The organism is Bacteroidota bacterium, assembly GCA_005882315.1.
Classification (GTDB): Bacteria; Bacteroidota; Bacteroidia; order Chitinophagales; family Chitinophagaceae; genus VBAR01.
The window spans coordinates 461,371-1,384,116 of record VBAR01000001.1 but is presented as its reverse complement, the minus strand read 5'-3'; the positions used below and the strand labels follow the sequence as shown (position 1 = coordinate 1,384,116).

The window sequence follows — 922,746 nt, the reverse complement described above, 5'->3', positions numbered from 1 at the left end:
ATTTTTTAAGCAGCGTTTCATTCACTACATATTCACGACAGGTATCACTCTGTCCATAAAATCGTCCTGCGATCAACTGCAAGCCATATGTGTTTATATAATTATAGTCAGCCAGCTTTAGTTGCACATTAAAATCACGGTCTTCCATTTTATCAAAAGCAAAGTTGCCATCCCATGTATTTTGTGTAGAAGGTGCATCAAACGCAAAACTTACATTTTTTATATCACTCCTGGCCATTAGTGCATCGCGGAAAGCATCATGTCTTGAGCGGCTTAAGCTGTCAAAATTCATATTTACAATAAGCAGCGCATCTTTATTAAAACCTAAATCAGACTTTCTGATAAAGCTCATCTGGCTGATAGCAATAATCGTAGCGATGATAAAAATCTGCGAGAAAGCAAACTGTAAAACCACCAGTACACGACGTAAAGAAACACTTCCTACTTTGGATGTATTGATCTTATTTTTAATAGCTTCCACTGGTTTAAAACGCCCCATGATAAATGCAGGATACAAGGCGGAAAGAATGATAGTGACAAGTGTAATACCGAGGATAAATAAAAAACTCCCCGTATTAAAAATGCTGAGCTTGTCCTGTACCACCATAATATTTTTAATAAATGGCAATGCGAAGTAAGCAAGCAAAACTGCCAGTGCTGTTGCTGAAATTACAACGGCTGATGTTTCCATAAATACCTGCATACGCAGTTGCGCCCTGCTGCTACCCATTACTTTTCGTATGCCCACTTCCCTGCTTCGTGTCACAGCCAGTGCTGTTGACAGGTTTACAAAATTGATACAGGCCATCAGTATGATGAGGAGCCCAATAAAAGCAAGCGTGTATAAAGATATCTTACTGGTGACATGAGAACCGTTGGTTTCAAAGCGATCATCGAAATGAGTCTTTTCTATCGGGTTCAGGAAATGAGTTCTTGTAGTTTGCGGATTTTCTTTGTGATATTTTTTATTGAACAAGGCAAGCTGCTGATCAATTGCTGCAGTATTAATGCCTTTCGGCAAATAAACATACACCTGGTGATTACTGGTGTTGGAGCCCCAGTCATCGAAGGGCCATGTCTTGTCGTTGGATTTAAACCCTTCATAAGAGGCCACTAACTTAAAAGGAAAATCACTATTTGCCGGTACATCTTCGAAGATTGCTGCTATTTGAAAACCATGTTCAGAGTTATCAATATTGATTGTTTTGCCAACTGCCTCATTCCAGTTACCAAAATATTTTTCCGCCTGCGATTTGCTGATAGTAGCGCTGTTTACATCTTTCAGTGCATCAGCGTTGCCCAACAAAAATTTTAATTCAAAAATATTGAGTAGTTCAGGGTCACCATAAAACACACCGCTTTCTTCGAGAAACTTATTATTGGTCGTGTTTACTTTATTATTATTTACAGTTACCTGTACACCTGATTCCTGCATAAGTTCCGCAAATTTGTATTGCGGAAAATCCTGTCGTAAAAACTTAATGGCTGGAAAAGGCACGCCCCCGGAAAAATGTTCTCCATCCCCGTCCACATCTTTGGTTACAACCTGGTAAATACTTTTGTACCCGGCAAGATGTTTATCGTAACTGGTTTCGTATTGTATAACAAGGAATACAATGATACATGCAGCTAATGCTACACCTAAACCTAAAATATTCAGCATTGCATATTTGCGATTTCGCAACAGGTTTCGGAATGCCGTTTTAAAATAGTTTTTTATCATAATAACTATTATTCTGTTCTTAAAGATTTAATCGGGTTTGCAATGGCAGCTTTAATTGCCTGGAAGCTTACGGTGATCAAAGTGATCAGCAATGCCGATGCTGCAGCCCATACAAAAACCTGCCAGCCTATCGTTATTCTGTAATCATAGTTTTCAAGCCAGCTGCTGGAAAAATAATATGCAAGCGGAGCGGCAAAAACACAGGAGAGGATCACTAACAAGACAAACTCTTTTGAAAGTAATCTCCATAAATTAACCACACTTGCACCTAATACTTTTCGTATGCCGATTTCTTTAGTTCTTTGTTCAGCTACAAAACTTGCCATCCCAAATAATCCAAGGCAAGAAATAAATATGGCAAGCACGGCAAAATAGAAGGCAAGTTTTCCAACTCTTTCTTCTGCCCTGAACTTGTTTCCAAATTCTTCATCAATAAACTTGTAGTCGAAGGGCACAGCGGGTACATATTTTTTCCAGAGCTTTTCAATAGTGGCTAATGACTGACTGGTACTTTGTTTTGGATTAAGCCTTAATATGAGATTATACATATTCTCATACTTATCGATATGGTATAATGAAGGACGAACAGGATAGAAGGGTGATTCCTGCATGATATCATTAACAACACCGATAATTGTGAATGGTTTGCCTTCCCATTTCAAGATTTTTCCAACCGGCTCTTTAAATCCGAGAAAACTGGCTGCTGATTCATTAATGATAAATGCCAGGGAGTCTGTTGCATAATCTCTTGAGAAATCTCTTCCTTCCTTGATCTTCCAATTCACTGTTTTTCCAAATTCATATGACACCCTGCTATTAGGAAAATCTACTGCAAGGTTAGGGTCCTTACCTTCCCAATCAAATCCTCCATTAGAATTCCATACCTGTGTCATTGGGCTATTGGAAGCAGTCATTTCTTCAATAGCACCAGAGCTCTTTAATTCATTTCGCACCGTTTCATAATGATCTTTGATTTCTTTTTCCATCCCTAAATTGATCAAACCATTGCGTGTATAACCAATCGGCCTGTTTTTAGCATGGTTGATTTGCTGATAAATGATAATAGTACCGATTATTAGTGCTACCGAAACAGTAAACTGTATAACAACTAAAACTTTACGGGGTACTGATGCAAGCTTACCGACACGGAAAGTTCCTTTCAACACTTTTAAAGGTTGGAATGAAGAAAGAAAAAGAGCTGGATAACTACCTGCAAGCAAACCTGTAATTATTATAAATACAAGACTGAAAGTCCAGAACAATGGATTTGTCCAACCAATTTCAATTTTTTTGCCCGCTACATCATTAAATAAAGGCAATAATAATTTTACAAGGATCAACGATAATGCGAAAGCGAGAAGTACTACCAGGTAAGATTCAGCAAAAAATTGCTTTATTAATTGCCAACGTAATGAGCCAACTGTTTTGCGGATGCCAACTTCTTTTGCTCTTTTTTCACTTCTCGCCGTAGAAAGGTTCATAAAGTTGATACAGGCCAGGATCAAAACAAAAACACCAATGACGCCAAAAATTCTGACATAACGAATATTTCCTCCTGTATTCTTTCCATTTTTGAATTCGTTATATAAATTCCATTTACTCATAGGTTGAAGAAAAATTATCCATTGGTATTTTTTTTCTTCATCGGTTACGTTGTCCAGTTTTATATTTTTGATCTTTGCCGATGCTTTTTCCATTTCAACATTGTCAGCTATTTGTACAAATGTTTGCGAGAAATTACTACCCCATGGTTCATTCATTTTATCTACCCAGGGATTTTGAATTAACCACAATTTCCATGGCATCATAATTTTTATATCCCGGAAGGAGGTGTTGTCAGGCAGATCTTCATACACACCTGTAACTTTTACATCGAACTGCCTGTCGAGTTTTAATGTCTTATTTATTGGATCTTCTTTTCCAAAAACAGCTTCGGCAGAAGATGCTGAAAGCATGATAGAATATGGATCTTTTAATCCTGCTCTTGTTCCTTTTAGCATTTTTAATGTCAGCATTTCAGGCGCATCGGGTTCGAAAAAAATACCTACTTTACTGATATGCTTATCACCTATTGAAAGCAAATGACCTCCAGCCCATGATGCCTGTACTACATATTTGAAATCGCTTCCATGTTTTGCACGTATCTCCGGGCCCATCAAAGCAGGATTAGCAACGCCTGTTTCCCATTTGCCGTTAAAGTTTACATGCCCCATTACCTGTGCAATGCGATCAATATTCTTATGGTATTTATCGTATGAGAATTCATCATATACCCATAAGCCAATCAATGTAGCTACAGCCATACCAACAGCAAGGCCACCAATATTAATAGCGCTGTATCCCTTACTCTTGATTATGTTGCGCCAGGCGATCTTAAAATAATTTTTTATCATGGCTATACTTTTTATTCTGTTCGTAATGATTTTACAGGATTTGCCAGTGCAGCTTTGATGGCCTGTAACCCGATTGCAAGCAGTGCTATTACCAATGCAGCAATGCCGGCTATTAAAAACACAACCCAGCTTATTAAGATCCGGTAAGGAAAATCATGCAGCCAGCTGTTCATCACCCACCAGGCAACAGGAACAGCAATAACAAAAGCGATAGCTATCAACAGCAAAAAATCTTTTGAAAGCAAATACAGAATATTTGGAACAGAGGCACCTAAAACTTTCCTTATTCCTATTTCCTTCGTACGCTGCAATACATTGTAAGCTGATAATCCCAGCAATCCAAAACAAGCAATGAGGATAGCTAAAAATGAAAACAAGCCGAACACCTTTCCAAACATTTCATCAGACTTGTATTGTTCATTAAATAATTCATCAAGAAAAAAATAACTGAATGGGCTTGCAGGAAAATACTTGGCCCATACTTTTTCAAGCGAACCAATTGACTGGTGTATCCCGGCAGTTTGAAATTTGACTGAATAAAAATTGTTGATCTCGGGTTTTGGAACAAAGACGACCGGCATCATTTCCCGGCTCAATCCCATTTGGTGGTAATTACTCACTACACCAATCACTTTTAACGAATCACGAAAATTATAAACCAATTCATCGATCGCTTTTGCGGGATCATTAATACCTAGAAGTTTTGCAGCTTCTTCGCTTAATACAATTGATTTCTTATCAGTAACATTATCCGAGGAGAAATTTCGCCCTGCTTTAAACTCCATATCATATGCTGAAAGAAAATCATTGTCAACATAAAGTGTGTAAACAGTAAAAGCATTCTTTTCTTTCGAATTCACCAGGTAAGCACCATTGGTCAGGTAAATCTCTTTACCCATTACTCCTGAAGATGCTGTTATACTTTTTATACCTCCAATCCGTAACACTTCGTTTTTAAAAGATTGAAATGAACTTTGATAAGCAGCGTCCTGGTTTGCGTTGGGCCCATCGAGTACCAATGTTTGATTTATATTGGCACCAAGTTTTTGATTTCTCATAAAATTTACCTGTTGGTAAATAATAATGGTACCTGCAATTAAAATGATAGAGGTAGCAAACTGACCTACGATCAACCCTTTTCTAACAATTGTGCCCCTTGTTGAATTTTTAAACATTCCTTTTAAAACAGCAATGGGATGATAGCCTGATAAAACGAATGCTGGATATATTCCTGATAAAAATGTTCCTCCAAAGAACAGGCATAAAAATCCAATCCAATAAAGTGCCGGCAAATGAAACCCGTGAGGTGAAGTACTTCCAATTAGCCTGTTGAATGAGCTTGTTAACCAAATCGCCAAACCTGCAGAAATTACAACTGCAATAATATTTAGCATGAAACTCTCTGTTAAGAATTGCCCGACAAGGTCACGGCGCAATGCTCCCAACACTTTTCTTACACCTACTTCCTTAGCTCTTTCTAATGAACGTGCCGTTGCCAGGTTTGCATAATTTATCCATGCGATCCCGATAATTAAAAAACCAACAAGAAAAAGAAATGAGACAGCTTTATCATCACCATTGACACCTGGTTCCTGGTTAAGATGAGACTGCAGATGAATATCTTTCAACGGCAGGATATATAGATCCTGCCTGTTGTTGCGGGCTATTCCTTGTGGACTATTTATGTACCGGTCGGAAAAAGCAGGTAGCTTGGATCCGAAATTTTTAGGATTTGTACCGGGACTTAATTGCAGGTACACATAATAATCATACCAGCTCAAACTTGTTTCAGGATCCAACCATTTCGGTGCTCCTAAGCTCCGGACCTTATCAACAAAAGTTGGGTAGGATATCAGATAATTAAATGACAAATGAGAATTAACCGGAAAATCTTTAAATATTCCTGTTATTTCATAATAGTAAACGTTTCCACCTTCTCTTACTGACATCTTTTTACCAACTGGATTATCAGTGCCAAAATATTTTTTTGCCATGCTTTCACTCAGCATCATTTTATTCGGACCGCTTAACGTCGATGCTGAGTTTCCATTGATAACAGGAATAGAAAACATACCGAGGAATGATGAGTCAGCATAGAATCCTTTGTTTTCAGAAGCTTTGATATTCTTTTCGTCGTTTGCAAGCACCACATTGCTTTGTACCATTTCGTTTTTTGCCCATGAAATACGGGTACTTACTAAGCGGCAGTAACTCTCTACTTCAGGAAAATCTTTTTTTAATAATGTGCCGAGTCCCGGGTAAACAGCAGCCGATTGCATTGTTAATTTTCCCTGGTCAGTTAAGTCAAGCCTCAGTCGTACAATTTGATCAGCTTTCTGAGGGAATGCATCATAGCTTTTTTCGTAAGCGACATATTGGAATATGAGAAGACAGCATGTGATACCAGCAACAAGACCAAGCACATTGAATAAACTCATTCCCTTTTTTTTGAGCAGGCTTCTTAATGCAATCTTCAAATGATTTTTAAACATATCTTTTATTTTTTATCGTAGCAGTAAACCAAATTGTTCTGTTTTATTCCGTTCTTAATGATTTTACAGGGTTAGCTAATGCCGCTTTTATTGCCTGGAAACTCACGGTCAGCAATGCAATTGCCAACGCCGCAATAATTGCAATACCAAATACCCACCAACTGATGCTAACCCTGTATGGAAAATCTTTTAACCAACTTTTCATTGCCCACCATGCGATGGGAAAAGCAATCAGAGAAGCGATCATAACTAACACAAGGAAATTTTTAGATAGCAACCCAACAATATCAAAAGCATTTGCTCCTAATACTTTTCTTATACCTAATTCCTTCGTTCTTTGTTCAGCACTGAATGCTGCCAATCCAAACAGACCCATACAACCTACCACGATAGCCATAACCGTGAATATCCAAAGCAGCTCACTTAATTTTCCTTCTGCTTTATACATAGTTGCATACGTTTCATCCATGAATTTGTAATCAAAAGGATAGCCAGGAGCAAACTTGTTCCATACTTTATTAATATGATCAATTGCGCTTTTTGTATCAGCAGTTCTCAATTTAACAGCTACTGTAGCTACATACTGCGGATATACGTGGATAACAGAAGGGGTAATTTTTTCATGAAGACTTTTATAGTGAAAATCTTCCACGACTCCGATCACTCTTCCTGTTTTTACGGGGTTTAATGTATCCAAGGGTAACCATTCATTCCAGCTCAATTTTTGGCCTACTGCTTTTTCAGGCGTACCAAATCCCCATTCTTTCACAGCAGCCTCATTAATGATGAATCCTTCTTTTACATCAGTAGCCATCTCGTTTGAAAAATCCCGTCCAGCAATAATTCTTAACCCCAATGTTTTGACATAATCATGATCACCAATAAAAACATTAGCAGCCCGATCCTTCTCTCCGTCATTTCCAAATGTCTTTACTCCGTCTCCTGCATACCGGTCTCCGGGTAACCCGTAACCTGCCGTAAGTGAAATAATATTTGAAGAACGTTTTAACTCATCTTTGAATGCATCTAACTTGTTTGTTATATCCTCTCTCACCTGGAAATAAACAACCTGCTCTTTATTAAAACCAAGGTCTTTATCGTTCAAATACTTTGTTTGTCTGTAAACAATTGTTGTGGAAACAATCAGTAAGACGGATAATGCAAATTGAATAACCACCAAAGCTTGTCTCAACCATGCGCCGCCGCCACTGCCAATAAGCTTTATATTCTTTAAAATTTTTATCGGTTGAAACCCTGATAGCACTAATGCGGGATAAATGCCAGCGATCATACCTATAACTACTCCCGCAGCTAATATTATTAAACCAAGAATTGGATTGGCAATAGGATTAAACTCTATTGATTTACCTGTAAATTGATTTAGCAATGGAACGATAAGGAACGTAGCAACAATTGCGAGCAGCATTGACAAAACAGAAAGCAAGATCGTTTCTCCAATAAATTGTATGATAAGTTGTTTCCTTTCTGCACCGATCACTTTTCTTACACCAATTTCTTTTGCTCTTCTGAATGACCGTGCAGTGGCAAGGTTTACAAAATTAAAACCGGCGATCACTAAAACAAATAATGCAATAATAGTTAATGCTTTTACATAAGTTTGATTACCCCGAACAGCATTATCGTAAATAAAATCTGCTGATCGAAGATGAATATCTTTTAATGGTTGAAAAAAAGGAAGAAATGTAGAACCGGCCTGTGTCAGTGTTGGAAATATCTCTCTTCTCACATGTGCCTGGAATTTATCCTGCAACTGTTTTACATCAGTTCCCTGTTTCAGCTTTGCATAAGTATAGAACTGGTGCCATGTCCATTTTTCCATTCGCTCTTTTGGTAAACCTGCAGATGACAATGACATGAGGTAATGAAAATCAAAATGAAAATGATCCGGCAGCTTTGCAAGCACTCCTTTTACAGTAAAGGTGTCCTTATTAATATAAATAGTTTTACCAATAGGATCTTCATTCTTAAAATATCTTTTTGCAAGATCTTCAGAAAGGACAACTGTTCCCGGATCTGACAATGCTGTCGCAGGATTGCCACGTTTGAAGTTCAAAGGAAAAATTTCAAAAAAAGAAGATTCAACAAACCAACCTTTGTCCTCATAATTCCTGTTCTCACCAACTTCCATCAGAAATTTATTAGTAGACATCAATATGCGGACTGTTGTATCTACTTCAGGGTAAGTTCTTTTAAGAAAACTTGCATAAGCCGGGGGCACAGGTGCACCATAAGTTATTGCATCATTATTCTTATGCTGCTCATATAAACGATAAACATTTTCTCCGCCGGGAATTTTTTTATCGTATTGCCATTCATCCCATACAAACAATCCAATTACAATACAGCCGATGATCCCGATAGTAAGACTTGAAATATTAATGATAGCAAACCCTTTATAACGAAGCAAATTCCTGACAGCTGTTTTTAAATAGTTTTTAAACATAGCTATGTTTTTATTCTGTTCGCAATGATTTTACAGGATTTGCAATAGCTGCTTTGATAGCCTGGAAACTTATAGTTACAAAAGAAATAATAACAGCTATCAATGTTGTCATTGCAAAAACCTGCCATGTAATGGAAGTTTTATAAGCGAAATTTTGTAGCCATTTATTCATAGCATACAAAGCAAGAGGCGAAGCGATAATAACTGCTATCACAACCAGTTTCAGAAAATCTTTTGATAGCAGGGCAACCACTCCATATATACTGGCACCCAAAACTTTTCGGATACCTATTTCTTTTGTCCGTTGTTCTGCAGTGAATGTGGCTAAACCAAAAAGCCCCAGGCAGGAGATAATAATAGCAACGATGGTAAAATAATTGATCAGGTTTGCTTGCCTGTCATCCTTTTCATAATTTTTTTGAAAATCCTGGTCAAGGAACCCATATTCAAAAGGTTCGTTCGGGTTCAATTTTTTCCATGAAGATTCTAAAACAGATAAAGATTGCTTTATGTTACCTCCATTAGAATGCGCAATCATATAATTGAATCCTGCATCTGCATCGCTATAAAAACGAAATGCAAATGGTTCGATAGCTTCATGCAGATCTTTAAAATGAAAATCCTTTACAACTCCAATAATAGTAAATCGGTTTTGCTCGCCGTCCCAATCAGCAGCAAGCCATTTACCAATTGCATCCTGGGCAGAAGCAAAGCCGTATTCTTTAACAGCCCTCTCATTAATTACAAAACTTGTAAGCGTATCTGCTGCAAACTCTGAAGAAAACAATCTACCTGCTACCAGTTTAACTCCTAAGGTTTGTAAAAAACTATTATCAACAAGATTGATATGAACCTGTTTTGAATTATTCATTGTTTGCCCCTGTCGATACATTAACCAATCCTGCGGATTAAAAATTCCGGGATAAGACATTGATGTACCTATTGAGCTTATACTTGTATTATTAACAATGCTTCCTTTAAATGCCTGTACACTGCTTTTAGCAGTTGATGTTCTTAACGGAATAATAATTTGCTGATCTTTTTGGAAACCCAGGTCTTTTTTCTGCAAGTAAGTCATCTGTTTAGCGATCACTACAGATGCAATAATTAATACAATGGAAATGATAAATTGAAAAACAACCAGGCCTTTACGCAATGAAATAGCCGCAAGTGAATTGCTAAACTTTCCTTTTAATACTTTAATTGGTCTGAAAGAAGAAAGATAAAATGCAGGATAACTTCCTGCAAGCAGGCCGGTTATTATTGCAAGAAAAATAAATACAACTCCTAAGATTATTTTTTGTTCAACTGAAATGTTCAACGTTTTTCCGGAAACCTGTTCAAAAACTGGCAGTAAAAGAATAGTAAAGATCATTGCAAAGACCAATGCTATTCCGGCCATAATTAAAGATTCACCCAAGAATTGCCGGAGTAAAGAATTTTTCTGTGCCCCTAATACTTTTCTCACGCCAACTTCCGCAGCCCGTTTCGCCGAATTAGCTGTAGAAAGATTCATAAAATTGATACAAGCAATTAATAAGGTAAGTATAGCAATAGAACCAAGAATGAATAGAGTTGTTTTGCTACCGCTTTCTGTCGTGCTATTTTTTGATATGCCGGATAAATAAATATCCGGAACCGCTATAGTAAAATATTTTCTTTGTTTGCCGGTTTGCTGCAAATGGTCGCTAAGATGTCTTTGAATAAAATCAGGAAATTTTTGTTCCAGTTTTTTTGCATCATCTCCATTTTTTAATAACAGGTATGTATAGAACATATTGTTATTAGCTAGACTTGGGTTGTCATTTGCAAACCGATCCATTTGCCCACCCCTGAAAGACATAAAAAATCTCGCATCAAGATGCGATGGACCCTGGGGGTTTTTAAAAACTCCTGTTATTCTAAAACTTGTATCGCCATTGGTACTGCTGCTAATACGGATGATCTTATTAATAGCAGATTCACTTCCAAAAAGTCTATTGGCTATTTCTTCATTTATTACAACTGAGTTTGGTTCTATCAGTGCGGTTCTGGAATCTCCTTCTCTAAATTGATAACTCAGGATCTGAAAAAAATTGGAATCAGCTAAAAATCCTTTTGTTTCATATAATGATATTAATTTATCATCACCCGTTTTTACCTGAAGCAATGTTTTATCGTCTCTGAAAAGATTCAGTATTCTTGCAGAAGATTCTACTTCCGGGTATTCCTGTTGAAGCATTCTGCCCAATGGCCCGGAACTATTGCTTCCAGCCTCCTCAATTCCCTGGTCAATAAAAACAGTTCCTAAGCGGAAAATGCGATCGCCATTTTTGTGATACTTATCATAACTTATTTCATGATAGATATAGAGGGTTATAAGAATACAACAGGTAAGACCAATAGAAAGCCCGAAAACATTAATGAAAGAAAATACCTTGTTCTTCGCCAGGTTTCTCCATGCTATTTTCAAATAATTCTTTATCATGGCTAATTATTTATTCTGTTCTTAATGATTTCACCGGGTTTGCCAGCGCAGCTTTTATTGCCTGGAAACTGACTGTAATCAATGCAATCAATAAGGCGATTACACCTGCGACTATAAAAACCCACCATCCAATATTTATTCTAAACGCAAAATCCTGCAGCCATTTATCCATAGCCCACCAGGCCAATGGAAAAGCAAAGACTGCTGAAATGATAACAAGTTTTAGAAAATCTTTTGATAACATCGAAACCACATTTGTTATGGTAGCTCCCAGAACTTTTCTTACTCCAATTTCTTTTGTACGCTGCTCAGCCATATAAGTAGCCAACCCAAACAATCCAAGGCAAGCAATAAGAATTGCAATGATGGCAAGGCTTAATCCTAGTTTTCCGGTTCTTTGTTCCACTTTATACATATTATCAAATCCTTCATCCATAAACTGGTAACTGAACGGCATGCCTGGGGCCATTGCTTTCCATTTGCTTTCAACATTTCTAATTAAATCTTTAATGTTGGTTGTACTTATTTTAAATGCAGTTGCCCATCGGCTGTCTTCAAGCCTGAAAGACAACGGGCCAATTGTTTGTTTCATTGATTCAAAATGAAAATCTTTAACTACACCAATGATCTCCCGGTAGATCAGCTTTTGTGTCCCTGCGTTTTGGAAAAAAGTATACAGTTTTTTACCTATTGGATTATCAAAGCCCAACAACTTTGCAGCAGTCTCGTTTATAATAGTAGCATTAGAATCTGTTCCGAATTCTTTGGAAAAATTTCTACCGGTCTTTATTTCCATTCCCATCGTTGACAGGTAATCGTAATCTATCGCCCAAACCTGCATATTTAAACTGTTCTTCGAATCCATTACCGCTTCTTTGGAAAAACTGTTATCATTTCTTGCATAGCCGGATATAGGAATAAAGCCGGCAAATGTGCCGCTTTTAACTCCGGCCATTTTTTTTATTTCCTCTTTAAATGGAATAGCATTATTTCCAAGAGCATTTGTACCATTGATAATTAAAACCTGGTCTTTATTAAATCCCAGTCTTTTTGATTGTATATAATTCAACTGCCTGTAAACAACGATTGTTCCTATAATAAGAACAATGGATATAGTGAACTGACAAACAACCAGCACATTTCTGAGTGTACTTTTCCGAAAGCCTGCATTTACTTTTCCTTTTAAAACTGTGATCGGGTTAAACGATGAAAGGAAGAAGGCCGGATAGATGCCTGCTAGTAAACCAACAATTACAGGTAATAAAATAAGGAATGGGAGATACTTTAATTGCAGCAATGAAACCATGCTGAGCTCTTTTCCTGATACTTGATTGAACCATGAAATGCAAAGTGCAACCAGACCAAAAGCGATAAGTGTAGAGATAATTGTTGTTAAGATCGATTCACTTAAAAATTGTCTGACCAAAGCATTTTTCTCAGAGCCCATTACTTTTCTTATACCGATTTCCTTTGCCCTGCCGGATGAACGGGCTGTAGAGAGGTTCATGAAATTGACACAAGCAAGCAATAAAACAAACAAAGCGATCACCGAAAAAATATATACATTCTGGATGTTTCCGTTAACTCCCAGTTCGGGATAGCGATCGGATTTCAGATGAATATCCGTTAGCGGCATCAGGCTATAGTCCAGTTTATTGCCGGCTTTCCTAAAATCATCCATGGAATTGATCTGCATGAACTGCTTTGCTTCTGCCAGAATGTATTTGTTGATTATCTGATCAAAGTTTTTTTCAAACTCTTTGTAGTTAGTCCCGGGCTTTAAAACAATATAGGTTTGAAAATTATTGCTTAAATAGGTACCCCATTGATAGTCTACATTATCCATCGAGAAAATAAAATCAAAATTGAAATGAGAAGCTTTGGGAATATCTTTAATAACTGCTGTTATTTTATAAAGGGTTTTTGTGTGATCGTTTGTTTCAATATTTTTTCCAATTACATCTGTTGTTCCAAAATATTTTTTTGCCGTTGACTCAGTAACAACAACCGTGTTCGGTTCATTCAATGCCGTTTTTGTATCTCCTGCAACTGCCGGAAGTGTAAATACATTAAATAAAGTAGAATCGGCATGAGCTACATTAGTCTCTGTGATATATTCATTGCCTTTCTTTATGAGCTTATTGCCACTGGATGCATAAAAGCGGACATACTCTTCTACCTGCGGGTAATCTTTTTTCAGCATTGCCCCCATTGGGTCAGGTGATACAGCAAGGTGTAAATTATTTCCTCCAAAGACAATGTCAGCATCGATCCGGTAAATGCGGTTTGCTTTTTCATTGTACTTGTCATAACTCAGTTCATCTGCAACATACAGTGCAATTAAAATAAAACAGGCAAGACCCGATGCAAGCCCCATAATATTAATAGCCGAAAAACCTTTGTGTTTCCAAAGGTTTCTAAATGCGATCTTGAAATAATTTTTAAGCATGGCTATACTTTTAGACTATACTAATATATTCTCGGTCACAGTCTGACCGTCCAGCATCCGAACTATACGGTGACTGTATTTTGCATCATGTTCACTGTGTGTAACCATGATGATCGTTGTTCCTTGTTCATTCAGATCAGTAAGTAATTGCATCACATCATTACCATTTGATGAATCAAGATTTCCTGTAGGTTCATCTGCCAAAATGAGTTTGGGATTATTTACCACAGCTCTTGCTACAGCTACACGCTGTTGCTGACCACCACTTAGCTGCTGAGGATAGTGATTACGACGATGCATGATCTGCATCTTATCCAATACTTCTTCAACTCTTTTTTTACGTTCAGGTGCTTTGATGCCCGTATAAATTAAAGGCAGCTCTACATTTTCAAATACAGTCAACTCATCAATCAGGTTGAAGCTTTGGAAGACAAAACCGATATTTCTTTTACGCAGGTCGGCCCTTTTTCTTTCATTATACTTTGCCACTTCAGTGCCGTTGAAAACATAACTTCCGCCATCGGGATCATCTAACAGGCCCAATATGTTCAGCAAGGTGGATTTGCCACAACCCGAAGGACCCATGATGGCTAGAAACTCTCCTTCTTTAACATTCAATGAAAGTTTATTCAGTGCAACGGTTTCAACTTCTTCTGTTCTGTAATACTTTTCGAGGCTGGTGATATTAATCATACTTTATTTTTTAAAATGAATAACTGTTTTTAAATATTAAATAATTGTAACGGGAATATCTCTTCCGTTTTATTTTCAATGCATTTCTTTTTACTACAACATGTCGGAATTGTTTCTTTTTTAAAAGACTTGTTTGCTGTCCGGGAAGATGATGATGCTAGCAGTGTAATAACGGCCACAGCAAACACGAGAAATATTTTCATGGTTTATGGTTTTATTTTTTTAAAATGAGTTCCTGTATTGCGCCATAGTTTTCATAGCTGCTTGTTATTACTTTATCCCCCACCTGCAAGCCATTCAATACCTGGTAATAGTCGGGGCTTTGCATTCCTAATTGTATATCTACTTTATAAGCCCCTTTCCCATTTTCATTTACTTTAAAAATCCAGTTGCCGCCTGTCTGTTGGAAAAAACCACCTTTGGGTAATAGTATTGCTTCTACTTCATCACTCAACGCAAGACGTATCTGCAAGGTTTGACCACGACGCATTCCATCCGGAACAATGCCTTCAAATTCCATATCCACCTGGAAACGACCACTGATTACTTGTGTATAAACTTTTTTAATTTTCAGTTTATAATCTTTACCCGCTATTGTTACTTGTCCCATCAACCCGATAAAAATGCGGCTGATATAATGTTCATCTATATCGGCCCGTACTTTAAAGCCGCCGATAACATCCAATTGTCCCAGTCTTTCTCCTTTACTTTTTGATTGGCCTCTTTCCGCATCCAATGAGGTCAGCTGCCCATCAACAGGTGCTCTTACAATCAAGTCACCTACTTTTTTACGCATTACCTCCAATGCGTTTTGTGAACCTAAATAAGATTGTTTCGCCTGGTTAAGCTGCTGCACATTTGATGTTGAATCCTGGTGAAGTAATTGCTCAGACAATTTTTTCTTTTCAAGCAGGTAGTAATAATTGTTTTCTGATTGTTTGAATTCCTGCCCACCAATCACTTTTTGCTCATATAATTTTTTGTTGAGGATATAAATTCTTTCCGCCTCTTTCAGCTGGCTATTGGCATCAGTTAAACTATTCAAGCGGTTCACTGTATTTTGCTGTGCTGCATTTTGTGATATCTGCATTTGAGTTAAAAGATTATAAACAGCAGTTTGCTGGTTCACAAGACTCAACTCCAGGTCAGTATTTGATAACCGAAGAATTGGTTGATCCTTTTTCATTATTGCGCCATCTTCTACAAATTTTTCTTCTACTCTTCCTCCTTCCAACGCATCAAGATAAATTGTTGTAAGCGGCAGAACCGTTCCGTTTACGGGTATAAACTCCTGGAATGGACCTTTTTTAATCTCATTGATGGTGATCCGCTCGGTGTCCACATTCAACCGGCTCTTGCCTGACGTAAAGTAAATAGCCGCCGCTATCAATAACACAAGTGCAGTAATACCGCCGATAGTTAGAAGGCGTTTGGTACTCCAGGTCTTTTTTTCAATTACTCTATCCATAAATTTTTTTCTGAAAATTATTTATCGCTAATCTGGTGTAACGAAAAAATCATCCTGTTTGTAACAACAGGATGAAAATTTCATGGCTACACTTACATGAGAAAATCAAATTTGCTTCTCTTAGCTTTCAAAGCTGTGCCAGTCTCTGAAGCCTATGGGTATCAATGAATTAATCAACGGAAAGTTTCGTAGTTGTACGGAATCGATACACACAGTGTTCGATTATGATACACCAGGCATAAGCCAATGAAAATAAAATTTTTATTACCATGCAATTGTATTTTTGGCATGAAGATGTGATGGTATAAAAAAATATTGATGATTCTTAAAAACGCTTCCATATTAGTAATAGATGATGACACGGATGTGCTTACTGCCGTGCGACTTTTATTAAAAACAGAAGTAAGGGAAGTGCTGATTGAAAAAAACCCCGAAACTATCCGTTCAACCCTGCCCAAAAAAGAATTTGATCTCGTATTGCTGGACATGAACTTCAACAGCACCATCAACACAGGTAATGAAGGTATTTTTTGGCTGAAAAAAATAAAAGAGCTAGCCCCGCAAACGGCAGTGATCATGATCACTGCATATGGAGATATTGATCTGGCCGTTCGTTCATTGAAAGAAGGTGCATCCGATTTTGTAATTAAACCCTGGCATAATGAACGATTGCTGGAAACAATACGTGAAGCCTTGAAACGAAAATCAGGAACTTCACAAACCAATATTTCATCTTCTGATTCTATTATCGGTACTGAACTGCTTGGTGAATCGGAGCCTATGCAGGATATTTTTAAGAAAATAGAAAAGGTAGCGCCTACAGATGCAAATATTTTAATACTCGGTGAAAACGGAACAGGTAAAGACCTTGTAGCACAGGCTATTCATCAAAGGTCATTGCGGGCAAAAGGCCCGTTTGTAAAAACAGATGTAGGTTCATTGACAGAAACATTGTTTGAGAGTGAACTCTTCGGTTACCGCAAAGGAGCTTTCACCGATGCAAAAGAAGACAGAACAGGAAGAATTGAATCAGCAAACGGCGGCACTTTGTTTTTAGATGAAATCGGAAATATCTCCCTGCACCAGCAGGCAAAGTTGCTGACTGTTTTACAAAACAGGCAGGTCACAAGACTAGGAACAAATCAGCCTGTTCCAGTTGATATCCGTTTGGTTTGTGCCACCAATGTTCCGTTTGCAGAACTGGCAAATGAAAACCGTTTCCGGAAAGATCTGATCTATCGCATCAACACGGTTGAAATAACAATTCCACCATTAAGAAAAAGGACCTCAGACATTCCGCTGCTGGCAAAATATTTCATGAAACAATATGCAGCCAAGTATTTTAAGCCTGAACTCCAGTTGGATAGTAGCGCATTAAATAAACTCAGTCAATACCATTTTCCTGGTAATGTAAGGGAGCTGCAGTATACGATTGAACGAGCTGTTATCATGTGTGAAGACGAAGTTATTAGCGATGTAGACCTGATCTTTTCACCACTGGAAACTTTGCCGGATACCAGAAATGAAAATGCTGATATGCGATTGAGTACGGTTGAAAGAAATGCAATCATGAGAGTAATAGAAAAACATAATGGTAATATAACAAGGGCAGCTAAAGAATTGGGATTAACAAGAACTGCTTTATACAGAAGACTAAGTAAGTATGACATATAAAAAGTATGAAATACGATTATTGATAAAAGTGATATTGCTTTTTGCAGTGTTAACGGGTGCCGCATGGCTGATGGTAAGTAATTATTACCTGTACATGGGTTTGCTGGCCCCGGTAATTATTATACAGATGTACGATATCTACCGCATGCTGAAAAAAGCACAGGATGAAGTAAGAGAATTTGTGGAGTCTGTTCATTACCGTGATTTTTCCAGGTATTTTAATGTAAAACAGGCGCCATCGGAACTACAACCACTACGAGCTGGGTTTAATGAGATCAATAGTACTTTCAAAGTGATCAGCCGGGAAAAGGAAATGCAATATGTATACCTGCAAAAAATTCTTGAACTGGTAGATACTGGAATTATCTCTTACGAAACAGAAAGCGGTGAATTGAACTGGATGAATGATACATTCAAAAGAATGATGGATATCCCTTACCTGAAAACAATTCATTCGCTGGAAAAAAGAGATGCATCTCTTTACGAATCTATAATTGCAATTCGTCCTGGTGAAACTAGAGTGGTTACTATTTCAAAAGAAAACAGGCAGGTAAAAATATTGCTGGCGGCTACCATGTTTCAAACAGAAGGGAAAATAAATAAAGTAATTGCTTGCCAGAATATTAATGAAGCCCTTGACGAAACAGAAGCAAAGGCCTGGCAAAAACTGCTGAGTGTAATGACACATGAGATCATGAATTCAGTCGCCCCCATTTCATCATTGGCCGGTACTTTAAAAAACAGGTTACTCCAAACAGCAGTAGTTGAAAGTGGCACTGAACGGGATGATCTTGAACTCGGTCTGGAAACCATTAAGCGGCGTAGTGAAGGTCTTTTAAAATTTGCAGAGACTTATCGCAACCTGAATAAGATCACAACACCCAATCTAAAGAAAGTACTTGTTCGGGATCTATTTGAAAATCTGCATACACTGATGCAGCCAACACTGACTCAAAAAAATATTGAACTTGAAGTAATACTTAAAGATCCGGGGCTAATGATCGAGGTTGATATAAATTTGATCGAACAGGTGCTGATAAATTTATTGATCAATGCGCTGGAGGCTGTCAAAGAAAAAACTAATCCGCGGATTGTGTTATCAGCTGTGCAGGAAAATACCAAAGTATTAATTAAGGTGGCTGATAATGGCGTTGGAATACCCGATGAATTACTGGATAGGATTTTTATCCCTTTCTTCAGTACTAAAAAAAGCGGCAGCGGGATCGGCCTTAGCCTTTGCAAACAAATAATGCTGCTACATAAAGGAAATATTCAGGTACACAGTAAGGAAAATGAAGGCAGCGCTTTTGTACTGAAATTTTAAAATAAAAAAGTCCCGCCATAGCAGGACTTACTAACCCAGTAATTTTTTTCTTAGTAAAAGAATTGTTCACTTACAATTTTTCCATCCTTTACTCCATACACTGCAATCTCATCCATTTTTACTCTACCGGCACCCTTCATAGTCACATCCATTCCCATTCCTACACTGAAGAAATTTCCGCCCACTACCGGAGGGGTAGAATAACCACCATGCATTTCTTCCACCATCTTGTTAAAAGCTTCGCCTTTAGCTTTAACAGCAGTTAACCCTGCTGCATTACTCATTCCCATTGCAACACCGTGTGGGGGTTCAATGCTAACCGAATCATCACTGAACAATTCCGCCTGAATTTCGGCCCACTGGCCTGATTGCGCCAGTTCGTTAAAACGGTTGGCTACTTCCTGGGTTGTCATTACCGCAGATTCTGTTGTTGGCATAGTTATAAAATTTAAAAGTTTAAAAAATGGACAGAGAAACTACGAAAGTTTTACCGCTGAAAAAATTAAATAATTATGAACACAAAAATTTACCGGATGAGTGTAGTTTTATCGTTATTACTAAAAGTTAGCTATTGAGATCCCTTGTACTCTTTTTTTGTTGCTGGCTTGCCGGATGTGCGGTGAGTAAAAATCCACTGCGTAAAGAAATAAAGCAATTACAAAAAGGTATTATTAAAGATGATACCAGTTATGTATATGCCTTGCCGTTTGAAAAAAATAAAGCTAAATTTCTTGTACAAGGTTATTTCGGTAAATACACACATAAAGAAAGAGCGGCGCTGGATTTTAAAATGAAAAAAGGAACAAAGATCCTCGCAGCAAGAGATGGTATTGTTACAAGGGTAAAAGAAGATGGTGATAAAGGCGGATGGAACAGTAAATACCGGCAGTATGGGAATAATATTATCATTCAACATGCCGATAATTCAAGAAGTGGTTATTGGCATATACAAAAAGATGGTGCATTCGTAAATGTAGGGGATACCGTAAAAAAAGGACAGCTCATCGCATTAAGCGGAAATACCGGCTATACGGCATTTCCTCATTTGCACTTTATCGTATGGCGATCAGATAGCAGAGGTCAATGGCAAATGATACCAACAAGATTTGAAACTTCAAAAGGAATAAAATACCTGCGTGCCTGGAAATGGTACCGGAATAAAAAATGACCTCTCATACAATACTATGCTGCCTTCCCATCCATTTGTTTCAAATATTTCTTCCTGTTGCCTAAAATTTCATTCCCTAATCTCAGTGTCTCTTTTACCAAAACATCAAAATCGCTTTTTACTGAGCGATGATTAACATTGGCTACTCGTAGACAAAAAGCTCCATTGATCTTTGTATAAGATGGCGCAGCAATACCCTGTTCCTGTAATTGAATCAATATTTCTTTATTGATATCATTCAGTTGTTCTGCATCATACAATCCGGGATTAAAACGAAAACAAACAATATTCATATTTGCCGGCGCCATTAATTGAAGTAGTAGATCATTTGAAACCAGGTCTTTTAAATATTGTGCTTGCTGTATATTTTGCCTGATCAGTCTTTCAAATTTTTCAATTCCGTGTTCTTTCAGGCTCATCCATATTTTTAATGCTTTAAATCCTCTTGATAAATCAATTCCAAAATTAGATGTCAATTCAGGTCCTGCTGCGATGCCTCGTTCATAGTTATGTATATAATCGGGTTGTAAAGCAAAAGCACTTCGGTGAGCTTTAGCATCCTTTACCAGTACAACTCCTGCTTCATAAGGAACCGACATCCATTTATGTAAATCAAAAGCAATACTGTCAGCAAACTCAAGACAATCCAGCCGATCTTTATACTCAGGTAATAACTTTAATAATGCACCAAATGCCCCATCAACATGCATCCATAAATTTTGTTTACAGCATACCCAGAAAATTTTATCCAACGGATCAATTGCGCCTGTATTAACGGTACCGACATTAGCCACTACACAAAAAGGAATGATTCCTTCTTCTTTATCTTTTTTGATCAGTTTTTCAAGATGAACAACATCCATCTCAAATTTTTCATTCACGTTTACTTTTCTTACACCATCAGCTCCTATACCGATTACTTCCGCTGCTTTCTGAATACAACTATGTGTTTCAGTTGATGCATAAATAACCATCTTTTTTTGCCCCGTAATACCTCGTTTTCTTATTTTATCATTTACCGCATTTCTTGCAACAATGAGAGCTGTAAGATTTGCAACTGATGCACCGCTTACGAGCATGCCGCTGCTATCTGCTGGAAAATTCATCATTTGTTTACACCAATCTATTACCTGCTGATCAACATACATAGGCGCCTGATCACCGATACCAACATTGCAATTCATTCCTGCCGCCAGCATTTCAGCAAGCATAGCTTGTGCACTGCCGGTACCCATCACCCAACTCCAGTACCGCGGATGAATATTTCCGAGGTAATGAGGAAGTATGTTCTGCTTGAAGTCATCATATACTTTATTCAGCCTCATTGGTGATTGAGGTATTTCCTTTTTAAAATTGTTTTTTACAGTTTCTGTTGGTTGTGTCCATACCGGTTTTTCCCTGATCGTTTGTAAAAAGCCGATCATATCATTTACCATTTGTACACCCAACAATTTTAGTTCATCCCAATTAACAGGATCAAGTGTCTCTTCGGGTTGGGGCAAAATTTCATGCTTTTGAGTTTGCATATCAATTTGAATTTGCAGTTAAGAAATTATTTTGGATTTTCTCATCATCTTCCTTATTCAGCCATTTTAATAGCGTTACCCACAAAGTTGATTTCATTGTAACATAAAAAAAATCAATATGCCCGACTTTTTTTACACCTATGTCTTTTGGATTCATATGTCGCCAGGTAATGAATGCGTTTGCAAAATGGTTCAATAACTCTTTTACAGCTCTCGGCGGGCAATGCCAGTCATCCGTAAATGTGTAAACAAGTATTGGCACATTAAGCTTCCTGTAATTATTATCAGGGAATGCATCAAATAGTCCGTTCGGATTATCACACCAGTTAGCCATCTCACTGTATACTCCTCTCGGTAACCTTTCCCGCTTTCTTGAACGGTCTCGTGGTACATATCCCAACAGCCAGCTTAATGTCCTGTTTTTTATTTTAGAGAACTTAAGCAAGACCCGGTGGTGCCAGGGCCACAACTTCTCACATGAGAGTGCACTGCTTACCAGAACTATTCGGTTTACATATTGACTCGCGGGAGCCAACCCAATAATCTCTCCACCCATACAATGTCCTGCATAAATAATCTCGCAGTTCGGATACTGTTGTTTTACATGCAGTAACACAGCATTGATATCCTGTACTGCCCATTGATGCATACTCGCTACATACCCATTCAATTTTTGTGGCGCAGATTTTCCAACGCCTCGATAATCAAATGAAATAACGGTGTAGCCATGTTGCCGGAAAAAGCAAGCAAATAAATGATAGTATTCGTGTGTTAATCCTACTCCCGATCCAATAACAAGAACTTTTGAATTGCTTTTTTCAGGTGTATAAGAACTGATCCAGATCCTTGTTCCATCATTGGTACGTATCGTAATATTTGAGGGCATATTCTATTCATCTTTTGTATTACTAATCATCAGCATACAAATTTTAGATGAATAAAGTTGTGCTAAAACACTGTTTTATTGAACACCCGTTATTACTTGAGTGAATGAACTGTATTATGAGTGCCGGCTGGGATTATGCTAGCATATTCATCAGCTCTTCTTTCCGGTTTTTTGAAACTGGTATCCGCATTTTATTTTCCATAACTAGATAACCGCCATCGCCGCGAATAAATTCTTTTACAAAATTAAGATTGATAAGATGCGAGTTGTGTGGGCGGAAAAAATTAAAAGGTATAAGCATATCTTCAAACTCTTTCAGTGTTTTTGATATTACTCTTTTTCTCCCTTCAGAAAGATATACATTGGTGTAATTACTGTTGGCTTCACAAACAATGATCTCCTGCGGGTCAACAAACTCAATACTTTCTTTTGAAGCCAATGCAATTTTTCCCCGCTTACCTTTTCTTTCTGCCTGTACATTATTCAGTAACGCTTCAATTTGTATTGGCGGGATCCTTTGATTTGCTTTTTTTAAATGTTTATCAATCGCCTCTTTTAATTCTTTGTTCTGAACAGGTTTCAATAGATAATCGAGTGCACTAAACTTTACGGCCTGTATTCCAAAATTGTCATAGGCTGTTGTAAAAATTACATCGAAAGAAATATCATGACCCAATTCCTCCAGCACATCAAAACCCGTTAACATCGGCATTTCAATATCAAGAAATAAAAGATTGGGCGGGTTTTGCTTTAAATAACTTACCCCTTCGGCCGGGCTATCGAAAGAAGCCAATACTGTTACATCGGGACAATAATTTTCAAGCTTCCACTTCAGTGTGACGATGCTGTCTTTTTCGTCATCTATAATTACTGCTTTTATCATAAAAAAGATTTCTGTGTTTATACCGGTATTACCAATTCTACTTTTGTTCCTTTTGATTCACCTTGCTCATTTTCTACATCCTCTATACGAACAGAAGCATTTATGTTATACAATTTATTAATGATCTCTATACGATCCTGTGTTATCTGCATTCCCATCGATCGTTTGTGATTAGTATGTTTCTGTGCTTTCAGTTCTGCCGCTTTTTTTCTGCCAATACCATTATCATTCACAACACATAAAAGGTTATCGTCTCTTTTTGTCAGCTGAATTTCCACTTTACCTTCCTCGCCATTTGATTTATGCATCAACCCATGCCAGATCGCATTCTCCACATAGGGCTGTATCAGCATAGGTGGTATTACTGTTGCGGCCGAATCTATGTTCTCATCTACATTTATCGAATAGCTGAATTTATTTTTGAATCGCAGGCTTTCCATTTGCAGGTAAAGATCCAAGGCTTCCAGTTCATCTTTCAGGCTGATATAGTTCGATCTGGAGTTTTGTAATATCAGCCGCATCAGCCGTGCAAAATTGTTTAAATATTCTGATGCTTTTTTTGATTCGTTGCGAATAATATAACTATCAATTGAATTTAAACTATTAAATAAAAAATGCGGATTCATTTGCGCCAGCAATGCACTCATCTCCACATTCGCCAATTTCTTTTCATACTCCGATTTTAATCTTTGTTTTTTCCTGATCTGCCCGATCCTGTAGCGATAAAACGAATACACCGCCAATACAATAAGCAATATTGCTCCTATACGAAACCACCACGTTTGCCAAAAGGGGGTACTAATATGTATCGGTAGTTCGAGTATTTTCTCATTCCATATACCCTCATTATTGGCTGCCTGCAACTGGAAAACATAATCTCCTCCCGGTACGTTGGTATAATTTGCAAATCGTCTTGTGGTAGGTTCAGACCAGTTATCAAATCTGCTGAGACGGAACCTGAATTTCACATCAGCGGGCATGGTATAGGCAATAGACGAAAACCCGATAGAGAAAAAGTTCTTCTTATATTTTAACTGAAGTGGTTTGCCTCTCTCTAAATCAGGATAGGGTTGATTCAGTACATCTATTTCTGAAATATAAGGCAACGGTATTTCAGTATTTCTTTTGAGCTCTGCCGGATCAGCAATAGTTATTTCATTCCGGCCGCCAAAAATCATTTCCCCTGAGGGGAGAAATGAAAAATGAAAAAATTCAGCATCCCTGGCTCCGTATTTAAAATCATATGTTATAAATGAAAGATTATCTGCTCTTATTTTTACCAGCTCTCTTAATGTATGGCCCCACACATCTCCGTTTTTATCTCTTGCCAGACGCTGTATATCTCCTTCTATTCCTTTATCCCTGATATTAATTTTATACACTATCCCTTTTTCAGGATCGGCTGCGTTTGCATATCCAATCCATCCGTCGGCACTGCTTACCCATACTTTTCCATTCCTGTCTTCTGCAAATGAATTGGCAATTGGAAGACTCTTTACTTCGTTTCCAGTATAAAAAAAACTTACAATTTTATCTTTCGCTGCATAATAGACACCGAAACCGCCCTGTCGCTGAAACCAGATATTACCCCTGCTATCTTCATAAAGATTCAATAACCTGTTAAGCGGCCCTATTGTATCACCAGATAGTGTTTCATTTTTATAATTGACATACTTGTTTGTTTGCGGATTCCATTTTGTAAGGCCACATGTATTATCACTCATCCATACTATACCGTTACGGGCAGCCAGTATATCACCTCTTCGGGTTGGCGAAAAAGGTTCCCCGATATCAACCTTTTTGATTGTATTTCTATTTGCTGAATACCGGAAAATGCCCTTATCCGATGAAATAACATACTCTCCCGGTGAAAACTGGACAAATCCTTTTACTGCATTTCTTTCCCGTAAAAAATTTTCCTTATTTGGAAATTCTGTCTTAGCCCATGTCTTTTTTGTTTTATCAAAAACATACAGCCCATCTGTGACACGGGGGCAAACTGTTATTTTATCCCCTGTATTATCCGGAATAATATAAAATGCAAATGCCCAGTCGGGTTTACTAAGTGGCTTGAATGAATAAGAAGAAAACTGCTGCAACACAGGATCTAAATAGCTTAGCCCGTTTACATCTGAATACCATACCCTGTCTGCCTCATCTATAAACACGATTGAATACAATTGTAAATTATCGGGGTCATTGAATTTATACCAGGTGATATCTTTCAGCCGCGTATCATAAACAGCTAACCCAATAAGAGTGGAAATCCATATCTCATGGTCACTTTTTCTTATCAGGGTACCAATTACAGATTTCATAAACAGTTTTCCTGTTTTACTCTTTACTTCTATAGGTGTAAAGGTTTTAGTAACCGGATCAAACACATTTACACCTGCTGCCCAACTACCAACATACAACTTGCCATCATCATGGTGGTATAAACGACGGAATGCATTTAATGCGACCTGGTAATCTTTACTGGGATGCTGAAAAGTGAATAACTCAACATTACCCGTATACTTATTGATCTGCTGGAGCCCCGCTGCAGTACCAGCCCAGATTATTGAATCATTTGTATTTGATTCAATAATATTCAGGATGGCATTGGACGTACCTAATGCCGGTATTAATGGTGGATACTTGCCGGGGGGAATAGAAAAAAAATGAAAATTATCTTTTGCCTCGTCATAAAACGCAACACCCCTATATGATGTACCAATCCAGATCTTTCCTGATTTATCACGATACAAGGCACTGACATTCTGATCAAATCTTTTTTTAATTGAATCCGTTTTCCCTTTGGTAGTAAGTTGGTAATGACGGAAGGTATAGTTAGTAGTATTGAGTATAGAAATGCCTTGCCTGGTACCTATCCATATTCTGTCTTTTAAAGGAAGAACGACAGTACTAAAATTATCCATCAATGAGTGTACTAAATCCTTGCCCTCTTTGAAAACTCTTACCTGTAGCCCATCAAACCGGCACAGGCCTTCTTCTGTGGCAATCCAGATAAAGCCATCTTCGCCTTTAGCCATGTCACGGTTTTCATTTACCGGCAGGCCATTTTCTCTTGTTATCTGAACAGCCTTTTCAAATTTATACTGAGCTTCAGCTACAAAAGCCATAAATAAATTTATAGCAGTCAGAAAAAATATAAACTTCCTGATTATCATTTAAGGGGTTTACTTGCCAGAAATAAATTACAACTTTTATTACAAATCGATTTTCTCAACTGTAACTAACTTCTTTTTTTCCTGGTTTACAAGAGCAAATGATTAAAATAGTCTTTGTCTTGAGCCGCCGACGGCTTATCCTGAGTAACGATTTTATACACGGTTATCCGGTAAGTCTCCCGTTTTAAAAACGGCCTTCTCAAAATACGATTATATCCATGCAAGTAAAAACCTATTGTACTCATCTGCTGTTTTAATAGGTCGGGCACGGATGTAATCTTGTGGGAACAAAAAGATAGCTGTGAAAACAAATATTAAGTCTGCAGGAAACAGAGCGGTGATAGCATTTCTGCTGGTAATGATATCGTTTGTATACGGATACACATATCAGAAGTTGGAGGAAAAGCCGGGAACTAATATTAATAAAGAGGAAGAAAAAAAAGAACATATTCCTGACACTATCGATGCTATACGACTAAACAGATTTTAAATTTTTAATTATAGAACCTTAACCATTAAACTTTATTGTATGAAAAGATCTCTTGTTCTCATGTATGGATTGATCTCTTATCTCTTATTCTTCGGCACTTTTCTTTATGCTTTTGGATTTGTGGGCAACTTGTTTGTTCCAAAATCTATTGATGGAGCACCGCAGGTTCCTTTATTAACTGCAATAGTTGTCAATGCTGCTTTACTACTGGTATTTGCACTGCAGCATAGTATTATGGCAAGACCTGCCTTTAAAAAATGGTGGACAAAGATTATTCCTGAACCTGCTGAACGGAGCACCTATGTCTTGCTTTCAAGCCTTTGCCTGCTTTTATTAGTATGGCAATGGCAACCGATGGGTGGTTTTGTGTGGGTTATCGAAAGCCCGGTTATCAAAACGATTTTAACTGTATTATTCATTACCGGCTGGTTGATTGTATTGCTCAGCACTTTTATGATCAACCATTTTGACCTGTTTGGTTTGCGCCAGGTTTGGTTTTATTTCACTGGTAAAAAATATGAACCACTTCGTTTTCGTATCCCGTTTTTTTATAAGTATGTTCGTCATCCGCTTTACCTGGGTTGGTTGATCGCTTTTTGGGCAACACCTGTAATGTCTGCAGCACATTTGTTGTTTGCGATACTTACCACAGGTTATATTTTCACTGCTATCTGGTTTGAAGAAAGAGACCTGGTTACACATTTTGGCAGTAAATACAGTGAGTATAAAAAGAAAGTACCGATGATATTTCCAACCGGTGATAAGAATGCTGCCTAAATTTTAGTTTATGAAAAAAATACTCTCTAAGCCTTTTTTTCAGAAATACGGAAGGAAAGCATTGGTAATTTATTTGTGCTGGTGTGTAGTGAAAGGACTCGTTTTATTAATTCTCGGATTTAAGCTGTTTGGCTAATGATAGAATACCACAAAAGAAAAGCTACGCAATATGCGTGGCTTTTTTATTTATGTTTACAAAAAATAAGAATTGAGTTTACTGGAAATCTGGAAAGAGCTTATTAATAATATACAGCATACAAAGCCCTTGGAGTGGATAAGTACTGTTACGCAAATTGCAAGTGTGTGGTATGCCCGGAAAAATAATGTGCTGGTTTATCCAACAGGGATCATTGGGGTTTTGCTGGCTGCATATCTATATTATTTTGACTCCAACCCTCCTTTATATGCAGACGGATCATTAAATATTTATTATTTCCTGATGAGTGTTTATGGCTGGTATAATTGGGTAAAGAAAAAAGATGCCGAACATTATACCTACCCCATCAGTTGGTGTACAAAATCGCAATTAGCTTTCGGCATTGGCTTCTTTCTTTTCTTCTGGGGAGTAATTTATTTTGTACTTACAAAATTTACAGATAGCAATACTCCCTTTCTCGATTCGTTAGTTTCATCATCAGCAATAACGGCTATGTGGTGGATGGCTAAAAGAAAAGTGGAAAACTGGCTGGCATGGATCTTTAGTAATATCGTTGCTATCCCATTAAATTTTTACAAGCATTACTACCTGTTTACCTTAATGTATATTCTTTTCCTTGCTATGGCCTGGTGGGGTTATGTCGAATGGAAGAAACAGGTTGAAAAAAAATAATATATGTCTTACTGCAAATATATCAGCACCCTTAAAGCCGGCGAACAAGCTGCACATAAGGAATATCATGATAAACAATATGGCTTTCCTATTCATGATGATAATGAATTATTCTGTCGTTTGATCTTAGAGCTCAACCAGGCAGGATTAAGTTGGACAACTATTCTTAACAAACAAGCAGGTTTCAGGAAAGCTTATCACAATTTTGAACTTAAAAAAGTTGCAGCTTATAAAGAAAAAGATTTTAACCGGCTGATGAATGATGCGGGCATCATCCGCAACCGTTTAAAGATTAATGCAGCTATTGAAAATGCAAAAACAATCTTGCAATTGCAGAAAGAGTTCAAGTCATTTAAAAACTGGCTTGATCATCATCATCCGAAGACAAAAGATGAATGGACAAAGCTTTTTAAACAAACCTTTCGTTTTACGGGTGGTGAAATCGTAAATGAATTTCTGATGAGTACAGGTTATCTGCCCAATGCACATGAAGAAACCTGCCCGGTTTATAAAAAAGTCTTAAAAGCAAAACCTTCGTGGAATAAAAAGTAAATGGGCGGGCTGTGTTTCGGTAATATTTATATACATTTAGTAAATCTTCCCACAAAACCAACTTAAACAGCCCCATTATGAGCAACCAATCTGCCGGTACAGGCAATTCAATTGCTGTTCCTGTAAGTCTTAACGAAAATGAATCACGGATCTTCTCAGTGGATGTTTTAAGAGGTATTGCCATCCTTGGCATCCTGCTTATCAGTATCTGGGAATTGGGTGGTTTTAGCGTCAATGAACAAACAAGACTGCGCCTGCTACACAAAGGTCTTGACTATAACCTGTTTGCCAATGTCCTTATTTTCTTCGAAGGAAAAATGCGGGGATTGTTTGCATTGATATTTGGTACAGGCATGATGCTCTACCTCACAAGGCCCAACCAGTTTACCATGCCGCAGACACATGAATATTATATAAGACGCCAGTGGTGGTTGATAGCTTTTGGTGTAATAGCAGCATTTGTTATTCTGTGGCCAAGTGATTTATTGTTTCATTTTGGTGTATTAGGCATCCTGTTGTTTCCCTTTATGCGGATGTCTCGCAAAGCATTATTGATAGCAGCTATTATATGTACAGCTATTTACTGCGGTAAAATGTACTGGAACTATGCGGATGATAAAAAAATGTTGAGAAAGTATAAAGCTGCGACGTTGGTGGAGGATAAATTTAAAAAAGATAGTACAGAACGTCATCGTAAAGATAGTATTGCAAACATGCCGGTTGATTCTATAAAAGTCAGGGATTCTATCGAAAAGAAAAACGACACATTAGTTCGCCAGCAAAAGATGGATAAAGAATCATGGGAACGAATGGCCAAGAATATTAAGTATGATTCAACAAAGGCTAATGAAAAATCAGAAAATGAGGCAATGCGTTCAGGTTATGGAAAAATATGGAATTACCTGCTTCAACGATCACAACAAAAAGAATCAGTCTGGTTATACCGGGTTGGGTTCTGGGAATTCGGTTCGCTTATATTCCTTGGTATGGCGCTGTATGGTTTTGGATTTTTCAGTAGCAGTTTTTCAAAAAACAAATATCTCTTATTTGGCGTGATCGGTATTGCGGTCGGTTTTCTGCTCGCCTGGTGGCGGCTTGAATTGACATATGCTAAAATACCAGATTATGAAAAATACATTAATGGACATGCCATTCCGCCTAACCAGTTTTTCCCTATTGAAAATATTGTAATGACCTTCGGCTATGCAAGTCTTGCTTTGTGGTTTATCAGGCTCAATATTCTTCAGTGGTTATGGCGTGGTTTAGGTGCAGTCGGTCGCATGGCATTTACCAATTATTTTATACAAATTGTTTTCTGCACCTGTTTCTTCTATGGTCATGGTTTTGGTTATTTCGGAAGGTTATCACAGAAAGAACTTTACTTTTTAGTATTAGAAATATGGCTGGTGCAAACTGTGTTCTCTGTACTCTGGCTCCGTTTTTATCATTATGGGCCGGTAGAGTGGGTATGGCGATGGTTGATTTATGGTAAACGTTTTCCCAACAAAAAGGAAACTGCTTAAAACTTCAACCAAAATTTTATAACACTCAATAAAATAATTTATGGAAACGATAGCAATACATAATCCTGCACCGGTAGCACAAGCAGACCGTATCAAGACGATTGATATGATACGCGGATTTGCTTTATTAGGAATTCTGCTCATGAATATTCCCGGGTTTGGGATCAATTGGGATTCCTGGTATAATATTATGCATGGTCCTCATAATACGAAAGACTATTATACACTTACTGTCATCAGTAGTTTTTTTGAAGGTACAATGCGTGGCTTATTCTCTATGTTGTTTGGGGCTGGTATGGTCTTGTTTACACAAAACAAACATGAGCTACCCGACGGGCCATCCGTTGCAGAATATTATTATCGTCGCCTCTTATGGTTGGTTGTATTTGGTATGTTCAATGCATTTATTCTTTTGTGGTTTGGCGACATCTTATATTTCTATGGCATGTGCGGAATGATCTTATTTGTATTCCGCAAAACAAGTCCGAAATGGTTAATTGCACTGGCAATTGTTTGCATGTGTATTACCATGTTTAAAAGTCAGCAAGGCTGGAATGAATCCCGTGAACAGAGAAAAGATTACCTGGAAGCAGTACAAGCAAAAAAGGACAGTGTTAAACTTAAACCCGAACAACAAGGAGCAATAACTGCATGGGAAAATATTGAAAGCTGGAGATCCCGGGGTCCCGATACATTCTGGGTCAACCGCAACCTGAGAAATATGCGCTCAGATTATGCAACCGTTTTTACATACTGGGTTCCGATGAATGTGGATGGTGAAACAAACGGATTGTATCAATCGTGGTTCTGGGATGGACTTACAATGATGTTTGTTGGTATGGCATTACTGGGGCTTGGATTTTTAAGTAATAAACTTTCTACCCCGACTTATGTTATGTGGTTACTGATCGGTTATGGTATAGGTATTCCTATAGGATATCTTGCTTATAAACAGGGCCAGTTGTTATCTGTAGAAAATTTTACTTACTATGTCGATCGATATCGGATGACGCCTGACTTGCTTTATGATATCCGACGGGGATTTATTTCCGTTGGTCATGCCAGCTTACTCATATTAATTTACCGGAGTAAAATTGTTCCATGGTTAATGAGGGCTTTGGCCAATGTGGGACAAATGGCGTTTACTAATTACCTTATGCAATCCATCATCTGCAGCTGGTTTTTCTACGGCTATGGTTTTGGATTTTATAATAAACTGAAATTTCACGAACTCTATTATTTTGTATTTGCCGTTTGGGTATTTCAGTTAATTGTTTCGTCTATCTGGTTAAAATACTTCCGCTTCGGACCTTTTGAATGGGTATGGCGATCGCTTACATACTGGAAAAAGCAACCAATGAAACGATAATTTCTTTTACCTTTCGCAAATGGTGAAAAAGAAATTACGGATCATATTGGTATGTTGCTTTCTTTCCTGTTTACAAATTGGTTTAGCGCAGGATAGTATCCCATCTTATATCCGCACAAGTGGTAAGCTGCCGCAGCTTGCATACAGCAGTGGTGAAGACAGGTTGGGCGGCGCCAAAATGGGATACATTGATACAAACATTGTATTAAAAGTTTTGGATACGCTGAAAAATTTATACAAGGTCCAGCTATCAGCCAATCATTATGCATTCATAGAGAAAAATTATGCGCAACCCGTCCCTGATACAATATTAAAAACAGCAGTATCAGAAAGCTGGCGGGTAAAGGGTGATGACCAGTTTGATTCTGTTAGCATTTCTCTCAATGGTAAGGTGGCTTATAAAAGCTGGATGGAAATAGATCCTTCGAGAATAAAAGTTGAGCTCTACAATGTTCAATCAAACACCAATTGGATCACACAACTAAAGTCTGCCAAAGCAGTAAAAAATGTTTGGTATGAACAAACAGAGAGTGATGTGTTGCAAATCACCATTGAATTAGTAAAGCAACAACATTACGGTTACAGCATTGGATATAACGGAAGATCATTACTCCTGAAAATAAGAAGAGTTCCTGCCATTCCTGATATCCGCAAAATGACAATTACTATTGACGCAGGACATGGCGGAACAAACACCGGTGCTTCAGGTACAAACAGCGGTATTCTTGAAAAAAACTATACCCTCTTGTTTGCAAAAGAGCTGCAGAAGATTTTAAAAGCTCAGAAGGTAAAAGTGTTGATGGTGAGAGAAACAGATACCACTATTGATAATAAAGACCGTGTACTCTGGGCTCAGCAAAACAATCCCGATCTTTTTATTTCATTTCACTTAAACTCATCCGGACGAAACACAGCAAGAGGAGTTTCCACTTATTATAAACATGTAGCCTACCGTTCATTTACAGTGAGCTTGCTTAACCGTTTACTACAAATAAAAAACCTGGAAGAGTTTGGTAATGTAGGCAGCTTTAATTTCACTCCTATTCAACCAACAGATTTTCCAAGTTGTCTTGTAGAGATCGCTTTTCTCAGTAATGCAGCAGATGAAAAAATGATCCTTGATCCAAAGTTCCGTTATAAAGTTGCTTACCAGGTTTACCTGGGTATAAAGGACTGGATTAAACAGTGGAAATAATTTCCCTCACTATATTTGATAATGCAACCGCATACTGAACAAAATAATACGGGTGATAAATGGCTTTATTTTTTAATTGGCCTTGCTGTTCTTACTAATTTCAGCGGTTTGTTCATCCCATTAATGGATCCGGATGCTTCAATCTATGCCACCATCAGTCGTCATATGGCAGAAAGCGGCAATTACACGAATTTAATTCACGAAGGAAAAGATTGGTTGGATAAACCGCATTTTCAATTCTGGATCACAGCTTTTTCATTCAAAATTTTTGGCGTGCATGGTTGGAGTTATAAGTTACCCGGGATTCTTTTTGTACTGATGGGTGCCTACTATACTTATTTATTTGCAAAAAAATATTATTCAAAACAGGTTGGCTTATGGGCGGCATTCTTTCTGCTCAGTGCACAGCATATACTTTTATCAGATAATGATATCAGGGCAGAGGCTTATCTCACAGGTTTATTGATCGCTGCTATCTATCATTTTGCTGTTTGTCTTGATGATAGAAAAAATATACATCTTGTTATAGCTGTTTTCTTTTCTGCCTGTGCGGTAATGACCAAAGGTGTTTTTACATTGATCCCTGTTGCAGGTGCTGTTGCAGGAAATTTGATCCTCAAAAAAAGGTGGAAAGATCTTTTTCATATCCGTTGGGTGTTTGCAATCATTCTGCTTATTATTTTCATCAGTCCCGAGATCTATAGTCTCTGGCAGCAATTCGATCGTCATCCCGAAAAAACAGTATTTGGAGAAACCGGTGTGTCGGGTATTCGTTTTTTTCTTTGGGATAGCCAGTTTGGTCGTTTCTTTAACACCGGGCCCATCAAAGGAAAAGGAGATCCGTCTTTCTTTTTACATACGTTACTTTGGGCTTTTCTTCCATGGTCAATAGTTATGTACATGTCTTTAGTTCATCGGTTCAAAAACATAAAACAGCAAATCGCTGTTGAAGCAAATGAATGGTATAGTTTATTGGGTAGCTTATCAGCTCTTCTTATTTTTTCATTATCAAAATTCCAACTACCGTATTATACTAATATTATATTCCCGCTGTTGGCAATATTAACAGCTCGGTATATTTGGATCAAATCACCACATCCGCAAACTCGGCTGATAAAAATTATTTTGTACAGTATCATAACAATACTATTAGTTGCTCCGATAGTACTGCACATACTATACAAACCGGGGGCAAACATTTTTCTAATTATATTGCTTTTTGCATTAGCCGCTTTTCTTTTAATTGTGCTGCCGGCAATTGCAAAAACGGAAGGTTTAAAAAAAGTACTATTTCAAACCGGCTCAGCTATTCTTGTTGTTAATCTCTATATCAATCTTATTTTTTATCCTGATCTTTTAAAATACCAGGGAAGCAGCGAAGCGGCATTTTATATGAACAAAAATTATCCGGGTGAAAAGGTTGTGTGCCGAACTACTTATGACGCTGCATTTGAGTTTTATCTTAAGTCTGACATTTTGCACATTGGTAAAAACTCCAATGATTTGAATTACCCGGGTACCTGGTATGTGTCAGTCGCAGAACTGGACGAGTTGAAAAACAAATCGCTTTCATTTCGGGTTTTAAAAGAAGTTCCCATCTTTCGTATTACTTTGCTATCATTAAAGTTTATCAATAAAAAAACACGGGACATCCAGCTAAGTAAACTATATCTTATCCGGGTTGAGCCAAATAATATTACTCAATGATCCAGCCACGATGGAAAAAAATATTTGCGAGCTTTTCCATTTATCATATAATGGTTATTGGTTTTTTATTGCGTTTACTAGCCGCCATTTTTTCCAAAGGTTATGCTTTTCATGATGATCACTTTGATGTAGTAGAACTTGCACAGAAGTGGCGGGATGGTGTGAATTTCTATTGGATGGAAGGCCCCATATATAATGTAAGCCTTATTTACCCCGGCCTTCATTATCTTCTTTTTGAAGCCTGTGAAAAATTGGGAATAACAAACCCGCAGGATATCATGTTTATTACAAGATTGTTGCATGCACTGTTATCTGTTCTATCCATTTATTATGCATACCTGCTTTCACTTCGCTTGTCACCAAATAAAAACAGTGCTTTACTTATTGCATGGTTGATGGCGGTTTTATGGTTATTCCCTTTTATGTCTGTGCATAGTCTTCGTGAGTTTATCTGTATTCCTTTTTTACTGGCAGGAAGTTATCATATTGCTAATCCGCAACCGACTAACCGTTCTTTGTTTCTTGCTGCTTTGTTTTTTGCAATTGCTTATTGCTTCAGGCTGCAAACAATTTTTATTTCAGGTGGCATAGGTTTGTTCCTGTTATTTCAAAAGGGTCAATTACCCAATGCCATTAAATTCGGTGTCGCATTTATTCTTTCTTATTTTCTTACCCAAGGGCTTTTTGATTATCTGCATTATGGAAATCCTTTTGCATCTACTCTTGCTTATATTCAATTCAATGCAAACTCAACCAATATTGGTGTACAGCCGCAGGGTCCGTGGTATCAGTACATCGGAACCGTTGCTGGTGTTCTTTTTATTTTTCCTTTTGTGTTGCTGACATGGGGCTATTTTGTAAGTGTGAGACTATCAAAAACACTGGCGATGTTTTTTGTTGCATCATTATTCTTCTTTGTCTTTCATTCTTACTACAGCAATAAACAGGAACGTTTTATTCTTCCCTTTGTTCCCTACTTTTTAATACTCGGCGTTATCGGGTTTCAGTATTATTATGAAAAAAATATTTCTAAAGTATGGTTGCAGAAAGCAACAAAGTTTGTGTTGGTTTGGTTTATTATTTTAAATACTGCCGGGTTGCTGGTAGTTACGTTTACTTATTCCAAACGATCAAGAGTGGAAGCCATGAGTTACCTGAAAAAAAAGAATGATGTAGAGAATCTTATTCTTGAATATGACCGTAGTTCATCGATGCTGCCCTTATATTATCTTGGCAAACACCTGGATCATTTTGTGTTGTCGCCGGAAAAATCAATTGCAACTTTAAAAAATGAAATTGATACTTCTTCAAATGCAAAACCAAACTATGTGATCATGGTTGATGATTCAAACCTGGAACAACGTTTACAGCGGTTACGTGAAATTTATCCGGATATAAAACCTGAAGCCGTTATCGAACCCGGGCGGGTCGATAAAATCGTTTATCGCCTTAACCCCAAACATAATCCTAACGAGACCTTATACATTTACAAACTTTACTAAAATCAGTTTTGCAAAAACCGTTCAACTCTTTCTGTAACAACTGCGGCTTCAATACCTGTGATGCAGGGCCGTGTAACACAACTTGTCTTCCTGTGATTGGATGCACTTACGCAAGGAGAACATGGCAATCCTAAATAAAATGGTTCAGCATTACCACCAATTGGCAAATACAGGTTCGGAGTTTCAGGACCAAACAAAACAAAAACTTTCAGTGGGGTAACAGATGCAAAATGTGCCGGGCCTGAGTCGTTTGTAAGCATCATCTTACTAACAGAATACAACGGCACCAGTTCATCAAACGAAAAAAACCCGGATGAATTAACGCATTTTTTATGGCCGATCATATCTGTTACTTTCTGCACATATTCTTTTTCTGCAGGGGCGCCGGTCATAACGATAATAATATTTTGAAACCGGTTTAATAAATTTTTTCCAACTACTGCAAAATTCTCCTGCGGCCAGCGACGCTGTGGCAACAGATCAGATGCATTTACATTTAATAATATAACTGCTTCGTTATTCCAATCGGGGTAAAGTTGTTGAATCTTGTTTTTTACAGTATTGATCGATGATTGTGTAACATCCGCTTTTGCAAGTTGTAATTCCTCCGGACGAACAGGAACTGTAGCATACGCATTATCAAAAAGGCCGAGTGCTTTATTTACCAATGAAACAAAATTAACAGCGATATGTACATGCGGATTATAACGAACAGTTTTGTTAACCAGGTTGCCCCTATATAGGCCTTCATCATGCAAGTTGGTATATCCAATTCTTGATTTAGCGCCGCTGAATAAACTTATTAAAGCTGAGAATCTTGAGAATAATTCAAGATCGATCGTCGTCGTTATTTTTTTCTTTCTGCACCATGCCATGAAACGGAAAATATCCTTCGTCAATGCGAAGAGGTTGTCAGCATCCATTTTAAAAACATTTTCTTCTGGTATCGTTTTCAGTATCTCAAGGCTTTTATAGTTCTTCTTAAAAATGACAAAGAAGAGTTCCGCATTTCCCTGCTGTTTTAGTTTACGCATAGCGGGGTCGGCAATAATGGCGCTGCCCATCTCTGATAATTCAATGAATAAAGTACGGCTGATATCGGGTTTTGTATTTCTTGCGGAACGGAAAAGGTCGATCAACCAACTAAAGGGTGACAAAATAAAACAAATGGGCACTCCCACCCATTGGTCAATTTTCCGCATTGTATCTACTGTCATGCTGAAGGTGTTTGAATGTAAATTGCGGGCAAAAATAAACTAATTCAATTTTGCCTGAGTTATTAATTCCATTTACCAAATGTTCATTTTATTTTTGAATAACTGACACCAGCGTGAAATCAACTGATTTAAAAAAGATAGTGATAATTGGACCGGAAAGCACCGGCAAAAGCACTCTGTGTGAGTTGCTTGCACAGCATTATAACGCTTCGTGGTGCCCGGAGTTTGCAAGAGAATACCTGCTAACAAATGGAATGAATTATTCGTATAGTGATTTGCTGACCATTGCGAAAGGGCAGATTGCCATGGAAGAAGAGTATACTCAGTCAGCAGTTCACAATCAGCAATCACTTCTTTTCATAGACACAGATATGTATGTGATGAAAGTATGGTGTGAGTTTGTTTTTGGTAAATGTCATAAATGGATCACCGATCGGGTAGCTGAAAGAAAATATGATCTCTACCTGCTTTGCAATATTGATCTTCCATGGGTAAAAGATGAATTGCGTGAATACCCCGACCTGGAAACAAGGGCAAAACTCTATACTATCTATAAAAATATAATGGTTAAGCAGCCTGTACCGTGGGTTGACATCAATGGGAATTATGAAGAACGTTTGCAAAAAGCAATAACAGCAGTAGATACACTGCTGAAGAAATAAATTGTTGGTATTTTCGATTCATCAATGAAATTATTTTTCCGCCAACATCAACGGCTTCTTTTTTATGCTGCATGGATTGTGTTAGGCCTGCTCCAATCGGGCCTTACGGAGTTGCAGGATGACGAAGCATATTATTGGGTGTATTCAAAATACCTTGATACCGGCTACTTCGATCATCCGCCCATGATCGCTGTGCTGGTGAAAATGGGATATGCAATCTTTCCAAATGAACTTGGGGTTCGATTATTTCCGCTGTTGCTGAATGTGCTGTCGTTAGTGATCATTGAAAAATTGCTGAATTACAAAAATGATCTGCTGTTTTATGCTATTACACTTTCAATTGCAGCATTACAACTTGCAGGTTTTATTGCTGTGCCGGATATCCCGCTGATATTTTTTACTGCTTTATTTTTCTTCTGTTATAAAAAATTTGCAGTGAAACAGTCTTTGAGCAATAGCTTGCTGCTGGCTGTTTCTATAGCATTGCTTTTTTATACAAAATATCATGCTGTTCTCATTGTGTTGTTTACTTTACTTTCCAACATAAAGTTGTTTGCGAAACCACAACTTTATCTTTCTGGCTTTATTGCATTGGTATTATTTGCACCCCATTTGTTCTGGCAATGGGAGCATAACTGGATCAGTTTCCGTTATCATTTATTTGAAAGTAATGTTAACACCTATAAATTTTCATTCACCACAGATTACCTGGCCGGACAAATTTTAATTGCGGGCCCTATTGCTGGTTTCATTTTATTACCTGCTGCTTTTTTATATAAAACAAGATCAGCAACAGAAAAAGCAATGAAGTGGACAATAACAGGGATCTATATTTTCTTCTTTTTGAGTTCTTTTCGTGGAAAAGTGGAAGCTAACTGGACAAGCCCTGCATTAGTCCTGTTGATCGTTTTAAGCCATCAATACTTAAACGAAAAGCTAAACTGGCAGAAATGGTTATTGCGCTTATTACCCGTCACACTTTTATTGGTGATGTGTATGCGGGTTTTTATGATTGTGGATATTTTGCCGGTAAAAGCTATTCAAAAAAGATATCATGCCTGGAAAGAATGGCCCCAGCAGATGAAGCAATTGACGAAAGGTTTACCCATTGTATTCAGTAATTCCTATCAACGGGCATCGAAATATTGGTTTTATAGCGGGCAAATGACCTATTCTCAAAATGATGTAGCAGAACACCGTAACAATTATAATTTCTGGCCGATAGAAGGTGAAATGATAGGGAAGCCTGTTTATTTTCTGGATATTTATCGTTTGAACCGCTTTACAGATTCATTGAAAACACCGATCGGTTATGTAGGATACCGATACGACTCTTCGTTTATCTCATTTGCATCTTATAATATAAGTACTGGTAACAGGTATAAAGCAATAAACCAAAATGATAGTCTTGTTCTTTATTGCAGCAATTATATGAACCGTTATCACAATTTATACATTAAGAAAAATCCAGGTACCCTGTATTCTTCAACTCTTATTTTTTTCGAGCAGGGAAAAATAATTAAGACAATTCCTTTCTCTTTACAACTTGAAAAAATGGGAACAAAAAACCCTGAGCCTTTTTCGGTTTACCCGGATTTGCCAAAGGGCAAATATCATTTCATTATTTCTATCAAAGTTCCTGGCTATAACGCTACCCATAACAGCGAAAATATTGAATTGATAGTTGAATAACTGCGATAGAGGGTGCCATCTGAACACGTTTAATTTTTAATTATATCCTGTATATCCTCATCTTCTTCTACATTATTCATCTGGTTTAGTATCCAGCGGGATTTATAAGATACAAACCCGGAAACAGGTTTTACTGTATAAATTTTTGGATTGGGAAAACAGGCAGCAATCATTGCTGCTTCTTGCCTTGATAGTTCGCTTGCGGGTTTATTAAAATAAGCATGTGCTGCTGCTTCAATGCCAAAAATCCCTTTTCCCATTTCAATACAGTTCAGGTATACATCGAGTACTCTTTTCTTACCCCACATATTTTCGATCATAAATGTCAGGTACGCCTCAAGTCCTTTGCGGAAATAAGATTTTCCTTGCCATAGAAAAACATTTTTTGCTACCTGCTGGCTGATGGTACTGGCACCTGCTCCCGGCGGAATTTTTTTCTTTTTACTTTTCTTTCTTTTCGGCGGTGTAATACTCTTCTTAATTGCATTCCAGTCAAACCCGTTATGGTCAGGAAATAGTTGGTCTTCACTTGCAATAACAGCGAGCTTCGCATTGTAAGAAATGCTATTGAAATTAACATAATCCCTCTTCAATCCATTTCCATTAAAGAGATTACTAAGCTGTGTGATAGTAACCGGCGGATTGATCCATTTAAGCACAAGGAGATAGACCAGCAGGGCCGCATGCAAATACACTAGAATGCGGAAACTGGTATTTACAATTTTATGAATAAATGGTTTTTTCCGTAACCATTTAAAATAAATAATGATGAATGCTGTGAGTATACACAAAATGACTATCAGTTTCAGTCGTTGCATATTACCATCTGGCATATGCGTTGTTACTTTAAAAAAGAAATAAATAACAAAAACAACCTGGATGAGGAGACTGACAGTAACAGCTGTTTTTACAGTTTTGCGAAGCGAAAATTTTTTTCCGGATTTTTTTTTTGTCGCCATGAAGGGCACAAGATAAGGATTGCTGAAAAATTACCGGATATCCCAGATACGCAGAGTATATTTTTTGCCAATCTTAAACTTGTGCTTTTTGAGTGAAATAGATTTTAGTAACTGAAAAACATAAGGTGAGTAGCCAATAATAGCCGCAATACCCAATGCTGAAGGAAATTCCTTCCAGTCTGCTAATACCAACCCGGCTGTAACAAGACCGACGCCCAATGTTACCCAGGCAAATTGTTCTGCATTAATCTTCATTTTTTCTTTTTCCCTTGGAAATTTTATGGTCGCAATATCATTTATTGCTATTGTGACATAACTGAAATAGATACTGTCCTTTTCCATATCCTGTAATGCTCCTTTATAGATATGGTTATCTTTTGCTGTTATCACGAAAATGGTTCCTGGTTCAATTCTTTTTTTAATTTTTCCATTTTTCTTCAGGTGCAGTTGCACGGGTGGTTGCGAAAAGCCATTAATAAAAATTAATAGAAAGAAAAGCAGTAGAAGTTGCTTCATACCTGAAAGTACTAACAGAATAGGTGTAATAAGAAAATAGATTGTTAAATGAGCAGGATTAAATTTTCCCTGTTTGCAGAAACCGGTTCCATTCTTCCAGCATTTTACCCTTCATTACCCGAGGAAATTTGTGCTGGCTGCCGAGCTTGCCCTTCTGTTCCATGAACTTTAAAAACTTTTCTTCCGGCAGTTTTTCGAGAAAAACGTCTTTTAATGCGCTGTCACGTTCAGTAGCATAGTCATCATTCAATGCCCGTAGGTTTTCATCAATACGTTTGCGAATACCTTCCGTATCACTCACATCATTGCAGGCGATATACCATTTGTGAGCAAAAAAACTTTCATGCGGAAAGCCGACAACGGTGTATTCTGGAATTGAAATATTAAACTCTTCACTCACCAATTCGATTGCCTTATTCATGTTCTCTACACTCAGGTGCTCGCCAACAAGACTTAAAAAATGTTTGGTACGACCAGTGATCAGTACTTCGGCTTTTTCTTTATCAACAAATCGTACCGTATCGCCGATCATGTAGCGCCAGGCGCCGGCATTGGTACTCATCAGTATCGCATAATCTTTTCCTTCTTCAACCTCATGAATCATTTTTGCTTCTGCATTTTCCTGGATCTTTCCTTCACTGTCAAAGTTTTTATCATCAAATGGAACAAATTCAAAGAAGATATTATTATCAAGTACCAGCTGCATGCCTTTGGCGTTCTCCCGATGTTTGTAACCAAGAAATCCTTCGCTGGCTAAATAGTTCTCAATATAAATGATCGGCTTACCTAATAATTTTTCAAACCCTTTTTTATAAGGTTCAAACGCCACACCTCCATGAACAAAAAATGAAAAATTGGGCCATATCTCATGAATGTTTTGAACCTTGTAATGTTCGATCACCATCTCCATACACATTTGGCACCATGCGGGTACACCCACGATATAACCAATATCCCATTCTTTTGCATGCTCCACAATTTCAGTCAGCTTCTGGTTCCAATCTTTGATGGCAGCAATGCGACCGCCGGGTTTATAAAATGTTTGAAACCAGAATGGACGTTTCTTTGCAAGAATGCCACTTAAATCTCCGGCATACCATCCCGCATTTCCTTTTTGCAGATCTGTTGCACCACCCAGCATCAAAAACCCTTTTGTCATTGCATTGCGTGGCAGGTTTTCATAACTGAATAAACTAATGAACTGTTTGATGTAGTTGATCGTATTGCTGCGTAGCAATTCTTTTGTAATAGGAATATATTTACTAGCTGCTTCCGAAGTTCCGCTGCTGAGTGCATAATATTTTATTTTGCCTGGCCATGCAACATCAGGCACTCCATCCAATGTCTTCTTCCACCAATCGTCGTAAATTTTATTATAGTCATGAATAGGTACCAGCTCCTGGAATCTTTTTCCGGCATGACGGCTCAACAGGATATCATCAAAATGATACTGCTGGCCCAATTCTGTAAACCTCGCTTTCTTTAGTAATTTCTTCAGCACTCGCAGTTGCTGGCGTCTTGCATCATTTTGCGGAATGCGCAGTGCGGCAGCTATTGCCCTGGGAAGTTTAAGATCAATGATTGATGCCATTTGGTCGGGTGAAACTTATTTTAAAGTTACGTACTTATTGCACTGCGAAAGTTGCGAATATAAGGGAGGATTTCTTATTCGAAGCCTCTAAAAGCAGCTTATGAAACACCGTTTATATAAATGAATTCATCTTTCACTTAAATTGCCGGGTATGGTAGCTTATTTAAATGACCAGTTTGTGGAAAATAGTGAAGCAGTTCTGCATGTTTCCGACTTATCCATGCAGCGGGGTTATGGCATTTTTGATTTTTTAAGAACTATAAATGGAACGCCACTGTTTATAGAAGATCATTTTAACCGGTTTTATACTTCAGCAGAAGCAATGCATTTGCCGGTTAGTAAAAACAGGAAAGAACTGGCTGCTATTATTGATGAGCTGATAAAAAAATCAGGGTTGGCAGAAGCTGGTATACGTATCATGCTTACAGGTGGATATTCTGAAGACAGTTATCATCCTTCAACACCTAACCTACTTATTACCTGCAATACGGTGAAGACTGCAACATCTGATGATTTTGAAAAAGGAATTTCAATCATTACACATGAATACCAGCGGGAGCTCCCTCATATAAAAAGCATTAATTATCTGATGGCCGTTTGGTTGCAGCCATTGCTCAAAGAAAAACAAGCTGATGATGTTTTGTATTACAATAAGGAAAGTATCACTGAGTTTCCACGTTCTAATATATTTGTTGTAACAGCAGATAATAAACTGGTGACACCTGTTCATAATATTTTAAAAGGCATTACACGTAAACATATCTTATTAATAGCCGGAGAAGTATTACCTGTTGAAGAAAGAAATATTACAGTTGATGAGTTGATGCAAGCAAAAGAAATTTTTTCAACAGCCACTTCACGAAAAATATTACCAGTGCTGAAAGTAAATGATAAAATTATCGGTAATGGTAAACCTGGAGTAACGACAATAAGTCTTTATGAAAAATTTCTTGAAATGGAAAAATCAACCCATCACCTGGTAAGTCGGTAAATCAATAATGTTGCCCGTTTGATGAGTTTAGGATATTCGTTCAGATTGATTATTTCCCCCGGTGCATGTGCACCTCGACCTGATGCGCCAAGTCCATCTATACAATCAAGATATTTTGCTATATAAGAAATATCACCGGCTCCTCTTAAGCCCGGATCTCCGGCTTTTACAACACCATAACCTAAGGCAAGACTGATACTGTTCAAAGTTTTTACCAAAGCTTCGTTCCCCGGTGTTGGGGGCATTGATGGAATTCCATCTTTAAACCGGATCGTTGCTTTTGTCCCTGGAAGATTTTTTGAAACGATCTGCCGCATAGCGGCTCTTGCATTTTCTTTTTGTTTTTCGGAAAGAAAACGCAGATCGCCAATTACAACTGCCTTTGGTGAAATAATATTTGTTTTGCCAAGTACATCTCCTTTTTGCGCGGCGGTATCATAATTCACTTCCGATCCACCAACAAATAACCCTGGATTAAATGTGAGATATTTTTCTTTACTAAGTTTTTCTCTGAATTCGTTGATAATACGTGAAGCTTCATAGATAGCACCATAACCTGCTGTACCAAACACACCGGATGAATGAGCTTGTTTCGCTTCTACTTCCAGTCTCCATTCACTTGCTCCACGACGTGCTGTTGCAACGGTATTCAAATTGCTTGCTCCTTCAAATGCCAAAGCAATATCATGTTGTTTAGCCCTTTCAATAAAATCACCACGACTTATACTTCTTGGATGTCCTGCATTCTCTTCATCACCGGTAAAGTAAATTGTGATGCTAACATCATCAAGCAGGTTTAGTTTATGCATTGCTTTTAATGCAGCGATCACCATTACATCACCGCCCTTCATGTCATTTATTCCCTGTCCGGTAGCGTTGCTATCATTAAGCATTGCGAAAGGATTCTTCGGCATATCCGGTTCGAATACCGTATCAAGATGACCGATCAGGAAAAGTTTTTTCCCTTTCTTTCCTTTTCGGTAAGCAACCAGGTGTCCCGCCCTTTTTAGCGAATCGGGTAATGTGATCCATTCAATAGTAAAACCTAAAGCTTCCAGTTCTTTCGCATACAATTGGCCTACTTTTTTTACCCCTTCGATATTAAATGTGCCGCTATTAATATTTACTGATTGCTTCAATGATTCCAATGTAGCTGTATAATCGGTTTCAATATTTTTCAGCAATTGTTGTTCTGTTTTAGAAAGCGGCTGTGCATAGCCTGTAAAAAAGATTGAACAAAGAATTAATGTGTTTATCAATTTTTTCATCATCGGGATTTTTGATACCGGCAAGATAATGATTTCAAAAATCAATGTCCGGCTTTGTTAACTTTACAGTATGGCAAGAGTAAATTCAACGATGGTATCGTTGGGCACAAAAGCCCCCGATTTTAATCTTCCTGATACAGTATCAGGAAAAAAAATTTCAGTAAATGAAGTAAAAGGAGCTACCGCAACTGTGGTAATGTTTATTTGTAATCATTGTCCTTTTGTTATGCATGTAAATGACGAGCTGGTAAGATTGGGCAATGATTATAAAAATAAAGGGATTGGATTTGTGGCGATCAGTGCTAATGATATTGTAATGCATCCTCATGATGCGCCGGATAAAATGAAAGAAACTGCCCTGCGTTTACAATACCCTTTTCCATATTGTTATGATGAAACACAGGAAACAGCGAAAGCTTATGATGCAGCCTGCACACCTGATTTTTTTATTTATGATAAAAATTTGCAGCTTGTTTACCGCGGACAACTCGATGACTCAAGACCCGGCAATGAAATACCTGTAACCGGAAGAGATATCCGTCATGCTTTGGATTGTTTGATCAACGACCAGCCTGTTCCGGAATTTCAACGGCCGAGTATCGGCTGTAATGTGAAATGGAAGTAAAAATTGTTTAAGAAATAAATTCTCGTAAACATTATCACAAAAACTGTTTATTGATTCTTATAACAGGATTCTTCCACAAAATCATTCGTATCTTTGAAGCAATGAGCAGGAATGTTGTTACAAAAATTTTATCCCTTGTTTTTATTGTCGCTTTTGCCTGCCTGGGCATAAGATCAACTTTGCTTTCACCTGCGCATGCAATTGAAAATAAAAAACCGGCTTCCCTTACACAAAAGCCGTGGCATTCACCTAATTCCGAACTCGAGAGGCTGTATTTCCCTGCTGTAACAAGCGGATATATTAGTTTTCAAAAATCGTTCATTCCTTTATTGCAGCTTTTCACTGCTATTGATTTTTATAACCGCCCCGTTTCAATAGAAAATAATCAGATCAGGGAATCCTCTCTCCTGATCAAAGATTATCTTTTCTATATCTACCCTACTCATAATTTCTGGTGATCCGTTATTATTTTTTGATAACGTGGTATATGCCTGTCATATACTTATTTCTTTATTTATAAAAAATACTTATGAATTCAGCTTTAATACCTGCATTAATAGTTGTAGGCTTTCTTTTACTGATCATTTACGGGTTGGTATTTATTAATAACCGCGACAGGAAAAAAGAATCGGGAACAAACTCCCCGAATTAATCAGAGAGGGTGGGTACCAACTTTAAAAAATGTTTCAATGAACATGTCGCCGGAAAATATATTATTGATTGGCTCATTACTTTTACTGGTCAGTATTGTGGCAGGTAAAACATCGAGCCGTTTCGGCGTGCCCACCCTCATTTTGTTTTTGATCGTTGGTGTTCTTGCTGGTTCTGAGGGTATTGGTGGGATTTATTTTGATAATCCCCGTATCGCCCAGTTTATCGGGATCGTAGCCTTGAACTTTATTTTATTTTCCGGCGGACTCGATACCAATTGGCAAGTCATCAAGCCTGTTGTATGGCGTGGAATTTCACTTTCAACGATTGGTGTTTTTATTACTGCACTAACCGTTGGCATATTCGCTTATTATATTCTCAATTTTAGCTTGCTGGAAGGATTGCTATTAGGTTCTATCGTTTCTGCTACTGACGCTGCAGCTGTATTTTCTATTTTACGTACACGTGGAGTAAAATTAAAAGGAAAGGTTGGCGCTGTACTTGAATTTGAAAGCGGCAGTAACGATCCGATGGCTTATTTTCTTACGATCACATTAACAGGTATTATTGCAAGCGGCGAATTTGATGGCTGGCGTTTTCTTTTGCTTTTTGTACAAGGCTTCCTGATTGGCGGAGTAGTGGGTTATATTATGGGCCGGTTCAGTCATTGGCTTATTAATAATATAAAACTGGATAGCGACGGACTTTATCCAGTGCTTGTTCTTGGATTGGCAATGTTTACTTATTCCGCTACACATGTTATCGGAGGTAATGGGTTTTTAGCGATCTATCTTTCTGCACTGGTATTGGGCAACCGTGATTTTATTCATAAAAGAAGTCTTGTAAGGTTTTATGATGGCCAGGCATGGCTGATGCAAATCGTTTTATTTCTTACACTCGGTATGTTGGTTTTTCCTTCAAGAGTTATTCCTATTATCGGAACGGGTTTATTGATCGCCGGCTTCTTAGTTTTTATAGCAAGGCCAATCGGTGTCTTTATAAGCTTGGCTTTTGCCAAAACAAGTATCCGCAGTAAACTATTTATTTCATGGGTGGGCTTGCGGGGTGGCGTACCAATTGTGTTTGCAACTTATCCAATGATTGCTGGGTTGGACAAAGCAGGTATGATCTTTAACCTTGTCTTTTTCATTTCTATTACTTCAGTTTTATTACAGGGCACCACATTACCGTTGGTAGCAAAATGGCTGCGTGTTACAGAGCCACCTGAAGAGCCTAAAAAAGTTCCGGCTATACCCGTTAACAGCGAAATAAAAGTGATAACACTTAACAACGAATCCGCTGTTATTGGTAAAAAAATTGTCGATCTGCACTTTCCTCTTTCTGTAAATATTATATCCATTAAAAGAAACGGCAAGTATATGCTGCCGACCGGGGCCGATAATCTTCAATCGGGTGACAGGCTTCTCCTTTTATCCGACAATGAACAGGAGCTTCTGTCTGTACTGGAGTTGCTTAACTCAAAATTACAGCCACACTAAAAAATTCATAACCCAGTTTCATAACTCACGTAAATCTGATTTATCTCTTTTGTATCTTGTAGTGATGGAAGAAGCTACTCTGAAAAAGTCAAGCCGTATTGCAAGGGTGAGAAAAAACCTGAAGCATGCTATGTCACTTGCATGGGCCGCATCACCTAAATTACTTATTCGGTTTTCATTACTTGGAATGTTCAATGCCATCATGCCTCCTGTATCTGTGTATTTAGGAGCTGTACTTGTCAATAAAATTGCTGAAGCAAAAATACATCCACTGACATTTAATGATGTGCTTCCAATCGTCATTGGTTTATGGATCACATTTATTGTTCAACGGGCAGTAGGCTCTTATATGGGTTATGGCAGAAATTTATATGTACGCCGTGTTGAATTAGAAGCAGAACGTCGTTTACTTACAAAAGCATCAAAGGTTGATCTTGGGCACTTCGATAATTCTGACTGGCATGATCGCCTGGCCCGTGCCAAACGTGATGTAAACTGGAGACCCGGCGATCTTACATGGTCAATACTGGGTCTCTCGGGAAATATTGTGACTATAATATTAATGTCTGGCCTGCTGGCAAGCTTGCATTATTTATTAGTAGTGCTTGCATTGGGAGCATCAATTCTTACGTTGGTATTGGAAAGCCGTGTGACCACAAGGCTTTATAAATATTATTATAAAGAAACGCCGGAAGAAAGAGAACGTCAGTATCTCGGCGATTTGTTGGTACAACCACGCAATACAAAAGAAGTAAGAGCTTATGTATTGTCAGATTATTTACTCGGAAGACATAAAAAATTATCCGATGATCTTTTTAAACAGCGACAACTCATGAACCGGCTTGGAAGCCGAATGTCTTTGGTAAGCGGTCTTATTACAGGAACTATCCTTGCGCTGGCATATGTATTTGTTGCCAGCAGGGGAATAAAAGGAACCATGAATCCCGGTGATGTTGTTTTAGTTATCGGCGCTTTTACATCTGTATCTGGAACACTGGGACAAATATCCAGCACATTTGTGGCGGTTGATCAGCACACTACTTTTCTCGAAGATTATTTTTCATTTCTCAAGATTGACCATCTTGTGCCGGTACCGGAAAACCCTGTTTCTATTCCAGATGCACCTATTGAAGGAATTGAATTTGATAATATCACGTTTACTTATCCGGGGGGAACAGAACCTTCGGTGCATGAATTGAGTTTACGTATACGTAAAGGAGAACTGATAGCATTAGTGGGTGAGAATGGTGCCGGCAAATCAACACTCATCAAATTATTACTTCGCTTTTATGATACACAACAGGGATCAGTAAGAGTAAGCGGCATTGATGTAAAAGACATGAATCCTGAAAGTTTGCGAAACAGGATCGGTGTATTGTTCCAGGATTATGCAACTTATGAATTGTCTGTTCGTGAAAATGTATTGATGGGAAGACCCAATGGTGTAAGTAATGATGGACAGGTGATCAAAGCCTTACAGGATTCTCGCAGCGAATGGTTGGTAAATAAAATGCCGAAAGGACTGGATTCAAAAGTAGGACGCCTCTTTGAAGGCGGTCATGATCTGTCTGGCGGTGAATGGCAACGATTAGCATTGGCAAGGATCATGTATCGCAATGCTGATATCTGGATATTAGACGAGCCAACTTCATCGCTTGATCCCGAAGCTGAAGCCGCCATCTTTGCTGAGCTAAAAGAAAATCTCAAAGGAAGAATTGGAATAGTTATCTCACATCGTTTCTCTACTGTTCGTATTGCCGACCGCATTGCAGTAATTGATGATGGAAAAGTAACTGAACTCGGTACACATGATGAATTACTCGCAGCAGGTAATCGTTATGCTCAACTATTCGAGTTACAGGCAAGTGGTTACAGATAAAAATGTATCCCTTCAAATAAAAAAACCCCGCAATACGGGGTTTTATAAATCTGGTTTTTCAATCTATTTTAATAACGACGGTTTGAACGATCATTGTTGTCATTACGATCATAACGGTCATTGTTACGGCTTCTGTTTGAGCTGTAATTGATCCTTCTTATTTCCTGCTGGCGTTGCTCTTCAAGAAAACGGATCTGTCTTTTCTTTTCACTGCGGCTCATAAAACGACTGCTCCTGACCTTTTGAATTTTATATTCATACTCCCGGTTGATCTGCGCTATTCGTTGGCCTTTATTTCCTTCAAAATTGGAATTATTATCATAGCGATCATCATTATCATATGGATGATTCTTTATGTCGTTATCATTTCCATACCCGTTTTGTTTATCCCGCTGACCATTTTGATTATTCCCTTGCTGATCGTTTTGTCTTTTACCAGAATTATTTCCCTGACCATTTTGTGCCTGTGCCGCTGCTACAATAGTAACTGCTGCAAGTAGTGTAAAGATCTTTTTCATAATTGAATTTTTATTTTATTGAATAATATATAAGAGCGGCAAATAGGCTGCCGGGTCTACCAACGAAACGTTAATTGATTTGAATAAAAGCAATCCGAATGATTTTTTCAGAAAGAAAAAATTGAAAATGAAACCCAAGTACAACAGCTATTAGTCTTAACAGTTCATAACTTTATAAGATGAATCGTATTGACCGTCTAGCAGCAATTCTTATACAAATGCAATCCCGTCGTTTGGTAAAGGCGCAGGATATTGCTGATAAGTTTTCTATTAGTCTTCGTACTGTTTATCGTGATGTAAAAGCATTAGAAGAAGCCGGCGTGCCAGTAATTGGTGAAGCTGGTAGCGGTTACAAACTGATGGATGGATATAAATTACCGCCGGTAATGTTTAACCAGGAAGAAGCGACTGCATTACTTACTGCATCAAAGCTTGTGCAATCAAAAACAGATGCAGGCATGATAAAGCATTTTGAAGCAGCGCTTGATAAAATACGTGCCATACTCCGTCATTCAGAAAAAGATCATATAGAAGGTATAGATGAGCATATCGCTGTAATGAACCATCCGGCTATTGCTTACTCGCCGCAATCAGAATTATATCTTCAGCCGATATTAAATGCTATTTCATCTACTGATGTTATTGAGATCAATTATACAACGCTGGAAAAAAATGAAACCACCCGTCGAGAGGTTGAGCCGGTTGGTATATATTATCTCGGCAGTCACTGGTATTTGATTGCCTGGTGCAGGCTGCGAAATGATTACCGGAATTTCCGCACCGATAAGATCGGGCAATTGAAAACAACCGGTGAGAAGGTATTAAAAACACATCCGCCGCTACAAAGTTTTATCGATAAAATGTCGGATGATAGGGAAGTGATAAAAGTGGTGATAGATGTGGAGGCAGATATTGTAAAATACCTCGGAGAACAGAAATATTATAACGGCTATATAAAAGAAGAAAGGAACGGCGATTATGTCCGCATGACCTTCCTGACAGGTTCACTCATGGGTTTTTCCCGCTGGTTTATGTTGTTTGGTGATCATGCTAAGATCGTGGAGCCTAAGAATTTAAATGTGATGGTTGCTGAAATCGCTGAAAATATTTTAAAAAAATTGGAACAATCTCAAAGGCTGCTGACATAGGGTTGTCACTAGTGGGTTGTTGCTTTGTACTAACAAAAACAAAACACTATGACATTTATTGAATTCTTTAAACAGCAATTTATCGAAGAAGCCGCCACAACACGCAAAATGTTAAGTCGTGTGCCTGACGACAAACTGGATTACAAACCCCACGAAAAGTCGATGGTGATGAAAAGCCTGGTAACACATCTCGCCGATCTTCCCGGTTGGGTTCATTTCACATTGACAACCGATGAGCTGGATTTTCAAGCAGGTTATGAGCAACCTGATATCAACAATAACAAGCAGCTGTTGGAGTATTTTGAAAAACGATATAATGATGGTCTATCAGCGTTGATAGAAGAAAATGAAAAGGAAATGGATAAACCATGGACACTCAGAAATGGTGAAACTGTTTATGCAACCAATCCGAAGATCGATGTGTTGCGGATGTCACTCAGCCAGCAGATACATCACCGTGCACAGTTAGGTGTCTATTTAAGATTACTGAACATCCCTATCCCGGGTAGCTATGGGCCAAGTGCAGATGAAAACAGTTTTGAGTAAAATCGTAATCATGTGCATGAAGAGTTTTATCAAATGGGCTTGCTTTATAATTTCATTTGTTGTACGCAGTTTGCATTTTAGTTGAAGGTAAGATTTAACCACAGAGGACACGGAGTAGTACAGAGCTTTAGATGTATTTAAACCTCTCTGTGTGACTCTGTGAAAAAAACTTTGTGTTCCCTGCCTGCCGGCAGGCAGGTCTGTGGTAAAAACTAAGGCAGTTCAATCTCCATTCCTTCTACTGCCAGTTCATATTTAAATGAATAGTTATTTCCCGCCCCGGCGGACAGGCTTTTTTGCAGATCAGCAAACAGTTCATTCAGTTGTATATCCGTATGACCCGGATCATGATGAGCAAGCAACAAATGTTTAACTCCTGCCATCGAAGCAAACTTTACTGCATCATCCATATTGCTATGGCCCCAGCCTATTCTAAATGGATATTCTGCTATTGAATATTGCGCATCATGAAGTAACAGGTCGGCGTTTTCAGCCAGATCAAAACCCGAGAGCCATTTTGTATCCTTCAGCAATTCATTTGCACCCAATACAGGTTCATGATCGGGTATATAAGTAAAAACAGAACGGCCATTACTTACCCGAAAACCAACAGTAGGTCCCGGATGAATTACAAACCGTGATTCAATTTTAAATGGCCCGACCTCAAATGAACTGTTTTCAATTTCATGCAAGGTCAGTTTACAGGGTAGATCACGCAGCAATACAGGAAACAACGGAGGAGAAAGATAACGGCTAAGCCTGGCATGTAAACTATTTATCTTACTCGCTGGTCCCCAGATATGAATATCATTCTGCGGGTTAAAAAAAGGATTGAAAAAACCCAGCCCCTGGATATGATCGAGATGAAGATGTGTTAATAATATATCTACTCGTTTGATACCCGTACCATCAAGTAGTTTGAATTGCTGCATACCCGAACCGCCATCAAGTACCAGTATAGAATCTCCTTCCTTTACTGCTGTGCAGGATGTATTTCCTCCATAATATGACATCTCGGGACTGGTAGTGGGTATGGAACCACGAACGCCCCGCAGCATTATCTTCATCCTACGTCTTTTACTTCCCAGAAAATAGCAACAGCGCCGAGAAAATTACCTGCACGGCCAATGATGGGATATGCTGTTACAGATATTTTTTCGGCTTTGCCCTGCATACTTACTATCCAGAATGTTTTGTGATGGGGATATTGATCTTTCAATGTGCTTACGAGTGGCAGTGATTCCGGTGCCAGCAATTTTCCTTCATCATCTTGTTGCTTAAAAACAGTTGACCATGTTTCCACATTCATTTCACCGGTTTCTTCAAACCGGGTGCCTAATACTTTTTCTGCGGGTTCATTATAAAAAATAAGATTCCCTGATGTATCAGTAATAAATACCGGCATTGACAAACAATCGGCAAGCTGGCGGTTGAGAATTATCTCAATAGGATGTGCAGGCATAGTGCTGAATTTTATAATGGCTCCTTTAAAGCTACATTAAAGAAAAGAAGTTATAACATGTTTTTAATGTTTTTTTAAACACTGCTAAAGATTCACTATATGTAAATAACTCCCTATTATCGGCAATTCACCGATTTCAGCCATTCCTGCAAAAAAGAATAATTAACTTACACTCCCACTGAACTTATAACTTAAAGCTATTCCTCAACAAATGGCCCGTCATCACCCACTCGATCTCAAGGAAGGAAAATCCCCAAAGGCCAAGATCAATAAAGAAAACCTGCGGCAAACTCTTATACTATTCAAATATTTAAAACCTCATCGTGGTAAATTCATACTTGCCCTGGTATTTATTGCACTCACAGCTTTTTCTACAAGTTTGTTTCCATTGTTCCTTGGCAAGATGATAGATGCGGCTTCACCCGGAGCTGAATTACCGGGAGCATCGACAGGTAAACAAGTTGGATTTAGTTTACAAAATATTCACTGGAGTTTAAATACAACACTCTTACTAATCTTTTGTCAGCTTACAGCACAAACTATATTTTCTTTCATGCGGGTCTATTTACTCACCTCAGTTGGTGAAAGATCTGTTGCTGATATGCGCAAAGATGTTTACAGCAGGTTACTCACAATGCCACTCAGTTTTTTTACCGAAAGAAGAGTCGGTGAGCTTAGCAGTCGCATTTCATCTGATCTTTCACAAATACAGGATGCCATTTCTTTTACACTTGCAGAATTCTTACGTGGCATCTTTATCCTCATCATCGGTTTGTCCTTTATTTTTTTGATCAGTACTAAGCTGGCATTGATCATGCTTGCTGTGGTCCCGTTATTAGCAATTGTTGCAGTTATCTTCGGAAAGAGCATACGCAAAATGTCACGCAAAACACAGGATGAACTCGCTACTAGCAGTACTATCGTCCAGGAAACGTTCCAGGGAATAACAATTGTAAAAGCATTCACCAGCGAATTTCATGAGGTTACCCGTTACATAAAAAGTTTGAAAGCTGTTGTATCTATCGCTATTAGTAATGCAAGATATCGTGGTGCTTTTGTCGCTTTTATGATCTTTAGTTTATTTGGCACGTTGGCATTTGTTGTTTGGTATGGGGGGCGAATGATCCAAACCGGTGAGTTAACAATTGGTGTGCTCATAATGTTTGTCATTTTTTCAGGGTTTGTTGGCGGCACGTTTGCTGGTTTTGCTGATATGTTTTCTCAATTACAAAAAACATTGGGTGCGACACAAAGTGTAAGAGAAATTTTGCGTACCGATGGTGAAGCGGTGGAATTGAAACCTATTATCGTCGAATCACAGTATGAATTAAAAGGTAATGTACGGTTTGAGCATGTTGCATTTAGCTATCCGAGTCGCAAAGACATCACTGTGCTAAAAGATCTTTCACTCACAGCAAAGAATGGTGAACAGATCGCCATCGTTGGGCCCAGCGGTGCAGGCAAATCAACCATTGCTTCACTATTGTTACAATTTTATGAACCTGATAGTGGCTCGGTTTATTTTGATGAACGACCCGGAAAAGAATTTCCTGTTTCTCAATTAAGAAGACAAATGGCACTCGTACCGCAGGATGTTATTTTATTTGGTGGCAGCATCAAAGAAAATATTGCCTATGGAAAACCTGATGCCACCGATGAAGAAATTATTGCTGCTGCAAAAAGCGCCAATGCCCATGAATTTATAAATAGATTTCCAGAGCAATATGAAACTATCGTTGGAGAAAGAGGGATCAAATTAAGTGGCGGTCAGCGTCAACGTATTGCTATTGCCCGTGCTATATTAAAAGATCCCGCTATATTGATATTAGATGAAGCTACTTCTTCTTTGGACAGTGAAAGCGAACAGTTGGTACAAGAAGCATTAGATAACTTAATGAAAGGCCGCACAAGCTTTGTTATTGCACACCGGCTTTCCACCATCCGCAATGCTGATAAGATCGTACTGATCGATAAAGGAATTGTAAGTGAGGCTGGCACACATGCACAGCTTATGAGTCATAATGGCCTTTACCGCAAACTTAATGATATGCAGTTTGATTTTGCCCGCCCGGATGACCAGTTTATTGATGATTCTCTTTGGCCAGCAAACGAAGAGCAATCAGCTTGATCCGGTCGGACGGGGAATGGTTACTCAATCACCCGCTGTTGAGGATATAAAAGAAGAGGAGTAGGTTTTCCTTTTAAAGAATTATAAAGATGTAACATAAGTTTCCAGTAATTTCAAAACAAACAATGAGATAATTAGCCAAAGCGATCCAATAATAAACCCAGCTGTTACATCGCTTGCATAATGTACTCTCAGGTATACACGGCTAAATCCTATCAGAAGGATCAGAACAACCAATAGTGCCGTAAAGAATACTTTTAGCCAATCACTGGTAATGGTATGTTGTAAGATATAGATCAACAATCCATAAAAAGTAACAGCCATGATCGCATGGCCACTGGGAAAACTTAATCCCTTTGCAGCTTTTAATAATGGAGATAATGGTCGTTTACGTTGAAATAATTGCTTCAGCAAGAGCATCAATACCAGGCTACTGATGGCAATAGTGATCACACGGATAGAAAACCAATTTTGTTTTGTGATAACAACAAAATAGAAAATAAGGATAAGATTGGCGGGAATAAGAAACTGATGCTTACCAAGAAATGTAATAAACAACATGATCTTATTATTTCTTGTGTTTATTACTGGTTTGATCTTTTCAAATATCAGCATATCGGTGGGCTTATGCTTACGTATCGGCTTGCGAATAGAAAAAACAATCAATGCAATGATCGCAGAGAAAACTGCAAGTGTTAACAGTACTTCAGCAATTATCAATGTAGTAAGCTCGCCTGCTTTCATTAATTCAATTAATTACAAAACTCAATGTTTTTTGAAATATTGAATTTGTCTTTCATGCTTTTGTGCAGCTTCCAGTGATGCAAAAGTACCCAGGTTTCTTCTCTTACTTGTTTTTGGATTTTTCTTTCGGGAGTAGATCCTGTATTCTCCTGATTTTAATTTTCTGATCATATTTTTTATTGTTGAATAATTTAAAGTAATGCAGCAAACGTGCCAGAGCTATTACAAAAAAAGCTGTGATAAACATATCACAGCTTTAAACCGATTAAACTTGTATTTACAATTATTTAAGTTTGGATTTGATCACCATTCCATCTTCCCCAATCAGGGCAACACGTTTCTCGTCCCCTCTTTTTAATCCTACTTCATAGGCTGTCCTGTCTCCATAAAACTCCCTGTTGGCTTTAGTAATAGTAAAGTCTGGGAATTTACTATAGATCGATGTTCTTACTTCATATGGTAAGGTCGTGAAATCATTTATTACATACGCTGAACCAACCCAGGCTCCATCACTATCATACCAGGCATAATATTTTTCACCGTCCATATCAAATTGTACCATGTAATCATCATCACTAATGATTACCCAATCTGCCAGGTCCCAATCACTAATAATCACTACATCGGGATTGTAACTGCTCCAAACCATATTGGTTGCAGTTGGATATTGTTGATCAAAAGCCTTCGTAGCATTAGCTGATATTAACACACCGGTATCTGTCGCCCGATACGTTGTGCTACACGCAGTAAACAATGCAATTACTGCCGCCGTTAAAAATGTTTTTAGTTTCATAATGTATTCTTTTGTGATTAAATAAATCTTACTGCTAGTGGGTATTTTCCCACAACCATGCCAGTAACTTTTGTTCTAACATTTAGTGGTTGCACGTCAGTTGTCTGTGTAGTAACACAGATTATTAATTATTTATCATTTTATAAACAGGAGTTGAATTAAATTTGTTATTCAAAATTTTGAGGAAAAACTAAATGAAACAAGCCATCGTTCTCACAGCATTTTTTGTTGTTGCCTATTCTTGTTTTGCAAAACCTGTGGAAATTTCTACACATTCAAAAAGATCATACACAGATACTACAACGTTTAAGATTTCCGGCATGAATGAAATGTTTGCAGAAATAATAAATGTGGCGGGACTTCAACGTGGTTATGAATTGAAGGAGGCTGATGTATTGAATATCGAAGCTTCCATAAGCCATGGAAAAAAATATATCTTATACAATCCCATTTATATTGCTACTCTTACGAATATTACAAAAAACAAATGGGCAGCAATGGCATTGCTGGCGCATGAAGTAGGTCATCATATTAATGGGCATACTAAGCGGAGAGGTGGTAGCAAACCGGAATTAGAATTAGAAGCCGATGAGTTTGCCGGTTTTATTTTACAAAAACTTGGTGCTTCACTGGAGCAAGCACAACAAGTGATGCATTTTATTGCTAAAACAACAGCTTCTTCTACTCACCCTGCAAGAAATTCAAGATTGCTTGCTATAGAAAAAGGTTGGAATAAAGCAACTGGCGAAGCAAAATTAAAAACCATAGTTGCTGAACCATCTATAGTACAAGGAAAATAACAACACATCGCTATTTCATTGCTCTTATAGAAATTCCCAAATGAATCGCATCCCTGATCAGGTCATCCGGTTGACCGGGATAAATGATATTCCAATCCTTACGGTCAATATTAAACTTTGCAATTGCTTCTGCCATATTTCCTGAAATAGTTATACGTGCAGGAAACTCAATATTTTTTGTTATCCCCTTTAATGTAAGGTTGCCATTTATTGTATGTGTAGGATCAGATACTTTATACTTACTAATTGTTTCCTGTCTTGAATCTGCAGAATCTTTTACAGCACCTCCTGTGTAAGGTTTCACACTGGTAAGTTCAAAGACCCCTTCAGGATTTTTTTCTACATCAAAAAAATCCGCTGACCTCAAATGTTTTTGAAGCTTGTTGCTATTTGCAGAGTCAACAGTTTTTGGCCCAGTTACGCTAAGATTAGCAAGATCGAGTATAAATCTCCCACCTGTTACTTCCCCGTTATTTACTATTATCTCCCCACTTTTAACCGGCACAACACCAGTGTGATAACCCGTAACCTTTGTGGCGACCCATTCAATCTTACTTTCTGTAGTATTCACTTTCCATGATTCGCCTGTTTTAGATTCATTTACATCCTTTGCTTCTGTTGTTACTGCTTCATCACTTTTGGGAGCATTGGTACAACTGATGCCACCAATTACAAGCGTCGCTATAATTGTTATTATTTTCATTCCCCTTTTTTATTATTTAAACAAACAATGTACCGCTTTGACTATGTCTATGCCCAAACCAATGCTCTTATAATGTTGCTCTATATTTGCAATATGAAGAAAGGATCAATTATTATTACCACACTCATTATGCTATTTGTGGGTTGCACTGATGATAAAAAAGCTGCGGATACTAATCAAGGTAATACTGTTAAGGATAGCGTCACCGTTGCAAAAAAGAAAACAATTGTTTTTTTTGGAAATAGTCTTACAGCGGGATATGGCTTGAGTCCTTCGCAGGCTTTCCCTGCACTCATTCAAAAAAAGATCGATTCACTCGGTCTTCCTTACCGGGTGATTAATGCCGGGGTAAGTGGTGAAACTTCTTCCGGTGGCAATACCCGTGTTGATTGGATCCTGCGGCAACCAGTAGATATTTTTATTCTTGAATTGGGTGCTAATGATGGATTGCGTGGCATTCCACTTTCAGAAACCAGGAAAAGTCTTCAATCTATTATTGATAAAGTAAGATCAAAAAATCCTGCAACGAAATTAGTTTTTGCCGGCATGCAGGTACCGCCGAATATGGGGCAAATGTATTCCACTGAATTTCGGAATATTTATACAGAACTGGCCACTAAAAATTCAATGACACTTATTCCATTTATTTTAGAACGTGTTGGTGGTGAAGCACACCTGAACCAGGAAGATGGCATTCATCCGAATGAAGAAGGTAGTCGCATAGTAGCCGAGAATGTTTGGGGGCAATTAAAATCGTTACTGTAATGCAAGTAGCAAGTGGTTAGTGGCAAGTAGGAAAGACCTGGAATCGAAGTTTCCCACCCCACTAGCTACTTGTCACTACCCAATTACACTTCTTCTCTCAAAATTTCTAATGGTGGTCTTCTCACTACAGCACGGTTGTTGATCAATCCAATGAATACGGTAAGCAGGCATACAGCAACAAACACAATAAACAAGGCTAGCCATTGCAATGTAAATTCCGTTTCAAAAATAAACTTTGCTAATAGCCAGCTTATACCCAATGATAAAACAATACCTGTAGCCGCAGCAAGAGCTCCTAAGAAAAAATATTCCAGTGCTGTGATGTAAAAAATTTGTTTACGGCTTGCGCCCAGCGTACGCAATAACACACTCTCCTGTATACGCTGGTATTTACTTATAAGCACGGAAGCTATTAATACAATAAGCCCGGTAAATATGCTGAAGCCCGCCATAAAGCGAATAACAAAGCCAACTTTCTCTAATAAATTATCTACAATACTCAAAACCAAACTCAGGTCAATAATAGAAACATTCGGGAACTGCTGTACCATTGTTCTTTGAAACTTTGCCGATGCTTCTTTATTTGGAATACGGGTAAGCAATACATGAAACTGTGGGGCATCTTCCAACACACCAGTAGGAAAAACAACGAGGAAATTTGTTTGTATCCGGTTCCAATCGACCCTACGAAAGCTGCCAACAATTGTGGGAATAACAGAACCCTGCACATTAAAGATCATTGTATCCCCAATCTGAATACTGTTGTTCTTTGCATATCGTTCTTCTATTGAAACATATACGTTTCCATTTGATTTATCTACTTCACCCGACCATTTACCTTTTGTTATTTTTTCCGAATCAGTTAATGAGTCACGAAACGTTACACGATACTCACGGTCAAAAATCCATTCATGCATTTTAATGGTGCTGTCTTTTTCCAGCATTTCCACCGTAATGTTATTTACCTTTTCCAACCGCATATTCACGATAGGAACGGTTCCATGTATCGGCAAGCCCTGTTGCCGCGCCAATGCTACTACACTATCTTTTTGTGATGGCTGAATATCAAATAATATAGTATTAGATTGATCACCCTTTGCAGAAAGCATTACACGGTTGAGTAAAATAGACTGAACTGAAAACATAGTACAGATAAATGCAGTACCTAAACCAATAGCAACAATTAATATAGTTGTTTGGTTATTGGGTCTGAATAAATTTGCTAATCCCTGCCGCCATAAATAACTCCATGAGTCAGGAAAGAAACGACGAACAGTCCACATTAACAGAGCTGCTATCCCAACTAATATTAGAAAAGCGATTAAAACACCAAGCGAAAAAAAGATTGCCTGCCGCACACCATTTAACTGAATGTAACTAAAGCCAAAAATAAAGAGCATGATAGACAGGTACACGAGCCACTTTACCGGGTCTTTAAATAAACGGAGTGATTGAAATGATAACCGTAGTGTATTCAGCGGCGATACATTGCGAATAGATATCAATGGTAATAAGGCAAAAAGAAAAGAGATCACAAGACCTAATAATAAACCCTGCCCTATAGCTTTCCATGAAAGTTGGGGATCGATAGCTACAGGTAAAAAATCTTTCAGCGCAATTGGTAACAGCTGTTGGATGATCGTTCCCAAAGCAGCGCCTGCTACCGAACCTATAAAACCGATAACAACAATTTGTATAAGATAAATAAGAAATGCCTGCGAACCTTTGGCGCCCAGGCAACGCAAAACAGCTACTGAATTTATTTTTTCACGTACATAAATATGAATAGCACTTGCTACACCAATACAGCCTAACAATAAAGCAATAAAACTTATCAGGGCTAAGAACTGTGTGAGATCTTTCAGCGACCGTGTTGTATTTTCTTTCTGACTTGCGACTGTATCATAATTCAAATCTTCTTTTTCTAAACGTGGCTCAATGTCTTTTACCAATTCATCCATATTCACAGACCGATCAAACTTGAAATAAAACCGATAATTGATCCTGCTCCCTTTTTGTGAAAGCCCCGTTTGATCAAGATATTGAAGTGGTATATAAACAACCGGTGCTACAGATGCGCCTAAGCCTGTTTGACCCGGGGCACTTATTAAAGCCCCTGCAATTACAAAACTTAAATTACCGATCTTAACCGTGTCACCAACTTTTGCATTAAACTGTAGCATCATCGTTTGATCAACCAATGCAGCTTGTCCTTTCCGGAAAGATCGTCCTGCTGATGCAGGTGATGTTTCTAATTCTCCATAATAAGGAAACTCGCCGTTCAATGCCTTGACCTGTACTAATCGTGTTCCTTCATTTTTTGGAAAATAGATCATCGATGTAAAACCCTGTTGCTCCGATCTTCTGTCACCCAACGAATCAGCCATTTTTCTTATAGCCGGACTTATTTGTTTATTACTGCTGATCTCAAGGTCAGCACCTAATAAAGAAGCGGCCTGCCTGTCTACTTCATAGCTCATATTATCACCCAATGAATAAATGGCTACCATCGCAGCAATGCCAAGAATAATAGATGATACAAATAGTAATAACCGTGAACGGTTTCGCCGGCTGTCACGCCATGCCATCTTTAATAGCCAGGAAAAATTCAAACTTCTTTGCTTATTCATAGCTTGTCTGTTGTGTGTTGTCGGCTGTCTGTTGTCAGCTGTCACCTGACACCCGACACCTGACAACTCTTATTCATCCGATACGATCCTGCCGCCTTTTAGTTTGATGATACGACCCGTTTTATTTGCGAGGTCAATATCATGTGTTACCATTATCAATGTAGTACCGGCTTCTTTATTCAGGTTAAAGATCAGTTCAACAATTCCGCGGCTTGTTTCAGCATCCAGGTTACCGGTAGGTTCATCAGTAAATAGAATTTGCGGTTGATTGATAAAGGCCCTCGCCATTGATACTCTTTGTTGTTCACCCCCGCTCAATTGTGCTGGATAGTGATGTCCCCGGTCTGCAAGGCCCACTTTGTTGAGGAGGTCAACTGCTCTTGGCTTTATGTTTTTTTCCCTGCGCAATTCCAACGGTACCATCACATTTTCAAGTGCAGTAAGTGTAGGAAGCAACTGGAAGTTTTGAAAAATAAAACCTACATGCTTATTTCTTATACTGGCACGCTGATCTTCACTCAACTGATCCAGCTTTATATTATTTAATTCCACTGTACCTGTGCTTGATCGATCCAGCCCGGCAGCTAATCCCAGCAAAGTAGTTTTGCCACTACCTGATGGCCCGACAATCGCCATTGTTGATCCTGCTTCCACGGAAAAATTAATATTCTCCAGCACCGTCAATGTGCGGCCTGCACTCTGGTAAGTTTTACCAAGGTTCTGGATATTCAATATCGTTGCCATCAGCAATTATTTTAATGTATCATGTAATATAAATGAAAATTCCATCCGGATAACAGCAGTTTGATGTACTAAAGAAATAGCGGGATGAAGTGTTTGGGGAAAGGTATGTATGCGTTAGTTATTTAAAATAGTTCCTGCATTCCGTTACCTTATCAGTATTAATAATATCAATACCGAGTTCTTTCTGCAGTTTCCATGATTCAGGATTATCGGGACTGGCCCAGAGCCTGATCCGCTTTTTCATACTATGTACTTTATCTATTACTTGTTTCAATCTTTCGAAATCATCATTCGGTGGAAGATTATAAGGAACCCAGCTATCACTGATAAAAGCTATCCGTTGCAGCTTTGCATCATCGTAAGGTTCATTGGGACGTCCATCAAATAATATATTAGAAGGGTAAGTGGCCCATTTGAATGAAGGTCCTCTATCACCACTGATAACGATCTGCACCGCCTTTCGATTTACTGAACGATCAAAAACAGAAGGATGGTGCGCCAGCAATTTGAAAAGCGCTGCAAGAACAGGCTCTGCGTTTTCTTTTATATCGATCATCAGTACGGGTGCATAGGCAGTGTCGTCGGTGATAGTTCCTTTATGCTTGCGAAACAATTCAATGATGGGTTGCAGGTAAAAACTGTCCAATGTGCTGGCAGTTGGTATTTCATCCTTATCATGTGCTACCAACAGCTTGTTGCCGACGAGAAAAATATCTACCTCTATTGAAAATACTTTATTGCGGATCGCATTGGTAAATGGTTCTGGTCTGTGATAATCGTTATGAGCATGAATAAGTGGCTGGGCCTGTAAAACAGTGACGCTAAAAAACAAAAGCAGGCCAGCTAAGCACTTCATAATATAAGTTTATAGTTTTGGGATGGGCGGACCTACAAGATAAGAAATCCCGCAGGTATAACATGAGCCGGGTAGAAACAAGAGAATGATCTTTTAATCGTACTGTGAATTGGCCGTCTTGAGACTTTCAACATTATTTTTTTAAATCTCTGGATTGTGCGAACTTTTCCTGAAACATAATTCAAAAACTGGAACCACGAAGACACTAAGACACAAAGGCTTCACGAAGTCAGCTTTGTGTTTCTTCGTGATTTTGTGGCTTCGTGGTTCAATTTTTCAAATAAAGACTCGTAACCAACTAATCAATTCAACCCAACTCGTCATTTAACCTTAAACTTATTTTATGACCAAACCAACTACCCGGCAAGAAAAAAACATCCTGCTCTTCTTGTTCGTCCTGTTCACCCTAACAATGACAAGCTGCTATCATTACAGGGTCATTAATACAAAAAATGATCCGGCAACTGAGTACAGGGATACCGTCATGCGTTCCTATTTCTGGGGACTGGCAAACAAACCCCAGAATTTCCATGTTCCAAATTGTACCGATAGCTGTGCTGCACTGGATGAAGTGGTCTATTCAAAAAATTTCGGGCAATCACTCGTAACAGTTATCACATTGGGAATTGTTTCATCTGTAAAGGTGGAATGGAAATGTCATAAACCCTGTCAACGTGTGATCGACGGGTTATAATTTTTTCACTACTAATATTTATTACATGTCTCTTCCGCAAATACGCCCCACCAATGCGATCGAGTGGACCAATCGCCACGATACGTTTACACAACCGATAGATAACCTATTTGATCTTATTAATGGTAACACGGGTAATGGCTTTGATGATTATAATGCGATGACCGAAGCGATACAGTCCTTGCTTGCAAAAGCAATTGCAGAAAATATTACCATCAGGGCATTGGGCGGTGGATGGTCGTTCAGCAACGTAGCAGCAGCAGAAGGGTGGATACTTAATACCAAGATGTTGAATATGATCTTCCCGATCCGCAAAGCACAAAGCGTATCACCCAACTATACAGGAACACCAAACGATCTTTTATTTGCGCAGTGCGGCAATTCAATACAGGAATTGAATAATTGGTTAAAACAAAATAAAAGATCATTAAAAACTTCCGGCGCCAGCAATGGACAAACAATAGTCGGATGTTTTTCAACAGGCACACATGGTTCGGCGATCGATACAGGGTCGGTACAGGATTTTATTGTCGGCATCCACATCATCACCGGCCCTGATACACATATATGGTTAGAAAGAGGATCCTATCCTGTTGTATCCGATCTGTTCCTTGAAAAATTTAAAACTAATCGGGTAGCAGATGATGAACTTTTTAATGCTGCTCTTGTAAGTTTCGGCAGCTTTGGTTTTATACATGGAGTGATGATAGAAACCGAACCTATTTACCTGCTGGAATGTTACCGAAAAAAAATTCCGATTGATGATACTTTCAAACATATCATGGAAACACTTGATTTTTCCAATGCGAACTTTATTCCGAATGGTAATGAACGTCCCTTCCATTTCCAGGCTGTCATTGATCAATACAAATTGTCCGGTGGTGCCTATGCCACTATTATGTATAAACGCAGCTATACGGATAACTACCAGCCGCCGGTTGATGATTTTAATAAAGCGGGGCCCGGTGATGATATGGCTGCAGTTGTTGGCATCATCACTGATATCGTTCCCGCTTTAACGCACCTGCTGGTAAGTAAACTGGTAAAAACTTCTTACACCTTATATGAAGGCGACATGGGAACATCAGGAGAAATTTTTAGAAACAATAATATCCGTGGCCGGTTGCTTAGTACCGCTATCGGTATTCCGCTTGACCGTGTGTGGGAAGTAAATAATCTGCTTATTAAGCTCAATAAAACGAGCGGACCCTTTTCAGGAATATTCTCTTACCGGTATGTAAAAAAATCTTCGGCTACATTGGCTTTTACCCGGTTCGCTCCTACCTGCATACTCGAACTCGATGGTACAGAGTCAGCCACTACAAGAAATTTTTATGCTGCAGTATGGAATGAACTGGAAGCAAGAAATATCCCCTATACTTTTCATTGGGGTAAAATACATAACCTGGATGAGCCTAAAACGAGGAAGATGTATGGTGCCGGTATGGATGAATGGATAAAACAAAGAAACAAGATACTGGCGCCGGAGACAATGAAAATATTCAATACCCAATCATTGAAAGATTGTGGACTTGATAAGATATTACCAGCATTGCGGCCGTTTTGATTATTTATTGATGACGGGAACAGGATTGGTACCACCGTCTTTTATAATTCTTTAACTCCTTATTGCATTATTCTTATAATCTGCTGATACAGCCTTCATAAAGACTGTTAAAATACAGTATAAAATAGATTAACAATTAGCGGCTTTCACTGGCACCGGGTTTGAAATATAGGGCCGAACCTTAAAATTATAATTATGAAAAAAATCTACTTATTACTTGCAGTTGGAATACTGGCTGCAACAATTTCAACATCGGCCCAGAATGTAGTACTTCGTATGGATAATAACTATGATGTATCTATTGATGGCCGTAACTATGAAGGCAACGCTACTATACCGAATTTAGGTGCTGGTCAACATACCATAACTGTGTATGCAGTAAAGCCCGGCTTTTTAGGTATAGGTAAGAAAAGAACCCAGGTTTCATCTTCAAGTTTTGAGTTAAAAAATAATGATGTAACAATTGATGTTGACCAGAACGGTCAACTGCGGATAAACCAAATGGGAAATTCCACTACTCAAAACCGCAGATATAATGAGCGGAACACGGATGGCAATTATGAGCAGAATGATGAAAGGAATGGTGGAGGATATGGTCCTTATAATAATCCTGGAAAGGGAAATAAATATGGGCTTTATAAAGACAAAAAAGCGAAAAAAGACAAATCACAAAAAGAACATATGAATAAAGGGCATAAATAAAATTCCTGAACTTTAATACGGCCGTCCCGACTTATCGGGGCGGCTTTTCTATTTGGTCATTGCTGTCGTCTTGAGGAACGGCTTGATAAGATATTACCAGCATTGCGGCCGTTTTGATTATTTATTTTGTACTAAACTGAATTGCTTCTATTAAGCTTCTGTTGCGTCGCACTCTTGTACGTTTCGTAATTCTATTGAGCAACCAAATCAAAATAACTCTAACTGTTCTGCATCGTCAATGCGTTGTTCAGGATTCTTTTTAAAAGGGATTAGCCGTGATTGATAAACAAAAGGATACATACTGATATGATCTAAGGGAGTAACAAAAAGTTTTTCAGGATTAGAAGCAGTGCCACCTACACCTATTGCTACATATACTCTCATATTTTTGTCCCGTTGATACTCTAAATAAGAATCGATCTTATATCTGTCAGCCCAGTCAGTTCCTCCTTCGAAAAATTGCTTTCTCCATTTGCATTCTACTGCAAAATGGAATTTCTTTTTTCCTAAGGATGCAAATACTAAATCAGGCCATGAATTGCTTAGTGGAGAAACTCCGTTAGAAGCTATTTTATCACCTCGCCATTCTAAAAGACGGAATTTTCTTTTGTTGAAGAGGGTTACCATATAGTTTTCAAAGTGGAAGCCCTTTTCAAATGAATCAAGCTCATTAACAGCATGCGATGCTGGGTGGGTAATTATATTGTTCATAGTGGTTCGGGATGGATGAACAAGATAGAAATCAAAATTGATAAAAGGAAATTCTGCCCTACCACAAAGTGGTATTGGCGCTTTAGTAAATTGTTACTAATATTGTTAGTATAAAAGTTCTTAACATCCTCTTTCCGTATCAAATTTTAAACTTTATTTGTATGAAATTAAAATATCAATATGTTGTTGCGGATGAGATTTCATTAGTTAATGAATCTGAGCAACTATCTCTATTTGAAAAAAACTCTGAAATGAATGATGTTGGATTAAAATATCCTCGTAGAAAATCTCGTACAATCGCTAATAATACTTTTAAGCTTGAGGCACCAACAGAAGTTGTATCTCAAACAATGAAAAATATATTAAGTTCCAATACGAAGATTGAGCTGTTGTTAGAACAAGAACTACAAAAAGTCAAGTTGAATTATTCTCGCCCAGATTTAATCATAGAACAAATTTCAGGAAAGCCAGATTTTATTATCCCTCGTTACCGTATTGCAATTTTCTGCGATGGAGATTTTTGGCACGGAAAGAATTATGAAAAAGGCAGCATAAAAAATAATACAGATTTCTGGGATGCTAAAATTGAGAGAAATATTCTTAGAGATGAAGAAGTCAACTATGGTCTACAAAAAAATAATTGGCAAGTATTTAGATTTTGGGAAAGTGATATTAAAAATGATGCATCAAAATGTGTTTCTCAAATTTTAGAATATATTAATACGAATTTCGAAGACGCAAATCCCAAGTTTACATTTGTTGATTTATTTTCTGGCATTGGAGGTTTTAGGATCCCCCTCGAAGAACTGGGGGGTAAATGTTTAGGGTTTTCTGAAATAGATAAAAAAGCAATTGACGTTTATAAGAAAAATTTTTTTGGCTTTAAACACGGAGAGGATGTTGAGCTTGGAGATATTACAAAACTTGGAAAACTCCCCTTTGATAATATTGATTTAATTGTTGGCGGGGTCCCATGTCAAGCATGGTCCGTTGCTGGTAAAATGAAAGGTTTTGACGATCCTCGAGGAAAATTATGGAATGATTCAATAAGAGTAGTTAGAGAAAATCAACCCAAAGCCTTCATTTTCGAAAATGTAAAGGGTCTTATTGATCCCAGGAATAGGAGCAGCTTGAGTTTAATAATTAAGAATTTGCAAAATGCTGGCTATGTTGTTAAAGAGCCCCAGCTTTTGAATTCGTACGATTTCGGATTACCCCAAAATAGAGATAGAGTATTTATTGTTGGAATCCGCAAGGATTTATCTTATTATTTTGAAGACTTTGAATATCCAAAACCGATTAACAAAAAATCTTTTCTAAAAAATTTAATTGATGGCGTTGATAAAGATTCTGTGATTGACAAAAAAATTTTTGATCCGAAAGATATTTTCGGGCATAAAATTCCAATGTCAAGAAATAGATTTCAAAAACTAAATGAATTAAACGATTTTTTTATCTTTTGTGATACCCGAAATGGACACACAACAATTCATTCTTGGGATATAATAAGAACCACAGAACGTGAAAAGGCTATTTGCATGATAATTCTGAAAAATAGGAGGAAAAAGGTTTATGGAAATTCTGATGGAAATCCTTTGAGCTACAAAACTCTTAAAAAGCTAATTCCTGATTTGAAACAAACCGAGTTAGAAAAATTAGTAGATAAAAATATTTTGCGTTACGTAAAAAAACTAGGATATGAATTTGTTAATTCAAAAAACTCATCTGGCATAAATAATATTTATAGGGTATATCTGCCTCATTCTAATATATTTTCTACTTTAACCGCGACTGGTTCCAAAGATATAGTTGCTCTTAAAGACATTACAGGAAATTCCCCAGATGAATACAGAGCGAATTTTATAAATAAAATTGTAAAGAAAAAATTATATAGACCTATTACCGCCAAAGAAGCTGGCAAACTACAAGGATTCCCAAAATGGTTTAGTCTTCATAAAGATGAAAAAATTGCTAAGAAGCAATTTGGAAATGCAGTTTCAACTTATGTTATATATTATTTAGCCAAGCAACTCATAGATACTGAAATTTTTTATAATGCCATTAAATCCAGAAATTATTAAAGAAACAGTTTCTAATGGAATTCTGAATTATGTAGAAAACAATTTAGAAAAAGTTCGTCATTTTCAAATATTAGATCTGTTAATCCCAAAAGAAAGGAAAATCAGGTCAATTGTCGGTGGTCTCGAGACTTCTCAGGGCAAAACTTTATGGGAACCTCTAGCAAAGAGAATTGCTGCTGATAATGGTTTTGTAGTTATTCCCGGAAATTTGCAAGCACCTCTAATCATGCCTGCAGCACTTGGTAATACATTGCAATTAATAATTGAATCGAGGCTACTTCAAAACGGGCAATATAATGCAACCACAGCTCATGATGCTATTAAACAAGTATGTCAGCAATTTATTAATAACCCCATTCAAGGATTTGGACCTCCTCCTAGGGGTAGTGGTGTAGACATTTGGCTTCAAAGAGATGGGATTGATTATTTTTTTGATACAAAAACTGTTCAGCCCAATATTGCAAAGTTTAGAGAATTTCTATCGCAGTTGTTTAATTGGTATGCATATTTTTATTCTGGCAATCCTAATGGTAATGCAATTGCGAAAATAGTTTTCCCATATAACCCCTACGATGGAGACTTCTGGGAAAATTCTAAAGCAAATGGACGTCCTTTAGAACCTATAACCGAAGGATGGGTTGAAAATGAATTTTGGGATTTTATTTCTGGAGAACAAAATACATTTCTCTTAATACGAAATTGTTTTACAGAATTAAGAGATGAAGGTAGTTTGCAGGAACAATTAGACAGTTTATTTTCTGAATAATATTAAATCGCAATGAAAAAGTCCGAAAAGAACGCAATCATTAAAAAGTTTAAGGTTTGGTTCAAAGACACTCTAATCCTCAATCATAAAATAAACACCGAAAAATTAGAGAATATTAATAAGTTCAATATTAATCCACTTCTATTATATTACTTAGCATATTATCTTCAAGGAAACGCGACACCAATTTCACTTGCAAAAGTCTTGGTATATCCAAGAGTTCTCAGTACTTCAATAACAACTTCTTTTGGAACCAGTATGCAAAGTTTTATAACAGATGTTCTTGGGGCTTATGGCTCTGGAATTGAAGGTCTCGATATTGAGTTTTTTGATCATATTGATAAAGAAAAAAAATACTGTCAAATTAAGTCTGGCCCGAATTCAATCAATAAGGATGATGTAGTAACAATAAAAGGACATTTCAGAGCTTTCATTAATAGAGCAAGAACAAATAGACTTAAAATAAATTTGAACAACATTGCCTTTTGCTTAATATACGGAGAGGATAACGAGAAAAACTCTTTTGTTAGAAAATTAGAGGAGGAATACACTATTTATATGGGAAAGGATTTCTGGCATCGATTTACTGGAGACAAAGATTTTTATAAAGATTTAATTAAAGCTTCTGCAGAAGTTGCTTCTAAAGTTAACATGAAACCAATTGTAGATGGCGTTATTAAGAAACTTAGTAAGTCCGTTGAACAAAGACTTAAAGAAATTTCATCATGAAAGAGTTTGGAATACGTAAAACCCTATTGCTTTAATTAGAAAATAAAATAACAATAGAAGCAACACACCTTTCTCTTCCTTCTGGAGCAGGCTATTGCAACAATTCATGAATAGAGTTGAATAAGTGCAAGTGTGTGACGCAACAAAAGCTTAATTGCAGTACCACAGCCGACTACATAATTATTCTCCTTTCATACAAACATTTCCACTCATCCCTGCTTTTTGCAGTTTTAAGAAATAATTTCAAACCACGTAACTACCTGTAATTTAACTGGTTTAATAGCAATTGGTATCGGTCAATTCGGCTATTCCTAATAAATTAGTTGTTCTCCTAATGAATTAGTAGTAACATTGTGAAAACAATTTTTAAAGATGATAAAGCTGGCTAAAAGAGAAGAACAGATCATGCAGGTGTATTGGGACCTGGGTAAAGCATTCATTAAAGAAGTGATCCCTCACCTGCCGGATCCGAAACCACATTATAATAGTGTGGCCACTATGGTGAAGATACTGGAAGAAAAAGGTTTCCTGGATCATGATACCATTGGCAATGTGTACAGCTACTTCCCCATCATCAGCCGGGAACAATACCAGAAGCATGCAATGAAAGATATCGTGAAAGAATATTTTGATAATTCCTACCCGCGGATGCTGGCCTTCTTTGCCAAAGAACAAAAACTATCTGAAGCCGAACTGAAAGAAATTCTTAACATGATTAAAACAGACAACTCATGATACTGCCATATATTATTAATGTCGCTTTGATCCTGCTGGCCTGCCTGGCTTTTTATAAACTCCTGCTGCGCCGCGAAACTTTTTATAAAGTGAACCGCTACATGCTGATCATTTGCCTTGGGATCGCTTTTGCATTGCCGTTGCTGCAGGTGCCTGCGGGGTTTTCGTTGCGTAAGGTGAATAGAGTGAATGGTGTGAATGGTGAATTGTCAATGGTGAATGAACAACAGTCAATAGACAATGGGCAACCTGCAAAAAATAGCCAGCAACCAACTGTTAATACACTACCGATAGTTAATAACGATAAACCTTCAGCGACCTCAAAAGAAACAGCAATTGCCCATTCACCATTCACCATTGACAAGCTAATGGGCTGGTTGTTCTGGATCTATTGGTTTGGCGTAATTGTTTTTGCTGCCAGTTTTATTTTCCAGTTAGTGTTATTGCTCTGGCGTGCCTATCGCAACCCGGTTATCATTGATGGTCCTTACCGCATAGTAGAAGTAAGCGGTGATAAAGCTCCCTGCTCTTTTGGCAATACTATTTTTATCAACCCGTCAAAGTATGAATGGGAAACCTATAACCAGATCTTGATGCATGAGAAAGTTCATATTCGTGAAAAACATACTATTGATATTGTTGTTGCCGAATTGCTGCTGATCTTTCAATGGTTCAATCCATTTGCATGGATCTATCGCAGGGAGATCGAAAGCAATCTTGAGTTTTTAACCGATGATCAACTGATGCAACGGGAAAAGCTGGATAAGAAACGTTACCAGTTGAGTCTTGTTCAGGTATCGGCACCGCATTTACCGCTGAGCCTTACAACAAATTATAACCAGTCAATTCTTAAAACACGTATAGCCATGATGAACAAAAAAAGATCAAACCTGCACACGGCCTGGAAATATTTTTTCCTGTTGCCTGTATTCGCTTTTTTAGCCTGCCTGCTGAATGAGCCGGTGGCGAAAGCCCAAACGTCAAACGGAAAAAGTGATCCCGATAACTATCGGGAGTCAAACGTGAAAGGTGAAACGAAAAATCACGGTATGGAAACCCAGGGTTATTGGTTCGCTGTGATCAAGGATGACAAAGTGAATATCCGCTTCAGCGATGAAAAGATGGAGAATGAAAACTGGGATTTGAAATCGGGACATTCTTTCAACGGTTCTACTTTCAAATTATCCGAACTGGGAACATTGCCAAAAGGAACATCGGGCACATTTAATATTACCCGTGAAGCCGGTAAAATGGAAATGACCGGTAAGTTTGAAGGCAGCACTGGCATGGGTACTTATAAGTTCGTTGCTAATAAAGCCTATGTTGATTACATGAATAAAGAACTGAAAGAAACGCTTGATGATGATGACCAGATGGCTTTCTTCTTTATTAATATCAAAAAAGAATTTTTGACAATGCTTCGCAGCGAAGGATATAAAGATGTAACAAAAGATGACCTTATCCCTGTTGCTGCATTGGGTATTGACAAGGCTTATATTTCTTCTATCCGCAACAATGGATTTAAAGATATCAGTCTTGAAGACCTTGTTCCATTGAAAGCATTGGGTGTTGATGAAAAATATATCAAAGAAATACGCAGTGAGTATAAAGATATTTCCACTGACCAGCTGGTAAGTTTTAAAGCACAGGGGATTGATAAAGCTTATATCAAATCTGTACGTGACATGAAAAGTGACAAAGGAGAGAAGGGAGATAAAGGGAGTAAAGATGACCCCGATGATATGGTTAGTTATAAAGCCATGAACATTACGCCTGAGTTTGTGAATTCTTTCAAAGCCGTGGGTATGACGAATGTGCCGCATGATGAATTAGTAGCTTTTAAAGCAGTAGGCGTTACACCTGAGTATGTGAAGAGCTGGTATGATAAAGGGTATAAGGATATTAACCCTGAAGAGTTTGTTGGCATGAAATCACAGAACGTTACACCTGAATACATGAAGAGTTTTACCGATATGGGATATAAGGATATAAAGCCAGAAGATCTTGTTGCCTTCAAAGCATTGGGTATTACACCTGAGTATGTAAAAAGTTTTGAAACCGCCGGTTATAAGATGACTGATCTTGAGAATGTAACTGCGCTTAAAGCACAGGGCATCACTCCTGAATACATTAAGAGTTTTGAAGCAGCAGGGTTCAAGGATATTAGCCTCGATGATATCGTTGCTGTAAAAGCATTGGGTGTTACACCTGAATATATAAAAGACATGAGGGCAAAGGGATTTAACTATGATAAGTTACAGAAGTATGTTACACTAAAAAGTATTGATTAAAGTTTTCGAATTGAAACCAACTCAATTTTTCTATGTTTGATTTCGTAAGCGGTCGCAAATTGCGACCGCTTTTTTTATTCTCTGAAAATCAGTTTTACTTTATGTTCTTTTGCCTTGATGCAAAAGAACCAAAAAATCAAGGCTGCAGAAAAAATGTCTAAAATTTATTCGTTCGGCTACAGCGAAAAAAGTCTTACTATGATCTGCTCAATATCTCCCGGCTACTTATTTTATTAAGTACATCATAACACTACTCAAAATTTTTCGCTGCTTAACGCCTCACTCCTAAATTTCTTAACGCCATTTTTTCTGAGGCCGTCCTCATTCATGAATCTTATGGAAGCATTGATTAAAGTTTTCGAATTGAAAATTTCATTTTTTAGACGAGTCTTCTAAAAAAAATTCCCCCAATAGAAATTGGAGGACAATAAACCATTAACCATTAAACCTTAAAAAATATAAACTCTAATTTAAAAATAAATATTTGAACTCTCAAAAAAGCAATTAAAAAACAGGAAATCGATGGATTAACTTTAATCTGTCATGACTCTTAAAAGTTGCGCTTATATCCTATTTTATTTTTTCAAAATCATAATTTGGTTTGATCTGCTTATTTAGAAACGCTCCTTTTGAAGAAGCTTTTTTCATTTCATTATAAACCTTTTCGGAGACTTCTTTATAATCGTAGATATTGCCTGAAGTATAAATTACTCTAAGCTTGGAAGCTTTCGCATCGTATTTCATTGCTGCAACAACGGAAGATGGCATATTGAACTATTTTTCAATTTCTGGTAATTAAAAAATTATGCCAGTTGAAAAGGAAACAAACTGGTAACTTGTTGTTTTGGTATCTTATTTGAACTATTACCCGAAAATCATATGAACGCAATTAGTATAAAACTACAGACACCCTGGGAAGAGGTAAAAGAAAGAATGAAGGAAAATGATCTCCGCCTCACTGATGCTGACCTTATGTATGAGCCGGGCCATGAAGAAGAATTGCTGATCCGGCTCGAAAAAATTATGAACAAGACCCGCCCCGAAGTCATTGCTTATATTGAAAGTATTTCCGCCAACGAGGGTTTAGCGGGTTGAGTTGTATAAAAAGCATTTTAATTCTTAATACTCTTTATCTTCAGAAAGATTATTCGTTGCTTTGGTATCTTTATTTGACTTCTTGCCATACTACAGATGACAAATTCATTTGCACAGGTATTGATCTTTTTATTAGCCGGTATTGTAGTCATCATACTGCTTACTACCCGCTGGCGGGTGCATCCTTTTTTTGCTTTGCTCATTGCCTGCTTTTTGGTTGGGCTGGGTGTGCAGATGGATATAGCAACCATTCTCGGTACGATCAAATCCGGCTTTGGCCATATCATGCAATCGCTGGGGCTTATTATTGTACTCGGCACTACGTTGGGTGTATTACTGGAACATAGCGGCTGTACTAAAGTGATGGCAAATTATATTCTGAAAAAAACAGGAGAAAAAAAAGCACCGTTGGCAATGAGCATCACCGGTTTTATTGTAGGTCTTCCTGTTTTTTGTGATTCAGGCTATATCGTTTTGAGTGGATTAAATCAATCGCTGGCAAAACGTACCGGTATTTCGGTTGCTATCATGGCTACATCACTCGCCACCGGTTTATATGCGGTGCATTGTTTATTGCCGCCACATCCCGGCGCTGCCGCTGCGGCTGTTACTATCGGTGTTAATTTCGGAAAACTAATCAGTATCGGTATTGCTGTTGCTATCCCTGGTATGATCGCAGGTTATTTGTGGGCCCGTTATGCAGGAAAAAAAGTTCCCCATGTGACAGCAGAAGCAGAACATATCACTACACACACTGCATTGCCAAATCCATTCATGGCTTTTCTGCCAGTGATCGTTCCGGTATTATTAATTGCAGTTAATTCATTTTTTGCACTGGAAAAAAACAGTGGAAATATTTTACAAAGAATATTTGCTGTACTTGGTGAACCGGTGATCGCTTTATCGGTTGGTATATTATTAGTATTTGCAACAGTGCGTAGCTGGACAAAACAAGCAGTAAGTAAATTATTACAGGAAGGTGTAGAAAAAGCTGGTGGAATTTTAGTCATCATTGGTGCAGGCGGCGCATTCGGCGCTGTGCTGGCTGCAACAAAAATTGGTGAACATTTCGGCCAATCGCTGAACCTCGGCAGTATGGGAATTTTTTTTCCCTTCCTGCTTACGTTTATGTTGAAGACCGCACAAGGTTCATCAACTGTTGCAATTATTACGGCAGCTTCTATCATTCAGCCTTTATTGCCAGCACTTGGCCTGGATACAGAAACAGGTAAACTGCTTTGTGTATTATCCATGGGCGCAGGCTCTATGATGATCTCTCATGCCAATGATGCGTATTTCTGGGTGATATCAAAATTTTCAGGATTGGATATGAAACCGATGCTAAAAGTTTATTCTGTTGCTACGATCTGGATGGGATTAGTAACACTGCTGGTCATTTATATTTTATCATTGTTTTTATTATAATAGAATGCAGGTACTCATTGCACCCAATGCTTTTAAAAACAGTTTATCGGCGGCAGACGCTGCAACAGCCATCAAAGAAGGTTTGCTGCAAAGTGATCTTAGCTGTGAATGCATTTGTTTTCCTGTTGGGGATGGTGGTGATGGCACCGCAGAATTGATCATTCAGCATTGTAAAGGAGCTGTGTTCAATGCTGGAGTGAATGATCCGTTCGGCAGAAAAATAAATGCCGAATATGGTTTGATAGATAATTATAAAACGGCCGTGATTGAAATGGCTAATGCATCAGGCCTGCGTTTATTGAAACCGGAAGAATATGATCCGCTGCATGCAACATCATTTGGTACCGGAGAGTTACTCAAACATGCATTGGATAAAAAAGTCAATAAAATTATTTTATGTATCGGTGGCAGTGCTACAGTTGATGGTGCTGCAGGAATATTACAAGCACTAGGTATTCGTTTTTTAAATAAATATGGAGATGAACTGAACAATCTTCCTGAAAGAATGAATGAACTGGAAACAATTGATCTTTCTGGTTTGGATAAAAGAGTTCTTAACTGCAAGCTGGTTGTATTGTGTGATGTAGAAAATATTTTACTCGGAAAAGAAGGCGCTGCAAATGTTTTCGGTCCGCAAAAAGGTGCCGGGCTTGCTGACATTATAAAACTCGAAGTTGCATTGACAAGGTTGCGTGACATCGTAATGCAGCAAACAGGCAGGGATATATCAACGCTGAAACATGGTGGCGCTGCCGGTGGCGTTGCTGCATCATTATCTGCAATGCTGAATGCTGAACTGGTAAATGGTATTGAAAATTTTTTATCCATTACCGGTTTTGAAAATGCGTTGAAGAATGTTGATCTCGTTATTACCGGTGAAGGAAGTATTGATATACAAACCTTACAAGGTAAGGGCCCTTTTGGTGTTGCAAAAATGGCAAAGCAAAAAGGAATTCCTGTAATTGGATTAGCTGGGAAAGTTCCTTTGGAAAAATCTCCGCAGCTGCAGCAATATTTTGATGTGCTGTTATCTATCAACAATGAACCCGTTGATCTTGCCAAAGCAATGATGAATACAAAACATAACCTGGAACGAACTGCAAAAGAGATTGGTAATATGCTGGCAATGCAATTATTGCCTCAAAAAAAGTTGTGAGCAGACCCCGTTTAACCCGGGGTTTATAATTGAATAAGTTTCCCCTGCATCAAAATCATCCCGCCTGCTGCCTGTGGTCATAACCCTCTTCTTGTTGCATGACTACCTTAACACTGGTAAATTAATTTTTTCATCTTAAAACAGATGATCATGAAAAAGTATTTATTAATGAGCACAGTTCTGCTGTTCTCATTATCAATGAACAGTCAGCAAACTGGTTTTAAAGCGGCTAAATGGGAAAAAGAATATGATAATGTAGATGCCTGCACCTGTGGACTTGCCAAGGTAGAGAAAAATGGTAAGCATGGTTTTGTAACGGAAGAAGGTAAGCTTGTGGTTCCGCTTATATATGATGAAGCCTTAGCCTTTTCTGAAGGCAAAGCTGCTGTAATGATCGGTAATAAATGGGGCTATATCGACAGCACTGGCAAAGAACTGTTGAAGTTACAATTCACTGATGCTTCTTCTTTCAGCGAAGGCATGGCAAAAGTAACCCTGAATGAAAAATGTGGTTTTGTAGATGAAACTGGCAAACTGGTAATTGATATCCAGTATAACAATGCATCTCACTTTAAAGAAGGATTGGCTGCAGTAAGTAATGCAAAAGCAAGATGGGGCTATATTGATAAAACTGGTGCTATTGTAATTCCTTTTGCTTACAGTTTTGCTATGGAGTTTGCAGATAGTAAAGCCCAGGTAATGAAAGAAGGTAAATGGAGCAGCATTGATAAAAAAGGGAATGCAATGAAGGATGAATAGTTTTTTTGTCACACAGAGACTTGGGATAAAGACATGAAAATAAATCTCAGTAGTCTCTGTGTTTCTGCGTGAAATATTTTATTTACTCCTGCAATAAGGTGATTAGGAAACAGAACCCTGTTTTTGCTAAAACAGATAAACCGACATATCTTGCGGACAAGAAAAAAGGCCCTTCCGTAGAAACGGACTGACCTCTAACGATTGCTTGCCATATGAAATTCTTATGAAGTGCTTTTAAAAAGCGTTTCTTTCTGTTTCGGGCCTCTGATGATTGCTACTCCTCAACGATTGCTGCTATATGATCTCAAAGGCGCAGTACAAATGTACCCGGCAGCCTCTATTGATTCAAAACATCCTTCTGTTTGTTTAATTATGCCAAACAGGGAGTAAATTTGTAAAACCATTAGCAGTCAAGGGTTTCGGCCCGTTTTTTTAATTATGTCCAACCGTTTTTCTGATATATTATTTCAATTGGTTCATTCGCTGGAGAAGTCTGAAAAAAGACATTTTAAACTCTATATAAAGCGAAGTTCCGCTAAGGAGGACTTGAAAATTATCCAGCTATTTGATGCCCTGGCCGCCATGCCTGAATATGATGAAGCCGTTTTACTTAAAAAGCTAAAAGGTGTAACCAAAACACAGCTTGCAAACCTGAAAAATCACTTGTATAAACAGGTGCTGGCCAGTTTGCATTTGCTCAAAACATCTGACAATATCGATCTGCAGTTGAGTGAACATCTCGACAATGCACGGATATTATATAATAAAGGATTGAAGATCCAGGCTCTCCGCATTCTGGAAAAAGCAAAAGAACTGGCAAGAGCCAACCAGAAGTTTAATACACTGGTACAGTTACTTTCATTGGAAAAGAAAATTGAATCGCTTCACATCACACGAAGTACTACGGAAAAAACTTTACAAATAGCCAATGAAGCGTTGGAGATAAGCAGTCATATAGACAGGGTAACAAGACTTTCCAATCTTGCCTTGCTGCTTTATCGTTGGTTTGTACTGCATGGTCATGCCCGTAATAAAGAAGATGAAAAAGAACTGGTAACTTTTTTTAAAAGTTATTTGCCGGCAGATACATCAGCTATCAATGGCTTTTATGAAAAACTATACTTCTATCAAAGCTATAGCTGGTATGCATTTATTAAACAGGATTTTTTGATGTATTACCGTTACAGTCAGAAATGGATCGACTTGTTTGATGAACAACCGCTGATGATAGGAGTGGAAACCGGGCACTATGTAAAAGGCATGCATAACCTGCTGAATGCTTTATTTGACCTGCGCAATTTTGAAAAATTTGAAATTACATTGAAGCAGTTTGAGCAATATGCAAAAACACCTGTTGCCAACAGGCATGATAATTTCCGAACTCATACTTCTATTTATATCAACGGCGCAAAAATAAACCAGCACCTGATGAAAGGCACTTTTGCCGACGGATTGAAATTGGTGTCAGTAATTGAAAAAAGTCTTGAAGAGTATTCTTTATTTGTAGATCCGCACCGTATTCTTGTTTTTAATTATAAACTGGCTATGTTATACTTCGGTGCTGGTAAATTTGAAAAAACGATCGACTATCTCCAACGCATCATCAACGGGCCGGTTGATCTCCGGATCGATCTGCATTGTTATGCACGGTTGCTGCACCTGATGTCACATTATGAACTGGGTAATTATGAATTAATGGAATCACTCACCAAGTCTGTTTACCGGTTCATGGCAAAAATGAAAAGCCTGACGGTGGTTGAAGAAGAGATGTTTGGTTTTCTCAGGCATAGTTTTGATGTTTCGCCAGAAAAAATAAAACCTGAACTTAAAAAATTCCTGCACAAAATAAAACACCTCGAAAAAAATCCTTTTGAGACCCGATCCTTTGCCTATCTCGATGTTATTTCCTGGGTAGAAAGCAAAGTGAATAATAAGCCGATGGCGGAAATTATTTTTGAGAAGTACAAAAAGCATAAAAAACGGAGATATCTTATTTACTAGTAGAATGCGGAGAATAACCGGCTTATTCACCGCATTTTTTGTGTCAAATACGGCCATTCAAAAAACTGAATACCGTAATTTGCAGCCATGAATGATTACCTGGGCGGATTGAACGAGAAACAAAAAGAAGCTGTACTACATATTGAAGGACCCCTGATGATTGTGGCCGGCGCCGGCAGTGGAAAAACCAAAGTGCTGACCACCCGTGTTGCCCACCTGATGGCCAATGGTGTTGATTCATTTAATATTCTTGCTCTCACTTTTACCAATAAGGCGGCAAAGGAGATGAAGGAGAGGGTGGAACATATTTTGGGTAACAACGAAGCAAGAAATCTTTATATCGGAACCTTTCACTCTGTATTTGCAAGAATACTTCGCGGCGAAGCTACCAAGATCGGCTATCCGAATAATTTCACTATTTATGATACTGATGATGCAAAGAGTGTAATAAAGACAGTAGTGAATGAGCTGAATCTTGATGATAAGCATTACAAACCATCTTCTGTTTACAATCGCATCTCTTCAGCTAAAAATGCATTGGTAGGCCCGGCAGATTATGCCAATGATTATTACATACAGCAGGAAGATATGCGCAGCAATAGGCCTGCCATTTCACAGATCTACCAGGCCTATGCAGCCCGTTGTTTTAAAAACGGTGCGATGGATTTTGATGATCTGCTACTGAAGTTTTATGAGCTTTTGAAAAACGTTCCTGAAAGCCTAAGCAAGTATCAACGCAAATTCAAGTACATATTAATTGATGAATACCAGGATACCAATCCCGCACAGTATGAAATAATTAAACTGCTCGGCGCTATGCATGAGAATGTTTGTGTAGTAGGTGATGATGCACAAAGTATTTATTCATTCCGCGGTGCAACTATTCAGAATATTTTACAATTTCAAAAAGATTATGATGAAGTAAAAGTGGTGAAGCTGGAACAGAACTACCGCAGTACAAAAAGCATTCTGAATACAGCCAATGAAATAATCAAGATCAACAAAGGCCAGATACCAAAAGATCTTTGGACGGAGAATGCGGAAGGAGAAAAGATAAAGCTGGTAAGAACAATGACTGATAACGAAGAGGGAAAATTTACAGCTGATACAATACAGGAACAAAAACTCCGCAATCATTTTTTCAATAAAGATTTTGCAATTCTTTACCGTACCAATGCGCAAAGCCGTGCATTTGAAGAAAGTCTTCGTCGTATGGGTATTGCTTATACTATTTATGGCGGTATCAGCTTTTACCAACGTAAAGAGATAAAGGATTTTATTGCCTACTTAAGAATTATCATCAATCCAAAAGATGAGGAAGCGCTAAAGCGCATCATCAATTATCCTGCAAGGGGTATTGGCAAAACCTCTATGGATAAAGCCGTACTTGCCGCTAATGAAAACAACATCAGCATGTGGGATGTAATAAACGAGCCCTTAAAATTCGGATTTAAAGCCGGCACAGCTGAAAGTTTGAATGATTTTGTGACGATGATAAAAAGTTTTCAAAGCATGCTGCAGAAAAATAATGCGTATGATGTAGCCGTGCATGTTGGCAAACAAACAAGTTTTGTAAAAGAATTGTTTAACGATAAGAGCACCGAAGGACTGGCTCGTTATGAAAACGTTCAGGAATTATTGAACTCAATTAAAGAATGGATCGAAAGTCCCGATAATGAAGATGGCGAAGTGGTGGATAAAACCCTTGGCAGTTACTTACAGCAAATAACATTGCTGACCGATGCTGATGAAAAAGATCCAAATGCAGATACGGTAAAACTCATGACAATACACGCAGCAAAAGGTCTTGAGTTCGGCGTTGTATTTGTTGCAGGTCTTGAAGAAATGCTTTTTCCGAATGCTCTCAGCATAAATACAAGAGAAGAATTGGAAGAAGAAAGAAGATTGTTTTATGTGGCTGTAACAAGGGCTAAAAAAAGATTATGGATAACCTATGCTAATACACGATATCGTTTTGGTTCTTTAGTACAAAACGAACCAAGCCGTTTTATTGATGAATTACCCGAACAGTTTGTTGATAAAAGTTATTCTGGTGGCGGTGCAAAGAACCAGGGTTCAGATTATGGAAACGGAACTGCATTTGAAAGAATGAGAGGATGGGGAGGGGGGAGAAGCCAGGAGTCAGGAGTTCGGAGTCGGGAGTCAACAAAAAAAGAAACTCCTTCTTACTTAGCACCTGCTGCGCAGCCAAAAGTTGTAGAGCATAAGCCATCACCAGATTTTGTTGCAAGCGATACAAGCAATTTACAGCCGGGACAAAAAGTCGAGCACCAGAAATTTGGTTTTGGTGAAGTAATGAAAATGGAAGGGGCGGCTCATAATCCGATTGCAACAGTGAAGTTTGAGCATAATGGTGAAAAGAAGATCATGCTGAACTATGCTAAACTAAGAATTATAGAATAGCATTTAAACTAAATAGGCCATCATCACTTCATCCAAAAACTTGTTTTCACTTTTCAGGTAAGTAAATTTTTTCAGCAGCCCTTCTTTTACAAATCCGACCTTCTCATACAAACGAATTGCTTTTTCATTAATAGATGCAACGCTCAGTTCAATTCTTAAAAAACCATTCTGTTTTACAAAGTCAAGAATGTCTTGCATCATTTTCAATCCTTCGCCTTTGCCGGCAAAAAATGGATGCACCGCTACACCACCCAGGTAAACAATATGTGAGTTGCGGTATTGTTGTGGTACCAGTTTACACATACCAGTTGAAATTTCATCCACTTCATAGATATATAAGATCTCTTTTGTAAGCAGCTCATCATACACCGGCATAAATTCCGTTGTATGCATTTGCTCATACAACAGAAAAGGGTTTATCTGCGGATCCATATAAAGTTCATAAATGAACTTAAAATCATCGTTTGTTGCTTTGCGGATCATTTCTTTTTTGTTACTGAAAAGATAGCATTAAAAATTATATCATAACTTCAACCAACACAGTTAAACTATTTTACATGAACGATCGTCGCCGCTTTCTGCAAAACTCAGCTACTATAGTCGCTGGTAGTACAGTCTTTTCCTCATTTGGTATTTTTAAAAACATTATTTCTCCAAGTGACCAGTTAAATATTGGGGCAATTGGTATCAATGGCATGGGCTGGAGTAATGTGACCGCAGCTTTAAAAATTCCGGGAGTTAATTTGGTTGCGATATGTGATGTAGATAAAAATGTAGTTAATAAACGATTGGGAGACCTGGCAAAAATGCCCGCCCGTGCCGGTACGGACGGGAATATTGATGCAACAAAAGTGAAATCATATGGTGATTACAGAAAATTACTTGAACAAAAAGATATTGATGCTGTCATTATCGGCACACCCGACCACTGGCATGCATTGATAATGATACATGCATGCCAAGCAGGCAAGCATGTATATGTAGAAAAACCGGTTGGCAACTCTATTGAAGAATGTAACCTAATGGTTGCTGCTCAAAAACGTTATAATAAAATCGTACAGGCCGGACAATGGCAAAGAAGCCAACAGCATTTCCGTGATGCAGTTGATTTCATCAAAACCGGTCAACTGGGAAATATAAGAACAGTAAAGGTTTGGTGTTACCAGGGCTGGATGAAACCAGCTGCTAAAGTTGCAGACAGTGAACCACCCGCTGGTGTTGATTATAAAATGTGGCTCGGTCCTGCACAAACCAAAAAATTTAATGCAAGTCGTTTTCATTTCAACTTTCGCTGGTTCTGGGATTATGCCGGTGGCCTGATGACTGATTGGGGCGTACACCTCATGGACTATGCAATATTTGGAATGAATGCCGATGTTCCAAAATCTGTTTCAGCGCTTGGCGGCAATTTTGCTTACCCTGATCTTTCCCAGGAAACACCGGATACAATGGGTGCTTTGTATGAGTTTGACAAATTCAACCTGATATGGGATCATGCAATGGGAATTGATAACGGTTTGTTTGGAAAAGATCATGGTATTGCTTTTATTGGAAATAATGGAACATTAGAATTGGATAGGGGCGGATGGGAAGTGATCGAAGAAAACGGAAGTAAAGAGAAAGTGAAAGTGGAAAGAAAAAAACCATCAGACAATGGTCTTAATAAACATTGGGAAAATTTTGTAGCTGCTATCAAATCAGGAAAACAGGAAGACTTGAATTGCCCGATAAGTACCGGTGCACATATTGCCACAGTTTGTCAATTGGGAAATATTGCATTCAGAAGCCAGCAAAAAATTACCTGGGATAAAACAAAGGGAAAATTAACGGATGAAAAATTAAATGCTGAATATCTGAAAGCACATTATCATAATGGATATACATTGCCGAAGGTGTAAATTATTTTACAGCATTTTTTAAAGCTTCTACTGTTTTCTTTTCACTACCTACAAAGATTTTGTCTTTGATGATAACAACGGGGCGTTTTAGAAAAGTGTATTCATCTAAGATATATTGACGATAGTCCTTTTCTCCAAGATTTTTATCTTTTAATCCCCATTCTTTATACTTCATAGCCCTTCTGCTAAATAAAGCCTCATAGCCTCCCGCCATTTTCTTCATTTCATCTATCTGGGCCGGAGTTATTTTTTCAAACTTGATATCCTGCATATCAAACCCTTTCTTATCAATACCTGTAGTTTTTATAATTGCCTGGCAGGTTGTACAGTTTCCGAGATGATACATTTTCTTCATATGATCTTTTATTTTCAGTTGCAAATTTACTACAGTATTCAAATGCGGGGCTAAAGCCCCTTTACTTAAGCCGATGATTCATTACCCCAGCCTTAAGGCTGGGGCTATTCGCCGGTTTCTTCTTTGGGCTTTAGCCCATCTTGATTGATAAATATTTTTTTATACCTTTCTCCAAACCATACACATGAAGAAAACAATTTTTATCCTGTTATTGTTGGCGCCAGTTCTCTCCTTTTCTCAAAACCTGAAATCAGGTGGTGTATTAAAACCCGAGCAAGCCATAATGGACATTAAACATTACACCGTTGCAATGGAAGTAAACCCGGAAACACAAACAATAGATGCATGGACCGAGATCGAACTTGTACTCACAAAAGAAACTTCCTTGTTATTATTCGACTTCTGGAATGGGTTAACTGTAAAAGATGTTCTAGTAAATAATAAAAAGCAACCTTTTACTCACTCAACAGATAATTTGATAAAAATTTCTTTGGCTCAATCTTTACAACCCGGAAGAATAAAAGTAAAGATCAGTTATGCTGGTAAACCCGGTGTTGCTAAAAATGCTCCCTGGGATGGCGGTTTTCAATGGAGTAAGGATTCAAAAGGAAATCACTGGATAGCTATGACTTGCCAGGGTGAAGGAGCTAAAATATTTTTTCCCTGTAAAGATCATCCCAGTGATGAGCCTGACGAAGGTGCTGATATGTTGATTACTGTTCCAAAAGGATTGGTTGTTGCGGGGCCGGGTTTATTACAATCAGTCAAAACAAAAAAAAATAAATCTACTTATCACTGGAAAACAAATTATACCATCAGCAATTACTGCATTCTTTTCAATGCCGGTAATTATAAAGTAGCAAAACGGATCTATACAACCGTAAATGGAAATAAAGTGCCAATGGAGTATTATGTGTTGGAAGAAAATTATGATAAGGCTGAAAAATTTCTTGATCTATTTGAGCAATCAACACATATACAGGAAAAATATTTTGGAGAATATCCATGGGTCAAAGAAAGAATTGCGGCTTCGGAAACCCCGCATCTCGGTATGGAACATCAAACCAATATCGCTTATGGGAATAAATACAAGTATGAAAAATTAGGAGATAAAGATTTTGATTGGTTATTGCACCATGAATTCGGACATGAATGGTGGGCCAATAAAGTAACCAATAAAGATTGGGCTCATATGTGGATACAGGAAGGCATTTGTTCATTTGGAGATGCGCTTGCAACAAAAGAGCTCGCTGGTGAAGAAGCTTATTTATTGCGGATGCGTAACACGGCAGCAACGCTAAACGGAAAAATTCCTGTAGTACGAGGCGAACAAGTCGATTCAGACAGTGCTTATAAAGGACCGATCTATGGCAAGGGAGCTTTCTTTATGCATAGCCTGAGTTATTTGTTGGGTGAATCGGTGTTCTTCCCCATTCTTAAAAAACTGGCGACAGATGAAAAATATACTTACAATAATTTTGTAACAACAGATGATGTAGAGCAGTTGTTCAGCAAAGAATCAGGCAAAAACCTGAAACCCTTTTTTGATTTCTATCTTCGGACGACTGATAAACTTGAATTTAAAGTTGTTTATCGTGCCGGTGATAAATACAAGATCACACTCAGTAATTTAAACATTGAATTGCCTGTAGATATTACAACTGATAAAGGCACAACGAGAATGACACTGATGCAGATGCAGGGAGTTACAGTTGATAGTAAAACGCCGCCGCTGATTGATGCGAAGGGTTATTATCTTAAAAGAGTTGTTTATGAGTAGATATAATTCGACAACACTGATTGTACAATTTTCGTAACTTTTCCGTTCATTATTCTTCATGAAGCTAAGGCTCATAACGGTTCTGCTTGCGATAGTAACAATATTGGTTGCTGTCAGTTCCTGTTTTAATAGAAACAACAGTGATACCCTGCCGGATACTGTCAGCTTCAACTTTCATATCCGTCCTATTCTTTCTGATAAATGTTTTAAATGCCATGGCCCGGATGCCAATAAAAGACAGGCACAATTAAGACTTGATATTGCTGACAGCGCCTACGCTCCGCTCAAAGAAACCAAAGGAGCTTTTGCGATCGTTCCGGGCAAACCCAATGAATCAGAACTCTATAAACGCATTTCATCCACCGATACTTCTTATATGATGCCCGAGCCTGGTTCACATCTCTGCGCATTGACTGATCATGAAATAAAGCTTTTCAGAAAATGGATACAGCAAGGCGGAAAATATGAAACACACTGGGCTTTTATTTCTCCTCAAAAAGCTCCACTGCCAAAAATCAGTGACAAGAGTTGGGTAAAAAATGAAATTGATCATTTCATTTTAGAAAAACTGGATGAAAAGAATTTAACACCTAATGAAGAAGCTGACAAAGAACGATTGCTGAAAAGAATTTCTTTAGATATAACCGGTTTACCACCGTCAATGGAGTTGATGGATAAATTTCTGAATGATAAAACGGATAATGCTTATGAAAAAGCAATAGATGAGTTGATGAATATGCCACAATATGGAGAAAAGATGGCGGTGCATTGGCTGGATGTGGCGAGATATGCTGATAGTTACGGCTACCAGGATGATAATATAAGAACACAATGGCCCTGGAGGGATTGGGTTATTCATGCTTTCAATAAAAATATTCCTTATGATCAGTTTCTTACCTGGCAGATAGCTGGTGATATGTTACCTAATGCTACCAAAGAACAAATGCTTGCAACGGGTTTCTTCCGTAATCATAAATATACAGAAGAAGGTGGTGTAATTGAAGAGGAATACCGCATTGAATATATACTTGATAAAACAAAAACATTCGGTAAAGGGATCTTAGGCTTAACCATTGAATGTGCCCAATGTCACGATCATAAGTATGACCCATTTAAGCAAAAAGATTATTATTCTTTGTTTGCCTTTTTCAATAACACAAAAGAGATCGGCTATGAAGGCGATGTAACACAATCGAAGCCGGCAAAGAAACCATTGATAACGATCAGTGATGCAGAAGTAAAATCAACGCTTTCTTTCATTAATAAAAAAGATACGGGTAATATGACTGTTTCTGTAATGGGAGAAAGGGATACGCTTCGCAAAACATATATACTAAGCCGTGGTGTGTACAATATGCCGACAACGGAAGTACAACCTGAAGCTATTCCTGCTGTAATGAAATTTGAAGAATCAAAATTCCCCCGCAACAGGCTGGGGCTTGCAGCATGGACGATTGATAAAAGAAATCCTCTGACTGCAAGAGTGTTTGTAAATCAACTCTGGCAGGAAATATTTGGAAGAGGTTTGGTAAAAACAACGGGTGACTTTGGAATGCAGGGTGAATTACCTTCTCATCCCGAACTGCTCGATTGGCTGGCTGTTGATTTTATGGAAAGCGGATGGAACATAAAACTACTGATGAAAAAGATTCTGCTGTCTGCTACTTATCGTCAATCTGCAAAAATTTCAGATGCACAACAGAAAAAAGATCCCGAGAATATTTATTTATCGCATGCGCCCAGAACAAGATTACAAGCTGAGTTTGTTCGTGATGTTGTTTTGTCAAGCAGCGGGTTGTTAAATAAGACGATCGGGGGTCCGAGTGTAAAACCTTACCAGCCTAAGGGTTTATGGGAGGCTGCTACATCGGGTCGTGGTGTACTCGCCACTTATAAACAGGATGAAGGCGATGCATTGTATAGAAGAGGCATGTACACATTTATCAAACTTACCGTACCTCCACCATCTATGATGTTGTTTGATGCCAGCAACCGTGACCAATGTGAAGTAAAACGTTTAAAAACAAATACTCCTTTACAAGCCCTGATCATGATGAACGATCCGACAGTATTAGAAGCATCAAGAGTGTTGGCGCAGAAATTAGTAAGTGAACAATCATCAACGGAAGAAAAAATAAACAAAGCATTTCGGTTAATTATCTGCCGCAAAGCATCGGAAAAAGAATTGTCTATTCTTAAAAATTATTATGATGAACAGTTACTATTATTCCAACAGAAAAAACTGGATGCCTTGAAAACTTTAAAAGTGGGAGAATATCCATTGAATGAAAAATTAGATCTGAATAATTCAGCAGCGATGATGAAAGTGCTGAATATTATTTACAATATGGAGGAGGCAATTACAAAAACATAAACCCCCAAACCCCCTAAAGGGGGCTTGCCGGTACACATGGCTTGCTTATTTGGAAAGTTCTTTTAAAATCGAAATGTTGAGAAGAAGGAAAACGTTTCGGCGCCCCAGCGGGGCGCAATATTGGTAGTCCCGATGGCTATCGGGATGAAACCCGGGGTAAAAGAAAAACAAATGATTAGAGAACCCCGTAGGCCCGCCCGTGCCGGTACGGACGGGGGTTCAATATTTGTGCGCAAAGAAGAATGATTAGAAAATAACAGGGTGGTTGATTTGTGCTGAATAGAAAATAGAAAGTTGATCCGCCTCAGGCGGACGCAACATAAGTTTAATAGTAATAATAGCGATGACAACATAAAATAAATGTGATGCAAAAAGAGATTCTCGAACATGGATTGAATATCAACCGCCGCAAGTTTTTATCAAGGCTGAGTCTTGGTATAGGCAGTGCAGCATTGGGTTCATTGCTTATTCCTGATTTGTTTGGTGGCGGCAGTGAAGAAGAATTAGTGATGACAGGCCTACCACATTTTGCTCCCAAAGCAAAACGTATTATTTATTTATTTCAGAACGGTGCACCATCACAACTGGATCTGTTTGATTACAAACCAAAGCTGATTGAAATGTTTGGCCAGGATCTGCCAGCGTCTATACGAATGGGGCAACGCCTTACCGGCATGACAGCTAATCAACAAAAATTTCCATTAGCAGGTTCTTATTTTAAATTCAATCAATATGGCCAGCATCGTGCCTGGATAAGTGAGTTGCTGCCACATACAGCTTCTATTGCTGATGATCTATGTATCATTAAAACATTACATACCGAAGCTATCAATCACGATCCGGCATTGACGTTCTTTCAAACTGGCGCACAGGTTGGTAACCGTCCCAGCATGGGTTCATGGTTGAGTTATGGTTTGGGAAGCGAGAATAAAAACCTGCCGGCTTTTTGTGTGTTACTTTCAAAAGGAAAAGGTAATGGACAAGGCGTTTATTCAAAACTCTGGACAAATGGTTTTCTCGATTCAATTCACCAGGGTGTACAATTCAGTAGTGGCGAAAACCCTGTGTTATATTTAAACAACCCAGATGGTATAGATAAAGATGACAGAAGAAAAATGTTGGATAATGTATCTGCACTGAATGAAGAATCATATAAAGAATTTGGCGACCCGGAGATCAATACAAAGATCCAGCAGTATGAATTGGCATATCGTATGCAAACAGCCGTGCCCGAGATAACGGATATGAGTAAAGAACCGGAAGACATTATTAAATTATATGGACCCGATTGTTTGGTACCCGGTACTTATGCAGCTAATTGTTTGCTGGCACGCAAACTTTCTGAAAATGGTGTTCGCTTTGTACAACTATATCACCAGGGTTGGGATGGACATGGCAATCTGCCCGGTGAGATCAAAGGACAATGTATGGATACTGACCGTGCAAGTGCAGGACTCATTCGTGATTTAAAGCAACGTGGTTTGCTGGATGAAACATTAGTGATCTGGGGTGGAGAGTTTGGTCGTACTAATTATTGCCAGGGTCCATTGGCAAAAGATAATTATGGACGTGACCATCATCCTCGTTGCTTTACAATTTGGATGGCAGGCGGTGGTATAAAACCCGGTGTGTATGGTGAGACCGATGAATTCGGATATAATATTGCCGAGAACCCAGTGCATGTAAACGACTTTCATGCAACCGTTTTGAAATTGATGGGTTTGAATCATGAACAGCTTACATTCAAACATCTGGGTCGCCGATATCGTTTGACGGATGTAGCAGGTGAGGTGGTCAATGGATTGATTGCGTAGCCTTTCCATCGGAACGCTAAATGCGGTCTGATGGTTAATTGAAATTATTTATGAACTTAACGCCATTGCTACTATGATGCTATGGTTGCGACGCTCCATTCATCGTTCTGTAATTCTATGAACAATAAATTCACCACAGAGTCACGGAGATAAGAAACTTTATTCCTCTGTGTCTCCGTGACTCTGTGGTAAAACAAAAAAATGAAACGAAAACAATTTATACAACAAACATCTTTAGCAGCTGCAAGTACATTGCTCACTCCTTCATTATTAAAATCAGCCAAACCAGAGGATACAATTCTTGGTCATGGCAATAAACGCTACCGCATCAATACTAAATGGAGCAAAGCTGATGCGATGCAATACCCGGTGAAAGATTGCCATGAAATGATACAGGATAAAAAAGGCCGTATCATTCTACTCACCAATGAAACAAAGAATAATGTGCTGATCTATGATAAGTCAGGGAAGCTGTTAAGCAGCTGGGGCACCGAGTATCCCGGCGCACATGGATTGACTTTGTTTAATGAAAACGGAGAAGATATATTATTCATTTGTGATAATAACCGCCACCAGGTAATTAAAACAACTATTGATGGTAAAGTGCTAATGACGCTTGACTACCCTAAAGAAACAGGACAATATACAAAAGCAGAGGAATACGTTCCTACCGAAACTACTATTGCTTCAAATGGCGATATCTATGTAGTGGATGGATATGGAAAAGATTTTGTTATCCAATACAATCATAAGGGGGAATATATCCGGCATTTTGGTGGCAGGGGTACAGAAGAAAAATATTTAAAAAATGCTCATGGAGTTTGTGTAGATACAAGAAATAAAAACAAGCCAGTTTTGATTGTTACTTCCAGGGAGCAGAACTGTTTTAAGCGTTATTCGATGACTGGCGAATTCATAGATACTATTTCATTGCCCGGTGCATGGGTTTGCCGCCCTGTCATTAAAGGAGATTATTTATATGCTGCCGTTTTACAAAGTAACAGCAATCAATGGAAGCAATCCGGGTTTGTAACCATCCTTGACAAAAACAATAAGGTTATTTCAAATCTTGCCGGTAGTGAGCCCGTTTATAAAGACGGTAAGCCTGATGAAATGTACCAGACCATTAAAGTTTTTCAATACCCGCATGATGTATGTATTGATGACGAAGAAAATATGTATGTGGCCCAATGGAATTCCGGCAAACAATATCCTTATAAATTAGAACCGGTAGCCTGATGCAGAAACTCTTTAGCCTGATTTTATTTTTCACTTGCACAAATCTATTTGCACAGGATAGCTTTCAGCTGGCAAAGCCCCTGGTAAAATATGAGTCTGTGTTTTTTAAAGACTCAGCAAAACTTGAATTGAAATTTGCACAGTCCGGAGCAAAAATTTATTTTGATATTTTTAATAGATTTCCTACCGGCCCTTTTCCTGAGGTAACAGAAAAGTCTTCGCTTTATAAAAAACCTTTTGTTTTAAAACAATCATTCTATACTGTAAGAGCAAAAGTTTTTGCTAAAGGATTTACTCCTTCAGAAACCATTCAATATAGTTTTGTAAAAGATGGGAAAAGAATAAAAAAAATAATCACTACAGCACCAAATCCAAAATATCCCGGTAGCGGTGACAGTACTTTATTTGATAATAAAGGAGGAATTGAAAATGCTTCTTCAAAAACATGGATGGGATTTGACAGTGATACGGTTTGGATCAATGTGGAGCTTCCTCAAAAAGAAAAGATAGGCGGTGTATTACTGAATTTTCTACGCAATGAAAGCAGCTGGATATTTTTACCGAAAAAAATTGTTGCTCTCTATTATGATGATGAGAAAAATGTGTATGATCCGTTCGGAACTGAAACAATACAAAGTGAAGTCGAATCGCCGGCTGGTTGCAGTATGCGTTTGATCACTCCAAAAGATAAAATTATAACAACATGGAAAATTTCTTTCATGATCATTACTGTTAACAAAATGCCCGACTGGCACCTGGCCAAAGGACAGCATGCCTGGTGCTTTATTGATGAAATCAAAGTATATTGAACCAGTGAACAAAACCAAAAACATAATTTATAATATCAGCTTCGCAGTAAACTGCCTGCTTATCTTTTTGTTATTGTTTGAAAGCAGAATCGTCCTGACCTCATGGATACAGGTAATTGGCCGAATGCATCCAATGATTTTACATTTCCCGATCGTATTTGTTGTGTTGTATGTGTTATGGGTTTTATTATTTCAGAAGAGAGTTTCCCCTACAGAAACAGCCAATAATATTGGTGAGTGGTTGTTGTTGTTGGCTGCATTTACATCTGCAGCTACTGCATTGATGGGTTTGTTTCTCTCAAGAGAAGAGGGATATGACGCTGAAGCATTGAGCTGGCATAAATGGAGTGGCATAATTGTTTCGCTTATAATGCTGGCGTGGTATGGTTTCAGAAACCAGTTACAAAGATCAAACGCAATAACAATTACAGGAGCTGCGATCACTTTTGCTGCTATTATATTCACCGGGCACCAGGGTGCTGGCATTACACATGGACAAAATTTTTTATTGGCTCCTATTATGCCGGAGAAAAAACAGCAACAGGTGTTGCTGGAAGATGCAATCGTATTTAATGATCTGGTTAAACCCATTCTCCAAACCAAATGCATGGGTTGCCACAACAACAAAAAAGCAAAAGGTGACCTGGTAATGGAAACGGAGGAGCTTTTGCTAAAAGGTGGTAAGACCGGAAAATTATGGGACTCAACATCAGCCGACTTTGGATTGCTCCTGAAAAGAATTCACCTGCCGCTTGAAACAAAAAAACATATGCCACCACAAGGCAAGCCACAATTAACTGATGATGAAATGGCCGTGTTGAGCAACTGGATAAAGAGTGGTGCTGATTTTAAAATTAAAGTAACGGAGCTGGAACCCGAATCTGATCTAAGAAAAATTGCAAACAGAATTTTTACTACGATCGAAACAGATGATTATGATTTTGCAGCAGCAGATGAAAGCAAAATAAAATCGTTAAATAATAATTACCGGATCGTTTATCCATTAGCAAAAGGGTCGCCGGCATTGGGTGCAGAACTTTTTAGCGCATCACAATTCAACTCCGATGCTTTAAAAGATCTGCTTTCTGTAAAACAACAACTGGTTTCTCTTAACCTGAATAAAATGCCATTGAAGGATGAAGATTTAAAAACAATTGGCCAATTAACTCAATTAAGAAAACTGAACCTTTCTTTTACAGGTATCAAAGGAACAAACCTTGATGAACTTAATAAGCTGAAAGAATTGAAACAACTTACTCTTTCTGGCAATCAGTTAAATATGGGTGATGTAAAAAAGATCGTATCATTACCACAACTATCTAAATTGTTTCTATGGAGCACAGGAATAAAAGATGATGAACTCAAACAATTACAGCAAGCTAATAAGAATCTTGCAATTGAAACCGGTTTCCGCGGTGATACACTCACATTAAAATTAACTGCACCAGTTTTACAAAACGAAGAACAGATAATTACAAAACCTGTTGCGTTGAAGCTAAAACATTATATCAACGGCGTTACTATTCGCTACACATTAGATGGCACTGAACCAGACAGTTTAAAATCTCCGGTTTATAATACTGATGTTACCATCAGCAAAAATGTTCAGTTAAAAGCCAAAGCATACAAACCCGGTTGGTACAGCAGTGATATAACGGAAAATTATTTTTACGCTGCCAAATACAAGCCTGACTCAGTTATTCATTTATTACCACCTGATGAACAATATAAAGATGCAAAGAATAAAACACTGATCGATCTTGTTAAAGGAAATAATAGTTTCCGTAGTGGTAAGTGGGTAGCATTCCGGCAGAATAAAATGGAAGCATTACTGATCTTTAATCAACCCTCAGAGATCTCCAGTATAACAATGAGTTCATTGATTGATATTGGTGGTTATATCATGCCTCCGCAATCAATAGAAGTCTGGGGTGGTGATGAATCAAAGAAATTGAAATTGCTTGGCCGCATCATTCCCGAACAACCGGCAATGGTCAAGCCATCTTATCAAAAAGGATTTGAAGTAAAATTCAATACTGCAACTGTTAAGTACATTAAAGTAGTTGCTGTGCCTGTTGCAAAATTACCTAAATGGCATCCGGGCAAAGGAGATAGAGGATGGATTTTTACAGATGAGGTTTTTGTGAATTGATTGTTACTTCAAAAAATACTTAATCCTGTAATTTCGCATGGGCGTTATAATGCTGAAATAAAAAAATCTGTTGATTGTCATAGAAATTTTATACCAGCTATTGCGTATATTTATGAGTTGGCTGTAAATTTTTTAACGACTATAATTCTCAAACAATAGAAACTTGACACTTCAAAAAAGGCATAAAGATGTTTTGAAGTTTTTAGTCTTTATGCTTTTCGTTATGCTTGTTGTGTTTTATTTTTTAAATAGAGCGCAGAAGAGTTTGATAAGGAACAAGGCTCTGACCGTTGGGAAGGTTAAAAGTATGGAGAGATTTCCTCGCTCTAGCGACATCCGGATATGGTACACTTACGTAGTTGACAAAAAACAATTTATAGACCAGTACCGACTTCACGTTAACAATAGGTTTCGACCTCAGATTGAGGGGCTAATCAGTAATAGAGATATGCCTATTGTTTACGACACAACAAAATTTAGTAATTGCGACTTCCCTTTATTGGAAAAAGATTTTCAAAAATATCGTTTAGTAAGACAAGACAGCTTACTCAACCTTTATAGGACGATTGATAGCTTAGCATCTATCAAGGACTAAATCTACAGCCAACATGAACTGTGTAAAAAACCAACCAATAATTAATAATTTACCATTAGTTGTTAGTTGCTTTCAGATGCCCCAAACCCTGCTCAGGTTTTGCCCCTTTGATCGGTGCAAAAAAATCAATGATATGTTTAAAGTCGGCGGCTTCATCATCACCGGGATAAAACGGCTCAGCAGATATAACTTCTTTCTTACTAAAATCAAACCCCACCATTTGTATCGGAACCTTTGCCTGTTTGGCAATATGATAAAAGCCCGTTCTTAGTTTATCTACTTTTTTTCTTGTCCCTTCGGGTGACATCGCTACAATGAACTCATTGTTTTTATTAAATAGTTCTGTTACCTGTTCTACGGCGCCATGTCTGCTGAAGCGGTCAACCGGTACACCGCCCAGCCAGCGAAACAGCCAGCCAAACGGCCCATCAAATAATTCTTTCTTTCCCAGGAATTTCGCATTCCTGATCTTTAGCTGCTCCCTTACTGCAAAGCCGACAAGAATATCTCTCCAGCTTGTATGCGGCCCAACGATCAGCATCATTTTTTTTATGTGATAGGGAAAATTACCTTTCAGTTTCCAACCTCCGAGCTTCCACCATATTTTCCAGAACAGTCGCAGCATTTAGTTTTATTTCAAAAGTGAATTTAACGAAATGAAAATGACCTGCTAAGTATATTTGTCCGCTAAACCACAAACACCACTTGGCAAAAAGAAAAGGATATAAAAAATGGCGACTTGGACTCATCTTATTTATTGCATTAGGCCTGCTCACATTGGGAATCCTTTATACTATCGAATGGCTGCAATTACGTAAAGCCCGTTTTGTAAAGTATAAAGAATTCGGAATTGCAATTCCTGAACAATATGCTGTACATGGAATAGATGTAAGCCGTTACCAGCAGATGATCGCCTGGGATGCAGTAAAAGAAATGCGGGTGAAAAATATTTCTATAAAGTTCGCATTTATAAAAGCAACTGAAGGCATTGGTAATGCAGACCCGCAGTTTCGCCGCAACTGGAAAAAATCAAAAGCAGCGGGGCTTATTCGCGGAGCCTATCATTTTTTTATTGCATCAAAGGATGGAATGATGCAGGCGCAGAATTTTATTGATAATGTTGATCTGCAGCCCGGCGACCTGCCGCCGGTACTGGATATTGAACAACTTAATGGATCAACCGGCGCAGCCTTAAAAAAAGAAGTAAAACAGTGGCTGATAACTATTGAAAATTATTATGGAGTAACACCCATCATTTATACCAATGTAGGTTTTTATAAACAGTATCTCGGCAGTGAGTTTGATAAGTATATGCTATGGGCAGCACATTATTATGAATACAACCAGCCGCGTATCAGTCGTAACTGGTCTTTCTGGCAACATAGCGAAGAGGGCCGGGTAAATGGTATTATATCCAAAGTAGATTTTAATGTATTTAATGGTGACAGTACCGCCTTTATTGATCTGTTAATTGATTAGACGGTAGTATCTCAGTTTGAAAAAATTGAACCACATAGGAACATAGTTACATAGGTTTTCACATAGACATTCTATGTGTTTCTTACTACTGTGGCCTATGTGTCTATGTGGTTCAAAAGCATTTTACAACTACCTGATTTCAAACTGAGACACTACCGATTAACCTCTTTGTTGCTTTGACTGATCTTTGCGACCTTCCATTTTCAATTAATCATTTTGTTTATGCAGGAAGAGGGCGGCATGGATAAAGAAGTAAAAAAGTATTTCAGGAAAATTCTTTACTCGATCAGTTGGTCATTGATCCTGCTGATCGCTGCATTAACTTTTGGTCTTTACTATAAGCTTGCTTTGATTGGAAAAAATCCCATCCTCTACAATATTCTCTTCTATTCTTTTTTTCTTATCGGGCTTGTTGCCCTCGTTTACTATTTAATAAAGACCTGGAAAAACGGTGGTCGCTAAAGTTTTTAAAATACTATTCAGCGATTATTGCCAGCTGAATTAAAATCTCTATTTTAGAAAAACTAATCTGCCATGGAGTTAAAAACACTTTGCCGCTGGTTTATGATCACAGGTGCCCTTGTTATCTGGTCAATAAAATTTGGTATCCGCCCAAATTATCATTTTGAAGAACCAGCCAGGCTGTTGCTTGGCATAGCACCTAATCTTCTTGGCTCATTTCTCATTCCATTTGGAGCTTACTGGCTTTTTTCGGGAAAGAATTATTTTGTGGCACGCATATTCCGTATTCAATCATTAATAGACCTGCGGGTAGTTTGCATGCTGGGGTTTGGTATGCTGGTAATAAATGAATACCTGCAGTTATTCCCTGTCTTTGGCCGAACCTTTGATTATTTTGATATTGCTTCTTCAGTGATCGGGCTTTCGGCTTCTTATTTTGTTTTTGCAAGAATGATGAACCGCTACCAGCTACAGTAAGATCAACTGCTGTGGTCTTCAATGATCACCCATTCTCCATTTATCTTTTCAAACAATAACGTAAAATGGCCGCTTGCATCACCAATACTTCTCGTTAAATAATATTTGCCCACTACACGAAAATATTTTTCTGATAATCTTTTTACAGAAATCAACGTGAATGTGAGTTTACCCATGGTTGCGGTATCGGGGTAATTTTTTTTATAATTCGCAAGTGTGTTTTTATACCCATATGTCACTCCGCCTTTTCCAATAAACATCATTGAATCGTTTTCCCAATAACCTTTCATAAAAGAAACTACATCGCCACGGTTCCATGCTTCATTTTGAGTACTTAAAACTTTTCGAACAGCCGCTTCATCTTTTGATTGGCCAAATAAAGTTGTTATGCAGAACATTGCAAGGAGTAAGAATAGCATTTTCATTTACTGAAAGATTTATCGGGTTAAGATAAACAGATTAAATCAATTTCCGGAAAGCAGTATTAATGATCGCAATCTTCTGAATGAGCATGATTATGCACTCTGCAGAAGCGGTAGTTATTTATATGTGCTGAAACAATTAAGATCACTGCGGGGATCAGCAACCACAGTTCATATTGAGGTAAAAACATTTTTAAAAAAAGAAAACTCAGCCCCGAAAAAAATAATAACATCGGCAAGCTGCTATGATGGTGTTTTTTAAACCCATGATATAATGAATAGCCACCAATCGCCATTGCGAGTAAGATCATGCTTGCTTCAAACCAGTAATTATGAATAATATTAATCCCGAATAATGGCAGCGAGGTCAAAAACATTGGCAACAGGGCGCAATGAATAGCACAGGCCAGGCTGGCTGATATTCCTAATGCGTCCCAATTGATTTTGAAGTTCATGCGAACAGCAAAGATAGAAAAAAGCAACCTTGTTGCAAAATACAATTTACCGGTTTAGGAACCCTGGTCTGAATTGATTCGCATTCCATGGGTTAACTTTGTGCTTCAAATGAGCATAAGCAAAAAAACATTTTACATCTTATTCTTTTCGGGTCTTATTGTGGCGTTCTATTTTATTATTACCTCACTTGTTCCTGAGTTTAAGAGATCTAAGCTGACGCCGATCAGCCGGGCTAAACCTTTCTTTTTCACCAACCAGGAAGGAAAACAGGTAACAGAAAAAGATGTGGCCGGTAAAGTGTTTGTAGCAAGCTATTTTTTTACCACTTGCCGGGGTATTTGTCCGGAAATGAATGGGAATCTTAAAAAAGTGTATGAACGATTCAAAGGTGAAAAGGATTTTTTGATACTATCACATACAAGCGATCCGGAAGTGGATTCTGTACCGAGGATAAAACGTTATGCAGATTCTATTGGTGCTGATCCGGCGAACTGGATCTTTCTCACAGGTCGTAAGGATAGTTTATATAACATGGCCCGGTTTGCTTATGCTGTTGATGATCCGGCCAATAATTTAAAAAGTATTGACGATGATTTTTTACATACTCAGTTCTGGGCTTTAGTAAATAAAAGAGGGGAAGTATTTAAAATATATGATGGATTAAAAATGGATGAAGTAAATAGTCTTATACGTGATATTGAAAAAACATTAAAAGATTAAATAAACAGTTATGCAGGTTGATCAGATATTAAAGTCAAATAATCTAAGTGTTACTGACACCCGGAAAAAAATTTTGGGTCTTTTTATTGGGAAAGAAGGCGCATTGGCGCATGCAGATATTGAAAAAGGTGCCGGAGAAAAATTTGATCGGGTAACTGTATATCGTACCCTGCAAGTATTCGTTGATAAAGGAATTATTCATACAATTCCAACTCCTGATAATTCGATAAAGTACGCATTATGTAAAGATGAATGTTCAGAAGGTCATCATCATGATCATCATATCCATTTTCAATGCAAGGAATGTGGCACCACTTACTGTCTCGATGAAGTAACAACCCCGGAAATAAAACTTCCTAAAGGATATTCGCCGGAACAAATTGAAGTTGTGATTAGTGGCGTTTGCAAAAACTGTATGGCCTAATTTACCAAAAGGGACATAAAAAAAGCCCCGTTGTGGAAACACCGGGACTCAGGTTAAGGCTCTGATTAGTAGCAAAAGTTTATAATCGGTTTGATTAATTCGTTTTGATACTCAAATGTAGATTCCTTCCTGAGACCTGACAATACCACTTTCGTAGTATTTTTTATGCTCCTGTTAAACTATCGAGTTCCTTTTTAACAAAATTCATCAGGCTGCCAATATGCTGGGGTGAAAGATCGAAACGCAGGCCGGCAGCAGAAAACAGTTCGGGAAGGGTCTTGGTACCACCAAGGTTTAGCCCTGCCAGATAGTTATCGAGAGCCTTTTTCCCATTCTCTTTATACTGCATCCACATGCCTATTGCCCCTAATTGAGCTATTCCATATTCGATATAATAAAAAGGAACCTCAAAAAGATGAAGCTGACGTTGCCATCCATATTTCCGGTATTCTTCCAGGCCGGAATTGTCTACTACTTGTGAAGCGAATTCATTTAATATTCTCAACCAGTTTTCAGATCTTTCTTCTAATGTATGCAAAGGGTTTTCATACACCCAATGTTGGAACTTATCTATAATGGCTATCCACGGAAGAATTGTTATTACTCTTTCCAGTTGCTGTTCTTTTGCCCGTACCAGTTCTTCTTTATTGTCAAAGAAAACTGTCCATTTATCCATACTCATCAATTCCATACTCATACTCGCTACCTCTGCCATTTCAGTAGGATATTCTTTAAATCCGCTCAATTCAAGATGATGGCTGAGAAAAGAATGAATAGCATGGCCGCCTTCATGCACCATCGTGGTTACATCATCCAGCGTTCCTGCTGCATTCATAAAAATAAAAGGGGCGCCGCTTTCAGCCAGTGGCATATTGTAACCTCCGGGAGCTTTACCCTTTCTGCTCTCAAGATCAAAATGCCCGAGCTCTTTCATTTTTCGTAAGCAATCACCCAGGAAGGTTCCCAGCTCATCAAAACAGGCAATCGTTTTTTGTGTAAGTTCTTCTCCATTTTTAAAAGGACGCAAAGGCTCAGTACCTTCTGGTTCTGCATCTATATCCCACGGACGTAAAGTATCTAATCCCAGTTTTTTCTTTTTTCCTTCGTAAATAGAATTGATCAACGGAAGCACATGTTGTTTAACTGCATCATGAAAAAGAAAACAATCAGCAGGCGTGTAATCAAAACGTCCCAGCTCTGCAAAACGAAAGTCACGATAGTTTTTAAACCCGGTATTATGTGCAACTTTATTTCTTTTATCTACCAGCTTCGAGTACAACTCATTGAGCTGGTCTTTATCCTGAAGACGGCGGTCATTTACTTTTCTGTAAACTTCTTCACGCAGTTTTCTATCAGGGTCTTCTAAAAATTTAGCCGCTTGCTGTAATGTATATTCCTGCCCGTTTACATTCACGGTCATTTTGCCGGCGATCATTCCAAATTTTTGTGCTTCGACACTTAGTTCTGCCTGCAGTGGAATATTTTCTTCACGAAAAAGGTCAATGCTCTTTTTAATATTTCTTAAAAAAGTAAAATACTTCTTTTGATCAAGTTCTTTAGTAAGAGGAGAAGCAATTAGTTTTCTATTCAGCTTATCAGCCCAGGGTTGGATCTTTGGCTGAATCTCCATCATAAAATAGTTAAAAGCATTTTCATACTCCTTATTCTCTGTATCACAAGTAGCACGAACCTGACGCCAGCATGCGTCTTCGCTGATTGCGGCCTCCAGTTCACTGCTATCTTTCAGCCACTGCTCCAAATCAGCTTGTGAATTGAGCCCTCTATCATCGAGATTTTTAAAATATGGCTCCAATACTTCCCAGTTTTTTATTTCAAGTGTTCCAGGTAAAAAATGACGAGGGAGTTTTTTGATATCAGCAGAATAATTCATAGTAAATATTTAAAAACAAAAGCCACGAGCATTTTTTGGTGTTCGCAGCTTTTAATTATAATTTCCTGTTTACTTTTTCTTTACAGCTTTTTTAGGCTTTTCTTCCTTTTCTGTTTTTTCAGAAGAAGTTTCTTTCTTTTTTGCAGTCTTTTTAGGCTTCTCTTTTTCTTCAGGTACTGATTCAAGAACCTCCTCGTCAGCTTCTTCTGGCATTTCAGTTAGCTTGATCTCAATATTGTGTTTTTTTAATTGCTCATACCATTTCACCATTTTCTTCATATCGCTGGTATACACTTTTTCAAAATCCATTTCAGGATAAACTTTCTGAAAATATTTTGTCAGTGCTGCATTATCTTTTGTGTCAGGCAGTGAACCACCTGCTTTTTCAATGGCATTAAAAATATCCACAAGATTTACGTTATCCTGTTGTGTATAAATTTCAATGCTTTCCAGGTGTGAAAAATTATGACTGCGTGTAGCAGCAAATTTTGTGCTGCCATCATCCAGTGACCGTACCACTGCACCATCAGACTTACTGCTTACCAGTTCATACAAGCCGGGCAAACCCGTGACTGCTACCAATTTATTGTACTCCATGTTTAAAAAATTTTGGGAGTGCAAGATAACCCGAAAAGAGCAACTAAACTCTTTCGATTTATTTTTTATTCAACCTCCCGTTACCTCTTGTATTTGAATTAATTTACATCATAAGGAAACCATTAACCATGAAAAAGATACTCCTTTTTTCCTCAGTCATCATAATAACATGTTATAGTTGCAAGCAACCTGGCAACAAGGCACAGGCCCCGGCAACATCAAGGGATACTTCTATCAAATCAGGAACTTCCTACAGCGAGATATTTTTTGACAGCCTGCAAATGGAAAAATTTATTGGCAAACAACAGTTTCATGATTCTATTAAGAAAAGAATGCGAAATTTCTATAATGCCCGCAATTACCAATTTGCCTGGTTTTTTAAAGAAGGCATGGCCGACTACGCTTCTTCTTTTTATGTGGCGTATAAAGAGTACATCAGCTATTCGCAGGACAGTACTTTAAGAAATTATTCATTTGAAAAATTATATGATTCATTGTGGAGCGGGAATTTTAATTATGATATTAGCGATAGCATTGTATTAAATACGGAGTTGCTTTTGACCGGGCAATTTTTTCGCTATACCAGGAGAGCTTACCAGGGAAGAAATCAACTTGATGCACATGAATTAGATTGGTTTATTCCACGGAAAAAAATTGATCCCTCTGCACTACTTGATTCTTTATTGTCCCGAAAGGGTAAAAATTTAAAAGAACTCGAACCGGTAAACCGGCAGTATGATCTATTAAAGAGCTATCTTCTTAAATATTATGAGATCGAAAAAAAAGGTGGTTGGTCAATTGGAAAACCAGATAAGAAAAGTTATAAATTAAATGATACCTCGGCGTTGTTGTCACTAATTAAGAAAAGATTGTTTTTAACAGGCGATATGATCAAAGAAGATACGACTGTAATTTTTACAAAGGAATTAGAAGAGGCTGTAAAAAGTTTTGAGAAACGTTATGGATTCAAAGAAGATGGTATTATCACGATGTTGCTGATAAATGAAATGAACCGGCCTATAGAAGAACGATTACACCAGATTTTAATAAATATGGAACGCATTCGTTGGTTGCCTGCAGAGCCATCTACAGATTATTTGTTGGTGAACATACCGGAGTTTCGATTGCATGTATATGATAAAGGAAAATATAGCTGGAGCTCAAATGTTGTGGTAGGTAGTGCAGCGAACAATACAGTGATCTTTACAGGTAATTTAAAATATGTCGTTTTTAGTCCTTACTGGAATGTTCCCTCCTCAATCTTAAGAAAGGAAATATTGCCCGGAATAGCAAGGAATAAAAATTATTTGGCAAGACAACACATGGAATGGAATGGCAATAGCGTAAGACAAAAACCGGGACCATGGAATGCACTTGGGCAGGTTAAATTTTTATTTCCTAATACGTACAACATTTATTTGCACGATACTCCATCAAAAAGCCTTTTTAATGAAGACAAAAGAGCTTTTAGCCATGGATGTATCCGGCTTAGTGAGCCAAAAAGAGTTGCACAATATCTTTTACGAAATGATCCAAAATGGGATTCATTAAGAATAACAAAGGCAATGAATGCAGGGACAGAACAATATTATACTTTAAAAGAGCCTATCCCTGTTTTTATCGGCTATTTTACAGCTTGGGTTGACAGGGATGGTAAATTAAATTTCCGCGACGATGTTTATGGCCACGATAAAAAAATGAAAGAAAGATTATTTGCAAAAGCTAAATAAATTTCGTCATGGGAAGTAGTAGAGCTTCCGAAAGCAAGCTCTACTACTTAAATGTTAACTACTTTTTCCTTTTCGTCTGAAGCCAGCGAGAGAGATCAATCCAACAATACCAATTGTCGCGTATAAAACTCCTTTATCTCTCTTCGATTTATCATTTATTAAAGGAGCAAGTGTTGCATACTTAGCTTCAACAGGTATATATTTTTCTTCTGGTTCTTCAATCACTACATCCCAATCGCTATAGTTTTTACCTGTTAAATAAGTAAGCATTTCCATTTCATCAGCACGGCGCTGTTTCAGTTCTTTTAAGTATTTCTTTCCTGCATCACAAGCGAAATCACCTGTAGCCGGATGTGTAATAACATATCTTGCCTGGTAATTCTCTATATTGGGTGTTACCTGGAACATCAGGTCTTGTGGAAATGATTTGCGGTTATAGCGAACATGCAGTCTTGTGAAGTAAACTTTGTCTGAATAATCTTCTTCCTGCTGGTCCACATCTCCATAATCATTCCAATCACGGTTGATCCACCAAACGCCAGCTTGTACTAAATCTTGCGTTGATGGTGCGGTTGCAACACAAGGATCACATTTCACATAATTCTTCGGGCTTACATCCCATGCATACTCAAGCATTGCCAACGCTTTGCCTTCTTTATCCCATTGGTGCTGAAAAAGATTTGCATAAAAGTTGCCAAAATTGTTTTTTACAAACAACGGAACATTTTTACCGGTAGGCAATGAAATGGTTCTGTAATTCGTAGCTTCTATTCTGCCTTTTTTTGTAAACGCATATACGATCATATCCTGGTCGCCATCCGCATTAGCCATGCCGAGGCGGATGGGCAACATAAATTTGGGAGAAGAAAAACTGATCTGAATGGGACGCAAAAAATTACCGGGTAATTTTTTCTTTTCTGCTTCATTCACTTTCACTACAAAAAACTTCAGGTTGCTTTTTATATAAGGTTCAAGCACTTCTTCTGCACCATCCGGTATTTTATAACCATTCTCATCCAGCCATGTTTTTAATCCTGTTGATTCTTTTGCAGAGAGGATTAATATATCATATTCTCCTACTAAATACCTTGCTTCAATTTTTACAGTTTCTTGCTTTTTCTTAATTCCGTTAGCAGTAACCACAACCTCGCTCATTGCACCCTGCGAGTCCCGCATTGATTTGTAATACTCCCGCTGGTCGCATGGATTCTGGTCGTAATATTCAACCAATCTCGGTTTACTATATTCATTCAGTGTATTAAAAATGGATTGCTCTACTACTTTAATATCTTTTTTCTGTAAGACAACCGGCACCGGCACGACCATGGCAAAATCTTTCAGGTTGCCTTTAAAATCATTGTACATAGTGATCACATTCCGGTTACCATCCCGCACAATAATTACCTGGGATGTTTTGTTTTTTAATGTGCCGTCGGCCTTGCTTACATAAAATCCGCAAAACGCAGCGGCTTCATGGCTGATCATTGCCATAAGAATAATAGCAGCGGCTCCTTTTTTCAAAATTGGTTTCATGACTATTTGTTTGAGTTTATAAATAAGATTAAAAGAAAGAGTTGTTGTCGTCCATTTAAATTCCTTTGATTTAAAAACTGCATCCAGTAATGGAACAAGCGGAGCTGCTGCAACCAGTACCCAGATCACTGTGTTATACTTCCATTTAAAAGCGGCGAGATAAAATGCAACTACTGCAATCAACATGGCCCAAAGTATTCTTGCTACCGGGTGATTGGGCGAAGTGCGGGGATCGCTGATCATAAAAAATGTAAATAGTAATAAGCTGCCAGTACTTATTGAATGCAGGAAATGATCCATTGGCCAGCCGAGCACATAAACCTGCCGCCAATAAAGTAAGCCGATAAACGTAAGCAGGAACGCCAATGAAATATCAAGTTTCTGAACACGGGTTACTACAATTGTACCGAGTGTTATTACACCAAAGAAAATAACGGTATTACTTCCCCACTGTCCCGGGCTCAGCCACGCTTCTTTTGTAAGAAGCATTACTGCAATGATCCCAAATGCTGAAGGGTTGAAAAGATGTTTGTGATTAAATCTGAAAATATACTTTGAAGTAACCGTTAAAAAAGCAGCAAGTAAACTGATATACCAGTAATTTGTTTTAAGTAATAAACACAAACTCATCGCACTGATCAGGACACTGAAACCCCAACGGTCAAATTCATTTATTCGTAAAAAACGTTTTGCTTTGATCGAATCGGCACTGTATTGAAACATTAAACAGCCACCGATGCTGATGATATAATGGAGCCAGTCTGCATTCCAGCTCAGAAAAAAAATACCATAGGACAGAAAAATTGCCTGGAAAATTACCTGGAACCAGCGGGGGTCGAGGCTAAGCTTTGTTGGCCGCATAAGGTGTCGTTTGCCTCATAGGATGTCCCCAAACAGATAATTACATACGCATTTCCGGGAAAAAGTTTGGGGATCTCATTTAACAAAGTTTTTTACCGGTTTCTTACGCAACAGAGGCCATTATTAGTGGTTCAGCTGAGACAGCGAATGCAGATACTGTAAAAAAGTATATGGACAAATTATTGAGTGATGAAGCTTCTCAATCATCCACCATTAAAGAAAAAGGCAAAGTCTTTGTAAATGAAGGCAAGAAAATGCGGGTTAGCAGTTATGAATAATTACAACTAACCCGGCCCGTTTTTAATCCGGAAACTGTGATTTATCAATATTCGGAATGATCTTCAAAGCATTTTTGTAGTATACCTTTTTCAGAATGTTATCAGGCAAGCCCATTCCATACATAGCCCAGAAAGCATGATATTTTTTATGATAAGGAAAATATTCATCCTCTGTTTCCAGCACACGGAAATAGGTGGCATATTCTTCCGGTACCCAGCTGTCTTTCCCAAATAAGATCCTGTCCTGGTATTTTTCAAAAAACTTTTTTGCTTCTCGTGGTTGTCTTCCAAGTTCAGCAATCACGGCGCCAAACTCTACATACATGTTTTTCATTTCATCCATCAGTTGCCCGAGCTTTGGAAGATTGTTCGGATGCCAACCGAAATGTGCATTGATAAATGTTGTGTTCGGATGTTTTTTAAACATGCGGTGTTGTTCATCTATCAATTGCTGCCATGAAACAGTATCTGCATCACCGTTCTTTTTTCTTCCTGGTTTTGTTGCCAACTCAAGCCAGCGTTCATTGTTTTCATCCATCGGGTCCCAGAAAGATTTTGGATCGGCTGTATGAATAAGTACAGGTATTTTTAATTCTCCTGCTTTTTTCCAAACAGGGTCAAGCCGTGGGTCATCAACAGGAATACGTTTTCCAGTAATGTCCTTTTCAGTCATTCCAAGGCTTTTGTAGATCTTTAGACCATTCGCCCCATTCTTTACATCTGTTTCTAATTGAGCTGCTGCTTTTTCACCCCAGCCTTCTTCACCCACTCTATTGAAATTAACATTTGCAAAAACGATAAATCGTTTTGGATAGTTATCTTTTATATTTTTCGCCGATTGAACAATGCTGTTTCCACTCTGACCGCTCAGGTTCACCATCACTTTCATATTCAGCTTATCCATCTCGGTAATCAGTGTTGTGAGGTTTTGCGTCGGCATACTATACTGATGGTTGTGTACATCTATAAATGGAAATTTAGCTTTTGTTAATTTATGTTCCGGAACTACCAGAGTTGACTTGGGATTATATTTCTCAAAATCCATTTTCTCATTTGCTTGCCCGCGGGATATAACACTAATGGCGGATGCTATTAAAACAGTAAGAATTCTTTGCATTATTTAAACGATTTAAGGGCCTAAGCTAATGATATTGATAAGAAATAGCTTGCCTGAAATCAATTTCTGGCCTTTTTTATGAGTATCGAAGGTTTTTACAACGCAAAACGTCTAAAATTTGTTATTAATAACTCAACTTAAAAATTAAAAGAATGCAACAAAGATTTCTAATAATGCTTGCCCTTGTAATGGGAGCAACTACGATTGCGTCAGCGCAAGGTGGTGGCGGTGGTGGTTTTCAACGCCGTACCCCTGAAGAAAGGACAGCTGCTATTCACTTTAAACTGGATAGTGCTTTTAAACTGGAGGCTAAGACCTTTGCGATACTTGACTCTGCTTTAAATACGCTACACCGCAACCAGGATAAAAAAATGCAGGAGATGATGGCTGGTGGTCCCGGTACTGTTGACAGGGAAACAATGATGGCTGAAAGACAAAAATGGGATAATGCAAAAAATGATATTATCAAAGCTGTGTTGACAGAAGAACAATTTAAGATCTGGAAAGATTCTATTGAGCCCACTATGCGCCGTGGTGGTGGCGGCGGCGGTAACCGAAATACTAATTAATCTTTTCGTAGTTTAATGGCTATACATTACGCCGTTCTGCTTTTGCAGAGCGGCTTTTATTGCCCCATCCATTCTTTAAAAACTGATACATTGCAGGCTGACAACACCAACACATCTTCCTGATAAGCGGAAACATTAAGGGATAAGCCAAACAACAAAATTGACAGAAAACAGGTCTTGGATGAAACAGTTTGCTTATGAAAAAGATTGCTTTTGCTATTGCCGTCATTATTACTGTTCAATCTCTCGTAGCACAAAAACCTTGTTCGCTTCCTGTCTTTCGCCAGTTTGATTTTTGGGTTGGTAATTGGGAGGCATTTGCACCAAATGGAACTAAAGGTGGCGATAGTAAGATCAGCATCATACTTGACAGTTGTGTGATACTTGAAGAATGGACAAGTGCCGGTTCACAACAAGGGTTGATTTTCTCTGGTAAGAGTTTTAATATGTACAATGTTGCTACCAAACAATGGCAACAGACATGGGTTGATAATACTGGCAATACAACAGAGTTTTTAAGAGGAGAAGGAGCAGACGGTAAAATTGTGTATTATGCCGATAAGGTCGTTGGCCCCAAAGGAAAAGTATTTATGAGAAAACTCACTTTTACAAAACTCAGTAATGATAAGGTCCGGCAGTTGGGTGAACGCAGTGATGATGATGGAAAAACATGGACCACAGAATATGACCTGGAATACAGAAGAAAAAAATAAAGCTCCTTTATTTCGATCGTTTTACAATTAATTGCCGGAAACCGTTTAAAAGACCAATTGCCGTGATAAACGGTGAATAATACTCCCGGAGTTTTCTGACCTTTAAGGAAATCAAAGCAACCAAAACATGAGATCAATAATTTTGGCAGCTTGTATTGCTGTCATATTTCCCTGCTATCATGTCGATCATACACATCCGGCAAACAAGAAGATGGTAAATGGAAACTCTATCGTAAGATCTGGAAATCTGATATTCCTCCGCATCGCAAAATAATTTTACACAACACTAAAATATAAAAACATGAAAAAGCTGAATCTTACTGTTGCTTTATTCTCCTTAAGCATTGCTATAAATGCCCAGATGGATCTACCCCCTAGTGGTGGTAACCCAAGGGCAACTGTTTCCGAAGAAGTCGGTATCACTTCCATTACTATCAAGTATTCAAGACCTGATGTAAATAAACGGGAAGGAAAGCTATTTGGTGATGGCGCCAATTTTCCTGTTTCGTACGGGTTTACTACCGTCAACTTAAACACCAACAAAAACACTCAGCCCTGGCGTGCAGGAGCCAATGAAAATACGATCATTACATTTGAACATGATGTGAAAGTGGAAGGTAAAGATCTTAAAGCGGGCACTTATGGTTTGCATATGGCGGTATGGCCGGATAAAGCAACTGTTATTTTCTCTAATCAATCGGGCTCGTGGGGTAGCTTTTTTTACGATGAAAAATTCGATGCACTGCGGGTAGATATTAAACCTGTGAAGCTGGATAAATGCGTAGAATGGTTGAAGTATGAATTCATTGAGCAAAGGGAAAAATACTGTGTAATTGCATTGCAATGGGAATATCTTTCTTTTCCATTTAAGGTAGATGTAGATGTTGACAATATCGTAATTGCAAAACTGCGTGATGAAGTAACAAGTCAGAAAGGATTTACCCAACAAAACCTTATTGCAGCTGCAAACTTTTGTTTAAATAAAAATATCAATCTTGAAGAAGCGTTGGCGTGGGCACAACGTGCATCAGGACTTAAAAGCTTTCCAACACTAAGCATATTGAGTAATGCGTATGCAAAAAATAATAAACTGCCACAGGCGGATTCTGCAATGAACGAAGCGTTAGTGTTTGCCAACACTAACCAGTATATGGCTGCTGGCAGGAATATGATAACTGCAAAGAGATTGGACAGATCATTAGAAATTTTTAATGCAAATCAAAAAAAGAACGGTGATGTGCTTACTGTAAATGCGGGGTTCATGTCTTATTACTCTGCAAAAGGAGATTTTAATAAAGCAATTGAATATGCTGAGAAGGCTTTGGCACAATCTCCCGAACCACAAAAAGCTGCTATCAGCGCAAATATTGCAAAGCTGAAAGAAGGGAAAGATATTAACCAGTAAGATTTATATCAACCTCAATAACTAAATCAATTCAATATGAACAATGCAATCAGTTGGTTCGAGATTGGAACTACAGATCTTGACAGGGCAACAAAATTTTACGAGACAATTTTTAATATCAAACTTAATCCGCTTGATCTGCCTAATATTAAAATGCGGATGTTTCCTTTGAATGATATGATGACACAGGTAGGTGGTGCATTGGTTGATAGTGGTGGTTTTCACAAACCTTCCGGTACCGATGGCCCATTGATCTACCTGAATGGAAACCCTGATGTGCAAATTGTATTGGATAGAGTAGAAGCTGCCGGAGGAAAGATCATGGTTCCAAAAACAGAGATCAGCCCGGAGTATGGTTATATGGCTGTTATTTTTGATACGGAAGGAAACCGCATTGGTTTGCATTCAGTACCTCAAAAATAATTTTATGGCGTACAATGAAAAGCTAGCTGACATGACAAGAGAGTTGATCTCTCTTACACATAAAAATGTGGAGGAGAAAGCCATGTTCGGAGGATTATGCTTTATGGTAAACGATAAAATGTGTGTCGGTGTAGAAAAAGAAAGGCTAATGGTTAGGCTTGATCCTGCCAAATATGAAGAAGTGATTGAAAAAGAAGGTTGCAAACCAATGGATTTTACCGGAAGAATAATGAAGGGGTTTGTATTTGTTGATGCAGACGTTTTAACAACAAAAAAGAAACTTGAGTACTGGGTGACCCTTGCATTAGAGTATAATAAAATTGCAAGAGCAAGTAAGAAGAAACCAACAAAGAAAAAGAAATGAAATTCGATTTAAACAAATCTTATCAAATACTTGAAAGAACACCGATTGTTCTGAAAAAATTACTCAACGATCTTGATGAAGATTGGATAATAAATAATGAAGGGCCTGAAACATTTTCGCCTTATGATGTAGTGGGACATTTGATCCATGGCGAGAAAACAGACTGGGCTGCACGAACAAAAATCATTGTGGAGTTTGGTTTATCAAAACCATTTATACCCTGGGACCGGTTTGCACAGTTTGAAGAAAGCAAAGGAAAAACATTGTCTCAGTTACTTGATGAATTTGAAAAAGTAAGACTCGAAAACGTAAATTGGCTAAAGTCTTTGAAGTTGGCGGAAGCGGATCTTGACAAAAAAGGAATGCACCCGAAATTGGGAGAAGTAGCGTTGCGAAACCTATTATCAACGTGGGTGGTACATGACCTAACACATATTGCACAAATAACAAGGGTAATGGCCAAACAATACAAAGAAGAGATGGGGCCATGGCCTGAGTTTTTCAGGATACTTAGTTTCTGATTTATCACCAACGCCAAATACTATGCTTTCTAATTTTTCATTCCGGATTCAATCTGCTTCATGCAGGTATACGGTCAACGCTTACCTTGTTAATGAATCAATTAAAAAACTTTGTATGAAAAAGATATTATTCCCAACAATGTTCCTGCTTATTTGCTTTATATCAAAAGCGCAGCAGCCGGTGCTTGTTTCACCGCAATGGGTAAATGAAAATTTAAAAGATCCTGACCTGGTAGTTTTATATACCGGCTTTGTTGTAAAATCAGATTATGACCGTGAGCATATTGAGGGTTCCCGTTTTCTGTGGCCTGAGTGGCTTGCTTTCAATACGCCGGAAGCAAATATGGTTTCTGCTGATGCAAAAACAGCGACTAAAGTGCTGCAGGAGCTGGGCATTAATAAAAATTCAAAAGTTGTGATATGTCACAGAGGTGGGGATGTAACAATTGCTTCCCGGATGTTTTTATCATTAGAACATTATGGACTGAGGGGACAGGTATCTTTTTTAAATGGTGGATTAGAGGCATGGAAAAGAGCTGGCTACCCGGTAACCAATAAACCATCCGATTTTAAAAAAGGAAATTTTACAGCAAGTGATAATGGTTTGCTGGTAACTAAAGATTATGTACAAAATGCTTTGCAGGCAAAATCATCAGAAGTAATTGATGCAAGGATGAAACGCTGGTATGATGGCGATCCAACAGGTAATCCAAGAGATGGTCATATCACCGGCGCTAAAAATATTCCTTACCCGGATATGGTTGATTCAACCAATTCAATTAAACCAAGAGAGGTATTGGAGAAAAATTTTACTTCTGTAGTACCTGATAAAAACAAAGAACTTGTTGTGTATTGCTTTATCGGTCAAACCGCCAGTGTGGATTATTTGGTTGGCCGTTCATTAGGTTACAAAATGAAACTGTATGATGGCAGTATGCAGGAGTGGAGCCGCGATGAAAAAATGCCAATGGAAAAAACAAAGAATGATTAGAATCCATTTCAAGAAATAAAAAACTCCGAAGAAATTTCGGAGTTTTCTTTTATTATAATCTTTATTTCTTCCTTGTATATTTTATTTCCATCATTTTAAATTCCTTTCCTGTTTTTGGATCAGGACCATACATTTCCATCTTCTCATTATTATCATCCACTATTTTATATACCTGTCTCAAAGTACACTCAAGACCATTGACAGGGTTTTTTTGTTTACCAGTAAGATTAATAGTTTTAGTAGCAGCATCCCACTTTCCTCTCATAACCATCATGCTTGTATTCATATTTTCAATCCAGGTAGAAACAATTTCTTTCGTAATGTTATCATATCCCACTGTAGAAATTCCATTAAAAGGCATTCCCATAAAATCCCCGGAAAATGTTGACTGTTGGAAATGTCCATCTAATATCGACTTCGTAACCTGTGTACCGGTCATTTTATTGGCCGGTCTGTCTATACCATCCCAATAGGTCATCTCGGCTGTCCATTTACCATTTGATTTGGCAAGCATTTTATGTTCTTCCCCCAATGCTCCAGCGGCCATCATGGCATTCATGGCTGCGGCAGAGTCAATGGGGATCCATGCTTTCTCTTTGGGTTCTTCTTTAACTTCTTCCGATGCTTTATCGGAAGTGGTTTCGCTTTTTGAATCGCTTGCTTTTTCATCATTACAAGCAAATAAAAATGCGGTAGCTGCGCAAAGAATTAAGGTTTTCTGTTTCATATAAAAGTTGATTTAAGGTTTTACTTTTTTCTTTTGAATGTGCCTTCCATGAATTTTACTTCTTTTCCATCATAACCATCGCCATACATTTCAAGTGTGTAGGTGTTATTATCTATCATTTTCATTACTTCTCGTATTCCGCTATCTTTCCGGTTACAGGATTTGACTGGGTTCCTTTCAGGTTTAGTGTTTTTGTTGCTTCATCATAAGATCCTGTCATTACAATAATCCCCGAACCAAGATTATCAATCCATGTTGATACAAATATTTTTTTGAATTATCAAAACCCGTCAGGCTTTTTCCTTCAAATGGCATGCCCATCATGTTTCCGGCAAGCTTTCCTTCCTGGTAAAGGCCATTTAATGTCATTGAATATGTTTGTGAAACTTTTGATGTGTCCGGTTTAGAGGGATCCATATAACCGATTACTGTCGCATCCCATGCTCCATTAAAAGATGCCAGCCATTCGTGCATTTTTCCGGGTTTTGCAAAATCTTCCATCGCTTTGTTCATTGCCGCAGGATCTATTTGCGGAGCGGTTTCGGTTTTGCTTTCTGTTGCGGCAGTCGTTTCAGCTGGTTTGTTTTCTTCGCTTTTCTTTTCATCATTGCAGGCAAAAAGAATAGCAGCAGTGCAGATAGTCAGGAATGCCCGTTTCATAAAAATTTTTAGGAAGGAAAAGGTACAAATAGTCCCGTTTCCCAAAAAATTATTTCCCGATGAACTGAGAAATTTTCAGGACAAACGGAATCAGGAAAACTGAAACAATTTGATTTGCATGACAGTTGCGATGCTTGTAGCCTTTTCTTTAGCAAGAAAAGCTTTATCTCCTTCAAATAGTTCATCCACTGTTTCCTTAAAATAGCGGAGCCAAGTTTCAAAATGATGCTTTTGAATGGGTGCTTGCCGGTGAAGATCGATATGTGGCTGCATGGTATTTTTCCTGTAAGTATCCGAGCTAAACAATACGCTGTCCCAAAAATCAACAAGTTCGGGCAGGTGGTGCTCAAGATTTATTTTAGCTATATCTGTAAAAAGATAACTGATTGAAGGATCGCTTAACAGTTTTTCATAAAACCGTGTAACCAATAAAAGCAGATCTTCTCTTGAGGAAATATCCTTTTTCATTTTATTTAATGTGCTTCCAGCCAGCTTTTTCCTTCGCCACATTCGGCTGTTACCGGCACTTTATGTGGCAGCGGCATTGCTGCTTCCATACATTCAATGATCAATGGTTTCAATTCTTTTGCCTCTGATTTTAATGCATCAAAAACCAATTCATCATGTACCTGCAAGATCATCCGGCTTTGCATTTTTTCTTTTTTCATTGCTGCATGTACTTTCTGCATTGCCAGTTTGATCATATCCGCAGCCGTTCCTTGTATAGGTGAGTTGATGGCATTTCTTTCTGCAAAACCCCGAACGGTGAAATTGGCGGAGTTAATATCTCTTAACCATCTTTTTCTACCCATTAACGTTTGCACATATCCATGTTCTCTTGCAAAATTGATCGTGTCATCCATATATTTTTGAATGCCGGGAAATTGCTTTTTATAATTATCAATTATTTCTTTCGCCTCTGTTCTTGAAATACCCAAGTTATCTGCCAACCCGAATGCCCCTTGTCCGTAAATGATCCCAAAGTTTACACTCTTGGCTTTATAGCGCATTTCTTTGGTTACATCTTTTTCGGCTACATTATAAACCCGTGATGCGGTTGCAGTATGAATATCTGTTCCATTACGGAACGCTTCACACATGTTTTTATCACCGCTGATGGCAGCAACAATTCTTAATTCAATTTGCGAATAGTCAGCAGAAAGAAGAATGTGTTTGCTATCTCTTGGTATAAATGCTTTTCTTATTTCTTTACCTCTATCTGTTCTTACGGGAATATTTTGCAGGTTGGGGTTATTACTTGCCAAACGTCCTGTAACAGCAACAGCTTGTCCGTATGTTGTATGTACCCTTCCCGTTTTTTTATTTATCAGCAGCGGAAGTGAATCAACATAGGTTGATTTGAGTTTGGTTAATTCCCTGAATGCAAGAATATCGTCAACGATCTGGTGACCTTTAGCTGCCAGTTTCAGTAATACATCTTCTCCCGTTTGATACTGGCCTGTTTTTGTTTTCTTGGCTGATGGGTCCAGTTTCAGTTTATCAAATAATACTTCACCTAATTGTTTGGGTGAAGCAAGATTGAAACGAACGCCGGCTTGCTTATAAACACTTTCCTCAGCTTTCTTTGCATCTTTCTCCAGTTCTTTTGAGTAATCATTCAGAAAATCCTCATCAATTCTTATTCCCTCATATTCCATATCGGTCAGCACTTTCACCAATGGATTTTCTACTTCGTAAAAAACTTTCTCCACTTCTTTTGTCTTTAAAAGCGGCAGAAAAATATGTTTAAGTTGTAAAGTGATGTCGGCATCTTCAGCAGCATAGTCCTTAATTTTTTCCAGTTCTACATCCCGCATACTTCCTTGTGCCTTTCCTTTTTTTCCGATCAACTCTTCAATATGCACCGGCTCATATCCCAAATATTTTGCACTGAGATCATCCATACTTCTTTTGCCGTCGGGTTCTATTACATAATGCGCAAGCATCGTGTCAAACAAATTGCCGGTTATTTCAATTCCATACCATTTCAGCAACAGCATATCGTACTTGATGTTCTGACCAATCCACGTTTTTTTCTTATCAGCAAATAGGGATTCGAAATGAGAAAGTATTTCTTTTGTTTTTTTCTGATCGGCCGGGCAGGGTATATACCAGGCCTCACCAGGTTTTATAGAGAAACTTAGACCAACAAGCTCAGCTACATTGGCATCAATGCCGGTGGTTTCAGTATCAAAACATATTTCATTCTGTTTTTTTAATTCGGCAACGAGTTTTTTAATAGCAGCGTCAGTTGTTACCGCTTCGTATGTATGTTCGGTGTTATTTATACTTTTATCAACCGTCATCCCGCCTTCTGATTCATTATCTTTTGGTACGGGTATGGTTTGCTTTGGTTGTTCAATAATATTTCCGAATAGATCCGTTTGTACACCCTGTGGTTGTTCTTTCTTGATAAAATCATTGTTGGTAGATGCAAATGAAAAATCATCTCCCAGCAATCTTTTGCCCAGCGTTTTAAATTCAAGTTCTGTAAATACTTCTTTAAGTTTTTCTTTATGCCATTCCTTTACTTTAAAATCTCCTTCATGAAATTCAACCGGCACGTTGGTAATGATAGTTGCCAGTTTTTTTGAAAGTATGGCCATCTCCTTTCCTTTCTTTACTTTTTCACCCATGGCGCCCTTTATATTCTCTGCATTTGCTAAAGTATTTTCCACTGTTCCATATTCTGCTAAAAATTTTGCAGCGGTTTTTTCTCCTACCCCCGGTATTCCAGGAATATTATCAACTGCATCACCCATCATTGCGAGTATGTCAATTACCTGGTCCACCCGTTGTATGTTCCATTTGGCACATACTTCTTCTGGCCCCATTATTTCTACATCACCTCCCTGGTAAGCTGGTTTATATATTTTCACTTTTTTTGAAACCAATTGACCGTAGTCTTTATCAGGGGTAACCATGTATACTTCATACCCGGCTTTTTCAGCTTGCTTGCTTAATGTACCAATTACATCGTCGGCCTCATAGCCATCAATGGCAACGACAGGAATATTAAAACCTTCGATGATCTTTTTAATATCCGGAACAGCAGCGCTGATGTCCTCGGGTGTTTCTTGTCGGTTAGCTTTATAATCGGCAAAATCAGTATGTCTTTCGGTTGGCGCAGAAGTGTCGAAACAAACAGCCATATGCGTGGGCTTTTGTTTGTTCATTAGCTCCACCAATGTATTGGTGAAACCAAACTGGGCATTTGTGTTTTTACCTTTTGAAGTGACCCGCGGATTGCGGATGAGTGCATAATAGGCTCTGAATACAAGAGCGAATGCATCGAGCAGGAATAGTTTTTTTTCAGCCATTTTGCTAAGGTAATTATTTCAGCCCTCAGCAGAATAGCCATTTATAATATCTGGCCTCAATTTATGGCAACAAAAAACCCAGATCCTAGAAAGGGCCCGGGTTGGTTTTATTATAACTCTGCTTCGCTTGCTTAATTGATAGAAAGTTTTAAAGGCTGGCCTGATACAGGCTCGTCTTTTGTAGCAGCAGCTTGTTGAGTTGCCGGTACAGTTACTTCATTTTTCTTCTGCGAGTATTGCTCAGGATTTTCAACCAATACAGTACCGCTGAAAGCGGCTGCATTTACTTGATTGTTACTGTCAGATACTGCCGCCACTGCCATATTATCCTTGTGAATAAAATTCAGGTACAGGGCGAAGAACAGAAGGTTGAATGCAAAGAAATTTAAGATTTTACGGACACGACGTTTCATAACTATTGGATTTACTGGTTTAACAAATATTGGATTCGTTGTTCTGAGGACTAAAGTAGAGAAGCTATTTAGTGTGTGCAATCTTTGGAGCATCGAAACAATAAAAGTCGGGCACTAATACTCTGAGTGTGGCTCGTATATCTACGAATCTCCGTTCACCTCTTCATTTCTTCCAGCTGTTTTTGAAGACGAAACATTTCATCTCTCAGTCTTGCCGCTTCCATAAAGTCCATATCTCTAGCTGCTTTTTCCATTTGCTTTTTAGTTTGAGCAACAGCCTTTTCTGTTTGTGGAATGGTTTTGTATGTTTCCTGATCCTCGGCAGCAATGGTCACCAGGTCATCATCATTTGCAATAGCATACGGGTTTTTAAGATCGAAGCCTTTTATATCCAATACCGATGTTTGTGCAAAAACATCCTGAGTTGTTTTCTTAATTGTGGTTGGGGTAATACCGTATTTAATATTCCATTCAATTTGTTTTTCGCGGCGGCGAGTAGTCTCATCAATTGTACGTTGCATGCTTTCCGTCATCTTATCTGCATAAAAGATAACAAGACCATCTACATTTCTTGCAGCACGGCCGGCTGTTTGTGTCAAGCTTTTTTCGTTGCGCAAAAAACCTTCTTTGTCTGCATCAAGAATTGCTACCAAAGAGACTTCAGGCAAATCCAATCCTTCACGTAAAAGGTTTACACCAACCAATACATCTATTTCTCCCAATCTTAACTGTCGAAGAATCTCCACTCTGTCAAGTGTATGCACTTCGCTGTGTATATATTTTGATTTGATATTGATACGCTTCAGGTATTTATCCATTTCTTCTGCCATCCGTTTGGTCAATGTTGTTACTAGAACCCTGTCACCTTTTGTTACACGTTTATCAATTTCATCCAGTAAATCATCAATCTGGTTTACACTTGGACGAATTTCAATCGGTGGATCTAATAATCCTGTTGGTCTTACAACCTGTTCGACAACCACGCCACCACATTTTTCCAGTTCAAAATCATCGGGTGTTGCCGAAACAAAAATGGTTTGATTCAGCATTGATTCAAATTCCTGGAAATTAAGTGGGCGGTTATCCATTGCGGAAGGCAAACGAAAACCATAATCAACTAAAATTAATTTCCTGCTTCTATCGCCACCATACATACCGCTTACCTGCGGAATGGTTTGATGGCTTTCATCTATCACACACAAAAAATCATTGGGGAAATAATCCAGCAAACAGAATGGCCGTGTCCCGGGTTTGCGTCGGTCAAAAAATCTCGAATAGTTTTCTACCCCATTACAATAACCGAGTTCACGGATCATTTCAACATCGTAATTGACTCTTTCGCTCAGTCTTTGTGCTTCAATATATTTTCCTGAGTTTTTAAAATACTCTACCTGTGCATTTTTTTCATCCTGTATCTCGTAAAGAATTTGCTGAATCATATCTTTTGGAGCCAGGTAAAGATTGGCTGGAAAGATAGCGGCATTATCTAATACACTAAAGCGTTTACCGGTAACTACATCAAAGCTTTCTATTTCTTCTATTTCATCTCCAAAAAAAGTAATACGATAGCCGTTATCCAAATAAGGAAGATTGATATCAACCGTATCTCCTTTTACCCTGAAGGTTCCTCTTTTAAATTCAAGTGTTGTTCTTGAGTAAAGAATATTCACCAGCGAATGAAGAAAACCCTGTCTTGAAAGTGTTTGTTTTTTATGAATGCGAATAATCCCATTTGCAAATTCATCAGGATTTCCAATACCATAAATACAGCTCACCGATGCGACAACAATGATATCTCTTCTTCCGCTAAGCAATTCAGATGTTGCGTGCAGTCTTAATTTATCAAGCTCATCATTGATGGATAGATCCTTTTCAATATAAATATCACTTACTGGCAAGTATGCTTCTGGCTGATAATAATCGTAATAAGAAACAAAATAACCTACTGCATTTTCAGGAAAGAATTGTTTGAACTCGCCATACAACTGAGCAACCAATGTTTTATTATGTGTAAGGACCAGCGTTGGTCTTTGAACATTCTGAATAAGATTAGCAATAGTAAATGTCTTTCCACTACCTGTAACACCCAGCAGGGTTTGATATCTTTCCCCATTCAACACTCCTTCCGTCAATTGACGAATTGCATCCGGCTGGTCGCCAGCGGGGGGAAAAGGAGCATGGAGATTAAAGGCAGACATAGTCTTGCAAATTAATAATTCTTTGCATGCAAGAGATGGCTATAAGCCATCTTCTTCTTTCTTAATTTCCTTATCCGTAAAAAATGTTCCCAGTGGGATAACAGAAGCGATTCCAATACGGAATGCTTTTTTGAATGTCCATTTTCTCACCACCCATGCCTTTATAACAAAATAAGCATAGAGCACAAATAATGCTCCATGTACCCAGCCGAAAACCAGTACAAATCCTGGCTTGTGAAAAATATATTTTAGCGGCATGCAAATAAGCAACAACACTAAAAATGAAATGCCTTCAATAATTCCTGAGTAGCGAAGGTTATGTAATAATTTTTTTTGCATAAAATGAGATCAGATTTTTCTTTTCAGATAAGCGGAATAATCCGGCAATATAGCTTCATATTCTTCCTGCATCAGTGGCGATGTTAAAATAAAATCGGCTGTTGAACGATCGCAGGCAATCGGGATATTCCAGGTCGCAGCTACCCGTAGCAATGCTTTTATATCCGGGTCATGGGGCTGTGCTTCCATCGGATCCCAGAAAAATATCAATACATCAAGTTTGCCTTCAGCAATCATGGCGCCTATCTGCTGATCGCCACCAAGTGGACCACTTAATAGTTTTGTAATGGATTGATCAAGCGCATTCTCTAAAAGTGTGCCTGTAGTACCTGTCGCATAGAGCCTGTGCTTAGTCAGCGTTGTTTTATTGAAAATTGCCCATTCAATAATTTCGTCCTTTTTATGATCATGCGCCACAAGTGCAATTCGTTTACAACTGTTCAGATTTCTTTTATCCATATTTATACTTTAAAATAAAATGCCTTACCATAAGGCAAGGCATATTTATGATTAAAGATACAGATTATTAATTCAGTTCGGCTGATACTGTGATTTTAGGTTCTTTTGAAACCTTACCGGCAGAAATCGGTTGTCCGTCAATTTCATAATCCGCCAGTTTAATGCTGAAAGATGCAGATGCTTTCAATTTTTTTCCTTCCACAACAATTGTTGCTGGTGTTGTTACTTTTTGTGATTTCCCTTTTATACTCAGGTCGCCTTCTACATTCACTGTATAAGTCCCGTCTTTTTTAAAGTTTACTGCGCCAGGATTTGTTATCACACCATTAAAAGTTGCTTTGGGGAATTCGTCAGAATTCATCCAGCTCTTCTGATTGAAATGTTCCTGTATTTTGGGATTTGAAAATGCAAAGCTTTTAATGGCAGCTTCAAACTGGATAGTGTTTTTTGCCTGGTCAATAGCGGCAATAGCCGTTTTATTTTCTGCTTTGGGCAAGTTATCAATCGACGTGGATGCATCGAATCCAACGGTTGCTGAAGTTGTTGTTTTTTTCTGAGCAATAGCAATAAGAGATGTTATAGCGATCGAAAGGGTTAAAACTGTTTTTTTCATTTTTGTATATTTTTTGATTTTTAGAGTGTGTTTATGTTATTTATCAATTGTACTTCTTTTAAAACTTACAAAGTAAGTGTCGAGTATCTCGCTATATATTCCATCACTACAAGATCCTTTTATAGTTACTCTGTCACCGGGTTTCAGGGTTTTAGCCTGATCCAGGTGCTGCTGTTGAAAAGCAAAAATTAAATATGATCCGGTTGTTGTATCCGCCATTTTAATATTAATTGTACTGTCGGCAGCCTCAGTTTCTGTGATTATTCCTGTAACAGAAATGATCTTTTCCGCATATTTTTTATTTGCAGCTTTATAATCGGCTTCAAACTCCTTTATAAATGGAATAGCTTCTACTGAGAATTCAGATTTAACTTTAGCAGTATCATCATAAGTGAGGTTTGCAAAGTAGAAGTAAACAATGATACCCACAGCCAGCAAAGCTCCACCTGAGATGAGAGACCACCTGAGAACCTTTTTATTTCCTGGATTTTTAAACATTTTAATAAACAATTTGCAAAGCTTCATCAATCAATTAAAAACAAGCTTGATGTATGTTAAGGACAGTGTTAAATGAAATAAAAAAACCCCGACGTTTACCGTCGGGGTTATATACTAACCCATATTTAGAAAACAAAGTTCGGATTAAAACTAAGTTGCCTGTATCTCTTTAATTTTCTCCCTGATCTTCGCTTCAATCTCGTTGGCAAGTTCAGGATTATCAACAAGTAGTTGTTTTACCGCTTCACGTCCCTGGCCCAATTTATCAGTATTATAGCTGAACCAGCTTCCGCTTTTCTGAACAATACCCAACTCAACACCCATATCTATTATTTCACCGTTCTTAGAAATCCCTTCTCCGAAAATGATATCAAACTCTGCCGAACGGAAAGGTGGGGCTACCTTATTCTTTACAACTTTTACTTTTACCCTGTTACCAATCGCTTCTTCGCCATCTTTAATTTGAGAAGAGCGACGAATATCCAAACGAACTGAAGCATAAAATTTTAATGCATTGCCGCCTGTTGTAGTTTCAGGGTTTCCAAACATCACCCCGATCTTTTCCCGCAACTGGTTAATGAAAATGCAAATCGTATTTGTTTTTGCAATTGTAGCTGTTAGTTTTCTCAATGCCTGGCTCATCAATCTTGCATGAAGGCCCATTTTACTGTCTCCCATTTCTCCTTCGAGTTCACTTTTCGGAACAAGGGCTGCTACTGAATCAATTACCACCACATCTAATGCACCGGATAAAATCAGTCGGTCAGCAATTTCCAATCCCTGCTCACCATAATCAGGCTGAGATATCAAAAGATTATCAACATCAACACCTAATTTCTTTGCATAAGCACTGTCGAAAGCATGCTCAGCATCTATAATAGCACACATGCCGCCTTTCTTTTGAGCTTGTGCTATAACATGTGTGGCAATTGTTGTTTTACCAGATGATTCCGGTCCGTAGATCTCAACTACCCTTCCTCTCGGTAATCCACCAATTCCAAGTGCCACATCCAACCCAATTGAGCCGGTAGACACGACTTCCATTTCGGCAGTTCCTTTCTCATTCATCATCATCACACTTCCCTTGCCATAATCTTTTTCAATTTTGTCAATAGTTAGCTTAAGAGCTTTAAGCTTTTCGCTGTTGTTATTTGTTGACATATCGGTGGTTTTTTCTTTATCTGTCTTTGCCATATACCAAAATTAGGTTTTCTGTTTTGCCGTCCGAAAAAATGATTTGAACTTTCAAAGCTAAATGATTTAGCAATTACCTGCTAACATTTTGGGAAATATTTTTTTAGGCCTGCCTGAGGCTGACTAAAATCAGGGTTGCCATCACAACAAAATTTACCGATATTTGACCTCCTAAATCTTAGAAATATGAAAAGAATTTTGCTTGCAGCAGCCGTGCTGACTTTTTCCTTCAGCATCAATGCACAGGATGCTCCATCTGCTAAGCCGGGTGTAGTATTTGGCGAGGTTACTGAAAAAGGTACCGCTGTCTCTACCAACGAAATAGAATCTAAAATGGTAGATAATAAATACGAAGGAAAAATAAAGGGCAAAGTGGTTGAGGTTTGTAAAGCAATGGGTTGCTGGGCAAAACTCCAGAAAGAGGATGGCAGCACGATTATGATAAAAGTAAAAGATCATGAATTTGCAATGCCGCTGGATATTGTTGGTAAAGTGGTAGTGGCCGAAGGCTCCGCCCAGGTAAAAGAAACTTCTGTAAATATGCTGAAGCACTACGCAGAAGATGCAGGTAAAAGCAAAGAAGAAATTGAAAAAATAAAAGAACCCAAGAAAGAAGTGCTGATGACAGTGAAAGGTGTTAAAGTAATTGAATAAAGAATTTTGTTAGTATAAAAAAGTCCCTGCTTTATAAAATAAGGCGGGGATTTTTATTTGCCGAGCATTTGCCTGATGGTTTCAAAACTCATCCAGCTCATAACCGCAACTACAAGCCAGCCAAATACCTGTAACCAGGTGGGATGCTTATACCCTTTCATCAGTGAAGATTTTGTAGCTGCCAATAAAATAACTGCCAACCCGATGGGAAGAATAATGCCATTAATAGCTCCGGCTTTTATCAGGAGGTTTACAGGATTGCCTTCGATTATAAAAACAATTGTTGATAAAACTATAAATCCGCTGATAATGAGTTTTTCATTTTTAGAAACTGCCGGGACCAATGTTTTCCAAAAAGAAACTGAAGTATATGAAGCTCCAACAACTGAAGTAATAGCTGCGCACCATATTACTACACCAAAAAATTTATAGCCAATATCTCCTGCTGCAAATTGAAAAACAGAAGCAGCAGGATTGCCTGTTGCAAGTGTAGCACCACCAGCGACGACACCCAATGCGGCAAGAAATAATATGAATCGCATTGTGGCTGTAATAAATATTCCGCTCAATGAGCTTTGTGTTACCTGTGGTAAATTCCTTTTTCCTTTTATCCCCGCATCCAACAAGCGATGGGCCCCGGCAAATGAAATATATCCGCCGACTGTTCCGCCAACCAGTGTTACAATTTTCATTACATCAATTTTCTCTGGCCAGAAAGTTCTGTATAAAGCTTCTCCAACAGGAGGATGTGATTTGAAAGCAACATAAAGTGTAAGGCCAATCATTAATATTCCCAGCAGTTTTGAAAAATTATCAATCAGTAATCCTGCTTCTTTATACCAAAAGATACCCAATGCAATCACACAACTGATAATAGCCCCAGTTTCAGCACTTATTCCCGTCAATACATTTAAGCCCAAACCACAGCCCGCAATGTTCCCGATATTAAAAACCAAACCGCCTCCGGCAATTAATACTGCTAAAAAATAGCCAAGACCCGGAATTACTTTGTTGGATAAGTCTTGTGCCCGGTTTTCACTCATGGTTACAATCCGCCATATGTTCATTTGGGCGCCTAAATCCAGTATTACTGAAATAAGGATGACGAAACCCATGCTTGCCATCAATTCTCCTGTAAATTTTGAGGTTTGAGTAAGAAAGCCGGGACCAATGGCGGAAGTTGCCATTAAAAAAGCAGCACCGAGTATTGCAGAGTTTCTTTTCACTTATTAATTAAAAATAATTGATTTCAATGAGTCTTGTTTTTTCAAATCTGACAGGCTTGACTCATTATCTTTGCCGCCTCCCTTATGGCCCTACTCGATTTTTTAAATAAACGCAATAAAAAAGAAGAAACCGGAAACGAGATGACCTTTATTGATCATCTTGAAGAACTGCGTTGGCATATTCTCCGTTCGGTGGTTGCGATTGTACTTGCTGCAATTGTGATCTTTATTTTTATCGAGAAGGTTGTAGATCAACTTTTGTTTGCTCCTACAAAACCAGATTTTGTAACTGCCCAATGGTTTTGTACTGTTGGCAGAAAGATCGGCATGGGTGAGGCTTTGTGTTTTGGAAAAGTAGATGTAAAATTTTTGGAGACTACAATGACCGGGCAGTTCATTTCATCATTTACTGTTGCTTTTGTTGGCGGGTTTATTGTTGCGTTCCCATATGTATTTTGGGAGTTTTGGAAATTTGTAAAACCTGCACTTACACCTAAAGAGCTGAAGAAAACAAGAGGTGTCATTTTCTGGGTCTCTTTTTTATTTTTCCTTGGGGTTGCTTTTGGTTATTTTATTCTCACTCCGTTTATGGTAAACTTTTATTTTACCTATAAGCTTAGCGATATGATAACGATCATGCCCACCTTTTCTGATTATCTTGAAAACCTGATCTATACTACAGTAGGTATTGGTATTTTATTTCAAATGCCATTGTTAGTAATGATCCTTGCACGAATCGGTGTTGTTACTGCAGCTTTTTTAAGAAAATACCGCCGTCATGCCATTGTTGTTATATTAATACTCGCCGCTATTATTACTCCCACAACCGATCCTTTTAGCCTGGGTATTGTAACAATACCGTTATACCTTCTATATGAAGCAAGTATAATCATCGCCTCCCGCATTAATAAAGAGAAAGAAAAAGCGGCAAAAGAGTGGAGTTGATTTAAGTAAGGAGTCGGTAGTTCGGAGTCAGGAGTCAGGAGTCAGAATTTTCCTAACTTTGTGCAATTACTCCGAACTCCTAACTATAAACTCCCAACTATATGAACTCTCCTTTCAATCTCAATAAACCCATCGCTATTGGCAGTGACCATGCGGGGTACGATTATAAAGAAAAACTGATTTCTTTTTTAGAAGGCAAGGGCTTTGCATTTACTGATTTTGGAACGCATTCTAAGGACTCGGTGGATTATCCCGATTTTGCACACCCGGTTGCTGATGCTATTGAAAAGGATGAAGCAGCCTTTGGTATTTTAATTTGTGGCAGTGCCAATGGTGTAGCCATTACCGCTAATAAACACCAGGGTATCCGCGCCGCAGTATGCTGGGGCGAAGAGTTGGCCAAACTTTCAAGAGAGCATAATAATGCAAATATTATCTGCATTCCGGCCCGCTTTGTTCGTGAAGGAGATGCGGAGAAAATGGTTAATCTTTTTATGCATACAGAGTTTGAAGGCGGTCGCCATGGCAAACGGGTAGATAAAATAGCCTGCTCTGCCTGATATTTTACAGCCTTTCATCATTTCTTTTATTCCCAAACATTCATTTGAATTATGTTTGGGAATTATTTTATAAAATAACACATCAATGAAAAAACTGTTTTCTGTACTAACGGCATTGCTTCCCTTATTTGCGCTGGCGCAAAAAAAGAACAGCCCTGCTTTTTTTGCCAGCACTATTTCGGTAGAAGATCTAAAAAAACATTTGTACATAATTGCCAGTAAAGAAATGCGTGGCCGGGACACTCCATCACCAGGCCTGGATAAGGCGGCTGAGTATATCGAAAATCATTTTAAATCGCTTGGTTTAATTCCGGGAAACAACGGAAGCTATCGCCAGCAATATCCGTTGTATAAAGATTCAATGATCAGCAGTTCTATGAATGTGAATGGATCTGCTTTTGAAACTAATAAGGATTTTATTTCTTCCAATTCAAACTACAGCGGTGAAATGCGTTTTAGTGAAGCTGTCTTTGCTGGCTTTGGAATTGTAGATGGTCAGCAGGATGATTATGCAGGATTGGATGTAATGGGCAAACTCGTAATTATTGTCGATGGAACGCCGGATGGTTTTAAACCAACACAAGGCGCAAGATCTGTTTCTGCCACTGGCAAAGGCATGACCGCACAAAAGAAAGGCGCTGCAGGTTTATTGATCATTGGTAAAAATTTTCCAAGGACCGCGGGTGGTGGTTTTCAAGGTGGCTGGGTTCTGAATTCCTATAAGTCAGCACAAACGCCGCTTGCTTTTACAGTTTCAGAAAAAGTTGCTGCAGCTATCATGGGTGATGATGCGACAGGGATATTTGATAAAATGAAACAAGGTGTGCCTTCAAAAACATATAAAGCAAATGTTGACTTCAGCTATTTTAAGCAAACAAAAACTACTTATGCGTCAAATGTAATGGGGATGATTGAAGGAACTGATAAAAAAGATGAGTACCTGCTGATAACTGCACACTATGATCATATTGGTGCAAGAAATGATACAATAATAAATTATGGTGCTGATGATGATGGAAGCGGAACCGTATCGGTGCTTGAATTAGCCGAAGCATTTGCAAAAGCAAAAGAAGCAGGCAAAGGTCCCCGCCGCAGTATTTTATTTATGACGGTAAGTGGTGAAGAACATGGTCTGTGGGGTTCGGCTTATTATGCCAATCACCCTGTTTACCCACTTGAGAAAACAACAGCCGATTTGAATATTGATATGATTGGTAGAATAGGAAGTGAATATGATAAAGACAAAGACTCGACAAATTATGTTTATGTAATAGGAGATGATAAACTCAGTAGCGACCTGGCGCCAATCGCAGATTTGGTTAATAAAGCAAATTCAAAACTGAAGCTCGACAGAAAATATAATGATCCAAAAGATCCGAACCGTTTTTATTATCGTAGCGATCATTACAATTTTGCCGAGAAAGGTGTTCCGATAATTTTCTATTTCAATGGTGTACATAAAGATTATCACCGCCCCACCGATACGCCGGATAAAATAAATTATCCGTTGATGGCAAAAAGAGGCCAGCTTGTTTTCCATACAGCATGGGAAATGGCTAATCGTGAGCAAATGTTGAAAAGAGATATTAAACTGGATACACCTCCAAGAGGATTTTAGGTTTGTTTCAGTAATATTATTCAACCCCTTGAAAGTTTTTCAAGGGGTTTTTTATGTTTCATTAAACCCAGTTGAAAGGCTTTGGTCTATTTCTCTATAACAAACAATCCTTACCCTTTAGCATAAATACAAACGGCCTTTGATCTTATCCGGCGGGCCGTTTTTTATTCTTTAAACCTTCCTGTTTTTTTAAGAACACGGATAAGAATATAAACCAGAGTAAGTGCAGAAAGAAGAATAATGGCCGTAGTGTTTCGGCAAGTAATGCTATTACCAGTAAGCTCAGGATAACGCAGTAGTAAAATAAGAATGATACCTGCCAGCCAGATAAATTGTGTTGTATGTTCCTTTAATATCCAACGCTTCCACTTAAACTCCATTCCTTTCATTGTTTTCCCTAATCCTCTAAGATCAGGAACCCAGCGGTTTACTTTTTTACAATACATATCAAAATCATTTCCGAATTTTTTACGCAAAAAATCTTCTTCTGCCAAAACAATGGCCTGGTAAATGAAAAGAAACAAAGGAATGATTACAGCAACATATAATAACGAGTTGGCTAAAATACCGACTCCTAACAGCATCAGGATATTACCAACATACAATGGGTTGCGGCAATGATTAAAAATTCCATCCGTTACTAATCCTTCTGCATAGGGTTTGCCTTCTTTACCCCCACGAACGATATAAGCAAGCCCGATCGTGAGTCCGCGGATCAGTTGGCCCTTAACTGTAATAATTAAACCAATGATGATCGGCCACCATAAATAATTTTCACCACAGTTTTCTTTTGATACAATGGGCCAGGACGGAATGAATAAGGCGCCATAAAAAAAGATGAAGAGCCAATTGCGGTGTTTGAAGAAAAAATTTCCTATCTGAACCATCTGGTATTATTTCTTTATTGCGATCATGCCTGCAAAATTGTACCATTTAAAAAATACTTCGCAATGAGCAAAGCCCCGGTCACGCAGCATGGTTATATTTTCTGAAAGTTTGTAAGGAATCAGCACATTTTCCAACGCTTCTCTTTTTTGAGATATTTCCATTTCGCTGTAATTATTGCGTCGTTTATAATTATAATAGTATTTGATAAAGTCACGGTTAAACAAGCTGTCTTCTGCAAGAATTTTTTCTACCAGTATCAGCACACCGCCGGAGTTGAGTCCTTGATAAATATCGTCAAGCAGTTTTTGCCTGTAAATGGGCCGGACAAACTGAAGTGTTAAACACAAAACAACAACGGATGCATTTTTTATTTCTACCCCCTCGTTCAGATCAGCGATTGTGAGATCATAATCCCTGCTGAATCCAAGTTCCATCAATTTTGATTTACACTTATCCAGCATTTCCGGGCTATCATCTACACCAATGAATTTTACTTTATTATCCACCATTGTGTCCATGCCAATCATTGTAGTACCAGTGCTGCAACCCAGATCGTATACCAGCGAACCTTCTTTTGCATGATCGGTGGCCAGTTCAGCCATCATCCGCTGGATCTCGCCATAGTAGGGAACAGAGCGGCTTACCATATCATCAAACACTTTGGCCACACCGGCTCCAAATTTAAAATCACTTACTTTCTCTATTTCCTCCTTAAAAACTTCGTCTTTTCCCATAGATAAAAAATTAGGTCTGCAAGGTAACTTTTTCGGGCTAAACTCGGTTATTTCCACAGTGCTGAATAAGCGGTCAAATTTGATTGGCTATAAATTAAAAATCAGTAGTTTCGCTGCCATCATTCTATCTAAAAATATTCAACGTCGCTTATGAAGTTCATCGTTTCTTCCTCTGCCTTACTAAAACAACTGCAGCATATTGCCGGTGTCATTAATGCCAACACGGTATTGCCGATCCTTGAAGATTTTTTATTTGAAGTAGAAAAAAATAAACTGACGGTGGTGGCCACCGACCTTGAGACTGTAATGCGGGTTCAACTGGATATTGAAGCTAAAGACAGCGGTAAGGTTTGTATTCCTGCAAAAATTTTATTGGATAGTTTGAAAAATATTCCAGACCAACCGCTCACTTTTAATATTGATAAAAATTTCGGTATTGAATTGACCAGTGATAATGGTAAGTATAAAGTGATGGGTGAAAATCCGGATAATTTTCCGAAAGAACCTGCTGCGGATGATACCACTTCATTTACTACTACCGCTTCTGCTTTGGTAACCGCTGTAAATAAAACATTGTTTGCTGTAAGCAACGATGATCTGCGCCCTGCGATGACCGGTGTATTCTTTGAATTGGATAAAAAAGGAATGCAAACTGTTGCTACCGATGCACATCGTTTAGTAAAATATAAAAGAACAGATGTAAAATGTCCGAAGTCAGATTCTTTTATTGTTCCTAAAAAACCTTTGAGTTTATTAAAAGCTGCATTGCCGGGCAATGATGATGAAATAACACTTAGCTATAACAGCAATCATTTTTTTGTAAAACATGGCAGCATACAAATGAGTTGCCGATTGATCGATGCGAGGTTCCCGGATTATAAAGTGGTAATACCAACCGATAATCCTTACAAGCTTACAGTAAATAAAAATGATTTCCAAGGTGCATTGCGCCGTGTTGCTATCTTCAGTAATAAAAGTACTAACCAGGTTACACTTACCATTGCTGGCAGTGAATTGGAACTCACCGGGCAAGATGTTGACTTCAGCAATGAAGGTGATGAAAGAATGAAATGCCGTTATGATGGTGAGGATCTTGCTATCGCTTTTAATGCGAAATTTTTAATTGAAATGCTGAATGCTGCGGATAGTGATGATATAATAATTGAATTATCAACTCCAACAAAAGCCGGTATCATTAAGCCCGCCGACAAAGAAGATAATGAAGAGCTGCTGATGCTGGTAATGCCGCTGATGTTAAATCAATAGACTGGTGATGTAGAATCAATCCTGTTTGTAAACAGTAGTTTAAAAATAATAATCGCTTTAAAAGCGGGTCGTACGATCCGCTTTTATATTTTTAGTAAATGGATTTTGTACCGGTCGCTGTTTATACTAATTATATTGATGCCAACATTATGTTGGGTCGCATGCAGGAAGATGGAATTGATTGTTGGTTGAAAGATGAAAACATAGTAACAATCGATCCTATTCTCACCAATGCCGTAGGGGGAATTAAATTAATGGTGGCTGAAAATGAAAGGATGAAGGCCCTGCAGTGGCTATGGGAAATGAACAAAGAAAAAAAGGCCGGCCTTTCTTGTCCTAAATGTAATTCGCATAACCTGGAGTATGTCAGCACCCCGCGAAAACCTGGTAACTGGCTGAGTGTTTTGATCGCAGTGTTTATTACATCTTTTGCTCCGCCGGTAGAACAAGTATATCATTGTTTTGACTGCGGTGCAGAATTTGAAAAGCCGGTAGAAAATAATCCTGTTTAACGTGCTGTTATTTTTTTCCTTCGTAACTTTTGTCCGCTTATGCACCGCCCCGTGGCAGTTGGCATATTAGCATTCAATTTTTTCTATGTGGGATAAAATCATTCACTATTTCTCAACCCTTGAACAACGTCCGTTTGAAAGAATGGCTATTCTTGTGGGCGGCCTATTATTTTTCTGGATCATCGAAGGCGCAATTCCCCTTCTCTCATTAACCTACAAGAAAAACAAACTTCGCCATGCCGGTGTAAATTTTGGTTTTACGATCATTCACCTGATCATTCACACTCTGCTGGCAATTGTTATTATCAAACTCAGCGACTGGTGCAAAGAGGCAGAGTTTGGATTGATCTACTGGTTTAATGTTGGAGTGTTTGGAGCAGTTGTTATTTCTGTACTTGCATTAGATTTTAGTAGCTGGTTGGTACATCTTGTAATGCATAAGGTAAAACTGCTCTGGCGGTTTCATCTCGTTCATCACACAGACACGAATGTAGATGTAACTACTGGTCTGCGCCATCATCCGGGTGATAGTATTATGCGTGGTTTGTTTTTTATGTTGTTGATCTTTATCTCCGGGGCACCGATGTATGGAGTAATGATCTATCAAACCCTGCTTGTATTTGCTACTGCATTTACACATGCAAATGTGAATTTGCCTAAATGGCTGGACAGTTCCCTCAGCTATGTACTGGTCTCACCTAATATGCACAAAGTACACCATCACTGGAAACAACCTTTTACTGATAGTAATTATGGAGGAGTTTTTTCGATTTGGGACCGGCTGTTCGGTACATTTATGAAACTAGATAAAAAAGATCTGCACTATGGGATCGATCAATATTATCCTGCTGATAAAGATGAAGACTTTATGAGGCTAATGAAAAAACCTTTTCAAAAACTGAATGAGTAAACATTTCCACTTAGCGTATTAGAGTTACTGTTCCTTTATACATTCTTTTATTTTCCCCTTCACCAACGGTAATCAGATAAACATACACAGCCGAGGGTTGTAGTTGTCCTTTATATTTTCCATCCCATGCTGCCTTTATATTTTTAGTATGAAAAACTATTTGACCGTAGCGGTTAAAAACTGATAACTCAAAAAAAGAGAACGATGAAAGCGACGGCACATACCATACATCATTCTTTCCATCCTGGTTAGGCGTAAAAGCTGTGGGTATATAAATATCATTATAGACTGTTACAATTACATCATCAAAAGCTGAACCGCAACCAACATTCGATGTTACTGTAAGCCTGTAGTCATATTGTCCTGCGGGAAGAGGCAATGCCACGGGTTGTAATGCCGAAGAATTATCAAGATGTATTGGTGGTGTCCATATATAACTGATATTATCGCCGCCAACATTTCCTTCAAGTGTAACTGGCAAACCCAAAACAGTTTCTTTATCCGGACCTGCATTTGCAACTGGCTTTTTTATAACATCAATATTTACTATTGCAGTATCTGTGCAATTGAAATTATTTGTAACCACCAATTGGTATTGTGTTGTACTAACCGGGCTCATCACCGGGTTAGCTGATGTTGAAGATGATAGGCCTGTCGTTGGAGTCCATTGATATGTTCCTCCGCCCGTTGCATTCATCTGTAACGCCTCGCCTTCACAAATAGTAGCAGACGTAAATGATACAGTTGCTGTCGGCACAGGATTAACAGCTATCGTTACCGAATCGTTTTTTGGACACCCGGCGCGGCTGGTTGAATTCACATAATATTTTCCCGAATGAATGAACTGTGCATTTGTAATGGATACTGTGCTTCCATTGGCAGTAAAACCATTAGGCCCCTGCCATGTATATTGGTAGGCACCTGTTCCCGAAAACTGAATTGTATTGCCAAGACAAACCGGTGAATTGCTGTTTACGATCAATAATGGTATTGCTTCTACATATATCGTTAACAACCGGGACGCAACTCTACAGCCCGTATTATTAATATTACCAGCTTCTGCTGCCAGCATTTTGTATTGATATACACCTGGGGTGCCCGGTATATTCTTAGTATAGTTGGTAGCTGTAGCACCTGCTATATTAGTAAATGGTCCTCCATTTATACTTTCCTGCCATTGAAAAAGCGGATTGGAAAAACCAGAAGATACAGCACAAGTAAAATCAAATACTCTTGCGTTTCCTTCGCAAATAGTAGCTGAATCAGATGTATAACCTATGATCGCCGGACTTAACAAGGGCCCGCAGGGACGAAAGGTAATATCATCCAATGCAAGATCATTACCACATCCGCCCGGTGCATTATTTACAATTCTTAAAACAACAGTACTAACTCCAACAGGTGTGGTAAAAAAGAAACCGTATTGCTGCCACACCGGTGCGCTTGGCGTTGGAATATTCCCGGTATTATAACTCTGTATTAATGTACCATCTGTTTTTTCAATTGTAAAAGTAAGATTGGGCGTAATGCCGCCGCCGCCACATGCCGATCCTCTCAATACATTTACTATCCATGCAGCAAATTCAAATGTGGTACCTGAGCAAAGACCAGTTACCGTATCTAGATAAAATGCTCCTGGTTGAAAAGATGCATTTACCAACATAAAATAGCCACCAGGATCTCCTGTATGATCCGAAGCCAGGTTATGCCAGCTATTTCCAAAACATCCTGCCGTATTATTTCTTACTGTATAAAATCCATCATTGGGACAATCAAAAGATACATATTGGTAATTAGTACTTGCCGCTAAAAGCGGTAAGCCCGGGTTGGATCCGCTGCCAAATGTTTTATTTACAATTGGCAAACCCAGGCTACCGGTACATAACTGTGATAATGAAGAAAGATGTAACAGTAGCGCTGCTATAAATAAAAACGGTATTTTAAAATGCTTTTCCACCTCGGTCTGTAAAAATAACCCCTGCGATGCACAATAGCGAACACACAAGCAATAATCCAGTAAAACATATATTCGCTTAATGAAAATTACAGCATTCATACCTGCCCGTTATGCTGCCACCCGTTTCCCGGGCAAGCTCATGCAAATGCTGGGCGATAAACCCGTTATCCTTCATACTTATGATAATACTATTGCCACCGGCTTGTTTGATGAAGTGATCGTTGTGACTGACAGTAAAATTATTTTTGATTCGATCACAACAAATGGCGGCAAAGCGATGATGAGTAAAAAGCAGCATGAAAGCGGAAGCGACCGCATTGCAGAAGCTGTTGCTGATTTGAATGTTGATATTATAGTAAACGTACAGGGTGATGAACCGTTTGTAAAAAAAGAACCGCTTGAAAAATTGTTGAAAGTTTTTGAAGGTGAAGAAGGGAAAAAAGTACAGGTAGCTTCGCTGATGCAGGTGTTGAAAGATGAAAGATCAATCAACGACCCTAACTATGTGAAAGTAGCGGTTGATAAAAACATGAACTCTCTTTTCTTTTCACGAAGTATAATTCCTTACCCAAGAGATAAAAATATTCCCGTTACATATTATGAACATGTCGGTGTATATGCTTTTCGCAAAGAAGCTTTGATCAATTTTACCAACTGGCAAATGACACCGTTGGAAGCCGCAGAAAAAATTGAATGTCTACGTTATCTTGAAAATGGTGTACCGTTAAAAATGGTGATCACTGAATATATGGGAGTAGAGATTGATACACCCGAAGATTTAATTAAGGCGGCAAAGCTTTTATAAACTTTCAAAATGAAACAACTTCTTTTTATTCTGTTTCTATTAATTACTGCAAAATCGTTTTCGCAGGAACCACTTTACAAAGAACAATACCGTCCACAATTCCATTTCTCTCCTGAAAAAAATTGGATCAATGATCCGAATGGTTTGGTTTATCATAATGGACAATACCATCTATTTTACCAGCATAATCCTTTTGGAAATATTTGGGGACATATGAGCTGGGGACATGCAACAAGTAAAGATCTGATTCATTGGAAACATTTACCAGTTGCTATACCTGAGGAAAATGGCATCATGATTTTTTCCGGAACCTGTGTGGTCGATAAAAATAATACAAGTGGTTTTGGTAAAAATGGAAAGGTTCCTATGGTAGCAATTTATACCGGGCATATTGAAGGTGTTAATCAATCGCAACATCTTGCTTATAGTCTGGATGATGGGCTTACATGGACAAAATATAATAAGAACCCCATACTGGATCTAAATAAAAAAGATTTCCGTGATCCAAAGGTCTTCTGGTATACTCAAAAAAAATATTGGGTAATGGCACTGATGCTATCTGATATACACGTCGTTCAGTTTTATTCTTCAAAAAATTTAACCGAATGGAAATTGCTGAGTGAGTTTGGGCCTGCCGGCGATACGAGTGGCGTATGGGAATGTCCTGATCTAACGCAGATCCCGATTGAAGGACAACCGGGCAAAAAGAAATGGTTATTGCAAATGTCAATGAACGGTACGATGCAATATTTCGTTGGTGAGTTTGACGGTGTAAAGTTTGTAAATGAAAATCCTGCAGATAAAATTTATCGCCCTGATTATGGTCCGGATTATTATGCGGCTATTTGTTACGGACAGTTGCCCAACAATCATAAGCCTGTAAGTATCGGCTGGATCAATAACTGGAATTATGCAAATGCTATTCCTACATCGCCATGGAAAGGAGCTATGTCAATACCAAGAACCTTAAGTGTAAAGAAAATTGGTGGCGAATGGATCTTGATCCAAAAGCCGGTTGAGAAAATAAACTCTTTACGTCAGCTTGCATACTCAGGTAAGAACAGGATCATTGAAAAATATATCAGCCTGCCGGAAGAAACACAACAATGTGAAATTGATGTTGAAATAAAACCCAATGCAGGTTCCATTACCGGTGTAAGAATTGCAATTGGCAATGATCATTTTTTAGAGATCGGCTATGATACAGAAAAAAAAATTCTTTATATCGACAGAAGCAAAACAGCGAAGCAATCGTTTAATAAGAATTTTGAAAAACAGAGCCGGTATGAAACACCCTATATATTATCTGGCAACCTTCGCTTACAAGTATTTTTTGACAACAGCATTGTTGAAGTATTTGTAAATGGCGGCAAACGGGTTTTCACCGCCCAGCTTTTCCCGGATGAGTATGATTCGGAGATTGAATTGTTCAGCGATAATGTTTACGCTACAATGGTTTCCTGTACTATTTATAAAATGAAATCGACCTGGTAATTATTTTTCATCAATAGATGCCACCTGTTTATTTATTTTGCTGTTCGATTCTATTCTCCCTAGCCATTTCCCGAGTCTTGTCATGTCGAGCCGTAAATAGTTCAATATCGAAATGAGGATTGTATGCGAGACATCTCAGAGATCCCGACCTCTGAGATGTCTCGCCTTAAAGTTTTATGCCCGAACATACAAGGACTTAGGGCTCGACATGACAAGACTCTAATAGATTGATGTATTCCTCCCATTTGTATCGCTTGCTTCGGCAGATGCATGCATTCCTGTATTTTCGCAGCACAAATAATTCGCATGAAGTTTCGCAATTTAAAAATAGTGGGCTATGTAGTGTATGGCCGCGGAAGTTTTAACCAACTGGATGAAATTCTTGCGCCGCAACGAAAGGATGGTATGCCAATGATTTTTTTATTAGATCATTATTTTGAAGACCAGCCGCTGGTAAGCCGTGTACCCATGAGAGGAAACGATAAGATCATTTTTGCAGATGTGACCTATGAACCAAAGACAACTTATGTTGATTCGCTGGCAAAACAACTCAAAGAAGAATTCGGAACGGTAAGTGGTGTGATTGGTATTGGTGGCGGCAGTACATTGGATCTGGCAAAAGCAGTTTCGCTGATGATGAATAACCCGGGCAGCAGCGCCGATTACCAGGGATGGGATCTTGTAAAAAAACCGGGTGTATATAAAGCAGGCATTCCAACCTTAAGCGGTACTGGTGCAGAAGTGTCAAGAACAACTGTACTAACGGGTCCGACAAAAAAACTGGGAATGAATTCTGACTTTACTCCTTTTGATCAAATTGTTTTAGATCCGGAGTTAACCGCAAATGCTCCAGCCAATCAACGATTCTATACCGGCATGGATTGTTATATCCATTGTATTGAAAGTTTGGAAGGAACATACTTAAATGAGTTTAGCAAAAGTTATGGTGAAAAAGCATTACAGTTATGTCGCGATGTATTTGTAAATAAGGATGGTTGGGATGAAGAGTGTGATGAAAAACTGATGATGGCTAGTTATGCAGGCGGAATGAGCATTGCCTACTCACAGGTAGGTGTTGCACATGCGGTGAGTTATGGGCTTAGCTATTTACTGGGTACTAAACATGGTATTGGCAATTGTATTGTGATGAACCATCTTGAAGAATATTACCCTGCCGGTGTAAAAGAATTTAAACACATGGTAGAAAAAAATAGGATTGATATACCAACCGGTATTTGCAAAGGATTAAGTGAGGATGATTTTGAAAAAATGATAAACGTAAGCATGGGCATGAAACCCCTTTGGGAAAATGCATTGGGAAAAGATTGGGAGAAGATAATGACAAGAGAGAAGCTAAGGGGGTTGTATGAGAAGTTATAAACCCGGATTTAAAAACATTGCCGAAGCCTAATCAGCCGGCGCAGTATAGTAAGCCGTTTTGATTTATTTCTCGCTTTTAAACCTGCGATAGTATTTTAATTTATATATCACAACTTCATATAAGCAGACATTGTGAACCATTTTAGGACTGAAAGAACAGCCATATATGATACAGCAAAACTCTTTACCCAATATGGGTGGATTTTTCGTGAACAACCGATTGTAGATTTAGGAGTTGATGCACTTGTAGAAACTCCAATAGATGCAAATAGAAAAGTAAAAATATTTGCATTACAAATAAAAGGCGGTGAAAGTAACTTTCATAAAAAGAAAAATTATCTCACATTCTACTTTTCTGAAAGACATTATTTATACTGGAATGCAATCAGTGAAAATCATCCCTTATTCATAATTCTACAGGATCCAACATCTGAGAGAATTTACTGGCAACATTATACTCAAGAGTATATTTCGAAAATTCGCAAAAATTGGAAACTTGACATCCCTTTTCACAATATTTTGAATGAAGATTCAAAAAAGAAAATTTTGGAAATCCTATATGACGACAAACACTCTAATATATCAACAGACTTTAGCCCAAATCCAGGTCAGCAAAGCAAAGATGACTTAACTCTAAATTTTTATTTAAACTCCAGAGTTAATAATAATCTTCATTTATTCCTTAAACACAAGAATGAAAGTGTTTCAATAGATTTAGGCTATAAACCAAAGAAGAAAGAGTGGGATTCTAAAAAATCGTTTTTAACATGGGAAAACGCATATCATTATTCCATTATTGATTTTGATAAATACATACGAACACAATTTGACACAACAAGTAAGAACAAGCAGTCCTTCAAAAAGTTAATTAAAGACATAAGGCTCATTATTAATGGAAAGATTGAGAATATCGCAGAGTTTATGTTTAATTACGATAACAAAGAAAACAATATACCTAAATACACAGAGTTTTTAAAGGCATTTGAATTGTATAGTAAACTAAAAAAGGAACAATATGCCGTACAGGCTCTAGGGCCAATAATTCATTTCAAAACAAAAAAAGAAATTTTTGAAATGAGTACTTATCAAAGCCTTAGAGAAGAATTAAAAAATTACATTGAGAATGACAGTTACAGTGAGATATACACTCAAACCAACGAACGTATTTGGGGTGAAATATATGTAGATGCAGGTATAGAAAAATCAAAATTCATCCCGATAATGCAAAATGAATGGGAACGTTATTGGGAAAGACTTTACAAAAGAATAAAAAAAGAAATCGGACATACTGACCATCTGGATAAAAGTAAGGAACAGTCGTGGAGAATGTTTAAATCATTCGTTAAGCTATACAATGATGCTGGAAACATCATCGAATTAGCATACGATTTTGACGAGATGGTTTTATATCCAATGGCGGTTATTGCTATGTTGAGAATTTTTAATGACGAAGTTTGCTATGATGAGTATTGTGAGCTTGAATTTGACACAGGAAATGAATGGGAAAGCATAAGTTTGGATGATGAAAATTGGGATTCGCTAATATTCTACATAAGGCCATACGAAATTTAATTCCGCTCAATATAGTGTTAGTAGCGGGTCTTTAGTCTCACAGGCGTTTTAGTATAATACATTTTCAAATCAACCGCATTTTGCTACAAGACTGCACAAAGCCTCAATCTGATTTCTTATATTCGGTATCCAAAACTTCCACTATGTATAAAAAATTACTGCCTGCTATTGTTTTTGTATTGTTTGCTGTTTCAGCAACTGCACAAAAAAGAAATTTAACACCGAATGATATTTATAAAATTAAAAGCACTGGCGGTGGTTTGATATCACCCGATGGTAAGTGGTTTGTATATATACTCACAACAACTGATTCTGCCAAGAACAACCGCAACACCGATCTGTGGATGATGAGTTGGGATGGCAATGAAAATATACAGCTTACCAATAGTCCCGATGGTGAAAGCAATGCCAAATGGAGCCCCGATGGAAAATATATTTCATTTGTTGCTTCCCGTACCGGTGGCAGCAGCCAGATCCATTTACTCAACCGCATGGGTGGTGAAGCTATCAAACTCACTGACGTAAAAGGTGAACTCAATGATTATTCATGGAGTCCTAACAGTAAAACAGTTGCATTATTACTCCGTGACCCGGCAGATACAAGCAAAGAAGCAAAGAGCAAACCATGGGTAATAGATCGCCAGCATTTCAAACAGGATGTTTCCGGTTATTTATACAGCAAACAAAAAACGCATATCTATTTGTTTGATGTAAAAGAAAAGAAACTCGATACATTGACCCGTGGTAAATATGATGAGGGGGGTATTCAATGGAGCCCCGATGGATCAAAGATCGCTTTTGTAAGCAACCGTACTGAAGACCCTGATAAAAATGAGAATGCTGACATCTTTGTGATTGATGCAAAGCCGGGAGCTGAAATGAAACAACTTACTACCTGGAAGGGCCGGGATAATTCACCGCAATGGAGTCCTGATGGAAAAACAATTGCCTACCTGCGCAGTACAGCCGATGGAAATTTTATTATGTATGATCAGCCCATTCTCTGCACTATCGGTGCAGAAGGTGGCGAACCAAAATTATTATCCAAAGAACTGGACCGGCCTGTTGGTAATCCGCGATGGAATAAAGAAGGTAATGCTATTGCAGTGTTGATAAGCGATGATTGCCGCCGCTATATAGCTACTTATGATCCTGCTGCTGGTAAAATGAATAAAGTGATCGGTGGTGATCGTGTATTTAATTCATTGGAGTTGCATCCTGACGGTAGTTGGATGACAACGATGACTGACCCGCAAATGCCATCTGAATTTTATGCATTAGAGAATGGAAATCTGCGCCGGCTTACAAAAGTGCAGGACGAATTTATTAATTCAGTTAATCTTGCTTCGGTTCAACAAGTTGTTTCTACCAGCAAGGATGGAGCAAAAGTTTCTAACCTGTTGTTTACTCCGCCGGGTAGTGATGGTAAAAAAATGCCGGCTATCTTTTATATACATGGCGGGCCTGTAGGCCAGGATGAATTTAGTTTTGATCTGACAAGACAAATGCTGGCGGCTAATGGTTATGCTGTTGTTGGTGTTAATTATCGTGGCAGCAATGGCCGCGGTATTGCATACAGCAAGGCTATTGAAGCGGATTGGGGAAATAAAGAAGTGCTGGATATTTTGGGGGCTGCCGATCATTTAACCAAAGCAGGTGTAATTGATGGAGATAATCTTGGTATCGGTGGCTGGAGCTATGGGGGAATTTCCACTGACTATACCATTGCAAGCGATACACGTTTTAAAGCGGCAGCAAGCGGCGCCGGCAGCGCATTGCAGTTATCATTGGTGGGTGTTGATCAGTATATCACCCAGTTTGAAAACGAGATTGGTCTGCCATGGAAAGGCAATAACCTTGAAAAATATATAAAACTCTCTTATCCTTATTTCAAAGCTGATAGAATTAAAACTCCAACACTTTTCATGGCTGGTGAAAAGGATTTTAATGTTCCTGCTGTTGGCAGCGAACAAATGTACCAAGCCTTAAAAATTAATGGTGTGCCGACGGAGTTGATCATTTATCCTGGCCAGTTTCATGGTATTACATTACCATCTTACCAGAAAGACAGGTTTGAAAGATATAATGCGTGGTTTGATAAGTATATCAAGAAGAAGTCGTTTTAAAGAATTTTGAACCACATAGAACATAGAAATCATAGGTTGTCACATAGGATATGGTTATTACAAAGAAATATCTCAATGAGCTTACTTATAAAGTAATTGGTTGTGCAATTGAAGTACACAAACAATTAGGACCGGGGTTACTTGAAAGTGTTTATGAGAAATGCTTTTTGCATGAATTAAAATTGAAGGGAATCGTATACAGAAACCAGTTATGGGTTCCTATTAATTATAAAGGATTGAACCTGGAAGGAGAACTAAGACTGGATGTGCTGGTTGAAGATATTCTATGTGTTGAACTAAAGGCACAAGAAGGTTTCCTGCCAATCCATGAATCAGTATTACTTTCATATATGCAGATGCTTCAAAAGCCAAAAGGAATTCTGATTAATTTTCATTGCCTGAATATCTTCAAAGAAGGACAAAAGACACTAGTCAATAATTTATTTTCGGTATTACCAGAAGAATAAAAAGCTATGTGAACACCTTATGTGCACTATGCACTATGTGGTTCAAAGAAAAACTAATTCAGTTGCAGCGATTCTTTATTGTATTTATTCCTGTAATCAACCGGGCTCATACCTGATATTTTTTTGAATACTTCACGAAAGGCTTTGCTATCCGTATAGCCAACATCGTACATCGTTTCACTTACGGTTTTGCGGCCTGTCTCTAATTGCTTTTTGGCTGCTTCAATTTTTACACGTTGTATATATTCCACTACTGTATTGTTGGTGGCTTTTTTAAATCTTCTTTCAAAACTGCGGCGTCCGATGGAGAGTTGATTACAGAGTTCATCCACCGTTATTTTATCTGCATAATTACCTTCAATAAATTCCTGTGCTTTTTTTATTTCATCATCTTCATGAATTTTCTGGCCTTTGAACATCGTAAAAGGTGATTGGCTTTTACGATCAATATCCAGCACAAAAAATTTGGATGCAAGAATTGCCAATTCACGATTGGTATATTTTTCTACAAGGTGTAATAATAAATTCCAGTAGGAGTTGGCGCCGCCACTTGTATAAACCCCATTTTGTTCCGTTACAATTTTGTTGTCTACCAAATTCACGTCCGGGAACATTGTTCTGAATTCATTTGCAAACAACCAATGCGTAGAACAGTTTTTTCCATCCAGTAATCCTGTTGATGCCAATATGAATGCGCCCAAACAAAGACTCGCCACCTCAGCTCCTTTTTTATATTGTATGGTGATCCATGGTAAAAAATCTTTATTGAGTTTAATAGCATGTTCAAGGTTGCCGCTTACAGCAGGTACGATTATCAGGTCGGGATTGTTTGCGTTTTTTAAAGTAGCATCTGTATGAATCGTAAACAATCCATCAACCAGTTTTACTTCTTTTGTTAACCCAACTAACTGCACATTGAACAATGCGGGTTGTCCCTGGCTTTTTAGAAATTCATTGATGGCGGTAAACATATATCGCGGATCGGCTACCGCTTCTATTACGGCTGTTTCAGGAACGAGTATGGCTATATTTTTCATCTGTTCTCAGTTTAGATGTAAAAATAAACCACTCCGCTGTCGCAAACAACCCCTTATGTTGTCGTAATACCACAGCATGAGAGCCGGATTATGACAATATGTTTGTATTATCAATCAACGAGACATGAAACAGGAACTTCAACCCGCATTAAAAAAATCGTTTAACGAGTTGCTTTCAATCCTTGGTTCTCTGGATGAAAAGCAGATCAATGCCGTTCCTTTTGAAGGCAGCTGGACGGCGGCACAGGTGGCAGAACATTTGAGTAGATCATACGAAATCATTGAAGCCCTAAAAGTTCAGGCCGCTACAACGGAAAGACCGGCTGATGAAAAGGTCGAAACATTAAAAGCCATGTTTTTGAATAGGGATGTAAAAATGAAATCGCCGGCTTTTATTCTTCCTTCTGAAAAACCAATCAACCGTGAATTACTTATAAAAGATCTTACAATTAAAACAAACAACATCATTCAGTTTTTGAATACCGAAGATCTCTCACTTTCCTGTCCGGCCATTAATTTTCCCGGCTTTGGACATTTGACCCGTATGGAATGGCTGTGTTTTATTTCTTATCACACAGAAAGACATTTATACCAGCTTAGAAATATTTACAATCTCATCACAACTAAAAACCTTAATACAATGACACAAATAGTAGCTTACCTGAATTTTGATGGCCGGGCCCGGGAAGCCATGAGTTTCTACCAGCAATGCCTCGGTGGTGAACTGGTACTGCAAAAGATTTCAGAATCGCCAATGGCAGCGCAAATGCCGTCGGAAATGGGGCCGAGGATCCTGCACAGCAGCCTGACAAAGAATGGCCTGACGATAATGGGCTCTGATATGTTGGGGGCAAAAACCAATACAGGTAATAATGTTATGCTTTGCATGATGTGCAGCAGCGATGAAGAGGTAAACTCATTTTTTTCCGCCCTTGCCGCTGGTGGAAAAATTGACGAGCCGTTGCATCAGTCTTTTTGGGGGGCTACCTTTGGTAAGATCACCGATAAATTTGGGATACACTGGATGTTTAACTACTCAAAAAATTAATCATATGTCTTTCCAGGCTTATCTTGATAATATCAAAATCAAAACAGGTAAATCACCAGAAGATTTTAAAAAGCTGGCAGAGAAGAAAGGCTTTCTACAAAAAGGAAAATTTAATCCATCGACTAAAGCTGGCGAAATAGTTGAGTGGCTTAAAAAAGATTTCAGCCTGGGACACGGGTATGCAATGGCAATATTTGCTTTATTCAAAGGAATCAAAAAGTAATTTATAACTTTTTAAAATAAATTAAAATGGAAACCAACAAAACAATCATTACGGTAGAAACAACAGTGAATGCTCCTGTTGAAAAAGTATGGCAATACTGGACCGAGCCACGTCATATTATCCGTTGGAATAATGCCTCGGCTGACTGGTGTACAACTAAAGCAGAGAATGACTTGCGTGAAGGCGGTTCATTCAGCGCTACGATGGCTGCTAAAGACGGAAGTTTCAGTTTTGATTTTGGCGGTGTGTATGATAAAGTTAAAAAGCATAAGCTGATCGAATACACACTTGGTGATGGAAGAAAAGTGAAGGTGGTGTTTACTTCAACTGGCAATCAAACAAAAGTGGTTGAAGAATTCGAAGCCGAAAGCACACATTCCATCGAGATGCAGAAAGGCGGCTGGCAATCTATTATGGATAATTTTAAAAAACATGTGGAGGCTTCGCCAAAACTGGAAGTCATAAGTTTTGAAATAAGCATCAATGCGCCTGCAGAAAAAGTGTTTAATCTTATGCTGGGAGATAAAACATACAGGGAATGGACGGCAGAATTCAATCCTTCTTCTTACTATAAAGGCTCCTGGGACAAGGGTTCAAAAATTCTTTTTCTTGGAACAGATAAAGATGGAAAGACCGGTGGCATGGTAAGTAAAGTAAGAGAAAATATTCCGGGCAAATTTATAAGCATCGAACATCTTGGCGTTTTAAAAGGCGATGAAGAAATAACAAGCGGCGCTGAAGTTGAAGGCTGGGCGGGTGCTTTAGAAAACTATACATTTAAAACAAACAATGGCAATACTGTTGTAGAAGTAGATATGGATTCAAATGAAGATTTCAAATCTTACTTCGAAGAAACATGGCCGAAAGCCTTGAGTAAACTAAAAGCTATTTGCGAAAACAATTAAGTATAATCTTTCAACAATCAAAACCAATAATCATGGCTAAGGTAAGTACATATTTAAACTTCACTAATCAAACTGAGCAAGCCTTCAATTTTTATAAATCCGTTTTTGGTACTGAGTTCGAAAGTGGCGGTATTAACCGTTTTGGTGATATGCCGCCGCAGGAAGGAGCTCCTCCGATGAATGAGGCAACAAAAAAATTAGTATTACATGTTTCCTTACCGATACTAGGTGGTTATATGCTGATGGGTTCCGATGCCCCTGAAGAAATGGGCTTTAAAATAATCGTGGGCAATAATGTTTACATCAACCTTGAGCCAGATTCAAAAGAAGAAGCAGATAAGTTGTTTAGAGCACTTTCAAATGATGGCGAAATAGAAATGCCGATGACTGATATGTTCTGGGGCGCCTATTGGGGAAGTTGTAAAGACAAGTTTGGTGTAAAGTGGATGCTTAACTATGTAAAAAATAAATCATAACTGATTTTTTGAAACAACATTTATCTCATTAATAAAATAAACGATATGCAAAACCCCATTTATCCCTGCCTGTGGTTTGATGGCAATGCAAAAGAAGCTGCAGAATTTTATTGCGCTGTTTTTAAAGATTCGAAAATAACTGTTGATACGCCGATGGTTGTCAACTTTAATATTTTCGGAAAAAAATTCATGGGGTTGAACGGCGGGCCCATGTTTAAAATAAACCCCTCTATCTCGATGTTTGTTTTATTCGATACTATTGATGAAACAAATGCAGCCTGGGAAAAATTATTGGATGGCGGAAAAGCGTTAATGCCAATTGATAAATACTTCTGGAGTGAACGATATGGTTGGGTGCAGGATAAATATGGAATGACCTGGCAGGTGTCGGTTGTAAACAATGCCGGCGATTCGCAAACAATAACTCCATCTATGTTATTTACCGGTAACAAGTTTGGCAAAGCTGAAGAAGCAATAAAATTTTACACCAGTCTTTTTAAAAATTCTTCTATCTCCGGAATACATCTTTACCCGGCCGGAGATGCCAATGAAGGTAAAGTGATGTTCGCTGAATTTAAACTGAATGACTACAATATGATTGCAATGGATGGGCCTGGTGAACATGCTTATACTTTTAATGAGGGATTATCATTAGTCGTTAGCTGTGATACACAGGAAGAGATAGATCATTACTGGAATAAAATGATCGCAGATGGCGGTAATGAAAGCATGTGTGGTTGGCTAAAAGATAAGTTTGGTGTATCCTGGCAAATTGTTCCTTCTGTAATTGGAAAATTGATGACTGATCCTGAAAAAAGTGGAAGGGCAATGCAGGCTTTAATGAAAATGAAAAAGCTGGTGATCGAAGATCTGGTGAATGCCTGATAAACTAATATTTCTTATTATAAAATTTTAAAAAGAAATTTATGACTGCAAAAACAACAAATATTCTTTATTGGGTATTTACGGTTTTGTTTTCCGGGCTGATGATTTATTCTTCCATCGGTGGCATTGGCCCAAGTGACGAGGTAATTGAAATGTTTCATAAAGGCCTTGGCTATCCTATTTATTTTATACAGTTTATCAGTTGGGCCAAGATAATTGGTGCAATCGTCATTTTAATTCCGGGATTGAAAAGAATTAAAGAGTGGGCTTATGCTGGTTTGTTTTTTGATTTGGCTGGCGCCACCTATTCTGGTATTGCGATAGCGCCGGATAATATTGACCCGAGAATAGCCGGGATGTTAATGTGGATCATACCGGGGATATTATCTTATTATTTCTGGACTAAAAAACAAGCTTTATAATTTTAAAGCAGCTTCATGCAAAAAACAAAAGCTCCTTCTTCAGTCGATGAATATATCGCCAGCTTTCCTGATGAAACAAAGAAGCGACTTATACAATTACAGAAGGCAATTAAATCTGTTGCTCCAAAAGCAGAAGAGTTGATCAGTTATGGTATTGCAGGGTATAAACATCATGGTGTTCTTATTTATTTTGCAGGATGGAAAAATCATATCAGTCTTTACCCGGCGCCGTGGAATGCTGCAGAATTAAAAAAAGAAATGTTGGAATATAAAGGAGCTAAAGGGACAATAAAATTTTCAAGTGACAAACCGCTTCCATTACAGCTGATCAGAAAAATAGTAAAATACAAGTTGGAGGAAAATGAATTAAAAGCTGGTTTAAAAAAGAAAACCGAAAAGCCAAGTGATGATGAAAATGTGAAAGAATGGATCGCAAATCTGGATACTGCAACAAAGAAACAGATAGATGCAGTTAGAAGCATTATAAAAACAGCTTCTCCAAAACTTAACGAAAGGATCAAATGGAATGCCCCAAGCTATTATTATAAAGAAGATATAGTCACATTTGGACCTTCCAGGAAAAAAGACCAGGTCCTTCTTGTTTTTCATCATTCCAATATTATAAAAATAAAATCTGCCTTGCTGGAAGGGAATTATAAAGACCGGAGACTTGTTTACTTTAATTCACCGGCAGAGATAACAGCAGGCAAAAAAGAACTGGGTAGGATTGTAAAAGAGATGGTTAAAATGATAAAATAAAAAGCAGGCCGACTAGAGGGAGCCGCCTGCGTACTTCGGTCTGCTTTTGACCATACATTAACATGAGAAAACTTCTTTGTGTGTTGTAGAATAACTCTCTCGTCTTTCTTTTATAAAATTAGTTTCCTCTTTCTCAGTTATCAAATCACATTTGCCGGAACATGATTAATTCATGTTTAAAAAAAATTATTTCTTCGCATCATTCATTATTGCCACCCATAACATTAAAAAAGCCATCAGACTTTCGACTGATGGCATTAACTATACTGCTTGTTCTAACTACTACTGTTTTACAAATACTCTTTGTCCTGTACCATACCCGACATTTACTACATTCCAGGTAGCACCTGTTGCAGTGAACGCTATATTAATTACAGAAAAAGTTCCGGCATCTGTTGGTTGCGAAGGCGCCGTATAAACATTCAGCGCTGTTTCAACCATGATCACAATTGTGTTAACGCCTACTCCTGCACCCCCGGGGTTTGTTACTTCATAAACACCCGGTGCAAGTTTCGTGATATAACAATTGACTCCTGTTGCTGTTCTCAAATAAGTACCCGAACGATCAATAGGGTTATTAACAGAAGTTACGGCTACTAATCTTGTTGCTGTTGTTGCAAATCCGTTTGAATTGGATGCGCTATAGTTAACAAGATATAAACCGGGCACAGCTGTATTTACATTGCTTGATGTTGGTTGTATATCAGTAACCGCACCTGTGATATCATCTGTCAGTTTTGCGCCTGCATCGGTATAGGTTGCACCAACTGCTTGAATCACCAGCTCACTTCCATTCAATGTTATTTCCGGGTAGCTCACCTTTACTGCTCTTGAAACATCGGCTGTCGTATCTTTTTTACACCCTGTAAAAATTAATGCCGATAGTATGAATGCAATTGAAATTTTATTTATCAGTTTCATTGTTTAGTTTTTTAGGTGAACAATCAGTTTTGTCCTGTTGTGTTTACATCCCACCATACTTTATCCGTTACCAATTTTTGTGCTGGCGTATTAGGGTTGCTTGTTACTTCCGAATCAGGATACAGTAAACGGGCCGGGAATAGATTTCCAATATTGCTGCTAGCGGAAATAGTGAAAATATCGGGGTAACCCGTTCTTCTCCATTCGGTCCATGCTTCTACGTTTTGTGATCCGCACAGCGCTGTCCATTTTTGAGTGATAATCGCTTTTATTTTTTGTTCCGCTGTTCCGGCAGCAGGATAAGCTACTTGAGGTTGTGCTACATATGTTGCAAACTGTGCAGAAGTTAATCCCCAGCTTAAAAATGAAAGTTCAATCGCATCATTATATAATTGCTGTGCATTGCCTGTTCCCCATCCTCTTACTACTGCTTCTGCTTGCAGGAAATAACTTTCTGCTTCACTCATAAATATCACTCTTGCTGCTGCGCCACCCGGTCCGCCGACTGCTGCACCCGGTTTTGAGAATTGTCTGTCGTTAAGTGTTGCAGGGTTAGGAAGATTTCTTCCATTGCCTTGCAATATACCGACATGGTTTCCTGTATTAGGAGCTGCTGTTGCTCTTTTATATACAACATCAACTCTTGGGTCGTTTAATGTAAGCATTCTGTTCAGCGATGTGTTGCTTGCGAGAATATTAAATTCACCAAGTGAATTGATATGAGCATACAGAGGGTGTTGATTAAACTGAGTTGTTGTAAAATGCAACGATGCTTCGTCACCAAAATCAACAAACTCTGCATTGGCTGCATACATAGCTTGTATACCCACTTGTGCTATTTGTGGACGTACATACGCTTGCCGTAGGTAAATTTTCAGTTTTAATGTGTTGGCAAATTTTTGCCATTGGTGCATATCGCCATTATAAAAGAAATCATCAGTACCGGGATGAAGAGTACTGTTTTCGTCAATCAATGCTATACCCTCATCTACCAGTCTTATCAATCCGTCATACACATCTTGCTGTGAATCGTATTTCGGTGCAATATTTCCCTCGCCGGCTTTTAATGCGTCAGAAAAAGGAATATCGCCATGCAGGTCTGTCATTACCTGGAATAAATAGGCTTGCATAATTTTTCCGATAGCCGCATAATTTACACTGCCGGTTCTTGTTCCTTCATCAACGATATATTTAAGATCATTCAATGGACCCGCATACATGTTGATCCATCTTGCATCAAAGGTTCCGCTGTTGATGCTGTACTGATCATAAGCCTGGTATTGGCTTCCTGTTGGCCCTTGTGTCCAGTATTGTGCCCAGTAACCCCCCAAAATCTGGTAGGGATTTCCGAGATTATAGGCTGCATAGCCCTGTGCTGTTGGCAACACCAACTCAATTGCTGCTTTTGTTGGATTGTTAGGATCTACGTTTACATCCAGAAAATCTTTTTTGCAAGATGACACAGCAATCATAACAGTAAGCGCTGCCGTTATTTTTATTGTTTGTAATGTTTTCATGATCTAAAGTTTTTAATAGTTAGAATACCAGTCTTATGTTAGCGCCATAGTTTCTGAGTGATGGGATGGTTCCATATTCATATCCCTGCACATTACCCGTTCCAAATGAACTTGTTTCGGGATCAGAGTAAGTGTTTTCATCTGGTGTCCATAAGAATAAATTTCTACCGGAGAATCCTACTGTGATGCCTTTAATAAATGATGTTTTGAATAATGTATTTGGCAGGCGATAGGATAATGATACTTCACGCAGTTTTATAAAACTTGCATCTATCAGCTGTTCCATTGCCCTATTCGTGCTGAATGAGGTCCAATAGTTTTCAGCATTCTGCACTGGCGTTGTATTCGCCTCATATTTTCCATCTGGTCTCAGTATTACACTACCGGGTACCACGAATGGCTGCCTGTCATTATATAATGTCCTTGGATCAGTACCTAAAAATTCCTGTAATGATCTTGTTCTTGAATAAAAGACCCCACCACTACGGCCATCAATAAGGAACGATAGCGTAACCCCTTTATAAGAGAAACTATTATTTAAGCTTGCCAGGAAATCCGGTTGAACATTGCCGTGGATCTTTGCTTCCGGATCAGTAATAGGATATCCTGTTGTTTGATCAACAACTATATTTCCTTCGGGACTTCTCAAAAATCCTGCGCCAAAGAAGGCACCATAAGGCTCACCAACCTGTGCAACTAAAGCACCGCCGTTAAATCCTCCAAGTGCTAATTGATTGGTGCCGGGGAACAGTTCAACTACTTTATTATTATTCTTTGTAAAGGTTCCTGTTACTTCCCATGTAAAGTTTACACTTTTCACGGGTATACCACGAACAAGCACTTCAATGCCTTTATTAGTGATAAGACCTGCGTTCAATGTTTGGGTTGTATAGCCGGATGAGGCTGCAATAGGCACAGTAATGATCTGGTCTTTACTCCTGTTAGAGTAAACAGTTCCTTCAATGTTTACCCGGTTTTTAAATAAACCAAGTTCAAGTCCTACTTCATATGATGTGGTGATCTCTGGTTTGATATTCGGGTTACCAATAGCATTGCCTTGTGTAAAACCTGCGACTCCATTCAGCGGAAAATCAACTCTTGAGTTTGCAAAACCATCGGTTACTGATCCTGTAACAAATACTGATTCTAATAAATACGGTGCAGCATCATTACCCACCTGGGCGGCATTGGCCCTTATTTTACCATATGAAATAAACTCTGGTAAATGGAATGCATCACTAAACACAAATGATGAGCTTACACTTGGATAGAAGAAACTGTTATCTCCTTTAGGTAATGTTGATGACCAATCATTTCTTCCTGTAATACCGAGGTATAAAAAGTTTTTATAAGAAAGATTAATGTCTGTGTAAACACCATACAACCTGCGTAATGTATAAGCATTGGTTGCTCGTGGTGGTTGTGCAGAGTTTGCGAGATTATAGTAGAAAGGGATGGTGAGTGAATTGATCTCGCTGAACAAAATATCTGTATTACGCTGGCGGATATTGTGTCCTAGTAATACACTTAATGAAAGATCGTTGGTAAGTTTTCTTTTCGCAGTTGCAATAAGGTCGCTGGTAAACTCCCGGATATTAATTGATGTTTCAGCATAATGCCCCGGGAACAAGGCTCCGGCATTTTGCCCATTCGGGTCAGGTGTTCTTTTTGATTCGATCTGTTTTCTTTTATCCCCCGAAACATCCGTGCCCACCCGAAGGCTAATATCAATCCAGCTTACGGGTTTATAACCAATATTTACATTTCCTAATACACGGTCAAGTGTTGATGTATAAGAATCTTCGCCCAGTAAGTACCATGGGTTAATAGTATAGGCACCATAATAACCATTCAAATCATTAAACTTGTTTCTATAATCTTTCAATTCAAGTAATGAAATATCTCTTGGCGTTTGCAACACCTGGTCATAGGGAGAGTTGCCTTGTCCCTGTATGGTGAGATCTCCTTTTGATCTTATATAATTAATAGCAACGCTGCTGTAGATCTTATCCGTAAGGTCTGCTGTTCCATTCATCCGGATCGAGGTACGATTATACTTTGTTCCGGGCATGATTCCTTTCTGGTCTACATTATTCAGTGAAAGGAAATAACTGTTCCTATCATTGTTTTGGGCAAAAGAAACGTTATTGGTTGCGACCCCACCGATATCAAAAAACTCTTTTACATTATCTTCTAAACCAACATAAGGTTTTACTCTCTGTGAATCGCCGACTTGTTGTCCCCAGGGTGTTACTTGTCCATCAAACCGTGGTCCCCAGCTAAAGTTTTCCCGGCTATCAGGAGCACCTTGTCCACCCTGCCCAAATTCATTTTGATATTTTGGCAAGCGCAGCAATGATTCAACGTTGTAAGAACTGCTAACAACTATCTCAGTTTTTTTGCCTTTTAGGCTTTTGCCTGTTTTAGTTGTAATGATTATTGCTCCGTTAGCAGCACGGGTTCCATATAATGCGGCAGCCGCAGGTCCTTTCAACAATGTTACTGATTCAACATCTTCGGGATTCAGATCATTGCCGCGGTTTCCGGCATCTACCTGGTTATTGAGATTATCGCCTGCATCTATTTGTGAGTTGTCAATCGGAATACCATCTACTACCATCAATGCCTGGTTGTTTCCTGTAATAGAAGTTCCACCCCGGAAAACAATTCTTGTAGAACTACCTACGCCGCCTGAACTTCCTGTTATCTGTACGCCGGCTACTTTGCCCTGCAGCGAGTTCAAAACACTTCTGTCTTTTCCTTTTGTAAGTTCTGCGTTGTTGATAGTAGTAGTTGCATAGCCCAAACTTTTTGCTTCACGTTTGATTGTGTTTGCTGTTACCACTATTTCTGAAAGTTGTTTTGCTTCTTCATCTAAAGCAATATCAAGCGTATTGCCTGATGAAGCTTTCAGCTCAACATTTTTATAGCTGATAATTGAAAATACCAGAGTTGCATTATCAGGCACATTACTCAACTGGTATTCGCCCTGTGCATTTGTTTGTGTTGAGATCTTATTCCCTTTTATATTTACAGTAACGCCGCTCAGCGGTGTTCCGTCTTTTTTGTCAGTCACTTTTCCGGATACAGTTTTCTGTGCTTGTGCAACTGCAAATCCGGAAATGACCAACGCAAGCAATAGCAAAAATCTTTTCATAGCTTTAGTTTTCTGATTAAACAATGTGGTTCCGTTTGTAAAGACACCGTTAACGGAAATGTGCTTCACAAAAACATTGGTTAAAAACTGAAGCATGATTAATTAATCCTGAAACATGATGTATAAAAAAATTACGTGGTGAACACTGTGTATAATTGTTTCGTTTGTCAGAACACTGTCATACAAAAACTTTATGATATACGCAGGTGTTTATTCTTGCTTACCGCTTATAAAGCATATTAGCCGCGAAAAGAATATTGACTATTAGTTAACAGCACTTATAAATAGTTTGTTGTCTGTATAAATAATGTACTGCATGCACATGAAAAAACTGCGGCCAGGTATTTATCATGTTCATCCTGGCACCCACTGCTATGATCAGAGACGTGTACTTGAGAATATTTTTTATTCCCCTGCTGGGGATTGCTATCCCGTATATATCGGGTGCAATACATTACAGGCTTTATTCAACGCCTGAACTCCTTGCGTATAATTGTTATTTCATTCTCACATCGTTTATTATTTGGCGAGGCAGCAATTGGATGCATGCAAAATTGCGTTCCGTTTATATTCCCGTTTCAAAACCATTTGCAAGAATTGCGGCTGTATCTATTTCCAATGCAGCATATGGCGCTGCAATTGGTGGCATTTCAGTATTGCTCTGGTTCCGTTTTTCAAAGGAATCATTTGCCTGGAACAGTTTTTATAAATTCATTGCAGTCTGCATGCTTGCAGTGGTCGTGTTTACGTTGGTTTATGAAATTCTTTTCCTAAGTAAAGAACGGGAACTGGACACACAGCTGGTGAGTGAAATGGATAGAGAACTTACACAGGCGGAACTTGTTGCGTTGCACAATGAAATGGATCCTCATTTTATTTTTAATTCTTTAAATGCTATGGGTTCGCTTATTATGAATAATCCCATGCAGGCCCATTTATTCAATACAAATCTTTCGGAGGTTTATAAATATTTTTTGTTGAATAAAACCAAAGAATTGATTCCGCTAAATGAAGAACTGGATTTTTTGGAAAATTATTTTTTTCTTTTACAAATACGCTATGACAAAAAATTACGTTTACAAATAGATTCAAGTGTAAAATCTGGTGACTTATTGATACCGCCCTGTGCATTGCAGATATTACTTGAAAATGCGATCAAGCACAATGCGTTTTCTGAAAAGGACCCTTTAAATATCAGCATCATTGCCAATGGTCAGTATCTGAAAGTGACAAATAGTTTCCGTCCCAAGCCATACTCCGCCAACTCAACACACACAGGATTAAAAAATCTCAGTTCCCGGTTTCGTTTGATTTGTAAAAAGGAAATAAACATTGAAAGCGGCCCCGGGTTATTTACTGTTAAGCTGCCGATCATTAAACAATCCTAAAACCATAAGCCATGACAAAAGCTATTATCATTGAAGACGAAAAATTGGCCGTCAGCGCCATTATGCATGCCCTTTCTGAGGTCTCATTTCATGTACACATCGAAACCGTATTGGGTTCTGTAACGGAAGCAAAAGAATATTTTACTTCAAATGCTGAAGCAGATATTATTTTCAGCGACGTGCAATTGCCTGATGGTTTTTCGTTTGAAATCTTTAAGTCAATTGAAATTAAAACGCCGGTAATCTTTATTACTGCTTATGATGAATATATGTTGAATGCATTTGAACACAACGGTATTGATTATTTATTAAAACCTGTTGGAACAAAAGAATTGGAGAAGGCATTATTTAAATACCGGATGCTTGAAAAACATTTCTCCAACCAGAATGAAGCCGTACAGCGTTTTGTTCACCAGTTTGAAGGACGCCGCAAAAATCGCTTATTGGTAAAACGTGGGCTCGAATATATTTCCCTCCGACTCGAAGATGTTGTCCTGTTTTATACCGAAAACAAACTGGTATATGTAGTAGATACGGCCGGTAAAAAATATTTATCTGAAAAAAATCTTTCCGAACTGGAAGAAACACTGGATAACAGCCGTTTCTTCAGGGCAAACCGTCAATACATCATTCATATTAATTATATCAAGGGCTTCAAAACATTTGACCGGGTAAAACTTTTAGTTGATCTGAATATTCCCGAGATCAATCATAATATCATTATCAGCCAGGAAAATTCTTCGCAGTTCAGGGAGTGGATGTATAATGCTTAAAAAAAATATTTCAAAAATTCTGCCCCAAATTTTTGTGTAACCAAAAGGTTTCCTATATTTGTAACCGAAAGGTTACACAAATAAGCATTTACCATGAGAAGAGACGTATTCCAGGCTATCGCCGACCCAACACGCCGCCAGATCATTCATATGATTGCACAAGATTCGCTACACCTGAATTCGGTAGCAGAAAAATTTAATATAAGCCGGCCCGCTATTTCAAAGCATATAAAAATTCTTACTGAATGCGGGTTGATCGTTATAAAACAACAGGGCCGGCATCGATATTGTGAGGCAAAGCTTGACCGGCTTAATGAAGTCTCTGAGTGGGCAGAACAATACCGGAAATTCTGGACACAGAAACTTGATGCACTTGAAATTTATCTGGATGATTTACAAACTAAAAAAACTAAATCAAATGCAACAGCAAAAAGAAAAAAGAAGTGACACTACGGGAAGAGAGATCGGCATTTCCCGTCTTGTGAATGCACCAATTGACCTGGTGTGGAAAGTATGGACAAGCCCTGAGCATATAAAGCATTGGTGGGGGCCGTCAGGATTTACAAATACAATTTCCAAAATGGATGTAACTCCGGGAGGCGAGTGGGAATTTATAATGCATGGTCCCGATGGAACTGATTATAAAAACAAACATATCTATAAAGAAATCATCAAGCCAACAAAACTGGTACTGGAGCATGTAACAGGACCAAGGTTTGAAATGACTGTTACGTTTGAAGACCGCGGAAATAAAACGATGGTAAACATTCATTCTGTTTTTGAATCGGCAGAACAACTCGCAGAAGTAATCAGAGTATTTAAAGCTGATGAGGGAATGAAACAGAATGTGGACAGGATGGAAACTTATCTAAACAATTATCAACAATAAAAATAAGTATTATGATTGCCGTTCAGCCTTTCGTTATTGAAAGAACCTACAATGCTCCAATTGAAAAAGTATGGAATGCCCTGACGGATAAAGACCAGATGAAGAAGTGGTATTTTGATCTGGCAGAGTTTAAGCCTGTTGTTGGTTTTGAATTCCAGTTTTATGGTCAGGGCCATAAAGGTGAGCAATACCTTCATTTGTGTAAAGTGACTCAGGTCGTCCCCGGTAAAAAAATTTCTTATACCTGGAGTTATGACAAATATGAAGGGGTTTCAGAAGTTAGTTTTGAATTATTTGTCGAAGGCGATAAAACAAGATTAAAGCTTACACACGAAGGCCTCGAAACATTTCCTTCTAATAATCCCGATTTTGCAAAACAAAGTTTTTCAGACGGCTGGACCATGCTTATTGGCACATTGTTGAAAGATTTTGTAGAACAATAAATGGACGAACCGAACCTTTATCCTGCACAATTGTTTATAATAAATGCAGGTAAATATTTTCTGGTTTCGCCGTGATTTAAGATTGTTTGACAATCATGGTTTATTCCGTGCATTGAAAAGCGGTAAGCCTGTTTTGCCAATTTTTATTTTTGATAAAAAAATACTTGGTGCGCTGCCGGATAAGAATGATCGCCGGGTTTCTTTCATTTATGATTCTCTGAAGAAAATTCAGGAACAGCTTATTCAATCAGGTTCTTCGCTACATCTGTTTTACGATACTCCGTTGAATGCTTTTAAAAACCTCGCAGAAGAATATAGGATCGGTGAAGTATTTACCAACCATGATTATGAGCCATATGCCATAAAACGGGATGAAGAGATTTTTGGATTTTTAAAAGAACGAGGAATTCGCTTTTCTTCTTATAAGGATCAGGTGATATTTGAAAAACGCGAAGTGTTGAAACCTGATGGAAAGCCGTACACCATTTTTACTCCTTATTCAAAAACCTGGAAAGCTAAACTGCGGCCCGAAAGTTTATCTTCTTTTCCATCAGAAGAAAATTTTTCGTCTTTTCTTAAAACGAGGCCTCTTCGTTTTCACTCGTTGAAAGAACTTGGATTTAATCATGTAGATTCAGCTGTTCCTGGAACTTCGATCGACCCTTCAATCGTTTCAAATTACCACAACACAAGAAATATTCCTTCTGTAAATGGTACAAGTCGCCTGAGTGTGCATTTACGTTTTGGCACAGTAAGCATCCGCCAATTACTAAAAGCTGCAGCCGAATTAAATGAACAATGGTTGAATGAATTGATCTGGCGGGAATTTTTTATGATGATCCTTTTTCATTTTCCTGATGTTGTAGCTTGTTGCTTCAAACCAAAGTACAATCATATTGAGTGGAGGAATAATGAAAAAGAATTTGAACTTTGGTGTAAAGGAGAAACCGGTTACCCGATCGTTGATGCCGGTATGCGGGAGCTGAATGAAACAGGCTATATGCACAACCGGGTAAGAATGGTGGTAGCAAGTTTTCTAACTAAACATTTGTTGATCGATTGGCGATGGGGGGAAGCTTATTTTGCAGAGAAGCTGTTGGACTTTGAGCTTTCGTCCAATAATGGTAACTGGCAATGGGCCGCTGGTTGCGGTTGTGATGCGGCTCCTTATTTCAGAGTGTTTAATCCATCAGAACAAACTAAAAAATTTGATCCCGATCTTATCTATATCAAAAAGTGGGTAAAGGATTTCAAGCCTGGTTATTTGCCACTCATCGTTGAACATGATTTTGCAAGAAAAAGAGCGTTGGAAGTATATAAGCAATCTTTGAATGAAGAAATATGAAGCAACTTGTATTTAAACAGTTTTTACCCATCAGCATGGAAGAAGCCTGGGATTTTTTTTGTTCTCCAAAAAACCTTGCTAAAATAACTCCCGGAGATCTTCATTTCAAAATATTGAATGAAGTGCCCGATAAAATGTATCCAGGCACCATTATCATTTATGAAATAAGCCCGTTTCTTAATCTTCATTTTAGCTGGATTACCGAAATAACTGTTATTAAACAATATGAATATTTTATAGATGAACAGCGCAAAGGCCCCTATCGTACCTGGCATCATGAACATCATTTTGAAAAAGTAACCGGCGGGGTGATGATGACAGATAAACTTTACTATGATATTGGTAAAAGCATTTTTGGCTGGCTGGCCGGTAAGCTGATCGTCCATAAAAAAGTTGAGAATATTTTCAACTATCGCTATCAAAAGCTTGAAGGGCTTTTTGTAAAGAAATGATAGGAGAAAATTTTGTTTTTTCCTTACCTTCCCTTTTAATGAATGTAAAACTTCGTCCAGAAAAGTATTTGCGTTATCTCTACCTGCCTAATCTGTTTGCCACCCGGCGAACCAAGGAAATTTTGAGTGTAAACCCAACGGTGGACCCTGTTCGTGAAGAAGCAAGGGAGATAAAGGTTTTTGTATACGATTTCGGTCCCGATGATTTTACCGAACATGAAGCCGATAATGTAATAGACTGTTTTCATTTCAAGCACAGCAACCGCATCAGTTGGATCAATATAGACGGTCTACGAAAATCAGATGTGGAAGCTGTGTGTACTCACTTTGATGTACACCCTTTGCTTATTGAAGATATTCTGAGCATGAACCAGCGTCCAAAAATGGATGAAGTAGAGGGGGTAATGTTTTGTCTCTTGAATATGCTCTATTACAATGATGAGAAAAAATCAGTTGAGACAGAACAAATAAGTATTGTGTTGGGAAAAGAATTTGTTATCAGCTTCCAGGAAGATGCGAGTCGTGATGTGTTTAACCCATTAAGAAATAAACTAAAGATCGCAAAAAGCCAGATCCGCCAGCGTTCGGCTGATTATCTTTTATACGCTATGCTTGACCTTATCGTAGATAATTATTTTATGGTAATGGAAAAGCTAGGTGAACAAATTGAAATTATTGAAGAGGAAATTATACGCCGGAGTAACACAAGAAGTCTTGCCAAATTAAATCTGCTGCGTAAAGAGCTGATCGTACTAAAAAGGAATATTGCCCCGGTACGTGACCTTGTCAATGGCATTCTCCGGAGTGAAAGCGATTTGCTTGATGACCGCACTACAAAATATTTTAAAGATGTATATGATCATATCGTACAGGCAAATGATCTTGGCGAAAACTATCGTGATATTATGGTGAGTATGCAGGACCTATACATCAATAACGTAAACCTTAAGATGAATGAAGTCATGAAGGTGATGGCAATCGTAACCTGTACACTTGCGCCGGCTACGGTTATCGGCGGCATCTTTGGTATGAACTTCGATAAAAACGTTGAGTTCTTTCATCAACCCTGGGGATTTTATACCGCTATTGTTCTGATGCTTGCGATCCCCATTGTTATGCTTTGGCTATTCAGGAAAAGAGGCTGGTTCTGATTTCTATAAATTTATTTTTTCTTGTAAACAGGAACAGTGCTACATGGCTCGCCGTACATGATGCTTTTCGCAACGGGCTTTAATAGCTTTGTTATTTCTGCATAAGCAAATTCACCGATCGGTGTTTCACCGCAACCTTTTATCACCATTCTCTTATCAGCATATTCGTTTGTGTCAATTGCTGCAAGGTTTTTTAAAAACAATATGCGATGCAATTCTTTTTCATCCCCCATTACAAAATCTTTTGCAATGCCTGTTAGGCCAGATGCCACCAGCATATAAGCCCAAACGGGAATAACAGCATCGGCGCTGCAAGTGATAGCAACATATTTATTTCTAAATTTTTCCCAGTCAAGATTCTTCAGTGACTCCCGGAATTCTTTTTCTTTCAAGATCATTCCCATAAAAAGGTAATCTTTCATATCAAACACCGCTACCTCGCCTTTAGGGAAATAGTTTTCCAGGTCAAGAGTTATTAATCCGCTGTCAGCCACTTTATTTACTATCGCATCGCTCATATCTACAAAATTAGTTTTTTCCGGTTGGTCATTCTTGCGAAATGGGTAAAAGAAAACCGTCCCGCAATGCGGGACGGTTTGTATGAGTTTTCTTAAGCTTTTAATAATAATCCTTTCGTTTATCCTTGATACTAGCTCCTTCACGCAAGGCCTGAAGGGTGCGGGATGTGAATTTTCTTGAGTTTATGATATTGGCCCTTTGCTCGGTTACATTGGCTGTAGCCAATGGCGCCGTTCCCGTGCTGTGTACTTGTAAAAGATAAACACCTTGCGCCCCTTCAATCATTTCGGGTACAACCTTGCCTTTATTAGCAGGGTTGAATGCAGCGCCTAGTAATTTTTGTTCGCCAGCCAATGCTCTTGGGTTTGATGAACTTATGCTGTCAACAGTCTGAACTGTTTTACCAAGTACTGCTGCTGCCGCTTCAAGTGTTGTTATTGTTCCGATTTTTTTCCTGATGATCTCAGCCTTCTTTTTATTGCGCAATGCAGGTATAACATTCATTCTCGCTGTTGCAGCATTTTGTGTGCCTTCGTTCTGTACTTCGGTTACTGCTACTACGATATAATCCATTCCTACTTTTTCGGGTTGTAGCACTTCGCCTTGTTTTGCTTCGTAGATCTTTTTAACCAGTGTTCTTGATTCGCCAAGATTGCCGAAGCTATATGCGCTGGGCAGGATATTGGGCATAATGCCTTTAGCCAATCCTTGTGGTTTTAGTTCTTTTTCAAATACATCATCAAACGACTTTAGGTCGCGGGCCTTTCCGGCAAATGCATTCGCCTTACCAGATACTTCTGTTTCTGTTTCTGGACTTGTTTCAATTTCTCTTGAAAGAAAAGCAAGCTTAACAATGCGGTTATCGGCTGCGCCAAAATGCTTTAACACTTCTATATAGTGAAATCCGAATTCTGTATAAACTACACCTTTAGAGCCGGGAGCATTTGTAAATATGTAATCATTGAAATTGGCGACCATAACATTCCACTTCACATTTTTATAAACGCCACCGCTGTCTTTACGTCCCTGGTCATCATTATATTTTCTATTAACCGAATCAAATGAAATGCCCTGGTTTATTAAACCAATGATGCTATCATTCAAAAACTTTCTTGCTTCGGCGGTATCTCTTGTTTGTGTAAATGTTCGGGTTTGTGGGTCCAGGTCTGCTGTTTTCACTAATATGTGACGAACCGTTACAGAATCTGGAATCATTCTGCTTTCAATCATTTTTGCAGTAACAAAATGTGCATTGTCGAGATAAGGACCGTAAACATCGCCTACCGGAATTTTTAACAGTGTGTCTTTATTCGCTTGCTGCATATCTGCTGCACGAACATAATTGTTTGAATAAGGAAACGCAGAACCTTCCCCATCTAAAAACACTTTTGCATCAGCCGCAGTTTTGAATTTTTCTGTTAACGAAGCAACTTTTTCTCTTGCAGCCAATGTATCTGCTTTACTTGGCGCTGCGGAAAAGGCAACATAGCTTACGCTGCGGCTTTCAATTTGTTTAAATTGTTTTTTATGCTTGTTCACATAGGCCATTACTTCGTCATCAGTAATTTTTACTGCACTATCCGGGCCCATAATTGAATCAACATATCTTACCTGTACAAAAGAAACATTTGCAATGCGGCTTGCGTCTGCATTTTCACTTTCAATGATCCAGCGTGGTACATTGGCAGAGTTGGAAAAAAGCGAATTGAATTTTTCTTCGAGACGAACACGATCAAAATAATTCAACAACTCGATCACCTGTGTTTTCTGTTCTGCATTATTACCTCTTTTAACCTGGTTGATCGTTTGCAATGCCTGTGCACCATTGTAGGGTTGTCCCTGTTGGCCGAGGTATTGTTGAGCAGCCTGCAGAGGATGTTCCCCGGCAATCATATCTGCTCTTTCATTTTCTGTAATAGATATTCCAAGCTTTTCCAATTCAGCATCAAGAATTGTCTTGTTTATTTCCTGGTTCCAAACAGCATCAACAGCTTGTCCTGTTTTTGCATCAGCGGTTATACCGGGTTGCTGCGATTCAATACTTCTTTGCGCAGCGTCAACTTGTTTGCTGAATTCGTTGTGTTTTATTTTCCTTCCGTTTACTGTACCAACGCTTGCGCCGGCAAGGCCAGAGAACATTCGACTGCGACCCACTGAAGCATCCATTAAAAGGAATCCAATAATGGCAAGTGCTATTCCTACCACCGCCCACTTTGCGTACTTGTCACGAATAGTCTGAATAATAGACATATAATTATATAGGTTTTTAGAGGGTAAACTCTCCCTTATTATTTATGATTTTAAGGGGTGGCAAAAATAGGGGAAAAACTGTGGAAAACAGAGGCCTCTCGCCGGGTTTTATTCTGTCGGTGACGGGCTGCCGAATAGTAGCGGAAAGCTCCGCCACATCTGTATTGTGTACTAGCCGTGGCGGACTTGCAGCGGATAGCCGGAATCGTTGCCCGGCTTTGATTTCGGCTCACAGCCCCAACGCTTCTACTTCTTTTTAGGGTGAACCAGCTTCATTTCTTTTACCAGGTGTGGGGCTCCGGCGAATTTATCGACAATAAACAACACATAGCGAATGTCCACCATAATATTGCGGCAAATAGTTGGGTCGAAGTTGATATCACTCATGGTGCCTTCCCATACCCGGTCGAAGTTGAGACCAACAAGATTTCCGTAAGCATCCAGTGCCGGGCTTCCACTATTGCCGCCAGTGGTATGATTGGCGGCGATAAAACAAACCGGCATCTTTCCTTTTACGCCGTATTGGCCAAAGTCTTTTGTTTTTTGCAGTTGTCTTAGTTTATCGGGCACATCAAATTCATAATCGCCAGGTTTGTACTTTTCTATTATTCCATCCAGATAACTGTAATAATCAAAAGTGACGGCATCTCTTGCATTGTATCCTTTTACATTTCCGTAAGTGACACGCAGCGTTCCGTTGGCATCCGGATAAAATTTCTTTTCTTTAAATACATCCATTTGTGCCTGCATATAACTCCGCTGCAGCTTGTTTATCTCGGCCTGCAATTCATTTAATCTCACAGATACTTTTTCTCCGTAGACAGCCGCTAGCTCTTTAAATAAAATATTGATAGGGTCTTTTTTATGTTCTTCTAAAAGAAAGGTTGCATTGTTGTTTAGTCCGCTCATTATTTTTTCGCCTTCATCCAGCGATGAAATGGAATATAATTGTTCAGCCAGTTTAGCGTAGCCTCCGGCAGCCATTGCTTTTTCTTTCAGCGCAGGCGAAATAAACTTTTCATCCTGATCCTTTGCAAACATTTCCATCAATATTTCAAATTGTTTTTTATCTACTATTGAATTGTACTCGTTATATACTCCTTGAAGCCTTGCTATAGTCTGTGGTAATGCATTATTAAGTCCCGACTCGCCATTTTTTTCTTTTATAGTAATTAAATTATTTAGCTGGTTGGCAACGTTAAAAACTTCGACCTGGCTGGTGATCTCTGCCCAATAATCCCTGTGTTTTCCATACTGCTCAAATTCGACATATGCTTTTTCTAAATCACTAAGCAGCGAACCGTATTGTTGTTTCCTTTGCGGATTAGCGTTCACTCTTTTTTGAAATTCTGCTTCATAGGTTTTCTTTTTAGCCACAGCATTTGTACGTGTAAGACCCAACACTTCGCCCTGCCATTTTTTGTATGAGTTCTGAATTCTTGCATATTTTTCGGAATACTGAATTTTTATCTGTTCATCTTTCCGCATAAAACCATCAATAACGTTTAATGCTTTGTCGCGGATGGCAATTTTCACAGGATCGCCAACTCTTACCGTTTGATCAACGGCAATGGCGGGCAAGTATTCCATTGTCCTTCCCGGGAAACCAAAGACCATCGTGAAATCATTTTCTGAAACACCATCTAAAGAAATGCTCAATGATTTTTTAGGAACATAAGGAACATTATCCGGAGAATAATCTGCTGGCTTATTGTCTTTGCCTGCATAAATACGGAACATTGAAAAATCTCCTGTATGACGAGGCCACATCCAGTTATCGGTGTCCTTTCCAAAATTTCCAATAGAAGATGGTGGAGCCCCAACCAGGCGTACATCATTATAACGTTCTGTTATAAACATGAAATACTGGTTTCCTTCGAAGAAAGGACGGACAAGTATTTGCTGATAGTTTTCTTTTTTTACAGTCTTTATCAGCTCAGCAACATTTTTTTCCGTCTGCGCCTGTCTTTCTTTTTCACTCATTGTGCCAGCTACACCCGCCAATACCTGTTTACTTATATCTTCTATTCGTACTATAAATGTTACAAACAGTCCAGGGTTTGGAATTTCTTCATTATTTGATTTTGCCCAGAACCCATCGCGGATATAATTATTATCAAGTGTTGAATGATTTTGTATCGCATCAAATCCGCAATGATGATTAGTAAGTACAAGACCCTGTGCTGAAATTACTTCGCCGGTACAGAAGCCACCAAAACTTACAATCGCATCTTTCAGACTACCACTGTTAATATTATATATATCCTTTGCTGATATTTTCATACCCTTCGCCTTCATATCTTTTTCGTTGAGCTGCTGCAGGAAGAGGGGAAGCCACATACCTTCGTCGGCACGGGCAATTGTGATAATAAATAAGAAAAGGGCGGCTAAAAAATGTCTGAGTCTTTTCATTGCTATCATTTTTGGGTAGGTAAATGTAAATGATTCTGGATTTTTAAGGTTTAACCGTCCCAATCCCCGGCATTACAAGATTCAAAAAGATCAAAGAGTCATCTTTTTCCCCACAACAGCCTGTTAATAGGGACCACATTGTGTGAATAAACCGCGATGGAACGTTAATATGAAATAGAACTGTTTGATACCAGATTGTGAGTTTACTCCTAATTGCTGTCCTTAACCTGGTTCTTTACAATTTATCAGACCTCTATCCACACGAGCTCTTTTCATTTTCTATAATCACAGTATTTGTACTATTAATTCACAACTATGTGGAATAATCAACTCTTTTCTTTACAGCACTATGTTTCATGGTGTGGATTAGTTTGTGTTTGATGTTAGTTACTGTGAGTTCTTAACTTTGTGTGGTGAAATAAAAGAGTTATCCACTAATCCACAGCTGTAATAATAATAAACTCTTTTTTAAAAAGTATTTATATTAATACTATTATAGTATTTAAGAAATGTTTTTGAAAAGTTTAATTTGTTGATGGATTATTGCACCCTGAAAAAAATTAAAAATGAAAACAGGAGAACTGGTGGCCGCGGAAAAAAATGTTGAGAAAAGAGGGTTCCTCGATATTGAGATCGATCCTACACTGGATCTGTTTGCCGAGATAGAGCGATTGAAAAGAGAAAAGAATGCCATCCTGCTGGCCCACTACTACCAGGAACCGGACATTCAGGATGTGGCCGACTATATCGGCGATAGCCTGGGCCTTGCACAACAGGCAGAAAAAACAAAAGCGGATATGATCGTTTTCGCCGGCGTGCATTTTATGGCGGAAACAGCAAAAATTTTAAACCCAACAAAAAAAGTTGTGATCCCGGATTTGAAAGCCGGTTGTTCACTAAGCGATAGTTGTCCACCACCACTTTTTAAAAAATTCAAAGAAAAACATCCTGATCATGTGGTCGTAAGTTATATCAACTGCAGTGCCGGAATCAAAGCATTAAGCGATGTGATCTGCACAAGCAGTAATGCAAAAATTATTGTTGAGAGTTTTCCGAGAGAGCAGAAAATAATTTTTGCTCCGGATAAAAACCTGGGCGCCTACATCAACAAAGTGACAGGAAGAGATATGTTGCTATGGAACGGAGCTTGTATGGTACATGAAATATTCAGCCTGGAAAAAATAACAAAACTGAAGCAAAGACACCCAAAAGCAAAGCTAATAGCACACCCTGAATGCGAGGATCCAATCTTGAGAATTGCTGATTATATCGGAAGTACAACAGGGTTGTTGAAGTACACACAGAAAGATGATTCACAGGAATACATTGTTGCGACTGAAACAGGTATACTCCACCAGATGATGAAGTCAAGCCCTCAAAAGACATTTATACCAGCCCCACCAAATAACAACTGCGCCTGCAACGACTGCCCGCATATGAAGTTAAATACGCTTGAGAAAATTTATCTCTGTATGGAATATGAAACGCCGGAGATACTGATGGAGGAAGAATTAAGACTAGCTGCGCTGAAACCAATTAAGAGAATGCTGGAGATAAGTGAGAAGGCGGGGTTGTAGAAATTAAAAAGGCAATAGATAAAACGGCTGGTGAATAATTATTCTTTTTTTGATCAATCCTTTTTTAAGAGAAGGATATCAACAACAGTTCAAAACATTTTTCATGAATGGCTAAAAGAAACTATTTTATAATTATCACAGCTTTGATAATTTCAGGTTGTAATAATCCGGGCAATAATAGAATGAATTCTGAAACGACAACAGGTAAAGAAACCAAACAGAACAACACAAGCGGCTACGCTTCTGTGAATGGACTAAAAATGTACTATGAAATTCATGGAACCGGTAACCCGTTAGTTTTAATTCATGGCGGTGGTTCTACCCTTCAGACAACTTTTGGACGAGTGATAGAGGAGTTTGCAAAATCCAGCAAAGTAATTGCGGTAGAGATGCAGGCACATGGACACACAGCAGATATTGACAGGGCTTTAAGCTTTCAGCAAGATGCAGATAATATTGCAGCACTTTTAAAACAACTAAACATTGAGAAAGCCAATATTTTTGGTTTCAGTAATGGTGCAAGTACTACGCTTCAATTTGCTATCAGGTATCCCGAAATGACGAACAAAATAATTGTTGCATCTACTTTCTATAAAAAGGCAGGCGCCCCTGGTTGGTTTTGGGACATGATGTCCAGGCCGACATTTGAAGGAATGCCGCAACCCTACAAGGATGAATTCCTGAAAATAAATCATGATACAAATGCACTTCACCGGATGTATGAGAGAGATGTGGCACGGATGCAATCCTTTCCCGATATTTCAGAAGAGCAAATGAGATCAATTAAAGCACGGGCATTTATTATCATAGGCGACCGGGATGTTACAACTCCAGAACATGCTACTGAAATGCACCGCCTGCTTTCAAATTCACGGCTTGCTATCATCCCTGGCGGACATGGAGATTATATCGGTGAAATGACTGCGCCGCAGGATAAAATTTTAATTGCGGCAACAGTGTCATTAATAAATAATTTTTTAAAGGAGCCGATAACAAAATCGAATGAGCAATAATACGGCAGATGAGTTTACAATACCGTAAATTCATTGCATGAAACGAATTGCTTTGATCCTGCTTGCTTCAGCATTAATAACATCATGCAGTAACAGATCAGAAAAGAAAAATATAAACGACTGGACCCTTACCGGTTTTGTAAAAGCGGACAGCATCAATCCTATTTTAAAACCTTCTGCTGAATTAAGTTTTCATTGCCCGCTACTGAACAGGGACGTAAAATGGGAGGAACGCAATGTGTTGAACCCCGCAGCGGTTGTAAGAAACGATACCGTGTTTTTGTTTTTCCGTGCGCAGGATATGAATGGAACCTCCCGAATAGGCATGGCCACAAGTGCTGATGGTTTACATTTTATAAAAGCAGCCTTACCTGTTTTTTATGCCGCCAGCGATTCAATGAAACGATATGAATGGGACCACAAAAGAGATTCCGTAGGTGGCACATTATGTAAAACTTGTTTTGATGGCGTGGAAGATCCTCGCATTGTTGAAAGCGAAGATGGAACTTATATAATGACCTATACGGCCTATGATGGAAAAACGGCAAGATTAGCGATTGCTTCCTCAAAGGACTTAAGAACATGGAGTAAACACGGTTTGGTACTGAATGCAGCAAAATACAAGGAAGGATGGTCAAAGTCCGGGGCGATCGTTGCAAAGCAACAAGGGAATAAGATCATTGCAACAAAAATTGGCGGCAAGTACTGGATGTATTTTGGCGATACAGATATTTTTATGGCGAGTTCAGATGATCTGATCCATTGGGAAGTATCGGAAAATACTGAAAGCAAAAAACTGATCTCTGTTTTACATCCACGACCGGGTTATTTCGACAGCCGGCTGGTAGAACCCGGGCCTTATGCATTATTGAAAGATGAAGGAATCCTTTTAATTTATAACGGGAGTAATGCGGCTAACTTTAATGATACTGCATTACCAAAATTTACTTATGCGGCCGGCCAGGCATTGTTTGATAAAGAAAACCCCGTTAAATTAATTGACAGAACAGAAAACTATTTTATTTATCCTGATAAAGAATATGAAAAAACAGGTGAGGTAAATGAAGTTTGTTTTGTTGAAGGGCTTGTTTATTTCAGGGATAAATGGTTTTTATATTATGGAACAGCGGATTCAAAAATAGCCGTTGCCATTAAAGAATAAAAAAACTGTTGTTATGAATAATTCTTTTTTTTCGAAAATGATAAAGGCCTGGTTGTTTGTAGGCACAATGGATATGATGGCGGCCACCATACAGGTGTTTATTAAAGGAAAGAACAAAGATGTTGTCGAGGTTTTTAAAATGATATGCAGATATATCGCCAGCGCCATATTCGGTCCGGCGGCAAGAACAGGAGGTAGCGAAATGGTTGTAGCTGGTCTTGCTTTTCATTATACTATTGCTTTGTTGTTTACTGTTTTCTTCTTTATCATCTTTTCAAAATTGGGATTGATGATTGTAAACAGACTTATTACAGGAATATTGTATGGAATTTTTGTATGGGCCGTAATGAACAGGATCGTTGTTCCGTTATCAGCAATAGGGAGTCAAAAATTTAATCTTAACAGCGCATTAATTGCGTGTGGAATTCTTGTTATATGTATCGGTATTCCCCTTGCAATGCTGGCGCCACGGCCGGAGAGGAAAAAATAAAAAATTTAGAAAACAAAAGAAGAGTCTTTTCGGAAACAAAAAAGACAACCAAACCCACGGAGTATTGTCATGTCGAACCGGCGTTTAAAATAAAACAATAATCTTAATGACTGACAGGTGAGACATCTCAGAAGTGTTGATTATCGGTCATCATTTTAGCATAAAAGCTGTACTTGGGAGATGTCTCTGAGATTCCTCCTTCGTCGGAATGACAAGACTCCGGATGTTTGATTTGTTATAATGATTCGGAAGAAGAAAGAAAATTATAAAAGCGCAGCTACGTTGAATTCATTATCCATCACAATCAAAGCCGCTTCGTGATTTTTCTTAATCATACCAAGCCGGTTTTGTAAACCCATTACTCTGGCGGGATACAAGCTGCTCATTCTTAATGCTTCGTCTAATTCAATATGACAATGCTGTATCAGGTTCTTTACAGCTCTGGCCATTGTTAATGCCGACCCGCTAAGGATACCGCTGCTTTCATATTTATCTCCCGCCAACTGGTGTGGGTAAGAACCGCTTGCGGTTTCTGTTACTGCATCCGTAATTGCAAATAATCTTTCTTTCATTACCTGTTTAGCAATTCGTATAGCCGCATAATCCGCATGATAGCCATCAGGAATAATGCTGCTCATTACAGTGGGGTGATCCATTATTGCGCCAACCATTCCGGGTGAACGATGTTGCAAAGGGCTCATTGCATTGTATAAATGCGTAGCTGCAGCGATGCCGTTATTAAAAGCATTGGTTGCCTGTTCATAGTTTGCATTGCTATGCCCTGCAGAAATAACAACATCGTATGAAAGAATGTAATCAATAATTTCTTTGCTGCACACTTCCGGCGCAAGGGTTATTATTTTAATAACTCCTTTACCATATTCCAGTAACTTTTTTACTTGTGCCAATGTTGGCTGATGAATAAACTCAGAAATATGCGCCCCTCTTTTTTCATTGCTTATCCACGGACCTTCAATGTGCAAACCCAGCACACCTTTACCATCGCTGTTCCAGTAATCTTTTACGGCGTCAATAGCTTTATAAAATGTTTCATAAGGATGCGTAGCAACAGTTGGCATACAATAAGCAGCGCCACCAGCACGGCAATAATCAACCAGTTTTATCAATGAATCTTTTTCGGGAAAAACGGCTAACAATTTGCCTCCTGCACCATAGATCTGCAGATCAATAAAAGCGGGGGCTATAAAACAGTTATCAAAACATTTTACGTTTTCACTTATTGAAGAAAGAGGAAGGACGGCTTCAACCAGGTTATTATTAACAGCTATAGCATGATTGCTCAACCACTCTTCGCCAGTAAATATTTTGTCAGCAGAATAGAATTGCATGCCTGCAAGATAATAGAACCTTGCAAATAACTGGAGCAAAGCTGTTAAGCAACTACAAAGCGGTAGCCGATTCCTTTAATTGTAATGATCTCTAGAGAGGGGTCTTCTTTTAAATAATTGCGGATCTTTGTAATGTATACATCCAGGTTGCGGCTGTTGAAAAATGAATCATTGCCCCAAAGTAAATTAAGAATGTCTTTGCGATCGATGATATTATCCTTGTTCTCATACAGCAATTTCAGCAACTGTGTTTCCCGGAATGATAATTTTCTTTCTTCATTACCATCATTCAGCGTTTGCCTGTTTATATGAAAAAAGAATTTGCCAACATTCACCATGTCACTCAGTGGTTTTGCTTCCGGTTTGTTACGCAGCACATTATTAATGCGTGCAATCAGCTCTTCCATACTAAAAGGCTTGCGGATATAATCATTGCCGCCGATCGTAAGACCTTTCACTACATCTTCGGTTTGTGTTTTGGCTGTCAGAAAAATGATAGGCACTTCTTCATTTACATTACGTATTTCGTCTGCTACTTCAAAGCCGTCTTTATTGGGCATCATAATATCAAGAATACAGATATCGGGGTTTTCTTTTTGAAAAGCAGAAAAGACTTTTCCGCCATCGGCTTCCATTACTACATTGAAACCACGACTTTCCAGGCTTTCTTTTACGATCTTGCCAAGAAACATTTCATCTTCGGCATATAATACTTTTGTCATGACTGATTTTTTGGTAGTGTGATAGTAAAGCTGGTTCCGCCCCCTTCATTATTTTTTGCTTCAATTGTTCCGCCATGTTTTTTTACAACGGAAGCAGCATAACTCAGGCCAAGCCCATATCCTTTTATATTATGAACATTGCCTGCCGGTACCCGGAAAAATTTTTCAAACACTTTTGTTTTGTATTCATCCGGAATACCAACGCCATTATCAGCAACACGAAGCTCCACATTATTTTCTTTTTCTTCGACAGCTATTTTTATATCCGGATTTTCAGGACTGTATTTAAGGGCATTATCAACCAAATTAAATACAACACTCAGCAGGTGAAGGCGGTCGCCCATCAAAGATGTATTACCCGAATGAGTTAATATAACAGAGGCATTTTTCTTTTCTAATTGCAAACGCATAGAAGCAAGCACTTCGTCTGCAAGGCTCCTTAGATCAATTGCTTCAAGATTAAGTTGAATTTCTTTTTTCTCAAACATGGAAAGTTTAAGCACTTTGTCTACCAGCAAATTCAACCTGTTTAGTTCATTGGAAGAAATATCAAGATATTCTTTAGTACGCTCCGGGCTTTGCATCGCATTGAAATTTTTCAATGCTTCAATTGCTACACCAACAGTTGCTATCGGTGTTTTCAGTTCATGGGTAATATTGCTGATAAAATCATTTTTTAGCTCAGCAAGTCTTTGCTGCTTTTTCATATTACGATACAACAACACAAAAGAAAGAATTGTGAGAGCAATAAGAAAAACAGAAAACAATAAAGGTGAAGCAATACGTTTCAATAAATAAGGAAATGTATTTCCTTTTACCAGGCTGAAAGTAACGGGATTTGCAAAACCAACAGTTACTCTATTAGGTTCATCCCGCCTTTCGGGAAATTTGCTTTCTGTTTTTGTAATGGAGAAAGGAATATCTATTTTCTGGTTTTCCAGCACCTTTGTATAAGCAAGTTGAACATCTTTCAATTTTATAGAATCCTGCAATGAGTCAACACTATAAAGCAACTGCATGATGTAATTTTCTTTTCCCTCAGGATCCGGGCCAAACCAGTCTGCTTCCTTGTTGAATCGTCGCATTGAGTCTTTTGAAATAGAAACAGAAGAATTATCCATCGTTATCATCACTTTGTTTTTTCCTGCGATTCTTTTTAACACCGAGTCTTTAATTTTTTGGCCTACAATATTCAGTGTGGTTGCAAGTTCTCTATGCGGATCAATGTTTACTATTTCCGGCCCCGGATGTTCGCTATTTACAAAAACCCTCATATTCCCCTTAGGGATGGAGTCGTTTAAAAAAGGCATGCTCTTTCCAAGCTTTAAATTTTTTTCCTGCAACTGCCTGACGGTTTCGCGGAATGCCACATCGGTTTTAAAGGACAGTGTTTTTTCCTCTCGTTTATAATTCTCTCTCAGCCAGTAGCCCTGGAAAGCAATAATACCGAGAATGGTGATGGTCATTAATATTTGTAATAGCCGCAGACGCATAATTTCATTTCGGAGTCAAAACTAAGCCAAAGCATTTATGCTAACGGTATTCATTAACCTTTATTAACCTTAATGAAACCCCGCTTAACTTATCTTGCGCCCCTTGGATTATAGTTTTGACAAAAATTAAACGTTTATGAAAAAAATACTGATAGCAGGATGTTTTTTAATGATTTCTGCTGCCGTTTCAGCACAAATGAAACAGGGGACAATAACCTATAGCAGAACGGTTCAAATGATGATGGCGTTCAGCGCAGGACCGGGAGGAAATGAAGGAATGGAACAAAGCATTCCTCAATCAAGAACAGATAAGTACGAGCTGGTATTTGCCAACAATCAATCTATCTGGCGTTCGGTTGCAGAAGACAATGATGATGGCGGAACTTTCAGCAGTGAAGGAGGTATGCAGATCCGCATGTTCGTAGCCGGCTCTAACGATGTAGTATATCACAATTTTGATAATGCGCAACGGGTAGAAAAAAGAGAAGTGATGGACAAGAATTTTTTAGTTGGAGACAGTATCCGTCCGTTGAAATGGAAGATGATGACAGGTGAAACAAAAAGTATTCTTAACCACAACTGCATGAAGGCAACAGCTACACGTATCAGCTCTTCTATGCGGATGAATATTAATAATGGTGTAATGGAAAGAAAAGAAGTGGCAGACACCTCGGTGATCGTTGCATGGTTTGCATCAGATATTCCGGTAACTACAGGCCCGGGAGAATTCCAGGGACAATTGCCCGGCGCAATTTTAGAAATGGATATCAGCAACGGAAGACAGGTGTATAAAGCAACGGGTATTTCTGAAAAAGCAGATGTGGCATTGATAAAAGAACCAACAGGAAAAAAGAAACTGACACCCGATGAGTTTAAAAAAGAAAGAGACAAGATGATGGAAGAAATGCAAAAGAATATGCAGGGTGGCGGTGGCCAAAGAACGATACGGATAAATTAAAGATTGCTTGTTATAAATAGTGAACCCCGGCTGAAGAGTCAGTGGGGTTTTTTTGTTTTCTGGTATAAGTTTGAGCTTATTATCAACAAAAAATTATTGCAGATACTGCGTATATTTATGAGTTGGTGCCAATATTTTAGCATTCTCATTAAATGACAGATTTACTTAGGCAAATTCGTGAATTATGTAATCACCCTTGGAAAAGAGAATTACTACTTAATGACAGAATTAAGTGGAATAAGCTTTGGGCATCAATGGACGCAATTGAGGATACACAATTAGCAATTGACACTTACCTAGGACTTGAAAAGTTCGATGGATATAGCGGTGGCTATCTTTATGTTTATGGACTTTTGCAAGCACTTAATATCCAGCAGGACGCCGTCAATAATTTAAACACTTCACTTTTCAACGCAACTATCGATTATAAAAACGAATACCCCAAGCTTTACGAAATAAGAGAAAACAGAAACAATTCGATAGGACACCCAACAAGTAGAGGTAATGACGCATCATTTCACAATATTGACAGATCATCAATTTCGAAAGAGGCATTCACACTTGCTTCATACTTTCCAAAAACAGGAAGTAAATCAATCTTTCAAAACATTGATATTATTGAAAGTATTGAGCAACAGTTTGTATTAGTTAATCAAATTTTAAATAAGGTAATGTCAAAACTTGAGCATGATTTTGAAGCCCATAAAAATAAATTTAAAGGCCAAAGCCTGAGAGCAATTGTACGAGATGATATGCACTATGAATTTTCGAAGCTGAATGAACATATTTATCACGACCACCCTTTAGTAGAAATGAATTTTAAGCATATCCAGGCTGCTATTAATAAAATAAAAGAAGGCATAATTGAAAGATACTTTGCCATAAGTGCTTTACAAGGAACTGAAGACACGTTAAGTTTAATAGACTACATTATTAATCGCCTAGACCAAACGTTGATTAAATCAAAAATTGAAGACAAATTTGAGTTACGGATTTTTGTCAATTCCCTGCAATCCAATTTTGAAGAACTTTTAGAAATGTTAGAAGAAATTGATAAAGAATTCAAATAATAATGCTTCTTAAATCTGCGCCCTGGTTAGTGCCCGTTAAATAAAGTGAGGCGGCCCTGTTGCGTGTCCCCATGCAACAGAACAAACAAAATAAATGATGCGTGGAGACACGCATCACGGCGTCTATAAAACAACGGGTTTGATATAAAATAGATTTCTCTTTCTATCTCGTCATCACTTTCATCCCACCGCCATGTCCGCCAGTAGCCAATCCACTTTTCGTTAAGCTATACGTAAACGTAAGCATAAAGAAACGTTGTAGTGTATTCACTCTTGAATCTTCAATATAGTTCTGGTTGCTGGTACGGGTGACGCCGGTATTTTCGTTTAACATATCAAAAGCGCTGAGTTTGATCTCGCCGCGGCTGTATTTCATGAATTGTTTACTGATGCTGGCATTCCAGATAGGAATTTTTCCATTGAAACCTTCGGCTCGCTGGCTGTTAATTGTATAACTGAAATCGGTGGAGAAGAAAAATCGTTTAGGCATTTCCCAATCCAGGTCGGCGCCATAACGCTGCTGCAGATATTTTACATTGTTCGCGGCATCCAGGGAATATTTTGATTGGTTGATGTTGAACGAAGTTTCAAAAGAAAGATTCAGCTTTTCTTTGTAAGAAGCCGAAAGGGAAAGCTCGGGCCCTACCGTTAATGTTTTAATTGTATTTTCCTGTGTATTGATGAATTGCTTATCGTTGTTGAAAGATACACGAGTACCAACTTCAAACATACCCTTTAAGAAACGTACCGGCATGCTGTAGTTCATATCACCCATCATAGAGTAAACACCATCTACATTCACGGGTCGGGTGGTGCGGACGCCGAAAATGTCAACCACATCATAATTCACAATACGGTTTTGTGTACGGGTATGGTTAAAGAACATCATGAAGTTTTTGTTTTTATAAGGGCTCATTAAAAACAAATTTCCCTGCACGGTATGTGTAAGCTCCTGTTTCAGGTTAGGATTGCCCTGGCGGATGTAGAGTTGATTGCTGTTATCCGGTATTGGCTGCAATTGCGATAAGCTTGGCTGCCGGGTAGTAGCATTGTAGTTGAATGAGAAATTTTTAAACCGGGTGAAATTATACTGGAACCTTGCATTGGGTAATAAATTATGAAATGATTTTTTTATAACAGAATCCTTGATGTCGCTGATAACGGTTCCTTCAAGATCAGCCTGCTGCCACAATACGCCTACAGAATAATTGTATTTTCTTTTTTGTGTACGGATGCGGAAACCGGCATTGGTAAACCCGTACAGGTTCTCATAGTTGTTGGTCTGCGAAGGATTGACCTTATCGTATTCCTCGCTTGTCCTGTTATAATCCCAGGTGATCTTATCTGAAACATTCTTACTGTTACTTTTTGCTACACTGAACTCCAACAGCGATTTTTTAAACAAAGGTTCTGTATAAACAGCCCGCAGGTTATAGCTTTTCAGATCGGCGGCTGTGGTTGATTGCTGGTTCAGTGTATCATTCCTTACCAGCGATCCTGTGTTGTTAAAAAAACGGGTTACAGATTTCAGGCTGCCATCGCCATCGCTTTCATTCAGGCTTGTTTGAAGTGTCAGCGAAAATGTCCGGCCACGACGGCGAAATTTTTTACGATAAGCAATTTCATTCCTGAAATTATATCCGTCAGTAGAAGAAGAATTTTTGTTGAGGCCTTCGTTGATCAGATCACCCGACTCAGAAAGAGTTTGATAATCAGAAACAGAGTTATTTTTTGTTTGCTGTAAACTAAATGAAGGAATGATGCGGATGGAACTGAAAGAATCTATCTGGTAAAGGTTGTTCAGGTTAAAACGATGGCTGCTGTTGATGTTGTTGCTAAAAGAATTTTCCAGGTAATTGGTATTACCGGATGGCAAAAGATTCAGCCGGCTGATATGACTTTCCTTTTGAGGGTTATAGCGACTGTAAAAATAATTGCTCTGGAAATCATCCTTTGAGCCAATGATATTATTATAATTTAATCCGCCACCGGACGAAGTAGTGATGCCGTTATTAGCGCCACCACTCATTCCCATGGCAGCGGCATCCTCTCCGGAAATGTTGATGTTAATATTACCACCGCTGCTGCCTCGTTGCATGCGGGACAGCTCCCCGGTAAAGTTGAGTATGTCCATAAAAGAGAAACCTTCGGCATTATTATTATTAGCCATTCCAATTGCAGAGAACTGTCTTGCGCCTTTGAATGAGTTTACATTTCCCCTTGCCTCGTATCGTTCTTCGGTGCCCGCGCCGGCAGCCAGTTTTCCAAACACACCTTTCTTTTTATCCTTCTTCAGTTTCAGGTTGATCGTTTTTTCATAATTACCATCTTCAAAACCGGTAAGCTGAGCCTGGTCACTTTGTTTGTCATATACCTGTACCTTATCTATGGCGTCGGCGGGCAGGTTTCTTGTTGCAATCTTTGGATCGTTGCCAAAAAATTCTTTTCCATCTACCAGCACACGGTTTACTTTTTCTCCTTGTGCGGTAATGGTTCCGTCTTTATCCACTTTTACACCCGGTAATTTTTTTAGCAGCTGCTCTACATTTGCATTCGGTTGTGTTTTGAAAGAGCCGGCATTGTACTGAAGTGTATCATCGATCATTGTTATCGGCGGTGCCTCGGCTTCTATAACTACCTCTTCCAACACTTTCGATTTATCGCTTAATTCAATATTGCCAAGGTTAACAAGTTTGCTGCTGTCGCTGATGGAAAAATATTTACTGGTATTATGATAACTCACATGTGAAAGCATTGCCCGGTAATTGCCATTCGGAATGCCCCGCAGTTCAAAATTCCCGGAGTTATCTGTCATGGTAAATGAAACCAGTGAAGAGTCTTTTTTATCAAGCACGGTTACTGTAACTGCGCTAACAGTTTTTTTGCCCAACGTATCATAAGCAACGCCCCTTACAGTTCCATTTTTTTGTGCAATTAATGAAGTGGTGAACAAGGCCAGGATCAAGAATAAGAATAGCGTTGGTTTCATACATTTTATTTTCCGGCCGCTAAATTATCAAGAGCTTAATATAAAAGCTGTTAACTACACTTGGTTTAAGGTTAATGAAGGTTAATGTTTGAGTCAGAAACCGGTAGTAGTAGTTCGGCGCTGGGGAAAATCTATGAGATAGTATGATTTTATGACTCCTAACTCCCGACTAATAACTCCAAACTCATTCTGTTGTCTTCCCTCTCTCATTATCCTCTCTTTCTTTATCATACAGCAGGATCTTTACTTTCCACTCCAGTAATTCGTATTGTAAAGAAACCTCCATCCTTAGCATTGTAAAACCCGGTACAGTTTTGTCGGGAGATAGCACAGAGCCGGCAAACTTCTTTGCTTCGGTCGGCTCATCATACTTTCCTTTGAAATGGAAACTTCCCGCAGCATCAGTTACCTGTATATTGTTGAGTTGGGTGTAGAGTGTTTTGTATTTTTTTTTGGCCTCATTAAAGTTTTCGGTCACAAGCATTTCACCGGCCCAACTGCATTTACCGCCAGTAGCAGATGAGTACAGCGTGATGACAGAGTTTTCAGCACCGGTAATTTTTACAGAACAATTATAGTCGGTGCTTTGTGGATTTTTTGCAATCTCATCTCCAATTACATTAGAGAAACGACTTGGATAATCGGCAACAAGCATTTTAATATCACCTGGAAGCGGACTTACTGTTGGTAATTTAAGTGATGATTGTGATCGTGAATGGGTCGAGAAAAAAATGCAAACGACAAATAGCGCTGCGGCTTTTACGGTTCTTAGCATGAGTTTTGGATTTAGGATGGTTGATAATCAGGCACAATATTATGAAATAATAAAATTTTTACATACTTTTAGAGTATTATTATTCGTTAACCCCATATAAAACATCCAGTATGAAAAACAGAAATATCACGTACTCCCACGAACAAGCGAGGATTTACCGAAGTTATTACAAACCTTCTTTTAATGTTTTTCGTTTGCTGAAATCAGTTTTGTCGGTGTTTTTCTCCGGCTCATCTGTTGCACACAGCAACTTTAACAGAAAAAAATAAAAGATTAGAAACGACCGAATGGAAATATTTTGACGTTCTCCCCAAAGGAGAACGTTTTCTTTTTAGCAGTTGTTAATATTAGCGGGGTGAAGAAAATTCTTGTGACGTTTAATTTATTTTTGCGGCCACAAATAAAAAAATATCTATGAAAAGAATAACTGGTCTTGTTTTATTATTCACACTTACACATACTTCATTTGCCCAGAACTACCGTATGACGATGGGCAACGAGATCAGGCTTAAAAAAGGAAGCACCGATCTGGACATTATTTATGCGGACAATACAGGGTTGTATTTTACAGAAAGCAGAACAGTAATGAAAAGCTATTTTCTTATCGGCGCTACTTATGGAGAAAACCAGAAGTTGTTGAAATTTGATAAAAACTATGAAGAGGTGTTTGAGAAGGAATATAAAAAAGAGCTTAAAGGGTTTTCCTTTCACAGCTTCCAGGCAATGGATGGCGATATCTATATGTTCGTTACCGATTATGATAAGAAAGAAAAGACCTTTAAAGTATATGGGGCCCGGGTTGATAAAAACTCTGGCAGCCTCATAGGTGATTTTGCAGAACTTGGTAGCTATCCGCTTGAAAGCAAAAAAGATGATTTTGAAATGAAGATGAAACCTATCCGGAATGGAAAGAATTTTTTAATGGTGGCCAATGTTTCGGGTAAAGAAAAGGTTTCGCTGGGCATAAGCCTGCTCGATAAAACCTTAAGGGTAAAAGAAAAAACAATTATCCATCTCTCACAAAAAATAGACGAGTACAGCCTGCAGGATGTTGACTATACTACTGCAGGAAAAATTGTATTGCTCGGAAAAGAATATGAGCTTACACAAATAGGGAAGAAAAAAAGAAAACAGTATGTCTTCAAGCAATATGCCATGATGATCTACAGCGGCAAAGGCGAAAAAGAAAGTGATATCGCCTTGAACTCCGGTGACCGGTTTGTCATCAGCGGTAAAATGATTGAACAGAATGATGGTAACCTGATGCTGGCAGGGTTTTACAGCAATACTTCAAAGAAAGATGACCTGAATGGTTTTTTTATAAATAAAGTCAATCCGGCAAGCGGGGAGCTTACAGTAAGTTCGTTTAAAGAGATCAATTCCGCCATGCTTGGGAAGAATTACGAAAATGAAGCTGGTGATGAAGACGATGATACAAAAGGAGCAAGAAAAGCCTACCAGAAAGCAAAAGACGATGATGAGATAGATGAGTTCCCTAACGAGTTTGTCATCCGCTCTGTTGATATTAACCCGGCCGACAACTCAATTGTGATTGCCAGCGAGATCTCACAATACCGGCATTATTCATATACCACATCAACATATAATTCCACAACAAGAACCTACCAGAACACAACAGAGTATGTGCACACTTTTACGAATGATGATATTCTGCTGATCAATGCAGATAAAGAGGGGAATATTAAATGGTTGAATGCAATACCCAAATCACAACTGGAGCAGGTGAGGACCAGCAGCACCAACAACAGTTATACGCCAAGTTATTTTTCATACGGGTACGACTATGGAAGTTTCTTTGCAGAAGGCGGCAGCATGCCTTATTACTCTTCATTTGTAAGTCTGATCAATAATAATAAACTGATACTGGTTATAAATGATCATAGCAGTAACAACACAATTCCCAAATATGGCGACAAGGTAAAACGTGTTTTTAATTTCAAAAAGAAGAGTAATGTTTATGGCATATCAGTTGACCTGGAAACAGGAAATATGTCAAAGAAATTTATTGCGGCTAATGGTACGGATGCTATCCTGATGCCACGACAGGGTTATGTAATAGGTAACGAGTTTATCATTCCTTCCTGGCGTATGCATGCTATGGCAAAAACAGAATTGAAGTTTGCAAAGATCACGGTGAGATAAAGTCAAAAGAAATACAGAACTTAGCACGGCTGCCAATGGAGCAGCCGTTTTTATTTATAAATTTTTCAAATTGACTATTCAATCCAAACTCCCCAACACCGCCACTTCTATTTTCACCATCATGAGTGGGCTTGCCAATCAGTACAATGCTATCAATCTCGGGCAGGGATTTCCTGATTACCAGATGAGCGAAGAGCTGGTGAATAAAGTGAATGAAGTGATGCTTAAAGGATTTAACCAGTATGTGCCGATGCAGGGTTATATGCCGTTACGGGAATCTCTCGCCGAAAAAGTTGAATTTTTATATGGCACAAAGATATCTCCCGACACACAGATCACTATTACACCCGGTGGCACGTATGCAATTTATACGGCATTGACCACTGTGCTTCAACCCGGCGATGAAGTTATTTTGTTTGAACCAGCGTATGACAGCTATATCCCCAATGTTGAGATCAATGGTGGGGTGCCCGTACTAATTAATTTAAAATTCCCTGAATATAAAATTGACTGGAATGAAGTAAAAAGTAAAATCACCCCGAAGACGAAAGTGATCATGCTGAATAGTCCGCACAATCCAACCGGCGCAGTACTGGGCGAAGCAGATATGAAAGAACTTATATCAATTGTAAGGGGCACAAATATTTTTATTCTGAGTGACGAAGTATACGAGCATCTTATATTCGACAATATTCCGCATCAATCCATTCTTCGTTATCCCGAATTACTGGAAAGAAGTTTTGTTTGTTTTTCATTTGGTAAAACATATAACTGTACCGGCTGGAAACTTGGCTACTGTATTTCTTCTGCTGAAACAATGACTGAGTACAGAAAAGTTCACCAATTCAATTGCTTTTGTTGTCATACTCCATCACAGGTTGCATTGGCCGAGTTCCTGAAAAACAAAGAAGCCTATTTATCACTTAGCGGCATTATGCAGCAGAAGCGGGATTATTTTATTGAGCTGATGAAGCAAACAAAATTTGATATGCTTAACAGCAGTGGAAGTTATTTTATCTGTGCAAAATATAACCGCATCAGCGACGAGGGGGATAAAGAGTTTGCAATACGTATAACAAAAGAATACGGCGTAGCTACAATTCCCGTTTCTGCGTTTTATAAAGCAGGAACCGATAATAAAGTTGTACGGTTTTGTTTTTCCAAGAAAAATGAAACGTTGGAAACAGCTGTAGAACGGCTGATAAAAATTTAATGTTTAAAGACCCGAGATATAAAGGAATCTTCTTCATGTTACTGGCTGCCCTTGGATTTTCTGTAATGGGTGGAGCCGCCAAAGCACTCAAAGAAAGTTTTAATGCGGGGCAATTGGTGTTTTACAGGAATGCTGTTGGTCTTCTTTTTTTATTACCCGGATTGTTTATAAAACCCCCGGTGCAGGAAGGCGGTAGGCCCATTCGTCTCGCATTTCGTGGCTTGATGGGGACGCTGGCTCTCTATACTTTACTCTATTGCATTTTGCATATTCCATTGGGCACAGCCATGAGTTATAACCTTACTTCAGCTTTGTTCATTGCCATTTTTTCTTATTTCCTGTTTAATGAATATCACGGCAATCATGTTGGGTTTGCAGTACTCCTGGGTTTTGCAGGCATGTTACTTATTTATAAACCGGTTATGCATCTACCATGGTATTATCACGTTGCCGGTTTGATTTCTGGTATTACTTCGGCTATTGCTTATCTCACCGTTCATCGGCTGGCAAAATATTATGAACCAAGAGTTATCGTATTATCGTTCCTTCTCAGTGGTTTTATTGTTCCGCTGATCACCATGATCATTCACTATACAACCGGAGTAAGAGCTGATGGATTGTTTATTGTTGATTTTAAATTACCATCAGGAGTTGATTGGTTCTGGATTTTATTAATGGGACTTGCAGCATTATTCGGGCAGTATTTTGTTACTAAATCATATGGCGCCGACAAAGCTGGTATCGTTTCCATATTCGGATACTCTAATATTATTTACTCAGTTTTTATTGGTATGCTGCTGGGCGACGCCTTCCCCGATTGGATAAGCTGGGCGGGAATTATTTGCATTATCGGTAGCGGGATCATTATCTCCATTCACAAGAAAAATCAGCCGCACGACAAAAAGCTCAAATAAAATTTGGAAATCTCATTTTCTTAATCGTATATTTGCGATATAAGATGTCAGGCGATAACAGTCGTCTTTTTCTTTCACCCAATTCATCGTATAAAAACGATTAAACAAATGGCAATACACAAAAGAGAAGAGTTTACACAAAGGGAGCAGGAATTATCTGCTTTTGCAAAAGCATTAAGTCACCCGGCCCGCATTGCCATACTTGGTCAGCTGGCAAAGAAAAATGAGTGTATCTGCGGGGAGTTGGTAGAAGTGTTGCCGCTAGCGCAAAGCACCGTGAGCCAGCATTTAAAGGAATTAAAAAATGCCGGACTGATTGACGGCACTATTGATGGTCCACGTAGCTGTTATTGCATTAACTGGAAAGCATTTGAAAAATTCAATAATGAATTCAGCTTTCTTTTTAATAAACTGAAAATTCAAAATGAAAAAGCTTGTTGCTGATTAATTAACAATCTAAAAAGCATAGTCATGAAAAATGAATCTGAAATCAAAGAACTGGTAAAAGAAAAATATAGCCAGATCGCTACTCAATCAAGAACAGTAAATGCAAGTTCATGTTGCGGCGCAACAGGATGCTGCGGTGATGATGTTTATAATATTATGGCGGATGATTATACAAAGCTGGAAGGCTATGTAGCCGATGCTGACCTTGGATTGGGTTGTGGCCTGCCAACCGAGTTTGCACAGATCAAAGAAGGAGATGTTGTAATCGATCTCGGAAGCGGCGCCGGCAATGATGCATTTATTGCAAGAAGGATCGCAGGGGAAAAAGGAAAAGTGATCGGAATTGATTTTACTGAAGCGATGATTGCCCGGGCAAGGGAAAATGCAGAGAAGCTGGGTTATACAAATGTGGAGTTTCGCCAGGGAGATATTGAAAGTATGCCGGTGACGGCAAATTTGTCAAACGTGATTGTTAGCAATTGCGTACTCAATCTAGTTCCTAATAAACACAAAGTATTCAGTGAAATTTATCGTGTACTAAAACCCGGCGGCCACTTTTCAATTTCTGATATTGTGTTGGAAGGGCCGCTGCCAGAAAAATGGAAAGAAGTTGCGGAGCTCTATGCTGGTTGTGTTTCCGGTGCTATTCAGAAAAGCGAATATCTCAGTATTATTGAAGAAGCGGGGTTTAAAAATCTTACTTTACAAAAAGATAAAACGATCATAATACCAGATGAAATACTCGCAGAATATTTAAGCGTAGAAGAAATTGATGAATATAAAAAAGGTAAGGTGAGGATCACAAGCATCACAGTCTTTGCAGAGAAGCCGGCAAAGGATGATAGAAAATGTTGCGAGTCCGGAAGCGGCTGTTGTTAAAATGTCTTTATTTTTTAATTATAAATAGTATAGCCATGAACACAAACACGAATCCCGATAGCAATCGGGACTGCTCTCCTGCATCCCAGGATGGTGGCTGTTGCGGCGGACTCATTGATATGGGTTGCTGTTAAAAAAAATGAGAGGGGCTTCGACCCCTCTTTATAATTTTACAAACTATGAAAAAGAAACTTCTTTTCGTTTGTGTTGAAAATAGTAATCGTTCTCAGATGAGCCAGGCGTTTGCAAAAATGCTGGGAGGAGAAAATGTAGAAGCATACAGCGCAGGCAGTAAACCAAGTGGTATAGTAAACCCTAAAGCTATTGCTGCGATGAAAGAATTGGGTTATGATCTAAGCAAACACGACAGCAAATCTTTACAGGAAGTGGAACAATATGCACCGTTTGATGCTGTAGTTACAATGGGCTGCGGCGACGCCTGTCCCTGGATGCCGGCTAAAATATTTATTGATTGGGAAATACTAGACCCCAAACACATGGAACCAGAAGAGTTTAATAAAGTAAGAGATTATATCGGGGAGAAAGTGAAAGAGCTGCTGGCATCAGTTTAATTTTTTTGTTCCAATATATTTTTCCGGAATCGGCACATCTTTACTTTCGCTTTGCCAGAAAATAGTGATCACCTACCAGCGTTTACCATCGTTCCATAACCGGAAGCTGTTATACTACCCATAATTTGCCTGCGGTTTGTTTACTTTGTATAAATTTTTTATTTGGACTCTTCATTACTTCCCAACCGCACTTACACTTTTCTTTTCTCTCTGCTGGGAGTCGTTTACGTTGCCGGGCTCTTTGTGACCTTAATGGATAATGATTCAGCGCATCATGCAAGTATTGCGTTGCGGATGCATCTCACAGGTGATTATGTAAATCTTATTGATAATGGAAGGGATTATCTTGATAAACCGCACTTGCATTTTTGGTTATGTGCAATCAGCTATAAAATTTTTGGTGTAACAACATTTGCTTATAAGGTTCCTTCTTTTCTTTTTACAATTGGCGGTATTTATTCGGTGTATAAATTAGGAAAGACGTTATATGATAATGAAACCGGGAAGCTGGCCGCATTGATCATTGCTTCTGCGTTTGCATTTATACTGGCTAATAACGATGTGCGGATGGATGCTATACTTACAGCCAGTGTTGCGTTTGCTACCTGGCAGGGTGTTGGCTTTGTTCAGCAAAAGAAAACAATTAATGCAATCGGATTTGCAGCAGGACTTGCTTTAGGGTTTTGCACTAAAGGACATATTGGTCTTTTTATTCCGGCAATCGGCCTGTTCTTTTATATACTCTATAAAAAGGAATGGAGCCTTTTTTATAATTGGAAATGGCTGGTAACATTGGTTTGTTTTGCCCTATTCATTTCCCCCGTCGTGTATTGCTATTACCTGCAATATGATCTGCATCCTGAAAAAATAGTAAGAGGCAAAGATCATATTAATGGCGTAAAATTTATTTTATGGGATCATTCCTTTGAACGTTTTGGAGGCGGCATGGGCGACGATGCTAAAAAGGATTATTTCTTTTTCTTTCATTCTTTTCTCTGGGCATTTGCCCCATGGGCCTTTATTGGATATTGGGCGGTTTGGCAAAGACTAAAAGGTTTTTTAAAAAGAGAGAACGAATGGTTGACGATCTCAACCTTTATCATATTTGCAATTTTGGTTGGTTTGTCCGGATTTAAACTTCCTCATTATCTCAATGTTGTTTTTCCAGCGAGCAGTGTTCTGATTGCATCGTGGATCCTGGAAAACAAAAAGCAAGGCAAAATCATTTATAATATCCAGGTATTTGCTTCTGTTGCATTATTGCTCTTATCTTTTATTTTAAACGGATGGTTCTTTCCTGTCAGAAACTATTTTATAATTGCCGGAATGATAATATGTCTTGCAATGGTTTTTCATTTTTTAATGAGCAAGGTTTTTACTCAACTCCAAAAAGCGGTTTGTCTTACAACGGCAGCATCGATCGGTTTCTTTTTTCTTTACAACACCAATTTTTCTCCGCGACTATTAAAATATCAATGCGGAAATGAGTTGGCGGAAAAAGTAAATGGAGCGATTGATCCACAAGATGTTTATTTCTGGAAAGAGAACTATAGCTCTTCATTTAATTTTTATACCGGTACAATAAGAAAACAATTCAATGATTCAATAATGAATAATAAAAGAACAGTGTGGCTTTTTTTCCATGGAAACAATAAGCAAGATGTTCTTGAATCCGGCTATCAAATTGACCGGCAGATGCAAGCTGTGGATTATGAAGTAAGCCGCCCTGATTTTACATTCCTAAATCCCTCTACGAGGGACAGCGCCACCACGCAAATGATACTCGCCGAAATTTCCATTAAGCAGTAGTCTCTTTATCGGGGCATTGGTAAATGATTATTACCGTTCATACATTAAGCAGACTTTAGAGGCAGCAAAATTTGCCTGTTGATTGACTTATTTATATCGACCGATTGCTTAACCTAACACACCTGCTGATATGGTAAGGTATATACTTTCTTTTTCTGTCCCTGAACAGAAAATAACAGACACACAAAAAATAATCAACCATTATTTTGATGAACTGAATAAAAGCGGCCCGGGTGGTATGCGCAGCTTTTGTTATTGCAGTGAAGAAGAAAGTAACAGCTTTGTACAAATAAATACATACCGGAAAGAATCGGTAGCTAATAAAGATCTGCGATCTGATTATACAAATAGTTTTGTAAACGATTTAAAGAGTATTTGTAATCAACAGCTTTCTTTTAATAAAATGGAAACCTTTGATTCGTTTGAATCTATTTATTAATAATCCACCACCTGCTCTACAATTGTTTCAGGTATTTCTCTCCATTCATATTGCTGGTTGCGCAGCTGCGGTTCAAAACCTGCTTCAAGAATAGCATCCTGTATTGTTTTATAGGTAAAACGATGTGGCGCCCCGGCAGCACTCACTACATTTTCTTCGATCATTATACTTCCAAAATCATTGGCGCCGGCCTGTAAACAGATTTGTGCTGTTTGTTTTCCAACAGTTAACCAGCTTGCTTGTATATTTTTAATATTTGGCAACATGATGCGGCTAATAGCGATCATGCGGATATATTCTTCCGGGGTTGTAAGATTGTGAACGCCGCGGATCTTAGCAAGCAGGGTATCCACATCCTGGAATGTCCATGGGATAAACGCAAGAAAGCCCTTTGCATCCGCCGGTTTCTTTGCCTGTACATCACGGATCTTTATTAAATGTTCAAAACGTTCTTCAATAGTTTCAACATGACCGAACATCATGGTTGCCGATGTGGTAATGTTTAGCTTATGTGCTTCATGCATGATAGCAAGCCATTCATCAGCGCCGCATTTTCCTTTACTGATCAGCCTCCTCACTCTATCGACTAAAATTTCTGCTCCTGCGCCGGGCAATGAATCCATACCCGCTTCTTTCAATGCGGTCAAGACTTCTTTATGTGTCGATTTTTCCAGCTTGGTAATATGCGCAACCTCCGGCGGCCCAAGTGTATGCAGTTTTATAGTTGGATATTCTGCTTTTATCTGTTTAAAGGTATCGACATAAAATTTCAGTCCTAATTCAGGATGATGCCCGCCCTGTAGCAATAACTGGTCGCCGCCATATTTAATTGTTTCTTCGATCTTGCGACGATAGGTTGGCATATCTGTTATATAGGCCTCGGCGTGGCCGGGTATGCGATAGAAATTACAGAACTTGCAATTGGCCACACACACATTGGTTGTATTTACATTTCTATCGATCTGCCAGGTTACTTTTCCATGCGGCACATGTTGCTTGCGCATTTCATCGGCCACATACATCAGATCAGCAAGCGGAGCATAGTAATAAAGTTGCATGCCCTCTTCTTTTGTAAGAAAACCCAACTTTAGCGCTTTATTATATAAATCCGGGGTATGCATCTCGTCAATTTGTTTGTAAAGGTAAGCCGCATTATATTAAAAAGGGGCGGATGGTAATATATTGAGCTGACCGGTTCTGTACTGTTATAAATACTTTACTTTGCTGCATCAAAGGGATCATTCGATTTGTCTTTAACTTACCACTACCTGCTTTAAAAGTGAAAAAACGAGTTGCCATATTTACAAGCCTGCTCTTGCTTGCCATTTTTGTCAAGGCACAGGAAGAGTATATTTCGCCGCCGTCAAAACGACTTACAAAATTTACATTTACCCAATTATCTGGCGGCGTAGTGTTGTTACACGCCAGGCTGGATAATTTTCCGGATACATTAAATTTTGTTTTTGATACAGGGAGCAGCGGTATTTCTCTTGACTCCTCTACTGTTGATTACTTTAATCTTAAGCCACAGCCAACCGAACGGACAATCAGGGGTATTGCAGGTATAAAAAAAGTAAGTTTTTTATATAACCGGAAACTTCATCTCGAAGGACTATCCGTTGACAGTCTTAATTTTCATATCAATGACTATAGTATTCTTACATCAGTATATGGTATGAAGATCGATGGCATTATCGGGTATGCAGTTCTTAGCAGGTATATTGTAAAATTGGATTATGATCTCTATACAATGGAGATATGGACCCGTGGCACTCTCCGTTATCCAAAAGGCGGTTATTTATTTAAACCAAACATCAGTACGCTACCCGTACAGAATGCAAGAGTGAAGGATGCGGTAACGATCGGTTCAAGATTTTTATATGATATCGGTGCGGCGCTTTGCCTGTTGCTTACCACTGACTTTATTGCTGATAGTGCATTTCTTGATAAGAAAAGAAAGCTTTGGGCGAAAGAAGCTGAAGGAGTTGGCGGGAAAGTGGATATGAAAATCACAGTGGTTAAAGAATTAAAACTCGGTCCTTATCGTTTTCGGAATGTACCCACTTATATTTTTGAAGATGTAAATAATATTACTTCCTATCCCTATCTCAGCGGATTGATAGGTAATGATATATTACGCCGCTTCAATACTACTTTTAATTATGAGAAGGAAGAATTTTACCTCATGCCCAACACCCATTACGCCGATGCGTTTGATTATGCCTATACAGGCGTTGAATTATATTTTATTGACGGTAACATTATTGCAGGAGATGTGGCAGAAAACTCTCCTGCCGAAGAATCTGGATTAAGAGAAGGAGATGTTATTGTTGGGATCAACAAAAATTTTACCCAAAACCTCACGGTGATGAAGCAGGCGCTACAGGTAACAAATGAAAAAATAAAAATTGTGGTACGACGGGAAGGTATACTTATCGAGCTTGAGTTTAAAGCCAAATCATTAATGTCAACAAAATAAAGGACTGCCGGAATTTTTATTCTCTCAAACGGCATTTAATAAATAGTAATAATTTAGCCACGATAAAATGCCGGCTGAAAAAATCCATATAGAGCAATTTCTTGAGTTAGCAAAGCAACACCCCGTAATTGATGTACGCAGCCCGGGTGAGTATAATCATGCACATATACCGGGAGCTTTAAGCATGCCATTGTTTACTGATAAGGAAAGAGCTGCTGTGGGCACTGCTTATAAACAAGAAAGCCGTGAGAAGGCAATTAAGATCGGGTTGGATTTTTTTGGTCCCAAGATGAAGAAGATGGTGGAGGAAGTTGAGTCGTTGATCAATAGCCGAAAACCCAAAACGGATGACCCCGAACCCCGAACGACCAACTCTATACTCGTTTACTGTTGGCGTGGTGGTATGCGCAGCGGCGCTGTATCATGGTTATTGGATTTGTATGGGTTTAAAGTGTACACTCTTGTTGGAGGCTATAAAAAATTCAGAAATTATGTGTTGGAAAACTTTAAAAAGGAATATTCATTTAAAATTCTTGGCGGCTATACCGGCTCAGGAAAAACGGAAACACTAAAGCAACTAAAAAGAAATGGAGAAACTGTAATAGATCTTGAAGAAATCGCAATACATAAAGGCTCAGCATTTGGAAATATCGGGTTACCAAAACAGCCGACACAGGAAATGTTTGAAAACCTGCTTGCATTAGAGCTTATTCAATCAGTAGCTGGTAATCAGCAGCGAGAAACAAATTCTATATGGCTCGAAGATGAATCTCAACGCATCGGTCTTGTGAATATCCCTAATGATATATGGAAACTGATGCGTAACTCAGTTATTTACTTTTTAGACATTCCATTTGAAGAAAGACTGAATCATATTAATGAAGAATACGGACAACTCGATACACAAAAAATGATTGACGCTATCGTTCGTATTAAAGAAAGACTGGGGGGACTGGAAGCAAAAAATGCAATTAATCATCTGGAAAGTAATAATACGATAGAAAGTTTCCGCATTCTGTTGAAGTACTATGATAAATGGTATCTGAAGGGCCTGCACAATCGGGAGAAAATAAATTCGTTATTACATTTGATAAAGTGTGATTCCGTAACTACCGAAAATGCAAACAGGCTTAGCGGCCGCCATCAATATCATGAAAACCCTTCACCTTAGCATTGCCCTACTTTTTTTACCATTAATTTTTCATGCACAATCATTAACCGGCTTGTGGACGGGAAAAATGTCAAACGACAGCAATACCGTTCGCAAGGATGATGAATATGAAATAGTACTTACCGAATATAAGAACAAGGTGTATGGATATACACGCAGTACTTTTTTTGTGGATGATAATCTGTATTACATTGTAAAAAAAGTAGAGGGAGTAATAAATGGCAATCTGTGTGAAGTATCGGATGCGGGAGTCCTCATGCATAATTTTCCACAGAAACCTGAGAAGAAAGTACAAGTTACTTATACCTTTCGCCGCAACACAACTGACAGCACCTGGAATCTTGACGGCGAATGGAAAACCAACACTACAAAAAAGTATTATTCTATTTCTGGAAAATCAGACCTGAGCCAGGAAAGAGATTTAAGCAAATCAAAGATCTTTCCGCATCTTGAAGAACTGAAGAAAACAGAGGACATCGCCTTTTATAATGAATGGAAAAAAGAAAAAGAAACGATTGCATCAAACGATAATTCATTCAAACAGGAATTTTTGAAAAGCCTCGTTGTAGCCGAGAAGGAAAAAAATAATCTTGCATCAGCAACAGGAAAACCGGAAGCAGCTGTAAATACATCCAACAAAACAGCACAACCGATGATTGAAATAATCCCTGAAGAAAAGAGAACAGATGTGGCGCTGGAGAAACAGGTTGTCGGCGATTCAAAAACATCGGTATCAAAAGAGCCAATACAGATCAATACAAGTAACCGAACCAGCGCAGAAATGGTCGAGATAAAAGTAGAAGAGAAGAAGACGGCTATTAATACAGAAAAACAAATTGCACAACCAGAACCGAACTCGAATAAGCAGCCTGTGTATGTTGATACTAAAAATATAAAAAGCACAGAAGTGGCTGCGGTAAAAACAGAGACGAAGAAAACAGCAGTTAACCAGGAAAAACAAAATGCGGAGATACCTCAAATCAATCAGCAAACAGGTTACCTGGAAACAACAACAAATAAGCCCCCTGCTTTGGTGAAAACTACGGTGCCTGTGGCGGAGCAGGGAATAAAACAATCGCCACTGACAACATCAGTACCAGTAAAAACAAATGTACCGGTTCTCAATACAGACGCTGCAAAAGCAGTTGCAGAACGTGAATTTGATAAGCCGCAGGAAATAAACTTTACATCGGACAGTTTGGTGCTGGCGTTATATGATAATGGTGAGGTAGACGGAGACACAGTTAGTGTGCTGTTGAACGGAGAAGTGATTGTTGCTAAACAATGTTTGAAAACATCAGCTTTTAAAAAGACGATCTATATTCCTGCAGGAGACTTCCAGGCTAATATTGTCTTATATGCAGAGAACCTTGGAATTTATCCACCTAATACAGGATTGCTGGTTGTAATCGATGGAGAAGAAAGACATAACGTACGCTTCAGCGCCGATTACAAGAAGAACTCAGCAATTGTTTTGAAAAGGAAAAAATAAGTTTAGACTGGCCCTACCCTTCATTTCAGCATCAGAAAACCCGCATAGATAAAATATTTGAAATATTAAAAGACTAATTGCCTCAAAGCATCTGTTAACTTTGGGAAAATAAGCTAATATATTAATGACTCCCGACTCTGAACTTCTGGCTTCAAACTCAATCAAACTTACACAATATTCCCATGGCGCAGGATGTGGATGCAAGATTGCCCCCAAAGTGTTGGATGAAATATTAAAAAGCAATATCGCATTGCCAGATAATAAAAATCTGCTTGTTGGTAACAGCAGTAAAGACGATGCCGCGGCCTATGACCTGGGAAACGGAATGGCATTAATATCTACCACTGATTTTTTTATGCCAATTGTAGATGATGCTTTTGATTTCGGAAGGATAGCTGCAGCCAACTCTATCAGCGATGTGTATGCTATGGGAGGAAAACCATTAATGGCAATTGCAATACTCGGCTGGCCGGTTGAAAAACTTTCTTCTGAAATAGCACAACGGGTTATTGAAGGAGGAAGAACAATTTGTGCTGAAGCGGGAATTCCGTTGGCTGGTGGGCATAGTATTGATTCTCCGGAACCGATCTTTGGTTTAGCTGTAACAGGAATCGTACCGATAGAAAATTTAAAAAGAAATAACACTGCACAGGAAGGAGATGTATTATTTATTACCAAACCCCTTGGTGTTGGTATATTATCTACTGCACAAAAAAGAGGATTGCTGAAAGAAGAACATTTACCGGTAATGATAAACCAACTTTGTTCATTGAATAAGATTGGCGAAAAACTTGGAAAAATAGAAGGAGTAACAGCGATGACAGATATAACCGGGTTTGGATTGCTAGGACATTTAATTGAAATGGTTGAGGGCAGCGGTTTAAGCGCAGAAATTTATTATGACAAACTTCCCGTTGCTGCAGGAGTGAAAGAATATATAAGCCAACGTATATTCCCTGATGCTACTACAAGAAACTGGAGCAGCTATAGCGATAAAGTAAAATTTGAAAAAGGAGTAAATGTAATGGAGGCATTTACTTTATTACCCGATCCGCAAACAAATGGCGGGTTATTAATAAGCGTAAAACCCGATGCTATTGCAAGTATAGAAACGTTGCTTATAGAAAACAATCTGAAAGAATTTATTACACCCGTAGGAGTATTAAAAAAGCAAGACGAGAAAATAATTTTTGTAAAATAAAAATAATAATGCAGCCCTTGACTGCATTATTATTTAAAACAAACATCATAACCGAAATCCTACTGTAAAGCTTAGCACACGATGTTTGTTTTGCTCGTCTGTGTTACTGTTCGTTCCTGATTGAAGTTTTGCAAGCCCTAATCCATAATTAACGGAAAAGAGCATGTGCTTTCCTTCAATGCCAGCAGTACCGTTTAAACCGTAATCAAATCTTTTCAAAATGCCAAAGCCAGCACCTTCTTCACCAGAAGTTGTGGGGTCATCATTTGAAAATTCAATATTATCATCACTGCTGAAGGCTACACCAAATATTTTTCCCTCCGCTTTCCTTTTGCCCGCAATACCTACCGCAGCATAAGGACCTGCACCTGCAAAAAATTTTACATCCTTTTCTAATGGAGCTTTAAAAACGAGATTGAGCGGTACTTCAAGATAGATGGGATTTGTTGTAGCCCTGTAATAATTAGCATCACTTGTATTACCGGCCTGTGTTTTTGAACCCTTACCTGTTACAAAGACCCCGGGCTGTAAGGATAAAAACGAAGCAATCGGAAAATCCCCTTGTATGCCTGCATGAAATGATACTAACATATTCGCATCATCAATATTTCCATTTTCATTGAATGAAATATTTGCAAGATTTACTCCGCCTTTTAAAAAAGCGGATGAATTTTGTGCATGAACAGAATATAAAACAGGGAGTGATAAAATAAGAAAAGAAATCTTTTTAATCATAAATAGGGTTTTTTATTGTCATAGAGGTTGGCAAAGATTTTGCCAGACTTGAGGTGTTGCGACATTAAACAAAAAAATGACAAATGTCTTTCAGGAAAGTAAAATTCCGATTACTTAAAAAATATATTCTGCGTTAAACCTTTTTAATCCTTTCCTATCTGTTAGGTCGGAAGCTAAAGTAGCAGCGGAAGAAAAAAAACAATAACGATGTAAGGCCCGTTTTTATGTGAGCTATGAAGTGGGGTGCATGGTAGAGTGATTTATGAATAGCCCCCTTTTTTAACTCAACCGTAAACCATGAAATCTAAATTTATTTGTGTTATCCTTTTAATCCTTAGTTGAGGGGCGACCTGATCTATCAGAAAGTGGAAAGAAATGTTTTATGCAACAGTTGGAGCAAAAATTACTTTTTAGGAAGAAATATTTCTGCCATCATACATCGTACGCTTCCACCTTCAACAGCTTCAATAGTCGGAATGGCTATCGGCAGCAATTTATCATAAGACTCCAACTTTTCTTTTTGCTCCCTGGTCAGGATATTAAAAGCAGCGTGGCTGAGAATTAAGATGTTTTCGCCTGAGCTGTTTTTTACTTCCAGCATATTGCCTGCAAACGAATACATCTGTTCACGGGTGATGGGAATGATTTCATGCTCTGTACTTTCCAGTAATTGTTTTACAGCGATCAGCTCCCACTCTTCTTCAATTGCCTCTTCACATAATACACAGAATTTTTCACTCAATGTCATCACAACATTAGTGTGATAAACAGGATTGCCATCTTTGTCCTTAGCAATAAAAACGACAGCGGAATAATCATTGGCGGTTACGAATTTTTCTAATGCGGCTGGGTTCGTTCTTTCTGAAATAGAGGCGTAAATTAGTTTGTTATCATGATCCATTACCATACTGCCGGTTCCTTCAAGAAACCTTCCCTCTGCTTCAAGCTCTGTCCAATCCTGTACATCTGTTATTTTAAATTTTTCGGCAATTAATTTTAGAATATCATCCCTCTTTTCTGTGCGGCGGTTTGCAGCATACATTGGGTAAATAAATAATTTGCCATCAGGTGATGTGCTAAGCCAATTGTTAGGAAACACAGCAGAAGGCTTTACAGGCTCAGTAGTGTCATCAATAACAAAAACATCAACTCCCGATTCTTTTAACAGAGTCACCATTGCGTCAAACTCTTTCAGTGCATTTTGGTGAATGACTTTTTTATCAACTGGTTTATCTTTCTGAAAATAATTATTGACCGCAGTTTCAGCATTAAAACCAAATGCAGCGGGACGAATCATGAGTATGGTGCTGGCGGCAGGCATTCAACGATAGCTCAGGATAATAATGAATCGATCTTTTTTGCCAGGGCATGATCTTTATCTGTAACAATATTGCCTGCACTATGTGTATTCAACCAAATTTCAACTGTATTCCACACATTGCTCCAATTAGGATGGTGATCCATCTTTTCAGCTTCAATGGCAACACGGGTCATAAAGGCAAAAGCCTCGCTGAAATTTTTGAAGACAAATTTTTTATACAGTTTATTATCTTTTTCTTCCCACATAAAATTGATTTGAGAGTTATTAATGTGCAGATCAAAACACCAGGTGTTCTTTATGCTTTATTTTTTCATTGGTCAATTCCATCACCAGTTGTACTCCCGTTGCCGTTTTAATCGTTGTAATATAATCAAACAAGAAATTATTTTCAACTATATCGCCTTTCATGAGCCAGAGAAAATCAAGATGCTTGAACTCTGGCAATAAATATTCCCCATCAAACCTGTTATTGTATAGATAATGACTCAGGCTTCCTGTACTCTCATGAAAATCATATACAGCAAAAAAATAATTTCTTCCTTTACGTTTAAGCTGTATCTCAATATCATTATTAATCCGGAAATCAATCCCCATCAGGTGGTTGAGCTGCCAGGCAAACTGGTAATCTTTTACCGGGGCCATTATACCAAGCAGGCGGGTGTCTTCAAAAAATTCATCCGTCATTCCATCAGTATCCAGGATCAGCTTTGTTGCCATGCTGTCTAAGTTAGTATATTAAAACTGCACATCTGCCTCTACTGTCTCATTTCCCCTTTTGTATTTCACTTTTGTTTTGTCGCCTTTTTTAAACTTACCAAGTGTTTGCATATAAGAATCCATAGAGGTAATTGAGAAATCGCCAATTTGTAAAATAATATCACCGGTTTTAAGTCCTGCTTTTTGAGCAGGTCTTCCATCTGTTACACCATCACATCTTACTCCCGCACCTGAGAAAGTATAATCAGGCATAATACCCATTGATACACTCATGCTGCGCATTGAGCCGGTGCTCTGCGACTCCCGGGTTTTGGTAAATACCAGTTTCTGATTTTCTTTATTCAGGCTGTAAAGGATGGAATAAATATGATTGATGATTTTAGATTCGCCTTCATAGTTGATCCTATCAGCATCATCAGATGGTTTATGATAATCTGTATGTAGTCCTGTAAAAAAGAAAAGTACAGGAATATCTTTTCTATAAAAAGAAGTATGATCACTTGGGCCAGTACCGCTTGAATCATATTTAAACAAAAAATCTTGTTTTTCTTTCAGTGAGGTTGAAGCATAGTATTCACCCCATTTTGGAGAAGTGCCATAACCACCAACCGTCAATGCGTGACTACTGTCATTTAACCGCCCAACCATATCCATATTTATCATGTAGTTGGCATTTTTTAAATCAATGGTTGGGTTTTCGGTAAAATATTTTGAGCCATACAGACCAAGTTCTTCGCCTGAGAAAGCAATAAGCAGGTAATTGCTATTGAGCAATGTTTTGTCTTTTTTATCTGCACACCCGGCAGTGATCATTTTTGCCAACTCAATTAACGCAGCCGTGCCACTTGCGTTATCATCTGCGCCGTTATGAATTAATTTTTCTCCCGTACGCAACATCGAGTTTCCGTCTTCACCAAAACCCAAATGGTCGAAATGTGCACCGAGTATGACCGTATTTACAGCATTATTATTTATATAGCCAATCACATTTGAGCCGGTTCTTATTTTATCTGTGATCTTTATTTTAAGATTTATATCGAGCGGCGCATCAGCATCTCTGAATAATTTACCAGATGCAGATTTTGAAACATACACAACAGGGATTAATAGTTGTGCCGAACGGTCTTTAGCATTGAAAGCAAGTTTATCGTCAATAGCAGACGAATTATAAATAAATAAAGCCGAAGCAGATTTCTTTTTTACCTCCTCTGCTTTTGTTTTTATAAATCCTTCAAGATCGAAATGAGGATTAACTTTATTTTCTTCCAGCGTTTCTTTTAAATCGAAAAACCAGGGCATATCTGATTCGCGGAGTGAAATAGAAGGCAATGCTTCCATTGTTACATCAGGCGAGTAAGGAAGGGGAAAATAGTCGCCACCAACTTTCAAATCAATATTATTGATCAGCAAATGAGTTGAAGGATCAATTTGCTTTCCTTCATTTACTTCAAAACTTTGATAGTAATTGCTTGTTCCTTTTGCCAGCAGACCCGCTTGCTGAAACTGGCCGCTGATATATTCCATCGCCATTTTTTCACCATTCGTGCCGGTTCTTCTTCCTTCCAGCTTATCATCTGCTAAAAAAGTAATATGCGATTGGAGATTTGTGATTACTGTATTACCAGTATTCTTTTGTTTTGATTTGTTCTTTTTCTGGGCAAACGAAAGCTGCGAAACAAAAATCAAAACAACAATAAAAAGTAGCCTGTTCATGGGTGGAAATTATTTGAAGCAAAGTTAAAGGCGACAGCCATCCTTTTACTTAAAGAAGGGCTAAGAAATTTTTAAAGATTACTGAGTTATGACGAGGGAATGAGATTACACCAACTTTGAGTAAGCCACGGCAATTTCCGCCCCAACCTTTGCATTGTTTTTAATCAAGGCAATATTGGCTTCAAGACTTTCACCTTTTGTGTGTTCGGCAATATATTTTAACAAGAAGGGGGTAACCTCTTTGCCAGTGATTTTGTTTTCTATAGCTGCTTTTAATGCCTTGCTGATATGTGTCTCCATTTCAGAAGCGTCTATTTCTTCGGTGGCCGGAACGGGGTTGGCAATCAAAACCGAACCATTTAGCCCCAACTGCCACTTGGTATGTAACATACGGGCAAATTCATTAGCTGTATCTAATCGTAAGGGAGATGAAAAACCGCTTTTGCGGGAATAGAAACTCGGAAATTCGTCCTGGCCAACAGTTACAACCGGAATCCCTTTTGTTTCCAGGTATTCAAGAGTCAGCCTAATATCAAGGATAGATTTTACACCAGCAGAAATAATGGCTACCGACGTCTGCTCCATTTCTGTAAGGTCGGCGGAAATATCCATTGTTTTTTCCGCATCCCTGTGCACACCGCCGATGCCACCAGTTACAAAAATTTTTATTCCGGCCATTGATGCGATCCGCATTGTAGCTGCAACAGTTGTTGCGCCGTATAAATTTTTACTGATAACATACGGCATATCCCGAATGCTTACTTTCCACACATCTTTTGTTTTTGCAAAAATCTCAAGCTGTTCCTTCGTCAATCCTGCATAACATTTACCATTAAAAATTGCAACAGTTGCGGGCACTGCGCCATTTGCTCTCACAATTTCTTCAACCGCAATCGCTGTATTTATATTTTCAGGATAAGGCATTCCATGAGAAATAATTGTTGACTCTAATGCAACAACAGGCCTGCCTTCTGTAAGAGCTTGCCTAACCTCGGGATGTATTTCTAAATAGGGATTCATTAATCAGGATAGTATTTTGAAACGAGGTTTAATAGCTTCTGTTGATTGAGATGTGTTGCAATGGCGCCATTTACCTGTAGTATTTCAGCCGATAAAGTGTGAGCTAATTTCATACAACCCAGATCATCTTTACCCAAGGTTTTTCCCAGTATAAAACCAGTTAATGAGCCATCGCCAGCTCCGGTACAATCTACCACTTCAATTTCGGGTGCGTGTAAAGAATAGGTATTTTCTTTGCTGTACAATGCCGAACCATGTTTGCCATTATGCAGCCAGATATTCTGAACTCCTTTATTTAATAACTCTTCAACCTGCTGCTGAGTGAAAAAAGATTTTTCCGAACAGAGCACCGGTAATTCATCTTCGTTTGGTGTAACAAGATGAAGGCCGCTTAGATTTACATTTTTAAACTTTCTTGCGGGAGGCACAGAAACGGGTTCAAGAATAAAAGGAATACCGGTTTCATTACTAAATCGTAGCAACCACTCTCCTGTTTCCACGCTGATATTCGCATCGGCCAATAAATAAGATGCTGTTTTTAATAAATCTTTATTCTGTTCCAGGTGTTCTGACGTTATTAAATGATTTGCAGCATTAGTTATAAAAGCAGTATACAATGAGCCATCGGGAGTAAGTATACCTGTATATTTTCCTGAAAGACCTTCTTTTGTTATTGCAGCATCAAGTTTGACTCCAGCATGTTTGCAAATATGTTTCAGCCAGTCACCATCGCTGTCATTTCCAAAAACACTTATCAGTTGCACCGGTACACCGAGCAACGCCAACTGGTGTGCAATATTTCTGCTTACACCACCTGCTGTTTTTGTAACCGAAGCCTCTGAAGTTGTTGCAAGTAACAGTTCTTCTTTTGCATGAAAAAGTTCATCAATAAACGAAGCGCCGATGCAGATAACTGGTTTTGACATGCTGTAAAAATAATGATTGCTTTTTCCTCAATTCATTACTTGTTGACAAATATCTATAATCACGCAATAGAAATGTGAGGTTGCTGAACTTTAATTAGCCGGAAATGTGCCGAATATTTAATTTCATTGTTCGGTGCATCTTGCGGTTTTATTTATGCAACAGGCACACGAAGCAAAATAAAAATGAATTACGACACCAATAACGAAATGTTTCAATTTGCTGTGGAGCTGGTGAATCAAAGCTCACGAAATATTTTTCTTACAGGGAAGGCTGGCACCGGTAAGACAACATTTCTGAAATACATAAAAGAGAATTGTCATAAGCAAATGGCGATTGTTGCTCCGACCGGAGTTGCAGCTATTAATGCTGGCGGTGTTACGATGCATTCGTTTTTTCAGTTGCCATTCGGTCCGTTTGTTCCGGATGCTGATGGCGGCTTTAGAAACAGTAATGAGGAAATATCAAACCGGAACAGTTTGATAAGCCGCCTGAAAATGACAGGAGAAAAGAAAAAAATAATCCGGGAGCTTGAGTTGCTTATCATAGATGAGATCAGCATGGTGCGATGCGATATGCTTGATGCTGTGGACACAATCCTTCGGCATGTACGTCGAAGACATAATGAACATTTTGGAGGTTTGCAAGTGTTGTTTATTGGCGATATGTTCCAGTTACCGCCCGTAATTAAAGAAGCTGAATGGAGTTATCTTAAAGAATATTATAACAGCCCTTTCTTCTTTGATAGTATTGTTATAAAAGAAGAGCCTCCACTTTATATTGAGTTCACTAAAATCTATCGCCAAAGCGAAGAAAAGTTTATCAGACTTTTAAACCAGGTAAGAAATAATGAATTGGATGATGATGGACGGGAATTATTAGAAAGCCGCTATCAACCTGTTTTTCGAAGAACAAAAAATGATGGTTACATAATTCTCACTACACACAATGAAAAGGCAAGGAATACGAATGGAAAAGAATTAACGAATCTAAGCACTAGTATATTCAGCTATAGAGCTGAGATAACAGGAGACTTTCCCGAATCGGCATATCCTGTTGATGAGATACTTCAAGTAAAAGCAGGAGCACAGGTAATGTTTATTAAAAACGATTCTGAAAAGGCAAAACGATATTTCAATGGAAAGATTGGCGTGATAACTGAAATTGATAATGAGAAGATCGTTGTTCAATGTGAGGATGATTCTATTGAAGTAAAAAAAGAAAAGTGGGATAACATCCGCTATACAATGAATAATACAACCCGGCAGCTTGAAGAGGAAGTTTTGGGCTCATTCGTACAATATCCATTGCGACTTGCCTGGGCGATCACAATACATAAAAGCCAGGGATTGACTTTTGAAAAAGCGATTATTGATGCTGGCGGAGCTTTTGCTCCCGGGCAAGTATATGTTGCGTTGAGCAGGTGTACTACGCTAGATGGTATCATATTGCAAAGCAGGATAAGATCAAATGGTTTTTTTACTGATGAAAGAATTGTTTGGTTTTCCCGAAATATTTCTTCGACAGATTTATTGCAGCGGGAATTGCAAGAGTCAAGACGAAATTATCAGTTGAAAGTTTTGCTTTCTTTGTTTGATCATAGGAGTATAATTGGTGAAATTGTTGAACTAAAAAACTATCTATCGGCACATAAATCTTCTTTTAATGACAGCGCGGAAGAATGGATAAATGAAATTTCTATTAGTGCAAGTGAAATGCATGCTACAGCAGAGAAATTTCAATTGCAGTTGAAAAATCTATTTATAATAGATGAAGCCCCCGAATCTAATATTGTATTGCAAGAGCGGATAAAAGCAGGAATTGTTTATTTTATAAGGGAACAGAATAAATTAATAGACATAATTCAAAAATCTCCGGCCGTAACAGATAGCCGTACTCATGCAAAGGAATTTAATGATGGGCTAAAAGAAATTTTTATACAACTATCCAGGAATAAATATTTGCTAGATGGTTTTTCCGGAAAATTTGAAATAGAAACCTACCATCGCAGAAAGAAATATTTTACAACTCCTTCTTTTAGTATTAATGCATATGCTGGTGTTACAAAAGAAAAAATTGAAAGCCCCTATCCGCTACTATATCAGAAATTAAGGAAGATGAGAGATAGTATTTGTGCTCAGAAAGACTTGCCTATATATATAGTTGCTGGCACTAATACGATGGATGAAATGGCCCGCTACCTTCCACAATCATTAGGAGAGCTGAGAAGGATTAGTGGCTTTGGTGATGCGAAAATTGAAAAATATGGACAAAAGTTCTTAGATATAATTTTGGAATATTGTAAAGAGAACAACCTCGCCTCTCATATTCATGAAAAAATTCCTAAGAAGGATGAAAAAGCGAGCAGTGGTGAAAAGAAAAAAAAGGTTGATACTAAAGTGGAATCGTTCAGACTATATAAGGAAGGTAAACGTGTTGATGAAATTGCTAAAGAAAGAAACCTGACAAAACAAACAATTGAGGGACATCTTGCACATTATATTTCACAGGGAGATATAGATATTAATGAACTGGTTAGCAGAGAGAAAATTGTTTTGATTGAACCAGCAGCAAAAAACTTTAACGGAGGTTCAATAACGGAGATTAAAAAAATTTTGGATAGCAATATAAGCTTTGGTGAAATAAAATTGGTGCTTGCCTGGCTTGATTTTCAGAAAAATCAACGACCCATATAGACCATTAAAATCTGTACATCGCTTGGGTTGATTCCAGAGATACGGCTTGCTTGCCCTAATGTTGAAGGTTTGATCCGAGAGAGTTTTTCTCTTGCTTCATTTCCTAAAGCCTGAATTTTTTTATAGTCAAAGGTCTCGGGTATTCTCAGGTCTTCAAGTTGTCCCATTCTTTCAACTAGTTCTTTTTCTTTTTCGATATAGATATCATATTTAACCTGAATAGAAGCTTGTTCAATTGTTTCTGTTGAAAAACCAGCCAATTCTTTTTCAAGTATTGGTAAGTGTTTTGCAAGATCTTGCAGTTCAATTCCGGGGCGCAATAATACTTTTGAAAGTTTTTGTTTTTCTGTTATTAAAGAAGATGAATTGTTTTCAAAAAAAGGATTTATTACTTCGGGGCTAACTGCTATTTCAGAAAGCAAAGATTTAATTTTTTCAACTCCCTCTCTTTTTTCTTTCACTCGATTCATTCTTTCTTGTGATGCTAATCCTAGTCTATAGCTTAGTTCTGTCAACCTCAGGTCTGCATTGTCTTGTCTTAATAATGTTCTGAACTCAGCTCTTGAAGTAAACATTCTGTAAGGCTCTTCTGTTCCTTTACTTATCAGGTCATCTATTAATACGCCAATATAGGCCTCACTTCTTTTTAAAATTACAGGTTCAAGATTTCTTGATTTTTGATGTGCATTGATACCCGCCATTAACCCCTGGCATGCAGCTTCTTCATAACCTGTAGTTCCATTTATCTGGCCAGCAAAAAATAAATTTTCAATCAGCTTTGTTTCAAGAGAATATTTTAATTGGGTTGGCGGAAAGAAGTCATACTCTATCGCATAACCAGGTCTGAAAATTTTTGCTGATTCAAATCCCAGTATAATACGAAGTGCTTCGTATTGCGTTTCTTCTGGTAGAGATGTTGAAAATCCATTCACATAAACTTCAACAGTGTTCCATCCTTCGGGCTCAACAAATAATTGATGTCTCTCCCTTTCAGCGAAGCGACTGATTTTGTCTTCAATGCTTGGGCAATATCTAGGGCCTGTTCCTTCAATTCTTCCAGCAAACATTGGGCTTCTATCGAACCCGGTTTTTAGTATGTCATGGACTTTTTGATTCGTGTAGGTGATCCAGCAGCTTCTTTGCACCTTTGGTTTTTCAATATCTAAATATGAAAAACCGGAGATCGAATCATCCCCTTTTTGCTCTTCCATTTTAGAATAGTCAAGACTTCTGCCATCAACTCGTGGTGGTGTTCCCGTTTTAAGCCTATCACTCTCAAAACCTAGTGAGACCAATTGCTCCGTAATTCCGGTTGCCGCTTTCTCTGAAACCCTTCCACCCCCAAAGTTTTTTTCTCCAATATGAATTATTCCATTCAAAAATGTTCCATTGGTTAATACAACCGACCTGGAGTTTATTTCGTGCCCTAAACTGGTTATTACGCCATTGCAAACTCCATCTTTTATCAGAAGCCCCTTTACTGTGTCCTGGTAAAAATCAACATTATCCGTTTCCTCCAACATCTGTCTCCAGGTTAAAGCAAACATCATTCTATCGCTCTGTGCCCTTGGACTCCACATTGCCGGACCTTTTGATCGATTCAACATTCTGAATTGAATCATGGATTTGTCAGTAACAATTCCAGAATAACCACCCATCGCATCAATCTCCCTAACTATTTGCCCTTTCGCTATTCCACCCATTGCTGGATTGCAACTCATTTGAGCAATAGTTTGCATGTTCATGGTGATTAACAACACCTTAGAACCAAGATTTGCTGCCGAAGCGGCGGCCTCACAACCAGCATGGCCAGCTCCGACTACTATGACATCATATTTCTGGAACATATAAGCCGGCAAAGCTACTATCTAGTATAATAAAGCAAGGAAGTTTTTTGAAGTGATGTTTCATGTGAAAGCATGCTCAACAAATTTGTTGTTTCACATGAAACGGCTTACTTAAAATAAAGAGATAAATACTTGTCTTCTGCTTTTCTCATTTTAAGGATTTCTGTTTTGTTCTTATCAGCATAACCACAGAGATGTAGCACTCCATGAATAATAACCCTGTGAAGTTCTTTTTTAAGTGAACTTTTAAACTGGGCGGCATTTTTTCTAACCCTATCCAGACTAATGAAAATTTCAGCGGTGATCTCATTTTTTGATTCTGATAAATCGAAGGTCAAAATATCCGTGTAGTAATTATGACTTAAGAATTTATTATTCAATTTCAGTAATTCTTTATCCGAGCAAAATATGTAGTTGATTGAATCTAATCTTTTACCATTCGATTTAATTATTTTTTCTAACAAGAGTTTGAGGTTTCTTCTGTTTGTCAGTGGCAGGGTGAGCCCATTTGCAAAAAATCGAATGTTTATTTCCTTGCTCGTTACCATAATTTCATAAATCGTAAGCAAAAGTAAATCAGCATATTTAGCTTTGATACCAATAATGAAACTTACAGAATTAAAACCCGGGCAAAAGGCTATAATACGACATTTTGATAATAGTGATATGTCTATCAAATTATTAGAAATGGGATGCATACCTGGCGAAGAAATACTTTTAGAGCAGGTGGCACCACTCGGAGATCCAATATCCGTTAGCATATCTGGCTATTCTTTGAGCCTCAGGTTAACTGAAGCAGAAGGCATTATTGTTGATATAAAAAATTGATTATCAATATTTTAATGAAAATTGGATTATACTTTGGCTCCTTCAATCCTATCCACATTGGACACTTGATAATTGCCAATCATGTTTTGAACGAAACAGATTTGAATAAGGTCTTGTTTGTGGTTTCTCCTCAAAATCCTTTTAAACAAAGCAATAGTTTGCTTAATGAAACTTACCGACTGCAGTTAGTAAGATTGGCGGTTGAACAAGACAACAGAATTAAAGTATCAGATGTTGAGTTTAGTATGCCACGGCCTTCTTACACGATTGACACATTAACCTATTTGAAAGAGAAAAATCCAGACGATAGTTTTTCAATAATAATGGGCAGTGATAGTTTTCAAAACCTGGATAAATGGAAAAACTATAAAATGATAACCGAAGCCCACACTATTTATGTTTACAAAAGAAACGGTTTTGAAATTGAGAACACACATGGGGCAAATATTATAGAACTTAATGCGCCACTTCTTCAAATATCTGCAACACATATTCGTGAACTTATTAAAGCCGGTAAATCGATAAGGTATCTGGTTCCAGAAATTGTCAGAGAAGAAATTGAAACAAGAAGATTTTATAAGAATAGAAATTAAAAAATATATCCAAGAAGAAGACAGCCAATAACAATAAACGGAGGCGGTAATTTTGTAAACTGCAAAAGTGTGAAAGTGCCTGTAATCACAAGTGCATTAATAAAACTGGTTAATTTAAATTCAAGCAAAGGAAAATCCTTCATTAAATAAAATGTTGATGCGATCATTATTCCTACAACAACTGCATTAATACCCTCAAGAGAACGATAAACAGCGGCATATTTTTTCATGTTGTGCCAAATAGGGAAGAAGAATAAAACCAGCAATGCGCTGGGTAAAAAAATTGCAACAGCTCCTATTAAACAGCCTAATAATTGCATAAATGTTTTCTCTTCCGGAGTTTTGCCATGATCTTTTAATGCCATTCCACCGGCAAAAGAAGCAATAGAAAAAACAGGCCCGGGCATAGCTCTTACTATTCCCATTCCAGTATACATATCATTCTTATCAATTTTTACAACCTCAGGATCTTTTTCTTTTATCGCATCCGGACGTACACAAAATTGTTCGTACATCATTGGCATTAATACCTGGCCACCTCCAAATACTAAACTTCCCATTCGATAAGTATTTTCAAAAAGATTAATTGGACTACGATTGGGCAATTCGTTATTCTTAGCTGTTTCACTAAGAAATCCAGCAACAATAAATATTATTCCAAACATCCAAAAATTCCACCATTTGATTTTTTGGGGTTTTTGCTCAATTTGTGGAATACGTTTCCGGCTAAAATTAGTGGCAATACCCCCGGCAAAAATCAATGAAGGAAATATCCACGGTTGTTTAAACAAAACGTAGGTAAGAATGCCGGCCACAATCATAACAATCCAGGTAATGGTATTCTTTATTGAAATATGAAAAGCCATCGATGCTGCATAGACCAAAAAACCAACAGCCATTGGTGGAATAAATTTGAAGACATCAACATTTAATGCTCTTTTATCTATGTATTGCAAAAGAAAAGAAAGTGCTCCCATAAAAAAGCAGGCGGGTGTAATCCAGATAATTAATGTAAGCACAGCTAAAGGAACCCCACCTCTTTTATAACCAATTAAAGTAAGTGTTTGCGTGGATGATGCGCCGGGCAATAATTGACAAAAGGCGTTATACTCCATCAATTCCTGCTCTGTGACATAAGGTGTTCGATGTACAAAAGTTTTAAGCATCATACCAATATGTGCTTGCGGCCCGCCAAAAGCAGTAAGGCTGTGAATAAAAACAGACTTTAAAAAAGAAACGTGACGAAGCAGTTGCATTAACAATAAAAGTAAAAAAATAATAGGACTCTTATCTAAACTGCTTCCAAAATCTCATTCGGGTGTATATTCATAAAAATTTGGACAATGAAAAAACACCTAATTGTATTATCGTTGGCATTTCCACTTTTATGTTTCTCCCAGGTTCAGCTTAAAGAAAAAATTGAAACAGCAGCAAATAAGGTTGAATCAAAAAGCATCGAATGGAGAAGAGATTTTCATCAAAATCCGGAATTGGGGAATAATGAATACCGCACAGCAAAAAAAATTGCCGACCATCTTCGGGCTCTTGGAATAGAAGTGAAAGAGAATGTTGGCAAGACAGGTGTTGTCGGAATTTTAAAAGGAGCAAAACCGGGGAAATGCATTGCACTGCGTGCCGATATAGATGCATTACCAATTGTTGAAAAAAATGATCTTCCCTTTATTTCAAAGGTCAAATCAACTTATAGCGGGGCTGAAGTTGGTGTTATGCATGCTTGTGGACACGACACACATGCTGCAATGCTTATGAGTGTTGCAGAAATATTATCAGGTATGAAAAATGAAATTAAAGGAACAGTAAAATTTATTTTTCAACCAGCAGAAGAAGGGCCGCCGGAAGGAGAGGAAGGTGGAGCCCCGTTGATGATCAAAGAAGGAGTAATGGAGAACCCGAAAGTAGATGCGATTTTTGGTTTGCATATCGAATCTGATATTGAAGTAGGAAAAATCGAATATAAGTCAGGCGCATTTATGGCATCGTCTGATTGGTTTGTAATAAAAGTAAACGGAAAAGGTAGCCACGGCGCACAACCATGGAAAGGCATCGACCCGATAGTTGTTTCTGCGCAGATCATTAATGGGCTTCAGACAATAGTGAGCCGTCAATCAGAACTTACAAAAGCCCCTGTTATAATTACGGTCGCTAGAATTGATGGCGGCGTAAGAAATAATATTATTGCCGAGTCGTGCACTATGAAGGGAACCATTCGTACACTTGATAAAGACATGCAAAAGGATATTGATGAAAAACTACGACGGACGGCAATCAATATTGCAGAAGCTTCTGGTGCAACGGCAGAAGTTTCTCTTGATACAAAAACACTCGTTACATATAACGATCCTGACCTCGTGAAGAAAACAATACCATCACTTCAGCAGGCGGCGGGGATGGATAATGTAAAAGAAAGAGAATGGGTGACTGGCGCAGAAGATTTTTCTTATTATGGTGAAAAGGCCCCAGCATTCTTTTTTTACCTGGGAGGAATGCCAAAAGGGAATGATCCTAAGAAGGCGCCACCACATCATACAGCAGAGTTTTTTGTGGATGATTGCGGAATGAAAACCGGCATCAAAGCATTTTGTACAATTGTATTTGATTACCTGAACAGACAATAAGTATTACAAGTTTGTAGAATGAAAAAATATTTTCAATTAATAGCATGTGTTCTGTTGTTACAATATTCGCAGGCACAGACAACGGATAAAAAACTTTTTAAAAAAGTAAGTGAAGAAATTAATGGATTCAATGGTGATATTGGTATTTATGTAAAAAATCTCCGTACGGGTAAAACAATTGCTATTAATGCGGATACAATTTTTCCTACTGCAAGCATTGTGAAAGTGCCGATAATGATTGGAGTTGTACAAAAACTATTTACGGGTGAAATAACCTATGACTCTGCCTTCACTTATAAAGACTCGTTACTATATGCTGGTGCAGATATACTCGGTTCTTTTAAAACCGACGAAAAGATAGCGTTGAAAAAACTATTAATGCTTATGCTTACTACCAGTGATAATACTGCCAGCCTTTGGCTACAGAGCATTGCTGGTACGGGGACAAGAATTAATGAACTGCTTGATAGCTTCGGGTTGAAAAACACAAGAATTAATTCAAGAACTCCCGGCAGAGAAGAATACCGCTCAAAATATCAATGGGGACAAACGACGCCTTATGAAATAGGAACCGTGCTGGAAAAAATTTACAAGAATGAAATTTTTTCAAAAGAGCTCTGTGATAGGATGATGAGAATGCTTGGGAGAAATTTCTGGGATGAGGATGAAGCTATCTCACAAATACCGCCTTATATAGAAGTGTTTAGCAAAAATGGTTGTGTAAATGCAGTACGCAGCGAAGTCACGATTGTAAATGCCCCGCACAATCCTTATGTTTTTTCAATTTTTACTAAAAACAACAAAGACATTTCCTGGACACACGAAAATGAAGCCTGGACTTTGGCAAGAAAAATTTCAAGATTGCTTTGGGATTATTTTGAACCGAAAGATAAATGGGAGGCAGCGGTAAAATAATTTATTTGAACAGTTGATAAGCTATTAAAGCCATCAAATAAGCCAGCGCCGTCATATACAATAACTGAATGACCGGCCATTTCCAGCTTCGTGTTTCTCGTTTTACTACAGCCAGCGTACTCATACATTGCATTGCAAATACATAGAAGATCATCAGCGATAATCCAGCAGCGAGATTATAAACCGGAGTTCCGTCTTTTCTTACTGCAGCTTTCATTTTATCACGCAGCAACAAATCGCCATCTTCATCACCCACACTGTATAAGGTTGCCATCGTTCCAACAAAAACTTCCCTTGCGGCGAATGAAGTGATCAATGCAATGCCGATTTTCCAGTCATAACCCAAAGGGGCAATGGCGGGTTCAATTGCTTTCCCCAGCTTACCCGCATAGGAGTTCTCAAGTTTGACTGTGTTTTTCTCTTTCTCAAGTTTAGCGACATCAGCGCCGGGCTCTGAAATTTTTAGTTCGTACTGTTGAGTTATTTGCTGCATTTTATTTCCCGGGCCAAAAGAACTAAGTGCCCATAAAATCAAACTGATCACCATGATGACTTTACCTGCATCAAATACAAATATCTTCGCCTTGCTGATCATAGTATGCAATACATTTCCCCAGCGTGGTGAACGATAAATGGGTAATTCGAGAATAAAAAAACTTTTTTCCTTAATTTTTATGAACCACTTGGCTACATACGAAACTATCAGGGCCATTACCAACCCAAGCAAATAAAGCCCCATCATTACCAATCCCTGCAGACTTAAAAATCCCAACACGTAATTATTTGGAATAACCAATGCAATTAATATAGTATACACCGGCAATCTTGCCGAACAACTCATCAACGGCGTAATAAGGATCGTAAGCAACCGCTCTTTCCTGTTTTCAATACTTCTTGCACTCATAATGGCCGGCACTGCACATGCAAATCCACTTATCATCGGCATTACACTTTTACCATTCAATCCAACACTTCGCATTAATCTATCACTTAGAAAACTGATCCTTGCCATATATCCACTGTCTTCAAGCATTGTAATAAGACCAAATAAGATCATGATCTGCGGAATGAAAACAAGAATGCCACTAAGGCCAGCGATCACTCCATTTATCAATAAGTCTGACCAACGATTATCTGGTAATGCAGAAGAAACGGCAGAACTCATTTTTGAAAACCCGAGTTCAATCCAATCCATCGGAAATTGCGCAAGCCAGAAAACACTTTGGAACAAAAGAAATAATACAGCGAGCAGAATAATATAACCCCATCTGCGATGCAACAAAAGATTATCCAGCTTTTCTGTAAACAAAGATTTTTGTAAAGGCCCCGGTTCTGAAACCGTTTGCTTCATTATCTGGCCAATACGATGATAACGTTGCAGTATTTCTTCTGCCTGTGTTTTGGTAGGATTGAATTTATGCTTAAGTTCAATATTTTCTACAGTATCCTGTAAAGTATTTGAAAGATTAAAACTTTCATGGTTGATCAAATAATGAATACTTGTATAATCGCTGAGAGCTGGAAAAACTTTTTGAATATCATCGATCGCATCAGATGCCAGGTTTTTATTTTCAATAAAATCCCGAACCGGTGCTTTATATGCATGTTGAGCAGTAAGCAGGATTGCTTTCTTTAACTCAGGAATTCCTTTGTTTTTTCTTGGGTTCACAGCAACGATCGGCACACCCAACTCTCTTTCCAATCCCGCTACATCAATTTTTATTCCTTTGCTTTTAGCAAGGTCCATCATCGTTAAGGCAATGACAACCGGAACCTTCAGATCGATCAGTTGAGTACAAAAAAGCAGGTTACGTTTCAGATTGCTGGCATCAGCGACAGCAACTACAATATCTGCTTTGATCTTATCCTGGTTCAGCAATACTTTATAGCTTACCCATTCATCCAGTTGTCGGGGATAAAGACTATAAGAGCCTGGGAGATCAATGATCTCAGCTTTAATTGAATCTCCGAGATCGGCAGTTCCGGTTTTTTTTTCAACCGTAACACCAGGAAAGTTTCCAACCTTTTGTTTCAACCCGGTAAAACAATTAAAAAGAGAACTCTTTCCACTGTTGGGATTACCTACAAAAGCGATATGTAAAGGCCGGGGATTCATTGAATAGCGACAAATGTAAAAAAGGTGGATGCCAGTATGTTACGAAATGAGATTTTTAAGAGATGAGATACGGAAAAAATTAAAGCCCTGTCGAAATTGACCGGGCTTTTGGAAGTGGTGTGGGGCGGGATCGAACCGCCGACACAAGGATTTTCAGTCCTTTGCTCTACCGACTGAGCTACCGCACCTCATTTCCTTTGTTGGGGCTGCAAATATAACGGGAATCGCCAAAAATCTGAAATATGAATCAAACTAATTCTTGGCCATATAATGCAGTGTATTACTATTACTTTCCCTGAAAATATTGCGGCATTCAGTTAAAATGTCATCTGAAGTTACAGCCGCATATTTTTCCAGCTCCGAATTCATCATGGAAGCATCGCCCAGCAACTCGTAAAAAGCAAGACTATTAGCACGGTTCATTACACTCATATCTTCAAAGGCAATCATACTTTCTGTTTTATTCTTCACTTTCTGCAATTCTGCTTCACTTACTTTTTCATTTCTCATTTTCTCCAACTCTTCTTCTACGGCTTTTTCTGCATCTTCTATTTTTACACTAGCCACTAATTTTCCTTCTATTACAGCAAGACCTGCATCGATACTTCCTGTATGTTGACATTCTATATTGCTGAATAGTTTTTTCTCCTTTACCAGTGATTGGTATAATCTTGACGAACCGCCACCACTCAAAATATCAGTTATCAGATCTGCGATATAATACCTGTTGTCAAGCCGTGGATAGATATGCCAGCATTTATAAAAAGCATGCAGCGGCACATCTGCAACAACTTCCAATCTTCTTGCGGCAGTTTGTGCTTCTTCCTGGGGCAGGTTGCGGATATATTTTTCTCCAGCCGGAATTTCTCCAAACCATTTTTCAGCTAACTGTTTTACCTGTGCTGTTTTTACATTACCGGCTACTACGAGTATTGCATTAACGGGCCGGTAGTGTTTAAAGAAAAAATTCTTTACATCTTCCAACTTTGCGTTTTCAATATGTGAAAGCTCTTTGCCGATCGTCATCCATCTGTACGGATGCGTTTTGTATGCAATATCCAGCATTGTTTTCCATACATCTCCATATGGTTTATTCAGGTAACGCTCTTTAAACTCTTCACATACAACTTTTCGTTGCACATCAAGGCTTTTTTCACTAAACGCAAGTGATAACATCCTGTCACTCTCTAACCAGAAAGCTGTTTCCAGGTTTTCGGCCGGTACTTGTATGTGGTAGTTGGTAAGATCACTTGTTGTATAGGCATTATTTTCTCCGCCGGCCATTTGCAAGGGCTCATCATATTCCGGAATATTGATAGAACCACCAAACATTAAATGCTCAAACAAATGCGCAAAACCGGTACGGTTCGGGTCTTCATCTCTTGCGCCAACATCATACATAATATTTACAACCGCCATTGGTGTTGAACTGTCTTCGTGAACGATTACCCTCAAGCCATTTGATAAAACAAATTTTTCAAACTGGATCATAGCTATTATTCCTCTTTTATTATACTTAAAATTACTTAAACAAAAATAAAAGCTGCCGAATTGATCAGCAGCTTTCTGTTATATCATTTGCATCCCGATAGCTATCGGGACTGCTAATCGGTTAATTACTTATTCATACTTGCCAAAAACTCTTCATTGCTCTTGGTTCCCTTCATCCTGTTTTGCAGTTCACGCATTGCCTCTTCAGCATTCATGTCTGCAAGGAATACACGCAGTAGGTTCATACGCTGCAGCACATCTCTTTCAAGCAACAGGTCATCACGACGAGTAGACGAAGCAACAATATCAATAGCAGGATAAATACGTTTGTTAGACAATCTTCTGTCAAGCTGCAATTCCATATTACCGGTTCCTTTAAATTCTTCAAAGATCACCTCATCCATTTTACTTCCGGTATCAACCAGCGCAGTTGCAATGATAGTTAAAGAACCTCCGTATTCTATTTTTCTTGCAGCACCAAAAAACTGTTTTGGTTTTTGCATTGCATTTGCTTCCACACCGCCAGACAATACTTTACCACTTGCAGGTGCAACAGTATTATGGGCACGGGCTAATCTTGTTATTGAGTCAAGGAGTATCACCACATCATGACCACACTCTACCAATCGTTTTGCTTTTTGCAAAGCAATAGTAGAAACCTTTACGTGTTTCTCTGCCGGCTCATCAAAAGTGGATGCAATTACTTCTGCTTTCACACTTCTTTCCATATCGGTTACCTCTTCCGGTCTCTCATCTACGAGTACGACCATCAAGTAACATTCAGGATGGTTTTCAGCAATAGCATTAGCCACGGCTTTCAACAACATCGTTTTACCGGTTTTCGGTTGAGCTACTATTAATCCACGCTGTCCTTTACCAATTGGTGTAAACAGATCCATTATTCTTGTTGAATAATCAGATGGAGTTGTGAAAAGGTTTAATTTTTCAAAAGGGAAAAGTGGTGTCAGGTAATCAAACGGTACACGGTCACGAACTTCTTCAGGTCCTTTACCATTGATCGTATCAACTTTCAAGAGTGCAAAATATTTTTCGCCTTCTTTTGGAGGACGTACCGCACCATAAACGGTATCACCGGTTTTTAATCCAAATAATTTTATTTGTGATGGAGATACATACACATCATCAGGTGATGATAAATAATTATAATCCGATGAACGGAGGAAACCATAGCCATCTGGCATCATTTCCAAAACACCTTCACTTAGTATCACACCATCAAATTCTACATTAAAGTTTTGCTCACGGCGGGGAGGGTAAAATTTTGCCGGGCCACCTTGAGTATTTCCCTGGCCTTGCATTTGCTCTGAATTCTGGGCAGTTGTTTCTGCGGCCTGTGGTTCCTCCTGGTTTATTGATACTTCTTCCTCGGCAGATGGGGTTTCAATTACAGGTTCATTTACTTCGGCGTCCTCACTTTTCTTACGGCTCTTTTTCACAACGACGGGCTTTTCAGATTTTTTTACTGGCATAATAGCGGATATTTTTTTAGCTGGCATTTTTAAATCACCGGTTATCGGCGGTGCAGAACTGTCTTCCACGATCGCTTCCTCGGTAGTGATACCGGTACTTGTTTTTATAATTCGTTTACGTTTTCCTTTTAATGCATCATCGTTATTATTGCCGCCTTTGGAGTTGGCAATAGCCTGGCTGTCCAGGATCTTATATACTAGATCTTGTTTCGAAAGTTTTTTGGCATTGGGGATTTTCAATTCCTCGGCAATGTCGAGCAATTCGGGAACGAGCATATCGTTCAGTTGCAGGATATCATACATATAAAATAACTTGAAGTTTCACGAAACCTAATTCACCTGTCTTAAAAAATCTGAAAATTGAGTTTGAAATTATTTGACTGGAACTGGCTGAATGGACTGTATTGCGAGATTAAAACGGAACCTGTCAAGCCGGAATCCGATGCAAGTATACGGCGAAAATGGCAAAATCAAAAATTTCAGGTGTTTTGTGATTATCGGGCGGGCGGAATAACCATGATTGAGCAATAGTGGCAAGTTTATCCTGAGGTTCTCGAAGGACGACGTTCAACAATAGTTCCCTGATGAATCATACCTTTGCCGCTCTCAAACAAAAAGGCATGTTCAACAAACGTATCAAGATCAAAGACCTGCTGGCACAGGAGCCTCAGGAACAGGAAGTAACGGTAATGGGATGGGTTCGCACCTTTCGCAATAACCAGTTTATAGCACTGAACGACGGCTCTACCAATAATAACCTGCAGGTGGTTGTTGAACTGGGGAAATTTGATGAGGAATTATTGAAACGCATCACTACATCTGCTTCATTAAAAATTACAGGTTCGGTAGTTGCTTCACTTGGCAAAGGGCAGAAAATGGATTTGAAAGCAACAGCTATTGAAATATTGGGTGATAGTGATGCGGAAAAATATCCATTGCAACCTAAAAAACATTCACTCGAATTTTTAAGAGAGATTGCACACCTGCGTTTCCGTACTAACACATTCGGCTCTGTGTTTCGTGTACGTCATTCATTGGCATTTGCTGTACATAAATTTTATAACGATAAAGGCTTTGTGTACATGCACACACCTATCGTAACAGCAAGTGATGCAGAAGGAGCAGGTGAAATGTTCCGGGTAACAACATTGCCATTTGATGATCCACCACGCAATGAGGACGGCAGTGTTAATTTCAAAGAAGATTTTTTTGGACGATCAACCAATCTTACTGTAAGCGGACAACTCGAAGGTGAACTCGGCGCAACAGCATTTGGTGAAATTTATACATTCGGCCCCACCTTCCGTGCTGAGAATAGCAATACTGCAAGACATCTCGCTGAGTTCTGGATGATAGAACCCGAAATGGCTTTCTATGATTTAGAAGATAACATGAACCTCGCTGAAGAATTCATTAAGTATATTATTAAATATGCGATGGAGAATAATCGTGAGGACCTGGAATTTCTTTCACAAAGGTTAGCTGATGAAGAAAAACAATTGCCACAGGATAAACGAAGTGAAATGGGATTGATCGACAAGCTTGAATTTGTTTTGAATAATAACTTCGAAAGGTTGACTTATACCGATGCAGTTGAAATTCTGAACGAAAGTAATCACAATAAGAAAAAGAAATTTCAATACCCTGTAACAGGATGGGGAATGGATCTGCAAAGTGAACATGAAAGATATCTTGTAGAAAAACATTTTAAGAAACCTGTTATTCTTTATAATTACCCTGCAGCTATCAAAGCATTTTATATGCGTCAGAATGATGTTGATGCAGCTGGAAGACAAACTGTAGCAGCCATGGATATTCTTGCGCCGGGGATTGGAGAAATCGTTGGAGGTTCGCAAAGAGAAGAGCGTTTAGACAGGCTCGAAAAACGGATGAAAGAAATGCATATCCCCACCGAAGAAATGTGGTGGTATCTTGATACAAGACGATTCGGTACGGTACCGCATGCCGGATTTGGATTAGGTTTTGAAAGAATGGTACAGTTTGTAACCGGCATGGGTAATATTCGGGATGTAATAGCATTTCCAAGAACACCGGGAAGCGCCGAGTTTTAATTATTTTGAGGTTTAGCTTTTATGGTGTAACGTCATCCGATACCACACGATTTCTGAAATATACTATTCGCTACGGAAAGTTTATATAAGCCATCCTGAAATACTCCTGGATGGCTTTGTTATTAATTATGCTTATTCATTTGTAGCCTAATCTAAATGTGTTTTGTGTTTTCTGCTTAATCGGATATCTTACGATGTCGCAACTTCAGAAAACATTTATGAAAAAAGGATTGCTTTTAGGGGTGGCTTTTATTTTATATATTATTTCCTTTTCACAAACCTGGAAGGAGTTAAACGACAGCACTTTCTTTTATATTGCTAATCAGGATTTTCAAAAAGGAATACTGTTTGGTGAACAAGCTGTATTGATAGCAAAAAAAGAATTTGGAACCAACCATCTCAATTATGCTACCAGTATTTTTGTTTTAGCTTCTCAATACGATATGATATTTCAATATGAAAAGGCCGAGCTTTTATATATAGAAGCAATAGAAATAATAAAAACAAAAGAAGGAATAAACAGTCGGGATTATGTGCGTTGCCTTACAATTCTAGCCTCGATGTACGCCCAAATGGGTCAATATGGGAAAGCAGAATCTTTATTTCTGGAAATAAAAGAGACAGGGAAAAAAGTATTAGGTGAAAATAGTCCCGCTTATGCCAAAATCCTCAACAATCTCGGTGAGCTATACGAAAAATTGGGTCAATATGTGAAGGCTGGACGGCTTTATCTTGATGCAATGGAAATATGGGAAAAAGAAAATAGTATTGAATACATCAGTAGCATAAATCACCTCGCACATATGTATCAAATGGCGCATCAATATGCGACAGCTGATACTTTATACCAGCAATTAATAATTTTACTAAAGCAAACTTTGGGAGAGAACAATGCTAACTATGCTGCAGCCATAGACAACCTGGCATCTTTGTATAAAGAGATGGGTGAATTTGAGAAAGCTGAACCACTTCAAATAGAAGCAATCAGAATAAAAAAAATAGTGCTGGGAGTAAATGATCCTGATTATGCCATTGGCCTGAACAAATTGGCTTTTTTATATAAAGCGATGGGTAAATATGAAAAAGTTGAACCCCTTTATATAGAAGCATTGGGAATAGTGAAAAAAGTATTGGGAATAAACAATCCCGCCTATGCTGACAGACTCAACAACCTTGCAATATTTTATCAGGAGAGGGGTGAATATAAAAAGGCCGAACCAATGCTTTCAGATGTTAAAAAAAATGAGACCAAAAATTTGCTGGAGGTTTTCAATGTCCTCTCCGAAAAAGAAAAGAATAATTACCTGGAATTTAAAGCCTATGTTTTCTATCAACAAAACAGTTTTTTGTATTCATATCAAAAAGCCGGTAATGATTTCGTTAAAGAAAATTACAACCTGCAACTTGTTCTTAAGTCTCTTGCACTGTCTAATTCTAAAAAAGTAATAGAGTCGATCAGGAATAATCGCGACTCAACAGTTCAATATCTTTACAATCAATGGCAATTAAAAAAATCAACTTTATCTCAGCAATATGCAATACCTATCACTAAGCGGAGATCTGATTTACAACAAATCGAAGAACAAACAGAAAACCTAGAGAAAGAACTCACAAGGAGATCAACCGAATTTCGTCAGCAGCAACAAAACCTGCAAATAAAAATCGAAGATGTTCAAAAAAAGTTGGAGAAAGATGGAGCCGCAATCGAGTTTGTGGATTTTCGATTGTACACTAAAGGCTGGACCGACAGTACAATCTACGCTGCCTATATTCTGCGTAAAAACGATTCGGTTCCCAGTTTTGTACCTCTTTGCGAAGAAAAACAATTCAACAAATACTTCACCAATTCAAGATCTTCATCTGGTATTAAATCTCTTTACCGAAGCGAGCCGATAGATGAAACTTCAACTGAAGTTTTTTTAGGTGATAGTTTGTATGCTCTCATCTGGAAACCGCTACTTCCGTATCTGAACGGGATCACAAAGATCAGCTACTCACCATCCGGATTATTGAACAGGGTGGCTTTCCAGGCACTACCAACACCAGACGGTCAGTTATTGATCGACAAATATGAAATGAATCAATATATCAGTACCCGGCAACTGGCTGTAGAGGAAGAAAAAACAAAAACCAGGTCCCAATTCATTACCCTGTTTGGCGATTGCGCTTTTACCATGGATAGTATATCAATTGTAAAGAACATTCCGCCAAAAAGCGGGGTCAGTAATATTTATTCATCAGGTATAAGCCGGGATGAAAACAAAGGAAGCTGGCGACAACTGGAAGGAACAGCGACAGAAATCAACCAGATAAAAAACCTGTTTGCAAAGAATAAAATAGATACGGCCAGCTTTATGCAACAAAAGGCGACTGAAGAACAATTTAAAAACCTGAGCGGTAATTCACCAACCATTTTACACCTTGCCACACATGGATTCTTTTTACCAGATCCGGAGCAAAAAAGGAAAGAAGGCTTTGAAGTTTTAAATACCAATACATTTAAATTATCAGATGATCCAATGATGCGAAGTGGAATAGTTTTATCGGGAGCTAACCGTGTATGGAGTGGCCAGGCGCCGATCGAAGGAAGAGAAGACGGAATAGTTACAGCATATGAAATATCACAACTGGATTTGCATAATACAGAACTTGTGGTATTAAGTGCATGTGAAACCGCACTGGGAGATATAAAAGGAACAGAAGGTGTATTTGGTTTGCAAAGGGCCTTCAAACTAGCGGGAGTAAAAAGCTTATTACTTAGTTTATGGAAAGTACCCGATAAAGAAACTGCAGAACTGATGACAACATTTTATCAATACTACCTGGCGGGAAACTCATTGAGGGAAGCTCTGCACAAAGCACAAATGGATATGAAGAAAAAATACCGGCCATATTACTGGGCGGCTTTTGTGCTGATTGAATAAAATTTTTTAAAACAAGAATATGGGGCCTTATTTATTATTAACTGCTTCGGTTAGATTATTTTTATTAATTATCAGCCATCATTTGCATTATGAAATACTTTATACTGCTAAGTTCTATATTACTGATCTCCCTCTTGGCATCTGCACAAAAATGGAATGAGTTAAACGACAGTCTTATTCATTATTATAATTCAGGAGAATTTGAAAAAGGAATAAGTATTGGAGAAAGAGCTGTAAGCGCTGCAAAAAAAGAATTAGGCATTAATCACCCGGATTACGCTACCTGCCTGAACAATCTTGCTGAGTTGTATGAAGCCATAGGAAAATATGCTAAAGCCGAACCACTATATTTCCAGGTAAAAGAAATCAGGAAAAAAACTTTAGGAGAATCACATCCTGATTATGCAAACAGCCTCAACAGCCTGGCGGTGTTATATTATGCGACAGGAAAATATGCTAAAGCCGAACCGCTGTATATTCTGGCAAAAGAAATATTTAAAAAATCGGGTGGAGAAAATAGCAAAGATTATATAACATGCTTAGACAACCTTGCAGAGCTGTACAAAACGATAGGCCAGTATGCTAAAGCCGAACCGCTTTATATACAGGTAAAAGAAATCAGGAAAAAAATTTTAGGAGAATCACATCCTGATTATGCAAACAGCCTCAACAGCCTGGCGGTGTTATATTATGCGACAGGAAAATATGCTAAAGCAGAACCGCTGTATATCCTGGCAAAGGAAATATTTAAAAAATCGGGTGGAGAAAATAGCGAGGATTATATAACATGCTTAGACAACCTTGCAGAGCTATACAATACAATGGGCCAATATGCTAAAGCCGAACTTCTTTATATACAGGTAAAAGAAATCAGGAAAAAAATTTCGGGAGAAAATAACCCAGATTATGCAAAGAGTCTTAATAAGCTTGCTGCCCTTTATCACCTAACACGGCAATTTGAAAAAGCTGAACCACTTTGTATTGAAGCAACTGAAATTTGGAAAAAAACTTCCGGAGAAAATGATCCAGATTATGCTACCAGCCTTAATAATCTGGCAGTATTATACCAGGCAATGAGTAAATATGAAAAAGCCGAACCCATTTTTATACAACTAACTGAAATTTGGAAAAAAATTTCAGGAGAGAATCATCCTGACTATGCTACCAGCCTTAATAACCTGGCAGAATTATATCAGGCTATGGGAAAATTCGACAAAGCCGAGCCACTTTATATACATTCATTTGAAATCATAAAAAAGACACTGAGAGAAAATCATCCTGACTATGCCCTTAGTCTTAATAGCCTGGCAGTATTATATTATAGTATGGGGCAATTTGAAAAAGCCGAACCCCTGCTTATACAAGCAATAAAAATCAGGAAGAATATTTTGGGAGAAAATCATCCTGATTATCTTATGAGCCTTAATAGCCTGGCTTTATTATATCAGGCAATGGGACAATTTGAAAAAGCTGAGCCCCTCTATATCCAGGTAAGAGAAAACCTGAAAAATTCGTTGGGAGAGAATCATCGTGACTATGCTAATTGCTTAAACAGTTTGGCTACGTTTTATCAGGCTATGGGGAAATTTGAAAAGGCCGAACTGCTGTATATCGAGGCAAAAGAGATCTGGAAAAAAGTATTGGGGGAAAACAATGAGAGCTATGCCTATTGTATTAATAATCTTGCAGCATTATACCAGGCCAGGGGCCAGTATGAAAAGTCAGAACTTTTTTATATACAGGCAAGAGATATCTGGAAAAGAATATCAGGAGAAAATCATCCGAATTATTTACTTAGTTTGAACAACCTGTCAGTATTATACCAGGCCATGGGTCAATATGAAAAAGCTGAAGCACTGAATATTCAGGCAAAAGAAATCTCAGAAAAACTATTGGGCAAAAACCATCCGACTTATGCTAAATGCATTAATAACCTGGCGAACTTATACCGGGCCGTGGGTCAATACAAAAAAGCAGAATTATTATATAACCAGGCAATAGAGATAAGAAGAATATTAGGAGTTGCTCACCCGGATTATGCTCTATACCTGAATAATCTTGCTACATTATATCAATCCATGGCACTTTATGAAAAAGCTGAACCCCTTTATTTACAGGCACTGGAAATTCAGAAAAAAGCATTAGGAGAAGCTCACCCTGACTACGCAAGGAGTTTTAATAACCTGGCAGTATTCTACAGGGCAATGGGTCAATATACAAAAGCAGAACAATTTTATTTGCAGGCATTAGAAATTTATAAAAAGATATTTGGAGAAACTCATCCTGAATTTGCAAACAGTCTGAGTAACCTGGCAGAATTATATTTAGGAATGGGTCAATATACAAAAGCCGAGTCTTTGTTGATCCAGGCAATAGAGATCAAAAAGAAAGTACTTGGGACAAATCATCCGGATTACGCCATGAGTATTAATAACCTTGCCGAATTATACAGAAACGCTGGCCAATATGAAAAAGCCGAACAATTTTATTTACAGGCATTAGAAATTTATAAAAAGATATTTGGAGAAACTCATCCTGACTTTGCAAATAGCTTAAGTAACCTTGGATTATTATATCAAAACATGGGGGCCTATAATAAAACCGAATCCCTGTATATGCAGGCAAAAGCGATATGGGCAAAAGTATCAGGGGAGGCTCATCCTGACTTTGCACGAATCCTCAATAACCTGATCGTTTTCTATATGGATATTGGCCAGTATGAGAAAGCCGGGCCCCTGCTTCTCCGGGAAAGCGGGATAGTAGTACAAAATATGCTGAACAATTTTACCATACTTTCTGAAAAAGAAAAAGAGAATTACCTCATTCAAAAAATTACATTGCTTGAAAAAAATAATAGTTTTTTATATAACGCCGAAAAAGAGTTCCCGTACATAATCAGTAATAATCTGAACCAGCAACTTTTTTTTAAATCCATGATTCTTGCAGATACAAAAAATGTAATGACTTCAATAATGCAAAATGCAGATACGACTGTAAAACGAATATTGAAGAACTGGCAAACGAATAAAAATATTTTAGCAAAACAGTATTCGCTTCCAATTGCCGAGAGAAGGACGGATTTAAAACAAATAGAAACAAGTACAGAGAACCTGGAAAAAGAACTTAGCCGCAAATCTGCTGAATTTCTGAATCAGCAAAAGGCCACACGTGTTTCCTTAAAAGATGTGCAGAAGAATTTAGGGGAAGACGAAATAGCAATAGAATTCGTCAGCTTCCGGCTGTATAATAAAAAATGGACCGACAGTACAATCTATGCTGCCTATATTCTGCGTAAGAACGATTCAGTACCTGTTTTTGTTCCTCTTTGCGAAGAAAAACAATTTACCAAATACTTCATCAATTCAAGCTCTTCATCTGGTAGTATTAAAGCTCTTTACCGAAGCGAGCCATTAGATGAAACTTCAACTGAAGTTTTTTTAGGAGATAGTTTGTATGCCCTCATCTGGAAACCGCTTCTTCCCTATCTGAAAGGGATTACAAAAATCAGCTATTCACCATCCGGATTATTGAACAGGGTGGCTTTCCAGGCACTACCTACACCAGACGGTCAGTTATTGATCGACAAATATGAAATGAATCAATATATCAGCACCCGGCAACTGGCTGTTGAGGAAGAAAAAACAAAAACCAGATCCCAATCCATTACCCTGTTTGGCGATTGTGCTTTTACCATGGATAGTGTATCAATTGTAAAAAATATTCCGGCAAAAAACGGAGTCAGTAATATTTATTCATCAGGTATAAGCCGGGATGAAAACAAAGGAAGCTGGCGACAACTGGAAGGAACAGCGACAGAAATTAACCAGATAAAAAATCTGTTTGCAAAGAATAAAATAGATACGACTAGCTTTATGCAACAAAAGGCGACCGAAGAACAATTTAAAAACCTGAGCGGTAATTCACCAACCATTTTACACCTTGCCACACATGGATTCTTTTTACCAGATCCGGAGCAAAAAAGGAAAGAAGGCTTTGAAGTTTTAAATACCAATACATTTAAAATATCAGATGATCCAATGATGCGAAGTGGAATAGTTTTATCGGGAGCCAATCGTGTGTGGAGTGGCCAGGCATCAATCGAAGGAAGAGAAGACGGAATAGTTACAGCTTATGAAATTTCACAACTGAATTTACGTAATACTGACCTGGTGGTTTTAAGTGCATGTGAAACCGCCTTGGGAGATATAAAAGGAACAGAAGGTGTATTTGGTTTGCAAAGGGCCTTCAAACTAGCGGGAGTAAAAAGCTTATTACTTAGTTTATGGAAAGTACCCGATAAAGAAACTGCAGAACTGATGACAACATTTTATCAATACTACCTGGCAGGAAACTCATCGAGGGAAGCTCTGCATAAGGCACAAATGGATATGAAGAAAAAATACCGGCCATATTACTGGGCGGCTTTTGTGCTGATTGAGTAGTGGCCAGAACATTCCGGGGAAAGAAAAGTTACCCGATTACTTTGAGTTGCTTTCTTATTTAATCCCAACCCTTATTCATGCACACACATTACCGGCACATGAGATTCAAAAACCAATTGCTTTGTTGAACTTTTCTTAAACAAGCCTTCCAGCAATTTGTGTTTTTTAGGAATGGCAATTACCAAATCAAGATTATTTTTTTCTGCAAACTCATTAATGCCATCTTCCACATCACGATGTTGAATAAAGTGATATTGCGGATTTAATTCTTCAAGCATGTTATGCAACAACAGGGATTGCTCTTGTGTTTCAGATGCAAATTTCTTGTTTTCATAATCAACGTTCAGCACATGCAACTCACCGTTAAATTCTTTTACCAGGTCCTTGATTGCATGAGCCGGTGTAGATTCTATTACTTCTTTGAAGTCGCAAGCCAAACCTATTTTCTTTATGCCATCACCATATTCCTTACCCGGAGGTACACAGATAACCGGCCAGTGTAATTTTTTAATTGCAGATAATGTATTGCTTCCAAATAAAGCTCGTTCCATAGCTGAATGACCCTTAGTGCCCATTATTACAGCAAAGGGTTGAATTTGATTGGACAATAGATCTAACTCATCCACGACATCTCCCATTTTTAATTCAGAATACACTTTTACTTTACCTGTAGTGCTATTCTCAATATTTTTTTTCAATTCCTCTAACTGTTCTTCAGCACTTTTTCTCAAATCATCTACAGAAACCAACACAACAGGAACATCTGTAAAACTTACAGGCACATGGTAAACATGCAACAATAAAATGCTCGCATCAATAGCTTTACCCATATCAACAGCATAATTCATGGCATTCGTCGCTGCCGGGGAAAAATCGGTTGGAACAATAATCGTTTTCATATTGCAGAGTTTTATTTCTGTTTAAAACTACTCCATTACCATGCCTGAATTATTGATTTAGCTCAGCAGTTTTCATGATTAATGTTGTGGATTTAAATCTTTCAGGCATCTAATTCTGAAACAACGCTTATGGCAGAGATCATTATAAATGAAGCCCATAGCCGCAGAGCAGGCGTAAAACGAATGAAACGTCATAGTTTAAAGATAGATATGACTCCAATGGTTGACCTTGGTTTTTTATTGATCAGTTTCTTTGTAATAACAGTAGAAATGAGCAAACCGGTTGCGGCAAAATTGAATATGCCAAAAGATGGACCGGGAACAGTTTTAAAAGAATCAGCCGCATTGACTTTGTTACTCACAAATAACAGGGAGATCTGGTATTATCATGGATTTTTAGATAAAGCTTTAAAGAATAACCAGGTTTTTAAATCTTCATATTCCTATAGCGATGGAATTGGACAGGTGATTCGAGATAAACAAATAACATTGGATAAAAACCCTGACATGGTAGAAGGAAGAGATGAATTAACCATTTTAATAAAACCAAATTTCAATGCCGATTATACAGGCGTTGTTGATGTGCTTGATGAAATAGTTATCAATAAAGTGAAGCGGTATGCATTGGTAAAAATAACAGATGAGGAAAAACAATTTTTAAACAAAAAAGAATTGCAATAATTATTTTACCGGATATTTTTTAAAATAAGCATCTATACGCTGCTCCACGTTTTCGCGGATATTAATATAGAAAAGATTGATGTCGCCAATATGATAATTGCGGGTCGCATAGATAAAGCTCCATGGGAATTTTGGTTTCTTTACCCAAAGCAGGCCGTTGTTGATTTGCGCATCAGTTGTTTTTGTATATACTTTATTGAATTTTAGAAGCACACTTCCTTTGTTTTCATTTTTACCTGCATAAGTTTCATCCGTTTTCCAATTAAGCGGATTGGTGGCAAGAGAATTACTGGTTTCGTTTCTCATGTACTTTGGCTTAAATCCCTTTCGGTAGGTGCGCCAGCTGCACAGGCAATTGATATCTGTTGAATCAAAACATGGCTTAAGAACACTGAAAGACTGTTTTGGCATGGGCCAGCCCAATACATATGCAGTTACCAACTGATCCGCCAGCGCTTTATCTTCAAAAAATTCTTTCAATAATCTTTCTGCATGCACAGACCCTTGGCTGTGTGAGGCAATGATGATGGGCCGGTTATGATTCCAGTTTTTTAAATAATATTCAAAAGCGGCTTTGATATCCTGGTATGCTAACTCTAAATTTTTTTGAATCAATGCAGAGTCTTTCAAGAAAAATGTTTTGATATGTGCTTCACGAAAACGGGGAGCAAAGATGCGAGCATGCTGATTGAATACGCTTGCCTGGTACAGTATCGAGGAATAATCCGTTTTGGCATTATTATACGCATCATCGATTTCAACATTCCATTCTTTGAATTTTCTCTTTGAAGTGTATGCGGTGGGATGAAGAAAGAAAACATCCACAACAGAGTCCCGCATTTCATTCAGTAATGACTTGGGAATACTATCTGCTGGATCCCATTTTTGCGGATGTGAAGCCCAGTAATAGAGATCTGAATAATCAGGTTGAGTCTGGGTGGTCGTTCTTGTGTATTGAGGTTTGTAAGTGCCATATTTATCAGCACAGGACGAAACCGTCAGCGAGGTTATTATTATAAATAAGACTTGTTTCATTAAGATGTAAAAGCATTTATGAAACGCCTATTTCTTTCGTTTCAGATGTTAGGCCGCGAATTTCATCCATTTTTTTGACCTTTTATCATAAAAAAGGGTATTTTATAAAAAAACAAGTACTTTGTTTTGCATAGTACCAATCATCACCCTATCTTTGGTTCAGAATCAAAAAAATGAATCCTAAAACACCTTTTCTCAAACTAATTATAGCAGCAACAATGATTGCAGCTTTAATAATGATGGCAGGGTTCAATTTGTCAAATGCACAACTGGCACTAAGTCTTAAAACTGGCACTGAGCTGTTTAATGAAATTAAAAAGATGGACAGCATTCTTTTTAATGCATTTAATAAAAGAGATACCGGTTTGTTCAAAGAGTTCTTTACAAAAGATCTTGAATTTTTTCACGATAAAGGAGGTCTTAGTGGTTTTGAACAAACCATCAGTTTTATACGATCAACAGCACAACCAGGTAATGATCTGACAAGAGATTTGATCCCGGGAAGTTTGGAAGTTTACCCTGTACCCGGATATGGCGCCATGCAGATCGGACAACACCGTTTTTGCCATACAGAAAAAGGCAAACAGGATTGCGGCACATTTAAGTTTGTTCATATATGGTTATATAAAGAAGGGAAATGGAAAATATCAAGAGTGGTAAGTTATGATCACTAAACATCAACGACCGAAACAAGCAACTATAATAAGAAAATGAGGATTTATGAATATTGAAAACACACAGAGCCAGATGCGGAAAGGTATACTGGAGTTTTGTATCTTATCTATCATTCGCAGGGGCGAAGCCTACCCCAGTGATATTGTAGATGAGATGCGGGGCTGTAACTTGCAGATTCTTGAGGGTACTCTCTATCCGCTACTTACCCGTTTGAAAAATTCTGAGATGCTATCGTACCGTTGGGTAGAAAGCAATTCAGGTCCTCCGCGGAAATATTTTATGCTGACAGAAAAAGGCGAAGCATTTTATAAAGAACTGGAGCAAACCTGGAATGAATTATCAAATGCTGTAAATGCATTAGCTAATAAAACCGAAGACCTGAACAAATAAACTACTACTGCCAAACTAATAATTCTGATATGAAAAAGATTTTAAATATAAACCTCAGCGGCCGGGTGATACCGATAGAAGATTCTGCGTATGAAAACCTGCAGGCCTATATTGAAAGCCTGCGAAAATATTTTGCTCACGAAGAAGGCCGTGACGAGATCATCAATGATATCGAAAGCCGCATTGCCGAACTGATGAATGAAAAAGTTCGCAAAGGTGCTTCCTGCATTACCGATGCAGATGTGGAAGAGATATCTATAAGCATGGGACGTCCGCAGGATTTTGAAGCGGAAGATTTGCAAGAGAAAAAAGCTACTGCTTCTGCAGCAGCAGCTTCACAATCTTTTGCCGGAACTGAATCACAAAGTCAGCCACAACCGCAATCTCAACAATCAAGTACAAAGTCTGGCAAGAAAAAATTATACCGCGATTCAAGTGATAAGTTTATCGGTGGTGTATGTAGTGGCTTAGCCAATTATATGAATATTGACCCGGCGATCGTAAGAATACTTTTTGCTATCATAACATTTGGTGGATTTGGTCTTGGATTTTTATTATATATAATTTTGTGGATTATTTTACCTCCAAAAGACCTGGATGTGTATGGTGGTAAAAGATTGTTTCGTAATCCCGAAAGTAAAGTTATCGGTGGTGTAGCCGGTGGTTTATCCGCTTATTTTGATATTGATGTTTGGAAGATCCGGTTGATCTTTTTAGCACCAATTATTCTGAGTTCGATTTTTGGGATATTTGATGGCCCTTTTAATAATGGGTTCGAATGGGATATTCTTTCAGGCTCACTTACTGGAACATTTGTTCTTATCTATATAGTCTTATGGGCTGTATTGCCTGAAGCAAGAAGTCCTTACGAGAAAATGGAAATGCGTGGCGAAAAAGTAGATGTGAATACGATCAAGCAAAATGTGCAGGAAGGAATGGGCACAATGAAAGATAAAGTGAAAGACTGGAGCGGTGAAGTGAAAGAGGCAGCACAAAGAATGGGAGATAAGGCAAAAGAATTTTCAAATACAAGAGGTAAAGCATTTGCATCAGAAGTAAGAGAAGCTTCCCGGCCGGTGCGTTCAGGATTAGGTCATGCAATTGGTGTGATCTTTAAAGCATTCTTTTTATTTATTGCGGGAACAATAGCATTTGCACTGTTTGTAGCACTTATCTCACTCATATTTGGTGGTGTGGCCTGGTGGCCGATCAATAATTATTTATGGACCAGCAACTGGCAGCAGGTATACGCATGGGGTACATTGATTTTATTCCTCGGAGTTCCATTGATTTTGTTTCTTATCTGGATCATCAGGAGAATAATTGGAGTAAAATCAAAGAGTAGTTATCTGGGATGGACATTTGCTGGCTTATGGACCTTGGGTTGGATATCAGTAGCATTACTTGGCTCAAGCATTTCAAGAGATTTTAGTGATAGCTCTTCAATAAGCGAAACAGTTTCCATGAACACTCAACCTGTTAATGGAAGAATGACACTGATTGTATCAGAACCCGAACTTGTTTTTAACAACAGCTTCTGGTGGACAGAAGGCGATTGGGATGGTTGGAATGTTTCTTCCGATACGATGCGTTTATCCTGGGTTCGTTTTACAGTAGATAAAAGCACAGATGCCAATTATCATGTGTTTGTAAATAAAGTGAGCCAGGGCCGTACAGAAAGTGAAGCAAGAAGAAGAGCAGAAAAAATCCAGTATAAATATTCCTATAAAGACAGCATACTTGATCTAGGAAACGGCTTTGCTATTGATAAAAACAGTAAGTATCGTGGACAGCGGATTGAGATCCGGATTGAAATTCCGGTAGGAAGACGTATCCGGTTTGATGAGACAGTAAAATACAAGTTAAACCCCATGAATGTAAAAATCAGGAGAGGCCGTAACTGGAGAAATAATGATGCAGACTTTGAGTTTAACAATTATAGAGGATTTCCATGGAGCAGTAATGTTGATTATGTAATGGGGGAGAATGGTGAATTGAAAAATGCTGACGGCACGCCGGTTTCAGATCATAACAATTACAGGTATGATGACAGAAAGGACACAAATTCATTAAACCAAGAAGAAAGACAATTAAAAGAAAGATTAAAACAGATAGATGAACAGAAAAAAGCAAAACCCGATACCGGGAAAGTAACTACAAAACTGGAAAAAGATAATGAAGCTGATGGTGAAGCCGCTTCTTCCGGAAAAACATTTTCGCTTTTATCGCTTGAGAGCTTTTTCAACTAATCGACAGTATAATCAAAAGTATTTCACTACCCCGACCGAAGTGTCGGGGTTTTTTATTTTTAAGATAGACAGCAACCGTTATTTTTGCCGCGGATACATAAAGCAGTCAAATCGCCTTCATGAAGAATACTCCCTTTACACAAAAACATATTGCACTCGGCGCTAAAATGGCTGAGTTTGCTGGATATAATATGCCCATCAGCTATACGGGCATCAACGACGAACATGCTGCAGTACGGAAAAACGCCGGTGTATTTGATGTGAGTCATATGGGTGAATTTATCCTGAAAGGTGAACATGCACTGGATTTGATACAACGGGTAACAAGCAATGACGCTTCAAAACTTACCGCTGGAAAAGCACAATATAGTTGCCTGCCTAACGAAAATGGCGGAATTGTAGATGATCTGCTTGTTTATTGCATTGAGGAGAACAAAGTGTACATGCTTGTGGTAAATGCAGGAAATATTGAAAAAGATTGGAAATGGATAAGCAAACACAATGCAAAAAAAGCAGAGATGCATAATATCTCTGATAAAACATGTTTGCTTGCAATACAGGGTCCTAATGCGACCAAGATATTGCAGCCGCTTACTGAAATTGATATTCTAAACCTGAAGTATTACACTTTTGTAAAAGGAAAATTTGCCGGAGTAGATAATGTGGTCATCAGCGCAACAGGCTATACAGGAGCCGGCGGTGTTGAAATATATTTTGAAGATAAAGACGGAGCTGCTGATAAAATATGGGATGCTATTTTTGAAATCGGCGGACCGCAGGGATTAAAACCAATTGGTTTGGGTGCCCGAGATACATTAAGACTCGAAATGGGTTTCTGTCTTTATGGAAACGATATTGATGATACTACTTCGCCATTAGAGGCAGGGTTGGGATGGATCACCAAATTCAGTAAAGACTTTACATCAAAGACACAATTTGAAAAGCAAAAAGCAGACGGTGTGCAGCGTAAACTGGTGGGCTTTGAAATGGTGGAAAAAGGAATACCACGGCACGGATACGAGATCAAATCTTTTTTGGGTGAAGTAATAGGACAGGTAACTTCCGGCACACAATCACCAAGCCTCGGAAAAGCGGTTGGTCTTGGTTATGTACGAATCGCCTATTCGGCAATTGATATGAAAATATTCATTAAGGTAAGAGATAAATTGCTGCAGGCTAAAGTGGTGAAAATACCTTTTGAATAGTTTGTTTGGTTTTTAATTTCGTCCCGAAAACACAATGGCATAATACATGCTGCTTGAAAACAACTTATTACGATTGAAAGTTTTCGCCAATGCCAACTATACATCTTACAACATTTATTCCTGCCCCTGTAAAAAGAGTGTTTGACCTGAGCCGCAGCATTACCCTGCATAAACTTTCTATGCAAAAAACAGGTGAAGTAGCCGTGGGTGGAACTACCTCAGGGCTTATTAAAAAAGATGAAACAGTAACCTGGAAAGCAAAGCATCTTTTTAAAACCCGGTTCTTTACTTCCAAGATCACCGAGATGGAGCCCTTTGAAAAATTTACCGATAAAATGATCCGCGGCGATTTCAAATCATTTGAACACGAACATTATTTTAAACCTACGGAGAACGGAACGATTGTGATCGATATTCTTCATTTTGAAACACCTTATGGCGTATTAGGTAAGATCGTAAATAAACTTTACCTCACTCCTTATATTGAAAAACTCATCCGTTTGCGTAATGATGTGATCAAGCAGTATGCGACAGGAGAGAAATGGAAAGCATTGCTCCAAACCAATTATTAACACAGGATGATGTTTATATTTGCCGGATGAGTGAAACCAAACCTTCATTGCACACCTGTCTTTCTCCAGCCCTTTTGCATTTATATGATGTGAGCAACAGCATTGTCGTGATCATTGATATTTTACGGGCAACATCTACAATTGCAACAGCATTGAACAACGGTGCAAAATGTGTAATACCGGTGGACAGTGTAAGCCGCTGCATTGAACTCGGTAAACAGATTGACGGCATCACTGCCGGTGAGAGAGATGGTAAAGTAGCCGAAGGCCTGAAACATGGCAACTCTCCGTTTGAATATCCAACTGATTTTATCGGAAACAAAACCCTGGTGCTTACCACCACTAATGGAACAAGACTTTTACAAATGGCATTGGATAAAAATGCACATGGAATTATCACCGGAGCATTTGTGAATCTTTCAGCAGTTTGCGATTACCTGGTTGAAATGAAACAAAACGTAATTCTCGGATGTGCTGCATGGAAAGACAAAGTGAATCTCGAAGACAGTTTGTTTGCAGGCGCAGTAATTTCAAGAATAAGAAAACACTTTATTATTAATTGCGATTCATCACACATGGCAGAAGCTTTATATAAAAGCGGGGAAAAAGATTTGTTTGAGTTTATGAAACAAAATGAAGCCTCACATTATCATCGTCTCATGGGCTTTGGTTTAGAAAAAGATATACGCTATTGCCTTACTGCTGATGGGGCTAATGTTTTACCGATTTATAAAGAAGGTAAGCTGGCAGTGAAATGATCTTATTAAAACAAAAAAGATATCGGAGTTGAGCCAAAAAAAGCATACAAGTTAAAGAAATTCTCTCACTGAAATACTGATAAAAAATTATTTTTTATTTCTTCCGTTTTCTCAGGAAATCCGCTTTTCATTCCCCTATATTTGTCGGTTACCCTTTTCATGATTGAAGTGAAAATGTGTTTTAAAATCTTCAATCAAAACCTTAAATACTAAATCGTTTTGGCCCTACCGCATCTTGTAAAATACGTTTACACACATGGCACCGATGAAGTGATCCGCCGCGGAAAAAAAATTCATGCAATCGGGTTTGCTGAACTTGCAGAGTATGATGATTTGTTTGGCTCTGCAGTGTTTCGGGTGAAAGATGATATCTATTCCACTTTTTATAAAGTATATATTCAAAAGATAAAAGATCCGAAAGGACTTTCGGTTCGTTGTACATGTCCGTATAACCTGGGTGATATCTGCCGGCACGAAGCGGCATCTTTGTTGCAATTGCAGGATATGATAGACAGGGGCCAATTGCAGGCAGAAGATAAAAAATACGATCAGCGGCATACGGTTGCAAAAATGAAAACCATTGATCTGAAAAACCTGAGGATGCTGTCATCACAGGAATCAATGGCGGAAGCAGAAACGTTCTTACGTAGTCATAAAGCAAAGATCGAATATGCAGAAAATGAAACAGTGAAAGCATCTGTTACATTAAATGGCGAAGCACTTACGGTAATCATCCGCAAGAATGATGAAAGAAATTTTGATACCAGTTGCGATTATGTGGATGAAGACCATCCGATCTGTTTACCCAAGTTGATCGTTTTTCTTCAATTGCTGCAGGCTTACGGCGCCAATTATTTTGATAGTATCCGTAACTGGGATAAGGAAAAAAATAAGTTGCTTGAGTTGTATGGTTATTCACTCAAAGATGATCTGAAAGGTAAGTTTGAATTTATTTATAAAGAAGGAAAACCATTTCTGCGGGTATTAGATACTTCCATAAAAAGGGTAACACCTGTAATAGCGCCACCAAGACCCGCTTATATGGATCCGCCGGTTGTAAAAGAAGTGGCAGTAGCTGAAGAAAAGCCGGAGGAAAAAATCTTACAAAAATTTGGAGCTGTTTTTAACTTTAATAAAAAGACCTATCCTTTTTTTACAGTTGATCTGATCACAGGCGAATCGAATGATACAGGAACTGCATTCACCGGTAAAGTAGAAAAGTTGGATATAACCCGATTCGTGGAAACAGATAGTATCCATGAGCAAGATAAGATCTTGCTTTCCTTGGTAAGAAAATTACAGGAGCAGGAGATCGATAAATATATCAGCCGTAATTCACCGTTCGCCGGCATCTGGGAAAACATAATTCACCATGAAGATGATGATCTGCCCGCAGAAACGAAAGAGCTGATGACGGAATATCTTTTTCCCAAGTTGAAAAAACTGATTGAGGATTCAACAGAGAATAAACTCATTTTTATTTTACATAAAGGTAAGCCTTTTAAAACAAGCAGCCTTGAACAATTGCATTTATCTCCTGACCTGGCTACGCCGCATTTTTTTGTAAAGAAAAATTCTCACTATACTGTTTCCTGCCGTATTGATACAGGAACATTACAGTTTGACCTGGAAGATAACGAAAGCCCATGCCCATTATTTTTTCTCTACAATAATCAACTGCATTTATGGAAACATCATGATGTAGTGGAGAAGATCGACAAATTTCATCCTGAAGGAAAAATAACTGTGACATCAGAAGACTGGGCAAAAACATTGAACCAGTTTTTATTGCCATTGGCAAGAGAATACAAAGTAGATTTTGACAGATCTATAGTACAGGAAGTGAAGGAAGGAGTGCCTGAAACAAAATTGTATTTACAGGAGAAAGGAGAGTTTCTCGTTTTTCAACCCATGTTTACTTACAAGGGCTATGAAACCCGGGCCAAGGACAGGGATGAAGTCGTCGTATCACAAGGAGAAAAGGTTTTGATTGTACGACGCAACCGCGAAGCAGAAAATGCATTTATTGATAAACTCAGGAATCTCCATTCCAATTATGTTTTTAATGAAGATAACCAGAGCCTTGTATTGAAAGGAACAGATGTACTGCGCAACAACTGGTTCTTTTTATTTGTAGATGCAATGAAGGAGCATAAAATTCCTGTGTATGGATTTGAAGCACTAAAGAATTTCCGTTTCAATACGGCGAAACCCAAAACACAGATATTTATCAGCAACAACACAGATTGGTTTGATGCAAAAGTGAATATTATTTTCGGCGACCAGCATGTAACGGTGGATGAGGTGAAAAGAGCATTGGCCAACAAGCAACAGTTTGTACAATTAGACGATGGCACACTGGGCATATTACCGGAAGAATGGATAAAAAAATATTCATTGCTTTTCCGGGTAGGAGAAGGAAAAACAAATTCATTGAAGCTTTCACACTATCATGTAAGTGTAATTGATGAGCTGTATGACCAACGTGATGAAGCGGAACTGATATTTAAGCTGGAAGAAAAATATGAGAAGCTGCGGCAACATAATAATATCACACCTATTGAACCACCTGCAGGTGTGAAGGATATATTGCGGCCTTACCAGTTAGCAGGTTACCAATGGCTCAATTACCTGACTGAAGTAAATTGGGGCGGCATACTGGCAGATGATATGGGTTTGGGTAAAACGGTGCAGGCCCTTTCTTTTTTGGAGCATTATAAAAGTGAAAACAAAAAAATGAATGCACTGGTAGTTTGTCCAACTACACTTATTTATAACTGGGAAAATGAAATAAAAAAATTCACCCCTTCACTTACTTATTATATCCATCATGGCCCATTGCGTATAAGAGACAGAGAAAAAATGATGGAGAAAGATATTGTCATTACAACTTATGGTACGCTACGAAGTGATATAAAACTGCTTGTGAGTATTCCGTTGGATTATGTGATACTGGATGAAAGCCAGGCAATCAAGAATCCATCAAGCAAAGTAACTAAAGCAGCCACCCTGCTGAATGCAAAGCATCGCCTGTGCATGAGTGGTACACCATTGCAGAATAACACTTTTGATATTTATGCGCAGATGAATTTTCTGAACCCTGGTATGTTGGGCAGTATGGAATATTTCAAACAGGAATTTGCTATACCAATTGATAAACTCGGTGAAGTGGAATATAAAATTCACCTGAAGAAACTACTCTATCCCTTTATTCTCAGAAGAACAAAAGAGCAGGTGGCAAAAGATTTACCCGAAAAACAGGAAATGATACTCTGGTGTGAAATGGAAGATGAACAACGCAGCATTTATGATGCCTACAGAAACGATTTTCGTGACAAGATATTGGGAACAATTAATGAACAGGGCATTCATCGTTCGCAGCTTACCATTTTACAAGGGTTGATGAAGTTGCGCCAGATCTGCGATTCACCGGCGATACTGAATGAGCAGGAAAAATTTGAAAATCATTCTATCAAACTGGATGAGCTGGCAAGAGAGCTGGTGGAAAATATCGGCGATCATAAGGCATTGATCTTTTCACAATTTCTGGGGATGCTGGCATTGATCAGAAAAAAACTGGAAGAGCTGGGAATAAAATATGAATACTTCGACGGCAGCACAACGGCGCCGGATCGAGAAAAAGCGATCCAGAGTTTTCAGAACGATGATGAGAAAAGAGTATTTCTTATTTCTTTAAAAGCGGGGGGTGTGGGTTTGAACTTAACCGCTGCTGATTATGTATATATCGTTGATCCCTGGTGGAACCCGGCTGTAGAGCAACAGGCTATTGACCGAACACACCGTATCGGGCAAACAAAAAATATTTTCGCCTACCGAATGATATGTAAGGACACTATTGAAGACAAGATCATTCAGCTACAGGAAAAGAAACGGGCACTGGCTAGGGAGCTCATTACAGACGATACCACATTTGTGAAGTCACTTACCAAAGAGGATGTTGAGTATTTGTTTAGTTAACCAACATTTCTTACATATAGATATCTCTAAATTTTTTGACGGAAAGTGCTGAAAATCCGGCCGATAAAGCCACTTGCACATCAATATCACCACCTATCCGTAATCTATGCTCAGGTGCAGGGATTTTCACGACCTCACGTCTAATTTCGTAGCCAATTAATAATATTATGAAGAAGATTACGGTTTTGTCGTTATTTATGTCGTTGTTTTTCACTGGGTTTGCTCAAAAACTGGATGGTGTAATTAAAGGGAAGCTGACTGATACAGCAGCTAAGGCTCCGGTTACTGAAGCCACAGTTTCTGTACTGAGTGCAAAAGACTCAAGCCTCACAACATTTTCCATAACAGATAAAAAAGGTGGGTTTGAATTCACCGGGTTGGAATACGGAGATTACGAAGTAGTGATCACCCACGGCAGTTTTGAAACAATTAGAAAAAAAATTAGCCTGTCATCATCAACAAAAACAATTGACCTCGGTAACCTGATCGCAGAGAAAGCCTATAAAAAACTGGGCGAAGTGGTGGTAAGCACCGAATCGCCGGTGATAATGAAAGGTGATACTGTTCAGTTTAAAGCCGATGCTTTCAGAACAAAACCCAATGCAACAGTAGAAGATCTATTGAAAAAAATTCCCGGAACAGAAGTGGATAAAGATGGCGTTGTAAAAACGCAGGGTGAACAGGTACAGAAAATATATGTAGATGGGAAGGAGTTTTTTGGTAATGATCCCAAGATGGCAACAAAGAACCTGACAGCAGATATGGTGGAAAGTGTCCAGGTATTTGATGATATGAGTGACCAGGCGAAGTTTACCAAAGTAGATGATGGAAGCCGTACAAAAGCGATCAACATTAAACTGAAAGCAGATAAAAAGAAAGGTGTATTTGGAAGAGCAACGGCAGCAGTGGGTAGCGATGAAAGGTATGAAGGCAATGCAAGTATCAATAAGTTCAATGGTAATAACAGGATATCCTTATTGTTTAATGCAAATAACATAAACAAGCAAGGTTTTTCTTTCAATGATATCATCAGCAGCATGGGCGGTGGTGGCGGCGGAAATTTTGGCGGCGGCGGCGGCGGTGGCGCCGGTGGGGGTGGCTTTGGCGGAACAGGAATGAATGTTTCCGGCGGTCGCGGAGGTTTTGGTGGCTTTGGCGGCGGTGGCTCATCAACCGGCATAACTAAAACACTGGCAACGGGAGTTAACTATAATAACGAATGGAAAAAAATAAAAGTAAGCGGTAGCTATTTCTTTTCACGTACCAATAATGACCAGGAACAAAATTCTTACAGGCAAACATTTTTTGCCAATGACTCAATCTCAAAATTGACCCGGGATGTAAGATCTAATAATATTAATCAGAACCACCGGTTTAATGTCCGTGTAGAATATGCGATCGATTCTATGAACTCTATACTGTATTCTACTAACCTTACATTACAGCATTCAGAGAACTACAGCGATGATACATCCTTCGTTTATTCAAGTTCGCCAATAAAAGAATACCTGGCACAAACCAGCCGTACAAATAATACAAACGAAAGAGACGGTGTAAACTGGAGTAATAATTTTTTATATCGTAAAAAATTCAAAAGAATAGGACGTACCGTTACTTTGGGCTTGACTAACAGCATTAACTCAAGCGAAAGCGATGCGTTTAATAAAACACCTTATGTGTTTTATGATTCTGATGGCAATATTATCAGGACACAAAACCAAAATCAAAACAGTAGCCAGGAAACAAAATCGAATAATAATGTACTCAGCCTTTCTTATACTGAACCGGTAGGACTTAATAAGTTATTGGAATTTAATTATGCTTATACCAACAACAAAAGCCAATCAGATAAAGAGACATGGAACTATAATAACACATCGGGTAAATATGATGATCCCAATCTGCTGTTGACAAATGATTTCGACAATACATTTACAGCTAATCGTTTTGGCGCCAATTTCCGGGTACAGGAGAAAAAATACAATTACCAGGTTGGATTAGGTGTACAGCAAAGCCAGTTGAAGAGTTTAAGTTACCAGGCCGCAACAGCAAAAGATTCTTTGATAATCAATGATGCAGTAAACTTTTTCCCGCAGGCAAGTTTCAATTATACACCGAGCCGCACTAAGAACTTTCGAGTTAATTATCGCGGCCGTACTAACCAGCCAACTGTAAACCAGTTACAGAATGTGCGTGATGTATCTGATCCGCTCAACCAAAAGATCGGTAACCCGGATCTTGACCAGGAATTCACTCATACATTCGGCAGCAACTTTAATACGTTTAATATGCAGAAGTTCAGGTTCATTGCCTTTGGTGTGAATTTGTCTGTAACGGATAATAAAATTGTAAATAGTATTGACTATGTATCTTCAAACCCAATACTCCAGAATTCGCCGCAGATAACATTGACCAAGCCGGTAAATATTGATGGCAACTATTCAGGTTTCTCTTACCTCACTTTTGGGTTTCCGTTCAAAAGCAAAAAACTAAAGGGATCAAGCCTGAACTTTAATACCAATTTTTCATACAACCATGATGTGAGTTTAATAGATGAGGAGAAAAATCTAGGCAAAACAATGGTGTTAGGACAGAGTGCAGGTATCAATTTCAATATCGCCGAGAAATTTGATTTTGGCGCTAACCTGAACGTATCCTATAACAATATAAATTATTCGATCAGCGAACAGCAGAATGAAGATTATTTCTCCCAAACCTATTCGGTGGATATGACCTACCAGTTTAAAGGCAACTTTATCCTTTCAACTGATGTTGATTATTATATCAACAGTGGTCGTTCAGATGGATTCAATCAAAATATTCCATTGTGGAATGCGAGTATAGGCAAACAAGTGTTTAAAAATAAGGCAGGCGAAATAAAAATTTCTGTCAACGATATCCTTAACCAGAACCAGAGCATTACCCGTACCAATGGCGACAACTATATACAGGATACAAGAAGTGTAGTACTCAAACGTTATGTTATGTTCAGCTTTATGTATAACCTGAATCGTATGGGTGGTAACCAACAAGGCGGAATGCAGGGAATGCCACGGTTCATGCAACGCAATATGAGAGATATGCGTGTCAACTAACTAAAGCCCGATGAAAGACATATAAACAAACACCCCGATAATATCGGGGTGTTTTGTTTGTTCGCAGTTAGTATTGGTTGTACTTAGTTTTGTTTTGCTTTTGCCCTTGTTTTTGTTTTCATTCGTTTTTCTCTCTCTGTTACAGAATTGTTTGGCAATCCCATGATAAGGCCACGACAATTTTCCGATTTGCAATTGCAATGGAAAGGCTCCATGCTTTTATCCAGGAACTGTGCATAGTCAAGCGTCAACTCCTCCCCTTTTCTAATAGTACGAAGTGTAACAACATTTAATCCATCATACATACAGTTAGCATCACAGCTATGATTTTGTGGGGCCCATTCTGTTGGATCGTTATCCCAAATGATAAAGACCTCTTTACTGATGGGGTATGCGTAGCGGCGGAAATGTTCCTGTTCTTTTTCGCCCCAGTTATCTTTTATATGGCGATGCGTAACGAGACGTTGCGGTCTTTCTTCCCCATTGAAGATTATTTCGCCGGAAGGGATAGCACGGTTGGCATAAATGCCAAAGCCTGAAATAGAATTTCCCTTTACATCATATGCTTTTTGCTTACGCTGGTGGCGGTTGATGGCTTCTTTAATAATATGCTTTAAAAATCCTGCTTGTCCGATTCCGTCAAACTTTAAAATAAAATCAGCGGAACCTTCGAGACCATCGCTGTAAAATACAGAACAGGTAAAATTTACTTCTAAAAAATAGATCTCATTTTTATCATTTACCCTGAAATCCATACGGCCATAACCTACTGCACCAAAGCCAAGGAATATCTTTCTTGCATCTTCTTTCAGTCTTTCTTCCAACTCAGGATCATTACAGGGAAAATTACAATCGGGATGCAGCTCGGAAGTTTTGAGTGAATAGGTTTTGAACTCTCTTCCTTTCGGAAATTTATATTCAACCGGCTTGAAAGCAACACAATCCTTTTCATTTTCAGGATGGGCAGCCACTAAAACAGTAAACTCCCTGCCTGCAATATATTCTTCAATTAGTATCGGGCCGTAATCATCAATAATAGAAGCAACCTTGTTTGTTAACTCCTCTTTATTTTTTACCAGCGATTTTTCGTCCACCCCAATACTATCGCCAATATGTGCAGGTTTTACAAACAATGGATACTTTAAACCTTTAATTGATTTATCCAACTCATCCATTGAATTGATCAACGCATAAGCCGGAATCCTTACACCTTCGCAATAAGCCACATATTTCATAAGCCTTTTAGGTACATCAAATAGTTTTGTACCCGGGCCGGTAATAGGCAGGTTCAGCATTTCTGCATTGAAATAAACATCATAACCGGGAGTTTCCCAGTCAGGATAACCCTCACAAAGGTTTACAAATACATCATAACCTTTTTTGCTAAGCTCTTTTAGTTGCTTATAAGTTGTCAGTTTGCTGACGAGGACATGATCCATTTGTGCATCTGGCATCAGGTGCTGCAGGTTGCGAACGGGATCCCAGTCTTTGTAATCAACAGTACTGTGCGAATAATCGGGTTGTAAGACACAAATTTTCATGCAGAATTTATTTAGTTAATTCCTCTTCTTATCAATGCATCCTGTAAAACTTCAAATACAAGTTGAGTATATGATTTACCAGTGAAACGCAGAATGGCACCGATAGAAGTATAGTCTTCATCTTCGCTTAACCCACATTGAGCATTTACTTCCAATAAATACAGCTTGCCGGTTTTTTCATCCATTCTTATATCAATACGGGCATAACCGGTACCACGAACAGCGCAATACGCATCAAGACTCACCTGTTTTAGCTTTTCAGCCATGGCTATATCGACGCCGCTATAGTTATAGAAGTTTCCATTCTCTGGCATCGGTGTTTCATCTTCATAAATTTCCCAAAGCCTGTCAAATGACAAAAACCGTTCATGCGCCGGTAATGACTCATGAAATATTCTTTCAACCGGTTCGTATACGATACATTTTTCAGGATGCGTATAAGACCCGATGATAAATGAAGTAAACTCGGGGCCTGTAATAAATTGTTCTGCAAACAAACCGCCTGTGGTTAATTGCCATCCCCGGTAACCCTGGTTGAGTTCTTCTACCCTTGCACGCAGTTCATCATCATTGTTCACTACATTTTTTACAGATACACCCATACTACCGCCTGATATGGCTGGTTTAATAAGAACGGGAGTGCCGATAGCTTCACATAAACCGGTTAAGGAACCATTAGTTCCGCTAATCACCTTCCATGCGGCATTAGGAACGCCGGCCTGATCAAATGCTTCTTTCATCGGGATCTTTGAAGTAGTTACATCATAGAAATAAGCATTGGAGCCGGTATAGATAAACTTCTTTTCTTCTAAATAATTAATAACGGATACGCCGGGTGTGCCGTTTATTTCATCACCATCGCAGAGATTCATTATTAATGGTGTCTTACCGTTCGATTGCGAAAGAATGGAGTCAATAACCTTTTTATAGTCCTGCATGGTTACAGGCTGCCAGGTCCAGTCGGCTTTCAACTCATTAAATACTTTGGTGTATTCGCTGAGGCTATGACTGAAATCATAATAATGTTTCAGGTTGGGGTCATCCGTTTCCAGGAATGGAAATAAAACCCAGATCTTGTATTCTTGGAACGGCGTATTGAACGAATCACTTACCATAACTTCTACTTCGACAACTTCTGCGACTGATGCTCTTTTAGCTTTTGTTGAATAAAACTGGTAAACCGGTAATTTTTCAACACCTTCTTTGGCAGGTACATAGCGCCTTGTATTTTACCCATACAATTGCTTTGCTGGCAAAGACAATTGAAAGGTTGCGCCATATCCCATTCGGTAGAAGGATAAAAATAACCGAGTTCATCACCGGTTTCAATAGGACGAACACAAATAACTTTCATCTGGTCGAGATCGAAGCACACATTCGGATTGCAGCTATGATTGATATACTGCAAATGTTCCGGCTGCAACATGAAGTGTTCAGTATCGCTTAACTGAACAGTAAGATAAGTTGGCTGATTTAAAATTCTTCCGGTAGATAAGTCGCAGATAGTATCTCCCGGTTTAAATGCCTTAGTGGCAAAGAATGATTTCTGGCCATCAAGAGGATTGAGCCAAACTTCGCCGAAATGATGTGTGCTGATAAGTTGTGACGAGTGTACAACGGAGGCAGCTGTAGTCATAAATAATTTAATTGGGTTAGTAAGAGGGAATTAGTTTAACAATGTTAATGATAATATTTATTGTAAAGAAATTATAAACAACTTATTTATTAGAAGATATTCAATAATGTGAATAAGCTGTCAATTACATCGATCGTCAAAACCAATTTTTATAGCGATCAATGATGGATATGATAACGATTGTTAAGGTTAATGCTATAGTAAGTTCAACTAATAATAGCTGTTGCTTCTATCTCGATAAGATACTCAGAAGAGATCAGTTTACTTACTTCTACCATCGTAGTACATGGTTTTATACTCTTAAAAAATTCACCGTGAGCTTTACCATATTCTTCCCAGCGACTGATATCGGTAACAAATAGGCGGGTTCTTACTACATCATTCAATGATGCACCGGCTTTTTGTAATACGGCTTCTATCTTCTGAATGATAAACCTTGTTTGCTCATAAGCATTATTGCCACCAACAAGATTGCTATTATCATCCACTGCAACAGTACCGGTTACTTCAATAGTATTGCCCATTTTAACAGCACGGCTATAGCCAACAATGTCTTCCCATTTGGCACCGGAGGAATAATTAGTTCTTTGCATACGTTTATTTATAGATGATATTATCTTTTTTGATCAGGGGTTCATGATTCATCCTTAGAAATATCTGGGCCAGCGTAACAACATCTTTCTGGCAATAAGTAACGATCCGCTGCAAGTCTTTGTCATTCCAGTATACAGTCCACACCATACTGCCATCGATATCATCTTTTGAAGTAGGAACTCCCAAACTATGGGCAAGCAGGTTTAAAGAAGTATAAGATTTAAAGTCGCCAAACTTCCAGAGCTCTAATGTATCAAGATGATTTACTTCCCATGGCTTTTTACCTGAAACATTAAGAATATGGGGAATAGGAATTTCATTAATAACCAACCGGCGGCAGAGATAGGGAAAGTCAAACTCCTTTCCATTATGAGCACAAAGCCATTTCTGTTCTTTGGCCGACCATTTAGTCAGCATATCACAGAACTCGGCCAGTAAGATCTTTTCATTATCACCATAAAATGATTTGAGGCTGATATTTTTCTGTTCACCTTCACCGGTAATAAAACCACAACCAATACAAATGATCTTGCCAAACTCTGCATAGATGCCGGCTCTTGAATAGATTGACTCAGGTGTTTCCGCTTCTTTATTCCGGATAAGATAACCGGCTTTAATATCCCAAAGCTCTTTCCAGTCTTTTGATAAAGAATTATAATCCGAATGTTGGGGAACTGTCTCAATATCGAGGAAAAGGATGCTGGCAAAATTCATAAGCCTGATTTACGGGTTGGTTAAGGTGTGGGTTGCTAATTCATTTCAAGTTAATGAAAAATGCCCAACCATTAATTGAGGCCGGGCATTTCATCAGCTAAGTTTCAAATCAACCAATCCGCACATCAGAGATGCTTATCTCCTTTATTCCTCTTCACTTCCGCTACATAGTCTTTTATATCTTGTTCGTTTTCTTTTTTACAGATGAGGAGTACATCTTTTGTATCAACGATTATAAAATCTTCCAGTCCTTGTAATAAAACCAATTTATTATCCGGTGCATGCACAACACAGCGGTTGGCCTGCATTATCATTACATTCTTTCCGGTAACTGCATTTTCAAGATAATCCTTCTGCATATTATCCCATGCACTGTTCCAGGTACCGAGGTCACTCCAGCCAAATGAAGCCGGCATTACAAATACATTCGACGCTTTTTCCATTACGGCCACATCAATGGATATATTAGTGCATTGAGGATAAATTTCATTCACTGCCTCTTCTTCATCTGGCGTATTGAATTTATCTTTTTCAGCAGCGAACAATTCATATAATTCCGGTTCATATTGCTCCAAACCATCAATGATCCTGTCCACTTTCCAAATAAAGATGCCTGCATTCCAGAGAAAGTCACCACTGGCTACAAATGTTTTGGCCAGTTCAAGATTAGGTTTTTCTGTAAATGTTTTTACTTTAAAAAAATTTGGAGCTGCTTCTATTGCGTCATGCTGAATGTATCCATATCCTGTATTCGGTGAGGTGGGTTGTACGCCAATTGTAATAAAAGCATTCATATGGTTTACAAAATCCAAACCTTTCTTACACAGTTCAGCAAATTTTGCATCATCCAGTATCAGGTGATCAGATGGTGCAACAATCAATGATGCTTTCGGGTCTTTGTTTAGGAGTTTAAAAGAAATATAAGCTACACAAGGCGCTGTGTTCTTCCGGCTTGGCTCTGCTACAATATTTTCATGTGGTAGATGTGGCAATTGTTTTTTTACTTCATCGATATATTCTTTCAGTGTAACTACAAAAATATTTTCAGGAACAATGAACTTTGCAAACCGGTCATAAGTTTGCTGAATCATTGTTTTACCTGTACCTAATATGTCAAGAAACTGTTTAGGATGTGCAGTACGGCTGAGTGGCCAGAAACGGCTGCCGATGCCACCGGCCATTATCGCTACGTATTGATGTTTTTTCATTCCCTGTGTCCTCTCAGATGGCTAATTTTTTTTCCGCATCAAATGTATAAACATAAACTAACTAAACACTCATTGTTTTATTAAAAGGCTGTCATTTATATACACTTGCTGCCGGTCTTCATTTTTTATAAAAGATTCATAAGTATCTGCAACGATATAATCAGGGATCATTCCTCGTCCTGTTTTTTTATCGCCATTGGTATAAATCATTTTAGCAAAAGGAAATTCAAACTCAAAACCCGTTTTGGGTAATTGATATTTTATTGTTCTGAATCCATTGCCGGAATGTGTACCACCTGCTGTTTCTACACCTATTACTTTGGCATTAGCAGTTTTTTTTGCTAAATGCGCAAAATAAGAGGCAGCAGAATTTACCTGCCAGTTGGTAATGATATAAACATTGCCGTTAAAACGGAATTTATCAGGTTCCCATGTTTTTAATGAAGTATCTTTCAAATGCTGAACCCGGTTTCCTACCCGTTCAAATTCTTCACGCAACTTGCCGTTTACAAAATCCACGTCCGATGGACCAAATCGTTGCGATAAATATTCTTCATAAGGAACAAATTTTACACGGGAGAACACTTCCTTATATTCGGCAAACTTAACAGGGCTTAAATAAGAATTTAATAAAAAGCAATAATATAAATATCCACCGCCGTTTTCACGCAGATCAATCACCAGGTTTTTTATATCCCCTCTTCTTTTTAATAACTCAAATGAGTTTTTCAGAAAGGCATTAAAGGCTATTTGCTTATTTACAGATTCGAATTCAAAAGTGGCGAGCCGGAGTGTAGCCTTCTTCAATGTATCGTCAATGATCAGCGAATAGTCAACATCTGTTGCATCTTTATAATATTTATTCTCCTGGCGAAAAGTCAGATCATCATAACTCAACGCATTTAGTATAACTGTACGTTGCTTACCGGAACTATCTTTTACAGAAACGGTGAACTGTTTATTGCCGCCAAATTTCATAAAATATTCATAGCCGAAATCAGCACTGGCCATGTATTGCTGTGTTTCTCTTTTAAAGCCTTCAACCGGGTTGTAAAACATTAATGAATCAAGAATGCCGGCAGCAGGAGTATTATTTATTTTTAATATCTCAGTGCCATGGGGCAGGTTACTATCGCCGGTATAGTTTACCAGTAATTTATCCTCAACCTTTAATACAGGCAACGGGAAAAATAAAGCCCGGTCAAATAAATTTTCGCTGACAGATGCAGGTAATGAAACAGTAGAATGAGAACATCCGATCTCATTAGTGATGAAATAAAGTTTATTAAAAAACTCACGATAAGTAATTCCTTTGTTAATAGTGGCGCCAATACTGTCAAAAATTGTTTCTATTCTTTTTTTGGGTAGGTATGAGTACAGGGAAGGATGTGCTTTTTCGATTATAGTTCTGAATAGTTTAAAATCTTCTTTGGCTTTGTAAGAAGGAATTTTAGATGCAGCAGGGTCTTTCTCCTTTACATCATAATTAACGCAGGAGGAAAAGAATATAACAATGAGAAAAATGAAACAGGATGATCTTTTCATTTAAATAAGGCCTTCTTTGACTAAATCATGCAAATGAATAATGCCAAGATATTTGTTTCCGTCAGTAACTATTAGTTGTGTGATCTCTTTTTTCCGCATCAGGTCCAGCGCATCTACCGCCAGTTCATCAGGGCTTATTGTTTTCGGATTAGCAGACATTACATCTTTGGCTGTTATTGCGTCGAGTGAACCACCTTTCTCCAGCATTCGTCTTAAATCTCCATCGGTAATAATGCCGAGTAAATTAGTTGAATCATCTATTACGGCAGTTACTCCCAAACGCTTACCCGTCATTTCAACGATTACTTCTTTTAATGTCTGTGTTGGTTTAACAGATGGCTTTTCATTGTCTTTGTATAGATCATCAACTCTTAAATAGAGTTTTTTTCCTAAAGAGCCACCGGGATGGAATTTTGCGAAATCATCAGTGCTGAAACCATTCATCTCCATTAAGGAAACGGCTAATGCATCACCCATTACTAATTGTGCTGTAGTGCTTGTTGTAGGCGCCAGGTTATTCGGGCAAGCCTCCTGTTCAACAGTTGTGTTTAAAATAATATCAGCATGTTTGGCTAAGTAAGAATCAATATTACCAATCATACCGATAATCGTATTGCCAAAATTCTTTATTAATGGAAGTAATACTTTTATCTCGGGGCTGTTGCCGCTTTTGCTGATAATAATAATAACATCATTTTGCTGAACAGCACCCAAATCACCATGAATAGCATCTGCTGCATGTAAGAATGAAGCAGGAGTGCCGGTTGAATTTAATGTAGCTACGATCTTTTGTGCAATGATGGCACTCTTTCCTATACCGCTGATAACCACACGACCTTTTGTTGTTGAAATAGCATTAACTGCTTTCTCAAAATCATCATTGATAAAAGCGGCTAATCCTCTGATGGACTGTGCTTCCTGTTCAATGGTACGAAGGGCTGTTTGTTTAATTGATTCGGGCATAAGGTCCTTTCTAAATATTAAAACGGAGCAAATTTAGAGGATTTACTTAGAAACATTTTTCATTTACCTATTAACAGAATTAATGCAAATAATTCCCGTTTTCATTCGTAAATTCGCTTCCCCCAAAAGCAGGCGGCCGATATGTGTGTGAAAGATGCTTATCCATTTTTAAACCGCTTCATTACTGCCTGTTACATCCAAAACGGTTTTCTGCTTTATAGAGATTTCATTTGCCGTGAATAAAAATTTATTCTGAACCGGCAACTGAAAGAATAAAAATGATTATCTTAAAGAATTGTACATTTTTTAGTGAGCAAGCAAATATTGAGTAATGGGAACATCTACGGTTAAGAAAACTGCTAAACCTAAAAGCAGTAAAGCAACAGTTAAAGAAACAAACGGTGCTAAGCCAGGAACAGCGATAAAAAGGTCAAGCAATAAAAAGTTTGATTTACACGCAGCCCTGCACGAGCATTTCGGCTTTAATAAATTCAAAGGCACACAGGAAAAATCAATTGAATCATTGTTGGCAGGTCGTGATACATTCGTGATCATGCCGACAGGCGGCGGTAAAAGTTTGTGCTACCAATTGCCGGCCATGATTAGCGAAGGCGTTGCCATCATCGTATCTCCATTGATTGCATTGATGAAAAACCAGGTGGACCTTGTGCGTAGCTACAGCAGCCAGGATGATGTGGCGCATTTTCTTAATTCAACACTGAACAAAAAAGAAATAAAGGAAGTTCATGATGATTTAAAGTCTGGTCGCACCAAATTGCTTTATGTAGCGCCGGAAACACTGACCAAGCAGGAAAATCTTGAATTCTTTTCTGACCTCACAATTTCATTCTTTGCAGTAGATGAAGCACATTGTATTTCTGAGTGGGGACATGATTTCCGACCCGAATATAGAAGGTTACGGGAGATGATGATCCAGATAAACCCTGACCTGCCTGTGATTGCGTTGACGGCAACAGCAACACCAAAAGTTCAAAGTGATATTGTCAAGAACCTCGATCTGAATAACCCTAATATTTTTATTTCCTCATTCAACCGTTCTAATCTTTATTACGAGATACAGCCCAAGATAAAAAAATCGCAGACGGATGAAAGTATTGTCCGGTTTATTAAAGGCATGGGCACCAAGAGCGGTATTATTTATGCGCTGAACAGGAAAACAACAGAAGACCTTGCAGATATTTTAACTGCTAACGGAATTAAAGCTGTTGCTTATCATGCCGGTATAGAAGGAAAATTAAGAACAGAAAGACAGGATTTGTTTTTAAATGAAGACGTACAGGTGATATGTGCAACCATCGCATTCGGAATGGGAATTGACAAACCGGATATCAGGTTTGTGATACATTATAATATACCTAAGTCGATAGAAAATTTTTATCAGGAAACCGGCCGTGCAGGCCGTGATGGCTTGGAAGGTCGCTGTATCATGCATTATTCGCATAAGGACGTACATAAACTGGAACACCTGATGCGTGACAAACCGCTTAGTGAAAGAGAAGTGGGCGCACAGTTGATAAATGAAACTGTTGCATTTGCTGAAAGCGGAGTTTGCCGTCGTAAAGTACTGATGAGTTATTTCGGTGAAGAATACACAAAAGAAAATTGTGGAAGCTGTGATAACTGTAAACATCCAAAGGAAAGAATAGAAGCTAAAGAGAATGTAGTGCTTGCTTTGAAAGCAATAAGGGCTTTGGATGAAAGATTTGCTACCGACTACACAGTGAATATTATTATTGGTAAATTAACTCCGCAGATACAGATGTTCCGTCATGAAGGCATTGATGCATTTGCAAGTGGTAATGATCAACCGCCTCATTTCTGGAATTCTTTGATACGTCAAATGCTGCTGGAAGGATTGTTGAAAAAAGATATTGAAGAATACGGGGTGCTGAAGATCACAAAGAAAGGCGAAGACTTTATGAAGAAGCCGAAGTCTTTCAAAATTGTAATGAACAACCTTTATGAAGAAGCAAATGCAGATGATGAAGAAGGTGCAGAAGCAACTGTTGGTGCAGCAGCGGATGACCGATTGTTTGAAATGCTGAAAGAAATTCGTCAGAAGGAAGCAAAGAAAAAATCATTGCCACCATTTGTTATTTTCCTTGAATCGTCACTGCAGGATATGGCAACCATGTATCCCACCAATATTACTGAACTGGAAAAGTGCCAGGGTGTGAGCAAGGGCAAAGCGATGCGTTATGGCAAACCTTTTGTGGACCTGATCAAACAATATGTAGAAGACAATAATATTGAAAGGCCAGATGATTTTGTGATGAAGAGTGTGGTGAATAAAAGCGGGATAAAGGTTTTCATCATTCAGAACATTGACAAAAAAATGCCACTTGAGACCATTGCAAAAAACAAGGATATGAAACTGGAAGAGTTGCTGGAAGAAATGGAAACAATTGCTGCCAGCGGAACCAAGCTCAACCTGAACTATGCGATCGAACAAATGCTGGACGAATATGACCAGCAAGAGATCATTGAATATTTTAAAAGCTGCGAAACATCATCGCTGCAAGTGGCGCTGGACGAACTATCTGAACATAATTTTACCTGGGAACAATTAAAAATTATGCGGATCAAGTTTTTGAGTGAGTACGGAATGTAAATCTTCACTCTTTTAATAAACAGGAAAACAGAAACAAGAGATGATCAACCGAACAATTGCTCCCCCGATAGTAGATGCTGTTGATTTCAAACTTTTATTAAAGCCCTGCGAGAAATTTATTCTAAAAAATGGCGTAGAAGTGTATGCCATCAATGCCGGTGCAGAAGAAGTGATGTCTTTGGAATGGATTTATTTTGCAGGCAATTGTTACGAAGACAAAAACCTTGTTGCTGCCTCTGCTAATTTTTTACTGCGCAATGGTACCTCAAAAAAAACAGCCTTTCAGCTAAACGAACACTTCGAATACTATGGTTCTTATATCAACAGGGCTTGTTATAATGAGACAGCAACTATTTCATTACACACACTTACAAAACATGTGCATGAGCTGTTGCCTGTGATCCGGGAAATGATCACAGACACGATCATGCCTGAAGAAGAACTCAGCACCTACAAGCAAAATCAAAAACAACGGCTCAAAGTAAGCCTGAAAAAATCAGAGTTTATAGCCGGACGTTTGATCGATACTTATTTATATGGCGAGAACCATCCTTATGGAAAATATTCAAGCGCTGAAGAATACGATGCATTGAACCGGGAGGAGTTGATGAGTTTTTATGACCGTTATTACCGAAATGGAAAATTTATAATGTTCGTTGCGGGTAAGTTGCCTGCTAATCTTGAACAATTATTAAATGAACAGTTTGGAGATTTGCCTGTCGGGACTATTTCAAAACCCAACGATATTCTATCACCCGTTTCGGAAAAAAAATACAGAATAACGAATGATGTAAATGGTGTGCAGGGGTCTATTCGTATTGCACGGCCTTTTCCTAACCGCCATCATCCTGATTTTTTAAAAGCACAGATCCTTAATAGTTTGTTCGGCGGCTTTTTTGGATCAAGACTAATGAGTAATATTCGTGAAGACAAAGGCTATACTTACGGAATTCATAGTTATTTACAAAACCATGTTCAACATTCGGCATGGATGATAAGTACCGAAGCTGGTAAAGATGTTTGCGATGCAACAATAGCCGAAGTATATAAAGAAATGGATTTACTGAAAAATGAATTAGTAGATGATGAGGAACTGAAACTGGTTCAGAATTATATGATGGGTTCTATTCTCGGCGATCTTGACGGCCCATTTCAAATCATTGCCCGCTGGAAAAACTATATCCTGAACGGGTTGGATGGAAATTATTTTTATAATGCAACCGATACAATAAAAAACATATCTCCAGAAGAATTGCAGCAGCTTGCACAAAAGTATTTCAACGCTGAAGATTTTTATGAATTAGTGGTTGTTTAAAGTTTAAGGTTTAATGTTGTTGAAGCTGGTTAACCCATAACTTTGACCCTGACCTGAAACGTTAAACATTAAACTTTAAACGTTCATGACCTTCGATCGCAAAGATTTATCCAACGAACAGCTTGTACAATTTTACCGTTCACTCCTTTGGCCGCGGATGATCGAAGAAAAGATGCTTGTCTTACTTCGCCAGGGAAAAATTTCAAAATGGTTTAGTGGTATCGGGCAGGAAGCAATTGCTGTTGGGGCCACACTTGCTTTGCAGGAAGATGAATGGATAATGCCTTTGCATCGCAACCTCGGCGTTTTCACTACACGCAATATGCCATTGAACAAATTATTCATGCAATGGCAAGGGGCACAAGAAGGTTACAGTAAAGGAAGAGAAAGAAGTTTTCATTTCGGAAACAAGGAACACCATATTTGCGGAATGATATCACACCTCGGCCCGCAATTAGCAATTGCAGATGGTGTGGCGTTGGCACACAAACTTCGTAAAGAGAATAAAATCTCATTAGCATTTACAGGCGATGGCGGTACAAGTGAAGGTGATTTTCATGAAGCCTTGAATGTTGCAGCTGTCTGGGACCTGCCGGTAATATTTATAATTGAAAACAATGGCTATGGATTAAGTACTCCTGTTAATGAACAATACCGCTGCATCAGTTTAGTGGATAAAGCGAAAGGCTATGGAATGGAAGGGGTATCGATCGATGGTAATAATATACTGGATGTTTACGATACAATAAAAGGAGTGAGGCAATATTGTATAAAAAATCAAAAACCCTATTTGATAGAATGCATGACTTTTCGCATGCGGGGGCATGAAGAAGCCAGTGGTACCAAATATGTTCCGCAGGATCTGTTTCGTTTGTGGGAACAAAAAGATCCGATAAAAAATTATGAACGATATCTTATTGAAGCCGGGGTGTTGAATGAAATGAAAGCGGCAGATATAAGAAATGAGTTTAAGGATAAGATCGAAGCTGAGTTGGCGACCGGATTTAATACAAAATCTGTTATTGCGGATACTGAAGAAGAAATGGAAGATGTGTACGCAGTGAAAAGAGAAACATCAAATGTGAAGATCATAGATAATTCCGAACCTTTTCACGTTTCATCTTTCACATCTCAGGAAAAAAGAATGATTGATGCTATCAATGAAGGATTGAAGCAATCTATGCAACAGCATCCTAATCTTATACTCATGGGACAGGATATTGCAGAATATGGTGGCGCATTTAAAATCACAGAAGGATTTGTCCAGGAATTTGGAAAAGAAAGAGTGAGAAATACCCCGCTTTGTGAAAGTGCAATTGTTGGCGCCGCATTGGGTTTATCATTGGAAGGATATAAGAGCATGATGGAAATGCAGTTTGCAGATTTTGTTACAGTTGGTTTTAACCAGATCGTAAATAATCTCGCAAAGATCCATTATCGATGGGGGCAAAATGCAGATGTTGTTATTCGCATGCCAACAGGCGGAGGTGTCGGCGCTGGTCCCTTCCATTCACAAAGCAATGAGGCCTGGTTTACAAAAGTACCTGGATTGAAAGTTGTTTATCCTTCCACACCAATAGATGCAAAAGGATTATTGATCGCTGCCATCAACGATCCAAACCCTGTAATGTATTTTGAACATAAAGCATTGTATCGTTCAGTAAGTGGACCAGTACCCGAGGATTATTATGAAATTGAGATCGGTAAAGCAAGGCATGTAAGAGAAGGAGAGGAGGTTTCAATTATTACTTATGGTGCCGGCGTACACTGGGCTGAAGATTATGCAGCCGAGCATCCTGAAATTTCCATAGATATTTTAGATTTAAGAACATTAGCTCCATTGGATTATTTTGCTATTCGTGAAGCAGTTCAAAGAACCGGAAGGGTTTTGATCTTGCATGAAGACACGTTAATTAGTGGAATCGGCGGCGAAATTGCAGCATGGATAGCAGAAAATTGTTTTGCTATGCTGGATGCACCTGTGCTACGTTGCGCATCACTTGATACCCCTATTCCATTTAATATTGAACTGGAGAAGAATTTTATGGCGAAGTCAAGACTGGGCGAATCTGTTCAGAAACTGATTAACTATTAACGCCCAGAAATAATGTTTCCATTTACTTCTTTCTGTGTGTACATGATGATAGACTTCTATTTCCTGAAAATATTATTTTTTTCAATGTAAAAGCGGAATAAACAAGAAAAACTGCTGCTATATTTGGTAAGAAAAATTTTAACCATGGAGCAAACTACACTTGGTATAGGCACAAGACTGCAACATACTCATTTCGGACCCGGTGTTATTGTGGGTATCCGGTATGCCAGTTATTTGATATCATTTATCAATCATGGTATTAAGGAAGTAGATAAAACAGATAATAAGCTGGAAGAGATCATTCCTGAAAATGTAACAGAAGAGATAGAAACGCATAGCGAAGTTGAAAAATCGTTGCTGAAAATTTTGCGCCTTTGGGGAGGACTAAGCGAAGTAGTTCCGTTGGGAGAAAAATGGATAAGAGGAACGATGCTGTTGCAGCCATTGGATAAATCGCTGAAGCCAAAAGAAATTCCCATGGAAGATTTTTTTCACAAGATCGTAATGCTGCGAGACAGACTTCGTGTGTTGGAACAAAATATCAACAGCAGCAAAACCCTCAATGATGAAGAGAAAGTAAATATTCAGCAATACATTACCCGCTGTTATGGTTCACTTACTACGTTCAATGTTTTATTTAAAAACAAGGAGCAATGGTTTATAGGTGATAAAGGAGCTAAAGATTAATAACATGAAATCAATTTTTACATTACTGCTGCTTTTCGCTTTTTTTAAAAGCTATTCACAAACGAACTATGATCTTCTTATCCGCAATGGAAAAATAATTGATGGCGCCGGTAATAGCTGGTATTATGCTGATATAGCTGTAAAAGATGGAAAGATCGCTGCTATTGGAAAATTACAAACTGCAACAGCCACAAAAACTATCGATGCAAAAGGATTGATAGTAGCACCAGGTTTTATTGATGTACATGGACATATTGAAGGTGGCATATTCGAAAATCCCGCAGCAGGTAATTATATATACGATGGAGTTACTACAGTTATTACCGGCAATTGTGGAGGTTCAGCAGATGATCTGAAAAAATTCTTTATGCGGATTGATAGCCTCAAACCTTCTATAAATGTAGCATCTCTTATAGGACATAATACGGTAAGAAGGCAGGCAATGGGACTTGATAACCGGCTTGCCACACCTGGGGAACAAAAGAAAATGGAAGAGTTGGTACAGCAGGCTATGAAAGATGGAGCAGTTGGTTTATCGACAGGCCTTATTTATTTACCCGGCATGTATAGTAATACTGAAGAAGTGATTGGTCTTGCAAAAGCAGCAGCTTTATATAATGGCGTTTATGCATCGCATATTCGCAATGAAGAAACAAAAGTGGTGGATGCCATTAACGAGGCGATCAATATTGGCAAGCAGGCAAATATTCCTGTACAGATATCGCATTTTAAAGTAAGTCATCGTGCCAACTGGGGAAGGAGTAAAGAAACATTGCCATTGATAGAAGCAGCAAGAAAAGAAGGATACGATGTTACCATCGATCAATATCCTTATACAGCAAGCAGTACAAATCTCGGCGTTCGATTACCCGATTGGGCAATGGCGGGAGGACAAGATTCGCTGAAAACAAGAATTGCAGATCCTGTTATGCATAAAAAAATTATTGATGATATGCTGGCGCAGCTAAAAGAATATAAATACAAGAATTACAGTTATGCTGTTGTAGCCAATCATGCTGCTGATACAACCCTGAACGGGAAAAATATTTCAGAAATAAATAAACTAAAAGGAAGAAAGTCAAAAGCCAGAGAAGAAGCAGAAACGATACTGGATATGATGAAAGCCGGTGGCGCACAAATGGTTTATCATGGCATGAATGAAGATGATGTTCGCTTCATTATGAAATATCCTTTTAATATGGTAGGCGCTGATGCTGGTGTACCAACGCCGGGAAAGAGTATGCCGCATCCAAGAGCATATGGAACAAATGCAAGGGTGCTGGGTAAATATGTAAGAGAAGAAAAAATTATAACACTGGAGGAAGCAATACGAAGAATGACATCATTGGCTGCACAAAAGTTTCAACTGAAAGATCGTGGATTACTGAAAGAAGGCTACGCGGCTGATATTGTTATTTTTAGTGAAGCAGAGGTAAGTGATAAAGCAACATTTGAAAACCCGCATCAATACTCTGCCGGATTTAAATATGTGTTGGTAAATGGAAAACTGGTTTTAGAAAACGGGGTACAAACAGGTACACGCAGCGGCCAATCATTAAAAGGTCCCGGAACAGCAGAGCTAAAAAGCTTTTGATTTATTATCTTTCATTATAAAATATTTTTTATGAATCCCCAAACCAAAGGAAGGATCATCCGGATGATCATTTATATCATTGTAGGATTTGCCGCCGCATTCCTGTACAGCTATTTTAAAAAAGATTAGCAATGGAAGTACATCACCATGCACATACTGCAAGAAAAAAATGGACACATTACTTCTGGGAATTCATCATGTTATTTCTTGCTGTGTTCTGCGGTTTTTTGGCAGAATACCAATTGGAGCATAAAATTGAAAAAAACAGAGAGAGGCAGTTTATCAATTCACTGGTGAATGATATAAAGTCAGACACTGCAAGATTGAATACTATTATATTCAATCGTACAGTAAGAGAAAGCCGGTTAGATTCCCTCGAACTTTTATTAAACAGCCCTTCACCGGGTAATTACGCAAAGGATATTTATCTTTTTGCGGTAACTGCGGCCCGAACTAATATCATTCGTTTTATACCAAACGATGGAACTATACAACAATTAAAATCCGGCGGTTTGCGACTGATACGCAAACATCATGTAGCGGACAGCATTGCAAAGTATGATGTAACGATACGATTTTTGTCCAGGCAAGGCGAATTAGAAGAAACGCTGATCAATGATTACCGTGAAACTGCTCCAAATATTTTTGATGCACGCATCTTTGATCAAATGCTTGATTCAAATAATAATGTATCAAGACTCCTTAACGGAGACCCTAAATTATTGGCCTTTACACAAAAGGAATTGCAACATTGGAATTACAGAATGTATTCAATGAAAGCACTCAATAAAGCAATAAGAAGAGATGCCCGTGTATTTTTGAGACAAGCAAATAATTTATTGGAAATACTAAAGGAGGAATATCATCTTGAATAAAATACTTTTATGGAAGTACACCACCACTCACACACCGAAAGAAAAAAATGGACACATTATTTTTGGGAGTTCTTTATGTTGTTTCTTGCTGTTAGTGCCGGGTTCCTGGTAGAAAATCAGCGGGAGCATTATGTAGAACATAAACGGGCAAAAGTATATGCCGCTAATTTATATAAAGAACTTAAAGAAGACACGGCTGAGTTAAGCCACCTGATGAGTTGGACATTGACTCTTTCAAAAAGGTATGACACACTCCGCAAGTTGTATACTGAAAACGAGGGAGGAACAACTAATGGTAAACTTTATTATTTCTCCAGTGTTCTTGGTATAACTGGTTACTTTTCATCAAGCAGCTCCACACTGGAGCAATTGAAAAGCTCGGGTAATATAAGGATATTGCCGACAGACATTGCATTAAAAATAAGTTATTATGACAAGAAATTGAGGATGCTGGAATCTGATTACACTTTTTTTAGAACTGAGTTTGAAACAATTATTGGTTTAAGTCTTAAGATCTTTGATGGAAATATTGCTGCCGATCTTTTTTCACGTCACAGAGACGAAAAATTCAGGGATTCAGTATTCCAGTTAGATCCACCACTGCTTAACGATGATCCGCGGCTTATGAAAGAACTCATGGGTTGGGTAAGAATGGAAGGTCAGTGGTGGCGAAACAGTATCAACGAACATCTAATGCCTTTAAATAAAATCGCCAGCCTATTGATAATCGCATTAAAAAAAGAATATCATCTGGAATAAAAAATTTATGGAAGTACACCACCATGCACATACCGAAAGAAAAAAATGGACACATTATTTCTGGGAATTCTTTATGTTGTTTCTTGCCGTCAGTGCTGGTTTTCTTGTGGAAAATCAGCGGGAGCATTTGGTAGAACATCAGCGGGCAAAAATATATGCAGCCAATCTTTATGATGAATTAAAAAAGGACACCATCCAGTTAAATGATTTGTCACGCAATCTTAAGTACGTATCCCATAAACTAGATACTTTTTGCCTGCTGGTTAAAGGAGAGTATAAGCCAGGTCTAACCAATGGGATGCTATATTATTATAGTTCATTTGTTACCAATGTTGAATATTTTTCTTCCAACAATACAACGATCGAACAACTCAGGAGTTCAGGGAATTTGCGGATAATGGGAAATAAGCTGGCTTACAAAATAAGTGAATATGATAGACAAAACCGTCAACTGGAAAAGGAGTACAGTTTATCGAAAGTTGAATTTTCAAAAATGGAAGACCTGCATTTTAAAGTTTTTGACATGTATATATCCGAAAAGATGCTTGGTGGACCAATTGTAAAACCAAGAGACTCTGTTTTACGCCTCACTAATATCCCTATCAATAATGAACCGGGATTAATGAATCAGTATACCGGCTGGTTGAAGTTTGAATCTGGTATATATAAATATCAGGCTGATCGTCATTTGGGACAATTAAAAAAGTTAGCAATCGAATTGCTTACAATTTTGAAAAAGGAATATCACATGGAGTAAAATAATTTTTTATGGAAGTACATGCCCACACTCACACCGAAAGAAAAAAATGGACCCATTATTTCTGGGAGTTTCTTATGTTGTTCCTTGCTGTGTTCTGCGGATTTCTTGCCGAAAATCAAAGAGAGCACATGATCGAACACCAACGGGAAAAACAATTTATTAAATCATTGATACGGGACATTGAAACGGACACCACACGGATCAATGAACTTATTGGAGGTAGAATTATCCGGCAAGAAAGACTTGATTCCTTACTATTTTTATTAAACAGCGATTCGGCTTCACACTTTACAAAAGAGATTTATTATTTGGCTGTTACTATTCCCAGGATCAACCTTTTTCAACTTACACCCAGTGATGGAACATTGCAGCAATTAAAAAATTCAGGAGGCCTTCGCCTGATAAGAAGCCGTCCCAGCATCGACAGTTTGCTTAAATATGATGCTGCTGTGCGTTCATTGGTGCGGTTAGATGAACAGGAGCAAAGTATAGTTAATATTGAAAGAGAAATGGCTCCCAAAATTTTAACTGGCATAGAGTTATTAAAATTTTCTGATGCCGAAAACATTGCTCTCCGCACCAATCTTAGCCCGCCATTAGAACCAGGTTATAAAAACTCTTTAAATGAGTTTAATTACAGGATCGTTTCAGTAATTAATATAAATAAAGGATATAGAAGAGAAGCTAAAAAAATATTTAAACAGGCTGTTAACCTCCTGCAGGTTTTGAAAAAAGAATATCACCTCGAATAAATTATTTGTACATTCAATAACCCTTTGACACCTTATTACTCAGGATCATTCTGAAACATTTCTTTACCAGCTAAAAGATTTTTATGCAACGTCGAACATTTATTAAAGACACCGCACTCACCGCAATGGCCGTAAGCGCAGCAGGGTTTATCCGCTTCAACGGAACAAACTATGAGGGAGATTGCGAAACCACAACTGATATACTCGGGCCCTACTACCGCCCCGATGCACCTGTTCGCAGTGATATGCGTATAAAAAAGGATAAAGGACAACTGGTAATATTAATGGGCCAGGTAAAACATAAGGATTGTAAAACTGCATTGAATGGCGCCTGTGTTGAACTCTGGCATTGTAGTGCCGATGGTGTATATGATAACGATTCGCCTGCATTTAAATACAGGGCAAAAACTTATTGTGATGAAAAAGGAAGTTACAGTTTCAAAACAATATTACCCGTGCCTTACGATGTAGGTAATGGTTCCATACGGCCTGCGCATTTTCATTTGCTTATTTCAGCAGCTGGTTATCAAACCCTGATCACACAGCTTTATTTCAATGGTGATAAACATATCGGGAAAGATCCATCTGCATCTTCACCTGCAGCTAAAAGAAGAGTGCTGGATATTAAAAATGATGATGATGGCGGCAAGCAGGTTTTATTCAATGTAACGATGATGGAAAAACTACCGGCTGATGCAACAGTGATTGACAGGCTCGCAGGAACTTACAAAAAAGCAGATGGTAAATCAGAAGAGCTATATAAAAAAGACGGCATGCTCTGGATCAAAGCTGAAAGCAGTATCAATGGTGGCTACCCGCTTGAATATTCAGGTAACAATACTTTTGAACATTATGGCCGGGAAACAAAATTCCTGTTTACAATACAAAAAGATGGTACAGTAAAACTTGTTTACACCGGGTTTACCTGGAGCAAAATAAAAGAAGGATGGGAAGCAGTGAAAGAAAAATAAAATGAAGAAATTTTTTTCAATAGTATTCTTTCTGCCAATCATTGTCCTTTCTCAAAACATTTCAAAATCGGTTGATAGTTTATTTGAATAGCGGCATTATAAAACAACTGGAAGAAATAATTAAGTAATCCTGGTTATTCTTTCACCCGCATCACCATATTAATTGGTGTTAGAGATCCATACATTGAAGTTACCTGCAGCAAATAATCGCCGGGCTCTTCGGGAGTAAACGCAAAATCAAGTGTCTGTCCTACAGAAACCGATTGCTTTGTTGCCGGTTTAATTATTTGCTGATAGATCGGCAGATCAGCTCCATCTTTTGCAAGTGGTTTCCATTTCACAGGCTTATCATTATACAGAATTGAAGTTTCGATATCAGCCCAGCCCGCAGTAATATTTATCATTCTTAAATGATAGTTTATCCTTTTTTTTATATAGAGAGTATCCGGTTGTTTTTTCCCATTAATAAATATGGCACCAAAATTATTTTCACCGAATATGATCACTTTATTTTTTTCACTTTCATAACTTATCTCCGGGTCTTTTACGATCAATGCGCCATACATACCGGCAAATAACTGCTGGTTGTGCATATGGGTATGATAAATAAAAGTACCTGAACGTGGCGGTCGCATATGCACAACAAATGAATCACCGGGTTGAATGATCGGGGCAAGCATTGTTTTATAATTACCCCAACCGGATACACCATCAAAATAACTATCAATTTCCAATCCATGCCAGTGAACAGTAGTTGCTTCTTTTAATTTATTGATCACTTTTATTGACACAGGTTCGTCACGGTTCAATACGATGTTCGGGCCCGGAATATTTACATTATCATCCGATATTTGATTTCCTTCTAATAAAATGAACCCATTACCAGTAGCAGAATCATACCAGTTAGGTTTTTCTTTTACTATCAGTGTGAGATTACGTTCTTTAACATTTTTAAATTTTATAAGCTTCCAGTTTTTTTCTGATGGTAAAATTTGCAATCCCATGATCAATCCACCCATTCCTTCCGTTACATGGGCATGCAGATCTTTTGGATCCATTTCTTCCATCTTAGGTTTTTTTCGAAGGAATGATTCGGGTAGTATATGAAATATGGTATGACAATGAAACAACCAGCCGCCTGGTTTTTCAGGCACCCAACTCAATGACATGGTTTCACCGGGGTTCAACAATTCGGTTACTGCTTTATGAATGGTTTCTTTATCGGAAGCGGAATCTTTATATATATTACCATGACTGGTTACTGTATAATAAAAACCATGCAGGTGCATCGGGTGTTGCTGGTTACTTGCATTGATGACTTTCCAATTTACTTCTTCTCCTTGTTTATAAGTAAGCCGTTCTGTAAATGGCCATGTACGACCATTAATAGCCGCTTGCTCATGCATGGTTGTATCGAATTTTATATTGTTATTCCATAAGCTGATCATCATGATCCTTTCTTTCGGATCTGATTTTTTACCGGCAGGGTCAATAATAAAAGCACCGAATAATTGGCTGTCGGTAAAATGAGGAAGCGGAAGTCCGAAAAAATTGATCTCACTACTGGCAGATGCACGGTAAAAATAAGTTCCAGGTTGTCCTGCTTTAAATGATGTTTCAAATGTTTCACCGGGCTTGATCAGGATACTATCACCAGCAACAGCAGGCCTTGAACAAAAGCCATGTAACGTCATTACAGTATCCAGTTTATTGTGAATGGTTGCTTTAATGATCGTTCCTTCAGGTACACGAATTTGTGGCCCCGGTAATTGTAAAGGCTTTCCTTTTTCTGCAAAGGCATAAACTTTTATTCCTTCTCCTTCATGTGTTTCTGGAAACCACATTCCTTCTCTTGCTTCAAGACTTATAGTAAGAATTCCATTTTGTAAAACACCTGCTGATTGCCGGTTATCATTTGTAAGAATTTCTTCTGTACCCGGTGGCGTAGGGAAGAATTGTTTCTTTTTATGCAGCATCTTTTCTGCATCATTCATTTTAGTTTTTCCGGGGGCACAACTGATTATTTTTTTGGAAGAAGGAGTGGATGTTACATTCTCAAAATCTGCCGAAGCATAGGTATAGTAAGATAGTTCATTGCTTGTTTTGCCAAAACTTAATAAGACAAATACAGCAAGCAGGATAAATATTATTCCCGGTAGCAGTTTCAACTAAGGTGGTGGTCTATCGGTAAAAGATACAGATTAGTTTTATATAAAAACTAAAAAAGGTTTTATTGCTTCGGAATCTCTTTTATATGATATTCCTGTATCAGTGGCGGATTTTCCGGTGAAAGGGTAAAATAAATTTCAATATTCGTCTTCTCTCCTTCAATGATAAATGAACCACGCAATTGATTTTCCGGTTTTACCTCTTTTACTGAGATTATTTTCCCCGCTTTAGCATAAAGATCTCTTGCATATTTTTTCAATGTGTCAATCGGGTAATCAGGGAAAAAGTTTTCAGCAAAGATTCCGCTCTGCTCTGCATTGTTCCATTCTGGTAATACTTTCATCAGATCATTTTTCCGTTGTTCCAAAATTTTTGATGCAGGCAATTGCATCGGCTGCAGCCCTGCAATTTTTATCAGCGTATCAAGTATTTGCAGGTTTACAAAACCCATTGGAGAATAAGTTCTATTGGCAAATGAGACAATACCGATACCATAATCCGGCATGATGCGCCATTGACTACCGAAACCGGGTAAGCCGCCACTATGAGCAATATAAGTTCTGCCTTCACAGTCTTTCAGCCAACCTAAGCCATAACAGTAAGCCGAAGTAACGGCACAGGTTCTTCCGCTTGGATATTTATAGTTTGGATTAAATCCATTCCATCTCCATGGATGATGCATTTCCCTTACAGAACTTCTTTTTATCGGACCATCATCTTTTGCATTATTTGGGGGCCATGCAGAAAGATGAAAAGCCATATAGTTTCCGAACTCATCGATGGAAGAGATCATAGCACCCATTGCACCCCAGCTTCCGTCTTTTGTATCATGCAATAATGTTTCTTCATTCCATTTTTCATTTAACCAGCGATAGCCATGTGCCAGTTTATCAGGAGCAACATCACCATATTCATAGGTGGTGGTTTTCATTCCCAGTGGTTCCAAAATATTTTTTTTGATATAATCCTGGTAACGCATTCCTGAAACAGTAGTGATAATTTTTCCCAGCAATGCAAAACCAAGATTACTGTATTCATAAGCAATGCCAGGAGGATTTGAAAATGAAAGTTGTTTGCCGATCAGTTCAATTAAGTCTTTATCGGTATCTGCAAGCTGACGATCACCCCAGGGATTGTCTTCAGGAAAACCAGCACCATGTGTCATCAAATGCCGAATAGTAATATGCGGCGCATCGGCAGTTGGATATTTTAAATTTTTTAATTCAGGGATATATAAATAAGCCGGATCATCAAGATTCAGTTTTCCTTCATCACGTAGTTTCAGTATTGCCATCGTTGCAAAACTTTTACTCATGCTTGCAATGCGGAATAATGATGATGAGGTAACAGGGATTTTTTTATCAATATCTGTATAGCCGATATTGCCTTTGTAAACCAGTTTGCCATCTACCACTAAACCATATGCAACACCAGGCAAATGATTGCTGTCAGCATAATCTTTAAATATTTTATCAATGATGGGAAATGTCTGCATGATTTTTTCCATTCTTCCCTGTTCTGGAAAAGATGCAGATTTATAGGAGCTGTCATACAAGGTTGCAGATTGTTTAACACCCTGCTTGTTCTCATTGCAAGAAATAAGAATGACAGCAAAAACAATAGAAGAAAGAGTGATTTTCATAAAAATCATTTAATGAAAGTTAAGGTGTTTCTGTAACTACTGTCGCTGAATTATTTTTCCTGAAAGGTTGTTTTTTCCAATAAGTTAAACTCCTCCATGCCCACTCCATCGGGCCAAACCGGAAATAATGCAACCAGATATTGCTATAAATGATTTGTATTATCCATACGGCTGCTACTACATAATATATTTCATGTCGCTGTAGTTTTCCAAACATACCAAAACCTATTCCATAGAAAAACAAACCACACATTAATGATTGCATAAGGTAATTGGTAAATGCCATTTGTCCAACGGGCCGCAGCAATGCAAAGAGCCATTTAAACCAACCGGACTTATATAGCAGCATAATTAATCCTAATATGCCTATTGCACGAAAAGTACGGGACACATTATAATACGAAAATGGAATTTTCTTTGTTTGTTCAAACCAGTTGAACTGTGCATTAATGATTGGCTGAAGACGGAAATAGGAAATGATTAACCCGGCACCTAGCCCGATTATACACATCCACAAGTATGTTTTAACAGTAGCCTGCCCGGTTAATATACCCATTTTAAAAAAAGCCATTCCAAGAAACATAAAAAGTAAAACATCCCAGGGTTCAAGAAACAGGTATTGTACTAATTGATCAAGATAGCGTCCGGTTCTGTATTCATAGAGCACTTCATAATTTCCGGTGACTTTTTCTATTGCTTTTTCTCTTCGCTTTAACCTGCTTTCAGGCGAACTGTTTTTCTTCATATCCTCCATTGCGCCCAACTGTTCTTTTTGAACAAGAGTGAGTTTTGTTTTAGTAGTATCAATGGCTGCAATCATTTCTCCGCGATGAATAATTTCTTTATCATGATACAAATCCCGGTTTTCTCTTGCGAGAATAAAAATTAAACAGAAGCCTGCACCAATCAATAGTTTTTTTGATGGCAGATTACGAAATGCGAACATGAGCATTCCTAGGCAGGCATAATCGAGTAATATATCACCAGACCACAGAAGAATAAAAACATCGATCAATGAAAAAACAATTAACCATAATTGCCGGCGAAAAAAATAATCTGCCGGCATCATTCCATCCAATCTCTTTTCTTTTCCGCCAATAAAAAGAAGAATGCCTGCACCAAATAGCATAGAGAAGATGGCTCTTTGAGTTCCTTCAGGAAACCATTCTACAAAATGCCAGGTTTTAAAATCGATTGTATCCCATTCGTTGAGTATATAGGGATCACCAGGTAATGAAAAGCCCGGAATATTCATTAATAATATTCCAAGAATAGCAAAGCCTCTAAGACTATCGAGAATAACTATTCTTTCCTGTTGTGATACAGGCCCGGTTAATGTAGTTGTTGACCCATTTGCCATATCATTTGAATTAAATTTTCAGAGAATGATATTTATTAAAAACTAAAAATTATACAACTCCTGTAGTTTCTGTACTTGAATTGTTTTTCCTAAAAGGTTGTTTTTTCCAATAAGTTAAACTCCTCCAGGCCCACTCCAACGGTCCGAAACGGAAATAATGCAACCAGATATGGCTCCAAACAATTTCAAGTGCCCATGTTGCTGCCACTACATAATATATCTGATGACGTTCCAGTTTTCCATACATACCAAAGCCAACACCATAGAAATACAGCCCAACTAAAAATGATTGCATCAGGTAATTAGTAAATGCCATTTGCCCGACAGGACGCATTAATGCAAACAACCATTTAAACCAACCTGATTTATACAACAACATGATCAATCCAAATATTCCCAATGCCCTGAAGGTTCTGGATATTTCATAAAATTCAAACGAAACATTTTTTGTGTATTCAAATCCGTTGAACTTATGTTCAATCAGCGGTTGCAACCGAAAATAAGAAAGTACCAAGCCAATACCTAAGCCACCAATGAATAAGAACCAATATGTTTTTACTGGTGCCAGTCCTGTGATCACTCCATTTTTAAAAAACGCCATTCCCAGAAACATAAAAACCATAATATCCCATAAGATATAGTAAGTGTGCACTTCACCATTGAAACTTCTTTCACTCTGGTATTTATAAAAACCGGCATAATCACCTCTTACAATTGCAAGATTTTTTTCCATCAACTTCTTTTTGGCTTCCGAGGATGATTTTTCTTTCATTCCCGTCATTGCACCTAATTTTTCTTTCTGCTCGTCCGTCAACTTTGTTGTTGTTGTATCTATTTTGGCGATTGCTTCTCCTTGAACGATCATATCCCTTCGACGGGTTGCATCTACATTTTCTCTTGTCGTCATCAGCACTAATGATATAACAGCTCCAATGATCAATGTTTTTGGCGAGAGCCGACGGAATGCAAACATGATGATGCCGACAATTGCATAATGAAATAAAATATCCCAAAACCATAAAAGCACAAAAGCATTGAATAAGCCAAACACTAGTAGCCATAATTGTCGGCGAATAAAATAATCTGTTGGCCAAAGGCCATCTAATTTTTTTTCCTGCCGGGTGATGAATAAAATAATACCGGCACCAAATAACATGGAGAATAATGCCCGCTGGCTTCCTTCCATAAACCATTCAATAAAATACCATGTTTTAAAATTAGTACCAGACTCACTCAATACAGATGGATCGTATAATGCCGGGTCTGGTAATGCAAATCCCGGAATGTTCATCAGCAGTATTCCAAGTATTGCAATACCCCGGAGGCTATCAAGAATAATAATTCGTTCTTGCTGGCTGACGGGGGCAGCCAATGTTGTTGGTTCGTTTGACATACAATTGATTTTGGTGGTGTGACTTGTTTATTCTATTATTTAAAAGCCTTTCTTTTCTCCAATAAATTTATCAAACCATTCTACATTGGTTTGCATTGTTTTTAAAACCATACGTGGTTCCTGCGGACCATGTGGCTGGCGTGGTAATGCAAGTAAACGAACCGGAACATTTCTTCTTCGCAAGGCATTATAAAACATTACCGAATTGCTGAATGGAACTCTTTGATCTGCTTCACCATGTTGTAGCATTACCGGTGTTTTTACATTTTGTACAAACCTGATAGGTGAATGTGCATCATACTTACTCCAATCGTCCCATGGATTAGACTGGAAATAAGAAGGAAGAAAACCTTCAATATCATCTGTCAGGTTCTGATGCGATAGGTCAACTACCGGTGCACCGATAGATGCAACTTTAAAACGATCGGTATGACCAACGATCCAACTGCTCATAAAACCACCATAACTCCAACCCATCACTCCCATTTTACTTTCATCAGCCACTCCCATTTTTATTACATGATCTACACCTGCCATCAAGTCCTCAAAATCTTTACCACCCCAATCATTGCGATTAGCCATTCGAAAATCTGTACCATAACCGGAAGATCCTCTTGGATTAGGACGAAGCACTGCATAACCTGCTTCTGCAAATGCAGCAATAGGATATGCGCCTTGATTGCCAGCCACACAAGCTTGTGTAAATACACCAGCAGGTCCGCCATGTACATTTAATATAAACGGAACTTTTGTTCCGGCTTTATAATTGATGGGGTAAGTAAGCAAACCTTCGATCTCTTTACCATCAGCGCCTTTCCATTTCACTACTTCAGTTTTTGGTAACGCTTTGCCTGCATGTTCCGAATTGATACTTGAAATTTTTACAGGCGAATAACTACTGAGTGAACTGATATAAGCTTCCGGTAGTTGAGCTGTGTTTTGTAAAGTAAATCCAATATATGTTGCTGTTGCATTAAGCGTTCCGCCGCCAACAAAATCTTTTGTGCCTTTTGTCCATTCGGTAATATTTTTTCCATCGGTACTCAATGCATAAATACTGTTGAGTGTTTTATTGGCTTCAGCCCATAAAAGATTTTTACCGTCAGCTGTCCAGCCAAGAAGGCCGCCATTTTCATCGGGTGTTGCTTTCAACCGCCAGCTTTTTCCATCTGCAAGGGAATAAATTTTAGCATGTCTTGCTCCTGACCAGTCAACCGGATCTGCACTGCTATAATATGCAATCATTTTTCCATCAGGGCTAAATAAAGGATTGGATTCACCTGCACCGGTATTTGCAATTGATTTGATATTTCCGGTTTCAATATCGATTAAAGAAATATCGCTGTATACGTTATCATTTACTTCAGGTGTTTTCCCATGACTGTAAGCAATCGTTTTTCCATCGGGACTCCAGTCAAATGCATTTACATTGTAATTCTCTTTGGTCAATTTTTTCTGAACAACTTTTCCGGCAGTATCTTTTTTATCGAGCCATAAAACAAACAGCCGGTTTTGTTTTACTTCTTCATCCATATAGTACCAGTCATTCTTCGCTTTCTTATCTTTTTCTTCTTTAGCTTCTGATGCATCTATCATAGTAAAAGCGATCATCTTTCCATCGTGGCTCCAGGAGTAACCACCAACACTGCTTTTTACATCCGTTATTTTTTCTGCTTCACCGCCACCAACGGGTAAAACATATAAATTGTTTTTACTGTCTCTTGAAGAAGTAAAAGCTATCCATTTGCCATCCGGGCTCCATTGCGGGTTTGCTGAATTCTTATCGCCTTTAGTAAGCTGAATAGAATTACTTCCATCGGCATTGCATAACCATACCTGGTTTACATATTCGCTACGATCATCCGTCATCATCGCTTCACGAACAGTGTAGAGCACTTTCATACCATCGGGTGAAGGAACAACGGCCGTGATGTTTTTTATTTTCAGGCATTGCTCAGGGCTCCAGTTTTTTTGTGCAAGCATAACAACCGGGAATAATAATGCGGCAAGCAAAAATCTTGGTTTCATATCAGTTGTTTTAACGAGTGATTAAATGGTAGGGATATTCAGCATTCAAAGGGAAGGTTGTTAAGATGAGAACATACAAGTTAAGAAGCCGGAAGGATAAAGCAAAACTGGATATTTATTTCCCTGTCTGTTATAAAATTCATAGATTCATAGATTAGTTCCCTCCCCTTGCGAACAAACATTACCTGCCCGCAAATCAACTTAAAAAACGAACCAACTAATGCAAACTTTAGCTCCCGTTCAGTCATCCGAACGTGAAATTTTTATGGATGTACTCCGCGGTTTTGCCATCCTCGGAATTTTTATTGCCAACCTCGGAAGTGGTCTTTCCTGGTATGATGAAAGCGCCAATCTTACGGGGCCATTCCTGGTGCCTGGCTGGGATCATAAGATGACATTCATCCATCATATGCTAATAGAAGGAAAGTTTTATTCCATTTTCAGTTTATTGTTCGGTTGGGGTATTGCATTGCAAATAAAAAGAGGAATGGCAAGAGGTGTGGATGCCATACCTACCATTAAAAGAAGGTTATTGTTTATGCTGCTACTGGGTGCGGTTCATTTAATGATATGGCCCGGTGATATTGTTTTCTTTTATGGATTGCTTGGATTTTTATTATTACCTCTCAGAAAATTTTCCAATAAAACATTGCTGATAACAGGCGGCATATTGATCCTTTCACCAATATTATTATATGGTTTAAAAATGCAGTTCCCTGTTTTAAATTTTCCAGCTGAAAAATTAAACCAGGCAGGTGATTGGACGAACAGCCAGTTGAGTCCGCAGTTTGACACGATAAAAAGCCAGGAAGAATTTGAGGCGGTAATGAAAAATGCAAACTGGTGGGATGTTTTCAAAATGAATGTTGCCGGATTTTTTTATCGCTATGGCTATTTGATCTTCATCAGCCGTATTTCAAAAGTGTTGGGTATGTTCCTCATCGGATATGTAATTGGCCGTACTGATTTTTATAAAAACATCATGCAGCATAAAAAAATTGTGTATTGGGTGATCGGAATTGGTTTTGCGATCGGTCTTCCATGTAATTATTTTTTGGCGCATTATATGGCAACTGCCGAGGGTGATTATTTTCAATTGAAAGAAAAAGGACTTTACCAGACAATTGTGTACGCATTCGGCGTGGCGCCACTTGCATTAGCTTACGTTGGAAGTTTTATGTTATTGTTTCAAAATCCTGTTTGTAAAAAAATACTCTCGTTAATTGCACCTGCAGGTAAAATGGCTTTTAGTAATTATATCACGCAATCGCTGGTGGGGAATTTTGTTTTTCTTGGTGCAGGCCTGGGCTTTATGGGGCAGGTAGGCCCCGTTTATTATACCATCTTTGGGTTTGGATTTTTTATCCTTCAGGTTATCATCAGTACCATTTGGTTAAAGTATTTTAATTATGGCCCGATTGAATGGATATGGCGCAGCGCTACTTATAAAAAATGGCAACCAATGCGAAAGCAAACGACATAAATAGATTTTATGGAAGTACCTGAACTATACTTCTCTCACTTCATTTATTTTGAAACCATTTTCCAAAAAAAAAGAAATTAATCGCCGGGAAACTATCAACCGGGAGAAAAATAAAATGGCCACAACTCAAATAAAAATTGTAGCCATTAAAGGTCGTCTTTCACCGATCAATATGGAGGAGCGTTGAATCCTGATTCCGTAGTTGTTTCCTTTTTGCCAAACATATTTTTCATGCCTGGAAAATTTTTATCCAAAAAACCCGTACCTCTTTTTTTAAGATCAGCTTTTTGTTCCGGAGTCATTTTAGAATATTTCTGGTATCCAATGGCTGCGGCCGCTGCCAGGATCAGACCCACAAATGATTTTTGCATAATATAAAAGTTTTAGTTTAAAGAATGCGATTTCCATTTACCTTATAAAAAAATCGTGCCGTATTAGCCGGCGTTGCAACCTTAATATTATTTATATTTATAATTATGGAAGTACACCACCACTCCCACACTTCAAGAAAAAAATGGACACATTATTTCTGGGAATTTCTCATGTTGTTTCTTGCTGTGTTCTGTGGATTTTTAGCAGAGTACCAGCTGGAGCATAAGATTGAAAAAGACAGGGAAAACATTTTAGCGAAAGCTTTTTTTGAAGATCTAAAAAAAGATACAGCAGCCTTGCATTTGGCATTTTCCTTTAGTGATAAAAAACTGAACGCCTGCGACACTGTCCTTGAAATGCTACACCGACCTCGTACTAGTTGGAATGATACCAACTTTTATAAAAGTTATTCTTATAATTTGATCGCATATCCTTTCATAGCAACGAATGGCACATATGAACAAATGAAAACGTCTGGTTCATTGCGTTATTTCAAGCAGTCGCTTGTTAACCAGATGAATGCTTATGATGTGCAACTTAAGAAAACAGGATACAGGGACGATGTAGAAGATAAAGGCCTTTGGATTCTTGCTACTTATAGTATGGACTTACTAAATATAGAAGTTCTTTCTGACATCAGGTTTAACAAGCCAATAACGCATGATGCATATATAAAAATCACAGATAAAGACAATATAGGTAAATTAATTAATCTAGTAATGATGATGAAAGGTTTCCGTACCCGTACCCTTCAGGAATATGAGGCACAATTAAAAATCGCTGACACTTTACTTAATGCGCTGGAAAAAGAATATCACCTGAAATAAATTTTTATGGAAGTACATGCCCACACACATACCCCAAGAAAAAAATGGACCCATTATTTCTGGGAATTTTTTATGTTGTTCCTTGCAGTGTTCTGCGGATTTTTAGCAGAGTACCAGTTAGAACATAAGATCGAAAAAGACAGGGCAAAGGAACTGGCAGAAAGCCTTTACGAGGAAGTGTATGCTGACTCGGTCACGATGCAGAACAAAATAAATATGCGCTTGCAAAAAGAAGAGCGGATGCAGTACTTCAGGAATTACGTTTCCGACAGTGACCTTACCAAACTTTCTGAAAAATTTTATCCAAGCTTTGCCTGGACTGCTGTTTTAACCACCAGTATAATCTTTGAACCCAATGATGGGATATTGAGCCAGCTGAGAAATTCCGGAGCACTTCGTTATTTTAAAAGCACACGGCTGCAAAATTCGATCAGCCATATCAATGTGGCAATTTCAAATGCCAGGGAAAGGAATATACAGGAGTATCATTTTATAGAACAGTTCGTAAGGCCTTTTACATTGAAGCATTATGATTTTAAATGGATGGACGACTATACACAAAACGGTAAGCAAAGTATTTTGCAGTCTCTTGCCCAAACAAATTATCATACTTCGGTAACACCCATAATCAAAAACATACAAGACTTCAAAAGAGAAGATGCAGAAGGGCTTGTTGCTTATTACCAGCTGGTGCTTAGAGCAACGAGACAGATACATTACCAGGCATATATTGAAAGAAATCATGAATTGCTTCAAACACTTAGAGCGGAATATGGATTTAAAATCGAATAATATAAAAAATTATGGAAGTACACCACCACCCACACACCTCAAGAAAAAAATGGAACCATTATTTCTGGGAGTTTTTAATGCTATTCCTTGCTGTGTTCTGCGGATTTTTGGCAGAATATCAACTGGAGCATAAAATAGAAAAGAACAAGGAGAAACAATTTATGGTGTCAATGATCGAAGACCTGAAAGCAGATACCAGTGCAATTTCAATACTTAATAAACAACGTTACGGTAGGATCCAGATGTATGACTCGTTAAGTAATTCTATCATTGAAAGAAAATACATGCAGAATGGGGGCGCCTTTTATTATTGGGGGCGAAATATTTCCCGCAGAGCTTTTTTCTTTTCTGCTGACGGAACCATGCAACAATTAAAAAATTCAGGCGGACTTCGGTTGATAAGCGATCAAACCATTTCAGATAAAATAATTGGGTATGATGTTCTTTACAGAAACATCATGCTTCAACAGGATCTGGAGGAGGTACAGTTGAACGAATACCGTGGCATAGCTGCAAGAATATTTGATGCCGCTGTTTTCAGCAAAATGACAAGAGGGCTTACAAATGAAAGGCCAGGAGAGAACCTTCAATTAAAAGATAGCACCATTTTATTAAGCGGCTTTTTTGAAAGACCGACGGATAATCCTCAACCAAAAGATAGCTCACCAATTGCATTAAATGAATTGGCAAACAGGCTTAATTACTGGGCGGCCGGCTCACAACGCCTTCTGCAACTTTTGGAGCAACTTAAAAAAATGGCATTTGAATTAATAGACCTGATAAAAAACGAATACCACCTGAAATAAAATATTATGGAAGTACATGCACATACCCATACTGCAAGAAAAAAATGGACACACTACCTCTGGGAGTTCTTAATGTTATTCCTTGCTGTGTTCTGCGGTTTTCTTGCAGAAAATCAACGGGAACATATGATAGAACACCAGCGGGAAAAAATATTAATAACTGAGGTGGTAGAAGATCTTAAAAAAGATTCCTCATTTCTTACCTGGTGTATAAACAGTATTATTCCTAATCATGTAAAGCTGCTGGATTCTGCGATCACTTTATTACAACAACGGGGAAATGAAAAAGACAGGGAAACCTACCAGGCTTATTTAACAGCAACAGAATGGAATTTTAATTACGTTCCTACTGATCGTACTTTATCGCAATTGAGAAGTTACGGACACAGGTTGATCAGGAACAGCGTGGTTGCTGATGTTTTAAGTGAACTTGAGATATTGTATAGAGTGTACCTAAATACCAACGATCATGTTCATGATCTGCAAAATGATATTGATGAATCAGCATATATTTTTGCTGATACCGCTGTCCTGGGTCGTTTATTTATCACAGATTATCCATTTCCAAATGATGTTTCAATAGATCTTAATGATATACCATTAACAGCCAGGATCAATAAAACTGATCCGGGGTTTCAAAACTTTATTGCGAAGTTAAAAAAATACAATTTTTATTTAGCTACTAGTGTGAAAGGAGAATATATCCGGGTATTAAAATCTTTGGATTCCACAATGAGTGTTCTGAAAAAAGAATATCACCTGGAATAAAAACAGTTTTTAGCTTTGTGCGGTTTTTAAAGAAGTGCTCCTTTGAAGTAATTCCATAACCTGCGGATCTTCTTTTATTCCTATCATCATCGGGTATTCCAAATAGTAATAGATAGTATTCAGATCTTTATTGATGCAGTTGTTTAAATATTGAAAAGTTTTTTCCTTATCCCTCATTGCCCACCAAACCATTAACAGGTCTCCGTCCATTGCCAGTTCTGGCTCTTCCCTTTGTCGCTGTTCAAGTTTACTGATACATTCCAATGCTGTTTCTTTTTGCCCGAGCCGGGCATAGGCATAACCAAGGGGTGCCAAACTTTTAAGAGGATGATTAGCCAGTTGATGCACTTCCTGGAAAAATTCCAACGCTTTTTTCCAGTCACCTTTCATTCCAACACACCAACCTTTCATTTCAATGGCAAGTCTCATTTTTGGATTAATCTCCAGTTGTTTTTCTGCAATGCGATAAGCTTTGTCATAATGCTCCGCCATTGTATAAGCCTCACCCAGGTAATTATTGATAACAGTTGAAAGCGGATCGATCTCTAAAGCTTTTTCCAAAACTTTTACCGCTTCTTCTTTTTTTCCAGTTACTATAAAATAATAGCCAAGTAACCTGTATGTTTCAGTATAAGCAGGGTTAAGCTGCAGCGCTTTTTGCAGGGAATCATAAGCTGCCTGCCATTTCATTTCATAAAATAAGTGAACCCTCGCTTTGGCAATATGACTCTCTGCTATGCTATTATCAAGCTTCAATGCTTTATCACTGTATTGATCAGCGAATCCGAATGCTTTGTCAGGCCTTAACTGGCCTGTTGCACCAAGATTTGAATAAGCGACCGCCATCATTGCATAGGCTTGTGCATAATCCGGCTCGAGGTCAATTGCCTGCTGAAAGCATTCAATTGCTTTGTATGTATCAGCAGGTGTGAGTTTATTCCAGAAATGCAATCCTTTTAAGTAAAGCGTATATGCATTGATGTTTTTAGCGGAAGCCTTTACAAATTGTTCATTTTTTGAAGCAAGCGATAAATTTTCACGAAGACGATTAGCAATTATATTACTGATCTCATCCTGCACCTTGAAAATATCGGTAAGATCACGGTCATAGTTTTCACTCCATACATTATATCCGTCCGCTGCGTTTATTAATTGTGCCGTTATGCGAACCCTGTTGGAGGCTTTGCGAACGCTGCCTTCTAAAATTTTATCTACGTTTAATTTAACGGCTATCTCACGAACATCATCCAGTTTGCCTTTGAAGGCAAAAGCTGAAGTACGGGAAGTAACCTGTAATCCTTCCACTTTTGTCAACGAATTCAATAACTCTTCAGTAATTCCATCGCTGAAATATTCATTTTCAGGATCGCCGCTAAGATTTACAAATGGCAAAACAGCAAGACGGTTTGCAGGAGGTTTTGTTTTTCCTTTTAATTCATCACGGGAAGGAACTGTTAAGCCTTGGTTTGAAACAGCAAAAATGCGAACAGGTAATTTTATATTTTTCAATTCAAAGTATCCCATCTCACGAAGAGAAATATCGGTTTGATTTTTTACTTCATCAGCTAATTTCTCAGAAATGAAAATACTGCCGGGCACTGCAAGCGATTCAATTCTTGAGGCAAGATTTACGCCATCGCCATAGATTGTTTCATTTTCAATAGATATATCACCGGTGTGCAAGCCGATCCGCAGATCAACTTTTGGTTCCTGTTGTAATTGTTTTTGAATTTCAATGGCGCTGTTCACAGCATCAATAGCACTGGAAAAAATGCTAAGAGCACCATCGCCATAATATTGAAGGATCTTTCCGTTATAATTTTTTGCAGTTGACTCGAGCACCTCTTTCAGGTGTTTTTGTTTGGCTTTTGCCAATTGCTCATTCTCCTGCATCAGGGCGGTGTACCCTGCCATATCCACAAACATTATAGCTGCCAGTTGTCGCATAAAAAAAGAACACGAAAATAAGGAGAATGTATGTTGGATTTGCAAGGGAAATGAGAATAAAAAATCCATCCTGATAATTTGCAAGTACTAACTTTAAAGCTGCGCCGAACCACCGACTTTACAGCAACCAAAATTATAACCACCAAACATGGAAGTACACCACCATTCTCCTACTTCACGAAAAAAATGGACACATTATCTCTGGGAGTTTCTCATGTTATTCCTTGCTGTGTTCTGCGGATTTTTGGCAGAATACCAACTTGAACATAAAATTGAGAAAGACAGGGAAAAGATTTATATAAGTAACCTGTATGAAGATTTAAAATCGGATACAGCTATTTACAACGAATACGGAAGAACCGGCAAAGAGTTCGATGCCCGAATCGATTCGTTGATGAGGTTACTCAGAAGTCCCGGCAGGAGTGCCCACCTCGATAAAATTTATTATTATGCAAGGGTACTTACGCTCAACACCAATATTGCTATCCCGAGCCAACGCACTTTTACCCAGATGAAAAATTCCGGCCTGCTGCGTTTGATCAGCAAACAGAAGGTGGCGGATAATGTATCATCGTATTACCTGGAGTTGGATGAAATTTTATCTCAGAATGGTTTTATCCTGGGCATGATCTCAGATTACTGGGACGAAGCAGGAAATCTATTTGATGCAGAAGTTCTTTACAGGATAAGGATAGAAAAAAAAATACCGGATAATAAGAACCTTAAGTTAATGACGGAGGACCCGGTTGTGATCAATAAGTTTCTTGTAAATGCCCAGTATCTATATGGCAGCCGGAAGAAGCAAAGTGAAGATGTGAAAGTGCGTTTCCAAAGGGCAATTGAGTTAATATCATTAATTCAGAAAGAATATCACCTGAAATAAACATTTATGGAAGTACATGCACACTCACATACCACCCGAAAAAAATGGACGCATTATTTCTGGGAGTTTCTCATGTTATTCCTTGCTGTGTTCTGTGGTTTTCTTGCAGAAAATCAAAGAGAACATATGATAGAACACAGCCGTGAAAAGCAATATATAAATTCTTTAATAAAGGATGTGGAGCTGGATATAGCCTCACTAAAACTTTCATTGGGTGTCCGCAAAAGGTATATCAATTATTATGATTCGCTGGTGTTTTTGCTGAAACAAAATAACAAGAAAACAGTGAATGATATTTATTATTATTCAAGGTTTCTTGGCAGAATGGATGAGTTTAAATATCATGACAGGACGATCCAACAACTAAAAAGTTCAGGAAGCTTAAGACTTATCCGGAATAAAAAAGTTGCTGACAGTATTGTTATTTATGATAATGAGGTGATAAAGGAAATTTTAAATCAACAGGAACGTGAAAACAATGTCAGACTTGACATTTACTATACTAGTGTTGGTAAAGTATTAGATGGGTATGTATGGAATGATATGGTAGATGATAATGGTATAATATCCCGGTATACAGGCAATCCGCCTCCAATATCTGCCAACCCAAAAGACATCAACGAATTTGTTGTTAAGGTGATCTATATCAAGACATCCTACCGCCTTACAAATAAAACAATTGAAACAGCTATTACTGTTGCTAATGAGTTAATTGCTCTTTTTAAAAAAGAATATCACTTGAAATAAATCATTTATGGAGGTACATGCTCATTCACATTCTCATGGAAAGAAAAACTGGAAACAATATTTCTGGGAGTTTCTAATGTTATTTCTTGCTGTAACGCTTGGATTTTTTGTAGAGAATCAACGGGAACATATTGTAGAGCGTCAACGGGCAACTCAATATGCAAAGGCATTGCTCAGAGACCTGGAAAAAGATACTGTTGAGATACGTGATGTTATGCGTGAAAATAAAATTATACTGGCCTGTTTTGATAGTGCCAGGTCGATCATCCATCAACGTATAAAAAATTACATGGCTCCAGGGGCTTTTTATTATTATAGTAATGTGGTTGCCAGTGCTCCTTCTGTTTCCTGGAATGATGCTACGATCATTCAAATTACTCAATCGGGAAACCTGCGTTATTTTACAAATGCCGAACTGGTCAATAAGATCAGTTATTATTATTCCCAGATCAATTATGTAAAACTTCTGAATGCGAATGACAGGGGTGTAAGAGATAGATCAATGGAAATAAGGAGCCGTGTATTGAATAATTACGAGTACGCAAGGTTCTCTACTTACTCGACGGATGACTGGTTACGCTTACCCGATACTTTAATGAAAAGGATGTTTCCTGTTCAAACCAATGATGCAAATCTGTTAAATGAATTTGCCAACAGTTTTGAAAACAGGAGAAGGGTCCTTGATCTTGTGATGAAACGTGTTTACCCTGCATCAATTAAAGACGCAGTGGAACTCATAAGTTTATTGAAAGAAGAATATCAATTGAAATAAATACTATGGAAGTACATGCACACACACATACCGCAAGAAAAAAATGGACACATTATTTCTGGGAGTTTTTAATGTTATTCCTTGCTGTGTTCTGCGGATTTTTGGCAGAGAACCAAAGAGAGCATTATGTCGAGAATCAACGTGAAAAGAAATTTGCAAGGCGATTATTGTCAGACATTCGTGAAGATTCAACGTTCTTTCAAGTAAGACTTCAAAAATTACAGGAGAGGCAGAAAGTACATGCTCAATTTATGGAAATTATGACTGGCCCTGTGAAACCCACTGACTCTGTATTGATGTCAAATTTTTTTCTGTTACTAAAAAGTTTTAAACCAGAATTTACAACAGCCACCTATAGTCAAATGAAAGCATCGGGCAGTTTGCGTTATATTCAAAATGATGATCTTACCACTGCATTGCAAAAATATTACGAGATTATGTTGCCAAGGGCCAATTATGATGCTGAAGGAGTAGATAAACATTTTACAGAATATACTGTCCCGTATATGATAAAGCATTTTCGATTCCAGGATCTAAATACCTTGAATGATTCGGCTTATAATAAAAAATATGTCATTCTCGACCGTACTCCCGGATCAGATCAGGAACTTATTAATATTATGGGCATTAATGATGCCGCCTGTAATGCTCTGCTTGGTAAGCAAACGCCAGCGATGAAAAAAGCTTTTGAATTAATTGATCTGTTAAAAAAAGAATATCACTTGAAATAAAATAACTATGGAAGTACATGCACACACACACTGCAAGAAAAAAATGGACACATTGCTAATCTTTTACATACATTGAAAACAGCATATTATCTGAAATAAACAGGAAAGATGAAAACAAAAATTTTACTGCTCAGTATTTTATTCACGCAGCAACTTGTGGCGCAATCCTATAAAAAAACTCATGCGAAAGCCATTGTTGTGGATACACACAATGATATACTGATGAAGGCTGCTGATATAGGAGTTGTATTTGACCAGGACCTTACTGGTAAAACACATTCCGATCTGGCCCGATGGAAAAAAGGCGGGCTGGATGTACAATTGTTCTCTGTTTATTGCGATGGAGGTTTAAAAAATCCGTATGCCTTTGCAAACAGGGAAATGGACAGCCTTGATGCGGTGGCTGCACGCAATCCTGATAAAATTGTAAAGGTTGCCAATTATGCTGAACTGCTAAAAGCAGTGAAACAACATAAGATCGCTGCCATGTTTGGAGTGGAAGGTGGTCATATGATCGAAGATGATCTGGGTAAATTAGATGCATTGTATAATCGTGGCGCAAGGTACATGACCTTAACACATAACACAGCTCCATCCTGGGCTACGAGTGCAGCTGATGAAACAACAAAACCCGATCTGCAACATAAAGGACTTACAGATTTTGGTAAACAAGTTGTAAAACGCATGAATGAACTTGGAATGATGATAGATGTGAGCCATGTCGGCGAACAAACTTTCCGGGATATAATAAACATCACTTCAAAACCGATCATTGCTTCACATAGTTGCGTTTATAATCTTACACCGCATCGGCGCAACTTAAAAGATGAACAAATAAAAGCAATTGCAAAAAACGGTGGAGTTATTCAACTCAATTTTAATCCCGGTTTTATTGACAGTACCGCCGGAAAAATGGAAGAATTGTTTTTTCAAAAACATGCAGCAGAAATAGATTCATTGCTGAAAAGCGGCATGAAAGGTTTTTATACGGAAGACTATATTGTAGCTAAGTACACAGCGGAAGCTGACAACATCCGGCCACCTCTATCAATGCTCATTCAGCATATTGATTACATCGTTAAATTGGTTGGAGTTGATTATGTTGGTCTCGGTTCTGATTTTGATGGCATTAACATTACACCGAAACAATTAGATGATGTAACAGCTTATCCTTTAATTACAAAAGCACTGGTAGAAAAAGGGTATAGCAAAAAGGATATCAATAAAATTCTTGGGGGAAATCTTTTACGGGTCTTAAAAGCAAATGAAAAAAAATTGTGACCAGGGAAATGAAATTTAATAATAATTTATGGAAGTACACCACCATTCACACTCTTCAAGAAAAAAATGGATCCATTATTTCTGGGAGTTTTTAATGTTGTTCCTTGCTGTGTTCTGCGGATTTTTAGCAGAATATCAACTGGAACATAAAATAGAAAAAGACAGAGCGAAGGAATTGGCAAAAAGTTTTTATGAAGAATTGAAAACCGATTCTGCCAATGCAGTAGTAAAAGTTCAGAACCGAATCAAACTGGAAAAGGGCATGAAGTACCTGATAAAGTACTTCAAAAGCGGCGACCTTTCAAACGTACCCAAAGAATTTGTACTGAGTTTTGAATACGGCATCAACTTCCGAAGTCCTTCTTTGTTTGAACCACGGACCGTAATTCTTGATCAGTTAAAAAATTCAGGTTCGTTACGGTATTTTAAAAACAACAGATTGCAACAGTTGATAGGAGACCTGACAGTTGTTATTAAAAATATTTATGACAGACAGGAAATGGAAAGTCAGTATAGAGTGGAACTTATCAACCCACTGATACTAAAACATTATGATTTTGATTTTGATACCCGGTTAAGGGAAAATGATAAATCTATTTTGGTTGAAATTGAGAAATATGAATTGAGTAGCGATAGTATTCCTTACCAGTTTAAAGGAATAGATAAGCTGGACAGAGAGAATATAGGAAGTATACTATCATTTTATGGCAGCAACCTTATCAGCTCTACCCGGATAACGTTTATTCAAAAATACATGGACCTGAATGCTGAATTATTAAAAGAGTTGAGAAAAGAATACCGTATAAAAAATTAGAATATGGAAGTACATGCACACTCACACACGCCGCGAAAAAAATGGACACATTATTTCTGGGAGTTTTTAATGTTATTCCTTGCTGTGTTCTGTGGATTTTTAGCAGAGTATCAATTGGAACATAAGATTGAAAAAGACCGGGCAAAAGAGCTGGCAAGGAATCTTTACGATGAACTCCGTGATGATTCGGTCAATATCAGTTTAAGAGTGAAAAATCGTCTGCGGCAGGAAAATTCTCTCAAATGGCTTATGGCATATTTTAAGGATAGCAGCCTCAGTAATGTTTCCAAAACTTTTTCTATTCATTTTTTATATGGTATCCATTTCAGGACACCTTCAGTTTTTGAAGCCAGGACAATAGTGCTTGAACAACTTAAAAACTCCGGGTCGTTACGTTATTTCAGGAGCCAGGAATTGCAAAAGCTCATAGGAGACCTTTCAGTAGCTATTCTTCAAATTAACGATCGCCAGGCACTTGAAAATAATATCAGGGAGCAATTTCTTCAACCTTTTACAATTAGCCATTACGACTACGAATTCGATTCAAGGATCACAAGCGGTGGTACACTACTATTCATTGATGCAATTGCCAGATATGAAAAAAGTGATGAGACCATTCCTTTCCATTTTGGTCATATGGAAAACTTTGACAGGAAGACAGCGATCAATGTCCTCGGTCTTTTCGGAATGAGTGCTATTAGGGCCACACGTCAGCAGCATTTTCAAAAATATATTGACCTGAACACTGAATTGCTAAGAGAATTAAGGAAAGAATATCACCTCAAATAATTTTTTATGGAAGTACATAGCCACACCCACACACCACGGAAAAAGTGGACCCATTATTTTTGGGAATTTCTCATGCTATTCCTGGCAGTTATTGCTGGCTTTTATGCGGAGAATATCCGGGAACACAAAGTCGAACATAAGCGAGGTAAGGAATACCTGAGAAGTTTTCTTGCCGACCTAAAATCCGATACTGTCACTTACAAGGGACTCCTCGAAACTTATGATAAGAAAGTGAAAGTGCTCAGCCATAACTATGATTGTTACACTATAATTAAAAAAGGTGGGGATTTTAACGAATGTCTTTCGGAGATCCTTGTTTGGTCTTTTGGTTTCCCGGATATTATCACTGAAGACAGGACATTACAACAACTGAAAAGCTCGGGGGCATTAAGATTAATTTCGAAACAAGATGCAGACAGTATTACAAAATATGATTCTGAATTGCGGGAACAATTACAGGGGGAACGAACAGGGGTACAGGAAATTCAAACACTTTTACGTAATGCATATTTTGAATTGTTGAACTACGATGTGTATTATAAAGGCATTATGCAGAATAGTGATAGAAGGTTTATCCCGGGAACCAATTTGATCAATAACAAGGATCAGTCAAAAATAGACAGGTTATTTTCAATTATATCGCGGTATCAGCAATTAATGAGAAACCAATATCATAATATCTATGACCTAAATGAAAGAGCTAAATCCTTGATAAACTATTTCTCAGAAAAGTATCATTTTTAAAAATTAGAACGAATGGAAGTACATGCACATACACATACGTCAAGAAAAAAATGGACCCACTATTTCTGGGAATTTTTGATGTTGTTCCTTGCTGTGTTCTGCGGATTTTTGGCAGAGTACCAGTTGGAGCATAAAATAGAAAAGGAAAGAGCCAGAAAGTATATGTATGATATGGTAGAAAACTTAAAGTATGATACCATTCGCTATAATCGAAATCTGGTTAATAATGAAACCATAGGCAAGCAACTGGATTCATTGAGGGCTGAAATCAGCCACGCCGTAAACGGGCAAATTAATGGCAATCGGCTATATGAATTATGGTTAAAATGCTCAGATTTTAATTCAGTTGTATTCAACCGTACAGCCATCACCCAATTAAAAAATTCAGGTAGTTTTCGTTTAATTAAAAATGATGTAATGTCTTCATCAATCAGTGATTATTATGAACGGAAAATATCTGCCTGTGAAGACCAGGAAGAGAAACTAAGGAGATCCAATGAACGGCTCAGCATCTCCAGTGCCAGGTTTTTTTATTATGAGCCCTTTGATCAAATGCTTTCAACAGAAACAACATTTAAAGAACTAACCCCAGATTCAATCATCAGCAGAAACAATAAGATCTTAAATAGTGATCCACCCCTTACCCTATTAAACAACAATCCTGCCGATCTAAAACTTTTATATAATGATGTTGCCATAAATGAAAACAACATGAAAGAGTACAATGCTTATCTGCGATGGGCAAGAGAAACGGCTATTGCTTTGATGCAGGAAATTGATAAAGAATATCATTTTAAAAAATAACCGGAAACACAATTGATTTATGGAAGTACATGCTCACACTCATACCGCAAGAAAAAGATGGACACATTATTTCTGGGAGTTTTTAATGTTGTTCCTTGCTGTGTTCTGCGGTTTTTTGGCAGAGTATCAGCTGGAGCATAAAATAGAAAGAGACAGGGAGAAGATTTATATGCAGAATATGCTCGATGATTTGAAAACCGACACAGCAATTTATTCAGACTACGCTGCAAGAAATGCAGTGGTCCGGGATTTGGTGGATACCCTAACATTTTTAATAAAAAGACCAGACCGGAGAATGTATATAAGCAAACTTGCTTATTCTGCAAGGATACTTACTGCTAAATGGAAACAAATAGCCATGGTAAAGCGTACCTATGAAGAGATGAAAAGCTCTGGCCATTTAAGATTGATACGGAATAAAGATGTGGCCGGAAAAGTTTCTTCTTATTATAGCTCTTTATCTGAGTTGGATACTTACAATGAGGTGGGTATGGTATGGAGTGATAATTATGCTGAGGCTATGGCAAAAATTTTTGATGGTGAAGCTTTGCTGAAAATAATTAAAGAAAAAAAGCAAGTGAATTTAACCGGTGATGCATTGATTAGTGAAGACAAAATTGCTATTAACGAGCTGCTGACAAGTGCCGGGTATTTTTATGGTGCCTTGTCGCTGAACAACAATGTAGCTGCTGACAGAAAAATAAATGCAAACCAACTTATTGAACTGATCAAAACAAAATACAAGTTAAAATAATAACCCCCATGGAAGTACATGCACACTCACATACAGCAAGAAAAAAATGGACACATTATTTCTGGGAGTTTTTAATGTTATTCCTCGCTGTTTCATTGGGGTTTTATGCTGAAAACACCCGGGAAGGCATTCTTCACAAAAAAGAAGTGAAGACACAATTGAACTCTATGTTATCCGATCTTCAATCAGATATCACTCTTTTTGATTCGGTAACAGACCGTAATAGTTACAGTGCACAGATGGCCGATTCATTGATCGAATTGCTGCACTCCGATATTACAAACACTACGGATATTTATTTTGCCGCCAGAACTGTTACTGCCAATCTTGGATATTACTATACCAACTCAAAGTCTTTTGAGCAGCTTAAGACTGCAGGCTTGCTCCGGTATATAAAGGACAAAGAATTGCTCGATAGTATCGGCACCTATTATGCATCCTTTCAGTGGCTGGAAAATCAGATAGACCTGCTGCGTTTGAAAATGGATGAAATTCACAAAGGGAATACCCGGTTGTTTGACAGTTATGTTTTTCAGGAAATGACGATGAATATAAAAATTATCTCTAGAAGTAATTCGAATGGCCAAAGAACAACTATCAGCAAACCTTTGGTAAAGCCATCTCTGCTTTCTACTGATGTAAAGGATATAAACACCGTATCGCTAAACTATCATTACTATTCCACTACCATTAAATTTTATATCCGTAATGCTATCGCCCTTCAAAACTGGGCAAAAGGGCTTATTGAAGCAATTAAAAAAGAATATTCTTTTGACTAAAGTATAAACGTATGGAAGTACATGCTCACACTCATACCGCAAGAAAAAGATGGACACATTATTTCTGGGAGTTCCTGATGTTATTCCTGGCTGTGTTCTGTGGTTTTTTAGCCGAGTATCAATTGGAACATACCATCGAACATCAGCGGGAGAAAGAATATGCCAAAGCATTGTATGATGAGCTATATGCCGACTCTATTGTATTTGCTAATAAAATAAAAGGAAGGCTGGGAAAAGAAAAAGATTGTGATTACCTGGTCAGCTATATCCGCGATAGTTCATTAACGAATTTGTCAAAAGAGTTTTACCCTGCTTATACTGTTGTAATGTATTTAATTACCAGCTACACATTTGAACCCAAAGATGGGGTTCTGAGTCAGCTCAAAGGTTCGGGTTCGCTCAGGTATTTTAAAAGTGCATACCTGCAAAAACTTTTTGGTGAGATCAGCACCTATATCAACAATGTTCGTGACAGAAACGACCAGGAATACCAGTTCTTTGCCAATCCTATAAAACCGTTTGATTTAAAACACTATGATTTTGGCTGGATGAATGAATTGAGGAAGCAAGATCAAAACGGATATAACATGGATCTTATTGCCAGGTACCGGGCTAGTGACACTTTCATAAAAGCAGGAATATTAAATCTTGAATCTTTTGACAGAAAAGAAGTAATAAATATGATATTGTTTTATAAACAAATGCTGGTATCAACACGGACACTGGCGATGAAAGATTATATGACAGCTAATCAAAAATTATTACAAGAACTGCGTAAAGAATATAAACTGAAATAAAATTTATGGAAGTACATGCTCATTCACATACAGCAAGAAAAAAATGGACACATTATTTCTGGGAGTTTCTCATGTTGTTCCTTGCTGTGTTCTGTGGTTTTTTAGCAGAGTATCAATTGGAGCATCAAATTGAGAAAGACAGGGAGAAGCAATATATGGTAAGCCTGTTGAAAGATCTGCAGCTTGATACAGCAATGCTCGAAAGCGTATATCAATTAGGAGTGCAGCAAAAAACTATTGCAGACACCCTGGTTGAGACAATTAATAACGAACTCCTTACTCCTAATACTATTAAAAAGATCTATTTACTTGGCTCAAACTCCACAAGAGTTGTCGACGTTGGATTCGAAAACAGCACATCTTCCCAGCTTAAAAATTCCGGGTCTATGCGACTTATTAGAAAAAAAATAGTTTCCGATTCCCTTCTTAAATATTGGCAATATGTAGAAACGTGTAATAACATAAGTGACCGTTTAGATTTTATTGCTTCAGGCAGGAGTGATGTATCTGCCAGGTTATTTCACAATAAATATCTTATACGGGAAATTGGTCCGCTTGGTGCAGTTACTATTATCAAAGACGGAGCAGCATTGATCAGTAATGACCCCGCCTTACTTGCAGAGTATTCTAACCGTACGTATTCGAGAAAACATATATTGAATAATTATTTATCAGTGATGCAGTGGACAAAAAGCAGGGCAACGAGATTAATTGAAATAATCAGGGATGAATATGACCTGGAATGATAAGGATTGTTGAACATTAAAAAGTACTATAACCTGTAATAATTTGTAAATTGACTCATGAAAAGAATAACCTTCCTCCTGCTTTTTTTTCCACTTCAAATATTCTCACAATCCCCGTCCGTACCGGCACGGGCGGATTTTTCCAAAGAAGAAATTACCCGTTGGGAAAAGCAGGTAAAAAAGGTAACCATCATCCGTGATAACTGGGGCATACCGCATATATATGGTAAATCAGACGCAGATGCTGTATTTGGTTTACTATATGCACAATGTGAAGATGATTTCAAACGGGTGGAGATGAATTATATTGAAAAACTGGGGAGAATGGCAGAAGTAAAAGGCGAAAGCTCTTTGTATGATGACCTGTTGATAAGATTGGTAATTGACCAACAAGAAGCCAGAGCAGATTATAACAAAGCTCCTGCATGGTTAAAAAAATTATGTATTGCTTTTGCCGATGGTATTAATTATTACTTGTATAAAAACCCTTCTGTTCAGCCGGCCTTGCTAAAGCACTTTGAAGCCTGGTATCCTTTGCTGTGGACAGATGGAAGCATCGGAGCCATCAGTACAGCAGATATTTCTATGAATGATCTGAAGAGTTTATATTCTCCTGAATCTTTTACTGCATTGAACCAGGAAGAAAAAGAAGAAGTAGTGACTGGTTCAAATGGGTTTGCATTTTCACCAAAAATTACTGCATCCGGAAACTCTATATTATATATTAACCCACATGTTACTTTTTATTTCCGTCCCGAAGTGCATATGGTAAGTGAAGAAGGTTTGAATGCTTATGGCGCTGTAACATGGGGACAGTTTTTCGTTTACCAGGGTTTTAATGAACACTGCGGATGGATGCACACTTCAAGTGCAGTAGATGCAGCCGATACTTATATAGAAAAAGTTTCGAAAAAAGATAATGGTTGGGTGTATGAGTATGATGGCAAACAGAAACCGGTTGTTCAAAAAATAATTCCGATAGCAGTAAATAAAGGAGATGGAAATAAAACAACAATGATCATTAATGCTCTGTTCACTCATCATGGCCCTATTATGGCAAGACGAAACGGACAATTGATAAGTGTAAAAGCGGATAACCGAATTATGAATGGATTGATACAATGCTGGCAGCGGACAAAAGCAACAAGTTTTGAAGCATTTAAAAAAACACTGGATTTAAAAGGAAATATTTCTAACAATACCGTGTATGCAGATGCAGATGGCAATATTGCTTACTGGCATGGCAACCGCATACCTGTAAGAGATACTAAATATGACTGGAGCAAAGCTGTTGATGGAAGTATATCTGCAACCGAATGGAAAGGCTATCATAATATCAGCGAAACGGTTCAAAGCATTAACCCTGTAAATGGCTGGTTGCAGAATTGTAACTCTACTCCCTATACAGTTGCCGGTAACAATAGCCCGAAGAAAGAAAACTATCCTGCCTATATGGCGCCGGATGGAGAAAACTTTCGTGGTGTGAATGCTGTAAGAGTATTAAGCGAAGAAAATAAGTATGATATTGATAAAGTGATCAAAGCGGGTTATGATAAAAGACTTTCAGCATTTGAAATATTAGTTCCTGCATTAGTAAGTTCATTTGAAAAAAATATTTCATACAATGATTCATTGTATGCTTTGCTTATAGGGCCCGTATCTATTTTAAAGAACTGGGATTACAGATGTGGTGAAAATTCAATTGCCACAACACTTGCCGTTGAGTGGGGACAAAAAATTGGAACTGCAATGGCGAGAATAAAGATCAGCAATAAAGAAAATGCTGACCAGGTAGATAAAGCAAATTATTTTGCCACTAATGCAAAGCCCGATGAATTATTACAACCGTTACTTGCAACAATCAATGATCTGCAAAATAAATTTGGCCGCTGGCAAATTCCATGGGGAGAGATCAATCGTTTTCAGCGCATCTCCTCCGACATTGATAACAAATTTGATGACAGCAAACCAAGTATTCCCGATGGTTTTGTATCTTCTACATGGGGTATGTTACCTTCATATTCAAGCCGCAGTTTTCCCAATACTAAAAAAAGATATGGCATACACGGTAACAGTTTTATTTGCGCTGTTGAGTTCGGCAAAAAAATAAAAGCAAAATCATTGCTGGCCGGAGGTAATAGCGGTAAAGAAAACTCACCCCATTTTTTTGACCAGGGAGAAATGTATAGTAAAGGGATCTTTAAAGATGTATTGTTTTATAAGGAGGATGTAATGAAGCATATTGAAAGAAGTTATCACCCGGGAGAATAATTCAGTTAATAGATTTCATCGTCACATAAATTTAAATAAACATGAAAAAGGTTTTCCTATTGCTTATGCTGCCGCTTTCAATGGCTGCGCAAAAAAATTATCCGCAATTGCTGGATCAGTATATGCAGGCCCAGGCAGATATTAAAGGCTTCAGCGGTGCTGTGCTGGTAATGAAACAAAATAAAGTGTTACTGAGAAAAGGATATGGTCTTGCAGACAGGGAATGGAGTATTGCTAATACCGCGGATGCAAAATTCAGGATCGGCTCAGTCACTAAACAATTTACTGCTGCTTGTATCCTTCAATTGGTGGAAAAAGGAAAATTATCATTGGATGATAAGCTCAGTAAATTCTATCCCGATTTTCCTAAAGGAGATAGTGTTACTATTCATATGCTGCTCAATCATACATCCGGCATTGCAAGTTATACAGATCAGAAAAACTTTGTGGAAGTAGCAACACTACCCTGGTCAAAGGATTCGATCATTGCCTATTTTAAAAAAGTTCCTTACAATTTTTCACCTGGTACAAAATGGACCTATAATAATTCCGGTTATTTTTTATTAGGCTGTATTATCGAAAAGGTCAGCGGCCAATCTTATAATGATTACCTGCGACAAAACATATTAGATAAACTTGGTATGAAGAATTCCGGGGTAGATAAACTGGATAGTGTGCTTTCATTAAGGGCAAAGGGATATTCCCGGAAAGGAAAACAAACAAACAATGCTGATTATATCAGTATGGAATGGCCATTCAGCGCTGGCTTTTTGTATTCTACGCTTGATGATCTGTATAAATGGGATAGGGCCCTTTACGGTAATGCGGTTCTTACAGATGCTTCAAAGCAAAAAATGTTTACACCGGGAAAAAGTAATTATGGATACGGTGTCATTATTGACTCGATGGAAAAACATTTTCGTATCTGGCATAATGGAGGCATACCCGGTTTTTCAACCAACCTAAGCAGGTTTGTAAATGATGATATCTGTACAGTTGTATTTTCAAACAACGAGATGAACACTGATTTTATAGCTATCGCCATGGCAGATATCTTATTCGACCTGCCGGTTGAAGTTCCTTATATACATAAAGAAGTAAAAATTGATCCGGCACTTTTAGACAGGTATGTTGGAAAGTATTCTGCCGGCTTAACGCTTGAGCTTATTAAGAAAGATGGAAAGCTATACCGCCACCGCGATGGTACTCCTGATATAGAACTGAAACCTGAATCGGAAACAAAATTCTTTTATTCGGATGATACAGATCGCCAGTTGGAATTTGAGGTTGATGCTTCAGGTAAAGTAATCAAAACCTGGTTCTTTAACAGCGGGCAAAAAGGAGAGATCAAAAAGATCCAATAAATCATTTATGGAAGTACATGCACACACTCATACCCCAAGAAAAAGATGGAGACACTATTTGTGGGAATTTTTAATGCTATTTCTCGCTGTGTTCTGTGGATTTTTAGCAGAATACCAGCTGGAGCATAAAATTGAAAAGGACAGGGAACTGCAATACATAAAATCTCTGTATGAAGACCTGAGAGAAAATGATAAAATGTTCAGCCAGGAATTAATTAAGCAAAGAAAGCGTATTACCATTATGGATAGTATGATCAATATGCTTAACTATCCCGGTAGTATATGTGGTAAAGAAGGTCTTTTATATTATTTCGCAAGAATGTCACCTCGTTTGCAAACCCTTACGGTCAATAACCGCACATTTGAACAACTTAAAAATTCTGGAAACTTTCGTTTGATCAGAAAAATTGAAACATCTAATCAAATTATGGCGTACTATGAAAACGTTCCGATGATCCGGTTAATTGAAGAACTTTTTTTTGGAGAATTTGATCAATATAAATCTATAGCTTCCCGGATTTTTGACCCGGCGATATTCACCAGCATGGAAATGAAGGATGGTGAAATAGCTCGGACAGATCTGAACCCACCATTGCAATCTTATGATATCAGCCTCATAAAGCAATTGTCTGTATTTGCAGTTTATATCAATGGGTCCGGAAGAGGGATCATTCAGCGGATAACAGAGCTAAAACATACAGGAGAAGCAATGATAAGTTATCTTCAAAAAGAATATCATTTACAATAAAGTTTATGGAAGTACACCACCACCCTCACACTTCAAGAAAAAAATGGACGCATTATTTTTGGGAGTTTTTAATGTTATTTCTTGCTGTGTTCTGCGGTTTTTTGGCTGAAAACATACGGGAACATAAAATAGAACAGCACCGGGCAAAAGAATTTGCAAAATCATTAGTACAGGATCTGCAAAATGATACAGCCGCTATAACCACCGAAAAAAAATCTGCCCGTTTATATATTGAGGTAGTGGATAGTTTATTTCAACTCAGCAATGCACCTTTAGTAGGACGAAGAGCAGCTCAATTTTCTTTTTATACCCGCTTTACTTATTGGACCGTTCCTGTTTCCTGGAGCCGGAACACATTTGAGCAAATCAAAAACTCAGGTAGCCTGCGATATTTTAAAAATGGGCAGCTGTTAAAAAAACTGTTAGAATATGATGGCCTTGTAAATGATGTGAAATCGGAAGCTAATGCAAATGCCGCAAGAGGCAACATGCTGCTACCATTGATCAATTCGACCATTGAACCAGCACTTCACCATGAGTTCTCAAAATATTTCTTAGCCTCACTTGATACAATGTCTACTGAGACAAAGGAAATTCTCTTTTCTTATAAAACCGGGTCACTTGAAAATAAAAGGGAAAAAATAAATGAGCTATTGAATATGGTTGTTGTACAACAAAGAAACTTTCAATATCAAATAAATACACGGTGGCAACAAGCACAAGCACTTGCAACTGAACTGATAATTGATCTTAAAAAAGAATATCACCTGAAATAATAACAAAGTATGAGTTATGAATTAAGGATTATGAGTAAGGTTACAAAACATCCAACTGCTATTCATAATTCTAAACTCTGAATTCTAAATTAAAAAACATGGAAGTACATGCACACTCACATACTGCCCGGAAAAAATGGACACATTATTTCTGGGAATTTCTCATGTTGTTTCTTGCTGTGTTCTGCGGTTTTTATGCAGAGTACCAGCTTGAACATAAAATTGAAAAGGAAAGAGCAAAACAATTTTTGCAAAGCATGCTGGTGGATGTTCGTACTAATATCAAAAACCTCGATTCACTGCTTATCGGCGATCGCATCATCATTACCAATCATGATTCTCTTGTAACATGGCTGCTGGAAGACAGTGCTACTATCGACAGGGCTGCATTTGCCAGAAAAATGGGAGCCGTATGGGTACGGAATTTTTTGGTAAGAAAAGAAACATATGAGCAAATGAAATCATCCGGCTCGTTGCGCTATGTGGGTAATATTGAGTTCCTGAAAAAAACGATGGACTATGAACGCATCACCAATTTTGCTCAGTACCGCAACCAGGAGTTTGAAAAAAAATATTACACCGAACTTTTTATCCCTGCTTTGTATAAAAGCTATGATCTTACCTGCCAGATCAATCTTGATAGTAGCAACTATTCAAACCCGGCCCGGATGGAAAAAATTGCGGGGCATATTGATAAGCTAAGCGGAAATGATGCAGCTATTTTCAGACATGATATGGGTGCCGCACTTACACTGCGGCTGGAACGATTGAAAAGAAGCCTTGATGCATTTCGTGATGCACGGGCTGCTTGCGTAGAAATGCAAAAGCTAATTACTGAAAAATTGGGAATAGAACCCAATGAATAATTAATACAATTAATCATGGAAGTACATGCACATACTCATACACCAAGAAAAAAATGGACTCATTATTTCTGGGAATTTCTCATGTTGTTTCTTGCTGTGTTCTGCGGGTTCCTGGCAGAGAATCAACGGGAGCATATGGTAGAGCATAGGAAAGAAAAGCAATACCTATCTTCTTTGATCGCTGATTTGAAATATGACACGACGCAATTCAATTTAAGGGCCAGGCAGTTTGAAGAAAAGTTTCCATTCTTTGATTCACTGTTTATATTTTTTAATAACCCCAAACAATTCAATAACAAGCTGCCCTATAAATACTGGAAGCAAACGGAATTAATTTCCGCAACCTATATACCAGCCGAACCAACACTTCAGCAATTAAAATATTCCGGTAATTTCAGACTATTATCAAATAAAAAGGTATTAGACAGTATCCTCATCTATGAGAGTCATATTAATGGCAGCTATCTTGGGCAAACCAATTATGTGCTCGAATTCTATAAGCGACAGCTACAGTCAAAGGAAAAATACTTCGACAATACAAATTTCAATCGCTACCTGGATGACCGTTACCAGGGCAAAATAAACAGTTTAAATGATTATGACCTTACCTTACTAGTAACTGATGATGCGGCAATAAAAGAGCTATACAATCTTTATGTAACGGTTAAGTCCACCAATCTTTATTATATTGATCAGTTAAAAACAAGAAGAGATGAGGCTGGAAAGCTATTGGCACTTATTCAAAAAGAATACGATCTGAAATAAATTTTATGGAAGTACATGCACACTCACATACAGCAAGAAAAAAATGGACTCATTATTTCTGGGAGTTTCTCATGTTGTTTCTTGCTGTGTTCTGCGGTTTTTTAGCAGAGTATCAGTTAGAACATAAAATAGAAAGAGACCGGGAGGAAAAATTTATACAAACATTTATAGAAGATTTAAAAACAGATACTGCGGCCATTCGGCAAAATATCCTTTTCAGGCAAAATAAGATGAAAGCAATGGACTCGCTAACGCTTCTCTTAAACAGTCAGCAAATTAAAGGGCACGAAAATGACCTTTATTACCTTGGCAGAACCTTTGTGAGGGGTGTTAGGTTTCAAAGTAATGACAGAACCATTACACAATTAAAAAATTCAGGTTCTTTACGGTTGATCAGGAATGAACAGGCGGCAGACAGTATGATATCTTATCAGAAATTGGTGGAATATATATATTATAACCAGGAAGATGACCGTATTGAAAGAAGAGAGGCAGATCCTTTATTATCCCATATTTTTTATCCTTCTGTTTTTGACAAAATGGTAAGCATTGATGGTATAAACAGACCGGTTGATAATCCACCGTTAAGGTCATACGATAAAAACCTTCACTTTGATCTGGCCTATTATGTTCATCAGCTCAAAGGCAGCAATTTTATGATTGAAGTGAGACTGAAACTACTCAATGAAAAAGCAAAAAACACAATTGAGTTTTTAAAAAAAGAATACCACCTGAAATAAAAACTTATGGAAGTACACCACCATGCACATACTGCAAGAAAAAAATGGACCCATTATTTCTGGGAGTTTCTAATGTTGTTCCTGGCCGTGTTCTGCGGATTTTTAGCGGAGAATCAACGGGAGCATTTTGTAGAGCATCAACGTGAAGAAGTGTTAATGAAAAGTATGGTTAATGACTTACGGGCTGATTCCATTTCTTTTTCACAGATGATCTATGGCATTAAACAATTCAACTTGCAAATTGATTCATTAATTCCTCTTTTAACTAATAGCAGCGAAATGGATAATGGAGCATTGGAGATCTATAAACACCAGGTATGGACAAGCCTTTACTATAAGGCGGTCTATTCCGATAGAACCATTGAGCAATTAAAAAATTCGGGAAATTTTCGCTTGATCAGGAACGCCGTAGTTTCAGATGATATTATAAAGTATGACGGATTTGTAAGAAATTTTGTGATTAGTATGCAGGACATGGGATTATTGGATCAGTGGAAAAGAATGGATGCTGCAGGCGCAGATATTTTTAAAGCTGTTGTATTCAAAGATTGGATGAAAGAAAAATTTAAAATCGAAGCGGTAAGATTACCCGAGCGGCCTTATTTTCTATCAACGGATAAAAAACAGATCGATAACTATATCAACCTGCTGCATAAGTATTCCGCAATGAATTCATGGTTTTTACAAAATGCAGAAACAGCTGTTACAATGGCGGGTCGCCTTTATTCATTGATCAATAAAGAATATCACATAAAATAAAGTTTCATGGAAGTACATGCACATTCACATTCTCATGGAAAGAAAAACTGGAAAAACTATTTCTGGGAGTTTTTGATGTTATTCCTCGCCGTATTCTGTGGTTTTCTTGCTGAGAACCAGCGGGAACATTATGTGGAACACCAGCGGGAAAAGCAATTTATAAAAACTCTTCTTCATGACCTGGCAAATGATACGGTGAATTTTAACCGGTCAATTTCAACATTCAAATCAAACATTGAACGATTTGATTCGCTGAAAGCCTCGGTCAAAAACCCGCAAACACAGGAGGATATCTTAAATGCGTATAAAGCATCAACTCTTCCCCAAAGTTTCAGCAGCTTTAATTACAGTGATCGTACAATAGAACAATTAAAGAGTGCCGGAAATTTCCGGCTCATACGAAATTCAGCAGTGTCTGACGCAGTGATCGAATATGACCGTTATATCCGTAATACTTATATAGGAACTGAAAAAATACTGTCCGGCCAGTGTATCGGTCTTTTGGAAAAACAAAATGAGATCTTTGATTATGATCTCTGTAATTATTTTCTTAGTAAAAGCTGGCAGCAACGCCAGGCGATCACAGTGGATTCTCTTACACAGCAACCCAAACTGCTTACAGGTAATGAACAAAAATTGCAACAATATTATAATTCATTAGGCATGTGGCGGACCTGGTGCAGCCGGCTGGTATCTCATTCAAATTTTGCAAAAAAAGATGCAATAGGATTAATGAACCTGGTAAAAAAAGAATATCACCTGAAATAAAAACCATCACTATGCAACAGCCCTTACTTCAAAATCAAAAAAGAATTGAATCCATTGATCTTCTTCGCGGATTGGTGATGATCATTATGGCGCTGGATCATGTCCGTGATTTTTTTCATATAGGAGCAATGACAGATGATCCGCTGAATTTAATGACCACAACGCCAGAGCTATATTTTACAAGATGGATCACACATTTTTGTGCACCCGTTTTTGTTTTCCTGACCGGCACATCAGCTTATTTACAGGCGGCTCGTAAATCAAAAAAAGAACTGAGTTTGTTTTTGATCAAACGTGGGCTTTGGCTCATCATTGCTGAAATTATTATTATCAACCTTATTTTTTCATTTGATATAACCTTTTCGCAAATTGCGCTGACTGTTATCTGGGCTATTGGTATCAGCATGGTTATTCTTGGTTTATTGATCTGGTTGCCATTTAAACTGATATTAGCAATTGGCTTAGTGATTGTGCTCGGGCATAACTCGCTTGATTTTTATGAACGGGCAAACCCCGGTCCTCATAATTTTATGTACAACCTGCTTCATAGTTTTGGGTTTCATCCATTATGGGGCAAACATGCACTGTTAGTGATGTATCCTTTCCTTCCGTGGACAGGGCTGATGATACTGGGTTATTGTTTGGGTAAAGTATTACGAAGTAGTGATGAAGCCTACCGGAAAAGATTTTTAATAATAACCGGTTTGTCGGCAATTGCGTTATTTATTATTCTTCGTTTTATTAATGTCTATGGAAACCCGCTTCCCTGGTCAGAACAGAGAACTCCGTTCTATTCATTTCTTTCTTTTATTAATACACATAAATATCCGCCCTCATTATTATATATGTGCATGACGATTGGCCCGGCATTATTATTTATAGCCTTATGGGGAAATATACAGAATGGATTTAGCCGGGTTGTTTCAGTATATGGAAGGGTGCCATTCTTTTATTATATCCTGCATTTCTTTTTGATCCACATATTCGCCACTATTGTATTTTTTATACGAGGCCACGCATTTTCGGAAGGAGTAAGCGATCCCAGTGCTTTTGCCAATTTTACAAAAGCAGGAGAGGGTTTTTCATTGGGTGTTACATATCTTATATGGCTCGGCCTTGTAATAATGCTGTATCCAATATGTAAATGGTATGACAGGTATAAAATGAATCACAAAGAAAAATGGTGGTTGAGTTATTTGTAAAAAACAAAACACGCATTTTAAATATATAATATAAATGAGAACCCTGTTTGCCAGAGTAGTAATTGCATTGTCGGCAATGTTATTTTGCCATAACGCAAATACACAATCAAACATAGAATATGATATTGTATTAACTGGTGGCCGGGTTATTGACCCGGAAACAAAACTGGATGCAATAAGAAATGTGGGCATTACTGGCAATCGCATTGCACAAATTTCATTGGAGCCCCTGAAAGGAAAAGAAACTATTAATGTAAGCGGGTTGGTGGTTGCCCCCGGCTTTATCGATATGCATGTACATGGCAGAACTAACCAAGAGCAGGAATATGAAATGCATGATGGAGTAACAACAGCTTTGGAACTTGAATGGGGCGTTGAGTATTTAGATAAATGGTATGCTTCACGCAAAGGGAAAGCATTAATTAATTATGGCGCCAGCGTATCCTGGCCCTTTGAAAGGTTTCGTGCTATTGGCGAATTTAAAAAAGAAGAAGACGAGCTGATCCTTTCAATGCAAAACGGGCAATCCGGGTTTGAAAATTTATTGAATAAAGTAAAACCGGCAAGCAATATTAGTTTGTCGCAATCACAACTTGATAAAACAATAGAGAACATAAAACAAACTTTATCCAACGGAGGCATTGGTATTGGCATGCCACTGGGTTATGTGCCTGGTTCAAAACCAGATGAAGTATTTCGTATGTTTCAGTTGGCTGGATCAATTCAGGCATTGGTATATACACATGTGCGGGAAGGAGGATTTATGGCGGTGCAGGCAGTAATTGCTGATGCAATACTTACGAATGCACCGTTGCATATTGTGCATATTAATAGTTCTACATTAAGTAATATTTATTTAGGCATTGAAATGGTGCAAGCTGCACAGCAGAAAGGATATAATATTACTACAGAGCTTTATCCTTATCCTGCAGCATCCACTCTTTTACAAAGCCCTGTTTTTGATGAAGGCTGGCAAAAAAGATTAGGTATCAGCTATGAAGATCTAATGTGGATCGCAACGGGTGAACGGCTCACTAAAGAAACTTTTGAAAGCTACCGGAAAGCAGGAGGTATTGTTATCATTTATAACATGAAACCCGAATGGATACAAGCGGGTATTGCTGCTAAAGGAACGATCATCGGCTCCGATGGAATGCCTTACGCAAAGCTGGGACATCCCAGAATGGCAGGGACTTTTTCAAGAGTGCTGGGTAAATATGTACGGGAAGAAAAAGTAATTGATCTCTCAACTGCTATTGAGAAAATGACATTGCTTCCTGCACAACGATTAGAAGGCATTGCACCAATGATGCGTTTCAAAGGAAGAATTCAGGTCGGTGCTAATGCAGACATTACAATATTCAATCCCGACACCATTATAGATAAAGCAACATTTGAGAAAGGATTGGAGTTTTCTGCAGGCGTTGAGTATGTAATGGTGAATGGAATTTTTGTTTTAAGAAATGGCAAAACAGTAAACAATATTTTTCCGGGACAACCGGTGTATGGGAAGTTTAAAAAGTAAAATGTTTTGTACAGTAGCCTGCCCGAATTGACAACGATACTAAAACAGAATTAATTTATGCAACGCAGAACCTTTGTTAAAAAATCATCACTCACCGTTATCGGCATGGGTGTGTTTGGCTCATTACTTTCCAACAATAAAAAAGCAGTAGCTGGTATAAGTGTGAACGGTCAGCGCATTGAAAGCCGGATTTTTGAACTGGCAAAATTTGGCCGGGATGAAAAAGGGCATGGTTACAGGGTTGCTTATACAAAAGGTGACATCGAAGGAAGGGCCTGGTTTATGGAGCTCATGAAAAAAGCGGGGCTTGACCCAACTATTGATGCAGCAGGAAACATCATCGGCAAACGCAAAGGAAAAAATCCATCACTTAAACCCATTGGCTTCGGTTCGCATATTGATATGGTACCCGATGGGGGTAATTATGATGGAACGCTGGGTTCTATCAGTGCATTGGAAGTAATAGAGATACTGAATGAGAACAACGTTATTACCGAACATCCTTTAGAACTAATCATTTTTGGCAATGAAGAAGGTGGCACCATTGGCAGTAAGGCTATGACCGGTAGCTTAACCAAAGAAGGGTTGCAGCAAATAAGCCAGAGTGGATTAACACTGGCAGAAGGAATTAAAGCTATTGGTGGCAACCCCGACAATATTCAATCCTGCCTCCGGAAAAAAGGAGATATCCATGCATGGGTTGAATTACATATTGAACAGGGCGGTATTTTAGAAAAAGAAAAAATACAGATCGGTGTGGTGGAAGGTATTGTAGGAATTGTACATTGGGAAGCAACAGTAGAGGGGTTTGCCAACCATGCAGGATCTACTCCTATGAACATGCGGCAGGATGCGTTACTAGCCGCATCAAAATTTATCCTTGCTGTAAACGAAGTCATCAACAGCGTAAAAGGCTACCAGGTAGGTACTGTTGGAAAAATTGCTGTGCTGCCCGGTGCTTACAATGTTATTCCCGGTAAAGTAGTATTGGGTTTGGAGATTCGTGATTTGAATGCTGATAAAATTGAAATGCTGTTCAAAGAAATGGAAAAGAGGGCAGCAACTATTGCAAAAGATTTTAAAACAACCATCAGTTTTGTTCGTCAGCCAAATGAATCTAAACCTGCATTAACCAATAAAGCATTGCAGCAAACTATCAACACATCAGCAAAAGCTTTGGGCTTTTCAACAAAGTTTATGCAAAGCGGTGCCGGTCATGATTCACAACATATAGCGTCGATAGCACCTGCAGCCATGATATTTATTCCCAGTGTGGGCGGTATCAGTCATTCACCCAAAGAATTTTCAACTCCAACAGATATGGCCAATGGAGCAAATGTATTGTTACAAACTATTTTGAAATTGGATAAGGAATAAAACCATGAAAAAAACAACTGCATTTTTCTTACTCCTGCTTCTACATTCCTGTATTTATGCACAGATAACAGGAAGTAAAAAAAATAGGGAGAATAAAAAAACGCCAACCAATCCCTTAGCAGGCACCTGGCGATTAGTTGAATTTACAGACCTGGATACGCTTACCGGTAAATGGATCTATCGTTATGGAAAAAATCCAAGAGGTTATTTCACATACACCAAAGCCCATATTCTCAATCTGAATATTTCTACAGATGCTCCATTGAAAATTTCGGAAGATTCTGCAAAAAAATTAAATGTCAACCTGTTTGATAATATTGAATACGTTTCTTTTGGATATTTTGGAACATATTCCCTTGATCTTGAAAAATCGATAGTAACACATCATGTAACAGGTGGCGGTATTCCATGGTATATAGACACGGACCAGCCGCGGCCTTTTACTCTCAAAGGCGATACACTGATAATAAGTAACCATAAAACAACAAAACGGGTGCTGGTGAGGGTAGATTAGTTTGACTGATCGATTAATTGAATTTTAAAATAAGTACAATGAAAAAATTATCGCTACTCGTTTTATTACTCCTCATTCAAATTTTAATTCATGCACAAAAACCCCGTGCAAGAGATATCGGAATTCCTTTTGACGGCACACCAGGAAAGTTCAATGCTATTACTGATGTAAAAGGTGTTGAAGTTGGATATAGCACGATCATTTCAGGGGAAGGAAAAAATATAAGAGGAAAAGGCCCGGTACGTACAGGTGTTACTGCTATTTTGCCAAGAGGCGGAAACAACAATCCTGTTTATGCAAACTGGTACACTTTAAATGGAAATGGTGAAATGACCGGAACAACATGGTTAACTGAATCCGGATTTTTAGAAGGCCCCGTTATGATCACCAATACCAATAGTGTAGGCACAGTAAGAGATGCTGTATTAAAATGGTACGTGAAAAAAGGTTGGTATAAAGAGGACTTCTGGTACACTTATCCTCTTGTTGCAGAAACTTATGATGGTTTCCTAAATGATATTTATGGTTTTCATGTAAAAGAAAGTAACGCTTTTGAGGCTTTAGACAGTGCAAAGAGTGGTTTCATTAAAGAAGGAAATGTAGGAGGAGGCACCGGTATGATGTGTTTAGGATTTAAAGGTGGTTCCGGTACTTCATCAAGAGTTATAAAAATAAGAGATTCGATATATACACTGGGTGTGTTTGTGCAATCCAATTTCGGCAGAAAAAGAAATCTCACTATTGCCGGCGTGCCAGTTGGTAAAGAATTAATAGATACTTTAAATAATGAATTCAAAGCACCTCCATCTTACCAGGCTGGTGATGGATCTATCATAGTAGTAGTTGCCACCGATGCGCCATTATTACCACACCAGTTAAAAAGAGTTGTGCAACGGGTTTCATTAGGCATCGGGCTGGTTGGCGGACAGGGAACAAATGGTTCGGGAGATATTTTTATTGCTTTTTCTACTGCTAATCCAACTGCTTTTCAACGGGCAAATTTTACAAAAGTTGAATCATTACCCAATGACGAGATCAATCCTTTGTTTGAGGCAACCATACAGGCAACGGAAGAAGCTATTATCAATGCGATGGTAGCGGCGGAAACAATGGAAGGAATTAATGGCAACAAATCGTATGCATTGCCGCATAAACTAGTGATTGATGTGCTGAAGAAATATAACCGGGTGAAATAAACAAGGATTCCTTTTTTGTAAAATTTTACAAAAATGGAATTGAACAAACTGATTGATTTATGAGAAAACTAATAATCCTCTTTTGCTTTGTTGCCAGTATACAAGTTGCTTTTGCACAAAATAAATATGCAGATAGTTTAAAAACTGTTTTAGCTAATACCACCAACCCTCTTGAGGGATTTAATCTGCTTACAAAAATTTTAGAAAATCAAAGCTTTATCCGTGGCGGCAATATAGATTCTGCTGAATGTGTCCGGTTACTTCAGATAGCACAGCAATTGAAGAATGATTCACTGCTTGCCGCCAGTTATAACTGGATCGGTTCTTACTTCTCTTTTACAAAAGGCGATAACGCTACTGCGTTAGAATATTATTTTAAAGCCCTTCCATTGGCAGAGAAAGCAAATAACAAACGAAGAATTAGTTCATTAGATTTTGATATTTCCTTAGCTTATTATGCCCTTCAAAATAATAAAGCGGCGGTTCAATATGTACGCAAGGGAGGCGATGACTTACCTGATAAATCACACCCCTTGTATGATTTTATGCTGTTACAATATCAACGTGGCATGGCAACCTGGTATTTATCGGCAAAGCAGCCGGATTCTGCATTATATTTTTCCCAGGCTTTCTATGAGACCAGCCGCAGAGTAAACAGCATTGCTCAACGGTTTAATGCACTGGCATCAATTGCAGACGCCTATACATTGTCAGATGAAAATGAACTTGCAGATGTTTATATCAAAAAGGTAATTGCAATTTCTGATTCTGTTAAAATGATTCCTATAAAATTGAAGTTTAGCAATTATTATATTCCCGCTTTGTTAAGTAAAGGGAACATACCAGAAGCCATGGTGCAGGCAAAACAGTTGTTCACTCTTGGAGAATCAAATAGCAACAACAATGTGAAACTGGCCGCTGCAGGGTTTATGCGGCGGATTTTTGACTCGTTGCATAATAAAGACAGCGCTTATTATTACTCAAGAATGGAAGCAAGCATTAATGCGCAGATCTTCAGCCAGAACAATATCAACAAAATTCAGTCGCTTGCTTTTAATGAGCAGATAAGATTGATAGAAGAAGAAGCAAAAAAAACAGAAGAGGAACAAAGGCGCAAACAAAATATTCAATACGCCTTATTGGCCCTGGGTATCATAAGTTTTATCATTTTGTTTTTAATGCTTAGCCGCCGCCATATTACTAATACAAAACTCATTCAGTTTCTCGGCGTTGTGGCTTTATTATTAGTATTTGAGTTTTTAAACTTATTGCTTCATCCTTTTTTAGAAAGCATTACTCATCATTCTCCTGTCTTGATGTTACTGGCACTCGTTTGTATTGCTGCATTATTGGTGCCGTTGCATCATAAATTAGAAAAATGGGCTACACATAAATTAGTGGAGAAAAATAAACAGATACGGTTAGCCAGTGCTAAGAAAACAATTGAGGAACTGGAGAAAAAATAATCATCTGAATTTTTCAGAAATAGTATAACACACTTTATCATTTATCCGCCAGAACACTTCACCGCTGACCTTTCTTAACTTTTTGAGCTTTTTTTTCTCCAGTAGCCTCCCCTCTTCATCATAATATTGCGGCTGCTCATAAAAATGAAAGAGGTAATATTTTCTTTTTTGTAACAGTGGAAAAAGACTAAACTGTTTTACAGGGGCAGACATAAAAATCAGCAACTTTTTTCTCCCATCAGTATAATAATCCAGCGTATTGATCCAGGAACAACCAATGGATCGCATATTTTGTATCAGCTGTTGTGTAAGGGTTGTATCATACCCGTACTTCAATAATGAATCATTTATTCTTTTTTCACCGTACTCAAACTCATAGATATAGCGTACAGTATCTGTTTTCATTTCGATGGAGAGATCATTATAATCCAGATCATAGAAAGCAATAGCAATCGGTTTTTGTTCTGTTATTTTACCATATTGCTTTTCTATTTCATGCATCGTCGTCCGGTGCTGCTCATAGTATTCTTTCGGATAAGTTTTAGAAACCGTACAGGAAACAAAACTTATCGAAGCGATAAGAAAAATAAAAATATCGTTCTGTCTATTCATCTGTTTTCTCCTTATACATAACCCATGAAACACCATAGATGATGTGTTTTAAGGTACCTGGCGAAACCTCTTTTAGTGTCTTATAACCTCCGTCCCAGTATTTAATAACAACACGATTATCGTCATAATTTATTTCAGTAAGTGCCACATAATGGGTAGGTATTCTTTTTTTTACCCGGTTATGATTTTTCTTTCGAAGCAATGCATTATTCAGGTACATATACACTTCGCCACCTGCTAGTTTTTCTTTTAAAAAACCCGGCAGATCTTTAATGCTAGGCCTGATAATATCGGAACCTTTCGAACTTACCTTATACTTGCAGAGTTTGCGAAGCATCTTGTTGAATTTAGCAAGATTAGTTGAAGCCCACATTGTATTCTCATCTCCCTTGCTATAACGCTGATTAAAAAAATTAAGATAACCTTTAAAGCGATGCGCTAAACTCAAAAACCAAACCTGGTCAGCAGGATTAATATCGAGGTCGCCCTGGTAAGTCATAAGCCCGGCCTCTTTTTTTATTGTTTCGGAAGGAGCCAGTTTTATATTCCTATAATAGGCTTCACCATTTCTGTACAAACTCAACATACATTCAGCATATCGTAGTGGTTCATTTTTTAAGCAAGTATAAGTTACTGCACCATAACCGCAGAAATTGGTGCTTTTTCCTGTACTAATTTTTAGCGGATACCTGATATTACGTTTCAGGTTATCTAAAAAATCTTTGGGTGTGATATTGGGCCAATGTACACTCTGCTGCATAGTATCGGCCGCAAGGATTACTAATAATGCCCTTATTCGTTCGGGGTCATTCCCAGTTTGTGCCGGTACTCTTTTCTTCTGTGCAGAAGATGCAAGGGTTATTAAAAGAAATAAAACAAAAAGCCATTGCTTCATAGATTCCGGTTGATATACGAAAATAACATAATCTGGTTTTCTTAACGTACATTCATTTCTTTATCGTTTTTATACTAACTGCTGTATCCCGGGAACACTACCAATTTATCCGCCACCCATTTTAGTTTAATCATTTCTGTATGGCTGAAAAATACGGATAAGCAGCAACACAAGCTCACCGAACTAATACTATGCCGAATAAAAAATCTTTTCCGGGTCCTATTCCCATATTAATGATTGTAATTGTTCTTGCTGCTATTGCAACATGGCTTTTGCCTGCCGGGCAATACAATAAGATATCAGTTGGCAATGGTCAGTCTTTTGTTGTGACGATGCCATCCGGAGAGACAACACTTCCGCTTACGCAGAAAACATTAGATAGTTTAAGCATACGCATATCACTTCAAAAATTTATTGATGGTGATATACGAAAACCGGTTTCAATACCAGGCAGTTTTACCAAGCAAGAGAGGAATGGTCAAGGATTTATAAACGTTTTACAAGCGCCGATCAAAGGAATTTATGACAGCATCGATATTATTCTGTTCGTACTGATCATCGGTGGTTTCATGTATGTATTTAATGAAACCGGGGCCATGGTAAAAGGTATCACCTGGCTTTCTTATACGATGAAAGGAAAAGAGTCATTACTAATTATAATTTTAACCGCCCTGCTTTCTTTTTTCGCTGCATCCTATGGCATGGCCGAGGAAGCCCTGGTTTTTTATCCCATACTCGTTCCACTTTTTTTAGCAGCAGGTTATGATGTGCTGGTTCCTCTTGCCATCATTTTTGGTGGAACATCGCTGGGTTGTATTGCTGCTTTTTCAAATCCTTTCTCCACCATCATTGCATCTAATGCTGCTGGTATAAACTGGCTGGATGGGCTTACTGCACGATTAATACTCTGGGTAATTATTACCGGGCTGTTTGTATGGTATATATTAAGGTATGCAGCAAAAGTAAAAAAAGATCCATCCGCCTCGCTGGTATTAAAAATGGATGGCGTTGTAAAACCACCCTATGATATAAATGTGAATACTGCAACAACAGTACCAGTGCTGGAATTAAAAACAAAACTATTGCTGCTGATCTACATACTCACATTTCTTACCATGATTGGTGGCGTAGTGTTTTTAAAATGGTGGGCACTGGAAATGGCAACCTTGTTCCTGGGTTCATCCATACTAATCGCAGTTATAACCCGGATGAATGAAAAAACATTTACTCATGAATTTATTAAAGGCGCAGAAAGCTTACTCTCTGTGGCATTTATTATTGGTGTTGCAAGAGGTGTTACTATTGTTTTAAATGAAGGGCATATTAGCGACTCTATACTTTTTTATACAGCTAACGCTGTGCAGGGAATTCAGCCTGCATTGTTTATACTATTGTTGCTGGTCTTCTATTTTTTCTTCTCGCTGTTTATACAATCCAGTTCAGGTATGGCGGTGTTAACAATACCGATCATTGGCGGGCTGGCTTTGATCGTAAATATACCGGGCCGGGAAATTGTAAATGCATACATGTATGGAATGTGTATCATGTCTTTTATTGCACCAACTGGTTTAATACTGCCATCACTGGCCTTAGTAAATGTGAGTTATAAAGCATGGCTGAAGTTCATCACGCCGCTGCTGGTAATGCTCACTATAGTTTGTGCCCTTGCTTTGATAATTGGTATTTATATTTAAGCGTAAATTAAAATTATGGAAGTACATAGCCACACTCATACTCCAAGAAAAAAATGGACTCATTATTTCTGGGAGTTTCTTATGTTATTCCTTGCTGTTTTCTGTGGATTTTTAGCTGAATACAAGTTAGAACATGTGATAGAGCATCAGCGGGAACAAAAATATGTTGAATCGCTGATCCAGGATCTGGAAACAGATACCGCTCATCTTGAGTCCTATATTAATTTAAGAAAGGGAAAAAGGATCATGATGGATTCATTAGTACTATTGTTAAGTACTGATATGCACAAACAATTCGGAAATGAGACTTATTTTTTTGCCCGGCATGTTTATAATTCTCCTCCATTTATAAGTACAGATGGAACGATGCAACAATTAAAAAATGCCGGTAATCTCCGATTAATAAAAAATGAAAATATTATCAATAACATATTGGCATACGATGCATCCGTTAAAGAATTGAGAGAGTGGGATGAATCTGATACGAGAATAAGAACCACTTTTCGGGAAATAGGGGGATCAGTTTTTAATGCTAATGAACTTTACAAAGTTATAGACTCCAATTTTAAATTTGTAAGACCCACCACTAACCCGCAATTAATAACAGAGAACCCTATAACAATTAATAATGTTGCCTTCCAGGTACAATACATATCATTAAGTAGTTTGGGAAACACACAAAGAGGAAAGGCATTAAAAGAAAAAGCAGAAAAGCTGATCGAATTACTTAAACAACAATATCACCTTTAATATATTTAAATGGAAGTACATGCCCACACACATACTCCAAGAAAAAAATGGACGCATTATTTCTGGGAATTTTTAATGTTATTCCTTGCTGTGTTCTGTGGTTTCCTGGCAGAGTATCAATTGGAACATAAAATAGAAAAGGATAAAGAGAAGCAATACATTCATGGCCTGCTGGAAGATCTGCATGAAGATACTGGTACACTCTCTGAAACTATTAACGAATTTGACGGCCACCTTAAAAGGAATGATACGCTTATTAAACTATTAACAAGTGATGCTATAAAAGAACACGGCAGTGATTTATACTACCTTGGCCGCAGGGCTTCACGCAGTGTGCGGCTGGCATTGCATGATTTTACCATACAGCAAATGAAAAGCTCCGGTGGTTTCAGGCTCATCAGGAATCAAAAAGTTTCCAAAGCAATTATTGAATATTATAACCGTACCGTTTTTATTGATTATTTGAATGGTATCGAATCAAATGAATCTGATGAATACCGGAAAATGGCGATCGATATTTTTCATCCCGTCACATTTAATGGTATTGTAAATCCTGACAACACTATTGCAAGACCGGAGAATAATCCCCCGTTATTAACTTATGATTCCAAAACGTTATTACGCCTGGCAGGTATGGTTTCTTACATCCGGAATACAAAACAAGGATTGATGAAAGCAGAAATCGAAATGAAAATGGCTGCAATTGAATTGATTCAACTGATCAAAGCGGAATATCATCTTAACTAACAACATGCTCAACCGCGGAATACAAAAATGGGATTTAGTTCTGATGACAATTAACAGCATTATCGGCGCCGGTATTTTTGGACTGCCATCAAAAATACTTCCATCATCAGGAGTGTATAGTGTCGCCGCATTTTTTGCATGCGCCGCTGTTGTACTCATTTTTATTTTATGTTTTGCAGAAGTAAGCAGTCGGTTTGATAAAACAGGCGGGCCCTATATTTATACATTGGCATCCTTCGGAAGATTTCCAGCTTTTTTGTTGGGTTGGTTATTACTGCTGTCAAGAATTTTTACTTATGCTACATTAATAAATCTTGTTCCAACTTATCTCTCATTTTTTTCGCCGCAACTCAGCGAGCCTTATGTAAGAGTTGCAATTATGCTGGCGATAACAACCGGTATTTTTTATGTGAATCATATTGGTGTAAAAAACCTGGCAGCAGTCAGTAATTTTTTTACAGTTTCAAAACTGTTGCCACTTGCAGTTTTTATCATTGTTGGTTTATTTTATCTGCAGCCTTCGCTATTTACTGTTAAACACACACCAACATTAGATGAATTTTCCAATTCAGTTTTATTGCTTGTGTTTGCATTCGGCGGGTTTGAAACAGTACTCATTACATCCGGTGAAATAAAAAACCCGGCAAAGACATTGCCATTCGCATTATTAACAGCAACCGCAGTGGTTGCATTTTTTTATATATTGATACAAGTGGTGAGTATGGGTACATTGCCAACACTTGCATCATCAAGCAAACCTTTAGCTGATGCGGCTGTTGGTTTTATGGGAAATGGAGGCGGGTTATTAATAACGATTGGGGCTGTTGTTTCTATTCTTGGAACTTTAATGGTGATTATTCTTGGTGGTTCACGAATGCCTTTTGCATTGAGTGAAGAAAAACAGTTTCCTGCATTATTCTCTTATGTGCACCCAACATATAAAACACCTACATCGTCCATACTTGCTGTGTCGGTTGTTGCATTTGCTGTAGCTGTTTCATGGACATTTATTTCTGCGTTAACGATCTCTGCTATCATACGGGTTACTTATTATCTAGTTGGTTGTGCATCATTAATTCAGTTACGAAGAGTGATGAAAGATCAAACCGGTTTTTATAAAGTACCGTATGGGAATATCATTGCAGCGGTTGGCATTCTGCTTTCTTTATGGTTGTTGTCAACGGCAAAAACAAGTGAGCTGCGTAATGCATTAATTTTTTTATTGGCCGGGGCATTCATTTATTTACTTCAGCTTTATTTTATCAAAAGAAAATAACGGGCCTACTTTATTTTTTTAAACTCATACGGAGTAAACTCTACAAAATCCGCTACCCGAACTGTTAATGATTTTACTTTTCCATTCTGGACTGTGAAGGGTAAAACTTTTACACCATATAAAGGATCATTCCATGTACTTAAAAAACGATTGCCTCCTAATGCTTCAAGTTTACTGAAGCGGCCTTTGTGATGTTCGAACCGCATGATGAGTTCGCCATTTTCAATTTTAATATTCATCTTCCCATATATATCATGTATGTATTCGCCGGCATAAGATGCGAGCGGTAACGCAGTTTTCGGTTTGGTATTGATGGTATCTCTTTTTGCAGTTAACATTTTTTCCATTTCAGCATCACCGGCTTTTTGATTTGACAGCATAAGGTTGCTGTAGTTGCGGTAAGGCAAATTCATATAAGCATCCATGATCTCCCATTTTAATGCCTCATAAAAAGCATTAGCATCCGTGTTGGTTAAAACAATAATGCCAAGTTTTTCTTCCGGTATCAATGTAACGCTGGTTACAAATCCATTTACACCACCGGTATGACTCACGATTTTTTTTCCGTTGTATTCTTCAAGGAACCAACCAAGTCCATACAATGCAAAATGTCCTGTATTAAACTGCGAGCCTCCATTGCCTAAAATGGAATTCGGTGCCCATGTTCTTGCAATAACATTTGCAGGAATGATTTGAGCATCACCGATCTTTCCTTTGTTTAGTTGTGCCATTACCCATTTGCTCAAATCGTTTATACTGGAAGAAATAGCACCGGCCGGAGCCAATGCATCTATTTTTCCATACGGAACTTTTTTAAGCTCTCCCCTCCATACAGTATGTGCGGATGCTTTATTCTCAGCTGTTGGAATATCTTTCGCCAGAGCAAGAGTGTTATTCATGCCCAATGGAGTAAAAATTTTTTCTTTAAGATATTCTGCCCATGTCTTGCCCGTTACTTTTGGAATGATCTCACCGGCGGTCATGAATGCAGCATTTGTATAACCCCATTTGCTGCGAAAACCATACAAAGGTTTTAGCCTGCCAAAACGTTCACGCATTTCTGCTGTTGTAAGATCAGAATCGAAGAACATAAAATCTCCCTGGAAAGTTTCAAAACCCAGACGATGACATAACAGGTCTCTTATCATCGCTTCTTTTGCCACCCATGGATCGTATAGTTTAAAATCAGGTAACCACTTTTGCACTTTATCATCAAGACTTAGTTTTTTTTCATTATCAAGAATAGCCAATGCAGTTGCAGTAAACGCTTTACTGTTACTGCCGATCATAAACAAAGTGTTCTCATCTACTTCATCATCAGTTCCCAGTTCTTTTACACCATAACCCCTCATGAGTTCGATCTTACCATCTCTTACAACGCATACAGCTACGCCAGGGATTTTCCATTCTATCAAAGCCTTATCAACATAATCATCAATACTGTCTTTTATAAATGATGGTGTTGACTGTTGTGAAAACACAACTATAAATGCAAAATGAAAAGCGAAAAAGAATACAATTAATTTTTTCATGTAATAGTTTTATGTGTTTTGTAATTATTCAAGTGCCTGGTACACCAGCACTTTATATTTATTCGCTATTTCTCCAATCGTTGAATTCCATAGCTGGCGATAAAAAATTCCGATAAGATTTTCTTTTGGATCGGCCCAGTAAGTAGTAGAAAATGCGCCACCCCATTCAAAGACACCTTCTGGTGTTGGTAACAGGGCACTTCCTTTATCCGTGGTTATTCCAAAACCTAATCCAAATTTATTGGCGCCCCTGCTGATGTCGCCAATCTGGTTCATCACCATCATGCGGACAGTGTTTCTTGACAAAAAACGTTTTCCGTTATACTCGCCACCATTCAAAATCATTTGTAAAAAAATTGCATAGTCAAGTACTGTGGAGGAAAGCCCAGCTCCACCCGAAAAAAATGTTCCTTCCAGCTTCGGATAATCAGTAATAAACACACCATTTGTTTGTATCTGGTTATCTGCTTTTACAAGCTTCAGGTTTTTTTCTTCATAAAGATTAACAAGACGATCATGTTTGGATGCGGGTAAATAAAAATAAGTATCATTCATACCTAATGGTTCAAATATTCTTTTTCTGAAAAACTCATCGAGACTTATTCCTGATAGTACTTCAACAAGACGGCCTAAGATATCTGCATTAAAGCCATAGGTGAATTTTTCTCCTGGCTGGTGCAGCAACGGCATTTTTGCAATTGTTTTTACGTCGTCAGCAAGTAGTCTTCCTTTTTCAACACCGATACCTGCTACTAAACCGGCTTTATAATAAATCGCATTGGCTTCTTTGGTTCCAATTTGAGGATAACTGATGCCAGAGGTGTGAGTGAGTAATTGCCGGATAGTAACTTCTGTTTTTGCGGGTACCGTTGTATACGTTGTGTCAGCTGCATTGAATTTATCAAGCACTTGTTGCTTGGCAAATTCAGGTATGTATCTTGAAATAGGATCGTCCAGTAAAAATTTTCCTTCTTCATACAACATCATCACAGCAGTGCTGGTAATAGCTTTAGTTTGCGAAGCAATCCGGTAAATACTATTTGTCTGTATGGGCTTTGTTTTTTCCAGGTCATCATAGCCGAAGGCTTTATCGTAAATAATTTTCCCATTTCGAATGATCAATGCTACACACCCATTTAGCCTTCCGTCTTTTATCCAGGCATTGATATTTTCATCAATTCTTTTTAAACGTTCGGATGAAAAACCAACTGATTCCGGTTTGGCAGCTTGAAGAGATGTGGTTTTTGGTTTTGCGAATGCACTGATGCCATTTTGGGAGAACGTATATCCTGTGAAAAGAACAATTGTCAACAACAGGAAGAAACTCTTTTTCATAATTATCGGTTTTGATATATATCAGGAATATTTTTTCTTAATTCGTTTTCGAACTATAAAAAGTACGATCGGGATCAGCATCGGGATATAAACAGCAAAAAGAACATTCGTGAGATAAGCAACAGGGATCATAATTAAAAAAATAAACGGAACAACAAAAGCCCTGAGTTTTGAAGCTTTTGCAGTCATTGGATCAATTGGAGGTTCTGCTACTTTATTTTTAGGATTGGTGATATACACCCACATCAGGTAATTGACAAACCCAACACAACAAAAATTCAGTACATAAAATGTAAGCGGCACTTTTAGCTGATGACGCATCATATCTGGTCCGGCATACTCACTGTAAAAGCCGGTACTGAAAGGCATGAGTGCCACAAAAAAAAGAAAGACCAGGTTGATTAATAAAAGTTTACGGGTATAATTCGTAACAAATCCAAACATGCGGTGGTGAACGGTCCAGTAAATGCCGATTAGCATAAAGCTGATAAAAAAGCCGATGAATTTTGGGATAAGATGACCTAATGCATACAGTAACTTTTTATCAGAAACAGATTCATGTTCTTCAGGTATTTTTATTTCAATAACTAATAATGTAATGGCAATTGCAAATACAGCATCACTGAATAAGATCATTCTTTCAAGTTGGAATTCTCTGCGAAGTTCATTGTGCAGTTGGTTGCTCATTATAGTAATGAAGTGTTAAGCACAGAAAGTTAATGCTTTTCTCTGTCGGGAAAGTTACGGTATAAAAGATTTCCTGTCTTCCAACTTCAGGTCACCGGAGAGTTTTTCCAGTTTGTATTCTTCATAACAGTTTTTAATGAAGAGCTGGAACTCGTAATCATTTGTCATCAGGCAATACTGGTAGCTAGGTCTGCAGCGCATCATAAAACTATCCCTTGCTGCACCATTCAATCCCGTTAAACGGAGTACCAAACCTTTATTGAAACGGTAGTCAATAAACTTTTCTTTTTCTTCTGCTTCCAGTCTTTTCTGGAATGATGCCCAGCTTTTATTTTTTCGGAACTGGAACATGCGAATGATCTCATCCAGGTCAAAACCAACAGCTGCACCCGGGGTTGTGCCAAGAGTAGCTCTTACTTTGGGTTTCCCCCAGTCAAATGCTTTTGCATAATCAATGCGGTTTTGAACGGAGTCCTGTTTATAGTTGCGGCTTCTTATCTTCACTTCTTTGAGCATATCGGTGGGTACATGCAGCGAAATGTCAAACTGTAAAGGAGTTTTAATGGTAAGCACAGGATATTTTACTGTTGGTTTATTTAAATAACTAAACCAGATAGAATCTTTTTCTCCTACATTGATCTCGTATTTACCATCACCATCTGATACGGCAATTTTTCCATTGGTGCTTTGTACAGTAACATAGGGCATTCCATAATTGCGGGAGCTATCATACACTGTTCCTTTTATTTTATACTGTGCATGCAAAGCAGCCGAGGAAAAAATACCAAAAAGTAAAATAAGGGTAATATAGTATTTGCGGCGGTTCAAACAGGTTTTATAATATGGCAAGTAACAAAAGAAATTGCAAATGCTGAGTTAAGTTGGCCAGGTAAGGGGTTGAATTGTTGATTTGTAACGACAAAAGCACAAATGATCAGTTAACTATCTTTTTAACGATCTCCGGGTAATGTTTATGTTCCAGCATATGAATACGTAATGCAAGGGACTCCGGTGTATCATCCTCCATCACAGTGCAGCGGGCCTGGAAAATTATATCGCCATGATCATATAGCTCATCAACATAATGGATGGTGATACCGCTTTCTTTTTCTTTGTTTGCGATTACTGCTTCATGCACAAAATGCCCGTACATTCCTTTACCCCCATAGTTTGGCAGTAATGCAGGGTGAATATTGATGATCTTTCTTGGATAAGCTTTGATAAGGGCGGATGGTAATTTCCAGAGAAAGCCCGCCAGTATTATAAAATCGATACCTGCTGCTTTGAATTCATCTACATAACCATTGCCACGAAAAAATTTTTCTTTATCAATAAGAAGTGATGGAATATTATTTTGCTCTGCAATTTTTAATACACCAGCACCGGGTTTATTGCAAACGATCAAAGCAACCTCAAAAGACCTATTTCCTTCTTCTTTGCCAGGCAATGAAGCTTCAATTATTTTAGCGGCATTCGAACCAGCTCCTGAAGCAAAAACAGCAATTTTTTTCACCGGGCAAATATAGTTTTGAAATAACTCACTAACTTAATAGTATGAAACAATTCATCTGTTCATTATTATTTATTACAACATGCTTAAGTTTTTATGCACAGCAGCAACCCTGTGCTGTAATAGTGCCTCCTCAAATTTCTGAGGAAACAAAAAAACTATATGAGCAGAAACTGGCTGAAGCCAAATCAAAGTTGACGATCGACTCCAATTCTGCAGAGAATATAATATGGTATGGCCGCCGCACTGCCTATCTCGGACATTACATGGAAGCCATCGAAATTTTTTCAAACGGGATCAGTAAGCATCCGCTGAACCCCAGATTTCTTCGTCACCGTGGTCACCGGTATATCACCGTTCGTTGTTTTGATAAAGCAATAGCCGATCTTTCAAAAGGAGCTGAAATGCTGAAGGAGCAAGTGGATGAAATAGAACAGGATGGATTGCCCAATGCCCGCAACTTACCTACCAGCACACTTAAAACAAACACACTTTACCATCTCGGGCTGGCTTATTTTTTAAAAGGTGATTATAAAAATGCACTGAAGGCTTATAACGAATGCCTTGAAAATTCTGATACAGATGATATGTATGTGGCTACAGCCAACTGGTTATATATCACCATGCTGCGGTTAGGAAAAAAGAAAGATGCGGATGATCTGCTGAAAACAATTAATGCGGAAATGGACCTGATAGAAAATCGTGACTACATGGATATCTTAATGTTATATAAAAGCGGTGATGATAAAAAACTGGTTGAAATAACACAAACGCAGGATAGTACGGCTAATGCCACACTCGGATTTGCCCTTGGCAACTATTATTTAGAAAAAGGGCCGAAGAAAAAAGCAAAAGAGCTTTTTGAAAAAGTAGTGGCTGGCAATCAATGGGCAAGTTTTGGATATATAGCTGCTGAAGCAGAGTTGAAGAGGATGAAATGATTTTTCCCGATCATTCTGATTTTCCAAAACCGAGTCTGCTTCCGATCTTACGGATATACTTCAGAAAAAACCGGAATTGACCCAAAGGAATGCTGATTATCAAAACAGCTAAAGGCCAGATGATTGATATTAAAAGAATGTAAACAATACCCCAGATCCAATCCTGCCCGATATCAAGTAAGTTCATAATTTTTTTGCCTAAAAATCCAGTAGCACTGCCTCCAATAGCGAATGTGCAAAGGATCAATATCAGTTGAAGGCCACCTACTTTCCATTTTTTTTGAAGACGATCAAACATGCGGGCAAAAGTGCGGAAAAAACATTCACTGATTGATAATATCTCTGTTTTAATTAAGAATTATTCTTATCGTTTACGGATTTATGACAATGCGTTTTCAATGTTTATTGAAAACAATAAAAACTTGTTGAACCGCAATGAGCTAAGACGTTAAAAAAAAATTAAACAGCCTGATTTTTTAATGCCATACTGCCTTACTTTTGCGCCAATCAGGGTTTTTTATCCACATTTTTTAGATCAATTGCTTCTATGATCCCATATAAACCAAATCTCAGAAGACCAACGCTGTTTGTTCTATCCATTTTTATTTTCTCGACTTTAAAAATTGCTGCGCAAGGCGATGCTGCTGCTGGTAAGGCATTATTTAGTATAAAATGTGCAAGCTGTCATGCAGTCAATTCTAAAGTTGTGGGACCTGCACTTAAGGATGTTGAAAGCCGTTGGCCAAGTACTGATTTATTAAAAAAATGGATAGTTAATTGGAAAGAAGCAGTTGCTACAGGTGACGCATATCCGGTAGAAATGCAGAATTTTGCGGCTACTCCAATGCAGGAATTTCCTGAACTAAGAGGAAAAGAAACAGACCTAAATAATCTTCTTGCTTATATCAGAGACGCTGGAAAAGCAGCCCCGCCCCCTGCTCCGGGAACAGAAGAACCGAAAGGTGATGGCCAGGGCGCAATTATCTTCGGTATCATCTCTATCATACTTGCAATTGTCGCATTAATATTAATGCAGGTAAACAGTAACCTGAAAAAATTGAGTGATGATAAAGAAGGCATTCATAGACCTGAGCCAGTTGCGTTTTACAAAAACAAATTTTATATCGCATTAGGCGCAGTAATATTTTTTGTAATAGGTGGTTACTTTATTGCCAAAGGCGCTATCGGTCTTGGCCGTCAAAAAGATATGCAGCCTGTACAGCCAATTTATTATTCACACAAAGTACATGCGGGTCTCAACCAAATCAACTGTTTATACTGTCATGGCGGTGCAATGGAAGGCAAGCAGGCTTCTATCCCTTCTGTAAATGTGTGTATGAACTGTCACAAACAGATCTCAGAATACAAAGGCCCGAAAATTTTTGATGCAAGCGGAAATGAAATTAACGGAACCGCCGAAATAAATAAACTATACGAATACGCCGGAGTAGACCCTAAAAACCCTGGTGCATTTGATCCCTCAAAAGCAAAATCTATTCCCTGGACAAGAATTCACAACCTGCCTGATCATGCTTATTTCAACCATTCACAACACGTAAATGCAGGTAAGCAGCAATGCCAGAGCTGTCATGGTGAGATCACAGATATGCATGAAGTAAAGCAGTTCGCTGAACTGAGTATGAGCTGGTGTATAAACTGTCACCGTCAGACCAATGTGAACTTCAATTACGACAGCACTAAAGGAAACAAATTTTACAGCATATACGAGAAATTCCACAGAGATATTGAAGCAGGTAAAATGGATAGTGTAAAAGTGGAACATATCGGCGGCCTGGAGTGTCAGAAATGTCACTATTAATTTCAGTTTGTACCGAAGAGTTTCGGTAGTCAAATTTCAAATGAATCTCAATTGCAGCAAGGGTTGTAATTGACAACTAACAATAATAAATATGTCAAAGAAGTACTGGCAAAGTTTCGCAGAGCTGAATGATGAGGAGACCTTTCAGAAAAAAAATGCAGATGAGTTTCGTGAAGAGCTGCCTTTTGAGGGGTTTGATGACAAGGGATTGGTTGATGCAAAAGCTCCACGTCGCGATTTTCTGAAATATCTCGGGTTCAGCACTGCTGCTGCTACCCTTGCAAGCTGTAAAGCACCGGTGAGAAAGGCGATCCCTTATGCCAACAAACCGGAAAATTTAGTTTCAGGGGAAGCAAAATATTATGCTACTACTTATGTGCAGGATGGTGATGTGGTTCCGGTGATAGCCAAAGTTCGTGATGGCCGCCCTATTAAAATTGAAGGAAATGATATGTGTTCTTACACAGGTGGTGGTACCAGTGCAAGAGCGCAGGCTTCTGTTCTTGATCTATATGATACCAACCGTGTACGTTTCCCTAAACGCAATGTGAATGGAAAATTTGAAGAAGTGCCTACATGGGAACAGTTTGATAAAATGGTTGGTGATGCATTAGTTGGTTCATCAGCAGTAGTACTTACAAGTACAGTTGTTTCTCCTTCTTCAAAAAAAATTATACAAGAGTTCGTTACTAAATTCAATGGTCGTCATGTAGAGTATGATGGAGATTCTTGCAGCGGAATGCTGCTGGCCAATGAAGCAACATTTGGAACAAAAGCATTACCTACTTATCATTTTGATAAAGCAAAAACTATCGTAAGTCTTGGTGCTGACTTTTTGGGTTCATGGGGTGATATTGTTGCGAATGCTCGTCAATATGCTACAGGAAGAAAAATAGATGAGAAGGATCCGGTAATGAGTAAACATTATCAGTTCGAAAGTTTTTTAAGCACAACAGGTGCAAGTGCTGATATAAGATATACTCATCGTGCATCTGAAGTTGGAAATGTTGCAATGGCACTATTAGCAGCAGTGGGTGGCGCAGTTACTGCACCAACTATTGCTGATGCTAAACTGAAAAAAGGAATTGAAGATGTAGCAGCAGAACTGAAAGCGAATAATGGTTCATCAGTTGTGATTTGTGGCAGTAATGATATGAATGTGCAGTTGGTTGTAAATGCAATCAACAGTGCGATCGGCGCATATGGTACTACTATTGATTGGGCTGTAAAAAATAATACACGCAAAGGAACTGACACAGATTTTGAAACGCTGATCGCGGATATGGAAGCTGGAAAAATTGGTGCCATCTTTATTCTCGGCGCAAACCCTGCTTACAATTATATAGGTGCTGATAAATTCAAAGCGGCTTTAAAGAAAGTAAAAATTTCGGTTTCGTTCAACGACAGACTTGATGAGACAACTGAACTGTGTTCACATATAGCACCCAACAGTCATTATCTCGAAAGCTGGGGCGATGCAGAACCTAAAACAGGTTATGTAAGTTTTATTCAACCTACTATCTATCCTTTATTCAAAACCCGTCAATACCAGGATTCTCTTTTAAAATGGAGCGGCGTTACTTCTACTTATGAAGAAGAGGTTCGTAAATTCTGGACTACTGCACCGGGTGTAACCGATTTTGATACTCTATTGCAGAATGGAGTTTTTGAAACAGCTGCAACTGCAGCATCTGCCGGAGCCTTTAATGGTGGTGGTCTCGCAACTGCAGCTACAGCTATTAGTGGTGCTACAAAAGTTTCAGGTACTGAATTGGTGATGTATCAAAAAGTATCACTTGGTACCGGTGCGCAGGCAGGCAATCCATGGTTACAGGAATTACCCGACCCGATTTCAAAAGCTACATGGGGCAACTATGCATTAATATCTATACCACTTGCAGAAAAACTAGAAATAAAATTCAAGAGTAATAAATATGAGTACTGGATGGATAAGCCTGTACTCAAGATCGCCAGCAACGGTAAATCTGTTTCAGTACCATGCCTGGTAATACCCGGAATGAATGCTGATACAATTGCTATTGCAGTTGGCTATGGCCGTAACGAAAACTTCAGTAAGGCTGCTGCAGGTATGGGTGTAAATATTTATCCGCTTGCTGGTGCTGCTACTGTGACTGTTGAAAAAACAGGTGATGAGGAAAAAGTGGCGCAGATGCAGATCCATAATAACTACGAAGAAAGATTTGAAGTGGTAAGAGAAACAACTCTTGCTACGTTGCAAAAGCATCCTGATGTAATTCCCGGTTATCGTGCAAAACTCCAGGAAGATTTTGGAGGAATGATCAAAGATTACCGTTCAGAAGGTACACTCTATCCCATGCATATACAGGCTGGGATTAAATGGGGAATGAACGTAGACATGAACTCATGTACTGCTTGTGGTGCATGTGTTGTTGCATGTCATGCAGAAAACAACGTACCTGTAGTTGGTAAAAGAGAAGTGATCCGTTATCACGATATGCACTGGTTACGCCTGGATCGCTATTTCGTAACGGATGAAAAAAATCCTGATGATCTGAAAGGTGTGGTATTCCAGCCGATGATGTGCCAGCACTGTGATAATGCACCGTGTGAAAACGTTTGCCCCGTTGCTGCTACTAACCATAGTTCAGAAGGTATAAACCAAATGACCTATAACCGTTGTATTGGTACAAGATATTGTGCCAACAACTGTCCATATAAAGTACGTCGCTTTAACTGGAGTGATTATATGGGAGCAGATAGTTTCCCTGATAACCAAGACCAGGAAATAGTTGGTAAACTGGATGTTGCTGTTCACCAAATGAATGATGACCTCTCAAGAATGGTGTTGAATCCTGAGGTTACTGTACGTTCAAGAGGTGTGATTGAGAAATGTTCTTTCTGTGTACAGAAATTACAGGCTGCTAAACTTACCGCTAAAAAAGAGAACCGTATGTTGAAAGATGGTGATGCTAAAACAGCTTGCCAAACAGCTTGCCCTACCAATGCAATTGTGTTTGGTAACACACATGATGAAACAAGTGCAATCACTAAAGCAAGAACAGATAATAAGAACAGGCTATTCTATGTGATCGAGCAGATCCACACTTTGCCTAATGTGAGTTACCTGGCTAAAGTGAGAAATACAGATGAAGTAATTGAACCGGCACATCAGGCACCAGCACATGAAGAAATGAAAGCAGAAGGCGGAGAGAAAAAAGAGACAGCACCAGCAACGCATTAATAAGCTGAACAGGATTGCAGAACGTACGGAGTTCCGCTAAGCGGGAACAGAAGCTTAATAGTAAAGAGAAAGTTGACTTAATAATAAAACCCTTCGATACTTCGACAAGCTCAGTACTCAGGGTGACAAATAAAAGAATATGGCATTACTCAGATACGAATCACAGGTGAGACCACCGCTGGTGGAAGGTAACAAGGATTATCACCAGGTTACAGAAGATATCTGCCGCCCGGTGGAGGCCCGCCCTACCCGTGCATGGTGGATTGGTTTTACCGTTTCTGTTTTGTTTTTGATTTTTGGAATCGTTTCCGTTACCATGGAAGTAATTTATGGTACGGGTCAATGGAACCTGCACAAAACGATCGGTTGGGGTTATGATATCACCAACTTCGTTTGGTGGATCGGTATCGGTCACGCCGGAACGTTGATCTCTGCGATCTTATTATTATTCCGCCAGGGTTGGAGAACAGGTGTGAACCGTGCAGCAGAAGCGATGACCATCTTTGCGGTTATTTGTGCCGGCCAGTTTCCGATCTGGCACATGGGTCGTGTGTGGGTTGCCTTCTTTACACTTCCTTACCCAAATACAAGAGGTCCATTGTGGGTAAACTTTAACTCGCCACTTCTTTGGGACGTATTCGCTATCTCAACATATTTTACTGTATCACTTTTATTCTGGTATAGTGGTTTGTTGCCTGACCTGGCAACACTTCGTGACCGTGCAAAAGCAAAATGGAGAAAAATGTTTTATGGTGTTGCGGCTTTTGGCTGGACAGGAAGTACAAAACATTGGCAGCGTCATGAAGCATTATCATTAGTGCTTGCAGGTTTGAGTACACCACTTGTATTATCAGTTCACACAATCGTATCCTTTGACTTCGCCACATCAGTAGTTCCCGGCTGGCATACAACCATCTTCCCGCCTTACTTCGTTGCGGGTGCCATCTTCTCCGGGTTTGCAATGGTTCAAACGTTATTAGTAGTTACAAGAAAAGTGTTGCGGCTTGAAGAATATATTACTATCGAGCATATTGATGTAATGAACAAGGTTATTGTACTTACGGGGTCGATTGTAGGTATTGCTTATCTCACAGAATTATTCATTGCGATATATGGTGCCAACGAATATGAAGGTTTTGCCTTTTTGGAAAACCGTGTGAACCTGAACAGTCCTTACGGGTGGAGTTATTATATAATGATGGGATGTAACGTATTGTCGCCGCAAATATTCTGGATAAGAAAGATGAGAAGAAACCTCTTGCTTACTTTCTTCATGTCTATTCTTATAAATATTGGTATGTGGTTCGAACGGTTTGTAATTATCGTTACCTCTGTTTATCGAGATTACCTTCCATCGGCATGGGCCACTTATTACAGGCCTACTATCTGGGAAGTTGGATTTTATCTCGGAACATTCGGGTTGTTCTTTACCTGTTATTTCCTGTTCTCAAAATTCTTCCCGGTAATTGCGTTGGCAGAGATCAAACATATCCTGAAACGCAGTGGAGACCAGCAAAAACGTGATATGGAAGAAGTAGAAAAGGAAAAACTGGATGATTTTGTCGGGCATCATGGACATGATCATGGGGCATAAGAAAAGCTGTAAGCCGTTAGCTATGAGCTACGAGCAAGCAGTTTTAAAATAGATAGAATATTATAAAAAGAGTTTCTGGCTCACAGCTAAGAGCTCATAGCTAAAAGCTAAACGATATGGCAGTTAAAAAATTTGTTGTTGGAAACTTTGATGACGAAGCGGTTTTGTTTCCCGCGGTGAAAAAAGTTCGCCGGGCAGGATACAAGATTCATGAAGTGTTCACGCCGTTTCCAATTCATGGATTAGACAAAGCAATGGGTCTGCGTGATACCAGCCTGCATACCGCGGGATTTATTTACGGTATCACCGGAACTTCTATTGCAGTTGGTTTTATTACCTGGGCACTTACCAGTGATTGGCCAATTGTATTTGGAGGTAAACCCTTCTTTGCATTTCCTGCATGGATACCTATTACGTTTGAGTTAACAGTTCTGATGGCATCAGTAGGCATGGTTCTTACGTTTTGCTACCTGTGCCAGTTAGCCCCTTTTGTAAAAAAAGATCATTTCAATCCAAGATCAACAGATGATTTGTTTGTAATGGCATTAGAATGCACCGATAAAACAAATGATGCAGAAGTGGTTTCATTTTTACAAAATGCCGGCGCCAAAGATGTAAAAGTAGAACAGAGAGAAACAGGCTGGTGGATCGGCCGTTATGATAAAAACGAGAAAGTTTCTTAGTAAACGATTAAAAGAAAGTATATCATCAATAATAACAGGATGAAAAAAGTTTTAACCATTTCAGTGTTTGCAGTACTTGCGGTAGCGGTAATAAGTTGTGATAAACCACGCCGCAATGCCGGTAGTGCCTATATGCCGGATATGTATTACAGCCGGGCAATTGAAACCTATTCTGCATTAGACACTGCAATATTTACCAGCAGCAGGGCAGAGGCAGGTGGAAAAATATTTTATAATCGTTTACCCGTTGGTGGAGCTGTTGCAAGGGGAGATATGGCTGCTTACGCATTAAAGCAAGATGTGGGTGCTGACTCTACAAATTATGTAGCATCAAGATCTGTCAAAAACCCGCTTGACATAGCTTCAATAGATATGAAAGAAGCTGAAAGATTGTATTTGGTAAACTGTGGTATTTGCCACGGAACAAAACTGGATGGCAACGGACCTTTATATGCAAGCGGTGCTTATGCTGCAAAACCGGCAACATTGGTTGGCGATGCAAAATATGAAGCAATGCCGGAAGGAATGATGTTTCATTCTGTAACATATGGAAAAAACCAAATGGGAAGCTATGCATCACAATTGAATACAAGACAACGTTGGATGGTGATTGCTTATATAAAGTCAAAACAAGTTAAGCCGGCCGCTGCAGCTACTGCGGTTAAGGTTGATAGCGTTGCTGCAAAAAAATAATTGAAAAGATTTTTGAAGAAACTATAAACGAACAGTAATGACGACAATACGGGAAAAATTTGTAATACCAAAGCGCTACAATACCATATCGCTGGCATTGATGGCAATTGGTGTGCTTGCAATTATCGGCTTATATATAACGCATGGTGCAAAAGAAGATGAACATCACCAGGCCCGGTTCTGGGCATCGCTACTGCAGAACAGTGTTTATTTTTTGCTGGTAGTAAATGCCGCCATGTTCTTTATGTGTGCAACCGTATTGGCATGGGGTGGCTGGACCATTTCTTTTCGCAGGGTTGTTGAAGCGATATCATCTGCTGTTCCTGTTATAAGTGTTATTTGTGTTGTTGTATTATTTGGTATCATATTTACAAATCAGCATACTATTTATCACTGGAATGTACCTTTTGAAGAGAAAGATGAGATACTGAAGCACAAATCATTTTTCTTAAACAAAAATTTCTTTATTGGCTGGACACTTTTCACTGTAGTAGCATGGTGGTTGTTGGGCAGAAAGATGAGACTGCTTTCCCGTAGCCTTGATAATAATCCTTTGCCGAGTATTGAAGAAGGGAAAAAATATATCTGGAAAAATACAGTATGGGCCGCTTTATTCCTGGTTGTATTTGCCCTGACTGTTATGTCAACTATTCCCTGGCTTTGGCTGATGAGCATTGATGCACATTGGTACAGCACTATGTATAGCTGGTACACATTTGCAAGTACGTTCGTTGCCGGTTTGTCTCTGATCTGTTTGTATGTTGTTTACCTGAAGAATAACGATTATCTCGAACTGACAAATGAAGAACATCTGCATGATATAGGTAAGTTCATGTTTGCCTTTTCTATTTTCTGGACTTATCTCTGGTATTCACAGTTCATGCTGATCTGGTATGCAAATATTCCTGAGGAAACAATTTATTTCAAACCAAGGGCACAAGGTCCTTATAGCGGAATTTTCTGGATGATGTTAATCATCAACTTCATTGCTCCGTTGTTAATATTAATGAGAAGAGGTTCAAAAAGAAATTATGGAACAATAACGTTCATGTCGATATTGATCATCTTCGGTCACTGGCTGGATTTCTTCCAAATGGTATTCCCCAGCCCGATGAAAGATCATGCAACGGGAGAAACACATGTACCGCTTATGTTTTATGATCTCGCAATAGGATTAGGTTTTGTAGGACTGATCATGTTTGTTGTGGGCCGCTCATTGGCAAAGCATCCGTTGTTGGCGAAGAATCATCCATTTATAAAAGAGAGTGTAATACATCATACTTAGTTGATTGGATCTGGGAAAGAAAATTGAATATTAAATAACTGAATTAAAGAATATGCAAGTCTTTTTTATTGTAGCAATCCTGGCGCTGGGCTTTCTGATTGTGTTTCAGATAGCCAAGGCAAGTGAATACGTAAGTGTGTTGCGTGGCGAAGAAAAAACCCGCAAACAGAATAACCGGGTAAATGCATTTCTGTTACTGGCATTTTTAATATTGGGCATTATCGGTGTGTTTTATTGTAATGAAAGACTGGAAGGAAAAATACTTTCATTTGGCAGCGCAGCATCTGATCATGGTATATTGATCGACCAGATGATGAAAATTACACTGATCATTACAGGTATTGTTTTCTTTATTACACAAATTGCATTATTCTGGTTTGCATTCAAATACCAGGAGTCTGATAATAGAAAAGCATACTACTATCCGCATAATAATAAACTGGAAGTTATCTGGACAGTGATCCCTGCTATTGCATTAACTATATTGGTTGGTTTTGGAATTATTTACTGGTTCAGAATTACCGGTGATGCACCTGCTAATGCCAGGATGGTTGAAGTAACAGGTTCGCAATTCAAATGGGAATTCCGCTATCCGGGTAAAGATGGTGTGCTGGGTAAAAAGTTTTATAAATTAACAACACCGGAAAACCCGCTGGGCCAGGTTTGGGATGATATAAATAACAGGGATGATGTGTATGGTTCAGGCGAAATGCACCTGGTAGTGAACAAGCCGGTAAGATTGGTGATCTATGCTAAAGATGTAATTCACGACGTAGGTCTTGCACATTTTCGTATGAAGATGGATGCTGTACCCGGTATGCCAACTACTATGTGGTTTACACCGACAAAGACCAGCAAACAAATGGCAAAAGAAACAGGCAGGCCTGATTTTACATATGAAATATCATGTGACCAGATGTGTGGCTCAGGCCATACACGTATGAGAGGAACGGTTATTGTGGAATCGCAGGAAGAATTTGACCTGTGGATGGCTTCACAAAAACCGAAGTATGTTGAAATGATGGATTCAAAACAAAAACCCGAAATGAAGGCTGATTCAAATACTGTTGCAAAACCAATTGCACAGGTTGAAATAAAAAAATAATGTTACGGCTTTTCAATAAGCCGGTTTAAATAAAAAGATTATGAGTAACGCAGCACATCCGGAAGTGGTAACTACCCATGAAGTTCATCATGATGAGCATCATGCACACCACAAAGAAACATTTATCACCAAATACGTATTCAGTCAGGATCATAAAACAATCGGTAAACAGTTTTTAATTACTGGTATCGTTTGGGCTATTATTGGTGGTTTGTTTTCTGTATTATTCCGTTTGCAATTAGGTTTCCCAGGACAAACTTTCCCGATATTGGAAACCTTCTTTGGTAAAAATGCAGCAGGTGGTGTCATCACTCCAGAGTTTTATTATGCACTGATCACTATGCACGGCACCGTGTTGGTGTTCTTTGTATTGACAGCAGGTTTGTCGGGCACATTCGCAAACATTCTTATTCCCTTGCAGATCGGTGCAAGAGATATGGCTTCGCCATTCCTTAATATGCTTTCTTACTGGTTCTTCTTTATTGCCAGTATAATAATGATCTCATCATTGTTTGTACAAACAGGTCCTGCAAGTGGTGGATGGACAATGTATCCTCCGCTAAGTGCATTGCATGATGCTGGCCAGGGAAGTAAAATTGGTACTGACTTATGGTTGATAAGTATGGCGATGTTTATTGTATCATCATTGCTTGGCGGTTTGAACTATATCACCACTATTCTGAACATGCGTACAAGAGGAATGAGCATGACTCGTTTGCCTCTTCCTATCTGGGCTATGTTCTTTACCGCAGTACTTGGCGTATTATCGTTCCCTGTATTATTATCAGGCGCCATTCTCCTGTTATTCGACAGAAACCTTGGAACAAGTTTTTACCTGAGTGATATTGTTGTGAACGGGCAGATATTACCTAACGAAGGTGGTAGTGCTATTTTATTCCAGCACTTGTTCTGGTTCCTGGGTCACCCGGAAGTTTATATCATCCTGTTGCCGGCAATGGGTATGGTATCAGAAATATTATCTGTGAATTCACGCAAACCCATCTTTGGTTATATGGCGATGCTGGGTTCATTATTCGCTATTGCGATCCTAGCCTTCCTTGTATGGGCACACCATATGTTCGTCACGGGATTGAATCCATTCCTTGGATCTATATTCGTGTTGCTTACATTATTGATCGCGGTTCCATCCGCTATAAAAGTGTTTAACTGGATCACTACATTGTGGCGAGGTAATATTCGTTTCACCCCGGCTATGTTATTTGCAATTGGTTTTGTGAGTTTATTTATTTCCGGTGGATTAACGGGTATCTTCCTTGGTAACTCAACAATTGATATTCACCTGCATGATACCATGTTTGTGGTGGCACACTTCCATATTGTAATGGGTGTTGCATCTTTCTTTGGAATGTTTGCTGGTGTTTATCACTGGTTCCCGAAAATGTTTGGTCGCTACCTGAACAAAACATTAGGATTTATCCATTTCTGGGTAACAATAATTGGTGCTTATATGATCTTCTGGCCGATGCACTACCAGGGTCTTGCAGGTATGCCACGCCGTTATCTTGATAAAAGTATCTGGACCAACTTTAATGTTTTCCAGGACTTAGACAAAATGATCACTGTTGTCTCGATCATAGTATTTGCTGTTCAGTTATTGTTTGTGTTTAATTTTTTCTATTCAATTTTCAAAGGAAGAAAAGTAACTACAACAAATCCATGGGGTGCAAACACTCTGGAATGGACAACACCTATCAACCCGGGACATGGTAACTGGGAAGGTGAAATACCTGAAGTTCACCGTTGGCCTTATGATTATGGTAAAGATGGAAGAGAATTTATCATGCAGACAGAAAAGCCCGGTGAGAATGAAAGTTCACACTAAGTGAATATTGATCGTGATGTAAAGATTTGTTATTTGAAAATTTTGCGAAGGAATTGAAATGAATAAAGTAAAAGACTATTTACAACTAACAAAGCCTTCGCTGAATATAATGGTGGTGTTTAGCAGTGTGGTAAGTTTTATGCTTACTCCCGGTTTTGACCACTATGAGGATAAATGGAAATTTATTCTATTGCTCTTTGCAGGTGGATTTTTGGTAACAGGTGGTGCCAATGCCATTAATATGGCAGTTGAAAAAGATACAGATGCATTGATGAGCCGGACAAAAAATCGTCCTGTTGCATCGGGTCGAATGTCACAAACAGAAGCGTATGCTTTTGGAATTATATGTGGCATTGCAGGTGTATTCATTCTTGGAAATTATTTCAACTGGACGGCTGGTGGTTTAGCAGCGCTGAGTTTATTCCTGTATGCATTTATCTATACGCCATTGAAAAAAGTAAATTCAATAGCAGTATTGGTTGGTGCATTTCCCGGTTCATTACCATGTTTGATTGGCTGGGCCGCAGGTGAAGCAGAATTGTCAACGGGTGGCTGGATCTTATTTGGCATCCAGTTTCTTTGGCAGTTTCCGCATTTCTGGGCTATCTGCTGGATCGCATGGAAAGATTACCTGAAAGCAGGATTCAAACTGTTGCCAAGTGAATTAGGACCAACAAAGTTTACCGCTATACAGGCAATTATTTTTTCGACAATGTTGTTGCCTGCGACGCTGTTGCCTTTTTTTACCGGCATGTGCAGTTATGATGATGTAGCTGGTATAGTAAGTTTAGTTCTTATCATTCTTGCCAATGCGTTCATGATAATGCGATGTGTGAACCTGTACCGGAAGATGGATATACCATCAGCAAGAAAAGTGATGTTTGGAAGTTATATGTACCTGCCGGTGATCTTACTGGCCTTGTATATAAGTAAAGTATCAGTATAAAAAAGTGAGATGGATATTGTGAATACACAACAACGACAAAAAATTCACCCGCATAAGTTTGCGATGTGGGTAGCCATAGGAAGTTTGATTATGATGTTTGCCGGTTTGACCAGTGCATTCATTGTAAAAAGCAATCAACCGGGATGGAAAGATGTGATGATTCCACAGGTGTTCTGGATATCTACCGTAGTGATACTGGCAAGCAGCATCACGGTTCAGATGGCATTAAGATCTTTTAAACAAAGAGAGTTCGGGCAATACAGGATGCTGATAGCCTTGACTTTTTTATTGGGAACTGCGTTTGTTGTGCTTCAGTGGATGGGGTTCAACAGTCTCTGGGAACAGGGCATACGGCTTAAAGGTTCCGGTGCTGCGCAATTCCTGTATGTAATTTTCGGATTGCATGCGGTGCATGTGATCGGCGGAATCATTACGTTGTTGGTAATGTTTATCAAAGCATTTTTTGGTAAAACAAAATCATACAACTCAGTGCCGGTGGAAGTAGCAGCAACGTACTGGCATTTTGTAGATCTTTTATGGATCTATTTGTTTGTGTTCTTTATGTGGATCAAATAGTGAGTGGCGAGTTGTGAATGGTGAATAGAGAACAGAACGATGAACGGAGCGTCGCAACAGAAGATGAAAAGAATTACCAGGGCTGGTAACAAAATATAAAATACTTGAATTAAAAAAATAACATGGATTCAGTAACAGTTCATAAGACGAAATGGTGGAGCGGGGGTAAAAGCCCATTCAACATTGAATACGGAAAGGTGATGATGTGGTACTTCCTGATGAGTGACGCCTTTACATTCGGCGCTTTCCTTATTTCGTATGGTTCTATCCGTTTCAGCCAAAACTTCTGGCCCGACCCTAACGTGGTGTTCAATGCATTTCCGGGCTTTGGTCATAAAAACCTTCCACTTGCATTCGTGAGCCTGATGACATTTATTTTGATCATCAGTTCTGTAACGATGGTGCTGGCCGTGCATGAAGGACATAAAGGAAACAGGGCCGGTGTTATAAAATGGATAGCATGGACAATTGTAGGTGGCCTTGCATTCTTAGGTTGCCAGGCATGGGAGTGGCATCACCTTATTACCGGTGAACATATAGTACTTGCTGATGGAAAATTGGAAATGGTTGGACAAACAATGGGCGGAAATCCATGGGGACATTTAGTAGACCCGGCTGTTGCACAAAAAGCATTAGCTGCAAGTTCGCATGAGACATTGGTAAATGTTGTTCATAGTGTTAATCATACAATGAGTCATGAAGAGCTGGCAAAGATGCCGCAGGATCAACTAATGGGCATGGTGAATATGGCTGAAATGCATGTTCGTGAAAAAGGACCTATTGCATTTGGCGGATATTTTTATGGTATTACAGGCTTTCATGGTTTTCACGTATTCAGTGGGGTGATCATTAACCTGATCATGCTGATCATGGCACATAAAGGAGTATTTGACAGAAAAGGACATTACCTGATGATAGAAAAAGCAGGATTGTACTGGCACTTTGTAGACCTGGTGTGGGTATTTGTGTTCCTGTGTTTCTATCTTATCTAAAAAAAATTTATCAGTAAAAAACGAATAAGCGATTATGGAGAATCATCCTAACGTACACCCCGAAGTAACTTTTGCGCCGCATCATGCATCGGATGCAGAGTTTAAAAAGAGAGTATTGAAAACGACCATCCTGCTTTCAATCATTACCGTGATTGAACTGGGTTTTGGATTCCTGATGTATTTGACTGATTTTACCCATACAGTTGATCTTTTTATTAAAGGAGTGATCATTATCCTTTCTTTAGCAAAAGCATTTTATATCATTTCTATCTTTATGCACCTGGGTGATGAGATAAGGAATTTTATTATGACAGTTGCCGTTCCGATATTATTATTCATCTGGTTTATTCTTGCCTTTATAATGGATGGCAACTCTTACCTGAACCTGCGGAATAAGTATGATGCGAATTATAAAGAACGGACATTGAAAGAAGGACATCATGAAGCGGCACCGGCAAAAAGTGGGAAAGAATAAACGAGTCAATAAAAATTTATTACCCTAAATAATTATTCATCCCGGCCAGTGAGTCGGGATGAATAATTTAAAAGCGCCTCATCCCAGAGAACTTCGTTCGTTCCCTTCGCAATGGCTCGGGAACTCCTGAAGGAGAAGGGAGAGTCGAAGAACCAATGAAATAGATAATTACAATGAACACAAAAGCATTTTATGGTTTATTGCTGGCCTTGCTCGTGCCGATAGTTTGTTATTTTATAATCAAACAGGCGGGAGATAAACATCCGTTGATGCCACGGCATTATATATATGATGATGTACAGATCGTAAACAAGAAAGGTAAAAATGTAGAAGATACGATCTGGCATCAACTACCCAATTTTACACTTACCAATCAAATGGGGCACAAAGTATCGCTTGATGAAATAAAAGGGGTGACCTATAATAATGCAGAAGCCGATACCAGCAATAAAGTGATCGTTGCCAATTTTTTCTTTACGCATTGCCCGACCATTTGTCCTACGATGACGCAAAATATGAAGCGGCTGCAACAAGGCATTACCAACTCTCAACGGGTGGGTGATAAAACACCGGCGTTCATCCAGTTCCTTTCTTTTAGTGTGGATCCTGAAAGAGATTCAGTGCCACGGTTGAAAGCATGGGCCGATCGTTTCCAGGTGGATCCTGTGAATTGGTGGTTGCTGACAGGTGATAAGAAAACAATTTATGATCTGTGTATAAATGATATGAAGCTGGGGCTGGTGGATGGAGAGGGCGTAGATACCAGTTTTATACATGTACCTTACTTTGTTTTGATCGATCGTAACCGGAATATACGTGGCTATTATAATGGATTGGATTCTGCATCGTTAGTAAAGCTATCTGCGGATATTATTTTTCTTTCGCTGGAAAAAGACCGTACACAGAAATCCTTCTTCGCCGGTAAACTGCAGTTGATGGCAATTGTTTTCCTGATCTGTATAATGGCTGTTGCCGTGTTCATGTATTTATTAAAGAAAAAGGCTACACCCGAGTACTCTCCTTCAGGAAAGGAAGAAAGAAGATCCCCTATAAAAGAAAACTAAAAACATTTATGCTTCCTCCTGTTTTAACCAAGAACGATAAAAAAGCCCGTACACTCATACTTGTTTTTTCGGCTATTGTGTTTATTGCTATCGTAGCATTGGGCCGGGTAAAACTAAATGTTGACCTGGGTTTTGATGAACATGTATTTGCTTTTATTAATTCCATTATCAACTCCATAGTAGCTGTATTGCTGGTAGCAGCGTTGATCGCCGTAAAAACAAAACATTATTTGCTGCATAAAAAAATGATGCTGGCAGCAATGGTATTGTCCATTTTGTTTTTAATAAGTTATATCTGTCATCATTTATTTGCAGGTGAAACAAAGTTTGGCGGAACTGGTACTGCAAAAATGATCTACTATATCATACTCGGTACACATATTCCACTGGCGGGCTTGATACTTCCTTTTATTTTATTTACCGCTTACCGTGCATTGATAGCTGAATTTCCACAGCATAAAAAACTGGCTCGCATTACCTGGCCGGTGTGGTTCTATGTTGCTGTTACAGGAGTGATCGTATATTGGATGATCAGTCCGTATTACGAATAGGATTTTATTTACTCTTTTTGATTTGCTAACTTCAGAGCTATAATTTAAACGAACCTTTATTAAATAAGTAATATTATGAAGAGTTTATTTTTGTCAATTATTTTGCTGGCAGGCATGAATGCATATAGCCAGGCTTATCTGTTTGTTGCTTCTTATGATCCACAGGGTAGTGGTTGCAAGAGTAAAATGCTTTATACGATCGGTTACTCTGAAGGACAGTATCGGACCACGTACGACAATTTCAGAGCAGAGAAAAAACCGCAAACAAGCGAGGTCTTTCAAATGCCAAAGGGCAAATTCACGGTCATTTATGCATATAAACACAGGATAAAGGGATTTGATTGTGAGCGGACTGTTTATGGTGCAGCATCAGGCAATACAAAAGAAGAAGCATTGGAAAAAATGTATAGTATAACGAAAGATGATGATATTGCTTTTCGTCATAGCCCAAAACCAGAGTTCTATTGGAATGCCTCAACTGGTGAAAAAATTCCGGAGTCTGGCCGATAAAAGTTTATAGTTCTTATTTATTTCAGGCGAAGGCGCTGGGCGGACAGGAAAATTCATTACACACAATAATATATTTAGTATGCATAAAATACTTATTTTATTTCTTCTTCTTTGCTCCTGTAAATCGAATCCAAGATCAAATGATAATAAAAAGAACGAATCACAATTAGTCAATGTGTCTTCTGAGTATAATTACGAGATGAGTGACGCTACATTATCGATCTTTTTAATGCACTTTGTGAACGTTGCGAAAAGCCGGGACAAAGCCCTGCTTGAAAAGGAATCAACAAAAATTATTAACGATAATAATAAGGAAACACCATTTGAAATTTTTTTTGATAAAAGCTTCTCAAGAGTTTTTGATAGTGCTTTATTAATGAAACTCTCAAATACTGATAGTTTGGAATATTCCAGTTCTGATATGGAGCTTGAATATTTCCCCAAGGAAATCCAGGGTCAATTAAAAGGCAATAGGATTTCCACATTAAGAGAAGTGAATATTACAAAGGAGCGACATGAATTGTTTATAAAACTTGTAATTCTTGCGTTTGTTGAGACAAAGGAAGGGTTTAAATTTTTCGGGTATAGAACTATAGAAAATACGATGAGGCCTATTGAATAGCCTGTTAAAATTAATTATTTTGTTGTACTATCAATACTTATTCTCCCAAAGCTGTTCTTCTTCCAGTTCCAATTTTCTTTTCTCTTTCAACTTCTGCGGTAGTTTAGATTCGAAAATGATTATGATAATGGCGATATGATAGATGAAAAATAAAGAGACTACAAGGGAGAAAGCATAATGCGTCATCCAGAGCCAAACAACCACTGCTGAAAAAATGCCACTAATGATCAGCAGTATAATTGAAACTTGTTTTTTCAATGCCAGCAACAAGAATGCGATGATGGCAAAAAAATATTCAGCGATCATCGGGTTGGTAATTTTGCTGGGGATGGCAAATATTAAATGCTGTACCAGGCAAACGAATGAAAGCAATGCACCAAAGCCGCCGCAGTATTCGCAAAGATTCTTATGATAATCAGTAAAAGGATTAAAGGGTTGTGTGGAAGACATCTTCTTTACAGATTTGTTTTTTTAAAGTTTTGGCCACAGAGTGCCACAGAATAAAACAGAGAGCCGCAGAGATATTATGTACACTCTGTGCACCTCATTATCCTCCGCGGCTCTCTGTGGCCAATTTTTCTCAATTAATCAAAGACCCCATTCTTCTGCCGGGTCCCAAAACAGTTTTTCAAAATCAACCACTTTGTCATTCTTCACTTTTATCCCTTCTTTCTTCAACAAGTTTTCCATTGCATCAGGCGAACCAAAATGAAATTTGCCACTGAGCATGCCAATACGGTTTACTACACGATGTGCAGGTACTTTAGGTTTTACTCTTCCGGCGCCGTTCATAGCCCAGCCAACCATTCGTGCAGATGATCTTGTACCCAATGCATTTGCAATAGCCCCATAAGAAGTAACTCTTCCTTTCGGAATTTGTCTTGCTACTTCAAATACCAGTTCGAAAAAACTTTCATCTTTCCGGCCGGAAGGTTTTACTGATCTCAGCTTTTGCTTTGTTGTTGGTTTTTTTGCTGGCATGCAGTGAAGATAAAAAAAACAAGATGAAATTTTATTGCTTTAAAGTATTTTTTGAACCACATAGGACAAAGTAAACATAGGGTTCACATAGAACCTATGTGTAATCCTATTGTGATCTAAATTCTATGTGGTTCAATTTTTTCGAACTGATACTCTGCTCAATTTTCAGAGGATTCAATATCACCATCTGAATCAGGTATCAATAATCCCGAAACATTTATATGATCAAAGGGGCAATGCCGGCACCCGTTGCCGCAGCAGTATCCTCTTTCGGATAAATATTTTTCGGTTAAAACGACTTTGCCGTCTTCAACATAAAAATCAACACCTTCAATCAGCGGTTGCATAGTCTTTTAATAATTGTTTCAGTTGTTCATCGGTTTCTTTGCCCGGTATATTTTGCGGTAAAGAAAAACAGAGATAATGAATACGATTACTGCCGGCAATATCCAACGACTCGTAATGTGTTTTTATTTTTAAAACATCCGGCACAGCTTGTATTGAATAAACATTGTCGATATCCGTAACCGTTTTGCAATTGTATAGTTCAATAACTTTTTTTGTAAACAAATACAGGTCGGGGCTATCGGTTTTAAGATGGATCAGCCCGCCGGGTTTTAGCAACTGTTGGTACATTCTTAAAAACTTTGGATGCGTTAATCTTTTTTTTGCTTTTGATAAGCGCAGTTGCGGATCAGGAAACGTGATCCATATTTCACTCACTTCATCTTTTGCAAAATGTTCATTGATCTTATCGATCTGTGTGCGGAGAAAAGCAACATTCATCAAATTATTCTGCAATGCTTTTTTTGCACCTACCCAAATGCGGTTGCCTTTTAGATCAATACCGATAAAATTTTTATCTGTATACAATGTTCCCAATCCAAGAGCATATTCTCCTTTGCCACAGGCCAATTCGAGTATAATTGGATTTTGGTTCGCAAAGAAAACATTCCATTTACCGGGCATGTCCACCGGATTCTCCAGCACATTCCTAAAGGTTTTTAATTCTGCAAAACGAACTAATTTTTTATGAGCCATTCGGGCAAAGATAATTCAAACATGCTCTGGAAGGAAAGCAATGACTGCAAGTATTGTATCATTTTCGAAAAAAGAAAGGCCACTGAGAACCTCAGAGAAACGGAGGAACACAGAGATAAACTCGGTGGTTCTCATAAAACTCCGTGGCTCTCTGTGGCCAAAAGTTATACAAACTAAAATGTTTTTATAAGCGAGGCAGAATTATATTTTTACCAATAGCCCTACACCAAAAATTGATTTGAACTGTAATGCCGGTGATGAATCGTTACTGCCGAAAACCCGCAGGTCATCATCATAGATCATATCAACGTTCCAGCTCAATGCGATGATCTTTGCAATTTTAGCAGAAAGGGTGTTGGTTACAAACACATCTATATTTTGTGGATTTTGCTGGTAATTGGAAAAGAGATCAAGTCTTGCTTTATAAGCGAAGTATTTATTAAAAGATCTTTGATAACTAAGGGTAGCAAAGGCGCCATTTTGATTAATGTTCCTATGTGTCGGTTTTAGTCCATAATCAACTTTTGAAGTGAGGCTGGTATCGGTCACAAAAGTCCACCGTGAAGTAACCGGCGAAATAAAAAATGAAAAATATTGATCAGGCTTGTAATCGATACCCTGGCTTACTACAAGATAGGCAGGTGAAAGAAATGATGATGCAAATGTTTTTACATTGTTAGGATAAGTATATCCGTTTGCAAACTGCGACCGGAAATTTACAAGAGTAGCAAGGTTTAAGTGCTTATTCAGCGAAAATCCATATTTAGATAAAAAATCAAAACGATCATCATTCTTCCGGCCGCCAAGACTGGTCGTGTTGATATAACCGAAATTGGCAGAAAAGCTATTGTCCCAGGTATGTTTGTTTTTTTTATGAAACAGGAAGAGGTTCAGTGAAGAGCTCACTGTAAAAGAAAAATCATCACCACCCCCGGCCCAGTTGCTTTGACTTCCTTGTCCAACGCTAAGCCCGAATGAACCGCCACCTTTCCATCTTTTTAAAACCGTATCAGGTATATCGTTTTTAAGTTGCCGTGAAGATTCCATCTGAAGCTTACGGACAATAGCATCTTGTGAAAATGTAGAAGAAGAAGTTAAAAATAAAATGTAAAATAAAATGATCCTGTTCATTAGTGTGTGGCTTGGTATTTCAAATAAACAACAGAATAAAAGAAATATTTTAACGGGAATGTTAAAATAATTTTGTTCTAATGGCTGTTTGTTTACAAAGCAGACCGTTGAAGGGCTATTCAATTTTGCAAAATGAATAGACAGTTTGATTTTTCAAACTGATCAGAACTTAACTAGTACCCCTACACCTACCAATGATTTTAATTGCAGGCCCGGTGATGTTTGAGTAGGTCCAAAAAGACGAACATCATCGTCATAGATAAGATCAACACTCCAGGTAAGGGCTAATATCTTGCTCAATTTTACATTTAGCGCATTTGTCATATACAAGTCAACATTCTGCGGGTTGTGTTTATAATTAGAAAACAGATCCAGCCTTCCTTTATAACTAAGTGTTTTATTAAACTCTTTCATGTAGTTGACAGAAACAAAAGCTCCGAATTCAAAATTTGATTTTTCGCCCGGCTTCACACCATATAGACCTTTATTGGAAAGCGCAGTATCTTTTACGATTACAAAACGGGCTGTCGTAGGAGAAAAGAAGATGGACAATTCTTTGATTGGCTTATAATCCAAACCAAGGCTGAGTACTATATAACCCGGCGCCATAAAATTGGACGAATAAGTTGTTGTAGTTTCTGTGTGAGTATAACCTTTAAAGAACTGCGACCTCAGGTTGAAAAGAGTTGCCGCATTCATTTTTGGTGAAATAGCATAGCCATATTTTGAAAGCAGATCAAAACGATCATCATTTTTTCGGCTACCGAGACTGGTAGTTTTTACATAGCCAAGATTAAAATCAAAGGTATTGTCCCAGCTATGTTTGTCTTTTTTATAAAAAGCATATACGCTGAGCAATGAATTGACCGCTATAGAAAATTTTTCCCCACCTGCTGCCCAGTTAGAAAGGGAGCCTTGTGATAAATTTAAGCTGTACATACCCCCGGTCTTCCAGGCTTTTTTTGTTGTATCATTCGGATCTTTTTTGATATCCTTTTCAGTTTCAGAACGGAGTTTTTTCACTGTTTCATCCTGGGAATAAGAAAGCAGGCAACAAAATAATCCTGTTAACAGTAATATTTTTTTCATGCAGTTTGAGTTTAATTTAAGTTGAATGGTTCTAGTTAATCAAAAATAGTGCACTATTTATGGGGATAGATATCATAACACAAAAACGGGAAGTGTAAGATCTATTTGGAACAACAAGAGGTCATGAAGCAAAAGAAGGTAAATAAAAAAGCCCCGCTAAAAAGCGGGGCTTACAAAACATGAGAAAAAGATTGCTGTAGGGGGAGGGGTCGAACCTCCACGGAGCAGTTAGCTATAACACAAAGATTAGTGGTCAACCCTGGTCGGCCTTACCAATGGTAACGTCGGCTCTATGTTACGTTTATCCTGTTATCTCCACCCCCGAGACGAGAGGGCATGTCTGCCGGGCTTACGCCATTTCATCACCCCACAGTATTGAAAGAACTTTTTTAAAAGATCCCGATAATTATCGGGATTGATAGGACAAAAATAAAGGCTAATACCAAATCATTCCAAATTATTCAATGATTATTTTAAAATAATTGAAATTGTCTAATTATATTTGATATCGTTAGAAATAATCTAAAAACTATCTTCAATATGGCTAGTAAATTGAATCTTGACAAATTGGACCTTCAGATCATTCAGCATATGGTGGATGGCGATGTCTCCTATGCTGACCTGGGTAAAAAACTATTTGTATCCGGTGGCACCGTACATGTAAGGATAAAAAAATTGCAAGAGGCAGGTATTGTAAAAGGCTATAAACTGAATGTTGATTTTAAAAAAATGGGTTATGATGTAATTGCATTCATTGGTATTTATCTTGAAAAGAGTTCGCTATATGATTCCGTAGCTAAGGAACTACAAAAGATAAAAGAAATAGTCAGGGTGAATTATACAACAGGCAATTATAGCATGTTTGCAGAAATAGTTTGCAGGGATATTGAGCAACTACGTTTTGTATTGCATGATGAGCTGCAAAAAATAAAAGGAATTGAACGAACTGAGACATTTATCTCACTGGAGGAAAGCCTGAATCGTACTGTAAATGTATTTGGATAGGCAGGGCAGAATTGCTAATTTGCCGGCCTCAAACAGTGATTATGAAAGCAGTTTTGCGTTTGTTGTCTTTATTTTTAATCAGTGCCATTTTTGTCTCTTCCGGTTGTAAAAAAAGCAGCGGAGGTGGTGGAGGCGGAGGTACCCCAGAAGCTACCCTGGTTGTTACTACCAACCCTCCAAATGGTTCAGTGCAGGCGCCATCCAATGGCCCATTTGATTTAACAGTAACGATTACTTCAACGATGCCACCAAGCGGAGTAAAAATTGAGATCACAGCAAGAAAAGACGATGGCACAAATCCGCCACCTTTTTTTACGAGCACAAATAATTCAACAAGCGCAGTAAACAATTATACAATCACCGGCACACCAGCAACCACACAATGTATTGTCAATATAAAAGTGACCTCATTGACAACATCAACCAATACATGGTCGGGTAGTTACAGGTATTCGAGAAAATAGATCAGCGGACATTGAGGGCATCACGGAGACCATTGCCCAATAAATTAAAAGCAAGAACGAGTAACATAATTGCAAAACCCGGCGCCAATGCAAGCACCGGGTTTTCTGTTATAATAAAATTGTAATTTTCTTTTATCATCAATCCCCAACTCGGCATCGGTGGTTGTACACCTACTCCGAGAAAACTTAATCCTGCTTCGATCACAATAGCAGAAGCAAAATTGGAAGCCGCAATTACTATTACCGGCCCCATAATATTTGGCCAGATATGACGAACAATGATCCTGAATGATGAATAGCCCAAAGCTTTGCCCGCTTCCACATATTCCAGTTCTCTTACTGTCATCACCTGGCTGCGAACCAATCTTGCAACATTCACCCACATAGTAAGACCAACAGCAACAAATACCTGCCAGAAACCTTTGCCGAGTAATAATGTAATGGCGAATACTAACAACAAAGTCGGAATGCTCCAGATAACATTGATGAACCACATAATGATCTCATCTGTTCTTCCGCGAAAATAACCTGCAAGGGAACCCAATATCAAACCGATGCTTAGTGAAATGATTACTGTTATTAAACCTACACTTAAACTTACTCTTGTGCCGATAATGATGCGGCTGAGTATATCACGGCCATAACTGTCGGTACCAAACCTGTAACTTATTTGCTTTATTGGGAGGGTTTTAGCATAAGCTTGTCTTTCAGTTACGCCAACATCAATTAATTTCTGAACAATAATGCTATCAGCCTTCACTTCATAACTTGTAATGGGGATATAATTATATATATCTTCTTTTCCTGAAATCAATTGACTAAAAAATGATGTTTGCGGAGGATTATCTTTTTGTACTAAAAGAAATTGTTGTTTAAAGCCGGGCTTTTCACCATCTATTTCAACGATAATGCGATTTGCGTTGGGTGTTTTATCAGGCGCAATAAAATAAGCGAAGATGGCAACAATAGCCGCAATGCAAATAATGATAAGGCCAAAGACAGCGCCTTTGTTTTTCTTTAACCGCTTCCACGCCGCCTGTTGAAATGAAATTTCTTTGTGATGCATTGCAGCAGAAAGATAAATACAAATGAGGAGAAATTATTTTACTCTTCTTCCTTTCCATTCATACGAACCGAACTTGCCCAACCAACCGGCAATGATGGTGTAAAGAATATGTAAAGGCTGTAAAAAAGCAAAATACGGCAGCATGTATTTTTTATTGAAGAAAGAAGAAATGGAAATGAGAAAAGGATATTCAACTAAAGTTTTTGCAATTAATAAAACCAATGCGGCCCACCAGTAAAAAGCAGACCAGAACCCCGCAACCAGTAACACGATAAACGACAAGTTAAATAAATAAACAACCAGCAATACCCAAAAGATCCTTTTATCATCATACTTATCTGCTTTGCTGGCCCAGCGAATACGCTGGTTAAAAAATGCAGTCCACGATTTTACCGGCTGGGTAGAAACAATTGCATTTTTTGATTTAAGGTATTGGATCCGGCCGGTAAAATGCTTTTCTATTTTATACATCAATAACATATCGTCGCCACTGGCAATATGGTCAATACCCATAAAACCATTTACCGCATGAAAGGCTTTGCGTTCATAAGCAAGGTTGGCGCCATTGCACATGCTGTGTACCTGTTTGTAAACGGATGCGCCGGTAATTCCTTGTAACACCATAAAATCCATTGCCTGGAAAACCTGTACCAGCGAAGAACCGCAATTGATGTCAACCGGGGCAACGACAAATACAGCATTGGTTTTTTTATAAAAATTTTCAATGGTCAGTAACCAATTTGGGGGAACCATGCAATCGGCATCTGTGGTTATGATCAGATCTCCAGATGCGGCGGCAACACCTGTTTCAATCGCTTTCTTTTTATGTGAGTTAATCCCCTGCTCTTTTAAGGAAATCAGTTTTACAAAAGAGAATTGCAAGGTAAGTGAAGCTGTGTTATCAGTTGAGTTATCATCTACAACAATTATTTCAAGCAACTCTTTAGGATAAGTTTGATTGTTGATTGAATGCAATAAGGCTTCAATATGTATCTCTTCATTGCGGGCCGGAACAATCACCGAGATTTTTGTAGAAGGGGGGTGTTGTGATGGCTGAAATACCGGAATGGATTTCCAGCTTTGCCAGTAATAAATGATCAGTAAGGCATAAGTAATAAATAAAGCAGTGATGATGCCGGTTAAAACCATTCCAACAAATGTAACTGAAATGATGCAGTGCTTAGTAAGCAGGCTTTATTGCATTGGGTTTTTGTTCGAGATAGTTTGTGTAATCCAATGACCCCAGACGAAGACGAAGTGGTAGTGAAGTTTGTTTTTCAAAAATATACTCACGTTTACAAATGAAACCGAGGTTAGAAGTATAATAATTTTTTATAAGGGGGCTTGTACAAAAGGTCGCTGCAAATTTTTCTTTTTGTGTATAAGAATCTTTAAAAGTCGGAATAGGAGCAATATTTATAAGCCTTACCTGCATAGTATCTGATTTAATTAAAATATTAAAACGTGAATACTTAGGCAAGCCTGTTTTTATTTTAAAGGAGCTCATATTCTGAGCAAAAATTTCCCCATTAAAAAATAATAACAGCACAACAAGAAAGTATTTGGGTCGTTGCGCCATGTTTCATTTATTTGTATGTAAATTTACGGCCTGATTTTTGATGAAAGGGAAAATTTTTTTGAATTTCAGGGTCTTAAATGTTAAAACACAATAAGGGAGAGGAGAAACGATGGCATTAAGTCAGAATTTACAACAGAAACTTTTACAGAAACTATCGCCACAGCAGATTCAGCTAATGAAATTGCTGCAGGTGCCTACTGCCAATCTTGAAACGAGGATCAAAGAAGAGATGGAAGAAAACCCTGCACTGGAATTGGATGAAGATATTCATGATGAATTTGAAGAAGGTAAAGATGAGTTTACTGAAAACGGGGAAGAGGAATATGAAGAGCCAGATGGAAGTGAGAGTGAATATGAAAACCTTGATGTGAGTGACTATGTGCAGGATGGTGATGATGATATTGCAGATTATAAACTTAAAGATGATAATTATCCTGAAGAAGATGAAGGCAGGCAATTGCCGCATAAAAGTGAGTCCTCTTTTTTTGATATGCTTATCAACCAACTTGGCTTGCTCAAGCTGGATGATAAGGAACAGAAAATTTCTGTACAGCTCATTGGAAGTATAGATGAAGACGGCTACTTACGGAGGGAAACTTCGGCGATCGTGGATGATTTGGCGTTTCGCCAGAATATAGATGCAAGCGAAGCAGAGGTAGAGGCAGTAATAAAAAAAATTCAGCAGTTTGATCCGCCAGGAGTAGCAGCCCGTGATTTGAAAGAATGTTTGCAGATCCAACTGCAACGTTTAAAAGACGAAGGAAAAAATGTAGACACTGCTTTGCTGGCAATAAAAAAATATTTTGAAGAGTTTACAAAGAAGCACTACGAAAAAATTCAAAGAGGATTAAACCTTACTGATGAACAACTGAAAGACGTAATGCTTCAGATCACAAGACTTAATCCTAAACCCGGCGGAAGTGTGACCGTTGTTAATAAAGCAGAGAACTATGTAGTACCTGATTTTTTTATTTACAATAATGCGGGAAAACTTGAATTAACATTGAACAGCCGCAATGCACCCGAACTGCGCATCAGTGAAGGATATCGTGATATGCTGAAGGAATATGACCGCGGTGCCAAAAAAGATAGACGACAAAAAGAAGCGGTGATGTTCATCAAACAAAAAATCGATTCAGCCAAATGGTTTATTGATGCTATCAAACAACGGCAGCAAACCCTGCTGCATACAATGACTGCTATCATGAATCACCAACATGAGTTTTTCTTTACCGGTGATGAAACCAATTTGCGACCCATGATCCTGAAGGATATTGCTGAAAAAACAAACCTGGATATTTCTACAGTTAGCCGGGTGGCGAACAGTAAATTTGTACAAACAGAATTTGGTACTTACAGGCTGAAATTTTTCTTCAGTGAATCATTGAGTACTGAAAGCGGTGAAGAGGTTTCAACAAGAGAAGTGAAAAAGATACTAAGCGACCTGATCGAGTTTGAAGAAAAGAAACATCCGTTAAGTGATGAACGGCTGACCGAAATGCTCCAGGAAAAAGGTTATAATATAGCACGGCGTACGGTAGCTAAGTATCGTGAGCAATTAAATATTCCTGTAGCGAGATTGAGAAAAGAACTTTAGACAAAAAATGAACGAAATACTAACGGCACAACCATCAAACGGAAACGGTAAGGAGGAATTGATCCGGTTTCCGCAATCTCTCAGGATTGCTGCAAAAATTATTTCCTGGGTTTTCCATCCCATTTTTATCCCGGTTTATGTATTGATCTTTTTGTTGCAGATCCAACCCCATCTTTTTGTCGGGTTATCGGCTCTTAAAAAAACATTTACTATCATTCAGTTTGGGGTGATGTATGCTTTTTTCCCGGTAGTAACAGCTTTGCTTTTAAAAGCACTTGGCTTTATCGAGTCGATTTATATGAAAACACAAAAGGACAGGATCATTCCCTATGTGATCTGTATGATCTATTATTTCTGGGTTTGGTATGTCATCAAAAATCAGTCAGCTTACCCCGAGGAACTGATAGAATTTTCACTGGCTATTTTTATTTCATCTATACTGGGTCTCATGAGTAATGCCTATATGAAAGTGAGTATGCATGCAATGGCAATGGGGGTAATGGCAGCATTTGTATTGCTGCTTGCTATGCAGGATAACCTGGATTCGGGGGTTTATATTTCCGCAGCTATACTATTACCCGGATTAGTATGTACAGCAAGGCTGATCGTATCTGATCATTCAAATAAAGAAATTTATATCGGCTTGTTTCTTGGTATTGCATCACTATTGATCGCAAATTTGATCTTCAATTATTTTTAACTACGGTTATAAAAAACAAAAAAGCCCAACCATAGGGTACGTTGAGCTTTTTGTATTCATCCATCCTTGTGTGATCCTGTGTCCAATTAGTCGTTTAATATTTTTGATGTCTCTATATATTTCTTAGTAGGATGGTAGATAAAGAAACAAGTTCCATTTTTTATTGTATTGATTATTTTCCGGGACTGCTTTGCAGGTACAGCAGGGCAACCGAAACTGCGACCGATATATTTACTGAAACGCAGGTAATCATTGCCAACATAGGCTGAACCATGTACCACGATCTTTCTTCTAAAAGCCTTATCATTTATTCCAGGTTCCATGCCATCAATAGTAAGTGCCAGCCCATAACCACCATAATAAGTACTACGTGTGACATAAAAACCTAAACTACTTTGCAATGATTCAGGTTTATTGGAAAAACGGGTCGCATATTCTCTTCCGGAATTTCTGCCATGCGCAACATGTGTTTGCATCAGCAGTTTATAGTTTGCGAGATCTACAACATACATTCTTTTGCGACGACTGCTCTGGCTGAAATCACAAATAGTAATAATGCCACTTCGATTAATTTTATTTTCTTCTGATAACGTTAGGTAACCTTTTACTGCATATTCAAATACTTCTTTCTTCAAACCTGATCTTGCAAGTTTTATACTGTCATAGATTGCTGAAACTTCTGATATTGTTTCAGTCGATTCATGTACAAAAGAATGATTTGAAGTAGATGGATTGTTTACAGGTTTACTTACTGTTAAGATATTGTCTGATGAACTGTCTGCTTGCTTATAAGGAACAAACAAAAAAGACAAAGACAAGCATGCCGCGGATATGTTGAATATTCGGTTTTTCATTCAGGTACGGTTCATCCGGTTATTGATGCCGGATTTTTGGATTTGGATACTCTTGTTTAAACGTGAGTTATTGCAAAAATATTTTTCAAATGCATGAATTACAAGCATCAAATAGCGTTTTTTCATTTTGAAACGCAAAATTACCTGAATGGCATTAGTGGAAACCGTTAAAAAGTACTGACAATTTAATTCTCCATGATCTTGGTCAAGTCTCTTTGCTTGTGAATGAACTCATTTGAATAAATACGAAGCAGTAATATAAATAGTGAGATCAGAAGCGGACCAAATATCAAACCAATGAATCCAAACACCTTCAATCCGACAATAACACCGAATACAGTGATGAGTGGATGTACATTACCAATTTTACTGGCAAGGGTAAAACGAAATACATTATCAACTAACCCAATAATGCCAAACCCAAAAATTAGCATTGCAATTCCTTGCGTCGTATCTCCATTGGCAAAAAAGATAATAGCAATTGGTACATACGCTAATGCTGCACCCACTACAGGCAGCATAGCAGTAATACATGTAACCACGAACCAGAACCAGGGTTCCTTCACACCTATAATTAAATAACCAATAACTGCCACTACACCCTGCAGTAATGCAATCAAAGGAATGCCGATCGCATTTGATACTACCATATTGTTTACTTCTTTCCCAAGTTTGTGTACATTATCATCATGCAGGGGAGTATGTTCGTAAATGGCTATTTCCATCTTTTTACCATTTACCAGCATAAAATAAAGCATGAAGTACATAAAGAAGATCGTGGTTAGTGTATTGAACGTAGCGTTTAATAGTTGCGGTATCCCATTTGTGATCCTTTTTCCAAGGTTATTTATATTCTCATTACTCACCAGGTCCATATTAAACCGCTCTTCAATATCACCAATTACTTTTTTTAATGCTACTATCAGTTCATTCCCGTGTTCAATGGCGTAAGTAACCTTTGATGACATCATATTGATCAGTATAAAAATGGGAAAGAGGATTACTACCATCGACAACAACATTAGCAGGGTTGCTGCCAATGCTTTTTTCATTTTTTTTACATAACACAAATAAAACATCCAGCGGCGCATGAGGATGTATAAAGTGATGGCTCCTAACAAAGCCGGCAAAAAATTAAACAACTCAAGAAACAATAAGAGGCCCAGTGCTACCAGTATAATGATAAATAAAATCTGGCGTACCTGGTCCTGGTTAATTACCTGTTTATTCATATTAAATTAGCTGCTCTATTAAAGATAAAGAAATAAGACTCTTTCCATGCAGTATATTTAGTTATCAAAACCCTGTTGTTGAAAAAAAATATTTATAGTAAGCTATCGGGTTAATTTAGTTTTCTTGCGAGCACAACAGTGTTCTTGAACTTTTGTTTTTTGCCTTGCAGGTTAAATATTTCTGTAAATAAAATATAAGTACCAACTGGCAGTTTCAATCCTTTATCATCAAGGCCATCCCAGTTCCAGTAGCCGGTTAAACCCAGTGTACCATTTCTTACTAAATTTTTTACAGGCCTGCCGGCTGCATCAAAGATGGTGATATTGGCAATATAGCCCGGTTCATCTATTTTATATTGTATGGTTGCAATATCATCACGGCCATCATTATCCGGGCTAAAAACTTTTGGTGTTACTTCAATTGTTGCATTGATAGCCTGCGCTAATTTATATTGGGAGTTTTTATAAGTAGGAGTTCCATATCCCGCAGTTGAGGCGGCACTATGCCAGTTGTTTTCATCCTGGCTGGTAGCATCCGGGTCTATTCTTTCCAATGAAACACCTTCTGCATTATCAATCAATTTAAAATGCCAGTCATCTTTATATTTTACCTCATCAACAACATTTCCCTGGAAATTTAAAATCACAACATCACCTTCATCATCAGAATATGAAGGCAAAGTGGAAAGTACTAAAACCTTATCTGGATTCTGAACTAAATAATTTAAGGCAAGGTTATCTGCATCTTCAGTGACTACAAAATAATCACCAGGAAAAATATAACTCGGCGAAGCAGATAATAATTTTTGAGAACTGATAACACCACTGCTGTTCCGGTTAGCGATATAAATTTTTGATGCATCAAAAATTTTATTGCTGCGGTTATAGACTTCTACAAAATCATAAGCATTGCTACGGGGATTAAACAGGATTTCATTAATGATAAGTTCGCCTGCCGCTACATCAACCGGTAACCCAAACTTTGCTTTATTACTGTTTCCGATCGTATTGTTTTTGCAATCGGTAATATTGGATGCAGTAACAGTATAAATGGTATTTGCAGCGATCAGAGAAGTTGTTTTTAACTGTACTGTATTAAACAACGGAGCTAATGTGGTTGCTGATAGTAAAGACAATCCGCCATCAACTGAGTAATTGGCAAGGATTGCTCCTTTCAAACTATCAACGGGCTCATCAAAAACCAAAATGATCGTTGTGTTATCTGTTGTGTATGCTCTTTTTAGTTTAGGCGCTTCAGTATCATTATTTGTTCCATCAATCGAATTCTTTTTTCCCGGTGTGCCACCTTTTACATCTACACTTGCTTTCCAATTATTTATTTCCGTGCAAGGATTCTTTGTATCCATCATTTCCAATGTCCATCCTCCATCAGCTTTCACTACATTCTGATACCATGCGGAAGTATAAGAAACAGCATGAATCGTTCTTCCATTAGCAGATCGGAGAAATAACTGGTCGCCATCATTATCTAGTGATGGAAAATTGGTAACTGAAATAGTAGTTCCTAATACAGACATAGCAGCAACTGCGCTGCCTGTGCATACTACTACAAAACTATCCGGTTGTAATGTGAAATTGGGCATAGGTCCGCTTTGCCCGGTAGCATCGCCAATCCGCCAGCCCTGAAGATTAATTGGAGCGGCGGTTGTGTTTTTCAATTCGATCCATTCATTATTGGGTAAGGTTACTTGCGGCGTTTGATCGGCCATTATTTCATCAATAACTACATCGTAGCGGTTTTGGGCAATGGTTAATGATGAAAACAAAACAGATGTAAGTATGAAAAACAGAAATTTCACATTTCAATATAATCAATCAGCTACAAATGATAACGTTTGCGTAAAAAAATCAGGATTATATTTTGAACATTAACTTCCGCCCTATACTTTTGCCTCACGAAATGAATATGACGAAACATACAAAATGCACAAAGAAACGTTCCTAAGGGAGGTTTGCAGCATTATGTATGTAACTATATAAAAGCTTGACAGGCCTTCCAGAGTTGGAAGGCCTTTTAATTTTAAACACAAAACAAAAGATCAAATGAAAGTTGCAGTAGTTGGCGCCACAGGATTAGTTGGTAGCAAAATGTTACAGGTTCTTGCCGAAAGAAATTTTCCAGTCACGGAATTAATTCCGGTTGCATCAGAAAGAAGCGTAGGTAAAGAAGTGGAATTTAAAGGAAAGAAATATAAAGTGGTAAGTATGACTGACGGCATTGCAGCCAAACCAGCTGTTGCAATTTTTTCTGCAGGCGGTGGTACTTCATTAGAATGGGCGCCAAAGTTTGCCGAAGCTGGTATTACTGTTATTGATAATTCAAGTGCCTGGAGAATGGATCCTACAAAACCATTGATTGTTCCAGAGATCAATGCTGATATTCTTACAAAGAATGACAAGATCATTGCGAACCCAAATTGTTCAACAATACAAATGGTGGTAGCATTAAATCCGCTCCATAAAAAATATAAAGCAAAAAGAATTGTTGTTTCTACTTACCAGAGTGTAACAGGTACTGGCGTAAAAGCAGTAACACAATTAATGAATGAAAGAAACGGTGTAGCAGGTGAAAGAGCATATAAATACCCGATCGATTTGAATGTGATACCGCAGATCGATGTGTTCCTTGAGAACGGTTATACAAAAGAAGAAATGAAAATGGTAAAAGAAACTTGCAAGATCATGCGTGATGATTCTATCCGTGTTACTGCAACTACAGTTCGTATACCGGTTATAGGTGGACATAGCGAAAGTGTGAATGTGGAATTTGAAAATGAGTTTGATTTGAATGAGCTAAGAACTGATTTGGTAAATGCTCCGGGAATAATAGTAGTGGATGATATAGCGAACCATGAATATCCCATGCCAATGGATGCACATGAGAGAGATGAAGTGTTTGTTGGAAGATTGAGAAGAGATGAAACTCAGCCAAACACATTAAATATGTGGGTAGTTTCAGATAATCTTCGTAAAGGCGCTGCTACAAATGCGGTACAGATAGCAGAATATCTTCTTGCGAAAAATTTATTGGGCTGATTAAAGCTGCTTTCTGTTTTAGTTCTGCTAAATAAATTTTGAAGCAATCTCTCGAATCAAAGTATCTAAGTTGTTTATTAACTTTAATTATGCACCAACTCGGATACTTTTATATTTTAACAAATACACACAATACTGTGCTGTATTGTGGTGCAACTGATGATTTGTATAAAAGAGTTTTTGAACATAAAAACGGGATGTATACAAAAAGCTTTACATCAAGATATAATATTAGTAAGCTTGTTTATTTTGAGGTGTTTTCTTTGCCCAACGATGCTTTTGCAAGAGAAAAACAAATGAAAGCTGGTTCAAGAAAAAAGAAAGTTGACCTAATAGAAAAAATGAATCCAGAATGGAAAGACTTGACAGAACTGCTGGCTGGTCATAAAGGAGAAGAGCTGATCAGAATTAAAAAGCATTTTAAATAGAGGAGTTTGCTTCGTCCCACCGGAAGAGTGATTTAAAGTTAAACAGTTTCAGGGCGGGACTCGCAAGCTAACCCAAAGATTCATTTATAAAATTGAGCAGCGGTTGCAGGGTTTCAAAAGCAGCCGCTGTTTTTTTTACTAAAGTGTTTGAAGTAAGATCCTTGTCACTGAAACTCACAAAGGCAATATAACTTTTCAGTTTCAGATATTCCGCAGCAGGATTATCGGCTTCATATCCTTTCGGTACACGGCTTAACGTATACTCTGGGCTTTTTGTAAGATCGCCGTATAATGCTTTAAATTTTTTTGATTGAATGATCTTTTTAAAATCTTTAAAATTATAATCGATCTCCTGTCTTACTTTTTTTAGTTCATCAGGCATAGGTTGATAAATACCTCCCCCAACAAAACATTGTCCCGGCTCGAGATGAAAATAATAGCCTGCGGTTGAAAAAGCTTTTTTACCCCCCTTATTAATGCTGGCGCCGAAATTAGTTTTATATGGTGATTTGTCTTTGCTGAAACGAACATCACGATTGATGCGGAACATACAATCCTTTGCTTTCAGGACAGAAATGGTTTTATCTTTTTTACTATGTGCGTCGATCACCTGTTGTACAAAATTTGCAAAATCTGCTTTTGCTTCTTCATAACGTTTGCGATTAATATCAAACCAGGGTTTATTGTTATTTTTCTTCAGGTCTTTTAAAAACTTTAGTGTTGATGATTGTATCATGAACAATTAATTTATCATGTTTAGAAACTCTTTTTCTGAAATAATTTTTACTGTATTTAATTTTTTTGCTTTATCCAGTTTACTTCCGGCATCTTCACCAACAACGAGATAGTTAAGCTTAGCGCTGACACCTCCCAATATCTGTCCGCCGTTTTTTTCTACCATTGCTTCAGCATCACTTCTTTTTAGTGTTGGTAATGTGCCGGTAAATAAGAAAGATTGACCTGCAAGATTACCGCCTGTTGTAAAATCTTTCTTTTCACTTTTTAGCTGCAAACCAATTTTTTCCAACTCTTCAAGTAAATGAATGTTTTCTTTGTTGCTGAAAAATTCATAAATACTGCCGCCAACTTTGGGCCCGACATCTTCTAGATTTTTCAAATCTTCCAGTGAGAATTTTTTAAAATCTGTTAAATGATTAACGGCTCTTGCTAATGTCTTTGCAGTCGTTTCGCCAACAAAACGTATACCCAGTGCAAAAACCAAACGGTGTAATGGTTGTTGTTTAGAAGACTCGATTGCTTCTTTAAGTTTAGTAATTGATTTTTCACCGAAGCCTTCGAGTTCACCGATCTTTTTAAAATCGAGTTTATAAATACCGGGTATATCTTTCAATAAACCCATTTCATAAAACTTCCGCACATTGGCTTCGCCAAAACCACGGATATCCATAGCATCTTTACTTACAAAATGAATGATACGTTCTGCCACCTGTGCAGGGCAATCAATATTTACGCAACGCCATACCGCTTCCGCTTCTTCTTTAAATAATTTGCTGTTACATACAGGGCATGTTTTCGGAAACTGAATTTTCTTTTCTTTGCCCGTTCTTAACTCAGCCATTGATTTAACAATGTAAGGAATTACATCACCTGCTCTTTCCACTAAAACGGTGTCACCAATCATCAAGTCTTTTTCTTTGATCACATCTTCATTGAATAAAGAAATAGATGTAACAGTAACACCGCCAATCGGCGTAGGTTCTATTTTGGCAACAGGAGTAATAGAACCTGTTCTTCCTACCTGGAATTCTACATTCAGCAGTTTGCTTGTTCCCTGCCTCGCTTTGAATTTACATGCAATAGCCCAACGGGGGTGATGAGAGGTCATTCCCATTTTATCCTGCAACTCAAGATCATTTACTTTAATTACCATCCCATCAATTTCATAAGGGAGTTCGTCACGTTTTATCTCATACTCATTACAGTATTTTATTACACCTTCAATTCCTTTGAAAACTTTCTTTTCTTTTTGTGGGCTTCGAAAACCTAAATTCCATAACAGATCGATCGATGAAGCATGATGCGTTAACTCAACAGGGATTTTTTTTCCTTTTGATAATGTATAATAACTAATGTGATAAACAAATGCTTCAAGATTTCTTCTGCCCGCTTCTGCAGAATCTTTTATTCTTAGCGTACCACTTGCGGCATTACGTGGGTTTGCAAGCGGTGCATATCCCTGCTCAACCAGCTGCTCGTTATATTTTTTAAAATTGGTTTTATTGATCAGCACTTCACCTCTTATTTCCACTTGCTGTAACCCGTACGCAGAAAAATTCGCCGATAACGGAATAGATTTTATTTGTTTGACATTGGTTGTTACTTCATCGCCCCGCACACCATCACCTCGTGTGGCACCACGAACTAGAAGATCATTTTCATAAATGAGAGAAATACTACCACCATCAAATTTTGGCTCGACACAATATTCAATCACATTTTTTCCTGTTAGCTCTTTTGCCTTTCTGTCAAAATCAATTAAATCATCGCTGTTATAAGAATTATTTAATGAAAGCATAGGTACAAGATGTTGTACCGTTGGAAAATCTTTTGTCAATCCTTTTGCTACTCTTTGTGTGGGTGAATTTTTGGTAATGAGTTTGGGATTTTCCGACTCAATTTTTTCCAATGCTTTGTATAGTTGGTCGTATTCGAAATCGGATACCAGCGGGTCGTTCAATATATAATACCTGTGTTCATGAAAACGAAGCACATAGCGCAGTGTTTCCAGTTCTTTTACTGCAATCGGTTTTTTTTTGTCTGCGTCGAGCAATTGTTTGGTTTGCTTTTGCAGGGAACGGGTTTCTTCGGCTGAATACATGACTAAACGTGTTGAAGGATAAAATTAAAAACTCTGGTTTGTTTTGAGCAGAAAAAAATGACCGGGGGCTATCTGGCAGGTATTTTAAAATTATTATGGAAAGAATAAATCAGATCGATCCGCCTTCAATCAATCTTGGCGGTAATAATACTTCTTGTATAAAAGTTTTCCCACCCAGGTAATCCAGCATTCTTTTAAAGGTCAGTTTTCCTAATTGGTATCCGCTGGTTTCGATATAAGTTATTTCAGGTTCAAAAAGTGAAGGAATAAAACTGTCATTACTGATGGATATCACAGCAATATCTTCCGGAATTCTTAATTTAAGTTTTTGAATACTTTTCATTACACCGGTAAGCACTTCGTCGCTCATGCAAAAAATAACCTCAGGTTTATTTTTTGATTTTAAAAAAGCAGTTGTCTGTTCCTGCGTCGCAGGGGCCGAAGTAGCATGAGAGATAAAGAAATTTTTTGCTTGTATCTTATTTTCAAGAATTTGAATAAAAGTTTTTTCACGATTGCGGGTGATAGATAATTCAGGATTGCCAAAAATAGCCAGCACTTTTTTATACCCGCTTTTAATAATGCGTTCAGCAGCTATTGTGGCAGCTTCTTCATCGTTGATCCTTACTTTATCACAAGCTTCATATTCAGGTACACGATCAAAAAAGATAACAGGAGTATTATCTTCTCTTAATCTTATAAATGACCTTATGTCTTTCGTAAGTGGTGAAATTGAAATGAAAACAGCAGCTACCCGATTCATCCTGCATACTTTAAGATTTTCCAATTCAATTTCAGGATTATCATCTGATTGAAGTATCAACAAAGAATAACCATTTCTTTTTGCTTCTTCTTCAGCAGCTGTAATAAAAGAATGATAGAAATAATTTGAGATAAAAGGAACGATTACGCCAATCAGGTGACTTTTTTTAGTTCGTAAACTGATTGCATAAGCATTGGGCTCATATTCCAGCATTCTGGCTGTTTCTGTTACTTTCTTTTTGGTTTCCTCTGAAATATCAGGATGATTTTTCAAGGCTCTCGATACGGTAGAAATACTGATATTTAAAGCCTTAGCGATGTTTTTAAGTGTTGCTCCGGTTGACATATGGCATTAATCTTAATCAAATTTATTAACAGAAATCCTTTCCGCAAACTTTTTCGCAAACGATTGCGAGAACTATAATGAATATTATTAGTCAAACTACATTAAAGATTATAGCTTTAAAGTATGTTAATGCTGTAAAGTTCACAGCTTTTTAACAATTCTATCATTTTTAATGCTAATGCTTATGTCTTTAAAAAAACTACTACAAATTGTAGTTCTTCCCTGCATGCTGCTAATAACTATCCAAACCTATGCACAGGAAAGAACTGTTACCGGAAAGGTAACCGACGCTAAAGACGGATCGCCAGTAGCCGGCGCTTCCGTGGTTCCTAAAGGAACAAGTAAAGGCACATCAACCGGTGCCGATGGTACTTACACAATCACGGTTGCAGCTAATGTAAATACACTTGTTGTTTCCTCAGTTGGTTTTGGTCGTATGGAAGTTGATATTTCCGGCGGTAAAACAACCGGTAATGCAAGTATGGCTTCTGCGGCAGATAACTTAGGTGAGATTGTTGTTAGTACTGGTTATGGCTCTTTACGAAAAAAAGATCTTACTGGTTCTATCGCAACAGTAAGAGCAAAAGATTTTAATAAAGGTGTAAACACTGCACCTGATCAACTTATTCAAGGTAAAGTAGCCGGGTTACAAATAACCAATAACAACGGTGCACCGGGTGCAGCATCAACTATCCGCATCCGCGGTACAAGTTCTGTGCGTTCCGGGAACAATCCATTGATCGTTGTTGATGGAGTTCCGCTTGAAGGCGGTTCTGCACGTCCTGGTTTAGGTCTTCCTGGATTGGGATCAACTCCTGGAAATAACCCATTAAACTTCATCAACCCAAATGACATTGAAAGCATGGATGTATTAAAAGATGCTTCTTCCGCGGCTATTTACGGGTCACGTGGTTCTAATGGCGTTATTCTTATCACAACCAAAAAAGGTAAGGCAGGTCCAACAGTAGTTGACGTGGGCTATTCGATAGGAACCGCAAATATGGCCCATCACATTGATGTCCTTGATGGCAATGAGTACCGTGCAGCATTGTCAAAATATGCTTTGACAGGCGGTGATTATGGTGGAAATGTGGATGCAATGGATGAAATTACAAGAACAGGGTTAACACAGAATTTCAATCTTGCATTGAGTGGCGGCGGTGAAAATGCCCGTCAACGGTTCTCTACAAGTTTCCTGAATGAGAAAGGTATAATCAACGAGTCAATGTTAAAAAAATATACATTTGGATATACTGGTAATTTTAAATTTCTCGAAAACAAGAAACTTGGGTTAGATGTAAACTTTAACGTAACCCATCTTGATGAAGAGGTTGTGCCGATAACAAACGACGCAGGTTTCCAGGGCAGTTTGATCGGTCAAGCGTTGCAGTGGAACCCAACACATCCGTTTAAAAAGACTGATGGTACATACTGGATAGAACCTCAGTTTGGTGCCTCATCAGTTAATCCTTTATGGATGCTTGAAATGTATGATGACAATGTTGATCAAACTCAAATATGGGGTTACATAGCTCCTTACTACAAGATCACTAACGATCTTGAATATAAATTCCAATATGGCCGCAACCAAGGTGTGGGTGAACGTACAACGATGGTAGGCCGCGAATTACTTAATATAACTGATATTAAGAATAGAGGTTGGGGTGGTGTTTCTAATGCAAAATTGCTTACTGAGCAATTTACGCACACGTTAAGCTACAATAAGCAAATCAATCAAAACTTTAACCTTGCGGCAGTCGTAGGTTATGAATACCTCAATTTTGAATACACAGCATCAGGAATGTCTGCACAGGATTTTGCTGACATAGGAATTCCGTATTATAATATGCTTGGTTATTCCACAAGCTCATCACGTAGCCTTTTTCATTACGAAAATCCGACAAATGAGTTACAGTCAATGTTTGCAAGAGTTAACCTGAATTGGAAAGGTAAATACCTTTTCACCGGAACAGTAAGACGTGATGGCTCAACCAAATTTGGCGAGAACAACAAGTATGCGACATTCCCTTCTGTGGCAGCTGCATGGAATGTAAGTAACGAAGGCTTCATGCAAAATGTAACCTTTATACAAAACCTGAAAATAAGAGCTGGTTGGGGTCAAACAGGTAACCAGGAGTTCCCATCAGGAGCTTCACAAACCAGGTTTGTACCAAGTGGTCCTGGCTCACTTACACAATTGAATGTTGAGAATAAAGATCTGAAATGGGAAACTTCAACCACATTTAATGCTGGTGTTGATTTTCAGCTAATGAAAGGCAGGATCAATGTAACTGCTGATTATTTTAATAAAGAAACAGATGATGTATTGTTTGAGCTTGACTTCCCTCAGCCGGGTGCTGCGTCTGCCAAACAGTGGCAAAACCTTCCTGCTGTAATTACGAACCAGGGTGTTGAGCTGACAATTAATGCAAATCTTGTTAAGAAAAAAGATTTCACATGGGATCTTGGCGTGAATGCAACCTGGCTCGAAAACATGTTGGACGGTTTGAATGGTACCTATAATACTGGTGCATTGAGTGGACAAGGTAGTTCCGGTGCTTATGTTCAGAAATTAGCTTCAGGCTATCCGCTGAATGTATTTTACCTGAGAGAATTCCTGGGAATAGATAAAAATACTGGCCAGGCTATTTATAAAGAAGATGGTGATGTTTCCTATTATGGCGAAGATCCTAACCCGAACGTTCTGTTGGGTGCAAGTACAGAGTTAAATTATAAAAAATTTACTCTCACAATGAACTTTAACGGAGCATTTGGCCATTTTATTTATAATGAAACTGCGATGAACGTTTTGCCAATAACAAACCTCGGAACAAGAAATGTTGCCTCAGCTTATATCAACGGCGAAGTAAGAGAAGATCTATCTAACCCGATCACTTCTTCTACCCGCTTCCTTGAAAAGGCTAACTTTTTAAAATGCCAGAATGCAAGAATTGGGTATAATATTGGGAATATCTCGAAACACATTAAAAACGCTTACATAGCCATAACAGGTCAGAATTTATTTACACTTACTGACTACACAGGCTTCGATCCGGAGGTAAATGTCGATAAGAATATAGGCGGTGTTCCTTCTGTTGGAATTGAGTATATCCCATTCCCTAGTGCAAGAAGGTTCCAGTTAAGCATAAACTTCTCATTATAAAAAAAGCAAAAACTTGTTCTATATGAAATACAACAAAATAATTATAGTAACTACAGCTGTTGTTTTTCTCGCTGCTTGTACCAAGCTCGAAGAAAAATTTAACAGCGAAACCACACAAGGTGGTGGTAGTGGTGGTGGTGGTGGTAATGCTACAGCCCTTCTCGTGGGTGCTTACAGATCTTTAAATAACCCATTCCAGGATCAAAGCCGTTTTTGGGCAGCCCAGGAACATACATCTGATGAAGCCGTTGGACCAACAAGAGGTGGTGACTGGGATGATAATGGCGTTTGGCGTGTTTATCATAATCACAAATGGACGCCTGATCATGGTTACTTAACAGATACCTACCGTGAATTGTTACAGGCTCAGTTTGCTGCAACAACTGTACTCGATTACAATCCTACTGCTCAACAAGCCGGAGAAGCAAAATTTATCAGGGCATTAACCATGTGGTGTGTATTAGATGGTTGGGACCAGGTTCCTTTCCGTTCTACATCATTGGGTGATTTGACCAAAACATTACCTGAAACAAAAAAAGGTACTGAATGTGCTGACTATATCATTAGCGAATTAAATGCAGCTATTCCGGGTTTAGCCGCTGGTAACGGAATTGGAAGGGCTTCTAAGAATGCTGCAAAAGCTTTATTGATGAAGACTTACCTGAATAAAGGTGTTTATGCTAACCGTGCAGCACCAACTTTTGCTGCGGCAGATATGAACCAGGTAATTTCTTTGGCAGATCAGATATTAGCAGATTTCCCAGCTTATCCTGGCGGATTCCCAACTAACTTCTTTGACAACTTTACTCCGAATAACGATGTTATTGGAAAAGAGTTAGTGTACACGTTGAAAAACGATAATGCTACGGGTACGGGGGGCAATGGTGCTATGTTCCAATATCATTGCGGCACACACTATAACACGGATCCAAGTGGTTGGAATGGTTTTACTACACTCGGCGATTTTTATGATGCTTTTGATCCTAATGATAAAAGAAGAGGTGGCAAAACAGCAACTAACGATTTTGGTAATTATCCCGGTACTACTGGTTTGGGTCCTCAATTTACCAGTGTAACAGGTATGAGAGTAGGAATGTTATTGGGTCAGCAAGTAAATGCCGCTGGTGTTAACTTGCTTGACAGAAAAGGAAACCCGCTTTCTTTCACTAAAGCAGTAGCTTTAAAAGAATCAGGAAGCAACCTTGAAGTAACGGGTATCCGCGTAGTAAAATATGTTCAGGATAGAGTGCATCAATTCCCTGCTGATAATGATCTGGTGATTTTCCGTTTAGCAGATATCTTATTGATGAAAGCAGAAGCAATCCTTCGTGGTGGTACTGCAACAGCAGGCCCCGGTGGTTATGGTGCTACTGCAGCAGCAATCGTGAACAATATCCGCATACATCCTTCAAGAGGATTGACTGCATTAGCTACAGTTGATCTAAATGCAATTTATAAAGAAAGAGGCTTTGAACTTTATTGGGAAGGTTGGAGAAGAAATGATATGATCCGTTTTGGAACATTCCTGAATGCAAGACAGCTGAAAGGAGTTACTACTTCGGAAAGACTATTATTCCCCATTCCTAACCAGCAGTTATCGATTAATCCGAATCTCGTACAAAATCCAGGCTATTAGTTCTGCAAGCATATAGCATAAGAAAAAGGCCATTTTTAATAAATGGCCTTTTCTTTTTATGTCATACCCTTATCTTGCAAATCGTATTTATGCTTCGCACTATATTAAAATATTCGCTTGCATCATTTCTTACACTCTTGTTGTTCTTTCTTTTTTCCTGTAAGGAGAAAAAGAATGAAACTCTTTTTGAGTTAGTTGAAAACTCCGGGATCAGTTTTTTAAATAAGGTTGAAAACACAAAGCAATTCAACATTTTCAGTTACCGGAATTTTTATAATGGTGGTGGCGTAGCCATCGGCGATATTAATAATGATAGCTTGCCCGATGTACTGATGACATCAAATACGGGCGTAAATAAATTATTCCTGAACAAAGGCAATTTTAAATTTGAAGATATATCTGCAAAAGCCGGAATTGAACAATTAGGAAAATGGAATACAGGTGTAGTAATGGCTGATGTGAACAGCGATGGCTGGCTGGATATTTATATCTGTAATGCAGGATATAGTAAATGGAAGAACAAAGAAGGCAATGCTCTTTTTATTAATAATCACGACCTCACATTTACAGATAAAGCAAAAGAATACGGCCTTGATGAAAAGGGCTATACTACCCACGCTGCTTTTTTTGATTATGACCTTGATGGTGATCTGGACTGTTATATTCTCAACAACAGTTTTATTCCCGTCAATACCTTAAACTATTCCAATAAAAGAGAATTAAGGGCGGTAGACTGGCCAGTGGAAGATTTTGCAAAAGGCGGCGGCGATAAATTGCTGAAAAATGAAAATGGGAAATTTATTGATGTAAGCGCAGAAACAAATATTTACGGAAGCTTAATTGGTTTTGGATTGGGTGTAACGGTTGGCGATGTCAATGGCGATCATTATCCTGACTTGTACATTTCCAACGACTTTTTTGAAAGGGACTATTTATACATCAATCAACGTAACGGAACTTTTAAAGAAGAATTAGAGCAATGGATAGAACATACCAGCCTAGCTTCAATGGGCGCCGATCTTGCTGATGTAAATAATGATGGCTATCCGGATATTTTTACAACAGACATGTTGCCTGATGATGAATATCGCCTGAAAACAACTTCTTCATTTGATAATATTGATGTTTACCAGCTAAAACTAAAACAGGGGTTCTATCACCAGTTCCAGCAAAATGCTTTGCAGGTAAATAACAGGAATGGAAAGTTCATGGAAACAGCACACTTCAGCGGCGTATCTGCTACAGACTGGAGCTGGGGCGCATTGATCTTTGATGCAGATAATGACGGATTGAATGACTTGTATGTTTGTAATGGGATTTACAAAGATGTAATTGACCAGGACTTCATCGATTTTTTTGCAAATGATATCATTCAGAAAATGGTAACGACCGGTGAAAAAGAAGAAGTGCAAAAAATTATAGATAGTATGCCCTCTGTACCGGTGTTAAATAAAGCGTACAGGAATAATAGTAATCTGAAATTTTCTGATGAAGGCTTGAATTGGGGATTTGCACAACTATCTTTTTCAAATGGTGCTGCATATGGTGATCTGGATAATGATGGCGACCTTGATATGGTAGTGAACAACGTTAACATGCCATCGTTTGTATATAAAAACAACAGCCGGGAGATTTCATCTAATAACTATATCGGAATACAACTAAAGGGTAAAGGTGCTAATACCTATGCGATTGGCAGTCTTATAAAAATTTATTGTGGCAACGAGATCATAAGTCGCGAAGTGATACCCAGTCGTGGTTTTCAAAGTAGTACTGATTATAAAATTATCGCTGGTCTTGGAAACAAAATAGTAGACTCTTTATTGATCGAATGGCCCAACAAAACAGTTACTAAGATCCAGAAACCGGGGATCAATAAGACACACAATATTCAGCAAACGGGTAATGAATCATTCATCAATGATGAATTGTTAAATAAGCCACAACCAATTTTTGAGAATGCAATTACTGTTTTTGATAAGCATACTGAAGATGATTTTATCGATTTTTATGCTGAAAGAAATGTTCCGGTGATGCTTTCAAAAGAGGGGCCGAATGCAGCCACGGCGGATGTAAACAAAGATGGATTGATGGATATATTTATCGGTGGTGCAAAAGGTCAACCCGGACAGTTATACCTACAAACAAAGAATGGCTTTGTAAAAAAACAACAGGGCTCATTTATTAATGATAAGCCATATGAAGATGTGGCATTGAGTTTTTTTGATTGTGATAATGATGGTGATGAAGATTTATTTATCGGCGCCGGAGGTAACAACAAAACTCCCAGGCACCGTTACTTGCAACATAGATTATATCGCAACAATGGGAAAGGGGATTTTACAAATGACTCAACTGCATTCCCGGTTAATTTTTCAAACATTTCTGTAGCTATTCCTATGGATTATGATAGTGATGGTGACCTTGACTTGTTTGTCGGGGGCAGAAACATGTCATACAGTTACGGAATGGATCCTTACAGTTATATCTATGAAAACAATGGCAAAGGAAAGTTTACTGACGTAACAGAAAAACTGAACGCTAAGATTTTAAGAATAGGAATGGTGACTGATGCCGCATGGGCAGATGTAACAGGGGATAAAAAAAACGACCTGGTGATTACCGGCGAATGGATGGCTCCTTATGTGTTTACATACACGAATGGAAAATTCCAGGAAACGAAAACCAATTTGGCCCATCTTTCAGGTTGGTGGCAGTCAATAGCGATCGCTGATATGGATGGCGACGGGGACAACGATATGGTGTTGGGTAATTATGGAGATAATTTTTATTTGCGACCTGATTCCGCTAATCCTGTAAAACTCTGGGTAAATGATTTTGATGTAAATGGTATTCCCGATAAAGTTCTTTCAAGAACAAGTAAAGGAAAAGACATAACCGTTTTTTTGAAAAAAGATTTTACAGACGCAATGCCAGCGTTGAAAAAGGAAAATCTGAAGCATCATGATTTTGCCAGTAAAACAATTCAGACGCTTTTTAAGCCGGAGTTGCTCAACACAACGACTATAAAAACATTTAACTATAGTAAAAGTGTAGTGGCGTATAATGAAGGTAATGGCAATTACACCATTAAAGAATTGCCTTTACCGGCCCAGTTGTCAAGCATTAATGCGATTGTATGCAATGATATTAATAAGGATGGCAAAACAGATTTAATATTAGGTGGAAATATTACGGACTGTTTACCTCAGTTCGGAAGATTGGATGCAAACTACGGGCTGGTGCTTATCAATAAAGGGAAGGGAATATTTGAGGAAATGCCTTCTTCGCAAACCGGTATTTCTTTAAAAGGAATGGTGCGGGATATAAAAATAATTCCGGGAGACAATAGTAATTATTTATTGTTTTTAAGAAATGATGATTACCCGGCCATGTATAAATTTCGTTAAGAGATTAAAGGAAAGAATGAGAGAAAGAAATAATCTTATCCAAGGAATTTGTTTTATGTTTTCAGCGATAGCTGTATTTCTTTTTTCATGCACCAGTAAGAAAGAAGAGAAACCCGCTTTATTCGAAGTGCTGACGAATAAACAAACCGGTCTTGATTTTTCAAATAAGCTTACAGCTACCGCTGAATTTAACATGTTTAAGTACATGTATTTTTATAATGGTGCCGGTGTGGGTGCAGGTGATTTTAATAATGACGGATTGATCGACCTGTTTTTTTCTGCTAACCAGGGCGACAATAAGTTATATCTCAACAAAGGCAACCTGAAATTTGAAGATGTAACAACTGCTGCTAAAATTCCGCAGGATGGCGGATGGAGTACAGGCGTATCCGTAGTTGATATCAACAATGATGGTATGTTAGATATTTATATTTGCCGGGTTGGTAAATATGAAACTCTTCAAAGCAAAAATCAGTTTTTGATTTGTAAAGGCATTGATAAAAATGGAGTGCCCTACTATACTGATGAAGCTACGCAGTTGGGGCTTGCTTTTTCAGGGTTCAGCACACAAACTGCTTTTTTTGATTATGATCTTGATGGTGATCTTGATATGTACCTGATGAACCACTCGCTGCGGTTCAATGGTACATTTAATGAACGCAAAACTTTCTTCAATACGTTTGATACATTGTCGGGGGATTATTTATACCGGAATGATAATGGAAAATTTACCGATGCAACTAAGACCTCAGGTGTGCTGGGCTATATCATCGGTTATGGATTAGGTATTGCGGTATCTGATATCAACCTCGATGGGTGGCCTGATATCTATATTGGAAATGATTTTCATGAAAATGATTATCTCTATATCAATCAAAGAAATGGTTCATTTAAAGAAATATTACAGGATGTAACTACACATACGAGCCAGTTTAGTATGGGAGTGGATGTAGCGGATATTACGAACGATGCGCTTCCTGAAATCATTTCGATGGATATGTTGCCGGAAGATCCGTATATATTAAAACGTTCATTAGGAGAGGATGAGTATAATCTTTTTCATTTTAAAATAAAATACGGCTATCACCCGCAGTTTGCAAGAAACACCTTGCAGCTAAACCGTGGTAACACGCAGTTCAGTGAGATTGGAATGTACAGCGGTGTGCATGCCACTGACTGGAGCTGGGCTTCTTTGTTCCTGGATTTTAACAATGACGGCTGGAAAGATCTATTTGTAAGTAATGGCATTCCTAAACGGTTGAATGATATTGACTATATCAATTATGCAAGTAATGAAGAAGTGCAGGCAAAGATCAGGGCTAACAAATTGGAGGAAAAGGATCTGGCATTGGTGGAGAAGTTTCCAGAGATAAAACTGAAGAATAAGGTTTACCTGAATAAACACCAGGCATCTTTTGATGATATGGCTCCTCAGATAAAAAATGATGAGCAAACTTTTTCCAATGGCGCCGCCTATGCTGATCTTGATAATGATGGTGACCTGGATATTGTAGTAAACAATATCAACGATCCTGCACTTATCTATAAAAATCTTTCTAATGACGGTGCTGCAAAAAAAACATTTATAGAATTGAAACTGAAAGGAGATGTAAAAAATACAAATGCTACAGGAGCTAAAGCAATTGTATTTGCAGGGAATGAAATAAGAACATATGAAAAATTTCCTGTAAGAGGGTTCCAGGGTTCTATGGAAATACCCGTACATATCGGGCTTGCTGATACAAAAGTTGATTCCCTATTGTTGATCTGGCCAGATAATAGTTTTGAAAAAATCGAATACATAAAGGATACAATAAATAATTATACTTACCGTAAAGGCCTCCCGAAATTTGATTATTCAGTTTTACTGAAACCTGCAACAAATTATTCAAACCCTGTTACAGACATTACAAATAGTACGGGTCTTAATTATTTGCATAAAGAAAATCCATTCAATGAATTTGACAGGGAGCCGCTGATCCCTTTTATGTCTTCAAGAGAAGGACCTGCACTTGCAACCGGCGATTTAAATGGAGATGGGCTGGATGATGTTTTTATTGGCTCTGTAAAATTTACTAAACCAGCAATTTTCCTCCAGCAGCCTGATGGACGTTTTATTAAATCTGATCAACCGGCACTGGACGCAGATAGTACTTATGAAGAAGTAGATGCATGTTTTGTAGACGTAAATAATGACAAGCACATCGATTTAATTCTTGCGAGCGGCGGTAATGAATATTATGGCAACAGTGAATTCCTGAAATCAAGAGTATTCCTGAATGATGGCAAAGGAAATCTTACAAAACTGGCGGGTGCATTTGGTGATATCATGATGACAGCATCATCTGCTATTCCTTATGATTTTACCGGCGATGGATTTGTTGATTTGTTTGTTGGAGGTCGTGCCGTTCCATGGGAGTATGGAAAGGTTCCGAAATCCTATTTGTTAAAAAACGATGGTACCGGTAAATTCAAAGATGTAACAGCTTCTTACAACAAGGAAATTTCTACTATTGGCTTTGTAAAAGATGCTGACTGGGCAGATATAGATAAAGATGGTGATAATGATTTGATCATATCACTGGAATGGGGAAGTATTGTTGCATTTAAAAATGAAAAGACAAAATTTGAAAAGATCGATCTTACTGATAAAAAAGGCTGGTGGAATTTTACTTTGCCTGTTGATGTAGATGGAGATGGCGATCTTGATCTGGTAGCCGGAAATGTTGGTTTAAATAATCGCTTAAAAGCCACGGCTGAACACCCTGTAAGAATGTATTATTATGATTTTGATGACAACGGCAAAAAAGAACAGATCATCACTTATTATTTAGGTAACAAAGAAATCCCATTTTCAAATAAGGATGAACTGCAGAAACAAATGCCACTGATGAAGAAAAAATATTTGTATGCAGAGGATTTTGCCAAAGCAACATTGCAGGAAATGTTTGGAAATGATAAGCTGAAGAAAGCGGATGTGCTGACGGCGGATTATTTTGAAAATGTAGTAATGATCAATGAAGGCAACTGGAAATTTACAATCAAACCATTACCGTGGCTTGCACAATTAGCTCCTTACCGGGATGCAATAGTAGTGGATGCAAATAATGATAACCGTCCCGATATTCTACTCGCCGGAAATTTTGACCACAACAATATCCAGATGGGTAAATACAATTCAGATATTGGCACAATACTTATTAATAAAGGCGATGGCAACTTCACTTGCGAAAACCTGAATGGCCTTATCTCCAGAGGTGAAGTAAGACATATCCGTAAACTCAATGCAGGGGGTAAAGAAATATTTATTCTTGCAAGAAACAATGACAGTACAAGAGTGATCAGGTTTCAATGATCAATCATAATAATAAAATAACTCACCATAAGAAGGCGTGCCAACCACTTTCTCTTTTCTATACAGTGGTTTATTATTAGTTGTATAACGATATTCATATGTATAACTATCACTATTTCGCACTGTTTTACTTGTGGGGTTATTGGCAAACTTGTAATCATCATAAAATGCGGGAGCCAGGAAATGAGTACCTCGTTCAACGGGAATTGAATTTGTTTTACTGTCAAATGTAAACTTCACCGTATCTATTGATGGAGTAGTTGGCCATACTAGACGAAGCATAGATAAATTTCCTGTAACATCAAAGCTATAATATAGTTCCCTGAGCAAAGAATAAGGGTTATTATCATGGCTTCTGTAGTCAGTACGTTGTGAAAGTTGCCCACCAGTATAAAAATAAAGAGAACTATCTCTTACCATTAACGAACCTGCTGATAAACCTGGTGTACCGGTATAAACAGATTTTGAAGCTTTACCGGTAAAATCATAGGTGAATGAAACCACAGCTTTATACTTTATTACTGTTGTATCGGTGGTTATAAATACTACACTATCTAATCTTGATGAAGTACTGCGATAAAAAGTCTCAGTATTTTTAATGGTGGAACTGATTCCATTGGTTTTATCAAAATAAATAATCTTTGCTAATTGACCGACTGAATTATATTCATAGAGATTTATTTTCTCGGAGCTGTTATCCGGACTTCTTAGAATAGTTTTTTGTAAAAAATTGAAGTTTGTTCCCTGGCTTTCTTCCTCAACAGGTTTGTTTTCCTTTTTGCAGGATAAAACTCCGACGATCAGGCAAACTGCAAAAAGATATTTTCCGGATAAGTTCATATTTAATGTATTGATCAGGATATTAAATTTACAACTAACCTGGTATAGTTAAAATACCGGGTAACACAATATAGTCACCCATCTAGTAGTATCTCTTTCTTTTATTCTGTCGGTGATGATGAGTTGATAAGGAATAGCAGGAGATGTCCAGCTGTATTCCTTCATCGCATTTTCATATTCTATAAAACCTTTTCTGATGGTTGCATGTCCGCCTGTAACAGGTGCTTCAAGAAGATTGCCTCCTTTTAAAACCATTTTACTTGCAAACTCGTTGTTGTCCGGCAGTTTTATATCTGTTGCAATTGCAGTCATCGCTTCGAAATGAAGACTATCCACTTCCCTTATATGCAGCATAGGGTAGCTCATCTCTTTTGCATTATTCTTTTTTATATAACGCCTGAGTTTTTGTATCATTTCTTCTGTTTGGAATTCATCGGGATAATGATCAAATGTTTTGCGGGTAGATACCAGTACAGAATCTGTGACCTTCATCTCTTTTATTTCAAAACCGTAAATGTTTCTCTGATCAGAAAGAAATTTAGCAAGGCTTTGCAATAATTTATCAAGATCCTTTTTTATAACGGAAGCTCTGTTATAGCCCGAAATCCTTTTTAAAGGATCATTGCCTGATTCAATATCACATGACCAGCTAAGTTTAATAGAATCTGAAGCCATCGGGAGGATCATTAGCTGGCTTGCAACAGGCTCGCCTTTTCCGGAAATTTCAAGCTCAAAACCGTTCAACATTTTTTGAGTAAGCTTAAAACTGGTTTTGTCAAGCTGAAAAACTTTTTCATTTGGCCACCATTTGGCCCAATTAGCCTCATCCATCAGTATACGGTGAGACGCAAGCTCATTGGCCAGCACCACAGTAGCTGAAGAAACCTTGATTTTAGAAGGAATAAAAATGAAAACTCCTGCAATAGCCAAAGCTGCAATCGTTAGCAGGATGATGATAACTTTTTTCATATATAGTTTTAGTCAAATGGGGTTAAATTCATGTTTCTAAAATAACAACGATGATACGCTTGCTGTTCATTTCAGGGTTTGCAATGTTAGCTAATATTTCGATTGCGCAGGATGCCTGGAAAATTAAAGCTGATAAAATTGATTTAAATAATTACTATGGTATCACGGTGGCCAACGGTATGATCGGAATAGTTTCTTCTCCAGAGCCATTTAAGGTAAAAGACGTGGTGCTGGCCGGGGCCTACGACTTATATGGCCGGGGCAGGGTAAGCAATTTTCTCAAAAGTTTTAACCTGCTGAACATGTACCTGGAGATCGATAATAAAAGAATTGATGCAAGATCAGCAGCCGGAATGCAGCAGGAACTGGATATGCGCAATGCCTCTTTTACTACTTCGTTTGATTATGGCGATAAAGCTACCGTTTCATATACCTACTATTCCCTCCGCCATTTGCCCTACACTGTTCTGATGGATGTAAGTATTACTGCAAAAAAAGATATTAATATTACTGGGGCAAGTGTAATGGAAGCTCCGGATGCAATGAAAGATGTTCAGAATTATTATAATGAAATTGACAGGCCACATGTGGTCATCAGCCTGCTTACTTCTACAGCCAAAAGTCCAACAGGTAAATTACAGATGTGTGCAAGCAATACATTTTTATTCAGCGAAAATCATGGCAATGAACCAAGAGTGATCCATGAAATGTGGGATAATAATATGCACCTGATGAAGTTCAGCCGAAAAATTAAAGCAGGCGAAACATATCGTTTTTCTATTGCAGGCTCTTCTATTACGTCCGCACACCATGACGATCCGTTGAATGAAGCTGAACGTGCCACCATTTTTGCAAAACTGGAAGGAAGAGAACGACTATTGAATTTTCATACTAAAGCATGGGATGAATTATGGAAAAGTGATATCGTTATAGAAGGAGATGCACAATCACAGCAGGATGTACATAGCATGCTTTATCATTTGTACTCTTTCTCAAGAGAAGGAACAGCCTTATCACCTTCACCAATGGGATTAAGCGGATTGGGATATAACGGCCATGTCTTCTGGGATACTGATCTATGGATGTTTCCGGCAGTACTCGTATTACATCCTGAAATTGCAAAAAGCATGGTGGAATATCGCTATCAAAGATTGGAAGCAGCAAAACGAAATGCTTTTAGTAAAGGATACAAAGGAGCTATGTATCCATGGGAGAGTGCAGAAACAGGAGTGGAGGAAACACCGGTATGGGCATTGAGTGGTCCGTTTGAACATCATATTACTGCTTGTGTTGGTATTGCTGCATGGAATTACTATTGTGTAACACAGGATAAAAACTGGTTACGTGAAAAAGGTTATCCTATTCTTTCTGCTACTGCCGATTTTTGGGCAAGCCGGGTGGAAAGAAATGGTGCTGGTAAATATGATATTAAAAATGTGGTAGCAGCTGATGAATGGGCCGAGAATGTTGACAACAATGCATTCACCAATGCGGCAGCTATTTCCAATTTAAAATTTGCAACAGAAGCAGCAAAGATTTTAGGAATATCTCCAAACGCAGACTGGATGCATGTAGCGGAAAATATTCCTGTACTAAAACTGGACAATGGAGTTACAAAAGAACATGCAACTTATAATGGAGAAGGAATAAAACAGGCCGATGTAAATCTTTTATCCTATCCCTTAAAATATATTACGGATCTGGCGCAGGTAAAAAAGGATCTGCAATACTATGAAACAAGGGTACCGAATGAAGGAACCCCGGCAATGACACAGGCTATCTTTTCATTACTTTATGCAAGGATAGGCGACCCTGAAAAAGCCTGGCATTGGTTTAAAGATGCCTATTTATCCAATCTAAATCCGCCATTCAGGGTAATAGCTGAGACAAAAGGGGGAACTAATCCCTATTTTGCTACCGGGGCTGGCGGAATTGTTCAATCTTTGCTGATGGGGTTTGGTGGACTGGATATTACACCGAATGGTATTGTGCAATTAAAGTCTGTTTTACCTGCAAATTGGAAAAGCCTGACCATAACAGGTGTGGGGCCAGAAAGGAAAACATACAAGGTTTCAAAGTAAGCTTCTTGTATAAATTATTTCCAATAAAACCTGACTGAAACGACCATGAAAACATTTCATACTTAATGAAGGGGTATTTCCATAAAAAATATATCAATGTATTGCTGGCGGTATTTGGAAGTTTGATCTTACAAACTATCAATGCACAAATATGCACACCCGATATATTTTTTAAACACTACGATGGTAATGCTGCTGTTTATACAAGCAAAGTTATCACTACAACCCAGGGAGATATTCTTTCAGTTGGCGGAGTACTTAAAATAAACGGAGAATTCGTAGATGCTACTGATGGCTGGTTAACCAAACTTTCACCGAGAGGTACGGTGCTTTGGTCAAAAAGATATTTTGTACCGGGATTTAATTCAGGCAGTTTTATATCAGTTGAAAATGCAACTGACAGTTCATACCTCGTAACTGCCCGTTTCGGAAAATATAAGAAGAGATTCGACGGCACGTTGGAAGAACTGGATGCTGCTTCGTTTTTAATTCATATCGATAAGTTTGGAAATGTGTTATGGGTAAAAAGAATGAACAACTATGTAAATGATTCGATCCTTTCTTCTATTACACGATTACAGGATAACTCATTTATAATTGCAGGGTCCATTATCAAAAGTTCAATCCCAAAACTGTTGTTATTAAATTTTAATCTTAATGGAACTGTCTGGTGGGATAAGATACTATATGTTGATAGTGCACAACTCGGCACTCCGCTCGTAAAACAATTGAGTAACGGCACGGTCATCATTGCCGGGGCCACTCTTAAATATAATTCGACCTTTTCTTTTTTTACCGATATGGGATGGTATATACATAAAATTGATCCTGTAACAGGAAGTTTTATCCGCTCATCCGGTCTTTATATTAATGCTCCCACTGATAGGAGTGTGCCATTAGAAAGCATCAGTAATATATTAGAACTGCCCAATGATACACTTGCTCTTTCTACTTCATATTCCGGATTAAATTTTTTCGGCATAGATCCCGGATCAAGAGAAGCGATGATATTAAAGACAAGTTCAAGTGGGCAATTTTATAGTGCAGACGGCTATCTTAATACTGTGCCGGGTTGTCGTTTAATGGATGCTCAATATATAAACGGGAAATTCAGACTGTTGGTGGATGATGGTTTTAAAACATTGTATGCTGAACTGAACAGGGCCGGTGATATAACAAGCCAGATGGCCTATGGAAATGTTTATAGTTTAATACAGGGTTATAAGTTGCTGGATGGCGAGCCTTCTATCCGTTCTTTTTATACAGGTCGGAGGCAATATCCTTTGATTGGATTGATGAAGGCTGAACCGGATGGTTCTATCAATTGCATGCAAACTCCATCACAGTTAATAAAGGATCCGATCACATCAACATACCGGACAGAAGGTGTAACTGTTGATTATATCAGGCCTTCGTTTCCTTTTGTTTTCGAAGACATAGGCCAATCCGTCAGTTGGGCAAATTACAATTTCAATACAAATATTGATTGCGTTGTTACCTGTTGTGATAATATCCGGTCGGATACAACACAAACACAATTATGCAATTCATTAAGCTATCGGCTGCCGGATAATTCTGTTGTACGGGAAACGGGAATGTATTATGTGAATGTAAAAAATGCAAACAATTGTGACAGCATCGCTTATTATGATATTCAATTTTTAAAAAAACCGGTTATCAACCTCGGTGAGGATACTTGTTTTGTAAATACTGCACCAATTGTTTTGCGTGCAGACTCAGGGTATACAAGTTATAACTGGATGGGAACAGATATTTCAGATCATACCTACACCGCCACAACTCCTGGTAAGTACACACTCAGTATTACCAATCGATGCGGCACTGGTGTGGATGAGATCATTATTTATGAAGATTGTGAGTTTCCGGTTTATATGCCAACAGGGTTTACACCGGGCAATGATGGTTTGAATGATTATTATAATTACCCGATTCAAAATAAGAACCGGCTTATCAGCCTGGATATTTATAACAGGTTCGGTCAACGGGTCTTTTTTACCACCGATAGGTCGAAGGGCTGGAATGGAAAACTTAGTAATATGGAACAGGCAACGGGGCTTTATGTATACATCCTTCGAGTGGAAACACTGGATGGCCGGCCCTTGGTAAAAAAGGGTTCATTTGTGCTTATCCGATGATAAAAACAGGTGTAACTAACTTCTGCCCGATTTATTTTCCATTCTATAACGTTTGCAGTAAAAAATTACTTTCCCAGGCACCCATATTTTGACAAATAACCCTAAATTGTAGCTTCGAAACCAGTGAAAAAAACTGCTGCCATATTACTACTTGCATTATTGCTTTTCAATACGATAGGTTATCGTGTTGTATTTAATTTACTGGAACAAAAAGCAACAGCCCGACTCGAAAATAAAATTGACGCAGGAAAATATTCTGAAGAAGAATTAGTAGAAGTAAAAATTCCGCTCAGCATGCCTTATTATTCTGATAAGGATTATGAGTCAGTATATGGCGAAACAGATTGGAACGGTCAGCATTACCGCTATGTAAAAAGAAAGATCACAGGAAATACTTTATATCTTCTTTGCCTGCCGCATGAAGAAAAAAACCTGATTGTAACTGCAGAGAATGAAATGGCAAAAGCAGCAGTTGATAATTCAACTAATGCACCCGGCCAACAAAAACAAACACCTTCTCTTGTAAAACTGTTAAGTAGTGTTTTCGAAAAAAGCAGTAATGATTTTTCACTGGCCCAGCTTTCAATGCTGAACCAGTCATGGATTATAACAGACATAAGCATAAATAATCCGTACACCCCGCAAACCCCTGCGCAACCACCCGAGCATTCCGGGAACTGTTAATCACTATTGCAACGAAAGGATCTATTCACTTCCTTCAATTTTTTTATTAAACAAATATGAGAGCATTAAGGTTTTTAATGCCTTTAACGCTGCTTGCTGTTGTAAGCTGCAGTGAAAAAGGTAAATCTGATTATTCAAGAGTTTTCGATGACCAACTTATTTATTGCAAAACAGTTAAAAAGCTGAATGATGTTGTACTGGAAAATAATTTTCCGCCAATGATCGGAAGCCGTAATTATGTATATGCAAATATTGCTGCATATGAATGTGTCGCAGCAGGCGACCCGTCCTATCAATCTTTATCAGGCCAGATCAAACATATGCCACCAATGCCGAAACCTGAAACAGGAAAAACGATTGACTTTTCGCTGGCCGCATTATTTGCATGTTCAAAAGTGGGTAATGCTGTTACTTTTCCTGAGGGTAGCATGATGGGATATTATGATGAACTGAAAAAAACGGCAGAGAGTATCGGGATGCCTTCAGAAGTTTTACAAAATACAATTCAGTTTTCTGATTCAATTGTAGCTGCAATAATGAGATGGAGTAAAAAGGATAACTATGCTCAAACAAGAACGGCAGAAAGATACACTGTACTGAACGATGTATCAGGTCGCTGGATACCTACACCACCCATGTACGGTACCGCAGTTGAACCGCATTGGAATGAAATAAGACCAATGGTAATGGACTCTGCATCGCAGTTCAAACCTATACCTCCTCCTATCTTTGATATAAAAAATAAAAACAGTGTTTATTACCAGGCATTGATGGAAGTAAAAACGATTGGAGAAAACCTTACGGATGAACACAAACATATAGCCGACTTCTGGGATGATAATCCTTTTAAGATGAATGTAGCGGGTCATGTTATGTTTGCTACTAAAAGATTTTCACCGCCCGGTCACTGGATGAATATTGTAGGTATTGGTGCTAAAGCAGCAAAGGCTGATTTTAATACCACCGTTGCAGCTTATGCGCAAACATCTATTGCATTGTTCGATGCTTTTATCAGCTGCTGGGATGAAAAATTCAGGAGTAACTATGTAAGACCCGAAACGGAGATCAATAAGATCGATGAAGACTGGCGTCCTTATATACAAACACCGCCGTTCCCTTCTTATACAAGCGGGCATGCAACCAACTCTGCCGCAGCAAGTGAAGTAATGACGGCATGGTTTGGTGATAACCTATCCTTTACAGATACATCATTACTTGAATTTGGCATTGCCAACAGAGAAATAAAATCTTTTCGTGAAGCAGCAAAAGAAGCAGCCATGTCAAGATTATATGGAGGCATTCATTATCGTTTTGATAATGATAATGGCGCAGCCGCAGGAAGAAAACTGGGTGCCTATTTAGTATCAAGACTTAAATTAAAAAAATAAACTGCTATTAAACGAAACTTAAAACAACAATTAAAATGAAACGCATTTATCTACTTATAACAATTCTGTTTGCCATCAGCATTGAAAATTCTAATTCACAGGGATGTGTGGCTATCCGTAGTAATGGTAATACCTGCAGCCTTGCAAAACCTGGTGATATAAAGGGTTGGCAAATAAATTTTAATACCCGTTATTTTAAATCCTATAAACATTTTGTAGGAAAAGAGGAACAACATGAAAGAATAGAAGAAGGAACTGAAGTGATCAATCATTCCCTAAGTTGGGATTTTACATTAACCAAAACATTGAATAAATACTGGTCACTCGGCATCAATATTCCCATTATCTCTAATGTTCGTTCTTCTATGTATGAGCATTATGGTAATAACAGCACGCATCCGAATGCAAGAAACAATACCAAAGCATTTGGCTTGGGAGACATTCGCTTTACTGCTTACCGCTGGATGTTTGATCCGGCAAAATCTCATAAAGGAAATCTGCAAGTGGGTTTGGGAATTAAATTCGCAACGGGCAATTACGAGGTTATAGATTATTTTCATAAACTCACATCAAGAGGAACTGATAGCACAGTACTCGGCCCAGTTGATCAGTCTATACAGTTAGGCGACGGCGGAACAGGTATTGCACTTGAATTAAATGGTTTTAGAAATTTCGGAGCAAGGTTCGGTGTGTATGGGAATTTTTATTATCTCTCAAATCCGATGGAACAAAATGGTGTATCTACTTCAAGAGGTGGTGCAACCTCAGCCGCGAATATTCAGTATTTCAGCAGTACGATGAGCATCCCTGATCAGTTTATGATTCGGGGCGGATTGGATTATCGGATCACAAAAAACCTTACAGCATCAGGTGGTGTCAGGTGGGAAGGAATTCCTTCAAGTGATCTGATAGGTGGGGATAAAGGTTTTCGTCGTCCGGGCTATGTATTTTCTGCGGAGCCAACGATTTCTTATATGACCAAGAAAGCAAACTTCTATCTTTCTGTTCCGTTTGCGTTAGAACGTAATCGTACACAAAGCTATTCTGATAAATTACGTTCGGCAGCTACCGGCATACATGTACAGGGAGATGCAGCATTTGCAGATTATCTTATCAACGTAGGATTTTCTGTTCATCTATAAAAGCATAATAAATAAAGACAAATAGCATTACGGCGTTGTAAATCTTTACTGACGCCTTTTTTTAAATAGCAACATGAAAAAATATTTTTGGCTCGGCTTCTTAGGATTGCTACTGTTTGAAATTGCGAATGTTTATTTCATTATGCCCATGCCGGGTAGCCAGCAGATGAATAGTATTGATCTTGCCTATTTTTTACACAAATGGCGTTGGATATTCAGAGCCCTTTTTGGATTGATACTAATAGTTGGATTGTTGAAATCAAACTGGAGAAGAAAATGGGTGCCTGCAGTTCCCATTCTGCTACTTGCTGCAGTTGTATTTATGGCAAATTTCAAAATGGCGGCTGATGCTATGTTTAAGCAGCCTAAACAAGTATTACTGGTAAACGCACAAACCAATAAAGTTGATTTGAACAGGCTGGTGCTTGGCGTTTCAATTAATGGAGAAGCCAAAGCTTATCCAATTCAGTTTTTAGGATATCATCATCATATACAAGATACCGTTGGCGGCAAAACTATACTGGTAACTTATTGTACTGTTTGCAGAACAGGCAGAGTGTTTGAACCAATGGTAAATGGCAAAAAAGAAAAATTCAGGCTGGTAGGCATGGATCATTTTAATGCTATGCTGGAAGATGCCACAACCAAAAGCTGGTGGCGGCAGGTAAATGGTGAAGCTATTGCAGGAAAATTAAAAGGTCAACAATTACCCGAAGTGCTCAGCACTCAAACAACATTGGCTGAGTGGTTGCAGTTAAATCCTTCTTCACTCATCATGCAGGCAGATCCGGCATTTATAAATAAATATGACAGTACAATGAAATATGAAAGTGGCGCCAGCAAAAGTAAACTCACAGGTACCGATTCGCTTTCATGGAAAGATAAATCCTGGGTAGTTGGGATAAAAACCGGCAAAGCAAGTAAGGCTTATGACTGGAACCAATTAAAGATGGAGCGAATGATACAGGATACGATTGGCAATACACCTATTTTATTGGTTCTTGCAACCGATAACAAAAGCTTTTTTGCTTTTGAAAAACATGCACCGGAAGCAAATGTGGATTTAAGAAATGATACATTGATTTTTAATAACCGGCGATATCGCATCGATGGAAAAGGAATTGATACTTCTGGTTCACTAAAACTTTTGCCGGCTTCCCAGGAGTTCTGGCATAGTTGGCGTACGTTCTATCCCGCCACAACGAAATACTAAATTTATTTTTTAGCCATAGCAAAAAAATAGGCTTAAGTTGCCGGATAATTTTCACACATAAAAAGTTTCTGTGATGCAGCACAGTACACTCAAAAAACTTTCAGACACTTTAGGTGTCAGTATCTCCACCGTATCCCGTGCATTAAAGGGTCATCCTGACGTATCGGAGGATACCCGTAAAAAAGTAAAAGATCTTGCCGAAGCACTCGAGTATGAGCCAAATAATAATGCCGTTCAGTTAAGGACACGCAAAAGCAATGTATTAGGAATTATGGTACCGGTGCTTGATAATTTCTTTTACGATTCATTTATTGCTGCAGTGGAGGAAGATGCAAGAGTGCAGGGTTATTCAGTACTTATTATGCAGTCGAGAGACCAACTTGAGCTCGAAACTTCATGCCTGCAATTGTTCAGAAAAAAAATGGTGACAGGCTTGCTGGCATCACTTTCAATAGAGATCGAGGATATGACTCCATTTAAAAAACTGAATGAAGCAGGTATACCGGTTATTTTTTTTGACCGGGTACCAGTTGAAAAAGGTTTTTATAAAGTATGTCAGTCCGACGAAAAATCTGCGGCTACTGCTGCCGAAGTGATCATTAAAAAGAAAAAAAAGAAAGTGCTTGCGTTGTTTGGTCATCCGCATTTAAGTATAACACAGGTAAGATGCGCATCTTTCAAAGAAGTTTTTCAAAGGCTTGCACCTAAGACAGAAGTGGATATTTTCTACCCTGAAAGTATTGCGGGTGCTGAGGAACTGGTTCTTTCTTTATTAAAGCAAGGGAAAAAATATGATGTGGTTTTTTGTATGGGTGATTTGATCCTGATCGGTGCCATGCATGCCATTCACGAACTGGATCTAAAAATTCCTGAAGAGATCGGGATCATCAGTATCAGTAATGGACTGATACCAACAATGTATAAACCTAAGATCACCCATGTGGAAACCAGCGGCAATAAACTTGGTAAACTGGCATTTGCTCAAATGTTATCGAGTCTGCAAGAAAAACCAATTGCAGAGGAAGTTTTTCTCGAATCGGTGCTGGTAGAAGGCGGCTCGTTGTAACAAATGCTGTATATTTCTTATTCTAAAAGCAGCCGCTTATGTCTAATCTCAGGATCAAAATCTCCCTGTTCCTTAATTATTTTGTTTTTGCCATATTGCTGAACAGTGTAGGTACTGTAATACTGCAGGTGCAGAATAATTTCAATGTTTTAAAAGGCTCTGCGAGTATTCTTGAAGCATTCAAAGACCTAAGTATTGCTATCGCTTCTTTTTTAATTGCCTCTTATGTTGTGCGTATTGGGTATAAAAAAACGATGCTGATTGCATTGGCTTTGGTTTCAGCAATCTGCTTTATCATGCCGTCAGTACCCTCTTTTCTTATGACTAAATTATTGTTTGCGACTGTTGGTGTAAGCTTTGCGTTAATAAAAGTTTCTGTGTTTTCAACATTAGGTATTGTTACCAGCAGTAAAAAAGAGCATTTAAGCCTTATGAATTTTTTGGAATCATTTTTTATGGTCGGTGTGCTGGCTGGTTACTTCATTTTTGCATCCGTAGTGGATAATGATAATCCGCAATCGACAAAATGGTTCAGCATTTATTATTTGCTGGGTGGGTTATCGGTAATTGCATTTCTATTATTACTCACAACACCACTGGATGAAACATCTGTACAAAAAGAAGAAAAAGGAAAATCTGCCAAACAAGAGTTTGTGGAAATGCTGAGACTTATCATTTTCCCGTTGGTATTGGTTTTTATTTTCTGTGCATTTTTTTACGTATTGATCGAGCAAAGCATTATGAGCTGGTTGCCTACATTTAATAAAGATGTCTTACATCTTTCTACCAGTATGGCGATTCAGATGGCTAGTATACTTTCAGGAGCCATTGCATTGGGACGTTTTCTTGCAGGTCTTGTAATGCGAAAAGTGGATTGGCTTATAGTGCTGGTTTCTTGTTTAGTTGCGGCAGCAGGAATTGTATTGATCACTGTTCCACTTACAAAAAATATTGCCATTACTTCTATTACCAATTTTTCTGATATACCATTGATTGGTTTTGCATTTCCACTGATAGGTTTATTTCTTGCGCCAATTTACCCGGCTATCAATTCGGTTATTCTCAGTAATCTTCCGGCGCATAAGCATGGAGCCATGTCAGGCCTGATCGTTGTTTTTTCTGCATTGGGTGGAACAACAGGATCCATTATCACGGGCCATGTGTTTGAAGCATACGGAGGACAAACTGCATTTTATTTTTCATTGATTCCAATTGCTATACTGGTTGGGTTACTTTTTGCATTTAAAAAACTACAACCGAAAACTTCCGGCGCAACGGAAATGAAAATGACCGGTGGACATTAAATTGAACTGAATGGAAATATTTGAACTGGACCATTTGTTTGAAGCAGTACAATTGCAAAAAATTTTTCCTGATGGAAAAACATTTGTGGATTGCACACCAAAAAAAGATTTAGAGGAAATAGCTACCCAATATGAAAATCAAAAAGCCAACCCTGGTTTTGATCTGAAAGAATTTGTTCTTCAGCATTTTGAATTACCTCACATACCTGATTCCGGATTTGCCGGTAGTGAAAGCAAAACTATTACTGAACATATTGAATCATTATGGACCGTACTTACCCGCAAACCTGATACACAAAAAGGTTCATTGATCCCATTGCCTTATTCTTATATCGTTCCCGGTGGCAGGTTTGGGGAAATTTATTACTGGGATAGTTATTTCACTATGTTAGGTCTGCGGGCATCGGGCCGTATAGATATGATTGAGAATATGGTAAATAATTTTTCTCATCTCATCGATACAATTGGTTTTATACCGAATGGCAATCGTACTTACTATACGGGTCGTTCACAACCTCCGTTCTTTTCTTTAATGGTTAGATTGCTGAGTGAAGAAAAAGGAAAGAAGGTATTAATTAATTATTTACCACAACTTGAGAAGGAATATAATTTCTGGATGGTGGGCAGTGAAATACTGAAGGAAGAAAACATTGCAGCTTTCCATGTTGTGCAGATGCCGGACGGAGAATTATTAAACCGGTATTGGGATAAGAACGATACACCCAGGCCTGAATCATATCGTGAGGATGTGGAACTGGCTCTTCAATCAAAGCAAAACTCTTCAATACTGTATCGTCATTTGCGGGCAGGAGCGGAGTCGGGCTGGGATTACAGCAGCCGCTGGTTTGCAGATGGAAGATCTTTTGATACTATTCATACAACTGACATCGTTCCGGTTGATTTGAATTGTTTGCTCTGGCATCTTGAAAAAACAATTGCCGAAGCCTGTGAACTAAATAAGGAAGATAAAAAGGTTGAACAGTATAAACTACTTGCAGAAAAAAGAAAAGCAGCTATTCAGAAATACTGCTGGAATGATGCGCAAGGCTTTTATGTAGATTATGATTTTGTAAACGGAAAACAAAAACATTCACTTACACTTGGGGGAGTAACTCCATTGTTTTTCAAAATAGCAACGGATGAACAGGCAAAACGAGTTGCTGTATTAGTAAAAGAAAAGCTTTTAAAACCCGGCGGAGTAGTGACTACGCTGGAAACAACCGGCCAGCAATGGGATGCACCCAACGGCTGGGCTCCGCTGCAATGGATGACAGTAAAGGGATTAGAAAATTATGATTTGAATGATCTGGCAAAAGAAATTGCTTTATGCTGGATAAAACTGAATGATGATGTATATAAACGAACCGGTAAGCTCATGGAAAAATATAATGTAGTGGACACAGAGCTTGAAGCTGGCGGTGGCGAATATGAAGGACAGGATGGATTTGGATGGACAAATGGAGTACTGCTTGCACTGATTAAGAAGTATGGAATACCTGAGTTGAAAGTTAATTAAAATAAATCAAAAGCACATCACGGATTATATTATTTAAAAATGTCATTATTTAAATGTTTAAATGCTTCCATTGCGCCAAGGTATTCGCAGGTACGGGCACCGGCTTTATTAGCATTGGAAATAATTCCACCCCATTGTTCTTTTGTCAATGCTTTTATTTCATCCAGTGATTTATCTGATACCTGGTAAAGCACTGCGCCAGTAAATGCATCACCAGCACCAGTAGTATCAACTGGTTTTATTTCAATACTTGGAATTGTTTGTGTTTCTCCCTTTAAACCCAGCAATGTTCCTTCTTTTCCCAATGTAATTGCAAAAGCAGCTGTTGTTCTCTGCAAGAAATCATTTGCTGAATCGGCAACAGTTGCTCTGCCTGTCAATATCATTGCTTCTTCATCACTTACTTTAAAGAAATGACAATGGTCTAAAAAGTTCCAGCTCTGGTCAATAAAAGATTGTTTATCATTTTGGAATAATAAACTCCGGTAGTTAGGATCGAAGCTGATAAAAACTTTATTTATTAAAGATTTTTGCAACAGGCTTTGGTAAGCAACCTGCAACGGACCCGGTAAAAATGCAGTTGCTGATCCAAAATGAACAATTGAAAACTCTTCGAGGTTGATAGTATCAACTTCGTCACGGGTAAGTTGACCGTCGGCACCACGGTTAAAATAAAAATCCCGTTCACCATTCATCATGAGTGATACAAATGCAAACGTGGTAAAATGATTTTCATCCTGCAGCATCCATTGTGTGCTTACGCCGAAAGAATCCATCACATCAATTAAATGTTTACCGAAAGGATCTTTACCAACTTTAGCAGCCAGTTCTACTTGACCCCCTAATGCAGCAATAGCTGCAGCTACATTGGTAGGCGCCCCGCCAGGTTTCTTTAAAAAATTTTCTCCTTCTGATAAAGGCTTTCCTTTATCTGTGCAGATCATATCGATCAGTGCTTCGCCTATGCAAAGAATTTTACTCATACTTATAATTTCCCATCATTTATCAATAATTGATTGGGTTTCACCTTGTGTTTTGTAAGCGTTGGTGTGTGAAATAAAATACTATTGAAAAGTAACAATGTATTCTCTTTAATATACACAGTTTGAACGGGATTTGTTTGCAAACGATTGCAAATAGCGGATACTTGTCTACACTCAAAATGCAAAAGCCGCCTCAAAGAAAAGAGACGGCTTTTTGTGTTAGCCCTGACGTAAGAACAAACTTTAATTTTTTAAGAATATAATACTGGCCTGCTGGTTGGGTGACTGCACATTATACGAGTATACACCAGTTGGCAATATTGTCAGATCATGTGTCCATGTATTTGGGCCAACCGTTACACTTCTTGTGAAAGTTCTCACGGGTAAGCCACTTGAGTTTACAATTCTGATGTTGACGGTTTCAGTATGTGTGCTTCTGAAACTAACTGTAACAGTATTAATCACCGGGTTTGGTGTCAGATGAAGTTGTGGTTCATTATTACCCGGTACACGGATAGTATTACAGATCCGGGTTTCACAACCTAATCTTGTTTTAATATAAAGACATACTTCAAAATCTCCTGCCTGTGTATAGGTATGTGTAACCACCTGGCCTGTTGCACTGGTGCCATCACCAAATGTCCACCGATATCCAATTACTTCATCATTCGGACGGTTGATGCTATGACCTGTAAACTTGTAAGCTCTTGGTCCGGCTAATGAATCTGTCATAAATCCACCACATATATCTGATGCAGGACGAATCACTACTTCTTTGCAATCATCAGCTTCGCAGCCGCCTACAAATTTTATTTTCACACATGCTCGGTACACACCGGGACCGGGATAAGTATGACGAATAATAAGACCAGGTATCGGGTTGGGTGTTGTAGGCGTAACCATGATGCAGGTATCATCACCATCACCAAATGTCCAGCATATTCTTTCTATTCTTCTTTCAGGATTTGATGATGCATTTGCATAAAACCCACGAACCAAACTTGTGATAGAAGGAGTGATCTCAAATAAACGTACGCGGCACTCCACTATTGGCGGTGGTATAATTATGTTTTTACAATTTCTTGCTTCACAACCACCGTAGTAAAGAATTTTCACACACACTTCGTATTGTCCGGGTTGGAGATAACGATGGCCTACCAAATACAAGCCTGTATAATTTTCAGGATAGTTGATACATGTATCGCGGCCATCACCAAAACTCCAGCAAATTCTTGCAGGCTTACGGTTCTGACTGTTGGATGGCAATGCTTTTAATGCAATTGTCAATGGATTATTGTCCTGTATTGGTGCTCTTTCAAAATCTGCTGTGCATGTTGCTGGATGACCAACCCGAATCTCTTTACACTTTCTTGCTTCGCAACCACCATAGTAAAGGATCTTTACACATACTTCATAGACGCCTGCGTTATTATAGCGATGGCGAACCGTGTATGTGCCGGTATAATTTTCCGGGTAGTTGATACAAGTATCACGACCATCACCAAATTGCCAGCAAACAGTTTTTGGCTTCTTGTTATTATTATGTCCAGGCAAAGCTTGGAAAGCAGTCTTGAGTGGATCATTGATCTCAATAACAGGGATACGTTCAAAATCTGCGCTACAGCTATCTGGTCTTGGACCTATCTGTACGGGTTTACATTTTCTTGCTTCACATCCCCCATAGTAAAGGATCTTCACGCATACTTCATACACACCAGTGTTATTATAACGATGAGCAACAGTATATAGGCCTGTGTAAGAGTTTGTATAATTAATACAGGTGTCACGACCATCACCAAATGTCCAGCAAATGCGTGCCGGCTTCTTATTGTTATTATGCCATGGCAATGCTTTGAATACGGCATGTAAGAATGAATTGGAAGCTGTAAGTGGCAGTTTTTCAAAATCAGCACGACATTCATCGGGCCTTTCAATAATTATATTTTTACATTTTCTTGCCTCACAACCGCCGTAGTAAAGAATCCTTACACATACTTCATAAGTTCCGGGTTGATTATAATTATGTGCAACAACATAGGTGCCGGTATAATTTTCAGGATAATTGATACAAGTATCACGGCCGTCCCCGAATGTCCAACAAATCGTTTTTGGCTTCTTATCATTATTATGCCAGGGTAATGCTTTGAAATAAACATTCAGCGGAGAGTTAGTTGTTGAAAGAGGTAATCTTTCAAAGTCAGCACGGCATTCATCGGGGCTCACAATAGTTATGTTCTCACATTTTCTTGCTTCACAACCACCGTAGTAAAGAATTCTTACGCATACTTCATAAGTTCCGGGTTGATTGTAATGATGTGCAACAGTATAAAGTCCTGTATAGTTTTCAGGATATTGAATACAAGTGTCACGACCATCACCGAATGTCCAGCAGATGCGTGCAGGTTTCTTATTTGCATTATTCCATGGCAATGCTTTGAAGCCAATTGTCAAAGGAGTGCTGGCAGTTACGGGAGCTCTCTCAAAATCTGCACGGCATCGAACAGGTATTTCAACAACTTTACAAACCTGTGCGGAAAGCACAGAATCATTTGTGTTGGAACGGTACCTGAAAATTTTAAGACAAACTGTATAAGTACCAGCTATAGTATAATGATGTTGGGTATTGGCTAATGGTAATGTCCATTGGCCTGTTCCATCACCAAAACTCCAGAAAGATCTGCGGGTACCGGGTTCGGATCCAATAATGGATGTGTTGGTAAATGCAACATCATTATTGTCGGCATTAACGGCAAACGTAAAGTTTGCTAAGTCAGCTGCGGGTATTGTCTGGGCTAAAGAAGATTGGCAAGCTACCAGGACAAAAAATATCCCGGTAAGAAAAGCGTAAAGCTTTCTCATAATTAAATAGTTTAATGACTGAATAGGGTTACTATTCTTTAGTCGGGGCTAGACGGTGAGAGACGTAGGTTGCTGATTAAAGACCTTGTATAGTTAACAGGGTTTAACAAAGTCCGAACTTTTTTTGCTTCGGATATTTACGAAACATCACGTTGATGTTCAATAATAAACTGCATGATTTCATCAGGCTGATGCTCGATCCTTGAAAAGGCGTCATTAATATCGTCGCGGCTTACGTTGGCAGCAAAAGATTTTTCTTTTAAACGTTTTTTTACCCCCTTTACTTCCATTCCATCATAGCCTTCTGGGCGCATCAGGCTATAAGCATGCACAAGACCACTGAGTTCATCAAATACATAGATCATTTTATCCATCTTATTCACCGGCTCTACGCCAAAATATTTTGGCCCATGTGATGCTATACAATGAATTACTTCGGGGTCAATATTTCTTCGTTCGAGTTCTTCAATGATAATACGGCAATGTTCATCAGGATGTTTTTCCCAATCAGCATCGTGAAGCAGACCTGCCAGTTCCCATTTCAAAGCCGTTTGTTCATCCGCATTTTCTTTTTTGATGGCCCATGCTTTCATCACGGCAGCTACCTGTTTCATATGCAGGCGGAGTCGGTCATTAGGAACCCATTCATTTAATAATGCATGAGCTTCTTCAATTGTCATCAGGTTTCCGGCATTTACTGGATTGCCAAATTCGGAACGGCCAAGATTATAGATGGGCATGGTAAAAGATTTAAAACGGAAGATATGAAATCGGCAATTTTCTGTAACTCACCCTTCAATATTGTTGATTCACCGACCGGTTATATATGATTGCATGCCAGCTTTGATAACTTGCATTCAAAATCGAAAACCATGTCATTGAAAATTACAGGTAAACTGCCTTCCGGAAAACATTTGCAACAATTAAAACAATCGCCCAACTATAATGGAGCAGGGTTTAAGAATTTATCCGAAACACCAATGAAACCGCAGGATGTTTCGTATTGGAAAATGATAACAGAGTTTTTGAAAAAGAACAAAGATACAGTTCCAGCCAAACCCTTACCATTTGTAAAAACAAATTTTGCTAAACTCAATTCGGAAGAACCAGTGATAGTCTGGTTTGGTCATTCATCTTATTTTATTCGCATTGAGAATAAAAACTTTTTGATCGATCCAGTATTCAGTGGCAATGCGGCGCCGTTTTCATTTATGGTAAAAGCATTCCCCGGAAGTAATGAATACAAAGCAGAAGATATGCCGCCGATTGATTACCTTATTCTCACACATGATCATTATGATCATTTAGATTATAAAACCCTTATAAAGCTTAAAAGCAAAGTGAAGAATGTTTATTGTTCATTAGGTTTATCTGCACACTTAAAGCATTGGGGATATGATTTAAATAAGATCACCGAATTGGATTGGTGGCAATCAGCAGAGTTGGATAATAATTTAAAACTCACCGCAGCACCGGCCCGTCATTTTTCAGGAAGAGGAATTAAAAGGGCTCAAACATTATGGTCTTCATTCATCTTAAAATCTTCAAAATATAATTTATATCTCGGCGGCGATTCCGGTTATGACTCACACTTTAAAGAAATAGGAGAGAAGCATGGTCCGTTTGATATTGCAATACTTGAAGCGGGGCAGTATAATACGATGTGGCCATTTATTCATATGATGCCCGAAGAAACCGTTCAGGCTGCTGTTGACTTAAAAGCAAAATTATTATTGCCGGTACATTGGGGCAAGTTTACATTATCTATGCATGCATGGACTGAACCGGTGAAAAGAGTTTTGGAAAAAGCAAAAGCATTAAATATAAAAGTAATAACACCAAAAATTGGTGAAGCTATCCCACTAATTAGTTATAAACCTTCAGAGCATTGGTGGAATTTATAGCCTAATGGAGCAAGGATAAAATATTAAGTCAAAATTTTTATTGAAAATCAACTATATATAAGGGTGCTATTAAAAATAGTTCCCTTTTTCTTTGGCTCATCACCCCTCTTGCCCTTACCTTCGCCGCCCCGATTTTAAAGGGATATTCTAAGCTGTTGGGATAGCAACAGCATCATTTAAAAACAAATAATAAGATGAGCAAACAACATTTTACTACTAAACATGCGAATGAGGCTACCGTAAGACGCAACTGGTACGTTGTGGACGGTACTAATCAAACCGTAGGTCGTATGTGTGCTAAAATTGCTGCAGTACTCCGCGGCAAAAACAAAGCATACTATACTCCTCACGTTGACTGCGGCGATTATATAATTGTAATCAATGCCGAGAAAGTTACATTCACGGGAAATAAACTTGAAGACAAAATGTATCAGAACTTCTCTGGTTATCCCGGTGGATTAAGAGAAGAAACTGCTGGTAATCTTTTAAAACGCAGACCTGAGATGATCGTTGAACGTGCCGTAAAAGGTATGTTACCAAAAAATCGCCTGGGCCGCAAGATGTTTAAAAAACTGTATGTGTATGTTGGTGGTGAGCATCAGCATCAGGCACAACAACCAAAAGAATTAAAATTTTAAACCCCTATCCCCTGAAGGGGAATAAAAACTAATTATAAAATGGAAAAACAAAAAAACGGAGTTGGTCGTCGTAAAGAGGCGGTGACCCGTGTGTTCTTAACTAAAGGTGATGGCAAGATCACTGTTAACGAGAAAGACTACAAAACTTATTTCCCGCTGGTATATCTGCAAAACCAGGTGGAGCGTCCATTCAAAACAATTGAAGCAACTGGTAAGTATGATGTACAGATCAATGCTGCTGGTGGCGGATTAAAAGGCCAGGCTGAAGCAGCGATGCTCGGTATTGCCCGTGTACTGGTTGATATCAATGCTGACTTTCGTCCTGCATTGAAAGCTGCCGGTTTGCTGAAACGTGACCCACGTTCTGTTGAGCGTAAGAAATTCGGTCATAAAAAAGCAAGAAGAAGCTTCCAGTTCTCTAAACGTTAACCTGGTTTTTGGTTGCTGGTTTTATTACCAGTAACAAGCATCAAAATAAATTATAAAACTTTTATAAGATAAACATGGAAAATAACACTTCACTTCAACAGCAGCTCCTCGATGCAGGTGTACATTTTGGTCACCTGAAAAAGAAGTGGAATCCCAAGATGTTGCCTTACATCTTTGCTGAAAAGAAAGGTATTCACATCATTGACCTCAACAAAACAGTTGAGTGCTTGCAGGAAACTGCAGCAGCAATGAAGCAGATTGCACGCAGCGGAAGAAAAATTCTTTTCGTTGGTACAAAAAAGCAAGCGAAAGATATCGTGAATGAATGTGCGAAAAGAGTAAACATGCCTTTCGTTACCGAAAGATGGCTGGGTGGAATGCTTACCAACTTTAATACTGTTCGTAAGAGTGTAAAGAAAATGCAGAGCATTGAAAAAATGCTGGGCGATGGTTCTTTCGACAGCATTACTAAGAAAGAAAGACTGACTTTATCAAGAGATAGGGACAAAATGGAAAAAGTATTAGGTGGTATTGCACAACTGGGCCGTGTACCAGCTGCTTTGTTCATCGTTGATATCGGTCACGAACATATCGCTTTGGCTGAAGCAAAGCGTTTGGGCATTACAACTTTCGGTGTAGTTGATACCAACTGCGATCCTAACAAAGTTGACTTTGCAGTTCCTGCAAATGATGATGCTACCAAATCAATCGCTATCATCTCTAATTATCTTACTGCTGCTATTGCAGAAGGTTTGGCAGAACGCCAGGCTGCAAAAGATGAGGAAGTGGATGAAACAGGCAATGATGAGAATGAAAAGAAAGCCGCTAAACTTTTAGCTGAAGCAGAAGCTGAAGGTGGTGGTCGCAGAGGCCGTGGTCCCGGTGGACCAGGTGGTCCTGGTGGACAGCGTCGCAGAACACCGGCTGGTGGCGGTGGTGGCCGTGGACCGGGTGGTGGAAGAAGATAAACCCCCTGTCCCCTGAAGGGGGAACTTAGGTCGGATACTCTTCATTGAATTGATAAGTTCTTTAAAGATGTGAGTTGAATGTGTTTGTGTTATTAGCTTCATTGCTACTATTAAGCTTTTGTTGCGTCGCACTCTTCAACACTTTGTTCTTTACTGAGCAATGTTCGAAAACAATTTTAAAATTCTCAAAGCCTCTTTAGGGGTTTGGGGTAAAATATATTACTATGTCAACAGTAGCTATAAGTGCACAGGATATAAATAAACTGCGCCAGATGACTGGCGCCGGCATGATGGATTGCCGTAAAGCATTAACAGAAACCAATGGCGATTTTGAAGCAGCTATCGATTGGTTAAGAAAACAAGGCCAGAAAGTAGCGGCTAAAAGAAGTGACCGTGAAGCAAAAGAAGGAGTGGTAATTGCTCAAACAACAGATGACCATAAAACAGGTATTGTTGTTTGTGTAAGCTGCGAAACTGATTTCGTTTCCAAGAATGCTGACTTCGTTGCATTCGCACAAACTATTGCAGATGCTGCTATCGCAGGAAATGTAAAAACACTTGATGAGTTAATGAATGTAAAAGCACCTCATTCAACAGTAGCAGAATTAGTAAACGATAAACTCGCTGCAATCGGTGAGAAGATCGGCGTTACAAAATTTGAAAGAGTAGATGCTGAGTATGTAGCATCCTACATTCATGGTGCTAATCGTATTGGTGTATTGGTAGGGTTAAATAAAGATGCTGCTGAAGCAGGTAAAGATGTGGCAATGCAAATTGCAGCATTAAACCCTGTTGCTGTAGATGCAGCTTCAGTTTCTGCAGATATAATTGCCCGTGAAAAAGCAATCATTGTGGACCTGATGAAGCAGGATCCAAAGATGGCGGGCAAACCTGATGAGATGCTTGCCAAAATCGCTGAAGGTAAAATGGGAGCTTTCTTTAAGGAACAAACTTTAACTGCGCAGGCTTTTGTAAAAGATAGCAGCAAAACAGTTGAGCAATACTTGAAAGAAAGTGGTGATTTGAAAATAACAGAATTTAAAAGAGTGGCTTTAGGATAATAATAATTATTTCTTTAAATAATTCAAGGGAGCCAATTCGGTTCCCTTTTTTAATTTTATAAGATGGAAGATCACAATCAGTATTTTGAAGCAAATAAAAACCTCTGGAACCAACGAACCGCAGTTCACAAAGATTCAGAGTTTTATAACCTTGCTGCATTTAAGGCAGGCGAAAATGTTTTAACACCAATAGAATTGAATGAAATAGGTGATGTAAAAGGCAAATCACTGCTGCACCTGCAGTGCCATTTTGGAATGGACACCTTAAACTTCAGTCGTATGGGTGCAAAATGCACCGGCATTGATTTAAGTGATGGTGCAATCAAACTTGCACAGGAAATAAATGATGAACTAAAGCTGGATGCGAAATTCGTTTGCTGTAATGTTCTGGATACTTCTGAATATATAAAAGAGCAATTCGATATTGTTTTTACTTCTTATGGAACTATTGGTTGGCTGCCGGATTTAAAACCCTGGGCCAAAATGATTGCCCAACGAATGAAACCGGATGGGTTTTTCTATATAGCCGAGTTTCACCCGGTGATGTGGATGTTTGATGATGATTTTACTCATATCAAATATGCATACGAAAACCAGGAAGTGATAGTAACTGAAAATGAAGGAACCTATACTGACCGGAATGCAGATATAAAAGGAAAAGAATATAGTTGGAACCATAGCATAAGTGAAGTATTGAATGCATTGGTAGCTACAGGATTAAAAATTGAATTCTTTAATGAGCATATGTACTCACCCTATCCTTGTTTCAGAAATACAGTTGAAACAGAAAAAGGCAAATGGCATATAAAAGGAATGGAAGGAAAACTGCCGATGGTCTATTCACTGAAGGCAGTTAAATCATAAAACATTTACTGTATCGTATACAGTTACTTTTTTCCAAAGATGCTTGCATGTTTTTACAAACTCTAAGTGAATTGGATCAGTTTGATAACTATCCTGGTCGGCAGCATTGTCAAAAAACAATAACCATGAAATAGAGTAACTGCTGTCTATCACATCACGGCGGGTATCGGCGGGCATACCGATATAAAATGATTTGATAGTGCTGATTTTGGAAAGTTTTTTCAATCCATCAATTAAGCTTTTTTTATCAGCGTCATTGTGGGGATTGTTCAACCAGAAATAAACATGATGAATAAACATAATTAACCTGATTAGTTTTTTGTATCAAGAATAACGGGGGTATTGCCCTTTCCCATGACGATTATTTTTGCATTTTGTGAAAGTGCGATTTCTTTCATCGCTTTAATCTGCTCATACTGTAGCTGATTATCTGTAAGCCCGATATTAATTATCCGTTGGTAATCCGATATACCCTGGGCCTCTACTCTTTTACGCTCCGCTTCCTGTTTTTCTTTTTGTAACACAAATTGCATTTTCTGCGCATCCTGTTCTGCATTTATTTTTTGTTCAATTACCGCTTTTACTGATGCGGGCAATGTAATATTTCTTACCAGTAAATTCTCCAGTTGTAAACCCCTTTTCGTAAACTCATCATCAATCGTTTTATAAATGCGGTTTTGAAACTCATCTCTTTTTGAAGAGTATAAAGAGATGGCATCATAATAAACAGCATTATCACGGATTTTCGTGCGGGCAATAGGCCGTACAATTTTTTCCTGGAAATCGCTTCCTGTTTCCCTGAGTAACCTTGGGGCTTCCGATTTATTTACCCGGAATAAAACAGTAAGATCAATTGTAACTTCAAGTCCGTCCGCTGTTAATACCCGCATAGCATCATCGCCGCTTTTAACACCTTCATCATGTACTCCGCTCATAGTGTAGTTCTGTGTTTTTATATCTACTTTTTCTACATCATATAATGGGTTTATAAAACTTAAACCACTTTCCAGTACAGTGGGTTGTATTTTACCAAATAGTTTTTTTACACCTACCTGGCCCGGACCTATTTGTATGAAACAACTGCTCGCAATACCAATAACTATAACCAGCAACCCAACCAATCGCAGAGGCCGGCTATATTGGTGGATATTATCAACCGAACGGATAGCAAATCCTGCAATAATGAGAATGATACCAACGATAATTAGAAACATAGTTTTTATATTAGAATATAAATGTAGAATGTTTTTAGATGGAGCCTGAACAAATAAAATAAACAGCGTCAAACAGTCCCGCAATTCCAGTAATCGGATTCCTTAATACTGCAAATCCCTATCTTCGCAACGCAAAAAAAATCAGTTTTCTTATGCTGCCCAAATACAAACGTGTCCTGCTCAAATTATCCGGAGAAGCCCTGATGGGAGAGAATAAAAGCTTCGGATTCGATACCGATGTTATTTCGCAATATGCAAAGGATATAAAAGAATTGACAGATCTGGGTGTACAAGTGGCAATTGTAATCGGCGGCGGAAATATTTACCGCGGTATGAATGAAGCCGAAACCGGAATTGAACGGGCACATGGAGATTATATGGGTATGCTTGCCACCGTTATCAATGGTATGGCATTACAGGCTGGATTGGAAAGGATTGGTGTTTACACAAGATTGCTCAGTGCAATAAAGATGGAACAGATCGCCGAACCTTATATCCGTCGCCGAGCCATCCGTCACGTTGAGAAAGGAAGAGTGGTGATCTTCGGTGCAGGCACTGGTAATCCTTATTTTACTACAGACACAGCAGGCTCTCTCAGAGCCATTGAAATAAATGCAGAGGTTATATTAAAAGGCACAAGGGTAGATGGCATTTACACAGCCGATCCGGAAAAAGACCCAACTGCTACTAAGTATGGCGTTATCAGTTTCAAAGAATGCATTGATAAAAACTTAAAGGTGATGGACATGACCGCCTTTACACTGTGCATGGAAAACGAATTACCTATTATCGTTTTCAATATGAACAAGCCTGGTAATCTGCGCCGTGTAGTGGGCGGAGAAAAAGTAGGCACCCTGGTTAAGGGATAATTACCCCGTAGATTTGCTATTCTTTATTGTAGTCAGTTTTCTATCTTGTGGTTGTTTTTAACAGGCAATTCTGTGAAGAACTAACCACCGACGATTTGTGATTTTTACTTAGCTTCCGTTACTGCTACTGTTTATGAATTTAACCATACCCGAAATAATCATCCTCCAATCAGGCGCAATTGTGCTTGGTTTTGTCTTTCACCACTTTTTTCTCAGCAAAAAAAGGCCTGACCCACCGTCTCGTGAAGAGATTCAGCAGCGGATGCATGCTGAAGTGGATATGAACCTGAAATATGCAGGTGAAATGGAAATGAAAGAAAGAGAAATAGGTAAACTGCGTCAACGGTTGAATGATGCTGAAGAGAACCTGAAGATCTATGAGATTGAAATAGAAGAACGCAGTAAGGAGATGAAGAAAATGAAAGGCCAAAGGACAGCCTCAATGTCGAATGAAGAAATTGCGAAACTCCAGGAACAATTGAAAGAAGCTGTCGAAGACAATAATATCCTTCAGATTGAAGTAGAAGAAAGGATCAAAGAAGTAAAAAAACTGAAAGCCGAATCAGGCAATGCTTCTAAACCTTTGCCAGTAAATACTGAGGAATTCAATCAGCTTAAAAAACAGCTGAACGAAGTAAACGAAGACAATAATATCCTGCAGATAGAAATCAGCGAATTGAAGAAGCAGTTGAAAGAATCAAAAGCAGAGCTTGAGCAGTCTGCAAAAAATGTTTCAACAGGAACAATAACCGGGCAAAGCTATTACGACCAGTTGAATCTGACACAACAAAGCCTGAAACAGGAGAATGAACGAATCAGCCGCTTGCTGGAGCAGATAGATATTATAAAAGAAAAAGAAGAAAAGGAAAAGGAGATGTTAAGTGAGAATGTAGCCCTAAACTCTGAGTTGTCTAAACTGAAAGACCTGCTTAGTGATAAAGAACATGAGATCAATTCCATTCAGCAGAAAGCAACACTAACAAGGGAAATGACTTCAATGCTGGATAATGCTTATACGGAGTTCAATGTATTGCAGGATAAAATGCACAAGCTGGAAGTACAAGTAACAACTTCACGGATGGTGAGTATGGAGTTGGAGGATATAAAGGAAGCGCATTACCGTCTTACCAAAGATTATGAAGAACAAAAAATGAAACTAGGAGCTGCCGTGAATGAGAAGCAACAATATTTCCGGGAACTTACAGAAACTGAAGAGAAGCTGAAAGAAGCAAATTTCCAACGGCAGCAGTTGCAGAAAAAAGTTGCTTATATGGAAGAGCTTACCCGTGACCTGCAACTCTTATCTGAGAATAATAAAAAGCTGGAAGGTCAGATCCGCCGGATAGGCGAACTGGAAAGCATGCTTAATATGGTGGAGGAAGAAAGAGATGAATTGAAAAAGCAAGTTGATAAACCTTCTTAGATATACCTGACAAAAATCATCCTGACTAATTAGAAACAATGCCCTGTAAAGAGGGCATTTGTTGTTTATTGCATGTTCAATGACTTAATTTTGTAGGAGTAAAACATTCTCATGCATAACAAGGTTTCAGATATACGAAGGGATTACTCGCAAAAACAGTTACTGGAAGATAAAGTAGCAGCCACACCTGTCGGGCAGTTTCATGAATGGTGGAATGAAGTACTGGCAGCACAGATTGATGAACCTAACGCAATGACACTTGCAACTGCTTCTGCAGATGGTTTTCCCTCAGCAAGAATTGTTCTGTTGAAAGACTTTAATGAAACGGGATTTTCCTTTTATACGAATTATGAAAGCTATAAAGGCAAACAACTTTTAGAAAATCCAAAAGCATGTCTTGTTTTCTTCTGGAAAGAACTGGAACGGCAGGTAAGAATAACGGGACTGGTAGAAAAACTGAGTGAGAAGGAAAGTGATGAGTATTATAGATCCAGACCTGAAGCAAGCAGGATCGGCGCATGGACATCACCTCAAAGCCAGGTAATAGAAAACCGCCACTGGCTGGATGAACATTTTAATGAGATGGTAAATAAACTGGAAAGCACAGATATAAAAAGACCACCGCATTGGGGTGGTTATATTGTGAGGCCGGTTATAGTTGAATTCTGGCAAGGAAGGCCCGGACGACTGCATGACAGGATACAATATACACTCGAAGATGATGGTTCATGGAAAATAGAACGATTAGCTCCTTAAGTATAAAGTAGAAGTACAAAAATTGTACTTCTACTTGGTATCCATTTCTTATAAGCTTACTTAGTTTTTTTGGCAGCAGCTTTTTTAGCTGCACTTTTTGTAACTGGTCTGCTTTTACCGAAAGAACCTTTGAAACGTTTTCCTTTAGCTGTTTTTTTATCTCCTCTTCCCATGATTATTTATTTGTTTTTTGAATGAATAGATTTTGTCTGAATTAAAAAAGCCCCGATACGAAAGCAGTACTGAGGCTTTTTTAATGTGGTGGCAAGTCATTAGAGTTTTGATGCAAGTTCCTTACCTGCTTTGAAGCGGGCAACTTTTCTTGCTTTGATAGTGATTTCTGCTCCTGTTTGCGGGTTACGTCCTTTACGGGCTTTTCTTTTGGAAACGGAGAAAGTACCAAATCCAACAAGTGTGACTTTCCCGCCGCCTTTCAATGATTTTGTTACAGCCTCAACAAAAGAATCTAATGCAGCATTAGCCTGTGTCTTTGTTACACCGGCATCGCCAGAAATTTTTTCGATCAAATCTGCTTTGTTCATAATAAAATATTTAATGATTTAGTGAGCTACAAATGTAGAAGGATTTCGATAGCACCCAAATTTTTTTATCGCTTAGTTAGGCACAGTAGAATCCCGCAGAACCCGCATGGGGCAACGATTATGCCGGAATTAATAATTAATGATTAACATTTATTAATTACCTGAACGATGAAAAGCCTTGACTGGCAAGGGTTTCCGGAACCGTCAAAGCAAATGCAGGCCTGTTGCGGGTTTCGCAGGTGTATAAGAAAAATTTACTAAAAAAACGAAATGCCATCTTTTGCACAATCAATGCACAACTTCTAAAACTGAGCGGAATGCTACAACTTGATCGCCCCACTTATCTGACACTTTTTTTCTCATTGCTTCTGCATGCAGTTGTATGTAGCGATTATAATCAGCCTTTGATTCAGCTTTATATTGTATAGCATAAGTGGGGCCATCGGTATCATCTACTTCTATTAAACGGAGAATAGTTGCATTGCTGAAACAACCGGTATTGACCACATCAGGAACATGTTCTTCTTTCATCCATTGCAGCCATGCTGCTGCTATGGCGTTTTCTGCTTTTATGGTTATGTTATAGATTATCATCTTTAATTTTTGATTTCAAGATATACAGGACAATGATCAGAATGTTTTACATCAGGAAAAATTTCAGCATCCTTTAATTGTTTTTTCAGAGGCTCTGTAACATTTATGTAATCAATGCGCCAGCCTTTGTTATTTAAACGTACAGTAGGAAAACGTTGACTCCACCAGCTGTAGCGGTGAGGCTCCGGATGAAATTCACGGAATGTATCGATCCAGCCGCCACCTAAAAAATTTGTTAACCATTCTCTTTCTTCCGGCAGGAACCCACTGCTTTTTTTATTCCCTTTCGGATCATGTATATCTATTTCCTTATGTGCAATATTATAATCACCACATAAGATCAGTTTCGGTTGCTTCTTTTTCAATTTGTTTATCCATATATGAAATTCATCTAACCACTGATATTTGAAAGTCTGTCTTATATCGCCACTGGTGCCACTTGGAAAATAGGCGTTTATCACTAAAATATCTTTAAATAAAAGTTGTATCACACGGCCTTCATCATCACTGACTTGATTGCCATTACCATATTCCACTTTATCAGGTTTTATTTTGCTAAACACAGCTACGCCACTGTAACCTTTTTTTTGGGCACTATACCAATAGTGATGATAACCTAATGCTTCAATTTGTTTTATATCCACATCGCCCTGCGATGCTTTTGTTTCCTGTACGCAAATGACATCAGCCGGGTTTGTTTTTAGCCAATCAATAAAACCTTTTTTAATAGCGGCCCTGATGCCGTTTACATTGTAAGATATGATACGCATAAATTTTTTTTCAGGCGAACAAGTTACAGGAATTTTAAAGAATGCAGTTGCTGTTATTTGTTCTATTTTTATTTTATAAAAATTTTTATGCCCGATCCCGAAAAAATTATTCCAGCCAAATCACATGTATATCTTGACGGTCCAAAAAGCCGGAGTTTTGAATTTGGCTTTGCTGTTCGGGTATTCTGGCAGCTTTTAAAAGGATTCCGGTCACTGCATTTTGTCGGGCCTTGTATTACAGTATTTGGTTCAGCAAGATTTAAAGAAGGCCATCCTTATTATGAAATAGCAAGGGAGTTTGGTAAACGAATTGCCGCATCCGGCTTTACAGTAATGACTGGCGGCGGACCGGGTATTATGGAAGCCGCTAACCGCGGTGCATTTGAAAGCGGGGGTCCATCAGTTGGTTGCAATATCCAGCTTCCATTTGAGCAAAAGCCAAATCCTTATATGACGAAATGGATAACCTTTGAACATTTCTTTGTAAGGAAGGTGCTGCTTTCAAAATATTCTTATGCATTTATCATTATGCCGGGTGGCTTCGGCACCATGGATGAATTATTTGAGACATTGACATTGATCCAAACCAAAACAATCACTCAGTTTCCGGTTGTATTGTTTGGAAAAGAATATTATACTGAACTGTGGGATTACCTGCAGCATATGGCCAGGAAAGAAGCTATCAGTAAAGAAGACCTCTCACTTGTTTTATTAACAGATGATATTGACGAAGCAATGCAGCATATTTTTTCATACGTCAAACTCAATTATAAGGTGATGCCAAGAAAAAGAATGTGGTGGTTATTAGAAAAAAGATAATGCCTAAGAAACTATTTTGAACCGATGATTAAAAACACATTCTCTTTTTTTAAAAACAAACCTTCTTTTGCTGTTGGTTTTTTATTTGCTACCAGCAGCATGCTTTTTGGAATATGGCTCGTAGCTATTCCTTCTATTAAAGAAAGATTGCATTTTACAGATGGGAGTTTAGGTTTGTCTTTATTACTCGGGCCTTTAGGAGCATTGACAGGAGTATTTCTTAGTACAAAAATATTTAGCAAAGTTTCTGCCGGCAAATGGATGGCATGGGGTTATATATTTTATGCGCTGTTAATGATACTCCAGGTAAATGCAGTAAACAGGGTGATGTTGTGGGTCTGTTTATACTTATTTGGTATTACCGGGTTTTTAAATGGCGTATCCACCAACACAACTGTAACTATCCTGGAAAAAAAATATAACCGGCGATTGATGAGTACCTGTCATGGAATGTACAGCCTGGGTGGTGGTATCAGTACCGGGCTTACGGCACTTTTTTTCTGGAGCGGCATACCATCGGGTTGGCAGATCGTTATTGTTGCTGTATTTGTGACCGCAGTGATTCTTTCCAGTCAGAAATATTTATTGGCTCATACAATTATTCTTCATACAAGTTCGGGATTAAAACTTCCATCTGTAACAATTTTGGGTATTTCATTTATTTGCATGGTGGTTTTTATGGCAGAAGGATGTGTAGCCGACTGGAGTGCTATCTATTTAAAGGAATCATTGCACGGCGCAGAAAAATTTACCGGGTTGGGTTATACAGGCTTTGCTATTGCAATGACGATTGGCAGATTGAATGGTGACAGTATTATTTCAAGATACGGAAGTAAGAAAGTAGTAATAACAGGGGCATTAGTTGCGGCCGCTGGATTTTGTATAGTTGTGTTTGCATCTTCTGTAATTCCTGCTATTGCTGGCTATGTGCTGATAGGCTTTGGCTGTTGTTGTATTGTTCCTGTACTGTTCAGTGCATCTGCAAATATTCCTGGTGTAAGTTCAGTAGAAGGATTTGCAATGGTAACCACCGGTGGATTGATCGGGTTCCTTGCAGGCCCTTCACTAATGGGATTTATCTCCGAAAAAATAAACCTGTCAACAGGGTTCGCATTATTAATTTTACTGATGATCGTTGCTGCATTTGTAGCATGGAAAAATAAATTTTTACAAAAGACTACTTTAGCTAAAAGAGAACAACCTTACGATGAGCAAATTTATTGACACAGTTATTTTTGACCTGGGTGGCGTATTGATTGACTGGAACCCATCCTATGTTTTTGATGAAAATTATTTTGAGTCACCTGAAAAAAGAAATTTCTTTTTTGAGCATGTCTGTACGAGTGACTGGAATGAGAACCAGGATGCCGGCTATCCAATTGCGCAGGCTACTGCTGATAAACTTGCCGAATTTCCTGAATGGGAAAAACCGATCCGTGATTTTTATGGTCGTTGGATAGAAATGCTGGGTGAACCGATCCAGGAAACGGTTGAAATTTTCAGGGAACTAAAACAACGACCCGATTTGAAAACCTATGCACTTACTAACTGGAGTGCAGAAACATTTCCTATTGCATTGGAGCAGTTTGATTTTTTACATTGGTTTGACGGCCGCTTGGTAAGCGGGGAAGAGAAAACAAGAAAACCATTTCCTGATTTTTATCAAAAGCTGGTTGATAAATTTGGGATTACCCCCGCACAAGCTATTTTTATTGACGATAACCTTCGGAATGTAAAAGCAGGAGAAGCATTAGGATTACAAGGAATACATTTTAAAAACCCGTTGCAACTGAAGGAGGAATTGAAAAAATATAATTTTAAATAATCAACCAACTATGCGAGATAAGATGAAACAGTGTTGGTTACTTTGTCTCTTCAGTTTGCTGCTTTCTTTTTCATTTGCCCAACAATCAATAAAGCAATATGTCAGCAAAGAAAAAGTAGCTATTCGCTCAGTTGATCCTAACGACATTGATTACAATGATCTGCGATCTATAGATGATGCTATTGGCGACAAACGCATTATTATGCTTGGTGAACAGGATCATGGTGATGCACCTACCTTCCTGGCAAAAACAAGATTGATCAAATACCTGCATGAAAAAAAAGGATTTAATGTACTTGCATTTGAAAGTGATTTTTTTGGATTAACCGAAGGCCAGAAAGAAATTAATAATGATACGGCTGCCTTACGTAAATATTTAAAAGGAAATATATTTTCTATATGGACTAATTGTGATGCCTGCGACGAACTCTTTTATGACTATCTTCCTCAGAATTTAAAATCTGCTCAACCTATTATAATAACGGGCTTTGACAGTCAACCTCATTCCTCGTATTCCAGGAGGAGAGTTATAAAATATCTTGACTCTGTTCTTACCGAAGAACATTTTCCTTTACCAAATTTTGATCACATGAAAAAGCAAGTACTTAGTTGGACGGACACACTTACAAAAAAATACGGAGTGAAGTTTGGCAGATCTCCGGGAAATGATAGCATAACCAGGTACTTAAATTTGTTTGCTGACTACAATCGTAGTCATTATGGTAAAAACGATACATACCATGTACTGATGAGCATCATTGCTTATAATGCACAGGTACATGCCATAGGATTAATAGGATCCGATGTAAGAGATGCACAAATGGCTGCTAATCTTGATTGGCTGGTAAATGAAAAGTATAAAAAAGAAAAGATCATTGTTTGGGCGCACAATTATCACATCATGGATAAAAGTTATGATGCAATCTCAAAAAAATCATCACCGCATCATTCAATGGGCAATGATTTTCTTAAGGACAGTATTAACCGTCAGCAAACCTATGTATTGGGTTTTGATTCAAGGAGCGGAACGGCGGGAAGAGTAACAATTAAAAAAACATACAAAGTCAGGAAGCCGGAGAAAAACTCTATTGAAAAATGGTTTGGAAAAGATGCTTATTCTTTTATTGATTTTAAAAAGTACAATCAATCAGTAAAAGAACCGGAGTTCTTTTATATGAAAGGAAAATACCACCGGCAAAATGCGTTGGCGCAATGGACACGATGTTTTGATGGTATTTTCTTTATTAAAGAGATGTACCCCTGCAAGCGTTTTTATTAAAAAGATGCTTACCTGAACGACAATAATTCCACTTCAAATATCAGTGTACTGTTTGGACCGATCTCACGACTGATATTCCTGTTGCCATAAGCAAGCTGCGGAGGAATAAATAATTTCCATTTACTACCGACAGGCATTAGCTGCAATGCTTCAGTCCAGCCTTTTATTACGGCATTCAATGGAAAGCTTGCAGGCTGTCCTCTTTTAACGGAACTGTCAAACACTTCACCTTTTATAGTAGTACCATGATAGTGACAGGTAACGGTATGATTGGCTGTTGGTTTTTCACCAGTGCCCATAGTAATAACTTCATACTGTAAACCGCTTGGTAATGATACCACGCCTTCTTTTTTTGCATTCTCTGCTAAAAACTCTTCACCTGTTTTCATATTGTTGTTTTCTTTTTGTTGTAAAAATGATTTCAGCTTATCTGATAATGACATGAGATAACTTATTTGTTGAAAAACAAAAATATGACTTTGAAAACAAACTGATAGAGTAGAACTTTTGTGTGTTAATTGCTTATTTAAAACTTTATTAGTAGAATGTACCGGCATGAAGTAGAAAAAATCCTCAAACACAAGTAAATTTTGGCTGAATAGCAGAACATTCACATGATTATGAAGTTTCTTTTTTGCAGGAAAGACAAAATAATATCCCTATCAAAAAAATAGAAAGTTTTAAAGTTGATCTCATAAACCTTTTTTCAAAACCCAAGCTTCCATACCTGGTTGGCGTCTGTAGAAGAACCTATGGTCCCACCACCAACGTAAATACTGTTTCCTGACACAACCAAACCCGAATAATTCACCGGGAAAGGAGACTGGGACCAGCACCATGTCTGAGTAAGTATATTATAAATGTCGACTTTGTCACCATAGTCGCCAGTAAAGAAAATTATTTTATTGTCCTTGATTGCTGTTTGTATTCTCCCGCGGGCCTGCGATAAATAATGAAAATTTCGGGTTTGCAAGTTTATGTCCAGAATCTCTACTTCGTCTGAAGAGCCAGAAAGACCATGACCGCCGACCCAGAATATTTTATTGTCTGCCACAGCAGTTCCAATATCAGCTCTTGCATTGGTCAAAGTTGTAGTTGACCAGGATCCGGAAACATCGTCATACACATCCACTTTATTTGAAATATAGGAAGAGGCCCCCCATTGGTGAAAGAATCCTCCGGCAACATAAAACTTATTATTTAAGCTCGTTCCGGCAAACTCAAGGCTTCCCCGGCGTTCGCTTAAGTGAGATACTGTCCAGGCGTTAGTTGACATATCATAAATGTCCACAACATCGCTGACACTGTTGATCATCGTTCCTCCGTCGGCTCCATCAAAGCAATCGCCTCCAGCAAAAAACACTTTATTACCAATGGCCGCCACTGCCATGCGACCTCTTGCTTTGCTTAATTCCGCTGTTGACCATGTATTTGACGAAACATCGTAAATATCTATTCTTGATGTAAAGAACCAATCATCAGTTCCTCCGGCAAAAAAGATCTTATTGCCAATTGCAATGACAGAAATATCGTAGCGGGCTTGTGTCAACTCTGCTGTTGACCAGGTTTGAGACACAGTATCATAAATATCTACTCTTGATGTCACATCTTGATTTGCAGAGCTCCAGCCACCGGCAAATAAAATCTTGGTCCCGGCGGCAGCTGCTGCGAGATGGTCACGTGGCATAGAAAGAACACCAATAGGAATCATGGTCAAACTGCATTGAGATGCGGCATCATTTACAGTTACTCGCATAGTATCTTTTGCAGATAGCCCACCATTATCTGTTACTTTTAATTCAAACAAATAGCTCCCAGCAACCAGGGATTTGACTTTCGTTATTGAATCAGATGGTTTAATGATGTTAGAAGTAACAGGGCCTGAAATTTTCGTCCATAAATAGTTACTAATGCTTCCATCAGGGTCACTTGAGCTTCTGCCATCCAGCGAAACGCTGTCGATAGGTAAACTGATTACCTGGTCAGGCCCTGCAACTGCGATTGGTGGCTTGTTACTTTTTGTTGCACAACCTTCACATGATGTCTCTTTTTTGCACGAGCTAAAAATTACTGCACATGGAAGAAAAATGTAAGCGGCAATTTTAAATACTGTGTTCATGATCCTGAGGCATTAGTTGTTTGTAAAGGTTCAGAAATTCTAAAATACCCGACAACTTTCATTTTATTTTCTAAAACCTGTTTGATTCATTTATTCCTGCTGTTCAGCTTCATTTGATAATTGTAGCTAAGAATTAAAAGTAGATTTTAAAAACAGAATAAACAATGGCATAAACGTGCCGTTAATCCTATATAGCCATTGTAAAACAGCATGAATATGCCATTTACCCCAAAAGAAATTTAATTACCTTGACTGTAGGTTTTATATTTTATCGGTATCATGTTTTGAAACAGAGTTTTCAACCCAATCGTTTTTATGAGAAAAAGATATTTGTTGTTGTTTATCTTATTCACAATAAATTATGGAGTTTGCTATGCTCAGCAGAATAAAAAGATTGACTCCCTGCTCATTGTTTTAAAAAATCAAAAAGATGACACCGGCAGGGTGAATACGTTAAATGCCTTATGCAAACAATCTCTAAACGTCTATAATATCCCAGATGCAAAAAAATATCAGTACGAGGCTCTATCTCTTGCTGAAAAAAAAAGATTTGAAAAAGGAATACATGAGGCACAGATCAATTCAGGTTATATAGCCAATGTCCGCGGAAATATGTTTATGGGACAGGGCAACTATCCGGACGCATTGAATAACTATTTAGCTGCTCTTAAAGTATTCGAAAAGTATAAATTCCTGACTGGCATTGCCGGGTCTCATTTAAATGTAGGACATGTTTATTCGTCTCAACGCAATTACCCGGAAGCGTTGAAAAATTATTTTTTGGCGCTTAAAATATTTGAAGAATTAAAAGATAAAAATGGTCTTGGAGGAGTCTATAACAATATCGGGGATGTTTATGAAGACCTGGGTAATTCCCAGGAAGCCTTAAAATATTATAATGATGCCATTAAGATGTATGCGGAAGCAGGTAACAAACGGGCATTGATCGACCGGTATTTTAATATCGGTTTTCTTTATGAGGACCAGGGAAATTATGATGAAGCTCTAAAAAATCATTTAGCTGCTCTTAAGATAAGCGAAGAAATAGGAAGTATAAATGGAATTGCTGCATCAAAAAGCAATATAGCCGATATATATAGCAAACAGGGCAAGCAAGCCGAAGCAATAAAAAATTATTCACAGGCAGCTAAGTTATATCAGGAAACCGGAAACACAGAAGGCGTAGGCATTTCTTACACTAATTTAGGCGCAGTTTATCTTTATCTGAAAGATTTTCCTCTTGCAAAAAAAAATTTGGACAGTGCTTTAGTTATAGCCAAAGAACTTGGATCAATTGAGGGCACAAAACAAATTTATGAATTGATGACAAAGGTAGATAGCGCAGCAGGGAATTGGCAGGAAGCATTAGATGATCACAAATCATATATTATTTATCGTGATAGCCTGGCGAGCGAAGAGACCACTAATAAAATAATGAAATACCAGATGCAATATGAGTTTGACAAAAAAGAAGACTCATTAAAATATTTGCAGGCACTCTCCAATGCAAAACTTAACCAGCAAATTTTGATAAGCAATCAGCAGGAACAAACACTTTTACTAAAAGAAAACGAAGTTGCATTACTCAGCAATGAAAAGCAATTACAGCAATTGCAGATGCAAAAAGACAGTGCAGAATCTGCAGGGCATAAAGCAGAAGCTGATAAAAATCAGGGACAACTAGTATTGCTGAATAAAGAAAAAGCCATACAGGCATTAGAATTGAACAGGCAAAAGCAACTAAAAAAATATTTATTAGCCGGATTGGCCTTATTTCTTGTTCTTGCTTTTTTTGTTTATAGAAACTACCGAACTCGTCAGCAATTGAGATTACAAACACTAAGAAATAAGATAGCTACCGACCTGCATGATGATATTGGAAGTACCTTAAGCAGTATCTCAATTTTTTCTCAAATGGCACAGCAGGAATCAAAAGAAGCAATTCCTTTATTGGAAACTATTGGAGAAAACTCCCGAAAGATGCTTGATGCAATGGCAGATATAGTATGGACCATTAACCCGGAGAACGATCAGTTTGAGCAAATAGTTTTACGGATGCGCAGTTTTGCTTATGAATTGCTTGGAGCAAAAAAAATCGATTTTGAATTTAATGCCGATGAAGAGGTGGCTAAGATGAAACTGTCAATGGATGTGCGCAAAAACCTGTACCTTATCTTTAAAGAAGCTACTAACAATATGGTGAAATATTCAGGTGCGGATAAGGCATTATTCAACATCAAAGGTGAAAAAAATAATTTAACTATGTTGATTCATGACAACGGAAAAGGATTTGATACACGGCAATCAACAACGGGTAACGGGCTAAAGAATATGAAAAAAAGAGCGGATGAAATGGGGGCTCAATTCCTGATTGATTCAAAACCAGGCGACGGAACAACAATTGAATTAAAAATAGCAGTATAATTAAACAAAATGAAAGTTAAGGTTACCATTTTTGACGACAATAAAAGCCTTCGTTTGGGTCTTTATCAACTGATAAATGGCAGCGAAGGATATGAATGTGCCGGGGCCTTTGAAAACTGTTCAAATCTTTTGAAAGACATTGAGAATACCAAACCCGATGTGGTGTTAATGGATATTCAAATGCCTGGAATTAGTGGAATAGAGGCGGTAAAAATTTTACGTGAAAAATATCCTGACCTGAAAATTTTAATGCAAACGATCTTTGAGGAAAGCGATAAAATATTTCAATCTATTCTTGCAGGTGCATCAGGATATATTCTTAAAAATACTTCTCCAGCAAGGATACTGGATTTTATAAAAGAAACGTATGAGGGTGGAGCACCTATGAGCCCTTCGGTAGCAACAAAAGTTTTGAAGATGGTAGGACAACAACCTGTTGAAAAAACTAATTCATTTAATCTTTCCGAAAGAGAGAAAGAAATTCTTTCCTGCCTTGTTAAAGGGATGAGTTATAAATTAATTGCAGACGCTTGTTTCATTAGTATTGATACAGTAAGAGGGCATATCCGAAACATCTATGAGAAACTTCATGTTCATTCAAAAGGTGAAGCTATTGCTACAGCTATAAAAGACAGAATTGTTTGATCCGGGTACAGTATATCTTTATTCTAACACAGGTCTCAACCATCTTGTCATCTCATCTATACTCATCCCTTTTCTCTTCGCATAATCTTCCAACTGGTCTTGTTGAATTTTTCCTAGCAAAGCAGATAGTGAACATCAGATGAAGAGTCATTGCAACAATTTTATCCGATATTGGAACCTGCTATAGGGATTGGGGACTTGTTATTTTTGGTAGCACAACCTTCACATGATATTTCTTTTTTGCAAGAAATAATGACCGGTAATATGATTGAAGCTAAATATTGTAATAGCTTTTTCATGAACTTAAGGTTAAGCTACTGTCTTTGAATATCCAAAGACAGTAGCGATTAATGACCCTGATTTAAAAACATCCCTTTAGTCTTTCAAAAATTTTACCTTACCCAAAATATTCTGACCAACCTTATTTCCCAGCCATAATCCTTTATCGCATGAGGCCTGGTAATGTATCCCGGCTAAAACCCGTGAGTCAGCCATTTCTTTTGCCATTTCATGAAATGAATTATAACTACGGTCTGGTAAGGATGGGGTTAAATAATGATAGGTATTCAATGTGAATTGAAAATTATCTCCAAGCACATCCGTAAGAGCCGTTGCTATAGCGGCACTATTTACTGCATGTGCAGAAGGGAACTCTGGATGCCCGGGTGTATTAAACAACGCATTCCAGCTGCCATGTCCTAGTGTAGTACGGATATAATTAATAGGCCTTACCAGGTTGTAAGTATATTTATTTACAAAACAAATTGTAGTTGCATCAAATGAAGCTATGCCTGTTTTTGCATAAGCAAGAGCTGCAACGTCCAGCATTGAACCAGCTTTCACTAATACCTGGGAAAGTATCGCAACAAAATGTCCGCCACCGGGATACCCTGGTGCATCGCGATGATAAAGAGCCATCGCCGAATCCGCCGGTGTAAGTGCCTGCGATTTATCATACACATCTTTTACCATTGCAAAAAATGGAGAAGCAGGATTAGTGGAATAAGCAGGTGGAGGCTCAAGTGTAGTTCCATTTGTTACATCAGGTGTTATTAACCGAAGCTGATATGCATACGGATTGGTGGCTTGCGGATTGTTTGGAGGTGTAGTTACCAACGTATTTCCTGCACCAAGAGATTGTACCCAAAAACCAGGACCAATAAACTGAGGTTGGGGAACGTACTGAGCATTCACATTACCTGAACCATCTGCTGCTGCCCATACAAATACTCTTGTTGCTACTTCTTTTCCAAACGCAATGGAACGCAGCAATGTTGCAGCATCTGCTTCCGCAGCATAGCCTGCTTGTAAAGTATTTTCGAGGGTATCAATTTGAGCTTTGTTTGCAGGCGAAGCACCTGGAAAAAGTCTTCTGTTCATTTCAGCAAGCGCTGCATTTGCACTTGCGGCCCAATGATAGGCTTTGCCTGGTTCAGTAGGAGGCATTTCAGGAAAACCATTTAATTGACCAGTGAGGGTCTGGTAGGCCGGCATACCGGGAACTACAGATTCGTAAACTGCAATACCGCAATAAGCCATTGCACGATTGGCAGCCTGTGAGCCGGTGGCACCTCCAGTTAATGGAACACGCAACATATCAAGCTGCATATTGAGCCAGCGAATAACTACGTCGGCAGAAAATGTTTTTGTTTGTTGTAAATGGCCGTGACCCTTATTTTGACTGGCCACTGATTGTAGCTCTTCTTGTGTTACTTGCTTCTCAACATTCTTTTTACATGAGAATAGCATTATTAATAACACAGAAGTAAGCAAACTGATCTTTTTCATAATGCAATTTTTTTTGTTTGATAATTAGTGAGTGACCAAATTAGTTTTGGAAACCAGCTACAATTTTTTAATTCGATTGATTGGGTATTATCGAATACACTTGCCACTCATTTGAACCACATGAACATGAATGGCGACGAATGTCATTCGTCTACAAAAGCTTTTATTCCGCCTAAAAAAGATGTAAACCTTGTGATTGGTCATTAACTTCAGTAAATCAATAAAATTTCAAGGATTTTTTTAACCCAAACCACTGAATTATGAAAAAGATCTTTCTTCTAGTCGGTGCAACTATACTAATAGTTGAAGCTGCAAAATCCCAGGGTTGCGTCATAGTTCGAAACATAGCAGGTTTTGGACAATACAATCTTACCGATAATGCCTTTTCAACTTCTGAATGGGAATTGAATATTAATAACAGGTACTTTAAAGCGTTCCGTGATTTTAAAGGAACTGTTGATCAAAAAACTGCCAAAGAGAATGAAGCTGTAGTAAAATCGTTTACAACCGATATTTCAATAATCAGGATGTTAAGAAATGGCTGGTCACTGAGCCTGAGTATCCCCATCGCAGCAAATAGTCGTACCGCTTCGATCGAGCATGGTGGCCTCAATACAAAAAGATATACAACAAATAGTTTTGGAATTGGTGATACCAGGTTTACCGCTTATAAATGGATATTAAAACCAACAGTAAAGCAAAAAGGAAATATTCAATTAGGTTTAGGTATAAAGCTTCCAACCGGAGCTTATAATTACCAGGATTATTTTTACCGCAATGATTCAACAAAAGTTCTTGCTGCTGTGAATCCGTCTATTCAATTAGGGGATGGTGGTACAGGGATCATTACAGAGGTAAATACATTCTATATTTTAAATGCCGCAAGAACTCTCAGCTTATATGGTAATTTTTATTACATGGCTAACCCGAGGGAACAAAATGGAACTGCCATTACTAATGGAAGAATACCTCCAAGGATCGATAGTCTTGCCAATAATATAATACTTAGTGTGCCCGATCAATATTCGATCAGGGCTGGTGTCAATCTTAATCTAAAGAGCTGGTCATTTTCTCTTGGTATTAGAGATGATGGTACGCCGGTGAATGATCTTTTGGGCGGCAGCGAAGGAGTAAGGCGTGCCGGTCATAATGTTTCCGTAGAGCCGGGTGTAATTTATAAAATGAAAAAAATGTCCTTTTATACTTATGTCCCCATTATTTTCGAGAGGGAAACAAAGCAGACCTTATCGGATCAATTTAAGTCAAATCGTAGCGGTACATATACATTAACCCAGGGCGGTTTCGCAGACTATGTTGTGTTCGTTGGTGCTTTATTTAAATTATAATACTTTATTAATCTAAAAGATAAATTACATTTATAAGGAAACAAGCTTCATGAATACTCATGAATTTATATTCTCAGATCAATTAAAGTACCGAATTGGCAGGCATCTTGTTTTTTGGATTTTGTTCTCGCTTCATTTCATTATTCAAAACCTGATGATAGGAGGACCTGGGGAAGCAAAAACATTCAGGACATTCCTGGAAAGTGCCTCACATTTCTTGTACTTCCTTCCTATTTACCTGCTTTCGACTTATTTTTTTATTGAAGTGTTATTGCCTAGGTTTTTATTTAAACAACGATACACTGCTTTTGCATTTTCATTTCTCGTATTATTTGCGCTGGGTTTTATAGCTATTTATTATGCAGGTATTTTTTACCTGCATAATGCTACAGGAAAACCATATAGTCAAATCGATTTTAAGGCAAATAAATATCATGCAATAGTTGATGGATTATTTTTGCCCTTTATGTTGTTTGGTATAGCAGCAGGTATTAAGTTTTCCAAAAAATGGTTTCATCAACAAAGAGAAAATGAAAGAATGGCCAAGCAAAAACTGGCGACCGAACTGCAACTTTTAAAAACATCGATCCATCCACGTTTTCTTTTTCATTCACTACATACAGTGGAAAAACATATTAATAATTCTTCAACTCAATCACCTGCTTTGATCCTGCAGCTTTCTGACCTGTTGAGTTATATATTATATGAAAATGATAAGAACTGGGTGGAACTTGAAAAAGAACTGGAGATCATTCGTGGCTATATTAACCTGGAAGAAAAAGGTTTCGGTGACAAGCTTTTACTTAAAACTGAATTTCCGGGAAACACGCATAATACTTTTATTGTTCCCTGCATATTATTATCCTTCGTAGAAAGCAGTTTTGAATATTTCCTTGAAACAAGACAGGAAGAACCTTTGCTTACATTAACGATCCGGATAAATGAAAATTTATTGCATTATCAAATGGTTTTTAGCAGATCTAATGCTGAAGAAGTTCCCCCAAATGAAAAATTCACCAATATGCAAAAGCAATTAAAAAATCAGTACCAGGATCTTCACCAGTTATCAATTTCATACGATGATAAAAACATCTTAATAGACTTAAAACTGCCATTATATTCCGGAGACTTGCTCAATTTAAAAAAGAATACGATCATAAATGAAGTACCAGAAGCTGTATAATATTGTTTTCTCTGATAAACGTTCTGTTCGATGGAAAAGGCATTTTCTTTTCTGGCTGGCGGTATTTCTTTATCATGTGGTGCGTATCGGTATGATGATGCCTGCTATAAACAATACATCAGCTATCCGGGCACTGCTCAATTTTAGTTTGACATGGGGGGTACTTACAAATATGTTCATCTCATATTTGGTGGCCTATTACCTAATTCCGAAATACTTTAACCGACAAAAGTATATTGCTTTTGCCCTAAGCATTATACTGGTAATATTCATACTAATTGCATATACTGTAATACGTAATTATTTTGATATGGATCCCCGGCTAAGGTCAGCGATCGGGCTTTCTGGTGGCTTCGAATTTTTTTATAATTTCAGACCGGGTATTATCCGTTTGTTCGGTAATCCACCGCTGATATGTTGTTTGTTCCTTTCAATTAAGATACTAAAGAACTGGCATCTCGAACAAGTAAAGTCCGAAACGCTTGCAAAGGAAAATGCGAATGCGGAGTTACAGTTATTAAAGGCACAGGTGCACCCACATTTTTTGTTCAATACACTTAACAATATTTATTCTTTTTCATTGAATCAATCACCGCAGGCGGGTACGCTTGTACAAAAATTATCCGGAATGCTCGATTACATGATCCATGATTGTGAGGAAAAATTTGTTCCATTGGAAAAAGAATTAGGACTGATACAGGATTATATGGGGTTGGAAAAAGTGAGATATGGAAAACGGTTGGATATGCAGGTAGAAATTCACGGTGATTTCGAAAATAAAGTTATTGCTCCCTTATTAATGATACCATTCGTTGAGAATAGTTTTAAGCATGGAACAAGTCAAATGTTACAGCATCCGTGGATCAAGCTTGAGATCACAACTGTTAAAGATCAACTTTTTTTTAAGTTGAGTAATAGCAAACCTTCTTTATTTCATGCTAATAAGCAGAATAAAGGAATAGGATTACTAAACGTAAAGAAGAGATTACAGCTTCTTTATCCCAGTAAGCATCAATTACATGTTAGTGAGACAGAGGATATGTTTACGGTAAATATGCAGATATTGCTTGGAGAAAATGTTGTTGCAGAAAACAAAATAATAGAAATAGACAAAGCTCTTGCCTATGCCTGAAAAAAAGATAAGCTGTTTGGCTGTTGATGATGAACCGCCGGCACTTGATGTACTTAGAAAATACATTTCAAGTGTACAGTCTTTGGAATTGGTCGGAACTTGTTCGGATGCGGTAGAAGCATTGAATTCTATTCGTCAGCGTTCAGTTGACCTGATCTTTCTTGATATTCAAATGCCACAAATCTTAGGAACTGATTTTTTACGAACACTTAAAAATCCCCCGAAGGTAATTTTTACTACTGCTTTTAGAAAATTTGCCATTGAGGGGTTTGAGCTGGATGCTGTTGATTATTTATTGAAACCTATTTCTTTTGAACGCTTTCTGAAAGCGGTTAATAAAGTAATGGATGCTTCGTTGAATGGAACTCTTAATATTGAAAATGAGCAACAAAATAAAGTTGCAACCGATAATAATATTTATTTCAGAAGCGACAGGAAGATGATTAAAGTGAATTTGTCTGATATACAATACATAGAGAGTATAAAGGATTATATTAAAGTAGTAACAATATCTGGTACCATAATTACAAAGCAATCCATATCGTCAATAGAAGAAACGCTGCCAAAAGATTTGTTCATGCGTATACATCGTTCTTATATTGTGTCATTGAATAAAATTGAATCTTATAATAATGAACTGGTATGGATTGCTAAGCAGGAATTGCCCATCAGTCGGATGTACCGCCATGAAGTTGGAAAAACTCTTAAACTGGAGTAATCTTTATTCTAACACAGGTCTCAACCATCTTGTCATTTCATCCAGACTCATTCCTTTTCTTTTCGCATAATCTTCCAACTGATCCTGTTGAATTTTTCCTACGCCAAAATAATGACTTTGCGGATGCGCAATATACCAGCCGCATACAGAGGCAGGCGGATTCATAGCAAGGCTCTCAGTTAATTCAATTCCGATATTCTCTGTTACATTCAGCAGGTCAAACAATTTTATTTTTTCAGTATGATCAGGACAGGCGGGATAACCCGGCGCCGGGCGGATACCTTTATATTCTTCTTTTATAAGATCATCATTGCTCAGGGTTTCATCTTTCGCATAACCCCAATATTCTTTTCTTGTTTTTTGGTGCAGGCACTCTGCAAAAGCTTCTACAAAGCGATCGGCCAGTATTTGTACAAGTATTTTATTGAACTCATCATTTTCATCAGCAAATTTCTTTACCCATTTACTTGCTCCATGAATAGTAACAGCAAATGCTCCCATATGATCATCTCCCAATTCTTTCGGGCAAACGAAATCACTTAATGAATAACTTGGTTGACCTACAGCTTTCTTTAACTGCTGGCGCAAAGATTCTAATTTCACTTCGCCACTTGTAGTTTGTAGGGTTATAGTGTCTGCATTGTTACTATTGGCCGGCCAGAAACCAATGACGCCATCGGCAGTAAACCATTTTCCATCTATGATCTGCTTTACTAATTTCTGTGCATCATCAAAAATGCGTTTAGCTTCTACACCGAAAATTTTATCAGATAAAACTTCAGGGAAACGACCCGGCATTTCCCAGGCAATAAAGAACGGACCCCAGTCAATATATTCTGCAATAGTAGCAAGGTCAAAATTCTTTAACACCTTAACACCATCAGTAGCAGGTTTTGTTGTTTTGTAATTCTTCCAATCAAAATATTCTTTTGTGATCACTGCTTCTTTGTAAGGAATAAGTGATTTGGTTTTATTCTTTTTCGCAAACTGTTCCCTTAACTGGTTATATTCTTTATCAGTGTCGTTTAACAGCGTTTGCTTTTGTTCGTTACTTAATAATGAACTTACTACCGTAACACTCCGGCTTGCATCCAGAACATGTAAAACACCATTGTCATATTGCGGTGCAATCTTTACTGCAGTATGCATGCGGGAAGTAGTAGCACCACCAATAAGCAGTGGCTGCTTCATGCCGCGGCGTTTCATTTCATGGGCAACATGTACCATTTCGTCGAGTGAAGGTGTTATCAATCCACTTAAACCAATGATATCTGCTTTTTCTTTTTCTGCTGTATCTAATATTTTATCTGCAGGAACCATCACACCCATATCAACGATATCATATCCATTACAACCCAACACAACGCCAACGATATTCTTGCCAATATCATGCACATCTCCTTTTACAGTTGCCAATAAAACTTTAGCAGCACCTGCAGTCTCTTCATTTATTGTACCTGCTGCAAGATGCGCTGCTTTCCGGTCTTCTTTTTCCTGTTCAATGAAAGGAGTTAATACAGCAACCGATTTCTTCATTACCCTTGCACTTTTCACCACTTGTGGTAAAAACATTTTACCACTGCCGAACAGATCACCTACCACATTCATTCCATCCATCAGTGGGCCTTCAATTACATCCAGTGGTTTCGGATATTTGAGTCTTGCTTCTTCAGTATCAAGTTCTATATAATCTGTAATTCCGTTTACAAGAGAATGTTTTAATCTTTCTTCAACCGAAGTGTTTCGCCATGCTTCATCTTTTACTATCTCCTTTCCTTTTGCTTTCACGGTTTCAGCAAAGGTTATCAGCTTTTCAGTGGCTTCATTATTATCATTGTTATGGTTCAGAATAACGTCTTCACATAATTGTCTAAGCCCCGGCTCTATTTCATCGTATACCACCATTTGCCCTGCATTTACAATGCCCATATCCATACCTGCTTTGATTGCATAGTAAAGAAAAACAGCATGCATGGCTTCACGTACATGGTCATTGCCGCGGAAGGAGAATGAAAGATTGCTTACACCACCACTGATTTTCGTCAATGGCATTAAGGCTTTTATTTCTTTTGTTGCTTCTATAAAATCAACACCATAATTATTATGTTCTTCCAATCCTGTTGCTATCGCAAATATGTTAGGGTCAAAAATGATATCCTGTGGATCGTAGCCAACTTTCTCAGTTAATATCTTATAGGCACGGTGACAGATCTCAACTTTTCTTTGCTTGGTATCGGCCTGGCCTTTTTCATCAAATGCCATTACAATAACAGTAGCTCCATATAGCTGGCAGGTTTGTGCCTGTTGAATAAACTTTTCTTCCCCTTCTTTCATAGAGATGGAGTTCACAATACATTTTCCCTGTACACATTTCAATCCTGCTTCTATGATCTCGAATTTTGAACTGTCGATCATGATAGGGATCCTGGCGATATCGGGTTCACTTTGCACAAGATTGAGGAAGGTTGTCATTGCCAATACACCATCCAGCAACGCATCATCCATATTTACATCCAACACCTGTGCCCCGTTTTCTACCTGCTGGCGGGCAACACTCAGTGCTTCTTCATATTTATTTTCCCTGATGAGGCGTGCAAATTTTTTAGAACCTGTTACATTGGTTCGTTCACCCACATTTACAAAATTAGTTTCGGGGCGAATAACAAGAGGTTCTAAACCTGAAAGACGCAGGTAAGGCCTGATAACAACTGATTCCGACATTTATAGATCCTTTTTTACCAGGAAACTGCGGAGCCATGAATAGTTATTGACTACTAAAATGAGAATAGAGAGTATTAGAAGCGGCTTATCCATAATAAAACGGGGTTCGGCCGGCCAAAATACAATCAATAAGTCAATTCTTCAAGTACTTCCGGTAATTTTCTTGGTGTTATGTTTTTAACGTGTTCTGCAATATGTTTTATATGATCCGGCGTGGTGCCACAGCAACCGCCAACGATATTTACAAATCCTTCCTGGGCCCAATCTTCCAAAAAATGAGCGGTCTCCTCTGGATGTTCATCGTATTCTCCCATTGCATTTGGCAAGCCGGCATTGGGATAAGCCGATACATAGCATGAAGCTAAATGGCTGAGCTCTTCGATATGCGGACGCATTTCTTTTGCACCCAACGCACAGTTCAATCCCACACTTAAAGGTTTTGCATGCATTACAGATGTATAAAATGCTTCAAGTGTTTGTCCGCTTAGTGTTCTACCACTTGCATCAGTGATCGTTCCTGAGATCATGATTGGCAGAGAAGGCTTATTAATATCTCTGAAATATTTTTTGATAGCATAGATAGCAGCTTTGGCATTCAATGTATCAAAGATGGTTTCAACTAATAAAATATCGACACCACCATCTGATAATCCTTTCACCTGCTCATAGTAGGCAGCTACCACTTCATCAAATGTTACTGCACGATAACCGGGATTATTTACATCAGGTGAAAGCGATAATGTTTTATTTAATGGACCGATGGCGCCAGCAACCCAGGCTGTTTTGCCAGATTCCTTTATTGCTTCTTTAGCACATTTAGCTGCAGCTACATTTAGTTCATAGGCCAGTGACTGCATTTCATAATCGGCCATTGCAATTACAGTACTGCTGAATGTATTTGTTTCAATAATATCAGCGCCGGCATCCAAGTATTCTTTATGTATTGCTTTAATGATCTGTGGTTGGGTAATACATAACAAGTCGTTATTACCTTTTACATCGAGATGCCAGTCTTTAAAACGTTCGCCACGATAATCTTCTTCACTGAGTTTATAACGCTGGATCATGGTGCCCATGGCGCCATCGATGATGAGAATGCGTTTTTCGAGTTCTTTTTTAATGTCTGACATAAGTTTGATATTTATGCTTTTGAACTTTGCTTTGTTGAATAGCGATTCGAATCCCGCATGCCAGCCGCACAAAATGCTCAGTAGCGGGACAAGCGTACAAGAGTGCGACGCAACAAAAGCTGGTTACCAAAAACTAATCATCGAACTATATAAACGCTGGGAAACTATGTGTGGAGTTTCGTGTACGTTTATTAGTTCTGTAAAAGGCCGAACAATAAACAAATCCGCCTGTGGTGCAAAGATAAAGGGGATAGGCTTATGAACAAAGCTATTTGTTGGCTACATAGTTCTCAACCGGTAGGCGGTTTTGCAAGCTGCGGGCCAGTGTCATCTCATCGGCATATTCAAGTTCGCCACCAAATGCAATGCCTCTTGCAATGGTAGTGACGCGAAGATGTGAGGGTTGCAATTTCTTCTGTATGTAATAAATAGTTGTATCTCCCTGTATATTAGGATTGAGTGCAAAAATGAGTTCTTCCGATCTTTCTTTTTGTATCCGGTGAATAAGTGATTCAATATTGAGCTGGTCGGGGCCAATGCCATCCAACGGAGAGATAACGCCGCCTAATACATGATAAGTGCCGTTGTATTGCTGGGTGCTTTCAATGGCAATTACATCACGGATATTTTCCACCACGCAAATAGTTTCCTGCTTGCGCATACTATTGGCACAGATAGAACAGATATCTCCATCAGATACATTAAAGCAACGCTGGCAGAATTTTATCTCGCTCCGCATTTTTGCAATCACTTCGCCGAATTGTGCTACTTCATTTTCATTTTGCCTGAGTAAATGCAATACGAGCCGCAATGCGGTTTTTTTACCAATACCGGGCAGTTTGGCAAATTCATTCACAGCATTTTCAAGAAGTGAGGAAGAGAATTGCATGAGGCAAAGATAGTGAATGGTGAGTAGTGAATGGTGAATTTGGGCCTTGAGGAAAGCTTCACAATTCACCATTGCCCATTCACAATGTTATATCAAACTCATTCTGCCAGTTTGATTTCACAGTTATTTTTCTGTCAATGGGTTTTACCAGTTCCGGTTGTTTGCGTTTGCCAAAAAAATCACCCGGATCCCAAATGCCGTTCTTATTTTCATCAATGAGAATACGTAGCTCGTATTCGCCGGGATTAAATAATGAATTGCTGTATTGGTTAGTAGTAAGAGGGCTAGAAAAAAGAACAATTCCATTTTGTACAAATTGAAGTACTGGGTTTTTGCTTTGATCAATATTTTTAAAATTCAGTTTCAGCTCGCCATAAGAATTCTTTTCTCTTGTATGGAAACTCAGGGTATCTTTTTTAAGGATACGGCGTCCAAGAGTATCTTCAGCAAAACCAGTTTCAAAAACTAAATTGTATAAAGTGTTTTCTTTCCAGGCGGTTTTTAATTCAAGTTTTGTTTTGATTGAATCAAGTATCCAGTTGAATGGGGTAGAGACGGCTTTGTATGTTGTATCAGTTGAAAAATAAATTTTTGATGGATCAAATGATCTTATTGGCGTTTCAAATTTGAAACTAAAATTTTCCAGTAGATCCTGTTTACCATCTTTGATCGATGTTTGATATTTCAAACGTTTATCAGCGCCGGTGGCAATATTAGCCCCTCTTCCTCTCCCGGCTCCCAATGAAGGCACCCCTGTTGATCTTTTCTTTTCTTCTTCTTTCTCAGCATAAGCATACAGGGTTATTGTATCACTCTGCGGTTTGATAGTGACCGGCTTATCGGCAAAAGCAAAAAGCTGGTTGCCACCGGAATACCGGTAAGAACCACCTTCAGCATTTATTGCATATAAATAATAAGTAGCGGATGGAAGATTCTGAAAAGTAAATTCTCCCCGCCTATTTAATTTGGTAATATAACGAGGCTTTTCATTCATCAACGCTGAGTCTCTCCCATTCTTGTGAAGCATTACGATCATCCCTGTATCTGGTTTCCCTGTTTCAGCTAAAATAATCTTTCCTGAAAGCGTCAGTGAATCCAATGCTTGCCCGGTAGAGAAACGGTAAGTAAGATTTTTTAATATATTACTTTCTGTATAGTCCTTGATAGATTCACCAAAACTGATTGTGTAGGTTGTATTGGATTCCAACGAATCTTTCAATTTTACTGTTACACTGTTTAGCTTAGATTCCACAACCGGGATGTTTTGCGGAATTGGCGTAATAATAAGATTCTGTTGAACATTTTGCAATTCTACATACTCATCAAATGTGAAAGTGATCTTATTCCCGGTAAAATTGAGTGCAGAATCCTTTGGATTTACTTTAACTAAAAGAGGTGGTAAAGAATCCCTGGGGCCTCCTTGTGGAGGAATGATATTAGCACATCCTGAATCTCCAATTAAACTGATCAAAGAGATCATAAAAACAAGAAAAAATGATATCGCAGAATATTGCTTCATTAAGGCCGCAAACTTAACCCGTTTTATGGCATTTGCCTGTAAATGCTTTTGTAAATTAATTCAAAGGGATGTTAACCTTGCCTACCGCCAGGCAGGTCATTGCTCTGTTTCTTCTTCCTGCTCATGCAGGACAACAGCGAGATCATTAGTTTTAACAAAATTGCACCAATGGCAATCTTCTTTTCCGCAACCGGTATAAAAATCATGAGCTTGTATTTTTGCCCATACCATTTTTATCTGTTCAGTTACAGTTGTTATGTCAGCTGGGTTGATGTATAATTTTTCTTTACTGTATTTTTTCTTTTTATCCGGTTCAATAAAATCAAACTCAGAGCTTACTACTTTCCAGCTTTTTTGTTCGTAATTGTCAACAAGAATTTTATAAAACACTGCCTGACGCCAGTAGTCACCACCATTCGGATCTTTATCGGATGGGCCTTTTAATTTCGGGATTGCCTTCTCGGGATCACCGGTTTTATAATCCACTACATTTACTGATTTGCCATCAAATTCCAGTTTATCCAGTTTGCCTTTTAAGGGCACACCACTTACCACAACATTTCGAATATTTCTTTCAATAGCAACGATCTTATTAAACTTATTGATGTACACATCATAATAATTACCGAGTACCTCATGACCATATTCAATTCTTCTATCAAACTGTTCTTTTGTAAAGCTTTCACGATGGCGATGCATATACCATTCAAAGTCTTTTATAAAGATCTCTTTTGAGGAAAACTCTTCTTTCTTTCCATCCTGCATTTTTCTGAATAACTGTTCCAAAGCATAGTGAACAGATGAACCAAACTCGGTAGCTTCAGATTTTCCGGAAGGAATGCGAACCAGGTTATTAAAGTAGAAATTCAATGGACATTTCAAGTAGTTGTTCAGTGCTGTCACATTCATGGTGAATTTTTCCAGCAGCTTTTCAACAAAATCTTTTTCTGCTTTTTCAATTTCGGGTATTGCTGTTTCTGTAAAATGTAAAACAGAAAACTCACTCAGCAGTTCATCACTTATAAAGACCTTTTCAACCGGCAGTTGCTGACCTTCCTGTAATTCTGCTACAAACATAGAAGGCTCCATTTCTTTACCATCATTGCGTAACCGGCTGAATGAAATACAGAGATGTTTTTCAGCACGGGTGATAGCTACATAAAATAAGCGGCGCAACTCTTCGTCTTCATTATGCTTCGGTAAAGAGTCAAAGATCGTATCCGGTAATTTATATCCGCCACCAGGCTTTCTTTTCTTTTCCCAGAAACCGGCATTACAACCGGCAAAGAATACATGTTCAAATTCTAAACCTTTTGAACCATGTGTTGTAAGAAGGTTAACACCTTTCTCATTACCACTTGCCTGTACCAATGGCAGCCTGATATCTTCAGATTCCATTAAACTGATTATGGCTATCAGTTCTTTTAAACCCATTGTTGGTTTCCGACGGGTCTCTTCTTTTATAAAATCAAACAAACCGGTCAATACCTGCAATTGAAAATGTTTATCATCTGCCTGCATGATAGATGATAGTATGCCTGTTTTACGAATACTGTTTTCAAATAATTGTTGAAGAGTAAGATTGGGAACATCATGGATCAATTCTTCAATAATGGCACTTGCTTTTTTTAATCCATCTTGAATGGATGGAGTAAACAGATCTTTTGCCGGCGCATTGCTTTTATCAAATAGTAATTTTCGGAATGAAAGCGGATGATCGCTGAACCGTGTGCCGGCTGATTCCACACTCAGTTTTGCAATTTCAATAGCAGGAATATTAAACCATGATGCATGCAATAATTCAAACAGCATTTCATCACCACCATAAGACACATCATGCTCAGCAGCGAGATATTTTAATTGTAAAAGTATTTTTTGCGCCAGTGGTAACTCAAGGATATTGATATTACGTTTGCTATAGTAAGGAATTTTCCTCAGCCGGAAATAATTGGCCAGCTCTTCACCGTATTTATTTTCTTTATAGATAACAGCGATCTTTCCAGGTGCCGTTCCTTCTGCCAATAGTTTTTGTATCTGTAATGTGATATCAATCATTTCCTGCCGCTGTGTTTCATATTCTTTGATCAGCGGCTTGTTGGTTAAAGTATTCAGATTTGGTTTAACTGAAATAAGTTCTTTTGAAAGGCCATCAATTTTTTTTACCAGTCGTTCCTCGTTTCTTTCAATTACTGATCTGGATGCATCAAGTATAGGTTGGGTAGAACGGTAATTATCAGCAAGCACTACAGTAAGCAGATCATTTTTATAGCTGTTGGCAAACAGCATCATGTTTTCAATATTGGCCCCCTGGAAACGGAAGATACTCTGATCATCATCACCTACGACAAACACATTTGGTCTATCCCAATAATTGATCAGCAGTTCAATGATTCGGTTTTGTGTGCCACTTGTATCCTGGAATTCATCGGCAAGTATATAAAGAAATTGTTCCTGGTAGCGGGCCAGCAGATTTTTATTTTCTTCAAATGCTTTAATGACCCAGTTGATCATATCATCAAAATCATAGCGGTTCTTTTTTCGCATCAGTTGTTGGTAGCGGTCAAATTCATTTACAGCGGCTCTCAGCTTTTCCATTTTTTCCTTTTCTTCTTCTATTTTATCTTTCTTTAAATCGCCGGCACTAAATTCTTTAAACTTTCTTTTATAAATAAATTCTTCACGATTAGGCAGATCATTTAAATACTCGTCTATTTTCTGATCGATATGTGCTGGCGTCCATCCTTCTCTTTTCATTGTGCTGAAAAGATTACGGAGATTGTTGACCTCGAAATACACATCACCCCGATAACGTTTCAGCGGATTATTTTTTGGAAATGAATCAATCAGTTCTTTGAAAAATTCAATTTGCTCAAGATCAGATACAGGGTCCAATGCTGTTTTTTCAAATAAAGAAAGGTTTTCCTGTATCACGTCATTACAGAAGGCATGAAAGGTGCAGATGTTTACTTTGTAAGCATCGGGGCCAATGAAGTTTAATAACCGTTTGCGCATTGCCACTACACCTGCATCAGTATAGGTAAGGCAAAGAATATTTTCAGGTAATGCATCAGTGTCCAGTAAAATTTTCCCGATACGACTGGCAAGTATCTGTGTTTTTCCTGTGCCGGGCCCGGCAATTACCATCACAGGTCCATCGATCGTATCTACAGCTTTGCGTTGCCGTTCATTCAGCTTTTCATATTGAACTGAAAATTGTTCCTGTAATTTTTCTTTATTGATGGGCATCTATCAAAGTTAACCTTAAAACAAAAATGGTTAATAAGAAACCTTATTAACCATTTAAATAATTATCTATTCTTTTTAACCCGGCATCCGGGTTATATATTTTTCGATCTGTTTTATCTGGTCAACGATCTGCGGTGTTGTTGGCTTTAATGCTTTTGCTTTTCTGAAAAAATCTTTTGCTGCACGGAATTCTCTTTTGTTCATCATCAGGCTGCACATTTGCAGGTAAGCAGCCGCTTCATTTTCTTTATCAGGCAAGCCGGCACGAAGAGCTGCACGGATATAACTTTCTGCTCCTTTCAAATCATTCTTTTGCATGGAGAGCATACCGAGTTGCAGTTTGTTGGCCCCTTCGGCCTGTTTCAATTGATCCTGCATCATTCCGCCGCCACTCATTAAAGCAGTTCCTTTTTTAATATCCCGCTCAGCTCCTTCAAAATCCTGTTTCACCATTGCCATATTTCCACGTAATGTATAATATACTGAACGAATAGGTTTGAATAAAAGACTGGGGAACTTTATTGAGTTAAGAATTTTTTCAGCTCCTTCCATATCACCATTTTCCATACACTCCTGTATGAGGCGCAAAGGACCAAAGAAAAAATGTCCTGCAACGAGTATTGCACCAACCAAATAGAGTGGAAATGCAGGCCAGAAACTGGCAGAATAATTTACATAACCACCGGCAGCCATCAGTACCAAACCAAGAATAAGCCGGTATTTTATTAAAACATTGTAGAGCTTCATACTTCACATTTTTGGGAGGGCAAAGATAAGGTCTTGACGCCTATGACATGTGATTATTCCTTTGCGTCATTGATCTCGATCCAATAGCCATCGGGGTCTTGTAACCAGATCTGTTTTACCCCATCAGGCCTTGTAGTTACTTTATTGTTTTTAGAGCCAGTAAAATCTTCAAATCCGATTCCTTTTTTATTAAGCGTAGAGATAAATGATTCCATAGAATTTACACTGAAGCAAATATGATTTGCTTTAAAATATTCTTTGGGTTTATCAGCTCCTTCAATAATATGCATAGCATTACCGGGGCCGGTTTTCAGCCAGAGATGTTTTCCATCATGAAAAGGTTCAGGAATTGTATCAAGACCAATAACATTTTTATAAAAATCACCCGAACGTTGCAGGTTCACAACATAAATAGCAAGATGATTAAACTTAGCATTATGCGAACTCGTTTGTGCATTGCTTTTTTGCGGTGTAAAAATCAATACAGCTGCAAGCAGGGTTAAAAAAAATCTGAACATTTGGTTGAGTTAAATGATTAATCGAACTGTATATTATTTCTTAGCATCCAAAACGACAAGAAGATTTCAGCTTTTGCCAAATATAATCCTTTCCTTTTTCAATAAAATCAGGATATTTGCAGTCCTCAAATTCTGAAGGAACTGGTCCCGTAGTTCAATGGATAGAATAGAAGTTTCCTAAACTTTTGATACAGGTTCGATTCCTGTCGGGACTACAACTTTCAATGTGACATCACTCATGATTTCGTGTTTGTTCTAAATAATATCTTTGTTCAAAGCAGGAAACTTAAAGTATGAAAATTTTCAAACGATATTTTCTAATACTTCTTTTTTGGACCAATGCATTTGCCGGAAATGCCCAACTACAGGATATTAAAAAACCGAACATCATCTTTATACTCACTGATGATTATGCGAATAACCTGGTTGATTTTATGCCGAACCTGAAAGCCATGCAGAAGGAAGGTGTAACATTCAGCGATTACTATGTCAGCAATTCTCTTTGCTGTCCTTCAAGATCTTCTATATTCACAGGCATGTTGCCACACAACACCCATGTTGAGACCAATACAAAACCAAATGGCGGTTATGAAGCATATATGGACTATGGTGATGCGCAGGAAAGTTTTTGTGTGTCGCTTCAGAATGCTGGCTACAAAACAGCCATGATGGGTAAATTTTTGAATGGATATTTACCACGCAAACATCAGCCACTTTCCGGTTGGTCAGATTGGTTTGTGTCTGGAGCAGGTTATCGCAATTTCGATTATGATATCAATAGCAACGGAAAAGTTTTGCATTTCGGAAATACACCTCAGGATTATCTTACAGATGTACTTTCTGCTCGTGCCGATAGCCTGATAAGGGCCTGGAAAGAGCATCCTTTTTTTATTGAAATAGCTACGTTCACACCGCACGGACCTTTCATACCGGCTCCCCGTCATGAAAAACTTTTTAATGAGGCAAAAGCACCGCGTACGCCGGCGTTTAATAAACAGGCAGATAGTACAGCACCTGGTTGGCTTCGCAAGTTGCAACCGTTAGGTACAAAGCAAATTGACCGCATAGACAACATTTTTCGAAACCGTTTACGTTGTGTTTTGTCCATTGATGAAATGCTGGGAAATATCCGGAAACTCCTGAACGAAACAGGGATAAGCAGGAATACCTATATCTTCTTTAGTTCCGACAATGGCTATCACTTAGGTGATTATTCAATGTTGCAGGGAAAACAAACACCTTTTGACATTGATATTCGTGTACCCCTTATTGTCTGCGGACCCAATGTCGCCAAAGGAAGTTTGCAGAAAGCTATTGTCTCAAACATTGATCTTGCACCAACTTTTTCCGCACTAGCAGCTACGCAGCTTATAGGTGAATCAGACGGCAAGGACATACAAAATCTTCTTCATGAGCAAAATACTGAAAAGATCAATTGGCGCAATTTTGCTATCATAGAGCATCGTCGTGTTGATTATGATCGCAACGACCCTGACCGGCAGGAGGCAGAGGATGGTGTACTACCTTCTTATACTGCCTTACGTTTTCATAACCTGTTGTATGTAGAATATGAAACGGGGGAAGTTAGTTGTTATGATGCGCAGAACGATCCTTACGAACTAAAAAACATTGTTTCTACACTACCAATTGAAATACAAAAAAAGTTGCATTCCATTTTGCTTGCTGCAAAAAACTGTGGAGGTAAAAACGGATGCTGGGGGTTGCAAATGATGAATTTTGAAAATGAGTGAAATAAATATATCGACTGTTTTATGACAGAGTGCATACGGGGAACCTTGTGATCTTCCTGATTGGTGTGTGCCTGTACTATTTATTAAAAACCCAAACATGACTGCTACGATAAAAAAATATTTGATTGTCCTGCTCATCTGTTTTCAATGCATGGAGAGCCAGGCAAAAGATTACCCAGCTTCTTTGTTTGGTATCTATTCTGATGGAGTAACTCTTAATACCCGTTCCATACAATTCGCTATTGATCATATCCAGCAACAGGGAGGCGGCCGGTTAGTGTTCGATGTTGGAAGATTTCTTACCGGGTCAATTCATCTTAAATCAGGGGTCAGTTTGCATTTGCTGGAAGGAGCAGTATTACTCGGCTCATTAAACCCATTTGATTATGACAGGCAAAGGTTGACTGCATTACTATTATGTCAAGATCAGCAGAATATTGCTATTACCGGGAAAGGAGTTATTGATGGACAGGGAAGAGAGGTTGCGAGAAATGTGGCGGCCCTCGTTCATAAAGGACTTATCAAAGATGCTTTTCGTAATGACAGGCCCGAAGTGGAGATCAGGCCTATGCTGATCTATTTTCGGTCGTGTAAAAATGTGCTGATACGCGGAGTCACTATGCGTAATGCTGCTGCCTGGGTACAAACTTTTGATCAATGTAAAAATTTGAGTGTAGATAGTATTACAGTTGACAGCCGAGCTTTTTGGAACAATGATGGTATTGATATCGTGGATTGTGATAGTGTAGCGATCACTAATTCTTATATTGATTCTGATGATGATGGTGTTTGCTTAAAATCACATGATCCGGCTGCAGTTTGTCAGAATATATTGGTACGGAATTGTACCATTCGTTCAAGTGCTAATGGAATTAAGTTCGGAACAGCATCGCATGGAGGTTTCAGAAATGTCCGGCTGATCAATATTAAAGTATTCAACACGTATCGTTCAGCTATTGCATTGGAGGCAGTTGATGGAGGATTTATTGAAAATGTGGAAGTTGATAGTTTACAGGTTTTAAATACTGGTCATGCTGTTTTTTTACGAATAGGCGAACGAGTAAAAGGTAAAAAAGGAAGACTAGAAAACGTCAGGATAAAAAATGTATCAGTAGAAATTGCTGCAAATAAGCCAGATTCAGGTTATGAATATGAAGGTCCGATAGAAGATATGCCGCGGAATATTTCACCAGCAGTGGTCATCGCAGGCTTGCCGGATGCGATGATCACAAATGTTATCTTTAATAATATAGATGTAAAACATCCTGGAGGTGGTAATTCTTTATTTGCAAAAGTCTCGTTGTCCGAACTGAATAGCGTTCCTGAAAAACCAGCAGCATATCCCGAATTTTCTATGTTCCGCGAATTACCAGCATGGGGAATTTATATTCGTCATGCAAAAGAGATCCAGTTTGGTAATCTCAGGTTATCCTGCATAAAAAAAGATTATAGGACAGCAATTGTATTAGATGATGTATCTGATTTAAAATTTTTGTCGACAGCAATTAAAGAGACCGATAATAAAAAAGGATTGTACCAGCAAAACTCTAAAGGGATCATTTTTAAATAGTAGTAACTATTAACACCTCCTCAGAACTACTTTTTTAAAGTGCTTTATTACCAAAATCAAATCTTAGTTTGAAAATTTGAACTTATTTTTTCTGCAAGCCGGGCTTTCAGAGAATTACTCCATTCGTGGTATTGGGGAGAGGTTAAAATGTATTTACCTTACGGGTACTGCACTTTTTTAAACAAATTTTTATATGGCTAAATGGAACTCATTGGAAGAAAGGTTTAATGCTCCTTCTCCCAAACGAATACTTGCACTCGATGGCGGTGGTATCCGCGGTGCTTTAACTCTCGGCTATCTTGAAGAGATAGAAAAAATTTTGCATAAACAACATGGAGATGACCCTGGTTTCAGGTTGTGCGATTATTTTGATCTGATCGGGGGCACCAGTACAGGTTCTATTATTGCATCCTGCCTTGCAATAGGTATGAGTGTAAAAGAAATAAAGGAGAAATACTTTGAACTGGGCGGAAAAATATTTGCAAAAAAATATAAGTGGTGGGATGTTTTTAAGTGGGATGATCTGATAAAAGCTGGTTATGATGCAAAACCATTGGAAGAAGAATTAAAAAAAGTTTTTACTGATATTAAACTCGGTGATGGCGACAGAATTAAAACAGGTTTGTGCATAGTTGCAAAACGAGCCGATACAAACAGCATATGGCCCTTGATCAACCATTCAAAAGGAAAATACTTTGACAGTGCTTTTGGGAAAAACAAGAATATTGACTTATGGCAAGCTGTAAGGGCCAGCTCTGCTGCACCAACCTATTTTTTACCACAGATGATTGAAGTAGGTGGTGGCATGCCGAAAGCTGCATTTGTTGATGGCGGTGTAAGTATGGCCAATAATCCAGCATTACAATTATTAATGGTAGCTACATTAAATGGGTTTCCTTTCCGCTGGAAATGGGGGGCTGATAATTTATTTATTGTTTCAGTAGGTACAGGTATGAGCCGGTTCGAAAAGATCCCGGAAAACGTTTCCAAAAACCATTTATTGAACTGGGCACAACAACTACCGGATATGTTTATGCAGGATGCAAGTTGGCATAATCAATTGGTGATGCAGTGGCTCAGTAATTCGCTTACTGCATGGGAGATAGATGGAGAAACAGGTGATCTGCAGGGAGACATAATGGGAGGCGGTGAAAAAAAGAATGCACTCACTTCTTACCTCCGGTATAATACATGGCTGGATGCTGACACATTAAAGGCCTTGATGAATAAAGATTATTCAAAAGATAAAGTAAAGGGCCTTGTGGAAATGAGTAATGCTGATAGCCGCTTTGAACTGTTCGAGATAGGAAAAAAAGCTGCTTCAAACGGATGTTTTATTAAAGACCGTATTACAGCAATGCCGGTAAAAGAGGAACATTTTCCATTGACATTTAAAATTTAAAGCGATGATTCCACAAGAATGGTTACAACATGCACCACAGCCAATGCCGCTAAAACCTAATCAGCAATGGAATGTTTTTCTTTCCTATCGATCTGTCAACAGGGGTTGGGTGCTCAACCTTTATGATGTGCTCACGGAAATGGGGTTTAAAGTTTTTTTAGATCAGTATGTACTTAAACCCGGGGATTCACTAGCACGTACATTAGAAACAGGATTAGAAAACAGTCAGGCAGGTATTTTAATATGGTCGAATGCTGCCAGAGATTCTGAATGGGTGCGAAATGAATATGATGTGCTGATTACTAAAGCCACAAATGACAAAAACTTTTTTTTAGTACCTGTAAAAATTGAAAAAGCACCGCTACCAACATTTGCAAGTACTAAACTTTTTATTGATTTCTCCGATTATCCCGATGGACCCAATGGAGGTGACTTACTGCGATTAGTTTATGGTATTACCGGCAAAGCACTTAATGATGCAGCTGTTCACTTTGCATGGGAGCAAGATGAAGCCGCAGGAATTGAGAATGCAAAAATATCAGCAGCTATACGCAATAACCGTCCTGAAAAACTGAAACAGTTATTCGAAGGAGGAGGGCTCCCATGGAAAACGACTGCTTCACTGGCCTGTAAAACTGCAGATGGACTTATTAAGCTCGGCAATAAAGATGAAGCAATTGAAATGCTTGAAAAGGTTGAAAAAAAATTTCCTAAATCCATTCGCCCCAAACAACTCAAAGCTCTTGCCTTGGCCCGCAGAGGTAAAGAAAACGATCTGGATGAAGCGCAGGATATACTTGGTGAATTGTATGAATTGAATCATCTCGATCCCGAAACAACGGGTATCTATGGACGTACATGGATGGATCGCTATAATAAATCAGGAGAATTAGCTGATTTAAGACAATCGAGGAAATTATATGCAGAAGGATTTGAAAAGGCGCCTGATGATTATTATACCGGTATCAATGCCGCCGCAAAAAGTATTTTTTTAGGTGAATTAGATAAAGGAAATGATTATGCTAAAAAAGTAGAAGCAATTGTCGGTAACACAGCCGTAAAGGGTGATTACTGGAAAACAGCGACAATAGCCGAAACATTGTTGATCCAAAAAAAATACAGTGAGGCGGGTGAAATGTACAGCCAGGCAGTAGATATAGCGCCGACTGAAAAAGATTCACATGGTTCATCCTTTAAGCAGGCAAAAAAATTGATGGATATGCTAAAGCCAACTAATGAAGAAAGAAAAATAGTTGAAAATGCATTTAAACATCTGAGCTAGCATAGCTTACTAAACTAAAAAATGCACCTAATATGCCTTGGTGGACTTTAATCAAATCATTTTTTACTTTTAAAAAAAAGAAAATGATACAGCAAATTGGTAAGGACCTTCTTAAGTCACTTACAGGAAAAGACAAAGGAGAAACAATCGTGTATCGTGAGGAAGCAGGTAATAACAGCATTATCTGTTTTGTCCATGGCTTTAATGGAAGCCCGAATGAAACTTTCGGAAAATTTCCTGAATTGATTAAAGCAGAATCGGAGTTTAATGGTTGGGATATTGTGAGTATTGGCTATGCAAGTGATATGATGCCCACATTTGGATTGAAAATCTGGGCGCAACAACCTGATATTACAAAAGTGGCAGGCTATTTTAAAACCAGTATTGAAACTTTACTTAAGGAGTATAAGAGGATTGTTTTTGTTGCACATAGTATGGGTGGCCTTGTTGTGCAACGGGCTTTATTGAGTTTAGATGAAAAAGATTTTGACAGGATAACACACCTGATGCTTTATGGTACACCCAGCGGAGGTCTTCATAAAGCAACTTTGGGCAAGTGGTATAATATACAGGTACGTGATATGGATAGGGAAGGAGAGTTTATAAAAAACCTTCGTGCAGACTGGAATGCTAGGTTTGCGACTAAAATTCCTTTTTATTTTGTTTCTGTAGCAGGTGAACTTGATGCGTTTGTTCCTATAGAATCAAGTCACAGTCCATTTGACAAACAATATTATGCTCATACTACAGGAAATCATACTGACATGGTAAAACCTGAAGATTCAAATCACACCAGTTTTCATGTATTGAAAAAAGCTGTTATTAACAAAAAAAAACACTTGAAACTTTTTATTGATGGCGATCTGAACAGGTTACAGGGTAATTATGCAGGCATATTAAATTCATTTAAAGGAAAATTAGATGTAATGAGTAAAGGAGCTTTACGTGAATATATTTTTGCTTTAGAAGGAACAAAAGAATTGGATGATGCTATAAAAGTACTTGAAGCAAGCAGCCATATAAAAGATAACACTGACTTTATAGGTATTCTTGGAGGCCGTTATAAACGAAAATACCTGGATAATGAATTGCAGCCAGATTTGGATAAAGCAATTGTGTTGTATCAAAGAGCATTTACCATGGCAGAAAGCTCCGATAACGCGGATAAGGCAAATCAGATATATTATCATGCTATTAATCTCGCCTTTCTTCACTTTCAAAATGAAGATATAAGTAATGGAAAGGAATATGCACAGATTGCACTAAAGAATGCCAATGAGTGTGAAGATGATCATTGGAAATATGCAACAATAGCAGAAGCTAATCTTTATCTTAATAAAGATGATGATGTAAGGGCTAATTATGAAAAAGCAATTGCATTGGGAAAAGATAAACCAAGAGATATAAACTCAATGTACATAAATGCTATTAATGCTCTGAGCAAACTTAATAAACCAAAACTTAAAGAAGAAGTTGATAAATTGTTCAAGGCATAATACTCTTAAGCATTTACTGTATCATTTTTTTTAAGCGTCCTTTTATACTCTGAAGAAGCATTTATCACCAGCTCCGGTGTAAGAACTTTAGTGACAAAATCAGTAACAGGTCTTTTGCTTTCTATCATTTGCAATAATAGACGGGTAGATATTTCACCCATTTCAAATGCAGGTTGTTTTATAATAGACAGAGGTGGGTCTATTAAATCAGTGAGTTCGCTGTTGGAAAAACCAATCAGCGATATATCCTCCGGAACTTTTATATTTTCTTTTTTCAAAATACGCAGGCAACCCGTAGTGAGTTTATCAGATAAACCAAGAATAGCATCCGGCACCGGTCGCATTCTCAATAATTTTTTTACAGCAGCTTCAAGATCATCATTTAAATAAGGGCCCGGTTTGCAATGCTGGATCAGTTGTTCATCAAAAGCAATATTGCTGTCAGCCAATGCGGCTTTATAGCCGGCCATACGTTCACGGGTAATAGAAAGAAAAGAAGCAAACGTAAGAGTGCCAATATTTCTGCAACCATTGTTTATTAAATGCATGGTTGCATCATAAGTGCCTTTGTAATTATCTACAATTACCTTGTGTGTGTCAATTTCATTTACGATCCTGTCAAAGAAAACAACCGGCAATCCTTTTTGGTATACATCTATCAGGTGTGAAAAATCATTTGTTTCAACTGATACGGAAACGATCAGGCCATCAATGCTGCGACTGGTAAGATATTGCAGGTCTCTTACTTCTTTCTCAAACAATTCATGGCTTTGTGCAATGATTACGTTGTAACCACTATCATGTGCCACAGATTCAATACCATTAATTACCTGGGAGAAAAAAGGGTTAGCAATTTCGCATACAATAACACCGATCGTCCGGCTTTTTCTTTCTTTCAGGCTAAGTGCAATCGGGTTGGGGTGGTAATTGATCTTCTCCGCATACTCCATTACCATCTTCTTGGTCTCCGGACTTATTTCATAGCTGTCACGTAATGCACGGGAAACAGTGGAGGTAGAAAGCCCCAATGCTTTAGCAATATCTTTAATTGTTACGGCTTCGAACTTCATTGGAAAACCATCATTTTCAATAACCTGACGCACAATAAAGTTAATCAAATTAGTACGGATAGAAAAAGAGTTACAGGCTGTCCGGCCGACCGATATTTTAACCAGATAAAATAGCTTATAACAGCACAAAAAAACGGTTATAGAAATTCATCTTTGAGATTTGGAGCTATAATTCCTTAATTGTTGGCACTTAATGCGATAAGTGTGGCATCGATATCGGGAACGATTGCGTAAATAAAGTCATTATTCGTTGATTAGTTATCCGGAAATACTCACTAGCATTGGATGGAAATTTTTACCGCCAGTGCTGTATTTTTAGAAACGGCGGTAGAAATTTATCTAACTCTCACTCTTAATTAAATGCTTGCTATCATGAAGAAATTTTTTCTTTCCATTTTTTCCTGCCTTCTATTTTTTGTTGTTCTTGCCCAGGACAGGCAAGTAAAAGGCAAAATCACCGATGAGTCAGGAGCACCAATTCCCGGTGTAACTGTAGCCGCTGCCGGCTCAAAGACGGGGACACAAACTGATAAAGACGGAAATTTTACACTTACAGTTTCTGGATCAGCAAATGTTGTACTTAGCTTTTCAAGTGTAGGGTATAAGACTTCTAGTATTTCAACTGACGGCAAGACACCTGTTACGGTTCAACTAGAGAAATTAGCTAAACTAGAGGAAGAAGTAGTAGTAGTTGGCTATACAACAGTAAAAAAGAAAGATCTTACTGGCGCTACCTCTTCTATGTCAGGCAAGGAGATTGAAAAAATTCCTGTTACAAATGTAGCGGAAGCTATGACCGGCAGAATGGCCGGCGTACAGGTTACAACTACAGATGGGGCTCCGGGGGCCGAAATTGTTATAAGGGTACGTGGTGGCGGTTCTGTTACACAAGATAATTCCCCATTGTATATTGTTGACGGGTTCCCCGTGTCAAGTATCAATGATATCGCTCCTACTGATATTGTCAATATTGATATATTGAAAGATGCTTCTTCTGCTGCCATCTATGGGGCAAGGGGTGCAAACGGTGTAGTGATCATTACCACTAAAAGCGCTAAAGGCGGAAAAACAGTAGTTTCTTTTAATAGTTATTTCCAGGGCAGAACACTTCCAAAAAAGCTGGAGGTAATGTCACCCTATGAATTTGTATTGGCACAATATGAATATGCGAGAATAAGATCACAATCAGAAGTGGACAATTTTAGCAAGTATTTTGGAGTGTATCAGGATCTTGAATTATATAAAGCGCAGAAAGGCACTGACTGGCAGGAAGAATTATTTGGTGGCGTTGCCATATCGCAACAACATAACGTAAGCCTGACGGGTGGAACTGATAAAACTAAGTTCAGCTTTAGCGTAACACATAATAATGACGACGGTATATTAGTTGGTTCAGGTTACAAAAGGACCTACATGAATTTTAAACTGAATCATGAAATTTCAAGAAAATTTAAGTTTGAGATGGCATCCCGTTTTACTAATATAGAAATAGATGGTGCCGGCACTTCGGGGGGATCAAGTTTAAGAATTTCTGATGGTATCAATACACGACCTGTAAATGGAATTGCTGATCAAATCATTATTGACCCGACAGGTCCTGATGACGATTATGAACAGTTTCTGAAAAACCTGGTCAACCCGATTGAATTAGCTGCCCAGGATTACCGCAAGAAAATAGATAAAAGTTTTAATAACAGTGTGGCTCTGTCATGGAATGTTTTGAACAACCTTCTATTCCGTTCCGAGTTTACGCTCAACCTTGGTTATGGTGATAGTAAACGGTATTATGGCCCGCTCACAGGAGAATCAAAGAATAATGGAGGAAACCTGCCGCTTGGTGAAATAACTCAGTATAACAATATGAGTTATCGTTGGGCCAATACACTTAAATATAAAGTTAAGACAGGCAGTGACCATGATCTCAATTTATTGATTGGACAGGAAGTGTTAGCAGGGAAAGTAAAATCAAATTTTAACCGCTCTGAAGGTTTTGATGTAAGCCTGCCACCAGAAAGACTTTTTGCTAACATGGCGCTTGGGGTTCCGGACAGATACGAGACTTTCGAAGGACCCGGCGATAACCTGCTATCATTTTTTGGCCAGGCTTTTTACCAGTATAAAGGAAAATATCTCTTAACACTTACAGGTAGAGCTGATGCATCAAGCAAGTTTGCTCCCGATAACAGATGGGGTATTTTTCCTGCAGCAGCTTTTGCCTGGAGAGTATCACAGGAAGATTTTATGAAGGGTGTTTCTTTCGTTTCTGATCTTAAATTGAGAATAAGTTATGGAGAAGCCGGGAATAACCGGATCATAAATGACCTGTGGAGAAGAACCTATAGGATCAATACTAGCCGGCCTATTGGATTTGGAGATGTACCACAGGCATATTGGGGGGCGGCTTCAACCATTTTGGTTAATCCTGATTTGAGATGGGAAACAACTATCACCAGGAATATTGGACTTGACTTCGGGCTCTTTAATAATAGGCTCTCAGGTACTTTAGAAGTTTATCGGAACACCACAAAAGATTTGTTGGTGCAATCGGATATACCCACAACCACAGGTTATACAACTCAAATGCGTAATATCGGGCAAACTTCCAACAAAGGAGTTGAGTTAACGCTAAATGGTGCAATTATCAGTAAGAAGGATTTCCAGCTTACGGGTTCATTTAATATAGGAATCAACCGGGCTAAGATCGATCAGCTGGATGGCGTTAATGAAAAACCTTTCTCTTCGAACTGGGCAGGAACTGATTTGAAAACACAGGACGATTACCGGCTTTATGTTGGCCAGACTGTAGGCTTAATATATGGGTACGTAAACGATGGATATTACAAGCCGGAAGATTTTTCATCTTATAATCCTACAACAAGAGTATATACATTACAACCAGGCATTCCGAATATTGGTACTTTTATGGGTGGTATTAGTTTAAGGCCCGGGGTAATGAAATTAAAAGACCTTGATTCAAATGGAATAATTAACGCTGCTGACCGGCAGGTGATTGGTAATGCATTACCCAAGTACAGCGGGGGCTTCGGTTTTAACGCCACTTTTAAAGGGTTCGATCTTGCTACGTACTTTAACTTTGTAGTAGGCAATGATGTCTATAATACCGGTAGGATCGCATTCAATATGTTATACAGAACAACTTATGGAAATATGCTTAGCACTATGAATTACGCTGATAGATTTAAATATATAGATGCAGCTGGCAACCAGGTTACAGATCTTACAGAGCTTGCTAAATTAAATGCCGGGGCTAAATTATGGTCGCCGTTCTCGATGGGTAATGCATCACCCGTGATTCATTCATGGGCGGTCGAAGATGGTTCTTTCCTGCGATTGAATAATGTTACCCTTGGTTATACATTCCCTACTAAATGGATATCAAACTTACAAATGACAAAACTCAGGTTATATGCGACCATTTATAACGCAGTATTATGGACAAAATATTCCGGTTATGATCCAGAAGTGAGTGCTACCAGAAACAGTTCTTATACTGCATTAACTCCCGGTGTTGATTATTCCGGTTATCCAAAGAGCCGGACTTTTACACTTGGTATTAATGTAAATTTCTAATTAGGTTATTTTAAAAATTTAATAATATTAAAATGAAACGTACAATTTTTTTTAGCCTGGTTCTTACTTCGCTAATCTTCGTTTCTTGTAAAAAGGTATTGAATCCTGATACACCTTCTGCATTTACGCAGGAGTATATATTCTCCAATGAATCAGATGCCTCGAAAGCGGTGTCAGGCATTTATGCTATGTTCAACCAGGATGCGTTTACTTCCCGGGTCTCTAATAATTTTACCGGTAATAGTGATATTGAAACTGGTCAGGTAGGTGGTTCTCCTGATAACTCACGCCGTGATATCTGGTCTTTTGAATGTACGTCTGCCAATGGTGATCTTCTTACTGTTTGGAACAATGCTTATAACGCAATCAACCGGGCCAATGAGTGTATAGAAGGAATTGATGCCAGTGTCATTGCAGGGAATAAAAAAATGCAGCAATTAAAAGGAGAGGCGCTGGGATTAAGGGCTATCTGGTATTATCTTTTAATGAATCATTGGGGTGATGTACCTTATAAAACTACTGCTACCAAAGCGGGTGACAATTTTTACCTACCCAGGATGGGAAGGGACAGTATCCTAACCAGCATTATTGATGACCTGAAAGCAATTGAGCCTGAAATGTATTGGGCATCAGAACTTGATTATGGAATTGAGCGAATTAATCGTGAATTTATTATCGGTATGATAGCCCGTCTTTCACTAATGCGCGGCGGATATTGGATGTATCCTGATCAGACTATGAAACGCAAAGCAGATTATCTTGACTATTACAATACAGCGAATACCTATTGCAGGATATTATTAGATCTGAAACCCCGTGCTCTTGGCAATTATGCTACAGTATTCATGAATGAGAATAAATATATTAAAGCAGTAAATGGCGATGTTCTCTATGAAGTAGCTTTCCAGGTTGGTGCAGGTGATGTAGGCTGGAACAATGGAGTAAGAGTTGATGCCGGTACACATAACTATGGCACTGGTTCAAATTATATGTCTTTCCCAATTACTTATTATCATTCTTTTGATACAATGGATCTTCGTTTACCTGTTACCTGCTATCTTATTTATTTTGATAAGGATTTAAAACAAGTACCTGGTGGTACCGGTTCTATTGCGCCGGGCAAATGGGACAGAAGACTTGTACCAACTCCATTAGGTTCTGCTTCCGCTAAAGGAACAGGTATTAACTGGCCGATGATGCGGTATGCTGATGTGTTATTAATGCTTGCAGAGACTGAAAATGAGATCAATGGAGGCCCAACTGAAATCGCTAAAGAAGCATTGAGGAAAGTTAGGCAAAGGGCATTCCCTGCTGCTAAGTGGGCAGAAAAGGTAGAGACATATATAGCGAATGTGAGCGGAGGCAAGGATCAATTCTTTAATGCAATCGTTAATGAAAGAGGCTGGGAGTTTGGCGGCGAAATGCTCCGTAAATATGATCTTGAACGTTGGAACCTGTTTGGTAAAAAAGTGGCTGAAACAAGAAATTCATTGATAGAGATGGGAATTGCGGGAAATGCGACTGTACCTACGGGACCATATGCAGACCTTCCGGATTATCTCTATTACAAAAATGTTGGTGACAGTGTTATCTTTTATAATAAATACAGGAGACCTGCGGTAATTCCGCCGGTTGTTAATGTCCCGAATGTCGGAGATAACCCTAATGGTTATTTACGTGTCAGCTGGACCCGTTCAATGTATAATACAACTACCAGCGGCCCGGCTGCTTATATCCTTCAGCAATGGAGAGGATATCCTGATAATGCAGGAACTACTCCTTTGCGATATATTTTACCATTACATAATTCAACTGTATCAAGCAGCCTGGGCACATTACAACAACAGTATGGGTATTAAAAAAACGAACATAAAAGCTAACAACATAATTATGAAAAAGCTAAGCCTTGCGGCATGTCTTCTTGTATTAATATTTGGAGCCTGTAAAAAAACAGAAACATTTGAAGAGGTTCGATTGTTCAGGCCTGTCAATAAAGATGCTTTATTATCCGAAGGAAACTGGATCAAAGCTTCCTGGCATCCAATAAAAGAGGCTCAGTCATATACTGTGCAATTGAGCAGTGATAATTTCACAACAATTATCCAATCAGTTACACTTGACACGACTGTATACATGTTTGAAAACCTGTATTGGGATAAACTATACCAGGTGCAGGTTCGTGCCAATGCTGCCGATACGGTATTTAATTCCGGTATGTCGAATCTTGGGAGTATAAAAACAGCAAAATTCCCAACTATCCTGAATACTCCGGGTATAAGTGATGTGACTGATGAGGCTGTCAAGGTTAGCTGGACTACCGGAGGTGCTGCAGTTACTTCTATAAAAATTTTAAAAGCTTCAGACAGTTCTGTTGTTACCACAGTAACACTTACACCAACAGATGTAACAAATCAATACAAAATTATCAGTGGTTTGCAATCAGCTACTGCGTACATAATATTTCTTTATAGTGGAACCAGTGTTCGCGGATGGGCTGACTTTACTACTGCAGTTCCTTTAAGCGGGAACCTGGTTGATCTGAGAGGAATTACTGGCAGACCTTCTGTATTGACTGATACACTTCCTGTAATACCATCCGGCAGTACTGTTCTTTTAAAACGGGGCGAGACTTATATTGTAGCAACTGCATTAAGTCTGAGTAAATCTGTTACAATGCTTAGTGGTGCCGATCTTCTTGCACCTGGACAGGCGATAATTAGTCTGCCTAGTAATTTTAATATAGTTGCCGGAAGTATAATAGACTCTATCGTTTTTAAAGATGTTACGTTGCGGGGAACCGACTACGCCACAAAATATGTTTTTAATATTGATAAAGCCTGTACGATCGGCAAACTGAATTTTATTTCCTGCAAAGGTGAGATATTCAGGGGTCTTGTAAGAACCCAAAGTCAGCCGGCTATCATCAATAATTTCCTGGTGGATAATTGCATCCTTGATAGTCTTGCAGGATATGGTGTTCATACGGTAGATGTCATAACGGCAAGAACTGATAATATTATAATAAGGAACAGCACCATTTATAAAGCAGAAAAAATAATCACCAGTAGAAATAATTCAATCTCTGTGTTGATCGAAAATTGTACGATCAATGAAGCGCCTCTTGGTAATAGCAATTACTATGTTGATTACAGTACTTCGCCAACAAATAATGTTACTAATGGTATCACTATCAATAATTGCATATTTGGTATTGGAAAATATAATGCAGGTAACAGGAGTATCAGGGGGATAAGAGTTAATGCTGCTACTACTATCAATGCCTCTAATAACTATAGAACGTTTGACCAGGTTTCGTTAGGTAACGATATACCAAGTATCACCACTTATGGTAAGACTTCATTGGAATTATGGATGGATCCCTTCAATGGCAATTTTAAAATCATTGATGGTACGTATCCCGCAAGAAATACTACGGGTGATCCGAGATGGAGGCCTTAAAATTTTAAAATTTATAAAGGTGTGAATTGAAACTCACACCTTTCTTTTCTCAATCCTATTATGTATTATGAAGAGTCCCCGCTTTTTTACTTTTTTACTTAGTTTGTTTGCATTGCTTTCCAACTGTAAAAAGAGTAATTCGGGAACACCTTCAACTCCTATAGGTCCAACACCAGTTCAGGAAACAGCATATTCATTTCCGGGTGCAGAAGGTTTTGGACGTAATGCAATTGGCGGCAGAGGTGGTAGAGTAATAAAAGTAACAAACCTTAATGATGCAGGTGCCGGAAGTTTACGTGAAGCAATTAATGCAACGGGTGCCCGTATAATTGTTTTTGATGTATCCGGCACTATTACATTAAATAGTAGTTTATCAATTAGAAATGGAAGTGTAACAATTGCGGGACAAACAGCTCCGGGTGATGGCATTTGCTTACGTAATTATGCATTGGGTGTGGATGCAGATAATGTTATTATTCGTTATATGCGTTTTCGTTTAGGAGATGTATCAAGACAGGAGTCGGATGCGTTGGGTGGAAGATTTAAAAACAATATCATTATCGATCATTGCTCGATGAGTTGGAGTGTGGATGAATGCACATCATTTTATGCGAATGAAAATTTTACCCTTCAATGGTGTATCATTTCTGAAAGCCTGCGTAATTCTGTTCACAGCAAAGGCCCGCATGGTTATGCTGGTATTTTTGGTGGAAGACAAGCGTCGTTCCATCATAATTTGATTGCACATCATGACAGCCGTAACCCACGGTTTGGCGAAGAAGCAGGAAAAGCATTTGCATTAACGGATCTGGTTGATTACAGGAACAATGTTATTTACAATTGGAGTAATAACAGTGCTTATGGTGGTGAAGCAATGAATATTAATCTCGTTAATAATTATTATAAGCCGGGTCCCGCAACTTTAAAAAGGGAACGCATCTTTTCAATTGATAAGAATAAAATAGTTGGGACTGAGGTATATGATATATGGGGAAAATTTTTCATTGATGGTAATTTTGTAGAAGGAAGTACAAGGGCTACCAGTGATAACTGGACTTATGGCGTATACAACCAGTTTCATAGTAGTTACGGTACAGTTTCTGATGCAGATAAAGCTGCCATGAAGCTTGCTGCTCCTCTTCAAATAAATAATAATGTAACTACGCATACCGCACAAGCTGCTTATACAAGAGTCTTGGATTACTCTGGCGCATCATTTAAACGTGACGCAGTTGATAGCAGGATCATCAATACAGTAAGAAAAGGAAACTACACTGCAAATGGATCTGCAGGAAGTGTAAATGGAATTATTGACAGCCAGGCCGATGTAGGTGGATGGCCTTTGTTAAATCAATTAACTGCACCATTAGATACAGACGGGGATGGTATGCCGGATGAATGGGAGAAAGCAAATAAACTGGATCACACCAAAGCAAATGCAACCGGCAGAAATCTAAGTACTGGTTACGATAATATAGAGGTATATATCAATAGCCTCGTTAAAACGATCACCGAATCGCAATCTCAATTATGATTATGCGAAAAAGCATTTTTATTTATTATTCTTTATTCATTGCTTTTATAACAATTAGCTGTGCTCAGCCTATTTCAAACTTGTCAAAAACTGAGAATGATCATATTGCGTTTCCCGGTGCTGAAGGTTATGGTAAATATGCAACTGGTGGAAGAGGAGGGAAGATTTTTATTGTTTCCAATTTAAATGATGAAGGTCCCGGAAGTTTTCGTGAAGCAGCAGAAGCAAAAGGGAAAAAAATAATTGTGTTCGCTGTCTCAGGCACTATTCATCTCAAAACAAAGCTTTCAATTAAAGGTGATGTAACTATCGCAGGACAAACAGCACCTGGCGATGGGATTTGTTTAGCTGATAATTCTGTTTCATTGGGTGGCGATAATATCATTATTCGCTATATGCGTTTTCGAATGGGTGACAAATACCAAAGAGGTGGAATGGTAGATGGTAATGGTGGCGATGATGCTTTTGGGGGAACAAGAAGAAAGAATATCATCATCGATCATTGCAGCATGAGTTGGAGCACTGATGAAGTGTTCTCTGTTTATGCCGGTGATAGCACTACTCTTCAATGGAATTTAATTTCAGAACCTTTGAATTATTCTTATCATTTTGAAACCGGTGATAAAGATTACGAACACCATGGCTTTGGCGGAATTTGGGGAGGATTGCATTTGACAGCTCATCATAATTTATTAGCTCATTGCAATAGCCGTACTCCCCGCTTTAATGGGATCAGACATACACCCACAGAGTTCGCTGACTTTCGTAACAATGTTATTTATGACTGGGGCGGAAATAACATTTATGCAGGTGAAGGAGGCGATTATAACATTATCAATAATTATTTTAAGTACGGGCCGAATACAGATAAAAAAGTCCGCTACAGAATTGCTAACCCATGGAAAAGAGTTCCAGATATTCCATTTGGTAAATGGTACGTAAATGGAAATTATGTGGATGAAGCAAAAGATGTTTCTGCAAATAACTGGCTGGGTATTGACATAGGAAATGAGGGAACCGATACTGATAAAAAGAATACATTGATTGACAAACCGCATGCTGCGGAAATTATTCCAACTCAATCGGCAACAGATGCTTTTGAATCGGTATTAAGATCAGCAGGAGCAAGTCTTAAACGAGATACACTGGATGAGAGAATAATTAATGAAGTTAAAACCAGGACCGGAAAATTTACTGATGTACAGGGGGGCTTCCCGCATGGCACAGAATATAATTTAACAATTAATGCATGGCCTGCTTTGAGATCGTTACAGGCTCCTGTTGATACAGATAAAGATGGCATGCCGGATAACTGGGAAATAAAAAATAAATTGAACCCGGCTGATGCAACCGATGCCTCAAAAATTTCATTATATAAGTATTACACTAATATTGAAGTATATAGTAACTCTTTGATCAAATGAAAAAACTAGTCTTTGGTTCATTAGCCATCTGTTCACTTGCATTTATTTTGCCAGATAAAAGGAAAATAAAAATATTTATTGCCGGAGATAGTACAGCCAGTATTAAAGAAACAAAAGCTTATCCCGAAACTGGATGGGGAATGCCGTTTGTTTATTTCTGGGATAGCACAGTAACCGTTGTCAACAAAGCAAAGAATGGACGCAGCACCAAATCATTTCGTAATGAAGGACTCTGGAAACAAATACTGGATGAATCTTCGGAAGGGGATTATGTGCTGATCCAGTTTGGTCACAATGATGAAGTACCAACAAAATCAAATGCGACAACTGAGCCTGAATTCCGAAATAATCTTACAGTCTTTATTGCAGAAGCAAGAAGTAAAAAGTTAAATCCCATATTGCTTACTCCTGTTGCAAGACGAAAATTTGATTCCACAGGAAAAGTTGTTGGTACACATGATGTGTATTCACAAATTGTAAGAGATGTGGCTGCAAAAGAAAATGTCCCGATGATAGATATGGATAAAAAAGGACAGCAGCTTTATCAACAAATGGGTGTAGAAAATTCTAAACTTTTATTTCTCCAGTTAAAACCCGGGGAACATCCAAATCATCCGGAAGGAAAAGAAGATAATACGCATTTTAATGAGCTAGGTGCAAGACTGATAGCACAATTGGTATTAGCAGAAATAAAAAACCAAGTACCAGGACTTGCCAGTTATATTATTGCTCCTGTTAAAAAATAAAATCTATAGCGTGTCAAAATTTTTTCTAAGTATTGTTGCCGGTTTATTTTTTGTACAAGCCAATGCCCAGGATCTGCAGGCAGACAATATGCTGTTGTTCCAGCGGGGGAACGGAGGCTGGTCCAAACAGTTTAAAGGAAAAGCATTTGACTACAATGTTGAATTTTCTGCAGCCGAAAAATCTGATATTGCAGCAGAAGCTAAAAAGGATGATGCTAATATAGATAACGGTTCAACGGCTAAAGAGATCAGGTACCTGGTAAAGACCTATAAAAAAATCAACAATCCCAAATACCTTGCTGCTGCTGAGAATGGTATTCGCTTTCTGTTAAAAGCTCAGTATAAAAATGGAGGATGGCCACAGTACTATCCGGATAAAAGCTCGTACAGGGCTCAGGTCACTTATAATGATAATGCGATAATCAATACATTAAATGTATTGCAGGATGTTGCACTAAAGCAAAATGATCTTGATATTGTCAATGCAGGTTTAATTGAGCCCAGTACAAAAGCAGTAAGTAAAGGCATTGAATGTATTTTAAAAACACAGATAAAAGTAAATGGCAAACTTACAGCCTGGTGCCAGCAATACGATGAATCAACGCTCCTGCCTGCAAAAGCCAGGGCATATGAATTGCCTTCTATCAGCGGTTCTGAAAGTGTAAATATTGTGGGGTTTCTTATCAAACAACCCAACCCGTCACAGGAAATAAAAAATGCGATCAACGCGGCCATCGAATGGTTGCAGCTTGTAAAAATTACAGGATATAAAATTGTTGACAACCCTGCTCCGGGTACCCCAAAAGGAAAAGATAAGCTATTGGTGGCCGACAGTGCATCAATCATGTGGGCACGGTACTACGAGATTGAAACTAATAAGCCTTTCTTCTGCGACAGGGATGGTATTAAAAAGTATTCGATCCAGGAAATAGGTTATGAGCGGCGCAATGGCTATGCCTGGTATGGCACATGGGCAAAAAACTTACTGGAAAAGGAATACCCCGATTGGTTAAAAAGAATGCATTAAAGTTATTAAAGAAATATACTGATGAGTTTTTGAAAAAAGTATTTAGTAAATGATAAAAACGATTTTCATATTTCTTGTTGCAGTTTGTTCGTTTGTTATATTACAGGCACAGGAGTTTATTCCGCTTTGGCCACAGGGAAAAAAACCAAACTTTAATGGAAAAAATGTAACCGATAGTATTTACAACGAAAGGATATGGAGAGTAGCTACGCCAGGCATGTACACATTTGTTGTGCCGCAGTCTGAGAATAAAGGAACAGCTGTGCTGATATGTCCCGGCGGTGGTTATGAAAGAGTCTCCTATATATACAATGGATTCAATCTGGCTAAATGGTATAATTCAATTGGCATAAATGCATTTGTATTGATCTATCGTTTGCCGCATCAAACCGATTTGCAGAAAAAACAATTAGCGCCATTACAGGATGCACAACGGGCCATGAAATTAATTAGGGCCAATGCTGTGAAGTGGAATATTAAACCCGATAAAGTCGGTGTGATGGGAGTTAGTGCCGGTGGTCATGTGGCAGGTATGCTTGGCACACATGCTGAAGATGTTTCTTTGATACAAGATGCGTTGGACACATTTAATTATCGTCCTGACTTTATGGTACTGCTTTCCCCGGTAACCACTATGGGTAAGTATGCACATCCCGGGAGTAAAAAATATTTTATCGGTGCAGACAGCACAAAGGAAATGATTGAAAAATATTCCAATGAACTACAGGTTTCGTCTTTTACTCCCGCAACTTTTATAGTACATGCTTTAAATGACAGTACAGTTAAAGTACAAAACAGTTTGCAGCTTTACCAGGCGATGATCGATAAAAAAATAAATGCAAGCATACATATATTTCCGCAGGGCGGGCACGGAATAAGATTGGATGATAACCCCGGTTCAACCGATCTATGGATGAACCTGCTGGAAGCGTGGCTGAAAGAAATGGGTTTTGTTCCGCCAATACCTTTTAAATAATGATTGCCAAATGAAAATTGCTTTCTTGTTTATAGTATCATGTTTTGTTATTACTGTTACTGCTCAGCAAAAAATAATTGTTGCAGCAGATGGCAGCGGCAATTATCAAACGGTACAGTCGGCTTTTAATTCTATTTCGGAAAAAAATAATAAACCCGTAACTGTCTTTGTCAAAAAAGGAATTTACAAGGAAAAATTATTTCTTGACTCAACAAAAAAATGGGTGACGGTTATTGGGGAAGATAAAATGAATACGATACTAACCTATGATGATCATACAGGAAAACTCTCTCCGAAGGGCGATACAATTAACACCAGAAGCTCATGGAGTTTTAAAATATTAGCTGATAATTTCACTGCTGAAAATATTACGTTTCAAAATGATGCTGGTTTTACTGCAGGCCAGGCAGTAGCGGTAGAAGCAGTTGGTGATAAAGCGATCTTCAGAAATTGCCGATTCATCGGCAACCAGGATGTTTTATTTACCAGCAGTGAAAAGAGCAGGCAGTACTATGAAAACTGTTATATAGAAGGTACAACAGATTTTATTTTTGGGTCTGCTACTGTTTGGTTTGAGAAATGTCATATTCATAGTAAGAAAAACTCTCATGTTACTGCAGCATCTACTCCAAAAGAAAAAGAATTCGGATATGTTTTTAATGATTGCAAATTAACAGGTGATACTTCTCTGCATAATGTTTCTTTAGGAAGACCTTGGCGGCCTTATGCTAGTGTTGTATATATAAAGTGTTTTATTGGTGAACATATAAAACCAGAAGGTTGGAGCAACTGGAACAATACCGATAATTATAAAACAACCCGCTATGCGGAGTATAAAAATTATGGTCCTTCGTCTGATCCGGAGAAAAGAGTGAACTGGTCAAGACAGTTAACTGACGAAGAGGCAAAAAAATATGATTTGAAAAAATTTTTGCAAAGCTGGTAAATATTCAAAGAGGGATGACTATTAAAAGTACCATTTTGATATATCTTTTTTCAATAACTGCAAATGTCTTGATGGCACAGAAACCTGTTCCGGTTAAACCACGTATTCTTATTAGTACTGACATTGGTGGCACTGATCCTGACGATAATCAATCAATGACTCATTTTCTCATGTACAGCTATATGTTCAAAATCGAAGGACTCATTTCCTCTCCCTCTTACGGTCACGGTACAAAGCAGAATATTCTTGATATGATCGATCTGTATGAGAAGGATCTGCCGAAGCTCAAACAACATGTGAAAGACTATCCTTCACCAGGTGCCTTGCGGGAAGTATGTAAACAGGGCAAGCATGGTGCAGCACCATTCGTCGGTTATACAATGGCAACCGAAGGTTCAGATTGGATTATTAAATGCGCAAAAAAGAAAACTAAAGAGCCACTTTGGATTTTGGTTTGGGGCGGCCTGGAAGATGTAGCGCAGGCATTACATGACGCACCTGAAATTAAAACTAAGATCAAGATCTATTGGATCGGAGGCCCCAATAAAAAATGGAGTGCTAACAGTTACTCTTATATAGTTGCAAACTTTCCTGAACTGTGGTTTATTGAAGTAAATAGTTCTTATTATGGTTTCTTTTCTGATAACGGGGTACCCGATAGTTTAAGAAACCGCAATTACTATGATAGTTATATTCGTGATGCCGGATATTTAGGAAAGGATTATAAAAACTATTATAAAGGAAACATTAAAATGGGTGATACGCCTTCTCTGCTGTATATGATGGATGGAAATCCCAATGATCCATCCAAAGAAAGTTGGGGAGGTAGTTTTGAAAAGTTAGATCGTAGCCCGAGGATCGTGTATAATCGCAATACCACATTGGCAGATACGATAACAGTTTATTCAGTGGTAGAGTTTCATTTCAAAGGTCCCATAATTAATATTCCGCCTGACTCCGCTTGTTTTACTATGACTGTTAAAGCACAAATCGGTGAACAAAAATGGGCTGGCTTTTATCTTGGCAATGGTGATTATGCGATTAAATACTGTCCCAAACAAACCGAAGCGTTAACGTATAAAATTACCTCGCCCATTCCCGGTTTTCTTGAACAAATCGGACAATTGGTGGTGGATAATATTTGGCCCGGTAAAACCCGTTCAACAGACTATATATTAGGTGCCAATTGGTATACCGACAAATCCAGTCCCGAACTGTTTGACGGAACGTGGCAGGGCGGTAAAACAGTATTGAAATGGCGCAACGATGCATTGCTGGATTGGTCCAAGCATTGGGCATGGTTGCAATAGAAATTAAGAACTTAAAAAAAATGAATCAACATTGATAAAGTCAACATTCATAATAATTGCATTAATTGTTACTTCAGTTTTTTCTAATGCACAAACAGCCAATCCACAGCAATACAAATATGTATTTACGGTAGCAAAAGATGGAACAGGTGATTACGCATTTATACAAGATGCCATTGATGCTATTCGTGTTTATCCTCTTGCTCCGATAACAGTTTATATTAAGAATGGAATTTATAATGAGAAGATAGAATTACCTGCAAACAATGTAGATGTAACTTTTATTGGAGAAAATGTTGACAGCACAATTATCACTTTCAATGATTATTCTGGCAAAGGAAAGCATACAACCTTTACTTCTTTCACTGCAAAAATTTCTGGTAACCGTTTCAGGGCAGAGAATATTACGTTTGCAAACAGCGCTGGACCTGTTGGACAGGCATTGGCTTTGTATGTTGATGCAGATAAAGCTGTTTTTAAGAATTGCAAATTCCTTGGTAACCAGGATACCATTTTTACAAGCGGTGAAAACTCAAGACAACTTTTTCTGAATTGCTATATAGAAGGTACAACTGATTTTATTTTCGGACCAGCTACAACTGTTTTTCAAAATTGTACAATGAGAGCTAAAACAAATTCTTATATCACGGCTGCGAGTACGACTAAAGGAAAACCCTTTGGCTATGTTTTTATCGATTGTAAAATAATAGCGGACTCTGGTGTTAACAAGCTTTATTTAGGAAGGCCTTGGAGAGCAAATGCCAAAACAGTTTTCATTCGTTGCGATCTTACAAAAGCAATTGCACCTGAAGGATGGAATAATTGGAGCAATCCTGAAAATGAAAAAACGGTTTTTTATTCTGAGTACAAATCCACGGGGGAAGGTGCTGCACCAGCTAAAAGAGTTAAATGGTCAAAGCAATTAAATGATAAAGAAGCACAGAGGTATTCACTAGCAACTGTTTTTTCTTTTTCATCAAAAGAAGAGGGAGTAAGTGGTGCTTGGTTTTCAGATAAACCAGCAAACCAGTTTGACTACACTGCTTTTGCAAAAAAAACACAGCCTGTTATTAACTTATATAAAGATGCTGTTCCAAATAACAAACTAATTGCTGATAAAGAGAATTCAGTTACTAGGGATAATGTTACACGAATTGCAAAAGTGAGCAATCCAACACTTACAGTTTTTAAACCAGCAAAGCCAAATGGCAAAGCAGTGATCATTTGCCCGGGTGGTGGTTATTCTATCCTTGCGTTTGATAAGGAAGGAACAAGAGTTGCAGAAGAAATGAATCGTTGGGGTATTACAGCATTTGTTTTAAAATATCGGTTGCCTGATGATTCAATAAACATTGATAGAAGTTTGGCACCTTTACAAGACGCACAACAAGCAATACGATTTGTAAGAAGTAATGCAAAAGAGTTTGGAGTTGATAGAAACAAGATCGGTATCATGGGTTTTTCAGCAGGAGGACATTTAGCATCAACTGCTGCAACGCATTTTAATTTTAAAGCCGATGCTGCTAACGATGATACAACCTCTGCTCGTCCTGACTTTGCTATCTTGATTTATCCCGTAATTACATTTGATAGCACATTTGGGCATAAAGGTTCAAGGAACAATTTAGTTGGTGCAAATGCGTCAAAGGAGAAATTCGATTTTTACTCCAATGAATTGCAGGTTACTCCAACAACACCACCAACATTTTTAATTCATGCAAGCGATGATGCAACAGTGCCTGTTGAGAACAGCGTTCGTTTTTACCAGGCATGTGTAAAGAATAAAGTGCCTGTTGAAATGCATTTATATCCCAAAGGCGGACATGGTTTTGGGATGTATAATAAAACAACTGACGATAACTGGATGGAACGGTTAAGGAATTGGCTAAATTCGATCAAATAGATTTTATGCAACCTATCAATACAGCATTATGTTCTTTCGGTATGAGTGGCTGGGTATTTCATGCGCCATTCATTACTACTAATCCGGGCTTTAATTTTTATGGTGTTTGGGAAAGAACCAAGAACCTGGCACAGGAAAAATATCCGGAAGTAAAAACATTTCGTTCGCTGGAAGAAATGCTGGCCGATAAAAATATTGAACTTGTTGTTGTGAATACACCAAGTGTTACACATTACGATTTTGCAAAACAGGTTATTCTTGCAGGGAAACATTTAATTGTTGAAAAACCATTTACGCCAACTGTTGCACAAGCGAAGGAATTAATTGCATTGGCTCAAGAGAAGAATGTAAAGCTTTCTGTTTATCAAAACCGGCGCTACGATAGTGATTATAAAACGGTGAAAAAGATTTTAGATGAAGGATGGCTTGGAAATATTGTTGATGCAGCAATTCATTATGACAGGTATGTTCCGGCATTGAGTTATAAAGTGCATAAAGAAACACCAACACCCGGAGTAGGTGCTTTGTATGATTTAGGTTCACACCTAATTGACCAGGCCTTACAATTATTCGGAATGCCACAAGCTGTGTTCGCCGATATTACTATCAATCGTCCCGACTCAAAAGTGGATGATTATTTTGATTTGAAATTATTTTATCCTAAGCACCGGATGACTTTGAAGTCGAGCTATTATGTGCGGGAAGCGTTGCCCGGTTATATTTTTCATGGTACGTTGGGCTCATTTATAAAACACAAAACCGATGTGCAGGAAACCGATCTGCAGGCTAATAAAAAACCAGGAAGCTCAGATTGGGGAACAGAACCTGACTCACAAAAAGGGTTATTGCATACAGAAAAAGATGGTAAGATCATAAAAGAATATGTTCAGTCGCTACAAGGCAACTATGCTGATTACTACAATGGAATTTATCATGCAATAAGAAATAACACAGCAGTACCTGTCAGTGGCGAGGAAGGAATGAAAGTGATACAGGTAATAGAAGCAGCAATAAAAAGTAATAAAGAAAAAAAGGTAATTGAGTTATGAGAACCGGGTTAGCAATATTGTTTTTATTTTTTCTGGAATTCACTTCTGCTCAAACAATTTCTAAAGTTTGGGTGGCCGATAATGGCGACGGCACTTATAAAAACCCTGTGATCAATGCTGATTATAGCGACCCCGATGCTATAAGAGTGGGTGATAACTATTATATGGTGTCATCCAGCTTTACGCATATTCCCGGCTTGCCGATACTTCATTCAAAAGACCTGGTAAACTGGAAACTGATCGGTCATGCATTAAAAAAGCAACCTCCTTTTGATGTATATCATAATGTACAGCATGGCGCAGGAGTTTGGGCTCCATCGATCCGTTATCATAATAATGAGTTTTATATCTATTACCCGGATCCTGATTACGGGATCTATTTAGTGAAAGCAAAAAACATTAATGGGCCGTGGACAGAACCATTATTAATTGAGGCGGGTAAGGGATTGATTGATCCTTGTCCATTATGGGACGATGATGCCCGCCCGGATGACCCGGTCGGACGGGGGAAAACATTTCTCGCCCATGCATATGCAGGCAGCCGTGCAGGTTTCAAGTCAATTATTGTTGTAAAAGAAATGAATAAGGAAGGAACAAAGATCATTGGCAATGGTGTAATGGTTTATGACGGACATGAATTGGACCCGACCATTGAAGGTCCGAAGTTTTACAAACGAAACGGGTACTATTATATTTTTGCACCGGGTGGTGGAGTGAGTACCGGTTGGCAAACTATTCTGCGCTCAAAAAATATTTATGGCCCTTATGAAAGAAAAGTTGCGATAGACCAGGGAACAACACCAATCAACGGGCCACACCAGGGTGCATGGGTAACTACACAAACAGGTGAAGATTGGTTTTTGCATTTTCAAGACAAGGATGCTTATGGAAGGGTTGTTCATTTGCAACCAATGAAATGGGTAAATGACTGGCCTGTAATAGGAGCGGATAAAGATGGTGATGGAAAAGGAGAACCTGTTCTGACTTTTAAAAAGCCAAATGTTGGGAAAACACATCCTGTATCAACAGTTCAGGACAGTGATGAGTTCAATGAAACTAAATTTGGATTACAATGGCAATGGCAGGCCAATCCTAAAGAAGGATGGGCGTTTCCAACACCGAATGGTTCTTTGAGAATGTTTTCTATTTATCAGCCGGACTCCATTAAAAATTTATGGAGCATGCCAAATATACTCGGACAAAAATTCCCGGCTGAGGAGTTCAACGCGACAGTTAAAGTATCATTCATGCCAAAGTTTGAAAATGAAAGATTCGGACTAATTGTTTTTGGAACTGATTACGCATCTGTTTCTATTGTAAAAAGAACCAACGGGCTTTTTTTAGTATACCATCAGAATATTCATGCAGACAAAAATAATAACGAGAAAGAAGAAGAAAGTTTTCCTGTAAGTGGAAATGAATTTTACCTCTCAGTAAAAGTTAATAAAGGAGGAGTTTGCCATTTCAGTTTTAAGGATCAAAAAGGGAGCATCAATATCTTAAAGGCATTTACTGCAAAACCGGGTCGATGGGTTGGGGCAAAAATTGGAATGTTTTGCAGCAGAACAAATATTACAAATGATGCGGGATTTGCTGATGTAGATTGGCTTCGCATCGAATCGTCTCAATAATTTCTTTAAATAAAACGATTGCAATATGGAACGTGGTACATTTTTAAAGTACACTGCTGCTGCAGGTGCTTCGTTAATGCTTCATCCTTTTGAACCCTTTGCCCTTACATCTGCTAAAAAGATACGGTTGGCACAGGCTGGTACAGGTCATCGTGGTTCAGGTTTCTGGGGGAAAGATCTGATCAAAAATTTTAATGAGGTATTGGAGTTTGTCGGGTTGCATGATATCAATCCCGGCAGGGCTGCCTATGCTAAACAAACTTATGGCGGCGACATTCCTGTATTTGCAAGCTTTGATGAAATGCTTGACAAAGTACAAGCTGATTATATTATTGTAACTACAGTAGATGCAACACACGATGAATTTATTGTAAAAGCATTGAATAAAGGATTTAATGTGATCACAGAAAAACCAATGACAACGGATGAAGTGAAATGTCAACGGATATTGGATGCAGAAAGAAAATCCGGGAAAAAAGTTGTTGTTGCTTTTAACTATCGTCACAGCGTACACAATATTCAATTAAAAGAATTGCTGGCTGCTGAAAGAGTTGGAAAAATAACATCTGTCGATTTTCATTGGTATTTAAATGTGCATCATGGTGCCGATTATTTCCGCCGCTGGCATGGCCGATTGGGAAGAAGCGGTTCATTATGGGTGCATAAAGCCACACACCATTTCGATCTACTCAACTGGTGGCTGAATAGTGAACCGGTAGAAGTAATGGCATATGGAGAGTTGAATCATTACGGAAAAAATAGTTCATTCCGTGGTTTAAAATGCCGTGGTTGTGAATTCAAAGACAAATGCAAATTTTATTGGGATATAACCAAAGATCAGCGTCTGACAGATTTGTATGTAAAGAATGAGCAGCATGATGGGTATATCCGTGATGGTTGTGTGTGGAGCAACGAAATTGATATCTGGGATAAAATGAGTGCTCAGATAACTTATGCAAACGGTGTTACTGCTAATTATTCTTTAACTACTTATTCACCGTATGAAGGTTGGAAAATTGCATTCAATGGAATGAAGGGCAGAATAGATACATGGGAAGATATTCCGTTCATGCAGAAAACACAAGATGACCAGGCTAAAAAACATGCTGTAGAAATGAGCCAGTCGGATGATGGTGTTAAGGGAGAAGTAAGGGAAATAATTGCAATGGACAATTTTGAAAAGAATTTTGAAGTATATACAACAGCCAAAATAAATGCTGGCCACGGCGGCGGTGATGTACGTATGCAACGGAGAATGTTTGTTGATACGAATGACAATCCTCATCACATCATGGCAGGTACAAGAGACGGGGCAATGAGTATATTAATTGGCATTGCTGCAAGAAAAAGTATAAAAGAAAAACGTCCGGTAAAAATTTCTGAACTCACTGATTTAATTCCAAAAGCAAATACACATTAAAATTTTTAAAAATGAAAAGACTGATTATAGCGATAGCATTGTTCATCCCTTTTTTAATGAATGCGCAATCAAAGGCCGAAAAAGAAGTGGCTTCAGCAGTAGAGGAATTGCGTAAGGCAATGGTTGATGGAGACAAAGCTGTTCTGGAAAAACTGACTTCTGATAAACTCAGCTATGTACATAGTGGAGGACATGCGGATGATAAAAAAGAATTTGTTGCAAAACTTACAGGTGGCGGCTCCGATTTTGTTACGATCGATCTGACAGAACAGGTGGTCATTGTAAGCGGAAAAGTGGCAATAGTCCGGCATAATTTATCTGCCAAAACCAATGATGGCGGTAAACCCGCTGAAGTGCATTTGCGCATTATGCTTACCTGGCAAAAACAAGGCAAACAATGGATATTATTGGCAAGGCAGGCGACAAAAATTACCTAAAAACGCAGGGTAGTACAGGACAGATTTCGTATGCACAACAAGGAAATTTGTTGCATGCGTTCCCGGTATCGTTTGCGTAAATAAATAGACCCCAAGAGCCTGAACAGCAACGAATAATAAAGTAGAATTGTAGAGAGATAGTATTGTGAACCGCCTGAAATTGCCAAATGAAAAAAATTGTTTTAACACAGTTAACACTCGTCTTATTTCTTTTTGCATTTGCTCAAAAAGAAAAGCTCCCGGTCATAAAATCCCCTTCGTTTAAGAAAGATACGTTTAACATCAAAAAGTTTGGTGCAATTGCAGACGGATATTTTCTGAATACCAAAACGATTGCCGCTGCTATTGATGCCTGTAATAAAAAAGGCGGAGGGGTTGTATTAGTGCCAGCTGGCTTATGGTTAACCGGTCCCGTTGTTATAAAGAATAATGTAAATCTTCACCTGGCTTCAGGTTCTACTCTATTATTTACAGATGATAAAAAAGAATATCCGCTGGTGAAAGCAAACTGGGAAGGTTTACCACAGATGCGGAATCAATCTCCTATTTCTGCAACGGATGCAGTAAATATTGGAATCACAGGTAAGGGAATCATTGACGGAAACGGCGATGTATGGCGTGCTGTAAAAATTGATAAGCTTACCGAGAGCCAATGGAAAAAGAAAGTGGCAAGCGGCGGCGTTTTGAGTGAGGATAAAAAAACATGGTATCCTTCAGAAGGTTTTGTAAAAGGCTCAAAGATGCCTGCTAATCCCGGTATGATCACACCCGAAAGAGATGCCGCGTTTTATGAAAGCATAAAAGATTTTCTCCGCCCTAATTTATTATTACTTACTAACTGTAAACTTATATTGCTTGAAGGAGTAACATTTCAAAACTCACCGGCATGGTGCTTACATCCATTGATGTGTGAAAACTTAACGGTGAGAGATGTTTTTGTAAAAAACCCCTGGTATGCACAGAATGGTGATGGAATAGATGCAGAGAGCTGCAAGAACGTATTGATTGAAAACTCTGTATTTGATGTTGGCGATGATGCACTGTGCATGAAAAGTGGACGTGATGCAGAAGGAAGAAAAAGAGGAATGCCAATTGAAAATGTTATTATCCGCGGTTGTACTGTATATGCTTCTCATGGTGGTTTTGTAATTGGTAGCGAAATGAGCGGTGGCGCAAGAAATATTTATGTAAGCAACTGTACATTCATTGGTGCTGATATCGGTTTGCGGTTTAAAACTACAAGAGGTCGTGGTGGCGTAGTAGAGAATATTTTCATCAATGACATTTATATGAAAGATATTCCTGCCGAAGCTATTTTGTTTGATATGTATTATATGGCAAAAGACCCGGTGGTGTTGGCGGGTGAAAAAAGAGAGCTACCAAAAGTGGAAATGAAACCGGTTGATGAAACAACTCCTGTTTTCAAAAATTTTCATATCAGTAATGTTTACTGTAATGGGGCAGCAAAAGGGATCTTTGTAAGAGGCTTACCTGAAATGCATGTGAAGGATATTGTATTGGAGAATATGGTACTGCAGGCAAAAAATGGAATTGATGTTCAGGAAGCAAGTGGCATTACTTTTAAAAATATCAAGATCATCAGTGATGAGACAAAGCCGGTGATTGATATTGTACAAAGTGATAAACTGGTGTTTGATAATATTACTTATAAAAATGGCGCCGAACTGCTGTTTCGTGTAAGCGGTGACAGAAGCGGCAATATTTCAATTAAAAATACAGATGCTTCCAAAGCAAAAGAAAAAATTACTTACGAACTCGGGGCAACAGATAAAAGCGTAACAACAAAAAGATGAGAATTATTTTAAGAATAGCAATGCTTGTAACAGTTATTGTTTTTACAAACAATATGACTGCGCAGGAAAAGCCACTTTCACAACAAGTAGCGGCAACAGTACTAAAAATATGGCCTGATACTATTCCCGTAGGCAGCCAGACAAAATGGAGCTATGATATGGGTGTGGTGCTGAAAGGTTTTGAAGGTATCTGGATGAATACCGGGGATGTAAGCTATTTTAATGCTATTCAGAAGAAGATCGATTTTTTTGTAAAAGATGATGGAAGTATTAAAAACTATGAACTGGAAGAATACAATATTGATCATGTAAATAATGGCAAGCTTGTAATGTTGTTATATCGTGTATTGGGAAAAGAGAAGTATAAAAAAGCAGCCGACCTTTTAAGAAGTCAGTTAAAAACACATCCACGAACAAAAGAAGGGGGCTTCTGGCATAAGAAAGTTTACACTAATCAAATGTGGTTAGATGGTTTGTATATGGGCGAGCCTTTTTATGCGGAATATGCAATGGTATTTAATGAAGAATCGGCATTTGATGATATAGCCAACCAATTCATCTGGATGGAGAAGCATGCAAGAGATCCGAAGACAGGCTTATTATATCATGCATGGGATGAAAGCAAAGAACAGAAATGGGCCAATAAAGTAACAGGGACTTCACCGCTTTTCTGGGCCAGAGCGATGGGTTGGTACAGTGACGCATTGGTAGATGCATTGGATTATTTTCCTGTAACACATCCAAAAAGAAAAGTGTTGATTGACATACTGAACCGCCTGGTGAATGCCATAGAAAAACAACAGGATAAAACAACAGGACTATGGTATGATATAATTAATTATAATGGCCCAGGTAAAGAAAAAAATTATTTTGAGGCATCGGCAAGTTGCCAGTTTACATATGCAATTGCAAAAGGCGTAAGAAAAGGTTATCTGCCTTCAGCAAAATTGGCAATTGCTAAAAAAGCATATGCAGGTATTGTAAATAAATTTATCAAGGTTGAAAATGGGCAAACCAATTTATACGGTACTGTAAAAGTTTCAGGTCTTGGTGGCAATCCCTATCGTGATGGAAGTTTTGAATATTATATGAGTGAACCGGTAATTGTAAATGATCCGAAAGGGGTAGGTGCCTTCCTGCTGGCCAGCTACGAAATGGAACTGCTGCCGACTCAATCAATAGGTAAAGGAAAAACTGTTTTACTCGACCGTTATTTCAACAGTGAAAAAAGAAAGGATGCAACAGGTAAAGATGTTTACTGGCATTATGTGTGGAATGAAAGAAGTCATCCCGGGTTTTACACACTCGGATGGGTTTTTGAAAAGAATGGCGCTAAACTTTCATCACTTAATGTGGCGCCAACTGCATCTAATTTAAAGAACGCTTCTGTTTATATCATTGTTGACCCGGACCATAAAAGAGATAATCCCAATCCGAATTATGTTGTGGCGAGTGATGTTAAAGTAATTGGCGATTGGGTGAAGGCAGGCGGCACTTTGTTATTGATGGCAAATGACAGCAACAACTGCGATCTGAAACACCTGAACCTGCTCTCTGGTTTGTTTGGAATAAAATTTACTGATAAGAGTTTGAATATGGTAAAGAACGATACTTATGAACAGGGTGTTGTATTGCCGGGTACAGGTAATCCTGTATTTAAATCACCGGCTAAAATGTTTTTAAAAGAAGTGAGTGCTTTGGAAGTTTCATCACTCCTGGTGCCAGCAAAAGCGAATACGGTAAAAGACGGGGATATAATTATTGCCACGGCAAATTATGGAAAAGGAAAAGTGCTGGCAGTTGGCGATCCCTGGTTGTATAATGAATACGTAGATGGAAGAAAACTGCCTCCTGAATATGAAAACTACAAAGCCGCTGAAGATCTTGTGAAATGGCTATTGGGTGCAGCTAAAAAATAGTGATGAAGAAAGTTCTTTGCATAATAATATTTTTTGTTCAATTACTGAATACTGAAGGGCAAAAGAAAATTGTAGTTGATGCAGATGGTAATGGAGATTTTAAAACAATTCAGGCAGCCATCAACAGCTTGCCGGCTACAGCTAATGAAGCAAAAACAATATTTATTAAGAAAGGAGTTTACAATGAAAAACTTTTCATCGAAAAATCAAATATTGTTCTAGAAGGCGAAGAAAAAGAAAAGACGATCATCACAGCAGCAATTGCAAGAGATGAATGGAGATGTGAGCATAAAGATGATTGGGGTGTAGCTACGATGAATGTGAGGGCAAATGATATTTCATTGCTCAATCTTACGATCGTCAACAGTTTTGGATTTGATCTTAAGGAAGAAAAAACAATTGATTGTCCGCTGGATACTGCAAACAGGCAAAAAAAGATTGGAAAGAACGGACACCAGATGGCATTGCGTGCAATGAATTGTACAAGATTGAAAGCTGTTAACTGTCATTTCAAGTCTTTGGCAGGTGATACAGTAAGTCCATGGGAAACTGAGAATGGAATGTGGTATTTCAAAGATTGCCTGATGGAAGGTGGGGTTGATTTTTACTGTCCCCGCGGATGGGCATATGCTGAAAATTGTGAGTTTATTACACACGGAGGCACAGCAGCTATCTGGCATGATGGTTCTGGAAACCAGGATTCAAAAACGGTGTTAGTGAATTGCCGGTTCAAAGGATATGATGGATTTATGTTGGGTCGTTATCATCGTGAAGCGCAGTTTTATCTTATCGGTTGTGTGTTTGCTGATAACATGAGGGACTCGGCTATTTATCGTGTAGCAACAAATAATGCGATCAACTGGGGTCATAGAGTATATTATTATAATTGTCATCGCAAGGCTGGAGATTATAAATGGTTTGCAGATAATATAAATAAGGAATCAGCAGATAAGATAAATGCGAAATGGGTATTTGGAGAGAGATGGAAGCCCTGAATCATCTAACTGCTTTTTGCAGATTAATGATATGAAGCACAAGAGTGCGACGCAAGGAACGATGATAGTAGTAATGAAGCTGGTAACATAAAAATTGAAAATCGAGGTATATGCAATTATCGAAGAGTTTACTATCGCAACTGAATGGTGCGATTAAATCAAAGCCTGCTGAAAATTTATTTCAGTTGCCGGAAAAAGTATTACAGTTTGGAACAGGTGTACTCCTGCGTGGCTTGCCTGATTATTTTATTGATAAAGCAAATAAGCAGAATGTTTTCAACGGCCGTGTGGTGGTGGTAAAATCAACCGACAGCAGCGGCGCCGATGCATTTGATGTACAGGATGGATTGTATACGCATTGCATTCGTGGATTGCATGAACAAAAAATGGTAGATGAGTTTATTGTAAATTCTTCAATCAGCAGGGTGTTATCTGCAGCAACACAATGGAAAGAGGTTTTAGCTTGCGCTGCCAATCCTGATCTGGAGGTAGTAATATCAAACACAACTGAAGTTGGTATTGTGCTTCTGCCCGATGATAATATTAAAGGGAACCCGCCTCAGTCATTTCCCGGAAAGTTGCTGGCATTTTTGAGCGAACGCTATAAAAAATTTAATGGTGATATAAATAAAGGATTGGTGATAGTGCCGACAGAGTTGATAACTGATAATGGGAACAAACTTCAATCCATCGTGATGGAGCTGGCACATCTCAATAAATTTGATTACGCATTTATTGATTGGTTGGAGAATGCGAACAGCTTCTGCAATACACTTGTTGATAGAATTGTGCCAGGAAAATTACCAGCGGAACAGCAGAAAGAAGCAGAAGGAAAACTGGGTTACAAAGATGAATTGATGATCATGAGTGAGCCTTATAGTTTATGGGCTGTTGAATCAACAAATAAAAAAGTGCAGGATGTTTTAAGTTTTGCAAAAACAGATAGCGGAATGGTGATTACCGATGATATTAATAAATTCCGTGAACTGAAATTGCGTTTACTGAATGGAACACATACATTCAGTTGTGGACTTGCTCATTTAGCAGGTTTTGAAACAGTAAAAGAAGCAATGAGTGATAAAACAATGGGGCTTTATGTGTATGACCTGATGGTGCATGAAGCTGCAGCCTGTATCACAAATGGAAAGATCTCACAACTTGAAGCATTGGAATTTGCCAACTCGGTAATTGAACGGTTCCGCAATCCTTTCATTGATCATAAATGGATAAGCATAACGTTGAATTATACTTATAAGATGAAGACAAGAAATGTTCCTTTACTGATGGAGCATTATCGCAGGGATCTATTTATACCATCACATATGGCAATGGGATTTGCAGCGTATATTCTGTTTATGAAATGTGAGCCCAGCGAAAGCGGTAAGTATTATGGAGAAAATAATGGTGTGATATATCCCGTGCAGGATGATCAGGCTGCTTATTTTCATAAGCAATGGAAAAGCGACAGCCTGAATGAGTTAGTAATAACAGTATTGGGTAACGAAGAATTATGGGGAGAAGATTTAAATTCGCTTCCGGGATTTGCCCTTGCTGTTACGAATTATATGGAATCATTTATCCAGAAAGGAGTGATAGCAACAATTAAAGAATACCAGGTAAATAGAGATAAAGTAGAAAGTCATGAAGCATAAAGTATTAAAAGTTAATCCGAAGGATAATGTGATCGTAGCGTTGAGTAATCTTTTAAAAGGCGAAACGATCTCTTTCGAGGGAGAAGAATATGTGTTGCAGGAAAATATAAATGCAAAGCACAAATTTTTTACAAAAGACTTTAATGCCGGCGATGAAATAATAATGTATGGTGTGCTGGTTGGTAAGGCACAGAATTTTATTCCCCGTGGTGGATTGATGACGACCACGAATACTAAGCATGCCGCTGACCCGTTTGTTTACCGTGCCTCGAAATATGAATGGCATGCACCCGATGTTTCAAAATTTAAGGGAAGAACTTTCAATGGCTATCACCGCAGCGATGGAAGAGTAGGCACGGCCAATTACTGGTTATTTATTCCAACTGTGTTTTGTGAGAACAGGAACCTGGATGTGATCCGTGAAGCATTGCACAATGAATTAGGTTATGCTGTTACAGATAAATATAAAAGCTATACGCATCAGCTTATTGAAGCATACAAAGAAGGAAAAGACATTACGTCGATCGATATTTTTTCTACGCCGTCACATAAATCAAATGGAAACAGGCCCTTTAAAAATGTAGATGGTATAAAATTTTTAAATCATCAGGGTGGGTGTGGTGGAACAAGACAGGATGCAGGTATACTGGGAAAATTATTAGCTGCTTATGCTGACCATCCGAATGTGGCTGGTGTTACAGTTTTAAGTTTAGGTTGTCAGAATTTACAGGTACAGGATCTTGTAAATGATCTGAAACAACGCAATCCAAAATTTGATAAACCTCTTTATATTTTTGAACAGCAGCAATCACAAAGTGAAGAACAGCTGATTGCTGAATCAATTCGTAAAACATTTGAAGGATTAATTGAAATAAATAAGTTTGAACGCAAACCAGCTACTCTTGATAAATTGTGTATCGGTGTGAAATGTGGGGGCAGTGATGGTTTTAGTGGCATCAGTGCCAATCCTGCTGTTGGTTATGCTTCTGACCTCGTAGTAGCATTGGGGGGTAAAGTTTTGCTGGCAGAATTTCCAGAACTCTGCGGAGCCGAACAGGATCTGATTGATCGGACAAAAGATGAAGCGGCTGCAAAAAAATTTATTTATTTAATGACGGCCTATAATGATGCTGCACATAAAGTAGGTTCTGGCTTTCATATGAATCCTTCTCCGGGAAATATTAAAGATGGGTTGATAACAGATGCCATTAAAAGTAATGGTGCTGCAAAAAAAGGAGGCAGCTCACCAGTAGAAGATGTGCTGGATTATACAGAGCCTGCAACCAAACCGGGATTGAATTTAGTTTGTACACCCGGTAATGATGTGGAAGCGACAACAGGTAAAGCAGCAAGCGGAGCTACATTAATATTATTTACTACAGGACTTGGTACACCAACCGGTAATCCTGTTTGTCCTACTATAAAAGTTTCTACCAACAGCAGTCTTACGAAAAGAATGAATGATATCATCGATATTGACTGCGGCCCGATCGTAGAAGGAGATAAAACAATTCAGCAAATGGGAGAGGAGATATTGGAATATTGCATCAAAGCAGCAAGTGGCGAAGTAATTCCTAAAGCTGTGCTGTTAAACCAGGATGATTTTATTCCATGGAAACGGGGTGTGAGTTTGTAATAACTGTATTTCGGTTACACGAGAAGTTATTACATTAGCAAAGAACACAGACATCAATACATTTGAGAAAAAGAAACAATAAAACCTGTTATTTTTAACGGGGCCAAAAAATCGGGTAATGAACTGGTGGCAGAAATACCCGCAAAGTCTGTGGTAGTACTGGAAATAAAGTAAAAATTGCCCTGAAAAACCGGGTGAGTACGTTGAAATAATAACAGTTGTTTTCCGGTAACGTTTGCACAGATTTTAGAGATTTCACAAGCCAGATTTCATACTTTTAATACCTGTCTTGTGAGGTTAAGATTTTGTTTTACCAACCGCATCAGTTGTCATATGAAAAAATTCCTCGACGAAAATTTCCTGCTTGAAACGCAGACGGCGCAGCGTCTTTATCATGATTATGCCAAAGACATGCCTATCATTGATTATCACAATCACCTGCCGCCTGATGAAATAGCAGCTGATAAAAATTTTGAAAACATAACAAAGGTATGGCTGAATGGCGACCATTATAAATGGCGTGCCATGCGTACTAATGGCATACCGGAAGAATTTATAACAGGAAACAAAAGCGATTGGGAAAAATTTCAGAAATGGTCTGAGACTGTTCCTTACACTATGCGGAATCCTTTATATCATTGGACTCATCTCGAACTACAGCGTTATTTTGATGTGAATGATGTTTTAAATGGAGACACAGCAAGGAAGATCTATGATGAAACATCTGCTAAACTGCTGGCAAAAGAATACAGTGTAAGGGGATTGCTGGAAATGATGAAAGTAAAACTCATTTGTACAACCGATGATCCCGTTGATAATCTTGAATATCATAAGAAAATTCAACAAAGCGGTTGGAAGGTAAAAGTAAACCCGGCCTTCAGACCTGACAAAGCAATGAATGTAGATGATGCCAATACATTTAATAACTACCTTACTTTACTGGAAAAAGCATCTGATATTTCCATCAGCACTTACAATGATTATCTCGCTGCATTAAAAAAACGCCATGATTATTTTGTTTCCAATAATTGTAATGTAAGTGATCACGGACTGGAAGAAATTTATGCAGAGGACTATACGCAGACAGAAATCGCCGGCATTTTCGCCAAGATTCGTTCTGGTGGTTCATTAACGTTAGAGGAAAATAGAAAATTCAAATCGGCAATGCTGGTAACCTTTGCAGAATGGGATTGGGAAAAAGGATTTGTTCAGCAATATCATTTGGGTGCATTGCGTAATAATAATAGTCGCATGCTGAAGCAGCTCGGTCCTGATACCGGCTGGGATAGTATCGGTGATTTTTCACAGGCAAGGGCATTATCAAAATTTTTAAACAAGCTTGATACAAATAATAAGTTGGCGAAAACAATTATCTATAACCTCAACCCCGCCGATAATGAATTGTTTGCAACCATGATCGGTAATTTCAATGATGGTTCTGCTGCTGGTAAAATTCAGTGGGGCAGTGCCTGGTGGTTTTTAGATCAGAAGGATGGCATGACCAAACAAATAAATGCACTCAGCAATATGGGTTTGCTCAGCAAGTTTTTGGGCATGCTGACTGATAGCCGGAGCTTTCTCTCCTTCCCAAGACATGAATACTTCAGAAGGCTGCTTTGTAATTTATTTGGTGAAGAAATTGAAAATGGCGAGCTACCTAACGATACAGGATGGATAGGAAAGGTGATTCAGGATATTTGCTACAACAACGCCAGGGATTATTTCAACTTACAGTACCTTGATGAAAGAACAGGTGTTAAACAAAAGACTATTTAAGTTATGAATGTACGGTTTGCTGTCAGCCAGAATGAAACCAAACAAATGAACACGGAACAGCTCCGTGAGAATTTTTTGGTAGAAAATTTATTTTCAGACGATGTGATAAATCTCGTTTATACGCATTACGACCGGGTGATAATCGGTGGTGTTAAACCCGTAAATAAAACGATCGAACTCCCCAATCATCCAGAACTGCGTGCAGATTATTTCTTAGAAAGGAGAGAACTGGGTATTATAAATGTAGGAGCGGATGGAGTTGTAATTGCAGACGGAAAAGAATTTACCCTGCGGAAACTGGATTGCTTATATCTTGGTAAAGGAACACAAAAAGTAAAGTTTAAATCAAAAGGTAAAAAAGAATCAGCAATTTTCTATTTATTATCTGCCCCAGCACATCATAAATATCCTAACAGGATATTGGTAAGAGAAAAAGCTGACCCTGTTCAATTGGGGGCTGCTGAAACAGCTAATAAAAGAACTGTTTATAAATACATTCATCTTAATGGCTTAAAAAGCTGCCAGCTCGTAATGGGATTAACTGTTCTTGAGCCGGGCAGTGTCTGGAATTCTATTCCACCGCATACACATACAAGAAGAATGGAAGTGTACTTATACTTTGATCTACCTGCTGAGCACCGCATCATGCATTTTATGGGAGAGCCTCAACAAACAAGGCATTTGATAATGGCAAATAATGAAGCCGTTATATCTCCGCCATGGAGTACACACTATGGATGTGGAACTTATAATTATGGGTTCATCTGGGGGATGGCGGGAGAGAACCTTGTGTATACTGATATGGACCCCGCACCGGTAGCAACTTTAAAATAACAATCAAACAAAAATCAAATAATATAACGATGTCAAAGAAAGTAGTAACACTTGGGGAAATTATGTTGCGTTTGTCAACACCAGACTTTAAAAGATTTGTTCAGGCCGATACATTTGATATTACATATGGCGGCGGTGAGGCCAATGTAGCTGCGGCATTATGCAACTACGGATTGAACGGAACATTTGTAACTAAAGTTCCTAATAACCCGATTGGTCAATCAGCAATTAATCATCTGCGTCGTTATGGCGTAGATACACAGTTTGTAGTAAGAGGTGGTGAAAGGTTGGGGATCTATTTCCTGGAAACAGGTGCTTCTATGCGGGCATCACAGGTGGTATATGACAGGGCTGGTGCCTCTATTGCTGATGTAAATATTGACGAATTTGATTGGGATAAAATTTTTGCCGGTGCTGACTGGTTTCATACAACCGGCATCACACCTGCATTGAGCGATAAAGCTGCTGCATTAACTGAAGCTGCATTAAAAGCGGCAAAAGCGAAAGGTATTATAACGAGCATTGACCTCAACTATCGTAAAAAACTTTGGAGCAAAGAAAAAGCAAGAGAAGTAATGACAAAGCTTTGCATGTTTGTGGATGTATGTATCGGAAATGAAGAAGATGCGGATACAACATTAGGTTTTAAAGCAGCGCATACTGATGTAACAAAAGGCGAACTAAACCTCGACGGATATAAAGACGTATTCAAGCAAATGAAAGATAAGTTCGGATTTAAATTTATTGCTTCATCACTTCGTGAAAGCTACAGCGCAAGTGATAATGGATGGAGTGCATTAGTATACGACGGCAAAGATTTTCATCATACCAAAAAATATAATGTTCGCATTGTTGACCGTGTGGGTAGCGGCGATTCATTTGCAAGTGGTTTGATCTATGGGTTGGTTACAAGTATGTCGATGCCGGATGCAGCTGAGTTTGGTGTAGCAGCAAGTGCATTAAAGCATACAATACCAGGTGACCTGAATCATGCAACATTAAGCGATGTAAAAGAATTGATGAAAGGAGACGGTAGTGGCCGTGTTCAACGTTAAAAAAGAATTATGATAATAGATACATTAAAAAACGCTTCGAAATATTTTTCTGCACATCCATTATTTGCAAAGGCATTTGAGTTTATCAATCAGACTGACCTGGCAAATGCAGCTGATGGCAAATCTGATATTACAGAAGGGCTGAAAGCAATTTTCAGCAATTCACCTGGTAAAACCAAAGAAGCAAGCTGTTCTAAATTTGAATGTCATAATAAAAATATCGACATACAGCTTTGCATAAATGGTATAGAAACAATTGGCTGGAAACCGAGGGAAAAATGTGTAACACCTAATGGTGATTATAATGCTGAAAAAGATGTACAGTTATATCATGATGCACCGGATACATTTTTTCAACTTACCGATGGTCAATTTGCTATCTTCTTTCCGGAAGATGTACATGCGCCAATGATTGGTGAAGGAACGATAAAGAAACTGGTAATTAAAGTGAAAATATAGTCATAAGTAATAAGTGGTAAGTTTTAAGATAGAAAACTTACTTATAACCTAAAACATATAACTTAAAACTTTTCAAATTGAGCAGAACACAACAAATAGCAGATGCAGTAGTAGCACAGGGAATACTTCCTTTGTATTTTAACCCAAGTGAAGAAATAAGTCTTGATGTACTGAAAGCAATTTACCGTGCTGGTGTCAAAGCGGTGGAATATACCAATCGTGGTGATGCTGCTTTGGCCAATTTTAAAAAGATGGTTGCATTGCGAAATGCAGAAATGCCAGGATTATTATTAGGCGTAGGTACAATTAAGAACATGCAACATGCTACCGATTATATGGCCACCGGGGCTGATTTTTTAGTAAGCCCCGGGTTTGTTCCTGATGTAGCAGCTTACTGTGTTAGCAATGATATTTTTTATGCGCCGGGTTGTATGACTCCAACTGAAATAATTGCTGCAGAAAATGCAGGAATAAAATTCATCAAACTGTTTCCGGGAAATATGCTGGGCCCGGATTTTTTGAGTGGAATAAAAGATATCTTTCCAAAACTGTTGTTTATGCCAACAGGTGGTGTGGATACAACAAAAGAAAATATTGAGGGCTGGTATAAAGCAGGAGTATGTGCAGTAGGAATGGGAAGTAAGCTTATCAGTAAAAAATTAATGGAAGCAAAAGATTATGCTACCATTGAATCGGAGACAAAGAAAGTATTAGAGTTGATTCAATCTATAAAACCTGCTAAATAGTAGTACTGAAGTTGAACGGAGCGTCGCCACTTAGGCTCAATCAGGGTTACTGAAGCTGGAACCATAAAAAAATCTACGATGCAGAAAGCCATAGGAAAATACAGGTGGACCATTTGCGGTTTGATCTTTTTTGCCACCACTATCAACTATATAGATAGAAATGTGATCAGCTTTCTAAAATCAACTTTCACAAATGACCTGGGTTGGACTGATGGCGATTATGCTGATGTAGAAATCACATTTAAATTATTTTATGCCATCGGTATGTTAGGGGCCGGAAGGTTAATTGATAAACTCGGCACTAAGATCGGTTATGGTTTGTTTACTTTCTTGTGGAGTGTTGCAGGTGTTTGTACTGCTCTTGTAAATTCAGTTCTTGGTTTCCAGGTGGTGAGAGGTGCATTGGGAGTAACCGAATCAGGTAATTTCCCCGCCGCGATTAAAACAGTTGCCGAATGGTTTCCTAAAAAAGAAAGAGCTTTTGCAACAGGCATATTTAACTCGGGAGCTAATATTGGTGCAATCATAACCCCCTTAACCATTCCGTATATTGTTGAGAACTGGGGTTGGCAATGGGCCTTTATCATTACGGGTTTACTCGGTTTTGTCTGGCTCATCTTCTGGTTTATTCTTTATGAAGTACCCAAAAAGCATAAACGTCTTTCGGCTGAAGAATTGGTATATATACAGAGTGATAAAGATGAGATTCATGATGTAACAGATACAAGCCCGAAACTTTCCTGGTGGCAGTTGCTGCGGTATAAACAAACATGGGCATTTGCGATTGGTAAATTATTGACCGATCCAATCTGGTGGTTTTATCTTTTCTGGTTGCCCGACTTTTTTGAGAGTGTTTATAAAATTAAATTAACTGCTGCCAGCTGGCCGGTTGCAGCAGTTTATGTTATTTCAACAATAGGAAGCGTTGGAGGTGGTTGGTTGCCCATGTATTTGATCCAAAAGAAAGGCTGGCCTGTATTTAAAGCAAGAAAAACATCTATGCTCATTTATGCTTTCTGTGTTTTCCCTATAGTATTTGCTTTGATATTAGGCAAGATCGATATGTGGCTTGCCGTAGCAGTAATAGGTATTGCTGCTGCTGCACACCAGGCATGGAGTGCAAATATTTTTACGACAGTAAGTGATATGTTTCCCAAAAACTCAACAGCTTCAGTAACAGGAATCGGAGGTATGTTCGGTGGTTTGGGAGGTATCTTACTTTCTTTGTTAGTACAAAAGCAGATGTTTGTACATTACCGCAGTATCAATCAAATTGAAACGGCCTATTATATCATGTTTGCAGTTTGTGCTTCAGCTTATTTAGCAGGCTGGTTAATTATGCATATACTGGTACCGAGAATGAAGAGGGTGGAGTAAGCAAAACCAAACGTTGTAAGTAAATAAATTCTGCATCGAGAATAGATACTCTCTCCACATGATTTCGTAAGTTGCCCCGTCAAAAAACACGGAATTTCACCCATTGAACGAACAGGAACTAATACAAAGACTACGCAACGGCGATGAGCAGGCTTTCAAATACCTCGTGGATAATTTCCAGGATAGGGTCTTTAATACCGTAATTGGTATAGTGCAGAACGAACAGGATGCAGAAGATGTAGCCCAGGAAGTTTTTATACAGGTATACCGGGCTATTCATTCCTTTAAGGGTGAGTCTCAGCTGTCCACATGGATCTACCGGATAGCTACTACCCGTTCCCTCGACCTGCTGCGGAGCCGAAAAAGCAAGAAAAGATTCGCTTTTGTACAAAGCATTTTTGGTAAAAATGATGAGCTGTCCCATGATCCACCTGATTTTTACCATCCCGGTGTAGCTCTTGAGAAAAAGGAAGACTCCCGAATGTTGGCAAAAGCCATTGGTAGGTTGCCTGAAAATCAACGGGTTGCTTTTACTTTGAATAAGCTGGAGGATTTAAGCTACCAGGAAGTGAGTGAAATCATGAAAACAACGGTTTCTGCAGTAGAATCTTTACTGCACAGGGCCAAGCAAAATCTTAGAAAAGAGCTTGAAAAAGAGTTATAATAATTTTTTTTACCTTGAATGGCCGAAGGTTTGAAGACGGCCATACGTCAAAAACTAAGTATTATGAAACAGGAAAAACAAGACCGGATAGAGCAGATATTAAATGCGTGGGATGGCGCCAAAAAAGCCGAGACCCCTGCATTTTTCTATACTCGCCTTAAAGCGAGAATGGAAAAGGCAGCTGCACCGGTTGTAAAAAGCTGGTTGCTCAAACCTGCTTTTGTAGTAGCCACTCTTGTTCTTGTTATTGTAATTAATGCTTTCATATATTTCCAGGACGGAAACTCAACCATTACCCCTAATTCAGGTGAAGAAACCATTCAATCAATTGCGGCTGAGTATAATTTAAGCGATAACATCCTGGAGGATATCAATCAATGAAAACAAATAAAATTCTTGCGTTTGCAGCCGTCGCACTTTTAATCATCAATGGAGTGCTTGTTTATTTTTTATGGAATGAAAAGAACAAGCATAAAGATATGGATGATCGCCAACCTGGGAAGAAAGGTGACTGGTTTGCAGAACAATTAAAGCTTGACAGCACGCAAAAAAAGGAACATAAGAAACTGCGTGATGCGCATTTTGAATCAATGAAACCATTGTTTGATTCAATCAGTTCTTATAAAACGAGTTTGTATAATTCTATCAAAGAATCTGCAGGCAGTGATAGTATTCTTAATAGTTATAGCAATAAAATTGCTGAGTTGAATAAAGAGATCACTATAAAAACCTATAATCATTTTAAACAAGTAAGAACATTACTGAATGCTGAGCAACAAATCAAGTTTGATGAGATGGTGCAGAAGATGATGAGCCGCAGGGGAGGACCTCCCGGCAAACCCGGTGATAAAAAGAAAGAGGATAAATAATTTGTGTTAGCTTGATGATAATAAAAAATCCCCCGAAAATTTTCGGGGGATTTTTATTTAACGATAGATGCGTTGAATAGCATCTCTGTATTTTTCCTGTATCACTTTTCGCTTTAGTTTCATGGTTGGTGTCATTTCACCACCATCTACACTCCATGCATAAGGAAGTAATTCAAATTTCTTAACCTGCTCTACGGGATTGAAATTTTTATTGTTCTCTTCTACAACATCCCGGAAAAGCTCAAGCACTTTTTCATTGCGGATAATCTCTTCTGGATCATTGCTGATGTTTAATCCCTGTTTCTTTGCCCATTCAACAACTACATTAAATGCGGGTACTATCAGTGCCCCGGCAAATTTCTGTTCAGCACCAACTACCATTATCTGTTCAATAAATGGAGACTCCACCATTTTATTTTCTATCGGCTGCGGCGCCACATATTTACCACCACTTGTTTTAAAAATTTCTTTTTTCCTGTCAGTGATCTTTAAAAATTTATTATCAACCAGGATGCCGATATCACCTGTATGCAGCCAACCATCTATAACTGTTTCTGCAGTAAGGTCTGGCCGTTTATAATAACCTTTCATTACATGCGGGCCTTTGCTGAGTATCTCACCATCCTCAGCAATTTTTATTTCTACTCCATCAATAGCAGGGCCAACAGTACCAAACATTCTTCCACTTTCAGGAAAGCGGTTTACACTTATTACCGGGCTACTTTCTGTTTGGCCATAACCTTCGAGTATCGGAATTTTCGCTGCAGTAAAAATCCGGATCAGCTTTACCTGACAGGCAGCAGCACCGGTTACTATACAAATTAATTCATTACCCAATGCTTCTCTCCATTTACTGAACACCAGCTTGTTTGCAATAGCGAGTTTGATATTATACCAGCTCCCTTTGTTTTTATTGATCTCAAATTGTTGAGCAAGATCCAATGCCCAAAAAAATAATTTTCTTTTAATACCTGTAAGCTTCTCTGCCCGGGCCATTATTTTTTCATATACTTTTTCAAGTAGCCTTGGTACTGTTGCAAATACTTGGGGCTTTACTTCTTTCAAATTATCTCCAACCGTATCAAGATTTTCTGCATAATAAATACCTGTACCACTGAACATATAAACATAACTGATCATTCTTTCGAAAATATGATTGAGCGGCAAAAAACTCAAGGCCTTTCGTCCGCTGATTCCCATTTCAAAAAAAACACAGTTAAGTGAACTCTGCACATTACTCATTACATTATTATGGGTGAGCATTACTCCTTTAGGGGTGCCGGTAGTGCCGGATGTATAAATAATAGTAAGCAGATCCTCGCCAGTAATTTTTGCTGATGTTACCTGTACTTTTTGTTTATCAGCTTCGGTTCCTTTCGTTAATATTTCCTTCCAATGATTACAACCTGAAACATGTTCAAATGAAAATACTTGCTGTAATGATGGCACTTTATTCTTCACACTTTGTACTTTCAAAAACAAGTCTTCATCATTTACAAAGATCATTTTTACCTGTGCATCATTCAGTATAAACTCAAGATCATTTACATGAACTGTTGGATAAACAGGTACAAGTACGGCACCCGTCTGTTGAACAGCCAAATCCAAAAAAATCCATTCAGGCCGGTTCTTGCTCAGCACAGCAATCTTATCACGGCCTTCAATACTATTATCGTTTGCGCCAATGCCGATTGCAGTAAGGCCGGCACTGAGTTTATCGACAATATCTTTTACCTGGGTAGTATTATATAAACGCCACTGGCCGCCTTCTTTTGCTGCCAGCATATCTTGCCTGGGATGATTTTGCAGTTGCCATTCAATACAGTCAAACAATCGTTTTAGTTCCATTAGGTTTATTTTATTCACTAAGCATTGGTGCTACTATGGGGTTCTTTGTTCAGCAAAAAATAGCTTACGATTTTGTGTGAAGAATTAATGGGATGGTTTGCTCTGACAATTTAGATAAAAAATAAAAAACCCCCTCAAATATTAATTGAGGGGGTACAATATCTATACTGAATTATTTACTGAACCTGGTAGTATTGTGTGGCGGGCATCCGGAATATCCGGTTTTTTTGAAAATTAGTAAAGGCTGAATACTTTTCGTTATTCGTTTTCGTCCAGTTATCATAGGCCGCAAGATTTTCTACCGTACCAAACAGCCATTGATTATAGGCTTCAAACATTCCTTCACGTATTAATTGCAGTTGGTAATCAAAAAGTTTGTGCGGAAACTTTGATCCGTAAGTATTATACCAATCGAGAATAAACCGGGTACGTATCATTGTAAGCACTTCAGTTGATATGCCTTTATTAACGAGTGAAGATTGTTTGTTCATCGTATTTAGGTAGGCTTTTGCGAACTCACTTTTATTTTTATCAATATCCTTCAATAAATCCGGTTCACTGAATAATTTTTCTTTGTAAGCATCCAGTAAAAATCTTTTCATAGTTGCACCTCTTTCGGTCAGGCTTTCCATATTCACAAATATTTCGCCGTATATCAAGGCCCAAACTTTATCCTGTGTATAGAAATAATGCTGTGCAGCATTATAATAGTTACCGCTGAATGCAGGATCAACCTGTATTCCTTTTTCCCACAGGTTGATGGCTGAGAAATCTTTAGCTGCCCATAATAATTCACCATATTCGCTGTACAAAGGTCCACTGGTTGGAAATTTCTTCAACGCTTTTTTATACATCTTATCACAGTCCTTCACTTCTTCCAAGGCCTTATATACATTGCCTGCGATCTGGTAAGTCATTACATCTGCATCATCACGATCTACTAAAACTTTTACTCCGACCAACGCTTTTTCAAAATCCCTTTTATAATAATAAGCCATCACAAGGCTTTTCTGGAGTTCAAGATTGTTTTTATCCTGCTGTAATGCACGGTTCAACACCAATATAGCATTATCATAATCACCACTTCGGATAAAATTCAATGCTGTTTCATTGAGTTGCTTCGGGTCTTCGGGTTGAGCAATCAATGTTTGAATGGAGAAAAACAGAACAGAAACAAAAATCAGTTTTTTCATCATTATATGATTTAATGGAGATGGCCACTTGGGCAACCGGCTGCAAGTTAAAAATATTCCGGGGCTTTATTTGTTAAACTCTTTAGATAAGATGCGTAAGTAATCCATCCCTTAATTTGGGCTCAAACCAGGTACTTTTTGGAGGCATTACTTTTCCGCTATCAGCGATATCAAATAATTGCTCAATAGTGACAGGATAAAAATTGAACGCCACTTTCATTTCGCCACTATTTACTCTTTTTTCCAACTCACCCAGCCCACGAATACCGCCGACGAAATCGATTCGCTTATCTGTCCGCTGATCTTTAATATCCAGCAACTTGTTAAGAATATTATTTGAAAGAATAGTGACATCTAAAACACCGATCGGATCATCTGTATAGGTTCCTTTTCTTGCAGTGAGTAAATACCAGTTTTTATCAAGATACATTCCAAATTCATGAAGGGCTGAAGGCAGTACGGGTTCAATGCTGTGTGTGATCGTGAAATCATCCTGCAAGGCACTTATAAAATCTTCTTCATCATCAAAATCACCGAGATCTTTTACAACACGGTTATAATCCAGAATAGCCAGTTGGCTTGCAGGAAAAATTGTAGTAAGAAAATATTTTGCTTCAACGCTGTTGGGTAATTCCTTACTTACTTTAGCAGCAGATGCGCAGCGATGATGTCCATCGGCGATATATGTACAGGGAACATTTCTTTCAAATAAAGTAGTAATTGAATTCACCACGATCTCCCTGTCAACGATCCAGATGGTATGTTGTACACCGTCTTCAGCTACAAAATTATAAACAGCCTTATTCTTTGCCTTCCACCCGCTGATAAGAGCATTTACTTCCATCACGTCACGGTATGCAAGAAAAACATTTCCTGTCTGCGCTTCGATCGTTCGCATATGATCGATCCTGTCTTTCTCTTTTTCAGGTCTTGTGAATTCATGCTTTTTTATTATATCATTAAAATAATCTTCAACCGAAGAAACACAAACCAAACCGGTTTGGCTTCGACCGTTCATGATCAATTGATAGATATAATAACATGGTTTATCATCTTTGAATAGCACGCCTTCTTTAATGAGCTGCTGAAGATTTTCTTTAGCTTTTGTATAAACTTCAGGGCTATGTATGTTGATGCCGGCCGGCAGATCAATTTCGGATTTTGTAACATGCAGAAAAGAAACAGGATTTCCGTTTGCTTCAGACCTTGCTTCTTCACTGTTCAGTACATCATAAGGGCGGGATGCTACCTGTGCTGCCAGTTCTTCTTTTGGTCTTAATGCGAAAAAAGGTTTAATAATTGCCATTCGTATTGAATATTGAAATTTTAAATTAAATAATTAAGCATGTACTTGTGCAAACTGTTTCATTAGCTCAGTAATTGCTTTTACACTTTCTAATGTTAATGCATTGTACATAGAAACACGGAAGCCACCTACACTACGATGGCCTTTTACACCAATCATATTTTCTTTTTTACATAGATCAAAAAACTCTTTTTCCAATGCAATATCGTCCATTACAAATACTGCATTCATATTACTGCGGTCTTCTTTTGCTACTATGCCTTTAAATACAGGAAGACTATCTAATGTTTTATAAAACAAATCTGCTTTTACATTATTAGTTTTTTCTAATGCAGCAACACCACCCATTTTTTTCAGCCAGCGTAAAGTAAGCAATACAACATATACGGCAAACACAGGCGGTGTGTTCAGCATACTTCCTTCTTTGATATGATTCTGATAATCCAGTATCGTAGGAATTTTTCGTGTAACCTTTCCGAGTATATTTTTATTTACAACAACAAGATTTACTCCTGCTGCTCCCATATTTTTTTGTGCACCGGCATAGATCAGGTCAAACTTATTGAAATCAAGTTGACGGCCGAGTATATCACTGCTCATATCGGCTACTAACGGTACACCACAATCATAAGGAATATTTTTCCATTGTGTACCCGCAATTGTTTCGTTGGTTGTTATATGCAGGTAAGCAGCAGTAGGACTTACCGTAATATCTTTTGGAATAGAAGTGTATTTAGTTTCTTTTGTTGATCCTGCTATTTCAACATGACCAAACAGTGCCGCTTCCTTTATTGCTTTAGCTGCCCATGTACCCGTATCTGTATACGATGCAAGTTCATTATCATTAAGCAGGTTCATTGGTATTTGCATGAACTGTGTAGTTGCACCACCATGTAAGAATAAGACTTCATGATCATCATCTAAATGCATCAATTCTTTTATTAATGCTCTTGCTTCATCCATCACCGGTTGAAACAAAGAAGTGCGATGCCCTATTTCAAGAATAGATAAACCTGTATTATTAAAATCAAGGATAGCCTGGCTGGCTTCTTCAAATACTTCTTTTGGCAAAACAGAAGGACCTGCATTGAAATTATGAATCATGGCGGCAAAGGTAAGTGTTAGGATTATTTACAACAGTTAGTTTTATTCATGTTCCCTTCCCTTTACATTACTATTTTTCCATGCATTATTCAGCGTTTCAAATTCTTTCAGGTCTTCGGGAGATAATTCTTTATGAAAAAGTGATTTCAGGTCCGGCTGTCCGGCATTGATCCATGCAGTGTACCAGAATGAAGCAATAGCAAATATGGATTGCCGAAATCTTCTTTCCACCATTCCATTCAATTTTGCATCATAGGCTTTAGTAAATGCAGAAGAATATTGGCGGATCGTAACACCATTTCTTTCTTCAAATGCAAACTTCTGATCGGGTGAAAATTTTTTACTCAGTTCCTTTTCAAACTTCAAAACACTGTCTGCTTCCAATGCACTTTCCAATACTCGTTTCCAAATAAAGTCGCCGGGGTTTTTAATATATTCAGCTTTACCCATGATCATATCCCATTCTTTTTCTGCCAGCAGTTCAGGTACCCTGCTTTCCCAGAAACCATGTATGCCACGTTGATCAGTATATTGGCCATTATGATTGCTGCTTGCATGCAATGGCACATGTGCATCGGCTATATAATGACCGATCTCTGCTGATAGTTTTAAAATTTTTGCCTGGTGTTTTTCTTTGAATGCATCCGTGAGTTTGTAGAGCATGGTTTGTACCCACCAGGGCACGATGCCATGCGTCATCAAACTATCTTCAGAAAATTTTGCAACGGCATCATTCCATTTTCTGGGTAATGAATCATATGGATAATTGCCGTATTTATCAATATCAATATAATGCCGTGGTCCTTCTTCAACTATCGCATATCGGCGCATGTCAGGATCTACAGCATGGTCAGTAATGAAATCAATATTCGGTTTGTATAAAAAGATCATTTCCGGTGGTAGCAGGAACACCGCATAGTAATTTATTTTTCGATGGCCATAAAAACCCCAGCAAAAACTTGTATGAGAAATAAGTAACAGTGATATTATAAATGCAACTCTCTTCATGTAGTTGTTGAATTGTTATCAAAGAACAATCAAACAATTAAAGCCATTTTATTTCTTGGGCAGAGCATCTTTCTCATCTTTCCCTTCTCCATCAAGATCTACTACGCCGCCGGTTACAGCATATTTCATAACCTGTCCCGAACTAATGGAATTTATCCTTTTTACTTTTTCTTTTGGCAAAATATAAAGCTGGCCTGCAAAATTGTAAGCCTGCGGAACATAGACAGCTACTTTATCGGCACCCATCTCAAATTTTTGCATCTCTTCATCGGTAAGGAAGCCGATGATCCATACATCATCAGAAAAAACATTGGCCAATACAGCTTTATTGAATCTTTTTTTATCACCCGCAAAGGCTTCAAAAAAATCTCTTGTACTTGTATAAATGAATTTAACCCCTGGTGTTTTTTCCAGCCAGTAATCAAACAGGTTGAACAGGCGGGATTGAATAAAAAATGAACTTAGATAGCCAATCGTAATTACGGCTGCAAGAATAAGTACAAAACCAAGCCCGTAATTTTTTACTTCATGCCCAATAACCCGGCCATCTACATCTTTTATGGGTTCACGGAAAATAGGCAACCAGCTATCTACAGTGGTAATAACCCAGAAAATGGCATACCCTGTAATAGCAATTGGCGCTATTATTAATAAACCTTGTAAAAAATACTGGACGATCTTCTTCCAACGGAAGCGTTCTTTTGGAAGGTAGTTTTTTACCGAAAAATTCTTTTCCATACCCAAAAATAGCCTAAAAAAACTGCCGTTAGTCCGAATGTTTTTGAGAAAAAAGGAAAAATAAATCGATGGAAACTTTGGCAACAAAAAAAGTTTCCATAGTTTTGTGTCCCGAAATTGAAAAAATGGAAATTAAAGATCGTATAAAAGAAAAGGCTCACGAAATGGTGATGATGTATGGCTTCCGCTCAGTGAGTATGGATGATATAGCCAATGCATTGGGCATGAGCAAAAAAACTATTTATCAATATTATGCCGATAAGGATGAACTCGTGGATGCTGTGGTGGTGGATGAGTTGAATAAAACACAACATGATTGTGAGACATGTAAACTGAATGCAAAAGATGCTGTAGAAGAAATGGTATTGACCATGATCCAGATTCACGACCAGTTTCAGAATATGAACCCGGTGATACTTTATGATATGCAAAAGTTTCACTCCGGGGCTTTTCAAAAATTCCTTAAGCATAAAAATGAGTACCTGTACAAAGTGATCCGGCAGAATATTGAAAGAGGTGTTAAGGAAGAACTCTACCGCTCAGATTTAAATATCGATGTGTTGAGTAAGTTCCGGCTGGAGAGTATGCTTATTGCATTTAATCTTCATGTATTTCCACCGGGCAAATACCGCCTCGTAGAATTAACAGAAATCATTATGGAAAATTTTGTGTTCGGGTTAGCTACACTTAAAGGCCATAAACTATTTATAAAGTACAGAAACGAATTAACTAAAAAAACTATTTCCGCATGAAAAGGTTCAGTTTAATTAATCTTGCTACAATTCTTGTTTTCGGTTCACAGGCACAAACTCAGCAGCCGGTTGTCGTACACCAGTTTACCGTAAGGGAAGCTGTTGCGTATGCATTCCAAAATGTAGCAGATATAAAAAATGCAAAGATCGACTATAAAATTTCTGAAGCAAGAAACAAAGAGATCACCAGTGCAGCCTATCCACAGGTAAGCGGCAATTTGCAGGGCAATCATTATTTGTCATTACCACAGATACAGTTTCCGGATGCAACGGAATTGGCCGTTTATGATGTGCTCAAAACAGAAGGAGTAAAAGATGGCAGCGGCAACACAATTACCAATAGTGGGGAATTAAAGTTTCGCAGTTTTTCTTTCCTCCAGCCCTGGAATGTAAATGCCGGCCTGAATGTGGAGCAATTATTATTTGAACCCCAGGTATTCGTTGGTTTGCAGGCCAGAAAAACATTGCTTGAATCAAGCGACTTGCAGATAAAAGTAGCAGAAGACGGATTGCGGGAAGCGGTATATAAAAACTATTATGCCGTGCTGATCGCCCAAACACAGTTGAAGTATATACAAGAAAGCATCAAACGGTTGGAAAAACTTACTTCAGATATGGATATTATGCTCAAAAATGGATTTGCAGAAAGACTGGATATTGATAAAACAATGGTAACGCTGAATAATACACGAACTTCTGAAAGACAACTGAAGAATCAAATTGCAAGTGGTTATTCAAATTTAAAAATGACATTAGGAATAAATCAAGTTGACACCCTTTTATTAAAAGACAGCTTGTCAATACAGTTAATAAAAGATGGATTATTAGATGAAAGTTTCAGCTATGAAAACCGCAATGAAATAAAGTTGCTGAATACAGCAAAAGAGTTGCAGGCTTATGATGTAAAAAGATGGAAGCTCTCATATTATCCTACGGTAGCTGCATTTTATGGTTACCAGTACAATGGCCAGCGTCGTGGTGGTGATGTTGGCGGTTCTCAACCATGGTTTTGGTATTCACAAAGCCAGGTTGGCTTAAGTGTAAACGTTCCCATTTTTGACGGCTTCAATAAAAAATATAAAATACAGCAGGCTGAGTTGAATATTGAAAAAACAGAAAGCACAATTGACCAGACAAAAAAGGGAATAGATATGGAGAGAACAGTTGCAAAAAATACATTGCACGATGCACTGCTCAATCTCGATATGCAGGAAGAGAACATGCAACTTTCGCAAAAGGTATTCACCACAGTAAAGAAAAAATACGAACAGGGAATTGGTTCCAGCTTCGAATTAATACAAGCTGATACGGATCTGCAACAGTCGCAGTCTAATTATTTCAGGGCATTATACACCGCCATGCTTGCAAAAGTGACTTACCTGAGAGCATTAGGTAAATTAGGAAATTTAGGAAATTGATAAATTTTTAAAAGAATAATATGAAACAAATAATAACCATTACGCTGTCGGCCCTTTCAATCGCATTGATCGTTGCTTCATGCGGTAACAGTGCCAAAGAAGAAAAAGGGAAGGCAACCGATCTGAAAGTAAAACTGGAACGACTGAAAAAGGACAAGGCAAAACTCGATGCCGAAATACACAGTGTGGAAGAGGCAATAACAAAAGCCGACCCAACGGCAGCTAATAAAGCAGCATTGGTAGGCGTAACACCGGTTACGCAACAAGACTTTGTGCATTACATCGAGCTGCAGGGGAAAGTTGAAGCAGAAAATATGGTAGCTGTAACGCCGAGAGGTATGGGTGGACAGGCTAAAGAAGTATATGTGAAAAGAGGAGATGCTGTAAAGAAAGGCCAGTTGCTGGTAAAATTAGATGATGCTGTAATGCTTGAGCAGATAGAAAGTTTAAAAACGCAATTGAGCTATGCTGAAAATATTTATAACCGCCAGAAAAATTTATGGGACCAGGGAATAGGAACTGAGGTACAGTTGATAACTGCGAAAAATAATGTAGATGGACTCAATAAACAAATGGCAACATTGACAGAAAACTGGAAAACAAGTTTTGTATATGCGCCGATGAGTGGTACTGCAGAAGTAGTGAACCTGAAAGCCGGGGAAATATTTAATGGCTTTACAGTTAGCGGTCCGCAGATCGTAATTATCAATGATGGTAATATGAGAGTGATTACCGATGTGCCGGAAAATTATGTAGCGAATATTAAAAAAGGAACACCTGTTGAAATCGTAGTTCCTGATCTGAACAACACAGTTGTAAAATCATCTATCAGCCTGATTGGTGCATCTATTAATCCAAACTCAAGAGGCTTTACTACCGAAGTAAAAGTGCCTTCAACATCCGGGTTGAAAATAAACCAGGTTGCATTAGTACGGTTTAAAGATTATTCTGCGCCCAATGCTATCAGTGTTCCTGTAAATGTGATACAGACAGATGAAAGCGGGAAATATGTATATGTAGCCGCTAAGGAAGGTAATGTGACCAAGGCCAGAAAGAAAACAGTAAATGTTGGCGGAGTATATAACGGCATGGCAGAAATTAAAATGGGTCTTACTCCAACTGACCAGATCATTACTGAAGGATACCAGAATGTTTATGACGGACAAACAATTACGACTGGTACAAACTAAAAGATCAATTATTAATACGCTGTTGACGAACATCTAAACAACCATTGTATGAAAGTTTTAGAAGGAGTAACAAAAAAGATAAAGGAATTTAAACCAACCAGCTGGAGTGTTGACAATAGCACTGCTATTTATATAATTGCTGTTCTGATTACGATCTATGGATTGATAAAGTTCAATACCATGCCGAAAGAACAGTTCCCGGATATTGTAGTACCTACAATTTCAGTCGCCACTATTTATGTTGGTAATTCACCTAAGGATATTGAAAACCTGGTAACCCGTCCAATTGAAAAACAACTGAAAGGGATCTCCGGGGCCAAAGTGAAGAAGGTGCAAAGTACATCGCAGGCGGATTATAGCCTGATCGTGGTGGAGTTTGATACAGATGTAAAAACAGAGTTAGCCAAACAAAAAGTAAAAGATGCAATTGATAAGGCAAAAACAGACCTGCCGAACGATTTAACTGCACAGCCCGATGTACAGGAATTCGCATTTAGTGAAATGCCAATTATGTTCGTAAATGTGAGTGGTGATTATGATGGTATCAAATTAAAACAGTATGCAGATAAACTACAGGATCATTTTGAAGAACTGCCTGAAATAACAAGAGCAGAAATAGTTGGTGCGCCGGAACGTGAAATACAAATTAATGTCGACCCTTATAAAATGACGGCGGCACGGATAAGTTTTACGGATATTGAAAATGCCGTAAGCCGTGAGAACCGCGATATTACCGGAGGATTAATTGAAACCGGTAATATGAAAAGAACATTACGGGTGAAAGGACAGTTTTCCAGTGCGTTGGACTTGCAGAATATTGTGGTGCGTAGTGGTAATCAGGGAGCAACGGTTTACCTGAAGGATATTGCTGAAATAAAAGATACAATTAAAGAAAAAGAAAGTTTTGCACGGTTGGATGGAAAAAATGTTGTTACACTCAATATTGTAAAACGTGCAGGTGAAAACCTGATCAATGCTGCTGATAAGATAAAAGCAATGGTAACAGAATTGCAGGAAAAAGAAGAGTTACCTAAAGACCTCAATGTTGTAATTACCGGCGACCAAAGTAAGCTTACCAAAACATCATTTACAGATCTGGTAAATACTATCGTCATTGGTTTTATACTGGTATTGATCATCCTGATGTTTTTTATGGGGGTTACCAATGCGTTCTTTGTGGCATTAAGCGTACCGCTGAGTGTATTTGTAGCCTTTTTGTTTTTACCAATTGCTGATGGTATTATCGGAACATCCGTTACACTTAATTTCATTGTGCTATTTGCATTATTGTTTGGCCTGGGTATCATCGTTGATGATGCGATTGTTGTTATCGAAAACACACACCGTATTTTCAATAATGGTAAAGTGCCAATTATAAAAAGTGCAAAAGCAGCAGCACGTGAGGTATTCATCCCGGTACTTGCAGGTACTGCTACTACGCTGGCGCCGTTCTTTCCTTTATTATTCTGGAAAGGGTTGATCGGTAAGTTTATGATCTATCTGCCGACGATCCTTATTCTTACGCTGGCAGCATCATTGATCGTGGCCTTTATATTCAATCCTGTATTTGCTGTTACGTTTATGAAACCAGAAGGAAAAGAATTTGAAAAGCCTAAGCGTACAGTATTTACCAGTAAATGGTTTTGGACATTTCTTATTGGCGGAGCTTTACTGCACCTGGTTGCATTTCACGGAACAGCGAATTTCATGCTGCTGATGGCAATACTGATGGTCTTCAATGCATATATTTTAAATGATGTAATTCATGCATTTCAGCATAAGGCACTACCTGGTATAATGAACTCATATGAAAAGTTATTGCGATGGGTATTGAAAGGATGGAGACCGGTAGCAATGTTTATTTCCTTGTTCGGCGTGTTTATTTTATCAATTATTTTCCTGATGATGAGGGGAAATAAATCCACCTTCTTCCCCGTAGGTGACCCTAATTTTATTTATGTGTATTTAAAAATGCCGGTGGGTACTGATGTAAAATATACAGACAGTATTACGCATATACTTGAACGCAGGGTACAGAAAGTATTGGAAAAAGAATTGCCTTCTGAAAAAAATCCAAACGGAATTGTTGAAAGCATCATTACTAATATTGCTGTAAGTGCCAACAATCCCAGGGACAATAACAGGAGTATACAGCCAAATCTTGGAAGGATACAGGTTTCATTTGTTGAATATGAAAGACGGCATGGCAAAGAGACAAGGCCATTTATGGATGAAATAAGAAAGCAGGTACAAGGCATACCTGGCACCAGTGTGGAAGTTGCACAGGAAGACGGCGGGCCACCAACAGATCCCCCGGTGAATGTGGAAGTATCAGGAGATAATTTTGAAAGCATTGCAGAAATTGCTACGAAATTGCTCAACTATCTTGATACTAATCATATCGATGGTATTGAAAACCTGCAGGCCAATGTGGATTTAAAAAATCCTGAAATAACGATCAATGTTAACAGGGAAAGGGCAATGATGGAAGGATTAACAACCGGCCAGATTGGTAGTGAAATAAGAACTGCAGTGTTTGGTAAAGAAGTAAGCAAACTGAAGGATGGCGAGGATGAGTACAAGATCCAATTACGTTACTCTGACCTGAAGCGTAGTAGCATTACTGATTTAATGAATATGCATATCACATTTATGGATATGACTACGATGCGTGTAAAATCAGTTCCTGTAAGTGCTGTAGCTACGATAGATTATACCAGCACTACTGGTGGTGTAAAACGAAAGAACATTAAACGTACTATTCAACTGCAGAGTAATGTAACTGATCCAACTATCGTGGCTAGAGTAAACAAAGATCTTCAAAATAAGATCGATGATTTTAAGGCAAAAACAAAAATACCTAATGATGTTACATTAAAATTGACAGGGCAAAGTGAGCAGGAAAAAGAAACACAACAATTTTTGCTTACAGCATTTGGTATTGCCATCGGTATGATCTTCCTGATATTGGTATTACAATTCAACTCGATGAGTAAACCGTTTATCGTTATTACAGAAATATTTTTCTCTGTAATTGGTGTTTTGCTGGGTTATGCAATTACCGGTATGACGATTGCAACGATCATGTTACTGGTGGGTATTGTAGGTCTTGCGGGTATTGTAATTAAAAATGGTATCCTGCTGATTGAATTTACAGATGAACTTCGTGGAAGAGGTATGCGTACAAGAGAGGCCGCTATTCGTGCAGGTAAAATACGTATCATCCCGGTATTATTGACTGCAGTGGCAACCATTTTAGGTTTGTTACCGTTGGCAGTTGGCTTTAATATCGATTTCATTTCATTGTTTCAGAATGGCAACCCTGATATTTTCTTTGGTGGTAGTAGCGTTGTATTCTGGGGTCCGCTTTCATGGACGATCATTTTTGGTCTCATCTTCGCATTTTTCCTAACGCTAATGATGGTGCCGAGCATGTACCTGATGGCAGAAAGATTACGCAGGCCGATGACTAAATTTTATGGTGGAAAATTCATTGCCATTTTAGGATTTTTAGGACCATTTTTCTTCGTGTTTGTTGGAATAATGTATTTAGGAAGGGCTATACAAGGGAAAAAAGTGTGGATGGGAAAACCTAAACAAGTAGTTAAAAAAGTATAGAACGATGCAGCATTTTCAAGTAATATGCTGTCATATTTATAGTGGATGGGGAGAATATGTGTAAGTGAGATGTCCGGACCCTTCAATATATCCCTGTTACACTAAAGTTGGTTTTGGTGAATGAAAAAACCGCCCTGATTCCTCAGGGCGGTTTTCTTTTATGGAATACTATGTACATCTTTGCACCTGATTAATAAAACCAGGATCTTTTGTTCAAACATTTAAAAAATCATCAACACATGAAACAAGTTTTTATTCTGTCCTTATTGGCGGTAGTTATTTATTCCTGTAGCAATTCAGATAAGCAGCCTGCTTCAAGATTTCCGGACTATCCTGTTTCAGTTGCTACTGTAAAAGAGGCGGTGAAAGGAAAGAGTTTCAGTGTTGTTGAAGTAGCCACTATTTCTCCTTTTGCAATGGATAAAGAAAACCCTTACGAATGGATGGATGGAAAGAAAGATTCATCTGCCCATACAATGGAGTTTCGTAATGACAGGCTGCAAACGAAAATGAAATTTTTAAATGACAGTATTGTTTCACTCACTGATGATTATAAAACAACCGATGTTGCATATCGCTTTGATACCACGCCGGGTCCTCCAAAAAAAGGTAATATGGCATTACTCCTGAGCATACCCAATTCAAACATGCTGATGCCGGGTACAACAACCCCAATGTTGATGACTTATACATACTATGTACATGGCGCCGATGATAAAAGACTTTTCTTACAAACACCCCGCACCTTTAATAATCAAAAAGTAATGATATTGTTAAAGGCAGATTAAATAAGCGTTTGATCATTGGAAAGTAACAAGTACCCCCATCTTTATATCCAGCATTCGTAACGGGCTGTTATACACTTCTGCTACCTGGTGTTCATGTATCGTTTGTGTACTTACATTAAGAAAACGGATATTCAATGGCTCACTTTTTCCATCTGATGGAGCCGGGTTGTTAGGATCAGTATGAACATGTGTGCTGAGATGTTTTGTATTTATATAATCAAGACTGCCGCCTTTTATTTTGTTTACTGAAATATCAAATAAATATAGTCCCCGTTTTTCTTTTTTATTAAAATTACTGAGATCGATCTGCAGTCCACCGCCGTAGGCATAAAAGAATGTATGATCACTGATAATAGTTTTACTTTCCAGTACACGGCAATCTGATGGATCCTCAGGATCTTCCACTGATATATTGCTGAAAAAAAGTGAATAGCCACCTTTGAAATTTAGATAAGGATTTATTTTGGCCTCACTTAAAAGTCTTAGCCGGGTAAACAAAGCCCCGCTGAATATATTACTTGTATAATTCACCATTGTAGTAGTACCTGTGCCATTAGGAAAACGCAGGTCCTGTTCTTTTGCAAGCCAGGCATAATTACCAAGACTAAACTCGGTACCAAATGCCAGCCGTTTTCCTGTACTCTTAAGTGCATACAGGTAAGAAAGATTAATACTGTTGGCGGGTTTAATATGTTCACTCAATTCTCCTTGCGGAATAGATAATGAGTAATGTAGACCAAGTGCGGATTGTGACAAACCTGTTGCTACAGATAAAACTGTAATTACAGTAAAGTAGAATTTTCTCATAGCCGTTACTTTTAAGAGTTAATGAATAGGGTTAAACGATACCGTAAGTACAGTTTAGCCGTCTTTACATATAAAAGTTACATCAAAAAAAGCCCCGCTCAACTGAGCGGGGCTTAAAATTTCTTTAAAAAAACGATTTATCAGAATGCTTTCTTCTCTACTGGTTTGCCATCGCTGTCCAGTTCTATGATCTGGTAGCCCATTTTTTGCAGGCCAGCTAATACTTTTGCTTTATCGCCAACCAATAGCATATTCATTTTATCTGCATTGATCCATTTTTTAGATAATGCATCGATCTCTTTTTTGGTAATGCCTTTTACAATTTTACTCTGCAGATCGGTATAGTCAGCAGGCAGGTTATATTTTAAAATATTACCAATGAAACCAGCTTTCTGTGCACCTGTTTCATAACGCAATGCATCACGCTGACCGATAGCACTTTTCATAAATGTCATTTCATTATCAGAGATGCCGGTAGAAGCATAACCTTTCATTTCTTTCACTACTTCTATTAATGCACTGTCTGTAGCATCTGCACGAATACCTGCACTGAATTCAAAATCACCAGTTTGCTCATCGCTGCTGAATCCGCTTCTTGCACCGTAGGTCCATCCTTTATCTTCACGCAAATTCAGATTCAGACGGCTATTGAATCCGCCACCCAAAGCATAGTTCATTAAACCAGCTTTAAAGTATTCCCCTGTTGCATCATATTTTAGGCCGGTATTATAACCAACCCTGAATTCTGTTTGAGCAGCTTTAGGTACATCCACTAAAAATATTTTTGACTGATCAACCGAAGGTGCTGTAGCAATAGCGGGTATTTCAACTTTCTTATTTGGCAGCTTATTCAGGAAACCAAGTTTCGATAATACTTCTTCTTGCTTGATATCGCCTACTACCACTACTCTTGTTTTTTGAGAGGTCATAAAGTTGTCGTAGTAATATTGAATATCATCGATCTTCATATTCTTCACTGTATATTCAGTGCCATCTTCACTCATGGCAAGGATATGGTCTTTACCATAATTGAGTTTAGCAATTACTTCATCAGCAATAGCAGCAGGTTGTCCTTTAGCTGATTTAAAACCTTCGAGTGTTTGCTTTTGTATTCTTGTAAATGCGTTTTGTGTGAATTTGGGATTAAACATTCTTTCTTCCAGCAATGCTAATGTTTTATCTATGTTTTTCCTCAGCGATGTAACAGTAAATACAATACCATCTGTTGCATTACCAACAGAAATATTACTTCCCAGTTTCTGTAATTCTACAGCCATTTGTTCTGATGTATAATTCTTTGTGTCTTCACTCATCATGCCAGCAAAGAAAGAAGCAAGACCAACCTTAGAAGTATCTTTTGCTTGTAGTAAATGACCACCAGGAATTGTAATAGTGATCGTAACACTCGGCACTTCTGTGGCCTCGCTACCGATCATTTTAATTCCGTTTGGCAGATCTTTGCGCCAGAATTTTGGCACTTTCACTACAGGATTAGGGCCGTTACCAGGTTTTTTGCTGCGGTCAAATGCATCTTTTGCCTTTGCATATTTCAACCCTGCATAACCATAATCAGGTGCTGTGTATTTTGTAGAATCGATTTTATAATTATCTGCTTTGGCAATATTTGTTTCCTGTCCTTTTGTATTCACACTTGCAAATACAGCATGTTTGCCTTTAATGTATTTGTTGTAAACCCTCATCACATCTTCTTTGGTTACGACTGCATACATTTTCAGCAAGTCAGATATTTTATTCGGATTGCCTGAAAAAGTTTGAAATGCAGCTAACTGGGAAACTTTACCAGCTACACTTTGCAAACCATTTATCAGTTGTGATTCGATACCGCCTTTGAATTTTGTAATATCATCGTCTGTTACGCCTCTCGCTTCAAAACTATCCAGCGCATTACGAAACAATGAATCCATATCTTTTAAATTCTTTCCGGGTAATGGAATGAACTGGAAAGAAAATTCGCCTGAAAGTTCGCTAAGCTGGCTGCTACCGCTTGCCTGAAGAGCTAATTGCTTTTTTACCAGTTGCTGGTATAAAACTGAATTTCTTCCTTGTCCTAACACTTGTGCAAGACAAGATAATGCACCCATATCAGGATGATAATTAGGAACAGTCGGGTAAACTACCGCCAGTAAAGGAAGCTTCGCATAATTATCTGTATAAGAAATATAACGATCACTTTCAAGTATAGCAGCAGGAACTACCACTGGTTTTACTTCTGGTCCACGGGGAATAGAACCGAAATATTTTTCTACTAATTTAACAACAGCAGCGGGTGTTACATCACCACCAATTGTAAGTGTTGCGTTATTAGGGCCATACCATCTTAAAAAGAAATTTTTCAGATCATTTACATTAACACCGTTCAGATCTTCTATATACCCGATCGTTAACCATGAATAAGGATGGCCATAGGGGTATAAATTTTTTGAAAGTTTTTCAAACACTAAACCGTAAGGACGGTTGTCGTAGTTCTGTCCTCTTTCATTTTTCACAGTGCTACGCTGTATTTCAAATTTTTGTTGAGTAACTGCATCCAGTAAAAAACCCATACGATCAGCCTCCAGCCACAACATTTTCTCCAATTGGTTGGAAGGAACAGTTTCAAAGTAATTCGTACGGTCACGGTTAGTACTGCCATTCAGTGTGCCGCCGCTTTCGGTAACTATTTTAAAATGTTCTTCATCTTTCACATGATCACTTCCCTGGAACATCATATGCTCAAAGAAATGCGCAAAACCACTTTTGCCTATTTCTTCACGGGCACTGCCCACATGATAGGTAATATCCACATGTACCACAGGGTCACTGTGATCTTCGTGTACCACCAGCGTAAGTCCATTAGGTAAAACATATTTTTCATAAGGGATAACGATCTCGGTTCCCTTTTTTTCAACTTTTTCAACCAGCTTGGTCTGGCCAATACCGGCTAGCATAAACAAAACGCCGGCCATCAACATCATCATTTTTTTCATGGTAATTATTTTTTGGATTTGCAATGTAGTGAAAACTGCGGCTGTGCCGCTCCCATTTATCATTTGTTTAAGCAGGTTTGTACCAATGAGGCCTAACTTTGGGTAAAAATTCAAAACAAGTATGCAAACACGAACCAATCATGAAATAGATTACCATATTTATGGCGAAGAAATGCAGTATGTGGAGGTAGAGCTGGATCCCCAGGAAACGGCGATCGCAGAGGCCGGCGCCTTTATGATGATGGATGAGGCGGTGCAAATGGAAACCATTTTCGGCGATGGCCGCGGCCAGGAAAAAGGTTTTTTTGGCAAACTGATGAGTGCCGGTAAAAGGGTACTTACAGGGGAGAGTTTATTTATGACAGCCTTCACCAATATGGGCCAGGGGAAAAAACGTGTATCCTTTGCTTCGCCCTATCCCGGAAAAATTATTCCGCTGGATCTTTTTGAGCTGGGTGGTAAAATGATCTGCCAGAAAGATGCATTTCTATGTGCAGCAAAAGGAGTAGCGATTGGAATAGAATTTCAACGTAAACTCGGAACAGGTTTATTTGGCGGCGAAGGGTTCATTATGCAAAAACTGGAAGGTGATGGAATGGCATTTGTTCATGCAGGCGGGCATGTACTGGCAAGGGACCTGCAACCCGGTGAAGTATTGAAAATTGATACGGGTTGTATTGTTGCATTCACTCCCTCGGTTGATTACGACATTCAATTTGTCGGCGGCATAAAAAATACATTATTTGGTGGTGAGGGTTTATTCTTTGCCACATTACGTGGACCCGGAAGAGTTTGGATCCAAACATTACCAGTCAGCCGTTTAGCCAGCCGCATTCTTGCATACGGTACTTATAAAAGAAAAGATGAAGGAAGCCTTTTAGGAGGTTTGGGTAATTTGCTTGATGGAGATGGCGTGTGATTGGTGAATAGTCAGGTTAATTTTTTGAAACAGTCTTTTTTAAAGACCGGTTTCGTTATTTCCAGTTCTGGCATCTATTTAGCTTTGTATCATAAACTCAAACTAAAATGCAAAAAAGAAAATTAGGAAACAGTGGTCTTGAAGTATCAGCTCTTGGTCTGGGTTGTATGGGAATGAGTTTTGGTCTCGGACCTGCTGCAGATAAAAAAGAAATGATTGCTCTTATGCGCAAAGCAGTGGAGATGGGAGTTACATTTTTTGATACAGCTGAAGTTTACGGACCATTTACAAATGAAGAACTTGTTGGTGAAGCATTAGAGCCATTTAAAGGACAAGTAGCAATAGCCACGAAGTTTGGATGGAAACCAAATGCAGAAGGTAAATGGAGTGACCTGGATAGTCGGCCTGAACATATAAAGCAAGTTTGTGAAGCTTCATTAAAGAGATTAAGAGTTGATGTTATCGATCTGTTTTATCAGCATCGTGTTGATCTCGAAGTCCCGATCGAGGAGGTTGCAGGTGCTGTAAAAGATCTGATCAAAGAAGGTAAAGTAAAACATTTTGGATTGTCCGAAGCTGGAGTAAAAACAATTCGCAAGGCTCATGCAGTACAACCTGTTGCTGCTTTGCAAAGCGAATATTCTTTGTGGTGGAGACAACCCGAAGAAGAACTGTTGCCAACATTGGAAGAACTTGGAATTGGTTTTGTTCCATTCAGTCCGCTGGGTAAAGGGTTTCTTACTGGAAAAATCGATGAGAATACAAAGTTTGACAGTACCGATTTTAGAAATGTTGTTCCCCGTTTTTCACAAGAAGCAAGAAAAGCAAATCAATCAATGATCGATCTGCTCAACAATATTGCGGCAAAAAAGAATGCAACACCTGCGCAGGTTGCACTTGCCTGGTTGATGGCGCAAAAACCATGGATCGTTCCTATTCCCGGAACAACAAAGTTGCATCGCCTGGAAGAAAACATGGGTTCTGTTAATATTGAATTTACAGCCGATGAACTTCAGGAAATAGATAATGCCTCTTCAGAAATTAAAGTTCAGGGCGAGAGATATCCCGAACAGCTACAAAAATTGGTTGGTCGTTAAGGATATGATTAATGCGACTAGAAATAAAAATTTTAATATCATTTTGATATTAGGCTTGCTCACAGCTATTGGCCCTTTTTCAATTGATATGTACCTGCCTGCATTTCCGGATATTGCAAAAGGATTAAATGCATCTGTAGCACAGGTAACACTATCACTATCCAGTTTTTTCATTGGTATTTCGGCCGGGCAATTATTATATGGCCCGTTGCTAGAAAGATTTGGCAGAAAAAAACCTTTATATGCCGGACTTATTATTTACCTGCTTGCATCTGTTGGTTGTGCATTGGCTACATCTGTAAATGCATTGATCTTATTCAGATTTTTAGAAGCCCTTGGCGGTTGTGCAGGTTTAGTAACGGCAAGAGCTATGGTCAGAGATCTGTTTGACGTAAAACAAAATGCCAAAATATTTTCTTCGCTGATGCTGGTAGTAGCGGTATCACCGGTCATTGCGCCAACAGTAGGTGGTTATATAACTGCTTTGTTTGGGTGGCGTTTTGTTTTTTTAATTCTCATCATTGTAGCCCTCGTCATTATTACCGGCATTTATTTTTTACTACCTGAGAGCAAAAAACCTGATCCGGGTTTTTCACTCAAACCGAAGCCCATCATCAAAAGTTTCGCAGGAGTGATCAGGCACCCGCAGTTTTATACATATACATTAACTGCTTCCGTATCTTCTGCCGGGTTATATGCTTATATCGCCGGCTCGCCTTATGTATTTATGGAAATATTTAAGGTGAATGAAAAACAATACGGATGGATATTTGCACTAATAGCGATGGGTCTTATTGGCGCCAGCCAGATCAATAGTGTGCTGTTAAAAAATTACAGCAGCGAACAGATCATCAAAACAGCATTGCGCTGCCAAAGTATTATTGGTGTTATCTTAGTCTCTGTTGTTCTTTTGGGCTGGAGTGATTTATTCTTCACCATCTTCATGCTATTTATTTTTTTGTGTTGCCAGGGTTTTATTTTTCCAAATGCATCAGCACTTTCTTTAGCTCCATTTGGGCATATTGCCGGAAGTGCTTCGGCATTGATGGGGGCTATTCAAATGGGCATTGGTGCATGTATATCTGTACTTGTCAGTGTTTTTCAAAACCACACGGCTATACCAATGACTGCTGTGATGGCTTGTTGTGCTACCACTGCATTATGTATTTTCTTGCTTGGAAGAAATATTATTACCCGAAAGGCAAGTATAAAAGCAGTAGAAGAAGAAGATGTGGAGATGATAAGTACGCTGTGATCCTTTTAACCTGATACGAACAGTATAGAATTCTATTCATCAAGTATCACTTTCCAATCAACTGCTGACTTGTAGTATTAGATAACTCAACTTTATGTTCAGTATGATGTTCTTCATATTGAATCTCTACCCGTAAAGCTTTTAAACCAACGACACCTTGCAGATCTTCAAGGTCATGATGCTCTACCCCGGGTTTTAGCAAATGTTGATTTTGTAAAAACTCAATGTATTCTAAATATTCTTCGGCTTCTTTGGATTGTGAATAAACAATAGCAATCTTGCCAGGTTGAGTGAGACGTTCGTTTGTATCTTTTATGCGTACTTTATCAATACGCTTCTTCACTATTTCATAACGAACATTATAAGCTCCATCCACATCAAATTTTCTTTCTGCCGTGCGGAAAGTAATAGTTAAAGGCTGCGAATGCGAAAGTATCAGTTGCGTAGTCTTTAATGCATGAGAAAGCTGGCTTTCCAGTTTATGTGTTTGACGTGACGCTTTGGCCATCATACTCAGTTGCCACATCTTCAGGTTGCGCAGGTATATTTCATCAAATTTTTTGCGTGGCGAAATAGACTGACCCATATAAATATTAAAGTCCACACCATCGGTAACATAACGTTCAAAATAATGAGGGAAAACTTTTTGTGCTGCCGCTTCTTCCTTATCAATAAACCGGGCCAGCGTATCATTTATTTTAGTAATGCTGTTCTCATAATCTTTCCGGTGATGATAGATAGTGCCAAGTTGCGGGTCCAATGCTGCAAAATAATTCTCTATTTCTTTTGCTATAACGGGCTGTGCGCTGTGAATATGATTAAAAAGCGACTTTACCTGGTTGCTTAAAAACTCACAAATTATGTTTTCTTCATCACTCAATAATACATCCGATGCAGAGGCAATGAATTTATCCAGTTTAAATTCTATTTCCTGTAATAAAGGAAAAGGAGAATCAGCTTGTGCCCTGTCTATTACATGCCGGGCCATTTGCAATTGCTCCACAAGGTCAAGTTGAATAGCATGTGAACGTTCGGTGCTGGAGTTGCGGATATCTATTGCGCCATACAAAGGAGACACATCATCAAATGTGATCTTCTCCATTTTCACATCATCATGCTTTTGCTGATGTACGATATAGTTTAGTGCGGCTTCAGTAAAACGCCACTCTACTGCAGGCTGAATAGCTGTGAACTGCTCTTTAATTATTTTATCGATCTGGGTATCGAGTCCATTTGCACTTTTTTCCAATGCGAGTGTAAATAAAGGAATAGCTGTTTCTATTTTGCTGATATGTGTATGATTGAGCTTACTTATTGTTTCTGAAGTTATTTCCAGGATGCCGATCAGATCATTACCCTGTTTCAACGGGCATACAATAAGGCTGCGGATACCTTCTGAATAATAGTATTTCAGGTATTCTATTTCAGCAAGACTCTTTTCATCTAATTTTTCAAATACAACCGGTCGATCATTGGTACGGAACAACAGTTTACAACAATCACTTATTTCATCTTTGTCGGAGATAGTATGAAAATGTTTAAAGAGCAGGCTGTTGCTGTTGTGCAATTCTGAATATACATAATGCCCGTTTACCTTGAAGAAAGGTGTGATACCGATCTTAAGGCCTTTTAACCCGATCAGGCTTTGCACATGGTCTTCCAGTTCTTTATATACAATAGCATCAGAAAATGCATTGATGTGCAGCAAACTGTTTTTTATACGGGATATCACTTCTGTTTCCGTTACATCATTTACCCTTACAATTGCCAGTCCTTCAAAAACAAATTTCTCAAGTGGTACATGCTGCATCAATTCTTCTATAGTAAAAAGCGTTTTAGTATCAGCGCATACAATATCCATAGGTAAGTCGGGTAGATCGCCAATCGGTTTTACATCTACAAAACGAAAATCGAGTCTCAGTTCAAGATATTTGGTAAGCCCGGTATGCGGATCAATATAAGGATAGACCGTGCTGGTCAATTCCTGCGAATGATAGCCACAATATTTTTTCAAAACCAGGTGGCAGGCAAAATGGATCCTTTCTTTTGAAAGATTATTGCCTATTTCGTCTTCCGGTACATTTATTTCTTCAGTGCCGGGTTTTAAAAATAATAACTGGAACAGCCGTGAATAGTAAACTGTATGAAAAGTAAATGGCAGTGCAACAGCATGCAGGTTTTCATGTCCTGAATTGGTAGGCGGAAAAATAGTTGATAATAATTGCTGAATAAGTTCGGTATGTGGTTTCAATATCGCTACATCATCAATGGGTTCCAGCAATTCAGGAAGTTGTTCTATTTCATCTACCAGGTGGCTATAGAGCTTTTTTAAACCCGGGTTGCCATCGGCAATATTTTTTTTCAGCATTTCTATCATCGGCTTGAATGATAGACGGCTGTTGATCTTTATATCAAAAGAGTTTTTCTCCATACAAATAGTTAATTGGTTCATCAAGGGTGCGGAAAAAAGCAAGATTATCTACGTAAAGTTAATTATTAAAGATTTCCGGCAAAACAGCTTGTCAAAACTGGCGCAAATAACATTACAAATTACAAGAAATAAATCAACTGTTCTCCGGTCAGTTATAACGGACTCTTTTTAAACGCCCAATCATAAAACTGATCTTCGCCTGCAAGCTGAAATAGCTGTCATTATCTTTTGGATCACCACGCTGATAACCAGGTGTTGTGATGTGGCTTGGCGATAATTCTCCCTGCCTGTCATGCAGTTGCGTTGCAATGGATGCTTGTACTGGAGTGAGATAGTTCGGAAAAAGATCAGGATTAATGTATTCGGTGCTTACATCGTCGAGATAGTCGGTAAATAATTTACGCTGTACTATTTCCAATCTCGCATTCAGCATCTGGTTTATCTCATATTTAAGACCACAGCCAAAAAGTAAATTCATTTGGCTGAGTTTATATTCTTTATGGGTGGGATATTCGGCGAAACCCTGTCCTTCAAGACGAAGCGGCTGTAGATCATGCCATTGATTTCCCAGCTTTGCCTGCGGGTTAAAACTGAAATAGCCAATCCCCCCGATAAGATAAGGGGAGAGCAGCGAAGGGTCTTTATCATAATCTACTTTCAGGTAAATAGGATGAAATTCCAATGATAACTGGATTTCTGTAATAGGGCTGCGGAAGCTCAGGTTGCGTTCATAACGACCGAAAGTACTGGCTGCAATGGGTTTTAAAATACTATCAGACGCTTCTACTTTTCCGAATGTGGCCTCCAGTCTTAATCCTAAAATATAGTGATAGGTAGCTGTTGCAAAAATGCTGTAGCTGAGGTTTTTATTTTTTCCGTTGAGGTCTTTAATAAATCCTTTGCCGATCCCTTTTTTGCCACCGAGGTCGGTAAGACAATTCATAAAACCAACAGAGCCCCCCAGTTCAAAATTGACTTCTTTTTCATAATAATTTTCATTGTAATAATAGTATTGTGCCCTGAGCGAGGAGAAGGAAAGAACAATAAAAACCAAAAGAAAAACTCTCAAAAGAATCCGGACCATTGAAAAATCAGTTTAAATAGAGAATGGAAAATTTAGAGATACTGAACTGGATAGTATTTGCAGGGAGATTGGGGGAGAGTAAAAGTATAAAACAGGCCTTGCCCCTCAAAGTATAAGGAGTATTATTTTTTAAGAATAAGTCCGTAGTTCTACTAAAGTTTTTGCTTTTCTCAATATTTGGTTCTTTAAGCCGACGAATCAACTCTTCTTGAAGTAAATACATATTGCACGCAAACCGCATTGATCGCATTTTGGGTTTCTTGCGAGGCAGGTATAGCGACCATGAAGTATAAGCCAGTGATGTGCCTTATGGATCAAATTTTCGGGTATATGTTTGATTAATTCTTTTTCTACAGCCAGCGGTGTATTTGCTGATTGACTTACCAAGCCCAACCGCTTACTTACACGAAACACATGTGTATCAACTGCCATGTTTGGTTGTTTGTCTACAACAGAGGTGATCACATTCGCTGTTTTTCTTCCTACACCTGGTAGCTGCACCAACTCATCCACTGTCATTGGAATTTTTCCATTGAACTCATTCACTACTTTCTGCGCCATTCCGATCAGGTGCTTTGTTTTATTGTTAGGATAAGAAATGCTTTTTATAAAAGGAAACAATTCATCAAAATTTGTTTTACTCAATGCATAAACATCGGGAAATTTTTTAAAGATGGCGGGTGTTGTAAGATTTACTCTTTTGTCTGTGCATTGTGCAGAAAGAATTACAGCTACGAGCAATTCATACGGGCTATCATAAACTAATTCTGTTTCAGCTTCAGGAGTATGCTTTTGGAAATAATCAATAACAAACTGGTAGCGTTCCTTTTTGGTCATGCTGCAATTTAGTCCATGCGATTAAAAGAGAAAAGGCTTAAACAAAACATCCCGACGGTTAGGTCAGGATGGTAATAATTTTTTGAGAAACAATCTTAGCCGACTTTTTCTTTTGAAGTCTTTCTTGCGTAGTTCAAAACATTCAATACAACTTCAGTTCTTGGATTTTCTTTGATCTTGTTCAATCGTTGCATGGAAGTTTTTAAGACATTCAGTTTTTCGCGGAGCGTCCAGTCTTTTTTCAAAGCCTTTTCGATAGCCGCGGTTTGTACGGGTGATGTTTCTTTGTAGAGATACAATAATAGATCTTCGGGTGTAAAGTTGGTCATGGGCAATCCGTTAATGTCCTGAAATTTTGTTTGTCCTTGAAAAAATAGAAAAGTACCGTCAGGTTTATAAACGGGGGTAGGGAAGCCTTATTGTGCGGGGGGTATTATTTTCCTTTTTCAGTCGCTTTTTCGGGTATTATGTAGAGATCTTCGTTATCCTTTTTCATCAGGTATTTTTCCCTGCCATATTTCTCAATAGTAGCGGGGTTATTTTTAAGACCTTCTAATTCACGACGTTCTGTCGCTATTTCCTTCTGGTAATAGGCCTTGCTTTGCATCAGGTCCCTTAATTCCCTGTCTCTTGCCTGGCGGGTAAAAAAGTCGTTTTTATCAAAAAATAAAATAATGGCTAAAAAAATGCCGGTGGCAATAGTGTATTTGTTGGCCAGCCACGCTGGAATGTGGGATAGTAGTTTCATATGATTGGAGTTTCAAAAATTGAAGTATGAAGTGTATTTCATACTTCAATTTTATTATTACTTACCAAATTTAATCTTTCCTTTTGGATAAACAGCCGACATGCCTAACATTTCTTCGATCCGGAGAAGCTGATTGTACTTCGCCATCCTGTCGCTACGTGATGCACTACCGGTTTTTATTTGACCACAGTTCAATGCAACTGCCAGATCAGCGATTGTTGTGTCTTCTGTTTCACCACTACGATGACTCATGATGGTATTGTATCCGTTATGCTGTGCCAGGGTAACAGCATTGATAGTTTCTGTTACTGTTCCTATCTGGTTTACTTTTACAAGCAATGCATTGGCGATACCTTTATCAATACCTTCCTGCAAACGTGTAACATTTGTAACAAACAGATCATCACCTACCAATTGACATTTTTTACCAATAGACTTTGTCAGTGCAGCCCAACCACTCCAGTCATCTTCTGCCATACCATCTTCAATGGATGCAATTGGATATTGCTTTACCCATTTTTCCCAGAACTTAACTAACTGATCGCTGCTTAGTTCTTTGCCATCGCTTTTATGAAAAACATATTTTTTCTTTTTAGCATCCCATAGCTCACTGTTGGCAGCATCCATTGCAATTACTATTTGCGAACCGGCCTTATAGCCTGAAGCATGTATAGCTTCCATTACCGTATCAATTGCTTCCTCGTTGCTTTGGATGTTTGGAGCAAAACCACCTTCATCACCCACATTTGTGCTAAAACCTTTTTTCTTCAATACAGTTTTCAACGTATGAAAAATTTCAACACCCCAGCGCAAGCCTTCACTAAAATCAGATGCACCAACCGGCATGATCATAAATTCCTGGAAATCGATTTTATTATCAGCATGTGCGCCGCCATTTAAAATATTCATCATCGGCATCGGCAATGTCTTTGCATTGGTGCCACCGATATAACGGTACAGTGGTAATGATGCTTCTTCAGCTGCCGCCTTTGCCACAGCCATACTTACAGCAAGCAATGCATTGGCGCCTAATTTTCCTTTATTAGGTGTACCATCCAGTTGTATCATCATTTCATCAATACCTGTTTGATCGGCTACGTCAAAACCCATCAATACAGGGGCAACTACTTCGTTCACATTCTTCACTGCTTTTAATACTCCTTTGCCTACATACTTTTTCTTATCGCCATCTCTCAGTTCTACTGCCTCATGGATGCCTGTGCTGGCGCCGCTTGGTACCGCCGCACGGCCGAGGGCACCTTCATCGGTTATTACATCTACTTCTACTGTAGGATTGCCTCTTGAATCAAGGATCTGTCTTGCGAAAATTTCGGAAATGTAGCTCATGGATAATCAGGTTTTTTATGATTGGAGAAAAACGATTTCTAAAAATGCAAATAAACGATGTTTTGACCGAATGTGAGGAGCCAGGGGAATAAGTTTTGCTAAACAAATAGCTAACTGACTAACGTTTTTAAATAGAAGAAACTCTACAACATTTCTATACTTTTTTCGGGAATTTTGAAGGTTATGGGCAGGTTGAATTTCAAAATTCCCGGCAATATTATATTTGGTATCCTGCTTGTCTTGTCAGTGGATATAGCTAGAGCACAACAAGGTCTATGCCCGCCTAATATGGATTTTGAATATGCTGATTTTTCTAACTGGACATGTAATACAGGAGTTGTTTCACTTGTTAACGGAACAAATGTAATAACCTGGACAGGTGCCAACGAGGTTCCGGGTCAACATACAATTATACCTTCATTAAATGCGGGCAACGATCAGTATGGAAGGTTTCCCCGAATTTGTCCAAATGGAAGTGGGTATAGCGTTGAATTGGGAAACAACGTCGGAGGAAGAGGTGCTGAAAAAATTTCTTATACCTACACGATACCCTCAACAGCTCAAGGATTTTCTCTTTTATTTCATTATGCAATAGTGCTTCAAAATCCACTTGACCATATCGTGGAAGAACAGCCACGGTTCCAGGCAATCATTACGGATCTTAGTTCTGGTGCCAGGATTCCCTGCGCAAGTTTTGATTTTGCAGCTTCTTTCGGACTTCCGGGTTTTCAGCAATCAACCGTGGACGGAAGTGTGATATATAAAGACTGGACACCGGTGACGGTAAATCTGAATTCATATGTTGGTCGTACAATTAAAATAGAATTTATCACAAATGATTGTACCCGCGGTGGTCATTTTGGTTACGCCTATGTAGATATAAATAGCAATTGTAATGGTGCCATTTTAGGCACTACACTTTGCCAGGGCGATAATTCTCTAAGCCTTACAGCACCACATGGCTTTCAATCTTATCAATGGTATTCAGATACCAGGTTCACAACTTTGCTGGATACCTTTCAAGTTTTACCTCTTAACCCGCCTCCATCAGTTGGTAGTGTTTACCCGGTTATCGTATTTCCGTATCAAGGATATGGTTGCATAGATACCTTATACGCTACGATTTCTGTAGCTACCAAGCCTGTTTCTGTTGCAGGTCGTGATACTTCTCTTTGTAAATATCAGTCTGTACAATTGGGCGGGCCACCCGCTTCAGGCTTAATGTACTCATGGACACCTGCAAATTTTGTAAATAACCCAATCTTACCAGATCCTGTCGCAGGATTGCGGGCATCCATTACACCAACCCAGTTTATTGTAAAAACAACAGATGTGCTTACAGGTTGTTTTTCTTATGATACAGTTCTAATATCTCCAATTGTTATCGATACTGCTATTAGATTAATCGGCAATGCTTCATTTTGCGATGGGAACACAGAAGCTTTATTGACACTTAGAAATATTAATGCAGGGATACAATGGTATAATAATGCAACAACAATTTCCGGAGCAACTACTTTATCTTATCAACCCACAATAAGCGGTACTTATTGGGCACAGCTTGCTGAAAGAGGATGTACTGATACAACTGCCAGGTTGAATATAAATGTAAATCCACTACCCCAGGCTGCTTTTACAGTAAACAATGATACATTTTGTATTACCAATAATTCTTTTGTCTTTACTAACAGATCAACTGTTTCAGATAATTCACCAATTACTTATAACTGGAAATTCAGCGATGGTTCGAATTTACAAACTACCCATGCTACTAAAGCTTTTAATTCGACAGGTACTTATAGAACACAACTGATAGCAACTACTTCCTTTGGCTGTAAAGACAGTATCGAATCTGCAGTGTATGTAATGCCGATTGGCATCCCCGATTTTTCATGGGATACAATTTGTACAAACCGACCTGTGTTGTTTAGTAACCTTAGTAATGAAAATGGATCAGCTTCTGCTCAATATAGATGGACCTTTAATAATGGAGGTCCCGGGTCACAATTAAAAAATCCATTACCAGTTACTTATACATCAAACGGAACTTTTAATGTAACGCTGCAAATAACTACACTTGGTTGTGAAAGCGATCCGAAACAAATAACTAAAAAAATAAAAGTAAGTAGCCCGTTAGCGGGTATCCGATATAAAGACATTACTGTTCCAATTAGTGAATCGAGAGTGATCAAAGTAAGAGATACTGTAGGAAGTATTTATAACTGGAAGCCACATATACAACTGAGTAATTATAATTCTCCGGTCACAGAATTTTTTGCCAATGGCAATGATGTCAGGTATCTCATCGACATTACTGATAAAAACACATGTGTTACCACCGATACATTCCTTGTGCAGATTTTGAAAAAGCCAGGTTACTACTTGCCTTCAGCTTTTACACCTAACGGCGACGGTTTAAATGATGTGATCACACCCTATATTGTTGGTATGAAATCGCTAAAAGGATTTTCAATTTTCAATCGCTGGGGCAACCGTGTTTTTTATACTGCTAAATATGGCGAAAGCTGGGACGGCAAATATGGCGGAACTGTTCAACCCGTAGGTGTATTTGCGTGGATATTGGAATACTACACCACCGATGAGAAACTTATAACTGCAAAAGGAACGATTACCATAATCAGGTAAAAGTATTTAGAATACAGGTTGACGCTAATATGAGTGCTTGAATTACCCCAATAATCAGAGTTATTTTAATAACTTTAAAGTCGGTTTTTATTGCTGGTTATGAGAAGGGGTTGTAAATATCATATACTATTATTCCTTATTGGCACAACTGTGTTTTTCTCTGCTCAGTCACAACTCCTTTTATGTCCACCTAACCTGGATTTTGAAGCCGGCAATTTTTCTTATTGGGAATGCCGAACCGGTCATGTGTCTGTTGTAAATGGACAGAACGAAATTGAATGGGAAGAATTTGTTCCGGTACAGGATAGACATACACTGATCCCACATACCGATTCATCGGTAGACTTTTATGGCAGGTTTCCAAGAAAATGCCCGAATGGTTCTTTATTCAGTATAAAACTGGGAAACGATCTGACAGGTAATGAAGCTGAGGCTGTTGCTTATTCATTTGATATTCCTCCAACAGCTACCAATTTTTCGCTGCTTTATAATTATGCTATCGTATTGCAGGACCCTAATCATCCGGATGAGGAGCAACCTCGTTTTCGTGCAAGAGTGCTGGATGCTCAAACGGGTGAAGTAATAAACTGTGTGACTTTTGATTTTAAAGCATCCTCTTCCTTACCGGGTTTTCAGTTCTCAGCCGTTGTACCCAATGTTGTTTATAAAAGCTGGACGCCTATTTCGGTTAATTTAAGTCTTTATGCAGGAAGAACAATTATGCTGGAGTTTATTACAAGTGATTGTACACGTGGCGGACATTTTGGTTATGCCTATTTTGATGTAAACTCAAGTTGCGATGGTACCATTGCAGGCAGTGCTTTATGTTTGGGTGAGCCGAGCATGACACTTACCGCACCATTAGGGTTTCAATCATATCTCTGGTATTCCGATGCAGCATTCTCGAACCCGATCAGCAGTGCACAGAGTTTGGTGCTTACTCCTCCGCCAACAGCTAATTCAATTTTCCCTGTTATCTTAAATCCTTATCCGGGTTTTGGATGTGTTGATACTGTTTACGCAGTTATCTCGGCTGCTTCTAAACCACTATCGATTGCAGGGGTTGATGTAGCAACCTGTAGTAAAATGTCAGTACAATTGGGCGGTACAACAAATCCTCAATACTCGTATTCATGGTCACCGGCAAATTATTTACAAAACCCTAACGCCGCCAATCCATTTACACGAACGAATATAAGAGGGCCTGTCAATTTTATTGTAAAGACAACTGATATGGCTACTCAATGTTTTTCTTATGATACTGTTTTGGTAACGCCAATTGTTGTTGATACATCTGCAACAGTATCCGGGAAACTTATCTTTTGCCCTGGTGAAAACCTGAATACAAGTCTTGTATTAAATAATACAGCAGCCACTGTACAATGGTATCAGAATGGAACAGCGATAAATGGAGCAACCATTTTAATTTATCAACCACAAACAATTAATGATAATACCTATTGGGCAGAATTGAGGCAAAACGGTTGTACAGATACATCAAGATCATTCCGGGTGTATGCTTCCAGTGTTCCTAATGCCGCATTTGAAACAGATAAACTCCTTTGTGTTGGGAAACCGGTGAGTTTTACCAATAAAACTACAATAGCCGGCAACGAACAATTAAACTATGAATGGGAGTTTAGTGACGGAATTATATTGAATGGAAAAAATATAACAAGAACATTTACAACTCCCGGAAACTATTCATTAATACTTACTGCCACATCGCCGGGCGGATGTTTTGATGAGTACCGGGGTGAGATAACCGTTACCGATGATTGTGGTGCATATCTCCCAACTGGCTTTACACCTAATGGCGATGGACTGAATGATCTGCTGATACCTTTATTAAGTGGTGTAAAAACATTTAAACGGTTTTCAATCTTCAACCGTTACGGAAATTTAATTTACAATACAAGCAAGGCTGGCGAAGGGTGGGATGGTAAGTATAAAGGAATGCTTCAGCCGACAGGTATTTTTGTATGGATGCTTGAGTATATCAATAAAAATGACGAGACCATTACAATGCGGGGTATTGTAACTCTTATCAGGTAGTGAGGGTTCTGAAAATTTCTTCGAGGCTTTGTTCGGCGCTTTGCAATGAAATAATATTCAGGTTTTTTTCAATAGCCAGTTGAAGCAACTGCTTCTTTACCGATTCTGCATTTGAGCATTGAATATTGAACATTGATGACTGAATATTTTTTACGCTGTTAACTCCATTCAAATTTTTTAACCAATCAATCTGCACGGGTTCTTTAAACTCAACAGTCACTGAATGTTGTTTATCGCCAACCGATTGTAATTTGCTCAATGTATCATCCGCAACAATTTCTCCTTTATTAATTATTATTACCCGGTCACATATTGCTTCTACTTCCTGCAGAATATGAGAAGAGAATAAAACCGTTTTATCTTTTCCCTGTTTTTTTATCACTTCACGGATCTCAATGATCTGGTTAGGATCGAGTCCGCTGGTTGGTTCATCCAGGATCAATACTTCAGGATCATGGATCAATGCAGCAGCAAGACCTACTCTTTGTTTATAACCTTTTGATAATTGCCCGATCTTCTTTTTGCTTTCAACAGTAAGCCCGGTTAATTCAATTACATTTTCAATTTTTGTTTTTTGATCCTCCACTTTATGAATTTCTGCAACAAATCCCAGATATTCCCGTACATACATATCATAATACAATGCATTCAACTCGGGCAGGTAGCCTATCTTCTTTTTTGTCGCCAACGGATCATCGGAAACATTTTTGCCACATACATAAGCTTCACCACCGGATTGTTCAAGGTAACCGGTAATAATTTTCATAGTTGTTGATTTGCCGGCACCATTTGGTCCCAGGAAACCGACGATCTCGCCTTTGTCTACTTTAAATGAAATATTGTTTACAGCTTTTTGTTCGCCATAAACTTTGAGCAGGTTTTTTACTTCAATGGACATGGGTGCAAAATAACAATTTTAAAGTTTGAAGCATAAAACAGGTTTACCACAACTGTTAATTGTATTTTATACTTTTGAAAGATGACGGTTTTAATTACTGCAATATTCATATTGGGTTATCTCGCTATTGCATTTGAACATTCTCTCAAAATAAATAAAGCAGCCTCTGCTTTGCTTACCGGAGTTATCTGCTGGTCGGTATATGCTTTGGCTGGCAATGAAAAGGAAATTGTATCAGAAAATCTATCCCATCATCTGTCAGATATAGCCGGTATACTTTTTTTCCTGCTTGGAGCGATGGTGATCGTAGAACTGATCGATGCCCACGATGGATTTGAGATTATTACAGAAAAAATTCAAAATACTGATAAAAAGAAACTGGTTTGGGTAATTGGGTTTATCACTTTTTTCCTTTCATCCATACTGGATAACCTGACAACTACGATTGTAATGATCTCATTGCTCCGCAAACTTATACCCTCACATAAAGACAGGCTAATGTTTGCAGGGTTGGTGATAATAGCAGCTAATGCAGGGGGTGCCTGGAGCCCGATTGGTGATGTTACCACTACCATGCTTTGGCTAGGGCACCAGATCACGACAACCAATCTTATCGTTAAAACTTTTCTTCCTTCATTGGTTTGTTTTGTTCTTCCCGCATTTCTCATTAGTTCACAAATGAAAGGGACATTAGATAAAAGCGAATTAAAAAAAGAAAAATTGTTTTCAACCGGTTATGAAAGAAAAGCGGTATTCATCACCGGTATTGCTTCTCTTTTGTTTGTACCAGTTTTTAAAACGATAACTCATTTACCGCCTTATATGGGAATTGTATTTAGTTTAGGATTAATGTGGGTAATAACAGAAATGATACATAGCGGAAAAGATGAAGCGGAAAAAGGATTGCTATCGGTAAATCATGCTTTACGAAAAATTGATACGCCGAGTATTTTATTTTTCCTGGGAATTCTATTAGCTGTTTCAGCATTGCAGTCAACAGGTATTTTGACCTCCGTTGCTTCTTCACTTGATAGATCGATCGGAAATATAAGCGTCATTACAATCATCATCGGGTTTCTTTCAGCGATCGTGGATAATGTACCATTAGTAGCTGCAGCACAAGGCATGTATAGTTTAGAACAATATCCAACGGATCATTTTTTCTGGGAATTTCTTGCATACTGTGCAGGTACAGGCGGAAGCATTTTAATTATCGGCTCAGCAGCAGGAGTTGCTGCTATGGGAATGGAAAGAATACAATTCGGTTGGTACCTGAAAAAAATTGCCTGGCTTGCATTGATTGGTTATCTCGCCGGGGCAGCCGTATTTTTAATGCAACATTACTTGTTGCATTTATAGATCATCATACTCATATAAGTGGTCAAGATTTGTTCCTGCGTTCATTTCATAAACAGGTTTAATAATTCCATCTTTAAGTCCATATACCCAACCATGCAGATCGGGCCGCTGTTCATTTTTCCATGCACGTTGAATGACGGATGTTTTTGCCAGGTTAAAAACCTGTTCCATTACATTCAATTCTACGAGGCGGTCATTTTTTTTCTGGTCATCAACGATCAGGTCAAGTTCGGTGCGGTGAAGACGATACACATCTTTAATATTTCGCAGCCACATATTCAGTATAGGTTTGAAATCGATATTGGTAATAGCAGCCTTTATACCCCCGCAGCCATAATGCCCGCAAACAATCACATGTTTTACTTTTAGATGGTTGACTGCATAGTCCAATACACTTAATACATTCACGTCAGTATTTACAACAAGGTTGGCAACATTGCGATGTACAAAAATTTCTCCGGGTTGAGTAGCGGTAATTTGGTTGGCCGGAACCCTGCTATCACTACAACCGATCCATAAATATTCGGGTGTCTGCAGATCAGAAAGTTTTTTAAAATATTCCGGATCAGTGCTGAGCATATCAGCTGCCCATGATTTATTTTCTTTTAAGAGCAATTCGTATGGTTTCATGTATAATCTATTCTGTTGTAAATGTATTTGTAAAAGCCGGTAAACTGAACAGCCGCTTGTGTTTTACTTTCCAGATTATTTATTTGATTAAATAATAACAATGGGTAAACAAATTTACAGTTTAGCGGTTATTATTTTCCGGAAACCGTATAAGTATATTGGTAAGAGGCTTGGATAGAAAATCATTATGCACTATTTTGCAGCACTATTACAATGAAAACAGTAAGAACAACATATAGCCGGGCAAATGTGGTTTCGTCCATATTTATGATGATTGCCCTGTTATGGCTTACTGTCAGCACGCCTTTCGTGTATGCATGCCAGCAAGAGTTAGCGGATACCCACAAAGCAGCTAAAACCAGTGACAATCTCCCGGTTGATGAAGAAGAATCAAATCCTCTCGGAAATTCTACTGAAGAAAAAACTCCTGGCGGTGTTTCTCTTTCTGAGGAATACCTGCACGATCATCATTCATCTGATTATTACTTTCTTGTTGCATCACAGTTCCACAAATTTGATGATGCTGGTATTTATATTGCTTTCCACGGTGAAATGCTTGTACCACCTCCCAACGTTGCCTGATTTATCTCTCCTTTATTGTTAGAGGCTTTTCACTAAGCCTGTATTACTTATTTACAGCAATATCATTATTGCTGAAGGCAATCATCTAAAAATTATATATCAATGAGAAAGCATTCAAAAGAATACTTACAAAATATTACACCCTACCAGGGCTATGAGCTGCTGGTAGAAGGTAATAAGCGGTTTATTAATAATCTTCAATCCGATCATGCTCATCTTGAAATGATCAATGAAACACGGGAAGGACAGTATCCTTTTGCTGTTATATTAAGCTGCATGGATTCCCGCACTTCAACAGAACTCATTTTTGACCAGGGGCTGGGTGATATTTTCAGCATACGCGTAGCAGGCAATATTGTAAACAACGACATACTTGCCAGTATTGAATATGCAACAAAATATATCGGTTCAAAAGTTTTGATGGTACTCGGCCACACCGAATGCGGCGCCATCAAAAGTGCAAAAGCCGGTGTGACAGACGGACATATTACTGCTTTACTTAACCGTATTCAACCTTCTATTGCAAAAGCGATGCTCAAGGAAGAAGAGTATCATCTCTTCAGCGATAATGCAGCTTATGCAAATGTAGAAAACAGCCTCGAAGAGATATTAATACGTAGTGAGATCGTGAAGAACATGTTTAAGAGGGGAGAAATTGGAATTGTTGGTGGTGTTTACAATATCGACACAGGCCAGGTTGATTTCTTTAAAAATTTAACCAAAAGGAAAAGCGAACCGAAACAATTAGCAAATACATAAACGGAACAACAGGAGAAAACAGATTTAAAACAAATTAATTACCGATAGCATGAAATTGAATAGGCAATATTTTAAAACAGATCTTTTATCAGGCATGGTAGTGTTTTTAGTAGCATTGCCGCTTTGTTTGGGAATAGCAGTTGCCAGCGGTGCAGATCCTTTTGCTGGAATTATAACTGGAATCATTGGTGGTATAATTGTAGGTTATTTAAGCAGTTCCAATGTGAGTGTGTCTGGTCCTGCAGCAGGGTTGATTGTAATTATTTATACGGCAATAACAAGCCTAGGATTTGAGAACTTCCTGCTGGCTGTTTTGTTGGCTGGGGTATTTCAACTGGTTTTAGGACTTTTAAAAGCAGGAACTATTTCCAGTTATTTTCCTTCCGGAGTTATTGAAGGTATGCTGACAGCAATCGGTATAATTATTATTAAAAAAGAATTGCCCCATGCAATTGGTTATGATAAAGAACATGAAGGTGATTTTTTTTCCTATGAACTGATGGATGCTGCTGATAAGGGCTTCTTTGGTGAGATCATTCACTCGTTCAACTTTGCACATACTGGTGCAATCATAGTAACCATTGTTTCTATTATTATACTGGTGGTATTTAATAAAATTGCTTTTTTGAAAAAAATAAAAGCACTGCCCGGAGCATTGGTAGTAGTTATAGTCGGTATCCTCATTAATGAATTATTTAAAATGTCAAGCCCATCATTAGCAATCGTCGGTGAACATTTAGTGCAGCTGCCAGTGGCGTCTTCAGCCAGTGAATTTTTTGGTCAGTTCAATTTTCCTAATTTCTCAGCATTTGCAAACCCTGCTGTATGGGTAACTGCTGCAACGATTGCAGCAGTTGCAAGTGTAGAAACATTACTGTGTTTAGAAGCTGGTGATAAGATGGATCCGATGAAAAGATATTCCAGTGCCAACACAGAGTTGAAAGCACAAGGGATTGGAAATATTTTAGCTGGATTGATGGGTGGTATTCCTATGACATCAGTAATTGTAAGAACATCTGCCAACGTAAATGCAGGAGCAAAAACAAAACTATCAGCAATAGCCCATGGTTTGTTCCTGCTCGTGGCAGTTATTCTCATTCCAGGCTTGCTTAACAAAATGCCGATGGCTTGTTTAGCGGCTATTTTAATAATGATTGGATTGAAGTTGGCCAGTCCCAAAGTATTTAAACATATGTGGAATGCGGGTAAATACCAGTTCATTCCTTTTATCGTAACAGTAATTGCAGTTGTTGCAACGGATTTGCTGAAAGGAGTTGGTATCGGGTTGATAGTAAGCATCCTTTTTATTCTAAAAGGAAACATGAAGATGGCGTACTTCTTTAAAAAAGAAGAACACCATGAAGGCGAAACAATTCATATAGACCTTGCGCAGGAAGTTTCTTTTCTTAATAAAGCAGCAGTAAAACAAACATTGGCACATTTACCTAATAACAGCAAAGTGATAATTGATGCAGCCGGCACGGTATATATAGATTATGATGTACTGGTGCTGATAAGGGATTTTGTAAACTTCGGTTCAAGGGATAAGAATATTTCTGTCCGGCTACTGAATTTTAAACCGGCTTACAAAATGCAGGATGCTGTTCACGTACATTCTGAAAAAGACTAATAACTATAATTTGAAAAAATGGATACAATATTAAAACCTAAGCCTTTATCTAAACATGTTAATGGAAAAGCGTCTCATCATTTCGATGAGGCGCATACCATTCATGAGCTGAAACACTTTTTACCATCACAGCAGTCGCTGAAAGATTTTATTCCGCTATCCGAATCTTCCTGCGTATTTATCTTGGCCCACATAAAAAATTAAACCACCCCGTTGCTTTCAGGAGTTCGTAAAAGAAAGTTCAACGCGGTAATTAATGCAAGTCTTGTATTACGATTTTGCTTCTTTCCAGTGCTTCTGAAAAACTGGCTGTAACATTTGCTTTACCAATTGCAAATAATAACCGGGATTTTTTCAACTCTTCTATTACCTGGTTGCTGTGTACTTCTGATAATATTAATTTGGTGCCCCGGTGTTTTGTCTCTTTATATACTTCTTCTATTGTTTTAATACCGGTTGCATCGATAATGGGTACCCGCCTCATGCGAATGATAAGTACTTTCGGAGGCCTCTCTATAAACTTCATAGCATCCTTAAACTTATGTGCAGCGCCAAAAAACAAAGGACCGGTTATTTCAAATACTTCTACACCTAAGGGAATGGAATAAGCACTTAATCCTTCTTTATCTTTTCCTTCCTCTGAATCATCTATATCTTTTGTGAGAATACTTACATCACTGAATTTTATCATCTTTCTCATGAACAGGAATACCGCCAACACCATACCTATTTCAATAGCCACAGTAAGATCAACAAAAACGGTAAGAAAAAAAGTTGTGAGTAAAACTGCTACGTCACTTCTCGGACCTTTCAATACAGATATAAAACTTTCCCATTCACTCATATTATACGCTACTACTACTAAAATACCTGCCAGTGTTGCCATTGGAATTAAAGCAGCCCATTTACCAAAAAACAACATGATGAGTAATAATGTAATTGCATGCACCATTCCCGCAATGGGTGTCCTTCCTCCATTCTTTACATTGGTAACAGTACGGGCAATGGCGCCTGTAGCAGGTATGCCGCCAAATAAGGCAGAAAAAATATTTGCAGTGCCCTGGCCGATCAGTTCCATATTTGATTTATGATTCCCCCCGATCATACCATCAGCCACTACTGCAGAAAGCAAAGATTCAATACCACATAACAAGGCAATGGTAAAAGCAGGCTGTATTAAATTTTTAACTGTCGCAAAATCAAGATGTGGAATAACAGGTGATGGAAGCGATGAAGGGATACTGCCAAATTTACTTCCGATTGTTTCAACCGGCAGGTTGAGCAACTGCATTGCTGCAGTAGTAAGTAAAATGGCAATTAATGAACCAGGAATTTTATGCGTGATCTTTGGCCATAAAAAAACAATGGCAACTGTTGCTGCAGCAATAATAAAGGCATAAAGATTTGCTGTATGGAAATGTTTGAAATAGTCGAACCACTTATCGTAGAAATCAGCAGGTACGGCTCCCATCTGCAATCCCAAAAAATCTTTTACCTGCGAAGAAAAAATTATAAGAGCTATACCGCTGGTAAAACCAATAATTAAAGGATGAGGAATAAATTTTATTACAGAACCTAACCGTGCAAACCCCATTATGATAAGCATAATGCCTGCCATGAAAGTGGCAATAATTAATCCGTTTACACCATGTACTTGTACAATTCCATAAACGATAACGATGAAAGCACCGGTGGGTCCGCCGATCTGCACACGGCTGCCACCCATTGCAGAAATGATAAAGCCGGCAATAACGGCTGTGTATAATCCTTTTTCCGGCGAAACGCCTGAAGCAATGGCAAAAGCAATAGCCAGTGGTAATGCAACAATACCAACGATCAATCCGGCCATCAGGTCTTTCGGAAATTGATGACGGTTGTAATTTTTTAAAGTATCAAACAACTTAGGTTTAAACATTGCAGACGAAAATAGATTACAGGCACAAACTGGTTTATGATTTTCTTCAACGTGTTAAATGACCCGAGTAAATTATCTTTACAAGCTAATCTCTTCTCAGCAGTTTTCAGGTGGACTAATCTTCTACTTCCTTTGAACTTTTCGGTAAATGATGGTATTCATTATTCATGGCGTAGAACCCAAAGATCATAAGGCCAAGTGCAATTGGTGAAAAAATAGCAATAATGATTGCCCAGATAACAGGATTATTGATGTCCTTTTTACCAGCTGGATCTATATTGAGAACAGCTCCATAAATAAGAAAAAAGATCAAAGCAGGTCCAAGAAGGAACCATACGAATCCGAGATATTTTTTAACTGCATTCATAAAAAAAATTTAGTCAGTTACGTCATTATCAATTTTATTCGTCAGGTAGATTGTTCCGATAATAAAACATAAAGCAGCTACACCGATCGGGTACCATAAACCAATTAATGGATCTTTTGTAAAAGTAGTTGTAAGCAATAAACCAATAAACGGAACTAACCCCCCAAACACACCATTACCGATATGATAAGGCAGGCTCATACTTGTATATCTTATTTTAGTCGGGAACATTTCAACTAAAAATGCGGCGATAGGGCCGTAGACCATGGTGACATACAGAATGAGAATAAAAACAAGGCCAATGAATTTCCAGTAAACTATACTGCCAACCTTAACATTTATAAATTTTATAGCTGATGTTTTAAATCCGGTGTTCAAATGAAGAGTATCTGACTTCGACTTTGTAAATCTCCATCCATCTGGTAATGTTAAACTTTGAGAAGAAGTAATTATAGAATCATTTTTACTTTTTATAAATTCTGCATTATGTATTTCTTTTCCCTCTTCAATTATACCATAAGACATAATCATGTCATCATTAATTTTGCTGTCTTCCAAAAAAGTATTGAATATTGGTCTGTAAGTCAATAAAGCCAGTAACATTCCCGCCATCATTATCCATTTTCTACCAATCTTATCACTCAACCAACCCCAAAAAACAAATAATGGAGTAGCAAATAAAATAGCCCAAAGCATAATTGTTCTGCTTTGTTCAAATTCAATATTGCATTTTGTTTCTAAAAAATTCTGCGCATAAAACTGGCCGGTGTACCAGATAACGCCTTGTCCCATCACAGCACCAAATAATGCCAGCAATACCATTTTAAAATTTCCTTTATGAGAAAAACTTTCTTTCAATGGATTCACTGAAACCTTTCCTTCGCTTTTCAATTTGGAAAACATCGGGCTTTCTTTCATCTTCAGCCGGATATAAATTGAAACGATCACCAGCAGGATAGAGATCCAGAACGGATAACGCCAGCCGCCCCATTCTGCATTAAATGCACTGTCACTCATGTTTAATTTTACCAGCATGATTATTCCGAGTGCAACAAACAAACCGATCGTTGCTGTGGTTTGTATCCATGAAGTGTAGAAGCCTCTTTTTCCTGCAGGGGCATGTTCTGCAACATAAGTAGCGGCGCCACCATATTCGCCACCAAGTGCAAGTCCTTGTATCAATCTCAACAACAAAACCAATAATGGAGCAGCAATGCCTATAGATTTATACCCGGGAACTAAACCAATTAAAAATGTAGAGCCACCCATCAGCACCAGCGTAAGAAGGAAAGTATATTTTCTTCCGATCAGATCGCCAAGGCGGCCAAAGACCAACGCCCCAAACGGACGGACGATAAAGCCAGCAGCGAAAATTGCCAGTGTGCTGAGTAAGGCTGCAGTAGAATTTCCTTCAGGAAAAAATTGGACAGATATAGTTTTAGCAAGCATCCCGAAAATATAAAAGTCGTACCACTCGATCATGGTGCCGACAGAAGATGCAGCTATTACTTTCCAGATGCCGCGGGGCTCATTACTCATAGCAGGAAAAATATCGTTGGTTATAAAACTGAAATTTACAATAGTTTGAATAGAAACAAGGAATCAGACGGGTTTTCATTTATAAAAATTAAATTTACCCGCCGCTTAAAACAGTAAACATATGAATGGTGCTTATCCATACCAGATCCAGTCATTCGAAGAATATGAAATGGCTTATCGTGTAAGTGTGAACCAGCCGGAAGAATTCTGGGCTTCAGTTGCCAAAAATTTTAAATGGAGAAAAACATGGGACAAAGTTCTTGAATGGAATTTCAAGGAACCAAATGTAAAATGGTTCCAGGGAGCCAAACTAAACATCACTGAGAATTGCATTGACCGACATTTGGAAACGATGGGAGAAAAGCCGGCATTTATTTGGGAACCCAATCATCCCGATGACAGGGTTAGAGTTGTTACTTATAATCGTCTTCATAAAAGAGTTTGCCAGGTAGCACAGATGTTGAAAAATAACGGCGTGAAAAAAGGTGACCGTGTTTGTATCTATATGGGCATGGTGCCTGAGTTGGTATATGCAATTCTTGGCTGTGCAAGGATCGGTGCTATACATAGTGTCATCTTTGGCGGTTTTAGTGCACAAAGCATTGCAGACAGATTGTATGATGCGCAAGCTGAATTCATCATTACATGCGATGGTGCTTATCGCGGCGGAAAAGCTATTCCATTGAAAACCGTAATTGATGATGCACTGATCGGCAACCGGACAATAAAAAAAGTTATTGTTTATACAAGAACAAGAACTCCGGTAAGTATGATAAAAGGAAGAGACTTATGGTGGGAAGATGAAATGGATATTGCAGAGGAACAAGTAGAAAAGAATGGTATAGTTTCTTTTCCTGCAGAAGAAATGGATGCAGAAGATCCGCTATTCATTTTATATACAAGTGGTAGTACGGGTAAACCAAAAGGCGTTGTGCATAGCAGTGCCGGTTATATGCTTTGGACAACTTACACATTTGTAAATATTTTTCAATACAAACCCGGACAAATTCATTTTTGCACAGCTGATATCGGGTGGATCACAGGTCATAGTTATATTATTTATGGGCCTCTAAGTGCCGGCGCTACTTCAGTTATGTTTGAAGGTATTCCGACTTATCCCGATGCAGGAAGATTCTGGGATATTGTAGATAAGCATAAAGTAAATATTCTTTATACTGCGCCAACTGCAATTCGCAGTTTGATGGGTTTTGGTTTAGAGCCGCTGAAAGGAAAAGATCTTTCATCGTTAAAAGTACTGGGTACTGTTGGCGAACCTATCAACGAGGAAGCATGGCATTGGTATGATGAAAATATAGGTAAGAAGAAATGCCCGATCGTTGATACCTGGTGGCAAACTGAAACCGGGGGTTGTTTAATTTCAAATCTTGCAGGTATTACACCAGCAAAACCAAGTTGGGCTACATTGCCTATGCCAGGTGTGCAACCTGTGCTGGTAGATGAAAATGGTAAGGAAGTAATAGAGAAGGATGAACACGGATTACTAAGCGGAAATTTATGCATCAAAGCTCCATGGCCTGGTATTATTCGTACTACTTATGGAGATCATGAACGTTGCCGCCAGAATTATTTTGCCACATATGAAAATTTATACTTTACTGGTGATGGCGCATTGAAAGATGACAATGGCTTTTACAGAATAACCGGAAGGGTAGATGATGTATTAAATGTAAGTGGTCATCGTATTGGCACAGCAGAAATTGAGAATGCACTTAATATGCATGCCGGCGTAGTGGAAAGTGCTGTTGTAGGTTACCCGCATGACATCAAAGGCCAGGGAGTTTATGCTTATATAATTTATAATGGCCATCATGGTGATGAAGAATTGCGAAGACAAGATATTCTGCAAACGGTAACAAGAGTGATTGGTCCAATCGCCAAACCGGATAAAATTCAGTTTGTATCAGGATTACCTAAAACGAGAAGCGGAAAGATCATGCGCCGCATCTTAAGAAAAATTGCTGAGGGAGAAATAGCTAACCTGGGCGACACGTCTGCTTTGTTAGATCCCAGTGTGGTTGAGGAGATAAAAAACGGCAAACTATAATTTTCGATTCAGGTCATATCAGAAAAATTATTTTATCATACTCTGTCTCCCCTCTCTACAGGAGAGGGGCAGGGGGTGAGGCTAAAAACTAAAGCAGCCGGGTCAGCTGCTTTAATGAGGTTTTTCTGAAAAGGGTTAGCAAAGAATATTTTTAATGCCGCAAAACTGAATTATTTTTTTTCATTCCAGCAAATAGTTTTTAAAAAATATCCACATTCGACCGCCGCATTACCGGTTGAAGGTTTATTTTAGCGGCTATTCAACAGTTAAATGAAAACAGGCGGTGCTAAAAAGAAATGGGTCTCTTATCTAAAGCTGGTATTTTGGATCTTACTTATCCAGTTTGTGCTGTTGAACGTCAGCACCTTTTTGCATGCAGGTAAATTGACAAAATTCTATGACCCCGCTGCGTTAAAAGACAAAACACCACCCAAAAACATTTTCAGTAAAACATGGCGTTTGTTCAGTGGCCCCCGGTATGCAAAACCTGTAATCACTTCAAAGCCTATTTATAATTACGAAACCGTAATACTGAAAACGACAGACGGTCTAAACATCGAAGCCTGGTATATACAAACCGACTCAGTAGTCAAAGGAACTGTTGTGTTATTTCATGGATTACTTAATTGTAAAAGCGATCTTATTAATGAAGCAAATGAATTCCGGTATATGGGTTATAATGTAATGCTTGTTGATTTCCGGGCACATGGCAATAGCGATGGATATACAACAACTATTGGCTACCGGGAATCGGAAGAAGTGAAGCTGGCTTATGACTGGCTGCAAAAAAAAGGGGAGCAACATGTCATTCTTTTCGGAACATCGATGGGCGCAGTAGCGATCATTAAAGCAATGGCTGAAAACGAAATGAATATTTCCGGCGTCGTATTGGAAATGCCCTTTGGCTCTTTGCACCAGCATATGAAAGCAAGGGCAAAAACACTGGGCTTTCCCAAACAGCCCTTTGGTGCATTTGTAACATTATGGACAGGCGTACGGAGGGGATTCAATGGTTTTAAATTGAACACTTACCAGAATGCTGAAAAAGTAAACTGCCCGGTTCTGTTTCAATGGGGAAATAACGACCACCTGGTGCCTAAGGCAGAAGCAGAAAATATTTACCAGCATATTGGTTCGAAGCAGAAAAAATTTGTTGTGTATGAAGGAGGTGTACATTCATCTTTACTGCAGCAAAACATAACACAATGGAGAATTGAAGTAGAAGGTTTCCTGAAGTCTTTAAAATAGGAAGAAGCTGTTTAGCCTGTTCAACTCACTCGTTTCAAAAACCAGCACATAAAAGATTGTCCGGGATGTTTTTTGTGATAGTTAATGTCATAAGTGGGAAACCACCAAACAGCTCCTAAAAGTTGAGATTATTTTTGAATAATAACTTTAGTACCGGATTTTACAAAACTGTAGATCTCTTCCACATCACTTCGCTTCATACTGATGCAGCCCATTGTCCAGTTTTTATAATTGTCTACTACAAAATCTTCATGAGGCCATGTACCATGAATGCCGATGCTGCCACCGATCCGTGCATTCGCCGGTATTTCACCGCTTTCCTTTCGCTGGTTAAACTTTTGCCTGCTTTCATCATTTGGATAATCAATTGCGAGGAAACGACTCCATTTATCATGCACACGTTTGGAAATAATTTTAAAACTGCCTTCCGGTGTTTTCTTATCACCTTCCACTTTTTTATCACCTTGATTATCGGTGCCGAATACCACCGGGTAAGTAGCGTACCAGCCTTGATTGTCATACACACTCAATGCATATTCTGATTTATCGATGATGATAGAGACGGAACCGATCGGTCCGGCCGCACCAGAACGAAATTTCAGATTACCCGTATGATTATATGTGCTGGTCCGTGTATGATTGCCAGGCAACATACTGCCGAGCAATACGGATGTGAGTACGAAGGCTGCTTTCATAGTTATTGTGTATTTAGTTGTTAGTATTTCCCAAACGTAAGGCCGTAACTTTTTATTATTATCCTATCAGTTGATTTAACGATGTGTTTACAAAATAAAAATAGAAGCTGGTTTTTACAACCGTATTTACCGGGTGAATATTACTCCGTGATATTGACAACAACATCCGTAATAAAAGTATTTGCAGTAAAAAAAAGAGGCTTGCATGGAATGCAAACCTCTTCAATGGTTAACTTTTGAATTTTTTAAAGCAAGGAATTAATCAAAGCTGCTTATGCGAATGCCTACTGTGTAAGGTGTTATATCCAATCCTCTTTTATACATACTTTCTGTAGCCAACGAACCATAAAATTTTATTTCGCCCAGGTTCAGTTCAGCGATATAAGAAATTTTAAACTCTCTTAGATCAAAATCATCTTTTGTTTTGTGCTTGCCTTCATCACTGGTGACGGTTTTATTGCGGCTGTTGTACAACCATCCTACGCTGGCCCCCAGGCTCAATCCAAATGGATCGTTACGGTTTGGTGTGAAATTGAAATTGAGCATCATCGGAATGGTAAGATAATCTGCGGCCAGTTTAGTTTTTTCATATGCACGGCCAACTGTATTATCCAGAATAACTATCGGCGGGTCGGGGATGGGAGCAGGGTTGCCATTATAGCGGACGTTTTGTTTGTAGCGATAATTGTTTAGTTCTAGTCCAAACCCGTATTTCAGGTTCACTGAATTCTTAATAAGCCTTAAGCGCTGCATAAAGAACCAGATGTTAACATTGACTGATTTGCCATTACGCAGGTTAAACCAGCTTTCATTGCTACCAGGAGCATATGCCTGTGCACCCGATGATGAATAGTTTGTTTGATCCTCATAATTAGCAGCGCCTATATCAATAATACCCCAATTGGTGCTTACGGGTGAGGATTTATAAGTTTTACGGTTATGGACTTTCGGGCTGTTGTCAATATCGCCATCTTTATAATCACCGGGTTTACGGATGATAACCATACCACCAACATGTATAGTGTCACCTTGTGGACTTTTAGCCGTGCTGTCGGTCTGGGCCGTAGTTGTCATAGTTGCGCATGCAATGATGCACATCATTAAAATTCTTTTCATGATCATTTCCTGTTTTAGAGAATTAATTATTTGAGTTTAACGGTGAAGGCTGCAATATGCAACTTGTCATCATCTGTAGTTGCTTTGATGCCGGTGTTCATTTCAAATACCCGAGTGATTTTCCGGAACAAGCCACGGGATTTTTTGTTTTGACCACCTTCTTCATCCGGATCTATTGTTCTCGGATAGTCGTCTATTTGCGAACCTTCTGTACTATTGTACGAAGAAGCTTTCAGTTTTGTTACATCGACTGAGGCAATGTATGAGTCCTTAACATTATTTTGTTTATCTACTGGGGAGCTAGCAAAATCTTTATTAGATGATTTGATAGAGGGATTGCTTTCTGTACCAGGTAAATTATCAGATGATGTTTTTTGATTGTTATTTGCAATCATATCTTTCTTTTCATTCGGAATTATAACTGGGACTGATTTACTGTCAGCTTTTTGCTTATCACCATTCTTTGCAGCGCTGTTTTGCGTATTCAAATCCTCAGTATCATCTTTCTTGCTGTTATCTGCAGGTGCAGGAGCTTCAGATTCTTCATTAACATTGCTACTTTTTGCAACATCTTTTGTTTGTGTAGCAGAATTTTTCTGATCCCTACCTTGAGCGATTGAATCAGTTTTTCCAGGTTTATTAAGAACAGTTACAGCAGTAATTGAAACAGCCAACAAAATAACAGCCGCTGCTGCCCACCTTACCCATGTCATTCTCACTACTTTTCTTTCTGTACTGCGGTAAAGAACAGATTTGTTTTCAAAAACAATATTTGTTTCAGGTTGCAGTTTTGTTTTGCGGTATAATTCAAGTTCATTTTGTAAAAAAGGAGTAGCGTTAACCAGTTTTTCAAATCCTGATTTTTCTGCAGCAGGCATTTCATTATCTATATAAAAGATCAATGATTCATCATACCGGTGCAGTTCTTCCTTATTTTCAAAACCAACAAATGCATCTGGTAATAAAACTGTGCTGAGATAAGTATCCAGTTCGTCTTTCAGGTCAGGGTTAAGATTGGCAAATTCTTCCACCATGCGGCGATCATCGCTGCTGAGTTCATTATCCGCATACAGGATAAAATACTCTTCGTAATTATGGCGGTTAATTTTCATTCTTTGTTATATCACGTTTTCAAGTTTCACTAAATAATTTTTCAATTGTACCCTTGCCCTGTGCAAATACACTTTTACCTGGCTTTCATTCAATCCTGTTATTTTCCCTATTTCTTCGTAGCTGTATCCTTCATAATCTTTCAGCATCACCAGCGAACGTTGGGTCTCACTCAATCTTGCCAATGCTTCTTCCAATGTCTTCTTCAGGTTGTGCGCCGGCATATGCTGTACCCGGCTGTCATCGCTAAAATCTTCTTTCAGGCTTATGCGTTTCACTTTTCTTATATGATCGATCATCTGGTGGTAAGCCACGGTGAACAGGTATGATTTACATTTCGCATTGTCCACGTCCTCACGATTACGCCACATTTTTTCAAATGCGGTCTGCACAACATCCCTTGCATCTTCTTCATGCCTGAGATTTTTCAGGATGAAACGGTACACATTATCTGCATACTGGTTTACACATTCATTGTACTCTTTTTCAGTCATAAACAGCGAAAGCGATTTTTGGGATCTGTGTGGTAAAATTAGTTGTTAACTGGGTTACTGTCATCCTCGTAAACAAAATCCCTTTCAGTGTTACGTAAAAGGGATTTAAAAGTTACAATCCGGTTCAATTTTTCCGGTAATTTATTTTTTCAGGAGCCTGATGATGTAAAAAATTGGCTGGAAAGTGACTCCCAAAGCATACCGCCGGGGGCTTCTCCTTTCTTCTTCTCACAGCATTTCTCCGTTGATTCTGTGCAAGTTGAGTTCGTTTTATTGCCTGTTCTAAAAGCGAATAAAAGGCCAGAGCCTATAATAAGTGCTGTTGCTACTAAAATGATGTTTTTCTTCTTCATGAGCCTTGATTTTTGCCCGAACAGGGTTGGTTAATGGTTTTTAATCAGTTTCGAAAAATATGACGACCGGTCTGAATATTTTGTTACAACAAATCTAAAGTATCTGTTGGCGTCGTGCAATCAGTTTTTGGCGTGACGTGCCTTTTTGACGACGAAATGCGGAAAACCCGGTGTGAATTGTAAAACCCAGTCAGCAATTTTTGACCAGAAGTCAGAAAATTATAACTGTACAAGTTCTGCCAATATCATAATATCTCAATATCCAGTATCCGGCATCCAGCAACCAGTATCCTTCCTTTATATTTGTCGCCAAATATTGACAGTTATGAATGAGAATCTTGTAAAACGAATTGCAGCAGAAGTTGAGGAAATTAAAGCTTCGGGTTTGTATAAAACAGAACGAATAATAACCAGTCCACAAGGGGCAGAAATAACAGTAAATGGGAAAACGGTACTGAATTTTTGTGCTAATAATTATCTTGGCTTGTCATCACATCCGAAAGTGATTGCAGCAGCGCAGAAGGCCATTGATTCACATGGCTATGGTATGAGCAGCGTCCGGTTTATCTGCGGTACGCAGGATATTCATAAGACATTAGAAAAAAAGCTGTCTGAGTTTTTGGGAACGGAGGATACTATTTTATATGCCGCAGCATTTGATGCTAATGGTGGTGTATTTGAACCATTGCTGGGTGAGGAGGATGCGATCATTTCTGATGCATTAAACCATGCTTCAATAATTGATGGGGTTCGCTTATGTAAAGCTCAGCGCTACCGCTATGAGCACAATAATATGGCTGATCTTGAAATGAAACTGGCAGAAACACAGAAACTTCGCAACCGTATTATTGTTACAGATGGCAGTTTTAGTATGGATGGAACTATCGCACAATTAGATAAGATCTGCGATCTCGCAGATAAATATGATGCAATAGTAATGATCGATGAATGTCATTCATCAGGATTTTTAGGTAAAACAGGAAGGGGTACTCATGAATACCGTGGCGTGATGGGAAGAATAGATATTATTACCGGCACATTGGGAAAAGCATTAGGTGGCGCAAGTGGCGGATTTACTTCCGGACGTAAAGAAATAATAGATATGCTAAGACAGAAATCAAGGCCGTATCTTTTTTCAAATACATTGGCGCCATCTATTACAGGCGCATCTATTGCTGTACTCGAAATGCTTACTCAAACTACAGAGTTGAGAGATAAGCTTGAGTTCAACACAAAATATTTCCGCACCAAAATGACTGAAGCAGGTTTTGACATAAAACCCGGCGAGCATCCAATCGTTCCTATCATGCTTTATGATGCAGTACTTGCACAAAATTTTGCTGCTAAATTATTAGATGAAGGAATTTATGTTATTGGATTCTTCTTTCCTGTAGTAGCAAAAGGACAGGCAAGAATAAGAGTGCAGTTAAGTGCTGCGCACGAACAAGCTCATCTTGATAAAGCTATTAAAGGGTTTACAAAAGTGGGAAAAGAGTTAGGAGTGCTTAAGTAAAATGCAAATAATGCCAATTAAGAACATTAATGCCGTTGTTGAAGAGTATAGTAAATCTCACATTCATAATATCATTTGACTTAAATGATTGAAGGCCATATTCGGACTTTTACGATTACCACTGCAATCATAAAAGTTTAAAAATTCTTTGATGATGATTATGAAAAACAAGATGCTGGCATTATTTTCGTTCTCTCATTGCATGATTCAACTCTACCAATTTCCCTTTTGAAATTACCACTTAACCCGATTGTTAACCCGAATTCGTATTTAATGAAAAAATTTTTTTTGTCCTTAGCCCTTGGAGCAGTGGTGGTAGCTATGTTGTCATCCTGTTCAGCCAGTAAAAGAGATTGTCAAGGTGTACGCCATTATAAAACTAAAAATGGGATTTATCTTTGAGCTTTATTTAAAACCTTGATCAATCCTCCGCATGCGGGGGATTTTTTTTTACCGGACAAGAACTTACCAGAAAGCAATTCTCCACAAAGAATAATGCCTGTACATTTGCCGGAAATTCAATTGTAATGAAGAGAACTGCTCAAAGGAACAGCCTGTTAATTTTATTTAGTGTTTTATTGTTCGTTTCCTGTAACCGGAGCAATGTAAAGGTTGACAATTCGCTTAAAAAGTATTTTGATGAAAATAATGTGACCGGGTGTTTTGCATCGCTTAACAACGGCACCGGAATTATTACTGTTTATAATCTTGCCCGCTACCGCGACAGTAATTATTTACCTGCTTCTACTTTTAAAATTGTTAACTCACTTATCGGTTTGCAAACTGGTAAAATAACAGATGATAGTATGATAATAAAATGGGATGGAGTTGAAAGGCCTGTTAAAGAATGGAATCAGGACTTAACCATGTATGATGCTTTCAGAGTTTCATCGGTGCCTTACTACCAGGAAGTAGCCCGTCGCATTGGAAAAGATAGTATGGAAAGATGGCTGGATGCAATTGGGTATGCAGCAGGAGTAAAAGATACTGCTTACAAAATAAGAACAGCTATTGATACTTTCTGGCTCGATAATTCTTTAAAAATTTCACCGGCTGAGCAACAGGGCCTCGTAAAAAAATTATACTTCCATCAACTTCCTTTTTTCAGTACCTACGAGGATATGGTAAAACGGGCCATGACCTGGGAGCAAAATACCAGCTATACGCTGGCCTATAAAACAGGTTGGGGCAAAACAGAAAATGGAAATCATCTTGGTTGGGTCGTTGGCTGGATAGAGGAAGATGGTCATCCTCATTTTTTTGTACTGAACCTGGAATCGTCTAATCCTGATTTTGATATGGTAACAGTACGTAAGAAAATGCTGATTGATATACTAAAAAGCCTGGGTTATTTAAGCGCTATGAAGTAGTCTGGTTTAATATTTGCCCTCTTACTGCAATTAATTTTAAAACTGGTTTTGAATTTCATCTTTCAACATAAAGAATTTGTTTGGCTGTTCGGAGCAATTGGCATATTTCTATTGCTGTTTGTCTTATTACTTGTATGGAAAAAACAAGTTAAAAAGAGAATCGGCGATAAAAATCTTGTTAACCATCTCATCCGGAACTTTTCTCCATTAAAATTCAAATTGAAATTTTTTTGTCTCACGGCAGCATTTGCCGCAGGAGTAATTGCTGTAATGAATCCACAAAAAGCAGGAGCGGATGAAAGCATTACAAGAAAAGGTATTGATGTTGTGATCGCATTGGATGTAAGTAAAAGCATGTTGGCACAGGATCTTCAGCCAAGTCGTCTTGAACGTGCAAAGCAATTGGTGCTTAATCTTATGAACCAAATGCCAAATGACCGGATCGGGTTAGTAATGTTTGCAGGCAAAGCTTATTTACAGATGCCGTTAACAACGGATCATAATGCAGCTAAGTTATTTGTTGCAGCAGCAGGACCTGGTTCGGTGCCACAACAAGGTACTGTACTTAGCGAAGCAATGCGGATGGGATCGATGGCATTTAACAACAAAGAAAAACGGTTTAAGTCGATTGTGCTTATCAGTGATGGTGAGGACCAGGATGCTGAGGCATTGAAGACAGCCGGTGAAATGGCTGAACAGGGAGTAATGATAAATACAATAGGTATTGGTTCACCTGAAGGAACAACTCTTATTGAACCTGTAACCGGTGAAACAAAAAAAGATGAAGCAGGAAATGTGGTTATATCAAAATTAAATGAGGAAGCACTCAGGCAGATCGCTATTGCTACCAATGGTGTTTATCATCGCCTGCAGGGAAGTGATGAGACAATTGCGATATTATTAAAGCAATTTTCGCAGATCGAAAAAAAATCGTTTGACGATAATTCATTGCTTGATTATAAAACTTTCTTTCAATGGTTTGCTGCTGCCATGTTTTTATTGCTACTGGCAGAATTTTTTATTCAGGAGATAAAAAGTAAATTAAGATGAAGCGATCTCTTTTTATAACAATAGTTTCTTGCATCCTATCTACTGCTGTGGCGCAGTTGGCAGATGATCATCTCCGGAAAGGGAATGAGTTTTATAAGCAGCAAAAATTTGAAGAAGCTGAAAAAGAATTTTCCGAAGCTCTTAAAAAAGAGCCATCCAATAAAACAGCTATCAACAATCTTGCGAGTGTGCAATACCGGTTGAAAAAAAATGAGGAAGCAAAAAAGGAATTTGAAAAACTAGCAACCGGCGACAATGATAATAACTCAAAAGCAACAGCCCGGTATAATATTGGCGCTGTTTTAAGCAAGGAAAAAAAACTGGAAGAAAGTATTGAGGCCTATAAAGAATCTCTCCGCTTAAATCCTGAAGATAAACAGGCAAGGGAAAATTTGCAGAAAGCATTGCTAGAGCTGAAAAAGAAAAAACAGCCAGAACAAAAAAAGGAAAACAAAAAGAAACAACAGCAACAACAAAACCAGCAGAAGCAGCCGCAATCAAAAATGAACCGTAAAGACGTAGAAAAGCAACTGCAGTTACTTCAGCAAAAAGAAAAGGAAGTAAAGCAGCGTATGCAAAGCGAAAAAGTGAAAGAAGCTGGCTCTAGCCCAAGGGACTGGTAGTTTTTGAATGTGCTGGTACATATGCAGATCGATCCAATCTGATCCCTAGTTATTTACCTCCTTAATTCAACAACTTTCCTTCAATCGAGTACATTTGCCGAACTTTGTTGCGTGGTTAATTTTCACCAATGTAGCGATCCGCATATTGGCTAATCAACAAATCCGCACATCGATTTTATGCAATATTACTGTGAGTCATTATCGGAATACAAAAGACTTAAAACAAGAGAGGTAAGGATCGGCGATCTGTTACTCGGTAATTATCATCCCATTCGTGTACAGACGATGACAACAACTGATACAATGGATACAATTGCAACAGTTGAACAGTCTATACGTTGTATTGAAGCCGGCTCGGAATTGGTTCGCATAACAGCCCCATCAAAAAATGAAGCTGAAAATTTACTGAACATCAAAAATGAACTGCATAAAAGAGGTTATCATACTCCTTTGGTAGCCGATATCCATTTTACACCTAACGCTGCAGAGATAGCAGCAAGAATAGTTGAGAAAGTAAGAGTGAACCCCGGTAATTATGTTGACAAGAAAAAATTTGAACTGATTGAATATTCTGATGCAGAATATGCAGAAGAAATAGATCGTATCCGGGAACGGTTTACTCCATTGGTAAAAATCTGTAAAGAGTATGGAACGGCTATGCGTATTGGCACTAATCATGGTTCACTAAGTGATAGAATTATGAGCCGCTTTGGTGATACATCTGCTGGTATGGTGGAAAGTGCAATGGAATTTTTAAGAATAGCAAGACTTGAAAGCTATCATAATATTGTACTGAGTATGAAAAGTAGCAACCCGCAGGTAATGGTGCATGCATACCGGTTGCTTGTAAAAACAATGTTTGATGAGTTTGGCGAATGTTATCCATTACATCTTGGCGTAACAGAAGCAGGCGATGGAGAAGATGGAAGAATTAAAAGCGCAATTGGTATTGGTACATTGCTAGAAGATGGCCTTGGAGATACTATTCGTGTTTCATTGACAGAAGACCCCGAACTGGAAATTCCGGTATGCAGAGATTTAGTGAAAAGATATACGGGTATAGAGTCGGTAAACAACAAGCAATCAAAACCAAAGATTTCCTACTCTCCTTTTGAATACAAGCGAAGAGAAACATTTTCGGTTAATAATATTGGTGGAAAGCAGGTACCTGTTGTAATTGCAGATCTAAGTAAAGTCAAAAAGATCACAACCGACACATTGCAAAGTATTGGGTATGCTTACGAGCCAGCGTTAGACAAGTGGAGTATCAGTGATTCTGCTGCTGATTATATTTTTACCGGTAATCAGTTAATAGATTTTGCATTGCCGGGAACATTGAGAGTAATCGTTTATCCAGACGCATGGATGCAGGCTGCTGATAAAACAAAATACTTCCCAATTTATGAGGACAGCGGGTATGTAGCAGCAGAAACAGTAAGTGAAGTGATGAATTTTGTGATGGTTGATTGCACAAAGGAAAATAGTATTTCAATTTACCTGGAGAAATTCGCCAATGATCCAACAGTTGTTCTTTGTTTTAGTAGTACAGAAAAAAATGCAATGCAGTCGGTACGAAATATGTATGCTGAATTGATGCAAAGCGAGATCCGCAACCCTGTTATTAATATTACTGATAGTAATTGGGAAACACCAGATGAACATCTTATTCATTTTGCGACTGAAACCGGCGGCTTGTTTTTAGAAGGAATGGGCGATGGAATTTGTTTGGGCATGACCGGGAAAAGCTATCAGCTTGTAACAAATAATTTTGAGCAATTAAATGCGAGCGGCCGAAACTATTCTACCAATACAAGTGCAGAACAATTTATTAATAATACAGCTTTCGGTATTTTACAAGCTACACGTACACGAATTTCAAAAACTGAATATATTAGTTGTCCAAGTTGCGGCCGAACTTTATTCGACCTGCAGGAAACAACAGCGAAAATTCGTTCCGTAACTAATCACCTGAAAGGAGTGAAGATCGCTATCATGGGTTGTATAGTGAATGGTCCAGGTGAAATGGCGGATGCTGATTTTGGTTATGTTGGTAGCGGGCCGGGTAAGATCACTTTGTATAGGGGAAAAGAAATTGTGAAACGAAATGTAAATAGTGAAGTGGCGGTGGATGAATTGATCAACCTGCTGAAAGAAAGTGGTGCATGGGTTTAACGTCAGATAAATAATATGGGTATGAACAGAACTTTATGGCTGGGTTTATTTTTTATCATAATGGCTGTTGATATTTTCGCTATTGCTACAGATAATAATGACTTACGCTGGTTTACAAAACCCTTAATTATCCCAATGTTAATCGGGTATTTGGTTTCATCATTTACAATCATAAAATTCTGGGAGTATAAATGGGTAATTGCTGCATTAGTATTTTCATGGGGTGGCGATGTACTACTGATGCTTGAACCCAGGGATAGCAATTTCTTTATATACGGGCTTGTTTTATTCCTGATTGCTCATGTCTGTTATATTTATTTTTTCCAGGTGATAAAACTGAAAGAAAAAATAAAAACCAGCTGGTTATTTGTGTTACCCGTGCTAGTTTATTATGCGTGGTTGATAACATTACTGTTTCCCTACCTTAAGGATTTAAAAATCCCTGTGATAGTTTATGGAGCTGTAATAAGTACTATGCTTGGATTTGCTTTACACATGCTCGCTATGAAAAACAAAAATGCAGCGATGAGTATGATGATCGGGGCCCTACTGTTTATTATTTCTGATTCAGTGCTGGCAATTAATAAATTTTATAAACCTTTTGAAGGAGCTGGTATCGTCATCATGTTAACGTATGCCTTTGCACAGTTCTTAATAGTTGCCGGAGTTATTAAATATATCAGGGCATCAATTGCTGACTAAATGGAATATTATGCAGAAAACAGATTTTTTGATTATCGGTTCAGGTATTGCGGGATTAACTTTTGCATTGAAGACTGCAAAACATTTTCCGGAAAAGAAAATTACAGTAATTACAAAAGCTGCGGCCGATGAAACAAATACAAAATATGCACAAGGTGGTATTGCAGTTGTAAACGATTTGGAAAATGATAGTTTTAAAAAACATATTGATGATACATTGATTGCCGGTGATGGGCTATGTAATAAAAACATAGTGGAAATAGTAGTGAAGGAGGGCCCTGAACGGGTAAATGAGATCATCGAATGGGGGGCAAGATTTGATAAAGAAGATGATGGTGACTATAAAAGAGGAAAAGAAGGGGGGCATTCAGAGTCACGTATTTTGCATCATAAGGATATTACCGGCTGGGAGATTGAAAGAGCATTGATCGCTGCAGTAAATAATCAATCAAATATTGAATTTATCAAGCATTGTTTTGTTGTTGATATCATTACACAACACCATTTGGGTTATCTTATTACAAAATCAACTCCGGATATTGAATGTTACGGAGTTTATGTTTTAAACTTACAGACGAATAAGATTGAAAAAATACTGGCTGATATAACAATGTTGGCTACAGGCGGTAATGGGCAAGTTTATCGTACCACTACTAATCCCGGTATTGCAACAGGTGATGGTATTGCAATGGTATACCGTGCAAAAGCTCGTATTGAAAATATGGAATTCATCCAGTTTCATCCGACAGCATTATATGAACCGGGAGTAAGAGGTCAGGCTTTTTTAATTACAGAGGCAGTTCGTGGTGATGGTGGCATTCTTCGCAATAAGGACGGTGAAGCATTTATGGAACGCTATGATGCAAGAAAAGACCTTGCGCCGAGAGATATTGTTGCAAGAGCAATCGATAGCGAAATGAAACGTACCGGTACAGAACATGTATATCTTGATTGCAGGCATTTTGATAAAGAAAAATTTACGGAGCATTTTCCTAATATTTATAAAAAATGCCTGAGTATAGGTATCGATGTGATGGAACTCATGATACCAGTAGCGCCGGCCGCACATTACAGTTGTGGTGGTATACAAACGGATGAGTGGGGGAGAACCAGCATTAATAAATTATATGCATGTGGTGAATGTGCAAGTACAGGTTTGCATGGAGCTAATCGTCTTGCAAGTAACTCATTGCTGGAGGCAGTTGTGTTTGCACATCGCTGCTATCTTGATGTGTTATCAAAGTTTGAAGAACAACAACATCCTGGTTCATCAAACACAAAAGTGCCAGACTGGAATGCAAGGGGAACTACAGAACCCAAAGAAATGATCCTGATAACACAAAGCCTCAAAGAATTGCAACTGGTAATGAGTGATTATGTAGGTATTGTTCGTAATGATGTTCGTCTGCAACGTGCCATGCGCCGGATTGATTTGCTATGGGAAGAAACAGAACAGTTATATCAAAATACATCCTTATCTCCTCAGTTACTTGAGCTGCGCAATATGATCACGGTAGGTTACCTGATTGTAAAAGGGGCGTCATTCCGTAAAGAAAGCCGTGGGTTGCATTACAACACTGATTACCCGGGCAAAAGTGATTTAGTGCAGAATATAGTTTTATAGCATTTCAGCCTGAAATTTTCGGTCAATCCCGGAATCCTCTACACTCACTACACATTCTTATCTTTGATGGCTATGTATTATATTGTTTACAGTCTGCTCTGGTTATTTTCTTTACTTCCTCTTCGCATACTTTATTTTATTGGCGACGGATTTTACCTGTTGATCTTTCATGTTTTTAAATACCGCCGTGATGTGGTGATAAAAAATCTGCAAATCGCTTTTCCTGAAAAAACGGAGGCCGAAAGAATTGTTATTGCAAAAAAATTTTACAGCAACATGGTAGATATGTTTATGGAGACTATTAAGATGGTCTCTGTATCAGACAAGTTTATTGCAAAACGGTTTACGGCTAACTGGGATGTAGTAAACGCAATTTACCCAACCGGCAAGAGTGTGCAGGTACACCTCGGACATAATTTTAACTGGGAATGGGGAAATAGGGTATTGGTGAAAAAAACAGCATTTAAATTACTGGCAGTTTATATGCCAATTGGCAATAAAATATTTGAAAAATTATTTTATAAGCTGCGAACAAAAACGGGTGCTATTTTTTTGAAGGCAACAACGATGAAGGAGGATTTTTTGCCTTATCGTAATGACCAATACTTACTGGGATTAATAGCCGACCAAAATCCCGGGTACCCGGGTAGTGCCTGGTGGTTTAATTTTTTTGGGCGGCCTACTCCTTTTGTAAAAGGACCCGCAAAAGGTGCTATAATTAATAATGCGACTGTTGTATTTGCTTTTATCCATAAGCCCAAACGGGGTTATTATGAAACCGTTTTTTCCCTTGTAGAAGAAAACCCCTCCAGCGCATCTGAGCAGGAGCTTACCCGAAAATTTGTTTTGTACCTGGAGGATATTATAAGACAATATCCTGATATGTGGCTCTGGAGTCATCGGCGCTGGAAACATGAATGGAAACCAGAGTATGGCGAAATACTGCAATAAAAGAGGCCCCGCTGGAAAGCGGGACCGGTTAACAACACACACATGAAAAAACTAAAAATTATTTTTTCTTCTTTTTCAGTTGCAGGTAATCGAGGAAGTAAATTATTTTAAACGAAATATTATTATTGTCACTTGCATCCAGTGTATGATCGAAGTTTTTAAAATAGTTGTTCTCTACATCGTCATTAAAATCATACACCGCATTTTTCCAAACGATATTTATAAAACTTCCCGGCGCAAACTGCCAGGTATATACCATATCAATATTAAAAAAGTTCACATTCTGGTTACAATTAATATTAAATGCATTGTTGGGTTCAAGGTTTCCATCATGCAATAAATTGTAATAAGACTTGTAATCTACACTGCTGGTATAATGCCGCATACGGAATGTAATACCCTGCTTGTTATTGAAGTTATACTTGGCACTGAGAATATTTTCAATGGCATTTACTTTCCTTTTTCCAAATATGATATCATTTGCAGAAGATGACCAGGCATAACCCATGTTATTAAACCGTTGCTGAATATTCAGCCTGTGGGTAAGAGAAAACTTGCTGCTGAACCGGAAACTCTGCCTGAAAAAATTTTCAGTTGTAAAACCATCATAAAAATCGAAGAATTTCCTGTTAAAGGTTTCGATATAGAATGAATATTTCTTTGCTGAATTACTTTCAAACCAGGCTCCCAGGGTTGTACTATTTCCTCTTTTAAAATAACGGCCTTCCCAACGGGGTTCATAAAAATCGTTTTCATTGGGAATGAAAGCTGTAAACAAACCTGCCCACCATAATTTTTTCGATTGAACATTTATATTAGTCTGTATCCTGGAACGCTGATATTTTTCATCGATACCTGCTATAGGAGAAAACAGTTTACTGTAACTGGCATTAAAGTTTATAAAAATCCTGTTATACCATTTTTTAGGCTCGGTCCAACGATAACCTGCATACATGCCATGATCGAGATAATTATTATTGGTGAAATACCCCATATCATTACTGCTGTATTTTGTATCAGTAAGATCTTGCCAGACTTCGAAAGTAAAACGACCACTCCGCTTACCAAAACGCAAGGTCTGATTATAACCCGTACGGGTTTCTCCTTTTGCATCGATACCAATAAGATTACTTACTGCCGCTTTGCCACCAAAATTCCACATGTTTGTTTTATTATTCAGATCAAACAGTGCAGCTGTAACATTTGCATCATAATCACCACCACTGCGCCATACGTTTGTATTTACCAACGATACGCTGCTGTTGTTTTTCATTGTTTGATCAAATACTAAAATATTATAATTGGTCAAGGGGTCGGTTTGAAATTCGCGTTGTTCTTTAGTCAGTGTGTTTTCTATCGTTGCATATTGTGGCTTGGTAATAGCATTCAGTACACCAATACCTAAACCTTTTTGCGTTCGTCCGGAAATTTTTGATGCATTGATCAACTTCGATTCAGATGGGTTTTCTTTTACTTCTTCATCTACACCTGTTTGACTATATGCATCATACATATGAATGGGTTGCCCACCGATCCTTCTTGAATAAAACAGGTCACCTTTACTGAACAACTCGGTTCCTTCTGTAAAGAAATTCCTGTTTTCGTTGAACTTAACTTCAAAAGGAGAAAGGTTAAGTACATTGTTATCACTCTGTACCTGTCCGAAGTCAGGGACCAATGTAGCATCAAGCGTAAAAGCCTGGTTGATGCCATACTTTACATCCATACCACCATTGATCTGTGTAGTCGTATTTTCAACACCCGGCTTATTGTGCGGATAGTGATTGACATAAGTAGAAAAATAAGGGGAAAATTGTAGACGTAACGGAGGTTTGACATTTGAAATACCCGTCCATTTTCCTTCCTGGGTGAGAAAGCCATTTACGTTTACATCAATCGGGTTCCAGGTATATTGTTGTTCTGTTTTTCTCCGACGCCGGGTAATATTCAGGCCCCAGGTCTGTATATCTTTTTTTCCAAAACGGATAGCTGAGAAAGGAATAAACATTTCAAAACTCCATCCGTCTTCATGGATCACGGCATTGCTTTTCCAAACAGCGCTCCAGTTAAAATCTTCGCCACCGTTATTGCTTCCTGCTGCAGGCGGGGACATCTTTGCATCCCATTGCTCGCCGAGTGGCGTAAGGAAATATTCAAATGCATTGATTTGATCATTATAGGTATCGAAAAAAATTCCTACATAATCATTGGTGCCAAAACCATCCCGACCAGAGAGTTCACGGGCAATACTGTCTTTGGTACGTTCATAACAATAGCCTCCAAAATAAATCCCTTCATCATTATACATGAGGTAAGCAATGGTTTTATTCGCTGGGTTTTCCACTACTCCCGTTTTAGGACGGAACTCCACCAGGTCAGTCATAATAGCAGCATCTTTCCATGCCTCATCATTTATCAGACCATCTATCTTAACGGATTGTGTAGTTCGCTTAGCAGATAATTCTTTTGCAGCGGGAATTTGTGCATAGGTCGCAATAGTGCACAACAATGCAACGAAGGTTGAATTGGCTTTGGTAAACATGGCTATACTCTTACAGTTGATTAAACGACGAAGTCTTTAATCTGTTACACCTTTTGTGTTAAACACTACTAAAAAATTCGTAGTGTAAAACTAATAGCCATGTCAGTACTAAAAATTTCTTTTAGCTGAGTGGTAATTGGCACTTGACGAGTGGTGAAAAAAAGGGGGCGTTAACTTTTTGTTGTGAAAAATAAAAAGGAACCATTTCTGATCCCTTTAATAAGAAAATTTTATCCTGATTTTTAATTCAACACACTCTTCTCTTTCACTACTACTATTTTTTCTTGTTCTTTAATTTTTCCCCAGCCACCATTTATATTGCGGAGGTTATGTATACCCTGGCGTTTTAATAATGAGCAGGCAATAACACTGCGATAACCGCCCGCGCAATGCACATATAAATTTTGGGTTTCTTCAAGATTAGCCATACTGGCAGGATCGGTCATTTCATTTAACGGAATATTCTTTGCATCTTTCAGATGACCATCTGCAAATTCGGTTTCTCTTCTTACATCCAATACTACCATATTGGGATCATGCGGCATATCCATCATCATTTCATCAGCTTCTATATCAATGATCATATCCGATTTTTCCCCAGCATTTATCCAGGCATCATATCCACCCGCCAGGCAACCGGCAAATTTTTCAAAACCCACTCTTGCCAATCTTACTACAGTTTCTTTTTCTTTCCCCGGTTCTGTTACTAAAAGGATTCTTTTATCAAAAGGCAATATGGCGCCTGCCCATTCTGCAAACCTGCCTTCAAGACCAATACTAATAGAACCGGGTATAAAACCAAGAATAAATGTATTCGCATGTCTTGTATCAAGAACGATCACATCATCTTTCATCATTTTCTTAAACTCTTCAACAGATAAACTTTTTAACCCATGCTCCAGCACATTGTCAAGACTTTCATATCCTTCTTTATTGATTTTTGCATTGATCGGGAAATAATTTGGCGGTGCTGCAATACCATGTGTGACAGCCTTAATAAATTCTTCTTTTGATGCAGCTTGTAATGCATAGTTATGTGCCTTCTGTTCACCAATTGTACTAAAAGTTTCGCTACCTAAATTTTTACCGCAACTGCTGCCGGCGCCATGCGCAGGATATACGATCACTTCATCGCCTAGCGGAAATAATTTCGTATGAATACTGTCATACATCATACCGGCAAGATCTTCCATGGTAAGATCTTCACCTTTTTGTGCCAGATCAGGGCGGCCCACGTCACCAACAAATAATGTATCACCAGTAAACACACAATGCTCTTTTCCATTTTCATCTTTCAGCAAATAACAACTTGATTCCAACGTATGGCCCGGTGTATGCAATACAGTAATGGTGATATCGCCAACACGGAATGTTTCTCCGTCTTTTGCAACATGCACAGCGAATTTTGTTTGCGTCTGAGGTCCGTAAACAATTGGTGCATCAGTTGCTTTGCTTAGATCAAGATGGCCGCTTACAAAATCAGCATGAAAATGTGTTTCAAAAATATATTTGAGTTTCGCTTTTCTTTCATTCAGCGTTTCAAGGTACTCATCAATATCACGCAAAGGATCGATGATGGCCGCTTCACCATTGCTTTCAATATAATAAGCCGCTTCGCTGAGACAACCCGTGTACAATTGCTGAATAAACATAATTGGTGATTTATGGCTCAAAAATAGTTGATTATTTAACAACAGGGTTTACGGTTAACGTAAACTCTGTTTTAGTTTTGTGAAACTCTGATTGTCAGCGGGTCAGTTGTTGAATTGTTTGCAAAAACTCTTTCAGTCGGGGCATATTTACCGAATAATAAATATTCTTTCCGTCACGGGTTGTTTTTACAAAACCAGCCTTTCTTAGTACAGCGAGGTGTTGCGATGCCACAGCCTGTACTAAAAACAACTCAGTAAAGATCTCGGTAACTGTACAGGTACCTTTTTCATCTATCTTTTTAAGTATCTGTTGACGGAGTTTGTGGTTGATAGCTCTAACATAAATAGCCGCCTTTTTCACCAATAAAGTATCCAGCACAACCGGTTCGGTTATTTCTTTACCACTAGTAAACTCAAGTGAATAGGTGCTCATCGCTGTGCTGTTTATACAAAAGTAGGGTTATATTATTTTTTCGGTTGAACAGTATGAAAATCTTTTATGTAAAACGGCTCAGCATAGGCAAGATCGGCAAAGTCATTTGTTGCCATCTTTTTTTCTGCCAGCCCGATCATTTCTGATGCATTATGCTCAATGGTTTCAAACAAAGCATTAGCCGATTGAATAACAGGTTTACATTTTGCGGCGCCGTTTCCAAAGAAGAGAATACTGTTGCCAGCCAGTTGCTCAGCAAAACTGTTTTCATCAATGATCCTTGCATGTGGCAGAAGGATTGCCTTTAAAGACTTATCATAAATCGCTGTAAATACTTCCATACGTCGGGCATCAATTAGCGGACAATAATAATTGATATTGGATATTGGGATATTGAGAGAAGCAATAGTCATTACTTCAAGAGTGCTTAAAGTTATAAGTGGTTTATTTAATGCATAACACAATCCTTTTGCTGTAGCCAATCCTACACGAAGACCGGTGTAGGAGCCGGGCCCGTTACTCACAGCTATGGCATTCAATTCTTTTAAACTGTAACCTGTTTTTTTTACCAGTGATTGAATAGCAGGTTGTATCCATGCTGCATGATCTTTTTGGTTCTTGTTTTCAGCAATTCCGATCAATTCACCATTTTTTGAAATGCACACTGATGCATTTTCAACCGCCGTATCGATATGTAATAATAAGGACATTTATCTGGTTGCTTCTTTTTCTAATAAGGTGGCAGGCTGGTACCGTGAATTTGTTTTGCTCAACTCATTTAATAAGGAGTAAATATTTTTTAAACCAATTTTTTCACTCCATTCAAATGGACCGTATGGGTAATTAGTGCCAAGCCTCATTGCTATATCTATTTCTTCTTTTGTACTTACATTTTCCTGCAAAGCAAAATAAGCTTCATTAATGATCATACTTACCACTCTTGCGGAAACAAAACCTGGAATATCAGGTACCCAATCAATTATTTTATTCAATGCAACAGCAATCTTTTCAGCATCAACTTTTAGTGATTCATTTGAAGAGCTTGCTTCTATTAATGTTCTTTTCATAAAACCCGGCCAACCATTTATGCGAATAAATGAAGTGCCTGACTCAATTACGGAATTAACAAAAACAGGTTTTGGTAAAAGCCGTGTAAATAATGCTGTTCTTTCAACTGTATTTTCGAAGGCAAGATCAAAATAAGCGTCAGCGTCTGGATGAAGTATGAATTCTTCTGCTGTATTGATACGAATAAGCGTTATACTATCGCCTGTATAACCGGACGTTAACTCTGCTACTTCATTTTCATTTCCCCATACAACGATCTTCATGAATCATTTTTTGCAAAGAAAGCACTTAAACATAAATTCGTCGTTCTAAATTCTTAAAAACAAAAACATGTCAAGAACAGTCATCAATACACCCAATGCTCCTGCACCTATCGGTCCATACAACCAGGCTATTCAATCTGACCATATGCTTTTTATTTCCGGCCAGATCTGCATCGATCCTGTGAGTGGTCAGCTTAAAAATAAAGATATACAGGAAGAAACTCACCAGGTAATGCATAACCTGAAGGCAATACTTACAGCCGCTGGTATGGACTTCAGCAATATTGTTAAAACGACCATCTTCATCACAGATATGAATCGTTTCGGAGAGATCAATGAAGTATATGGAAAATATTTTACAAGCGACTTCCCGGCAAGAGAAACAGTCCAGGTATCGGCACTGCCAAAATTTGTGAATGTAGAAATCAGTATGATTGCGGTAAAGTAAATCACATGCGCCGCCTGCTGCAAATATTATTATGGAAACCTGTGTTGTGGCTGGCAACAAAATTTTCATCCAAACCGGATAAGCAAAAAATATTTGAAGCATTAAGCCGGTTGTTGAAACTTATAATTGAGGAGCCGGGCAAAAGGGGTATTGTTATTCCTTTTGATATTACTTACTCAAAATTTATTATTTTTTCCGACCAGCATCGTGGTGGTAAAGATGGTGCTGATGATTTTGCAGCGGCTGAACCCAACTATCTTGCAGCTTTAGATCATTATTTCCAGCAACAGTTTTATTTTATCAGTTTGGGAGACAGTGAAGAGCTTTGGGAGAACAGTTTAACCAAGGTAAAAAAATATAACTCAGTTTCACTGGAGAAAGAGAAGCTTTTCATTCAACAAAATCGTTTTGTAAAGATATTTGGTAATCATGATCTGTATTGGGACAATGATCCATTGGCTGGCTGGCAATTAAAAAAAATATACGAACAAGAAGTAAAAGTGTACGAAGGAGTTGTGTTACAGTCAATAGCTAGTAACCAAGAACCAGTAACCAGCAACAGTCCATTAACCATCTTCCTTACTCACGGTCACCAGGGTGATGCCAGCAGCGATGGCAATTGGTTCAGTAAATTTTTTGTGGCAAGAATATGGGCTCCGTTACAAGCTTATTTAAGGATCAATCCAAACACACCAGCTTATGATGCCAACCTGAAGACAAAGCATAATCAGATCATGTACGAATGGTCTTCCCAACAAAAAGACCTTATACTGATAACGGGTCATACACACCAACCCGTTTTTGAATCACTCACTTATCTTGAGCTATTATATAAGAAATTGCAACAGGCAAGAAATGATAAAGATGTTGATGTTGTAAAAGCAATTGAAATAGAAATCCAGAACCGCAGGCATAAATACACGGATATAGCAACCCAATACCTGCAAATGAAACCCAGTTATTTTAACTCTGGTTGCTGCTGCTTTAGTGATGGTGATATTACTGGTATTGAAATTGCGGATGGGTTTATCCGGTTAATAAAATGGAGCAAAGATGGCGGAAGGATCATTCTGGAAGAGGCAACTCTTGTTCAATCACTAGAACTGCTACAATAAAATATCATTTCAACACTTCACTGTCTTTTTCTTTTTTCCTAAATTTCCTCTTACTTCTATTTTTTTAATATAATTCGCTGCAGACGGTACTTCGCAGGCTGTGTTTCCCATATCCACCATCACAGTTCCAATTTTTTGTGCTGTTGCAATCGCTTCTTTGGTCAGTTCTTTTATATAACCTCCAGTGCAGATTATAAAATTGTTCATAGTGTATTTTACACGATTCGGTGCCTTATGAATTTCCTTTTCAATTCGCTTCATCAATTTTTTTATCAATGCAATATCCAGTTCATTATCCGGCTTCATGGAAATAACACCTGCCAATGCACTCCAGCCTGAAGAAGCAATGCTTTCTTTTGGTGAATCGATCCATTTCATACCCAGTTCCCAGCCATAAGGACTTTCTGCTGCCACCCAAGCAACCGTATATTCACAAATGCCGCCACTTCTTGATTTCTCCACCCATTGCTGAATATCTTTCTTGCTCATCTTCGATTGATCAGCAATCAAACCTGCGAGATACATCGCATCATAATTGCCTGTATCAAAAAGTTCCATAGCCAGCTCATGGTTTACTTTTACTTTTTTCTGAATAACCTTGAGGTCAGCTATTTTCACACCGAACATTGGCTCTGAACCACCGTGGTTCATGAATATTCTTTTTATATTTTCTGACCCTTTCTTTTTTAATTCATCCATTATTTGTGTTGCTGTCATAATGATAAATTTTAATCTTTAATATCTGCGATATTAAAATTAAGTAAATAATAAAAATAAAAAAACCCGACGAAGCCGTCGGGTTTGCATTTTTAAAAAGCTTTTTTCCAGTCATTATTTTTTCGATCCCAGTCAGGGAGTTTGTTATCGGGGTCAAGTTTTATTTCTTTGATCTCGCTGGTAGTGGGTACACTTAAAGTATAAACAGCACCACGTTGCCATACTTCAACAGGCAAATCAATCCGGTGTTGTTTGCCATTGGCCTCAGTAATTTTTATCGAAACAGGCATCGCCATTTTTTCCAGGTTCTCCAGTGTTATCTCACTTCCGTTTTCTGGTATCTTATCTTTATACTTTACTTCTTTTACACCCTGGTCGAGTTTCCATGTATTTAATACCCACCCTCTCCAAAACCAACCAAGATCTTCACCCGATGCATTTTCCATGGAATGAAAGAAATCCCAGGGTGTTGGATGTTTAAATGCCCAACGGCTTACATATTCACGGAAAGCTGCATCAAAACGTTCGGGGCCGAGTACTACTTCACGCAACGAAGTTAGCATAGCTCCTGGTTTCAGGTAAGCTGCCACACCCAAATTATCCTGTTGTATTACATCCGGGTTATTAAACAATCCATCCATCTTGTCACTGTAAGTATATTTTACCATGAAATCTCCATTCGGGTCATCAAAAAAACCGCCGCTGGCTTTGAATTCACCTTTATTAAATTCATTTGTAGAAAGTGTATTGATGAAAGTATTAAAACCTTCATCCATCCATGCATATTTACGTTCATTACTGCCCACGATCATCGGGAACCATGTATGACCAAATTCATGATCAGTTACTCCCCATAAACTTTCACCTTCTGAACCAAAACCGCAGAAAACAATTCCGGGATATTCCATACCGCCAACAATACCGGCTACATTCACTGCCATCGGGTAAGGAAACGTAAACCATTTTTTTGAATAGTGTTCAATAGCAGCTTTTGTAAACTCGGTACTACGCTGCCATGCATTTTTCTTATTACTCTCAACCGGGTACACACTTACCGCTAGCGATTTTTTATTATCCGGTAAATTAATTTTTGCGGCATCCAGTATAAATGCTTTAGAAGCACCCCATGCTACATCACGGGCATTATTAATTTTAAATTTCCATGTACAATTTGGAGTTTGCGGTCTTGAGCTTTTATCTTTTATATCTTTTTCGCTTCTTATCATCACTGTTTTATCACTGTTCTTTGCTTCATTCCATTTTTTCAATTGATCTGCAGTTAAACATTCGCCGGGATTCTGCAATTCACCGCTACCCATTACAATAACATCTGATGGTGCAGTAACAGAAAACTCAATATCACCATATTCAAGGTAGAACTCTCCCTGGCCGAGATAAGGTAGCGTATTCCATCCCTGTATATCATCATACACACACATACGGGGAAACCACTGCGCTACTTCATACACCCATCCATTTTTTGTTTTCAATCTACCCATGCGGTCAGAACCATATTCGGGAATGCTGAATTCAAAACTCATTTTAATTTTAACCGTGCCGCCACCTGCTTTCAATGCATCCTGCAGCCATACCTGCATTCTTGTATCTGTTGTAATTTGTTTAGGATTGTATTTACCTGCTTTTGTTTCTACTGTTAAATTTTTAATTACATCTCCATCGGTAAATTTTGCATTTGCCCAACGACCACCTTCTACTGTTGTTGTTGCTGATGCACGGGAATCTTTCCGGTAAATATTCTGGTCCATCTGCAACCATAAAAATTTCAGGTTATCGGGACTGTTATTTGTGTATGTCAGCTCTACTTCGCCGCTTACTTTATGCAAGCCGGTATCGAGTGTCGCACTGATCTTATAGTCTGCACGGTTTTGCCAGTACTTAGGGCCGGGCTCACCGCTTGCACTGCGGAAATCATTTCCGGGGTAAGGATAAAACTGGGGGTTAAATACTTCGCGGTTGTCAAATTTTGTTTGAGCAAAAACAAAAATAGCCTGGAATATGAACAGGCAGGCAATTACAATCTTCTTCATGTATGTGAATTTATTTAGGGGTGTAATGTAATAAAAAGCGGTGAGGCAGGTGAACCGTACATCAGCTATTTGGAAATATTTAAGGAAAAAGAGATTCTGCAATGGCTACACTTTCAGGTTTCCCTACATCAGCGAATTTATCGCCACTATGGTCATAGCCCATAATAAGGTGTTCGGTGGCGAGTTTTAAATAAACCTCAACCAACGAGAACTTTCCGGAGAATTGATGCTTTTTCATCAAATCAAAGATTCCATATTCAAAAACCACTACGCAACTATATGCTTTTTCAATATAATAAGATTTGTGTATTGAAATTCTTTCCTCACTTTCTTTTACATTCCTCCAGCCGCAAAGCCGGTTAAGGTTATCAAACAAAAAATACCGTGATGTTTTGCGGTTAGTAACACCAAAGGAGATCAGAGGCTGATGCATATCATGAAAGAGCAGCAGGTTGTTAATGTCCAGTTCGGTAAGTATATCAACATTGCAGGTAATGAATCTTTCACCTGGAGTAAATAATCTTTCAGCTTTTAATAATCCGCCGCCGGTTTCAAGCACTTCGTTTGTTTCATCACTGATGATAACATTACTTCCCCATCCATCATTTTTTTTTAATGCATCAATAATCTGGTCTGCAAAATGATGAACGTTTACGATCACATCTTTGATTCCATGTTGCTGTAAGTATTCGATATTTCGTTGAAGTAATGATTTTCCATTCACCAAAGCCAATGCTTTTGGATGTTTATCAGTCCACGGTTTAAAACGTGTGCCGAGGCCGGCACTAAATATCATTGCTTTCATGATTGCTTTTCAGGAAGTGGGTTTTGCCAATCTTTTTCATCCTGCACCATATGTCTTAACTCAATTTTCACTTTGAATTTATTTTTTAAATGCCTGGCCAGTGCATCAGCAGCATACACACTTCTATGTTGGCCACCTGTACATCCAAAACTTACCATCAGGCTTTCAAAGCCCCGTTTGATATATTCTTCTACACTAATATCAACAATATCAAATACCGAATTTAAAAACTCAGGCATTTGTGTTTGTTGTTCCAAAAAATCTTTTACTTCTTTATCACGACCATGTTTGGTTTTCATGCTCTCAACCCGGCCGGGATTTAGCAAACCGCGGCAATCAAAAACAAAACCACCGCCATTTTCAGTTTCATCCTGCGGTAGATCCTTGCGGTAAGAAAAACTGCATATCTTAACTACCAGCGGAGTTTCAGTAGTTGCCTGTATTGGCGTAAAGTATTCAATGATCTCATCGCTGGTACAAAGATCAAGAGCTTTTCTGAATTCGGGTACCGAAATACCCATACTGTTATTGGCTAAAAAACCTTTCAGGTTATTTAATGCAAGAGGAATGCTGGTTAAGAAATGTGCTTTGCGTTCAAACAAACCGCGGAAACCATAAGCGCCGAGTACCTGTAGCAACCGGATAAGAACATAACCATTAAACTGACTTTTAAAGATCGTTTTATCAATTGAAGACCCAATTGTTTTTTCAAACATCTTCATGTAATATTCAAGCAAATCATTTTTCCATTCATTGGGCAGGTTAGCCTTTGCCTGCCAGATCAAACTTGCCGCATCATATTGAGGGGCGCCTTTCATACCGCCCTGGTAATCGATGAATCCGAGGCTGCCATCTTCCTTTACCATAATGTTACGGCTCTGAAAATCGCGGAACATAAAATATTTGTATTCTGTATGAGTAAGATAATTGCTCAACGCTTCAAGATCATCAAGCAGTTTTTGTTTATCATAGGGCTTGCGTAATGCATCGAGAAAATAGTATTTGAAATAAAGCAGGTCAGCAAGTATTGCCTGCTTGCCGAATTCCTTATTCGTCAGGCTTTTTTTATAATCCAATCCTTCATGACCTTTTACCTGTATCTGCACCAGGTTTTCAAGGCTTAGTTTAAATAAGGCATACACTTCATCGGTGTGTCCTTCTTTATCGAGTCTTGATGAAACGGAGATATCGCCAAAGTCCTGCTGGATGTAAAATATTTTATCATCGCTTATTGCATAAATTTCGGGTACAGGTAATTTCTTTTTGAAAAGATGATTTGAGAAATAGAGAAAGGTTTCGTTCTCTTTAATATTAGCACCATAAGTACCCATCACAGTTTTTCCATCATCGGTATGGATGCGGAAATAACGACGTTCGCTGCCGCTTTGTGGTAATACATCAATTGATGCAGCGGGTTTTCCGGCCCAGCTTTCATATAGTTTTCCAATGGATTCAACAACTTCTTGCATATAGCAAATGTAAAAGAAAGAATGGGTTGATACAGTCCTAACAGGCATTAGTTTTTTATTACCTTTGACGCCTGATGAGTTACCAGCCAAAAAATAAAGTACGAATAGTCACAGCTGCCAGTTTATTTGATGGTCACGATGCTGCTATTAATATTATGCGCCGCATCATGCAAAGCAAAGGTGCCGAGATCATTCACCTCGGGCATAACCGGAGCGTAAAAGAAATTGTAGAGACGGCTATTGAAGAAGATGTACAGGGAATTGCAATCACTTCTTACCAGGGTGGGCATGTGGAGTTTTTTAAATACATGAAAGATCTGCTGGAAGAAAATGGTTGCGGGCATATAAAAATTTTCGGCGGTGGAGGCGGTACTATTTTGCCAACCGAGATTGAAGAATTACATAAATATGGTATCAGCCGGATCTATTCGCCGGATGATGGACGACATATGGGGCTGGAAGGGATGATTGAAGATGTAATTATGAAATGTGATGTACAGTTGAATGGAAAAGCGGATTATAAAATGCCGATGAAACTTGAGGAAGTTAAGGATGTAAGAGTCATTGCAAGACAGATTACAAATGCAGAAAACGGAGGTCAGCCAGCAGTTAAGAGCCAGAAGCCAGGAGTTAGAACAATTCCTGTACTTGGAATTACAGGAACAGGAGGTGCTGGTAAATCTTCAGTTACTGATGAAATCGTTCGCCGCTTCCTCCACAACTTTACTGATAAAACTATTGCTGTTATTTCTGTTGATCCTTCAAAAAAGAAAACTGGTGGTGCATTACTGGGTGACAGGATACGAATGAATTCTATTTCACATCCGAGGGCTTATATGCGCAGTCTTGCAACAAGAGATGATAATACGGCACTAAGTAGTGCAGTACAGGAAGCAATTGATATTTGTAAAGATGCTGATTTTGATTTTATAATATTGGAAAGTGCAGGTGTTGGACAAAGTGATGCCTCTATACTGGACTATTGTGATGTAAGTATGTATGTGATGACACCTGAGTATGGAGCAGCAAGCCAGTTGGAGAAGATCAATATGCTTGATTATGCTGATCTTGTTTGTATCAACAAATTTGATAAAGCAGGCGCATTGGATGCATTGGCCGATGTAAGAAAACAATATAAACGTAATCACCTGTTATTTACAGCAAAAGATAATGAGCTACCGATTGTGGGTACAATGGCGAGCAAGTTTAATGATGATGGAGTGAATCAGTTGTTCGAATTAATGCTGAAGAAAATCGAAAACAAAACAAACACAGCGTTTGGTGAATATCATTTTGCCGAAACAGCTAAAGTATCGCAGGCAATCATTCCATCAAGCCGGGTAAGATATTTAAGTGAGATCAGTGAAAATAACAGGGGTTATGATCAACTGGTAACAGACCAGGCTGCTATTGCTTCAAAGTTGTACCAATTTAATGGAGCAAAGGAAACTTTAAAAGAAAAAGCAGATGCTTCATTATTGAAAACAATTGATGAGCAAATCGCATTTTATACAGATCAATTGACACCGGTAAGTCGCAAGCTTATCACTAATTGGAATGAAAAAATAAAGGAATACCAGAAAGATTATTATGAATACACAGTTCGTGATAAGGTGATAAAACTGGAAATGTTTTCAAAAAGTTTATCCGGCACAAGAATCCCAAAGGTTGTTTTACCTAAATACAAAGACTGGGGTGATATATTAAAATGGCAGGCGCAGGAAAATGTGCCCGGCCATTTTCCATTTACCGGCGGTGTGTTTCCATTAAAAAGAGAAGGAGAAGATCCGACAAGAATGTTTGCAGGCGAAGGCGGACCCGAAAGAACCAACAAAAGATTTCATTATGTAAGTCTTGATCAACCTGCCATAAGATTATCTACTGCTTTTGATAGTGTAACGCTGTATGGCGAAGACCCTGCTTATCGTCCGGATATTTATGGTAAGATCGGGAATGCAGGTGTGAGCATTGCTACTGTTGATGATGCGAAGAAATTGTATAGTGGGTTTGACCTATGTGATCCAAAAACATCTGTGTCAATGACCATAAATGGTCCTGCCCCGATGCTGCTTGCATTTTTTATGAATGCGGCAATTGATCAGCAATGTGAGAAAAAGATAAAAGAACTGGGATTAGAAAAAGACTTGGAAAGAATTAGTAAGGAGAAATATAAAAATCAAAAGGCACCTGTATATAATAATACCTCATCACCGGGTAATTTACCTCAAGGAAGCGATGGACTTGGATTAAAACTGCTTGGGTTAAGTGGAGATGAAGTTTTACCTAAAAATGTTTATGAGCAATGTAAACAAGTAGCATTACAGCAGGTGAGAGGAACAGTGCAAGCCGATATTCTAAAAGAAGACCAGGCGCAAAATACCTGTATTTTCTCAACTGAGTTTGCGTTGAAGCTGATGGGGGATATGCAGGAATATTTTATTCAGAATAAAATCCGCAATTTTTATAGCGTAAGCATCAGTGGTTATCATATTGCTGAAGCAGGTGCTAACCCTATTTCGCAGCTGGCATTTACACTGGCAAACGGATTTACTTATGTTGAATATTATCTTAGTCGCGGAATGAGTATTGATGAGTTTGCGCCAAATCTTTCCTTCTTCTTTAGCAATGGAATGGATCCGGAGTATAGTGTGATCGGGCGGGTGGCACGCCGTATCTGGGCAAAAGCGATGAAGTATAAATACAAATCGAACAAGCGCAGCCAGATGTTGAAGTATCATATTCAGACATCCGGCAGAAGTTTACATGCACAGGAAATAGATTTTAATGATATCCGCACAACGCTACAAGCATTATATGCTATTTATGATAACTGTAATTCACTTCATACAAATGCTTATGATGAAGCGATAACAACGCCTACTGAAGAAAGTGTAAGGCGTGCAATGGCAATTCAATTGATCATTAACCGTGAGTTAGGTACTGCAAAAACAGAGAATTTTAACCAGGGTTCATTTGCAATTGAAGAGTTAACAGATTTGGTAGAAGAAGCTGTATTAACAGAATTTGATCGCATTACTGAAAGAGGCGGTGTGCTAGGTGCAATGGAAAGAATGTACCAGCGAAATAAAATACAGGAAGAAAGTTTATTCTATGAACATCAAAAGCATACCGGTGAATACCCGATAGTTGGTGTAAATACATTTTTAAATAAGCAAGGTTCTCCGACAATTGTACCCGGCGAAGTAATCCGAAGTACTACCGAAGAAAAAGAACAGCAGATAAATAACTTGTATGCATTCTGGAAAAGAAATGAAGGCAAGTCAGATGAAATGTTAAAGCGGTTGAAAAATACGGCTATTCAAAATGGCAATTTGTTTGAAGCGTTGATGGAAACAGTCAAATATTGCTCACTCGGGCAAATTACTAATGCTTTATACGAAGTTGGCGGACAATACCGGCGAAATATGTAAAAGGTTTGACCGCAACCTATTGGTATTCCTACACGTCTTTTATTCTGGCATGATTTTTTAACCCGTTAGAACATTAAAATCAAAACAATGAAAAGAATTTTATTTCTGCTTACAACACTCACATTCAGCGTAGCAATGATTGGCCAGGGAAACAGCGATGGTAATAAAGACAAAGCAAAGGATAAAGGCAAGCCGGTAGCAACTGACCAATCTGGTAAGAGTAAAGACAAAGAAAAAGCTGATAAGGAAAAAAAAGAAAGAGCCGACCATGACAAAAAAATATGGGAAGGAACGAGTGATAAAAGCGGTGGTCCTAAGGCTTCGAAGAATCAGCCAACGAAAGTTAGTTCTGCATTTCAACGAGATTATCCCAATGCAACAAATGTTTACTGGACAAAATACCGCGGTGACTGGACAGCTACTTTCGGCAATGGTATCTGGCGTTCAACTGCAGTGTATCATGCAAACGGTGATAGAAGAGATACAAGAACTCTTGTAAGTCGTGAGAGCATACCTCGTAAGATTTTGGATGTAATATTCAAGCAAAAGCCAGAGGCAAAAGTAGATGAAGCTATCAAAATAGAAGTACCGAAAGGGCTAAAAGACATCTTCAGAATAAAAGATATTATTAATGGTAAGGCTGAATTTCAGTATTATAATGCTGATGGTATTAAAGTACAGTATAATTATTAACCTGCCTGATTAATTTATTTAAGCGAACTGCCTCGTCGAAAACGAGGCAGTTTTATTTTGCATTCAGCTTTTGATTAACTTCCGCCCATAAAAGAGTTTATAATGCGGTCATTTCTGTTTTTGTTTGTGGTTATCATAGTTATTGCAGGTTGCTCACAAAATGCTTATAAATCCACAAATAAGGTTTATAAAAAACAAGTGAAGGAATTTGCAAAAATTCTTCGTGAATACCCTTTGAAAGATTCTGTTGGGCTGAATTATGCTGCTGATTGGGCAGGTACCACGAATTTTTCTTTACGTCGTCCGAATTTTGTAGTTATTCATCATACTGCACAAAACAGTTGCGAGCAAACGGTAAAGACATTTACAACGAAAGATTCAAGAGCTGTAAGTGCTCATTATGTTATTTGCGAGGATGGCAGTGTACATCACATGCTCAATGATCTGTTGCGGGCACATCATGCCGGTGTAAGCAAATGGGGAAATGCGACTGATTTAAATTCTTCAAGCATTGGAATTGAAATTGATAATAACGGAAGTGAACCTTTTCCAGAAGCACAAATGAATAGCTTGCTACAATTGCTTGATAGGTTAAAGAAAGCGTATAGCATACCGCAAACAAATTTTATAGGTCATGCTGATGTGGCACCAGGAAGAAAAGTCGATCCCAGCAGGTTCTTTTCATGGAAGACATTAGCGGATAAAGGATTCGGGTATTGGTATGATACAACCGCCGTACAGGTGCCGGTAGATTTTAATGCAATGCAGGCATTACGTATTGTCGGCTACAACATTGCAAAACCGGAAATAGCTATTCAGTCTTATAAAATTCATTTTGTGCCACAGGATACTACGAGTATAATCAATGATAATGACAGGAAAATCTTGTTTAGCCTAATGCAGAAATATCAATAGTTATTTTAATTCTCCGGCAGTTTCATGGTCGTTATACTTATTCCGCAATTCAAGTAGTTTATTTTTCATTTGCTGAATTACAGATTTATGTGCTGCTGAGTTTATCAGATTTTTTTGTTCGGCCGGGTCAGTTTTTATATCATAAAATTCCCATTCGTTGACTGTATAAAAATAAACGAGTTTGTAGCGTTCACCTCTTACACCCAAATGCGGCACTACAGCATGATCAAATGGATATTCGTAGTAATGATAGTACAGATCTTTCCTGGGCAACGTTTTTTGTTTACCCATTAGTAATGGTTTCAGACTGATGCCATCCATCCATTCCGGTACTTTTACTCCTGCTATGTCAAGCATGGTAGGGGCATAGTCTATATTCTGTACCATTGATGTGGCAATAGTTCCGGGTTTTATTTTTCCCGGCCATCTTATCAGTAATGGCGATTGCATGGATACATCATACATCCAGCGTTTATCAAACCAACCATTTTCACCAAGATAAAATCCCTGGTCTCCTGTATATATCACGGCTGTGTTATTGGTTAGATCATTATTATCCAGGTAATCCAGCAATCGTCCAATATTTTCATCAATAGAAGCAACACAGGCCATATAATCCTGTATATACCATTGATATTTTAGTTTTAAAACAAGGCTATCATTTCCCCACACATTAATTAATTGTTTGCCCCTTTCATCATAAATTTCCTTTATTCTTTTTCTGTCTGCTTCAGGTACCCGGTTCATAGTTGCATTATAACCCCGTATATCAGCTGAATCAATTTTAAAATCCTTTAACTGTGAAAAATAAACAGGATCAACTTTCAGATCTGTTCCTAATGTCATATCATAAAGAATACTCATCTTTTGAATTTGCCATGCTTTGCCATGTTGCTTCATGTCAGCATATAGTGTTGGCGGCTCAGGAAAAGATTTTTTACTGAAAACTTCAACCCATTTCAGCTTAGGCATAAAATTCCGGTGAGGAGCTTTGTGATGCAGTAATAATAAAAATGGTTTTTGTTTATCTCGGTTATCTAACCAGTTCAACGCTTCATCGGTGATGACATCTGTTGCATAACCTTTAATAACTGTTGTATCTCCTTTCATATTGATCATCCGGGGATCATAGTATAACCCTTGTCCGGGAAGGATTTTCCAATAATCAAAACCGGTTGGATAAGAAACCAAATGCCATTTACCTACAATGGCAGATTGATAACCTGCTGGGTTCAATAATTTTGGTAATGTAATTTTTGATGAATCAAAACGAGTACGATTGTCCTTCATCCCGTTTTTATGTGAATGTTGACCAGTAAGTAAAGTTGCTCTTGCTGGTCCGCAGATAGAGTTACCGACAAATGCGTTTTTAAATAACATTCCTTCTTTGGCGAGCTTGTCAATATTTGGTGTTGAGATAAAATTTTTGTTATAGGCACTAATGGCATCCGCATCATGATCATCACTCATAATATAAATGATGTTCGGTTTTTGCTGTGCTGTTAATTGAGTTGAAACGAATAGGAGAATAATTAAAAATCGCATAGTAAAGTTTGTAGATGAAAAGGTATAATTTTTACTCTTAACTTTAGCTGTAATAAAAAAAACAACTTTATGGAGTTTGGAAGAGTGCCTGAAGAAGAATTGAATAGTATTGATTTTTCATTGCCTGCCGAACCTGCCGGTAATAAAAAGATATTGAAAGGAAAACCGGTTAAGAGCCCGAAAATATATCTTGGTTGTGCTAAGTGGGGGAGAACAGAATGGGTTGGTAAAATTTATCCGCCTAAGACAAAAGAGAAAGATTTTCTCCAGCATTATGTTGAACATTATAATTGTATTGAATTAAATGCGACACATTATAAAATATATGGCGAAGCGGGGATAAGCAAATGGGCAGATAAGGCAAAAGGGAAGGATTTTAAATTCTGCCCCAAGATGTACCAGGGAGTTACGCATCGTGGTAGTTTGAAAGGAAAGGATTTTATAGTCAATGAATTTTTTAGGGGTATTGTTGCGTTTAAAGAACATCTCGGACCCGTCTTCATACAGGTAAGTGATAGCTTTTCTCCCAATCGTAAAAAGGAGTTGTTTGATTTTCTTGCATCGTTGCCAAAAGATCTGCAGTTCTTTTTAGAAGTAAGACATCCGGGATGGTTTACAAAACCAGAAGTGATGAATGAGATGTTGGAAAATCTTTCTTCAATGAATATGGGTGCTGTTATAACTGACACAGCTGGCAGAAGAGATTGTGCACATATGCATTTAACCATTCCAAAAGTTTTTATCCGGTATGTAGGAAATAGTTTACACCCTTCTGATTATACACGATGTGATGCATGGATCAAAAGAATGAAATATTGGCTGGAGAAGGGCGCAGAAGAATTGTACTTCTTTATGCATATGCACGACGAAGCAACTTCACCTGAATTGACCGTTTATCTCGTAGATAAAATGAATAAAGAAATAGGATTGAATCTGATCAAGCCAAAGTTTATTGATAGTAATTCATCGCCAGCGACAAAATCTAAGCCTAAACAAAAAGGATTGTTTGACTAACGGATCTCATATAACTCTTCCCATCTTGTGGTATAACGGGAGCTTCTTAGCTCCTGCCGCATTTTCCAGTCTCTCGTAGTGCCGGATGCGGCAAATTTCAACACATCATCCCGCTGACTGAAATTGATATTGTCGATCATATCCATCAGTTTTCGTTCAGCGTTTTTTGTTTCAGTTAAAAACAAATTGCCTTGTATGGATTCATCCGGAACAATACCGCTTAACATTACACCGGCTTTTTTATATAATTGTCCTTTTTCATATAATGTATCTACTAATTCTACAGCAGGTTTTATCAGCTCATTGGTAAATGAAGTTGCAACCGCAAGCGTAGCATGATTGCTAATAGTTCCGTATTTTTTAAAATTAAGCATATGATCCTGGTCTTTAGTTACGACAAAAACACTGACAATCCTTGCTGCGCTATTTTGCCTTCTTAATTTTTCTGCCGCTCTTGATGTATAAGTGGCGACGGCTTCTTTAATATCGTTTATATCACCAACAGGGCTTCCGAACATTCTTGTCGTGGCGATCATTTTTTTACTTACCAGTTCATCTTCCATTTTTTTAGCAATTACACCTTTCAGTTCACGGATCAATCGTACACCCATTACACCGCCGAGATATGTTTTACCAAATTCCTCATTCATATTCCGCAATTGTAATGCAGTTTCAATGCCCCAAAGACTTTTTAACTTTTGAGCATACTGAAAACCTACACCCCATATATCCCCGATCGGCGTTTTGTGTAAAGCATCAATAATTTTTTCATCTGTATTAAGTACGGAGATACAATTCGTTTTTTGTTTATCTTTTTTTGCCAGGCGGTTGGCAAGTTTTGCCAGCACTTTCGTTGGCCCTACACCTACAGATACTTTAATGCCTGTCCATGTTTCTGTAGTTTCTCTTATTTCTTCTGCTATGCGTTGTAAATCTTCAGGAGGAAAAATGCTTAAATCAACAAAGGCTTCATCAACAGAATATACTTCAACATTGTTCTTACCAAATAATATACGTAATGTTTCCATTACCCGCCAACTCAGATCACCATATAAATTATAATTAGAAGAGAAAACAGATACATTGTGTTTTTGTATCAATGGTTTTGCCATAAAATAAGGGCCTGCCATTTCTACTCCGAGCTTTTTTGCTTCATCACTCCTGGAAATAATACATCCATCATTGTTGCTTAGAACAACAACAGGTTTTTTATCCAAATGTGGTTGGAATAAGCGTTCACATGAACAATAGAAATTATTACAATCAACAATAGCCTTCATTTTATTTCATTATCTCAGGCCTGAAGGCCTGAGCAAGTCATAATACCTCTATTAAATTGCTCCGGGCTTTAGCCCGGAGAACCTGTCAATGCAAAACCATATTTTTTCATAAATTCATCATATTCCTGTTGAAATGTCTTCTTTGCATGATGTTCTTCTTGGTTCTTAATATATTCTCTTACCTTATCTATTCCGGATTCACTTACCGATACTGCGAAATAATCATCCTGCCACTCAAATTTTTGAGGGGTTAATTTATTCTTATTTATCCAATAGGAACTTTCTCCTTTGATCAACTGAACTACGTTGGCGATTGTTTGATCAGCATTCAGAGAAATGAGAATATGTATATGATCGATATGACCATTAATAAAATCAATATGAATATTTTTTACTAATGCATTTTCCCTGATATGAGAGAATATTTTTTTACGAATGCTCTTATCCAAAGCAGGCTCTCTTTTTTTAGTTGCCCAGACTAAATGGATCCACATTTTTGTATATCCCATAATTTTGCTTTATGAATAATTCATTCACTTGCCCTCGGCTTTAGCCGAGGGGATGAATAGAATAAACAACCACCCCCCATACCGTAAAATCGGTGAATTCTGAAAGATTAATGGGCTTATACCGATCATTTTCGGGTATTAAAAAAGAAGATGAAAAATTTTTTAAAAAACGCCGAACCAATAATTCACCATTTAAGACAGCAACAATCACTCTTCCACTTGCTTTACTGATCGATCGGTCAACTATCAACACATCACCATCGAAAATCCCGGCCTCCTTCATAGCATCCCCTTTCATCCGGAAAAAATATGTAGCTGGTTTGTTGCGTATGAGTTGTTCGTTTAAATCGATGCCCCGTTCCATATAATCATCAGCGGCAGCACCAAAGCCAGTAGCGTTGGCAGTTTTAACTTCTTGTTGAGTAAACTGTTTTGAACCCCTGTACGCAGCGCCATAAAATTCTTCTCCTTCCATAAAAATAATTTTTGTAAAGCTAAAACTTTTAGTAAATTTATACTAACAAATAGGGCAATTAATTTTTAGCAAAAGGAGGGAATATGAAAACGATCATAAACACAATCCCCGGGTACCGGGTATATGAGTATTTGTTAGTACTCAATCCGCATGAAGAGTTATGGAACAGGATAATGAAAGTAAAAGAAACATTTGCGGATGAATATAAATCCGATCATGCAAGATGGGGTAAGCCACATATTACATTGGTGAACTTTGTACAATATGCCATGATGGAAGAAAGAATTATTAACCGGCTGCAAACAGTAGCAATGGGCTATCCGCCATTTAAGGTAGAGCTGAAAGACTTCGGCAGCTTCCCTTCTCATACCATATATATAAATGTAACAAGCAAACTACCGGTTCAGGGTTTAGTAAAAGAAATTCGTCACGATGCTCAGCGATTAATGAAGCTAAATGACGATAATAAACCGCATTTTATTCTTGAACCGCATTTAACCATTGCAAGAAAATTACAACCATGGCAATATGAAAAAGGATGGTTGGAATACAGTCATAAACATTTTACCGGAAAATTTATAGCTGATTCAATGGTATTATTAAAAAGACCGGTTGATGAATCTGATGGCAATCGGATGAAATATCATATCGTTCAGCGCTTTGAATTTCAAAATATGCCGGTAACAACAAAGCAAGGTGACCTGTTTGGATAAAGACTTATCCGAAACAATATAGTGGGATGGGGAATGTGAGTAAGGAGAATAAAGAGTAAGTGATGTGTGAAATCATGCCAGGGCTTAGAATCCTGGCGTCGGTTATGTGAGAGAGAAACAAAACTCTTTATTCTCCTTTTTTGTTTTTTATAAACTAAAACCAACAAATCATATGTCAGAGAAATTGAAACAAGACCATTTTAAAGTGGCAGTGAAACAGCAGGACGAGAACCAAACTTATCTGCAAGGAAGAGGAGCGCAGATCAATACTAAAAATAAATTCCTGAAAAATGAAAGTACAAGAGAGCATATTGAAGGGATTGATGACTGGGAAGAATCGAATGTGCCGACGCAATACCTGGAACAGGAAAGCAAAACGATCGTAAACAAGGTAGAAAGCCCGGATGTGGGAATGAGTTACAGCATGAATCCTTATGCCGGATGTGAACACGGTTGTATTTATTGTTATGCAAGAAATGTACATGAGTACTGGGGTTATAGTGCTGGATTGGATTTTGAAAGAAAGATAATTGTAAAGAAAAATGCGCCACAGTTACTCAGAAAATTCCTGATGCATAAAAACTGGGATGCCACGCCGATCATGTTGAGTGGGAATACAGATTGTTATCAACCCGCTGAACAAACTTATCGATTAACAAGAGGTTTGCTTGAAGTATGTAATGAATTCAATCAGCCCGTTGGTATTCTTACAAAAAATTCATGGATACTAAAAGATAAAGATGTGTTGCAGGAAATGGCAAAGAAGAAAATTGTTTCAGCCATGGTTTCTATTACATCTTTTAATGAAGACTTAAGACGAGTGATGGAACCCCGAACAACAACAGCCAAACAAAAACTGAAAGTAATTAATGAATTAAGTTCAGCGGGGGTAAGAATGGGAATTATGATGGGGCCAATGATACCAGGATTGAATGAACATGAAATGCAGCGGATCATGAAAGAAGCGAAAGATAACGGGGCAACGTTCACTGCATACACATTCATTCGATTGAATGGTGCTATAAAATTTTTATTTCATGATTGGCTATACAAAAATTTTCCAGATAGGGCAGATAAAGTCTGGCATCATATAGAACATAGCCATGATGGAAAAGTGAACGATACCCGCTGGGGTGTACGTATGCGTGGCGAAGGGCCTATTGCACAAATGGTTGCTCAGCAGTATAAAAAATATGGAAAGTTGTATGGCATGAATGCGGAAGAGTGGAGTTTGGATAGAAGTATTTTCAGAAGACCCGGGGGTCAAATAAAAATGTTCTGAAAATTATTTTTTAAAATTTCTTTCCAAAAATTTGGCAGCATTAGATTATTCAGCTAAAAATTCTACTAGTATTTCTTTATCATGATAAAGAAGTAATGTTTTGCCTTTTACCTCAAAACGATTAACCTTTTCCAAGCTGCCTAAAAAACTATTTTCTGTTTTTTGGACTTCTTCACAATACATCTTCGTTGAGAAAACATTTTTAAAATTTATATCACTTCCAGATACAGAAGCGGTACTTCCAAAATTATTGCAACTACCATTTCCGCCGGCGCTGCTTTTCTCCTTGTCAAATTTTATAAAAGCTTTTGTTTGTACATTTTCTATATTATCCCCGGTATAAATCTTCTTTAATAGCCATTTGGTATTATATAAAGGCATAGTTTCTGCCTGCGTTTTTTTAGATGAGGTACATGAAGCAAATAAGATAGCTGCAATGCAAAATAGAAATGTAAGTTTCATTATTGTTTGTTTTGTTTCTTTAAAGATGCATTTCACCTCCTAAGTGCATAGTATTTTATTTATAAGAATGTTAAAGTCCCGAAACAAGAAAACCTCTGTAGAAACAGAGGTCGCACCAAAACTAACTGCTTATGAGGAATTCTTATGTAGTAACTATTTTATAATTATTACTTCCAAAAAAACCGCCTTCTCTTTCTTCTTGTTCCGTGATCACAAAATCTTCTTTAATAGAAGATAGGTTCAGTTTTTTAATTTGTCTATGGTAATGTTTATATTTTTTTAATGCACTATTAAGCATCTTTTGAAAATTCTTTTTCATAAACCTGATTTTGTTATGTTCATGATTTTCAATTTTCATGCCAGCGAAATGCCTGAAAATAAAATGCTACTTAGTTTGGTAGAATAAATAGTTGAAAAACAACGAATTACACATCAAAATTTTTTGAGAAGATTTCTAAAGAGATTATACCTTGACATATATTTTCTTTTTATCCATCCAGTAACATATTGCCCACATGAATGTAATTACACAGAGTGCATAGAGTAATGAACCAATTCTTGGATCACCGGGAATGTTCACGAGTACTTTTTGATAAAGCCAGTTCCAGGGGTTGTAATAGGTCATTATCCCTTTTTCATTCAACCCGTTTTCAATCCGGATCAGTGCAAGACCTTTTGGGAGAAAAGCGCTGAGTGCAAAAACAAACAATGCATTTTTACCAAATACATCAAAAAACTTGGTGGGCCATCCCTTGTAATTTTTAAACTCAATTAAATAGATCATCATTGCGATAGTGATGATGCCAAGCCCGGTTGTATAAATTACATAAGAGCTGGTCCATATTTTTTTATTGATAGGGAAAAGCATATCCCAGCAAAAACCGGTAACGAGTAAAACAATACCTGCCACAAATAAATTTGAAAGCATTTCAAAACTTTTTCCCCGTCCGACCGTCTTCTCTTCAAAGATATTCAGGGCTTGGTCATCCCCGTCCGTACCGGCCCGGGCGGGCGGGCGGGCTTTTTTCTGAATATAATCTCCCACCATAAAACCCATAATCACCTGGGTAATGGCCGGTATTGTACTCAATAATCCTTCGGGGTCGAATGGCACACCTTCGCCTTTATACATATGTGCAATGTGAAGTATAGCTTTATCAATTGTATTTCCATACCAACCTGTAATGCTGTAAGGATCTGAAGGATTTCCAACAAAACAGATCACCCAATACAGCAATAACAGGATAAGCCCGGTTACAAATGCTCCGCGGAGTTTCAGATAATAGATAATGACTGATGCAAAAAAATAACAGATAGCGATCCGTTGCAGCACACCCAGGATTCTCACACCATTGCCAGGATTTTTTGCATCCACCCATGACCTGAAAACGATCTCACCACCTTCCCATTTTGAAAAAGGCCACCAGTTTAAAAACAACCCGATCAAAAAAATAAGTAAGGTTCTTTTTATAATTTTTTTCCAGAACACGGCATCACCGGCTGCTTCAAATCTTGGCATTACAAACGACAATGCATTACCCACTGCAAAAAGAAAAAAAGGAAAAACCAAGTCAGTAGGGGTTAATCCATGCCAGGGAGCATGCTCCAGTGGTGGGTAAATATGTCCCCAACTTCCCGGGTTATTTACCAATATCATCAGGCAAACAGTTGCCCCGCGGAATACATCAAGTGAATAGTAGCGTTGGTTCACAGCAGTCGTTTAATAAATTAAATGTAGGAAAACCTGTTGGCATAATGCCGACATTCACCATTTTTGCAACATGACCCCGGATAATATTTATATACACCCAAGTTCTGTGATCGATGAAGGTGCTAATATAGGCAATGGTACAAAGGTTTGGCATTTTAGTCATTTAATGCCCGGTTCTATTGTAGGTGAGAATTGCATTATAGGACAGAATGTTTTTATCGACCGAAATGTTTCCATAGGTAGCGGGGTAAAAATTCAAAACAATGTTTCAGTATACAATGGTGTTACCATTGAAAAAGATGTTTTTCTCGGACCATCGGTCGTATTCACCAACGTCATTAACCCCCGCAGTTTTATAGAAAGAAAAAATGAATTCAAAACAACACTGGTAAAACAGGGAGCAACTATCGGAGCCAATGCAACAATTCTTTGTGGAATTGAAATTGGCGCTTACGCCATGATCGGGGCTGGCTCAGTTGTTGTTAAGAATGTACCCGATTTTTCATTGATCGTTGGCAACCCGGCAAAGCAAATTGGCTGGGTGAATCATAATGGTAAAACGCTTGAATTTGATAGTTCAGGAATTGCGGTTTGTGCTGATACAGGGAAGAAATACAAGTTATTAAATGAGCTTGTAAAAGCCGAGTCATAGTTATTGACGACTGGGGATAATTCACTCAGAATCCGGCAATTTCATAAATCCCTCACTCACATTTCCCCTTATATTTGCAAGCAAATTGATGAACCATTCATCAGTTTTTTGATTCAGTCAATGCCATTGATAACCAGTTATCTAAAAAACTCTGTGTAACTGAGATGGCGAAGCTTTACCCGAATAGTTCTTATGGCAAATCCTAAATGGCTCGCTGTTTACACTAAACCCCGTTGGGAAAAAAAAGTAAATAAACTTTTACAGGAAAAAGGTGTAGAGAGCTATTGCCCTTTAAATAAGATAAGGAGAAAATGGAGTGACAGGATAAAAACCGTAGAAGAACCACTCTTTAAATCTTATGTTTTTGTGAAAGTAAATGAACTCGATCGTACTTCTGTGCGAATGACAAGTGGAGTTATCAATTTTGTGTACTGGGATGGAAAGCCGGCAGTCATAAAAGAAAAAGAGATAAATGCCATCAGACGTTTTTTGGATGAGTATGAAAATGTAGAAGTGCAGCCCATGGATCTAAAGATAAATCAACGGGTGGTGATCACCGGTGGGCCGCTAATGGATCAGCAGGGAAAGATCATTGCTTTGCATTCCAAAATTGCCAAAGTTGCTATCGATAGTCTTGGGTATATTTTAATTGCCCATATTGATAGAACTAAATTAACTTCGGCGCACTCAAAATGAAAAAACCATCACAGCTTTAACGGCTGCCATCTTTAATATATCGTATCAATGAAATTCCAACGCCTACTTTTATTGTTACCAGTTGCACAATTCTTACTTTCATGCGGCTCTCAAAAAAAATTACCACCCGATTATGCGGACAGGTATTCGGATACAACAATTAAGAAGACCTATAAATTCCCGGAATTCAAAATTCAAAAAGGCGATCTACTATCCATCAATATCTATAGTCTCAGTACTAACCCAAAGGCTGATGAGCCCTATAATTTACCCGTGGCAGCTCAAAATCCCGGGTTTCTTGTAGATGTTAATGGTAATATTGAATATCCAAGGTTGGGTACTATTCATGTCGATGGACTTACCAAGATCCAGTTAGCAGACGAGATAAAGAAAAAGCTAACAGACCCAGAACCCGATCTGCTGACAAGTCCTTCAGTTATTATCCGGTTTTTAAATTATAAGGTTACAGTACTTGGCCAGGTAGGCCACGAGGGTGTGTTAAACATCCCGGCAGAAAAAGTGACGATCCTGGAAGCAATAGGCCTTGCAGGAGGTATTAACGATTTTGGAAAAAAAGATGAAGTGAGAATCCTGAGAGAAACTCCGAATGAGATCGAAGTAGGTCATGTAGACCTTTCTTCTGACAGTCTTTTTCTATCACCTTATTACAATTTACAACCGAATGATGTAATAATTGTACAAGCCACCAAACAAAAATCAAAACAAGCAGATCAAAACCTTGCCATGCAGAAGATCGGATTTACATTAAGTCTTATAACTACGGCGGCACTGCTTTATGAACTCTTCAAATAAGGTCTAAATCTTATTACCCGAAACAATGCAAGAACAGAGTAACAATCCTAAGAGTGAGATGTGGAACCTGAGTGTAAGAGATTTGTTTTTTAAATACATCCGTTTTTTGCCGTGGATAGTAATTTCCATATCCATTTCATTGCTGGGCGCCTATTTGTATCTCCGTTATTCAACACCCATTTATAATGTAAGCGGTACATTGCTGATAAAAAGCGAAAGTCAGGGTGCCCGTACTGATAAATTTGATGATATATTTTCCAGCTCACGGGTACAGAATATTCAAAGCGAAGTTGAAATATTAAAATCAAAGCCATTAATATCAAGGGTTATAAAAAAACTTAACCTCCAGTACACCTATTTTGCAAAAGGAAAGATCAAGGATCAGAATATTTATAAAGCCAATCCTTTTGTACTGGAAGCAATAAATATGTTAGATTCTAACCGTTCTTTTACACTTAAGATCAGAATCCTTGATAATGAAACTTTCAAAAGTGATAATGTCCAGATAAAGTTTGGACAACTTTTCAAAAATCAATACGGTATTTTCCGGCTAAATAAAAAAACAAGATCTTTAGGAAAGGAATATTATGTTACTTATCACTCCACCTACTCAGCTGCTGCCGTCGTCGCTGGCTTATTGCAGGTAGTTCCGAAATCTGCGGGAACCGGGATCATTAATATCTCTATGCTGACGACGAGTTCCCAGATGGGGGCTGATATCATTAATAGCCTGATGGAAGAATACAGCAATTATACCAAAGAAGTGAAAAATAAGACCTCTGACCAGATGCTGGATTTTATTGATGGTCGTATTGATCTTCTTTCACACCAACTGGACAGTGTACAAAAACTGATGCTGGATTATATGGAGAGAAATAATATCATCGATATAGAAGATCAGTCAGGCGGATATTTTGAAAAAATACAAGAAACTGATAAACAGGTTGGGGAGTTTCAGCTCCAGGCAATGACACTGGACCAGATCTCGGGTTATCTGAAGGATCCGGAAAATGAATATAGTAAAGTGCCTTCTTCATTAACAATCGATGATCTGACCTTAGAAGAACTCATCGGTGGCTATAATAAACTCCAGGTAGAACGTGAGGCTTATATAAAAGAAAATATACCGGCAGGTAACCCAATTTATTCCGAAGTAGAAGAAAAGATCAAACTTTTAAAAAGTAGATTAATTGAGAATATATCCAATATTAAATCATCAATAAGCAGAAATATTAGTGAGCTGCACCGAAGCAACCAGAGTACAGAAGCTCAATTGAAACTTTTACCTGTTAAGACCCGGGGTTACTTTGAAATAAAACGCCAGGTAGATGGTAAGCAGGCTTTGTTTAATTTATTATTGGAAAAAAGAGAACAAACAGCAATTTCAAGGGCTTCCACTATTTCAAACTCACAAGTAGTTGAAAATTCATTTGCAAGTTCCATACCTGTTAAACCCAACAGAAGAGCGATCCAGATGTTGGCTATTCTCGTCGGCCTTGCTATTCCGGCTCTCATTATCTTCATGAAGGAAGTATTGAATGATAAAGTGACGACAAGATTTGATGTTGAAAAAGTGACCGCAGCCCCGATCCTTGGGGAGCTAGGCCACTCTTATGCCGACAATACACTAATTGTTAGTAAAGCTACCCGTAGTATGGTAGCTGAACAGTTCAGGATCATCCGGTCAAACCTGCAGTATATTCTTGGAAACAAAGAAAAACAAGTATTGCTGGTTACCTCCTCTTATAGTGGAGAGGGTAAATCTTTTGCAAGCACAAATATGGGTGCAGTATTGTCGCTGGCCGGAAAAAAAACAGTGGTACTGGAGTTTGATATTCGCAAACCGAAAGTAATGTCTGGTTTAGGTCTTCCCAAACGCAGTGGTATCACCAACTTTCTTGTAGGCAAATCAGAGGATCTTGATGAAATGCTTGTAAAGATCCCTGAGTATGAAAATCTATATGTTTTGGCTTGCGGCCCGATACCTCCAAATCCAGCCGAACTTTTATTAGGAGAGAGAGTAGACGTTCTTTTTGCAGAGCTAAAAAAACGATTTGATGTAATAATAATTGACACAGCTCCTGCAGGTATGGTGAGTGACGCATTGACGTTAGGTAAATTTGCGGACTGTACATTATATCTCGTAAGACAAGGGCATACATTTAAAAAGCAAATTGCCCTTATTGATGAATTTTATCGGGAGAATAAATTACCTAAGCTATCCATCATTATCAATGATGTTAAAGTAAAACCCGGTTACGGGTATTATGGTTATGGCCGTTACGGTTATGGTTATGGCTATGGTTACGGCAGCTATTACGAGGAAGAGCATCCACCTAAATCTTTCCTTGAAAAAGTAATAGACAAACTTGACTTTACAAAATTCTTTAAAAAATAAGCAGCTTCTGATCTTATGAAAATTCTGGTAACAGGCGGGGCAGGATTTATCGGCTCCAACATCGTGGGTACATTGCTAAAGGATGAGAAGATAAACGAAGTAAGAGTGCTTGATAATTTAAGCACAGGATCAATGGAAAATTTAAAAGAATTTACTACTAATCCACGTTTCAGTTTTATTGAAGCCGATATCAGAAATTCCGCAGCCTGCATAAAAGCCTGTGATGGTATTGATCTTATTACACACCAGGCTGCTTTGGGTTCAGTGCCCCGGTCAATCAATGATCCGCTCACTACCAATGATGTAAATATCACCGGCACACTAAATATTTTTCTGGCAGCAAAAGAAAAAAGAATCAAACGTGTGGTGTATGCTGCCAGCTCATCTACCTATGGCGATCACCCGGGTTTGCCTAAACAGGAGGATAAGATCGGGAAGCCGCTATCACCTTATGCCGTTACAAAACTGGTTAATGAATTGTATGCAAAAGTATTTGGCGAGCTATATGGCACTGAATTTATCGGGCTTCGCTACTTTAATATTTTCGGACCGAAGCAAAATCCCAAAGGACCTTATGCGGCCGTTATCCCATTGTTTGCAGAAGCCATTTTAAATAATAAACCGCCAACGATGAATGGCGATGGAACACATAGCCGTGATTTTACCTTTGTAGAAAATGCTGTCCAGGCAAACCTGCTTTCACTTTTTACAGAAAACAAAAATGCTGTGAACCAGGTTTATAATATTGCTTGCGGAGTGCAGACATCGCTGCTTGAATTATTCAACCAGCTGCAGAAGGAAGCAGGCGTAAGCATTCAACCTATATTCGGTTCTGAAAGAAAGGGAGACGTTAAACATAGTCTTGCAGATATAACAAAGGCTCAGCAATTATTGGATTACCGTCCTGTTGTTTCAGTAGGAGAAGGCCTGGCAATAACTTATAATTGGTACAAAGGGCAATCAAAGAAAAAATGAGCAGAACAATTATAATAACCGGTGGTGCAGGTTTTATCGGTTCGCATGTGGCCCGATTATTTGTAAAAAAATACCCGGATTACAGAATAATTAATCTTGATGCACTGACCTATGCAGGCAATCTCGAAAATCTGCGGGATATTGATAAAGAGCCCAACTATCTTTTTGAGAAAGCAAATATCCTGGATACTGACCAGCTGGAGCGGGTCTTTGTACGCTATCAGCCGGATGGTATCATACATCTTGCTGCAGAAAGCCATGTAGATCGTTCCATTGTTTCGCCGCTTGATTTTGTGTACACCAATGTGATCGGTACAGTAAACCTGTTGAATACAGCAAAACACTTTTGGAAAGACAATATGGAAGGCAAGCGTTTTCATCATGTATCCACTGATGAAGTATTTGGTGCATTGGGAGAAACAGGATTTTTTACAGAAGAAACAAGATACGATCCGCATTCACCATACAGTGCTTCTAAAGCATCCAGTGATCATTTTGTAAGAGCTTATCATGATACTTATGGTTTGCCGGCGATCGTCACCAACTGTTCCAATAATTACGGGCCTAATCATTTTCCCGAAAAGCTGATCCCACTTTTTATCAATAATATCATTAATAAGAAACCCTTACCGGTTTATGGTGATGGGCTTTTTACAAGGGACTGGTTGTTTGTAAAAGATCATGCAACAGCAATTGACCTGGTTTTTCACAAAGGAAAAACAGGAGATACTTATGGGATCGGCGGATTTAATGAATGGAAAAATATTGACCTGGTAAAATTGCTTTGCAAACTTATGGATGAAAAAATGGGGAATGCACCCGGGACCAGCGATCAATTGATCACTTATGTAAAAGACAGGCAGGGCCATGACAGGCGATATGCAATTGATGCATCAAAAATAAATAAGGAATTAGGCTGGAAACCCTCAGTTACTTTCGAAGAAGGATTATCACAAACAATTGACTGGTATTTACAAAATACAGAATGGCTTAAGCATGTAACAAACGGAGATTATATGCAGTATTATGAAAAGCAATATTCCCACTAACTATTAATTTATGAGTATAAAAAGGTACTCGTTTGAGGAAATTGCTAATTGCGAGATGTGCGGAGATCCTACAGGAAGGCATAGAGTTATGGGGCAGCGTCTTAATCGTTCACAGGGGCTCAGACCCAGGAGGAAAACAGGAATATCAGTTTCAGTTAAGAAATGCACTTCCTGTCAATTGATATATTCAAGTCCACAACCAGTTCCTTTTGATATTCAAGATCACTATGGAATGCCTCCTGAAAACTATTGGATCCCCGAATATTTTAAATGGACACCGGATTATTTTTTATTTGAAATAAATACATTAAAACAAATAAAAAAGATCGAACCGGGTATGAAGGCATTGGATATTGGCGCCGGAATTGGAAAATGTATGCTTTCTTTAAAACATGCAGGATTTGATGCTTATGGATTGGAACCCTCTCAACCCTTTTATGAAAGGGCTATATCAAAAATGGGCATACCAGCGGAGAAACTGCAATTTGGACAAATTGAGAATGCAGACTATGAGTCTTCTACATTTGACTTTATCACATTTGGGGCTGTTTTCGAACATCTTTATCATCCTGCTGCATGCCTGGAAAACACCTGATCGCAAAAATTCTTAATACTTATTATCGTTTAACAGGAACTAACTATGTAACAAATCTGAGTCCTATGCATTCTCCCTTTCATCTTTATGAGTTTGGCTATAATTCGTTTGTGGAACTTTCAAAAAAATTGGGATATACAATTTTATTTCATCAATATTATGTTTGTGAGATCTACCATTTCCCAAAATTTTTACACTGGCCATTAAAAAAAATAATGCAGTGGACCCATACAGGAATGCAACTAACTGTCTGGCTTAAAAAAAAGACTCATTAAAAAATAATTATTTCAATGAAAGGAATAATACTGGCGGGCGGAAGCGGTACCCGGTTATACCCGATCACAAAAGCTATTTCGAAACAGCTGATGCCCATTTATGATAAACGGATGATCTATTACCCCTGTCGGTTTCAATATGACGTAAATAAAGCATGAGTAGCAATATCCATTTAAGAGGATTGAACGGTATTAGAGCCATCGCCGCACTTGCGGTGGTTTTTTCTCATATAAGTTTGTCTCTTAAACTTTTTGGGTTTAAAAAATCTTTTACCAATGATTTGGCGGCGTTTGGAGTTACTATATTTTTTGCTTTGAGTGGCTTTTTGATTACATATCTTTTGATTCGTGAGAAAGAAAAATTTGGCGATATAAAAATCAAAGCTTTTTACCTGCGTAGGATTTTAAGAATATGGCCACTTTATTTTTTTTACCTGCTTATTGTTGTGGTAGTTTTATTTTTTTGTATGCCTGAAACTTTGCCCGGTAGTATTGCGTACTATATTTTTTTAGGCGCCAATGTTCCTTTTATATTCAATTTTTCGTTAGCCTTACTTGGACACTATTGGTCATTAGGTGTCGAAGAGCAATTTTATCTTTTTTGGCCGTGGATAGTTAAGCGTTCAGAAAAGCTCCTAAGATTTCTTTTAATATTTGTTGCTGTTTTTGCCCTTTTAAAAATTGGTATGAGATTACTGGACAAGCAAACAGGTATTCAATGGCCTTATCTGGTACTTGACGTTACACGGTTTGATTGTATGGCTATTGGGGCGATAGCAGCAGTTTTTTATTCCAGGAATGAAGTCTATTTCTTTAAGGTGTGTTTTAATAAAATTGTCCAAACAATTGCATGGCTTTCGCTTATATTCATGGCATTTAACCGGTTTCATATTGCTTCTGTTATTGATAATGAAATTGTAGCCTGTATTGCAGTAGTGTTAATAGTGAATGTATGCGCAAACGCCGGTACAATCATAGATCTGGAAAAACCAGTCTTCAATTTTTTGGGGAAAATTTCATATGGCATTTATGTTTATCATCCGTTGGTAATTTTTCTGACAGCCAGGACAATGCAGCATTTCCTTAAGGATACTGATGACGTGCTTAAAAGTATTTTTATTTATGCTTTTATTCCGCTTTTTACTATTGGGATCGCATATCTTTCTTTTACCTTTTTGGAAAAAAGATTTCTTTCTCTCAAGTATTCATTTAGCCCTGTAAAAAGCTCCATGTAACAGTGCGTTTTTTTAAATTAATAGTGACTTATCAATGAAAGGAATAATACTGGCAGGCGGAAGCGGTACACGGTTATACCCGATCACAAAAGCTATTTCTAAACAGCTGATGCCCATTTATGACAAACCGATGATCTATTACCCCCTGTCGGTTCTAATGATGGCGGGAATAAAAGATGTATTGATCATTACCACACCCGAAGACAATGCTTCCTTTATAAGATTATTGGGCGATGGCAGTGAGTTGGGATGTCATTTTGAATATGCAATACAGGAAATTCCCAATGGACTGGCGCAGGCCTTTGTGATCGGAGCTTCGTTTATCGGGAATGATAAAGTTGCATTGATACTTGGCGATAATATTTTCTACGGAACAGGATTAGATAAGCAACTACAATCACTATCCAACCTTGAAGGAGGTTATGTATTTGCTTACCAGGTAAGCGACCCTGAACGCTATGGTGTGGTAGAGTTTGATTCTCAGATGAAAGCTGTTTCCATCGAAGAAAAACCGGCAAAACCTAAATCAATCTACGCTGTACCTGGTTTATATTTTTATGATAATGAGGTGGTGGGTATTGCTAAGGATCTGCAACCTTCTGTAAGAGGTGAGTACGAGATAACAGATATAAATAAAGAATACCTGCGTAGGGATAAATTAAAAGTAGCTGTGCTGGATAAGGGAACTGCATGGCTTGATACAGGTACATTTGATTCACTCAGCGATGCAAGTGAATTTGTAAGAGTAATAGAAAAAAGACAGGGCACAAAGATCGGCTGCATAGAAGAAGTGGCCTGGCGCAAAGGCTATATCAGTGATGAAAAATTGATGGAACACGCAGATAAGCTTGCCAAAAGCGGGTATGGCAGTTACCTGCAAAAAATTTTAAAGGGTAAATAATTATTCCGGGATCACTTGCATTTATTATTTAGGTTGCAGTAAAAACCAGCGATCCGGAATATTTAGCATTTGATAATTGTAATTACCAGAGACAACAGCTTTCCAGATCTTACCTTGTTCACCTGGATCAACCTTAAAGCTGCGTATCTCAAAACCACCATCTTGTTTTTCAAGTAAAGTGGTATTCACCTTGCGGCCATCCGGGGAATATATTGCCAGGGCATTTACCTGCACCTTGAATTTTACTTCGGTCGTGTTTTGAGGTACATAAAAGTAGCAGGGATAAGCATCAGGCTCATAGCTGAACTTCCCGGTCTTATTAATAAAAGCCATTATGCCTCTAGGGGCAGGTTCGTAAAATAACCAGGCGCCATTTAGATCTATTTTCATCCGGTAGGTTGTTTTATCAGCAGCATTTATAAAGTAGTAGGACTGTCCGGGTGAAAGTGAAATAGTGAAGCTTCCGGTCTTGCCTGTTATTTTTTTATCGAGAACATTTGAGTAATCAACATTAGTACCCGACACTGTAGCAGAAGGTTCAGCATTACCACCACTTAATTCATAGTTAACAGTAAGTGTCGTTTGTTTTTCTGAATAAATGGTAAAATAGCCTCTTGCATAATTATCACCTTGTACGTGTAATTGTTGTGCCGGTTTAAAACTTTGTTTAATGCTATTGAGTATAATAGAAGGTTCAGCATTGCTTATAGAAGTTTCGCTATGTCCGGCTATATTTTTTTCTATGGATGTAAACATGGCGTTGAGTTCCTTTTCTGAATACTGTGATACAGAAACCGGTTCACGCCACAGTGCTTTTGCCTCATCTGTTTCAGGAAAAGTAAGCAAGTGCAATTGTTGGTGACGCTGAGTAGCTGCCGCATTGGCTCCCGGCGTATTTAGAAAACCATAAGATACCAGCTGCATGATGCGGTAACTATGAATGATCTTTTTCTCGTAAAGTGTCCAGGCCATTTTAAATACCGGCATCGTACGTTGTTCGAGTGTTCCGTTTTTCAAGTTTTGCGATTCCTGGTAAAGACTGACATAAGTGAGATAAAGTTTTAGTTCATCAATTCGTTTTTTTACCAGGGCATCTTTATTCAACCGATCGGCTTCATTCACCAGGTTAATTGATGTTTTCAGTTGCCCGGCGTTGAACTGTGACTGGCGATAAAATAGATCAAATAGCTTTTTTACAGGTGCTGCAGCGCCGCCATATAAATCAGTGATCAGTTTGTTGTACTGTAATTCCCATTTACTGTTACTGTCGGCCATATAGCGAACCAGCACCCAGAGTTGAACAGCTGTAGAAAATTTTGAATACGAAGTTTCATACGTAGTGCCTTCCGAACCTGCTTTTGCGGCATGCAGGGCACGGGCCATCAGTTCATCAAGTGTATAGCCTGACGGCTGGTCATTATGGCTATCGGGATATTTATAATAATCGTACAATCCAAAACGCTTTGCTTTCTCTGACCATCGTTTGATGAAAGCAGGGCCAAAAGCAATGTTTTGAAATTGGTAAGGAATGATCTGAACAAAAACCCGCGGGTGCAAAGGAAAGGAAGGCACATCTGCATGCTGGCTATAAGCATATAGGTTCACGCCAATACCGGGATTATTTGGAAATTTTTTTTCCAGTTTTTCTGCAGCAATATTGGCGGCATAAAAAACCTGGTCGCTTACGGTATTTAGTTTTACACCGTTTACGGTTGCGGTTCCAGTCATATAATCACCGCCATCTGCAGGCTCTACCGATACCATATCGCGGATAAAAGCCGGTTGCAGTTTATAGTTTTTATCTGTGAATTTTTTTATCGTCCAGTTTGTAAAAAAATCAACAGCGGCTGCATTAAAATAATTCAGTTTGGTATTTATACTTACCTGTCCGTTTTGTTTAATGGGAGTAGCAGTCCAGCCGGGATTTTTTTCAAGAGTGGCAGCATTGTTTAAGTTAAACGTTTCGCCGACATGACCAGCCAATGGGAATTCAGATCCAAAGCCATTACGCCATTTCCAGATTTGCCAATCTCTTTGTACGGAACGGTCGATATCTGTTTTGCCGCTACCAAAACCACCGGTTCCAAAAAATTCGCGGATACGAAGATGGGGAGTGACTGTTTTTGTTTGTTTGACAAATAGGTTTGTACCAGTGGGGATGATAGTATAGATCTCATCGGGCAGGTAAAATTTAAAACCGAGATCCCTAAGATGACGGTAAACTCCAAAGATCAAACCATTAATAGTGGGAGATTGAAATTGCAGCAGGTCTTTTCCGTTACCGGTGATGATACAGCTTTCCCCGGTTTTAAAAGAACCGGTGGTTGAAACTGAAAGTATAAATCCTCGCTGAATATTTTGGCCACTCACCAATTCCCAGTTTTGACCCGAGGATTTTTGCAGCAGGTATTTCAGATCGGCAGCTGCTTCCGCAGGAAAATCGGTAGGAGAAGAGAAGCTAAAAACATTTTGCGCATCTGTTTTAATTAAAAGAAGACAAAATGAAAGACACATTAAAAAATCGGGTAAGTGCTTTCTTTTAGACTGTTTCGCCAGTTTTGCCATAATGTTATTTTTTATCAGCTACTAAATTAATATCATCAGGATATAAAAATGGTATAACAAGAAATCCATACCGGTTTTTATTTCAGTCCTTAATCAGCATATAATAAACTGTTATTTTTTAAAAAATGAATATGAATTTAGATTTAAACGGGAAATCCATCCTAATTACCGGCGGAACAGGATCTTTTGGTAAGGAGTTTACTAAAACAATTCTGCATAAATGGCCTGATATAAAACGCCTCGTTATTTACTCAAGGGATGAGCAGAAGCAATACCAGATGGCTTTGGATTATCCGGATAAGAAGTATCCGATGATCCGTTTTTTTATTGGAGATGTAAGAGATTATGATAGGTTGAAGCGGGCCTTCCATGATATCGATTATGTAATTCACGCAGCTGCTATGAAACATGTGCATATTGCCGAATATAACCCGGATGAATGTATTAAAACAAATATCGGCGGAGCCGAAAATGTAATCAAGGCATCTCTGGAAACAGCAATAACACGGGTAGTGGCACTTTCTACTGATAAAGCCTGTGCACCGATTAATTTATATGGGGCTACAAAACTTACTTCTGATAAACTTTTTATTGCTGCTAATAATATAAGGGGCAATAAGGATATCGTTTTTTCTGTGGTTCGTTACGGAAATGTGATGGGCTCCAATGGTTCGGTAATTCCTTTCTTTATGAAAAAAAGAAAAGAGGGGGTATTACCTATTACAGATCCTAATATGACTCGCTTTAATATTTCGCTTAAGGAAGGAGTGGAAATGGTACTGCATGCATTGGAGCATGCATGGGGTGGTGAACTCTATGTACCTAAAATACCATCTTATAAAATTACTGAGGTGGCGGAAGCTATTGGGCCCGAATGCAAAAAGGAAATTATTGGAATAAGGCCCGGTGAAAAAGTACATGAAGAAATGATTACCAGTTCTGACTCGTTTACCACATATGATTTGGGTAAATACTACGTTATTTTGCCCCAGACAACAGCATGGGAATTGAAAGATTTTCTTGCAAAATTCAATGCCCAAAAAGTAAAAGAAGGGTTTAACTATAACTCTGGCGAAAATACAGAATGGGTATCCGCGACAGATATCCGGAAACTGATCCGCGAACATCTTGATCCGGATTTCAATATTAAATAATTTTTTAGCATGAATAAACCAATACCCTACGGGCGGCAGTCCATAACTGCGGAGGATATTGCAGCTGTTGTTGAAACCCTGCAATCGGATTTTCTTACACAGGGACCAAAACCCGGAGAGTTTGAAAAATTATTTGCAGCGTATATAGGAAGTAAATATGCCGTCACAGTTGCTAATGGTACAGGAGCATTACACCTGGCCTCCCTTGCTTATCAACTTTCTCCCGGCGAAAAAATTATCACATCACCGATCACTTTTTCTGCATCAGCTAATTGTGCCCGGTACTGCGGAGCAGAAGTTTTATTTGCCGATATTGATAAGGACAGTTATACAATTGATTTGAACCGTGTAGAAGATTTGTTTAAAAAAGATAAAAAGATCAAAGGAGTGGTACCGGTTGACCTGGCCGGTTACCCTGTGAATCTTGAGCAACTGAAAACAATTACGGATAAATATGGTGCCTGGATATTGGAAGATGCCTGTCATGCACCCGGCGGATATTTTACTGATTCAAAAGGTGCAAAACAAAATTGTGGCAATGGTCGCTTTGCTGAACAAGCAGTCTTTTCATTTCACCCGGTTAAGCATATTGCCTGCGGCGAAGGCGGGATGATAACTACTAATGATGAAAAAATTTATAAACGGCTTCTACGGTTAAGAACTCATGGACTTACCAGGGATCCGTTGGAAATGCAGGAAAATCATGGTGGCTGGTATATGGAACTGACTGAGCTGGGTTATAATTACCGATTGCCGGATATGCTTGCATCACTGGGTATATCACAACTTAAAAAAGCTGATGCCGGGTTGAAAAGAAGAAAAGAGATTGCAGCAAAATATGACATAGGGTTGAAAAATGCAGGTGTAAGGACCCCGCAGTATGATGCGGGACATGCATTTCATCTTTATGTGGTTCAGTCAGACAAAAGAAAAGAGCTGTATGACTACTTGCGTACTAAAAATATTTTTACTCAGGTACATTATATACCCGTACATCTGATGCCTTATTACAGGCAATTTGGTTTTAAGAAAGGAGACTTCCCGGCGGCTGAATCTTATTATGAAAGATGTTTAAGCCTGCCGATGTATCCAACTTTGACAGAAGAAGAACAGAATTATGTAATTGAATCTATTCAATCATTCAAGCTTAACATATGAACGAACAACAACAATTCTGGAAAGAAAAATATGCTTCCTCCTATATTGAAAAAAATTCTGAATTCGATTTTGCAATGGGGACACAGGGATGGAAAGAGATGTTGAAAAAGGCGGGCCCAATAAATTCATTTTTAGAGTGCGGAAGTAATATTGGACGTAACATAGGATTTCTTTCAGAAGTTTATCCTTCAGCAAAAAAATCATTGATTGAAATAAGCCCGACAGCTTATGAAATAGTAACGAACAGGTATAGCCCTGATAGTAGTTTTAATGGACCAATTGTTGAATCTAATTTTTCGAATAACAGCTTTGATCTGGTTTATACAATTGGTGTACTTATTCATATTCATCCTGAAGATTTATTGGCAAACATGAAAAAGATGTTTGAATATTCACAAAAATATATTTTGATTGGTGAGTATTTTAATCGTACGCCGGTAATGATAGAGTATCAGGGTGAAGCAAACAAACTTTTTAAACGTGATTTTGGCAAACTTTTCATAGAGAACTTTCCTGTTAAACTGGTTGACTATGGTTTTCTATGGGGTCATCTTTACGATAATGCCGGATTTGATGATATTACATACTGGCTATTTGAAAAATGAATAACACAAAAGGCAGAATAATTTTCAGAGCGGATGGTAATAGCCAGATGGGTTTAGGGCATATTGTAAGATGTGGTGCATTATCAGAATCTATAGGTAATGAATTTGAACGAATACTTTATACCTGTTGTAATCTACCGGCAGTGTTAACTGAAGCCAATAAAAATTTCACAGCGATTAATTTATTATCTGAAGAAACCGATTTATCTGCGGAAGCAAAAAAAATCACTAGTGAGATTCGTGTCAGCGATATAGTAGTATTAGATGGTTATCATTTCAGGGAAGAATATCAAGAAATCCTTCGCAGCACCGGGGCTTCTATTGTTTGCATCGATGATATTCATGAATATTTTTTCAATGCAGATGTAATTATCAATTCAGCAGGTGGGATTACACCAATGGATTACAACGCATTGCCCGGCACACTATTTTATTTTGGACCGCAATACAGTCTGCTTCGAAAACCATTTCTTAAAGAAGCGGGAAAAGGAAAACTGAGGGAGAAAAATCGAAAGATCTTTATTTGTTTGGGTGGAGCTGATCCTGAAAATAGAACACTGGAGGTGGTTAAGTTTATCGCATCGCTTAAAAAGTTTGAAGAGTTAAGAATTGTAACAGGTGGCGGATACCAGTTTGCTGATGAGTTGAACCAATATTTAAAAGGCAACGGGTTAAAGGCATCAGTTGGAACTTCATTAAATGCGGAAGCTATGGCATCAGAGATGTTGTCCTGTTCTTATGCTGTTTGTTCGCCCAGCACGGTGTGTTTTGAATACATGACCATCGGGGGCATAGTTTACCTTGAGCAGATAGCGACTAACCAGGATGATATGATTCGTTTTCTTACAAGGGAAGGATTTGCATTTCAATTGAAAGATGCAGAAAAAGAAAATGAAATTGCGGAACAAAAAAGTTTAGAAAAGCAAGCTGCTGTTTTTGATGGCAAAGCCAGCGACAGATTAAAAAAGATAGTCGAACAGATATTTTTATCGCAGCAATTTGTTGTACGAAAGGTTTTGGCTGGTGATATGATGCTTTGTTATGAATGGATAAATGAACCGGCAGTAAGAGAACAATCTTATAATAATAATGCTATTCCACTGAGTGATCATGAAAAATGGTTCGCATCAAAACTGGAAGACCCCAACTCTTATTATTACATACTTGAGCTGGATGCTAAGCCCATGGCGCAAATCCGTTTCCAAGTCTCAGGTAATGAAGCTGTGTTAGGCTATCTCGTAGATAAAAATTACAGGAACGTGGGTTTAGGCACAACCATCCTTTCCAAAGGTATCACAGCTTTTACAGATGATTATAAAAAAGTAATTTCAATAACAGGCTTTGTCAAAGAAGCAAATATTGCTTCCCAAAAATCATTTGAAAAATTAAAATTTAAAAAAGAAGCAGCAAAGGAATATGCGGCCTCTTACAAATACATTATGCAATATGACGGACATTAAACTGGGAAGTAAACAGATTGGCCTCACTCAAAGGCCTTTCATTATTGCCGAAATGTCGGGCAATCATAACCAGTCGCTTGACAGGGCACTGGCAATTGTGGATGCGGCAGCTGCAGCAGGTGCAGATGCAATAAAGTTGCAAACTTATACAGCTGATACAATGACTATCAAAGGCGCTTACCAGATCACCGATGATAATTCTTTATGGAAAGGGAGAGAGCTATATGATCTTTACAAGGAAGCGTATACCCCGTGGGAATGGCATAGACCTATTTTCGAGAGGGCAAAAGAAAAAAAAATACTCGCATTCAGTTCACCATTCGATGAAACTGCTGTTGATTTCCTGGAAGAACTCAATGTGCCTATATATAAAGTGGCTTCATTTGAAAATACGGACTGGCCATTACTAAAAAAAATTGCAGCAACTGGTAAACCGGTGATCATGTCCACGGGTGTAAGTACCCTTTCTGATATCGATGAATCAGTACGTATTCTCCGGCAGCATGGATGTAAAGACCTGGTGCTGTTAAAATGTACGAGTACATATCCCGCTTCACCAGAAAATACAAATCTCCTTACGATCCCTCATCTTCAGCAATTGTTTAATTGCCTTGTTGGTCTCAGTGATCATACTATGGGAATCGGGGCTTCAGTTGCTGCAGCTGCATTAGGGGCAAGAGTAATTGAAAAGCATTTTACATTGCGCAGGGCAGATGGTGGTGTTGACAGTGCTTTTTCATTGGAACCGGATGAATTAAAAGCTTTGGTTACAGAATCCGAAAGAGCTTTCCTGGCATTGGGTGCGGTAAAATATGGTGTGCAGAAGGCGGAAGAAAAAAGCAAAATGTTTAAAAGATCAATTTATATAGCTAAAGACATGAAATCTGGTGAACTGATCAATGCTACCAACATAAAAATTATCCGACCTGGCAATGGATTAGAAAGCCGCTATCTTGACCTGGTAATGGGCAGGGCTGTAAAAAATGATATTAAGGCTGGCACACCACTCACATGGGATTTGATATAATTCAAGAAGAAGATGTATAAATCAGTAGCAATAATTACGGCAAGGGGTGGCAGTAAAAGAATTCCCCGAAAAAACATTAAAAATTTTTCCGGCAAACCCATTATTCAATATTCAATTGATGCTGCTTTGTCATCCGGCATTTTTAATACAGTGATGGTATCTACAGATGATGATGAAATTGCCGAAGTAGCAAAAAAGGCTGGAGCGGAAATACCGTTTTTGAGGTCAGCAGATACATCGAATGATTTTGCAACAACTGCAGAGGTACTTAACGAAGTATTGTTAAAATACAAATCAGCACGAACTAATTTTGATTATGGCTGCTGTATCTATCCTACCGCTCCATTTGTAACAGCAGAGAAGTTAAAAAAAGCTTTTGAGTTGCTGGTTAAAAATAATGCTGATTCGGTAATACCTGTTACACGTTTTAGTTTCCCAATCTGGCGTTCATTCAAAATGGAAGATGGAAAGCTGGCGTATAATTGGCCGGAAAACGCCAGTAAGCGATCACAGGATCTTCCTCCATCATTTCATGATTGCGGACAATTCTATTTTTTTGATATAAAAAATTTTCTTGAATCAAAAAGCCTGGTGACAAACAATACTTATGCACTTGAAGTGCCTGAATCAGAAGTTCAGGATATAGATAATGAAGAAGACTGGAAAGTCGCCGAAATAAAATATTCCTTCTTAGAAAAAAAATAGAAGCTGGCTTATACTGCTCTTATATTAGGTTGTGGCAATATCGGCGCCATGTATGATCTGAGTGATCCGGTAAAAATATGGACACATGCCAAAGCTTTTTCCAAAACAAAAGGAATTGAATTCTCTATAGCCGATGCGGATGAACAGAAGGTAAAAAAGATTGTAGGAAAATATAATGTAATTGTTCTCAAGCTTTCTGATGAAACAGATTTCCGTGAATATGATATTGTGAGTCTTACCACACCCACACCCACACATTTCAGTTACCTGAAAAAATTAATGGAACAAAATATTCCTTTAATTATTTGTGAGAAACCTGTTGCTGCTAATAATAAGGAACTATTAGAGTTATCGAAGCTGTATCGTAAATCTAAAAGCAAGATTTTGGTAAATTATATCCGTCGCTTTCAGCCTGCTTATCACAAATTGAAAAAAAGAATTGCTTTAATATCCAGGAAAAATTCCTGCAAAGGAATTAATATAAAATATCAACGTGGTATTCTCAATAACGGGAGTCATGCCTTTGATCTGCTGGAGTTCTTATTTGATAAGCCATTTTTGTTTGACGGATTTAAAGTACAAAAAAAGATATTCGATGCATTCAAGTATGATCCTACAGTTTCGGGTTCCTGTAATTTCGCAGGTTGCCCCGTTACGATACTTGGAATTACTGAAGCAGCTTATCCCCAGTTTGAGATCGAACTATTTTATCCGGATGAAAAAATAGTTATCTGTCACAGTGGCGATGAGATCCGGTTTTACAAACCTGGCAAAACAGATAAAGCACTCGTGGAGATTAAAAAACTCCGGCAATCAAATATACTATCGCAATATATGTTGCCAGTGGTGGGGCAGGGGTTACGGTTACTCGCAAATAAAAAGGAGCCGGATAATTTTCAGCAATCTGTTGCGCTAAATAGCCGGATTGTGAAATTATTTGAAAAATAAAATTGTTATGTCAAAGAAACTCGCAATAAACGGTGGTACACCTATACGTACAAAATTGTTCCCCGCATATAACACGATTGGTGATGAAGAAAAAAAGGCAGTAATGAAAGTGATGGATTCGGGTAATCTTTCACAATACCTTGGCGCATGGACACATGATTTTTTAGGCGGACCTACAGTAAGGGCTTTTGAAGAACAATGGAGCCAGGCTATTGGAGTAAAACATTCTGTCACTGTCAACTCAAATACATCAGGATTATTTACTGCAATCGGCGCCATAGGTATTCAGCCAGGTGATGAAGTAATTGTTTCTCCTTATACGATGTCTGCCAGTGCAATTGCTCCATTAGTTTATGGGGGCATTCCTGTTTTCGCTGACATTGATCCGAAAACATTTTGCATGGATCCAAAAAGTATTGAAGCGAAGATCACTCCTCGTACAAAAGCAATACTGGTGGTTCACATTTTTGGACATCCTGCTGATATGGATAACATCATGGCACTTGCGAAGAAGCACAATCTGTACGTGATTGAAGATTGTGCGCAGGCGCCATTAGGAAAATATAAAGGTCGGCCAGTGGGGACAATCGGAGACCTTGGAATTTTCAGTCTTAACTATCATAAACATATTCATACAGGTGAAGGAGGTGTTATTACTACTAATAATTCAGTGTTGGCAGACAGATGCCAAATGATCCGGAACCATGCAGAGAATGTAACGGCACCGAGAGGGGAAAAAGACCTTACCAACCTGATTGGCTATAATTACAGGATGACAGAAATAGAATGTGCTATCGGCGGCGAGCAATTAAAGAAATTACCAACACTGCTACAACAGCGGTTAGATAATGTTGCCTTTCTGAATGAAAAACTTACAGCCTTTCCCGCTTTTGAAATATTGCCCATGCTTACAGATGGATCAGTTAATACTTATTATGTGTACCCTGTAAAATTTAATAAGGAAATCTCAGGTATTCATCGGGACAAATTTGTGAATGCTTTAAACGCAGAAATACCTTCTGCAGTTTTGAGAGAAACAGCACCTTTAATTGGAGCCGGGTATGTTAAACCCCTTTATCTCCAACCTATTTATCAGCAAGAAGCTGCCTGGGCTTATCACCCGGCTTTATATAAAGAAAAAGTGGATTATAGCTTAGGTATTTGCCCGGTTACTGAAAAAATGCATTTCGAAGTATTGTTTACACATGAATATATGCGGCCGGGAATGACAAAGAATGATATGATGGATGTGGTGAATGCGATGGAAAAGATATTTGAAAATGTTAATGAACTAAAGTGAGCCTTACCCAGCTAACCGGAAAAGGGTTTTTTGTATTTAGTGATCCCGGGGGGGCTAAGCCAGTCCTTACGTTGGCAGAATCATTGAAAGATTCATTACAGGAGTTCAGAATAGTTTCCGACAGGCAATATAATTTCTTTAATGACTTTTTAGTTCCGGTAAATAACGCCCCCAGCAATGCAGCAGCAGAACTTGTTGTATTTAAACCAGATTTTTTATTTACAGGCACATCCTACACTTCCTCAGTTGAGCTTGAATATATAAAAGCCGCAAAAGAGTTGTCTATCTACTCTTTTGCTTTTGTTGATCACTGGACTAATATTAGGGAACGTTTTCAAAGGAATGGAAAGGAATATCTGCCGGATAAAATCCTGGTAATTGATGAGAAAGCAAAACAACTTGCCATCGGAAACGGGATTGACGAAGACAAGCTGATCGTTTTTGGAAACCCCTATCATAATTTTTTAAAAAATTGGAAACCGGTACTTACAAAGGCAGAACTGTTTCAGAAGCTAGGGCTAGATGATTTACAGAAAAAAATAGTTTTATATGCTCCCGACCCATTGTCAAATGTTGATGGTATAAACACATTTGGATTTGATGAAATAATGGCAACGAAAATTCTTGTAAAAACAATAAAGGAGCTGGGTGATAAATTTTACTTTTTGTTAAATCCTCACCCTAACCAAAATGTGGAAATGCTTGAATCATTAGGGGGAAATGAGATGAGAATTTTACCTGCAGGAACGGATGTCAATATGATCATTTATTATGCAGATGTCGTTATTGGCTTCTTCTCAAGCCTTTTAATTGAAGCGGGTATAATAAACAGGCCTGTTATCCGGTTTTTTATCAATGACAGAGTAAAAGATCCTTTAGCCGGGATGAATGTTGGGGAAATAGCCTATCCCGAAACACTGGTTCAAAAACTAAAAGCAATATTATGAACCTTCAAAAAGATATTTTTTTAAAAGGCGGAACAATAAGTCTCCGGCCTTTATCTGAAAAAGATATAGAAGGCAATTACAGGTATTGGCTGAATGATCCTGAGATCGTTCAATATAATTCTCATGGCAGGTTTCCAATGACACCCGAAAAATTATTGAACTTTGTTCAGGCAGCACTGCAATCAAACACATCGTTGGTATTGGCAGTAATTGATACTAAAACTGAAAAACATATCGGGAACATCAGTTTGCAAAATATCAACTGGATTGATAGAAATGCAGAAATTGCTTTTTTATTGGGCGAAAAAGATTTTTGGGGAAAGGGAGTGATGTTGGAAGCGGGTGAGCTGCTGATCAATCATGGATTTGAATCTTTGAATCTTCATAAAATATATTGTGGGACATCTTCAGATAATAGTGGCATGCAAAAACTGGCCGAAAAATTAAAGATGGAAAAAGAAGGTATAAGAAAAGAGGCGTTGTTTAAAAATGGAGTTTATCATGATATCATTGAATTCGGAATATTGAATAAGCGATGAAGTATTGTAAAAAATGTTTACAGACCGACACCCGTCCAGGAATTAAGTTTGACGAAAATGGAATATGTCCTGCTTGTAATTATCACTCGAGTTTGCAGGATGTAGATTGGGAAGAAAGAAAGAAGGAACTGGAACAGATTGTTGCTTTTGGCAGGGCTAATAATCATTCAGGCTATGATTGTATTATTGGAGTAAGTGGTGGTAAGGATAGCACCCGGCAGGCAATTTATGTAAAGGATGTTCTAAAAATGAACCCGCTGCTTGTTTCTTTGGGCTATCCGCCCGAACAAGTAACACAACGAGGAGTGGATAATGTGTCTAACATGATCAATCATGGATTTGATTGCATTTCAATTAACCCTTCCCCACAAACCTGGCGCAAGCTGATGCGCAAGGCATTTTTACAATTTACTAATTGGGCAAAGCCTACTGAACTGGCTTTATTCAGCAGTGTACCGAGACTGGCAATTGCTTATCAAATTCCGCTGATATGGTGGGGCGAAAATGTTGCGTTGCAGTTAGGTGATTTGAATGTAATGGGTAAAAGTGGAAGTGATGGAAATAATTTAAGGGAAATGAATACGCTGGGAGGTGGGGATATAACATGGCTGTTAAGTGATGAGGTTAAACGCAACGATATTCTTCAATATATCTACCCTTCTGAAAAGGAAATGGAAGATGCGAACCTTCGAATAACCTTTCTGGGCTATTTCTGGAAAGATTGGTCATTAGTTGATAATGGAAATTTTTCAACATTACGTGGACTTGAAATACGAAATGAAAAACCCTGGGAAATTGGAGACCCGCTTGGTATAACTTCTCTTGATGAGGATTGGGTCACATTGAATCAGATGATCAAATATCTTAAATATGGTTTTGGACGAATAGCAGATTATGTAAATGAAGATATACGGAACGAAAGGATGACAAGAGAAGAAGGAATTGAATTGAATAAAAAATATGACGGTACATGTTCACCTGCCTATATAAAAAGTTTTTCAAATTATATTGGAATAACCGTGGAAGAATTCTGGAGGCAGGTTGATAAATCAGTTAACACTGATTTGTTTGTTAAAGAAGGATTAGGAAAATATAAGCCAAAATTTGAAGTAGGAACAGGATCATGACGAATCCAAATATTGTAATTATTGATTATGGGGTTGGCAATACCCATTCTGTAAGTAATGCTATTCATTCACTTGGTTACCGGAGGCTAAAAATCTCTGACCAGGAAAAGCTGATCAACGAGGCAGATGCATTGATACTTCCAGGTGTTGGTGCATTTGAAGCCTGTGCAAATAATTTAAAAGAACGCAATCTTGATATCATACTTAATGAAGTGGTGCTGGTAAAAAAGAAACCTATACTGGGAATATGTGTCGGTATGCAGTTGCTGGCTACTGAATCGGAAGAAAACGGATTACATACCGGGCTTAATTGGATAGAGGGGAGGGTAAGAAAACTTGAGTTGCCGAAAGAGTATGCAGTGCCGCATGTCGGCTGGAATAATGTAAAATTAAACCGGAAAGATCCGCTATTCAGTAGAAACACCGAAGAGGTGAATTTTTATTTTGATCATAGTTATTATTTCAGTTGCCCTGATAAATACGTAGCAGCTTATGCAGACTATGGTATTAAAGTAACAGCGGCAGTACAAAAGGAAAATATTTTTGGAGTTCAGTTTCATCCTGAAAAGAGCCAGACCAGCGGGCTAAAACTGTTCAGAAGTTTTTTTAATTCTATCTAACAATGCTAAAAAAAAGGGTAGCTGCAACACTGGTGGTATCAAATGGGATTGTCGTTCAAAGTATCAATTTCAAAAAATACCTTCCGGTCGGAAAACCGCCTATCGCTGTTGAGTTTTTAAATCAATGGGGGATTGACGAAATTATATTACTTGATATTTCAGCCAGTAGGAATAATAAAGAACCTGATTTTGAAATGATAAAAAAAGCTTCGGCGAAATGTTATGTTCCTCTTACTGTAGGCGGTGGAATTACTTGCGTTGATCATATTAAAGAACTGATGCATTGCGGTGCTGATAAAATTTCATTAAACCATTCTGCATTAGTCAAACCCCGACTGATAACTGATGCTGCTTTATTGTTTGGCGATCAGTGTGTGCTTGTTAGTATCGATGCTGTAAAAACAGAAAAGGGATACAGGGTGTATGATTATGTAAATAAGTTAATACTTGATAAATCACCGGGTCAGCTGGCTAAAGAGGTACAATCAATGGGGGCAGGTGAAATTCTTGTCAACTCGGTAGATAAGGATGGATCATATACTGGTTATGATATTTCATTAATAAATGCTGTTTGCAATGAAGTTACTGTGCCGGTAATTTGCTGTGGCGGAGCTAAAAACGCCGCCGATTTTGTGCAGGTATTTGCTGAGACAAATGTAAGTGCTGCGAGTGCTGCTAATTTTTTTCACTTTACAGAACATAGTGTAAATATTACTAAAGCAAGTATTATTCAATCAATTCCAATAAGACTGGAAACCCATGCTGATTATGGAGACAATAGCCTCGATAACGATTACAGGTTATTAAAAAAAGCCGACACTGCATTAGAAGAGATGCTGTTTTTAAGAATAGAGAAGGAAATAATATGAGATATTGTAAAAGATGTCTTTACCCGGAAAATCATCCTTTGAACATTACGTTTGATGAAGAAGGTGTTTGTAGCGGATGCAGGGTTCATGAGGAAAAAGATTCTCTGGATTGGAAACCACGGGGTGAAAAGTTGAAAAAAATTCTTACAGCTTACAAAAACCTATCGGGAACCAATTATGATTGTATTATTCCGGTAAGTGGGGCAAGAGATTCTTACTTTATTGTACACACTGTTAAGAATGTATATGGAATGAATCCACTGCTTGTTACCTACAATAAGCAATATAATACAGCTGAAGGAATAAGAAATCTTGCTAATCTCCGCATACGGTTTGACTGTGATATTATGACCCTCACAGTAAATCCGGAAACAGTAAAAAAAATTACAAGGGCCACCGTTCGGAAAATGGGAAGTATTTACTGGCACTGTCTGGCCGGGCAAACAGTTTACCCGGTACAGGTAGCTGTTAAGTTTAAAATCCCGTTGATAATATGGGGAGCTCAGCAGGGAGTAGACCAGGTTGGAATGTTTTCGCATTTGGATGAAGTAGAAATGACAAGGAAATATAGGAAGGAACATGATTTGATGGGATATGAAGCAGAAGATCTCATAGATGATTTTGATGGCATAAATGAAAATGATATAACACAATTTAAATACCCGGATGACAAGGAACTCGAACGTGTGGGTATCAGGGGTATTTACCTGAATAATTATATACGATGGGATTCCCGTGCACAACATGAAAAAATGATTAACGAATTTGAATATAAGACTGGCGAGCAATCCCGGACTTTTGATAGGTACAATGATGTTGACTGTTTTATTTATTCTGATGTACATGATTATATCAAGTACATCAAACATGGATATGGGAAAGTAACGGATCATGCAACAAGGGAAATACGGTTAAGAAGGATGACGAGAGAACAGGGGACTAAATTGGTAAAAGAGTTTTGCAATAAACCTGTCCGGCATCTTGAGTTGTTTTTAAAATGGCTGGGGATTACTGAAAACAGCTTTCATTATTTAATTGATCAGCACAGGAATCATCAGTTTTGGCATCGGAATGAAAATTGGGAATGGGAATTGAAGGAAGATTTGCTTAAACAAATGGAGGTTCAGGGTGATCAACAGATTGCTTTATCACAGATAGAAACATACTCACCGTTTAAGTTAACAGGTAAAGGAGAGAGTACTGATCGTGAAGAACAATATATTTTAATTGGCAAAGGATACAAATATTAAAGATGAAGATTCTGGTTATTGTACCACCCGAACGAATAGATTTTTATATTTATCTCGAGAAGGACACAAAAAATGATTATCTCTTATTATGGCACGAAACAGCCAGGCAAGCAGAGGAATCCAGAATCAGGATTCCCACTTTTTTTAAAGAAGTATATTACTGGAGCCAATTTATTACACCGGGCTCATTATTAAAAAAGATCCAGCCCGACAGGATCATTTTTTTTGAAATTATCGATCAGCGACAAATTGCTTTAATTGTAAAAGCAAAATTTAAGAAGGTAAGAACTTTTTACCTGGAGCATGGAGCAGCAGGAAGTAAAGAAACAGCAATAGAACGACTAGAGGTTCCAGGGTTTATACGTAGGGAGCGTATTCCTTATTTGTTCAAAAGAGTAACCACTTCTTCCTTAAAAGTTATACAATCAAAATTTTTTTACTATTCAAATTTATTTGGCTTTAAAATTTTTAAAAACCTGTTGGCATACTGGTCATTGCCTTTTGCCATGCTAAAGCAAACACCCAATAAAACCTTACATCGTATCCAATTTCCCGAACGGGTTCCGGATTATTCAATCGTATTTAATAAAATAAATTTCTATGAGTATAAATTATACACAGGCATAGAAGAAAAGGATGCGGTATTTACCGGGCTGCCTTTTTTTGATGAGTATTTTCATAAATCTGATTTAAAACAGACTGATCATATTGTTTATATTGAACATGCATATATTGAAGAAAACCTGCTGAATTGGACGGAAGAACATCATCGGTATATTGCTCAATCGCTTCAGGCATTTGCAAATATGAACAAGCAATTACTTTATATAAAGCTGCATCCAAGATCAGATATTAGGCGTTGGCATAAATGGAATATAGAGGGAGAGTATGTAAAAATTATTCAATTTGGAAACTTTACAGATTTATTTCTTTCAAGCAAACTTATACTCGGGTTCAGTTCTTCTTTAATGAATGGGTTTATTTGTGCTCAGAAAAATATTGTACTACTTGGCTGGCATCCTGAGCCAAGGATATTTGGAAATAATTTCGGGGAAACTGGTTTATGCCATATCTCTCTTTTTCCGGAGGATTTAAATTCAAAATTCAAATACTGGCTTACAAATAACCTGTCCGTTTTGAATACGGAATATTATCAACGATATCTGAATGAGTTTAATTTTCCATTTGATGGCAACGCAACCCGACGGATATTGAATGCTATTACAACCTTATGAAATTCCTGGGAAAATTTTCAATTTGGTATAATTGTGCTTTAATTTTAACCCTAATACATTAATTATTCATTTTAAATATGATCTATGGATAACGATTATGGAAAACCACTTTTGCCCAATGTGCAATACTGTGTGAGATGTTGTATGCCTGTAACAGCCGAAGGTTTACAATTTGATGAAATGGGTATTTGCCAGCCTTGTAGATCCTCTGAGCAGAAAATTCACATTAACTGGATTGAAAGAGAAAAAATGCTGCGAAAAATCCTAGAAGAGAATAGGGGAAAAAGCAAAAGTGGATATGATGTTATAGTACCTATAAGTGGAGGAAAGGACAGCGCATTTCAATTACATATACTTACACAGGTTTATAAAATGAGATGCCTTGCGGTTACCTTTAGTCACAACTGGTATTCGGATATCGGGAAAAAGAATTTGCAAATGTGCCTGGAGAAATTTAATGTTGATCACATTATGTTTACACCAAACCATAATACTATTAATAAGCTAGCAAGAGAATCTCTTTATAAGATTGGAGATTCATGTTGGCATTGTCATGCAGGTGTTGGGGCCTTTCCATTAAAAGCTGCTGTTTTTTATGAAATTCCATTATTAGTATGGGGTGAGTCAGTATCAGAAAGTGATGGAAGGGCTACCTACGAAGAGCCTATTAAATTTGATAGGGATTATTTTACCAAAATTTCTGCTAGGTTTTATGCAGAAGAAATGGTAGGAAAGAATATAACTATTGAAGAAGTAAGTCCTTTTGTATTGCCTTCTTATAACGATATTGAAAGGGTGGGTATTAAGGGCATTCATCTTGGTGACTATATTTTTTGGGATGATGAAAGACAAATGGAGTTTATGAGAGACAAATATGGCTGGCAAGAGCTAACTGTTGAAGGGACTTATAAAAGATTTAAAAGTGTTGAGTGCAAGATGACAGGGTTGCATGATTATACTAAATTTTTAAAAAGAGGATTTGGTCGTGGGACTGATCATGCAAGCAGAGATGTTAGAGCTGGTTTATTAACTAGAGAGGAGGGGTTTGAGTTAGCAAAGAAATATGATACTCAAAAGCCGGAAATTTTAGATTGGTATCTAGAAAAAACCGGTTTGACTGAGCAGGAGTTTTTTGAAATTATGAAAGGCCATAGGGAAAAAACCATGGGTGTTAATTTATCTAATGCATGTACTGAATGTAACATATTTAAATAAATTCTAGGATGACTAATCAGAGATACACAATTCAAGAAGCTCATGAGCTTTATAAAAAAGGGGAAATTGATTTAATAAAATGGAATTTTGAATTTATAGAGAATTGTAAAACGAAGGAAGCTAAAATAAATGCCTGGGAATATTTGGATATAGCGAATTGGAAAAAAAAGGTTGCAGAAACATTAGATGACACTGGTTTAGTCTTCGATAAATTATTAGCCATTCCAGTTGGAGTGAAAGATATTTTCAACACCATTGATATGCCGACTTCAATGGGAAGCCCTATATGGGAAGGATTTACACCGGGTAATGATGCAAGAGTAGTTCATGATATCAAATTTAACGGTGGCGTTATAGCTGGCAAAACTATAACGGCTGAATTTGCAGTACATGCACCAAATGCAACACGGAATCCATGGGGTCAGGATAAATCACCGGGTACATCTTCTAGCGGATCTGCAGCAGCCGTTTCAGCCGGTATGATACCTTTATCTCTTGGAACTCAAACTGCAGGATCTATTATAAGGCCTGCTAGTTATTGCGGTGTGTTTGGTTATAAACCAACTTTTGGAACGATACCTCGAACAGGGATGTTGAAAACAACAGACACACTTGATACAGTTGGTCTTTTCGCTACTAATATTGATGATTGTGAACTTTTGTTTGATGTTATTAGAGTAAAAGGATTAGATTATCCTATAGTAAATGAAAAGCTTTCAAATGTGTCACTTCAATCAAAGCTAGAAAAGAAATGGAAGGTGGGAGTCTTAATAGACCAGCATCCAGTACTTAAGAATTTTAATAACGAGGTTATGAGTGATTTCAAAAAATTGACTTTGGATTTAACTCAAACTAACCTGGCCGAAATACATTATCCAAAAATTCCGGAGTTGTTATATGATGCTCATAGAGTTCAGCAAGTAATTTATCATAAATCACTAGCATATTATTTCAAAAAAGAGTTTCAAAATAAAACATTAATAAGTAGTGTCATGTACGATATTGTCAGTGAGGGAAATAAAATTACTTTAGATGAATATAAAGAGGCGCTAAATACCCAAAATCATATGACTTCATTGCTTGATAAATTCTTTGAGGAATATGACGTAATACTTACCCCCTCGACAGCGAATGTCGCACCTGATTTTAATACAGCAATTGATCCTCCCGACACTTGTTTAATATGGACAATGTGTGGTTGCCCAACAATTAATATTCCTGTTTTTGAAAAAGCAAAGCTTCCTTTTGGACTTCAAGTTATTGCCAGGAAATATTGTGATTATAAATTGATTAATTTTATTAGAGATTTTACATATGCAAATCTATTCCCTAAATTTTCAAAAATATCTTAAATGCAAATTAACATGAATGAGCAAGAGCAATTTTGGACAAAAGAATACACTAACGAATATGTTACAAGAAATTCCAATTTTGATTTTAATTTAGGAGTCGAGGGCTGGAATAAGATTTTGAATGGAGTAGATAAGAGCCAAATAAAAACAATTTTGGAATGTGGCTCAAATATTGGCAGAAATATTGGGTTATTAAATAATGTATTGCCAAGTTCAAAGAAATCAATAATTGAAATTGCAAAAGAACCATTTGACTTTGTTACTCGTACTTATCAATTGGAATATACATATAATGGTTCAATCATTGAGTCCAATTTACAAAAAAATTATTTCGATTTGGTCTTTACTAACGGAGTATTGATACATATACATCCAGATGAAGTATTGGAAAACATGAAGAAGATATATCAGTATAGTAATAAGTACATAATTATTTCGGAATATTTTAATACAACACCCACAATGATCGAGTATAGGGGGAAATCTAATAAACTTTTTAAGTCGGATTTTGGGAAAACATTTGTTCAAAATTTTGATGTTGAAATTATTGATTATGGATTTCTTTGGGGATTCATTTATGATAATGCTGGGTTTAACGATGTCACTTATTGGGTCTTTAAGAAAAAACAGAAATGAGAGTTTTACTAATTGCTGATCCCGGACGCCCCGATTTTTTTGAATATTTAATAAGTGCGAATTCTTCAGTTAAAAGTTGGGAAATAATTTGGGAGTACAAATACTCTGGGAAAACAGAGCAAAAAGAATTTTTAGTTGTATCTAATGGCAAAACTGTTCCGATTCATTATTGGTCTGACTTAGCAACACCAAACGTGCTGTTCCGAAAGATTGATCCTGATAAAATAATTTTTTTTGAAATAATTGACTTGTGGCAAATCTCACTTGTAATTGCAGCACAGAAAAAAAAAATCACCACTTTTTTTGTTGAACACGGTGTAGGTAATTCTGTTGAACAAGTAATTAATCGATTCAACGAGAGATTGAATTTAAATGATTGGTTTAAAAAGTATAAAATAAAGATTATTAGATATGGGTTTAGGGCTATAAAAAATAGGATTTTTTATTTTTCGCAAATTTTTAATCTTAACTCCTTTAAATCTTTTTTTAAGTATCTTTTTTTACCGGTTAATCTAAAGAGAGATACACCTATACATTGTTTGAGTAAGAATCTTTTTCGAGAACGAACTCCCAATTATGCTATTTTATTTAATAGAAATAATGTTGCCCCTTTTTTGGTTTATAATATAATCGAAAAAAAAAACATAATAACAGAGGGGGTTCCTTTTTTTGATGAATATTATAGAGGGCAAATTATTGAAGAAGAGTATGTTTTTTTTGTGGAACATCCTTATTTGGAAGAGGGCATACTTGAATGGAATGATATCTTCCATGAAAAAATTGCCAGGACACTTGAAGAATTTGCTATTAAGAACAATATTCCCGTGTATATTAAATTACACCCTCGTTCAAAGATTGAAAATTGGACTCGGTACAATTTAAATGCGAATTTGATAACACTTCTGCAAAAAGAGAATGTTGTAAAATTGATGCTTGAGGCAAAACTAATACTAGGTTACAGCTCAACTCTCTTAAATATAATGATTCAGTGTAAGAAGAATGTTGTACTACTGGGATGGCATCCAAAGCCAAGGATATTTGGAGATGATTATTCTGTTTGGAATTTATGTCACAAATCATATGAGATTACGGATATTCATGCTGAATATAGATATTGGATCGAAAATAATTTATGTGATAAGGATTCCGAGTCCTATAAGGGTTTTTTAGAAGAATACAATTATCCATTTGATGGTAAAGCAACAGAGAGAGTGTTGGAAGCCATTCAAACCTTATGAAAAATTTAGCTAAGCTTTCTGTTTATACGTTGGTAGGCTTTTTAGGTGCTGGGGTAAATTTTTTACTTATGCCTTATCTCTCTCATTTTATTAAGCCGGGAGAGTATGGTATTCTTTCAATGGTAAACAGCTATGTTACCATTTTAATTCCGCTGGTTGGTTTAGTAGCAGCCGGTATTATTTCGGTCGATTATTTTAAAATAAAAGACAAGGCAGAATTTGCTTCCCTGTTTTCTTCTGTGCAGGTAATACCTCTTGTGCCTGCCGTTTTCTTTTTGCTGATCAATCTTTTATTTCCGGGGCCCATCGCAACCTTATTTGAGATCCCGGTAGAAAAAACTTACTGGCTTAGCCTTTCTGTATTGGTTGCTTTGCTTACCATTTATACTGAAACATTACTGGCATTTACAATAACAGAACAAAGACCCGGTTTTTTTGCATTGTTCAATATCAGTAAGCTGGTACTTGAAGTAGGGCTTACACTCTGGTTGGTAACCGGCATGAAAATGAGCTGGGAGGGGCGGTTGATTTCATGGCTTATTACCAATATAATCTTCTTTGGCGTTTCCTTTTATTATTTTCATAAAAGAGGGTTGCTTACAACTAACATCACCCGCCGGTATATTATGGCCGGAATCAGTTTCGGCCTGCCGCTGATACTGCATACACTCGGTAAGTTTGTTATCAACCAATCCGACCGGGTTTTCATCGCCAAAATGGTTTCAATAGATGAGGCCGGTATTTATAATATCGGTTACCAGGTGGGTATGGTCATGCTGATTTTTGTAAATGCGATCAGCAATTTCATATACCCGTTTATCAGTGAAAGATTGGAAAATCCAACTGAGGTAGGGGAAAAACAAATAATAAAAATAAGTTACCAGGTTATTGGACTCTCCTTTCTTAGCCTTGTTTTCCTAACGATAGCAACACCTACTTTTTTTGCCTGGCTGGTTGATAGCAGTTATGCACAGGCTACACAATATGTGTTCTGGGTCGCATTGAGCTATTTTTTCTGGGGCATTTATCTTGTGTTTTCCAGTTATATATTTTATGCTAAGAATACAAAATTTCTTGCCTGGCTTTCTCTACTGAATATTTTGCTCAATGCAGGATTAAATTATATACTGATACTGAATTTCGGTGCTATTGGCGCTGCGTATGCTACCTGTATTTCTTTTTTTGTAATAAGTATAATTGTGACATATAAAGCAAATCGTTTATACCCGATGCCATGGTTTACTTTTCAAAAAAGTAAAAAATGATTATACAATGTATCTTAGGTTCAATGTTTGGCTGGATGCAATATCAATCGCCTGGCATTACAAATAATGCCTACCATTTAGATTAATGCCGGAAACTCTGTTACATATCATAGATAGTCTTTCCATTGGCGGCGCTGAGATCTTGCTAAAAAATACAATTGACTCCCTTCCCGAATTTGAACATATCGTTGCTTATCTGAATGAAGGGCCTGATCAGAGAATCTTTGACAGTGAAAAGATCAAGTATTATAATCTCAATCACACAGGCTGGGCAAGTCTTCCGGCAACTATTCTTAAACTAAGAAATCTTGTCCGTTCAGAAAGCCCACTTCTTGTGCATTCGCACCTGATCATATCAACTTTAGTTGCACGGCTTTCAGTTCCTGCAACCATACCACTGGTGAGCACTCTTCACAGTGAATTGAGCATGGATGCATTTTCCAAAAACAAGCTGAGCCTGTGGCTGGAAAAGCTCACACTAAAAAAAAGACATTCACTGGTTGCGGTATCCAACCATGTAATGCAGGATTATTTGAAATCTGTTTCGTTTTCCGGGAAAAAATTTGTTCTGTACAATTTTCTTACTGATGTTTTTTTTGATGGGCCAAAGAAAAAATCTCCTGCGACATTTTTAAAGTGTGTCGCAGTTGGAAATTTAAAGACTGCAAAGAATTACGACTACCTGCTTGACATATTTAAGCACCTGGGGTTAACAAATATACACCTGGACATCTATGGGACAGGATATCTTGAAGCTGCCTTACAGGATAAAATTAATAAAGAAAAACTTCCGGTAACATTGAAGGGTAAAGGCAGTGATCCACATGTATTCCTGAATGAATATGATCTGTTTATACAGGCTTCTTCCCATGAGGGATTTGGACTCTCGGTGATTGAAGCAATGGCTTCAGGTTTACCAGTTTTACTTTCAGACATCCCCGTGTTCAGGGAAGTAACAAATAATCATGCGCATTTCTTTCCATTAAATAATGCAAAAGCTTCTGCGGAACTGTTAGAAGAATTAAACTCAGACCCGATGAAGCTGAACCGTTTTACTGACACTGCTTACGAATGGTGCAAGCTGCAATTCAATGCACGTACTTATAAAGCCAGGCTTCTTGACATTTATAGTCAAATAACTGCGAGTCAATGAAAATCGCAATCGTTGATTATGGAATGGGTAATCTTTTTAGTGTTTACAAAAAAATTAAACAATTAAAAGCAGACCCTTTCATTGCCATTTCCCCATCTGAAATAGTAAGCGCAGATAAGATCGTTATTCCTGGCGTTGGACATTTTGGAAAAGCAATGACCAATCTAAAACTATCAGGAGCTTTCGATGCCTTGAATGAAGCGACTGTCGTAAAGAAAATACCAGTACTGGGAATTTGTCTTGGAATGCAATTGATGGCGGAAAAAAGCGAAGAGGGAAATGCAACCGGCTTTGGATGGATAAAAGGAAATGTAGTGAGGTTCAGCATTGATCATTCAGATAGATTCAAGATTCCTCAAACCGGGTGGAATACTATTAATATTAAAAAGGAAAGCAGGCTTTTAAAAGGTTTAAATGGGAAGGAGGAATTTTATTTTCTTCATTCCTATCACATTGAAGTTGGGGACAGCAGCGACATTTTAGCCAGTACGGATTTTGGCTACGAATATGTATCAGCCGTAGAACGAAGAAATTTTTTTGGTGTTCAATTTCACACGGAAAAAAGTCATGCTGCGGGAGCGCAGATCCTTAAAAATTTTATCGAATTATAAAATGTTCCGGCCAAGAGTGATCCCTGTTTTATTGCTAAATCACGACCACCTTGTTAAGTCAATTTCTTTCCGTGATTATCAGTATATCGGTGATCCTTTAAATGCAGTAAGGATATTCAACGAACTGGAAGCCGATGAGTTGACTTTTCTTGACATATCCGCAACCAGGAATAACCGTTTGATCTCTCTGGATCTTATCAGGGAGATAGGCGAGGAGTCAAATATGCCTTTTAATGTGGGAGGTGGGATCAGGCAGATCGCACAAATTAAGGATGTGATCAGGGCGGGAGCAGAGAAAGTCATCATTGGCAGTTATGCCGCCAGTAATCCTGATTTTATAACCAAAGCTTCTAATGAGTTTGGATCTTCTACAATTACGGTTTGTATGGATGTAAAGAAGAATTTTTTTGGGAAGGAACAGGTGTGGACAATAAATGGAACAAAACCTTCGGGAATTGATCCATTAGAATTTGCCAGGCTCATGGAAAAAAATGGCGCCGGTGAAATCATCGTTCAATCAATTTCAAGAGACGGGAAAATGAATGGCTATGACCTTTCTCTTATAAAAAGAATTGCCACGAACATTAATATTCCGACTGTGGCTTTGGGAGGCGCCGGGAATTTAGAAGATCTTAAGACAACCTATGTTGAAACGCATGTAACCGGATTGGCAGCAGGCAGCATTTTTGTTTATTACGATAGGAACAAAGGTGTTTTAATCAACTATCCTGAAAAAAAGGATTTTAATTTTAATGATACTGAATAGAACTTACCAGGTTTGTACACGTTGTGTAATGGATACTACTGACCCTGAGATTGTTTTTGATGAGAACGGGGTGTGTAACCATTGTACAGGGTGGTTTATAACCCAGGCAAAGCTTGCTAATCGTAAAAAGTTTGGGAAAAAAAATCTCGAAAAAATTATTAATAAAATAAAAAAACGGGGCCGGGGTAAAAAATACGATGTTGTTTTGGGTATAAGCGGTGGTGTTGATAGTTGTTATACAGCTTACGTTTTAAAAAAACTTGGATTACGTACTCTTTTGGTACACCTGGATAATGGCTGGAATTCAGATAATGCGATCATCAATATCAAGAATATTGCGAGCAGGCTGAATTTCGACTACCAAAGTTTTGTACTTGACTGGGAAGAATTTCGTGATATCCAACTTGCTTTTTTAAAAGCATCCGTTGTTGAAATTGAAACACCCACTGATATTGCCATACAGGGAGCTTTACATAGAGTAGCCGCTAAAAATGGTGTGAAATATATTATCAGTGGCGGAAACCTGGCAACTGAAGGAATTTTACCAAAAATGTGGCATTACGATGCAAAGGACACCGTGTACTTTGATTATATCACCAGGACTTTCGGAGCGAAAAAGGTTCGGAAGTTCCCTCATTTTGATTTCACCCTGGAGATCTATTATAAATTCATTAAAGGCATAAAGATCATTTACCCGTTGAATTATGTGGATTATGATAAGTCGAATGCAATAACGATCCTGAAAGAGGAATTGGGGTGGAAAGATTATGGATCAAAGCACCATGAGTCGAGATTTACGAAATTTGTGCAATCCTACCTGCTTCTTAAAAAATTTGATCTTGATTACAGGAAGGCAACCTATTCCAGCCAGATCTGTGCAGGAAAAATAACAAGAGAAGAAGCCTTGATTGCTTTAAAAGCACCGGCTTACAATGAAGAAGAAATTCAAAAAGAAAAGGATTATATAGCTAAAAAGTTGTCCATCAGCAGGGAAGAACTGGAAAATATCATAAGCCTGCCGGGTAAATATTATTTTGAATATCCTAATGATGAAAATAGGCTAAACTTTATTTACAAGATATACCGGAAATACTTTTCTTAACCCAACCGTGATTTTTAAAGCTAGAATATATCTATTTGCTTTCATCTTTGTAAAAAATGCGTCGAAATGTTGCGATCATTAGTTAAAAACTATGATGAAAATAAAATAGATGACTGCCGGGCACATGTTAAAAGCCTCACTTCCTGGTCAGGTTATTTTGAAAAACTCAGGTTTATTTATAATAGTTAACTGGTTTAATTTTATATGCTGAAAATAAAAGTTGTAAATTTTGGTCTTGCTCTTATTGTATCATTGTTTTTCCAGGTGGCATTAATGGAAGTAACGGTTAAATTCTTCCCACGGTTTAAAGAGAACTCGGTTACCGGATATTCCTCAGACATTGTTGATCCCTCCCTGTCAAGGTTAAATTCAGTTGATAAGTTTATCGGGTTCTGTGATTCAGTATTTGGAAAGGAAATAAAATCACATTCTGATTCTGCACAATATGCAAACCTGGTTTCGAAGGTTATACGGTACCGATTTCAGCATGGTTATTCCTGGTACCGGTTTGGGCATAACTATGTTGCCAAGCTGATAGCGCCAATGCTGAATAAAAATTTATCTGCCATTGTTGTACCCGATGATATTTTAGAGTACGAGACAGCAGCCTGCAGTCAGCAATCAATTGTAGGGATGAAGGTGCTGATGGAAAAAGGATATTTAGTAAGAGCTGTGGGGTTTTATGATACATTGATCGGTGGTCATTTCTGTTATGAAATAAAATTTAATGGTGACTGGCATTTTTATGATCCCAACCGGGAGCCCGATGAAGAATTGCTGGATAAATATAACAGGCCGAGCATAAAGGAGCTAAATGAGAATAAAGAATTATTGGTAGCAGCTTATCCCAATGATAAAAAAGAAAATGTGCTGGCATTATATTCTACCTACAAGTATGGTAAAGAGAGAAAGTTGCCGGGTGCCAATGCAAGATTGTTTCAACGGATAACGCAGATCCTATCTTATACGCTATGGATCTTCCTTGCTATTTTATATTTATATCTCGATAAACGTTTTTTTTCTAAAAAGACAAAATAATATGTGTGGTATAGCTGGTTTTATTGATTTCAATAATAAAAGCTCACTTGAAATTTTGAGCCGGATGACTAAATCCGTTGAGCACCGTGGGCCTGATGGCCAGGGCGAACATTTTCAACAGACCAATCATTGCCAGGTTGGGCTTGGGCATCGTCGCTTGTCGATAATTGATTTAAGTACAGCTGCCAATCAGCCCATGCATTATGATGGGCTGCACATGATCTTTAATGGAGAGATCTATAATTACAATGAGATACGGGATGAACTGATCAAACTCGGGCATGAATTTAAAACCCATTCAGATAGTGAAGTGATATTACACGGCTGGCGTCAATGGGGTGAAAAGGCAATTGATCAGTGGCGGGGAATGTTTACCATTGTATTGTTCGACGAAAAGAATAATGAATTTATTTGTATCAGGGACCGGGCAGGAGTGAAGCCTTTTAATTATTATTTTAAAGATGGTAGCTTTTTGTTTGCTTCCGAATTTAAAGGAATGATGCAACACCCGGCTTTCAGCAGAAAAATTAACAGGGATGCCGCTGCTTCTTTTCTACAATATGGATATGTCTCTTCGCCGCATTGCATTTTTGAAGATACTTACAAGCTACCGGCTGGTCATTTATTAAAGCTGAATCTTACAGATCGTTCGCTGCAGGTAAAACAATACTGGAATGTGTATGATTATTACAACAAACCTAAACTTGCTATCAGCCTGCCCGATGCAATTGATGAAACAGAAAAGATACTCAGCCAGTCATTTCAATACCGGATGGTGGCCGATGTACCTGTCGGAGTATTTCTAAGCGGTGGATATGACAGCAGTTGTGTTACAGCTTTGCTGCAGAAAAACAGCACCGAAAAAATTAAAACATTTACGATCGGCACTAACGATGGTAAATTAAACGAAGCTCCATTTGCAAAAAAAATTGCGCAGCATCTTGGAACCGATCACACCGAATTTTATTGTACATATAAAGAAGCAATGGATATTATTCCAGACCTGCCATATTATTATGATGAGCCTTTTGCCGATAGCAGTGCTATACCTACTATACTGGTGAGCAGGCTGGCCCGGAAAAAAGTTACGGTAGCTTTATCTGCCGATGCTGGGGATGAAGTATTTGCAGGCTATAACCGATATGATTTGATTGGACGCTATGGAAAAAAATTGCAATCCATTCCAAAACCGATACGAAAGCTGGCGGCAGCTACTATGGAAAAAGTATCTTCAGAAAGCATACCCTGGTTACGTAATAAAGCAAATTTTCATAGCCGGTATGATAAACTGAAAAACCTTTTGCACAATCCTTCTACTGCTGAGTTACTGAAAAACTTGAATCTTGTTTATACTGATAAAGAAATAAGATCGCTGTTTAACACTACCATTGATCAACTCAGCTCATTGCATACCAGCACCGAATTAAAGAAAGAATATTATGATCCCCTTTCATTTATGATGGCTATCGATTACCAGACTTATATGGTGGATGATATTCTTCAAAAAGTTGACCGGGCTTCTATGAGTATTGCGTTGGAAGGAAGAGAACCTTTTTTAGATCAGAAAATAATTGAATGGGCCGCACAGTTACCATCAGAGTACAAGTATTACAAAGGGCAAAAAAAATATATCCTAAAGCAGATAGTGCATAGACACCTGCCAAAGGAAATGATGGAGCGACCAAAAATGGGATTTGGGATCCCTGTTGAATCCTGGTTGGCCAACGAACTAAAGGAGTTGGTAGCTGAGAACCTGGGTAAACAGGCACTACGCCTGCATAATCTTTTCAATGAGGATGAAGTGGAAAAGTTGATGAATGATTTTTTTAGCGGCCGGAAAGAAAAATATCTTAAGATCTGGCATTTGCTGATGTTTCAGCTCTGGTATAAAAAATGGATGGTTTAAAATGTTGAAGCAGGTTCTTTATTTATCATATGATGGCATGACAGATCCCTTGGGTCAGTCGCAGGTATTACCTTACCTGGCAGGCTTAAGTAAAAAAGGATACCAGTTTACATTGGTAAGCTTTGAGAAACCGGAGAAACTAGAAAAAAATAAGGCCGTTGTTGAAAAGATCTGTTCTGATAATGCGATTGACTGGCAGCCGCTGCCCTATACCAAAACACCACCCGTTCTTTCCACGCTGAAAGATATAGTTGCCTTACGAAAAAAAATAAAGACACTACATCAGCAAAAGAAATTTGAGTTGGTGCATTGCCGCAGTTATATCACCATGCTGGCCGGTGAGTGGATGAAAAAAAAATGGAATGTAAAACTGGTGTTTGATATGCGTGGTTTCTGGGCCGATGAAAGGGTGGATGGAAAATTGTGGAATTTAAATAACCCTGTTTTTAAATTGATATACCGGTATTTCAAAAAAAAAGAAAAACAATTTTTAAGTTTAGCAGATCATACGATCAGTCTTACCACTCATGCAAAACAGGAAATTCATTCCTGGACCGGTATTACCAAACAACCGGTTCCCATACAAATAATTCCCTGTTGCGTTGATCTTGAATTGTTCAATCCCGAAAAAATAGATACTTCTGAAACGGCTGCTTTAAAAGCAAAGCTTGGAATCCCTGATAAGGCAGCTGTTATTTCTTATATAGGTTCTGTTGGCACCTGGTATATGTTACCTGAGATGCTTGCGTTTTTTAAACGATGGGTGATCAAAAACCCAAACAGTGTTTTTTTATTTATAACCGGTGATGACCCTGAAATGATTAAACAGGAAGCAGAAAAAGCCGGTATCATGGAACCAGCTTTACGAATCGTGAAAGCTGCACGGGATGAAATGCCCGGTTTTATCTCTCTTTGTGATTACTCCTTATTTTTTATCAAACCTGTTTATTCAAAAAAAGCATCCTCGCCAACCAAGCAGGGTGAAATAATGGCGATGGGTAAACCTGTTATCTGTAATAGCAAGGTGGGAGACACGGATTATGTTGTGAATAAGTATCACTCAGGGGAACTGGTGAATGAGTTTACCGACATCGAATATGACCGTGTGGTAAATGCAGTAAGCAAGAATTTTTCAAATGAAGAGATCCGCAACGGAGCCCGGCAATTTTTTTCGCTGGAAGAAGGCATAAAGCGATATGACGAAGTTTATAAAGCTGTTTTAAAAATTCAATAGACACTTGAAGATCCTTTTTTTAGTTCCATACCCGCTTCACCAGGCTCCTTCTCAACGGTTCAGGGTAGAATTATTTTTACCTGAACTAGATAAGAACAAAATTGAATATAGCATACAATCTTTTTTAGATGAAGCAGCATGGGCCACCTTATACAAAAATGGTGGTACTCTTTCTAAATTAATGGGAGTGATAAGAGGTTATGCCAGGCGATGGGTGAAAATATTATTTGGTCTTGGCGGTTATGATTTTGTATTTATTCATCGTGAAGCAGCTCCGCTAGGCCCGCCGGTATTTGAATGGGTTATCAGCAAACTGTTCCGGAAAAAGATCATTTATGATTTTGATGATGCCATCTGGATACCCAATACATCAGCAGAAAATAAAATTGTTTCCTGGTTCAAAGCTTTCTGGAAAGTAAAATATATCTGTAAATGGGCCCATCTTGTTGTTGGCGGCAATGATTTTTTATGCAAATATGCACGACAGTATAACCGCAACACAGTCCTCATACCTACATGTGTGGATACAACGGATAAGCATAACAGGTTAACAAACCATGATGCTGAAAAAATAACGATTGGGTGGACCGGTAGTCATTCTACACTAAAATACCTGGATGAACTGGTGCCGGTAATCCGGGAGCTTGAGACAAAAAACAATTTTGAGTTTATTGTAATATCAGACAAAAGTCCGGACTACATTATTTCTTCATTCAGGTTTATTCCATGGAATGAAAAAACAGAAATAGAAGATCTGCAAAAAATAAATATCGGGTTGATGCCGTTGCAGGATGATGAGTGGAGTGAAGGCAAATGCGGGTTTAAGCTGATACAGTATATGTCATTGGGAATTCCGGCGCTGGCATCACCGGTGGGAGTGAATAAAAAAATAATTGAACATGGAGAAAACGGAATGTTGTGTTCGAAACAAGAAGATTGGATAAACGGATTAAATTATTTAATTCATAATAAAGAAGAACGGAAACGAATGGGCTTGTCGGGAAGAAACAAAATAAATGCATCCTACAGTTTAAAGGCCTATGCACCGGTTTTCATAAATCTTTTTAGATCAGATCCCGATAAAAGGAATTAAAGGTTTATTCAAGGGGCGGTTTTTATAATAGATCAGGATCAATGCCATAGCATAGAAAGGAACACAGGGAATTTTATAACGGGAGAGTGCGCCGAAATTATAAGAAGAGATACCAACAGCAAAAGCAAAGATGATAGAAAAGATAAGACAGAATTGAATTGTTGGATCGCCGCTTATAGTGCGCCACGTTTTTTTTATACCGATAACAAAAAGTATTTTCAACGTGGCAAAGAAAAAAAGTAAGGCTTCAATAGCTGTTAAAAACACAATAATTTTTTTGGTTTCCCAGATATAAGGCCTGAACAATGTTACATTAACAGCTGCCGGCATTTTTGATAGCATGCCTCCGATAGTCGGCGAAAAATCCCCCAAATCATAACCAGATCCCTGGTCAACATCTGACATATAGCCGATCCAGTCTCTAGTGATTGCAGATGTTTCAGCAATTTTTTCAAGCGAATATTTACCGAGTAAATTGCCAAACTGTTGTAAGAAGAATGCAAAACTTCCAACAGCTATTATAATAAAAATCCCTTTTACAAAAACCCTTACGGCAGGTGTTTTTATTTTTTGAGAATAGCTGAATAATATCCAGGTAAAAAGGGCAGGCGCAAACCCAAGAAGTATATATAATTTTACTTTTGCTATGAATATGAAACTAAATATAGCCAGTGAAATATTTTTTGATGAAAAATCACGCTGAGCCAGCATACGAAAAGTGCAATGAGTAAACCAACCGAGGCTGAACATGCAAATAGTATCTTTAAAAATTCCTGAACCCCATACAAAAAGACTGGGTATAAATAATATGGCTACAGAAATCGGCTTAACAAGTTTGGGATTGGCTTCTGCAAATGTTCTGAACAATGCCCAGATACCGGTAAATGAAAGAAAAGCAAAGATGACAGCAGTAGGCAGGTAACTATTAAAAGTGAAGACATTAATAAAAGCAGTAAAAGCACAAACAAAATAGGAAGAAGGATCCTGGTACCATTCCATTTGGGAGATATAATCAAAATAAGCAGGATCATTCCAGTCGGCCGTATGTGTAATTAAGCCAAACCACTTTCCTATTGAATCATTGGCACTGCTATTGATAACAAGTGCATGCCTGAAGTATTCAGAAGTATCACCGCCGCCATAATAATACTGGTAGATGAGGCTGACGAAAATAGCCCCGATTACCTTTACTGTTAGTCCGGGTATATAGTATTTGTGCAGCGGGTGGGTCTTTGGATATTTTTTATTCCTGATCCTGTACGCAATTGTGTAAATAATTGCCAGGTAAAATGGCAACAGTACATAATCAAATAAGGTGATAAATTGCATGAGCAGCAAAAATAAAAGAAAGCCGTGTAACGACTCAAATTAATACTGATATTGAAATGCCGAAAGTGTTGAGAATATTAAACCGATTAGTTATTGGAGGGCCATTGCTAAATGCATCCTATCTTACAAAGTATATGTCACCCGAATTTGAAACAATGCTGGTGGCTGGGGAAAGGGAAGATCATGAAAAAGATGCAGGATTTGTAACGGACTCATTAGGCATTCAGCCGGTGTTCATATCCAATATGTCAAGGTCGATTAATCTAAGAAAAGATTATGATTCTTACAAGCAGTTACAAAAACTGATCGGGCAATTTAAACCTGATATCGTTCATACACATGCTGCAAAGCCGGGGGCATTAGGCCGGTTGGCTGCTAAATCCATGAATGTACCGGTTGTGGTACATACTTTTCACGGCCATGTTTTTCATTCGTATTTTAATTCAATTAAAAATAATGTTTTCATAAATATCGAGAGATACCTGGGGCGCAAATCAGATGCTATAATTGCGATCAGCAATGAACAGAAGAATGAGCTGGTAAATAAATTTAAAATTGCACCTGAAAATAAATTCCGGATCATACCACTTGGTCTTGACCTCGATAAATTTCAGGCAGACCAGGAAAATAAGAGAAAAAAATTCAGAGCAGAGTTTAATATCGGGGATGATGAAATTGTGATCACAATAACAGGGCGACTGGTTCCGGTAAAAAATCATGATCTATTTTTAAAGGCAATTCGTTTTCTGAAAGAAAATACAGCGACACGTTTTAAAGCTTTTATAGTGGGTGATGGGGAAACAAGAAATGAACTAGAGCAAAAGGCATCAGGTTATGGCATAAAATTTTCAGATGAAAAAAGCAATGAACATCCGCATGAATTGGTTTTTACTTCATGGAGAAAAGATATTGATTATATAAATGCAGGTTCAGACATTATAGCACTAACATCTTTAAATGAAGGAACCCCGGTAAGCCTGATAGAAGCACAGGCGGCAGGTAAACCAGTAATATCTACACGGGTCGGGGGAATTGAAACAGTGGTAAATGAAAATATTACAGGGTTGCTTTCAGATATTGATGATGAACAGCAGTTTTGCCGGAATCTGCTATCTCTTGTAAACGATCATGAATTGCGTAAACGATTATCAGGATCCGGCGTACAACACGTTATTGAAAAATTTTCTTACCAACGTCTTGTAAAAGACATGTCGAAGCTCTATAATGAATTATTAGATTCAAGAAAAAATGTTTAATTCGTTATTCAAATCAAAGAAGAATTCTTCCCACGGTATTTATGAGAGTATTCATACTGATATGCACTCTCATTTACTGCCTGGAATTGATGACGGCTCTCCTAACCTGGACGCATCACTGGAGTTGATAAGCAGAATGATGAAGCTGGGCTATAAAAAATTTATTACCACACCACATATTATGTGGGAGATGTACAAAAATACTCCTGAAATTATCAATGAGAAACTTGAATTGCTTCGCTCCGCTTTAAAGACAGCAGGAATGGATGTTGAGATAAATGCAGCAGCAGAGTATTTCCTGGATGACCATGTAGAAAAGTTGCTTAGCCAGAAAGAAAAACTTCTTACTATACACGATAATTTGGTTTTAGTTGAATTTTCACTGGCAAGTCAACCATTTAATATTAAAGAGGTTTTGTTTGAAATGACGATGCAGGGTTATCAACCCATTATTGCACACCCGGAACGCTATGTTTATTTTGAAGAAGCGAAGGATTTTTATGATGAATTAAAGGACGCTGGCTATTACTTTCAGCTGAATATTAATTCCCTGTCCGGCTACTATGGTAGATCTGCTAATACACTTGCTCAATACCTGATCAAGAAAGGTTATTATAATCTTCTCGGCTCCGATGTTCATCATTTTCGCCATATCGAAGCACTTTCCAATCCCCACATTACTTCCCCCTTGCAAAAGCTGATTGAAAACGGAAAGATCATGAATCCCAATTTGTTCTAATTTTACCCGGCTTCAAACAATCGGCAGTTTACTTTGTTACAATTGCATGGATACTTTTACTATTAAAGACCTGGAAACTATTTCCGGAATAAAAGCTCATACCATTCGAATATGGGAACAGCGTTATTCCTTAATTAAACCCACCCGTACCGGCACGAATATCCGCCGCTATTCTTCTGATGAGTTAAGACATATCCTGAATATTTCCCTGCTTAATAAGAACGGGTTTAAGATTTCACATATCAGTAGGATGACGGAAACGGAAATGCAGGAAAAAATTCTTTCGCTAAGCGATGTAAATGCACAACGTGACCGCTTGATCAATGAACTGATCGCAAATCTCTCAACGCTGGAACTGGATGAATTCGAAAAACAGATTGACAGTTATATTCATTCAAGAGGGATTGAAAAAACAATTAACCAACTGATCTTTCCTTTTCTCGAGAAAATCGGGATACTCTGGCTTACTAATAATATCAACCCTGCACAGGAGCATCTTGTTACAAATATTATCCGCAGCAAACTGATCAATGGCATTGAATGTTCACATTCGCATTACAAGCTGAACAAAACATTTTTATTGTTCCTGCCCGAGTCGGAATATCATGAACTGGGACTTCTCTTTGTTTATTACTTATTAAAATCACGGGGAGCGAAGGTTCATTATTTAGGAAGTAATATTCCATTGAAGGATGCGGCATTTGTGATCAGAAGTTTGAAACCAGATGTGATCTATATGCATCTTACCTCTACGTCTTCAAAGTTCAATCTCGATAAATACTTACAGCATTTAAAACTCCATTCAGGTAAAATACCGGTTATTATCTCCGGCTATATTACCCAGCATTATAAAAAGCCACCTCCCGTAGGTTTCCAGCTTAAAAAATCACTAAGCCAGGTTATGGAGTATATTTCCTCACTTTCCACCTGATCTTCTGTTCAACATTTTTTTATTTATCAAGCTATCTCTTAAACAGACGTTATCCGGGGCATATTTCTTGTTTAATTTTATATTGAATTTGTTAAACAAAATTTTATGTCAACAACAGAATTCAATCATCTCGTACTGGAAACTTCAGAGGCCTTAAAGCCTTTTGCTGTTAGCCTGACAAGGGATAATGAACAGGCTAAAGATCTTTACCAGGAAACACTCTATAAAGCATTTGCAAATAAGGATAAGTATAATATAGGCACCAATATCAAGGCATGGTTGTACACAATAATGCGTAATACCTTTATTAATGAATATCGTCGCAGGGTCAGTCGGAATATCGTTTTTCATGATCCTACAGCAGATTATCAGCTATTTAACATCCCAGACCTGACATTCAATAACACCGAGTCAAATATTCTGTTCAAGGATATTCAAAAAAAAGTAAACAATTTACCATGTATTTTCAGACACCCGTTTAAATTATATTTCGAAGGATATAAATATCATGAGATTGCCTATATAATGAATGAACCACTTGGAACAATCAAAAGCCGAATTCATTTTGCCCGTAAATTGCTGAAAGAACAGATCGAAAGAAATTAATAACAGCATTCATTGGCAAAAAAAATAATTGTTATTGGGTCCGGTTTTGCAGGTTTATCAGCTGCATCATTCATGGCAAAAGCCGGGTGGGATGTTACTGTGATTGAAAAGAACGGAACAGCAGGAGGAAGAGCAAGACAATTAAAGGAAAATGGTTTCACTTTCGATATGGGCCCGAGTTGGTACTGGATGCCCGATGTGTTTGAAAGATATTTTAAGCTCTTTGGAAAAAAAGTTGAAGACTATTATAAATTAGAGAGATTAGATCCATCGTACAGGATCTACTGGGACGATGGATTTACAAATGTTCCTGCATCTTATGAAGAATTGAGAAATATATTTGAGCAATTTGAACCGGGTAGTGCCAAACGATTAGATAAATTTCTTGAAGAAGCTGAGTTCAAATACGAGACCGGTATAAATAAACTGGTACATAAACCGGGACTTTCAATAACAGAGTTCTTTGACTGGGATTTTATAAAAGGTGTGTTTAGGCTTGATGTTTTTAATTCTATTAAAAAACATATTCAAAAATACTTTCATCATCCACGATTGCAACAGATGATGGAGTTTCCTGTTCTTTTTCTTGGTGCATTACCAGAAAATACTCCTGCATTATATAGCCTGATGAATTATGCTGATATCAAACTCGGCACATGGTACCCGCAGGGTGGCATGTATGCAGTGGTAGAAGGAATGTATAAACTAGCTTTGGAAACTGGCGTAAAATTTCATTTCAATGAAAACGTGGAGGAAATAGTTGTAGAGAATGGAGTTGCAAAACAAGTTAAAACAAATAAGGATGAATATGTTGCCGATGCAGTCATCAGCGGAGCAGATTATCATTTTACAGAAATGGAATTGCTAAAAGAAGAGAACAGGAGTTATACAAAAACCTATTGGGACAAAAAACTAATGGCGCCATCTTGTTTGCTGTTTTATGTAGGGTTAAATAAAAAGTTGAAAAATGTTTTGCATCATTCCTTATTCTTCGATGTGCCTTTTGATAAACATGCTACAGAAATTTATACAACAAAAGAATGGCCTACGGAACCGTTGTTTTATGTAAGTGTAAACTCTGTTACAGACAGTTCGGTTGCTCCATTGGGTAGTGAGGCCGTTGTATTTCTGATTCCTGTGGCGGCTGGCCTGGAAAATGATACAGAAGAACTGCGGGAAAAATATTTCAACCGAATAATAGATAGGATGGAAAAACATACCGGTCAGTCAATAAGAGAGACTATTGTATATAAAAAAACCTATGCGGTCTCGGATTTCGTAAATGATTATAATTCGTACCGTGGCAATGCCTACGGCCTTGCAAATACGCTGATGCAGACAGCGATATTCAGGCCGCAGTGCAGAAGCAAAAAAGTGAAAAATCTTTTTTACACAGGTCAATTAACTATACCCGGCCCGGGTGTACCACCTAGCCTGATAAGTGGTGAAGTAGTAGCAAAAGAAGTTCTTAAAACGTTCGGTTAAAAGATTAAATTCATTGTATGATTGAATTGTTTCATAAAGTAAGCGAAGATTGCAGCCGCATTACTACACAGCGGTACAGCACTTCTTTTTCATCGGCCATCCGGCTGCTGCATAAGGATCTGCGCCAGCCCGTTTATAATATTTATGGGTTTGTCCGGTTTGCTGATGAAATTGTTGACACTTTTCATGAACATAATAAATCTGAATTACTGGCCCAGTTTAAGAAAGAAACTTATGATGCTATTGAGAGAGGTATTAGCATGAACCCGATACTCAACAGTTTTCAGAAAACGGTAAAAGAATTTGATATTGATCTGAAACTTGTTGATGCATTCCTGCATAGTATGGAAATGGATCTATCCAAACAATATTATAACCAAAATGATTACGAAGAATATATTTATGGTTCAGCAGAAGTAGTCGGGCTGATGTGCCTTTATGTTTTTTGTAGTGGGAATAAAGAACTCTACGAAAAACTGAAAAACCCGGCCCGTTCATTGGGAGCTGCATTCCAGAAAGTGAATTTTTTGAGGGATATAAAAGCAGATTACAACGGCTTGTCAAGAATTTATTTTCCCGGATGTGATTTCAATAATTTCACAGAACGTCAGAAAAAAGAAATAGAGGAAGATATTCAAAAAGATTTTCAGAATGCATTAACGGGGATATTACAGTTACCGCTAAAGGCAAAATTCGGGGTATATGTAGCTTATAAATATTATATGTCTTTATTTAAAAAAATAAAACGGTTGCATCATTCTACTATTCTTGAAACCCGCATACGTATACCCGATTATAAAAAACTCATAATTGTATTACGGGCAAGTGTAAAAAATCATACGGGGATGATTTAATTAAAATGCAGATGGATTTACAACAGGTAATATTGGTAAATGAGCAAGATGAGCAAACAGGGGTGATGGAAAAAATGGAAGCTCATCATAAAGCATTGCTTCACCGGGCATTCAGTGTTTTTATTTTTAATGAAAATGGTGAAATGCTTTTGCAGCAAAGAGCATTGGATAAATATCACAGTCCGGGTTTGTGGAGCAATGCCTGTTGCAGTCATCCGCACCCGGGAGAAGATACAAAGCTAGCAGCGATGCGACGTGTAATTGAAGAACTGGGGGTTACAATTCCACTTGAAAAGCAATTTCATTTTATTTATAAAGCAGAGTTTGAGAATGGATTGACAGAGCATGAATTCGATCATGTCTTTACCGGGCAATTTAACCTGGCACCTGAAATTAATAAGGATGAAGTACATGATTATTGTTACAAATCCATGGCTGAAATAAAACAATCTTTACTGACTCATCCTCAGAAATATACGGCCTGGTTTAAAATTGCTTACCCGGAAATTGAAAAATGGTGGATAAAAAATTTTAAGCAGACAATAACCTGATAAATTAATTTTGTGTTCATAGAAATCGGTTTATATATAGTTGTGTTACTCGCAACTTTTGTGATCATGGAAGGCATCACCTGGCTTACACATCGTTTTGTGATGCATGGATTTCTCTGGTACTTGCACAAAGATCACCACCAGATAAGACCGGGTGTTTTTGAAAAGAATGATTTATTCGCCTTCATTTTTGCAGTACCCAGTTTTCTATTAATATATTTTGGCACTTACGAAAAAATTTGGTGGATGCAGTCTATTGGTTTTGGAGTTATGTTATATGGTTTCGCTTATTTCATGGTGCATGATGTAATTATTCATCAACGCTTCAAATGGTTTAGCCGCAGCAACAATACGTATGTGAGAGCAATCCGCTGGGCGCATAAAATGCATCACAAACATTTGGATAGACACGAAGGCGAAAGTTTTGGATTTTTATACGTACATAAAAAATACTGGAATAAAGTGAAGCATGATAAAAAATTAATGGCCGGCAATAAAAAAGTAGAGTATGCGCCTGAGGTGGAAACCCCCATCCCCTAAAGGGAAGCGGATAATTCCTGTTTGTTCACTTAAGTATCCATATTTTTAGTTTTCTCAAATCAGAAATTAAGATGCCTGAATCTAAGTTCCCCTTTAGGGGGCAGGGGTATGATTATATTATCAGTGGAGCTGGTTGTGCCGGGCTTTCATTACTCATGTATATGATTGACTCAGGCAAATTTTCGGATAAACGAATTCTTTTAGTTGATAGAGAAGAAAAAAATAAAAATGATCGTACCTGGTGTTTTTGGGAAACCAGTGCCGGGCTTTTTGAAAACTGTGTTTACAAACGGTGGGATAAAATGTGGTTTCATGATATAGGATTTTCAAAATTGCTTGACATTCAACCCTACCAGTATAAAATGATTCGCGGCATAGATTTTTACAAACACTGTTTTGCTGTTATCAATGATCAAAAGAAAATAGATATCGTTTATGGTAATGTAAAAGGAGTAACGACTGAAGATGGTAAAGCTGTGCTTTTTATAAATGATGAAAAGATAACTGCTGATTATATTTTTAATAGCATTCTGTTTGAAAAACCAGTATTAAAGAAAAACGAACATTATTTGCTTCAGCATTTTAAAGGATGCGTAATTGAAACTGCCGTTCCTTCATTTAATCCATCCGAAGCTACAATGATGGACTTTCGTGTAGATCAACAAGACGGGACGACCTTCGTATACGTAATGCCTTTTACAGAAACAAAGGCACTGGTTGAGTATACACTTTTCACTGAAACACTGCTGAAACCTCCGCAATACGATGAAGCATTAAAAAATTATATCAGCGAATATTTAAAAATTAAAGACTATTCATTGCTTGAAGAAGAATTTGGCGTTATACCCATGACCAATCATCGTTTTCAGGGCATTGATCATTGTATTATTAATATTGGTACAGCCGGTGGACAAACAAAAGCTTCAAGTGGTTATACATTTATGTTTATACAGAAACATTCAAAAGCGATCGTTCATCAAATAATTAAAACAGGCCAACCAGAAGTTTCTGTGTTTTCAAGGCGGTTTCATTTTTATGATAGTGTACTGCTTGAAGTTCTTGCTGGGAAAAAATTATCCGCCCGGAATATTTTTACACCGATCATTAAAAAAAATAAATTACAGCATCTGCTACGGTTTATGGATAATGAAAGCTCTTTATCGGAAGATTATAAAATTATTTCTTCATTGCCAACCTGGACATTCCTAAAAGCTGCACTAAAACAGCTTTGACTTTACTGGTCAGGGTCCAACTGCATAAACTCTCTCTTTACTGCTTTAAGCATACTGAATAGCTGAGCTACCTGTATCAGTAATAAAACTCCCAATGCCAGCATTACATACCAGGGTAATGCAATTGTTTTCACCCCACTTATTTTTTGAAATTTTTCCACATGATACCCGGTAATGGCTGAGCCAAAAGCCATTCCGGCTAATAAGAATGAAAGTAAAGAGAATACAACTTTCATAAACATGATACGCATCGTAGAATAGCCTACTTTAAAATTTTCCAGTATTGCTGCCGGAATAATAAGTACTAAAGCGATCCAGCTCCAGTTATTGCTGAACCATGTATTGTTCAAGGTTAAATTCAAAACAAGAATGATAACAATAGAGAGTAAACCCCATGGAAATAACAGGAAGGTTGAAGGTTTTGTCGGAGTTGGCATAGAATTATTTTTTGTTAACTAAAAGTAATCAAACCTTGTTAGTTGAAAAATAAAAATACTACTTAAGTGGTATTGGTTCGCATCTATCTACTCACTTACCTTTAGCAACCATGAAGCTATTCATGGGATAAAGAACAAACAATTAACCATGCTGCGAACAGCCATAGAATTTCTGGCAGAAGAACTCAAAACTTACATTGTTAAGAAAGAGCCGGCTATGTTTCGCAATGAGATTGCAGTTTTACCATCTTCCTTAATGAAAACAGATGGATCATTTGCTGTAGGCAACCAGGCTGAATCCTTTAAAATTATAATGACATTGGTAAATCTTGAGGAAGATCGTATAGCAGATTCACAATCTTATTTTCAGAAGGTAAATGATAAAGTTCAGTTTATGAATCCTCCATTGAACTTGAACGCAAATATTTTATTTTCAGCAATGGGAGAGAATTATCTTTCTGATTTAAGGTTACTCTCTTATATCGTAAGTTTTTTCCAGTCGTACTCTGTATTTGAAGAAAGCAACTTTCCGCAACTTAACAATAAAGTGGAACCTGATAAGCCGTGGCAGAAAATTGGGAAACTAATTGTAAACCTGCATACACTTACATTGGAGCAGCAAAATAATATGTGGGCAGCCATTGGAGCAAAGTATATGCCCAGCGTAGTTTATAAAATAAGAACAATATCCTTCACAGATAGCGAACCCAAAATGGAAGCACCACCGATTACAGATATCCGCATTCTGGATAATTGATTTCGGTTTCTTAAGGTTAAATTTCGGCTCTGAATCATAAGTGGTATAACTAAGGTATGATTCAGATAAAGTATGTACTGATTTTTGAAGTGGAATTTCTTCACGATTATTATAGCAATAAAAGCTGTGATGATATTAAAGTAATTCCTTCTGCCACTTGCAGGACTATACTTCAACAACATGGGCTGCGGTTCATTGCTTCACACGGCAGGTTCAAAGTATTTGCAAAGGTGACAGAGAAGAATGGAAAAAACTTTATAAACTCCCCATTGCCTGAAAATTGTGCACTTAGTTTTTTACTCGCCCTGAACAACAGCACATTTCAAACATTTACCAGGCTGGATCTAAAAGCAAATCAAAAAGACCGATTTTATTTTAATAACCTTTTGAACAATAAGCAAGGCGATACGCTTCATCTTGCAGCTGATACAACTGAAAAGAAAGCTGGCAACAAAGATTTAATACAATTTGTAAAAGGCAGTTTTCAATTTACAGCGAATGCTGATGTTCCTGAAAAAAGTATAAAAATTGAATATACTGATACGGGTGCAATTCTTCAGCAGGTTTTAAATGAGAATGAGAATATCAGCCGCAAACAATTCTCATTTGATCTTTCCGGGATGCCAACCGGGAGAGCGGCATTAAAAAATGGGGCAGCAACCGAGGAGAAATTTTATGTAGCCAACACGGCCGATCCACAGAATGTATTTGGTGTTGTTGAAATTTTTTACAGGCAAAGCTTAAATGCAGCTTATCAATTCCTTGAAAAGGATAATGTATCAGACAATTTCCAGGTAAAAGGTAAAAAGTATACCATTCATTTTGCCAACAGGCAAACTACGTGGCGTTATAATGTGGTAAAGAAATTTAATAAGAATGTAACAGCAATAGAAATTAAAAAAGAGAATGGCACCTTGATAGAATTTGAAACTGTGCCCGGTGGTACAGAGAGCCTCTTTGTTATTGCTTCAAAAACGCAGCTGCCATTTACTGATAAACCTGTTAGCGGGATACAACTCGTGGATGCGGCAAGCAATGAACCGATCATCAGTCATTTACCTAATGCATCATTGGTAATATTAAAAGAAGAAAATGGAAAACTTTTTTCTGATATCTACATAACCATCTAAAAACAATAATACTATCAACTTTTAAACTTAAAACTATGGCAGATGTTTTTAAAACCCCCGGGGTGTATGTAAAAGAAATACCCACCTTTCCGCCATCCATTGCCGAAGTGGAAACGGCGATTCCTGCTTTTATCGGATACACAGAGAAAGCTTCATTCAACGGAATTGACCTGGTGAAAAAACCTACACGTATCACTTCGCTGCTTGAGTATGAAACCATATTCGGCAAAGCGCAGAAAGAAAGATCAATCACAGTTACCATCACCGATGTGATGGATGGGACGGCTGTAACATCCCGTTCTATCAAAGCAGAAAGTGATGAGACGAAGCAGAGCAAATTCAAAATGTATTATTCATTGCAAATGTTTTTTGCTAACGGGGGCGGGCCTTGCTATATTGTTTCCGTTGGTACTTATGAAAACAAAGCAACAGCACCCGCAAAAGCAGATATTGATAAAGACAAGCTTTCAGATGGCCTTGCTGAGATTGCAAAATTTGACGAACCCACCCTGCTCGTATTTCCCGATGCTACAACACTGGACAATGATAAATACAGCACATTACTGGCGGAAGCATTAAAACAATGCTCAGACCTGCAGGACAGGTTTACAGTAATGGATGTAAAACCTGATAAGAGCGGAACCAATGTGGTGAACGATTCAATGAATGATTTCAGAAATGCCCAAATGACGGAGAGTGTGATTGATAAACTGAAATACGGAGCTGCTTATTTCCCATATATAAATACATCACTCAATTTCAGGTATGATGATAGCGATGTTTCAGTCATATACCAACAAGTAACAGCGGGAGTAAGTAAAACACTTACCAATGCGGACGACAACGCTGATGGTGATGCCGCAGATATTGAAAACATCAAGCTTTCACATATTACTACTCCTTTGGATGCTCTGGATGTTGATATTGTAAAGGGTTTGAACCTGATGAAGAACCCGCAACCAAATCCTGCTCCACCGAAACCTGTCATTGCACCCAATACAGAATTGTATAACCTCATAAAAGGCGAGTTGAGTAAAGTAACTATTACATTACCACCATCCGGGGCCGTAGTAGGTCAGTATGCATCTGTTGACTCTGCCCGTGGCGTTTGGAAAGCACCGGCAAATGTTTCTCTTTCATCTGTCAGCTCAGCAGCAGTAAAAATTTCGCATAATGATCAAATGAACCTGAATGTGGATCCCACATCTGGTAAATCAATTAATGCTATCCGTTATTTTACGGGGAAAGGATTATTGATTTGGGGCTCTCGTACCCTGGCAGGCAATGATAATGAATGGCGTTATGTTCCTGTTCGCCGCTTTTTCAATTTTGCAGAAGAGTCAATAAAAAAAGGAAGTGAATGGGTAGTGTTTGAACCCAACGATGCCAATACCTGGGTCAGGGTAAAAGCAATGATTGAAAATTTCTTATTGAAGCAATGGCGTGCAGGTGCATTAGCTGGAGCAAAACCTGAACATGCATTCTTTGTTAAAGTCGGCCTGGGTGTTACCATGACGGCACTCGATATACTGGAAGGCAGAATGAATATCGAAGTCGGGATGGCCGTTGTTCGCCCGGCAGAATTTATCATACTTAAATTTTCACACAAACTGCAGGAGTCATAAGACAGTAGTTTTAAAATACAAGTGAGTTTTAGCATATCAAATCATTCAACATTAAAAAATAAATTATCATGGCAAATTATCCTATTCCAAAATTTCATTTCCGTGTAGAGTGGGGCGGCACTAATATCGGTTTTTCGGAAGTGAGTGGAATGAACATAGAAAATAAAGTAATCGAATACCGGGATGGAATCTCTCCTGAGTTCAGCAAAATAAAAATGCCTGGTATGAGAGAATACAGTAATATCTCACTCAAACGCGGAACTTTTAAAGGTGATAATGAATTTTATAAATGGCTCAACACGATCTCACTGAATACCGTTGACCGCCGCGACCTTACCATCAGCCTGCTGAATGAAAAACATGAACCGGTGGTGGTATGGAAAGTACATAATGCATTTCCTATTAAAGTACAAAGCACCGACCTTAAAGCAGATGGAAGCGATGTAGCAATCGAACAACTTGACCTGGCACATGAAGGGTTGTCTATCGAAAACGGATAAGATAAATTTTGATAAATGATCCGGATATGCACAATTACCTGTGTAATGGCGCAGGCAAATATTCAGTATTGTAATTGATGATCAAGATGCGAAAATAAAATGACAATCGTTTTATGAGTTTACTAGACATGTTCAAATATCCCCCGGTAGGTTTCCACTTTGCAGTAGTTATCGAATTATTTCCACAAACACCGCAGGACTTACGTTTTCAGAGTGTAAGCGGATTGAGTGTGGATATAACTACTGAAGGGGTGGCCGAAGGTGGTGAAAACCGTTTCAAACATCAGTTCCCAGGTGTTCCCAATTATGGTAAGCTGGTTTTGAAAAGAGGAATGTTCACCGGTTCATTAATGATAAACTGGGTACGAAATGCGGTTGAAAAATTTCAGTTTGAACCGGCCAATGTAATCATCACTTTATTGAATGATATGCACCTGCCAACAGCTGTATGGCAGGTTTACGGTGCCTATCCTGTAAAATGGAGTGTATCTGATTTTGATGCTGAGCAAAGCACAATAGTTGTTGAAACCATTGAACTTGCCTATCAGCATTTTCAGCAGGTGGGCATAGGCGATCTGCTCAGTGGTAATATATCTGTATCTGCATCGGTGGGTTTTTAAAATAATTTTTATGGCAATAGTAATAAACGAAATAGAGGTGAACCTTGAAGTCGGTTCGCCATCCACTTCATCATCATCGCCTGCTCCTTCGGGAAATAAGGATGAGATCATCCGTGAATGCGTAGAAAAAGTAATGGAAATTCTTAAAGAAAAAAATGAACGCTGATGTTTGATTTTTTAAATAGCGGAGAATTAAAAAGAATAAAGATCAACGGGTATGATAATATTTCCCGTACAGGTTCACCAAAAGTGTTTACTGCTTTCATTAATCCTGATGAACTTACTATAAACTATACATCAAGATTTGATGATCAGCCAGCGGCCGGAAAAACTACAACGACAGGAAATTTCCTGGGCACAAATCCTGTTGAGCTTACATTAAAGTTTTATCTCGACGGAACGCAGGCTGCAGGTAAATTAAAAGGCTCCGATGGTTCAGATATGACGGTTGCACAAAAGCTGAATGAGTTTTATTCCGTATGTGGTTATAATTCTGATTCTCATCGCCCCCGTTATGTTGAGGTTATTTGGGGTAAACTGCATTTTTTACGTTTCGATCCTGAAGTTTTCTTTGGAAGTGTGACATCAGTATCTGTAAACTATAAATTATTCAACCAAGATGGTACTCCGCTTCGTGCTATTCTCAATGTTACTTTCAAACAATATGTTCCTGATGAAGAAAGCGAATCCGGCGGTCAGCCAGCATCACCGGATCTTACACATGTCCGGATCGTAAAAGAAGGAGATACGCTTCCAGCGATGGCCTATAAGATTTATGGAGATTATAAATATTATTTCGAAGTGGCAAGGGCAAATAATCTAAACGATTTCAGGAATCTCGTACCCGGAACAAAAATATTTTTTCCACCTTTTGATAAAAAAGTAAAAACACAAAAACAAAGTGTCTGAAGAAAGGATCATACCTGCCGTTCAATCAGTAGCTGAATTCCGCATTAAAGCAGGCGGTACTGAAATTCCACGTACAATAAATGTACTGTCTGTGCATGTAAGTAAAATGGTTAATCGCATTGCTTATGCAAAAATTGTTTTACTAGATGGCGATGCGGCTACGGGAGAATTTCCACTCAGCGATGGTGATCAGTTTACTCCCGGCGCTGAAATAGAAATTACAGCCGGTGATGTTGAAAACCAGGAAATGATTTTTACAGGTATTGTTGTAAAGCAATCCTTATCTATCCGTAGTAACCGAGCCGCTCAACTTATTATTGAGTGTAAACATAAAGCGGTAAAAGCAACCATTACACGTCGCAGTAATTGCTGGCATGATATGACAGATGATGCGATCATACAGGAGGCATTGCAGGCAAGCGGACTTGCCTCAGGCGATCTGGATATTGAAGCTGCTGATGTATCACATCCTGAAATGGTGCAATACAATTGTACAGATTGGGATTTTGCAATAAGCCGTGCAGAAGTTGCCGGAAAAATTGTTTTAACCAATGAAGAAAAAATAGTTATCAAAGCTCCAGATCTTTCTGCCACTGCATCACTGTCATTGTTATTTGGCGCAACCATCATTGAACTGGATGCTGAAATGAATAGTCGCATACAATACAAAGCTGTTAAATCAAAAACATGGGACATGGCAGAGCAGGCAATAACAGAGCAAGATGCAAGCGAACCATCTGCAGCTGATTTTGGTAATATAGATGGGCCTACACTTTCTGATGCAAATGGCCAGGAAGAATTTATACTTCAACATGGCGGCGCATTAGCAAGCGATGAAATAAAAATGTGGGCTGATGCACAATTGCTGAGAAGCAGGATGGCAAAAATAAGAGGTCGTGTAAAGTTTGATGGCATTGCTACTATCAATGCTGGCGATACACTTGAGTTAAATGGGTTGGGAGATCGTTTCAATGGAACTGCATTTGTGAGCGGAGTAAGACATGATTATAACGCTACCGAAGGATGGAAAACACAAGCACAATTCGGGCATAGTGTGGATTGGTTTATCAATGAACCGCAAGTGGTGGCACCTAAGGCTGGTGGTTTATTACCCGGCACCATCGGTTTGCATACTGGAGTTGTTACGGACAATGAAGATCCGGAAGGAGAGTTCAGGGTAAAAGTAAAAATTCCTTTCATTAGTCCGGATGATGATGGTATATGGGCCCGCATAGCACAGGCTGATGCAGGTAAAGAAAGAGGATTGTTTTTTAGGCCGGAAATAAATGATGAAGTACTAGTTGGTTTTTTATATGATGATCCCCGGCAGCCGGTTGTGCTCGGCATGTTGAACAGTTCTGCATTGGCTGCACCATTAACACCTTCAAACGATAATCATAAAAAAGGATATACATCACGGGAAAAAATGCTGATGATTTTTGATGACGAGAAAAAAGAAATCATTTTTGAAACACCAGGTGGTAATTCCATCACCATCAGTGATGATAAAAAAGGAATAGTGCTGAAGGATATGAACGACAACAAAATTGAAATGAATGACAGCGGTATAAAAATTACCAGTCAGTCAGCAATTGAAATAAAAGCAGCAACTGATTTTAAAATTGGGGCACTATCGGTAAAAGCGGAAGCAGATACAACCGCAGAAATAAAAGGAAACGCTGGCACTAAAATAGAAAGCAGTGCTATACTTGAACTAAAAGGAGCAATGGTAAAACTAAATTGATAAATTTTTTATTATGCCCAGCGCAGTACGTATAACAGATGTAACAACACATGGCGGAACAGTAGTAGGCCCGGGCATGCCGACTGTTTTAATTGGCGGTATGCCGGCAGCCGTTGCGACAGATACACATATATGTGCTATACCTGCCAACACACCTCATCCGCAGGTTAGCATTTTTCCAATGGGGAGTGTGACAGTTTTACTCGGCGGTAAACCGGCTTTGCGTACAAGTGATGTTTGTATATGTGGCGCTGCTGCAGCGGTAGGTGAACCAACGGTGTTGATCGGGTAAAAAAATATTTATAGGAATTAAAGAAAGAACATATCTAATGCCAATCATTCAAAATACAGACAAATCATTTTTAGGAAGAGGCTGGAGCTTTCCACCGGTTTTTTTAAAAGCATCAAAAGAACTGGTAATGACAGTGGAAGAAGAAGATATAAGAATGAGCCTGGAAATTTTACTGGCTACTGAAATAGGAGAAAGATTTCTACAGCCTTTATACGGATGTAATCTCGACCGGTTTGTATTTGAAGCAATGGATGCCACTACATCAACAGAATTAAGAATGACAGTAAAAAGAGCTATTGATCTGTTTGAACCAAGAATAAGATTATTCGCAGTAAAACTGGATACTGCTTTATTGACTGAAGGTCGTGTTGATATCGCTATTGAGTATACAATCATTACCACCAATACAAGACATAACCTGGTATATCCTTTTTATATGAACGAAGCACATAACAAAACAGCATGAGCGGCGCAACTGACAATATAATGGCAATGAATCGTGATGGCCAGGCACAAACTCAAAGAATGCCTGCGACATTGGCGCCATCTTCTGCACCAGCCGATGGGCGCACCATGAAAGAATTGCTTGAATATCTTTTAAAAATATCCGGGGGGATAAAATATTTTGATCACAGCAGCCTGCAGCCAATTAACCATAACAGTAATGAAGGCAACTGGCAGGAGCTTTTGCTTTATGGCCAGGATAATTTTGAAGCTTTCTGGAACAAAATGCAAGAACTGAAAAAATCAAAATCTATCCCTCCGCATATTTCTTTGCTTTTTACATTTCTTGAACTGTACAATGAGCCGCATCGGTTGCTAAATACAATTACAGAAAGACATCTTGATTTTTATTACCATGATGTATTAGGTTTAAAGAAAAAAGAACCGGTACCCGATATAGCTCACCTGGTGTTTGAGTTAAAAAAGAATACAGAACCAGTATTGCTGAAAATGAGCGACACAAAAGCCACAGCAGGAAAAGATAGTTTGAAAAAGGAATTGCTTTACAAACTGAGTCATGATATTGTTGTAAACAACAGTAAAGTAGAGCAAATGAAATCGTTGTTGATAAATCCGTTCAACAAGAACCACCTGCACTTTGCCTCAATTGCTAATTCAACAGATGGGCTCGGTGCTGAACTGGATAAGAAGAATCCTAAATGGAATGCATTTGGACATACTGAACTTCCATTGACCAATATAGGTTTTTGCCTGGCGAGTGATGTATTACAAATGAAAGAGGGTAACAGGACAATAATAGTAAACCTTAAACTAAGCGGCGAAGTTGCCAATGTAAAAGAAGGCGATAGTATTAATGATTTATTTCTTGTAAGTCTTACAGGCGAAAAAGGCTGGACAGATCCAGTAAAAGCAGATCCGGTTATTTCTTCAATAACATTAAAAAGGACGCAGGTCAGCTTTGATGTTTTTTTAGCGGCAACAGATCCGGCAATTGTAGCTTATGATCCTGCTCTGCATGGTTCAGGTTATGAAACAACAAAACCGTTGATCCGGATTCTATTGAATAATGATAATAAGAACGGGTATAATGATTTTAAAAAAATAAACCTTGTAAGCGGTAGCATAAATGTGGAAGTAAAAGGAATGACAAATCTGCAACTCGAGAATGATTTCGGAAACCTGAATGCAAAAAAACCATTTATGCCTTTTGGCCCGATGCCGGAAAATGACGCAAATTTTTGGGTCGGTAACGAAGAGGTTTTTTCAAAACAACTATCAAGACTCAATTTAAATATTGAATGGAAAAACATACCTGGGGCTAATCTTAACGATCATTACAAAGGGTATAAAGCAAATGTCACTAACGAAAGCTTTACCGTTAGCTCTTCCTTTTATGCAAGTGGCTGGAAAGAGAAAAATAATATGCGCCACTTGTTTGATAAGGACAATGCGACAAAAAAAGATCAGAATGGATTTAGTGTTGGTCTTGAGTTTAAAAAAGGGGAACCAATACAGCATGTTCAAAAGGGAGTACCCTGGCTTCATGAAGTACCAAAACTTATTTACCGCTCAAGCGGACTTACTATCCGGCAAGAAATAATGAGTAAAGCATCTCAGTTTATGGGTTTGGGAAACATGATTGGATTTGCAACAAGGATTACCGTTGCGCAAAAAGTCATGCTGTTAAGATGGATGGATCGTTTTCATGAAGCTAATGCGGTATTACGTGAGGGGTTTATTCATCTTGCCCTTAACCAGGGATTTTTATTTAAGCAATACAGGGAAGTTTTTACCAAACAGGTTTTACAAATGGGTAAATCGGGTAATACTGATGGCCTGATCAATGAACCCTTTGCACCTGAAGTGCAGCGTCTCTCTTTGGATTATGATGCATCTACCGGTGAGGTCGCTTTTAATGATACATCAATTGGTGATTATACCGGCGCTGATATAGAGTTTTATCATGCAGGACCGTTTGGTCAAATGCGGGAACATGCTTACCTGCGCAGTCAAACAGGGTTTTTAAAAGACACTAAAGTCAGATTATTACCACAGTATATAAGCGAAGGAAATTTTTATATTGGGTTATCAGGCATTGCCGCCAACGACTCACTTTGCCTGCTTTTTCAATGTGCCGAAGGAAGCGCCGATCCGCAATTACCTAAAGTGGATATTATATGGAGTGTATTGTGCGATAATTACTGGAAAAAATTGACGGTTGCTAATTTTATTTTTGATACAACCAATGACTTGCTCACCAGTGGTGTGGTAAAACTGGTAATGCCCCGTGAAGCCACGACGATCAATTCCATTATGCCTGATGGATTCCTTTGGTTAAAACTATCTATTCCAAAATATGCTAATGCAGTTTGCAACCTCGTAGATGTGAGATCGAACGCAGCGATCATGATATTTGACGATAATGAAAATGACCCGCAGCATTTAAAACAGCCCCTACCTGCAAACACAATTTCAAAATTGCAAAAACCGAATGCTGCTATCAAATCAGTCACTCAGCCTTATGCATCTTTTGGCGGTCAAATGAAAGAGGAAAGTAATTCTTTTTATACCCGAGTAAGTGAAAGGCTGCGGCATAAAGAAAGATCAATTTCTGTATGGGATTATGAACGGTTACTGTTACAGCATTTTCCATCTGTGTATAAAATAAAATGTATACCACATACTTCTGATAAATCTTTTGCAGATGCAGGTCATACATTAACGGTGGTTATACCTGATCTTACCAACCAAAATGCTGTGAATCCTTTTCAACCAAGAGTTGACAAGAATACACTGGACAATATGACCAGTTTTTTGAAAAGCCATTCTACAGCATGGGCCGAACATCATGTAATAAACCCTGCATATGAACCGGTGAAAATAACAGTGGAAGTGAAAATGAAAACTGGTTATGAGTTCAATTATTATTCAAAAGAACTTGACCAGGTACTTAAAAATTATTTATCACCCTGGATTAGCGGCTCTGCTACGCAAATTCATTTTGGCGGTAAAGTAACCGAGTCACAAATTGTAAAACTGGTAGAAGACCTGGACTATGTTGATTATATCACCAGCTTACAAGTATGGCAAAGCACAGATGGGGGAAAGACTTTTACTCTTTGTAAGAATTATGCGGAAGCAACAGGGCCTGCATCAGTGCTGGTTTCACATACGCAGCACGAAATAAAATAATCATAAAGAATGGAAGATCTGTATACCATATCAACTACTAAACCTGCCGATACAGCCTTAGATTATGGAGAGCTAAGAAGGCAAGGTATTGAGCATATCAAAAAAAATGCCGCTGCTATCTGGACCGACCATAACATTCATGATCCGGGTATTACCACGTTGGAAATTTTATGTTATGCTATTACTGATCTTAGTTATCGGAGCCGCTATGATATCCCTGACCTGATGCGAAAAGAAGGAGATGATCCTGCTTCGATCATAAAAGAATTTTTTACCGCAAAACAGATCTTTCCGAACAATGCTTTAACCATTAATGATTATAGAAAATTACTGATCAACGTAGAGAAGGTTAAAAACGTGTGGCTGGTTCCAAAACCAAAAATTATTGCTGCTGATATTACAAATAAAAAACTAGTACCAGCACCACCCGCAGGCTCTACAGCAGTGTCAGTTGCAATAAGAGGTTTTTATTCTGTTTTGCTGGAATTTGACATTGATGTAAAAACAGTTGAAGAGCAGGATAAAACTATTGAGGAAGTAAAAATCTTGTTGCAGCAGAATCGAAACCTCTGCGAAGATTTTGGTACTATAAAAAAAGTGGACCAACAATTGTTTCGCCTGTGCTGTGATATTGAAATGAAACCCGATGCTGATGCAACTGCCGTGATGGCGAATATCTTTTTCAATATTCAACTGCATCTTACTCCAATGGTCAGATTTTATTCATTGCAGGAAATGCTGAACGATAAGGAGGAGAACTATACCACTGACCAGATATTTGAAGGCCCTTTTATCACCAAAGGATTTATTAAAGAAAAGGAACTAAATGCATCTGTGTTAAAAACCGAAATACACCTGAGTGACCTGATGCAGATCATGCTGAATCAACCTGAAATAACAACAGTTCCTGATATTCTGTTTAATGATGTGACACAAACTATCGGACTTGCCAATAAATGGGTAATACCCGTAACAGATGGTCGGCAACCAGTAGTAGATGTACTGCAATCAAATATTGTAGTGTATAAAAATGGCTTGCCGGTAAGATTGAACAAGCAAAATATAAAAACTGCTTATGATAAACTGATGGCTGATTACCTGGCCAAGAATGAGAATATGCAATCAGAAGACTTGAAATTTGAAACAGGTACTTACCGTGGCGCTGAAAAATATCATTCCATTCAACATCATTTTCCAAAGACCTATGGCATCAGTCATTGGGGTCTACCGCCGGAGGCAACAGTAGCAAGACAAAAGCAGGCCAAACAATTGCAGGCTTATTTATTATTCTTTGACCAGGTGATGGCGAATTATCTTGCGCAGTTATCATCAGTAAAAAACCTTTTTTCAACTGCTAATGAAGAGCAAACTTATTTTACTCAACTGGTAAATGATTTTAAAGACCCAACTTATCTCTACAATACTTATACTGAAATTAAAAATGGAAATGTAGTAGATGAAGGTAAATCATGGAAGAATACGGTTGCGGCCATTCAACTGGCAGCAGAAGAAAAAGAGAGTAAACAATTCTATAAACGTCGAAATGTTTTTTTAGATCACCTGCTCAGCCGCTTTGCTGAATCTTTTTTTGAGTACATCAATATTTATATCAGTCATTTCCCTGCAGATGCAAGTGATAAAAAAATACTGGAACTGAAAAAATCATTCTTAGCTAATTATCCGGAGTATAGCAGCAAGCGGGCATTAGCATATAATTATACATTACCAGATAAGCTTTGGGATACCGATGAAAACATCAGCGGCTTTGAAAAAAGAATTCAACGGCTGCTGGGATTTGAAAATTTAAGTCGTCGTTCGCTTGTGAATACCGTTTCCGAAATTATAGAAGAAGTGCAAGCTGATAACACAAAATTGTATTCATTTAAAATTATTGATAAAAAAGCGGCAAAAGTATTATTGTCGGCGGATGAAAAATTTAATGAAAAAGAAAGAGCAGAGGAAGAGCTGAAGGTGGCAAATGCTTTGTGCCTCACAGCAGGGGCTATGACAATTGTGGAGGACCTTGTCGATAACAAATTCCGAATCGAAGTAAAAGACAAGCTCAATACATTAATTGCTGTTGGTGAAAAGGGTACAAAAGCGGAAGCGGAAAAAGATAGGAAAAAATTAGTTCAGATCCTCACCGATATGACAGACGAAGGATTCTTCCTGATCGAGCACCTGCTTCTTTTTGATCGGGAATTGGTAACTTTTTTACCAATATGCGTTGATACTAATTGCGAAGAATGCAGCGAAACCGATCCCTATTCTTTTAGAGTGAGTATTATAATGCCGGCTTATGCAAAACGGTTTCTCGATATGGAATTCAGAGGTTATATAGAAAGGACAATGCGGGAAGAGATGCCGGCCCACCTGCTTGTAAAAATATGCTGGCTAAGTAATGAGCAATTAAGTGAATTGGAAGATGCTTATAAAGATTGGTTCTCTGTAAAAGCAAAAGCTAAAGAAGATCCAGATGGAAAAATTTTCAAACGGTTGCTCGACATTCTTCCAAAACTGAAAAGTATTTATCCTGAAACATGTCTTCAAACTTGTGCAGAAGATGAAGCACGACAATTATTTATTCTTAATAAAAATTCTTTAGGAACTCAAAAATCATAATCATATGGGTAACATATTAACCAAAGAAATAAAAGATAATGTACGTTATACTGAGTTTGAAGACAACCAGGTGCTTACGGCTGATCAGTTGAATGATCTGTTTCGCTACCTCGATATCCAAAGCAGGCTTACCCGTACACGAGGTATTGGCGTAGGTATCATTTGTGGGTTGGAGATCGGTCTTTCTAACCAGGATATGATAGTTGTGTCAATGGGCAGCGCCATCACTACTGACGGTGACCTGCTTCATTTTTCTGAAGACCAGAGTTTCGACCGGTTTACAATCTTTGAAGACATTAATTCGAAGTATGATTATTTTCATTCAGACCTGAATGTGCAAATACCATTGTTCCAGCTTATCAATGCAAGCAATAAAAGAACAGATGGAAAAAAGATGACAGAGTTTGCACAACAAGCCGGCTCCCCACTTAAAGATTTTGTGGGTGTGCTTTACCTGGAAGATTATGATAAAGATGCTGATCTCTGTACTGGACAGGATTGCGATAATAAAGGGATTGAATGTGTGAAGGAATTAAAAGTACTGCTTGTACATAAAGACCAGTTGTCAGAATTGCTTACCAGCATCCCTGAGCAAAACAAAAATTATTTTTCATTGGAAGATATAGATCAGCCCCGGGTCATGATCAGAAAAACAATGAAGAAGTATGAAGATATCAAAGGTGCCTTTACTTCCGCTTTGAATGTAAAAGAATCGATCGTTGCTTTACTCGGAAAAGCATATGAAGTATGCAAGAATATTGTTGATGATGAGCTGAACAGCAGTAACCCGGTAGAAACATGGAAGTCATTACTCGATCAGCAAATAAAAAATCAAGACCCGGTTTATATTGAATATGTGTATGATTATTTAAAAGATCTGTGTTGCGCATATAATGAATTGCGTGAATCATTATTCAATGATGATTCTATTTGTTGTCCGCCAGTGGAGCTTTTTCCCAAGCATGTACTCATGGGTGCTGTAAAAGCTGCAACTGTACGGAAAACAATAGTGCCTTCTGTTACAGGTGCAAGGATACCTGCTAACCTTTTGATCAAACTGGGTAAAACGATCCGTTTTGAAACTGGTGAGTCTATCCGCCGATTCCAACCGGTAAATATAGATACTGATAACAGGCATTCATTTTACGAATCACCGATTCTTAAGAATAAAGAAGAAATGACTGAACGGATCATTTTTTGTTTTAAACGAATCGATACAATGATCCGCAATTTTGATGTACCCGAAGCGGTAAATGATATTAAAAAAGTAAATGATATACGTATCATTCCTTCTTATGGAGAAGATTGTAAACTGGGCGAACGCACCATACCTTTTTATTATAGATACAATCCCAACCTGCCTGTAAATGCCTATTGGAATTTTGAAGATAATATCCGGCGTAAGGAAAACAGGATCAAATATTTTTTCTCTTCAGCCTATGGGTTGAATAAAGATTTCCTGCAACAAAATCTTTTGCCCTATTCTTTTTTCCGTGTGGAAGGACATGTTGGTTTTAAATACCAGGAAGTAGAAGGGATATTGAATAGCATCATTGATGAGAATAATTTACCAATCAATATTGTCTCACTTCAGATAGAAGAAGAAATTGAAAGGATACCCACAAAACCCTGGTATTTCCCGGAGCTTCATACGTATGAGCATTTTGTTCGCCAGTCTTTTGTAGACCAAATAGAACAGGCGGATTTGGTAAATGCCGGTATCAGCGAAAACCTGGATGAAAAAATAAGGACAACAGTAATTGTAGAAGATGCTGAACGGTTCAAAAAAAGAAAAGTGCAGATTGGTGATTCCATTAAAAATTTTAGTACAGCAAAAAGCACTTTTCTTACTAACCAGCCAGTAACCAGAAGTAAGCCACAGGAAATTGAAAAATTCAGGACTGATGTGATGCAGGTCGTAACCACAGCAACAGAACTGAAAAAGAATACAAAAGAATTCGGTTTCTCAAACACATCTATACCACATGATTTTATAATTAATGCAGATATCCTTCGTAAATCAGACCTGCTTGCAGACCTGCTTGATCAGAGAGTAACAAAGAAAAAGGAGGAGCTCATACTTGGCAATTTTTTAAAACTGAATCCCGGAATGGAACATGCTGGTGGTGTAAAAGCAGGAGGAACATTTATTTTGGTATATACCGCTGCTGATGATAGGGTTGTTGCTGATTTTATGTTGCCTTATGCAAGTGTCGATAAAGATATTGTACCAGATCCTCCTAAACCTAAACCATTACCACCTACAAGAATACCTGTCAAGTTTAATCCTAACATCATAGAGATAGAACCTACTTATATTAAAGCAATTGATAAAAGGGTTGGTGTAATAAATGACCGTGTGAAATTTTTTGAAAATAAAATCGATTTGTTTGACACGAAACTCGTTACAAACACGATCAAGTTTGATGGAATTGAAACAAAATTCTCTAATGTGGATGTCAAGTTTGCCGGATTAAAAGCTGCAGTACCTGGTGCAGTTTCAACACAACCTGGGACTACAACACCTGGTTTTGATTTCGATGGCAAGTTCGCTGATTTGTTCAGTCGCTTTGACGACCATGAAACGAAACTTACAAAACTGAACTCGGCATTTGATACAGTAAATTCAAAAGTAAATGAGCATGATGTAAAATTTGGCGAGTTTAATAACCAGCTTTCTACTCATGGCACCAGGGTGGGTGATTTAAACAACCGGTTAACAGGCGTGGAATCAAAATCCGGAGCACAGGAATCTAAGATAACTGATCTGTTCGGTAAAGTGACCGGTGTTGAGAATAAAGTAAACACCAATGAAGCTAAAGTGAGTGATATTGGCTCGAAAATGACATTGATCACAAACCGTGTTGTTGAAAGCGAAAATAAAGTAGGTGGATTTGGTTCAGTACTAACAAGTCTTGATCAAAAACTCAACAACCAGGTAAATGCAATTAATGTAGTAACTAACCGGGTTGTAAATGTAGAGGGTAAAGTAAATACACATGATGCTGAGTTCACAAAGGTGAATAACAAATTAGGCGCTACTTCTATAGGGGTTACACCAAGAGGAGGGGGAGGAATAATACGTTAAGGAAGTTATAAATAGATCATATATAAAATCAATTAATGACAGCAGATATTATTATACGGAAACAAAGACTGCGAATAAAAGTAGAGGATGAACAACAGGCTCACCAGGTTCGCAAGCTGATAAACGATCAGTTGCAGTATGATTTGATTCCTGTATATGAATCAATATTTGGCGGAATAGATAATGATGTATATATCGGGAAAATTAAACTGGACCTGGGTAAATGTTCAATGCAGGAGTTGCCTGCTTTACTTCCGGAAAAATTAAAAGAAGGGCTAATAAAATTTATTAAAGAAGAAAATGTGCGGTATAATATTTTTTCTGAAGTAAAAAAAGATGAAAATATTTCAAGTACAACCTCGCCAATAAGGCAAACTGATGATGGTACTGCGCTATTGTATTTTCTTGAGAAAGGAGTTTTTCCGTGGTGGTATGCCGACACGGGTAAAAAACCTATAACTATAACTGAATCAATGACTGTAGCAGAAACAGAAACGTTTGTAGTAAAAATTGTTTCTCTGCTAAAATCAGTTTCTATAGAAAAAAGAAAAGTAATACTTACCCGGTTTATACAAAATACGAATGAGACGATCCATTCAAAACTGGATACTGCTTTTATCTCCTTGCAAAATGATGCAGGGGCAATTCGAAATTTGATATTATTATCAGATGCTGGTGTAATTCAATCATTGACCAACTTCTTCCAACTATCTTCTGTAAAGTATTATGATCTGTTTATTCAGTATGTTTTTGATCATTTTATAACTGATAAGGGGATAGAGTTAAAAGAATTTATACTGATACTGAAAAAAGAAAGCAACATAGTGGCCGGTGCTGAGATCTCAGACCAGCAGTCACAAATTAACAGCAGTAACGAAAAACAATTGAAACAGCATATAGATCAATTGCCACCTGAAATAAAGACAGTACTTCAAAACATAGCTTCTGTCAGCCAAAATCTGGATAAAAATGAAGAGGGGGTTACGTTAACAGGTAAGGCTGAAAAGAATTCCAAAGAGAACAGCAAAAAGAAAAATGAAGTCAGCGAACTCTTTGCAGAAGAAGAAGGAGTTTATATTGAAAATGCCGGCATTATTATTCTGCATCCTTTCCTTGCTCCTTTGTTTAAAGAATTAAATCTTTTAGATGAGGAGAATATTTTTTTATCGGACGAATGCAGGCAACGGGCTGTAATCATTTTAAATTATCTGTGTACAGGCAAAGAAACTTATGACGAACATTTACTGGCATTTAATAAAACAATTTGTGGCCTTAAACCTGAAGATAACCTACCTATCAATTTACAGCTAACGGATATGGAGCGGAAAGAAAGTGATCATTTGCTTGAAACAGTGATCCAATACTGGGAAGCTTTGAAAGGTGCCGGCAAAGAAGCAATCCAGGAAACATTTTTTTTACGAAAAGCAAAACTGAGTTTTAATAATAACAATTATTTGTTACAGGTTGAAAGAATGACTACAGATATTCTTATTGACAGACTACCCTGGGGTATGGGTATTGTTCGCTTGCCATGGATGGATCATTTAATATATGTAGAATGGTAATAACTGATACTATAAAAGCAAAATCATCTTCATTGAGCAATGCAGAGGCATTGTTGAATGAGATTGATTGGTTTACGAAAATAGCTGAAGCCAGGATAAATCTCTATACAGGCCAACCATGTGAAGTAAGCGATATTTATGAGTTAACTCCGCCAGACCTATCCACTCATGATTCAGTGTATGCAGAGTTTGCACGTTTTTATCAATTAGGTAGTCGTGAAAGATTGGTATTAATATTATCACTGTTGCCTCATATTGCACCTCATTTGTTGGGAAATATTTTTAAAAACGCAGCGAAGGATATTGATCTAACTGCTGAAACATGTTTTACTAAAAGTAGCTCAACTACTGCTACTTTGCCTTCTGCCGAAACAGCCTTGTTTTTATTGGCAGGGAATGATTTGCTGAACCGTTTTGATTGTATTCAATTATTCGGTGCTGAACACGTTTTTAAGGAACATAATATTCTCTCACTAGCATCAGTAAGTAACCATGACCCCTATCTGTATGGTCAGCTATTACTAAATGAAGAATACATCGATCTATTCACCACAGGTAAAGTCAGAAAACCCTTGTTCAGCATGGAATTCCCGGCGAGGAAGATTGTTGCTGCTATGGAGTGGGAAGACTTGGTATTGGATAACTACACCCGTCAGCAATTGAATGAAATAAAAATATGGCTGCAGCATGGCCACCATTTACACAATGGATGGGGTCTTAGTAAACGGATAAAACCGGGATATAAAGCATTGTTTTATGGACCACCAGGAACAGGCAAAACATTAACAGCAGGGTTGTTGGGTAAGCTTGCAAATCTTGATGTGTATCGTGTGGATTTATCGATGGTTGTTTCAAAATACATAGGGGAAACAGAAAAAAACCTGGAGAAAGTTTTTGCAAAAGCCGAAGACAAAAACTGGATATTATTTTTTGATGAAGCCGATGCATTGTTTGGTAAACGTACTTCTATATCTGATGCGCATGATAAATATGCCAACCAGGAAATAGCCTATCTCCTTCAACGACTTGAGGATTATAATGGCCTTGTAATTCTTTCATCAAATATGCGTAACAATGTTGATGAAGCATTTGGGCGTCGTTTGCAATCCATCATTCATTTTCCTATGCCGAGACATAAAGAGCGGCTTCAATTATGGCAGAACTCATTCAGTACAAAAACTGTCTTTAGTGAGGACATAAACCTTGATCTTATCGCAGAAAAATTTGAATTGGCCGGCGGCTCTATCATCAATGTTGTGCAACATGCATCACTCATGGCATTGGATCGTGGTGATACTACTATCCGTAAAAACGATTTGTGGGAAGGAATAAGAAAGGAATATATCAAAGATGGACGTTCTGTATAACCTCATTGATAGGAACAGGAATTTACCGGGTATTTCAAAATAAAATTCATTGAATATTTGTGGCAAAAGCGCTTCTACATACACCGAAAAATACTTTGAATAAAAGTACCGTTAAACCTGCACCCGGTTTGAAAGTGGTTTATAAAAAACCCGAAGTTTCAAAAAAAAGTAAAGAAGCAGAAAAAGCTGAGCCAAAAAAAAATACTGGTAAGCCTCTCTCACCTTTAGAACAGAATAAAAAGGATCCCAAACTGCCCCCAAAAATCGGCGATGGAAAAACATTCATTAAACATTACACCACGGAAAATAATGATGCTTCTCCATATTTGGATCATGAGGGGGAAGGAGATTCAGGGATGAAGAAGGAAACTGAAAAACCCAAATTGAAACTTGATACAAACGACAAAAACGATAAACCCCAAACTCAGAATGTAAACCCAAACGAATCAGATGATACTGTTGTCCCTGATCATAAAATTACAAAGGACAAAAATGAAGATTCTCAAGATGTAGAAACAAAAGAGCCTCCAATTCCAAAACAATCGGGACAATCAACAAGTATAAAACCTAAAGAAACTACAATTAAAAAACCAGGTATAGCAGGTAAGGCTTCAATGCAACCTGGCGTCGCTTCCGCATTTGGGCCGGCATCAGATACATCATCTGTTTTACAATCATTACAACAAACCCCGGCGAGTAAATTGGGGCCTACATTTCTGCAGGCGAAAATGGTAATGGAAAGTAACCTGGAAAAACAGAAGCAGGAGGCAAAAGAAAAAATGCCTGAAGTACCGGAAAAAGAAGGAAGTATTTATGGCGGTAATATAAAAGGGCTAAAGAAAAAACATATTGCTGTAAAAAGTGCTGCATCGGTAAAATACAAAATTGGTGATGATGGGGGCAATACAGTTATTGCCGAGGATGTAGTTGTTCCGCAACCCTATCAATACAATCTAAATACACTTTCACTTTTACCCGATGAAAATACAGCAAGTGAACAAGTAATGGCTCAAGCCGCACAAAATCAGTTGCACAATGTCTTAATTGACACATCTGATGTACCTGATGATATGGGACCTGTAGAACATATCGATGAAACAGGAGATGCAGATTCAGGAAACATAGGCCGTGAGCATGCTGCTCAATCGCTAGATGTAACTACTAAAAAAGATGAAGCAGCAAAGGAAATTAACAATGACTTTGGTGAAAACGATATCATTCCTCAACCGGGTAGCGGCAAAATTAAAACTAAACATAAGTTTAAATCATTAAAATCTCAGAAACAAAAAGGATTACCACTTGTAACAGATAATGGCACCCGTGAACTTGATCTTGCTTTAACGCCACAGGTAGATAAACAGATCGGAGAACAGAGAGCCTTATATGATACAGGAGATTCTCAATACAAAGAACAATCTGACGCAGAGTATTTAAAAGCTGAGACTAAAATAGAAAGCGAGTCTTCAAAATCAAAGCAATCGCAGTTTGATGCAAACAATGAAGCAGTAGATACTGTGAATGGTGAAAGACTTGAATGGAAAAAACAACTCGATGGTGCTGAAGCAAGTTTTCAAAAAGAAGCCAAAGGAGCATCGGAAACACAAAAGTCTAAAGTAAAAGTAGAGGTAGATAAAGGAAACAAGGATATTAAACAGCATCACAAAGATGCGGCAGCTGAAGCCATACAGAAGAAAAAAGATGCTGAAGAAGAAGCAAAAAAGGAAAAGGAAAAAAAGAAAAAAGATAGCGGTGGTTTTTTTGGATGGGTCAGGAGAAAAGCTGCTGCATTAGTTGATGCGCTAAAGAGTGCATTCAATTTTATAGTTAAGAAATTAAGAGCAGCGATCAAATGGGTATTTGACAAATTCAAAAAACTGGTAACATTTGTTCTGAATACAGTGCGCAAACTGATCGTGGGTTTGATCAAAGCATTCGGAGAAATTTTAAAGGGAATAGTAGATATAGCACTTGCCGCATTCCCAGAGATCAGGGATAAGGTAAAGAGTAAAATTGACGGCGCTGTGAATACAGCTGTGAGTGCGGTGAATAAAGCATTTGATGTTTTTATAAAAATAGTTTCTGCAATTATAGATTTCCTGGCAGAAGTAATTGATAAACTTTACGGGCTTATGCAAAGCTTAGTCAATGGATTATTGACAGTTATAAGTATGCTTATATCGGGAGATTTGATGGAGTTGTTTAAACGCTTTGGTCATATAGTTGATGCGATAGGTGGAGTAAGTTTTGATACAATAAAACAAGGTGGTATAGAAGAATTATTGGGAGTAGATCTTGATAAGCCGTTGGATCCTAAAGAACTGGCTGTAGCAGCGGATATGGGATTGTTGCCTGAGGGAGCAGGTGATGCAGGTCTTCCTCAAGCACCTTGGACACCCGCAAATGTTGGTGTGGATGGCATATCATCCGAAGAGGTTTCACCTGAAATACAACTACAGATTGCTGCAATGGTACAAAGTGGAACGACCGAACAAGAGATCGGAAATGAAGCTAATGACCCAACCCGAACTATGAGTTCAGTAATGGAAGACGCAAGTAGTAGTGGCGCAGCATCAACAACTTCTGCAGAAAAAAGAGATGATGGACTAACAAGTATGCAAAGAGCAGAGATCAAGTGGGGTATGATGAAAAAAGGATTAACAAAATGGTGGAGTGATAATTGGCTATATGTTGTAGGCGGAGTAGTTGCAGCTATTGCAGCTTTTATAGCTGCGGAAATTTTTACAGGTGGAGCAATCACTGCAGCGTTGCCGGTCATTATCCCCATACTTGAGTATGTTTTTGCAGGCATTGCTATTGCACAATTCGGGGGTTATGTTGTCGATTTTCTTGATAAATCCTGGAATGGATATATTAAAGGCGGAACGAAAGCATTGAGCAGAGGATTGGGAGCCGCTCTGATCGAATTAGCAATGTACCTCGGATTTGGTGTGCTTAAAGTAGCTGGCAAAGTAGCAAAAACTGTCGTGAAAGGAGCGATCAGCGTAGGTAAGCAGGTTGGAAAAGCAATTATCAGGGGAGCTAAGTTTTTAATAGAAAAAGGAAAAGTTTTATTCAAGGGAATCGTTGGAAAAGGATTAGGCAAAGTCGCAAAAAATCTGGAACACCTGGCTAATAAAATTTTGGAACATGTACGGTTTAAAAAAATTAGGATCAGGTTTGAAGGTGGTCGATTTGCTTTAGAAGGATATATAAATCCATGGGTGTTATTAGCTACTGGCAAAGTTGAATTCAAAGCTGGAAAGGGAAAAGTAGGAACAATGATGGATGATGGATTGGTCGTGGGAGCCAGAAAAGATCCCTCAGGATTGGTAAAAGAACTAACAAATGATCCTGCATTAGGTAAAGAACTTTTTGAATTAGCAACCAAATCTGGATTATCCAAAAACGGTCCGGCTCTAATTAACGGGTTAAGAAATGTAGGTCCTAAACGATTAAGGAGTGCCCTTAAAACACTTGAAAATCTTTCAGAGAGAAAAATTCCCGGTCTGGACACATTAATTGACGACTTAGGTAAAGGAGGAAATAAATTCAGAGGAGCAGATTTTGTATTGAATTTTTTTGAGAATAATCCATCTATGTTATCTTCTTTACAAAGACTTGAATATAGAGTAGCCACGGGCTCTGGAGCAAGGGTTATTGATGCAGTAGTTGACGGAGTAAGATTTGAATTTAAAAATTGGGAAGCATTCAGGCCACAAACCTTCCTACAGCAGATGTTAAAAGATCTTCAGATTTCGGGAGACTTTAGATGGCTATTCAATGACAGAATATTCGGGCAAGGGATTAAGAATGTCGATGACTTATTAAGAATTGCTGAATCAGCTGTTAAGGCTTCAGGAGATCCAAGACTAATTTCAAAAATTGATGATATACTTGATCAGATATACGTAATTTCTCTATCAACAGGTAAAGTTCTATAAAATTCATTGTTATTATGACTGCAAAACAGATAATATTAGAAAGCCCTGTATTGGAAACAGTTTTGTATGATGAAAGTATTTTGCTTTTAGATAAACAAGGGCACATAAAAATTTTTTCCACAGATAAAGAAGAAGTTGACGAAGATGTTTATAGAATAAAAATTATAAATGATAAGATAAATCCAACAATGTATGTGTATGAAAAAAAATTAATTGTTTTAACAGAGACATTATTGAGTATCACAAATTCTCCACATCAGGATAATTTCTTTAGTTATAAAACCCAAGGGAAACTAGATCCGAGCTTAAGCTGTATAACAGATCGGTTTATTTTCTTTATTGAAACGTTTAAAAATAAAACTGCAATTATTAGCCTTGATTTAATCTCTAATGAAATTTCGAAAACCTATGTAGATTCATGTAGATTGATCCAATGCTTAGATAATGGAATTGCATTAATAAATATCAATCATCCATTAAAGCTGTCTATTACCAGAAAGAACGTTGTAAATAGTATTGATCTTGAAGACCAGACTCAATTTTTAGATTTTTTCGAGAAGCCAGGGAAAAATAAAATTGATAGACTCTTATTTAATAAAGAAAGAGGAGAGTTGTTATCTGGAATGCTTGCATGGTATCTCTTATTAGTTGATATCAATTCCTCCAAAATAAAATGGGTATTGAAACTTACTGAGAGGGTGTTGGGCGTTTCTTTTTTTCATCAGAGATACCTCTATCATTGCACAATGAATTCAATATATCAAATTGATCCTGAAATAGGCATTATAATCAGTAAACAAGATCTTCCGCTGACTAAATGGATAAAAAAATCCGGCACTCTAAAACTTATTGATAAAACAGATAAATTTTTTCTGCTCCAGAATACTGGTTCGGGAGAGTGTTTTAAAATAGAACTTGAAACACTGCAAGTAGATGATGTGGTTTCTACAAACTCGGAATTTTCTATAAATAGCCGGGTAATAAAAACAAACAGTGGCTATTTTATGGTTGATTACAATTTTCGTTTTTTTAAAGTGACGATTTGATTGTTTTAAAAAATATTTTATTAAATCTTAAAACCTTCCACCATGCAAAAAACAACTTACCTCAAAGAACTCTCCATTTCTGCTACCCAAAAGAAAGGCGGTGCTAACAGCAATAAGAAAGATGTGATGAAAATTCAATCATGGCTTGCCTTGTTTGCAATGTCTAATCCCAATGCCGGTACAACCACCGATGTCGATGGTGATTTTGGACAAGCAACTGAAAAATCAGTAATGAACTATCAAAAAGCAAAAGGACTTACACAAAACGGAGTAGTAGATAAACCGACATTTGATTTGTTGTCTGAGCCGATGAAAAACGCATTTGAAGGAAATATCAATGGCGCCAGTTTGCGGCAGTTGGTGGTGAACACAGCTATCAATCATTTGAAAAATCACCCATTTGAACTAAACGTAAAAGGCCAGTCGAATATGGGTCCTTGGGTAAGAGCTTATATGGAAGGTCATGAAGGGACAAGTTGGTTTTGGTGTATGGGTTTTGTTCAGGGTATTATCGATCAGGCCGCATCTTTACAGGAAAAAAACTTCAAAACTTTAATGCCTCTCACTTTTAGTTGTGATACTGTTGGTACTATTGGTTTACAAAAAGGATTATTGTCCCGTTTTACCGCAGTTAGAAATAATCCATCATTAGTAAAACCAGGAGATATTTTTTTGTTGCAAAAAACTCCTAATGACTGGATTCATACCGGCATTATAATCAGTATAGGCAATGGAGTATTTGAAACAATTGAAGGAAATACAAATGACGGCGGTTCAAATAATGGTAATGCTGTTTTGAAAAGAGTGAGAAATTTTATGCAATCAAAACTGGATGTGTTTTCAATAGAACCACTTGTTTAAAGACAAGGAACTTAGACTAAAAACCCTGACCTTTGCCCGGATTTTTTATATATGAGAAAAATATTAGTTACCGGAGGCTGTGGTTATATTGGTTCGCATACAATTATTGATTTGATTGAAAATGGATATGAAGTAATTTCAATTGACAATAACTCCCGCTCCAATCCACTGATACTGGATGGAGTTGAAAAAATTACCGGCCAGAAAATCAAGAACTACAAAGTTGATCTATGCAGCTATGATGATACCTCTGCTGTATTCCTTGAAAATGAAGATATCATCGGGGTCATTCATTTTGCAGCCTATAAGTCGGTAAGAGAGTCGGTTGAGAATCCATTATTGTATTTTGATAATAACCTCCTTTCATTGATCAACCTGCTAAAATGTGTGGATGAGTATAAGGTTCCTTATTTTGTTTTTTCATCTTCCTGTACTGTTTATGGAAACCCTGATTCGATTCCGGTTACGGAAAAAACAATACCCAAACCTGCTGCATCTCCTTATGGATATACGAAACAAATGGGTGAGCAAATTGTAAATGAGTTTGCAAAAAATACCGGTATCAATTGTATACTGCTTCGTTATTTTAATCCTGTTGGGGCACATCCAACTGCTTTTATTGGAGAAATGCCGTTGGGTAATCCGGAAAATCTTGTACCGGCTATTACACAAACTGCAATTGGTAAGTTGCCGAAACTAACTGTTTTTGGAAATGATTACCCCACCCGTGACGGCAGTTGCCTCCGTGATTTCATTCACGTCTGTGATCTGGCCAATGCACATACATTAGCCATGAAATATCTTGAAGAAGAAAAAAACTCAGGTTTATGCGAAGTTTTTAATTTAGGTAGTGGTAATGGGGTCACTGTTCTTGAATCAATCCTTGCTTTTGAAAAAGTAAGCGGTGTAAAACTGAATTATGAAATCGGGCCACGCAGACCGGGAGATGTAATTGCTATTTATGCAAATAATGATCTCGCAAAAACCATTCTTGGGTGGAATCCAAAATACTCACTTGAAGAAATGATGAAAACTGCATGGGATTGGGAACAAAGATTACAGGCCGATCAGACAATTTTTGGAGATGTTCCAGGTGAATTAAACTGATTTTTCCCCATTTGGTTTATAGTCCCGATAATTAATAGCTATCCCTTAGTTTTGCGCCATCTCAAATAGAAATTATGCTCAAAGACATACAACCAACCGGCAATAAAGATACCCGCAGCGGTTTTGGTGATGGAATAGTGGAGGCGGGTAGGAAGAATCCGAATATTGTTGCATTAACTGCCGATCTCGCCGGCTCATTAAAACTCAACCAGTTCATCAAAGAATTTCCTGAACGATTTATACAGTGCGGAATTGGTGAAGCGAATATGATTGGCATTGGTGCAGGGTTAACGATCGGTGGTAAAATTCCATTTACGACAACATTTGCAAATTTTTCTACTGGCCGTGTGTATGACCAAATACGACAATCGGTTGCTTATAGCGGAAAGAATGTAAAGATATGTGCATCACATGCAGGCGTTACATTAGGTGAAGATGGTGCAACTCATCAAATACTGGAAGATATAGGCCTTATGAAAATGTTGCCTGGTATGACAGTGATCGTTCCTTGTGATTATGCACAAACCAAAGCTGCAACGTTGGCTATTGCTGATTATGTTGGCCCGGTTTATTTACGTTTTGGCCGCCCGGTATGGCCCATCTTTACAAAAGAAGAAGATTTTAAAATCGGCAAGGCACAGCATTTCAGCGAAGGAACAGATGTAACCATTTTTGCATGTGGCCACCTGGTATGGAATGCTATACAGGCCGGAGTAATATTACAGGAGAAAGGAGTAAGTGTTGAAGTAATAAATATTCATACCATCAAACCGCTGGATGAAGAAGCTGTGATCAGGTCCATTAAAAAAACTAAATGTGTTGTAACTGCAGAAGAGCATAATATCATTGGCGGATTGGGTGATGCGATTGCTCAATGTGCTGCAAAGAATTTTCCTGTGCCGATTGAATATGTAGGTACAAAAGATACTTTCGGCGAAAGCGGAACACCAAAAGAATTGCTGAAGAAATATGGATTGGATATACCGGATATTGTAGCAGCTGCAGAGAAAGTAATGAAAAGAAAATAACCAGGTTCATTGATCTAATTGATTAAGCTCTTCTTTAAACGAAGAGCTTTTTTATTTGTAGATATTTTGGTAAGCCGAATAGAATTGTTGCAGTAGAAGAGTGTCTTTCGACAAAGCTCAGGATAAACTTGCAAGGAACTTTTAATCGAGGTGTTTTGCTGGTTACACAAAAAAAATGATACTTTTACTATAGCTGTTTCATTTAAACTAAATGAGTCACCAATATTCTAATCGTTTCAAAGCCCTGACCTGATGAACCCAACCGCCATTGCAGACAATGAACTGCTGATACAGTTCCGTGATCCCGTAACTAAAGAACGGGCCTATACAGCTATCATAAAAAAATATCAGGAAAAATTATATTGGTTAGTACGCCGAATGGTTGTGGATCATGATGATGCCAATGATGTTTTGCAGAATGTTTTTATCAGGGTATGGAAAGGATTGGAAAATTTTAGGGAAGATAGCCAGCTGTATACCTGGCTTTATCGGATAGCTACGAATGAAAGTCTCACATTTATTGAACAGCAAAAGAAACGGACTTCGGTAAGCCTCAGTGATGAGGAATCAGGCTTAAGTAACAGGATAAAAGCCGACGAACATTTCGATTCCCAAAAACTGGAGTGGAAACTGCAATTGGCTATTCAGCAACTGCCTGAAAAACAAAGGATAGTATTTTTGCTGCGATATAATGATGAAATGCCCTACGAAGAAATGAGTAAAGTGCTGGAAACCAGCGAGGGAGCCCTCAAGGCCAGTTACCATCATGCGGTGAAAAAAGTTGAGGATTATATGCTGAACCATTAAACTTTGAAAAACAGAAAGCGTCTCATAAACGTTGTCCATGTGCCATTGGCATAGGATCATAGAAAAAATGACAAACAGGAACGACATATTAAATGAATTAAAAGAACTGGGAAGCAATCTAACCGTCAACCCCCTTGAAAATATCTATTCCGTGCCTCAGGGATATTTTGAAGGATTTGCTTCACAGGTTCTGGCCCGTATCAAAGCAATGGAAGCTGCAGATGCAAAAGAAGAGTTGGAATATCTGTCGCCATACCTGTGTGGTTTGTCAAGAACAAATACATATAAAGTTCCGGCAGGATATTTTGAAGGCCTGGAAGAAAGATTGAAAAGTGTAATGCATGTTACTGCAGACTTTACAAATGCAGATGAAGAATTAAAAAACTTATCTCCTTTACTGAAAGGATTGAAAAAAGAAAATCCTTACAGCGTTCCGCAGGGATATTTTGAAAATCTTTCTGTACCTGTTGTAAAAGAAACAAAAGTGTTTTCAATTACAAGTCGCAGATCGTTTAGAATGGCAGTTGCTGCAGCGGTTATTGGAATTGTCGCTATAACAGGTGTATTAGTTTTACAACAGAATAAGATAAGTATTGATAAGGATCCTCATGCATGGGTTGAGAAGAGTATGAAGAAAGTAAGTACCGAAAAGATCGATGAGTTTATTAAGCTGGCTGAAAAAGAAACCAATTTTGATGGAACTGTAGTATCAGCCAAAAATAAGTCTGACGATATAAAAGAATTAATTAAGGATATTCCTGAAAATGAGTTACAGGACTTTTTGAAAGACACTGAAGCATTAACTGATGAATCCGACGAAACCTTATTAAACTAAATGAAAAAGTTTTTTTACATATTAACCCTGTTCATTCTTACTGGCTTTGCTGCACAGGCACAGGATGGGACTGCTGATGAAAGGATTAGAGATAAGATGAAAGAATATATTCAAAAAAGAATGGACCTCACTAAGAATGAAGCAGAAAAATTTACCCCCGTTTTTATCCGATACTTTAAAGAATGGAGAACTACCCTTAGAGAGAATGGACAAGGACCCAGATTGGATTTACAACAAAAGATCATTGATCTAAGAATAAGATACCGAAGTGAGTTTAAGGAGATTTTGGGTGAAAAAAGAAGCAACGATGTGTACGAGCATCAAGACATATTTATCAGGGAGTTAAAAGAAATTCAGCACGAAAGAAGAATTCAGAACCGGACAAATGACAAACCTCAACGAATTCAGAAAGTAAACCCTGTATAAACGCATATTATTAACTTGGTGTTTTTCATAGGTTAGCAACGGCCCGCTCTGATCAGGAGCAGGCCTTTTTATTAAATAAAATATCTAAAATTTATAAACAGGATTTTTTACATCGTGATAAAAAAGAAAAGTCCATTTTTCCTGCTGTCCCTGCTCCCACCATTTTCTTCTTAGCTCCATACACTTTTTCCCATCATAATCATATTTGGCAATAAAGCGGTGTTTCATCTGCTGTAGCTGTGGTGCATCATCACCGCCAAAAAAAATAATTTCATTGTTTTCTTTTATCCAGAATACCTGGTGAAAAGGAGAATGAGCACTGGTAATCTCATAGTGAATATAATTATCAATAATACCGGAATCATCATGAAGTAGTACAACATTTGACGCATCCAGTAATGCCATCAGCTCTTCTTTAATGAAAGAAGGAAAACCTTTTTCAAAAGCAAAATCAATTTCACGCTGCTGTATAAAATAAGTAGCAGACGGAAAATTGAGTGATGAATATCCGGTTAATTTATCTTCTATACTTACGCCGCCAGCATGGTCTTTATGCAAATGTGTCATCAGTACTTTTGTAATTGATTCAGGTTTTATACCGGCATCGAGCAGGTTTTGATGAATCTGGGGTGTACCATTTTTATTTATAAAGCCCAATCCTGTATCAAGTAATAAAACATCTTTATCAGTTACAATAACAAAAGGCTGTACTTCTACAAGCAAACTACCTACTGGTCTTTCATTCAATTCATGTTTGTCTTCATCAAAGGGAACAAAAAGTTTTGTTTTGTCAATAGTGAATGTGCCTTCGCTGAGGGGAATGATTTGCATAAGCAGCAAAAATACAGATACAAGATTCGATTTTAGATGGAATTTGCCTTGTGATCTTACCGGAGTACCATTTGCCTGTCAGCATCCAAACGAATAAGAATGGCGAGCAACATAGAGTTGGTAAGCAAAGAGGTGCCGCCATAACTGATGAATGGAAGCGGTATGCCTATTACCGGGGCAAGACCAATCGTCATACAGACATTAATGACGATATGAAAAAAGAAAACGGCTGCAACACCATATGCGTAACAGCGGCTGAATGTACTTCGTTGTCTTTCGGCTATAGTGATAATTCGGAATAGTAGAACAAGAAAAAGACTCAGCACAACCGAGGTTCCGATAAATCCAAAACCTTCACCGATCGTATCAAATATAAAATCGGTACGCTGTTCGGGCACAAAACCATAACGGGTTTGTGTTCCTTTCAATAGTCCTTTACCTGTCAGCTGTCCCGAGCCAATCGCAATTTTTGATTGGCGAACATTATAATCAGTATCTTTTTTCTTACCGCTGGTATTGGTTTCTGTTTTATGGGCATCAAGGTATTCCTTCGGAACTTCCATGCCTACTGTACTATAAATTCTTTCTACCTGGTAAAGCTTTAAAACATTTTTGAATACAAACGGTACGGCTAAAAGCTGGATACTTACACATATGCCCCAAACGATCAGGATGTAAAGCAGATACTCTCTTCTTCTTTTTATCTGTCTCCATAAAAAATAAACAGTAAGAATTGCAATGCCCGTTAATATACCGGCCAATAAGAATTTTTCAACCAGTAAAGTAGATACAACCAGCACCCCTATAATGAACCCGATGATCAAAATTAGTGAGGGTAAACCTTCCCGGTACATTACAATAAAGAATGAAAAATAAACAAGTGCCAGCCCGGTTTCACTTTGTGCAATGGCCATCATAGCGGGCAGTAATGCAATAGCGGCTGCAATCAATTGTGAACGGGTTTTTGAAAAATCCGTTTCGGGTCTTGATAAATATTTTGCCAATGCAAGACAAACAAAAACTTTGCAGAACTCAGCCGGTTGAAAATTAAAGCTACCGAGTTTGATAATGGACTCCGTTCCTTTGATGTTTGAGTGAAATGGAAAAACAAGTAACAAAGTAAAAATGCCAAATGCATATAGCAGGTTGGAGGTAGCAGCAAAAAACTTACTATCAGTAAGCAGGATGAATATTCCCAATAACATTGAAATAAAAAAGAAATAAAGTTGTTTGCTGTAATCTGTTTTAAAACCCAGGAAAGTTTGAATGATGGGGTCACCATCCTTATAAGTAACTGCAAATATGGCCGTGATGCCAATAGCCGAAAGAATAAAATAGATCCAGATAAGACTCCAGTCAATCCCTTTTGATATGGTGGGTTGGTTGCGTCTCATTTATTAGTATTGGGCCTGTTGTTAGGATTCAGATTTCGTTGCCTGTTTGAATCAACAATCATTTTTTGTTTTTGCGGCTCATTTCTTTGGGGCGTATTGTTGCCCGGCCTTGTTGGCTGTGTAGCATTTTTTAATTCTTCCTCTTCCGGTGTAATATCAATCTGTAAAGTATCTTTTAATCTCTTCATTTCTTCTTTCACTTTTCTTAGTGAATCCAGTTCATGGATCTTTTTCTTCATCAATGGTGGGATCAGGTTAAGATTTGTCAATCTTTCTTCTTCTGCTTTCCGGCCGGCAGCTAATGTGTCATTCAGGTATTTTTCAATCATGAGACCTACAATTGGAGCAGCAAACGTGCCGCCAAAACGACCGCTGTTTTCAACCACACACATGATGGCGATCTTTGGGTTTTCCCTCGGTGCAAAACCGCAAAAGAAAGAGTGGTTAGGTTGCTTTGCCAATTTACCGCTGACAATAGCATAGTTTTCAACTGTACCTGTTTTACCACATATAGCAATACCTGGTACTCTTGCACCGGCGCCGGTTCCGCCATCAACTACCCGTTGCATGCCTTCATGTACTATATCAAATATATCTTCTGATATATCGATCGGCCGGATCGGTTTTTTAAATTTATCCAGTAAACCGAATTTATCTCCGCCTTCAATAGAATCTACAATATGTGGAATATAGTATGAACCTTTATTGGCGATATAGGCCATTTCATTTGCTACCTGTATTGGCGTTACATCTACCTCGCCTTGCCCGATACTTACTGAACGGAAACTGCAATAGGTCCATCTACCTTTTCCATGAACCTTATCATAATATTCAGGTGTTGGAATATTCCCTCGTCTTTCAGTTGGTATATCGACCCCGAGTTTATGTCCAAGTCCGAATGCATACATATACTGGTCCCATGCACGAAGACTGCTATCCAGTGTCGGATATCTTGGATTATTAATTACACGTTGCATTACTGTAGCGAAATAAGTGTTGTCAGAGATCCGGATTGCATTCAACAAATTAAAAGTTCCAACGTCCAGGCAACCCATCGGCTTAGCTCCACCACAACCATAGAATGCACCACCACATGAAACAGTAAAATCTGTTGTGATCACACCTTCATGCAAACCCACCAATGCCTGTAATGTCTTAAATGTAGAACCGGGTGAATAGCCAGCATTTACAGCACGGTTTAATAATGGTTTCTTGGGATCAACATAGAGTTCTGAAAAGTGTTTGCTTCTTTCACTTCCGGTTAAGTAGGTTGGATTATAAGTAGGGCTACTTACCATGGCAATGACGCCACCTGTTTTAGGATTTACAGCAACAATAGAACCTACTTTATTTGACATCAGTTTTTCTCCCAGTAATTGCAACTCAATATCAAGCTCTGTATATAAATTACTTCCGGCAACAGCCTCTATATCTTCTTTACCTTCATCAAATGAGCCAACGATCCTTCCGAGTTTATCCCGGTTAAAAACTTCAAGACCACGTTCACCCATCAAGGCTTGTTCATAAGTACGTTCAATACCTGTAAAACCAGTGTAGTCTCCCTGCTGGTAACCTTCTCCATCATGCTTGCGTAAGAAAGCTGTATCCACTTCACCCATGTAGCCAAAAACATTTGCTGCTGCTTCGTAAGGATAACGACGTACCGGACGTTCCTGCAAGAAAAATGCTTTACTGAAACGAAACATATTTTCCTGCATCCTTGCAAACTTGAGTTTGGAAAGTGATGCTTCAAAAACACTTGGTTTTTGACTGGTATTTTTTATAATGGCAGAGATGATCCTTTTTCTGAAAACAAGAGTATCAATTTCCAGTATCCTGCATAACAGTATTGTGTCTACACCTTTTAATTGCGAAGGAGTAACCATTAAATCGTAAGCCAATGTGTTGTCTAGTATAGCTTTTCGTTTACGATCAAAAACGATTCCTCTTGAAGGATAAATTGTTTTGCGGAGGATCGCCTGTTCATCAGCCTGGCTGCGAAAATCAGAAATGATCTGAAGATAGAAGAGTTGTGCAATGATTATGAAGAATGCAAATGCAAATACTATTTTGATAACACGGCTTCTACTCTGGTTGTAAACGGGCATATTGGAAAATGTACGGGGATTGTGATATACGAAGGTAGAGTGTTGGCTTGGGATTTAATATTGAACGGTTAAGATTTTAAGTTTTTATTTCACTAGGAAAAACACCGGGGCATTATACTTTAGGTGAGCAGATGATTTCGATAAACTTCCGGTACTGTTCACCCCAGCCGGTATAGAGTTGAGCTGTACCTAAAAACGTATTATGCCAAAGAGTGATCAACGTCCCGTTGACCGATTTAACTGTATGATAGTAGTGAAGCATTTCTTCAAAAGCCTGTTGGGAAGAAAGTTTTTGCTCAAAAAAGGAATTTGCATCCATAAAGCAGTAGGGGTGTAGCAGGAGTGGAGTGGTTTGTTCCTTTTCCAGGTCGTACCAGTAAAACGCTGAAGCCACGGATGCCCGGAAACCGTTGATGCTTCCATAGCCCATTGAGTAATCATCGGTAATGCCAGCCTGTATCAACCTGCGGAAAGTATGCGGTAAGGTAAACCGGATATAATGCTGACGGGATACCGTGATCTTTTTTCCCGTAATATCTTGAAGTGTTTCAATTTCTTTTTCCAGTAGGGTTTCATCATCACCACTTTGCCAGGATGGGTGAATAGCCACCGGGTATTTTTCGGCATGACTTTTTATTAATTGTTTCATCGCCGGTTCGGTAGGCAAAATATTTTTATCATACCGGGCATTGGTCGCTGCTACATGAAAAAAGTAAATCGGTTTTAGCTTATGCTTTTCGTGCAGGGCATCCATCCAATCAAAGGAATCAAATGGATCCTTCGCTTTACCTCGTATTACTTTTGATCTTTCTTTCAAGGCTGACCATTTTCCATTCACTAATGATTTCGATATGCCACCAAATGTTCTTAACCAGCTTTTATGTTTGTAAGAATAAGCTTCATCTATATCATAGGTTGGCTGAAAGGTGAAAGGTGAAAAGTGAAAAGAGAAAAGGGGAAACTTTCTTTTTATTGTTGCTTTGAAATCTTCTATCCAGATATTAATCAGCGGCAGATTCAGAAAACCTTCTTTGTATGCTAATGATTTTTCATGAGCATAACGGCTATAGATATCTTTTTTGTGCGGAAGGTATTCTTCATAACGACTAATCAGGTAAAATGATGCAGCAAAAATGTCAAAAGCATAATCGCCGGTTGTTTTAAAAAATGCTTTAAAGCCATTTGTTTCAAAACAGTCTATATTTTGTTTTTTGATTGTAGTTTCGAAAAGAAGTAGGCAATTATTAATTATTAATTCTTCATCATTAATTCTGCTGTTGCTATAATTGATCTTCGGCCCATTATGATTTTTGAAAACGTCAACGTCATCAGTTAACTCAAATGGCTTACCTGTGATTTCTTTACCAAAGAAATCGGTGATATAACGAAGGCGGGGAGTAATTTTTTTGGAGTAAACAAGCATGTCTTAGTATCTGTGAAAAACATAATAATCTGTATCCGCAGACTCGATAAATTTAAGCAAAGAAAAGTTTCGAACAGTCATGTTGAGTATGTCCCACTTTTTGGGAATTGGATAAGGATGTTCTTCTCTTTTCAAAAAATAGGGCAGGTGTTGTGTGATTGACCGTCTAATGCGATTATTTATTATGGAAGTTGGTCTGTTTTTTACATGAGGAAGGGAAACAATTAAAACCGAACCTGAATTTGATAAATCAGCAATTTTTTTAAAGAATAGTTTTCTCTTTGAAGGTTTAATATGCTCCGCTACATCTAGCAAAAGTATTTGATTGTGCCTCCCCCCCCGCTAATTATATCTGTACAAAGGAATTCTCCTTTGTAATTATTCTTTTCAAAAAGTTTGCTGGCTATTTGAATGAAGACATCGCTAGTATCAGTGCCGGTTACTTTAAATCCCATTTTTGCAAGTAACACTGCTTGCCTACCAAAACCACAGCCAATATCTAACACAGTAAACTTGTTCGTAAAATATTCTGCTATCAGTTCTTTTTGTTGGTCTATGCGTTTTTTCATCTCAATGTAAATTCTCCCTTTCTCTGAATAATCCGTTGTCCAATATTCAGGCTCGGGACAACCAAGAATACTTTCTTCATATAACTCACCAAATTGATTATAGTATTGAACCTGCGAAGCCATTCTTGAAATAATAAATTAAATGAATAGACTTTAGAATGTATTTGTAATAACAGCTTATCTGTCCCCGTATTTCTCTTTCCACTGTTGGTTGAATGATTTTTTAGGAAACTCAAGGTTGCTCCTGTGTTCTGTCCATGCTTTTCCTATTTTGTTTATCACCCAGCTTTTGGTGCTGCCGTTTGCAATATTCATCAGGCTTCTGCGCAGCATGGCCTGCTTCCACATTTTCCAGGCAACTCTTTCTGCGAATACACTATGTCCTTCTTCTACGGCTTCATGCCGGTTTTCCAGCAGCAATTCATGCAGGTTAATTTTTACAGCACATACTTCTGTGCAATTACCACAAAGGGATGAGGCATAACTGAGATGTTTCCATTCGCCCAATGGCTTTAAGTGCGGGGTTATAACAGAACCGATCGGGCCACTATACGCTGTTTCATAACTATGCCCGCCGATATTTTTATAAACAGGACAGGCATTTAAACAAGCACCGCAACGGATGCAGTATAAACTTTCACGTTGCTTTGCATCGGCAAGAATACTTGTGCGACCATTATCAAGCAGGATCACATACATTTCTTCAGGGCCATCTACTTCGCCTTCCTGCCTGGGGCCGGTTACAATTGTATTATATGAAGTGATCTGTTGACCCGTTCCGAATGTTGCAAGCAAAGGCCAGAATAGGGCAAGGTCATTTAGCGAAGGAATCATTTTCTCAATACCGGCAACAACAATATGAGTTTTCGGCATGGAGCAACTCAGTCTTGCGTTGCCTTCGTTTTCTGTAATAGCAATGGCGCCAATATCACCGATAAGAAAATTAGCACCGGTAACTCCTACTTCAGCCTGCGCATATTTCTCTCTCAATTTTTGCCTTGCTACCAGTGTCAATTGTTCAGGCGTAAGATTTGGATCAGTTCCGAGTTTCTCAGCAAAAAGCTTTGCAACATCTTCCTTGCTTTTATGCATAGCTGGTGTTACAATATGATAAGGAGGTTCGCCATCCAGCTGCTGAATGTATTCTCCCAGGTCTGTTTCCACACTTTCAATACCTCTTTCTTCCATGAATTTATTCAGGTGAATTTCTTCCGTCACCATACTCTTACTCTTCACCAATATCTTGCAATTTTTATCTGTACAGATCTTACCAATAATATCCAAGGCTTGCTGGGCATCCTCGGCCCATAATACTTTTGCACCACGTTTGGTAATGGCAGCTTCAAAATTCTCCAATTGCTTATCAAGAGTTTCAATTGCCTTCCATTTCAGGTTCTTTGCCCTTTCTCTTGCCAGGTTAATATTGCTGAACTGTTTTTTGCCCTGTACAACTACAGTATTGTATTTACCAATATTAAAATTGATTTTTCGGCGATGTTCCCTGTCGCCGGATTTCACTGTGCTTTTGGCAATAAATGATTCGGAATGTTCAGACATGTTACAAATTTATGATTCGCAGGTCATTTTCCTTTTTTAAAATTTGCTTTAATCCATACTACAGCCTTTTTTACATAATACTCTTCGTCATTCTCCAATGCTTTCACCCTTTTCATTATTTCAGGTTGCAGGGTTTTATCTTTTGTAAATACTTCGAGTATTACCAGTGATAATCTTCTTTCCCAGAGATTTTTTGACTGCATGAGTTTTGCAGATAGATCAAAAATTGCAGGTTGTATTTTCTTTGCCACGGGTTTCAAACTTTGCATGCCCAGGGTATCACACACAACCCAGTCAGAAATGTCTTTAGAAAAACCGGCTATGAGTTTTAAAGAAAGCTCCGGGTCTTTTTTGCAAATTTCTCTCAGCATTTTTGCTGCTAATACTTTTTCCTCAAATGCCCCGGATTCCCATAACTCTTTTACCAAATCAACCCCGCCTTCTTTATAGTTATTAGCCATTATATTTAACACGGGTGTTCTTACACCATAGACTTTTGTAATGCCGGGTACAAATTTTAATGCGGCAGCTTTTGCTTCCGGTGTAGAAGCTGCTCCAAGTTCTTTTTGTATTTGCTTAAATAATGGGGACATCAGTTTATGCTATTCCTGAAAGGACCCGAATACTTTGTGAATCATTTTACTTTTTCAGTGAAATGCTCTTTGGCGGCTTTATCTAATGCATTATAAAAATCTTCACCATATTTTCTGGTGATGGGTTCTTTCAGAAATTCATAAGTAGGTACTTTTAGTTTTTTACCCAATGCACAAGCCGGGTTACAAAGTTTCTCTCTCGGCTCATAATTCATCTTGTCATAATCACCATGTTTACCTTTTTCTGAAATGATCGGGTAAAGGTGACAACTGATGGGTTTTTTCCATTCAATGACACCATCATAGTAAGCCTGTTCAAATGCACATTTGATCATGCCATCTTTTTCCCGAATTCCGTATACACAAATTTCAGAATCATTGCCAAGGGTAGGAGTTACCCAGCCAAACTCACGGTGATAAACATAAAATCCCTTTTTTTCTATTTCCTTTAAAGAAGCAGCAGAGAGATATGGTTTTATTTTATTAAATACTTTTTTAATGATATTCAGTTCTGCTTTATCCAACGGGGCACCGGCATCACCTTCTTCACAGCAACCACCTTTGCATTTGGCCAGGTCGCAAACAAACTGTTTTTCCACCACATCATCACTGATAATTACTTTATCTATTACTATCACAACTGATTTTTTGCAAATGTAAGCCTAAGAAAATTCATCCTGTTTTTTTCGAAAATATTCCACGCAGTCTCAGCATATGATGCGAGGTAAGGAAATGAATCACCTTGTGTTCCAGCCAATGGTGCAGCGGTACAAGGATGGCTGCCAATGCGATCATAAATAAAAGATCATACATTGGCTCTCCTTTTGTCAGACCATAAATATTTTTCTTGAATACGAGGAAAATAAATTCAAAAAAGAGAAGGAATGCAAAGAACCCAATAGCCCTGATCGTATTTGCAGAGACTTTAAACCAGCCCATCATAACCAGCCCAATAAACAATGCAGCGATTGCAATTACAATACCCATGTATTGAATGCGGTTTCTTTTTTCTTTCGCTTCAACTTCTTCTGCCAGTTTTCTATCCAGCCTTTGCTGTTCATCCAGAGCTTCTATTTGTGCCAGTTCGTTTTCTTTATTCAGTTTATCAATACTGTCTTTATACTGGTAATAGACGACATTATATAAATTAGCTGTTTTAAGATCACCGGACTTTAAATAAAGCGAATCAAGATTTTTTGCTGCATTTCTCACATATTCAAGCATGCCTTTAGCTTCGCCGATCTCTTTTACTTTAATAAAATACTCTATAGCTTTTTTGGTTTCTCCTGACTTTTTATAAAAACCTGCCAGTTGCCTGTAAAACGAAACCTTGTTTGTTTCATTTGTACTTTTGTCAAAGAAAGGAAAGGCTCTGTCAAAATAAATTCGAGCCGAGTCGTATTGCCCCATTTCTGCATAGGTATAGCCATAAGCCTGGTCACACGCAGCAGACATGCCAAAATTTACCAGGTAGGATTTTAATTGTTTGCCAGAAGGAGAGTTAAGATAATTCAAGGCTTTCGCCGGTTCATCTACGCGGAGATACTGATTAAGTATACTTATATAGGCCGGCACTTTCAGCGATGGAAATTTTAAACTATCGGCCATCCTTACGGAGCGTTCAAAATAACTGATGGCTATATCATTATTTTTTTTTGCTGCAAAAAGGTTCCCGAGATTATTGATGTCAATAGCCCGTTGGAAAGGAACATTTTTCTCGGACATATTATCAAGTTGCTTATAGGCCTTTGTTGAATAGTCTATTGCTTTATCATAATCTTCTATACCGGAGTAGAATGCTGAAAGATTAAGATAGCCGTTACGCAGCAAATTAGCTTTAAGGCTTTTTCCTGCTTTTATATCTTCGGCAATTCTTACTGCATTAAAAAAATGCCGCAGGGCCAGTGTCTTTTCATTGCGGGAAATATAGATCCGGCCAAAGCAGTTATGTGCTTCTGCCAATAAACTATCATTGGATAAAGTGGATATAAGTGAAAAAGCCTGGTTTGCATATGAAAGAGCTTTATCTTTTTCAACCATCAGTAAATTAATATTGCTAAGCTGCAATTGTACTTCACCAATTTTTTCTTCCATCTTGTTTTGCTTCGCAATCGTCAGTGCCTTATTGTAATACTCAATTGATCGGGAAGCAAATTTTTGTTGCGTAGCAAAATACATACAACGTGTACCGTTTGACTGGTAGGCTTTTACCATCAACTCTCTGTCCCTTGATTCTTCTGCCAATGTTATCAGTTGCTCACCATACATCTCAGCTTCCGTAGGATTCACATTCATTAATATCCGGGAAAGATTATCGAGCAGGTTAGCTTTTTCATTGATATCAGTGGCCTTGGCAAGGGCTTTTTTGAGCGTATCAGTAGTTGCAGTTTGCTGTGCTTTCATAAATAGAAATGAAAACAGCATGCAGGTAAAAAGAAAAAACTTTTTCATCAGTCAGTTAATTTAGTAGTATAAGTAAGATAGGGCAGGGGCAATAAATAAACAGGCTACGATAGCACATCGTTATTTCCACTTCAGCGTGTTGATCAAATGAAATAGATCCTGTTTCAAAAAATTATTCACAATACTCAGTGAGTCTTCATTGGGAGTTGCATCAAAATACAAAGCACCACGTAAAAAATGGTTTGTAGAATCAGTCAGAAAAAATTGGTTGGCAGTTGCCGTATTCCCGAACAGCTTGAAAAAATAACCCTCAGCGCCATTTTGTGTATGCATAAGACTATCATCACGGCCGCTGGCCACTGTGCTGTGCTGCAGGTAAGTCATCTTAAATGCATCATTGAGTAATGAATCAAATCTATTTTTTGGTCCAATCTCTTTATAGCTAACATATACCCGTCCGCCAAGTTGTGGTACATCAATATTGATCCACCACGGATTTTCACTTACATCTCCAAAGAATGTAGAGTCTTTTATCACATTAGCATATACAGGGTATTCGAATGAATAAGGATAGCCGGGTTGATCAAATAACCGATATTCTTTTTGGGGGAAATCAATTTTAAAATATCCTTTCTTTTTATATGTATAATTGCTGTTGCAGGCAAATAATAAAATCAAAACACTAAAGCATATAAAACCAAAAAATGATTTTTTCATCAGGTAGGTTATTTTTTTAGACTGGGTATAACGGTTACTTTAACTAACTGTATGCGGTTTGGATTTTTCTCAATAACAGTAAATTGAAAATCACCACAAGGGATGAGTTCATTCTCAGGCGGAATTTCACCATATATTTCCAACACTAGCCCCGCTACTGATTCACTTTCTCCTTTTATCCTGTCAAATATGTCTGGAGGTAATTTCATGATACGACACATGTCAATCAAATGTGTTTTGCCTTCAAACACAAAATTATGTTCGTCCAGCTTTTTGTTTTTGTTTTCTTCTTCATCAAATTCATCTTTTATTTCACCGATCACCTCCTCCATAATGTCTTCAAGTGTGACAATACCGCTGGTACCACCAAACTCATCTACTACCACCGCAAAATGAATTCGTTTTTGTTGAAACTCTTTCAGCAGATCTTCAATCGCTTTTGTTTCCGGAACAAAATAAGGCTGGCGCATTAATGGCCGCCAGTCAAAGTTTTCGTGTTCGTCCAAATGAGGAATGAGGTCTTTTGTATTGATAATACCCACTACCTCATCGAGGTTATTTTTATAAACCGGTAATCTTGAATAATGCAACTCTTCTACTTTTTGTAACAACTCTTTAAATGGCATATCATGATCAAGCCCGTTTACATCCAACCGGCTATGCATGATCTGCTTTACAGTTATATTTCCAAACTTCACAATACCTTTCATGATATTCTTTTCCTCCTGCGAAGCTTCGTCATCTGATTTGATATCGATTGCTTCATCCAGTTCACGGATGCTGAGGGCCTCACTTTTATCTGCACCTAAGCGGCGACCAATTCCATCTGCCAATGAAACAATCCATTTGCTGATACGTCGAAATAAAAGATGCAGCGAATCGATAAAGAAAGAAGAGTCATAGGCAAACCGCAGGTTGTTTTGTGTAGCCATAACCTTTGGTAATACTTTTCCAAAAAATATCATAACGAAAGCAATGATCACTACTTTGATAATAACAGAGAGGGTGAATGATACATTATCCAGCGGAATGATCCTGTTCAATAAAAAATTAGACAAAACAATAATGCTGATGTTGATGAAGGTGCCCGTTATCATCAGTGTAGCATAAACTTCTTTGGGTTCTTCCAGCAAGTTGATGATCCTTTTTGCTGCATCATGTTCTTTTGTTTTCAGCATATTCACGTCTTTACTGCTGAGCGAAAACAAAGCAACCTCAGCACCAGAAACAGCAAATGACATGAGCAGTAAAACAGCAAGTAAAATAACAGGCAATATCAAACCATCCGTTTGGCCGGCCAGCAAAATGAAAAGCAGTTTTGTATCAATCCAGTTTAGTAACGAATGGCTTTCCAATTAATGTGATTTTGGTTTCAGATTCAATCATAAAGGCAGGTTACAACCTGCCTTTGAGTTGGTATTGCAAAAATATGTTTATAAAACTAAAATTTGAGGTCTATATCGCCAGGGATGTCGGCTGAGGGAGTATCTGTTCCTTCAACTCCGCTTTCACCATGATGATGCGAACCTGCGCCGTCCGTTCTTTTATCCAGCATTATCAGGTTATCACCCACCACTTCAGTGGCAAATTTTCGATGGCCTTCTTTATCATCCCAGCTGCGGGTTCTTAATCTTCCTTCTATATAAACCAAACTTCCTTTGTGTAAATACTTTGCCGCAAGGTCTGCCAATCCACGCCATAGTACTACTGTGTGCCACTCAGTTTGACTTACCAACTTACCGCCACGGTCCTTAAAAGTTTCAGTTGTAGCTAATGGAAATTTTGCAACAGAAATGTTTCCTTCCAACTGCTGTAATTCCGGGTCTTTGCCCAGGTTGCCAATCAGCATCACTCGGTTAACGCCACGCATAAATTTGTCGTTTAAAAGGTTTACTCGTTGGTGGTTTTGGGAATGCTCTTTAAAATTAAATCGTTTTAGGGGGATAAAGCAAAAAAATTTCTGTGTGGCAACAGGTGAATATGAAGCTGGCAAAGGTTTCTGTTAGTTTAGAAGTCTTTCAAAAAATCCCTGATTACACCCGGAAAGGCAAATTGTTGAAGCTTTTTCTTCTTTACCCATTGCCCTGTTTTGAGTAAGAATGGTTTTCGTTTTAAATAAAGATGAATAAATACAGCGTTGATATATTGATGTGATAACTGTTGTGAATAAACAGGCGAGATTTTCAGGAGATTGGTACCCGATGCTAATTTACTAGCCTGCTCAGTTACCTGGCGGTTGGATATTTTTTTCTTTGCTTCAAACAAATAAAATTCATGGAGATGATGCCAGATATCTTTCCCTATGCGCTGATGAATAAAAATTTCTCCATTATGTTCTGGGATAAAATAATAAAGCCACCTTGTTTTGATAGTGATCTTTTTCCTTTTTACTGGTAATGATTGAACCTGATCATTTAAAAAAGCGAAACAACTTTTGTTGAACGGGCATGATTGGCAAAGAGGAGAAGCAGGTTTGCAAACAACGGCACCAAAGTCCATTATGGATTGGTTATAAATCCCGGGCTGTTTTTTATCAAGCAACTCTTCTGCAAGGGCATTAAATAATTTTTTCCCTTCTGTTGTATCCGGTGGTGTTTTAATTCCAAAAATCCTTGCCAACACCCTAAAAACATTTCCATCTACAACGGCATGAGGGAGGTTGAAAGCGAATGAAGAAATGGCTGATGCCGTATAAGGTCCAATTCCTTTTAAATCATTTATCTCTTTGTAGCTGTTTGGAAACTTTCCTTTTCTTTCTTTTGAAATATATCTTGCTGTGGCCAATAAGTTTCTGCAACGGGAATAATAACCCAGGCCTTCCCACATTTTGAAAATTTTTTTGTCAGCAGCCTTGGCCAGTTTATTAATCTCGGGAAACTCTTTTACAAACCGGTTGTAATAATCTAGCCCTTGCTCAACTCTTGTTTGCTGTAAAATGATCTCACTGAGCCATATTTTATAAGGGTCTTTTTCACCTTTCCAGGGCATTATCCGTGAATTTTTATCACGGTTCCATTTCAATAAAATCTTTTTGAAATTGTTTTTTTGAGCAGTAGATGTCATAAAAAAATATGGAGGCAGGCCGCAATTTCATCAGCTATCTACAAATTGTCAAAAAAATATTTGCCTATCCCTTTGAAAATCACTTATTTTTATCCTAAATTCGGTAAACGAAAAAACCCCCTGACAATGAGAAAAGCCGACCTCGTCAACAGAATCTCCGAAAAAACCGGCATTCCCAAGGTTGATGTGCTGGTGACACTGGAAACCATGTTCAAAGAAATCAAAGACACCCTTTCTGCAGGTGAGAATATTTATATACGCGGATTTGGCAGTTTTATCACCAAAAGACGGGCAGCAAAAATTGGCCGTAATATCAAAAAGAACATAGCGGTACACATTCCAGAACATTATATTCCTGCATTCAAACCTGCAAAAGAGTTTGTTGCAGAAGTAAAAAAATTGGTAACTCCCAAACATGACGACGGTCCCGGCGAAGATGTTGAGCCGGCTTAATTCTTCAGTCAAATAGTTTCTCCTTTAGTTCAGTTGCTTTGAGGTACATTTGCCCCGCCCAAAGATTTACAAGCTTTGGTAATTTTTGTTATTTGTGAAAAGACCTCAGTTAATTGTTGCATTTACAGCGGTATTATTAGTTGCTTCTTTATATCGCTTTGGTAAGACGGAAGCTGATATGCACAAACATGAGGTAAAGCCGGTTTCAGTTTCAGTACAGGCAACAAATCAATTATTATTCAATACGGATTCTGTACTTGCACAAGCCAAGTCGAAACTTAGTATGGAGCAAGTAATAAGGTTGAATGAATTGGAAAATTCTATTAGTCGGGGTGATGTAAAAGAACAACAACTAAAAGTGTATCATCAGTTGTCACATTTTTGGTCAGATTCTGCAAAAATCTTCGAACCTTATGCCTGGTATGAAGCACAAGCAGCAAGATTGGAAAATTCGGAAAAAACCCTCATTTTTGCTGCCCGTTTATTTTTAGGTAGTCTTAGATCAGAAGTAAACATTCCTAAAAAGAAATGGATTGCCTCACAGGCTAAAGAGTTGTATGAGAGGTCTTTGAGTTTAAATCCTTCTAATGATTCGGCAAGTGTGGAGCTGGGAATAAGCCTTATTTATGGTGAGCTGAGTGAGATGCCGATGGAAGGAATTCAGAAGATAATGGGTGTATTGCAGAAAGACAGCACAAATATTTATGCGCAAATGGCTCTTGCAGATGCGGCTGTTTTTTCTACCCAATATGATAAAGCAATACCTCGTTTTCAAAAGATCATCAGACTTGAACCAACCAACCTGGATGCAATTTTGAAACTAGCCGATGCTTATACAATGATTGGTAAAAAGAAAGAGGCGATAGAATGGTATAAGAAAAGCTTGCCATTATTGAAAAGAGAGGAATGGAAACAGGAAGTGGAAAAGAGGATAAATGAATTGAAATAGGTTCGCCGATGGCGAATTGAAATACAAGAAACTGATTTAATTAATAAAAAAAACATTTTCGTATGCCGTGTGGTAAGAAAAGAAAGCGTCATAAAATTGCGACGCACAAACGTAAAAAGAGATTAAGAAAGAATCGTCACAAAAAGAGGAACAAGTAAGTTTGATAGTTGAAGTTTGAGGTTTATAGCCTCAAACTTCGAACTTCAGATCCGAAACATTTTCTCTCTGGTTGTTTACTGTACTAGTTAGCTCCCCACCAATTTGCTGCACTACAATTATTCAGGATCACACCCTGCTTACATGTACAGAATTCCTGGCCACCGGTTGAGGCATTCAAGAAATGTTGTCATTTGTTGTTTATTAAATGAACAAAGAACTTATCATTAATGCAGCACCTCAAGGTGTTGAAATTGCCCTGCTCGAGGACAAAAAGCTGGTAGAACTGCATAGCGAAAAAAGCGATGCCCGTTTTGCCGTGGGTGATTTGTATCTCGGAAAAGTAAAAAAACTTATTCCGGGACTGAATGCTGCATTTGTAGATGTGGGCTTTGAAAAAGACGCTTTTCTTCATTATACAGACTTAAGCCCTTACGCAAAGTCGTTGCTTAAGTTTACCAATCTTTCAATGGCCGACAAATCGGAAGGCATTATGGACTTTGGAAAATTTGAAGTAGAGCCCGAGATAGTAAAAACAGGAAAGATAAATGAGGTACTTGGTGGCAAACCGAATATTCTTGTTCAGATATTGAAAGAACCAATTGCAGCTAAAGGCCCAAGATTAAGTTGTGAAATTTCATTGCCCGGTCGTTTTATTGTTATTACCCCTTTCAATAATATCGTTGCTGTTTCAAGAAAGATCCATTCATCGGATGAAAGAAAAAGATTACAGCGAATTGTAGAATCGATCAAGTCAAGAAACTTTGGTGTAATTGTAAGAACTGCAGCTGAGGGAAAAAATACGGCTGAATTGCATGATGATCTATCAACCTTAGTAGCAACCTGGAAAACGATTCAGCAAAACCTAAAAGGGGCCGTACCACCTGCAAAGATCTTAAGTGAGCAAACAAAAGCAACCAGCATTCTTCGTGACTTGTTGAATGAAGATTTCAATAAGATCGTTGTGAATGATAAGAATATTTTCAATGATACACGCAATTATATCCTGCGCATAGCACCCGAGAAGGCAGATATAGTTTCTTATTACAATAACGGCTCTACCATTTTCGATTCATATGGCATTACCAAACAGGTTAAATCCTCTTTTGGTAAAACAGTAAACCTGAATAGCGGTGCTTACCTGATCATTGAACACACCGAAGCTCTGCATGTGATAGATGTAAACAGCGGGTACAAAAGTGTCGGTAATAACCAGGAACAGAATGCCATGGAGACTAACCTGGAAGCGGCAGAAGAAATTGCAAGACAGTTCCGGCTTCGGGATATGGGCGGCATTATTGTGATAGATTTCATTGATATGAAACTTCCTGAGAACAAGAGAAAGTTACAGGAGAAGATGGAAGAGTTCATGTCACCTGACAGGGCCAAACATGCGGTACTGCCTATTTCAAAATTTGGCTTGATGCAGATCACCCGTCAACGCATGAAGCCGGAAATGAACATCAACACACAGGAGGTTTGTCCAAGCTGTAGTGGTACCGGAAAAATATCTTCAGCATTATTGCTGGAAGATGAAATAGAGAAGAATCTGAGTTATCTTTTTACACATAAGCATAACAATCTTAGAATTATAGTCCACCCAATAATGTACGCTTATCTCACCAAAGGTTGGCCGTGGTCAACAAGATTGGCAAAATGGAGAAAGAAATACCGCCAGAAAATAAAGCTACAAGAGGATACTAACTATCATTTAACCGAATTCCGGTTTTTCAATCAGCATGAAGAAGAAATTAAATTATAAAAGCCTCCTATTGGAGGCTTTTATAATTATAATATAGCTGACTGCATTTTAGCCTCTGCTTTGCCTGCTCATGTAGAGTAATATATATTGTACCAAAGTAGCTACCGCAGCCAATGCTGCTACTACATAAGTGGTTGCTGCCCATTTCAAAGCATCTTTTGCTTTAGGGTATTCCTGTTGGTTGGTAACATTAGTGTGTTGTAACCAGGCCAATGCCCTGCGGCTTGCATCAAATTCTACAGGTAATGTAATAACGGAGAATAACGCAGTAACCGCAAATATTACAATGCCGACGAGCAGTAATTGCGGAAACTGGTTAATTAAAAGAACCCCAGCCAGCAATATCCAATGCACAATACCGCTACTGAACTGTACTACCGGCACCAATCGGCTACGCAGGTTCAACCATGTATAAGCTGTAGCATGTTGTACAGCATGTCCGCATTCATGCGCAGCTACAGCCGCCGCGGCTATACTGGTTCCCTGGTAAACTTCAGGGCTCAGGTTCACTGTTTTATTCACGGGGTTATAATGGTCATAAAGAAAGCCTTCAACCGACACTACTTTTACATCATAAATACCGTTTTCACGCAGCATTTTTTCAGCTACTTCCCGGCCTGTCATTCCGTTTGCCAGCCCGATTTTGGTGTAGGCACTGAACTTGTTTTTTAAAACCAAAGAAACGATCATACTTATGCCAACAAAAAGCATGGAAACGATAAAAATTTCTTGTGTCATTTTATTTGAAATAGTTTAATAATCACCAGTTATTGCAAATCTGTATCCATTCGGGTTTTAACCCGATTTTCGGCCTTTTTGACACAGTCATATGCTAAAAATTCTCCTTTTTTAATCCTGAACTCCTTACTGGATAGATACCGATTTTTTGTGTCAAACATATGTTTATCAATGACTTAATTATTATTAAATGATTTGATTAACAAGCTTTCAAGTATGTAAATTTTATATGAAAAGTTATTCACAGAAAGGAAAATATATTTTGTAATGTGCTTCATAATTGTAACTTAGTGCCAGAATTTAATGGGTTAGTAAGTAAGGGGGTCAATCGTAAGATTGGCCCTTTTATTATGATACAATTATAATGTTTTAATCTTCACATTAATTATTTATTCCTGTCGTTCAATCACTTCAAGAACAGAGTTTAGTTTCATTTTTAATCATCTGTAAGAAATCGTATTTGTTACCTTTATTTTATGAGTAAGGTTAAAACAAGTTTTTTTTGTCAGAACTGCGGATACGAATCGGTTAAATGGGTAGGTCAATGTCCATCTTGTCATCAATGGAATACGTTTGTAGAAGAATTGATTCAAAAAGAAAATGGTAAAAGCAACAATGGCTGGAAAGATTATGATGGTAAAGAAAGAACTGAAAGAACAATACAATTAAGCGAAGTTAAATCAGCGGAAGAAAAAAGATTATTGACTGCTGATCCTGAATTGAATCGTGTATTAGGCGGTGGAATCGTTCCGGGAAGTATTGTATTAGTTGCAGGTGAACCAGGGATCGGAAAATCAACTTTGTTTTTGCAAAATGGTTTATGGCTGAAGAACTCAACTGTTCTTTATATAAGTGGTGAAGAAAGTGAATTGCAGATCAAGATGCGGGCAGATCGTTTGCAATTAAAGAATGAAGAATTTTATTTGCTTACTGAAACATCTACACAGGTTATTTTCCAGGAAATAAAAAAACTAAAGCCTGATCTGGTAATTGTAGATTCTATTCAGACTTTGCAAACACCCTATATTGAATCCTCACCCGGTAGTGTATCTCAAATAAGGGAATGTGCGTCCGAGTTCCAACGTTTTGCAAAAGAAACTAATACTCCTGTTTTTTTGATCGGGCATATTACAAAAGATGGAAGTATTGCTGGTCCAAAAATTCTCGAACACATGGTTGATACTGTCTTGCAATTTGAAGGCGATCGTCATCATGCCTATCGGATATTGCGGACATTAAAGAATCGTTTTGGGAGTACATCCGAATTAGGTATTTATGAAATGACGGATACAGGTATGCGGGGTGTTTTAAATCCAAGCGAAATACTAATTACCCAAAAGGAAGATAACCTGAGTGGTGTTGCAATTGCAGCGACTATAGAAGGCATGCGACCATTATTAATTGAAGTGCAGGCACTCGTTACACAATCCGTTTATGGTACACCTCAAAGGACTGTCAGCGGTTTTGATTTAAGGAGGCTGCAATTATTGCTTGCTGTCCTTGAAAAAAGAGGGGGATTTCATTTTGGTGTCAAAGATGTTTTTTTAAATATTGCAGGAGGATTAAAAGTTGAAGACCCTTCTATTGATCTTGCTGCAGTTTGTGCATTGCTATCCTCTTATGAGGATATAGCATTGCCATTGCATATTTGTTTTGCGGGTGAAATAGGTTTAAGCGGCGAGATAAGAGCTGTGAACCGTATTGAGCAAAGAATTGCAGAGGCTGAGAAACTGGGATTTGAAAAGATCATCATTTCAAAATATAATCAGAAAGGAATAGGTAAGCAGAAATTCAATATTGAAATAGTCACATTAGGATCGGTCGAAGAAGTTTATAAATTACTTTTTTAATATGCCCTTGCTGAAGGATATAAAGGAATCATTATTGCAAATCGTTTTTCCGCATGTATGCAGCGGCTGCGGAAGTGATTTGTTAAGCCTCGAATCATCACTTTGCTTAAGATGTATTGATGCTCTACCCGAAACTGATTTTGAAAAATATCCGGACAACCCGGTAGAAAAATTTTTCTGGGGAAGAATAAAATTAGAAAGCGGATCATCTTCCTTTTATTTCAATAAAGAATCGTTGGTGCAGCACCTGATGCATCAATTTAAATACAAAAACAATAAAGAGCTGGGTCTCCAGTTGGGAAGAATGATGGGGCATCAACTAAAAAAGTCCAATCGTTATCAAGTTGATGCCTTAATTCCTCTCCCATTATTTCCCGGTAAAGAAAAAAAAAGAGGATATAATCAATCTCAATTATTATGTGATGGCATTGCAGAATCGCTTAATGTGCCGGTTTGGAATGATGTGATCATAAGACCCGAGCATACAGAAACACAAACCAAGAAAGGAAGAATCGAACGTTGGAGAAATATGGAGGGAAAATTCTTCCTTACAAATCCGGGAAAGATAGCTGGTAAACATTTGTTGTTAATTGATGATGTAGTGACAACCGGCGCAACCCTCGAAGCCTGCGGCACTGAGTTGTTGAAAGGATCTGACACAAGATTAAGTATTGCTACACTTTGCTTTGCTTCAAGAATTTAATGTATTACTTTTGAACTCCATGAAGACTGCCGGTATTCTATCCTTAACCATTCTGTTGCTCATCTATTCCTGCCGGAAAGAATCTTTTATTACTACTCCTGATGCAAGAGTAACTATAACAGCCGATACATTAAAGTTTGATACAGTATTTGTAACTGCCGGTTCAACCAGTCGTTATTTCATTATTAAAAATGATAACAACCAAAAACTAAAAGTTTCTTCTGTAAAACTGATGGGAGGGGCAAGCTCTGTTTTTAAAATAAATGCGGATGGGATCATTGGCCCGGAAGTTCAGAATATCGAGATTGGGGCTAATGACAGCATTTATGTTTTTGTACAGGTAAATGTAAATCCCAACGCAGCTAATCTTCCCTTTGTAATTCGTGATAGCATCAAAATAAATTATAATGGCAATAGCCGGCTTGTTCAGTTAGAAGCCTGGGGTAAGAATGCCCATTTCTTACGCAATAAAAAAATAACAGTAAATGAAACCTGGAATAATGACCTGCCGTATGTTATACTTGGTTCATTGATCGTCGATACAAACAGAACTTTAGCAATTAATAAAGGATGCAAGGTTTATGTAAATGCCAATGCACCAGTTATTGTTGATGGCACTTTACTGATAAATGGATTGAAGGATACTGCTGACCGTGTCTATTTCCAGGGCGACCGGTTAGATGAACCATATAAAGATTATCCCGGTGGATGGCCCGGTATCTTTTTCCGGGGTAGTAGCAAGGATAATGTTTTCAATTATGCTGTTTTAAAAAACGCTTACCAGGCTGTGGGTTTACTGGATCTTCCTTCCCCGAATGTAAACCCGAAACTGACACTAAATGAATGCGTAATTGATAATGCTTTTGATGCGGGGATAATTTCTATTAATTCCAGTGTGACGGCACGAAATTGTTTGATCAGCAACTGTGGCAACGGTGTTGAAATTTATAAAGGCGGAACTTATTCTTTTACGCATTGTACAATGGCAACCATCTCTAACAGTTATTTTTTGCATAAAGAACCAGTGGTAATACTTACTAATTTTATAAAAGTAAACAATGTGCCATCACCTGCTGATTTGAATGCTGTATTCCGTAATTGCATTATCTGGGGCGATGGCGGAACAGTGGAAGACGAAGTAGTAACAGTAAAAGATAATGGTGCAGCATTCAATGTGCTCTTTCAAAATAATTTATGGAAAGTAGTAACACCACCTGCCAATGTCATTACCGTAAACATAATTAACAACCAGGATCCCCAATTTCAGACCATTGACTTTTCTGAAAAATATTATGATTTTAGGTTGAAGCCGTCTTCTCCTGCAAAAGATACAGGCACAAGCACTTCAGTGATACTTGATTTGGATGCAAAACCCCGCACAGCAGGTCCCAAGCCCGATCTTGGTAGTTTTGAAAAGCAATAAAAAAAATATAGGGGAATCCGGTCCAGACTATCTTAACTTTGGTATCCTCATTTTAAAAACTCAATCATGAAAACGTTTTTTATTACTCTGCTGCTTGCTGTTACATTAACCGGCGGTTCCATCTATGATTTTCAAGTTCCTGGTCTCGACGGAAACAGTATTGACTTTTCAGCATACAAAGGGAAAAAAATAATGATCGTAAATACAGCATCTAAATGCGGCAATACACCACAGTATGCCGACCTGGAAAAACTGTATGAAAAATATAAAGGCAAGCTGGTGATCATCGGTTTTCCGGCCAACAATTTTGGAGAACAAGAACCCGGATCAAATACTGAGATACAAGAATTTTGTAAAAAGAACTATGGAGTAACCTTTCCTATGGCTGAAAAAATTTCAGTAAGAGGTGATGATGTGGCTCCCATTTACAAATGGTTGGTGGATCAATCCAAGGAAATGGCTAAATCGCTACCGGGAGATAATTCAAAAGATCTTGTTTATAAAAAATGGCTGCAGGATCCAGTAAACTGGAATTTTACAAAATTCCTTGTTGATGAGAATGGGAAACTGGTAGCAGTGTTTCATAATAAGGTAAGCCCGATGAGTGAAGAAGTTTTGAAATGGATGAATTAAAAATATTTTCCTTGCCAGTAAAAGCCACGCTGTTTAGTGTGGCTTTTTTTGTTTGCGGAAGATTTATATTCGCTGCGAATGCAATTCTCCTTCATCATAGCTCAACAACATGTAAAGCAGCAATTGGCTGAAATGGTTCAATCGAACCGGTTGCCGCATGCATTATTGTTTTTGGGTAAAGAAGGAAGTGGGGCTTTGCAATTAGCAATGGCCTTTGCACAATATGTTGTTTGTGAGAAAGTCAACGGAGCTCAGGGGCCTTCATTATTTGATGAAAAACCAGCAATAAGAAACGATAGTTGCGGCGAATGTTCTGGTTGTAAAAAAGCAAACCAGCTTGTTCATCCCGACATTCATTTTTCATATCCGGTTGTAACAAAGAAATCAGGAACTCCACCAATCAGTACAGATTACATCACTGAGTGGAGAGAATTCTTTTCCGGCTATCCTTATGGAAATATTTATGACTGGCTACAGTTTATCGGTGCTGAAAACAAACAGGGAAATATTACGGCAGCCGAATGTAATGACATCGTCAAAAAGCTAAGTCTTAAAAGTTTTGAAAGCCCATACAAGATCTTAATTCTCTGGATGCCCGAATACCTGGAGAAAGAAGGAAACAAATTGCTGAAGATCATTGAAGAGCCACCACCTAAAACATTGATCATCCTGGTTGCCGAAAATGAATCATTGATTTTGCCCACTATCATATCCCGCTGCCAGTTGATAAGAGTGCCTGCATTGGAAGCAAGGGATATTGAAGAATCATTGATAGCAAGAAATAACACCCCTGCATTAAAAGCAAAACAGGTGGCCGTCACTTGCAATGGTAATTATCGTGAAGCGTTGCAACAATTGCAGCATGCTGATGAAGACTGGCAAAGCCTGCTTCGTGAATGGCTGAATGCGATTTTAAAAACAGGCCCGGCTGCACAAACCAAATGGGTGGAAGAGATAAGCCGGCTTGGGCGGGAAAAACAGAAGCAATTTCTTTTATATTTCAATCACCTCCTTGAACAGAGTATCCGGTTCAGGATTTCGCCATCCTCCGAATCCGGTGCTGATGATTTTGCCAGCCGTATCAATAAAGTGGCAGATATCAGTCAGCAGCAGGCGATTGTGGAGGAGTTGGACCGTGCGGTTTATTATATTGAACGCAATGCCAACTCCAAAATGCTGTTCCATGCCCTCACCATAAAGCTTTATCATATCATTAAAAACAAAATTGTATTTTTGGCCGATTGAGGAAAGAGGTGTGTGGTAAGTGATTAGTGACGAGTAGGAAAGAGCCTGCAGAGAATTGAATAGTGTGATGGATAGCAGGTTGTAATTATTGAGTCATCGTTCGTCTAAATATTAAGCTTCAGTGGCGACGCTCCGTTCGGCAACAGTAATTCTTCTGAGCAATCATTCGGCAAGCTCAGGATGAAATGCTGAATAGCGATAAGAAGGCAAAAGAGTGCGACGCAACAGACGGTGATAGTAGCAAAACTGCTGACTTCATAATTATCTTTCCCTCAATTATCAAGTTTTAATCATTCATTATTAATTATCTACATGGGTTGCGGTAGTTGTGGTACAAAACCAAATGGTTGTAAAAGTAACGGCGGATGCAGTTCCGGCGGATGCAACCGTATGAATTCACATGACTGGCTGCGCAACCTGCCCATTGCCAATGCAGCCGACGAGTGCCGTCTGGTAGAGATCAGTTTTAATAATGGAAGCCGGAAAGATTTTTTCCGTAACACAGCACTGCAGCAATATGAAAAAGGTGAGTTGGTAGCCGTGGAGGGTGTGAGTGGTTTTGATGTCGGAGAAATTTCTCTGACTGGCGAGATAGTCCGGTTGCAGTTGAAAAAGCATGGTGTGAAAGAAGATGATCCTGAGATAAAAAAAATCCTGCGTCGTGCCAATGACCGTGATATTGATACCTGGCGTAGTACTAAAACAAGAGAAAAAGATGCTGTGATACGCAGTCGTGCCATTGCAAAACAACTGAAGCTCGACATGAAGATCAGTGAAGTGGAGATACAGGCCGATGGACGAAAGGCTACATTCTTTTATATCGCTGAAGGCCGGGTCGATTTCCGTGAATTGATCAAAGTATACGCGGGTGAGTTTAAAGTAAAAGTGGAGATGCGGCAGATCGGTGCAAGACAGGAGAGTGCAAAGGTTGGTGGCATTGGTAGTTGTGGTCGTGAATTATGTTGCAGTACATGGTTAACTGATTTTAATAGCGTAAACACTACAGCGGCACGTTATCAGAATTTATCAATCAATCAATCTAAGCTCAGCGGTCAATGTGGCCGTTTGAAATGTTGTTTGAATTACGAACTCGATACATATCTCGATGCATTGCAGCATTTCCCTGAAGATTGTGATGTATTGAAGATCGCTAAAGGCAATGCATTCCTGATCAAGAAAGATATTTTTAAAAACCTGATGTGGTATACTCTGCCTGATAGTACCAAGCACTACCCCGTTACCATTGAAAGAGTAAGAAAAATAAGAACATTAAATGCGCAAGGCGTTTTTCCTGAAGAACTGGAAGCTGTAGAAGTAACAAGCAGCAAACAAAAAGAAGTAGAACCTGAATTTGTAGATGTAGTTGGACAGATTAGTCTTCGTTCCCTGGAAAAAGCAGACCGTAAGCGTAAACAACAGCAACAACGTCCGCAAGGAAGACAACAAGGTCCACAACAAAGAGGAGGACAACAGGGTCAACAGCGCAATCAACCACCACAGCAAAGAGGTGGACAACGAGGACCCAATCGACCTAATCAAGGTAATCAACGACCTCCGAATCTTAATCAGCCACCACCGCCGGGTAACAAATAATTGCTAAGGAATTTTATTCTTTCCTGCTTTCAAGTGTAAACCCAATTGTTGTACCTACACCTTCTGTGCTTCTTGCATGAATAGCTTGTCTGTGAGCTTCAATGATATGTTTGCAGATGGATAATCCGAGTCCGCTTCCACTTACATCACGACTGCGTCCTTCTTCGGTGCGATAGAAACGTTCAAATATTCTTGCCAGGTCATTTTCAGCAATGCCGATCCCATCATCACTTATTTCAATAAGAATTCTTTTATCATCTGTTTTGTAAATGCTGGCAGTAGTATTGCCATTTTGCTTTCCGTATTTTATTGAGTTTTCAACCAGGTTATTCAATACCTGTCTTATTTTTTCTTTATCTGCAAAAACAGTAAGAGGTGCTTCGCAGCCTTTTTTTATGGTAAGCTGAATATTTTTCTGTTCTCTTTCCAGTGAAACAGATTCAAATACTTCTTTGATCATATCCTGAATGATAAAACTTTCATTGTTCAAGGTAAGTTCACCCATCTCCAGCCTGCTTATTTCGTCAAGATCTTTCAGCAGGTTGGTGAGCCGCTCAACATTGCGGGATGATTTTTCTAAGAATTTTTTATTTACATCCGGGTTGTTCATGGCACCGTCAAGCAGCGTATCTACATAACCCTGTATGGCAAATACCGGTGTTTTGAACTCATGTGATAGATTTTGAAGAAACTCTTTTCTGAATTGTTCATTTCTTCTAAGCAGTTCAATTTCTTCATTTCTTTTTTCAGCCCATGCTTCCACATCTTCTTTTACTTCATCAATGCTTTTGGGGGGTAAAATATATTTGTAATAGATCTCTTCACGTTTGGTGGCCTTGGTTTGTGAAATGAGTTTATAGATGAGTTTTATTTTACGGTAGATAAAGCGTTCGAGTGTGAATGAAATAATAGCATAAGCACCCAGCAATAAAAGAATGAAGAACACCAATGATATTTTCCAGCTATCCTCAAAAAAATAAACACCAGTGGAAACCGGCACAGCAATTACCAATGCAATAAGAAAAGAAAGCTGGCGTGGTGAAAGATTTTTGAGTGAGAACATGATTGCAAGTTACTGGTTTCTGGATACTGGATTCGGGATAGCAGATGCTGGATTTCTGGTATTGAAGAATGATAATGTTGAAAGTGAATTTTCAAATTAAGAATCCAGCATCCTGGACCTGACATCTTGCATCTGAATTCTACAACTCAAACTTATACCCCACACCTTTTACTGTAGTGATGCAATCCAATCCAAGTTTCTGGCGGATCTTGCGGATATGAACATCAATGGTACGATCGCCAACTATTACATCAGCTCCCCATACCTGGCTGAGTATTTCATTGCGTAAAAAAACACGACCCGGTTTTGATGCAAGCAGGTAGAGCAGTTCAAATTCTTTTTTAGCTAAAACAAACTCCTTTCCTTCGTGAATAACAACAAATTTCTCCGGATCGATCTCCAGCCCGTTTACTTTTACACTTTTGTTATCCGATTTTTTTAAACGCCGGAACAGGGAGTTTACTTTGCTCAGAAAAATTTTTGGGCTAATGGGTTTGCTGATATAATCGTCAGCACCTGTTTCAAAACCTTTTAATTGCGTGCCTTCATCGCTTAATGCAGTTAAGAATAAAATCAATGTTTCCCTGAATGCGGGTTGCTTCCGCAATATTTCACAAACCTCTACACCATTCTTTTTCGGCATCATAATATCCAGTACGATCAGGTCGGGATGGAAAAATTTGGCCCTGTCAATCGCTTCATCTCCGTCTTTAGCCGTTATAACCTGGTAACCTTCGCCAGATAGGTTATATTTTAAAATCTCCAGAATATCCGGTTCATCGTCAGCTATCAATATTTTTCTTGTATTTGAATCCATTCTGGTGAAATTTTTGCAAACCTAACCGTTAATTACAGGAGTAGAAAATAAGGGCCATTTGTTTATACAGACTTAATACAAAATTAATAATGCCAATTTTGAGGCTCTAAAATTAAATTTAACAATACCTAACCCGCTAAATGCTACTGTATTCAGTCTGAATGATAAATAAAGAAAACAGCTATTATCTGGGCCCGGCTTGCTAATTTTGTATATCCAGCTTATGAAATCGATTACCCGTCATATCCTTACATATTCAGCCTTCTTTTTGCTGGCAAATTCATTGCCGGCTCAGACAATCGACACCCTAAAGCTTAAATTATTTAAACCACCTCACGAAAGGGTGCTGTTTCACGAACAAGTAGTAACAGAGCAAAAAAACATGCTTAAATATGACGGAATAGCTGATTTTAAGCTTGAAGTTTCTGATAATCCTGAGATAAATTATATGGTCACCCGTTCTGCCCGTTGGGAGATAAGAGATTTACTGTATAAGATCGAAAAGGATTCAACGTTGAACCATAATAATAAAGTGAGATATCTGCGGGGCATGAGAGAGTATTTGCAGGATATATTAAAAGGATGGAGAAGCCGCGACTATAATCCGGTTAGTTTACCCAACCAAATAGCTGCATACTGGCAGTGCATGCAATTGAATAAGAAAGGAACAACTATTGAACATTATTTTAATGAGTTAGAATGGGAGGTAGCAGCCCCACTTACCAAAACAATTGCTTTTGAAAATAATGCAGGCCTTGCTAAATGTAAGGAAATACTGGTGTTGAAATACTGTACTCTGTACCCGGATAGAATTTTTAAGATACTAACCGAGTATCCGGGTGTATGGTTTGCTGATAGCCTTATCCGAACTGTTGCAAGAAAACGTGTAGATGAATTGTATGATTATGCCGCAGCCAATAATAAATTAGGAACAGTTATTCGCAATATTGATGATCCATTTATCAAAACAGTTTCCAAAATGGCCAGGAGTAAAAGTGGCCGACTCTATTTTCCCTTCCTTGATAATATTGTAAATGGCAAAATAACATTTGAAGAACTGGATGCAGTAACGAGTGACTCGATTGCGTATTATAAGCTGATGGTAAAAACTCAAATGGATTATGTAAGCCGTGCTATTAATAAAGACACAGCTTTCGGGTTTAAAGACCTTACGGTCATGTTGCAGAAAAAGGCGGAGACTGTTTTTATCAATACCATTAATGGCTTGCATGAAGTAGATAACCCAGCTGTTCGTTTTGCAATTATCCAGCAACTAAATGCACAGGAACTTTATTATGCAACCGTATTAACAGATGGTGTGATCTATACTTCAAGTTATACCAAAGGAGTTTATCCCTTAATGATGCAGCGTATCAATCAAAAGGGGGATTCATTATTGGAGCTGGTGAAATTTGATAAATACCGTCGCTTTATAAAAATGGCGGCAGGCTATAATACACTCGATAATTTTCTCAGCACATTTTCAAAAACAGAAACAGATGATAAAGCCAAAGTGTTGATGCGTGCCTTTGTTAGCAACCTGGAGAAAACCGGCGAATTGGAAGATGGAGTTGATGTGGCCGACAGTTATGCAAGCATTGCTGAAACGCTTAAACCTGTGGCGGACGAAATGCTGCAGAATATAAAATTGAATTATAAAAGAAATGCTGATCGTTTTGCAAGAACCAATGACCCATCAAATATGCATGGGATGAATATTTATAATATCCTTGAGAAGCTGTTTTTATCCGCTGATACCACACAAAAGATCGACTTGACAGCAGAGTTAGGCATACCACCTGTGTATGAAGTGACCAACAAAGCATTACAGAATGACAGTGGCAGGATTATCATGCAGGTCTTTTTTTACGGCGAAAAATCGGATATGGGAATTTTTAATTCATCTGTTGGGTATTTCAGAAGAAACGGGTGGAAAGTGTCTATGAATGATTACTGGATGACAGCAACATCATTAAAAGGCAAGCCGATCACTGTATATGCAAACCGTGCTTTACCGCAGGAAACAAGTGAAGATGAAGCTGCACAAAAAGCATTGTGTGAATACCTGGTAAAAAATAAGATCAAACCAACTATCACAATTCACCGTGGTCACAGTTATACAGCGCCATCTACTATTGAACAAATGTTTCCTTCATCAAAAATCGTTTTCCTTGGTTCATGCGGTGGTTATCACTTAATACATGATGTATTGGTAAAAGCAGAGGATGCACATATCATGGCATCCAAACAAATCGGAATGGGAAGGATCAACCAACCATTTACCGATTTGATACTTGAAGAATTGCAAGCAGGAAAAGATATTGAATGGATACCTTTCTGGAAAAAGTTCAGGGCCCGTACTGGTAATGCTGATGGCTTCGAAGATTATATTCCGCCGTATAAAAACCTCGGTGCCTTATACATCAAAGCCTATAAAATAGCAGAAAACAAGTCGGAACGGAAGTTTGTCACAAATTCCTTAAGTGGCAATTAAAGTAATCGACTGGTTTCTACATTTGCTCCTTCATAATTTTATAAATGCCCGCTGGTAAAAAGAAATTATTTGATTTTAGCTTGCTCCGCCGCATCTTTTCTTATGCATCTCCGTATAAGAAAAAATTTTATTGGTCGGTCGCTTTAGCTATCATTTTGGCTATTATTACGCCGATCCGGCCGATGCTTATTCAGCAAACAGTGAATAAGCATATTGCCAATAAGGTGGAAGAAATGATAATCTGGATCACTATCATCCAGGTTGGAATTATCCTGGCTGAAACAGCCTTACGATTTTTATTTTCCTTTCTTACTTCATGGCTTGGGCAAACAGTGGTAAGAGATATGCGGGTAGCAGTGTATAAAAAAATCCTCAACCTCAACCTCCGCCAGTTTGATACTACACCAATCGGTACACTTACTACAAGAACAGTAAATGATATTGAATCTATCAATGATATTTTCGCCGAAGGCCTCGTGCCGATCATTGCCGATCTTCTTTCGATAGTTGCTGTATTACTTTATATGTTTATTACTGATTGGCAACTTTCACTGATTGCGCTGATCCCGTTTCCCATCATTCTTTTGGCTACTTATTATTTTAAGGAAAGTGTGAACCGGTCTTTTCATAAAGTAAGAAATGCAGTAGCTGCTTTGAATGCTTTTGTTCAGGAACATCTTACCGGTATGCAGGTAGTGCAGGCTTTTGCAGCTGAGGACAAAGAATTTGAAAAATTTAAAGCCATTAATAAGGAACACCGCAATGCGAATATCAAAGCAATTTTTGCATACTCTGTTTTCTTTCCGGTAGTGGAAATTGTTTCTGCATTGGCAATTGGGCTTATCGTATGGTATGGTTCAGGGCAAAAGGCAGATGTAGGTACCATCATGTCATTTATTCTTTGTTTAAATCTCTTGTTCAGACCGCTTCGGGTAATTGCCGATAAATTCAATGTATTGCAAATGGGAATGATCGCTGGAGAAAGAGTGTTTAAGGTGTTGGATAATCCGGATGTTACGCCAGGAGCAGACAGAATTCAGGATTCAGAATTCAGAATAGAGAAGCCAACTCATTTCAAAGGGAAAATTGAATTCGAGAATCTCTCCTTTGCGTATACAGATGAGAATTATGTTTTAAAAGATCTTTCGTTTAAAGTTAATCCTGGCGAAACGGTTGCTATTGTTGGCCATACCGGTAGCGGCAAAACAACAATTATCAGTTTATTGAATAGGCTTTATCATCCGCAGAAAGGTGAAATAAAAATTGATGATAAGAACATAGAAGAATATCCTGTTGATGATTTAAGAAAGAATGTTGGCGTAGTGCTGCAGGATGTTTTTCTTTTCTCTGGTTCTGTTCTTGAAAATATCACGTTGCGCAATCCTTCGATTTCTGAAAATGATGTAATGGAAGCGGCAATGCTGATTGATATACATGATTTCATTATGACTTTGCCGGGCGGGTATCATTATGATGTAATGGAACGGGGTGCCACACTTTCATTGGGTCAGCGGCAACTACTTTCCTTTATCCGTGCATTATTATATAATCCCTCCATATTAGTATTGGATGAAGCCACTTCATCTGTTGACACAGAAAGTGAAATGCTTATTCAGCATGCGATTGATAAAATGATTGCCGGAAGAACTTCTATTGTTATTGCCCATCGGCTTTCCACTATCCGCAAGGCGCATAAGATAATTGTGTTGGACAAAGGAGAGTTAAAGGAAATAGGAAGCCATGAAGAACTGATGAAACAAAACGGCTTTTATTATAAACTCTACCAGATGCAGTTCGAGAAAAAGGCCGAAATAGCCTGATATACAAGGCAGCTTATTCACCGAAAACCTTTGCGGAAAACAGGCCATAAAACAGGCTGCATTTTTTCAATGTTACTAAGGTTTTTACCACCCACCCCCTTATCTTTGCGCCAAATTTCGGGATGGGTATGACTTCTAGATTATTGAAATCCTTTACAGTAGCGGCTTTCAGCGTATTATCAATATTGTTTTTTACTCCTGTTTTGGCGCAGTCTCATGAGCCGGAGCAAGGCACTCCACATGAGCCGAAAAAGAAGTCGACTTTTAATGCCCAGGAAGTCATTTTCGGACATATTCTCGACGGTCACGAGTTCCATTTTTTTGATATTATTAAAAAAGACGGCACTAAAAAGCCAGTTGGAATTCCCTTACCAATTATTCTTTATTCTTCTGAAAGAGGGTTCGAATTCTTCATGTCATCAAAATTTCATCATGGACATGAGCCGTATAAGAATTATAGACTAATAGACCAGCATTATCTTGATGAGCTGACTGCAGAAGGACATGATGTTAAAAAAGAAGGATTGAATGTTGGGCAGATTGTTCCTGTTTTGGCTGAGAATAATAAAGTGATTGATAAATCAGTATCAGTTTATGATATTTCATTAACACGCAACGTAGTGCAGATGATCCTTGCCCTTTCATTATTGGTTTGGATAATGATATCTATTGCCAAAAAGTATAAAAGAGGTGAAGGAGTAAAAACTGCACCAACCGGAATGCAAAACCTGATGGAGCCAGTCATCGCTTTTGTACGCGATGAAGTCGCAAAACCAAATCTTGGCGCTAAATGGGAGAAATATTTACCGTACTTGCTTACCGTTTTCTTTTTTATTCTTATCAATAATATCATCGGATTGATTCCCGGCACGGCCAATGTATCAGGTAATATTGCTTTTACTGTAGTACTCGGTATTATTTCTTTCATTGTTATCCTTGCAAGTTCTAAAAAACATTACTGGGGTCATATCTTCAATCCGCCGGGAATGCCGTTGGGTATTAAGTTTATCCTAGTTCCAGTTGAGGTGTTGAGTTTGTTCATTAAGCCGATGGCACTGATCATACGACTTTTTGCAAATATGGTGGCTGGGCATATCATTATTATATGTCTCATTTCACTCATTTTCATTTTTGCTGGATTAAATGTGTATGCAGGTTGGGGTACCTCTATTTTTTCCATTGCGTTTACAGTGTTTATTTATTTTATCGAAATATTAGTTGCATTTATCCAGGCATTTATCTTCTCGATGCTTACAGCAGTGTTTATCGGTCAGGCATTTGAAGGAGAGCATCATCACGATGAAGCCCATGCAGCTCATTAATTTGTTTTTTTAACAACCAAATAAATCGCAATTATGGATTTTATTCTCTTAGCTGATTTAGCCAATGCAGGTGGTGCCGTAGGTGCCGGTCTTGCAGCTATGGGTGCTGGTATCGGTGTGGGTCTGATTGGTAAAGGAGCTGTTGAAGCTATTGCCCGTCAACCCGAAGCACTGAACGACATCCGCAGTAATATGATTCTTACAGCGGCCCTTGTAGAAGGTGCTGCGCTGTTTGCAATCATTGTTGGCTTCCTGGCCATGGTATTATAATACCAGGACAGAAAAAATTACTGCATCCAAAGCACAGGGCGGCGGATGCAGTTAACTTAAAAATTTCAAATTAAACATATATGCATCCTCTCTTAAAACCTGAGTTCGGCTTGTTGATGTGGACACTGGTTGCTTTTTTAGTCGTGTTCTTTATTCTTAAAAAATATGCATGGCCTGCAATCACGAATGGTTTAAAACAACGTGAACAAGGTATTGCTGATGCATTGTCAACTGCGGAAAGAGTAAAAGCAGAAATGGCGCAAATGAAAAGTGAGCATGAAGCTTTATTGGTTCAGGCCCGTGAAGAAAGAGCTATGATGCTGAAAGAAGCAAGAGAAACAAAAGAAAAGATCATCAATGAATCAAAAGAAACTGCAAAAGCCGAAGGATCAAAGATCATTGCAGAGGCGCTGGCTGCAATTGAAGCGCAAAAGATGGGTGCTATTACAGATGTAAAGAACCAGGTAGGTAAAATGGTGATCGAAGTTTCTGAGAAAATATTAAGAAGGGAATTGGACAATAAAGAATCACAGGAAGCCTATATCAAGGGACTTGTGAATGAAATAAAACTGAATTAGTAAAATGTCTAACGTACGAATAGCAACACGGTATGCTAAATCACTGCTCGGACTAGCTATAGAAAGAAACGAGCTGGATAAAGCATTTGCAGATATGGAATGGTTGCAATCGGTATGCAAAAGCAACCCGGATTTTGTAAATATGCTCCGCAGCCCGGTAATTAAATCTGATGCAAAAGGAAAGATCGTAATGGCAGTTGCAAAGGATAACATCGGTCAGTTGACTGCTTCATTTATACAGTTACTAATTACTAAGGGAAGAGAAGGTGGTTTGCCGGAAATAAGCACTGAATTTATAAGACAGTATAAAGAGTATAAAAAAATTCGTATAGTAAAAGTGACAACTGCGGTTCCGCTAAGTGATGAACTAAAGGAAGGGATTGTTCGATTTATTAAATCGACTACTGACATACAAAATTTAGAACTGGAAACGATCGTAAATAAAGATATCATTGGCGGAATTATAATGCAGGCTGGCGATAAATTGGTTGACGCAAGTGTAGCGTACGATTTTAAGCAGATAGGAAAATTGTTTGAGAATAACGATTTCATTTATAAGGTAAGGTAACCCCCTGTCCCCCTAAAGGGGGAACTTAGTTGGAGGAGTTCTTTATATTGATGACTAGAATTACAGAATGTTGAAGAGTGCGACGCAACAGAAGTAAAATAGAACTACTGTTGTTTGTTACATAAATAAAAATAAGAGCATCGAATCCCTACGTTGCTGTATTGAAAAATAAAATTCCAAAACCCCCCTTTAGGGGTTGGGGGCAAAAACAAGATTATATGGTAAAAATGAAACCGGAAGAAATAAGTGCAATACTGCGTGAGCAGTTAAGCAATTTTAGCTCCGCAGCAGAACTTGAAGAAGTTGGTACCGTGTTACAGGTGGGTGACGGAATTGCCCTTGTATATGGATTGGGCAATGTTGGCTATGGTGAACTGGTAGAATTTGAAAACGGCGTTCGTGCAATTGCGCAAAATCTTGAAGAAGATAATGTGGGTGTGGTATTGATGGGAGAAACTGGTGGAATAAGTGAAGGTTCAAGAGTTCGACGCACCGGGCAGATCGCTTCTATTAAAGTTGGCGAAGGAATGGTTGGCCGTGTGGTAAACACATTAGGTGAACCGATAGATGGTAAAGGACCAATAACAGGCGAACGTTATGAAATGCCGCTCGAAAGAAAAGCACCGGGAGTAATTTTCCGTGAACCTGTAAAAGAACCTTTGCAAACTGGTATCAAAGCGATCGATGCGATGATCCCGATCGGTCGTGGACAACGTGAGCTGGTGATCGGTGACCGCCAGACTGGTAAGACAGCAATTTGTGTTGATACAATTATTAACCAGAAAGAATTTTTTGATGCAGGTAAACCTGTGTATTGTATATATGTTGCGATCGGTCAGAAAGCATCAACCATTGCTGGTGTTATGAAGACTTTACAAGAAGCTGGTGCAATGCAGTATTCAATTATTGTTGCAGCTTCTGCAAGTGACCCTGCTCCGTTGCAGTTCTATGCTCCGTTTGCGGGTGCTGCGATCGGCGAATTCTTCCGTGATACCGGACGTCCTGCATTGATCGTTTATGATGATCTTTCTAAACAGGCGGTTGCTTATCGTGAAGTTTCATTGTTATTGCGTCGTCCTCCTGGTCGTGAAGCTTATCCTGGTGACGTATTCTATCTGCATAGCCGTTTGCTTGAAAGAGCTGCAAAAATTATTACTGATGACAATGTTGCAAAGCAAATGAATGATGTACCGGATTCAATCAAACATTTGGTAAAAGGTGGTGGTTCATTAACAGCATTGCCAATTATCGAAACACAAGCCGGTGACGTATCAGCTTATATCCCGACAAATGTAATCTCAATCACTGACGGACAGATCTTCCTTGAAGGTAACCTGTTCAATGCCGGCATTCGTCCTGCGATCAACGTAGGTATTTCCGTAAGCCGTGTGGGTGGTAATGCGCAGATCAAATCAATGAAAAAAGTTGCAGGTACATTGAAACTGGACCAGGCACTTTATCGTGAGATGGAAGCTTTCTCAAGATTCGGTGGCGATCTTGATGCTGCTACTAAAAGTGTAATTGATAAAGGTGGAAGAAACGTGGAGATCCTGAAACAACCTCAATACACTCCATTCTCAGTAGAAAAGCAAGTGGCAATTATATATCTTGGTACAAACGGTTTGATAAGAGATGTGCCGGTGAAAAAAGTAAGGGAATTTGAAGAACACTTCCTGATGGAAATGGATAACAAATTGCCTGAAGTTCTTGCTGAATTCAAGAAAGGAAACCTGCCGGAAGATGGAATTAAGAAGATGGTGGAGCTGGCAAATGGATTGATTCCGCAGTATAAAGGAAAATAAACCAACTATTTATATCAAGACGGCTTTTGGGCCGTCTTTTTTTGTAAAAAATATTTTGGTTTATATTATAAACTACTTTACGTTTGTGTCAGAATTTAAAAAACTACACATGCTTCGCAGAATACCATTAACCATTTTGCTTTTAACCATCAGCATTTTTACATTCTCTCAAACTACAACTGTCATCGGTAAAGTGGTTGACAACAAATCAAGACCTATTCGTGGGGCCAGCATAACTGTAAAGGATACTTATGACGGCGCCACTACCGATTCAACCGGTATGTTTAGATTTAAAACATCGGAGAAAGGAGAACACATAATTGAAATTTCTTCAATTGGGTTTAAACCCTATTCACAAACATTAAAATTGGATGGTAGGGAACTCAATCTTGAAATTGGTTTAAAAGAAGAGATGAATGAAATGCAGGCAGTAGTTATTTCAGCCGGAACATTTGAAGCAAGCGACAGAAAAAGAGCTGGTGTTGTACTTAGTCCGATTGATATAGTAACAACTGCAAGTGCAAATGGTGATATAACTGGCGCATTGAAAACTTTACCAGGTGCACAGCAAGTGGGAGAGAGTGAAGGATTATTTGTGCGAGGCGGTACAGCTGCTGAAACAAAAATTTTTATTGACGGCACATTAGTAAATAATTTTTTTCAGAGTAGTACTCCGAATATTGCATCATACGGAAGATTTTCACCATTCATTTTTAAAGGAACTGTTTTCAGCACCGGAGGTTATTCAGCTTTATACGGTCAGGCATTATCATCTGCTTTGATATTGGAGTCAATTGATTTTCCTGATAGACCCTCTGCTAATTTGGGTGTCTCCATTATTGGTTTAAATGGCGGTTACCAGAGTTTATCCAAGAAGAAAAATTTTTCGATCGGCGGCACTTATAGTTATACAAATCTTTATCCTGCATTTACCATCATCAAACAAAAGCAAGATTATTCACAGATGCCGGAATTTCATAGTGGTGATGCAAACTTCAGGGTGAAAACATCCAAAACAGGAGTGCTTAAATATTATGGCTACTGGAATAAAAGCAGGCTGGCTTATACCGTGAACAGTCTTGATACCATTCCTTACCTCGATAAGTTTGGCGTTAAGAACACTAATTTCTACAATAATCTTTCATGGAAAGAATTTTTAGGCAAGGGTTGGAAAGTGAATGCTGGTATTTCTTATACCAACAATCATGATGATATAACCAGCGCTTTGCAAGATCTCAATAAAAATGATGTGATATTCCCCGGGCTTGAATTCAAAAAATTTGATCTTGATCTGAAAGGAAATTATTTTAATGCAAGATTGGTAATTGAGAAAAAATTGAAGGGTCTTAGTGCAATACGTTTCGGTTCTGAATATAATTATTTCAATGATAAAACTGTTTATACTGCTTATAATGGCACAACATATCCTGGCAACCTAAAGCATAATATTAAAGCAGGTTTTGCGGAAGCGGATATTTATGTTACTAATTCCTTAGCTGCAAAAATCGGGACAAGACTGGAGTATGCATCTGTAATTGATAAAGTAAATATTGCGCCACGACTTTCGCTGGCCTATAGGCTCGGCAATGGAGCGCAGGCTTCAATGGCATATGGTGTCTTTTATCAAAACCCTGAATCAAAGTATCTCCCTTCACCCAATGCGCTTGGATTTATGAAAGCGACACACTATATAGCGCAGTATTTAAAAACAGCAGCGCTTACTACATTCCGCGCAGAAATATTTTATAAGAAATACAATGACCTTATTAAAACAGATTTTGGAAGTGTAAGGGAAATCGCCACCAGTAATAATGGTTTTGGTGAAGCAAAAGGAATTGAATTTTTCTGGCGGGATAAAAAAACGATCAAAGATGTTGATTACTGGATCTCTTATTCTTATTTAGACACAAAACGGGATTTCTTAAACTTCCCGCATGCTATTACACCCAATTTCGCAGCAAAGCATACTGCATCTCTTGTTATTAAAAAATTTGTACAGCCATGGAAATTGCAATTTAATGGTGCATATAACTATGCAAGCGGACGGCCGTATTATAATATAGGGTTTGATGGAAGCAATTATAAGTTCAACGATCAGGGCACAATACCTGATTATCATAATTTCAGTTTTGCATTAAATTATCTACCCTTTATTGGAAAACAAAATGCAAAAACATTTGCTGTTTATGTTCTATCAGTAAGTAATATTTTTAATATCAAGCAAATTTACGGTTACCAGTATTCTTATAATGGAATGCGGAAAGAAGCGATCGTTCCTACATCAAGAATGTTTGTGTATATCGGCGCTTTCTTCAGTTTCGGAATTGACAGAAGCGAAGATGTGATCAATAGCAGGCTTTTATAACATTAAAACAACTCAATCATGGAAAATACTTCAAACCAACAAGAGCTAAAAGATCCCAAACTCTGGGAGCTTGCTCAAAAAAGAGCATCATTTAAAAGTCATCTCGTTACTTATTTTGTAATGAACACTTTCTTCTGGATACTCTGGTACCTGAATGGACGCAACGTTGGAAATGGCGGCTGGCCCTGGCCAGTATGGCCGATGCTGGGGTGGGGGATAGGGCTGGCGTTTCATTATGTTGCTGCATACGTTGCGCCTAAAGAAAATCTTGCTGAGAAAGAATATGAGAAACTTAAGAACAAAAATCGTTAAACAAACTATTTATAAATTTTTAAAACAATAAACATGAAAAGAATAATTATAGCCCTTACTGCACTCACTTTATCGTCTGCTTTAATGGCCCAAATGGACAATGAAAAATTTGTAAAGGCAATGGAAAAAAATATTGCCCTCGTTGATTCAGCAAGAACTGCGCAGGATTGGATTGATGTGACTGCTGCATTTGAAAGAATAGCAGAAGCAGAAAAAACACAGTGGTTGCCTTACTACTATGCATCACTCGGTCATATCATGTCGGGTATGATGAGCTTGGATATGAACAACCTTTTTGGAAACAATTCAGATAAAACAGATCCGAGAGCAGATGCTGCGCAAAAAGCATTGGATAAAGCGATCAGTCTTTCCAAAGAAACATCTGAAACCTGGGTTCTGAAAAAAATGATTGCTTCATTACGGATGCTGGGCGATGTAATGAATCGCTATATGACTTATGGTCCGGAAGCGTCAGCTGCATTAGAGACAGCTAAGAAAATGGATGCTAATAACCCCAGGGTTTATTTGCTTGAGGCGCAGGACAAATACACCACTCCGGAAGAATATGGCGGAAGTAAAACAGAAGCAAAAACATTATTTGAAAAATCAAAAGAATTATATGGCTCTTTCAAACCAGAAAGTTCAATTCACCCAACATGGGGCTTAGGAACGGTGATGTATTGGTTATCTCAATATAAATAATCAAGTATTGCAAAGACGCTGTTTGCAGCGTCTTTGTCATTCAAACTAATAACATGAACCAGGAAAATTTTTCTGCCGAGCAAAGCCTGCAAGTCATACATAATATGATTGAACGGGCAAAAAATCAATTTAGCGAAAATGGTCACCTGTACCTGTTGTGGGGCTGGGTTGTTTTTTTCTGTAGTGTAGCGCAGTTTGTATTATTGAAGTTTGTACACTATGAAAAGCATTCTTATGTATGGATGGCAACCTGGCTGGTGGTTATTTATCAGGTATTTTATTTGCGGAGGCAGAGTAAAAAACAAAGACTGCAAACATATACAGATAAAATGATGGGTTATATCTGGATCAGTTTTTTTATTCTGATGTTGCTTGCAGGTATTTCAATTGGTCGCATCGGTGGAGAAGAATACTACAAACTAATAGGCCCGATTTTTCTTGCTATTTATGGCGTACCAACTTTTTTATGTGGCATTTTTCTTCGCTTCAAGCCATTAGTAATTGGTGGCATTGGTTGTTGGGTATTATCTGTTATCTCACATTTTGTTCCATACGATTACCAGTTATTGCTTTTATCTGCAGCAATGATCATTGCGTGGATCATTCCCGGTTATAGTTTGCAAAAAAGATATAAAACTCAAAACTCCTGATTATGGAAGATAAAAACCTGAGTGGAAAAGAGAGCCTCGAGTTGATCACACAAATGATCAATAGAGCGAAAAACTCCTATCACGATACTGGTATTGGCGCCATGATGTGGGGAGCAGTAATTACTATTTGCTCGCTGGTGAGGTTATCTGAAATTCATTTCGGCTACAGATTACCTTTTGATATTTACCTGCTCACTCTTGCAGCTATCATTCCGCAAATAATTATCAGTATTAAAGAAAAAAAAGAACGTAAAGTAAAATCGTATGATGATGCATTTATGGATTATTTGTGGCTGGGTTTCGGCATCAGTATTTTTCTATTGATTCATATCTGCAATATTATTTTTAATGAATGGGACGTTTGGGCTGACTCACAAACAATAATTGCTGGTAATAAGACGGCTTTTAGTTTTTATGAATTTGTAGCACCCTTATTTTTAATGTTATATGGTATGCCAACATTCGTAACTGGTGCTGCCTGTAAGTTTAAGCCTATGCTTTGGGGCGGGTTACTTTGTTGGGTATGCAGTATCATCACTGTTTATACTCCTATAAAATTGGATCTACTGCTTACTGCATTATCTGCACTTTTCGCCTGGTTTATTCCCGGCTTGCTGATGGAAAAAGAATATCGCATTTATAAAAAAGAACAGGTAGCCCAGCATGTTTAATGAATTAGATCCCATATTACATTCCCAGTTACGACTTGCCGTAATATCGCTTCTCATCAGTGTGAAGGAAGCTGAATTTACTTTTTTAAAAGAAAAAACAAATGCAACCGCTGGTAACCTGAGTGTGCAGATACAAAAATTAAAAGATGCCGGCTATATTGATGTAACAAAACAGTTCAAAGACAACTATCCTCAAACGATCTGTAAAATAACCGCAGCAGGTATTGCCGCATTCGAAAAATATGTGCAAAACCTGCAGACCTATCTCGGTAAATAGGAAGGCCCTTTAGAAAAAGGGCCCGTTCAATGCTTAATGGTCTTTAAATCAAAACTTAAAACTTACTATTTGCACGGCAGAGAAAAGAAAGTTATTTTTGGTTTATTAATATTATTGTTTGATAAATCTGGCTGTACTATTTATGTTTTCGCCAGCCAATCTTGCTATATAAATGCCACTGTTCATAGCGGAAGGCAGGGAAAGGGTAGTGATCGTATTTCCTTTTGAAACATTCAACCTTTGTTTAGCAATTAAATTTCCATTCATACTTACTACACTTATTTCTAGTGGTTGATTTTTTTCTGACTGCACACTTACTGTTATTTTATCTGTTACATTATTACCAATAATAGTCAGAGACTGGGTTGTTTCAATTGCTTTACTAAAGCCGAGAATTTTTGAATACGTAACAATGCCGCTTTTATCAGTAACTCTCAGGCGATAATAAACTTTTGCTGCAGTTGCTTCTTCTTCAAAGTCGTATTGTTCGTTACCATTTTTACCGGTTGGTGCTATCATTTTTGCATTTTCAAAATTCTTTCCATCTAAACTTCGTTCTATTTCATACCTACCTGCCTGTTCATTTGATGCAGTCTCCCAGTTAAGTTTGATGTTGTCGTTATTCATATTGCCATTAAATGAAATAAGTTTTACAGGTAGTATTGATACATTGGGTACAAACAGAACCTTATCAATACAGCCGATATTTGATTTCACAACGACTAATACGTTTGCAGTATTTGGAAAAATGGTTGTATTAAATGGCCCGTCTGAAACCACCGCTTCTGAATTCGAAGCAATGAATAGATCCACTCCATCAAGTGACATTGTATCGGGTCCCCTGTCATTATATACTTCCATAGTAATTGGGAAAGTTGAAGTAGGAGCGGATACTACATCATATGTAACAACTGATCCATTGATTGCATTGCCGCGTACAATGGCTGTTGAAACTGATATTACACCATCGTTACCATCAACTGTTCCATTTGACCGATGGGGCGTATGTTCCGCTTGTGAACTTGATTTCAGCCATCCGCCGCATTTTCCATCTGCCTCACGCATATATCCATTGTCGCTACCGGCTGCTTCTATAACATTTTCGATCCGCACTGTTCCGTAGGTAGAAAAATCAATTTCAAAATCCGGCGCAGAACCGCTCATGTTAATATATAACTTTGGAAGGCCAATGATAATTGGAATAACTTCTGCATATCCGCCTGTCCCGAATATTACACCATTTTGCATGACACCGTTTTTATAAAGAAACATAGTGTACGATGCACCGATACCATTACGACGATAAAAGAAATCATTGAAATCAGCAGGAAGGAGGCCTTCATCATAATCAGGATTGCCATCGGAAAGATCGTTGTGTCTATAAACCCATTTTTTCAGATAACCCCCGGTTGAGCCGGATCTAAAAGCTGTACTGTTCCAGTTAAAATCTGATGCTGTAGAATTGGTTATACCCTGGCAACTGAATGGTATTGCAGCGGACCCAACAAAATAACCTCTCGGCAACACAGACAAATTGGGAAGATCCATCACATAAAAACCAATATCGCCATTGCCACCCGTATATTCGAAAAATGTTACTAGCGTATAATTATCCAGGGATTCTGGCGCTGAAGATGTATTTGTATTATACAATTCGAAAAACTCATGTTTATTACCACCAGGGTCTGTATATACTTCATTAAATAAAACCTGGGAGTTTACCTTTACGGCAATAAACAGTAAAATAAGAGGAAGGGTAAATTTTGTTTTCATTTTCGTAGGGTTGAATTATATTCCTTTAGATCAGAATTACATTTCTGAGATCCGGTCAATCCACCACGAAATAGCTGGGAGAAATATGTACGGATTTCAAAAGGGTAATCGTATTTTTTCTAAAGGATATAATGGATTAATACTAAGGATAAAATTAATAACACTATAGTGATTATGCAAGTGAGATAAGAAATAGTTTGTATGAAAATATACGATAGACCTTCTTTTTTGTAAAAAAATAGTATGTGAAGTATACTAAATAAAAAAGAGGCCCCTGGAAAGGGGCCCCGTGGAAACAAGAATAGTGCCTTTTTATTTTCTTTAAATTTTACTGCTTTCGTCTGAGACTTTCATTGCGAGGCAGAGGTACACGTGCCGGCTGCAGTTGTGGTTCATTTCTATTCAAAAGCTTCTTCAGTATTTCCCTCAGTTTCCTGAGTCCGTCCAGGGAATATTTTGATCCTGCCATTTGATCTGTATTAATGATCTCTTGCTTTTATTATTGTTTAATGAACTTGGCTGTGCTGTTACTGTTTTCAACTGTAAGAACTGCAAGGTACATACCGTTGTTCAGTGAAGAAGGCATTGAAATACTTGCAAGGTTATTTCCTTTATTCGTATTCAATGTCTGCTTAGCTACGATTTTACCATTCATATCCAGGATACGGATCTCAGCCTTAATTGTTACTGCTGATTCGTAGCTGAAAGTCAGTTTATCATTTACTACATTGCCGATCACATTCAGTGGTTTGCTGTTTGATGCGGCGTTGTTGAACACTAATACTTTTGAATAAGAGATCGCATCACTTTTATCAGTCATACGCAGGCGGTAATAAACTTTTGCATCTTCATTCATTTCAGTAAAGCTATAAGTTTCATTACCTGCTTTTTCTGTACCAAACATTACTGCGGCTGTTTGAAAATTCTTACCGTTAGTGCTTCTTTCTATTTCGAATGTATTAGAAATCTCATTGGTGCTTACATTCCATTGTAACTGTACATTGTTTTTGTTTTTGTTGCCCTGGAAGTTGTTTAATTTAACTGGTAAAGGGTTGATTGAGTTATTTAAAGCTCTTACCTGGTCATAACAACCTGCAGGCGATTTAGCCACCAGCATCACTTTGTCTGCTTTGAGAATAAGATTTGTATTGAAAACTGTTGGAGATGCAGTGTTAATAGTATTGGTATAGAAAAGTATATCTGCTGCATCCAATTGACCGATGATTCCCAGATCACGATAAGCTTCAATTACAACCGGGAATGCTTCTGCAGGACCAGCAGTGATACTAAAATTTAATTTTGATGGATCTGAAGGTAGTACGCCATAACTGATGTAAGAATTGACAGTTAATGTACCAGATGTGCCAGTTGCAGAACCATTTGAAGTACCCGGAGTATAAGAGGCGCTGCTTGAACTCTTCACCCAATAACCACACATACCATCTCTTGATCTTATATACCCATTATCCATACCAGTATTAGAAGTTTCATGTTCTACCTGGTTATCAGCGATGGCACTAAAGTTTATTGTAAAATCAGGTGAGCTACCGCTCATATCAACAAATAAAGATGGCATTAATTTAAAGTAAGAAGGAATAACAGGTTGTGAGTTACCTGCAAAAAGACCATTTACTAAAATACCATTCTTGAAAACTAAAATATGATGTACCGCTCCGCTGCCTGATTTTTTTACGAAAAAATCCTGCAAATTGCTAGGTACAGCAACTGAGATATATCCTGAGCCGCTCTTCTCCCATTTTGTAATAGAACCACCAGTTGGCATCAGGTTCCATGAAAATGATGCAGTAATATCCGGTTTGCCCTGTATTGAAAACGTTGGAGAAGGAGCACCCACATAAAAACTCCTTGCAGAAATAGTTTGATTGGGCAGATCCATAACAAAAAAACCAGACTTGCCTGACTCTTCGTAGTAGGTAACTATAGTATAGTTATCTATACTTTCTGGTACCTGGCTTGTACTTGAGTTATAAAACTCAAAGAACTCACTGTTACCGTTACTAGGATCAGTGTAAATCTCGTTAAAGATAACTTGTGAATTGGAAGAGATTGCTGTAAAAGCAATGGCGATGAGGGTAAAGATTTTTTTCATTTTCTAAGGGTTGAATTGTACTTCGCATTTTTCAGAAATCAGTAACCGTATTTTTTCTTAGAGTTATGTTGATTTCCGTATGCGAAACAAACATACTACTACGTATGAATCCTTGCAAGCTTTCGTAAAAATATTTTTACTATAAGTTGAAAATACTTTTAAAAACGGTACAACTACTAAGTGAATTTTCGATGAATCATATTTTAAAATAGTAATTACACTTTTATTATTCATCGTATAATATAGAATGAAACAATAGTGTAATTATCATATTGAAATAGTTTAAAAAATATAAACTGTTTGTTTACAGTACAAAGCATTTATTTTTGCAGATAAACATTTCTGCATGTCATCAGTTATCAGGGTTAGTAATCTTTCAAAGTCTTTTGGTGATATTTCCGCAGTAAATAACCTAAGCTTTACGGTGACAGCTGGTGAGGTATATGGTTTTCTCGGACAGAATGGAGCAGGTAAATCTACTACCATCCGCATGTTGCTTACATTATTAAAACCTGATAATGGCGAAATAGAAATTTTCGGAATGAAATTATACGAACACCGGAAAGAAATTTTACGAAAGACAGGCGCCATTATTGAAAAACCTGATTTATATAAATATCTGAGTGCATACGACAACCTGCGCATATTTGGTATTATTAGTGGCGCAAAGCTTTCTTCAAAAGATATTATTGCCCAGCTTAATTATGTAGGACTGGCAGAACGGGCCCATCATAAAGTAAGAACCTTCAGCCAGGGAATGAAGCAACGGTTGGGATTGGCAATTGCATTAGTAAACAACCCTGATCTGATCATTCTCGATGAGCCTATTAATGGATTAGATCCGCAAGGGATCGCCGATGTAAGAAACCTGATCATTCATCTCAGTCGGAATGAAAAGAAAACAATCCTTATTTCCTCGCATCTACTGAATGAAATGGAGTTAATAGCCGATTCATTACTTATTATAGATAAAGGAGAAAAAATAGTAGAAGGCCCTATGCAAGAATTAATTCATCCTGAGAAATTAAAGGTGGAGCTTATTTCAACTAATAGAGAGGAAGCTGTTAACTATATTCAAAGTTCATCGTGGAAGAACTCATTTGTGGATGTGACAAATGATATTATCAGTCTTGAAATGAAAAAAGAGTTAATTCCCCAGTTTAACAGCGACCTGGTAAAAAACAATATATTGGTAAACAGCCTGCGCCCTGTGCATACGCTGGAAGATTATTTTCTTTATAAAACACAACACTAAATGTTCTGGAAGTTATTTAAGATAGAAGTATTCAAAATTTTTAAAAGGCCCAGAACTTTTATTTCGTTTGGGGCAATTGCAGTTATTATAGTGTTGATCCAGTTTGCACTGAAGATAAGTGGCCGGGATTTTGTTGAACTGTTTCTCGATAACCAGTCAGATGATTTTGAAATACCTTATGATAAGATCATGAATGGGTATTTTGTATGTGTGATGATATTGCATACGATTCTTATTCATGTTCCGCTGCTGGTAGCTTTGATTGCAGGCGATATGATCTCCGGTGAAGCAAATGCCGGCACCTTACGTTTGTTGGTAGGCCGACCTGTATCACGTACGGAAATTGTACTGGCAAAATTTGCTGCAAGTTCAGTGTATGTTGTATTGCTACTTATCTGGATGGCAGTACTTGCATTATTTACCAGTATGCTCCTATTCGGCACCAACGATTTGCTGGTATTTAAAGAGAATTCAATTCACCTGATGAACAGTTATGATGTGCTCTGGCGTTTTATTGCGGCATTTGTTTTTGCAGCACTGGCCTTAACCACAATTGCAGCATTGGCGTTAATGTTATCTGCTTTTTCAGAAAATTCAATCGGGCCGATTGTTGCCACTGTTTGTATCGTTATTGTTTTTACTATTATTGAACAATTAAGAGTACCTGTTTTCGAGGAAACGATCATTCCTTATTCATTTACGTCCCATATGCTTGGCTGGAAAGGTTTCTTTTATGTTCTTACTGATGCGGAAGGGAATACTATTGATGGCTCTATTGAAAATCCATTTGCACTGGTGAAGAGTGCCTTAATTTTGCTGGGATATATCTGTCTGTTTTTGTTTATCACTACCCGGTATTTCAGAAAGAAAGAAATTTTAAGTTAAACAGGTTTGTATGCTAAAACATTGGTCTTTCGTTATTGTTCTGTTTATGCTTGTCTCAGCCGATAGTCATCGGCTTCATTCTGTTACGGATGTAAAGGAAGTGCTGAAGCAGGTAAAAGAGAAGTATGATAAAGTGGCTGATTATACTGCAACCGGTAAGCTTAAAACAAATGTTGTTTTTATAAAAGCACCGGTTGCTACAGTAAAAGTATATTATAAAAAGCCGGATAAACTGAAGATAAAAAATGAAAAAGGGATTTCACTCATTCCTAAAGGCACTATTAATATTAATCCAAACAATGTACTTACAATAACGGAGTATGAAACCATTGATGGGGGGAATGAAAAAGTAGATGGAAAAAATTGCCGGGTCATAAAAATATTTCCAGTGGATGACAAAAATGATATTTCCAGGGCAACTTTATATGTGGATGAAACCGATATGCTGCTGATAAAATCAGTTATCAGTTCAAAAGAAAACGGAACATACGAGCTGGTGCTGAGTTATGGCACGCAAAAAAGCTGGGCCTTGCCTGATAAAGTAGAATTTACTTTCAACCCAAGAGAATTCAAACTACCTAAAGGAGTGACGATAGATTATGATAACAGGACAAATAAACCTGCAGAGAAAGAAAAATCTAAGAAAGGCCGGGTAGAAATTCACTATTCGAAGTATGAAATCAATCAGGGAATAAAGGATGAGGTATTTAACTAAGTAGTATTCCCATAGTCATCAAATACACTGCAATTCACGCAATTAAAACTCCAAAGTCTTCGTTTTTTACAAGATAATCAGGCATCTTGGTTACAAGATTTTCTGGTTATCGTCGAATATTACAAATCCAATTCATGAAAAGCTACCTGCTTTATAGTTTACTAGCTATAGCACCGCTATTTTCTCTTTCTCAAAACGGATCGGTTAAAGGAAAGGTTATTGATTCAGCACTGAAACAAAATTTATCTGAGGCCACCGCAACCGTATTTAAAAAAGCTGATTCATCTCTCGTCGGTTTTTCTATTACTGATAAAAAAGGAATTTTTGAAATCATCGGGCTTACTTATGGTGAGTATCTTCTCACTGTTTCATTTAATGGGTATGAGTACTTTCAAAAAAAGATTTCAGTTTCAAAAGAGAATAAAGCTGTCGATGCAGGAAATATTTTTTTGCAAAAAAATTATAAGATATTGGAGGGTGTCACAGTTATCGATAATGCACCGGTTCGTATAAATGGTGATACTATTTCGTATAAACCTGGCGCATTTAACAACCGCCCGGATGCAACAGTAGAAGATGTCTTGAAAAAAATACCCGGTATGCAGGTACAAAAGGACGGATCGATCAGTTCAATGGGCGAATCAGTACAGAAAGTTTATGTGAATGGAAAAGAGTTTTTTGGTAATGACCCAAAACTTGCTACAAGAAACATCACAGCAGATATGGTTGACCAGATACAGGTGTATGATGATATGAGTGAACAGGCTAAGTTTACAAAGATTGATGATGGAAGTAAAGCAAAAACGATTAATATAAAACTAAAGAAAGACAGGAACCGCGGAGACTTTGGCAAGTTCACTGCAGGTGCAGGAACTGATAAACGTTACGATGGTAATTTGTCATATAATCGTTTTCGTGATGAACAACGTGTTTCAATTATTGGAACTGCAAATAATACCAATAAGCAGGGTTATTCATTTAATGATAATGGCTCGCAGGGTACGACACAGTTCAGTCAGGGTAATTCAGGCAGTAGTGTTTCATCCGGTGGAATGAATGCTTCAGGGATCATTACCGGTATCAGCATGCCCCGCTCTGCCGGTATCAATTATAATGATATGTGGGGAACAAAAGTAGATTTCAGCAGTAGTTACCATTTTTCAGAAAATGAATTCAACCTGAAGCAGCAGAGGTATAAGAAATATTCTTTTCCGGGGGACTCATCATCGGTAGAAAATGCAATCAGTAATTCACAAACTAAAAACAAGAGTCATCGTGTCAATGCAAGATGGGAGTTCAAAATGGATTCAATGAACTCTTTGTTATATACCGGTAATATTTCCATTCAGGAATCGGGTGGTGCATATGCAGATACTCTTTTTACGGTTTCTGAGGCAATGAATAAATACCTGGCTCTTACTGGTAAAACAATCAGGCTCGATAACAGGGATGGGATTAATTACTCTGGCGAATTTTTATATCGCCGGAAATTTAAGAAGCAGGGGAGGACCTTTACATTCGGATGGCGAAACGGGTATGTAAAAAATGAATCAGATAATTTTACGCTGAACCCAATTCTTACCTATGACCTGAATGGCGATGTTTTGGATTTTATTAGCGTCGATCAGAAAGGTGACCAATTCGCTGATAACAATAACAATATTTTCAGTGCTTCATATACTGAACCAGTGGGTAAGGGCAAACTACTGGAGTTTAACTATGCATATTCTGATAGTAGAAATATTTCTGATAAAAAAACATTCGACTATGATTCTGTTTCTGGAAAGTATATGGTGTTGAATCTCTATCAAACAAATTATTTCGAGTATAGGAATTCTTCCAGTCGTTTAGGAACAAACTATAGGGCATTTAAAAAGAAGTTTAATTACCAATTGGGTATGGCTGCCCAGCAAACAGAACTGAAAAGCAGAAGTATAATAGCACATACAGGAAAAGATACAACTCTCAACCAGCGGTTTATTAATATATTTCCGACTGCAAGCTTCAATTTCTCAATGAGCAGATCTAAAAACTTCCGATTGTCTTATCGGGGAAGAACGAATACACCAACTGTAACGCAAGTACAAAATGTCCTGGATTACTCTAACCCATTGCAGGTTAAAACAGGTAACCCTTCTTTGAAACAGGAATTTGCAAGTAACATCAGTATCGGGTATAATACTTTTAATACACGATCATTTGTTTTTTTTAATTCTAATCTAAATTTCAATACTACTGCTAATAAAATTGTGAATACGATGGATTCAGTCGGAACGGTGTCTGTAATTATAAGACCTGAAAATATGAACGGGTCTTATAACAGTTCGGGTATGTTCGCATTTGGTTTTCCATTTCGAAAAATGAAAGGGGGCAATCTGAATTTTACAACAATGGCTTATTATAGCAGGGAGGTAAATTCGATTTATAAAATAAAAACTTATACAAACATTTTTGCAGTTACACAATCGATCGCATTTAATTACAGCAAATCAAATTTTGATCTGGGATTGTCTGGAAATTTCACTTACAATAAATTAAAATACACTTTCAGCCCGGATGAAAATACTGAGTATTTTAAGCAATCATGGTCAGCTGACTTTAGTTACAGGTTTCCGAAGTCTTTTTTTGTGCTCACCGATTTTGATTATTTCCTCAACGCGGGCAGGTCAGAAGGATTTAACCAGGAAGTTCTTTTATGGAATATGGCTATAGCTAAACAGTTTCTTAAAAGTAATGCGGCCGAAATAAAGCTTACTGTTTATGATATACTCAATCGTAATAAAGGGGTGAACACAACAGCAAGTGATAATTATGTTGAAGATACCCGTTCAAATGTGGTTCCACGGTTTCTGTTGGTGAGCCTTACCTATAACCTGAAACAAAAGGCCCGGCGTAAGTCAGCTCAGCAAAACACAGATGCTTCTGTAAAATAAACCCGGCATTGCAGTAAAATCAATTTTAGTCATACTTATACAAGTAAAAAGCGACCGTTAACCGGTCGCTTTTTTTGTTCACAAGGAAGAATGAAGATCAAGGTTTATCCCGTTCAGAATACATTATCGGATCACAGAGATCTTATTTGCATGAACTTTTTCGTTAGTTGTTAATTCTACAATATAAATTCCGGGTTGTAGCATTGATACATCAAGCGGTATCCTGTTTTCACCTTTATTGATGATCACATTCTTGCTCACAATGCTTTGACCAGAAATATTTTTTATTCTTAAAGTGGCGGTGGTATTATTGACTCCATTAATTACCAGTGTTCCCGAATTATTCAGCGGGTTAGGTAATACGGTGATTGAATTTTTTATAACATCAATATACACCTGTTTTGTATTGCTAAATCGTGAAAGACCATTTTTGTCAACCAGCTTTAACCGGTAGTAATTAGTTCCGGTATTCGGCATTTGGTCCGTGAATTCATAGTTTACTAAACTGTTATACTTATCTGTATTTTTCCAGCCAAGTGTGATCCATTTATTCTGATCAACGCTTCTCTGTATTTCAAATCCATCGGATTCGTCATCGCTTATGGCAGTCCATTTTAATACTACAGTTTTATCTGTATTTGCATTTGCAGTAAAATCGATAAGATTAATATTAAGAGGCAAATTACTTGATATAACAGGATAATCTTCCACTTCTCCGTCATCATACCAGCCCGTGGCATTACTTGTTGTAAGAGCTGTGCTGCCGGAAACCAATCTTACCCGTAAGAATGTATTGGCCGTACCAACCGGAATATTCAAGGAAGACCAGGTGACCGTAACAGTTTGTGTACCTGAAAAGGTTGAAGGAACCGTTATTATTCTCCCTTCGCCTATATCAAAAACTCCATTCACATTATAATCAAGCCATGCACCAAGAGTAGCATTAGAGCCGGTATTATTAGTAACAGTTATTTGCTGTACGTGGTTATAAGTAACCCCGTTCGAATTCAGAAGGGTAACAGTAGTTATGCCATCTTCATCTGAGGCATCACCTGATGCATCAGCGGAAGTATTCTTGCTCCATTCTCTGTCCCAGGCACTCCCAATTCTTAATAGATCATTATTGCAATGCTTTTGGTGAACTGCAGGTGAAAGTGCAACAGGATCATAAGTGGCAGGGGCATCTCCAAAATCGCATTTTGGTTTAAAAGGATCTGATGCATCACCTGCATTAGGGATCCATGCTGGAGAGCATGATGTTGTAGTTATTAAAGTTTGTGTTCCGATTGTTCCGTTATTATTATATATGGCAACATGATTCTTTACTCTGTAAATAGCTCCATCCCATGTTTGACCTATCTGGCCTGCGCTTTCAGCATTACCCGCATAGGTAGTGCTTGCACCGGTTTGCATATTAAAATGTACATACCTGTTATTGCCGGAGGTTAAACCCGTAGCATGGGTTATCATTATTCCATCTTTAATTGCAAAATCACCCCAGTCATGAGTTGGATTTCCAACTCCATCATCACCAGGTAAAGCAAAAGCCTGCGCAGCGTTTATTGGAACACCAGCAGCATTAAAATCTATTTTCCAAACAAAAGATTCAACATTGGTAGTGAAAAAAGCACCGTCAGTACCTTCTAAACCCAGGTATAATGAACCATTGTAAAATGCTGCACCTGCAAATTCTACACCCTGTTCAAATGTAGGTATGTTCAGCGTTGTGATATCGGATAATACAGTACTGATAGTCTCTGTATTGAAATCATATTTCTTTAAAGCTTTATTAAAGTCAGGACCACCACCTGCAACAGGATAATTATCCATCACATAGTATAACCATTTATTCACTGGGTCGTAAGCAAAAGCGTTCATTTTTGTGCCTGTTGTGCCGGGGTCTGAAAAAATATATTCAGCTACGCCAGTATTTGCATTCACCATATACACATGAAGGTTTTGCGGGTTTGCAAGAAAATAAGAAGGTTGTCCTGTGAAAGGCTCGGTATAAGGTTTATAATAATCTGTTGGAAAACCAGCCTCAGCTATGCAGGCTGTAATGTCTGAAAGAAAAAATTCTGCATCAGTTCCTAATGTTGTAATGGTAATAATAATTGTTTTTACAGGACCTCCAACAGTAATGGTTGCAGTTCCCCTATTATCAGGTGATGATAATCCCGTACTAGTTGCGGTTAATGTTCTTGACAATGGATTTGCCCCTATTGTAATTATCGACGCACCACTGGTAGCATAAGTAGCAGCAGCTACTGATTGTGCTCCACTTGCCCCACTTGCTGTAATTGTAAAAACAGCGCTTTTATCAATATCATACAATGTGAAACTTGCATTTTGTACTTCGTTCAAAAAAGTCATCGTGAGAGTTTGACCGGCAGTCGGTATATAATCAATATCAGCACCGGTGAAACCTGGTACATCTCCTGTGTGTGAAGTTACATCCCCGGAAAGAGAGGCCAAGTTTTTCACATTCATTAATGTATTTATAGTAAGCTGGTTTGTTCCAATAGTAAATTTTTGAGTTTGCCTCATAGCTGCAGTAACATTAGGCTGCATGGTAGAAATATTATTTAAACCATATACTCCGAAACTATGGAGGTAATCAAGATTGTCCCAGTTGATAGTCGCTGAAGTGTAACCGCCGGGACATTGAGAAAAAGATATCGAAGGAAGAGTTATTGTAATAAATAAAATAACCAGCGAATAGATTCGAAATTTATTTCTGAATAAAATAAACGGATTGAGTAAAATTTTTTTCATTGGTACGGAGTATTAGGTTTCGAATGTTTTATAACAACTAAGCAAATCAGTTAAAAAAACGAGATCACTCTTGTTATGAATTTCGAAAGGAAATAAAAAAGCTGTTCTCAGTTTAAAGTAAGGGACAGCTTTTTTATTTTCAATTTCAGGAATTAATCATTTCTTGGTGCAGCATCAATTCCCACACCTGAATAGTAATAAGTATTGCAGCCCTGGCGAACACCTGCTTTAATATATGATGTTGCATTAGGGTTAACTGGAAACTCACGGCTGAAAGTTGCCCTGTAATAGGTAGGCTCAGCACCAACAGTACCAGCGTTAAATTTCAAAACATCATTTGTAGTACATGTTTTAATAGATGGGTCACGATCCATCTCAATTGAAACACTTGTCCACGTAATGCCATCAAAGCTATACTCAGCAGATACCAATGCTGCTTCTGCCTGAGCACCTAATGGAATGTCCCAATGGCTTACATTCTGCAGGGTTTCATTAAGACCATTACCTGGGTTAGGGTTTGATAATCTCCATGTCCATTCGAAGTTTGTACCAACAACATTATTGCTCACAAGTTCAATTGTATAGCAATTAGCAGTCGGTTTTTTTTCATTCTTTACAGATTTGAAAGAAGAAAGAACAAAAGCTGATGCAACTACTGCTGCTGTCATAAAGCTTTTCAGGAAGAAATGTTTCATTGTTTTGTTTTTTTAGGGGTGATTAAATTTTGGCTTAGTGGCCTTGGTTATGTTTTTGTTTAAAAAGATAAATAAGTATTTGTCTGCAGAACATGCAGGTGTATGTGTAATGAATACAATAAATAGATCAGTGAAAAATTTGCCGGAATTGTATACTGCCTATAGCAGTTGTTAATTGTGCTGTTGATCATCATTGGGTACGGAATTAATTACTTAACGGACGTAAAAGTAAAATCCACTTTTGATACGTCATAATTTTCCGTAGTGAAAATTCACGATGGCTATCGTTATTTTATATAATCGTATATATACTTTTACTAAGTAATAATAGAAGATATACGCAGAAGGATGTCGTATTTTTATAACACCTGTATATCAATTGAAAATAAAAGACCAGTTTGTTTATTTATTTCAGAAGAAATGATAACAACATAGTAAGTTTCCGAAAACAAGTAAGAAATTTTACTACAAAAGAAGTTGGCAGGTATAAAAAATAAAAAGACTGCATTGCAGTCTTTTTATTTTCAGTTCAGACATTGAGTAGTTAAATTATGAACATGCTGAAGTTTTATTGATGGGAATTAATTTTCTTCTATATCCTCATCCTCCGCATTGGCCATCAGTGTTTGTGTTACTTTCTTTATTGGGTTTTTGCGGTTCTCTTCATAAAAGTTTCTCATATTGATGATATCAATACATTCAAACACTGCTTTCATAAATGAAGAAACATCGGCTTTGTTTTTTCCGGCTATGTCAAAAGCTACACCATGATCGGGAGAGGTTCTTACTTCCGGAAGGCCGGCTGTGAAGTTAACACCTTCATCAATAGCTAATGATTTGAAAGGAATAAGTCCCTGGTCGTGATACATAGCTAATACTGCATCAAACTTTTCAAACTGGCGTCTTGCAAAAAAAGCATCAGCACTGTAAGGCCCTACTGCCAGTATATTATTGTTCTTTGCATCTTTAATGGCAGGTTTAATAACAGACTCCTCTTCATTACCCACCAATCCTTCATCACCCGCATGCGGGTTCAGACCCAATACAGCAATGCGGGGCTTGTCAATTCCAAAATCTTTTTGCAGACTTGTATGGATAATTTTCAGCTTACTTAATATCGCTTCTTTTGTAATGTATTTTGAAACATCCTGTACAGGCACATGTTCTGTAACCAATGCTACGCGGAAATTACCCGAGAATAACATCATAGCTACATCCTGCACGCCAAAAAAATCTTTAAGAAAAGGAGTGTGGCCTGTATAACTGAAATCTGGCGATTGAATATTTTTTTTATGAATAGGAGCGGTTACTAATCCTTGTATTTTTTTTTCTTTTAATGCTCTTGTAGCAGCAACCAGTGATTTTATTGCATACCTGCCACCGGTATCAGTCAATTGCCCCGGGGTGATCGCTACTTCTTCTTCCCAGCAGTTAAAAATATTAACCTGTTTGGGATTGAGATAGGATAGATCCTTTACCTGCTGATAATTCATATTTGCATCCGGAACAGACTTCTTGTAGAAATTGATTGCTTTATTAGAAGAAAAAATAACAGGGGTACATTGCTCAAGTATTCTGCTGTCAGAAAATACTTTAATGATCAACTCAATGCCTATTCCATTCAGATCGCCTGAAGTGATGCCGATTACTGGTTTATTCGCGGTTGTCATATTTAAGCAGAATTAATTTATAAAAATACAAAAATGAAATGGTACAGGCGTCTGCAATTTTCAAAAAATAAAACCCGGCTGAATATTCAGCCGGGTTTTATTTTAAATGTTTGTATTGATTATAATTAGTAAGTTCCTTTGACCACTCTTCGTACTACAAAACTTCCGTTCATTGATACCTTGAGTGTATAAATACCAGCAGGCAGTTTTTCAGTTGAAGTTATTCTTAATGCATTTACACCGCCGTCGATCCGCTGTGTTTGCCTGCGAACAGTTATACCATACTGATCGATCAACTCTGTTGTGGCAATACCTGTTTGCGGTGTTACTATTTCATACTGCAGTTCAGAACTGAACGGATTAACCACAATGCCTAAGCCAAAATCTTTTGTGCCCGGGCTTAATTGGATGATCCTTGAATATTTTTTGGTGCCGCTGTTGGTGAACATAATAACACGGTAGTAAACTTTTGTAGTTACTGAAGTGGGATCATCATGGCTATATGTATTATTCTCGGTATTTATATTGTTATACCCATTTACAGTAGCAATCGTATGAAAACTATTTCCGTCATCACTTCTTTGTAATTGGAAGTTAACAGGTTCTTCTTCTTTAGTTGTTACCCACGTTATTTTAGCCTTATCATCATTTAATTTGCCGGCTATTGAGATCAGGTCGGTCTTCAATGGTGGCCCGCAACCGATCAATACATCCAGTGATATATTTACAACATCTGTAAAGTTGCAGGTGGCTGAGGAAAGGTTAGCAGTTGTTGTTGCTACTACCAATCTGTACATATCACCATCGTTTGCTGCTGTAGTATAAGCCGGTGGTATGGTGTAGCTGGCTACATATTCCCATTGGGTACCATTCCAAAAGGGTGTACCTGTTCCGGCTGAGCCTACATCTGTCCAGGAAGCTCCTCCATCTGAACTGTATTGCCATTTATATTCAACATAAGTATCATAATAGCATCGCACCGTATCATAAATTGTAACCATGTTATTTTCGCAAACGGTAGGACTATAACTCGGGCTATAGTTCATGGTTGGTGTACAGGTCTTTAATGCTATATCATCGATCGCCCAGTCATTACCACCTCCTCCCGGTGCATTGTTTCGAAGTGTCATAGCAAAACCCGTTTGAGATGGTCCGGTTTTATATACAAAGGATCTTTGTACCCATTTATTCAGGGTATCTGATCCGGATTGAGTTCCACCCAATCCCCAGTACCTTAAGTTACCAGTGGTATAATAATCCACACCATCTATTGAAAATGCGATATTGGGCTTGACACCAGCTGAGTCACCTGGGTTTGTTGGAATATAACCTGCACCGCTTGTAAAACGACCAAGAGAATCACATCCGCATTTATAGCAAATATTTTTAAACCAGGCTGATATCTCATAGTAAGTATTAGGACAGGCTCCTGAAACATTAAAATCAAACGCTACGTCTGTACGAAACGAGGAGTTAATTGCCAGCATGTATCCACATGTATTGGTAGAACTGATTGAACCACCGTTATTACATGGCAAATTACCTTTAGCAGTGTTTGTAGCGCCGGTATGATCACCAGTGATATCCCAAACGCCGTGAACCCGTGCAGCATTGGATTTAGCTAATAATTGGTTGGTGCTTCCTGTAGCACTGGTATTATTCGCAATTCCATAATCGTAATCCTGTGGAGTACTTGCCCCAAATGTTGTATAATTATAGTTGGTGCTTGTAGATGGAGCTCTGTTTTGCGAAGTGCCTGATAAAACAGCTGGAACCCCGAATGTGCCATTAACCTCATCACCTAAAATATTTGATTGAGAAACACTGTTCTGGCATGCACCGGGACTTTGAAAAATCATAATACTATCATCGGGGAATTGGATAGTTGAATACACACCAGTAGTCGAATCACGATAGCTGAATGCACCGCCTCCAAAATTTACTTTCTGTCCATAAGATGCATTTACAACAACCCGGTAAGTGGCAAGAATAATACAATTGGCACTCGTAGGTGCGCTATTAAATCTTGGCCTGGAAATATTATTTAATTTACCTCTTGCTGTTCTTGTCGCTCCGAGCCCCATGTTGATTTGAATAGTGGTATCCGTTCCTGCACCACCTGTAGTCAGCCATCCTGCATCTGCGGTGGAGCTACTTTCTGTAAAATATTTGTAAAGTTTTCCTTCATTTGTTCTTAAGGCAATAGAATCTAAATAATGCAAACCGCCACCCGCTTTCAATGTATCGTAAAAAGCGACACTATCGATAGCTCTTACAGCTCCATTTGGTCTGACAACCAGTGTAGCCCTTATTTCTAAAATATCTCCCGGATCTATTGTACCACCTGTAGCTGAGTCACTCAAGTTTACATAGCTTTTAGAGTAATCTAGTATTGCGGTTAACGATGAAGCAGGGTCTGTAATACATATATTAAAATTGCCATTGTTTGTTATTGATGAAAGCGTATTATGGGTTATCCTGATATAATAAGTCTGGCCTACAGTAAGTCCCGCACCTCCGGGGTTTGTAGTAGTATTTATAGTAGTAGTAGTAGCAGTAGGTATACTATGACAAGTACCCACTGTAGAAAATGATCCGCAACTGCCTGTCAGTAGCTGTATACGGCCATTGGTTTGCAAATTACTTCCAATACCACTTAATTGAATTTGAGGATAAGCAGTCTGAGCCACGAAACTATACCAAACATCCGGTGCAGTACCAATACCACAGGAACCGGGTACTACAGGAGAACTTGGAGTGGCATTATGTATTGTACCAGATATAATTGAACAAGTTGTACTGCTTGTAAGCAATATCGCACCAGAACACTGATCATTAGATGGTGGAGCTGCAACTGTTGTAACACATATTGTAAAGTTTGCACCATTACCAGAAGCTAATTGATAATTGGTATATCCAACCCTAACATAATATGTAGTTCCGTTGATAAGGCCGCCCTGTGTTAATGAAGTTACTCCGGATGCACAGTTTAAAGAAGTAAGACCAGCACAGGTTCCGCTGAATAATTGTAATCTTAAATTTGCTGAATTTAGGCTTGAACCAAGACTGCCTAAGGTTATAATATGTGTTGGTGAAGCATTAGCCACAAAACTGTACCAAAGATCATAATAAGGTCCGACGCCACATGCTCCTGCCCAAGCTATTGAAGAAGCGGTCGCTAATGTAAATGAACCAGAAGTAGCATTACATGTAAGAGAAGGTGCCGTTAATCCAATAGCTCCTGCACACTCGTCATTAGCTGGAGGATGTTGCACGCAAATATCAAAATTCCAATCGCTTGATGTTCCAGTATTCGGATTGGTTTGAACATATAATCTTATATAATAAAAATTACCAACAACAAGGGGAGGCAAAGTTCTTCTTGCGTTTGCGCCGGATACATCCAAACAACCTGCAATTGAAGTTAAACTTCCGCATGTACCGCTAAATACTTCCATATAGGTAGTGGTGGCAGTGAGTTTGGCGCCAAGGCTTCCTATTGTAACAGTTTGTGAATCATTTACCGCCTGGAATCTGTACCATACATCATAAGTTGTAGTTAATGTAGCACCACCACATGCACCTGCAGGGCCATTACTTGTTGCGTATCTAAGATTGCCGGTAGTGCTATTACATGAATAACCTGAAGTTAATGTTGTTGCCCCACTACAATTATCATTTGATGGTGGAGGATTTGGATGGGTAACACAAATATCAAACCTGTCGTTTGATGAAATTGATGAACCAATATTTGAAACACGGATATAATAAGTATTACCGATCGTCAAACCTGTTCCTGTCATTGTTGTAGTACCACATACAATAGAAGCTAATGAACCGCAGCTGCCACTGTATAATTGTATTTCAGGATTTGTGAAACTGCTTTGAAGACTGCTTATCGTTACAGTTTGAGAAGTCGCTTGAGCAGTGAATCGAAACCAAACATCATAATGGGGACCGCCAGCCTCACATCCAACGGGAAGACCCGAACTGGCTGTAGCATTCTTCAAACGATATTGGATATTGTTACAGGAAGTATTTGATGTAAGAGTTGTTGCACCAGAACAATTATCATTAGATGGTTGTGCAAAAGCGCTGAATGAAATAAATAAACTGAATAAAAAAAACAGTGCAGTTTTGCTGAAGAGCACCTGGTTCGGGTACATAGGTTTCATATATTGGACTTCTTAGGTTTTTAAAGGATAGAGCGACAACAAAATAAGTCTAAGATCAGATGTTTGCCAATAGCGGAAGTGCTTTATTTATATAGGTATAAATACGATTAAAAAAAAGGTATTAGTGCTCAAGGAAAATATTTTATTGATTTATACTTTTGGCGAAATCCAATTTTTATGAGAAACTCCACCAAAGTTTTCACACTACTATTTTCAATTTTATTTTCTTCATTCTCATTATTTGCCCAGGTTGGCGCTAATAATGTATGTTCTGGTGCCTTTAACATTGTACCTGTTACCGGTGCTTGTCCTGCAACAACATATAGTCTTCAAACTGCTAATGTTACTGCGGGCTTGGGAGCAGGTAACTATGATGCCTGGTTTAAGTTTACTACACCAGCCAATATTCGAAATGTTGTAGTATCAATACCGTCTTCTGCCGGAGCTAATTTATCTCCTGCTAACTTTTTTATAGAAGCATTCCCATCAAATACATGCCCAACAGATTTAACGGGTTCTTTGGGAGTAGCACCTGAAGGTGCTGCAGGTTTATCGCTTACAAACCTCATCCCCAATACAGAATATTTATTCAGAGTGTATAGTACAACCAATCCAACCGGAGGCACAGCAGCCAGCTGGAATTATGTTGTTTGCGTTTCTTATACAGCAGCACCCGCAAATGATGATTGTGTAAACGCTGTAAATCTTACAATAGGAACTGCAAATAATGCAGGCACTGTACAAAACGCTTCGGCAAGTACAGCAACAGCGGGTTGTGCTACCGGCATACCAGATGATGATGTTTGGTACAAGTTTACAACAAGTGCTACTCAAACTTATGCCAGTATTAGTTTAACACCCGGTTCATTATTAAAAGCAAATGGTGCCATGTTACAATTATACTCTGGTGCTTGCGGCAGTTTAACAAGTATTGCATGTGGGCAGGAAGAAATAACTATAACGGGTGGATTATTAACATCAACACAATATTATGTAAGGGTGTACTCATCTGCTGCGTATTTAACTACCCCTGCAGTAGGAGGGGCTGGTAATAACTTTAGTATCCTTGTATCATCGCCTGCAAGAGCAAACATTACTGCTGGTAAAATGAATGAAGTTTACAGGCAAACAATAATATCGCCGGCTAATGCACTTGCAGATCCCTGGGAAATTACTTATGGACAGGATAATTATTTATGGATCACAGAAGCAAAAGGTTATAAGGTAAATAGAATGAACCCTGTTACCGGTGCTAAACAAGTTGTGCTTGATATTTCCCAGGGAAGTACATTTTTGCCAGTAGCAGATCAACCATTCAACGCACAGTTTGATATTGCAGCGCATAATCCACAGGGAGGTTTTGCAGGTTTGGCATTACATCCAAACTTTACTGGTGCAGCAGGTGGCGAAAATTATGTGTATGTTTCGTATGTACATACATGGATATCAGGTGTAGCTTATACAAACAGGATTGTTCGCTTTTTTTATAATACAAATACCAACAGGTTAGAATCACCGGTAGCTATATGCGATACTATACCCGGAAGCGGGGATCATAATTCTCAAAGAATGATCATTGCCCCTATGACACAAGGTGGTTCAGATTACTATTTATTTTATGCAGCAGGCGATATGGGCGCAGGCCAGCAGTTTCCAACATCTGCTAACGTAACCCGCCCGAACAAAGCACAGAGAATAAATTCTTATGAAGGAAAAATCTTACGTTTTGCATTGGATGATACCTGTTCAGGATCAGGTAATCAAAAATGGATACCGGCTACTAACCCTTATAATGATATAGCACCAATTGTAGGCAAAAGTGCAGTATGGTGTACCGGAATCAGAAACAACCAGGGCTTTGCGTATAACCCTCAACTTAATATTTTATATGGAGCATCTCATGGCGCTTTTAGTGATGATGAAATAAATATAATTCAAGGGTTTAAAAATTATGGTCACCCTTTAATAATAGGCTATGCAGATGGTAATTATAATGGTACTACAACACCAGGATTAAGCACTAGTATTTCAGCGGGAGTACCCTTTGGCTATAATGACGCTACTTATACTGTCGATGGCCAGGCTGCAGCTGTTGGTGCCTGCCCGCCTATTGGTAATGAAGTAACAAACATGGATACTATTAATGCACATGCACTCCAGTATGGCGCTTATAAAGACCCATTATTTTCTGCTTATCCCGGCCCTGCATCAGGTCCAGGATCAATCTCAAGTATTTGGAGTGCAGGAACAACCCCAAATGGTTCTGGCTGGCATTCAGAAGCATGGTCTGGTTTAGGCCATTATGCAAATACATATATCCCAGGTTGGAAAAATACTTTGCTGGTTGCTGGTTTAAAATGGGGAAGAGCGATACGATTAAAGCTTAATGCAACGGGCACTGCAGTTATACCAACTGCAGGCGCCGATACTGCCACTTATTTTCAGAGTGGTAACCGTTACAGAGATATGGCATTTTCACCCAATGGAAGAGATATTTATTTGTCTATGGATAGAAGTGCTGCTGGTTCTGCAGCTACGGTTGGCAACCCCCCTGATGTTGTTGCAGATTGTTTAGGCTGTGTAGTGCGGTATGAATTTTTGGGTTATTCAGCAGCTGCAACAGCCCTTGCCGGGAGTACTATCTCAGAATCAATTGATGTTACTAATGGCACTGCAAATACCTGTAATACTGGTACAACAGTTATTATTGATTCAGCTAATGGCAATACTAGTTTGTGGGTACCTATCACTGGTCCTGATGGAAATATAATGGCTGAAATAAATGCCAATGGAAATAAACTTGGCACTGTAACTTCATCATTCTATAAAAAATCAGGAGGAATAAGAAGTGCTGGTGGAACAAAGTATTTAGATAGAAACATAACTATCACCCCACAGTTTCAGCCTACTTTGCCATCAGGTTCACCATTGGTAAAAATAAGACTGTATATTTCGAAAGCAGAGTTTGATGCGCTGGATTTAGATCCGTTGAGTGGTGTCTCTTCTATCAACGACTTGAAAATTTTGAAAAATGGTGATCCTTGTAGTCCGGCTGTATTAACGGCCACAACAATGTTTGCTCCAACAAACACCATCCTTGCAGACTTACAGCATGGAACTAATGGATATGTATTGCAAACAAATATCCCTTCATTTTCATCTTTCTATTTTGCGAGCAGCAACATGACTGTATTACCGTTAGGTCTGCTCACATTTACAGGCACATTACAATCAAATAATTCAGTATTGTTGAATTGGAAAACTGAGAATGAAATAAACGCTTCTCATTTTGTGGTTGAAAGAAGTGTAGATGGAGCAAGCTTTAGTAATATAGGCCAGGTAAATGCTCATGGAACATCGAATAATGTGAATGAGTATAATTATACTGACAATGATATTACTAACCTGCAAGCTCCGGTTATTTATTATCGCCTTAAAATGGTAGATGCTGATGGCTCTTCCAAATACTCAAAAATAATAAGTGTTTCACTGGCGGATATTACAGGAAAAATAACTGTAGCTCCAAACCCGGTTCATAACACAACTACTGTATCTATTACAGCGGTTAACAATGGAAATGTTCAATGGTCATTGTATGATAATACAGGACGTATAATATTATATAACCAGATTTCAGTGAAAAAAGGCGCTAATAATCAATTAGTCATTCCTATGAAAAATCTTTCAGCGGGTTCTTATTACATAAAACTCACAGGCGCTGGTATCGATAAAAGAATTAAAATTCAGAAACTATAAATATTTAAACCGTTTAATTAAAAGGAGTTGCAATTTTGCAACTCCTTTTTTATGTCTTTTCTGTAGCAAATTGGCCTGTTAATCGTAGAGTAAACCAGAATTTTTACCGCCAAAAACGGGATATCCGCAGAAACAAACCCAAGTGGTTTACCTGTTGCGGGAATATTGCCACAAGCTTACTTTAGTATTCATAAAAATCGTACTCTATGAAGAAATTAATCATTCTATCGGCTATTGGTGTTATCATTTTATCATCTGCTTTTATACAAGCACCTGAAAAAAAAGTTAGCACAGAAGCAAAATCTGCAGTAGTTGCAGGGGAATTCGCATTTTTAAGAGCCCATCGCCAGGGTAAAGGTATTACACTTACCTGGGGGATGGCCGACAATACAAATCTTGCCGGATTTGATATTGAAAAAACAATGGAAGACCCTAATGATCCCTATTCAGTATGGTTACCTGTAGCAAGTGTTCCGGGTAGTGGTGTTCGTAGTTTTAAACATACGGACGATGATGTTAATCCTGGTACATCTAACTATAGGATCACCGCTTATTACAGTGATAACCGTACAGCTCAATCGGAGATCGTTTCAGTGAGAATTATGGCTCACTAAAAAATTATTGACTATTGCCGGTAACGGTTAACGTGCCGGCAATGGTTTATAAAATGTGTAATTAGTATTTGTGAGTAAAATTTACCCCTATGAAAAGACTTTTACTTTATGCATCAGTCACCTTATTTATCACGTCAGTTTCAATAGCCCAAATTACAGGACCGGTAACAAGGGCAAACTTTGGTATTGAAGCAGAGCTAAGAGCCAATTACTTCAATGGGGCTGTAACCAGCGTTGGTGATGACTGGTATAATAATGGAACAGCCGGAACAGGGCAATTCATTATTGACACCAATGGAGCGGCAGCATTAGTTGCTCGCTATAGTACTAATCCCGCCTCAAGAATGTTATCGTTCTCAAGACTAATGAGGCAAGCTCCTTATTCAATAGTAAATAATCGTCTGTTGCTTGATGGAATATTTACCAGAGACTTTCATGGTGATGATTCAACTGTGTATGCTTCTGGTAGTAATAAGAATGGCGACAGTCCTGTTAACTGGACTACCCCTGTTTCCCAGGGTATTCCTGATAAAAATGATATTCTTGATGTGTTTGTGCATGCAAGAAGAGCAGGTCCAAATATTACGGACTCATTATGGATGTTTGGTGGCATATCAATTGAGAACACAACAGGTAACCGTTATTTTGATTTTGAATTATATCAAACAGATTTTTACTACGATCGACCTGCACTTACTTTTCGGAACTACGGACCGGATGCAGGACATACTTCCTGGACCTTTAATCCAGACGGAAGTGTGCAGCGACCCGGTGATATTATTTTCACTGCAGAGTACAGCAGTTCATCGTTAACATTGGTTGAAGCCCGGATATGGATTAACAAAACCGCTTTAGCAATGACACCCATGTATTTTAACTGGGGAGGTTTATTTGATGGTGCTTCTGCAAGTGCAACCTATGGTTATGCCAGTATTTTACCTAAAACTGCAGGTGCTTATTATACAGGTTTGCAATGTGGTGCAACTTCGTGGACTGGCCCATTCTCCCTGGTAAGAACGGATAATAGTCTGAATACAACATACATTACACGTCAGTTTATGGAGTTCTCTGTTAACCTTACAAAATTGGGTCTTGACCCTGCATATATAAGTACAAATGGATGTGGTACGCCTTTCCGCAGAGTACTTGTAAAAACAAGAGCTTCCACATCATTTACTGCTGAGCTAAAAGACTTTGTTGCTCCTTTTAGAATGTTTGATATTCCGATGCCACAGATCGTTGCCGAGATGCCTATCTTCTGTGGACAAATGGGGGTCACTGATATTACAGTACTTAATCCCTTATCAACATCAACCTATAACTGGTCTACATCGAATGGTCATATTATTGGAACTACAACAGGGCCTTCTATCACTGTAGATTCAACAGGTACTTATATAGTAGCACAACGTCTCCATACCCAATGCCCTGTATTTGGTTATGATACGGTAAGCATAGCACTTGACAGTTTTTGTATGGTATTGGATAAAAACCTGACTGAATTTAGCGGCGTTTTAAACAAGAAAAACGCAGTGTTAAACTGGGAGGTTTTACAGAACGAACAAATCAATTCATTTGAACTTGAGTATAGCCTGGAGAGCAATAATTTTATGTCTCTGGGATCCGTAAATCCTTTTGATCAATCCGGGAATGCTGCTTATTCTTTCAATCATGATGTAAGCAGTGTTCGTTCACCAATCATTTACTACCGTCTTCGTGTAACAGGTAGAGATGGAAAAGTGGTGTACAGTAATATTGTGGCAATGCGCCTTAACAATGATGTAAAACCAGGATTACTGATCTTCCCGAACCCATCATCAGAACAAGTGTGGGCTTCGTTGATCACTTTTAAAGGTGGAGAAGCTGAATATTCAATCACTGATATGAACAGTAAATTGATCAGCCGTAAAAAAATTATACTGTATGCCGGAAACAATACGATCAATCTCTCAGAGTTTGATAATTGTCAACCGGGTGTCTACCTCATTAAAATGGTAACTGCAGAAGAAAGCTATATACGTAAGATCGTTATTTCAAAATAACATATCAATCAAAGACATTAGAACCCTCTTTATATAAAGAGGGTTTTTTATTTACAGTTTAATCTCAGTCAATTAATTTTTAAGCTGTTAGGATTATTTATAGATTTGGATACAAGTTCCACCTTTAAAACCTAATAGTTATGATTAAAAATTTACTACCCGTTTTCATTTTTGTATTTATCAGTGTTCAAACTATCAGCTCTCAGACATGCTCCGGCACCGGGGCTATCAATTTCCAACGATGGAATAGCATTTCCGGCTCTGCTGTATCCAATCTTACATCCATTCCTGCTTATCCAAACAACCCATCTACTACAGGCACACGAACCTTATTTGAGATGGCAACAAACTTGGGTAACAATATTGGTATAAGAATGAATGGATACATCTGCCCGCCTGCTACAGGAAATTATATTTTCTGGATAGCAAGTGATGAGAGCGGCGAACTTTGGCTGAGTACTGGCAGCAACCCCGCTAATAAAATAAAAATTGCTTTTAACACAAGCGGAACTAATTCCAGGCAATGGACTAAATATCCTTCACAAAAATCGGCAGCTATTACTCTTACTGCCGGACAAGTTTATTATGTAGAAGCACTGATGAAGGAAAGTACAGGGAATGATAATTTGGCTGTGGGTTGGGCAAAGCCCGGTCAGCCAACAAGTGCACCCAGCGAAGTTGTGCCCGGCACTAGTCTTATGACACAGTTGCCCGATACACAAGCACCAACTTCACCAACTAATCTTTCTTCATCCAATATCACCACGAGTTCTTTCACACTTGCCTGGACTGCATCAACTGATAATGCTGGCGTAACTGGTTATGATGTGTACCAGAACGGAGTGAAGATAAATCCCTCAAATATTACAACTACTTCTTATAATGTAACCGGACTGATTACCAACACTGCTTACAGTTATTATGTAAAAGCGAAAGATGCAGCAGGGAACCAATCTGCAAATAGCAGCACTTTAAATGTAACTACACTTGCCGGTGATATTCAGCCACCAACTATTCCTCTTGACCTGGGTGCCATTATTGTTACTCAAAATTCATTCAGATTAAAATGGGATGCCTCGTCGGATAATGTTGGTGTGACAGGGTATGATGTTTACCGGAATGGTGTTAAGATAAATGGCCCATCAGTTACAAATACTTATTTTGACGTAACAGGACTTAATGCTGGATCGGTTTATTCAATGACAGTGATCGCAAAGGATGCTGCAGCCAATTCAAGTTTACCAAGTATTGGATTATCGGTTACCACACTTTTGAATACTACAGGAACAGAAAACTTTACCATGCGTACTGTTATCGCTAATCAGCGAATGCCGCATGACCTGGTTTATGGACCTGATGGTAATTTATGGTACACCGAACGTTTTGCAGGCAAAGTAAGTTTTGTAGATCCTATATCAGGATTGAAAACAACTGTATTGACACTCGGACCATTGATGGTTCTTGCGGGAGGACAGGATGGATTGATGGGACTTGCATTGCACCCGGAATTCTTACTCGGTAAACCTTATGTATACATATCATACACCTACGAATCTACCAGCAGTACGATGCGGAAAACAAGAATTGCAAGGTATACTTATAACACCCTTACGCAACAACTTCAATCCCCGGTAACCATTCTTGAAAATATTCCCGGAAGTAATGATCATAATTCGGCACGTATAGCAATCGGACCTGATGTGAAATTGTATTATTCAGTTGGAGATATGGGAGCCGGTCAGTATGATAATATCAGCAGAGTGAACAATGCACAGAATGTAAATATTTACGAAGGAAAAATATTGAGGTTAAATACTGAACCCGATGGCGGAGGCTCATGGATACCTACTAACAATCCTTTTGGTAATGCAGTTTATTCATTTGGTCATCGTAACCCACAGGGACTTGTATGGGGTAATGTGAATGGAACAAATATTTTATACAGTGATGAACATGGCCCTTACAGTGATGATGAGATAAATATTATTGAGAATGGACGCAATTTCGGATGGCCAAATGTGATCGGCTGGTGTGATGGTAACTATAACGGAAGAACAACTGGTGGCTTTACAATTGTTAATGAGCAGGCAAATTGTAATGCTTTAAATGCAAAAGAACCTTTACGTTCATTGTTCCCGGTGACTAATCCACCATCAAGCGGAGATAATATGCTTTGGCCATCAGTGGGTCCTTCAGGAAGTGATTTTTATGGAAACAGCACTATACCAGGATGGCAAAATTCGTTATTGATCGCAAATCTCAAGAAGGGAACGGTTTCCAGGTATAAACTCAGCAATGACGGACAAAGTATTTTATCTGACACCATTCATTATTTCCGTGGACTCGGAAGATTCAGGGATGTTGTGGTATCGCCGGATGGTTTAAAAATATATGTTGCATGCGATTCAAGTGGTTCTACATCCGGACCCACCGGAAACGTTACTACCACCCCGAATAATCCGGGTAGCATTCTTGAGTTTACTTATGTTCCTTCACCAACTCAGCAATATGATACCCGCCTGATAACAGAAGATACAAAAGACAGGAGTATAGATGTATATCCTAATCCGGCAAGTACTTATGTTATTGTATATAATTATGCTGGTGCAGATAACAGGATGATTGATATAGTTGATCTGAGCGGCAGGATCGTTAACAGGAAAAGATCATCGGCCAGGGCTACCCGTATTGAAACTTCTTCTTTACCAAATGGTATTTATATCTTAAAAGTTGCTGATAGCAAGGGTAAATCATTAAGGACAGAAAAAATAATCATTCAGCATTAGATCCTGGTAAAACATTTTAAAGCCACTTTTTATAAAGTGGCTTTTTTTATCCCTTAACCTGGAAGAAATCATTGAATTACATTTGCAGGGATGTATACATTAAAAAAATCATTGGGTCAGCATTTCCTGAAGGATGAAAATATCTGCCGGAAGATAGTGGTATCTTTAGAAGAACATTCATTCAGCCGACTGCTTGAAGTGGGTCCGGGTGGTGGGGCGCTGACAAAATACTTGCTGCAATCGGAAGGCATTGATTTCAAAGCGGTGGAACTTGATGATGAAAAAGTGGAATATCTTTTAAAGACCTATCCCCAATTAAAAAATAAGATCATTCATCAAAGTTTTTTGGATATAGAAAAGCCATTTGAAGGAAAATTTACGGTCATAGGAAATTTTCCATATAACATTTCCAGCCAGATATTGTTTAAGGTACTTGAATGGAAAGAAGATGTAGAATGTGTGATTGGTATGTTTCAAAAAGAAGTGGCACAGCGGGCTGCAGCAAAAGAAGGGAATAAAACCTATGGTGTACTAAGTGTGCTGGTGCAGGCGTTTTATAAAGTTGAATACTTATTTGAGGTCTCTGAAAAATGTTTTCAGCCGCCGCCGAAAGTAAAAAGTGCAGTTATCCGGCTTGTACCGGTGAGTGAGCCGCTGAACATGAGATCTGAAAGATATTTTTTTACCCTGGTAAAAACGGCATTCAACCAGCGGAGAAAAACCTTACGAAATGCGGTAAAAAGTTTATTTGATGCAGCCATATTGCAAGATGAGTTGTTTAATAAAAGGGCCGAACAGCTTTCGGTAAAAGAATTTGCAGAACTGACTTTTAAAATGAAATAGCATAAATGGGTAAGATAATAGTAACAGCAAAGGCGCATGAAATATTTATGGAGAAATTGCAAAGCAGAGGGATGGAAGTTGCTTACCTGCCTGATATTACCTATGAAGAACTGAAACAAATAGCCGGTGAAGCTGAGGGATTGGTAGTAACAACAAGGATCAGGGTTGATAAAACAATAATAGATGAAGCAAAGCAACTGAAATGGGTAGGCCGTTTAGGCAGTGGTATGGAATTGATAGATGTTGAATATGCAGAGTCAAAAGGGATCCGTTGTATCAGTAGCCCGGAAGGTAACCGGAATGCTGTAGCAGAACATACCCTGGGAATGTTGCTTAACCTGATGAATAATATCGGTTCCTCGCATGAGCAGGTGAAAGAAGGTAAGTGGGTGCGTAATGAAAACCGCGGCTATGAATTGACTGGTAAAACAGTCGGTATAATTGGTTATGGAAATACAGGTTCTTCATTTGCAAAATTGCTGGCGTCATTTAATGTGACGGTGCTTGCCTACGATAAATATAAATCTGGATTTGCTAAAGATTATATTAAGGAGGCCAATCTTGACCAGGTATGCAGGTATGCGGACATTATAAGTTTTCATGTGCCGCTTACTGAAGAAACATATCATATGGCCGGAAGAATTTTTTTTGATGCCTTGCAAAATAAACCCTGGTTTATTTCCACCTGCAGGGGTAAAGTAACAGATACTACTGCATTGATAAATGCTTTAACAGAAAATAAAATTCGTGGCGCCGGGCTCGATGTATTGGAAAATGAAAAATTCGAAACGTATAATGCAGAAGAGCAGCAGCAAATAGTTTGGTTACTCAATCAACCGAATGTAATTATCACTCCGCATATCGCCGGTTACAGCCATGAAGCTTTTTTAAAAATGGCGGAAGTATTATTAGATAAAATAGAATTGAAATGATCTTATTCAATTCCTCTTCTCTTATTGAAAATGCAGTGCTATACCTCCATAAATATTTACACCAGATGCAGTATTGAAGTATCGGCCACCAACAGCGTTAATATCATTGCCAAGGCTGTAACGCATATCAAATAAATTTTCCCCACCAATAAAGAAATCAGCATTTGACTTTCCTTTTTTATTTTTTATTCGCCAGCCCAACCTTGCTCCCAGTAAATTGTAAGAAGAAGCAAAATCTGTATTCGCATCATTCAATGCGATCCGGTCACTATAATAATAGGTGATGTTAAGGTAAGGACCCGATCTAAGTGAAACATCTAACAAGCCCGCAACTGTATTTTTTGGTACACCCGGCAGCTTATTACCAGAGAACTCATTGGTAAGTTGTTTGAAATCTTCATAACTGAAAACATTTAATGTATGAGCAATACGGAATGAAAGATGGTTGAGCTTTTTGTTTTCATTATTGATAATATTATATAATAACTGCCACTCCAGTCCTTGTTGTTTAGTGCTGCCGGCATTCACAAAATAATCAGCATTGCTGGCATCACGCCTTTGTACAATTGCATCTTCCAGGCGGTAATAGAAATAACAGGCTTCTATGTAGATCTTATTCTTCCACCAATTTGATTTAATGCCACCTTCGTAACTGATGCCATGCTCTGCATTTAATGAAGTGCTGATAACACTATTGGAAGGCAATACCTCAGCCGTGGTAGGTGGTGAGAAACCTTTTGCAACAGAAGCATATATCCACAGATCTTTGATCAATTTTTTTGAAACAGCGATCCTCGGGGCCAATTCATTCTTATAGGTACGGCTTTGCTCAACCGGGGTGGTAACGTTCATCCGTGTAATGCCAACTTTAAAACTTGTCATTCCTGCACCAACCGTAACATTCAGATCATGCTTAAAAGAAAGATCAGCCTGGGCAAATAACAACAGGTTATTGTTTTTTACATTATCATCTGTAAGCAGCTTATCAGGCATTCCCAATTTATTGGTGAATGTCATGATATTGAATTTTCCTGTTTGCATTTCAGCACCCCAAACAATAACTGTTTTTGTATTGGTTGATGCAAGATCCCATTTGAAAACTGTTCGTCCGCCGTAATGCGGTTCATTCCGTGCTTCATAATTGCGGAATGTCGGGTTTTCCAATTCAACTTTTGCTGAATAAAGAACTGTATAATTGCTTACATGTTTACTGATCTGAAAATGATCGGCAATACTGGCGATATACATTTTTTGATAGATAGCTGCCTTTGCTGTTTCTGCTGATGGATTGACTCCTGCTGCTGGTCTTGCCATTTTAGGATCCGTATAAAATTCTGTACGTGTCAACCCACCGGGTGTTTGATAATACAGGTCACCAAAAAGCACATTAAAGACAAGTTTATTTTTTGCAGAAGTTCTCAATTGCATTTGCCAGGTAGCAATATCTCTTTTCATATTGGTATGATCGCGGTAACCATCTTTGTTCATACGGCCGACACTAACCGAGTTGGCAAGTTTATCATTACCGGCATTCAACTGAACATTAAAACCAAACATACCAAAGCTACCAGCGGTGTAGTTTATATCCAATCCTTTTTTTGTGATCAACGGATTTTGATTGATGAGTAATGCGCCGCCATTGCCAGCTCCATATAAACTACTGGAAGGTCCTTTGATGATCTCGATATTTTGAAAATTAAAAATACTGAGTTGATTCAGGTATGTGTTTCCACCGGGATCTGTATACGGAATATCATTCCAGTAGATCTTTACGTTTCTTACGCCGAAGGGAGAACGCATTGTACTGCCACGCATATTAAGACGATAACTGCCCGGGCTTCGTTCTTCCATTCTTGCTCCCGGTGTGGCGTTCACAGCCGCAAGAATGTTTGAATTGTCAAAACGGTTAAGCTGTGCAGAAGAAATATGATTTACACCGGCCGGTACTTCTTTCAATTTCCTGCTTCCTTCATAGGCTTTAATAGTAACAGTTTCTAAAGTTCGTGCAGTAGAATCTGAATTATCCTGTGCTGCAATGGAGAAAGAATAAAGCACGGCAAGGACGGAACAGAATGGTGTTAGTAGCTTTTTCATAAAATGGATTTCAGAAGAATGGCATAAAGTTAAATGCTTTGGACAAGAATAAATATTCCCATGGATCTTTGTTAAGGAATTTCATTTCACACCGGGTGGAAAAATATTTATGGTAATGCTGATAATACTAAAAGGCTGCCGGGCTACAGAATCACCCCAGTGAGGATTTGTGCATAGGCCGGGCCGAAATACTGCCCATGGCTGGAACAGAAATTGATGATTTTACTATGGTTTATGGCTCTTTATTATTTATAATCAACACAGAGTTTTATTTGTAGTAAATAATTTTCTATTTTTGTGGTATTAATAAATGCAACGCTTCACAGTAACCCTGCTGAGGCGTTGTTATTTTTTTCTTTTTACTCAAAAAATGATGTTATGAGTACGATTCAATATGTGACGAAAGAGACACTGGAGCAAATGAAAGCTGATCTTCAGAAAATGAAAGGCGTTGACCGCCCTGCTGCTTCTAGGGCTATTGCCGAAGCAAGGGAAAAAGGCGACCTGAAAGAAAATGCCGAGTATGATGCTGCCAAAGAAGCACAGGGAATGCTGGAAGCAAAGATCGCTTCAATGGAAGGTGCATTATCCAATACCCGTGTGCTGGATGAGACCACTATCGATACCAGCAAAGTGTCTATTCTTACAAAGGTTACACTCACTAACCTGGGTACAAAAAAACAGGTGACTTACCAGATCGTAAGTGAAAAAGAAGCTGACCTGAAAGCCGGAAAGATCTCTATTACTTCACCGATCGGAAAAGGATTGCTCGGGAAAGAAGTAGGTGACGTGGCTGAAGTACAGGCGCCGGCGGGAATTCTGAATTTTAAGATCGAAAAAATATTTATTTAGACAATAACTTATAGATAATAGTTGATCCCGTCCTTCGATAAACTCAGGACGGGATTTTTATTTGCTGGTTGCCCATTGCCAATTGTAAATTTGAAAGTGTTTTCCAAACTGAGGCATATCAAATCTTACATCTACAATCTTAAACATAAAATCTTTGGCGGTATGACAATCTTTTCAAAAATCATAGCAGGAGAAATCCCTTCTTATAAAATCGCAGAGAATGAAAAATTTTTTGCCTTTCTTGATATTTTTCCATTGCGTGAAGGGCATGTGCTGGTAGTGCCTAAAACAGAAGTTGATAATTTATTTGATCTGCCAGCAGAATATTTAAAAGAGATGCTGGTATTTGCTCAGCCAATTGCAAAAGCTATTGAAAGATCATTCAACTGCAACCGTTGTGGCATTTCAGTGATTGGTTTGGAAGTTCCTCATGCACATATGCATTTAATTCCCATTAGTGATTCAAATGATTTGAATTTTACTCAAGCGAAACTTAAAGCTTCGGATGAGAGTTTGAAGAAGGTGCAGGAAAGAATAATTAAGAATTTAACCACAGCATAATATGGAGGCAAAGGAGTTGTTTTTATAAACTCCGTGAGACTCTGTGGTTAAAAAATGCTGAGAGTTGGAAAAGGTACAGAAGAGGATAATAAAAAATTTAACCACAGAGTAACACGGAGCTTTTTCACAGAGTTACTCAGAGTAAAGCTCGTTTATGACTGAAAATGAAATAACACAAAGAATATTAAAATCAGCCTTTGAGGTCCATACGGTTTTGGGGCCAGGCTTGCTTGAAAGTGCATACGAGGAATGTTTGTATTACCAGACTACAAAAGATGGTCTGTTTATACAGCGGCAAGTGGCAATGCCCTTGATTTATAAAGAGGTAAAACTAGATGCTGGTTATAGAATTGATTTACTTGTTGAACGACAAGTTGTAGTTGAGATTAAGGTGGTGGAGTCTTTTAATGATATTCATCTCGCCCAGGTACTAACCTATCTCAAGCTGAGCGGTTGCAAAGTCGGCTTGCTATTAAATTTTAATGTCAAATCACTAAAACACGGAATCAAAAGAGTTGTTTTATAAACTCCGCGAAACTCTGTGCATACCTCTGAGCTACTCTGTGGTAAAAAATAGAAAATTTAAAAGGTTAGAGGAGAAAGTTTAACCGGAAAGTAAATTTTAATTGTAGTTGAAATTGCTATTTCTTCTCCATCACCATAATCGCTGCCATTGTTTCAATGCCTTCCCATAAATATTTAACAAGCATATTCTCATTCTCTGCATGCTGGTTATTATCATAATTCACTACCGGCACTGATATAACTTTTGTCTTTAGTGTTTTTTCAAAAAGATATAAAGGCAAACTGCCGCCTGCAGAAGGCAGCAAAACCACCGGGTAGTTTACAGTTGACTGAACTGCTTTAGTAAGGTCTTTGACGATAGGAATATCAAATGAGGTTCGTTGTGCAGGGTAGCCTTGGTTATGAGATATTTTTATAAGCTTGCCATATTTCATTCTTTCTTCATCAGTAGGTTCATGATCGATCACATGAAATCCCTTAGACTCGATATGTTTTATGACTTTAGTGATTTGCTTATCTACTTCATTACCCAATACAAGTCGCAGGTCTAATGTTGCTTCTGCTTTTACAGGTATAATATTCGCAGCCAGGTCTCCGACATCAGCGCTGCGTATACCATTAATATTGATCGTAGGCAAATGCAACAATTCAATAAAAGATTTACCACCGCCTTCTGGTTCCGCAATTTCCAATTCCAGTTTTAGTGTTTCTTCAATATTAGGAATTTTTGAAATGGCTTCTTTCTCACTGGTAGACAACGGTACCACATCATCATAATAATTTTTCACCAGCACATTCCCTTTTTCATCTTTCATACTGGCCAGCAGATCCACTAACAATTTTGCGGGGTTTGGCGCCCAGCTACCATAGTTGCCACTATGCAAGGGACGTTTAGCCCCATAAACAGTAAGGTTCATATTCACGTCACCTCTCACACCAAATACGATCATCTTTTTACCCGATACATGCCTCGGCCCATCAGCAATGATCCAGAGATCGGCTGCTAATTTTTCTTTATGCTTATTAAATATTTCATCAAGATGTATGGAGCCCAATTCTTCTTCACCTTCAAAAAAGAATTTGATATTATGTTTTAAAGGAATTCCGCTTTTCACTAAAGCATCATAAGCACTTATTATTGTCATTACACCGGCTTTATCATCAGCACTTCCGCGACCGGTCAGTCTCCATTCAGGTGAAACAGCATCCCGTATCTTAAGAATTTTTCCACCTTGCTCAATTGGTTTATCAATAAATACAGGGTCAAAAGGTTTTAACCCGCCCGTCCATTTATCAGGGTTCACAGGTTGCCCGTCATAGTGTGCATAGAAAGCCAATGTGGTTTTTGCACCAGGCACTTTTATTTCACCAAATACAGCAGGGTTTACTTTAGGAGTAATGCCATCTAATAACTCAGTTTTTATTCCACGCTTCTCCATCATTTCTTTTATGAATTCAGCATTGCGTAGAATATTTGATGAATCTTTAGTCACATTAGGAATACCGACAAATAGAATGTATTCATTAATGAGATTTACCTCATTTTCTTTTGTGAACTGATTTATTTTTTGTTGTACATTTTGTGCAGTGATGCTTTGAAAAACGAAAGCACCTAGAAGCAAGGGAATGATTTTTTTCATACATCTATTTTATACGGCCGGGGTTCTTTTTTATAAAGTCATCCCAACCTTTGAGGCCTTTTGCAGTTTTACCGATAGCATTACTACTTTGAAAATGATGACAAACAGCCACAGCCAATGCATCGGTTGCATCATAGTATTGCGGCTGTTCTTTTAATGATAACAACCGCTGCAGCATTTTCCAAACCTGATCTTTATCTGCATTACCATTACCCGTGATGGATTGTTTTATTTTTTTCGGTGAGTATTCAGTTACCGGCAAACCTGCACTGATAGCGGCGGCAATAGCAACACCCTGCGCCCGTCCGAGTTTCAGCATGCTTTGTACATTCTTGCCAAAGAAAGGAGCTTCAATGGCAAACTCATCCGGGTTATATTTTTTTATCAGGTTCTCCACTTTTTTATAGATCAGCTGCAGCCGGATATAATTATCTTTTTTGCCGGATTGTTTCAGCACATCCATTTCTCTTAATGAAATGCTGTTACCTGTACATTCAATAATGCCATAACCGGTGATCAGTGTACCGGGGTCAATACCTAAAATTATTTTACGTTGCTTTTGCAGGCAGGGAGTATTTTTACAAGAATAATGAAGTTGAATAAGAAAATCAAAATACTTGTCAATTATGTACTCGGGCCGCTTTTGTTCATATGGCTTTCTTATTCTCTATATAAACAAATAAGTAAACAACCTGATCTCCCAAAAGCCTGGGATCAGCTCAGGCAAACGCCTCTCACACAGGTCGTCATTTATATTGCTCTTGTTTTTTTACTCATGTTACTGAACTGGCTGATTGAAACATGGAAATGGAAACTAGCCATCAGGAAAGTTCAACAGGTAAGTTTATTCAAAGCATTTAAAGCTATATTAAGTGGTGTTTCATTCTCAGCTACTACGCCTAACAGGGTAGGAGAGTATGCAGGCCGTGTATTGTTTCTCGATGATGGCAACCGGTTACGCAGTATTGCATTGACAATTGTTTGCAGTATGAGCCAGCTCATCATCACTATTCTGATGGGTTGTATAGGATTGTTATTGCTCATGAATAAGATCAGCAGCGCTGAAATAATTGCCGGGAATGACAACAGTCTCTGGCTGAAAATATTTTTATATGGTTCAATGATCGTACTGGCAGTCATGCTGCTCTTGTATTTCCGGTTATCCATATTCAGCAAACTGGCAGAAAAAATTCCGTGGCTGGATAAACATTTGTATCTCGTAAAAGATCTTGAGAATACAGAAATCAAATTGCTTGTTAAGCTGCTGTTGCTTTCTTTTGCCCGGTTTATTGTTTTTTGCCTGCAATACTACCTGCTCTTCCGATTGTTTAATGTGGAGATAAACTGGTGGCAAAATTTATTTGTGCTCAGCGTTGTATTTCTCATACTTGCAGTGATCCCGACTTTTGCAATCGCTGATGTGGCTATCAGGGGAGATATAACATGGAGACTGATGAAATTATTTACCATCAATTCTTTGGGAGTAACGATGACAATTGCCGCTATCTGGTTTATAAACCTGGTACTTCCTGCTATTGCGGGGAGTTTGTTGATTGCTGGGGTAAGATTGTTTAAGAAAAAAGAATTGCAGAATTAGATCTCTTCGAGTTTAAAAAAATCTTTTGGTTTAATTCCTCTTTCAGTTTGTTGCAGGTTGCAGCATTCATTTTTCGGGTCATGTTCAAAGAAAAGGATATAATCATTTTCCAATGCTTCTTTCAAAAATGATTTCTTTTCATTCAGTGTTGTCATTGGAAACATATCATAACCCATAACATAAGGAAGCGGTATATGTCCTGCAGAAGGAAGCAAGTCGGCCATAAAGACAACTGTTTTATCCTTGTATTTTATTTGGGGAAGCATCATTGCTTCTGTATGTCCGTTAACGAAACGAACCGATATATTCTCAGTAAATTCTGTTTCTCCTAATCTTGCATCTGCCATTTCAGCTACAGGAATAAATTTCAATTTGCCCGATTCTTCAATTGGTAAAATATTTTCTTTAAGAAAAGAGGCTTTCTCTCTTTCGTTAGGATGCACAGCCCAGTTCCAATGCTCAAGATTACTCCAGTAAGTTGCATTCTTAAAAGCAGGAACTAACTTGTCCCCTTCACGAACGATCGAGCCGCCACAATGATCAAAATGCAAATGCGTAAGAAAAACATCCGTGATATCATTTTTGCTGAATCCATATTTTGCCAATGATTTTTCCAGCGTATCATCTCCGTGCAAATGATAATGGCTGAAAAACTTTGCATCCTGTTTATCTCCGTTGCCATTATCAACTAAGATCAAACGGCCGGCATCTTCGATCAGCATACAGCGCAATGCCCAGCTGCATAAATTATTTTCATCAGCAGGATTTATTTTATTCCAGATAGTTTTCGGAACTACGCCAAACATAGCACCGCCATCCAATTTGAAATAACCAGTATTGATTGAATAAAGTTTCATTTAATTAGTTACTATTTTATTTAATTAGTTACTATTTTATTTTCTGCCGCTTTTGTGTACAGCAGCAAAAATAAACCTATTATAAAAAATATCATCAATGCAAGTACTGATGTTCTTTGTGAGCCTGTAAGTTCTGTAATAAAGCCAAAGCTGAACATGCCTATTACGATGGCAATTTTTTCTGATACATCATAAAAACTGAAAAAAGAAGCTGTGTCTTTTGTTACCGGCATCAGTTTGGCATAAGTGCTTCGGCTAAGGGATTGTATGCCACCCATTACAAAGCCAACGATAACTGCCAACACATAAAAATGATAGATGCCGCCTTTGGGAATATAGTAGGCTGCAATGCAAATTCCTATCCATAAAAAAACACAAAGCATCAGTGCTTTCAGGTTTCCGATCCGGGCGGATAATTTTGAAATAAGATAAGCTCCGGGTATAGCGATCAGTTGAATGATAAGAATGGATATAATAAGATTTGCTGTTGGGATGGCCAGTTCGCCTTTGCCATAAAGTGTAGCTGAAAGCATAACTGTCTGCACTCCCATATTGAAAAAGAAAAAAGCCCCCAGGTATCTTTTTAATAGCGGAAGAGAAGCAAGCTGGTGCCATACTTTTCGTAATTCTTTATAGCCGTTGGAAAGGATGTTCTTATTGTTCATTTCTCCGGCGGGTTCTGAATTAGGTAAACGTCTCAATGAAAAACTGGCGAATGAAAACCACCAGATACCAACCAGCAGGAACGAAAGTTGTGAAGCAAATCCTTTTGTAATTCCAAACAGGTCGTTTTTCATTACAAAAACAAAACAAATGACCTGGAGAATAACACTACCGGTATAACCATACGAAAACCCTTTTGCACTTATACGGTCACGGTCAGCAGGGGCCGCAATTTCCGGCAAGAATGAATTATAAAAAACCACGCTTGACCAATAGCCGATACAGGCAATGATCATACAGATCAAACCGAAACCCAGGTTAGATGCATCAAAGAAAAACAATGCACTGCATGCTATACTTCCCATTGTCATGAAAAAACGAAGAAATGATTTTTTATTTCCCCGGTAATCGGCAATAGAGGAAAGTAATGGCGACATGATCGCTACAACGAGAAATGCAATAGCCAAAGCGTAATTATATAAAGAAGTATTTACAAACTCCCTTCCAAAGAAAACAACTGTATCATTAATTGTTTCTTCTTTGTCATCACCTGTAATGCCTTCGAAATAAGCAGGGAAAATGGTGGAAGTAATAACAAGACTGTAAACACTGTTGGCCCAATCGTACATAGCCCAGCCGTTCACAACTTTTTTAGATGCAGTCTGCATGTGCTTGGTTTAAGTGAATTGAGAACCAATATACCAAAAACATTCAAGCCTTAAATAATTCCGGTAAAAATCAGGATAAGCAAAATGATGCCGGCAATGATGCGGTAAATACCGAACAGCTTGAATCCGTAGATCTTTAAAAAATTAATAAAGAAACGGATGGCCAATAACGCCACAATAAAAGCAACAATATTACCAACGATGAATGAAGTAGTGTTCTGCGAATTTTCGGTAATGATCTTGATCCCTTTTTGCATTACGCCATTATGGTTCCAGTTTTTTACAAACAAGGAATAAGCGGTAGCAGCAAACATAGTTGGTACAGCCAGGAAGAATGAAAACTCGGCAGCAAGATTTCTTGTAAGCTTTTGCTGCATACCACCGATGATCGATGCGGCACTGCGACTTACACCGGGTATCATCGACAGCACCTGCCAGCAACCAATAATAAACGAATTCAAAAAACTCATCTGGTCGTCTGATTCGATCGGATGTTTTTTGAAAACATTATCAATAATCAACAGCACAAAACCACCTGCCAGCATTGCGATAGCAACAACGGTTGGATTAAATAACAGTTCATCTATTTTATCAGCAAACAAATAACCGAGTATCAATGCCGGTATTACACCTACAACCAGTTTTGCATAAAATTGCCAGCGGCGAAACTCAAAAAACTTGCGCCAGTATAAGACAACCACTGCGAGAATAGCTCCCAACTGAATTGATACCGTAAAGAGTTTAACGAAATTTTTATCTGCATCAGTTAATCCAAGGCCCAGCATATGCTCGGTAATGATCATATGCCCCGTAGAAGAAATGGGGAGAAACTCGGTAAGACCTTCTACAACGGCGATGATGATTGCTTCAATGATGTTCATGATGCGAATGTGCGAATTAGTGAATGTGCGGATGTGCAAATGAAAGCCCGGATTGCATTAATAGAATCCGCAAATTTGCACACCTGCCTGCCGGCAGGCAGGTCGGAAATTTGCACATTAAGATTTTGGTTTTCTGAAAATAGCAAATACTTCCACTACCAACCCGGCCAATATAAGCAAGGGGGCAATAGTTATGCGGGTTGTGCTATACACTTCTTTTGTATCAAACACAGCAGGATTTTCACTTTTGCCGCCGGCCATCAGGAACATACCGATTGCGATCAATGCAAGCCCGGCCAGCATCCAGATATAATTTTGTTTGGAAAAAATAGAAGGAGTCGTTTTTTGCTCACTCATAAATGCTCAATTAAGGGGTGCAATATAGCAATTTTAGTGAATGGGCAATGGTCAATTGTGAATGTCAAATCGAGAACTATATTCACCATTCACTATTGACAATTCACTAGTACAGATCATCCAGCTTCATCTTAATGTACTTATTTACGCTGCGGTAGGTACTTACCAATGTAATAGCGATACCCAGTAATATCAGCATAGCGAAGAGAATGACCAGCATTTTATTATCATGTACAGCTTTCATTTCAGGTACCAATCTTTCTGCTAAAAAAATGGCGACTAATACGGCACCCGTGGCCAATACGCCGCTGATCAATCCGTTCATGATGGCCTTTGTTGTCATTGGCTTGGCAATAAACATACGGGTGGCGCCAACCATCTGCATGGTTTTGATAAGGAAGCGGTTACTAAACATGGCTAAACGAATAGTATTATCAATAAGTACGATAACCACAATAGCCAGTATTGCTGCTATTATTAATAATATGAGGCTTATCTTTTTAATATTGTTGTTCAGTTTTTCAATCAGTGCCTGCTGGTATTCCACTTCTGAGATATAGGTCTGCTGCTCCAGTGTTGTTTTGATGTTTTTCAATGTATCGGGATGCAGGTACTCCTGTTTCATTTTAAAATAAATAGCATTCGGCAGCGGGTTAAAGTCAAGTACTTTACCAAAATCATCGTTGCCATCGCCGAGGTAGATCTTATGAGCCTGTTCTTTGGTTACAAATTCTATAGATTTTACGTAAGGCTGGGAAGAAATATAATTCATCAGTGCAATGCTGTCGTTGGGTTTCAGATCGCCACGCAGGTAGGCCTTTACTTCCACATTTTCTTTGAATTCGCCACCCAATTTATTGGCACTGATGATGAGCCAGCCGATCAATCCGAGTACAAATAATACAAGACTGACGCCGAGGATGGACATGAAGTAGGATGGTTTTCCGCGTTTGATAGAGCCTTTGCCCGGTTGTGCCATTTGATATTGATTTTAGGTTATAACTGTCGCAAAAATAACGGATAAAGCAGTACAATCTGTATTTTTGCCAGCATTCTAACGATTGATTCAGCCGGAAATTATTGCAGATGGCATTTGATGTGTGACAGATAATTGTTTTTAAGTCTTCTTTCACATCCCTGCCTGCCGGCAGGCAGGTCTGCTCAACGATGTTGTGATGCGGAATCTGAGAAAGGAAGTGTTTAACTGCATTAATTCTTATCATCAATTATGCTGAGCAGAATTACAGGATGTACAAGTGTGCGACGCAACGGAAGCTTAATAGCAGTAATGCAGCCGGTCTCAAAAAACTTATAACTTAATACGTACAACTTATAACCAAGAATGGAATATAGATTCAGAGATATAGAAAAGAAATGGCAACAGCATTGGAACGAAACAAAAGCATATAAGGTTTCGAATGACAGCAATAAGCCGAAGTATTATGTGCTGGATATGTTTCCGTATCCGAGTGGTGCAGGTTTGCATGTGGGGCATCCGCTGGGTTATATCGCATCGGATATTTATGCACGGTTCAAGCGACTAAAAGGTTTTAATGTATTGCACCCGATGGGTTATGACGCATTTGGTTTGCCGGCGGAACAATATGCGATCGAACATGGTATTCATCCAAAAGTTTCGACAGATAATAACATCAGGAACTTCAGAAATCAATTGGATAATATCGGTTTCAGTTTTGATTGGGACAGGCAGGTAGAAACCAGCGATCCCAAATATTATAAATGGACACAATGGATATTTCTGCAATTGTTCAATTCGTTTTTTAATCAAAAAACGAATAAGGCAGAACCTATAAGCAATTTAGTTGCTGCATTTGAAAAAGAAGGCTCTTCCTCTCACGTCTCACGTCTCACGTCTCACGTTTTCACTGCTGCTGAATGGAAAGCTTTTGATGAAGCAAGAAAGATGGCCATATTGATGGGTTATCGTCTTTCATTTTGTGGTTATGGCGAAGTGAACTGGTGTGAAGCATTGGGAACTGTACTGGCAAATGATGAAGTAGTAAATGGTGTAAGTGAACGTGGCGGACATCCTGTTGTGAAAAAGAAATTACGCCAATGGTATTTGCGCATCACTGAATATGCTGATCGTTTGCTGGAAGGATTGAATACAGTTGATTTCAGTGATAGCATGAAGGAAATGCAATCGAACTGGATCGGTAAATCCTCAGGAGCAGAGATTGACTTCGATGTGAAAAGTGAAAAGGCAAACGTGAAAACCTTAAGAGTTTACACTACTCGTCCTGATACGATCTTCGGCGTTGACTTTATGGTGATAGCTCCTGAACTGGAAATGGTGAATGAAATAAAATCGGCTGAACAAACTTCGGCTGTAGATGAATACCTCGCTTATGTAAAAAGCCGTAGTGAAAGAGAACGAATGGCAGAGAAAAAGATCACCGGTGTGTTTACTGGCTCTTATGCTAAGAATCCTTTCAACGGAAGAGAAATTCCGATCTGGATCAGTGAATATGTATTAGCGGGTTATGGTACTGGTGCTATCATGGGTGTGCCTTGTGGTGATGAAAGAGATCACAAGTTTGCGCAACATTTTAATATTCCCATCACCAACATTATCGGATCATATTATAATGGTGAAGAAGCTAATCCAACGAAAGATGCAATATTAGAGAACAGTGATTTCATCAATGGTATGGTGATGCGTGATGCGATTGAAGTGGTGATAAAGAAGATCGAAGAGATGGGCATTGGCATAAGAAAAGTAAATTATAAAATGCGTGATGCAGCATTTAGCCGCCAGCGTTATTGGGGCGAGCCATTCCCGATTATTTGGAAAGGTGAAACTGCTTATGCACTCGATGAGTCTGAGTTGCCGGTTGAGTTACCGCATATGGATGAACTGAAACCCGGACCGGATGCTGAAGGGCCGTTATCTAACTTAACGGAATGGAAAAAATATAAAGGCGGAATACGTGAAGTAAATACGATGCCGGGTTATGCTGGTTCATCATGGTATTTTTTACGCTACATGGATCCGGAGAATGATTCAGCATTTTGCAGCCGCAAAGCAAGTGATTACTGGGGACAAGTTGATCTGTACATTGGCGGAACAGAACATGCAGTTGGGCATTTATTGTACAGTCGCATGTGGACGAAATTCTTATTTGATATTGGATTGATCGGGCATGATGAACCGTATAAAAGATTGGTGAATCAGGGGATGATACAGGGAGTTAGTAGAATTATTGATAGAGTTCAATTAATTCACAAAAGCGAGAGAGAGACAGAAGGTGAGATTGTTTCCACTCGGTTTGTTTCAAAAAATAAACTAAACTTCTTTGATGAACTTAAGGGCTTAAATAGCGAAAAAATTATCCAGTTATGGATTTCAAAACTTTTTAGCGATGTAACAATACCAGAAAACAAGCCTATCACACATATTACTTACAGCTCGGATATTCATGTCCCTGTTGATTTTTTTGAGGGTGATGAATTGGATGTGGAACGATTTAGAGAATATAGAAAACAGTATGAAGATGCTGAGTTTGTTTTTGAAGATGACGGAAGATTTATTTGTGCTGGAGTAGTAGAGAAAATGAGTAAACGCTATTTTAATGTAGTTAATCCTGACGATGTTGTCGCTAAATACGGCGCTGATACTTTCCGCATGTATGAAATGTTCCTCGGGCCGGTAGAGATGAGCAAACCATGGGATACAAAAGGGATTGAAGGTGTTCATCGTTTCCTGAAAAAACTCTGGCGTTTATTTTTTGATGAACTGAAAGGAAAAATATGGGACGAAGAAAAAGCAACAGACGCAGAATTAAAAGTGCTGCATAAAACAATTAAGAAGATCGAAGAAGATACCGAACGGTTTAGTTTTAATACTGGCGTCAGCACATTTATGATATGTGTGAATGATCTTACTGATCTGAAATGTCATAAGAAAGAAGTACTTGAGCAGTTGCTTATTTTACTTACGCCTTATGCGCCGCATATCAGTGAAGAATTGTGGAGTGCATTGGGGAATAGCGGAACTATTCTCGATGCTTCATTTCCTAAATGGAACGATAAATATTTAAAAGAAACTTCAAAAGCATACCCGGTTGCCATCAACGGTAAGACAAGAAGCGAACTCACCATTGCACTCGATGCTACCCAGCAGCAGGTTGAAGAAATTGTTTTGAAAGATGCAACTGTATTGAAATGGCTTGAAGGCAAACAACCCAAGAAGATCATTTATGTTAAAAATAAAATGATCAACGTAGTTGTATAAAACAGGTTTAATTTAAAATTACCCTATGAAATATGGGCTTTCAATCATGATCTTTCTGTCAGCAGTGCTGATGTTTTCCTGCAACAACAAAAAGAAAGAAGTAGGGTCAAAATATAAAAACAATATTTTACTCGAATCAAAAGGGTTTAAAATTAAAGAAGCTTTCCTTGCTTTTAATGATAGTAGTAGGGTTGGAGATGATAACAAAGTGACTATTGGGCAACACGTAAATTTGATAATCCTTATTGACAGTGGTTGGAATGCAGAAGATGGAAAGATATATCCCGGTGTTGGCCAAAAAGTGGAGACAAATGATAGCACTCATATTTTCGAAAAGACTGATCTTATGGAATCACATCCCGGTGGCATTTCTGCTGAAGACGGATATAGGGTGACCGTACAAGCCGTAATAAATACAGCCGATAAAGAGTATGATTATTTTCTTGTTTCGTTCCGTGTGTGGGACAAAAAAAGTGAAAGTGAAATAACAGGATCGTATAAACTTCATGTCAAACTTTGACAGGGCAATTGAAGAAATATAATGATCAATTGCTTTTGACGAGTCGTATCATTGCACTGCTTCCTTCTGTACTGGCAAGCCTTGCATCATAGCGTTCATCTTTTACAATAGCTACCATATAAGAAGTATTGGGTGGAATGGAACCAAGATTTTCGGCTACCATTACCAGTTCATTGCTTTCATTTAAATCTTGTACAGAAAGTTTGATTGTATAAGCAACCGCTGTAAGACGAATATGCTCAAATACAAGTTTGTTATTTAAGAAAAGTGAAATGGAGTCGCCATCTACCTCGGCATTATCATAAAAGCGTAATTCTATTGAATCGCCTGAAACAGGTATCTCTTTTATAAATACTTTAGTTCTTTCGGTAAATTTCTTTTCAATTGGTTTTGCGATTACCGGCGGCACCGGTCTAGCTTCTTCTTTCGTTATAGTTTCAATTGGTTCCTGTTTTTTGACTTGTTTTTGTACAACCGGTTCTTCTTTTTTTATTACAGGTGCAATTGTTCTTTCTTCCCTGATCACTGGATCTTCAATGATTTTAGTCCCTGCTATTGCTTCAACGCTGTCAATTAAGTAAGGATCGTTTGTGCCGAAAGTATAATTTTCAATTATAAAATTCCATTCATCGTTAAATGTTGAGGTCTCCGTTTTATCAAGATGCAGATCGCCTTTAGTTACCGATTGATTTTCTTTTTCGGCCGCTTTTCCATCCAGCATCATTCTTCCGCCGCCAGGGCAGTTAAAATCTGCAGATGAAAGTAGCGGGATCTTTCCCAATGAGCCCAAACTAAACTTGCCGGTCCTTTCTTCGATCAACTGATCATCCCACCAAATAACTTCGTTGGTATTTTTATCAAAATAGCCTTTGATACTGTATCGTCTGAAACTACCGGATGACTCATAGTAATAAGAAGTGCCTGTAAGACTATCTCCTTTTTGTACAATCTTCACTTCTGCTTTTTGTTTTCCAATTTTTCCGTTCCATGTACCTGTTATCATTTGACCATATGCCGAACCCGAAAACAGGAACTGGATGATAATTAAATAAGGCAGACATTTTTGGAAATTCATACCAATAAAACGATGGCTAAGCGGTAATATTTCATGAGGAGATCACATTAACAAATTGACTTTTTTAAGTCCATTTAATATGTATTTTAATTAAGCTGAAATGCAGGCTGGGCATATGTTTCAGGATATGCGGGTGGGTATGAAAAATAGCTCAGTAAAAACACCGGATAAAAAAGATCATGTCTGTTAAATAAAAATTTTAACGGAAAGTGCTGCCGATTGAAAAAATCTCTATCTTTCCATTAAACTCCGGCTAACCAACCGGTTTTTTACCTGACTAATTTTAAACTGCTTATGAAGAAAATGGATATTCCTTCCTTCTCTTCTTTCTCCGTTTATTATTATGGGTATAATTCAATCCTTAGGAAACTAACGTCAAAATCCTGTTTAGAACTAAACTGCTATTTCACATCAATTAATCTAACATCGTAATTCATGAGAAAAATTTTACTGCTTACAGCTTTACTGGTTAGCGCATTCTTTTCCCAGGCGCAAGGTATAGATGAAAAAGACAGAAGCGCCGCTTTACAATTAGTGAATGCTAATAAAGAGAAACTAGGTCTTTCGTCAGATGATATCAGTAATCTGATCGTTCAATCAAGCTATATCATACAAGGTACAAATATCCGTATGGCATATATGCAACAAGCCTACAAGGGTAAACCAGTATTTAATAAAATGCTGGTTCTTGCATTTAAAAACGGAAGTATAGTATCGCAGGCAGGTGGGCTGCTTGGATCAATGCAGGACAGAACATCTAATCATTCCGGCGATCCTGTGGTAAAAGTAAATGACGCATTAGCGACTGCTTTGGCAGATCGAAAAGTAAAAGTGGTTAGTAGTATAAATGATCCCGTACAATCAAGAACCAGTTCTCGTCTTGTATATGGTAAATTGGGCGTGGCCAGCGAAGATATTACAGCAGAACTGGTGTGGATGCCAACTAATAATGAGAAGCAGTATAAACTTGCATGGCAGTTTTTTATAGCTCCAAACAAAAGCCAGGATATGTGGCTGGTAAGAGTAGATGCAAATACTAACTCAGTTCTTGGTGTTGAAAATCTTACTGTGTATTGTAATTGGGATAACAAAGCCCATTCAGTAGATGAGCATTATAAAGATCATGCAACAACATCTGCTATAAATGAGTTGACAAATTCTATTGCAAAGACTTTTGTTACTAAACATGATGGATCTAAAAAGAATTATGACTGGCAATACCGTCCGTTTGTTGTTAACTCGGCTATTTACCGTGTTGTAAAATATCCGGCTGAAAGTCCACAACATCCTGGTGGTACTCCACAAACACATACTAACCCATGGACATGGGCTCCGGGTAATGCTACCACACTTGGCTGGCATAATGATGGAATAGCAGATCAGAATGATACAAGGGGTAATAACGTAATAGCTGTGGAAGATGCGGATGCAAACAATACAGGCGGTTTATTGGCTATCTCCACAACAGCATTACCAGATCTTAGTTTCAATTTCACACCGGATTTTACAGTTGCTCCTACTCAAACTACACCGGTTCCAAACCAACAATTTAATATTACAAACTTATTTTACTGGAACAATCTTATGCATGACCTTACTTATTTGTATGGTTTTGATGAAGTGTCAGGAAACTTTCAGCAAACAAATTTGGGTCGCGGTGGATTGGGTAATGACCGTGTAAATGCTGATGCGCAAGACGGAAGTGGAACTTGTAATGCAAACTTTGGTACTCCCGTAGATGGCGCAAGCGGTAGAATGCAAATGTTTTTATGTAATAACGTTGCACCTGCACGTGATGGTGATGCAGATAATATTGTAATTGCACACGAATACTCACATGGTATCAGCAACCGTTTAACAGGTGGTCCTGGTAACTCAAGTTGTTTAGGTAATTCTGAGCAAATGGGTGAGGGCTGGAGTGACTTTTTTGGATTAATGTATACAGCGAATTGGGCTACTGCTACAGTTTCTGATGGTTTTAATAACCCAAGAGGCGTAGGTACCTGGTTATTTGGAGACCCTCCTAACGGTCCCGGTATCCGCCCTACAAGATATTCTACAAATTTTGCAGTAAACCCGACTACTTATGCTAACCTTCCCGGTCAGGCAATTCCTCACGGTGTTGGTTATGTATGGTGTACTATGCTTTGGGAAATGACATGGGAAATTATTCAGACAGCGGGTATCAACCCTAACTTGTTCCAGGTGACACCATCTATAACAGGTGGTAATAATATAGCATTGAAGCTGGTGGTGGAAGGTTTGCGTCTACAACCTTGTAGCCCCGGTTTTGTTGATGGCCGCAATGCAATCCTTCGTGCAGATACTTTATTCTTTGGAGCTCAATATAGCTGTGCAATTATCAGGGCATTTACAAGAAGAGGTTTGGGTCTAGGTGCATCACAAGGTTCATCTGGCAGCATCGCAGACGGTATTCCCAGTTTCCTCGGTGGTCCAACTCATACGATGACTGCTAATGTAACAGCACAGCAACAATTAAATGATATCGTTTATACACAAAATATCACTGCTAATTGCGACGCGGTCGTTAACCATACATTAACCGATACACTTCCATTGCATGTTACATTCGTAAGTGCAACAGCAGGTGGTACCTATAATGCAGGTAACAGGGTAGTATCTTGGCCGGTAAACGTTGCTGTAAATGCTACCAATCAGTACCAGTTTACAGTTAATATTAATAATGGGTCTTATTTCCCGGCTGTTGATCATATTAACGATCCCGTATTAACATCGCCGATCCCTGCTACATGGACTGCTGCAACAAACAATGGTGCATCTGTATGGACCGTTTCTAGTGCACAAAGCAGCAGTGCTCCGAATTCATATTTTGTAAATGATGTAGCAGCAGTAGCTGATGTAACTTTAGCTACTACTAACCAGTTTCTGCTACCAGCCGGTGCTTCAGCTTCTCATGAGTTAAGATTTACACATCTTTACCAATCCGAATCCGGATTTGACGGAGGTGTAATAGAAATAAGCACAAATGGCGGAGGTTCGTGGACTGATCTTGGACCTTATATTATTCAAAACGGATACAACGGAGTAATCTCAACAGCTTTTGCTAGCCCTATAGCTGGACGTCCTGCATTTACAGGTGCCGCAGCAGGGTTCTTAACCACAGTTGTAAACCTTAATGCATTCGGCGGCCAAACAGTTATGATTCGTTTCCGGTTTGCTTCTGATAATTCTGTGGGCGCAACAGGTTGGTTTGTTGATGACATTAAGCTAAGCAGCAAACCTGTGGTAATAATGAAGTCGAATTTGTTTAATGCTTCAAACGTATTACAGTCCAATGTAACCAATACAGTTGATATTATTCCTGCATGCACACCTCCAGTTGTTACAACTCAGCCACAGAGCAGTATTCTCTGTAATGGTGCTAATGCAGTGTTTAGCGTGGTTGTTAATGGATTTGGGTTGACTTATCAGTGGGAATTGAGCACTGATAATGGAGTAAGTTGGAACCCGATTGTCGGAGCAACTACAGCTAACTATGTTATTACCGGAGCAACAAGTGTTTTAAATGGCCGCAGATACCGTGTCCAGATAAATAGTGCATGTGGTACTGCAACTTCAAACGCAGCTTCCATATATGTAAGTCCTGCATTAACTCATACAGGTGTGGTAGCAACCCCAAGTACAGTTTGCGCACCGGCGCCTTCAACCATTACAGGTACAGCGAATGGTGGTACGGTAACAAACACTGTTCTTGCCTCTACGGGTACAGTGAATATTGCTATTCCGGATGCAATTCCAGCCGGCGTAAATATTCCTCTTACTTCTCCTGCTATCAGTTTTGGTGCAGCCTCAAATCTTAAAGTACAGGTAACAACTAACTCGGGTCATAGCTGGGTAGGTGATCTGATTTTGAAATTAACCAGCCCATGTGGTACTACATTTTTATTCGATCGTCCTGGCGTACCACAAGGTGCTTTCGGCAATGATGCCGACTTTATTGGTACATATACATTTGATATTGCCGGAGCAACCATCATTCCTGAAACGGGTGGTGGTGTAATAGCTCCCGGAACTTATCAACCCTCTAATAGTGCCAATCCTGGTATAGCCCACCAATGGAGTGGTATTACATTCCCATGTAGTGGTGCAGGAACATGGACATTAAATGTATCTGATAATGCTGGCGGTGATGTAGGTACATTGGAAAGCTGGTCTTTGATCATAGGTGGCGGATATACACATACTTTAACTGGTCCTGGCACCATTGTTCAGAATGCATCAAGTGGTGCAAATAATCAAACCGGTAGTTTCACCGTTACTAACGCACCGGTTGGTGTAAATAACTATGTCTTTACTTCAAGTGATGCATTGGGTTGTACAGTAAGTACAAACGTATCGCTGACAACTTCTGCTGCTCCTGCAATAACAGTACAACCTGTTGCAAGGGTGATCTGTCAAGGCGCATCAACAACATTTGATATTACTGCAACGGGTCTTAACCTGACGTATCAATGGCAGCTAAGTACAGATGTTGGAGCTACATGGAATAATATTCCGGGCGCAACCACAAATAGTACGGCTGTTCCCGGTGCGGCATTATCACAGAGTGGTCACCAGTACAGAGTTATTATAACAACTGCCTGTGGAACCACAACAAGCAATGCAGTTACATTAACAGTTACCCCAAACCCAGTACATCAAAACCTGAGTGCAACACCTAATCCTGTTTGTGCTCCTGGCCCGGTTGCATTGACAGGAACAGCTGTTGGTGGTACATTGGCAGGCGGTGCAGATATTGTGTTAGCTAGCTCGGGTAATATTAATCTTGCGATACCTGATGGAGGAGCACCTCTAACCAATAATATAACAATGGCCGCATTCAACTTTGCTTCAGCGGCACAATTAAAAGTAAGAGTGAACATCGCACATACATGGGTAGGAGATTTGAGTGTAAGATTAACTTCTCCATGCGGAACCACAATAATATTTGACAGACCAGGGGTACCTGCTACAACACTGGGTAACTCTGCTGATCTAAGCGGTGTTTATATTTTTGATTTGAATGCTGCTACGATCATACCTGAGACATTAGGTGCAACGCCAATCCCTGCCGGATCATATAGACCATCAGACGTGCCGGGTAATCCGCACACATGGTCAGGTGTGACATTCCCTTGTTCTGCAGCTGGCACGTGGACAATAAGTGTTCAGGATAATGCTGCTATCGATGCAGGTACTTTGATTGAGTGGGCAATCCTTGGTCCTTCAGCTGTGGGTCAGTACACACACACAATGGCAGGTCCGGGTACGCTTGTTCAAAACCCATCAACAGGTGGTCCTTCTAATCCAACGGCTAACTTTACAGCAAGTAACTTAACTGCAGGAGCATTAGTATATAATCTTACTACTACCGATAGCAGAGGTTGTTCTGTTACTTCTCCGATAAACGTTACCGTTAATCCAAGGCCTAACCCAATAATTGTCGGAACAAACATGACGCAGCAAACTGCTGTATTTAATTCAACAGGAGGTGCTATAACTATTAATGCTGTTGGACCCGCAACGCCTTATCCGACTACCATCACAACAAGTGGTTTACCAGGTTCAGCAACTGTTGCTTCGGTAACATTGAACGGAGTTTCACATACATTCCCTTCAGATATAGATGTTGTATTACAATCGCCAAACGGTACAAATGTGATACTGATGTCGGATGTGGGAAGTGGTACTGATATTGTAAACGTTAATTATACATTCCAGGACGGAGCCCCTGCAATGAATACTACAGTTAATCTTACTGGAACATATAGCCCTACAAATGTGGGCACACCTGATCCCTTCATTGCACCAGGTCCGGGAAGTCTTACACAGGCTACACCAACACTGGCTACGTTCACACCTGGGTTAGTGCCTAATGGTGATTGGAAATTATTTATTGTGGATGATGCTGGAGGTGACCAGGGTAGTATAACCAGCTGGAGCATAACATTTAATTATCCTGCAATTAATCTTTGTACAGGAAGCTCAACACAGTTAGCGGTGCTTGATACAACTGCTACCAGAACTTCAACTACGCCAATTACTATCCCATCATCGGGAAATGGTTCACCCTATCCTGGTACTTTAGCAATAAGCGGGTTACCTAATTATGCAAGAGTACGTTCTGTAACATTGAGTGGACTGACACATACATTCTCCTCTGATATAGATATCTTATTGCAATCGCCTAATGGTACGAATGTAATTTTGATGTCAGATGTTGGTGGCGGTAATGCTATCAATAACGTTACATATACATTAACTGATGGAGCTCCTGCATTGGGCGCAGCGGTAAATCCATCTGGTACCTATAGTCCAACCAATATTACAGTACCAGACGACTTTCCTGCACCGGGTCCAGGTAACTTCACACAGGCCGCACCTACTATTAGCATGTTTAATACGCTAACACTTACTCCAAACGGCACATGGAATCTGTATGTAGTTGATGATGTTGGTGGCGATCAAGGCACATTAAATGGTTGGAGTATTACATTTGATGTACCGGGTGCAACAACTATCACATATACATGGTCACCAGCTACAGGCTTAAGCTCGACAACTGGTAATCCTGTAACAGCATCACCAACTGTAAATACTGTATACAGTGTAAATGCTGTAAGCAATTTTGGATGTACGAGTGCGGCTCCGGCAACTATAGCTGTAAATATTCTTGCTTTGCCTGCTATAACAGTACAGCCAACACCTGCTACGCAAACCATCTGTGCTGGTAATAATGTTACTTATACTGTAACTGCAACCGGTGCTGGTTTAACATACCAATGGAAAAAAGATGGTGTGAACCTGGTGAATGGTCCTGGTATTTCAGGAGCAACAACAAATACACTTACCCTCACATCAGTTACGGCTGCAAGCGCAGGAACGTATACAGTGGTGGTTACTGGTTCTTGTCCACCGGCACTTACATCAACTAATGCTGTACTGTTAATAGGTACATTGCCAACCATTACAACACAACCTCCTGCTACTGCAACTGTTTGCGAAAGACAATCTAGAACATTGAGTGTTGTAGCCACTGCACTTCCTCCAATACAGATTTACCAATGGCAGGTGAGTACAGATGGTGGTGTTAACTGGACTAACCTTACCAACTCAGCAGCTGGAGCAAGTCCATTCTATACCAATGTATTTTCTGCGACATTGACAATTGCGAATGCGCCATTGTCTATCAATAACTACAGGTATCGTGTTATAATTACTACCAATTGCGGATTCACCATAACCTCTAGTGCAACCACACTTACAGTTAGCGCAACACCAGTTGCGACAGCAGTGCCGGTTACAGCAAGAGTTTGCGTAAGTGATACATTATTGTTGTTAAGTGGGTCACCAGCAGGTGGTGTATGGAGTGGTCCGGGCGTCGTGCCGGGTACTAATCAGTTCATACCTTACAATACAGCTGTAGGTACATGGCCGGTTATGTATAAAGTAACCAATACACCTTCAGGTTGTTCAGATTCTGCTGTTATCAGTATCAAGGTAGAATCATGTCCTGAACGTGTCAGGGTGCTTACCAATGGTGGTGTAATACTTTATCCGAATCCAAACAACGGACAGTTTAATATCAGGGTGAACAGCACATTGTATAATTATCTTGGTATGAAAGTATTTACTGCTGCGGGTGCATTGGTGAAACACCAGAAATGGAGCAACCTGCCTTATGGCAGAGTATTACCGATCGACTTGCGTCACCTTGCTTCAGCGGTTTATCTGGTTTACATCTACTATGAGGATGGTGTAAGAACATCTGAAATGACCTTCAAAGTAATTGTAGCGTCACATTAATAGATTAAATAATCAACTCATACAAGGCATCCCTTTAAAACGGGATGCCTTTTTTAATTTTATCTTTATAAATAATCAATGCAGATAAGTATCGCAGACATATTAACCAGTAAACAAAACGAGTTTCATCCTGTTGTTCCATTTATGCCTGATAAGTATAAAATAATCAGCCTGGATCTGTCTTTATCAAATGAAGAACTAACCGAAGAGATTTACGTTAATACAGACCGGTTTGGTAAATGGATAAATGAGAAGCTACTTAACTCTTCAGCTTTGTATGCAGTTGGTGGCTATAATGAGAACAGGAAAATTTATAGTCGTAGTAAAGTGTTTGATGCTGATGAGCCCAGGCGATTGCATTTAGGAACTGATATATGGGGTAAATGTAATACACCGGTGATTGCGCCATTGGATGGCGTAGTTCACAGCTTTGCATTCAATAATAATTTTGGTGATTATGGTGTTACGATTATATTGTCTCATTATCTCGGTGGAACAAACTTCTATACTTTATATGGTCATTTAAGCCTGAACTCAATAAAAAACCTGGAGGAAGGTGTTTTAATAAAAAAGGGTGATGTGTTTGCAGAGTTCGGTATGCAGTTTGAAAACGGGAACTGGCCATCGCATTTGCATTTCCAGATTATATCAGATTTAGAAGAAATGAAAGGCGACTATCCTGGAGTTTGTAAATTATCAGAGCAAAAAAAATATTTGGCAAACTGTACTGACCCTGATTTGATCTTGCAAATGAATAAATATTTGTAAACAGTATAAATCAATCTTCTCCGGTCAATTCCTTCACTATCGATTCGCATTCTTCTTGTAGTGTTAAAGAGGGTCTTTTTCTTCCGGCACGGTTATACCAGTAATCTGCATTCGAAGTATCACCTTCTTTGCGGTGGAGATAAGCATGTATCCATGCAGCCGTTTTATCTTCTATATCTTGTATAATAGTATGAGCATTTTCCCAATCTCCTTTTGTATCATACCATAAAGCTTTGAGATACTCCGGTATGCCCGGGGGTGCAGTTTCCTGGGATAAACTTTCTTTGAATTCTTTCAATGTCATATTTCAAAAATAACAAAGCTTCTCAATTTCGGGAATCGATTTACAGAGCTTTATTTTTTAATGTTTAGTTTTGTTCAATAATAAAGTTCATGGCCAACCCCAACCTGAATAACGAAAAAGATTTTTTAAGTGCATCTGATAAGGAGTTTGAAAACAACATCCGGCCCGCCCATATTGAAGAGTTTGCAGGTCAGTCGCAGATCATCGAGAACCTTCGCATATTTATAAAAGCAGCAAAGATCCGGGGCGAAGCATTAGATCATATTTTATTTCATGGTCCGCCGGGTTTGGGTAAAACAACATTGTCAAGAATTGTTGCTAATGAAATGGGTGTAAGTATCAAAGAAACTTCCGGCCCGGTGATTGAAAAACCCGGAGACCTTGCGGGCCTGCTTACTAATCTTGAACCGAATGATGTTCTATTTATAGATGAAATACATCGGCTGAGTAATGTGGTTGAGGAATATCTCTATGCTGCCATGGAAGATTACCGCATAGATATTATGATTGACAGCGGCCCCAATGCAAGAAGTGTACAGATAAACCTGAATCAGTTTACATTGATCGGCGCTACTACAAGAAGCGGATTGCTAACGGCTCCATTACTTTCAAGGTTTGCTATTAAATCAAGACTGGAATATTATACAGCCGAAGTGCTGAATAAGATCATCCATCGTTCTTCAAAAATTCTCGGTACAAAAATCTCTAAAGAAGCAGTCCATGAAATTGGCAGAAGAAGTCGCGGAACACCTCGTATAGCAAATGGTTTGTTGCGGAGAGTAAGAGATTTTGCGCAAGTGTTGAATGATGGTGAAATTGATTTTGGCATCACACAGCATGCACTCAAAGCATTGAATGTGGATGAGCATGGGCTCGATGATATGGACAATCGCATCCTTTCAACTATCATCGATAAATTCAAAGGTGGTCCGGTTGGTATTACAACTATTGCAACCGCAGTAGGAGAAGAAGCTGGTACATTAGAAGAAGTGTATGAACCATTTTTAATACAGGAAGGTTTCATACAAAGAACAGCAAGAGGCAGGGAGGTAACTGCTAAAGCCTATGAACATTTAGGCAAAACAAAACCAAATTCGCCGGGAACACTCTTCTCATAAAAAAAGGACTACAGGTTTCCCTATAATCCCCTTTAATCTATTACTTGTAGTTCTATTGTACAACTAATCTGAATCCATTGCCATGTATATTCACGATCTCAATCTTTTCATCATCTTTTAAATACTTTCTCAGCTTTGCAATGTAAACATCCATGCTGCGTCCATTGAAATAAGTATCGCTGCCCCAGATCTTTTTCAAAGCTTGTTCTCTTGGCAATAGATCATTCAAATGTTCGGCCAGCATTTTCAATAACTCATTTTCTTTTGGAGAAAGTGTTTGTGTTATACCATTATGTATCAATTGGCGTAGTTTGGGATTAAAATGATAAGTGGATAGATCAAATTCTTTGTTCTCACTTTCCTTGTTCATTTCTTCATTACGCTTCAGTATCGCTTTTATTTTCAACAGCAGTACTTCGCTGTCAAAAGGCTTGGTGATATAATCATCAGCGCCGAGTTTATACCCCTGGATCACATCTTCTTTCATAGTTTTTGCACTAAGAAAGAACAAGGGAATATCGGGGTCCACATCGCGGATCTCTTCTGCGAGTGTAAAGCCATCCATATTCGGCATCATTACATCCAGTAAGCAGATATCAAATTTTTCACGTTGAAATGCAGCGAGGCCAAGGCGGCCATCCCGTTCAAGCGTTACATCATAATCATTCAGTTCAAGATAGTTCTTCAGCACACTTCCGAGATTGTTATCGTCTTCGCACAATAAGATTTTGGGTTTTTTGCCTTCCATGTTTTTTATTTTAGGTTCTATTTGGATGTGTAAAGTTTTGAAAACCTGCGACATCCTTTGTTAAAGTAATAATTGCAAATAAAGATAAAGCAAATCCGGTCTTGAAGCATTCGGGTTCAATATTTTGTTAAAAGAATTGAATAGGGACTGGCGATTCACGGGCAGACTGGTTTATTTTTGTCTTTCAACTCTATTAAATGGCAATGCATCTTACTCCGGATAACCGCTTAAAGAAGCTGATTGTGATTGGCGACCGTGTTTTAATCAAACTTGCAAGACCCGATGAAAGAACTAATAGCGGTCTGTATTTGCCACCAGGTGTGCAGGAAAAAGAAAAAGTACAACAAGGTTATATAATTAAAACAGGTCCGGGTTATGCAATACCAATGCCGGTAGATGATGAACCATGGAAACAGGATGAAGATCAGGTAAAGTATGTACCGCTGCAGGCAAAAGAAGGAGACCTCGCTATTTTCTTATTAAGTGGTGCAACAGAAGTGATGTATGAAAATGAAAAATATTTTATCGTTCCGCAAAGCGCTGTGCTGATGCTGGAGCGGGAAGAAGATTTGTAATTATGCATAAATCAATTATCTCAACAGGTTTATTTTTTCTTACTATCTCTTTAGCTGCCCAAAAATCAATTGACGGTCTTGTTCAGGCAGAGAGGAATTTTGCCGCTTATTCGGTTTCAAATAATACAAAAGATGCCTTTTTAAAATTTGCTGATAGTGCCGGAATCGTATGGGCATCGGAAATTGAAGCACCGGTAAACGCAATCGAAAGCTGGATGAAAAGAGAAAAACGTACAGGTAAATTGGATTGGTCGCCGCAACACGCTGAAATTGCTGCGTCACAGGATTTCGGTTACACAACAGGTCCCTATACTTTCTCCCGCAATGATTCTGTGCTCAGCCGTGGTGAATACTTCAGTGTCTGGAAAATCAATAAAAACGGAGAATGGAAGTTTATCGTGGATTTGGGGGTGAATAATACACCAGCTATTTCAGATTCTAAGCTAGAGAAAATAACAGCTGAAAAGATTTCCGGGAATGCTACTACTACTGAAATGCTGAAGGCAGAAGCGAACTTTACAACTTTATCCGTACAGAATAGAAATAAAGCCTATAAAAAGTTTTTGTCAGCAAAAAGTATTTTGAAACGCAATAACCGGCAATCCGCAATAAGTAAAAATCTTCAAAAGAGGATTATCAATAATGACCCCCAGGATGCTGTCTTCAGGTTGCTTGGTTCAGGCATAGCCTCGTCAGGAGATTTGGGTTATACATTTGGGAATATAACAACAGGAGTTAAGCAATTTGGGTATCTCCGTATCTGGCGCAATGAAAAAGACGGTTGGAAAATAGCGGTTGAAGTATTGAGGTATTAAATACATTTACATAAATTCATTTTATATAATCATCCATTTATGGCAGATGCAACAAAATTTCTGGAAGCAATAAAAGCAGGCTATACTTTCAAAGGCGAAGCATTTAAAATTGGTAATGGTGTATTGGATGGAAATGTAGTAAGGGGAGCAGATGTTTTATTACCGCTAAAGACGATGAACCGTCACGGTTTGATTGCAGGTGCCACAGGAACCGGTAAAACAAAAACATTGCAGGTGATGAGTGAAATTTTAAGTGATGCAAGTGTGCCTGTTGTAATAATGGATATAAAAGGCGACCTCAGCGGTATTGCTGCTGCCGGAGCAGTGAATGATAAAGTAACAGATAGGATTCAAAAACTAGACATTGAATTTAAGCCCGCTGCTTACCCCGTTGAGTTGCTAAAAAGGGGCAAGACTGCGTGCAACAGTGAGTGAGTTTGGCCCGGTGCTGCTTTCAAAAATTTTAGGATTAAATGACACACAGGGTGGTTTTGTCGCCATGATATTTAAATATTGTGATGATAACAAGCTGCCGTTGCTGGATCTGAAAGATTTAATTAAAGTGCTGCAGTTTGTAAGTAATGAAGGAAAAGCAGCAATGGAAAAAGATTACGGAAAGATCTCTACAACAAGTACAGGAACGATCTTAAGAAAAGTAATAGAGCTGCAGCAGCAAGGTGCCGATCTGTTTTTTGGGGAATTAAGTTTTGATGTGGATGACCTGATGCGTATCAGCGATGATGGCCGCGGAATGATCTCGGTAGTCAGGGTTACAGATTTACAAGACAGACCAAAACTGTTTTCAACATTCATGTTGCAATTGCTGGCAGAATTATATGCTAGTTGTCCGGAAGAAGGTGACTTAGATAAACCCAAGCTGGTATTATTTATTGATGAGGCCCATCTTATTTTCCAGGAAGCAAGTGATGCGTTGCTGCAACAAATTGAAACGATCATTAAACTTATCCGCTCAAAAGGGATCGGGATATTTTTCTGTACACAAAACTCGATGGACGTACCTGCTTCAGTGCTGGCACAGTTAGGTTTAAAAGTGCAGCATGCTTTAAGAGCTTTTACTGCGGCCGACAGGAAAGTGATAAAACAAACTTCGGAGAATTATCCTGAAACAGAATTTTATAAAACTGAAGATCTGATTACTCAATTAGGCATCGGTGAAGCATTGGTAACAATGCTGAACGAAAAAGGAATCCCCACACCACTGGTGCATTGCATGTTGCGACCACCACAAAGCCGGATGGATATTTTATCAGATACTGAAATAGATGCATTGGTAGCAAAATCAAAGATTGCTGCGAAATATAACAAAGTTGTTGATAGCGAAAGTGCTTATGAAATTTTGAACGAAAAGCTGAATGAGGCTGCGAAAAAAGAACAGGAACAGAAACAAGAGCAGGCTGAAGAAAAGGAAGAAAGAAAAACAACTAAGAAAGAAAAAGGGTTCTTTGATGATCCGGTAGTGAAAAGTATGACCCGTACTGCTGGCAATACGATTGTGAGAAATTTACTCGGAGTTTTAGGATTAGGTGGTCGTAGTCGTAAAAAAAGCCTGTTTTAAGGCTGCCCAAAACCTGCTTGTTTCTGGATGGTAAATATTTTTAAAAAAAACTAACCAATAGAATAAACCTTTCTGATTAATTAATGTCTTATGCCGTGATTAATACCAGCTTCATGAAACAATTCTAGAATCTATTTCTCACTTATATTCTTCTTTCCATTTTTTGCCCGTTTTTAATGTCCGATCTCTTACAAAGCTTTTTCTGAGCTTCAATCCTGAAAGTTCCAGTAAAGAACTGTGTAATTGAAAACCTGCTTATGCCGTACTTTTTTGAAAAACTCCTCTCAAAACTCCTGCTTTCATTCATCATTTAAAAACGTGAACTACATGAAAGCTATCATGAAAAACAAATACATGGGTGTGTTATTATTATTTACAAACACCCTAATTAATGCTCAGGCTCAATCCAAAAATTTCGAAATAGGGCTAGGTTTAGGTGCTTATATCTACCAGGGTGATTTAACACCAAATCAATTAGGTTCATTTAAAACCACGAAACCCGGCCTTCATTTATTTGCAAATAAAATTGTGAGTTCAAATCTCAGTTATCGCTTTAACCTTGCTATTGCAAAACTGGAAGGGGATGAGTCAAAATATTCAAATCCTGAATACCGGCAACAAAGAAACTTTAAATTCGAAAGTCCGTTGATCGAATTATCAGGATTGGCTGTGTGGGATATCCAGGGAAATAATTTTAACAGGAATAAAGGACGTTTTTCGCCGTATGTTTTTACAGGTGCAGGCTTAAGTTTTTTAAATATCAAACCTGATTGGAGCAGCTTCAATGCTGAATTTTTTACTTCTGAATCGGAGGTGGGGACTGGTTTAAATACTGATTCTCAGAAAAAACTTCCGAAAGTATTACCGTTCATTCCTGCTGGTATAGGATTTCGATATGAGATTTCAAGCAGGTTTGCTATAAATGCAGAAGCAACATACCGGTTTATTTTTAACGATTATCTTGATGGGTTCAGTTATGCTGCTAATCCCAAAAGAGATGATCATTATCACAGTATTACTATTGGCGTTATTTATAAAACAGGAAATAAAAACAGGCTGAATTGTCCCCCGGTAAAATAAAAAAGCCAGAGGCATAACCTCTGGCTTTTGAAGATTTTAATATTACTCATTTATCTTAACAAGTTTCAATACTGATTTTTCTTTTCCCTGCATTACTTCAACGAAATACATACCGGGACGGTAGCTATCACCAATTTTTATTACCTGGCTTGAGTTGAAATTTTTCTGTTCAATTACTCTTCCGGAAATATCTGTTACCCGCAAGTTTGTAATAGTAGCATTACCACCAGAAATGATCAGTGTAAAATTCTTTGCTGATGGATTTGGCATTGCTGTTACTACAACTTTCCCAGTTTGTGTTTGCTCATCTCTTGCGTCGTTACTGGTAATTGTATTTAACGGAGCAGCACAAGCACCAAGCATATCACCATGTGATAAATGTATCGATACTTCTGAAGTGCTAACAGTCAGAGTGCTCGGACTGCCTGACTGTGTATGACACAGATTAACCTTATCCAGTTTCTTACCGCCGCGAATATCCATAACTGTTACAGACTTATTGATAGTAGCCTGGCAATTGTATTGATCCTTTATTGTTACCGAATAAGTAGTCGTTAAGGTCGGGCTCACAGTAATTGATGAAGTAGTTGCACCTGTTGACCATAAATATGTATAACCGGGATTTCCTCCGCTTGCCTGCGCAACGAGTGTAAGCGAAGAAGCCGGTGAATAACCGATATAAACAGTATTCGCCAATACACCAGAAGAAAGAGCAAATGCATTCGGAATTGATACATTCAGGTTTCCATTTACAATAACTGTGGTTTGACAAGTTTGTATATTTCCGCTTCCATCAGTTACTGTCCAAGTAATAATATTGCTGCCAATATTAAATGGTCCGCTTGCATTATTTGTTGATCCGGATCTGCTGGTAGTGCCAGTGATAACATAACTATAGCTTAGTGTACTGCAATTATCAGTTGCTGTAATAGGAGGAATAATATAGCTACCAGCAATGCTGTAACAAAGTGGCGAAACTGTCGGACAAGAAGTAATAACTGGCTTTTGGTTATCCGTTACTGTTACTGTTTGTGTTGCAGTCGCTGTATTACCTGCTGCATCTGTTATTGTCCATGTTACAATAGTTACCCCTTTAGGGAATTGAGCAGGTGCGTCGTTACTTACGGTCAATTGACCTGAACAGTTATCGGAAGTAGTTGGGCTGCCTAAAACAACACCAGTAGCATAACATACGCCTGCATTATTGTTTACGGTTTTGTTAGACGGTGCAGTAATAGTTGGTTTTTGATTGTCCATTACCGTTACCGTTGCATTTGCTGTTGCTGAATTTCCATTGGCATCTGTAACGGTTAAGGTGACTGTATTCTCCCCAACATCATTACAATTGAATATTGTTTTATCAAGATGGTACCCGTCTGCGGGGATCGAACAATTATCTGTCGATCCATTATTTATTTGTGATGGTATGATTGTGACCGTACCATTTGCTCCCAATACTGCATTTATATTCTGCACATGAACAACAGGTGGTGTCACGTCTTCAACTGTTACTGTTGTTGCATCAGATGTATTGGAGCATCCATTTGCATCGGTTATTGTTACTGAATAATTTCCTGTTTGCTGAACTACTATTGATGCCGATGTAGCCGAGTTGCTCCATAAATAACTAACAGCTGAACTAGCAGAAAGCGTTACTGATCCACCGGGACAGAAGGATATAGGTCCATCCGGCGTTATGGAAACAGATGGGACCTGGTTAATTGTTACATGTGCTGTTACTACTGAATCGCACCCATTGATATTGGTATACGTGTGAATATAATCTCCTGAACTTGTTACAGCTATTTCACTCCATGGTAATACCAGACTTGTACATGCCGATGTATCAAAAGATGTAGGTTCGCTGCTGTAATGAATGGTCAGATGCAAAGTCACTACTGAATCGCATCCTCCTATTTCTTTCAGTGAATGAGTTGGAGTACCAGAAGTCGTGTACACATTTCCATACCAGTTAAAACTGTTACAGGCAACGGCTGTCGTGTCACCTGTGGTCGGCGTCGTGATAGTAAGATGTAATATTGCTGTTGAATCACAACCTGAAATACTCGTGAATCCTGTTTTTGAATAAGTCCCTGATTGATTATAAGTCTGTCCGTTCCAATCAAAACTATTGCAGGAGTAAACTATCGCCTCACTTGCAACACTACATGTTCTTGTGTACCATATAGGCGAAGTAACTATGCGTGAATTGCCATTGGTAATATCAATATAATAATATCCAGTTGCACCGTTTGCTAAATTATTATCAATAAAATTTAAACTGTTGCCGATAACTGAATCAATTTTCACAGGCATTATTCCGCTTCCGGGAGTGCCGGACATAATCCTGATAATAGCAGATGAAGTATTTGTAGTAGCATCGGAAAGAGTAACTGATATTGCCGGAGCATTTCTATCAGAAAAAACAGAACCCATTATTTTAGTATTGATCGTAAAATCAACTTTACTATCACAATCTTCTGTAGCGTAAAAATGCATATCATGCATTGCTTTTATAATTTCTGTTTTATTTAATAGTGGTGCAATAACAGCAGTTCTTGCAGTAGTAGTATGTCCGAAGGTTGTATTGTGATTATCGTGATCAATAGTTGGTCCTAAATGGTAACCTTTCGCAAGTAAAGTTTCATAATACCACAGATAAGACATCGTTGACGGATTGGTATAAGTAGTATTTGTTGAAAATGCCGGACCGGTTTCAACAGCTGAACCAACAATTGCACTGTCTGCTACAGCATCCAGGGCAATACCGGCAAGATTATTATAATCCGTTTGATTCGGATGCGCCAGTGTAGCGAACGTATTTTGATTTTTAAAATCATTTATGGTTTTAAACAACCCGGTTGAACCGGTGTACACATTTTTCGGAACATATACATCATAATTATCCGTTGGTCCCCAACCACCATTTCCTGATTCCCAACCGAAGAGTTGGTTCATGCCATCGCCATACACGACAACATGGCCACCACCGGAAATCACACCCCATTCCATTCCATACAATGCTAAAAAGTTCGGATGAACATTGGTAAATGAATCCGCCTGGATCGGGCCTTTATGATAATTGGCAATCGTATTTCCGGGATTATCATTAGAAGAATAATGATTGTGTTCTGAAATACCTAAAAAGTCCATACACTGTGCAGTCATCGCATAATTATAATCATCAGCCGGAGTATAACCGGGGTGGTCGTCGTTTCCGTCCGAGTAATCCGAGTGAGCATGCAGGTTACCAAAATAATAATTATACGTCACCGCACTTGTAGTCGTAGCGTAGCCTGTTAAAGGCGAAACGGTTAAATATTTTGTACCGCCCGAACAATTTTTATTAGCAGCGAAAACAAAAAAGTAATAAGTAGTTCCCGTGCTTAAATTATTTGCAATAAAGCTGGTTGCAGCACTATTGGAAATAACAATACCTCCTCCTAATGATTCGCCCACATTATAATCAACGTTATCTGCTGGCAGTGCCGATAGAGAAGATGAAGTGCTTCTAATGACCAAATAATCATCGGCACTATTCGATCCATTAAATGTTCCGGATATCAAAGTATTGGCTGCATTAAATGTAAGAATGGTGGGTTGTGCTGAAGGACTTGTGCATGGCGGAAGTGGTTGTGTTGTTTGTGAACCGTTTAGTGGATCAACAATATTATATGTAGGGCCATTGATACAACTTTGAGAATTCAAGCTAAAAACAAAGAAATAATATTGAGTGCCTGCCGTTAAACCCGATGAAATGAAAGATGTGGTGTTGCTTCGTTTAACAACCACACCATTTCCCAATACATCACCAACATTATAAACTGAGCCATTTGCAGGATCAGCAGTTAAAGCCGATGATGTTGATTTTACTACAAGATATTCATCCGCAGCAGTTGCAGTGAAAGAACCTTGTATAGAACCTATAGTTATATTACTAAATACTAATTCAGATGCCTGCGCAGACGGCGCTGTGCATGGCGGAAATCCTGCATTCGTAGTTGCATTACCGGTTAGCGGATTTAAAGCAAGATATTTTGGCCCACCGGTACAAACCCCATTTACAGCGTAAGTAAAAAAGTAATAAGTGGTAGATGGAGATAAACCCGTTGCAGTAAAATTCAAAGAACTTCCTTTTGCAATCACGGTTCCGTCACCGAACGATTCTCCAACATTGTAAACAACTCCATCAACCGGAGTCGAAGTAAGATCGCTGTTGGTGCTTGCTATGGTAAGGTATTGATCTGAAGAAGGACTTCCTGCTGTAAAACTTCCCTGGATGGATATATCTGAAATAGTTCCAAAAACCATAGATGTAGGTTGGGCTGTTGGTGAACTGCAGGGTGTAGATGGAACGGATGTAACAGTTAAGTTGTCAATGCTGATCTTAGGCCTTGATCCGGTTGTGCCACCGGTGCCGTTGTAATAATAAAATCTGAGTCTTGCATTAGGGTTATTATTAAACGATGCAGGCAATGGAATATTTGCTATTGAACCATTAGTAAGAATATTATTTGTAAAATTTAAAACGGCTGCAGAACTTATTTCAGTAAATGTTGTGCCGTTAACACTACCATAAACTCTCAATGATCCTTTTCTATTACCTGTTGCATTATTAATCGATGCCCAGTCAAAACTTAACGTCCCTGCATTTACACCTGTGAAATCCATATAAAAATCTATCGCAGCAGAAGTAGTATTATCAGCCGTTCCTGTCGATAGTAAAACAATTGATGTTGTAGGGGGAACCTGGTCTGTACCTTTTTGTACACCGCCCGAAGATCCAAAAGCTGCGCCCTGGAATGAGTTAGTTGATGCTGTTAATGTGGTACCATTTGGAATGCCGCCTGAACCAGTTGCACTAAGACCACCCCAATGATTAGCGCCATCACCAGAAATAAAGAAATTGGTCCAGTTAGCTATATCATGAAAATCCTCTGTATAACTTAAAGATGGTTGAGAAGCCATCACAACCGGTAAGGGCGTTTCGGTGAAAGCTTGTTGCGCCCCATATGAAGTACCAATACTATTTGTCGCATAAGCTTTATAAAAATATCTTGTATTCGGTGCAAGACCCGTAATAGTTGAACTGAAATTTCCTGAGTTTAAATTGGTAGATGGTACCTGAGTTCCTGTACCATTAGGAAATCCTGAATTAACACTGTATTCAATTCCATAAGCAGTAATGGATGCGCAACCGTCATTGTTGATGATTCCTGATACAGTCGCGGTAGTTGCAGCAGGAATACTGGTTCCCGTAGTGACTGTTGGCGCAGTATTAATTCCAGAACCCATTGCAGCAACAGCAAAATTAGTTACACCACCACCAGTTAATAAAATATCGCCGTTATATGATTGTACGGCAGTCGGCGTAAATTTTACATAGATTATTTTATCGGTAAACCCATTACCTGCATAAGAGAAACTAAGGGTGCTTGCATATATGCCATTCGGAGTTTCAGAATAAGTAAACCCTGTAAGGGAAGCAATAGAAATATCAGTTCCGTCAAGATCGGATCCATTTATGGTAAATGAACCGGGGCCAGCTGTTGTATTAATACAAATATTTCCAAAATTGGGTAATGGGGAAATAGTTGTTAAAACCGGGATGCCCGATGATGCCCTGTTTACGGTAACGGAATATGTTTTGGTAGTAATTCCATCCTGTGCAGTAACAACCGTGTTAATAATATTATCCCCTGTGCTCAATGCAATGGCAGTTGATGCGTTTCCACTGGCAACTGTAACATTATTTACTTTTATTGTAGCATTGGCATCACTTGCAGTCGGTGTTACCGTGATGGAGCTGACGCTGTTTGCAACAGAAGCTGTATAACTGGTAAGGCCGGAAGAAAATACTGGCGTTAATGTTCCTGCACTCAGAGAGAGGTTTGAAAGATCAGCATTTGTAGAGAGAGCAGCAATTGCAACTGTTCCTCCTACTGCTAAACTATTTACATTACCTGTTCCAAAAGCAAGCGTTCCGGCAGCACTGGATGCTCCCCATGCATATAACCTCAGTGTAATGGTAGTTCCGCTAAATACATTTTGCAGTGCACTGATGGCTGATAAACTAATTTGTGGTTGAACATCCCCGCCCGAAGTGGTTGTTGTAAAAGAAACGGCTAAGCCTATATCTGTAAAGTTTGTTCCATCAGTGCTATAGCGCCATATATAAGCATTGGGTCCTGTACTTGTTCTTCGGAGTTTAAAATCTAAAGTAGAAAGCGAAACTTTGTAGTTCGCTTTAGCTGAAATAGCGCATTGATAGTAGCGGTTATTTGTTATTGCTCCTGCTAAATTTACATCGGTCCACGTGTTGGATGCATAGCCACCTGTAAGGGAACTTGCTACTATACCACTTCCTCTTGATAGTACGCCAGTATTAAGATTTGCATCATTGGTAGTAGCATTCAGGTTGCCTGCGGTTGTGCCGCTCAACGCATTATTATTCCATGCTACTATTTGCCCAGTAATATCAGAATTTAAAATTCCAAAGCAGAAAAGAAACAAGAAAAAAATCTTTCTCATGATAACAGTAGTTTAGTTTTCAAAAAATAATCTGAAGAAATAAGAATCGGAATGTTCGGAAGGATTTTGGAGAGGTCAAATGTAGGGGGAATCAAGGCTTATCAGCCATTAAGTAATAATGAAACTTTTCCCCAATCGTATAAATACGGCAAAATGAATTTTTTAGTTTTTACCCAGCCTGATATCAGTAATTCTAAGTTGAAGGGATTTAATTCCCTGCCATTCATTTTCATCTATTTTACAAAGAATGTCAACAGGAGTTTTCATCTGAAGTAAATGAAATTTATCAGCCATGCCAAATCCAATTCCAGTTAATGTTATATCATCTTTTCTTAAAACAAAGCGAATGTGATCTTCTTTTACAATTTTTGAATACCCGGTATCCAGTACATTTTTAATAATAAACTGTGGCCGCATATTACCCGGACCGAAAGGTTCCATTTGTAAAAGGATATTGTAGAAATTCTGGGAGATGTCTTTAAAAGAAATTTCAGCATCAATGATTTCTTCCGGGATTAAATGCTCAAGATTGATTGTTGAAGAAACAACTTGTTCGAATTTTTCACGCAGCTCATTTACTTTATCAACTTCCAACGTCATTCCAGCTGCAGCAAAATGACCACCATATCCAAGTAAATGTTCACGGCAGGCATGAATAGCTTCATATAAATTAAAACCGGGCACACTGCGGGCACTGCCTGCTGCAATTTCTCCGCTTTTTGTCAATACAATTGTTGGCCGGTAATAATGTTCAATCAAACGTGAAGCAACAATACCTACCACTCCTTTATGCCAATGAGGTTGATAAACTAAAGTTGATTTTCTTTTTTCCCAATCTTTATTTTCTCTTATTTGTTCCAATGCAGATTGAGTAATTGAACTGTCAGCTTCCTTTCTATCCGTGTTATCGCTATGAAGTTGTTCTGCAAAGCTGATTGCTTCTTCATAGGTTTCTGCAATAAACATTTGAACTGCTTTTGTTGCATCATCCATACGGCCGGCAGCATTTACTCTAGGAGCAATCATGAAAACAAGATTCTGTATCAGCAATTCTTTTTTTAAACCGCTTAAAACTGAAAGTGCTTTAATACCGGGATTCGGATTTTCATTTGCTTTTTTTAAACCATAATAAGCCAGCACACGGTTTTCGCCGGTCATTGGTACAATGTCCGCAGCGATTGCTGTTGCAACGAGATCGAAGTATTCATTTACTTCGGCATCATTTAATCCAAACTGAGGTGCTAATGCAGTTATTAATTTAAACCCAACACCACATCCGCATAATTCTTTATAAGGATAATAACAATCTTTTTGTTTAGGATTGAGAATAGCAACAGCAGCCGGCAATTCATCGTCAGGCAGATGATGATCGCATACGATGAATTCGATCCCTATGTTTTTTGCATAAGCAATCAAATCAACAGACTTGATTCCACAATCGAGTGAAATGATCAATGTAAATCCATTCTCTTTTGCAAAATCAATTCCTATTTTACTTATACCATAACCTTCGCGGTAGCGGTGTGGTATATAAAAATCAAGGTTTGAATGAAATTTTTTTATAAAACGATACATGCAGCTTACCGCTGTAGTGCCGTCAACATCATAATCCCCAAATACAAGAATTTTTTCTTTTGCATTAACCGCTTTGATAATTCTCTCAACAGCCTTATCCATGTCTTTCATCAACCAGGGATCATGCAGTTCATCTAACGAAGGCCGGAAATATTTTTTTGCTGTTTCAAGATATTCAATACCGCGTTGCACCAGTATTTTGCAAATAGCAGGATGAATTTTTAATTGAGATTGCAATGTCTTTACTTGTTCTTCGTCAGCAGTCAATATGGTCCAGCGTTTTTCCATTCAGTTTCTAAAGTAAAGGAAAAAAGTTGTGCAGAAAAGAATCAGTATTTCCGGTCAGTGACAAAAACCACCATATCTTCTAATCCTTGCCGGATAGAGCTTTCAGGGAAACTATGTAAAATTTTCAATGCTTCATTTCTGTATTCATTCATTTTGGCTTCGGCATATTTTATTCCCCCTGTTTTTTCTACTTGTCCGATCACCCATTTCACTTTTTCTTTCTTTGTGTTTTCATTTTTTAAAATATATATGATTTTTTTTCGGGTAGAACTGTCTGTATTGTTCAATGTATATATTAACGGAAGGGTCAGCTTTTTTTCTTTGATATCATTCCCGGTAGGCTTTCCAACATTTTCGGAGGCATAATCAAATAAATCATCTTTTATCTGGAAAGCCATCCCCGTTTGCTCTCCAAAACTTCTCATTCTTTCGGTTATTTCTTCATTCTGTGTAGTTGACCATGAGCCGGCAGCACAGGCTGAAGCCAGCAAAGAAGCAGTTTTATTCCGGATTATTTCATAATACACATCTTCTTTCAGGTTCAGCGATCTTGCTTTTTCAATCTGTAACAACTCGCCTTCACTCATTTTTCTTACAGCATCCGAAAGTATCTGCAGAATTTTGAAATCATTATTATCTAAGGATAGTAATAAGCCTTTTGAGAGCAAATAATCACCGATCAATACAGTGGCTTTAGCTTTCCAAAGGGCATAAACGGAGAAAAACCCTCTTCTTTCCATAGAATCGTCCACCACGTCGTCATGTATTAAAGTAGCTGTGTGAAGTATTTCAACAAGTGAGGCCGCCCGGTAAGAGGCGTCAGAAACCGGGGCAAAGAGTTTTGCTGAAAGCAGCACAAACATTGGCCGGAGTTGCTTGCCCTTTCGTTTTACAATATACCGTGTAATCCTGTCCAGCAGCGCAACCCGGCTTTGTACTGCCTGCCTGAACTTGTCTTCAAAAGTCCTCAGTTCTTCTTCTAATAAATGAGTAGGTAATTGCATTTAGGCTAACGGCTAGGCTTACGGCAAGCAATATACGGACAATTTTTTTTCAGGCTCATGCATCAAATTGACCATAGTTATTGACTTATGAGGGAATAATACCTTGAGATAAAGGCAAATAAATTATATAAAAATTTGGTAATTAACCCCCAAGTTTTATTTTTGCGTATTATTTCAGGACTAAGTTTTTTTCATCTTTAATCCATTGTTATGGCAAGCAAAAAGTATTTACTATTAGCAGGACTACTCTGCTTTATCTTTTCTTCAGCCTTTAGCCAAAGTGTTGGCTCTAGCTACGATGTAAAGGATACAACCCTTATCCCATCCAAAAGAATGCCTTTGCATTCTCAATTCCTTGAAGGTTCTTACAATTTTCCCGCAAAACCCAGAAACCAGTGGGAAGTCGGATTTAGTCTCGGTACTTTTAATATAAGTGGCGATGTACCTACCCGATTTACTTTCCCGAGTTTTGCTTTGCATGTACGTAAGGCCTTAGGCTACATATTCTCTCTAAGAATGCAATACCTGTATGGTTCGGGTAAAGGTCAAAGTTGGCAGGCGGCTGCAAACTATTACAAAAACACTGCATGGCAGAACAACGGCTATGTTGCTCCCGTGTTAATGGGCGACGCAACCCTCACCTCCAACGTTGTTCGGTACTTCAATAGTCAAACGCTGGCTCCGCTAACTGCTATTACTCAGATCGACCCCATTTTTTACAATTATAAAACCGTAACACAGGATCTAGGCGTTCAGGGTGTTATTACACTTAACCAGATACGATTCCACAAATCAAAAACTTCGTTTGTAGCATATCTATTTGGTGGTATTGGAGCTACTATTTATGAGACTAAGGTTAACGCTCTGAATGATGCTGGTGCAAAATATAATTTCAGAAATATTTTCGCTGCCGCTTATCCAGAAAGGAAACAAGCTCTCGATGCATTAAAAGATCTTATGGATGACTCTTATGAGACTCCAGCAGAAAATGCTTCAAATCGTCGTCCTAAATTTGCTGGTAGTACTTTGAGGCCATCAGGAACTGTAGGTGCTGGTATGGCCTTTAAATTATCAAATAAGCTTAATCTCGCACTTGAGGATCGTATAACTATAGTGAAAGATGATTTGTTAGATGGTCAACGTTGGCAGGAAGCGGCTGTTGGTGATCCAGTTATGACCGCTGATAACGATTCATATAACTATTTAAGTATTGGTCTTAATATAAATCTTGGCAAAAAAGCAGTTGAACCGCTTTGGTGGTTGAACCCACTTGACTATGCTTATAGCGAAATCCGCAATCCGCGTTTAATGCGTTTACCTAAGCCTGTATTACCTGATAGCGATGGCGACGGTGTAACTGATCAGTTCGACCAGGAGCAAACTCCCCAGGGTTGCCCTGTTAACAGCCATGGTATTACATTAGATACTGATGGTGATGGTATTCCTGATTGTAAGGATAAAGAGTTGATCACTCCTACATATTGCCAGCCTGCAGATGCTGATGGTATTGGTAAATGTCCTTGCCCAGATTCATCTTGCTTCCCTAAACCAGTTATTGTTGGTGGAGGATCATGTGCAGAAAAACTGGGTCAGTTACCAAGTGTAACATTCGCTAAAGGAAATAGTCTTGATGATGATGCTAAAGCAGCTTTATCTACTGTTGCATCAAGAATGCGTAACAACGCAGGTTGTAAAGTAGTGGTTATCGGCTATTGCTCATCTAATAAGAAAGAGCAGCAATTAAGCTGGGATCATGTAAATGCAGTTATTACATACCTGGTAGAAAAAGAAGGTATAAGCCAGGATCGACTGATATTTAACTATGGTCAGGAAGGTGGCGATTGCAATACAGTGGACTTACAGGCTGCTGAAGCTGACGATAGCAGGCCAAACACTGTTCCGGCCCCACACCCAAATCTCAGAAAGAACTAAGTATTATTCGTTATACTTTTTGCTGATAGATGAGACCCTCCCTTTTCCAGGGAGGGTTTTTTTATTAGGTTATCTCTAAAAAAGTGGGTTTTCTTACAAAAACCTTAACTGACCTGATTTGGACAGCAATATTTTTTCCTTAAGTTTTGCGCCGAACAATTAACTTTGCAGGCCTTTATGAGGAACATACTTATCCTTATTTTTTCAGCAGTTTTATTTACCGGGTGTGCTGGTGGAAAAAAGAACATCAATAAGATTTTAAAAAGCACTGACCCCGAGTATAAACTGCGGATGGCAGAACAGTTCTTTGTAAAAAAGAAATATAATAAAGCACAGTCAATTTATGAGGATATTATGCCTTATTACAGGCATCTTCAGGGCTTTGAAGACATTTATTATAAATATGCCTACTGTGCCTACTATCAGGAGGATTATCTGAACGCAGAAAACCTGTTTAAAACTTTCCTGGAGCTTTTTCCAAATAGTACCAAAGCTGAGGAACTGGATTATATGAGAGCTTATGCGTACTATAAGCAATCACCTAAGGCCGAGTTGGATCAGACTAATACTGAAAAAGCTATTGGGTTAATGCAGATCTTTATAAACACACATCCGGGTAGCGCAAGAAATAAAGAGGCGTATGAAATAATTGAAAAACTCCGGGCAAAAATTGAATTGAAGGATTATAAAAGTGCACAGCTTTATTTTGATTTGAGCCAGTTCAGGGCGGCAGGTGTTTCTTTCACTACTTTGCTAAATACATTTCCTGAGAGTGCAAGAGCAGATGAATATAAGCTGATGGTCATTAAATCCTATTACAGGTATGCGGAAATGAGTATAGAGGATAAAAAAATAGAGCGGTTTCAGCAGGTGATTACAGAGTGCAATGAATTTATTGATCGTTTCCCTGAAAGTAAATTTCAAAAGGAAGTAGAATATTTTTTAAATCAAACAAACAATAATCTTAAAATACTGAATAATGAGCAAGTTAAGGCGTCAGCTTAGTGTAGGCACCAGCAATACCGTAGAGACAAAAAATCTTGATGACATCAAGGTGAGAACCGGTAACCTGTACGAATCTATTTCCATTATTGGGAGAAGGGCTAACCAGATCAATGTTTCCCTGAAAGAAGAGCTGCATAGCAAGCTGGATGAGTTTGCCAGCCATACAGATAGCCTGGAAGAAATTCATGAAAACAAAGAACAGATTGAAATTTCAAGAGCATATGAACGTATGCCTAACCCTGCTTTACTGGCAACACAAGAATTCTTAGAAGACAAAGTGTATTTCCGTAAGAGTGAAGACGATCTTTTCAGTTAAGATAAAAACGAATTAAAAAATAAAATGCGTTTCTCTAACAGGGAACGCATTTTTTATTTTAAGATAATGACAACGCATCTGTGATCTGCCTAGTAAAAAAATGGGGATTTAAGTATTACTTTTGTTATCATGTTAGCGGGTAAAAAAATATTATTAGGAATTACCGGCAGTATTGCGGCTTATAAGGCTATTTACCTGGTACGCTTGCTGGTAAAAGAAGGTGTCGAGGTCAAGGTGATCATTACTCCATCAGCAAAAGATTTTGTAACAACTCTTACACTTTCCACTTTATCAAAAAATCCTGTACTTGTTGATTTATTTGATGAAGAAAGCTGGACTAATCATGTAATGCTTGGTCGCTGGGCTGATGTGATGATCATAGCGCCGCTCAGCTGCAATACACTGGCTAAAATGGCAAATGGCCAATGTGATAATTTATTATTAGCAACCTATCTATCTGCTACCTGTCCCGTAGTACTAGCTCCGGCCATGGATGAAGATATGTGGCATCACCCTTCAACAAAGGAAAATCTAAAAAAAGTTGAATCATTCGGCAATAAGATCATCCCGGTTGAAAAAGGCGAGTTGGCCAGCGGATTATTTGGTGACGGCCGTATGTTTGAGCCCGAACAAATCATCCAGTTCATTACTGATAATTTTTTTTTATCCCGCCCTCTCGGCGGTAAAAAAGCACTGGTAACAGCCGGTCCTACATACGAAGCTATCGATCCTGTACGTTTTATTGGTAACCATTCCAGCGGGAAGATGGGCATTGCTATTGCAAAAGAACTGGAAAAAAGAGGGGCCGATGTAACTTTGGTGTTAGGTCCATCTTCGATTGATTTTTCTGCCAACGGAATAAAATTGGTAAAAGTGGAAAGCGCAGAAGAAATGTATAATGCTTGTGTGAATATTTTTGAAGAAACGGATCTGGCAGTGATGTCAGCAGCAGTTGCAGATTATAGACCTGTTTCAAAAGCTTCAGAAAAAATTAAGAAGAAAGAAGATAGCTTTACCATTCAGCTTACCAAAACAAAAGACATTTTGTTTGATCTTGGGCAGCGGAAAAAAAAGAACCAGGTTTTAGTAGGATTTGCATTAGAGACACAAAACGAAAAGGGTTATGCACTGGAAAAATTGAGTAAGAAAAAAGCTGATTGGATAGTGATGAATTCTCTAAACGATCCGGGTGCTGGTTTTGGTCATGATACTAATAAGATAACTATGTTTAGCAAAACCGGGGAAGAATTGATGTTTACGACTAAAACAAAAACTGAAGTAGCAAAAGATATCGTCGATATATTAATTCGAAATCATTATGCTTAAACGAATTTTCATTTTTATCTTTTTGGTCACAACCTGTATGAATATATCTGCACAGGAAATACAGACAAGGCTGACTGTTGTAACCAGCCGTATAAGTACAAAGGTTGATAAAAAGATATTTCAAACCCTCCAGACACAGCTTACCACTTTTATCAATAACCGAAAATGGTCAAATGATTCATATCAGCCGAATGAAAAAATTCAATGCAATTTTTTATTGAACATAGATCAGGAAATGGGCAATAATATATATAAGGCAAAACTAACAATACAGGCTGCCCGCCCGGTCTACAATACTACATATGATTCGCCGCTGATAAATTTTATTGATGATGATATCACATTTCGCTACCAGGAGTTTCAACCAATTGAATTCAATGAGAATCGTGTACAGGGTAATGATCCATTGGCAGCAAATCTTACAGCAGTATTCGCTTATTATGTGAATGTAATCCTTGGTTTTGATGGTAATTCATTTGCATTACGTGGCGGCGATACCTATTTTCAAAAAGCATGGAATATTATAAACAATGCCCCTGAATCAAAAGATATTACCGGGTGGAAGTCTTTTGAAAGCCAACGAAACCGTTATTGGCTTTCAGAAAATATCAATAATAGCCGCTTTGCACTGATTCATGATGCTATCTATTCCTATTATCGCAGTGGTTTGGATATTTTTATTGAAAATGAAGCAGAGGCTAGAAATGGAGTTCTTAACTGTCTTAATTTCCTCAATACTATCAATACTGAAAACCCCAACTCAATGATTATCCAGTTTTTCTTCCAGGGGAAAAGTACTGAGTTGGTAAAAGTATTCAGCAAAGCTGATCCGGACACCAAAACAAGGGCAAGAGATATTCTTACTAAAATAGATTTAACCAATGCCGCTGCTTATAAAGAGCTGAAATGAAAAAATTACTTCCCGTCTTTGTTGTGATTTTATTTTTCTCTTGTAACCAGGATAACAAAGTGCCTGGTAGTATTATTGAACCGGTCCGTATGCAGGAACTGATGTGGGACCTATTCAGAGCTGATGCCTTTATCACCAATTTTGCCGGTAAAGGCGACACTGCATTTAAACAACTTAAAGAATCTGTAATACTATATCGCCAGGTATTTGAAATTCATAAAACAAATAAAGAAGAATTTAAAAAAAGCCTTGATTGGTATCAGCTGCATCCTGTAGCAATGAAAAGGATACTCGATACATTACAAGGTCGTCAAAGCAAAATAATGCAGGAACGATCAAAGCCGGTCACAACTCCCCCAAGCGATACCCTCAAAATCTGATGGATCAATATTTACTTGCCAGAGAAAACAATCACTAAGTAGTATTCTAAACTCCCTTAATTTTATTTTATAAACATGAATTATGAATAAAGTTGTTGCAAATGCTGAAGCAGCAATACAGGATATTGATGATGGTGCCGTTATTATGTTCGGCGGATTTGGTTTGTGTGGGATTCCTGAAAATTGTATAAAAGCATTAGTAAGAAAAGGGACAAAAAATCTTACTTGTATTTCCAATAATGCTGGCGTAGATGATTTTGGCATTGGGCTAATGCTGCATCAAAGGCAGGTTAGAAAAATGGTATCATCTTATGTTGGCGAGAATGCTGAATTTGAAAGACAGATGCTAAGTGGCGAATTGGAAGTAGAACTGATACCACAGGGTACACTTGCTACAAGATGCATGGCTGCTGGCTATGGAATGCCGGCCATTTATACTCCCGCTGGTGTAGGTACTGAAGTAGCCAATGGAAAAGAAGTAAGAAATTTTAATGGTAATGATTATTTACTGGAATATGCTTTCAATGCTGACTTTGCTATTGTAAAAGCATGGAAAGGCGATACGGATGGCAACCTAATTTATCATGAAACGGCTCGCAATTTTAATCCGTTAATGGCGATGGCGGGTAAGATCACCATTGCAGAAGTAGAAGAATTAGTTCAACCGGGAGAATTAAACCCTGATTTCATACATACCCCGGGAATTTTTGTTCACCGTATTTTCCAGGGAATGAATTATGAAAAGAGAATAGAAAACAGAACTGTGAGAAAAGCAATTCTACAATCAGAAGTTAAAAATTTCTAAATCATGCCACTGACTAAAGAACAAATAGCACACCGGATAGCCCGGGAGCTAAAAGATGGGTATTATGTAAATCTTGGTATTGGTATTCCAACTTTGGTGGCTAATTATATTCCTGCCGGAGTAAATGTTATTCTGCAAAGTGAAAATGGATTATTGGGTATGGGGCCGTTTCCTTTTGAAGGGGAAGAGGATCCTGATTTAATAAATGCCGGTAAGCAAACAATTACAACAATACCCGGCTCTGTTTTTTTTGATAGTGCTATGAGTTTTGGGATGATCCGTGCAGGTAAAGTTGATTTAACTGTACTCGGTGCAATGGAAGTAAGTGATGAAGGAGATATTGCTAACTGGAAAATACCCGGCAAAATGGTAAAAGGAATGGGCGGTGCAATGGATTTAGTGGCAAGTGCAAAAAATATTATTGTAGCAATGATGCATACCAATCCTAAAGGCGAATCAAAACTTTTACCTCAATGTACATTACCACTTACAGGAGTGAAATGCGTAAAGATGATTGTAAGTGATTTGGCAGTACTCGATGTTACAGCTGATGGTTTTAAGTTGATTGAAAGAGCACCGGGAATTTCTGTTGAAGAAATAAAAAGTAAAACTGCCGGAAGGCTGATTATAGAAGGAGATATTCCTGAGATGAAATTCTAGAATAGTGAGCCAATAGATTTGGGGTTATTCTATCAGGTTGTTCTTAACTGCAAAAAATACAAGACCGGCTGTATTCTTGCTTCCAAATCTTTCCATCAATCTGTCTTTAATTGATTCAACTGTTCTTGCACTGATTTCCATTTTCTGCGCTATTTCCTGGGCAGTAAATTCCATGCAGATAAATCGTAGTACATCTTTTTCTTTATCGGTCAGCGTTATTTCGCTGTTCAGGTTGGGAATTGTTTTATTACGGGCATGTGAACGTTTCAGCAAAATTCGGTTGACATAATTATTGAGGTAATAACCTTTTTCAAATACATCCATAATAGCTCGGCGTATTTCCTGTGGTTCTGAATTTTTCAGGAGGTAGCCATTAGCACCGTTTTCCATCATATGAAAAACGAACCGCTCATCTTCATACATGCTCAACACCAGTACTTTTATTCCCGGAAATTGTTTGCTTATTGTTTTGGTTGCTTCAATGCCGTCCTTACCAGGCATACGTAAATCCATCAATACAACATCAGGTTGCGCTTCGGCTAACCCGTTAAGTAAATCTTCGCCATTTTCAGCTTCCAATACAAATTTGATATTCGTGTAGGGACGCAATGAAAGTGTAACACCTTTGCGGAAAATTTTATGGTCATCGGCTATAGCTACACGGATTGTGCTCATAAGTTAATCAGATATTGGGTCTATAAAGGTAGCAAATTACCGCAATAATGCGGCCAATCTAGTCTTTCCACGGCTCATCTTTGGGCATTTCCAGTGTCATTTTATAGTAGGTTTTCGAAATATCCTTCTCGAAGAATACACTACCCTGTAGTAGGTTTACACGGCTCTTGATATTCTTTAATCCAAGGCCTGTATTTGTTTTACTAAGCTTTTCAAAGGTGTCCTGCTCAAGACCGTGTCCGTCGTGGTGGATACGTAGGTAAAACTTTTCATTCATTACATTCTGCGTTACATGTATAAAACTGGCACCACTATGACGCAGTATATTATTGATAAGTTCTTGCACAATTCTAAATACCACCAGTTCTTTCTCCGGCTTCAATCTTTCACGGTAATCATGAAAACGGCTACTCGCATTTACCGAACCCGAACCGCTTATTTTTGATATCAGGTCATTTACCGCTGATTCTAAGCCGAAATTCTTAAGTGTAGGAGGCATCAGGTCATGACTGATATTACGGATAAGCGAAATGGTATCATCAATGATCTGCCTTGCCTGAATAATGCTTTGTAGTTGTGAACTTTTATCTTGGTTGATGAGGTTCTCATTCAGATAAAGTCTTACAGTAGCCAGCAAGGGGCCGGCATCATCATGCAGATCGGCCGCCAATCTTTTTCTTTCTTCTTCCTGCATCTTTATTGAAGCGCTAAGCAATTGTTTTTGGTGATTGCTTTCTACATCCAGCAGGTGCCTGTGATAGCCGGTTATTTTCCTGTTATGCATGATGAAAAAGTAAATGACTGTAATACATAATACCAGCATACCTGCAGTACCCAACAGCATGATGAGGGTAAGTCCGGATACTCCAAGCAAATTAGTAAAAAGGTACATGATGGCTGGCAGTTAGGGTTTAAAGGGTGAAATCGAGGTTTGGTAAAGGGTTTTGTGATGATGATTGCTTATTATCCGATCGATTTTTTGCAAATAATATCATTGCAACAATAAATAATGCATTTTTAATTAACTCAACAATATAAGTAATGAACCAAAATTGAATCAATTCTTTATACTCTAGGTTATTTGCAAGGATATAAATAAAGAATGAACCACCTAAATAAATCAGGATGCCGATTGCAATCCACAAGAAATAATTTTTACTAAGTATTGGATTAGAATTCTTTAACAGCTCCTGGAAGTATAAAAAGATAAAGAAGAAGATAAAAATTGTTTCTATAGCTATTGGTATAGAGTCTAGTCTTGTTTTTTTAACTGTTAAGAAATGAATGATTTGAATTGCAATAAAAAGAACAGAAAGTACAAGTAACAGAGTCTTATTATTCCTATTCTTAAGTTGTTGAAATATTAGTAAAGCAAAGAAAGAAAATTCGATAATTGTATAAATAGCGTTTTTTAGGCTTTGTTTAAGCGGAGGATCAAAAAAGAGAAATGTAAAAATTGCAATTGAATAAAAAACTAATACAAGTATTCTTTTATCGGTGATCCTTTTTAAAAGAACCAGATAAACGATTATCGGTACAAGAAATGAGTAAACCAGTATATAATACAAAAGGTCTTCTATGGCTTTGGATTTTGTCCAAAAATAGAAAACCTTTTGAGAATGCTTTAATACATTCTGAAATAAACAGAATTAGTCCTCCCAAACGAAGATTGCATCAACAACTTCTTCGGGTCTTTGTCTTTTGATTGAACTTTTCATAACAGTAACATTTAGAACGTAATCGAATATTCGAATAACCAAAAATTGTAAGTTTTTGCACCCTTTGCTACTGATATTTATAGGCATTGATTGAAGGATTGCTAAACCCTCTTGTAGCAAGGTTTTCGGGTTATTCTACTTAGTTTAATTACTATACCTCAATTCGTATAATACGCATAAAAAACACGTAAAATTACGGTTATAAAAATAGTAATTTTTCGTAGAAAAATAACGTGAATTGAAAGATTATCAACAGGTGGGGAAAAAGTATAGCTGAAGAAATTAACGCTTTTATTTAAAAATATACTCAGTTCTAATTGATAATTACTTGTTTAGAAAATTATCCCAAGTAATTATATAAACTTATGCAACTGATTTGCTGGAAATCTTAAGCAAAGATATTTCTCTAATTACCGCAGCCAATAGGATTAATTACCTTTTTAATCGTCTCGCTTTTTATCATTCAATTCGTATTCTTTCTTATATAAAAATGAAAATACACCATAGCTTGATGAAATATTACGATGAATGATGAACACATGATCAATTCTATGCTCAGCATAATTAAAGCGCCAACTAATTGTTTTCTAAAGTCATTTACTTGCTCTATAAACTAATTAGATGAAGCGAAACAGGGAATAAGAGATCTGAATAAAAGCATAATTCACACCTCTAACTTCATTCTGATGCCCTGCCTTCTCCACATCTGTGAGTCCTTTTTTTTCCTAACCTGCACAATTCAGAATATTTTCGGGTACTTTTACTCAAATGAGTGTTCTTATTTAACTGAAAACCAGTCTACCTATGAGTGATCAACTAATTAAGCTTGCCATTGCTGATGACCACAAAATCTTTCGTGATGGAATCCGGATGGCCCTGAAAGACAAAGAATACCTGAAAATACTTTGGGAGGCAGAAGATGGCAGAGACCTGATGCATAAGCTTAAAATTAAGTTACCAGACGTTATACTGATGGATATTCGAATGCCGGAGATTGACGGTATCAATGCTATTAGTATGATTCGAAAGGAGTACGAAGTGCTTAAAATTATTGTACTCACCATGTATGATGACCAGGAGATGATAACAAAGATGATGGAGATGGGAGCCAACGCTTATCTTACAAAAACCACCGACCCTGAAGAAATTTACCAGGCCATACTCACTTGTATGAACGATGATTTTTATTTCAACGACCTGGTGAATAAGGCAGTACTGCTGAAACTACAGCATAAAAAAAATGTAAGACAGTTTTATCCTAATCCTGTTAAATTTAATGATAAGGAGATGCGGATACTGAAACTGATTGCAGAGGATAAAACGACAGAAGAGATATCAAAAGAAGTTTTCTTAAGTCCCCGCACTATCGAAACCATTCGTCAGAATATGAAACAGAAAGTGGGAGCCAAAACAATTGCAGGATTAGTAATGTATGGTATGAGAAATAAGTTGCTTGAATAACACTCTGTGGGAACCCTCTAGATAATTTTTCTTAAAATAATTCATTGCCTGCATGGCAATATATAATGAGCAATATCAACGACACATATTTCGATGGTCATTATAAAAAAATCTGGAAATCTATTATTCCAGATGAACTGACTGTTAAGGAAACGGATTTTATGTTGCAGTATTTTAAATTGCAGCCTGGCAGCCGTGTCCTTGATTTGATGTGTGGATATGGCCGCCACTCACTTGCATTGGCAGGAAAAGGAATAGAAGTTACAGCAGTTGACAATCTTCCAGATTATATCAATGAAGTAAGGAATAATGCTGAAGCAGAAAATTTACCCGTGCACCCTGTCTTAGGTGATGTGATCCTGTATGAGCCTGAAGGAAACTTTGATTTGGTAATATGTATGGGCAACAGTATCCAGTTTTTTCATAAAGATGAAGTGCTGCAATTGCTCAAAAAAATTGCAGCTCACCTGCATCCCGGCGGATATTTTCTGATTAACACGTGGTCAATTATGGAGATCGCAGTAAAAAGTTTTAAGGAAAAAGCATGGAGCATGAATGGTGATCTAAAATTTTTGGTTGATAGTAAATTTCTTTTTTCACCTAATAGGATAGAAACTGAACACCAGATAATAGCACCGGACGGAACTACTGAGATAAAACAAAGTGTAGATTATATCTGGAGTATGAATGAAATAGAAACCATGTTAGCAAACAGCGGTATGAAGATGACCGAAGTATTTAGTATTCCAGGCAGGAAAAAGTTTACCCTCGGTGAACCCCGTGCATACATCGTGGCGCAGAGAAGCTGAATCCCGGTTTGAATTTATTATTTTAGAGTTTGACTTTTTCAATGAAAAGAGTATCCCTTATAATTATTACTGGATTCATTTCTATTAATTCCTTTTCTCAAACATGGGCAGATAATGTTGCGCCGATTCTCTATTCAAAATGTGTGAGCTGCCATCGTCCGAATAGCATTGCCCCGTTTTCATTACTTACTTATACTGATGCATTCAATTACAGAAACTCGATCAGTACAGCAGTAGCTGCTAAACATATGCCTCCTTGGCCACCCGATGATAACTATCTACATTTTACTGATGCGCGGGCATTGACAACTGCACAAATAAGTACAATAGTAAATTGGGTGAATGCTGGAGCACCATCCGGAAATCTAGCAAATGCACCTGCACAACCGCCGCCGGTTACCAACCAACTCGGTACAGCTGATACTGTTTTAAAAATTCCAAACTATACAAGCAGTGCTTCTACAAATGATATTTATCAATGTTTTGTTTTGCCATTGCGTTTAACAAATGGAAAATATATTTCTGCAGCCGAAATAGTCCCGGGTAATAATTCAATCGTACATCATGTATTATTATACCAGGATACAACTGTAGGTCATGCTGCACAGCAATTGGATAATGCATCACCGGGTCCCGGCTATGTAAGCTTTGGTGGCATTGGAGTGAGTAGTGCTGTATTACTCGATGCATGGGTGCCCGGCAGTGTAGTACGAAAGTCTCCGGTACAATTCGGAAGAAAAATTTATCCTAATTCGGATCTGGTGATGCAGATACATTATCCCGCTGGTAGCAATGGACAATTAGACAGTACTAAATTGAAATTATACTATAACAGTAATCCTTCACCAAGGGAAGTTCGTATAGAACCAATTCTGTATCATTACTCACCTGTACTCACCAACGGACCATTAGCCATCCCTCCAAACACTACACGAACTTTTAATGAGCAATTCACGATTCCCACTATTTATAATGCAAGTGTATTATCGGTTGCGCCGCATATGCATCTTATCGCTGAGTCTGTAAAAGTTTGGGCTAACAAATCAAATGGAGATACAGTAAGATTGATAGATATCCCACATTGGGATTTTCACTGGCAGGGTTCTTATTACTTTCAAAAGCCGGTAGTGATAAACGGGGGCACCACCCTGAAGGCATCTGCTACATATAATAATACATCGTCTAATCCACATAATCCCAATAATCCGCCACAAACAGTAAACCTTGGTGAGGCGACAACAGATGAAATGATGCTGGTCTATTTTGCTTTTACAGCTTATCAAACCGGGGATGAAAACCTGATACTTGATAGTACATTACTTACTACGCCAACTTATGATCCAAATATTATAGTCAGGCGTTTGAAAGTTTTCCCAAATCCTGTTCAGTCATTTATTCAGTTCGAAAATCCAGAACAACATAAAAAAGGTATTGTAAGTATTTGGAGCATGGATGGTCGTAAAGTGTATGAGAAAGAAATAACACACCTGTATTTTGTAAATATTCCTGCTCAGCGTTTACAGGCAGGTGTATATAATATATATCTTAAAACGTCAGAAGCATTATATACGGATAAGCTAGTCGTACAACATTAAACTCATTAAAATTAAAAATCCCGCCACTGGCGGGATTTTTTTCTATTATTATTCTGTTACTGTTATGAAAAAAATTTCTGTTGTATGATTTCCTCTCAGTTAGTTCGGATTTTAAAAACGGGGCTCAAGGTTTAGCTGGTAAAAAGAAAAGTTGATTGATGGGAGAGTGTCGTTTTTGGTCTTTCTAAGGATTTGGAAATAACTTTTCTGGACGGTTTAGGACATTGGATAGGAGAAAACGATTCATCCGTATCAATCAACTTTCTGCGACAAAACTAATAGCCGGACCATATGTTAACAAGAGGATAACTGCTCCTTTTAAAGTTCTCGGATTCTACTGTGGCTATCGTAGTTTTCCGAATTATAAAATGTAACGAGTATAAGTTGTTTACCGTGGGGTAGTTTCTGCATAATTGAAATTGCGTACTTCCCCTATGGTATATGTTGCAGAGTTTTTTCAACTTGCACTCAGATAGATTTCTTATTTGTAACAATTATAATATCCAATCAAAATGAAAAGCCCAGAATCAAACACTGTTATCAGAGTTGCTATTGCCGACGATCATACGATCTTCCGCACCGGCGTGAAAACTGCACTTTCTTCCCGCAAAGACATTCAAATGGTAGCTGAAGCCGAAAACGGAATGCAGCTGCTTAATTTATTAAAGCATATTCAGCCCGATGTAGTGTTGCTGGATATTATGATGCCTGTAATGGATGGCTTTGCCACCTTACCAGAAATAAAAAGATTATACCCAAATGTAAAAGTGATCATGCTCTCTATGAATAATGATCATTCTATCATCAGCCGGATGATGGAAGTAGGTGCCAACTCTTACCTGACTAAAGAAGCAGGCGCAGAAGGTATCTATGAAGCCATCCGCGGGGTAACAGAAAATGAGTTTTTCTTCAACGATCTTACGAATAAAGCATTGCTCAGTGGTTTGCGTAATAAGCCAGCCTCTTCATCACCTTCTGTACAGGATGTACACCTGAGTGAAAAAGAGATCACTATCCTGAAACTGATGTGTGACGAAAAGAGTACAAAGGAAATTGCTGATATTGTAGACCTAAGCCCCCGTACTATTGAAGCTATCCGTGATAAACTGAAAACAAAAACAGGTACCAAATCAATGGCCGGCCTGGTGATGTATGCAGTAAAAGCGGGTATTGTAGAACAACCTCATCAATGAAGCTAATTGTTTATAAAATAAAATGCCACCGATGAGGTGGCATTTTATTTTATAGACTTGGTCTTCTTCTTCTTTTATACAAATACCAACATATAAATATAACTGATGCGAGTGCTATACTTAACCATAATAGCCAGCAGGAATACCATTTGCGTGGCTTTTTGCAAAGACTCCCTTCCCTACATCTGAATTTACTAACTGTATTAATAGTATTGTTTAATGTCAATGCATTGTATGATAGACAAGGACCAGATGATATCCCTGTAGGTAAACCATCTGCAGGATAATTAATATCAGGATTGGACCAATATTCAATTCTATTAAAATTAGGAGAGCCTGCCATAACGGTATTATAATTTGCACCAACATGTCCATGGCTGTAATTGTAAAGGCCACTCCAGTCTGCGTCACAGGTTTCATGCCCGGCTCCAAATAAATGTCCGACTTCATGAGTGAACACCAAATTACTGGCTGATACACCGTATGTGACTATTGCAAAGGCGTTGCTTTCAAAAGCAACGGTATTAGTAGTCATTACATTAGCTATACCAGAGTAACCATACATCATGTTGACCATCATTACGACAATGTCCGCACTGTATGTATTGCGCAAAGTATAAACATTATTAAATATTCCTCCTGGATTACTCGTTATCCGGCTTAAATTTGTTTCAGCATTATTCTGATCAGCATAATTTATTTCTTCTGTATGCACCAAGTTTTGTCTCACGTTGATCCCGCTGTTGATATAGCTTTGATTTGATAACTCAATACAGAGATCTATTGTTGCGTTCATTCCATCAGTTCCTCCCGCTGCACGACCAGCTTCTACAGTGTAAACAACCAACACATCTACTTCTTTGGTAGTATCGCAGCAAGATGCTGTGTCAGTTGTGTATGAACTGTCCACAATTGATCCTCTATGCATTACTTTGTCGGGCTTGGCGTATTTATTATTAATAGAGGCGATTTGATGTACATTATTTCCTTTATACTGCACCCGGTAAATTTTATTATTATCCCGAATATAACCGGCAACTGCGGAACCTACTGTAGTAAATAACACAAAACTGTTAGGAGAGCCTTGAATTTCCCCAAACCATTCAAAACTATTGAGAGTATTATTTATAGACTGCCTGGTTTTTATAATTTGAACAGGTGTAGTTATTCCCGGTAATTGTATTCTCAATGTATCGTTGCCTTGCGTTTTAATCTTATTTATATTGATACTGATATTCTGCTTAACAATAATTGTAGAATCGACGACTTGGGCAACAAAACCTGTATCAGTAGTGTTACTGAATATTTGAGCTATTTGTGAGTTGCTGGCAATGCTGATAAACAAGCAAATTGCAAGTGTAATTTTTTTCATGTTGATTACCGGTTATTATTTATAAAATCAGATTACTTATATTCAATACTGGTAATTGCAGTAAAACAGATAGGATAAAGATTTAGCTGACGATATTGTTTTTTGCGGCAAACATTACAAGCCCAGCTGTATTTCTGACACCAATTTTGTCAATCAGCCTTTGGCGTATTCCTTCAACAGATCGTGGACTCAGGAAAATCACTTTGGCAATTTCTACAGCAGTTTTTTCTTCACAGATAAGTTTGAGTACTTCCATTTCTCTTTCCGTCAGTTCAACATTTTCATTAAAGGAAGGTTTAATATTATTTTTAAGAACCAATTTTTTCAACAACGCTTTATTTACGAGATCATTAAAGTAATAGCCATTTTCTGCCACAGAGTGAATTGCTTTTCTTATTTCGTCTGGTTCGGAATTTTTTAGCAAGTATCCATTGGCTCCTATTTCCATCAAATGAATGATAAACTTATCATCATCATACATTGACACCACCAGTATTTTAATGTCACTATATTTCTTCCTGATTACCTGGGTGGCTTCCATGCCATCCATTATAGGCATTTTCAAATCCATCAGCACTACATCTGGTAGCTGCTTTTCTATATTGCTGATAAGATCTTCGCCGTTATCTGCCTCATGCAGAAATTCAATATCAGTATCTGCAGCTAGGCTGATTTTTAAACCCTCCCTGAAAATTTTATAATCATCTGCTATTGCGATTTTGATTTTTTCCATTATTCAGTCATTATGGGTATTGTTAGTGTTATGCTGTTTTCAGAAGAGAATTTTTCATAGCGGATATTACCTTTAAGCAGAATTATTCTGTTCATTATATTTTTAAGACCCAGGCCTTCAGGTTTATACCGCAACGTTTCAAATTCTTCCTGACTCAAACCATTTCCATTGTAAGTTAATTTAAGCTGCAAGATGTTATCCGCTGCATGCGACTCAATTTTTATGTTAGTAGCTTTTGCATGTTTAAGTAAATTATTTAATAATTCCTGCACAATACGATAGATGCCGATCTCTGTCTGCTGATTTAATACCAGTTGTGAATCATCAAGCTGAAGTTCTGTATTGATCAGTGATCCCTGTACGGTTTTGTTTACAAAATGTGTAATGGCATCGTTCAGCCCGAATTCTTTTAATAAGGTACTGTGAAGGTTATGCGAAATACTTCTGACTTTCTGAATACCTTCATCAAGCAACAGCTTGGATTTATCGAGTAGCTGGTTGTCCGTTTCATCCAGCGCATTTGTTTTGATATTGGAAAAATGGAGCCTGGCTGATGATAAAATTGCCCCTACTTCGTCATGCAATTGCTCAGCAATCCGGTGCCGCTCAGTCTCCTCGCTTTTAATGGCGCCTTCAATCAGCATGTTCTGTTGGCTTTCTTTCAGGTGGCTCATCTGTTTTTGTAAAATCCATTTCTTTTTCTGGTTTACAACAATTATCAGCAAAAAACCGGCAGCAAATAATAACATCGAGGCTATCCCTACAGTTATCATGTTTGTTATATCAATTAACACTGGTTGCATTATTTGTTTTTTCTGCTTTAAAAATGGCAAAAGCAATAAAAAGATTTAAAACGATATAGCTGATATTATGAACATTCCAGATATCAATTGCGAATGCCTCCTTGGCGGCTTTAATAAGATACTGGAAGAACATAAAAATAAAAAAATTGATAGCTGCATATAACGTAAAACCTGTTACAGCCCAGAATTCAGACAATGATGTTATTGAAACGATTTCGTCGCTCAGGTTTACATGATAAATAAAAAGAAGACAATATAATAAAATGATACCTGCTTCTATTGAAAATAACCTGCTGCTGAAATCTTCATTTATGTTTTCAAAAAAACAGAAGTTTATAACTACAAAAACTAAAAATAGTACTGCAATTGCTAATTGAATTTTTTTGTAGCTCTTGTTAATAACGATAAAAAACCAGGTTATTAAAATGAGCCGTGCTGAAGACAGAATGTTATAGAAAATTGCATTATTAAAATCCTTATTTGGGCCGTGAAATAAAAAACTAAAAACCTTTTTTGTCCAATCTTCTATTTCAAGGGTTTTATGTTTCCATGTTATGTCTACCACTAAAGAAATAGCAAGTAACACACACAAATAAGTTACCATAGATTTTATCCATGGAGCATTGGGGCGCCTGATAAAAAAAATAATCAGAGGTATGAGCGTAGCCCATACCTCTGACCAATCTATTATTTCTGTTAGCCAATCCATTTTTTAATCAGGTTTGAATGGCGGACAAGGATTTGTTTCCTGAGGATTACCGGCTCCCCCACCTGGCCTGGGTCTAAAATCTACACGATATGACAAAAACTTTTTGCCGACAGAATCTTTCACATAAGGTATAAATACTAAATAGTCGTAGGTAACGCTTGTGCCATTTGGACCAACCAGATCGGTTAGCTTAGCTTTGTTTAATTCTAGGGTTGAAAATGTAAGATCTGTCAGTAAGCTATCAGCTTCAGGCAAAATACTCAACACATAAGGCTGATTCACAGTTATCACAGAATTGTTTTTTGCGGCATATGCAGCCAGGGTAAGACTGTCAGGAAAATGATTGTAATCATTTACCCTGTAACCAAAGAGCAATTTTTTAAAATCTGACGAGCCCATGTCCAGCGAATTCACAACAAAGCTTTTGTCCATCCTTAAATGATGAAATGCTGCTTTAACAGGTGCAGCTGTTATCGCCGCCGCGCCACCGCCTGCCTCAGGAGCAGAACGATCAACACATCTGAATGCGATAATAACTGAAAAAATAATTAACAGTGTAAGGGGAAATATTCCTTTACCCTTTAAAAAATTGTTTTGTTTCATAACAAATAGTTTTTAGGTGAATAAATGGAGAAAGGGTAAGCTTCAACAGGCGGGATATTCATACCTAATTTAATTATAAGAATCCAAATATCAAATTGCGGCGAGTCAAAAGCTAGCGTATTTCTGCGGATTTTTAAAAATACGTACAAGTACGTAGCCCCCTTTTCATACTCCAGCACTAACACTGTTCACGAGGTATAAGCAGTTTATCGTTCCGCTGAAAGCCTTGCCAGCGTAGTATCTCCTGATATTCATTTTGCGCAGTTCCTACCTTGTTTTACCCCCTTGCATGGGGCCAGATTTGAGTTGTAAAACAAAAACAATGAAACCTCAAATCATCATCACCGTTAGTCTCCTGGTTCTTGCTTCAATGTTCTTTTCCGGCACTGCAAATGCAGCTGGTTCATCAGTAAAAAAAGTAAAAACTGAAAGCAAAAGTATCCAGCTTCAGTATGAAGCAAATACTGAAAAAGCAGAACAACCTGCTCAGTCTTCAAAATCAAATAATCCCGCCAAGCCCAGTCAAAACAGGAGTAATCATGAAAAAGATAGTATGCCTCCTAAAGAAGCGGGTACTAAAAAAGCACATAGTGATGAGGATGGCAGGCATCATCATTTTCATATGCACCGTGCAAAAAAAGCTAAACGCCTGGTAAGCCTGGTTTGCTTTATCGCTAAATTATTACTGGTTATTACGCATATTTGCCTGCTGGCTTATGTATTAAATGCACCCTTTGCCCATTAATAAAAGTGAAAAATTATTTTAACCATAACGGAAAGTTATTTGAGGTTTTACATCCGTCCCTTTCCGTTTCCAATCATAGTTACCGCTACGGCGATGGATTATTTGAAACGATGAAGATGGTAAACGGAAAGATCAACTTATTAAAGTTTCATTTCGAAAGATTGTTTTACAGCATGCAGGTGCCCGGTTTCCGGGTGCCTGTATTATTTTCCGAAAAAAAAATTACGGATGAGATTTACCAGCTTGCAGAAAAAAATAATTGTACACAGCTTGCACGGATAAGACTTACTGTGAGCAGGGGAGAAGGAGGTCTAAACGATTGTGATGATAAACTACAATACACGATTGAATGTATTCCTGCTGATGAAAATGTCAACCGGCTAAATGAAAACGGGTTCATAATTGATATTTACCCAGATGCTGTTAAAAGTTGTGATAAGTTCAGCAACCTGAAATCGACCAGTTATCTTCATTATGTGATGGCTGCACGGTTTGCAAAAGAAAATAAGCTAAACGATGCTTTAGTGATGAATCAACATGGTCGCATTTGCGAAGCTTCTATTGCAAATATTTTCTGGATAAAAGATAAAGTAGTTTATACACCTGCTTTAAGTGAGGGCTGTGTAGCCGGGGTAATGAGAAAATACTTATTGAATAAGTTGCCTGAGGCGGGATACAGAATAACGGAACAGCAATGTGCTGCCGATGATCTTGAAAATGCAGAAGAAGCCTTTCTTACAAACGCAGTATATGGAATAAGATGGGTAAAGCAGTTTAGAGAAAAAGAATACCCCTATAGTCTTATCCAAAAAATCTACGACTCATTTATAAAGCAACTAAGTAAATAATTCTTAACGAAAGAAACGTGGGTTGACAAAATTATTCAGCTTGGAGCCAAACCGGTAATTGATACCAAAATGCGCTGATAAAGAATAACCAGATGCAATTTGTCGTTGGCGGGTAAGCACTTCCTGTGGAGTAGCTCCTTCCTTGGGCAAAAAGATTTGATCGCGGATCAATTCAGCATTTGTAAAAACAAAAAATGATAACCCGCCTGTTATCCTGATCTCCATTCCGCAATTTGCCTGCAGGTTAAAAAGCTTCCAGTTATGAAAATAGTTATGATACTCTAGGCCAAATTGAATGTTTCCCCATTTTTGATTAAATGAAACAGAGCTTTCAATTCCATGCCCGGCTAGTGTTTCTTTTGTTTTATCGTATAGTGTTGAATCAAAATAATTATTACGACGTACGTCAAGTTGGTAACTGATCGTAAAATATTTGGTATTTACTTGTGTGTACGGATAAATGTCATACTCAATTCCGAAGGAGAGTTGTGTTCGTTGTTTGTTGTTTGAAAAAGTATTCCTGGATAATTCAAGTTCATAAGCCCATGACCAATGATCGTCAATAGACTTTATCAGGTATTGAGTGAAAGTATAATTCTCATTTTTAAAAATATCTTTTTGTAAAAATCCGGAATCATCTTTATACTCATAAGATGATCTTTCTTTTCCCGCTTCAAGTTGAAAACCAATTTTTGATTCCTCTGTTATCCGAACAGCAGACAATTCGCCATTTACATTTGAGTTTTCAAAGGATTCCTCTGCACTTCCTGAGCCATTTATACTTGTATTAAAAACCCAGTAATTCCAAGGGTCTTTTTTTGATTGCGTTGAATCTTTTTTTGTTTCATCCTTGATCTTTTCTGTTTTCATCTGAACAGTGATATACTGAGCCATATTTGTTTTAGTAATAAAAGGAGTAAGGCCTAGTTTCAGGTATTTTAGCAATAGATCTCTTTCTTCAAAATCGGTATTGTTTGCTGCGTTATCAAAATAAATAGTATCTGCCATTTGTTTAAAACTATTTTGGCCGAAGAAGATCAATTGATATTTATCGCCTCCACTGCCCGTATTTTGATCGGTAATTAATACATGTACATCTGCTGCCAGCCTGTCAAGCACAAAATCAACAATATTTATTTCTGTGCGTATATAATTCATATCACAACCGGATTGGCAATCTATAAATACTTTTAGGCGGCTGGTTTGTGCCCCGGCATTTATATAAAAAAGAAGGACTAAAAAGGAGACTGCAGTAATTCTGAGTTTCATAGTTGGATGTATGGTTAAAAATACCTGGAATGCAAGGTAGGGCATTCAGTTGTCCATCACTATCACATTTTATGAAAGGAAGAGTTCACGTTCTGAGAGGCGAAGATTGCCTGACAAATTCAATTGATGAAAAGTTTTATACAGCACTGAAATTGCCTTTTTGCCTTCAACGCCCAAATCAACTGAGTAATTATTTACATACAACTCAATATGCTGCCGCATTACATCTTCACTCATCGTTTGTGAATGCTTCTTTACATAATCCGTGATCAATGGATAATTTGTAAACGCATACTCAAGGCTTTTACGGATCAGGTCATCGATCTTTTTCTGAATTTCGGCATCAATATTTCTTTGAACGGCAATTCCACCTAATGGTATCGGCATTTTCATTTTGTCTTCCCAGTATTCACCAAGGTCCATCACTTTATGCAGTCCTTTTTGTTGGTAGGTAAAACGGTTTTCATGAATAATAACTCCTAAATCAGCTTTACCAGCAAGCACAGCATCTTCAATTTCTGAAAATAACATCGGCTTTTTATTCCTTGCATACGGAAATGCAAAACCAAGCAACATGTTTGCTGTTGTATTCAACCCGGGTATTGCAATACTGCTTAATTCAATATTCGAAATTTCTTGTTCGTTCTCCGATATTAAAAGTGGCCCTACTCCTTTTCCTAATGCACTCCCACTATTCAGCAACACATACTTATCCAGTGATTGAAAAAATGCAGGAAAACTAAGTTTAGTAATATCAAGTTTTCCTTGTAATGCCCATTGATTAAGTGTTTCTACATCTTCCAGCATAACATCAAACTCCAATCCCTCTGTATCAATTTTTTTATTGATCAGTGCATCAAAGATGAATGTATCATTAGGACAGGGGGAAAAGCCGAGGGTGAGTTTCATTATTTATTTGAATTCCGGCAAAGATAAACAGGGTTCTCTTATTTCTAAGTTATTACTGAATAATGCAACCTGCTGCTATAGGCTATGCTTTAATTAATGCGCCTCATCAGAAAGATTGTCATCTTTTTTTTCAAGATGAGGTTCATTCAGCTTCACAACATTTGCTCTATTTCTTGCTGCCCTGCTTCGCATGGTCATATTCAGCATTTCTACGCCAAATGAAAAGGCCATACCGAAATAAATATAATTTTTCAGGTGAAGCTTATCTGCCTGTTCATGATCCCATCCTTCAATGACGAGGCTTAAGCCTATCATTACCAAAAATGAAAGTGCCAGCATTTTTATGGTCGGGTGTTTATGTACAAAAGAAGAGATAGCAGGACTGAATAAAAACATTACGATCATAGCTACTACTACAGCAGCAATCATTATTTCTACATGTTTGGCAGTACCGCCGGCTGTGATCACACTGTCAAAGGAAAACACAGCATCAATGATCATTATTTGTGCAACGGCTTGTGTCAGTGAAAGACCTTTTCCTTTTTTCATTTCTACATTCGGATCTTCACCTTCCAGCTTTGCATGAATTTCTTTTACTGATTTCCATATTAAGAACAACCCTCCCAGCAACATGATAATACTGGCCAGGTCAAAACCTTTTCCAAGCCATGATTCCGGAATAAGTTCTTTCCCTTTTTGTTTAAGCAACCAGCTTAAGCCATACAATAGCAAACAACGTGAAATAATGCCAGTGATCATCCATATACGACGGGCTCTTTTTTCATCTTCACGGTTCTTCAACCGCCCCATAATGATGCTTACAAAAATTACATTATCGATACCAAGTACGACCTCAAGTACAACGAGTATAAGAAAACTAATGATACTTTCTGAAGTAAATAAATGTTCCATCTGATTTGAATTAGTAATTAATAATTATTCATTATTAATTTTAAAGTGACTTACAAATTTTCTTTACAATACCAGGCCCTTCATAAATAAAACCCGTCCAAACCTGCACCAAAGCTGCGCCTGCATCTAACTTTTCTTTTGCATCAGCTCCTAAAAAAATACCACCGCTTGCAATAATAGTTATTTCACCATTTGTTTTTTCCGAAATGTATTTTACAATCTCAGTGCTTCTTTGTTTTATAGGCAAACCGCTTAAACCACCAGTTTCCTTACTGATGTTTGCTGATTCCGGACTAAGTCCTTCACGACTGATGGTTGTATTAGTTGCTACCAATCCATCCAATTTTATTTCCATTGCCAGGTCAATTACATCATCAATTTGTTCTTTAGTCAGATCAGGAGCAATTTTTAAAAGTATTGGTTTTGCAAGAGCTTTTGCATTATTCAGCATTTGCAAATGACCTAGTATTTTTCGCAGAGACTCCTTTTCCTGCAATTCCCGTAAACCCGGTGTATTGGGTGAACTTACATTCACAACAAAATAATCTACGTAATGGTGTAGTTCATTAAAACAAATTTCATAATCTTTCCATGCATCTTCATTAGGTGTGATCTTGTTTTTGCCGATATTCCCGCCGATGATCAGTCGTGAATGGTGAGTGGTGAGTGGTGAATGGGTGTTTATTGATTGCCCATTGCCCATTGCCCATTGACGTAATCTCTCAGCAATCACCTTCACGCCGTCATTATTAAATCCCATCCGGTTTATCAGCGCTTTGTCTTTTGGTAAACGGAATAAACGTGGTTTATCATTACCGGGCTGCGCCAATGGCGTTACAGTTCCTATTTCTACGAAACCAAAACCCAAACATTCCAACTCCCGCAAGTACCTGGCATTTTTATCGAAACCAGCACCCAGGCCTACTTTATTTGGGAATTTAATATTGAATAGTTGAGTAGTGAGTGATGTCCCGATAGCTATCGGTAGGCGAGTGGGAGAGAAAAGATCTTTTATCATTTTTTTAATAAAGCCAACACTGCAAAGCATGCGCAGCAGGTTCATAGAGAAATAATGAATTCCTTCGGGAGGAAACAGGAATAATATTTTCAGCAATAATTTATACATCTGCTCTGCTATTGGAATTCTTTATATTTTTTCTGTACAGCTTTACTAAATAATAAATCTATCATTGCCGCATTGTCTTCGTCATAATTTGAAAAATACCAGGTATTATTTTCCTTCACTGCTATCATATCTGGCGTCGATTTTATAACGAGTGAATTATTTTTTGCATCAAAGCGTACATTTTCCTTGCCATAGTTTAACCCCATCAATTCTACCATAGAATTTGCTTTGCTATCCTTGCCAACAGTATCTACAACCTCTTTAAATTTCATATAGATAACCATATTGTGCATGATCTTGCAATATTGTTTGCCTTCAACAGTAAATACCGGGTATATCTTAATTATAAACAGAGAATCAAGCTCAGTGGTAAACTCATCCGTATCGTACATACCGTCCAGCGCCTCTTTCATTTGGCTGCGTGTAACGATAGTAAATAATTCCGGATAGGTGTAGTCCAATATTTTTTCAGTGTTTTTTTCCTGGGTATATATCAAAATCTCTTTCAACCTTTTTGCCAGTGCCGTATCCCCCTGTGCAGCCAGTTGGTTCAGCAGAAAGGATGAAAAAAGAAAGGCCAGTAGTATTTTCTTCATGTTTATTTTTTTCAAAAGAACCCCAAAAGCCTTTACCGGCAAAAAATTTTTACTAAAGGCTGGAAATCCTAACTTTGACTAAGGTTGCATAAACAACCAAATTGAAATTAAACTTTAATCTTATGCAAGAAGCATATATCGTGGCCGGTTACCGTTCGGCAGTTGGAAAAGCAAAACGTGGTGGTTTTCGTTTTTATCGCCCAGATGATCTGGCAGTGGATGTTATAAAAGGTTTAGTAGCATCAGTACCTCAATTGGAAGCCAAAAGAGTGGATGATGTGATTGTTGGTAATGCTGTGCCCGAGGCTGAACAGGGGTTGCAGTTCGGTCGTATTATCTCAGCAAAAGCATTGGGAATCGATGTGCCGGGGATCACTATCAACCGCTATTGCGCCAGCGGCCTGGAGGCTATTGCTATGGCAACAGCAAAGATCAGGTCTGGGATGGCCGAGTGTATTATCGCAGGTGGTACAGAAAGTATGAGCCTTGTTCCAACAGCAGGGTGGAAAACAGTTCCTTCTTATGCTATTGCTAAAGATGAACCGGATTATTATCTAAGTATGGGATTAACTGCCGAAGCAGTAGCAAAAGAATATAATATCAGCCGCGAAGCACAAGATGAATTTTCTTATCATTCACACCAGAAAGCGATCAATGCTATTCAAAACGGGTATTTTAAACCAGGCATATTGCCGGTGAATGTCGAAGAGGTTTATTTGGATGCAAAAGGAAAAAAACAAAAAAGAAATTATATAGTTGATACCGATGAAGGCCCGAGGGCTGATACATCTGTTGATGCATTGGCAAAACTAAAACCTGCATTTGCAGCAGGCGGATGTGTTACTGCGGGTAATTCATCGCAGACAAGCGATGGCGCTGCGTTTGTAATTGTGATGAGTGAAAGGATGATCAATGAACTCGGTTTAAAACCAATTGGTCGTTTAGTAAATTCTGCTGTTGCAGGTGTTCATCCACGTATCATGGGTATTGGCCCGGTAGCTGCTATTCCGAAAGTGATGAAACAATCCGGAATGAACTTATCAGATATTGATCTGATTGAACTGAACGAAGCATTTGCATCGCAGGCACTCGCAGTTATTCGTGAAGCAGGGCTAGACTCTTCTAAAGTAAATATTAATGGCGGTGCTATTGCATTAGGTCATCCATTAGGTTGCACAGGTTGTAAACTCACTATTCAAAACCTGCATGACATGAAACGCCTGAATAAAAAATACGGAATGATCACAGCCTGTGTTGGCGGTGGCCAGGGTATTGCCGGCATAATTGAGAATATTAATTGATCCGTTTTTATTTAGGAGGTTGTTGTGGCTGTAAGGATAGTTGTCGGGATGATTCATTATAGATGCTAACAAGAAATTGATCTTTTTTCCATTCTTCATTTTCTACTCTATTTAAAGCATCAATACAGCCTTTGTAATTTTTTACATTATAGTAATTTAATGCAAGATTAAATAATCCCTCTTTGGCTTTAGGAGCAAACTTTAATCCGAGGTTATAATATTTAATGGCTTCTTCGAACTGTTCCATTTCAGTATATACCGTTCCAATTGTATTATAAACTTTATAGCTGTTCGGATGATACTTTAAGGCAACCTTTAATTCCTTTAGGGCTTTGTCATAGTTTTTTGTTGCTTTATATGCTATCCCTGAATATATTTCAACTGAATTTCCTATAGGGTCGAGGGTATTAAAGGAGTTTTTTGCAGCTTCGGCTTCTTCCAATACGGTTGCATGTTGCCCCACGTTTTCATAACCCCTTGCACGGTTCAGATGTACTTCAAAACTGTATCGTTTGATACCAATGAAAATTGCAAACACAGCCGCAAATACCATAGAGTAAGTCGCCCATTTTGGTATTGAGATATTTTTATTTCTTTCTGTAGTATGAAAATTAAACCATGCACCAAGAACAGCACCACACATCAGTGTAAAGTAAAGCGAATGTTCAATTCTCTCTTCCGGGAAACTAAACATAGAGTCTGCTGCAAAGCCGGTCATTCCTGCAATCATAAATATTGTCAGCAATCGTGATTCTTCGGATGTTGTTTTTATGATCACTTGTAAACCCAGCAAACCAATTATTATCCATGGTATAAAATAAAGCAATGCGCCGGGTATTCCTGTTTCGCTGGCTATATGCAGGTAATCGTTATGTGGTTGGTCGGGTACATATTTAGCGGCTTCCCATGCAGTACCTTCTGTTCCGGTTGTTGGTATGGCAATGCGCCAGTTGCCAGGGCCAACTCCCAACACAGGTTGTTTTTTTATAAGCTCAATTGTTTTTTTCCATATGGTTATACGTTCAGATACATTTTTTTGTTCTGATGATGAATCAACAGATGTTCCGGTAAAACTTGCAGCACGGCCTGCTATTGATTTTTTAAAATTTTCATTATCGTTTGTTACCATCAGGAACCCGATCGTAAGAATGATAATAAATAAAGCTACTGCAGAACCTACCAGCCATTTTTTTCTGTTACCAGGCGAAAAAATATAGATCAGTATAAAAGTAATTGCAAAAATTAATGCAGATGCAAGCCATGCTGATCTTGTTTGTGAAAAGAAAATAGAGATTACGAGTAAAAACAATGAAGCACCTGAAATATATTTCCATGTACGGCTGCCTTGTTGCATTACCATCAGGCAGAAGGGAATGAGTAATGCCTGTGCAGATCCATAGAGATTCCTGTTTGCCATCAGGCCATAAGGGATATAGTTACCCGGTATATTAGTAAATCCAGCTTCATAGAATTGAAAGATGCCTATAAAGCTGTGAAGTATTCCGGCTATAGCTAATGTTTTGGCGATTTTTAAAAACTGTTTTTCTTCATGTATTACAGCAAATACAATTACAAACAACACGGTAAGATTTAGTAGTTGGCGGCTAACCACATAAAACCCTTCAGCAGGGTTTACCGCATTGGTGGAAGAAATAATTGACCATAAAGCAAAAGCAGCACCCGAAATAAAAACAATTTTTACAGGTAGCGGAAAATTATCAGGCAATGTTTTTTTCCCTCTTAACAGGAAAACGATTGTAAAGATCAAAATAACTGCCGCTAACCACATAAACCTGTTCACTACAGCAGGATCGATTTGTTTTGCGGAAATTAGAAAAGGTAAAATAGCTACCAGCACTACCAACCAGTTGGTCATGGATGAAGAGCCGGCATTGCCAGTAGCGGCCTTTTTATTTTTTACTGCATTTTTATCAGCTGTAATTTCTGCTTTTTTTTGTGCAGCTTTATTTTTTTTTCCCATAAGAGTCGGTCACTTTAGTAGAAACATAGATAGTGCTTTTTCGCCATATATAAAACTGCTTAGCTAAAACGAGAATCGGGCTGAAAAGCAAGATCACTTACATTCTTTTTCAAGCACAGATACAATTCTGTCATAATATTCTCTTGCCCGTTGCGGCGTGCTGCCTATACACACTACACCTAATTTACCAAACTGTGAAAGGGCGCCGATAAGATGAAACATTACACCTTCCTGTGATGTGCCATCGTAATGAATATCATTGACCATCGCTATATCAATAAGATCATGCGGTGTGATACCAACATAGTTTTCACTTTTCAAATTATCTGAACAGAAATAATAGCGTACCAAATGTCCTTTTGATGTGTAATACAAACCATCATTTGCATTATACTCACCATCTGTAAGAAACTGGAGCATTAGAAACGGATGTGTAGTGCCGCCTTTACGCAAGTTTATTTCAATCGGATAATGTTTCCATCCTTCATTTGTTTTTACAGAAATAAAATCAATGGCAAAACGGCCGATCACTTCTTTGTCTTTCATGATTTCTGCAACCCTTAAACCCATCTTGCCCAGTTCTACTCCATAGTCAGCAGATGCAGGAAAATGTGCACCGAGATAAACCTGTCCGCTATCACCGCCAAGTTCCTGGTCATGAGTTGAAATGACCTGGCACCGGCCAGTAGGAGTGATACGACATTGTACTGATGGCGATGTTTTGATCTCGCCTTCAACAAACTCTTCAACAATGCCGCCCATTTCACTATACTTCTTCAGAAATAATTCAAAGCTCAAATCACTGGCAACCAGTTTGAGATTATTTTCAAAATTATTCTGCACCCATTCGAAAAGATTCAATGAGTTTTCCGATCCTTTATAATAAAAGATCGCATTGCCATCACCAGAGAAGCCATCATTTACCTTAACAACAGCTTTTCTTAATGCAGGATTATCTTCTTTAAGTTTTGTCAAAGCTTTGATAATATCTTCCGGGGTATATAGATCTTCAAAACCATTGGGTACATCCAACCCGCATTCCCTGAAAATTTTCCGGCCATTACTTTTACTTCCCAGTTCATACAGATCAGGATCACAGCCGTACACGGGTATATTCAGTTGTACAGCCAAAGTTCTTTCATAAGGAGTAATGTTAAAACATGACATATGTGCTTCATGATCCGGAGGAATAAAATCTTTTATCCTTTTTATAATACGTGGCCGTTCAAGAATTTTCTGGGTCAAAGGTTTTGATGAAGAATCATGACAACTTAATAAAGTAAGACGCCGCATGGCATGATAACCTGTAACACCCGGAAGCATGTGTAAATAATAATCAATGATAACAGGGTCAATGGTTTCACTGGTTACATAAATGACATTGGTACGTGGCATACGCAACAGCATCAACAGGCAAAGCATTCTTTCCTCATAATGATTAATGCCGCTGATCTTTGAAAGAATTTCCTGGTCCATTGTAAGCGATGGAATAATGACAACCGTACGTGGCGCCAGTTTATCCGGGAAAATATGTTCAAACTGCAGGGTAAATTTTTCCTGCAGCTTTTTAAAAAGCATTACTTCTGCCGCCGAACCCGGCACAGGATGCAAGTCTGCAAAATGCAAAGGAGAAGGTGCAATCTGTAAATTTTTTTTCTCGGGCATTGAAAATTTTTAAGCTCAAAAAATAATTTCTGTAAGATAAATCATTTTCATGCTTCCTGACCTGTCCATACAGCGCCGCCAATACTATTTTTGATTGCTCCTGTTTTAGTGGCCATAAAATTATTTTCTTCCCGCCAACGGAGTACAGCCAATAATGCCAATTGAATTTCAATATCTGTTTCAGGCAGCAATTCTGTAACTACAGCACCTTCATAATTTCCATTGCCGCCAAGTGATATGTTTATGCCGGTGAAATCTGCCACTACATTTATTTCAGTTGCTGAAGCTATTGCTGCCGGATCACCCATTTCGCAATAATTCACTGTTCCTTCAAAAAGTGAAAATCCTTTTAATGCAATTAACTGCACCCTGAACTCAAGAGCATTTTTTGTAATAAACGCTTTGATGATTTCTGCAAGGTATTTTCCAAACTCTTTATTTAATGACTGGTATTCTGCCAATGAAATTTTTTCAATACCGGGTAAATGAGATTGCCAGTATGTGGTATAATCAACTGCTTCTTTAATAAAATTGCTGTATTCCCATTTGCCTGATGTAAACTGTAATTCCACGTAGCCAATGCCGGATCCTTCACCCGGTTTTCCGCATTGCACACCAATAACTTTATAGATCATGAACCAGATTTTTGGTTATAAATTTTGTCCCGTTGATTATCGGGATTAGATTTGTTCAAAAGTACAATTCCCAAATGGTAATCAACCTGAGCGAAAATCATTCTTTGATCAGCAACTGGGTAAGTGAGCTGCGTGATGTGACGGTACAATCCGACAGGATGCGTTTTCGCCGCAACCTTGAAAGGATTGGTGAAATAGCAGCGTATGAGATAAGCAAGGTATTACCATTTGAAGAAAAAGAGATTGATACTCCTTTGGGTACTGCTACATCAAAACTAATGACAAGCCAACCTGTGCTGGCAACAATACTTCGTGCTGGATTACCGTTACATCAGGGGCTGCTTAATTATTTTGATAAAGCAGATAACGCATTTATATCAGCTTACCGCAAGCATGAAAAAGACGGCTCATTTGAAATAAATATAGAATATCTCAGTTGTCCCGAAATAGATGACCGGGTACTTATTATTTCAGATCCCATGCTGGCGACAGGCTCATCATTGGTAAAAACGATCCACCAGTTGAAAGATGAGGGTAGCCCAAAAGAGATCCATATCGTTTGTGCCATTGCCTGTACAGTGGGAATTGAGTACGTAAAAAGGGAAGAACCTAAGGTAACGATCTGGTGCGGAGATATTGATGATGAACTAACTGCAAAGGGATATATAGTTCCGGGGCTGGGTGATGCGGGAGATCTTGCATTCGGAACCAAAATGCAGAGTTAAAATCCTTAATTCTACAAGCCAGGATAGAAAAAATTCTACAAAACCATCTTCGAAAAGTTGTATTTTTAAATTTCACAATTAGGACTACATGATGAAGAGACTTATACCAGTATTTGTGTTGCTGCTTACTAGTTTTTCAGTGAGTGCACAGGATCCTAATTTTTCCCAATTCTTTGCTTCGCCGCTTACGTTGAATCCTGCAATGACAGGGAAGTTTGACGGAGTTTACCGGGTAGCGGGCAACTATCGTAATCAGTGGCCTACATTTAATAATGCTTTCGTTACTTATACAGCTTCTTTCGATATGGGTATTATGAAAAGCAGTTTACCAGAAATAGATCAGTTTGGGGTAGGTATCATGGCATTCAGCGACAAAAGCGGTAATGGAATTTTGTCAAATAATTGTGCTGCTCTTTCGCTGGCTTATCATAAGGGGCTTGATGAAGACGGCTATCATCAAATAGGTGCAGGCTTCCAGGGCACTTATGTAAACAAGCGGCTCGATGTTTCGAAAGTTACATTTGCTGATCAGTTAACGCCACTTGGGTTTACAGGAGTTACTAATGAAATATTTACAAACAGCCAGGTTAATGTTTCCTATTTTGATTTGAACGCCGGCGTATTATATAATGGATCTACCAATGGATACAATAATTTCTATCTCGGCGCCAGTATGTATCATATCAACCGGCCGAAGGAAAGTTTCCAGGGAGGAGAATATTTATTACCTGCAAGGATCACAATTCAGGGTGGATTTAAAATTCCTATAGCTAGTTACCACAGCCTGCATTTTTCAGCCAATCATAGTATGCAGGCAAATGCAAAAAATACTGTTGTAGGCGCAGCATTTGGTTTGAATATAAATGGTGATGAAGAAAACCCGACTAATCTTTTCCTGGGAAGCTGGTATAGGTTCAATGATGCAATTATCCCTTATTTAGGACTTGAGTTCAACGGACTACATCTGGGTTATTCTTACGATGTAAATACAAGTGAACTGAAACCTGGAAGTAACATGAAGGGAGGAAATGAGATATCGCTCATCTTCATTAAAAAACCTGCTGACCCGCTTGCTAAAAGACTTAATTGCCCTAGATTTTAAAAATATTAAACTGGACGGTGATTCGTAAAAACGCAGTAACATAAAAAGTTGCTGCGTTTTTGTTTTCTGGCTTTTTGAAATATCTTGTAAGGAAATTCCCCCAATGAAAAAAGCCATCACCAGTTTTTTTACTGCATTTATTTTATTTATTTCAGCACAAGCACAGGAAGTTGGTTACAACACAACAGATATAGGCGCAGAGTACCAGAATTATTCTGACTGCAATATCATTAAGCTCCACGTTGCATTTAATTCCAAACTGCATCATTCATTTCACTTCAGTGTTGGGTATAACTCGATGAGTAACGATGACCTGCCAGTAGGCGTAAAAGAATTCTCTGGTGGCATTGCTGCGGGGCTCGGCTATCGGTATTATTTTGCTTATAGGGTACACGGTATTTTTATCGGGGCAAGATTTGATTTTCTTTCCGGTAAAACAGAATTATCTACTTCATCTCCTGAGACAAGGGATGCTTCGAGGCTAATGCCTGCAGCCGAACTGGGATATATGTTTCTTATTAATGACATGTTTTTTATTACTCCATCTGTATCTCTGGGAGCTAGATTGAAGCTGAATTCCGAAAGTGATCTTTTGGATGAAGGGTTTACTTTTTTACCTGGAGTTAGCATCGGGTTTAAATTCTAAAATATAGTGGGTGGAAATAAAAAAAGCAGCTAAAAGCTGCTTTGAATTATTTCTGAATTTGAAAAAGCTAATTAAGCCTCACCACCTTCAGTTCTTCTCTCAGGACGACGGCCTCCACTCATTGGACGACGGCCACCACCTCTGCGACGTTGAGCCTCTTCCTGGCGGCGCCTGATCTGGGCTTCATGCTCAGTGCTCCACTTGGTGAATTTTTCCATTGCTGCTGCTTCATCAAACAGTCCCAGGCCAACACCACGGAGTAAATGTTTCAGATAAAGTACACCCTTAAAGCTAAGGATACGGCGAACCGTATCAGTTGGCTGTGCACCTTTGTTCAGCCAGTCCAGTGATTTTTGACGATCGATCTGTACTGTGGCAGGAACAGTGGTTGGATTGTAAGTGCCGATTTTCTGAATGAATTTACCATCGCGGGGACTACGGGCATCTGCTACTACGATGAAATAGAATGGTCTTTTTTTTGACCCATGACGCTGGAGTCGGATTTTTACTGACATCTTTAAATAGAAATTTAAAGGTTAACAAATATTGTTTAAGCCGGTTGAAACCGGGACGGCAAATATAATACGGATAGGGGAAAACGCCAAAGGAAAGTCATTGGTCTTTAGGCGTGAATCAGTTGTGTTTAAGGAAGCAGATTAATAAGCCATTATCTCTTCATACCGGGGATGGACTTGCCAAACATATTCATCTTATTCATGTTCTTCATCATGGCCCGCATTTGCTCAAACTGCTTCATGAAATTGTTTACATCAGTAATATCCTTTCCGCTACCCTTTGCTATTCGTTTTTTGCGGTTCATATCAATCAAGTCTGGGTCAGCTCTTTCGGCAGGCGTCATGCTATTGATCATTGCTTCAATGCCTTTGAATGAATCATCGTTTATATCCAGGTCTTTCACTTGTTTACCTACACCGGGTATCATGCCAAGCAGGTCTTTCATGTTACCCATCTTTTTTATCTGCTCCAATTGCATTTTAAAATCAGCAAAGTCAAATTTGTTCTTGCGGATCTTAGCTTCTAACTTTTTAGCCTGTACTTCATCAAACTGTTCCTGTGCTTTTTCTACCAACGTTGTGATATCCCCCATGCCGAGAATACGCTGCGCCATTCTTTCGGGATAGAATACATCTAGTGTATCCATCTTTTCGCCACTGCTGGTAAACTTGATAGGTTTGTTTACCGTGTACTTAATTGATAATGCAGCACCGCCTCTTGTATCACCATCTAGTTTGGTTAATACGACGCCGGTAAAATCCAATCGATCATTAAATGTTTTAGCAGTATTCACTGCATCCTGGCCGGTCATACTATCTACTACAAACAATATTTCATTGGGCTTTGCAGCATTCTTGATATTGGCGACTTCAGTCATCATCTCTTCATCAATAGCCAGACGGCCGGCGGTATCGATGATGACCACATTTTTATTTTTACTTCTTGCTTCTTTAATTGCATTCTGCGCAATCGCTACTGCATCTTTATTTTCAAGTTCTATATGCACATCTACGCCGATCTGTTCTCCTAATACTCTTAATTGCTCCATCGCAGCAGGGCGATAAACGTCGGCTGCTGCCAGCATCGGGCTAAGGCCTTTTTTGGTTTTAAGGTAATTTGCCAGTTTAGCGCTGAAAGTTGTTTTACCCGAACCCTGTAAGCCTGCAATCAGAATGACAGCAGGGCTTCCTTTTGTATTGAAAGGAGCTTCATCACCACCCATCAGTTCCGCCAATTCATCTTTCACGATCTTTACCATCAATTGTGATGGGCTGATGGCATTGATCACTTTTTCACCAATAGCTTTTTCTTTTATCGTATCGGTAAATTCTTTGGCTATTTTATAGTTCACATCCGCATCCACTAATGCACGGCGTATATCCTTTAAAGTAGATGCAATATTGAGGTCTGTTATTCTTGCCTGGCCTTTTAGGTTCTTAAAGGCACTTTCTAATTGTTCCTGCAGGTTACCAAACATGTGATTTCAATTTCAGTTTCACAAAATAAAAAAGTGAACATCATCATGTTCACTTTTTATGAGTTTGCAAATATAAGTTTAAGTGTAGAATTTTACTTCAGTGTATCCTGTTTTAATAGTTATTAGCCCAAATAAACCCTGAGCTGTTGGCTGCGGGTTGTTGTTTTCAATTTACTGATCGCCTTATCTTTTATCTGCCTTACCCGCTCTCTTGTTAGATTGAATTTGGCGCCGATATCTTCAAGGCTCATCGGGTGGTCCACACCAATACCGAAGAAATAGCAAATCACTTCCTTCTGACGATCGGTCAATGTTTTTAATGAACGATCTATCTCAGTTTTTAATGATTCATTATGATCCAGTTGTCCGTCCGTTTTTTCTGCATTAGGATTTTCCATCACATCCATGAGGGTGCTGTCTTCACCATCTGACAGTGGAGTATCCATGCTTACGTGGCGGGAGTTGATGCTCAGTGTTGCAGTCACTTCTTCAAGATCCATCTGCAATACTTCTGCAAGCTCCTCGGCGGAAGGTTCCCGTTCAAATTCCTGCTCAAGTTGGGTATAGGCTTTTTGAATACGGTTGGTTAAACCCACCTTATTAAGCGGTAGCCTTACAATCCGGGACTGTTCGGCCAATGCCTGCAGGATGCTCTGTCGGATCCACCAAACTGCGTAGGAAATAAATTTAAAACCACGAGTTTCATCGAAACGCTGGGCTGATTTTATCAACCCCAGGTTTCCCTCGTTGATTAGGTCGGGCAGGGATAAACCCTGGTTCTGGTACTGTTTAGCTACCGATACCACAAAACGAAGGTTGGCTTTGGTCAAACGATCCAAAGCTCTTTGATCACCTAGCTTTATTTGGCGGGCTAATTTTACCTCTTCTTCCGCAGAAATGAGCTCGACTTTGCCGATCTCCTGGAGGTATTTTTCCAGACTTTGAGATTCACGATTCGTAATCGACTTCGTGATCTTGAGTTGTCTCATACTCATAGATAGATATGGATTTAAAATGGTTATTACGAAAGGATAGATTTTAGTTAGTCTCGGTACGTTGTTCCTTTATATAATAGCCATCACATTATCGGATTCTTCAGAACATATTGAACTTCAAGCAAATTACTAATTCAGGGCTTACGAACCAAATTAATTTTGCCTTATGGAAAACGACAGACCGGTTTAATTATTTCATGCCGGTTACCCTAATTGGAAAAAATACGAAAAATAAACACCGAAAACCTTTGCTGCTTCGATTAATTTTTTATTATTGCATCAAACCATTGACTTTTTTAAGCAAAATAATGAGCAAACAATTATATACACTCGAATATCCTGTTAGATGTTCTCCCGGCATCCTCTACGAATTTCTGGCTACACCGGCAGGTTTGTCGGAGTGGTTTGCAGATAAAGTGGACGAACGTGACGGTATCATTTACTTTGGATGGAATGGATCCTATGAAAAAGCTGAACTGCTGGAGCAGGAAGAAGATAAGTACGTACGCTATCATTGGATGAATGCACCCAAAGAAGAATTTTTTGAATTCCGTATTGAGAAATCAGAGATCACTAATCAAACAATTCTGATAGTAAAAGATTTTGCTGAAAAAAAAGAAATCAAAGATCAGAGCAGGTTATGGGATTACCAGGTGAAAGATCTTTTTCATCGCCTCGGCAGTTGATCCAGCATTTCCATTATTGTTTTAGTAATTGATACAACCTGTTCAGGCAAATTTTCCCATTGGTATAAATCTATTTTTACTGAAAGTTTGATAAAATTTTTTTCATTGATGATTTGGAGAAATGCATCAATGTCTGTTTTATTCACGGGTATATAATTTGTTTTTTCAAAATGATGTTCCCATTCAGTGTTATTGACGCACAAGTAAAAATCATTTTGATTCAGCGTATCATATTGTGAAATGATGTTTGCAGCATATTGTTCTTTATACTTACCTGAAAGATGCAGAGTGACACTGAAAAAATTTCCCCACCAGAATAAAGTGCGGATAGCAAATGAATTTTCTTTTTCAAAATGTCTTGGATAATCAAGCATCAGCCAGGGAAGGCCATCGTAATTTTCTCCTTTTGAAATTTTTGCTGATGTAATAAAAATTTCAGCAGGCAATGATGAATGCATATTACTAAAAAGAGCTGCTTGTTCATCCTGGCAATCCTGCAGCAGCCATTTCATTTTTTCCATTATGGCATTCTTTGTTAAAATCCATTCTGCATTCCGCATCAGCGATTGCTCCAACTCTGAAAACTGTATTTTTGCCCGGTGCTGCATCCTTCAAAACTAATTCAATCCGGTTGTAAGCAACACTAACGGCGCATGATTAAAAAATTAGACAGGCTGGTTTTAGGGGCATTCATCGGGCCGTTCATCGGCACCTTTTTTATCACCGTGCTTGTGTTGGTCATGCAGTTCTTCTGGCTATATATTGACGATTTTGTTGGTAAGGGACTTGAGCCAATACTTATATTTGAATTTATATGGTACCAGATGGCCGTACTGGTACCACTCGCATTACCGCTCTCCATTTTATTGTCTTCGCTAATGACCTTTGGCAACCTGGGTGAAAGTTTTGAGCTCGTTGCTATCAAGTCTGCCGGTATCTCACTCATGCGGTTTATGCGGCCATTACTTATATTCACATTATTCATTTGCGGTGTTGCTTTTTTATTTTCCAATTACCTCATGCCTGTTGCGCAGCTGAAATCCCGTACAATGCTGGCCGATATTGTATATGCCAAACCCTCTTTTGATCTGCAGGAAGGAGTTTTTTATGATCGCATCAGTGGGTTTGCTATTAAAATAGGAAAGAAAGAAAATGACAGCGTCATCCGCAATGTGATCGTATATGAACAGAGTAATAGTTTGCAGGATAATTTTATTATTGCTCCTGAAGGACGAATGACGGTAACAGCAGATAAAAGATTGCTTGAATTTGACCTGCTGAACGGGTGGCGTTACCAGGAAAGAGGATCCGGTACCGAAACAGAGTATATACGGGTAGGGTTTAAAGAATACACAAAACAATTTGACCTCAGTTCATTCCAGTTTAACCGCACGGCCGATAGTGTAAACCGTTCCGGCGAAAAAATGCTGAGCATGCGGCAACTGAGGCAGACGATTGATTCCATGAAAAAAGAGAATGACAGGTTGAGAAAGCAGCAACATGATTATCATTATGGCCAGTATAACTTTATAAAATATCTTGACAGCAACTGGAAAGCTTATGACACATTTGCGCTAAAGCCGGTAAATAAATTAGATAGCCTGCTGCCCGATTCAGCCCGTCATCTGGTAAATGAATCTGCCATATCGCTGATCAGCACTTTAAAAATAAATATTGAAGCCGGCTCGGGAGAACTGAAAGAAAGAGACCGCAACCTGCGTAAATATAAAATTGAATGGCACCGGAAGATCACCTTATCGATCGCCTGCCTTGTTTTGTTTTTGATCGGGGCGCCGCTGGGAGCAATTATCCGCAAAGGTGGGCTTGGAACACCACTCGTATTTGCCATTATCTTTTTTATGCTTTTTTATTTTACCAGCACGATGGGCGAAAAATTCGGGAAGGAAAATAAAATGCCGGTAACAGCAGGCATGTGGTTCTCCACAATGGTATTGGTGCCTATTGGCATTTTTCTTACGTACAAAGCCATGCATGATTCACAACTTTTCAATAGAGAATATTATACCCGCATTACACGTAAACTGAAAAAGAAAATAATAAATCGTAAGAGTTGAAAATGTTGTTTATTGCAAACGGAAAACAGGTGAAAATCCCCTAAATAGGGTATAGGCCGTGACTATTTTTTACCTCAATTTAGTAGCAGGGAATCCCGTTTACTCACCGGAATCTCCCGTTTACTAAATGAATAATGTAAAGCTAACAGAAGATATTCATTTTTGACATATCTTAATCGCTCAAAACCTATGAAACCCATATCCTTGAAAACATTAGTTGATAGACCAAAAAACAGCATGATTATGAAAAAAATTAGTTTTCTCGTTTGCAGCACACTGGTAGCATTAGTGATGAATGCCCAGTTAAAAGTAACCTCCGGTGCTACAATAACCATTACTGGCGGCGCAGTTGTATTCTGCGGTGGTGATGTAACCAACGATGCCGGTGGTACTATCACCAATAATGGTAAGCTCGAAGTACAGGGAAGTTTTGCCAATGCCGGTACTTACAATACAACTACGGCAGACGATTCATTGATCATGTCTGGCGCAAATAATGTAACGCTTAACGGCGGATCATCTGTGCTTACTAATCTCTGGATCATTAAAACAGCTGCTGCCAACGAAGTAAAACTGGCAGGTACCACTTTATTGAGTGGTAAACTGGATTATGATGAAGGCAACTTTACAACTGACCCGATCACAAACCCCTCGTTTTTATTTTCTGCTCCTGTGACTGCCACATTTGATTTTGCTGCCAACAAAGAAATTGTTGGCCGTGTAAGAAGAACAGGATGGTCAAATGGCGCCATGCGGATCTTTAATCAAGCTAACATGCAGGTAACAACTGCGGGTGGTACACCCCCAACAGATTTTACTGTAACCATGATACCTCAAAGTGCTGGTGGCGATCCAACCGGTACCGAAAGAGAAGTGAAAAGAAAATTCCAGTTTGCACAAACAGGAGGTACAGGATTTACAAGCGATATACGTTATCCTTATATAGATGGTGAGTTGAATACAAATACAGAAGGCAACCTTGTTCCCTGGCAGAATGTAACAGCTGTATGGAATGGTAAGCTTACTCCTGTAACAAGAGATGGCGCTACTAATTATGTATCTACAACAGGATTAACAACAACTGAAATTGCTAATGAATGGAAGTTGGCTGATCCAAATTATACAATGAATGCAACAGCCTTTTTGAGAGGTGCCTGGAATACGGGTGGCTTTATGAATGCTTCTTTAATATCTACTTTAGAAGCTGGTGGAAGTGGCTTGTTACAAGTTTTTAATACACCTCCGTTTAATTATGTAGGAACAGAGTCTGTAAGTGCAGGGTTTTTTACAGCGCATCCAACAATAGTTGATTGGGCATTGGTTGAATTAAGAATGCCAGCTGATGGATTGCCAGCAAGTGCTACTTCGGCAACCATAGTTGGAAGAAGAGCTGGTTTCTTCTTAAGCAATGGAACAATTGTAGGTTTAGATGGAGCAACTCCGATTTCATTTGATATAAGTAAGCAAGGAACAGCTTTTATCGTTATTCGTCATAGAAATCATTTAGGTGTTATGAGTAATGCTATCACATCAAATGCAACTGGTTTTTATAATAATGATTTCAGGTCTCTGGCAAATATTTATAAACCTGTTGGAGCACCTTCTGATCCGGTTGTATTACTTCCTTCAAGCGGAAACTATGGTTTTTGGGGTGGGGATGCAAATAAGAATGGTATTGTTAACGCTACAGATGTCAGCGCAATTAAAAATGCTATTGCAGCTTCTACAACAGGTTATTCATTGACGGATGTAACTCTTAGTGGAACAATCAATGCAACTGATGTAAGTTTGACTAAGGCTACAATCGCTGCATCAGGAACAGGCGGTGCACCAGCAAGGCAAAGTATAAAGATCGTTAAAACAAATATTCCAGATCCAATAGGGCCGGAAGAACAATAAAGTCACATTAGATTAATTTTGAACACCGAAAAAAACAGTTTATGAAAGTGTTTTCTACAACAAAAGTCTTAGCTACAGGAATTCTTTTTTTACTACTTGCAAGTACAAATAGTAGAGCCCAGGTTTGTGAATGGAGATTAGGTAATGTTGTTTATAATTCTGCAGATCCGGATGGAGGAGGCGCAGCAACAGGCTCTGTTACATTTGTTCTTCAGATTCGTACTACGGGAGCTACTATTCCAAATGTTAACTCAATTTCTGTAGGATGGAGTTGGCAAAGCACAAGAGCTATGATTCCAACAACACCAGGCTGTGCAACTGTGAGTAACCCTGCAAATGTTACTGTTTCTCCTTTCTTTGCTGGTGGTGGATTTGCATATACAACAGTTTTTCAGTGTGGGGTATTTAGCCAAACTCTAGGAACAGAAACTTATGATAGAAGAGCAGTAGGAACAATGGATGGTACAGGAGTTACATTGAATACTACATGGCAGGATATGTTTACAGTAACATTGTGGTCACTTGCCAACAGCGGTTCATATGCTGGCTTTGCAATGATAAATTCTGGTAGTGGTGGATCACCATCACCATTTACTACTTATGCAGTTGCTGATGTGGATGCAAATGAATATCCAGTTAATTCTTTGACAGTTAACCCAGGATTACCGTTAAGACCACCAGTTGTTACTCCAGTTATCTTCACATACTTCAATGCTGATTGTAATGATAAGGGTGCATTACTTACATGGGAAACTGCAACAGAAGAAAATGCAGATTACTATGAAGTTCAAAGAAGTGGAAATGGTAGTGACTGGAAAACAGTTGATAAAGTAGATGCATCTGGTAACAGTGCAATAGCCCGTCAATATCAATACCTCGACCTGGAAGGTGGTAATGTTCAGTATCGTCTCCGCCAGGTGGATATAGATGGCAAAACAACCTATACTAACATACGCAGCACAAGTTGCGAAGGCAAATCATTCAGCAGTACATTATATCCTGTCCCAGCAAGAGATAAGATAACATTGGTAGTTCGTTCCGACAGGGCCGTCACAACCAACCTGCAGATACTTGATCTGAATGGAAGAACGGTTAAACAATTGAGAACAAATATTAATAACGGGAATACAAATATCATTATCGATGTTAATTCATTGCCGCAAGGTGAGTATATGCTGATGAGCACAGACCCATCGGTTCGCATCAATAAGAAATTTGTAATAGCGAGATAAACATATTAATCTCTCAGCAAAGAGTAAACTTGCTATTAAAATCAAGATCCATTTAAGTAGTCCCCTGCTTTTTAGCAGGGGGCTTTTTTTATGTACATTCGACAACTAAACACCCGATCATTGCAGGTAAGTAAACAAAATCTCGCAGTACAGAAATGGATAACAGCAGTATCTGTGCTATTGCTTGTCTTTAAGTTTGCTGCCTATTATCTTACTCACTCTGTTTCTATTCTTACCGATGCGCTGGAAAGTATTGTGAATGTGGCAGCAGGGTTTATTGGTTTATATAGTTTGTATGTGGCGTCTAAACCAAAAGATTTTGATCATCCATATGGCCATGGTAAAGCTGAATTTATCTCAGCTGCTGTTGAAGGCACATTGATCGGTACGGCGGGGCTGATCATTATTTATAAAGCCATTAATAGTCTTATCAATCCTGTCGAATTGCAAAAGCTTGATTACGGAATTTATCTTGTAGGTATAACGGCGGTTATCAATTTTGTTATGGGCACTTTTAGTGTGTTAAAAGGGAAAAAGAATAATTCCCTTGCATTGGTAGCAAGCGGCAGGCATTTGCAAAGCGACTGTTATTCTACATTGGGTATTATCGCGGGGCTGGTGCTTATTTATTTTACAGGCTACAAATGGATCGATCCGGTTGTAGCAATTATTTTCGGCTTTCTGATCATTTATACAGGGTATAAAATTTTGCGGCCCTCTATTGCAGGCATCATGGATGAAGCAGATAAAAAATTGCTGGATGAACTGGCTGTTATGCTGAATAAAAACAGGAGAGAAAATTGGGTTGATCTGCACAACCTGCGGGTAATAAAATACGGATCAATACTGCATATCGATTGCCATCTTACGGTACCCTGGTATTTGAATGTACATGAAGCTCACCGCGAAGTAGATGCGTTGTCGGCACTGGTAAAACAACACTATGGTGAATCAGTCGAGTTATTTGTTCATTCCGACGGTTGCCTGGATTTCAGTTGCCGTATATGTGAAAAACAGGATTGTAAGGAGCGAAGGCATAACTTTGAAAAAAAGATCGAATGGACATTAGAAAAGATCCAGCAAGATCAAAAACATCAATTATAAAATAATTACTCTTTCGAGTATTGGGATATGAAGACAACTACAACCTGGAAAAAAAATCACATGTTCGAATCCGAACATGATGGCAATAAAATAAGCGTTGACGGTGATAAAAAACACGGGCATGGCCCCAAAGCATTGCTGCTAAGCGGACTTGCCGGCTGCAGCGGAATTGATATTGTAGATATACTGGGAAAAATGAGGGTCGAGTTTTCTGATTTTAAAATTGAAGTGGAAGCGCAACAGACCGAAGATCATCCTAAAGTTTTTTCAGAAATAAGTATCACTTATCATATGAAAACAAAAAAAGAAAATGAAGATAAAGTGAGGAAGGCCATCGATCTTTCGCTGGAAAAATATTGTGGCGTATCCGCTATGCTCCGTAAAAATTCCCCGATCAATTATCAATTGGTGATCCATTAAATATGTTATCTAAAAAAACGCAATACGCATTCAGGGCATTAACCCATCTTGTTGAGAATTACAACAAAGGGCCCGTGCTTATTTCAGAGATCTCAAGAAAGAAAAAAATACCGTTAAAGTTCCTTGAGAACATTTTGCTTGAATTAAAAAAAGAGGGAATTTTAGAAAGCAAGAAAGGTAAAGGCGGCGGTTATTATCTTATCCATAATCCTTCTAAAGTGCCAGTGGCCCGCATCATCCGAGTAGTGGATGGTCCGATTGCCATGTTGCCCTGTGTGAGTCTTTACTTTTATGAAAAGTGTAAGAACTGTGATGAGAAACATTGTGGCCTTCACGACGTTATGATCGATGTACGGGACGCACAACTGGCTATTCTGGAAAAAAGAACATTACAGGACCTTGTTCCCTGATCACGGGTCAAACACATGTTTGTGGTTTCTTTGTAAATTAAAGTCTATAATCTTGGTAGGGTAGTGATACCTGCCTATTTTTGTAACCAATAAATCAAACTTTTATGTCACTCCGTTTAGGGGACGCCGCTCCCAACTTTAAAGCGCAAACAACAGAAGGAGAAATTGATTTTTATGAATACCTGGGTGATGGCTGGGGCATTCTTTTTTCCCATCCTGCCGATTACACACCTGTATGTACGACGGAACTGGGCAAAACAGCTTTGTTGAAAGAAGAATTTGCAAAACGTCATACCAAAGTGCTGGCTGTAAGTGTTGATCCGCTGGATAAACATCTTCTCTGGCGCAACGATATTAATGAAACACAAGAATGCTTAGTTGATTTTCCGATCATCGCTGATGAAGACAGGAATGTTTCTACACTGTATGATATGATCCATCCAAACGTATCACAAACAGTAACGGTTCGTTCATTGTTTATCGTGGGTCCGGATAAAAAAATTAAACTGATCATTACCTACCCGCAGACAACAGGCCGTAATTTTTATGAAGTACTGCGTGTATTGGAATCATTGCAATTGACAGCTGGTTATAGCGTTGCTACACCTGCTGACTGGAAGCATGGAGAAGATGTGATCGTTGCATTATCCGTAACAACAGAAGATGCACAAAAGAAATTCCAGAAAGGAGTGAAGATCGTAAAACCTTACCTGCGTTATACACCGCAGCCGGATCTATAAACTAAGCCGATTGCTCTGCCAGCAAACGAAAAATGAGTTTATACATGAATGAATTAGTGAACGAGTTACAAAATGAGCTGAAGGGAAAGGAGATTGCGGAGCAATTGCGCATGCTCACAGATCGTTTTCCCGGTGAGGTTATATTTTCCACCAGTTTTGGTTTGGAAGACCAGGCGATTACTTATTTCATCACTTCTGGAAAAGTTCCTGTTAAAGTGTTTACACTTGATACTGGAAGGGTCTTTACAGAAACATACAGTACCTGGAGTAGGACTGTTGAAAAATATAACCTCATAATTTCTGCTTATTATCCTGAAGCTTCACCGCTCCAGGATTTTATTTCAGCAAAGGGTCCGAATTCATTTTATGAATCAGTAGAGAACAGGAAACAGTGTTGTCATATTCGTAAAGTGGAACCATTGCAAAGAGCTTTGAAAGGAAATAAGATTTGGATCACAGGTATCCGTGCTGAGCAAAGTAATAACCGGCATGATATGCCGTTGATCGAATGGGATGAAGTAAACCAGATCATTAAATTTCATCCTTTGTTAAGCTGGACATGGGGACAGGTAAAACAGTTTGTGAGCAGGAATGATATTCCTTACAACCCGTTACATGATAAAGGATTTGTAAGTATTGGTTGTGCTCCTTGTACAAGAGCTATCAAGCCCGGTGAAGATTTTCGTGCCGGTCGCTGGTGGTGGGAGGATAATAGTAAAAAGGAATGTGGTTTACATGTGCATACAGAGGCTGAAAGCAAAATAGTTAAGTAAAAAAATTTATAGGAGAAACCTACTAAATAAGTAGACAATACGAATATGAGTCAATATCATCTCAATTATCTTGAACAACTGGAATCGGAAAGCATTCACATTTTTCGTGAAGTGGCTGCACAATTTGAAAAACCTGCATTGCTTTTCAGTGGCGGCAAAGATTCAATTACTATGGTTCACCTCGCAGTTAAAGCATTTGCACCGGGTAAGATCCCATTTCCTTTAGTCCATATTGATACGGGCCATAATTTTCCTGAAGCATTAGAGTTTCGTGACTGGCTGACTAATAAAGTTGGAGCCACATTAGTTGTGAGAAAAGTTGAGGACACTATCAAACAAAGAAGCCTCACTGAGCCAAAAGGAAAATTTCCCAGCCGCAACTGGCTGCAGACCTATACACTGCTCGATACGATCGAGGAGTTCAAATTTGATTGTTGCATCGGTGGTGCAAGAAGAGATGAAGAAAAAGCAAGAGCTAAAGAAAGAATTTTTTCAGTAAGAGATGAGTTTGGTCAATGGAACCCCAAACTGCAACGTCCTGAACTCTGGAATATTTATAATGGTAGAATTCATAAAGGAGAAAACGTGAGAGTATTCCCGATCAGTAACTGGACTGAGCTGGATATCTGGAACTATATTCGAACTGAAAATATTGACTTGCCCAATATCTATTTTGCGCATGAAAGAAAAGTAATTGAGCATGAAGGGCAGTTAGTGGCAATGAGTGAATATGTACAGCCTGCAGAGAATGATGTAGTACTTACAAAGAAAGTACGTTATCGTACCGTAGGTGATATGACTTGCACGGCTGCAGTGGAATCAAATGCCGCCACATTGGATGAAGTGATCAATGAGATCATTTCAACAAGAATAAGTGAAAGAGGTGAAACAAGAATTGATGATAAGGTAACAGAAGCAGCGATGGAAGACAGGAAGAAGAATGGATACTTTTAAACACCCCCTGTCCCCCTAAAGGGGAGACTTAGGTCGGTGTGTTTTATATTTTAGATGAATTCAATAAATGCAAAAGATATTTTCAAATTACTTAGTCTATCTAATCGGGAAAGACTAATACAAATCAAGTTCCCCCTTTAGGGGGACAGGGGGTTTATGGATCTATTGAGATTTATAACGGCAGGCAGTGTTGATGATGGCAAAAGCACATTAATTGGTCGTTTGCTGTACGATAGCAAGAATATTCTTATTGATCAAATGGAAGCCCTGGAAAAATCAACTAAGAATAAAGAGAACGGAGAAGTTGATCTGGCATTACTTACCGACGGCCTTCGTGCAGAAAGAGAACAGGGCATCACGATCGATGTGGCATATCGTTATTTCAGCACTCCCAAAAGAAAATTCATAATCGCTGATGCGCCTGGCCATGTGCAGTATACCCGTAACATGATCACAGGTGCATCGAATGCCAGTCTCATTATTATTTTAATTGATGCAAGACAAGGGGTAGTTGAACAAACCCGTCGTCATTCTATTATTGCATCGCTGCTAAAAATCCCTCATGTAGTAGTAGCAGTAAATAAAATGGACCTGGTAGAATATTCGCAGGATGTGTTTAACAATATTGTGATTGACTACAGTGAAGTGGCAAAACAATTAGGATTAAAAGATGTTACTTATATTCCCATCAGTGCATTGGATGGAGATAATATCGTTGACAGATCAACACATATCAACTGGTACAAAGGGAAACCGCTGCTTGAATTTTTGGAAGATGTAAAACTAGACAGTGATATTAATCTTACAAATCCAAGGTTCCAGGTACAGTTTGTTATTCGTCCACAAACAGATGATCTGCATGATTACCGCGGTTATGCCGGTAAAGTGATCAGTGGTATTTATAAAAAAGGTGATAAAGTAAAAGTCTTACCGCAGGATATTGAAACTACCATTGCTTCCGTAGAAGTAGCAGGTAAAGAAGTTTCAGCAATTTTTGCTCCACAATCTGCGGTTATTCAATTGGCAGATGATATTGATATCAGTCGTGGTGATTCAATTGTAAAAGTTGATAATGTTCCGCAAGTAAACAATGAACTCGAAGTATTGCTCTGTTGGCTGGACGATAAGCCGCTTATTTCCGGCAACAAGTATTTATTGCAGCATAATAGCCGCCAGGTAAGGGCTATTGTAAGAAATGTAGAATACAAGCTGGACGTAAACAGCCTGCAACGTCAGCCGGTAGAGGGAAATGTAAAATTGAATGAAGTAGTGAAAGCGACCATCAAAACTGCATCGCCATTAGTTTATGACGGATATGAAACACTGAATGAAAATGGCAGTGCTATATTAATTGATGAAACAAGTAACAGTACAGTCGCTGCTGTTCTAATAAAATAAAAATAATAATGTCTCAGATAGAAAATATAGGAAAAGTAACACTTGCCGGCGCTGGCCCCGGCGATGCAGAGTTAATTACTTTGAAGTTGCAAAAGCGTTTAGCGGCTGCAGATGTAATTATTACAGATCGGTTGGTAAACCCGGATATCATTGCTGCTCATGCACGGAAAGATGCAGAAGTGTTATTAGCCGGTAAACAAGGTTATAACGATAACTCTTTTTCCCAGGAAGAAGTAACCGCATTGATTGTTGAATATGCAGAGCAGGGAAAAAATGTATTGCGGCTGAAAGGTGGGGATGTGGCTTTCTTTAGTAATGTACTGGATGAACTAGAAGCATTAGCAGAAAAAAATATTCCTTTTGAGATTATTCCCGGCATCACTGCAGCATCCGGTGCATCGGCATATACTGGCATTCCGCTTACAGCAAGAGGCTATTCGCAGGGTGTGCAGTTTCTTACATTTAATCCTACAAGTCATTACAGTCCCGATTCATGGAGACAAATTGCTCTTTCATCTGATACACTTGTTTTTTATATGGCGGCAAAAAATATTACAGACCTTGCTGAGTTATTGTTGCGCTATACCCGCAAACCATTCACACCGCTTGCTATTATTGAACAAGCAACAACTATTCATCAACAGGTACATATTACTACATTAAAAAATTGTGCTATTGATTTTGCAGGTAAACAATTCAGTTCTCCATCATTGGTTATTATTGGTGATGTAGTTAAACTGAATGAACAATTTAACTGGTATCAAACTGAAGAAAGCGGATCTGTGTTCAAAGAATTATAGGGATGATGAGGGTCATAATTTTTCCAGCATATCCACTACTTTCTCTCTTTTTAGAATTACATAGCCGATACGATCGTTACTGACGCCTTCACGCAACTGGTAGCTGAATTCAAGCTGGTCATTAGTGATCGTTGTTTCAAAATAGCGGAAGCTGATATTGGGATATTGCTTCAACTCCTCACCAATTTCATAAAGATGAGTGGAAAGTATAAAGAGTGAGTTTTTGATCTTTATTAGTCCTTTAATAACAGCCAGCGAACATTTCATCGCATCCTGCACATTGGTTCCTTTAAACAGCTCATCAATCAAAACCAGCCATTTTTTACCATTGTTGATTTTCTCCACTGTATTTTTTACCCGCTGCACTTCGTTATAAAAATAGCTTTCGCCTTTAGCGATGTTATCTGTTACATTAATATTACTAAGCAATCCATCAAATACAGTAAGCCGCATGCCTGCTGCGGGGACAGCCATTCCAATATGAGCCAGGAAAACAGCCGAACCGACAGCTTTTATTAATGTACTCTTACCTGCCATGTTTGCACCTGTAAGAAAAAGAAAATTATGTTCAGGATTCATCTGCAGATCATAAGCAATCGGTTTTTGAATCAATAAATGATACAAACCTTTTGCATCCACCATCGAGGTTTCCTGCTCAACAAATTCAGGAAATGAGAGATGATAAGTTTTAACAGCCATCGCCATCGAATACCATGCATCAAGACGGTTGAAAACATCAATCAGGTCAAGTGTCTTTACTTTATACTGGCCACGCAGGTAATGTGAAAAGTATAAGTTTTGAGAGGGAGAAAATTTCTCAAACTTTTTTGTTTCGGCTAATTCAGCCAATGCAGGTTCCCGCAATGCCCCGGCAATACGGTCAGTATACAAACGGATGCTGGCAGGCAATTCAAGTCCTTCGAGCAAGTCAGCAATATTTTTTATACCACGATAGAAATCTGCAAAATGCCCAACGGCAAACTTTGCCATTTTATAATCTTCATTATGCAACCATGTATAAATAGTACTATTAAATGTATTTGGTCTTTCCGGTACAGGATCGAGTGAGTAATCCAAAAATTTATGCATCATCAGGATGGTGCCGTTGGTAATATCAGTGGGCCATTCATTCACATGTTCCATCAGTGTACGGATGATGCGTTGTGTACCCATGATCCTATTTACATCATCAAATGGTTCGCTGAAGAATTTCTTCAGCCAGAGCCGACCACCTTCTGTTTTAGTAAAATTGAGTTTATGAAAAATAGAGAACTCCTCTTCTTCGTGGAAGATCGATATATCGTTAAATGAGATTTTGTCGATTTGCATATCAGGCCGCTAAATTATCTAATACTTTAATAAACAAATAAAAGCCACTGACTAAAATGGCACATGACAGCAATAAGCCACCGGGATGCTTTCTATATTTTCGGATAAAAGCAAGAAGTGAGACAATAAGTAGCGAAAGAAGCATAGGCCAGCAAGCTTTGAACACATCTTCATTGAATTTTTTTCCACGGAATATTTCTTCAACCATCAGTAGTGTAAATAAAATAAATGCCCAAATAGCCAGTAACCAATAAGCATAGCCCGACAGGTTTCTCAATTTGGTTACATCCTGGTTTTTTGAATTTTTGAATAAAAACACTATAAGCATTACTATGCCGGCACAAACAAGCACCGCGGGGGCCAGGTAAGTATATTCCATGTAGTCGTGAAGCATGTCTATCTGTTAAAAGCCAATCTATGCCCTTTTTTTGATTCATCAATTTTTCCATCTGCATATACAGGGTGTCCATTGACGAACGTATGAGTTATAGATACAGGAAACTCAAAATTCTCTAAAGGACTCCAGCCGCATTTGTATAAAATATTTTCCTTTGAAACTTTATGAGGTTTATTCAGATCAACCAGTACCAGGTCGGCGTGATAACCTTCGCGGATATAGCCCCGTTCAGCAATTTGAAAACAATCTGCCACAGCATGACTCATTTTAGAAACAATTTTCTCCAGTGAAATTTTTCCTTGCTTATAGTAATGTAGCATAATCAGCAACGGATGCTGAACAAGCGGCAAGCCAGCATGTGCATGTTCATAGGGTGGTTCTTTTTCTGAAAGCAAATGAGGGGCGTGATCAGTGGCAATCACATCTAACCTGTCATCCAGCAATCCTTTCCATAATCCTTCTTTATTATGTTCAGCTTTGATAGCAGGATTACATTTTATTTTATAGCCGAGACGTTCGTAATCATCAGCAGTAAAATGCAAATGATGCACACAAACCTCCGATGTAATTCTTTTTTCTTTTAGCGGAAGCATATTGCTGAATAACTGTAATTCTTTCTCGGTACTGATATGCAGTATATGTAAACGGGTATTATATTTTTTAGCGATCTGTATAGCTAAAAAAGAGCTTTCAAAACAACCCTCTTCATTTCTGATCAACGGATGATCAGCGGCGGTTAATTCTCCTTTTTCTTTTTTCAGCCTTTCATAATTGCTTTTAATGATACGTTCATCTTCACAATGTGTAGCAATCAGCATTTCGCTTTCACGGAAAACTTTATCCAGCGTCATTAAATTATCGACCAGCATATTTCCGGTGCTGGCACCCATAAAGATCTTTACACCGCATACATCTTTTTTCCGCTTATTCATCTTCAGCACTTCATCTGCATTATTATTGCTGGTACCCATGAAAAAAGAATAATTTGCCAGTGAAGTTTGCTCAGCAATATTGTATTTATCCTCCAGTAGTTCTTCTGTTAATGCATTGGGTACAGTGTTTGGCATTTCCATAAAACTGGTAACCCCACCAGCAACTGCTGCTTTCGCTTCCGTATAAATTGTTGCTTTATGTGTAAGACCCGGCTCACGAAAATGCACCTGGTCATCGATACAACCTGGCAGTAAATATTTCCCTTCTGCATTTATTTCAATTGCATTTTTGTCATTTAGTGTAATTAGTGGCGCAACTTTCTCAATGCGTCCGTTACTTATCAACACATCTGCATTTTTAATACTGCCTTCATTAACTACCAAAGCCGATTTAATCAAATATTTTTCCATATTTTGTCGCCGATATCTAATACCTGACCCATGCAATTTAAGAAAACCATTCTAAGGTTAATCCTGTTTGTTTTACCCTTTCAGAGTTTTGCTCAAACTACTTTTCTCAACCCCGGGGATAAAGCAAATATTTTGCTGGAACGGTTGGAAATAAAACTGCAAAAGGATTCTGCGTTCAATTTTTCAAAAATAAAACCATTTAGCCGCCGCAGTGTAGTTTCAGCAGTTAACCTTTCCGGTAAAACAATTGCGACAAATAAAGTAGATGCCTATAATCTCAATAGCCTTTTACTGAACAATATTGAATGGACCGGTAACCAGCCAGGGTTTAAAAGCAAAAAACCAATTGGAAAAAATTTTTACCAGACACCCGCCAATCTTTATGAAGTACATGTGAAGGATTTTGATCTGATATTAAACCCGGTTATTCAATTCACTTACGGCAAGGAGAGTGATTATGACCAAAGTCTTTTCCTTAATTCAAGAGGATTAACACTGCGGGGTAAGATTGCTAATAAGATCGGGTTCTATACTTACCTGACCGATAACCAGGAAAGAGTACCCAGCTACGCACAGCAATGGACCAGCGAAAGAAAAGCAGTTCCGGGTAACGGTTATTATAAACCTTTTAAAACTGATGGCTTTGACTATTTTGAAGCAAGAGGTTATTTTACATTCGGCGCAACAAAATATATCGACATTAGCTTTGGGTATGATAAAAATTTTATCGGTAATGGATATCGCAGCCTGATGCTGAGTGATTTTTCCAGTAATATGTTATTCTTAAAACTGAATACCCGGATATGGAAGATCAATTACCAGAACATATTTGCCGAATTGCAGAATGCCCATGTACCGGGAGGCGATAAATTAATTCCAAAAAAATACGCTGCCATTCATCATCTTGATATTGCGATCACCAAATGGCTGAATATGGGTTTGTATGAGGCGGTAATATTCGGTCGCCAGGACCATTTTGAATTTGGGTATCTCAATCCTATCATATTTTATCGCTCAATTGAACAGCAAAGCGGAAGCTATGATAATGCTATTGCCGGTATTGATTTTAAAGCGAACGTGGCAAAGAAATTCCAGTTTTATAACCAGATCGTAATCGATGAATTTGTCCTGGATGAAGTAAAAAAGAACGACGGCTGGTGGGGCAATAAATGGGCTATTCAGCTTGGCGCAAAATATATTGATGCTTTCAATATAAAAAACCTTGACTTACAGGTAGAGCACAACCGTGTCCGCCCGTTCACTTATTCGCATCGTGATTCGGTTGCTAATCTTACTCATTATAATCAACCACTGGCACATCCATTGGGAGCCAACTTCAGTGAATGGATAGGTATTGCCCGGTATCAGCCTGCACCTAAATGGCTGATAAATGCAAAACTGATTTATTATATGCAGGGTCGTGATTCCAATACCACAGTAAGCTATGGCAGTAATATTTTTTACCCGAACACACCACCGCTTCGTACGATGGATTATGGTTATGAAATAGGCGAGGGCTGGAAAACAAATGTATTTTATGGCTCTTTGCTTCTGCAATATGAACTAAAAGAGAATCTCTTTATTGAGCTGAATGCATTATACCGTAAGCAGGATACTGAAACAGCACCCATCACTTCAAAAAATACAACTGCAGTTTCAATCGGTGTAAGGTGGAATATGCACAGAAGGGAGTTTGATTATTAACCCCAAACCCCCTGAAGGGGGCTTGCTGTAACACAGCCCTCTCTTTTCGAAATTGTTGAATAGTATCATTACAGTATAAGAGTGCGACGCAACAAAAGTTGACAGTAGCAATGTCGCTGGTAACAAAAATAAAACCTAACTTTTTTGAGAATGTATGATTGTATAAAGAGTCTTCGATCTAAGTCACCCCTTTAGGGGGACAGGGGGTGACTTACCCTTCCAGATGAATTGTAAACATGATCATCCTTGATTGTATGCGATCAAAGACTGAGGAATATTTTAAAGCAGGATCGCGGCTGTGAATATTGCCGAGACCATTGCTGATCTTTATTTCAGGAGAAAAAATAAAACTCTGCATAAAAAAATTGAAGCCTATTCCAGCTTCAATACCGTAATCTTTACTCTTGATCTTTACCAGGTCTTCGGCACGTTTGGCTCTTGCATTACTCGCCATATCAATATCCGCTTTTACACCTCCAAACATGTATACACGAAAATTGCCAATGCGATCACTTTGAAATTTTATATGAACCGGGAAAGACATAATTACGGATTCAACTTTTTTTGTTACTTCAGTTCCGTCATTAATATCCGGGTATTTTAATTTGTAATAAATGCTGCGTTCAGTAAAAATAAGCTGGGGATTGAAGCGTAGTTGAAAACGGTTGCTCAATCTTGCAGTAGCCGCAAGCCCCAAACCAAAACCCGGACTATTGATAGGGTCAGCTACATACACACTATCATCCTCTAAAAACTTTGGATGTTTTTCTGTATGAAATTTTGCTGAGTTACCTGCGAGAGTGATGCCAAAATAATAAGGCTTGTAATCATGATCTGCCATGTACCAATCTGAGCTATACTCGAGGTATTTCTGGGCAAAAATTTTATGCGAAGGAAAAATAAATGCTGAAAGCAAAATCAATCCCTGTAACACAATCATTTTTTTCTTCCTGTGTAGATGCAACATATTCCTAGGCTTAGCGGTTTAAACGAGGTATCGGAAAATCCTGATTTATTTAAAATATTTACAAACTCCTGTCTTTCCGGAAAAGCCTTGGCCGACTCACATAAATAATCATATGCTTCTTTATTCTGGCTCACCCAACCGGCCATTTTTGGCGCTACAATTTTCATGTACAAATTGTAGAGCGACTTCATTCCCCAGGTTTTTGGTTTTGAAAATTCAAGTACGACTAATTGTGCCCCCGGTTTCAGTACACGATAAATTTCTGTAAGTCCTTTTTCAAGGTTTTCAAAGTTACGGACACCGAAGGCTACCATACCGCCATCAAACGAATCCGGAGCGAAGTTTATTGCCTCAGAATCACCTATTTGTAAGCGAATTTTATTGCTAAGTCCTTCTTTTTCAATTTTCTTTTTTCCCAGCTCCAGCATTTGTACAGAAATATCAATTCCCTCAATTTTATCAGGGTTCAGGATCCGGCAGGCAAGAATTGCCATATCACCCGTGCCGGTCGCAATATCGAGTATCGTTTTGGGGTTGTCGGGCTTGAGTTTTTTGATCGCTTTTTTGCGCCAGCCCACATCAATGCCGGCCGACAAAAAGCGGTTCATAAAATCGTATTTCGGGGCAATACGGTCAAACATTTCAGCCACTTGTACCTTCTTATTTTTACTGGAATCTTTGTAGGGGATAATATGGTCGTGAGGCAGTTTTTCAGACATGGCCGCAAAGGTAGGAACTGTTAGGTGAAAGGTGAAACGGCAAACGGTGTCAGATCTTTCGCATTTCACGTTTCATTGAAAGATATCTGTAACCTCATAACAATCCCGATCGTCATATCAAAATAAAATTCACCTTTGGTGGCTTAAACCATAACTCATGAGAAATATTTTAGCAACAATTGCAGTTTTAACTTTTACCTTATCATCCTGCCATAGCTGGTTTGGCGAACATATCGATGGCAATGGCAACATAACAAAAGAGAATCGATCGGTTTCCGGCTTCAACGGTATTGATGTAAGCGGCGGCATTGATGTAATCGTAAGACAGGATTCAACTGAATCTGTAAAAGTGGAGATAGATGCGAACTTGCAGGAGTACATTATAACAAAAGTGGAAAACGGCGTGCTGGAAATTCACCAGGTTAATAATACCAACCTCAATGCTTCCAGCGGAATTAAAGTATATGTAAGCGGAAAAAATTTCAAAAGCTTTGAAGCAAGCGGGGCCTGCGATATTATTGGCGAAAATAAAATTGAAAATACAAGTGAGATCAGTTTTCATGCTACCGGCGCAAGTAAAATTGAGTTGGATCTGAAAGCTCCAAAAATATCCGGCGATCTTACCGGGGCATCTGATCTGAGATTGGCAGGGGAAACAAAAGATCTTTACATTAATGCAAGCGGCGCATCAAATGCAAGATGTTTTGAGCTAATGACTGAAAATGCAGATGTAGATCTTAGCGGTGCCAGTACTGCTGATGTATTTGCAAGTGTAAGTGTAAAAGGAGAAGCAACAGGGGCATCGAATGTTACCTATAAAGGCAGTGCCTCCTCAGTGGTAGTAAGTACTTCCGGTGCCGGTTCGGTGAATAAGACGAATTAAAAACATTAGAAAATAATTTAGATCCTCGCTTCGGCGAGGATTTTTTTTGTTCTTCAACAAAAGCGGCTTAGCCAACTCATCAGTGTCTTGTCATGTCGAACCGGTAAGTTTTGAAGTCTTTGATTTTAATGAATGGTAGGTGAGACATCTCAAACACTAACAGGTCTGAGATGTCTCACCTCTTATTTCTTTATTTCGAATGTTAAATCAAGAAGCCGGCTCGACATGACAAGACTCGTGTAGGAAGAAGTTCTATAGATTCACAAACTTCACCGTGATCTTGATGTTCCTATTTCTTCCTTTATCATCCGTACAGGAAATTTTCACAGGCCCTTCAGTGGGGACAAAGAATTGTTTTTCTCCCGGATGAGCTGCTTTAAAAAATTTATCATCGATATACCAGTACACTTTGCTTACATCGGCTGCTGCTTTGCAGGTAAGCAGTAAAGGTTCAGGTATCTTTTTGCTGATCAGATATTCTGAACCATTGACAGGGAAAGTAATATTAGGCGCATTGCCTTTAAATATCACTTCACAGTTTTCGTTATGCGGCGGAATTTTTTCATAACTCATTCCGTTCTCCGAAAAATAAGCCTGCATCTCCGGCTCAGTGATCTTCATCAGTTTCTTTTTGTATCCTGTCTCAGGTACACAGCTTTTGCAATAGGAAGTTTTTTCATCGGCGCTTAATAATACTTCCTGCCTGTTGCTGCACTGTTTTGTAGAAGAGATAAGCGGAATGAATTCATCAAGTATCATATTCTTACAATTAGAACCAGGCACTAAACCAGTTTCACTGCAAACCATTCTTTGTTCGCAATCTTTCGGCAGTGTAAACCATTCTTCATCACTGTCATAATCTATTGTATTAAAAATTTTGAAAAGCAAGGGTGTTGCTATTTCAGCGCCACTTAGATCAGCTACACCTACACCGCTGAAGTTTCCACACCAGACGCCGACCGTATAATTTTTATTAAAGCCGATACTCCACGCATCACGACGACCATAACTTGTTCCGGTTTTCCAAGCGATCTTCGGCATTTTCTCTGTTGCACTCCAGCTCAATGGAAAATCCGGCCTGTTTACTTTCGAAAGAATTTCATCGATCATATAGGCTGCGGCATCACTTACAATATTTATTTTTTTATGTAGCGTATCATTCATTGAGTAAGAAGGAGAGATATATGTTCCGTTGCTTGCAAAAGAAGAAAACAAACCTGTCATTTCTTCAAGTGTTGCGCCGCAGCCACCCAGTATCATTGATAAACCCAGCTTCTGCTGATCCCTTTTTATTTGTTTAAAATCACAAGCTGCCAATTTTTGTATCAGCCTGTCATGACCAAGTTGCTGTAAACTTTTTACTGCAGGAATATTTAATGAATGTTCCAGAGCATACTCAACAGTTACATAGCCGTTGAATTTCTGATCATAGTTTTCCGGTGCATAACCCAGGTAGTTTACCGGTACGTCTGTTATCATCATTTTGGGTGTAAGCAGGCCTTCATCAAAACACATTGCATACAATAAAGGTTTTAATGTGCTTCCCGGTTGGCGGATAGCGTTGGCGCCATTTACCTGTCCACCATCTGTTGTATCAGTAAATGATGATGAACCCACATAGCTGATCACATTATGCGTTTTGTTATCAATAATTATTACAGCAGCATTTTTAATATTGCGCAATTTTAGTGAACGGGTGTAATCTTCTACCAGCTTTTCAGTTTTCAATTGGGTATTAAGATCAATATGTGTTTTAATAAAATGGCCACCTTGCTTTTTCAGTTTATAAGATAAATGCTGAGCATAATGTGGCACTGTATTCCTTGTAGCTGTTAACGGTTCGGCCAGCGCATCTTCAATTTCTTTCTCCGTAAATACTTTATCAGCAGCAAATTTTTTCAACCAACGGTTTCTTTCTTCTATGATCAGGTCATTATTCTTTCCCATCACCAGCGATGAAGGCCGGTTTGGAATAATGCTTAATGCTGTTATTTCTGCCAGCGAAAGATGATCAGGATTCTTATTAAAATAAAGTAACGAAGCAGATTTTACCCCTTCAATATTTCCACCATAAGGAACAAGGTTTAAGTAGAGTTGCAGGATCTCTTTTTTACTATACTTCAGTTCCAGTTGAAAGGCTCTGAACATTTCCCGGGTCTTGCTCCAGATATTTCTTTTACCCGGCTCCAACGCCCTTGCCACCTGCATAGTAATGGTGCTGGCGCCGCTGGTACGTTTCATCCTGAAAATATTTTTAAAGAATGCCCGGCCAACAGCAACCGGGTTTACACCGGGATGAGAGTAGAAGTATTTGTCTTCTTTGGCAATGATCGTTTTCTGCAACAGTGGCGAAATTTCATCCAGCTCGGTTTTCATTCTCCATTTCTGGTCTTTGGTCAGGTAAGCATTTATGAGTTCGCCTTTATTATCGGTGATCATGGTTGAGTACTCAACCTTATCAGGTAACGGGAATATCCAGTTAAGTAAAAAGAACAGAACGATCAATGAGAGAATGGCAATCCCTAATCGTTTAAAAAAACGTTTTACTGATTGCCTGGTTATTTTAATTCGCAACTTCATATTTCACGCAAAGACGCTAAGATTTAAAACCAAGTCGCAAAGATTAGAACCCTTGGCGTCTTTGCCAACTTTGCTTGACTGTGTGAAATTAATTACAGAAGCTATTAGTGAAACAGGAACAGCTACAAACTTTCATTACTTAACAAATCTTTATTCATTAAAATTTGCAAACCGTATTCCCTTCATACTATCTTTCATATCAAATTCCCCACAATCAGTATGGATTGCTCAGACCCGTCGAAGCCAACAAGAGACATTCCCCCCTAACGTTCCAACGATAGCATTTTTATTTTTATATGAGTTTACTCATGTGAAAAAGAATCAATCCCGCCCCGGCGGGACTTGATGGATTTTGCCTAACTTAAATTTTATTCCACTACCAAATCTTTTAATCAACAGTATATGCGTATCAAACCTGTCTTAGTTCTGATTGCTATCGGAACTATTTTTTTGTCTTCCTGTAAAAAGAACGGCGTTAATCTTGAATATACCAATGCTAAAGGTGAAGTGCCGACCCTGGGCAACCTTGTTTTCCGTTTCAGCAAAGCATTGATCCCGGATTCTTTGCTGAACCAGTGGGACTCTACAGACTATGTTTCTTTTGAACCTAAAATTTCCGGTAAGTTTCGTTGGGAGAGCAGCGATCAGCTTGTATTTTCTCCATCTTCTCCATTATTACCTGCGACAACTTATAAAGCAAAAGTAAAAAATACTGTATTACATTTTAGTAAATACAATTCAGTAACTAGTGCAGATAAGATAAATTTTCATACACCACAGCTTACATTAGATAATTCGCAGGTAATGTGGGTGCCGCTGGATGATGGCGGTAAAAAAGCTGTACCACAAGTTGATCTGTTCTTTAACTATCGTGTAAACCCGGCCGATATAAAAGACAAACTCAAAATTGAACTGGAAGGAAAGAAAGCTGACTATACATTAGTAACTCAATCTCCGGATAATAAGATCTCCATCCGTTTTGCAGATTTTAAGTCCGAAGACAAAGATTATGATGCAAAGCTTACAATTGAAAAAGGATTGAAACCAGAAGTGGGAAATGATGCAACTGTCGAACCTATTGTTTCCAATTTTTTAATTCCTTCGGCCTTTAATCTTTCAGTTCAGAATATGCAGGCTGAACATGATGGGGTAGAAGGCACAGTTACTATTATTACCAGTCAGCAGGTAGTAAATGAAGATCTGAAATCATTTATCAAATTCGAACCGGCTATAGCATTTACAACCGAGATCACTGATAACGGGTTTATCATTCGAAGTGAAAAATTCGATGTGGAGAAAAGCTATGCACTAACGATTGAAAAAAACCTTCGTGGCCGTATTGGCGGTGTATTAAAAGAGGAGTATGATGGTAGTGTTGCATTCGGAGAACTCGAGTCGAATGTCAAATTCACCAACAACAAAGGTGTTTATCTTTCTAAAAAAGGAGGAAAGAATATTGAAGTGCAGATAACGAATACAACAAAAGTTAAATTGGTCATTTCAAAGATCTATGAGAATAACTTGCTGATGGCAGAACGTTATGGTTATTCGCCAAATGAAAACTCTGGATATAGTTATTCAAGTTATGATGGAGGTGATGATGGAGAAGATTATGATAGTTATGGAAATGACGTGCAACTCGGCGATGTGATCTTCTCAAAAGAGATCGATACACGATCATTAAAGAAATCAGGTGGCGGACGTTTGCTGAATTTATCCGAATATGAAGATCGCCTCCAGGACTTCAAGGGTATCTATCATATTTCCATCCGCAGTACTGAAGATTACTGGGTACGTGACAGTCGCTTTATTTCTTTATCCGACCTGGGAATGATCGCCAGGGAAGGACAGGATAAAGTAATGGTATTTGTAAACTCCATTAAAAGTGCTGGTGCAGTAAATGGAGTGAACATCACTTTGTATTCTAATAATAACCAGTTGATCGGCTCCGGTTCTACCAACAGCGATGGTGTTGCAGAGATCGCTTACACAAAAAAGGATTTCAGTGGTTTTAAGCCAGCAATGCTGATCGCAAAAACAGAAGATGATTTTAACTACCTGCCGTTTAATAATACAAGAGTAAACACATCAAGATTTGAAGTAGGAGGTAAAAGAAATAATTCTTCAGGCCTCGATGCATTCATTTATGCCGAAAGAGATATCTATCGTCCGGGTGAAAAAATAAATTTTGCGGTGGTTATCCGTGACCGGCAATGGAACAGTCCCGGCGATATTCCTGTCAAAATGAAATTCCTGATGCCGAATGGTAAGGAATTGAAAACATTCAGAAAGGGTTTGAATGATGAGGGTTCTGCCGAAGGCAATATTGAAATTTCCAATTCAGCTATTACCGGTAGTTATACATTGGAAGTATATACATCCAATGATGTATTGCTGGGAACAAAGAATTTTTCTGTTGAAGAATTTGTACCCGATCGTATTCGTGTAAATGCAAAACTGGATAAAGAGAAACTGTTGGCAGGAGAATCAACCAATCTTTCCATCAATGCTATGAACTTTTTTGGTCCGCCTGCTGCTAACCGCAACTATGAACTGGAGATACAAGTGAGACAAAAATATTTTGATCCTGAAAAATTCGAGGATTATAATTTTTCCATGGCCAATCAAACCACAACATTTGACAATGATACAAGACAGGGTAAAACAGATGACCAGGGAAATGCGACGGAGAAATTTGAATTCGAAGACGCCTATGCAAATAAAGGTTTGCTCGAAGCAAAATTTTATACAACTGTATTTGATGAGACTGGCCGCCCAGTAAGCCGTGTTTCTTCACTGGATATTTATACGCAGAATGTTTTTCTCGGGGTGAAGTACGATTGGTTTTATTATTATCCCTTAAACCAACCGGTAAAATTCGAACTCGCTGCGGTAAATAAAGATGGTAATGGTGTAAATGCCAAAGCAAGAGTAGAAGTGATAAAACATGAATACAGGACATCGCTTGAAAAAAGCGGTAGCTATTTCCGCTATGTAAGTTCGGTGGATGATAAGATGATGATCGAAACAGAGATCAATGTTGACAAAACAAAAGAATATACCTATGTACCCCGTACTCCGGGAAATTATGAAGTTCGATTCTACAATCCCGGCAGTAACAATTATATAAAACGCAGCTTTTATAGTTATGGTAATTGGGGTTGGGGTATTACTAATTCTTCTTTTGAAGTAAGCAATGAAGGCAATGTTGAAATATCAATTGATAAAAAATCATACTACACCGGCGAAACAGTAGAGGCTTTATTGAAATCACCTTTCAATGGCCGTATGCTGGTAACAATGGAAACAGATCATGTGATCTCTTATCAATATGTAAATGTTGAAAGCAGAACAGCAACTGTTCGTTTGCCATTAAAAGGCGAACATGTGCCAAACGTTTATATAACCGCAACATTAATTAAGCCACATGAGCAATCCGATATTCCCCTGACAGTTGCACATGGATACAAGAATATAAAAGTGGAAGAAAAGAGTCGTAAGATCCCGGTAGAGATCGCGGCTGCAAAAAATGTACGCAGCAAAACACACCAGAAAGTAAAAGTAAAAGCAGCTCCGGGCAGTTATGTTTCATTATCGGCTGTTGATAATGGTGTATTGCAGATAAGCGGTTTTGAAACGCCAGACCCTTACAATTATTTTTACCAGAAAAAAGCATTGCAGGTAATGTCTTATGATCTTTATCCTTTGCTGTTCCCTGAACTGCGTGCAAAAATGAGTAGTACCGGTGGTGATGGTGAATCGGAGATGGATAAAAGAGTAAACCCTATGTCTGCTAAAAGAGTGAAAGTAGTAAGCTACTGGAGTGGCTTGCAAAAAGCTAACGGCAGTGGTGAAGCAAATTTTGAATTTGATGTGCCACAGTTTAGCGGCGAACTGCGCCTGATGGCTGTAAGTTATAAAGGACAAAATTTTGGAAGCGGGGAAAACACGATGACAGTTGCTGACCCGATCGTTATCAGTACAGCATTACCAAGATTCTTAAGCCCCGCCGATACAGTAACGGTTCCAGTAACAATGAGTAACACTACACAGAAAGCAGCAAGTGTTACTGCAAGTATTACTCTTGATGGGCCAATGAAAGTTGTTGGCAGTAACAAACAAGCTGTTTCGGTAAATCCAAAAAGCGAAGGCATTGCATTATTTCAGGTAGTAGCGGATCCAACTGTTGCAGTAGGTAAAGTAAATATTGCAGTAACAGGTTTAGGCGAAACCTTCCGCGATGTAACAGAAATTTCTGTTCGTCCGCCATCAACATTACAAAAAGTTACAGGCAGTGGTTCGGTTACAGGCGGCAGTTCAAAAACGATAAGCATCGGCCTAAGTGATTTTATGCCAACCAGTGTAAGTTATAACCTGGTAGTAAGTCGTTCACCAGCATTGGAACTCGGTGATCATCTTCGCTATCTTGTTACCTATCCGTATGGTTGCACCGAGCAAACTGTATCTGCTGCATTCCCGCAATTGTATTATGGCGATATGGCCGACCTGATGCAACTGAATAAGCAGAATAAGCTGAATGCAAACACAAACATTCTCGAAGCGATACGTAAAATAAAAATGCGTCAACTATACAATGGCGCTGTTACACTTTGGGATGGTGAGGGAAAAGAAGACTGGTGGGCCACGATCTATGCAGCGCATTTTTTAATTGAAGCAAAAAAGGCTGGGTTTGATTATGATGAAAGTTTATTACAAACTATGCTCAGTTATATCAGTAACAAATTAAAGAACCGGGAAACGATAATTTATTATTACAATCGTAACCAGAATAAAAAGATTGCGCCGAAAGAAGTGGCTTATGGATTATATGTACTGGCTCTCGCTGGCAAAACAAATGTGCCGGCAATGAATTATTACAAAGCCAATCAGAGCTTGCTTGCATTGGATAGCCGTTATTTATTATCAGCAGCGTATGCAACAGCAGGGGATAAAAAATCTTTTAATGCAATGTTGCCTGCTGCATTTGCAGGTGAAGAATCCGTTGCGCAGACAGGCGGCAGTTATTATTCTGATGTAAGGGATGAAGCGATAGCATTGAATTCATTGATAGATGCAGACCCCGGCAATGCACAGATCGGTATAATGGCGCAGCATGTAAGTCAGAAATTAAAAACACGATACTGGCTCAGCACACAGGAACGGGCCTTTGCATTTTTGGCATTAGGTAAACTGGCACGCAAAGCAAATACAGCTGATGCAACAGCAGAAATTAAAGTGAATGGAAAAACAATTGCAAAAGTAGATGGTGGGCAGTGGCGCGGCGATGCAGCAGCGCTGAAAGGAACCAATATTGAAATAGCAACAAAAGGCAAGGGGCAACTCTATTATTTCTGGCAGGCTGAAGGCATCAGTACAAGTGGTGCATACAAAGAAGAAGACAGTTACCTGAAAGTGCGGAAACGTTTTTACTCCCGCAATGGTGGGCCGCTGCCGGGTACTACGTTCAAACAAAATGATCTCATCATTATCGGCATCACACTGGAACGTTCATTCAATACTTCGGTAGAGAATGTAGTGATCACCGATCTGTTACCGGCGGGTTTTGAAATTGAGAACCCCCGCACCAAAGAGATACCGGGTATGGATTGGATAAAAGACGGCATGACGCCAACTGCGCTGGATGTTCGTGACGATCGTATTCATTTCTTTGTTGATCTGCATAATAACAAGCAAACTTATTATTACGCTGTTCGTGCCGTATCACCCGGAACGTATAAGATGGGGCCTGTAAGCGCCGATGCCATGTATAACGGAGAATATCATTCGTACAATGGGGCAGGGGTGATTAGAGTGACGAGGTAGTAGAGTGCCGCCCTGAGCGGAGTGTCAGGCTGAGCTTGTCGAAGCCTTGTTGAAGAGTTATTATAAAAGCCGGTAGTTATTTTTGATTACCAGCTTTTATATTTCTATTAAGCGTCTGTTGTGTCACTCACTTGTACGTTCAGTAATTCTATTCGGCAACCATCAAACATTCTCCTTGTCCCGTAGGGACAATTGGTGGGTAGCTCAATAATGATGAATCGTCGCAACGTTCAGTCGGAACAGTTTATATTAAAATTGTTTTAATAAGGAATTTGCCGTTTTTATTGCCGAGATATATTCTTCTAATGACTTAAAAAATAGTTGGGAATAATCCTGATTGCTAAATAAGAAACGTTCCTTAAGTCCAGTCTTTGAAATAAATGTAACCTGCCCATATTTTGTTACAGGAATTTGGTAGTTGTCCTTAAATCTCTTGTCAGGAGTTCCATCTTTATTTTCTTTGGCCCAGGTATAGTTTAATATTTGTGTATCAACCGGAACTGAATCGGTTTCTATAAATTTCATTGTCGTAAACTCAATTTCAAGTTCAGAATAATCAAGTATTCCAAAGTCAAGGGCTTGTTCATGTATGATTATAAAACCTGGATAGAAGTAAATATCTCCACCATTTTGATTATGTAGTTTTAATGGTGTTCTTTTAGTCGCTATTAATCCAGAATGTTCTAGTGAGACTTTAGAGTCAATACGATTGACTTCACTATTAGCCGAGGTTCTTCTTTGTATTCTGTCTATTTCCTTAGTTGTAGTAATATCCCAAATTTTCTTGCAACTAAAAAGTAAATGATAAGCCTGTTCTACATTTCTAAAAAGATTTTCAAATGTTTCATCATTGTTGATATTCAATTCTACTGATGAAAGGGCAAGTTGTTCATTTAGTTCATTGATTTCCGCTCCTAATTCTTCGGATTCATTGATTAGTCTGGCAATTCTCTTTTTGTAAAGAAATTTAAATATGCTTCTTTGTAGCTTATTGTTTTTTGTGTCAATAATTGTCTTTTGGTTTCCCTTATTAATTAGGTCACTAGAAATTTCGTCATATTCTTTTTTGGCGATAATAATTGTTTGTTTAAGATTATTAAAGCCTTGACTTGTAAGCTGATTTATCGATTGGCTTTTTATTTGTTCACTGCCATCATGAGATTGCTCCAAAAGTATTTTAAGTCTGTCAGCAATTTGTTTTGTTTCCGTCGGACTTAAATGGGCGTTTTGTTTTTCCGTTATACGAACTCGGTTATATAGCCCTGTTCCTGGAACTCCAGTATTTAGGTATGTTCCATCAGGTCCAATATTAAAAGACATTCCTTTAGGTCCAATAGTTGTGCTAATCCCACTTGTGCTAAAGTTGATATATACACCGGGAATAAGTTTAATTCTTTTTCTAAATCTCCAAGCCATTATTAATTTTTTGTTTGAATTTACCAATAAATATTTTATTACATAACTATCCAAAGGAAATTTTACCTCTATTAATCGTACTTTAGGTTATCAAATCTCTGCCATGTCAAACTATAGCCGAAGAAACTTTTTTAAAATATCTCTTCGCCTTGGTTCGTGCAAAACAAAAAGCCCGGTTGCATGTCTCACGCAACCGAAAAGCCGATCAAAGTGAATTTATAATACTGGTGATAACGCTATCGGGAATATTTGCCTGTTCAGATTTGTCATAGATAGAAATCAGGTAAACTGTTTTTCTTACAATATAAACATGGGTGATAACTCTTGCGCCACCGGACTTGCCTTTGCCTTTTGATGCAATTGCAATTCTTATTTTATAACACTGTTTTCCAATTGGTGTTCCTTGTTCAGGATTAGTTTCCAGTGAAGTGATAAGCTTGCCTAACTCATTTTTAAGTGAAGGATATTTTCTTGCCAGTCTTTTGAATTGTTTGGCGAAGTAATCTGTGTTCTCAACATTATAACTCATTCAGCAGGTCTTTAGCTTTTTGCAGTTTCAGTTTTCCTTTTTTTGCAAGCTTTACCTGCTCAGCGGATTGTTGTAGTTCAGTCAGGAAAAGCATATTCCTTTTCGAAAGCGGACGGGTCTTCACATACCTGAAGTTTTTAAGTACTTCAAGGATAAACTTATCTTTTTTATCTTCTACTTCTAAAAGGTATTTCATATCTGTACCGGTTTGAAGTTCAAATTTAGTAAGAATATTTTGGTTTTTACCCGGCTCTCCTGTAGATAAAACTGAATTATTCCTAACTTAATCCAATGAAACAAAAATTCATCCCCGGTATTTATAACTACTGCGACCGCTGGTGCGAACGCTGCAGTTTTACTACCCGTTGTCGCAATTATGAAAGCACCAGCAAACTTTCACCTGAGCAGCTTGATATTACCAACAAAGCTTTCTGGGATAATATCAGTTCAAATTTTCAGAATGCAATTAAACTGTTGTATAAAGCAGCAAAGAAACATGGCATTGACCTGGATAAACCAATGACAAAAGATGAAGAGCAGGCTTATGAGCAGCGAAATACATTTATAGATGCGGAAACTAAAAAACATCCTCTTACAAAACTCTGTAAACAATACCAGAAGATAACAATGCCCTTTGTAAAGAAGAATGAGGAAATTAATGACAAGGCAAATGAACTGGTAAGCTATGTTCAGATGGGAATAACATCAGAAGCAAATGCCATGAATATAGTTATCTCAATCAGCGATTGCTTTGGGATCATCCAGTGGTATTTATTTTTTATAGACGCAAAACTACAGCGGGCATTGCATGGAAAACTGGAGGATGATGAAGATGATGGTTACCCGAAAGACAGTGATGGCAGCGCTAAAGTCGCCATCATCGCTATTGAAAGAAGCATAATGGCTTGGTCACGATTATATGAGTTATTACCTGTATCAGAAGACATAGTGCTGAATGCTTTATCAATACTCAGCCAGCTAAAACAAAAAGCAATAGAAGAATTTCCGCAGGCGATGGAGTTTAATAGACCGGGATTTGATGATTGAAAAATGCCATTGCCTCTTCAGATTTTTATAGCAAAAACAAATCGTACTTTAGGCTACTAAACTTCAGCCATGTCAAACTATAACCGTAGAAACTTTTTCAAAGTAACAGGCCTTGCCGCAGTACCTGCACTATTACCCGGTCAGTCTTTATTTGCAAATAACAAAAATGAATTACCAACGCCACCGGCAGAACCAATTGTAAGATTTTCTGGTGATGGCGAAATATTTGACGGTGCTGCCTACCTGGAGCAATTACAGCTTGCACATGCAAAACAGCCATTGAAAGTTGACCGCTATGGTAATGGCGGAGCCGTTGAGGAATTGCAGAATAAATTTGCAGCCATTACCGGGAAAGAAAAAGCGATATATGTACCAACAGGTACATTGGCAAACCAATTGGCTATTGCAGTCCTGAGTGGGGAGAATACAAAAGTATTTGTACAGGATACAAGTCATGTGTATCGGGATGAAGCCGATGCGGCACAGTCTATATTCAACAAACGGCTGATGCCACTCGCAAAAAACGAAACCTATTTTACTGCAGATGTTTTAAAGAAAGCTATCACCGACTTGACCAGGAAGAAGTATTTAAAAGCGGCATTGGCTGTGTGTCTATTGAAAACCCTGTGCGTAGAACAGATGAAAGAATGGTGCCATTGGAAGAAATAAAAAAGATCAGCGAGTATTGTAAGGCTAATAAGATAGGCTTGCACCTCGATGGTGCCCGTTTGTATATGGCATCAGCATGGTCGGGTGTTTCAATAAAAGAATATGCATCTTATTTTGATACGGTTTATATATCGTTGTATAAATATTTGGGCGCAAGTGGCGGTGCTATTTTATGCGGCGATAAAAATGTGATTGATAAAATGCCGCATCTTATAAAAATTCATGGAGGCAACCAGTTTGGCAATTGGCTGAATGCAGCAATGGCAGTTCATCGGCTGGAAGGAATGGAAGACCGGCTTCAGCAGGCAATAACCCGGTTCAAAGAAATAATGAACTCAATTAATCAATTACCGGGTTTTAAAATTTCAGCTCTTGATGGGGGCACAAATATTTATGCAATGCAATTGCCTGCAAGTATTGTAATAAATAAATTCGGAGAGACGATGGGACAAAAATATTTTATTCGTCTTTCACCTCCGGATAGTAAGGGTAATTGGAAAATAACTGTAAACGAAACGTTGCTTTATCGTGATACATCATTTATCGTTAATGCGTTTAAAGAATCCGTGAAACTAGCTTCTTCATAAAACAAGAAAACAAATTAATATAGTTGCGCCATCCATTTCCGTTTGAATCAGATAAATATTTAAATTTGAGTATAACCTTTTCTATGCGTAAGCATGTTCTCATTGGCAATCTGCTTTTTCTGTTGCTGTCATTTTCCTGCAACAATAATAACAAGACCCAATCTTCTTCCGTCAAATCATTGGAGCTAAAAAGAGGGGAGATCGTTTCCTGCGGCCCGCAGGAAGGTGAGGTCTTCGGCACAGTTTCTTTTAACGCTACTGTTCCTTCGGAATTGCGTAAAGATTTTAATACGGGTATTGCCCTGCTTCATTCATTCGAATATGATGAAGCTGAAAAAATGTTTGCAAAGGTTATTGATCAGTCACCCGATTGTGCAATGGCTTATTGGGGCGTGGCAATGAGTAACTTTCATCCTCTTTGGATGCCTCCAGGTCCATCAGAATTACAAAAAGGAAAACAAGCTATAGAAATAGCCCGTTCAATTAAAAATAAAACCAAACGTGAATCAGATTATATAGAGGCTATTGGAAAATTTTATGAGCATCCGGAAGAACTGGATCATCGCAGCCGTGTATTGAATTTTGAAAAAGCAATGGAAGCAGTTTATAAAAACTATCCCGAAGATAAAGAGGCGGTAGTTTTTTATGCATTGGCTTTAAATGCCGCTGCGGATCCTACCGATAAATCATATGCAAGGCAACGAAAAGCTCTTGATCTGTTAAACCCTGTCTTTCAGCAAGAGCCATTGCATCCCGGCATTGCACATTATATCATTCATAACGCAGATTATCCTGCGATCGCTGAAATAGCTTTACCGGCTGCAAGAAAATATGCAAGCATTGCTCCGGCATCTGCGCATGCGCAGCATATGCCATCACATATTTTTATTGCTCTTGGTTTATGGGATGAAAGTATCAAATCAAATCTTGTGTCGGTTTCATCAGCTCAGTGTTATGCAGAAAAAGCAGGGATCAAAGGACATTGGGATGAAGAGCTTCACGCAATAGATTATCTGGTTTATGCTTATTTACAAAAAAAAGAAGATGAGCTTGCCAGACAGCAGGTAGAATATTTACAAACAATGAATGAGGTCTATCCAGTAAATTTTAAAGTCGCTTATGCCTTTGCTGCTTCTCCTGCCCGTTATGCATTGGAAAGAAAGAACTGGAAGGAAGCCGCAATGCTGCAGCTTCATCACGGAAATATTTCATGGGAAAAATTTCCGTGGCAGGAAGCTATCATTCATTTTGCAAAATTGATAGGTAATGTACACCTGGATAAAACAGATGAGGCAAAAAAAGAACTGGATACTTTAAAATCGCTTTACGATAAGCTGAATACAACAAAAGATAAAAAAATGGAAGCGGCCCAGGTAGCAGTCCAGGTCAAAGCATCAGAAGCATGGCTTGAATTCAAACAAGGGAATAATGACAAGGCACTGGAGTTAATGCGGGCAGCAGCAGATATGGAAGATGCAATGGAAAAACATCCCGTTACTCCCGGAGCTGTAATTCCCGCTCGTGAATTGCTGGGAGAAATGTTACTGGAAATGAATAAACCTTCCCTTGCACTCGAAGCATTTGAGCAGGATATAAAAACACATCCTAACCGGCGTAACGGACTTAATGGTTTAATGGCAGCAAGACAACAATCCGGCAATAACAAAAAATGATGCATAAGACACGCATCATTTTAATGTAAATAGCAATAAAAGTTTTTTTGAATTACAATATCACAGAATCCATCATATGCATCACACCATTCATGATTTTTCCATCGCGGGGTTGCACAGGAATATCGCTAACACTTACAGTGCCATTTGTTACAAGTACATTTAATTCACGACCGTTTACAGAAGTGAGTTTATCACCGTCTTTCATATCCCGGTAACTGATTTTTCCATTTACAATATGATTGCTCAACATGTCGGCAAGAAGGCCGCGGTTTTGAGGTTCCAGTAATTTTTCCAGCAACCCTTTCTCCAGTTTTTCAAAAGCAATATCGGATGGAGCAAAAAAAGTAAAAGGGCCAGCACTGCTCAGTAGTTGATCCAGGTCGGATGCATGCACACTTCTTTTAAGTGCTTTCAGGTTCTTGTCCACATTCACCACCTGCGTAAGATTTGACATTTAAATTGATTTAGCTGCAAATTGTATTATCTGCAGAACCAGTAAGGTAGTCTTTAATACCCGGGAAGACAGTTAAAGTTTGGATGATGCAATCCACGTACTGAATAGTATTTCAGTTTGTAAAATTTCTGGCCACAGAGAAGCACAGAGTGTAAGCGAGTTACACGGAGTTTTGAAAGTATCTCTGCGGTTCTCTGTTTTTTCAGTGGTTCCCTGCGGCCAGCTTTTTAATCATTACCTTTCCGTAAATCAAATTTTATAAATGGATAATTCAAAAGACCCCCGGCTTGCTGTTTTAATCGATGCTGATAATGTGCCACATCGTCTCATAACTGGTATACTGGAAGAAATAGCCAAGTATGGCGTACCTACTTTTAAACGTATTTATGCTGATTGGACAAAACCACATGTAACAGGATGGAAAGCTGTGTTGCTTGATCATGCTATTACTCCCGTGCAGCAATACAGTTATACAACCGGAAAAAATTCTTCCGACTCTGCACTTATCATTGATGCCATGGATATTTTATATACCGGCCGTGTGGATGGTTTTTGTGTAGTAAGCAGTGATAGTGATTTTACAAGACTCGCAACAAGATTGCGTGAAGCAGGTATGAAAGTATTTGGAATGGGAGAACAGAAAACTCCATCTGCTTTCCGTGCCGCATGTGATAAATTTATTTATATAGAAATTCTTGAGCAGACTGAAGCAGTAACAACCAAGCAAATAAAATTAGCTGATCTGCGAAAAAAAGAGAAAGTGATAAGCAAAGCGGACAAAAGTCTGGTCAGTTTGGTTACAACAAGCATCAATGATATTGCTGATGAAAACGGTTGGGCTTTTCTTGGCGAACTTGGAAATATGTTATTAAAGAAACGTCCCGATTTTGACCCACGTAATTATGGATTTGAAAAATTATTGCAACTGATCCGCAGTCTCGGTCAGTTTGAAATTGATGAACGGGAGTCAGGCAGAAAAAATGTAAAACTGGTTTATATACGCAGTAAGGTCGTTGAACGCTGATGAAATAAAAAACGCTGACCTTAATATAGAGCTCAACATGAGAAAGTCAAACCAATTTTGTTTTTTCAAGGCCGTTGACATTAAATACAAGCCTGAAATTTCAAATAACGTTAAAAAAATATTTACTATTTCACCGGCGTCATAACAATATTTCTGAACTCAATTGGATTGTGATCACCTTGCAGCATTATTGGTCCAGGCGCTGCTTCTCTGCTGTTTAACGCACCGCCGGTTATTCCGGGTATTTCACGGTTGCAGATAATTGTTTTTCCATTCAACACTACTGTCACCATTCTTCCAACCAGCGTGATGTCATATGAATTCCATTCACCGGGTTTGGTAATAATTTCACTTGGAGCAATAAAACCATAGATGCTCCCAAGCTGAACTTTCTCTGAAGATTCTTTTTCAAAATCGGCTATCTGTACTTCATACCGGCCACGCAGATACACTCCACTATTGCCTTCAGAAGAGAAACGAAATTCAACATGCAGTTTAAAATCGATGAACTCAGCATCGGTAATAAGATTTGAACCGGCCTTGGGGCTTTTTAATATAGCATTCTCAGTTATCCATTGATTATTCTTACCTGAAGAATGCCATCCTTTTAAATCCGTGCCATTAAAAAGTTTAGTAGACTTCCCCCAAACAGGATTACCTGTCCTTTTTAAAGAAGGGGCTTTTACAGCAGTACAATTATTTTTTCTGCCATCAGGTAATGTGATAGTACCGACCAGGCTATCGCCTTGTAATGTAGCTTCAAATTTCAGGTCGCTATCCTGCAAATCCCATTGCTGAGGAATTGAAAAACTCAGTTTACCATCGCTGAAATAAATACGGGAGACGGGTCTTGCACTGCCTCCGCTGCCAACAAATTCACCTACCAGCATTTTTGTACCAGAACGATGCACTTCCAGCCACGACGGAAAACTCCTTTCTCCGATCTTCATAGTAATATCCCATTTGCCAAGAATAGTTGAGGTGTCAGAATAATTTTTATTTGCGCTGATCACTGAAATGAAAAAAAGAAATGAAGCAACGCTAAACAGGAATCTTTTCATGTGTTTATTTTAAATGGGCTGCAAGCTTGTAGCAATTTACATACTAATTATTTCTTCTTTTATAATATTAGTAAATATACAAACCCCGACGATTCGTCGGGGTTTGTATTGCAAAGACAGATCTTAGTTGATCACTATTTCTTTCTTCACATTTTCTTTACCAGCGATGATCGGCAGACTTATTTGCAGCACACCATCAGTGTATTTAGCTGCAATATTTGTCATGTCAATACTTTCATCCAGCGTAAAGGTTCTTACAAAACCACCGCGGCTGTATTCACGCAGTACCCATTCGGGTCTTGGAAATCCTTCGGGTGGAGTATAAGTAACACTCAACTCATTTCCCTTTACATCAAGATGAAAGTTTTCTTTGATGCGACCGGGTGCAAACACCAGCATTTCATAACTGATTTCAGTTTTGTAAATGTTTACAGCGGCACGCTGCATTGATCGGATAAACTGGCCTTGCCGGTTTCCGTAATAGTTGCCTTTTGCGGCACATGACTGATTGTAGTTCATGTTGTTCATTTTTAGTTAGAAAAATTGATAACATGAACAATGCATAAAAATGATGCCGGGTGGCTTGAGCATGTAAATGTGGCATATAGAGCTTACTGTCAATAGAAAATACTCTTAAAGTGGTATTGAAACGGATTCAATCTTTGTTAACTTGTAAGTCATTCCACCCGTGTTACACATTAATATTCCGGCAAACTCTGAAAACTCACTGTTTTTGTTCTTAACAATTAAAAACCATTTTTATGAGAACAATTTTTACTACTAATGGTTATCGGATAGTCTGTTATTTATTACTTACACCAGTTCCTTTTTTTTGTCTTTCACAACAGACTTATGATGATGTTAGCAGAAGTTCATCGTCTTATTCCGGAACTGTGTTTGAAAAAGCAACACAAAAACCAATAGTGGGTGCAAGGATCACCATAACCAATACTGAAAATGATACTAAAGTAGCTACTGTCTCATCCGGTAGGGATGGCATTTATTATTTCAGCATGCAGACTTTTTCAAATATCAAAGTGCAGGTAACAATGTCGGATTTTAAGAAAGGAGAAAGAAGTTTTACAAAAAACGATTTAAAAGAATATGGAAAGAGGCTACCGACAATTTATCTTGATACTGCCTTCAAAATTGACTTCACACCTGCTGCCCCGGTTAGGCAATCAAAAGAGGATTTTGTTGTAAATAAACTGGAATCTGTTAACCTGCTACCCTTGCCTGCAGCGTATGATTTGCTATTTTATTTAAATCCTGGTTTGCGTGGAAAAGATTCTTTAATGAGCAACGATAAAGTCATACTACCTAAAATGCCCCGTATAAGTAATGACGTAAAACGACAGAATAAAGATGTCTTTCTGTCGGACAGGACAAAGGATAAGAATACCCAGAATCAGTTGCATGATTCGATAGACAAACTTATTCGGATATTAAGTGACGATATTTCAAAATATAAAATAAAATACGATGGGGTAGATGCGGGAGGACTGCGGCAGTTACGGGAATATATGCAGATGGATTTACAAGATTACAAATCACACATAAGCAAAACATCGAAACTTAAAGCTGAAGAAATTATACAGTTAATTAATAGCATTGCTGTAGCGCAGGAGACGATGCTTGCATTGAGGCGTATAGGAAGCAAAGAATACGAACAGCTTAAAGCTTTATGGGAGGATCTTTCATACCTCTTATTAAGCAGCAGGTATATGCTTTTTAGCAAATTAGAAAATACCGAGAGCCCTGAAACAACCACCAGGTTGATCAATAATATGAAACAAAACTCTGGTCCGGCCAATTATGAAGAAGGAATTAGTTTTGTTATGCCAATTATCTCAGAAGCTGCCGGGAAAAATGCCGGCCCTGATTTTGATCAGGATGAAGTAGGTGTTTTTGGTTTTTTGATCTGGAGTGAAACGATGATCTCAAAAAACAAACCTGACCTTGCAGATCCATCCAAACGATATTTAGTACGTTATTTCCCTCCTGCATTGAAAGGCAATACAAAAACTTATAAATTATGTAGTGGTCCGGCAAATGTGGCAATTGGTAATCTTACAAGAGCTCGTTATGGTATAGAAATATATGATACATGGGACAAAAAGTATGTAGAACCATTATATGATACATTTGAAACAAGCGAAGCATTTACAAACCCTGCCTATAGTAATTTTTTGATTTCAGATTTTAAAGACATAAAATATATACTGATTAAACTAAAATAGTACACAGCCGCTATGTCTTTTATTCTTAAATACCGTGTTTTAGTAATTACATTGTTTTTTGCGTTACTTGGATTTTCGATTTCATTACTATTAAAACTAGGTGAACTGAAATGGTACCATATTGCAGGTACACCATTACTTGCATTGGTTATTGCATTGGTAAGCAACTTTCTTACAGATACGGCCTGGAATAAAAGACTCAGGGAAAAATCAATCTTGGTAAGCCTTGGGCTTGGTTTATTGTTCCTTGTGTCATTGTTTTTTCATCAGCGTATTTACAACAATGGCACTTTTCGGTATGAAGATATAAACGGAACCCGCCGAACATACATCAAGGGATATCAATATACACCGATAGCTGAAAAATTTAGGGCTGACAATCCCGAGATCAGTTCTGATGCACAATTACTATATGATGGTTTTGGGGGAATAGAAGGTAAAAATTATGTATGGACGCAAGCCTCTATTAAAGAGGTGACGTTTCAACTCATCATCAGCTATGCCAGCGTTATTCTTTTTTTATCAGCCTTGTTGAGTTGGGTTCTTGGTGTGGCATATGAAAAAAGGTTTTCAGATCCAAAAACAGTAATGCAGGAATTGCTTAATGAAAGAGATCAGTCTAATTATGAAAAATATCTATTGTCTTATACCTTGAAAAAAAATGATGAAAAGTATAAAAGCATTAAGTATCACGTATTTCTTTCGTATGCTTCTAATCAACGGGAGTTTGCGGAGTCGGTTTATTACTCATTAACCAATAATGGATATATGGTCTTTTATGACCGGAACAACCTGCCGGTCGGAATGGAATATAATAATGCAATACATGCAGCAATCGGACACAGCGATATTTTTATTTTTATGATCAGCCCCGACGCAGTTGCCGAAGGCCACTATACATTAACAGAGCTGAAATTTGCGGGAGAAAAATGGCCCGCTGCCAGCGGAGTCCTTTTACCGGTAATGACTATACAAACCGGTTATAACCTGATACCAGCGTATGCAAAATCAGTAACTGTTTTAACACCCCAGGGTAACCTGGTTGCGGAGGTAACGGCGGAAATTGAAAAAATGTATAATAATCATAATCACACATAAAAGAATAAAGAAGATTCGTTTTGACATCTCTGATTTTTCTGTTATTTCAGCATTTTATTTTAACCGGAAAATAATTTGAATGCACTCCAAATCTGAAGTAATTTCATTGTTCTATTTCTTGGCCATGAAAAAACTATTTGCTTTAAGTTTTATTCTTATCACTTGTTTATCATTTAGGTTTTTTATAAAACAAAATGATGAACCCGTCCCTGTGCCACCCAGTCCTCAACGAACTGGTGGTGATTCGGCAAAAGGATATCATTATCTTATCAATGGTGATTATATAAGAGCAGGTGTGCCTGAAAACATTTTCCGCATGGGTATGGGTAAACCGACTGTTTACCTGAAAAGGGATTCAGTGAATGAAGGCATTCCGCATGATTATACAGCAGTAAAAGCATTTAATGGTGAAATTGTAATTGCACCCAATTGCCTGCAGTGTCATGCGCAGGTTTTTGAAGGGCAATTGTACATTGGGCTCGGTAATACATTTATTGATTTTAGCGACCAGGAAGTGCTTAATGTAAAGAATCTTGAAAAAGCGGAGAAGCTGCTGAAAACATTATACCCGAAAAAGTACAAAGCTTCTGAAAATTTTTTTGAAGTAGGGAAAACGATTGGCCCATTTCTTTATACAGAAACGAGAGGTGTAAACACAGCTGATCGCCTTGCTTCGGTACTTGCGGCACATAGAGATCCTGTTACATTTAAATGGAATTCAAAACCTCAGATAGAGATTCCTGAACAGGTTATTCCATCAGATGTGCCGGCATGGTGGTTGTTGAAAAAAAAGAATGGTATGTTTTACAATGCTTTTGGCCGGGGCGATTTCGGACGATTTTTAATGGCATCTAACCTGCTTACAGTGAATGATACAACTGAATCAGCGGAAGTGGATAAACATATGCCGGATGTATTAGCATATATCAATTCATTACAACCCCCCGAATATCCAAAACAGGTTGATATAAAATTGGCAGAAGCAGGGAGAATAATTTTCAATAATAATTGTTCGCATTGTCATGGGAGTTATGGAGAAAACGGGCAGTATCCCAATCTGCTGATTCCCCAATCAATTATTCAAACTGATTCATTATTACAGGCTGCCAACTATTCCAATCCTCAATTTGTAGATTGGTTTAATAAAAGTTGGTTCAGTACCGGTGATCACCCCGCACAATTGGTACCCTTCAAAGGATATATCGCTCCGCCATTGGATGGCATATGGATAACGGCTCCGTACTTTCATAACGGCTCTGTTCCTACATTGGAAACGGTACTTAATAGTTCAATAAGGCCTATGTACTGGTCAAGGGATTTTAATAAACCGCAATATGATTATGAAAACCCGGGATGGAAATTTTCTGTACACGAACAGGCAGTGAACAAATCAGTTTATAATACCACACTACCGGGCTATGGAAATCTCGGACACTATTTTGGTGATAAGCTTAGTAATGAGGAACGAAAAGCGGTGATAGAATACCTGAAGACATTGTAAGTAAGGATTTGTTCAAAATAGTTAGCTTTATCCATGCCTGCTACCACTGATAAAAACATAGCTATTGTTTGCAATTCAATTGCCGGAGCTGGTAAAGCCATTATTTTGGCCGAGAAAATTGGTAATGGACTTTCTCAAAAACAAATTAACTACACATTATTCAAAGAAAACTGGCCTGAATATTTTAATAGCTTCACTGATGTATGGATCATAGGTGGTGATGGTACATTGAATTATTTTATTAATCATTACCCAGATATAAGATTGCCACTGGTAATTTTTAATGGCGGTACGGGGAATGATTTTCACTTTATGTTGTATGGTGACAGATCATTTGATGAACAACTGGGGCTTGCATTAACTGCTACTCCTAAACCCATTGATATTGGTAAATGCAATGAACGGTATTTTATCAATGATGTTGGTATCGGGTTTGAGGCTGCGGTTGCTAAAGCATTAAAAGGAAAGAAAAAACGATTAGGGAAAACATCTTTTCTTATTATGATCCTGAAAAAAATTCTCAGCTATCATTCAAAAAACTACACTATACAATCTGCTGAACAAAATCTGACGGGAAGAAAATTATTGGTTGACATAAACAATGGCCGACGGGCCGGTGGAGGTTTTCATGTTGCACCCGAAGCTAAAGCAGATGATGGATTGTTTGATGTTGTGATCGCAGATGCATTAACTCCTTTGCAGCGGCTCCTTAATCTGCCAAAGATCGAAAAGGGGAAACACTTAAACCTGTCTTTCATCAATTATTTCAAGACCAAGGAAATTGTTGTTCTTTCCGATTCTCCCATTCAATATCATCTCGACGGAGAATATTACGATGCGGATAGTTTGAAGATTGAAATGTTAGAAGGTAAGTTGTTGTTTAGATATTAAAAAGAAGCAGGATAATTGTCCTGCTTCTTTTTTATGGCTCCTGCACTTTTTGATTCATCGTTATCACAGGAAACCGGGAGCCATATGAAAGTGGTTTTTTAGTGATCTTGTTCCACCAACCCGGTAAATCAAATTCTTTTAGTGGATTGATCATGATAAGATCACCATTAATGCGTTTGGCAAAATCCAGTGTTGTCTTTGCCAGGTTTTTTCCTTCGAGTATAATGCCCTGGACAGGGATCGTTGAAATGCTTTGCACCATTTCCAAAGCCTCATTAATTATTTTTTCCGGCATATTTTCTTCCTTACGAAGTGTGATCATGTAGATCGTTGATTTGAACGTACGGGCCAATGCCGTAGCCAGTTTGATCTGTCGTACAGGCACTTCATCATGCAAGGGCAAAATGATTTTTTTGAAATGATAGATCAAACCGCCTGAGCGAACGGCCAGTACAGGTACATTTGTTTTTCTAGCCAGCCTACTGATAGAAACAGAAGAGATTATTCGTTGCAGCAAATTGAATTTTGGTAAACCGATTACTACCATATCCATATTATAACGGGTGATATATTCTGATAATTCTTTTCCCGGTTGTCCTTCGAGTACACTGATTTCTATTTTACCCTTACAACAAAGTTGCGAACTGTAAAAAGAAGCTAGCTCTTTCAGCCTGTCATAACTGTTGAGTCGTGCATTATGGGAATCATAAGGTGTCATTGAACTGGCGTCAACAGGTACGCCTGGAAAAATATTGCGGTGTACAACATTCACTAAATGAATATTGCATTCTAGATTATTGGCCAGTTCAATTGCTTTCGCAATTGCCCATTTGCTTTTTCCGGTAAAATCAACCGGAACAAGGATGTTAAAAAATCGGGTTGCCATAGGCTGTAGTTTTTAGTATAAACAATCGATTTTAGTTTTTCAGGCCATTGCAAGCAATGACTCAAAACTTTTTTCTTTGATGGATCGAACAGCGACTTTTTCCAGTAATTCATCTTCCGTACAAAAAGCAACTCCTTTTCCCGCATGAGCTATCATGCAACGGTCTTCTTTGCTATCGCCTATGACCAGGCAATTCTTTGGTAGCACATTATATTTTTCACAAGCATATTGCAGCGCATTTGTTTTACATACCGAGTGACCGCACAGACTTTCCGGTGAGCCAAAAAAATATGACGGGACATTCACTTCACCGGTTGTACGTCCCTCTTTAAACTCCAAATTGTAAGCCAGAGAGAAGTCGGCCCCTATATTTTGTTTTACATAATTCGTTATCAGGGTATAACTGCTGCTAATAATCCCCACGATATAGTTTTTCTGTTTAAGTTCTTTCACTACGGTTTTTATATCACTGATCATTTTCATATTGCTAACTACATTCAGCAAATCATCCATTGTCCGGCCCCGCAACATTAACCCTATCCTTTTTGTAAGGATGATGGGATCATTTTCTGTTTCTCTCATATCTTCAAGCTGCGGAAAAAAACGAAACTCTTTTGCGCATTCATGGATGAAGCGGCCTTCGAGAATTGTATCATCCATATCGAAAATGGCCATTTTATGAAAACCTGATAATTCTTCTTTCAATACATTATTCATCTCCCGGTTAATCGCCTCCAATGAAATAACATCTTCTTCCGTAAGACCCGATGTAGGTTCACCCTGAGCTTTACTAATAATAGCTCGGGAAACCTCCTTACTCATTTTACCTAAAGCTTCCCAGGGTTTGCTTTTGTTTTCGATATAACCAATATTCACTTCTTTTACTCTTGCCTTCATCAGGTACATATCAATCAATATCCCAATATCAACGCCATAATCATTAAAGAATTCTATCTTGTTGAAATAGGATTTTTTTCCGGCAATCATACCGCTAAGTGGTTGTGAGAAATGAGCAAGACCGGGAAATAAAATATTCAGCAATGGTTTTGCAACCAGTTCGGTTACACGACCCGCATTTCTTGCAAATGCACCTTTTACAAAATCTGCTTCATCATCAATCAGTGGCTGGACAAGATTTGTAATAGTTCCGTCGGAATATGGATCAATATCAGCGTCCAGGAAAATTATCAGTTCATTATTTGAATGTTGAATTCCCTCTTTCATTGAAATTCCTTTTCCTCTTGTTTCGCTTATGATCACTTTAGCTCCTGCATTTTTTGCAATGCTAACTGTATTGTCACTTGATTTATCATCAACAACAATTACTTCCGAAACACGGGGAAATAAAAAACAAAACTGCACAACATTGGCTATTGTTTTTTCCTCATTTAAAGCCGGAATGATCACAGTTAGCATAGGAATTAATTTGATGTTGGATCAAGTTACCAGAATCAGGCCGGAAATTCCTGGACGAATTAATTAAGGGTGTGGAGATAAGCTAAAAAGTATATACTCAGCAAGTTCGGATTCTAACAGATTGGTTTCAATGGCAAAACAACTTTATTTTTAATAAGAAATAATTGTAAACAATGTATAAACGTAATATTTATCTATTGGGTAAATTATAGACTTCTTTTCCATTCACGAAAGTGCGGGTAATTTTTACCTCTTTTATTTTTTCTGGAAGTATTTCAAATAAGTTTTTACTCAGTACAACAAAATCAGCCAGCATACCTGCTTTTAAAATACCTAACTTCTTTTCCTATAGCCTGCATACATATTATTAACCTTATAACTTAAAGCTTGTTCAACAGAATTTTCTTTACGGATGATGAATACAAACTATTTCATATATAAAAATAAAAAAGTCCCGCATGAATGCAGGACTTGAATAATTTCTTTATCTAAAAAAAATTAATAGCTGTCGCGATATCCACCACGGTCGCCACCACGATCACGGTTAAAGCCGCCTTTTTTAAAGCCGCCACCGCCACCACTGCCACCACCGCCGAAGCTGCGTTTTTTGAAACCGCCGCCACCGCCGCTGCTTCTTTCGCCTTCCGGTTTCGGACGGCTTTCGTTTACAACGATTGCACGACCATCAACTTCAGTTCCGTTGAGGGCTGCAATAGCTGCATTAGCTTCTGCGTCGTTAGGCATTTCAACAAAACCGAAGCCCTTGCTGCGGCCACTGAATTTGTCGTTTACAATTTTAGCTGAAGAAACTTCGCCGTACTGGGCGAAAAGATTCGAAAGGTCCTGGTCTTTTAAATTCCAGCTCAGGTTACCTGCGTAAATGTTCATGATACATTAAAGGTTTTAAATAAAAATAGTGTCAACAGTAAACTGTAACCTTTGAACATTTACGATAGTGAACGTTCTCGGAACTAGTGAAACTGTAAAGAACACAAATAACATCACAAAATAAAACAATTTTTTTCTGGATTACCCAAAAGATTTTTTGTCTGGACCTTTTTGGGACTATTAAAAAACTTCAACTAGTTGATGATTAGCGATATGAAATCTGAACGGAGCGTCGCAAGGGACGATCAATCAGGGCACAAAAGCCGGCATTTCACAGAAAATTTTTATCCATTCAGACCTCTGCACTCTGAGCTTGCTTCCCTATCTTTGCCGCCCCGTAGCCAAAGCTGCGGATAAACAATTTTTATTAATCAAATACAGGGTAATGAACAATTACGAATTGATGGTGATTTTTACCCCAGTGCTCAGCGATGATGATTTCAAAGCAGAGCAAAAGAAGATCGCTAACCTGGTAACTGCTAATGGCGGTACTGTGGTTGCCGAAAATCCATGGGGACTGAAATCACTGGCGTTTCCAATTCAGAAAAAGACTACTGGTCTTTACTGGGTTTTGGAATACATAGCGCCATCCGACTTCAATGAGAAGCTGAAGATTCAGCTTCTTCGTGATGAAGCAGTGCTTCGTCACCTGTGCACCAGCCTCGATAAATACGCCGTCGAGTACAATGCGAAAAAGAGAAGTGGCGTAACATCTGGAACCGAAAAAACAGTGGAGGCTTAATACCATGGCAAGAAATGAAATTAAATACCTTACTGCTATTAAAGATGACAAACGTGTAAAGAAGTTTTGTCGCTTTAAAAAGTATGGCATCCGCTACATCGATTATAAAGATGTGGAGTTCCTGAAAAAGTTTCTGAACGAACAAGGTAAATTATTGCCACGTCGTCTTACAGGTAACAGTTTGAAATACCAGAGAAAGGTATCACAAGCTGTTAAGAAAGCAAGACAAATGGCATTGTTACCTTATGTAACAGATTTATTGAAATAGGCAAATCCCTAACCGCTGTATATAAAATATATGGCGAGACAGTGAGGCCTGTAATTCACTGGGATAAAAACTAAACAAGATGGAAGTAATCTTAATTAAAGACGTTGATACACTTGGTGGTGCCAATGAACTGGTGAAAGTAAAAAACGGGTATGCCCGGAATTTTTTACTGCCTCGTCAACTGGCTATCGAAGCTACACCCGGTAACCGCAAAATTCTTGAAGAAAGAATGAAGCAACTGGCGAAGAAAGAAGCTGCGATGCTTGCTGAGATCAACAGTGTTATCGCTAAACTGGCTGAAGCTCCTTTGAAAATTGGTGCTAAAACTGGAACAAGCGGTAAGATCTTTGGTAGCGTAACTTCATTGCAGATCAGCCGTGCTATCCGCGACCAGAAAGGTTATGATATTGATCGCCGCAGAATCTCTATCACTGATGAAGTGAAAGAGATCGGTGCTTACAAAGCTCATATCGATTTCGGTAATGGTAAAACTGCCGATGTAGAATTTGAAGTTGTAGGTGAGTAATTTGACAAGGACACTATCTATCATAAAGATCCTGCCGAAAGGCGGGATCTTTTTTATGATACAATTTGAAAACAAACTATCAGGATTTTATTTTCTTTCGTTTGATCAATTTGGTTTTAAGTATCCTTACATTTTCAAGCGGCCTGTCAAGATCAGCACCCTTGCTTGTCGGTACGGCGGCTATTTTGTCAACCACATCTAAACCTTTTACTACTTCTCCATATACAGTATAACCCTGGTCGAGATGGGGTGTGCCACCGATTGTTTTGTATGCTTCGCGTTGTACGGCAGGAAGTTTTCTGCCATTCAAACGGAAAGTTTCCAAAGAATCTAATCCTGCATCTGTAAAAACTTTTCCCTGTACAATATAAAACTGGCAACTGCTGCTGGCTTTTGTTGGATTTCTACTATCACCCGTTCTTGCTGCTGCAAGCACTCCCTTTTTATGAAACAATGATGAACGAAACTCAGCAGGTACTGTATAATTCAATCCGCCACCGCCCAAACCTTTACCAGCTTCAGCAGTCTTGCTGGTGGGGTCGCCGCCTTGTATCATAAAATTCTGAATGACCCGGTGAAATAAAAGGCTGTCATAAAAATGCACTTTAACCAATTTCAAAAAATTATCTCGATGCAATGGAGTAGAATCTGATAAACGAATGACCATATCACCCATTGTAGTTTTCATCAGTACATCTTTCTTCCTGTCTTTTTTTGTAACCGTGGAATCTTTTTGTGCCTGCAAACTAATAACAGTAATACAGGTGGCTAATGTTAAAATCCATTTCTTCATTGTCAGTATTTGTGGCTTGGTGGTTTAGAAATTATGCGTTTCAAAATACAACAACACATGGTCTTTCAGAAAATTTTCTTGTTCAATAGCATTCAACTCAGGCAATGGTTTCAGTTGCCGGTAATGAGGCCAGCCATCTCTGTCGGTTCCTTCCAGTTCATAATAGCCGCTTTGCATAAGCAGGCAGCAGGTGGCTACATGCATAAGGTCCTGTTTTTGCTCCTTGGTTATTTTTTCTTTTATAAAACCGGTTTCCTGCAAGCCGATCAAAAATAAAACCGCTTCCAGGTCGGGCTTCTTACCAAACCTTTCAATCATTTTTGCTTCGAGTGTCCACCATCGTTGTTGCAGGTCGTCTTTTGCTAACATAGCGGCAAAGATAGCCGTAGCTTTAATTGATAACAGATAAAATATAGATGAGGCATTAATTTTGCAAAAAAGAATAACATGTTCATTACAAAAGATAAATATTCAATTACCACCGACAAGACAAAGCTTGATATTAAAACTATTCATGATTTTCTTTCTCATTCTTACTGGGCAGAGAATATCCCGGTGGAAACAGTACAGCGTTCTATTGAAGGCTCGCTTTGCTTTGGTGTGTTTGATGGAGAAAAGCAAGTTGGTTTTGCAAGATTGATAACTGATAAAGCCACTTTCGCCTATCTCGCCGATGTTTTCATTCTTGAACCGTATAGGGGCAGGGGATTGTGCAAATGGATGATGGAGGTAATTATGACTTATTCTGAGTTACATGGCATGAGGCGTATTTTATTGGCAACAAGAGATGCACATGATTTATATAAACAATACGGGTTTTCTCCTGTGACTGATACGGACCGATGGATGCAGATACACAACCCTGAGATCTATAAAAAATTGAAATAAAAATTCAACGGTTATCTTTGCGCCTTCGGAGAAGTTTCTCCGGCAAAATCGAACAATCATGTTGCAGTTACAGGTATTGAGACTAAATGCTGAGAAAGTAAAAGAGAGATTGGCAGTTAAAAATTTCTATGATTTATCGCTGGTAGATAAAATTGTGGAGCTGGATGAACAATGCCGCAAGCAAAAAACCGAAGCAGAAAAATTGCAGGCAGCTATGAATGCAGCCAGCAAAGAGATCGGTATGCTGATGGGTAAAGGCGAGAAAGAAAAAGCAGAAGAAAAGAAAGCCGAAGTGGCAAAAGACAAAGCCCTGATACAGCAGTCAAATGAAAAATTAGCCGAGCTTGAAAAAATATTGAATGATACATTGATTTTATTACCCAATCTTCCTTCTGATAGAGTGCCGGCGGGAAAAATACCAGCAGATAATATTACAGTAAAAGAAAATGGAGCAAAACCAAAACTGACTGCTGATGCTACACCCCATTGGGAACTTATCAGGAAATATGATATTGTGGATTTTGAAGCCGGTGTAAAAATTACAGGTAGCGGTTTTCCGTTATATAAAGGAAAAGGAGCAAAACTGCAGCGGGCATTAGTTCAATACTTTCTTGATTTTAATACAGCTGCTGGTTATACAGAATACTTGCCACCATTAATGGTAAATGAAGCAACCGCCTATGGTACGGGTCAATTACCAGATAAAGAAGGACAGATGTATTATATGCCGGCTGATAATTTTTATATGATACCAACTTCTGAAGTGCCGGTTACTAATATTTATCGTGATGAAATTGTGAAGGAAAACGATCTGCCGATTAAGATGACGGCATTTTCTCCATGCTTCCGTCGTGAAGCCGGAAGTTTTGGCGCTGATGTAAGAGGTCTTAACCGTGTTCACCAATTTGATAAAGTAGAGATCGTTCAGCTTGTTCACCCGGATAAAAGTTATGATATACATACAGAGATGGTGAACCATGTAGAAAAATTATTACAATCACTGGAACTTCCTTATCGCATTCTTGCTCTCTGCGGAGGGGATATGAGTTTTGCTTCTGCACTCACTTACGATTTTGAAGTTTACAGTTCAGCACAACAGAAATGGCTGGAAGTAAGTTCCGTTTCTAATTTTGAAACTTTCCAAAGCAACCGAATGAAGATCCGTTTCAAAGATGCGAGTAATAAAATGCAACTGGTGCATACTTTGAATGGAAGTTCTTTGGCATTGCCTCGTATTGTTGCTGCTTTACTTGAGAATAATCAAACTGCAGAAGGAATCAAACTACCTGAAGTATTACATAAATATTTCGGCGGTTCAACTATTTCATAAATTGGCAGTCATACTCCGAAGTTTTTACTAATGAAAAAATTTTCTGTTATTCTTCTGCTTGTTATTATTGCAGCTTGCACAAAAAAAGCAATGCCAACGATTGAACGCCGTACGGAAGAGCCTTCAGCACCGATGGTTGAAATAAATCTTGCAGCCGGCGAAAAATTATTTACAACCCGCTGTGCCCGTTGTCATGATTTACCTAAAACTTCTAAATATAATAATGACCGCTGGCAGCCTATCCTCAGCTCTATGCTTCCCCGGGCAGGATTATCGGGTGTTGATGCAGCTAACGTGAAAGCTTATATAAAAGCCAATGCTGCTGTTCAATAACTTCTTGTGTTTTTCATTAAGCAGCAATTCATGTTCGATTCTTAATTTTGAATTATGGACGGATACAACGCAATCTATATTGCACAGGGACATGAATCACAAAATGCGACTGTAATTTTTCTGAAAGATAAACTCAGTATTGGCCTGATGGATGAACACGGCAAACCCAAAGTCGTTTATTGGTTTTATGATAAAATAGTCAGGAATGACTTTCGTCAATATGGAAAACTAATAGTGAGGCATGAAGGATTTCCGCCACAAAGCCTGGAAGTAGAACATCGTGAATTTGCAGACAAACTCAATGATCATTTTAAAAAATCGGACCGTTCATTTTTGCGTAAAGCGTTTACACCCGGCACTATTACAATGATTCGCTTTGCTTTTATTTTTTTTGGATTTCTTGCTGCTGTTTATTTCTTTTTGGTTCCCTGGCTCGCTGTACGTTTAGCCAACAAAGTCCCTGTTTCATTTGAGGAAAAAATGGGTAATGGGATGTTTGATGCACTGAAAACAGGAATGACGATCGATGAATCAAAGACGGCGATCATCAATGAGTTTTTTATAGAGTTACATATTCCGACGAAATATAATATTCAGGTAACTGTAGTAAAAGATGATGTGGCTAATGCATTTGCCATGCCCGGTGGCAATATTGTCGTGTATGAGAAGCTCCTGAATAGCATGAACAGTTATGAAGAACTGGCAGCACTCCTCAGTCATGAGTTTACGCATGTCAACAACAAGCATACAACTAAATCTTTATTCCGGCAATTGGGTTCTACTGTTTTTCTCTCCGTTATATTAGGCGATGTCGGGGCTATAAGCAGTGTTATTGTCAACAATGCTGACCGCCTAAAAGGGTTATCCTATGGCCGCAGCCTGGAAAAAGAAGCTGATCTGAATGGATTACAATTATTAAGTGAAAGAAAAATTGATTGCAATGGATTTATCGGGCTGTTTACGTTGCTGCAAAAAGAAGTGGATGCAGCGGGTGTTACAGAACCTGCTGAATGGATAAGCAGCCACCCTGATCTTCAAAAGCGGATTGAATATGTAAAGTCAAATGAATCTTTCAACATAAGAGGTGCAGAGAAAAATGAAACATTACAGACATTGTTTCTGAAATTGAAAACTGCTGAATAAAATTTACTTCACATTTATTAAAGATAGCAGGATGAAAAGTAGTTAACCGAGTTCTTTTATCTTTTTATTCATTACCCAAAACCATGCAGGCGGAAAAAGCGAAAGAATAAGCATACCCGGATAACCTGTAGGCATTTGTGGTGAATCTTCATGATGACGTAATAGCTGGTACTTACGGCTGGCAAGATAATGATGATCGCTATGACGACTGAGCTCGAATAAGAATAAACGGCCTATTACATGATTGCTGTTCCAGCTATGAGCAGGCATGGCCCTTTCATATTTTCCATCTTCAATTTTTTTGCGTTGCAAACCATAATGTTCGATATAGTTTACTGTTTCGAGTAACAGGATCCCTATTACCGCAGCAACGAGATAATATACAGTAGTCAGCCATCCGAATACAAAAAAGATGACCAGAACAAATGCAATTTGAATAATACTAAACTGTATCATTTCGTTGTGTAGCGATAAAACTGGGTTACCTTTTTTCTTAACATCGCTGATGGCAATACGCCATGCACTTATATAACCTGCAAATACAGTACGGAAATAAAAGGCATAGACCCATTCATTATATCTTGCACTACTCGGATCTTCGGGGGTTGATACTTTTTTATGATGGCCTTTATTATGCTCAATATAAAAATGCATGTATTGTGAAGTAAGCAAAAGCATTTTTGCAAGAAACTGTTCTCTTTTGTTTGTACGATGGCCCAGTTCATGTGCCACATTAATTCCAATGACACCGCAAAGCATGCCCATTACCCAGATGCGGCCAACAATATCATACCATTGCATGGTGGTATCATTGGTCATTACATATAAAAATTTTATAAGCAATACGTATTGAAAGATAACGGAGAGATAAAGCAGTATATCATATGATTTGTCTGCTTTTGCCATTTCTTCTTCGGCGGCAGACATGTTTTTTTCTTTTGGCTTAATAAATAACTCCAGGATCGGAATTGCAACCCATGCCCATGCCAATGGCAGCCATACCTGCCAACCTGTAACGCTGAACGAATGATAGGCACCCACGGACAGCACAAACGGGAGAGCATATTTTAATGCACGGATCGACATAAGTTATTTACTATCTTTTTTCTTTTAAAACAACTATGATTCGGACTGAGACGTCGTAAATGCTGAACAGGATTACCAGACGTACAAGTGTGCGACGCAACAGGCGATAATAGTAGTAATACAGCTGGGCACCTAAAAATAAAAAATAAATCGGCTGGTTTAACGTTTCATTGCCGTGTAGTTTAAACTTCGGAACTTTATTTGAGTCTCTGCACAGGAATTCACCCCCTTGCGGAGTCCTATAATGATGGAAATCAAATTTGTTAGCCCATGTCAATGACAATCCAAACAAAAAATCTGCACCTGATGTGGCGTGCAGGTTTCGGGCCGGCTGTAGAGCAGCTCGGCGACCTGAACAAGTATTCCCCCAAACAATTTTATAAAGCGCTGCAGAAAGCCTCGGAAAAAAGACCAGAGTATATTGATGTGGCCGATGATTACCTGAAAGGGTTGATGTTGGGTATTGAAGAAGCGGGCCGCCAGCAAAAGAAAGAGATGGATGAAGATCAGCGTAAACAAGTGCAGCAAAAAAACAGGCAGGGTGTTCGCAACCTGAATATGTTCTGGATGCATGAAATGGTGAACACAGGTGCACAGCTTCGGGAGAAATTGGGATTTTTCTGGCATGGCCATTTTGCCTGCCGTAATCTCAATGTTTTCTATCAGCAGGGTCTATTGGATATTATCCGTCGGAATGCTTTAGGCAGTTTCCGAACAATGCTGCATGAAGTTTCAAAGAGTGCAGCAATGCTTAATTTTTTGAACAATCAGCAAAATCGGAAAGATCATCCTAATGAAAATTTTGCCCGTGAAGTAATGGAGTTGTTTACTCTTGGCCGTGGCAACTATACTGAAGAAGATATAAAAGAAGCCGCCCGTTCTTTTACTGGCTGGAGCAGTAATGTAAAAGGTGAATATGTGTTCAGAAGGTTTCAGCATGACTTTGGGAGTAAAACTTTCTTAGGTAAAACCGGGAATCTTACAGGCGAAGAAGTGCTGGATCATTTGCTGGCACAAAAACAAACAGCAAGGTTTATTACACAAAAGATGTATAAGTTTTTTGTGAATGATACACCTGATCAAAAGAATATAGAATGGCTTGCTGACCGGTTCTATAAAAATGATTATGACATCGGTAAACTCTGCGAGGATATTTTTACCAGTGATTGGTTTTATGATGATAAGAATATCGGCGTGAAAATAAAAAGCCCGGTAGAGCTGCTGACAGGTATACAACGTATGCTGCCGATGACATTGGAAAATGAAGAATCGTTGATGTTGTTGCAAAGAGTATTGGGCCAATTATTATTTTACCCGCCTAATGTAGCTGGATGGCCGGGAGGCAAAGCATGGATCGATAGCTCAACGCTGATGATGCGGATGCGGATACCACAAATGTTGAATGACCAGGATGAAATGAATGTAAAACCCAAAGATGATGATGATACGATGATGGGAAGAAAGAACGATAAAAATGAAGACCCGAAAGCCAAAGGACAAAAGCAGATGGGAAAATTAGGCAAGCCTATTTTGGTAAATATCGACTGGACAAAATATGTAAAGAATTTTGACCCGGTGAAAAGAGAGAAACTATTAGCAGATATGAACAGTGTGTTGCTCGTGACCAATAAGGCCGTGAGTGATGACCTGGTAAAAAAATTCAGCGATGAAAGCGGGCGGGAGGATTTTATTAAATCTGCAACGATTCAGATAATGAGTACACCTGAATACCAGCTTTGCTGATCTATTTTTTTTAATTGATTATTTAAAACTTAGTCATGTTAATACGCAGAAAAGAATTTTTACAAGTTGGTTCATTAGCCACAGCCTCGTTAATGCTTCCTAAGTTTTTAAAAGCATTTGAAGCAAGCAATATGGTGCCTCCCGGAAATAAGGTAACTGTTGTATTGCAGTTAAGTGGTGGTTGCGATGGGTTGAACCAAATTATTCCTGTAAGAAATGATATCTATTATAGATCAAGACCAAGATTAGGTGTTGCAAAAGATAAAGCATTATCATTAACTGATGAGGTGGGCATTCACCCTGCATTAAGCGGTTTGAAAGAATTGTATGATGATGGCAGCATGGCTGTATTGCATAATGTCGGTTATCCAAATCCGGACCGTTCACATTTTCGCAGTATGGATATCTGGCAAACAGGTAGCCAGAGCAGTGAATACTGGAATACAGGTTGGGTGGGCCGTTATCTTGATGCACAGTGCAGTGGTTGCGACCATCCTACACAGGCTATAGAAATGGATGATGTGCTAAGTCTTGCATTGAAAGGGGATCATTTAAAAGGTATTGCAGTAAAAGACCCGAGAAGATTATACGGAACAGCGAACGAAAAATATTTTAAAGAGATCAATAAGAATCATGCCGATGAGACGGGTGAGCAGCCTGTCGATTATCTCTACAAAACATTGGCTGAAACGATGTCATCTGCTGATTATATTTTCCAGCAAAGCAAATTACATCCTTCAAGTGCTGATTATCCGAAAACAGACCTGGGAACCAGTCTTAAAACAATTGCTTCACTGATCTATTCCGAGATCAATACAAAAGTGTATTACCTTTCATTGGGAAGTTTTGATACACATATCAACCAGGAAATGCAACAGCAACGTTTGTTTACTGAACTGAATGATGCGGTGAAAGCTTTTACAAAAGATTTAAAAGCCAACGGACGTTTCAATGATGTGCTGCTGTTTACGTTTTCCGAGTTTGGAAGAAGGGTAGCACAGAATGCAAGTAATGGTACTGATCATGGCACCAGCAACAATATGATATTTATCGGCGGCGGTTTAAAACAACAAGGTTTGATAAACGAAATGCCGAATCTCGCTGATCTGGATGAAGGCGATTTAAAATATAAGATCGATTTTAAAAATGTGTATGCAACTGTTTTAAAGAACTGGTTGAATACCGATGATGTAAAAATATTAGGCAAGCAATATGAATATTTGAAGTTTGTGTAATAACTATCAGCAAAAAGAAAGAGGCGATACATTGTATCGCCTCTTCTTATTTGTATCATCAATTTCACTAAGTCATTTTCTTTTTGGCTATTGCTACTTTCCAGAGAATAAAGCACATCGCAGCAAAGAAGCCAACTCCTAAGATCATGTAAAGGTCTTCTCCCAAACTGTGGGACAAGGCTTCTTCAAAATTTAGTGCCTTCATTTGTGCTTCGAAGAAAACAGTGAGTATAGCTGCTATTACACCAAATAAGGCACCCCCTGCAACAAGTCCAGTTGCGAATAAATTTCCTTTTCTCAGATCTTCTTCCTCTTCGGGTTCTTTATTTTTCTTTGCATGTTTATCGGCTATTCCTTTTATAAATCCCCCGACAAAAATTGGAAATGTGGTAGAAAATGGCAAGTAAGTACCTACTGCGAAACTCAAAGCTTTTATGCCGCAGAGTTCAAGAACGATGGCAATAAAAACCCCTACCATTACAAATTGCCAGTCGAGATCACCACCCAAAATACCTTTAATAATTGTTGCCATTAATGTGGCCTGCGGGGCTGAATAGGTTTCGCCAATTGCATGTTGAACACCTGTTGCAGCTAATGCACTTGATGGTGTATCAAGAATTTTTACAGTCCAGCCTATAACAATTGAAGAAACAATTGCCCCGATAAATAAAGCTAGCTGTTGATATTTTGGAGTAGCACCTACAAGATAGCCGGTCTTTAAATCTTGTGATGTAGCACCGGCATTGGCAGCAGCTACACAAATCATTCCTCCTACAACCAGTGCCATTGGTTCATATACTTTTCCTGTCCAGCCTACTCCGATAAAAACAAGACAGGTCGCCATGATCGTAGCGATCGTCATTCCGCTGATTGGATTGTTGGATGAACCAATCAAACCAACTATTCGGGAAGAAACGGTAACGAAGAAAGCGCCGAAAATAACTACTAGCAATCCCAGCAATAAACGACTGCCAATATTTTCGCCGGGAATAAATGAAAGCATTGACATAATAAGAATCAATCCGAGACTTCCATAAAGTACAACTTTTATATTCAAATCCCTGTCTGTACGGGCAACTGTTGCAACAGTTGACTTGTCTTTCACAGAGCCAATACTTTCTTTAAAAGAAGAAACAATTGTAGGGATCGTTTTTATCAACGTAATAAATCCACCTGCTGCAACTGCACCAGCACCTACCTGTCTTATAAATGCCCGGTATAAAGCTTCTGCATTGTTGACAAATGTATGAGTGGTTGGGTCCCATCCGTATTTAGCAGGATTGAGATCAAGTTTTGTCAACTGTGCATAGGTAGTATCACCAGGAATTAATGTGGCTAACAGCGGAATTAGAACAAATGAACTTAATACACTTCCAGCAACTAATATTCCTGAAATTTTTGGGCCGATTATATAACCAACACCAAGATATTCCGGGGTTATTTCGCCATTGATCCTTGCAGAAGGAAGATATTTATTTTTAAGGCTTGTAACATACACGGGAGCTTCTGAAATGACATGAAATATTTTTTGCAATACAGCATAACCTACTGCTACACCCATACCGAGAAAAGCGGTTTTAGCAAGATCCCCACCTTTTTCGCCGGCTTTTAAAACGGAAGCGCAGGCAGTTCCTTCAGGATAAGGAAGTGTTTCATGCTCTTTCACAATTAATGAACGTCGTAGCGGAATCATCATCAATGTGCCGAGCATACCGCCTAAAACGGCCAGCGTCATAATGGTTAGATAATTAAAAAAGCTGCTGCTTTCAGGAGAACTTAAAAATAAAAAGCCCGGCAGAGTGAATACAACACCTGCTGCAATACTTTCACCTGCACTGCCTGTGGTTTGAATGATATTATTTTCAAGTATTGTTGTTTTCAAAAACAATTTACCTAACGCAATTGAAAGAACGGCGATTGGGATAGAAGCAGAAACGGTAAGACCTGCTTTTAAAGCAAGATAAACAGTGGCAGCACCAAAAATAATTCCGAAGATGGCACCTGTGATAACAGACTTGATTGTAAACTCTGCCATCTGTGTTTCAGCGGGCACAAAAGGTTTGAATTGTTGTTCAGCCATATCAGTTGATTTTAGTTATGTGAAAGTTAAGAAAACAAATCCTAGAGAAAATAAAAAGGTGGCTCAACGACCACCTTAAAAGATTTTGTCAATATGAATTTATGCAGTACCTGTTTTATCTCTTACAATTTTATCCAACGATTTTACTTTGGCAAAAATTAATAAACCTCCAAGTATTGCTGCAACTGTAATGATGCCGAAGAAAATTCTTTTATCAGGCATTTTATCCCAGAAGCTGGCCATTACACCTGCTACTTTACCGCCCAATGAAGTTGAAAGAAACCAACCACCCATCATCAATGCAGTTAAACGTGGTGGTGCTAACTTAGATACAAAGGATAAGCCGATCGGGCTTAAACAAACTTCGCTGACGGTAAATACACCATAGGTAAGAAACAACCAGAGCGATGAAGCTTTATGTGTATAGATGCTGGGTACGGACATTACAGCAAACACCATTACTAATGCACTCAACCCGGAAATAACTAATGCCCATGCAAACTTACTTGCAGTAGAAATAGGTTTACCTCGTCGGGCCATATATGCAAAGAATGCAATGAGCAACGGGGTCAATGCAACGATGAAGAAAGGATTGATCGATTGAAAGAGTTCTGTATTACCAACTTTTGTGATTCCGTTTTCCGGCCATTTTTCTTTTGGCACATTTGCAAAATAAGGATCGGGCCCCATTGTTTTAACCGCATTTCCTGAGTCATCGGTAACAACCCTCATATACTGATCCAGTTGTTCTGTTTCTCTCGGTTCCGTACCTAAATTCTGCAACATATAAATTCCATCAGCAGGTTTCTCCATAAACTTAGGAATCGATCGGTCAGTATGTGATTCAGCCCAGATAGTAAGCCCGGTTGAATTTTGATTATAAATTGTCCAGAAAATAATTGAGATCGTAAAAATAAATAACAAAGCGCCGATCCCTTTTTTATCTTCTGCATTTCCTTTTGTCCATAAACGTGTATAAAAGACAATTACAGGAATACAGGCAAGAACAAATGCATCGTTAGAATCAGAACCCATCAGGTTTCCGGGAATCAGCCATCCAAGCACGCCAAATATTATCATTGGCAAAAAAACCGAACCGAAAATTTTCGATATGGGCATATCACCGGCCTGCATCGGCTTTTTTACATCATATTGTTTTATATGTTTAAGATTTGCTGCCAGCCAGATAAGTCCGATTATCAATCCAATACCTGCTGCAGAAAAAGCAGCACCCCAGCTAATTTTATTTCTTAATACAGCAGCAGCAAAATTGCAAAACAATGCACCGATATTGATACCCATATAAAAGATATTGTAAGCATTATCTTTTAAGGGTCTCAGATCTTCTCTATTGTACATATTGCCAAGCAATGTGGAGATATTAGGCTTAAAAAATCCATTGCCGACAATGATGCATCCCATTGCGATATACATTGTATAATCCCCCGGCAGTGTTAATGTCAGGTAACCAATAGCCATTAATGAGCCGCCTAAAAAAATTGACCTGATATAACCAAGATATCTATCGGCAATTAATCCCCCGATAAATGGTGTGAGATAGACAAGAGCGATAAAGGTTCCAACTACATCAGCACCCATTGCTCTAGGTAGTCCCTTACCGGTGCTGTTGGTTAAATAAAGAAAGAGGATACCTACCATCAGGTAATAACCGAAACGTTCCCACATTTCAGTAAAAAATAAAACCATTAATCCTTTTGGGTGTTTGCCTAATTGATGAGGCTGTACGGAAAAAACATCTTGAGTTTGGCTCATACAATCTTTTTTAGTTTTTAAATCAGATTAATTGCGGATAAGATGCAGGTTAAGGCTCGCCAAAATAAGGAAATTTGAGCATACAGCTATTTTTCACTTTATTCTTTAACAATCGTGTCCGATATTCGCCGGGCTTTAACTAACAAACACAGGACTCTGATGAATGTATTACTACTTGGCTCAGGTGGCCGTGAACATGCACTGGCTTTAAAAATTTCTCAAAGCAAACTTTGTTCAAGTCTTTTTATTGCACCTGGTAATGCAGGTACATCACAATGCGGAACCAATTTGCAATTTGGGGTAAATGATTTTGAAGCGATAAAAAAAGCATGCATTGAAAAAAAGATTGATATGGTGGTGGTAGGACCGGAAGAGCCATTGGTAAAAGGTATCACTGATTATTTAATAGCGGAGCCTGCACTTTCAAATCTCGACATCATTGGTCCAACAAAAGCCGGTGCACAACTCGAAGGAAGCAAAGCATTCTCCAAACATTTTATGCAGCGGCATAATATTCCAACTGCTGCTTACAGAGAATTTACACTGGATAATTATGAAGAAGGTGTTGAGTACATCCGGAAACATAGTCTACCGATCGTATTAAAAGCAGACGGCCTGGCTGCAGGAAAAGGAGTAGTGATCTGCGAATCGGCATTTGAAGCATTAGCCGAATTTGACTTGATGATCCAACGGGCAAAATTTGGTGAAGCAAGTAAGAAAGTTGTTATAGAGGAATTTTTAAAAGGAATTGAGCTATCTGTTTTTGTTTTATCAGATGGTAAAAATTATATCACTTTGCCGGAAGCAAAGGATTATAAAAGAGTAGGAGAAGGGGATACCGGATTGAATACAGGTGGTATGGGCGCCATCAGCCCGGTGCCTTTTGCTGATGCTGCGTTTATGAAAAAAGTAGACGAAAGAATTGTGCAGCCAACAGTTAATGGTTTACACAAAGAAGGATTGGAATACCGCGGTTTCATTTTTGTTGGTTTGATAAAAGTAGATGATGAACCTTATGTGATAGAATACAACTGCCGGATGGGTGACCCCGAAACTGAAGTAGTAATGCCACGATTGAAAAATGATCTGCTTGAATTATTGCAGGCAGCTGCTGAGCAAAAATTAAATGAAATAAAAATTGAAGTTGATGACCGTGCTGCTTGTACTGTTGTTGCAGCAAGCGGTGGTTACCCCGGTGATTATAAAAAAGGGATTGAGATCAACGGGCTTGATGAAGCATCGAAAGGGGAAAGTTTTGTTTTTCATGCAGGCACCACGGCCAATAATGGTAAAGTGCTTACTAATGGCGGCCGTGTACTTTGTGTTACTTCTTTTGGAAGCGAAACATCATATGCCGCCCTTAAATCTGTAAAGACGCTGAATAAAATTTCCTTTGATGGAATGTTTTACCGTTCAGATATTGGGTATGAGTTTGAATGATGTGCGGATTTGTGGATTTGCGAATGTGCGGATGAATGCTGAATAGGATTGTTTTAGTACAATAGTGCGACGCAACGACAGCCAAATCAAGGCTTTGCCGCCGGTTGCCCAATAAATCTTCGACTTAAGGCTACTGCCCAAACCCTTAACATACATCAAGCGAATTTGTGGTGGCGATGACGTAAATTTGTTGTTCGATGCATAATCCCCAAGATATATTGAATGTGGCCTACGGACAAAACCTGATGCAGAACGATATGCAATTGCTGCAGGAAAAAGTTCAGCAAATACCAGGTTCGGTTCAGTATACCATTAAAAGATACCGCAAGCATTCGCAATGGAATATTGATGATACAGGTATGTTGGTTTATCATTATGAAAAAAATGAGAAGAAAGAGAATTACCTGGAGCTGCGTTATTGTGTAAGTGGTAATGTGTATTGCCGGAAGAAAGATACAGAGTGTGATATGTGCCAGTTTAGTGCATCAAAAAACTGTGTTGAAAAAGTGGACAGTGTAGATGTTGTGAGTTTCCGGTTTTCTCCGCGTCAGTTATCTCAGTTTGTAAAGCCTCGTAAGACAAACGATACGCTGTCGGAAAATATTCTGACTTTTAAGCACCTTTCTTCTTTTTCCAAAGTACATCCTTTGTGCAGTAAAACAAGACTGGTTTTGGAGGGTTTATTGAATCATACATACAGTGACAGTCTTGAAAATATTTTCATCAATGCACAAACACAGATGCTATTGCTTTACAGCCTCGATTGTATGTTGGGTGAAAAGGAGATTGACATAATCAGTTGTAAGTTCCTGGCGAATGAAGCGGATAGAGATAAAATAGTGAACGCAAGAGAAATTCTTATAAAACATATCGGTGAGCCTATCACGATCAAAGAGCTCAGCCGGAAAGTGGCCATCAACGAATGTTACCTGAAGAAAGGTTTTAAAGAAATGTTCGGCACTACCATCTTTGATTTTTATCAAAGTCAAAGAATGGAACATGCAAAATATTTATTGTATGAAAAAGGCTTGAGTGTAACAGAAGTTTCAGCATTGCTGGGTTATTCTTCTATTTCCCACTTCTCTACAGCGTTTAAAAAACACACAGGTTTAAAACCATGTGAACTGTTGTTGCGATAATAATTACTGCAACGGTATTCATAATTCAGCTTCCAATTTATAGTTTTGTGGCTAATGAAATTTCTAGGCTATATACTTGCCTTTTATATCATACTGCTGTCGGCGGTGCCCTGCTGCAGTTTTGATAATTGTTCTGAAGATAAAATAGAACAAAGCAATAATCATGAACAGGGTGATGATGATTGTGGTAACTGTTCTCCTTTTTTTACCTGTGAAGGCTGTGGTGGTTTTGTTTTTACAGCCGAGCCATTCAACTTTCAATCAACTTCTTCATTTCAAGGTAAAGTTTTTACCGGTTATATAGAATCAATAGTGCCAGACATTCATTATGATTTCTGGCAGCCACCGAAGATTGCCTGATTTTTTAATCAGATAAATTTTCTCTTTATTTAATCATTTACCTATGCAACGATTAGTAATAGTTGCAGTTATTCTCTTATCAGGGTTTACTGCAGCTGCCCAAAATATATTGAAGACAAGGATCATAAACAGTGAAAGTGGCGAGCCGCTTGCAGGAGCTACAGTCAGTATTGAATCATTAAAGAGATCTGCAATAGCTGATACAGCCGGTATTGCTATTATTAATAACTTGGCGGAAGGAAGGTATATTGTAAAGATCAGTTCAGTTGGATATGAGCAAAAAGAAATAGAAGTTGAGATTCCAATGACAGCTGATGTAATAACAATTGAGATGAAAGCAGAACATGAAGAGGAGGAAGAGATTGTCATTCAATCTACCCGTAGTTCAAGAACGATCAGTGATATACCTACCCGAGTTGAGTTTGTAGCCGGTGAAGAGCTGGATGAAAAAGCGAACATGAAACCCGGCGATATCCGAATGGTATTGAATGAAAGTACAGGTATTACTACACAACAAACATCTGCTTTATCAGCGAATGCTTCTATCCGTATACAGGGATTAGATGGAAAATATACCCAGATATTAAGAGATGGACTTCCTCTCTATGGTGGTTTCAGCAGCGGCCTGGGTTTATTGCAAACACCTCCGTTGGATCTAAAACAATTTGAAGTTATCAAAGGATCTGCATCTACGTTATATGGCGGCGGGGCCATTGCAGGGTTGGTAAATCTTATTTCAAAAACACCGGGAGAAAAAAGAGAATTGAGATTTCACCTTGATGCAACAAGTGCCGGCGGAATAAATACAAGCGGATATTATGGACAGAAATTTAAAAAGACGGGAATCACATTGTTTGCGTCACGCAACAGTAATAAAGCCTTTGATCCTTCTACAACCGGCTTTACTGCCATACCGAAATTTGAAAGGTATACAGTAAATCCAAAACTCTTCTTGTTTATCAATGAAAGAACAGATCTACAGTTTGGAGTAAATATGACCACAGAGAAACGTACCGGCGGAGATATTGAATTCATAAAAGGAAATAAAACATCCGGCTATACAGAGGATAATAATTCAGACCGGGTAAGCACCCAGTTTTCTTTTGAAAAAAGATTCGGCAAAAACAGCGCTATCAAATTTAAAAACAGCATCAACTATTTTAAGCGATTGCTGTCAGTTACTCCGTCATATTCATTTGATGGAGAGCAAACAGCCAGTTTTACAGAGTTTACGTATTCCAGTCACGGAGAAAAAGCGGAATGGATCGCAGGAGCCAACGTAGTGACAGATAATTTTGATGAGTCGCTTCCTTTAACGTCCAGCTATTCCGCCAGGGATTATAAACAACTGACTACAGGATTTTTTGTTCAGAATAATTTAAAGGTGAATGACAAATTTATTCTTGAATCAGGTTTGCGGGGCGATTATGTAAAGGATTATGGGTTTGCATTATTGCCAAGGGTTTCCATGTTGTTCAAGATCTCTCCCAAGCTCTCATCCCGTATCGGTGGAGGATTAGGTTATAAGGCGCCAACTATTTTTACAGAAGAAAGCGAAAGGCTCCAGTATATGAATGTAATGCCGATCGATAAAAATATAAATAAACTGGAAAAAAGCTATGGAGTAAATGCGGATATTAATTACCGTACACGATTTGCTGATGATAAGATCAGCTTCAGCATCAATCATCTTTTTTTTTATACCCGCATACATGATCCGCTGGTGTTAAGGCTACAGCCCTCATCCTTGTACCAGTTCATCAATGTAAACGGGCATTTCGACAGCAAAGGAATGGAAACAAATGTGAAGCTGGGTTATGGTGATTTCAAACTTTTTATCGGTTATACTTATACCAATGCTTACCTGCATGAAGGAAGTATAAAAACGGAAAATTTTCTTACATCCCGGCATCGATTAAATAATGTGTTGCTCTATGAAGTAGAAGAAAAATGGAAGGTTGGTTTGGAAGCATACTATTTCAGCGAGCAACAACTGAGTGATGGGGCAACAGGTAAGAGTTACTGGATAGCAGGATTTATGGCGGAAAAACTCTGGAAGAAGATTTCACTCTATATCAATTTTGAAAATTTCACTGATACAAGACAGACAAGATTTGATACCATTTATACAGGTAGCATCAGTGATCCGCAGTTCAGGGATATATATGCACCGCTGGATGGGTTTGTGGTGAATGGAGGAATGAAACTGAGGCTATAATTAGTATGTCTTTTTCAAATCCGGGTTGATGAGTATAATATAATCACCCCGGTAGCTTTCTTTTTCCCAATCAGGATTTGTGAATGACTTATCGCTGAAACTCGCAATGTTCAGAATTTTCAATTTTTTATTTCTCATAAGTAACTGGGCTGCTGTGCCCAGTTTTTCTTCTGTATGAAAACCACCGACACAATGAAATATTTTTGTGTGTTTATTCTTTTTTAAAAACTTATAAATATTATAGCTCATACCAGCATCCCATAAGCTCTGGCTATGATAGACCCTGGGATTATCACCACCCGGTCCAGCTTTCATTATTTCAATAAATTTTTCGCGGTAGCGGCCGGTCAATGTATCATAAGGTAATGGTGGTAAAAAAGCTTTTGCTTCTTTTGATAAACTATCTAATGAAGCCATACCACGACGGCTCACCATGCTTACATAGCGGCGTGGCGGATTAGCAGCTATCACAGGGATCTGATTTTGTTTGGAGTATTCGATCATCGGTCTGTAGTCTTTATAATTACTCCATAGTCTTACATCTTTTGAAAAACGAGCCTCATCTATTTTGCCTGCTAAATATTCATTCAATCCCAATTGCCCGTCGGCTTCAAACATTTCCATACTTAAAGCAAGATTTCCACCATAAGCGGCATGCAATGCTCTGAAGATCCTATTTTCGAGATAATGCCCCGCACTATCATTGTGTTCTTCTCCAAAGAATAAAACATCAGCATCTGCCATATCTGCCACGATCTTGTCAATTGTAATTATTTGTTTGGTTCTTGTGTCATAGATCTTATAATGCATACTTATGCTATCCTGTGCTGTAGCAGGGAAAATAGAAAGAGCAAGTACAAAGCCTATTAAATATTTCATACGAACAAATGTTTCGGTGAATGTAGAATTTGTTTTCCAAATCCGTAAACTGATTTTCCGCATCCGTAATCCATTGGAGTGAGTCCAGCAGTTTCTTTGTACCTCAAATTCATTTTTGTAAGCAACTTTTATTTTAAATACGAGATCACAAACCACCACCAGCATGGCAAAGCAATCAAATAATAAAACGGCCTGGCAGAAAACCAGGAAACTAATAAACGATATTCATCTTTGGCTTGGGCTTACCAGCGGATTAATTGTTATTGCTGTTTGTTTTACTGGTACCGTTTATGTATTTAATACTGAACTCACAGAAGGGGGGGCACTGCATTTATATAAAGTTGAAGTAAACGGACAGCAACTCATTCCTGTTGATTCATTAGTAAAAAACATAACAGATAGTGTTGATGGCATAATTACAAATATTGCAATACCTGCGAGCCTCACCCGTACATACCAGTTCACAGTAAAAAAGAATGGGGACAGTATGAATAGGGGAGTTACTACCTACATGGTAAATCCTTATACAGGCCAAATTACCGGCTCATCAAAAGATAAAAATGGTACAAAAGAATTTATGAGTACGATGTTCAGTTTACATCGCTGGTTGTTGCTGGACAGAGTAAAAACGCCGATCATAAAAGGAATTACCAACAGGGAATTGGGAAGTATGATCACGGGATGGGCTACTATCATTTTTACTTTGGGTTGTTTTACAGGGCTTTTCCTTTGGTTCCCAAAAAAAATAAGAAACTGGAAGCAAGGATTCAAAATAAAATGGAATGCAGGCTGGAAAAGAGTAAATCATGACCTGCATAATACCCTTGCTTTTTATGCTTTATTTTTTTTATTGCTGATGGGATTAACGGGACCGCAATTTTCTTTTCAATGGTATAGGAATGGATTGCAAAAAACATTAGGCACTTATAAACCAAAGGATGCTCCAAAGGAAAAACCAATCAAATCAAAACTACCGGAAGATACTTTTACTATTAAAACATTATCCATTGCAGATTATATAAAGGAGGCAGATAAAGAACTTGCTTACGAAGGCAATTATACAATTTCATTACCTGCTGATCCCACTGCTGCAGTTATTATAACAAAAACAAAACTTGGTTTTTTTGCTCCCGCTGCCGGCGATAGAATTACCTTAGATCAATATAGTGGCAAAGTATTAAAGCTTGATATTTTTAAAAAGAAACCCTTTAATGAAAGAATAGCCGGTTCCATAAAAGCAATTCATGTTGGTAATGTATATGGAACATTTACCAAACTACTTTATTTTCTTGCTTGCTTAATTGCTACCAGTTTGCCTATAACAGGAACAATGATCTGGCTTAACAAGATGAAAAGGAAAAAAAAGAAAGATTCAACAGATCAGACGGTGGAAACGGAGGAGTAGATGAGATTTGTATCATTAATTTTAAAACCAAATAGCCACCGAACTTAGAAAGCAAACATTATTCTTCTTTGGCATATTATCTTTAGAAAAAATAGTATCTGGCGAATCAAATATTCTTACTTCATTCCGCCACAATAAATTTTTCCAAATTTTCCAGTCAAGTGATGTAGTATAGCCATTCAGTCTTAAACCATTTACAGTTGGCGGGGTAACGATAACGCCAGATTGATCTTTATAATATTCATAGCGTAATGCAGCGCAGATTTTATCGGATGTCTTCCATTTGAGTTGCCCAACAAAACCCATCCAACTATTTGTGCCGCTGCTATTTTGTTTTTCTTCAATTCCGAGATCAACAAAAACAGATGCACTAACCTTTTTACTCAGGTTATAAATAGTATAAAAATTATGAAAGAAGCGCAGTTGTTTTGCCACTGAATCCGGTTTTTCATTTCCTAAAAAAGTACTGGAATTAAAGAACCATTTGTCATTTGGATTGAACTGGATTAATGTGCCTGCTGCCAGGTCTGAGTTATTGTCCTTAATGTGCTGCCAGCCGTTTAGGCCTAGCAAAGCAAAACTCCATTTTTCATTGGGAAAATAATTCAGCCTTACACCCGTTTCATAGTAAGGTGAGCCTTCTGCCAGCAGGCTGCGACTCAAAGTCCAGTTGTCTTTACTGATGGCCGACTCGAAACCGATATGAGATGGAAGTACACCGGCATCAAGTGAAATTTTATCAGAAAAAGCATAGCTAACATTTGCTTCATAAATTATCCTTGCCCATTTTGGTTCAGCAGCCAAATTATATTTTGCATAATCACCCGCCATCAATGCAAGATTTGCTTTCCATTTTTTTTTTTGAAATACTGCTTTCAACAAGGCAAGATTAACACCCGGCTGATTATGTCTTTTATGATTGTATAAATAATCTGGCCTCAGTTTGTTTGCTGGGTTATTAAAATCATAACTGTAATAAAAATCTGCGAAGCCGGACACAGTAACTGTTTTTTGCTTTGTAGAATCAGCCTGCTGTCCTTTGGCAAATACAACAGGCAAAATAAAAATGACAAGCAAGAGTAAGATTTTCATCAGTGGGAATTTAAACTCTTTTACTAATTCCGTTTTCACTCCTTATTAAATCTGGTTTAGGCACAGCCTGGTAAACCAGAGGAACGTATTCCACTTCTACATCGCTTTTATCAAGACCAAATGCTTTTTCATCGCTTTGCCCGAGTTGTTTTAAAAAGAAATAACTATTGAGCAGTATTCCTTCACGAAGCACAAATTCATTTTCTACTGACAAGAATTTTTCAATCACCACAAATTTAAAATCAGGTTCTGCGTTGTATTTGGTGGAACCATCAGGTCTTATGTGGAGGTTTAGTTCTTTGTTGGCTACAAGGTCCTGTACAATTTTTTTAAAGAACACTTCGCTTCTTGGCTGAATACGAAAGCCGATATTGATAGTCACCTTTATCACTTTACCATCTATCAATTCCGATACTTCATAGTTCATTGTAAAGGGTTCATCGGTGCGGTGTATGTGCAGGAACCAATACACATCAGCCCGTTTCGGTTTTTTGGAAAAAATTGAATTGATGATCTTCTCTTCTACATTATGCCGGTTATTCGCTTTTGTGAGATAAATAAGATGCGTTGAGAATTTTGGAACATAATCGTCTTCACTTAATTCTTTTATCAGGGTTGTGTATTTACCCAGGTCAACAAACCGAACCAACCGGTTATTAATTTTTCTTGCATAGTACCAGATATACATTACCATAAAAATGAAAAACTCAAAAAACAGGAACATCCAACGTTCTTTTATTTTAGCAACATTAGCTATGAAGAATGAAATTTCAACCGAAACAAAAATGAACAGTACAGCAGCAACCAGCCATTTATTCCATTTTAATTTATACAGCATGAAGTAAGACATCAGTATTGTGGTCATCATCATTGCGATTGTAATAGAAAATCCATAAGCCGCTTCCATATGTGCTGAGTTTTGGAAATATAAGATCATCAGGATACACCCAGCCCATAGAATTGTATTTACACTGGGAATATAGATCTGACCCTTCATATTTGTAGGGTGTCTTACTGTTACTCTCGGCCAGAAGTTTAAGCTCATTGCTTCGCTTATCAAAGTATAAGAGCCGCTGATGAGAGCTTGTGATGCAATAATTGTTGCACCTGTAGCTATTAGAATTCCTGTGATTAAAAACCAATGTGGCATCATTTCATAAAATGGGTTTCTGCCGTTTAATAAACTATCATCCTGGTTCATAAGCCAGGCAGCCTGCCCGAGATAATTTGTCACTAAACATATTTTTACAAATACCCATGAAATGCGAATATTTTTTCTTCCGCAATGTCCAAGATCACTGTATAATGCTTCTGCTCCTGTTGTACATAAAAATACAGCCCCAAGCAACCAGAACCCATGCGGATATTTTGTGAGCAGGCTACCTGCATAATGAGGATTCAATGATTTTAAAATTCCAGGATGATCTAAGATTTGCATGAAGCCTAATATGAAGAGCATTGCAAACCAGATGACCATGATGGGGCCAAATGCAATTCCTACTTTTTGTGTGCCGAAACGCTGAAAGAAAAATAATAACGAAAGAATTACAATTACAATCGGCACTGTCGGTAAACCTGGTATAACCATTTCCAATCCTTCTATTGCCGAAGCAACTGAAATAGGAGGAGTGATGATCCCATCAGCAAGTAATGTAGTTGCTCCAAGTATTGTAGGTATTGCTAATTTTTTTCCATAGCGTTTTACTAATGCATATAAAGAAAAAATCCCGCCCTCTCCCTGGTTGTCTGCTTTCAGCGTAAGCCAGATATATTTTATTGTTGTTTGTAAAACCAATGTCCAGAAAACACAGGATACACCACCATACACCAGTGTTTCATCAATTGTTCTTTCACCAACAATTGCTTTCATTACGTAAAGGGGGCTGGTGCCGATATCTCCATAAATAATTCCCAATGCTACCAACAGCGAGGCAATAGTTATCCTGTTCGAATTGATCCCATTCGTTTTCATCTGTTATAAATTAATATGTGAGTTGATTTTATTCTTTTGCAGAAAAGCGATATCCTACCCCGGCTTCGGTGATAAGATATTCTGGTCTGTTTGGGTTTGTTTCTATTTTTTTTCTGAGTTGTGCGATATACACTCTCAGGTATTGTGATTCATTAATAAATGAAGACCCCCATATCTCCTTCAGTAAAAAATGATGTGTTAGTACACGGCTTTCATTTTTTATAAATAAAGCCAACAGCGAATATTCGGTTGATGTGAGCTTTAATAGTTCCCCGTTTTTCTTTACAGTTCTTAGGGAGAGATCGACTTCCAATCCATTAAAATGAAACACAGGCTCTGAAGCTTCATTTGAAGAAGCTCTCAGCGCTGTGCGGATCCTTGCAAGTAGTTCACCAGTTCTGAAAGGCTTTACTAAATAATCATTAGCGCCATAGTCCAGTGCATTTACAATATCTTCTTCGCTGCTTTGTACAGAAAGTATAATGATGGGTTTGGAATACCACTCCCGCAATTTTTTTAATACATTGTGACCTGAATCATCCGGCAACCCGATATCCAGTAAAATTAAATCTGGCGGAATATTGGCCGCACTTATTAATCCTTCTTTAGCAGTGCCTGCTTCTTTCACTGAATAATCGTTTGATTGCAGTGTAATTTCCAGCATGCGACGGATTGCCGTTTCATCGTCTATTATAAGTATATCTGCCTTATTCATTTTTTAATTGGTTGATATAAGAAAGCTCTGCAGGAATTTCGATGACAAACCTGGCGCCACCGCCAGCTTCATTTTCCAATCGTATTGTTCCTCCATGTGCTTCCACAAATCCTTTTACTATAGAAAGCCCTAAGCCTGTGCCACCCGTTTTTGTGTTTTTTAAACGATAAAACTTATCAAATACAAGATGCTTTTCATCCTCCGGAAACCCATTGCCATTATCTGCAACTATCAATTTCAGTTTATCATGTACACAATCTGCTTTTATTGTTATCACACAATATTTCGGTGTGTAGAGAATTGCATTGTAAACCAGGTTGTATATAACCTGCTCCATTATTCCATAATCCAGTTTGAAAAGCGGCAGGTTCTCTTTGATCATAACAGTCCATGAGTGATGTTTGAATTCAGGTTCCAACCTGTTTATTATCGTATACACAAGTTCATTCACATCACACCAATCTTTTTTCAATTGCAGAAAACCTGATTCAAGTCTCGACATATTCAGCAGGTTGCTTACCTGCTGGTTCAGCCTGAATGAAGCAGCCGAAATTTCTATTGCCAGTCTCTTTTTATCATTATCGGATATTGTTTGTTCATCACTTATTAAACTATCTGATGCCCCGATGATAGTTGCGATCGGTGTTTTTAATTCATGAGAAAGAGAACTGATCAATGTATTGTAGAGTTTGATAGTATTGGCCTTCTCTTCTTTTTTACGGGCTTCTTTTTCCAGCTGCCGGATCTTATACGTAAGAACTGCATTGACCAGTGCTATCAGGAAGTAGGTAAAAAAAAGAATGATATCTTCTGTAGTGCCAATGCTGAAAGTGAAACGTGGAGGGATAAAGAAAAAATTCCATATTAATGCGCTGAGGGTTGCTGCAAGTAATACAGGGGCAATATCAAAAACTATTGCCAGTAATGAAACAGAGATCAGCAAGACAAATGCAGTCACTTTATAACCCAGGTATGCATGTAATACAAAACAGATAGCTGCTACCAATACAATAAATGCAGTACTTATTAAATATTGTTTTGTTTTTCCGATTTGATAAAGAGTAAAAAACTTCATTTCACCTTTGTTATTGATACAACAAAAGTAAATTGACAGTTATAAAGGCCATATCAAGATAAATAGCCGGGCATAAAGATTTTATAAAGAAAAAATTTGAGATGCAGCTAAATATCAACCTTTACTCATGAACCGATAGCCAACACCCGATTCGGTTAAAAGGTATTCAGGCCTGTTCGGGTCATCTTCAATTTTCTTTCTTATCTGTGCTATAAAAACCCGGAGATACTGGGATTGGTTGATATAGCCCGGCCCCCAGATAGCCCGTAATAAATATTGATGTGTTAAAACCTTGCCTTCGTTTCTTGCAAAAATTGCTAGGAGATTATATTCCGTCGAAGTCAGTTTTAAGAATTGATTGTTTTTTTTTACTGTCCTTGCAGCTAAGTCAATTTGAAGTTCGTTAAAGTCAAGTATGGAATCTCCTTCTTCTGTATTTGAATTTCGCAAAGCCGATCGTATCCTGGCTAATAATTCGCCTGTACGAAAAGGTTTGGATAGATAATCATTGGCACCATTATCCAACGCTTTAATGATATCTTCTTCATTTTTCTGAACAGATAAAATAATAACCGGGTTGGTATACCACTGTCGTAATTTTTGCAAAACGATATGGCCGTTTTCATCAGGCAAACCCAGGTCAAGCAGTATCAATTCAGGTGGATGATTGGAAGCCATAATCAACCCATCCTTTGCCGTTGCTGCTGACTTTACAAGAAACCCATTTGTTTGTAGTGTAATGTCAAGCAGCTTTCTCATCTGCGGCTCATCATCAATAATTAATATTTCTGCCTTGTTCATAACACCGCAATTTTTGGGAAAGTAGTTTTTACAGGTATAGCAAGGATAAACCTTGATCCTCCTTTTACAGGTTTTTGCAACTCAACAGTACCGTTTAATGCTTCAGTAAACCCCTTTACAATTGAAAGTCCAAGCCCGGAACCCGGGTTGATCGGATTTTTAACTCGGGAAAATTTATGAAACACATCTTTAATATCTATGTCAGTAAATCCTTTGCCATTGTCTTCAATAGTTATTTCAAGCATATCGCCATGACAGGTAGCAGCGATATCAATCCTGCATTTCGGTTCAGTATGAACCGCTGCATTATTCAGCAGGTTATAAATGATCTGCTCAAGCATTCCTTTATCAACACTGCACAACGGAATAGAAGGACTGATACTGATATGAATACTCCGGTGCTGATTACTTTCTTCCACTCTTTTTACAGTATCGTAAATTAATTCAGTTATATCACACCAGTCAGATTTTGGCTGAATATGTCCAGATTCAAGACGTGAAATATTCAGCAGGTTTTCTACCTGTTGATTTAACCGTAATGATGCTTTTGAAATTTCGAGAATGAGTTGCTCTTTGTTTTCTTCAGTCAGGTTTGCATTGGATTGTAAATTATCAGTAGCTCCGGTTATAGCGGCAATAGGTGTACGTAACTCATGTGATAAAGAATTTAAGATCGTATTGTATAGTTTAACACTGTTGGCTTTTTCTTCTTTTAGCGTTGAGGCTTTTTCTATTTGTCGTATTTTATAAGTTAATACACCATTGATGAGGGCAATAACAAAATACATGATCAGCAGGATTGTGTCTTCGGTTGTATCTACATGTAATGCAAACCGGGGAGGAATGAAAAAGAAATCCCAGATAAAAGCGCTTAAAAAAGCCGAAAGCAATACAGGTAAAATATCAAATAATACGGCCAGCAATGAAACGGTAACTAATAACAGTAAAGCCACAACCCTGTAACCAATTAAACCAGATAACCCGAAACATCCCATTGATACCAACAAAATAATTACAACACAATAAAGATATTGTCTGCCGGGTGCAATTTTTCTAAATAGAAATTTATTCATGAATCGGTAATCAATGCAAATGTACTTGCTTGGCGGTAAGTGTAAACAGCCCTGATAATGCGTAGTATAAGGATTTTATAAAGATTTACCTGGCATTCTGTTTCAGAGCAATTCGCCATTCTATTTTTGTTGCCAAATTTAACTATCACGAATGTCCTCTCACAATCGGGTAACAGGAGCCGGGCTTTTAATCGCATTAGGAATTATATACGGAGATATCGGCACTTCACCTCTTTATGTATTAAATGCAACCATAAACGGAAAAACAATTACCGAAGAATTAATTATTGGCGTTTTGTCATTAATAATCTGGACACTTACCCTTCAGACAACAATAAAATATGTTATTCTCACTTTGCAGGCGGATAACAGGGGTGAGGGTGGAATTTTTTCTTTGTTTGCTTTGGTAAGACGAAGAAAAAAATGGCTGGTCATTCCTGCTATGCTTGGCGGTGCTGCTTTGCTTGCAGATGGAATGATTACACCACCAATTTCTGTAACATCAGCAATAGAGGGACTAAAGCAAGTTCCTGCATTGCATGATATCAGTCAATGGACCGTGATTTATATTGTTATCGGGATACTTTCATTGTTATTCTTTGTCCAGCAGTTTGGAACAACATTTATTGGTAGGTCATTCGGGCCTGTAATGACAGTATGGTTTACCATGCTTGCCGTTTTGGGCATTGTTTTTTTGGTAAAAGATTTAACTGTGTTAAAAGCGTTTAATCCTTATCATGGTATTAAACTATTAATTACCTATCCACAGGGGTTTTATGTTTTAGGCGGGGTGTTCTTATGTACTACCGGCGCAGAAGCGTTGTATTCAGATCTGGGACACTGTGGTAAACAGAATATCCGTTACTCATGGATATTCGTTAAAGCTTGTCTCATCCTTAATTACCTTGGCCAGGGAGCATGGTTGTTAAAAAATTACTCGGGGAAATTAATCAGCGCTGATATGATCGAGACCGGCTTTAACCCCTTTTATGGAGTAATGCCGCATTGGTTCCTTTATTTCGGAATAGCTATTGCAACAGCCGCAACTATTATAGCCAGCCAGGCACTTATTTCCGGGTCGTTTACATTGGTAAGTGAGGCGATGCGTTTAACGCTCTGGCCAAAATTCAAGATCAATTATCCGACAGAAGCAAAAGGGCAATTGTATATAGCCGCAACAAATGTTCTTTTGTTTGCTGGTTGCATAGGCGTTGTACTTTATTTTCAAAAAGCGTCAAATATGGAAGCAGCATATGGTTTGGCAATTACCATCACCATGATCGCTACTTCAGTGCTATTTGCCAACTATCTCGTTGTGCATCGGGTTAAATCTGTTTTTATTTATTTATACCTCACAGTTTATCTCACTATTGAGTCTGCTTTTTTATATGCCAATATGGATAAGTTTCCGCATGGCGGCTTTGTAACGCTTATTATAGGTGGGATCTTATTTTTTATTATGTATGATTGGTACAAAGCAAGAAAGATCAAAAACCGGTATGTTGAATTTGTCCGGTTCGATACCTATATTCCGAAAATACAAGAGTTAAGTAATGACCGTTCAGTAGCTAAATATGCAACACATCTTGTTTATCTCACCAGTGCAGATAATTCGAAAGAGGTCGAGCATAAGATCATTTATTCCATTTTAAATAAAAAACCGAAACGGGCGGATATTTATTGGTTCATACATGTGGATACAGTTGACGACCCGTATACAACTGAATATGCGGTTATGCATATTATCCCGAATGAAATTATCCGTATTGAATTCAGGTTAGGCTTCAGGGTACAGCCGCGGATCAACCTGATGTTTCGTAGAGTGGTGGAAGAATTGGTGAAGAATAAAGAAGTGAATGTAGCAAGCCGCTATGAAAGCCTCGGGAAAAATAATGTTGTCGGCGATTTTCAGTTTGTAGTACTGGAAAAATATTTAAGCCAGGATAACGATCTGCCTTTTTGGGAACGTGTAATTATGAAATTTCATTTCTGGCTGAAAGAGATCAGTCTTTCAGAGGAAAGAGGTTTTGGGCTTGATCCAGGAAATGTTATTGTAGAAAAGTTTCCGCTTATTGTATCACCAGTAACCAAAATACGTTTAAAAAGAGTTGAGGACTGATGGGAGACCGACGGGAAAAAATAAAATCCATTGTTATTATTGTAATGGCATGGTTGATTGCCCTTGCTTTTCTTTGTTTATGTTTTCTAAAAATAAAATTTTTGTTCCTTTGAATACTACACCAGCTCTTTGGTTTTTTATTTTATGACACAAGTCATATGCTCACTTGATTGATACACGAAAAGCTGTCATTTTTTTGTCAAAGAATTTTTGAACACTATTTCATGACAAATACATGATAAAATAATAAAGTTGCTGAAGAATCTTGCGGCCGAATTCACAATATGTTTAAACCGACTGCAATTAGTTTACTTCTTCTCCTCTCACTGAACCTTTCAGCACAGTTTGATTCGTTGCATACTCTTCAAATGGATGAATTAGTAGTAACTGCTACAAGAACTGAAAGAAAACTCGGCAATGTGGCTGTGCCGGTCCGTATCATTAATCAAAAAACGATACAGCAAGCGGGTTCATCGCGGTTGAAAGATATTTTGCAGGAGCAACCCGGTTTATTTATTACCAGTTCTTTTGGTGCAGGTGTACAAATGCAAGGATTGAACCCTGATTATACTTTAATCCTTATTGACGGAGAACCGCTGGTAGGCAGGACAGGTGGTGTTTTGGATTTAAACCGTCTCACCGTTGGCAATATCAGAAAAGTAGAAATTGTAAAAGGACCTTCATCAAGTTTATACGGATCGGAAGCAATAGCCGGCGTTATTAATGTTATCACTGACCGTAGTTTTAAAAAACAACTGAATGCAGGCCTTAGATATGGTTTTGGTAACCCTGATAAAGGATGGGCTGCACCATTTGGAACTAATACATTTAAGAATGCAGACATCAGTCTTAATGGAAGTACGACGATCGATCGCTTAGGTATACAGTTTTTCAGTAACATAAATTACACTGATGCTTTCAGCTACCGGCCTTATTCATCAGACAGGTATCCGCAACCGATATACCGGTTGACCAACCAACTGCAGCTGAGTTATGATATTGCCAACAAAACAAAGATCAATCTCTCCATTCGTCATGCTTATGATCATATCAAACAGGAATTTGCTGTAAGTAATAATGGAGCCATCACTAACTCTTACGGAAGAGAAGCAAACAGCGATTTAAATATTAACCCGGTTGTCATTCACCAGTTCAATAAAAAAATAAAGTCATCTCTGCGGCTATACGGAACATTTTACAACGGCTCACAGTATTTGAAGTTTAAAGAAACACCTGACAGCAGTTACACGGATGAGTTTCACCAGAATTATTATCGTGCAGAAAACCAGACGGATTTCAATTTTAAAAATTCTATTCTTACGATCGGCGCTGGTTTTATCGAAGACCAGGTGCAATCAACCCGGTATGATGATTTCAGCAGCCGCAAAGAAAACAATGTGCTGTATGCGTTTTCACAATATGATTGGTCGCCAACCGAAAAACTTACAGTTATAGCTGGATTAAGATATGATGATAATAAATTATTTGCTTCAGCATTCAGTCCTAAAATAGCAGTGCGATACAAGGCTGGAAAAAAAGTATCATTGAATGCAAGTATCGGCCGTGGATTTAAAGCTCCCGATTTTCGTCAGCTCTATTTAAATTTTACTAATAATGCTGCCGGTGGGTATTCTGTATTGGGAACGATTGATGCCGTTAAAATAATCAATGAACTGAATTCACAGGGTTTGATTGCAGAGATAAAGGAAGATTTTTATAAACTCCAGGAGCTAAAACCTGAATTTTCAACCGGTGTCAATGTTGGTGGAACTTATTTCTATAGCAATAAGTTTTCTGTCAATCTTAATCTCTTCCGCAACGATATAGAAGAACTGATCGATTCAAGACAGGTAGCCACGAAATCAAACGGCGGCCAGGTGTATAGTTATATCAATGTAAAAAATGGATTTACTCAAGGTGCTGAACTGGAGATCAACTGGCAAATGACTAAAACAATCAAGATCAGTTCCGGTTATCAATATCTTCTTTCTGCAGATAAAAATGAACTGAAAAATGTAAAAGCAGGAAAAGAATATACACGTAATGCTGATGGTACGAGTCGCATTCTTAGCAAAGATGAGTATATCGGTTTGCCTAATCGTAGCAGGCATATGGCCAATCTCAAATTCACTTATGAGAACGAGAAAAACTTTTTTGCTACTACCCGTTTCATTTACCGCAGCCAATGGGCTGTTGCCAATAGCGATGGTAACGGTGTTTATAATACCAACGATGAATTCGCTGATGGATTTTTGATCATAAATATTTCAGCAGGTAAAGAATTTAAAAATGGGATCCGCATCAATGCAGGTATGGATAATGTTTTCAATTACCAGGACATTAACTACCTGCCGAACCTGCAGGGAAGAAATATTTATATCGGCGCCCAATTCAAACTCTTAAAAAGTAAATAACAATTATCAAACATAAAAAAGAAGAAAAATGACAAAGAGAATTTTAGCAGCAGCAGTTTTAGCAACAGTAGTTTTTACTTCGTGCGATAAAGACGAGACGCCTGCTCCGCCGGCTGACCCGAATGCATTTTCAATAAACACAAGTGCAAACATTACAACAGTAAAAAATTTGCCGGCTGATACCATCATTGGTTTAACGTCACAGGGCCAGCCTTATGGTGCAGGTAAATATTCTTTCTTCAGTTTGGAAACCGGTCAGTGGGTTAATAACAGTGATTCAGCAACCACTAAGTGGGATATTGCATTTGCAGGAACAACGATCCGTGTAAATAACCAGACAAGCGGACCCGGTGTTGGTGGCGCATTTGTATATGTCGGTACATTCGATGCATTGACATCAGTACCTGTTGATTCAACTTTCAGAGTTGACAATCATCCCACATCTTATGCAATTGTAAAAGGTTCCGGCAAGGGTTGGTATAATTATGATGCGGTAAATAACCTGCTTACGCCGATCCCTGGCCGTGTACTGGTTATTAAAACTGCAACCGGTAAATATGCAAAAGTTGAAATATTGAACTATTACAAAGGCGGTGCTACTCCTTCGTCTACAGCATCGGATGCTGTAAAGATCAATGAGCAGCGATATTATAGTTTCCGTTACAAATATCAGGGCAACGGAACTGTGAATTTTTAGTTGACCAGCTGAATAGCCTTGATTAAACAACTGCGGCGACGCTCCGTTCGGGGTTCTGTTCCCTGGTTGATCAACAAATTACCACTTCGAAAAACCTTCAGGCCGTCTCAAAATGAGGCGGCTTTTTGTTGTCATCCCCCGGCCGTTTCCTTAACTTCGCTGACTTTTTAGGAGAAGGAATATGAGTCAGAAATACAGGGAATATCAGCATCTCAATTTACCAGCAATAGGCCAGGAAATGCTTGCTCAATGGCAGGAAAAACAGGCTTTTGAAAAAAGTGTTTCATTACGTGAAGGGGCCACGCCATTTGTTTTTTATGAAGGCCCACCCAGTGCCAATGGTATGCCAGGTATTCACCATGTTATTTCAAGAACATTAAAGGACCTGGTTTGCCGTTACAAAACCATGAAAGGTTTCCAGGTAAAACGCAAAGGTGGATGGGACACACATGGCTTACCGATTGAATTGGGTGTTGAAAAAGAATTAGGAATAACTAAAGAAGATATCGGCAAAAAAATCTCTGTTGAAGAGTATAATCAGAAATGTCGTGAAGCAGTATTGCGTTATAAAGATAAATGGGATGATATAACCCGTAAGATGGGATATTGGGTAGATCTGAATGACCCGTATATAACTTACAAAAACGAATACATTGAAACGGTTTGGTGGTTGCTGAGTGAGTTGTACAAAAAAGGATTATTATATGAAAGCGTAAGCATTCAACCTTATTCACCAGCTGCTGGTACAGGTTTAAGTTCGCATGAATTGAACCAGCCAGGTACTTATAAAGATGTAAAGGATACAAGTGCTGTTGCAATGTTTAAAGCCATCAACAATGAGAAATCTAAATTCTTATTTGATGCTGTCGGTAATGAAGAAGTTTTCTTTCTCGCATGGACGACTACTCCGTGGACATTGCCAAGTAATCTTGGTTTGACTGTTGGAGCCAATATTGATTATGTATTGGTAAAGACAGTTAACCCTTATTTGCATAATACAGTTTATATCGTTCTTGCAAAAGCATTATTAAGTAAATATTTTAAACCCGAAAATGAAAATGCGGATTTTGCTGAATATAAAAGTGATGGAAAGAACTTGCCATATTCAATCGTAAAAGAATTTAAAGGATCTTCAATTGAAGGTTGCGAATACGAACAACTCCTTCCTTACGAAGCGAATTCATTAAAAGTTATAGAAGAAGAAACTCCAGGAGCAAAACCATTCCGTGTAATGGTTGATAGTTTCGTTACAACAGAAGATGGTACAGGCATCGTTCATACAGCACCAGCATTTGGTGCAGATGACTTTAAAGTTGGAAAGAAATATGGTATTGGCATTTTGACAATGGTAGACAGGCAAGGAAAGTTTGTAGACGGCCTGGGTGAATTCAGCAACCGGTATGTAAAGAATTATAAAGACCAGAAAGAATATGTTGATGTCAATGTTGATATAGCCGTGAAGTTGAAAAAAGAAAACAGGGCTTTTAAAGTTGAGAAATACGAACACAGTTATCCGCATTGCTGGAGAACAGATAAACCAGTTCTTTATTATCCGTTGGATGCATGGTTTATAAAAACTACTGCTATCAAAGACAGGATGGTTGAATTAAATAAAACAATCAACTGGAAACCTAAATCAACCGGTGAAGGAAGATTTGGTAATTGGTTGGAGAATATGGTGGATTGGAATCTTAGCCGTTCAAGATATTGGGGCACACCATTACCTATATGGAAAACAGAGGATGGTGAAGAAGAGATTTGTGTTGGTTCAATTGAAGAATTGAATAATGGGATCCGTAAAGCAAGCGAAGTATTGGGTGGCGATGTAAACAAACATTACCTGCACGAAGGAATTCTTGACTTGCATAAACCTTATGTTGATGATATCATCCTGGTTTCGCCAAAAGGTCAACCAATGAAACGTGTCCCCGATTTGATTGATGTTTGGTTTGACAGCGGTGCTATGCCTTATGCACAATGGCATTTTCCATTCGAGAATAAAGAAACATTTAAGCAATCATTCCCGGCGGATTTTATTGCTGAAGGTGTTGACCAGACAAGAGGATGGTTTTATACATTACATGCAATAGCTGCATTAGTGTTTGATTCGGTTGCTTACAAAACCTGTGTGTCAAACGGGTTGGTATTGGATAAGAACGGCAACAAGATGAGTAAACGTTTAGGAAACGTAGTTGATCCGTTCAAAACAATTGAGACCTATGGAGCTGATGCAACTAGATGGTACCTGGTTACTAATGCTTCACCATGGGACAACATGAAGTTTGACCTTGATGGCATTAAAGAAGTGCAGCGCAAATTCTTTGGAACACTTTATAATAGCTACCAGTTCTTCGCCTTGTATGCCAACGTGGATGGATTTTCTTTTAAGGAAAAATATATAGCGCTGAATGAAAGACCAGAAATTGACCGCTGGATTCTTTCATCATTAAATACTGTTGTAAGAAAGGTAAATGAGTTCATGGATGATTATGAACCCACACAAGCTGGACGTACAGTTGAAGATTTTGTAGATGAACATTTAAGTAATTGGTATGTTCGTCTCTGTCGCCGCCGTTTCTGGAAAGGAGAATATGAGCAGGATAAAATTTGTGCTTATCAAACTTTATATGAGTGCCTCGAAACAGTGTTGAGGTTGATAGCACCTATTTCACCTTTTTTTAGTGATGCTATTTTCCAAAACCTGAATGCGATCACTGGTCGTTTCAATGCGGAATCAATTCATCATACCGATTTTCCAGTTTCTGATGAAAAAGTAATAGACACTTCTTTAGAAGAAAGAATGCAACTGGCGCAGGATGCTTCATCATTGATCTTATCGCTTCGTAAAAAACAGAACATAAAAGTTCGCCAGCCGTTACAAAAAGTTTTAATACCTGCATTAAGTGCTTCCATGAAAGCGCAACTGCAAAAAGTGGAAGACCTGGTAAAGGCCGAGGTGAATGTAAAAGAAATAGAATACCTGAGCCCGGATAACAGTTTTATCAAAAAGAAGATCAAACCCAATTTTGTTGCTCTCGGTAAAAAGCTTGGGTCAAAAATGAAAACGGTGGCTGCAGCACTTGCAGAATTCACACAAGAGCAAATAGCAATGTTGGAAAAAGAAGGCCAATATAATTTGCAGGTTGATGGCGAAGCCCTAATATTACAGACTGCTGAAGTGGAAATAACCAGCGAGGATATTCCTGGTTGGCTTGTGGCAAATAAGGGTAACCTGACTGTTGCTTTGGATGTGACCATAACGCCGGAATTGGAAAACGAAGGCAATGCCCGTGAGTTTGTGAACCGGATCCAGAAGATCCGTAAAGACAGTGGCTTTGAACTGACCGACCGGATAATTGTAAAAGTATCTGCAGGTAATGGATTAAAAAATTCGTTGATAGAGTATAACGACTATATTTGCGCCGAAATTCTGGCTGACAAGCTGGAAATTTTAACGGAAATAGAAAGTGGTACGGACATTGAAGTGAATGATATTCAATTAAAAGTGATTGTTTCAAAAAAAGCCTGAGCTTATGGCTAGTAAGAAAAAAACAGCGCCTAAAAAGCCTGCAAAACCCGCCAAGAAGGCGGTTGCTAAAAAGCCGGCAGCAAAAAAGCCAGCTAAAAAAGTTGTGGCAAAAAAACCTGCACCTAAAAAGGTGGCTAAGCCAGCACCTACAAAACCGGCAAAACCGGTAGCTAAAGTAGTTGCTAAACCTGTGGCAAAACCGGTTGCTAAACCAGTTGCCGCTGCACCAGCTCCTGCCCCAAAGCCGGTTGAAAAACCAGTAGTGCTACCAAAAAAGCCGAACCCGAACGATCCTAAATCCCTAGTAACAATTAAACCCCCTGTAAAACAAGTTTTGAAAAAGGAACCTATTAAACCGTCAAAAGTTGTGATGCCAAAGATCACAACGAAAAGTTCAGTGAAGTACGAACCTGAATTTACCAAGTCAGTACTTGATGCACATGCTATGGAGCATAACGGGCCTACCCAGCGGTACTCTGATCCTGAATTGAATGAATTCAGGGAGATCATTCAGAAAAAACTGGATGCTGCAAAAAAGGAACTGAATTATCTCCAGGGATTAATTACCCGTAAAGATGAAAGCGGTGGCGATATGGATGAAGGTCGCTACATGACCATGGAGGATGGCAGTGTAAGTATGGAACGTGAGCAACTGAGCCAGATGGCAAGCCGCCAGATCACTTTTATCGATCACCTGGAAAAAGCGATGATGCGCATAGAAAATAAAACCTATGGTATCTGCCGTGTTACCGGTAAGTTGATTGATAAAGCAAGATTGCGTGCAGTACCACATGCTACATTAAGCATCGAAGCCAAGCAAATGATGAGTAAATAAATTTTATTCTGCCGAATAAAAAATCCCCGGAGCATTATTACTTCGGGGATTTTGCTTTATTGCTAACTCCTTTATTTTTTTTGTTTGTCGAGGAATATCTGGAAGCTGATACCGATCGTAGCTCCATGGTTAGTAAATTTCTGTGTAGGCTCATTGGTACTTGTCTGATCTACCGACCCGTCGTTACTAATATCCACTTTAGTTGTTGTTTTAAAAGTGCTTTTAGTATAAGAATAATTATAACCTGCAAAAAAATCAAGACCTGTATTGTCACTTATCATTTTGGTAAAACCAATGCTCAGGCCGGCGTTAACAAAAAAGTCTCCTGAAGATTTTCCATCATAGGTGGACTTATCAGTACCACTGAAGCTGAAACCTTTTGATGTTGAAGAACCCGTACCAAAATTCAGATTAAACTGGCCAAATGGCAGCATGCTGCCTGTAGTTTTAAAATAATTTCTTGCAAATCCGCCAATGCCAAGATTAAAACGTGTAGAGTTGTCATTATTAAAAGTATTTCCTGTTGCATCACTCACATCGGTTGTTTCGTTTTTGCTGTGAGAAAAAAGAAAGCTTGTACCTATAGCAGTATTATCGGACACAAACCAGCCCATTGACGGCCCCAAATTAATACCATAACTTTTTACATCGGATGTATATCCTGTAGTGGGTGGAGGAAAACTATATTCAGTTTTGCCTGAATTATAAAACACCGTTCCTACGGTTGCACCTACCATTCTTGTACCTTTTTTTATTTGGGAAAAAGCAGGTGAGACCAAAAGAAGAACAAGTGTTGCCAGCAAATAAAATTTCTTCATAAAGCCAGATTTGGTTATTGAGTGGCAAAAGTAATTGTTAGCGGTCTTGTGGACAAATGGGTGTTTCCGGGATTTTTTTTTAAAAATCTCACTCGGGATTGGATTTTTTTCCTTTATCTTTAAATCATCTTTTAAGAGCTATCTTATTAAGATAAACTACTACAACTTCTTAACTGCCAAAACAAACGTTATGAGAAAACTCAGACTCTTATCTGTTCTATTAGTTGCATTAAGTTTCATCATTGTAAATTGTACGAAGGAAGGTCCCGAAGGTCCTGTTGGAGGTACTGGTCCGCAAGGCCCTGCTGGTTCAAACGGGACAAACGGAACGAATGGTGGTATTGGTCCGCAAGGCCCTTCTGGCCCCGCTGGTCCTGCTGGTCCTGCCGGTCCCGCTGGTCCTGCCGGTACTGCCAATGTAATATATTCTGCGTGGTTGGCTGCTCCTACTACTTTTAATCCAGGTTGGGTTGACTCTGCATTTTCAACAATAGGAACTGCTTCACGTGCAAATTTCGCAGCTCCTTCTATGACTCAGGCAGTAATGGATCAGGGCTTGACTATGGTGTATCATACATTTGCTGCTTCTCCGGCACTTCCAACTGGTACGGCAAACGTGCAAGCGCTGCCTTATGATATTTCACCGGCTGCTGGGGTTATTGCTCAACTAAATTACAGACCAGCTGTTGGACGCCTGATAGTTTATATCAAGAATTTATCAAACACAACTCAATACGGTTTATTGGCAGGGCATTATTTCCGCTATGTAGTAGTTCCAGGAGGCGTTGGTGGTGGTCGTATGATGAGTGGACCGGCTGCTGGATATACAATTAAAGAACTTAAGGAAATGCCTTATGAAACACTTGCAAAGAAATTTAATATCGCTGCAACAGGTACGAATGTGTTACAGTAGTATACAATTCTATTATAACTTTATTGAAAACCCCGGAACTTATCCGGGGTTTTATTTTTTATTTAATTGCTTTTTTTTCTGACTTAAATTGTGGCGCTAAACCGTGTACATTTTGAAAAAAACGATACTTCCTTTTCTGCTGCTGATTTCCTTTTATATTGCTGCGCAACCACGGGTTATTTCAGGCCCGATGCTTGGCCAAATTGAATTGCGTGACGCAAAAATTTGGGTTGAGGTTTCTCCTGAAGTAAAGTCTGTTTCGCTGCAATATTATAGAAAAGGGGAAGTCACCAAATCAAAAACAATTTTATACAAAGGAGAATTGGGTAATGACTTTAATCCGGTGACATTTACTGTTGGCGGATTGGATTTTAATACTACTTACCAATATAAAATTTTGGTGAATGGAAAACCTGCCAATACAGGAGGGGAGTTTACAACAAAAGACCTGTGGCAATACAGGAAAGATGTGCCGGACTTTAGTTTTTTAACAGGTAGCTGCGCTTACTTCAATGAACCTAAATTTGACAGACCGGGAAAGCCTTATGGCCAGGATTCATCCATCTTTGTAACAATGGCAAAAGAGAAATCTGCTTTTATGCTGTGGTTAGGTGATGCGTGGTATACAAGGGAAGTAGATTACTTCAGCAAATGGGGATTATGGTATCGTGCCTCTCATGATAGAGCTCAGCCAGTATTACAAAATTTTTTAAAGGCAATGCCGCAATTTGCAATATGGGATGATCATGATTATGGACCTAATGATATTGGTTCAAATTATATTTTGAAAGATGAAAGCCGCAAAGCTTTTTCCAGCTATTTCTGCAACCCCTCATATGGAGAGAACGGTCAGGGTATTTACTCAATGATCACCTGGGGTGATGCAGATATTTTTTTAACAGATGATCGCTGGTGGCGGAGTGCAGACCAGATGAAAGATTCTGTAAATGGGAAACCTAATCCTGAAAAAAGAATGCTCGGCAAACAACAAATGGATTGGCTAAAAAATTCTTTGTTGTACAGCAGCGCACCGTTTAAAATTATTACGTTGGGTAGCCAGGCTATTAATCCAGCTTCACCCTTCGACAAATGGTGGGATTTTCCTGCTGAGTATGATGAAATGATGAATTTTCTGAAAGAGAATAAAATTAACGGCGTTCTTTTTCTCACCGGGGATCGTCATCATAGTGAAATTATTAAAGTTGATAGGCAGGGTACTTATTCTTTATATGATATAACAGTTTCAGCACTCACTTCAAATGGCTATGAGTTTAAGGACAAGGAAATAAACAATCCCTACCGGGTTATTGGATTTGATCTGAAACAGAACTATGGAAAATTTTCTTTTAGTGGTAAACGTAATGACAGGAAACTGACAGTTGAATTTTTAGGATTGAAAGGTGAAAAGCTCGGCGAATGGAGCATTCATGAAAAAGATTTGAAAACACAGAAATAATTTTACAGGATGACAATCCATTTTGATTATAACAAACAGCAGGTAATACAGGCACTACGTTATCATTTCATCAGCCGGAAGGAAATCCGGTTGATGATAATATTGGTGAATGTGTTTGCCATTGCTTCATTTGTTTTTTATGTACTGAAATATATTTCTCCTTTTGCATTTATGGTTGGAGCTCTTTTATGGTTGGTATTGATGGTTAGTTTTTGGTTTATTATGCCAACGATGGTTTATAAAAGAGCCGCAACTTTTAAAGATAAGTTCAGTATGAGTTTTGATGATGCGGGATTTACATTGGCCCATGAAAAAGGTTCTAAGTCATGGCCATGGACGGCATTGGGTTCTTACCTGGAAAGCCCGAACTTTTTTCATTTGTATTTTGACAGCCGTTCATTTTTCCTGGTACCAAAAAACGGATGTAAGGATTCGGATGAAGTATTTGAATTAAGAAGTATAATAAAATCACACGTAAAGAAAGGATAACTGACACGAATAGTATTGATGAATAATTCAGCCAACACCAAAAAGATCTATTTCCTTTCCGACTTTCACCTCGGGGCACCTGATCATGCTTCAAGCCTTGAAAGGGAAAAAATCATTGTTCAGTTTTTGGATGAAATAAAAAATGATGCATCGGAAGTTTTTCTCGTTGGCGATATGTTTGATTTCTGGTATGAATATCGCAGAGTAGTACCCAAAGGTTATGTAAGGTTGCTGGGTAAACTGGCTGAATTGTCTGATGCGGGAATACAACTGCATTTTTTTGTGGGCAATCATGATATGTGGATGAAAGGCTATTTTCAAAAGGAATTGAATATGCCTGTTTATTTTGAACCAAAAGAGTTTGAAAGAAACGGAAAGAAATTTTTGATTGGGCATGGCGATGGATTGGGCCCCGGTGATCATGGTTATAAACGATTGAAGAAAGTTTTTCGTAATCCTGTTTGTCAATGGCTATTTGGGATATTGCCACCTGTGATTGGGGTTGGCATTGCGGATTATATGAGTAAGCGAAGCCGGCGGCAAACAACGGAAGAAAAATTCCTGGGCGAAGAAAAAGAATGGCTGCTCATTTACAGTAAAGAATCATTACAGAAAAGTTTTTATAATTATTTTATTTTTGGTCATCGTCACCTTGCTATTGATTATCGTCTTTCGGAAGCAAGCAGGTATATCAATCTCGGTGACTGGATCCGTTATTTTACATACGCTGTATTTGATGGTGAAAAGCTGGAACTGAAATCTTTTACCGGAAAGGATGATAAAATAATCCGTAACTAAATGAAGGTATCTATTGCTTTTATATTATTTCTTATTGCAGTTCAACCTGTTTTTTCGCAGGGTGATACATTGTTCCGGTTCATAAAAACAATTAAAGGCGATATTGAAAATTTCGCGGTGGATGACCTGGATAATGTTTACTTGCTCAATAATAAAAACCAGCTTAAAAAACTGAATTCGAAAGGTGACTCAGTAGCTGTGTACAATGATGTAAGACGTTTTGGTAAAGCCACCTTGATCGATGTTTCCAACCCGCTGAAAGTTTTATTGTATTATAAAAACTTCGGCACTGTTGTAGTGCTTGATCGTTTCCTTAACCAAAAGAACATTATTGATCTGCGCAAACAGGATATTTTCCAGGCAAAAGCAATTGGCCAGTCTTACGATAATAAGCTTTGGGTATATGATGAATTGGAAAATAAACTGAAAAAAATTGATGAGGATGGAAAACTGCTTTTAGAAACACCTGATTTTCGTATGCTGTTTAGTGAAACGGTAATGCCCCAAAGCATTACAGATAATAACCTGAATGTGTATCTCTATGATTCATCAAAAGCTGTGTATGTGTTTGATTATTTTGGGGCATTAAAAAATAAAATACTGATAAGTGGCTGGCAGAATTTTAAAGTAGTTGATAAATATATTTTCGGCACTGTGGCTGACACTGTGTACCGTTACGAAATAAAAAATTTCCGGTATGATGAATGGCCTGTGCCTGCCCAGCTATCCGGCAGTCGTTCGATCAATTTTTCTTCAACTCGGATTTATGCTTTGAAGAAAGGTGGACTCGAAATTTTCGCTTTCCGGTAGCCACTTCTCCGGCTTATTAAATACTTTTATCATTCAATAAAAAAGGCTTCATGAATGATTTTTTTGAACAGGTGATATTGGATAATACGGTTAGGCAGTATTGCATTGTATTTGGAGTTATTCTTTTTACATTGGCCTTGAAACGCCTCATTTCAAAATATTTTGCCGGACTGCTTTTTTTAATGGTCAATAAAATATGGAAGGATATAGATAAGAAATCTTTTACCGGGCTTGTTGTAAAACCGCTTGGCTTTTTTCTCCTGGTACTTGTTTCCATCATCGCCCTGCATAAGCTTACATTCCCTGGTGTGCTGAATGCAGATATATACCGGTTTACTGTAAAAGAATTTATTCATACCCTCGGTTCACTTATCCTTATTATTTCGTTTTGTGCTTTATTGACCAGGATAATTGACTTTATTGCCCTCATCCTGGAAAAAAAGGCTGACCTCACACCCGATCAGACCGATAACCAGCTGATCATTTTTTTTAAAGATTTTTTCAAAGTAGTTGTTGTGATCATAAGCATTGTGCTGATGCTGAAATATGCTTTTGGGCTCCATGTTGGTAGTTTAATTACCGGTCTAAGTCTCGTTGGTGCCGCCCTCGCATTGGCTCTGCGTGAAAGTCTTGAAAACCTGATCGCATCATTTATTATATTTTTTGATAAGCCATTTGTAATTGGGGATGCTGTAAAAATTCAACATTTCACGGGTTCTGTTGAAAAGATCGGTTTGCGTAGCACCCGTATTCGTACCGAACAGAAAACAACGTTGACTGTTCCTAACAAACAGATGGTGGACAGCATTCTTGATAATCATTCACAACGTACACAGCGAAGAGGTGATTTAAAACTGGATTTAAGTATCCACACTTCTTCTGCATCTATAACTGCTGTAGTAAATGGAATAAAAGAAATCCTTACACAAAAAGATATTGAAACCTTTCATGTTCATTTTTCAGAAATAACAACAAACGCTTCAATAATAATTGCTGACTATTATACTGCACCATTAACAGCTGCTGCATTTAATGAAATAAAAGAATCAGTAAATCTGCAAGTGTTGAAATTGCTGGAAGAACGAGAGGTGGAAATAGCCGGCGCCAACGCAGATATCAGGGTTTCAGGAAATCTTAAATAATTTATTGAGCAGGATTGAGTATCTCGGCTAGCTCTTTATCAAATAGACCATACTTGCCATACTCGATCACTCTTCCCATTTCCTTTCCTTTTTTCAGAACAATAATAGTAGGAACGTTATGTACATTCAATGCTTCGCTTAAATGGCTTAATGTTTTTTTATAGCGATCAGTTCCGATCAGGGTTATTTTTTTAGTATCAAATCCGGTTATATCAGCTAATTTATAGAGTTGTGGTACGATTACTTGTGAATCTTCGCACCAGGTGCCCATATATACCAGCAACTCAACACTATCTTTTTTTGCTTTCATTGCTTCTACAGCTGCAGTTTGTGGAGTGTACCATTTTTGGTTAGCAGCAAACCATTTAAAACTTGTGTCCTTCAGCAGATCATCTTTCGTAATTATTCCTTTATAAACTTTCTGACCTGCATGCACTGAATCGGGATAAACGATAAGCTGTGATTGGGAATTTGCAGCAGAAAAAATAAATAGCACAACTACAGAAAGTAATACACTTTTCATCATTAAAAGTTTATTAGCAAAAATACAAGGAGAACGTTGAATGGGGGAGTGTGAATCGTTAAAACTTACAAGCTGGCTTTCATTTCCACCAAAAAGCCTTTTATCTTTTCCAGTGATTGAATCAGCTCATATTTCTCCTCTGCTTTACCAGCGCCTTTCAGGTAAGTTTTGGCGCCTTCAATCGTCATCTTGCGGCGGCGGAGCAGATCGTAAATGAGTTTTAGGTTTTTTACATCAATGGGACGGAAGAAACGATCGCCTTTACGATTCTTGCGGGGCTCAAGAATATCAAATTCTGTTTCCCAATAACGGATCAGCGATGTCTTTTCATGAAACATCTTTGCTACATCACCGATATTATAATATTGTTTTTGAAAAAGAATTTCATCTTCCGGTATCCGGATTAGATCAGCATTTTCATCAGAAGTTTTCAGGGCTTTGCGTCCGCGTTTGGAGGGTATATGCATTTTCACAGTTTTTGCAACAGCAATAATTTTGTTCTCAATATTTTTTACCTCTTTTGTTATTGATGGTGCAGGCTCTTCAGCTACCGTTACCGGTGCCTCTTCAAACTCAAAAGCAATCTGTGTTTGTTTTTTCTCTTCCATAATGCTCAGCAAAGATACTGTAGTTGAAGAGTGCGACGCAACAGAAGCTTAATAGTGTGGAAAAGTCGGGTTCATAAAATAAATAACAGATAATAATGAATAGCTGAACATTGAGGAGCCACAGTCTATTCACTAGTCAAAACTCTGGTTACTCGCTGCTGCTTTCTTCACTAAGCGATCGAACTGTTCAGGGCTGATATCATTAAAGAAGAAATAGATGGGGTCTATCTTAGAACCGCGGAAATGCACTTCATAATGGCAATGCGGGCCTGTACTTTTACCGGTGCTACCGACATAACCAATGACTTCACCGCGTTTTACTTTCTGGCCCGTTCTTGATTTCACTCTCACCATATGACCATACAATGTTTCATAACCATAACCATGATTGATGATGACATGATTACCAAAGCCACTTCCTACGTTGCCCGCAAGAGAAACAGTACCATCTGCAGTAGCATAAATAGGCGTGCCGCTGGGTGCAGTAAAATCGATACCGGCATGCATCTTCGTGGTTTTATATACCGGGTCGATCCGGTAACCGAAACCTGAAGCGATCCGCTCAAGATCTTTATTGGCTACTGGTTGTATAGCTGGCGTATGGGCAAGAATACTTTCTTTTGTTTTCAGCAGTTCATCTACTTCTTTGTAAGATGCCTGCTGCATACGTATGCGGCTACTGAGGTTATTTAGCGAATTATTAATGGAACGTACCAACGCATTACCGCCAAGGCTCTCTACAAATTCCACTTCCTGTTTCATTTCAAGTGCTTTGGCACGAACACTGTCTGGTATCGGGTTGGCCTCAAAAATGGCTCGGTATACATCATTATCTCTTTTCTCCAGTTCATGCATCTGTAGCTCTATCGATTTTAAGGAGTCATTCATTTCTTCAAACTGGTCCTGCAAAACTGCATATCGCCGTTGTAGCATTTTCTCCTGCGGCGAACCCACAAACCGGAATGCGAAATAAGAAATAATGCCAGCCGTAACCAAGGCGGCCGCAACAAAACCAAATACCCGCAACAATTTTACCCGTAGGGGAGTTTCGAGTTTCTCATACCGGAGGGTATGAGTATTGTAGTAATATTTGATTTTTTTCATGAGCCCCTGAAGCCTGTATTGATTACCTTTGCCCCGCTTTGGAGGTTAACAAATATAGCCTCTTCATCAGCAAAAATCAACCCATATTTTCGCAGTTTTTTTATGACAGAAATGATGATTTTGGTACCGTCTGAGTTGCTACTATCACAGCTAGTTGCGTCGCTCCCGATAGCTATCGGGACTTGTACGTCCGGTATTTCTATGCAGCATTTTCTTATAGCAAACACTTCATCCGCATATTTGCTAATTCGCAAATCTGCACATCAACAACTATTCACCATTTACAATTGACAATTCACAATATGACCAGTTCACAGATCAGGCAGGCTTTCATGGATTTTTTTAAATCAAAAGGGCATGATATTGTTCCTTCAGCTCCGATCGTAATCAAGAACGACCCGACGCTGATGTTCACCAATGCAGGTATGAACCAGTTCAAAGATTATTTTCTCGGTAATAAATCAGCACCATGGAAACGTGTTGCTGATACACAAAAATGTTTACGTGTAAGCGGCAAGCATAATGACCTCGAAGAAGTAGGAGTGGACACCTATCATCATACTATGTTTGAGATGCTGGGTAACTGGAGCTTTGGAGATTATTTCAAGAAAGAAGCGATTGCGTGGAGCTGGGAATTACTAACCGAAGTTTATAAGCTGGATAAAAACCGCTTGTATGTAACCATCTTTGAAGGTGATGCAAAAGAAGGTTTACCACGAGATGAAGAAGCATTTAATGAGTGGAAAAAATGGCTCCCTGAAGACAGGATCCTGAACGGAAATAAAAAAGATAATTTTTGGGAAATGGGAGATACAGGTCCTTGCGGTCCCTGTACTGAGATACATTTTGATAGCCGTCCGAATGCAAATAACGATGGCCATTCGTGGGTGAATAATGACGAAACAGGAACGGTGATGGAGATATGGAATAACGTATTCATCCAGTTCAATCGATTAAAAAATGGAACACTTGAATCATTGCCGGACAAGCATGTTGATACGGGAATGGGCTTGGAAAGATTGGTGAAAGTGGTACAGGGAAAGACTTCGAATTATGATACTGATGTGTTTACGCCATTGATAGATGAGATTTATTCGATTAGTGGTAATCGATACATGGAAAACCCAAGAAGTATAAATGAAACGAATGCAAATATTGCAATGCGGGTTATTTCAGATCATATCAGGGCGGTTAGTTGTTGTATTGCAGATGGTCAAATGCCAAGTAATACTGGGGCAGGATACGTTGTTCGAAGAATTTTAAGAAGAGCAGTTCGCTATGGGTATTCTTATCTTGACTTAAAAGAGCCCTTTTTTTATAAGTTAGTTTTTGTTTTAGCAGAACAATTAAAAAGAGTATTTCCCGAATTATTTACACAAGCTGACTTTATTACAAATGTAATAAGGGAGGAAGAAACTTCTTTTTATCGGACCCTAGCCTCTGGAATAAGAAGGTTTAAAAATTATGTTACATATGCTGATTCACCAATGTCTGGTGGATATATAGCTGATGTAAGCGATAGCGAAGAAACAAAAAACAAATACATATCGACTCAAAGGGAATATTTCAAAGAAAGAAAAAATAAACAAATAGCTGGAAAGTTCGCATTCGAACTTTTTGATACATATGGATTTCCAATTGATTTAACTGGCTTAATGGCTAGGGAAGAAGGCTGGACATTAGATATGGATGGCTTCAATAAAGCCCTTCAAGAACAAAAACATCGCAGTCGTGCAGCTACTGCGGTTGATACTGAAGACTGGGTAGATGTAAATAAAGTTGATAAAACATCTTTTGTTGGTTACAATGATTTGTTGGTAGAAACTAAGGTTGTTAAATACCGGAAAGTAAAATCAAAAATAAAAGAGCAATTCCAGCTTGTATTGGAAGCAACACCGTTCTATGCAGAAAGCGGCGGACAGGTTGGTGATAAAGGAATATTGCAATTCGGTGAAGAAAAAATTGAAGTAACTGATACAAAAAAGGAGAATGATCTGATCATTCATTTTACAGATAAACTGCCATCAGATATTTCAATGCCTGTAACAGCTTCTGTTAAATGGGAAGATCGTTTAAATATAACTTATAATCATTCTGCCACTCACCTGATGCATGCAGCATTGCGACAGGTTTTAGGCAATCATGTTGCACAGAAAGGTTCATTGGTTTCTCCTGAAATATTGCGTTTCGATTTTTCGCATTTCTCCAAAATGACCGATGATGAATTGAGAAAAGTTGAGATACTTGTAAATGAAAAGATCAGGGCCAATATCCCGGTTGTCATAAAAGAGTTGCCTAAAGAAGAGGCATTAAAATCCGGTGCAATGGCTTTGTTTGGAGAAAAATATGGTGATAGGGTCCGGGTTGTTATTATTGATCCAAGTTATTCTATTGAGTTATGCGGTGGTACCCATGTTGGTCATACAGGAATGATAGGATTTTTTACCATTCTTACTGAATCAGCGGTAGCTGCTGGCGTTCGCCGTATTGAAGCTTTGACAGGACCAGCTGCTATGCAATATGTTGGTGAGAAAATAACTCAGTTTAAGCATCTTAGTGAATTAGTAAAATCAAAAGATCCTCTGAAAGCGATCGAAAAAATGATGGAGGATAAACTATTGCTGGAAAAGAAAGTTGAAAAACTGGAGAGTCGCCAGTTAGTGATCATTCGGAATGAATTGATGCAAAAAGATGAGATCATTAATGGTGTAAACTTTATCGGTGATATAGTTGAGGTAAGCAATGCTGATGCATTGAAGACACTTTGTTATGATTTAAAGAACCATCTCCGGGATCATGTAGCTGTATTGTGTGTGAACATAGGAGGTAAGCCATTTGTTGCCGTTGGAATTTCTGATACAGTAGTTGCTGCAAAGAATCTTGATGCAGGAAAAATAATTAAAGAGCATATCGCCCCATTAATAAAAGGTGGTGGCGGCGGACAAAAAACACTGGCAACTGCCGGTGGACAGGATGCTTCCAACCTTGCACAAGTGATTGCGAAAGTAAAATCACTTTTATAAATCAGGTATGTTAAGAAATGGCATATACAGTCATCATCGAAACACAACGTCTCATTCTCCGCATATTCACTCTTAATGATGCGCAACTCATTTATGATTTGAATCTCGATCCCGAAGTAACACAGTATACCTACGATCCGGTCAGAGATATCAATCATGCACAAGAGATCCTGGAAAGAACAATTTTACCTCAATATGCTTTATACAATCATGGCCGCTGGGCGGTACATGTAAAACCAGGGCTTGACCCGATAGCTATCGGGTTTATTGGCTGGTGTGGTTTAAAGTATCGATCCGAGCTAGATGAAATAGATCTTGGTTACCGGTTTAAAAAATCGTCCTGGGGGAATGGTTATGCTACCGAGGCAGCTTATGCATGTATTAAATATGGATTTGAAAAGCTGAACCTAAAACTCATAACAGGCAGAGCCATACCCGAAAATACAGGCTCATGGAATGTGCTTGAGAAATGCGGAATGCAATATATAGGAGTCCAGGAAATAGATGGCCATCAGCTAAAGACATATCAAATCGTCAATCCGCTCAACCACTGATCCACCCGTCCAAACCAAAAATTCATTTAACATTTCCGAAACATTTCGTATTTAAAAAAATGTCTTTATATTTGATCTACGAAACTTAACGTAGAAAAACAAAAAAGACTATGAAGCAGATAATCTCAAAACTTAGCGCAGCAGTAATTGGCGCCTTATTATTCGTTCCTGCCATCAATGCCCAGGACGAGAAAGTAAAAGTAGAAGGAAAACAAATTTCGCCTAATGAAGTTGATCACATCACCATTACCCGCAAAGCAGATAAGAATGAAAAAGTGACTGTAATTATTGATGGTGACAAAATCACTGTTAATGGTAAGGACATTAAAGACATGAAGGATGGTGATATTACAGTAAATAGATCAAAGTTTAAAACAGGAAATAATCTTTCAAGATATGAGAGACTTGCTGTTCCGGGATACGAACATAATGGCAGTGGTAGCTGGAATGTTTATAGTGGTGATGAAAACCGTGCAATGCTGGGTGTAGTAACTGAAAAAACAGATGCTGGTGTAAAAGTACTTGAAGTCACAAAAGAAAGCGCTGCAGAAAAAGCTGGCCTGAAAGAAGGAGATATCATTACAAAGATCGGTGATACAAAAGTGGAAGACCCGGATGGTTTGGCTGAGGCAGTTAAAAAAAATAAACCCGGAGATAAAGTAGCCGTTACTTATCAGCGGGATAAAAAGGAAAGCAAAGCAACTGCTGAGTTAACCAAATGGAAAGGCGTAAGCGCATTTACATTTACACCTGGTCAAAATTGGGATATGAAAATGCCTGAAATGAATTACAAGGAAATGGAAATACCAAGAGCACAGGCAATGCCAAGAAACCGGGGATATAATGAGGCAATGGGTTATTACATGGGTGGTCAACCTAAATTGGGTTTATCTGTCCAGGACACTGATGATGGCAAAGGTGTGAAAGTGATTGACGTAGAAGGAGAAAGTAATGCTGCAAAAGCCGGTGTAAAAGAAAATGATATCATTACTCATGTAAATGATAAAGAAGTAAACAGCGCCGATGAAGTTTCTAAACTGGTTAAGGAAAACAAAGACAAACCAAATCTGAGCTTAAAAATAAAACGTGATGGAAAAGCGCAGACGATCCAGGTAAAAATGCCCCGTAAATTAAAAACAGCTGATCTATAGTCCTGACGTATAAAGTATAATTGCAAAGTATAGCCCTGATGCCGTCCCGCTTTTAGCGGGGCGGCTTTTTATTTAACCCCTGCCTGTCCTTTTATACTTAATGTGACAGTTCATTAAAACTGAGTCCCGTATTTTTGCTCTCTTTATGACGAATAAAGATCTATACGAAATAGTAGTTGGGCTTGAAGTGCATGCACAGTTACTCACGCAGAGCAAATTATTTTGTGGCGACAGTATTGCTTTCGGCTCCGAACCAAATACACATGTAAGCCCCATTACATTAGGTCATCCGGGAACATTACCTAAAATGAATAGAAAAGCTGTGGAGTTTGCGGTGAAAATGGGATTGGCTTGTAACTGTGAGATCGAAAAGAATAATTATTTCGCAAGAAAAAATTATTTCTATCCTGATCTACCGAAAGGTTACCAGGTATCCCAGCATACTACTCCTATTTGTAAAGGTGGCTTTATAAAAATAAAAGTTCGGGATAGCGAAAGATCGATCCGGCTTAACCGGATACATCTTGAAGAAGATGCCGGTAAAAGCCTGCATGATGTAGATGAAAAAAATACAAGTATTGATTACAACCGTGCAGGTACACCTTTAATTGAAATAGTTACTGAACCGGATATCCGCAGCGCTGATGAAGCATTTGCTTATTTAACTGAAATAAGAAAACTGGTACGTTATCTTGAAGTGTGTGATGGCAATATGGAGGAAGGAAGTCTTCGGTGTGATGCCAATATTTCTGTACGGAAAAAAGGAGATGAAAAGCTGGGTACTAGAGTTGAAGTAAAAAACCTGAACTCTATCCGCAATGTAAAACGGGCTATTGAACATGAAGCTGGTTGTTTGATAGGTATGCTGGAAAATGGGGAGATAATTATTCAACAGACAAAAAGTTTTGATGCCAACAGCGGAACTACATTTTCAATCCGGGATAAAGAAGATGCAGATGATTACAGGTATTTCGCTGACCCTGACCTTACACCTTTTAACCTGGAAGATTCCTTTATTGAATCCATCCGGCAGAGCATCCCGGCACTGCCAGAATCAAGGGTAGAAAAGTATAAAACTGAATTTCAGCTTTCAGATTATGATGCAGGAATTCTTACTGAAGAAAAAACGTTTGCAGACTATTTCGAAAGCGTTTCAAATCACAGTATGCATTATAAGGCGATTGCAAACTGGATGCTTGGCCCGGTTAAGACATGGCTGAATGATAATAATAAAGAGATCGCTGAATTTCCTATTGTTCCTCAACAATTGGCTATGTTGATCGGATTAGTTCAATCGAATAAAGTAAGTTTCTCTGCGGCTTCTTCAAAAATATTTACTGATCTCCTGAATGAGCCGGATAAAAGCCCTGAACAGATCGCTATTGAAAATAATCTTATTCAGCAATCCGATGCAGGTGAACTAGAACCGATAGTAGATGCTGTGTTGCAGAAACTGGAAACAAAAGTTCAGGAGTATAAAAAAGGAAAGAAGGGATTACTTGCTTTATTTACCGGCGAAGTAATGAAACAGACAAAAGGAAAAGCTGATCCAAAAGTTATTAATAGCTTATTGCTTGAAAAATTAAAATCTTAAATATTGTTGATATGCGCAAAATTGTTTTAGTTGCTACTGCTGCATTTGTTTTGGCAGCATGTACTAATGAAAAAAATACGGCTGAAGAAAATTTAGCGGGAGGCAAACCTTTCAAAGTATCCGGAACATTTACCAACAGTAAAGCTAAAAAAGCTTACCTCGAAGAAGTTTCAATTATCAATATGCAGCGCACAAAAGTAGATTCAGCGAATATTGGTAATGATGGTAAGTATAGCCTGAAAACAATAGCGAACACTGAAAAGGCTTATGCCATCCGGCTGGATGAAAATCAATTTCCCTCAGTAACGGTTATAAATGATACCACTAACCTGGTTGTGAATGCTACCTTCCCTGATAGGGGAAATGAGTATGCAGATAATTATGAAGTAATAGGCTCACCTGCCAGCCAGAAATTCAAGGATTATCTTTTTTCTTTCAGCAATAACCTGATGAAGCTTTTCCAGGCAGATAAACATGCCGATAGCCTTTCAAAGGCAACACCTCCACAACTTGCCGCAGTTGAGCAGATAATGAACGACCGGAAACAACAAACAGAATCACTGAAATCATTTACACGTACTGCAATTGACGAATCCAATAACCCTGCCCTAGGAATGTATGTATTGGGTTATTATCAAACGATCAACCGGGAAAATCAATACCTGCAATTAATTCCCTTCAATGATGACGAACTCTATGAAGTTATTTCATCTATTTCTGCAAAATTTTCGGCTAATAAAGAAGTGGTTAAAATTAAAGAAGAACTGGAAATACAAAAGAAAAAGCAAGAAGAAGAACTGGCTCGCACTCGTCAATGGATCGGTAAGCCTGCGCCTGAAATAACAATGCCTGATCCATCCGGCAAGCAGATCTCATTGAGCTCATTCAAGGGTAAATATGTGTTGGTAGATTTTTGGGCAAGTTGGTGTGGCCCCTGTCGCCAGGAAAATCCGAATGTGGTAGCAGCATTTCAAAAATTCAAGAATAAAAATTTTACCATACTTGGCGTATCGCTTGATAAGACAAAAGATCTCTGGACAAAAGCAATCATGAAGGATAATTTAACATGGACACATATCAGCGATCTGAAAGAGTGGTACAGCCCGGTGGTTCCTTTATATAACATTAGTGGAATTCCTTTTAATGTGTTGGTTGACCCAGAGGGAAATGTTCTTGCACAAAATTTAAGAGGGCAGGAACTGCATGATAAATTGGCGGAACTAATAAAATAAGATTTTATTTTAAGCATAAAAAAACTCCGGTGATCATCACCGGAGTTTTTTTATTAGCAGTTAGTATCAGCTTTATTAATTATCCCAGAAAATCCTTGACTGAAGGTCTGCACCTTTTTGTCCCGGGCAATTAGGATTAAAGTCTATCTCTGATTGCGGATAGAAGAATGATCTTGGTATTGCCGGTATAAAACCATTAGCAGCAGCAGCAAGTACAGGATAGCCTGTTCTTCTCCAGTCAGTCCATGGTTCAATAGATACTCCGAAGGTTGCAATAAACTTCTCTTCTATTATTTTTTGAAGTTGTTGTGCAGCTGTACCTGTAAGTGTTCCATTTGTAGTTAAATAATTATTTCTTGCAACAGCGTTAACACCGGCATCATCCATTGATGCTGTTATCCCCGCCTGGTACCATGCTTCGGCACTTGCTAATGGAGCACTTGTCGCACCCATCAAAGAAGCCTCAGCCCTGATAAAACAATATTCTGCATAAGGCAGCATTCTTTGCATTACCTGGCCTGTATAAGTAAATGGAGGGGCAGAACTACCAGTAGATACAGGGCCGCGAAGATAGGTATGTATCCTGCTATAGTTATTATTTGGAGCAACTGGAGGCGCAGTTGTTGAAACTCCTACAAAAGCTGAAGGAGAGATCACAACTGTAGCTCCTGATGCTACGCCACCAGCTGCTACGTTATTGCTCAGTGTAATTGATGTAGCTCCAACAGCAGTAATAGTTGTCCCTATAGGAACATTCACAGCATCTACACTCATTCCAACAGCGGCGCCAGCAATAGCAGTAGATGAAAATGAAAGTGTATTGCTACCTGCAGCCGTACCAGCACTTGTAGTTGGTGTTATAGGAAGCGGAATGCCCTGGTAAGGGAAAGAAGTAAAGTAGAATGGTCTTCTTGGATCCCCTTTGGTTGTCATTATCTGGAGCATTCTTGCATCACAGAATAAATAGTTAGGACGATTTACTTCAAATTGTGTGATCGGACTTTGTTGTCCGGCTGCACTATAGAATTGCATCTGGAAACCATCTGCAACAGCACCCATAAAAGTAACGCCGCTAGTATTTACCAGGCTATTAATTTGGGCTACACAAAATGTTGAGTTCTTTTTGCTATAATGAATATAAATTCTGAGCTTAAGTGTATTGGCAAACTTAATCCACAAAGCTCTCGCAGTTGCCCAGGTTGAATTTGTATAAAGAACAGAGTTAGTACCGGGAGAAAGAACACTGGTTGTAGCATTCATTTCATTAATACCATCGTTGATGATTTGAATAAGATTAGTATAGATCGCTTCATCATCATCATATTTAGGAGATTTATTCTGGTCCAGTTGTTCCGCTTCTGTATAAGGAACATCACCCCACGTATCGACTGCTCTTACGTATTCAAAAGCCTTTAAAATTTTACCTAAGCCTGAATAATGAGGAGAGCCGGCTGTAGTAGCCTGCTTGATGAGTAATTCAAGGTCACTTAATGTAGTAGCATACATCGTTCCCCATACATTATTCTGATCGTTGCCGCTGATATTGTAACGACCATATTCATAGGTCTGGTTTGGTTGAGATGCCTGACCGGACATATGCTGAGTGATCAGTGAAGTGTAACGGAACAGATCACTACCTCCTTCAAAACCCATTGCTACCTGTGCCGATGTAAGTAGCTGTGGATAAAGCAGGGAATTTGAAGGCAACCTATCCGGATCTTTATTGATGTCAAAGTATTTTTTACAGGAAACCACCGCGGTGAGTCCGGCAAAAAACAGGATAAATTTTATATATCTGAGTTTCATAATCAGTTATTTTTTTATTAGAGTGTGAGGTTTAAAGAAAATCCAAACGTACGGGTCTGTGGCAGGGCATTGAATTCAAGACCCTGTGCATTACTAATACCCAAAGCGTTTTGTTCAGGATCAAGATGCGGATAATGCGGTGCATTCAGGAACAGGTTGCGACCGAATATTCCAAAAGTAATATTGCTGAATGGTGTTTTCTTAATAACATCTGATGGGAACCTATAAGAGAATGCTGCCTCACGTATACGGAACCAGGTTGTATTATAAATATATCCTTCGGCCGCAGCATATTTTCCGCTGTTGCCCCAGTAGTCCTGCACAGTAACGTAGGTAGTATTAGCTGAACCGTTTGCATACACTGCATCAAACAGGTAAGGTTTTGTCTGTACGCCATTTGCATCAAACCTTGCAAACTCTGCTGTTTCAATACTTGTTCCGTTTCTTTGAATGTCTGCTATGTTTCTTGAGTATTGATCGCCTCCGGATTTATATTCAGCCAGTACTGCTAAAGAGAATGCTTTCCATGTAAGTGTATTTGTACCGGCAATAGTATATTTCGGATTCGGGTTTCCGATTTTTTGTACACCAGCAGTAACGAGAGGTAAGCCGTTTGCACCTACTACAATTTTGTTTCCTTTAGTGGCGTCACGTACATAAGCATTACCATATATCTGGCCGTATTCATCACCGGCAACAAGACGTATGTTAGGCGTAACAAAACCTCCTAAGGTAATAACCGAAACACCTACAGCCAGTTTATCAACCATACTCTTAAACTGGGTATAGTTCGCATCTATATTCCAGGTAAAGTTTTTTGTTCTTATTGGTGTTACATCTAACTGCGCTTCCCAGCCACGTGTTGTCATATTTCCGGCATTGGTAGTTGTAGATGTTATACCAGAAGCAGGAGATACGGGAACAGAGAAGATCAGGTGCTCTGATTTTGCTATGTACCTCGTAGCTTCAAAGTTAATTTTTCCTTTGAATAATGAGAATATCAGTGTCAATTCCTTATTGGTTGTAAACTCAGGACCAAGAGCTGCATCACCAGCACCATTACTCAGTGAGAAACCCTGGATGCCATTGAAAGGAAATGAAATGGTAGGACCAAATCCATCAGCAACACCTGCGCCACCGTAATAGGAGTCTGTACCATAAACGAAATCGGTACCTGCTTTACCTACTTTAGCAATATTGCCACTCAACTTAATGTTATCAATTACATTACTCTTTATGCTTGGGAACATTTCTGTAAGGTTAAATGCTGCAGCAACAGAATAATAGAGATAAGAGTTTTTATCTTCTTTAAAAGTAGATGACCAGTCATTTCTTAATGAGAAATCCACAGACATCATACTCTTCCATCCAAATGTCATGTTAGTAAATACACCCAACAATCTTACTTTGCTTTGTCCCGTACTGGGTGATGGTGTGTATGTAGTGGCATTACTTAATTGCTCAAAATCTCTTACAATTAAGGTTTTACCTGTCATCGTTGCGCCAGCACTATATATCTGGGTATACTCTGTACCTGCTACACCCTGGAAGCTTAGCTTGCCGAAATTTTTACGTGCAGTAAGAGCACCATTTGAGTTTAAATTTCTGTACTGGTTTCTTACTTCCTGTACACCGCCTACGCCTACTACACCGCCGGTATTTGCTCCACCTCTTGCACCGATCTGATCATAACCGTGACGGAAAGTGGAATAAACATCTGAACCAATTTTATAATCTAAATTAAAGACCTGGCTAAGCTTCAGGTTCAGGTTTACGTTACCAATAAAACGATTGATCTCATCTTTAAAACGGTTATTCTTAACTGTCCAGTAAGGATGGTCTTCACCGAGAGGATATAGCTGGTTCCCAACTGCATCTTCCCAGGGTAGACCTGAAAGATTATAAGACCTTGGCGTCATCCATAAACGGAACACAGGATTACTTAACTGGTTACCTTGCTGAGTTCTTTTAGATGCATTATTTGAATAGTTAGCACTTGCAGAAACAGTCAGTTTATTGGTGACCCTTGAAGTTGAGTTTAAAGAAAAGTTATGCCTGTTCAGCACATTGTTTTTTATTACACCTGTGCTGCGCAAAAAACCATATGAGAAACGCATAGTTGTTTTTTCAGAACCGGTTGAGAATGCAATATTGTGTTGCATATTGGTTCCTTGCTGGAAGAATTCACGGACATTATTAGGATAAGCCGTTAATACTTCCGGCTGCCCTAAAAAGTTAGTAATCGTTTGCCCTGTTATTTTTGGCCCCCATGATGTTTGTGCTACAGAAGAAAAAACACCACTATTTCCCTGGGCATATTCATTCTGATAGTCAGGAAAACGATTTACTGATTCAACCTGGTAGCTTGAATTAAATTCTATTTTTCCTTTCTGGTTGAACTTAGCTTTTTTAGTTGTGATAAGGATAGCACCATTTGATGCTCTTGAACCATACAATGCTGCAGCAGAAGGTCCTTTCAACACAGTCATACTTTCAATATCTTCCTGGTTCAGGTCAATGGCACGGTTCGATACTGATGGACCAGCCTGCAATGGGCTACCACCACCGCTATTATCGATTGGAATACCATCTACCACAAATAATGGCTGATTGCTTCCTGTAAAAGTTGTATAACCGCGGATGATAATACTGGAACCTGTAAAGGAACCGCCCGATCCCTGTACTCTTACACCTGCTATCTTACCATTCAATGCATTTGTGATGTTAGTAGTATGGGCCTGTGTTACTTCCTCTGCTTTTAAATCTGTAACACTATATCCAAGGGTTTTTCTATCCCTTTTTACACCCATCGCAGTTACTACTACTTCAGAAAGTGCTTTCTCTTCACTCTTCAATGTGGCATTGATAACGGACTGGGTGCCGATCGTTATTTCTAAACCGGCTTGGTGAACGTAAGAAAATACAAGTGTAGTTGCGCCTGAAGGAACAGTGAGGGAATACATTCCATCGCTTTTTGAAACAGTACCTGTTTTGGTACCTTTTACTATTATAGAAACCTCGCCGAGCGGGGCTCCTTTGTCATCGGTTACCTTTCCGGTAACAACTTTTTGTGCCATTGCCTGAACGGCAAAAAACACAAATGCAAACAGCAGTAAGAGCAGTTTTCTCATGTGCATGTAGTTTTTAGTTTGAAAGTTATGTTCAATGTTTTTACCTGATCCAGATAGTTTACATCTACTAAATAGAAACAGATAAATCGACTGAAAGGTTGCTTAAAAGAAATCCTTAACCAATTCTCTTAAATCAGCTAACTAAAATACTGATTTATAGGATTAGACAGATAATTTTTTTCCTTTGCTGCATGAAAATAAGGAAACTGATTATTTTCTTGATCGGGCAGTAGAAATAAGTAATGCCGGAAGCAAAACAAGATTGGTCAATGTTGCTGTTATCAAAGTAAGAGAAGTGAGCCAGCCCAATGCTTTTGTTCCGCCAAACCCACTGAAACAGAATATGATAAAACCAGCAATAAGAACCATGGATGTATAAATGATGCTGATGCCTGTACTGTGAATTGTATCAATAACAGTTTGTTTCTGATCAAAATTGTTATGCGGTAATTCCTGTTTATAATTTATAAGGAACCGGATGGTAACATCAATTGCGATACCCAAAGCCACACTAAATACCAGTACAGTGGATGGTTTAATACTAATGCCGACCCAACCCATAACACCTGCAGTAATGAAGAGGGGAACGAGGTTGGGAATTAATGAGCAAATAAGTATCCGTGTTGATTTGAATAAGTAAAGCATGCATACAGCAATAAGCAGGAATGCCCACATCACACTTTCTTTTAATCCGTTTATAATAAACTTGCTGCCTTCCAAAAAGGTTACACTGGTGCCAGTCAACTTCACATCATATTTATCTTTTGGAAATAATTTGTCAGTCCGTTTTTCAATACTGTCCAGTAATAATGGTAAACGTACACTGCCGATATCGGCCATGTTGATGCTGATTCGTGCCTGCTGTTGGGAACTATCCATGAATGAAGCAATCAATTTGGCAAACGAACTTTTTTTATTATTACTATCGCCTTTGAAACTCAAATACTCTTTGAGTGCAGGTAAATCATATTGTGTGGGCATCGTATAACTGGTACTATCACCTTCAAAGAAAGCCTGCTTAGCAAATTTTAATCCTTCGGTAATGCTGAGCGGTCTTGCAATTTCCGAAAAGGACATAAGGTAAACAGATAGTGAATCGATCCGGGAAAGATTATCATATAATACAGCACCACGTTTTCTTTTTGCATCCACAATTATTTCCAAAGGCATGATGCCTTTAAAATTTTTTTCAAAAAATTTCAGGTCAGTATAAATTTTATCTGATTTAGGTAGATCATCAACGATGTACCCTACGCTTTTTAACCGTAATACTCCAAACGCAGCAGCAATAAGTAATACGGTTGTTGCTGCATAAATAAATTTTCTGTGGTTAAGGCTCCATCTTTCCAGCCTGTCGAGCCAACGGTTAAGCCATGGGTTATCCAAATACTTTGTATGCCTTTCTTTAGGCGCCGGCAAAAAACTCAGGATGATAGGAATTAGAGCTAATGAAATAAAAAACAAGACCATGATATTTATACCAGCTACTACGCCAAACTCTTTCAGCGTTGCACTTTTTGTCAATGCAAAAACAGCAAACCCAATGGCAGCACTCAAATTGCAGAATAGTGTAACAATACCCATACGTTCCACCATATTCACTAATGCAGTTTTCTTTTCTGAATGATCCGTCCAGGCTACATGGTATTTGTTTAAAAAATAAATACAGTTAGGTATGCCGATCACGACGATCAATGGCGGAATAAGAGCTGTGAGTAATGTGATCTTGTAACCGATCAAATGCATAGTGCCGAGACTCCATACTACGCCGATAATTACAATACCCAAGGATAACAGCGTAGATGTTACAGAACGGAAAAAGATCAAAAGAATAACAGCGGAAAGAATTAATGATACCATCAGGAACCAGCTCATTTCATTGGAAATACGTGTAGCCAGTTTGGTACGAACCAATGGCAGACCACTAACATATACTTCCAGTTTATTGGAGGTGCCGAATGCATTGGTATATTTTTCGATCTCATCAACTGTTTTGGTACGGTCTTTTGAGTTCAGTACATTTTTATTAATGCGTATACCCATCAGCCATGCATTGGTGGCAGGGTTATACATCAGTTCACGGTAAAAAGGAAGATTGAGAAAAATATCTTTTAAACTGTCGATCTCTGTTTGCGTTAAACTTTTGTCAGGAAAAATAATTTCAGGATGCAGTTTTTCGGTAGCAGAATCTTTCCGGAGATTAATTGCTGTAGGTATTCCAATGATATCTTCAACACCCTCTACTTTCCTTAGATTGCGCTGCAATGTGGCATAGGAATTAAAAATATCCTGGGTAAAAAATTGAGCTGTTTGAATACCTACCACCAGCAGGTTGCCGTCTTCGCCAAATTGTTTTTTAAACTCCTGGTAAATTTTATACTTCGGATTATCTACAGGGATGGCTTTTGCAAACTCATAGCTTAGTTGCACCTGTTTGGCATGATAGCCCATGAACACAGTTGATGCAATAACAACAATAAGAAGGAGAATACGGTTTTTCAGAATAAACTTTCCAAGACTTCGCCACATAAGATTCTTCTGTTAGGTGAATTTGCGCAAAGAAACATAATAAAATCCAGACAGGAGATGAGTCGTTTAAATTACTTTTGATTCGTGAAGTGGATCATTTTATTGTTTATAAATCTCCTTGCCTTTTTTGCCATTGCTCAGCAACCGCTGCCACCTGTTGGAAGCTGGCGGGAACACCTGCCTTATAGATCCGCAATCGATGTTACAGCAGGCAACAATAAAGTATACGCAGCAACTCCTTACAGTTTATTCAGTGTTGATATAACAGAGAATTCTATTGATAGAATGAGTAAGATAACAGGGTTAAGTGAAACGGGTATCAGCGGAGTTCAGTATGATATTGTAAATGAAAAACTGTTTATTGCTTATAGTAACAGTAATATTGATATTGTTTACAGGAATGATATTTATAATATACCGGATATAAAGCGGGATAATATCGTTGGTGATAAAACGATCTATAATATTTATTCTCGCAGTGGTTTTTTTTATCTCTCAACAGGCCTGGGAGTAATTGTAATTGATGGTGACCGCTACGAAGTAAAAGATTCATGGTTTATCGGCAATGGGGGTAATAAAATAAAAATAAATGGCTTTACATCAGATGCTTCTTTTTTTTATGCAGCAACTGTTGAAGGATTGAAACGCATAGCAATTTCTAACTCAAATCCTGCTGATCATAATAACTGGCAATTGCTTAGCGGGGTAAATGGTTTGTCAACTGGTGCAGTAAGTAATGTTGTGACTTTGCAGAATAAAATCCTTGCACTTAAAAATGACTCATTGTTTGTATTGAATGGTACCAACTGGAATTTGTTTTATTATGATGGATGGCCGGTTGTGAACATGAATGCATCTGGAAATAAAATTCTTTTATGTCAGCGCCAGGCAAATGGACTGAGCCGCGTTGTTGTCTTAAATGCTGACGGAACAGTAGCCAATACATTACCAAAACAAACCGGGATCTCAGTTCCAAAGAAAGCGATAATGTTTAATAATGATTACTGGATTGCCGATTCAACAGAAAGCCTGGCTCATTTTAATCCTTCTTTTGTTGCCCAATACAAATTGAATTCGCCGGAAGGAATTGCGACCGGAGAAATAAAAGTGATAAACAATATTTTTTATGCAGCAGCAGGAGAAGTGAATAGTTCATGGGTGGGTCAGAACAATAAAAACGGAATTTATTTTTTTAAAGAAGGGGATTGGACAAATATCAATCGCAATGTTTACCCGCAATTAGATTCATTGCATGATTTGATAACTATCGCAATTGACCCGAGAGATGAAACAATTTGGGCCGGTTCATTTGGGGGCGGGCTGTTGCATGTTAAAGGTCAAAACAGTTTTGATATTTATAAACAGAACTCACCTTTGAATGTATCCGGCAATTATCGTATATCAGGATTATCATTTGATAAAGCGAATAATTTATGGATATCTAACTATGGCGCTGCGCAACCGCTGCATGTAAGAAAGAGTGACGGCAGCTGGAAAAGTTTTTCAACTCCATTTTCATTGCCGGGTAATCGTGTTGCACAAATATTAATTGATGAAAATAATTTTAGGTGGATCGTTTCGCCATTGGGAAATGGGCTGATCGCCTTCAATGATAATGGTACGATTGATAATACAGCCGATGATCAATGGAGACTGTTATCATCAGGTGGAGGCAATGGGAATTTTCCATCTTCAGATGTGTTGTGTGTTGAAAAAGATAAGGAAGGTTTTATTTGGGTGGGCACATCCAATGGTATCGGCGTTATTCAATGTGCATCGGATATTTTTTCTTCTAACGGCTGTGATGCCATCTGGCCTATTGTACAGCAAGGAAATTTTGCTGATTATCTTTTTAAAGGAGAAGAAGTGAGAAGTATAGCAACAGATGGTGCTAACAGAAAATGGGTAGCTACAAAAGATGGAGCATGGCTCATCAGTGCTGATGGTGAAAAGGTGGTTTATAATTTTAATGAAGAGAATAGCCCGCTGCTAAGTAACGATGTAAAACGAATTACGATTGATGGAAAAACCGGCGAAGTGTTTTTTGCTACAGCAAAAGGTATCTGTTCTTTTCGTAGTACAGCTACTGAAGGAAAAGAAAAGAATGAAAACTTGCTGGTGTTTCCCAATCCTGTGCCGCCAGGTTACGGGGGAACAATTGCTATACGTGGTGTAGCTAATAATGCAATTGTAAAAATCACTGAATTGAATGGCAGGTTGGTTTATCAAACCCGTGCATTGGGCGGGCAGGCAATATGGGATGGTAAAGATTACAGGGGCAAAAAAATAGAGAGTGGCATTTATTTGGTATTGATCAGTGATGATGGCAGAAAAGAAAATGCATCAACAAAGATCGTGTTTATAGCAAAATAAAATTATTGACAGCCCAATTACATAAAACAAAAGGTATTGTTCTTCGTACAGTAAAGTATGGTGAGACAAGTATTATCGTTTTGATCTTTACGGAAAAATTCGGGATACAATCCTATTTGGTTAACGGTGTAAGAACTTCAACAAAGAAAGGAAGCGGCAAGGCAAATTTATTTCAGCCTGCAGCGATACTTGACCTGGTGGTGTATCATAATGAACTGAAACAGCTGAACCGCATCAAAGAATTCAAATGGTCACATCTTTATCAAACTATTTTTAGTGATGTACCAAAGAATGCGGTGTCATTGTTTATGGTGGAGCTGCTTACTAAAAGCCTGAAACAGCCCGAAGTGAATGAAGATCTGTTTAATTTTTGTGAAGATGCATTTATACATCTCGATGAAAGTTCTTCTGCGGTGATGGCAAATTTCTCTTTGTATTTCGCCTTGCATCTTTCATCATTGCTCGGTTTTCAGATTAATGATTCTTATACTGCTGAAAAACATTATCTCGATCTGCAGGAAGGGGAGTTCACCGCTAAAGAACCGATACATCAAAATTATATGGAAGGCAAATTTGCAGAACTCACTTCTGAATTATTAAAAGTGATGCAACCATCAGAATTGGAACAGATCAAACTTAATCATGAAACCCGCAGACGGTTGCTGCATGCATATGAATTATTTTTCGCATTGCATGTGCAGGAGTTTGGAACAATGAAGACGTTGCCTGTATTGAGAGAGGTATTGGGTTAATCATTAAAAGTTACAATAAGCGGCGTATGGTCGCTATGCTTACACCATTTGGCATGCCTGCCTACTTCAACGTTGATTAATTTTTTTATATAATCATCGGATGCAAAACAATAATCAAGATGGTATGGCTTGTCTTTATGCCTGTACATGAACAAAGTGTTATGTTTCTCTTTTCCCTGTGTTTGATCATAGAATTTATGATAGGTGCTATGAATTCCTTTCTTTGCAAGCAGCTCGACAACGGTTGAGTGGTTGCCTTCCCGTTTTGGTTTATCCCATATCGTGTTACTATTAAAATCACCAATCAACATTGTGTTTTTATTTTTTAATAGCTCCGAATAAAAGTTTATGGCTTTCCATATTTGGCCAACATACTCAAAGCCTTTATCTTTTGGATTGTTTGCCCAGATAGCGAATAGCGTAAATTCAAATTCATTATTGGCTACTTTAAGTGGAAGTATAGTACGAAAATCAGGATTATGAATATCGCTTAATTGAAACTTGTATTTATTGTAAGAGAATATGCCAAGCCCTTTATTCTGATTGTTGCCAAACCAAAATACATCATCAGGCAAAGGGATGCCGGATTCGAATTTTAATTTATCAGGATGCTCACACTCCGGAATTACAACAATATCTGGCTTGTGAGCAAGGATCAGACTCGCCTTTTTTCTGTAAGCCATATTACAATTCCATGTGATGATCTTCATTGGAGTATTAAAATATTCTTTTTGATCCTTTAAGTGCTGAATCAACTATTGTCAAACCGGGCTTCTTTCCCTTTTCAAAACTTCCCAATTCATCATTCCATTGCAAAGCTTTGGCGCCACTGCTTGTTGCCCATTGTAAAATTGTTTCTAATGATAGTGTAGGGAAATACTGATGAAGAGATTCCATTTCTTTTGCAATACTCAATTGCCAGTTGCTGCTATAGCTATCTGTTCCTAAAACAATTTGACAATTATGTTTAATGAAATTTTCAATTGCCGGTGTTTTGTTTTCGATATAAAGATTTGCATTGATGCAAAAACAATAAATCAATTTTAATCCGGTTGTTGCAGCATATTCATTGGCCCAAACAATGTCTTCTTCCGGCATAAAGGTATTATGGATAAGAAAAATGGTTTGTCCATTATTGAAATGGGGAAGTACTGAACGAATACTGCTTTTGCCTGTTATAGGGAATGGCGATTTATCAATTCCAAAAATCTTAAATAGCCTGAGGTATTCGCCGCCTCCGTTTTTGTACAGATCATCTTCTGCAGGATGCTCCTGGTTGTGAATAGAAATAACTTGATTTTTAGTAGCCTCATTTATTAACTGAAATGTTTTTGGACTGATACTGTAGGGGGCATGAGGAACAAGTGATGTGCGATGCTGGTTACTGGATGTTGGATACTGGTTAGCAAAAATATTTGCAACTTGTTTATAGTGATTGAAATTTTCTTCAGCCTTTTCATCAGTAAAGCTGAGTACCTCAACAAAATTCTGCCAGCGGATCTTGCTTTTGCTTTTTACAGATGCTGTATCGGCAGTATTGCCAATATCACCAACGGCTACAATTCCGTTATCATACATTTCCTTTTCAGCTTTTTCTATTTCCTGTTGTACTACTTCCGGAGCAAATCCTCTTTTGGTTACTACAGAACAGAGAAACTCTATCAACCCGGTATGCGGGGGGATTACATTTTTTAAATGACTGAGTTCAAGATGGCAGTGGCAGTTGATAAGACCGGGTGAAAGAATGCCTTGAAACGTTTCTATATTATCGTCAGCCTCGGATTCATTTACGATAGCGTCAATAGTTCCATCGGCGGCTGTTACCAGCACTTTGTCGTTTCCATGTAAAGTATATCCATCGAATAAATGATCTGCTTTGAATTTTCGATAAGTCATGAGTTGTTTTCTTTTAACTTTGCTGCCTTCCAAAAAGAAGAATAGAATTACCGGAAGATGAACTGCGTCCTTCACTTTGCTCAGGATAAACTGTGCAAGGGACGATCAACCAGGAACATTCAGCCGGTAACCAAAAATATAACATTACATGCTAGATAAATTAGAAGCAATAAGAGGAAGATTTGAACAACTGGGTCTTGCTCTCACTAATCCTGAGATCGTGAGCAACAATAAAAAATTTGCCGAGACCAGTAAGGAATATCGCAGCCTGGAAAAAATTGTGAATGCTTACAATGAGTATAAAAAGATATTGGATGATATAGATTTTTATAAAGAGGCATTGAATGGGGATGACGAAGAAATGAGAGAGTTGGCAAAATCAGAGGCGCCGGCGCAAGAGGAGAAGAAAGTTCAAATGGAAGCCTATATCCGTCAATTGCTTATTCCAAAAGATCCGCAGGATGATAAGAATGCGATCATTGAGATCCGGGCTGGTACAGGTGGTGATGAAGCAAGTTTGTTTGCAGGTGACCTTCTACGTATGTATATGCGCTACTGCGAACGCCGCGGATGGAAAACAGCTGTGCTAAGTGAGAATGAAGGAACTGTTGGTGGTTATAAAGAAGTACAACTGGAAGTAACAGGTGATGAGGTTTATGGCACATTGAAATTTGAAAGCGGAGTACATCGTGTACAACGTGTACCGGATACAGAAGGTAGCGGCCGTGTACATACATCGGCAGCTACGGTAGCCGTGATGCCTGAGGCTGAAGAAGTAGATTTTGAACTGAACCCTGCAGATGTAAAAATGGAAACGGCGAGAAGTGGAGGCGCAGGTGGGCAGAACGTAAACAAAGTGGAAACAAAAGTTTTATTAACGCATCTTCCGACAGGTACGGTTGTGGTTTGTCAAACAGAACGTTCACAATTAGGTAACAGGGAAAAAGCAATGCAGATGTTGCGTACAAAATTGTATGAAGAACAGGTAAGAAAACAGGAAGATGAGATTTCCCGTCATAGAAAAAGTTTAGTTAGCACTGGTGACCGCAGCGCTAAGATCAGAACTTATAATTTTCCTCAGGGCCGTGTTACAGATCATCGTATTGGCCTTACTCTTTATAATCTGCCTGATGTATTAAATGGTGAAATAAAGGAAATACTGGAAGCATTGCAGTTTGCTGAAAATGCAGAGAAATTGGCTAAACAAAATTAAATTTCTCTTACCCGGATTTTTTCTGCTTAAAAAGCCTACCTTAAGTATCCAAACCATTAACTATGCTTGAACAACTCTTTGACCTTGTCAAAGGTGCCGGGAAAGATACCGTTGTTGATAACCCCGAAGTGCCAAACGAATACAACAACGATGTAATAGCCGAAGCTACCAATACTGTTGCGGGGGGATTAAGAAATGTAATAGCTGGCGGTGGATTGGAGAATATAATCGGCCTGTTTCAAAATAAGGGACAATCAAACGGAAACAGTGGCGGATTATTAAAGAATCCCATGGTGACAATGATGATCGGACACCTGATAAGCAAACTGACCGGTAAGTATAATTTGAGCCCACAATCTGCAAGTAATGTGGCTACGAATCTTGTACCTAATGTTTTGAATGATCTTATTCAAAAAACACAGGATCCCAATAACAGCAATTTTACATTAGATAAACTGATCGGCTCATTTACTGGTGGCGGAGATGTTGCAATACCTCAGCAATCAAACGGATTTAATTTCCAGGATTTGATTAGCAACTTCTCTGGTGGTGGAGTGAAAAATGGCAAGGAAAATGGAGGATTTGACCTACAGGATATCATCAGCAAAGTGACTGATGGCGTAAGAAATAATACTGGAAATCAATCCGCTGATGGTGGAGGGTTAATGGACATGATAAAAGGTTTTATCCGATAGAATATATCTACAATCTTTGTACTCGCAGATCTTTTTTTTCGCAAAGGTTTGCGGGATTTTTTGGCCTGATAATTGTCAAAATGGGTCAGTGAAGATTTGAATAGTGAATAGTTTTGTCAATGAATTGTAATAGTTTTTTGAGGCAGGTTACAAAATTGCAGATACGGAATAAACATTAGCTCTTGCAAATTGCTATTAGAGAATGGATATGAAAATTAATGCCGGATTTACTAACGAATGGAAGGTGGAATTACGAAAATCGGGGCTTTAATTTTTCATTAACAACAAGAATGATACTAATGGCAATAGATTTGCGTTATACATACAAACACAGTAAAAACTTAGTCAATTTTCTCATAAGCAGTTAGTTTTGGTTGCGACCCCTGTTTCTACAGGGGTTTATTTTTTATATACCCTTTGTAAGTTTTATTTATAAACCACCAGCCTGCAAAACAACCAACAGCATCTGCCACAATATCTCCATAATCAAATGAACGGTTTGGGATAAAATTATCCTGAACGAACTCCATAATAATTCCAAAGACAAGACAGTCGAGTGTAAACACAATAAATAATCGTTTTAACTTCTTTTCGTCGTTTGTGAATTTTAATAAACCCCAGCATATCAAAAAAACCAGCACAGCAAACAGCCCGATATGCACCCATTTATCAAATCCGATTTTATCCAGCCAGCTTTCTTTAGGAAAAGCAGATCCGGGTAATGTGAGCAATATTGTGCAAATGGCAAACCAGGTTAAACCCGGAATTAATGAAGGCTTTATATTTTGCAAGCTGATTTTTTTGCAATGATAAAATAAGATTGCAAGCCGGAGAATAATTTATATAGAAAGGGCCCCGAAAGGAGCCCTTATAACCAACTATAGAACCAAAACCACATATAGTGGCGGTTCAGCTATTTACGATGCTGATAACTATTCAGATTGAAAAAATCAGAGATTACCGAGAACAATCATTTGTCCCTGAGGTGTAGGATTGCCACCTTTCTTTTCGAGAGTAATAGCAAATGCCTGTGCCTTTTCAACATTCTGCGCTTTTATTAGCAAGCTTTTTTGCTGTACAAAATATTCATTCTCGATCATGCCCAAATCAATTGGTTTACCATCCAGCAAAGCCCAGATCTGGTATTGCTTATCTGAGGCGGGGATAGGCAGATTATTTATAAGCAAGTAAACATTATGTGATGTGCTATCCCAAAAAACTGTTGTAAGGGCACTTGGTGCAGCTTCCATTCCTTTTAATGAGACCATTTTAATAGATGAGCCGTGCATTACATCCATGTCTTTTTCAAAACTTGAAATCTTGGCTACATAAGATTCATTCTCGTTGTTTAGTACTTTATTTTTATTATAAAGAGAATAATTCCAGTAAGAACTACCAGCTAATAAAATCAAACAAGCTGCCACTGCATATTTTAGCCAGCTTAAATTTCTTACAGGCGCAGCCTTTTTATTAATTGAAACAACCTTTGCTCTGCTGTCATTTTTTATTGCATCCAAGATTTTATTTTTTAATCCCGGCACAGGAGCAATAGCATTTTGCATAGCCTGATCTTCAAGCTGTTTTTCAAAAGCTATCCGGGCTTCCAGCACTTCGGGATAAGCAGTACAGTTTTTTTCAAACTCTGCAGCCTCCTGTTCATTGGCCAGTCCCAATACATAGCTTTCAACTATGCCACTTGATATGTATTCTTTTACATTCACTTTTTATAACATCGTTTTCAATTGTATCAATGCGGTTCGGATCCTTGTTTTTACTGTTCCTAATGGAATATTCAATGCTTTCGAAATTTCATCATGCGAAAAACCCTGGAAATAAGAAAGGTCGATCAGCAACCGGTATTCATCTTTCAGCTTACCCAACATCTTTTTTAATCCTATAAAATCAGCATTCGGTTGAGAAACTGATGCGCTAACATTTGCTTCTCCAGATTCAGGTATACTAACTGTGCTTTTGCTGTTTCGGAAACTTTTTGAACGAACCTTATCAATGGCAGCGTTTCTGGCTATATTCAGCAACCAGGTAAATAACCGGCCCTTCGACGCATCATAAAATTCAATTTTTTTCCAAACGTTTACAAATACTTCCTGCAGCACGTCATTAGCGGTTTCTTCATCATTTACTATTGGGAGTATCACGCCATTCAATGCCCCGGCATAGTTATTATACAGATAACTGAAGGCCCTGTCATCACGTTGCTGAAGCAGGGCCACCAATTCAGTTTCACTGTATTTGGTTTGCGGGTTCAAATAATTGGTTATAAAATGACAATGCGAATGTATTGCTACATCCGCATTTATTTACGATAAAATAGGAAAGTCAGATCTAGCCGACAGTAGCCTCATAAGCGGCTGCATCCATCAGGTTCTTTACATCATCAGGATGATCTAATTTGATCTTCACCATCCAGCCTCCTTCATAAGGTTCATTGTTTACCAGTTCCGGGGCGCCTGCAAGAGCGGCATTCAGCTCAAGTATAGTACCTGAAACAGGTAAAAACAGATCAGAAACGGTTTTTACAGCTTCAACAGTACCAAATACTTCTCCGGCTTGCATACTTTTTCCTACAGTTTCCACTTCTACATATACAATATCGCCCAATTCACGTTGTGCAAAATCAGTAATGCCAACGATTGCAACATCGCCTTCAAGTTTTACCCATTCATGGTCTTTAGTATAGCGGAGTGTAGATGGAAAGTTCATTTTCAATTGTTTTAGTGCTGCAAATATGAGTAAATCCCGGCAAAAAAAATAGCCGATTTTAAAGATGCAGTTCACCGGCAAAAAAACACCGTTCATGCAAATGAATGTGCCATTTGTCGGGAATCACTACTCTGTCATTAATCTGTCATATAGATTTGTGCCCTATTAGAAAAAAAACCATTAATCAAAACAATTATGAAAAAGATTTTATCAGGATTTGTGATGTTGATTTTCAGCGGTTCTGCTTTATTAGCCCAGCAAATAACCGGTGCTGTAAAAAATGACGAAGGCAAAAACTTAGAGAAAGTTACTATTTCATTGCTCAATGCAAAAGACTCTTCAGTAGCTAAATTGGGTGTGACTGGAAAAGATGGAAAATTCAGCATATCAACTTCAAAAAACGGACAGTATCTGATCAGTACTACATCTGTGGGTTACAACCCGGCGTATTCAAACAAGTTTGAAGTATCAGGCTCGGGTGCAGTAAATGTTCCTGAAATTATTATGGTCAAATCTTCGGGCAACCTTCAGAATGTTTCAGTAGTTGCAAAAAAACCGATGATTGAAGTGAAGGCCGATAAAACAATATTGAATGTAGAAAATACTATCAATTCAACCGGCCAGGATGCTTTGGAATTATTAAGAAAAGCACCGGGTGTTACATTAGATAAGGATGATCTTATCAGCCTTTCCGGTAAAAATGGAGTGCAGATATATATTGATGGTAAACCCAGTCCCCTTACAGGTACTGACTTAACAGCTTACCTGAAATCACTTCAGTCTTCACAGATCGAATCAATTGAAATTATTACCAACCCTTCAGCAAAGTATGATGCGGCGGGTAATGCAGGAATTATCAATATCAAGTTAAAAAAGAACAAAGCATTTGGCACCAATGGCTCTGTAAATGCCGGGTATAATATTGGAGTTTATCCTAAGTACAATGGGGGTCTTAACTTTAATAACAGGGGTAAGAAAGTTAACGTGTTTGGTAATTATAATTTTAATGATACCAAAACAGAATTCAATATCAAACTATACCGGGAACTGCTGGATACTATTTTTGACCAGACCAACCTTATAACTACGGACAGCCGTACTCATGGTTTCAAAGCTGGATTGGATTATTATATCAATTCAAAAAGTACATTAGGTGTGCTGATCAATGGAAACCTGGCTAATAATTCAAGCCTGTCAAAAAGCATTACTCCTATCATTTACAAACCAACAGGTGTTGTTGACAGAATTCTTACTGCTAACAATAGCTCTGAAGCTAAAAGGGATAATGCAAATTTTAATCTGAATTACCGCTATGCAGATTCAGCAGGCCGTGAGCTAAACGTAGATGCAGATTATGGTTTATACAGAATTAATACTAACCAGTTACAGCCGAATGTGTATTATACTCCTGATATGCAGGCTGAGATCAGCCGTACAGTATATAATTTTATTTCACCTACTGATATTGATATTCTTACTTTGAAATCTGACTATGAACAGCCATTCAAAAAAGGAAAGTTAGGATTTGGCTTTAAAACCTCATTCGTCAACACAGAGAATAATTTCGGCAGGTATAATGTGATCGGTACTGGTAAAGAACTGGATATTAGCCGCAGCAACCAATTTAATTATGAAGAGAATATTAATGCTGTGTATGTAAATTATAACAGGGCATTCAAGGGATTTATGCTGCAGGCGGGTGTACGTGTAGAGAATACCAACACAACCGGCGATTCTTATGGTTTGAATAGTGATGGGTCAATTAATACCGCCAGTAAGCAAACCTTCAACAGGCATTATACAGATCCTTTCCCAAGTGCTGCAGTTACTTTCAACAAAAATCCAAAGAAACAATGGAGTGTATCTTATAGCCATAGGATCGACAGGCCGGCTTACCAGAGCCTGAACCCATTTGAAATGAAACTGGACGAGTATACTTTTCAAAAAGGTAATACCGAACTTAAACCACAGTATACAAACAGCATTTCAGTAACTAATATTCATAAATTCAAACTAACGACAACACTAAACTACAGCCACATAGATGATGTATTTACCCAATTGATAGATACAACTGAAGGCTCAAAAGCATTTATTACTCAGAAGAACCTGGCTACTCAGGATATTGTAAGCCTGAATGTGAGTTACCCGTTCATCTATAAAAGTTATACATGGTTCACCAACCTGAATACTTATTACTCTATGTACAAAGCTGATTTTGGTGGTGGCAGCCGTGTTGTGGATTTGAATGTTTTTTCTTTCAATGTATTTATGCAACATAGTTTGAAACTGGACAAGAAAAAACAATGGTCAGCTGAACTGAGTGGTTTTTATAATGCGCCATCCATCTGGCAGGGTACATTTGAAAGTGATGCGATCTGGTCAGTTGATGGAGGTGTGCAGAAAACAATTTTCAAAGGCAAAGGCAACCTGAAAGCATCTTTGACTGATATTTTCAAAACTTTACAATTCAAGGGTGAAAGCAATTTTGCAGGTCAGAAAACAATTGCAAGCGGACATTTTGAAAGCCGCCAGTTTAGGATCAACCTTAGCTACCGTTTTGGTAGCAACCAGGTAAAAGCGGCCCGTCAGCGTAAAGATGCAAGTGAAGAAGAAAAGAAACGTACACAAGGTGGTGGCGGTGGAATAGGAATTGGAAATAATAAATAGAATTGAAAGCCGTGATAAAATAAAATGTCCCGCTGATTGCGGGACATTTTATTTTATATTTTCTTCAACAATATTTTTTTCTGTGAAAAATTGAAGGCTGTATCAATAAACTCAAGCAGCTTATTCCAGTTTTCTTTCTTTACATAGATCTGTTTGTACACCTTCATAGTAAGTATTTTCAATTGATTGCCTTCAACTGTAGCTTTCACTTTAAAATACCCGGTTTCATTTTCTACAGATAGATTGAGGTTGTTTACACCCACAGCTTTATAACCTGCAGGAATATTAAAAGTGATCTCATTTTTTATACTTCTCGGGTTTCCCATATGTGCATCAAATTCCCGTTTGCGTTCATCGGGATTTACATAAAGCTGGTCGCCGATAAGACCGGGAATATTCACCAATAAGTTATTGCCGGCTTTCATCACCATATCTCTCAATTCAAATTTGCTGGAGAATGAAAGTTCTTGCTTTTTCCAGCTTCGGCCATCAGAGTTTAATACAAACTCGATGTATTTATCTATATTGTCAAAATCTTCTTTATACTGGGCTTTCATAAACTCAAGCTTTTTTTCTTTGTCTTCTTTTTTACGTTCACGCAGCCGGTCTTCATATTGTTCCAGTACACTTCCTTTCAGGTTTCCGCGAATATCATCTTCGCCGTCATAGCTGCGGTAGTCATCATCAAATGCAGTGGTGTAAGCAAGCCCCTGGATATTATAGCTGGCTTTGCTGATACCTGCGGCAGTACGCTTTGTTGTTACAATGATATTTTGTGTAGCTGTATCAATTGTTGCTTCAACACTGTTGGTAGTAACATTTTGATCGGGTGTGTTATTGTCAATTGTTATCGCTGTGGCAGTCGGATTTTTCCCAAGTTTGATAACATATGCTGGTGTGTTTAAAAAACCTTCCTGGAAATCATAGGGATTGGAAAAAGCAGTTGGATTAAAAATATATTTTCCTTTTACACGTAACAGCCATTCCGGTTCTGTACGAAAAATAATATCGGCAGGAGCGGAAAGGGTATAAGGAGCTGTTACAACTAATTCGTATGGAATTTTTTTATTGTCCAGTTTCTCCATCATACAATAAGCAAAAGCCTCACTGCCTATACCATTACCACGAATAACAGCTACATGCCTGATGATGTAATAGAGTTTTTGTATATAATCATCTTCCCGCAAATCGGAAGCGTTGATCTGTTTGAGATAATAATTAACACCACCCATCAAGCTTTCAGCGTTCATTTTATTATACATGCTGTTAACTTTTACTGCCATTTCTTCCGGAGATAAATTTCTTTTTAGTTCTCTTTTATCACCGATAAACAGATCACTCCTGTTTTCCTGCCGGCTAAAGACGATCTGGAATTTTATAAAAGGAACCTGAGCAAAATAATTGATCCAGCGGGTGTCACTCATTTTATCACGATTACGATCTTCCCAGGTATAAAGAACGGAACCATTGCCGCTTTCTTTAAACTCCGGCGCACCGTTCAGCGATTTTGAACTTACAAATGATTTATCATCTGTTTCAATACCGAATTTCTGTGCTACTACAGGGTATTCACGGTTGCATACGAAATAGATGGGATCGAATTCAATATAATTCATCTTCTTTACCGTATTGTCATCATAAAAAATAGTGGCATAGTCGATGATATCACCAGGGTCCAGATCCGGTACAGCTATTTTATAATAAACGACACTGCTCTTGCTCTTATCAATATATGTACTCACTTTACCGATATAAGGCAAAAATGTAGAAGGAACATCTGAAGGGTCTTCTACATAAATAGCATTACGCAACGAAACCTCCTGCGTGGTGCCATTAGATTTAATGATTTTTATCGCAGCGCCATCTCTCGATGAACCGATCCGGAAATAAACAGTTGAATAGGAATTAACAGCATCCCGGTCAAGCAGTTTAATGCGGCGGCGGGTAATTTCATACACGGCCAGTTTATTGGCGTCTTTATCAAAACTAAAATTTGTTTTTTGTGCAAGAATGATTCCGCTTTCTTCTTTCCATTTATCAGGAGTAGCAATGCTTGTAAAGTCTGCATCATTGTTGCCCATCACAGTTTTCATGTTGGCAGCAATGTTTTCAAGTTTGGATGGACCGAACGTATCATCATCCTGTGCTGATAAGTTCAACGAAATAAAAGGGAATATTAATATATAAACTAACTTGTTCATTTTACTTGTTTAAAGTTTTAGGTTTAACGTTTAATGTTCTTCCTGTTTCCTGCAATCTCAGTTTTTAAGAGGTATTCAATAAATTTTTGCAAGAGACTGCTTAAATGTATTATCTGAGTAAATAAAGTTTGAAATTCTTTTTGTGTAATATAATTTCTGTCTAATGCCCGGTATATCTGGGATCGAAATTCGCCTGCTGAACCTTTTGCGAATCCCAGGAATTGAATAAATTCTGCACGGGTACCTCGTTCAAAACCTTCGGCAATATTATCCATTATCGAACCTGATGAACCCTCCATTTGATCAATTAATCGAAAATTTTTCTTGAATTTTCCTTCATCAATATGCTTTCCAATGACTGTACAAATTTCCCGGGCTATTTTCCATGATTCAATATCTTCAAATGTTTTGATGGTAGCCATAACATTAAACTTTAGACGTTAAACCTTAAACAATTATTTATGGTTTTTGAATGGCGATCAGGTTTGAGTTAAAGTCCTTCAGCTTCTTTGCAAAAGTTTTCCAGTTTTCAAAATCATCTTTGCGGATACGACCGGTGTTAAATGAGATCGATTTTTTAAATGTTACTTTATTTCCTTTTACTGAATATAAAGCCTGCACACCATAATCTGTGTTTTGTACATTGATCGAATCAGGTACTGAAACTACTTTATAACCCGCGGGCAATGTCAACTCTGTTTCATCAATAGAAACATAAGCAGAATGCAATACATAATCATGTTGCCTGTCTTTATCAGGAATAATATTATTCAGGTCTTCAGCAAAGAAATCTATACCTGCGTATACTTCCTTATCTTCTGCAATTACATAATTACTCAGATCAATGTCACCTTCCAGTACCACCGGTATCTCACGGTTATTAAGGTCAGATGTTTTGATATTATTCACAACAAGATTGCGGTTGCCAAATCGAAGCATATTCTGAACCATTTCTTTTTGCTTATCTCTTGGTACATCATGATAGTACTGGAGAAACCCCGTCCGTTCTTCACCAGTCATGGTTACTGTTACATGTCCTTTCAGTATATTGTCTTTTAATTCAAAGTTGGTTTTTGTATGAATTTTATTTTTTTCTTTATCAGCTAACGGCACTGTTTTCACATCATATTTATCACCCTTGCCAATCAGTGCTTCTTTGCCCTGTATCCGCCATGCATAATCACCAAAAGGAATATACTTCTCTGTACCATCGAGGAAATATTCTTTGCCATCTAACACAACTGTGCTGATGCAATGATTGTCCACCGAAAGAGATGGCAAAGTATAATTATACGGAATATGTCTTGTACCGATCCATGTAAGATAAGCTTCCAACCCTGCCTGCTTCAGCATTTCGGTAAGCAGGTTGGCCATGCCTTTGCAATCGCCATATTTGGTTTTATACACATCCTGTGCCGCTGTTGGAACGAATCCTGCAAGACCATCTTCAAAAGCGATATAACGAATATTATCCTGCACCCAGTAAAAAATGGATTTTACTTTTTCGATATCAGTTTTTTTACCGGCTACCAGTTCGGTTACTTTCGATTTGAATTCTTCGGGTTTATTATCGCATTTTTTATAGAGATAATTATACCAGCGGTACAGATCACTTACATCTTTAAAACCTTTTTCTTCTTTGCCGTCATTGGTAAATGAATTTACAATTAGTACCACATGCGGCCATTGAAAAGCCCGGCCGATTGCACGGCTTTCGTTTTTAATAGCAGGTAAATTGGTCAATGTGAAAATATAAGCTGTTCCTCCCTTCTCAGGTTGTTTCTGCTTTCTCACCTTATATCCTTCGAAATTAAATTCACGCAGTTCGGCTTTCATCCAGTCGGGTACGATCACTTTTATCACTCGTTCTTTTACCGGGAAATAGGAATGAAAGAAAATGCTAGTGAGGTATTTACTGTCAAAAAATTTTTTCTCAGTCTCCACTCTTGCGACATCACCATAACCACTAAAGCCGATATTGAAATATTTTACCCGGCTATCATCACTGAAAATTTCATTGCTGGTAACCGAACGATCTATTGCATAGCCAACATTATAATTCTTTTTTATACCAAAGGCGCCACGTACTCTTTCTAATTGTTTAAAGGAATTGATCTTGCTGAATGAATTATAAAAATCAAAATACTGGATACCGGCTCTTTCCCGCATCGAAATGAAATTGATAGAAGTGTTTTTAGTAGCACTTACCACCGGCAGGTTGTCCGTTCCTTTGGCTTTGTCAAAAGTATAAACCTCTTCCAGTAGCACAGCAGCTACCCGGTCATCAGGGAATAGCTTTTTCAACCGGTTGGCTTCGGACACATCATCTTCAGATTGTGAACGGGACAAGAAAGGCAGTGTCGCCGCCAGAAGTAGTACCAGTAGTTTCCTCATTATACAGAATTGAACAGGCAATATAAAAATTTATATAGTGCTGATTATTATCAGATTCTTTTTTTCTTAAAATTCCATATTTACAGCGGCTAATTATTTATACAAGGCCAACTTATCCTAACTTTGCAGACACAAATTTTTACAATGACAAGAAAGCAGGAACTACTTTCAGATGTGGTAATCAAATTCGCCGGAGATAGCGGTGATGGTATGCAGCTTACCGGTTCACAGTTTACCAATAATACAGCCCTGTTGGGTATTGACCTGGCAACCTTTCCGGATTTTCCGGCAGAGATAAGGGCTCCGATAGGTACCCTACCCGGTGTAAGTGGTTACCAGTTACGTTTTTCCAGCGACCGCATTTTTACTCCTGGTGATGCATGTGATGTGCTGGTAGCAATGAATGCCGCTGCTTTAAAAGTGAACCTGACAGCACTTAAAAAAGGAGGAAAGATCATTGCTAATACAGATGGCTTTGATGCAAAGAATCTTCGTTTGGCCAATTATCCCGAAGGAGAAAATCCATTAGAAAATGGTAGCCTCGGTAATTATGAGGTTATAAAAATGGATGTGACCAAAATGACCCGTGAAGCATTGAAGGAAATCACGATGGGACAAAAGGAAAAAGACAGGGCCAAGAATATGTTTGTACTCGGTTTCCTGTACTGGATGTATAACCGGGATATGGAGAACACGATCAGTTTTTTGAAAGATAAGTTTGGTAAGAAACCTGAAATTTTTGAGAGCAATGTAAAAGCATTAAAGGCCGGATATAATTATGGAGATACAACAGAGACTTTTACAACAACCTATAAAGTAGAGAAAGCGAAAATGGACCCCGGTGCTTACCGTTCCATTATGGGTAACCAGGCAATATCGTATGGTTTGATCGCTGCTTCGCAAAAAAGCGGGTTGCCGTTATTTCTCGGGTCATATCCCATTACACCTGCATCAGATATTTTGCATGATCTTTCCAAGTATAAAAATTTTGGGGTAAGAACTTTCCAGGCAGAAGATGAAATTGCTGCTATTACTTCGGCGATCGGGGCATCTTATGGTGGTGCATTAGCTGTTACAACTACATCTGGTCCTGGCATGGCATTAAAAGCCGAAGCAATGGGGTTAGCCGTAATGCTTGAAATTCCATTGATCATAATTGATATACAAAGAGGCGGACCATCAACAGGACTACCAACTAAAACTGAGCAATCAGATCTGCTGCAGGCTTATTATGGCAGAAATGGTGAATGCCCGATGCCCGTAATTGCTTCATCTACACCAAGTGACTGTTTTGATGTGGCGTATGAAGCAGCAAGAATTTCTGTTCAGCATATGACGCCGGTAATTTTATTAAGCGATGGATATATTGCCAATGGTGCCGAACCCTGGAAATATCCGCAATCAAAAGATCTAAAACCCATAGAAGTAAATTTTAAAAAAGGGTTAGACGAAGGGGAAGACAAACCTCTGCCGTATAAAAGAGATGAAAAATTAGCAAGACCATGGGCCATACCTGGCACACCCGGATTAGAACATCGTATTGGTGGCTTGGAAAAACAGGACGTAACAGGTAATATCAGTTACGAACCCGAGAACCACCAGCACATGGTAAAAACAAGACAAGCTAAAGTGGATATGATCGCTGATTACATCCCTTTGCAAACGATTGATAATGGACCAGAGAAAGGTAAGTTGCTTATTCTGGGGTGGGGTAGCACTTATGGCGCCATTAAATCTGCTGTAACGGAATTGCTTAATGAAGGTTATTCAGTAGCACATGCACATATCCGCTACCTGCGTCCTTTCCCTAAAAATCTTGGAGAAATAATTAAGAATTACGACCAGGTATTAATTCCTGAGATCAATAACGGGCAGCTTATCAAGATCATCCGTGATGTTTATTTTACTGATGCAATTGCTTACAATAAGATCATGGGAATTCCCATTACGAAAACTGAACTGGTAATGAAAGTGAAAGAGATGTTGGGTGGAATGAATTAAATTTCTTCTGAATATTTTTTCTTATAAGTCCATCCGCCAATAGGCGGATGTTTTTTTTATAACGGAAGTGGAACTGATGCAGATTATTGATACATCTCTGTGGCGCCAGGTGCTAGAAACGCAACTGTGAATGCGATCATTGATGCAATCAATCCAAACATAAAAATGTTATATGCTATACGTAGGTATTTATATTTTTTGGCGAGAACAATTCCAAGAAAATAAGTGTCTTTGATCATACTGCTGTACAAATAATTTTTATCTGCCAGCAATTCAGTCATAGCCCAGTCATAATCCGGCAAACCCATTTTATGAAAATTTCCAAAAAACAGGAGATTGGTTTTTTTAGCTGCAATATCATCTTTAGTAAATGTACCGGAAGTAACAGTCGGCCTTGTGGCAAGAATAGCAAATACCATCGATAATACGCAAATTGTTACCAGGATAGTAAAAGGTACCTGCAGGTAAGCATCAGTTTTCAGTTTTTCAAAAATACTACTGATCATTATAGATAAAATAATAGCATTTACAGAGATCAGGATGTTGGATTTTGAATCGGCCATCTGGCTCAGGTTGTTCTGGCTTTGTGCCACTATTCTGAATACAGTTGATACAGCCCTTTCTGATTGTGACTCTTTTTCTTTTTTCTTTTTGACGTCTGCCAGTTTCTTTTCTTCATCTTCAGTGATCCCTGCCTCCTTGTTTTTTTCTTTGCCTTTATCTTTATGTTTAACAAGTTCTGGGATTTCTCCTTTCTTGCTGTTTTTCTTGCCAGGTTTTTCTTCCATGATTCTTTTATCCTTCAATTCCTGCAGATATACAGTTTTTAGTGGTTGTAAATTTTCTTTCGCAAAGGAAGTGAAATAAGTATGTTTCTCAAGGAATTCAATATTCAGTTTCCGCCAGTCTTTCTTTGATAGATCCTGGCCACCAAAATCATTCAGTTCTTCACGCAGAAGCCTGTTTTTTTCTTTGAAATCGCCAGTGCCCAGGTGAAACAGGTCAGCATCACAAATTATTTGTTCTATTAAATTGTTCGGGCTTTGTGGAATCCTGGTAGCATTGATGCAGCCTTTTACTTTGTCAATAACAGCCTGGCCTGCCTTATGCTCATTTAAAAATTTCAAAGCCAGCTCAATACTTAACTCTTCATGGCCTTTTGCTGTTCCACCGCTATAGCCTGTATCATGAAACCATGCAGCAAGAGCTAAGGCAAACCGATCTTCATCTGCCAATTGATAGTATTCTGCCATTTTTTCTGATGCAGCGAGCACTTCTTGTGTATGCAGGAGTGTGTGAAAGTGGATGCTTTTACTTACTTTAGTCTGATATAAGTCAGTTGCATAATTTTGAGCAGCAGATAGTATTTGATATTGATTTTCAGTCATGCTATAAAGATAAGTTTTGATAAATTTATACAAAATATAAAGAATGCAGCGATTAAATTTTTTAGGCAAGATAGTTCTGCCATTGATCTTCATTACAGCCGTACTCAATTGTTGCAAGGCGAAAAAGTACATATATAAATCACCGCCACATTATGATTTTTCAAAGAGTTTTGAAGACAAGCTCGATTTGAGAATAAAGGAAATATCAGGCATTGTTTGGGATAGCAGGAAAGATGAATTCATAACCCATAATGATGAATCGGGTAAAATTTTTTACCTGGACAAGGAATCTAAATTAATAAAAAGGGAATTTCATTTTGCTGGTAAAGGTGATTATGAAGATATAGCCATTGTGAATGGTGTCCCTTATATCTTAAAAAGCGATGGAGAGATCACGAAAATAATTGCTGATAGCACAGGCAAGCAATTCGCTGTTGAAGCTGGCAAAATCCCATTGTCAGGCGCTAATGATTTCGAATCGATGTATTATGATTCTTCACGGAGTGCATTGATCGTTTTATGTAAGAATTGCAAAATTGACGATAAGAAAACGATAAGTGCATTTGCTTTTTATCCCGATTCAATTGGTTTTGTAGATAAGCCTGTTTTTACAATTGATCTTGCAAAAGTTGCTGAGCTGTCTCCAAGAGCAACAACAAGGCTGGAGCCTTCGGCAGCAGCGGTTCATCCTAAATTACACAAGGTTTTTATAGTTTCATCAGGAAGTAATCAATTATTGATCGCTGATCTTGATGGAAACCCCGAAGCAGTGTTTATGCTGGCCAAAAAATTATTCCCGCAACCTGAAGGGATTACTTTTAAGAATAACGGCGATATGTATATTTCAAATGAAGGAGTGTCGGGTAAAGGGACTTTACTCCGTTTTATTTATACGCCATAAAATTATTACTCAAGTCCTTCGGCTTTAAGAGCTCGTCTTGCTATATATTTTTTCTCGATCCTGTGAATGATACGAAGCGATAATACAAGCCAAATAAAACCAGCGGCTAAACCGGCAATTACATCACTTGGATAATGTACCCGCAGGTATATCCTGCTGAAACTGATCAATAAAATAAGGATGATCAAAATGATGATAAGAGAAATTTTCAACCAGTTTTGTTTTACTTCATGCCAGATAATATAGATGAACAAACCATAGAAAACCACTCCGATCAATGCATGCCCGCTGGGAAAACTATAGCCACTGACATCACCGATTAACTGCAACTCAGGCCGGTCACGCCGAAAAAATTCTTTCAGAGAAAAACTTATTACGACACTGCTTAGCGCCAACGAAGCGATCCGTATTGCAAACCATTTATGTTTTTTATAAATAAAAAAGACGATCAATAGAAAATTTAATGGAATGAGCAGCGTATGCTTTCCTAAGAAAGTAATGAAATTCATAAAACGGGTTCTGCCAGGAGTGGTATAAGAAGCCACCGCCTTGAAAATATTTTCATCAAATTTTGATCCATCTATAACAAACACTACCCTGACGGCATAGATAAAAACAATAAGTGCCAATAACAGCAACAGGACAAATAAAAACTCGAGGGTAAATACGGATAGCCAGGGCTTTTTTTTTGCAGGAGGAGTAGTTTTTTGTTGCATAGAATAAAAAGTTTTTAATCAGATCTTCAAACCAAATAATTCTATGTCTTCATTTTTCCCTTTCAGATCAACCATGCCCATACTTTCAGTTTGCCAATCTTTCATATCCAGTAATTCGATCATTTCTTTAGATACTAAAAATTTTTGATTTAGTTCGGTACAGGCACTCCTGATGCGGGCTGCTGTATTAATTGTGTCGCCACTCATAACCAACTCTTTTTTTGCAATGCCTACCTGGCCTACTGTAACATCGCCTGTATGAATACCAACTTTGTATTCAGGTACAATATCATATGCCCTCCGGAATACTTCCGTATTCATATTTAATATTTTCCTTGCTTCAATAATAGAGTTAATGCATTTCTTTGCATTTGCGGTACTGCTGGGCCACCATGCTACTATTTCATCACCTACATACTGGTAAACACGGCCCTCATGTTCAGCTATGCCGGCAGCCAAACAATAAATTACATCACGTATAAACTGAAAATATTCTTTATGTCCTAATTTTTCGGCTATCGGGGTTGAATTTCTCAAATCAATAAACATGATGATACGGTTTTCATTTGTTGGTTGCAGGTACCGGCCAACAATGATGTTTAAAAAGACTCCCTGTGAATATTTGTTGTTAACTTCTAAAGCAAGCTGTGTAAGGAGAAATAATAAAACCCATTCCGGCATTTTTTGCAGTACCCATTTTTCACCAAATGTGCTTTGTACAAATCGTGTAAATGCTTCCGCAGCTGACCGGTGTTCTATTAGTAAACTATAGGTGAAATAAATAAAAAAATTCATGAAGATCCCTATAATAATAAGAAGCAACGTTTTAACACTAAGGTTTATCCACGGTGGTTTATTATATAGGAAGTTTTTTAAAACAATGATCAGGAAATAGCCAATGATAAGGCTGAAAATAAATACATTCAGTTCACGGAGAAGAATAGTCCTGAGTGTACCAGCTTCAGTGGTTACATATTTGGTGCTATAATTGTCGGTTGCATAGCGGGTAAGAAAAATAAGAAAATCAATGACTGTCCAGGCAATAGCTATGGCAAGAATTAATTTTAATTCTCTTTTTCTTACTGCCGATCGCCTTGGTAAAATGATGTTCTTTTGGGCCATTATATTTTTTTTTATCGCATCCGATCATTTCTTATAACAATTTTTAGTCCGGGTTCAATCAGAAAGTAAGATTCACTTTGGTGCCAAAGCTGAAATTGAAAATTTTCTCACCCGGAGAAAATCCTGCAAAAGTGGTAATTGTAAATGCATTAAAAGGTAAAAAATAGAAGCCACCACCATAGGCGTTATGCCATTTTTTAGAACTTTCACCCTCCAGCCATACACGGCCAACATTATAAAACCCGGTTATGCCAAACGGCCCGGGAAATACATAAGATTTTATATTAAACAATTTGTATTTCAGCTCCAGGCTTCCATACAAACTTGACCGGCCCATATACCTGTTCTTTCTAAATCCAAGCAGGTTTTGATCGGCACCCATACTCATTGCCTGGAAGTATTCATAATTACCGTAAACACGGCCACCACCTAGTCCTAATACAGCCACCAGACTTGCCGGGTCACTCCAACTGGCATATACTCTCATGTCAGAAAAATATCTTGTGATGTTTTTGCTACCGCTGGTAATACCTGCGACAGACATCACCTCTGTATTCCAAATAACTCCACGAGTGGGGAAGAAATCATTATTTCTGTTATCAATTGATAATATCACTTTTCCGCCCACGTAAGTTTTTTTGCTGAATATATCTGCTGAATCCAGACCTGACGCCGGGTTTCCTAATACCTTATCATTATTATCCCCATACTTTCCCTGGTAATGATAAAAATAAGGGCCAATAGAAAAATGAAATATATCAGAGTATCGTTTGCGCAGCATAGCCTGAAGTTCTATTGCATCGTAACGGGCCCGGTAATAACCACTGGATACAGGTTGGGTTATTTTTGTATTATTACCCAAGCCAAAGAAAAAATTTAAAGAAGGAGATTGCATTTCACCTTTTAAAACTAAATCAACATCTCTTGTTATATGATTGAATTCTCCGAAATATTTCAGGTGATAGGCTTTATGAGAAACTGAATACAATGCAGAAAAATCCTGGTTAGTAGCATAAGGTAAGTTTCTAAAACCATATGTAGTTCTTGAAAATCCAATTCCTGCAACAAATCCTTCTTCTGTGTTTGCGCCTAATAGCACTTTTGGAAACTTGGTTTTATTATATGTAAAACCATAAAAACTGTTCGAGTTCACTGGTGGATCTTTTGAAAAACGATTCTTTGTTTTTCTACCGCTACTCCGGATATTATTTCCTTCTGCTTTAATATCATAAAGCAATGTTTCCGTACTTCCTTTTATATCAAATGTGTCATTCCCTTTGCCACCAATGATGCGGAGCTTAATTACTGATTTTACATCTTCATCAATTTGAAATAGATCATTCCCATTCAATCCGTACAATTGAATTTCATGTGTGGTCCGGGGGTTGAACTTTCTTTCATACATCACAAAGCCTGTATCTTTTCCAATCTCTCTTGCAAATACTTTTACATCCAGGCTATCATTCTTCATACTTACTTTAAAGTATTCCTTCTTATTGCTACCCAACACATATACTCTTCTTGAAATAAAGCGATAGTATTTCATCGCAGCTTCCACCAGCATATCCCTTCGACTTATTAATTTTTTAATGATCGTTTCACCATTTATTAAAAATACTTCCGGAGGTAATTTTTTAACGGCGCTGCGAATAACATCATCTGTAAGAAGCTGTTTAAATTCAATAACTGTTTTTTCCCACTCGCTGGCATCCAGATCTGTTAGAAATAGCCTGTCGAAATCTCTTGCAGAAAAACCCAACCATTCCACATTATCTATTTTGTTATTAAAACCCGATAAAAAAGGCATCAGGCTATTGCTGGCAATTTTTATTAATTTTCCATCGGAAAAGAAATAAGCCTGGTCTCTATCTTTTGGTATAGGATAATATAATTTTCCTTTACCTGTATCAGTTGTTGCCCATCTCCATTGATCGAAATGCCGATCAAAGTCTCCGATAAGAATGTCGAGTAATCTTGCCTTTAATACGGCAAACTGATCGGCACGATGATCATTGTCCTCAAGCATTTTGGTAATTATTTTGCCTGTGCTTTTCGTTTCCGTCCCGTCAGGGACTGCATCTGTTTCTTCGAGCATGCATACCGAATTTGCAAACAATTTTTGATAGAAGCCTAATTCAGGATCGTCGGGTACAAAATATAATTCTGGATCAGGGGCAGCGATCTTCAATGCTTTTGCCATTGTGGAAATAGTAAGAGGTGCATAGGGGTGGGCAGCTGAATTAAATTCCTGTACGAGATCCTGCGCCAATGATCCTCTGAAATTTGCGGGCAATGCTTTAGTTGGATTTTTATCTACAGATCGCAAAACCCATTGTTTCCCGTTTTTATCCACGAGCTTTAATGATTTTGTTTGCTTGCCCCCGCCGACGCCAGTGATTTTTAAACCTCCTTTTACTTTTTTCAGATCAAACACTTTCATATTAACTACCGCATTCCACTCGGGTCTGTAATTTTGACCAATTACAAATTTTTTAAATCCACTTAACATCGGATATTTTTCACTGGCAGAAATATTTACGGTGTCTTTAAATTGTATGCCAGGTTTAACTACTCTCACTGATGAATCCTGAACGGGCTCGGGTATAAAAGAAAAATTTAATAATGTAGTGTCATATGCTCTTTTGATAGAGTCTGCAGCTATAGTAGCGCCGGCTTCAACTGTATAAAAAGTTGAAGTAAGATTTTTATTTGTTGAAACTTCCAATACTACAAAGCCGGGTAAGGCGGCAACAAAAGGACTTTTTTTGGTATGGGAAACACGACTCCCTTTACAACCACCACCACTTACTATATAACTGAAACTACTATCCTGTATCAGCTGAAGATTATGTTCATGACCTGCTACGAATACGAGTTTGGGATGGTTTTTGGCTATAGCAGAAATTTTGTTAACCATATTTGTATAATTCGGATGCGGCAGATCCTGCGGCGTACCAAACAAACTTCTTGCAATTGGATAGATCGAGCCAATTACAGGCAAAGGGATATATGCCTTTGCTACCATGTCAGTGAATGGGAAAATATGCTGCTTAAGTCCATAATACCCACCATGGATTCCATTACTTTTAAAAGGATGGTGGCAGGCAAAAATGACTAGCTTTTTTAAGTTGCGGTTAAGGATATCTTCCAGTTGACCTAAGAGTTCATCTTCAGTTTTACAATCACAATCTGATTCTACCCCAGGCTTATCATATTGATGAAGCCACCATTGGCTGTCAAATAATACTAAGGTTACATCGTCACTTAAGGATACTTCTACCGGGCCAGGACAACCATCCTTGGGTAAAAAGTTTACATTGCTTTTGCCGGAAGAAAAATCAACATAAGTCTGTTCACGCAGTATACCTTCATAGCCGGTACGCTTTCCCTCATCCCAATCATGATTACCGGGGATCATAATGATCTTTGCATCGGTACCATCAGCAATTGCTAATTGGGAGTCAAGCGCCGCTTTTCCATCATTGTAATTATACAATTCGTCATCTTGCAAACCTGAAGGATAAATATTGTCTCCCAGGAAAAGAACGGTAGTTTTTTTGTCAAGCTTTATCAGTTTTCTGACAGCATCCCTTACCGGGTGCCTTCCATTGGTAAGACTTCCGCCATCACCTATCAGAACTATGCGTTGTGTAATGGTATCTTTTTGTGCACTGATTTTAAAGTTAGAACAAAGAATAAAAACAAGAACAACGTAAATCTGTTTGATCATTTTAAGAGGGCAATTTTCTGGATAAAAAAATTAAATTTACTTAAATAAAACAGAAGTAAAAAACTACTTAGCAGCTTCTGTAATTTTGAATTGATCAGTATTATAATAAATATAAAAGAAATAAAATCAAATGGACAATATTTGCTCAGATTTCGAAAAATCGTATCTTTTGCGGTTTATAAGAGGAAAAATAAACTACCCAAAACTAACTGCTATGCGTCACCACCTACTATTTACTTTTTTATTATTTGCAACATCGTCTATTTGCCTGGGCCAGGCGAATGATTCGGCAACATCTGTTGGCTCAACAAAATTTAAAAACAATGGTTCGAAAAAATTCTGGATGGGCGCCAACTACCGGAAGGAATGGGCAACACCAATTACCGTTCCCGTACTTCATCTTGCAACGGATCACGGAGGTTTAAAACCTGTAAAACGAGGAGGAGGTAAACAAACAAAGTCATTGCGGCTTGAGGATGCAGCGGGCCGGCAATATTCGCTTCGTTCTATTCAAAAATTCATTACAAGCAAGACTTTGCCGGGTGGTTTGGAAAGTGAAGCTGCAGCCGATCTTGTACAAGATGGAGTTTCTGCTTCTTATCCATATTCGGCATTATCTGTTCCACCATTGGCAGAAGCCGCTGGTATAACTCATGGAAGTGTCAAACTCGTTTATATACCTGACGATCCCTTATTAGGTGAGTATCGTGAAGACTTCAAGAACATGCTTGCTTTGCTGGAAGAAAGATTACCCGAGCCTTACAATAAAGCAGATGACACAGATGAAACGTTGATGAAACTGCAGGACGATAATGATAACAATGTTGACCAGCTTGCTTTATTGAAGATAAGGATACTGGACATGTTTGTTATGGATCTTGATCGTCATGAGGGACAATGGACATGGACTACAACTGATAATGGCAAAGGCAAAACTTTTTCGCCTATTGCTAAAGACCGTGACCAGGCTTTCTATACAAACCAGGGTGTGATACCGGGCATTGCAAAATGGCCCTGGCTGGTTCCACAACTGGAAGGTTTAAAAGCTAAATCCAATAATATTAACCGATTCAATTTTGCTGCCCGCAATTTTGACCGTTTTTTCCTGAATGCATTAACAGAACAGCAATGGAAAGAAGCCGTTGAACAATTTAAAACACAAATGACGGATGAAGTACTGGAAAATGCAATTAACCAGCAACCCAAAGAAATTCGGAACATTTCTGGGGATAAAATTCTTGCTATCTTAAAGAAACGCCGGAACTATATTGTAGATGAAGTGATGCAGTATTATCGCTTCCTTGCCGAAACAGTAAGCATTACAGGCTCTGATAAAAAGGAATTGTTTGAGTTGAATAATAGTGATGGCTCATCAACGCTTACTGTTTATAAAATAACAAAAGAAGGGGAGCAGTCAACAAAAATGTATGAACGTACATTTAATGCTGATCAAACAAAGGAACTGCGAATGTATGGTTTTGGAGGAGATGACAAATTTGTCGTGAAGGGCGGTGATGGAGATATAAAAGTGAGGATGATTGGTGGTAGCGGGGATGACAACTTTGAAAACACTACAAAGGGAAAAGGCGGACTTGTTTATGATACGACAGGAGAGAACAATAAAATCACGGGATCATTCAAAAACAAAACATCAAAGGACACATCTGTAAATAAATATGATTTCCTAGGATTTAAATATAATCAGACGATTCCTTTTGTATCGCTTACTTATAATAGTGACGATGGCGTATTATTCGGCTTCTCATTAAAATTTATAAAGCAGGGCTTTAGAAAAGATCCTTATAAAAGGATGCATACATTTGCTATTAATCATGCTTTTGCAACTAAGGCATGGAATGTCCGTTGGGCTTCTGAATTTATCAACGCCATAGGGAAAAACACAGATATTTTATTTAATGCCAATTTGAATTCACCGGCCACAACAAATTTCTTTGGCTATGGTAATTCATCTGTATACGATAAAACAAGTACAAACCCGGAGGATAAAAAATTCAGGTATTACCGTGCCCGTTATTCAAAGGGAGATATTGGAATAGGATTTAGAAAAAACTTCAGTAAAAAGGTTAACCTGATTCTTGCCCCGGCGTTCCAGTATTATCGCCTTGAAGCAGACGAAAATTTTTCAAGATATATAACTACGGCACCCGCCAATGGTCTTGATCCCGCGACCTTATATGAAAAACAATATTATATTGGCGGCTATTTTGCATTAAACATAAATACAAAAAACAATCAAATATTACCAACTAAGGGTATTACCTGGAATACAACATACAGGGTTATGCGTGGCATGAATGATGTGAGTTATGACTTCTCGCAAATAAGATCTGATTTTGCTTTCTTCCTTCCATTAGGGAAGAACTTCACATTTGCTTCACGATTTGGCGCGGGTCATAATTTTGGCGAGTTTGAATTCTACCAGGCGCAATACCTTGGAATGTTGGATAACTTAAGAGGATACAGAAAAAATCGTTTGGCAGGTGAGTCAATGGCGTATAACAATACAGAATTACGTATACGATTTGGTGATTTCACAAGCTATTTATTTCCAAGCGGACTTGGTTTGATCGTATTTCATGATATAGGTAGGGTATGGCATGATAGTGATGCAACCAATAAGTGGCTTACTGGTTATGGTGGTGGTATTTGGATAGCACCAATGCGCCGGGCTGTTATCTCAATTCTGTTTACAGCCTCAAAAGAAGAATCAGCATTACCTTTGATCGGATTTGGCTGGCAGTTTTAATAATAAATAATTTTGATACAGGTTAAAGGCCGTTCCCTCCAGGAACGGCTTTTAATTTTGTAATATTTTTCAACCTACTGCCTTAATCTTTTGCAATAATTAGCTCAAACAGTTTTTAGATGTGAGTCTAAAAGAAAAATGGGATGTACATTTATTTTTAAATGTTTTGACCCGCAGAAAAAAACACTTCATATTCTATTTTATATTAATTTTAGTTTTTAAGTTTAATCATTAATACATCATTGAACAAACCAATTATGAAAAAAGAGATTGTAAAAGGAGTATTGTTATCGGGCGTATTGTCACTAATGATCTCCTGTAATTCAAAAGAAGAAAAAACCGCAGCGGCTTCGATCGACAAAGAACAGATCAAAAAAGAAATTCAAGCCAAGGAAGATGGGTTCGCTGAACTTTACAATACAGGCCAATTGAAAGATATAGGCTATTATGCAGATGATGCGACAACCTTTTTTCAAAACAGGCCACCATTGATTGGCAGAGAGGCAATAGTTGAATTTTACAAATCCGCTATAACTTCAAATACCAATAAAATTTCATTTACGTCTAAAGATATTTTTATATCAAATGATGGAAACCAGGTTGTAGAGATCGGTTATTTTAAAGTTGTTGACTCAACGAAAACTCCTATTAATACCGGGAATTATATGAGTCTGTTTGAAAAGAGAGATGGTAAATATGTTTGCGTAAGAGATATGAGTGCTTCTGATATGCCAGCTGAATAAAGAGATAAGAATATATATATTTATTAAAGGCTGAACGAAAATATATTCGTTCAGCCTTTTTTTATTGTATAATTTTTTTAAATAAAAGTGCAGTAATTATCTTCTTCTGCCACCTCCGCCGCCGCCACCCATGGAACGGCCGCCACCACCGCCACCGCCACTCATAGTACGACCACTACTTGAAGAGCTTGGTCTTGAAGAAGACATATTTGATGTTGATGGTCTGCTACTCGATGATCCCCTGTTATTTGATCCGCTCATATTATTTGATGTTGATGGTCTGCTACTCGATGATCCCCTATTATTTGATCCGCTCATATTATTATTAACACCAGTTGATCCCCTGTTAGATCCACTCATATTATTATTAACACCAGTCGATGCTCTGTTACCACTACCATTACCATAACCACCCTTTGCTTTATTGTTTGATACGGTATTAGAAGTGTTTCTGCTGTTATTGTTGTAATGATTAATTTGATTCCTATTTCCATTATTAATGACAACAGTATTACCCCCACCATAATGACCACCATGGTAACCGCCATGATAGTAATAATTATTATGGCGATATATGCCAACTGCTATACACATCCCCATTGCAAAATAAGGTGGATAGTACCCGTAATAATAAGGTGGATAATAGGGCACATAGGCAGGTGAATACACATACTGTACGATCGGTGCAGATTG

Annotated in this window: 773 protein-coding genes, 2 tRNA genes and 4 pseudogenes (2 of these 779 cut by a window edge); 487 read left to right on the top strand and 292 right to left on the bottom strand. The window is 38.3% G+C overall.

Features of this window, described 5'->3' with window-relative positions; genetic code table 11:
- From E6H07_05730 to E6H07_05695, 8 genes are all read right to left on the bottom strand, one after another.
- Window positions 1-1,723, bottom strand: the 5' portion of a protein-coding gene (locus tag E6H07_05730) for an FtsX-like permease family protein (protein TMI65421.1). 689 nt of this gene lie to the left of the window's left edge; only the first 1,723 of its 2,412 coding nucleotides appear in the window; its start codon is at window positions 1,721-1,723; its stop codon lies off the left edge, out of view.
- A gap of 8 nt (window positions 1,724-1,731) precedes the next feature.
- A complete protein-coding gene (locus E6H07_05725; protein ID TMI65420.1) occupies window positions 1,732-4,116 on the bottom strand; it encodes an FtsX-like permease family protein in 2,385 nt (794 codons plus the stop codon).
- Window positions 4,117-4,127: 11 nt separating this feature from the next.
- Window positions 4,128-6,608 carry an FtsX-like permease family protein gene (locus E6H07_05720; GenBank protein ID TMI65419.1) on the bottom strand — a complete coding sequence of 827 codons (2,481 nt, stop codon included), beginning with the start codon at window positions 6,606-6,608 and terminating at the stop codon, window positions 4,128-4,130.
- 43 nt (window positions 6,609-6,651) lie between these two features.
- Window positions 6,652-9,072, bottom strand: coding sequence for an FtsX-like permease family protein (locus tag E6H07_05715; protein TMI65418.1), 2,421 nt, complete (start codon window positions 9,070-9,072; stop codon window positions 6,652-6,654).
- Between the two features lie 10 nt (window positions 9,073-9,082).
- Complete coding sequence (locus E6H07_05710; protein TMI65417.1) at window positions 9,083-11,539, bottom strand: FtsX-like permease family protein; 2,457 nt, start codon at window positions 11,537-11,539, stop codon at window positions 9,083-9,085.
- 10 nt (window positions 11,540-11,549) lie between these two features.
- Window positions 11,550-13,988: an FtsX-like permease family protein gene (locus E6H07_05705; protein ID TMI65416.1), complete on the bottom strand. Its 2,439-nt coding sequence runs from the start codon at window positions 13,986-13,988 to the stop codon at window positions 11,550-11,552.
- Window positions 13,989-14,003: 15 nt separating this feature from the next.
- A complete protein-coding gene (locus E6H07_05700) occupies window positions 14,004-14,681 on the bottom strand; it encodes an ABC transporter ATP-binding protein (protein TMI65415.1) in 678 nt (225 codons plus the stop codon).
- A 214-nt stretch (window positions 14,682-14,895) separates the two neighbouring features.
- A complete protein-coding gene (locus E6H07_05695) occupies window positions 14,896-16,149 on the bottom strand; it encodes an HlyD family efflux transporter periplasmic adaptor subunit (protein TMI65414.1) in 1,254 nt (417 codons plus the stop codon).
- 318 nt (window positions 16,150-16,467) lie between these two features.
- Between E6H07_05695 and E6H07_05690 the strand changes: the two genes are divergently transcribed.
- Both E6H07_05690 and E6H07_05685 read left to right on the top strand, forming a co-directional pair.
- On the top strand, window positions 16,468-17,823 hold the full coding sequence (locus tag E6H07_05690; GenBank protein TMI65413.1) for a sigma-54-dependent Fis family transcriptional regulator: 1,356 nt from the start codon (window positions 16,468-16,470) through the stop codon (window positions 17,821-17,823).
- Window positions 17,813-19,147 carry a HAMP domain-containing histidine kinase gene (locus E6H07_05685; GenBank protein ID TMI65412.1) on the top strand — a complete coding sequence of 445 codons (1,335 nt, stop codon included), beginning with the start codon at window positions 17,813-17,815 and terminating at the stop codon, window positions 19,145-19,147. Before E6H07_05690 ends, E6H07_05685 begins: the two co-directional genes overlap by 11 nt.
- A gap of 50 nt (window positions 19,148-19,197) precedes the next feature.
- Here E6H07_05685 and E6H07_05680 read toward each other — a convergent pair whose 3' ends face one another.
- On the bottom strand, window positions 19,198-19,560 hold the full coding sequence (locus tag E6H07_05680) for a nuclear transport factor 2 family protein (GenBank protein TMI66473.1): 363 nt from the start codon (window positions 19,558-19,560) through the stop codon (window positions 19,198-19,200).
- Between the two features lie 158 nt (window positions 19,561-19,718).
- Between E6H07_05680 and E6H07_05675 the strand changes: the two genes are divergently transcribed.
- Window positions 19,719-20,315 (top strand): M23 family metallopeptidase, encoded by a 597-nt coding sequence (locus E6H07_05675; GenBank protein TMI65411.1) that lies wholly within the window; start codon window positions 19,719-19,721, stop codon window positions 20,313-20,315.
- A gap of 14 nt (window positions 20,316-20,329) precedes the next feature.
- On the opposite strand, the gene E6H07_05670 is transcribed toward E6H07_05675, so the two are convergent.
- From E6H07_05670 to E6H07_05655, 4 genes are all read right to left on the bottom strand, one after another.
- Window positions 20,330-21,841 carry an aminotransferase class V-fold PLP-dependent enzyme gene (locus E6H07_05670; GenBank protein TMI65410.1) on the bottom strand — a complete coding sequence of 504 codons (1,512 nt, stop codon included), beginning with the start codon at window positions 21,839-21,841 and terminating at the stop codon, window positions 20,330-20,332.
- A gap of 1 nt (window position 21,842) precedes the next feature.
- The gene (locus E6H07_05665; protein TMI65409.1) at window positions 21,843-22,727 is read right to left on the bottom strand and encodes an alpha/beta fold hydrolase; all 885 of its coding nucleotides are present in this window, start codon (window positions 22,725-22,727) and stop codon (window positions 21,843-21,845) included.
- 133 nt (window positions 22,728-22,860) lie between these two features.
- Window positions 22,861-23,610, bottom strand: coding sequence for a response regulator transcription factor (locus E6H07_05660; GenBank protein ID TMI65408.1), 750 nt, complete (start codon window positions 23,608-23,610; stop codon window positions 22,861-22,863).
- Between the two features lie 17 nt (window positions 23,611-23,627).
- Window positions 23,628-26,783 carry a hypothetical protein gene (locus E6H07_05655; protein TMI65407.1) on the bottom strand — a complete coding sequence of 1,052 codons (3,156 nt, stop codon included), beginning with the start codon at window positions 26,781-26,783 and terminating at the stop codon, window positions 23,628-23,630.
- A 529-nt stretch (window positions 26,784-27,312) separates the two neighbouring features.
- Between E6H07_05655 and E6H07_05650 the strand changes: the two genes are divergently transcribed.
- The 8 genes from E6H07_05650 to E6H07_05615 all read left to right on the top strand — a co-directional run bounded on the left by E6H07_05650 (window position 27,313) and on the right by E6H07_05615 (window position 36,727).
- A complete protein-coding gene (locus E6H07_05650; GenBank protein TMI65406.1) occupies window positions 27,313-28,050 on the top strand; it encodes an isoprenylcysteine carboxylmethyltransferase family protein in 738 nt (245 codons plus the stop codon).
- Window positions 28,051-28,258: 208 nt separating this feature from the next.
- Window positions 28,259-28,879: a nicotinamide mononucleotide transporter gene (locus E6H07_05645; GenBank protein TMI65405.1), complete on the top strand. Its 621-nt coding sequence runs from the start codon at window positions 28,259-28,261 to the stop codon at window positions 28,877-28,879.
- 3 nt (window positions 28,880-28,882) lie between these two features.
- Window positions 28,883-29,431 carry a DNA-3-methyladenine glycosylase I gene (locus E6H07_05640; protein TMI65404.1) on the top strand — a complete coding sequence of 183 codons (549 nt, stop codon included), beginning with the start codon at window positions 28,883-28,885 and terminating at the stop codon, window positions 29,429-29,431.
- Between the two features lie 77 nt (window positions 29,432-29,508).
- Window positions 29,509-30,954, top strand: a complete 1,446-nt coding sequence (locus tag E6H07_05635; GenBank protein TMI65403.1) for a DUF418 domain-containing protein — start codon at window positions 29,509-29,511, stop codon at window positions 30,952-30,954.
- A gap of 40 nt (window positions 30,955-30,994) precedes the next feature.
- Window positions 30,995-32,323 carry a DUF418 domain-containing protein gene (locus E6H07_05630; GenBank protein ID TMI65402.1) on the top strand — a complete coding sequence of 443 codons (1,329 nt, stop codon included), beginning with the start codon at window positions 30,995-30,997 and terminating at the stop codon, window positions 32,321-32,323.
- A 19-nt stretch (window positions 32,324-32,342) separates the two neighbouring features.
- On the top strand, window positions 32,343-33,518 hold the full coding sequence (locus tag E6H07_05625) for an N-acetylmuramoyl-L-alanine amidase (protein ID TMI65401.1): 1,176 nt from the start codon (window positions 32,343-32,345) through the stop codon (window positions 33,516-33,518).
- Window positions 33,519-33,539: 21 nt separating this feature from the next.
- Window positions 33,540-35,225 carry a glycosyl transferase gene (locus E6H07_05620; protein ID TMI65400.1) on the top strand — a complete coding sequence of 562 codons (1,686 nt, stop codon included), beginning with the start codon at window positions 33,540-33,542 and terminating at the stop codon, window positions 35,223-35,225.
- Window positions 35,222-36,727, top strand: a complete 1,506-nt coding sequence (locus E6H07_05615) for a hypothetical protein (GenBank protein ID TMI65399.1) — start codon at window positions 35,222-35,224, stop codon at window positions 36,725-36,727. The genes E6H07_05620 and E6H07_05615 overlap by 4 nt, the downstream gene beginning before the upstream one ends.
- Window positions 36,728-36,729: 2 nt before the next feature.
- On the opposite strand, the gene E6H07_05610 is transcribed toward E6H07_05615, so the two are convergent.
- Window positions 36,730-37,944, bottom strand: coding sequence for a glycosyltransferase family 9 protein (locus E6H07_05610; protein TMI65398.1), 1,215 nt, complete (start codon window positions 37,942-37,944; stop codon window positions 36,730-36,732).
- A gap of 113 nt (window positions 37,945-38,057) precedes the next feature.
- Between E6H07_05610 and E6H07_05605 the strand changes: the two genes are divergently transcribed.
- Together E6H07_05605 and E6H07_05600 are read left to right on the top strand one after the other, a co-directional pair.
- The gene (locus tag E6H07_05605) at window positions 38,058-38,606 is read left to right on the top strand and encodes an ATP-binding protein (GenBank protein TMI65397.1); all 549 of its coding nucleotides are present in this window, start codon (window positions 38,058-38,060) and stop codon (window positions 38,604-38,606) included.
- A gap of 24 nt (window positions 38,607-38,630) precedes the next feature.
- A complete protein-coding gene (locus E6H07_05600; GenBank protein TMI65396.1) occupies window positions 38,631-40,298 on the top strand; it encodes a glycosyltransferase family 39 protein in 1,668 nt (555 codons plus the stop codon).
- Between the two features lie 29 nt (window positions 40,299-40,327).
- Here E6H07_05600 and mtgA read toward each other — a convergent pair whose 3' ends face one another.
- The 3 genes from mtgA to E6H07_05585 all read right to left on the bottom strand — a co-directional run bounded on the left by mtgA (window position 40,328) and on the right by E6H07_05585 (window position 43,364).
- Window positions 40,328-41,116: a monofunctional biosynthetic peptidoglycan transglycosylase gene (mtgA, locus tag E6H07_05595; protein ID TMI66472.1), complete on the bottom strand. Its 789-nt coding sequence runs from the start codon at window positions 41,114-41,116 to the stop codon at window positions 40,328-40,330.
- A 171-nt stretch (window positions 41,117-41,287) separates the two neighbouring features.
- Window positions 41,288-41,773 carry a hypothetical protein gene (locus E6H07_05590; GenBank protein TMI65395.1) on the bottom strand — a complete coding sequence of 162 codons (486 nt, stop codon included), beginning with the start codon at window positions 41,771-41,773 and terminating at the stop codon, window positions 41,288-41,290.
- Between the two features lie 58 nt (window positions 41,774-41,831).
- Window positions 41,832-43,364 (bottom strand): GH3 auxin-responsive promoter family protein, encoded by a 1,533-nt coding sequence (locus E6H07_05585; protein ID TMI65394.1) that lies wholly within the window; start codon window positions 43,362-43,364, stop codon window positions 41,832-41,834.
- A gap of 151 nt (window positions 43,365-43,515) precedes the next feature.
- Between E6H07_05585 and E6H07_05580 the strand changes: the two genes are divergently transcribed.
- Entirely contained in the window at window positions 43,516-44,355 is an 840-nt protein-coding gene (locus tag E6H07_05580; protein TMI65393.1) for an amino acid aminotransferase, read from the top strand.
- Here E6H07_05580 and E6H07_05575 read toward each other — a convergent pair.
- A complete protein-coding gene (locus E6H07_05575) occupies window positions 44,337-45,623 on the bottom strand; it encodes a M20 family metallopeptidase (protein TMI65392.1) in 1,287 nt (428 codons plus the stop codon). The two genes, E6H07_05580 and E6H07_05575, sit on opposite strands and share 19 nt — an antisense overlap.
- A 70-nt stretch (window positions 45,624-45,693) precedes the next feature.
- Between E6H07_05575 and E6H07_05570 the strand changes: the two genes are divergently transcribed.
- The 4 genes from E6H07_05570 to E6H07_05555 all read left to right on the top strand — a co-directional run bounded on the left by E6H07_05570 (window position 45,694) and on the right by E6H07_05555 (window position 50,277).
- Complete coding sequence (locus tag E6H07_05570; GenBank protein TMI65391.1) at window positions 45,694-46,248, top strand: thioredoxin family protein; 555 nt, start codon at window positions 45,694-45,696, stop codon at window positions 46,246-46,248.
- A gap of 101 nt (window positions 46,249-46,349) precedes the next feature.
- A complete protein-coding gene (locus E6H07_05565; GenBank protein ID TMI65390.1) occupies window positions 46,350-46,706 on the top strand; it encodes a hypothetical protein in 357 nt (118 codons plus the stop codon).
- Window positions 46,707-46,937: 231 nt separating this feature from the next.
- Entirely contained in the window at window positions 46,938-48,398 is a 1,461-nt protein-coding gene (locus E6H07_05560; GenBank protein ID TMI65389.1) for a potassium/proton antiporter, read from the top strand.
- Window positions 48,340-50,277, top strand: coding sequence for an ABC transporter ATP-binding protein (locus E6H07_05555; GenBank protein TMI65388.1), 1,938 nt, complete (start codon window positions 48,340-48,342; stop codon window positions 50,275-50,277). The genes E6H07_05560 and E6H07_05555 overlap by 59 nt, the downstream gene beginning before the upstream one ends.
- Before the next feature lie 68 nt (window positions 50,278-50,345).
- On the opposite strand, the gene E6H07_05550 is transcribed toward E6H07_05555, so the two are convergent.
- A complete protein-coding gene (locus E6H07_05550; GenBank protein ID TMI65387.1) occupies window positions 50,346-50,795 on the bottom strand; it encodes a hypothetical protein in 450 nt (149 codons plus the stop codon).
- Window positions 50,796-50,974: 179 nt separating this feature from the next.
- On the opposite strand from E6H07_05550, the gene E6H07_05545 reads away from it, so the two are divergent.
- Window positions 50,975-51,943 (top strand): YafY family transcriptional regulator, encoded by a 969-nt coding sequence (locus E6H07_05545; GenBank protein TMI65386.1) that lies wholly within the window; start codon window positions 50,975-50,977, stop codon window positions 51,941-51,943.
- A gap of 48 nt (window positions 51,944-51,991) precedes the next feature.
- The gene (locus tag E6H07_05540) at window positions 51,992-52,489 is read left to right on the top strand and encodes a DinB family protein (protein TMI65385.1); all 498 of its coding nucleotides are present in this window, start codon (window positions 51,992-51,994) and stop codon (window positions 52,487-52,489) included.
- Window positions 52,490-52,701: 212 nt separating this feature from the next.
- Here E6H07_05540 and E6H07_05535 read toward each other — a convergent pair whose 3' ends face one another.
- Both E6H07_05535 and E6H07_05530 read right to left on the bottom strand, forming a co-directional pair.
- Window positions 52,702-53,556 carry an MBL fold metallo-hydrolase gene (locus E6H07_05535; GenBank protein TMI65384.1) on the bottom strand — a complete coding sequence of 285 codons (855 nt, stop codon included), beginning with the start codon at window positions 53,554-53,556 and terminating at the stop codon, window positions 52,702-52,704.
- A complete protein-coding gene (locus E6H07_05530; GenBank protein TMI65383.1) occupies window positions 53,553-53,951 on the bottom strand; it encodes a hypothetical protein in 399 nt (132 codons plus the stop codon). The genes E6H07_05535 and E6H07_05530 overlap by 4 nt, the downstream gene beginning before the upstream one ends.
- Window positions 53,952-54,162: 211 nt before the next feature.
- On the opposite strand from E6H07_05530, the gene E6H07_05525 reads away from it, so the two are divergent.
- Window positions 54,163-56,079, top strand: coding sequence for an ATP-binding cassette domain-containing protein (locus E6H07_05525; GenBank protein TMI65382.1), 1,917 nt, complete (start codon window positions 54,163-54,165; stop codon window positions 56,077-56,079).
- Window positions 56,080-56,160: 81 nt separating this feature from the next.
- Here E6H07_05525 and E6H07_05520 read toward each other — a convergent pair whose 3' ends face one another.
- From E6H07_05520 to E6H07_05510, 3 genes are all read right to left on the bottom strand, one after another.
- On the bottom strand, window positions 56,161-56,823 hold the full coding sequence (locus tag E6H07_05520) for a phosphatase PAP2 family protein (GenBank protein ID TMI65381.1): 663 nt from the start codon (window positions 56,821-56,823) through the stop codon (window positions 56,161-56,163).
- Between the two features lie 21 nt (window positions 56,824-56,844).
- The gene (locus E6H07_05515; GenBank protein ID TMI65380.1) at window positions 56,845-56,994 is read right to left on the bottom strand and encodes a hypothetical protein; all 150 of its coding nucleotides are present in this window, start codon (window positions 56,992-56,994) and stop codon (window positions 56,845-56,847) included.
- Between the two features lie 112 nt (window positions 56,995-57,106).
- Window positions 57,107-57,616, bottom strand: coding sequence for a hypothetical protein (locus E6H07_05510; GenBank protein ID TMI65379.1), 510 nt, complete (start codon window positions 57,614-57,616; stop codon window positions 57,107-57,109).
- 194 nt (window positions 57,617-57,810) lie between these two features.
- Here E6H07_05510 and E6H07_05505 point away from each other — a divergent pair, with 194 nt between their 5' ends.
- Window positions 57,811-58,416: a hypothetical protein gene (locus E6H07_05505; protein ID TMI65378.1), complete on the top strand. Its 606-nt coding sequence runs from the start codon at window positions 57,811-57,813 to the stop codon at window positions 58,414-58,416.
- A gap of 10 nt (window positions 58,417-58,426) precedes the next feature.
- On the opposite strand, the gene E6H07_05500 is transcribed toward E6H07_05505, so the two are convergent.
- Complete coding sequence (locus E6H07_05500; GenBank protein ID TMI65377.1) at window positions 58,427-59,119, bottom strand: YceI family protein; 693 nt, start codon at window positions 59,117-59,119, stop codon at window positions 58,427-58,429.
- A 93-nt stretch (window positions 59,120-59,212) separates the two neighbouring features.
- Here E6H07_05500 and E6H07_05495 point away from each other — a divergent pair, with 93 nt between their 5' ends.
- The gene (locus E6H07_05495; protein TMI65376.1) at window positions 59,213-59,884 is read left to right on the top strand and encodes an arylesterase; all 672 of its coding nucleotides are present in this window, start codon (window positions 59,213-59,215) and stop codon (window positions 59,882-59,884) included.
- Window positions 59,885-59,967: 83 nt separating this feature from the next.
- Here E6H07_05495 and E6H07_05490 read toward each other — a convergent pair whose 3' ends face one another.
- From E6H07_05490 to E6H07_05480, 3 genes are all read right to left on the bottom strand, one after another.
- Window positions 59,968-62,514, bottom strand: coding sequence for an FtsX-like permease family protein (locus E6H07_05490; GenBank protein ID TMI65375.1), 2,547 nt, complete (start codon window positions 62,512-62,514; stop codon window positions 59,968-59,970).
- A gap of 69 nt (window positions 62,515-62,583) precedes the next feature.
- Window positions 62,584-63,258, bottom strand: a complete 675-nt coding sequence (locus E6H07_05485) for an ABC transporter ATP-binding protein (protein ID TMI65374.1) — start codon at window positions 63,256-63,258, stop codon at window positions 62,584-62,586.
- Between the two features lie 118 nt (window positions 63,259-63,376).
- Window positions 63,377-64,114: a glycerophosphodiester phosphodiesterase gene (locus E6H07_05480; GenBank protein ID TMI65373.1), complete on the bottom strand. Its 738-nt coding sequence runs from the start codon at window positions 64,112-64,114 to the stop codon at window positions 63,377-63,379.
- A gap of 343 nt (window positions 64,115-64,457) precedes the next feature.
- Between E6H07_05480 and E6H07_05475 the strand changes: the two genes are divergently transcribed.
- The 3 genes from E6H07_05475 (at window position 64,458) to E6H07_05465 (ending at window position 67,077) form a co-directional block, all read left to right on the top strand.
- Entirely contained in the window at window positions 64,458-64,808 is a 351-nt protein-coding gene (locus E6H07_05475; protein TMI65372.1) for a hypothetical protein, read from the top strand.
- A 25-nt stretch (window positions 64,809-64,833) separates the two neighbouring features.
- Window positions 64,834-66,375 carry an FAD-binding protein gene (locus E6H07_05470; protein TMI65371.1) on the top strand — a complete coding sequence of 514 codons (1,542 nt, stop codon included), beginning with the start codon at window positions 64,834-64,836 and terminating at the stop codon, window positions 66,373-66,375.
- Window positions 66,376-66,570: 195 nt separating this feature from the next.
- Complete coding sequence (locus E6H07_05465; GenBank protein ID TMI65370.1) at window positions 66,571-67,077, top strand: hypothetical protein; 507 nt, start codon at window positions 66,571-66,573, stop codon at window positions 67,075-67,077.
- Window positions 67,078-67,284: 207 nt separating this feature from the next.
- Here E6H07_05465 and E6H07_05460 read toward each other — a convergent pair whose 3' ends face one another.
- Window positions 67,285-67,788, bottom strand: coding sequence for a hypothetical protein (locus tag E6H07_05460; GenBank protein ID TMI65369.1), 504 nt, complete (start codon window positions 67,786-67,788; stop codon window positions 67,285-67,287).
- Window positions 67,789-67,949: 161 nt separating this feature from the next.
- On the opposite strand from E6H07_05460, the gene dcm reads away from it, so the two are divergent.
- The 5 genes from dcm (at window position 67,950) to E6H07_05435 (ending at window position 74,390) form a co-directional block, all read left to right on the top strand.
- Window positions 67,950-69,869, top strand: coding sequence for a DNA (cytosine-5-)-methyltransferase (dcm, locus tag E6H07_05455; GenBank protein ID TMI65368.1), 1,920 nt, complete (start codon window positions 67,950-67,952; stop codon window positions 69,867-69,869).
- The gene (locus E6H07_05450; GenBank protein ID TMI65367.1) at window positions 69,844-70,635 is read left to right on the top strand and encodes a TdeIII family type II restriction endonuclease; all 792 of its coding nucleotides are present in this window, start codon (window positions 69,844-69,846) and stop codon (window positions 70,633-70,635) included. Before dcm ends, E6H07_05450 begins: the two co-directional genes overlap by 26 nt.
- A gap of 12 nt (window positions 70,636-70,647) precedes the next feature.
- Window positions 70,648-71,364: a restriction endonuclease gene (locus tag E6H07_05445; GenBank protein TMI65366.1), complete on the top strand. Its 717-nt coding sequence runs from the start codon at window positions 70,648-70,650 to the stop codon at window positions 71,362-71,364.
- Window positions 71,365-71,736: 372 nt separating this feature from the next.
- Complete coding sequence (locus E6H07_05440) at window positions 71,737-72,099, top strand: BlaI/MecI/CopY family transcriptional regulator (GenBank protein ID TMI65365.1); 363 nt, start codon at window positions 71,737-71,739, stop codon at window positions 72,097-72,099.
- Window positions 72,096-74,390: a M56 family metallopeptidase gene (locus tag E6H07_05435; GenBank protein ID TMI65364.1), complete on the top strand. Its 2,295-nt coding sequence runs from the start codon at window positions 72,096-72,098 to the stop codon at window positions 74,388-74,390. The genes E6H07_05440 and E6H07_05435 overlap by 4 nt, the downstream gene beginning before the upstream one ends.
- Window positions 74,391-74,960: 570 nt before the next feature.
- On the opposite strand, the gene E6H07_05430 is transcribed toward E6H07_05435, so the two are convergent.
- On the bottom strand, window positions 74,961-75,158 hold the full coding sequence (locus E6H07_05430; protein TMI65363.1) for a KTSC domain-containing protein: 198 nt from the start codon (window positions 75,156-75,158) through the stop codon (window positions 74,961-74,963).
- Window positions 75,159-75,269: 111 nt separating this feature from the next.
- Between E6H07_05430 and E6H07_05425 the strand changes: the two genes are divergently transcribed.
- From E6H07_05425 to E6H07_05400, 6 genes are all read left to right on the top strand, one after another.
- Entirely contained in the window at window positions 75,270-75,485 is a 216-nt protein-coding gene (locus E6H07_05425) for a general stress protein CsbD (GenBank protein TMI65362.1), read from the top strand.
- Window positions 75,486-75,581: 96 nt separating this feature from the next.
- Complete coding sequence (locus E6H07_05420; protein ID TMI65361.1) at window positions 75,582-76,910, top strand: GntP family permease; 1,329 nt, start codon at window positions 75,582-75,584, stop codon at window positions 76,908-76,910.
- A 4-nt stretch (window positions 76,911-76,914) separates the two neighbouring features.
- Window positions 76,915-78,066 carry a glycerate kinase gene (locus E6H07_05415; protein TMI65360.1) on the top strand — a complete coding sequence of 384 codons (1,152 nt, stop codon included), beginning with the start codon at window positions 76,915-76,917 and terminating at the stop codon, window positions 78,064-78,066.
- 144 nt (window positions 78,067-78,210) lie between these two features.
- The gene (locus E6H07_05410) at window positions 78,211-78,825 is read left to right on the top strand and encodes a WG repeat-containing protein (protein ID TMI65359.1); all 615 of its coding nucleotides are present in this window, start codon (window positions 78,211-78,213) and stop codon (window positions 78,823-78,825) included.
- 438 nt (window positions 78,826-79,263) lie between these two features.
- Entirely contained in the window at window positions 79,264-80,826 is a 1,563-nt protein-coding gene (locus tag E6H07_05405; GenBank protein ID TMI65358.1) for a hypothetical protein, read from the top strand.
- Between the two features lie 87 nt (window positions 80,827-80,913).
- Window positions 80,914-83,250: an ATP-dependent DNA helicase gene (locus E6H07_05400; GenBank protein TMI65357.1), complete on the top strand. Its 2,337-nt coding sequence runs from the start codon at window positions 80,914-80,916 to the stop codon at window positions 83,248-83,250.
- Between the two features lie 3 nt (window positions 83,251-83,253).
- Here the strand turns inward: E6H07_05400 and E6H07_05395 are convergent, their stop codons facing one another.
- Window positions 83,254-83,733 (bottom strand): GNAT family N-acetyltransferase, encoded by a 480-nt coding sequence (locus E6H07_05395; GenBank protein ID TMI65356.1) that lies wholly within the window; start codon window positions 83,731-83,733, stop codon window positions 83,254-83,256.
- Between the two features lie 74 nt (window positions 83,734-83,807).
- Here E6H07_05395 and E6H07_05390 point away from each other — a divergent pair, with 74 nt between their 5' ends.
- On the top strand, window positions 83,808-85,148 hold the full coding sequence (locus E6H07_05390; GenBank protein ID TMI65355.1) for a Gfo/Idh/MocA family oxidoreductase: 1,341 nt from the start codon (window positions 83,808-83,810) through the stop codon (window positions 85,146-85,148).
- A gap of 1 nt (window position 85,149) precedes the next feature.
- Here E6H07_05390 and E6H07_05385 read toward each other — a convergent pair whose 3' ends face one another.
- Window positions 85,150-85,503, bottom strand: coding sequence for an arsenate reductase (locus tag E6H07_05385; protein TMI65354.1), 354 nt, complete (start codon window positions 85,501-85,503; stop codon window positions 85,150-85,152).
- 184 nt (window positions 85,504-85,687) lie between these two features.
- Between E6H07_05385 and E6H07_05380 the strand changes: the two genes are divergently transcribed.
- The 6 genes from E6H07_05380 (at window position 85,688) to E6H07_05355 (ending at window position 95,671) form a co-directional block, all read left to right on the top strand.
- Window positions 85,688-87,283 (top strand): M1 family metallopeptidase, encoded by a 1,596-nt coding sequence (locus E6H07_05380; GenBank protein TMI65353.1) that lies wholly within the window; start codon window positions 85,688-85,690, stop codon window positions 87,281-87,283.
- Window positions 87,284-87,341: 58 nt separating this feature from the next.
- A complete protein-coding gene (locus tag E6H07_05375) occupies window positions 87,342-89,657 on the top strand; it encodes a DUF1553 domain-containing protein (protein ID TMI65352.1) in 2,316 nt (771 codons plus the stop codon).
- A 365-nt stretch (window positions 89,658-90,022) separates the two neighbouring features.
- Window positions 90,023-91,471 carry a DUF1501 domain-containing protein gene (locus E6H07_05370; protein ID TMI65351.1) on the top strand — a complete coding sequence of 483 codons (1,449 nt, stop codon included), beginning with the start codon at window positions 90,023-90,025 and terminating at the stop codon, window positions 91,469-91,471.
- Window positions 91,472-91,672: 201 nt separating this feature from the next.
- Window positions 91,673-92,710 (top strand): 6-bladed beta-propeller, encoded by a 1,038-nt coding sequence (locus E6H07_05365; GenBank protein ID TMI65350.1) that lies wholly within the window; start codon window positions 91,673-91,675, stop codon window positions 92,708-92,710.
- Window positions 92,710-93,519: a hypothetical protein gene (locus E6H07_05360; protein ID TMI65349.1), complete on the top strand. Its 810-nt coding sequence runs from the start codon at window positions 92,710-92,712 to the stop codon at window positions 93,517-93,519. The genes E6H07_05365 and E6H07_05360 overlap by 1 nt, the downstream gene beginning before the upstream one ends.
- Window positions 93,482-95,671 (top strand): hypothetical protein, encoded by a 2,190-nt coding sequence (locus E6H07_05355; protein ID TMI65348.1) that lies wholly within the window; start codon window positions 93,482-93,484, stop codon window positions 95,669-95,671. The genes E6H07_05360 and E6H07_05355 overlap by 38 nt, the downstream gene beginning before the upstream one ends.
- Before the next feature lie 650 nt (window positions 95,672-96,321).
- On the opposite strand, the gene E6H07_05350 is transcribed toward E6H07_05355, so the two are convergent.
- The gene (locus E6H07_05350) at window positions 96,322-96,888 is read right to left on the bottom strand and encodes an acyltransferase (protein ID TMI66471.1); all 567 of its coding nucleotides are present in this window, start codon (window positions 96,886-96,888) and stop codon (window positions 96,322-96,324) included.
- Window positions 96,889-96,971: 83 nt separating this feature from the next.
- Between E6H07_05350 and E6H07_05345 the strand changes: the two genes are divergently transcribed.
- From E6H07_05345 to E6H07_05335, 3 genes are all read left to right on the top strand, one after another.
- A complete protein-coding gene (locus E6H07_05345) occupies window positions 96,972-97,745 on the top strand; it encodes a glycoside hydrolase family 25 protein (GenBank protein TMI65347.1) in 774 nt (257 codons plus the stop codon).
- A gap of 222 nt (window positions 97,746-97,967) precedes the next feature.
- Window positions 97,968-98,207, top strand: coding sequence for a hypothetical protein (locus E6H07_05340; protein ID TMI65346.1), 240 nt, complete (start codon window positions 97,968-97,970; stop codon window positions 98,205-98,207).
- 72 nt (window positions 98,208-98,279) lie between these two features.
- Window positions 98,280-98,684, top strand: coding sequence for a hypothetical protein (locus E6H07_05335; protein ID TMI65345.1), 405 nt, complete (start codon window positions 98,280-98,282; stop codon window positions 98,682-98,684).
- A gap of 2 nt (window positions 98,685-98,686) precedes the next feature.
- Here the strand turns inward: E6H07_05335 and E6H07_05330 are convergent, their stop codons facing one another.
- Both E6H07_05330 and E6H07_05325 read right to left on the bottom strand, forming a co-directional pair.
- A complete protein-coding gene (locus tag E6H07_05330) occupies window positions 98,687-99,109 on the bottom strand; it encodes a nuclear transport factor 2 family protein (GenBank protein TMI65344.1) in 423 nt (140 codons plus the stop codon).
- 59 nt (window positions 99,110-99,168) lie between these two features.
- Window positions 99,169-99,561, bottom strand: coding sequence for a MerC domain-containing protein (locus tag E6H07_05325; GenBank protein TMI65343.1), 393 nt, complete (start codon window positions 99,559-99,561; stop codon window positions 99,169-99,171).
- A 109-nt stretch (window positions 99,562-99,670) separates the two neighbouring features.
- Between E6H07_05325 and E6H07_05320 the strand changes: the two genes are divergently transcribed.
- Entirely contained in the window at window positions 99,671-100,282 is a 612-nt protein-coding gene (locus E6H07_05320) for an SCO family protein (GenBank protein TMI65342.1), read from the top strand.
- Window positions 100,283-100,292: 10 nt separating this feature from the next.
- Window positions 100,293-100,706 carry a transcriptional repressor gene (locus E6H07_05315; GenBank protein ID TMI65341.1) on the top strand — a complete coding sequence of 138 codons (414 nt, stop codon included), beginning with the start codon at window positions 100,293-100,295 and terminating at the stop codon, window positions 100,704-100,706.
- Between the two features lie 163 nt (window positions 100,707-100,869).
- Here the strand turns inward: E6H07_05315 and E6H07_05310 are convergent, their stop codons facing one another.
- Both E6H07_05310 and E6H07_05305 read right to left on the bottom strand, forming a co-directional pair.
- Complete coding sequence (locus tag E6H07_05310; protein ID TMI65340.1) at window positions 100,870-102,597, bottom strand: M3 family oligoendopeptidase; 1,728 nt, start codon at window positions 102,595-102,597, stop codon at window positions 100,870-100,872.
- Window positions 102,598-102,666: 69 nt separating this feature from the next.
- Window positions 102,667-103,194, bottom strand: coding sequence for a hypothetical protein (locus E6H07_05305; protein TMI65339.1), 528 nt, complete (start codon window positions 103,192-103,194; stop codon window positions 102,667-102,669).
- A 128-nt stretch (window positions 103,195-103,322) separates the two neighbouring features.
- On the opposite strand from E6H07_05305, the gene E6H07_05300 reads away from it, so the two are divergent.
- Window positions 103,323-104,924, top strand: a complete 1,602-nt coding sequence (locus E6H07_05300) for a hypothetical protein (GenBank protein ID TMI65338.1) — start codon at window positions 103,323-103,325, stop codon at window positions 104,922-104,924.
- Window positions 104,925-104,978: 54 nt separating this feature from the next.
- Here E6H07_05300 and E6H07_05295 read toward each other — a convergent pair whose 3' ends face one another.
- Both E6H07_05295 and E6H07_05290 read right to left on the bottom strand, forming a co-directional pair.
- A complete protein-coding gene (locus tag E6H07_05295) occupies window positions 104,979-107,318 on the bottom strand; it encodes a DUF2330 domain-containing protein (protein TMI65337.1) in 2,340 nt (779 codons plus the stop codon).
- Window positions 107,319-107,618: 300 nt separating this feature from the next.
- Window positions 107,619-108,713 carry an amidohydrolase gene (locus E6H07_05290; GenBank protein TMI65336.1) on the bottom strand — a complete coding sequence of 365 codons (1,095 nt, stop codon included), beginning with the start codon at window positions 108,711-108,713 and terminating at the stop codon, window positions 107,619-107,621.
- A 152-nt stretch (window positions 108,714-108,865) separates the two neighbouring features.
- Between E6H07_05290 and E6H07_05285 the strand changes: the two genes are divergently transcribed.
- The 7 genes from E6H07_05285 (at window position 108,866) to E6H07_05255 (ending at window position 113,699) form a co-directional block, all read left to right on the top strand.
- Window positions 108,866-109,282 (top strand): hypothetical protein, encoded by a 417-nt coding sequence (locus E6H07_05285; GenBank protein ID TMI65335.1) that lies wholly within the window; start codon window positions 108,866-108,868, stop codon window positions 109,280-109,282.
- A 197-nt stretch (window positions 109,283-109,479) separates the two neighbouring features.
- The gene (locus tag E6H07_05280; GenBank protein TMI65334.1) at window positions 109,480-109,995 is read left to right on the top strand and encodes a hypothetical protein; all 516 of its coding nucleotides are present in this window, start codon (window positions 109,480-109,482) and stop codon (window positions 109,993-109,995) included.
- Between the two features lie 301 nt (window positions 109,996-110,296).
- Window positions 110,297-111,400: a DUF2911 domain-containing protein gene (locus tag E6H07_05275; GenBank protein TMI65333.1), complete on the top strand. Its 1,104-nt coding sequence runs from the start codon at window positions 110,297-110,299 to the stop codon at window positions 111,398-111,400.
- 36 nt (window positions 111,401-111,436) lie between these two features.
- Window positions 111,437-111,823, top strand: coding sequence for a VOC family protein (locus E6H07_05270; GenBank protein TMI65332.1), 387 nt, complete (start codon window positions 111,437-111,439; stop codon window positions 111,821-111,823).
- Between the two features lie 4 nt (window positions 111,824-111,827).
- Window positions 111,828-112,187 carry a TfoX/Sxy family protein gene (locus tag E6H07_05265; protein TMI65331.1) on the top strand — a complete coding sequence of 120 codons (360 nt, stop codon included), beginning with the start codon at window positions 111,828-111,830 and terminating at the stop codon, window positions 112,185-112,187.
- Complete coding sequence (locus E6H07_05260; protein TMI65330.1) at window positions 112,184-112,708, top strand: DinB family protein; 525 nt, start codon at window positions 112,184-112,186, stop codon at window positions 112,706-112,708. The genes E6H07_05265 and E6H07_05260 overlap by 4 nt, the downstream gene beginning before the upstream one ends.
- Before the next feature lie 22 nt (window positions 112,709-112,730).
- On the top strand, window positions 112,731-113,699 hold the full coding sequence (locus E6H07_05255) for a sulfurtransferase (protein ID TMI65329.1): 969 nt from the start codon (window positions 112,731-112,733) through the stop codon (window positions 113,697-113,699).
- A 61-nt stretch (window positions 113,700-113,760) separates the two neighbouring features.
- Here E6H07_05255 and E6H07_05250 read toward each other — a convergent pair whose 3' ends face one another.
- From E6H07_05250 to recA, 13 genes are all read right to left on the bottom strand, one after another.
- On the bottom strand, window positions 113,761-114,426 hold the full coding sequence (locus E6H07_05250) for a DUF1579 domain-containing protein (GenBank protein ID TMI65328.1): 666 nt from the start codon (window positions 114,424-114,426) through the stop codon (window positions 113,761-113,763).
- 20 nt (window positions 114,427-114,446) lie between these two features.
- The gene (locus E6H07_05245) at window positions 114,447-114,551 is read right to left on the bottom strand and encodes a DUF1579 domain-containing protein (GenBank protein TMI65327.1); all 105 of its coding nucleotides are present in this window, start codon (window positions 114,549-114,551) and stop codon (window positions 114,447-114,449) included.
- On the bottom strand, window positions 114,551-114,694 hold the full coding sequence (locus E6H07_05240; GenBank protein ID TMI66470.1) for a DUF1579 domain-containing protein: 144 nt from the start codon (window positions 114,692-114,694) through the stop codon (window positions 114,551-114,553). Before E6H07_05240 ends, E6H07_05245 begins: the two co-directional genes overlap by 1 nt.
- Window positions 114,646-115,086 (bottom strand): DUF1579 domain-containing protein, encoded by a 441-nt coding sequence (locus E6H07_05235; protein TMI65326.1) that lies wholly within the window; start codon window positions 115,084-115,086, stop codon window positions 114,646-114,648. The genes E6H07_05240 and E6H07_05235 overlap by 49 nt, the downstream gene beginning before the upstream one ends.
- Window positions 115,087-115,176: 90 nt before the next feature.
- A complete protein-coding gene (locus E6H07_05230) occupies window positions 115,177-115,554 on the bottom strand; it encodes a group III truncated hemoglobin (protein ID TMI65325.1) in 378 nt (125 codons plus the stop codon).
- A 5-nt stretch (window positions 115,555-115,559) separates the two neighbouring features.
- Window positions 115,560-118,406 (bottom strand): DNA polymerase I, encoded by a 2,847-nt coding sequence (gene polA / locus E6H07_05225; GenBank protein ID TMI65324.1) that lies wholly within the window; start codon window positions 118,404-118,406, stop codon window positions 115,560-115,562.
- Window positions 118,407-118,537: 131 nt separating this feature from the next.
- Window positions 118,538-118,819, bottom strand: coding sequence for a hypothetical protein (locus E6H07_05220; protein TMI65323.1), 282 nt, complete (start codon window positions 118,817-118,819; stop codon window positions 118,538-118,540).
- Window positions 118,820-118,974: 155 nt separating this feature from the next.
- Window positions 118,975-121,017, bottom strand: a complete 2,043-nt coding sequence (uvrB, locus tag E6H07_05215) for an excinuclease ABC subunit UvrB (GenBank protein ID TMI65322.1) — start codon at window positions 121,015-121,017, stop codon at window positions 118,975-118,977.
- A gap of 39 nt (window positions 121,018-121,056) precedes the next feature.
- Window positions 121,057-121,356 (bottom strand): DUF3817 domain-containing protein, encoded by a 300-nt coding sequence (locus E6H07_05210; protein TMI65321.1) that lies wholly within the window; start codon window positions 121,354-121,356, stop codon window positions 121,057-121,059.
- Between the two features lie 9 nt (window positions 121,357-121,365).
- Window positions 121,366-121,815, bottom strand: a complete 450-nt coding sequence (locus E6H07_05205; GenBank protein TMI65320.1) for a methylglyoxal synthase — start codon at window positions 121,813-121,815, stop codon at window positions 121,366-121,368.
- A 67-nt stretch (window positions 121,816-121,882) separates the two neighbouring features.
- A complete protein-coding gene (locus E6H07_05200) occupies window positions 121,883-122,428 on the bottom strand; it encodes a YceI family protein (GenBank protein ID TMI65319.1) in 546 nt (181 codons plus the stop codon).
- A 36-nt stretch (window positions 122,429-122,464) separates the two neighbouring features.
- On the bottom strand, window positions 122,465-122,953 hold the full coding sequence (locus E6H07_05195; GenBank protein ID TMI65318.1) for a hypothetical protein: 489 nt from the start codon (window positions 122,951-122,953) through the stop codon (window positions 122,465-122,467).
- Window positions 122,954-123,076: 123 nt separating this feature from the next.
- A complete protein-coding gene (gene recA, locus E6H07_05190; GenBank protein TMI65317.1) occupies window positions 123,077-124,120 on the bottom strand; it encodes a recombinase RecA in 1,044 nt (347 codons plus the stop codon).
- Window positions 124,121-124,306: 186 nt separating this feature from the next.
- On the opposite strand from recA, the gene E6H07_05185 reads away from it, so the two are divergent.
- The gene (locus E6H07_05185; protein TMI65316.1) at window positions 124,307-124,774 is read left to right on the top strand and encodes a DUF4920 domain-containing protein; all 468 of its coding nucleotides are present in this window, start codon (window positions 124,307-124,309) and stop codon (window positions 124,772-124,774) included.
- A 53-nt stretch (window positions 124,775-124,827) separates the two neighbouring features.
- Here the strand turns inward: E6H07_05185 and E6H07_05180 are convergent, their stop codons facing one another.
- Entirely contained in the window at window positions 124,828-125,961 is a 1,134-nt protein-coding gene (locus tag E6H07_05180; protein TMI66469.1) for a divalent metal cation transporter, read from the bottom strand.
- Window positions 125,962-126,084: 123 nt separating this feature from the next.
- Between E6H07_05180 and tatC the strand changes: the two genes are divergently transcribed.
- From tatC to E6H07_05165, 3 genes are all read left to right on the top strand, one after another.
- Entirely contained in the window at window positions 126,085-126,945 is an 861-nt protein-coding gene (tatC, locus tag E6H07_05175) for a twin-arginine translocase subunit TatC (protein TMI65315.1), read from the top strand.
- 101 nt (window positions 126,946-127,046) lie between these two features.
- Entirely contained in the window at window positions 127,047-127,505 is a 459-nt protein-coding gene (gene rpiB / locus E6H07_05170) for a ribose 5-phosphate isomerase B (protein TMI65314.1), read from the top strand.
- 85 nt (window positions 127,506-127,590) lie between these two features.
- A complete protein-coding gene (locus E6H07_05165) occupies window positions 127,591-129,123 on the top strand; it encodes a M28 family peptidase (GenBank protein ID TMI65313.1) in 1,533 nt (510 codons plus the stop codon).
- Window positions 129,124-129,287: 164 nt separating this feature from the next.
- Here the strand turns inward: E6H07_05165 and E6H07_05160 are convergent, their stop codons facing one another.
- Both E6H07_05160 and cmoA read right to left on the bottom strand, forming a co-directional pair.
- On the bottom strand, window positions 129,288-130,010 hold the full coding sequence (locus E6H07_05160) for an isoprenylcysteine carboxylmethyltransferase family protein (protein ID TMI65312.1): 723 nt from the start codon (window positions 130,008-130,010) through the stop codon (window positions 129,288-129,290).
- A gap of 6 nt (window positions 130,011-130,016) precedes the next feature.
- Window positions 130,017-130,745, bottom strand: coding sequence for a carboxy-S-adenosyl-L-methionine synthase CmoA (gene cmoA, locus E6H07_05155; GenBank protein ID TMI65311.1), 729 nt, complete (start codon window positions 130,743-130,745; stop codon window positions 130,017-130,019).
- A gap of 150 nt (window positions 130,746-130,895) precedes the next feature.
- Between cmoA and dnaN the strand changes: the two genes are divergently transcribed.
- The 3 genes from dnaN to E6H07_05140 all read left to right on the top strand — a co-directional run bounded on the left by dnaN (window position 130,896) and on the right by E6H07_05140 (window position 133,433).
- Complete coding sequence (gene dnaN, locus E6H07_05150; protein ID TMI65310.1) at window positions 130,896-132,011, top strand: DNA polymerase III subunit beta; 1,116 nt, start codon at window positions 130,896-130,898, stop codon at window positions 132,009-132,011.
- Window positions 132,012-132,109: 98 nt separating this feature from the next.
- Window positions 132,110-132,523 carry a DUF2007 domain-containing protein gene (locus E6H07_05145; GenBank protein ID TMI65309.1) on the top strand — a complete coding sequence of 138 codons (414 nt, stop codon included), beginning with the start codon at window positions 132,110-132,112 and terminating at the stop codon, window positions 132,521-132,523.
- A gap of 85 nt (window positions 132,524-132,608) precedes the next feature.
- Entirely contained in the window at window positions 132,609-133,433 is an 825-nt protein-coding gene (locus E6H07_05140) for a sterol desaturase family protein (GenBank protein ID TMI65308.1), read from the top strand.
- Window positions 133,434-133,443: 10 nt separating this feature from the next.
- On the opposite strand, the gene E6H07_05135 is transcribed toward E6H07_05140, so the two are convergent.
- Window positions 133,444-135,489 carry a gliding motility-associated C-terminal domain-containing protein gene (locus E6H07_05135; protein TMI65307.1) on the bottom strand — a complete coding sequence of 682 codons (2,046 nt, stop codon included), beginning with the start codon at window positions 135,487-135,489 and terminating at the stop codon, window positions 133,444-133,446.
- Here E6H07_05135 and kdsB point away from each other — a divergent pair.
- From kdsB to E6H07_05105, 6 genes are all read left to right on the top strand, one after another.
- Entirely contained in the window at window positions 135,470-136,195 is a 726-nt protein-coding gene (kdsB, locus tag E6H07_05130; protein ID TMI65306.1) for a 3-deoxy-manno-octulosonate cytidylyltransferase, read from the top strand. The two genes, E6H07_05135 and kdsB, sit on opposite strands and share 20 nt — an antisense overlap.
- Window positions 136,196-136,204: 9 nt before the next feature.
- Window positions 136,205-137,689, top strand: coding sequence for a glycoside hydrolase family 32 protein (locus E6H07_05125; protein TMI65305.1), 1,485 nt, complete (start codon window positions 136,205-136,207; stop codon window positions 137,687-137,689).
- Window positions 137,690-137,995: 306 nt separating this feature from the next.
- Window positions 137,996-139,069 (top strand): iron-containing alcohol dehydrogenase, encoded by a 1,074-nt coding sequence (locus E6H07_05120; GenBank protein TMI65304.1) that lies wholly within the window; start codon window positions 137,996-137,998, stop codon window positions 139,067-139,069.
- 129 nt (window positions 139,070-139,198) lie between these two features.
- Window positions 139,199-140,641: a DUF4365 domain-containing protein gene (locus tag E6H07_05115; GenBank protein TMI65303.1), complete on the top strand. Its 1,443-nt coding sequence runs from the start codon at window positions 139,199-139,201 to the stop codon at window positions 140,639-140,641.
- A 143-nt stretch (window positions 140,642-140,784) separates the two neighbouring features.
- Window positions 140,785-142,767, top strand: coding sequence for a S9 family peptidase (locus E6H07_05110; GenBank protein ID TMI65302.1), 1,983 nt, complete (start codon window positions 140,785-140,787; stop codon window positions 142,765-142,767).
- A gap of 50 nt (window positions 142,768-142,817) precedes the next feature.
- Window positions 142,818-143,234 carry a GxxExxY protein gene (locus E6H07_05105; protein ID TMI65301.1) on the top strand — a complete coding sequence of 139 codons (417 nt, stop codon included), beginning with the start codon at window positions 142,818-142,820 and terminating at the stop codon, window positions 143,232-143,234.
- Window positions 143,235-143,287: 53 nt separating this feature from the next.
- On the opposite strand, the gene E6H07_05100 is transcribed toward E6H07_05105, so the two are convergent.
- A complete protein-coding gene (locus E6H07_05100) occupies window positions 143,288-144,271 on the bottom strand; it encodes a helix-turn-helix domain-containing protein (GenBank protein ID TMI65300.1) in 984 nt (327 codons plus the stop codon).
- A gap of 124 nt (window positions 144,272-144,395) precedes the next feature.
- Here E6H07_05100 and E6H07_05095 point away from each other — a divergent pair, with 124 nt between their 5' ends.
- The 7 genes from E6H07_05095 to E6H07_05065 are packed head-to-tail and all read left to right on the top strand — an operon-like array spanning window position 144,396 to window position 148,989.
- Entirely contained in the window at window positions 144,396-145,319 is a 924-nt protein-coding gene (locus tag E6H07_05095) for a DUF1569 domain-containing protein (protein TMI65299.1), read from the top strand.
- Window positions 145,320-145,323: 4 nt separating this feature from the next.
- The gene (locus tag E6H07_05090; protein TMI65298.1) at window positions 145,324-145,542 is read left to right on the top strand and encodes a DUF4287 domain-containing protein; all 219 of its coding nucleotides are present in this window, start codon (window positions 145,324-145,326) and stop codon (window positions 145,540-145,542) included.
- Between the two features lie 26 nt (window positions 145,543-145,568).
- Complete coding sequence (locus E6H07_05085; GenBank protein ID TMI65297.1) at window positions 145,569-146,447, top strand: hypothetical protein; 879 nt, start codon at window positions 145,569-145,571, stop codon at window positions 146,445-146,447.
- Window positions 146,448-146,479: 32 nt separating this feature from the next.
- Window positions 146,480-146,923 carry a VOC family protein gene (locus E6H07_05080; GenBank protein ID TMI65296.1) on the top strand — a complete coding sequence of 148 codons (444 nt, stop codon included), beginning with the start codon at window positions 146,480-146,482 and terminating at the stop codon, window positions 146,921-146,923.
- A gap of 45 nt (window positions 146,924-146,968) precedes the next feature.
- Complete coding sequence (locus E6H07_05075) at window positions 146,969-147,808, top strand: VOC family protein (protein TMI65295.1); 840 nt, start codon at window positions 146,969-146,971, stop codon at window positions 147,806-147,808.
- Between the two features lie 41 nt (window positions 147,809-147,849).
- The gene (locus tag E6H07_05070; protein ID TMI65294.1) at window positions 147,850-148,230 is read left to right on the top strand and encodes a DoxX family protein; all 381 of its coding nucleotides are present in this window, start codon (window positions 147,850-147,852) and stop codon (window positions 148,228-148,230) included.
- Between the two features lie 15 nt (window positions 148,231-148,245).
- Window positions 148,246-148,989, top strand: coding sequence for a hypothetical protein (locus E6H07_05065; GenBank protein TMI65293.1), 744 nt, complete (start codon window positions 148,246-148,248; stop codon window positions 148,987-148,989).
- A 282-nt stretch (window positions 148,990-149,271) separates the two neighbouring features.
- On the opposite strand, the gene E6H07_05060 is transcribed toward E6H07_05065, so the two are convergent.
- From E6H07_05060 to E6H07_05050, 3 genes are read right to left on the bottom strand one after another with little or no spacing between them, the layout of a single operon-like run.
- Window positions 149,272-149,910: a DUF5011 domain-containing protein gene (locus E6H07_05060; protein TMI65292.1), complete on the bottom strand. Its 639-nt coding sequence runs from the start codon at window positions 149,908-149,910 to the stop codon at window positions 149,272-149,274.
- 23 nt (window positions 149,911-149,933) lie between these two features.
- Window positions 149,934-151,427 (bottom strand): SusD/RagB family nutrient-binding outer membrane lipoprotein, encoded by a 1,494-nt coding sequence (locus tag E6H07_05055; GenBank protein ID TMI65291.1) that lies wholly within the window; start codon window positions 151,425-151,427, stop codon window positions 149,934-149,936.
- A 19-nt stretch (window positions 151,428-151,446) separates the two neighbouring features.
- Entirely contained in the window at window positions 151,447-154,680 is a 3,234-nt protein-coding gene (locus E6H07_05050) for a SusC/RagA family TonB-linked outer membrane protein (GenBank protein ID TMI65290.1), read from the bottom strand.
- A gap of 254 nt (window positions 154,681-154,934) precedes the next feature.
- Between E6H07_05050 and E6H07_05045 the strand changes: the two genes are divergently transcribed.
- From E6H07_05045 to corA, 8 genes are all read left to right on the top strand, one after another.
- Window positions 154,935-155,972: a histidine kinase gene (locus tag E6H07_05045; GenBank protein TMI65289.1), complete on the top strand. Its 1,038-nt coding sequence runs from the start codon at window positions 154,935-154,937 to the stop codon at window positions 155,970-155,972.
- Window positions 155,973-155,983: 11 nt separating this feature from the next.
- The gene (locus E6H07_05040; GenBank protein TMI65288.1) at window positions 155,984-156,745 is read left to right on the top strand and encodes a response regulator transcription factor; all 762 of its coding nucleotides are present in this window, start codon (window positions 155,984-155,986) and stop codon (window positions 156,743-156,745) included.
- A 93-nt stretch (window positions 156,746-156,838) separates the two neighbouring features.
- Window positions 156,839-157,192, top strand: coding sequence for a winged helix-turn-helix transcriptional regulator (locus E6H07_05035; protein ID TMI65287.1), 354 nt, complete (start codon window positions 156,839-156,841; stop codon window positions 157,190-157,192).
- Window positions 157,164-157,634 (top strand): polyketide cyclase, encoded by a 471-nt coding sequence (locus tag E6H07_05030; protein TMI65286.1) that lies wholly within the window; start codon window positions 157,164-157,166, stop codon window positions 157,632-157,634. Before E6H07_05035 ends, E6H07_05030 begins: the two co-directional genes overlap by 29 nt.
- A 14-nt stretch (window positions 157,635-157,648) precedes the next feature.
- Window positions 157,649-158,077, top strand: coding sequence for an SRPBCC domain-containing protein (locus tag E6H07_05025; protein TMI66468.1), 429 nt, complete (start codon window positions 157,649-157,651; stop codon window positions 158,075-158,077).
- 43 nt (window positions 158,078-158,120) lie between these two features.
- On the top strand, window positions 158,121-159,422 hold the full coding sequence (locus tag E6H07_05020; protein ID TMI65285.1) for a deoxyribodipyrimidine photo-lyase: 1,302 nt from the start codon (window positions 158,121-158,123) through the stop codon (window positions 159,420-159,422).
- A 35-nt stretch (window positions 159,423-159,457) separates the two neighbouring features.
- Window positions 159,458-159,874: an SRPBCC family protein gene (locus E6H07_05015; protein TMI66467.1), complete on the top strand. Its 417-nt coding sequence runs from the start codon at window positions 159,458-159,460 to the stop codon at window positions 159,872-159,874.
- 38 nt (window positions 159,875-159,912) lie between these two features.
- Complete coding sequence (gene corA, locus E6H07_05010) at window positions 159,913-161,025, top strand: magnesium/cobalt transporter CorA (protein ID TMI65284.1); 1,113 nt, start codon at window positions 159,913-159,915, stop codon at window positions 161,023-161,025.
- 11 nt (window positions 161,026-161,036) lie between these two features.
- On the opposite strand, the gene E6H07_05005 is transcribed toward corA, so the two are convergent.
- The 3 genes from E6H07_05005 to E6H07_04995 all read right to left on the bottom strand — a co-directional run bounded on the left by E6H07_05005 (window position 161,037) and on the right by E6H07_04995 (window position 166,206).
- The gene (locus E6H07_05005) at window positions 161,037-161,543 is read right to left on the bottom strand and encodes a DUF2480 family protein (GenBank protein TMI65283.1); all 507 of its coding nucleotides are present in this window, start codon (window positions 161,541-161,543) and stop codon (window positions 161,037-161,039) included.
- A gap of 100 nt (window positions 161,544-161,643) precedes the next feature.
- A complete protein-coding gene (locus tag E6H07_05000; GenBank protein TMI65282.1) occupies window positions 161,644-163,794 on the bottom strand; it encodes a hypothetical protein in 2,151 nt (716 codons plus the stop codon).
- A gap of 246 nt (window positions 163,795-164,040) precedes the next feature.
- On the bottom strand, window positions 164,041-166,206 hold the full coding sequence (locus E6H07_04995; protein TMI65281.1) for a S46 family peptidase: 2,166 nt from the start codon (window positions 166,204-166,206) through the stop codon (window positions 164,041-164,043).
- 566 nt (window positions 166,207-166,772) lie between these two features.
- On the opposite strand from E6H07_04995, the gene nadA reads away from it, so the two are divergent.
- The 4 genes from nadA (at window position 166,773) to E6H07_04975 (ending at window position 170,448) form a co-directional block, all read left to right on the top strand.
- Window positions 166,773-167,783 carry a quinolinate synthase NadA gene (gene nadA, locus E6H07_04990; GenBank protein TMI65280.1) on the top strand — a complete coding sequence of 337 codons (1,011 nt, stop codon included), beginning with the start codon at window positions 166,773-166,775 and terminating at the stop codon, window positions 167,781-167,783.
- A 182-nt stretch (window positions 167,784-167,965) separates the two neighbouring features.
- Window positions 167,966-168,796, top strand: a complete 831-nt coding sequence (locus E6H07_04985) for an alpha/beta hydrolase (protein ID TMI66466.1) — start codon at window positions 167,966-167,968, stop codon at window positions 168,794-168,796.
- Window positions 168,797-168,833: 37 nt separating this feature from the next.
- Window positions 168,834-169,958 carry a glycosidase gene (locus tag E6H07_04980; protein TMI65279.1) on the top strand — a complete coding sequence of 375 codons (1,125 nt, stop codon included), beginning with the start codon at window positions 168,834-168,836 and terminating at the stop codon, window positions 169,956-169,958.
- 13 nt (window positions 169,959-169,971) lie between these two features.
- Complete coding sequence (locus tag E6H07_04975; GenBank protein ID TMI65278.1) at window positions 169,972-170,448, top strand: hypothetical protein; 477 nt, start codon at window positions 169,972-169,974, stop codon at window positions 170,446-170,448.
- A 263-nt stretch (window positions 170,449-170,711) separates the two neighbouring features.
- Here E6H07_04975 and nagA read toward each other — a convergent pair whose 3' ends face one another.
- Genes nagA through E6H07_04960 form a run of 3 tightly spaced genes read right to left on the bottom strand, consistent with a single transcriptional unit; the run spans window position 170,712 to window position 174,012 of the window.
- Window positions 170,712-171,797, bottom strand: a complete 1,086-nt coding sequence (gene nagA / locus E6H07_04970; GenBank protein ID TMI65277.1) for an N-acetylglucosamine-6-phosphate deacetylase — start codon at window positions 171,795-171,797, stop codon at window positions 170,712-170,714.
- A 44-nt stretch (window positions 171,798-171,841) separates the two neighbouring features.
- Entirely contained in the window at window positions 171,842-172,519 is a 678-nt protein-coding gene (locus E6H07_04965) for a response regulator transcription factor (GenBank protein TMI65276.1), read from the bottom strand.
- Window positions 172,516-174,012 (bottom strand): HAMP domain-containing histidine kinase, encoded by a 1,497-nt coding sequence (locus E6H07_04960; protein ID TMI65275.1) that lies wholly within the window; start codon window positions 174,010-174,012, stop codon window positions 172,516-172,518. The genes E6H07_04965 and E6H07_04960 overlap by 4 nt, the downstream gene beginning before the upstream one ends.
- A gap of 136 nt (window positions 174,013-174,148) precedes the next feature.
- Here E6H07_04960 and E6H07_04955 point away from each other — a divergent pair, with 136 nt between their 5' ends.
- Both E6H07_04955 and E6H07_04950 read left to right on the top strand, forming a co-directional pair.
- Window positions 174,149-174,970, top strand: coding sequence for a GLPGLI family protein (locus E6H07_04955; GenBank protein TMI65274.1), 822 nt, complete (start codon window positions 174,149-174,151; stop codon window positions 174,968-174,970).
- A 152-nt stretch (window positions 174,971-175,122) separates the two neighbouring features.
- Window positions 175,123-176,040, top strand: coding sequence for a hypothetical protein (locus tag E6H07_04950; protein ID TMI65273.1), 918 nt, complete (start codon window positions 175,123-175,125; stop codon window positions 176,038-176,040).
- A 163-nt stretch (window positions 176,041-176,203) separates the two neighbouring features.
- Here the strand turns inward: E6H07_04950 and E6H07_04945 are convergent, their stop codons facing one another.
- Window positions 176,204-179,029: a hypothetical protein gene (locus E6H07_04945; protein ID TMI65272.1), complete on the bottom strand. Its 2,826-nt coding sequence runs from the start codon at window positions 179,027-179,029 to the stop codon at window positions 176,204-176,206.
- 184 nt (window positions 179,030-179,213) lie between these two features.
- On the bottom strand, window positions 179,214-179,804 hold the full coding sequence (locus E6H07_04940; GenBank protein TMI65271.1) for a hypothetical protein: 591 nt from the start codon (window positions 179,802-179,804) through the stop codon (window positions 179,214-179,216).
- 414 nt (window positions 179,805-180,218) lie between these two features.
- Here E6H07_04940 and E6H07_04935 point away from each other — a divergent pair, with 414 nt between their 5' ends.
- The 8 genes from E6H07_04935 (at window position 180,219) to E6H07_04900 (ending at window position 188,240) form a co-directional block, all read left to right on the top strand.
- Window positions 180,219-181,967, top strand: a complete 1,749-nt coding sequence (locus E6H07_04935) for a hypothetical protein (GenBank protein TMI65270.1) — start codon at window positions 180,219-180,221, stop codon at window positions 181,965-181,967.
- A 70-nt stretch (window positions 181,968-182,037) separates the two neighbouring features.
- Complete coding sequence (locus E6H07_04930) at window positions 182,038-183,180, top strand: aminotransferase class I/II-fold pyridoxal phosphate-dependent enzyme (protein ID TMI65269.1); 1,143 nt, start codon at window positions 182,038-182,040, stop codon at window positions 183,178-183,180.
- A complete protein-coding gene (locus E6H07_04925) occupies window positions 183,180-184,094 on the top strand; it encodes a DMT family transporter (protein TMI65268.1) in 915 nt (304 codons plus the stop codon). Before E6H07_04930 ends, E6H07_04925 begins: the two co-directional genes overlap by 1 nt.
- Before the next feature lie 108 nt (window positions 184,095-184,202).
- A complete protein-coding gene (locus E6H07_04920) occupies window positions 184,203-184,538 on the top strand; it encodes a winged helix-turn-helix transcriptional regulator (GenBank protein TMI65267.1) in 336 nt (111 codons plus the stop codon).
- Window positions 184,539-184,565: 27 nt separating this feature from the next.
- Window positions 184,566-185,420, top strand: coding sequence for an arsenite methyltransferase (gene arsM, locus E6H07_04915; protein ID TMI65266.1), 855 nt, complete (start codon window positions 184,566-184,568; stop codon window positions 185,418-185,420).
- 179 nt (window positions 185,421-185,599) lie between these two features.
- Window positions 185,600-185,992: an arsenate reductase ArsC gene (locus E6H07_04910; protein ID TMI65265.1), complete on the top strand. Its 393-nt coding sequence runs from the start codon at window positions 185,600-185,602 to the stop codon at window positions 185,990-185,992.
- A 162-nt stretch (window positions 185,993-186,154) separates the two neighbouring features.
- The gene (locus E6H07_04905) at window positions 186,155-187,801 is read left to right on the top strand and encodes a hypothetical protein (GenBank protein ID TMI65264.1); all 1,647 of its coding nucleotides are present in this window, start codon (window positions 186,155-186,157) and stop codon (window positions 187,799-187,801) included.
- Between the two features lie 130 nt (window positions 187,802-187,931).
- Window positions 187,932-188,240: a hypothetical protein gene (locus E6H07_04900; GenBank protein TMI65263.1), complete on the top strand. Its 309-nt coding sequence runs from the start codon at window positions 187,932-187,934 to the stop codon at window positions 188,238-188,240.
- Here E6H07_04900 and mqnC read toward each other — a convergent pair.
- On the bottom strand, window positions 188,237-189,361 hold the full coding sequence (gene mqnC / locus E6H07_04895) for a dehypoxanthine futalosine cyclase (GenBank protein ID TMI65262.1): 1,125 nt from the start codon (window positions 189,359-189,361) through the stop codon (window positions 188,237-188,239). The two genes, E6H07_04900 and mqnC, sit on opposite strands and share 4 nt — an antisense overlap.
- A 176-nt stretch (window positions 189,362-189,537) precedes the next feature.
- On the opposite strand from mqnC, the gene E6H07_04890 reads away from it, so the two are divergent.
- The 4 genes from E6H07_04890 (at window position 189,538) to selD (ending at window position 194,583) form a co-directional block, all read left to right on the top strand.
- Window positions 189,538-190,719, top strand: a complete 1,182-nt coding sequence (locus E6H07_04890) for a signal protein PDZ (GenBank protein TMI66465.1) — start codon at window positions 189,538-189,540, stop codon at window positions 190,717-190,719.
- Window positions 190,720-190,786: 67 nt separating this feature from the next.
- Window positions 190,787-191,890: a tRNA 2-selenouridine(34) synthase MnmH gene (mnmH, locus tag E6H07_04885; protein TMI65261.1), complete on the top strand. Its 1,104-nt coding sequence runs from the start codon at window positions 190,787-190,789 to the stop codon at window positions 191,888-191,890.
- The gene (locus E6H07_04880; protein TMI65260.1) at window positions 191,838-193,382 is read left to right on the top strand and encodes a hypothetical protein; all 1,545 of its coding nucleotides are present in this window, start codon (window positions 191,838-191,840) and stop codon (window positions 193,380-193,382) included. The genes mnmH and E6H07_04880 overlap by 53 nt, the downstream gene beginning before the upstream one ends.
- 124 nt (window positions 193,383-193,506) lie before the next feature.
- The gene (gene selD / locus E6H07_04875; GenBank protein ID TMI65259.1) at window positions 193,507-194,583 is read left to right on the top strand and encodes a selenide, water dikinase SelD; all 1,077 of its coding nucleotides are present in this window, start codon (window positions 193,507-193,509) and stop codon (window positions 194,581-194,583) included.
- 45 nt (window positions 194,584-194,628) lie between these two features.
- Here selD and E6H07_04870 read toward each other — a convergent pair whose 3' ends face one another.
- The 7 genes from E6H07_04870 to E6H07_04840 form a co-directional block, all read right to left on the bottom strand.
- Window positions 194,629-195,318 carry a PorT family protein gene (locus E6H07_04870; protein TMI65258.1) on the bottom strand — a complete coding sequence of 230 codons (690 nt, stop codon included), beginning with the start codon at window positions 195,316-195,318 and terminating at the stop codon, window positions 194,629-194,631.
- Between the two features lie 403 nt (window positions 195,319-195,721).
- On the bottom strand, window positions 195,722-196,639 hold the full coding sequence (locus E6H07_04865) for an amidinotransferase (GenBank protein ID TMI65257.1): 918 nt from the start codon (window positions 196,637-196,639) through the stop codon (window positions 195,722-195,724).
- Window positions 196,640-196,650: 11 nt separating this feature from the next.
- Window positions 196,651-196,884, bottom strand: coding sequence for a pterin-4-alpha-carbinolamine dehydratase (locus E6H07_04860; protein ID TMI65256.1), 234 nt, complete (start codon window positions 196,882-196,884; stop codon window positions 196,651-196,653).
- A 31-nt stretch (window positions 196,885-196,915) separates the two neighbouring features.
- Window positions 196,916-197,356 (bottom strand): IPExxxVDY family protein, encoded by a 441-nt coding sequence (locus E6H07_04855; GenBank protein ID TMI65255.1) that lies wholly within the window; start codon window positions 197,354-197,356, stop codon window positions 196,916-196,918.
- Window positions 197,357-197,374: 18 nt separating this feature from the next.
- Window positions 197,375-199,069 carry a M28 family peptidase gene (locus E6H07_04850; protein ID TMI65254.1) on the bottom strand — a complete coding sequence of 565 codons (1,695 nt, stop codon included), beginning with the start codon at window positions 199,067-199,069 and terminating at the stop codon, window positions 197,375-197,377.
- A gap of 105 nt (window positions 199,070-199,174) precedes the next feature.
- Complete coding sequence (locus tag E6H07_04845; protein ID TMI65253.1) at window positions 199,175-200,089, bottom strand: pseudouridine-5'-phosphate glycosidase; 915 nt, start codon at window positions 200,087-200,089, stop codon at window positions 199,175-199,177.
- A complete protein-coding gene (locus E6H07_04840) occupies window positions 200,089-201,015 on the bottom strand; it encodes a hypothetical protein (GenBank protein ID TMI65252.1) in 927 nt (308 codons plus the stop codon). The genes E6H07_04845 and E6H07_04840 overlap by 1 nt, the downstream gene beginning before the upstream one ends.
- 207 nt (window positions 201,016-201,222) lie before the next feature.
- Between E6H07_04840 and E6H07_04835 the strand changes: the two genes are divergently transcribed.
- Entirely contained in the window at window positions 201,223-203,709 is a 2,487-nt protein-coding gene (locus E6H07_04835; protein TMI66464.1) for an ATP-dependent DNA helicase UvrD2, read from the top strand.
- Here the strand turns inward: E6H07_04835 and mnmG are convergent.
- Both mnmG and ybeY read right to left on the bottom strand, forming a co-directional pair.
- Window positions 203,694-205,556 carry a tRNA uridine-5-carboxymethylaminomethyl(34) synthesis enzyme MnmG gene (mnmG, locus tag E6H07_04830; protein TMI65251.1) on the bottom strand — a complete coding sequence of 621 codons (1,863 nt, stop codon included), beginning with the start codon at window positions 205,554-205,556 and terminating at the stop codon, window positions 203,694-203,696. The two genes, E6H07_04835 and mnmG, sit on opposite strands and share 16 nt — an antisense overlap.
- 107 nt (window positions 205,557-205,663) lie before the next feature.
- The gene (gene ybeY / locus E6H07_04825) at window positions 205,664-206,104 is read right to left on the bottom strand and encodes an rRNA maturation RNase YbeY (protein TMI66463.1); all 441 of its coding nucleotides are present in this window, start codon (window positions 206,102-206,104) and stop codon (window positions 205,664-205,666) included.
- 55 nt (window positions 206,105-206,159) lie between these two features.
- Here ybeY and E6H07_04820 point away from each other — a divergent pair, with 55 nt between their 5' ends.
- Window positions 206,160-206,384 carry a ferrous iron transport protein A gene (locus tag E6H07_04820; GenBank protein TMI65250.1) on the top strand — a complete coding sequence of 75 codons (225 nt, stop codon included), beginning with the start codon at window positions 206,160-206,162 and terminating at the stop codon, window positions 206,382-206,384.
- 14 nt (window positions 206,385-206,398) lie between these two features.
- Window positions 206,399-206,977 (top strand): nicotinate-nucleotide adenylyltransferase, encoded by a 579-nt coding sequence (locus E6H07_04815; protein TMI65249.1) that lies wholly within the window; start codon window positions 206,399-206,401, stop codon window positions 206,975-206,977.
- On the opposite strand, the gene E6H07_04810 is transcribed toward E6H07_04815, so the two are convergent.
- Window positions 206,974-208,233 (bottom strand): chromate transporter, encoded by a 1,260-nt coding sequence (locus tag E6H07_04810; protein TMI65248.1) that lies wholly within the window; start codon window positions 208,231-208,233, stop codon window positions 206,974-206,976. The two genes, E6H07_04815 and E6H07_04810, sit on opposite strands and share 4 nt — an antisense overlap.
- 87 nt (window positions 208,234-208,320) lie before the next feature.
- On the opposite strand from E6H07_04810, the gene E6H07_04805 reads away from it, so the two are divergent.
- Both E6H07_04805 and E6H07_04800 read left to right on the top strand, forming a co-directional pair.
- Entirely contained in the window at window positions 208,321-209,613 is a 1,293-nt protein-coding gene (locus E6H07_04805; protein ID TMI65247.1) for an amidohydrolase, read from the top strand.
- An 18-nt stretch (window positions 209,614-209,631) separates the two neighbouring features.
- Complete coding sequence (locus E6H07_04800; protein ID TMI65246.1) at window positions 209,632-210,528, top strand: serine hydrolase; 897 nt, start codon at window positions 209,632-209,634, stop codon at window positions 210,526-210,528.
- Between the two features lies 1 nt (window position 210,529).
- Here E6H07_04800 and feoB read toward each other — a convergent pair whose 3' ends face one another.
- The 4 genes from feoB to E6H07_04780 form a co-directional block, all read right to left on the bottom strand.
- Window positions 210,530-212,644, bottom strand: a complete 2,115-nt coding sequence (gene feoB, locus E6H07_04795; protein ID TMI65245.1) for a ferrous iron transport protein B — start codon at window positions 212,642-212,644, stop codon at window positions 210,530-210,532.
- 115 nt (window positions 212,645-212,759) lie between these two features.
- A tRNA-Phe gene (locus E6H07_04790) sits at window positions 212,760-212,832 on the bottom strand.
- A gap of 64 nt (window positions 212,833-212,896) precedes the next feature.
- Complete coding sequence (locus E6H07_04785; GenBank protein ID TMI65244.1) at window positions 212,897-214,135, bottom strand: insulinase family protein; 1,239 nt, start codon at window positions 214,133-214,135, stop codon at window positions 212,897-212,899.
- A gap of 125 nt (window positions 214,136-214,260) precedes the next feature.
- Window positions 214,261-215,928, bottom strand: a complete 1,668-nt coding sequence (locus E6H07_04780; protein TMI65243.1) for a transcription termination factor Rho — start codon at window positions 215,926-215,928, stop codon at window positions 214,261-214,263.
- A gap of 317 nt (window positions 215,929-216,245) precedes the next feature.
- On the opposite strand from E6H07_04780, the gene asnS reads away from it, so the two are divergent.
- The 3 genes from asnS to E6H07_04765 all read left to right on the top strand — a co-directional run bounded on the left by asnS (window position 216,246) and on the right by E6H07_04765 (window position 225,063).
- Window positions 216,246-217,697, top strand: coding sequence for an asparagine--tRNA ligase (gene asnS / locus E6H07_04775; GenBank protein ID TMI66462.1), 1,452 nt, complete (start codon window positions 216,246-216,248; stop codon window positions 217,695-217,697).
- Between the two features lie 194 nt (window positions 217,698-217,891).
- Entirely contained in the window at window positions 217,892-220,621 is a 2,730-nt protein-coding gene (locus E6H07_04770) for a CHAT domain-containing protein (protein ID TMI65242.1), read from the top strand.
- A gap of 89 nt (window positions 220,622-220,710) precedes the next feature.
- Window positions 220,711-225,063 carry a tetratricopeptide repeat protein gene (locus E6H07_04765; protein ID TMI65241.1) on the top strand — a complete coding sequence of 1,451 codons (4,353 nt, stop codon included), beginning with the start codon at window positions 220,711-220,713 and terminating at the stop codon, window positions 225,061-225,063.
- A 71-nt stretch (window positions 225,064-225,134) separates the two neighbouring features.
- Here E6H07_04765 and E6H07_04760 read toward each other — a convergent pair whose 3' ends face one another.
- On the bottom strand, window positions 225,135-225,962 hold the full coding sequence (locus E6H07_04760; GenBank protein TMI65240.1) for a hypothetical protein: 828 nt from the start codon (window positions 225,960-225,962) through the stop codon (window positions 225,135-225,137).
- A gap of 129 nt (window positions 225,963-226,091) precedes the next feature.
- Here E6H07_04760 and E6H07_04755 point away from each other — a divergent pair, with 129 nt between their 5' ends.
- Complete coding sequence (locus tag E6H07_04755; protein ID TMI65239.1) at window positions 226,092-226,643, top strand: biopolymer transporter ExbD; 552 nt, start codon at window positions 226,092-226,094, stop codon at window positions 226,641-226,643.
- Here E6H07_04755 and E6H07_04750 read toward each other — a convergent pair whose 3' ends face one another.
- The gene (locus E6H07_04750; protein ID TMI65238.1) at window positions 226,644-227,678 is read right to left on the bottom strand and encodes a DUF3089 domain-containing protein; all 1,035 of its coding nucleotides are present in this window, start codon (window positions 227,676-227,678) and stop codon (window positions 226,644-226,646) included. It abuts the gene before it with no gap.
- Between the two features lie 173 nt (window positions 227,679-227,851).
- Between E6H07_04750 and E6H07_04745 the strand changes: the two genes are divergently transcribed.
- The 8 genes from E6H07_04745 (at window position 227,852) to E6H07_04710 (ending at window position 240,600) form a co-directional block, all read left to right on the top strand.
- Window positions 227,852-228,352: a nuclear transport factor 2 family protein gene (locus tag E6H07_04745; protein ID TMI65237.1), complete on the top strand. Its 501-nt coding sequence runs from the start codon at window positions 227,852-227,854 to the stop codon at window positions 228,350-228,352.
- Between the two features lie 46 nt (window positions 228,353-228,398).
- Complete coding sequence (locus E6H07_04740; GenBank protein ID TMI65236.1) at window positions 228,399-228,743, top strand: PadR family transcriptional regulator; 345 nt, start codon at window positions 228,399-228,401, stop codon at window positions 228,741-228,743.
- Between the two features lie 29 nt (window positions 228,744-228,772).
- Window positions 228,773-230,992, top strand: a complete 2,220-nt coding sequence (locus E6H07_04735; GenBank protein ID TMI65235.1) for a PspC domain-containing protein — start codon at window positions 228,773-228,775, stop codon at window positions 230,990-230,992.
- A gap of 119 nt (window positions 230,993-231,111) precedes the next feature.
- Window positions 231,112-232,197 carry a glycine cleavage system aminomethyltransferase GcvT gene (gcvT, locus tag E6H07_04730; protein ID TMI65234.1) on the top strand — a complete coding sequence of 362 codons (1,086 nt, stop codon included), beginning with the start codon at window positions 231,112-231,114 and terminating at the stop codon, window positions 232,195-232,197.
- Between the two features lie 89 nt (window positions 232,198-232,286).
- Window positions 232,287-232,769 (top strand): SRPBCC family protein, encoded by a 483-nt coding sequence (locus tag E6H07_04725; GenBank protein ID TMI65233.1) that lies wholly within the window; start codon window positions 232,287-232,289, stop codon window positions 232,767-232,769.
- 26 nt (window positions 232,770-232,795) lie between these two features.
- Window positions 232,796-233,527 (top strand): 2-phosphosulfolactate phosphatase, encoded by a 732-nt coding sequence (locus E6H07_04720; GenBank protein ID TMI65232.1) that lies wholly within the window; start codon window positions 232,796-232,798, stop codon window positions 233,525-233,527.
- Window positions 233,528-233,746: 219 nt separating this feature from the next.
- The gene (locus tag E6H07_04715) at window positions 233,747-237,505 is read left to right on the top strand and encodes a DEAD/DEAH box helicase (GenBank protein TMI65231.1); all 3,759 of its coding nucleotides are present in this window, start codon (window positions 233,747-233,749) and stop codon (window positions 237,503-237,505) included.
- A gap of 167 nt (window positions 237,506-237,672) precedes the next feature.
- Complete coding sequence (locus E6H07_04710; protein ID TMI65230.1) at window positions 237,673-240,600, top strand: hypothetical protein; 2,928 nt, start codon at window positions 237,673-237,675, stop codon at window positions 240,598-240,600.
- 83 nt (window positions 240,601-240,683) lie between these two features.
- Here E6H07_04710 and E6H07_04705 read toward each other — a convergent pair whose 3' ends face one another.
- The 8 genes from E6H07_04705 to E6H07_04670 form a co-directional block, all read right to left on the bottom strand.
- Window positions 240,684-242,141, bottom strand: a complete 1,458-nt coding sequence (locus E6H07_04705) for an SET domain-containing protein-lysine N-methyltransferase (GenBank protein ID TMI65229.1) — start codon at window positions 242,139-242,141, stop codon at window positions 240,684-240,686.
- 11 nt (window positions 242,142-242,152) lie between these two features.
- The gene (locus tag E6H07_04700) at window positions 242,153-243,256 is read right to left on the bottom strand and encodes a hypothetical protein (GenBank protein TMI65228.1); all 1,104 of its coding nucleotides are present in this window, start codon (window positions 243,254-243,256) and stop codon (window positions 242,153-242,155) included.
- Between the two features lie 5 nt (window positions 243,257-243,261).
- The gene (locus tag E6H07_04695) at window positions 243,262-243,777 is read right to left on the bottom strand and encodes an SET domain-containing protein (protein ID TMI65227.1); all 516 of its coding nucleotides are present in this window, start codon (window positions 243,775-243,777) and stop codon (window positions 243,262-243,264) included.
- 206 nt (window positions 243,778-243,983) lie between these two features.
- The gene (locus tag E6H07_04690; GenBank protein ID TMI65226.1) at window positions 243,984-244,370 is read right to left on the bottom strand and encodes a RidA family protein; all 387 of its coding nucleotides are present in this window, start codon (window positions 244,368-244,370) and stop codon (window positions 243,984-243,986) included.
- A gap of 4 nt (window positions 244,371-244,374) precedes the next feature.
- On the bottom strand, window positions 244,375-245,085 hold the full coding sequence (locus tag E6H07_04685; protein ID TMI65225.1) for a 3'-5' exonuclease: 711 nt from the start codon (window positions 245,083-245,085) through the stop codon (window positions 244,375-244,377).
- 125 nt (window positions 245,086-245,210) lie between these two features.
- Complete coding sequence (locus E6H07_04680; GenBank protein TMI65224.1) at window positions 245,211-246,293, bottom strand: mannose-1-phosphate guanylyltransferase; 1,083 nt, start codon at window positions 246,291-246,293, stop codon at window positions 245,211-245,213.
- A gap of 69 nt (window positions 246,294-246,362) precedes the next feature.
- Window positions 246,363-247,838 carry a hypothetical protein gene (locus E6H07_04675; protein ID TMI65223.1) on the bottom strand — a complete coding sequence of 492 codons (1,476 nt, stop codon included), beginning with the start codon at window positions 247,836-247,838 and terminating at the stop codon, window positions 246,363-246,365.
- Window positions 247,839-248,801 carry a KpsF/GutQ family sugar-phosphate isomerase gene (locus tag E6H07_04670; GenBank protein ID TMI65222.1) on the bottom strand — a complete coding sequence of 321 codons (963 nt, stop codon included), beginning with the start codon at window positions 248,799-248,801 and terminating at the stop codon, window positions 247,839-247,841.
- Between the two features lie 331 nt (window positions 248,802-249,132).
- Here E6H07_04670 and recQ point away from each other — a divergent pair, with 331 nt between their 5' ends.
- The 10 genes from recQ to E6H07_04620 all read left to right on the top strand — a co-directional run bounded on the left by recQ (window position 249,133) and on the right by E6H07_04620 (window position 261,241).
- Window positions 249,133-251,433 carry a DNA helicase RecQ gene (gene recQ / locus E6H07_04665; GenBank protein TMI65221.1) on the top strand — a complete coding sequence of 767 codons (2,301 nt, stop codon included), beginning with the start codon at window positions 249,133-249,135 and terminating at the stop codon, window positions 251,431-251,433.
- Between the two features lie 40 nt (window positions 251,434-251,473).
- On the top strand, window positions 251,474-252,748 hold the full coding sequence (locus tag E6H07_04660; protein TMI65220.1) for an insulinase family protein: 1,275 nt from the start codon (window positions 251,474-251,476) through the stop codon (window positions 252,746-252,748).
- Between the two features lie 85 nt (window positions 252,749-252,833).
- Window positions 252,834-254,843: a dehydrogenase gene (locus tag E6H07_04655; protein ID TMI65219.1), complete on the top strand. Its 2,010-nt coding sequence runs from the start codon at window positions 252,834-252,836 to the stop codon at window positions 254,841-254,843.
- Window positions 254,844-254,987: 144 nt separating this feature from the next.
- On the top strand, window positions 254,988-255,530 hold the full coding sequence (locus E6H07_04650; protein TMI65218.1) for a hypothetical protein: 543 nt from the start codon (window positions 254,988-254,990) through the stop codon (window positions 255,528-255,530).
- Between the two features lie 4 nt (window positions 255,531-255,534).
- Window positions 255,535-257,124: a D-aminoacylase gene (locus E6H07_04645; GenBank protein TMI65217.1), complete on the top strand. Its 1,590-nt coding sequence runs from the start codon at window positions 255,535-255,537 to the stop codon at window positions 257,122-257,124.
- A 131-nt stretch (window positions 257,125-257,255) separates the two neighbouring features.
- Window positions 257,256-257,999, top strand: a complete 744-nt coding sequence (locus tag E6H07_04640) for a hypothetical protein (GenBank protein ID TMI65216.1) — start codon at window positions 257,256-257,258, stop codon at window positions 257,997-257,999.
- 9 nt (window positions 258,000-258,008) lie between these two features.
- The gene (locus tag E6H07_04635; GenBank protein TMI65215.1) at window positions 258,009-258,758 is read left to right on the top strand and encodes a hypothetical protein; all 750 of its coding nucleotides are present in this window, start codon (window positions 258,009-258,011) and stop codon (window positions 258,756-258,758) included.
- A 7-nt stretch (window positions 258,759-258,765) separates the two neighbouring features.
- Window positions 258,766-259,515, top strand: coding sequence for a hypothetical protein (locus E6H07_04630; GenBank protein TMI65214.1), 750 nt, complete (start codon window positions 258,766-258,768; stop codon window positions 259,513-259,515).
- An 11-nt stretch (window positions 259,516-259,526) separates the two neighbouring features.
- A complete protein-coding gene (locus E6H07_04625) occupies window positions 259,527-260,270 on the top strand; it encodes a hypothetical protein (GenBank protein TMI65213.1) in 744 nt (247 codons plus the stop codon).
- 83 nt (window positions 260,271-260,353) lie between these two features.
- Window positions 260,354-261,241 (top strand): catechol 1,2-dioxygenase, encoded by an 888-nt coding sequence (locus E6H07_04620; GenBank protein TMI65212.1) that lies wholly within the window; start codon window positions 260,354-260,356, stop codon window positions 261,239-261,241.
- A gap of 134 nt (window positions 261,242-261,375) precedes the next feature.
- Here E6H07_04620 and E6H07_04615 read toward each other — a convergent pair whose 3' ends face one another.
- From E6H07_04615 to E6H07_04595, 5 genes are all read right to left on the bottom strand, one after another.
- Window positions 261,376-263,409, bottom strand: coding sequence for a hypothetical protein (locus E6H07_04615; GenBank protein ID TMI65211.1), 2,034 nt, complete (start codon window positions 263,407-263,409; stop codon window positions 261,376-261,378).
- A 62-nt stretch (window positions 263,410-263,471) separates the two neighbouring features.
- Entirely contained in the window at window positions 263,472-265,052 is a 1,581-nt protein-coding gene (locus tag E6H07_04610; GenBank protein ID TMI65210.1) for a beta-lactamase family protein, read from the bottom strand.
- Between the two features lie 19 nt (window positions 265,053-265,071).
- Entirely contained in the window at window positions 265,072-266,412 is a 1,341-nt protein-coding gene (locus E6H07_04605) for a DUF418 domain-containing protein (protein ID TMI65209.1), read from the bottom strand.
- Between the two features lie 49 nt (window positions 266,413-266,461).
- Window positions 266,462-267,805, bottom strand: coding sequence for a DUF418 domain-containing protein (locus tag E6H07_04600; protein ID TMI65208.1), 1,344 nt, complete (start codon window positions 267,803-267,805; stop codon window positions 266,462-266,464).
- 39 nt (window positions 267,806-267,844) lie between these two features.
- Entirely contained in the window at window positions 267,845-269,833 is a 1,989-nt protein-coding gene (locus tag E6H07_04595; protein TMI65207.1) for a S9 family peptidase, read from the bottom strand.
- Window positions 269,834-270,053: 220 nt separating this feature from the next.
- On the opposite strand from E6H07_04595, the gene E6H07_04590 reads away from it, so the two are divergent.
- Entirely contained in the window at window positions 270,054-271,316 is a 1,263-nt protein-coding gene (locus E6H07_04590) for a DUF418 domain-containing protein (protein ID TMI65206.1), read from the top strand.
- Window positions 271,317-271,483: 167 nt separating this feature from the next.
- On the opposite strand, the gene E6H07_04585 is transcribed toward E6H07_04590, so the two are convergent.
- Window positions 271,484-271,687, bottom strand: a complete 204-nt coding sequence (locus tag E6H07_04585; GenBank protein TMI65205.1) for a hypothetical protein — start codon at window positions 271,685-271,687, stop codon at window positions 271,484-271,486.
- A gap of 105 nt (window positions 271,688-271,792) precedes the next feature.
- On the opposite strand from E6H07_04585, the gene E6H07_04580 reads away from it, so the two are divergent.
- The 4 genes from E6H07_04580 to E6H07_04565 are packed head-to-tail and all read left to right on the top strand — an operon-like array spanning window position 271,793 to window position 274,881.
- Window positions 271,793-272,515, top strand: coding sequence for a hypothetical protein (locus E6H07_04580; protein TMI65204.1), 723 nt, complete (start codon window positions 271,793-271,795; stop codon window positions 272,513-272,515).
- A 6-nt stretch (window positions 272,516-272,521) separates the two neighbouring features.
- Complete coding sequence (locus tag E6H07_04575; GenBank protein TMI65203.1) at window positions 272,522-273,307, top strand: hypothetical protein; 786 nt, start codon at window positions 272,522-272,524, stop codon at window positions 273,305-273,307.
- Window positions 273,308-273,318: 11 nt separating this feature from the next.
- Window positions 273,319-274,113 carry a hypothetical protein gene (locus E6H07_04570; protein ID TMI65202.1) on the top strand — a complete coding sequence of 265 codons (795 nt, stop codon included), beginning with the start codon at window positions 273,319-273,321 and terminating at the stop codon, window positions 274,111-274,113.
- Between the two features lie 6 nt (window positions 274,114-274,119).
- Window positions 274,120-274,881 (top strand): hypothetical protein, encoded by a 762-nt coding sequence (locus tag E6H07_04565; protein TMI65201.1) that lies wholly within the window; start codon window positions 274,120-274,122, stop codon window positions 274,879-274,881.
- 9 nt (window positions 274,882-274,890) lie between these two features.
- Here the strand turns inward: E6H07_04565 and E6H07_04560 are convergent, their stop codons facing one another.
- The gene (locus E6H07_04560; protein TMI65200.1) at window positions 274,891-276,828 is read right to left on the bottom strand and encodes a guanylate cyclase; all 1,938 of its coding nucleotides are present in this window, start codon (window positions 276,826-276,828) and stop codon (window positions 274,891-274,893) included.
- Between the two features lie 148 nt (window positions 276,829-276,976).
- Between E6H07_04560 and E6H07_04555 the strand changes: the two genes are divergently transcribed.
- The 28 genes from E6H07_04555 (at window position 276,977) to E6H07_04420 (ending at window position 303,806) form a co-directional block, all read left to right on the top strand.
- Window positions 276,977-277,711 (top strand): hypothetical protein, encoded by a 735-nt coding sequence (locus E6H07_04555; GenBank protein ID TMI65199.1) that lies wholly within the window; start codon window positions 276,977-276,979, stop codon window positions 277,709-277,711.
- 6 nt (window positions 277,712-277,717) lie between these two features.
- Entirely contained in the window at window positions 277,718-278,458 is a 741-nt protein-coding gene (locus E6H07_04550) for a hypothetical protein (protein ID TMI65198.1), read from the top strand.
- 7 nt (window positions 278,459-278,465) lie between these two features.
- Window positions 278,466-279,230 (top strand): hypothetical protein, encoded by a 765-nt coding sequence (locus E6H07_04545; protein TMI65197.1) that lies wholly within the window; start codon window positions 278,466-278,468, stop codon window positions 279,228-279,230.
- Window positions 279,231-279,235: 5 nt separating this feature from the next.
- Window positions 279,236-279,961, top strand: a complete 726-nt coding sequence (locus E6H07_04540) for a hypothetical protein (protein ID TMI65196.1) — start codon at window positions 279,236-279,238, stop codon at window positions 279,959-279,961.
- A gap of 108 nt (window positions 279,962-280,069) precedes the next feature.
- Complete coding sequence (locus E6H07_04535) at window positions 280,070-281,242, top strand: membrane dipeptidase (GenBank protein ID TMI65195.1); 1,173 nt, start codon at window positions 280,070-280,072, stop codon at window positions 281,240-281,242.
- Window positions 281,243-281,270: 28 nt separating this feature from the next.
- The gene (locus E6H07_04530; GenBank protein TMI65194.1) at window positions 281,271-282,056 is read left to right on the top strand and encodes a hypothetical protein; all 786 of its coding nucleotides are present in this window, start codon (window positions 281,271-281,273) and stop codon (window positions 282,054-282,056) included.
- A 3-nt stretch (window positions 282,057-282,059) separates the two neighbouring features.
- The gene (locus E6H07_04525) at window positions 282,060-282,845 is read left to right on the top strand and encodes a hypothetical protein (GenBank protein ID TMI65193.1); all 786 of its coding nucleotides are present in this window, start codon (window positions 282,060-282,062) and stop codon (window positions 282,843-282,845) included.
- Window positions 282,846-282,851: 6 nt separating this feature from the next.
- Window positions 282,852-283,589 carry a hypothetical protein gene (locus E6H07_04520; protein TMI65192.1) on the top strand — a complete coding sequence of 246 codons (738 nt, stop codon included), beginning with the start codon at window positions 282,852-282,854 and terminating at the stop codon, window positions 283,587-283,589.
- 12 nt (window positions 283,590-283,601) lie between these two features.
- Window positions 283,602-284,393 (top strand): hypothetical protein, encoded by a 792-nt coding sequence (locus E6H07_04515; GenBank protein TMI65191.1) that lies wholly within the window; start codon window positions 283,602-283,604, stop codon window positions 284,391-284,393.
- Between the two features lie 19 nt (window positions 284,394-284,412).
- On the top strand, window positions 284,413-285,147 hold the full coding sequence (locus E6H07_04510) for a hypothetical protein (GenBank protein ID TMI65190.1): 735 nt from the start codon (window positions 284,413-284,415) through the stop codon (window positions 285,145-285,147).
- A gap of 8 nt (window positions 285,148-285,155) precedes the next feature.
- Complete coding sequence (locus E6H07_04505) at window positions 285,156-285,926, top strand: hypothetical protein (GenBank protein TMI65189.1); 771 nt, start codon at window positions 285,156-285,158, stop codon at window positions 285,924-285,926.
- A gap of 11 nt (window positions 285,927-285,937) precedes the next feature.
- Window positions 285,938-286,723 carry a hypothetical protein gene (locus E6H07_04500; protein TMI65188.1) on the top strand — a complete coding sequence of 262 codons (786 nt, stop codon included), beginning with the start codon at window positions 285,938-285,940 and terminating at the stop codon, window positions 286,721-286,723.
- Between the two features lie 5 nt (window positions 286,724-286,728).
- Window positions 286,729-287,469 carry a hypothetical protein gene (locus E6H07_04495; protein TMI65187.1) on the top strand — a complete coding sequence of 247 codons (741 nt, stop codon included), beginning with the start codon at window positions 286,729-286,731 and terminating at the stop codon, window positions 287,467-287,469.
- A 57-nt stretch (window positions 287,470-287,526) separates the two neighbouring features.
- Entirely contained in the window at window positions 287,527-289,740 is a 2,214-nt protein-coding gene (locus tag E6H07_04490) for an acylase (GenBank protein TMI65186.1), read from the top strand.
- 41 nt (window positions 289,741-289,781) lie between these two features.
- Window positions 289,782-291,104 (top strand): serine hydrolase, encoded by a 1,323-nt coding sequence (locus E6H07_04485; protein TMI65185.1) that lies wholly within the window; start codon window positions 289,782-289,784, stop codon window positions 291,102-291,104.
- A 7-nt stretch (window positions 291,105-291,111) separates the two neighbouring features.
- Window positions 291,112-291,852 carry a hypothetical protein gene (locus E6H07_04480; GenBank protein ID TMI65184.1) on the top strand — a complete coding sequence of 247 codons (741 nt, stop codon included), beginning with the start codon at window positions 291,112-291,114 and terminating at the stop codon, window positions 291,850-291,852.
- 5 nt (window positions 291,853-291,857) lie between these two features.
- On the top strand, window positions 291,858-292,628 hold the full coding sequence (locus E6H07_04475; protein TMI65183.1) for a hypothetical protein: 771 nt from the start codon (window positions 291,858-291,860) through the stop codon (window positions 292,626-292,628).
- A gap of 98 nt (window positions 292,629-292,726) precedes the next feature.
- Window positions 292,727-293,494: a hypothetical protein gene (locus tag E6H07_04470; GenBank protein TMI65182.1), complete on the top strand. Its 768-nt coding sequence runs from the start codon at window positions 292,727-292,729 to the stop codon at window positions 293,492-293,494.
- Window positions 293,495-293,509: 15 nt separating this feature from the next.
- A complete protein-coding gene (locus E6H07_04465) occupies window positions 293,510-294,259 on the top strand; it encodes a hypothetical protein (GenBank protein TMI65181.1) in 750 nt (249 codons plus the stop codon).
- Window positions 294,260-294,264: 5 nt separating this feature from the next.
- The gene (locus E6H07_04460) at window positions 294,265-294,999 is read left to right on the top strand and encodes a hypothetical protein (protein ID TMI65180.1); all 735 of its coding nucleotides are present in this window, start codon (window positions 294,265-294,267) and stop codon (window positions 294,997-294,999) included.
- Between the two features lie 6 nt (window positions 295,000-295,005).
- Window positions 295,006-295,758, top strand: a complete 753-nt coding sequence (locus E6H07_04455) for a hypothetical protein (GenBank protein ID TMI65179.1) — start codon at window positions 295,006-295,008, stop codon at window positions 295,756-295,758.
- A 6-nt stretch (window positions 295,759-295,764) separates the two neighbouring features.
- Complete coding sequence (locus tag E6H07_04450) at window positions 295,765-296,526, top strand: hypothetical protein (protein ID TMI65178.1); 762 nt, start codon at window positions 295,765-295,767, stop codon at window positions 296,524-296,526.
- An 11-nt stretch (window positions 296,527-296,537) separates the two neighbouring features.
- Entirely contained in the window at window positions 296,538-297,728 is a 1,191-nt protein-coding gene (locus tag E6H07_04445; GenBank protein TMI65177.1) for a DUF1624 domain-containing protein, read from the top strand.
- Between the two features lie 34 nt (window positions 297,729-297,762).
- A complete protein-coding gene (locus E6H07_04440) occupies window positions 297,763-299,253 on the top strand; it encodes a D-glutamate deacylase (protein TMI65176.1) in 1,491 nt (496 codons plus the stop codon).
- Window positions 299,254-299,310: 57 nt separating this feature from the next.
- The gene (locus tag E6H07_04435) at window positions 299,311-300,630 is read left to right on the top strand and encodes a Zn-dependent hydrolase (protein ID TMI65175.1); all 1,320 of its coding nucleotides are present in this window, start codon (window positions 299,311-299,313) and stop codon (window positions 300,628-300,630) included.
- A 4-nt stretch (window positions 300,631-300,634) separates the two neighbouring features.
- The gene (locus E6H07_04430) at window positions 300,635-301,144 is read left to right on the top strand and encodes a lipocalin-like domain-containing protein (protein TMI65174.1); all 510 of its coding nucleotides are present in this window, start codon (window positions 300,635-300,637) and stop codon (window positions 301,142-301,144) included.
- A 38-nt stretch (window positions 301,145-301,182) separates the two neighbouring features.
- Window positions 301,183-302,340, top strand: coding sequence for a P1 family peptidase (locus tag E6H07_04425; protein ID TMI65173.1), 1,158 nt, complete (start codon window positions 301,183-301,185; stop codon window positions 302,338-302,340).
- A gap of 59 nt (window positions 302,341-302,399) precedes the next feature.
- Window positions 302,400-303,806: a hypothetical protein gene (locus E6H07_04420; protein TMI65172.1), complete on the top strand. Its 1,407-nt coding sequence runs from the start codon at window positions 302,400-302,402 to the stop codon at window positions 303,804-303,806.
- Here the strand turns inward: E6H07_04420 and E6H07_04415 are convergent, their stop codons facing one another.
- Together E6H07_04415 and E6H07_04410 are read right to left on the bottom strand one after the other, a co-directional pair.
- Window positions 303,807-304,418 (bottom strand): hypothetical protein, encoded by a 612-nt coding sequence (locus E6H07_04415; protein TMI65171.1) that lies wholly within the window; start codon window positions 304,416-304,418, stop codon window positions 303,807-303,809.
- Entirely contained in the window at window positions 304,411-305,313 is a 903-nt protein-coding gene (locus E6H07_04410) for a hypothetical protein (protein ID TMI65170.1), read from the bottom strand. The genes E6H07_04415 and E6H07_04410 overlap by 8 nt, the downstream gene beginning before the upstream one ends.
- 191 nt (window positions 305,314-305,504) lie before the next feature.
- Here E6H07_04410 and E6H07_04405 point away from each other — a divergent pair, with 191 nt between their 5' ends.
- From E6H07_04405 to E6H07_04390, 4 genes are read left to right on the top strand one after another with little or no spacing between them, the layout of a single operon-like run.
- On the top strand, window positions 305,505-307,007 hold the full coding sequence (locus E6H07_04405) for a YfcC family protein (GenBank protein ID TMI65169.1): 1,503 nt from the start codon (window positions 305,505-305,507) through the stop codon (window positions 307,005-307,007).
- Window positions 307,008-307,022: 15 nt separating this feature from the next.
- Window positions 307,023-307,757, top strand: coding sequence for a hypothetical protein (locus tag E6H07_04400; GenBank protein TMI65168.1), 735 nt, complete (start codon window positions 307,023-307,025; stop codon window positions 307,755-307,757).
- A 9-nt stretch (window positions 307,758-307,766) separates the two neighbouring features.
- Window positions 307,767-308,504, top strand: coding sequence for a hypothetical protein (locus E6H07_04395; protein TMI65167.1), 738 nt, complete (start codon window positions 307,767-307,769; stop codon window positions 308,502-308,504).
- A gap of 4 nt (window positions 308,505-308,508) precedes the next feature.
- The gene (locus E6H07_04390; protein TMI65166.1) at window positions 308,509-309,780 is read left to right on the top strand and encodes an amino acid permease; all 1,272 of its coding nucleotides are present in this window, start codon (window positions 308,509-308,511) and stop codon (window positions 309,778-309,780) included.
- 5 nt (window positions 309,781-309,785) lie between these two features.
- Here the strand turns inward: E6H07_04390 and E6H07_04385 are convergent, their stop codons facing one another.
- The 5 genes from E6H07_04385 to purN all read right to left on the bottom strand — a co-directional run bounded on the left by E6H07_04385 (window position 309,786) and on the right by purN (window position 314,847).
- Window positions 309,786-311,312 carry a serine hydrolase gene (locus E6H07_04385; GenBank protein TMI65165.1) on the bottom strand — a complete coding sequence of 509 codons (1,527 nt, stop codon included), beginning with the start codon at window positions 311,310-311,312 and terminating at the stop codon, window positions 309,786-309,788.
- Window positions 311,313-311,336: 24 nt separating this feature from the next.
- Window positions 311,337-312,647, bottom strand: a complete 1,311-nt coding sequence (locus E6H07_04380; protein TMI65164.1) for a beta-lactamase family protein — start codon at window positions 312,645-312,647, stop codon at window positions 311,337-311,339.
- Window positions 312,648-312,668: 21 nt separating this feature from the next.
- Window positions 312,669-313,334 (bottom strand): DUF1211 domain-containing protein, encoded by a 666-nt coding sequence (locus E6H07_04375; GenBank protein ID TMI65163.1) that lies wholly within the window; start codon window positions 313,332-313,334, stop codon window positions 312,669-312,671.
- Between the two features lie 54 nt (window positions 313,335-313,388).
- Window positions 313,389-314,162 (bottom strand): carboxypeptidase-like regulatory domain-containing protein, encoded by a 774-nt coding sequence (locus E6H07_04370; GenBank protein ID TMI65162.1) that lies wholly within the window; start codon window positions 314,160-314,162, stop codon window positions 313,389-313,391.
- A gap of 106 nt (window positions 314,163-314,268) precedes the next feature.
- A complete protein-coding gene (gene purN, locus E6H07_04365) occupies window positions 314,269-314,847 on the bottom strand; it encodes a phosphoribosylglycinamide formyltransferase (GenBank protein ID TMI65161.1) in 579 nt (192 codons plus the stop codon).
- 41 nt (window positions 314,848-314,888) lie between these two features.
- Between purN and E6H07_04360 the strand changes: the two genes are divergently transcribed.
- Window positions 314,889-315,785: a tetratricopeptide repeat protein gene (locus tag E6H07_04360; GenBank protein ID TMI65160.1), complete on the top strand. Its 897-nt coding sequence runs from the start codon at window positions 314,889-314,891 to the stop codon at window positions 315,783-315,785.
- 10 nt (window positions 315,786-315,795) lie between these two features.
- Here the strand turns inward: E6H07_04360 and E6H07_04355 are convergent, their stop codons facing one another.
- Window positions 315,796-316,083 (bottom strand): hypothetical protein, encoded by a 288-nt coding sequence (locus E6H07_04355; protein TMI65159.1) that lies wholly within the window; start codon window positions 316,081-316,083, stop codon window positions 315,796-315,798.
- A 249-nt stretch (window positions 316,084-316,332) separates the two neighbouring features.
- On the opposite strand from E6H07_04355, the gene E6H07_04350 reads away from it, so the two are divergent.
- The 16 genes from E6H07_04350 to E6H07_04275 all read left to right on the top strand — a co-directional run bounded on the left by E6H07_04350 (window position 316,333) and on the right by E6H07_04275 (window position 333,766).
- A complete protein-coding gene (locus tag E6H07_04350) occupies window positions 316,333-317,604 on the top strand; it encodes a c-type cytochrome (protein ID TMI65158.1) in 1,272 nt (423 codons plus the stop codon).
- Window positions 317,605-317,695: 91 nt separating this feature from the next.
- A complete protein-coding gene (locus tag E6H07_04345; protein ID TMI65157.1) occupies window positions 317,696-320,827 on the top strand; it encodes a 4Fe-4S dicluster domain-containing protein in 3,132 nt (1,043 codons plus the stop codon).
- A gap of 139 nt (window positions 320,828-320,966) precedes the next feature.
- Window positions 320,967-322,421, top strand: a complete 1,455-nt coding sequence (locus tag E6H07_04340; protein ID TMI65156.1) for a hydrogenase — start codon at window positions 320,967-320,969, stop codon at window positions 322,419-322,421.
- A 116-nt stretch (window positions 322,422-322,537) separates the two neighbouring features.
- Window positions 322,538-323,104 carry a DUF3341 domain-containing protein gene (locus tag E6H07_04335; GenBank protein ID TMI65155.1) on the top strand — a complete coding sequence of 189 codons (567 nt, stop codon included), beginning with the start codon at window positions 322,538-322,540 and terminating at the stop codon, window positions 323,102-323,104.
- 39 nt (window positions 323,105-323,143) lie between these two features.
- A complete protein-coding gene (locus E6H07_04330; GenBank protein TMI65154.1) occupies window positions 323,144-323,797 on the top strand; it encodes a cytochrome c in 654 nt (217 codons plus the stop codon).
- Window positions 323,798-323,834: 37 nt separating this feature from the next.
- Window positions 323,835-325,082: a quinol:cytochrome C oxidoreductase gene (locus E6H07_04325; protein TMI65153.1), complete on the top strand. Its 1,248-nt coding sequence runs from the start codon at window positions 323,835-323,837 to the stop codon at window positions 325,080-325,082.
- 52 nt (window positions 325,083-325,134) lie between these two features.
- Window positions 325,135-326,187 (top strand): cytochrome c oxidase subunit II, encoded by a 1,053-nt coding sequence (locus E6H07_04320; GenBank protein TMI65152.1) that lies wholly within the window; start codon window positions 325,135-325,137, stop codon window positions 326,185-326,187.
- A gap of 40 nt (window positions 326,188-326,227) precedes the next feature.
- Entirely contained in the window at window positions 326,228-328,030 is a 1,803-nt protein-coding gene (locus E6H07_04315; GenBank protein ID TMI65151.1) for a cytochrome c oxidase subunit I, read from the top strand.
- Window positions 328,031-328,088: 58 nt separating this feature from the next.
- The gene (gene cyoE / locus E6H07_04310) at window positions 328,089-328,976 is read left to right on the top strand and encodes a protoheme IX farnesyltransferase (protein TMI65150.1); all 888 of its coding nucleotides are present in this window, start codon (window positions 328,089-328,091) and stop codon (window positions 328,974-328,976) included.
- 90 nt (window positions 328,977-329,066) lie between these two features.
- Window positions 329,067-329,552: a heme-copper oxidase subunit III gene (locus E6H07_04305; GenBank protein ID TMI66461.1), complete on the top strand. Its 486-nt coding sequence runs from the start codon at window positions 329,067-329,069 to the stop codon at window positions 329,550-329,552.
- A gap of 122 nt (window positions 329,553-329,674) precedes the next feature.
- On the top strand, window positions 329,675-330,544 hold the full coding sequence (locus tag E6H07_04300; protein TMI65149.1) for a cytochrome c oxidase subunit III: 870 nt from the start codon (window positions 329,675-329,677) through the stop codon (window positions 330,542-330,544).
- A 34-nt stretch (window positions 330,545-330,578) separates the two neighbouring features.
- Entirely contained in the window at window positions 330,579-331,019 is a 441-nt protein-coding gene (locus E6H07_04295; GenBank protein ID TMI65148.1) for a hypothetical protein, read from the top strand.
- Window positions 331,020-331,192: 173 nt separating this feature from the next.
- A complete protein-coding gene (locus E6H07_04290; GenBank protein TMI65147.1) occupies window positions 331,193-332,083 on the top strand; it encodes an SCO family protein in 891 nt (296 codons plus the stop codon).
- Between the two features lie 8 nt (window positions 332,084-332,091).
- Window positions 332,092-332,634, top strand: coding sequence for a DUF420 domain-containing protein (locus E6H07_04285; GenBank protein TMI65146.1), 543 nt, complete (start codon window positions 332,092-332,094; stop codon window positions 332,632-332,634).
- A gap of 75 nt (window positions 332,635-332,709) precedes the next feature.
- Window positions 332,710-333,144, top strand: coding sequence for a hypothetical protein (locus E6H07_04280; GenBank protein TMI65145.1), 435 nt, complete (start codon window positions 332,710-332,712; stop codon window positions 333,142-333,144).
- Between the two features lie 79 nt (window positions 333,145-333,223).
- Window positions 333,224-333,766 (top strand): hypothetical protein, encoded by a 543-nt coding sequence (locus E6H07_04275; GenBank protein TMI65144.1) that lies wholly within the window; start codon window positions 333,224-333,226, stop codon window positions 333,764-333,766.
- Between the two features lie 30 nt (window positions 333,767-333,796).
- On the opposite strand, the gene E6H07_04270 is transcribed toward E6H07_04275, so the two are convergent.
- From E6H07_04270 to E6H07_04245, 6 genes are all read right to left on the bottom strand, one after another.
- Window positions 333,797-334,216, bottom strand: coding sequence for a hypothetical protein (locus E6H07_04270; protein ID TMI65143.1), 420 nt, complete (start codon window positions 334,214-334,216; stop codon window positions 333,797-333,799).
- A gap of 138 nt (window positions 334,217-334,354) precedes the next feature.
- Complete coding sequence (locus E6H07_04265; GenBank protein ID TMI65142.1) at window positions 334,355-334,747, bottom strand: MGMT family protein; 393 nt, start codon at window positions 334,745-334,747, stop codon at window positions 334,355-334,357.
- Window positions 334,748-334,905: 158 nt separating this feature from the next.
- Window positions 334,906-335,094 carry a hypothetical protein gene (locus tag E6H07_04260; GenBank protein TMI65141.1) on the bottom strand — a complete coding sequence of 63 codons (189 nt, stop codon included), beginning with the start codon at window positions 335,092-335,094 and terminating at the stop codon, window positions 334,906-334,908.
- Window positions 335,078-335,788, bottom strand: a complete 711-nt coding sequence (trmB, locus tag E6H07_04255; protein TMI65140.1) for a tRNA (guanosine(46)-N7)-methyltransferase TrmB — start codon at window positions 335,786-335,788, stop codon at window positions 335,078-335,080. Before trmB ends, E6H07_04260 begins: the two co-directional genes overlap by 17 nt.
- A 201-nt stretch (window positions 335,789-335,989) precedes the next feature.
- Window positions 335,990-336,919: a DUF3078 domain-containing protein gene (locus E6H07_04250; GenBank protein ID TMI65139.1), complete on the bottom strand. Its 930-nt coding sequence runs from the start codon at window positions 336,917-336,919 to the stop codon at window positions 335,990-335,992.
- 162 nt (window positions 336,920-337,081) lie between these two features.
- Window positions 337,082-338,008: a DUF3078 domain-containing protein gene (locus tag E6H07_04245; protein TMI65138.1), complete on the bottom strand. Its 927-nt coding sequence runs from the start codon at window positions 338,006-338,008 to the stop codon at window positions 337,082-337,084.
- 540 nt (window positions 338,009-338,548) lie between these two features.
- On the opposite strand from E6H07_04245, the gene E6H07_04240 reads away from it, so the two are divergent.
- Together E6H07_04240 and E6H07_04235 are read left to right on the top strand one after the other, a co-directional pair.
- Window positions 338,549-339,013, top strand: coding sequence for a winged helix-turn-helix transcriptional regulator (locus E6H07_04240; GenBank protein TMI65137.1), 465 nt, complete (start codon window positions 338,549-338,551; stop codon window positions 339,011-339,013).
- Between the two features lie 41 nt (window positions 339,014-339,054).
- A complete protein-coding gene (locus tag E6H07_04235; GenBank protein TMI65136.1) occupies window positions 339,055-339,477 on the top strand; it encodes a hypothetical protein in 423 nt (140 codons plus the stop codon).
- A gap of 1 nt (window position 339,478) precedes the next feature.
- On the opposite strand, the gene E6H07_04230 is transcribed toward E6H07_04235, so the two are convergent.
- From E6H07_04230 to E6H07_04220, 3 genes are read right to left on the bottom strand one after another with little or no spacing between them, the layout of a single operon-like run.
- The gene (locus tag E6H07_04230) at window positions 339,479-340,543 is read right to left on the bottom strand and encodes an ABC transporter permease (protein ID TMI65135.1); all 1,065 of its coding nucleotides are present in this window, start codon (window positions 340,541-340,543) and stop codon (window positions 339,479-339,481) included.
- 33 nt (window positions 340,544-340,576) lie between these two features.
- Window positions 340,577-341,692, bottom strand: coding sequence for a glycosyltransferase (locus E6H07_04225; GenBank protein TMI65134.1), 1,116 nt, complete (start codon window positions 341,690-341,692; stop codon window positions 340,577-340,579).
- A gap of 31 nt (window positions 341,693-341,723) precedes the next feature.
- Window positions 341,724-342,122, bottom strand: a complete 399-nt coding sequence (locus tag E6H07_04220) for a hypothetical protein (protein ID TMI65133.1) — start codon at window positions 342,120-342,122, stop codon at window positions 341,724-341,726.
- Between the two features lie 109 nt (window positions 342,123-342,231).
- Between E6H07_04220 and rpoN the strand changes: the two genes are divergently transcribed.
- Window positions 342,232-343,719, top strand: a complete 1,488-nt coding sequence (rpoN, locus tag E6H07_04215; protein ID TMI65132.1) for an RNA polymerase factor sigma-54 — start codon at window positions 342,232-342,234, stop codon at window positions 343,717-343,719.
- A gap of 16 nt (window positions 343,720-343,735) precedes the next feature.
- Complete coding sequence (locus tag E6H07_04210) at window positions 343,736-344,419, top strand: hypothetical protein (GenBank protein TMI66460.1); 684 nt, start codon at window positions 343,736-343,738, stop codon at window positions 344,417-344,419.
- Window positions 344,420-344,505: 86 nt separating this feature from the next.
- Here the strand turns inward: E6H07_04210 and E6H07_04205 are convergent, their stop codons facing one another.
- The 3 genes from E6H07_04205 to E6H07_04195 form a co-directional block, all read right to left on the bottom strand.
- Window positions 344,506-345,273, bottom strand: a complete 768-nt coding sequence (locus E6H07_04205) for a murein L,D-transpeptidase catalytic domain family protein (protein ID TMI65131.1) — start codon at window positions 345,271-345,273, stop codon at window positions 344,506-344,508.
- A 185-nt stretch (window positions 345,274-345,458) separates the two neighbouring features.
- Window positions 345,459-346,505: an AI-2E family transporter gene (locus E6H07_04200; GenBank protein TMI65130.1), complete on the bottom strand. Its 1,047-nt coding sequence runs from the start codon at window positions 346,503-346,505 to the stop codon at window positions 345,459-345,461.
- A 110-nt stretch (window positions 346,506-346,615) separates the two neighbouring features.
- Entirely contained in the window at window positions 346,616-348,325 is a 1,710-nt protein-coding gene (locus E6H07_04195; protein ID TMI65129.1) for a hypothetical protein, read from the bottom strand.
- A gap of 244 nt (window positions 348,326-348,569) precedes the next feature.
- On the opposite strand from E6H07_04195, the gene E6H07_04190 reads away from it, so the two are divergent.
- Both E6H07_04190 and E6H07_04185 read left to right on the top strand, forming a co-directional pair.
- Window positions 348,570-349,562, top strand: coding sequence for an aspartate-semialdehyde dehydrogenase (locus E6H07_04190; GenBank protein TMI65128.1), 993 nt, complete (start codon window positions 348,570-348,572; stop codon window positions 349,560-349,562).
- A gap of 89 nt (window positions 349,563-349,651) precedes the next feature.
- Window positions 349,652-349,990, top strand: a complete 339-nt coding sequence (locus E6H07_04185) for a GIY-YIG nuclease family protein (GenBank protein TMI65127.1) — start codon at window positions 349,652-349,654, stop codon at window positions 349,988-349,990.
- Window positions 349,991-350,057: 67 nt separating this feature from the next.
- Here the strand turns inward: E6H07_04185 and E6H07_04180 are convergent, their stop codons facing one another.
- From E6H07_04180 to E6H07_04170, 3 genes are all read right to left on the bottom strand, one after another.
- Window positions 350,058-350,726, bottom strand: a complete 669-nt coding sequence (locus E6H07_04180; protein ID TMI65126.1) for a DUF2461 domain-containing protein — start codon at window positions 350,724-350,726, stop codon at window positions 350,058-350,060.
- Between the two features lie 6 nt (window positions 350,727-350,732).
- Window positions 350,733-352,829 carry an NAD-dependent DNA ligase LigA gene (gene ligA, locus E6H07_04175; protein ID TMI65125.1) on the bottom strand — a complete coding sequence of 699 codons (2,097 nt, stop codon included), beginning with the start codon at window positions 352,827-352,829 and terminating at the stop codon, window positions 350,733-350,735.
- A gap of 109 nt (window positions 352,830-352,938) precedes the next feature.
- The gene (locus E6H07_04170; GenBank protein TMI65124.1) at window positions 352,939-353,937 is read right to left on the bottom strand and encodes a LacI family transcriptional regulator; all 999 of its coding nucleotides are present in this window, start codon (window positions 353,935-353,937) and stop codon (window positions 352,939-352,941) included.
- Between the two features lie 184 nt (window positions 353,938-354,121).
- On the opposite strand from E6H07_04170, the gene E6H07_04165 reads away from it, so the two are divergent.
- The 4 genes from E6H07_04165 to E6H07_04150 all read left to right on the top strand — a co-directional run bounded on the left by E6H07_04165 (window position 354,122) and on the right by E6H07_04150 (window position 365,501).
- Window positions 354,122-357,100 (top strand): SusC/RagA family TonB-linked outer membrane protein, encoded by a 2,979-nt coding sequence (locus E6H07_04165; GenBank protein ID TMI65123.1) that lies wholly within the window; start codon window positions 354,122-354,124, stop codon window positions 357,098-357,100.
- A 22-nt stretch (window positions 357,101-357,122) separates the two neighbouring features.
- Window positions 357,123-358,736: a RagB/SusD family nutrient uptake outer membrane protein gene (locus E6H07_04160; protein TMI65122.1), complete on the top strand. Its 1,614-nt coding sequence runs from the start codon at window positions 357,123-357,125 to the stop codon at window positions 358,734-358,736.
- Between the two features lie 89 nt (window positions 358,737-358,825).
- On the top strand, window positions 358,826-362,146 hold the full coding sequence (locus E6H07_04155; protein ID TMI65121.1) for a CRTAC1 family protein: 3,321 nt from the start codon (window positions 358,826-358,828) through the stop codon (window positions 362,144-362,146).
- 55 nt (window positions 362,147-362,201) lie between these two features.
- Window positions 362,202-365,501 (top strand): hypothetical protein, encoded by a 3,300-nt coding sequence (locus tag E6H07_04150; GenBank protein TMI66459.1) that lies wholly within the window; start codon window positions 362,202-362,204, stop codon window positions 365,499-365,501.
- On the opposite strand, the gene E6H07_04145 is transcribed toward E6H07_04150, so the two are convergent.
- Together E6H07_04145 and E6H07_04140 are read right to left on the bottom strand one after the other, a co-directional pair.
- On the bottom strand, window positions 365,502-366,341 hold the full coding sequence (locus tag E6H07_04145; protein TMI65120.1) for a hypothetical protein: 840 nt from the start codon (window positions 366,339-366,341) through the stop codon (window positions 365,502-365,504).
- Between the two features lie 48 nt (window positions 366,342-366,389).
- Window positions 366,390-367,310: a hypothetical protein gene (locus tag E6H07_04140; GenBank protein ID TMI65119.1), complete on the bottom strand. Its 921-nt coding sequence runs from the start codon at window positions 367,308-367,310 to the stop codon at window positions 366,390-366,392.
- A gap of 50 nt (window positions 367,311-367,360) precedes the next feature.
- Here E6H07_04140 and E6H07_04135 point away from each other — a divergent pair, with 50 nt between their 5' ends.
- The 9 genes from E6H07_04135 (at window position 367,361) to treF (ending at window position 379,860) form a co-directional block, all read left to right on the top strand.
- Complete coding sequence (locus E6H07_04135; protein ID TMI65118.1) at window positions 367,361-369,391, top strand: glycoside hydrolase family 65 protein; 2,031 nt, start codon at window positions 367,361-367,363, stop codon at window positions 369,389-369,391.
- A 65-nt stretch (window positions 369,392-369,456) separates the two neighbouring features.
- Entirely contained in the window at window positions 369,457-371,547 is a 2,091-nt protein-coding gene (locus tag E6H07_04130) for a T9SS type B sorting domain-containing protein (protein ID TMI65117.1), read from the top strand.
- A gap of 123 nt (window positions 371,548-371,670) precedes the next feature.
- Window positions 371,671-372,231, top strand: a complete 561-nt coding sequence (locus E6H07_04125; GenBank protein TMI65116.1) for a hypothetical protein — start codon at window positions 371,671-371,673, stop codon at window positions 372,229-372,231.
- A gap of 77 nt (window positions 372,232-372,308) precedes the next feature.
- The gene (locus tag E6H07_04120) at window positions 372,309-373,619 is read left to right on the top strand and encodes a vanadium-dependent haloperoxidase (protein ID TMI66458.1); all 1,311 of its coding nucleotides are present in this window, start codon (window positions 372,309-372,311) and stop codon (window positions 373,617-373,619) included.
- Window positions 373,620-373,654: 35 nt separating this feature from the next.
- Window positions 373,655-374,761, top strand: coding sequence for a hypothetical protein (locus tag E6H07_04115; protein ID TMI65115.1), 1,107 nt, complete (start codon window positions 373,655-373,657; stop codon window positions 374,759-374,761).
- A gap of 73 nt (window positions 374,762-374,834) precedes the next feature.
- Window positions 374,835-375,974: a DUF3179 domain-containing protein gene (locus tag E6H07_04110; GenBank protein TMI65114.1), complete on the top strand. Its 1,140-nt coding sequence runs from the start codon at window positions 374,835-374,837 to the stop codon at window positions 375,972-375,974.
- Between the two features lie 73 nt (window positions 375,975-376,047).
- On the top strand, window positions 376,048-377,040 hold the full coding sequence (locus E6H07_04105) for a LacI family transcriptional regulator (GenBank protein TMI65113.1): 993 nt from the start codon (window positions 376,048-376,050) through the stop codon (window positions 377,038-377,040).
- A gap of 38 nt (window positions 377,041-377,078) precedes the next feature.
- Window positions 377,079-378,344 carry an MFS transporter gene (locus tag E6H07_04100; GenBank protein TMI65112.1) on the top strand — a complete coding sequence of 422 codons (1,266 nt, stop codon included), beginning with the start codon at window positions 377,079-377,081 and terminating at the stop codon, window positions 378,342-378,344.
- A gap of 10 nt (window positions 378,345-378,354) precedes the next feature.
- Window positions 378,355-379,860: an alpha,alpha-trehalase TreF gene (gene treF, locus E6H07_04095; GenBank protein TMI65111.1), complete on the top strand. Its 1,506-nt coding sequence runs from the start codon at window positions 378,355-378,357 to the stop codon at window positions 379,858-379,860.
- Between the two features lie 29 nt (window positions 379,861-379,889).
- On the opposite strand, the gene E6H07_04090 is transcribed toward treF, so the two are convergent.
- The 3 genes from E6H07_04090 to E6H07_04080 all read right to left on the bottom strand — a co-directional run bounded on the left by E6H07_04090 (window position 379,890) and on the right by E6H07_04080 (window position 384,442).
- Window positions 379,890-380,843: a carbohydrate kinase gene (locus E6H07_04090; protein ID TMI65110.1), complete on the bottom strand. Its 954-nt coding sequence runs from the start codon at window positions 380,841-380,843 to the stop codon at window positions 379,890-379,892.
- Window positions 380,844-381,086: 243 nt separating this feature from the next.
- Window positions 381,087-383,702 (bottom strand): PKD domain-containing protein, encoded by a 2,616-nt coding sequence (locus E6H07_04085; GenBank protein TMI65109.1) that lies wholly within the window; start codon window positions 383,700-383,702, stop codon window positions 381,087-381,089.
- A gap of 137 nt (window positions 383,703-383,839) precedes the next feature.
- Window positions 383,840-384,442 (bottom strand): hydrolase, encoded by a 603-nt coding sequence (locus E6H07_04080; GenBank protein ID TMI65108.1) that lies wholly within the window; start codon window positions 384,440-384,442, stop codon window positions 383,840-383,842.
- A gap of 132 nt (window positions 384,443-384,574) precedes the next feature.
- On the opposite strand from E6H07_04080, the gene E6H07_04075 reads away from it, so the two are divergent.
- From E6H07_04075 to E6H07_04050, 6 genes are all read left to right on the top strand, one after another.
- Complete coding sequence (locus E6H07_04075) at window positions 384,575-385,606, top strand: MBL fold metallo-hydrolase (GenBank protein TMI65107.1); 1,032 nt, start codon at window positions 384,575-384,577, stop codon at window positions 385,604-385,606.
- 194 nt (window positions 385,607-385,800) lie between these two features.
- Complete coding sequence (gene rplM, locus E6H07_04070; protein TMI65106.1) at window positions 385,801-386,244, top strand: 50S ribosomal protein L13; 444 nt, start codon at window positions 385,801-385,803, stop codon at window positions 386,242-386,244.
- A gap of 39 nt (window positions 386,245-386,283) precedes the next feature.
- Window positions 386,284-386,673, top strand: coding sequence for a 30S ribosomal protein S9 (rpsI, locus tag E6H07_04065; GenBank protein ID TMI65105.1), 390 nt, complete (start codon window positions 386,284-386,286; stop codon window positions 386,671-386,673).
- 74 nt (window positions 386,674-386,747) lie between these two features.
- Window positions 386,748-387,641, top strand: a complete 894-nt coding sequence (gene rpsB, locus E6H07_04060) for a 30S ribosomal protein S2 (GenBank protein TMI65104.1) — start codon at window positions 386,748-386,750, stop codon at window positions 387,639-387,641.
- Between the two features lie 224 nt (window positions 387,642-387,865).
- Window positions 387,866-388,702 (top strand): elongation factor Ts, encoded by an 837-nt coding sequence (locus tag E6H07_04055; GenBank protein TMI65103.1) that lies wholly within the window; start codon window positions 387,866-387,868, stop codon window positions 388,700-388,702.
- A gap of 63 nt (window positions 388,703-388,765) precedes the next feature.
- Window positions 388,766-389,566, top strand: a complete 801-nt coding sequence (locus E6H07_04050; GenBank protein ID TMI65102.1) for a class I SAM-dependent methyltransferase — start codon at window positions 388,766-388,768, stop codon at window positions 389,564-389,566.
- Here E6H07_04050 and E6H07_04045 read toward each other — a convergent pair.
- Both E6H07_04045 and E6H07_04040 read right to left on the bottom strand, forming a co-directional pair.
- A complete protein-coding gene (locus E6H07_04045; GenBank protein ID TMI65101.1) occupies window positions 389,561-389,866 on the bottom strand; it encodes a Dabb family protein in 306 nt (101 codons plus the stop codon). The genes E6H07_04050 and E6H07_04045 overlap by 6 nt on opposite strands.
- Before the next feature lie 11 nt (window positions 389,867-389,877).
- Entirely contained in the window at window positions 389,878-390,780 is a 903-nt protein-coding gene (locus tag E6H07_04040; protein TMI65100.1) for a prohibitin family protein, read from the bottom strand.
- Window positions 390,781-390,932: 152 nt separating this feature from the next.
- On the opposite strand from E6H07_04040, the gene E6H07_04035 reads away from it, so the two are divergent.
- The 3 genes from E6H07_04035 to pdxH all read left to right on the top strand — a co-directional run bounded on the left by E6H07_04035 (window position 390,933) and on the right by pdxH (window position 393,828).
- The gene (locus E6H07_04035) at window positions 390,933-391,649 is read left to right on the top strand and encodes a UMP kinase (GenBank protein TMI65099.1); all 717 of its coding nucleotides are present in this window, start codon (window positions 390,933-390,935) and stop codon (window positions 391,647-391,649) included.
- Between the two features lie 133 nt (window positions 391,650-391,782).
- A complete protein-coding gene (locus tag E6H07_04030) occupies window positions 391,783-393,072 on the top strand; it encodes a hypothetical protein (protein ID TMI65098.1) in 1,290 nt (429 codons plus the stop codon).
- 111 nt (window positions 393,073-393,183) lie between these two features.
- Window positions 393,184-393,828: a pyridoxamine 5'-phosphate oxidase gene (gene pdxH, locus E6H07_04025; protein TMI65097.1), complete on the top strand. Its 645-nt coding sequence runs from the start codon at window positions 393,184-393,186 to the stop codon at window positions 393,826-393,828.
- Window positions 393,829-393,884: 56 nt separating this feature from the next.
- On the opposite strand, the gene E6H07_04020 is transcribed toward pdxH, so the two are convergent.
- From E6H07_04020 to xth, 4 genes are all read right to left on the bottom strand, one after another.
- Window positions 393,885-394,001 carry a 30S ribosomal protein THX gene (locus E6H07_04020; protein TMI65096.1) on the bottom strand — a complete coding sequence of 39 codons (117 nt, stop codon included), beginning with the start codon at window positions 393,999-394,001 and terminating at the stop codon, window positions 393,885-393,887.
- 99 nt (window positions 394,002-394,100) lie between these two features.
- Window positions 394,101-394,370, bottom strand: coding sequence for an HU family DNA-binding protein (locus tag E6H07_04015; protein ID TMI65095.1), 270 nt, complete (start codon window positions 394,368-394,370; stop codon window positions 394,101-394,103).
- Window positions 394,371-394,658: 288 nt separating this feature from the next.
- The gene (locus E6H07_04010; protein TMI65094.1) at window positions 394,659-394,964 is read right to left on the bottom strand and encodes a DUF4286 family protein; all 306 of its coding nucleotides are present in this window, start codon (window positions 394,962-394,964) and stop codon (window positions 394,659-394,661) included.
- 2 nt (window positions 394,965-394,966) lie between these two features.
- Window positions 394,967-395,734 carry an exodeoxyribonuclease III gene (xth, locus tag E6H07_04005; GenBank protein TMI65093.1) on the bottom strand — a complete coding sequence of 256 codons (768 nt, stop codon included), beginning with the start codon at window positions 395,732-395,734 and terminating at the stop codon, window positions 394,967-394,969.
- 87 nt (window positions 395,735-395,821) lie between these two features.
- Between xth and E6H07_04000 the strand changes: the two genes are divergently transcribed.
- Genes E6H07_04000 through E6H07_03985 form a run of 4 tightly spaced genes read left to right on the top strand, consistent with a single transcriptional unit; the run spans window position 395,822 to window position 399,657 of the window.
- Window positions 395,822-396,553, top strand: a complete 732-nt coding sequence (locus E6H07_04000) for a TIGR00730 family Rossman fold protein (GenBank protein ID TMI65092.1) — start codon at window positions 395,822-395,824, stop codon at window positions 396,551-396,553.
- Window positions 396,554-396,577: 24 nt separating this feature from the next.
- Complete coding sequence (locus E6H07_03995) at window positions 396,578-397,777, top strand: MFS transporter (GenBank protein TMI65091.1); 1,200 nt, start codon at window positions 396,578-396,580, stop codon at window positions 397,775-397,777.
- Window positions 397,761-398,378 (top strand): HAD family phosphatase, encoded by a 618-nt coding sequence (locus E6H07_03990; GenBank protein TMI65090.1) that lies wholly within the window; start codon window positions 397,761-397,763, stop codon window positions 398,376-398,378. The genes E6H07_03995 and E6H07_03990 overlap by 17 nt, the downstream gene beginning before the upstream one ends.
- 10 nt (window positions 398,379-398,388) lie before the next feature.
- On the top strand, window positions 398,389-399,657 hold the full coding sequence (locus tag E6H07_03985) for an erythromycin esterase family protein (GenBank protein ID TMI65089.1): 1,269 nt from the start codon (window positions 398,389-398,391) through the stop codon (window positions 399,655-399,657).
- Between the two features lie 8 nt (window positions 399,658-399,665).
- Here the strand turns inward: E6H07_03985 and E6H07_03980 are convergent, their stop codons facing one another.
- Both E6H07_03980 and E6H07_03975 read right to left on the bottom strand, forming a co-directional pair.
- The gene (locus tag E6H07_03980; GenBank protein ID TMI65088.1) at window positions 399,666-400,100 is read right to left on the bottom strand and encodes an FKBP-type peptidyl-prolyl cis-trans isomerase; all 435 of its coding nucleotides are present in this window, start codon (window positions 400,098-400,100) and stop codon (window positions 399,666-399,668) included.
- Window positions 400,101-400,363: 263 nt separating this feature from the next.
- Entirely contained in the window at window positions 400,364-401,776 is a 1,413-nt protein-coding gene (locus E6H07_03975; GenBank protein ID TMI65087.1) for a hypothetical protein, read from the bottom strand.
- Between the two features lie 315 nt (window positions 401,777-402,091).
- Here E6H07_03975 and E6H07_03970 point away from each other — a divergent pair, with 315 nt between their 5' ends.
- Together E6H07_03970 and E6H07_03965 are read left to right on the top strand one after the other, a co-directional pair.
- Window positions 402,092-404,200 (top strand): DUF2225 domain-containing protein, encoded by a 2,109-nt coding sequence (locus E6H07_03970; GenBank protein TMI65086.1) that lies wholly within the window; start codon window positions 402,092-402,094, stop codon window positions 404,198-404,200.
- Window positions 404,201-404,209: 9 nt separating this feature from the next.
- The gene (locus E6H07_03965) at window positions 404,210-404,845 is read left to right on the top strand and encodes a response regulator transcription factor (GenBank protein TMI65085.1); all 636 of its coding nucleotides are present in this window, start codon (window positions 404,210-404,212) and stop codon (window positions 404,843-404,845) included.
- A gap of 375 nt (window positions 404,846-405,220) precedes the next feature.
- On the opposite strand, the gene E6H07_03960 is transcribed toward E6H07_03965, so the two are convergent.
- On the bottom strand, window positions 405,221-406,633 hold the full coding sequence (locus E6H07_03960) for a vanadium-dependent haloperoxidase (protein ID TMI65084.1): 1,413 nt from the start codon (window positions 406,631-406,633) through the stop codon (window positions 405,221-405,223).
- 27 nt (window positions 406,634-406,660) lie between these two features.
- On the opposite strand from E6H07_03960, the gene E6H07_03955 reads away from it, so the two are divergent.
- The 5 genes from E6H07_03955 to E6H07_03935 are packed head-to-tail and all read left to right on the top strand — an operon-like array spanning window position 406,661 to window position 411,012.
- Window positions 406,661-406,840: a hypothetical protein gene (locus tag E6H07_03955; GenBank protein ID TMI65083.1), complete on the top strand. Its 180-nt coding sequence runs from the start codon at window positions 406,661-406,663 to the stop codon at window positions 406,838-406,840.
- A gap of 53 nt (window positions 406,841-406,893) precedes the next feature.
- Window positions 406,894-407,979 carry a hypothetical protein gene (locus E6H07_03950; GenBank protein ID TMI65082.1) on the top strand — a complete coding sequence of 362 codons (1,086 nt, stop codon included), beginning with the start codon at window positions 406,894-406,896 and terminating at the stop codon, window positions 407,977-407,979.
- A gap of 49 nt (window positions 407,980-408,028) precedes the next feature.
- Window positions 408,029-409,162 (top strand): hypothetical protein, encoded by a 1,134-nt coding sequence (locus E6H07_03945; GenBank protein TMI65081.1) that lies wholly within the window; start codon window positions 408,029-408,031, stop codon window positions 409,160-409,162.
- Entirely contained in the window at window positions 409,140-410,294 is a 1,155-nt protein-coding gene (locus tag E6H07_03940; protein ID TMI65080.1) for a hypothetical protein, read from the top strand. Before E6H07_03945 ends, E6H07_03940 begins: the two co-directional genes overlap by 23 nt.
- Window positions 410,287-411,012, top strand: a complete 726-nt coding sequence (locus E6H07_03935) for a response regulator transcription factor (GenBank protein ID TMI65079.1) — start codon at window positions 410,287-410,289, stop codon at window positions 411,010-411,012. Before E6H07_03940 ends, E6H07_03935 begins: the two co-directional genes overlap by 8 nt.
- Before the next feature lie 3 nt (window positions 411,013-411,015).
- Here E6H07_03935 and metH read toward each other — a convergent pair whose 3' ends face one another.
- The 7 genes from metH to E6H07_03900 form a co-directional block, all read right to left on the bottom strand.
- Window positions 411,016-413,733 (bottom strand): methionine synthase, encoded by a 2,718-nt coding sequence (metH, locus tag E6H07_03930; protein TMI65078.1) that lies wholly within the window; start codon window positions 413,731-413,733, stop codon window positions 411,016-411,018.
- Window positions 413,734-413,858: 125 nt separating this feature from the next.
- A complete protein-coding gene (locus E6H07_03925; GenBank protein ID TMI65077.1) occupies window positions 413,859-414,863 on the bottom strand; it encodes a 5-methyltetrahydrofolate--homocysteine methyltransferase in 1,005 nt (334 codons plus the stop codon).
- A gap of 268 nt (window positions 414,864-415,131) precedes the next feature.
- Window positions 415,132-415,752 carry a recombination protein RecR gene (recR, locus tag E6H07_03920; protein ID TMI65076.1) on the bottom strand — a complete coding sequence of 207 codons (621 nt, stop codon included), beginning with the start codon at window positions 415,750-415,752 and terminating at the stop codon, window positions 415,132-415,134.
- A 79-nt stretch (window positions 415,753-415,831) separates the two neighbouring features.
- A complete protein-coding gene (locus E6H07_03915; GenBank protein ID TMI65075.1) occupies window positions 415,832-417,271 on the bottom strand; it encodes a hypothetical protein in 1,440 nt (479 codons plus the stop codon).
- A 96-nt stretch (window positions 417,272-417,367) separates the two neighbouring features.
- Window positions 417,368-420,517 (bottom strand): ATP-dependent helicase, encoded by a 3,150-nt coding sequence (locus E6H07_03910; GenBank protein TMI65074.1) that lies wholly within the window; start codon window positions 420,515-420,517, stop codon window positions 417,368-417,370.
- A 75-nt stretch (window positions 420,518-420,592) separates the two neighbouring features.
- Window positions 420,593-421,264: a hypothetical protein gene (locus E6H07_03905; GenBank protein TMI65073.1), complete on the bottom strand. Its 672-nt coding sequence runs from the start codon at window positions 421,262-421,264 to the stop codon at window positions 420,593-420,595.
- 53 nt (window positions 421,265-421,317) lie between these two features.
- Window positions 421,318-421,782: a VOC family protein gene (locus E6H07_03900; GenBank protein ID TMI65072.1), complete on the bottom strand. Its 465-nt coding sequence runs from the start codon at window positions 421,780-421,782 to the stop codon at window positions 421,318-421,320.
- Between the two features lie 143 nt (window positions 421,783-421,925).
- Here E6H07_03900 and E6H07_03895 point away from each other — a divergent pair.
- The 6 genes from E6H07_03895 to E6H07_03870 all read left to right on the top strand — a co-directional run bounded on the left by E6H07_03895 (window position 421,926) and on the right by E6H07_03870 (window position 429,283).
- Window positions 421,926-422,000, top strand: a tRNA-Arg gene (locus E6H07_03895).
- Between the two features lie 75 nt (window positions 422,001-422,075).
- Window positions 422,076-423,533 (top strand): sulfatase, encoded by a 1,458-nt coding sequence (locus E6H07_03890; GenBank protein ID TMI65071.1) that lies wholly within the window; start codon window positions 422,076-422,078, stop codon window positions 423,531-423,533.
- A 97-nt stretch (window positions 423,534-423,630) separates the two neighbouring features.
- Entirely contained in the window at window positions 423,631-425,103 is a 1,473-nt protein-coding gene (locus E6H07_03885; protein ID TMI65070.1) for a glycoside hydrolase, read from the top strand.
- 193 nt (window positions 425,104-425,296) lie between these two features.
- Window positions 425,297-426,505 (top strand): patatin, encoded by a 1,209-nt coding sequence (locus E6H07_03880; protein ID TMI65069.1) that lies wholly within the window; start codon window positions 425,297-425,299, stop codon window positions 426,503-426,505.
- Window positions 426,506-426,509: 4 nt separating this feature from the next.
- Complete coding sequence (locus E6H07_03875) at window positions 426,510-427,787, top strand: DUF4071 domain-containing protein (GenBank protein TMI65068.1); 1,278 nt, start codon at window positions 426,510-426,512, stop codon at window positions 427,785-427,787.
- A gap of 32 nt (window positions 427,788-427,819) precedes the next feature.
- Window positions 427,820-429,283 carry an alpha/beta hydrolase gene (locus tag E6H07_03870; protein ID TMI65067.1) on the top strand — a complete coding sequence of 488 codons (1,464 nt, stop codon included), beginning with the start codon at window positions 427,820-427,822 and terminating at the stop codon, window positions 429,281-429,283.
- Window positions 429,284-429,288: 5 nt separating this feature from the next.
- Here E6H07_03870 and E6H07_03865 read toward each other — a convergent pair whose 3' ends face one another.
- Window positions 429,289-430,353, bottom strand: a complete 1,065-nt coding sequence (locus tag E6H07_03865) for a LacI family transcriptional regulator (GenBank protein TMI65066.1) — start codon at window positions 430,351-430,353, stop codon at window positions 429,289-429,291.
- Window positions 430,354-430,725: 372 nt separating this feature from the next.
- On the opposite strand from E6H07_03865, the gene E6H07_03860 reads away from it, so the two are divergent.
- From E6H07_03860 to E6H07_03715, 30 genes and pseudogenes are all read left to right on the top strand, one after another.
- Complete coding sequence (locus tag E6H07_03860; protein TMI65065.1) at window positions 430,726-433,944, top strand: TonB-dependent receptor; 3,219 nt, start codon at window positions 430,726-430,728, stop codon at window positions 433,942-433,944.
- Between the two features lie 32 nt (window positions 433,945-433,976).
- Window positions 433,977-435,803 (top strand): RagB/SusD family nutrient uptake outer membrane protein, encoded by a 1,827-nt coding sequence (locus E6H07_03855; protein TMI65064.1) that lies wholly within the window; start codon window positions 433,977-433,979, stop codon window positions 435,801-435,803.
- A complete protein-coding gene (locus E6H07_03850) occupies window positions 435,709-437,403 on the top strand; it encodes a DUF5123 domain-containing protein (GenBank protein ID TMI65063.1) in 1,695 nt (564 codons plus the stop codon). The genes E6H07_03855 and E6H07_03850 overlap by 95 nt, the downstream gene beginning before the upstream one ends.
- A gap of 67 nt (window positions 437,404-437,470) precedes the next feature.
- The gene (locus E6H07_03845) at window positions 437,471-438,937 is read left to right on the top strand and encodes a pectate lyase (GenBank protein TMI65062.1); all 1,467 of its coding nucleotides are present in this window, start codon (window positions 437,471-437,473) and stop codon (window positions 438,935-438,937) included.
- Window positions 438,938-438,939: 2 nt separating this feature from the next.
- Entirely contained in the window at window positions 438,940-440,361 is a 1,422-nt protein-coding gene (locus tag E6H07_03840; GenBank protein ID TMI65061.1) for a pectate lyase, read from the top strand.
- On the top strand, window positions 440,358-441,107 hold the full coding sequence (locus E6H07_03835) for a rhamnogalacturonan acetylesterase (GenBank protein TMI65060.1): 750 nt from the start codon (window positions 440,358-440,360) through the stop codon (window positions 441,105-441,107). The genes E6H07_03840 and E6H07_03835 overlap by 4 nt, the downstream gene beginning before the upstream one ends.
- Window positions 441,108-441,195: 88 nt before the next feature.
- Window positions 441,196-442,134 carry a pectate lyase gene (gene pelA / locus E6H07_03830; GenBank protein ID TMI66457.1) on the top strand — a complete coding sequence of 313 codons (939 nt, stop codon included), beginning with the start codon at window positions 441,196-441,198 and terminating at the stop codon, window positions 442,132-442,134.
- A gap of 49 nt (window positions 442,135-442,183) precedes the next feature.
- Complete coding sequence (locus tag E6H07_03825; GenBank protein ID TMI65059.1) at window positions 442,184-443,110, top strand: alpha/beta hydrolase; 927 nt, start codon at window positions 442,184-442,186, stop codon at window positions 443,108-443,110.
- Between the two features lie 10 nt (window positions 443,111-443,120).
- Complete coding sequence (locus tag E6H07_03820) at window positions 443,121-444,056, top strand: pectin esterase (protein TMI65058.1); 936 nt, start codon at window positions 443,121-443,123, stop codon at window positions 444,054-444,056.
- 14 nt (window positions 444,057-444,070) lie between these two features.
- Entirely contained in the window at window positions 444,071-445,366 is a 1,296-nt protein-coding gene (locus E6H07_03815) for a DUF1593 domain-containing protein (GenBank protein TMI65057.1), read from the top strand.
- A 31-nt stretch (window positions 445,367-445,397) separates the two neighbouring features.
- Window positions 445,398-446,336 (top strand): annotated as a pseudogene (locus tag E6H07_03810) (pectinesterase).
- 99 nt (window positions 446,337-446,435) lie between these two features.
- Window positions 446,436-447,269 (top strand): alpha/beta hydrolase, encoded by an 834-nt coding sequence (locus E6H07_03805; GenBank protein TMI66456.1) that lies wholly within the window; start codon window positions 446,436-446,438, stop codon window positions 447,267-447,269.
- Window positions 447,270-447,274: 5 nt separating this feature from the next.
- A complete protein-coding gene (locus E6H07_03800) occupies window positions 447,275-448,318 on the top strand; it encodes an oxidoreductase (protein TMI65056.1) in 1,044 nt (347 codons plus the stop codon).
- Complete coding sequence (locus E6H07_03795; protein ID TMI65055.1) at window positions 448,315-449,949, top strand: glycosyl hydrolase 43 family protein; 1,635 nt, start codon at window positions 448,315-448,317, stop codon at window positions 449,947-449,949. The genes E6H07_03800 and E6H07_03795 overlap by 4 nt, the downstream gene beginning before the upstream one ends.
- 25 nt (window positions 449,950-449,974) lie before the next feature.
- Complete coding sequence (locus E6H07_03790; protein ID TMI65054.1) at window positions 449,975-451,369, top strand: Gfo/Idh/MocA family oxidoreductase; 1,395 nt, start codon at window positions 449,975-449,977, stop codon at window positions 451,367-451,369.
- Between the two features lie 11 nt (window positions 451,370-451,380).
- The gene (locus E6H07_03785; protein ID TMI65053.1) at window positions 451,381-451,806 is read left to right on the top strand and encodes a nuclear transport factor 2 family protein; all 426 of its coding nucleotides are present in this window, start codon (window positions 451,381-451,383) and stop codon (window positions 451,804-451,806) included.
- 167 nt (window positions 451,807-451,973) lie between these two features.
- The gene (locus tag E6H07_03780) at window positions 451,974-453,620 is read left to right on the top strand and encodes a glycoside hydrolase family 28 protein (protein ID TMI65052.1); all 1,647 of its coding nucleotides are present in this window, start codon (window positions 451,974-451,976) and stop codon (window positions 453,618-453,620) included.
- The gene (locus tag E6H07_03775; GenBank protein TMI65051.1) at window positions 453,617-455,539 is read left to right on the top strand and encodes a glycoside hydrolase family 88 protein; all 1,923 of its coding nucleotides are present in this window, start codon (window positions 453,617-453,619) and stop codon (window positions 455,537-455,539) included. The genes E6H07_03780 and E6H07_03775 overlap by 4 nt, the downstream gene beginning before the upstream one ends.
- Before the next feature lie 2 nt (window positions 455,540-455,541).
- Complete coding sequence (locus E6H07_03770; GenBank protein ID TMI65050.1) at window positions 455,542-456,534, top strand: pectinesterase; 993 nt, start codon at window positions 455,542-455,544, stop codon at window positions 456,532-456,534.
- A 110-nt stretch (window positions 456,535-456,644) separates the two neighbouring features.
- The gene (locus tag E6H07_03765) at window positions 456,645-458,186 is read left to right on the top strand and encodes a tagaturonate reductase (protein TMI65049.1); all 1,542 of its coding nucleotides are present in this window, start codon (window positions 456,645-456,647) and stop codon (window positions 458,184-458,186) included.
- Window positions 458,176-459,822 (top strand): altronate dehydratase, encoded by a 1,647-nt coding sequence (locus E6H07_03760; GenBank protein ID TMI65048.1) that lies wholly within the window; start codon window positions 458,176-458,178, stop codon window positions 459,820-459,822. The genes E6H07_03765 and E6H07_03760 overlap by 11 nt, the downstream gene beginning before the upstream one ends.
- Before the next feature lie 333 nt (window positions 459,823-460,155).
- Complete coding sequence (gene uxaC / locus E6H07_03755; protein TMI65047.1) at window positions 460,156-461,598, top strand: glucuronate isomerase; 1,443 nt, start codon at window positions 460,156-460,158, stop codon at window positions 461,596-461,598.
- Window positions 461,599-461,601: 3 nt separating this feature from the next.
- Complete coding sequence (gene kduI / locus E6H07_03750; GenBank protein TMI65046.1) at window positions 461,602-462,432, top strand: 5-dehydro-4-deoxy-D-glucuronate isomerase; 831 nt, start codon at window positions 461,602-461,604, stop codon at window positions 462,430-462,432.
- Between the two features lie 29 nt (window positions 462,433-462,461).
- Window positions 462,462-463,487 (top strand): sugar kinase, encoded by a 1,026-nt coding sequence (locus E6H07_03745; protein ID TMI65045.1) that lies wholly within the window; start codon window positions 462,462-462,464, stop codon window positions 463,485-463,487.
- 9 nt (window positions 463,488-463,496) lie between these two features.
- The gene (locus E6H07_03740) at window positions 463,497-463,946 is read left to right on the top strand and encodes a DUF386 domain-containing protein (GenBank protein ID TMI65044.1); all 450 of its coding nucleotides are present in this window, start codon (window positions 463,497-463,499) and stop codon (window positions 463,944-463,946) included.
- A gap of 77 nt (window positions 463,947-464,023) precedes the next feature.
- A complete protein-coding gene (locus E6H07_03735) occupies window positions 464,024-464,692 on the top strand; it encodes a bifunctional 4-hydroxy-2-oxoglutarate aldolase/2-dehydro-3-deoxy-phosphogluconate aldolase (GenBank protein ID TMI65043.1) in 669 nt (222 codons plus the stop codon).
- A 78-nt stretch (window positions 464,693-464,770) separates the two neighbouring features.
- Window positions 464,771-466,069: an MFS transporter gene (locus E6H07_03730; protein ID TMI65042.1), complete on the top strand. Its 1,299-nt coding sequence runs from the start codon at window positions 464,771-464,773 to the stop codon at window positions 466,067-466,069.
- A 103-nt stretch (window positions 466,070-466,172) separates the two neighbouring features.
- Complete coding sequence (locus E6H07_03725) at window positions 466,173-466,733, top strand: sigma-70 family RNA polymerase sigma factor (GenBank protein TMI65041.1); 561 nt, start codon at window positions 466,173-466,175, stop codon at window positions 466,731-466,733.
- Window positions 466,734-466,796: 63 nt separating this feature from the next.
- Window positions 466,797-467,114, top strand: a complete 318-nt coding sequence (locus tag E6H07_03720) for a hypothetical protein (GenBank protein TMI65040.1) — start codon at window positions 466,797-466,799, stop codon at window positions 467,112-467,114.
- Window positions 467,111-467,602, top strand: a complete 492-nt coding sequence (locus E6H07_03715; protein TMI65039.1) for a hypothetical protein — start codon at window positions 467,111-467,113, stop codon at window positions 467,600-467,602. Before E6H07_03720 ends, E6H07_03715 begins: the two co-directional genes overlap by 4 nt.
- Window positions 467,603-467,659: 57 nt before the next feature.
- Here E6H07_03715 and E6H07_03710 read toward each other — a convergent pair whose 3' ends face one another.
- The 6 genes from E6H07_03710 to E6H07_03685 all read right to left on the bottom strand — a co-directional run bounded on the left by E6H07_03710 (window position 467,660) and on the right by E6H07_03685 (window position 474,799).
- Window positions 467,660-469,450 carry a long-chain fatty acid--CoA ligase gene (locus E6H07_03710; protein ID TMI65038.1) on the bottom strand — a complete coding sequence of 597 codons (1,791 nt, stop codon included), beginning with the start codon at window positions 469,448-469,450 and terminating at the stop codon, window positions 467,660-467,662.
- A 176-nt stretch (window positions 469,451-469,626) separates the two neighbouring features.
- Window positions 469,627-470,643 (bottom strand): hypothetical protein, encoded by a 1,017-nt coding sequence (locus tag E6H07_03705; GenBank protein TMI65037.1) that lies wholly within the window; start codon window positions 470,641-470,643, stop codon window positions 469,627-469,629.
- 82 nt (window positions 470,644-470,725) lie between these two features.
- Entirely contained in the window at window positions 470,726-471,949 is a 1,224-nt protein-coding gene (locus tag E6H07_03700) for a DUF1015 domain-containing protein (GenBank protein TMI65036.1), read from the bottom strand.
- Between the two features lie 33 nt (window positions 471,950-471,982).
- Window positions 471,983-473,053, bottom strand: coding sequence for a 3-phosphoserine/phosphohydroxythreonine transaminase (gene serC, locus E6H07_03695; protein ID TMI65035.1), 1,071 nt, complete (start codon window positions 473,051-473,053; stop codon window positions 471,983-471,985).
- Window positions 473,054-473,095: 42 nt separating this feature from the next.
- The gene (locus E6H07_03690) at window positions 473,096-474,061 is read right to left on the bottom strand and encodes a S1/P1 Nuclease (GenBank protein ID TMI65034.1); all 966 of its coding nucleotides are present in this window, start codon (window positions 474,059-474,061) and stop codon (window positions 473,096-473,098) included.
- A gap of 48 nt (window positions 474,062-474,109) precedes the next feature.
- Window positions 474,110-474,799 (bottom strand): DUF502 domain-containing protein, encoded by a 690-nt coding sequence (locus tag E6H07_03685; GenBank protein TMI65033.1) that lies wholly within the window; start codon window positions 474,797-474,799, stop codon window positions 474,110-474,112.
- 68 nt (window positions 474,800-474,867) lie between these two features.
- Here E6H07_03685 and E6H07_03680 point away from each other — a divergent pair, with 68 nt between their 5' ends.
- From E6H07_03680 to E6H07_03660, 5 genes are all read left to right on the top strand, one after another.
- Window positions 474,868-475,551, top strand: coding sequence for a TetR/AcrR family transcriptional regulator (locus E6H07_03680; GenBank protein ID TMI65032.1), 684 nt, complete (start codon window positions 474,868-474,870; stop codon window positions 475,549-475,551).
- Window positions 475,548-476,969 (top strand): TolC family protein, encoded by a 1,422-nt coding sequence (locus E6H07_03675; protein TMI65031.1) that lies wholly within the window; start codon window positions 475,548-475,550, stop codon window positions 476,967-476,969. The genes E6H07_03680 and E6H07_03675 overlap by 4 nt, the downstream gene beginning before the upstream one ends.
- Window positions 476,970-476,989: 20 nt before the next feature.
- The gene (locus E6H07_03670; GenBank protein ID TMI65030.1) at window positions 476,990-478,159 is read left to right on the top strand and encodes an efflux RND transporter periplasmic adaptor subunit; all 1,170 of its coding nucleotides are present in this window, start codon (window positions 476,990-476,992) and stop codon (window positions 478,157-478,159) included.
- Between the two features lie 48 nt (window positions 478,160-478,207).
- Complete coding sequence (locus tag E6H07_03665) at window positions 478,208-481,777, top strand: efflux RND transporter permease subunit (GenBank protein ID TMI65029.1); 3,570 nt, start codon at window positions 478,208-478,210, stop codon at window positions 481,775-481,777.
- A 239-nt stretch (window positions 481,778-482,016) separates the two neighbouring features.
- Entirely contained in the window at window positions 482,017-482,565 is a 549-nt protein-coding gene (locus E6H07_03660) for a hypothetical protein (GenBank protein TMI65028.1), read from the top strand.
- Between the two features lie 12 nt (window positions 482,566-482,577).
- Here the strand turns inward: E6H07_03660 and E6H07_03655 are convergent, their stop codons facing one another.
- Window positions 482,578-483,372, bottom strand: a complete 795-nt coding sequence (locus E6H07_03655; GenBank protein ID TMI65027.1) for a hypothetical protein — start codon at window positions 483,370-483,372, stop codon at window positions 482,578-482,580.
- Between the two features lie 140 nt (window positions 483,373-483,512).
- Window positions 483,513-486,359 (bottom strand): insulinase family protein, encoded by a 2,847-nt coding sequence (locus E6H07_03650; GenBank protein TMI65026.1) that lies wholly within the window; start codon window positions 486,357-486,359, stop codon window positions 483,513-483,515.
- 121 nt (window positions 486,360-486,480) lie between these two features.
- On the opposite strand from E6H07_03650, the gene E6H07_03645 reads away from it, so the two are divergent.
- From E6H07_03645 to E6H07_03635, 3 genes are all read left to right on the top strand, one after another.
- Entirely contained in the window at window positions 486,481-487,278 is a 798-nt protein-coding gene (locus E6H07_03645; protein TMI65025.1) for a TIGR00266 family protein, read from the top strand.
- A gap of 107 nt (window positions 487,279-487,385) precedes the next feature.
- Window positions 487,386-488,375 (top strand): aldo/keto reductase, encoded by a 990-nt coding sequence (locus E6H07_03640; protein ID TMI65024.1) that lies wholly within the window; start codon window positions 487,386-487,388, stop codon window positions 488,373-488,375.
- Between the two features lie 4 nt (window positions 488,376-488,379).
- A complete protein-coding gene (locus tag E6H07_03635; protein ID TMI65023.1) occupies window positions 488,380-489,630 on the top strand; it encodes a multidrug effflux MFS transporter in 1,251 nt (416 codons plus the stop codon).
- 46 nt (window positions 489,631-489,676) lie between these two features.
- On the opposite strand, the gene E6H07_03630 is transcribed toward E6H07_03635, so the two are convergent.
- The 6 genes from E6H07_03630 to E6H07_03605 all read right to left on the bottom strand — a co-directional run bounded on the left by E6H07_03630 (window position 489,677) and on the right by E6H07_03605 (window position 496,077).
- Window positions 489,677-492,061 (bottom strand): hypothetical protein, encoded by a 2,385-nt coding sequence (locus E6H07_03630; GenBank protein ID TMI65022.1) that lies wholly within the window; start codon window positions 492,059-492,061, stop codon window positions 489,677-489,679.
- 148 nt (window positions 492,062-492,209) lie between these two features.
- On the bottom strand, window positions 492,210-493,145 hold the full coding sequence (locus E6H07_03625; protein TMI65021.1) for a hypothetical protein: 936 nt from the start codon (window positions 493,143-493,145) through the stop codon (window positions 492,210-492,212).
- Window positions 493,146-493,343: 198 nt separating this feature from the next.
- Complete coding sequence (gene nth / locus E6H07_03620) at window positions 493,344-493,982, bottom strand: endonuclease III (protein TMI65020.1); 639 nt, start codon at window positions 493,980-493,982, stop codon at window positions 493,344-493,346.
- A gap of 95 nt (window positions 493,983-494,077) precedes the next feature.
- Window positions 494,078-494,311, bottom strand: a complete 234-nt coding sequence (locus E6H07_03615; protein TMI65019.1) for a hypothetical protein — start codon at window positions 494,309-494,311, stop codon at window positions 494,078-494,080.
- Window positions 494,312-494,415: 104 nt separating this feature from the next.
- A complete protein-coding gene (locus E6H07_03610) occupies window positions 494,416-494,730 on the bottom strand; it encodes a septum formation initiator family protein (protein ID TMI65018.1) in 315 nt (104 codons plus the stop codon).
- 57 nt (window positions 494,731-494,787) lie between these two features.
- Window positions 494,788-496,077: a phosphopyruvate hydratase gene (locus tag E6H07_03605; GenBank protein TMI65017.1), complete on the bottom strand. Its 1,290-nt coding sequence runs from the start codon at window positions 496,075-496,077 to the stop codon at window positions 494,788-494,790.
- Window positions 496,078-496,260: 183 nt separating this feature from the next.
- Between E6H07_03605 and E6H07_03600 the strand changes: the two genes are divergently transcribed.
- Both E6H07_03600 and E6H07_03595 read left to right on the top strand, forming a co-directional pair.
- Window positions 496,261-498,723, top strand: coding sequence for a PKD domain-containing protein (locus tag E6H07_03600; GenBank protein ID TMI65016.1), 2,463 nt, complete (start codon window positions 496,261-496,263; stop codon window positions 498,721-498,723).
- A gap of 99 nt (window positions 498,724-498,822) precedes the next feature.
- Window positions 498,823-500,778, top strand: a complete 1,956-nt coding sequence (locus E6H07_03595) for a T9SS type B sorting domain-containing protein (GenBank protein ID TMI65015.1) — start codon at window positions 498,823-498,825, stop codon at window positions 500,776-500,778.
- On the opposite strand, the gene gldA is transcribed toward E6H07_03595, so the two are convergent.
- On the bottom strand, window positions 500,771-501,676 hold the full coding sequence (gldA, locus tag E6H07_03590; GenBank protein TMI65014.1) for a gliding motility-associated ABC transporter ATP-binding subunit GldA: 906 nt from the start codon (window positions 501,674-501,676) through the stop codon (window positions 500,771-500,773). The two genes, E6H07_03595 and gldA, sit on opposite strands and share 8 nt — an antisense overlap.
- An 81-nt stretch (window positions 501,677-501,757) precedes the next feature.
- Between gldA and E6H07_03585 the strand changes: the two genes are divergently transcribed.
- The gene (locus E6H07_03585; protein TMI65013.1) at window positions 501,758-503,035 is read left to right on the top strand and encodes a sodium:proton antiporter; all 1,278 of its coding nucleotides are present in this window, start codon (window positions 501,758-501,760) and stop codon (window positions 503,033-503,035) included.
- Here E6H07_03585 and E6H07_03580 read toward each other — a convergent pair.
- Window positions 503,030-503,665, bottom strand: a complete 636-nt coding sequence (locus E6H07_03580) for a carbonic anhydrase (protein ID TMI65012.1) — start codon at window positions 503,663-503,665, stop codon at window positions 503,030-503,032. The genes E6H07_03585 and E6H07_03580 overlap by 6 nt on opposite strands.
- Before the next feature lie 213 nt (window positions 503,666-503,878).
- Between E6H07_03580 and E6H07_03575 the strand changes: the two genes are divergently transcribed.
- The 4 genes from E6H07_03575 to E6H07_03560 all read left to right on the top strand — a co-directional run bounded on the left by E6H07_03575 (window position 503,879) and on the right by E6H07_03560 (window position 506,840).
- Entirely contained in the window at window positions 503,879-504,247 is a 369-nt protein-coding gene (locus E6H07_03575; protein ID TMI65011.1) for a hypothetical protein, read from the top strand.
- A gap of 102 nt (window positions 504,248-504,349) precedes the next feature.
- On the top strand, window positions 504,350-505,006 hold the full coding sequence (locus tag E6H07_03570; protein ID TMI65010.1) for a carbonic anhydrase: 657 nt from the start codon (window positions 504,350-504,352) through the stop codon (window positions 505,004-505,006).
- A gap of 49 nt (window positions 505,007-505,055) precedes the next feature.
- Window positions 505,056-506,636 carry a SulP family inorganic anion transporter gene (locus tag E6H07_03565; protein TMI65009.1) on the top strand — a complete coding sequence of 527 codons (1,581 nt, stop codon included), beginning with the start codon at window positions 505,056-505,058 and terminating at the stop codon, window positions 506,634-506,636.
- A gap of 18 nt (window positions 506,637-506,654) precedes the next feature.
- Window positions 506,655-506,840 (top strand): hypothetical protein, encoded by a 186-nt coding sequence (locus E6H07_03560; GenBank protein ID TMI65008.1) that lies wholly within the window; start codon window positions 506,655-506,657, stop codon window positions 506,838-506,840.
- 49 nt (window positions 506,841-506,889) lie between these two features.
- Here E6H07_03560 and sulP read toward each other — a convergent pair whose 3' ends face one another.
- The 3 genes from sulP to E6H07_03545 all read right to left on the bottom strand — a co-directional run bounded on the left by sulP (window position 506,890) and on the right by E6H07_03545 (window position 510,400).
- On the bottom strand, window positions 506,890-508,551 hold the full coding sequence (gene sulP, locus E6H07_03555; GenBank protein ID TMI65007.1) for a sulfate permease: 1,662 nt from the start codon (window positions 508,549-508,551) through the stop codon (window positions 506,890-506,892).
- Between the two features lie 115 nt (window positions 508,552-508,666).
- Entirely contained in the window at window positions 508,667-508,918 is a 252-nt protein-coding gene (locus E6H07_03550) for a hypothetical protein (protein ID TMI65006.1), read from the bottom strand.
- A 9-nt stretch (window positions 508,919-508,927) separates the two neighbouring features.
- Window positions 508,928-510,400: an MHS family MFS transporter gene (locus E6H07_03545; protein TMI66455.1), complete on the bottom strand. Its 1,473-nt coding sequence runs from the start codon at window positions 510,398-510,400 to the stop codon at window positions 508,928-508,930.
- A 178-nt stretch (window positions 510,401-510,578) separates the two neighbouring features.
- On the opposite strand from E6H07_03545, the gene acs reads away from it, so the two are divergent.
- Window positions 510,579-512,522, top strand: coding sequence for an acetate--CoA ligase (acs, locus tag E6H07_03540; GenBank protein ID TMI65005.1), 1,944 nt, complete (start codon window positions 510,579-510,581; stop codon window positions 512,520-512,522).
- 270 nt (window positions 512,523-512,792) lie between these two features.
- Window positions 512,793-513,770, top strand: coding sequence for a lysophospholipase (locus E6H07_03535; GenBank protein ID TMI65004.1), 978 nt, complete (start codon window positions 512,793-512,795; stop codon window positions 513,768-513,770).
- A gap of 128 nt (window positions 513,771-513,898) precedes the next feature.
- On the opposite strand, the gene E6H07_03530 is transcribed toward E6H07_03535, so the two are convergent.
- The 5 genes from E6H07_03530 to E6H07_03510 form a co-directional block, all read right to left on the bottom strand.
- Window positions 513,899-514,465: a L,D-transpeptidase gene (locus E6H07_03530; GenBank protein ID TMI65003.1), complete on the bottom strand. Its 567-nt coding sequence runs from the start codon at window positions 514,463-514,465 to the stop codon at window positions 513,899-513,901.
- A 258-nt stretch (window positions 514,466-514,723) separates the two neighbouring features.
- A complete protein-coding gene (locus E6H07_03525; GenBank protein TMI65002.1) occupies window positions 514,724-515,587 on the bottom strand; it encodes a PorT family protein in 864 nt (287 codons plus the stop codon).
- Window positions 515,588-515,607: 20 nt separating this feature from the next.
- A complete protein-coding gene (locus E6H07_03520) occupies window positions 515,608-516,693 on the bottom strand; it encodes a hypothetical protein (protein TMI65001.1) in 1,086 nt (361 codons plus the stop codon).
- Window positions 516,694-516,699: 6 nt separating this feature from the next.
- Window positions 516,700-517,185 (bottom strand): RNA polymerase sigma factor, encoded by a 486-nt coding sequence (locus E6H07_03515; protein ID TMI65000.1) that lies wholly within the window; start codon window positions 517,183-517,185, stop codon window positions 516,700-516,702.
- 149 nt (window positions 517,186-517,334) lie between these two features.
- Window positions 517,335-517,538: a hypothetical protein gene (locus tag E6H07_03510; GenBank protein TMI64999.1), complete on the bottom strand. Its 204-nt coding sequence runs from the start codon at window positions 517,536-517,538 to the stop codon at window positions 517,335-517,337.
- A 325-nt stretch (window positions 517,539-517,863) separates the two neighbouring features.
- On the opposite strand from E6H07_03510, the gene kbl reads away from it, so the two are divergent.
- The 8 genes from kbl (at window position 517,864) to E6H07_03470 (ending at window position 527,543) form a co-directional block, all read left to right on the top strand.
- The gene (kbl, locus tag E6H07_03505) at window positions 517,864-519,051 is read left to right on the top strand and encodes a glycine C-acetyltransferase (protein ID TMI64998.1); all 1,188 of its coding nucleotides are present in this window, start codon (window positions 517,864-517,866) and stop codon (window positions 519,049-519,051) included.
- 527 nt (window positions 519,052-519,578) lie between these two features.
- The gene (locus tag E6H07_03500; GenBank protein TMI64997.1) at window positions 519,579-520,421 is read left to right on the top strand and encodes a class D beta-lactamase; all 843 of its coding nucleotides are present in this window, start codon (window positions 519,579-519,581) and stop codon (window positions 520,419-520,421) included.
- Window positions 520,422-520,469: 48 nt separating this feature from the next.
- On the top strand, window positions 520,470-521,471 hold the full coding sequence (locus tag E6H07_03495; GenBank protein TMI64996.1) for a VWA domain-containing protein: 1,002 nt from the start codon (window positions 520,470-520,472) through the stop codon (window positions 521,469-521,471).
- Entirely contained in the window at window positions 521,468-522,094 is a 627-nt protein-coding gene (locus E6H07_03490; GenBank protein TMI64995.1) for a tetratricopeptide repeat protein, read from the top strand. The genes E6H07_03495 and E6H07_03490 overlap by 4 nt, the downstream gene beginning before the upstream one ends.
- A gap of 177 nt (window positions 522,095-522,271) precedes the next feature.
- Window positions 522,272-524,266, top strand: coding sequence for a (E)-4-hydroxy-3-methylbut-2-enyl-diphosphate synthase (gene ispG, locus E6H07_03485; protein TMI64994.1), 1,995 nt, complete (start codon window positions 522,272-522,274; stop codon window positions 524,264-524,266).
- A 15-nt stretch (window positions 524,267-524,281) separates the two neighbouring features.
- Window positions 524,282-524,968 (top strand): lysoplasmalogenase, encoded by a 687-nt coding sequence (locus tag E6H07_03480; protein ID TMI64993.1) that lies wholly within the window; start codon window positions 524,282-524,284, stop codon window positions 524,966-524,968.
- Between the two features lie 10 nt (window positions 524,969-524,978).
- Entirely contained in the window at window positions 524,979-526,592 is a 1,614-nt protein-coding gene (nadB, locus tag E6H07_03475) for an L-aspartate oxidase (protein TMI64992.1), read from the top strand.
- Window positions 526,593-526,664: 72 nt separating this feature from the next.
- On the top strand, window positions 526,665-527,543 hold the full coding sequence (locus E6H07_03470) for a lysophospholipid acyltransferase family protein (protein TMI64991.1): 879 nt from the start codon (window positions 526,665-526,667) through the stop codon (window positions 527,541-527,543).
- A gap of 58 nt (window positions 527,544-527,601) precedes the next feature.
- Here E6H07_03470 and E6H07_03465 read toward each other — a convergent pair whose 3' ends face one another.
- The 5 genes from E6H07_03465 to E6H07_03445 all read right to left on the bottom strand — a co-directional run bounded on the left by E6H07_03465 (window position 527,602) and on the right by E6H07_03445 (window position 533,501).
- On the bottom strand, window positions 527,602-530,085 hold the full coding sequence (locus E6H07_03465) for a hypothetical protein (GenBank protein ID TMI64990.1): 2,484 nt from the start codon (window positions 530,083-530,085) through the stop codon (window positions 527,602-527,604).
- A gap of 242 nt (window positions 530,086-530,327) precedes the next feature.
- Window positions 530,328-531,737: an MBL fold metallo-hydrolase gene (locus E6H07_03460; GenBank protein ID TMI64989.1), complete on the bottom strand. Its 1,410-nt coding sequence runs from the start codon at window positions 531,735-531,737 to the stop codon at window positions 530,328-530,330.
- Between the two features lie 94 nt (window positions 531,738-531,831).
- Window positions 531,832-532,170: a helix-turn-helix transcriptional regulator gene (locus tag E6H07_03455; GenBank protein ID TMI64988.1), complete on the bottom strand. Its 339-nt coding sequence runs from the start codon at window positions 532,168-532,170 to the stop codon at window positions 531,832-531,834.
- Window positions 532,171-532,202: 32 nt separating this feature from the next.
- On the bottom strand, window positions 532,203-532,880 hold the full coding sequence (gene tsaB, locus E6H07_03450) for a tRNA (adenosine(37)-N6)-threonylcarbamoyltransferase complex dimerization subunit type 1 TsaB (protein TMI64987.1): 678 nt from the start codon (window positions 532,878-532,880) through the stop codon (window positions 532,203-532,205).
- The gene (locus tag E6H07_03445) at window positions 532,881-533,501 is read right to left on the bottom strand and encodes a hypothetical protein (GenBank protein ID TMI64986.1); all 621 of its coding nucleotides are present in this window, start codon (window positions 533,499-533,501) and stop codon (window positions 532,881-532,883) included.
- A gap of 67 nt (window positions 533,502-533,568) precedes the next feature.
- Between E6H07_03445 and E6H07_03440 the strand changes: the two genes are divergently transcribed.
- Window positions 533,569-533,949 (top strand): RidA family protein, encoded by a 381-nt coding sequence (locus tag E6H07_03440; protein ID TMI64985.1) that lies wholly within the window; start codon window positions 533,569-533,571, stop codon window positions 533,947-533,949.
- A 5-nt stretch (window positions 533,950-533,954) separates the two neighbouring features.
- A complete protein-coding gene (locus E6H07_03435) occupies window positions 533,955-535,064 on the top strand; it encodes a metallophosphoesterase (protein ID TMI64984.1) in 1,110 nt (369 codons plus the stop codon).
- A 9-nt stretch (window positions 535,065-535,073) separates the two neighbouring features.
- Here E6H07_03435 and E6H07_03430 read toward each other — a convergent pair whose 3' ends face one another.
- From E6H07_03430 to E6H07_03415, 4 genes are all read right to left on the bottom strand, one after another.
- Window positions 535,074-535,781, bottom strand: coding sequence for a DNA alkylation repair protein (locus E6H07_03430; protein TMI64983.1), 708 nt, complete (start codon window positions 535,779-535,781; stop codon window positions 535,074-535,076).
- 92 nt (window positions 535,782-535,873) lie between these two features.
- A complete protein-coding gene (locus tag E6H07_03425) occupies window positions 535,874-537,829 on the bottom strand; it encodes a M1 family peptidase (GenBank protein ID TMI64982.1) in 1,956 nt (651 codons plus the stop codon).
- Between the two features lie 79 nt (window positions 537,830-537,908).
- Entirely contained in the window at window positions 537,909-538,634 is a 726-nt protein-coding gene (locus E6H07_03420; GenBank protein TMI64981.1) for a nucleotidyltransferase family protein, read from the bottom strand.
- Window positions 538,631-540,103, bottom strand: coding sequence for a hypothetical protein (locus E6H07_03415; GenBank protein TMI64980.1), 1,473 nt, complete (start codon window positions 540,101-540,103; stop codon window positions 538,631-538,633). The genes E6H07_03420 and E6H07_03415 overlap by 4 nt, the downstream gene beginning before the upstream one ends.
- Window positions 540,104-540,177: 74 nt before the next feature.
- Here E6H07_03415 and E6H07_03410 point away from each other — a divergent pair, with 74 nt between their 5' ends.
- From E6H07_03410 to E6H07_03400, 3 genes are all read left to right on the top strand, one after another.
- Window positions 540,178-543,534 carry a methylmalonyl-CoA mutase gene (locus tag E6H07_03410; GenBank protein ID TMI64979.1) on the top strand — a complete coding sequence of 1,119 codons (3,357 nt, stop codon included), beginning with the start codon at window positions 540,178-540,180 and terminating at the stop codon, window positions 543,532-543,534.
- Between the two features lie 87 nt (window positions 543,535-543,621).
- Window positions 543,622-544,227: a hypothetical protein gene (locus E6H07_03405; protein ID TMI64978.1), complete on the top strand. Its 606-nt coding sequence runs from the start codon at window positions 543,622-543,624 to the stop codon at window positions 544,225-544,227.
- A 102-nt stretch (window positions 544,228-544,329) separates the two neighbouring features.
- Window positions 544,330-545,142 carry an N-acetylmuramoyl-L-alanine amidase gene (locus tag E6H07_03400; protein TMI64977.1) on the top strand — a complete coding sequence of 271 codons (813 nt, stop codon included), beginning with the start codon at window positions 544,330-544,332 and terminating at the stop codon, window positions 545,140-545,142.
- On the opposite strand, the gene E6H07_03395 is transcribed toward E6H07_03400, so the two are convergent.
- A complete protein-coding gene (locus E6H07_03395) occupies window positions 545,143-546,687 on the bottom strand; it encodes a sulfatase (GenBank protein ID TMI64976.1) in 1,545 nt (514 codons plus the stop codon). It abuts the gene before it with no gap.
- 69 nt (window positions 546,688-546,756) lie between these two features.
- Between E6H07_03395 and E6H07_03390 the strand changes: the two genes are divergently transcribed.
- Complete coding sequence (locus E6H07_03390) at window positions 546,757-547,701, top strand: DUF72 domain-containing protein (protein TMI64975.1); 945 nt, start codon at window positions 546,757-546,759, stop codon at window positions 547,699-547,701.
- Here E6H07_03390 and E6H07_03385 read toward each other — a convergent pair.
- The 3 genes from E6H07_03385 to umuD form a co-directional block, all read right to left on the bottom strand.
- A complete protein-coding gene (locus E6H07_03385; protein ID TMI64974.1) occupies window positions 547,698-548,981 on the bottom strand; it encodes a Y-family DNA polymerase in 1,284 nt (427 codons plus the stop codon). The two genes, E6H07_03390 and E6H07_03385, sit on opposite strands and share 4 nt — an antisense overlap.
- Window positions 548,982-549,049: 68 nt before the next feature.
- Window positions 549,050-549,490 carry an IS200/IS605 family transposase gene (gene tnpA, locus E6H07_03380; GenBank protein ID TMI64973.1) on the bottom strand — a complete coding sequence of 147 codons (441 nt, stop codon included), beginning with the start codon at window positions 549,488-549,490 and terminating at the stop codon, window positions 549,050-549,052.
- Window positions 549,491-549,530: 40 nt separating this feature from the next.
- Window positions 549,531-549,965: a translesion error-prone DNA polymerase V autoproteolytic subunit gene (gene umuD, locus E6H07_03375; protein TMI64972.1), complete on the bottom strand. Its 435-nt coding sequence runs from the start codon at window positions 549,963-549,965 to the stop codon at window positions 549,531-549,533.
- A gap of 83 nt (window positions 549,966-550,048) precedes the next feature.
- On the opposite strand from umuD, the gene E6H07_03370 reads away from it, so the two are divergent.
- Window positions 550,049-550,678, top strand: a complete 630-nt coding sequence (locus tag E6H07_03370) for a 2'-5' RNA ligase family protein (protein ID TMI64971.1) — start codon at window positions 550,049-550,051, stop codon at window positions 550,676-550,678.
- A gap of 172 nt (window positions 550,679-550,850) precedes the next feature.
- Entirely contained in the window at window positions 550,851-551,960 is a 1,110-nt protein-coding gene (locus tag E6H07_03365) for a PA0069 family radical SAM protein (protein TMI64970.1), read from the top strand.
- A 45-nt stretch (window positions 551,961-552,005) separates the two neighbouring features.
- Here E6H07_03365 and E6H07_03360 read toward each other — a convergent pair whose 3' ends face one another.
- Window positions 552,006-552,422, bottom strand: coding sequence for an META domain-containing protein (locus E6H07_03360; GenBank protein ID TMI64969.1), 417 nt, complete (start codon window positions 552,420-552,422; stop codon window positions 552,006-552,008).
- A gap of 463 nt (window positions 552,423-552,885) precedes the next feature.
- Entirely contained in the window at window positions 552,886-554,133 is a 1,248-nt protein-coding gene (locus tag E6H07_03355; GenBank protein TMI64968.1) for a DUF5009 domain-containing protein, read from the bottom strand.
- 70 nt (window positions 554,134-554,203) lie between these two features.
- On the opposite strand from E6H07_03355, the gene E6H07_03350 reads away from it, so the two are divergent.
- The 10 genes and pseudogenes from E6H07_03350 (at window position 554,204) to rfbA (ending at window position 563,722) form a co-directional block, all read left to right on the top strand.
- Window positions 554,204-554,785: an N-acetyltransferase gene (locus E6H07_03350; protein TMI64967.1), complete on the top strand. Its 582-nt coding sequence runs from the start codon at window positions 554,204-554,206 to the stop codon at window positions 554,783-554,785.
- Window positions 554,786-554,977: 192 nt separating this feature from the next.
- Window positions 554,978-555,481: a UpxY family transcription antiterminator gene (locus tag E6H07_03345; GenBank protein TMI64966.1), complete on the top strand. Its 504-nt coding sequence runs from the start codon at window positions 554,978-554,980 to the stop codon at window positions 555,479-555,481.
- A 48-nt stretch (window positions 555,482-555,529) separates the two neighbouring features.
- Complete coding sequence (locus tag E6H07_03340) at window positions 555,530-556,294, top strand: hypothetical protein (protein TMI64965.1); 765 nt, start codon at window positions 555,530-555,532, stop codon at window positions 556,292-556,294.
- Between the two features lie 25 nt (window positions 556,295-556,319).
- A complete protein-coding gene (locus E6H07_03335) occupies window positions 556,320-558,692 on the top strand; it encodes a polysaccharide biosynthesis tyrosine autokinase (GenBank protein TMI64964.1) in 2,373 nt (790 codons plus the stop codon).
- Between the two features lie 15 nt (window positions 558,693-558,707).
- Window positions 558,708-559,667: an SDR family oxidoreductase gene (locus tag E6H07_03330; protein ID TMI64963.1), complete on the top strand. Its 960-nt coding sequence runs from the start codon at window positions 558,708-558,710 to the stop codon at window positions 559,665-559,667.
- Window positions 559,664-560,716: a dTDP-glucose 4,6-dehydratase gene (rfbB, locus tag E6H07_03325; protein TMI64962.1), complete on the top strand. Its 1,053-nt coding sequence runs from the start codon at window positions 559,664-559,666 to the stop codon at window positions 560,714-560,716. The genes E6H07_03330 and rfbB overlap by 4 nt, the downstream gene beginning before the upstream one ends.
- A 10-nt stretch (window positions 560,717-560,726) precedes the next feature.
- Entirely contained in the window at window positions 560,727-561,311 is a 585-nt protein-coding gene (locus tag E6H07_03320) for a class I SAM-dependent methyltransferase (protein ID TMI64961.1), read from the top strand.
- 290 nt (window positions 561,312-561,601) lie between these two features.
- Window positions 561,602-561,712: pseudogene (locus tag E6H07_03315) on the top strand (glucose-1-phosphate thymidylyltransferase).
- Window positions 561,713-561,741: 29 nt separating this feature from the next.
- Window positions 561,742-562,821, top strand: a complete 1,080-nt coding sequence (locus tag E6H07_03310; GenBank protein ID TMI64960.1) for an acyltransferase — start codon at window positions 561,742-561,744, stop codon at window positions 562,819-562,821.
- 34 nt (window positions 562,822-562,855) lie between these two features.
- Window positions 562,856-563,722 carry a glucose-1-phosphate thymidylyltransferase RfbA gene (rfbA, locus tag E6H07_03305; GenBank protein TMI64959.1) on the top strand — a complete coding sequence of 289 codons (867 nt, stop codon included), beginning with the start codon at window positions 562,856-562,858 and terminating at the stop codon, window positions 563,720-563,722.
- 24 nt (window positions 563,723-563,746) lie between these two features.
- Here rfbA and E6H07_03300 read toward each other — a convergent pair whose 3' ends face one another.
- Entirely contained in the window at window positions 563,747-566,287 is a 2,541-nt protein-coding gene (locus E6H07_03300) for a DUF4838 domain-containing protein (protein ID TMI64958.1), read from the bottom strand.
- Window positions 566,288-566,418: 131 nt separating this feature from the next.
- Here E6H07_03300 and pseB point away from each other — a divergent pair, with 131 nt between their 5' ends.
- The 28 genes from pseB (at window position 566,419) to E6H07_03160 (ending at window position 595,840) form a co-directional block, all read left to right on the top strand.
- On the top strand, window positions 566,419-567,441 hold the full coding sequence (gene pseB, locus E6H07_03295) for a UDP-N-acetylglucosamine 4,6-dehydratase (inverting) (GenBank protein ID TMI64957.1): 1,023 nt from the start codon (window positions 566,419-566,421) through the stop codon (window positions 567,439-567,441).
- A gap of 9 nt (window positions 567,442-567,450) precedes the next feature.
- Window positions 567,451-568,599, top strand: coding sequence for a UDP-4-amino-4,6-dideoxy-N-acetyl-beta-L-altrosamine transaminase (gene pseC, locus E6H07_03290; protein ID TMI64956.1), 1,149 nt, complete (start codon window positions 567,451-567,453; stop codon window positions 568,597-568,599).
- Window positions 568,596-569,204, top strand: a complete 609-nt coding sequence (locus tag E6H07_03285; protein TMI64955.1) for a methyltransferase domain-containing protein — start codon at window positions 568,596-568,598, stop codon at window positions 569,202-569,204. The genes pseC and E6H07_03285 overlap by 4 nt, the downstream gene beginning before the upstream one ends.
- Window positions 569,201-570,664 (top strand): UDP-2,4-diacetamido-2,4,6-trideoxy-beta-L-altropyranose hydrolase, encoded by a 1,464-nt coding sequence (gene pseG / locus E6H07_03280; GenBank protein TMI64954.1) that lies wholly within the window; start codon window positions 569,201-569,203, stop codon window positions 570,662-570,664. Before E6H07_03285 ends, pseG begins: the two co-directional genes overlap by 4 nt.
- Window positions 570,651-571,691 carry a pseudaminic acid synthase gene (pseI, locus tag E6H07_03275; protein TMI64953.1) on the top strand — a complete coding sequence of 347 codons (1,041 nt, stop codon included), beginning with the start codon at window positions 570,651-570,653 and terminating at the stop codon, window positions 571,689-571,691. The genes pseG and pseI overlap by 14 nt, the downstream gene beginning before the upstream one ends.
- A 12-nt stretch (window positions 571,692-571,703) precedes the next feature.
- Window positions 571,704-572,396, top strand: a complete 693-nt coding sequence (pseF, locus tag E6H07_03270) for a pseudaminic acid cytidylyltransferase (GenBank protein TMI64952.1) — start codon at window positions 571,704-571,706, stop codon at window positions 572,394-572,396.
- Between the two features lie 48 nt (window positions 572,397-572,444).
- Window positions 572,445-573,344 carry a Gfo/Idh/MocA family oxidoreductase gene (locus E6H07_03265; GenBank protein TMI64951.1) on the top strand — a complete coding sequence of 300 codons (900 nt, stop codon included), beginning with the start codon at window positions 572,445-572,447 and terminating at the stop codon, window positions 573,342-573,344.
- 7 nt (window positions 573,345-573,351) lie between these two features.
- The gene (locus E6H07_03260) at window positions 573,352-574,644 is read left to right on the top strand and encodes a DegT/DnrJ/EryC1/StrS family aminotransferase (GenBank protein ID TMI64950.1); all 1,293 of its coding nucleotides are present in this window, start codon (window positions 573,352-573,354) and stop codon (window positions 574,642-574,644) included.
- Complete coding sequence (locus E6H07_03255; GenBank protein TMI64949.1) at window positions 574,641-575,591, top strand: hypothetical protein; 951 nt, start codon at window positions 574,641-574,643, stop codon at window positions 575,589-575,591. Before E6H07_03260 ends, E6H07_03255 begins: the two co-directional genes overlap by 4 nt.
- Entirely contained in the window at window positions 575,588-576,130 is a 543-nt protein-coding gene (locus E6H07_03250) for a GNAT family N-acetyltransferase (protein TMI64948.1), read from the top strand. Before E6H07_03255 ends, E6H07_03250 begins: the two co-directional genes overlap by 4 nt.
- The gene (locus tag E6H07_03245) at window positions 576,127-577,257 is read left to right on the top strand and encodes an N-acetyl sugar amidotransferase (protein ID TMI64947.1); all 1,131 of its coding nucleotides are present in this window, start codon (window positions 576,127-576,129) and stop codon (window positions 577,255-577,257) included. The genes E6H07_03250 and E6H07_03245 overlap by 4 nt, the downstream gene beginning before the upstream one ends.
- A complete protein-coding gene (hisH, locus tag E6H07_03240; protein TMI64946.1) occupies window positions 577,254-577,877 on the top strand; it encodes an imidazole glycerol phosphate synthase subunit HisH in 624 nt (207 codons plus the stop codon). Before E6H07_03245 ends, hisH (E6H07_03240) begins: the two co-directional genes overlap by 4 nt.
- 2 nt (window positions 577,878-577,879) lie before the next feature.
- Window positions 577,880-578,746, top strand: a complete 867-nt coding sequence (hisF, locus tag E6H07_03235; GenBank protein TMI64945.1) for an imidazole glycerol phosphate synthase subunit HisF — start codon at window positions 577,880-577,882, stop codon at window positions 578,744-578,746.
- The gene (locus E6H07_03230) at window positions 578,743-579,996 is read left to right on the top strand and encodes an N-acetyl sugar amidotransferase (GenBank protein TMI64944.1); all 1,254 of its coding nucleotides are present in this window, start codon (window positions 578,743-578,745) and stop codon (window positions 579,994-579,996) included. The genes hisF (E6H07_03235) and E6H07_03230 overlap by 4 nt, the downstream gene beginning before the upstream one ends.
- 2 nt (window positions 579,997-579,998) lie before the next feature.
- Entirely contained in the window at window positions 579,999-581,231 is a 1,233-nt protein-coding gene (locus tag E6H07_03225; GenBank protein TMI64943.1) for a hypothetical protein, read from the top strand.
- 84 nt (window positions 581,232-581,315) lie between these two features.
- Complete coding sequence (locus tag E6H07_03220; protein TMI64942.1) at window positions 581,316-582,446, top strand: N-acetyl sugar amidotransferase; 1,131 nt, start codon at window positions 581,316-581,318, stop codon at window positions 582,444-582,446.
- Window positions 582,447-582,454: 8 nt separating this feature from the next.
- Window positions 582,455-583,798 (top strand): amidase, encoded by a 1,344-nt coding sequence (locus E6H07_03215; GenBank protein TMI64941.1) that lies wholly within the window; start codon window positions 582,455-582,457, stop codon window positions 583,796-583,798.
- On the top strand, window positions 583,799-584,434 hold the full coding sequence (locus E6H07_03210; GenBank protein TMI64940.1) for a hypothetical protein: 636 nt from the start codon (window positions 583,799-583,801) through the stop codon (window positions 584,432-584,434).
- Window positions 584,431-585,672, top strand: a complete 1,242-nt coding sequence (locus tag E6H07_03205) for a hypothetical protein (protein TMI64939.1) — start codon at window positions 584,431-584,433, stop codon at window positions 585,670-585,672. Before E6H07_03210 ends, E6H07_03205 begins: the two co-directional genes overlap by 4 nt.
- Window positions 585,669-586,937: a hypothetical protein gene (locus tag E6H07_03200; protein TMI64938.1), complete on the top strand. Its 1,269-nt coding sequence runs from the start codon at window positions 585,669-585,671 to the stop codon at window positions 586,935-586,937. The genes E6H07_03205 and E6H07_03200 overlap by 4 nt, the downstream gene beginning before the upstream one ends.
- An 85-nt stretch (window positions 586,938-587,022) precedes the next feature.
- Window positions 587,023-588,090, top strand: a complete 1,068-nt coding sequence (locus E6H07_03195) for a glycosyltransferase (protein ID TMI64937.1) — start codon at window positions 587,023-587,025, stop codon at window positions 588,088-588,090.
- Window positions 588,087-588,701, top strand: coding sequence for an imidazole glycerol phosphate synthase subunit HisH (gene hisH, locus E6H07_03190; GenBank protein ID TMI64936.1), 615 nt, complete (start codon window positions 588,087-588,089; stop codon window positions 588,699-588,701). The genes E6H07_03195 and hisH (E6H07_03190) overlap by 4 nt, the downstream gene beginning before the upstream one ends.
- Before the next feature lies 1 nt (window position 588,702).
- Entirely contained in the window at window positions 588,703-589,467 is a 765-nt protein-coding gene (gene hisF, locus E6H07_03185; GenBank protein TMI64935.1) for an imidazole glycerol phosphate synthase subunit HisF, read from the top strand.
- On the top strand, window positions 589,460-590,569 hold the full coding sequence (locus E6H07_03180) for an N-acetyl sugar amidotransferase (GenBank protein TMI66454.1): 1,110 nt from the start codon (window positions 589,460-589,462) through the stop codon (window positions 590,567-590,569). Before hisF (E6H07_03185) ends, E6H07_03180 begins: the two co-directional genes overlap by 8 nt.
- A 204-nt stretch (window positions 590,570-590,773) precedes the next feature.
- Complete coding sequence (locus tag E6H07_03175; protein ID TMI64934.1) at window positions 590,774-591,607, top strand: hypothetical protein; 834 nt, start codon at window positions 590,774-590,776, stop codon at window positions 591,605-591,607.
- Between the two features lies 1 nt (window position 591,608).
- Window positions 591,609-593,513 (top strand): asparagine synthase (glutamine-hydrolyzing), encoded by a 1,905-nt coding sequence (gene asnB, locus E6H07_03170; protein TMI64933.1) that lies wholly within the window; start codon window positions 591,609-591,611, stop codon window positions 593,511-593,513.
- 1 nt (window position 593,514) lies between these two features.
- Window positions 593,515-594,747 carry a glycosyltransferase family 4 protein gene (locus E6H07_03165; GenBank protein ID TMI64932.1) on the top strand — a complete coding sequence of 411 codons (1,233 nt, stop codon included), beginning with the start codon at window positions 593,515-593,517 and terminating at the stop codon, window positions 594,745-594,747.
- 4 nt (window positions 594,748-594,751) lie between these two features.
- Entirely contained in the window at window positions 594,752-595,840 is a 1,089-nt protein-coding gene (locus E6H07_03160; protein ID TMI64931.1) for a glycosyltransferase family 4 protein, read from the top strand.
- On the opposite strand, the gene E6H07_03155 is transcribed toward E6H07_03160, so the two are convergent.
- Window positions 595,817-597,169 carry a hypothetical protein gene (locus E6H07_03155; protein ID TMI64930.1) on the bottom strand — a complete coding sequence of 451 codons (1,353 nt, stop codon included), beginning with the start codon at window positions 597,167-597,169 and terminating at the stop codon, window positions 595,817-595,819. The genes E6H07_03160 and E6H07_03155 overlap by 24 nt on opposite strands.
- Window positions 597,170-597,225: 56 nt before the next feature.
- On the opposite strand from E6H07_03155, the gene E6H07_03150 reads away from it, so the two are divergent.
- The 9 genes from E6H07_03150 (at window position 597,226) to E6H07_03110 (ending at window position 605,363) form a co-directional block, all read left to right on the top strand.
- A complete protein-coding gene (locus E6H07_03150; GenBank protein TMI64929.1) occupies window positions 597,226-598,425 on the top strand; it encodes a glycosyltransferase family 4 protein in 1,200 nt (399 codons plus the stop codon).
- Window positions 598,426-598,486: 61 nt separating this feature from the next.
- Window positions 598,487-599,164 (top strand): hypothetical protein, encoded by a 678-nt coding sequence (locus E6H07_03145; GenBank protein ID TMI64928.1) that lies wholly within the window; start codon window positions 598,487-598,489, stop codon window positions 599,162-599,164.
- A 46-nt stretch (window positions 599,165-599,210) separates the two neighbouring features.
- Window positions 599,211-600,095 (top strand): MerR family transcriptional regulator, encoded by an 885-nt coding sequence (locus E6H07_03140; GenBank protein TMI64927.1) that lies wholly within the window; start codon window positions 599,211-599,213, stop codon window positions 600,093-600,095.
- Window positions 600,096-600,200: 105 nt separating this feature from the next.
- The gene (locus E6H07_03135; protein TMI64926.1) at window positions 600,201-600,701 is read left to right on the top strand and encodes an RNA polymerase sigma factor; all 501 of its coding nucleotides are present in this window, start codon (window positions 600,201-600,203) and stop codon (window positions 600,699-600,701) included.
- Window positions 600,702-600,713: 12 nt separating this feature from the next.
- A complete protein-coding gene (gene crtI, locus E6H07_03130) occupies window positions 600,714-602,186 on the top strand; it encodes a phytoene desaturase (GenBank protein ID TMI64925.1) in 1,473 nt (490 codons plus the stop codon).
- A 17-nt stretch (window positions 602,187-602,203) separates the two neighbouring features.
- Window positions 602,204-603,040 carry a phytoene/squalene synthase family protein gene (locus E6H07_03125; protein TMI64924.1) on the top strand — a complete coding sequence of 279 codons (837 nt, stop codon included), beginning with the start codon at window positions 602,204-602,206 and terminating at the stop codon, window positions 603,038-603,040.
- Window positions 603,041-603,051: 11 nt separating this feature from the next.
- Entirely contained in the window at window positions 603,052-603,591 is a 540-nt protein-coding gene (locus tag E6H07_03120; protein ID TMI64923.1) for an isopentenyl-diphosphate Delta-isomerase, read from the top strand.
- An 18-nt stretch (window positions 603,592-603,609) separates the two neighbouring features.
- Window positions 603,610-604,131, top strand: a complete 522-nt coding sequence (locus tag E6H07_03115; protein TMI66453.1) for a beta-carotene hydroxylase — start codon at window positions 603,610-603,612, stop codon at window positions 604,129-604,131.
- Window positions 604,132-604,202: 71 nt separating this feature from the next.
- Entirely contained in the window at window positions 604,203-605,363 is a 1,161-nt protein-coding gene (locus tag E6H07_03110) for a lycopene cyclase (protein TMI64922.1), read from the top strand.
- A gap of 2 nt (window positions 605,364-605,365) precedes the next feature.
- On the opposite strand, the gene E6H07_03105 is transcribed toward E6H07_03110, so the two are convergent.
- On the bottom strand, window positions 605,366-605,800 hold the full coding sequence (locus E6H07_03105) for a hypothetical protein (protein ID TMI64921.1): 435 nt from the start codon (window positions 605,798-605,800) through the stop codon (window positions 605,366-605,368).
- 148 nt (window positions 605,801-605,948) lie between these two features.
- Here E6H07_03105 and E6H07_03100 point away from each other — a divergent pair, with 148 nt between their 5' ends.
- From E6H07_03100 to E6H07_02995, 22 genes are all read left to right on the top strand, one after another.
- Window positions 605,949-606,557, top strand: coding sequence for a DUF4255 domain-containing protein (locus E6H07_03100; protein ID TMI64920.1), 609 nt, complete (start codon window positions 605,949-605,951; stop codon window positions 606,555-606,557).
- 56 nt (window positions 606,558-606,613) lie between these two features.
- On the top strand, window positions 606,614-607,687 hold the full coding sequence (locus E6H07_03095) for a hypothetical protein (GenBank protein TMI64919.1): 1,074 nt from the start codon (window positions 606,614-606,616) through the stop codon (window positions 607,685-607,687).
- Window positions 607,688-607,722: 35 nt separating this feature from the next.
- The gene (locus E6H07_03090) at window positions 607,723-609,312 is read left to right on the top strand and encodes a phage tail sheath family protein (protein ID TMI64918.1); all 1,590 of its coding nucleotides are present in this window, start codon (window positions 607,723-607,725) and stop codon (window positions 609,310-609,312) included.
- 68 nt (window positions 609,313-609,380) lie between these two features.
- Window positions 609,381-609,812 (top strand): phage tail protein, encoded by a 432-nt coding sequence (locus E6H07_03085; GenBank protein ID TMI64917.1) that lies wholly within the window; start codon window positions 609,381-609,383, stop codon window positions 609,810-609,812.
- A gap of 113 nt (window positions 609,813-609,925) precedes the next feature.
- Window positions 609,926-610,432 carry a phage tail protein gene (locus E6H07_03080; protein TMI64916.1) on the top strand — a complete coding sequence of 169 codons (507 nt, stop codon included), beginning with the start codon at window positions 609,926-609,928 and terminating at the stop codon, window positions 610,430-610,432.
- Window positions 610,433-610,597: 165 nt separating this feature from the next.
- Window positions 610,598-611,341, top strand: a complete 744-nt coding sequence (locus tag E6H07_03075) for a hypothetical protein (protein TMI64915.1) — start codon at window positions 610,598-610,600, stop codon at window positions 611,339-611,341.
- Entirely contained in the window at window positions 611,334-613,085 is a 1,752-nt protein-coding gene (gene vgrG / locus E6H07_03070; protein TMI64914.1) for a type VI secretion system tip protein VgrG, read from the top strand. The genes E6H07_03075 and vgrG overlap by 8 nt, the downstream gene beginning before the upstream one ends.
- Before the next feature lie 13 nt (window positions 613,086-613,098).
- The gene (locus tag E6H07_03065; GenBank protein TMI64913.1) at window positions 613,099-613,377 is read left to right on the top strand and encodes a PaaR repeat-containing protein; all 279 of its coding nucleotides are present in this window, start codon (window positions 613,099-613,101) and stop codon (window positions 613,375-613,377) included.
- A gap of 37 nt (window positions 613,378-613,414) precedes the next feature.
- Window positions 613,415-613,843: a GPW/gp25 family protein gene (locus E6H07_03060; GenBank protein TMI64912.1), complete on the top strand. Its 429-nt coding sequence runs from the start codon at window positions 613,415-613,417 to the stop codon at window positions 613,841-613,843.
- Window positions 613,840-617,034 carry a hypothetical protein gene (locus E6H07_03055; GenBank protein ID TMI64911.1) on the top strand — a complete coding sequence of 1,065 codons (3,195 nt, stop codon included), beginning with the start codon at window positions 613,840-613,842 and terminating at the stop codon, window positions 617,032-617,034. The genes E6H07_03060 and E6H07_03055 overlap by 4 nt, the downstream gene beginning before the upstream one ends.
- A 9-nt stretch (window positions 617,035-617,043) precedes the next feature.
- Entirely contained in the window at window positions 617,044-619,656 is a 2,613-nt protein-coding gene (locus E6H07_03050; protein TMI64910.1) for a hypothetical protein, read from the top strand.
- Between the two features lie 4 nt (window positions 619,657-619,660).
- Entirely contained in the window at window positions 619,661-622,744 is a 3,084-nt protein-coding gene (locus tag E6H07_03045) for a hypothetical protein (GenBank protein ID TMI64909.1), read from the top strand.
- A gap of 35 nt (window positions 622,745-622,779) precedes the next feature.
- A complete protein-coding gene (locus E6H07_03040; GenBank protein TMI64908.1) occupies window positions 622,780-624,309 on the top strand; it encodes a hypothetical protein in 1,530 nt (509 codons plus the stop codon).
- Window positions 624,303-625,676: an ATP-binding protein gene (locus tag E6H07_03035; protein TMI64907.1), complete on the top strand. Its 1,374-nt coding sequence runs from the start codon at window positions 624,303-624,305 to the stop codon at window positions 625,674-625,676. The genes E6H07_03040 and E6H07_03035 overlap by 7 nt, the downstream gene beginning before the upstream one ends.
- A 59-nt stretch (window positions 625,677-625,735) precedes the next feature.
- Window positions 625,736-629,617: a hypothetical protein gene (locus E6H07_03030; GenBank protein ID TMI64906.1), complete on the top strand. Its 3,882-nt coding sequence runs from the start codon at window positions 625,736-625,738 to the stop codon at window positions 629,615-629,617.
- Between the two features lie 14 nt (window positions 629,618-629,631).
- Complete coding sequence (locus E6H07_03025) at window positions 629,632-630,663, top strand: hypothetical protein (GenBank protein ID TMI64905.1); 1,032 nt, start codon at window positions 629,632-629,634, stop codon at window positions 630,661-630,663.
- 42 nt (window positions 630,664-630,705) lie between these two features.
- A complete protein-coding gene (locus tag E6H07_03020; GenBank protein TMI64904.1) occupies window positions 630,706-631,524 on the top strand; it encodes a peptidoglycan-binding protein in 819 nt (272 codons plus the stop codon).
- 51 nt (window positions 631,525-631,575) lie between these two features.
- Window positions 631,576-632,631, top strand: coding sequence for a UDP-glucose 4-epimerase GalE (gene galE, locus E6H07_03015; protein TMI64903.1), 1,056 nt, complete (start codon window positions 631,576-631,578; stop codon window positions 632,629-632,631).
- A 71-nt stretch (window positions 632,632-632,702) separates the two neighbouring features.
- Window positions 632,703-633,659 (top strand): transketolase family protein, encoded by a 957-nt coding sequence (locus tag E6H07_03010; GenBank protein TMI64902.1) that lies wholly within the window; start codon window positions 632,703-632,705, stop codon window positions 633,657-633,659.
- Between the two features lie 252 nt (window positions 633,660-633,911).
- Window positions 633,912-634,466: a sigma-70 family RNA polymerase sigma factor gene (locus E6H07_03005; GenBank protein ID TMI64901.1), complete on the top strand. Its 555-nt coding sequence runs from the start codon at window positions 633,912-633,914 to the stop codon at window positions 634,464-634,466.
- A gap of 67 nt (window positions 634,467-634,533) precedes the next feature.
- Window positions 634,534-635,301, top strand: a complete 768-nt coding sequence (locus E6H07_03000) for a hypothetical protein (GenBank protein TMI64900.1) — start codon at window positions 634,534-634,536, stop codon at window positions 635,299-635,301.
- Entirely contained in the window at window positions 635,302-635,727 is a 426-nt protein-coding gene (locus E6H07_02995) for a hypothetical protein (GenBank protein ID TMI64899.1), read from the top strand.
- Between the two features lie 84 nt (window positions 635,728-635,811).
- On the opposite strand, the gene E6H07_02990 is transcribed toward E6H07_02995, so the two are convergent.
- The 13 genes from E6H07_02990 to mutY all read right to left on the bottom strand — a co-directional run bounded on the left by E6H07_02990 (window position 635,812) and on the right by mutY (window position 650,385).
- Window positions 635,812-636,558, bottom strand: coding sequence for an MBL fold metallo-hydrolase (locus tag E6H07_02990; GenBank protein ID TMI64898.1), 747 nt, complete (start codon window positions 636,556-636,558; stop codon window positions 635,812-635,814).
- 56 nt (window positions 636,559-636,614) lie between these two features.
- Window positions 636,615-637,952 (bottom strand): rod shape-determining protein RodA, encoded by a 1,338-nt coding sequence (locus E6H07_02985; protein TMI64897.1) that lies wholly within the window; start codon window positions 637,950-637,952, stop codon window positions 636,615-636,617.
- Window positions 637,949-640,060, bottom strand: coding sequence for a penicillin-binding protein 2 (locus E6H07_02980; protein ID TMI64896.1), 2,112 nt, complete (start codon window positions 640,058-640,060; stop codon window positions 637,949-637,951). The genes E6H07_02985 and E6H07_02980 overlap by 4 nt, the downstream gene beginning before the upstream one ends.
- Before the next feature lie 112 nt (window positions 640,061-640,172).
- Complete coding sequence (locus tag E6H07_02975; protein ID TMI64895.1) at window positions 640,173-641,483, bottom strand: hypothetical protein; 1,311 nt, start codon at window positions 641,481-641,483, stop codon at window positions 640,173-640,175.
- 308 nt (window positions 641,484-641,791) lie between these two features.
- The gene (locus E6H07_02970; GenBank protein ID TMI64894.1) at window positions 641,792-642,175 is read right to left on the bottom strand and encodes a class I SAM-dependent methyltransferase; all 384 of its coding nucleotides are present in this window, start codon (window positions 642,173-642,175) and stop codon (window positions 641,792-641,794) included.
- A 54-nt stretch (window positions 642,176-642,229) separates the two neighbouring features.
- Window positions 642,230-643,609 carry an iron-sulfur cluster-binding protein gene (locus tag E6H07_02965; protein ID TMI64893.1) on the bottom strand — a complete coding sequence of 460 codons (1,380 nt, stop codon included), beginning with the start codon at window positions 643,607-643,609 and terminating at the stop codon, window positions 642,230-642,232.
- Between the two features lie 23 nt (window positions 643,610-643,632).
- Entirely contained in the window at window positions 643,633-644,202 is a 570-nt protein-coding gene (locus E6H07_02960) for a DNA alkylation repair protein (protein ID TMI64892.1), read from the bottom strand.
- A 41-nt stretch (window positions 644,203-644,243) separates the two neighbouring features.
- Window positions 644,244-644,840 (bottom strand): DUF3109 family protein, encoded by a 597-nt coding sequence (locus E6H07_02955; protein TMI64891.1) that lies wholly within the window; start codon window positions 644,838-644,840, stop codon window positions 644,244-644,246.
- Window positions 644,841-644,874: 34 nt separating this feature from the next.
- Window positions 644,875-646,653 carry a tetratricopeptide repeat protein gene (locus E6H07_02950; GenBank protein ID TMI64890.1) on the bottom strand — a complete coding sequence of 593 codons (1,779 nt, stop codon included), beginning with the start codon at window positions 646,651-646,653 and terminating at the stop codon, window positions 644,875-644,877.
- A gap of 72 nt (window positions 646,654-646,725) precedes the next feature.
- Window positions 646,726-647,322, bottom strand: a complete 597-nt coding sequence (locus tag E6H07_02945) for a hypothetical protein (GenBank protein TMI64889.1) — start codon at window positions 647,320-647,322, stop codon at window positions 646,726-646,728.
- 8 nt (window positions 647,323-647,330) lie between these two features.
- Window positions 647,331-648,563, bottom strand: a complete 1,233-nt coding sequence (gldE, locus tag E6H07_02940; GenBank protein ID TMI66452.1) for a gliding motility-associated protein GldE — start codon at window positions 648,561-648,563, stop codon at window positions 647,331-647,333.
- A 200-nt stretch (window positions 648,564-648,763) separates the two neighbouring features.
- Window positions 648,764-649,192 carry a single-stranded DNA-binding protein gene (locus E6H07_02935; protein ID TMI64888.1) on the bottom strand — a complete coding sequence of 143 codons (429 nt, stop codon included), beginning with the start codon at window positions 649,190-649,192 and terminating at the stop codon, window positions 648,764-648,766.
- Window positions 649,193-649,329: 137 nt separating this feature from the next.
- Window positions 649,330-650,385, bottom strand: coding sequence for an A/G-specific adenine glycosylase (gene mutY, locus E6H07_02930; GenBank protein ID TMI64887.1), 1,056 nt, complete (start codon window positions 650,383-650,385; stop codon window positions 649,330-649,332).
- Between the two features lie 126 nt (window positions 650,386-650,511).
- Between mutY and E6H07_02925 the strand changes: the two genes are divergently transcribed.
- The 3 genes from E6H07_02925 to E6H07_02915 all read left to right on the top strand — a co-directional run bounded on the left by E6H07_02925 (window position 650,512) and on the right by E6H07_02915 (window position 653,705).
- Window positions 650,512-650,838, top strand: coding sequence for an integration host factor subunit beta (locus tag E6H07_02925; protein TMI64886.1), 327 nt, complete (start codon window positions 650,512-650,514; stop codon window positions 650,836-650,838).
- A 178-nt stretch (window positions 650,839-651,016) separates the two neighbouring features.
- Window positions 651,017-651,787 carry a tetratricopeptide repeat protein gene (locus E6H07_02920; protein ID TMI66451.1) on the top strand — a complete coding sequence of 257 codons (771 nt, stop codon included), beginning with the start codon at window positions 651,017-651,019 and terminating at the stop codon, window positions 651,785-651,787.
- Window positions 651,788-652,151: 364 nt separating this feature from the next.
- The gene (locus E6H07_02915) at window positions 652,152-653,705 is read left to right on the top strand and encodes an Rne/Rng family ribonuclease (GenBank protein TMI64885.1); all 1,554 of its coding nucleotides are present in this window, start codon (window positions 652,152-652,154) and stop codon (window positions 653,703-653,705) included.
- A 48-nt stretch (window positions 653,706-653,753) separates the two neighbouring features.
- Here the strand turns inward: E6H07_02915 and E6H07_02910 are convergent, their stop codons facing one another.
- Window positions 653,754-654,443 carry a zinc metallopeptidase gene (locus E6H07_02910; GenBank protein ID TMI64884.1) on the bottom strand — a complete coding sequence of 230 codons (690 nt, stop codon included), beginning with the start codon at window positions 654,441-654,443 and terminating at the stop codon, window positions 653,754-653,756.
- A 476-nt stretch (window positions 654,444-654,919) separates the two neighbouring features.
- Here E6H07_02910 and radA point away from each other — a divergent pair, with 476 nt between their 5' ends.
- The 6 genes from radA (at window position 654,920) to E6H07_02880 (ending at window position 661,890) form a co-directional block, all read left to right on the top strand.
- Window positions 654,920-656,293 carry a DNA repair protein RadA gene (gene radA / locus E6H07_02905; protein TMI64883.1) on the top strand — a complete coding sequence of 458 codons (1,374 nt, stop codon included), beginning with the start codon at window positions 654,920-654,922 and terminating at the stop codon, window positions 656,291-656,293.
- 1 nt (window position 656,294) lies between these two features.
- Window positions 656,295-656,996 (top strand): ComF family protein, encoded by a 702-nt coding sequence (locus tag E6H07_02900; GenBank protein ID TMI64882.1) that lies wholly within the window; start codon window positions 656,295-656,297, stop codon window positions 656,994-656,996.
- Window positions 656,997-657,015: 19 nt separating this feature from the next.
- Entirely contained in the window at window positions 657,016-658,419 is a 1,404-nt protein-coding gene (locus E6H07_02895) for a hypothetical protein (GenBank protein ID TMI66450.1), read from the top strand.
- 66 nt (window positions 658,420-658,485) lie between these two features.
- Complete coding sequence (locus E6H07_02890; protein ID TMI64881.1) at window positions 658,486-659,052, top strand: glutathione peroxidase; 567 nt, start codon at window positions 658,486-658,488, stop codon at window positions 659,050-659,052.
- 78 nt (window positions 659,053-659,130) lie between these two features.
- Window positions 659,131-660,297: a hypothetical protein gene (locus E6H07_02885; protein ID TMI64880.1), complete on the top strand. Its 1,167-nt coding sequence runs from the start codon at window positions 659,131-659,133 to the stop codon at window positions 660,295-660,297.
- Window positions 660,298-660,609: 312 nt separating this feature from the next.
- Window positions 660,610-661,890 (top strand): hypothetical protein, encoded by a 1,281-nt coding sequence (locus E6H07_02880; GenBank protein TMI64879.1) that lies wholly within the window; start codon window positions 660,610-660,612, stop codon window positions 661,888-661,890.
- A 13-nt stretch (window positions 661,891-661,903) separates the two neighbouring features.
- Here E6H07_02880 and E6H07_02875 read toward each other — a convergent pair whose 3' ends face one another.
- Window positions 661,904-662,953 carry a sensor histidine kinase gene (locus tag E6H07_02875; protein ID TMI64878.1) on the bottom strand — a complete coding sequence of 350 codons (1,050 nt, stop codon included), beginning with the start codon at window positions 662,951-662,953 and terminating at the stop codon, window positions 661,904-661,906.
- 139 nt (window positions 662,954-663,092) lie between these two features.
- The gene (locus E6H07_02870) at window positions 663,093-663,770 is read right to left on the bottom strand and encodes a response regulator transcription factor (GenBank protein TMI64877.1); all 678 of its coding nucleotides are present in this window, start codon (window positions 663,768-663,770) and stop codon (window positions 663,093-663,095) included.
- 223 nt (window positions 663,771-663,993) lie between these two features.
- Here E6H07_02870 and E6H07_02865 point away from each other — a divergent pair, with 223 nt between their 5' ends.
- The 13 genes from E6H07_02865 to E6H07_02805 all read left to right on the top strand — a co-directional run bounded on the left by E6H07_02865 (window position 663,994) and on the right by E6H07_02805 (window position 677,601).
- The gene (locus tag E6H07_02865; GenBank protein TMI64876.1) at window positions 663,994-666,264 is read left to right on the top strand and encodes a hypothetical protein; all 2,271 of its coding nucleotides are present in this window, start codon (window positions 663,994-663,996) and stop codon (window positions 666,262-666,264) included.
- 44 nt (window positions 666,265-666,308) lie between these two features.
- Window positions 666,309-668,084, top strand: coding sequence for an ABC transporter ATP-binding protein (locus E6H07_02860; protein ID TMI64875.1), 1,776 nt, complete (start codon window positions 666,309-666,311; stop codon window positions 668,082-668,084).
- 128 nt (window positions 668,085-668,212) lie between these two features.
- On the top strand, window positions 668,213-669,406 hold the full coding sequence (gene atpB / locus E6H07_02855) for a F0F1 ATP synthase subunit A (protein TMI64874.1): 1,194 nt from the start codon (window positions 668,213-668,215) through the stop codon (window positions 669,404-669,406).
- 33 nt (window positions 669,407-669,439) lie between these two features.
- Window positions 669,440-669,676, top strand: a complete 237-nt coding sequence (gene atpE, locus E6H07_02850; GenBank protein ID TMI64873.1) for an ATP synthase F0 subunit C — start codon at window positions 669,440-669,442, stop codon at window positions 669,674-669,676.
- A gap of 80 nt (window positions 669,677-669,756) precedes the next feature.
- Window positions 669,757-670,254: a F0F1 ATP synthase subunit B gene (atpF, locus tag E6H07_02845; GenBank protein TMI64872.1), complete on the top strand. Its 498-nt coding sequence runs from the start codon at window positions 669,757-669,759 to the stop codon at window positions 670,252-670,254.
- A gap of 4 nt (window positions 670,255-670,258) precedes the next feature.
- On the top strand, window positions 670,259-670,822 hold the full coding sequence (gene atpH, locus E6H07_02840) for an ATP synthase F1 subunit delta (protein TMI64871.1): 564 nt from the start codon (window positions 670,259-670,261) through the stop codon (window positions 670,820-670,822).
- A gap of 218 nt (window positions 670,823-671,040) precedes the next feature.
- Window positions 671,041-672,624, top strand: a complete 1,584-nt coding sequence (locus E6H07_02835; GenBank protein ID TMI64870.1) for a F0F1 ATP synthase subunit alpha — start codon at window positions 671,041-671,043, stop codon at window positions 672,622-672,624.
- 109 nt (window positions 672,625-672,733) lie between these two features.
- Window positions 672,734-674,989 carry a TonB-dependent receptor gene (locus tag E6H07_02830; protein ID TMI64869.1) on the top strand — a complete coding sequence of 752 codons (2,256 nt, stop codon included), beginning with the start codon at window positions 672,734-672,736 and terminating at the stop codon, window positions 674,987-674,989.
- Window positions 674,990-675,007: 18 nt separating this feature from the next.
- Complete coding sequence (locus tag E6H07_02825) at window positions 675,008-675,301, top strand: 2TM domain-containing protein (GenBank protein ID TMI64868.1); 294 nt, start codon at window positions 675,008-675,010, stop codon at window positions 675,299-675,301.
- Window positions 675,302-675,334: 33 nt separating this feature from the next.
- On the top strand, window positions 675,335-676,003 hold the full coding sequence (locus E6H07_02820) for a hypothetical protein (protein TMI64867.1): 669 nt from the start codon (window positions 675,335-675,337) through the stop codon (window positions 676,001-676,003).
- Between the two features lie 53 nt (window positions 676,004-676,056).
- Window positions 676,057-676,653 (top strand): hypothetical protein, encoded by a 597-nt coding sequence (locus tag E6H07_02815; GenBank protein TMI64866.1) that lies wholly within the window; start codon window positions 676,057-676,059, stop codon window positions 676,651-676,653.
- Window positions 676,654-676,655: 2 nt separating this feature from the next.
- Window positions 676,656-677,324: a hypothetical protein gene (locus E6H07_02810; protein TMI64865.1), complete on the top strand. Its 669-nt coding sequence runs from the start codon at window positions 676,656-676,658 to the stop codon at window positions 677,322-677,324.
- On the top strand, window positions 677,317-677,601 hold the full coding sequence (locus E6H07_02805) for a transcriptional regulator (protein TMI64864.1): 285 nt from the start codon (window positions 677,317-677,319) through the stop codon (window positions 677,599-677,601). The genes E6H07_02810 and E6H07_02805 overlap by 8 nt, the downstream gene beginning before the upstream one ends.
- Before the next feature lie 111 nt (window positions 677,602-677,712).
- On the opposite strand, the gene E6H07_02800 is transcribed toward E6H07_02805, so the two are convergent.
- Together E6H07_02800 and E6H07_02795 are read right to left on the bottom strand one after the other, a co-directional pair.
- The gene (locus E6H07_02800) at window positions 677,713-679,374 is read right to left on the bottom strand and encodes a T9SS type A sorting domain-containing protein (GenBank protein ID TMI64863.1); all 1,662 of its coding nucleotides are present in this window, start codon (window positions 679,372-679,374) and stop codon (window positions 677,713-677,715) included.
- Window positions 679,375-679,873: 499 nt separating this feature from the next.
- On the bottom strand, window positions 679,874-681,484 hold the full coding sequence (locus E6H07_02795; protein ID TMI64862.1) for a T9SS type A sorting domain-containing protein: 1,611 nt from the start codon (window positions 681,482-681,484) through the stop codon (window positions 679,874-679,876).
- A 346-nt stretch (window positions 681,485-681,830) separates the two neighbouring features.
- Here E6H07_02795 and E6H07_02790 point away from each other — a divergent pair, with 346 nt between their 5' ends.
- From E6H07_02790 to E6H07_02775, 4 genes are all read left to right on the top strand, one after another.
- Window positions 681,831-682,739 (top strand): ABC transporter ATP-binding protein, encoded by a 909-nt coding sequence (locus E6H07_02790; protein ID TMI64861.1) that lies wholly within the window; start codon window positions 681,831-681,833, stop codon window positions 682,737-682,739.
- Window positions 682,740-683,624 (top strand): hypothetical protein, encoded by an 885-nt coding sequence (locus tag E6H07_02785; protein ID TMI64860.1) that lies wholly within the window; start codon window positions 682,740-682,742, stop codon window positions 683,622-683,624. It begins immediately after the preceding gene.
- A 10-nt stretch (window positions 683,625-683,634) separates the two neighbouring features.
- On the top strand, window positions 683,635-684,339 hold the full coding sequence (locus E6H07_02780; GenBank protein ID TMI64859.1) for a hypothetical protein: 705 nt from the start codon (window positions 683,635-683,637) through the stop codon (window positions 684,337-684,339).
- A 134-nt stretch (window positions 684,340-684,473) separates the two neighbouring features.
- The gene (locus E6H07_02775; protein ID TMI64858.1) at window positions 684,474-687,272 is read left to right on the top strand and encodes a hypothetical protein; all 2,799 of its coding nucleotides are present in this window, start codon (window positions 684,474-684,476) and stop codon (window positions 687,270-687,272) included.
- A 123-nt stretch (window positions 687,273-687,395) separates the two neighbouring features.
- Here E6H07_02775 and E6H07_02770 read toward each other — a convergent pair whose 3' ends face one another.
- The 4 genes from E6H07_02770 to E6H07_02755 form a co-directional block, all read right to left on the bottom strand.
- Entirely contained in the window at window positions 687,396-690,047 is a 2,652-nt protein-coding gene (locus E6H07_02770) for a T9SS type A sorting domain-containing protein (GenBank protein ID TMI64857.1), read from the bottom strand.
- A 152-nt stretch (window positions 690,048-690,199) separates the two neighbouring features.
- On the bottom strand, window positions 690,200-690,742 hold the full coding sequence (locus E6H07_02765) for a hypothetical protein (protein ID TMI64856.1): 543 nt from the start codon (window positions 690,740-690,742) through the stop codon (window positions 690,200-690,202).
- A 581-nt stretch (window positions 690,743-691,323) separates the two neighbouring features.
- Window positions 691,324-692,412 (bottom strand): 4-hydroxythreonine-4-phosphate dehydrogenase PdxA, encoded by a 1,089-nt coding sequence (gene pdxA, locus E6H07_02760; protein TMI64855.1) that lies wholly within the window; start codon window positions 692,410-692,412, stop codon window positions 691,324-691,326.
- Window positions 692,413-692,537: 125 nt separating this feature from the next.
- The gene (locus tag E6H07_02755) at window positions 692,538-696,587 is read right to left on the bottom strand and encodes a T9SS type A sorting domain-containing protein (GenBank protein ID TMI64854.1); all 4,050 of its coding nucleotides are present in this window, start codon (window positions 696,585-696,587) and stop codon (window positions 692,538-692,540) included.
- Window positions 696,588-696,764: 177 nt separating this feature from the next.
- On the opposite strand from E6H07_02755, the gene E6H07_02750 reads away from it, so the two are divergent.
- The 6 genes from E6H07_02750 (at window position 696,765) to E6H07_02725 (ending at window position 707,560) form a co-directional block, all read left to right on the top strand.
- Window positions 696,765-700,343: a T9SS type A sorting domain-containing protein gene (locus tag E6H07_02750; GenBank protein TMI64853.1), complete on the top strand. Its 3,579-nt coding sequence runs from the start codon at window positions 696,765-696,767 to the stop codon at window positions 700,341-700,343.
- Window positions 700,344-700,549: 206 nt separating this feature from the next.
- Window positions 700,550-700,957 carry a hypothetical protein gene (locus tag E6H07_02745; protein TMI64852.1) on the top strand — a complete coding sequence of 136 codons (408 nt, stop codon included), beginning with the start codon at window positions 700,550-700,552 and terminating at the stop codon, window positions 700,955-700,957.
- Between the two features lie 89 nt (window positions 700,958-701,046).
- Window positions 701,047-702,999, top strand: a complete 1,953-nt coding sequence (locus E6H07_02740; GenBank protein TMI64851.1) for a T9SS type A sorting domain-containing protein — start codon at window positions 701,047-701,049, stop codon at window positions 702,997-702,999.
- Window positions 703,000-703,139: 140 nt separating this feature from the next.
- Complete coding sequence (locus E6H07_02735) at window positions 703,140-705,785, top strand: T9SS type A sorting domain-containing protein (protein ID TMI64850.1); 2,646 nt, start codon at window positions 703,140-703,142, stop codon at window positions 705,783-705,785.
- Between the two features lie 90 nt (window positions 705,786-705,875).
- Entirely contained in the window at window positions 705,876-706,628 is a 753-nt protein-coding gene (rsmA, locus tag E6H07_02730) for a 16S rRNA (adenine(1518)-N(6)/adenine(1519)-N(6))-dimethyltransferase RsmA (protein ID TMI64849.1), read from the top strand.
- A gap of 5 nt (window positions 706,629-706,633) precedes the next feature.
- The gene (locus E6H07_02725; GenBank protein TMI64848.1) at window positions 706,634-707,560 is read left to right on the top strand and encodes a hydroxyacid dehydrogenase; all 927 of its coding nucleotides are present in this window, start codon (window positions 706,634-706,636) and stop codon (window positions 707,558-707,560) included.
- A gap of 21 nt (window positions 707,561-707,581) precedes the next feature.
- On the opposite strand, the gene E6H07_02720 is transcribed toward E6H07_02725, so the two are convergent.
- Complete coding sequence (locus E6H07_02720; protein TMI64847.1) at window positions 707,582-709,654, bottom strand: TonB-dependent receptor; 2,073 nt, start codon at window positions 709,652-709,654, stop codon at window positions 707,582-707,584.
- A 378-nt stretch (window positions 709,655-710,032) separates the two neighbouring features.
- Between E6H07_02720 and greA the strand changes: the two genes are divergently transcribed.
- The 3 genes from greA (at window position 710,033) to E6H07_02705 (ending at window position 711,593) form a co-directional block, all read left to right on the top strand.
- A complete protein-coding gene (gene greA / locus E6H07_02715; protein ID TMI64846.1) occupies window positions 710,033-710,506 on the top strand; it encodes a transcription elongation factor GreA in 474 nt (157 codons plus the stop codon).
- A gap of 162 nt (window positions 710,507-710,668) precedes the next feature.
- A complete protein-coding gene (locus E6H07_02710) occupies window positions 710,669-711,067 on the top strand; it encodes an HIT family protein (GenBank protein TMI64845.1) in 399 nt (132 codons plus the stop codon).
- Between the two features lie 154 nt (window positions 711,068-711,221).
- The gene (locus tag E6H07_02705) at window positions 711,222-711,593 is read left to right on the top strand and encodes a GxxExxY protein (GenBank protein ID TMI64844.1); all 372 of its coding nucleotides are present in this window, start codon (window positions 711,222-711,224) and stop codon (window positions 711,591-711,593) included.
- A 115-nt stretch (window positions 711,594-711,708) separates the two neighbouring features.
- Here E6H07_02705 and E6H07_02700 read toward each other — a convergent pair whose 3' ends face one another.
- Together E6H07_02700 and ruvC are read right to left on the bottom strand one after the other, a co-directional pair.
- The gene (locus E6H07_02700; protein ID TMI64843.1) at window positions 711,709-713,232 is read right to left on the bottom strand and encodes a M20/M25/M40 family metallo-hydrolase; all 1,524 of its coding nucleotides are present in this window, start codon (window positions 713,230-713,232) and stop codon (window positions 711,709-711,711) included.
- A gap of 4 nt (window positions 713,233-713,236) precedes the next feature.
- A complete protein-coding gene (ruvC, locus tag E6H07_02695; protein ID TMI64842.1) occupies window positions 713,237-713,797 on the bottom strand; it encodes a crossover junction endodeoxyribonuclease RuvC in 561 nt (186 codons plus the stop codon).
- 24 nt (window positions 713,798-713,821) lie between these two features.
- Here ruvC and E6H07_02690 point away from each other — a divergent pair, with 24 nt between their 5' ends.
- The gene (locus tag E6H07_02690; GenBank protein ID TMI64841.1) at window positions 713,822-714,829 is read left to right on the top strand and encodes a flippase-like domain-containing protein; all 1,008 of its coding nucleotides are present in this window, start codon (window positions 713,822-713,824) and stop codon (window positions 714,827-714,829) included.
- Here E6H07_02690 and E6H07_02685 read toward each other — a convergent pair.
- The 5 genes from E6H07_02685 to E6H07_02665 all read right to left on the bottom strand — a co-directional run bounded on the left by E6H07_02685 (window position 714,826) and on the right by E6H07_02665 (window position 719,234).
- Window positions 714,826-715,686 (bottom strand): MBL fold metallo-hydrolase, encoded by an 861-nt coding sequence (locus tag E6H07_02685; protein TMI64840.1) that lies wholly within the window; start codon window positions 715,684-715,686, stop codon window positions 714,826-714,828. The genes E6H07_02690 and E6H07_02685 overlap by 4 nt on opposite strands.
- Before the next feature lie 20 nt (window positions 715,687-715,706).
- Window positions 715,707-717,017 (bottom strand): MFS transporter, encoded by a 1,311-nt coding sequence (locus tag E6H07_02680; GenBank protein ID TMI64839.1) that lies wholly within the window; start codon window positions 717,015-717,017, stop codon window positions 715,707-715,709.
- Window positions 717,018-717,067: 50 nt separating this feature from the next.
- Window positions 717,068-717,898, bottom strand: a complete 831-nt coding sequence (locus E6H07_02675; GenBank protein TMI64838.1) for an undecaprenyl-diphosphate phosphatase — start codon at window positions 717,896-717,898, stop codon at window positions 717,068-717,070.
- 117 nt (window positions 717,899-718,015) lie between these two features.
- Window positions 718,016-718,255, bottom strand: coding sequence for a DUF3098 domain-containing protein (locus tag E6H07_02670; GenBank protein ID TMI64837.1), 240 nt, complete (start codon window positions 718,253-718,255; stop codon window positions 718,016-718,018).
- A 106-nt stretch (window positions 718,256-718,361) separates the two neighbouring features.
- Window positions 718,362-719,234, bottom strand: a complete 873-nt coding sequence (locus tag E6H07_02665) for an FtsX-like permease family protein (protein TMI64836.1) — start codon at window positions 719,232-719,234, stop codon at window positions 718,362-718,364.
- A gap of 363 nt (window positions 719,235-719,597) precedes the next feature.
- Between E6H07_02665 and E6H07_02660 the strand changes: the two genes are divergently transcribed.
- Both E6H07_02660 and E6H07_02655 read left to right on the top strand, forming a co-directional pair.
- Window positions 719,598-722,510: a leucine--tRNA ligase gene (locus E6H07_02660; GenBank protein TMI64835.1), complete on the top strand. Its 2,913-nt coding sequence runs from the start codon at window positions 719,598-719,600 to the stop codon at window positions 722,508-722,510.
- Window positions 722,511-722,535: 25 nt separating this feature from the next.
- Complete coding sequence (locus tag E6H07_02655) at window positions 722,536-723,030, top strand: hypothetical protein (GenBank protein TMI64834.1); 495 nt, start codon at window positions 722,536-722,538, stop codon at window positions 723,028-723,030.
- Window positions 723,031-723,055: 25 nt separating this feature from the next.
- Here E6H07_02655 and E6H07_02650 read toward each other — a convergent pair whose 3' ends face one another.
- A complete protein-coding gene (locus E6H07_02650) occupies window positions 723,056-724,105 on the bottom strand; it encodes a hypothetical protein (GenBank protein ID TMI64833.1) in 1,050 nt (349 codons plus the stop codon).
- Window positions 724,106-724,540: 435 nt separating this feature from the next.
- Here E6H07_02650 and E6H07_02645 point away from each other — a divergent pair, with 435 nt between their 5' ends.
- On the top strand, window positions 724,541-731,932 hold the full coding sequence (locus E6H07_02645) for a hypothetical protein (GenBank protein ID TMI64832.1): 7,392 nt from the start codon (window positions 724,541-724,543) through the stop codon (window positions 731,930-731,932).
- Between the two features lie 78 nt (window positions 731,933-732,010).
- Window positions 732,011-732,700 carry a peptidase M23 gene (locus E6H07_02640; GenBank protein TMI64831.1) on the top strand — a complete coding sequence of 230 codons (690 nt, stop codon included), beginning with the start codon at window positions 732,011-732,013 and terminating at the stop codon, window positions 732,698-732,700.
- A 10-nt stretch (window positions 732,701-732,710) separates the two neighbouring features.
- Here E6H07_02640 and E6H07_02635 read toward each other — a convergent pair whose 3' ends face one another.
- On the bottom strand, window positions 732,711-733,004 hold the full coding sequence (locus E6H07_02635; protein TMI64830.1) for a hypothetical protein: 294 nt from the start codon (window positions 733,002-733,004) through the stop codon (window positions 732,711-732,713).
- Window positions 733,005-733,093: 89 nt separating this feature from the next.
- On the opposite strand from E6H07_02635, the gene ruvB reads away from it, so the two are divergent.
- Window positions 733,094-734,122, top strand: a complete 1,029-nt coding sequence (ruvB, locus tag E6H07_02630) for a Holliday junction branch migration DNA helicase RuvB (protein ID TMI64829.1) — start codon at window positions 733,094-733,096, stop codon at window positions 734,120-734,122.
- 52 nt (window positions 734,123-734,174) lie between these two features.
- Here ruvB and E6H07_02625 read toward each other — a convergent pair whose 3' ends face one another.
- Window positions 734,175-734,870, bottom strand: a complete 696-nt coding sequence (locus E6H07_02625) for a response regulator transcription factor (GenBank protein ID TMI64828.1) — start codon at window positions 734,868-734,870, stop codon at window positions 734,175-734,177.
- Window positions 734,871-735,073: 203 nt separating this feature from the next.
- Here E6H07_02625 and E6H07_02620 point away from each other — a divergent pair, with 203 nt between their 5' ends.
- The 4 genes and pseudogenes from E6H07_02620 to E6H07_02605 all read left to right on the top strand — a co-directional run bounded on the left by E6H07_02620 (window position 735,074) and on the right by E6H07_02605 (window position 738,916).
- Complete coding sequence (locus E6H07_02620) at window positions 735,074-735,445, top strand: co-chaperone GroES (GenBank protein ID TMI66449.1); 372 nt, start codon at window positions 735,074-735,076, stop codon at window positions 735,443-735,445.
- A gap of 2 nt (window positions 735,446-735,447) precedes the next feature.
- On the top strand, window positions 735,448-736,260 hold the full coding sequence (locus tag E6H07_02615) for a hypothetical protein (GenBank protein ID TMI64827.1): 813 nt from the start codon (window positions 735,448-735,450) through the stop codon (window positions 736,258-736,260).
- Between the two features lie 39 nt (window positions 736,261-736,299).
- Window positions 736,300-737,836: pseudogene (locus E6H07_02610) on the top strand (DUF853 family protein).
- A gap of 327 nt (window positions 737,837-738,163) precedes the next feature.
- Window positions 738,164-738,916: a porin family protein gene (locus tag E6H07_02605; GenBank protein TMI64826.1), complete on the top strand. Its 753-nt coding sequence runs from the start codon at window positions 738,164-738,166 to the stop codon at window positions 738,914-738,916.
- A gap of 42 nt (window positions 738,917-738,958) precedes the next feature.
- Here E6H07_02605 and E6H07_02600 read toward each other — a convergent pair whose 3' ends face one another.
- From E6H07_02600 to E6H07_02590, 3 genes are all read right to left on the bottom strand, one after another.
- Window positions 738,959-745,447 (bottom strand): T9SS type A sorting domain-containing protein, encoded by a 6,489-nt coding sequence (locus E6H07_02600; GenBank protein TMI64825.1) that lies wholly within the window; start codon window positions 745,445-745,447, stop codon window positions 738,959-738,961.
- Between the two features lie 162 nt (window positions 745,448-745,609).
- Window positions 745,610-747,310, bottom strand: coding sequence for a single-stranded-DNA-specific exonuclease RecJ (gene recJ / locus E6H07_02595; GenBank protein ID TMI64824.1), 1,701 nt, complete (start codon window positions 747,308-747,310; stop codon window positions 745,610-745,612).
- Window positions 747,311-747,351: 41 nt separating this feature from the next.
- Complete coding sequence (locus E6H07_02590; protein ID TMI64823.1) at window positions 747,352-748,314, bottom strand: polyprenyl synthetase family protein; 963 nt, start codon at window positions 748,312-748,314, stop codon at window positions 747,352-747,354.
- A 210-nt stretch (window positions 748,315-748,524) separates the two neighbouring features.
- Here E6H07_02590 and E6H07_02585 point away from each other — a divergent pair, with 210 nt between their 5' ends.
- From E6H07_02585 to E6H07_02550, 8 genes are all read left to right on the top strand, one after another.
- Complete coding sequence (locus E6H07_02585) at window positions 748,525-750,246, top strand: hypothetical protein (protein ID TMI64822.1); 1,722 nt, start codon at window positions 748,525-748,527, stop codon at window positions 750,244-750,246.
- A 177-nt stretch (window positions 750,247-750,423) separates the two neighbouring features.
- Window positions 750,424-751,251: an outer membrane protein assembly factor BamD gene (bamD, locus tag E6H07_02580; GenBank protein ID TMI64821.1), complete on the top strand. Its 828-nt coding sequence runs from the start codon at window positions 750,424-750,426 to the stop codon at window positions 751,249-751,251.
- A complete protein-coding gene (locus tag E6H07_02575; protein ID TMI64820.1) occupies window positions 751,226-751,567 on the top strand; it encodes a DNA-directed RNA polymerase subunit omega in 342 nt (113 codons plus the stop codon). The genes bamD and E6H07_02575 overlap by 26 nt, the downstream gene beginning before the upstream one ends.
- Window positions 751,568-751,696: 129 nt before the next feature.
- Window positions 751,697-752,893 (top strand): bifunctional phosphopantothenoylcysteine decarboxylase/phosphopantothenate--cysteine ligase CoaBC, encoded by a 1,197-nt coding sequence (coaBC, locus tag E6H07_02570; protein ID TMI64819.1) that lies wholly within the window; start codon window positions 751,697-751,699, stop codon window positions 752,891-752,893.
- The gene (locus tag E6H07_02565; GenBank protein ID TMI64818.1) at window positions 752,886-753,803 is read left to right on the top strand and encodes a DUF4835 family protein; all 918 of its coding nucleotides are present in this window, start codon (window positions 752,886-752,888) and stop codon (window positions 753,801-753,803) included. Before coaBC ends, E6H07_02565 begins: the two co-directional genes overlap by 8 nt.
- A complete protein-coding gene (locus E6H07_02560) occupies window positions 753,800-754,183 on the top strand; it encodes a DUF4296 domain-containing protein (GenBank protein TMI64817.1) in 384 nt (127 codons plus the stop codon). The genes E6H07_02565 and E6H07_02560 overlap by 4 nt, the downstream gene beginning before the upstream one ends.
- Before the next feature lie 79 nt (window positions 754,184-754,262).
- Window positions 754,263-754,988, top strand: a complete 726-nt coding sequence (locus tag E6H07_02555; protein ID TMI64816.1) for a CoA transferase subunit A — start codon at window positions 754,263-754,265, stop codon at window positions 754,986-754,988.
- A gap of 3 nt (window positions 754,989-754,991) precedes the next feature.
- Window positions 754,992-755,648 carry a CoA transferase subunit B gene (locus E6H07_02550; GenBank protein TMI64815.1) on the top strand — a complete coding sequence of 219 codons (657 nt, stop codon included), beginning with the start codon at window positions 754,992-754,994 and terminating at the stop codon, window positions 755,646-755,648.
- Window positions 755,649-755,672: 24 nt separating this feature from the next.
- Here E6H07_02550 and E6H07_02545 read toward each other — a convergent pair whose 3' ends face one another.
- The 3 genes from E6H07_02545 to E6H07_02535 are packed head-to-tail and all read right to left on the bottom strand — an operon-like array spanning window position 755,673 to window position 757,468.
- Window positions 755,673-756,323, bottom strand: a complete 651-nt coding sequence (locus E6H07_02545; protein TMI64814.1) for a response regulator transcription factor — start codon at window positions 756,321-756,323, stop codon at window positions 755,673-755,675.
- A gap of 58 nt (window positions 756,324-756,381) precedes the next feature.
- Complete coding sequence (locus tag E6H07_02540; protein ID TMI64813.1) at window positions 756,382-757,215, bottom strand: two-component sensor histidine kinase; 834 nt, start codon at window positions 757,213-757,215, stop codon at window positions 756,382-756,384.
- Between the two features lie 19 nt (window positions 757,216-757,234).
- Entirely contained in the window at window positions 757,235-757,468 is a 234-nt protein-coding gene (locus E6H07_02535) for a hypothetical protein (protein TMI64812.1), read from the bottom strand.
- Window positions 757,469-758,845: 1,377 nt separating this feature from the next.
- On the opposite strand from E6H07_02535, the gene E6H07_02530 reads away from it, so the two are divergent.
- The 4 genes from E6H07_02530 (at window position 758,846) to E6H07_02515 (ending at window position 763,099) form a co-directional block, all read left to right on the top strand.
- Entirely contained in the window at window positions 758,846-759,502 is a 657-nt protein-coding gene (locus tag E6H07_02530; protein TMI64811.1) for a response regulator transcription factor, read from the top strand.
- Between the two features lie 44 nt (window positions 759,503-759,546).
- Window positions 759,547-760,311, top strand: coding sequence for a class I SAM-dependent methyltransferase (locus E6H07_02525; GenBank protein TMI64810.1), 765 nt, complete (start codon window positions 759,547-759,549; stop codon window positions 760,309-760,311).
- Between the two features lie 41 nt (window positions 760,312-760,352).
- Window positions 760,353-761,906 carry a T9SS type A sorting domain-containing protein gene (locus E6H07_02520; protein ID TMI64809.1) on the top strand — a complete coding sequence of 518 codons (1,554 nt, stop codon included), beginning with the start codon at window positions 760,353-760,355 and terminating at the stop codon, window positions 761,904-761,906.
- A gap of 512 nt (window positions 761,907-762,418) precedes the next feature.
- On the top strand, window positions 762,419-763,099 hold the full coding sequence (locus tag E6H07_02515; protein ID TMI64808.1) for a response regulator transcription factor: 681 nt from the start codon (window positions 762,419-762,421) through the stop codon (window positions 763,097-763,099).
- Between the two features lie 49 nt (window positions 763,100-763,148).
- Here E6H07_02515 and E6H07_02510 read toward each other — a convergent pair whose 3' ends face one another.
- The 5 genes from E6H07_02510 to E6H07_02490 form a co-directional block, all read right to left on the bottom strand.
- Window positions 763,149-764,471, bottom strand: coding sequence for a hypothetical protein (locus E6H07_02510; protein TMI64807.1), 1,323 nt, complete (start codon window positions 764,469-764,471; stop codon window positions 763,149-763,151).
- A gap of 82 nt (window positions 764,472-764,553) precedes the next feature.
- Window positions 764,554-765,204, bottom strand: coding sequence for a response regulator transcription factor (locus E6H07_02505; GenBank protein TMI64806.1), 651 nt, complete (start codon window positions 765,202-765,204; stop codon window positions 764,554-764,556).
- Complete coding sequence (locus E6H07_02500; protein TMI64805.1) at window positions 765,204-766,007, bottom strand: hypothetical protein; 804 nt, start codon at window positions 766,005-766,007, stop codon at window positions 765,204-765,206. Before E6H07_02500 ends, E6H07_02505 begins: the two co-directional genes overlap by 1 nt.
- Complete coding sequence (locus tag E6H07_02495) at window positions 765,988-766,716, bottom strand: hypothetical protein (GenBank protein TMI64804.1); 729 nt, start codon at window positions 766,714-766,716, stop codon at window positions 765,988-765,990. The genes E6H07_02500 and E6H07_02495 overlap by 20 nt, the downstream gene beginning before the upstream one ends.
- Window positions 766,717-766,719: 3 nt before the next feature.
- The gene (locus tag E6H07_02490) at window positions 766,720-767,319 is read right to left on the bottom strand and encodes a hypothetical protein (GenBank protein ID TMI64803.1); all 600 of its coding nucleotides are present in this window, start codon (window positions 767,317-767,319) and stop codon (window positions 766,720-766,722) included.
- A gap of 322 nt (window positions 767,320-767,641) precedes the next feature.
- Here E6H07_02490 and E6H07_02485 point away from each other — a divergent pair, with 322 nt between their 5' ends.
- Complete coding sequence (locus tag E6H07_02485; GenBank protein ID TMI64802.1) at window positions 767,642-768,064, top strand: hypothetical protein; 423 nt, start codon at window positions 767,642-767,644, stop codon at window positions 768,062-768,064.
- 5 nt (window positions 768,065-768,069) lie between these two features.
- Entirely contained in the window at window positions 768,070-768,912 is an 843-nt protein-coding gene (locus E6H07_02480) for a 4-amino-4-deoxychorismate lyase (protein TMI64801.1), read from the top strand.
- Between the two features lie 3 nt (window positions 768,913-768,915).
- Here the strand turns inward: E6H07_02480 and E6H07_02475 are convergent, their stop codons facing one another.
- From E6H07_02475 to E6H07_02455, 5 genes are all read right to left on the bottom strand, one after another.
- Window positions 768,916-770,181: a hypothetical protein gene (locus E6H07_02475; GenBank protein ID TMI64800.1), complete on the bottom strand. Its 1,266-nt coding sequence runs from the start codon at window positions 770,179-770,181 to the stop codon at window positions 768,916-768,918.
- Between the two features lie 69 nt (window positions 770,182-770,250).
- The gene (locus E6H07_02470) at window positions 770,251-771,090 is read right to left on the bottom strand and encodes a 1,4-dihydroxy-6-naphthoate synthase (protein TMI64799.1); all 840 of its coding nucleotides are present in this window, start codon (window positions 771,088-771,090) and stop codon (window positions 770,251-770,253) included.
- A gap of 93 nt (window positions 771,091-771,183) precedes the next feature.
- Window positions 771,184-772,002 carry a TerC family protein gene (locus tag E6H07_02465; GenBank protein TMI64798.1) on the bottom strand — a complete coding sequence of 273 codons (819 nt, stop codon included), beginning with the start codon at window positions 772,000-772,002 and terminating at the stop codon, window positions 771,184-771,186.
- Window positions 772,003-772,042: 40 nt separating this feature from the next.
- Complete coding sequence (locus E6H07_02460; protein TMI64797.1) at window positions 772,043-773,128, bottom strand: quinone-dependent dihydroorotate dehydrogenase; 1,086 nt, start codon at window positions 773,126-773,128, stop codon at window positions 772,043-772,045.
- 8 nt (window positions 773,129-773,136) lie between these two features.
- On the bottom strand, window positions 773,137-773,724 hold the full coding sequence (locus tag E6H07_02455) for a hypothetical protein (GenBank protein ID TMI64796.1): 588 nt from the start codon (window positions 773,722-773,724) through the stop codon (window positions 773,137-773,139).
- Window positions 773,725-773,846: 122 nt separating this feature from the next.
- On the opposite strand from E6H07_02455, the gene E6H07_02450 reads away from it, so the two are divergent.
- Entirely contained in the window at window positions 773,847-775,025 is a 1,179-nt protein-coding gene (locus E6H07_02450) for an acetyl-CoA C-acyltransferase (GenBank protein TMI64795.1), read from the top strand.
- A 7-nt stretch (window positions 775,026-775,032) separates the two neighbouring features.
- Here E6H07_02450 and E6H07_02445 read toward each other — a convergent pair whose 3' ends face one another.
- From E6H07_02445 to E6H07_02435, 3 genes are all read right to left on the bottom strand, one after another.
- Window positions 775,033-777,006, bottom strand: a complete 1,974-nt coding sequence (locus E6H07_02445) for a tetratricopeptide repeat protein (protein TMI64794.1) — start codon at window positions 777,004-777,006, stop codon at window positions 775,033-775,035.
- A gap of 93 nt (window positions 777,007-777,099) precedes the next feature.
- Window positions 777,100-778,584, bottom strand: coding sequence for a carboxylate-amine ligase (locus E6H07_02440; GenBank protein ID TMI66448.1), 1,485 nt, complete (start codon window positions 778,582-778,584; stop codon window positions 777,100-777,102).
- Between the two features lie 134 nt (window positions 778,585-778,718).
- Window positions 778,719-779,306 (bottom strand): hypothetical protein, encoded by a 588-nt coding sequence (locus E6H07_02435; GenBank protein ID TMI64793.1) that lies wholly within the window; start codon window positions 779,304-779,306, stop codon window positions 778,719-778,721.
- A gap of 74 nt (window positions 779,307-779,380) precedes the next feature.
- On the opposite strand from E6H07_02435, the gene E6H07_02430 reads away from it, so the two are divergent.
- From E6H07_02430 to E6H07_02420, 3 genes are all read left to right on the top strand, one after another.
- Window positions 779,381-780,031, top strand: a complete 651-nt coding sequence (locus tag E6H07_02430; GenBank protein ID TMI64792.1) for a uracil phosphoribosyltransferase — start codon at window positions 779,381-779,383, stop codon at window positions 780,029-780,031.
- A gap of 91 nt (window positions 780,032-780,122) precedes the next feature.
- Window positions 780,123-781,133, top strand: coding sequence for a type IX secretion system membrane protein PorP/SprF (locus E6H07_02425; GenBank protein ID TMI66447.1), 1,011 nt, complete (start codon window positions 780,123-780,125; stop codon window positions 781,131-781,133).
- 103 nt (window positions 781,134-781,236) lie between these two features.
- Window positions 781,237-781,779 carry a DUF3575 domain-containing protein gene (locus E6H07_02420; protein ID TMI64791.1) on the top strand — a complete coding sequence of 181 codons (543 nt, stop codon included), beginning with the start codon at window positions 781,237-781,239 and terminating at the stop codon, window positions 781,777-781,779.
- A 71-nt stretch (window positions 781,780-781,850) separates the two neighbouring features.
- On the opposite strand, the gene rpsP is transcribed toward E6H07_02420, so the two are convergent.
- From rpsP to E6H07_02405, 3 genes are all read right to left on the bottom strand, one after another.
- Complete coding sequence (gene rpsP, locus E6H07_02415) at window positions 781,851-782,294, bottom strand: 30S ribosomal protein S16 (protein TMI64790.1); 444 nt, start codon at window positions 782,292-782,294, stop codon at window positions 781,851-781,853.
- A 152-nt stretch (window positions 782,295-782,446) separates the two neighbouring features.
- Window positions 782,447-783,772, bottom strand: a complete 1,326-nt coding sequence (locus E6H07_02410; protein TMI64789.1) for a signal recognition particle protein — start codon at window positions 783,770-783,772, stop codon at window positions 782,447-782,449.
- Between the two features lie 122 nt (window positions 783,773-783,894).
- On the bottom strand, window positions 783,895-784,761 hold the full coding sequence (locus tag E6H07_02405) for an RNA polymerase sigma factor RpoD/SigA (GenBank protein TMI64788.1): 867 nt from the start codon (window positions 784,759-784,761) through the stop codon (window positions 783,895-783,897).
- 314 nt (window positions 784,762-785,075) lie between these two features.
- Here E6H07_02405 and E6H07_02400 point away from each other — a divergent pair, with 314 nt between their 5' ends.
- Window positions 785,076-785,453 carry an ATPase gene (locus tag E6H07_02400; GenBank protein ID TMI64787.1) on the top strand — a complete coding sequence of 126 codons (378 nt, stop codon included), beginning with the start codon at window positions 785,076-785,078 and terminating at the stop codon, window positions 785,451-785,453.
- On the opposite strand, the gene E6H07_02395 is transcribed toward E6H07_02400, so the two are convergent.
- The gene (locus E6H07_02395) at window positions 785,435-786,061 is read right to left on the bottom strand and encodes a hypothetical protein (GenBank protein ID TMI64786.1); all 627 of its coding nucleotides are present in this window, start codon (window positions 786,059-786,061) and stop codon (window positions 785,435-785,437) included. The genes E6H07_02400 and E6H07_02395 overlap by 19 nt on opposite strands.
- Window positions 786,062-786,109: 48 nt before the next feature.
- Between E6H07_02395 and E6H07_02390 the strand changes: the two genes are divergently transcribed.
- From E6H07_02390 to cobA, 11 genes are all read left to right on the top strand, one after another.
- Entirely contained in the window at window positions 786,110-787,528 is a 1,419-nt protein-coding gene (locus tag E6H07_02390; protein ID TMI66446.1) for a YjgP/YjgQ family permease, read from the top strand.
- 243 nt (window positions 787,529-787,771) lie between these two features.
- Window positions 787,772-789,427: a hypothetical protein gene (locus E6H07_02385; protein TMI64785.1), complete on the top strand. Its 1,656-nt coding sequence runs from the start codon at window positions 787,772-787,774 to the stop codon at window positions 789,425-789,427.
- Window positions 789,428-789,468: 41 nt separating this feature from the next.
- Complete coding sequence (locus E6H07_02380; protein TMI64784.1) at window positions 789,469-790,659, top strand: T9SS type A sorting domain-containing protein; 1,191 nt, start codon at window positions 789,469-789,471, stop codon at window positions 790,657-790,659.
- A 90-nt stretch (window positions 790,660-790,749) separates the two neighbouring features.
- On the top strand, window positions 790,750-791,763 hold the full coding sequence (locus E6H07_02375; GenBank protein TMI64783.1) for a cation transporter: 1,014 nt from the start codon (window positions 790,750-790,752) through the stop codon (window positions 791,761-791,763).
- A 27-nt stretch (window positions 791,764-791,790) separates the two neighbouring features.
- Window positions 791,791-792,183 (top strand): OsmC family protein, encoded by a 393-nt coding sequence (locus tag E6H07_02370; GenBank protein ID TMI64782.1) that lies wholly within the window; start codon window positions 791,791-791,793, stop codon window positions 792,181-792,183.
- Window positions 792,184-792,185: 2 nt separating this feature from the next.
- Window positions 792,186-792,593, top strand: a complete 408-nt coding sequence (locus tag E6H07_02365; GenBank protein ID TMI64781.1) for an Rrf2 family transcriptional regulator — start codon at window positions 792,186-792,188, stop codon at window positions 792,591-792,593.
- 104 nt (window positions 792,594-792,697) lie between these two features.
- A complete protein-coding gene (locus E6H07_02360) occupies window positions 792,698-793,333 on the top strand; it encodes a peroxiredoxin (GenBank protein TMI64780.1) in 636 nt (211 codons plus the stop codon).
- Window positions 793,334-793,377: 44 nt separating this feature from the next.
- A complete protein-coding gene (locus E6H07_02355) occupies window positions 793,378-794,106 on the top strand; it encodes a phosphoadenylyl-sulfate reductase (protein ID TMI64779.1) in 729 nt (242 codons plus the stop codon).
- 45 nt (window positions 794,107-794,151) lie between these two features.
- The gene (cysD, locus tag E6H07_02350; GenBank protein ID TMI64778.1) at window positions 794,152-795,060 is read left to right on the top strand and encodes a sulfate adenylyltransferase subunit CysD; all 909 of its coding nucleotides are present in this window, start codon (window positions 794,152-794,154) and stop codon (window positions 795,058-795,060) included.
- Window positions 795,061-795,216: 156 nt separating this feature from the next.
- Complete coding sequence (locus tag E6H07_02345) at window positions 795,217-796,458, top strand: sulfate adenylyltransferase (GenBank protein ID TMI64777.1); 1,242 nt, start codon at window positions 795,217-795,219, stop codon at window positions 796,456-796,458.
- Window positions 796,459-796,466: 8 nt separating this feature from the next.
- Entirely contained in the window at window positions 796,467-797,258 is a 792-nt protein-coding gene (gene cobA / locus E6H07_02340; protein ID TMI64776.1) for a uroporphyrinogen-III C-methyltransferase, read from the top strand.
- 12 nt (window positions 797,259-797,270) lie between these two features.
- On the opposite strand, the gene E6H07_02335 is transcribed toward cobA, so the two are convergent.
- The 3 genes from E6H07_02335 to E6H07_02325 are packed head-to-tail and all read right to left on the bottom strand — an operon-like array spanning window position 797,271 to window position 800,327.
- Entirely contained in the window at window positions 797,271-798,587 is a 1,317-nt protein-coding gene (locus E6H07_02335) for a DNA mismatch repair protein MutS (GenBank protein TMI64775.1), read from the bottom strand.
- A 1-nt stretch (window position 798,588) separates the two neighbouring features.
- Entirely contained in the window at window positions 798,589-798,981 is a 393-nt protein-coding gene (locus E6H07_02330; protein TMI64774.1) for a hypothetical protein, read from the bottom strand.
- Window positions 798,982-798,983: 2 nt separating this feature from the next.
- On the bottom strand, window positions 798,984-800,327 hold the full coding sequence (locus tag E6H07_02325) for a dihydroorotase (GenBank protein ID TMI64773.1): 1,344 nt from the start codon (window positions 800,325-800,327) through the stop codon (window positions 798,984-798,986).
- A gap of 30 nt (window positions 800,328-800,357) precedes the next feature.
- Here E6H07_02325 and E6H07_02320 point away from each other — a divergent pair, with 30 nt between their 5' ends.
- Window positions 800,358-802,031: a hypothetical protein gene (locus E6H07_02320; protein TMI64772.1), complete on the top strand. Its 1,674-nt coding sequence runs from the start codon at window positions 800,358-800,360 to the stop codon at window positions 802,029-802,031.
- A 211-nt stretch (window positions 802,032-802,242) separates the two neighbouring features.
- Here E6H07_02320 and E6H07_02315 read toward each other — a convergent pair whose 3' ends face one another.
- Window positions 802,243-802,872 (bottom strand): PorT family protein, encoded by a 630-nt coding sequence (locus tag E6H07_02315; protein ID TMI66445.1) that lies wholly within the window; start codon window positions 802,870-802,872, stop codon window positions 802,243-802,245.
- Window positions 802,873-802,967: 95 nt separating this feature from the next.
- Window positions 802,968-803,717, bottom strand: a complete 750-nt coding sequence (ubiE, locus tag E6H07_02310) for a bifunctional demethylmenaquinone methyltransferase/2-methoxy-6-polyprenyl-1,4-benzoquinol methylase UbiE (protein ID TMI64771.1) — start codon at window positions 803,715-803,717, stop codon at window positions 802,968-802,970.
- 157 nt (window positions 803,718-803,874) lie between these two features.
- Here ubiE and E6H07_02305 point away from each other — a divergent pair, with 157 nt between their 5' ends.
- Window positions 803,875-804,600: a DUF2807 domain-containing protein gene (locus tag E6H07_02305; GenBank protein TMI64770.1), complete on the top strand. Its 726-nt coding sequence runs from the start codon at window positions 803,875-803,877 to the stop codon at window positions 804,598-804,600.
- Between the two features lie 252 nt (window positions 804,601-804,852).
- On the opposite strand, the gene pbpC is transcribed toward E6H07_02305, so the two are convergent.
- Entirely contained in the window at window positions 804,853-807,180 is a 2,328-nt protein-coding gene (gene pbpC / locus E6H07_02300; protein ID TMI64769.1) for a penicillin-binding protein 1C, read from the bottom strand.
- Window positions 807,181-807,582: 402 nt separating this feature from the next.
- Between pbpC and E6H07_02295 the strand changes: the two genes are divergently transcribed.
- Window positions 807,583-813,003 (top strand): alpha-2-macroglobulin family protein, encoded by a 5,421-nt coding sequence (locus E6H07_02295; protein TMI64768.1) that lies wholly within the window; start codon window positions 807,583-807,585, stop codon window positions 813,001-813,003.
- A 249-nt stretch (window positions 813,004-813,252) separates the two neighbouring features.
- Here E6H07_02295 and E6H07_02290 read toward each other — a convergent pair whose 3' ends face one another.
- The 3 genes from E6H07_02290 to E6H07_02280 form a co-directional block, all read right to left on the bottom strand.
- Entirely contained in the window at window positions 813,253-814,419 is a 1,167-nt protein-coding gene (locus E6H07_02290) for a DUF4236 domain-containing protein (GenBank protein TMI64767.1), read from the bottom strand.
- Between the two features lie 205 nt (window positions 814,420-814,624).
- Window positions 814,625-814,948 (bottom strand): hypothetical protein, encoded by a 324-nt coding sequence (locus tag E6H07_02285; GenBank protein ID TMI64766.1) that lies wholly within the window; start codon window positions 814,946-814,948, stop codon window positions 814,625-814,627.
- Window positions 814,938-815,144, bottom strand: a complete 207-nt coding sequence (locus E6H07_02280; protein ID TMI64765.1) for a hypothetical protein — start codon at window positions 815,142-815,144, stop codon at window positions 814,938-814,940. Before E6H07_02280 ends, E6H07_02285 begins: the two co-directional genes overlap by 11 nt.
- 95 nt (window positions 815,145-815,239) lie before the next feature.
- On the opposite strand from E6H07_02280, the gene E6H07_02275 reads away from it, so the two are divergent.
- From E6H07_02275 to E6H07_02260, 4 genes are all read left to right on the top strand, one after another.
- Complete coding sequence (locus E6H07_02275) at window positions 815,240-815,995, top strand: hypothetical protein (protein TMI64764.1); 756 nt, start codon at window positions 815,240-815,242, stop codon at window positions 815,993-815,995.
- Between the two features lie 69 nt (window positions 815,996-816,064).
- Entirely contained in the window at window positions 816,065-816,664 is a 600-nt protein-coding gene (locus E6H07_02270; GenBank protein TMI64763.1) for a hypothetical protein, read from the top strand.
- A complete protein-coding gene (locus E6H07_02265) occupies window positions 816,595-817,251 on the top strand; it encodes an aminotransferase class I/II-fold pyridoxal phosphate-dependent enzyme (GenBank protein TMI64762.1) in 657 nt (218 codons plus the stop codon). The genes E6H07_02270 and E6H07_02265 overlap by 70 nt, the downstream gene beginning before the upstream one ends.
- 83 nt (window positions 817,252-817,334) lie before the next feature.
- Window positions 817,335-818,924 (top strand): hypothetical protein, encoded by a 1,590-nt coding sequence (locus E6H07_02260; GenBank protein TMI64761.1) that lies wholly within the window; start codon window positions 817,335-817,337, stop codon window positions 818,922-818,924.
- A gap of 52 nt (window positions 818,925-818,976) precedes the next feature.
- On the opposite strand, the gene E6H07_02255 is transcribed toward E6H07_02260, so the two are convergent.
- On the bottom strand, window positions 818,977-819,381 hold the full coding sequence (locus tag E6H07_02255; protein TMI64760.1) for a fasciclin domain-containing protein: 405 nt from the start codon (window positions 819,379-819,381) through the stop codon (window positions 818,977-818,979).
- 262 nt (window positions 819,382-819,643) lie between these two features.
- Here E6H07_02255 and E6H07_02250 point away from each other — a divergent pair, with 262 nt between their 5' ends.
- Window positions 819,644-820,405 carry an NYN domain-containing protein gene (locus E6H07_02250; GenBank protein ID TMI64759.1) on the top strand — a complete coding sequence of 254 codons (762 nt, stop codon included), beginning with the start codon at window positions 819,644-819,646 and terminating at the stop codon, window positions 820,403-820,405.
- Window positions 820,406-820,530: 125 nt separating this feature from the next.
- Here E6H07_02250 and E6H07_02245 read toward each other — a convergent pair whose 3' ends face one another.
- Both E6H07_02245 and E6H07_02240 read right to left on the bottom strand, forming a co-directional pair.
- A complete protein-coding gene (locus E6H07_02245) occupies window positions 820,531-821,466 on the bottom strand; it encodes a DUF1080 domain-containing protein (GenBank protein TMI64758.1) in 936 nt (311 codons plus the stop codon).
- A 123-nt stretch (window positions 821,467-821,589) separates the two neighbouring features.
- The gene (locus tag E6H07_02240) at window positions 821,590-821,985 is read right to left on the bottom strand and encodes an Hsp20/alpha crystallin family protein (protein TMI64757.1); all 396 of its coding nucleotides are present in this window, start codon (window positions 821,983-821,985) and stop codon (window positions 821,590-821,592) included.
- A 242-nt stretch (window positions 821,986-822,227) separates the two neighbouring features.
- Here E6H07_02240 and E6H07_02235 point away from each other — a divergent pair, with 242 nt between their 5' ends.
- The 4 genes from E6H07_02235 to E6H07_02220 all read left to right on the top strand — a co-directional run bounded on the left by E6H07_02235 (window position 822,228) and on the right by E6H07_02220 (window position 827,196).
- The gene (locus E6H07_02235; GenBank protein ID TMI64756.1) at window positions 822,228-823,706 is read left to right on the top strand and encodes a carboxypeptidase regulatory-like domain-containing protein; all 1,479 of its coding nucleotides are present in this window, start codon (window positions 822,228-822,230) and stop codon (window positions 823,704-823,706) included.
- Between the two features lie 12 nt (window positions 823,707-823,718).
- Window positions 823,719-824,804 (top strand): toll/interleukin-1 receptor domain-containing protein, encoded by a 1,086-nt coding sequence (locus tag E6H07_02230; protein TMI64755.1) that lies wholly within the window; start codon window positions 823,719-823,721, stop codon window positions 824,802-824,804.
- A 79-nt stretch (window positions 824,805-824,883) separates the two neighbouring features.
- Entirely contained in the window at window positions 824,884-826,305 is a 1,422-nt protein-coding gene (locus E6H07_02225) for a c-type cytochrome (GenBank protein TMI64754.1), read from the top strand.
- 33 nt (window positions 826,306-826,338) lie between these two features.
- Complete coding sequence (locus E6H07_02220; protein TMI64753.1) at window positions 826,339-827,196, top strand: YegS/Rv2252/BmrU family lipid kinase; 858 nt, start codon at window positions 826,339-826,341, stop codon at window positions 827,194-827,196.
- Between the two features lie 31 nt (window positions 827,197-827,227).
- Here E6H07_02220 and E6H07_02215 read toward each other — a convergent pair whose 3' ends face one another.
- The 4 genes from E6H07_02215 to E6H07_02200 all read right to left on the bottom strand — a co-directional run bounded on the left by E6H07_02215 (window position 827,228) and on the right by E6H07_02200 (window position 830,386).
- Window positions 827,228-828,082 (bottom strand): universal stress protein, encoded by an 855-nt coding sequence (locus tag E6H07_02215; protein ID TMI64752.1) that lies wholly within the window; start codon window positions 828,080-828,082, stop codon window positions 827,228-827,230.
- 39 nt (window positions 828,083-828,121) lie between these two features.
- Window positions 828,122-829,498 carry a glycosyltransferase gene (locus tag E6H07_02210; GenBank protein TMI64751.1) on the bottom strand — a complete coding sequence of 459 codons (1,377 nt, stop codon included), beginning with the start codon at window positions 829,496-829,498 and terminating at the stop codon, window positions 828,122-828,124.
- Between the two features lie 190 nt (window positions 829,499-829,688).
- Window positions 829,689-829,814 carry a hypothetical protein gene (locus E6H07_02205; GenBank protein TMI64750.1) on the bottom strand — a complete coding sequence of 42 codons (126 nt, stop codon included), beginning with the start codon at window positions 829,812-829,814 and terminating at the stop codon, window positions 829,689-829,691.
- Window positions 829,815-829,996: 182 nt separating this feature from the next.
- A complete protein-coding gene (locus tag E6H07_02200; GenBank protein TMI64749.1) occupies window positions 829,997-830,386 on the bottom strand; it encodes an RNA-binding protein in 390 nt (129 codons plus the stop codon).
- A gap of 385 nt (window positions 830,387-830,771) precedes the next feature.
- Between E6H07_02200 and rpsF the strand changes: the two genes are divergently transcribed.
- The 3 genes from rpsF to rplI all read left to right on the top strand — a co-directional run bounded on the left by rpsF (window position 830,772) and on the right by rplI (window position 831,922).
- Window positions 830,772-831,128, top strand: a complete 357-nt coding sequence (gene rpsF / locus E6H07_02195) for a 30S ribosomal protein S6 (GenBank protein TMI64748.1) — start codon at window positions 830,772-830,774, stop codon at window positions 831,126-831,128.
- Between the two features lie 4 nt (window positions 831,129-831,132).
- A complete protein-coding gene (gene rpsR / locus E6H07_02190) occupies window positions 831,133-831,396 on the top strand; it encodes a 30S ribosomal protein S18 (GenBank protein ID TMI64747.1) in 264 nt (87 codons plus the stop codon).
- Between the two features lie 79 nt (window positions 831,397-831,475).
- Window positions 831,476-831,922, top strand: a complete 447-nt coding sequence (gene rplI, locus E6H07_02185; protein TMI64746.1) for a 50S ribosomal protein L9 — start codon at window positions 831,476-831,478, stop codon at window positions 831,920-831,922.
- 79 nt (window positions 831,923-832,001) lie between these two features.
- Here the strand turns inward: rplI and E6H07_02180 are convergent, their stop codons facing one another.
- Together E6H07_02180 and E6H07_02175 are read right to left on the bottom strand one after the other, a co-directional pair.
- A complete protein-coding gene (locus E6H07_02180; GenBank protein ID TMI64745.1) occupies window positions 832,002-832,715 on the bottom strand; it encodes a peptidylprolyl isomerase in 714 nt (237 codons plus the stop codon).
- 24 nt (window positions 832,716-832,739) lie between these two features.
- Window positions 832,740-833,084: a hypothetical protein gene (locus E6H07_02175; protein ID TMI64744.1), complete on the bottom strand. Its 345-nt coding sequence runs from the start codon at window positions 833,082-833,084 to the stop codon at window positions 832,740-832,742.
- 78 nt (window positions 833,085-833,162) lie between these two features.
- Between E6H07_02175 and E6H07_02170 the strand changes: the two genes are divergently transcribed.
- The 4 genes from E6H07_02170 to E6H07_02155 are packed head-to-tail and all read left to right on the top strand — an operon-like array spanning window position 833,163 to window position 836,409.
- Entirely contained in the window at window positions 833,163-833,603 is a 441-nt protein-coding gene (locus E6H07_02170) for a GNAT family N-acetyltransferase (GenBank protein ID TMI64743.1), read from the top strand.
- Window positions 833,604-833,661: 58 nt separating this feature from the next.
- A complete protein-coding gene (serS, locus tag E6H07_02165; protein ID TMI64742.1) occupies window positions 833,662-834,933 on the top strand; it encodes a serine--tRNA ligase in 1,272 nt (423 codons plus the stop codon).
- A 30-nt stretch (window positions 834,934-834,963) separates the two neighbouring features.
- A complete protein-coding gene (locus E6H07_02160) occupies window positions 834,964-835,266 on the top strand; it encodes a cytochrome c (protein TMI64741.1) in 303 nt (100 codons plus the stop codon).
- 54 nt (window positions 835,267-835,320) lie between these two features.
- Entirely contained in the window at window positions 835,321-836,409 is a 1,089-nt protein-coding gene (locus E6H07_02155; protein ID TMI64740.1) for a M48 family metallopeptidase, read from the top strand.
- A 42-nt stretch (window positions 836,410-836,451) separates the two neighbouring features.
- Here E6H07_02155 and E6H07_02150 read toward each other — a convergent pair whose 3' ends face one another.
- Complete coding sequence (locus E6H07_02150; protein TMI64739.1) at window positions 836,452-837,495, bottom strand: alkane 1-monooxygenase; 1,044 nt, start codon at window positions 837,493-837,495, stop codon at window positions 836,452-836,454.
- A 270-nt stretch (window positions 837,496-837,765) separates the two neighbouring features.
- On the opposite strand from E6H07_02150, the gene E6H07_02145 reads away from it, so the two are divergent.
- A complete protein-coding gene (locus E6H07_02145) occupies window positions 837,766-839,238 on the top strand; it encodes a DUF1800 domain-containing protein (protein TMI64738.1) in 1,473 nt (490 codons plus the stop codon).
- A 35-nt stretch (window positions 839,239-839,273) separates the two neighbouring features.
- Window positions 839,274-840,473: a DUF1501 domain-containing protein gene (locus E6H07_02140; protein TMI64737.1), complete on the top strand. Its 1,200-nt coding sequence runs from the start codon at window positions 839,274-839,276 to the stop codon at window positions 840,471-840,473.
- Window positions 840,474-840,540: 67 nt separating this feature from the next.
- Here E6H07_02140 and E6H07_02135 read toward each other — a convergent pair whose 3' ends face one another.
- Together E6H07_02135 and E6H07_02130 are read right to left on the bottom strand one after the other, a co-directional pair.
- Window positions 840,541-842,553 (bottom strand): oligopeptide transporter, OPT family, encoded by a 2,013-nt coding sequence (locus E6H07_02135; protein ID TMI64736.1) that lies wholly within the window; start codon window positions 842,551-842,553, stop codon window positions 840,541-840,543.
- Window positions 842,554-842,652: 99 nt separating this feature from the next.
- Window positions 842,653-844,326 carry a peptide MFS transporter gene (locus E6H07_02130; protein TMI64735.1) on the bottom strand — a complete coding sequence of 558 codons (1,674 nt, stop codon included), beginning with the start codon at window positions 844,324-844,326 and terminating at the stop codon, window positions 842,653-842,655.
- 159 nt (window positions 844,327-844,485) lie between these two features.
- Between E6H07_02130 and purD the strand changes: the two genes are divergently transcribed.
- The 4 genes from purD (at window position 844,486) to E6H07_02110 (ending at window position 849,483) form a co-directional block, all read left to right on the top strand.
- Window positions 844,486-845,766, top strand: a complete 1,281-nt coding sequence (gene purD, locus E6H07_02125) for a phosphoribosylamine--glycine ligase (GenBank protein ID TMI64734.1) — start codon at window positions 844,486-844,488, stop codon at window positions 845,764-845,766.
- A gap of 197 nt (window positions 845,767-845,963) precedes the next feature.
- Window positions 845,964-846,905 (top strand): helix-turn-helix domain-containing protein, encoded by a 942-nt coding sequence (locus E6H07_02120; protein ID TMI64733.1) that lies wholly within the window; start codon window positions 845,964-845,966, stop codon window positions 846,903-846,905.
- Window positions 846,906-846,959: 54 nt separating this feature from the next.
- Complete coding sequence (locus tag E6H07_02115; protein ID TMI64732.1) at window positions 846,960-847,265, top strand: hypothetical protein; 306 nt, start codon at window positions 846,960-846,962, stop codon at window positions 847,263-847,265.
- 43 nt (window positions 847,266-847,308) lie between these two features.
- Entirely contained in the window at window positions 847,309-849,483 is a 2,175-nt protein-coding gene (locus E6H07_02110; protein TMI64731.1) for a TonB-dependent receptor, read from the top strand.
- Here E6H07_02110 and E6H07_02105 read toward each other — a convergent pair whose 3' ends face one another.
- Complete coding sequence (locus E6H07_02105; protein ID TMI64730.1) at window positions 849,484-850,527, bottom strand: hypothetical protein; 1,044 nt, start codon at window positions 850,525-850,527, stop codon at window positions 849,484-849,486.
- Between E6H07_02105 and E6H07_02100 the strand changes: the two genes are divergently transcribed.
- The gene (locus E6H07_02100) at window positions 850,526-851,767 is read left to right on the top strand and encodes a PepSY domain-containing protein (protein ID TMI64729.1); all 1,242 of its coding nucleotides are present in this window, start codon (window positions 850,526-850,528) and stop codon (window positions 851,765-851,767) included. The two genes, E6H07_02105 and E6H07_02100, sit on opposite strands and share 2 nt — an antisense overlap.
- A 21-nt stretch (window positions 851,768-851,788) precedes the next feature.
- Here the strand turns inward: E6H07_02100 and E6H07_02095 are convergent, their stop codons facing one another.
- The 6 genes from E6H07_02095 to E6H07_02070 form a co-directional block, all read right to left on the bottom strand.
- Window positions 851,789-852,859: a porin gene (locus tag E6H07_02095; GenBank protein TMI64728.1), complete on the bottom strand. Its 1,071-nt coding sequence runs from the start codon at window positions 852,857-852,859 to the stop codon at window positions 851,789-851,791.
- A gap of 10 nt (window positions 852,860-852,869) precedes the next feature.
- On the bottom strand, window positions 852,870-854,831 hold the full coding sequence (locus E6H07_02090; protein TMI64727.1) for a potassium transporter Kup: 1,962 nt from the start codon (window positions 854,829-854,831) through the stop codon (window positions 852,870-852,872).
- Window positions 854,832-854,859: 28 nt separating this feature from the next.
- Window positions 854,860-855,546: a response regulator gene (locus tag E6H07_02085; GenBank protein TMI64726.1), complete on the bottom strand. Its 687-nt coding sequence runs from the start codon at window positions 855,544-855,546 to the stop codon at window positions 854,860-854,862.
- Entirely contained in the window at window positions 855,539-856,621 is a 1,083-nt protein-coding gene (locus tag E6H07_02080) for a DUF4118 domain-containing protein (protein TMI64725.1), read from the bottom strand. The genes E6H07_02085 and E6H07_02080 overlap by 8 nt, the downstream gene beginning before the upstream one ends.
- 114 nt (window positions 856,622-856,735) lie before the next feature.
- Window positions 856,736-857,422 (bottom strand): response regulator, encoded by a 687-nt coding sequence (locus E6H07_02075; protein ID TMI64724.1) that lies wholly within the window; start codon window positions 857,420-857,422, stop codon window positions 856,736-856,738.
- Window positions 857,419-858,495, bottom strand: a complete 1,077-nt coding sequence (locus E6H07_02070; protein TMI64723.1) for a PAS domain-containing sensor histidine kinase — start codon at window positions 858,493-858,495, stop codon at window positions 857,419-857,421. Before E6H07_02070 ends, E6H07_02075 begins: the two co-directional genes overlap by 4 nt.
- Before the next feature lie 151 nt (window positions 858,496-858,646).
- Here E6H07_02070 and E6H07_02065 point away from each other — a divergent pair, with 151 nt between their 5' ends.
- The 5 genes from E6H07_02065 (at window position 858,647) to E6H07_02045 (ending at window position 868,089) form a co-directional block, all read left to right on the top strand.
- Window positions 858,647-860,614: a potassium transporter Kup gene (locus E6H07_02065; protein ID TMI64722.1), complete on the top strand. Its 1,968-nt coding sequence runs from the start codon at window positions 858,647-858,649 to the stop codon at window positions 860,612-860,614.
- A gap of 284 nt (window positions 860,615-860,898) precedes the next feature.
- Window positions 860,899-863,028, top strand: coding sequence for a TonB-dependent receptor (locus tag E6H07_02060; GenBank protein ID TMI64721.1), 2,130 nt, complete (start codon window positions 860,899-860,901; stop codon window positions 863,026-863,028).
- Between the two features lie 28 nt (window positions 863,029-863,056).
- Window positions 863,057-863,725 carry a hypothetical protein gene (locus E6H07_02055; protein ID TMI64720.1) on the top strand — a complete coding sequence of 223 codons (669 nt, stop codon included), beginning with the start codon at window positions 863,057-863,059 and terminating at the stop codon, window positions 863,723-863,725.
- Between the two features lie 181 nt (window positions 863,726-863,906).
- On the top strand, window positions 863,907-867,254 hold the full coding sequence (locus tag E6H07_02050; GenBank protein TMI64719.1) for an isoleucine--tRNA ligase: 3,348 nt from the start codon (window positions 863,907-863,909) through the stop codon (window positions 867,252-867,254).
- A gap of 4 nt (window positions 867,255-867,258) precedes the next feature.
- On the top strand, window positions 867,259-868,089 hold the full coding sequence (locus E6H07_02045; GenBank protein TMI64718.1) for a TraR/DksA family transcriptional regulator: 831 nt from the start codon (window positions 867,259-867,261) through the stop codon (window positions 868,087-868,089).
- A gap of 71 nt (window positions 868,090-868,160) precedes the next feature.
- On the opposite strand, the gene E6H07_02040 is transcribed toward E6H07_02045, so the two are convergent.
- Complete coding sequence (locus E6H07_02040; protein ID TMI64717.1) at window positions 868,161-868,907, bottom strand: hypothetical protein; 747 nt, start codon at window positions 868,905-868,907, stop codon at window positions 868,161-868,163.
- A gap of 358 nt (window positions 868,908-869,265) precedes the next feature.
- On the opposite strand from E6H07_02040, the pseudogene E6H07_02035 reads away from it, so the two are divergent.
- From E6H07_02035 to E6H07_02010, 6 genes and pseudogenes are all read left to right on the top strand, one after another.
- Window positions 869,266-869,337: pseudogene (locus E6H07_02035) on the top strand (collagen-like protein).
- Between the two features lie 595 nt (window positions 869,338-869,932).
- Complete coding sequence (locus E6H07_02030) at window positions 869,933-871,276, top strand: alkaline phosphatase family protein (protein TMI64716.1); 1,344 nt, start codon at window positions 869,933-869,935, stop codon at window positions 871,274-871,276.
- Window positions 871,277-871,285: 9 nt separating this feature from the next.
- Window positions 871,286-871,765: a YcxB family protein gene (locus E6H07_02025; protein TMI64715.1), complete on the top strand. Its 480-nt coding sequence runs from the start codon at window positions 871,286-871,288 to the stop codon at window positions 871,763-871,765.
- A gap of 18 nt (window positions 871,766-871,783) precedes the next feature.
- Entirely contained in the window at window positions 871,784-872,563 is a 780-nt protein-coding gene (locus E6H07_02020; protein ID TMI64714.1) for a UDP-2,3-diacylglucosamine diphosphatase, read from the top strand.
- Window positions 872,564-873,373 carry a hypothetical protein gene (locus E6H07_02015; GenBank protein TMI64713.1) on the top strand — a complete coding sequence of 270 codons (810 nt, stop codon included), beginning with the start codon at window positions 872,564-872,566 and terminating at the stop codon, window positions 873,371-873,373. It abuts the gene before it with no gap.
- Between the two features lie 50 nt (window positions 873,374-873,423).
- Window positions 873,424-874,515 carry a mechanosensitive ion channel gene (locus E6H07_02010; GenBank protein ID TMI64712.1) on the top strand — a complete coding sequence of 364 codons (1,092 nt, stop codon included), beginning with the start codon at window positions 873,424-873,426 and terminating at the stop codon, window positions 874,513-874,515.
- A gap of 1 nt (window position 874,516) precedes the next feature.
- Here the strand turns inward: E6H07_02010 and E6H07_02005 are convergent, their stop codons facing one another.
- From E6H07_02005 to E6H07_01995, 3 genes are all read right to left on the bottom strand, one after another.
- Window positions 874,517-875,041: a thioredoxin family protein gene (locus tag E6H07_02005; GenBank protein ID TMI64711.1), complete on the bottom strand. Its 525-nt coding sequence runs from the start codon at window positions 875,039-875,041 to the stop codon at window positions 874,517-874,519.
- Window positions 875,042-875,103: 62 nt separating this feature from the next.
- On the bottom strand, window positions 875,104-875,646 hold the full coding sequence (locus E6H07_02000; protein TMI64710.1) for a MerR family transcriptional regulator: 543 nt from the start codon (window positions 875,644-875,646) through the stop codon (window positions 875,104-875,106).
- Window positions 875,647-875,778: 132 nt separating this feature from the next.
- Window positions 875,779-876,750: a M23 family metallopeptidase gene (locus tag E6H07_01995; protein TMI64709.1), complete on the bottom strand. Its 972-nt coding sequence runs from the start codon at window positions 876,748-876,750 to the stop codon at window positions 875,779-875,781.
- 302 nt (window positions 876,751-877,052) lie between these two features.
- On the opposite strand from E6H07_01995, the gene alaS reads away from it, so the two are divergent.
- The 5 genes from alaS to E6H07_01970 all read left to right on the top strand — a co-directional run bounded on the left by alaS (window position 877,053) and on the right by E6H07_01970 (window position 884,304).
- Window positions 877,053-879,773, top strand: a complete 2,721-nt coding sequence (gene alaS, locus E6H07_01990) for an alanine--tRNA ligase (GenBank protein ID TMI64708.1) — start codon at window positions 877,053-877,055, stop codon at window positions 879,771-879,773.
- A gap of 17 nt (window positions 879,774-879,790) precedes the next feature.
- Window positions 879,791-880,327: a GNAT family N-acetyltransferase gene (locus E6H07_01985; protein ID TMI64707.1), complete on the top strand. Its 537-nt coding sequence runs from the start codon at window positions 879,791-879,793 to the stop codon at window positions 880,325-880,327.
- 110 nt (window positions 880,328-880,437) lie between these two features.
- The gene (locus tag E6H07_01980; GenBank protein ID TMI64706.1) at window positions 880,438-881,478 is read left to right on the top strand and encodes a PDZ domain-containing protein; all 1,041 of its coding nucleotides are present in this window, start codon (window positions 880,438-880,440) and stop codon (window positions 881,476-881,478) included.
- A gap of 145 nt (window positions 881,479-881,623) precedes the next feature.
- Window positions 881,624-883,072, top strand: coding sequence for an Asp-tRNA(Asn)/Glu-tRNA(Gln) amidotransferase subunit GatB (gene gatB / locus E6H07_01975; protein TMI64705.1), 1,449 nt, complete (start codon window positions 881,624-881,626; stop codon window positions 883,070-883,072).
- Window positions 883,073-883,083: 11 nt separating this feature from the next.
- Complete coding sequence (locus E6H07_01970) at window positions 883,084-884,304, top strand: AhpC/TSA family protein (GenBank protein ID TMI64704.1); 1,221 nt, start codon at window positions 883,084-883,086, stop codon at window positions 884,302-884,304.
- Between the two features lie 75 nt (window positions 884,305-884,379).
- Here E6H07_01970 and E6H07_01965 read toward each other — a convergent pair whose 3' ends face one another.
- The 3 genes from E6H07_01965 to E6H07_01955 all read right to left on the bottom strand — a co-directional run bounded on the left by E6H07_01965 (window position 884,380) and on the right by E6H07_01955 (window position 891,770).
- Window positions 884,380-886,110, bottom strand: coding sequence for a SusD/RagB family nutrient-binding outer membrane lipoprotein (locus tag E6H07_01965; GenBank protein ID TMI64703.1), 1,731 nt, complete (start codon window positions 886,108-886,110; stop codon window positions 884,380-884,382).
- A 17-nt stretch (window positions 886,111-886,127) separates the two neighbouring features.
- Window positions 886,128-889,247 (bottom strand): SusC/RagA family TonB-linked outer membrane protein, encoded by a 3,120-nt coding sequence (locus E6H07_01960; GenBank protein TMI64702.1) that lies wholly within the window; start codon window positions 889,245-889,247, stop codon window positions 886,128-886,130.
- Window positions 889,248-889,451: 204 nt separating this feature from the next.
- Entirely contained in the window at window positions 889,452-891,770 is a 2,319-nt protein-coding gene (locus E6H07_01955; protein TMI64701.1) for an RND transporter, read from the bottom strand.
- Window positions 891,771-891,854: 84 nt separating this feature from the next.
- Between E6H07_01955 and E6H07_01950 the strand changes: the two genes are divergently transcribed.
- Window positions 891,855-894,143, top strand: coding sequence for a hypothetical protein (locus tag E6H07_01950; GenBank protein ID TMI64700.1), 2,289 nt, complete (start codon window positions 891,855-891,857; stop codon window positions 894,141-894,143).
- Between the two features lie 5 nt (window positions 894,144-894,148).
- Entirely contained in the window at window positions 894,149-894,895 is a 747-nt protein-coding gene (recO, locus tag E6H07_01945; GenBank protein ID TMI64699.1) for a DNA repair protein RecO, read from the top strand.
- On the opposite strand, the gene E6H07_01940 is transcribed toward recO, so the two are convergent.
- Together E6H07_01940 and E6H07_01935 are read right to left on the bottom strand one after the other, a co-directional pair.
- A complete protein-coding gene (locus E6H07_01940; GenBank protein TMI64698.1) occupies window positions 894,892-895,605 on the bottom strand; it encodes an endonuclease/exonuclease/phosphatase family protein in 714 nt (237 codons plus the stop codon). The two genes, recO and E6H07_01940, sit on opposite strands and share 4 nt — an antisense overlap.
- A 7-nt stretch (window positions 895,606-895,612) precedes the next feature.
- Window positions 895,613-896,866 carry an amidohydrolase gene (locus E6H07_01935; GenBank protein ID TMI64697.1) on the bottom strand — a complete coding sequence of 418 codons (1,254 nt, stop codon included), beginning with the start codon at window positions 896,864-896,866 and terminating at the stop codon, window positions 895,613-895,615.
- A gap of 73 nt (window positions 896,867-896,939) precedes the next feature.
- Here E6H07_01935 and prfA point away from each other — a divergent pair, with 73 nt between their 5' ends.
- Entirely contained in the window at window positions 896,940-898,004 is a 1,065-nt protein-coding gene (prfA, locus tag E6H07_01930; protein ID TMI64696.1) for a peptide chain release factor 1, read from the top strand.
- A 62-nt stretch (window positions 898,005-898,066) separates the two neighbouring features.
- A complete protein-coding gene (locus E6H07_01925; protein TMI64695.1) occupies window positions 898,067-898,699 on the top strand; it encodes a hypothetical protein in 633 nt (210 codons plus the stop codon).
- A 389-nt stretch (window positions 898,700-899,088) separates the two neighbouring features.
- On the opposite strand, the gene E6H07_01920 is transcribed toward E6H07_01925, so the two are convergent.
- The 4 genes from E6H07_01920 to gcvH all read right to left on the bottom strand — a co-directional run bounded on the left by E6H07_01920 (window position 899,089) and on the right by gcvH (window position 901,420).
- Complete coding sequence (locus E6H07_01920; GenBank protein ID TMI64694.1) at window positions 899,089-899,538, bottom strand: VanZ family protein; 450 nt, start codon at window positions 899,536-899,538, stop codon at window positions 899,089-899,091.
- 111 nt (window positions 899,539-899,649) lie between these two features.
- A complete protein-coding gene (locus tag E6H07_01915; protein ID TMI64693.1) occupies window positions 899,650-900,420 on the bottom strand; it encodes an anti-sigma factor in 771 nt (256 codons plus the stop codon).
- Window positions 900,421-900,423: 3 nt separating this feature from the next.
- Complete coding sequence (locus tag E6H07_01910; GenBank protein ID TMI64692.1) at window positions 900,424-900,966, bottom strand: sigma-70 family RNA polymerase sigma factor; 543 nt, start codon at window positions 900,964-900,966, stop codon at window positions 900,424-900,426.
- 76 nt (window positions 900,967-901,042) lie between these two features.
- Window positions 901,043-901,420 (bottom strand): glycine cleavage system protein GcvH, encoded by a 378-nt coding sequence (gene gcvH / locus E6H07_01905; protein ID TMI64691.1) that lies wholly within the window; start codon window positions 901,418-901,420, stop codon window positions 901,043-901,045.
- 195 nt (window positions 901,421-901,615) lie between these two features.
- Here gcvH and E6H07_01900 point away from each other — a divergent pair, with 195 nt between their 5' ends.
- Window positions 901,616-904,090 (top strand): TonB-dependent receptor, encoded by a 2,475-nt coding sequence (locus tag E6H07_01900; protein ID TMI64690.1) that lies wholly within the window; start codon window positions 901,616-901,618, stop codon window positions 904,088-904,090.
- A gap of 53 nt (window positions 904,091-904,143) precedes the next feature.
- On the opposite strand, the gene E6H07_01895 is transcribed toward E6H07_01900, so the two are convergent.
- Genes E6H07_01895 through E6H07_01885 form a run of 3 tightly spaced genes read right to left on the bottom strand, consistent with a single transcriptional unit; the run spans window position 904,144 to window position 908,685 of the window.
- Window positions 904,144-906,291 carry a hypothetical protein gene (locus E6H07_01895; GenBank protein ID TMI64689.1) on the bottom strand — a complete coding sequence of 716 codons (2,148 nt, stop codon included), beginning with the start codon at window positions 906,289-906,291 and terminating at the stop codon, window positions 904,144-904,146.
- Window positions 906,292-906,314: 23 nt separating this feature from the next.
- Complete coding sequence (locus tag E6H07_01890) at window positions 906,315-906,713, bottom strand: four helix bundle protein (GenBank protein TMI64688.1); 399 nt, start codon at window positions 906,711-906,713, stop codon at window positions 906,315-906,317.
- A 37-nt stretch (window positions 906,714-906,750) separates the two neighbouring features.
- Entirely contained in the window at window positions 906,751-908,685 is a 1,935-nt protein-coding gene (locus tag E6H07_01885; protein TMI64687.1) for a hypothetical protein, read from the bottom strand.
- Window positions 908,686-908,829: 144 nt separating this feature from the next.
- Here E6H07_01885 and E6H07_01880 point away from each other — a divergent pair, with 144 nt between their 5' ends.
- Window positions 908,830-910,686, top strand: a complete 1,857-nt coding sequence (locus E6H07_01880; protein ID TMI64686.1) for a 2-oxoacid:acceptor oxidoreductase subunit alpha — start codon at window positions 908,830-908,832, stop codon at window positions 910,684-910,686.
- 83 nt (window positions 910,687-910,769) lie between these two features.
- On the opposite strand, the gene E6H07_01875 is transcribed toward E6H07_01880, so the two are convergent.
- Window positions 910,770-912,206: an HD domain-containing protein gene (locus E6H07_01875; GenBank protein ID TMI64685.1), complete on the bottom strand. Its 1,437-nt coding sequence runs from the start codon at window positions 912,204-912,206 to the stop codon at window positions 910,770-910,772.
- Between E6H07_01875 and E6H07_01870 the strand changes: the two genes are divergently transcribed.
- Window positions 912,118-912,975 (top strand): hypothetical protein, encoded by an 858-nt coding sequence (locus tag E6H07_01870; protein TMI64684.1) that lies wholly within the window; start codon window positions 912,118-912,120, stop codon window positions 912,973-912,975. The genes E6H07_01875 and E6H07_01870 overlap by 89 nt on opposite strands.
- A 5-nt stretch (window positions 912,976-912,980) precedes the next feature.
- On the opposite strand, the gene E6H07_01865 is transcribed toward E6H07_01870, so the two are convergent.
- The 3 genes from E6H07_01865 to E6H07_01855 are packed head-to-tail and all read right to left on the bottom strand — an operon-like array spanning window position 912,981 to window position 918,543.
- A complete protein-coding gene (locus E6H07_01865; protein ID TMI64683.1) occupies window positions 912,981-913,691 on the bottom strand; it encodes a phosphatase PAP2 family protein in 711 nt (236 codons plus the stop codon).
- Between the two features lie 18 nt (window positions 913,692-913,709).
- The gene (locus E6H07_01860) at window positions 913,710-914,813 is read right to left on the bottom strand and encodes a hypothetical protein (protein ID TMI64682.1); all 1,104 of its coding nucleotides are present in this window, start codon (window positions 914,811-914,813) and stop codon (window positions 913,710-913,712) included.
- A gap of 58 nt (window positions 914,814-914,871) precedes the next feature.
- A complete protein-coding gene (locus tag E6H07_01855; protein TMI64681.1) occupies window positions 914,872-918,543 on the bottom strand; it encodes a metallophosphoesterase in 3,672 nt (1,223 codons plus the stop codon).
- 214 nt (window positions 918,544-918,757) lie between these two features.
- Here E6H07_01855 and E6H07_01850 point away from each other — a divergent pair, with 214 nt between their 5' ends.
- Window positions 918,758-921,310 (top strand): hypothetical protein, encoded by a 2,553-nt coding sequence (locus tag E6H07_01850; protein TMI64680.1) that lies wholly within the window; start codon window positions 918,758-918,760, stop codon window positions 921,308-921,310.
- Between the two features lie 257 nt (window positions 921,311-921,567).
- A complete protein-coding gene (locus E6H07_01845) occupies window positions 921,568-922,053 on the top strand; it encodes a nuclear transport factor 2 family protein (protein ID TMI64679.1) in 486 nt (161 codons plus the stop codon).
- A 96-nt stretch (window positions 922,054-922,149) separates the two neighbouring features.
- Here the strand turns inward: E6H07_01845 and E6H07_01840 are convergent, their stop codons facing one another.
- Window positions 922,150-922,746 carry the 3' portion of a hypothetical protein gene (locus tag E6H07_01840; protein ID TMI64678.1) on the bottom strand. It continues 501 nt past the right edge of the window, so the window shows 597 of its 1,098 coding nt (coding positions 502-1,098); the start codon falls outside the window, past its right edge — the gene reads right to left on this strand; its stop codon occupies window positions 922,150-922,152.

Coding starts and splice junctions, on each gene's coding strand:
- E6H07_05725 (TMI65420.1), bottom strand. CDS start 4,116: ATGATAAAAAATTATTTTAAGATCGCCTGGCGCAACATAATCAAGAGT.
- E6H07_05720 (TMI65419.1), bottom strand. CDS start 6,608: ATGTTTAAAAATCATTTGAAGATTGCATTAAGAAGCCTGCTCAAAAAA.
- E6H07_05715 (TMI65418.1), bottom strand. CDS start 9,072: ATGTTTAAAAACTATTTAAAAACAGCTGTCAGGAATTTGCTTCGTTAT.
- E6H07_05710 (TMI65417.1), bottom strand. CDS start 11,539: ATGATAAAGAATTATTTGAAAATAGCATGGAGAAACCTGGCGAAGAAC.
- E6H07_05705 (TMI65416.1), bottom strand. CDS start 13,988: ATGCTTAAAAATTATTTCAAGATCGCATTTAGAAACCTTTGGAAACAC.
- E6H07_05700 (TMI65415.1), bottom strand. CDS start 14,681: ATGATTAATATCACCAGCCTCGAAAAGTATTACAGAACAGAAGAAGTT.
- E6H07_05695 (TMI65414.1), bottom strand. CDS start 16,149: ATGGATAGAGTAATTGAAAAAAAGACCTGGAGTACCAAACGCCTTCTA.
- E6H07_05690 (TMI65413.1), top strand. CDS start 16,468: ATGATTCTTAAAAACGCTTCCATATTAGTAATAGATGATGACACGGAT.
- E6H07_05685 (TMI65412.1), top strand. CDS start 17,813: ATGACATATAAAAAGTATGAAATACGATTATTGATAAAAGTGATATTG.
- E6H07_05680 (TMI66473.1), bottom strand. CDS start 19,560: ATGACAACCCAGGAAGTAGCCAACCGTTTTAACGAACTGGCGCAATCA.
- E6H07_05670 (TMI65410.1), bottom strand. CDS start 21,841: ATGCAAACTCAAAAGCATGAAATTTTGCCCCAACCCGAAGAGACACTT.
- E6H07_05665 (TMI65409.1), bottom strand. CDS start 22,727: ATGCCCTCAAATATTACGATACGTACCAATGATGGAACAAGGATCTGG.
- E6H07_05660 (TMI65408.1), bottom strand. CDS start 23,610: ATGATAAAAGCAGTAATTATAGATGACGAAAAAGACAGCATCGTCACA.
- E6H07_05655 (TMI65407.1), bottom strand. CDS start 26,783: ATGATAATCAGGAAGTTTATATTTTTTCTGACTGCTATAAATTTATTT.
- E6H07_05650 (TMI65406.1), top strand. CDS start 27,313: ATGAAAAGATCTCTTGTTCTCATGTATGGATTGATCTCTTATCTCTTA.
- E6H07_05640 (TMI65404.1), top strand. CDS start 28,883: ATGTCTTACTGCAAATATATCAGCACCCTTAAAGCCGGCGAACAAGCT.
- E6H07_05635 (TMI65403.1), top strand. CDS start 29,509: ATGAGCAACCAATCTGCCGGTACAGGCAATTCAATTGCTGTTCCTGTA.
- E6H07_05630 (TMI65402.1), top strand. CDS start 30,995: ATGGAAACGATAGCAATACATAATCCTGCACCGGTAGCACAAGCAGAC.
- E6H07_05625 (TMI65401.1), top strand. CDS start 32,343: ATGGTGAAAAAGAAATTACGGATCATATTGGTATGTTGCTTTCTTTCC.
- E6H07_05620 (TMI65400.1), top strand. CDS start 33,540: ATGCAACCGCATACTGAACAAAATAATACGGGTGATAAATGGCTTTAT.
- E6H07_05615 (TMI65399.1), top strand. CDS start 35,222: ATGATCCAGCCACGATGGAAAAAAATATTTGCGAGCTTTTCCATTTAT.
- E6H07_05610 (TMI65398.1), bottom strand. CDS start 37,944: ATGACAGTAGATACAATGCGGAAAATTGACCAATGGGTGGGAGTGCCC.
- E6H07_05600 (TMI65396.1), top strand. CDS start 38,631: ATGAAATTATTTTTCCGCCAACATCAACGGCTTCTTTTTTATGCTGCA.
- mtgA (TMI66472.1), bottom strand. CDS start 41,116: ATGCAACGACTGAAACTGATAGTCATTTTGTGTATACTCACAGCATTC.
- E6H07_05590 (TMI65395.1), bottom strand. CDS start 41,773: ATGAAGCAACTTCTACTGCTTTTCTTTCTATTAATTTTTATTAATGGC.
- E6H07_05585 (TMI65394.1), bottom strand. CDS start 43,364: ATGGCATCAATCATTGATCTTAAACTTCCCAGGGCAATAGCTGCCGCA.
- E6H07_05580 (TMI65393.1), top strand. CDS start 43,516: ATGGTAGCTTATTTAAATGACCAGTTTGTGGAAAATAGTGAAGCAGTT.
- E6H07_05575 (TMI65392.1), bottom strand. CDS start 45,623: ATGAAAAAATTGATAAACACATTAATTCTTTGTTCAATCTTTTTTACA.
- E6H07_05570 (TMI65391.1), top strand. CDS start 45,694: ATGGCAAGAGTAAATTCAACGATGGTATCGTTGGGCACAAAAGCCCCC.
- E6H07_05565 (TMI65390.1), top strand. CDS start 46,350: ATGAGCAGGAATGTTGTTACAAAAATTTTATCCCTTGTTTTTATTGTC.
- E6H07_05560 (TMI65389.1), top strand. CDS start 46,938: ATGAACATGTCGCCGGAAAATATATTATTGATTGGCTCATTACTTTTA.
- E6H07_05555 (TMI65388.1), top strand. CDS start 48,340: ATGAACAGGAGCTTCTGTCTGTACTGGAGTTGCTTAACTCAAAATTAC.
- E6H07_05550 (TMI65387.1), bottom strand. CDS start 50,795: ATGAAAAAGATCTTTACACTACTTGCAGCAGTTACTATTGTAGCAGCG.
- E6H07_05545 (TMI65386.1), top strand. CDS start 50,975: ATGAATCGTATTGACCGTCTAGCAGCAATTCTTATACAAATGCAATCC.
- E6H07_05540 (TMI65385.1), top strand. CDS start 51,992: ATGACATTTATTGAATTCTTTAAACAGCAATTTATCGAAGAAGCCGCC.
- E6H07_05535 (TMI65384.1), bottom strand. CDS start 53,556: ATGAAGATAATGCTGCGGGGCGTTCGTGGTTCCATACCCACTACCAGT.
- E6H07_05530 (TMI65383.1), bottom strand. CDS start 53,951: ATGCCTGCACATCCTATTGAGATAATTCTCAACCGCCAGCTTGCCGAT.
- E6H07_05525 (TMI65382.1), top strand. CDS start 54,163: ATGGCCCGTCATCACCCACTCGATCTCAAGGAAGGAAAATCCCCAAAG.
- E6H07_05520 (TMI65381.1), bottom strand. CDS start 56,823: ATGAAAGCAGGCGAGCTTACTACATTGATAATTGCTGAAGTACTGTTA.
- E6H07_05515 (TMI65380.1), bottom strand. CDS start 56,994: ATGATCAGAAAATTAAAATCAGGAGAATACAGGATCTACTCCCGAAAG.
- E6H07_05510 (TMI65379.1), bottom strand. CDS start 57,616: ATGAAACTAAAAACATTTTTAACGGCGGCAGTAATTGCATTGTTTACT.
- E6H07_05505 (TMI65378.1), top strand. CDS start 57,811: ATGAAACAAGCCATCGTTCTCACAGCATTTTTTGTTGTTGCCTATTCT.
- E6H07_05500 (TMI65377.1), bottom strand. CDS start 59,119: ATGAAAATAATAACAATTATAGCGACGCTTGTAATTGGTGGCATCAGT.
- E6H07_05495 (TMI65376.1), top strand. CDS start 59,213: ATGAAGAAAGGATCAATTATTATTACCACACTCATTATGCTATTTGTG.
- E6H07_05490 (TMI65375.1), bottom strand. CDS start 62,514: ATGAATAAGCAAAGAAGTTTGAATTTTTCCTGGCTATTAAAGATGGCA.
- E6H07_05485 (TMI65374.1), bottom strand. CDS start 63,258: ATGGCAACGATATTGAATATCCAGAACCTTGGTAAAACTTACCAGAGT.
- E6H07_05480 (TMI65373.1), bottom strand. CDS start 64,114: ATGAAGTGCTTAGCTGGCCTGCTTTTGTTTTTTAGCGTCACTGTTTTA.
- E6H07_05475 (TMI65372.1), top strand. CDS start 64,458: ATGACCAAACCAACTACCCGGCAAGAAAAAAACATCCTGCTCTTCTTG.
- E6H07_05470 (TMI65371.1), top strand. CDS start 64,834: ATGTCTCTTCCGCAAATACGCCCCACCAATGCGATCGAGTGGACCAAT.
- E6H07_05465 (TMI65370.1), top strand. CDS start 66,571: ATGAAAAAAATCTACTTATTACTTGCAGTTGGAATACTGGCTGCAACA.
- E6H07_05460 (TMI65369.1), bottom strand. CDS start 67,788: ATGAACAATATAATTACCCACCCAGCATCGCATGCTGTTAATGAGCTT.
- dcm (TMI65368.1), top strand. CDS start 67,950: ATGAAATTAAAATATCAATATGTTGTTGCGGATGAGATTTCATTAGTT.
- E6H07_05450 (TMI65367.1), top strand. CDS start 69,844: ATGCCATTAAATCCAGAAATTATTAAAGAAACAGTTTCTAATGGAATT.
- E6H07_05445 (TMI65366.1), top strand. CDS start 70,648: ATGAAAAAGTCCGAAAAGAACGCAATCATTAAAAAGTTTAAGGTTTGG.
- E6H07_05440 (TMI65365.1), top strand. CDS start 71,737: ATGATAAAGCTGGCTAAAAGAGAAGAACAGATCATGCAGGTGTATTGG.
- E6H07_05435 (TMI65364.1), top strand. CDS start 72,096: ATGATACTGCCATATATTATTAATGTCGCTTTGATCCTGCTGGCCTGC.
- E6H07_05430 (TMI65363.1), bottom strand. CDS start 75,158: ATGCCATCTTCCGTTGTTGCAGCAATGAAATACGATGCGAAAGCTTCC.
- E6H07_05425 (TMI65362.1), top strand. CDS start 75,270: ATGAACGCAATTAGTATAAAACTACAGACACCCTGGGAAGAGGTAAAA.
- E6H07_05420 (TMI65361.1), top strand. CDS start 75,582: ATGACAAATTCATTTGCACAGGTATTGATCTTTTTATTAGCCGGTATT.
- E6H07_05415 (TMI65360.1), top strand. CDS start 76,915: ATGCAGGTACTCATTGCACCCAATGCTTTTAAAAACAGTTTATCGGCG.
- E6H07_05410 (TMI65359.1), top strand. CDS start 78,211: ATGATCATGAAAAAGTATTTATTAATGAGCACAGTTCTGCTGTTCTCA.
- E6H07_05405 (TMI65358.1), top strand. CDS start 79,264: ATGTCCAACCGTTTTTCTGATATATTATTTCAATTGGTTCATTCGCTG.
- E6H07_05400 (TMI65357.1), top strand. CDS start 80,914: ATGAATGATTACCTGGGCGGATTGAACGAGAAACAAAAAGAAGCTGTA.
- E6H07_05395 (TMI65356.1), bottom strand. CDS start 83,733: ATGATCCGCAAAGCAACAAACGATGATTTTAAGTTCATTTATGAACTT.
- E6H07_05390 (TMI65355.1), top strand. CDS start 83,808: ATGAACGATCGTCGCCGCTTTCTGCAAAACTCAGCTACTATAGTCGCT.
- E6H07_05385 (TMI65354.1), bottom strand. CDS start 85,503: ATGAAGAAAATGTATCATCTCGGAAACTGTACAACCTGCCAGGCAATT.
- E6H07_05380 (TMI65353.1), top strand. CDS start 85,688: ATGAAGAAAACAATTTTTATCCTGTTATTGTTGGCGCCAGTTCTCTCC.
- E6H07_05375 (TMI65352.1), top strand. CDS start 87,342: ATGAAGCTAAGGCTCATAACGGTTCTGCTTGCGATAGTAACAATATTG.
- E6H07_05370 (TMI65351.1), top strand. CDS start 90,023: ATGCAAAAAGAGATTCTCGAACATGGATTGAATATCAACCGCCGCAAG.
- E6H07_05365 (TMI65350.1), top strand. CDS start 91,673: ATGAAACGAAAACAATTTATACAACAAACATCTTTAGCAGCTGCAAGT.
- E6H07_05360 (TMI65349.1), top strand. CDS start 92,710: ATGCAGAAACTCTTTAGCCTGATTTTATTTTTCACTTGCACAAATCTA.
- E6H07_05355 (TMI65348.1), top strand. CDS start 93,482: ATGCCTGGTGCTTTATTGATGAAATCAAAGTATATTGAACCAGTGAAC.
- E6H07_05340 (TMI65346.1), top strand. CDS start 97,968: ATGCAGGAAGAGGGCGGCATGGATAAAGAAGTAAAAAAGTATTTCAGG.
- E6H07_05335 (TMI65345.1), top strand. CDS start 98,280: ATGGAGTTAAAAACACTTTGCCGCTGGTTTATGATCACAGGTGCCCTT.
- E6H07_05330 (TMI65344.1), bottom strand. CDS start 99,109: ATGAAAATGCTATTCTTACTCCTTGCAATGTTCTGCATAACAACTTTA.
- E6H07_05325 (TMI65343.1), bottom strand. CDS start 99,561: ATGAACTTCAAAATCAATTGGGACGCATTAGGAATATCAGCCAGCCTG.
- E6H07_05320 (TMI65342.1), top strand. CDS start 99,671: ATGAGCATAAGCAAAAAAACATTTTACATCTTATTCTTTTCGGGTCTT.
- E6H07_05315 (TMI65341.1), top strand. CDS start 100,293: ATGCAGGTTGATCAGATATTAAAGTCAAATAATCTAAGTGTTACTGAC.
- E6H07_05310 (TMI65340.1), bottom strand. CDS start 102,597: ATGAATTATTCTGCTGATATCAAAAAACTCCCTCGTCATTTTTTACCT.
- E6H07_05305 (TMI65339.1), bottom strand. CDS start 103,194: ATGGAGTACAATAAATTGGTAGCAGTCACGGGTTTGCCCGGCTTGTAT.
- E6H07_05300 (TMI65338.1), top strand. CDS start 103,323: ATGAAAAAGATACTCCTTTTTTCCTCAGTCATCATAATAACATGTTAT.
- E6H07_05295 (TMI65337.1), bottom strand. CDS start 107,318: ATGCGGCCAACAAAGCTTAGCCTCGACCCCCGCTGGTTCCAGGTAATT.
- E6H07_05290 (TMI65336.1), bottom strand. CDS start 108,713: ATGCAAAGAATTCTTACTGTTTTAATAGCATCCGCCATTAGTGTTATA.
- E6H07_05285 (TMI65335.1), top strand. CDS start 108,866: ATGCAACAAAGATTTCTAATAATGCTTGCCCTTGTAATGGGAGCAACT.
- E6H07_05280 (TMI65334.1), top strand. CDS start 109,480: ATGAAAAAGATTGCTTTTGCTATTGCCGTCATTATTACTGTTCAATCT.
- E6H07_05275 (TMI65333.1), top strand. CDS start 110,297: ATGAAAAAGCTGAATCTTACTGTTGCTTTATTCTCCTTAAGCATTGCT.
- E6H07_05270 (TMI65332.1), top strand. CDS start 111,437: ATGAACAATGCAATCAGTTGGTTCGAGATTGGAACTACAGATCTTGAC.
- E6H07_05265 (TMI65331.1), top strand. CDS start 111,828: ATGGCGTACAATGAAAAGCTAGCTGACATGACAAGAGAGTTGATCTCT.
- E6H07_05260 (TMI65330.1), top strand. CDS start 112,184: ATGAAATTCGATTTAAACAAATCTTATCAAATACTTGAAAGAACACCG.
- E6H07_05255 (TMI65329.1), top strand. CDS start 112,731: ATGCTTTCTAATTTTTCATTCCGGATTCAATCTGCTTCATGCAGGTAT.
- E6H07_05250 (TMI65328.1), bottom strand. CDS start 114,426: ATGAAACAGAAAACCTTAATTCTTTGCGCAGCTACCGCATTTTTATTT.
- E6H07_05245 (TMI65327.1), bottom strand. CDS start 114,551: ATGAAAATGATAGATAATAACACCTACACACTTGAAATGTATGGCGAT.
- E6H07_05235 (TMI65326.1), bottom strand. CDS start 115,086: ATGAAACGGGCATTCCTGACTATCTGCACTGCTGCTATTCTTTTTGCC.
- E6H07_05230 (TMI65325.1), bottom strand. CDS start 115,554: ATGAAAAAGGATATTTCCTCAAGAGAAGATCTGCTTTTATTGGTTACA.
- polA (TMI65324.1), bottom strand. CDS start 118,406: ATGGCTGAAAAAAAACTATTCCTGCTCGATGCATTCGCTCTTGTATTC.
- E6H07_05220 (TMI65323.1), bottom strand. CDS start 118,819: ATGAAACGTCGTGTCCGTAAAATCTTAAATTTCTTTGCATTCAACCTT.
- uvrB (TMI65322.1), bottom strand. CDS start 121,017: ATGTCTGCCTTTAATCTCCATGCTCCTTTTCCCCCCGCTGGCGACCAG.
- E6H07_05210 (TMI65321.1), bottom strand. CDS start 121,356: ATGCAAAAAAAATTATTACATAACCTTCGCTACTCAGGAATTATTGAA.
- E6H07_05205 (TMI65320.1), bottom strand. CDS start 121,815: ATGGATAAAAGAAATCTGAACAGTTGTAAACGAATTGCACTTGTGGCG.
- E6H07_05200 (TMI65319.1), bottom strand. CDS start 122,428: ATGAAAAAAACAGTTTTAACCCTTTCGATCGCTATAACATCTCTTATT.
- E6H07_05195 (TMI65318.1), bottom strand. CDS start 122,953: ATGAAGCTTTGCAAATTGTTTATTAAAATGTTTAAAAATCCAGGAAAT.
- recA (TMI65317.1), bottom strand. CDS start 124,120: ATGGCAAAGACAGATAAAGAAAAAACCACCGATATGTCAACAAATAAC.
- E6H07_05185 (TMI65316.1), top strand. CDS start 124,307: ATGAAAAGAATTTTGCTTGCAGCAGCCGTGCTGACTTTTTCCTTCAGC.
- E6H07_05180 (TMI66469.1), bottom strand. CDS start 125,961: ATGGCAACTTCCGCCATTGGTCCCGGCTTTCTTACTCAAACCTCAAAA.
- tatC (TMI65315.1), top strand. CDS start 126,085: ATGGCCCTACTCGATTTTTTAAATAAACGCAATAAAAAAGAAGAAACC.
- rpiB (TMI65314.1), top strand. CDS start 127,047: ATGAACTCTCCTTTCAATCTCAATAAACCCATCGCTATTGGCAGTGAC.
- E6H07_05165 (TMI65313.1), top strand. CDS start 127,591: ATGAAAAAACTGTTTTCTGTACTAACGGCATTGCTTCCCTTATTTGCG.
- E6H07_05160 (TMI65312.1), bottom strand. CDS start 130,010: ATGGTTCAGATAGGAAATTTTTTCTTCAAACACCGCAATTGGCTCTTC.
- cmoA (TMI65311.1), bottom strand. CDS start 130,745: ATGGGAAAAGACGAAGTTTTTAAGGAGGAAATAGAGAAAGTAAGTGAT.
- dnaN (TMI65310.1), top strand. CDS start 130,896: ATGAAGTTCATCGTTTCTTCCTCTGCCTTACTAAAACAACTGCAGCAT.
- E6H07_05145 (TMI65309.1), top strand. CDS start 132,110: ATGGATTTTGTACCGGTCGCTGTTTATACTAATTATATTGATGCCAAC.
- E6H07_05140 (TMI65308.1), top strand. CDS start 132,609: ATGTGGGATAAAATCATTCACTATTTCTCAACCCTTGAACAACGTCCG.
- kdsB (TMI65306.1), top strand. CDS start 135,470: ATGAAAATTACAGCATTCATACCTGCCCGTTATGCTGCCACCCGTTTC.
- E6H07_05135 (TMI65307.1), bottom strand. CDS start 135,489: ATGAATGCTGTAATTTTCATTAAGCGAATATATGTTTTACTGGATTAT.
- E6H07_05125 (TMI65305.1), top strand. CDS start 136,205: ATGAAACAACTTCTTTTTATTCTGTTTCTATTAATTACTGCAAAATCG.
- E6H07_05120 (TMI65304.1), top strand. CDS start 137,996: ATGAAGTTTCGCAATTTAAAAATAGTGGGCTATGTAGTGTATGGCCGC.
- E6H07_05110 (TMI65302.1), top strand. CDS start 140,785: ATGTATAAAAAATTACTGCCTGCTATTGTTTTTGTATTGTTTGCTGTT.
- E6H07_05105 (TMI65301.1), top strand. CDS start 142,818: ATGGTTATTACAAAGAAATATCTCAATGAGCTTACTTATAAAGTAATT.
- E6H07_05100 (TMI65300.1), bottom strand. CDS start 144,271: ATGAAAAATATAGCCATACTCGTTCCTGAAACAGCCGTAATAGAAGCG.
- E6H07_05095 (TMI65299.1), top strand. CDS start 144,396: ATGAAACAGGAACTTCAACCCGCATTAAAAAAATCGTTTAACGAGTTG.
- E6H07_05090 (TMI65298.1), top strand. CDS start 145,324: ATGTCTTTCCAGGCTTATCTTGATAATATCAAAATCAAAACAGGTAAA.
- E6H07_05085 (TMI65297.1), top strand. CDS start 145,569: ATGGAAACCAACAAAACAATCATTACGGTAGAAACAACAGTGAATGCT.
- E6H07_05080 (TMI65296.1), top strand. CDS start 146,480: ATGGCTAAGGTAAGTACATATTTAAACTTCACTAATCAAACTGAGCAA.
- E6H07_05075 (TMI65295.1), top strand. CDS start 146,969: ATGCAAAACCCCATTTATCCCTGCCTGTGGTTTGATGGCAATGCAAAA.
- E6H07_05070 (TMI65294.1), top strand. CDS start 147,850: ATGACTGCAAAAACAACAAATATTCTTTATTGGGTATTTACGGTTTTG.
- E6H07_05065 (TMI65293.1), top strand. CDS start 148,246: ATGCAAAAAACAAAAGCTCCTTCTTCAGTCGATGAATATATCGCCAGC.
- E6H07_05060 (TMI65292.1), bottom strand. CDS start 149,910: ATGAAACTGATAAATAAAATTTCAATTGCATTCATACTATCGGCATTA.
- E6H07_05055 (TMI65291.1), bottom strand. CDS start 151,427: ATGAAAACATTACAAACAATAAAAATAACGGCAGCGCTTACTGTTATG.
- E6H07_05050 (TMI65290.1), bottom strand. CDS start 154,680: ATGCTTCAGTTTTTAACCAATGTTTTTGTGAAGCACATTTCCGTTAAC.
- E6H07_05045 (TMI65289.1), top strand. CDS start 154,935: ATGTTCATCCTGGCACCCACTGCTATGATCAGAGACGTGTACTTGAGA.
- E6H07_05040 (TMI65288.1), top strand. CDS start 155,984: ATGACAAAAGCTATTATCATTGAAGACGAAAAATTGGCCGTCAGCGCC.
- E6H07_05035 (TMI65287.1), top strand. CDS start 156,839: ATGAGAAGAGACGTATTCCAGGCTATCGCCGACCCAACACGCCGCCAG.
- E6H07_05030 (TMI65286.1), top strand. CDS start 157,164: ATGCAACAGCAAAAAGAAAAAAGAAGTGACACTACGGGAAGAGAGATC.
- E6H07_05020 (TMI65285.1), top strand. CDS start 158,121: ATGCAGGTAAATATTTTCTGGTTTCGCCGTGATTTAAGATTGTTTGAC.
- E6H07_05015 (TMI66467.1), top strand. CDS start 159,458: ATGGAAGAAGCCTGGGATTTTTTTTGTTCTCCAAAAAACCTTGCTAAA.
- corA (TMI65284.1), top strand. CDS start 159,913: ATGAATGTAAAACTTCGTCCAGAAAAGTATTTGCGTTATCTCTACCTG.
- E6H07_05005 (TMI65283.1), bottom strand. CDS start 161,543: ATGAGCGATGCGATAGTAAATAAAGTGGCTGACAGCGGATTAATAACT.
- E6H07_05000 (TMI65282.1), bottom strand. CDS start 163,794: ATGTCTATTATTCAGACTATTCGTGACAAGTACGCAAAGTGGGCGGTG.
- E6H07_04995 (TMI65281.1), bottom strand. CDS start 166,206: ATGAAAAGACTCAGACATTTTTTAGCCGCCCTTTTCTTATTTATTATC.
- nadA (TMI65280.1), top strand. CDS start 166,773: ATGAAAACAGGAGAACTGGTGGCCGCGGAAAAAAATGTTGAGAAAAGA.
- E6H07_04985 (TMI66466.1), top strand. CDS start 167,966: ATGAATTCTGAAACGACAACAGGTAAAGAAACCAAACAGAACAACACA.
- E6H07_04980 (TMI65279.1), top strand. CDS start 168,834: ATGAAACGAATTGCTTTGATCCTGCTTGCTTCAGCATTAATAACATCA.
- E6H07_04975 (TMI65278.1), top strand. CDS start 169,972: ATGAATAATTCTTTTTTTTCGAAAATGATAAAGGCCTGGTTGTTTGTA.
- nagA (TMI65277.1), bottom strand. CDS start 171,797: ATGCAATTCTATTCTGCTGACAAAATATTTACTGGCGAAGAGTGGTTG.
- E6H07_04965 (TMI65276.1), bottom strand. CDS start 172,519: ATGACAAAAGTATTATATGCCGAAGATGAAATGTTTCTTGGCAAGATC.
- E6H07_04960 (TMI65275.1), bottom strand. CDS start 174,012: ATGCGTCTGCGGCTATTACAAATATTAATGACCATCACCATTCTCGGT.
- E6H07_04955 (TMI65274.1), top strand. CDS start 174,149: ATGAAAAAAATACTGATAGCAGGATGTTTTTTAATGATTTCTGCTGCC.
- E6H07_04950 (TMI65273.1), top strand. CDS start 175,123: ATGACAGATTTACTTAGGCAAATTCGTGAATTATGTAATCACCCTTGG.
- E6H07_04945 (TMI65272.1), bottom strand. CDS start 179,029: ATGAAACCAACGCTATTCTTATTCTTGATCCTGGCCTTGTTCACCACT.
- E6H07_04940 (TMI65271.1), bottom strand. CDS start 179,804: ATGCTAAGAACCGTAAAAGCCGCAGCGCTATTTGTCGTTTGCATTTTT.
- E6H07_04935 (TMI65270.1), top strand. CDS start 180,219: ATGAAAAGAATAACTGGTCTTGTTTTATTATTCACACTTACACATACT.
- E6H07_04925 (TMI65268.1), top strand. CDS start 183,180: ATGTTTAAAGACCCGAGATATAAAGGAATCTTCTTCATGTTACTGGCT.
- E6H07_04920 (TMI65267.1), top strand. CDS start 184,203: ATGGCAATACACAAAAGAGAAGAGTTTACACAAAGGGAGCAGGAATTA.
- arsM (TMI65266.1), top strand. CDS start 184,566: ATGAAAAATGAATCTGAAATCAAAGAACTGGTAAAAGAAAAATATAGC.
- E6H07_04910 (TMI65265.1), top strand. CDS start 185,600: ATGAAAAAGAAACTTCTTTTCGTTTGTGTTGAAAATAGTAATCGTTCT.
- E6H07_04900 (TMI65263.1), top strand. CDS start 187,932: ATGGTAAGGTATATACTTTCTTTTTCTGTCCCTGAACAGAAAATAACA.
- mqnC (TMI65262.1), bottom strand. CDS start 189,361: ATGCATACCCCGGATTTATATAATAAAGCGCTAAAGTTGGGTTTTCTT.
- mnmH (TMI65261.1), top strand. CDS start 190,787: ATGCCGGCTGAAAAAATCCATATAGAGCAATTTCTTGAGTTAGCAAAG.
- E6H07_04880 (TMI65260.1), top strand. CDS start 191,838: ATGCAAACAGGCTTAGCGGCCGCCATCAATATCATGAAAACCCTTCAC.
- selD (TMI65259.1), top strand. CDS start 193,507: ATGACTCCCGACTCTGAACTTCTGGCTTCAAACTCAATCAAACTTACA.
- E6H07_04870 (TMI65258.1), bottom strand. CDS start 195,318: ATGATTAAAAAGATTTCTTTTCTTATTTTATCACTCCCTGTTTTATAT.
- E6H07_04865 (TMI65257.1), bottom strand. CDS start 196,639: ATGCCTGCCGCCAGCACCATACTCATGATTCGTCCCGCTGCATTTGGT.
- E6H07_04860 (TMI65256.1), bottom strand. CDS start 196,884: ATGTGGGAAGAAAAAGATAATAAACTGTATAAAAAATTTGTCTTCAAA.
- E6H07_04855 (TMI65255.1), bottom strand. CDS start 197,356: ATGGCAACAAAGCTGATCCTGGATACTGATGGAATGACGGATGAATTT.
- E6H07_04850 (TMI65254.1), bottom strand. CDS start 199,069: ATGAACAGGCTACTTTTTATTGTTGTTTTGATTTTTGTTTCGCAGCTT.
- E6H07_04845 (TMI65253.1), bottom strand. CDS start 200,089: ATGAATCCCTATTTAGAAATACATCCCGAGGTTAGGCAAGCTCTTACA.
- E6H07_04840 (TMI65252.1), bottom strand. CDS start 201,015: ATGTCAAAACCAGTTATCTGCATCGGCGCTTCGTTTATTGATGAACTT.
- E6H07_04835 (TMI66464.1), top strand. CDS start 201,223: ATGTTTCAATTTGCTGTGGAGCTGGTGAATCAAAGCTCACGAAATATT.
- mnmG (TMI65251.1), bottom strand. CDS start 205,556: ATGTTCCAGAAATATGATGTCATAGTAGTCGGAGCTGGCCATGCTGGT.
- ybeY (TMI66463.1), bottom strand. CDS start 206,104: ATGGTAACGAGCAAGGAAATAAACATTCGATTTTTTGCAAATGGGCTC.
- E6H07_04820 (TMI65250.1), top strand. CDS start 206,160: ATGAAACTTACAGAATTAAAACCCGGGCAAAAGGCTATAATACGACAT.
- E6H07_04815 (TMI65249.1), top strand. CDS start 206,399: ATGAAAATTGGATTATACTTTGGCTCCTTCAATCCTATCCACATTGGA.
- E6H07_04810 (TMI65248.1), bottom strand. CDS start 208,233: ATGCAACTGCTTCGTCACGTTTCTTTTTTAAAGTCTGTTTTTATTCAC.
- E6H07_04805 (TMI65247.1), top strand. CDS start 208,321: ATGAAAAAACACCTAATTGTATTATCGTTGGCATTTCCACTTTTATGT.
- E6H07_04800 (TMI65246.1), top strand. CDS start 209,632: ATGAAAAAATATTTTCAATTAATAGCATGTGTTCTGTTGTTACAATAT.
- feoB (TMI65245.1), bottom strand. CDS start 212,644: ATGAATCCCCGGCCTTTACATATCGCTTTTGTAGGTAATCCCAACAGT.
- E6H07_04785 (TMI65244.1), bottom strand. CDS start 214,135: ATGATCCAGTTTGAAAAATTTGTTTTATCAAATGGCTTGAGGGTAATC.
- E6H07_04780 (TMI65243.1), bottom strand. CDS start 215,928: ATGTATGATATCCTGCAACTGAACGATATGCTCGTTCCCGAATTGCTC.
- asnS (TMI66462.1), top strand. CDS start 216,246: ATGTTCAACAAACGTATCAAGATCAAAGACCTGCTGGCACAGGAGCCT.
- E6H07_04770 (TMI65242.1), top strand. CDS start 217,892: ATGTCGCAACTTCAGAAAACATTTATGAAAAAAGGATTGCTTTTAGGG.
- E6H07_04765 (TMI65241.1), top strand. CDS start 220,711: ATGAAATACTTTATACTGCTAAGTTCTATATTACTGATCTCCCTCTTG.
- E6H07_04760 (TMI65240.1), bottom strand. CDS start 225,962: ATGAAAACGATTATTGTTCCAACCGATTTTTCCCCGGCAGCGACGAAT.
- E6H07_04755 (TMI65239.1), top strand. CDS start 226,092: ATGGCAGAGATCATTATAAATGAAGCCCATAGCCGCAGAGCAGGCGTA.
- E6H07_04750 (TMI65238.1), bottom strand. CDS start 227,678: ATGAAACAAGTCTTATTTATAATAATAACCTCGCTGACGGTTTCGTCC.
- E6H07_04745 (TMI65237.1), top strand. CDS start 227,852: ATGAATCCTAAAACACCTTTTCTCAAACTAATTATAGCAGCAACAATG.
- E6H07_04740 (TMI65236.1), top strand. CDS start 228,399: ATGAATATTGAAAACACACAGAGCCAGATGCGGAAAGGTATACTGGAG.
- E6H07_04735 (TMI65235.1), top strand. CDS start 228,773: ATGAAAAAGATTTTAAATATAAACCTCAGCGGCCGGGTGATACCGATA.
- gcvT (TMI65234.1), top strand. CDS start 231,112: ATGAAGAATACTCCCTTTACACAAAAACATATTGCACTCGGCGCTAAA.
- E6H07_04725 (TMI65233.1), top strand. CDS start 232,287: ATGCCAACTATACATCTTACAACATTTATTCCTGCCCCTGTAAAAAGA.
- E6H07_04720 (TMI65232.1), top strand. CDS start 232,796: ATGAGTGAAACCAAACCTTCATTGCACACCTGTCTTTCTCCAGCCCTT.
- E6H07_04710 (TMI65230.1), top strand. CDS start 237,673: ATGAAGAAGATTACGGTTTTGTCGTTATTTATGTCGTTGTTTTTCACT.
- E6H07_04705 (TMI65229.1), bottom strand. CDS start 242,141: ATGAAAATTTGTGTCTTACAACCCGATTATTCGCACAGTACTGTTGAT.
- E6H07_04700 (TMI65228.1), bottom strand. CDS start 243,256: ATGGTAAGTGATTCGTTCAATACGCCGTTCCAAGAATACAAGATCTGG.
- E6H07_04695 (TMI65227.1), bottom strand. CDS start 243,777: ATGACTACAGCTGCCTCCGTTGTACACTCGTCACAACTTATCAGCACA.
- E6H07_04690 (TMI65226.1), bottom strand. CDS start 244,370: ATGCAAAGAACTAATTATTCCTCCGGTGCCAAATGGGAAGACATTGTT.
- E6H07_04685 (TMI65225.1), bottom strand. CDS start 245,085: ATGAATTTTGCCAGCATCCTTTTCCTCGATATTGAGACAGTTCCCCAA.
- E6H07_04680 (TMI65224.1), bottom strand. CDS start 246,293: ATGAAAAAACATCAATACGTAGCGATAATGGCCGGTGGCATCGGCAGC.
- E6H07_04675 (TMI65223.1), bottom strand. CDS start 247,838: ATGAAAAGATCATCCTGTTTCATTTTTCTCATTGTTATATTCTTTTCC.
- E6H07_04670 (TMI65222.1), bottom strand. CDS start 248,801: ATGCCCGAATCAATTAAACAAACAGCCCTTCGTACCATTGAACAGGAA.
- recQ (TMI65221.1), top strand. CDS start 249,133: ATGGGAACATCTACGGTTAAGAAAACTGCTAAACCTAAAAGCAGTAAA.
- E6H07_04660 (TMI65220.1), top strand. CDS start 251,474: ATGATCAACCGAACAATTGCTCCCCCGATAGTAGATGCTGTTGATTTC.
- E6H07_04655 (TMI65219.1), top strand. CDS start 252,834: ATGACCTTCGATCGCAAAGATTTATCCAACGAACAGCTTGTACAATTT.
- E6H07_04650 (TMI65218.1), top strand. CDS start 254,988: ATGGAGCAAACTACACTTGGTATAGGCACAAGACTGCAACATACTCAT.
- E6H07_04645 (TMI65217.1), top strand. CDS start 255,535: ATGAAATCAATTTTTACATTACTGCTGCTTTTCGCTTTTTTTAAAAGC.
- E6H07_04640 (TMI65216.1), top strand. CDS start 257,256: ATGGAAGTACATCACCATGCACATACTGCAAGAAAAAAATGGACACAT.
- E6H07_04635 (TMI65215.1), top strand. CDS start 258,009: ATGGAAGTACACCACCACTCACACACCGAAAGAAAAAAATGGACACAT.
- E6H07_04630 (TMI65214.1), top strand. CDS start 258,766: ATGGAAGTACACCACCATGCACATACCGAAAGAAAAAAATGGACACAT.
- E6H07_04625 (TMI65213.1), top strand. CDS start 259,527: ATGGAAGTACATGCCCACACTCACACCGAAAGAAAAAAATGGACCCAT.
- E6H07_04620 (TMI65212.1), top strand. CDS start 260,354: ATGCAACGTCGAACATTTATTAAAGACACCGCACTCACCGCAATGGCC.
- E6H07_04610 (TMI65210.1), bottom strand. CDS start 265,052: ATGAAAATCACTCTTTCTTCTATTGTTTTTGCTGTCATTCTTATTTCT.
- E6H07_04605 (TMI65209.1), bottom strand. CDS start 266,412: ATGGCAAATGGGTCAACAACTACATTAACCGGGCCTGTATCACAACAG.
- E6H07_04600 (TMI65208.1), bottom strand. CDS start 267,805: ATGTCAAACGAACCAACAACATTGGCTGCCCCCGTCAGCCAGCAAGAA.
- E6H07_04595 (TMI65207.1), bottom strand. CDS start 269,833: ATGAAACCAAGATTTTTGCTTGCCGCATTATTATTCCCGGTTGTTATG.
- E6H07_04590 (TMI65206.1), top strand. CDS start 270,054: ATGCAAACTTTAGCTCCCGTTCAGTCATCCGAACGTGAAATTTTTATG.
- E6H07_04585 (TMI65205.1), bottom strand. CDS start 271,687: ATGCAAAAATCATTTGTGGGTCTGATCCTGGCAGCGGCCGCAGCCATT.
- E6H07_04580 (TMI65204.1), top strand. CDS start 271,793: ATGGAAGTACACCACCACTCCCACACTTCAAGAAAAAAATGGACACAT.
- E6H07_04575 (TMI65203.1), top strand. CDS start 272,522: ATGGAAGTACATGCCCACACACATACCCCAAGAAAAAAATGGACCCAT.
- E6H07_04570 (TMI65202.1), top strand. CDS start 273,319: ATGGAAGTACACCACCACCCACACACCTCAAGAAAAAAATGGAACCAT.
- E6H07_04565 (TMI65201.1), top strand. CDS start 274,120: ATGGAAGTACATGCACATACCCATACTGCAAGAAAAAAATGGACACAC.
- E6H07_04560 (TMI65200.1), bottom strand. CDS start 276,828: ATGCGACAACTGGCAGCTATAATGTTTGTGGATATGGCAGGGTACACC.
- E6H07_04555 (TMI65199.1), top strand. CDS start 276,977: ATGGAAGTACACCACCATTCTCCTACTTCACGAAAAAAATGGACACAT.
- E6H07_04550 (TMI65198.1), top strand. CDS start 277,718: ATGGAAGTACATGCACACTCACATACCACCCGAAAAAAATGGACGCAT.
- E6H07_04545 (TMI65197.1), top strand. CDS start 278,466: ATGGAGGTACATGCTCATTCACATTCTCATGGAAAGAAAAACTGGAAA.
- E6H07_04540 (TMI65196.1), top strand. CDS start 279,236: ATGGAAGTACATGCACACACACATACCGCAAGAAAAAAATGGACACAT.
- E6H07_04535 (TMI65195.1), top strand. CDS start 280,070: ATGAAAACAAAAATTTTACTGCTCAGTATTTTATTCACGCAGCAACTT.
- E6H07_04530 (TMI65194.1), top strand. CDS start 281,271: ATGGAAGTACACCACCATTCACACTCTTCAAGAAAAAAATGGATCCAT.
- E6H07_04525 (TMI65193.1), top strand. CDS start 282,060: ATGGAAGTACATGCACACTCACACACGCCGCGAAAAAAATGGACACAT.
- E6H07_04520 (TMI65192.1), top strand. CDS start 282,852: ATGGAAGTACATAGCCACACCCACACACCACGGAAAAAGTGGACCCAT.
- E6H07_04515 (TMI65191.1), top strand. CDS start 283,602: ATGGAAGTACATGCACATACACATACGTCAAGAAAAAAATGGACCCAC.
- E6H07_04510 (TMI65190.1), top strand. CDS start 284,413: ATGGAAGTACATGCTCACACTCATACCGCAAGAAAAAGATGGACACAT.
- E6H07_04505 (TMI65189.1), top strand. CDS start 285,156: ATGGAAGTACATGCACACTCACATACAGCAAGAAAAAAATGGACACAT.
- E6H07_04500 (TMI65188.1), top strand. CDS start 285,938: ATGGAAGTACATGCTCACACTCATACCGCAAGAAAAAGATGGACACAT.
- E6H07_04495 (TMI65187.1), top strand. CDS start 286,729: ATGGAAGTACATGCTCATTCACATACAGCAAGAAAAAAATGGACACAT.
- E6H07_04490 (TMI65186.1), top strand. CDS start 287,527: ATGAAAAGAATAACCTTCCTCCTGCTTTTTTTTCCACTTCAAATATTC.
- E6H07_04485 (TMI65185.1), top strand. CDS start 289,782: ATGAAAAAGGTTTTCCTATTGCTTATGCTGCCGCTTTCAATGGCTGCG.
- E6H07_04480 (TMI65184.1), top strand. CDS start 291,112: ATGGAAGTACATGCACACACTCATACCCCAAGAAAAAGATGGAGACAC.
- E6H07_04475 (TMI65183.1), top strand. CDS start 291,858: ATGGAAGTACACCACCACCCTCACACTTCAAGAAAAAAATGGACGCAT.
- E6H07_04470 (TMI65182.1), top strand. CDS start 292,727: ATGGAAGTACATGCACACTCACATACTGCCCGGAAAAAATGGACACAT.
- E6H07_04465 (TMI65181.1), top strand. CDS start 293,510: ATGGAAGTACATGCACATACTCATACACCAAGAAAAAAATGGACTCAT.
- E6H07_04460 (TMI65180.1), top strand. CDS start 294,265: ATGGAAGTACATGCACACTCACATACAGCAAGAAAAAAATGGACTCAT.
- E6H07_04455 (TMI65179.1), top strand. CDS start 295,006: ATGGAAGTACACCACCATGCACATACTGCAAGAAAAAAATGGACCCAT.
- E6H07_04450 (TMI65178.1), top strand. CDS start 295,765: ATGGAAGTACATGCACATTCACATTCTCATGGAAAGAAAAACTGGAAA.
- E6H07_04445 (TMI65177.1), top strand. CDS start 296,538: ATGCAACAGCCCTTACTTCAAAATCAAAAAAGAATTGAATCCATTGAT.
- E6H07_04440 (TMI65176.1), top strand. CDS start 297,763: ATGAGAACCCTGTTTGCCAGAGTAGTAATTGCATTGTCGGCAATGTTA.
- E6H07_04435 (TMI65175.1), top strand. CDS start 299,311: ATGCAACGCAGAACCTTTGTTAAAAAATCATCACTCACCGTTATCGGC.
- E6H07_04430 (TMI65174.1), top strand. CDS start 300,635: ATGAAAAAAACAACTGCATTTTTCTTACTCCTGCTTCTACATTCCTGT.
- E6H07_04425 (TMI65173.1), top strand. CDS start 301,183: ATGAAAAAATTATCGCTACTCGTTTTATTACTCCTCATTCAAATTTTA.
- E6H07_04420 (TMI65172.1), top strand. CDS start 302,400: ATGAGAAAACTAATAATCCTCTTTTGCTTTGTTGCCAGTATACAAGTT.
- E6H07_04415 (TMI65171.1), bottom strand. CDS start 304,418: ATGAATAGACAGAACGATATTTTTATTTTTCTTATCGCTTCGATAAGT.
- E6H07_04410 (TMI65170.1), bottom strand. CDS start 305,313: ATGAAGCAATGGCTTTTTGTTTTATTTCTTTTAATAACCCTTGCATCT.
- E6H07_04405 (TMI65169.1), top strand. CDS start 305,505: ATGCCGAATAAAAAATCTTTTCCGGGTCCTATTCCCATATTAATGATT.
- E6H07_04400 (TMI65168.1), top strand. CDS start 307,023: ATGGAAGTACATAGCCACACTCATACTCCAAGAAAAAAATGGACTCAT.
- E6H07_04395 (TMI65167.1), top strand. CDS start 307,767: ATGGAAGTACATGCCCACACACATACTCCAAGAAAAAAATGGACGCAT.
- E6H07_04390 (TMI65166.1), top strand. CDS start 308,509: ATGCTCAACCGCGGAATACAAAAATGGGATTTAGTTCTGATGACAATT.
- E6H07_04385 (TMI65165.1), bottom strand. CDS start 311,312: ATGAAAAAATTAATTGTATTCTTTTTCGCTTTTCATTTTGCATTTATA.
- E6H07_04380 (TMI65164.1), bottom strand. CDS start 312,647: ATGAAAAAGAGTTTCTTCCTGTTGTTGACAATTGTTCTTTTCACAGGA.
- E6H07_04375 (TMI65163.1), bottom strand. CDS start 313,334: ATGAGCAACCAACTGCACAATGAACTTCGCAGAGAATTCCAACTTGAA.
- E6H07_04360 (TMI65160.1), top strand. CDS start 314,889: ATGAAACAATTCATCTGTTCATTATTATTTATTACAACATGCTTAAGT.
- E6H07_04355 (TMI65159.1), bottom strand. CDS start 316,083: ATGTTTGATCGTCTTCAAAAAAAATGGAAAGTAGGTGGCCTTCAACTG.
- E6H07_04350 (TMI65158.1), top strand. CDS start 316,333: ATGATCCCATATAAACCAAATCTCAGAAGACCAACGCTGTTTGTTCTA.
- E6H07_04345 (TMI65157.1), top strand. CDS start 317,696: ATGTCAAAGAAGTACTGGCAAAGTTTCGCAGAGCTGAATGATGAGGAG.
- E6H07_04340 (TMI65156.1), top strand. CDS start 320,967: ATGGCATTACTCAGATACGAATCACAGGTGAGACCACCGCTGGTGGAA.
- E6H07_04335 (TMI65155.1), top strand. CDS start 322,538: ATGGCAGTTAAAAAATTTGTTGTTGGAAACTTTGATGACGAAGCGGTT.
- E6H07_04330 (TMI65154.1), top strand. CDS start 323,144: ATGAAAAAAGTTTTAACCATTTCAGTGTTTGCAGTACTTGCGGTAGCG.
- E6H07_04325 (TMI65153.1), top strand. CDS start 323,835: ATGACGACAATACGGGAAAAATTTGTAATACCAAAGCGCTACAATACC.
- E6H07_04320 (TMI65152.1), top strand. CDS start 325,135: ATGCAAGTCTTTTTTATTGTAGCAATCCTGGCGCTGGGCTTTCTGATT.
- E6H07_04315 (TMI65151.1), top strand. CDS start 326,228: ATGAGTAACGCAGCACATCCGGAAGTGGTAACTACCCATGAAGTTCAT.
- cyoE (TMI65150.1), top strand. CDS start 328,089: ATGAATAAAGTAAAAGACTATTTACAACTAACAAAGCCTTCGCTGAAT.
- E6H07_04305 (TMI66461.1), top strand. CDS start 329,067: ATGATGTTTGCCGGTTTGACCAGTGCATTCATTGTAAAAAGCAATCAA.
- E6H07_04300 (TMI65149.1), top strand. CDS start 329,675: ATGGATTCAGTAACAGTTCATAAGACGAAATGGTGGAGCGGGGGTAAA.
- E6H07_04295 (TMI65148.1), top strand. CDS start 330,579: ATGGAGAATCATCCTAACGTACACCCCGAAGTAACTTTTGCGCCGCAT.
- E6H07_04290 (TMI65147.1), top strand. CDS start 331,193: ATGAACACAAAAGCATTTTATGGTTTATTGCTGGCCTTGCTCGTGCCG.
- E6H07_04285 (TMI65146.1), top strand. CDS start 332,092: ATGCTTCCTCCTGTTTTAACCAAGAACGATAAAAAAGCCCGTACACTC.
- E6H07_04280 (TMI65145.1), top strand. CDS start 332,710: ATGAAGAGTTTATTTTTGTCAATTATTTTGCTGGCAGGCATGAATGCA.
- E6H07_04275 (TMI65144.1), top strand. CDS start 333,224: ATGCATAAAATACTTATTTTATTTCTTCTTCTTTGCTCCTGTAAATCG.
- E6H07_04270 (TMI65143.1), bottom strand. CDS start 334,216: ATGTCTTCCACACAACCCTTTAATCCTTTTACTGATTATCATAAGAAT.
- E6H07_04265 (TMI65142.1), bottom strand. CDS start 334,747: ATGCCAGCAAAAAAACCAACAACAAAGCAAAAGCTGAGATCAGTAAAA.
- E6H07_04260 (TMI65141.1), bottom strand. CDS start 335,094: ATGCAACCGCTGATTGAAGGTGTTGATTTTTATGTTGAAGACGGCAAA.
- trmB (TMI65140.1), bottom strand. CDS start 335,788: ATGGCTCATAAAAAATTAGTTCGTTTTGCAGAATTAAAAACCTTTAGG.
- E6H07_04250 (TMI65139.1), bottom strand. CDS start 336,919: ATGAACAGGATCATTTTATTTTACATTTTATTTTTAACTTCTTCTTCT.
- E6H07_04245 (TMI65138.1), bottom strand. CDS start 338,008: ATGAAAAAAATATTACTGTTAACAGGATTATTTTGTTGCCTGCTTTCT.
- E6H07_04240 (TMI65137.1), top strand. CDS start 338,549: ATGGCTAGTAAATTGAATCTTGACAAATTGGACCTTCAGATCATTCAG.
- E6H07_04235 (TMI65136.1), top strand. CDS start 339,055: ATGAAAGCAGTTTTGCGTTTGTTGTCTTTATTTTTAATCAGTGCCATT.
- E6H07_04230 (TMI65135.1), bottom strand. CDS start 340,543: ATGCATCACAAAGAAATTTCATTTCAACAGGCGGCGTGGAAGCGGTTA.
- E6H07_04225 (TMI65134.1), bottom strand. CDS start 341,692: ATGGTTTTAACCGGCATCATCACTGCTTTATTTATTACTTATGCCTTA.
- E6H07_04220 (TMI65133.1), bottom strand. CDS start 342,122: ATGGCGCAACGACCCAAATACTTTCTTGTTGTGCTGTTATTATTTTTT.
- rpoN (TMI65132.1), top strand. CDS start 342,232: ATGGCATTAAGTCAGAATTTACAACAGAAACTTTTACAGAAACTATCG.
- E6H07_04205 (TMI65131.1), bottom strand. CDS start 345,273: ATGAAAAACCGAATATTCAACATATCCGCGGCATGCTTGTCTTTGTCT.
- E6H07_04200 (TMI65130.1), bottom strand. CDS start 346,505: ATGAATAAACAGGTAATTAACCAGGACCAGGTACGCCAGATTTTATTT.
- E6H07_04190 (TMI65128.1), top strand. CDS start 348,570: ATGAAAGTTGCAGTAGTTGGCGCCACAGGATTAGTTGGTAGCAAAATG.
- E6H07_04185 (TMI65127.1), top strand. CDS start 349,652: ATGCACCAACTCGGATACTTTTATATTTTAACAAATACACACAATACT.
- E6H07_04180 (TMI65126.1), bottom strand. CDS start 350,726: ATGATACAATCATCAACACTAAAGTTTTTAAAAGACCTGAAGAAAAAT.
- ligA (TMI65125.1), bottom strand. CDS start 352,829: ATGTATTCAGCCGAAGAAACCCGTTCCCTGCAAAAGCAAACCAAACAA.
- E6H07_04170 (TMI65124.1), bottom strand. CDS start 353,937: ATGTCAACCGGAGCAACACTTAAAAACATCGCTAAGGCTTTAAATATC.
- E6H07_04165 (TMI65123.1), top strand. CDS start 354,122: ATGTCTTTAAAAAAACTACTACAAATTGTAGTTCTTCCCTGCATGCTG.
- E6H07_04160 (TMI65122.1), top strand. CDS start 357,123: ATGAAATACAACAAAATAATTATAGTAACTACAGCTGTTGTTTTTCTC.
- E6H07_04155 (TMI65121.1), top strand. CDS start 358,826: ATGCTTCGCACTATATTAAAATATTCGCTTGCATCATTTCTTACACTC.
- E6H07_04150 (TMI66459.1), top strand. CDS start 362,202: ATGTTTTCAGCGATAGCTGTATTTCTTTTTTCATGCACCAGTAAGAAA.
- E6H07_04145 (TMI65120.1), bottom strand. CDS start 366,341: ATGAACTTATCCGGAAAATATCTTTTTGCAGTTTGCCTGATCGTCGGA.
- E6H07_04140 (TMI65119.1), bottom strand. CDS start 367,310: ATGAAAAAAGTTATCATCATCCTGCTAACGATTGCAGCTTTGGCTATT.
- E6H07_04135 (TMI65118.1), top strand. CDS start 367,361: ATGATACGCTTGCTGTTCATTTCAGGGTTTGCAATGTTAGCTAATATT.
- E6H07_04130 (TMI65117.1), top strand. CDS start 369,457: ATGAAGGGGTATTTCCATAAAAAATATATCAATGTATTGCTGGCGGTA.
- E6H07_04120 (TMI66458.1), top strand. CDS start 372,309: ATGCCTTTAACGCTGCTTGCTGTTGTAAGCTGCAGTGAAAAAGGTAAA.
- E6H07_04115 (TMI65115.1), top strand. CDS start 373,655: ATGAAACGCATTTATCTACTTATAACAATTCTGTTTGCCATCAGCATT.
- E6H07_04110 (TMI65114.1), top strand. CDS start 374,835: ATGAAAAAATATTTTTGGCTCGGCTTCTTAGGATTGCTACTGTTTGAA.
- E6H07_04105 (TMI65113.1), top strand. CDS start 376,048: ATGCAGCACAGTACACTCAAAAAACTTTCAGACACTTTAGGTGTCAGT.
- E6H07_04100 (TMI65112.1), top strand. CDS start 377,079: ATGTCTAATCTCAGGATCAAAATCTCCCTGTTCCTTAATTATTTTGTT.
- treF (TMI65111.1), top strand. CDS start 378,355: ATGGAAATATTTGAACTGGACCATTTGTTTGAAGCAGTACAATTGCAA.
- E6H07_04090 (TMI65110.1), bottom strand. CDS start 380,843: ATGAGTAAAATTCTTTGCATAGGCGAAGCACTGATCGATATGATCTGC.
- E6H07_04085 (TMI65109.1), bottom strand. CDS start 383,702: ATGAGAAAGCTTTACGCTTTTCTTACCGGGATATTTTTTGTCCTGGTA.
- E6H07_04080 (TMI65108.1), bottom strand. CDS start 384,442: ATGCCCATCTATAATCTTGGCCGTTCCGAATTTGGCAATCCAGTAAAT.
- E6H07_04075 (TMI65107.1), top strand. CDS start 384,575: ATGTCATTGAAAATTACAGGTAAACTGCCTTCCGGAAAACATTTGCAA.
- rplM (TMI65106.1), top strand. CDS start 385,801: ATGAGCAAACAACATTTTACTACTAAACATGCGAATGAGGCTACCGTA.
- rpsI (TMI65105.1), top strand. CDS start 386,284: ATGGAAAAACAAAAAAACGGAGTTGGTCGTCGTAAAGAGGCGGTGACC.
- rpsB (TMI65104.1), top strand. CDS start 386,748: ATGGAAAATAACACTTCACTTCAACAGCAGCTCCTCGATGCAGGTGTA.
- E6H07_04055 (TMI65103.1), top strand. CDS start 387,866: ATGTCAACAGTAGCTATAAGTGCACAGGATATAAATAAACTGCGCCAG.
- E6H07_04050 (TMI65102.1), top strand. CDS start 388,766: ATGGAAGATCACAATCAGTATTTTGAAGCAAATAAAAACCTCTGGAAC.
- E6H07_04045 (TMI65101.1), bottom strand. CDS start 389,866: ATGTTTATTCATCATGTTTATTTCTGGTTGAACAATCCCCACAATGAC.
- E6H07_04040 (TMI65100.1), bottom strand. CDS start 390,780: ATGTTTCTAATTATCGTTGGTATCATTCTCATTATTGCAGGATTTGCT.
- E6H07_04035 (TMI65099.1), top strand. CDS start 390,933: ATGCTGCCCAAATACAAACGTGTCCTGCTCAAATTATCCGGAGAAGCC.
- E6H07_04030 (TMI65098.1), top strand. CDS start 391,783: ATGAATTTAACCATACCCGAAATAATCATCCTCCAATCAGGCGCAATT.
- pdxH (TMI65097.1), top strand. CDS start 393,184: ATGCATAACAAGGTTTCAGATATACGAAGGGATTACTCGCAAAAACAG.
- E6H07_04020 (TMI65096.1), bottom strand. CDS start 394,001: ATGGGAAGAGGAGATAAAAAAACAGCTAAAGGAAAACGTTTCAAAGGT.
- E6H07_04015 (TMI65095.1), bottom strand. CDS start 394,370: ATGAACAAAGCAGATTTGATCGAAAAAATTTCTGGCGATGCCGGTGTA.
- E6H07_04010 (TMI65094.1), bottom strand. CDS start 394,964: ATGATAATCTATAACATAACCATAAAAGCAGAAAACGCCATAGCAGCA.
- xth (TMI65093.1), bottom strand. CDS start 395,734: ATGCGTATCATATCTTACAATGTAAACGGCATCAGGGCCGCTATTAAA.
- E6H07_04000 (TMI65092.1), top strand. CDS start 395,822: ATGCCCGATCCCGAAAAAATTATTCCAGCCAAATCACATGTATATCTT.
- E6H07_03995 (TMI65091.1), top strand. CDS start 396,578: ATGATTAAAAACACATTCTCTTTTTTTAAAAACAAACCTTCTTTTGCT.
- E6H07_03990 (TMI65090.1), top strand. CDS start 397,761: ATGAGCAAATTTATTGACACAGTTATTTTTGACCTGGGTGGCGTATTG.
- E6H07_03985 (TMI65089.1), top strand. CDS start 398,389: ATGCGAGATAAGATGAAACAGTGTTGGTTACTTTGTCTCTTCAGTTTG.
- E6H07_03980 (TMI65088.1), bottom strand. CDS start 400,100: ATGTCATTATCAGATAAGCTGAAATCATTTTTACAACAAAAAGAAAAC.
- E6H07_03975 (TMI65087.1), bottom strand. CDS start 401,776: ATGAACACAGTATTTAAAATTGCCGCTTACATTTTTCTTCCATGTGCA.
- E6H07_03970 (TMI65086.1), top strand. CDS start 402,092: ATGAGAAAAAGATATTTGTTGTTGTTTATCTTATTCACAATAAATTAT.
- E6H07_03965 (TMI65085.1), top strand. CDS start 404,210: ATGAAAGTTAAGGTTACCATTTTTGACGACAATAAAAGCCTTCGTTTG.
- E6H07_03960 (TMI65084.1), bottom strand. CDS start 406,633: ATGAAAAAGATCAGTTTGCTTACTTCTGTGTTATTAATAATGCTATTC.
- E6H07_03950 (TMI65082.1), top strand. CDS start 406,894: ATGAAAAAGATCTTTCTTCTAGTCGGTGCAACTATACTAATAGTTGAA.
- E6H07_03945 (TMI65081.1), top strand. CDS start 408,029: ATGAATACTCATGAATTTATATTCTCAGATCAATTAAAGTACCGAATT.
- E6H07_03940 (TMI65080.1), top strand. CDS start 409,140: ATGAAGTACCAGAAGCTGTATAATATTGTTTTCTCTGATAAACGTTCT.
- E6H07_03935 (TMI65079.1), top strand. CDS start 410,287: ATGCCTGAAAAAAAGATAAGCTGTTTGGCTGTTGATGATGAACCGCCG.
- metH (TMI65078.1), bottom strand. CDS start 413,733: ATGTCGGAATCAGTTGTTATCAGGCCTTACCTGCGTCTTTCAGGTTTA.
- E6H07_03925 (TMI65077.1), bottom strand. CDS start 414,863: ATGTCAGACATTAAAAAAGAACTCGAAAAACGCATTCTCATCATCGAT.
- recR (TMI65076.1), bottom strand. CDS start 415,752: ATGCAATTCTCTTCCTCACTTCTTGAAAATGCTGTGAATGAATTTGCC.
- E6H07_03915 (TMI65075.1), bottom strand. CDS start 417,271: ATGAAGCAATATTCTGCGATATCATTTTTTCTTGTTTTTATGATCTCT.
- E6H07_03910 (TMI65074.1), bottom strand. CDS start 420,517: ATGCCCATCAATAAAGAAAAATTACAGGAACAATTTTCAGTTCAATAT.
- E6H07_03905 (TMI65073.1), bottom strand. CDS start 421,264: ATGAAGCTCTACAATGTTTTAATAAAATACCGGCTTATTCTTGGTTTG.
- E6H07_03900 (TMI65072.1), bottom strand. CDS start 421,782: ATGTTCAGATTTTTTTTAACCCTGCTTGCAGCTGTATTGATTTTTACA.
- E6H07_03890 (TMI65071.1), top strand. CDS start 422,076: ATGAAAATTTTCAAACGATATTTTCTAATACTTCTTTTTTGGACCAAT.
- E6H07_03885 (TMI65070.1), top strand. CDS start 423,631: ATGACTGCTACGATAAAAAAATATTTGATTGTCCTGCTCATCTGTTTT.
- E6H07_03880 (TMI65069.1), top strand. CDS start 425,297: ATGGCTAAATGGAACTCATTGGAAGAAAGGTTTAATGCTCCTTCTCCC.
- E6H07_03875 (TMI65068.1), top strand. CDS start 426,510: ATGATTCCACAAGAATGGTTACAACATGCACCACAGCCAATGCCGCTA.
- E6H07_03870 (TMI65067.1), top strand. CDS start 427,820: ATGCCTTGGTGGACTTTAATCAAATCATTTTTTACTTTTAAAAAAAAG.
- E6H07_03865 (TMI65066.1), bottom strand. CDS start 430,353: ATGAAGTTCGAAGCCGTAACAATTAAAGATATTGCTAAAGCATTGGGG.
- E6H07_03860 (TMI65065.1), top strand. CDS start 430,726: ATGAAGAAATTTTTTCTTTCCATTTTTTCCTGCCTTCTATTTTTTGTT.
- E6H07_03855 (TMI65064.1), top strand. CDS start 433,977: ATGAAACGTACAATTTTTTTTAGCCTGGTTCTTACTTCGCTAATCTTC.
- E6H07_03850 (TMI65063.1), top strand. CDS start 435,709: ATGCAGGAACTACTCCTTTGCGATATATTTTACCATTACATAATTCAA.
- E6H07_03845 (TMI65062.1), top strand. CDS start 437,471: ATGAAGAGTCCCCGCTTTTTTACTTTTTTACTTAGTTTGTTTGCATTG.
- E6H07_03840 (TMI65061.1), top strand. CDS start 438,940: ATGCGAAAAAGCATTTTTATTTATTATTCTTTATTCATTGCTTTTATA.
- E6H07_03835 (TMI65060.1), top strand. CDS start 440,358: ATGAAAAAACTAGTCTTTGGTTCATTAGCCATCTGTTCACTTGCATTT.
- pelA (TMI66457.1), top strand. CDS start 441,196: ATGCTGTTGTTCCAGCGGGGGAACGGAGGCTGGTCCAAACAGTTTAAA.
- E6H07_03825 (TMI65059.1), top strand. CDS start 442,184: ATGATAAAAACGATTTTCATATTTCTTGTTGCAGTTTGTTCGTTTGTT.
- E6H07_03820 (TMI65058.1), top strand. CDS start 443,121: ATGAAAATTGCTTTCTTGTTTATAGTATCATGTTTTGTTATTACTGTT.
- E6H07_03815 (TMI65057.1), top strand. CDS start 444,071: ATGACTATTAAAAGTACCATTTTGATATATCTTTTTTCAATAACTGCA.
- E6H07_03800 (TMI65056.1), top strand. CDS start 447,275: ATGCAACCTATCAATACAGCATTATGTTCTTTCGGTATGAGTGGCTGG.
- E6H07_03795 (TMI65055.1), top strand. CDS start 448,315: ATGAGAACCGGGTTAGCAATATTGTTTTTATTTTTTCTGGAATTCACT.
- E6H07_03790 (TMI65054.1), top strand. CDS start 449,975: ATGGAACGTGGTACATTTTTAAAGTACACTGCTGCTGCAGGTGCTTCG.
- E6H07_03785 (TMI65053.1), top strand. CDS start 451,381: ATGAAAAGACTGATTATAGCGATAGCATTGTTCATCCCTTTTTTAATG.
- E6H07_03780 (TMI65052.1), top strand. CDS start 451,974: ATGAAAAAAATTGTTTTAACACAGTTAACACTCGTCTTATTTCTTTTT.
- E6H07_03775 (TMI65051.1), top strand. CDS start 453,617: ATGAGAATTATTTTAAGAATAGCAATGCTTGTAACAGTTATTGTTTTT.
- E6H07_03770 (TMI65050.1), top strand. CDS start 455,542: ATGAAGAAAGTTCTTTGCATAATAATATTTTTTGTTCAATTACTGAAT.
- E6H07_03765 (TMI65049.1), top strand. CDS start 456,645: ATGCAATTATCGAAGAGTTTACTATCGCAACTGAATGGTGCGATTAAA.
- E6H07_03760 (TMI65048.1), top strand. CDS start 458,176: ATGAAGCATAAAGTATTAAAAGTTAATCCGAAGGATAATGTGATCGTA.
- uxaC (TMI65047.1), top strand. CDS start 460,156: ATGAAAAAATTCCTCGACGAAAATTTCCTGCTTGAAACGCAGACGGCG.
- kduI (TMI65046.1), top strand. CDS start 461,602: ATGAATGTACGGTTTGCTGTCAGCCAGAATGAAACCAAACAAATGAAC.
- E6H07_03745 (TMI65045.1), top strand. CDS start 462,462: ATGTCAAAGAAAGTAGTAACACTTGGGGAAATTATGTTGCGTTTGTCA.
- E6H07_03740 (TMI65044.1), top strand. CDS start 463,497: ATGATAATAGATACATTAAAAAACGCTTCGAAATATTTTTCTGCACAT.
- E6H07_03730 (TMI65042.1), top strand. CDS start 464,771: ATGCAGAAAGCCATAGGAAAATACAGGTGGACCATTTGCGGTTTGATC.
- E6H07_03720 (TMI65040.1), top strand. CDS start 466,797: ATGAAACAGGAAAAACAAGACCGGATAGAGCAGATATTAAATGCGTGG.
- E6H07_03715 (TMI65039.1), top strand. CDS start 467,111: ATGAAAACAAATAAAATTCTTGCGTTTGCAGCCGTCGCACTTTTAATC.
- E6H07_03710 (TMI65038.1), bottom strand. CDS start 469,450: ATGGAACTAAAACGATTGTTTGACTGTATTGAATGGCAACTGCAAAAT.
- E6H07_03705 (TMI65037.1), bottom strand. CDS start 470,643: ATGAAAAAACTGATTTTTGTTTCTGTTCTGTTTTTCTCCATTCAAACA.
- E6H07_03700 (TMI65036.1), bottom strand. CDS start 471,949: ATGGCAATTATTAAACCTTTTTTCGCATTAAGACCAAAAGAAGAACTG.
- serC (TMI65035.1), bottom strand. CDS start 473,053: ATGATTCATAATTTCAATGCAGGTCCTTCTGTTTTGCCAAAAGAAGTA.
- E6H07_03690 (TMI65034.1), bottom strand. CDS start 474,061: ATGAAGAGAGTTGCATTTATAATATCACTGTTACTTATTTCTCATACA.
- E6H07_03685 (TMI65033.1), bottom strand. CDS start 474,799: ATGGAAAAGAATTTTTCGGTAAAAAACTACCTTCCAAAAGAACGCTTC.
- E6H07_03680 (TMI65032.1), top strand. CDS start 474,868: ATGGAAACTTTGGCAACAAAAAAAGTTTCCATAGTTTTGTGTCCCGAA.
- E6H07_03675 (TMI65031.1), top strand. CDS start 475,548: ATGAAAAGGTTCAGTTTAATTAATCTTGCTACAATTCTTGTTTTCGGT.
- E6H07_03670 (TMI65030.1), top strand. CDS start 476,990: ATGAAACAAATAATAACCATTACGCTGTCGGCCCTTTCAATCGCATTG.
- E6H07_03665 (TMI65029.1), top strand. CDS start 478,208: ATGAAAGTTTTAGAAGGAGTAACAAAAAAGATAAAGGAATTTAAACCA.
- E6H07_03660 (TMI65028.1), top strand. CDS start 482,017: ATGAAACAAGTTTTTATTCTGTCCTTATTGGCGGTAGTTATTTATTCC.
- E6H07_03655 (TMI65027.1), bottom strand. CDS start 483,372: ATGAGAAAATTCTACTTTACTGTAATTACAGTTTTATCTGTAGCAACA.
- E6H07_03650 (TMI65026.1), bottom strand. CDS start 486,359: ATGAAAAAAATGATGATGTTGATGGCCGGCGTTTTGTTTATGCTAGCC.
- E6H07_03645 (TMI65025.1), top strand. CDS start 486,481: ATGCAAACACGAACCAATCATGAAATAGATTACCATATTTATGGCGAA.
- E6H07_03640 (TMI65024.1), top strand. CDS start 487,386: ATGCAAAAAAGAAAATTAGGAAACAGTGGTCTTGAAGTATCAGCTCTT.
- E6H07_03635 (TMI65023.1), top strand. CDS start 488,380: ATGATTAATGCGACTAGAAATAAAAATTTTAATATCATTTTGATATTA.
- E6H07_03630 (TMI65022.1), bottom strand. CDS start 492,061: ATGGAGAAAAACTCTTTTGATATAAAGATCAACAGCCGTCTATCATTC.
- E6H07_03625 (TMI65021.1), bottom strand. CDS start 493,145: ATGGTCCGGATTCTTTTGAGAGTTTTTCTTTTGGTTTTTATTGTTCTT.
- nth (TMI65020.1), bottom strand. CDS start 493,982: ATGACCAAAAAGGAACGCTACCAGTTTGTTATTGATTATTTCCAAAAG.
- E6H07_03615 (TMI65019.1), bottom strand. CDS start 494,311: ATGACCAACTTTACACCCGAAGATCTATTATTGTATCTCTACAAAGAA.
- E6H07_03610 (TMI65018.1), bottom strand. CDS start 494,730: ATGAAACTACTATCCCACATTCCAGCGTGGCTGGCCAACAAATACACT.
- E6H07_03605 (TMI65017.1), bottom strand. CDS start 496,077: ATGAGCTACATTTCCGAAATTTTCGCAAGACAGATCCTTGATTCAAGA.
- E6H07_03600 (TMI65016.1), top strand. CDS start 496,261: ATGGGCAGGTTGAATTTCAAAATTCCCGGCAATATTATATTTGGTATC.
- E6H07_03595 (TMI65015.1), top strand. CDS start 498,823: ATGAGAAGGGGTTGTAAATATCATATACTATTATTCCTTATTGGCACA.
- gldA (TMI65014.1), bottom strand. CDS start 501,676: ATGTCCATTGAAGTAAAAAACCTGCTCAAAGTTTATGGCGAACAAAAA.
- E6H07_03585 (TMI65013.1), top strand. CDS start 501,758: ATGACGGTTTTAATTACTGCAATATTCATATTGGGTTATCTCGCTATT.
- E6H07_03580 (TMI65012.1), bottom strand. CDS start 503,665: ATGAAACCATACGAATTGCTCTTAAAAGAAAATAAATCATGGGCAGCT.
- E6H07_03575 (TMI65011.1), top strand. CDS start 503,879: ATGAAAACAGTAAGAACAACATATAGCCGGGCAAATGTGGTTTCGTCC.
- E6H07_03570 (TMI65010.1), top strand. CDS start 504,350: ATGAGAAAGCATTCAAAAGAATACTTACAAAATATTACACCCTACCAG.
- E6H07_03565 (TMI65009.1), top strand. CDS start 505,056: ATGAAATTGAATAGGCAATATTTTAAAACAGATCTTTTATCAGGCATG.
- E6H07_03560 (TMI65008.1), top strand. CDS start 506,655: ATGGATACAATATTAAAACCTAAGCCTTTATCTAAACATGTTAATGGA.
- sulP (TMI65007.1), bottom strand. CDS start 508,551: ATGTTTAAACCTAAGTTGTTTGATACTTTAAAAAATTACAACCGTCAT.
- E6H07_03550 (TMI65006.1), bottom strand. CDS start 508,918: ATGAATGCAGTTAAAAAATATCTCGGATTCGTATGGTTCCTTCTTGGA.
- E6H07_03545 (TMI66455.1), bottom strand. CDS start 510,400: ATGATCGAGTGGTACGACTTTTATATTTTCGGGATGCTTGCTAAAACT.
- acs (TMI65005.1), top strand. CDS start 510,579: ATGAATGGTGCTTATCCATACCAGATCCAGTCATTCGAAGAATATGAA.
- E6H07_03535 (TMI65004.1), top strand. CDS start 512,793: ATGAAAACAGGCGGTGCTAAAAAGAAATGGGTCTCTTATCTAAAGCTG.
- E6H07_03530 (TMI65003.1), bottom strand. CDS start 514,465: ATGAAAGCAGCCTTCGTACTCACATCCGTATTGCTCGGCAGTATGTTG.
- E6H07_03525 (TMI65002.1), bottom strand. CDS start 515,587: ATGATCATGAAAAGAATTTTAATGATGTGCATCATTGCATGCGCAACT.
- E6H07_03520 (TMI65001.1), bottom strand. CDS start 516,693: ATGAAAATTAACCGCCATAATTACGAAGAGTATTTTATCCTGTATGCG.
- E6H07_03515 (TMI65000.1), bottom strand. CDS start 517,185: ATGACTGAAAAAGAGTACAATGAATGTGTAAACCAGTATGCAGATAAT.
- E6H07_03510 (TMI64999.1), bottom strand. CDS start 517,538: ATGAAGAAGAAAAACATCATTTTAGTAGCAACAGCACTTATTATAGGC.
- kbl (TMI64998.1), top strand. CDS start 517,864: ATGAATGAGAATCTTGTAAAACGAATTGCAGCAGAAGTTGAGGAAATT.
- E6H07_03500 (TMI64997.1), top strand. CDS start 519,579: ATGAAGAGAACTGCTCAAAGGAACAGCCTGTTAATTTTATTTAGTGTT.
- E6H07_03490 (TMI64995.1), top strand. CDS start 521,468: ATGAAGCGATCTCTTTTTATAACAATAGTTTCTTGCATCCTATCTACT.
- ispG (TMI64994.1), top strand. CDS start 522,272: ATGCAATATTACTGTGAGTCATTATCGGAATACAAAAGACTTAAAACA.
- E6H07_03480 (TMI64993.1), top strand. CDS start 524,282: ATGGGTATGAACAGAACTTTATGGCTGGGTTTATTTTTTATCATAATG.
- nadB (TMI64992.1), top strand. CDS start 524,979: ATGCAGAAAACAGATTTTTTGATTATCGGTTCAGGTATTGCGGGATTA.
- E6H07_03470 (TMI64991.1), top strand. CDS start 526,665: ATGTATTATATTGTTTACAGTCTGCTCTGGTTATTTTCTTTACTTCCT.
- E6H07_03465 (TMI64990.1), bottom strand. CDS start 530,085: ATGTTTACCAAAGCCAATTCAACCTTCGTTGCATTGTTGTGCACTATT.
- E6H07_03460 (TMI64989.1), bottom strand. CDS start 531,737: ATGTTTATTCAGCAATTGTACACGGGTTGTCTCAGCGAAGCGGCTTAT.
- E6H07_03455 (TMI64988.1), bottom strand. CDS start 532,170: ATGAGCACCTATTCACTTGAGTTTACTAGTGGTAAAGAAATAACCGAA.
- tsaB (TMI64987.1), bottom strand. CDS start 532,880: ATGTCCTTATTATTACATATCGATACGGCGGTTGAAAATGCATCAGTG.
- E6H07_03445 (TMI64986.1), bottom strand. CDS start 533,501: ATGAAGATCGTTGTATGGGGAAATGAAAATGAAGTAGCAGAGTTAACG.
- E6H07_03440 (TMI64985.1), top strand. CDS start 533,569: ATGTCAAGAACAGTCATCAATACACCCAATGCTCCTGCACCTATCGGT.
- E6H07_03435 (TMI64984.1), top strand. CDS start 533,955: ATGCGCCGCCTGCTGCAAATATTATTATGGAAACCTGTGTTGTGGCTG.
- E6H07_03430 (TMI64983.1), bottom strand. CDS start 535,781: ATGACAGCAACACAAATAATGGATGAATTAAAAAAGAAAGGGTCAGAA.
- E6H07_03425 (TMI64982.1), bottom strand. CDS start 537,829: ATGAAGAAGATTGTAATTGCCTGCCTGTTCATATTCCAGGCTATTTTT.
- E6H07_03420 (TMI64981.1), bottom strand. CDS start 538,634: ATGAAAGCAATGATATTTAGTGCCGGCCTCGGCACACGTTTTAAACCG.
- E6H07_03415 (TMI64980.1), bottom strand. CDS start 540,103: ATGCAAGAAGTTGTTGAATCCATTGGAAAACTATATGAAAGCTGGGCC.
- E6H07_03410 (TMI64979.1), top strand. CDS start 540,178: ATGAGTTACCAGCCAAAAAATAAAGTACGAATAGTCACAGCTGCCAGT.
- E6H07_03405 (TMI64978.1), top strand. CDS start 543,622: ATGAAAAGAATTTTATTTCTGCTTACAACACTCACATTCAGCGTAGCA.
- E6H07_03400 (TMI64977.1), top strand. CDS start 544,330: ATGCGGTCATTTCTGTTTTTGTTTGTGGTTATCATAGTTATTGCAGGT.
- E6H07_03395 (TMI64976.1), bottom strand. CDS start 546,687: ATGCGATTTTTAATTATTCTCCTATTCGTTTCAACTCAATTAACAGCA.
- E6H07_03390 (TMI64975.1), top strand. CDS start 546,757: ATGGAGTTTGGAAGAGTGCCTGAAGAAGAATTGAATAGTATTGATTTT.
- E6H07_03385 (TMI64974.1), bottom strand. CDS start 548,981: ATGAAGGCTATTGTTGATTGTAATAATTTCTATTGTTCATGTGAACGC.
- tnpA (TMI64973.1), bottom strand. CDS start 549,490: ATGGGATATACAAAAATGTGGATCCATTTAGTCTGGGCAACTAAAAAA.
- umuD (TMI64972.1), bottom strand. CDS start 549,965: ATGGAAGGAGAAGAATTTTATGGCGCTGCGTACAGGGGTTCAAAACAG.
- E6H07_03370 (TMI64971.1), top strand. CDS start 550,049: ATGAAAACGATCATAAACACAATCCCCGGGTACCGGGTATATGAGTAT.
- E6H07_03365 (TMI64970.1), top strand. CDS start 550,851: ATGTCAGAGAAATTGAAACAAGACCATTTTAAAGTGGCAGTGAAACAG.
- E6H07_03360 (TMI64969.1), bottom strand. CDS start 552,422: ATGAAACTTACATTTCTATTTTGCATTGCAGCTATCTTATTTGCTTCA.
- E6H07_03350 (TMI64967.1), top strand. CDS start 554,204: ATGACCCCGGATAATATTTATATACACCCAAGTTCTGTGATCGATGAA.
- E6H07_03345 (TMI64966.1), top strand. CDS start 554,978: ATGGCAAATCCTAAATGGCTCGCTGTTTACACTAAACCCCGTTGGGAA.
- E6H07_03340 (TMI64965.1), top strand. CDS start 555,530: ATGAAATTCCAACGCCTACTTTTATTGTTACCAGTTGCACAATTCTTA.
- E6H07_03335 (TMI64964.1), top strand. CDS start 556,320: ATGCAAGAACAGAGTAACAATCCTAAGAGTGAGATGTGGAACCTGAGT.
- E6H07_03330 (TMI64963.1), top strand. CDS start 558,708: ATGAAAATTCTGGTAACAGGCGGGGCAGGATTTATCGGCTCCAACATC.
- rfbB (TMI64962.1), top strand. CDS start 559,664: ATGAGCAGAACAATTATAATAACCGGTGGTGCAGGTTTTATCGGTTCG.
- E6H07_03320 (TMI64961.1), top strand. CDS start 560,727: ATGAGTATAAAAAGGTACTCGTTTGAGGAAATTGCTAATTGCGAGATG.
- E6H07_03310 (TMI64960.1), top strand. CDS start 561,742: ATGAGTAGCAATATCCATTTAAGAGGATTGAACGGTATTAGAGCCATC.
- rfbA (TMI64959.1), top strand. CDS start 562,856: ATGAAAGGAATAATACTGGCAGGCGGAAGCGGTACACGGTTATACCCG.
- E6H07_03300 (TMI64958.1), bottom strand. CDS start 566,287: ATGGCAAAACTGGCGAAACAGTCTAAAAGAAAGCACTTACCCGATTTT.
- pseB (TMI64957.1), top strand. CDS start 566,419: ATGAATTTAGATTTAAACGGGAAATCCATCCTAATTACCGGCGGAACA.
- pseC (TMI64956.1), top strand. CDS start 567,451: ATGAATAAACCAATACCCTACGGGCGGCAGTCCATAACTGCGGAGGAT.
- E6H07_03285 (TMI64955.1), top strand. CDS start 568,596: ATGAACGAACAACAACAATTCTGGAAAGAAAAATATGCTTCCTCCTAT.
- pseG (TMI64954.1), top strand. CDS start 569,201: ATGAATAACACAAAAGGCAGAATAATTTTCAGAGCGGATGGTAATAGC.
- pseI (TMI64953.1), top strand. CDS start 570,651: ATGACGGACATTAAACTGGGAAGTAAACAGATTGGCCTCACTCAAAGG.
- pseF (TMI64952.1), top strand. CDS start 571,704: ATGTATAAATCAGTAGCAATAATTACGGCAAGGGGTGGCAGTAAAAGA.
- E6H07_03265 (TMI64951.1), top strand. CDS start 572,445: ATGTATGATCTGAGTGATCCGGTAAAAATATGGACACATGCCAAAGCT.
- E6H07_03260 (TMI64950.1), top strand. CDS start 573,352: ATGTCAAAGAAACTCGCAATAAACGGTGGTACACCTATACGTACAAAA.
- E6H07_03250 (TMI64948.1), top strand. CDS start 575,588: ATGAACCTTCAAAAAGATATTTTTTTAAAAGGCGGAACAATAAGTCTC.
- E6H07_03245 (TMI64947.1), top strand. CDS start 576,127: ATGAAGTATTGTAAAAAATGTTTACAGACCGACACCCGTCCAGGAATT.
- hisH (TMI64946.1), top strand. CDS start 577,254: ATGACGAATCCAAATATTGTAATTATTGATTATGGGGTTGGCAATACC.
- hisF (TMI64945.1), top strand. CDS start 577,880: ATGCTAAAAAAAAGGGTAGCTGCAACACTGGTGGTATCAAATGGGATT.
- E6H07_03230 (TMI64944.1), top strand. CDS start 578,743: ATGAGATATTGTAAAAGATGTCTTTACCCGGAAAATCATCCTTTGAAC.
- E6H07_03225 (TMI64943.1), top strand. CDS start 579,999: ATGAAGATTCTGGTTATTGTACCACCCGAACGAATAGATTTTTATATT.
- E6H07_03220 (TMI64942.1), top strand. CDS start 581,316: ATGGATAACGATTATGGAAAACCACTTTTGCCCAATGTGCAATACTGT.
- E6H07_03215 (TMI64941.1), top strand. CDS start 582,455: ATGACTAATCAGAGATACACAATTCAAGAAGCTCATGAGCTTTATAAA.
- E6H07_03210 (TMI64940.1), top strand. CDS start 583,799: ATGCAAATTAACATGAATGAGCAAGAGCAATTTTGGACAAAAGAATAC.
- E6H07_03205 (TMI64939.1), top strand. CDS start 584,431: ATGAGAGTTTTACTAATTGCTGATCCCGGACGCCCCGATTTTTTTGAA.
- E6H07_03200 (TMI64938.1), top strand. CDS start 585,669: ATGAAAAATTTAGCTAAGCTTTCTGTTTATACGTTGGTAGGCTTTTTA.
- E6H07_03195 (TMI64937.1), top strand. CDS start 587,023: ATGCCGGAAACTCTGTTACATATCATAGATAGTCTTTCCATTGGCGGC.
- hisH (TMI64936.1), top strand. CDS start 588,087: ATGAAAATCGCAATCGTTGATTATGGAATGGGTAATCTTTTTAGTGTT.
- hisF (TMI64935.1), top strand. CDS start 588,703: ATGTTCCGGCCAAGAGTGATCCCTGTTTTATTGCTAAATCACGACCAC.
- E6H07_03175 (TMI64934.1), top strand. CDS start 590,774: ATGCTGAAAATAAAAGTTGTAAATTTTGGTCTTGCTCTTATTGTATCA.
- asnB (TMI64933.1), top strand. CDS start 591,609: ATGTGTGGTATAGCTGGTTTTATTGATTTCAATAATAAAAGCTCACTT.
- E6H07_03165 (TMI64932.1), top strand. CDS start 593,515: ATGTTGAAGCAGGTTCTTTATTTATCATATGATGGCATGACAGATCCC.
- E6H07_03155 (TMI64930.1), bottom strand. CDS start 597,169: ATGCAATTTATCACCTTATTTGATTATGTACTGTTGCCATTTTACCTG.
- E6H07_03150 (TMI64929.1), top strand. CDS start 597,226: ATGCCGAAAGTGTTGAGAATATTAAACCGATTAGTTATTGGAGGGCCA.
- E6H07_03145 (TMI64928.1), top strand. CDS start 598,487: ATGCACTCTCATTTACTGCCTGGAATTGATGACGGCTCTCCTAACCTG.
- E6H07_03140 (TMI64927.1), top strand. CDS start 599,211: ATGGATACTTTTACTATTAAAGACCTGGAAACTATTTCCGGAATAAAA.
- E6H07_03135 (TMI64926.1), top strand. CDS start 600,201: ATGTCAACAACAGAATTCAATCATCTCGTACTGGAAACTTCAGAGGCC.
- E6H07_03125 (TMI64924.1), top strand. CDS start 602,204: ATGATTGAATTGTTTCATAAAGTAAGCGAAGATTGCAGCCGCATTACT.
- E6H07_03120 (TMI64923.1), top strand. CDS start 603,052: ATGGATTTACAACAGGTAATATTGGTAAATGAGCAAGATGAGCAAACA.
- E6H07_03110 (TMI64922.1), top strand. CDS start 604,203: ATGCCTGAATCTAAGTTCCCCTTTAGGGGGCAGGGGTATGATTATATT.
- E6H07_03105 (TMI64921.1), bottom strand. CDS start 605,800: ATGCCAACTCCGACAAAACCTTCAACCTTCCTGTTATTTCCATGGGGT.
- E6H07_03100 (TMI64920.1), top strand. CDS start 605,949: ATGCTGCGAACAGCCATAGAATTTCTGGCAGAAGAACTCAAAACTTAC.
- E6H07_03095 (TMI64919.1), top strand. CDS start 606,614: ATGATTCAGATAAAGTATGTACTGATTTTTGAAGTGGAATTTCTTCAC.
- E6H07_03090 (TMI64918.1), top strand. CDS start 607,723: ATGGCAGATGTTTTTAAAACCCCCGGGGTGTATGTAAAAGAAATACCC.
- E6H07_03085 (TMI64917.1), top strand. CDS start 609,381: ATGGCAAATTATCCTATTCCAAAATTTCATTTCCGTGTAGAGTGGGGC.
- E6H07_03080 (TMI64916.1), top strand. CDS start 609,926: ATGAGTTTACTAGACATGTTCAAATATCCCCCGGTAGGTTTCCACTTT.
- E6H07_03075 (TMI64915.1), top strand. CDS start 610,598: ATGTTTGATTTTTTAAATAGCGGAGAATTAAAAAGAATAAAGATCAAC.
- E6H07_03065 (TMI64913.1), top strand. CDS start 613,099: ATGCCCAGCGCAGTACGTATAACAGATGTAACAACACATGGCGGAACA.
- E6H07_03060 (TMI64912.1), top strand. CDS start 613,415: ATGCCAATCATTCAAAATACAGACAAATCATTTTTAGGAAGAGGCTGG.
- E6H07_03055 (TMI64911.1), top strand. CDS start 613,840: ATGAGCGGCGCAACTGACAATATAATGGCAATGAATCGTGATGGCCAG.
- E6H07_03050 (TMI64910.1), top strand. CDS start 617,044: ATGGAAGATCTGTATACCATATCAACTACTAAACCTGCCGATACAGCC.
- E6H07_03045 (TMI64909.1), top strand. CDS start 619,661: ATGGGTAACATATTAACCAAAGAAATAAAAGATAATGTACGTTATACT.
- E6H07_03040 (TMI64908.1), top strand. CDS start 622,780: ATGACAGCAGATATTATTATACGGAAACAAAGACTGCGAATAAAAGTA.
- E6H07_03035 (TMI64907.1), top strand. CDS start 624,303: ATGGTAATAACTGATACTATAAAAGCAAAATCATCTTCATTGAGCAAT.
- E6H07_03025 (TMI64905.1), top strand. CDS start 629,632: ATGACTGCAAAACAGATAATATTAGAAAGCCCTGTATTGGAAACAGTT.
- E6H07_03020 (TMI64904.1), top strand. CDS start 630,706: ATGCAAAAAACAACTTACCTCAAAGAACTCTCCATTTCTGCTACCCAA.
- galE (TMI64903.1), top strand. CDS start 631,576: ATGAGAAAAATATTAGTTACCGGAGGCTGTGGTTATATTGGTTCGCAT.
- E6H07_03005 (TMI64901.1), top strand. CDS start 633,912: ATGAACCCAACCGCCATTGCAGACAATGAACTGCTGATACAGTTCCGT.
- E6H07_03000 (TMI64900.1), top strand. CDS start 634,534: ATGACAAACAGGAACGACATATTAAATGAATTAAAAGAACTGGGAAGC.
- E6H07_02995 (TMI64899.1), top strand. CDS start 635,302: ATGAAAAAGTTTTTTTACATATTAACCCTGTTCATTCTTACTGGCTTT.
- E6H07_02990 (TMI64898.1), bottom strand. CDS start 636,558: ATGCAAATCATTCCCCTCAGCGAAGGCACATTCACTATTGACAAAACA.
- E6H07_02985 (TMI64897.1), bottom strand. CDS start 637,952: ATGAGACGCAACCAACCCACCATATCAAAAGGGATTGACTGGAGTCTT.
- E6H07_02980 (TMI64896.1), bottom strand. CDS start 640,060: ATGCCCGTTTACAACCAGAGTAGAAGCCGTGTTATCAAAATAGTATTT.
- E6H07_02975 (TMI64895.1), bottom strand. CDS start 641,483: ATGCTTGTTTACTCCAAAAAAATTACTCCCCGCCTTCGTTATATCACC.
- E6H07_02970 (TMI64894.1), bottom strand. CDS start 642,175: ATGGCTTCGCAGGTTCAATACTATAATCAATTTGGTGAGTTATATGAA.
- E6H07_02965 (TMI64893.1), bottom strand. CDS start 643,609: ATGTCTGAACATTCCGAATCATTTATTGCCAAAAGCACAGTGAAATCC.
- E6H07_02960 (TMI64892.1), bottom strand. CDS start 644,202: ATGTCCCCATTATTTAAGCAAATACAAAAAGAACTTGGAGCAGCTTCT.
- E6H07_02950 (TMI64890.1), bottom strand. CDS start 646,653: ATGAAAAAGTTTTTTCTTTTTACCTGCATGCTGTTTTCATTTCTATTT.
- E6H07_02945 (TMI64889.1), bottom strand. CDS start 647,322: ATGAAAAAATCATTTTTTGGTTTTATATGCTTTAGTGTTTTGATTTTA.
- gldE (TMI66452.1), bottom strand. CDS start 648,563: ATGTCATTTGCTGTTTCTGGTGCTGAGGTTGCTTTGTTTTCGCTCAGC.
- E6H07_02935 (TMI64888.1), bottom strand. CDS start 649,192: ATGCGTGGCGTTAACCGAGTGATGCTGATTGGCAACCTGGGCAAAGAC.
- mutY (TMI64887.1), bottom strand. CDS start 650,385: ATGACATCTACTGCTCAAAAAAACAATTTCAAAAAGATTTTATTGAAA.
- E6H07_02925 (TMI64886.1), top strand. CDS start 650,512: ATGAGAAAAGCCGACCTCGTCAACAGAATCTCCGAAAAAACCGGCATT.
- E6H07_02920 (TMI66451.1), top strand. CDS start 651,017: ATGCACAAACATGAGGTAAAGCCGGTTTCAGTTTCAGTACAGGCAACA.
- E6H07_02915 (TMI64885.1), top strand. CDS start 652,152: ATGAACAAAGAACTTATCATTAATGCAGCACCTCAAGGTGTTGAAATT.
- E6H07_02910 (TMI64884.1), bottom strand. CDS start 654,443: ATGACACAAGAAATTTTTATCGTTTCCATGCTTTTTGTTGGCATAAGT.
- radA (TMI64883.1), top strand. CDS start 654,920: ATGAGTAAGGTTAAAACAAGTTTTTTTTGTCAGAACTGCGGATACGAA.
- E6H07_02900 (TMI64882.1), top strand. CDS start 656,295: ATGCCCTTGCTGAAGGATATAAAGGAATCATTATTGCAAATCGTTTTT.
- E6H07_02895 (TMI66450.1), top strand. CDS start 657,016: ATGAAGACTGCCGGTATTCTATCCTTAACCATTCTGTTGCTCATCTAT.
- E6H07_02890 (TMI64881.1), top strand. CDS start 658,486: ATGAAAACGTTTTTTATTACTCTGCTGCTTGCTGTTACATTAACCGGC.
- E6H07_02885 (TMI64880.1), top strand. CDS start 659,131: ATGCAATTCTCCTTCATCATAGCTCAACAACATGTAAAGCAGCAATTG.
- E6H07_02880 (TMI64879.1), top strand. CDS start 660,610: ATGGGTTGCGGTAGTTGTGGTACAAAACCAAATGGTTGTAAAAGTAAC.
- E6H07_02875 (TMI64878.1), bottom strand. CDS start 662,953: ATGTTCTCACTCAAAAATCTTTCACCACGCCAGCTTTCTTTTCTTATT.
- E6H07_02870 (TMI64877.1), bottom strand. CDS start 663,770: ATGGATTCAAATACAAGAAAAATATTGATAGCTGACGATGAACCGGAT.
- E6H07_02865 (TMI64876.1), top strand. CDS start 663,994: ATGAAATCGATTACCCGTCATATCCTTACATATTCAGCCTTCTTTTTG.
- E6H07_02860 (TMI64875.1), top strand. CDS start 666,309: ATGCCCGCTGGTAAAAAGAAATTATTTGATTTTAGCTTGCTCCGCCGC.
- atpB (TMI64874.1), top strand. CDS start 668,213: ATGACTTCTAGATTATTGAAATCCTTTACAGTAGCGGCTTTCAGCGTA.
- atpE (TMI64873.1), top strand. CDS start 669,440: ATGGATTTTATTCTCTTAGCTGATTTAGCCAATGCAGGTGGTGCCGTA.
- atpF (TMI64872.1), top strand. CDS start 669,757: ATGCATCCTCTCTTAAAACCTGAGTTCGGCTTGTTGATGTGGACACTG.
- atpH (TMI64871.1), top strand. CDS start 670,259: ATGTCTAACGTACGAATAGCAACACGGTATGCTAAATCACTGCTCGGA.
- E6H07_02835 (TMI64870.1), top strand. CDS start 671,041: ATGGTAAAAATGAAACCGGAAGAAATAAGTGCAATACTGCGTGAGCAG.
- E6H07_02830 (TMI64869.1), top strand. CDS start 672,734: ATGCTTCGCAGAATACCATTAACCATTTTGCTTTTAACCATCAGCATT.
- E6H07_02825 (TMI64868.1), top strand. CDS start 675,008: ATGGAAAATACTTCAAACCAACAAGAGCTAAAAGATCCCAAACTCTGG.
- E6H07_02820 (TMI64867.1), top strand. CDS start 675,335: ATGAAAAGAATAATTATAGCCCTTACTGCACTCACTTTATCGTCTGCT.
- E6H07_02815 (TMI64866.1), top strand. CDS start 676,057: ATGAACCAGGAAAATTTTTCTGCCGAGCAAAGCCTGCAAGTCATACAT.
- E6H07_02810 (TMI64865.1), top strand. CDS start 676,656: ATGGAAGATAAAAACCTGAGTGGAAAAGAGAGCCTCGAGTTGATCACA.
- E6H07_02805 (TMI64864.1), top strand. CDS start 677,317: ATGTTTAATGAATTAGATCCCATATTACATTCCCAGTTACGACTTGCC.
- E6H07_02800 (TMI64863.1), bottom strand. CDS start 679,374: ATGAAAACAAAATTTACCCTTCCTCTTATTTTACTGTTTATTGCCGTA.
- E6H07_02795 (TMI64862.1), bottom strand. CDS start 681,484: ATGAAAAAAATCTTTACCCTCATCGCCATTGCTTTTACAGCAATCTCT.
- E6H07_02790 (TMI64861.1), top strand. CDS start 681,831: ATGTCATCAGTTATCAGGGTTAGTAATCTTTCAAAGTCTTTTGGTGAT.
- E6H07_02785 (TMI64860.1), top strand. CDS start 682,740: ATGTTCTGGAAGTTATTTAAGATAGAAGTATTCAAAATTTTTAAAAGG.
- E6H07_02780 (TMI64859.1), top strand. CDS start 683,635: ATGCTAAAACATTGGTCTTTCGTTATTGTTCTGTTTATGCTTGTCTCA.
- E6H07_02775 (TMI64858.1), top strand. CDS start 684,474: ATGAAAAGCTACCTGCTTTATAGTTTACTAGCTATAGCACCGCTATTT.
- E6H07_02770 (TMI64857.1), bottom strand. CDS start 690,047: ATGAAAAAAATTTTACTCAATCCGTTTATTTTATTCAGAAATAAATTT.
- E6H07_02765 (TMI64856.1), bottom strand. CDS start 690,742: ATGAAACATTTCTTCCTGAAAAGCTTTATGACAGCAGCAGTAGTTGCA.
- pdxA (TMI64855.1), bottom strand. CDS start 692,412: ATGACAACCGCGAATAAACCAGTAATCGGCATCACTTCAGGCGATCTG.
- E6H07_02755 (TMI64854.1), bottom strand. CDS start 696,587: ATGAAACCTATGTACCCGAACCAGGTGCTCTTCAGCAAAACTGCACTG.
- E6H07_02750 (TMI64853.1), top strand. CDS start 696,765: ATGAGAAACTCCACCAAAGTTTTCACACTACTATTTTCAATTTTATTT.
- E6H07_02745 (TMI64852.1), top strand. CDS start 700,550: ATGAAGAAATTAATCATTCTATCGGCTATTGGTGTTATCATTTTATCA.
- E6H07_02740 (TMI64851.1), top strand. CDS start 701,047: ATGAAAAGACTTTTACTTTATGCATCAGTCACCTTATTTATCACGTCA.
- E6H07_02735 (TMI64850.1), top strand. CDS start 703,140: ATGATTAAAAATTTACTACCCGTTTTCATTTTTGTATTTATCAGTGTT.
- rsmA (TMI64849.1), top strand. CDS start 705,876: ATGTATACATTAAAAAAATCATTGGGTCAGCATTTCCTGAAGGATGAA.
- E6H07_02725 (TMI64848.1), top strand. CDS start 706,634: ATGGGTAAGATAATAGTAACAGCAAAGGCGCATGAAATATTTATGGAG.
- E6H07_02720 (TMI64847.1), bottom strand. CDS start 709,654: ATGAAAAAGCTACTAACACCATTCTGTTCCGTCCTTGCCGTGCTTTAT.
- greA (TMI64846.1), top strand. CDS start 710,033: ATGAGTACGATTCAATATGTGACGAAAGAGACACTGGAGCAAATGAAA.
- E6H07_02710 (TMI64845.1), top strand. CDS start 710,669: ATGACAATCTTTTCAAAAATCATAGCAGGAGAAATCCCTTCTTATAAA.
- E6H07_02705 (TMI64844.1), top strand. CDS start 711,222: ATGACTGAAAATGAAATAACACAAAGAATATTAAAATCAGCCTTTGAG.
- E6H07_02700 (TMI64843.1), bottom strand. CDS start 713,232: ATGAAAAAAATCATTCCCTTGCTTCTAGGTGCTTTCGTTTTTCAAAGC.
- E6H07_02690 (TMI64841.1), top strand. CDS start 713,822: ATGAAGTTGAATAAGAAAATCAAAATACTTGTCAATTATGTACTCGGG.
- E6H07_02685 (TMI64840.1), bottom strand. CDS start 715,686: ATGAAACTTTATTCAATCAATACTGGTTATTTCAAATTGGATGGCGGT.
- E6H07_02680 (TMI64839.1), bottom strand. CDS start 717,017: ATGCAGACTGCATCTAAAAAAGTTGTGAACGGCTGGGCTATGTACGAT.
- E6H07_02675 (TMI64838.1), bottom strand. CDS start 717,898: ATGAACATCATTGAAGCAATCATCATCGCCGTTGTAGAAGGTCTTACC.
- E6H07_02670 (TMI64837.1), bottom strand. CDS start 718,255: ATGAGTGAGCAAAAAACGACTCCTTCTATTTTTTCCAAACAAAATTAT.
- E6H07_02665 (TMI64836.1), bottom strand. CDS start 719,234: ATGGCACAACCGGGCAAAGGCTCTATCAAACGCGGAAAACCATCCTAC.
- E6H07_02660 (TMI64835.1), top strand. CDS start 719,598: ATGGAATATAGATTCAGAGATATAGAAAAGAAATGGCAACAGCATTGG.
- E6H07_02655 (TMI64834.1), top strand. CDS start 722,536: ATGAAATATGGGCTTTCAATCATGATCTTTCTGTCAGCAGTGCTGATG.
- E6H07_02650 (TMI64833.1), bottom strand. CDS start 724,105: ATGAATTTCCAAAAATGTCTGCCTTATTTAATTATCATCCAGTTCCTG.
- E6H07_02645 (TMI64832.1), top strand. CDS start 724,541: ATGAGAAAAATTTTACTGCTTACAGCTTTACTGGTTAGCGCATTCTTT.
- E6H07_02640 (TMI64831.1), top strand. CDS start 732,011: ATGCAGATAAGTATCGCAGACATATTAACCAGTAAACAAAACGAGTTT.
- E6H07_02635 (TMI64830.1), bottom strand. CDS start 733,004: ATGACATTGAAAGAATTCAAAGAAAGTTTATCCCAGGAAACTGCACCC.
- ruvB (TMI64829.1), top strand. CDS start 733,094: ATGGCCAACCCCAACCTGAATAACGAAAAAGATTTTTTAAGTGCATCT.
- E6H07_02625 (TMI64828.1), bottom strand. CDS start 734,870: ATGGAAGGCAAAAAACCCAAAATCTTATTGTGCGAAGACGATAACAAT.
- E6H07_02620 (TMI66449.1), top strand. CDS start 735,074: ATGCATCTTACTCCGGATAACCGCTTAAAGAAGCTGATTGTGATTGGC.
- E6H07_02615 (TMI64827.1), top strand. CDS start 735,448: ATGCATAAATCAATTATCTCAACAGGTTTATTTTTTCTTACTATCTCT.
- E6H07_02605 (TMI64826.1), top strand. CDS start 738,164: ATGAAAGCTATCATGAAAAACAAATACATGGGTGTGTTATTATTATTT.
- E6H07_02600 (TMI64825.1), bottom strand. CDS start 745,447: ATGAGAAAGATTTTTTTCTTGTTTCTTTTCTGCTTTGGAATTTTAAAT.
- recJ (TMI64824.1), bottom strand. CDS start 747,310: ATGGAAAAACGCTGGACCATATTGACTGCTGACGAAGAACAAGTAAAG.
- E6H07_02590 (TMI64823.1), bottom strand. CDS start 748,314: ATGCAATTACCTACTCATTTATTAGAAGAAGAACTGAGGACTTTTGAA.
- E6H07_02585 (TMI64822.1), top strand. CDS start 748,525: ATGGCAAGCAAAAAGTATTTACTATTAGCAGGACTACTCTGCTTTATC.
- bamD (TMI64821.1), top strand. CDS start 750,424: ATGAGGAACATACTTATCCTTATTTTTTCAGCAGTTTTATTTACCGGG.
- E6H07_02575 (TMI64820.1), top strand. CDS start 751,226: ATGAGCAAGTTAAGGCGTCAGCTTAGTGTAGGCACCAGCAATACCGTA.
- coaBC (TMI64819.1), top strand. CDS start 751,697: ATGTTAGCGGGTAAAAAAATATTATTAGGAATTACCGGCAGTATTGCG.
- E6H07_02565 (TMI64818.1), top strand. CDS start 752,886: ATGCTTAAACGAATTTTCATTTTTATCTTTTTGGTCACAACCTGTATG.
- E6H07_02560 (TMI64817.1), top strand. CDS start 753,800: ATGAAAAAATTACTTCCCGTCTTTGTTGTGATTTTATTTTTCTCTTGT.
- E6H07_02550 (TMI64815.1), top strand. CDS start 754,992: ATGCCACTGACTAAAGAACAAATAGCACACCGGATAGCCCGGGAGCTA.
- E6H07_02545 (TMI64814.1), bottom strand. CDS start 756,323: ATGAGCACAATCCGTGTAGCTATAGCCGATGACCATAAAATTTTCCGC.
- E6H07_02540 (TMI64813.1), bottom strand. CDS start 757,215: ATGTACCTTTTTACTAATTTGCTTGGAGTATCCGGACTTACCCTCATC.
- E6H07_02530 (TMI64811.1), top strand. CDS start 758,846: ATGAGTGATCAACTAATTAAGCTTGCCATTGCTGATGACCACAAAATC.
- E6H07_02520 (TMI64809.1), top strand. CDS start 760,353: ATGAAAAGAGTATCCCTTATAATTATTACTGGATTCATTTCTATTAAT.
- E6H07_02515 (TMI64808.1), top strand. CDS start 762,419: ATGAAAAGCCCAGAATCAAACACTGTTATCAGAGTTGCTATTGCCGAC.
- E6H07_02510 (TMI64807.1), bottom strand. CDS start 764,471: ATGAAAAAAATTACACTTGCAATTTGCTTGTTTATCAGCATTGCCAGC.
- E6H07_02505 (TMI64806.1), bottom strand. CDS start 765,204: ATGGAAAAAATCAAAATCGCAATAGCAGATGATTATAAAATTTTCAGG.
- E6H07_02500 (TMI64805.1), bottom strand. CDS start 766,007: ATGCAACCAGTGTTAATTGATATAACAAACATGATAACTGTAGGGATA.
- E6H07_02495 (TMI64804.1), bottom strand. CDS start 766,716: ATGGATTGGCTAACAGAAATAATAGATTGGTCAGAGGTATGGGCTACG.
- E6H07_02490 (TMI64803.1), bottom strand. CDS start 767,319: ATGAAACAAAACAATTTTTTAAAGGGTAAAGGAATATTTCCCCTTACA.
- E6H07_02485 (TMI64802.1), top strand. CDS start 767,642: ATGAAACCTCAAATCATCATCACCGTTAGTCTCCTGGTTCTTGCTTCA.
- E6H07_02475 (TMI64800.1), bottom strand. CDS start 770,181: ATGAAACTCAGAATTACTGCAGTCTCCTTTTTAGTCCTTCTTTTTTAT.
- E6H07_02470 (TMI64799.1), bottom strand. CDS start 771,090: ATGAAACTCACCCTCGGCTTTTCCCCCTGTCCTAATGATACATTCATC.
- E6H07_02465 (TMI64798.1), bottom strand. CDS start 772,002: ATGGAACATTTATTTACTTCAGAAAGTATCATTAGTTTTCTTATACTC.
- E6H07_02460 (TMI64797.1), bottom strand. CDS start 773,128: ATGTATAAATTATTGCTGAAAATATTATTCCTGTTTCCTCCCGAAGGA.
- E6H07_02455 (TMI64796.1), bottom strand. CDS start 773,724: ATGAAGAAAATACTACTGGCCTTTCTTTTTTCATCCTTTCTGCTGAAC.
- E6H07_02450 (TMI64795.1), top strand. CDS start 773,847: ATGCAAGAAGCATATATCGTGGCCGGTTACCGTTCGGCAGTTGGAAAA.
- E6H07_02445 (TMI64794.1), bottom strand. CDS start 777,006: ATGGGAAAAAAAAATAAAGCTGCACAAAAAAAAGCAGAAATTACAGCT.
- E6H07_02440 (TMI66448.1), bottom strand. CDS start 778,584: ATGCTTTTTAAAAAGCTGCAGGAAAAATTTACCCTGCAGTTTGAACAT.
- E6H07_02435 (TMI64793.1), bottom strand. CDS start 779,306: ATGATCTATAAAGTTATTGGTGTGCAATGCGGAAAACCGGGTGAAGGA.
- E6H07_02430 (TMI64792.1), top strand. CDS start 779,381: ATGGTAATCAACCTGAGCGAAAATCATTCTTTGATCAGCAACTGGGTA.
- E6H07_02425 (TMI66447.1), top strand. CDS start 780,123: ATGAAGAGACTTATACCAGTATTTGTGTTGCTGCTTACTAGTTTTTCA.
- E6H07_02420 (TMI64791.1), top strand. CDS start 781,237: ATGAAAAAAGCCATCACCAGTTTTTTTACTGCATTTATTTTATTTATT.
- rpsP (TMI64790.1), bottom strand. CDS start 782,294: ATGTCAGTAAAAATCCGACTCCAGCGTCATGGGTCAAAAAAAAGACCA.
- E6H07_02410 (TMI64789.1), bottom strand. CDS start 783,772: ATGTTTGGTAACCTGCAGGAACAATTAGAAAGTGCCTTTAAGAACCTA.
- E6H07_02405 (TMI64788.1), bottom strand. CDS start 784,761: ATGAGACAACTCAAGATCACGAAGTCGATTACGAATCGTGAATCTCAA.
- E6H07_02400 (TMI64787.1), top strand. CDS start 785,076: ATGAGCAAACAATTATATACACTCGAATATCCTGTTAGATGTTCTCCC.
- E6H07_02395 (TMI64786.1), bottom strand. CDS start 786,061: ATGCAGCACCGGGCAAAAATACAGTTTTCAGAGTTGGAGCAATCGCTG.
- E6H07_02385 (TMI64785.1), top strand. CDS start 787,772: ATGAAAAAAATTAGTTTTCTCGTTTGCAGCACACTGGTAGCATTAGTG.
- E6H07_02380 (TMI64784.1), top strand. CDS start 789,469: ATGAAAGTGTTTTCTACAACAAAAGTCTTAGCTACAGGAATTCTTTTT.
- E6H07_02375 (TMI64783.1), top strand. CDS start 790,750: ATGTACATTCGACAACTAAACACCCGATCATTGCAGGTAAGTAAACAA.
- E6H07_02370 (TMI64782.1), top strand. CDS start 791,791: ATGAAGACAACTACAACCTGGAAAAAAAATCACATGTTCGAATCCGAA.
- E6H07_02365 (TMI64781.1), top strand. CDS start 792,186: ATGTTATCTAAAAAAACGCAATACGCATTCAGGGCATTAACCCATCTT.
- E6H07_02360 (TMI64780.1), top strand. CDS start 792,698: ATGTCACTCCGTTTAGGGGACGCCGCTCCCAACTTTAAAGCGCAAACA.
- E6H07_02355 (TMI64779.1), top strand. CDS start 793,378: ATGAATGAATTAGTGAACGAGTTACAAAATGAGCTGAAGGGAAAGGAG.
- cysD (TMI64778.1), top strand. CDS start 794,152: ATGAGTCAATATCATCTCAATTATCTTGAACAACTGGAATCGGAAAGC.
- E6H07_02345 (TMI64777.1), top strand. CDS start 795,217: ATGGATCTATTGAGATTTATAACGGCAGGCAGTGTTGATGATGGCAAA.
- cobA (TMI64776.1), top strand. CDS start 796,467: ATGTCTCAGATAGAAAATATAGGAAAAGTAACACTTGCCGGCGCTGGC.
- E6H07_02335 (TMI64775.1), bottom strand. CDS start 798,587: ATGCAAATCGACAAAATCTCATTTAACGATATATCGATCTTCCACGAA.
- E6H07_02330 (TMI64774.1), bottom strand. CDS start 798,981: ATGCTTCACGACTACATGGAATATACTTACCTGGCCCCCGCGGTGCTT.
- E6H07_02325 (TMI64773.1), bottom strand. CDS start 800,327: ATGGAAAAATATTTGATTAAATCGGCTTTGGTAGTTAATGAAGGCAGT.
- E6H07_02320 (TMI64772.1), top strand. CDS start 800,358: ATGCAATTTAAGAAAACCATTCTAAGGTTAATCCTGTTTGTTTTACCC.
- E6H07_02315 (TMI66445.1), bottom strand. CDS start 802,872: ATGGCAGATCATGATTACAAGCCTTATTATTTTGGCATCACTCTCGCA.
- ubiE (TMI64771.1), bottom strand. CDS start 803,717: ATGTCTGAAAAACTGCCTCACGACCATATTATCCCCTACAAAGATTCC.
- E6H07_02305 (TMI64770.1), top strand. CDS start 803,875: ATGAGAAATATTTTAGCAACAATTGCAGTTTTAACTTTTACCTTATCA.
- pbpC (TMI64769.1), bottom strand. CDS start 807,180: ATGAAGTTGCGAATTAAAATAACCAGGCAATCAGTAAAACGTTTTTTT.
- E6H07_02295 (TMI64768.1), top strand. CDS start 807,583: ATGCGTATCAAACCTGTCTTAGTTCTGATTGCTATCGGAACTATTTTT.
- E6H07_02290 (TMI64767.1), bottom strand. CDS start 814,419: ATGGCTTGGAGATTTAGAAAAAGAATTAAACTTATTCCCGGTGTATAT.
- E6H07_02285 (TMI64766.1), bottom strand. CDS start 814,948: ATGAGTTATAATGTTGAGAACACAGATTACTTCGCCAAACAATTCAAA.
- E6H07_02280 (TMI64765.1), bottom strand. CDS start 815,144: ATGAAATACCTTTTAGAAGTAGAAGATAAAAAAGATAAGTTTATCCTT.
- E6H07_02275 (TMI64764.1), top strand. CDS start 815,240: ATGAAACAAAAATTCATCCCCGGTATTTATAACTACTGCGACCGCTGG.
- E6H07_02270 (TMI64763.1), top strand. CDS start 816,065: ATGTCAAACTATAACCGTAGAAACTTTTTCAAAGTAACAGGCCTTGCC.
- E6H07_02260 (TMI64761.1), top strand. CDS start 817,335: ATGCGTAAGCATGTTCTCATTGGCAATCTGCTTTTTCTGTTGCTGTCA.
- E6H07_02255 (TMI64760.1), bottom strand. CDS start 819,381: ATGTCAAATCTTACGCAGGTGGTGAATGTGGACAAGAACCTGAAAGCA.
- E6H07_02250 (TMI64759.1), top strand. CDS start 819,644: ATGGATAATTCAAAAGACCCCCGGCTTGCTGTTTTAATCGATGCTGAT.
- E6H07_02245 (TMI64758.1), bottom strand. CDS start 821,466: ATGAAAAGATTCCTGTTTAGCGTTGCTTCATTTCTTTTTTTCATTTCA.
- E6H07_02240 (TMI64757.1), bottom strand. CDS start 821,985: ATGAACTACAATCAGTCATGTGCCGCAAAAGGCAACTATTACGGAAAC.
- E6H07_02235 (TMI64756.1), top strand. CDS start 822,228: ATGAGAACAATTTTTACTACTAATGGTTATCGGATAGTCTGTTATTTA.
- E6H07_02230 (TMI64755.1), top strand. CDS start 823,719: ATGTCTTTTATTCTTAAATACCGTGTTTTAGTAATTACATTGTTTTTT.
- E6H07_02225 (TMI64754.1), top strand. CDS start 824,884: ATGCACTCCAAATCTGAAGTAATTTCATTGTTCTATTTCTTGGCCATG.
- E6H07_02220 (TMI64753.1), top strand. CDS start 826,339: ATGCCTGCTACCACTGATAAAAACATAGCTATTGTTTGCAATTCAATT.
- E6H07_02215 (TMI64752.1), bottom strand. CDS start 828,082: ATGGCAACCCGATTTTTTAACATCCTTGTTCCGGTTGATTTTACCGGA.
- E6H07_02210 (TMI64751.1), bottom strand. CDS start 829,498: ATGCTAACTGTGATCATTCCGGCTTTAAATGAGGAAAAAACAATAGCC.
- E6H07_02205 (TMI64750.1), bottom strand. CDS start 829,814: ATGCTGGCTGATTTTGTTGTACTGAGTAAAAACTTATTTGAAATACTT.
- E6H07_02200 (TMI64749.1), bottom strand. CDS start 830,386: ATGAACATTTACGCAGGTAACCTGAGCTGGAATTTAAAAGACCAGGAC.
- rpsF (TMI64748.1), top strand. CDS start 830,772: ATGAACAATTACGAATTGATGGTGATTTTTACCCCAGTGCTCAGCGAT.
- rpsR (TMI64747.1), top strand. CDS start 831,133: ATGGCAAGAAATGAAATTAAATACCTTACTGCTATTAAAGATGACAAA.
- rplI (TMI64746.1), top strand. CDS start 831,476: ATGGAAGTAATCTTAATTAAAGACGTTGATACACTTGGTGGTGCCAAT.
- E6H07_02180 (TMI64745.1), bottom strand. CDS start 832,715: ATGAAGAAATGGATTTTAACATTAGCCACCTGTATTACTGTTATTAGT.
- E6H07_02175 (TMI64744.1), bottom strand. CDS start 833,084: ATGTTAGCAAAAGACGACCTGCAACAACGATGGTGGACACTCGAAGCA.
- E6H07_02170 (TMI64743.1), top strand. CDS start 833,163: ATGTTCATTACAAAAGATAAATATTCAATTACCACCGACAAGACAAAG.
- serS (TMI64742.1), top strand. CDS start 833,662: ATGTTGCAGTTACAGGTATTGAGACTAAATGCTGAGAAAGTAAAAGAG.
- E6H07_02160 (TMI64741.1), top strand. CDS start 834,964: ATGAAAAAATTTTCTGTTATTCTTCTGCTTGTTATTATTGCAGCTTGC.
- E6H07_02155 (TMI64740.1), top strand. CDS start 835,321: ATGGACGGATACAACGCAATCTATATTGCACAGGGACATGAATCACAA.
- E6H07_02150 (TMI64739.1), bottom strand. CDS start 837,495: ATGTCGATCCGTGCATTAAAATATGCTCTCCCGTTTGTGCTGTCCGTG.
- E6H07_02145 (TMI64738.1), top strand. CDS start 837,766: ATGTCAATGACAATCCAAACAAAAAATCTGCACCTGATGTGGCGTGCA.
- E6H07_02140 (TMI64737.1), top strand. CDS start 839,274: ATGTTAATACGCAGAAAAGAATTTTTACAAGTTGGTTCATTAGCCACA.
- E6H07_02135 (TMI64736.1), bottom strand. CDS start 842,553: ATGGCTGAACAACAATTCAAACCTTTTGTGCCCGCTGAAACACAGATG.
- E6H07_02130 (TMI64735.1), bottom strand. CDS start 844,326: ATGAGCCAAACTCAAGATGTTTTTTCCGTACAGCCTCATCAATTAGGC.
- purD (TMI64734.1), top strand. CDS start 844,486: ATGAATGTATTACTACTTGGCTCAGGTGGCCGTGAACATGCACTGGCT.
- E6H07_02120 (TMI64733.1), top strand. CDS start 845,964: ATGCATAATCCCCAAGATATATTGAATGTGGCCTACGGACAAAACCTG.
- E6H07_02115 (TMI64732.1), top strand. CDS start 846,960: ATGAAATTTCTAGGCTATATACTTGCCTTTTATATCATACTGCTGTCG.
- E6H07_02110 (TMI64731.1), top strand. CDS start 847,309: ATGCAACGATTAGTAATAGTTGCAGTTATTCTCTTATCAGGGTTTACT.
- E6H07_02100 (TMI64729.1), top strand. CDS start 850,526: ATGGCAAAGCAATCAAATAATAAAACGGCCTGGCAGAAAACCAGGAAA.
- E6H07_02105 (TMI64730.1), bottom strand. CDS start 850,527: ATGCTGGTGGTGGTTTGTGATCTCGTATTTAAAATAAAAGTTGCTTAC.
- E6H07_02095 (TMI64728.1), bottom strand. CDS start 852,859: ATGAAAATCTTACTCTTGCTTGTCATTTTTATTTTGCCTGTTGTATTT.
- E6H07_02090 (TMI64727.1), bottom strand. CDS start 854,831: ATGAAAACGAATGGGATCAATTCGAACAGGATAACTATTGCCTCGCTG.
- E6H07_02085 (TMI64726.1), bottom strand. CDS start 855,546: ATGAATAAGGCAGATATACTTATAATAGACGATGAAACGGCAATCCGT.
- E6H07_02080 (TMI64725.1), bottom strand. CDS start 856,621: ATGAAGTTTTTTACTCTTTATCAAATCGGAAAAACAAAACAATATTTA.
- E6H07_02075 (TMI64724.1), bottom strand. CDS start 857,422: ATGAACAAGGCAGAAATATTAATTATTGATGATGAGCCGCAGATGAGA.
- E6H07_02070 (TMI64723.1), bottom strand. CDS start 858,495: ATGAATAAATTTCTATTTAGAAAAATTGCACCCGGCAGACAATATCTT.
- E6H07_02065 (TMI64722.1), top strand. CDS start 858,647: ATGTCCTCTCACAATCGGGTAACAGGAGCCGGGCTTTTAATCGCATTA.
- E6H07_02060 (TMI64721.1), top strand. CDS start 860,899: ATGTTTAAACCGACTGCAATTAGTTTACTTCTTCTCCTCTCACTGAAC.
- E6H07_02055 (TMI64720.1), top strand. CDS start 863,057: ATGACAAAGAGAATTTTAGCAGCAGCAGTTTTAGCAACAGTAGTTTTT.
- E6H07_02050 (TMI64719.1), top strand. CDS start 863,907: ATGAGTCAGAAATACAGGGAATATCAGCATCTCAATTTACCAGCAATA.
- E6H07_02045 (TMI64718.1), top strand. CDS start 867,259: ATGGCTAGTAAGAAAAAAACAGCGCCTAAAAAGCCTGCAAAACCCGCC.
- E6H07_02040 (TMI64717.1), bottom strand. CDS start 868,907: ATGAAGAAATTTTATTTGCTGGCAACACTTGTTCTTCTTTTGGTCTCA.
- E6H07_02025 (TMI64715.1), top strand. CDS start 871,286: ATGACAATCCATTTTGATTATAACAAACAGCAGGTAATACAGGCACTA.
- E6H07_02020 (TMI64714.1), top strand. CDS start 871,784: ATGAATAATTCAGCCAACACCAAAAAGATCTATTTCCTTTCCGACTTT.
- E6H07_02015 (TMI64713.1), top strand. CDS start 872,564: ATGAAGGTATCTATTGCTTTTATATTATTTCTTATTGCAGTTCAACCT.
- E6H07_02010 (TMI64712.1), top strand. CDS start 873,424: ATGAATGATTTTTTTGAACAGGTGATATTGGATAATACGGTTAGGCAG.
- E6H07_02005 (TMI64711.1), bottom strand. CDS start 875,041: ATGATGAAAAGTGTATTACTTTCTGTAGTTGTGCTATTTATTTTTTCT.
- E6H07_02000 (TMI64710.1), bottom strand. CDS start 875,646: ATGGAAGAGAAAAAACAAACACAGATTGCTTTTGAGTTTGAAGAGGCA.
- E6H07_01995 (TMI64709.1), bottom strand. CDS start 876,750: ATGAAAAAAATCAAATATTACTACAATACTCATACCCTCCGGTATGAG.
- alaS (TMI64708.1), top strand. CDS start 877,053: ATGACCAGTTCACAGATCAGGCAGGCTTTCATGGATTTTTTTAAATCA.
- E6H07_01985 (TMI64707.1), top strand. CDS start 879,791: ATGGCATATACAGTCATCATCGAAACACAACGTCTCATTCTCCGCATA.
- E6H07_01980 (TMI64706.1), top strand. CDS start 880,438: ATGAAGCAGATAATCTCAAAACTTAGCGCAGCAGTAATTGGCGCCTTA.
- gatB (TMI64705.1), top strand. CDS start 881,624: ATGACGAATAAAGATCTATACGAAATAGTAGTTGGGCTTGAAGTGCAT.
- E6H07_01970 (TMI64704.1), top strand. CDS start 883,084: ATGCGCAAAATTGTTTTAGTTGCTACTGCTGCATTTGTTTTGGCAGCA.
- E6H07_01965 (TMI64703.1), bottom strand. CDS start 886,110: ATGAAACTCAGATATATAAAATTTATCCTGTTTTTTGCCGGACTCACC.
- E6H07_01960 (TMI64702.1), bottom strand. CDS start 889,247: ATGCACATGAGAAAACTGCTCTTACTGCTGTTTGCATTTGTGTTTTTT.
- E6H07_01955 (TMI64701.1), bottom strand. CDS start 891,770: ATGTGGCGAAGTCTTGGAAAGTTTATTCTGAAAAACCGTATTCTCCTT.
- E6H07_01940 (TMI64698.1), bottom strand. CDS start 895,605: ATGAAGATCATCACATGGAATTGTAATATGGCTTACAGAAAAAAGGCG.
- prfA (TMI64696.1), top strand. CDS start 896,940: ATGCTAGATAAATTAGAAGCAATAAGAGGAAGATTTGAACAACTGGGT.
- E6H07_01925 (TMI64695.1), top strand. CDS start 898,067: ATGCTTGAACAACTCTTTGACCTTGTCAAAGGTGCCGGGAAAGATACC.
- gcvH (TMI64691.1), bottom strand. CDS start 901,420: ATGAACTTTCCATCTACACTCCGCTATACTAAAGACCATGAATGGGTA.
- E6H07_01900 (TMI64690.1), top strand. CDS start 901,616: ATGAAAAAGATTTTATCAGGATTTGTGATGTTGATTTTCAGCGGTTCT.
- E6H07_01895 (TMI64689.1), bottom strand. CDS start 906,291: ATGAACAAGTTAGTTTATATATTAATATTCCCTTTTATTTCGTTGAAC.
- E6H07_01890 (TMI64688.1), bottom strand. CDS start 906,713: ATGGCTACCATCAAAACATTTGAAGATATTGAATCATGGAAAATAGCC.
- E6H07_01885 (TMI64687.1), bottom strand. CDS start 908,685: ATGAGGAAACTACTGGTACTACTTCTGGCGGCGACACTGCCTTTCTTG.
- E6H07_01880 (TMI64686.1), top strand. CDS start 908,830: ATGACAAGAAAGCAGGAACTACTTTCAGATGTGGTAATCAAATTCGCC.
- E6H07_01870 (TMI64684.1), top strand. CDS start 912,118: ATGCAGCGATTAAATTTTTTAGGCAAGATAGTTCTGCCATTGATCTTC.
- E6H07_01875 (TMI64685.1), bottom strand. CDS start 912,206: ATGTACTTTTTCGCCTTGCAACAATTGAGTACGGCTGTAATGAAGATC.
- E6H07_01865 (TMI64683.1), bottom strand. CDS start 913,691: ATGCAACAAAAAACTACTCCTCCTGCAAAAAAAAAGCCCTGGCTATCC.
- E6H07_01860 (TMI64682.1), bottom strand. CDS start 914,813: ATGGCCCAAAAGAACATCATTTTACCAAGGCGATCGGCAGTAAGAAAA.
- E6H07_01855 (TMI64681.1), bottom strand. CDS start 918,543: ATGATCAAACAGATTTACGTTGTTCTTGTTTTTATTCTTTGTTCTAAC.
- E6H07_01850 (TMI64680.1), top strand. CDS start 918,758: ATGCGTCACCACCTACTATTTACTTTTTTATTATTTGCAACATCGTCT.
- E6H07_01845 (TMI64679.1), top strand. CDS start 921,568: ATGAAAAAAGAGATTGTAAAAGGAGTATTGTTATCGGGCGTATTGTCA.